Annotated in this window: 847 protein-coding genes, 17 tRNA genes, 3 rRNA genes, 2 other RNA genes, 32 pseudogenes, 5 riboswitches and 1 other annotated feature (2 of these 907 cut by a window edge); of the genes and pseudogenes, 160 read left to right on the forward strand and 741 right to left on the reverse strand. The window is 42.6% G+C overall.

Translation table 11 applies throughout. The features are described 5' to 3' along the window. Both ACH9UM_RS05040 and ACH9UM_RS05045 read right to left on the reverse strand, forming a co-directional pair. Positions 1–1056: the 5' portion of a transglutaminase domain-containing protein gene (locus ACH9UM_RS05040; RefSeq protein WP_004847836.1), read on the reverse strand. The gene continues 582 nt to the left of window position 1, outside the view; 1056 of the gene's 1638 nt are visible here — the first part of the coding sequence; its start codon is at positions 1054–1056; its stop codon lies off the left edge, out of view. A gap of 170 nt (positions 1057–1226) precedes the next feature. Further along, complete coding sequence (locus ACH9UM_RS05045) at positions 1227–1697, reverse strand: NAD(P)H-dependent oxidoreductase subunit E (RefSeq protein WP_009242179.1); 471 nt, start codon at positions 1695–1697, stop codon at positions 1227–1229. 303 nt (positions 1698–2000) lie between these two features. Between ACH9UM_RS05045 and ACH9UM_RS05050 the strand changes: the two genes are divergently transcribed. Together ACH9UM_RS05050 and ACH9UM_RS05055 are read left to right on the forward strand one after the other, a co-directional pair. Beyond that, a complete protein-coding gene (locus ACH9UM_RS05050; protein ID WP_238094972.1) occupies positions 2001–3176 on the forward strand; it encodes an IS110 family transposase in 1176 nt (391 codons plus the stop codon). A gap of 365 nt (positions 3177–3541) precedes the next feature. Beyond that, the gene (locus tag ACH9UM_RS05055; RefSeq protein WP_004847813.1) at positions 3542–4591 is read left to right on the forward strand and encodes an FUSC family protein; all 1050 of its coding nucleotides are present in this window, start codon (positions 3542–3544) and stop codon (positions 4589–4591) included. An 11-nt stretch (positions 4592–4602) separates the two neighbouring features. Here the strand turns inward: ACH9UM_RS05055 and rlmH are convergent, their stop codons facing one another. From rlmH to ACH9UM_RS05140, 17 genes are all read right to left on the reverse strand, one after another. Continuing rightward, positions 4603–5082 carry a 23S rRNA (pseudouridine(1915)-N(3))-methyltransferase RlmH gene (rlmH, locus tag ACH9UM_RS05060; protein ID WP_004847812.1) on the reverse strand — a complete coding sequence of 160 codons (480 nt, stop codon included), beginning with the start codon at positions 5080–5082 and terminating at the stop codon, positions 4603–4605. Between the two features lie 48 nt (positions 5083–5130). Continuing rightward, positions 5131–7209, reverse strand: a complete 2079-nt coding sequence (locus ACH9UM_RS05065; RefSeq protein WP_004847811.1) for a UvrD-helicase domain-containing protein — start codon at positions 7207–7209, stop codon at positions 5131–5133. Positions 7210–7245: 36 nt separating this feature from the next. Beyond that, positions 7246–7959, reverse strand: a complete 714-nt coding sequence (locus ACH9UM_RS05070; RefSeq protein ID WP_004847810.1) for a DNA alkylation repair protein — start codon at positions 7957–7959, stop codon at positions 7246–7248. 130 nt (positions 7960–8089) lie between these two features. Beyond that, a complete protein-coding gene (gene gltA, locus ACH9UM_RS05075; RefSeq protein WP_004847808.1) occupies positions 8090–9484 on the reverse strand; it encodes an NADPH-dependent glutamate synthase in 1395 nt (464 codons plus the stop codon). Continuing rightward, positions 9484–10371 carry a sulfide/dihydroorotate dehydrogenase-like FAD/NAD-binding protein gene (locus ACH9UM_RS05080; RefSeq protein WP_004847807.1) on the reverse strand — a complete coding sequence of 296 codons (888 nt, stop codon included), beginning with the start codon at positions 10369–10371 and terminating at the stop codon, positions 9484–9486. Before ACH9UM_RS05080 ends, gltA begins: the two co-directional genes overlap by 1 nt. Positions 10372–10610: 239 nt before the next feature. Then, positions 10611–11792 carry an iron-containing alcohol dehydrogenase gene (locus ACH9UM_RS05085; protein ID WP_400092159.1) on the reverse strand — a complete coding sequence of 394 codons (1182 nt, stop codon included), beginning with the start codon at positions 11790–11792 and terminating at the stop codon, positions 10611–10613. 147 nt (positions 11793–11939) lie between these two features. Then, positions 11940–13208, reverse strand: a complete 1269-nt coding sequence (locus ACH9UM_RS05090) for a chitobiase/beta-hexosaminidase C-terminal domain-containing protein (RefSeq protein WP_004847805.1) — start codon at positions 13206–13208, stop codon at positions 11940–11942. Then, positions 13205–14059 (reverse strand): bifunctional methylenetetrahydrofolate dehydrogenase/methenyltetrahydrofolate cyclohydrolase FolD, encoded by an 855-nt coding sequence (gene folD / locus ACH9UM_RS05095; protein ID WP_004847804.1) that lies wholly within the window; start codon positions 14057–14059, stop codon positions 13205–13207. Before folD ends, ACH9UM_RS05090 begins: the two co-directional genes overlap by 4 nt. 11 nt (positions 14060–14070) lie before the next feature. Then, a complete protein-coding gene (locus ACH9UM_RS05100) occupies positions 14071–15741 on the reverse strand; it encodes a formate--tetrahydrofolate ligase (protein ID WP_004847802.1) in 1671 nt (556 codons plus the stop codon). 10 nt (positions 15742–15751) lie between these two features. After that, positions 15752–18310 (reverse strand): DNA translocase FtsK, encoded by a 2559-nt coding sequence (locus ACH9UM_RS05105; RefSeq protein WP_004847801.1) that lies wholly within the window; start codon positions 18308–18310, stop codon positions 15752–15754. A 55-nt stretch (positions 18311–18365) separates the two neighbouring features. Further along, positions 18366–19073 (reverse strand): ClpP family protease, encoded by a 708-nt coding sequence (locus ACH9UM_RS05110; protein ID WP_004847799.1) that lies wholly within the window; start codon positions 19071–19073, stop codon positions 18366–18368. A 240-nt stretch (positions 19074–19313) separates the two neighbouring features. Continuing rightward, on the reverse strand, positions 19314–20588 hold the full coding sequence (locus tag ACH9UM_RS05115) for an O-acetylhomoserine aminocarboxypropyltransferase/cysteine synthase family protein (RefSeq protein WP_055159349.1): 1275 nt from the start codon (positions 20586–20588) through the stop codon (positions 19314–19316). A 54-nt stretch (positions 20589–20642) separates the two neighbouring features. After that, entirely contained in the window at positions 20643–21374 is a 732-nt protein-coding gene (locus ACH9UM_RS05120; RefSeq protein WP_004847796.1) for a YebC/PmpR family DNA-binding transcriptional regulator, read from the reverse strand. Positions 21375–21484: 110 nt separating this feature from the next. Further along, positions 21485–21829 (reverse strand): type II toxin-antitoxin system PemK/MazF family toxin, encoded by a 345-nt coding sequence (locus ACH9UM_RS05125; RefSeq protein WP_004847794.1) that lies wholly within the window; start codon positions 21827–21829, stop codon positions 21485–21487. Between the two features lie 104 nt (positions 21830–21933). Then, positions 21934–23085, reverse strand: a complete 1152-nt coding sequence (gene alr / locus ACH9UM_RS05130) for an alanine racemase (protein ID WP_009242187.1) — start codon at positions 23083–23085, stop codon at positions 21934–21936. A gap of 44 nt (positions 23086–23129) precedes the next feature. After that, positions 23130–24671 carry a bifunctional ADP-dependent NAD(P)H-hydrate dehydratase/NAD(P)H-hydrate epimerase gene (locus ACH9UM_RS05135; protein ID WP_022003054.1) on the reverse strand — a complete coding sequence of 514 codons (1542 nt, stop codon included), beginning with the start codon at positions 24669–24671 and terminating at the stop codon, positions 23130–23132. Positions 24672–24745: 74 nt separating this feature from the next. Further along, positions 24746–25390 carry a redox-sensing transcriptional repressor Rex gene (locus tag ACH9UM_RS05140; RefSeq protein ID WP_009321095.1) on the reverse strand — a complete coding sequence of 215 codons (645 nt, stop codon included), beginning with the start codon at positions 25388–25390 and terminating at the stop codon, positions 24746–24748. 226 nt (positions 25391–25616) lie between these two features. Between ACH9UM_RS05140 and ACH9UM_RS05145 the strand changes: the two genes are divergently transcribed. Beyond that, positions 25617–26945 carry an ISNCY family transposase gene (locus ACH9UM_RS05145; protein ID WP_009321027.1) on the forward strand — a complete coding sequence of 443 codons (1329 nt, stop codon included), beginning with the start codon at positions 25617–25619 and terminating at the stop codon, positions 26943–26945. 174 nt (positions 26946–27119) lie between these two features. Further along, complete coding sequence (abc-f, locus tag ACH9UM_RS05150) at positions 27120–29069, forward strand: ribosomal protection-like ABC-F family protein (RefSeq protein ID WP_022003055.1); 1950 nt, start codon at positions 27120–27122, stop codon at positions 29067–29069. A 214-nt stretch (positions 29070–29283) separates the two neighbouring features. Here abc-f and ACH9UM_RS05155 read toward each other — a convergent pair whose 3' ends face one another. The 6 genes from ACH9UM_RS05155 to ACH9UM_RS05180 all read right to left on the reverse strand — a co-directional run bounded on the left by ACH9UM_RS05155 (position 29284) and on the right by ACH9UM_RS05180 (position 35820). Then, positions 29284–30525, reverse strand: coding sequence for an IS256 family transposase (locus ACH9UM_RS05155; RefSeq protein WP_009321026.1), 1242 nt, complete (start codon positions 30523–30525; stop codon positions 29284–29286). A 174-nt stretch (positions 30526–30699) separates the two neighbouring features. Beyond that, on the reverse strand, positions 30700–31563 hold the full coding sequence (locus ACH9UM_RS05160; RefSeq protein WP_004845867.1) for a DegV family protein: 864 nt from the start codon (positions 31561–31563) through the stop codon (positions 30700–30702). 168 nt (positions 31564–31731) lie between these two features. Next, positions 31732–33099: a spore germination protein gene (locus ACH9UM_RS05165; RefSeq protein WP_009242190.1), complete on the reverse strand. Its 1368-nt coding sequence runs from the start codon at positions 33097–33099 to the stop codon at positions 31732–31734. A 130-nt stretch (positions 33100–33229) separates the two neighbouring features. After that, positions 33230–33904, reverse strand: a complete 675-nt coding sequence (locus ACH9UM_RS05170) for a transglycosylase domain-containing protein (RefSeq protein ID WP_022003056.1) — start codon at positions 33902–33904, stop codon at positions 33230–33232. Between the two features lie 183 nt (positions 33905–34087). Continuing rightward, entirely contained in the window at positions 34088–34624 is a 537-nt protein-coding gene (locus tag ACH9UM_RS05175) for a hypothetical protein (RefSeq protein WP_022003057.1), read from the reverse strand. Beyond that, the gene (locus ACH9UM_RS05180; RefSeq protein ID WP_022003058.1) at positions 34621–35820 is read right to left on the reverse strand and encodes an aminotransferase class I/II-fold pyridoxal phosphate-dependent enzyme; all 1200 of its coding nucleotides are present in this window, start codon (positions 35818–35820) and stop codon (positions 34621–34623) included. The genes ACH9UM_RS05175 and ACH9UM_RS05180 overlap by 4 nt, the downstream gene beginning before the upstream one ends. An 836-nt stretch (positions 35821–36656) precedes the next feature. Between ACH9UM_RS05180 and ACH9UM_RS05185 the strand changes: the two genes are divergently transcribed. Further along, positions 36657–37910, forward strand: coding sequence for an IS4 family transposase (locus tag ACH9UM_RS05185; protein ID WP_009242193.1), 1254 nt, complete (start codon positions 36657–36659; stop codon positions 37908–37910). 427 nt (positions 37911–38337) lie between these two features. On the opposite strand, the gene metA is transcribed toward ACH9UM_RS05185, so the two are convergent. The 5 genes from metA to ACH9UM_RS05210 all read right to left on the reverse strand — a co-directional run bounded on the left by metA (position 38338) and on the right by ACH9UM_RS05210 (position 42575). Next, a complete protein-coding gene (gene metA / locus ACH9UM_RS05190) occupies positions 38338–39258 on the reverse strand; it encodes a homoserine O-succinyltransferase (protein ID WP_009242194.1) in 921 nt (306 codons plus the stop codon). Between the two features lie 4 nt (positions 39259–39262). Then, on the reverse strand, positions 39263–40636 hold the full coding sequence (locus ACH9UM_RS05195) for an AI-2E family transporter (RefSeq protein WP_004845856.1): 1374 nt from the start codon (positions 40634–40636) through the stop codon (positions 39263–39265). A gap of 323 nt (positions 40637–40959) precedes the next feature. Then, the gene (locus ACH9UM_RS05200) at positions 40960–41280 is read right to left on the reverse strand and encodes a DUF1540 domain-containing protein (RefSeq protein WP_004845854.1); all 321 of its coding nucleotides are present in this window, start codon (positions 41278–41280) and stop codon (positions 40960–40962) included. A gap of 50 nt (positions 41281–41330) precedes the next feature. Continuing rightward, positions 41331–42023 carry a YdcF family protein gene (locus tag ACH9UM_RS05205; protein WP_270188227.1) on the reverse strand — a complete coding sequence of 231 codons (693 nt, stop codon included), beginning with the start codon at positions 42021–42023 and terminating at the stop codon, positions 41331–41333. 36 nt (positions 42024–42059) lie between these two features. Next, complete coding sequence (locus ACH9UM_RS05210; protein WP_004845852.1) at positions 42060–42575, reverse strand: SEC-C metal-binding domain-containing protein; 516 nt, start codon at positions 42573–42575, stop codon at positions 42060–42062. A 186-nt stretch (positions 42576–42761) separates the two neighbouring features. Here ACH9UM_RS05210 and ACH9UM_RS05215 point away from each other — a divergent pair, with 186 nt between their 5' ends. Beyond that, a complete protein-coding gene (locus ACH9UM_RS05215; RefSeq protein WP_022003137.1) occupies positions 42762–42977 on the forward strand; it encodes a hypothetical protein in 216 nt (71 codons plus the stop codon). A gap of 4 nt (positions 42978–42981) precedes the next feature. Here ACH9UM_RS05215 and ACH9UM_RS05220 read toward each other — a convergent pair whose 3' ends face one another. Next, the gene (locus ACH9UM_RS05220; protein ID WP_004845850.1) at positions 42982–43140 is read right to left on the reverse strand and encodes a hypothetical protein; all 159 of its coding nucleotides are present in this window, start codon (positions 43138–43140) and stop codon (positions 42982–42984) included. Between the two features lie 208 nt (positions 43141–43348). Further along, entirely contained in the window at positions 43349–44629 is a 1281-nt protein-coding gene (locus ACH9UM_RS05225; RefSeq protein WP_009242195.1) for an adenylosuccinate synthase, read from the reverse strand. A gap of 276 nt (positions 44630–44905) precedes the next feature. Between ACH9UM_RS05225 and ACH9UM_RS05230 the strand changes: the two genes are divergently transcribed. Then, the gene (locus tag ACH9UM_RS05230; RefSeq protein WP_009242196.1) at positions 44906–45148 is read left to right on the forward strand and encodes a hypothetical protein; all 243 of its coding nucleotides are present in this window, start codon (positions 44906–44908) and stop codon (positions 45146–45148) included. Positions 45149–45258: 110 nt separating this feature from the next. On the opposite strand, the gene ACH9UM_RS05235 is transcribed toward ACH9UM_RS05230, so the two are convergent. Then, complete coding sequence (locus ACH9UM_RS05235; RefSeq protein ID WP_187305813.1) at positions 45259–46674, reverse strand: PLP-dependent aminotransferase family protein; 1416 nt, start codon at positions 46672–46674, stop codon at positions 45259–45261. A gap of 23 nt (positions 46675–46697) precedes the next feature. Next, complete coding sequence (locus ACH9UM_RS05240) at positions 46698–48365, reverse strand: glutamine--tRNA ligase/YqeY domain fusion protein (protein WP_044997943.1); 1668 nt, start codon at positions 48363–48365, stop codon at positions 46698–46700. A 217-nt stretch (positions 48366–48582) separates the two neighbouring features. On the opposite strand from ACH9UM_RS05240, the gene ACH9UM_RS05245 reads away from it, so the two are divergent. Further along, the gene (locus tag ACH9UM_RS05245; protein ID WP_004845845.1) at positions 48583–50049 is read left to right on the forward strand and encodes a sodium-dependent transporter; all 1467 of its coding nucleotides are present in this window, start codon (positions 48583–48585) and stop codon (positions 50047–50049) included. 105 nt (positions 50050–50154) lie between these two features. On the opposite strand, the gene ACH9UM_RS05250 is transcribed toward ACH9UM_RS05245, so the two are convergent. Beyond that, complete coding sequence (locus ACH9UM_RS05250) at positions 50155–50511, reverse strand: hypothetical protein (protein WP_270187056.1); 357 nt, start codon at positions 50509–50511, stop codon at positions 50155–50157. 298 nt (positions 50512–50809) lie between these two features. Between ACH9UM_RS05250 and ACH9UM_RS05255 the strand changes: the two genes are divergently transcribed. Beyond that, positions 50810–50882, forward strand: a tRNA-Thr gene (locus ACH9UM_RS05255). Positions 50883–50993: 111 nt separating this feature from the next. Here ACH9UM_RS05255 and dtd read toward each other — a convergent pair. The 10 genes and pseudogenes from dtd to ACH9UM_RS05305 form a co-directional block, all read right to left on the reverse strand. Further along, entirely contained in the window at positions 50994–51440 is a 447-nt protein-coding gene (dtd, locus tag ACH9UM_RS05260) for a D-aminoacyl-tRNA deacylase (protein WP_004845843.1), read from the reverse strand. Positions 51441–51472: 32 nt separating this feature from the next. Further along, on the reverse strand, positions 51473–52099 hold the full coding sequence (sigH, locus tag ACH9UM_RS05265) for an RNA polymerase sporulation sigma factor SigH (RefSeq protein ID WP_004845842.1): 627 nt from the start codon (positions 52097–52099) through the stop codon (positions 51473–51475). Between the two features lie 34 nt (positions 52100–52133). Then, positions 52134–52910, reverse strand: a complete 777-nt coding sequence (rlmB, locus tag ACH9UM_RS05270) for a 23S rRNA (guanosine(2251)-2'-O)-methyltransferase RlmB (RefSeq protein WP_004845841.1) — start codon at positions 52908–52910, stop codon at positions 52134–52136. Then, positions 52891–53358, reverse strand: a complete 468-nt coding sequence (locus tag ACH9UM_RS05275; RefSeq protein ID WP_004845840.1) for a Mini-ribonuclease 3 — start codon at positions 53356–53358, stop codon at positions 52891–52893. The genes rlmB and ACH9UM_RS05275 overlap by 20 nt, the downstream gene beginning before the upstream one ends. Then, positions 53343–54749: a cysteine--tRNA ligase gene (gene cysS / locus ACH9UM_RS05280; protein ID WP_009319818.1), complete on the reverse strand. Its 1407-nt coding sequence runs from the start codon at positions 54747–54749 to the stop codon at positions 53343–53345. The genes ACH9UM_RS05275 and cysS overlap by 16 nt, the downstream gene beginning before the upstream one ends. Next, positions 54736–55422, reverse strand: a complete 687-nt coding sequence (epsC, locus tag ACH9UM_RS05285) for a serine O-acetyltransferase EpsC (protein WP_009242202.1) — start codon at positions 55420–55422, stop codon at positions 54736–54738. The genes cysS and epsC overlap by 14 nt, the downstream gene beginning before the upstream one ends. A gap of 58 nt (positions 55423–55480) precedes the next feature. Then, positions 55481–55701, reverse strand: a binding site (T-box leader). Between the two features lie 113 nt (positions 55702–55814). Continuing rightward, positions 55815–57011 (reverse strand): GNAT family N-acetyltransferase, encoded by a 1197-nt coding sequence (locus ACH9UM_RS05290; RefSeq protein WP_009242203.1) that lies wholly within the window; start codon positions 57009–57011, stop codon positions 55815–55817. Further along, positions 57012–57563, reverse strand: coding sequence for a 2-C-methyl-D-erythritol 2,4-cyclodiphosphate synthase (gene ispF, locus ACH9UM_RS05295; protein ID WP_009242204.1), 552 nt, complete (start codon positions 57561–57563; stop codon positions 57012–57014). It lies immediately after the preceding gene. A 2-nt stretch (positions 57564–57565) separates the two neighbouring features. Next, a complete protein-coding gene (locus ACH9UM_RS05300) occupies positions 57566–58192 on the reverse strand; it encodes a hypothetical protein (RefSeq protein WP_004845833.1) in 627 nt (208 codons plus the stop codon). A gap of 118 nt (positions 58193–58310) precedes the next feature. Next, positions 58311–58402 (reverse strand): annotated as a pseudogene (locus tag ACH9UM_RS05305) (IS200/IS605 family transposase); the annotation flags it as partial. A 326-nt stretch (positions 58403–58728) separates the two neighbouring features. On the opposite strand from ACH9UM_RS05305, the gene ACH9UM_RS05310 reads away from it, so the two are divergent. Further along, a tRNA-Val gene (locus ACH9UM_RS05310) sits at positions 58729–58801 on the forward strand. A 37-nt stretch (positions 58802–58838) separates the two neighbouring features. Beyond that, a tRNA-Met gene (locus ACH9UM_RS05315) sits at positions 58839–58912 on the forward strand. A 198-nt stretch (positions 58913–59110) separates the two neighbouring features. On the opposite strand, the gene ACH9UM_RS05320 is transcribed toward ACH9UM_RS05315, so the two are convergent. Next, entirely contained in the window at positions 59111–62866 is a 3756-nt protein-coding gene (locus ACH9UM_RS05320; protein WP_009242205.1) for a phosphoribosylformylglycinamidine synthase, read from the reverse strand. 101 nt (positions 62867–62967) lie between these two features. Then, a complete protein-coding gene (locus tag ACH9UM_RS05325) occupies positions 62968–63705 on the reverse strand; it encodes a TIGR01906 family membrane protein (RefSeq protein ID WP_004845829.1) in 738 nt (245 codons plus the stop codon). 140 nt (positions 63706–63845) lie between these two features. Between ACH9UM_RS05325 and ACH9UM_RS05330 the strand changes: the two genes are divergently transcribed. Beyond that, positions 63846–64736, forward strand: a complete 891-nt coding sequence (locus tag ACH9UM_RS05330; protein WP_009242207.1) for a LysR family transcriptional regulator — start codon at positions 63846–63848, stop codon at positions 64734–64736. Here ACH9UM_RS05330 and ACH9UM_RS05335 read toward each other — a convergent pair. The 5 genes from ACH9UM_RS05335 to ACH9UM_RS05355 all read right to left on the reverse strand — a co-directional run bounded on the left by ACH9UM_RS05335 (position 64733) and on the right by ACH9UM_RS05355 (position 71516). Beyond that, positions 64733–67123: an ATP-dependent DNA helicase gene (locus tag ACH9UM_RS05335; protein WP_004845827.1), complete on the reverse strand. Its 2391-nt coding sequence runs from the start codon at positions 67121–67123 to the stop codon at positions 64733–64735. The genes ACH9UM_RS05330 and ACH9UM_RS05335 overlap by 4 nt on opposite strands. Positions 67124–67201: 78 nt before the next feature. Beyond that, complete coding sequence (locus ACH9UM_RS05340; RefSeq protein ID WP_004845826.1) at positions 67202–67987, reverse strand: TIGR03915 family putative DNA repair protein; 786 nt, start codon at positions 67985–67987, stop codon at positions 67202–67204. A 73-nt stretch (positions 67988–68060) separates the two neighbouring features. Continuing rightward, entirely contained in the window at positions 68061–69365 is a 1305-nt protein-coding gene (locus ACH9UM_RS05345; protein WP_004845825.1) for a putative DNA modification/repair radical SAM protein, read from the reverse strand. Positions 69366–69608: 243 nt separating this feature from the next. After that, complete coding sequence (ptsP, locus tag ACH9UM_RS05350; protein WP_009242209.1) at positions 69609–71231, reverse strand: phosphoenolpyruvate--protein phosphotransferase; 1623 nt, start codon at positions 71229–71231, stop codon at positions 69609–69611. 27 nt (positions 71232–71258) lie between these two features. After that, on the reverse strand, positions 71259–71516 hold the full coding sequence (locus tag ACH9UM_RS05355; protein ID WP_009242210.1) for an HPr family phosphocarrier protein: 258 nt from the start codon (positions 71514–71516) through the stop codon (positions 71259–71261). A 208-nt stretch (positions 71517–71724) separates the two neighbouring features. Between ACH9UM_RS05355 and ACH9UM_RS05360 the strand changes: the two genes are divergently transcribed. Beyond that, entirely contained in the window at positions 71725–71922 is a 198-nt protein-coding gene (locus ACH9UM_RS05360) for a cold-shock protein (protein WP_009242211.1), read from the forward strand. 203 nt (positions 71923–72125) lie between these two features. Here ACH9UM_RS05360 and ACH9UM_RS05365 read toward each other — a convergent pair whose 3' ends face one another. The 7 genes from ACH9UM_RS05365 to glyA form a co-directional block, all read right to left on the reverse strand. Beyond that, complete coding sequence (locus ACH9UM_RS05365; protein ID WP_004845821.1) at positions 72126–72566, reverse strand: hypothetical protein; 441 nt, start codon at positions 72564–72566, stop codon at positions 72126–72128. A 16-nt stretch (positions 72567–72582) separates the two neighbouring features. Beyond that, complete coding sequence (locus ACH9UM_RS05370) at positions 72583–73914, reverse strand: phenylacetate--CoA ligase family protein (protein ID WP_004845820.1); 1332 nt, start codon at positions 73912–73914, stop codon at positions 72583–72585. Between the two features lie 32 nt (positions 73915–73946). Continuing rightward, positions 73947–74366, reverse strand: a complete 420-nt coding sequence (locus ACH9UM_RS05375) for an ACT domain-containing protein (RefSeq protein WP_004845819.1) — start codon at positions 74364–74366, stop codon at positions 73947–73949. A 122-nt stretch (positions 74367–74488) separates the two neighbouring features. Next, positions 74489–75061, reverse strand: a complete 573-nt coding sequence (locus tag ACH9UM_RS05380) for an indolepyruvate oxidoreductase subunit beta (protein WP_004845818.1) — start codon at positions 75059–75061, stop codon at positions 74489–74491. Positions 75062–75064: 3 nt separating this feature from the next. Further along, positions 75065–76810, reverse strand: coding sequence for an indolepyruvate ferredoxin oxidoreductase subunit alpha (gene iorA, locus ACH9UM_RS05385; RefSeq protein ID WP_009242212.1), 1746 nt, complete (start codon positions 76808–76810; stop codon positions 75065–75067). A gap of 1 nt (position 76811) precedes the next feature. Continuing rightward, positions 76812–78122: a phenylacetate--CoA ligase family protein gene (locus tag ACH9UM_RS05390; protein WP_004845816.1), complete on the reverse strand. Its 1311-nt coding sequence runs from the start codon at positions 78120–78122 to the stop codon at positions 76812–76814. 211 nt (positions 78123–78333) lie between these two features. Further along, positions 78334–79569, reverse strand: a complete 1236-nt coding sequence (glyA, locus tag ACH9UM_RS05395; RefSeq protein WP_009242213.1) for a serine hydroxymethyltransferase — start codon at positions 79567–79569, stop codon at positions 78334–78336. Between the two features lie 150 nt (positions 79570–79719). Between glyA and ACH9UM_RS05400 the strand changes: the two genes are divergently transcribed. The 4 genes from ACH9UM_RS05400 to ACH9UM_RS05415 all read left to right on the forward strand — a co-directional run bounded on the left by ACH9UM_RS05400 (position 79720) and on the right by ACH9UM_RS05415 (position 83282). After that, entirely contained in the window at positions 79720–80427 is a 708-nt protein-coding gene (locus tag ACH9UM_RS05400; protein WP_004845814.1) for a response regulator transcription factor, read from the forward strand. A 187-nt stretch (positions 80428–80614) separates the two neighbouring features. Next, positions 80615–81550, forward strand: a complete 936-nt coding sequence (locus tag ACH9UM_RS05405; protein WP_004845813.1) for an ABC transporter ATP-binding protein — start codon at positions 80615–80617, stop codon at positions 81548–81550. Then, positions 81544–82323, forward strand: coding sequence for an ABC transporter permease (locus ACH9UM_RS05410; protein ID WP_004845811.1), 780 nt, complete (start codon positions 81544–81546; stop codon positions 82321–82323). Before ACH9UM_RS05405 ends, ACH9UM_RS05410 begins: the two co-directional genes overlap by 7 nt. A 23-nt stretch (positions 82324–82346) precedes the next feature. Continuing rightward, positions 82347–83282 (forward strand): sensor histidine kinase KdpD, encoded by a 936-nt coding sequence (locus ACH9UM_RS05415; RefSeq protein ID WP_009319819.1) that lies wholly within the window; start codon positions 82347–82349, stop codon positions 83280–83282. Positions 83283–83358: 76 nt separating this feature from the next. Here ACH9UM_RS05415 and ACH9UM_RS05420 read toward each other — a convergent pair. The 5 genes and pseudogenes from ACH9UM_RS05420 to ACH9UM_RS05440 form a co-directional block, all read right to left on the reverse strand. Beyond that, a pseudogene (locus ACH9UM_RS05420) lies at positions 83359–83881 on the reverse strand (dihydrofolate reductase family protein). 31 nt (positions 83882–83912) lie between these two features. Then, positions 83913–84293, reverse strand: coding sequence for a mannose-1-phosphate guanylyltransferase (locus ACH9UM_RS05425; protein ID WP_400092182.1), 381 nt, complete (start codon positions 84291–84293; stop codon positions 83913–83915). Positions 84294–84461: 168 nt separating this feature from the next. After that, positions 84462–84605: a hypothetical protein gene (locus tag ACH9UM_RS05430; protein ID WP_004845805.1), complete on the reverse strand. Its 144-nt coding sequence runs from the start codon at positions 84603–84605 to the stop codon at positions 84462–84464. A gap of 233 nt (positions 84606–84838) precedes the next feature. After that, entirely contained in the window at positions 84839–85282 is a 444-nt protein-coding gene (locus ACH9UM_RS05435) for a GNAT family N-acetyltransferase (protein WP_004845804.1), read from the reverse strand. 60 nt (positions 85283–85342) lie between these two features. Further along, positions 85343–86059 (reverse strand): AAA family ATPase, encoded by a 717-nt coding sequence (locus ACH9UM_RS05440; protein WP_004845803.1) that lies wholly within the window; start codon positions 86057–86059, stop codon positions 85343–85345. Positions 86060–86588: 529 nt separating this feature from the next. On the opposite strand from ACH9UM_RS05440, the gene ACH9UM_RS05445 reads away from it, so the two are divergent. The 4 genes from ACH9UM_RS05445 (at position 86589) to ACH9UM_RS05460 (ending at position 89090) form a co-directional block, all read left to right on the forward strand. Then, positions 86589–86768, forward strand: coding sequence for a hypothetical protein (locus ACH9UM_RS05445; RefSeq protein WP_227182373.1), 180 nt, complete (start codon positions 86589–86591; stop codon positions 86766–86768). Positions 86769–86873: 105 nt separating this feature from the next. Next, positions 86874–87296: a hypothetical protein gene (locus ACH9UM_RS05450; RefSeq protein ID WP_004845800.1), complete on the forward strand. Its 423-nt coding sequence runs from the start codon at positions 86874–86876 to the stop codon at positions 87294–87296. Positions 87297–87311: 15 nt separating this feature from the next. Further along, a complete protein-coding gene (locus ACH9UM_RS05455) occupies positions 87312–87791 on the forward strand; it encodes a histidine kinase dimerization/phospho-acceptor domain-containing protein (RefSeq protein WP_004845799.1) in 480 nt (159 codons plus the stop codon). A 126-nt stretch (positions 87792–87917) separates the two neighbouring features. After that, the gene (locus tag ACH9UM_RS05460) at positions 87918–89090 is read left to right on the forward strand and encodes a galactokinase (protein WP_004845798.1); all 1173 of its coding nucleotides are present in this window, start codon (positions 87918–87920) and stop codon (positions 89088–89090) included. Positions 89091–89204: 114 nt separating this feature from the next. Here the strand turns inward: ACH9UM_RS05460 and ACH9UM_RS05465 are convergent, their stop codons facing one another. The 26 genes from ACH9UM_RS05465 to rho form a co-directional block, all read right to left on the reverse strand. Beyond that, a complete protein-coding gene (locus ACH9UM_RS05465; RefSeq protein ID WP_004845797.1) occupies positions 89205–90236 on the reverse strand; it encodes a galactose ABC transporter substrate-binding protein in 1032 nt (343 codons plus the stop codon). A gap of 40 nt (positions 90237–90276) precedes the next feature. After that, positions 90277–91254 (reverse strand): substrate-binding domain-containing protein, encoded by a 978-nt coding sequence (locus ACH9UM_RS05470; protein WP_004845796.1) that lies wholly within the window; start codon positions 91252–91254, stop codon positions 90277–90279. A 2-nt stretch (positions 91255–91256) separates the two neighbouring features. Then, positions 91257–93161, reverse strand: coding sequence for a sensor histidine kinase (locus ACH9UM_RS05475; protein ID WP_004845794.1), 1905 nt, complete (start codon positions 93159–93161; stop codon positions 91257–91259). 13 nt (positions 93162–93174) lie between these two features. Then, the gene (locus ACH9UM_RS05480; protein ID WP_004845793.1) at positions 93175–94800 is read right to left on the reverse strand and encodes a response regulator; all 1626 of its coding nucleotides are present in this window, start codon (positions 94798–94800) and stop codon (positions 93175–93177) included. 261 nt (positions 94801–95061) lie between these two features. Then, positions 95062–96717 (reverse strand): ABC transporter permease subunit, encoded by a 1656-nt coding sequence (locus ACH9UM_RS05485; protein WP_009242220.1) that lies wholly within the window; start codon positions 96715–96717, stop codon positions 95062–95064. A 20-nt stretch (positions 96718–96737) separates the two neighbouring features. Beyond that, entirely contained in the window at positions 96738–98246 is a 1509-nt protein-coding gene (locus ACH9UM_RS05490) for a sugar ABC transporter ATP-binding protein (RefSeq protein ID WP_004845790.1), read from the reverse strand. A gap of 238 nt (positions 98247–98484) precedes the next feature. After that, complete coding sequence (locus ACH9UM_RS05495) at positions 98485–99759, reverse strand: substrate-binding domain-containing protein (protein WP_004845788.1); 1275 nt, start codon at positions 99757–99759, stop codon at positions 98485–98487. A gap of 324 nt (positions 99760–100083) precedes the next feature. Further along, on the reverse strand, positions 100084–101127 hold the full coding sequence (locus ACH9UM_RS05500; RefSeq protein ID WP_004845787.1) for an aldose epimerase family protein: 1044 nt from the start codon (positions 101125–101127) through the stop codon (positions 100084–100086). 167 nt (positions 101128–101294) lie between these two features. Then, positions 101295–102191 carry a HAMP domain-containing sensor histidine kinase gene (locus ACH9UM_RS05505; protein ID WP_238102296.1) on the reverse strand — a complete coding sequence of 299 codons (897 nt, stop codon included), beginning with the start codon at positions 102189–102191 and terminating at the stop codon, positions 101295–101297. Position 102192: 1 nt separating this feature from the next. Then, a complete protein-coding gene (locus tag ACH9UM_RS05510) occupies positions 102193–103044 on the reverse strand; it encodes an ABC transporter permease (RefSeq protein ID WP_004845784.1) in 852 nt (283 codons plus the stop codon). Continuing rightward, positions 103037–103954, reverse strand: coding sequence for an ABC transporter ATP-binding protein (locus ACH9UM_RS05515; RefSeq protein ID WP_009242221.1), 918 nt, complete (start codon positions 103952–103954; stop codon positions 103037–103039). The genes ACH9UM_RS05510 and ACH9UM_RS05515 overlap by 8 nt, the downstream gene beginning before the upstream one ends. Before the next feature lie 90 nt (positions 103955–104044). Beyond that, positions 104045–104737, reverse strand: coding sequence for a response regulator transcription factor (locus tag ACH9UM_RS05520; RefSeq protein WP_009242222.1), 693 nt, complete (start codon positions 104735–104737; stop codon positions 104045–104047). 88 nt (positions 104738–104825) lie between these two features. Then, positions 104826–105278 (reverse strand): GNAT family N-acetyltransferase, encoded by a 453-nt coding sequence (locus tag ACH9UM_RS05525; RefSeq protein WP_009242223.1) that lies wholly within the window; start codon positions 105276–105278, stop codon positions 104826–104828. A gap of 66 nt (positions 105279–105344) precedes the next feature. Next, positions 105345–109907: a PolC-type DNA polymerase III gene (locus tag ACH9UM_RS05530; protein ID WP_238102294.1), complete on the reverse strand. Its 4563-nt coding sequence runs from the start codon at positions 109905–109907 to the stop codon at positions 105345–105347. 86 nt (positions 109908–109993) lie between these two features. Next, on the reverse strand, positions 109994–111049 hold the full coding sequence (gene ispG / locus ACH9UM_RS05535) for a flavodoxin-dependent (E)-4-hydroxy-3-methylbut-2-enyl-diphosphate synthase (protein WP_004845778.1): 1056 nt from the start codon (positions 111047–111049) through the stop codon (positions 109994–109996). A gap of 87 nt (positions 111050–111136) precedes the next feature. Further along, entirely contained in the window at positions 111137–111535 is a 399-nt protein-coding gene (locus tag ACH9UM_RS05540) for a hypothetical protein (protein ID WP_004845777.1), read from the reverse strand. A gap of 84 nt (positions 111536–111619) precedes the next feature. After that, positions 111620–112243 carry a carbohydrate-binding family 9-like protein gene (locus ACH9UM_RS05545; RefSeq protein ID WP_004845775.1) on the reverse strand — a complete coding sequence of 208 codons (624 nt, stop codon included), beginning with the start codon at positions 112241–112243 and terminating at the stop codon, positions 111620–111622. A gap of 133 nt (positions 112244–112376) precedes the next feature. After that, positions 112377–113225, reverse strand: a complete 849-nt coding sequence (locus tag ACH9UM_RS05550) for a DUF368 domain-containing protein (protein ID WP_004845774.1) — start codon at positions 113223–113225, stop codon at positions 112377–112379. A 3-nt stretch (positions 113226–113228) separates the two neighbouring features. Further along, positions 113229–114293 (reverse strand): histidinol-phosphate transaminase, encoded by a 1065-nt coding sequence (hisC, locus tag ACH9UM_RS05555; RefSeq protein ID WP_004845773.1) that lies wholly within the window; start codon positions 114291–114293, stop codon positions 113229–113231. 36 nt (positions 114294–114329) lie between these two features. Next, a complete protein-coding gene (locus ACH9UM_RS05560; RefSeq protein ID WP_004845772.1) occupies positions 114330–115517 on the reverse strand; it encodes a pyridoxal phosphate-dependent aminotransferase in 1188 nt (395 codons plus the stop codon). Between the two features lie 5 nt (positions 115518–115522). After that, a complete protein-coding gene (locus ACH9UM_RS05565) occupies positions 115523–116422 on the reverse strand; it encodes a DUF2156 domain-containing protein (RefSeq protein WP_004845771.1) in 900 nt (299 codons plus the stop codon). Between the two features lie 5 nt (positions 116423–116427). Next, the gene (gene prfA / locus ACH9UM_RS05570; RefSeq protein WP_337493439.1) at positions 116428–117498 is read right to left on the reverse strand and encodes a peptide chain release factor 1; all 1071 of its coding nucleotides are present in this window, start codon (positions 117496–117498) and stop codon (positions 116428–116430) included. A 111-nt stretch (positions 117499–117609) separates the two neighbouring features. Beyond that, positions 117610–118473 (reverse strand): peptide chain release factor N(5)-glutamine methyltransferase, encoded by an 864-nt coding sequence (prmC, locus tag ACH9UM_RS05575; protein WP_004845769.1) that lies wholly within the window; start codon positions 118471–118473, stop codon positions 117610–117612. Then, positions 118463–119386, reverse strand: coding sequence for a DUF1385 domain-containing protein (locus ACH9UM_RS05580; RefSeq protein WP_004845768.1), 924 nt, complete (start codon positions 119384–119386; stop codon positions 118463–118465). Before ACH9UM_RS05580 ends, prmC begins: the two co-directional genes overlap by 11 nt. A gap of 160 nt (positions 119387–119546) precedes the next feature. After that, positions 119547–119747: a 50S ribosomal protein L31 gene (rpmE, locus tag ACH9UM_RS05585; RefSeq protein ID WP_009242226.1), complete on the reverse strand. Its 201-nt coding sequence runs from the start codon at positions 119745–119747 to the stop codon at positions 119547–119549. Positions 119748–119837: 90 nt separating this feature from the next. Then, the gene (gene rho / locus ACH9UM_RS05590; RefSeq protein WP_004845766.1) at positions 119838–121259 is read right to left on the reverse strand and encodes a transcription termination factor Rho; all 1422 of its coding nucleotides are present in this window, start codon (positions 121257–121259) and stop codon (positions 119838–119840) included. 221 nt (positions 121260–121480) lie between these two features. Here rho and ACH9UM_RS05595 point away from each other — a divergent pair, with 221 nt between their 5' ends. The 3 genes from ACH9UM_RS05595 to ACH9UM_RS05605 are packed head-to-tail and all read left to right on the forward strand — an operon-like array spanning position 121481 to position 124078. Continuing rightward, positions 121481–122629, forward strand: coding sequence for an NADP-dependent malic enzyme (locus tag ACH9UM_RS05595; RefSeq protein WP_009242227.1), 1149 nt, complete (start codon positions 121481–121483; stop codon positions 122627–122629). Then, a complete protein-coding gene (locus ACH9UM_RS05600) occupies positions 122629–123573 on the forward strand; it encodes a TIGR01212 family radical SAM protein (protein ID WP_004845764.1) in 945 nt (314 codons plus the stop codon). Before ACH9UM_RS05595 ends, ACH9UM_RS05600 begins: the two co-directional genes overlap by 1 nt. Continuing rightward, positions 123566–124078 carry a DUF4364 family protein gene (locus tag ACH9UM_RS05605; RefSeq protein ID WP_004845763.1) on the forward strand — a complete coding sequence of 171 codons (513 nt, stop codon included), beginning with the start codon at positions 123566–123568 and terminating at the stop codon, positions 124076–124078. The genes ACH9UM_RS05600 and ACH9UM_RS05605 overlap by 8 nt, the downstream gene beginning before the upstream one ends. On the opposite strand, the gene ACH9UM_RS05610 is transcribed toward ACH9UM_RS05605, so the two are convergent. From ACH9UM_RS05610 to ACH9UM_RS05625, 4 genes are all read right to left on the reverse strand, one after another. Further along, the gene (locus tag ACH9UM_RS05610; protein WP_004845762.1) at positions 124055–125371 is read right to left on the reverse strand and encodes a replication-associated recombination protein A; all 1317 of its coding nucleotides are present in this window, start codon (positions 125369–125371) and stop codon (positions 124055–124057) included. The genes ACH9UM_RS05605 and ACH9UM_RS05610 overlap by 24 nt on opposite strands. A gap of 42 nt (positions 125372–125413) precedes the next feature. After that, a complete protein-coding gene (locus ACH9UM_RS05615; protein ID WP_004845761.1) occupies positions 125414–126139 on the reverse strand; it encodes a ThiF family adenylyltransferase in 726 nt (241 codons plus the stop codon). Between the two features lie 29 nt (positions 126140–126168). Further along, positions 126169–126864, reverse strand: a complete 696-nt coding sequence (locus tag ACH9UM_RS05620) for a polysaccharide deacetylase family protein (RefSeq protein WP_004845760.1) — start codon at positions 126862–126864, stop codon at positions 126169–126171. An 89-nt stretch (positions 126865–126953) separates the two neighbouring features. Further along, positions 126954–127796, reverse strand: a complete 843-nt coding sequence (locus ACH9UM_RS05625) for an AraC family transcriptional regulator (RefSeq protein WP_009242228.1) — start codon at positions 127794–127796, stop codon at positions 126954–126956. A 220-nt stretch (positions 127797–128016) separates the two neighbouring features. Here ACH9UM_RS05625 and galT point away from each other — a divergent pair, with 220 nt between their 5' ends. Further along, positions 128017–129507 (forward strand): UDP-glucose--hexose-1-phosphate uridylyltransferase, encoded by a 1491-nt coding sequence (galT, locus tag ACH9UM_RS05630; RefSeq protein WP_004845758.1) that lies wholly within the window; start codon positions 128017–128019, stop codon positions 129505–129507. A gap of 170 nt (positions 129508–129677) precedes the next feature. Here galT and ACH9UM_RS05635 read toward each other — a convergent pair whose 3' ends face one another. From ACH9UM_RS05635 to brnQ, 12 genes are all read right to left on the reverse strand, one after another. Next, the gene (locus tag ACH9UM_RS05635) at positions 129678–130127 is read right to left on the reverse strand and encodes a DUF5684 domain-containing protein (protein ID WP_004845757.1); all 450 of its coding nucleotides are present in this window, start codon (positions 130125–130127) and stop codon (positions 129678–129680) included. 134 nt (positions 130128–130261) lie between these two features. Next, a complete protein-coding gene (locus ACH9UM_RS05640) occupies positions 130262–130945 on the reverse strand; it encodes a YkgJ family cysteine cluster protein (protein ID WP_009242230.1) in 684 nt (227 codons plus the stop codon). Next, the gene (locus ACH9UM_RS05645) at positions 130945–131376 is read right to left on the reverse strand and encodes an RrF2 family transcriptional regulator (protein WP_400092202.1); all 432 of its coding nucleotides are present in this window, start codon (positions 131374–131376) and stop codon (positions 130945–130947) included. Before ACH9UM_RS05645 ends, ACH9UM_RS05640 begins: the two co-directional genes overlap by 1 nt. Before the next feature lie 33 nt (positions 131377–131409). Next, positions 131410–132342 carry a cysteine synthase A gene (gene cysK, locus ACH9UM_RS05650; protein WP_004845753.1) on the reverse strand — a complete coding sequence of 311 codons (933 nt, stop codon included), beginning with the start codon at positions 132340–132342 and terminating at the stop codon, positions 131410–131412. Positions 132343–132379: 37 nt separating this feature from the next. Beyond that, positions 132380–133669, reverse strand: a complete 1290-nt coding sequence (locus ACH9UM_RS05655) for an O-acetylhomoserine aminocarboxypropyltransferase/cysteine synthase family protein (protein ID WP_022003021.1) — start codon at positions 133667–133669, stop codon at positions 132380–132382. A gap of 117 nt (positions 133670–133786) precedes the next feature. Then, entirely contained in the window at positions 133787–135475 is a 1689-nt protein-coding gene (locus tag ACH9UM_RS05660) for an alpha-glucosidase (RefSeq protein ID WP_044997935.1), read from the reverse strand. After that, positions 135468–135884 (reverse strand): PTS sugar transporter subunit IIA, encoded by a 417-nt coding sequence (locus tag ACH9UM_RS05665; RefSeq protein ID WP_004845748.1) that lies wholly within the window; start codon positions 135882–135884, stop codon positions 135468–135470. The genes ACH9UM_RS05660 and ACH9UM_RS05665 overlap by 8 nt, the downstream gene beginning before the upstream one ends. Positions 135885–135917: 33 nt before the next feature. Continuing rightward, positions 135918–136772, reverse strand: a complete 855-nt coding sequence (locus tag ACH9UM_RS05670; RefSeq protein WP_009242233.1) for a PTS system mannose/fructose/sorbose family transporter subunit IID — start codon at positions 136770–136772, stop codon at positions 135918–135920. Continuing rightward, on the reverse strand, positions 136765–137556 hold the full coding sequence (locus ACH9UM_RS05675) for a PTS sugar transporter subunit IIC (RefSeq protein WP_004845746.1): 792 nt from the start codon (positions 137554–137556) through the stop codon (positions 136765–136767). Before ACH9UM_RS05675 ends, ACH9UM_RS05670 begins: the two co-directional genes overlap by 8 nt. 88 nt (positions 137557–137644) lie before the next feature. Beyond that, on the reverse strand, positions 137645–138103 hold the full coding sequence (locus ACH9UM_RS05680) for a PTS sugar transporter subunit IIB (RefSeq protein WP_004845745.1): 459 nt from the start codon (positions 138101–138103) through the stop codon (positions 137645–137647). A gap of 145 nt (positions 138104–138248) precedes the next feature. Continuing rightward, complete coding sequence (locus tag ACH9UM_RS05685; protein ID WP_009242239.1) at positions 138249–139256, reverse strand: LacI family DNA-binding transcriptional regulator; 1008 nt, start codon at positions 139254–139256, stop codon at positions 138249–138251. Positions 139257–139438: 182 nt separating this feature from the next. Then, positions 139439–140788 carry a branched-chain amino acid transport system II carrier protein gene (gene brnQ, locus ACH9UM_RS05690; protein WP_270186948.1) on the reverse strand — a complete coding sequence of 450 codons (1350 nt, stop codon included), beginning with the start codon at positions 140786–140788 and terminating at the stop codon, positions 139439–139441. 310 nt (positions 140789–141098) lie between these two features. Between brnQ and ACH9UM_RS05695 the strand changes: the two genes are divergently transcribed. Next, complete coding sequence (locus ACH9UM_RS05695) at positions 141099–141737, forward strand: VanZ family protein (protein WP_009319829.1); 639 nt, start codon at positions 141099–141101, stop codon at positions 141735–141737. 150 nt (positions 141738–141887) lie between these two features. Here ACH9UM_RS05695 and galE read toward each other — a convergent pair whose 3' ends face one another. From galE to ACH9UM_RS05715, 4 genes are all read right to left on the reverse strand, one after another. Continuing rightward, positions 141888–142904 (reverse strand): UDP-glucose 4-epimerase GalE, encoded by a 1017-nt coding sequence (gene galE / locus ACH9UM_RS05700; protein ID WP_004845738.1) that lies wholly within the window; start codon positions 142902–142904, stop codon positions 141888–141890. Between the two features lie 162 nt (positions 142905–143066). Continuing rightward, complete coding sequence (locus ACH9UM_RS05705; RefSeq protein WP_400092209.1) at positions 143067–143987, reverse strand: NDP-sugar synthase; 921 nt, start codon at positions 143985–143987, stop codon at positions 143067–143069. 91 nt (positions 143988–144078) lie between these two features. Then, a complete protein-coding gene (locus tag ACH9UM_RS05710) occupies positions 144079–144678 on the reverse strand; it encodes a flavin reductase family protein (RefSeq protein ID WP_004845736.1) in 600 nt (199 codons plus the stop codon). A 28-nt stretch (positions 144679–144706) separates the two neighbouring features. Then, positions 144707–146353 carry a putative manganese-dependent inorganic diphosphatase gene (locus ACH9UM_RS05715; RefSeq protein ID WP_004845735.1) on the reverse strand — a complete coding sequence of 549 codons (1647 nt, stop codon included), beginning with the start codon at positions 146351–146353 and terminating at the stop codon, positions 144707–144709. 256 nt (positions 146354–146609) lie between these two features. On the opposite strand from ACH9UM_RS05715, the gene ACH9UM_RS05720 reads away from it, so the two are divergent. Further along, positions 146610–147329 (forward strand): S1 RNA-binding domain-containing protein, encoded by a 720-nt coding sequence (locus ACH9UM_RS05720; RefSeq protein WP_004845734.1) that lies wholly within the window; start codon positions 146610–146612, stop codon positions 147327–147329. A 147-nt stretch (positions 147330–147476) separates the two neighbouring features. Here the strand turns inward: ACH9UM_RS05720 and ACH9UM_RS05725 are convergent, their stop codons facing one another. Continuing rightward, positions 147477–147764: a DUF2325 domain-containing protein gene (locus ACH9UM_RS05725; protein ID WP_004845731.1), complete on the reverse strand. Its 288-nt coding sequence runs from the start codon at positions 147762–147764 to the stop codon at positions 147477–147479. Positions 147765–147962: 198 nt separating this feature from the next. Beyond that, a complete protein-coding gene (locus tag ACH9UM_RS05730; protein WP_009242242.1) occupies positions 147963–149336 on the reverse strand; it encodes an MATE family efflux transporter in 1374 nt (457 codons plus the stop codon). Between the two features lie 276 nt (positions 149337–149612). Between ACH9UM_RS05730 and ACH9UM_RS05735 the strand changes: the two genes are divergently transcribed. The 6 genes from ACH9UM_RS05735 to ACH9UM_RS05760 all read left to right on the forward strand — a co-directional run bounded on the left by ACH9UM_RS05735 (position 149613) and on the right by ACH9UM_RS05760 (position 153966). After that, a complete protein-coding gene (locus ACH9UM_RS05735) occupies positions 149613–150140 on the forward strand; it encodes a DUF4854 domain-containing protein (RefSeq protein ID WP_004845729.1) in 528 nt (175 codons plus the stop codon). 251 nt (positions 150141–150391) lie between these two features. Next, positions 150392–151243, forward strand: coding sequence for an ABC transporter ATP-binding protein (locus ACH9UM_RS05740; RefSeq protein WP_009242243.1), 852 nt, complete (start codon positions 150392–150394; stop codon positions 151241–151243). Next, complete coding sequence (locus ACH9UM_RS05745; protein WP_004845727.1) at positions 151240–151974, forward strand: ABC transporter permease; 735 nt, start codon at positions 151240–151242, stop codon at positions 151972–151974. The genes ACH9UM_RS05740 and ACH9UM_RS05745 overlap by 4 nt, the downstream gene beginning before the upstream one ends. Before the next feature lie 86 nt (positions 151975–152060). Next, the gene (locus ACH9UM_RS05750; RefSeq protein WP_004845726.1) at positions 152061–152435 is read left to right on the forward strand and encodes a GntR family transcriptional regulator; all 375 of its coding nucleotides are present in this window, start codon (positions 152061–152063) and stop codon (positions 152433–152435) included. 5 nt (positions 152436–152440) lie between these two features. Then, positions 152441–153304 (forward strand): ABC transporter ATP-binding protein, encoded by an 864-nt coding sequence (locus ACH9UM_RS05755; protein WP_004845725.1) that lies wholly within the window; start codon positions 152441–152443, stop codon positions 153302–153304. Then, a complete protein-coding gene (locus ACH9UM_RS05760; RefSeq protein ID WP_004845724.1) occupies positions 153301–153966 on the forward strand; it encodes an ABC-2 transporter permease in 666 nt (221 codons plus the stop codon). The genes ACH9UM_RS05755 and ACH9UM_RS05760 overlap by 4 nt, the downstream gene beginning before the upstream one ends. A gap of 24 nt (positions 153967–153990) precedes the next feature. Here ACH9UM_RS05760 and ACH9UM_RS05765 read toward each other — a convergent pair whose 3' ends face one another. From ACH9UM_RS05765 to ACH9UM_RS05785, 5 genes are all read right to left on the reverse strand, one after another. Next, positions 153991–155301: a serine dehydratase subunit alpha family protein gene (locus ACH9UM_RS05765; protein ID WP_004845723.1), complete on the reverse strand. Its 1311-nt coding sequence runs from the start codon at positions 155299–155301 to the stop codon at positions 153991–153993. 180 nt (positions 155302–155481) lie between these two features. Further along, positions 155482–155661, reverse strand: a complete 180-nt coding sequence (locus ACH9UM_RS05770) for a FeoB-associated Cys-rich membrane protein (RefSeq protein ID WP_004845722.1) — start codon at positions 155659–155661, stop codon at positions 155482–155484. Positions 155662–155690: 29 nt separating this feature from the next. Further along, on the reverse strand, positions 155691–157874 hold the full coding sequence (gene feoB / locus ACH9UM_RS05775) for a ferrous iron transport protein B (protein ID WP_009242247.1): 2184 nt from the start codon (positions 157872–157874) through the stop codon (positions 155691–155693). 16 nt (positions 157875–157890) lie between these two features. Then, entirely contained in the window at positions 157891–158121 is a 231-nt protein-coding gene (locus ACH9UM_RS05780) for a FeoA family protein (RefSeq protein WP_004845720.1), read from the reverse strand. A gap of 53 nt (positions 158122–158174) precedes the next feature. Next, positions 158175–158384 (reverse strand): FeoA family protein, encoded by a 210-nt coding sequence (locus tag ACH9UM_RS05785; protein ID WP_004845719.1) that lies wholly within the window; start codon positions 158382–158384, stop codon positions 158175–158177. A gap of 261 nt (positions 158385–158645) precedes the next feature. On the opposite strand from ACH9UM_RS05785, the gene ACH9UM_RS05790 reads away from it, so the two are divergent. Then, positions 158646–159008: a metal-dependent transcriptional regulator gene (locus ACH9UM_RS05790; RefSeq protein WP_004845718.1), complete on the forward strand. Its 363-nt coding sequence runs from the start codon at positions 158646–158648 to the stop codon at positions 159006–159008. 29 nt (positions 159009–159037) lie between these two features. On the opposite strand, the gene ACH9UM_RS05795 is transcribed toward ACH9UM_RS05790, so the two are convergent. The 30 genes from ACH9UM_RS05795 to ACH9UM_RS05940 form a co-directional block, all read right to left on the reverse strand. Next, positions 159038–159988, reverse strand: coding sequence for an L-lactate dehydrogenase (locus ACH9UM_RS05795; RefSeq protein WP_004845717.1), 951 nt, complete (start codon positions 159986–159988; stop codon positions 159038–159040). A gap of 239 nt (positions 159989–160227) precedes the next feature. After that, positions 160228–161757 (reverse strand): sodium:solute symporter, encoded by a 1530-nt coding sequence (locus tag ACH9UM_RS05800; RefSeq protein WP_004845716.1) that lies wholly within the window; start codon positions 161755–161757, stop codon positions 160228–160230. Positions 161758–161929: 172 nt separating this feature from the next. Further along, complete coding sequence (locus tag ACH9UM_RS05805; protein WP_004845715.1) at positions 161930–162406, reverse strand: methylglyoxal synthase; 477 nt, start codon at positions 162404–162406, stop codon at positions 161930–161932. A gap of 60 nt (positions 162407–162466) precedes the next feature. Next, on the reverse strand, positions 162467–164044 hold the full coding sequence (locus ACH9UM_RS05810; RefSeq protein ID WP_400092218.1) for a putative ABC exporter domain-containing protein: 1578 nt from the start codon (positions 164042–164044) through the stop codon (positions 162467–162469). Further along, complete coding sequence (locus tag ACH9UM_RS05815) at positions 164041–164739, reverse strand: ABC transporter ATP-binding protein (protein WP_004845713.1); 699 nt, start codon at positions 164737–164739, stop codon at positions 164041–164043. Before ACH9UM_RS05815 ends, ACH9UM_RS05810 begins: the two co-directional genes overlap by 4 nt. 43 nt (positions 164740–164782) lie before the next feature. Continuing rightward, complete coding sequence (locus tag ACH9UM_RS05820) at positions 164783–165643, reverse strand: NAD(P)-dependent oxidoreductase (protein WP_004845712.1); 861 nt, start codon at positions 165641–165643, stop codon at positions 164783–164785. Between the two features lie 84 nt (positions 165644–165727). Further along, positions 165728–166393: a UDP-N-acetylglucosamine pyrophosphorylase gene (locus tag ACH9UM_RS05825; RefSeq protein ID WP_004845711.1), complete on the reverse strand. Its 666-nt coding sequence runs from the start codon at positions 166391–166393 to the stop codon at positions 165728–165730. Positions 166394–166416: 23 nt separating this feature from the next. Further along, positions 166417–168459: a DNA topoisomerase gene (locus ACH9UM_RS05830; RefSeq protein ID WP_400092221.1), complete on the reverse strand. Its 2043-nt coding sequence runs from the start codon at positions 168457–168459 to the stop codon at positions 166417–166419. A gap of 50 nt (positions 168460–168509) precedes the next feature. Beyond that, positions 168510–170648: a polyphosphate kinase 1 gene (ppk1, locus tag ACH9UM_RS05835; protein WP_009242249.1), complete on the reverse strand. Its 2139-nt coding sequence runs from the start codon at positions 170646–170648 to the stop codon at positions 168510–168512. A gap of 81 nt (positions 170649–170729) precedes the next feature. Next, positions 170730–171593 carry a patatin family protein gene (locus tag ACH9UM_RS05840; protein ID WP_004845708.1) on the reverse strand — a complete coding sequence of 288 codons (864 nt, stop codon included), beginning with the start codon at positions 171591–171593 and terminating at the stop codon, positions 170730–170732. Between the two features lie 223 nt (positions 171594–171816). Next, a complete protein-coding gene (locus ACH9UM_RS05845) occupies positions 171817–172152 on the reverse strand; it encodes a thioredoxin family protein (protein WP_009242250.1) in 336 nt (111 codons plus the stop codon). A 16-nt stretch (positions 172153–172168) separates the two neighbouring features. Next, a complete protein-coding gene (locus ACH9UM_RS05850; protein ID WP_400092224.1) occupies positions 172169–173206 on the reverse strand; it encodes a permease in 1038 nt (345 codons plus the stop codon). Between the two features lie 53 nt (positions 173207–173259). After that, positions 173260–173565, reverse strand: coding sequence for a helix-turn-helix transcriptional regulator (locus ACH9UM_RS05855; protein ID WP_009242252.1), 306 nt, complete (start codon positions 173563–173565; stop codon positions 173260–173262). Between the two features lie 191 nt (positions 173566–173756). Continuing rightward, a tRNA-Ser gene (locus ACH9UM_RS05860) sits at positions 173757–173842 on the reverse strand. 93 nt (positions 173843–173935) lie between these two features. Continuing rightward, positions 173936–175570, reverse strand: a complete 1635-nt coding sequence (locus tag ACH9UM_RS05865; RefSeq protein ID WP_004845702.1) for an ABC-F family ATP-binding cassette domain-containing protein — start codon at positions 175568–175570, stop codon at positions 173936–173938. Positions 175571–175744: 174 nt separating this feature from the next. Continuing rightward, positions 175745–176518, reverse strand: a complete 774-nt coding sequence (locus ACH9UM_RS05870) for a histidine phosphatase family protein (protein WP_009242253.1) — start codon at positions 176516–176518, stop codon at positions 175745–175747. Next, the gene (locus tag ACH9UM_RS05875; protein WP_009242254.1) at positions 176472–177422 is read right to left on the reverse strand and encodes an alpha/beta hydrolase; all 951 of its coding nucleotides are present in this window, start codon (positions 177420–177422) and stop codon (positions 176472–176474) included. The genes ACH9UM_RS05870 and ACH9UM_RS05875 overlap by 47 nt, the downstream gene beginning before the upstream one ends. A 71-nt stretch (positions 177423–177493) precedes the next feature. After that, positions 177494–178324: an Mrp/NBP35 family ATP-binding protein gene (locus tag ACH9UM_RS05880; RefSeq protein ID WP_004845699.1), complete on the reverse strand. Its 831-nt coding sequence runs from the start codon at positions 178322–178324 to the stop codon at positions 177494–177496. Positions 178325–178470: 146 nt separating this feature from the next. Next, positions 178471–179838 carry an MATE family efflux transporter gene (locus tag ACH9UM_RS05885; RefSeq protein WP_009242255.1) on the reverse strand — a complete coding sequence of 456 codons (1368 nt, stop codon included), beginning with the start codon at positions 179836–179838 and terminating at the stop codon, positions 178471–178473. A 70-nt stretch (positions 179839–179908) separates the two neighbouring features. Continuing rightward, a complete protein-coding gene (locus ACH9UM_RS05890) occupies positions 179909–181321 on the reverse strand; it encodes an amidophosphoribosyltransferase (RefSeq protein ID WP_009242256.1) in 1413 nt (470 codons plus the stop codon). A 260-nt stretch (positions 181322–181581) separates the two neighbouring features. Further along, positions 181582–182775, reverse strand: coding sequence for a molecular chaperone DnaJ (dnaJ, locus tag ACH9UM_RS05895; protein ID WP_004845695.1), 1194 nt, complete (start codon positions 182773–182775; stop codon positions 181582–181584). 123 nt (positions 182776–182898) lie between these two features. After that, positions 182899–184773 (reverse strand): molecular chaperone DnaK, encoded by a 1875-nt coding sequence (gene dnaK, locus ACH9UM_RS05900; protein WP_004845694.1) that lies wholly within the window; start codon positions 184771–184773, stop codon positions 182899–182901. Positions 184774–184832: 59 nt separating this feature from the next. Continuing rightward, on the reverse strand, positions 184833–185486 hold the full coding sequence (gene grpE / locus ACH9UM_RS05905) for a nucleotide exchange factor GrpE (protein ID WP_004845693.1): 654 nt from the start codon (positions 185484–185486) through the stop codon (positions 184833–184835). Positions 185487–185513: 27 nt separating this feature from the next. Then, positions 185514–186563 carry a heat-inducible transcriptional repressor HrcA gene (gene hrcA / locus ACH9UM_RS05910; protein ID WP_009242257.1) on the reverse strand — a complete coding sequence of 350 codons (1050 nt, stop codon included), beginning with the start codon at positions 186561–186563 and terminating at the stop codon, positions 185514–185516. A 195-nt stretch (positions 186564–186758) separates the two neighbouring features. Next, positions 186759–188030 carry a radical SAM family heme chaperone HemW gene (gene hemW, locus ACH9UM_RS05915; protein ID WP_004845691.1) on the reverse strand — a complete coding sequence of 424 codons (1272 nt, stop codon included), beginning with the start codon at positions 188028–188030 and terminating at the stop codon, positions 186759–186761. A gap of 65 nt (positions 188031–188095) precedes the next feature. Beyond that, the gene (gene lepA / locus ACH9UM_RS05920; protein WP_009242258.1) at positions 188096–189910 is read right to left on the reverse strand and encodes a translation elongation factor 4; all 1815 of its coding nucleotides are present in this window, start codon (positions 189908–189910) and stop codon (positions 188096–188098) included. Positions 189911–189971: 61 nt separating this feature from the next. Then, positions 189972–190955, reverse strand: a complete 984-nt coding sequence (gene holA, locus ACH9UM_RS05925; protein WP_009319832.1) for a DNA polymerase III subunit delta — start codon at positions 190953–190955, stop codon at positions 189972–189974. Between the two features lie 27 nt (positions 190956–190982). After that, the gene (locus ACH9UM_RS05930; protein WP_400092232.1) at positions 190983–192626 is read right to left on the reverse strand and encodes a ComEC/Rec2 family competence protein; all 1644 of its coding nucleotides are present in this window, start codon (positions 192624–192626) and stop codon (positions 190983–190985) included. A 188-nt stretch (positions 192627–192814) separates the two neighbouring features. After that, positions 192815–193126, reverse strand: coding sequence for a hypothetical protein (locus ACH9UM_RS05935; protein WP_306795652.1), 312 nt, complete (start codon positions 193124–193126; stop codon positions 192815–192817). Between the two features lie 83 nt (positions 193127–193209). After that, positions 193210–193530 (reverse strand): helix-turn-helix domain-containing protein, encoded by a 321-nt coding sequence (locus ACH9UM_RS05940; protein WP_227076974.1) that lies wholly within the window; start codon positions 193528–193530, stop codon positions 193210–193212. A gap of 389 nt (positions 193531–193919) precedes the next feature. Between ACH9UM_RS05940 and ACH9UM_RS05945 the strand changes: the two genes are divergently transcribed. From ACH9UM_RS05945 to ACH9UM_RS05970, 6 genes are all read left to right on the forward strand, one after another. Further along, positions 193920–194303: a helix-turn-helix domain-containing protein gene (locus tag ACH9UM_RS05945; RefSeq protein ID WP_227076975.1), complete on the forward strand. Its 384-nt coding sequence runs from the start codon at positions 193920–193922 to the stop codon at positions 194301–194303. Between the two features lie 132 nt (positions 194304–194435). After that, on the forward strand, positions 194436–196313 hold the full coding sequence (locus ACH9UM_RS05950) for a recombinase family protein (protein ID WP_227076976.1): 1878 nt from the start codon (positions 194436–194438) through the stop codon (positions 196311–196313). Continuing rightward, on the forward strand, positions 196291–196992 hold the full coding sequence (locus ACH9UM_RS05955; protein ID WP_227076977.1) for an integrase: 702 nt from the start codon (positions 196291–196293) through the stop codon (positions 196990–196992). The genes ACH9UM_RS05950 and ACH9UM_RS05955 overlap by 23 nt, the downstream gene beginning before the upstream one ends. Further along, complete coding sequence (locus ACH9UM_RS05960) at positions 196952–197344, forward strand: hypothetical protein (RefSeq protein ID WP_400092236.1); 393 nt, start codon at positions 196952–196954, stop codon at positions 197342–197344. The genes ACH9UM_RS05955 and ACH9UM_RS05960 overlap by 41 nt, the downstream gene beginning before the upstream one ends. After that, positions 197341–198357 carry a hypothetical protein gene (locus tag ACH9UM_RS05965; RefSeq protein WP_400092239.1) on the forward strand — a complete coding sequence of 339 codons (1017 nt, stop codon included), beginning with the start codon at positions 197341–197343 and terminating at the stop codon, positions 198355–198357. Before ACH9UM_RS05960 ends, ACH9UM_RS05965 begins: the two co-directional genes overlap by 4 nt. Then, on the forward strand, positions 198314–199249 hold the full coding sequence (locus tag ACH9UM_RS05970; RefSeq protein WP_330651948.1) for a DUF6551 family protein: 936 nt from the start codon (positions 198314–198316) through the stop codon (positions 199247–199249). The genes ACH9UM_RS05965 and ACH9UM_RS05970 overlap by 44 nt, the downstream gene beginning before the upstream one ends. Before the next feature lies 1 nt (position 199250). On the opposite strand, the gene ACH9UM_RS05975 is transcribed toward ACH9UM_RS05970, so the two are convergent. The 55 genes from ACH9UM_RS05975 to ACH9UM_RS06245 all read right to left on the reverse strand — a co-directional run bounded on the left by ACH9UM_RS05975 (position 199251) and on the right by ACH9UM_RS06245 (position 245175). Next, on the reverse strand, positions 199251–200645 hold the full coding sequence (locus tag ACH9UM_RS05975) for a recombinase family protein (RefSeq protein WP_227076980.1): 1395 nt from the start codon (positions 200643–200645) through the stop codon (positions 199251–199253). Then, positions 200587–202095, reverse strand: a complete 1509-nt coding sequence (locus ACH9UM_RS05980) for a recombinase family protein (protein WP_400092243.1) — start codon at positions 202093–202095, stop codon at positions 200587–200589. The genes ACH9UM_RS05975 and ACH9UM_RS05980 overlap by 59 nt, the downstream gene beginning before the upstream one ends. 150 nt (positions 202096–202245) lie before the next feature. Then, entirely contained in the window at positions 202246–203499 is a 1254-nt protein-coding gene (locus ACH9UM_RS05985) for a glucosaminidase domain-containing protein (protein ID WP_227076982.1), read from the reverse strand. Between the two features lie 5 nt (positions 203500–203504). Beyond that, positions 203505–203915, reverse strand: a complete 411-nt coding sequence (locus ACH9UM_RS05990) for a holin family protein (protein WP_004845673.1) — start codon at positions 203913–203915, stop codon at positions 203505–203507. Positions 203916–203981: 66 nt separating this feature from the next. Next, positions 203982–204767 carry a phage baseplate protein gene (locus tag ACH9UM_RS05995; protein ID WP_055297939.1) on the reverse strand — a complete coding sequence of 262 codons (786 nt, stop codon included), beginning with the start codon at positions 204765–204767 and terminating at the stop codon, positions 203982–203984. Continuing rightward, the gene (locus ACH9UM_RS06000) at positions 204739–204984 is read right to left on the reverse strand and encodes a hypothetical protein (protein ID WP_117980686.1); all 246 of its coding nucleotides are present in this window, start codon (positions 204982–204984) and stop codon (positions 204739–204741) included. The genes ACH9UM_RS05995 and ACH9UM_RS06000 overlap by 29 nt, the downstream gene beginning before the upstream one ends. Further along, positions 204962–205180: a hypothetical protein gene (locus ACH9UM_RS06005; RefSeq protein ID WP_055297937.1), complete on the reverse strand. Its 219-nt coding sequence runs from the start codon at positions 205178–205180 to the stop codon at positions 204962–204964. The genes ACH9UM_RS06000 and ACH9UM_RS06005 overlap by 23 nt, the downstream gene beginning before the upstream one ends. Before the next feature lie 11 nt (positions 205181–205191). Next, the gene (locus ACH9UM_RS06010; protein WP_055297936.1) at positions 205192–207507 is read right to left on the reverse strand and encodes a phage tail spike protein; all 2316 of its coding nucleotides are present in this window, start codon (positions 207505–207507) and stop codon (positions 205192–205194) included. Continuing rightward, the gene (locus tag ACH9UM_RS06015; protein ID WP_055297935.1) at positions 207508–208242 is read right to left on the reverse strand and encodes a hypothetical protein; all 735 of its coding nucleotides are present in this window, start codon (positions 208240–208242) and stop codon (positions 207508–207510) included. Continuing rightward, entirely contained in the window at positions 208242–211427 is a 3186-nt protein-coding gene (locus ACH9UM_RS06020) for a phage tail tape measure protein (protein WP_400092249.1), read from the reverse strand. Before ACH9UM_RS06020 ends, ACH9UM_RS06015 begins: the two co-directional genes overlap by 1 nt. A 147-nt stretch (positions 211428–211574) precedes the next feature. Then, complete coding sequence (locus ACH9UM_RS06025) at positions 211575–211763, reverse strand: hypothetical protein (RefSeq protein WP_055297933.1); 189 nt, start codon at positions 211761–211763, stop codon at positions 211575–211577. Positions 211764–211788: 25 nt separating this feature from the next. Then, a complete protein-coding gene (locus ACH9UM_RS06030; RefSeq protein ID WP_055297932.1) occupies positions 211789–211989 on the reverse strand; it encodes a hypothetical protein in 201 nt (66 codons plus the stop codon). A 204-nt stretch (positions 211990–212193) separates the two neighbouring features. Further along, the gene (locus tag ACH9UM_RS06035; protein WP_172677246.1) at positions 212194–212358 is read right to left on the reverse strand and encodes a hypothetical protein; all 165 of its coding nucleotides are present in this window, start codon (positions 212356–212358) and stop codon (positions 212194–212196) included. Further along, positions 212355–212729: a hypothetical protein gene (locus ACH9UM_RS06040; RefSeq protein ID WP_055297931.1), complete on the reverse strand. Its 375-nt coding sequence runs from the start codon at positions 212727–212729 to the stop codon at positions 212355–212357. Before ACH9UM_RS06040 ends, ACH9UM_RS06035 begins: the two co-directional genes overlap by 4 nt. A gap of 11 nt (positions 212730–212740) precedes the next feature. Next, positions 212741–213337 (reverse strand): major tail protein, encoded by a 597-nt coding sequence (locus tag ACH9UM_RS06045; protein ID WP_004845661.1) that lies wholly within the window; start codon positions 213335–213337, stop codon positions 212741–212743. A gap of 2 nt (positions 213338–213339) precedes the next feature. Beyond that, on the reverse strand, positions 213340–213657 hold the full coding sequence (locus tag ACH9UM_RS06050) for a hypothetical protein (protein WP_400092254.1): 318 nt from the start codon (positions 213655–213657) through the stop codon (positions 213340–213342). Further along, positions 213650–214033, reverse strand: coding sequence for an HK97 gp10 family phage protein (locus ACH9UM_RS06055; RefSeq protein ID WP_055290018.1), 384 nt, complete (start codon positions 214031–214033; stop codon positions 213650–213652). The genes ACH9UM_RS06050 and ACH9UM_RS06055 overlap by 8 nt, the downstream gene beginning before the upstream one ends. 12 nt (positions 214034–214045) lie before the next feature. Further along, the gene (locus tag ACH9UM_RS06060) at positions 214046–214375 is read right to left on the reverse strand and encodes a phage head closure protein (RefSeq protein WP_055290016.1); all 330 of its coding nucleotides are present in this window, start codon (positions 214373–214375) and stop codon (positions 214046–214048) included. Beyond that, positions 214375–214650: a head-tail connector protein gene (locus ACH9UM_RS06065; RefSeq protein ID WP_055290014.1), complete on the reverse strand. Its 276-nt coding sequence runs from the start codon at positions 214648–214650 to the stop codon at positions 214375–214377. The genes ACH9UM_RS06060 and ACH9UM_RS06065 overlap by 1 nt, the downstream gene beginning before the upstream one ends. A gap of 9 nt (positions 214651–214659) precedes the next feature. Then, a complete protein-coding gene (locus ACH9UM_RS06070) occupies positions 214660–215865 on the reverse strand; it encodes a phage major capsid protein (protein WP_055297930.1) in 1206 nt (401 codons plus the stop codon). A gap of 15 nt (positions 215866–215880) precedes the next feature. Next, positions 215881–216687, reverse strand: a complete 807-nt coding sequence (locus tag ACH9UM_RS06075; protein WP_055290010.1) for a head maturation protease, ClpP-related — start codon at positions 216685–216687, stop codon at positions 215881–215883. Further along, a complete protein-coding gene (locus ACH9UM_RS06080; RefSeq protein WP_055297929.1) occupies positions 216684–217994 on the reverse strand; it encodes a phage portal protein in 1311 nt (436 codons plus the stop codon). The genes ACH9UM_RS06075 and ACH9UM_RS06080 overlap by 4 nt, the downstream gene beginning before the upstream one ends. 15 nt (positions 217995–218009) lie before the next feature. Continuing rightward, the gene (locus ACH9UM_RS06085) at positions 218010–219557 is read right to left on the reverse strand and encodes a terminase TerL endonuclease subunit (protein WP_177291157.1); all 1548 of its coding nucleotides are present in this window, start codon (positions 219555–219557) and stop codon (positions 218010–218012) included. Beyond that, entirely contained in the window at positions 219557–220036 is a 480-nt protein-coding gene (locus ACH9UM_RS06090; protein ID WP_044997925.1) for a phage terminase small subunit P27 family, read from the reverse strand. Before ACH9UM_RS06090 ends, ACH9UM_RS06085 begins: the two co-directional genes overlap by 1 nt. A 65-nt stretch (positions 220037–220101) precedes the next feature. Beyond that, positions 220102–220299, reverse strand: coding sequence for a hypothetical protein (locus tag ACH9UM_RS06095; RefSeq protein ID WP_044997923.1), 198 nt, complete (start codon positions 220297–220299; stop codon positions 220102–220104). Further along, positions 220289–220759: a gamma-glutamylcyclotransferase family protein gene (locus ACH9UM_RS06100; protein WP_004845650.1), complete on the reverse strand. Its 471-nt coding sequence runs from the start codon at positions 220757–220759 to the stop codon at positions 220289–220291. Before ACH9UM_RS06100 ends, ACH9UM_RS06095 begins: the two co-directional genes overlap by 11 nt. A 93-nt stretch (positions 220760–220852) precedes the next feature. Continuing rightward, positions 220853–221800 (reverse strand): amidoligase family protein, encoded by a 948-nt coding sequence (locus tag ACH9UM_RS06105; protein WP_400092260.1) that lies wholly within the window; start codon positions 221798–221800, stop codon positions 220853–220855. A gap of 122 nt (positions 221801–221922) precedes the next feature. Then, the gene (locus ACH9UM_RS06110; RefSeq protein WP_008117754.1) at positions 221923–222150 is read right to left on the reverse strand and encodes a DUF4314 domain-containing protein; all 228 of its coding nucleotides are present in this window, start codon (positions 222148–222150) and stop codon (positions 221923–221925) included. Beyond that, on the reverse strand, positions 222138–222920 hold the full coding sequence (locus ACH9UM_RS06115; protein ID WP_243022734.1) for a hypothetical protein: 783 nt from the start codon (positions 222918–222920) through the stop codon (positions 222138–222140). The genes ACH9UM_RS06110 and ACH9UM_RS06115 overlap by 13 nt, the downstream gene beginning before the upstream one ends. A 96-nt stretch (positions 222921–223016) precedes the next feature. Continuing rightward, positions 223017–224285 carry a DNA cytosine methyltransferase gene (locus tag ACH9UM_RS06120; RefSeq protein WP_306776010.1) on the reverse strand — a complete coding sequence of 423 codons (1269 nt, stop codon included), beginning with the start codon at positions 224283–224285 and terminating at the stop codon, positions 223017–223019. Continuing rightward, entirely contained in the window at positions 224263–225519 is a 1257-nt protein-coding gene (locus ACH9UM_RS06125; RefSeq protein ID WP_004843271.1) for a site-specific DNA-methyltransferase, read from the reverse strand. Before ACH9UM_RS06125 ends, ACH9UM_RS06120 begins: the two co-directional genes overlap by 23 nt. Continuing rightward, positions 225500–225955, reverse strand: a complete 456-nt coding sequence (locus tag ACH9UM_RS06130; RefSeq protein WP_004843272.1) for a hypothetical protein — start codon at positions 225953–225955, stop codon at positions 225500–225502. Before ACH9UM_RS06130 ends, ACH9UM_RS06125 begins: the two co-directional genes overlap by 20 nt. Positions 225956–226218: 263 nt before the next feature. Further along, positions 226219–226572, reverse strand: coding sequence for an HNH endonuclease (locus ACH9UM_RS06135; protein WP_004843274.1), 354 nt, complete (start codon positions 226570–226572; stop codon positions 226219–226221). A 186-nt stretch (positions 226573–226758) separates the two neighbouring features. After that, positions 226759–227190: a hypothetical protein gene (locus tag ACH9UM_RS06140; protein WP_400092265.1), complete on the reverse strand. Its 432-nt coding sequence runs from the start codon at positions 227188–227190 to the stop codon at positions 226759–226761. A 50-nt stretch (positions 227191–227240) separates the two neighbouring features. Beyond that, positions 227241–227600 (reverse strand): 4-fold beta flower protein, encoded by a 360-nt coding sequence (locus ACH9UM_RS06145; RefSeq protein WP_055289986.1) that lies wholly within the window; start codon positions 227598–227600, stop codon positions 227241–227243. Between the two features lie 102 nt (positions 227601–227702). After that, positions 227703–228065 carry a type II toxin-antitoxin system PemK/MazF family toxin gene (locus tag ACH9UM_RS06150; RefSeq protein ID WP_400092268.1) on the reverse strand — a complete coding sequence of 121 codons (363 nt, stop codon included), beginning with the start codon at positions 228063–228065 and terminating at the stop codon, positions 227703–227705. Between the two features lie 9 nt (positions 228066–228074). Further along, a complete protein-coding gene (locus ACH9UM_RS06155) occupies positions 228075–228545 on the reverse strand; it encodes a hypothetical protein (protein ID WP_400092412.1) in 471 nt (156 codons plus the stop codon). Then, complete coding sequence (locus tag ACH9UM_RS06160; protein WP_400092270.1) at positions 228529–229902, reverse strand: SNF2-related protein; 1374 nt, start codon at positions 229900–229902, stop codon at positions 228529–228531. Before ACH9UM_RS06160 ends, ACH9UM_RS06155 begins: the two co-directional genes overlap by 17 nt. Further along, the gene (locus ACH9UM_RS06165) at positions 229883–230164 is read right to left on the reverse strand and encodes a VRR-NUC domain-containing protein (protein WP_400092272.1); all 282 of its coding nucleotides are present in this window, start codon (positions 230162–230164) and stop codon (positions 229883–229885) included. The genes ACH9UM_RS06160 and ACH9UM_RS06165 overlap by 20 nt, the downstream gene beginning before the upstream one ends. Positions 230165–230381: 217 nt before the next feature. Continuing rightward, complete coding sequence (locus tag ACH9UM_RS06170) at positions 230382–232739, reverse strand: VapE domain-containing protein (RefSeq protein WP_400092414.1); 2358 nt, start codon at positions 232737–232739, stop codon at positions 230382–230384. A 38-nt stretch (positions 232740–232777) separates the two neighbouring features. Then, the gene (locus ACH9UM_RS06175) at positions 232778–234712 is read right to left on the reverse strand and encodes a DNA polymerase (RefSeq protein WP_400092275.1); all 1935 of its coding nucleotides are present in this window, start codon (positions 234710–234712) and stop codon (positions 232778–232780) included. Continuing rightward, the gene (locus ACH9UM_RS06180; protein WP_400092278.1) at positions 234693–234863 is read right to left on the reverse strand and encodes a hypothetical protein; all 171 of its coding nucleotides are present in this window, start codon (positions 234861–234863) and stop codon (positions 234693–234695) included. Before ACH9UM_RS06180 ends, ACH9UM_RS06175 begins: the two co-directional genes overlap by 20 nt. Before the next feature lie 70 nt (positions 234864–234933). Next, positions 234934–235476 carry a DUF2815 family protein gene (locus ACH9UM_RS06185; RefSeq protein WP_004843285.1) on the reverse strand — a complete coding sequence of 181 codons (543 nt, stop codon included), beginning with the start codon at positions 235474–235476 and terminating at the stop codon, positions 234934–234936. Between the two features lie 3 nt (positions 235477–235479). Further along, a complete protein-coding gene (locus ACH9UM_RS06190) occupies positions 235480–236607 on the reverse strand; it encodes a DUF2800 domain-containing protein (protein WP_400092281.1) in 1128 nt (375 codons plus the stop codon). Further along, entirely contained in the window at positions 236607–236948 is a 342-nt protein-coding gene (locus ACH9UM_RS06195) for a hypothetical protein (protein WP_288702776.1), read from the reverse strand. The genes ACH9UM_RS06190 and ACH9UM_RS06195 overlap by 1 nt, the downstream gene beginning before the upstream one ends. Positions 236949–237031: 83 nt before the next feature. Then, a complete protein-coding gene (locus tag ACH9UM_RS06200) occupies positions 237032–237157 on the reverse strand; it encodes a hypothetical protein (RefSeq protein WP_400092283.1) in 126 nt (41 codons plus the stop codon). Between the two features lie 10 nt (positions 237158–237167). Beyond that, positions 237168–237566 carry a DUF4406 domain-containing protein gene (locus ACH9UM_RS06205; protein WP_400092286.1) on the reverse strand — a complete coding sequence of 133 codons (399 nt, stop codon included), beginning with the start codon at positions 237564–237566 and terminating at the stop codon, positions 237168–237170. Positions 237567–237625: 59 nt separating this feature from the next. Then, on the reverse strand, positions 237626–237958 hold the full coding sequence (locus ACH9UM_RS06210) for an HTH domain-containing protein (protein ID WP_400092289.1): 333 nt from the start codon (positions 237956–237958) through the stop codon (positions 237626–237628). Positions 237959–238562: 604 nt separating this feature from the next. Then, positions 238563–238739 carry a hypothetical protein gene (locus ACH9UM_RS06215; RefSeq protein WP_337461307.1) on the reverse strand — a complete coding sequence of 59 codons (177 nt, stop codon included), beginning with the start codon at positions 238737–238739 and terminating at the stop codon, positions 238563–238565. A 274-nt stretch (positions 238740–239013) separates the two neighbouring features. Then, positions 239014–239763 (reverse strand): ImmA/IrrE family metallo-endopeptidase, encoded by a 750-nt coding sequence (locus ACH9UM_RS06220; RefSeq protein WP_242853588.1) that lies wholly within the window; start codon positions 239761–239763, stop codon positions 239014–239016. Between the two features lie 52 nt (positions 239764–239815). Further along, positions 239816–240184: a helix-turn-helix domain-containing protein gene (locus ACH9UM_RS06225; protein ID WP_044997959.1), complete on the reverse strand. Its 369-nt coding sequence runs from the start codon at positions 240182–240184 to the stop codon at positions 239816–239818. A 184-nt stretch (positions 240185–240368) separates the two neighbouring features. After that, positions 240369–240602: a hypothetical protein gene (locus ACH9UM_RS06230; protein WP_400092293.1), complete on the reverse strand. Its 234-nt coding sequence runs from the start codon at positions 240600–240602 to the stop codon at positions 240369–240371. Between the two features lie 131 nt (positions 240603–240733). Next, positions 240734–241246 carry a hypothetical protein gene (locus ACH9UM_RS06235; protein ID WP_400092295.1) on the reverse strand — a complete coding sequence of 171 codons (513 nt, stop codon included), beginning with the start codon at positions 241244–241246 and terminating at the stop codon, positions 240734–240736. Between the two features lie 198 nt (positions 241247–241444). Beyond that, the gene (locus ACH9UM_RS06240; RefSeq protein WP_400092298.1) at positions 241445–244522 is read right to left on the reverse strand and encodes a type I restriction endonuclease subunit R; all 3078 of its coding nucleotides are present in this window, start codon (positions 244520–244522) and stop codon (positions 241445–241447) included. A 14-nt stretch (positions 244523–244536) separates the two neighbouring features. Then, complete coding sequence (locus tag ACH9UM_RS06245) at positions 244537–245175, reverse strand: hypothetical protein (RefSeq protein ID WP_400092301.1); 639 nt, start codon at positions 245173–245175, stop codon at positions 244537–244539. Between the two features lie 96 nt (positions 245176–245271). Here ACH9UM_RS06245 and ACH9UM_RS06250 point away from each other — a divergent pair, with 96 nt between their 5' ends. After that, positions 245272–245868 carry a restriction endonuclease subunit S gene (locus ACH9UM_RS06250; RefSeq protein ID WP_400092303.1) on the forward strand — a complete coding sequence of 199 codons (597 nt, stop codon included), beginning with the start codon at positions 245272–245274 and terminating at the stop codon, positions 245866–245868. On the opposite strand, the gene ACH9UM_RS06255 is transcribed toward ACH9UM_RS06250, so the two are convergent. From ACH9UM_RS06255 to ACH9UM_RS06345, 19 genes are all read right to left on the reverse strand, one after another. Next, on the reverse strand, positions 245865–246404 hold the full coding sequence (locus ACH9UM_RS06255; protein ID WP_400092306.1) for a restriction endonuclease subunit S: 540 nt from the start codon (positions 246402–246404) through the stop codon (positions 245865–245867). The genes ACH9UM_RS06250 and ACH9UM_RS06255 overlap by 4 nt on opposite strands. A gap of 16 nt (positions 246405–246420) precedes the next feature. Next, positions 246421–247404, reverse strand: a complete 984-nt coding sequence (gene xerA, locus ACH9UM_RS06260) for a site-specific tyrosine recombinase/integron integrase (RefSeq protein ID WP_400092308.1) — start codon at positions 247402–247404, stop codon at positions 246421–246423. 108 nt (positions 247405–247512) lie between these two features. After that, positions 247513–248673 (reverse strand): restriction endonuclease subunit S, encoded by a 1161-nt coding sequence (locus ACH9UM_RS06265; protein ID WP_400092311.1) that lies wholly within the window; start codon positions 248671–248673, stop codon positions 247513–247515. Beyond that, positions 248663–250162, reverse strand: coding sequence for a class I SAM-dependent DNA methyltransferase (locus ACH9UM_RS06270; protein ID WP_055291108.1), 1500 nt, complete (start codon positions 250160–250162; stop codon positions 248663–248665). The genes ACH9UM_RS06265 and ACH9UM_RS06270 overlap by 11 nt, the downstream gene beginning before the upstream one ends. A 24-nt stretch (positions 250163–250186) precedes the next feature. After that, a complete protein-coding gene (locus ACH9UM_RS06275) occupies positions 250187–250381 on the reverse strand; it encodes a helix-turn-helix domain-containing protein (protein WP_055291110.1) in 195 nt (64 codons plus the stop codon). Between the two features lie 213 nt (positions 250382–250594). Then, the gene (locus ACH9UM_RS06280; RefSeq protein ID WP_055291112.1) at positions 250595–250792 is read right to left on the reverse strand and encodes a SymE family type I addiction module toxin; all 198 of its coding nucleotides are present in this window, start codon (positions 250790–250792) and stop codon (positions 250595–250597) included. Positions 250793–250852: 60 nt separating this feature from the next. Then, on the reverse strand, positions 250853–251755 hold the full coding sequence (locus ACH9UM_RS06285; protein ID WP_400092315.1) for a ComEC/Rec2 family competence protein: 903 nt from the start codon (positions 251753–251755) through the stop codon (positions 250853–250855). Further along, positions 251752–252720: a GerMN domain-containing protein gene (locus ACH9UM_RS06290; protein WP_004845613.1), complete on the reverse strand. Its 969-nt coding sequence runs from the start codon at positions 252718–252720 to the stop codon at positions 251752–251754. Before ACH9UM_RS06290 ends, ACH9UM_RS06285 begins: the two co-directional genes overlap by 4 nt. Then, the gene (locus tag ACH9UM_RS06295; RefSeq protein WP_004845612.1) at positions 252717–254210 is read right to left on the reverse strand and encodes a cell wall metabolism sensor histidine kinase WalK; all 1494 of its coding nucleotides are present in this window, start codon (positions 254208–254210) and stop codon (positions 252717–252719) included. Before ACH9UM_RS06295 ends, ACH9UM_RS06290 begins: the two co-directional genes overlap by 4 nt. Further along, positions 254167–254853: a response regulator transcription factor gene (locus ACH9UM_RS06300; RefSeq protein ID WP_004845611.1), complete on the reverse strand. Its 687-nt coding sequence runs from the start codon at positions 254851–254853 to the stop codon at positions 254167–254169. Before ACH9UM_RS06300 ends, ACH9UM_RS06295 begins: the two co-directional genes overlap by 44 nt. 55 nt (positions 254854–254908) lie before the next feature. Then, positions 254909–255586, reverse strand: coding sequence for a ComEA family DNA-binding protein (locus ACH9UM_RS06305; RefSeq protein ID WP_004845610.1), 678 nt, complete (start codon positions 255584–255586; stop codon positions 254909–254911). A 178-nt stretch (positions 255587–255764) separates the two neighbouring features. Next, entirely contained in the window at positions 255765–256196 is a 432-nt protein-coding gene (locus ACH9UM_RS06310) for a DMT family transporter (protein ID WP_004845609.1), read from the reverse strand. Between the two features lie 140 nt (positions 256197–256336). Continuing rightward, a complete protein-coding gene (locus tag ACH9UM_RS06315; RefSeq protein WP_004845608.1) occupies positions 256337–257515 on the reverse strand; it encodes an aspartate aminotransferase family protein in 1179 nt (392 codons plus the stop codon). Next, positions 257505–258407, reverse strand: a complete 903-nt coding sequence (gene argB, locus ACH9UM_RS06320) for an acetylglutamate kinase (RefSeq protein ID WP_004845607.1) — start codon at positions 258405–258407, stop codon at positions 257505–257507. The genes ACH9UM_RS06315 and argB overlap by 11 nt, the downstream gene beginning before the upstream one ends. Before the next feature lie 68 nt (positions 258408–258475). Then, positions 258476–259699: a bifunctional glutamate N-acetyltransferase/amino-acid acetyltransferase ArgJ gene (gene argJ, locus ACH9UM_RS06325; protein WP_004845606.1), complete on the reverse strand. Its 1224-nt coding sequence runs from the start codon at positions 259697–259699 to the stop codon at positions 258476–258478. Between the two features lie 326 nt (positions 259700–260025). Further along, entirely contained in the window at positions 260026–260730 is a 705-nt protein-coding gene (locus tag ACH9UM_RS06330) for a class C sortase (RefSeq protein WP_004845603.1), read from the reverse strand. Beyond that, a complete protein-coding gene (locus ACH9UM_RS06335) occupies positions 260727–261635 on the reverse strand; it encodes a class C sortase (RefSeq protein ID WP_004845602.1) in 909 nt (302 codons plus the stop codon). The genes ACH9UM_RS06330 and ACH9UM_RS06335 overlap by 4 nt, the downstream gene beginning before the upstream one ends. Before the next feature lie 76 nt (positions 261636–261711). Beyond that, positions 261712–263319 (reverse strand): SpaH/EbpB family LPXTG-anchored major pilin, encoded by a 1608-nt coding sequence (locus ACH9UM_RS06340; RefSeq protein ID WP_004845601.1) that lies wholly within the window; start codon positions 263317–263319, stop codon positions 261712–261714. 4 nt (positions 263320–263323) lie between these two features. Next, a complete protein-coding gene (locus ACH9UM_RS06345; protein ID WP_004845600.1) occupies positions 263324–266182 on the reverse strand; it encodes a prealbumin-like fold domain-containing protein in 2859 nt (952 codons plus the stop codon). A gap of 422 nt (positions 266183–266604) precedes the next feature. On the opposite strand from ACH9UM_RS06345, the gene ACH9UM_RS06350 reads away from it, so the two are divergent. Further along, positions 266605–267102 (forward strand): helix-turn-helix domain-containing protein, encoded by a 498-nt coding sequence (locus ACH9UM_RS06350; RefSeq protein WP_004845598.1) that lies wholly within the window; start codon positions 266605–266607, stop codon positions 267100–267102. Positions 267103–267187: 85 nt separating this feature from the next. Here ACH9UM_RS06350 and ACH9UM_RS06355 read toward each other — a convergent pair whose 3' ends face one another. The 10 genes from ACH9UM_RS06355 to ACH9UM_RS06400 all read right to left on the reverse strand — a co-directional run bounded on the left by ACH9UM_RS06355 (position 267188) and on the right by ACH9UM_RS06400 (position 276712). Further along, positions 267188–267634, reverse strand: coding sequence for a GNAT family N-acetyltransferase (locus ACH9UM_RS06355; protein WP_004845596.1), 447 nt, complete (start codon positions 267632–267634; stop codon positions 267188–267190). Positions 267635–267707: 73 nt separating this feature from the next. Beyond that, positions 267708–268748 carry an N-acetyl-gamma-glutamyl-phosphate reductase gene (argC, locus tag ACH9UM_RS06360; RefSeq protein ID WP_004845595.1) on the reverse strand — a complete coding sequence of 347 codons (1041 nt, stop codon included), beginning with the start codon at positions 268746–268748 and terminating at the stop codon, positions 267708–267710. A gap of 271 nt (positions 268749–269019) precedes the next feature. Beyond that, the gene (locus ACH9UM_RS06365; RefSeq protein WP_004845593.1) at positions 269020–269763 is read right to left on the reverse strand and encodes a creatininase family protein; all 744 of its coding nucleotides are present in this window, start codon (positions 269761–269763) and stop codon (positions 269020–269022) included. Continuing rightward, positions 269760–270377, reverse strand: coding sequence for a bifunctional 4-hydroxy-2-oxoglutarate aldolase/2-dehydro-3-deoxy-phosphogluconate aldolase (locus ACH9UM_RS06370; protein ID WP_004845592.1), 618 nt, complete (start codon positions 270375–270377; stop codon positions 269760–269762). Before ACH9UM_RS06370 ends, ACH9UM_RS06365 begins: the two co-directional genes overlap by 4 nt. A gap of 7 nt (positions 270378–270384) precedes the next feature. After that, entirely contained in the window at positions 270385–271293 is a 909-nt protein-coding gene (locus tag ACH9UM_RS06375; RefSeq protein ID WP_009242271.1) for a phosphotriesterase, read from the reverse strand. Between the two features lie 36 nt (positions 271294–271329). Continuing rightward, complete coding sequence (locus tag ACH9UM_RS06380; RefSeq protein WP_004845590.1) at positions 271330–272607, reverse strand: PTS ascorbate transporter subunit IIC; 1278 nt, start codon at positions 272605–272607, stop codon at positions 271330–271332. A 14-nt stretch (positions 272608–272621) separates the two neighbouring features. Further along, the gene (locus ACH9UM_RS06385) at positions 272622–272888 is read right to left on the reverse strand and encodes a PTS sugar transporter subunit IIB (protein ID WP_004845589.1); all 267 of its coding nucleotides are present in this window, start codon (positions 272886–272888) and stop codon (positions 272622–272624) included. Next, complete coding sequence (locus tag ACH9UM_RS06390) at positions 272885–273349, reverse strand: PTS sugar transporter subunit IIA (protein WP_004845588.1); 465 nt, start codon at positions 273347–273349, stop codon at positions 272885–272887. The genes ACH9UM_RS06385 and ACH9UM_RS06390 overlap by 4 nt, the downstream gene beginning before the upstream one ends. Next, complete coding sequence (locus tag ACH9UM_RS06395; protein ID WP_004845587.1) at positions 273339–275219, reverse strand: transcription antiterminator; 1881 nt, start codon at positions 275217–275219, stop codon at positions 273339–273341. The genes ACH9UM_RS06390 and ACH9UM_RS06395 overlap by 11 nt, the downstream gene beginning before the upstream one ends. Before the next feature lie 242 nt (positions 275220–275461). Further along, complete coding sequence (locus ACH9UM_RS06400) at positions 275462–276712, reverse strand: glutamate-5-semialdehyde dehydrogenase (RefSeq protein WP_009242275.1); 1251 nt, start codon at positions 276710–276712, stop codon at positions 275462–275464. Between the two features lie 237 nt (positions 276713–276949). Between ACH9UM_RS06400 and ACH9UM_RS06405 the strand changes: the two genes are divergently transcribed. Further along, positions 276950–278266: an IS30 family transposase gene (locus ACH9UM_RS06405; protein WP_004845211.1), complete on the forward strand. Its 1317-nt coding sequence runs from the start codon at positions 276950–276952 to the stop codon at positions 278264–278266. A gap of 271 nt (positions 278267–278537) precedes the next feature. Here ACH9UM_RS06405 and ACH9UM_RS06410 read toward each other — a convergent pair whose 3' ends face one another. From ACH9UM_RS06410 to ACH9UM_RS06425, 4 genes are all read right to left on the reverse strand, one after another. After that, positions 278538–279719: an iron-containing alcohol dehydrogenase gene (locus ACH9UM_RS06410; RefSeq protein ID WP_009242276.1), complete on the reverse strand. Its 1182-nt coding sequence runs from the start codon at positions 279717–279719 to the stop codon at positions 278538–278540. Then, positions 279719–280543, reverse strand: a complete 825-nt coding sequence (locus ACH9UM_RS06415) for a DNA-3-methyladenine glycosylase (RefSeq protein ID WP_009319841.1) — start codon at positions 280541–280543, stop codon at positions 279719–279721. Before ACH9UM_RS06415 ends, ACH9UM_RS06410 begins: the two co-directional genes overlap by 1 nt. A 21-nt stretch (positions 280544–280564) precedes the next feature. Then, entirely contained in the window at positions 280565–281908 is a 1344-nt protein-coding gene (locus ACH9UM_RS06420) for a cytochrome c biogenesis protein/redoxin (RefSeq protein WP_400092327.1), read from the reverse strand. A 263-nt stretch (positions 281909–282171) separates the two neighbouring features. Next, complete coding sequence (locus tag ACH9UM_RS06425) at positions 282172–283497, reverse strand: class II D-tagatose-bisphosphate aldolase, non-catalytic subunit (RefSeq protein ID WP_004845581.1); 1326 nt, start codon at positions 283495–283497, stop codon at positions 282172–282174. 210 nt (positions 283498–283707) lie between these two features. Between ACH9UM_RS06425 and fba the strand changes: the two genes are divergently transcribed. Beyond that, positions 283708–284559, forward strand: a complete 852-nt coding sequence (gene fba, locus ACH9UM_RS06430) for a class II fructose-1,6-bisphosphate aldolase (RefSeq protein WP_004845580.1) — start codon at positions 283708–283710, stop codon at positions 284557–284559. 91 nt (positions 284560–284650) lie between these two features. Here the strand turns inward: fba and ACH9UM_RS06435 are convergent, their stop codons facing one another. Further along, positions 284651–285187 carry a hypothetical protein gene (locus tag ACH9UM_RS06435; RefSeq protein ID WP_009242277.1) on the reverse strand — a complete coding sequence of 179 codons (537 nt, stop codon included), beginning with the start codon at positions 285185–285187 and terminating at the stop codon, positions 284651–284653. Between the two features lie 28 nt (positions 285188–285215). Beyond that, positions 285216–286364: an N-acetylglucosamine-6-phosphate deacetylase gene (gene nagA, locus ACH9UM_RS06440; protein ID WP_009242278.1), complete on the reverse strand. Its 1149-nt coding sequence runs from the start codon at positions 286362–286364 to the stop codon at positions 285216–285218. A 114-nt stretch (positions 286365–286478) separates the two neighbouring features. Here nagA and ACH9UM_RS06445 point away from each other — a divergent pair, with 114 nt between their 5' ends. After that, positions 286479–287675, forward strand: a complete 1197-nt coding sequence (locus ACH9UM_RS06445) for a response regulator transcription factor (protein WP_004845577.1) — start codon at positions 286479–286481, stop codon at positions 287673–287675. Between the two features lie 18 nt (positions 287676–287693). Here ACH9UM_RS06445 and yajC read toward each other — a convergent pair whose 3' ends face one another. The 7 genes from yajC to agaB form a co-directional block, all read right to left on the reverse strand. Beyond that, positions 287694–287981, reverse strand: a complete 288-nt coding sequence (gene yajC / locus ACH9UM_RS06450) for a preprotein translocase subunit YajC (protein ID WP_004845576.1) — start codon at positions 287979–287981, stop codon at positions 287694–287696. A gap of 164 nt (positions 287982–288145) precedes the next feature. Next, entirely contained in the window at positions 288146–289327 is a 1182-nt protein-coding gene (locus ACH9UM_RS06455; protein WP_004845575.1) for an SIS domain-containing protein, read from the reverse strand. A 114-nt stretch (positions 289328–289441) separates the two neighbouring features. Further along, complete coding sequence (gene agaF / locus ACH9UM_RS06460; RefSeq protein WP_004845574.1) at positions 289442–289870, reverse strand: PTS galactosamine/N-acetylgalactosamine transporter subunit IIA; 429 nt, start codon at positions 289868–289870, stop codon at positions 289442–289444. Between the two features lie 51 nt (positions 289871–289921). Next, positions 289922–290587 carry a hypothetical protein gene (locus ACH9UM_RS06465; protein WP_009242279.1) on the reverse strand — a complete coding sequence of 222 codons (666 nt, stop codon included), beginning with the start codon at positions 290585–290587 and terminating at the stop codon, positions 289922–289924. A 107-nt stretch (positions 290588–290694) separates the two neighbouring features. Next, complete coding sequence (locus ACH9UM_RS06470; protein ID WP_004845572.1) at positions 290695–291609, reverse strand: PTS system mannose/fructose/sorbose family transporter subunit IID; 915 nt, start codon at positions 291607–291609, stop codon at positions 290695–290697. Beyond that, positions 291599–292432, reverse strand: coding sequence for a PTS sugar transporter subunit IIC (locus ACH9UM_RS06475; protein ID WP_004845571.1), 834 nt, complete (start codon positions 292430–292432; stop codon positions 291599–291601). The genes ACH9UM_RS06470 and ACH9UM_RS06475 overlap by 11 nt, the downstream gene beginning before the upstream one ends. 37 nt (positions 292433–292469) lie before the next feature. After that, complete coding sequence (gene agaB, locus ACH9UM_RS06480; RefSeq protein WP_004845570.1) at positions 292470–292946, reverse strand: PTS galactosamine transporter subunit IIB; 477 nt, start codon at positions 292944–292946, stop codon at positions 292470–292472. 531 nt (positions 292947–293477) lie between these two features. On the opposite strand from agaB, the gene ACH9UM_RS06485 reads away from it, so the two are divergent. Then, the gene (locus ACH9UM_RS06485; protein ID WP_009319843.1) at positions 293478–294698 is read left to right on the forward strand and encodes an argininosuccinate synthase; all 1221 of its coding nucleotides are present in this window, start codon (positions 293478–293480) and stop codon (positions 294696–294698) included. A gap of 96 nt (positions 294699–294794) precedes the next feature. Here ACH9UM_RS06485 and ACH9UM_RS06490 read toward each other — a convergent pair whose 3' ends face one another. Both ACH9UM_RS06490 and ACH9UM_RS06495 read right to left on the reverse strand, forming a co-directional pair. Further along, positions 294795–295796 carry a C39 family peptidase gene (locus ACH9UM_RS06490; protein WP_009242280.1) on the reverse strand — a complete coding sequence of 334 codons (1002 nt, stop codon included), beginning with the start codon at positions 295794–295796 and terminating at the stop codon, positions 294795–294797. 94 nt (positions 295797–295890) lie between these two features. Beyond that, the gene (locus tag ACH9UM_RS06495; protein WP_004845566.1) at positions 295891–296922 is read right to left on the reverse strand and encodes a dipeptidase; all 1032 of its coding nucleotides are present in this window, start codon (positions 296920–296922) and stop codon (positions 295891–295893) included. Positions 296923–297055: 133 nt separating this feature from the next. Between ACH9UM_RS06495 and ACH9UM_RS06500 the strand changes: the two genes are divergently transcribed. From ACH9UM_RS06500 to ACH9UM_RS06510, 3 genes are read left to right on the forward strand one after another with little or no spacing between them, the layout of a single operon-like run. Further along, positions 297056–297787: a gamma-glutamyl-gamma-aminobutyrate hydrolase family protein gene (locus tag ACH9UM_RS06500; RefSeq protein WP_004845565.1), complete on the forward strand. Its 732-nt coding sequence runs from the start codon at positions 297056–297058 to the stop codon at positions 297785–297787. Positions 297788–297815: 28 nt separating this feature from the next. Next, positions 297816–297998 (forward strand): hypothetical protein, encoded by a 183-nt coding sequence (locus ACH9UM_RS06505; RefSeq protein ID WP_004845564.1) that lies wholly within the window; start codon positions 297816–297818, stop codon positions 297996–297998. A 58-nt stretch (positions 297999–298056) separates the two neighbouring features. Continuing rightward, positions 298057–298305, forward strand: a complete 249-nt coding sequence (locus tag ACH9UM_RS06510; protein ID WP_009319845.1) for a spore coat protein — start codon at positions 298057–298059, stop codon at positions 298303–298305. A 67-nt stretch (positions 298306–298372) separates the two neighbouring features. Here ACH9UM_RS06510 and ACH9UM_RS06515 read toward each other — a convergent pair whose 3' ends face one another. The 3 genes from ACH9UM_RS06515 to rd form a co-directional block, all read right to left on the reverse strand. Then, on the reverse strand, positions 298373–299215 hold the full coding sequence (locus tag ACH9UM_RS06515; RefSeq protein WP_004845561.1) for a Cof-type HAD-IIB family hydrolase: 843 nt from the start codon (positions 299213–299215) through the stop codon (positions 298373–298375). Positions 299216–299221: 6 nt separating this feature from the next. After that, positions 299222–300595: an NAD(P)/FAD-dependent oxidoreductase gene (locus tag ACH9UM_RS06520; protein WP_400092340.1), complete on the reverse strand. Its 1374-nt coding sequence runs from the start codon at positions 300593–300595 to the stop codon at positions 299222–299224. 210 nt (positions 300596–300805) lie between these two features. Continuing rightward, a complete protein-coding gene (rd, locus tag ACH9UM_RS06525; RefSeq protein WP_004845559.1) occupies positions 300806–300967 on the reverse strand; it encodes a rubredoxin in 162 nt (53 codons plus the stop codon). Between the two features lie 226 nt (positions 300968–301193). On the opposite strand from rd, the gene ACH9UM_RS06530 reads away from it, so the two are divergent. After that, complete coding sequence (locus ACH9UM_RS06530; protein WP_004845211.1) at positions 301194–302510, forward strand: IS30 family transposase; 1317 nt, start codon at positions 301194–301196, stop codon at positions 302508–302510. 377 nt (positions 302511–302887) lie between these two features. Further along, on the forward strand, positions 302888–303832 hold the full coding sequence (locus ACH9UM_RS06535; RefSeq protein WP_370797429.1) for a DDE-type integrase/transposase/recombinase: 945 nt from the start codon (positions 302888–302890) through the stop codon (positions 303830–303832). Between the two features lie 30 nt (positions 303833–303862). On the opposite strand, the gene ACH9UM_RS06540 is transcribed toward ACH9UM_RS06535, so the two are convergent. The 9 genes from ACH9UM_RS06540 to ACH9UM_RS06580 form a co-directional block, all read right to left on the reverse strand. Further along, a complete protein-coding gene (locus ACH9UM_RS06540; protein WP_004845558.1) occupies positions 303863–304924 on the reverse strand; it encodes a ribonucleotide-diphosphate reductase subunit beta in 1062 nt (353 codons plus the stop codon). Positions 304925–304974: 50 nt separating this feature from the next. Then, entirely contained in the window at positions 304975–307233 is a 2259-nt protein-coding gene (locus ACH9UM_RS06545) for a ribonucleoside-diphosphate reductase subunit alpha (RefSeq protein ID WP_227070187.1), read from the reverse strand. Between the two features lie 26 nt (positions 307234–307259). After that, on the reverse strand, positions 307260–308414 hold the full coding sequence (gene ytvI, locus ACH9UM_RS06550; protein WP_004845556.1) for a sporulation integral membrane protein YtvI: 1155 nt from the start codon (positions 308412–308414) through the stop codon (positions 307260–307262). Further along, positions 308404–309012, reverse strand: a complete 609-nt coding sequence (gene yihA / locus ACH9UM_RS06555; RefSeq protein WP_004845555.1) for a ribosome biogenesis GTP-binding protein YihA/YsxC — start codon at positions 309010–309012, stop codon at positions 308404–308406. Before yihA ends, ytvI begins: the two co-directional genes overlap by 11 nt. Positions 309013–309025: 13 nt before the next feature. After that, a complete protein-coding gene (gene lon / locus ACH9UM_RS06560) occupies positions 309026–311353 on the reverse strand; it encodes an endopeptidase La (RefSeq protein ID WP_004845554.1) in 2328 nt (775 codons plus the stop codon). 264 nt (positions 311354–311617) lie between these two features. After that, positions 311618–312889, reverse strand: a complete 1272-nt coding sequence (gene clpX / locus ACH9UM_RS06565) for an ATP-dependent Clp protease ATP-binding subunit ClpX (protein WP_004845552.1) — start codon at positions 312887–312889, stop codon at positions 311618–311620. A 22-nt stretch (positions 312890–312911) separates the two neighbouring features. After that, positions 312912–313493, reverse strand: a complete 582-nt coding sequence (gene clpP / locus ACH9UM_RS06570) for an ATP-dependent Clp endopeptidase proteolytic subunit ClpP (protein WP_004845551.1) — start codon at positions 313491–313493, stop codon at positions 312912–312914. 153 nt (positions 313494–313646) lie between these two features. Further along, complete coding sequence (tig, locus tag ACH9UM_RS06575) at positions 313647–314936, reverse strand: trigger factor (protein WP_004845548.1); 1290 nt, start codon at positions 314934–314936, stop codon at positions 313647–313649. Between the two features lie 180 nt (positions 314937–315116). Continuing rightward, entirely contained in the window at positions 315117–315749 is a 633-nt protein-coding gene (locus ACH9UM_RS06580; RefSeq protein WP_009242284.1) for a DJ-1 family glyoxalase III, read from the reverse strand. Positions 315750–315851: 102 nt separating this feature from the next. On the opposite strand from ACH9UM_RS06580, the gene ACH9UM_RS06585 reads away from it, so the two are divergent. Together ACH9UM_RS06585 and proB are read left to right on the forward strand one after the other, a co-directional pair. Continuing rightward, positions 315852–316304 carry a CYTH domain-containing protein gene (locus ACH9UM_RS06585; RefSeq protein WP_004845546.1) on the forward strand — a complete coding sequence of 151 codons (453 nt, stop codon included), beginning with the start codon at positions 315852–315854 and terminating at the stop codon, positions 316302–316304. Between the two features lie 226 nt (positions 316305–316530). Then, complete coding sequence (gene proB / locus ACH9UM_RS06590) at positions 316531–317337, forward strand: glutamate 5-kinase (RefSeq protein WP_004845545.1); 807 nt, start codon at positions 316531–316533, stop codon at positions 317335–317337. A gap of 106 nt (positions 317338–317443) precedes the next feature. On the opposite strand, the gene ACH9UM_RS06595 is transcribed toward proB, so the two are convergent. The 10 genes from ACH9UM_RS06595 to ACH9UM_RS06640 form a co-directional block, all read right to left on the reverse strand. Continuing rightward, positions 317444–318499, reverse strand: a complete 1056-nt coding sequence (locus tag ACH9UM_RS06595; RefSeq protein WP_004845544.1) for a helix-turn-helix domain-containing protein — start codon at positions 318497–318499, stop codon at positions 317444–317446. A gap of 199 nt (positions 318500–318698) precedes the next feature. Further along, on the reverse strand, positions 318699–319238 hold the full coding sequence (nrdG, locus tag ACH9UM_RS06600) for an anaerobic ribonucleoside-triphosphate reductase activating protein (protein ID WP_009319848.1): 540 nt from the start codon (positions 319236–319238) through the stop codon (positions 318699–318701). Between the two features lie 183 nt (positions 319239–319421). Continuing rightward, positions 319422–321581, reverse strand: coding sequence for an anaerobic ribonucleoside-triphosphate reductase (gene nrdD / locus ACH9UM_RS06605; protein WP_004845541.1), 2160 nt, complete (start codon positions 321579–321581; stop codon positions 319422–319424). Between the two features lie 502 nt (positions 321582–322083). Then, positions 322084–323502: a sodium:alanine symporter family protein gene (locus tag ACH9UM_RS06610; protein WP_004845539.1), complete on the reverse strand. Its 1419-nt coding sequence runs from the start codon at positions 323500–323502 to the stop codon at positions 322084–322086. A 2-nt stretch (positions 323503–323504) separates the two neighbouring features. Then, positions 323505–323636: riboswitch (glycine riboswitch) on the reverse strand. A 149-nt stretch (positions 323637–323785) separates the two neighbouring features. After that, positions 323786–329173, reverse strand: a complete 5388-nt coding sequence (locus tag ACH9UM_RS06615; protein WP_118445051.1) for an endo-alpha-N-acetylgalactosaminidase family protein — start codon at positions 329171–329173, stop codon at positions 323786–323788. Between the two features lie 175 nt (positions 329174–329348). Then, positions 329349–330191 carry a 2-amino-4-hydroxy-6-hydroxymethyldihydropteridine diphosphokinase gene (folK, locus tag ACH9UM_RS06620; protein WP_009242288.1) on the reverse strand — a complete coding sequence of 281 codons (843 nt, stop codon included), beginning with the start codon at positions 330189–330191 and terminating at the stop codon, positions 329349–329351. Positions 330192–330311: 120 nt separating this feature from the next. Beyond that, positions 330312–331127: a dihydropteroate synthase gene (gene folP / locus ACH9UM_RS06625; RefSeq protein WP_004845535.1), complete on the reverse strand. Its 816-nt coding sequence runs from the start codon at positions 331125–331127 to the stop codon at positions 330312–330314. Then, a complete protein-coding gene (locus ACH9UM_RS06630; RefSeq protein ID WP_009319850.1) occupies positions 331124–331615 on the reverse strand; it encodes an HD domain-containing protein in 492 nt (163 codons plus the stop codon). Before ACH9UM_RS06630 ends, folP begins: the two co-directional genes overlap by 4 nt. Before the next feature lie 36 nt (positions 331616–331651). Further along, positions 331652–332212 (reverse strand): GTP cyclohydrolase I FolE, encoded by a 561-nt coding sequence (gene folE / locus ACH9UM_RS06635; protein ID WP_009242291.1) that lies wholly within the window; start codon positions 332210–332212, stop codon positions 331652–331654. A gap of 24 nt (positions 332213–332236) precedes the next feature. Continuing rightward, entirely contained in the window at positions 332237–333574 is a 1338-nt protein-coding gene (locus ACH9UM_RS06640; RefSeq protein ID WP_009319851.1) for a folylpolyglutamate synthase/dihydrofolate synthase family protein, read from the reverse strand. A 175-nt stretch (positions 333575–333749) separates the two neighbouring features. On the opposite strand from ACH9UM_RS06640, the gene ACH9UM_RS06645 reads away from it, so the two are divergent. From ACH9UM_RS06645 to ACH9UM_RS06655, 3 genes are all read left to right on the forward strand, one after another. Further along, positions 333750–334142 carry a GntR family transcriptional regulator gene (locus tag ACH9UM_RS06645; protein WP_004845531.1) on the forward strand — a complete coding sequence of 131 codons (393 nt, stop codon included), beginning with the start codon at positions 333750–333752 and terminating at the stop codon, positions 334140–334142. Then, the gene (locus ACH9UM_RS06650) at positions 334120–335022 is read left to right on the forward strand and encodes an ABC transporter ATP-binding protein (RefSeq protein WP_004845530.1); all 903 of its coding nucleotides are present in this window, start codon (positions 334120–334122) and stop codon (positions 335020–335022) included. The genes ACH9UM_RS06645 and ACH9UM_RS06650 overlap by 23 nt, the downstream gene beginning before the upstream one ends. A 356-nt stretch (positions 335023–335378) precedes the next feature. Then, positions 335379–337214, forward strand: coding sequence for a DUF6449 domain-containing protein (locus tag ACH9UM_RS06655; protein ID WP_400092355.1), 1836 nt, complete (start codon positions 335379–335381; stop codon positions 337212–337214). Positions 337215–337359: 145 nt separating this feature from the next. Here ACH9UM_RS06655 and ACH9UM_RS06660 read toward each other — a convergent pair whose 3' ends face one another. The 9 genes from ACH9UM_RS06660 to ACH9UM_RS06700 form a co-directional block, all read right to left on the reverse strand. Continuing rightward, complete coding sequence (locus ACH9UM_RS06660; RefSeq protein WP_004845527.1) at positions 337360–338535, reverse strand: SpoIIE family protein phosphatase; 1176 nt, start codon at positions 338533–338535, stop codon at positions 337360–337362. Positions 338536–338656: 121 nt separating this feature from the next. Further along, on the reverse strand, positions 338657–340366 hold the full coding sequence (locus ACH9UM_RS06665) for a [Fe-Fe] hydrogenase large subunit C-terminal domain-containing protein (protein ID WP_004845526.1): 1710 nt from the start codon (positions 340364–340366) through the stop codon (positions 338657–338659). Positions 340367–340397: 31 nt separating this feature from the next. After that, positions 340398–341363, reverse strand: coding sequence for a CPBP family intramembrane glutamic endopeptidase (locus tag ACH9UM_RS06670; protein ID WP_004845525.1), 966 nt, complete (start codon positions 341361–341363; stop codon positions 340398–340400). A 215-nt stretch (positions 341364–341578) separates the two neighbouring features. Beyond that, complete coding sequence (locus tag ACH9UM_RS06675; protein WP_009242294.1) at positions 341579–343321, reverse strand: NADH-dependent [FeFe] hydrogenase, group A6; 1743 nt, start codon at positions 343319–343321, stop codon at positions 341579–341581. A gap of 14 nt (positions 343322–343335) precedes the next feature. Beyond that, positions 343336–345156: an NADH-quinone oxidoreductase subunit NuoF gene (gene nuoF / locus ACH9UM_RS06680; RefSeq protein ID WP_044929385.1), complete on the reverse strand. Its 1821-nt coding sequence runs from the start codon at positions 345154–345156 to the stop codon at positions 343336–343338. Between the two features lie 182 nt (positions 345157–345338). After that, positions 345339–345833 carry an NADH-quinone oxidoreductase subunit NuoE gene (gene nuoE, locus ACH9UM_RS06685; protein ID WP_004845522.1) on the reverse strand — a complete coding sequence of 165 codons (495 nt, stop codon included), beginning with the start codon at positions 345831–345833 and terminating at the stop codon, positions 345339–345341. Positions 345834–346144: 311 nt separating this feature from the next. Further along, the gene (locus ACH9UM_RS06690; RefSeq protein ID WP_004845520.1) at positions 346145–346618 is read right to left on the reverse strand and encodes a bifunctional precorrin-2 dehydrogenase/sirohydrochlorin ferrochelatase; all 474 of its coding nucleotides are present in this window, start codon (positions 346616–346618) and stop codon (positions 346145–346147) included. After that, positions 346615–347262, reverse strand: a complete 648-nt coding sequence (locus tag ACH9UM_RS06695) for a precorrin-8X methylmutase (RefSeq protein ID WP_004845519.1) — start codon at positions 347260–347262, stop codon at positions 346615–346617. Before ACH9UM_RS06695 ends, ACH9UM_RS06690 begins: the two co-directional genes overlap by 4 nt. Before the next feature lie 42 nt (positions 347263–347304). Next, positions 347305–348345, reverse strand: coding sequence for a bifunctional adenosylcobinamide kinase/adenosylcobinamide-phosphate guanylyltransferase (locus tag ACH9UM_RS06700; protein WP_004845518.1), 1041 nt, complete (start codon positions 348343–348345; stop codon positions 347305–347307). A gap of 146 nt (positions 348346–348491) precedes the next feature. Between ACH9UM_RS06700 and sdaAB the strand changes: the two genes are divergently transcribed. Together sdaAB and sdaAA are read left to right on the forward strand one after the other, a co-directional pair. Further along, complete coding sequence (gene sdaAB / locus ACH9UM_RS06705; RefSeq protein WP_004845516.1) at positions 348492–349178, forward strand: L-serine ammonia-lyase, iron-sulfur-dependent subunit beta; 687 nt, start codon at positions 348492–348494, stop codon at positions 349176–349178. Beyond that, a complete protein-coding gene (gene sdaAA, locus ACH9UM_RS06710) occupies positions 349178–350038 on the forward strand; it encodes an L-serine ammonia-lyase, iron-sulfur-dependent, subunit alpha (RefSeq protein WP_004845515.1) in 861 nt (286 codons plus the stop codon). The genes sdaAB and sdaAA overlap by 1 nt, the downstream gene beginning before the upstream one ends. Positions 350039–350068: 30 nt before the next feature. On the opposite strand, the gene ACH9UM_RS06715 is transcribed toward sdaAA, so the two are convergent. The 26 genes from ACH9UM_RS06715 to ACH9UM_RS06840 form a co-directional block, all read right to left on the reverse strand. Continuing rightward, on the reverse strand, positions 350069–351784 hold the full coding sequence (locus ACH9UM_RS06715) for a peptide ABC transporter substrate-binding protein (protein WP_272107838.1): 1716 nt from the start codon (positions 351782–351784) through the stop codon (positions 350069–350071). A 101-nt stretch (positions 351785–351885) separates the two neighbouring features. Further along, positions 351886–353658, reverse strand: a complete 1773-nt coding sequence (locus tag ACH9UM_RS06720; protein ID WP_004845513.1) for an ABC transporter ATP-binding protein — start codon at positions 353656–353658, stop codon at positions 351886–351888. Between the two features lie 2 nt (positions 353659–353660). Then, positions 353661–354497, reverse strand: coding sequence for an ABC transporter permease (locus tag ACH9UM_RS06725; protein ID WP_004845512.1), 837 nt, complete (start codon positions 354495–354497; stop codon positions 353661–353663). Positions 354498–354540: 43 nt separating this feature from the next. After that, positions 354541–355467 carry an ABC transporter permease gene (locus ACH9UM_RS06730; RefSeq protein WP_004845511.1) on the reverse strand — a complete coding sequence of 309 codons (927 nt, stop codon included), beginning with the start codon at positions 355465–355467 and terminating at the stop codon, positions 354541–354543. Positions 355468–355518: 51 nt separating this feature from the next. Beyond that, the gene (gene ybaK / locus ACH9UM_RS06735; protein WP_004845510.1) at positions 355519–355998 is read right to left on the reverse strand and encodes a Cys-tRNA(Pro) deacylase; all 480 of its coding nucleotides are present in this window, start codon (positions 355996–355998) and stop codon (positions 355519–355521) included. Positions 355999–356016: 18 nt separating this feature from the next. Further along, positions 356017–356358, reverse strand: a complete 342-nt coding sequence (locus ACH9UM_RS06740; protein WP_004845509.1) for a DUF1648 domain-containing protein — start codon at positions 356356–356358, stop codon at positions 356017–356019. A 58-nt stretch (positions 356359–356416) separates the two neighbouring features. Next, entirely contained in the window at positions 356417–357964 is a 1548-nt protein-coding gene (gene cobA, locus ACH9UM_RS06745) for a uroporphyrinogen-III C-methyltransferase (RefSeq protein ID WP_004845508.1), read from the reverse strand. A 5-nt stretch (positions 357965–357969) separates the two neighbouring features. After that, a complete protein-coding gene (gene hemC, locus ACH9UM_RS06750) occupies positions 357970–358893 on the reverse strand; it encodes a hydroxymethylbilane synthase (RefSeq protein ID WP_004845507.1) in 924 nt (307 codons plus the stop codon). Continuing rightward, positions 358872–360401 carry a cobyric acid synthase gene (locus tag ACH9UM_RS06755; RefSeq protein ID WP_009321072.1) on the reverse strand — a complete coding sequence of 510 codons (1530 nt, stop codon included), beginning with the start codon at positions 360399–360401 and terminating at the stop codon, positions 358872–358874. The genes hemC and ACH9UM_RS06755 overlap by 22 nt, the downstream gene beginning before the upstream one ends. After that, positions 360304–361461 (reverse strand): histidinol-phosphate transaminase, encoded by a 1158-nt coding sequence (locus ACH9UM_RS06760; protein ID WP_350308058.1) that lies wholly within the window; start codon positions 361459–361461, stop codon positions 360304–360306. Before ACH9UM_RS06760 ends, ACH9UM_RS06755 begins: the two co-directional genes overlap by 98 nt. Before the next feature lie 47 nt (positions 361462–361508). Further along, the gene (cbiB, locus tag ACH9UM_RS06765) at positions 361509–362465 is read right to left on the reverse strand and encodes an adenosylcobinamide-phosphate synthase CbiB (protein WP_004845504.1); all 957 of its coding nucleotides are present in this window, start codon (positions 362463–362465) and stop codon (positions 361509–361511) included. After that, positions 362462–363067 (reverse strand): histidine phosphatase family protein, encoded by a 606-nt coding sequence (locus ACH9UM_RS06770; protein WP_004845503.1) that lies wholly within the window; start codon positions 363065–363067, stop codon positions 362462–362464. Before ACH9UM_RS06770 ends, cbiB begins: the two co-directional genes overlap by 4 nt. After that, a complete protein-coding gene (gene cobS / locus ACH9UM_RS06775; RefSeq protein WP_004845502.1) occupies positions 363061–363825 on the reverse strand; it encodes an adenosylcobinamide-GDP ribazoletransferase in 765 nt (254 codons plus the stop codon). The genes ACH9UM_RS06770 and cobS overlap by 7 nt, the downstream gene beginning before the upstream one ends. Positions 363826–363876: 51 nt before the next feature. Next, positions 363877–366477, reverse strand: a complete 2601-nt coding sequence (locus ACH9UM_RS06780) for a cobyrinate a,c-diamide synthase (RefSeq protein ID WP_009321071.1) — start codon at positions 366475–366477, stop codon at positions 363877–363879. Beyond that, complete coding sequence (gene cbiT / locus ACH9UM_RS06785) at positions 366383–367726, reverse strand: precorrin-6Y C5,15-methyltransferase (decarboxylating) subunit CbiT (RefSeq protein ID WP_004845500.1); 1344 nt, start codon at positions 367724–367726, stop codon at positions 366383–366385. The genes ACH9UM_RS06780 and cbiT overlap by 95 nt, the downstream gene beginning before the upstream one ends. After that, positions 367719–368450, reverse strand: coding sequence for a precorrin-3B C(17)-methyltransferase (gene cobJ / locus ACH9UM_RS06790; RefSeq protein ID WP_004845498.1), 732 nt, complete (start codon positions 368448–368450; stop codon positions 367719–367721). The genes cbiT and cobJ overlap by 8 nt, the downstream gene beginning before the upstream one ends. Further along, on the reverse strand, positions 368447–369238 hold the full coding sequence (cobM, locus tag ACH9UM_RS06795; RefSeq protein WP_004845497.1) for a precorrin-4 C(11)-methyltransferase: 792 nt from the start codon (positions 369236–369238) through the stop codon (positions 368447–368449). The genes cobJ and cobM overlap by 4 nt, the downstream gene beginning before the upstream one ends. A 39-nt stretch (positions 369239–369277) precedes the next feature. Further along, positions 369278–370036, reverse strand: coding sequence for a precorrin-2 C(20)-methyltransferase (gene cobI / locus ACH9UM_RS06800; RefSeq protein ID WP_004845494.1), 759 nt, complete (start codon positions 370034–370036; stop codon positions 369278–369280). Positions 370037–370043: 7 nt separating this feature from the next. Beyond that, positions 370044–371240 (reverse strand): cobalt-precorrin-5B (C(1))-methyltransferase CbiD, encoded by a 1197-nt coding sequence (gene cbiD, locus ACH9UM_RS06805; RefSeq protein WP_004845493.1) that lies wholly within the window; start codon positions 371238–371240, stop codon positions 370044–370046. A 24-nt stretch (positions 371241–371264) separates the two neighbouring features. Next, the gene (bcp, locus tag ACH9UM_RS06810) at positions 371265–371717 is read right to left on the reverse strand and encodes a thioredoxin-dependent thiol peroxidase (protein WP_004845492.1); all 453 of its coding nucleotides are present in this window, start codon (positions 371715–371717) and stop codon (positions 371265–371267) included. Positions 371718–371761: 44 nt separating this feature from the next. Continuing rightward, positions 371762–372532, reverse strand: coding sequence for a sirohydrochlorin cobaltochelatase (locus ACH9UM_RS06815; protein WP_004845491.1), 771 nt, complete (start codon positions 372530–372532; stop codon positions 371762–371764). 87 nt (positions 372533–372619) lie between these two features. After that, positions 372620–373522 (reverse strand): energy-coupling factor ABC transporter ATP-binding protein, encoded by a 903-nt coding sequence (locus ACH9UM_RS06820; protein WP_278884078.1) that lies wholly within the window; start codon positions 373520–373522, stop codon positions 372620–372622. Then, positions 373519–374292: a cobalt ECF transporter T component CbiQ gene (gene cbiQ / locus ACH9UM_RS06825; RefSeq protein ID WP_004845489.1), complete on the reverse strand. Its 774-nt coding sequence runs from the start codon at positions 374290–374292 to the stop codon at positions 373519–373521. The genes ACH9UM_RS06820 and cbiQ overlap by 4 nt, the downstream gene beginning before the upstream one ends. Positions 374293–374313: 21 nt before the next feature. Continuing rightward, positions 374314–374664: an energy-coupling factor ABC transporter substrate-binding protein gene (locus ACH9UM_RS06830; RefSeq protein ID WP_004845488.1), complete on the reverse strand. Its 351-nt coding sequence runs from the start codon at positions 374662–374664 to the stop codon at positions 374314–374316. Continuing rightward, positions 374657–375424, reverse strand: a complete 768-nt coding sequence (locus tag ACH9UM_RS06835) for an energy-coupling factor ABC transporter permease (protein ID WP_004845487.1) — start codon at positions 375422–375424, stop codon at positions 374657–374659. Before ACH9UM_RS06835 ends, ACH9UM_RS06830 begins: the two co-directional genes overlap by 8 nt. Before the next feature lie 32 nt (positions 375425–375456). Further along, positions 375457–375651, reverse strand: a riboswitch (cobalamin riboswitch). A 56-nt stretch (positions 375652–375707) separates the two neighbouring features. Further along, positions 375708–376235: a cob(I)yrinic acid a,c-diamide adenosyltransferase gene (locus tag ACH9UM_RS06840; RefSeq protein WP_004845486.1), complete on the reverse strand. Its 528-nt coding sequence runs from the start codon at positions 376233–376235 to the stop codon at positions 375708–375710. 191 nt (positions 376236–376426) lie between these two features. Between ACH9UM_RS06840 and ACH9UM_RS06845 the strand changes: the two genes are divergently transcribed. After that, positions 376427–376798 carry a VOC family protein gene (locus tag ACH9UM_RS06845; protein WP_009242305.1) on the forward strand — a complete coding sequence of 124 codons (372 nt, stop codon included), beginning with the start codon at positions 376427–376429 and terminating at the stop codon, positions 376796–376798. Between the two features lie 113 nt (positions 376799–376911). Further along, entirely contained in the window at positions 376912–377280 is a 369-nt protein-coding gene (locus ACH9UM_RS06850; protein WP_009242306.1) for a metalloregulator ArsR/SmtB family transcription factor, read from the forward strand. A gap of 19 nt (positions 377281–377299) precedes the next feature. Here ACH9UM_RS06850 and ACH9UM_RS06855 read toward each other — a convergent pair whose 3' ends face one another. From ACH9UM_RS06855 to argS, 5 genes are all read right to left on the reverse strand, one after another. Then, complete coding sequence (locus ACH9UM_RS06855) at positions 377300–379186, reverse strand: heavy metal translocating P-type ATPase (protein WP_009242307.1); 1887 nt, start codon at positions 379184–379186, stop codon at positions 377300–377302. A gap of 144 nt (positions 379187–379330) precedes the next feature. Next, positions 379331–379549, reverse strand: a complete 219-nt coding sequence (locus ACH9UM_RS06860; RefSeq protein ID WP_004845481.1) for a cation transporter — start codon at positions 379547–379549, stop codon at positions 379331–379333. A gap of 225 nt (positions 379550–379774) precedes the next feature. Further along, positions 379775–380899, reverse strand: a complete 1125-nt coding sequence (locus ACH9UM_RS06865) for an NlpC/P60 family protein (RefSeq protein WP_004845480.1) — start codon at positions 380897–380899, stop codon at positions 379775–379777. Between the two features lie 236 nt (positions 380900–381135). Then, on the reverse strand, positions 381136–382395 hold the full coding sequence (locus ACH9UM_RS06870; RefSeq protein ID WP_004845479.1) for a DHHA1 domain-containing protein: 1260 nt from the start codon (positions 382393–382395) through the stop codon (positions 381136–381138). Positions 382396–382402: 7 nt separating this feature from the next. Beyond that, positions 382403–384160: an arginine--tRNA ligase gene (gene argS, locus ACH9UM_RS06875; RefSeq protein WP_004845478.1), complete on the reverse strand. Its 1758-nt coding sequence runs from the start codon at positions 384158–384160 to the stop codon at positions 382403–382405. Between the two features lie 156 nt (positions 384161–384316). On the opposite strand from argS, the gene ACH9UM_RS06880 reads away from it, so the two are divergent. Then, a tRNA-Arg gene (locus ACH9UM_RS06880) sits at positions 384317–384388 on the forward strand. Here ACH9UM_RS06880 and ACH9UM_RS06885 read toward each other — a convergent pair. Continuing rightward, positions 384380–385291: a deoxyribonuclease IV gene (locus tag ACH9UM_RS06885; RefSeq protein WP_009242309.1), complete on the reverse strand. Its 912-nt coding sequence runs from the start codon at positions 385289–385291 to the stop codon at positions 384380–384382. The two genes, ACH9UM_RS06880 and ACH9UM_RS06885, sit on opposite strands and share 9 nt — an antisense overlap. Positions 385292–385307: 16 nt before the next feature. After that, entirely contained in the window at positions 385308–387560 is a 2253-nt protein-coding gene (gene pcrA / locus ACH9UM_RS06890; RefSeq protein ID WP_004845476.1) for a DNA helicase PcrA, read from the reverse strand. Positions 387561–387862: 302 nt separating this feature from the next. On the opposite strand from pcrA, the gene ACH9UM_RS06895 reads away from it, so the two are divergent. Beyond that, positions 387863–388465 carry a DUF1836 domain-containing protein gene (locus ACH9UM_RS06895; protein WP_004845475.1) on the forward strand — a complete coding sequence of 201 codons (603 nt, stop codon included), beginning with the start codon at positions 387863–387865 and terminating at the stop codon, positions 388463–388465. Between the two features lie 57 nt (positions 388466–388522). On the opposite strand, the gene ACH9UM_RS06900 is transcribed toward ACH9UM_RS06895, so the two are convergent. Together ACH9UM_RS06900 and ACH9UM_RS06905 are read right to left on the reverse strand one after the other, a co-directional pair. Next, on the reverse strand, positions 388523–388813 hold the full coding sequence (locus tag ACH9UM_RS06900; RefSeq protein ID WP_004845473.1) for a YerC/YecD family TrpR-related protein: 291 nt from the start codon (positions 388811–388813) through the stop codon (positions 388523–388525). A 186-nt stretch (positions 388814–388999) separates the two neighbouring features. Further along, on the reverse strand, positions 389000–389728 hold the full coding sequence (locus ACH9UM_RS06905) for a phosphatase (RefSeq protein WP_009242310.1): 729 nt from the start codon (positions 389726–389728) through the stop codon (positions 389000–389002). Between the two features lie 239 nt (positions 389729–389967). On the opposite strand from ACH9UM_RS06905, the gene ACH9UM_RS06910 reads away from it, so the two are divergent. Together ACH9UM_RS06910 and ACH9UM_RS06915 are read left to right on the forward strand one after the other, a co-directional pair. Then, positions 389968–391119 (forward strand): hypothetical protein, encoded by a 1152-nt coding sequence (locus ACH9UM_RS06910; RefSeq protein WP_004845470.1) that lies wholly within the window; start codon positions 389968–389970, stop codon positions 391117–391119. A gap of 163 nt (positions 391120–391282) precedes the next feature. Further along, the gene (locus ACH9UM_RS06915) at positions 391283–391783 is read left to right on the forward strand and encodes an ABC transporter substrate-binding protein (protein WP_004845469.1); all 501 of its coding nucleotides are present in this window, start codon (positions 391283–391285) and stop codon (positions 391781–391783) included. A 197-nt stretch (positions 391784–391980) separates the two neighbouring features. Here ACH9UM_RS06915 and ACH9UM_RS06920 read toward each other — a convergent pair whose 3' ends face one another. Beyond that, complete coding sequence (locus ACH9UM_RS06920) at positions 391981–392964, reverse strand: Abi family protein (protein ID WP_055159460.1); 984 nt, start codon at positions 392962–392964, stop codon at positions 391981–391983. Between the two features lie 50 nt (positions 392965–393014). After that, entirely contained in the window at positions 393015–393299 is a 285-nt protein-coding gene (locus ACH9UM_RS06925; protein WP_242854704.1) for a multidrug transporter, read from the reverse strand. A gap of 238 nt (positions 393300–393537) precedes the next feature. On the opposite strand from ACH9UM_RS06925, the gene ACH9UM_RS06930 reads away from it, so the two are divergent. Genes ACH9UM_RS06930 through ACH9UM_RS06950 form a run of 5 tightly spaced genes read left to right on the forward strand, consistent with a single transcriptional unit; the run spans position 393538 to position 399929 of the window. Beyond that, entirely contained in the window at positions 393538–393750 is a 213-nt protein-coding gene (locus ACH9UM_RS06930) for a helix-turn-helix transcriptional regulator (RefSeq protein WP_022151127.1), read from the forward strand. 14 nt (positions 393751–393764) lie between these two features. Next, on the forward strand, positions 393765–396104 hold the full coding sequence (hsdR, locus tag ACH9UM_RS06935; RefSeq protein WP_055159462.1) for an EcoAI/FtnUII family type I restriction enzme subunit R: 2340 nt from the start codon (positions 393765–393767) through the stop codon (positions 396102–396104). Positions 396105–396106: 2 nt separating this feature from the next. Then, the gene (locus ACH9UM_RS06940; RefSeq protein ID WP_055159464.1) at positions 396107–397588 is read left to right on the forward strand and encodes a class I SAM-dependent DNA methyltransferase; all 1482 of its coding nucleotides are present in this window, start codon (positions 396107–396109) and stop codon (positions 397586–397588) included. Next, positions 397588–399078, forward strand: coding sequence for a restriction endonuclease subunit S (locus ACH9UM_RS06945; protein ID WP_400091013.1), 1491 nt, complete (start codon positions 397588–397590; stop codon positions 399076–399078). Before ACH9UM_RS06940 ends, ACH9UM_RS06945 begins: the two co-directional genes overlap by 1 nt. Before the next feature lie 41 nt (positions 399079–399119). Next, positions 399120–399929: a tyrosine-type recombinase/integrase gene (locus tag ACH9UM_RS06950; RefSeq protein ID WP_400091014.1), complete on the forward strand. Its 810-nt coding sequence runs from the start codon at positions 399120–399122 to the stop codon at positions 399927–399929. Positions 399930–399975: 46 nt separating this feature from the next. Here the strand turns inward: ACH9UM_RS06950 and ACH9UM_RS06955 are convergent, their stop codons facing one another. Together ACH9UM_RS06955 and ACH9UM_RS06960 are read right to left on the reverse strand one after the other, a co-directional pair. Beyond that, on the reverse strand, positions 399976–400536 hold the full coding sequence (locus ACH9UM_RS06955) for a restriction endonuclease subunit S (RefSeq protein WP_400091015.1): 561 nt from the start codon (positions 400534–400536) through the stop codon (positions 399976–399978). A gap of 18 nt (positions 400537–400554) precedes the next feature. Beyond that, complete coding sequence (locus tag ACH9UM_RS06960; RefSeq protein ID WP_400091016.1) at positions 400555–401889, reverse strand: restriction endonuclease subunit S; 1335 nt, start codon at positions 401887–401889, stop codon at positions 400555–400557. Here ACH9UM_RS06960 and ACH9UM_RS06965 point away from each other — a divergent pair. The 3 genes from ACH9UM_RS06965 to ACH9UM_RS06975 are packed head-to-tail and all read left to right on the forward strand — an operon-like array spanning position 401837 to position 403529. Further along, complete coding sequence (locus ACH9UM_RS06965) at positions 401837–402619, forward strand: hypothetical protein (RefSeq protein WP_400092464.1); 783 nt, start codon at positions 401837–401839, stop codon at positions 402617–402619. The genes ACH9UM_RS06960 and ACH9UM_RS06965 overlap by 53 nt on opposite strands. Continuing rightward, positions 402609–403163, forward strand: a complete 555-nt coding sequence (locus tag ACH9UM_RS06970; protein WP_004845452.1) for an ABC transporter substrate-binding protein — start codon at positions 402609–402611, stop codon at positions 403161–403163. The genes ACH9UM_RS06965 and ACH9UM_RS06970 overlap by 11 nt, the downstream gene beginning before the upstream one ends. 51 nt (positions 403164–403214) lie before the next feature. Then, entirely contained in the window at positions 403215–403529 is a 315-nt protein-coding gene (locus ACH9UM_RS06975) for a hypothetical protein (protein WP_004845450.1), read from the forward strand. Positions 403530–403804: 275 nt separating this feature from the next. Here ACH9UM_RS06975 and ACH9UM_RS06980 read toward each other — a convergent pair whose 3' ends face one another. From ACH9UM_RS06980 to ACH9UM_RS07010, 7 genes are all read right to left on the reverse strand, one after another. Next, positions 403805–404890 carry a sulfate/molybdate ABC transporter ATP-binding protein gene (locus tag ACH9UM_RS06980; RefSeq protein ID WP_004845449.1) on the reverse strand — a complete coding sequence of 362 codons (1086 nt, stop codon included), beginning with the start codon at positions 404888–404890 and terminating at the stop codon, positions 403805–403807. A 3-nt stretch (positions 404891–404893) separates the two neighbouring features. Continuing rightward, positions 404894–405598: a molybdate ABC transporter permease subunit gene (gene modB, locus ACH9UM_RS06985; protein WP_004845448.1), complete on the reverse strand. Its 705-nt coding sequence runs from the start codon at positions 405596–405598 to the stop codon at positions 404894–404896. Positions 405599–405666: 68 nt separating this feature from the next. Then, positions 405667–406572, reverse strand: coding sequence for a molybdate ABC transporter substrate-binding protein (gene modA, locus ACH9UM_RS06990; RefSeq protein ID WP_004845447.1), 906 nt, complete (start codon positions 406570–406572; stop codon positions 405667–405669). A gap of 20 nt (positions 406573–406592) precedes the next feature. Further along, positions 406593–408020: a selenium-dependent molybdenum cofactor biosynthesis protein YqeB gene (yqeB, locus tag ACH9UM_RS06995; RefSeq protein ID WP_009242376.1), complete on the reverse strand. Its 1428-nt coding sequence runs from the start codon at positions 408018–408020 to the stop codon at positions 406593–406595. A gap of 23 nt (positions 408021–408043) precedes the next feature. Further along, complete coding sequence (gene yqeC, locus ACH9UM_RS07000) at positions 408044–408727, reverse strand: selenium cofactor biosynthesis protein YqeC (RefSeq protein WP_227182571.1); 684 nt, start codon at positions 408725–408727, stop codon at positions 408044–408046. A 64-nt stretch (positions 408728–408791) separates the two neighbouring features. Continuing rightward, positions 408792–410159, reverse strand: coding sequence for a dihydropyrimidinase (hydA, locus tag ACH9UM_RS07005; RefSeq protein WP_004845444.1), 1368 nt, complete (start codon positions 410157–410159; stop codon positions 408792–408794). A gap of 57 nt (positions 410160–410216) precedes the next feature. After that, positions 410217–411662 (reverse strand): uracil-xanthine permease family protein, encoded by a 1446-nt coding sequence (locus ACH9UM_RS07010; RefSeq protein ID WP_004845443.1) that lies wholly within the window; start codon positions 411660–411662, stop codon positions 410217–410219. A gap of 302 nt (positions 411663–411964) precedes the next feature. Between ACH9UM_RS07010 and ACH9UM_RS07015 the strand changes: the two genes are divergently transcribed. Further along, a complete protein-coding gene (locus ACH9UM_RS07015) occupies positions 411965–412348 on the forward strand; it encodes a RidA family protein (RefSeq protein ID WP_009242377.1) in 384 nt (127 codons plus the stop codon). A gap of 115 nt (positions 412349–412463) precedes the next feature. Here ACH9UM_RS07015 and ACH9UM_RS07020 read toward each other — a convergent pair whose 3' ends face one another. From ACH9UM_RS07020 to ACH9UM_RS07030, 3 genes are all read right to left on the reverse strand, one after another. Beyond that, a complete protein-coding gene (locus ACH9UM_RS07020; protein WP_004845441.1) occupies positions 412464–413750 on the reverse strand; it encodes an amidohydrolase family protein in 1287 nt (428 codons plus the stop codon). Positions 413751–413774: 24 nt separating this feature from the next. Beyond that, positions 413775–414875, reverse strand: coding sequence for an XdhC/CoxI family protein (locus tag ACH9UM_RS07025; RefSeq protein WP_009242378.1), 1101 nt, complete (start codon positions 414873–414875; stop codon positions 413775–413777). A gap of 62 nt (positions 414876–414937) precedes the next feature. Continuing rightward, a complete protein-coding gene (locus ACH9UM_RS07030) occupies positions 414938–416398 on the reverse strand; it encodes an aminoacyl-histidine dipeptidase (protein WP_004845439.1) in 1461 nt (486 codons plus the stop codon). A gap of 292 nt (positions 416399–416690) precedes the next feature. On the opposite strand from ACH9UM_RS07030, the gene mgtE reads away from it, so the two are divergent. After that, entirely contained in the window at positions 416691–418022 is a 1332-nt protein-coding gene (gene mgtE, locus ACH9UM_RS07035) for a magnesium transporter (RefSeq protein WP_004845438.1), read from the forward strand. A gap of 75 nt (positions 418023–418097) precedes the next feature. Here mgtE and ACH9UM_RS07040 read toward each other — a convergent pair whose 3' ends face one another. The 23 genes and pseudogenes from ACH9UM_RS07040 to ACH9UM_RS07150 form a co-directional block, all read right to left on the reverse strand. Next, positions 418098–420998 carry a dockerin type I domain-containing protein gene (locus ACH9UM_RS07040; protein WP_004845437.1) on the reverse strand — a complete coding sequence of 967 codons (2901 nt, stop codon included), beginning with the start codon at positions 420996–420998 and terminating at the stop codon, positions 418098–418100. Between the two features lie 129 nt (positions 420999–421127). Next, a pseudogene (locus tag ACH9UM_RS07045) lies at positions 421128–421768 on the reverse strand (GTP pyrophosphokinase family protein). Positions 421769–422146: 378 nt separating this feature from the next. Then, positions 422147–423073, reverse strand: a complete 927-nt coding sequence (locus tag ACH9UM_RS07050; protein WP_009319886.1) for a phosphodiester glycosidase family protein — start codon at positions 423071–423073, stop codon at positions 422147–422149. Then, complete coding sequence (locus tag ACH9UM_RS07055) at positions 423067–424134, reverse strand: glycosyltransferase (RefSeq protein ID WP_400091020.1); 1068 nt, start codon at positions 424132–424134, stop codon at positions 423067–423069. The genes ACH9UM_RS07050 and ACH9UM_RS07055 overlap by 7 nt, the downstream gene beginning before the upstream one ends. Continuing rightward, positions 424131–426068: a carbohydrate-binding domain-containing protein gene (locus tag ACH9UM_RS07060; RefSeq protein ID WP_022003188.1), complete on the reverse strand. Its 1938-nt coding sequence runs from the start codon at positions 426066–426068 to the stop codon at positions 424131–424133. Before ACH9UM_RS07060 ends, ACH9UM_RS07055 begins: the two co-directional genes overlap by 4 nt. Before the next feature lie 13 nt (positions 426069–426081). Beyond that, positions 426082–426777 (reverse strand): DUF4956 domain-containing protein, encoded by a 696-nt coding sequence (locus tag ACH9UM_RS07065; protein WP_009319889.1) that lies wholly within the window; start codon positions 426775–426777, stop codon positions 426082–426084. Continuing rightward, positions 426770–427489: a polyphosphate polymerase domain-containing protein gene (locus ACH9UM_RS07070; RefSeq protein ID WP_009319890.1), complete on the reverse strand. Its 720-nt coding sequence runs from the start codon at positions 427487–427489 to the stop codon at positions 426770–426772. The genes ACH9UM_RS07065 and ACH9UM_RS07070 overlap by 8 nt, the downstream gene beginning before the upstream one ends. Before the next feature lie 83 nt (positions 427490–427572). After that, positions 427573–429192 (reverse strand): aryl-sulfate sulfotransferase, encoded by a 1620-nt coding sequence (locus ACH9UM_RS07075; RefSeq protein ID WP_009319891.1) that lies wholly within the window; start codon positions 429190–429192, stop codon positions 427573–427575. A 252-nt stretch (positions 429193–429444) separates the two neighbouring features. Then, complete coding sequence (locus ACH9UM_RS07080) at positions 429445–430671, reverse strand: cell wall metabolism sensor histidine kinase WalK (protein ID WP_009319892.1); 1227 nt, start codon at positions 430669–430671, stop codon at positions 429445–429447. After that, positions 430668–431342: a response regulator transcription factor gene (locus tag ACH9UM_RS07085; protein WP_004845429.1), complete on the reverse strand. Its 675-nt coding sequence runs from the start codon at positions 431340–431342 to the stop codon at positions 430668–430670. Before ACH9UM_RS07085 ends, ACH9UM_RS07080 begins: the two co-directional genes overlap by 4 nt. Before the next feature lie 171 nt (positions 431343–431513). Beyond that, positions 431514–432290, reverse strand: a complete 777-nt coding sequence (gene trpA, locus ACH9UM_RS07090) for a tryptophan synthase subunit alpha (protein ID WP_009319893.1) — start codon at positions 432288–432290, stop codon at positions 431514–431516. Further along, the gene (gene trpB / locus ACH9UM_RS07095) at positions 432283–433473 is read right to left on the reverse strand and encodes a tryptophan synthase subunit beta (RefSeq protein ID WP_004845427.1); all 1191 of its coding nucleotides are present in this window, start codon (positions 433471–433473) and stop codon (positions 432283–432285) included. Before trpB ends, trpA begins: the two co-directional genes overlap by 8 nt. Then, on the reverse strand, positions 433470–434078 hold the full coding sequence (locus ACH9UM_RS07100) for a phosphoribosylanthranilate isomerase (RefSeq protein ID WP_004845426.1): 609 nt from the start codon (positions 434076–434078) through the stop codon (positions 433470–433472). Before ACH9UM_RS07100 ends, trpB begins: the two co-directional genes overlap by 4 nt. Next, positions 434075–434857, reverse strand: a complete 783-nt coding sequence (trpC, locus tag ACH9UM_RS07105; RefSeq protein WP_009319894.1) for an indole-3-glycerol phosphate synthase TrpC — start codon at positions 434855–434857, stop codon at positions 434075–434077. Before trpC ends, ACH9UM_RS07100 begins: the two co-directional genes overlap by 4 nt. Beyond that, positions 434854–435885 (reverse strand): anthranilate phosphoribosyltransferase, encoded by a 1032-nt coding sequence (gene trpD / locus ACH9UM_RS07110; RefSeq protein ID WP_004845424.1) that lies wholly within the window; start codon positions 435883–435885, stop codon positions 434854–434856. The genes trpC and trpD overlap by 4 nt, the downstream gene beginning before the upstream one ends. Continuing rightward, complete coding sequence (locus ACH9UM_RS07115; protein ID WP_004845423.1) at positions 435851–436459, reverse strand: aminodeoxychorismate/anthranilate synthase component II; 609 nt, start codon at positions 436457–436459, stop codon at positions 435851–435853. The genes trpD and ACH9UM_RS07115 overlap by 35 nt, the downstream gene beginning before the upstream one ends. Next, positions 436456–437922: an anthranilate synthase component I gene (gene trpE / locus ACH9UM_RS07120; protein ID WP_004845422.1), complete on the reverse strand. Its 1467-nt coding sequence runs from the start codon at positions 437920–437922 to the stop codon at positions 436456–436458. The genes ACH9UM_RS07115 and trpE overlap by 4 nt, the downstream gene beginning before the upstream one ends. A 466-nt stretch (positions 437923–438388) precedes the next feature. After that, complete coding sequence (locus ACH9UM_RS07125) at positions 438389–438745, reverse strand: hypothetical protein (RefSeq protein WP_004845420.1); 357 nt, start codon at positions 438743–438745, stop codon at positions 438389–438391. Further along, positions 438742–439140: a YbaN family protein gene (locus tag ACH9UM_RS07130; protein WP_270743918.1), complete on the reverse strand. Its 399-nt coding sequence runs from the start codon at positions 439138–439140 to the stop codon at positions 438742–438744. The genes ACH9UM_RS07125 and ACH9UM_RS07130 overlap by 4 nt, the downstream gene beginning before the upstream one ends. Before the next feature lie 66 nt (positions 439141–439206). After that, complete coding sequence (locus tag ACH9UM_RS07135; protein WP_004845418.1) at positions 439207–440865, reverse strand: amino acid ABC transporter ATP-binding/permease protein; 1659 nt, start codon at positions 440863–440865, stop codon at positions 439207–439209. After that, on the reverse strand, positions 440862–442598 hold the full coding sequence (locus tag ACH9UM_RS07140; RefSeq protein WP_004845417.1) for an ABC transporter ATP-binding protein/permease: 1737 nt from the start codon (positions 442596–442598) through the stop codon (positions 440862–440864). The genes ACH9UM_RS07135 and ACH9UM_RS07140 overlap by 4 nt, the downstream gene beginning before the upstream one ends. Before the next feature lie 257 nt (positions 442599–442855). Then, a complete protein-coding gene (locus ACH9UM_RS07145) occupies positions 442856–443494 on the reverse strand; it encodes a CatA-like O-acetyltransferase, family 2 (protein ID WP_004845415.1) in 639 nt (212 codons plus the stop codon). Between the two features lie 53 nt (positions 443495–443547). Continuing rightward, entirely contained in the window at positions 443548–444402 is an 855-nt protein-coding gene (locus tag ACH9UM_RS07150; protein ID WP_004845414.1) for a helix-turn-helix domain-containing protein, read from the reverse strand. Between the two features lie 200 nt (positions 444403–444602). Between ACH9UM_RS07150 and ACH9UM_RS07155 the strand changes: the two genes are divergently transcribed. From ACH9UM_RS07155 to ACH9UM_RS07170, 4 genes are all read left to right on the forward strand, one after another. After that, complete coding sequence (locus ACH9UM_RS07155) at positions 444603–444809, forward strand: helix-turn-helix transcriptional regulator (RefSeq protein ID WP_004845413.1); 207 nt, start codon at positions 444603–444605, stop codon at positions 444807–444809. Beyond that, complete coding sequence (locus ACH9UM_RS07160; RefSeq protein WP_009243143.1) at positions 444806–445237, forward strand: hypothetical protein; 432 nt, start codon at positions 444806–444808, stop codon at positions 445235–445237. The genes ACH9UM_RS07155 and ACH9UM_RS07160 overlap by 4 nt, the downstream gene beginning before the upstream one ends. A gap of 17 nt (positions 445238–445254) precedes the next feature. Further along, positions 445255–445614, forward strand: a complete 360-nt coding sequence (locus ACH9UM_RS07165; RefSeq protein ID WP_004845411.1) for a DUF3784 domain-containing protein — start codon at positions 445255–445257, stop codon at positions 445612–445614. Positions 445615–445761: 147 nt separating this feature from the next. Further along, positions 445762–446058 (forward strand): DUF6442 family protein, encoded by a 297-nt coding sequence (locus tag ACH9UM_RS07170; RefSeq protein ID WP_009243144.1) that lies wholly within the window; start codon positions 445762–445764, stop codon positions 446056–446058. Positions 446059–446178: 120 nt separating this feature from the next. On the opposite strand, the gene ACH9UM_RS07175 is transcribed toward ACH9UM_RS07170, so the two are convergent. From ACH9UM_RS07175 to ACH9UM_RS07185, 3 genes are all read right to left on the reverse strand, one after another. After that, positions 446179–446397 (reverse strand): helix-turn-helix transcriptional regulator, encoded by a 219-nt coding sequence (locus tag ACH9UM_RS07175; RefSeq protein ID WP_004845409.1) that lies wholly within the window; start codon positions 446395–446397, stop codon positions 446179–446181. A gap of 69 nt (positions 446398–446466) precedes the next feature. After that, on the reverse strand, positions 446467–446643 hold the full coding sequence (locus ACH9UM_RS07180) for a response regulator (protein ID WP_009243145.1): 177 nt from the start codon (positions 446641–446643) through the stop codon (positions 446467–446469). A 71-nt stretch (positions 446644–446714) separates the two neighbouring features. Further along, on the reverse strand, positions 446715–447326 hold the full coding sequence (locus tag ACH9UM_RS07185; RefSeq protein WP_004845407.1) for a class I SAM-dependent methyltransferase: 612 nt from the start codon (positions 447324–447326) through the stop codon (positions 446715–446717). Positions 447327–447587: 261 nt separating this feature from the next. Here ACH9UM_RS07185 and ACH9UM_RS07190 point away from each other — a divergent pair, with 261 nt between their 5' ends. Further along, positions 447588–448073, forward strand: a complete 486-nt coding sequence (locus tag ACH9UM_RS07190; RefSeq protein WP_004845405.1) for a transposase — start codon at positions 447588–447590, stop codon at positions 448071–448073. A gap of 70 nt (positions 448074–448143) precedes the next feature. Here the strand turns inward: ACH9UM_RS07190 and ACH9UM_RS07195 are convergent. The 27 genes and pseudogenes from ACH9UM_RS07195 to ACH9UM_RS07325 form a co-directional block, all read right to left on the reverse strand. After that, positions 448144–448362, reverse strand: a pseudogene (locus ACH9UM_RS07195) (DUF961 family protein); the annotation flags it as partial. Between the two features lie 15 nt (positions 448363–448377). Further along, positions 448378–448518, reverse strand: a complete 141-nt coding sequence (locus ACH9UM_RS07200) for a DUF961 family protein (RefSeq protein WP_350308076.1) — start codon at positions 448516–448518, stop codon at positions 448378–448380. 72 nt (positions 448519–448590) lie between these two features. Continuing rightward, positions 448591–448771: pseudogene (locus ACH9UM_RS07205) on the reverse strand (hypothetical protein); the annotation flags it as partial. A gap of 119 nt (positions 448772–448890) precedes the next feature. Beyond that, positions 448891–449022: a DUF6075 family protein gene (locus ACH9UM_RS07210; RefSeq protein ID WP_227070054.1), complete on the reverse strand. Its 132-nt coding sequence runs from the start codon at positions 449020–449022 to the stop codon at positions 448891–448893. 158 nt (positions 449023–449180) lie between these two features. Beyond that, positions 449181–451805, reverse strand: coding sequence for a pyruvate, phosphate dikinase (gene ppdK, locus ACH9UM_RS07215; RefSeq protein WP_400091026.1), 2625 nt, complete (start codon positions 451803–451805; stop codon positions 449181–449183). Between the two features lie 82 nt (positions 451806–451887). After that, the gene (locus ACH9UM_RS07220) at positions 451888–453153 is read right to left on the reverse strand and encodes an NAD(P)/FAD-dependent oxidoreductase (protein ID WP_004845400.1); all 1266 of its coding nucleotides are present in this window, start codon (positions 453151–453153) and stop codon (positions 451888–451890) included. A gap of 3 nt (positions 453154–453156) precedes the next feature. Then, entirely contained in the window at positions 453157–453603 is a 447-nt protein-coding gene (locus ACH9UM_RS07225) for a 4Fe-4S dicluster domain-containing protein (RefSeq protein WP_004845399.1), read from the reverse strand. Between the two features lie 12 nt (positions 453604–453615). Beyond that, positions 453616–455520 carry an anaerobic carbon-monoxide dehydrogenase catalytic subunit gene (cooS, locus tag ACH9UM_RS07230; RefSeq protein ID WP_004845398.1) on the reverse strand — a complete coding sequence of 635 codons (1905 nt, stop codon included), beginning with the start codon at positions 455518–455520 and terminating at the stop codon, positions 453616–453618. A gap of 148 nt (positions 455521–455668) precedes the next feature. Next, the gene (locus ACH9UM_RS07235; protein WP_009243147.1) at positions 455669–456064 is read right to left on the reverse strand and encodes an Rrf2 family transcriptional regulator; all 396 of its coding nucleotides are present in this window, start codon (positions 456062–456064) and stop codon (positions 455669–455671) included. 190 nt (positions 456065–456254) lie between these two features. Beyond that, complete coding sequence (locus ACH9UM_RS07240; RefSeq protein WP_400091030.1) at positions 456255–457652, reverse strand: aminopeptidase; 1398 nt, start codon at positions 457650–457652, stop codon at positions 456255–456257. Positions 457653–457856: 204 nt separating this feature from the next. Continuing rightward, positions 457857–457929 (reverse strand) — tRNA-Thr (locus tag ACH9UM_RS07245). Positions 457930–458038: 109 nt separating this feature from the next. Then, positions 458039–459058, reverse strand: a complete 1020-nt coding sequence (locus ACH9UM_RS07250) for a mechanosensitive ion channel family protein (RefSeq protein WP_004845395.1) — start codon at positions 459056–459058, stop codon at positions 458039–458041. A 92-nt stretch (positions 459059–459150) separates the two neighbouring features. Continuing rightward, positions 459151–459999, reverse strand: a complete 849-nt coding sequence (gene pgeF / locus ACH9UM_RS07255; protein WP_044929400.1) for a peptidoglycan editing factor PgeF — start codon at positions 459997–459999, stop codon at positions 459151–459153. Between the two features lie 4 nt (positions 460000–460003). Continuing rightward, a complete protein-coding gene (locus tag ACH9UM_RS07260) occupies positions 460004–460366 on the reverse strand; it encodes a YraN family protein (RefSeq protein ID WP_004845392.1) in 363 nt (120 codons plus the stop codon). A 57-nt stretch (positions 460367–460423) separates the two neighbouring features. Beyond that, positions 460424–461191 (reverse strand): ribonuclease HII, encoded by a 768-nt coding sequence (locus ACH9UM_RS07265; protein ID WP_004845391.1) that lies wholly within the window; start codon positions 461189–461191, stop codon positions 460424–460426. After that, complete coding sequence (gene lepB / locus ACH9UM_RS07270; RefSeq protein WP_004845390.1) at positions 461184–461720, reverse strand: signal peptidase I; 537 nt, start codon at positions 461718–461720, stop codon at positions 461184–461186. Before lepB (ACH9UM_RS07270) ends, ACH9UM_RS07265 begins: the two co-directional genes overlap by 8 nt. Positions 461721–461868: 148 nt before the next feature. Beyond that, on the reverse strand, positions 461869–462711 hold the full coding sequence (ylqF, locus tag ACH9UM_RS07275) for a ribosome biogenesis GTPase YlqF (protein ID WP_004845389.1): 843 nt from the start codon (positions 462709–462711) through the stop codon (positions 461869–461871). Between the two features lie 17 nt (positions 462712–462728). Further along, positions 462729–463403, reverse strand: coding sequence for a signal peptidase I (gene lepB, locus ACH9UM_RS07280; protein ID WP_009319899.1), 675 nt, complete (start codon positions 463401–463403; stop codon positions 462729–462731). 179 nt (positions 463404–463582) lie between these two features. After that, a complete protein-coding gene (gene rplS, locus ACH9UM_RS07285; protein WP_004845385.1) occupies positions 463583–463930 on the reverse strand; it encodes a 50S ribosomal protein L19 in 348 nt (115 codons plus the stop codon). A gap of 115 nt (positions 463931–464045) precedes the next feature. Then, positions 464046–465413 (reverse strand): FIVAR domain-containing protein, encoded by a 1368-nt coding sequence (locus ACH9UM_RS07290; protein WP_004845384.1) that lies wholly within the window; start codon positions 465411–465413, stop codon positions 464046–464048. A 145-nt stretch (positions 465414–465558) separates the two neighbouring features. Beyond that, on the reverse strand, positions 465559–466443 hold the full coding sequence (trmD, locus tag ACH9UM_RS07295) for a tRNA (guanosine(37)-N1)-methyltransferase TrmD (protein ID WP_009243153.1): 885 nt from the start codon (positions 466441–466443) through the stop codon (positions 465559–465561). A 27-nt stretch (positions 466444–466470) separates the two neighbouring features. Next, on the reverse strand, positions 466471–466977 hold the full coding sequence (gene rimM, locus ACH9UM_RS07300) for a ribosome maturation factor RimM (RefSeq protein ID WP_004845382.1): 507 nt from the start codon (positions 466975–466977) through the stop codon (positions 466471–466473). Between the two features lie 134 nt (positions 466978–467111). After that, positions 467112–467339, reverse strand: coding sequence for a KH domain-containing protein (locus ACH9UM_RS07305; protein ID WP_400091033.1), 228 nt, complete (start codon positions 467337–467339; stop codon positions 467112–467114). Between the two features lie 23 nt (positions 467340–467362). Then, positions 467363–467608 (reverse strand): 30S ribosomal protein S16, encoded by a 246-nt coding sequence (gene rpsP, locus ACH9UM_RS07310; protein ID WP_004845380.1) that lies wholly within the window; start codon positions 467606–467608, stop codon positions 467363–467365. A 46-nt stretch (positions 467609–467654) separates the two neighbouring features. Continuing rightward, the gene (ffh, locus tag ACH9UM_RS07315; RefSeq protein ID WP_227077061.1) at positions 467655–469016 is read right to left on the reverse strand and encodes a signal recognition particle protein; all 1362 of its coding nucleotides are present in this window, start codon (positions 469014–469016) and stop codon (positions 467655–467657) included. Positions 469017–469090: 74 nt separating this feature from the next. Then, entirely contained in the window at positions 469091–469441 is a 351-nt protein-coding gene (gene ylxM, locus ACH9UM_RS07320) for a YlxM family DNA-binding protein (protein ID WP_004845378.1), read from the reverse strand. 56 nt (positions 469442–469497) lie between these two features. After that, on the reverse strand, positions 469498–470427 hold the full coding sequence (locus tag ACH9UM_RS07325; protein ID WP_004845377.1) for a S8 family peptidase: 930 nt from the start codon (positions 470425–470427) through the stop codon (positions 469498–469500). A gap of 117 nt (positions 470428–470544) precedes the next feature. Between ACH9UM_RS07325 and ACH9UM_RS07330 the strand changes: the two genes are divergently transcribed. Next, the gene (locus ACH9UM_RS07330) at positions 470545–470781 is read left to right on the forward strand and encodes a hypothetical protein (protein WP_004845376.1); all 237 of its coding nucleotides are present in this window, start codon (positions 470545–470547) and stop codon (positions 470779–470781) included. 76 nt (positions 470782–470857) lie between these two features. On the opposite strand, the gene ACH9UM_RS07335 is transcribed toward ACH9UM_RS07330, so the two are convergent. Continuing rightward, positions 470858–471010 (reverse strand): hypothetical protein, encoded by a 153-nt coding sequence (locus ACH9UM_RS07335; RefSeq protein ID WP_009243156.1) that lies wholly within the window; start codon positions 471008–471010, stop codon positions 470858–470860. Positions 471011–471143: 133 nt separating this feature from the next. Between ACH9UM_RS07335 and ACH9UM_RS07340 the strand changes: the two genes are divergently transcribed. Then, positions 471144–471653 (forward strand): hypothetical protein, encoded by a 510-nt coding sequence (locus ACH9UM_RS07340; RefSeq protein WP_009243157.1) that lies wholly within the window; start codon positions 471144–471146, stop codon positions 471651–471653. Between the two features lie 38 nt (positions 471654–471691). Further along, complete coding sequence (locus ACH9UM_RS07345; protein ID WP_009243158.1) at positions 471692–471979, forward strand: hypothetical protein; 288 nt, start codon at positions 471692–471694, stop codon at positions 471977–471979. 13 nt (positions 471980–471992) lie between these two features. On the opposite strand, the gene ACH9UM_RS07350 is transcribed toward ACH9UM_RS07345, so the two are convergent. Next, entirely contained in the window at positions 471993–472469 is a 477-nt protein-coding gene (locus ACH9UM_RS07350; RefSeq protein ID WP_004845370.1) for an acyl-CoA thioesterase, read from the reverse strand. A gap of 233 nt (positions 472470–472702) precedes the next feature. Between ACH9UM_RS07350 and ACH9UM_RS07355 the strand changes: the two genes are divergently transcribed. After that, on the forward strand, positions 472703–473461 hold the full coding sequence (locus tag ACH9UM_RS07355; protein WP_009243159.1) for a DUF2344 domain-containing protein: 759 nt from the start codon (positions 472703–472705) through the stop codon (positions 473459–473461). Here the strand turns inward: ACH9UM_RS07355 and feoB (ACH9UM_RS07360) are convergent. Beyond that, positions 473458–475794 (reverse strand): ferrous iron transport protein B, encoded by a 2337-nt coding sequence (feoB, locus tag ACH9UM_RS07360; protein WP_004845368.1) that lies wholly within the window; start codon positions 475792–475794, stop codon positions 473458–473460. The genes ACH9UM_RS07355 and feoB (ACH9UM_RS07360) overlap by 4 nt on opposite strands. Positions 475795–476018: 224 nt before the next feature. Here feoB (ACH9UM_RS07360) and ACH9UM_RS07365 point away from each other — a divergent pair, with 224 nt between their 5' ends. After that, positions 476019–476891: an AraC family transcriptional regulator gene (locus ACH9UM_RS07365; RefSeq protein ID WP_009319901.1), complete on the forward strand. Its 873-nt coding sequence runs from the start codon at positions 476019–476021 to the stop codon at positions 476889–476891. Positions 476892–476988: 97 nt separating this feature from the next. Here the strand turns inward: ACH9UM_RS07365 and ACH9UM_RS07370 are convergent, their stop codons facing one another. The 3 genes from ACH9UM_RS07370 to ACH9UM_RS07380 form a co-directional block, all read right to left on the reverse strand. Next, a complete protein-coding gene (locus ACH9UM_RS07370) occupies positions 476989–480804 on the reverse strand; it encodes a fibronectin type III domain-containing protein (protein WP_400091037.1) in 3816 nt (1271 codons plus the stop codon). A 79-nt stretch (positions 480805–480883) separates the two neighbouring features. Next, positions 480884–481666 (reverse strand): hypothetical protein, encoded by a 783-nt coding sequence (locus ACH9UM_RS07375; protein WP_004845363.1) that lies wholly within the window; start codon positions 481664–481666, stop codon positions 480884–480886. Between the two features lie 98 nt (positions 481667–481764). Further along, positions 481765–482298 carry a phosphatase PAP2 family protein gene (locus ACH9UM_RS07380; protein ID WP_009243163.1) on the reverse strand — a complete coding sequence of 178 codons (534 nt, stop codon included), beginning with the start codon at positions 482296–482298 and terminating at the stop codon, positions 481765–481767. A 186-nt stretch (positions 482299–482484) separates the two neighbouring features. On the opposite strand from ACH9UM_RS07380, the pseudogene ACH9UM_RS07385 reads away from it, so the two are divergent. After that, positions 482485–483871: pseudogene (locus tag ACH9UM_RS07385) on the forward strand (transposase). Positions 483872–484093: 222 nt separating this feature from the next. Here ACH9UM_RS07385 and ACH9UM_RS07390 read toward each other — a convergent pair. The 5 genes from ACH9UM_RS07390 to ssrS form a co-directional block, all read right to left on the reverse strand. Then, entirely contained in the window at positions 484094–485188 is a 1095-nt protein-coding gene (locus tag ACH9UM_RS07390) for a cobalt-precorrin 5A hydrolase (protein ID WP_004845361.1), read from the reverse strand. Between the two features lie 235 nt (positions 485189–485423). Then, positions 485424–486596, reverse strand: a complete 1173-nt coding sequence (locus tag ACH9UM_RS07395) for an iron-containing alcohol dehydrogenase (protein WP_004845360.1) — start codon at positions 486594–486596, stop codon at positions 485424–485426. A gap of 71 nt (positions 486597–486667) precedes the next feature. Further along, the gene (locus tag ACH9UM_RS07400; RefSeq protein ID WP_009243166.1) at positions 486668–487825 is read right to left on the reverse strand and encodes a glycosyl hydrolase family 18 protein; all 1158 of its coding nucleotides are present in this window, start codon (positions 487823–487825) and stop codon (positions 486668–486670) included. Between the two features lie 46 nt (positions 487826–487871). Next, positions 487872–488750: a YihY/virulence factor BrkB family protein gene (locus tag ACH9UM_RS07405; protein ID WP_009319905.1), complete on the reverse strand. Its 879-nt coding sequence runs from the start codon at positions 488748–488750 to the stop codon at positions 487872–487874. 159 nt (positions 488751–488909) lie between these two features. Beyond that, positions 488910–489088, reverse strand: a non-coding RNA gene (ssrS, locus tag ACH9UM_RS07410) — 6S RNA. A 191-nt stretch (positions 489089–489279) separates the two neighbouring features. On the opposite strand from ssrS, the gene ACH9UM_RS07415 reads away from it, so the two are divergent. Continuing rightward, positions 489280–490224, forward strand: coding sequence for a DDE-type integrase/transposase/recombinase (locus tag ACH9UM_RS07415; protein WP_009243765.1), 945 nt, complete (start codon positions 489280–489282; stop codon positions 490222–490224). A gap of 123 nt (positions 490225–490347) precedes the next feature. Here ACH9UM_RS07415 and radA read toward each other — a convergent pair whose 3' ends face one another. From radA to ACH9UM_RS07495, 16 genes and pseudogenes are all read right to left on the reverse strand, one after another. Then, positions 490348–491724, reverse strand: coding sequence for a DNA repair protein RadA (gene radA, locus ACH9UM_RS07420; RefSeq protein ID WP_004845356.1), 1377 nt, complete (start codon positions 491722–491724; stop codon positions 490348–490350). A 173-nt stretch (positions 491725–491897) separates the two neighbouring features. After that, positions 491898–492311 (reverse strand): hypothetical protein, encoded by a 414-nt coding sequence (locus tag ACH9UM_RS07425; protein ID WP_009243168.1) that lies wholly within the window; start codon positions 492309–492311, stop codon positions 491898–491900. A 122-nt stretch (positions 492312–492433) separates the two neighbouring features. After that, entirely contained in the window at positions 492434–494878 is a 2445-nt protein-coding gene (locus ACH9UM_RS07430) for an ATP-dependent Clp protease ATP-binding subunit (RefSeq protein ID WP_004845354.1), read from the reverse strand. 46 nt (positions 494879–494924) lie between these two features. Then, on the reverse strand, positions 494925–495293 hold the full coding sequence (locus ACH9UM_RS07435) for a GntR family transcriptional regulator (protein WP_004845353.1): 369 nt from the start codon (positions 495291–495293) through the stop codon (positions 494925–494927). A gap of 156 nt (positions 495294–495449) precedes the next feature. Further along, complete coding sequence (locus tag ACH9UM_RS07440) at positions 495450–496784, reverse strand: ATP-binding protein (RefSeq protein ID WP_004845352.1); 1335 nt, start codon at positions 496782–496784, stop codon at positions 495450–495452. Beyond that, positions 496781–497455: a winged helix-turn-helix domain-containing protein gene (locus tag ACH9UM_RS07445; RefSeq protein ID WP_004845351.1), complete on the reverse strand. Its 675-nt coding sequence runs from the start codon at positions 497453–497455 to the stop codon at positions 496781–496783. Before ACH9UM_RS07445 ends, ACH9UM_RS07440 begins: the two co-directional genes overlap by 4 nt. 31 nt (positions 497456–497486) lie before the next feature. Next, positions 497487–498155 carry a phosphate signaling complex protein PhoU gene (phoU, locus tag ACH9UM_RS07450; RefSeq protein ID WP_004845350.1) on the reverse strand — a complete coding sequence of 223 codons (669 nt, stop codon included), beginning with the start codon at positions 498153–498155 and terminating at the stop codon, positions 497487–497489. Positions 498156–498158: 3 nt separating this feature from the next. Beyond that, positions 498159–498400: pseudogene (gene pstB, locus ACH9UM_RS07455) on the reverse strand (phosphate ABC transporter ATP-binding protein); the annotation flags it as partial. 212 nt (positions 498401–498612) lie between these two features. Next, positions 498613–499803, reverse strand: a complete 1191-nt coding sequence (locus tag ACH9UM_RS07460) for an LL-diaminopimelate aminotransferase (protein ID WP_004845349.1) — start codon at positions 499801–499803, stop codon at positions 498613–498615. A 24-nt stretch (positions 499804–499827) separates the two neighbouring features. Next, a complete protein-coding gene (gene carB, locus ACH9UM_RS07465; RefSeq protein WP_004845348.1) occupies positions 499828–503007 on the reverse strand; it encodes a carbamoyl-phosphate synthase large subunit in 3180 nt (1059 codons plus the stop codon). Beyond that, positions 502991–504091 carry a glutamine-hydrolyzing carbamoyl-phosphate synthase small subunit gene (gene carA, locus ACH9UM_RS07470; RefSeq protein WP_004845347.1) on the reverse strand — a complete coding sequence of 367 codons (1101 nt, stop codon included), beginning with the start codon at positions 504089–504091 and terminating at the stop codon, positions 502991–502993. Before carA ends, carB begins: the two co-directional genes overlap by 17 nt. A gap of 5 nt (positions 504092–504096) precedes the next feature. Continuing rightward, complete coding sequence (purF, locus tag ACH9UM_RS07475; protein WP_004845346.1) at positions 504097–505512, reverse strand: amidophosphoribosyltransferase; 1416 nt, start codon at positions 505510–505512, stop codon at positions 504097–504099. Positions 505513–505518: 6 nt separating this feature from the next. Next, positions 505519–507132 (reverse strand): CTP synthase, encoded by a 1614-nt coding sequence (locus ACH9UM_RS07480; protein WP_004845345.1) that lies wholly within the window; start codon positions 507130–507132, stop codon positions 505519–505521. Between the two features lie 21 nt (positions 507133–507153). Continuing rightward, a complete protein-coding gene (gene asnB / locus ACH9UM_RS07485; protein WP_009243169.1) occupies positions 507154–508734 on the reverse strand; it encodes an asparagine synthase B in 1581 nt (526 codons plus the stop codon). A 65-nt stretch (positions 508735–508799) separates the two neighbouring features. Further along, complete coding sequence (locus ACH9UM_RS07490) at positions 508800–510512, reverse strand: ammonium transporter (RefSeq protein WP_009243170.1); 1713 nt, start codon at positions 510510–510512, stop codon at positions 508800–508802. A gap of 28 nt (positions 510513–510540) precedes the next feature. Beyond that, on the reverse strand, positions 510541–512643 hold the full coding sequence (locus tag ACH9UM_RS07495) for a glutamine synthetase III (RefSeq protein ID WP_004845342.1): 2103 nt from the start codon (positions 512641–512643) through the stop codon (positions 510541–510543). Positions 512644–513097: 454 nt separating this feature from the next. Here ACH9UM_RS07495 and ACH9UM_RS07500 point away from each other — a divergent pair, with 454 nt between their 5' ends. From ACH9UM_RS07500 to ACH9UM_RS07520, 5 genes are read left to right on the forward strand one after another with little or no spacing between them, the layout of a single operon-like run. Continuing rightward, positions 513098–514195, forward strand: a complete 1098-nt coding sequence (locus ACH9UM_RS07500) for a glutamine amidotransferase family protein (RefSeq protein ID WP_009243171.1) — start codon at positions 513098–513100, stop codon at positions 514193–514195. Continuing rightward, positions 514192–515697: a glutamate synthase-related protein gene (locus tag ACH9UM_RS07505; protein WP_009243172.1), complete on the forward strand. Its 1506-nt coding sequence runs from the start codon at positions 514192–514194 to the stop codon at positions 515695–515697. Before ACH9UM_RS07500 ends, ACH9UM_RS07505 begins: the two co-directional genes overlap by 4 nt. Positions 515698–515733: 36 nt before the next feature. Further along, on the forward strand, positions 515734–516456 hold the full coding sequence (locus ACH9UM_RS07510; RefSeq protein WP_400091045.1) for a glutamate synthase: 723 nt from the start codon (positions 515734–515736) through the stop codon (positions 516454–516456). Positions 516457–516476: 20 nt separating this feature from the next. Beyond that, positions 516477–517688 (forward strand): glutamine synthetase family protein, encoded by a 1212-nt coding sequence (locus tag ACH9UM_RS07515; protein ID WP_004845337.1) that lies wholly within the window; start codon positions 516477–516479, stop codon positions 517686–517688. 33 nt (positions 517689–517721) lie between these two features. After that, entirely contained in the window at positions 517722–518306 is a 585-nt protein-coding gene (locus ACH9UM_RS07520) for an ANTAR domain-containing response regulator (RefSeq protein WP_009243173.1), read from the forward strand. Between the two features lie 79 nt (positions 518307–518385). Here the strand turns inward: ACH9UM_RS07520 and ACH9UM_RS07525 are convergent, their stop codons facing one another. From ACH9UM_RS07525 to ACH9UM_RS07640, 24 genes and pseudogenes are all read right to left on the reverse strand, one after another. Next, entirely contained in the window at positions 518386–524313 is a 5928-nt protein-coding gene (locus ACH9UM_RS07525; protein ID WP_400091047.1) for a sialidase domain-containing protein, read from the reverse strand. 242 nt (positions 524314–524555) lie between these two features. Further along, positions 524556–524804 (reverse strand): annotated as a pseudogene (gene pstB, locus ACH9UM_RS07530) (phosphate ABC transporter ATP-binding protein); the annotation flags it as partial. Between the two features lie 316 nt (positions 524805–525120). Further along, positions 525121–525504, reverse strand: coding sequence for a DUF6262 family protein (locus ACH9UM_RS07535; protein ID WP_337412718.1), 384 nt, complete (start codon positions 525502–525504; stop codon positions 525121–525123). Beyond that, positions 525470–527395, reverse strand: a complete 1926-nt coding sequence (locus ACH9UM_RS07540) for a tyrosine-type recombinase/integrase (RefSeq protein WP_009321385.1) — start codon at positions 527393–527395, stop codon at positions 525470–525472. Before ACH9UM_RS07540 ends, ACH9UM_RS07535 begins: the two co-directional genes overlap by 35 nt. Then, positions 527343–529127, reverse strand: coding sequence for a tyrosine-type recombinase/integrase (locus ACH9UM_RS07545; RefSeq protein WP_009243179.1), 1785 nt, complete (start codon positions 529125–529127; stop codon positions 527343–527345). Before ACH9UM_RS07545 ends, ACH9UM_RS07540 begins: the two co-directional genes overlap by 53 nt. A gap of 19 nt (positions 529128–529146) precedes the next feature. Next, positions 529147–530260: pseudogene (locus ACH9UM_RS07550) on the reverse strand (tyrosine-type recombinase/integrase). A gap of 183 nt (positions 530261–530443) precedes the next feature. Next, positions 530444–532417 (reverse strand): ATP-dependent DNA helicase, encoded by a 1974-nt coding sequence (locus ACH9UM_RS07555; protein WP_009243181.1) that lies wholly within the window; start codon positions 532415–532417, stop codon positions 530444–530446. Positions 532418–533172: 755 nt separating this feature from the next. Continuing rightward, positions 533173–533361 carry a hypothetical protein gene (locus ACH9UM_RS07560; RefSeq protein ID WP_009319908.1) on the reverse strand — a complete coding sequence of 63 codons (189 nt, stop codon included), beginning with the start codon at positions 533359–533361 and terminating at the stop codon, positions 533173–533175. Positions 533362–533423: 62 nt separating this feature from the next. Next, a pseudogene (locus tag ACH9UM_RS07565) lies at positions 533424–534563 on the reverse strand (potassium-transporting ATPase subunit KdpA); the annotation flags it as partial. A 32-nt stretch (positions 534564–534595) separates the two neighbouring features. After that, positions 534596–534679 carry a K(+)-transporting ATPase subunit F gene (kdpF, locus tag ACH9UM_RS07570; protein WP_070100388.1) on the reverse strand — a complete coding sequence of 28 codons (84 nt, stop codon included), beginning with the start codon at positions 534677–534679 and terminating at the stop codon, positions 534596–534598. Between the two features lie 297 nt (positions 534680–534976). Then, a complete protein-coding gene (locus tag ACH9UM_RS07575) occupies positions 534977–535168 on the reverse strand; it encodes a hypothetical protein (protein WP_009243195.1) in 192 nt (63 codons plus the stop codon). Positions 535169–535389: 221 nt separating this feature from the next. Beyond that, on the reverse strand, positions 535390–536070 hold the full coding sequence (locus tag ACH9UM_RS07580) for a hypothetical protein (RefSeq protein WP_009243196.1): 681 nt from the start codon (positions 536068–536070) through the stop codon (positions 535390–535392). Further along, positions 536057–536413, reverse strand: a complete 357-nt coding sequence (locus ACH9UM_RS07585) for an MmcQ/YjbR family DNA-binding protein (protein WP_009243197.1) — start codon at positions 536411–536413, stop codon at positions 536057–536059. The genes ACH9UM_RS07580 and ACH9UM_RS07585 overlap by 14 nt, the downstream gene beginning before the upstream one ends. 59 nt (positions 536414–536472) lie before the next feature. Further along, positions 536473–537024, reverse strand: a complete 552-nt coding sequence (locus ACH9UM_RS07590) for a hypothetical protein (RefSeq protein ID WP_009243198.1) — start codon at positions 537022–537024, stop codon at positions 536473–536475. Positions 537025–537054: 30 nt separating this feature from the next. Then, positions 537055–537771: an AAA family ATPase gene (locus ACH9UM_RS07595; RefSeq protein ID WP_009319910.1), complete on the reverse strand. Its 717-nt coding sequence runs from the start codon at positions 537769–537771 to the stop codon at positions 537055–537057. Positions 537772–537911: 140 nt separating this feature from the next. Then, entirely contained in the window at positions 537912–539606 is a 1695-nt protein-coding gene (locus ACH9UM_RS07600) for a CHAP domain-containing protein (RefSeq protein ID WP_044929327.1), read from the reverse strand. Positions 539607–539628: 22 nt separating this feature from the next. After that, positions 539629–539976, reverse strand: a complete 348-nt coding sequence (locus ACH9UM_RS07605) for a hypothetical protein (RefSeq protein WP_009319912.1) — start codon at positions 539974–539976, stop codon at positions 539629–539631. 30 nt (positions 539977–540006) lie between these two features. Next, a pseudogene (locus ACH9UM_RS07610) lies at positions 540007–540804 on the reverse strand (DUF6674 family protein). A gap of 72 nt (positions 540805–540876) precedes the next feature. Beyond that, positions 540877–543207, reverse strand: coding sequence for a VirB4-like conjugal transfer ATPase, CD1110 family (locus ACH9UM_RS07615; RefSeq protein ID WP_400091052.1), 2331 nt, complete (start codon positions 543205–543207; stop codon positions 540877–540879). Continuing rightward, positions 543200–543646 (reverse strand): PrgI family protein, encoded by a 447-nt coding sequence (locus ACH9UM_RS07620; protein ID WP_009243202.1) that lies wholly within the window; start codon positions 543644–543646, stop codon positions 543200–543202. Before ACH9UM_RS07620 ends, ACH9UM_RS07615 begins: the two co-directional genes overlap by 8 nt. 6 nt (positions 543647–543652) lie before the next feature. Continuing rightward, positions 543653–544123 carry a DUF4313 domain-containing protein gene (locus ACH9UM_RS07625; RefSeq protein ID WP_009243203.1) on the reverse strand — a complete coding sequence of 157 codons (471 nt, stop codon included), beginning with the start codon at positions 544121–544123 and terminating at the stop codon, positions 543653–543655. A 12-nt stretch (positions 544124–544135) separates the two neighbouring features. Next, the gene (locus ACH9UM_RS07630) at positions 544136–544975 is read right to left on the reverse strand and encodes a hypothetical protein (protein WP_009243204.1); all 840 of its coding nucleotides are present in this window, start codon (positions 544973–544975) and stop codon (positions 544136–544138) included. A gap of 63 nt (positions 544976–545038) precedes the next feature. Next, the gene (locus ACH9UM_RS07635; RefSeq protein ID WP_009321377.1) at positions 545039–545407 is read right to left on the reverse strand and encodes a hypothetical protein; all 369 of its coding nucleotides are present in this window, start codon (positions 545405–545407) and stop codon (positions 545039–545041) included. A gap of 8 nt (positions 545408–545415) precedes the next feature. Beyond that, positions 545416–545649, reverse strand: coding sequence for a hypothetical protein (locus tag ACH9UM_RS07640; RefSeq protein ID WP_044929331.1), 234 nt, complete (start codon positions 545647–545649; stop codon positions 545416–545418). Positions 545650–546044: 395 nt separating this feature from the next. On the opposite strand from ACH9UM_RS07640, the gene ACH9UM_RS07645 reads away from it, so the two are divergent. The 4 genes from ACH9UM_RS07645 to ACH9UM_RS07660 all read left to right on the forward strand — a co-directional run bounded on the left by ACH9UM_RS07645 (position 546045) and on the right by ACH9UM_RS07660 (position 550774). Then, the gene (locus tag ACH9UM_RS07645; RefSeq protein WP_173019868.1) at positions 546045–546341 is read left to right on the forward strand and encodes a cysteine-rich small domain-containing protein; all 297 of its coding nucleotides are present in this window, start codon (positions 546045–546047) and stop codon (positions 546339–546341) included. Further along, on the forward strand, positions 546338–547246 hold the full coding sequence (locus tag ACH9UM_RS07650) for a LysR family transcriptional regulator (protein ID WP_009243207.1): 909 nt from the start codon (positions 546338–546340) through the stop codon (positions 547244–547246). Before ACH9UM_RS07645 ends, ACH9UM_RS07650 begins: the two co-directional genes overlap by 4 nt. Positions 547247–547371: 125 nt before the next feature. Continuing rightward, on the forward strand, positions 547372–549654 hold the full coding sequence (gene metE, locus ACH9UM_RS07655; protein WP_009243208.1) for a 5-methyltetrahydropteroyltriglutamate--homocysteine S-methyltransferase: 2283 nt from the start codon (positions 547372–547374) through the stop codon (positions 549652–549654). Position 549655: 1 nt separating this feature from the next. Continuing rightward, the gene (locus tag ACH9UM_RS07660) at positions 549656–550774 is read left to right on the forward strand and encodes a 5-methyltetrahydropteroyltriglutamate--homocysteine S-methyltransferase (protein ID WP_009243209.1); all 1119 of its coding nucleotides are present in this window, start codon (positions 549656–549658) and stop codon (positions 550772–550774) included. A gap of 60 nt (positions 550775–550834) precedes the next feature. Here ACH9UM_RS07660 and ACH9UM_RS07665 read toward each other — a convergent pair whose 3' ends face one another. The 6 genes from ACH9UM_RS07665 to ACH9UM_RS07690 all read right to left on the reverse strand — a co-directional run bounded on the left by ACH9UM_RS07665 (position 550835) and on the right by ACH9UM_RS07690 (position 556019). Next, entirely contained in the window at positions 550835–551620 is a 786-nt protein-coding gene (locus tag ACH9UM_RS07665) for a YoaK family protein (protein WP_009321374.1), read from the reverse strand. A gap of 106 nt (positions 551621–551726) precedes the next feature. Beyond that, entirely contained in the window at positions 551727–552119 is a 393-nt protein-coding gene (locus ACH9UM_RS07670) for a PaaI family thioesterase (RefSeq protein WP_004845332.1), read from the reverse strand. 6 nt (positions 552120–552125) lie between these two features. Next, positions 552126–552551, reverse strand: coding sequence for an aspartate carbamoyltransferase regulatory subunit (locus ACH9UM_RS07675; protein WP_004845331.1), 426 nt, complete (start codon positions 552549–552551; stop codon positions 552126–552128). Beyond that, complete coding sequence (gene pyrB, locus ACH9UM_RS07680) at positions 552545–553492, reverse strand: aspartate carbamoyltransferase (RefSeq protein WP_009243212.1); 948 nt, start codon at positions 553490–553492, stop codon at positions 552545–552547. Before pyrB ends, ACH9UM_RS07675 begins: the two co-directional genes overlap by 7 nt. Beyond that, positions 553489–554790, reverse strand: coding sequence for an adenylosuccinate synthase (locus tag ACH9UM_RS07685; protein WP_004845329.1), 1302 nt, complete (start codon positions 554788–554790; stop codon positions 553489–553491). Before ACH9UM_RS07685 ends, pyrB begins: the two co-directional genes overlap by 4 nt. Then, the gene (locus tag ACH9UM_RS07690; protein WP_009243213.1) at positions 554784–556019 is read right to left on the reverse strand and encodes an argininosuccinate synthase; all 1236 of its coding nucleotides are present in this window, start codon (positions 556017–556019) and stop codon (positions 554784–554786) included. Before ACH9UM_RS07690 ends, ACH9UM_RS07685 begins: the two co-directional genes overlap by 7 nt. 125 nt (positions 556020–556144) lie before the next feature. On the opposite strand from ACH9UM_RS07690, the gene ACH9UM_RS07695 reads away from it, so the two are divergent. Next, complete coding sequence (locus tag ACH9UM_RS07695; RefSeq protein WP_004845327.1) at positions 556145–557041, forward strand: LysR family transcriptional regulator; 897 nt, start codon at positions 556145–556147, stop codon at positions 557039–557041. A gap of 81 nt (positions 557042–557122) precedes the next feature. Here ACH9UM_RS07695 and ACH9UM_RS07700 read toward each other — a convergent pair. Then, positions 557123–558589 (reverse strand): annotated as a pseudogene (locus tag ACH9UM_RS07700) (DUF4368 domain-containing protein); the annotation flags it as partial. Between the two features lie 179 nt (positions 558590–558768). Here ACH9UM_RS07700 and ACH9UM_RS07705 point away from each other — a divergent pair. The 18 genes from ACH9UM_RS07705 (at position 558769) to ACH9UM_RS07790 (ending at position 577669) form a co-directional block, all read left to right on the forward strand. Then, entirely contained in the window at positions 558769–558987 is a 219-nt protein-coding gene (locus ACH9UM_RS07705; RefSeq protein WP_002604486.1) for a hypothetical protein, read from the forward strand. 128 nt (positions 558988–559115) lie between these two features. After that, positions 559116–560060, forward strand: a complete 945-nt coding sequence (locus ACH9UM_RS07710) for a DUF6017 domain-containing protein (protein WP_002604485.1) — start codon at positions 559116–559118, stop codon at positions 560058–560060. 36 nt (positions 560061–560096) lie between these two features. Then, the gene (locus ACH9UM_RS07715) at positions 560097–560570 is read left to right on the forward strand and encodes a PcfB family protein (RefSeq protein WP_002604484.1); all 474 of its coding nucleotides are present in this window, start codon (positions 560097–560099) and stop codon (positions 560568–560570) included. After that, the gene (locus tag ACH9UM_RS07720; RefSeq protein WP_002604483.1) at positions 560567–562348 is read left to right on the forward strand and encodes a VirD4-like conjugal transfer protein, CD1115 family; all 1782 of its coding nucleotides are present in this window, start codon (positions 560567–560569) and stop codon (positions 562346–562348) included. The genes ACH9UM_RS07715 and ACH9UM_RS07720 overlap by 4 nt, the downstream gene beginning before the upstream one ends. A 67-nt stretch (positions 562349–562415) precedes the next feature. Further along, positions 562416–562631, forward strand: a complete 216-nt coding sequence (locus tag ACH9UM_RS07725) for a Maff2 family mobile element protein (protein WP_002604482.1) — start codon at positions 562416–562418, stop codon at positions 562629–562631. 85 nt (positions 562632–562716) lie between these two features. After that, the gene (locus ACH9UM_RS07730) at positions 562717–563568 is read left to right on the forward strand and encodes a VirB6/TrbL-like conjugal transfer protein, CD1112 family (RefSeq protein ID WP_003502113.1); all 852 of its coding nucleotides are present in this window, start codon (positions 562717–562719) and stop codon (positions 563566–563568) included. Positions 563569–563578: 10 nt separating this feature from the next. After that, on the forward strand, positions 563579–564127 hold the full coding sequence (locus ACH9UM_RS07735) for an MT-A70 family methyltransferase (protein ID WP_002604480.1): 549 nt from the start codon (positions 563579–563581) through the stop codon (positions 564125–564127). A gap of 1 nt (position 564128) precedes the next feature. Beyond that, the gene (locus ACH9UM_RS07740; protein WP_002604479.1) at positions 564129–564521 is read left to right on the forward strand and encodes a PrgI family protein; all 393 of its coding nucleotides are present in this window, start codon (positions 564129–564131) and stop codon (positions 564519–564521) included. Continuing rightward, complete coding sequence (locus ACH9UM_RS07745) at positions 564481–566877, forward strand: VirB4-like conjugal transfer ATPase, CD1110 family (protein ID WP_002604478.1); 2397 nt, start codon at positions 564481–564483, stop codon at positions 566875–566877. The genes ACH9UM_RS07740 and ACH9UM_RS07745 overlap by 41 nt, the downstream gene beginning before the upstream one ends. Then, on the forward strand, positions 566874–567830 hold the full coding sequence (locus ACH9UM_RS07750) for a site-specific DNA-methyltransferase (RefSeq protein WP_002604477.1): 957 nt from the start codon (positions 566874–566876) through the stop codon (positions 567828–567830). The genes ACH9UM_RS07745 and ACH9UM_RS07750 overlap by 4 nt, the downstream gene beginning before the upstream one ends. After that, positions 567827–569797, forward strand: a complete 1971-nt coding sequence (locus ACH9UM_RS07755) for a C40 family peptidase (RefSeq protein ID WP_002604476.1) — start codon at positions 567827–567829, stop codon at positions 569795–569797. The genes ACH9UM_RS07750 and ACH9UM_RS07755 overlap by 4 nt, the downstream gene beginning before the upstream one ends. Before the next feature lie 13 nt (positions 569798–569810). Next, positions 569811–570533: a phosphoadenosine phosphosulfate reductase family protein gene (locus ACH9UM_RS07760; protein ID WP_002604475.1), complete on the forward strand. Its 723-nt coding sequence runs from the start codon at positions 569811–569813 to the stop codon at positions 570531–570533. Between the two features lie 6 nt (positions 570534–570539). After that, the gene (locus tag ACH9UM_RS07765; protein ID WP_002584965.1) at positions 570540–570806 is read left to right on the forward strand and encodes a DUF4315 family protein; all 267 of its coding nucleotides are present in this window, start codon (positions 570540–570542) and stop codon (positions 570804–570806) included. Further along, complete coding sequence (locus ACH9UM_RS07770) at positions 570796–571545, forward strand: DUF4366 domain-containing protein (protein WP_002584964.1); 750 nt, start codon at positions 570796–570798, stop codon at positions 571543–571545. The genes ACH9UM_RS07765 and ACH9UM_RS07770 overlap by 11 nt, the downstream gene beginning before the upstream one ends. Then, the gene (locus tag ACH9UM_RS07775; RefSeq protein ID WP_002584963.1) at positions 571542–573617 is read left to right on the forward strand and encodes a type IA DNA topoisomerase; all 2076 of its coding nucleotides are present in this window, start codon (positions 571542–571544) and stop codon (positions 573615–573617) included. Before ACH9UM_RS07770 ends, ACH9UM_RS07775 begins: the two co-directional genes overlap by 4 nt. Beyond that, positions 573614–573982 (forward strand): cysteine-rich VLP domain-containing protein, encoded by a 369-nt coding sequence (locus tag ACH9UM_RS07780; protein WP_002584962.1) that lies wholly within the window; start codon positions 573614–573616, stop codon positions 573980–573982. The genes ACH9UM_RS07775 and ACH9UM_RS07780 overlap by 4 nt, the downstream gene beginning before the upstream one ends. A 125-nt stretch (positions 573983–574107) precedes the next feature. Beyond that, a complete protein-coding gene (locus tag ACH9UM_RS07785; protein ID WP_400091058.1) occupies positions 574108–577455 on the forward strand; it encodes a YodL domain-containing protein in 3348 nt (1115 codons plus the stop codon). A gap of 4 nt (positions 577456–577459) precedes the next feature. After that, positions 577460–577669 carry a transposon-transfer assisting family protein gene (locus ACH9UM_RS07790; RefSeq protein ID WP_002584960.1) on the forward strand — a complete coding sequence of 70 codons (210 nt, stop codon included), beginning with the start codon at positions 577460–577462 and terminating at the stop codon, positions 577667–577669. Between the two features lie 201 nt (positions 577670–577870). Here ACH9UM_RS07790 and ACH9UM_RS07795 read toward each other — a convergent pair whose 3' ends face one another. The 3 genes from ACH9UM_RS07795 to ACH9UM_RS07805 form a co-directional block, all read right to left on the reverse strand. Beyond that, positions 577871–579205 (reverse strand): relaxase/mobilization nuclease domain-containing protein, encoded by a 1335-nt coding sequence (locus tag ACH9UM_RS07795; RefSeq protein ID WP_002584959.1) that lies wholly within the window; start codon positions 579203–579205, stop codon positions 577871–577873. Next, on the reverse strand, positions 579166–579495 hold the full coding sequence (locus ACH9UM_RS07800) for a plasmid mobilization protein (protein ID WP_002584958.1): 330 nt from the start codon (positions 579493–579495) through the stop codon (positions 579166–579168). The genes ACH9UM_RS07795 and ACH9UM_RS07800 overlap by 40 nt, the downstream gene beginning before the upstream one ends. A 201-nt stretch (positions 579496–579696) precedes the next feature. Next, entirely contained in the window at positions 579697–580053 is a 357-nt protein-coding gene (locus tag ACH9UM_RS07805; protein ID WP_002584957.1) for a helix-turn-helix transcriptional regulator, read from the reverse strand. 398 nt (positions 580054–580451) lie between these two features. On the opposite strand from ACH9UM_RS07805, the gene ACH9UM_RS07810 reads away from it, so the two are divergent. The 6 genes from ACH9UM_RS07810 (at position 580452) to ACH9UM_RS07835 (ending at position 585157) form a co-directional block, all read left to right on the forward strand. Then, entirely contained in the window at positions 580452–580637 is a 186-nt protein-coding gene (locus ACH9UM_RS07810; RefSeq protein ID WP_003431289.1) for a cysteine-rich KTR domain-containing protein, read from the forward strand. Between the two features lie 16 nt (positions 580638–580653). Further along, on the forward strand, positions 580654–581637 hold the full coding sequence (gene rlmN, locus ACH9UM_RS07815; RefSeq protein WP_002584956.1) for a 23S rRNA (adenine(2503)-C(2))-methyltransferase RlmN: 984 nt from the start codon (positions 580654–580656) through the stop codon (positions 581635–581637). A 473-nt stretch (positions 581638–582110) separates the two neighbouring features. Beyond that, positions 582111–582548, forward strand: a complete 438-nt coding sequence (locus ACH9UM_RS07820) for a sigma-70 family RNA polymerase sigma factor (RefSeq protein WP_002604474.1) — start codon at positions 582111–582113, stop codon at positions 582546–582548. After that, the gene (locus ACH9UM_RS07825; RefSeq protein WP_002604473.1) at positions 582532–582774 is read left to right on the forward strand and encodes a helix-turn-helix domain-containing protein; all 243 of its coding nucleotides are present in this window, start codon (positions 582532–582534) and stop codon (positions 582772–582774) included. Before ACH9UM_RS07820 ends, ACH9UM_RS07825 begins: the two co-directional genes overlap by 17 nt. 458 nt (positions 582775–583232) lie before the next feature. Beyond that, the gene (locus tag ACH9UM_RS07830; protein WP_002604472.1) at positions 583233–583406 is read left to right on the forward strand and encodes a transposon-encoded TnpW family protein; all 174 of its coding nucleotides are present in this window, start codon (positions 583233–583235) and stop codon (positions 583404–583406) included. Between the two features lie 77 nt (positions 583407–583483). Further along, positions 583484–585157, forward strand: a complete 1674-nt coding sequence (locus tag ACH9UM_RS07835) for a recombinase family protein (RefSeq protein WP_002604471.1) — start codon at positions 583484–583486, stop codon at positions 585155–585157. A gap of 7 nt (positions 585158–585164) precedes the next feature. Here ACH9UM_RS07835 and ACH9UM_RS07840 read toward each other — a convergent pair. The 7 genes and pseudogenes from ACH9UM_RS07840 to ACH9UM_RS07870 form a co-directional block, all read right to left on the reverse strand. Next, positions 585165–585353: pseudogene (locus tag ACH9UM_RS07840) on the reverse strand (resolvase); the annotation flags it as partial. 72 nt (positions 585354–585425) lie between these two features. Further along, the gene (locus ACH9UM_RS07845) at positions 585426–585593 is read right to left on the reverse strand and encodes a hypothetical protein (RefSeq protein WP_004845325.1); all 168 of its coding nucleotides are present in this window, start codon (positions 585591–585593) and stop codon (positions 585426–585428) included. A gap of 269 nt (positions 585594–585862) precedes the next feature. Continuing rightward, complete coding sequence (locus ACH9UM_RS07850; RefSeq protein WP_009243215.1) at positions 585863–587221, reverse strand: virulence-associated E family protein; 1359 nt, start codon at positions 587219–587221, stop codon at positions 585863–585865. After that, entirely contained in the window at positions 587178–587840 is a 663-nt protein-coding gene (locus ACH9UM_RS07855; protein ID WP_155234399.1) for a CHC2 zinc finger domain-containing protein, read from the reverse strand. Before ACH9UM_RS07855 ends, ACH9UM_RS07850 begins: the two co-directional genes overlap by 44 nt. Before the next feature lie 42 nt (positions 587841–587882). Beyond that, the gene (locus ACH9UM_RS07860) at positions 587883–589127 is read right to left on the reverse strand and encodes a hypothetical protein (protein WP_009243217.1); all 1245 of its coding nucleotides are present in this window, start codon (positions 589125–589127) and stop codon (positions 587883–587885) included. 370 nt (positions 589128–589497) lie between these two features. Next, the gene (locus ACH9UM_RS07865; RefSeq protein WP_004845318.1) at positions 589498–589803 is read right to left on the reverse strand and encodes a hypothetical protein; all 306 of its coding nucleotides are present in this window, start codon (positions 589801–589803) and stop codon (positions 589498–589500) included. Beyond that, complete coding sequence (locus tag ACH9UM_RS07870) at positions 589787–590080, reverse strand: hypothetical protein (RefSeq protein WP_009243218.1); 294 nt, start codon at positions 590078–590080, stop codon at positions 589787–589789. The genes ACH9UM_RS07865 and ACH9UM_RS07870 overlap by 17 nt, the downstream gene beginning before the upstream one ends. A 362-nt stretch (positions 590081–590442) precedes the next feature. On the opposite strand from ACH9UM_RS07870, the gene ACH9UM_RS07875 reads away from it, so the two are divergent. Continuing rightward, positions 590443–591291, forward strand: a complete 849-nt coding sequence (locus tag ACH9UM_RS07875; RefSeq protein ID WP_004845315.1) for a helix-turn-helix domain-containing protein — start codon at positions 590443–590445, stop codon at positions 591289–591291. A gap of 467 nt (positions 591292–591758) precedes the next feature. Here the strand turns inward: ACH9UM_RS07875 and ACH9UM_RS07880 are convergent, their stop codons facing one another. The 28 genes and pseudogenes from ACH9UM_RS07880 to ACH9UM_RS08015 all read right to left on the reverse strand — a co-directional run bounded on the left by ACH9UM_RS07880 (position 591759) and on the right by ACH9UM_RS08015 (position 613146). Beyond that, positions 591759–592040, reverse strand: coding sequence for a DUF6809 family protein (locus ACH9UM_RS07880; protein ID WP_004845314.1), 282 nt, complete (start codon positions 592038–592040; stop codon positions 591759–591761). A 13-nt stretch (positions 592041–592053) separates the two neighbouring features. Beyond that, positions 592054–592431: a TnpV protein gene (locus tag ACH9UM_RS07885; protein ID WP_004845313.1), complete on the reverse strand. Its 378-nt coding sequence runs from the start codon at positions 592429–592431 to the stop codon at positions 592054–592056. A gap of 52 nt (positions 592432–592483) precedes the next feature. After that, entirely contained in the window at positions 592484–594007 is a 1524-nt protein-coding gene (locus ACH9UM_RS07890) for a VirD4-like conjugal transfer protein, CD1115 family (RefSeq protein ID WP_055159439.1), read from the reverse strand. Positions 594008–594030: 23 nt separating this feature from the next. After that, positions 594031–594309 carry a DUF4314 domain-containing protein gene (locus tag ACH9UM_RS07895; RefSeq protein WP_004845297.1) on the reverse strand — a complete coding sequence of 93 codons (279 nt, stop codon included), beginning with the start codon at positions 594307–594309 and terminating at the stop codon, positions 594031–594033. An 18-nt stretch (positions 594310–594327) separates the two neighbouring features. Further along, a complete protein-coding gene (locus ACH9UM_RS07900; RefSeq protein ID WP_004845296.1) occupies positions 594328–594639 on the reverse strand; it encodes a hypothetical protein in 312 nt (103 codons plus the stop codon). Between the two features lie 85 nt (positions 594640–594724). Continuing rightward, entirely contained in the window at positions 594725–595675 is a 951-nt protein-coding gene (locus ACH9UM_RS07905) for an ArdC-like ssDNA-binding domain-containing protein (protein WP_004845295.1), read from the reverse strand. 4 nt (positions 595676–595679) lie between these two features. Then, positions 595680–596447: a PcfB family protein gene (locus ACH9UM_RS07910; RefSeq protein ID WP_400092424.1), complete on the reverse strand. Its 768-nt coding sequence runs from the start codon at positions 596445–596447 to the stop codon at positions 595680–595682. Between the two features lie 76 nt (positions 596448–596523). Beyond that, entirely contained in the window at positions 596524–596847 is a 324-nt protein-coding gene (locus ACH9UM_RS07915; RefSeq protein ID WP_059066801.1) for a hypothetical protein, read from the reverse strand. A gap of 11 nt (positions 596848–596858) precedes the next feature. Continuing rightward, complete coding sequence (locus tag ACH9UM_RS07920) at positions 596859–597224, reverse strand: hypothetical protein (RefSeq protein WP_178529493.1); 366 nt, start codon at positions 597222–597224, stop codon at positions 596859–596861. Between the two features lie 78 nt (positions 597225–597302). Beyond that, positions 597303–597803: pseudogene (locus ACH9UM_RS07925) on the reverse strand (DNA-methyltransferase); the annotation flags it as partial. A gap of 313 nt (positions 597804–598116) precedes the next feature. After that, positions 598117–598311, reverse strand: coding sequence for a UPF0175 family protein (locus tag ACH9UM_RS07930; protein ID WP_004845288.1), 195 nt, complete (start codon positions 598309–598311; stop codon positions 598117–598119). A 15-nt stretch (positions 598312–598326) separates the two neighbouring features. After that, positions 598327–598518: a hypothetical protein gene (locus tag ACH9UM_RS07935; RefSeq protein WP_004845287.1), complete on the reverse strand. Its 192-nt coding sequence runs from the start codon at positions 598516–598518 to the stop codon at positions 598327–598329. A gap of 46 nt (positions 598519–598564) precedes the next feature. Then, positions 598565–600322, reverse strand: coding sequence for a DUF2326 domain-containing protein (locus ACH9UM_RS07940; protein WP_009243230.1), 1758 nt, complete (start codon positions 600320–600322; stop codon positions 598565–598567). Next, positions 600307–600537 (reverse strand): ABC-three component system middle component 6, encoded by a 231-nt coding sequence (locus tag ACH9UM_RS07945; RefSeq protein WP_009243231.1) that lies wholly within the window; start codon positions 600535–600537, stop codon positions 600307–600309. Before ACH9UM_RS07945 ends, ACH9UM_RS07940 begins: the two co-directional genes overlap by 16 nt. Further along, complete coding sequence (locus ACH9UM_RS07950) at positions 600521–601495, reverse strand: SMEK domain-containing protein (RefSeq protein WP_009319921.1); 975 nt, start codon at positions 601493–601495, stop codon at positions 600521–600523. Before ACH9UM_RS07950 ends, ACH9UM_RS07945 begins: the two co-directional genes overlap by 17 nt. 283 nt (positions 601496–601778) lie before the next feature. Then, positions 601779–602567 (reverse strand): class B sortase, encoded by a 789-nt coding sequence (locus tag ACH9UM_RS07955; protein ID WP_009321367.1) that lies wholly within the window; start codon positions 602565–602567, stop codon positions 601779–601781. Further along, positions 602545–603840, reverse strand: a pseudogene (locus ACH9UM_RS07960) (SpaA isopeptide-forming pilin-related protein); the annotation flags it as partial. The gene ACH9UM_RS07955 and the pseudogene ACH9UM_RS07960, both read right to left, overlap by 23 nt. Then, positions 603834–604403, reverse strand: a pseudogene (locus ACH9UM_RS07965) (ParM/StbA family protein); the annotation flags it as partial. The pseudogenes ACH9UM_RS07960 and ACH9UM_RS07965, both read right to left, overlap by 7 nt. Positions 604404–604515: 112 nt before the next feature. Then, complete coding sequence (locus tag ACH9UM_RS07970) at positions 604516–604833, reverse strand: DUF5720 family protein (RefSeq protein WP_238095099.1); 318 nt, start codon at positions 604831–604833, stop codon at positions 604516–604518. A 498-nt stretch (positions 604834–605331) separates the two neighbouring features. Further along, on the reverse strand, positions 605332–606501 hold the full coding sequence (locus tag ACH9UM_RS07975) for a hypothetical protein (RefSeq protein WP_009243238.1): 1170 nt from the start codon (positions 606499–606501) through the stop codon (positions 605332–605334). Between the two features lie 173 nt (positions 606502–606674). Next, complete coding sequence (pstB, locus tag ACH9UM_RS07980; protein WP_009243239.1) at positions 606675–607430, reverse strand: phosphate ABC transporter ATP-binding protein PstB; 756 nt, start codon at positions 607428–607430, stop codon at positions 606675–606677. A 120-nt stretch (positions 607431–607550) separates the two neighbouring features. Further along, positions 607551–608078, reverse strand: a pseudogene (locus tag ACH9UM_RS07985) (phosphate ABC transporter ATP-binding protein); the annotation flags it as partial. A gap of 24 nt (positions 608079–608102) precedes the next feature. Further along, positions 608103–608963: a phosphate ABC transporter permease PstA gene (pstA, locus tag ACH9UM_RS07990; protein ID WP_009243241.1), complete on the reverse strand. Its 861-nt coding sequence runs from the start codon at positions 608961–608963 to the stop codon at positions 608103–608105. After that, on the reverse strand, positions 608956–609849 hold the full coding sequence (gene pstC / locus ACH9UM_RS07995) for a phosphate ABC transporter permease subunit PstC (RefSeq protein WP_009243242.1): 894 nt from the start codon (positions 609847–609849) through the stop codon (positions 608956–608958). The genes pstA and pstC overlap by 8 nt, the downstream gene beginning before the upstream one ends. A 58-nt stretch (positions 609850–609907) precedes the next feature. Further along, positions 609908–610831 (reverse strand): substrate-binding domain-containing protein, encoded by a 924-nt coding sequence (locus tag ACH9UM_RS08000; protein ID WP_009243243.1) that lies wholly within the window; start codon positions 610829–610831, stop codon positions 609908–609910. Positions 610832–611159: 328 nt separating this feature from the next. Beyond that, positions 611160–611232, reverse strand: a tRNA-Ala gene (locus ACH9UM_RS08005). Continuing rightward, positions 611233–611577, reverse strand: a transfer-messenger RNA (tmRNA) gene (gene ssrA / locus ACH9UM_RS08010). 135 nt (positions 611578–611712) lie between these two features. Then, positions 611713–613146 carry a 6-phospho-beta-glucosidase gene (locus ACH9UM_RS08015; protein ID WP_009319922.1) on the reverse strand — a complete coding sequence of 478 codons (1434 nt, stop codon included), beginning with the start codon at positions 613144–613146 and terminating at the stop codon, positions 611713–611715. A 172-nt stretch (positions 613147–613318) separates the two neighbouring features. Between ACH9UM_RS08015 and ACH9UM_RS08020 the strand changes: the two are divergent. Further along, positions 613319–613753, forward strand: a pseudogene (locus ACH9UM_RS08020) (transposase); the annotation flags it as partial. Between the two features lie 288 nt (positions 613754–614041). On the opposite strand, the gene ACH9UM_RS08025 reads toward ACH9UM_RS08020, so the two are convergent. Beyond that, positions 614042–614908 (reverse strand): MurR/RpiR family transcriptional regulator, encoded by an 867-nt coding sequence (locus tag ACH9UM_RS08025; RefSeq protein ID WP_004845281.1) that lies wholly within the window; start codon positions 614906–614908, stop codon positions 614042–614044. Positions 614909–615081: 173 nt separating this feature from the next. Between ACH9UM_RS08025 and ACH9UM_RS08030 the strand changes: the two genes are divergently transcribed. Beyond that, positions 615082–615672: an HAD family hydrolase gene (locus ACH9UM_RS08030; protein ID WP_009243333.1), complete on the forward strand. Its 591-nt coding sequence runs from the start codon at positions 615082–615084 to the stop codon at positions 615670–615672. Positions 615673–615761: 89 nt separating this feature from the next. On the opposite strand, the gene lspA is transcribed toward ACH9UM_RS08030, so the two are convergent. Further along, positions 615762–616262 (reverse strand): signal peptidase II, encoded by a 501-nt coding sequence (lspA, locus tag ACH9UM_RS08035; RefSeq protein ID WP_009243334.1) that lies wholly within the window; start codon positions 616260–616262, stop codon positions 615762–615764. Then, positions 616252–616965 carry a zinc ribbon domain-containing protein gene (locus tag ACH9UM_RS08040; RefSeq protein WP_238095011.1) on the reverse strand — a complete coding sequence of 238 codons (714 nt, stop codon included), beginning with the start codon at positions 616963–616965 and terminating at the stop codon, positions 616252–616254. The genes lspA and ACH9UM_RS08040 overlap by 11 nt, the downstream gene beginning before the upstream one ends. Before the next feature lie 257 nt (positions 616966–617222). Between ACH9UM_RS08040 and ACH9UM_RS08045 the strand changes: the two genes are divergently transcribed. Next, positions 617223–618929: a S8 family peptidase gene (locus tag ACH9UM_RS08045; RefSeq protein WP_400091063.1), complete on the forward strand. Its 1707-nt coding sequence runs from the start codon at positions 617223–617225 to the stop codon at positions 618927–618929. 10 nt (positions 618930–618939) lie between these two features. On the opposite strand, the gene ACH9UM_RS08050 is transcribed toward ACH9UM_RS08045, so the two are convergent. From ACH9UM_RS08050 to ACH9UM_RS08100, 11 genes are all read right to left on the reverse strand, one after another. Continuing rightward, entirely contained in the window at positions 618940–619692 is a 753-nt protein-coding gene (locus tag ACH9UM_RS08050; protein ID WP_278918890.1) for a DUF4097 family beta strand repeat-containing protein, read from the reverse strand. Further along, a complete protein-coding gene (locus tag ACH9UM_RS08055) occupies positions 619662–620195 on the reverse strand; it encodes a DUF4097 family beta strand repeat-containing protein (RefSeq protein ID WP_278918889.1) in 534 nt (177 codons plus the stop codon). Before ACH9UM_RS08055 ends, ACH9UM_RS08050 begins: the two co-directional genes overlap by 31 nt. Further along, positions 620179–620775: a DUF1700 domain-containing protein gene (locus ACH9UM_RS08060; RefSeq protein ID WP_004845275.1), complete on the reverse strand. Its 597-nt coding sequence runs from the start codon at positions 620773–620775 to the stop codon at positions 620179–620181. Before ACH9UM_RS08060 ends, ACH9UM_RS08055 begins: the two co-directional genes overlap by 17 nt. Continuing rightward, on the reverse strand, positions 620772–621092 hold the full coding sequence (locus ACH9UM_RS08065; RefSeq protein ID WP_004845274.1) for a PadR family transcriptional regulator: 321 nt from the start codon (positions 621090–621092) through the stop codon (positions 620772–620774). The genes ACH9UM_RS08060 and ACH9UM_RS08065 overlap by 4 nt, the downstream gene beginning before the upstream one ends. A 172-nt stretch (positions 621093–621264) precedes the next feature. Then, on the reverse strand, positions 621265–622758 hold the full coding sequence (clpX, locus tag ACH9UM_RS08070; RefSeq protein WP_009243337.1) for an ATP-dependent Clp protease ATP-binding subunit ClpX: 1494 nt from the start codon (positions 622756–622758) through the stop codon (positions 621265–621267). A gap of 142 nt (positions 622759–622900) precedes the next feature. After that, positions 622901–624862 (reverse strand): NAD-dependent DNA ligase LigA, encoded by a 1962-nt coding sequence (ligA, locus tag ACH9UM_RS08075; RefSeq protein WP_004845271.1) that lies wholly within the window; start codon positions 624860–624862, stop codon positions 622901–622903. A gap of 42 nt (positions 624863–624904) precedes the next feature. Next, positions 624905–625639: a pseudouridine synthase gene (locus tag ACH9UM_RS08080; RefSeq protein ID WP_009243339.1), complete on the reverse strand. Its 735-nt coding sequence runs from the start codon at positions 625637–625639 to the stop codon at positions 624905–624907. Further along, positions 625632–626786 (reverse strand): DHHW family protein, encoded by a 1155-nt coding sequence (locus tag ACH9UM_RS08085; RefSeq protein WP_004845268.1) that lies wholly within the window; start codon positions 626784–626786, stop codon positions 625632–625634. Before ACH9UM_RS08085 ends, ACH9UM_RS08080 begins: the two co-directional genes overlap by 8 nt. A 10-nt stretch (positions 626787–626796) precedes the next feature. Further along, a complete protein-coding gene (locus ACH9UM_RS08090) occupies positions 626797–628206 on the reverse strand; it encodes an MBOAT family protein (protein WP_009243340.1) in 1410 nt (469 codons plus the stop codon). A 21-nt stretch (positions 628207–628227) separates the two neighbouring features. After that, the gene (locus tag ACH9UM_RS08095) at positions 628228–628713 is read right to left on the reverse strand and encodes a DUF4358 domain-containing protein (protein WP_004845266.1); all 486 of its coding nucleotides are present in this window, start codon (positions 628711–628713) and stop codon (positions 628228–628230) included. Further along, positions 628710–629468: a GDSL-type esterase/lipase family protein gene (locus tag ACH9UM_RS08100; protein ID WP_009319925.1), complete on the reverse strand. Its 759-nt coding sequence runs from the start codon at positions 629466–629468 to the stop codon at positions 628710–628712. The genes ACH9UM_RS08095 and ACH9UM_RS08100 overlap by 4 nt, the downstream gene beginning before the upstream one ends. Positions 629469–629656: 188 nt before the next feature. On the opposite strand from ACH9UM_RS08100, the gene ACH9UM_RS08105 reads away from it, so the two are divergent. After that, positions 629657–630145: a DUF5721 family protein gene (locus ACH9UM_RS08105; protein ID WP_009243341.1), complete on the forward strand. Its 489-nt coding sequence runs from the start codon at positions 629657–629659 to the stop codon at positions 630143–630145. Between the two features lie 72 nt (positions 630146–630217). Here the strand turns inward: ACH9UM_RS08105 and htpG are convergent, their stop codons facing one another. Then, complete coding sequence (gene htpG, locus ACH9UM_RS08110; RefSeq protein ID WP_004845263.1) at positions 630218–632263, reverse strand: molecular chaperone HtpG; 2046 nt, start codon at positions 632261–632263, stop codon at positions 630218–630220. 250 nt (positions 632264–632513) lie between these two features. Between htpG and ACH9UM_RS08115 the strand changes: the two genes are divergently transcribed. Then, complete coding sequence (locus ACH9UM_RS08115) at positions 632514–633044, forward strand: GNAT family N-acetyltransferase (RefSeq protein ID WP_004845262.1); 531 nt, start codon at positions 632514–632516, stop codon at positions 633042–633044. 99 nt (positions 633045–633143) lie between these two features. Here ACH9UM_RS08115 and ACH9UM_RS08120 read toward each other — a convergent pair whose 3' ends face one another. Beyond that, positions 633144–633662 (reverse strand): peptidylprolyl isomerase, encoded by a 519-nt coding sequence (locus ACH9UM_RS08120; protein ID WP_004845261.1) that lies wholly within the window; start codon positions 633660–633662, stop codon positions 633144–633146. A 199-nt stretch (positions 633663–633861) separates the two neighbouring features. On the opposite strand from ACH9UM_RS08120, the gene ACH9UM_RS08125 reads away from it, so the two are divergent. From ACH9UM_RS08125 to ACH9UM_RS08135, 3 genes are all read left to right on the forward strand, one after another. Further along, positions 633862–634974 (forward strand): ABC transporter ATP-binding protein, encoded by a 1113-nt coding sequence (locus ACH9UM_RS08125; protein ID WP_004845260.1) that lies wholly within the window; start codon positions 633862–633864, stop codon positions 634972–634974. Positions 634975–635122: 148 nt separating this feature from the next. Next, positions 635123–636067, forward strand: coding sequence for a CdaR family transcriptional regulator (locus ACH9UM_RS08130; RefSeq protein WP_009243343.1), 945 nt, complete (start codon positions 635123–635125; stop codon positions 636065–636067). Positions 636068–636069: 2 nt separating this feature from the next. Then, positions 636070–636570, forward strand: a complete 501-nt coding sequence (locus ACH9UM_RS08135; RefSeq protein WP_118188539.1) for a DUF6106 family protein — start codon at positions 636070–636072, stop codon at positions 636568–636570. A gap of 117 nt (positions 636571–636687) precedes the next feature. Here the strand turns inward: ACH9UM_RS08135 and ACH9UM_RS08140 are convergent, their stop codons facing one another. The 13 genes from ACH9UM_RS08140 to ACH9UM_RS08200 form a co-directional block, all read right to left on the reverse strand. Beyond that, a complete protein-coding gene (locus ACH9UM_RS08140) occupies positions 636688–637365 on the reverse strand; it encodes a TIGR00266 family protein (RefSeq protein ID WP_004845255.1) in 678 nt (225 codons plus the stop codon). Positions 637366–637514: 149 nt separating this feature from the next. Then, positions 637515–639683: a sensor histidine kinase KdpD gene (locus ACH9UM_RS08145; RefSeq protein WP_009243344.1), complete on the reverse strand. Its 2169-nt coding sequence runs from the start codon at positions 639681–639683 to the stop codon at positions 637515–637517. Further along, complete coding sequence (locus tag ACH9UM_RS08150) at positions 639655–640353, reverse strand: response regulator transcription factor (RefSeq protein ID WP_004845252.1); 699 nt, start codon at positions 640351–640353, stop codon at positions 639655–639657. The genes ACH9UM_RS08145 and ACH9UM_RS08150 overlap by 29 nt, the downstream gene beginning before the upstream one ends. Before the next feature lie 74 nt (positions 640354–640427). Beyond that, complete coding sequence (locus tag ACH9UM_RS08155) at positions 640428–641060, reverse strand: hypothetical protein (protein ID WP_004845251.1); 633 nt, start codon at positions 641058–641060, stop codon at positions 640428–640430. Then, on the reverse strand, positions 640993–642318 hold the full coding sequence (locus tag ACH9UM_RS08160) for a glycosyltransferase (protein ID WP_004845250.1): 1326 nt from the start codon (positions 642316–642318) through the stop codon (positions 640993–640995). The genes ACH9UM_RS08155 and ACH9UM_RS08160 overlap by 68 nt, the downstream gene beginning before the upstream one ends. A gap of 123 nt (positions 642319–642441) precedes the next feature. Next, positions 642442–642951: a DedA family protein gene (locus ACH9UM_RS08165; protein ID WP_004845249.1), complete on the reverse strand. Its 510-nt coding sequence runs from the start codon at positions 642949–642951 to the stop codon at positions 642442–642444. Between the two features lie 109 nt (positions 642952–643060). After that, positions 643061–644326 carry a DNA polymerase IV gene (locus tag ACH9UM_RS08170; protein WP_004845248.1) on the reverse strand — a complete coding sequence of 422 codons (1266 nt, stop codon included), beginning with the start codon at positions 644324–644326 and terminating at the stop codon, positions 643061–643063. Between the two features lie 7 nt (positions 644327–644333). After that, positions 644334–646946 carry an ATP-dependent chaperone ClpB gene (clpB, locus tag ACH9UM_RS08175; protein WP_009243347.1) on the reverse strand — a complete coding sequence of 871 codons (2613 nt, stop codon included), beginning with the start codon at positions 646944–646946 and terminating at the stop codon, positions 644334–644336. A gap of 384 nt (positions 646947–647330) precedes the next feature. Further along, a complete protein-coding gene (locus tag ACH9UM_RS08180) occupies positions 647331–648071 on the reverse strand; it encodes a TraX family protein (protein WP_004845246.1) in 741 nt (246 codons plus the stop codon). A 37-nt stretch (positions 648072–648108) separates the two neighbouring features. Then, positions 648109–648756, reverse strand: a complete 648-nt coding sequence (locus ACH9UM_RS08185) for a helix-turn-helix domain-containing protein (protein WP_004845245.1) — start codon at positions 648754–648756, stop codon at positions 648109–648111. A gap of 139 nt (positions 648757–648895) precedes the next feature. Further along, a complete protein-coding gene (locus ACH9UM_RS08190; RefSeq protein WP_400091071.1) occupies positions 648896–651688 on the reverse strand; it encodes a DEAD/DEAH box helicase family protein in 2793 nt (930 codons plus the stop codon). A 58-nt stretch (positions 651689–651746) separates the two neighbouring features. Continuing rightward, entirely contained in the window at positions 651747–652349 is a 603-nt protein-coding gene (locus ACH9UM_RS08195) for a lysine exporter LysO family protein (RefSeq protein WP_004845243.1), read from the reverse strand. A gap of 41 nt (positions 652350–652390) precedes the next feature. Then, positions 652391–652660, reverse strand: coding sequence for a hypothetical protein (locus ACH9UM_RS08200; RefSeq protein ID WP_004845242.1), 270 nt, complete (start codon positions 652658–652660; stop codon positions 652391–652393). 204 nt (positions 652661–652864) lie between these two features. Between ACH9UM_RS08200 and ACH9UM_RS08205 the strand changes: the two genes are divergently transcribed. Next, positions 652865–653452 (forward strand): 4Fe-4S binding protein, encoded by a 588-nt coding sequence (locus ACH9UM_RS08205; protein ID WP_118188541.1) that lies wholly within the window; start codon positions 652865–652867, stop codon positions 653450–653452. Positions 653453–653635: 183 nt separating this feature from the next. Here the strand turns inward: ACH9UM_RS08205 and ACH9UM_RS08210 are convergent, their stop codons facing one another. The 15 genes from ACH9UM_RS08210 to ACH9UM_RS08280 form a co-directional block, all read right to left on the reverse strand. Further along, positions 653636–654928: a S41 family peptidase gene (locus tag ACH9UM_RS08210; RefSeq protein ID WP_009243350.1), complete on the reverse strand. Its 1293-nt coding sequence runs from the start codon at positions 654926–654928 to the stop codon at positions 653636–653638. Between the two features lie 269 nt (positions 654929–655197). Further along, positions 655198–656292, reverse strand: a complete 1095-nt coding sequence (locus tag ACH9UM_RS08215) for a murein hydrolase activator EnvC (protein WP_009243351.1) — start codon at positions 656290–656292, stop codon at positions 655198–655200. A 12-nt stretch (positions 656293–656304) separates the two neighbouring features. Continuing rightward, positions 656305–657255: a permease-like cell division protein FtsX gene (gene ftsX, locus ACH9UM_RS08220; protein ID WP_055158763.1), complete on the reverse strand. Its 951-nt coding sequence runs from the start codon at positions 657253–657255 to the stop codon at positions 656305–656307. After that, a complete protein-coding gene (ftsE, locus tag ACH9UM_RS08225) occupies positions 657245–657931 on the reverse strand; it encodes a cell division ATP-binding protein FtsE (RefSeq protein ID WP_004845237.1) in 687 nt (228 codons plus the stop codon). The genes ftsX and ftsE overlap by 11 nt, the downstream gene beginning before the upstream one ends. Positions 657932–657965: 34 nt before the next feature. Further along, on the reverse strand, positions 657966–659057 hold the full coding sequence (locus ACH9UM_RS08230) for a CdaR family transcriptional regulator (protein WP_004845236.1): 1092 nt from the start codon (positions 659055–659057) through the stop codon (positions 657966–657968). Positions 659058–659288: 231 nt separating this feature from the next. Continuing rightward, on the reverse strand, positions 659289–659966 hold the full coding sequence (locus ACH9UM_RS08235; RefSeq protein WP_004845235.1) for a WecB/TagA/CpsF family glycosyltransferase: 678 nt from the start codon (positions 659964–659966) through the stop codon (positions 659289–659291). Between the two features lie 48 nt (positions 659967–660014). Next, positions 660015–660230 (reverse strand): small, acid-soluble spore protein, alpha/beta type, encoded by a 216-nt coding sequence (locus ACH9UM_RS08240; RefSeq protein ID WP_004845234.1) that lies wholly within the window; start codon positions 660228–660230, stop codon positions 660015–660017. Positions 660231–660270: 40 nt separating this feature from the next. Beyond that, positions 660271–660606, reverse strand: coding sequence for a PadR family transcriptional regulator (locus ACH9UM_RS08245; RefSeq protein ID WP_009243354.1), 336 nt, complete (start codon positions 660604–660606; stop codon positions 660271–660273). Between the two features lie 445 nt (positions 660607–661051). Next, on the reverse strand, positions 661052–662338 hold the full coding sequence (locus ACH9UM_RS08250; protein WP_004846577.1) for an IS110 family transposase: 1287 nt from the start codon (positions 662336–662338) through the stop codon (positions 661052–661054). A gap of 254 nt (positions 662339–662592) precedes the next feature. Next, positions 662593–663357, reverse strand: coding sequence for a MerR family transcriptional regulator (locus ACH9UM_RS08255; RefSeq protein WP_009243355.1), 765 nt, complete (start codon positions 663355–663357; stop codon positions 662593–662595). Between the two features lie 290 nt (positions 663358–663647). After that, positions 663648–663914, reverse strand: a complete 267-nt coding sequence (locus ACH9UM_RS08260; RefSeq protein WP_004845231.1) for a DUF1294 domain-containing protein — start codon at positions 663912–663914, stop codon at positions 663648–663650. After that, positions 663911–667504, reverse strand: a complete 3594-nt coding sequence (gene addA / locus ACH9UM_RS08265; RefSeq protein ID WP_009319927.1) for a helicase-exonuclease AddAB subunit AddA — start codon at positions 667502–667504, stop codon at positions 663911–663913. The genes ACH9UM_RS08260 and addA overlap by 4 nt, the downstream gene beginning before the upstream one ends. Before the next feature lie 2 nt (positions 667505–667506). After that, positions 667507–670902 carry a PD-(D/E)XK nuclease family protein gene (locus tag ACH9UM_RS08270; protein WP_155236703.1) on the reverse strand — a complete coding sequence of 1132 codons (3396 nt, stop codon included), beginning with the start codon at positions 670900–670902 and terminating at the stop codon, positions 667507–667509. Between the two features lie 103 nt (positions 670903–671005). Continuing rightward, complete coding sequence (gene trxA, locus ACH9UM_RS08275) at positions 671006–671314, reverse strand: thioredoxin (protein ID WP_004845228.1); 309 nt, start codon at positions 671312–671314, stop codon at positions 671006–671008. A gap of 156 nt (positions 671315–671470) precedes the next feature. Then, complete coding sequence (locus ACH9UM_RS08280; RefSeq protein ID WP_004845227.1) at positions 671471–672127, reverse strand: Crp/Fnr family transcriptional regulator; 657 nt, start codon at positions 672125–672127, stop codon at positions 671471–671473. Positions 672128–672441: 314 nt separating this feature from the next. Between ACH9UM_RS08280 and ACH9UM_RS08285 the strand changes: the two genes are divergently transcribed. From ACH9UM_RS08285 to ACH9UM_RS08295, 3 genes are all read left to right on the forward strand, one after another. Further along, positions 672442–674334, forward strand: coding sequence for an OPT family oligopeptide transporter (locus ACH9UM_RS08285; RefSeq protein WP_009319929.1), 1893 nt, complete (start codon positions 672442–672444; stop codon positions 674332–674334). Positions 674335–674471: 137 nt separating this feature from the next. Continuing rightward, positions 674472–674834, forward strand: coding sequence for a PqqD family protein (locus ACH9UM_RS08290; RefSeq protein WP_022003258.1), 363 nt, complete (start codon positions 674472–674474; stop codon positions 674832–674834). Then, entirely contained in the window at positions 674834–675181 is a 348-nt protein-coding gene (locus tag ACH9UM_RS08295; RefSeq protein WP_004845223.1) for a hypothetical protein, read from the forward strand. The genes ACH9UM_RS08290 and ACH9UM_RS08295 overlap by 1 nt, the downstream gene beginning before the upstream one ends. A 60-nt stretch (positions 675182–675241) precedes the next feature. On the opposite strand, the gene ACH9UM_RS08300 is transcribed toward ACH9UM_RS08295, so the two are convergent. Both ACH9UM_RS08300 and ACH9UM_RS08305 read right to left on the reverse strand, forming a co-directional pair. Further along, on the reverse strand, positions 675242–676057 hold the full coding sequence (locus ACH9UM_RS08300; RefSeq protein ID WP_004845222.1) for a PHP domain-containing protein: 816 nt from the start codon (positions 676055–676057) through the stop codon (positions 675242–675244). A gap of 161 nt (positions 676058–676218) precedes the next feature. Continuing rightward, a complete protein-coding gene (locus ACH9UM_RS08305) occupies positions 676219–676389 on the reverse strand; it encodes a hypothetical protein (protein WP_009243362.1) in 171 nt (56 codons plus the stop codon). Between the two features lie 813 nt (positions 676390–677202). Between ACH9UM_RS08305 and asnA the strand changes: the two genes are divergently transcribed. Continuing rightward, entirely contained in the window at positions 677203–678213 is a 1011-nt protein-coding gene (asnA, locus tag ACH9UM_RS08310; RefSeq protein ID WP_004845220.1) for an aspartate--ammonia ligase, read from the forward strand. Positions 678214–678295: 82 nt separating this feature from the next. On the opposite strand, the gene ACH9UM_RS08315 is transcribed toward asnA, so the two are convergent. The 3 genes from ACH9UM_RS08315 to ACH9UM_RS08325 all read right to left on the reverse strand — a co-directional run bounded on the left by ACH9UM_RS08315 (position 678296) and on the right by ACH9UM_RS08325 (position 680971). Then, positions 678296–678622 carry a hypothetical protein gene (locus ACH9UM_RS08315; RefSeq protein WP_009243363.1) on the reverse strand — a complete coding sequence of 109 codons (327 nt, stop codon included), beginning with the start codon at positions 678620–678622 and terminating at the stop codon, positions 678296–678298. A 197-nt stretch (positions 678623–678819) separates the two neighbouring features. After that, positions 678820–679452, reverse strand: coding sequence for a C39 family peptidase (locus ACH9UM_RS08320; protein WP_004845217.1), 633 nt, complete (start codon positions 679450–679452; stop codon positions 678820–678822). Continuing rightward, on the reverse strand, positions 679442–680971 hold the full coding sequence (locus tag ACH9UM_RS08325) for a Na+/H+ antiporter NhaC family protein (RefSeq protein ID WP_004845216.1): 1530 nt from the start codon (positions 680969–680971) through the stop codon (positions 679442–679444). The genes ACH9UM_RS08320 and ACH9UM_RS08325 overlap by 11 nt, the downstream gene beginning before the upstream one ends. A gap of 215 nt (positions 680972–681186) precedes the next feature. Between ACH9UM_RS08325 and glpK the strand changes: the two genes are divergently transcribed. After that, positions 681187–682701, forward strand: a complete 1515-nt coding sequence (gene glpK / locus ACH9UM_RS08330; RefSeq protein WP_004845215.1) for a glycerol kinase GlpK — start codon at positions 681187–681189, stop codon at positions 682699–682701. A 17-nt stretch (positions 682702–682718) separates the two neighbouring features. Here glpK and ACH9UM_RS08335 read toward each other — a convergent pair whose 3' ends face one another. The 3 genes from ACH9UM_RS08335 to ACH9UM_RS08345 all read right to left on the reverse strand — a co-directional run bounded on the left by ACH9UM_RS08335 (position 682719) and on the right by ACH9UM_RS08345 (position 685422). Continuing rightward, positions 682719–683663, reverse strand: a complete 945-nt coding sequence (locus tag ACH9UM_RS08335; RefSeq protein ID WP_004845214.1) for a SufD family Fe-S cluster assembly protein — start codon at positions 683661–683663, stop codon at positions 682719–682721. Beyond that, positions 683653–684399, reverse strand: coding sequence for an ABC transporter ATP-binding protein (locus tag ACH9UM_RS08340; protein ID WP_004845213.1), 747 nt, complete (start codon positions 684397–684399; stop codon positions 683653–683655). Before ACH9UM_RS08340 ends, ACH9UM_RS08335 begins: the two co-directional genes overlap by 11 nt. A gap of 147 nt (positions 684400–684546) precedes the next feature. Beyond that, positions 684547–685422, reverse strand: coding sequence for a LysR family transcriptional regulator (locus ACH9UM_RS08345; RefSeq protein WP_004845212.1), 876 nt, complete (start codon positions 685420–685422; stop codon positions 684547–684549). A gap of 405 nt (positions 685423–685827) precedes the next feature. Here ACH9UM_RS08345 and ACH9UM_RS08350 point away from each other — a divergent pair, with 405 nt between their 5' ends. The 3 genes from ACH9UM_RS08350 to ACH9UM_RS08360 all read left to right on the forward strand — a co-directional run bounded on the left by ACH9UM_RS08350 (position 685828) and on the right by ACH9UM_RS08360 (position 687759). Further along, on the forward strand, positions 685828–686835 hold the full coding sequence (locus ACH9UM_RS08350; RefSeq protein WP_004845208.1) for a YeiH family protein: 1008 nt from the start codon (positions 685828–685830) through the stop codon (positions 686833–686835). A gap of 126 nt (positions 686836–686961) precedes the next feature. Next, positions 686962–687324, forward strand: coding sequence for a VOC family protein (locus tag ACH9UM_RS08355; protein WP_004845207.1), 363 nt, complete (start codon positions 686962–686964; stop codon positions 687322–687324). A gap of 111 nt (positions 687325–687435) precedes the next feature. After that, positions 687436–687759 (forward strand): hypothetical protein, encoded by a 324-nt coding sequence (locus ACH9UM_RS08360; protein ID WP_004845206.1) that lies wholly within the window; start codon positions 687436–687438, stop codon positions 687757–687759. 111 nt (positions 687760–687870) lie between these two features. On the opposite strand, the gene ACH9UM_RS08365 is transcribed toward ACH9UM_RS08360, so the two are convergent. Next, positions 687871–688098: a DUF3221 domain-containing protein gene (locus ACH9UM_RS08365; protein WP_227069554.1), complete on the reverse strand. Its 228-nt coding sequence runs from the start codon at positions 688096–688098 to the stop codon at positions 687871–687873. A gap of 242 nt (positions 688099–688340) precedes the next feature. Beyond that, complete coding sequence (locus ACH9UM_RS08370; RefSeq protein WP_009243364.1) at positions 688341–689627, reverse strand: aminotransferase class I/II-fold pyridoxal phosphate-dependent enzyme; 1287 nt, start codon at positions 689625–689627, stop codon at positions 688341–688343. A gap of 336 nt (positions 689628–689963) precedes the next feature. On the opposite strand from ACH9UM_RS08370, the gene ACH9UM_RS08375 reads away from it, so the two are divergent. Next, positions 689964–690236, forward strand: a complete 273-nt coding sequence (locus ACH9UM_RS08375) for an autorepressor SdpR family transcription factor (protein ID WP_009243365.1) — start codon at positions 689964–689966, stop codon at positions 690234–690236. Further along, positions 690233–690883 (forward strand): SdpI family protein, encoded by a 651-nt coding sequence (locus ACH9UM_RS08380; protein WP_004845199.1) that lies wholly within the window; start codon positions 690233–690235, stop codon positions 690881–690883. Before ACH9UM_RS08375 ends, ACH9UM_RS08380 begins: the two co-directional genes overlap by 4 nt. A gap of 169 nt (positions 690884–691052) precedes the next feature. On the opposite strand, the gene ACH9UM_RS08385 is transcribed toward ACH9UM_RS08380, so the two are convergent. The 16 genes from ACH9UM_RS08385 to ACH9UM_RS08460 all read right to left on the reverse strand — a co-directional run bounded on the left by ACH9UM_RS08385 (position 691053) and on the right by ACH9UM_RS08460 (position 711301). Then, complete coding sequence (locus tag ACH9UM_RS08385; protein ID WP_004845198.1) at positions 691053–691955, reverse strand: dihydroorotate dehydrogenase; 903 nt, start codon at positions 691953–691955, stop codon at positions 691053–691055. Further along, positions 691955–692737 (reverse strand): dihydroorotate dehydrogenase electron transfer subunit, encoded by a 783-nt coding sequence (locus tag ACH9UM_RS08390; protein ID WP_009243366.1) that lies wholly within the window; start codon positions 692735–692737, stop codon positions 691955–691957. The genes ACH9UM_RS08385 and ACH9UM_RS08390 overlap by 1 nt, the downstream gene beginning before the upstream one ends. An 88-nt stretch (positions 692738–692825) precedes the next feature. Continuing rightward, complete coding sequence (gene pyrF, locus ACH9UM_RS08395) at positions 692826–693755, reverse strand: orotidine-5'-phosphate decarboxylase (protein WP_004845196.1); 930 nt, start codon at positions 693753–693755, stop codon at positions 692826–692828. Between the two features lie 378 nt (positions 693756–694133). Beyond that, complete coding sequence (locus ACH9UM_RS08400) at positions 694134–694577, reverse strand: DUF2752 domain-containing protein (RefSeq protein ID WP_004845194.1); 444 nt, start codon at positions 694575–694577, stop codon at positions 694134–694136. A 22-nt stretch (positions 694578–694599) separates the two neighbouring features. Continuing rightward, the gene (locus ACH9UM_RS08405) at positions 694600–695340 is read right to left on the reverse strand and encodes a CD225/dispanin family protein (protein WP_009243367.1); all 741 of its coding nucleotides are present in this window, start codon (positions 695338–695340) and stop codon (positions 694600–694602) included. 111 nt (positions 695341–695451) lie between these two features. Next, complete coding sequence (locus tag ACH9UM_RS08410; RefSeq protein ID WP_004845192.1) at positions 695452–696072, reverse strand: ECF transporter S component; 621 nt, start codon at positions 696070–696072, stop codon at positions 695452–695454. A 104-nt stretch (positions 696073–696176) separates the two neighbouring features. Next, entirely contained in the window at positions 696177–698942 is a 2766-nt protein-coding gene (locus tag ACH9UM_RS08415) for a translation factor GTPase family protein (protein ID WP_009319930.1), read from the reverse strand. Between the two features lie 101 nt (positions 698943–699043). Beyond that, complete coding sequence (locus ACH9UM_RS08420) at positions 699044–699466, reverse strand: bacteriohemerythrin (RefSeq protein WP_004845190.1); 423 nt, start codon at positions 699464–699466, stop codon at positions 699044–699046. A 4-nt stretch (positions 699467–699470) separates the two neighbouring features. Further along, positions 699471–700331 carry an NAD(+) diphosphatase gene (gene nudC, locus ACH9UM_RS08425; RefSeq protein WP_004845189.1) on the reverse strand — a complete coding sequence of 287 codons (861 nt, stop codon included), beginning with the start codon at positions 700329–700331 and terminating at the stop codon, positions 699471–699473. Between the two features lie 50 nt (positions 700332–700381). Continuing rightward, positions 700382–700846, reverse strand: coding sequence for an SsrA-binding protein SmpB (gene smpB, locus ACH9UM_RS08430; RefSeq protein WP_009243370.1), 465 nt, complete (start codon positions 700844–700846; stop codon positions 700382–700384). Between the two features lie 101 nt (positions 700847–700947). Continuing rightward, positions 700948–703155: a ribonuclease R gene (gene rnr / locus ACH9UM_RS08435; protein ID WP_004845187.1), complete on the reverse strand. Its 2208-nt coding sequence runs from the start codon at positions 703153–703155 to the stop codon at positions 700948–700950. A gap of 185 nt (positions 703156–703340) precedes the next feature. Next, entirely contained in the window at positions 703341–703583 is a 243-nt protein-coding gene (secG, locus tag ACH9UM_RS08440; RefSeq protein ID WP_004845185.1) for a preprotein translocase subunit SecG, read from the reverse strand. 395 nt (positions 703584–703978) lie between these two features. After that, positions 703979–707524, reverse strand: a complete 3546-nt coding sequence (nifJ, locus tag ACH9UM_RS08445) for a pyruvate:ferredoxin (flavodoxin) oxidoreductase (RefSeq protein ID WP_004845873.1) — start codon at positions 707522–707524, stop codon at positions 703979–703981. A 313-nt stretch (positions 707525–707837) separates the two neighbouring features. Continuing rightward, entirely contained in the window at positions 707838–708695 is an 858-nt protein-coding gene (gene lgt, locus ACH9UM_RS08450) for a prolipoprotein diacylglyceryl transferase (protein ID WP_004845874.1), read from the reverse strand. 179 nt (positions 708696–708874) lie between these two features. Then, positions 708875–709972, reverse strand: a complete 1098-nt coding sequence (ychF, locus tag ACH9UM_RS08455) for a redox-regulated ATPase YchF (RefSeq protein ID WP_004845875.1) — start codon at positions 709970–709972, stop codon at positions 708875–708877. 243 nt (positions 709973–710215) lie between these two features. Beyond that, positions 710216–711301, reverse strand: coding sequence for a choice-of-anchor I domain-containing protein (locus ACH9UM_RS08460; protein ID WP_400092427.1), 1086 nt, complete (start codon positions 711299–711301; stop codon positions 710216–710218). A 61-nt stretch (positions 711302–711362) separates the two neighbouring features. Between ACH9UM_RS08460 and tnpA the strand changes: the two genes are divergently transcribed. From tnpA to tnpC, 3 genes are all read left to right on the forward strand, one after another. Next, positions 711363–711779 carry an IS66 family insertion sequence element accessory protein TnpA gene (gene tnpA, locus ACH9UM_RS08465; RefSeq protein WP_009321018.1) on the forward strand — a complete coding sequence of 139 codons (417 nt, stop codon included), beginning with the start codon at positions 711363–711365 and terminating at the stop codon, positions 711777–711779. Continuing rightward, complete coding sequence (gene tnpB, locus ACH9UM_RS08470; protein WP_009243282.1) at positions 711773–712111, forward strand: IS66 family insertion sequence element accessory protein TnpB; 339 nt, start codon at positions 711773–711775, stop codon at positions 712109–712111. The genes tnpA and tnpB overlap by 7 nt, the downstream gene beginning before the upstream one ends. A gap of 133 nt (positions 712112–712244) precedes the next feature. Further along, positions 712245–713921 carry an IS66 family transposase gene (gene tnpC / locus ACH9UM_RS08475; protein ID WP_009243281.1) on the forward strand — a complete coding sequence of 559 codons (1677 nt, stop codon included), beginning with the start codon at positions 712245–712247 and terminating at the stop codon, positions 713919–713921. A 37-nt stretch (positions 713922–713958) separates the two neighbouring features. Here the strand turns inward: tnpC and ACH9UM_RS08480 are convergent, their stop codons facing one another. From ACH9UM_RS08480 to ACH9UM_RS08525, 10 genes and pseudogenes are all read right to left on the reverse strand, one after another. Then, positions 713959–716433 (reverse strand): choice-of-anchor I domain-containing protein, encoded by a 2475-nt coding sequence (locus ACH9UM_RS08480; RefSeq protein WP_400091087.1) that lies wholly within the window; start codon positions 716431–716433, stop codon positions 713959–713961. 140 nt (positions 716434–716573) lie between these two features. Further along, a pseudogene (locus ACH9UM_RS08485) lies at positions 716574–716747 on the reverse strand (competence protein TfoX); the annotation flags it as partial. Between the two features lie 148 nt (positions 716748–716895). Further along, on the reverse strand, positions 716896–717606 hold the full coding sequence (locus ACH9UM_RS08490; RefSeq protein WP_306508408.1) for an ABC transporter permease: 711 nt from the start codon (positions 717604–717606) through the stop codon (positions 716896–716898). Positions 717607–717672: 66 nt separating this feature from the next. Continuing rightward, positions 717673–718008, reverse strand: a complete 336-nt coding sequence (locus tag ACH9UM_RS08495) for a hypothetical protein (protein ID WP_009319935.1) — start codon at positions 718006–718008, stop codon at positions 717673–717675. A 125-nt stretch (positions 718009–718133) separates the two neighbouring features. Beyond that, complete coding sequence (locus ACH9UM_RS08500) at positions 718134–718475, reverse strand: hypothetical protein (RefSeq protein ID WP_009319936.1); 342 nt, start codon at positions 718473–718475, stop codon at positions 718134–718136. A gap of 55 nt (positions 718476–718530) precedes the next feature. Further along, positions 718531–719049 carry a ClbS/DfsB family four-helix bundle protein gene (locus ACH9UM_RS08505; protein WP_009243375.1) on the reverse strand — a complete coding sequence of 173 codons (519 nt, stop codon included), beginning with the start codon at positions 719047–719049 and terminating at the stop codon, positions 718531–718533. Positions 719050–719138: 89 nt separating this feature from the next. After that, positions 719139–719351 (reverse strand): hypothetical protein, encoded by a 213-nt coding sequence (locus ACH9UM_RS08510; protein ID WP_009243376.1) that lies wholly within the window; start codon positions 719349–719351, stop codon positions 719139–719141. A gap of 314 nt (positions 719352–719665) precedes the next feature. Further along, on the reverse strand, positions 719666–720859 hold the full coding sequence (locus ACH9UM_RS08515; protein WP_015536407.1) for a site-specific integrase: 1194 nt from the start codon (positions 720857–720859) through the stop codon (positions 719666–719668). Between the two features lie 78 nt (positions 720860–720937). Further along, entirely contained in the window at positions 720938–721141 is a 204-nt protein-coding gene (locus tag ACH9UM_RS08520; RefSeq protein ID WP_002610247.1) for an excisionase, read from the reverse strand. Then, positions 721141–722202: a replication initiation factor domain-containing protein gene (locus ACH9UM_RS08525; RefSeq protein ID WP_278275377.1), complete on the reverse strand. Its 1062-nt coding sequence runs from the start codon at positions 722200–722202 to the stop codon at positions 721141–721143. Before ACH9UM_RS08525 ends, ACH9UM_RS08520 begins: the two co-directional genes overlap by 1 nt. 494 nt (positions 722203–722696) lie before the next feature. Between ACH9UM_RS08525 and ACH9UM_RS08530 the strand changes: the two genes are divergently transcribed. The 5 genes from ACH9UM_RS08530 (at position 722697) to panD (ending at position 726755) form a co-directional block, all read left to right on the forward strand. Continuing rightward, positions 722697–723368 carry a helix-turn-helix domain-containing protein gene (locus ACH9UM_RS08530; protein WP_004847061.1) on the forward strand — a complete coding sequence of 224 codons (672 nt, stop codon included), beginning with the start codon at positions 722697–722699 and terminating at the stop codon, positions 723366–723368. A gap of 395 nt (positions 723369–723763) precedes the next feature. Then, positions 723764–724702, forward strand: a complete 939-nt coding sequence (locus ACH9UM_RS08535; protein WP_004847063.1) for a Rossmann-like and DUF2520 domain-containing protein — start codon at positions 723764–723766, stop codon at positions 724700–724702. Beyond that, entirely contained in the window at positions 724677–725504 is an 828-nt protein-coding gene (gene panB, locus ACH9UM_RS08540; protein WP_004847068.1) for a 3-methyl-2-oxobutanoate hydroxymethyltransferase, read from the forward strand. The genes ACH9UM_RS08535 and panB overlap by 26 nt, the downstream gene beginning before the upstream one ends. Positions 725505–725515: 11 nt before the next feature. Next, positions 725516–726361, forward strand: coding sequence for a pantoate--beta-alanine ligase (gene panC / locus ACH9UM_RS08545; RefSeq protein ID WP_004847070.1), 846 nt, complete (start codon positions 725516–725518; stop codon positions 726359–726361). Positions 726362–726374: 13 nt separating this feature from the next. Then, the gene (panD, locus tag ACH9UM_RS08550) at positions 726375–726755 is read left to right on the forward strand and encodes an aspartate 1-decarboxylase (protein WP_004847071.1); all 381 of its coding nucleotides are present in this window, start codon (positions 726375–726377) and stop codon (positions 726753–726755) included. Positions 726756–727163: 408 nt separating this feature from the next. On the opposite strand, the gene ACH9UM_RS08555 is transcribed toward panD, so the two are convergent. The 12 genes from ACH9UM_RS08555 to ACH9UM_RS08610 all read right to left on the reverse strand — a co-directional run bounded on the left by ACH9UM_RS08555 (position 727164) and on the right by ACH9UM_RS08610 (position 740385). Beyond that, positions 727164–727295, reverse strand: coding sequence for a hypothetical protein (locus ACH9UM_RS08555; protein WP_400091093.1), 132 nt, complete (start codon positions 727293–727295; stop codon positions 727164–727166). A 315-nt stretch (positions 727296–727610) separates the two neighbouring features. Further along, positions 727611–728264 carry a thiamine diphosphokinase gene (locus tag ACH9UM_RS08560; protein ID WP_004845889.1) on the reverse strand — a complete coding sequence of 218 codons (654 nt, stop codon included), beginning with the start codon at positions 728262–728264 and terminating at the stop codon, positions 727611–727613. Beyond that, complete coding sequence (gene rpe, locus ACH9UM_RS08565; RefSeq protein ID WP_004845890.1) at positions 728257–728919, reverse strand: ribulose-phosphate 3-epimerase; 663 nt, start codon at positions 728917–728919, stop codon at positions 728257–728259. Before rpe ends, ACH9UM_RS08560 begins: the two co-directional genes overlap by 8 nt. Positions 728920–728921: 2 nt before the next feature. Continuing rightward, positions 728922–729821, reverse strand: a complete 900-nt coding sequence (gene rsgA / locus ACH9UM_RS08570) for a ribosome small subunit-dependent GTPase A (protein ID WP_004845891.1) — start codon at positions 729819–729821, stop codon at positions 728922–728924. A gap of 27 nt (positions 729822–729848) precedes the next feature. After that, positions 729849–731909 carry a Stk1 family PASTA domain-containing Ser/Thr kinase gene (pknB, locus tag ACH9UM_RS08575; protein WP_009319937.1) on the reverse strand — a complete coding sequence of 687 codons (2061 nt, stop codon included), beginning with the start codon at positions 731907–731909 and terminating at the stop codon, positions 729849–729851. Further along, on the reverse strand, positions 731906–732649 hold the full coding sequence (locus ACH9UM_RS08580) for a Stp1/IreP family PP2C-type Ser/Thr phosphatase (protein ID WP_009243380.1): 744 nt from the start codon (positions 732647–732649) through the stop codon (positions 731906–731908). Before ACH9UM_RS08580 ends, pknB begins: the two co-directional genes overlap by 4 nt. Positions 732650–732659: 10 nt before the next feature. Then, complete coding sequence (gene rlmN / locus ACH9UM_RS08585) at positions 732660–733727, reverse strand: 23S rRNA (adenine(2503)-C(2))-methyltransferase RlmN (RefSeq protein ID WP_004845894.1); 1068 nt, start codon at positions 733725–733727, stop codon at positions 732660–732662. 70 nt (positions 733728–733797) lie between these two features. Continuing rightward, complete coding sequence (gene rsmB / locus ACH9UM_RS08590) at positions 733798–735168, reverse strand: 16S rRNA (cytosine(967)-C(5))-methyltransferase RsmB (RefSeq protein ID WP_009319938.1); 1371 nt, start codon at positions 735166–735168, stop codon at positions 733798–733800. Next, positions 735168–736160 carry a methionyl-tRNA formyltransferase gene (gene fmt / locus ACH9UM_RS08595; RefSeq protein ID WP_004845896.1) on the reverse strand — a complete coding sequence of 331 codons (993 nt, stop codon included), beginning with the start codon at positions 736158–736160 and terminating at the stop codon, positions 735168–735170. Before fmt ends, rsmB begins: the two co-directional genes overlap by 1 nt. Further along, positions 736157–736657 (reverse strand): peptide deformylase, encoded by a 501-nt coding sequence (def, locus tag ACH9UM_RS08600; protein ID WP_004845897.1) that lies wholly within the window; start codon positions 736655–736657, stop codon positions 736157–736159. Before def ends, fmt begins: the two co-directional genes overlap by 4 nt. Positions 736658–736678: 21 nt before the next feature. After that, positions 736679–738898 (reverse strand): primosomal protein N', encoded by a 2220-nt coding sequence (priA, locus tag ACH9UM_RS08605; protein WP_044997947.1) that lies wholly within the window; start codon positions 738896–738898, stop codon positions 736679–736681. Positions 738899–738918: 20 nt separating this feature from the next. Next, positions 738919–740385, reverse strand: a complete 1467-nt coding sequence (locus ACH9UM_RS08610) for a UDP-N-acetylmuramoyl-L-alanyl-D-glutamate--2,6-diaminopimelate ligase (RefSeq protein WP_004845899.1) — start codon at positions 740383–740385, stop codon at positions 738919–738921. A gap of 288 nt (positions 740386–740673) precedes the next feature. On the opposite strand from ACH9UM_RS08610, the gene ACH9UM_RS08615 reads away from it, so the two are divergent. After that, positions 740674–742065, forward strand: coding sequence for a sodium:alanine symporter family protein (locus tag ACH9UM_RS08615; RefSeq protein WP_044929413.1), 1392 nt, complete (start codon positions 740674–740676; stop codon positions 742063–742065). Between the two features lie 80 nt (positions 742066–742145). On the opposite strand, the gene ACH9UM_RS08620 is transcribed toward ACH9UM_RS08615, so the two are convergent. From ACH9UM_RS08620 to ACH9UM_RS08640, 5 genes are all read right to left on the reverse strand, one after another. After that, a complete protein-coding gene (locus ACH9UM_RS08620; protein ID WP_009243385.1) occupies positions 742146–744035 on the reverse strand; it encodes a dockerin type I domain-containing protein in 1890 nt (629 codons plus the stop codon). A gap of 201 nt (positions 744036–744236) precedes the next feature. Then, complete coding sequence (locus ACH9UM_RS08625) at positions 744237–744905, reverse strand: HAD family phosphatase (protein WP_009243386.1); 669 nt, start codon at positions 744903–744905, stop codon at positions 744237–744239. Beyond that, entirely contained in the window at positions 744898–745545 is a 648-nt protein-coding gene (locus tag ACH9UM_RS08630) for a xanthine phosphoribosyltransferase (RefSeq protein ID WP_004845903.1), read from the reverse strand. The genes ACH9UM_RS08625 and ACH9UM_RS08630 overlap by 8 nt, the downstream gene beginning before the upstream one ends. A 46-nt stretch (positions 745546–745591) precedes the next feature. Next, positions 745592–746257 (reverse strand): YesL family protein, encoded by a 666-nt coding sequence (locus tag ACH9UM_RS08635; RefSeq protein ID WP_400091098.1) that lies wholly within the window; start codon positions 746255–746257, stop codon positions 745592–745594. 236 nt (positions 746258–746493) lie between these two features. Next, positions 746494–746564: transfer RNA gene (locus tag ACH9UM_RS08640), tRNA-Gly, on the reverse strand. A gap of 186 nt (positions 746565–746750) precedes the next feature. Between ACH9UM_RS08640 and ACH9UM_RS08645 the strand changes: the two genes are divergently transcribed. Further along, entirely contained in the window at positions 746751–746993 is a 243-nt protein-coding gene (locus ACH9UM_RS08645) for a hypothetical protein (protein WP_009243388.1), read from the forward strand. Between the two features lie 81 nt (positions 746994–747074). Here the strand turns inward: ACH9UM_RS08645 and ACH9UM_RS08650 are convergent, their stop codons facing one another. From ACH9UM_RS08650 to ACH9UM_RS08680, 7 genes are all read right to left on the reverse strand, one after another. After that, positions 747075–748373, reverse strand: coding sequence for a putative ABC transporter permease (locus ACH9UM_RS08650; protein WP_055158737.1), 1299 nt, complete (start codon positions 748371–748373; stop codon positions 747075–747077). Between the two features lie 151 nt (positions 748374–748524). Then, positions 748525–751059 carry an FAD-dependent oxidoreductase gene (locus ACH9UM_RS08655; RefSeq protein ID WP_055158734.1) on the reverse strand — a complete coding sequence of 845 codons (2535 nt, stop codon included), beginning with the start codon at positions 751057–751059 and terminating at the stop codon, positions 748525–748527. A 23-nt stretch (positions 751060–751082) separates the two neighbouring features. Further along, positions 751083–751721, reverse strand: a complete 639-nt coding sequence (gene nth, locus ACH9UM_RS08660) for an endonuclease III (RefSeq protein WP_009243390.1) — start codon at positions 751719–751721, stop codon at positions 751083–751085. Positions 751722–751740: 19 nt separating this feature from the next. Further along, a complete protein-coding gene (locus ACH9UM_RS08665; RefSeq protein ID WP_004845910.1) occupies positions 751741–752916 on the reverse strand; it encodes a putative ABC transporter permease in 1176 nt (391 codons plus the stop codon). Between the two features lie 2 nt (positions 752917–752918). Next, a complete protein-coding gene (gene rpiB / locus ACH9UM_RS08670; RefSeq protein ID WP_004845911.1) occupies positions 752919–753359 on the reverse strand; it encodes a ribose 5-phosphate isomerase B in 441 nt (146 codons plus the stop codon). Between the two features lie 151 nt (positions 753360–753510). After that, on the reverse strand, positions 753511–754140 hold the full coding sequence (locus tag ACH9UM_RS08675; protein WP_009243391.1) for an HAD family hydrolase: 630 nt from the start codon (positions 754138–754140) through the stop codon (positions 753511–753513). Positions 754141–754195: 55 nt separating this feature from the next. Further along, positions 754196–756349, reverse strand: a complete 2154-nt coding sequence (locus tag ACH9UM_RS08680) for a Tex family protein (protein ID WP_155236707.1) — start codon at positions 756347–756349, stop codon at positions 754196–754198. Between the two features lie 240 nt (positions 756350–756589). Between ACH9UM_RS08680 and ACH9UM_RS08685 the strand changes: the two genes are divergently transcribed. Continuing rightward, positions 756590–757477, forward strand: a complete 888-nt coding sequence (locus ACH9UM_RS08685) for an RluA family pseudouridine synthase (protein ID WP_004845915.1) — start codon at positions 756590–756592, stop codon at positions 757475–757477. Between the two features lie 110 nt (positions 757478–757587). Continuing rightward, a tRNA-Arg gene (locus ACH9UM_RS08690) sits at positions 757588–757661 on the forward strand. Positions 757662–757790: 129 nt separating this feature from the next. Here ACH9UM_RS08690 and trpS read toward each other — a convergent pair. The 10 genes from trpS to ACH9UM_RS08740 form a co-directional block, all read right to left on the reverse strand. Further along, positions 757791–758876 carry a tryptophan--tRNA ligase gene (gene trpS, locus ACH9UM_RS08695; protein ID WP_009319945.1) on the reverse strand — a complete coding sequence of 362 codons (1086 nt, stop codon included), beginning with the start codon at positions 758874–758876 and terminating at the stop codon, positions 757791–757793. Positions 758877–758974: 98 nt separating this feature from the next. After that, positions 758975–759682, reverse strand: coding sequence for a phosphatase PAP2 family protein (locus tag ACH9UM_RS08700; protein ID WP_155236708.1), 708 nt, complete (start codon positions 759680–759682; stop codon positions 758975–758977). Positions 759683–759810: 128 nt separating this feature from the next. Then, on the reverse strand, positions 759811–760737 hold the full coding sequence (locus ACH9UM_RS08705; protein WP_004845920.1) for a diacylglycerol kinase family protein: 927 nt from the start codon (positions 760735–760737) through the stop codon (positions 759811–759813). Between the two features lie 74 nt (positions 760738–760811). Then, positions 760812–761426, reverse strand: coding sequence for a TetR/AcrR family transcriptional regulator (locus ACH9UM_RS08710; RefSeq protein ID WP_004845921.1), 615 nt, complete (start codon positions 761424–761426; stop codon positions 760812–760814). A gap of 73 nt (positions 761427–761499) precedes the next feature. After that, positions 761500–763293 carry an A/G-specific adenine glycosylase gene (gene mutY, locus ACH9UM_RS08715; protein ID WP_238102272.1) on the reverse strand — a complete coding sequence of 598 codons (1794 nt, stop codon included), beginning with the start codon at positions 763291–763293 and terminating at the stop codon, positions 761500–761502. A gap of 148 nt (positions 763294–763441) precedes the next feature. Then, a complete protein-coding gene (locus ACH9UM_RS08720) occupies positions 763442–764266 on the reverse strand; it encodes an amino acid ABC transporter ATP-binding protein (protein ID WP_009243396.1) in 825 nt (274 codons plus the stop codon). Further along, a complete protein-coding gene (locus ACH9UM_RS08725; RefSeq protein WP_004845924.1) occupies positions 764250–764960 on the reverse strand; it encodes an amino acid ABC transporter permease in 711 nt (236 codons plus the stop codon). Before ACH9UM_RS08725 ends, ACH9UM_RS08720 begins: the two co-directional genes overlap by 17 nt. Before the next feature lie 225 nt (positions 764961–765185). Further along, entirely contained in the window at positions 765186–766076 is an 891-nt protein-coding gene (locus ACH9UM_RS08730; RefSeq protein WP_022003173.1) for an ABC transporter substrate-binding protein, read from the reverse strand. 215 nt (positions 766077–766291) lie between these two features. Next, on the reverse strand, positions 766292–767119 hold the full coding sequence (locus ACH9UM_RS08735; protein WP_004845926.1) for an undecaprenyl-diphosphate phosphatase: 828 nt from the start codon (positions 767117–767119) through the stop codon (positions 766292–766294). Further along, a complete protein-coding gene (locus ACH9UM_RS08740) occupies positions 767113–767961 on the reverse strand; it encodes a Cof-type HAD-IIB family hydrolase (RefSeq protein WP_022003172.1) in 849 nt (282 codons plus the stop codon). Before ACH9UM_RS08740 ends, ACH9UM_RS08735 begins: the two co-directional genes overlap by 7 nt. A 152-nt stretch (positions 767962–768113) precedes the next feature. Between ACH9UM_RS08740 and ACH9UM_RS08745 the strand changes: the two genes are divergently transcribed. Further along, positions 768114–769178 carry a cell wall hydrolase gene (locus ACH9UM_RS08745; RefSeq protein ID WP_009243398.1) on the forward strand — a complete coding sequence of 355 codons (1065 nt, stop codon included), beginning with the start codon at positions 768114–768116 and terminating at the stop codon, positions 769176–769178. 134 nt (positions 769179–769312) lie between these two features. Here the strand turns inward: ACH9UM_RS08745 and ACH9UM_RS08750 are convergent, their stop codons facing one another. The 9 genes from ACH9UM_RS08750 to yedF all read right to left on the reverse strand — a co-directional run bounded on the left by ACH9UM_RS08750 (position 769313) and on the right by yedF (position 781388). Beyond that, complete coding sequence (locus ACH9UM_RS08750; RefSeq protein WP_009243399.1) at positions 769313–769720, reverse strand: hypothetical protein; 408 nt, start codon at positions 769718–769720, stop codon at positions 769313–769315. Positions 769721–769831: 111 nt separating this feature from the next. Then, a complete protein-coding gene (locus ACH9UM_RS08755) occupies positions 769832–770725 on the reverse strand; it encodes a DUF4340 domain-containing protein (protein WP_400091101.1) in 894 nt (297 codons plus the stop codon). Continuing rightward, the gene (locus ACH9UM_RS08760) at positions 770722–773031 is read right to left on the reverse strand and encodes a Gldg family protein (RefSeq protein WP_004845931.1); all 2310 of its coding nucleotides are present in this window, start codon (positions 773029–773031) and stop codon (positions 770722–770724) included. Before ACH9UM_RS08760 ends, ACH9UM_RS08755 begins: the two co-directional genes overlap by 4 nt. Continuing rightward, positions 773015–774127: an ABC transporter ATP-binding protein gene (locus ACH9UM_RS08765; protein ID WP_009243628.1), complete on the reverse strand. Its 1113-nt coding sequence runs from the start codon at positions 774125–774127 to the stop codon at positions 773015–773017. The genes ACH9UM_RS08760 and ACH9UM_RS08765 overlap by 17 nt, the downstream gene beginning before the upstream one ends. A 171-nt stretch (positions 774128–774298) precedes the next feature. Next, the gene (locus ACH9UM_RS08770; RefSeq protein WP_004845934.1) at positions 774299–774535 is read right to left on the reverse strand and encodes a DUF3343 domain-containing protein; all 237 of its coding nucleotides are present in this window, start codon (positions 774533–774535) and stop codon (positions 774299–774301) included. A 53-nt stretch (positions 774536–774588) separates the two neighbouring features. Then, on the reverse strand, positions 774589–775725 hold the full coding sequence (locus ACH9UM_RS08775) for an aminotransferase class V-fold PLP-dependent enzyme (RefSeq protein ID WP_022003170.1): 1137 nt from the start codon (positions 775723–775725) through the stop codon (positions 774589–774591). Positions 775726–775743: 18 nt separating this feature from the next. Next, positions 775744–776787 carry a selenide, water dikinase SelD gene (gene selD, locus ACH9UM_RS08780; RefSeq protein ID WP_227182484.1) on the reverse strand — a complete coding sequence of 348 codons (1044 nt, stop codon included), beginning with the start codon at positions 776785–776787 and terminating at the stop codon, positions 775744–775746. Positions 776788–777002: 215 nt separating this feature from the next. Further along, positions 777003–780392 (reverse strand): glycoside hydrolase domain-containing protein, encoded by a 3390-nt coding sequence (locus ACH9UM_RS08785; protein ID WP_400091102.1) that lies wholly within the window; start codon positions 780390–780392, stop codon positions 777003–777005. Between the two features lie 246 nt (positions 780393–780638). Beyond that, positions 780639–781388, reverse strand: a complete 750-nt coding sequence (yedF, locus tag ACH9UM_RS08790) for a sulfurtransferase-like selenium metabolism protein YedF (RefSeq protein WP_004845938.1) — start codon at positions 781386–781388, stop codon at positions 780639–780641. 242 nt (positions 781389–781630) lie between these two features. On the opposite strand from yedF, the gene ACH9UM_RS08795 reads away from it, so the two are divergent. Continuing rightward, positions 781631–782491 carry a class I SAM-dependent methyltransferase gene (locus tag ACH9UM_RS08795; RefSeq protein WP_004845939.1) on the forward strand — a complete coding sequence of 287 codons (861 nt, stop codon included), beginning with the start codon at positions 781631–781633 and terminating at the stop codon, positions 782489–782491. Here the strand turns inward: ACH9UM_RS08795 and ACH9UM_RS08800 are convergent, their stop codons facing one another. From ACH9UM_RS08800 to ACH9UM_RS08910, 23 genes are all read right to left on the reverse strand, one after another. Further along, entirely contained in the window at positions 782492–783217 is a 726-nt protein-coding gene (locus ACH9UM_RS08800; protein ID WP_004845941.1) for an NAD-dependent protein deacylase, read from the reverse strand. Continuing rightward, on the reverse strand, positions 783210–783842 hold the full coding sequence (locus ACH9UM_RS08805) for an HD domain-containing protein (RefSeq protein WP_118188419.1): 633 nt from the start codon (positions 783840–783842) through the stop codon (positions 783210–783212). The genes ACH9UM_RS08800 and ACH9UM_RS08805 overlap by 8 nt, the downstream gene beginning before the upstream one ends. Before the next feature lie 81 nt (positions 783843–783923). After that, complete coding sequence (locus ACH9UM_RS08810; RefSeq protein WP_004845944.1) at positions 783924–784502, reverse strand: DUF6465 family protein; 579 nt, start codon at positions 784500–784502, stop codon at positions 783924–783926. Between the two features lie 213 nt (positions 784503–784715). After that, on the reverse strand, positions 784716–785354 hold the full coding sequence (locus tag ACH9UM_RS08815) for a trimeric intracellular cation channel family protein (RefSeq protein ID WP_004845945.1): 639 nt from the start codon (positions 785352–785354) through the stop codon (positions 784716–784718). 39 nt (positions 785355–785393) lie between these two features. Further along, entirely contained in the window at positions 785394–785834 is a 441-nt protein-coding gene (locus ACH9UM_RS08820; RefSeq protein ID WP_004845946.1) for a MarR family winged helix-turn-helix transcriptional regulator, read from the reverse strand. A 108-nt stretch (positions 785835–785942) separates the two neighbouring features. Next, positions 785943–787670, reverse strand: coding sequence for an acetyl-CoA carboxylase, carboxyltransferase subunit beta (gene accD, locus ACH9UM_RS08825; RefSeq protein WP_082241026.1), 1728 nt, complete (start codon positions 787668–787670; stop codon positions 785943–785945). Further along, a complete protein-coding gene (locus ACH9UM_RS08830) occupies positions 787657–789006 on the reverse strand; it encodes an acetyl-CoA carboxylase biotin carboxylase subunit (protein WP_004845949.1) in 1350 nt (449 codons plus the stop codon). The genes accD and ACH9UM_RS08830 overlap by 14 nt, the downstream gene beginning before the upstream one ends. A gap of 4 nt (positions 789007–789010) precedes the next feature. Further along, positions 789011–789457 (reverse strand): 3-hydroxyacyl-ACP dehydratase FabZ, encoded by a 447-nt coding sequence (fabZ, locus tag ACH9UM_RS08835; protein ID WP_004845950.1) that lies wholly within the window; start codon positions 789455–789457, stop codon positions 789011–789013. Positions 789458–789509: 52 nt separating this feature from the next. Then, positions 789510–789947: an acetyl-CoA carboxylase biotin carboxyl carrier protein gene (gene accB / locus ACH9UM_RS08840; protein WP_004845951.1), complete on the reverse strand. Its 438-nt coding sequence runs from the start codon at positions 789945–789947 to the stop codon at positions 789510–789512. A 14-nt stretch (positions 789948–789961) separates the two neighbouring features. Further along, entirely contained in the window at positions 789962–791200 is a 1239-nt protein-coding gene (fabF, locus tag ACH9UM_RS08845) for a beta-ketoacyl-ACP synthase II (RefSeq protein ID WP_004845952.1), read from the reverse strand. Positions 791201–791231: 31 nt separating this feature from the next. Beyond that, positions 791232–791972 (reverse strand): 3-oxoacyl-[acyl-carrier-protein] reductase, encoded by a 741-nt coding sequence (gene fabG / locus ACH9UM_RS08850; protein WP_009243634.1) that lies wholly within the window; start codon positions 791970–791972, stop codon positions 791232–791234. Between the two features lie 25 nt (positions 791973–791997). Beyond that, the gene (gene fabD, locus ACH9UM_RS08855; RefSeq protein ID WP_009319974.1) at positions 791998–792918 is read right to left on the reverse strand and encodes an ACP S-malonyltransferase; all 921 of its coding nucleotides are present in this window, start codon (positions 792916–792918) and stop codon (positions 791998–792000) included. Further along, entirely contained in the window at positions 792911–793849 is a 939-nt protein-coding gene (gene fabK / locus ACH9UM_RS08860; protein WP_009321339.1) for an enoyl-[acyl-carrier-protein] reductase FabK, read from the reverse strand. The genes fabD and fabK overlap by 8 nt, the downstream gene beginning before the upstream one ends. A 90-nt stretch (positions 793850–793939) precedes the next feature. Continuing rightward, positions 793940–794167: an acyl carrier protein gene (locus ACH9UM_RS08865; RefSeq protein WP_172675374.1), complete on the reverse strand. Its 228-nt coding sequence runs from the start codon at positions 794165–794167 to the stop codon at positions 793940–793942. A gap of 77 nt (positions 794168–794244) precedes the next feature. Beyond that, the gene (locus ACH9UM_RS08870; protein WP_009319976.1) at positions 794245–795300 is read right to left on the reverse strand and encodes a beta-ketoacyl-ACP synthase III; all 1056 of its coding nucleotides are present in this window, start codon (positions 795298–795300) and stop codon (positions 794245–794247) included. 272 nt (positions 795301–795572) lie between these two features. Next, a complete protein-coding gene (gene fic, locus ACH9UM_RS08875; protein WP_004845958.1) occupies positions 795573–796178 on the reverse strand; it encodes a protein adenylyltransferase Fic in 606 nt (201 codons plus the stop codon). 90 nt (positions 796179–796268) lie between these two features. Next, positions 796269–796652, reverse strand: coding sequence for a VOC family protein (locus ACH9UM_RS08880; RefSeq protein ID WP_004845959.1), 384 nt, complete (start codon positions 796650–796652; stop codon positions 796269–796271). Between the two features lie 136 nt (positions 796653–796788). Continuing rightward, positions 796789–797121 carry a hypothetical protein gene (locus tag ACH9UM_RS08885; RefSeq protein WP_009243638.1) on the reverse strand — a complete coding sequence of 111 codons (333 nt, stop codon included), beginning with the start codon at positions 797119–797121 and terminating at the stop codon, positions 796789–796791. Between the two features lie 611 nt (positions 797122–797732). Beyond that, positions 797733–798050, reverse strand: coding sequence for a hypothetical protein (locus tag ACH9UM_RS08890; RefSeq protein ID WP_009319978.1), 318 nt, complete (start codon positions 798048–798050; stop codon positions 797733–797735). 24 nt (positions 798051–798074) lie between these two features. Continuing rightward, the gene (locus ACH9UM_RS08895; protein WP_004845962.1) at positions 798075–798605 is read right to left on the reverse strand and encodes a dihydrofolate reductase family protein; all 531 of its coding nucleotides are present in this window, start codon (positions 798603–798605) and stop codon (positions 798075–798077) included. Between the two features lie 31 nt (positions 798606–798636). Continuing rightward, on the reverse strand, positions 798637–799086 hold the full coding sequence (locus ACH9UM_RS08900; RefSeq protein WP_004845963.1) for a GNAT family N-acetyltransferase: 450 nt from the start codon (positions 799084–799086) through the stop codon (positions 798637–798639). A 541-nt stretch (positions 799087–799627) separates the two neighbouring features. Then, the gene (locus ACH9UM_RS08905) at positions 799628–799945 is read right to left on the reverse strand and encodes a hypothetical protein (RefSeq protein ID WP_262527984.1); all 318 of its coding nucleotides are present in this window, start codon (positions 799943–799945) and stop codon (positions 799628–799630) included. 274 nt (positions 799946–800219) lie between these two features. After that, complete coding sequence (locus tag ACH9UM_RS08910; RefSeq protein WP_262527982.1) at positions 800220–800636, reverse strand: helix-turn-helix transcriptional regulator; 417 nt, start codon at positions 800634–800636, stop codon at positions 800220–800222. 159 nt (positions 800637–800795) lie between these two features. Between ACH9UM_RS08910 and ACH9UM_RS08915 the strand changes: the two genes are divergently transcribed. The 3 genes from ACH9UM_RS08915 to ACH9UM_RS08925 all read left to right on the forward strand — a co-directional run bounded on the left by ACH9UM_RS08915 (position 800796) and on the right by ACH9UM_RS08925 (position 803341). Continuing rightward, a complete protein-coding gene (locus ACH9UM_RS08915) occupies positions 800796–801116 on the forward strand; it encodes a hypothetical protein (protein WP_005330993.1) in 321 nt (106 codons plus the stop codon). A 142-nt stretch (positions 801117–801258) separates the two neighbouring features. After that, a complete protein-coding gene (locus ACH9UM_RS08920; RefSeq protein ID WP_400091110.1) occupies positions 801259–802092 on the forward strand; it encodes a Rep protein in 834 nt (277 codons plus the stop codon). Continuing rightward, the gene (locus ACH9UM_RS08925; protein ID WP_400091111.1) at positions 802085–803341 is read left to right on the forward strand and encodes a tyrosine-type recombinase/integrase; all 1257 of its coding nucleotides are present in this window, start codon (positions 802085–802087) and stop codon (positions 803339–803341) included. The genes ACH9UM_RS08920 and ACH9UM_RS08925 overlap by 8 nt, the downstream gene beginning before the upstream one ends. A gap of 84 nt (positions 803342–803425) precedes the next feature. On the opposite strand, the gene ACH9UM_RS08930 is transcribed toward ACH9UM_RS08925, so the two are convergent. From ACH9UM_RS08930 to ACH9UM_RS09105, 36 genes are all read right to left on the reverse strand, one after another. After that, positions 803426–803511, reverse strand: a tRNA-Leu gene (locus ACH9UM_RS08930). A 43-nt stretch (positions 803512–803554) separates the two neighbouring features. Next, positions 803555–803628, reverse strand: a tRNA-Asp gene (locus ACH9UM_RS08935). 5 nt (positions 803629–803633) lie between these two features. Beyond that, positions 803634–803707: transfer RNA gene (locus ACH9UM_RS08940), tRNA-Ile, on the reverse strand. Between the two features lie 28 nt (positions 803708–803735). Next, positions 803736–803808 (reverse strand) — tRNA-Thr (locus tag ACH9UM_RS08945). A gap of 31 nt (positions 803809–803839) precedes the next feature. Then, positions 803840–803911, reverse strand: a tRNA-Glu gene (locus ACH9UM_RS08950). A 163-nt stretch (positions 803912–804074) separates the two neighbouring features. Further along, positions 804075–804147: transfer RNA gene (locus tag ACH9UM_RS08955), tRNA-Asn, on the reverse strand. Between the two features lie 127 nt (positions 804148–804274). Next, a 23S ribosomal RNA gene (locus ACH9UM_RS08960) occupies positions 804275–807162 on the reverse strand. Positions 807163–807543: 381 nt separating this feature from the next. Then, positions 807544–807661, reverse strand: a 5S ribosomal RNA gene (gene rrf / locus ACH9UM_RS08965). Positions 807662–807766: 105 nt separating this feature from the next. Next, positions 807767–809297: ribosomal RNA gene (locus ACH9UM_RS08970) — 16S ribosomal RNA — on the reverse strand. Together the 16S, 23S and 5S rRNA genes with 8 tRNA genes alongside form the textbook arrangement of a ribosomal RNA operon. Positions 809298–809714: 417 nt before the next feature. Beyond that, positions 809715–809804: transfer RNA gene (locus ACH9UM_RS08975), tRNA-Ser, on the reverse strand. A gap of 5 nt (positions 809805–809809) precedes the next feature. Continuing rightward, positions 809810–809895: transfer RNA gene (locus ACH9UM_RS08980), tRNA-Ser, on the reverse strand. Between the two features lie 274 nt (positions 809896–810169). Then, positions 810170–810934, reverse strand: a complete 765-nt coding sequence (gene ispD / locus ACH9UM_RS08985; RefSeq protein WP_009243709.1) for a 2-C-methyl-D-erythritol 4-phosphate cytidylyltransferase — start codon at positions 810932–810934, stop codon at positions 810170–810172. Positions 810935–811140: 206 nt separating this feature from the next. Then, positions 811141–812169 (reverse strand): tRNA (adenosine(37)-N6)-threonylcarbamoyltransferase complex transferase subunit TsaD, encoded by a 1029-nt coding sequence (tsaD, locus tag ACH9UM_RS08990; RefSeq protein ID WP_004847556.1) that lies wholly within the window; start codon positions 812167–812169, stop codon positions 811141–811143. 10 nt (positions 812170–812179) lie between these two features. Continuing rightward, positions 812180–813088, reverse strand: a complete 909-nt coding sequence (locus tag ACH9UM_RS08995) for a ribonuclease Z (RefSeq protein WP_009243710.1) — start codon at positions 813086–813088, stop codon at positions 812180–812182. Between the two features lie 34 nt (positions 813089–813122). Further along, positions 813123–813362 (reverse strand): hypothetical protein, encoded by a 240-nt coding sequence (locus ACH9UM_RS09000; RefSeq protein WP_009243711.1) that lies wholly within the window; start codon positions 813360–813362, stop codon positions 813123–813125. 119 nt (positions 813363–813481) lie between these two features. Further along, positions 813482–814666 (reverse strand): tRNA (adenosine(37)-N6)-threonylcarbamoyltransferase complex dimerization subunit type 1 TsaB, encoded by a 1185-nt coding sequence (gene tsaB / locus ACH9UM_RS09005; RefSeq protein WP_004847559.1) that lies wholly within the window; start codon positions 814664–814666, stop codon positions 813482–813484. Positions 814667–814787: 121 nt separating this feature from the next. After that, a complete protein-coding gene (tsaE, locus tag ACH9UM_RS09010; RefSeq protein ID WP_009243712.1) occupies positions 814788–815216 on the reverse strand; it encodes a tRNA (adenosine(37)-N6)-threonylcarbamoyltransferase complex ATPase subunit type 1 TsaE in 429 nt (142 codons plus the stop codon). Between the two features lie 16 nt (positions 815217–815232). Beyond that, on the reverse strand, positions 815233–816411 hold the full coding sequence (locus tag ACH9UM_RS09015; protein WP_004847561.1) for a phosphoribosylaminoimidazolecarboxamide formyltransferase: 1179 nt from the start codon (positions 816409–816411) through the stop codon (positions 815233–815235). A gap of 77 nt (positions 816412–816488) precedes the next feature. Next, on the reverse strand, positions 816489–817205 hold the full coding sequence (locus tag ACH9UM_RS09020; protein ID WP_044998220.1) for an IMP cyclohydrolase: 717 nt from the start codon (positions 817203–817205) through the stop codon (positions 816489–816491). Positions 817206–817285: 80 nt separating this feature from the next. Then, positions 817286–818605 carry a hemolysin family protein gene (locus ACH9UM_RS09025; protein WP_009243714.1) on the reverse strand — a complete coding sequence of 440 codons (1320 nt, stop codon included), beginning with the start codon at positions 818603–818605 and terminating at the stop codon, positions 817286–817288. A 147-nt stretch (positions 818606–818752) separates the two neighbouring features. Then, positions 818753–819679 carry an aldo/keto reductase family oxidoreductase gene (locus ACH9UM_RS09030; RefSeq protein WP_004847565.1) on the reverse strand — a complete coding sequence of 309 codons (927 nt, stop codon included), beginning with the start codon at positions 819677–819679 and terminating at the stop codon, positions 818753–818755. A 73-nt stretch (positions 819680–819752) separates the two neighbouring features. Further along, positions 819753–821678, reverse strand: coding sequence for an FAD-dependent oxidoreductase (locus ACH9UM_RS09035; RefSeq protein ID WP_009320606.1), 1926 nt, complete (start codon positions 821676–821678; stop codon positions 819753–819755). A 21-nt stretch (positions 821679–821699) separates the two neighbouring features. After that, on the reverse strand, positions 821700–823619 hold the full coding sequence (locus ACH9UM_RS09040) for an FAD-dependent oxidoreductase (protein ID WP_009243716.1): 1920 nt from the start codon (positions 823617–823619) through the stop codon (positions 821700–821702). Positions 823620–823703: 84 nt separating this feature from the next. Further along, positions 823704–824897: an AraC family transcriptional regulator gene (locus ACH9UM_RS09045; RefSeq protein ID WP_118188422.1), complete on the reverse strand. Its 1194-nt coding sequence runs from the start codon at positions 824895–824897 to the stop codon at positions 823704–823706. Positions 824898–825001: 104 nt separating this feature from the next. Next, positions 825002–826297 (reverse strand): TIGR02679 domain-containing protein, encoded by a 1296-nt coding sequence (locus ACH9UM_RS09050; RefSeq protein ID WP_004847569.1) that lies wholly within the window; start codon positions 826295–826297, stop codon positions 825002–825004. Then, positions 826290–830000 carry a TIGR02680 family protein gene (locus ACH9UM_RS09055; protein WP_009243719.1) on the reverse strand — a complete coding sequence of 1237 codons (3711 nt, stop codon included), beginning with the start codon at positions 829998–830000 and terminating at the stop codon, positions 826290–826292. The genes ACH9UM_RS09050 and ACH9UM_RS09055 overlap by 8 nt, the downstream gene beginning before the upstream one ends. A 20-nt stretch (positions 830001–830020) precedes the next feature. Next, a complete protein-coding gene (locus tag ACH9UM_RS09060) occupies positions 830021–831505 on the reverse strand; it encodes a TIGR02677 family protein (protein WP_009320610.1) in 1485 nt (494 codons plus the stop codon). Between the two features lie 322 nt (positions 831506–831827). Further along, positions 831828–832106: a hypothetical protein gene (locus tag ACH9UM_RS09065; RefSeq protein WP_044929619.1), complete on the reverse strand. Its 279-nt coding sequence runs from the start codon at positions 832104–832106 to the stop codon at positions 831828–831830. After that, positions 832081–832332, reverse strand: coding sequence for a hypothetical protein (locus ACH9UM_RS09070; RefSeq protein ID WP_009243722.1), 252 nt, complete (start codon positions 832330–832332; stop codon positions 832081–832083). Before ACH9UM_RS09070 ends, ACH9UM_RS09065 begins: the two co-directional genes overlap by 26 nt. Beyond that, positions 832319–832810: a type III toxin-antitoxin system ToxN/AbiQ family toxin gene (locus tag ACH9UM_RS09075; RefSeq protein WP_004847576.1), complete on the reverse strand. Its 492-nt coding sequence runs from the start codon at positions 832808–832810 to the stop codon at positions 832319–832321. The genes ACH9UM_RS09070 and ACH9UM_RS09075 overlap by 14 nt, the downstream gene beginning before the upstream one ends. A 303-nt stretch (positions 832811–833113) precedes the next feature. After that, a complete protein-coding gene (gene rpsI / locus ACH9UM_RS09080; protein ID WP_004847577.1) occupies positions 833114–833506 on the reverse strand; it encodes a 30S ribosomal protein S9 in 393 nt (130 codons plus the stop codon). A 26-nt stretch (positions 833507–833532) separates the two neighbouring features. Then, entirely contained in the window at positions 833533–833961 is a 429-nt protein-coding gene (gene rplM, locus ACH9UM_RS09085) for a 50S ribosomal protein L13 (protein WP_009243723.1), read from the reverse strand. A gap of 253 nt (positions 833962–834214) precedes the next feature. Then, a complete protein-coding gene (locus tag ACH9UM_RS09090) occupies positions 834215–835447 on the reverse strand; it encodes a Wadjet anti-phage system protein JetD domain-containing protein (protein WP_004847579.1) in 1233 nt (410 codons plus the stop codon). A gap of 67 nt (positions 835448–835514) precedes the next feature. Continuing rightward, positions 835515–838880: an SbcC/MukB-like Walker B domain-containing protein gene (locus tag ACH9UM_RS09095; RefSeq protein WP_004847580.1), complete on the reverse strand. Its 3366-nt coding sequence runs from the start codon at positions 838878–838880 to the stop codon at positions 835515–835517. Beyond that, positions 838837–839475 (reverse strand): DUF4194 domain-containing protein, encoded by a 639-nt coding sequence (locus ACH9UM_RS09100; protein WP_004847581.1) that lies wholly within the window; start codon positions 839473–839475, stop codon positions 838837–838839. Before ACH9UM_RS09100 ends, ACH9UM_RS09095 begins: the two co-directional genes overlap by 44 nt. 3 nt (positions 839476–839478) lie before the next feature. Next, positions 839479–840930, reverse strand: a complete 1452-nt coding sequence (locus ACH9UM_RS09105) for a Wadjet anti-phage system protein JetA family protein (RefSeq protein WP_009243726.1) — start codon at positions 840928–840930, stop codon at positions 839479–839481. Positions 840931–841130: 200 nt separating this feature from the next. On the opposite strand from ACH9UM_RS09105, the gene ACH9UM_RS09110 reads away from it, so the two are divergent. Further along, the gene (locus tag ACH9UM_RS09110; protein ID WP_004847584.1) at positions 841131–842477 is read left to right on the forward strand and encodes an alpha-amylase family glycosyl hydrolase; all 1347 of its coding nucleotides are present in this window, start codon (positions 841131–841133) and stop codon (positions 842475–842477) included. Between the two features lie 5 nt (positions 842478–842482). Here ACH9UM_RS09110 and ACH9UM_RS09115 read toward each other — a convergent pair whose 3' ends face one another. The 45 genes and pseudogenes from ACH9UM_RS09115 to ACH9UM_RS09335 all read right to left on the reverse strand — a co-directional run bounded on the left by ACH9UM_RS09115 (position 842483) and on the right by ACH9UM_RS09335 (position 887357). Then, a complete protein-coding gene (locus ACH9UM_RS09115; RefSeq protein ID WP_004847585.1) occupies positions 842483–845116 on the reverse strand; it encodes an AAA family ATPase in 2634 nt (877 codons plus the stop codon). Then, on the reverse strand, positions 845113–846273 hold the full coding sequence (locus tag ACH9UM_RS09120) for an exonuclease SbcCD subunit D (protein ID WP_009242381.1): 1161 nt from the start codon (positions 846271–846273) through the stop codon (positions 845113–845115). Before ACH9UM_RS09120 ends, ACH9UM_RS09115 begins: the two co-directional genes overlap by 4 nt. A gap of 58 nt (positions 846274–846331) precedes the next feature. Then, on the reverse strand, positions 846332–848035 hold the full coding sequence (locus ACH9UM_RS09125; RefSeq protein ID WP_400091125.1) for an ABC-ATPase domain-containing protein: 1704 nt from the start codon (positions 848033–848035) through the stop codon (positions 846332–846334). 127 nt (positions 848036–848162) lie between these two features. Then, positions 848163–848966: pseudogene (locus ACH9UM_RS09130) on the reverse strand (beta-galactosidase trimerization domain-containing protein); the annotation flags it as partial. 99 nt (positions 848967–849065) lie between these two features. Further along, positions 849066–849809, reverse strand: a complete 744-nt coding sequence (locus tag ACH9UM_RS09135) for a hypothetical protein (protein ID WP_006426953.1) — start codon at positions 849807–849809, stop codon at positions 849066–849068. A gap of 140 nt (positions 849810–849949) precedes the next feature. After that, the gene (locus ACH9UM_RS09140) at positions 849950–850333 is read right to left on the reverse strand and encodes a DUF6262 family protein (RefSeq protein ID WP_015513361.1); all 384 of its coding nucleotides are present in this window, start codon (positions 850331–850333) and stop codon (positions 849950–849952) included. Continuing rightward, positions 850308–851807 carry a tyrosine-type recombinase/integrase gene (locus ACH9UM_RS09145; protein ID WP_006426955.1) on the reverse strand — a complete coding sequence of 500 codons (1500 nt, stop codon included), beginning with the start codon at positions 851805–851807 and terminating at the stop codon, positions 850308–850310. The genes ACH9UM_RS09140 and ACH9UM_RS09145 overlap by 26 nt, the downstream gene beginning before the upstream one ends. Then, entirely contained in the window at positions 851797–853527 is a 1731-nt protein-coding gene (locus ACH9UM_RS09150) for a tyrosine-type recombinase/integrase (protein ID WP_007886448.1), read from the reverse strand. Before ACH9UM_RS09150 ends, ACH9UM_RS09145 begins: the two co-directional genes overlap by 11 nt. Before the next feature lie 28 nt (positions 853528–853555). After that, on the reverse strand, positions 853556–854680 hold the full coding sequence (locus tag ACH9UM_RS09155; RefSeq protein WP_006426957.1) for a tyrosine-type recombinase/integrase: 1125 nt from the start codon (positions 854678–854680) through the stop codon (positions 853556–853558). A gap of 155 nt (positions 854681–854835) precedes the next feature. Next, positions 854836–856804: pseudogene (locus ACH9UM_RS09160) on the reverse strand (ATP-dependent DNA helicase). Positions 856805–857321: 517 nt separating this feature from the next. Continuing rightward, entirely contained in the window at positions 857322–857756 is a 435-nt protein-coding gene (locus ACH9UM_RS09165; protein WP_015513359.1) for a LuxR C-terminal-related transcriptional regulator, read from the reverse strand. Positions 857757–858070: 314 nt separating this feature from the next. Further along, entirely contained in the window at positions 858071–858769 is a 699-nt protein-coding gene (locus tag ACH9UM_RS09170; RefSeq protein ID WP_015513358.1) for a winged helix-turn-helix domain-containing protein, read from the reverse strand. An 81-nt stretch (positions 858770–858850) separates the two neighbouring features. Continuing rightward, positions 858851–859258: a metal-dependent transcriptional regulator gene (locus ACH9UM_RS09175; RefSeq protein WP_015513357.1), complete on the reverse strand. Its 408-nt coding sequence runs from the start codon at positions 859256–859258 to the stop codon at positions 858851–858853. A gap of 49 nt (positions 859259–859307) precedes the next feature. Further along, positions 859308–861051, reverse strand: a pseudogene (locus tag ACH9UM_RS09180) (amino acid ABC transporter ATP-binding/permease protein). Continuing rightward, positions 861051–862789 (reverse strand): annotated as a pseudogene (locus tag ACH9UM_RS09185) (ABC transporter ATP-binding protein/permease). Before ACH9UM_RS09185 ends, ACH9UM_RS09180 begins: the two co-directional pseudogenes overlap by 1 nt. A gap of 7 nt (positions 862790–862796) precedes the next feature. Continuing rightward, positions 862797–863148: pseudogene (locus ACH9UM_RS09190) on the reverse strand (nitrous oxide-stimulated promoter family protein). Positions 863149–863152: 4 nt separating this feature from the next. Further along, entirely contained in the window at positions 863153–863563 is a 411-nt protein-coding gene (locus ACH9UM_RS09195) for a YbaN family protein (protein ID WP_015513353.1), read from the reverse strand. Between the two features lie 68 nt (positions 863564–863631). Then, positions 863632–864486: an ABC transporter ATP-binding protein gene (locus ACH9UM_RS09200; protein ID WP_229092161.1), complete on the reverse strand. Its 855-nt coding sequence runs from the start codon at positions 864484–864486 to the stop codon at positions 863632–863634. Then, a pseudogene (locus ACH9UM_RS09205) lies at positions 864476–864778 on the reverse strand (iron chelate uptake ABC transporter family permease subunit); the annotation flags it as partial. The pseudogene ACH9UM_RS09205 and the gene ACH9UM_RS09200, both read right to left, overlap by 11 nt. Before the next feature lie 96 nt (positions 864779–864874). After that, positions 864875–865111: pseudogene (locus ACH9UM_RS09210) on the reverse strand (RHS repeat domain-containing protein); the annotation flags it as partial. Further along, complete coding sequence (locus ACH9UM_RS09215) at positions 865108–865611, reverse strand: DUF4313 domain-containing protein (RefSeq protein WP_400091132.1); 504 nt, start codon at positions 865609–865611, stop codon at positions 865108–865110. The pseudogene ACH9UM_RS09210 and the gene ACH9UM_RS09215, both read right to left, overlap by 4 nt. A gap of 4 nt (positions 865612–865615) precedes the next feature. Next, entirely contained in the window at positions 865616–866458 is an 843-nt protein-coding gene (locus ACH9UM_RS09220; RefSeq protein ID WP_172676580.1) for a hypothetical protein, read from the reverse strand. Between the two features lie 87 nt (positions 866459–866545). Beyond that, positions 866546–866863: a hypothetical protein gene (locus ACH9UM_RS09225; protein ID WP_006426976.1), complete on the reverse strand. Its 318-nt coding sequence runs from the start codon at positions 866861–866863 to the stop codon at positions 866546–866548. An 87-nt stretch (positions 866864–866950) separates the two neighbouring features. After that, positions 866951–868702 (reverse strand): VirD4-like conjugal transfer protein, CD1115 family, encoded by a 1752-nt coding sequence (locus tag ACH9UM_RS09230; protein WP_400092391.1) that lies wholly within the window; start codon positions 868700–868702, stop codon positions 866951–866953. Then, on the reverse strand, positions 868699–868953 hold the full coding sequence (locus tag ACH9UM_RS09235; protein ID WP_318299347.1) for a DUF4314 domain-containing protein: 255 nt from the start codon (positions 868951–868953) through the stop codon (positions 868699–868701). The genes ACH9UM_RS09230 and ACH9UM_RS09235 overlap by 4 nt, the downstream gene beginning before the upstream one ends. Positions 868954–868993: 40 nt before the next feature. Beyond that, the gene (locus tag ACH9UM_RS09240) at positions 868994–869305 is read right to left on the reverse strand and encodes a hypothetical protein (protein ID WP_023923439.1); all 312 of its coding nucleotides are present in this window, start codon (positions 869303–869305) and stop codon (positions 868994–868996) included. 83 nt (positions 869306–869388) lie between these two features. Beyond that, positions 869389–870363, reverse strand: coding sequence for an ArdC family protein (locus ACH9UM_RS09245; protein WP_215686502.1), 975 nt, complete (start codon positions 870361–870363; stop codon positions 869389–869391). Positions 870364–870368: 5 nt separating this feature from the next. Continuing rightward, a pseudogene (locus ACH9UM_RS09250) lies at positions 870369–871176 on the reverse strand (PcfB family protein). 2 nt (positions 871177–871178) lie between these two features. Beyond that, positions 871179–872467: pseudogene (locus ACH9UM_RS09255) on the reverse strand (relaxase/mobilization nuclease domain-containing protein). A 6-nt stretch (positions 872468–872473) separates the two neighbouring features. Further along, a complete protein-coding gene (locus ACH9UM_RS09260; RefSeq protein ID WP_015513332.1) occupies positions 872474–872782 on the reverse strand; it encodes a plasmid mobilization protein in 309 nt (102 codons plus the stop codon). Beyond that, positions 872761–872937: a DUF3789 domain-containing protein gene (locus ACH9UM_RS09265; RefSeq protein WP_015513331.1), complete on the reverse strand. Its 177-nt coding sequence runs from the start codon at positions 872935–872937 to the stop codon at positions 872761–872763. Before ACH9UM_RS09265 ends, ACH9UM_RS09260 begins: the two co-directional genes overlap by 22 nt. 138 nt (positions 872938–873075) lie before the next feature. Continuing rightward, positions 873076–873399, reverse strand: coding sequence for a hypothetical protein (locus ACH9UM_RS09270; protein WP_015513330.1), 324 nt, complete (start codon positions 873397–873399; stop codon positions 873076–873078). A gap of 81 nt (positions 873400–873480) precedes the next feature. Beyond that, complete coding sequence (locus ACH9UM_RS09275) at positions 873481–874284, reverse strand: site-specific DNA-methyltransferase (RefSeq protein WP_226793175.1); 804 nt, start codon at positions 874282–874284, stop codon at positions 873481–873483. A 20-nt stretch (positions 874285–874304) separates the two neighbouring features. Further along, positions 874305–875051: a hypothetical protein gene (locus ACH9UM_RS09280; RefSeq protein ID WP_007884619.1), complete on the reverse strand. Its 747-nt coding sequence runs from the start codon at positions 875049–875051 to the stop codon at positions 874305–874307. A gap of 6 nt (positions 875052–875057) precedes the next feature. After that, positions 875058–876035, reverse strand: a complete 978-nt coding sequence (locus ACH9UM_RS09285; RefSeq protein WP_006426986.1) for a DUF3991 and TOPRIM domain-containing protein — start codon at positions 876033–876035, stop codon at positions 875058–875060. Beyond that, positions 876035–877195, reverse strand: coding sequence for a methionine adenosyltransferase (gene metK / locus ACH9UM_RS09290; protein ID WP_015513328.1), 1161 nt, complete (start codon positions 877193–877195; stop codon positions 876035–876037). The genes ACH9UM_RS09285 and metK overlap by 1 nt, the downstream gene beginning before the upstream one ends. Before the next feature lie 88 nt (positions 877196–877283). Then, positions 877284–881649: pseudogene (locus ACH9UM_RS09295) on the reverse strand (SpaA isopeptide-forming pilin-related protein). A gap of 74 nt (positions 881650–881723) precedes the next feature. Then, positions 881724–882206 (reverse strand): gamma-glutamylcyclotransferase family protein, encoded by a 483-nt coding sequence (locus tag ACH9UM_RS09300; protein ID WP_015513326.1) that lies wholly within the window; start codon positions 882204–882206, stop codon positions 881724–881726. A gap of 12 nt (positions 882207–882218) precedes the next feature. Beyond that, a pseudogene (locus ACH9UM_RS09305) lies at positions 882219–883176 on the reverse strand (amidoligase family protein). A 2-nt stretch (positions 883177–883178) separates the two neighbouring features. Beyond that, complete coding sequence (dcm, locus tag ACH9UM_RS09310; protein ID WP_215686504.1) at positions 883179–884474, reverse strand: DNA (cytosine-5-)-methyltransferase; 1296 nt, start codon at positions 884472–884474, stop codon at positions 883179–883181. A gap of 70 nt (positions 884475–884544) precedes the next feature. Next, positions 884545–885135 carry a hypothetical protein gene (locus tag ACH9UM_RS09315; protein ID WP_015513324.1) on the reverse strand — a complete coding sequence of 197 codons (591 nt, stop codon included), beginning with the start codon at positions 885133–885135 and terminating at the stop codon, positions 884545–884547. Positions 885136–885289: 154 nt separating this feature from the next. Then, entirely contained in the window at positions 885290–885580 is a 291-nt protein-coding gene (locus tag ACH9UM_RS09320) for a hypothetical protein (RefSeq protein WP_015513323.1), read from the reverse strand. Then, complete coding sequence (locus ACH9UM_RS09325; protein WP_208728885.1) at positions 885577–886485, reverse strand: ParM/StbA family protein; 909 nt, start codon at positions 886483–886485, stop codon at positions 885577–885579. Before ACH9UM_RS09325 ends, ACH9UM_RS09320 begins: the two co-directional genes overlap by 4 nt. 187 nt (positions 886486–886672) lie before the next feature. Continuing rightward, complete coding sequence (locus tag ACH9UM_RS09330) at positions 886673–887005, reverse strand: DUF5720 family protein (RefSeq protein WP_005341391.1); 333 nt, start codon at positions 887003–887005, stop codon at positions 886673–886675. Between the two features lie 40 nt (positions 887006–887045). After that, positions 887046–887357, reverse strand: coding sequence for a hypothetical protein (locus tag ACH9UM_RS09335; RefSeq protein WP_215727210.1), 312 nt, complete (start codon positions 887355–887357; stop codon positions 887046–887048). A gap of 210 nt (positions 887358–887567) precedes the next feature. On the opposite strand from ACH9UM_RS09335, the gene ACH9UM_RS09340 reads away from it, so the two are divergent. Beyond that, positions 887568–887804: a helix-turn-helix domain-containing protein gene (locus ACH9UM_RS09340; RefSeq protein ID WP_005341369.1), complete on the forward strand. Its 237-nt coding sequence runs from the start codon at positions 887568–887570 to the stop codon at positions 887802–887804. Between the two features lie 297 nt (positions 887805–888101). Here ACH9UM_RS09340 and ACH9UM_RS09345 read toward each other — a convergent pair whose 3' ends face one another. From ACH9UM_RS09345 to ACH9UM_RS09375, 7 genes and pseudogenes are all read right to left on the reverse strand, one after another. Further along, positions 888102–888323: a hypothetical protein gene (locus ACH9UM_RS09345; RefSeq protein ID WP_400091143.1), complete on the reverse strand. Its 222-nt coding sequence runs from the start codon at positions 888321–888323 to the stop codon at positions 888102–888104. Continuing rightward, positions 888320–888934 (reverse strand): 4Fe-4S binding protein, encoded by a 615-nt coding sequence (locus tag ACH9UM_RS09350; RefSeq protein ID WP_004844995.1) that lies wholly within the window; start codon positions 888932–888934, stop codon positions 888320–888322. Before ACH9UM_RS09350 ends, ACH9UM_RS09345 begins: the two co-directional genes overlap by 4 nt. After that, entirely contained in the window at positions 888931–889554 is a 624-nt protein-coding gene (locus ACH9UM_RS09355) for an ECF transporter S component (protein WP_004844994.1), read from the reverse strand. Before ACH9UM_RS09355 ends, ACH9UM_RS09350 begins: the two co-directional genes overlap by 4 nt. Positions 889555–889628: 74 nt before the next feature. Further along, a riboswitch (FMN riboswitch) is annotated at positions 889629–889740 on the reverse strand. 20 nt (positions 889741–889760) lie between these two features. Continuing rightward, complete coding sequence (locus tag ACH9UM_RS09360; RefSeq protein ID WP_004844992.1) at positions 889761–890156, reverse strand: pyridoxamine 5'-phosphate oxidase family protein; 396 nt, start codon at positions 890154–890156, stop codon at positions 889761–889763. Between the two features lie 211 nt (positions 890157–890367). Next, positions 890368–890802 (reverse strand): Rrf2 family transcriptional regulator, encoded by a 435-nt coding sequence (locus ACH9UM_RS09365; RefSeq protein ID WP_009243644.1) that lies wholly within the window; start codon positions 890800–890802, stop codon positions 890368–890370. A 253-nt stretch (positions 890803–891055) separates the two neighbouring features. Beyond that, positions 891056–892204 (reverse strand): annotated as a pseudogene (locus ACH9UM_RS09370) (1-deoxy-D-xylulose-5-phosphate synthase); the annotation flags it as partial. Between the two features lie 11 nt (positions 892205–892215). Beyond that, entirely contained in the window at positions 892216–892455 is a 240-nt protein-coding gene (locus tag ACH9UM_RS09375) for a hypothetical protein (RefSeq protein ID WP_004844986.1), read from the reverse strand. Positions 892456–892584: 129 nt separating this feature from the next. Here ACH9UM_RS09375 and ACH9UM_RS09380 point away from each other — a divergent pair, with 129 nt between their 5' ends. Then, positions 892585–893466: a LysR family transcriptional regulator gene (locus ACH9UM_RS09380; RefSeq protein WP_004844985.1), complete on the forward strand. Its 882-nt coding sequence runs from the start codon at positions 892585–892587 to the stop codon at positions 893464–893466. A gap of 120 nt (positions 893467–893586) precedes the next feature. On the opposite strand, the pseudogene ACH9UM_RS09385 reads toward ACH9UM_RS09380, so the two are convergent. From ACH9UM_RS09385 to ACH9UM_RS09540, 32 genes and pseudogenes are all read right to left on the reverse strand, one after another. Then, a pseudogene (locus ACH9UM_RS09385) lies at positions 893587–894033 on the reverse strand (Fic family protein); the annotation flags it as partial. Next, positions 894032–895645 carry a recombinase family protein gene (locus ACH9UM_RS09390; RefSeq protein ID WP_106789479.1) on the reverse strand — a complete coding sequence of 538 codons (1614 nt, stop codon included), beginning with the start codon at positions 895643–895645 and terminating at the stop codon, positions 894032–894034. The gene ACH9UM_RS09390 and the pseudogene ACH9UM_RS09385, both read right to left, overlap by 2 nt. A gap of 98 nt (positions 895646–895743) precedes the next feature. Continuing rightward, positions 895744–895890, reverse strand: a complete 147-nt coding sequence (locus tag ACH9UM_RS09395) for a hypothetical protein (RefSeq protein ID WP_015542922.1) — start codon at positions 895888–895890, stop codon at positions 895744–895746. A 56-nt stretch (positions 895891–895946) separates the two neighbouring features. Continuing rightward, complete coding sequence (locus ACH9UM_RS09400; protein ID WP_106789478.1) at positions 895947–896795, reverse strand: metallophosphoesterase; 849 nt, start codon at positions 896793–896795, stop codon at positions 895947–895949. Between the two features lie 302 nt (positions 896796–897097). Then, positions 897098–897271: a hypothetical protein gene (locus ACH9UM_RS09405; protein WP_400091150.1), complete on the reverse strand. Its 174-nt coding sequence runs from the start codon at positions 897269–897271 to the stop codon at positions 897098–897100. Between the two features lie 238 nt (positions 897272–897509). After that, positions 897510–897932, reverse strand: a complete 423-nt coding sequence (locus tag ACH9UM_RS09410; protein ID WP_015542925.1) for a hypothetical protein — start codon at positions 897930–897932, stop codon at positions 897510–897512. Positions 897933–898436: 504 nt separating this feature from the next. Beyond that, positions 898437–898829 (reverse strand): winged helix-turn-helix domain-containing protein, encoded by a 393-nt coding sequence (locus ACH9UM_RS09415; protein ID WP_055158478.1) that lies wholly within the window; start codon positions 898827–898829, stop codon positions 898437–898439. A gap of 124 nt (positions 898830–898953) precedes the next feature. After that, positions 898954–899724 (reverse strand): response regulator, encoded by a 771-nt coding sequence (locus ACH9UM_RS09420; protein WP_055201459.1) that lies wholly within the window; start codon positions 899722–899724, stop codon positions 898954–898956. 187 nt (positions 899725–899911) lie between these two features. Next, complete coding sequence (locus tag ACH9UM_RS09425; RefSeq protein WP_400091159.1) at positions 899912–902296, reverse strand: ABC transporter permease; 2385 nt, start codon at positions 902294–902296, stop codon at positions 899912–899914. Between the two features lie 14 nt (positions 902297–902310). Continuing rightward, positions 902311–902976: an ABC transporter ATP-binding protein gene (locus ACH9UM_RS09430; RefSeq protein ID WP_002586598.1), complete on the reverse strand. Its 666-nt coding sequence runs from the start codon at positions 902974–902976 to the stop codon at positions 902311–902313. 5 nt (positions 902977–902981) lie between these two features. Continuing rightward, positions 902982–903242, reverse strand: coding sequence for a hypothetical protein (locus ACH9UM_RS09435; protein ID WP_004611617.1), 261 nt, complete (start codon positions 903240–903242; stop codon positions 902982–902984). A 126-nt stretch (positions 903243–903368) separates the two neighbouring features. Then, positions 903369–905756: an ABC transporter permease gene (locus ACH9UM_RS09440; RefSeq protein ID WP_090141176.1), complete on the reverse strand. Its 2388-nt coding sequence runs from the start codon at positions 905754–905756 to the stop codon at positions 903369–903371. A 180-nt stretch (positions 905757–905936) separates the two neighbouring features. After that, on the reverse strand, positions 905937–906353 hold the full coding sequence (locus ACH9UM_RS09445) for a hypothetical protein (RefSeq protein WP_005362406.1): 417 nt from the start codon (positions 906351–906353) through the stop codon (positions 905937–905939). 27 nt (positions 906354–906380) lie between these two features. Further along, positions 906381–907412: a sensor histidine kinase KdpD gene (locus ACH9UM_RS09450; protein WP_005361155.1), complete on the reverse strand. Its 1032-nt coding sequence runs from the start codon at positions 907410–907412 to the stop codon at positions 906381–906383. Beyond that, positions 907409–908101, reverse strand: coding sequence for a response regulator transcription factor (locus ACH9UM_RS09455; RefSeq protein WP_400091164.1), 693 nt, complete (start codon positions 908099–908101; stop codon positions 907409–907411). Before ACH9UM_RS09455 ends, ACH9UM_RS09450 begins: the two co-directional genes overlap by 4 nt. 86 nt (positions 908102–908187) lie before the next feature. Then, positions 908188–910596, reverse strand: coding sequence for an ABC transporter permease (locus ACH9UM_RS09460; RefSeq protein ID WP_118651042.1), 2409 nt, complete (start codon positions 910594–910596; stop codon positions 908188–908190). Between the two features lie 847 nt (positions 910597–911443). Continuing rightward, a complete protein-coding gene (locus ACH9UM_RS09465) occupies positions 911444–911929 on the reverse strand; it encodes an NUDIX domain-containing protein (protein ID WP_227085118.1) in 486 nt (161 codons plus the stop codon). A gap of 2 nt (positions 911930–911931) precedes the next feature. Next, positions 911932–912588, reverse strand: a complete 657-nt coding sequence (locus ACH9UM_RS09470; RefSeq protein ID WP_055149110.1) for an HAD family phosphatase — start codon at positions 912586–912588, stop codon at positions 911932–911934. Then, positions 912578–913219 (reverse strand): thiamine phosphate synthase, encoded by a 642-nt coding sequence (gene thiE / locus ACH9UM_RS09475; RefSeq protein WP_004611584.1) that lies wholly within the window; start codon positions 913217–913219, stop codon positions 912578–912580. Before thiE ends, ACH9UM_RS09470 begins: the two co-directional genes overlap by 11 nt. An 11-nt stretch (positions 913220–913230) precedes the next feature. Next, positions 913231–913773, reverse strand: a complete 543-nt coding sequence (gene thiD, locus ACH9UM_RS09480; protein WP_400091168.1) for a bifunctional hydroxymethylpyrimidine kinase/phosphomethylpyrimidine kinase — start codon at positions 913771–913773, stop codon at positions 913231–913233. Continuing rightward, on the reverse strand, positions 913748–914098 hold the full coding sequence (locus ACH9UM_RS09485; protein WP_400091170.1) for a hypothetical protein: 351 nt from the start codon (positions 914096–914098) through the stop codon (positions 913748–913750). Before ACH9UM_RS09485 ends, thiD begins: the two co-directional genes overlap by 26 nt. A gap of 66 nt (positions 914099–914164) precedes the next feature. Beyond that, a riboswitch (TPP riboswitch) is annotated at positions 914165–914262 on the reverse strand. Positions 914263–914322: 60 nt separating this feature from the next. Next, a riboswitch (TPP riboswitch) is annotated at positions 914323–914422 on the reverse strand. Between the two features lie 57 nt (positions 914423–914479). Beyond that, positions 914480–915889: a relaxase/mobilization nuclease domain-containing protein gene (locus ACH9UM_RS09490; RefSeq protein WP_400092433.1), complete on the reverse strand. Its 1410-nt coding sequence runs from the start codon at positions 915887–915889 to the stop codon at positions 914480–914482. An 88-nt stretch (positions 915890–915977) separates the two neighbouring features. Further along, positions 915978–916268 carry a CD1845 family protein gene (locus tag ACH9UM_RS09495; protein ID WP_005361132.1) on the reverse strand — a complete coding sequence of 97 codons (291 nt, stop codon included), beginning with the start codon at positions 916266–916268 and terminating at the stop codon, positions 915978–915980. Between the two features lie 137 nt (positions 916269–916405). Further along, a complete protein-coding gene (locus ACH9UM_RS09500) occupies positions 916406–917269 on the reverse strand; it encodes a cell wall metabolism sensor histidine kinase WalK (RefSeq protein ID WP_064786730.1) in 864 nt (287 codons plus the stop codon). 26 nt (positions 917270–917295) lie between these two features. After that, positions 917296–918117 (reverse strand): ABC transporter permease, encoded by an 822-nt coding sequence (locus tag ACH9UM_RS09505; RefSeq protein WP_015542937.1) that lies wholly within the window; start codon positions 918115–918117, stop codon positions 917296–917298. Continuing rightward, the gene (locus ACH9UM_RS09510; RefSeq protein WP_064785831.1) at positions 918110–919027 is read right to left on the reverse strand and encodes an ABC transporter ATP-binding protein; all 918 of its coding nucleotides are present in this window, start codon (positions 919025–919027) and stop codon (positions 918110–918112) included. The genes ACH9UM_RS09505 and ACH9UM_RS09510 overlap by 8 nt, the downstream gene beginning before the upstream one ends. A gap of 57 nt (positions 919028–919084) precedes the next feature. Next, positions 919085–919753, reverse strand: coding sequence for a response regulator transcription factor (locus tag ACH9UM_RS09515; RefSeq protein WP_015542939.1), 669 nt, complete (start codon positions 919751–919753; stop codon positions 919085–919087). A gap of 131 nt (positions 919754–919884) precedes the next feature. Then, on the reverse strand, positions 919885–920229 hold the full coding sequence (locus ACH9UM_RS09520) for a plasmid mobilization protein (RefSeq protein ID WP_067536905.1): 345 nt from the start codon (positions 920227–920229) through the stop codon (positions 919885–919887). After that, positions 920226–920924: a hypothetical protein gene (locus ACH9UM_RS09525; protein WP_400091175.1), complete on the reverse strand. Its 699-nt coding sequence runs from the start codon at positions 920922–920924 to the stop codon at positions 920226–920228. Before ACH9UM_RS09525 ends, ACH9UM_RS09520 begins: the two co-directional genes overlap by 4 nt. Beyond that, positions 920924–921844: a DUF4316 domain-containing protein gene (locus ACH9UM_RS09530; RefSeq protein WP_400091177.1), complete on the reverse strand. Its 921-nt coding sequence runs from the start codon at positions 921842–921844 to the stop codon at positions 920924–920926. The genes ACH9UM_RS09525 and ACH9UM_RS09530 overlap by 1 nt, the downstream gene beginning before the upstream one ends. A 13-nt stretch (positions 921845–921857) precedes the next feature. Then, entirely contained in the window at positions 921858–922490 is a 633-nt protein-coding gene (locus tag ACH9UM_RS09535) for a hypothetical protein (RefSeq protein ID WP_400091180.1), read from the reverse strand. A 153-nt stretch (positions 922491–922643) separates the two neighbouring features. Next, positions 922644–922746, reverse strand: the 3' portion of a protein-coding gene (locus tag ACH9UM_RS09540) for a cysteine-rich VLP protein (RefSeq protein WP_195490893.1). Its footprint extends 266 nt past the window's final position; 103 of the gene's 369 nt are visible here — the last part of the coding sequence; its start codon lies off the right edge, out of view; the stop codon is at positions 922644–922646.

The following is a 922746-nucleotide window of genomic DNA, read 5'->3' on the forward strand; positions in this document are numbered from 1 at the left end:
AATATCTTTCAGCTTCTCGCATACAAAAGTCTCTTTCTCATCATACTTTTCCGTCTCTTTCGGAAGTGTAAAACTCTCATCTGTCCTTGCAGCAGGATAACATAAGATCTCTTTTAAATCTTTTGTAAAAAGCACCCCATCCACGGAAGCATAAGCCGTATTTTCTTCTGCCACACGAATCTCCTGTAAAGAAACCGCATTAGATACGAGCTGTGTATCGATATGGGTAACTCTTTTTGAAATATCTAATGTTTTCAGCGTACTGTTAAAAATGTCGGATGACACAGATACAATATCCAAATCATTAAATTTTTCCGGTATCTTCACCTCTGTTATTCCGTCTTTTACTCCCACTACAGCAATACCGTTTGAAAACCCGATCTGCGTATTATTTGCTCCTTCCAAACGAACCTGCACAAGATCCTGCGTTTTATGAGAACCCGAAAAATCTTTTACATCCGGAGCAAAATAGTAGTTAGGATTGGAAACTCCCCATGTAGTATCAGAATAAAACCATTTTCCATCCGCATATACGAGATTCCATGCATGACCTTGTCCGCCTGCCCAGCCGATAACATAAATTGCCGGAATACCTGCCGCATTAAGCATCGCTTTATACAGATTTGAATAACCTCCGCACACAGCCACTTTCTTCGTAAACACATCATACGGAGCAAGTCCGATATCTGTATCATTTGATCCTGCATACCGTACGTTTTTTGTAATCCAATCATAAATAAGTCTTGCTTTTTTATAATCTTCCGTCTCTCCTTTTACGATCTGATCGTCAACAAATGTTTTGATCTCCTGTGCCTGTGCATCGTTCATCGGAGCCAGAGACTGATCCCATGTTTTAAAATCATCTTTATTACAATACTTAAGCAGATCCAACGCAGCCTGATCATACTCCAAGTTTTCCTGGTTTTTCTGCTCTGCCTTTAAATCATAAACTACGGGACTGTCCTCAACTGCATATACCGGCACTGATGTAACCGCTACCGAAACTACCGCCGTAAATGCCAAAACACCTGCTTTTATCCGTCTTGCTTTTTTCATATTCTTTTTCCTCTTCTGCACATATCATTACATTGCAACATTCTTTTACAAGATATCATATTTTTTTGTGCATTTCAACATTTTTATGCTCTTTTCTTTCTGTATTTTAGGCTGTTTTTGCACCTGATCTTTTGGCATTCCTTTCTTCATCCGGCAATATATCCGATCCCTCATCTCTCTTTACAGATATTATTCAGCAATGTTTTTATATCTTTGAGCTGTTCACCGGAATACAGTTTTCTGTCAATATACATATTAGGCGACGTCCTGCACTGTTTCAGGCAATTTCGTGTCCGCAATTCAAATCGTCCATCAGATGAAATCCCGTCTTTTTTGATTCCCAGCTCTCGTCTGAGATTTTGAAGGATCGTCATTCCATCTTTCTTTCCGCACCTCTCGCCTGTGCATGCAATAATTTCATGAGCCTGCTTCGCCTCTTTTATACTCGGATACATTTTGATTAAACAATTTAAAAATTTATCCGTAATTTCTGTCGTCTCTATAACCCGCACCTTCAATTCCGGCGTAATGCACCCCTCTGCTTCCTGAAGCTCACGCAACAATGCAATAACCATCTCCTGACTGCTCTTATCCCGTTGTTTCCCATAGTAGGCAAAAATTTCTTCTATTTGTTCCGACATTTTCTTCCTCACCTCGTATTATAAAGTAGTAGTATTTATAGACCCTCTCCAAGGTCTGTATGCTATTTCCATCATAACCATTCTTTACCTTTTCTACAGGTATGGTTATGATATATAAGATGCTGTGGACTGGTGTTTCCTCTCTACCACTTTGATGGTTTCAGAAAGTGTCCAGCCACAGTCTCTTTGCTTGATTGTTAATCAGTTAGATACCGCATGACGGTTTATTTAGAACGAGTTCACAACTGCGAAGAGCAACTGTGGTTCTAAAACAGTGTCAAATATATTCAAAGGAGATTTGCCATGATTTATATTGGTATTGATGTTGCAAAAGACAAACACGATTGTTTTATCACAAACTCAGAAGGAGAAGTGCTTTTTAACGCATTTACTATTCCAAACAATGCGGATGGTTTCCATGACCTCTTTCAAAAGATTTCTTCCTTAACAAATGATTTTTCTAACGTAAAAGTAGGACTGGAAGCTACCGGACACTACAATTACAATCTGTTAGGTTTTCTCATTGATAAAGGTCTCCCCACCTTTGTCATCAACCCTTTGCATACCAATCTGTTTCGTAAAAGTCTTAGCCTTAGACAGACAAAAACCGATAAAGTGGATGCCCATACGATTGCTCTTATGATGATGTCTGGAGTAAACTTACAGTCCTACTCAAACACATCTTATCACAACGAAGAGCTTAAGTCATTAACCAGATACAGGTTTGATAAAGTACAAGAACGAGCAAAACTGAAAACTTCTATCTCACGCCTTGTTAACATCCTTTTCCCTGAACTGGAAAAACTTGTTCCTAGTCTTCACATGGTTTCTATATACGCACTCTTAGCCGAGTTTCCTTCTTCTGCTCAGATTGCTTCATGCCATCTGACTCGCCTCACAAATCTGCCGGCGAATGCTTCTAAGGGACACTACAATAAGGAAAAAGCCATAGAAATCCGAAATGCCGCCAAACATTCCATCGGTTCAAATATGCCTGCAAAATCTCTTGAACTAAAGCACACAATTCGGCTTATTCAGGAATTAACTTCTGAGATTGATGAAATAGAATGCTCCATTAAATCCATTATGGACGAAATCCGCTCTCCAATTCTTTCCATCCCCGGTATCAATTACCGAATGGGTGCGATGATCATTGCTGAGATTGGCGACTTCAACCGTTTTAGTTCCCCTGACAAGATACTTGCCTATGCAGGACTTTCTCCCTCTACTTACCAATCAGGTCAGCTTGACGGCTGTTATTCTCACATGGAAAAGCGTGGTTCCCGTTACCTCCGCTATGCGCTGTTTAATGCGACAAAATTTGTCTGCATTTGGGATAATCAGTTCTCTGCTTATCTTGCAAAGAAGCGTTCCGAAGGCAAACACTATAATGTTGCCATATCCCATGCTGCCAAGAAACTGGTCAGGGTTATTTACCAACTAGAAAAGTCAGGGCAGCTTTATCATAGAGCAGCATAAAATTTAACTTCATATCTCCTTTTAGAGCACCTGCAAAGATGCTCTTATTGTCATGCAGTTTTCAAGGTTCAAATATATCTGAAAAGCATTTCTGCAATTTACTCAAAAAATCTTCATTTTAACCTTGACTTTTAATAGTTAGACTTTCTTTAAAATTTTATCCTCTCATACATCATCTGTTTTCTCATTATTCATTTTTCTTGAATATCCCGCCACAATAAGCACGCAGTGCGGTTTTATGAATGGCGCGAACCGAACTGCTACAAGGCTTCCATAACAATCGGATATTTTTTATTGACAAAGTATGTGTCCGCTAGTATAATGCCTCGTTGACTATCAGAAATTCAATCGAGGTGAATAACAGCATGACATTTTATCAAGAACTTCAGCTTAATCAGGCGGGATCAAAATCCCTTATTAAAAATTGTAAAACGCCAAAAGAAAAACTACATCATCTTTTTATTTATATCTTTAAAGTTTTTATAAATGTAGCATTCTGTGTTGCGTTTGTTACTGCATACAGTATGATTTTCGGAAATGATAACAGTATCGTAGGCGTTGTAATCCTTCTCTGTATTCTTGTATTCCGAAATGTCGATTTGGGCATCCATGCTCCTCAAAGCCTTTTGTCACTTTCCGCTATTTTCCTTATTCTTACATTCGGACCGAAAGCGGCTAATCTGTTGGGAGCATTCGGAGGACTTCTTATAAACTTTGTATGCATATGGATTCTTATGGTACTGGGATGCCACAACGTAATTTATTACAATCATTCAACCCTTGTGCTCGGATATCTTCTTCTCTTTGGATATGATGCATCCGGAAGCGCCTATACAATGCGCCTTTTTGCCATGTTATTCGGATTTATACTGACAGGAGTCGTTTTCTGGCGCAATCATAGAAAGAAAACATATAAACGCGGACTGCGTGATCTTTTTAACGAATTTAATCTTCATTCTTCCAGAAGCCGTTGGCAGCTTTTAATGGCTTCTGCCGTTTCAAGCGTAATTTTTATCGCCTCGATCTTAAATCTTCCAAGAGCGATGTGGGCAGGAATCGCCGCAATGTCCGTCCTGCTTCCGTTTCGAACAGATATTAAGAAGCATGTATGCGGGCGTATTCCCGGGAATCTGCTCGGAGGACTGATCTTTTTCCTTATTTTTCCTCATCTTCCTGCCGGGCTTTACAGTGTAGTCGGTATCGTCGGAGGCATCGGAGTCGGATTTTCCGCAAGCTATGGATGGCAGGCTGTATTTAATTCTTTGGGAGCAATGATGATTGCCGTCAGTGTCATCGGTTTTCCGCAAGCCGTATTTTTCAGAATCGCTCAAAACATTTTCGGGTCTTTGTACGCTCTTTGTTTTGAAAAAATATTTCACACTGTAACAGAACGAAAACTTGAATCAAAAATATAATTTTCCGTTTGTTATTTATGGTACGGCTCTGCGTTTATGATTCGATAACTTCTATATATCTGTTCCAGCAAAATCACTCTCATCAACTGATGTGGGAAGGTCATCTTGGAAAAACTAAGAGCATAATCAGATCTTGCAAGCACAGTTTTTCCAAGACCGATCGAACCGCCGATTATAAATGCAATACTGCTTTTCCCTTGTATCCCGAGTTTTTCAATCTTTGCAGAAAGTTCTTCCGATGAAAGCATTGCTCCTCCGATTTCCAGAGTGATCACATACATATCATCTTTTATAACTTTTAAAATACGTTCTCCCTCTTTTGTTCGTATCGCTTCTTCTACTGTTTCGCTCGCCTGATCCGGCGTTTTCTCATCCGCAACTTCTACGATAGTCAATTTGCAATATTTACTCAGTCTTTTTGAATATTCCGCGATCGCATCTTTTAAATATTTTTCTTTTATCTTTCCTACAGTGATCAATGTAATCTTCATCTTTTTTGTTTATTCCCCATAAATCAATATAACCTTCGTTTTTTCTTCTTATTCTTCGTACACATACAATTCGTGAAGAGCCCGTGTCGCACTGATATACAATGCCTGTTTTTCAAACGGATTTTCTTTTTTACTTTTTACGACAAAAACTTGATCAAATTCAAGTCCTTTCGCCAGATAATATGTTGTCACAGTCAAACCTTTATGAAATACCGACGTATCCCTGTCTACATAAAAAGCAGATATTCCGCGATTTTCCAAAAGTCTGTAAATATCTGATGCTTCTTCTTCGGTCATGGCTATGACAGCAGCCGTCTCATATACTTCTTCATTCACGACATCATCTGTATGATCAGTTTTTTCTTCTTTTTCAAGCTTTAAATTTGCTCTGACAGCCTCAAACATTTCCTCGTCAGTTTTGAATTTTCTTTCTGCCACATCTTTCCCATGTCTGTCCAAAAATTCAATATCTTTCACATTCGCGATCTTACCGGCATAATCTGCGATTTCTCTCGTATTGCGGTAACTCTTATTCAGAATAACGGTTCTTATATTTTTCCCAAATACTTTAGGAAGGAATTTTAAAACATCCTGTTGTTCTTTTCCCAAAGTCTGGGCACGATCTCCGAGTATTGTCATTTTACAGTCAAACAGTTCCTTCAAGATAAGATACTGCAAATAAGAGTAGTCCTGCATCTCATCAATTACAAGATGCTTAATATTTTTATGCTCATTCTTTCCTGTCAGTCTGTATTTTACATACAGCATCGGAAATACATCTTCGTATTGGATTTTCCTTCGTTCATAAGGCAGTTCTGCCATTTGTTCCTGCCCGCATACCGCAAGCAGTTTATTGTAAATAGCATAAATATCTTTCGTTACATACATTTTGTCAAACTTTCTCTGAAGAAATTCTCTGTCTTCCTCTTCAATATTTCTGCCTTTTAACGTCTCATAAGAATCAATAAAATATTCCATAACCGCATCCATTCTTTTCAGAAGCGGTATCTGATAAAACTTATCGTAAAACAAATGAATGATTTCTTCTTCCGAAAAACGCATCCCCCTGAACTCCACCTCTCGAAATTCCATCAGCTCATCTTCAAGTACCGCGAAAAAACCTTCTGCCTCGCCTACAAATCCCGCCGACTGTTTCCACTCAAAACGTTCCTGCGCTCTTCGATCATCAAACTTCATCATACGTTCTAACTGATCATATCTATCCTCACAGTCTGCCGCCGTGTCCTGAAGTTCTTTATAAGCGAAGAGATCAAAACTCATTTCTTTTATATTTTCCTCGCCAAGTTCCGGAAGAATATGAGAAATATAATCTGCAAACACACTGTTTGGTGAAAGAATCAATATATTCGATGATTTTAAATTTTTCCTGTCGTGATAAAGCAAGTAAGCGATCCGGTGAAGGGCGATCGAAGTCTTTCCGCTTCCCGCTGCGCCTTGTATGACAAGAATTTTATCCTTCGTATTTCGGATGATTGCATTTTGTTCTTTCTGAATCGTTCGAACAATATTTTTCAGTTTGACATCTCCGTTGTTTCCAAGCTCATGCTTTAAGATCTCATCGTCAATCTTAACATCGCTTTCAAACCCATATATCATCTTGCCGCCGCGTATTTTATACTGCCATTTTGAAACAACCTCTCCTTTGATCACTCCTGATGGCGCTTCGTAAAATGCCTCACCTTTATCAAAGTCATAAAACAGACTGCTCACAGGAGCCCTCCAGTCATAAATAAGAGGCGTCATTCCCGCACGCTCTCCGAAATTTCCGATACCGATATAAAACGGTTCTTCCTCTTCTTCTGCTTCAAACAGGAAATCTACCCTTCCGAAAAACGGAGAATCAATCATTTTTTCAAGTCTTTTCATCAACTTTGACTTATCTCTGTTTGCATTTACCTGCTGTAAGAGCGCCTGCTGATTGTCATAGTCCTCATATCCGTACTGATCCATTTCCGTATAATTTTCCCAGTAATATTCATGCATATTTTCAATTTCTTTTAATCCCTGATTAAGATCTTTTTGAATTTCTGCCAACCGGTCGTTTAGCTTTCTATTCACATCTTTCAGAAAAAGTTTTCCGTCAAACTGCCTGTTATCTGCTTCCATCTGATTCTCCAGTCTGTCTTTTCTTTGATTTTATTTTCAGCGTTTCAAACAAGTCAGTTGTTCTTTTTCTTCCTTACTGACTCTGTAAGATTCTCTGATTTTTTGTATTGCTTTATTATGTGTAAAATCATCCAACGTATCCTTCTCAAGAAAAGCCCTTGTCTTTTCCGGAAATTTTACGTAACATACCGAAAGCGCCCATGCATTTCCCATTTTCACATAATATCCGTCATGATCTATCTTTCCGCAAATAGTGAGTATTTCATCAATATGTTCCTTATCCAGAAAATGAGACATAAGTGAAACAATCATAAAACGAAGTTCAAACTCGTTCTTACTTTCTGCATATTTTTTCACATAGTCAAACCAAAAATCTGATTCTTTCTGCATAAATTTATAACTTGTCACACAGCTGTCGCACACTGCCCAGTTATTGATTTTAGGAACAAACTCATCCAAATGCCTTTCCACTTCACTTCTATCCGCTTTTATATAAGCGATAACAAGCCCCCATACCATAAACTCTTCGTGATATGAAGCCTCTCCAAGCATTGTCCCTGCCTCATTCAAATATTCGCTGTAATTGCTTTTTGCAGTTTCCTTCGCAATTTTTCTTAAAGCCGGAAGGCGCACTCCTATGATATGTTTTACTCCGGGAAGGAGTTTCTCATTAAATTGTTTATAATTTTCTTCTGTAAGATCTTCTAATTGTTCCCTTATCTTCCAGATTTTTTTCTCTTCTGCTATCATGTGATTCTCCAAAATGCCGACTAAATGCAAAGTCTTTTTTGCTTACTTTTCCATTCATTTAAAAAGTATTAAGAAAGCTCCCTCTCCAAACCCGGAAAGAGAGCCCCTTTTTATTGCTTTTTATTGCTTTTTACTTTTCTTTATTTTTCAAATACTCATCAATTCCTTTTGCTCCGGCCTTTCCTGCTCCCATTGCAAGTATAACCGTAGCGGCACCTGTAACAGCATCGCCGCCTGCAAACACACCTTCTTTTGATGTCTGTCCGTTTTCCTCATCGGCAACGATACACTTTCTGCGGTTTACATCCAAACCTTTTGTCGTAGATGAAATTAACGGATTCGGTGAAGTTCCTAAAGACATGATTACAGTATCGACTTCAATATCGTACTCTGAGCCTTCAATCTCTACAGGTCTTCTTCTTCCGGAAGCGTCCGGTTCTCCAAGTTCCATCTTTACAACTGTCATACTTGTAATATTTCCGTTATCATCTACATTAATCTTTTTCGGATTTGTCAAAAGATCAAAAATTACGCCTTCTTCCTTTGCATGGTGAACTTCCTCAACTCTCGCCGGAAGTTCCGCTTCGCTTCTTCTGTACACAATATGTACTTCTGCGCCAAGACGAAGTGCTGTTCTTGCAGCATCCATCGCTACATTTCCTCCGCCTACTACAGCAACTTTCTTGCCGGCAGCAATAGGTGTATCGTAAGAATCATCAAATGCTTTCATCAGATTACTTCTCGTAAGGTATTCATTTGCAGAGAATACTTCGTTTGCATTCTCACCCGGAATTCCCATAAACATCGGAAGTCCTGCTCCGGACCCAATAAAGACCGCTTCAAATCCTTCCTCTTCCATAAGCTGATCGATCGTTGTGGATTTTCCGATCACAACATTTGTCTCAAATTTTACGCCAAGTTCTTTTACTTTCTCTATCTCTTTCGCAACAATCTTCTGTTTTGGCAGACGGAACTCCGGAATTCCGTATACAAGCACTCCGCCGAGCTCATGAAGCGCCTCAAATACAGTCACATCATATCCAAGCTTTGCAAGATCTCCCGCACATGTAAGACCCGACGGCCCGGAACCGATTACAGCAACTTTGTGTCCGTTCTTCTCTTCTGCACCGACAGGTTTAATATCATGATCCAACGCATAATCCGCAACAAATCTTTCAAGTTTTCCGATTGAAACCGGCTCACCTTTAATTCCGCGGATACACTTTCCTTCACACTGCGATTCCTGTGGACATACTCGTCCGCAAATTGCCGGAAGCGCACTTGATTTTCCGATCACTTTATATGCTTCTTCGATGTTTCCTTCTTTCACTTCCTGAATAAATGCAGGAATATCAATAGAAACCGGACAGCCCTGAATACACTTTGCATTCTTACAGTTCAAACATCTGGAAGCTTCTTCCATCGCCTCTTCCATATTATAACCAAGACAAACTTCTTCAAAATTTGTTGCTCGTACTTTTGCATCCTGTTCTCTGACAGGAACTTTTTTCAATACATCTGCCATTACTCGTCACCTCCGCAATGTCCGCATCCTCCATGATGGGTATCACCTTCCTGAAGCTTCAGTAAGGCGCGCCCTTCTGCAGTTTTATACATCTGGCTTCTCTTCATCGCCTGATCAAAATCTACAAGATGTCCGTCAAACTCCGGTCCGTCTACACATGCAAATTTGATTTCATCTCCAACCTGAAGACGGCATGCTCCGCACATTCCCGTTCCGTCTACCATGATCGGATTCATGCTGACGATTGTAGGAAGTTCAAGTTTTTTCGTCAAAATACAGACAAATTTCATCATGATCATCGGTCCGATGGCAACACAGACATCATACTTTTTGCCTTCATTTACAAGTTTTTCGATCATTGTCGTAACCATTCCGGCATGTCCGTACGTACCGTCGTCCGTACACGGGTAATAATTTCCCGCAACTGCTTTCATCTCATCTTCCAGAATCAACATATCTTTTGTCTTAGCACCGACAATCACATCAGCTTCTATACCATGCTCTTTGAGCCATTTCACCTGCGGATACACCGGAGCCGCTCCGACACCGCCTGCTACAAACAGCATTTTTTTATTTTTTAAAGTTTCGAGATCTTCATGAACAAACTCAGAAGCGCACCCAAGCGGTCCTGTAAAATCACGGAAATAATCTCCCTCTTTCAAAGTTCCCATCTTTGTCGTAGAAGCGCCCACTTCCTGAACGACGATCGTGATAGTCCCCGCTTCTCTGTCGTAGTCACAGATAGTCAGAGGAATACGCTCGCCTTTCTCATCCATCTTTACAATCACAAACTGACCCGGCTCACAATGACTCGCAACACGCGGCGCGTGCACATCCATCAAAAAGATCTTGTCTGCCAGTTTTTCTGCTTTCATTATCTTATACATGGTCTTCCTCCTTGAAAATTTCACTCTTAACTATAATACGCCAAAATCCACTCTATGGCAAGTTCAAATCTCCGTAAGTGCCAAAAGACTCCATTACAAAAAGCCGCTGTCACGATACTTCTATCAAGACAGCGACTTTACAGTTCACACCTGCCAACCGTTTTTGTGTAAAATCACTATTTAAAAGGTTGATATCACTTTATTGTTTATCAATTACCAGTGTATTTTTGTGTTAAATTTTAGAAGTCAATTTCTGTTCCGTAATATGTACATGTGAACAGTTTCTCCATAGCTGCCGGGTCGATCGCTCTCGGGTTAGATCCTGTACATGCATCTCCTACCGCAAGCTCGGAAATCTTAGCAATCTTCTCTTTGAATTCTTCTTCATTGATACCGAAATCTTTCAATGTTTTCGGTATGTTCAGTTTTGCGTTGAATTCATCGATTTTAGCTACAAGGCTGTTAATAAGAGCCTTTTCGGAATTTCCTTCCAGTCCCATTCTACGCGCGATCTCTGCATAACGTTTTGCCGCTACAGAATCTTTTGCATTGTACTGGATAACATACGGAAGATAAATCGCATTTGCACATCCATGCGGAATATGACCTGTGGAGAAAGCTGCGCCTGTCTTATGTGCCATAGAATGTACGATTCCAAGAAGTGCGTTTGAAAATGCCATTCCTGCCAGACACTGTGCGTAATGCATCTGTTCTCTTGCATCCATATTGCAGTTATATGATGCCGGAAGATAATCCAATACCATCTCGATCGCCTGCAGCGCCAATGGATCTGTAAACGGTCCGTTTAATGTGGAAACATATGCTTCAATCGCATGTGTCAGCGCATCCATACCTGTATATGCAACCTGTTTTACCGGAAGACCTGCGACAAGATCCGGATCGACAATCGCAACATCCGGAGTGATATTAAAGTCAGCCAACGGATATTTTACGCCTGTCTGATAGTTTGTAATGACAGAAAACGCCGTAACTTCAGTCGCTGTTCCCGATGTAGACGGAATTGCACAGAATTTTGCTTTCTGTCTCAGCTCCGGAAAGTTAAACGGTGTACATAATTCTTCAAATGTTGTATCCGGGTACTCATAAAATGCCCACATTGCCTTTGCCGCATCAATCGGTGAGCCTCCACCCATAGATACAATCCAGTCCGGCTCAAATGCTCTCATGGCTTCTGCGCCTTTCATAACTGTCTCAACTGACGGATCCGGTTCTACGCCTTCAAACAACTGCACTTCCATTCCCGCTTCTTTTAAATATCCAACTGCTCTGTCAAGAAATCCCTGACGTTTCATAGATCCTCCGCCTACTACGAGGATTGCTTTTTTTCCTTTCAGGTTTTTCAACTCTTCAAGACATCCTTTTCCATGATAAATGTCTCTTGGTAAACAAAATCTGCTCATTTCCGACATCTCCTTTATTTGAATATTGTTATTTTCTTAACATAAATATTATAACTCTTTTAATTCAAAAAAACAACCCTGAATTTGTAAAAATTGCATAAAACATATGTAACTTTCACATAATATCACGGTTGTTTTTCACATACTCTATTCTGCTGTTGTAATGTAGCTTCGCGTTGTCACTTCCGTCGCTTTTCCATTTCGGTTATTGATGAGAACAGCGTTAAATGTAGTCGTTGTATTCGCCGGCATATCGATCGGTCCTGTATATTTTTCCGATGAAGCTGTCGGTTCAGATCCGTCTGTCGTATAATAAGCAGTATATCCGTCAGGTACTGTGATCGTAATCTTCTGAGGATCTGTATATCGGCCGGTAGACGGTGTCACCGCAGGGGCATCTGCAATGGGAAATTCAATCGTATATGTCTGAGATATCACTCCGCTCGGAATCCCTTTCATATTTACAACAATAGCGCGAATCTCCGTTGTTCCTTCTTTTTCCAGTAAGATAGGTTCTTTATATTTTTTCCCTGTCTTCGCAGTCGGATCTGTTCCGTCCGTCGTATAATAGATTTCACCTTCCGTATCCGAACTGATCGTAATCTCCTGAACCTCTTTGTATGTTCCCTCTTCGGGTTTAAATTCAGGAGCTTCACAAACATATTCGGACACCGAAGCCAATACGTTATCATCTTCACAGTCTTCAAGAAGAGATGCCACCTTTTCAGGCTGTTTTGTCTCCATATAAAAATCGATTGCTGCCTGATACAATTTTTCGTTTGTGGGCTGTGTTTCAATCGCGCTCAAATAAACATCTTCCGCACCGTCTGTATCATTTTGATCCAGATAAATTTCCGCAAGACCTACATATGCATCCGGTCTTGACTTATCTTTTATGATCGCACGATCGAAATATTTTTCTGCCGCCATATATTCTTTCTCATTAACTGCACGGTACCCTTTTTTCAGCATTCCTGTATAAGAATTCTGATATGCCACATAAATACCAAATCCGATCAATATAACAACTGCCGCCAGTGTAAGCAAAAGCCTTCTCCTCTTTCTTTTCGCCGCTTCCAGACGTTTTTGCTGCCGGGCTTGACGTTGTCGGCGCAGTTCTGCCGAATTTCTTTCAGTATTATTTGTACTTTTTCTCCGGTTTGAGCGAATACGCTCCATCTCGTCCTCGCTTAAAACACGGGTAGAATTAATATTTTTTGTCAGATCTTCTCTTCTGTATCTTCTGATATCATCTGTCCGTATCTGTCGTGTTGCTCCTTCAACCGACCCTCTTACTTCTCTTGCAAGTACATCATCCAGCGGGTTATAATCGGGAACAATCTGTACTTCGGCTCCACATACGGGGCAGATCATTTGATCATCAGGAATATTTGCTCCGCAATGCACGCATTTCATGCTCTTTCCTCCCGACCGCGTATTGTTTCCACACAATTATTCATCAACATGGCGATCGTCATCGGTCCGACGCCGCCCGGCACCGGAGTGATTGCCGAAACGACCGAAGATACATCTTCACAGTCCACATCTCCGCAGAGATGATTCTGTTCATCTCTATGCATTCCTACATCGATGACAACAGCTCCTTCTTTTATATAATCTTTTGTAATAAATTTTGCTTTACCGATCGCTACAATCAAGATATCCGCCCTTTTGGCAATACTCTTCAAATCTTTTGTTTTTGAATGGGCAACTGTTACAGTTGCATTTTCTCTGAGCAAAAGAGCCGCCATCGGCTTTCCTACAATATTGCTTCTGCCGATGATCACACATTCTTTTCCTTCAATCTCAATTCCCGATCGTTTCAAAAGTTGGATCACTCCTGCAGGAGTACATGACAAAAAACCTTTCTCTCCGATCCAGAGTCTTCCCACACTTACCGGATGAAAGCCATCCACATCTTTATCCGGAGAAATTGTACGGATAACCTTGTCCTCATCGATCTGTTTCGGCAGCGGAAGCTGCACAAGAATGCCGTTTACTTCCGGATCTTCATTCAATTTCTGTACAAGATCCAACAATGTTTGTTCCGATGTATCCTCCGGCAGTTCATATGACCGGGAATTGATCCCGACATACGCGCATGCTTTCTTTTTATTATTCACATATACAGTTGAAGCAGGGTCATTTCCCACCTGTATCACTGCAAGGCAGGCATTTATGCCTGCCTCTGTTAATTTTTCTACTTCGTCGCGCAACTCATCTTTAATCTGTTTTGAGATTGCTTTTCCATCAATAATGTATGGCATTTATTTCTCCTTTAAAACAAGCCTGTTATCGTTCCGTCTTCCGTAACATCGATTCCGTTTGCAGCCGGAACTTTCGGCAGTCCCGGCATCGTCATAACCGCACCTGTCAGCGCAACTACAAATCCTGCTCCGGCACTTACATATACTTCGCGGATGTGGATGTCAAAGCCGTGCGGTCTTCCGAGTTTTTTTGCATCATCAGACAAAGAGTACTGATTCTTTGCCATACATACCGGAAAACTTCCGAATCCCAATGATTCGATCTTTGCAATCTGTTTTTTTGCTGCCGGCTCATATACGACACCGTCTGCTCCGTAAATTTCTTTGGCGATTTTCTCGATCTTTTCTTCTAAAGAAAGGGAATCTTCGTAAAGAAGTTCAAAGTCTGATTTTTTGTTTTCCAATGTATCCAATACTTTTTCGGCAAGTGCAATACCGCCTTCTCCACCTTTTTCCCATACTTCGGACAAAGCAAATTCACAGCCTCTTTCTTCGCAGAACCTGCGGATAAATTCATTTTCCGCATCTGTATCTGTAACAAAAGAATTTAACGTTACAATAACAGGAACCTTATATTTTTGTATATTTTCGATATGTTTTTCAAGATTTACAATTCCTTTTGCGAGTGCATCCAGATTTTCTTCCGCTAAATCTGCTTTCGCAACCCCACCATTATACTTCAAAGCTCGTACAGTTGCAACCAAAACAACTGCATCCGGTTTGACATCTGCCATACGACATTTGATATCGAAGAATTTCTCTGCTCCGAGATCTGCTCCGAATCCCGCTTCTGTAATCGTAATATCACTTAATTTCAGCGCCATCTTTGTTGCGCGCACACTGTTGCATCCATGCGCGATATTTGCAAACGGTCCGCCATGTACAAGCGCAGGTGTATGTTCAAGTGTCTGAATAAGGTTTGGTTTCACCGCATCTTTCAACAAAGCGGTCATCGCCCCTGTTGCATGCAGGTCATCTGCTGTCACCGGCTCTCCCGCAAAATTATACGCTACAATGATTCTGCCCAGGCGAGCTCTTAAATCCGCAAGATCATCTGCAAGGCAAAGAATCGCCATAATTTCAGACGCAACTGTAATAACAAAATGATCTTCCCGCACCATTCCATCCATCTTATTTCCAAGTCCTACAACAATGTTTCTCAGCACACGATCATTCATATCCAGACAGCGTTTCCATACAACCTGTCTCGGGTCGATCTGAAGTTCATTTCCCTGCTGAATGTGATTGTCAAGCATCGCCGCAAGCAAGTTATTTGCCGACGTGATTGCATGAAAATCTCCCGTAAAATGAAGATTCAGATCTTCCATCGGCACAACCTGCGAATAGCCGCCGCCTGCCGCTCCGCCTTTGATTCCGAAACAAGGTCCTAAAGATGGTTCTCGAAGTGCAATAATCGCATTTTTATTCAATTTCGCCATTGCCTGACCTAAACCGACAGATGTTGTCGTCTTGCCTTCGCCTGCCGGAGTTGGATTAATGGCTGTCACAAGAACAAGCTTTCCGTCTTCACGATCTTTAATCTTCTCCCATAACTCATCTGAAAGTTTTGCTTTATACTTTCCGTAAAACTCCAGCTCGTTCTCCTCAATTCCTGCCCGTGCCGCCACATCCTTGATGTGTTCCATTTTTGCTTCCTGTGCGATCTGAATATCTGTCTTCATTTTCTACCTCCTAATTTCCCTTTTGTAAATAGTTTTCAAACTCTTCCTTTGTCATTAATACTTTTCTCGGTTTTGTTCCTTCTTCAGGACCTACAACTCCGGCTTGGGCAAGCTGATCCATAATCCTTGCCGCCCGGTTAAACCCGATTTTAAACATTCTCTGAAGCATTCCGATAGATGCTTTTTCTTTTTCTATAATAAGCTTTCCGGCCTCTATAAAATATGTATCACGGTCATCACCGTTTTCACCTGCCTGCATTCCATTTCCCGATGACACAATATTAGTGACCATATGCTCTTCCAGTTCATTATTATAAGAAACTCTTTCACTGTGATTGATCAGATAATCGACTACATTTTGAACTTCTTTATCTGATACGAATGAACCTTGCACACGAACGGGTTTCGGATATCCTGACGGATAAAAAAGCATATCCCCTTTACCGAGCAGTTTTTCCGCGCCATTCATATCTATAATTGTTCTTGAGTCAACACCTGACGAAACCGAAAATGCAATACGAGAGGGCATATTTGCTTTAATAAGACCGGTAATGACATTGACAGATGGTCTTTGTGTCGCAAGGATCAAATGCAGTCCTGCCGCCCGCGCAAGCTGTGCAAGACGACAAATAGCACCTTCTACCTCTCCCGGAGCAACCATCATAAGGTCTGCCAGCTCATCAATAATAATTACGATCTGAGGAAGCTTTTTCTGAATATCCTCTCCTGTCTGACCTTGTTCTATCTTTTCATTAAATCCCTTCAGATCACGCACGTTATAATCAGCAAACAGTTTATAACGCTTCTCCATCTCTGCTACAGCCCAGTTCAAAGCACCTGCCGCTTTTTTCGGATCTGTTACAACAGGGATCATCAGATGCGGAATCCCGTTATATACGCTCAACTCCACAACTTTCGGATCGACTAAGATCAGTTTGACTTCTTCCGGATCCGCTTTGTAGATAATACTCATGATCAACGTATTGATACAAACTGATTTTCCCGATCCGGTTGCTCCTGCCACAAGAAGGTGCGGCATCTTCGCAATATCCGAAACGACTACTTTTCCCGCAATATCTTTTCCGACCGCAAACGAAATGGGAGAAGCGCTTGCCTGAAATTCTTTTGATTCCAAAAGATCACGAAGCATAACCGCTGTATTCTCACTGTTCGGCACTTCAATTCCCACTGCCGCTTTTCCCGGAATCGGAGCTTCGATACGAAGATCCGCCACTGCAAGATTTAATTTAATGTCATCTGAAAGACCGACAATCTTACTTACTTTCACCCCTTGCTCCGGCTGCAGTTCATATCTTGTAACGGACGGTCCACAACTTGCATTCGTCACATGTACGCCAACTCCGAAATTGCGTAATGTCTGCTCTAACTTAAGCGCCGTAGCTCTAAGATGCGCATCTGAATCTCCACCGGCTTTCCTTCCTTTTTTCAGAAGACTGATCGGAGGTGTATGATAAACAGGATGTTCCTTCTGCTCTTCTATTCTCACCGCATCGGCCACGTTCTGAGTTTCCCTTGCCACTGCTTGGGAATCTTCTTTTTTGTTTTTTCTTCCTGACGTATTTTTCTGATTCTGAAGATCCTCTTCTGCCTTTTCTTCTAAAGGCGTGAATGTATCTGTCTGCTGCAAAGCCTCATACTGCTGTTCTTTCCCCTCTTGCCGAATAGGTTCTGCTTCCATAAAAGGTTCTTCACGATTAATGACAAATGCTTCGTTATCAGGTATCAATTCGCACACATCCGGCGATTTATTCTTCCTTCTGCCTTTTTTCGGTATTTCTGCTTCAGACATAAGAGTCGTTGCAAATGAAACACCGGACACTTTATGATCGATCCTTTTCTCCGGCTCGTTTTCTTCTTTTTTCAAAGATTGTCCCGATTTCCGACTCTCAGACAGTGTTTTTGACTCTTCCTTTTGCTTTGCTCTTAAAACTGCCGTCTCCTGACGTTTCCTTCGCACATCCTCATATGCTCTTTTACTTTTTCGGCCGATCGGAGCTAACAATGATTTTTCTGTAATCAATATGATGCATATCACCGATAAAACAACTAAGACAACATATGTTCCTATCTTCCCGATCAAAGGGCAGAGCATACTAATCATACAGCCTCCGGTCAAACCTCCGGCATTATGATGCTCACTGGCAGCAGTATAGTATGAAATCAGTTTTGTTCCCGGCGTATAAGAATTAAATATCAATTCCAGTATTGCCGTCAAAAATAAGAACAAAAATACTCCTGCCGCGATTTTTATATAAGCATGTGTATTTCCTCTGTTTGAAATAAAAAAAGCGGCGGCCGCAAAAACAAGAAACGGCAATACATATGCCATATATCCAAACAAACCAAATAGTACAGAAGAAACTGCCTCCCCCGCAATTCCGCCAATACCAAAATTACTCAAAACAAGCAGAATGCACACTGTCAATATAACAAGTATCGTAATTTCCCCCGCAAGTTCTGTATTTTTTGCATTGCTGCTTTTCGCTTTCGTTCTCGTCTTTTTCTTTGATCTTGTATTTTTTCTTCCTTTTGTAGTCTTGGAAGCCATATAATTCCCCCTTGGTAATTAAACATACTATGTTTAGTATATCATCATTTGAAAATCATGTCATCAAATTTTTCTCTTGTTTCTCTTTCTCTTTGTCGATCAATGAGTGAAGCTTTGCAAAAGCCTCTTTGATTCCTCCGACCTCATCTATCATCCCTTCCTTTACTGCCTGCTCTCCTTCAAGCATTGTTCCTACATCTTTTACAAGCTGCGAAGAATCAAGCATTAATTCTAAAAGCCGATCCTGAGTGATGTTAGAATGAGACGCAATGAATTTTGTAATACGATCCTGCGTTTTTTCCATATTTCGATAACTTTGCATCACTCCGATAAACATTCCGGTAGAACGCACAGGATGAACGATCATCGTACCCGTCGGCACAATAAAGGAATAATCTGCCGACACAGCCAGCGGGCCTCCGATTGAATGACTTCCCCCAAGTACGAGCGACACCGTAGGCTTGCTTAAAGATGCGATCATTTCAGCTATTGCCAGTCCGGCTTCCACATCGCCTCCAAGCGTATTTAATAAAATTAAAACTCCGTCTGTTTCATCATCTTCTTCTATCTGTGCAAGTCTCGGAAGAAGATGTTCGTATTTCGTTGCTTTCGTGTTTCCTGAAACACTGTCATGACCTTCGATTTCCCCTATGATCGTCAGTAATTGAATTCCGTATTTCGAACCGCTCTCTTTCATATTAAGAGTTCCCATTTCTTTGATCTCGTTATTTTCGTCTTCTCTTTTTTGCTGCTCTTCAGCCATTTTGCCTCCTCCTTCATACCGCAAAAAATATTCGTATCAAAAGATATCCGATATCTTTAAAATCAGTATGAAAAAAATCGAGATATTTTATGCAGTTTTGGAGGAAACAATTTTCCAAAAAACACATTTCAGAATTGTAGGCAGTCACCAAAGTATAGGTGGGGAACAAACTTTCACTCGTCGTCTATACAAAAAATGGCACAGATGTAAATTGTATACATCCATACCATTTTTTAAGAATTATTTTAATGCCTGCTCTACATCGGCAATAATATCTTCGGCGTTCTCGATTCCTACACTGAAACGGATCAAATCCGGCTGAACTCCCGCCTCTTTCAACTCCTGCTCGTTCATCTGACGATGAGTATGGCTTGCCGGGTGAAGCACACAGCTTCTTGCGTCCGCCACATGGGTTACGATTGCTACCATTTTCAATTTATCCATCATTTCCACAGCTGCTTCTCTTCCGCCTTTCAGACCGAATGTCAGCACTCCGCACGTACCGTTTGGCATATATTTCTGTGCCAGATCATAATACTTATCTCCTTCCAACGACGGATAACTTACCCAAGCTACTTTATCATGTCCTTTCAAATACTTTGCAACTTTCAACGCATTCTCACAATGTCTTGGCACTCTTAAGTGAAGCGTTTCAAGTCCGATATTCAGCAAAAATGCATTTTGCGGCGCCTGAATGGAACCAAGGTCTCTCATAAGCTGAGCTGTTGCCTTTGTAATATAAGCGCCTTTTCCGAATTTTTCTGTATATACAATTCCGTGATATGTCTTATCCGGTGTCGTAAGTCCCGGAAATTTATCTGCATGGGCATTCCAGTCAAAATTGCCACTGTCAATGATCGCACCTCCGACACACGCCGCATGGCCATCCATATATTTTGTTGTAGAGTGGGTAACAATATCTGCTCCCCACTCAAACGGACGGCAGTTAATCGGTGTTGCAAACGTATTATCCACAATAAACGGAACTTCGTGTCTGTGCGCCGCACTTGCAAATTTTTGAAAATCAAGAACAACAAGAGCCGGATTGGCAATCGACTCTCCAAACACCGCTTTTGTGTTTTCTCTAAATGCAGCCTCCAGTTCTTCCTCAGAACAATCCGGATCTACAAATGTAGCATCTACGCCCATTTTTTTAATTGTATGAGCATAAAGATTATATGTACCGCCATACAAAGCCGACGCGCATACGATATGGTCTCCCTGTTCCGCAATGTTCATAATTGCATAGAAATTCGCCGCTTGTCCGGAAGATGTCAGCATCCCCGCATATCCGCCTTCAAGATCGCATATTTTGGCAGCAACCGCATCGTTCGTCGGATTTTGAAGACGCGTATAAAAATATCCCGACTCTTCAAGATCAAACAGTCTTCCCATCTGCTCGCTGCTCGTATAACGAAATGTAGTGCTCTGATAAATCGGAAGTACTCTTGCTTCTCCGTTTCCGGGTTCATATCCCGACTGTATACATTTTGTTTCGATTCTGTAATCGCTCATCTTCTTTGTCCTCCTGCGTTTTTCCTGTTTGTATGCCTGCATTCCCTGAATCGCCTATTCATTCCAGTTATGATATACGTCCTGGACATCATCGTCTTCTTCGAGAAGATCTAATGTTTTCTGGATATTTTTAATATCCTCTTCACTTGTCAAATCGACATAAGTCTGAGGGATCATCGTAACTTCCGCTCCTGCCATTACAATTCCCGCCTCTTCTAATTTCAGACGCACTTCACTAAATGCAGCCGGATCTGTCAAAATTTCAAAACTTTCCTCTTCTTCCGCGAAATCTTCCGCTCCCGCATCCAGTGCAAGCATCATCAGTTCATCCGCATCCATGCTGCAGTCTTCTTTTGCCACAAAAATCTGGCCTTTCTCATCAAACATAAATGATACACAACCTGGCGTGCCTACGTTTCCACTTCCTTTTGTAAACGCGTTGCGTACATTTGAAGCTGTCCGGTTTTTATTATCTGTCAATGTTTTTACGATGATTGCCGTTCCGTTCGGACCATATCCTTCATATGTAATATGCTCGTAATTATCGCCCGCTCCTTCGCCTGCTGCTTTTTTAATATTTCTCTCGATCGTATCATTCGGCATATTATTCGACTTTGCCTTTGCAATAACATCGCGCAAACGACTGTTATTTGCCGGATCCGGTCCGCCGCCTTCTTTTACCGCCACAGCAAGTTCTCTTCCGATCTTTGTAAAAATCTTTCCCTTAGCCGCATCGTTTTTTTCTTTCTTATGTTTAATATTTGCAAACTTTGAATGTCCAGACATATAAATTTTCTCCTCTTCTTTTTCTCTTGTACAGTCCGTTTCGCTCAACCGCACATTTCGCTTTACAATTTTATCACTCTTTTGATCTTCTGTAAAGAAGTCAGAACAGTCTATGTAGCAATTTCAAGACTGATCCTTATTGCTTTATCTACTTTCTGCATCATTGCACTGTCTATATGACAGACATATTCTTTCAGCCGCTGCTTATCGATCGTACGAATCTGTTCTAGCAATATAACAGAATTTTTTACGATTTTATAATCTCTTGTACTGATCTCTATATGAGTCGGCAGCTTCGCCTTATTCATCTTTGATGTAATCGCCGCACAGATCACAGTCGGACTATGTCTGTTTCCGACATTATTCTGTATGACAAGAACAGGTCTTACCCCTCCCTGTTCCGAACCGACAACAGGACTTAAGTCGGCATAAAAAATGTCTCCGCGTCTGATCATCAAATTTTTCACTCTCCGATTTCATACTAATATTCTCCTCATAACCTCCCGGTCATGTTCATTTATCAGTATTCCCTTTGTCATCGGATGTATTCACCAAACAATTACTTCATCAGATCAAAATCACCGCCTGTGTAAACCCTCGGAATCCGTTTTCCGAGACAACAGACAAATTCATAGTTAAATCTTCCGCTTAATTTTGACAATTCCTCTACTGTTATTTCATCTTTTCCGTCTTTTCCGATCAAAACAACCCGATCCATAAATGCCGCCCCCGGTATATCGGTCACATCTACCATGAACTGGTCCATACATACTCTTCCTACGATTTTTGCCCGCTTTCCTCTGATAAGCACACTGCCTTTATTAGAAAGAGAACGTGGATATCCGTCTCCGTATCCGACCGGGATCGTGGCAATTTTCATCTTTTCCGGAGCAACAAATGTTCCCCCGTAGCTAATCGGTGTTCCTGCCTCTACTTCTTTCACAAATGTAATATGACTGATCAATGAAAGAGCCGGTTTCAGATGAACATTGCTCTTTTGCACTTCGTCTGACGGATACATTCCATATGTAGAAATGCCTGCTCTTGCAAGATCATGCTTCAAATTAGGAAAATCAATGATTCCGGCGCTGTTATCACAGTCATAATACGTAATATCTACATTCCGTTTTTCCAACTGTTCCTTCATCCACAAAAAACGTTCATGCTGCTTTAACGTATATGATTTTTCTTTTTCATCTGCTTTGGCAAAATGAGTAAATAACCCTTCCATATGTATATTCGGAAGTTTACTGATCTCCTCGATCAAATTTACACTTTCGCTATTTACAGGAAATCCTATCCGTCCCATTCCGGTATCGATCTTAATGTGGAAATAAGCATTTTTCCCCTGGCGAACCGCTTCGTCTGACATCCCTTCCGCCATCTCTTTTGTGTAGACAGCCGCACGGATCTCGTTTTTTATCATCGTTTCATATTGATCCGGAAAAACACAGCCAAGTACAAGGATCGGTTTTTTAATTCCTTCTTTCCGAAGAGACACCGCTTCTTCAATACAGGCGACGGCATACCCCCATACATATGAAAATGTTTCAAACATCCGCGCAATCGGAACAGCGCCATGCCCATATCCGTCCGTCTTGATTACAGCGATCAGACGCGCCTCTTTTCCGATTTGATCTTTCATCTGTTCCATATTATAAGCGATTGCGTCCAGATCAATCTGCGCGCATACCCGATTATGTTGATCCATGTCCTTACTCCTTATATCACTCATCTGTTTCTCTTTTTGATCTGTCAAAGCCTTTCTTCCGCATTCTTCAAACATTGCCCTATCCCATCGATCAGATCTCTTGCTAAAACACTGTAACTCCCTTTCTTTTTTCTTGCTTCATCTCCGCCGCATGCATGAAAATATACCCCTGCCGATACAGCGTCGAAAATATCTGTTTTCTGAGCAGCAAGCCCTGAGATCATTCCGGCAAGAACATCCCCCGATCCTGCTTTTGCCATGGCGCTGTTTCCCGCGAGATTCAAAAAAGGATGATGTCCTTCCTTCATAACGACAGTTCTGCTGTCTTTTAACGCACATACAACCTGATATTGTTCCGTAAATTCTTTCACGACAGAAAAACGACGTTCTGCAATCTGAGGGATCTCTTTATTGATCAATCTTGACATTTCTTTCATATGCGGAGTCAAAATCACATTGGGAACTCCCTGCAACTGTTCCATATCCATACTGAGAAGATTTAGTCCGTCTGCATCGATAATACACGGACAAGATCGGAGTTTTTCTTCTTCACTGCCATTTTCTCTTAATATTTCCATCGTCTTTTTCAAAAGCCGGCTCGCAAACACACTTGTTCCAAGTCCGCATCCGATGCATATAACATCTGCCCATTGAATCAATTTTTCCAGTTCTTTATCATCAGGCTTTCCGGCCGTTTCGTTATAGCACGATATAATTGCTTCAGGGAGCAATTCCTGTAAAACAGTCCTGTTTTCTTCCGCCGTATAAATCTGAACAAGTCCGGCGCCGACCGCATATGCGGCCTTTGCCGACAAATACGCGGCGCCCGCCATTCCTTTACTCCCGGTAATCATTAAAATTTTTCCATAATCTCCTTTGTGAGAATCCGCTGCTCGTTTTGGCAAAAGCAAAGGAATATCTTCCGGATCATATGTAATACATACATCTTTGTTTTTTTCAAAAAAAGAAAGATCGATTCCGATCGGAACTGATACTGTTTCCCCGGCATACAGTTTCCCCGGAAATAATTCGCATCCCAACTTCACACACTCCATAGAAACTGTAATATCTGCACGAAATGCAATTCCCAAAACTCTGCCGCTCTCCGCACATATGCCGGATGGAATGTCGATCGCTGCTTTTTCACACTTCTTATCATTCATCCATTCAATTACAGTATGGTACCTGCCCTCAATAGCCCTGCTCAATCCTACGCCAAACACAGCGTCAATTATAACAGTATATTCCTTTTTAGGAAAATCTGTGAACACAGAAATGCCCAGCCGTTCTGCAATTTGCTTCTGCGTCCGGCATTCCTCGCTCATAGACGCATCTTGCCCTACAAATAATACTTCTGCACAAAAACCATATTCCTTCAATATACGTGCAGCCGCAAATCCGTCTCCGCCGTTATTTCCGCTTCCACATACAACAAGTGTATCTGAAAAATCTACTCCTCTGTCTTTCAAAACTCTAACTGTTTCAAGCGCAGCCCTTTCCATCAATACGAGTGACGGAATCCCTACTTTTTCAATCGTATATGTATCTGCCGCTTTCATCTGCGCTCCATTGGGAAGATATCTCATTGATCTCACCGCCTTTATTATGCTGTTTAAATGGGAACGCCCGCAGTTTCCTGCGGGGTTCTGTCTTCAAGTATCTATTTTTTCTGTCCGCCTTCTCGCTGACTGATATTATAAGACAATTTCATAAGACTGTCTGAAAGATGTACACTTTCCACAATCACATCTTTCGGAAGGTTTAAATCTGTATGTGCAAAATTCCATATAGCCTTGATTCCATTCGCAACGAGAAGATCCGCAACTTCAATCGCTTTTGACTTCGGAATCGTCAGTGCGGCGATCTCTATGTCATTATTTTTCAAAAAATCTACCAGTTCATCCATCATGCGCACTTCGATTCCCCGAATTGCCATTCCCTCAAAACGTGGATTTACATCGAACAGACTTTTCAAAACAAAGCCGCTCCTCTCAAAAGAAGCATAATTTGCGAGCGCCTGTCCCAAATTTCCCGCTCCGATAATAATAAAATTATGCGTTTTATCAAGTCCCAATATCTTGCCGATCTCTGTATAAAGATACTTCACATTATATCCATACCCCTGCTGTCCGAATCCGCCGAAATTGTTTAAATCTTGACGAATCTGAGACGCCGTTACATTCATCTTCTTACTCAGATCATTGGAAGAGATCCTCTCGACCCCGATTTCAAGCAGATCTCCCAAATACCGATAATATCTCGGCAGTCTTGAAATTACCGCTCTGGATATTTTTCTACGCTCCACGTTTATCACCTTTCCACCGCGCCGTCTATACTCGCGCTTGTATCTATATTGTTTCACACGTCGGACGTACCGACACTTCCGTTCCATTATATAAAATAGTTAATATTATGTCAATTTTTACTTTTTATTTATGTTATTAACTTGTGATAATGTCTCCTTAAGATTCACTTGAGGTTTTGTCTCTTTTTGGTATTCTATTAAAGCTATGAAAGAAGGTAAAATTACATTGTCACAAGAACAACTGAAAACGCTGACTGTCATCAACCGTTTCATTGACAAGTCTATTTCCAGACAACAGGCTGCTGAACTTTTGGGTCTCTCCACACGCCAGATCACACGCTTAAAGAAAGGAGTCCTTACCTCTGGCGCTCAATCCCTCATTCATAAAAATACCGGTAGAAAACCCGTTCACTCCGTTTCTGACGAATTGAAGGAAGCTGTCCTTAAGATTTATTCCCGCCCAGAATTCTCTAATGCCAACTTCCTCCATTTCAAAGATATACTCTCTGCAGATTTCGGAATTCAACTTTCCTACTCTGCTCTTTCCAGTATACTAAAAAATGCTGGTTTTGAAAGCCCTAAAAAGAAAAAAATCCGACACCGCACACATCGGCGCAAACGTAAGCCCCATCCCGGACAGCTCATCCAGATCGATGCCACGCCTTACGAGTGGTTTGGGGGAAATATCAAATACGCCCTTCATGGTGCTATCGATGATGCTACCGGGCAGGTCGTCGGACTTTTCCTGACACAGAATGAATGCCTTTACGGTTATCTGGAAACCATGCGTCAATGCTGCTCTGATTTCGGCATCCCACAGACGGTTTATTCTGACAACCATACCATCTTCCGTTCTCCTAAAACCGGAAAGCTGACTGTTGATGAACTAATCGCAGGCAAGACTGTCCATCTTACCCAGTTCGGACGTTCCCTGCACGAATTGGGCATTGACCTTATTTTCGCAAAGACTCCTCAGGCAAAGGGGCGGATTGAACGTTTATGGGTCACACTGCAGAGCAGGCTCCCTGTTGAGTTCGCAAAACGTGGGATTACTACTGTGTCAGAAGCAAACCGTTTTCTGGAAACAGAGTACAGGGAACTTTTCAATCAGAGGTTTGCCGTTGAGCCGGAAGCAGAGTCTATTTTTGTCTCTGCCGCAAAAGATTTGAATCTGGATTCCATCCTTTGTGTAAAGCACACGAGAAAAACAGATGCAGCCGGGACATTTTCGTTTAAAAATCGGTGTTTTCAAATCCTAGATGAGGGATTTCCGATTATCAATGCCCGCCGTGAGATCACTGTATTAATTAACCCACGTTTTGGAATTCGTGTAGAGTACGGCGGACGAATCTATAATACCATCCGTTATCTGAAACCTCAGAACAAAAATGCCAATACAGAAGTTCCCCAAAAAGTGTCAAAAACAGTAGAACCACACCTTCAGCTGCGTCACAGCAGTGATGAATGGAAAGCAATCTGGTGGATGGAGGATTATAATCTGTCACTTAAATTTTTATATGAGCTATTTTTCGAGAAGCAGCAGTCAGCTTCATAAAAGGGCATTAGCCCTTTTATGAAAGTGACATTTTTTCAAATAAATTTCTATATTAAAAAGTGACATTTTCATAAGTTATTGACATTTTTACTTTTTATTTACAGGACATTCAGCTATAATAGATTGGAAAACAGACCATTACTATAATCGTTATTATGAAAGAGGAATTATATCATGATACTTGCATGTCATAATCTTAAAAAATCATTCGGAGACCGAATCATTGTCGATACCGGATCTTTTCATATAGAGGAACGTGAAAAAGCAGCTCTTGTCGGGGTAAACGGCGCCGGAAAATCAACAATCTTCAAAATGATCATCGGAGAAGAACCTTCTGACGGAGGAGAAATAATCCTTGCAAAAGGCCGCTCAATCGGTTATCTTGCCCAACATCAAAACCTGATTCCAAACGGTACCATTTACGAAGAACTTCGATCTGCCAAAGCAGACATCATCGAAATGGAACAACAGCTTCGCTCAATCGAACACGAACTACAATCATTATCCGGAGAGGAATTAAATGCCCGTCTCGAAACATACAACCGCCTTCAGTCGCAATTTGAATCTCAAAACGGATATGCGTGTGAAAGTGAGATTATCGGTGTGTTAAAAGGACTTGGATTTACCGAAGAAGAATTTTCAAAAAAAACAGATACTTTATCCGGTGGACAGAAAACCCGTGTCGCCCTCGGGAAACTTCTTCTTACCGATCCCGACATCCTGCTCCTCGACGAGCCTACAAACCATTTAGATTTAAATTCGATCTCATGGCTTGAAACTTATTTAATGAACTATAACGGCGCTGTATTCATCGTATCTCACGATCGCTTTTTCTTGAATCGAGTAGTTACAAAAGTAATTGAAATTGAAAACGGCGCTCTTTCTATGTATATGGGAAATTACCGCGCCTACTCTGAAAAAAAACAGCAGATCCGTGATGCGAAACTAAAAGAATATTTCAATCAGCAGCGTGAAATCAAACATCAACAGGCAGTAATCGAAAAACTTCGCTCTTTCAATAGGGAAAAATCCATCCGCCGGGCAGAAAGCCGTGAAAAATTATTAGAAAAAATCACCATTGTAGATAAACCTCAAGAGGCAGTCCGGGAAATGCATTTTTCTCTGGAACCGTACTGTGTCAGCGGAAACGATGTACTGACAGTTGAGCATCTTTCAAAACAGTTTGATACCCAACTCCTTTTTCAAGATGTCAGTTTTGAGATCAAACGCGGGGAGCATGTAGCTGTCATAGGAGATAACGGAACAGGAAAGACAACGCTTCTAAAGATATTAAATCAAGTGATCAAAGCCGACAATGGCTCTTTCACTCTCGGAGCCAAAGTACAGATCGGCTATTACGATCAGGAACATCATGTTCTTCATGATGATAAAACGATATTTGAGGAAATATCCGACGACTACCCTCATCTTACTAATACAGAGATTCGAAATACATTGGCTGCATTCCAATTTACGGGAGATGAAGTATTCCAAGTAATCCATTCATTAAGCGGCGGCGAAAAAGGAAGAGTATCACTTGCAAAACTTATGCTTTCCGAAGCAAATTTCCTAATTCTTGACGAACCTACAAACCACCTTGACATCGCCTCGAAGGAGATACTTGAAGAAGCCCTGAACAATTACACCGGAACGATCCTCTACGTTTCCCATGACCGTTACTTTATCAACAGTACTGCTTCCAGAATACTGGAACTTGTCAATCAGACTTTTGTAAATTATATCGGAAATTATGACTACTATCTCGAAAAAAAGGATGAACTGACGCAAACTTACGCCTCAAGTCAGATACAGAGGCAAGTTTCCACTTCTCAAAACGGCAGTGAAACACTTCCTGCCGATGGAGCTTTTTTATCAGATTCCAAATTGAGCTGGCAAGAACAAAAAGAACAGCAGGCAAAAGAACGAAAGAGAAAAAGCGAACTCAAAAAAACAGAAGATGAAATCGCACTTCTCGAAAACAGAAACGGAGAAATTGATTTTCAAATGACATTGGAAGAAGTATATTCTAACTCCGTGAAATGTCAGGAACTTTCAACCGAGCGAACTAAGAACGAACTCCGTCTTGAAGAATTGTACGAAAAATGGGGAGAACTTGCCGAATAATATATTCTACAAGATAAAAAGGCAGGAAAGAAAGGAATGCATCCCATGGCAGCATTGAGACTATGAAGAAAAGTCTGTAAATATGATCTTCTATGATAAGAATGGGCGATAGGCTTAAACAAAATCAGCTTTTCGCCCTTGCTTTATATATAACAGTTACAAAATTGCATGTCAACAGCAGGCGGGTAATCCGCCTGTTTTTCTGCTTTTTTTATTACTCTGGCAAGCGACCTTCATACATGATACTTAACTCTCCATAAACCTGAGCCCAGTTCCGGATTGTTGCAGTCCATTTTTTTGTAGCTTCAAAGGTAGCCAGATAAAGGGCTTTTAAAAGGGCTGTATCGCTTGGAAAGACGCTTCTCTGACGGTTCAGCTTCCGATAAGTGGAATTCAGAGATTCAATGGCATTTGTTGTATAAATGACCTTTCTAACCGCTGCTGAAAACTTGAAGATTGGGGAAATAGCATCCCAGTTATCCTTCCAGCGTTTCATGGAATTCGGATATTTTGCAGTCCATTTTTCCATTACCCGATCCAAAGCTGCCAAAGCTTTCTTTTCATCCGCTGCCTGATATATCGTTTTCAAATCTGTGGCAAATGCTTTTCTGTCTTTATCTGGAACATATTTCAAGGTATTTCGCACTTGATGAACGATACATCTTTGATATTCTGTCTTAGGAAATGCTGCCGCAATCGCTTCTTTGATACCTGTGAGTCCATCTGCACAAATGATCAGGATATCTTTTACACCACGATTTTTTAATTCGTTTAAGACGGAGAGCCAATACTTGGAACTTTCATTTTCTCCAATACTGATAGTAAGCACTTCTTTCTTACCTTCCGCATTAATCCCAAGAATGACATACGCAGCAAGCTTCCGGATCACTCCATTATCACGGACGGAATAGTGAATCGCATCAATATACAGGATTGGATAAACTTCATCTAATGGCCGATTCTGCCAGTCTTCAATTTGTGGGAGAATCTTGTCTGTAACATCTGATATAAAACCTTCGGATGTTTCAAAACCATAAATATCTTCGATTGTTTCTGAAATCTGCCGGGTTGTCATACCTTTTGCATACATAGAAATAATCTTCTGATCGATATCTGAAATGTCTTTCTGACGTTTCTTTACTACTTGAGGTTCAAAAGTTGATTTTCTGTCTTGTGGAACTTCAATCTCCATAGAACCATAACGACTATTCACTCTTTTTCGCTTATAACCATTGCGATAATCACCGCTATCAGAACGTTGTGATTTTTCATATCCCAAGTGGTCATCCATTTCCGCTTCCATCATCTCTTTGATGGTTCCACCAAGAAGATCTTTCAGCGCATCCTGGATATCTTCTGCTGATTGGATATCGTATTCTTTCAAGAGCTGGTGAATGATGTTACGTTTTCCTTCTGTCATTTGTACTTTGTGTACAGGTTTCTTTTCTCTTGCCATAATAAAAGGCCTCCTTATGATAAAATATTTTACCATAGAAGACCTTCTAAAACATTATTTACAGAAAAAGTTTCACATTCTCGCAGCATTCCTTTCTTTCCTGCTCTTTCATCATCTTTTTTGCTGTTTTCCAAACAAAACACACAAATATTTTACAGATCAAAAATAAGATTCCTATCTTTCATTTCCCATACAGAACACAGCTACTACACCCGGACCTGTATGACTTCCTATCACTGTTCCGATATTGTTGATCAAAATATTTTCAACACCCATCTTCTCACGTACAAGTTGCGCCACATATTCCGCATCTTCGATACAGTCTCCGTGAGTAATCATAATCAAATCATTCTCCCAGCCTTCTGACTGTTTTACTGCCATATCTACAATTTTATTCAAAGATTTTTTACGTCCTCTTTCTTTTCCGATCACCTGTAATTTTCCTTCATTATCCATATGAATGATCGGTTTGATCTGGACAAGCGTTCCGAGAACTGCCGTTGTTTTAGATACACGACCTCCTCTATGAAGATGATTCAGATCATCCACCGTCACATTATGGCAAATATGAAGTTTATTTTCTTCTGTCCACTTTGCAACTTCTTCTATCGTCTTGCCTTCCGCCTTTTTCTGCAGCGCTTTGTGTAATAGTAGAGCCTCTCCCATGCAGGCACAAAGCGTATCGACTACGATAACTTTTGCCTCAGGATATTTTTCTTCCAACATCTCCCCTGCAAGACGCATACTGTTTAAAGTTCCGCTTAAACCGGACGAAAACCCAAGATGTAAAATATCCTTTCCTTCTTTCACAAATGGTTCTAATGCTTCCATAGCCTCTTCCGGATTCACTTGCGAAGTAACAGACATCTTCCCCTCGCGGAGTTTCTCAAAAAACTCTTTTGCAGTCAATCCTTCCATATCTGTATAGGTTTCTCCGTCAATCGTATATTTTAATGCAACAACCGGAACATGTCTTTCTTCCAACCATAATTTCGGCACATCAACCGTGCTGTTTACTGTAATCACATAATCTCTCATTTTTGCATGCCTCCTGTACAAATATCAGAACACAGATAATTTCTGTATTCTTATATTTACATATAATACCATTTTTTTAGACATTACGCAAAATTTTTTAACAAAAATTAAAATTTGTAATAACAGTTCTTCCATACACAAAAACTTGTCTGCCGCAAAAACCGAAAATCAATTTAATTTTACATTCATATAATTTCGTCCTGATAATGTCTTATTAAATACAAGGAAACAAAACACCAAAATACACCCAATTATAAATCCATACAGATTGAAACATGCCGTCAAAACCAAAAGAAGAAGACGCATAAATTTTAGCGCGTATCCTAATTCAAAATTAGGCTGTGTATAATTTGCCACAGCTACAAACGCCATGTACAGCATCACCTCACTGTTGAACCAACCGGACTGTACCGAAAATTCGCCCATCACAATACCCGCAATCACGCTAAGAGGCGTACTCAACATTGTCGGGGTATTCATTGCCGCCAGACGAAGTCCGTCAATCGACAATTCTAAAATAATAAACTGAAAGACAAGCGGAATATTTACTGTATCCTGCACCTCTACAAAACGAAACACTTCAGGCAGCCATTCAATATTCTGCATAAATAATAAATATAATGGTGTAAAAAATACCGTTGCAACTGTGATCAGCGTTCTTGTAATCTTTAAATACATTCCTGTTACTGTCGGAAAATAATAATCATTTGCTTCCTCTATCATATCAAAAATCGAAGTAGGAAGGATCATTGCCGACGGAGAATTATCTACAAGAATTACAACTTTCCCTTCAAAAAGACATGCCGCTGCCGTATCCGGACGCTCTGTATATTTAAATTTAGGAAAAGGATTAAACCATTTTCGTTTAAAAAGAGCTTCTGCAAGGCTTTGCTGATTCATCCGCAGATCATTTAATTCCAATGTTTCAATCCTTTTCTTTAAGTTTTGTAAAAGTTCCTTATCCACTCTGTCTTTCATGTAACAAATCGCAATATCTGTACGCGAAGACTGCCCTGCCTCCGTCATCTCCATGACAAGATGCGGATCCCGAATCCTTCTCCGCATCAGTGCTGTGTTAAATACGATTGTTTCTACAAATCCGTCTCTTGATCCGCGAAGCGATTTATCCTTATCGGGTTCATCGACTCCTCTCGCCGGATATGTCCTGCAGTCAAGAGCAATACATTCCTTATATCCATCAATAAACAGGCAGGCAGGACCGGAAAGGACGTTGCGGATCACCTGATCAAAATCTTCCAAGATTTCTACTTCCACATAAGGAACATGTTTCTGAATAAACATTTCTGCATCTTTCGGCATATCCTGTTCGGATACAGAAAGAAAGGAGTCCATGATCTTTAACATTGCTTCATCTTTTATAAATCCATCAATGTAATAGAACACAGACGCCTTTCCGCCTATTATGATCTCCCTTCTGATAATATCAAAACTTTCCTTAACCGGAAGAATCTCATTCATATATCTTATATTTTCTTCAAATGAACTGTTTAACTTTTTCGTATTTTTTTCTACCATAGAAACTTCCCCTTTTTTCTGCCGGATACCGACAGTACATTTTCTATGGTTAGAATACCCTTTTTTTATTTTTTTATTCGATCGGCTTTTTAATATATTATTTCTTTTTACGCTATAACGGTTTACCATGCTAATCAACGGATTCTTCAAGATATCCGGCTTTTTTCATTTTCTCGATGACCTGTTTCTGTCTCTGCCGTGCAAGTTCGGGACTGGCTGTAGGATTATAGTTTGTCGGAGCATTCGGCACTCCGGCAAGAAGGGTACATTCGTCAAAATTCATCTCCGACGGAACTTTACCAAAATAGCCGTTTGAGGCATCCGCCACGCAATAATATCCATTTCCAAAGAAAATAGAATTTACATACAACTCAAAAATCGTATCTTTGTCAAGCTCGGACTCGATCTTAAACGCCATAAACATTTCCGCCACTTTCCGTACGATCTTCTTATCCTGCGTAAAATACTGATTTTTTGCAAGCTGCTGGGTGATCGTGCTGCCGCCTTCTACATAAGCTCCCGCTTTGATATCATTAAAAAAGGCTCTTCCAACCGCAATCGGATCGACCCCGAAATGGTCATAAAACCGTTTATCTTCCACTGACAAAACAGCATCAATATAAGTCTGCGGCAATTCATCTATCGTCGTATAATTCGGCTGCTCTTCAATTCTTGCAGCCATCTCTTTCACACTTTCTTCTGACAGAGCCTTTTTATACTCCTCATAGCCTTTATATCCAAGAACTCCCCCTGCAATGATTACACATAAAAAAATAAAAGAAAGCAGTCTTTTTATTATTTTCATCTGAAACGTATCCTCCTCTTTCGTAAAAGCATTTCCCCGCTGCATATTCAATATATAAAATCTATCCGCTTTCTTCCATCCTTTTAGCTTACGTTTCACCGGGAGACTCTTACATTTTTGTAAGCCGAAAAAACATCCCCCTGATCCACTTTTATTCTCTGCCCTAAATGTCAGAGCCGTGTTTTATTTTGTCGTGCTTCCGAATCCTCCATTTCTCACATCAGTTGCAGCATCGTCAACGGTAATCCCATATTCCACAAAAATCCCCTGCATAAAGCCCTCTCCGGCTTTGATCTGAACTGTTTTTTCTTCATTACTGTCGTTTGTCAGTTTTGCAAAAATATGGCCTTCATTATCCGAATTATAATAATCACTGTCAATAATTCCAACCGTATTATTCAGTTGCAGACGAAACTTAAACCCAAGTCCGCTTCTCGGATAACATTTTAACACCCATTCCGGTTCCATCCAAACCCTGATGCCTGTCGGAATTTTAATCGTTTCTCCCGGATTCAGTATAATGTCAACCGGAGCAAAAAAGTCATATCCCGCACTTCCTGCCGTTGCACGTCGAGGCAGCTTGATCCGATCGTAAATTTCCTTAAGTGTTTCTTTGCTTTGATCTTTATTTTCTCCCTTTTCTATTGCCTGAAATGTATCATCCCAGCCATCTGAAAATTGTCCGAAACTTACCTTTTCAAATCTTGCTATTCTTTTCATATATCTGACTCCTTAATGCTGTTCTTTTTGAAAATTCCAGACGCATCCAAAACATCTACAATTTCCTCAATGACACTTTCATTTACTACAAGCGCCATTCTGACATACCCTTCTCCATTGCTTCCAAAAGCGCTTCCCGGGGTAACGATAACGCCTGTTCGCTCCATAAGCTTCATACAAAAATCCACAGACGATGCATACCCTTCCGGTATCTTCGCCCAAACAAACATCGTTCCCTGACTGTCTCTGACATCCCAGCCGATTCTCCGAAGTCCTCCACACAATGTTTTATTGCGAGACGCATACTGCCGCCTCTGCTCCTCAATAAAATCGTCCGGTCCGATCAATGCCGCGATTGCAGCATACTGTACCGGATAAAAAATACCATAATCAATCTGTGACCGTAAAAGACGAAATTTACTGATAATTTCTTTATTACCTACAACAAAAGAAATTCTTGCTCCGGTCAGATTATAAGACTTAGAAAGAGAATAGAATTCTACTCCGACGTCTTTTGCCCCTTCAAACGAAAGGAATGATTTTCCCGGCTTGTCTCCATATGTAATATCTGAATACGCATTATCATGCAGAATTACAATCTCATTCTTTTTCGCAAAAGCAATCAATTTCTCATAAAACTCATCCGGAGCACATACACAGACCGGATTGAGCGGATATGAAACAATCATGTACTTCGTTTTCTTTAAAACTTCCTCGGGAATACTATCCAGATCCGGCAGGTATCCGTTCTCTTCCTCAATCGTATAATATTCTACGTTCGCTTTCGCGAGGATTCCGCTCATCTCAAACATCGGATATCCCGGATTCGGAACAAGAATCACATTGTCCGGATCACAAAATACCATACCGATATGAGCCATTGCTTCCTGAGAACCGTAAACAGACATAATCTCATCCTTTTCTACATGCACCCCAAAACGTTTCTCATATCGGTACTGCACCGCTTCCAATAATTCCGGCATATCTGCCAATGAATATTTATAATTATTCGGATCTTTGCACGCCTCCTCCATCGCTTTCATTACATGCAATGGAGGCTCAAAATCCGGCGTTCCTACAGAAAGATTGTATACTTTTCTTCCTTCTTTCAAAAGCTCTTCTTTCTTCTCATTTAACGCCCCGAAAATCCCAGGCTTAAAATCATTGATCAAAGTTGAAAAATGCTTGCTGTCCAATACAAACGCCCCCTAACATATGATAAAACATTCTTTAATTTTCAAATCGAATTGTTTCTATTCTATCACAGTTGTCATTTTATGTAAATGATAGGCGCAATCCCGCTTACCGTATCCACATTCCTGCATGAAATGTATTGAAAAAGAGATTTTAACTGACTATCTAAAAAAAGAAACGAGATGGTCAATATGTTGTTAGAAGACTATTAACTAATATTCTTTTTGATAGAGCTTTTTATTTACTGATACTCAGGTATTTCCAATGTTAAATAAGATGTTTTGTAAATCCATATTTCCGATAAAATCTTTCCTTCTGAAAACATCCCCTTACCTCTCCTCAAATTTTTCAAACAAGAGTTGAATCAGACACTCATAAAACACACTTTCAACCTCTTCAATCATCTCTGCCTTTCCATTCTCTCTGTAACTTATTCAACTCTGTTTTTCCCCACACACATTTAATGCGAACATCATTGCTACAAATACTGCTAAAAATCAGATATGCTGCCAAAAGAACTAAAAGAAATTTTACATACAGAATTTGTCAAGTATTTTGAAAGAAAAAGCCAAAAACCACGCAGAAAGAGACAGAGAAAAAATAAACTTTGCGCGGATTATATTTACAAAGATACATAACTACAAAATAAAACGGATGATCTTTAAGAAAGACTTAGAGTATAATTATTATTGGCAAAATCATGACAACCCGTCCAACGGGCAATGTCGTCAACTTAAGATATATCAAAAATATAAAATAAAAATGTCTAAAAGCACTTGATAAAATGCGAAAAAAATGTTGCCTTGCGTTGATTACTTTTTCAATGCGAGGTGATTTTATGAATACAAAACTTTTAACATCCATTTTACAATCTTCCAATGACCTTATTACATCAGAAGATTTCTTGACAAGGCATCGTATAGGTAATGCTTTTACACGTTCTGGAAAGCTTTCTTTTTCTAACTTGATTTATTTTGTGCTCCAGTCGGTTCATAAATCCATTCCTATAAACTATGCCCGATTTTTAGAAAATTTTCCATCTGATCTTCCAATATTTGTATCAAAACAGGCAATTTCAAAGGCAAGACAGGGTATTTCTCATAAAGCATTTCTTGAATTATTCCGTCTTTCTGTGAAACAATTCTATTTTCAACCAGTAAATTTACGCACTTGGAATGGTTTCCATATTTATGCCGTTGACGGAAGTACGATACAGATTCCGGAATCAAAAGAGAATTATGAAGTGTTTGGAGGTAACCCAAACAAGACAAAAATCATATCGCCTCTTGCTTCCGCATCCGTTCTTTATGATGTAATAAACGATATTCTGATTGACGTTTCTCTTCATCCCTATCGTTACAATGAACGGGAATCGGCTAAAGCTCATGTAGATTTTTTACCTAGGTTTCCAAACAGTATCATACTTTTTGACAGAGGATATCCTTCCGAAGACATGTTTCACTATCTAAACTCCAAAGGAATTCTGTTTCTTATGCGTGTGCCAAAGACGTTTAAGAAAGCTATATCGGAACAGGAAGATGCTTTGTTTACATATCCTGCTTCTTGTAATAAAGAATCCCTTACTTTAAGGAGCATTCACTTTTTATTGGAAGACGGCAGCACAGAATATCTAGTGACAAATCTGATGCCCGAGCAGATAGCTAAGGAGAACTTTCCAGATTTATACCAGTTTCGTTGGGGAGTTGAAAGCAAATATAGAGAACTTAAGAACAGGCTTGAAATAGAAGCCTTTAACAGCATTAAGCCTGCCAGTATCCAACAGGAGTTCTTTGCAGCAATGTATTTATCCAATCTAGTTGCGGTTATAAAGTCGGAATCAGATTCAAAAATCATTGTGTCTATCAATAATAGGCATGCTTACCAGGCTAACCGTAGTTATATATTAAACCGTATAAAAAACTGTATCGTACACCTTTTGCGGTCGCCCTTGTCCATATGTTACGAGATGATATGCCGGATAGTGGAAGAAGCTTCCAAAACATGTCCCATTATCCGCCCTGATAGAAAGTTTGGTAGATACCGAAAACATACACGTCGGAGATATTACAGCCATATGAAAAGCTGTATTTAAATAAAAACATAACCAAAAGGCTATCGGACTGTTAAAAAAATCAGCAGTCCTATTTGTGATGCGATTATTTGTAACAATAAATCCAATCACTTTATTAGCATACAGCTTTTTTTAATAAATACTCTTAAGTTGACAACATTGCCCGCATAGCGGGTGGTTTATTGTTTCGCCCATCTCCATTTTTCGGATCAACGAAAAACTCCAATGGGCTCAACAGACTAAAGTCCATAGTTATAAAATTTAAAGACATATTGCACTTACACAATATGCCCCCACAATGTTTCTATAAGACAATTTATATCATACTTTTTGTACTCCTATAAAAACTCTTCTATACTCCCTTTGTACTCCCAATTTTGCGATACAGCCCGATATTTGACATCATTTTATATACTTTGACTTTTCAATAAATCCCGTAAATATCACATTAAAAAGGCGTTCCATACAAATCATACGGTGTCACCTGATATACGTAATAATTAAGCCAGTTCGTATAGAGGTTGTTGGCGTGTGCTCTCCATGTAAGTACCGGTTTATTTTCCGAATCATCATCGGGATAATAATTTTCCGGAATTTGAGGATTTAATCCACGGCTTATATCACGCTTATATTCTGAATCAAGAGTCATACGGTCATATTCCGGATGTCCCATCACAAATATCTGACGCCCTTCTTTGGCCATACACATAAATACACCTGCCTGAAGAGAATCTGCAAGAATCATGATTCTGTCATCCTTCTCCAAAAGTTCCTGAGGAACTTCCGTATGTCTTGAATGAGGCGCCATAAACACATCATCAAAACCTCTTACAAGAGGAATCTTCCTGTTTCTCACGCGATGTCTGTACACACCGGATAATTTCTTCGGAAGCGCTTTTTTATTGATCCCGTAATGATAGTAAATACCCGCTTGCGCTCCCCAGCACAAATGAAGTGTTGATGTCACATTTGTCTTTGTCCACTCCATAATTTCTGTCAATTCCTGCCAATAATCAACTTCTTCAAACTCCATTTGTTCTACCGGCGCACCCGTAATAATAAATCCGTCAAACTTTCTCATTTTAATATCTTCAAATGATTCATAAAACTTATAAATGTGACTCGTTGATGTATTTTTAGAAACATGGCTCGTCATACGAACAAACGTCACATCTACTTGGAGCGGCGTATTTGAAAGTGATCTTAAAATTTGAAGTTCGGTATCTTCTTTCAACGGCATAAGATTTAAAAGTCCGATACTGATTGGACGGATATCTTGATGTGCCGCCCTATATTCATCCATCACAAATATATTTTCATGTTCCAGTATTTCTTTTACAGGAAGATCGTTTTGTACTCGAATAGGCATAATATTATCTCTCCTTTTCTTTGAATATATTTTTATCGGCATGGACATAAGTTCCGTCCGATTCTACATAACTATATTCGTCATAAGCATCTGTCTTGACAGGCAGTTTTTTCTTTTCAAGTTTGTTATTAACAAGCATTCCGACAATATAATAAACGACTGCAAATGTCGGAACTCCAAGTATCATTCCGGGAACTCCGAACAGACCCCCTCCGATCAAAATCGAAAACACAACCCAAAATGCCGACAAGCCTGTGGAATCTCCTAATATTTTAGGACCAAGCACATTTCCGTCAAACTGCTGTAAGGCGATAATAAAAATAATAAAGTAAATCCCCATCTTAGGCTCTGCAAGCAAAATAAGAATCGCGCTTGGGATTGCCCCTATATAAGGTCCGAAAAACGGAATTACATTTGTCACACCGACGATCACACTGACAAGCATCGCATATGGCATATTCAAAATCGACAGGCCTGCGAAACAAAGAACACCGATAATAGCCGAATCAATGATTTTTCCTATAATAAATCCTCCGAATATTTCATTACTCTTAATAGTAAGATGAAGAATCATATTGGCATTTGACGGTTTAAATATAGCATATGTTATTTTTTTAGACTGTTTTGAAAACTTTTCTTTACTGAACAGTACATAGACAGAAACAATTAATCCGATCAAAATATTCATAATTTCACGCATGAAATTCAGCACACCGACTGTCAAACCTGACATAAAATCATTAATGCGTCCAAGCAGATCTGTACGCATCCAATTTTGCACAAATGTAGTGGCCTCTTTCATCACACTTTCTACGATATTCCCGATCGTCGAATTTTCTGTATTCATTTCACTTAACTCTCTGATAAAACGGTTCATCTGACTCGGAACATTCATGATCATATCACGAATACTTTTATAAAGTTCCGGTATCATCATATTAAACAGTGTAAAAATAATCGTTGCCAATATCACAATCGAAATACAGATTCCTACGGATCTCGACACGCTTTTCGCCTGTTTAAAATTAGGAAATTTCTTTTCCAAAAAAGGAAGGAGCTTCCTGTCTACTGCTTTCACTATCGGATTCAAAAGATAAGCGATTGCCAATCCGTAAACAATCGGCTTTGAAACCAAAAATATTTTCCGAATCACTCCCGATATGTGTCCTGCCCGCAAAAGCAGAAAATAAAAAAGAATACATGTTAAAGCGCCGACTACGATCGCCACAGTTTTGCCGAACTGCTGTTTTAACCAAGAAGGTTTTCCTGTTCCGAATATCGGCTGTTTCACATAATACCCTGTTTTATCACCATTTTTTTCGTTCTTTTTATACTTTTCATCTTTTTTGTTTTCTACATTTTCCTGTTCATCGGTCATCTCATATACCTTCCAGTCTTTTTCGTTTATCAGATAAACTATAATTAATTTATTATAACGCTTTTATTCTTTCAGCGTCAACCGGAATATATCATAACCCGTACCATAACCCCATGCCATTTTGCCGCGCAGATTGTAAGCGATTGCCAAAGTCTCTCCCAAAATTCGTCTTCATTACAAAAATAAAAGGAACCGTCTTTTAATTTAAGACGATTCCTCTGACATTTACTCTGGATATATGATTTTCCTTTTCTCCGTTATCTTGAATAACTGCTTTGTCCTTTTTCGTTCTTGCTTAACCCTTAAAACATGTTTTTAAACAATCAGCCTATGCATGATTGAAATGTCGCGCACTCTGTTCCCGATGCCTGTTTTGCATCTCCGCCTTCTACGCTGATTTTTCCTGCATGGCATTCACACTCTTTATTATACATACAATTTGTTGCCTTACAATCAACGCAGGAACAATCTGAAGCCTCTTTCATAGAATTTGTGTAACTTCCTTCCTTTCTCTCCTGAAAGCTGTCACAACATGTCTCTTTCGGATTTTTTGCAGATTCTCCTCCTACTGTAATCTCATCAAGATCACAAAGAAACTGTTTGTTGTGTACACACGTCTGAACTGTACATTTTAATTGCGGCATAACGCTACCTCCTTTTATTCAATATCAATAGCATTATGTCCTGACATTACTCATAATATTCTTTTATTTTTCAAAAAAATTGCCAAAACCGCAAAAAACTCTCTCACAAGATAATTTATCTGAAAAACATAATTTGAAGAAGCCGATACTGAAAAAACATGAGCATATCCTTCCTGTTCTGCTAAAAGTTTTGCCCTGTAACTATGAAAATTATTTGTAACGATTCCGACCGTCTCATGTTTCGGATCAATAAATCTCCGACTGAAACTCAGATTTTCTCTTGTAGAAACGGACTGATCTTCCTTTCTGATCCGATTTTCCGCAACTCCTTGTTCGATAAGATATTGTTCCATTGCATCCGCTTCTGAAATATCTTCTCCCGGCCCCCTGCCGCCTGAAACAACTACCATTGTCCTTTCATTTTCCTCTAAATAATGAATCGCTGCATCAAGCCGCCTTTTCAGCGAATCCGTAATTTTTCTTCCTCTTACCTGCGCCCCCAATATAATGATCCACTGCGCTCCTCTTTCAGGTTTAGAAAACATACCTCGACAGATTTTAATTTCCACAGTCAGAAAAAGAATCCATAACCCCAGGCATATCCATCCGAAAACACTTTCCACATATGCAGGAAGCGGCACACATCCAAAAAACAGATGTGCGCCGCCGGTCAACAACCAAAAAACCGCAAAGGTCGATCGCAGTCTGCGGGAATAAATGACAAGTATTAAATAATACAACACACACAGACTTCCCAAAATCCAGAAATACTCTTTCATTTATGCATTTCTTCCGCAGCACTTTTTATATTTTTTGCCACTTCCACACGGACAAGGATCATTTCTTCCTATTTTCTTTTCTTTACGTATTGTTCCTGAATTTTTCTGCTCTTTGTACAGACGTTTTCTCGTATTTTCATCAAAAATCTTTTCCCACTGCGGAAGTTCATAAAGCCAGTCAGCTCTTGCATCTACCATGTTTTTATATAATTTTTCTTTATCAAATCCAAGACTTACTTCTGTATCCTCATCCATCGTCTCAATCGGATTCGGTGTTTTCAAACTGTCGTTGATTCCGTCAAGAAAACCAACCATCGTCATTACATCCTGACCGTATTTTTCGGCAAGTTCTTTCACTGTTCCTTTTACCTCTGTATCAGGATCATCCAGAAGCTGCTCGTAAATCGATGTCTCTATTGTAAAATATTTTCCCCAAAAACTCTCTAACTGCTCTTTTGACAGGTTTCTGTCATAAGCCATATCTCTCCATTGATCTAATAAACATTTTTCGCTCATTGTATATTGCTCCTTTATCTTTAAAATCCATCTAAATCATTATATAACAATTTCTGTTTGCCGTAAACTATTATTTTAGGTATAATTACAGCATACCTATTCAGTTCAACAAGAAACTTGATCAAGCTATTTTTTCATGTTGATCGTCAATTCAAAAATATTTTTATAGTAGGAAAGGATTTTATCATGAAAAACATAAAACGTATCCTTGCAGTCATAGGTGTTATCCTTCTTATCGGAATGTATGTCTGCACTCTCATATTTGCTCTGATCGGATCTCCTGCATCAGACGACCTGTTAAAAGCCTCTATAGCCGCTACGATTTTAATTCCGGTTCTGCTTTACGGGTTTATTCTGATCACCCGGCTTTTAAAAAATAAGAATAATCAGAACGATGATTAATTCATCAATTATATAATAACTCAACCAACTTTAAGGCTGCTGCGGTTTTTTCATGGCATTCATTTTCACCCATGTTGCCGCGCCGCCTTATCGCTTGTCTTTTCTTCAGGTATTCTTCCATCGTCATCATCCTTATTTCTGTCTCTCTGTCATTCCGGCGCATAAAATATACCTCCTCTTCTTGCTTTTTTCAAAACCCGGTCTTATATCTTATGCTTTCTCTTTAAAAAATATTACAAAAGGATGGCGAAAACCATCGGCTTACACCATCCTCATTCTCATATATTCACTCTTTATTTCCCCCGGAAACAAAAGCCTCCGAAAGACAAAATCCATATACCTTTTACAAGAACCTTACTTTTAACTATGAATTAACGGTTACGATAAATAATATCATCTCTTCCCGGGCCGTTACTGATCATTGTAAACGGATATCCGACCTCTTTTTCGATAAACTCTATATAATTACGGCAATTTTCCGGAAGATCTTCGTATTTTCTGATTCCTCTGATATCTTCTTTCCAACCCGGAAGTGTTTTAAGAACCGGTTTTGCTTTTTCAAGAAGATGTGTTACAGGAAAATCTGTCGTTACCTCTCCGTCAATTTCATAACCTACACATACCGGAATTTCATCCAAGTATCCAAGAACATCCAAAACCGTAAATGCAACATCTGTTGTTCCCTGCATTCTGCATCCGTATTTTGAAGCGACACAGTCAAACCAACCGACACGTCTCGGACGTCCTGTCGTAGCGCCGTACTCTCCGCCGTCACCTCCGCGTCTTCTAAGCTCATCTGCTTCTTCTCCGAAAATTTCACTTACAAATGCCCCTGCTCCTACCGCGCTTGAATAAGCTTTACATACCGTAATTACCTGTTTAATCTCATACGGAGGAATGCCCGCACCGATCGCCCCGTATGCGGCAAGCGTGGATGAAGACGTTACCATCGGATAAATACCATGATCCGGATCTTTTAAGGAACCAAGCTGACCTTCCAAAAGAATATTTTTTCCTTCTTTCAAAGCATTATGTAAAAAGAGCGAAACATCGCATACATAAGGAGCCACCATATCTCTGTAGCTTACAAGTTCTTTATATAATTCATCAGGATCAATCAATGGTTTGTGATAAAGGTGTTCAAGCAATACATTTTTTTGTTCTGCTACACGAACCACTTTCTCCTTTAGCAATTCATCGTCAAAAAGTTCACTCACCTGAAAACCGATTTTTGCATATTTATCAGAATAAAACGGAGCAATACCCGATTTTGTCGAACCAAAAGATTTTCCTCCGAGACGCTCTTCCTCATAAGCATCAAAATTTTTATGATAAGACATCACCATCTGCGCTCTGTCAGAAACAAGAATCTTCGGCATCGGAACACCCCGATCCACGATAGACTTAACTTCCTTAAACAAAATCGGAACATCCAACGCTACACCATTTCCGATGATACTTGTTGTATGATCATAAAATACTCCTGACGGCAGTGTATGCAGCGCAAATTTTCCATAATCATTTACGATCGTATGACCTGCGTTTGCTCCGCCTTGAAAACGAACGATGATGTCAGATTCTTTACCAAGCATATCTGTAATCTTACCTTTTCCTTCATCGCCCCAGTTTGCACCAACTACTGCTTTTACCATTTCCATTCCTCCTGAACATCGTTGCTTTTAAATAATTATGAGCGGTACTTATGAATAACCGCAGTTAGAATTATACTATATTTTTCTTATTATGTAAAATGTTATTTCGTTTTTTATAAAAGGATCATAAAATTGTTTTGAAACAAAGGAGCCAATAGATTTTATAATCTGCTATTGTAATTGCCCTGAAAAAGTATTAAAATAACAGATACATTCAGGATGTTTCTCCATTATACAGACGGAGCACATCTTCTTACAGAAAGGAGAGTCAACAAATTGAAAAAACTTGTTAAATGGTTTAGTATCTTCGCTGTCATCGGAACGGCGATCGGGCTTGCCGTCGCGTATTTCTGCAAGAACAGTTCCGACATTCCAGAGGAAAATGATCCTGCCGAGACCGAGGATGATGACTTTGATCTTGATGCCGATCTTCAACCTGCATCCGACAGAGAATATGTATCTTTAAAAAAGACTGATGATGACACAGATGGCGAATCCGAATCACTTGAAGAAAAATAGTACAGAAATATTCCGTGTATTTACTATTTTATACACAACTAAAACACGCCGGAACATAAGTTTCGACGTGTTTTTCTTTCTCAAAAGCAGAATCTGTTCAAACTGATTTGTCAATTTCCCTCTTTATTCCATGCTTCATCAAGCAGACGAGCCGCATGCAAGATTTTTTCATCGCTCATATTTGCATATCCTAACAGGATTACCGATTCGTTCTGTTCTCTGTCTTTTTCTCCCACATAATATTCTGACAGTCCGTATACTTTTACTTCTTTTTCTTCTGCCAAACGGATTAACTCTTTTTCGCTTCTTCCATCGCAAAAATGAAGAAGAAGATGTACTCCTGCATTTTCTCCCGACACTGTAAACTCTGTTTTCATTTCTTTTAAAGTGCTCAGTAAAACATCATGTCTGCTCCGATACAAAGCTCTTGTTTTGTTCAGATGACGTTCATAATATCCTTTTTCTATAAATTTCTGCAAAATAAGCTGATCTACTTTTGATACAGTAGAGCTGATAAATCCGCACCGTTTTTTATACAGCGAACATACTCTTTCCGGCAGGACAAGGTAACTCATCCTAATCGCAGGAGCTATAGATTTTGAAAAAGTTCCGATGTAAATTACCTTTCCGCTTCTGTCATATCCTTGCAAAGCCGGAATTGGTTTTCCTTTATAACGAAACTCACTGTCATAATCATCTTCTATAATAAATCTCTCTTCTTTTTCCTGCGCCCATTTCAAAAGTTCCATTCGCCGTTTTATAGGCATAACTATTCCAAGCGGATATTGATGCGAAGGCATCACAAATGCGATATCTGCATCCGATTTACGCAGTTCGTCCACACGCATTCCTTTGTCATCCATATCGACAGTACACACTTCATATGACAAATTTTTAAACAGACGATACGCCTGCTTGTATGTCGGATTCTCCAATGCGATTTTATGTTCACCTCCTAAGATCATTCCGAGAAGCATTAAAAGATAGTCATTTCCGGCTCCGACAATAATCTGCTCCGGAGTGCAATTTACTCCTCGGGCCTGATGAAGGTAACTGCATATAGCATTTCTAAGTCCATATTCTCCCTGAGGGCAGCCGAGACGAAACAGTTCTGCCTTATCATCCACAAGACACTCTCGGGATAATTTTCGCCATATATTATACGGAAAGCTTTTCAGATCCACTCCGCTCGGAGTAAAATCATACCGGTACTTTTGTTCCCGTTGTTCATTATTTTCTCTTTTATTATTTTCCTGCGCATCTATCTGAAACAATCCGTCAATCTGACAAACAAAATATCCTCTGTAAGGCTGTGCCTCAATATAACCTTCAGACAGCAGCTGTTCATACGCCAGTTCCACCGTACTTCTGCTTACTTCCAAATGTGCGCTTAATGCTCTTGTAGAGGGAAGTTTCTCTCCGCTTTGTATCCGTCCTTTTTTGATATCATCTTTTATATAGTCATATATTTGCTCATAGAGCGGGACTTTTTGTTCCGCTCTTAAATTAATCATTAATTCATTCATTCTGTTTTATTATAAACTACCATTTATTTTGGAAGCTTAAACGAGCTCTTCAATGATACGATTCTGTTAAACACAAGATGATCCGGCTCAGAATCATGAGAATCCACACAGAAATATCCATTTCTCACAAACTGGAAGCTGTCATATGCTTTTGCACCGTCAAAACTCGGTTCCACATAAGCATCTTTTATTATCGTCAGTGAATTCGGATTCAGATTCAACGATCCATCTTCTTTATTATATACACCCTTTTCTTCATCGATTAAGTTCTCATAAAGGCGCACTTCCGCTTTCTGTGCATACTCCGCCGGAACCCAGTGAATCGTTCCTTTTACTTTCCTTCCTGTAAAACCGCTTCCCGCTTTTGTTTCCGGATCATAAGTACAATGTACTTCTGTTATCCTACCGTTTTCATCTTTCACAAAACTCTCACATTTTACAAAATACGCATGCATCAGACGCACTTCATTTCCCGGGAATAAACGGAAATATTTTTTCGGCGGCTCTTCCATAAAATCTTCTCTTTCGATATAAAGTTCTCGTCCAAACGGAACTTTACGTATGCCTAATTCTTCATTTTCCAAATTATTCGCAACATCCAGATATTCAACCTGACCTTCCGGATAATTATCTATTATGAGTTTGATCGGATCCAACACAGCCATCATACGCGGTTTTTTCATCTTAAGATCTTCACGGATACAATACTCAAGCATTGCATAATCTACAGAACTCTGCGCTTTTGAAACTCCGCACAATTCGATGAACATCTTTATAGATTCCGGTGTAAATCCGCGGCGTCTCAATGCCGCAATCGACACAAGGCGTGGATCATCCCATCCGTCTACGATACCATCCTCTACCAATTTTTTGATATAACGCTTTCCAGTAACAACATTTGTCAAATAAAGTTTTGCAAATTCAATCTGTCTGGGCGGATTCTCAAACTCGCACTCTCTTACAACCCAGTCATACAATGGTCTGTGATCTTCAAACTCCAATGTACAGATAGAATGTGTAATTCCTTCAATCGCATCTTCGATCGGATGTGCAAAATCATACATCGGATAAATACACCATTTATCTCCGGTATTATGGTGTGTCATACGCGCCACACGATAAATAATCGGATCTCTCATATTTATATTCGGAGAAGCCATATCTATTTTAGCCCGAAGAACTTTCTCTCCGTCCTCATATTTTCCTTCCCGCATTTCTTCAAATAATTTCAGGTTTTCCTCTACAGAACGATTTCTATAAGGACTTTCTTTTCCGGGTTCTTTCAATGTCCCGCGGTATTCTCTCATCTGTTCTGCGGTAAGATCGCACACGAATGCTTTTCCTTTTTTAATCAGTTTTACTGCGCATTCATACATTTGATCAAAATAATCTGATGCAAAATATAGCCTGTCTTCCCAGTCCGCTCCGAGCCACTGAATATCCTCTTTGATTGAATCAACAAACTCCATTTTTTCTTTTGTCGGATTTGTATCGTCGAATCTCATATTAAATGTGCCGCCATATTTCTGGGCCAGTCCGTAATTAAGCAAAATTGATTTTGCATGTCCGATATGCAAGTAACCGTTCGGTTCAGGCGGGAAACGAGTAGCCACATGATCATATACTCCCTCCGCCAAATCTTTGTCTATTTCCTGCTCGATAAAATTCTTTGAAACAGTTTCGTTTTCCATTGTCTCCTCCTCTAATAACGCAAACATTCATAGCAATTATCTTATCATAAAATTAAGATATCTACAAGTACTCGGTTTACTTTGCCGCGTTGATGTGATACAATAAGCCCGCTGTCTAAAATATGTATCAACGCATTTCATTTTTTCAAAAGTATGCGCTATTTTTATTTTAGAACAAATTTACCTGATTACAAAAAACAAAGAAAGGCTTTTAGTTATGAAAAGAGAAAATTTTGGTTCACGACTCGGCTTCATCCTAGTGTCGGCCGGATGTGCTATCGGACTGGGCAATGTATGGAAATTTCCCTATATGGCCGGACAATACGGAGGAGCCGCATTCATTTTAATCTACCTGCTGTTCCTTGTGATACTCGGATTACCGATCATCGTATGTGAATTCAGTGTAGGACGCGCAAGCCAGAAAAGCATCGCCACATCTTATAACGTACTGGAACCGAAAGGAACGCGTTGGCATTTTACAAGATGGTTTGCAATCGCCGGAAACTATCTCCTTGTTATGTTTTATTCCATGGTCGGCGGATGGATGCTTTATTACTGCTTCCGGATGGCAAAAGGAGAGTTTGCAGGCATTGATTCCACAGTAGTTTCCGCAAAATATGATTCCATGCTGGAATCTCCTGTCACACTGACTTTTTGGACTATACTTGTAATTTTACTTGCTTTTTGGATCTGTAGCATCGGTCTTCAAAAAGGTGTCGAAAAGATCATGAAGATAACTATGCTCTGCCTTTTGGCAATCATGGTCGTACTTGCCATAAGGTCAGTTACTCTTCCGGGTGCAGCAGAAGGACTCAGATTTTACCTCATTCCGGATTTCGGAAAAGTACTCGAAAACGGGGTCGGAAACGTTATTTTCGGAGCAATGAGTCAAGCTTTCTTTACACTAAGCATCGGAATGGGCGGAATGGCAATCTTCGGAAGCTATTTAGATAAATCCCGTTCTCTCACCGGAGAATCTTTAAGCATCCTTCTACTGGATACTTGCGTTGCTCTTACTGCAGGTTTAATTGTATTTCCTGCATGTTTTTCATTTAATGTACAGCCGGATGCAGGTCCCAGACTTGTATTTATCACTCTTCCGAACATTTTCACTCAGATGCCGGGAGGACGAGTTTGGGGGGCTCTGTTTTTCCTCTTCCTTTTCTTTGCAGCCCTGTCCACGATCGTCGGCGTATTCGAAAACATTGTTTCCTTCGGGATCGATCTTTTTGGATTCAGCCGCAAAAAATCTGTCGGCATCAACATTGTACTTATTATTGTATTAAGTATTCCTTGTATTCTCGGCTTCAATATTTTATCGGGGATACAACCGCTCGGAGCAGGGTCGAACATTATGGATTTAGAAGATTTCCTTGTGTCAAACAATATCCTTCCTCTTGGTTCCGTTATATATCTTATGTTTTGTACACACAAAAACGGTTGGGGATGGAACAATTTCATTCAGGAGGCAAATGCAGGAAACGGATTGAAATTTCCTCAATTTATCCGTAAATATATGACATATATTCTTCCTTGGATCGTTGTCATCATCTACTTAAAAGGCTACTATGACAAATTCAGTTCTCAAAGCAACGTCGTCTTCGGCGTATGGATGGCTGTCGCATTTGCATTTCTTCTCCTTGTTTTTTCCGTCACACGGAAGCAAAAACAGACCAAACTATAATCGTTTTTATAAATTTGCTTTATTAAGTGCAGACAGTAAATAATATCAAAAGAAAGTTCTGTGGATCTCCAAAGAACTTTCTTTTTTTACAGTAGCGAACTACATTTAATATTCTTTTGCAAATTCTACATTGCCCCGTTCAAAATATTTTCCCACATCAGCAAGGAGTCTTGCAAAATACAAACATACCGTCGGATCAATGTCCGGATGTTCCCTCCTCAAATCATAATTCTGTACACCGATAAACATTGTATGCGATGCCTTCCAATCCCTTTCCAATATCGGGAAGAAATCTTCAATATCTTCACATTCCGCATAAAAAAAGATATTAATATTATTTTTCATCGCATCAAAATACCGATAAAAATCCGGTAGTTTCACTCCCTCCATTACTCTGATAAAATGTGTCAATTTTTCCAATCCTTCTTTTAAATCTTCCAGTTCCTCTCTTCCTATTTTCATCTTTCCCTCCGCCCCATAGCGAAAATCACCACTAAATTTTGTACAAGTATACCACACAATCAAAAAAAGAACAGAAAATGACAGGAATTCTTGCATTATTCTGTCTTTATCCTGCCATTTCATATCTCCGAGATACAAACAGGCGACACTGAACAACACTTTTTAATCACAGCCGGGCAGTCCTTTTTAAAACAAAAAAGAAATAATTATATAATTATATGAACGTCTTGTAATACAATTCTCTTGACAACTACTGCTGAATCGTTGTATATTTATCATGCATTTGAGTTACATATATGCTGTCTTGGCGCAGTCGGTAGCGCGTCGCCTTGGTAAGGCGGAGGTCGGGGGTTCAAGTCCCCTAGACAGCTTTCTGATTTTAATATATCGATTACTTCTGATTATCTATACAAAACAGGAGAGTTAGTATTTCACTGACTCTCCTTAAATTTCAAACAATTACTTTTTTTCCGATGATCCTATCACAACATTTCCGAATCAAGCAAAATCGTAAACGGACCATCATTGATCAAACTCACTTCCATTTCTGCTCCAAAGCGACCCGTCTGTACGACTGACACACTTTTCTTACTCTCTTCAATTATATACTCATATAACTGATTTGCTTTATCCGGCGCCCCTGCCTCAATAAAACTCGGCCGGTTCCCCTTTTTACAATTTGCATAAAGCGTAAACTGTGATACAAGCAAAAGACTTCCGCCCACATCAGCTAACGACAAATTTGTTTTTCCCTCTGCATCTTCAAAAATCCGCAGTCCGATCATTTTCTTTATCATTTTATCCGCAACTGCTTCCGTATCTTTGTCTGAAACGCCAATCAATACGAGATATCCTTTTTCAATCTCTCCTATCACGCTTCCTTCCACTTTTACAGATGCCTGTTTTACCCGCTGTATTACAAATTTCATAACCTTTTACCTGCTTTCTCTATTTGAATTTCTCAGGCTCTTATTTCTGTTTTGAGCATTTTTTCTGTTTTTTTCTTAATTCTTTGAAGAGCATTATCAATCGATTTCGGACTTTTTTTCAACAATTCCGCGATTTTTTTATAATCAGTTCCTGTTAAGTGCAAATAAAGAACCTGTTCTTCCATCGGGCTTAAATTTTCTTTCAATCGTTCAATAAAAGCTTCTGTGTACTCTCTGCCAAAATACAATGCCTCAGGATCATTTTCCCGGTCAGGCTCTATCAGATCGATCAGAGGCAGTTTTGTACCGTTTTTATTCGTCTCGCTTTCTTCATAAAGTGAAATATAAGAATTCAGAGGCATATGTTTTTTTCGATTTGACGCCTCAATAGCGGTGTACATTTGCCGAAGTACACATGTTTCCGCAAACCCTGCAAATGACCTGCCCATGCCGCTGTCAAAATTTCTTACCGCCTTGATTAGTCCGATCATGCCTTCCTGAATAAGATCTTCTGTTTCTCCTCCGATCAGATACATTGCGCGTGCCTTCTTGCGGACCATCATTTTATATTTCTCCATCAGATAATCTGTCACATCCCGATCCCCGGAGTGCAGTTTTTCAATCAACTGTTCATCCGTCAGCTTTTCATATTGTTCCATCCTTTAAAACACCCTTCAAACACTGCTTTACATCTTATTTTGCAAGTCTCTGTCTGACAATCTCATAAGCAAGAACTCCGCCTGCCACGGAAGCATTCAGAGAGGTAATCTCGCCTTTCATCGGAATTGACGCAACGAAATCACAATTTTCTTTTACTAATCGGCTGACTCCATCCCCTTCATTTCCGACAACAAGTCCGATCGGTCCTGTGAGATTCATATCATACATTGATTGTCCGTCCATATCGGCGCAGACAAACCAAATTCCTTTTTCTTTCAATTCTTCCATTGTCTTTACAAGATTTGTCACTTTTGCAACCGGAGTATAATTCAACGCCCCTGCCGAAGTTTTCGCTACGGTCGCCGTCAAACCAACCGCTCTCCTCTTCGGAATGATCACGCCATGAGCTCCGGCAATATTGGCTGTTCTTATAATTGCCCCCAAATTATGAGGATCTTCAATCCCATCTAATACGATCAGAAACGGATCTTCTCCCCTCTTTTCCGCAAGTTTAAGCATATCGTCAATCTCTGCATAATCATAAGCCGCAGCGTAAGCAATTACGCCCTGATGCCTTCCTGTCTGCGTAAGTTGAGATAATCTTTCTTTTCCGACAAAATTCAAGATTGTTCCATGCTTTTTTGCTTCCCTGACAATCGTGCGTACCGGACCATCCTGACATCCGTCCAACACAAACAGCTTATCGATCGTCCTTCCAGAGCGAAACGCTTCCAGTACTGCGTTTCGTCCTTCGATCACTAATGTATGTTCTTTTGTTTCTTCAATTTTTTCAATCGTTTTTCTCTCCATTTTCCAATTCCTTTTCCATACTTTCCAGTCCGATCGTTACAAGCTCAACAAGCCGTTTGTACTCCTTTTTCAAGTAAAGATAACCCACTAACGCCTCAAACCCTGTCGCTCTTCGATAATCGGTGATCGACTGATTTTTTGCAGCCGAAACGCTCCTTGTATTCCTTCCCCTTCGATATACCGCATGTTCTTCTTCTGTAAGATGTTCCTGAATTGCCCGCATCATAAAAGACTGAGCAGACGCCTGCACATACCTGCTTGTCTCTTCATGCAGTTTATGCACCTGCCTGCCGCCTCTGCCTACCACTCTCATCTTAATAATAAGATCAAAGACACAATCTCCTATATAGGCTAAAACAATAGAGGAACTTGCTTTTGGGTCGGCCTGCTTCATTCCGGGAATCAGATCCATATAATACTCAAATCCATATCCTAAGCTTTTTTCCATTTTACTCCCTCTCGCGTATCTTCAAGAATAATCCCTTTTGCCAGGAGCTCGTCTCTGATCTGATCTGCCAGAGCAAAATTACGATCTTTCCTTGCAGCCTGACGTTTTTCTATCATCTCTTCGATTTCCGAATCTAACATTTCCTCTTCTTTTATAACGATAATACCCAAAACATCTGTCAGCAGACATAATCTGTCAAGCAGGTTTTGCAAATATTCCTTTGAGCTTGCTCCGTCGGCAGTCGTGTTCATATATTTGACAAGATCAAAAATAGCCGCTATCGCATCGGCAGTATTGAAATCATCATCCATTGCCCTTTCAAAAGCTTCTACATATTCTGATGATTTCTCAAACAATCTCTTCTCCGACTCTGTCATTTTCTCTTCTGACGTGTTTGAAATAAGGAATTTCAAGTTATCTGCCGCAGTAAGGATTCTCTCCAAAGAATTTTTTGCTGCTTCCATCAACTCTGCACTAAAATTAAGCGGACTTCTGTAGTGTGCACTCAACATAAAAAATCTCAAGATCTGAAGGTCATACTTTTCTCCGATCTCTCTTACTGTAAAAAAGTTACCGAGTGATTTTGACATCTTTTTATTATCAATATTAAGAAATCCATTGTGCATCCAATATTTTGCAAATTCTTTTCCGTTCGCGGCTTCGCTTTGAGCAATCTCGTTTTCATGATGCGGAAATATCAAATCCTCTCCGCCGGCATGAATATCAATTTGTTCTCCGAGGTATTTTTTAGACATCTCCGAGCATTCAATATGCCATCCCGGACGGCCCTCACTCCACGGAGATTCCCAGGCAGGTTCTCCCTCCTTTTTCGGTTTCCAAAGCACAAAATCAAGCGGATCTTCTTTTTCGTCTTCTCCTGTAACGAGAAGCGATCTTCCTCCCGACCTCAAATCATCCAGATTCTTATGCGAAAGCTTTCCGTAACCTTCAAACTTTCTTGTACGGTAATAAACCGTTCCGTTTTTTTCATAGGCGTATCCTTTTTCAATCAATGTAGAAATCATTTCCACCATGCCGCAGATTTCTTCTGTTGCAAGCGGATTTTTCGTGGCCGGTTTTACATTCATTGCTTCCATGTCTTTTTTACATTCCGCAATATATCTTTTCGATATCTCATCAGCAGAAACGCCTTCTTCAATCGCTTTTTTAATAATTTTATCATCTACGTCTGTAAAGTTTGATACAAAATTCACTTCAAATCCTTTATATTCAAAATAACGGCGTACTGTATCAAATGCGATCATCGGTCTTGCATTTCCGATATGGATAAAATTATAAACCGTAGGACCGCACACATACATTTTTACTTTGCCTTCTTCCAATGGCACAAATTCTTCTTTTCTTTTTGATAATGTATTATAAATCTTCATCATAATCTCCTTTCTTTTCCACACATCTTATCTCTTTCACAAGACGTTTCAATTCCTTATGCAATCTTAAATTTTCTTCCTGAAGCCTCTTAATATCCGACAATACCGGATCCGGGAGATGAATTTGATCCATATCGGATCTCGGAACTTTTTTATTATCCATTTTAACGATACGCCCCGGCACACCTACTACCGTACAGTTCGGGGGCACCTCTTCTAAAACAACTGATCCCGCCCCAATCTTTGAATTTTCTCCGATCGTAAAAGAACCTAATATCTTTGCTCCCGCGCTTACCATCACATTATCTTCCAATGTTGGATGGCGCTTTCCTTGTTCTTTTCCGGTTCCGCCAAGCGTTACCCCTTGATAAAGAGTTACGTTATCGCCGATCACCGTTGTCTCACCGATGATAACTCCGCTCCCGTGATCAATAAACAAGCCGCGTCCGATTTTAGCTCCCGGATGAATCTCAATCCCTGTTTTTCGCGCCGCTCTTTGTGAAATCCATCTCGCCCAAAAATAATGTTTTTTTAAATATAATTTATGAGCCACTCTGTATCTGAGTATTACACGAAAACTTGGATAAAGCAACACTTCCATATTTGATTTTATCGCGGGATCCCGTTCCCGCACAACTCGTATTTCTTCTTTAATATAAGATACAATACCCATTCTGTTCTCCCACAAAATATTTTTTACTTTTACCGGTTAAATAAAAACTTCGTCTCAGATCAGAGACGAAGTTTTTCCGCGGTTCCACTCTATTAAAAGATTTTTCTTTCACTCAACAGCCTGTAACGTATGCTAAACGAATCAGGCTACTTTTCATTCACCCGATCAGCTCCCGGACGCACTTCACAAACCATCTTTGTACAGGAATGCTTTCAGCCTCCGACATTCCCTCTCTGCGAACTTTCACAATCTGTTACTCTTTCCGTTCTCTGCTTTTTATTCTTCGACATATAATTTATATTATGCAAATTCCACATTTTTGTCAATACCGCTTTTCTTTCAAAGGCAATCAAAATCGCCGTTGCTTCTTTTTCTTTTGAGCACTTTTCCTCTCAGACAACCTCATTGAAATATACTCTTGTCAGTTTTTCTATTTTCTCTAACTCTTCACCAAGCTCAGCTGTACAGATCACGCCCTCTCTTTCACGCAGTTCTTCCAAATCGATCCTTCCAAACAAATATTCTGTCAAATCCGCTATCGGAAATACTCCTTGTGAATCTTCGGTCTCCTGTACATGTATTTCTTTCTCGCCCTGTACGCTTGTCAATTTCCATACACAGCTGTTTTTATACAAAATAGAGTCAAGCACAGCAAAAGAACATTCAAGAGTTTCTGTTTCATCGACGATCATTGCTTTTAAAAATTCAGGCAAACAAACAATTCTTGCCATAATCATAGACCGCATTTTACAACTTTTTTTATTTAAAGGAGCATAAATTCTCAGCGATTGCTGTACTCTGTTTTCATTTTGATCCACTTTCCGGATATTGCTTTTATCCAACAGCATCTGCATCGACCGTTCAAATTCCCCTTCAAATTGATTCAGATACAACGGCTCTCGTACTTCAAGTCCTTCTTCTAAGGCGTAGGCATAAAACCCTTTCAACACACCGTTTTCCCGCATAAGTCTAACCCCGCCCTTTTCACTTTGCCGCTCCAATATCATCGTCTGATAATAGGCTGTATCTCGCTGAGCATATACTTGCCACGAATCCGAAAAATGTTCCTCAAAAAAATCTGCCATCTCTTCTGCGTCCCACAATCCCGCATCTGAAAATTCAAGCGTTCCTTCTTTCTGCGGCTCACTTTCACGATTTCTAGCATCTGCTGTCTCATCTTTTTTGACTTCTTGCATGCATTGGTCATAAATATATCTAAAATCATAAGGTCTGTAAATCGCTTCTGCCGCAGGCATTAAAAATGTAAACGGCACTTTTTCCGAATGCATCCGTTCCAAAACAGTATTTAGCAGCGCCCGCATATATCCTCGACTGCGATATTCTTTTTTCGTTGCAACAGCGACAATATATTCTGACGGAAAGCTTTTATCCTCCAGCCGGATCCGATATGGATTCAACTGAAGCATTGAACAAATTCTCCCATCCTCTTCCACAACGTAAATTTGATTTTTTGCCGCTTTAATATAGTAATAATAGTCTAGGAATGCCTTCGTATCTTCCGGAAATATTTCTTCCCACAATTTTCGTGTCGCAATATGTTCGCTCTGCTCTAATTTACGGATGATCATTTACTCGTTCCTCCCGATGCGCGAACAACATCCTCCGCACATTCCACAATCCGAAGAGACATCCGTACTGCTGTAATTTGTATATTTCTCGATCGCACAAATCGCCTGAGAAGAAATCCCTTCTCCGTCCCCTGTAAACCCAAGTCCTTCCTCCGTTGTCGCTTTGACATTGACCTGATCGATCTCAATACAGAGTGCATCTGCAATATTTTGACGCATTGTATCAATATACGGGCGCATCTTCGGACGTTGAGCAATGATCGTCGCATCGATATTTTCAATCATATACCTATTCTCATCCAAAAGCCCTCCTACATGTTTCAGAAGCCGAATGCTGGAAATCCCTTTATATTCCGGATCGGTATCCGGAAAATGTTTCCCGATATCACCTAATGCCGCAGCTCCTAAAAGCGCATCCATAATCGCATGCACGAGCACATCTGCATCCGAATGGCCCAAAAGACCTTTTTCATACGGAATTTCCACGCCTCCCAAAATCATCTTTCTATCTTCCGCCAATCTGTGAACGTCATATCCCATACCTACTCGCATGCTCATCTCTCCTCATAATCATTTTCTATCTCTGTTTCCGTCTCTTCAATAAATTCTTCCATTGCCAATTCAGGCTCCTGATTTTTTCCACCTTCTTTTATCATTTCATCTTCTGCATCTTCCTCGTTTTTGTCATTTGGCTTTTCTGCCTCTTTTTTCACTTTATCATCCGATTGTTCTGTCTCCGATCCTGCCTTATAGCCTGATTTTTCCGTTTCTCCTTCTGCTTTATCATCTAACTTTTCTGCCTCTTTTTCGATGTTATTACCGGACTGTGCTGTTTCCTTATCTGTTTTCCCCTGCTCTGCTTCTTTTTTCATTTCCTCATTCGGACCAATTTCCGGCAAAACATTTTTTCTTCTTTTTCGATCCGCCTGATCTTTTCCCGCATCGAATGCCTCTTTATCTTCCTCTTCAATCCTATGATCTTCTTTTTTCAGATCAAACATTTTTTTCACATAATAAATAGCATAGGCTAAACCGATCAATATAAAGATTACAGACATCACACACATAAAAACCATATTATTCGGTTTTTCATTTACCATTTCAATCAACATCCTTATCCCAAGCCAAGCTAAATATCCTCCTAAAACAATCCGAAAGGTATACCATGCCTTTTTATTCATTTTCCTCTTCCTCCGTAATTATTATGTGCTTTATTGTAACATATTTTTCTTTTTTCTTAAAGCAACTCGTGACATACTCCCACCGCCTAAAGAGGTGAGGACTTCTCACGAATCTGTGGAAATTCTTTTTCAGAAGTCTGTGGCTGCACTTTTATGAACATTTATAAATTTACTGATTTCAGACTTCGGATGTGCTTTAAAAAGAATATGATCTTTCATCATTTCGACTGCTTATATAATATCATATCTTTGTGTACTTATGAATAATATATAACTCAATTCCTTCCCCTCTTTAGAAGTAGAGGATTCCTTGTAAAAGGTAGGTTAAAAAACATATACCTGCACCTTTTTAAAATTAATGGAAAACAGATTTCCGAAAATGAACATAGAAACTGGATTTTACTCTTACATTTACCTTAAAAATTAAAAAATTTAAAAATAAAAATTTTTTTAAAAAAAGTGTTGACATTTGATGAAAAATAATAGTATAATAGCGAAGCGGGTTACGGAAAAGCTTCTGAAACCCAAAACAATATGGGGTCTTAGCTCAGCTGGGAGAGCATCTGCCTTACAAGCAGAGGGTCATAGGTTCGAGCCCTATAGGCCCCATAACTTACAAATATTCGGAACATTTTGTTCAAGTTATGGCGGAATAGCTCAGTTGGCTAGAGCACACGGTTCATACCCGTGGTGTCGCTGGTTCAAATCCAGTTTCCGCTACTAATAAAAACTCCAAGATATTTTCTTGGAGTTTTTATTATATTCTTTTCCTTTTCATCTGTTGTTATCCCCCTCACCCCTCTGCTTTTTCTCACTTTTGAACATAAGTCTGCCCCCCTCCTGCTCTGACAATATTAAATGATCATACAAAAGCAGAGCATACACTCGCATATGCCCTGCTTTTGCATTACTGACTTTTTACTTAAAATATTTTACTCCGGATTCAAAAATCTTAAGATCCTGCTCTCCATAAATATTAATCGCAACAGAATTACCCCTTCTTTCAGAGTGAGCCATTTTTCCGAGCACTCGACCGTCCGGACTTGTGATTCCTTCAATCGCGTGATAAGATCCATTAACATTCCATTCTTCATCCATCGTAATATGTCCTTCAGGACTACAATATTGTGTCGCCACCTGACCATTCGCAAACAACTTGTCAATCCATTCTTCACTCGCAACAAATCGTCCTTCTCCATGAGACGCAGGATTTGTATATACGCCTCCGAGTTTTGCCTCTGCAAGCCATGGAGATTTATTTGTAACCACTTTTGTATAAACCATCTTCGATATATGACGTCCTATTGTGTTATACGTCAAAGTCGGAGAATCATCGGTCTGTCCGACGATCTGTCCATATGGAACGAGTCCAAGCTTGATCAAAGCCTGAAAACCATTGCATACGCCTAATGCAAGTCCGTCGCGTTCATTTAGCAATTTATCTACCGCTTCTTTAATCTTTGCGTTTCTAAACGCTGTTGCAAAGAACTTTGCCGATCCATCAGGTTCATCTCCCGCACTAAATCCACCGGGGAACATAATAATCTGCGCTTTAGAAATCGCTTTTTCAAACTCTTCCACCGAAGAACGGATGTCTTCTGCATCTAAGTTTCTAAACACCTTCGTAATCACATTTGCACCGGCTCTCTCAAAAGCCCTCGCACTGTCATACTCACAGTTTGTACCCGGGAATACCGGAATAAACACCGTAGGCTGTCCGATCTTATGGCTGCACACATGCACGGTTGAAGCATCGTATAACTTTTCCTCTACCGGTATATCCGAACTTTCCGCTGATTTTGTTGCAAATACTTTTTCAAGCGGTTTTGTCCATGCATCCAGCGCATCATCCATACCGATCTTCACATCGCCATATGCGAACGCCTTTTCATTTGTCACTTCACCGATCAAAGTATATTCTCCCACAAGCTCTTCAAACGTGTCTGCTTTAACCTCTGCGACGATATCGCCAAATGCAGGAGCAAAAATCGCATCTTTATCCAAACTGCTTTCAAGACATACACCCATTTGATTTCCGAATGCCATTTTGCTGACTGCCGAAACAACACCATGTCTGTCAAGCGCATAAGCCGAAACAACTCTTCCATTTCTGATATCTTCTGTAAACTTGCTATACTGTTCCATAATCCGGCTATAAACAGGAAGGTCATACTCATCACGAGCCGCTTTCAGCCACACAAGCTTATTTCCTGCCTCTTTCAATTCCGGCGTAATAATTTCTTTTTCTACTGCCATATCTACAGCAAACGAAACCAAAGTCGGCGGAACATCTATATCCTGAAATGTTCCGGACATACTGTCTTTTCCTCCGATCGACGGAAGTCCGAATCCGATCTGTGCCGCATAAGCTCCAAGAAGCGCTGCAAAAGGCTGGCTCCAACGTTTTGGATCTTCTGACATTCTTCTGAAATATTCCTGAAACGTAAATCTGATCTTACTGTAATCTCCACCTGCCGCAACTATCTTGGCAACCGATTCAACAACCGCGTAAGCTGCGCCATGATACGGACTCCAACTTGAAAGATACGGGTCAAATCCATAACTCATCATAGACACACTGTCAGTTGTTCCGTTTTGCACGGGAACCTTTGCTACCATGGCCTGTGTCTCTGTCATCTGATATTTTCCACCGTGAGGCATAAAGACCGAGCCTGCGCCGATTGAACCGTCAAACATCTCAACAAGTCCTTTCTGAGAGCAGACATTCAAATCGCTTAATACATCCAGCCATTTTTCCTTCACATCACTTACTGCTGTTTTAACAAATAAACTTTCTTCTTGACGAGGTATTTCCACTTCTACCGCCGTTTCCTGATGCGCTCCATTCGTATCCAAAAACGCTCGGGAAAGATTGACAATCTCTTTTCCTCTCCATACAAGAACAAGTCTTGGCTCTTCTGTAACAACCGCTACTTCCGTCGCTTCCAGATTCTCTTCTTTCGCATAGGACATAAACTTCTCTACATCTTTTGGATCTACAACAACAGCCATTCTTTCCTGGGATTCCGAAATTGCAATTTCTGTTCCGTCGAGACCTGCATATTTCTTCGGCACTTTATCAAGTTCAACCCGGAGACCATCTGCCAGTTCGCCGATTGCCACAGACACTCCTCCCGCACCGAAATCGTTGCATTTTTTAATAAGGCAGCTTACCTCTTCACGGCGGAATAATCTTTGAATCTTACGCTCTGTAGGCGGGTTTCCTTTCTGAACTTCCGCACCGCATGTTTCGATCGACTCTTCTGTATGCACTTTAGACGAACCGGTCGCACCGCCACAGCCGTCACGTCCTGTACGTCCGCCAAGCAAAATAATAATATCTCCCGGATCAGAATTCTCCCGGATTACCGCCCTTCTCGGAGCCGCTCCCAATACCGCTCCTATTTCCATTCTTTTTGCAACATAATCAGGATGATAAATCTCTTTTACAAGACCTGTAGCCAATCCTATCTGATTTCCGTAAGAACTGTAGCCTGAAGCCGCTCCCCTAACAAGTTTTTTCTGCGGAAGCTTTCCTTTTAATGTTTCTTCTACAGATACTGTCGGATCTGCAGCTCCTGTCACTCTCATTGCCTGATATACATATGTACGACCTGACAGCGGATCTCGAATCGCACCGCCAAGACATGTAGCCGCGCCGCCAAACGGTTCGATTTCCGTCGGATGATTATGCGTTTCATTTTTAAAGTTGATCAGCCACTCTTCTTCTACGCCGTCCACTTTGATCGGAACCACAATACTGCATGCATTGATTTCATCTGATTTTTCCTGATCCTGAAGTTTTCCTTCTTTTTTCAATCTGCGCATTGCCATCAACGCCAGATCCATCAGGCAGACAAACTTGTCCTCTCTACCAGCGAAAATCTCACTATGATCTTTCAGATATGCTTTATATGTATCCTCAATCGGTTTCTTATAAAAACCTTCATTAAAAGATACTTCCTTCAACTCTGTCGAAAATGTTGTATGACGGCAATGATCGGACCAGTATGTATCAAGAACTCGGATCTCCGTCATCGTCGGATCTCTATGCTCTTCATCTTTATAATAATTGCGAATATGAAGAAAATCTTTAAAAGTCATTGCCAGCCCCAATGAACTATAAAGCTTTTCTAGTTCGTCTTCCTTCATTTCTTTGAATCCTTCAAATACGATCACATCTTCCGGATCATCAAAAACCGTCACGAGTGTTTCCGGTTTTTCTTCTCCGGCTTCTCTTGAATCAACCGGATTGATACAATGATTCTTTATCGCCGCAAATTCTTCTTCCGAAATCGTACCTTCGATCACATACGTCGTTGCCGTATGGATCACCGGTGTTTCATCCTCTTTAATAAATCTTACACACTGTTCTGCCGAATCAGCTCTTTGATCAAACTGTCCCGGAAGATACTCTACCGAAAAGCTGTGATCCGCATCAGACATATTAAATGTCTCTTTATAAAGAATATCTACAGGCGGTTCTGCAAATACCCCCTGACATGCCTTTTCAAAAGTTTCATCTGAAATATTTTCCACATCATATCGAATCAGCACACGCACTCCCGTCACATCTGTAATACCGAGATAATGGCGGATTTCATGACCCAGCTCCTTCGCAGCAACAGCAAACTCCGGCTTCTTCTCTACAAATACACGTTTCACATTACTCATATGTTGTCTCCTCCATTTTTAACTGAAAACCTCTGTTTGTATCGTACCACACTTCACATCATTAGTATAATTAATATAACTAAACTTTCTAATAAGCAATACTAATCATTTTTCTTTTTTCCTGTTTTTTCTTTTACTTTTCGACTGTTTTCTCTCCATCTCATATAAAGACTTAACAGAAAAAGTATTACAAGAATCCCGGCAAATAGGCTTCCGACTCTGAATGCCATATCATAAAAAAGACCTTCGGGAAGCATTCGGATCATAAAATCTTCCGCCGGATCAAACAGCCAAAGATCATTGTCAAAAAAGATATTATGAAACTGTACAAATACTGAATTAAAATCAATCGCCGCGGCAATTCCGATCCCTGCTGTCGGGATCAAAACAATCCCCACTGCCACCTGATATGTCTGTGGAAGGATCTTCTTAACATCCGCGCGACACATATATAGAATCAAAAGGGAGACTGCTGCCGCCACAAGCGCCGCAGTTCTCAATCGCAGCCCTCCGGCAAAAATATCTCTGACCTCTCTCATATGAAACCTATCCTGTTCATTAAAAAAATCTTGTCTTTTCCCCTCCACTTCTGTGATAACAGATAATGTTTCCTTATCTCCCCGCAAATAATCCATCATTTCACGTGTCACATACATTGCATCATCCATCGTCATATCCAATTCATCCAACACTTCATACTTTTCATATTCTTTGCGGTAAACACTCATATCCGAATACAGAACAATTTCAAAAGAAGAAATCAAAATTACAAAAATGATTAATAATGAAAAAATCACCCCCGCTGTCCACTGAATAATTTTCTTGGTTTTCCCATTCATTCTACGTCTCCCATACATCTCACTTTTTTATGAATCTCAAACAATAATCTTCCTGTCACCGCTCTACTATCCTCCAAATTTATTGTAATTTTATAAAATATATCTTATAATACCTGTAGTATTTATTAGGAGGTCTAATAGTGATCGATATTAATTATGAACTTTACAAAGTTTTTTATCACGTTGCTTCTACTTTAAACTTTTCAGAAGCATCCAAACAGCTCTATATTTCACAATCCGCAGTCAGCCAGTCTATCAAAACATTAGAGAGAAAACTAGATCAGACACTTTTTATCAGAAGTACAAAAAAAGTTCAACTGACTCCCGAAGGAGAAATTCTTATGCGGCATGTTGAACCCGCTATGAATCTGATTCAAAAAGGTGAAACCCAACTTCTCGACGCGGCATCAACCGGAGGGCAAATACGCATCGGTGCCAGCGATACTATATGCCGCTATTTCCTGATTCCTTACTTAGAGCGCTTTCATAAAGCATTTCCCGGCGCGCATATCAAAGTAATCAACCAAACGTCCATGAAATGTGCCGAGCTTCTGCGAAACGGACTTGTAGATCTTACTGTTGTAAACTTTCCGAACAATCACCTCGGAACAACAACTTCCGTTATGCGCATCAAAAAATTCAGAGACGTGTTTATCGCCGGAAATACTTTCCAAAAACTAAAAGGAGAAACTCTGACTTTCTCCCAACTGTTGAAATATCCCATCTTAATGCTGGACAAAAACAGTACGACCAACGAATTTCTTCATCAGGTATTTCAACAACATCAGCTCGATCTTGTTCCCGAAATCGAACTTACGAGCAATGATCTGCTGATCGATCTGGCACGCATAGGATTAGGCATTGCTTTTGTGCCGGACTATTGTATTTCCCCTGACAGCGAAGACGTATTCATCCTGCACACAAAAGAAGAACTTCCCGAGCGCGAACTTGCTATCGCATACAACGAACACCTTCCGCTCTCACGTGCCTCAATGGAATTTTTGAGTTACTTCCGTGATAAAACATGCTAACATTCCCAAAATTCCTGCATGTAACTCGTCAAACTTTCCGCAGTACAGTGTCGGGCATTACTCCATTCTCTGGGAAATAATTCCCGATACCTTCCTGTGGAAAACCGCTCATCGAGCAAAAGGATCAGTCCTCTGTCTTTTTCTGTCCTGATCACCCTTCCTGCAGATTGAAGCACTTTATTCATCCCCGGATAGAGATATGCATATTCAAAACCATCTGAACCGATTCCGCTAAAATACTGTTTGACAATCTCCCGTTCATTACATACTTGAGGAAGTCCTGTTCCAACAATGATCACACCGATCAACTTATCTTCCGGCAAATCTATCCCTTCAGAAAAAATTCCTCCCATCACGCAAAAACCGACAAAGCTTTCTTCCCTTATCTCATCGAACTCTTTAAGAAACACCTCTCTGTCTTCTTCACTCATAAACGGAGACTGAACAGCAGAAGAAATTTTTCCGCACTTTTCCGAAAAAACACTATGCACTTCTTCCATTACCCGATAGGACGGAAAGAACACCATATAATTTCCCTTTTTCGCATCTGCTGCACCCACAATATATGACGCAATCCGCCGGTACATCTCCGGCCCACGCTGTGTATATCTTGTACTCACATCTCTTCCGATCAAAAGCAGCCGACTGTCTTTCGGAAACGGAGAATCCGCATAGATCGCATAATCATCTGTTTCAATCGATAAAAGCTTTTTATAATAACGGACCGGAAGAAGCGTTGCCGAAAAAAAGACCGTTCCGATACCATATTCTAAATATGCCTGTAAATTCACTGCCGGATTTACACAAAAAAGCTTTACCATAAATCTGCCGTCTTGCTGATACTCACTATATATAACATAATTTTCATCCAGAATATCATGAATATTTAAAAACTCTCTTACTTTAAAATACAATTCTAAAACTTGATCCCGTTTATCCGATTCGGAAGATTTCTCAAAAAAACGTTCCATCTCCGCCAAAAGATTCATCAATTTTATCGCCAGATGAGAAACACTTTCAAGCACTCTATATTCTTCACATTCTCTCTTTAATAAAAGAAACTGTCGGTTTACTTCGTCTGCTTTTTTTGAAAGAATCGGTTCTTTAACACGCATCATTTTTTTCAATTCAAGGAAATCTTCTTTATACAACCGGGCACTGTACATTTCCCTTCCTCGTTCGACAAGATTATGCGCCTCATCTACAAGAAAAATATATTTTTTCCCTGCATTTTCAGAAAAAAAACGTTTCAAATGTGCCGTCGGATCAAACGCATAATTATAATCACATATAACTGCATCTACCCATAACGAAACATCCAATGACATTTCAAAAGGACAAACCATATATTTTTCAGACTGATTTTCAATCACGTCTCTTGTAATTTCATTGTAATTCATTATCAGATCATACACTGCGTCATTCACGCGGTCAAAATGACCTTTTGCATATGGACATGAAACAGGATTGCATTCTGTCTCCTCACATTTACATATCTTTTCTTTCGCAGTAAGCGTAATCACTTTCATCTGCAGACCTTGTTCTCCCAGTATCCGAAACGCCTGTTCCGCAACAGTTCTTGTAATTGTTTTTGCCGTCAGGTAAAAAATCTTTTCTCCCAGCCCCTCTCCTATCGCTTTTACCGACGGAAACAAAGTAGATATCGTTTTTCCGACTCCGGTCGGAGCCTGAAGAAACAGCTTCTTTTTCCGTAATATAGTACGGTAAACCGCCGCTGCCACCTCTCTTTGCCCTTCCCTGTAAGAAAACGGAAATTCAACCAATCGAATTGACGAATTCCTCTTTTCCTCCCACTTAATCTGAAATCGAGCCCATTTTTCATAACTACTGATCAATTCTTCAAACCAGCATTCCAATGCTTCATACGTATAGTGTGATAAAAATCGTCGAATCTCTTCTGTATCCAAATTGCAGTATGTCATCTGAATACCGATTTCACGCAGGCTATGCTGCTTTGCATATATATACGCATAACATTTTGCCTGAGCAAGATGGACATTCACCGGCTGTTCGATCAAACTCAAATCACGCAAAATACCTTTAATCTCATCTATAATTACTTCAGATGTATCCCCTTTTATAATAACTCCGTCTGCCCGCCCCTCAACTCTAAGATCGAATTCTCCACATGGAATCTGAAGCTTCATCGCTGTTTCCGCATGATAATCCGATCCCATCTGCCGTTGTATTTTTCTGTGAAGCCTTCCGCCCATAGCCATAACATCTTTATCTGACATTCCTATTTTTCGATTATCGATATCGCCTTCCCGCAAAACAAATTCAACTAAATCTCTCACGGAAATACGAACAATCTTCACTTCTTCTTTCAATAATATCTCTGCCCGTTCTGTCACTTCGTATTTCATCAAAATTTCGGATATTCATATAAGCACTTTCACTTCACCGCATCTTATCTGCATTTTGAAATTTTCATGATAGTTCTATCATAATCCTATTTTATCTTCCGCACAACTAAATTCCGTCATTTCCCCTCTATATCGAAAAGGAAGGTGCGCCTGCTGACATTTGGGATTCTCCCTCTCTTTGATCGAAACCGAATGAAAAAACCGCTTCCACAAAAACTCATATTTCCGTTCCTCTTCCGATATATTCTCTGCCGCTCTCTCATTAAAAAGCTCTCCCCACACAAGTCTCCATCTTTTCCTAACTCCGTGTACAAGACATACTTTATGCGTTTTATCATATATGATCCAATTTTCCAATGGAAACCTATCCTCAAAATGATCTGCAACACAAGTTAAAATCTGCGCTTTCGGAGTAATCTCCGAAAACAAAATTCCGTTTTCAAGTTCTCTGAAACGAATAAATTCTTCATATCTATGCGCTTCATTGGACACGCTCCTGCTCATAGAAAATACATCCGCAACTGCCGGACACCCTAAATGTTCCATTATCTTTTCACTCTGCCTGATTTTTCTGGCTTCCTGCAGCACTTCAAATACTACCGTTCCTTTTCTGTCATCTGTCGAAAGAAGCGCATGGTAAATCTCCCAGTAGGCATTGTATCCGAGATGATGCTTTATCATTCTTTCTAATCTCAGCGCTTTTTCTTCTGATTCTTCTACTATTCTGTACTCACAAAAAAGCTGCCGCTGTGTCCTCCCCCTCAGTTCGACACCCGCCTGCGTATCTCTGCATTCTTTCCAGGCATCATGCAAAGCTGAATAAATGCCGGTTATCGTATCTTCACATATATAGATCTGTTTCATCGCTTCCCCCAATCTGCCGGATATTCTCTTATTTTTCAAAGTAACCAAAAATCAGCAGCTCTTATTTTACCTCCTATTCTATCCCCATATCGTCAAATAACGACAACTGACGAAAGCTCATCCCATCTGCGCCTTCGGGCAGTTTTTCTTTTGTATTAAGGAGATTTCTTGTAATATAATCTTCATCCATTCGAATCGGATACATCATTTTTCCTTTACATGTAATAAAATAGAGCGCCCGCTTCAAAACAACTCCCATTTTCTTTAAATCTTCAAAATCAAGCATCCCCATCCTGCGCGCTTTCACAATGCGCGATGCTGATTTATACCCTATTCCGGGAACTCTAAGAAGCATATCATATGCCGCGTAATTTATCTCGATCGGAAATTCTTCGAGATGCCTTAACGCCCAAAAGCATTTCGGATCAAGATATGCATTAAAATTAGGATTTTCTTCATCCAAAAGTTCTCCTGCTTCAAAATGATAGTATCTGAGAAGCCAGTCAGCCTGATAAAGCCTGTGCTCTCTTAAAAGAGGAGGTCGCTGCTCTTTGACAGACGGAAGATTTTTATCTTCGTTGACCGGAATGAATGCAGAATAAAATACTCGCTTAAGATCAAATTTTTTATACAACGACTCTGCCACATGCAAAATCTGATAATCAGACTCCGGTGTAGCGCCTATGATCATCTGCGTGCTCTGTCCTGCCGGAACAAACTTAGGCACATGACGATAAGTTTGAATTTCATATTGATTTTCCGCTGACATCTGCTGTACAAAACGCATTGGTGCAAGGATATTCTTCCGCGTTTTATGCGGTGCCAAAAGACGAAGGCTTTCCGCAGTAGGAAGTTCTATATTCACACTCATCCTATCTGCAAGATACCCCGTCATCTGAATAAGACGAGAATCCGCTCCCGGAATCGCTTTCACATGAATATATCCCTGAAAATTGTGTTCATGGCGCAGCTTGTATAACACTGTATACAAAAGTTCCATTGTATAATTCGGACTTTTTAAAACCCCTGAACTTAAAAATAATCCTTCTATATAATTTCTTCTATAAAACTCCATCGTCAAAGTACATACTTCTTCCGGAGTAAAAGATGTACGTACAACATCATTTCCTGATCGGTTCACGCAATATTTACAATCATAAATACATTCATTTGTAAAGAGAATCTTCAGAAGAGAAATACACCGCCCGTCTGCCGAAAAACTATGACAAATTCCTGCTTTCCTGCAGTTTCCCATTCCTTCTCCGTCTCCCTTGCGCTCTGTGCCGCCAGATGTGCATGAAACATCGTATTTTGCCGCATCAGACAATATCTCTAGCTTTTCTCCTAAAGTCATCTCCGTCTGCATCAGTTTCAACATTTTCCGAAAACCTTCCTCTTTCTTGTTAGAACATGTGTTCTATCAAAGAGTAGCACATATGTTCTGTTTTTTCAAGAGTCTATTCTGCATCCGCCACAATAACTCAAGCAAGAAACTTTGTAACACACTATAAAATCCCCCAATTTTATCTATAACAAAAAGCTGATCCTAAACGATAAGCTTCAAACTTACCATTTAAAAATCAGCTTTTTATCTGCTCTTTATATGCAATTTATATTTGCTTTATTCGCACTCTCTGATACGCTTTCTAAGCGGGAGAACCATAGCCGGAGATACTGACAGCTCATCTAATCCCATCTTAAGGAATTCTTCTGTCAATTCAAGATCTGCTCCAAGTTCACCGCAAATACCGATCCAAGCACCTTCTGCATGGGCATTATCCGCCGCCATCTTGATCATAGCAAGTACTGCGGGGTGATGCGGATCATAAAACTTATCCAATTTTGCATTCTGACGGTCAATCGCCAATGTATACTGTGTAAGATCGTTTGTTCCCACACTGAAGAAATCCACTTCTTTCGCCAATTCACGACTGATCATAACAGATGCCGGTGTCTCAATCATAACGCCGAGTTCCACATCATCCTTAAACGGGATTCCCTCGTTTTTAAGCTCTTCTTTCACCTCTGCAATGATGGCTTTAATTTCATGAACTTCCGCAACTGAAATAATCATCGGGAACATAATAGAGATATTTCCAAACATCGCCGCACGATAAAGAGCTCTAAGCTGCGTCTTAAAGATCTCTTTTCTCGTCAAACAAATACGGATTGCTCGATATCCGAGAGCCGGATTCTCTTCTTTATCAAGTCCGAAATAATCAACCTGCTTGTCCGCACCGATATCCAGTGTACGAATGATTACTTTCTTGCCTGCCATATTTTCAGCGACTTGTTTGTACACTGCAAACTGCTGCTCTTCTGTCGGGAAATCCGAATTTTCCAAATACAGGAACTCGCTTCGGAACAAACCGATACCGCCCGCATCATTTTTCAATACTGCTCCTACGTCTGAAACATTACCGATGTTTGCATACACATTGATCTTCTGTCCGCTCTTAGTTACATTTTCTTTTCCTTTAAGCTGCTCAAGAAGCGCTTTCTGCTCCTGATCTTTCGCGCGCTTTTCTTCCATGACTTTCATTGTTTCTTCATCAGGATCAATGTATAACATTCCGGTAAATCCGTCAATCACCGCCATTTTACCGTCATATTTTGTCAACAGATCTTCTCCGAGTCCGATCACCGCCGGAATATTCATTGTACGGGCAAGAATTGCCGTATGTGAATTGGAAGATCCATACATTGTAGCAAAACCGAGAACTTTGCTCTTATCAAGCTGTACCGTCTCACTCGGAGCCAGATCATCTGCCGCGATAATACACGGCTCAGTCATCTCTTTCATACCGCCGGATACTCCGCACAAAATATCCAATACCCGCTCAGACACATCTTTTACATCCGCCGCTCTTCCCTGCATATAAGCATCGTCCATTGCAGCAAACATCTGTGCAAAATTATCTGCTGTTGTTGCAACTGCAAATTCTGCGTTCACTTCCTGTGTACGGATGATATTCTCAATAGACTCAAGATAATCAAGATCCTCAAGCATCATCTGATGGATCTCGAAAATCATCGCATTTGCCTCTCCGACATCTTCTATTGCTTTATCGTACAATTCTTTCAACTGGGATACTGCCGTATCCTTTGCATCGCAGAATCTCTTCCACTCTGCATCGACATCATCTACATGCGTTCTTTTGATCACTTTTTCATTTCTTTTATAAAACATGATCTTTCCAATAGAAACGCCGCCAAATACACTTTTTCCTTTTATTGTAATCATAATTTATAAATTCTCCCTTAATCCGATTTATAAATTTTCTTTAAAAAATGCCTCTAATTCTGCAAATGCCTTATCTTCATCGTCACCTTCTACTGTAATCGTAACTTCTTCGCCTGTTTTTACGCCAAGCCCCATCACTCCGAAGATTCTCTTTGCATCTGCTGTTTTATCACCTTTTGTAATTTTAACGGATGATGTATATCCTGCTGCCTGTTTTACAAGAATTCCTGCCGGTCTTGCGTGTATTCCCTCCGGATCTGTTACAACGTATTTAAATTCTTTCATTCTCTTAGTCCTCCTTAATGATTTCATCGTACTTTTGTTGTACTTTTTACAGTATATAACATATTCACTAATTTTTCAATCTTTCTGTCACACTTTTATCAATCATCCGTTGACTTTTGCTGTTAACCATGCTAAACTTAGCCGGTATTGAAAACTCATTTTTTAATACAGAAACATATTTATTTTTTCTTAAATGGAGGGCAACACAATGACAGGTACAGTGAAATGGTTCAATAACCAGAAAGGTTACGGATTCATCTCTGACTCAGAAGGAAACGATATTTTCGTTCACTATTCAGGACTTGTAATGGATGGATTCAAGACTCTGGAAGAGGGTCAGGCTGTAGAGTTCGAAGTAACAGAAGGCGCTAAAGGACCGCAGGCAACTAACGTAGTAAAACTTTAATCAGATTTTTTAATGTACCTTTTAATATATAAACAAACTCGATTTATTTATTATTAAAAAGCAATACAGAGAAATGAGATTAAAAAAGAGAACCGGACAGTAATCGAACTGCCCGGTTTTTCTTGTTTTTAGTTATAACACAGGAACAGTTTTAAACAGACTCTGTTCCTGTATGTTTTATACCGTTATTAGCTTTGCTCGTGCTATTTTATATTAGACACATATGCTTCTGAAGCTTCCCATACATCGAATCCGCTTCCTCTCAAAATATCTACAACCCTTGCAGGATCATCACATTTTAAAACCGCAGAGGCATCTTCTCCGTTTGCAAAAGCATACATATATTCAATATTTACATCTCCGTCTACAATCTGATGCATCGCACGGCTCAAAGACCCTGTCTCATGAGGAACTCGCAGAGCAATGACATCTGTCAGCATTGCCGTAATTCCGTTTTCTTTTAAAACCGCTTTTCCTTTGTTTGGATCCGACACGATCATACGAAGCATTCCGTATTCTGTTGTATCAGCCAAACTTAAGGCAACGATATTGACATCATTTCCCGCTAATACAGAAAGGACTTCATCCAGTCTTCCTTCTCTGTTTTCAAGAAATACCGACAGTTGTTGAATTGTAATTCCCATTCGTTCTCTCCTCCTTCTACAGATCTCTGTTGTCAATCACGCGAACAGCTTTTCCTTCACTTCTTTGAATCGACTTCGGCTCTACAAGCTTCACTTTTACAGATACGCCAAGCGCAGTCTTTAATGTAGCTGCAATCTTATTTCTGAGAGCGTCAAGTTTTCTGATTTCATCTGAAAATACAGATTCGTCTACCTCTACCATAACAGTCAGTACATCAAGATTATCTTCCCTGTCAACAATCATCATATAATGAGGCGCTACAACTCCTCCGATTGAAAGAAGCGCCGTTTCAACCTGAGTCGGGAATACATTTACACCGCGAATTACTTTCATATCGTCGGTTCTTCCTGTAAATTTAGAAATTCTCGGCAGTGTTCTTCCACAGGCACAGGTACTGTGATCAATACTTGTAAGATCTTTTGTCCGATATCTTAAAAGCGGCATTGCCTCCTTCGCAAGAGTTGTAAACACAAGTTCGCCTGTTTCTCCGTCCGCACACGGTTCATGGGTTGTCGGATTCAAAACTTCAGGATAGAAATAATCAGCCTGTACATGAAGTCCCGCTTTATGGATACAATCCTGAGCCACTCCCGGACCTGTAATTTCACAAAGTCCGTAAATATCAAAACAATTAATGTGAAGGATATCTTCAATCTTTTTCCGCATTTCTTCCGTCCACGGTTCTGCGCCGTGAATACCGACTTTCAGATTCAGCCTGTCAACAATCCCTGCTTCTTGAATGGATTCTGCAAGATACAAAGCATACGAAGGCGTACACGCAAATGCAGTGGCTCCAAGATCTTCCATACACATCATCTGACGCTTTGTATTGCCTGCAGACATCGGAATCGCCATTGCCCCGAGCGCTCTTGCTCCAAAATCCAGTCCAAGGCCTCCGGTAAACAGACCATAACCATAACAGACATGTATAATATCTTCCTCGGTAAGTCCTGCCATCGTCAGTTCTCTTGCCACACATTCCCCCCATACTTCTACATCTTTCTGCGAATAAGGAGCAATCGTCAGTTTTCCTGTTGTACCGGATGTTCCCTGCACACGGACAACATCCTTTTTCGGTATTGCCAAAAGTCCAAAAGGATAATTTTCCCTTAAATCTTCTTTTGTTGTAAACGGAAGTTTTCCGATATCTTCAATAGATTTGATGTCACCGGGCTCTATTCCCATATCCTGCATTTTTTTTCGATAAAATTCTACATTATTATATACTCTGTTTACTACCTCGACAAGCCGTCTGCTCTGAAGAGCGGCCATCTCGTCCCTGCTCATGCATTCAATCTTAGGATCACGAATCCTCTCAACCCAGTTTTCTCTTGATACTGCAGCCATTATTTCTTCTCCTTTAGTCAATTATATATCTTTTATAAATCCTCTTCCTCCACAAGCTTTACATCCGCCTGCTTCAGAACGCTCTCCGCTTTTTCAAAGTCATCAGTATGAAATACCATGACCGGGGCTTTCCCTTCTCGGATTACGAAAGAATAGATATAATTTACATTGATCTGTCCGTCTGCCAGTATTTTCAACATCTGATTCAGATTTCCCTTTTCGTCTTTTAGTTCCGCACCGATCACATCACTGACGCGATTTACAAACCCTTTTGACGTTAAACTTTCTTTTGCGCGGACCGGATCATCTACTACCAAACGCATTATGCCAAATTCCGGAGTATCAAATGTTGAAATTGCACGAATATTGACATGCGCCTCAGTAAGTACGTTTGTCACATTCATCATACTTCCCGGTTGATTTTCCACAAAAACTGATATCTGCCTGATCATTAACTATCACCGCCTTTCCTTTTAGATTCTCTGTCAATATCTGCCAATATTTTTTCACACAGATTGTTTGTTGTTACGATACATTCATTATCATATGTCTTTTTCTTTTATATGGCTTCCACCTATTTCAACGTATATCCCACATCAAAAGCTTTCTTATTTAATTCGACTGTCTTTTGGGGAACCGTTTTCTCTATCACTTCATACCACTGCTCTTTTGTAAAATCCATATGCTGTGCCGCTACGCCGAGGACGATCAGGTTAAACACTTTCGGATTTCCCAGTTTCTTTGATTCTTCTGTTGCATCTACTTTATAGACTTTATATTCTTTTTCCAAATCTTCTAAAATATTTTCCGGATACCGGGCTGCTCCGATCACGACAGGCATCGGATCGATTCGCCAGTCATTTACGATCAACACTCCGTCTTTCTTCAAGAAGTGCGCATAGCGAAGCGCCTCAAGCCGCTCAAATGCAATAATTACATCTGCCTGCCCTTCTTCCACAATCGGTTCCGCCACTTTTTCTCCGTATCGAACAAATGTAACGACGCTTCCGCCTCTCTGTGCCATTCCGTGAACTTCCGATAATTTCACATCATATCCGCCCGCGATCGTAAGACCTCCGAGAATGCGGCTTGTGAGCAAAGTTCCCTGTCCGCCCACACCGACGATCATAATATTTTTCACAGCCATCCCTTACTCACCTTCCTTTATAAGCTCGATTGCATCAAATTTGCACAAATCTTTACACAAACCGCATCCTGTACACATTGTATCGTCAATATGAATCGTTCCGTCCGGGTTTTTCGTCATTGCCGGACATCCCGGCTTCATGCACATTCCACATTTTTTGCACTTATCGGCATGTGCAATATAAAGCGGCTTTTTCCTCTTATCAAGAAGTACACACGGAGTTTTTGTAATAATGACCGATACTTCGTCTCTTGCCACCTCTTCTTTGATCGTTTTTTCAAGCAGCAAAAGATCAAAAGCATTGATCTCATAAACATTTTTCACGCCCACTGCACGACACAAAGCCGGAATATCAATCGCATATGTCGGATCGCCCTGCAAAGTTTTCCCTGTAGCCGCATGGTCCTGATGTCCTGTCATTCCTGTTGTCGAATTATCAAGGATCAGTACTGTTCCTGTCGCATGATTATATACCATATTCATCAATGAATTGATGCCTGTATGCAAAAAGGTGGAATCGCCGATTACGGCAACCCAATTTTTTATGTATTCTTTTCCTTTTGCTTTCTCCATTCCATGAAGCGTCGAAATGCTTGATCCCATACACATCGTCGTATCGATTACGCTCAAAGGCGCAACCGCTCCAAGCGTATAACATCCGATGTCGCCGGCAGCATGCATTTTCAGCTTATTCAATACATGGAAAACACTTCTATGCGGACATCCCGGACAAAGAATCGGCGGTCTTCCCGGAGCTTCTGCCGGTTTTTTCAGATCCGGATTTTCTTTCAGTATCGCTTTGCGAAGCATATTGGCACTGTACTCGCCCTGCACTGTAAAAATTTCTTTTCCTACAGCCGGAATTCCCCATGAACGAACTTGTTCTTCAATTACCGGGTCAAGTTCTTCTACGATATACAGCGTCTCGACTTTTGATGCAAACTCTTCGATCAATTTTTTCGGAAGAGGATTCACAAGTCCAAGTTTAAGAACAGATGCATCTGGAAGCGCTTCTTTTACATATTGATAAGGGATACCGCTTGTAATAACTCCTATCTTTGTATCATTCATCTCCATCTTATTCAGCGAAAGTGTATTCGCTGCTTCTGCCAGTTCAAGATTGCGTTTTTCAATTTCGACATGACGAAGTTTCGCATTTCCCGGCATCATGACATTTTTCGGAATATTTTTCTCATACGGTTTATCTTCGACCTGCGCACGATCACACAACTCTACAATTCCCTGCGAATGTGCAAGTCTTGTTGTTGTCCTGAAAATAAAGGGTCTGTCAAACTGTTCACTCAATTCAAACGCCGTCTTAAAAAAATCTTTTGCCTCCGCACTGTCCGACGGTTCAATCACCGGAATCTGAGCGGCTCTTGCAACCATCCTCGTATCCTGTTCGTTCTGAGAACTGTAAAGTCCCGGATCATCTGCAACAACAAGAACAAGTCCTCCGTTTACTCCCATATAAGAAACCGAATACAGCGGATCTGCCGCCACATTCAAACCGACATGCTTCATGCATGCCATAGAACGTACTCCGGCAAGACTTGCTCCGACCGCCACTTCTGTCGCCACTTTTTCATTCGGCGCCCACTCTTCATACACATCATCTTTATATTGTACAAGGTATTCACTTATCTCGGTACTCGGAGTTCCCGGATAAGCAGACGATACCTTTACCCCTGCTTCGTATGCTCCTCTCGCAATCGCCTCATTGCCGAGCATGATCACTTTCTCTGCCATATCAAAGTCCATCCTTTCGTAAATCTGTTACTCTCTTTGCCTTACCCTCAAACCGTCTTAAAGAGTTCGGCGCCACAAGCCTGATACAGGTTGCAAGTCCAAGCTGCGATTTCAATGCTGACTTAATCCTCGTCTCAAGTTCACTTAATTTTGCATAGCTGTCAAGAAGTCTGTCATCGATCAGCTCTACCGTAATCGTCATTACATCCAGACGGTTCTTTCTCTCTACAAGTATCTCATAATGCGGTCCGATCTCATCAATCTTTAAGAGCACTTCTTCAATCTGTGTCGGGAATACATTAACTCCTCGGATAACAAGCATATCATCTGCACGACCGGAAAGATTTTCCATTCTGCAGGTTGTTCTTCCGCATTTACACGGCTCATACATCAGTCTTGTCATATCTCCGGTTCGGTATCTTACGATCGGAAGCGCCTCTTTTCCAAGACAGGTAACAACAAGTTCTCCTCTTTCTCCCGGCGGAAGAACTTCCTCTGTTTCAGGATCAATAATTTCAGGAATAAACCAGTCTTCATTAATATGCATTCCACAAAGCTGTGTACATTCTCCCGAAACACCCGGTCCGCAAAGTTCACTCATACCATAATTTTGTGTACAGACAAACTGTTCTCCCCAAACACGGTGCATCTCTTCCCGCATCGGCTCTGTCATGCCTTCTCCTCCGAACAGTCCGATTCTTATCTTTAAATCTTTTGATGGATCGATCCCTCTTCTGCGAAGTTCCTCTCCAAGATGGAGCGCATAAGACGGGGTAGCCACAAGAAGTGTCACACCCATATCCTGTAAAAACATAATCTGTTTGTTTGTATTTCCTGAAGACATCGGAATCACAGATGCTCCGATCTTCTCAAGACCTCCGTGAAGTCCGAGCGCTCCCGTAAATGTTCCGTATCCAAACGCGATCTGTGCCACATCTTCTTCCGTCGCGCCTCCCATGCATGCAATTCTCGCAACATTATTCAGCCAGATATCCAGATCGTTTCTTGTATATCCGACAACGGTCGGCTTTCCCGTCGTACCCGAACTTGCATGATAACGAACGATTTCCTTTTTATCAACCGCAAACAACCCATCCGGATAATGATCCCGAAAATCAGCTTTATATGTAAACGGCAGTTTTTTTAAATCTTCCAACGTCTGTATATCTTCCGGACGTACACCTGCCATATCCATTTTCTCGCGGTAAGGTTTCACTCTGTCATAAATATATCGAACCGTATCCTTCAGCTTTGTAAGCTGTATCCGTTCGATCTCTTCTCTTGGCAGAGTCTCTTCCTTTGCCCATATCATCGCGCATATCCTCCTTTATAATATGTTGTGCCATCGCTTATCGGCAATCTGCTTTTCAGCTTTCTTTTTTACTGATGTCTATTAGTATAGCACAATACTTTTGCGAATTAAAGCTTTAAATCAAGAAAAATTCCTCTTTACCCGGAGGACCTGATCCTGTCGGGCAAAGAGGAACTCTATTGTTTCTATTCTTTTTATCATTAAATCAAATTTAACAAAGAGGATATTTCTCTGTAAGTTCTGCTGCCAGTTTTCTTGCAGTCTCTACATTTTCTTCACTCTCGATCACCATTGCAATGATCTCGGCGATCTTATCCATATCGTCCTCTTTCATTCCCCGAGTTGTAACTGCCGGAGTTCCGAGTCTTACTCCGCTTGTCACGAACGGAGAACGAGGATCGTTCGGTATTGTATTTTTATTACATGTAATATGTGCATCGTCAAGCCGTTTTTCCAGCTCTTTTCCGCTTACGTCATTTCCGGTAAGATCTACGAGCATAAGATGATTGTCTGTATCTCCTGAAACGATCTTCACGCCGCGTTTTTTCAAACCTTCACAGAGCGCTTTTGCATTTTTTACAACCTGCATCTGATATTCTTTAAATTCCGGCTCAAGAGCTTCTTTAAAGCAGACTGCCTTTGCCGCGATTACATGCATAAGCGGTCCTCCCTGAGTTCCCGGGAAAATTGCTTTATTAAAATTAAACTTCTCGTTCACTTCATTACTTGAAAGGATCATTCCGCCTCTTGGACCTCTTAATGTTTTATGGGTCGTTGTCGTTGTCACATGTGCATACGGAATCGGACTTGGATGGAGACCTGCTGCCACAAGTCCTGCAATATGAGCCATATCTACCATGAGATACGAGCCGACTTCATCTGCGATTTCACGGAAACGTTTGAAATCGATCGTTCTTGCATAAGCGCTTGCGCCCGCAATGATCATCTTCGGTTTACATTCTTTTGCAATTTCCAAAACCTTATCATAATCGATCACTCCGTCATCATTGACTCCGTAAGGAACGACATGAAAATATTTTCCCGACAGATTGACCGGTGATCCATGAGTCAAATGTCCGCCGTGATCAAGGTTCATTCCCATGATCGTATCGCCCGGTGTCAGCATCGCAAACTGAACTGCCATATTAGCCTGCGCTCCTGAATGAGGCTGTACATTTACATACTCACAGCCAAACAGTTTTTTTGCGCGTTCTCTTGCCAGTTCTTCGGCAACATCCACACACTGACAGCCTCCGTAATATCTCTTGCCCGGATATCCTTCTGCATATTTATTTGTAAGCGGACTTCCCATCGCTGCCATCACTGCTTTGCTCACCCAGTTCTCAGAAGCGATCAATTCAATATGGGAGTTCTGTCTCTTCATTTCCGCTGTGATCACTTCCGCAATCTCCGGATCTGCATTTTTGATTTCATCGAAGTCGTACATCGTCATTATCCTCCATCTCATCTGAAATTTGAAATTTCATAAATTTACACTTTACTATGACAAAGCGTTAGAGTTATTATAGCATAGCGGATGTATCCCGTCTACGTCTTTCTAAAGACAGAAAATAGGAAAGGAAGAAATATTAACGATATGGGAGAACAAATTTTAATTGCAGAAGATGACGCAGATATCAACAATCTGCTTGCAAAAATATTACGCACCGAGCATTTTAAGCCGATACAGGCATTTTCCGGAACAGAAGCAAAACTGCTCTTTATGCACAACACGCCGGACTTAATCTTACTGGATCTTATGCTTCCGGGATTATCCGGCGAAGAACTTCTATCCGAACTTCGGGAAAATCTTTCTTCTGACGTACCAGTCATCATATTGTCTGCAAAAATTGCCCTGGCAGACAAAGTGTCACTTTTAAAAATGGGTGCCGATGATTATATTACAAAGCCGTTTGAACCTGAAGAAGTCATAGCAAGAATCCAGGCTGCTTTACGGCGTACTGCAACATCAAAAAAACTGTCTTGCCTAAATTTAGAGTTATATCCGGATTCTAGAAAAGTTACTGTTCACGGAATCGAACTTTCTCTGACCGCCCACGAATATGACTTACTCTATCTTTTCATAAAAAATCCAGAGAAGGTCTATTCCCGCGAAATGCTGTACGATCTCGTCTGGCACGGAGGCTATTATGGGGAAAACAATACTGTCAATGTACATGTAAGCAATCTCCGAAAAAAAATAAAAGAAGCCGATCCTGAAAACGAATATATCCGTACTGTATACGGAATTGGATTCAAACTTGTTCTTCATTCAAATAAAACAAAATTTGAAGCAGTGATTTAGCATTTAATAACTGAACTGATTCAAAAATTATAGATTTAAACTTTGATAAACCTAATCAGTACGATTTTATAAGTTCTTTAAAAGTTCTTTATGACTTATTAAAACAGATTCAGATATAATTGGCATCGTAACAGCTTTTATTCAAAAACCTGCTGCATAAAATAAAATCCATACGGAGTGAACAGATATGAACAGATATGTCATAGAGACAAAACAAATCACAAAAACATACAATCCGCGTTCTCCCTTTATCGCACTGGATCATGTGGATCTTCATGTAAGCGAAGGCTGCATTTACGGACTGATCGGAGATAATGGCGCGGGAAAAAGCACATTACTCAAATTACTTGCCGGACACATCTTTCCAACAAACGGAGAACTATGCCTTTTTGGCGAAACAGAAGAAAAAGCACTTTGCAATATACGCAAAAATATCGGCTGCCTGATCGAATATCCATGCTTTGTTCCAGGCATGACTGTTGAGCAAACTCTGCATTATTATGCCATTCAAAAGGGAGTTCCAGACAACAAAAAAATCGGCGAAGCAATTCAACTGACCGGTCTATCCGAAAAGCAACATGCAAAATGTAAAACGCTTTCGCTCGGGCAAAAACAACGGCTCGGACTTGCAGTTGCCCTGCTGGGTGAACCGCAGATTCTCATTTTGGACGAACCGATCAACGGACTTGATCCGAGCGGTATTGTCGAATTTCGCAGTATCCTTCAACAATTAAATGAACAGAAAAACATCACGATCCTTTTATCAAGCCATATTTTATCAGAATTACAACACCTTGCCACAGTTTACGGCTTCCTAAATAAAGGAATCTTACTTGAAGAGATCAGTTCTGAAGCTTTACACGCAAAATGCGCCAACTGTATCGAACTGACTGTTTCTGATGCTGAAAAATATACCGTTCTGCTCGAAAAAATCTTTCCTGAAGAAAACTATAAAGTGCTTCCGGGAAATACGATTCGCATTTATAAACCGCATGAGACAGCCGAAAGCTTCAGCAGACTTGCCGCAAAAAATGATGTTTACATTACAAAAATGCAGACACTCCAGACATCATTGGAAGATTATTATATGGAACTGAAGAAAAGAGGTGCTGTAAAATGTTGAATTTTATTAAAAGTGAGTACTACCGTATGATCCATACAACCGGAATCCGTGTCTTCTTCGGAATTCTCTCTGTTTTGACCATTTTACTGATATCAGGTATTTCGATTGTTGAAACACAGTACCATACAACCTCTTTTTCTTATTCCATCCTTGTATCGAGTCCTATGTTTTTCACGTTGATGGGAATGCTGACCGCTTCGGTTCTCTATGAAGACAGCAAAAGAAACGGGATTATAAAAAATTCGATAGCAAACGGAATTCCCAGAGGAAAGGTGTTCTTCAGCCAATGTATCGTCAGTATCACCACTGCTACTGTCATTATGACGATTGTTCTCACCCTCTGGATTTTCATGACCGAACTGTTTCTTGATAAAACCGGTCCGGTTCATATGACCGATCTGCTAATGGAAATTCCGGCTATTTATTTGATTGCCGTATCCAGTATTGTTTTAACAATCGTACTTTGCCTGTGTTTTCAAAACGGCGCATTCATATTTTTTACATGGCTTTTTGTCTTTTTCATTTTTCCGACAATTTTACTTAAATTCGGAATAGCAGTTTCAGCCCATTTTAAAACAGATTTTATCTACAACATCGCCATGTGGATGCCATCGAACTTTTTTCAGATCAACACCGCAAACGTCAATATGAGTTCATGCATTACCGCATGGGATACAACCGGCGGTATGCTGCGCTGCATAATTGCAGGAATTTCAGGAATTATTATTTTCATGGCAATCGGATTCAGGCACATCCGAAAAGCAGACTTATAAACATAAATATGGAGGGATCACATATGTTGTATATCATTCTATTTCTTATCAGTATCGCAGGAGGATATGTTGCGTTTCGCTACATTTCCCTTCTCCGTGCATTAAAACAGATACAAAAAGAGCTCGATGTCATACAGCAGGATCTCTCCAAAAATCAGATGATACATCTTCCCGTTCCGAACAATCGGTTAAAGGAACTTCTCATCACAATCAACTCTTTTTTAGATGAGCTTCACCATGAGCGCGCGCGTTATACAAAACAGGAAAAAGAATTTCAAAAACAGATTGAAAATATCAGTCATGACCTGCGTACTCCTTTAACATCCCTTCTCGGATATGTTAGACTATATAAAAAATCCCAGTCTTCCTATATCTCACAAAACGCTGAGCTTTCAGATACACTAGATGTCATTGAACGAAAATCAGAATCACTGAAAAACCTGATTACGCAGTTTTATGATTTTTCCCGACTTACAGCTCATGACTATACAGTAAATCTCATTAAAATTGATACTGTAAAATTACTGAGAGAATCTTTTGCAGACAACTGCCACATACTCGAAGAGACACATTTAAACGTTTCGCTTGATTTGCCGGATCGCCCAATATATGTGCTTGCTGACAAAACAGCTTTAGAACGAATCTTTTTTAATTTGTTTCAAAATGCCGGAAGATACGCACATACCTTTTTTCATATAACAATAAAAAACGAACAAAATTCCATTAAAATCTTGTTCGCTAATGACACATGTTCTCTTTCATCCGAAGATATTTCTCATCTGTTCGACCGCTTCTATATTCAGGAATCGGCGCGCAGTCAGGGCGGAACCGGACTTGGTCTTACGATTGCCAGATCACTTGCAGAAGAGATCGGCGGAGAGCTTTCTGTTTCTTCCAAAAAGTCAAACGGAAATAACTCTCTTCTCATCTCATTTACTTTGGCATTACCTTCTTGTTAGTTTCAAAACTTTTATACCGGATTTCCCTTTTGTAAATACATATCCGCGATCCCACCCTATAATGTACGTTTAAGAGTTATCGCTTTGTATAAATCAAATCCGTCATTCCATTATACGATTGTGTTTTGAGCAGCCTTAACTTAATTTCATGGTCAGTCTTTTCAAAAAGTCGAATGCCTGACCCTAAAATAGTTGGAATAACAGTAATATAATAACAATCAATTATATCTTCCCTGTTGGATAAGGGTTGCACCACCACATATCCAAATATCTTTCCCACTTTCCTCTCGTAGTTTTTTTACCAGATCAACAGAGCTTTCATTGGTAAAATTAATTTTATCAGAAGATGTTTTTTGATTATGTGTTACTACATAGGTTGTAAAATCATTATAAACCCATTCATTTGGCGAAAGTTCAGTAACAATTTGATGATAAGTATTCCACCCCATTATCACAGTATCAATATCTTTTGCAAATTCAGAATATGTATCAATGTTATCAGCGTCATCACCCTGTCCAACCAACCATTCAACACTGCCTTCACTGTCTGCGATATATCCGTCAAGGCTCATTGCTATAAACAAACTGACTTTTTTCATAGATCCTCCTTTAAATTCACAAACTGGGATTTTATTCTTTATCGTTCAAAAGTTTATTTACTCTTTCAACTGGAAATCTGTCTTCAATATCAATTATTTCAAACAAATTTAGTGGCAATTCTTTTTCATCAATTAGAGTAAGATATTCATTAACAGCTCTACGGTCAATCATAATTTTTCCATGACCAGCCCAATGTCGATTACTCTCCTTCTTTTTCAAACCAGAAATCCAGTATTCATCACCATTTTCAATGTCTATATAATTTGCGTAATTACCGTTATATTTCTGAAATGCATGGTTGTTAAAATAAATGGTTTTCTTGGTTTTTGAAGTTTTCACATACCCAATCCATGCTGAACCATCATCAGAATATCCTGTTTTCAGTTCAATATACATTAAATCTTTAATCATTTATATCATTTATATCATTTATATCATTCCTAAATTTAAATTTTTCGTGTTACCGGAATTTACAACTCTATTTCTTTATGAAAAAATCAATCTTACAATCAAAAGAAAAACAAAAATCCCAATGAAATAAGAAAGCCTCCATAAATTCTAATATTTATACCGCTTCTCTCAGTCGCTATGTCCCATTAGCTTGCAAATAATTCTTTTAATTCTTACAACAATTCCTCCAATACCTCCCAGCCTTGATAATAAAATGCCGAGAGCAAAAAATATTACTATAACGGTAGCCATATCCAAATAATTTTCGCCCATAATTTTTCTCCTTTACAATTTCAAATTTTCGTATTACCAACACCAAACAAATTCTCGTTTATACTTCAGATTTATAAGATTATATCACATAATTTAAGCTTTATATTTAATAAGTTTCACTGAGCATAGCTAAACTATCCATAACTTTTCAACGGGATATTTAATTTCTATTGTATCTTCAATCATTTATTTTTTCTCCCTGGTATGATTCAACTATATTTAAAATCATTTTTTCAAAAATGTGTGCATAATTCCATTTTTTGATGAACTATACCTTCTTCTAAAAAATCATCGGATGAAACTCTAAACCCAAATTTTTTATAGAAACCTACTGCGTGCTTTTGTGCATCTATACATATTTTTTTACACTTCAGCTTTTCTTTAATAGCAACAATACTTTTTTGCATCAATTCTTTTCCAAGCCCGTTACCATGCACTAATGTCAAAACTCTGCCAACCCGAACTATATATTTATTATCATCTTGACTAAACGCTCTTAAATAAGCAACAACTTTATTATCATCCATAATATAGCAGTGTAAAGAATTATAATCTATATCATCCATATCCTGACAATGAATATTTTGTTCTATAGTAAAAATTTGCGACCTTGATTTCAAAATTTCATATAATTCTTTTGTTGTTAATTCATCAAATGTTTTTGCAAAAAATTCCATTTACATATCTCGCTTTCAAATTCATATCTTCCGTTACTTTACAAGTTACAAATCTATCTCTTACTCGGAAAGCAATCTTTCAAGTAAAATCTTTCGGTTATTAATAAACATTTCGGTAACTTTATAACTCTGCGTATCTTCATATTCACATTTGTGTACTATTCCATCGTCAAATGATAAAATCTGTGCATCTGGTATTCCTAACAAAATAGGGGAATGCGTAACTATAATAAATTGTGATCCTTCTTTTGCACATGAATATATTTCCATAAGCAATGTTAATTGTCTTTGAGGAGATAATGCTGCTTCCGGCTCATCAAATAAATATAACCCATTTGGTCGCAGGTGATTCTGTGTGAGCGCAAGAAAGCTCTCTCCGTGTGATTTTTCATGGTATTTCTCTGATGGATGAGCCCAATCCGAATACTCCAGTTCTTTTGTTGCAACATTATAAAAGCTTTCTGCTCTAAGAAAATATCCCCATTTTGCTTTACGAAATCCTTTTGAAATTCTGATAGCATTATACAATTCAGAATGTGAATCAAAAGTCGAAAAAGAATAATTTTTAGTGCCGCCTTCCGGATTAAAACCGTATGATACTGCAAGAGCTTCTAAAAGCGTCGATTTACCACTACCATTTTCTCCGACAAAAAAGGTAATTGGTTTTTCAAAAACAACTTCTTTTAATTTATTTATAGCTTCAATTTCTCGTAAATAACTATCGTCCTCAATCTTATTCCAATCTATCGACAGGCTTTGTATAAATTGTTGATTCATTTGATCACCTCAAACTGATATAAAACATAAAAATCATTCTTTCGTTCTCTGACAAAGAATACGCATTCTTTTCCCGATAAATAATTCTATTACTTAATAAGTAATATTACCTTTTTATCTGTTCAGTTGCAATGGATTGTTCATTGAATTATTTTCTATTTTTTTCAAATATTGCTATCTAATTACTTGTCCGTTGTTTTCTTTTACTATATAACAAACCTGTCATCAGTAATGCACTTATCAAACAATCATATATCCCATTACATCATTTGTATCAGCCGTAGTTGGCGCTTTTTCTTTATTATTCGTATGATTATTCGGTTTTGATGTTTAATTTACATCCTTTTTCTCCAAACCGTTCGCTTTCGCAATCGCTGCATCTACAGCACTATAATCTGCTACTCTCAACAGTTCTTTTTCCATTGCCTTTTCCAATTTCTTTCGATTAAAGAAAAATAAATGTTTATGGGGTTCATTAGCTTTTATGTTTATAGTCGGACTGGCTTTTCCGCTGTTAAGATATAAGGATATGAAGCAGTCCGGATATATCAATAATCTTGACAATGGATTTTTTGCGCGCGCTTTGTTCATAGGAATTATTCTTGCTGTATTTTGCAGCCTTTTTATCGGTACAGAACATAATGATGGAACGATCAGAAACAAAATTATCGTAGGACAAAAAGAGAAACGATCTATTTATCAAATATGATAACTTGTTCTGTTATCGCGATTACTATGTGCATTGTGTTTTTTGTTCCATACCTTAGTGTTGGAATACCTTTGCTTGTTTTTTACTGCTGATGTGAAATTGATTATGCTCATAGGCGTAACCGTCCTTGTTTTATCAATTACATTTGCTTCACTTTTCACACTTATAACAATGCTCTTTCAAAATAAAGCTATTATTGCAGTGTCTTGTATTCTGCTTTCATTCGGACTATTACTTGCAGGGGCAATATGTAATAGAATGTTAGATGCTCCGCCAACTATTCCGGCTTACTCAATAGGAGAAAATGGCGAAACAACAGCTCAGGAAACAGAAAACCCAAAATATTCGGACGGAACAAAACGAGAAATTGTACAATTCTTTTATGATGTCAATCCAGGTGGTCAGGCAATTCAATGTTCAACAATGCAGCCTGTCAATTTAACACGATTACCTATATATTCCTTAGCAATAATTGTCCTTACAACCGGTGCAGGTGTTTGGATTTTCAAGAAAAAAGATTTAAAATAAAGGAGCGAACACATTATGTTATGGTTATGGCTTTTCATAAGTGGATTGATCTTAATAATTATCTTGCTACTCATCAAAATACATTTATTGCGAAAATCTGCACAAGAAATAGAAAGTTCATTTTCCGAAAAGCTCATAACCGATAGTAATACTTTAATTGATATTTCAAGCAATGATAAATATATGCGCCATTTAGCAAATGAAATAAATATCCAGTTACGAAAACTCCAAGCTGAACGCAGAAAATTTCAAAAAGGTGATTTAGAATTGAAGAATGCTGTTACAAATATTTCTCATGATTTACGCACACCGCTAACCGCAATATACGGCTACTTAGATTTACTTGAACAGGAAGAAAAAAGTGAAACAGTCAACAGATATATAGCCGTCATAAGAAATCGTACAAAAATGCTGAAACAGCTTATGCAATTTAAATATTCCGGCAAAAGTATCCCCTCCTCCGGTGTTGGGATACTTTTGTCTTATAAAAGCTAAAAATACAACATTTTTACCTATATTCGCGCTCATTTTTTCTATACATTTCTTCCGCTATAGATTATAATAAAAGGCAAGATGTTTTGAATTTATTATTTCAATATTTTATGTAGGAGGAAACCACGTATGAAACAAAAACTATATGACAAATTTGCAGAACTTTTCGGCGCTACGGATGATGCACATTTTTATTTTGCTCCCGGCCGCGTCAACCTTATCGGAGAGCACACCGACTATAACGGCGGTCATGTATTCCCCTGTGCCCTGACACTTGGTACATATGGCGTTGCAAGAAAAAGAGAAGACCGGCTTATGCACTTTTATTCCTGCAACCTTGACGAGATCGGCGTAGTAGAAACATCTCTGGACGACCTTACTAACAAGGATTGTTACGACTGGGCAAACTATCCGCTCGGAGTTGTATGGACATTCTCCGAAAAAGGCTACAAACTTGATACCGGATTTGACATGGTAATATGGGGGAATATTCCTAACGGTGCAGGTCTTTCCTCTTCTGCTTCTCTGGAAGTGCTGACCGGAGTGATCCTGACTGATTTATATGGAATTACCGATCTAAGTCCAATAGATCTTGCTTTATTCGGACAATACTCCGAAAATAATTTTAACGGCTGTAACTGTGGAATTATGGATCAGTTTACAGTAGCTGTCGGGAAAAAAGACAACGCAATATTTCTTGACACAAACACTTTGCAATATGAATATGCACCCATTCTTCTTGAGGACTCCAAGATCATCATTACAAACAGTAAAGTAAAGCACAGCCTTGTCACTTCTGAATACAATGTCCGACGTCAGGAATGTGCGGATGCGCTTAGCGATCTGCAAAAGGAACTGTCCATTTCTTCTCTCGGCGAGCTTACTCCAGAAGAATTTGAAGAGGCAAAGCACCTGATCCGGGATGAAGTTCGTGTAAAACGTGCCAAACATGCTGTTTACGAGAATCAGCGCACTATCGCCGCCGTCAAAGCTCTGAAAGAAGGCGATATTACAAAGTTCGGAGAATTAATGAATCAATCCCATGTTTCTCTGCGCGATGATTATGAAGTATCATGTAAAGAAATCGATCTGCTCGTTGATCTTTCATGGAATACCCCGGGAGTCATCGGCTCTCGTATCACCGGAGGCGGATTCGGCGGCTGTACCGTCAGCATTGTAAAAAATGAAGCCGTAGACAATTTTATTAAAAATGTCGGAGAGGCCTATAAAGAAAAATTCGGATATGAAGCTGAATTTTATGTAGTAGACATCGGTGTCGGCGCTTCCAGATTAGATGTATAATCTTCCGTAAAACAAACTTTTAAAAACACAAAAAACACACCTTGTACAAGATACCAAAACTCTTTTACCCGGTGTGTTTTTTTCTGCCTTTCACCTTGCTCAGCGGATCATCCGTCACTTCAGATATTCATGGACATTTTCTTTTGTGACTTTGGAATAGGGCAGATAAATGTAATTTTCATTAGTAAATTTTATTTCCTCCGCTTCTTTTCCGATTACCAATGCAGCTGAAAGCTTTGCTATCGCTCTCGCCTGTCCCTCTTTATCATTATATACCGTTCCCGCCATACTTGAATCTTCCACTGCCTTCAACCCCATATCCGTGCCGTCTATTCCTATAAATACCGGAAGAAGGGCCTCTGTATAATTCAAATTTTTATAAGCGTCCAACGCTCCCAGAGCCATGTCATCATTATTTGCCAACACAAGTTCTATCTTATTTTTATACTGCCCCAGCATCTGCTCCATCCGGTTCTGCGCCTGCGCCCGGTTCCAGTTCGCAATCTGGTAACTTAACTTTTCCAGTTCAATCCCATTTTTGTTAAGCGTATCTACCGCATTTTCTGTACGAATGATCGCATCCTGATGTCCCGCTTCCCCTTCCAGAACTACATACTGAATTTTTCCGTCCTTATTGTGATCTATCTGACTGTTTTGCCGTATCATTTCAACAGCCAGCTCTCCTTGCAGCACACCGGACTGCTTTGCATCTGCGCCAACGTAATAAAGCCTGTCCCACTGCCTCATATCTTCCGCAACCGGTTCTCTGTTAAAAAATATAATCGGCACATCATGTTCTTTTGCAACATCTATAATTTCCGACGGATCTGCCCGATCTACCAGATTCACACAAAGGACGTTGCATCCTGCATTTATCAGCTCTTTCACCTGGTCATTCTGCGTGCGCTGAGATCCGGCAGCATTTTTAACTGTCACAGTCGTCTCAACTCCATTCTTGTTGAGATGATTAAGTTCTTCTTTAAAACAGACAAGAAGTTCGCTTAAAAAGGTATCGTTTTGATCGTAACAGGTAACTCCGACATAAACCTTGTCTGACATGGATATTTTCTGCTTACCGCAGGCACACAAGAGTTGTATCACCATACATAAAACAATCGCTGCCGCTAATAGTTTCTTTTTTTTCATTCCTCCACCTCTGTTATAATCCTCATGTACTCTATACGCCTTACTGACTCATAGTGAACAAAACTTCTTGATTTTCTTTTGAAAACAGTGTCTCTCTGCGAACAGTCGAATATGAAACCGTGTTTCGTTCCGGCTTTTTCATGAAGCGCCGCAAACTGTCTGATAGTTCTGCCACACTCTGATATCCTCTGTTAAACTCATCCGGCACTACGAGACATTGTATCTCTCCTGTATCTAAATAATAGAAAGCTTCCATAGAATGTCCGATTCCATACAGAACCGCCCCATGCAGATTATTTGTCGAAGAACATTCCCCGGCTGCCACCAGACTTATATTATCTAATGTCATTATAAAATCCACTTTTTCGCTTTGTTCCATTGAATTTTTTTCCTTGTCTTCCGCAAAAGAATCCGATATCTGCCATAGAATATCCGCCTGTTTTTCTTCCAAAACCGCTCGAACCCCCTCTGCCCGTTCACTTATAGCTTCTGCGTTTTCTTCTCCCGAAACGAGCCCTATCTTTTTCCCTTTTATATTTCCGCCGCAGTCTTTTAATAATTCCTCTGCCAACGCTTTTCCCATGGCATAATTATCCGCTCCCGTAACCGGCATTTTCGTTTCTGTTCCATCAGAAGACGCAAGGCTTTCCACAAGCACAACAGGCACTTTCTTTTCGACTTCTTTTAGCATCTTTTCTGTTTTCTCTCCATTGGCAGGCTCTACAATAATTCCGGATGCGCCGTTTGCAATTTCTCTTTCTATTAAGTTCTCTTCTTCCTGTACACTCAGACTTCCCGCTGTACTTACCACAAATACCTCTGTCTTTTTATCTGCCGCCGCCATTTTTGCCCCATACTTAAATGCTGCCCACTGACTATCATCTGAATTCTGGATGATCACGGAAATTTTTTCTTGCTTTTTTTCATTTTTTTCCAAAAACATGAACATGACCAACACAAAAACCATAAGCCCCAGAAATGTTTCTACCAAAATAAATATCTTTTTGCCATTCTTCATCCTTATTCCCTCTGCGGTTCCTTTTTCTGTTCATTCTCTTTTTCGTGAAGGTTTCCTCCTTCCAAAGCCTTGCGGTTCTCTTCTGTATACAAAACCGCCGGGATGCAGATCGAGACAGTTGTTCCTTCATCCGGCTCGCTTTCCACGACTATACCATATTCTTTTCCAAATACAATCTTAATGCGGTTATTAACATTCACAAGTCCTACTCCCGAACCATGCTTATGTACTCTTTTCTCATCTGTCAAAAGCCGGCTCACTTCCTCACTGCACATACCGATCCCGTTATCTGTCACCGAAAGAATAATAAGCCCATTCTCCATCTTACCGCTGATTTTTATTTCACCGCAGTCATCTGTCCCATTGATTCCGTAATTGATCGCATTTTCCAAGATCGGCTGTAAAACCAGTTTTACAATACAAAATGCATAAAGAGAATCATCTACATCGAAAGTAACTGAAAAGGCATTTTTATATCGTATCTTCTGTATATTCATATAACTTCGGGCATGCTGCAGCTCATCCCGGATATTAATCACAGTATGCCCTTTTGATAAACTTATACGGAACAATTTTGCAAGCTGTGAAATCATAAACGCCGCCTCGTCGTTGCGTCCATCCTCGATCATCCACGTGATAGAATCCAGCGTGTTATAAAGAAAATGAGGATTAATCTGGCTTTGCAATGCATCCAACTCGCTTTTTCTACGTTCGTTTTGTTCGATAATAATCTCCTTCATAAGCTCATCTATCTGCTCATAAGATTTTTGGATAGAATATCCGAGATACCGGATTTCTTCCGCTCCTCCAATATATACCTCCGGCTTTTCACCCGCTTCATACTCCAGTACTGATGCGTTTAATTTCAAAATCGGGCTTGAGATTCTCGCTGAAACGACACGATTAAGCGCTACAAGTACCATTACCGTCAGAAGCATCAACAAAATAATAAAATATCGCACGTCGATCATCCCGTGTATAAATGCCGAATAAGGAATTACCCCCACCAGCTTCCATCCGGTATAACTGATAGTATTGACTATTACTTTCCGCCTCTCGCCTTTAAAATCATCTTCGTACACACCGTCCTTGTGGGAGGCTGCCAGACTGCTGTTTTCTCCGCTAAGACCGTTACTGATCTGTATCTGCCTCGGATGATAGATGATTTCCCCATTACTGTCGCACAGATAATAATACTCTCCATTGTTCAAAGTATTGATCTGATTCATCATTCTTGAAATATCCGCATAATCCATATCCACAAGCAGAACCCCCCAGTTAGACACTCCGCTGTCTGTAATTTCGATCATACGGCTTAAAGAAGTAACCCAATAATAATGCTGCGTTCCATCATCAAACAAATTTTGAATATGAGGTGTGGAAAAATGCATATTTTCCACTTCATCCAACGCCTGTATGTACCAGTCCTGCTGGGTTACGTCCGGATCTTCTTTTTGAGACGCTACCGGTTCTGCCGCCAATAAACTTCCATAATGATTATAAATTGCGATACTTCGAAGATTATCTTTATTTGCCTCATACAAAAGATTCATCCTGCTTTGAATCTCCTGTTTTTGTTTGGAGAAATCGCTCTCTTTTATAATATTGTAGTAAACGGTATCAGACACCTGTCTCATACTGACAAGATAATCTTCCAGACTCTCCCCCGTCTGTTCCATCAGCTTTTGGGTACTCTGCACAGTCTCTTCCCTTGATAACGTAGAAAACCATATATACATAACAAACCCGGAAATCAACATGATAGTGATGGAAACAAGCGAAAACACTCCCATCAGAGTCGTTTGTATCCCTTTTGGTTTTAAATTTGTCCATCCCCCATATTTTTCCCAGCTTCTCACCCGTTCCGTAATGCGGCTTTTTTCCGTATTTTGGTTTTCTCCTTGCATATCATACCCGCATTTACTTTTCAAATACTTGTTTTTCACTTTTTATATGCTCCGCTCTGTATTTTGACGGTGATACGCCAAACTTCCTTTTAAATACATAGCTAAAATAATTAGGATCTGTGTATCCTACTTTCTGCGCTATGACATAACTCTTTTCATTTGTTTCAATCAGCAGGCGCGCAGCCTGTTCCATACGGTAATCTGTCACATAACTGACAAAAGATTTTCCTGTTTCCTTTTTAAACACTGTAGAAAAATAGGAATTAGACACCCCAAGTCTTTCACAAATCTGAGCCAGAGACAACTGTACATCTGCATATTGACTGCGGACATGCTCCTTCGCTTTTGATACAAAGGACTGAGTTGATCTGCTCCTTGCCGTAACCAAATTTTCGCTGAAGCAAAGGCTGATATCCGTAAGCCATTTTCGCAGCGCATCGGGTTCAAGCTCAAGCAGCTTTCCATAGAGTATTCCGATATCTCCGCCTACCCCCTCCGCTGCAATATCATTATTTACAGAAAACCGAAACAAGGCGGTTACCAACTCCATGATCACCACATGATGCTGCTGCAATGATTTCAGCGGAAATGAAATGCTTTCTATATACTGATCTACCGCTTCTACAATCTCTTCTTCCGAATTCAAACGAATCTTTTTAAATAAATTCAACAATTCCATATCATTTGTAAAACAGGGCTCTCCCGACTCTTTAGGCGCGATTTCCTTAATGTTAATCGCCCTGGAAGCGCCGTAGACGGCACGATATGAAACCGCTTCACGCGCTGCGTTATACGATTGTGCCAAATCCAAAATCTGACTGCAGACCTGGCCTATTCCTACCGTGACAACAGTTCCCATCATGCGGTTTACATACTTACAAAAGCGGTCGCAGTCATCTGTCAGCTCCGCAATCTCATTTTCATTGTTTATCTGGGCAAACAGAACGCTGTTTCCAAGGTAGGGAAAACATTTTGCCTTCCATCTTTTCCCCAGACGGTCTTCTGCCTGTTTTTGTACAGACGCGGCTAAAAATAAGGAATTCATATTTTCCGGAATCTGACTGGACGACATATGAATGACCAGACAGCAGTATAATGGACCCGGAAGAGAAATCTGATAATCCGACAGGTATTTCTGAAGTTCATCCTCATGAATCCTTCCCTCTATCAGAGTAGAACAAAAATTTGCCTGCAAAAGAGGAAGGGACTCCGTATAATAATGTTCCAGCTTTTCCATGCTTCTTCTTTCACTTATCTCCTGATCCAGCTTTATTTTTAACTTTGTGAATATATTGATCAATTCCACAGAATTAACCGGCTTTAAAATATATTCCTCCACTTCCAGATGAACCGCTTCCTTTGCATATTCAAACTCATCAAAACCTGTAAAAAGTACGATCTTCATCGCCGGATACTCTCTTCTGATATGACTGCACAGCTCCATGCCGTCCATATACGGCATTTTAATATCTGTCATAACAACATCCGGCTGACTCTCCTCTATCATTTCCAGCGCCTTGATTCCATTATCGGCATATCCGACTACAGAAAATCCCAACTCTTCCCAATTAATTTTTCGGATAATAGCCTGTATTACTTCCTCTTCATCATCAACCAAAAGTATTGTATATTTATCCATCTTGTCTCCATATATATTATTCCGTTTTATTTTTCCTCATTATAACAAAGACATACATGCCTGTAAATACGACCTCATATTTTATCCGTCGTCTGTTCTTTCTGTCTTTTTAAACCGGCTCAGAATCACCGAGAACACCAAAGAGCACATTCCGGAATTATAAGCGATCGCCGGGATCTCAGGCAGACTCCGGCTTTGGCTCATCACCTATCCTAAAGCAGAAAGAGCCGACATAATGTCGGCTCTTTCCTTGATTTATCTTTATTTTTTCTGTACATATTTCAGACAATCCAGCGCTACCGCAACAAGAATGATAATACCTGAGAATACAAACTGAAGGTTTGTGTCAATTCCGAGGATCGTAAGGGAATATGTAAGCGCTGTGAAAATAAACACACCGACTACTACTCCCGAGATTTTTCCGATACCTCCGGTAAATGACACGCCGCCTACTACGCAGGCTGCAATCGCATCCATTTCCCATCCTTGTCCGTATGCGGCAGAACCTGAACCGACCATTCTTATACATTCCAGCCAGGAGCCGAATCCGTAAAGAATACCTGCCAGAATAAATGCTCCTACCGTAACGGCAAATACTGAAATACCTGACACCGACGCCGCTTCTGCATTTCCGCCGACCGCATACAAATTCTTACCAAAAGTTGTTTTATTCCAAATAAACCACACAATAAAGACTGCGGCTGCTGCCCATATGATAATTGTAGGGAATCCGTTTATCTTTGGAATAATCATATTCGGAATCGTCGGTTCGATAGCTCCGAAAGATACTCCTTTTGTAGCATATGTAACAAGTCCGAAGATCACGAGCATGTTTGCCATTGTCGAGATAAACGGGTGCATCTTAAACTTGGCAGTAAAAAATCCGGCGATCATTGTAAAGAATGTACACAAAAGTATACATATAACCAATGACAAGATTACACGCACAATGATAGGTGTTGACGTGAAATCAAATATATGTCCAAAAACTCCACCCGTATTAATTCCCTGATGCATAATAATCGTTGCCGTCGTCATTCCCATACCTACCATTCGCCCGATTGAAAGGTCTGTGCCTGCAAGAAGAATCAAACCTGCAACACCTAATGCAAGGAACATCTTCGGAGATGCCTGCTGAAGTACGTTCAGCACGTTATTATAAGTGAGCAAAGGCGCTCCCTTAATCATCGGCGTAATAATACAAAGCACAATAAATATCAAGAGAATAGCGATATATAATCCGTTCTGAAGGAAGAAATTTCTTTTACTGAACGTATATTTATAATTCTCCCATTTCTGCGCCCGCGTTTCAAGAAAAGTAAATTTTGACATACGCAGCAAATCAATCAGATGATACTTATAAGAATACGCCGCATGCCGTCTGTCCTTTATAGTCTGATAATCTTTTTGCAGTTCCATTTTCGCATCGAACAGCCTGTTCTTATAAACATATTTTTCATCCTTTATTTCCTGATGTTCTGAAAGTTTGGAAAGAATCTGCTGATGCTCTTTCTTCAGTTCTTCTACTCTTTTTTGATATTTCTCTTTCGCAAGGACTTTTTCCTGTGCGCAGCTTTCTTTAACAGGCACATAATATTCCTTGTCGAAATGTTCTTTCAAATATGCTTCCGCATCTGCAATCAGTTTTGAAATCCTGTCTTTATTCTTAGACTCTACCGCTTTTGCCTGCTGCAGTTCCCTGCGCATTCTCGTAAGTCTATCCTCTTTTTCACCTTTTGTAAGAGTGCGATCTCTCTTTACTCCGTCCATTGTGTTTTGCAGCGACAACACTTTATCCGTGCCGTCCACCCGGAGACCGTCAATCTGTTTTTGAATTGCACCGACGTATTCTTCTATCGGACGGCGAATCTGCATTTCCTGTTCCGCCGTCAGAACCTTACTGTTTCCATTAGCCATATTCATCATTCTCCCTCATTTTATAGGTATTTTGCGCTAAGTCTTAATAGTTCTTCCTGATTTGTCTCTTTTGTATTAACAATTCCAGAAAGATATCCATTTGACATAACGCCAATGCGATTTGTAATTCCCAGAATTTCAGGCATTTCAGACGAGACAACAATGATCGTCCTGCCCTGCTTTGCCATGTTGATAATCAGTTCATATATCTCATATTTTGCGCCGACATCAATTCCTCTTGTCGGTTCATCCATCATAAATACCTGCGGTTCTCTTTCCAGCCATTTTCCAAAAATAACTTTTTGCTGGTTTCCTCCGGAAAGATTTGAAATCATATCATTTGGTCCCATACATTTTGTCCGCATAGTCTTGATTTCTTCCGCAGTCGCTTTTTCCATTTTCGAATCAGAAAGAGCGATCCCTGATTTATACTGTTTCAAGTTTGCTATCGTTGTATTAAACGTAAGATCTCCCTTCAAAAATAATCCGTTTGCCTTACGTTCCTCCGTGATCATAGCAAAGCCATGTTCCATCGCATCTTTCGCACTTTCAAAGTTCATAAGATGATTATTAAAGTATACTCGTCCTGCCGCCCTGGTGCGCACTCCGAAAATCGTCTCCATAAGCTCTGTTCGTCCGGCTCCTACCAGACCATACAATCCGAAGATTTCTCCTTTTCTCACATCAAAAGACACATCTTTAAGATAAGGCTCGAATTTTGTAGATAAATGCTGCACGGACAAAACCACATCTCCCGGCGTATTATCCACTTCCGGAAAACGGTTTTCAAGAGAACGTCCTACCATTGCCGTAATCAGTTCATTCATATCTGTATCTTCCGTGCTCTTTGTCATAACCAGATTTCCGTCTCGAAGCACCGATATTTCATCACAAATTTCAAAAATTTCATCCATTTTATGAGAAATATAAATCAAAGCAATTCCCTGCTCTTTCAGCATTCTCATCATTTCAAAAAGTTTTTCTACTTCCTGCACCGTCAATGAAGAGGTAGGCTCATCCAAAACGATCACCTTGGAATTATAAGAGATTGCTTTTGCAATCTCGCACATCTGCCGCTGAGAAACCGACATATTACGCATCGGCTGAGACAAGTTGACTGTCATTCCCAATTTTCTGAAAAGTTCAGACGCCTCTTTTTTCATCCGGCCTTCATCTATTACACCGACCGCATTCACCGGATACCGTCCAAGAAACAAATTGTCAACTACATTTCTCTCCAGACACTGATTCAATTCCTGGTGAACCATAGCGATACCGTTTTCCAACGCCTCCCTCGGTCCGGAAAAACTTACCTCTTTCCCATCCAGGAAGATATTTCCTTCGTCTTTTTGATAGGTACCGAAAAGACACTTCATCATCGTTGATTTTCCAGCGCCGTTTTCCCCCATAAGCCCCATAACTGTTCCCGCTTTCACATCCAGATTGATGCGAGTGAGAACTCTGTTTCTTCCAAAGGACTTACTCATATCCCGTATCGATAAGACGATATTATCTTTCTTATCTGCCATGCTTTTTACTCCTATTATACTTTAGAATTTTTCTATCTTTACCCAAACGGTTGCAGTCCTTTTCCCACAGACAACTTTCTCTGACTGCCTGATCTCAATTACCGAAATCACCAAAAGGTACTCTCCGAGATCGCAGGCAGCCGCCATAGTCTCAGGCAAACCCGGACTTTAGCTTATCGCCGCCGCAAAAATATTAGGGAGAATTCCTTCTCCCTAATAGACCTGCTTATCCTCATTATTACTGAAGTAATGATGTATAGGAAGCCGCATTATCTGTTTTTACCATGTTAATCGCAAACGCATCATACTGGCTAGGATTTCCAAGACGGTTTGTAATATTGGACTCTGTCTGTCCGTCACCGCCGATATACTCAACGTCTAAATTAAGAAGATCATCATAGTTCTTAAGAAGCGGCTGGTATGTAGAACTTAAGAAGTTATCGGAAGCATTGTAAATGTTCAGCCATACTTTCTTTTTCGCATGTTCTTTCTCATCCAGCTGTTTGGATACCGGCTCATATACTTTTGTAGAATCTGTAAATTCCTGATAGTTATCAGCTGTAACCGCTACATTCAACGCATAGTAAGAACGCTGCTCTTCATTGTATGTATATACATCTTCAGACAAAACATTGCCTGCTTCATCTTCTGTACCGATACCTGTATCAATATCTACGCCATCAAGTGCATTACGGATAACACGCAATGTCAAATATGCCTGTACGTCTGCATGTTGGCTGATCGTTCCGCCGTAACCTTCTGCAATAGCAGCTACCGCGTCATTATTTGCATCGTATCCGAAAGTAGGTACTTTATTATCTTTTGACCATGCATTAAACATTGACATTCCCATTCCGTCATTGTTGGAAACTACAACGTCTATGTTTTCCCCAAATGAAGAGGACCATGTGCCGATTGAATTTCCTGCTGTAGCCGCATCCCATGTTGCTCCTGCAGAGTTCTTCATCTCCTGAGAAGCAAGTTCTCTTACTACATATTTCTTTCCGCCGGCTTCAATCGTTCCGTCCTTTACAGCAGTTGCAGTTCCGTCTGCATTTGTTCCGATCGGAGCGCTGTCGATATCTCCGTCTTTCTCTACGCCTGTACCAAGAGCTTTACGGACACCTCTTGTACGTGCGATAGAATCGTTATGTCCGATATCTCCGATAGCCAGAACATATCCGATCACTCCGTCACCGTTACGGTCAATTTTATCTATATTTTTTTCGATATAGTCTTTTACCATAGTTCCCTGAAGTTCAGCACCCTGATTTGCATCAAATCCTACATAATATGTATCTTTATTGAAGTTCAATGCTGTCATGTCCAATTCTCCCGTGGAACTGTTTGACGGCTGTCTGTTGAACCATACCAACGGTTTGTCCTTATTTGCCACTTCCGATCCGGAAGAATTATTTGACGCTGACTTTCCGCTGTCAGATCCTCCTCCACACGCAGTAACTGACAGTGCCATTACCGCCGCCATTGTGATTAAAGCTATTTTTCTCTTCATACATTTTCTCCCTTCTGCTCTTTTTCGCACAGATATTTTTTGTTGATAGTGACAGTTTATATGAATTCTTTTAAATATAACATAGAATATTTTTCTATTTATATTGAATTTTTTAAGATTTTATTAGTCATGTCTTATAATATTTGTCATTTTAGCTCTTATTTTCCCGTCATTTTGTACCCATCCTTTTTCAGTCAGACACAATCATCGAAATTTTTAAAAGGCACATTCCCGGATTACATTCTCCACTAATGCAAAAAACAGAAAGCCGCTGATATACCCCTTGGCAGCTTTCTGTTTCATATCTGTCTTTTCAATCTGTTTTTACTTCTTTATCAAAAAACGAAATGCAGTATGTGCGGTATATTTTTCACCTGCACGGTATACAGGACTTGGGAAATTCTCATGGTGAACCGCATCAGGATAACACTGTGTTTCTAAACAAACTGCGCTTCTTTTCCCATATACGACGCCCTCTTTACCTACTTCATTTTCTACAAAGTTCGCCGTATAAATCTGCATTCCCGGACGATCCGTGTAAGTTTCCATCACGATTCCGCTTTCCTCAGCCATAAGTTCCGCCACTTTCTCAAAGTTTCCTTTGTTTTTCAAAACCCAGTTGTGATCATATCCGTTTCCGAATCGAAGCGGTTCGTACTCTTCCTCGATCCTCTCTCCTATTTTTCTTCCTTCCCGAAAATCCATAGGTGTATTCTCCACCGGAAGAATCTCTCCTGTCGGTATTGACTGTGCATCCCCCGGAGTAAAATAATCCGCCTCCAGAGTAAGCGTATGCTGCAGTACACTTCCGCTGTTATGTCCATCTAAATTAAAATAACTATGATTTGTCATATTCAGAATCGTATCTTTGTCCGACAAAGCTTCATAAAAGATATCAAGCTTATCATCTTTATCAAGGCTGTATGTCACGTATATATCTGCCGTTCCCGGATATCCCTGATCTCCATCCGGACTATGAAGTTTAAAACGAACAGACGTCTCCGTCACCTCTTCCGTCTCCCATATCCTTATATTGTAGAAATCCATACCGCTGTGCAGATTATTTCCGTTATCATTCCCCGTCAAATGATATGTTTTTCCGTTTAATTCAAATTGCGCGCCGCCAATCCGGTTTGCATTTCTTCCTACAATCGTTCCGAAAAAGCACGTACCTGCCTCATAACCGGCCGCGTTTTCATATCCCAGAACAACGTCCGCCATGCTTCCCTCTTTATTTTTCACCTTCAAACTGACCAGTGTCGCTCCTAAGTCAGTCACTGCTGCCTCCATCCCGTTTTCATTTCTTATCACATAGAGACTCGCCTGATTTCCTTCCTTCGTACACCCAAAATTTCTCGTCATTTCCATTTCCTTCCTTTCTGCTGCGTTTTCGTTACTTTCATCCGCTTCACTTTATATGGATGTTTATAGTATTCTGCCCCGCATTCTTCTGTTTTCATTATATAGTCAGCATGTTCCGATAGCAAGAGGATATCAAGAAAGAAAAAACAAAGTCTCTCTCATCCGTTTTAACTTCATATTAACGGAAAACTGATATGAATACTAAACCAGTCACCCTTCATCTGCGCGCTGATTTCTCCACTCATTTTCAGTACAAACCCTTTTGTAATAGAAAGGCCGAGTCCTGTCGAATTTTTGCTTCTTGCTTCATCTGCTTTATAGAAACGTTCAAAGACTCTTTGAAGATCGATCCGATCCGGATATTCCACTCTATTTTTAAACACTAGCTTCGCTCTGTTTTCCTTCTTTTTCAGTTGAATCTTCAATTCTTTATTTCCATGATCCAACCCGTTTTTCACAATGTTTTGTATAATCCTTCTAAGCGCCTGTCCATTCCCCATGATCCAAACAGGCGTATCTGTCAAGTCAAATTCCGGAACAATTCCCCTTTCTGCCCATTCATCATAATATGAAAACACTGTTTCTTTCAGAATCTGAGTTAAGTTTTGTCGTTCTTTTTTCAATTCATACGTTTCATTTTTTAACTTTGTATAAGTAAACAGCTCTTCCAGCATCTCTTTAAGGCTTTCGATTCGTTCCTCTATGATTTCGATATAACGCTTCCTGTCCGCTTCAGACGAACAGGTTTCCAGCAGTTGAAAATATCCGTCCATTGATGTCAGGGGCGTCCTTATATCATGCGATAAATTCGTATATGTATCAGCAATCATCCGTTCTTTTTTTACATATTGTGCAGCTTCTTCTTTTCGTTCTTTAATCATCTCGTTCAGAAGATCTGTCAACTCTTTAATATTTCCCAGCTTAATTTCTTTTGTGATGAGCATATTGCTCTCATGCTCTCTCAGAAAACGCAATTGGCGGCAGATATCTTTTACCTGCCGCATATAACTACCCAATATACAAATCAATGTAATAATAACTCCGACCAAAATCCCAACTATAACATACATGTTAAATATCTCGTTTCTTAAACACAAAACTTCCCAAACAGACTGCGGCTGCCACAAATGCAAATCCAACCAGCAAAGAAGTAACCGCCATTTCCGATGTAATCTCTGTTCCAAGAAGCGTAATCTTCCCGCTCACAGTATAATTGATCATATGAAAATTTTCCAGTCCGACTTTTGCAAGCATACGATCAATAAAACTATAAAAAATAATAAGTGCATTCATACACAGACAAATACCTATCACAATGCTGACTACATTATTTCTGATCACAAGCGCAATACACATTACGATCATCAAAAGAGCAAAATGCAGTATCGTCTGAAGAAGAAAATAAAGCGCAAATGCTCTTTTATCTCCCAGTATAACTTCATGGAAAAACAATTTGTTTGCCACTGCCTGTACAATGAAGAACAACATCATCGTCAATACTGTATAAAGGAACAAACATACGGCTTTGGCACATACGATCAAACCTCTGTTTTTCACTTGACCTGCTATATTTTTCACAAATCCGCTCGTTACATCTGCCGTAGAATACAGGATTGTAAAGATGATCATAAACACCGCAACGGCCTTTCCTTTTATATTTGCAAAAAACATATCGAAAACAGAAACCTGTTCCCCCGGTTTTGTCGGAGGCGTCACATCCATTCCAAGATTCACCTGACCGCTTTCTTGTTCTTCCATTGCATATTCATAATTCTGCTGCCGATCCTCAAGCGAATATGCATCCATTTCACCCGCTGTAAGCGCTGTTGTCACAATCATAAGAACAGCAAAAATTGTCCAGATTACATAGAGGCTTTTTGTTTTAAACATACGGAACAATTCCATTCGTATCATATTAAGCATTGCAGGCACCTCCTGTCAGATTCAGAAAATAATTTTCAAGTTCTTCGCTTGTAATTCCAATCCCTCTCACACTGACACCTGCTTTTGCAAGTTCCATATTCACAGCTGCGCTTTCATCCAGCCTTTCGTATATGTGGATCGTATTCTTGTCTGTCACCTGATAGTTCTTAAATCCCATCTGATCCAGCACCGGCAGCGCCTGTTTTGGGTCATCGAGAAAAATCTCCATCCTTTCTCCACAGCGCTGCATCAACTCTTCTTTCGTAATTTCCTGTACGAGAGTTCCGTTATGAATAATTCCATAATGGGTTGCGATTTTAGACAACTCTTCTAAAATATGACTGGAAATAATGATCGTCATATTCTGCTCATCTCGAAGTTTGAAGATCATATCCCGGATTTCCGCGATTCCCTGTGGGTCTAATCCGTTAATCGGTTCATCGAGCAGCAGCAGATCCGGCTCTCCGACAAGAGCCATACCGATCCCGAGTCTTTGCTTCATTCCGAGCGAAAAATGTTTTGTCTTTTTCTTTCCCACATTAGACAGGCCAACTGTTTTTAATATATTTTCAATGTATCTTTTGTCATTGATCCCAAACAATCGGCATTTTACCGCCAGATTATCATAAGCAGACATATTTCCGTATAGTCCCGGCGACTCAATCAGACAGCTGATCCTTGAACGTACGTTTTTCAACTGAGCATTCTTATATCCGAACATTTCAATCTCACCCGAAGTCGGTTGTGATAAACCGCTTATCATTTTCAAAAATGTCGTTTTCCCAGCTCCGTTTCTTCCGATAAAGCCGTAAATCGAACCTTTTTTCACATGAAGATCAACATGATCTACCGCCTTATGATGACCGAATTGTTTTGTCAATCCGTGTGTAGCCAATAAATATTCACTCATCTTTTTTCTCCTTTTCTTTTCTTTATCTGCTCTCATTCTATAAACAAATTGCTAATCAATCGCAAATAAAAAGTAAAAAAAGAGTAAAGATTACGGATGAAGCCTGTACCCGATCCCCCATACAGTTTCAATATATTCTTTATCTGTCACAGCCTTGATCTTCTTGCGGATATTACTTATATGTACGTCTAGCGTCTTTGTCTCTCCCATATATTGCTCTTCCCACGCATATTCAAACATTTCTTCTTTGCTGAATACTTTTTTCGGATGTTTTAACAACAGCTCCAATATTGAAAATTCCTGTTTTGTAATATGAGGCAATTCTGTATTTCCCACTTTTACAGTAAAATCACCCTTATTAAGTTCCAGCTCCTGATAAGTAAATCGGTGTTCCTCCTCTTTTCTCCCTGTTGTTTCTGCCCTTCTGATCTGCACTTCCACTCTGGCAGTTACTTCTTTAATATCAAACGGCTTTGTCACATAATCATCCGCTCCGCCGCGCAAAAATTCCACTTTATCATCAATCGTATCTTTTGCTGTTAGAATGATCACCGGGGTATTTCCTTTCTTTCGAATATCTCTAAGTACTTCTTCCCCCGGAATTCCCGGAAGCATTAAATCAAGAAGTATAACCGAATATCTTTCCCCCTGTAAAATCATTCTTGCTTCCGTACCTGAGAACGCCTGCGTACATATATACCCTTCTTTTTCTAATGCTTCTTTTAAAAGTCCGTTAATATTTACATCATCTTCTACGATTAATACTGAATTTCTATGTTCCATCTCCATCCTCATTTATGTAACAGATGTTTTTATTCCTCTGTTTTCATACGCCTTGTTTATATTTTCTCCGGATTCATATAAAAGTCATTTATTTTATCCATAGCATACAATATTCTTTTTCTCCGGTTTCCGCATCTTTTCCTTCTCTTTGAATACAAAATCCTTCCCTTTCATAAAATTGTACTGCCCTTTTATTTTTTACATATACGTTTAATTCTAATCTTTTTCTCTTTTGTTTTACAAAATCAAGAAGCTGCTTTCCGATACTTTGGGAGCGAACGTCTCCTCTGACAAAAATCCCCTCCACATAATCTTTATCTAATCCGATAAAGCCGAGAATTCCGCCTGTTTCATCAAATATCTCTTCCATCATGTCTTCTGTCTCGAAAACATAGATTTCTGCCTGCAAAAACATCTCTTTAACCGCATCTTTGTAACCTTCCCAATAACACGGATCAATAAAATCATGCGCTTCTTTATTCGCGGCAAGCCAGATTTTCACTGCCGCTTCCAGATCCTGTCTTTGAAATTTTCTGATCACGTCTTTCTCTCCTGCATCTTATCTTTTTATTCTCCGCATTCCGCGGCGTTTAAAAAGTTTCTGCCATCATGTAAAATCAAACAGCGATAACTGATTACTCTGCGGAAGATCTTCAAACAATCCAAGCTCCGCCATCAGATCAATCACAGTCTTGCTGACTTTTGTTCTTTGCCTGAAGTCGTCAAGCGACAGATACGCCCCGTCTTTCGCCGCCTCTTCCACTGCCTCGGCAGCTTTATCCCCCATTCCTTCAATGCTTGCAAGCGACGGCATCAGCTTTCCGTCTACGATCTGAAACATCTTTGCCTTCGCCCTATAAATATCAATCGGAACAAACTCAAATCCACGGGCATACATTTCCTGAACGATCTTCATGTCTTTTAGCACGTCCTGCTCTTTCTTGCTTAGCTGATCCCCTTTACTTTTATACTGTTTTATATGATAATTCAACGTTTCTTTTCCCTGACACATAAGCGCATACGAAAACGCATCCGCCCTGATGCCGAAATACGCCGCATAATATGCAAGAGGATAGTTGATCTTACAGTATGCGATCCGATATGCCATCATAACATAAGCGGCGGCATGTGCTTTCGGGAACATGTAGCTAATTTTTTTACATGACCAAATATACCAATCCGGCACATCCTGTGCTTTCATCGCCTCTTCCCATTCCGGTTTCAGTCCTTTTCCTTTTCGCACACTTTCCATAATCGTAAACGCAAGAGCACTTTCTACTCCTTTGTTGATAAGATAGATCATAATATCGTCTCTCGTACAAATCGCCGTCGAAATCGTCGCCTTTCCCGACTTCACAAGCTCCTGTGCATTTCCAAGCCACACATTCGTTCCGTGCGATAATCCGGAAATACGGATCAGATCCGAAAGTGTCTGCGGTTTCGTATCCTGAACCATTTGAATAACAAAGTCCGTTCCGAATTCCGGTATTCCGAGACTTCCGATCTTACATCCGTCAATATCTTCCGGCTTAATCCCCAACACTTCTGTTCCATGAAACAGTTCGATCACATCCTTATCATCAAGAGGAATTTCGGTCGCAATAAACGGATGATCTGCATTGTATTCATTTTCCATAGCATCCGATGTAATATAGTCCTCCAGTGTACGGATCATCGTCGGATCGTCATGTCCCAGAATATCTAACTTCAACAAGTTATGATCGATGGAATGATAATCAAAATGTGTCGTTGTAATTCCACATTCCATATCATTTGCCGGATGTTGAACCGGAGTAAATTCATTGATATCATGCCCGTGAGGAAGAACGACGATACCTCCCGGATGCTGACCTGTGCTTCTTCGGATTCCCGTACACCCTTCGGTCACTCTTTCTATCTCACATTTTCGTTTTCTTTGCTCATGTTCCTCATAGTAGTTCCGGACAAATCCATACGCTGTCTTATCTGCCAGAGTACCGATCGTTCCAGCCTTAAATGTATGTCCTTCACCGAAAAGAACTTCTGTATATTTATGAGCCTTTGCCTGATAATCTCCGGAAAAGTTCAAGTCGATATCCGGTTCTTTGTCTCCTTTGAATCCTAGGAATGTCTCAAACGGAATATCAAATCCCGCTTTCACAAGCTGTTCTCCGCATACCGGACACTTCTTATCCGGCATATCATACCCGCATCCGCCGGCAAATGAACGCACTTCATCCGACTCAAAATCACTATAATGGCATTTTGAACAATAATAATGCGGACTTAACGGATTTACCTCTGTAATTCCCGCCATTGTCGCAACAAAGGAAGATCCGACCGATCCTCGCGAACCTACAAGATATCCGTCCGCATTTGACTTCCAAACAAGCTTTTGCGCAATGATATACATAACCGCATACCCATTTGAAATAATGGAATTCAGTTCTTTTTCCAGACGTGCGGAAACTTGCTTCGGAAGATCTTCTCCATACATCTCATGAGCTTTCCTGTAACAGATATCCCTTAGTTCCTGATCTGAATTTTCGATAACCGGAGGACATTTGTTCGGATTGACCGGAGAGATCTTTTCAATCATCCCCGCGATCTTCACCGGATTATCTATAACAATCTCTCTCGCTTTCGCCGCGCCGAGGTAGGAAAACTCTTCCAGCATCTCATCTGTCGTGCGAAGAAACAACGGAGGCTGACGATCCGCGTCGTCAAATCCTTTTCCCGCCATAATAATCCTTCGGTACACTTCATCGTCAGGATTTAAAAAATGTACGTCGCATGTTGCCACTACCGGCTTTCCGAATTTTTCTCCGAGCTCCACGATCTCCCTGTTGATATTTTGCAGATCTTCTATTGAATTTACATCCGCTATACGTTCACTCTCGATCATAAACTGATTGTTTCCGACAGGCTGTATCTCATAATAATCATAGAATTCCGCCAGCCTCGCAATCTGTTGGGCAGAGCGCTTTTCATGCACTGCCTGATATAATTCTCCCGCCTCGCAGGCGCTTCCGATCAGCAGCCCTTCCCTGTGCTCGTTCAAAAGACTTTTCGGTATTCTCGGTCTTCTTGCGTAGTAAGTCATATGAGATTGAGAGATCAACTGGTACAGATTATATCGGCCGATATCATTTTTCGCCAAAATAATAATATGATGTGTCGGCATTTTCCGAATCGCATTGACATTCCGGTCCCCGTAACGATTCACTTCTTTTAAAGTTCCGACCTGATCCTTTTTCAGCATTTCTGTAAATTTAACAAATATTTCCGCAGTTGCCTCTGCATCATCCACTGCACGGTGATGATTCTCAAGGGAAATATTCAACGCTTTCGCCACGATATTTAATTTATATTTTGACAACGTCGGCAAAAGTACACGTGCCAGCGCTACTGTATCCAGATATACAAACTCATCCGAAAGTCCAAGCGACCGGCAATTCTGTTCGATAAATCCAACATCAAACCCGGCATTGTGCGCGACAAGCACACCGTCTCCTGCAAACTCAAGGAACTGAGGTAAAACAACGTCTATTGTCGGTGAATCCATCACCATTTCGTCTGTGATGCTTGTCAGGTTTGTGATCTCAAACGGAATCGGCCGTTTCGGATTCACAAACGTACTAAAACGATCCGTGATCTTTCCGTCCGTCACTTTTACGGCTCCGACCTCTATGATCGCATCTTTGATTGAACTAAACCCTGTAGTCTCGATGTCAAAGACAATATAAGTATCGTCAAGCGTCTGATTGCCTGCGTTTACTGCAATCTCCGTCAGATCGTCCACAACATATCCTTCCACACCGTAAAGAACTTTAAACGGGTCGTCTTTATCAAGTGTTTCAATATAATGATTGGCGTCCGGAAACGCCTGAGCCACACCGTGATCTGTGATCGCGATTGCAGGATGTCCCCAGTCATGCGCACGTTTTACGATATCTTTTACTTCCGACACACCGTCCATATCGCTCATTTTCGTATGACAATGAAGTTCTACCCGCTTGATTGGACTTAAATCTTCCCTTTGAACCGTAAAATCACCGATCTTTTTAATTCCTGTTACAGAAGCTATCGTAAGTTCTCCGTCAAATTTATCAATCGTCGTAACTCCTTTGACTTTTACGAACGCTCCTTTTTTTAATTCCCCTAAGATTTCAGGAAGTTGTTCGTTTTTCGCAAACATTTTCACTGTGATCGTGTCTGTAAAGTCTGTCACAGAAAATATAATGATCGTCTTTTCATTCCGGATTTCTCTTGTATCAAAACTGATAATCTTACCGTGTACTGTGATCTCTCCCATTTCTGTGATCACCTGCTCTAAAGAAATAGGCTCATCTTCAAAATTACGCCCGTAAATCAGATTCGGATCGTCACCGATCTTAACAGGACGGTAAAAATCTTTCTTTCGGAATTCACCTTTTTTAAATTCTCCCTTTTTCACTCCTCCTGATATTGCCGCCGATGTTCCTTTCCCGTCTCGGGATGATACCGATGCTTTATCCGCCGCATTTTCAGATGAAGTTCTTTTTATCTGATCTTTCTTCTCTTCTCCTTCTGCCTGAGGCGTTTCCCCGCGCTGTCTTGCCCGTCTCTCAAAGATCGCATTGATCTCCTGTTGGATTCTCTGTTCATCATATTCCCTGCTTCCTGTTCTGTCAGGCTCTTTGTAATCTACACGGATCTCTGCCGGAATATGAAATCTTTCTGAATACACTTCCTTTAACAGATCCACTATCTCTTCTTTTCGCCCTGCCGAAACAATCGTATCGAGCAGTTCCAGGCAGACTACATTTTCCGCTTCATAGCGGATATCTGCCTGTGCAAACATATTAGATGCAAGCATACTTTTTTCTTTCAATTCGAGGATGATACTCTCCCTGTATTCATTCATAAGCGCTTCTGCAGTATACTGTCCCGAGAGCATATATTCCTCCACAATATGCACCGCAACAGCCGTTTTGGCAAATAACTGATCTTTGATACATTGTTCCATCTGAAAAATCTGCTTCTTCTGAATGAGATGTCTGCTGAAAATATATATGTTAAGAAAATCACGTCGCGAGTTCGTCGTGATCTTCTTAACTTCCACATCTGAAAACAGCAAACGGACATCATCGTCTGCTCTCAACGTCGGAAATACATGAAAAAATTTTTTATCGTCTTTTACCTGTTCCAAATCAACAGCTCCTATATATTCTTTTACACTGATAACAGTAATACGTATTCTTTTTAGCTCTCTTCATCCGGCATGATCCGAATCTGTCACTTTTTCCAGTTTAAAAGTTCCTGCCGCAATGTTTCCAAAAGTTTTTCTTCTTTTACTTTTTTTATGATCTCGCCTTTTTTGATCAGAAGACCTTCTCCGATCCCTCCGGCGATTCCGATATCAGCTTCTCTTGCCTCTCCCGGACCGTTCACTACACATCCCATAACGGCAACTTTGATATCAAGAGGAATATCCTGAACCATCTTCTCCACTTCGTTTGCCAGACCGATCAGATCGATCTTCGTCCTGCCGCAAGTAGGACAGGATACAACTTCGATCCCGCCTTTTCGCAAACCAAGTGTTTTTAATATAAGCTTTGCGCTTCGAATCTCTTCTGCCGGATCTCCGGTCAAAGAAACCCGGATCGTATTTCCTATCCCCTCGTTGAGGATGATCCCAAGACCTATCGAAGATTTTATATTTCCCGAATAAACCGTTCCCGATTCTGTAATACCGACATGAAGCGGATAAGGACATGCCTTTGCGATCAATTCGTGAGCTTTCACGCACATCAGCACATCGGAAGATTTAATACTCACAACAAGATTGTCATATCCCATTTTTTCGATCATATGCACTTTGTCAAGAGCACTCTCCACGATCCCTTCTGCCGTTACACCGTTGTATTTTTCCAAAATATGCTTTTCCAAAGAACCGCTGTTCACACCGACACGGATTGGTACATTGTACTCTTTTGCCTTATCTACAACAGCCTGAACCTTTTCTTCCGAGCCGATATTTCCCGGATTGATCCTAATCTTATCCGCTCCGTTTTCGATCGCGGCGATCGCCAGCCTGTAATCGAAATGAATATCTGCCACAAGAGGAATATGAATTTGTTTTTTTATTTCTTTCAACGCCTCTGCCGCTTCCATTGTCGGAACCGCACAACGAATGATTTCACATCCTGCCGCCTCCAAACGCAGTATCTGATCTACTGTTTCTTTCACATTTTCTGTCTTTGTATTTGTCATCGACTGGATCGTTACCGGATGAGTTCCTCCGATCTTCACATTGCCGATCGCAATTTCTTTTGTGTTTTCCCTGTACATTCTGTTTCTCCTTTTTCCGAACTGTCTTATCGTTTTATTATAACAGAAGAGTTCCGTAAACGGAACTCTTCTTCATCTGATTTGCTGTTACTTCTTTTCTCTTTTGACAAATACAAGCTGATCGCCATATTCACGCTCTGTTAATGTAAGCGTATCTTTCTCTATACTGTAATCATATGTTCCTGAGAGAAGTCCTTCCGCCTGTGTATCCTCAGTGTGAATCGTAAAAACCTTCGTTTTTGTATCCACTTCTGATTGCACCGTCTCAAAAGACTTTTTATCCTCGTCTGTCAGCGTAACTTTTCCGTTACTTTCTATCTTGATCACTTCTCCGCTGTCTTCACTGACCCAAGTTCCCACAAGTGGATTTCCGACAAAGAGTCTCGTCACAAAAAAGACCGCTACGATAACTATAAGTATTGATGATATTGCAACAATCGTTCTCCAAAGCGTACTTCTTTTCTCTTCATTATTTTCTAAAATCATAGATTATTTCGTTTCCCTTCTTTTTCTGTCTCGCTTCGGGTTTTGCACCAAAGCACTCTGTTCTGCATAATTTATTTTCTTTTTTCATTTCTGTCTGACAATCTTAGCGTCGGCAAAAAATTCCGGTACATGGAAACTCGGCACACTCGATAAGATAGGGGAATAAGATGCATAATGTTCGGCTTCTTTTGACTCTGAAATTTTATAAAAATTGCATGTAAAATAGCTTCCTTCTCCTAAATTCAGCGGTCCGTAAATCTTTTCCAAAATTTTAACGGGAACTTTCAATTCTGCCGTCCAGTCATTTTCATGCACTTCTGCATGACATTCAAATCCCACCCGTTCCGCCTCTGTAAAATAAGAACGGTACATCCGTCTGGAACCATATTCCGCATGCAGGACTCCGTTTGCATTTACTGCAAAATTCAAATAATTTTCTTCATTCGCTCTCGAAGAAACCGGCTCGAACATAAGATAAGCTTCCATCACGCTGTCTCTGTAAATCGGGTCATTGATCTCCGTATAAACACGAAGAGGATTCTTTTCTTCACAGATCAGCTTCAAATAGAATGCATCTTGAGGAATAAATCCGATATATCCATACATAGGAGGAAATTTCTCAGTTCCCCATAATGCATTTTCCACACGAAACGGAATCAGATCATCCAACTGCTCTTTTCTTTCTATTATTGCAACCTCTAATTTCATACGATGCACCTCCTCGGCTTTACTACAGAGCACAACTGTTACAGATTAATTATATGTTTATATATAATTTATCAGAAAATTTGTTGTTTTTCAATCCTTCGTATTGCCAATTCAACGCACATCTGCTATAAAATCATTCTCCGCCTAATTTTGATGCCGCAAACCATCCTGCCGCAAATGTCACCACTCCGATCAGCAATGTCACAACAGAGAACGCACTCCAGTCTGTCTTTAACAAAATTGCGATCGGCGATGCGATGATCAGACCGATGATCGCATAATATGCATGGATCTCCGCTTTTGAAAAAATAAATTCGATCAGCTTTGCAATCAGGAAGATCCCGATCACGATCCCGATTCCGAACGGTATCAAAACTTTACACTGCGTCAAAATACCATTTATATCAAAAGCTACAACAGCGTCAATAAATTGATTGATTGTTTTCAGAATCGTATCATAATATCCGAGAAGCATAAGCATCATAGATCCGCTTACTCCGGGAACGACCATCGTTGCAGCCGCAATGATACCAACGCTGAACAACTTGATCATATTTATAATTCCGAAACTTACATCTGCCGCTTTTCCGTTTGTATCCCCAAGCAAAGCCATCAGTATCACTATTCCGAAAAAGATCAAAAATGCGGCGATCTTCCCTGTTGAAACCGAGTGACCTTTCACTTTATTAAAAATAAACGGAAGACTGCCCGCGATCAATCCGCAGAAAGCAAAATTTGTCGGAATCGGATAATTTTCCAAAAGAAACTCAAACAACCTTGAAAGAATAACGATTGCCGCTCCCGCTCCTATGAAAATCGGAATAAGCAGTTTCATGCTGTTCTTAAATTCTGATTTCAGATGCGTGATCGCATGAATCAGTTTATCGTAAAGTCCCATTGCGACCATCATTGTTCCCCCGCTCACTCCGGGAATAATATTCGCAATTCCGACAACCATACCTTGTAACAATTTTTTTATCATTTTCTATGCTCCTATTTTCTTTTTCAGGAAATCAAGAAATATCTTCATCTCCTCATCTGTGCCTATTGTGATTCTAAGATAATCTTTTATCTTAGGATCATTCCAATGCCGCACATAAATTCCCGCTTCTTTTAATTCTTCAAACAATTTAAGCGCATCATATCTCGGATGAGTCACAAACAAAAAATTTGCCTTTGAATCTGTACATTCAAATCCGAGATCTCTGAGTTGCTCTTTTACATTTTCCCGCGTTTGTACTATTTTACTTATATTTGTTTTAAAATATTCCGTATTTTCCAAAGCTGCCGCTCCACATGAGATTGCCGCACAGCTCATTGTATAAGAATTAAACGAATATTTTACATCATTTAAACAACGGATCAATTCCGGATTGGAAACTGCATATCCTATTCGCATTCCCGCCATACTTCTAGACTTTGAAAACGTCTGCGTAACGATCAGATTATCGTAACGGTCAATCAAGCTGATCGCTGACTTTCCTGCAAAATCAACATACGCTTCATCTATGATCACAATATTGTCTCTGTTATGACGCAAAATGTCTTCGATGAAATCCACTTCCTCATAAATCGCCGTCGGGGCATTTGGATTCGGAAAAATGATTCCTCCGTTTACTTTGTAATAATCTTCTTTTACAATTCTAAACTTTCCATCTAATTTCGGGCAGACATACGGAATCCTGTACAAATTTGCCCATACCTGATAAAAAGAATATGTAATATCAGGAAATAATATCGGTTTTTCCGAATTAAAAAACGTAAGGAAGCAAAGCGAAAGCACATCGTCTGATCCGACTCCCACAAAAATCTGATCTTCTCCTACTTTTAATTGATCCGCGAGCGCTTTTATAAGCTTCCCTGAGGTCGGATCCGGATAAAGACGAAATTCATCCTCTTTCAGTTCATCAAAAACCGCTTTCACTTCGGGCGCCGGGGGGTATGGGTTCTCATTTGTATTCAGTTTCACTACCTTTTGCCGCGGCTGTTCTCCCGGAACATACGGATCCACTATACGTATATTATTTAAAAGTTCTTTTCTGACCGTCATTGTCTCTTCTCCCGCACATGGCTTTTTACATTCTTACTATTTATATTCTCCGGCAAGTTCTTTAAATTTCGGCAATGAATTTACGATTGTCTCGTAAGCCACACAATATGCGATACGCACATATCCCGGACATCCGAACGAACTTCCCGGAACGATCAATATGTTATATTTCTTTGCCGCTGCGCAAAACGCCTTTTCATCTTCAACCGGAGATTTGACAAAGAGATAAAATGCGCCTTCCGGTCTGACACATTCAAATCCGAGCTCTTTTAACCCGTTATAAAGCGCCTCTCTGTTTCTGTCATAATAAGAAATATCTGTTTTCGCATTCAAACATGCCTTTACTACTTTCTGCTGAAGTGTCGGGGCATTGACAAATCCAAGAATACGCGTCGCTACACTTGCTGCCGAAATCAAATCTTCGCTGTCTGAAGCTTCACTTGGGATCACAAGATAACCGATTCGTTCTCCCGGAAGAGAAAGCGATTTACTGTAAGAATATCCAACGATCGTATTCGCATAATACTTCGTCAGATAAGGAACTTCCACTCCGTCATATGCCAGCTCTCTATACGGCTCGTCCGAAATAAGATAAATATCCGTTCCGAATTCTTTCTGTTTCTTCTCTAAAATTTCCGCCATTTTTTCAATCGTCTCTTCCGAATATACAACTCCTGTCGGATTATTCGGCGTATTGACGATCACCGCTTTCGTCTTTGCCGTGATCTTTTCTTCAAACTCTGCAAGTTTCGGCTGAAATGTCTCTGTATCAGGTGACACTTCGACAAGCACACCGTCATAATTGCTGACATAACTTCTGTATTCTCCGAAATACGGTGCAAATACGATCACTTCATCTGCCGGATTCAGCAAAGATTTTAAAATAACATTTAATCCTCCTGCCGCTCCGACAGTCATGACGATATTTTTTCCTTCAAATTCTGTGCCGAACCGTTCGTTCAAAGACTGCGCCACCGCTTCGCGCACATCCGCATAACCTGCGTTACTGTTTGTATAACCGTGAAGCGCGATCGGATCTTCCTCATTCAGAAGTTCGATGATCGCATTTTTCACCTCTTCCGGCGCCGGAACGTTCGGATTGCCGAGACTGAAATCAAATACGTTTTCCGCACCGTAAATCTTTGCGAGACGGTTTCCCTCCTCGAACATCGCTCGGATCGCAGAACTGTTTGCCACCATATTTTCCATTTTTTTTGATATCATAGCTGTCACTCCATTTCTTTTACAATTCCTTTTTCCTCAAGAAAAGCCGGTCTATAAGAAAGTTTCGCCTTGCGAAGTCCCTCGGCTCCGGTGTCCTCCTCACGATTCACATATTCATACTCCATACATTCATGCTGTACAAACTGCTGATTGATCATCGGATACGCCCCGTCTACTTCCGCAAACGCTTTTTCAATATGCACGACAAATGTGTCGTCGCTGACCGGTTCTCCGACTGTAAAGGCTACGATCTTTCCGTCTGCTTTTAAAACGCCGCCTTTTAATCCCAACTCTTTATATAAGCGCAAAGAATTCAGCGTCACGCACATCTCTGCATTTTTTTCCGGATCATCTTCACATCCGTTTTTATTTCTCCATTTTAGAGCCATCTGGAAGCAGTCTTCCACATTATCGTCATTTAACGGCTCATAGCTCCAATCCGGATAAAGAGCCTTGAATTTATTGATATGATTCCGCTTCCCATGAAGCTTTTTTCCTGCCAGAGAAGCAAGTTTCTCCGTCTCATACACATAATCTGCCAGATCTCGGTTATACTCGATAAAAAACTTTTTCGGATACCACTTGTCAAGCTGTGCAAACATATGCGGCGTTACATTATACAATATAAAAGGAACGTCTTTCTCTTTGCAATATTCCATAAGAAATTCAAGCGCTTTCTTAACATTCTCCGGTTCTCCCGCCGGATAAGTAAACGAAAGATTTTTCCCGCTGTCTCTAAAAACAAGTGTATCTTCGATGATTGCATACTGTACTTTGTAATGTCTTGACCATAGATATACATTCACAAATGTTCTTTCACAGCTTCTGCTTTGAGCTTTTTCAAAATAAGAGGAAATAATTTCTTTATCTTCCAGTTCCGGCCGTTTAAACGTAGGTTCTGTCATAAATCTTATCCCTCCATTTTTGCAAGCTTCGCTGTTTGATCTGCTGCTATCAGACTGTCGATAATTTCATCCAAATCTCCGTTCAGTATTGTATCTAACTTATGAAGAGTCAGCTTGATCCTGTGATCTGTAACACGTCCCTGCGGGAAATTATATGTTCTGATCTTTTCGGAACGGTCTCCCGTACCGATCTGACTTCTTCTAGCCTCCGCTTCTGAAGCCTGTTGTTTTTCCAATTCCAGATCGTAGAGTTTTGAACGAAGCAGACGGAATGCTTTTTCTTTATTTTGAAGCTGAGACTTCTCCGTCTGGCTGTAAATTACAATTCCCGTGGGATAATGAGTAAGACGGACTGCGGAATCGGTTGTATTGACACACTGTCCTCCGTTTCCCGACGCACGCATAACGTCGATACGAATATCTTTCTCATCGATCACTACGTCAACTTCTTCTGCCTCCGGCATGATTGCAACGGTAATCGTAGATGTATGGATACGCCCGCCGCTCTCTGTTTCCGGAACGCGCTGAACCCTGTGAACTCCGCTTTCATATTTCAATCTGGAATAAGCTCCCTGACCTGTTATCATGAATACGCACTCTTTGAATCCTCCGATTCCGTTTTCGTTCAAAGAGATCATCTCTGTCTTCCATCTTCGGCTGTCCGCATAATGAACATACATACGGTAGATCTCAGCCGCAAAAAGCGCCGCTTCATCACCGCCTGCGCCTGCCCGGATCTCAACGATAACGTTCTTACCATCATTCGGATCTTTCGGGAGCAGAAGGATCTTCAGCTCCTGTTCCAATTCTTCTACACGTTTTCTCGAATCGCTCAACTCTTCTTTCGCAAGTTCTCTCATCTCTTCGTCAGACTCTTCCTCAAGCATCGCCAGACTGTCTTCGATGTTCTGCCTGCACTGCTTGTACTCATTGTAAGCCTCTACGATCGGCGCAAGATCACTTTGCTCTTTCATCAGTTTTCTAAACCTTACAGGATCGTCCGCCACACCCGGCTCCTGTAACTCTCCCATAACTTCTTCATATCGAATTAACAAATCTTCTAATCTGTCAAACATTTCTCTTATCCTTTCCTGTACACCTTATCTGTATACTGTCCTGTATATTTTCTATACACTTTGTAAAACTACCCACTGTCTAAAGCTAATGGGCTTGCGGCAAACTTATTTTCAACTATACATGCCATATACGACGCGGTCAAGTCCTGCAAGATCTTTTTTCACTTCAATATTTTCATACCCAGCCTCTTGAAGCAGCGTTTTTACCGCTTCCGCCTGATCGCTTCCGATCTCAAATATAAGCCATCCGCCGCGCTTTAAATACTGTCTGCTTTCTTTCACGATGATCCGATAAAAATAAAGACCGTCCTCTTTTCCGTCCAATGCCTTGATAGGATCGTGAAATCTGACTTCCTCTTGGAGCCGCTCTATTTCAGATGTCCGTATGTAAGGCGGGTTTGAAAGAATCATATCAAAACTTCCTTCTACGTTTTCAAACAGATCTCCTTGCACAAACTTCGCTTCTATACCGAGCTTTTTCGCATTTTCAACCGCAACAGCCAGCGCTTCTTTTGAAATATCCGAGCCGACGCCGTAAATATCTATTTTTCGTTTCCTTCTTACATAATGCAGCATACTCAAAAGAATGCAGCCTGATCCGGTACAAAGATCAAGAATCCGGACTATTTCCTTATGTTTCTTTTCTTTTTCAAGCAGACACAAAGCCTGTTCTACAAGAACTTCTGTATCCTGACGGGGAATAAGTACATGTTCGTTTACCAGAAACGGAAGTCCCATAAATTCCTGTACCCCGGTAATATGTTGGAGCGGAATCCTCTCTGCCCGCCTTTTGATACACTCTTCATACTGTATTTTTTCTTCTTCAGTCAATTCTTTTTCCGGGTATGCATAAAATACTGCCCTGCTGATCTTTGTCACATATTCTAATAAATACCATGCATCGATCTTTGACTCTTCGACGCATGCCTTTTCTAACAATTCGACGCCCCATGCATACGCTTCTTTATAATTCATTGTTCTTCTCCTGCCACTCCCGCCAGTCAAACACTTTCTCTACCGCACAGATCGCCACTTCGATCATACTGTCATCCGGTTCTTTCGTCGTCATATTTTGAACCCACATTCCCGGCTTACTCAAAAGATTCACAACCGGATTGTCACTGTTGCCTGCCAATTTGATGATTTCATAAGAAACACCTGCAATAAGGGGAAGAAGCGCCAACCTGATAACAATGCGCATCACCTGTGACTGCGCCGTAATAAAAAAGCAAAATATCACACTTACGATCATCACAAAAAAGAGAAAACTTGTTCCGCATCGTTTGTGCTGTTTTGAACTTTTCCTCACATTTTCCACATTCAGTTCTAATCCGTGTTCGATACAGTTAATACACTTATGTTCTGCCCCGTGATACATAAAGGTTCTTTTTATATCTTTTGTCCTTGAAATAAGAAAAATATAAATCAAAAAGATCGCAACACGGATCACACCTTCAAAAACAGTCACCGCAACACGGGATGACGTCACCCGTTTCAAAAGTCCGCTCAGCACATAGGGCAGTATCATAAACAATGCCGCAGCCGCCAGCAACGAAATGACTACCGTAATGTTCATAATGATCTTCTCTTTCTTTTCTCTCTTTTGCGCCTCTTCTTTCGTCAAAAGTTCGCCTTCCTCTTCTTCCTCAAAAAACGAAGCAGAATACATCAACGTCTTCATTCCAAGAACAAGAGAATCCACAAAATTAAATATTCCTCTTATAAAAGGAATTTTCAGAAGAACTTTCCACGGAATCACACTATGATAATCCCACACTTCTGATTCTATCTCTCCATCCGGCTTTCGTACTGCCACAGAATACTTTCCGCCGTTTCTCATCATAATGCCTTCCAGCACTGCCTGTCCGCCAATATTCGATGATCGCATAATTTCCCTGCTTTCTCCTTTACTGTCTGCCGGAATCTTAACTAAGAGAATTGCTTTCTCAGTCTGACCTGTACAGATTTTTAATTACTGAAAAACTAACGTATTCTCAGTAAAGAAAAGAGGCTGAGATGATCCCACCTCAGCCTGCTTCATTCGCTTCTTATTTAATACCGTATTTTTTATTAAACTTATCAACACGGCCGCGTGCCTGTGCTGCTTTCTGCTGTCCTGTATAGAACGGATGGCATTTGGAGCAGATTTCAACGTGGATGTTCTCTTTTGTAGAACCTGTTACAAATGTGTTTCCACAGTTGCAAGTCACAGTTGCCTGATGATATTCTGGATGGATTCCTTCGCGCATGATTTTCACCTCTCTATTTCAAAATAGTTATTATAATCTCTAAACAGCTTCCTCATTGTATCACAAGTTATTTCCTTTTGCAACTATTTTTTAGATAAACTTCTGACGAATAACCTGCTGCACTAATTCTGCATTTGATTTTGTCCTCGAAAACATATTGATCAGATTGTCTGCGGCTTCTTCCGCTTTCATTCCGTTTAACGCCTTCCGGATAATGTAACTTGCTTCTTGTTCCTCTTTATTAAGAAGAAGATCTTCTCTTCTCGTTCCGGAACGCGGAATATCGATTGCCGGAAACACTCTTTTCTCCTGAAGTTTTCGATCAAGCATAAGTTCCATATTTCCTGTTCCTTTGAACTCTTCGTATACGACATCGTCCATCTTACTTCCCGTTTCTACGAGAGCAGTGGCCAGAATAGTAAGACTTCCGCCTTCCCGCATTTTTCGGGCTGCTCCGAAAAAGCGCTTCGGACTGTAAAGAGCTGCCGGATCAAGACCTCCCGACAATGTTCGTCCCGATGGCGGAACGGTCAGGTTATATGCCCGTGATAATCTTGTAATACTATCTAAAAGGATCATTACATCCCGGCCATGTTCTACGAGACGCTTTGCCCTTGCGATCAACATCTCCGATACCCTTTTATGATGTTCCGGAAGTTCGTCAAACGTAGAATATATTACCTCTACATTCGGTCCTTCGATCGCTTCTTTAATATCAGTTACTTCCTCCGGCCGTTCATCGATCAGTAATATAAGAAGGTGCATGTCCGGTTCTGTTTTCTGTACCGAAAGCGCAACTTCTTTTAAAAGAGTTGTTTTTCCCGCTTTCGGCGGAGAAACGATCATCCCTCTCTGACCTTTTCCGATCGGCGAAATCAAATCCATAATCCGCATCGCCGTACTGCTTCCCGGCTGTTCCAGACGGATTCTGTCTTTTGGAAATATCGGCGTCAACTCTTCAAAGTTCGGTCTTTTCGCAGCTTCCGCCGGGTGATATCCGTTGACTGTAGTTACATAAAGAAGGGCGCTGAATTTTTCACTCTGCGTTTTAATCCTTGTATTTCCAGACAATATATCTCCTGTTTTAAGTCCGAACCGGCGGATCTGTGCAGGTGAGACATATACGTCATTTTCTCCCGGAAGATAGTTGTCACTTCTGATAAATCCAAAACCGTCGGGCATGACCTCTAATATTCCGCTTACCGAGCATCCGCTGTCAAGCTGTTCCATATCTGTCTCCGGCTTCTTATCCTTCGCCTCTCTATGTTCCTTATTTTCTTTCAATTCAGAAGCTGCTTTTTCCTCTCTATTTTGATTTTGCATTTCTTTCAAATGCTCCTGCGAACTTTCTTTTTGTTCCGAAAGCTTCTCCTGATCTTCCTGCTCGTCAAGAGAGATCATCGCTTCGATCAAATCTGCTTTTTTTAATGTAGAAACGCCTTTCATTTTTCTCGCTTTTGCCAACTCTTTTAATGTTGCCAGCGGGAGAGATTCATATTTTTCTCTTGTCATAATCCAACCCTTTCATGAAATATAAGAAATATAAACAAATCGGTTTCTTCAATTTTTTCTAAATGCTCCGGGAATCACTGTCTGAATTGACATAAAATTGATGAATTCACTAAACATGTGTACTTATTATACATTTCGTTCATGCCCTTGTCAAGACGGGGGGAGAAGTGCTATGATAATAGCATATGTGCAAAACGATAATTACAAGCGAGGTAATCAAAATGTCAAATAGCGAAAAAGCACTTCAGATGCATGAACAATGGAACGGGAAACTGGAAACAACAGCAAAAGCCCACGTCAATTCCCGCGAGGATCTTGCGATCGCTTACACTCCGGGAGTAGCGGAACCGTGTAAAGTTATCGCAAAAGATCCGGAAGCCGCATACAAATATACAATCAAATCCAACACTGTAGCAGTCGTTTCCGACGGAAGCGCCGTACTTGGCCTCGGAAACATCGGCGCTCTTGCCGCAATGCCTGTTATGGAAGGAAAGGCCGTACTTTTCAAAGAATTCGGCGGTGTCAATGCAGTACCGATCTGTCTTGATACCCAAGATACAGAGGAGATCATCCGTACTGTCGTAAATATTGCTCCGGCATTCGGAGGAATCAATCTGGAAGACATCTCGGCTCCCCGCTGTTTTGAAATCGAAACACGTTTAAAAGAACTGCTTGATATTCCTGTTTTCCATGACGATCAGCACGGAACCGCTATCGTCGTACTTGCCGGAATCATCAACGCCCTGAAAGTAACCAAAAAAGAGAAGGAGACATGCCGCGTTGTCGTAAACGGAGCCGGCAGCGCCGGAGTTGCGATTACGAAACTTCTTTTAAATTACGGTTTCAAAGACATTACAATGTGCGATATTAACGGAATCATCTCAAAAGATTCAGAGAACTTAAACTGGATGCAAAAGGAAATGGCAAAAGTGACTAATTTAAAAAATGCTTCGGGAACTTTGGCCGACGCTTTAAAAGGCGCAGATATTTTTGTCGGTGTTTCCGCTCCCGGCATCGTCACAAAAGACATGGTTGCTTCTATGAATAAAGATGCCATTTTGTTCGCTATGGCGAATCCTGTTCCCGAGATCATGCCTGATCTTGCCAAAGCCGCAGGTGCGAAAGTCGTCGGAACGGGACGTTCGGATTTTCCGAATCAGGTAAATAACGTAGTAGCTTTTCCGGGTATCTTTAAAGGCGCTTTAGAAGGCCGTGCTTCTCAGATCACAGAAGAAATGAAACTCGCCGCTGCAAAAGCGATCGCCGGACTTGTCCCGGATGAAGAACTTTCCGAAGATAATATTTTACCTCAGGCATTTGACCCATGTGTTGCGGAAACAGTCAGCCGCGCAATAAAGGAATTGATTTAATGGCGCCTGTTTTTTCACAGTTTCAGCCAGATGGGGAACGTTATCGTTCCCTGAATCTCTATCTTAAGAAACTGTTCGGAGAAAAAGTATATAAGGTCACTTTAAACGGAGGGATGACATGTCCGAACAGAGACGGACATATCGGAACCGGCGGATGTATTTTCTGCAGTGCGATGGGATCCGGTGACTTTGCGGGAAACGCTTCGCTTTCTATTACCGAACAACTAAGGGAAGGCAAAGACGCAATCAGAAAAAAGCGCCCCGTACGCAAATTTATCGCTTATTTTCAAGCGTTTACAAACACTTACGCTCCTGTAGATCATCTTGAAAAAATATTTACCGAAGCAATAAACGATCCCGATGTCTGCGCTCTCTCAATCGCCACCAGACCCGATTGTCTGCCTCCTGCCGTACTTGAGCTGCTTGGCAGATTAAACCGGATCAAACCTGTCTGGGTAGAGTTGGGACTTCAGACGGTCAATTCCGAAACGGCACGTTTCATCCGGCGCGGATATCCGACGGATGTATTTGATCATGCGGTGCACCGGCTTCGTATGCTTGGAATCACTGTCATCGTTCACGTCATCCTCTTTCTTCCGTACGAAACGAAAGAAATGATGTTCCATACGATCGATCATTTGAACAAACTTGATATTCAGGGGATTAAACTGCAGCTTCTTCATATATTGAAAGGAACAGATCTCGCAGCCGTTTACGAAAAAACACATTTTCACGTACCTGATATGGAAGAATATATCGAACTGCTCGGGTCATGTATCGCAAAACTGCGCCCTGATATCATTGTTCACAGACTGACAGGAGACGGACCTAAAGAACTTCTTATCGCGCCGTTATGGACAAGCGCAAAACGAACCGTCTTAAATCGGTTTCATCAATATTTAAAGCAACAAGACATTTGGCAGGGAAAGGATTATCATGTCTGAAACATTTACACTGTATAAACTAATCATACTCTATATGCTGAACAAAGTTGATTTTCCGCTCACCACTTCCCAGATATCGGAATTCGTACTGGATAAAGGGTACACAACTTATTTTAAATTGCAGGAGGCAATCTCCGAACTGACGCAGTCCGAGCTGATCCGCACCGAGACAACCCACAATCGGACTCTCTATCATCTCACAGAGAGCGGTGCGGAAACGATCCATTATTTCAGCAATAAAATTTCATCCGCCATACGCAAGGATATCGACGATTTTCTGACCGAAAAACAATATGACTTAAAAGAAGAAGTATCTGTAAAAGCCGACTACTATCTAAACACAAATCAGGAATACGAAACAAGATGTCAGATTGTAGAAAACGGTTTCAGCCTGATCGACTTAAAATTAACTGTTCCGACTGAAAAAGAGGCTAAAGCCATCACAAATCACTGGAATTTAAAAAGTCAGGAAATCTACACATTACTCCTTACGAATCTTCTGTAAGTATTCCGTTATCGTTTTTTCGTATCCGAGTATGCCCGGTTCATAGAATCGGGCATTTTTTATTTCATCAGGAAGGTACTGCTGTTTCACATAATGATCCGGATAATCATGAGCGTACTTATAATCTGTGCCATGACCGAGTTTTTTTGCCCCTTTATAATGCGCGTCTCTAAGATGTGCCGGCACGCTTGTCTGATAGTTCCTCACCGCTTCATTTGCCGCAAAAATCGCATTGACCGCAGAGTTACTTTTAGGCGCACATGCTACATACGTCACTGCCTGAGATAAAATAATCTGAGACTCCGGCATGCCGATCCGCTCTACCGCCTGTGCCGCCGAAACGGCAACCGTCAGAGCCATCGGATCTGCATTTCCCACATCTTCCGCTGCGCATATCATAATGCGGCGGGCAATAAACTTGACATCTTCTCCCGCATACAGCATTTTTGCCAAATAAAACACTGCCGCATCCGGATCTGATCCACGCATACTTTTGATAAACGCCGAAATAATATCGTAATGATTATCCCCTTTTTTATCATAGTTTACCACTCTTTTCTGTATACATTCCGAAGCTGTTTCAAGAGTAATATGAATAATCCCGTCTTCTGACCGTTCTGTCGTTAAAACGCCCAGTTCAATCGCATTCAACGCGCTTCTGGCATCTCCTCCCGACATATCCGCTAAAAATTCAAGCGCTTCTTCTTCTATCTTGGCGCCAAAACTTCCGAGACCTTTTTCTTCATCTTCCACCGCACGTCTAAGCAATATTTTAATATCTTCTTTCTCAAGCGGTTTCAATTCAAACACGGCAGAACGGGAAAGCAAAGCTCCGTTTACCTCAAAATATGGATTTTCTGTTGTAGCCCCGATCAATATCACTGTTCCGTCCTCCACAAACGGAAGGAGATAATCTTGCTGGCCTTTATTAAACCTATGAATCTCATCGATAAAAAGAATCGTCCGTTTCCCGTACATTCCCTGCATATCTTTCGCTTCTTTTACGACTTCCTCCATATCCTTTTTCCCCGCAACAGTCGCATTGATCTGCTTAAATTCTGCACTTGTCGTATTTGCGATCACTTTTGCAAGAGTTGTTTTACCTGTTCCCGGAGGACCGTAAAAAATAACGGAACTAAGCTTATCCGCCTTGATCGCCCGATATAACAATTTATCCTTTCCTATAATATGCTGTTGGCCGACCACTTCATCCAAAGTCTTAGGGCGCATTCTGGATGCCAGCGGCGATTCTTTTTCCTTCTTTGTCTCCCTCATATAATCAAATAAATCCATCTGGTTCTTCCTTTCGTCACTCTTCTTGTTTTCTCTGTAAATCTACTCTGCCTGTATCAAACTGCGGATTACTTCTCCTGCGATCAGCAAGCCCGCAACAGGCGGAACAAACGAAACACTTCCCGGAATGGTTCTTCGCATTCCCTTCTCTTCTTCTGTCGTACGCCCCTCTGCGCTGATCGGCTTTTCCTTTGAATACAACACTTTCAAATGTGTGATGCCTCGGTTTCTAAGTTCCTTTCTCATCACTTTACAAAGAGGACATACACTTGTTTTTGACAGATCTGTAATCTCAAACATTTCTGCATGAAGCTTATTTCCTGTACCCATGCTGCTTATAATCGGAATATTCCGTTCCCCGGCAAGTTCCGCAAGGACAATTTTCGCACTGACCGTATCGATCGCATCTATTATATAATGAATAGTTCCGATCTGTTCCAGAAGTTCTTTTGCATTGTCCGGCAGAACAAAAGTCTCGTATGTTTCCACTTTGATATTCGGATCGATGTCTTTGATTCTCTCTCTCATCACATCCGTTTTCATTCTTCCGATCGTACTATGATAAGCAATCGACTGCCGGTTAATATTTGTAAGCGATACATCGTCATTGTCGATCAATATCAATCTCCCGATACCGCACCTTGCCAATGCTTCGATACAGTGAGATCCGACGCCTCCTACACCAAACACGGCAACAGATGCTTTTTTTAATTTTTCCATATTTTCACTGCCAATTAAAAGTTCTGTTCTTGAATATTCGTTTATCATCCGTTCTCCTATCCTGTTCTTTCAAACTATCAATTAATAATCAATTCGTCTGCTGTCACAAACTCATATCCTTGTTTCTCCATAATATCAACAATCTGTAATGCGGCCTCCACCGACTCTCCGTAACAGTCATGCATAAGGATTACATCTCCTTCTTTTGTATCCGCCGTTACTTTCTCGACAATTTTTTCCGTGTCTTTTGTAACCCAATCAAGAGAGTCAACCGTCCATTTCACATATATTTTATCGGGATCTTCTTCTCCTTCCGGCATTGCCCCAAACGGCGGACGGATAAATTCCGTCTCATGTCCTGTGATCTTTTTAATCGCCTCATCTGTAGTTTTAATCTCTTTTTCAGCCTCTCTGCCGCTGATTTTCGACAGATCGACATGACGATATGTATGATTTCCGATCAAATGACCTTCTTCATACATTCTTTTTACGATTTTTTTGCTTTCTTCTTGTTCTGTGTTTGCTCCGATCAGAAAAAATGTTGCTTTGATCCCCCGTTCTTTTAAACCGTCCAAAAGCATCGGAGTATACTTTATATTCGGCCCGTCATCAAACGTAAGCGCAATCTTCGGTTTCTGCTCTTCTCCCCCTGCACATTCCGCCGCAACATCTTCTGACGCCGTTGAAACAGCCGTTTGAAAATCAAATGGAAAAAAGCGCAGCACTGCTGCCAACACCAAGATCTGCATCCATATTTTTCTGTTTCGCTCCATTGCATCTCTGCCTTTGATTTCTTTCACTTTCCAGTATATGTTCTTCTTCTCTTATAGATGCAAAGCGTTCCGTTTTGCAAGATATACCGTCATATTTTTCTTACACGGCTCTTTCTGTACTCTGACGGACTTTCCCCTTTCTGCTTACGAAAAGCTTTTGAAAAATAAAGATTATTTTCAAAACCGACCGAATAAGCAATCGCCGAGACCGAAAGATCTGTCTCTCGCAGAAGTCGACACGCCTGCTTGATCCTGTATTCCGTCAAATATTCTTTCGGCGATCTGTTCATATAATTTTGAAAAGAACGAAACAAATGGCTTCTGCTTATCCCGACATAGGAAGCAATCTCTTCTACCGTAATAGGATATGAATAATTTGTTTCTATATAACTCTCCGCCTTCTCTGCGTAAGTCAGCTGTATCGCCTTTTCTTTCTCTTCATGCTCTGCGTAATGCATAAACACTGCCAGCAGACTGTACATCTCCCCTGTCATAGCGACAGCGGCCTCATATGTATTTCCTTTCGCATTATAAATCCGTTCCAGTCCGTCACGTATCTTTTCTGTCGGAATCCTCCCTTTTAAAATATACGGAGTCTCCCTGCTAAATTCTGTATTTCTGATAAGAGACGCCGCATCCGCGCCCATAAACCCTGCCCATGCATATTCCCACGGCTTATCCGCATCTGCCTGATACCTAAGCTCTACTCCCGGATAGAGAATAAACGTATCTCCTTCTTCCAAATGCTTTGACACAGTTCCCGTACAATAACATCCGCTCCCCGACAAAATGTGATGAATACAATAGTGATCTCTCACTCCGGGCCCCCACTGATATTCGGGATCACATTTCTGATATCCGACATTATATACGGACAAAGAATTCAGCAGATTTTCCCCTGTTTTATACGAATGTTTATATGATGCTTCCATAGAATCCCCTTTCTTGATCCTTCGTTTCATATCCCGATCATCAAACTATATCCATTATAAACTTTCCCTTATTATAAATGCAACATTTTTACATGGATTCGCACGGATTTTTTATAGACCTTTTCACTGCTTTCATCCTATACTATAGACAGAAAATTTCGAGAAAATAAAAAACTTTCCACAAATTAATTAACAAAAAACAGAAAAAAGGAGTCCGATCATGCTTTATGAATCAATCAAAAAATTAGTGCAATATGGGATAGATACCGGTCTTACTCCCGAATGCGAACGTGTTTACACAACAAATCTTCTTCTTGAACTCTTTCATGAAGACAACTACGAAGACATCGAATGTACTTCCGACAACCGTGATCTTGAGGAAATTCTCAAAGATCTTCTTGACGAGGCCGTAAAACGGGGAATTATAGAAGACAGCATTACATACCGTGATCTTTTTGACACAAAAATCATGAACTGTCTGATGCCGCGTCCTTCACAGATCCAAAAAGAATTTCAGGAAAAATATAACATTTCTCCTGAGGAAGCCACCTCTTACTATTATAAATTAAGTCAGGACAGTGACTATATCCGCCGCTACCGCATCAAAAAAGATCGAAAATGGACAGTCGAAACCAAATACGGCACACTTGACATTACGATCAATCTTTCCAAACCGGAAAAAGATCCGAAAGCGATTGCCGCTGCAGGAAAAGCGAAATCCGCTTCCTATCCAAAATGTCAGCTCTGCATGGAAAACGAAGGCTATGCCGGACGTTCCAACCATCCTGCAAGAGAGAACCACCGCATCATCCCGATCACGATCCAGGGACGCAGCTGGGGATTCCAGTATTCTCCTTACGTTTATTACAACGAACACTGCATCGTATTTAACGGCGAACATGTTCCGATGAAGATAGACAGAAATACATTTGCCAAACTGTTTGATTTTATTAAACTATTTCCACACTACTTCCTTGGATCGAACGCAGACCTTCCGATCGTCGGCGGCTCTATCTTAAGCCATGATCATTTCCAGGGCGGAAATTATACTTTCGCCATGGCCAAAGCTCCGATCATCGAAAACTTTACTGTGCCGGGATATGAAGACGTGGAAGCGGGAATCGTCAAATGGCCCCTTTCTGTTATCCGTCTGAGAGGAGAAAATACGGAACAGATTATCGACCTTGCAGATCATATTCTTTCAAAATGGCGTACTTATACAGACGAGGAAGCATTTATATTTGCAGAAACAGACGGGGTTTTACACAACACGATCACCCCGATCGCCAGAAAAAAAGACGGTATGTATGAACTTGATCTGACGCTTCGCAACAACATTACAACAGAAGAACATCCTCTCGGAGTATATCATCCGCACGAAGAACTTCACCATATCAAAAAAGAAAACATCGGTCTGATAGAAGTAATGGGTCTCGCCGTTCTTCCTGCAAGACTCAAAGGAGAGATGGAACTTCTAAAAGAATATATCATAGAGAAAAAAGACATCCGAAGCAATGATCAAATTGCAAAACACGCAGACTGGACAGATGCCTTTCTATCAGAGTACGACAATGTTACAGAAGAAAATATCGAACAGATTTTGGAACAGGAAGTCGGAAAAGTATTTTGCAAAGTACTCGAAGACGCAGGTGTATATAAATGCACAGATGAAGGAATTAAAGCCTTTAAACGTTTCATTTCCACACTCTGATGGATATACCTCTGATAAACTTCTCCTTTGGCAATATATCCCCTTCGGAAAGGGAGTAAAAAAGAGGACCTTTCGTTCATTTTGAACGAAAGGTCCTCTTTTTCCATAGAGACTGTTATTTCACAGCCTCTTTTCATAACACGCCTTTCACTTATAAAAAACAAGACATTTTAATATTTCTGATATCGGGCTGATCCGAAAGCGATCATCATAACAAAAATCGGCTCAAGGAAAATCAGTCCGATCGTAAACCCAAGTCCTTTTCCGAAGCTTTTCGCCAGATTCACACAATAAAACACAGACAAAACGATCGTTACCAGTCCGCACAGACCTCCCAGAAATCCCGAAAACGACCAGAAATCTCCGCCTGAAATACTGGAAAATATACTTTCCAACACTGTAAATATGAAATAAATCCAAAACATATTCGGAGTCCACGCGATCTTATAAGCCGTATATGTATTATATACCGGAATTATAGACTTCCAACCGGCCTCTCCCGCTTTCATAAACATCAGCCAGTTTGCGAGAATCGTCAACGCAAACCAGATTAATGCCGCAGCGCCATAGACCACTCCTCCGATCGCGAGAAATAGCATAGAAAATATTGCCCAAGCCATATCGAAACCTCCTGTTTTCCTGTCCGGATCGCTTCCATGAGATACTTTCAGGAAGCGTTATCCATAAATTTATTCCCATTATACTTCTTTACAATCAAAACTACAAGAGAACATTTTTTCTATTTTAAAGCGCTTTACGAAAAATCTTTCAAGCCATCCAGTTTTTTTCTCACTTCTTCCATTTTTACAGAAAACTCTTCATAAAATCCGTTTTCATCATCAGCCCGATATGGCGCCTCAAAAAAGCTCCTCAGCACATATAGAGTCAATATATTTCTGTTTTTATCATCCAGCCCGAAGATCGCATTTTCACAATCTTTCAGAAATCCATGCCACTTCCATATATAGTCCTCATACGCTTTCAAGTTTGCAATTCCGAGCCATTTTTTTATTTTTATCTTACCACGTTCCTTTCTCGCACATTCATGGATCTGGATAAAATATTTTATTCCGTTTTCTTCATAATATCTGCCAAGAGGAAACAGACGGCAGATACCCGGTCTATATGCATGTATGCTGCATCTGCCATACACATCTAAAAACGGACAGACATCTCCTTCCGGCGTCATCCGCACGTTCGGCAATATCATACCGTCTACAATCCCCAGCTCAATTTCCTGTTCCATCAAAGCCGTAAATTCTTTTCCGACCCCTTTTTTAAGCCGCCATATATCCATAGGATCTAATTTGATCGAGTCACCCATTCCTCTGCAGCATGCGGAACACCCCGCACAGTCATGACAATCCGCTTTTACCATATCTCCGGACGAATAGAGACGCCCGTCTGATATTTCATTCAAATCAATATTTCGTTTCATTACTTCTCATCCTCTGATAACTCTGTATTTCTATGCATCAAATCTTCCAGTGTGATACCATCAAAATAATCATTGATCATTTTGTGAAAATCAGTCCACATTCCAATTGTGTGACACTGATCTTTTCTTTCACAGACAGGTGCATTGCATTCCAGGCATGAGACCGGAGCAAGGTTTCCCTCCGTAAGACGAAGGATTTCTCCGACCTTATATTCTTTTGGTTCACGGCAGAGACGATACCCGCCGCCTTTTCCGTGAACGCCTTCTATTAATCCGTTTTTTGTCAGCACCGGCAAGATCCTTTCTAAATACTTCAAAGAAATACCTTGCCGGGCAGCCACGATTTTCATCGCGGCATGCCCGGACTCTTTATTCTGTGCAAGATCGATCATCACTCTTAAAGCATATCTTCCTTTTGTGGAGATCAACATTCAGCACTTCTCCTTTCTCATGCTTTTTGAAAGTCAATCCGCGAACATCGGTGTCGACAAATAGCGATCCCCCGTATCAGGCAGAAGCACTACGATCGTCTTTCCTTCATTCTCGCTGCGTTTTGCAAGCTCTATTGCCGCCCAAACCGCTGCTCCGGATGAAATGCCGACAAGAATACCTTCTCTTTGTCCGATCATTTTTCCTGTGGCAAATGCATCTTCGTCCGAAACTGCGATAATCTCGTCATAAACATTTGTATTTAAAATTTCCGGAACAAATCCTGCCCCGATTCCCTGAATTTTATGCGCTCCCGGAATTCCTTCTGAAAGAACTGCCGACGACTTCGGCTCAACAGCCACGATCTCCACGTCTTTCTTTTTCGATTTCAGATATTCTCCGACTCCGGTCAGGGTACCTCCTGTTCCTACTCCCGCCACAAAGATATCGACCTTCGCATCTGTATCTTCGTAGATCTCCGGGCCCGTCGTGTCCCGATGAGCCTGTGGATTCGCCGGGTTTACAAACTGACCCGGGATAAAGCTGTTCGGAAGTTCTTTTGCCAATTCTTCCGCCTTCTCAATCGCACCTTTCATTCCTCTCGCTCCGTCACTTAACACGAGTTCCGCGCCATATGCTTTCATGATCTGCCTGCGTTCTACCGACATCGTTTCCGGCATCACTATAATAATGCGGTATCCTCTTGCCGCTGCAACAGCCGCAAGACCGATTCCTGTATTCCCGCTCGTCGGTTCGATAATAACAGAATCTTTCTTTAATTTTCCGCTTTTTTCAGCCTCATCTATCATCGCTTTCGCTACTCGATCCTTTACAGAGCCTGCCGGATTAAAATATTCCAATTTTGCCAGGATTTTTGCTTTCAGCCCATGTTCTTTTTCAATATGGGTCAGTTCCATAAGTGGTGTTTTTCCGATCAACTGATCGGCTGATGTATAAATCTTAGACATATTATTATCTCCTTTTTCATGTTTCAATTTTATTTTCTCACAGTTTTTCAACAGATGCAAATCCCTTTTCCAAATCTGCGATAATATCGTCGATATGTTCCGTTCCGATTGAAAGACGGATCGTATTCTGCCGGATTCCCTGCTCCTGCAGTTCCTGTGCGTTAAGCTGAGAATGGGTTGTTGTTGCCGGATGGATCACAAGACTTTTGACATCCGCAACATTTGCCAAAAGAGAAAATATTTCCAAATGATCGATAAACTCGTGCGCTTCTTTTATTCCTCCCTTAATCTCAAATGTAAAAATAGAACCTCCGCCATTTTTGAAAAACTTCTTGTATAAATCATGATCCGGATGATCCGCCAGAAGCGGATGATTCACTTTTTCAACAAGGGGATGGTGATTCAAGTATTCGATCACTTTTTTCGTATTTTCGGCATGACGTTCCAAACGAAGGGAGAGCGTTTCTGTTCCCTGAAGCAAAAGAAATGCAGCAAAAGGAGAGATTGCCGCGCCCATATCACGCAGGATCACCGCCCGGATATATGTCACAAACGCCGCGCCCGGAGCCGCCTGCGAAAACACAACTCCATGATAGCTGTCATTTGGGTCTGTAATAGCCGGATACTTTCCCGAAGCTTTCCAGTCAAATCTTCCCGAATCAACGATAACGCCTCCAAGTGTTGTTCCGTGCCCGCCGATAAACTTTGTGGCAGAATGTACGACAATATCCGCTCCATGTTCGATCGGCCGAATCCAATACGGCGTTCCAAACGTATTATCCACCACAAGAGGGATCTGATATTTGTGAGCTAATTCTGCCAGTGCATCCATATCCGGAATATCACAGTTGGGATTGCCGAGCGTCTCGATATAGAGCGCTTTTGTCTGCTCTGTAATTGCACGTTCTACCGCTTCCAGATCATGGATATCTACAAAACTTGCCGTAATTCCGAGATTCGGCAACGTATGCGCCAGCAGATTATAACTTCCGCCATAAATTGTTTTCTGCGAAACGATGTGACCGCCGTTCTGCGCCAATGCCTGAAGCGTATATGTGATCGCTGCAGCTCCCGAAGCAACCGCCAGAGCCGCTGAACCGCCTTCCAGCGCCGCGATCCTTTTTTCAAATACCTCCTGCGTCGAGTTTGTCAGCCTGCCGTAAATATTTCCTTCTGCCTGAAGACCAAACCTTGCCGCGGCATCGGCACAGTCGTGAAAAACATATGATGTCGTTGCATAGATCGGAACTGCTCTCGCATCTGTCGCCGGGTCCGGACGTTCCTGTCCTGCATGTAACTGAATTGTGTCGAATTTATAATCTGCCATATCTTATCTTCCTTTCTGTTTTTTTACCTACTAAAAAGGTTGGTATTAAGATATCACTTAACACCAACCTCGTCAAGAGTTTTTTCATTTTTTTCATTATAAGGAAAAATTATTTCCTTATTTCTCTGCTTCCAGCAAATATACGCATGCCCCATATGGCTCTAACGACAAATCTCTTTCAAACGTCTCCGCCGCGTTATAATTTGAAATCAAAAGTCTGCTTTTCTTAGCCTGCACCTTTTCTTCTATATGATAATTGATCGTCTTATCCGTAAAGTTTCCGACTACGAGAAGCGTCTCCTTTTCTCCCTTTCTAAGATATGCATATACGCTTTCATTTTCCTTATCCAAAAGCTCATATACCCCATCTGTAATAATCGGCATTTCATGGCGAAGCTGAATCAGTTTTTGATAATAGTAAAAAATCGAATCCTGATCTGCAAGACACTGTTCCACATTGATCTCCTTACAGTTTTTATTCACTCCGATCCACGGAGTTCCTTCTGTAAACCCGGCATTGACCGTATTATCCCACTGCATCGGAGTTCTCGCATTGTCCCTTGATTTCAAGCCGAGAAGTTCCAATGTATCTTTCTCGGAAAAACCTTTTCTTTCCGTAAAATCCCGAAAAATATCAAGCGCTTCCACATCTTTGTACTCATCTATAGACTCAAAATGAGCATTTGTCATCCCCAGTTCTTCTCCCTCATAAATATACGGAGTTCCCTGCATCATATGAAGGATCGTTCCCAGCATTTTCGCCGATTTAACACGATACGGTTCTGATTCATTTCCGAAACGAGATACCGCCCTTGCCTGATCATGGTTGCTCCAGTAAAGACTGTTCCAACCGTCACATTCATGCATTGTATCCTGCCATTTCGTCATCACTTCTTTTAAATCTGTCAATTTCACGCGGTTTTTAGCATATTTTCCATTTTCATCATAATCAAGATGCATATGATCAAAATGAAAGACCATATTCAGTTCATGCCGATCCGAAGCTGTATAAGGCGCCGCCTCGTCTGCACTTGTATGAGGAGCTTCTCCTACAGTCATAATATCGTATTTGCTCAACACTTCCCGATTCATTTCCTGTAGATATTCATGGACGCGCGGACCGCTTGCACAGCCTGCATAATAACTTCCGTATGCTTTGTTTTGAATCACCGGACCATCGGGATAAGCCGGATCTTTTGAAATCAAAGTGATTACATCCATCCGAAATCCGTCAATCCCTTTTTCCAGCCAAAAGCGAAGAATCTCCTGTACTTCTTTCCGGACTTTAGGGTTCTCCCAGTTTAGATCAGGCTGCTCTTTTGCAAACAGATGAAGATAATACTGCGCTGTCTCTTCTACATACTCCCATGCAGGTCCGCCAAAGCTTGATCCCCAGTTATTCGGGATCGTATCTTTCCATATGTAATAATCATGATATGGATTTTCTTTCCCTTTTTTTGCTTCTGTAAACCACGGATGTTTGTCCGATGTATGATTGACAACAAGATCCAAAATGATGCGGATTCCCTTTTCATGAGCCTCTTTTAGCAGCATGTCAAAATCTTCCATCGTCCCAAGCTGCGGCTCTATTTTTTTATAGTTCGATATATCATACCCATTATCAACTTGCGGTGATTCATAAATCGGATTCAGCCAGATCACATCTACTCCCAGCTTTTCAAGATACGACAGTTTTTCTCTGATTCCGTTCAAGTCCCCAAATCCATCACCGTCCGAATCATAGAAGCTTTTCGGATATATTTGATATACCACGCTTTTTTTCCACCATGCTGTCTGATTATTCATCTTCCTCATCCTCGTCATTTGAAACCTCATTTACGTATTTCAGTTCTTCTTTTGCCGTCTCAATTATTTCTTTCATTCTCTCTTCCGTAATATACTTCCCTTGCGGTTCCATAGCAATTTGAAATGCAAGAGGCAGATTCATACCGCTTACGATATGTGTATGCGGTCTCGTACGGTATTTAAAAAACTTTTGATTTACACTTCCGACCATTAAATCCGTCAATACAACAACTTCATCTTCCCCCTCGAATCCGTCCATCACTTCGTCAACCGCTTCTTCTACCGGACGATTGTCCACATAAGCTGACAATGCGATCGTTTCCTGTATCCCTCCGGAAATAAAATTCAATGTATCTTTCATCCCATCCGCCATCTTCTCATGAGATGCTATTATCAAAATTCGTTTCATATGATTCTCCTTCCTTTCCAGTCATCATACTTTTTATACAGTTAAAATCCCAAAAAACGCACATACAAGTGAAATTACAATAATAAGAAGGATCAATTTTGTAGCTGTCCATTTTTTATTCCCAAGTAATTTATATACAAGGAGAGTCAACAGGACCGGAAGAAGAGACGGCATGATCTTGTCCAAAATATCCGTCTGTAAGTTCAATGCCACTTCGCCTACTTTAAAATTCAAAGCTGTCGTTATTTTTACAGAAGTAGCAATCAGCGCTCCGACTACGCTTAAGCCCATGATAGATGCCGCCTCTGTAAATACTGTCAGACGTTTTCCTAAATTTGTGATCAACTTTGTTCCTGACGTATATCCGATCTGGAACATCTTTGATTTTACAAACCAAAATGCGATATTGCACAAAAGCCAAATAATCGCGCCAAGAGGATTCCCCTGCTGTGCCATATATCCTGATATCGATCCGATGATCGTCGGCCACAACACCCATACAAGAGTATCGCCCACTCCTGCAAACGGTCCCATCAAACTCGTTTTCAAAGATTGAACCGTATCTTTTGCCGCAATTCCATCTTTTTCTTCCACCGCAAGCGTTGCCCCGAGAATCATACTGGACATAACTGTCGTAGAGTTGAAGTAATTAAAATGATTATTTAATGCCATTTTATATTCGTCGTCTTTTTTATAAATCTTTCTAAGCACAGGCGCCATTGCCCACGCGATTGCCGGACCCATCTGTGATTCATAATTAAAAATATTGCATGCCATAAAGTTATATCTTGCAGCTGTTTTTCTCAGATCACGCTTTGTCACCTGATAACGTTCTTCTGTCTGTACATCCGTTCCCTGACTCATTTCTTTGTTCATTTCATTACTCATCAAAATCATCTCCCATCTCATCGGCATGTTCTGCTGCTGCCATCGTCACTGCATCCGCTTTATTAATCTCTGTTGTAAAATACCAAAATGCTGCCGCAAATCCTATAATCGCAATTCCAAGAACCGGTACTCCCAAATATGCGGACAGAACAAATCCGACCAAAATAAACGGAAGGAATTTCTTAACCGGCATATATCTCATCAACATTCCGATACCGACTACAGGAAGCATACCTGCCGCAATCGAAAGACCGTTTGTCACCCACTCCGGAATAACTTCCAAGATCAGTTCCACGACATTAGCTCCGAAGCATACTACGATCACTGTCGGGATTATTGTCTGCAAAGAACAAAGAATCGGTCCAATCCACGCTTCCATGTTCATTGTTTTCCATTTTCCTTCATTATTATCTGTCTGCATCTTATGAGCGACAAAGTTTAAAATAATTCTTACAACTACTTCCAACTGGATTGCCAGAAGCCCTACCGGAAGTCCGACTGCAATCGCTGCATCGACTCCTGTTCCGGTTCTCACGGCAATAAACGTTCCTATAATCGTCGCCAAACCATAATTCGGAGCAGATGCTCCTCCCAAAGCTGCAACGCCAAGCGACATCAACTGGAATGTTCCTCCGATCATAAGACCTGTATTCATATCGCCCATGATCAAACCTGATATCATTCCTACAATTACCGAAAACCATGACAAAACAACCGGTCCGTTCTGGTCAACCGTCATATATCCTGCCAAAATCACGATCAAAATATTTTGTATTACTTCCATATCTTTCACCTCAATCTCTCTTTAACAATCCGATTCCGAAAAATCTCATCACATTAAACATATCTCTTTTATCCGAATCTCTTGTTTCTTAATATGCCTCTTCTGCATCTGTCGGAACATATTGAATCACAACCGGTATTCCTTTTCCCTTGATCGTTTCAAGATCCTCTTTTTCTTTTTCATTTAATGCAATAAATTTAGAAATAGGAGTTCTTCCGTCTTCATTAAACATAATCCCAAGATCAACTTTCGGTATCTCTACGCCGCCTTCAATCAGACGGATTAAAGTTTCCGGTTCTTTTACAAGGACAAAAACTCTTTGACCGTCATATTTCCCTGCTTTAAAATTAGCAATCGCCGTCTCTGCCGAAATCACCGATACTCCCGTTCCTGCCGGCTTCGCCATTCTCATACTCGCTTTTACCTCTTCATTGCTGCAAAGAATGTCGTCTACAACCATAAATCTCTTCACCTGAAGCGCCGGCGCCCATTGATTTACGATAATCCCATGAATCAAACGCTGATCAATTCTTGCTAATACTACCATTTTTGTTCCTCCTCTTTTTTAATCATTTTTAGTTTCTTTATTTGTGTTTTTCGTTTACAAATACGTCTCTGTTTTTCGTTTGGTATCGTTACCAATTTTTTGTTTTTAAAAACCGGTTCTATTTTCATACCGGTTTCTGTCCGATTTATGCCGACTGTCTGACTATCAGCTTCAAATCCAACTCTTTTCTTCTTATTCCTTCTGATTCACCTTTTAATTGACGAACCATTTCTTTTGCCGCACATCGGCCTTCATCCTGTACAGGCTGCCATATCGTTGTTAACGGAATCTGGAGATAGGATGCCAATGGCTGATCATCTACTCCCATAATCGCAATATCCTGTGGTATTTTTACACCATTCTTCAGCGCTTCCATCACCATGCCTGCCGCAACCTCATCACTTCCGGCAATTACCGCATCCGGTTTTTCGGAAAGTTCCAAAATCTTCCGCATAATCTTTCGCCCGTCTTCCATTTCCCTCACTCCCGAAAACAGCCATGCCGTATTTGCCGCAATTCCGCTTTGAGCAAGCGCGTCCATATATCCTCTATAGCGATCGCTGTCGATATTAATTCCTTTATCCTGAAGGGTCACTGCTCTTGTTCCTGTACAATATGCAATCTTTCGATATCCTTTTTCCAAAAGATATTTCGAAGCTTTATAAAACCCTTCATACTGTCTGCCGCATACCATCGAAATTTCCTTGTCCTGATTATATTCATTGCAGACGACAAGTTTTCCATATTCGCCATATGATTTCAACTTATCCCAGTCATTCTCTATCGCACATAAAATCACTCCGTCAGCATGCTGCATCTTCAGAAGATTCATTGCGCTTTCTTCACTTTCTTTTTCTCCGTAAGTCTGCACGATCAATGTTCGGTAATGATACTGTCTGCAAGTTTTCTCAATTGAATCGACCAGTTGTGCGAAAAAGTTATTTGTGATAGTAGGAACAACTACCGCTATATTCCCGGAGCCCGAACCTCTTAACTGTCTTGCCGCCTGAAGCGGACTATACCCAAGAGCGTCCATAGCCTCCAGTATCTTCTGTCTCTTTTCCTCCGAAACATGAGGTTTGTTATTGATAACTCTTGAGACAGTTGAAACTGACATTCCTGACAGCCGAGCAACATCTGATATCGTTGCCAAAACTTTTTCCACCTCACTTTTCTCTTTGTTTTCTTGTTTATGTCTTTACAATATACTCACTTTCGTCATTTGTCAATCGCATTTTTGGTATCGTTTTCATATTTGTCAAAACATCCAAAATCCACAAATGAAATTTGGTAGTTTTAACGAATAGGTTTTTGATTTTTTATCTTTCATAAAACTTATCTTTTATTCTTTCGTATCTTTTGAAGGACCAGACCGATCATCAATCCAACCAAAGCCGGACACACCCATCCAAAACCATACTTCGACATCGGAAGCATCTTTGATACCGCACCGAGCATCTCCTGAAGTTTCACGATTACATCCGAATTTTTTGGCAAAGCTTTCACAAAATCTAAAATCGCCGCTGCAGCCGTAAACGCTGTCACCCAACTGTATATTCTTCTGTCATTCCCAAACAGCTTTCCGCATAAAGTAAGCAAAATAAGTGTCACTGCCAGCGGATACAAGAACATCAAAACAGGAAGAGAATATGCAATGATCGCATCAAGTCCTACATTTGCGATCAAGAAAGAAAGAAGAGAAAAAATCACTGCCCACACACGATAAGAAGGTCCGTTCGGAAATATCTTTTCAAACGTCTCCCCACAGCTTGTAACAAGGCCGATCGCTGTTTTCAAACATGCCACCGCAAAAATCAGCGCTAATATAATCTGACCCGGCTTTCCGAAATAGTATTCGGAAACGATCGCAAATGTCTCTCCTCCATTTGCCGCCACAGGAAACACCCCGCGGCTCTGCGCACCGACAACCGCAACCAAAACATAGATAAGCGCCATTAATAATGAGCTGAAAACGCCTGCTTTTATCGTATTTTTTGCCACTGCTCCCGACTCCTTTATATCAAGGCTTCTGATTACATTAACAACAATAATTCCGAAAGCAAGCCCGGCCAGAGCATCCATCGTATTATACCCTTCCAGCAGACCGGTTGAAAAGGCGCCGGACACATATGCGCCGGATGCCTCGATCTTACTCATATTTCCGGCCGGTGAAAAAAGCGCCCGAATAACAAAAATACTCAACAAAATTAAAAACAGAGGATTCAGTATTTTCCCGATCCACGTTAAGATCTGTCCCGGCTTCAATGAAAAAAACAATACAACGGCAAAAAATACAAAAGAGAATATTCCCAATCCTGCCATCTTCCCGCCGTCTGAAATAAACGGCTCTATTCCAACTGTAAACGAAACCGTAGCGCATCTTGGGATTGCAAAAAAAGGCCCGATCGTCAAATACAAAAGACACGTAAAGAAAACTCCGTATTTTCTGCCGATCTGACTGCTTAATTCCAAAAGTCCGTCTTTCTGGCTGACGCCAAGCGCCGCCACACCAAGAAGCGGAAGCCCGACACCTGTGATCAGAAAACCTGCCGATGCCGCCCACACATGATGGCCTGCAAGCTGTCCCATAAATATCGGAAAGATCAAATTTCCCGCGCCAAAAAACATCCCAAACAACATACTTGCAACAAATATCAACTCTTTAAATGTAAGATTCTTTTTCATGTTCCACCTGCCTTATACGTCTGAATACTATAAATATTTCTCCCATTACATCTATTTCGTTCCGATGCGGCAAACGCCTTTACTGTACATTTTTTATCAAGAATACATCCAGTGTATCATATACACTTCCGATTCGCCAGTTTTATTTAAGCTTTCCTTAATATTCCTTAATATTCCCGCAATTCCCACAATCTTCTTATTTTCGATGATATACTTATTTTATACTTTTAACGAAACACAAACACTTAGGCGAACTTGCTTTTTCACAACTCCCAACAGCCTTTTAAAACATATATAAAGGAGAAACTCTATGGAAACTTTAATTTTTTATACCTATGAATTTGCGGCTTCGATCCTTCCTTTTTCGGCTGCCTTTATTTTTCTTTCGCACAAACAGAAAAAGGGCGGAGAAAAAACACATCTTCTGCCCGGCCTGCTTTTATTTCTTTTTGCCGTCTACATCGTATGTGTATATCACGTCACAGGAACCGGCACTTTATGGGATGCATTTTTGTATCGCTTCCAAACAGAAATTTCCCACATTAATCCTATCCCCTTTTCTGCGGGAATCGATATGGTCGGATATATTTTGAATATCATCCTGTTCATTCCGTTTGGGTTTTTGATCCCTTTAATCTGGAAAAAAATGAGATCGCTGCACCTAACCGCCCTTGCAGGATTTTCTTTTTCCATACTGATCGAAATAAGCCAGTTATTAAATAACCGACGAACCGATATCGACGACCTTATTATGAATACTTTAGGAGCGATTATCGGATTCTTAATATATAAATCATTCAAGAAACTGATGCCAACCAGACTTCATAATAAGTTAAATGATTTTTCTTATCCTGTCTTGGAACTTCCGCTCTACATTTTCATCCTCTTTGCCGGACGTTTCTTTTTCTTCCATGAAATGGGATTTGCAAAATTGTTGTACGGATTTTAAATGCATTTTATCAGATCAGAAGAAAACGTATTTTTAATGCTTTTCTTTGCCTACATGCAAGTATGTCCGCAGAAAAGAAAAATTTCCCGCGGACATACTTGTTATTTCTAACTTGTTATTTCTATTTTCTGTTGATTATCATGCTTATTTTCACTCTGCATATCCATTCGGATTCTGGCTCTGCCATCTCCACGAATCTTCACACATTTCTTCTAATCCACGCTCTGCTTCCCAGTGAAGTTCCTTTTTTGCTTTGGACGCATCGCAGTAGCATGTTGCAATATCGCCTGCACGGCGCGGTTTAATTACATATGGAATCTCTTTTCCGCACGCTTTTCCGAATGCTTTTACCATATCTAATACGGATTGTCCGTTTCCTGTACCGAGATTATATACCGAAACACCGTCTTTTTCCTTCAGCTTCTCTACTGCGCGCACATGACCTATCGCAAGATCGACTACATGGATATAATCGCGCACCCCTGTTCCGTCATGTGTGTCATAATCGTCTCCAAATACGCTAAGACACTCCAGTTTTCCGATCGCCACCTGTGTAATATATGGCATCAGGTTATTCGGAATTCCTTTCGGATCTTCTCCGATCATACCGCTTTTATGCGCTCCGATCGGATTGAAATAGCGAAGAAGCACTACGTTCCACTCCGGATCTGCCGTATGAAGATCTGTCAAAATCTGCTCTAACATCCATTTTGTCCATCCATATGGATTTGTACACACACCCTTTGGACACTCTTCCGTGATCGGAATAAATGCCGGATCCCCGTATACTGTTGCCGAAGAACTGAAAATAATGTTTTTTACTCCATGACTTCTCATCACATCACAAAGAGTGATCGTTCCTCCGATATTGTTTTCATAATATTCGAGAGGCTTCTGCACAGACTCCCCTACCGCTTTAAGTCCGGCAAAATGAATTACCGACTCTACATCTTCTTTGTCGAACACTTCATTAAGCCCTTCTCTGTCGCGGATATCTACTTGATAAAATTTCAGATCTTTTCCTGTGATCTCTTTCACGCGATCTACCGCTTTTTCCGATGCGTTATATAAATTATCTACGATGACCACATCATACCCTGCATTTAACAATTCCACACATGTATGGCTGCCGATAAATCCGGCGCCGCCTGTTACTAAGATTGACATATCTGTTTCCTCCTCGTAAATATTTCAGATACCGTTCAAGGTTCTGTCTATTGCAGTTTTCCTTTTTACTGCCGTTTTATTTTACATGCACATCTTACCACTCATCCTACAAAATAGCTTTATATTTTTATATCATCTTATAGTAAAAATGTTGCATTAAGACTAATCCCACAAATGCTGCGGATATAAGCCCGAATCTTTCAGAGACTGTATCGCTTCTACGACGACCGGCTTATCTTCTTTATAAGTAACTCCGTGCCACTTATCTTCGGACTCAAGTACTTTCACTGCAGCGCGGTCTTCTGCTAAAAGATCACTTACAACCGCCGGGAGAAAATATTCACATTTTAAAGGATTTTCTTTCAATCCTTTCTCTAAAAATGCCGGAAATCCCGTTTTGATCTCTTCTAGAATACTTCTCGTAAATCCCCACATATTCATTGATACAAGTGTATCCGGATCGATTTCGTTCCATGTCTGTCCGTCATCTTCCGAATATTCAATGCCGTTATTTCTCTTTTCAATACGGGTTCTTTCCGTAACGCTTACAAGTTCATTCGATGCGTTTAACCCGCAGATACCTCTTGCCACATGTCCGTTATCTGTCACAGTATTTTTCAAACGGTATGCAACCATCGTATACCGATACTTGTCGTCGTCTTCATGGGTCGTCAAATAATCGTAAATTGTCTGAAACGCATGCCGTCCGTAATAATCATCTGCATTGATCACAGCAAACGATCCGTCGATCTCATCGATCGCACTTAACACCGCATGAGCTGTTCCCCACGGTTTTACACGGTCTTTCGGAATCTCAAATCCGTCCGGAATGTTTGTCAGTTCCTGGTACACATAAGCTACATCCATTACTTTCTCAATCCGTTTTCCGACTGCTTCTTTAAAGTCCGTCTCGTTTTCCTTTTTAATAATAAAAACGACTTTCTCGAATCCGGCGCGCTTTGCATCATAAATAGAAAAATCCATAATAATATGACCTTCTTTATCGATCGGATCGATCTGTTTCAATCCGCCGTATCTGCTTCCCATTCCCGCTGCCATAATCACCAATACCGGTTTCTTCATCTTAAATCACCTCATACTTAAATCTTAATCTTATCATTTTCTGTCATCTGAAATAAGGATACCACATTCATCAAAGAACGTCCACCTGACGTTATTTCATTCCGGATTTTTTCTTTGTCTGCTTTTTCTTTTTTCTCACACTATATCCGAATTGACCAAGCTTCTCTCCCAGAGATAAATATTCCCCGTGAGAATAGGCAATCAATCCCGTATTATTCAGCATAAATTTTCCGTTATCATCCATATATGAATCATCCACCTGAACTGCAGTCACTTCTGCAAGGAACATATGATGACTTCCAAGCTCCTCCATTTTTTTTACTTTACATTCAATATTTACCGGGCTTTCTTCTATAATAGGAGCAAATTCAAGAGATGATGCTTTTCCTTGCGTAAGACGACATTCTTTCCACTTATCTACATTCTCTCCCGAACGAACTCCACAGTAATCTGTCGCTTTTGTCAATTTTTCTGTCGTCAGATTGATCACAAACTCCCCGCTTTCTTTTATCATATGATAAGAATAGCGCTCCGGACGAACAGAAATATATACCATCGCCGGATTCGTACATACGGTTCCCGTCCATGCAATCGTAATTATGTTACTGTTTCCTTCTTTATCTGCGGTACTGACCATCACCGCCGGAAGCGGATAAAGCATGTTTCCCGGTTTCCATATTTGTCTGGACATTTTATCCTTCCTCTCTTTTTCCGTTTTATTATTGCTGCAGGACGCTGACAAGCGTCGGAACAAGCTGCTTTTTCCTTGATACTACTCCTTTTAGCATGATCGTATCCGTGTCTTCCGGCAAATCATATGCATTTAATATTTTTTCCTTTGCCTCCGGACCGCCGCAAAGAAGTTCCGATGATTCTGTCAAAATATTTGTCAACATAAAAAAGATCATATTTACCCCGCTGTCTGCGCACGCTTTCTCCAAATACGGCTTTACTTTCTTTTTGATTCCTTCCAGTTCGTCGGAACTCATTGAATTCACCTGTCCTACTCCGAACACAGTCTCGTTGACCGTAAATTTTTTAAAATCAAGAAAGCATATATCCTGAGCGCTTTTCCCTTTCAAATTACTTCCTGCACGAAACATTTCCTGCGCCAGAATTTCAATCTCGACGCCCGCAGTCTGAGCCAGTTTCCTCGCTGTGTTTTCATCCAAAGGCGTACAGGTCGGAGAGCGGAACATCAACGTATCGGAAATAATAGCGGAACAAAGGAGCGCGGCGTTTGTCGGATCTATTTCAACTCCGTTTTCTTCATACATCTGACTGACGATCGTCGCAGTGCATCCCACCGGCTGATTACGGAAAAATACAGGTCCCATTGTCTGAATACTGCCCAGTCTGTGGTGATCGATGATCTCCATTACTTCTGCCTCTTCCACTCCGTCCACAGCCTGGCTTTTCTCATTATGATCGACAAGAATCACTTGTTTTTTTCTTACGTTCAATAACCGTCGTCTTGAGATCAGTCCTAATAATTTCCCGTTTCCGTCAACAATCGGGAAATCTCTGAACCGTTTTCGCGCCATCACTTCTTTTACGTCATCAACATAATCCTTCATTTTGAATGTAACCAGATTCGTTTTTGTCATAAAATATTTGACCGGAATGCTCTGATTGATATGCTGCGCCGCAGTAAAAGTATCATGAGGCGTCCTTATGATCACAATCTGCTTTTTTTCCGCCTGTTTAATAATCTCTTCTGAAATCGAAGCGTTTTGACAGACGACCATACAGCTTGCTTCCATATCTACCGCACACTGCTGTGCATCCTTTCTGTCTCCCATGATCACAAGGTCGTCTCTGCTTATAAAATCCGACATGAGAATCCTGCTTGAAGCTGCGATCACTACTTTTCCGTTTAACAGATAGCTATGCTCATTTCCGGTGATCACTTCCCCATCTACTGCACGGGCAATATTTCTATACTGAGTCCTTGCCTTTGATAAAATCATACTATCATAAACATCCATATATGTCTTGGCAATATCACCGATCGTAATAACCCCTTCCAAACTGCCGTCTCTTACAACCGGAAGTGTATGAATGTTCAGCTCCCGCATCGTTTCCCACGCTGTGCGGATTGAAGAGTTACTTGTCAATCCTTCTACTTCTTTCAACTCAACATCTTTGATCTGTTCTCTTAAATCAGACAAAAGCTTCGGAGGTTTCACTGCGAATTTTTCAAGAACATACTGTGTTTCTTCATTTAATTGTCCGGCTCTGCGCGGCTCATAAGCGTGACCTGTCAATTTTGTTTTTAATGCGGCGTATGCAATCGCGGAACATATGGAATCTGTATCCGGATTTTTATGGCCGACAACATATATTTTATCTTTCTGTCTACTCATATATTTTTACTCTCGCTTTCTTCATCCAACATCAATAATCTGAAAAGATTCTATGCTTATCGATAAAAACATTTTTCATCCATAACTGCATTATTATATACATAAATCTCATTCTTCTGCAAGAGCACAATAAACAATATAGTCAAGAAAAATTAAGAATAAAAATACCATTCTTCTCTACTTTCAAAATATTGTTTTTTCTCCTCCATCTGTGGTATACTCTTTCTATATAAAAAAGAAACAGAGGTGCTGCACAATGAGCGAAGAAATGAAAGAACCAATGCAGACAGATAATGACTGCAAAACAGAGGAAGCTGCTGCTTCCACAACAGAAACGATGGCTGACTACGAAGATCATTTCGACGATGCCAATCCGTGGAATCTCGTCACAAAATATATGGAAGAAAAAACAGTTCTTCCTGTAAAAGTAGAAGGCGTTGTAAATGGCGGAGTAATCGTGATGATCGAAGGACTGCGTGGATTTGTTCCTGCTTCTAAACTTTCCCTTTCCTATATCGAAGATCTGGAAACTTATCTTCTGAAAGAAATAGAAGTACAGGTAATTGACGCTGACCAGGCAAATAACCGTCTCGTCCTTTCCGCAAGAGAACTTTTAAAAGAAAAAGAAAAGAAAGCGCGGGAAGATCAGATTGCCAACCTGAAAATCGGAGAAGTTTTAGAAGGAACAGTCGAGACTTTACAAAATTACGGCGCGTTCATCAAACTTGACAACGGTCTGTCCGGTCTTGTACACGTTTCACAGATTTCACAAAAGCGTGTAAAATTGCCTTCCGATGTTTTAAATGCCGGAGACAAAGTCACTGTAAAAGTAATCGGAATCAAAGACGGAAAAATAAGCCTTAGTATGAAAGCGCTTGAAGAAGTAAAAGAAGAACCGACAGAAAAAGTTGTTATCCCGAAAAGTGAAAATATCGGAACAAATCTCGGTGATCTTTTCAAAAATATTCAATTATAAATCATATCTCTTATTTACAACGGTACAGGCGGCAAAGAATTTGTTTGAAAAATTCTTTGCCGCCTGTACCGTTGTATTGCCATAACCTTGTTTTCTTTACAGCTTCCGCCTTTCTTTCTGAAATATCTCCACGGACATCTAAAAAGCTCACCCCTGCACACATATATTCCCCAGTATCTCTTCCAATGCGTTTTTACTGCTTGTATGGCATCTGACAACCTCCGCATTGCATCGTCCGGCTTCTTCTACCGCACAGCGTACCATTTTGTGTGATACCGTGTTCGTAAAAAGAACGATCAGATCCGGGCTTCCTATCTGCTTACTCATCGCCGCCGACATCTGAGTAAACACTTTCGCCTTACACTTAAACTGTTTACATATCTGTTTGTACTGACATACCATTCGGTCATGTCCGCCTATGATCACAACACTCATCGCCAACCTCCTGAAATATTTTTCTGAATCCTTCACGTATGATCTCCATTCACAGAAAATACTATGACACAACATTGCTTCTGTTTTTTGGTTAGTTGCGGCTAACTACTTTCATATATCATACATGATTTTTCTCTGTATTTCAAGTGTTTTTGATAATATTTCTCATTTTTCTTTTATCAATTTCAAAATCCTACTTTATATCTGCTTTTGTATTTTTGTCTCTGTAGTCTTCCATTTCCGCATCGTATAAAAATAATATGGCACAAGTGGAATCAGCGCAGCGATCCATGCCGCCGGATCGGCGAGACACACTCCCTGAAAAGTTGTCCTTCCGGCAGCCGCCATAACAATCGCACTTCTTGCTGCAAGTTCAAAAACACCTCCCAGCATGGGAACAAGTCCATATCCCATTCCCTGAAGCGTATTCCGGTATAAAAAAATACTTCCCAAAAACGGATAACACCAAAACACCGTACGAAAATATAATACAGACACATTGACAACTTCTGTCTCAGACGGATCGATAAACAGCCATGTCATATATTTTCCGCCAAAACAAACGGCTGCCATTGCGATCACACTCCAGACTAATATCATGACCTGTGTGCATCTCACCCCCGACTTTACCCGGTCCATTCTCCCTGCTCCGCGGTTCTGTCCTACATAAGTAGCGACTGTAGCTCCAAATGCAACGAACACCGTCATAATCATATTTTGCAGTTTCCCTGCAGCCGAAAAACCTGCCATGTACGTTTCACCATATACATTAACCGCTCCCTGAACGATAATCGTTCCGATCGCCGTAATTGAAAACTGAAGCCCCATCGGAATGCCAAGTGAAAGAAGACGCCCGAAACTTTGAAAAGAAATCTTTCGATCTGATTTTGTCAAATGCAAAATAGGAAACTTTTTCACAATATAAATAAAACATAACAACGCAGAAATTGCCTGTGCAATGACCGTCGCATAGGCACATCCTTCCACACCCATTCCGAATACGACGATAAACACTACATCAAGAGCTACATTAATTACCGCAGATATAATAAGAAAATACAGCGGAGATTTTGAATCGCCTATCGCACGCAAAAAAGCCGCCAGTGAATTATATGCGGCAGTCACGATCAAACCTGCATAAATAATCCCCATATACTGCTTTACTTCAGGCATGATTTCCGCAGAATAATTCATCATCCGTAAAATAGGCTCATTCGCGATCAAAAGTCCCGCCGTCATAAGAACGGCACATCCGCCTGCCAGATAAACCGACATCGCCACGTAATGCCGCATTTTATCATATTGTTTTGCACCGAACCACTGTGAAACAAGAATTGCAAATCCGCTGCTTAGTCCGTTAAGCCAGCCCGTCACAAAAAACATCAGCGATCCGGTACTTCCGATAGCCGCCAGAGCTTTCACTCCGATAAATTGTCCTGCTACAATCGAATCTGCAATATTGTAAAACTGTTGAAATATATTCCCCAGAAAAACAGGAATCATAAACTGGATAATCAATTTTGCCGGGGTTCCCACTGTCATATCATTGACTGCATCTTTTGTTTTCACCATTTTTCTTTTCCCCCTTCTCTCTTCTGTTTGCATGTACTTATCAAACGATCGCGCCTGATATTGCATAAAATGCATCCCTAATTCATTCTGCCGATAAAATTTATCCGACCTTTTATTATACACTTAATTTTGTCATTGTAAAGCATTAACTTGATAATATTCATGTACAAAATACATCTTAAAAATTGGTACATATGCCGGATATCTTCTTATGTCTCCATATGATATAATACGCTCATGGTAATTTTACCGAATACACCTTAGGAGGGAAAAACTATGAAAAATTTAATCCGTAAGATCTCGCTTATTATGTGCGTGATCATGCTCACATTTGCAGTAAGTGCATGTGGCAAATCTGACAATGATTCAAAAAAGAATGAGCCGAAAACTGAGGACACAGCAAAAGATGATGCAAAAGACGACGCAAAAGACGATGCAGAAGATAATGACGATGCTGCTGTTACAGGAAAGTTTAAAACACTGGAAGATTTCGTAAATTCCGACATTATGCAGCAGCAGCTCGAAACACAGCTTGCATCTCTTGAAGGAAGCGGAATCGCACTTAACCTTACAGCAGAAGATAACAAACTGATCTACAACTTCACGATTGAAGACGCTGATCTTTCAGCGGCTCTCGCAGCGGATCCGTCCACTTTGGAGTCCTCTCTTCAATCTCAGGCTTCTACATTTGAATCAGTTGCTTCTTCTCTGAAAGCCGCAGTAGAAGTAGAAAATCCGGTTGTTGTTGTTCGTTACCTTGACAATACGGGAGCTGAGATCGTAGCTCAGGAATTTGCCGGTTAATCTTTAACCAAAAACCAACATTATATACTAATTAAATACAAAAGCTGCAGAACGACAGCCTGATAAAGAACCTTTGAAACATCATTTTTCAAAGGTTCTTTTTTCGTGCCGGCATGTTCCGCTCTGAAAACAATTCTTTTGTCTAAAACGCTATTTTAAAAATCTGTATATATCAGATATTGACAGAAAGCACATTTATATGTATACTGTACCTGTCAGATAAGTACAGTATATGCAAAGGAGTGAATTAATTGAAACAACAATATATCTCGATCCGACATCTTTCAAAAAAATTCAATAAAGACTTCGTCTTAAAAGACATAAACGCTGTTTTAAACAGCAACGAAATCCTCGGTTTTCTCGGACCTAGCGGCGCCGGAAAGACAACAACGATCAAAATCCTCACCGGACAGCTTAAACCTACATCCGGAAACGCAGAGATCCTCGGCATTGAATGCGATAAAATCAACGAACGGATTTATGAGCAGATTGGTATTGTCACCGATTCCAGCGGCGTTTACGAGCGAATGAACCTTTATGACAATCTAAAATATTTTGCACGAATTTTAAATGTTCCTTCCGAAAATATCGATCTCTTATTAAAACGGATCGGATTGTACGAACACCGAAAAAAAATGGCGGGAAAACTTTCCAAAGGACAAAGACAGCGTCTCATTTTGGCAAGAGCGATCCTTCACCGTCCGAAAGTACTCTTTCTGGATGAACCTACAAACGGACTTGATCCATCTGCCTCTAATGAAATACATAAACTTCTGATGGAATTAAAAAATGAGGGAATGGCTATTTTTCTCACAACCCACAATATGGAAGAAGCGGCGAAACTTTGTGACAATGTTGCTCTTTTAAATGACGGCGTTATTGTCGAATATGGCTCACCGCAGGCAATCTGCTTAAAACATAATCAGATCAAAAAATACCGCGTCCGCCTTACTGACGGCACAACTCACCTTCTCTTACAAAACGAGAAAACAACCGGGCAAATCGCACAATGGATGAACAGCGGACAGCTTGAAACGATCCATTCATGTGAACCTACTCTTGAAACTGTATTTTTAGACACAACAGGGAGGAATCTTCAATGAAAATAACAGCAATCCATTTCAGAAAACTATCTGCCGTCACAGAAATGAAAATGAGAACTCTCATGAGCAAAAACTTTATCATCATGCCGATCTTTTCCCTCGGATTTACTTTTCTTATGAAAATACTGTACCGATCCATCGCTGACGGAAAGATCAACATGGACGGCTACGCGCTTTCGCTCGGCGTTCTGATGAATATTTCCATGAGCGTATACTGTACTGCAGCCGCTCTTGCGGAAGAAAAAGAAAAAAATACGCTTCGGACACTGATGACTTCTTCAGTAAACGGACTTGAATTTTTTCTCGGAAGCATTATACCGGTTATAATTTTATCCACAGCCGTAAATGTTTTATGTGTTTTCATCGTACAGCTTACACTTTCCGGATCCCAATGGGGCGCATATCTTATCATTACGACAGTCTGCACTTTCATTGCATCTGTCGTCGGCATGATCTTCGGTATTTATGCCAAAACCCAAGTATCCGCAAGTACGATCACTACGCCTGCGCTCATTATATTTATGATGGTTCCGATGTTGTCCGGATTCAGCAGCATTTTAGAAAAGATCTCAAATCTTCTCTTCACCGGAATTGCCCTTAATGCTATATCTGCAATCAGCGCCGGGAAAGCTCCGATCCATTTGTCCGGCATCATCGTCCTGTCTGTCGAAGCCTTTTTGTCAGCAGCGCTTTTTCTGATCTTATATCGAAAAAACGGATTTGAAAAGTAGATGCAAAATACAGAGCATAGAAATTCAAGTGCAAAACCAAAATTAAAACAGCAAAAAAGCCGAATACGACAGGGAGATCAACAGATATGGAAATTATTTTAAGCAGCACAAGCGGACGTCCTATCTACGAGCAGATTACGCTGCAGATCAAAGAAATGATCATGAAAGGGGATCTTGCCCCCGGGCAGGCTCTTCCTTCTATGCGGAAACTTGCAAAAGATCTGCATGTCAGCGTTATCACAACGCAGCGTGCATATGACGATCTGCAAAAAGAAGGATTTATCGTTACTGTTCCTGCAAAAGGAACTTTTGTTTCAACTGAGAATCAGGATTTTATCAGAGAGGAAAACCTAAGGCGTATTGAACAATTACTGACTGACGCAGCTTTTCTTGCAAAAGAAAACGGGCTTTCAATAAACGAAATAAAACAAACTTTAGAAATCGTTTATACGGAGGTATAGCAAGCATGAAACAGGCATTACACATAAAAAATCTCACAAAAAAATATAAAGATTTCACTTTAGATCATATTTCTCTTGATCTTCCTTACGGTATGATACTCGGATTGATCGGAGAAAACGGATCCGGGAAATCAACTTTGATCAATTCTATCCTAAACATTGTAAAAGCTGACTATGACGAGGTCCATATTCTCGGTCAGGATTTAAAATCACAGGAGAAAGAAATCAAAAAAGAGATTGCCGTCATCTTTAACGACTCTCATTACGGTGAGAATTTAACTCCTCTTTTTATAGGAAAAATGCTTTCCGGCATCTATACTGACTGGGATCAGAAAAAATTTACCGATTACCTGAAACAATTTCATCTTCCTGAAAAGAAGCGGTTGAAAACATTTTCCACGGGGATGAAAGTGAAACTGGAATTTGCCGCGGCGTTGAGCCATAACCCGAAACTTTTGATCCTTGATGAAGCTACAAACGGACTCGATCCGGTTTTCAGGGAGGAAATCCTCGAAATATTACGAGAATTTACAGAGCAGGAAGACCATTCCGTCCTTATTTCTTCCCATATCACAAGCGATCTGGATAAAATTGCCGACTATATCGCATACATACATGAAGGAAGACTGCTCTTCCTTAAATCTATTGACGAACTGAATAATGACTGTGGAATCATCCGCTGCGGACGAGAGTTTTTCGACGCCCTTTCTCCGGAGGACATTATCGCATACAGAGAAGAGCCTTACAGTTATTGTGTATTCATAAAAAACAGACAGTCGCTGCGAAAAGCATTCTGCGACATTTCTATCGAGAATGCTTCCATTGAAGATATGATGTTATTTTACAGCAAAGGAGAAAAAATCATATGAAAGGAATTATATTAAAAGATCTTTATGAAAATTTCCGCATTTTTAAAAACGGGGTTTCTTACCTCGCAGCAGTTCTTTTCCTCTTCCTGCTTATCGAGGCTATGCAAACGGGAGACTTATTTTCCTTAAAATATTTCTTTATGCTGATTACTGCTTTTGTGTTTCCGCTTTTAGGCTGCTCCTCTATTGAATCCTCTCTTGAGCAAGATGAAAAAGTGAATTTTGACAAAATCCAGCTTACGTTCCCCATTACAAAAACGGAGATCGTACTGTCAAAATATATACTTGGAATCTGCTTTCTTACAATATGCAACGTATTCTCCCTGATTTTTGTTTTCTCGTTCACCAGCAGCCACAACAAAATCACTTTGCAGGAAGGGCTGTCTGCATGGGGGTTCGGAGTTCTTTTCTCCCTTGTCTTTTTTGCAGTCGTTAATTTTGCATTCTTTCTGCTCGGAAGGAAACTTGGTCTTATCGTTTATATCTTTATCGCCATGCTTTTCGGAGGAATATACGGAGCCGTTTCCTCTTTAAAGGGAATGGAATTTCTTATGGCAGGTGACAAAACGATGATCTTTATAATCGGTATTCCGATTGGGATTTTATTCGTTGTAATCAGCTTCTTCCTGTCGCTTGCATGTTATAAAAAACGTTATTCATAAAGGAGGCTTCTTTCCCGGCATACGTCACTTGTCAATATCTTCCAGTTTTGTCTTTCCGATCATGAGATTTAAAATCTCCACATCGGTCTGTTTCATACCTGCGCGGCCTACATATCCGACTGCCTTGATTGTATCTTCAGGGCAGTCCATTACAAGACCTTCTCCTCTTGCAAACGTAAGTCCCCGCATCGCCATCTTATGACTTAGTATCGCGGCCTGAAGCGCCGTGGATATTTTTGCCGCACAGCTTGGTTTTGCACCATCACAGACAATACCTCCCGCATCCGCTATCGTATTGACAACTGTGTTTTCAATCTGTTCCAATGTTCCGCCGCATAAATATGTAATCCCTGCCCCTGCTCCTGCCGCAGCACATACTGCTCCGCAGTACGCTGAGAGAGAACCGATATATTTTTTCTGATTCAGAGCCACAAGGTTAGATACGCATAACGCCCTGTAAATCTCTTCTTTGCTTTTCTTTAGTTCTTTTCCGAACTCGATCACAGGAAGAGAACAAGTCATACCCTGATTCCCCGAACCGGAATTAATGATCACCGGAAGGGCACAGCCGCTCATTCTTGCATCCGAACCGGCAGATGCTTTCGCCACAGCGCGCCACTTTACATCTTCTCCGAACTCTTCTAGCACAACTCGTCCGACCTGTGCTCCCCAAGGATTTCTCAAACCTTCTTCTGCGATTCTCGTATTGTATTTTATCTGACGTCCAAGAACTTTTTCCACATCAGTAATCTGTACCTCATTTGCAAATGTAATAATATCTTCCAAATTCAAAAGACTCTTATCCGGTGTTTTTTCTCTCTCCTGACAATATTCTTTTTTCTCTTTGTGAAAAAGCACCTGTCCGTCTTTTTCAATATGGGTGATATTCGTATGCTCGTCTTCTATCACAACAAGAGCTTCACTCTTCTCTGTCTTTTTGCATACTGCATATGCTTCAATATATAAATTAGCTACATCGTCTTTTAAAACACAATCACAAAATCCTGCCTTTAAAAGTTTCTCCGCCTCGTCGATTTCCCGATCTGTAACATGCTCCAGCACTTCAAGCGCCTGTGAAGGATCTCCGCCTGTAATTCCGAGTACCGCCGCTGCTTCTACGCCTTTCATTCCTCCGGAATTCGGTACTTTTACTCCTTTTACATTTTTGATAATATTACCGCTGCACCGCATCGTAATATGATCCGGCATCTTTCCTAATACTTCTTTTGCTTTTGCCGCAGCATAAGCAAGCGCGATCGGTTCTGTGCATCCAAGCGCCGGAACAAGTTCGCTTTCCAAAATTGTTACATATTCATTATATATTTTACGGTTCATTGCAAAAAACCTCCTGATTTCTCGATTTTCTGATGTATCTTATAACAGCAGTCTGTCTGATCCTGCCGCTTTCTTTACAGCTTTACACCATCTTTATCGATTATACTATCAGGAGGTTTTTATATCAATCTCTTTCTTTTACGTGTCTTTCCGGCACGGATGTACACCGTTTATTCCGTCCTACATCTTTTTATTTTCTGTCTTTCCCGCACTCGTCGCGCAGCCTGAACACGAACCACAGTTTCCGCCGCATCCGGCACACCCGGGCGCTTTTCCCTCTTTTGCGTTTTTTCTTGCTTTATAAATAAGAAAAATACAATAACTCGCGATCAATGATATGATCAAAATATCTGCTGCCATAACACGCCTTCTTTCTAAACTAATTTTCTCTACGCCGCCTGTACCGACCGTTTGGAATATATTTTTTTATTTTTATACGGATCCGGCCTAAACAGTAAGATCAACAGGATCACCGCAATCGCTATACCTACAGCCGTTCCTACGGTGAACGCTCCTCCAAGCACAAACGTACCGATCTGATATACGCTCAAAGATACGACATACGCAAATACATTCTGGAACACAACCGCAAACCAAAACCACTTTCTGGACTGCATCTGCTGCGCCATTGTTGCGATTGCCGCCAGACACGGGGAGTCCAAAAGATTAAACAGCAAAAACGAAAATGCTGCCATAGCCGACGGAAACCACGCTGCTACTTTGCCCGCTACATTTACGGTATCTTCTACATCTCCCGACACATTTGCAAGAACTCCCATTGTAGTTACAATGGCTTCTTTTGCCGTAAATCCCGAAAGCGCTGCCGCAACAGGCTGCCATTCTCCGAAACCGAGCGGTTTAAACAGCACTGCAAGCGCTCCGCCGATCATCGCCAACAAACTATTGGCACTGTCTTGAACAATCCCGAATTTTCCGTCTGAAAATCCAAATCCTCCAAGGAACCACATAACAATACATGCAAGGAACAAAATCGTTCCCGCCTTGATCATGAATCCTTTCAGTCTCTCCCATACATGAAGAAGAACTGTCTTTGCCTGCGGCATATGATACTGCGGAAGTTCCATTACAAACGGAGCCGGTTTTCCTGAAAACATCTTCGTCTTTTTCAATATTATAGCAGAAATAAGCACTGCCGCAATCCCTATAAAATACATAAGCGGTGCGATGAAGGAACTTTCTGCATATCCTGCCGCCTCTCCTGCGATCACTCCGCCCATAAGCGCGATAACCGGAAGCTTTGCCCCACATGGAATAAACGTAGCTGTCATGATCGTAAGCCTTCTGTCATTATCCTGCTCGATCGTCCTTGAAGCCATAATCCCCGGAATTCCACACCCTGAGGAAATAAGAAGAGGGATGAAGCTTTTCCCCGACAATCCGAAATGTCGGAACACGCGGTCCATTACAAAGGCGATGCGAACCATATATCCGCAGTCTTCAAGGAATGATAAAAGGAGAAACAATACCGCCATCTGTGGAACAAAGCCAAGCACAGCTCCCAATCCGCCTATGATTCCGTCAACTACAAGCCCTGTGATAAGACTGCCTGCCCCTATATTTCCCAAGAAACCGCTGACTGCATCCTGTATACTGACTACAAACACATCGTTTGTCCAGTCTGTCATCCCTGTTCCGACCGTTGTGACGGACACATAATACACAACCCACATAACGAAAACAAAAATCGGAAGGCCTAAAAAACGATTTGTTACGATACGGTCTATCTTATCTGAGACAGTCAGTTTTTCTCTCCCTTTTTGAACGGTATCGGAAACAACTTTTTGTATGTACTGATACCTCTCGTCTGTAACAATACTTTCCATATCGTCATCATGCTTTTCTTCCATCGCTTTACGCATCTTCTCGATCGCTTTCAAAGACTCGCCTGACATTTTTAAATTTTCTAATACTTTCCTGTCATTTTCAAGAAGTTTTACTGCATACCAACGCTTCTTACGCTCGTCAATCCATGTTGGAAGCAGCTCTTCTACCGCTCGTATCGCCGCTTCTAACTCTTTTGAGAATATCGCTTTCGGTATGCTTTTTTCTCCGCTTTTGACAGTGCAGACCGTTTCTTCGATCAATTCTTTTAGTCCTGTCTTTTTCAAAGCCGACGTTTCGATCACCGGACAGTTGAGAAGTTCAGACAATCGCTTCTTGTCGATTTTCATTCCTCGCTTCCGGATCAAATCAGCCATATTTAGCGCAATCACAACCGGAACTCCCGTCTCGGTCAACTGGGTCGTCAAATACAGATTTCGCTCAATATTGGTCGCGTCTACAAGATTGATGATCACGTCCGGATCCTCGTTCAAAATATAATCCCTGCTCACAACTTCTTCAAGCGTATACGGGGAAAGAGAATAGACTCCCGGAAGATCCGTCACTTTGATCTTCTCCTCTTTTGATTCTTTTGTTCTTACTTTCCCTTCTTTTTTCTCTACCGTAACTCCCGGCCAGTTTCCGACATATTGATTTGCTCCCGTAAGCGCATTAAACATTGTCGTCTTTCCACAGTTCGGATTTCCGGCAAGTGCAGCCCTGATCTCCATTTTGTTCTACCTCCTACTATACAGTTTCTACAAGGACACATTTTGCATCCTCTTTTCTTACTGACAACTCATATCCTCGAACCGTAACTTCTACAGGATCGCCAAGCGGCGCAACCTTCCTTATATAAATCCTGCTTCCCTTCGTGATTCCCATGTCCATGATCCGACGCTTATAAGCCCCGTCCCCTTCAATTTTAATCACAGTTACTGTACTTCCCACTTTTGCGCTGCCTAATGTCCTCTCCATGCCATTCTCCTCCGCTTCCTGTTTCACTCAAAATTTTTATAGCCTTTTCAGCTCTAGATCATAATATGCCTCGCCATTTCGGCATTTACCGCGATCCTGGAATTTTTAATACTCACGATCACGTTTCCGCCCATCTCGGATAATACAGTAACTTCCGTTCCTGCCACAAAACCAAGATTTCCGAGAAAACGCCTTGTCTCCTCGTTTCCATTTACGCGGTTTATCACACTTACCTTGCCTATTTCAGCCATCGTAAGCGGCATAAAAACACCTTCCTTCTATTTTAAAACTTTTTTGAAATTGATAATCTTTTTCATTTATCTTTAGTTAGTTTAACCTAACCTTTGTAAATTGTCAAGTATTTTCACAAAATAAAGCACAAAGCGTTTTTTCTACAGTGACGCTCTGTGCCTTTTCTATAGCGGATATTCTTTCTCTTGCGAGCTTTCGCACACATATGTTATACTTAATTTTAATGAATATTGATCTTTCATTCATAAATAAAATTTATTTGAGGTAACATTATGATTATAAATGAATCTGCTGAGAACTATTTAGAAACAATTCTTGTATTAAGCGGACAACTTCCTGTTGTCCGTTCTGTAGACATTGCCGCAGAACTTGACTTTAAAAAGCCAAGTGTCAGCGTCGCAATGAAGAAGCTGCGTGAAAGCGGACATATTACAGTTTCACCGGAAGGCTATATTACACTCACCCCCTCGGGAAAAGAAATAGCGGAGCGTATATACGAACGACATACCCTCCTTACTTCCTGGCTGGAATATCTCGGCGTCGATTCAAAAACCGCCGCTGATGACGCCTGCCGTATTGAACATGTCATCAGCGCGGAAAGCTTTGACGCAATAAAAAAACATATTAAGCGATAGCTTTTATTTTTAATTTCGGTAATATACTTTTATTTCTCAATATTGACCTGATCAAGAACTGCGCCTAATTCCTCTGCGGATTTACGCAGTTTTTTCATTTCTTCCTCGCTGAAATCAATCTCCAGCACCTGTTCCGCCCCGCCTCTTCCGACAATCGTCGGAATGCTTAAGCACAGTCCTTCTAATCCGTATTTTCCATCAAGCGATACCGAAATCGGAGCGACCGTATGACTGTTTCTTACGATTGCTTCTACGATTTTTTCCGCTGCCATTCCGATTCCGTAATAAGTCGCTCCCTTTCGCTCGATAATCTCATAGGCGCTGTCACGGACTCCTTTGTAAACCTCTTCCATATCCTGTGCGAAGTGTTCATATCCCCGCATCTTTGCAAAATCCTGTAATTTAATTCCGTAAATATTTGCACAGCTCCATGCTGCCAGTTCGCTGTCACCGTGTTCACCTACGATAAACGCATGTACATTTCTGCTATCTACATCCAACTTTTCACTGATTATATATTTCAATCTTGCCGTATCAAGCACTGTACCGGAACCGATCACTCTTTCCTTTGGAAAACCGGATTCTCTAAGCGCTACTTCCGTTAAGATATCTACCGGATTCGACACGATGAGCAAAATTCCTTCACAGTTTACGCGTTTGATCTCTTTTATGATTGACCGCATAATTGCTGCATTTTTCTGCACAAGATCCAGTCTCGTCTCTCCCGGTTTCTGGTTTGCCCCTGCCGTAATAATAACGACCGACGCATCTGCAATATCCTCATATTCACCCGCATAAATATCCATTGCATGTGTAAACGGCAGTCCGTGGCTGATATCCATCGCCTCTCCTTCTGCCTTCGCCTTGTTTGCATCAAGGAGTACCATTTCCGAAAATAATCCTTTCTGCATCAATGTATAGGCAATCGTAGAGCCGACAAACCCACATCCGATTACTGCTGCTTTTTGTATATTTACCATATCTCAATACCTCCTGTTTTCCATGAACTTTAATGAACTCATACCGCCACTTTATATTCAGGATCTCATAATAAGCGTTTTTTTCTAATATTACTTGATCATATTTCATCCTTTTTTAATTCCTAGTATTTTAGTGGGGTTTAACTTTATCTTCATTATATAGTAGTTCCCTGAAAAATCAATCCCTTATCAGGTATTTTTTTCCATACAATCAAATATTTTTCAGTAATTCTTTTTTATCAGTCTTCTAAAGAATGCTTTTTTGTAATCGTTACTTTTTCATCATAACAGATAAAAACGTCTTCTATCTCGCTTTTTTTCAGCTTCGGTGTGATCAAACTGATAAAAGGCACAATCAAAAGTCCTGCGATCATTGCCATTGCGCCTGCATTGATCGGAGATTTTATAAATCCAAAAAACATATTCGCAACAGTCAGTCCGACTCCTGTTATAAACCCTGCCCATACACCCGCACGGGTAACGCCTTTCCAATACAAACCATACAAAAACGGAGCTAAAAACGCCCCGGCTAACGCGCCCCATGAAATGCCCATAAGCTGTGCGATAAAGGTCGGCGGATCAAGCGCGATCACAACTGAGACAACAATAAAAAACACGATTAAAACCTGCATTGTCACAATCTGCTTTTTCTCGCTCATTTTTTTCATAATATTATCTTTCAAAAGATCGAGCGTCAGTGTAGAACTGGATGTCAGCACAAGGGAGGAAAGAGTTGACATTGACGCAGAAAGCACAAGCACAACAACAACCCCTATAAGCAGATCCGGAAGCATGGAAAGCATATGCGGTATAATACTGTCATAAACGACCGCTCCGCCCGCTTTATCGTAAATCTCGGGACTGTCGAACAGTCTTCCGAATCCTCCGAGAAAATAACATCCACCTGAGATAATAATTGCAAATATAGTTGAAATAATAGTTCCCGTACTGATCGATTTTTCATCTTTGATCGCATAAAATTTCCCGATCATCTGCGGAAGTCCCCATGTTCCAAGCGAAGTAAGAAGAACAACGCCCAGAAGATTGACAGGATCCGGACCAAAAAAAGATGTAAACGCTCCCGGCTGTCCTTGTGTCAGGGGAACATCACTTGGTATCTTCGCCATTTCTGCTATTGCATTCATGAATCCGCCCTGTCCATTCAGAACCGCCGCGATCACAGCCACAATTCCGATCAGCATAATGATTCCTTGTATGAAATCATTGATTGCCGTAGCCATATATCCGCCCAGGATAACATAGAGCGCCGTAAACGCTGCCATTGTCACGACACACCACGTATACGGAATATTAAAAGCCATCGCAAACAAACGTGACAAACCGTTATACACCGAAGCCGTGTACGGGATCAGAAAAACGAACACGATCACAGATGCCGTAATCTTAAGTGATTTGCTCTTGTACCGTTCTCCGAAAAAATCCGGCATCGTCCTTGATCCAAGATGCTGTGTCATCACTTTTGTACGCCTTCCGAGAACTACCCATGCCAGAAGGCTTCCGATTAATGCATTTCCGATGCCGATCCATGTACTGGCAATTCCGTATTTCCATCCAAACTGTCCGGCATATCCGACAAATACAACTGCCGAAAAATACGATGTTCCATATGCAAATGCCGTCAGCCACGGTCCTACCGATCTTCCTCCCAGAACAAAACCGTCTACACTTGTAACATGTCTTCTCGAATAAATTCCCACTGCCGCCATCACTGCGAAAAAAATAATAAGCAGTATAATTTTAATTCCCATCTTTTTTCCCTCTCTCTGCCGTTTTATCCTTTAGACCACTTTAAAGCGTAACACTTTAAAGCATTAAAGTATCTTTTTATAGAATAACACGGGTCTAAGACCCGTGTCAACTGTTACTTTTTTCTATTATGCCCGTTTATCTTCCCGTTTTATCTTGTCAGTACATCTCCTGTCACTTCATCTCCTCGACCCGGTTTTGCACCTTCTTATCAAAGTTTTCTATTTGTCTGCTGTATGACTCGTTCATATATTTTGAATGAAGCATAAAGTCCGCAGTCGCAAGATTATTTGCAATCGGAATATCGTATACGACAGCAATACGCAGCAGCGCTTTTACATCCGGATCGTGGGGTTGTGCTTCCAATGGATCCCACAAAAAGATCATAAAATCAATCTGCCCTTCTACGATCTTCGCTCCAATCTGCTGATCTCCGCCAAGCGGACCGCTACAGTATCCTTTTACCGGAAGCCCTGTTCGCTCAGCGATAAGACGCGCCGTTGTTCCTGTTCCGCATAAAAAATGCCCTTTCAGTATCTCTTTGTTTTTTTCACACCAGTCTACAAGTTCTCTTTTCTTACCGTCATGCGCCACAAGGGCGATATGTTTTACTTTTTCAATTTCCATCGTTACATATTTATCATCTAACATCCGATCTCCTCCTTTTATCTTAAAAATAGTTTTTCATAAAATTTTTCTTACCGTCTGTTTTTATACAAACTGTTCCATCGTATCAAATCTAAGTAATGCGATCGCGCCCATCGCAACCGTGATCATCAATCCATAGATCAATACGATCGGAAAGATCAACGTTTGACTGATCAACACTGCCGCCAACACTCCGACACCGGCTCCGACTCCTAAAAGCGCCATCTGGATAAACATTCTAAGCAGACTTTGCCCTGTTTTTCCGAATACTTCCCCGAGAAGGCTCTGAACGATCACCATTGTATACAGGCGGTCTGCCTGCAAAACGGTGTAGATCAAAATACAGTAAATGATCTCTATTACCGGAACATGCCAAAAAATCCCAATAGGAATGCAGATGATACATCCGTCCGCAAATGCCTTTACATGTTCCATAAGAGTCGCATACCACATTTTTTTCAGCGGACTGTCAGGAATAAGAAAAATATACGGATTTTTCAACTCGCTTTCCCATTTTCCTGTGTAACCGCTCATAATAAGCGCCACATACGCGACAACTCCCAACAAAATAAAGCCCGCCATACTGCTGTCTGACACCGATTTTTGGAGAGAATACGCGAAAATAAACGCAACGACTGCCGAAAGAACTGTCATTTTCGTGAAAATAAAATATTTTTCTTTCTTATATTCCAGAAATTGCCTGTAAAAAATCGCTCTTGCTCCTTTTGCTGTAATCTTACTCTCTACACGGCGAAACCTTCGCTTTTTCGTCCCGGTATTTGTCACAAATTCTCCGCTTTTCTGCCTCTTTTTCAGTTCTGCATAATCGTCTGCGAATTTCGCCGCCTCTTCATAATATCCGCCGTCACATTTCATTCTGAACGCCGCCGCAACAATGAACACCGTAAACGCCGAATAGATCACAGTACAAATTACATTCAGAGTTGTCGGACCGAGTAAAACCAACCTGTATACCGCAATCTGCCATCCGACTACCGGAATCATCTGAAGGACCGGCCAGTTGATAAACGAAAGAGCGCTTTCTACTGACAGACCTTTTTCTTTAAAATAAAGTACGATCATCAACGTAAATGCAATCAAAAACACTTTCATTCCGAAGCAGATCCCTTTTATCAATTTTTGCGGAAGCTTATCATTCGTATATAAAATGATCATAACAGATTGTTCTACCGCACACTCTACGCCGCATCCTATCAGAAAGAAGAAAAGCATCTTCCACCATTCCACATGAAAAACCGTCAAGCCTCCGATCGCCAACACGATCCATATGAAAAATGACATCAGATAATTCATCCACGCTCCCTGTATCAAAACAAGTTTGGGGCTGATCGGAGCGGGAAATACGAACTGAGAATGAGCCGGCCGAAACAAGATTCCTTTTCGAGAAGCATAGGACATAAAGTTTCCTACTGTAATGTAGATCGTCCACACCGTCACAAGAATGACAAGTCCTTGAACAGAATCGATCCGAACTGTAACCGCAAGTGTTCCAAGCATCACGATAAGAAAGATTCCATAGGCGGCCCCAAAGATCAACGCAAGAAGCGTCGTCGGTTTTCTGACTGCCTTTTTCAGGTTATTTGCCGCTGTTCTCTTTATCAAATATATTAACGCTTTCATGCTTTCTCACCGCCTGTCATCTCAAAGAACAGTTCATCCAGCTCTTTTCCCTGCGCGTCTGCTTTTGTGTAAGAACCGGCAATATGCCCTTGTTCCATGACGATCATCACATCCCACAAGTTCTCTACCATCTCAAGCATATGCGTACTGATAAGAACTGTCGCTCCGTTATCACGCAGTTTTAACACGACATCTTTCAGCATCTTGATCGCCGCCGGATCAAGTCCGACCATCGGTTCGTCAAGAAGGATGACTTCCGGCTTTACCGCAAGGGCACAGCATATGCTCACTTTCTGCATCATTCCTTTTGATAATTCATTGCCAAGCTTATCCTGCTTGTCATCCATCTCAAACGCTTTAAGTATCTTTTCGATCTCCTCGTCTGTAATTTCACTGTCATATGCCATTCTCACATATTCGATATGCTCCCTTACCGTCAGCGCATCGAACATATTCGGAATCTCCGGAACATAAGCAAACTTCCTTTTCGCAGGAATCTGCCGGGCAGGAATCCCTTTAATACGAATTTCACCCTGATACCGCAATAAACCGGCAATGCTTTTGATGATCGTTGATTTTCCCGATCCGTTCGGCCCTAAAAGAACCCCTACCTGACCGTTAGGGACGGTAAACGTCACTTGATCTACCGCCAGATTCTTTCCATAATATTTTGTCAATTCTTTGATCTCCAGCATAGTCCTCTCTACCCTTTCTGTCCGCGTCCTGTATAGTTTGCTTTTACTCGTAATACTTGATAAGTGCCTGTGTTCCGAGATCTCCGTTGCCGTCTGCTTCAAGCTCTTCATAAATGGCAAGAACCTGGCTTAAAACTTCGAGATTTAAACCGCTTCTGTTTGCTTCGATGAGCGCCAGCTTCATATCTTTAATAAAATGCTTCATAAAAAATCCCGGCGCATAATCTTTTTCTATGATCTTTGGTCCGAACAGATCAAACTGTCTGCTTCCGGCTGCCCCTGTCGCTACGGATTTCGAGAACACATTCAGGTCAAGTCCCTTTTCTTTTGCATATGTCAGCGCTTCGCATACACCGGAAAGAGCTCCCGCGATCATGATCTGGTTTGCAAGTTTGCAATGCTGTCCGCATCCTGCCGAACCTTCGTAATTAATATTCGTTCCCATTGCTTCAAACAGTTCATGACAGTTCGTATAATCGCTCTTATCGCCTCCGACAAGAATAGAAAGAGTTCCTTCTCTTGCCCCCGTATCTCCGCCTGTGACCGGCGCATCAAGCACATGAAATCCCCGTTTTGTTCCTTCTTCATACAGCTTTTCGGCAATCTGCGGACTCGTGGTCGTCATATCGATCAAATATGCACCTTTTTTCGCACTGTCCAAAATATTTCCGCTGTCGAAATATACTTCTTCTACATCCTGCGGAAATCCTACGATCGTAATCACTGCCTCGCAGTCTTTTACGCACTCGGAAATCGTTTCATGAAAGATCGCTCCTTCCCCGATCACGTCCTCGACTTTTGCTTTTGTCCGGGCATAAATATGAAGTTCATACCCTGCTTTCATAAGATTACGCACCATGGATTTTCCCATGATCCCCACACCGATAAATCCGATCTTCTTCATCTCTTTTTTCCTTTCCCCCTTATATGCCGCTATTTTTACGACACTTCTGTTTTTATCCACATCGGTTTGTCTGTCTTGCCTGTATTAATATTTTTCTACGACTTCGCTTTTGTTTTTATAAATACTGTTTGCCGGAACAAATCCTCTTACAGAAGACAGTGGGTAAATATTGCTGTGACTTCCTACAACCGTTCCGGGGTTCAGGACGCTTCCGCATCCTACTTCTACTTCATCTCCGAGCATTGCTCCGAACTTCTTCATGCCGGTTTCTATATTTCCTTCCGATGTTTTTACAACAACAAGCTTTTTATCCGACTTCACATTCGATGTGATAGAACCTGCTCCCATATGAGATTTATATCCGAGAACAGAATCGCCGACATAATTATAATGCGGTACCTGTACTTTATTGAAAAGCACGACATTTTTAAGCTCTGTCGAATTTCCTACGACTGCTCCTTCTCCCACGATCGCGTTTCCTCTTATAAACGCACAATGACGCACTTCCGCTTCTTTCCCGATGATCGCCGGACCATTAATACATGCGGTAGGCGCAACTTTAGCTGACTTTGCGATCCAGACATCTTCTCCTCTTTTTTCATATTCATCACTGCTTAACGTATTCCCGAGTTCTTTGATAAATGAACCGATATTCGGAAGGACTTCCCACGGATATGTCACTTTGTCAAAAAGATCTTTTGCGATTGTCTCCTCTAATGTATAAAGTTCCTTTACTGTCAATGCATTCATATATTTATCTCCTTTTCCGCCGTTTACCGGCTCTTTTTATAATAACCTGCCGTTTTATCATAACAGGCTCTTAACTGATACTGATTATTGAGTCCTTTTACTCCCACCGTCCTGTTCGTTATAAAACGATCCAGCTTCATCATATATTCATCGGGAGTAATGCTTCCCTCCGCCACATACGTAAGACCTTTTTCCCAGCTTGCCGTAAGTTCCGGATTTAAAAGTGATTTGATCGAATGATCCACTACGTCAAATACCATCTCTCCTTGCAAAGTCGGTGTTATGATCTGTGTTTTTTTATTCAGGGCAAGGTATTTAATATGAATCAGTTTCTTTAATATTTCCGCCCTGGTCGCGCTCGTTCCGATACCGCTTCCTTTTATCTGAGCGCGAAGATCTTCATCCTCGATCAACTGCCCCGCATTTTCCATAGCAAGGATGATCGATCCTGAATTATACCGTTTCGGAGGCGACGTCTCCCCTTCTTTTATATCTAATGCTCCAACCGGAAGAACGCTTCCTTTTTTCAGCGTTTTAATCACTTCAAACAGCGCCGTATCAAGGTCCTGATCTGCCGTCTGTTCTGCATCTTCCTCTTTTTCATTTGCATCGGTTCTGCTTTTGCCTTTGTTTACACTTCGTTTTCCCTGCGGAACGCCTGCCACTTTCAAATATCCTTCCTCAGCTAGCACTTTAAAATTGGAAAAGAAACTCTCTTCCTTTATCTTCGATATGATCGCCACTTTTTGATACACTGCCGGCGGATAAAAAATACTTAAAAACCTTCTCACAATCAGATCATATACTTTATGAGACGTTGCCGAAAGCGAATTCAGCGCTCCTAAACCTTGTCCTGTCGGAATGATAGCGTAATGATCTGTAATCTGCTTATCGTTTACATATCTTGTCTTCGCCAGATTTTTATGACTTCCAAAAGAAAGGATATCCTGCAAATACGGCTGTGCCGGAGGATATTTTGACAGCCCGTTCAAGTTTCTGCTGATCTCTTTTGCAACTGCCGTCGACAAAACCCTGGCGTCTGTCCTCGGGTATGTAACAAGTTTTTTTTCATATAATTCCTGCACGACCCGAAGCGCTTCATCCGGACTGATCTTAAACCGCTTCGAACAGTCGTTTTGAAGTTCGGCCAGATTATAAAGAAGGGGAGGATTTTTCTTCTCCTTTTTCTTCTCCACAGACTCAACGATACACTGTATCGGCTTTTCTTCCAACAAATAGGCGATCAGCTCTTTTGCTTTTTCTTCTGTCTTAAATCCATTTTCTTTATACAGATCAAACGATTCAAAATACCGCGAGCCTTTCACTGCCCGCCATTCTCCTTCAAAACTGTGACCTGACGCATCGATCGTGCTGATCACACGGTAAAAAGGAGTTTTTACAAACTCCCGTATCTCCCTTTCACGCCTGACAACCATTCCGAGAACGCATGTCATTACACGTCCTACCGAAATCACCGAGTATTTCGTATTCAGATAATTAGAAATACTGTTTCCGTATTTCAGCGTAAGCAAACGTGAAAAGTTGATTCCCATCAGATAGTCTTCTTTCGCGCGAAGATAGGCGGAAGCGCTTAGATTGTCATACTCTGACAGATCTTTTGCTTCCCGTATGCCTCTTAAGATTTCCTCTTCTGTCTGTGAGTCGATCCACACGCGAAGTCTTTTTTTCCCCGACACCTGCGCCTTTTGTTCTACAAGCCGGTAAATGTACTCTCCCTCCCGTCCGGAGTCGGTGCACACATAAATTGTGTCAACGTCTTCTCTGTTTAAAAGAGAACTGACAATCTGAAACTGCTTCGCCACTGACGGGATCACTTCATATTTAAACTCCGAAGGAATAAACGGAAGTGTCTGAAGACTCCATTTTTTCAATGCCGGGTCATACTCTTCCGGATAGCTCATCGTAACCAGATGTCCGACGCACCATGTGATCACTGCTTCGTCGGATTCTAAATATCCGTCCGCTCTTCTTGTCTTTAATTTTAATGCCTTTGCGAACTCCTGCGCTACGCTGGGTTTCTCGGCGATATAGAGTTGTTTTTTCATATAATGTATTTAGTTTCCTTTCCTGCTCCGAAAGTATTTCTCACCTTTTTTCAACACGATCTATTCCTTTTTCCAAATGCGCTGAATACTTTCTGAAAGATTGATTTTTTTTCCTTTTTTGCTTTCGGAAGCGTCTTCGGAGGGCGTGCATTCAACGCAGCCTTCATAAATGCAGCCTGCGCGTTGACCGCTTCTCCTTTTCTTTCTTTTTTCTTATATGTACCGTCACTTGTCATAATACGCGCTTTTACATTGTCTGCAAGCATCACTTTCAGATCATGGATCAGGCGTCTCTTAATTGCATCGTCATAAATCGGACATGCAACCTCCACACGTTTCTCTGTATTTCTCGTCATCATATCTGCCGATCCGATATAAACTTTCGCCGTTTCTCCTGTTCCGAACACAAACACTCTCGGATGTTCCAGATACCTTCCTACAATGCTCGTAACCCGCAGATTTTCCGTATTTTCTTTCACTCCCGGCAATATACAGCAGATTCCGCGTACGATCAGATCCACTTTTACCCCTGCTGCAGACGCTTCCTGTACTTTTCGGATAAAATCCATATCCGTTACAGAATTCATTTTCATAATAATACGTCCATCCGCGCCTTTTTGAATTTCCTCATCCATATGTCTTAAAACTTTCCGTTTCAGACTAAACGGTGAAACGATCAGATGATGATACTCTCCGTCCAGATTGCCGATTGACATATTTTTAAAGAATACGGCCGCATCCTCGCCGATTCCCTGATGTGATGTCATAAGCGAATAATCTGTATACATTTTTGCCGTCTTTTCATTATAGTTTCCCGTTCCTACCTGGGTAATATAACGGATCTCATTTCGATTCCTGTATGTGATAAGACACAGTTTTGAATGAACCTTGTAACCGTCGAATCCATACAGCACACGACATCCCGCTTCCTCCAGACGCTCTGACCAGTCAATATTGTTCTGCTCGTCAAAACGCGCCCTAAGTTCGATCAATACAGTTACTTCTTTTCCGTTCTCGGCTGCCGCACAAAGGTATTCTACAAGGCGGGCCTTTTTCGCCAGACGGTAGATCGTGATCTTGATCGTCATAACATCGGGATGAAACGCAGCTTCTTTAATAAGCTGCAAAAACGGATCCATACTCTCATATGGATAAGACAACAAAACATCTTTGCGTTTCACCTGCTCCATCACGCTGATCCCTTCGGCAAGCGCAGCGGCAGGCTGAGGTGTAAACGGCTCGTCGATCAGCGCTTTTCTCATAGATTCGGGAATCTTATCTGCGATTGCGAAAATAAACCCAAGCTTCATCGGCATTTTCGTCCTGAAAATACATTCCGGCGTAATCTTAAACCGGTCGCAGAAATATTTTTCCATCTCTTTTCCGAGCGGAGCGGCTGTCTCAAGTCTTACAACTGCCATTTTACGTCTTTTATGAAGTGTTTCTTTCATAATATAACGGAAATCTTCATTATCTGCCAACGCTTCATCATCCGGTGCGATATCCGCATTCCGCGTTACGCAAATATAGTTTTTGTCAGATACCTGATACTGTTCAAAAACAAGTTCCAGATATTCCATGATCACTTTTTCCATTCGGATGTAGCGCACATCATGCCCCGGAAGATAGAGAACGTCCGAAATGTACTGTGGCACAGGCACAATGCCGAGCATGACATTATTTTCCATTTTCAGCGTCGCCACGACGTAAATATCTTTATTAAGCAGATGAGGGAACGGATGGTTCGCATCTACGATCTGAGGCGATAAAACCGGAAGCACCTGTTCTTTGAAATATTTTTTCACATACTTCTTTTCCTGCTGCTCCAATTCTTTAAAATCTAACCCACATACGCCATACGGCTGAAGCTGCTTTTTTATTTCCGCATATGTCTTATCTCTCTCCTTATAAAGAGGAGCTACCGCTTTATAAATCTCCTCCAACTGCTGCTTCGGAGTCATTCCCGAACGGATATCCTGTTTTTTACTGTCAGCTACTGCCATATCGTAAAGGCTGCCGACACGAATCATAAAGAATTCATCAAGATTACTTGTAAAAATTGCGACAAACTTCATCCTCTCCATAAGAGGAACACTTTCGTCCTGCGCCTCTTCCAACACACGCTGATTAAAACGAAGCCATGATAATTCTCGATTTTGCGTATACTCTAAAGTCTCTGTTTTTCCCATCATACCCTCTCCTTTTTGATTTTCCGACATTTCTCATCTTGTAAACTATCGTTTCATTTATCGTGAAAAAGATTTCTGCTTTTATTTTTCCAAATATTCCATAAGATCATCAAACTTTCGTTCTGTGTACTTATATCCGTGTTCATAAAATGCATGCAGCGTTTCTTTATTTCTCTCAAGTCTTGAAACAGGCTTTACCTGCGGTCTGAGAATAAATATCTCACCTCGTTTTTCAAGCTGATCTAAATAATTCATCGTTTTATTATACTCAAAACTTCTTCTGAAGATCGTCCTGATCAAATTCGGATATGATTTATACGCTCTTTTATATACTCTCTGCATCGTCGGAGAAAGAACCGACTTCCTGTAACCTTGATTTTTCGTAAGAATCACGACGATCTTTTCATTTTCCATCTGCTGTGCCCGTCTGATCGGAACAGAGTCCGCCAGTCCTCCGTCAAGGTACGGAACATTGTCGATATTAACGATCGGAGTAAGCAAAGGCATACTTGACGACGCTCTGCAAAGTTTCATCAGACGGTCGTTATCACTATCCTCTGTCATATACTCCGCTTTTCCCGTCAGACAGTTTGTCGTAACAATCTGACAGTTGATCTCCGAGTTAAAATATGTCTCGAAATCAAACGGAAGCAGTTCTTTCGGATATTTATCAAAGATCAGATCCATATTCATCAGACTTTTCTCTTTGACGAAGTCTCTGATCCCATAGTAATATTTTCCTTCTTTGTCAGTCGGTATCATACAGTCTCTCGTTCTTCCCGGCTGCCGCGAAACATAGTCCACCGCATTGCACGAGCCCGCCGAAACGCCGATCACATCCGAAAAATACAGATCTCTCTCCATCAGATAATCAAGCGCTCCCGAAGTAAATATTCCTCTTGTCGCTCCGCCTTCAAGAACAAGTGTTGCCTTCTTTATTGTCATATGGATAACCTCTTTTCTGCTACAATCTACTTCCCTCTTTTAACTTCTACATTATATAACTTTTTTCCTTATTGTGAAACCAGAAGTTGATTTTTAAACAAATCTTTTCAAATTCTTTTCAAAATCTTTACTTTTTGTTGTAGGTCATATCCAGAAGCTTCTCCTGCCTTATCCGACAATAATTCAGGTTTTTTCATAAATAAATTACCGGCCTTCCTTTGCTTTATTTTTTACTCAACAGCGCTTTCACTTCCTCTACAGTCAATACTTTCCCATAGGATATAACTTCGCCGTTAAACACTAATGCAGGTGTCGTCATTACTCCGTAACCGGCGATTTCCGCAAAATCTGTAACATGTTCAATCTCATAATCTAATCGAAGTTCAGATACTGCCGCTCTGGTTGCTTTTTCTAATTCCATACATTTTACGCAGCCCGAACCCAATATTTTGATCCCTTGCTCTTGTTTCTTATTTTCTGTATTTTGCATTGTTTCTGACGTGCAATTTTCACCACAACAGCATGATTTTGTTTCTTTTTTCTTTCCAAATAATTTCATTTCTTATTCGCTCCTTTTAAATAAATATCGCACTAAAAATATTAAAGAGATAACCTACAATGATAATACCCGACGTACAAATGGCAATAAATAAAGTCAATAATTTAGGCTTTACTGCCTTTTTCAACATGATTAAAGACGGCAGGCTTAATGTCGTTACTGCCATCATAAATGATAAGATCGTACCTAATTGTGCTCCCTTTGCAAGTAATGCCTCTGCAACCGGAATTGTTCCGAAAATATCAGCGTACATAGGGATACCGACAAGCGTAGCTAAAACAACACCGAACGGGTTATTACTTCCTAAAATACTTTCAATCCATGTTTCAGGTATCCAATTATGAATAATTACTCCAATCCCCACACCGATCAAAATGTATGGAAATACTTTTTTGAATGTTCCCATCACTTGTTCTTTCGCATATTGAACTCTGTCCTTTTTGGTTAAGGCAGGGGAACTAATATCAACCCTACTTGCATTTTTGACGAAATCTTCTACATATTTTTCCATATGTAAGTTTTCAATGAAGGTGCCGCCGATGACGGCAATGATCAAACCTACAATCACATAAGCAAAGGCAACTTTAGCACCGAAAATACTCATTAACAATACAAGACTTCCCAAATCAACCATAGGGGAAGAAATCAAAAAGGAAAATGTTACGCCCAGTGGCAATCCCGCACTTGTAAAACCTATAAATAGCGGAATAGACGAACAGGAACAAAATGGTGTAACTGTCCCTAACAATGCGGATATAATATTTGCTCCGATGCCATGAAAACGCCCCAAAATTTTCTTACTTCGTTCTGGCGGAAAGTAACTTTGAATATACGAAATAAAGAAAATCAATAAACATAACAAAATTGTGATTTTAATTACGTCATACAAAAAGAATTGAATACTTCCGCCTAATCGACTGTCAATGTCTAGCCCTAGTTGTGATAGACCCTTACCGATTAAACCATTTAACCACTTCATACCTAATATTTGGTCTTGGAAAAACGACCATATTGAATTGACTACTTCCAAAAAAGTCCCTCCTTCATACAACATATCAAATATTTTTGATGTGATAAAGTTTTATAAAAGCCACCTTTCGATGACTTTTATTTGCAGCAATTTGATTGATTTTCAGTATTTGGCGTTGTTAATTCTAGCAATCGTTTTGACGCGTATTCACTTCCGCTTTTACTTAGGCTGTAATGTGTCCATTTTCCCTCTTGTCTTGCATGAACAATGCCGGAATCGCAAAGTATTTTCATGTGATAAGATAAAGCTGACTGTCCGATGTTCATGTTTTCAATCAGAACACACGCACATTTTTCGCCACTCTTCAAGTAATCTAAAATAGTAAGCCTTTTTGTATCACAAAGAGCCTTAAAGATTTTTGCGTCTTTTGAAAAATCAGTCATCGCCGTCATTCCTCACATCAATTATTTTTGATATATACATCATAAGTCTTGTAAAGTGGTTTGTCAACATGTCACATCAAAATATTTTGATGTGTTTTTTTCTTCCTCTTGTCTGCCAAAGACAAAAAAAAGAAAAAGATAAAATAAACCGAGAGTCAACTGCATTCTGACTCTCGGCTTCATTTTTCAAACGGAGACGGAGGGATTCGAACCCTCGTGCCCCGGAGGGCAAACGCATTTCGAGTGCGCCCCGTTATGACCACTTCGATACGTCTCCATGAAGAGCTGTGCATGATTTCCATACACAGCTTTTACATTATAACAGAATTATTTCCAAAAAGAAAGAGGATATTTCAAATTTAATCAACCTTTAATCATCTTCCTCAGTCGAAACAGTATATGTCTGTCTCTTTCTTGCCATCTCGTCACTTTCAAGATACTCGTCATATGTCGTAATCTTGTCGATCAGTTGTCCACCCGGAACGATTTCCATAATACGGTTTGCAGTCGTCTGTACGATCTGATGATCCCGAGACGTAAAAAGTAAAACTCCCGGGAATTTGATCAGTCCATTATTAAGAGCTGTGATCGATTCCATGTCAAGATGGTTTGTCGGCTCATCAAGAAGAAGAACGTTTGCTCCTGAAATCATCATCTTAGAAAGAAGGCAGCGTACTTTTTCTCCTCCTGAAAGAACTTTCAGCTTCTTCACACCGTCCTCGCCTGAGAAGAGCATTCTTCCGAGGAATCCGCGAACATATGTGACATCCTTTTCTTCGGAATACTGTGTCAGCCATTCTGTGATATTATAATCACTGTCAAATTCTCCGCCGAAATCTTTCGGGAAATATGCCTGAGAAGTTGTCACTCCCCATTTATAAGTTCCTTCGTCCGGTTCCATCTCTCCGATCAGGATCTTAAAAAGAACTGTCTTTGCGACTTCATTACTTCCGACAAAAGCGACTTTATCATCGTGACCGAGAGTAAAGCTGATATTGTCAAGCACTTTCACGCCGTCGATCGTTTTAGAAAGACCTTCTACCGTAAGCACTTCGTTTCCGATCTCACGATTCGGACGAAAATCAATATACGGGTATTTTCTGCTGGACGGTTTGATCTCGTCAAGCTGGATTTTCTCAAGGGCGCGCTTTCTCGATGTCGCCTGCTTTGATTTTGAAGCATTTGCGCTGAATCGGGAAATAAAGTCCTGAAGTTCTTTGATCTTCTCTTCTTTTTTCTTATTTGCTTCTTTCATCTGACGGATAAGAAGCTGACTTGATTCATACCAGAAATCATAATTTCCCGCATAAAGCTGTATTTTTCCATAATCAATATCTGCGATCTGCGTACATACTTTATTTAAGAAATAACGGTCATGAGACACAACGATCACCGTATTTTCAAAATTAATCAAAAACTCCTCAAGCCACGCAATCGCATCCAGATCAAGGTGGTTTGTCGGCTCGTCAAGAAGCAAAATATCCGGATTACCGAACAGCGCCTGTGCGAGAAGCACTTTCACCTTCTGCGGACCTGTCATATCTTTCATCATTTTATAATGAAGATCTGTCTCGATTCCAAGACCATTCAAAAGAGACGCCGCGTCTGATTCAGCTTCCCATCCGTTCATCGTAGCAAATTCACCTTCAAGTTCACTTGCCTTTATTCCGTCTTCATCCGTGAAATCTTCTTTTGCATAAATCGCTTCTTTTTCTTTCATAATCTCATACAGTCGGGCATTCCCCATGATCACCGTATCAAGAACCGGATATTCATCATATTTAAAATGATCCTGCTGTAAGAAAGAAAGACGCTCTCCCGGAGTGATCGCCACTTCACCGTTCGTCGGCTCAAGCTGACCTGATAAAATCTTCAAAAACGTAGATTTTCCGGCTCCGTTAGCGCCGATCAGACCATAACAGTTTCCCTCTGTGAACTTGATATTTACTTCTTCAAAAAGCGCTTTTTTTCCCACGCGCAGAGTTACATTATTTGCACTGATCATTACAATATCTCCTTTTTTGAAACTTCGTTTTACGGGATATGTGATGCTTAATACGCACCAACGCCTATATTAACATATAATCCATGAAAAAGGCAAGGACTTATAGGAAACATGTACGTTTCCCCAATCCCTGCCTTCTGTTTCCGAAAGCTCCTATAATTTTAAGCTGTTCTCTCAATGCCTGCTGTTCATATCGCTGTATACTTCACAAAACCTGGCGGCAACGGAAACCGGTTCGTTTCCCGCATAAAGATGAGAAGCATCTCCCAGCTTCAACCCCCGAAAACAAGCGATTCCCTTCTCTCGTTCTTCTGTCACTATTTCCGTCACCGATGTCGGAGCAAACGCAAAATACTGCCATGCCGAAAAAGGCGACATATTCCACAGATGCGACAACAACGCGCACGTAATCCCAAAATGGCAAAAAAACGTCACGGTCTCCGTGCATTCTCTCTCCACTCTATAACTGCTGCCTTCACGAACATATCCATGCTCTGCAAGAAATCTGTCAAACTCAAGAGTTACCCTGTCATATACTTCCACCGCATCTGAATTTTGGCATAGATCGGATTTTCTCCACGCATCCCTGTCCATACATTCTCCATGTTCCATCCAATACGACGGAACGATATCCCACACGATTCTCGGCACATACCGACCATTTTCTTTCTCCGCGGTAGGATAAGCCTTTTGAAGATGTACCGCCTGATTCAGATCGATCCTTGCCGGAAATTCTCTCAGCCATTCTACAGTCTGTGCGGTCTTTCCCACTTTATCCAGACAGTACTGCGCCGTGTCTTTCGCTCTTCCAAGGGGAGAAACATAACAGCTTCCGAGATTCAAGTCAGCCGCCCGTTCGGCAAGCAGTTTTGCCTCACGATGTCCTTTTTTCGTCAGCGTATCATTTATGTAATCCGGATCTCCATGTCTGATAAATAAAATCCTCACTGTCTATCTCCTGCCTTTCTTTTATGCAAAGCGTCCGTTTTAACCATCGTTTTGCAAGTCCGGTCCACATCCCCACTTCGTCTAATGCGCCATATATATGCGCCTGCTCTTCCTCTGTCCATTTATCAGGACGTTCTTTTAGTTTTTGTTCAAACCATTCTTCTGTGGCGACAGACATCCCATGTGCCCCTTCCGCAAATACATGATGCGCATAAGGTACGCCCGCCTTCCTGCATGCTTCGGCAAACAAATACCCGTTTTCCGCCGAAACGGTCTTATCTTCAAGAGTATGCCACAAAAAACACGGCGGCATCTCTTCTGTCACATGTTTTTCGACCGACAGATATTCCCGCTCTTCTTCATCAGAATCTTCTCCGAGCAAAGCTAAAAACGAATCTTCGTTTCTATACTTTCCCGAAGTGATTACCGGATAACCGAGTATCATCGCATCCGGTCTGCATGAAACTTCTTTAAGAAGAGAATTTTCTTCTTTTATATCCTGAAAATGAACTCCGAGACTTCCGCATAAGTGCCCGCCTGCCGAAAATCCGCATACAGCCACTTTCTCCGGATCGATCCGGCACTGTTTCGCATAATAACGTACGAGCCGCACCGTTCTGGCCAGATCTCTAAGCGGCTGAAGGTGCAAAGGCTCGCCTTCCGATGTCGGATTCACACTGTATGTAAGTACAAGCGCATTGTATCCGGCCCTATAAAATGTTCGTGCGACGATATCGCCTTCCGATGATGACACCTGACGATAGGCTCCGCCCGGCACAACGATCATTGCCGGACGGATCTGCCCGTCTTCATGCATATAACTTATCACATAAGGAATATCTCTTTCTTCACTTTCATACGAATATTCCTCTCTTTTCCAAATTGCCGTTCTCTTACCTATCATTTTTCCACCTCTTTTATACCGATCGGCAAAAACATTTTCAACAATATACCTTGCCGGCGCAAGGATGATTCTTATAACTTGACATCTGCCAAATACGGATTCTCCGCTTCGTAAAACTTCTCATTTTCAACTGCCTCTGCCAGCTTCATATCAATCGGCATACGGCCAAGCACCGGAACGTTCATCTCCCGAGCTGCTTCCTCTACATGACTTTCTCCGAACACTTTAATCTCTTTTCCACAGTCAGGGCATTTTACATAACTGTAGTTTTCTATGATCCCAAGTACCGGAATATTCATCTGTTCCGCCATATTCGCCGCTTTTTTCACGATCATCTGTACAAGATCCTGTGGAGATGTCACGATCACCACACCGTCTACCGGAAGCGACTGAAATACTGTCAAAGGAACGTCTCCTGTTCCCGGCGGCATATCTACAAACAGATAATCAATATCGCCCCACATAACATCTGTCCAAAACTGCTTCACAACTCCCGCAATAATCGGACCTCTCCAAATAACGGGCGCGGATTCGTCTTCCAGGAGAAGATTGACCGACATAATTCTTGTCTCATCTTTTGCAATACATGGAAGAATCCCTTCTTCCGTTCCTCTTGCTTTCTCATGTATTCCGTACATTTTCGGAATAGACGGACCTGTAATATCCGCATCTAAAATTCCGACTGTATATCCTTTTTCTCTCATCATTCTTGCGAGCGACGCCGTCACAAGCGATTTACCGACACCGCCCTTTCCGCTGACTACACCGATTACTTTTTTAATAGATGAATATTTGTTTTCCGGTTCACGGAAATCCTCTTTTTTGCTGCTGCATGAATCTGCATGTGCGCATCCTGCGCAAGATTCTTCTGTACATCCGTTTGTATTTTGCTGTTCAGGCATGATCTGCTACCTCTTTCTATAATTTACTCTTTTCTAAGTATAACACATTCGGGCAAAATCTTGTACTGATTTTGCCCGAATATCATTTCTCATTTATTAATCATTTATTCATATTCATTTAACGTCTGTTTACAACCGTTCCACTGTTATCTTGTCACATCGTTGAGCCATTTATAACTTCGATACCGTTTATATGTGATCGGTATTTTAATAATCTCATCACTCATAAGTATCACATAAACAACCGGCACACTTAGCTTAAATACAAATGCCGCAAGAAAACCGAACAATATCGAGCAGCACCACATCGTCGTCATATCGAGAATCAATCCGAATCTCGTATCGCCGCCCGAACGGAACACCCCCACGACAAGCGTTGTATTAATCGCCTGGCCGACAACAAAATAAGACATAACAAAAAACATGATCCTCAAATATTCTTTTGCCGTACCGCTCAAAGTCAGTGCCGCCGATGCCAAAGGCGAAACCGCAAGAATCACAGTTCCTCCCAATATTCCCATGATAATGCTCAATATAAGAAACCGTTTTGCATATGCTTTCGCATACTCTGTCTTTTTCTCTCCGATCGTCTTTCCAAGATAGATCGCCGCCGCGCTGGACAACCCAAACGATACAACTGTCGCAAGCTGTCTTGCCACCTGCGCCACTGAATTTGCCGCCACAGCCGCGCTTCCCATATGACCGAGTATCGCTGTGTTCGCCGCCGTTCCAAGTCCCCATAAAACTTCATTGACTACAACCGGAAGGGCATAACGCATAAAATCAGAAAATAGAATTTTATCCGTATGAAGCACATATTTGAACCTCAGCCTGATCTCCCTGTTAAATAAACGGGCATATATCGCAACAAGCACAACTTCCAGAATACGGGCGCAAAGAGTTCCAAGCGCCGCTCCTGCCACACCCATCTTCGGAAGTCCGAGCAGACCAAAAATGAAAATCGCATTCATTATGATATTGCATATAAGAGACAGAAGATAGACAACTGTTGCCACAACAACCCGTTCCACACTCCGCATAATATACAAATATGCCTGCGTAACTCCCATCATTATATAGGTAAACGCCACAATTCTCAGGTATTTAACTCCTTCCGAAACAACAACCGGATCGTTTGTAAATACCTGCATTAACAGTTCCGGTACCGCAAGAGCCGACACAGTAAAAAGCGCCGTCACACAGACCGCTGCTTTTACTGCCATTCCTAATATCTTTTCAATCGCATCCCGGTCGCCTTTTCCCCAATACTGAGCCGTGAGCACCGTCGCTCCGGAGGTCAGACCGAACAGGAACAATGTCATAATATACTGAATCTGTCCTGCCAAAGATGCGCCGGATAAAGCTTTTTCTCCAACAGCGCCTAACATAATGACGTCTGCCGCCGTCACGCCTACGTTGATCAGATTTTGAAGAGCCATAGGAACAACGAGCGCCAGCACCGTTTTGTAAAACTTTCTCCGGTCAATTTCTATATGATTTTCTCTCTTTAGCATGATATTTTCCGTAAACTACCTTTTACTTATTCTTTTGCTGCCCTGTAATGATTCTGCAGCTGTTTTTCGATCATTCTTTTCCGTTAAAGCAATACGTACACACTTTACACGGATTGATTCCGATCGATGCAATCAGATCATCCAGACGGTGGAAACGAAGAGTCGTAAAATTCTGGATCTTCCGAATCTCTTCTACCATCTTCGCATAACGGCAGCTGTCCGGATCGGCATATTCCGCAAGCACTTCTGCCGGACAGTTTTCTCCTTCTGCCTCTTGAATGATCCTGCGTGTGATCAGATCAAGATCTGATTTGGATCTTGAAAAATTCAAAAACTTACAACCGTACACAAGCGGCGGACACGCCGGACGTACGTGCACTTCTTTCGCTCCGCTCTTATAGAGAAATTCCGTCGTCTCCCGAAGCTGCGTTCCGCGCACGATAGAATCGTCGATCAAAAGCAGTTTCTTATCTTCGATCAGAGACTGCACCGGAATCAGCTTCATCTTTGCGATCAGATTTCTCTGACTCTGGCTTGTAGGCATAAATGACCTCGGCCACGTCGGCGTATATTTAATAAACGGTCTCGCATACGGTATTCCCGATTCATTAGAATATCCGATCGCATGTGCGATCCCAGAATCAGGAACTCCGGCTACAATATCAGGATGCACAGAATCTCCATCGCGCTTTGCAAGCATACTTCCACATTTATAACGCATTTCTTCTACATTGACGCCTTCGTAAGAGGAAGTCGGATAACCATAATAAACCCATAAAAAAGAACAAATCTTCATCTCTTTTCCCGGAGCTACCAACTGTTCCACGCTTTCCGGAGTAATCAGATCGATCTCTCCCGGCCCTAATTCTTTGTACGCTTCATAACCGAGATTAATATACGCTGAATTTTCAAAAGAAACACAGTACGCCTCTTCTTTCTTACCGACAACAACCGGAGTTCTTCCATATCTGTCACGCGCCGCATAAATTCCGTCTTTCGTCATAAGAAGCAGCGTAAGAGAGCCGTTTACAGTTTCCTGCGCATAACGGATTCCTTCCACAAGCGTTTCTTTCTTACAGATCAAAGATGCCACAAGCTCTGTCGCATTGATCTTACCTCCGCTCATCTCCTGAAAATGGGAATGCCCTTCTTCAAACACTTTTTCTAAAAGTTCTTCTTCATTATTGATCTTTCCAACCGTAACGATCGCAAAACTTCCGTGATGCGACTGTATAAGAAGCGGCTGCGGCTCGTAATCAGAAATACATCCGATTCCAAGATTGCCTTTCATCTCATCTACATCCCTGTCAAATTTTGTACGAAAAGGAGCATTTTCTATATTATGGATCGCACGGCAGAACTCTCCGTTTCCATACGCAGCCATTCCGCCTCTTCTCGTTCCGAGGTGAGAATGATAGTCCACGCCGTAAAATAACTCCAATACACAGTCTTTTTTTGATGCAACTCCGAAAAATCCACCCATTTTCTATGTGCCTCCTGTAAATTTATCAAATTCATTCTGCTATTTATCTTTCACCTTATAAAGGATAAGGAGTTCCCGGCGATAAGTCAATACTTTCTTTCATATGCCTGCTATTATCGTTTATTATAGATATATATAAGCAGAAGTTCTATTCCTTTATTTTTGCCGCTTTGGCATCAAAATCATTCTCCCTGCAAACGATTCCCATTTTCTCCGTCTATACAATAAGAGGATGCCTTATTTTGACATCCTCTTACCTGTTAGTCTTCCAAGGCTTCTTTCATCTCTTTCATTTTTTCCATGAAGCCTTTCTTTTTCTTCTTCTCGACTTTCCCTGTTGTCTCATCATGTTCATGAAGTGTATTTCCCGTCAATTCATCAAATCTTCGCAGCGCTTCTTTCGCCTCCGAACTTAATCTTTCCGGAGTCTGGATCTCAAGCGTCACATAATGATCTCCTCTTGCCTGTGGATTACGAAGAGACGGAACTCCTTTTCCTTTAAGGCGCACTTTTGTATCTGTTTTCGTTCCCGGTTTTACATTATAAATCACATCTCCGTCTACCGTAGGAATACGAATATCTCCTCCGAGCGCCGCTACCGCAAATGAAATCGGATGCGTAGAGAAAATATGAATATCTTGTCGTTTTAACGACGGATGCGCCGAAACATTCACTTCTACAAGAAGATCTCCCCGTGGTCCGCCGTTTACTCCCGGTTCTCCCTTGTCTCTGATACGAACGCTCTGGCCGTTATCAATTCCTGCCGGGATAGACACTTTGATCTTCTTTCGGTTTGCAATGTATCCGCTTCCTGCGCATTTTGAACATTTTTCCTTAATCACTTTACCGGAGCCTCCGCAGTTAGGACATGTCTGCACATTTTGAACTGTTCCGAAAAAAGACTGGGATGTATAGACAACCTGCCCCCGGCCCCCGCATTTCGGGCATGTTTCGGGAGATGTTCCGGGTTTTGCCCCTGTTCCATTACATGTTTCACATGGATCTTTCAAAATAAGATCTAATTCTTTTTCACATCCGAAAACCGCTTCCTCAAATGTGATTCTTATACTTTTTCTGACATTTGCGCCTCGCATCGGTCCGTTACTTCTTCCGCCTCGTCTTCCGCCGCCGAACAGGTCGCCGAAAATATCGCCGAAAATATCACTGAAATCCGCACCGCTAAAGTCAAAGCCTCCGAAACCGCCTGCGCCGCCCGCGCCGCCATCGAATGCCGCGTGACCAAACTGATCATATTTCTGTCGTTTTTCAGGATCGCTTAAAACAGCATATGCTTCTGATGCCTCTTTAAATTTCTTTTCCGCCTCGGCATCCCCCGGGTTCATATCGGGATGGTACTTCTTTGCCAGTACACGGTATGCTTTTTTGATCGCCGCCTCATCAGCATCTTTCCCGATGCCGAGCACCTCGTAATAATCTCTCTTTGACTCTGCCATAATACGAATACTCTACCTTTCCTCAAGAAAATTCTACGAAACCGCTTTTTACACGATCCCGTAGAATTTTTATTTTACATTTTGCCTGATATTTCAAGCTTTTATCTCGTTTCCTCTGATATCTTAAACTTCTTTATAATCTCCGTCTACGACATCATCTCCGTTGAATCCTTCCGGAGCCGGTCCTGCATCCTGACCTGGATTCGGTCCTGCTGCACCTGCACCTGCCGCTGCGCCTGCCTGCTCATACATCTTTGTGAAAAGTTTCTGTGCGCTTTCCATCAGTTTTTCCTTCGCAGCTTTGATCTCAGCCACATCGGCTTCAGATGTATTTTCCGGAGTTGATTTTGCCAGCACGTCTTTTAACGCCTGCATATCGGCTTCTACAGCCGCTTTATCGTTGGCATCCAGTTTATCGCCGACTTCCTTGATTGCCTTTTCTGTCTGGAATACCATTGCATCAGCTTCATTTCTTGTATCGATCGCCTCTTTACGTTTCTTATCCTGAGCTTCAAACTCAGCAGCTTCTTTTACCGCTTTATCAATATCGGAATCTGACATATTAGAACCTGCTGTGATCGTGATATGCTGTTCTTTTCCTGTTCCGAGATCTTTTGCAGATACGTTGACGATACCGTTTGCATCAATATCGAAAGTAACTTCGATCTGCGGGATTCCACGCGGAGCCGGCGGGATTCCGTCAAGTCTGAACTGTCCGAGTGATTTATTATCTTTTGCGAACTGTCTTTCTCCCTGTACGACATTGATATCTACCGCTGTCTGGTTGTCTGCCGCTGTAGAGAATATCTGGCTTTTCTTTGTCGGGATCGTTGTATTTCTCTCGATCAATCTTGTGGCAACTCCGCCCATTGTTTCGATAGAAAGAGAAAGCGGTGTAACATCAAGAAGAAGGATATCTCCTGCTCCTGCGTCTCCTGCAAGTTTTCCTCCCTGAACAGAAGCTCCAAGAGCAACACATTCATCCGGATTCAAAGATTTGCTCGGTTCTTTTCCTGTCAGTCTCTTTACTTCTTCCTGTACTGCCGGAATACGTGTAGATCCGCCTACAAGCAATACCTGACCGAGATCTGCCGCTGTAAGTCCCGCATCGGAAAGAGCGCGTCTTACCGGCTCTGCCGTTCTGTCTACGAGATCTCTTGTCAGCTCATCGAATTTTGCTCTTGTCAGATTCATATCAAAGTGTTTCGGTCCTTCGGCAGTTGCCGTAATGAACGGAAGGTTGATATTTGTTGTTGTTGCGGAAGAAAGTTCTTTTTTTGCTTTCTCTGCCGCTTCTTTTAATCTTTGAAGAGCCATCTTATCCGTTGAAAGGTCAACGCCTTCTTTTGCCTTAAAATCTGCCAGCATATAATCTGTAATCTTCTGGTCAAAGTCATCACCGCCAAGACGGTTATCTCCTGCTGTTGAGAGAACTTCGATCACGCCGTCGCCGATCTCGATAATGGAAACGTCAAACGTACCACCTCCAAGGTCGTATACCATGATTTTCTGCTCTTTCTCATTGTCCAGGCCGTAAGCAAGAGCCGCTGCCGTAGGCTCGTTGATGATACGTTTTACATCAAGACCTGCGATCTTTCCTGCATCTTTTGTAGCCTGACGCTGCGCGTCGTTGAAGTATGCCGGAACTGTAATAACAGCTTCCGTTACTTTTTCTCCCAAATAACCTTCTGCATCCGCTTTCAATTTCTGAAGGATCATTGCGGAAATTTCCTGAGGAGAATATTTTTTCTCATCGATCGTCACTTTAAAATCGCTTCCCATCTCTCTTTTGATAGAAGAAATTGTTTTGTCTGCGTTTGTAACTGCCTGACGTTTTGCCGGCTCTCCTACGAGACGCTCTCCTGTCTTTGTAAACGCTACGACTGACGGCGTTGTTCTTGCGCCTTCTGTGTTTGCGATCACTGTCGGCTGTCCGCCTTCCATAACAGCTACGCAACTGTTTGTTGTACCAAGGTCAATACCGATTATTTTTCCCATGATTTTTTCCTCCTGCTTCTTATCGCTTTTTATTATTCTGAAATAAAGTTGCTTTTCTACTAATTTGCTACTTTTACCATACTGTGTCTTACGACGCTGTCATGATACATATAGCCTTTTTGAAATTCTTCCGTGATGATGTTTTCACCCGCTTCCTCATCTTCCACATGCATAACCGCATTATGGAAATCAGGATTAAATTCCTGGCCTACCGCTTCGATCGGTTTTACACCGACCCCTTCCAAAGTCGTCATGATCTGTTTGTAGATTTTTTCCATTCCTTCTACAAAAGGATCTTCCTTACTTTCCTCCGGCACGGCTGCAAGACCACGTTCAAAATTATCGATAACCGGAAGAATTTTTTCTATGATATCTTTCGCTCCGATTTCATACATTTGAGATTTTTCTCTCTCTGTACGCTTGCGGAAGTTATCAAACTCTGCCATTTGACGGGTGAGACGATCAGTCAATTCTTCAATCTTCTCGTCTTTTTTATCTTTTTTTTCTTTCTTTGCGAAAAACTTTTTCTTTTCTTTTGATTCTGTATCTTTTGTATCCTGAGACTCTTCCGTCTCTTTTGAAGCTTCCTCCTCAACAGATCCTTTCGTCTCTGCCGCCTCGTCCTGCTCATCTGCAGCCGCTTCGTCTTCCATCTTTGCCGCTTCTGCCTTTGCTTCCTCGACAGCTTCTTTTATCATATCTTCTTTGCTCATCTTGTCACCCACCGGCTTTCCACCTTTCTATCCTTTTGGATCTTTATTATAAATCGCATCCAACTCTCCCTGCAGAATTTTCAGCGTCTTCATGACATGTTCATAATCCATCCGTTTCGGTCCGATAATGCCGATCGTTCCTTTCATGCCTTCGCCAAGTTCATACGTCGCTGTCACGACACTGCAGTCCTTCATTGTTTTAACCGGAGTCTCATCTCCGATATAAACCTGTATTCCGTGACTATCCTCACTTGCCAGTGTCTCTGTCACAAGATCGGCGAGCTGCTGCTTCTCTTCAAATGCACTGATGATCTCCTGTGCGCTTTGCTTATCGCTCAACTCCGGATACTTAAAGATGTTCGTAGCTCCGCTTGTATAAATCTTCATATCTTCTTCTACATGGATCGTCTCTGCCACCGCATCCAGTACATGAGCGACAACCTCACTGTGAATGCCTGCCTGCTCTTTCAGCCTTGCGATCAATCCAAGTGTGATCTGATCGATCGGAAGTCCGTTCAATGTAGTATTAAGAAGCATATTTAACTTCAGAAGATTCTCATTACTTAACATTTCCCCTACTTCGATGATCTTATTCTTGATTACATTACCGCCAAGTACGATAACCGCTACGATCTGTTCTGCATCAACTTGAGAAAGCTGAATAAATTTCAGCGTATTCCGATTGTTAATCGGAGACGATACCATCGTCGCATAATTCGTATTCGTCGCCAAAACTCTTGCTGCCTGCTGTAATACTTTCTCAACCTTATCGGTTTTCTCCAACATCGCGCTTTCTCTTTTTGCAATCTCTTGTTCTTTTTCTTCCATCAGCATATCAACATAAAGCCGATATCCTTTATCCGAAGGAATCCTTCCCGCCGACGTATGCGGCTGAAAAATATAACCGAGATCTTCAAGATCTGCCATCTCGTTCCTGATCGTCGCGGAACTTAAATTCAGATCTGTATATTTAGAAAGTGTCCGCGAGCCAACCGGTTCTCCGGTCTCAAGGTAATTCTGTATGATCGCTTTTAATATAGTAAGTTTTCTTTCACTTAACGACGTATCGACCGCCACAGCTTTTCCTCCTCTCTCGCTATTAGCACTCTTTTCTTTCGAGTGCTAACACCTTTCGTATATTAAGATAGCACTGCATTTTCCTTTTGTCAACAGTGTTTATTATTTTTTTATTTATTTCTGTACATCCGAAACGATGTCTTCTATCTGAATTTCCTATTATCCGAAAGAGGCAGAATCACAGCATCCGCTTTTTCAAAACAAAAACTCACTCATTACATAGTTGCTTATATCAACTCCCCGCTCTGTCAGGCGGATCTGCCCTTTTTCTTTTATCAAAAGACGTTCTTTTTCAAGTTTTCCGATCGTTTCTCCGTAAACCGTATCTATTTGCACCCCGAATGTTTCAAAAAAACTTTTTTCCGACACTCCATCTGTTTTCCGCAGTCCGAGAAACATGAATTCTTCCATTTGCTCTTGCACTGACAGTACACTTACTTCTTCTGCTTTTTCCCATACCGCTTTTTTACTCTCTTCTTTTTTGCCGTCCGGATCTACAGTCTTATTCAGTCTTATATAAACATCCATTTTATCTGTATTGCAGAATCGGTGTTCGGCAATCAGAGAGGACGCCCCCAGTCCCAGTCCGAGATATTCTCTTCGCTCCCAATACCCTAAATTATGCCTGCACTCATATCCCGGTTTTGCATAATTTGAAATCTCATATCTCTCATACCCGTATTCCCGAAGGATCTTCTCTGTTATTTCATAAATCGCCCGTTCTGTATCTTCATCGGGAAGCGGAAGTATCTGTCTGTCTTTTCTTATATTACCGTCTTTATCTGATACTTCCGGCATACTACTCTCGCGGGACAACAGTTCTTTTTGGCATATCCGCTCCCCATCCTCCCCGTAAATCGTACCGAAAACAGTTCCTTCTTCTATAATTAAACTATATGCGGAAATATGTTCCGGCTGTAACTGCGCAACTGTGCGAAGCGTTGTTTCCCAGCTCTTTTTTGTCTGCCCGGGAATCGCCGAGATCAAATCGATATTAACGTTATGAAATCCTGCTTTTCTTACCATCTTCCATGTAGTGAGAAATTCATCATATGTATGGATACGTCCAAGCATTTTCAGTTCTCCGTCATCGACCGATTGAAGACCGATACTTAACCGGTTCACTCCGCATGTTTTCCACATGTTTATCTTTTCTTCCGACACAGTTCCGGGATTTACTTCCATCGTTATTTCCGCATTCTCCGCAATATCGAAACTTTCCCGCAAAGCACGAAAAATAGAGGCAGTGTATACTCCCTCTAATATAGAAGGAGTTCCACCGCCTAAAAAAATCGTTGTCACGCAATAATCCGAAAACTGTTCTTTTTTTCCTTTTATCTCCTCCGCAAGAGCTTCCACATAAGCAGAAACCTCCTCTTGCTTTGCAGAAAACGAAAGGAAATCACAATACGCACATTTCTTTACGCAAAAAGGAATATGCACATACAGTTCCAGTTCTTTTTTCATATTTTCCTTTACCTCTTTAAGATGTTTTAAACATCACTTTTTCACTTATACATCGACAACAAAAATCACTCGTCATCCAACTTCAGTACGCTCATAAATGCTTTCTGCGGTATCTCTACGCTGCCGACCTGACGCATTCTTTTCTTTCCCTCTTTCTGCTTTTCAAGCAGTTTTCTCTTACGTGAAATATCACCGCCATAACATTTTGCCAACACATCTTTTCTCATTGCCTTTACTGTTTCACGAGCGATGATCTTACTTCCGACTGCCGCCTGTATCGGAATCTCAAAAAGCTGTCTCGGAATTTCTTCTTTTAATTTCGCGCACATTTTTCTTCCGCGGTCATAAGCGCTTCCTGCAAATACAATAAACGACAATGCATCCACTTCTTCTTTATTAATAAGAATATCAAGCTTCACAAGTTCAGATTTCTGATATCCCATCATCTCATAATCAAATGACGCATATCCTCTTGATCTTGACTTCAATGCATCGAAAAAGTCATAGATGATTTCATTCAGCGGAAGATGATAATTCAATACGGCACGTTTTTCCTCGATATATTCCATTCCCTGATAAATGCCTCTGCGTTCCTGACAAAGATCCATGATCGCACCGATATATTCCGATGTAACCATGATCTCCGCTTTTACCATAGGTTCTTCCATATAATCAATCTCCGCCGGATCCGGCATATTCGTCGGATTTGTCAGATCGATCACTTCTCCGTTTGTTTTATGGATTTTGTAAATTACACTCGGCGCCGTTGTTACGAGATCCAAATTATATTCCCTCTCCAAACGTTCCTGGATAATCTCAAGGTGAAGAAGTCCGAGAAATCCGCAGCGGAATCCAAACCCAAGAGCGACCGATGTTTCCGCTTCAAATTGCAGCGCCGCATCGTTGAGCTGTAATTTTTCAAGAGCGTCTCGAAGATCCGGATACTTTGCTCCGTCTGCCGGATAAAGTCCGCAGTATACCATCGGATTTACTTTTTTATATCCCGGCAAAGGCGAGTCACACGGTCTTGACGCATCAGTCACTGTATCGCCCACCCGCGTCTCTTTTACATTCTTCAGGCTGGCAGTAATATATCCGACCATTCCGGCGCTCAACTCTTCACATGGTATAAATCTTCCCGCTCCGAAAGTTCCGACTTCCACAACATCTGCCTGAGCGCCTGTCGCCATCATAAGCATCGGAGTTCCTTTCTTCACCGTTCCTTCCTTTATCCTGCAAAATACAATGACCCCTTTGTAAGAATCATAGACGGAGTCAAAGATCAGCGCTTTTAACGGAGCCTTTGGATCTCCCTGAGGCGCAGGAACTTTTTTCACGATCTGCTCCAATACGTCATGGATATTTTGTCCTGTCTTAGCTGAAATAAGCGGGGCATCTTCCGCTTCAATACCGATCACATCCTCAATTTCTTCTTTCACCCTCTCCGGATCTGCACTCGGAAGATCGATCTTATTGATCACCGGGATCACATCAAGGTCATGATCCAACGCAAGATATACATTCGCCAATGTCTGTGCTTCTACTCCCTGAGCTGCGTCAACTACTAAAATCGCTCCGTCACACGCAGCCAGACTTCTTGAAACTTCGTAATTAAAGTCTACATGTCCCGGCGTATCGATCAGGTTAAACATATATTCCTCCCCGTCGTCTGCCTTATATACGGTACGAACCGTCTGTGCTTTAATCGTAATTCCGCGTTCTCTTTCAAGCTCCATGTTGTCAAGCACCTGAGACTGCATCTCTCTGCTCGTCAAGAGGCCTGTCTGTTCAATAATCCTGTCTGCTAACGTAGATTTTCCGTGATCGATATGCGCGATAATACAAAAATTTCTTATTTTACTCTGATCTATAACTGACAATTTCATTCCTCCATTATTTGCATATTTTATATGATTTCTGTATTTGATTTTGTGATAAACTTCACTGCTTTCCCGAATTCTTCACAATAAAAAGTTCCACAGCCAAAGTATCTGTCATAAGTCCGGTCTTAACATTTTGCTCTAACTGCGCCCCTTCTTCCATAACAGTTCTCAGCTCTCCGAGTTCATATCGTTTCGCCGCATCCATATACCTTCCCGCAGCAAACGGATGGATCCCTGCCTTTGAAGCGATTTCCTTCTTCCCGTATCCATTCGCCATCAGACCTTTGACATGAAATAAAAGGCGGTATTCTCTCGTCATCAAAAACAGAATACGCATCGGCGGTTCTTTCAGGGCAAGTAGCTCATAATAAAGATCCAACGCCCTCTTCTGGTCTTTTCCTGCAACCGCATTGACCATCTCAAATATATGGTTCGTAATCTGAGTGACACAGATCTGATCAATATCGTCTCTTGTAATCCGATCTCTTCCGATCGTATAACAAAACAGTTTTTCCAGTTCTTGTGTGATATTCTCCATATCCGTGCCGACCTTATTCAGAAAATATGCCGCATCTGCGCCTTCCATCTGCTTTTTTTCTTTCTTTACAAGACCAAGCACCCAGCGCCGCAGCGTATTTTCATCCTGAACCGTCAACTCGACAATATGACCTTTTGCCTTTACCGCTTTATACAGCCTGTTTCGCTTATCTACCTCTTTTTCTATAAATAAAAAATAAGTAGTAGGCGGGATGTCCGTAATATAATCTGCCAGATCTGTTCCTGCATTTTTAAAAAAGCCTGTATCTTCAAACACAATAAGACGGCGCGATGCAAAAAACGGCAATGTCTCCGCCAGATCGATTACCTCTTTTATATCTATGTTCTTTCCTTCATAGACGGCATAATTCATCGTATCGCCTTCCGGAATCATCGCTCTGACAAGCCGTTCCCTATACTGTCGCTTCAAATATGACTCTTCTCCGTACAGAAGATAAATCTGTTTAAATTGTCCCGTTTTCAAATCTTCATTTAAGCTTTTCATAACTCTTGTATTATAAAGGAAAAACAATCATTTTGACAAGAGAAAACTCTCAATACTAATCTGTATTCCGTCAGACTTTATTGTGACAGCCCCGTCTGTCTGAGTATTATATGTTTTCACTTTTCTCTTTTTCAACCTATTTAACGTCTCTTCATGCGGATGTCCGTACCGATTATCAATTCCTGCCGAGATGATAGCCGCTCTTGGATCTGTCTTCTCAAGAAATGCAGCTGTACCCGAGTTTTTCGATCCATGATGGGCACATTTTAAAATTTCATATTTTCTCAAAACATCGCTTTTAACAAGAAGTTCCTCTCCCGCACCTTCCACATCCCCGGTAAAAAGCATATCGAAATTCCCATAAGAAAACTCAAGCACAAGAGACGCCTCATTTCCCGCCTTTGGTTTTGTCAGCCCCTGCGGTATGTCCGTAAGCGGGCCGATACATCTCAACCGCATCACTTCTTTTGAATCGTTTTTTTCTGTCTGCCTTTCTCCTCTTCCATATATATTTGCTCCTGTTTTCACAGAAACGACACGCGTTCCGTTTTCTACCGCTATGCGCGCCAGATCTGCCAACTTTTCATCATGATATTCTTCGGGAGGAAGCACAAGCGTGTCAATACGAACTCCCAGCTTCTGCCCTTCCAGAAGTTCTCTTATTCCACTGATATGATCCTCATCTCCGTGAGTCACAAATACATAATCAAGGCATCCGATGCCCTCCGACAACAAATACGGTTCGATCCGTTGAGCGCCTGCCTGTTTTACATCACTGCTGCCCCCGTCTATCAAATAGTTTTTCCCTTTTCCCGAAAGAACAATGCCATCACCTTGCCCCACATCCAGCACTGTTATTTTTATTCCTTCAATATCCCGGGTTTTTGCTCCGCATAAAACAATCAAAAACGCCGCCGAAACAAAAAGCATATACCCCCATATTTTCTTTGGAAAACGCCGATACATTCCATATAACGCGAACAATATCACATAATAAGCGACAAGTAATTGTACGCTCGGTTTTCCTGCCGTTATCCGCCCGAACGGAAGCATAACTGCCGCAGAGCACAATCGATCATACGCCCAAAGTATCACGCCGGAACTTTTCAGCAAAATAATACCGATCGGTTTTACAAGCAGGATCATCACAGAACCCGACAGCCCCGTTCCCATAATAACCGGGAGAGCCGGGATCACAAACAAATTTAAAAAAACCGAGTACGGCGGGATTTCAAAATAAAAGTACAGCATAGGACCAAGCAAAAACAGATTCACTGCCAAACTTGCGCTCACCGCTTTCCCCATATGCGTCCATATATTCTTTTTCTCCGTACCACACCCGAACAAACATTCAAACAAAGGCGTCAGCATACAAATTCCGCAAAGTGATCCAAAAGAAAACAAAAATCCTGCATCTGACAGACAGAGAGGATCTTTTGCACTAAGCAGCGCCGCTGCCACAGCAAGACTTGTGGGAAGGTCATAATCTCTTCCTGTCACTTCAGCGCCCATCCGAACGGAAAACATAATAAGCGCTCTTAAAGCTGAAATACTCGCTCCGGTCATTACTGTATAAAAAAGCAAAACAGTCGTTCCGACAGCTCCTGACACCGGAAATCCCACTCCTCCTTTTCTCAGAAATCCATAAAGACCGCTTCCGATAAAGGACATATGAAGCCCCGTCTAGGGTTTTTTCCTGTCTATTATAGATGGCATAACTTCTTATTATAAAGAAACAATCGGCATCCTTTACTTAGGGGGATAACCCCTAGGGGATATGTACCCAGGGGATACCTGAAAATTTGTAAAAAAATAGTGTGACTACCCCCATCATAGCCACACTTCTTTTTATAATCCATTTATTGAGTATTCTCTTTCTTTGCAAAAAATGCACCGTAATCGAACATCTTCATGCTCTGGTATCTTCCCATGTCCAACAGATTATTTATTATGATTTCCACGTCCCTGTCCTCACCGGACGGTTCATGCAGTCTCTGGCATATCCTTCCATAGGCTGTAAGCATTTCACTGTAAAGTTTTTCACAGTATTTACCTTCTGCAAATTCATCCTCTACTACGCTACTTTCCTCACAAACAAACTTATCCAGATCATAATGTCCGTTCATCAGATTATAAATTATCGTTTTAAATTCCTCATCCTGTACTCTCATATACATCCTCTTCACTTTCTGGGGCTGCAAGAATGCATAGAAAAAGGGAAGCCAGTCTTGTCAGATACAATCAACCGCTTCCCCTACTTTTTTAGCGTCCTTACGAAGTTCATCAGTATCCTTCGTTCCTCCGCACTTAAGTCATCCCATATCTCCAATAATTCAGCTTGCTCATCCGTCAGATCAGGCCGCATACCATCTCCGGCAAAGAACTGTGCGATTGATATTCCGAATGCATCACAGATTCTTTCCAAGGTCGGTACTGTAGGTATGCTCTTCTTATTCATTATATTTGCCAACGCTGTCTGCGACATATCCGTGAGCTGTGCAAGTCTGTATTTGGAGACTTTATGCTTGCTGCATAATTCTTTTACCCTCTTTGGTATGTACTCCTCTGTACGCAAGTAAATTACACCTCTCTTCTACTTGTACGATATACATATTGTAACCGTAAAGCAGAAGAATTATTAGAACCATATCTCTTGCGTAAATTACTCCATTATAATGGAGTATCTGGGTAAAAAATATGAACAGCAGGTTTATGCAGTTCAGTTTTGTATCATGACAGAACCTTGATTTTCCTTATTTCTATCATTCTTATTTCGTTTTGTTTCAGTTATAAGCATACCATCCGTATTAAAATCCATCAATAAAAATCGTTCGACATATTTCGCATTTTCTATACCTTATTTCTCCATTACTCCACTATGCTTCATTAAATTACGCAACCTTTTTTCACTCTTTGATAGATAATTTACCTTGCGTAAGAAAAAGAAAACAGGAGGTACAATCTATGAACCAAACACAGACATCTGTTAACCACAGACAGATAGGATACCGCATTAAGGAAGTAAGGGAGCAGAATCATCTTTCACAAGCACAGCTTGCGGAAATAACAGACCTTTCCGTCTCCTACATAAGCCACATCGAAAACGCTAAAAGGAAAGCCAGTCTGGAATCCATTATACGGATCGTAAATGCCCTCGGCATTACCGTAGATGAACTGCTTGCCGGAGTACAGATGAATAATCCGGCAGCCTACCAGACAGACATCGATATTCTCATGGAAGACTGCTCAGAAAACGAAAAAAGATTCGTGTATGAACTCATAAAAATAAGCCTTGAAACCATGCACAAAAATGGTTGGGAGCTTGCTTCAAAAGATATGTGCAGATAAAGGCACACTATTTTCACACAAATAATTTTTCTTTGAAATAGACTATAGGGATATGCATGTCCTTATAGTCTATTTTATTTCCGCATGAAAATTTTATAATAAAATCCAGCATAGAAATAAAGGTGGTAAGTCATGAACGAAAACGAACAAAAAGTCGGCTCTGTTGCTGACCAGAAAAGTAAGATAAGGGAACGTTATAAAGGAATCAATCCGGATGAACTCGATGTAATTCCGGCTCTTCCGCAGGAAGATATATTTGCAGTAGAAAATGAACAGCGTGTTGCAGTATATGCAAGAGTGTCAACGGATGATCCGAGACAGACATCTTCATATGAATTGCAGAAGAATCATTACCATGACGTCATCAGTAAAAGTCCAAACTGGAAGCTTGTACAGATTTATGCAGATGAAGGTATCTCTGGAACTTCCCTCCAGCACCGTGACCAGTTCAAGCAGATGATCGAAGACTGCAAAAAAGGTGAAATAGACCTTATCGTTACAAAAAGCGTATCACGTTTTGCAAGAAACGTTGTGGACTGCATCGGCTATGTCAGGGAGCTTCTTGCACTCCCCCATCCTGTCGGTGTTTTCTTTGAAACTGAAAGACTCAACACCTTTGACCCCAAAAGCGAGATGGTACTTTCCTTCATGGCAACACTTGCACAGGAAGAAAGCCATACCAAAAGTGAGATCATGAATGCATCTATTGAGATGCGTTTCCGCAGGGGTATTTTCCTTACACCAACACTCCTGGGATATGACCATGACGAAGACGGAAATCTTGTTATCAATGAAGAGGAAGCCAAGATTGTAAAACTCATATTCATGATGTACTTAAACGGATGCACCTGTCAAGAGATTGCTGATACCCTGACGGAACTCGGCTGTGAGACTAAAAAGGGAAACACCGTATGGTCTCCAGGTTCTATCCTTCAGATACTGCAGAACGAAAGACACTGCGGTGATGTCCTGGCACATAAAACCTACACTCCGAATTACCTCAACCACAAATCAAAGAAGAATATGCAGAACCGTCCGCAATACAGAAAGCGAGACCATCATGAAGCCATCGTTTCAAGGGATGACTTTATTGCCGTCCAACGCCTGATCAGTAATGCCAAGTATGGAAACAAAGGAATCCTTCCGCAGCTGAAAGTCATTCCGGGTGGAGTCCTGAAAGGCTTTGTATCCATAAACCCCAGATGGGCGGGATTTAAGGAGGCAGATTACATGAACGCTTCTTCCAGTGTTTATGACAGTACCGAGCACTCCATAACCTCTTCCGGCCATGTGGAAGTAAAATCCGGTGAATTTGACCTGCGCGGATATGAGATCGCACGCTCACAGTTTTTTGACAGCACGGATCGTATAACCGTTACCTTCGGCCAGGGAGACATCCGCTTTTCCGCTCCTGCCGTCCGTAAGCTTGACAGCACGCTTGTAGAACTGCTCATACATCCAAAGAAACAGGTCTTTGCCGTAAGGAATGCGGGGAAAGACTGCCGGAATGCCATGCAGTGGTCTAAAAAGAAAGACAGTAAAAACTCTCCACGTGAGATCAGCGGTACTGCATTTCTTCCCACGCTCTATTCCCTCCTCGGCTGGAATGATAACTGCCGTTACCGCATCACAGGGGTAAAACGTGGCAGTGGGAATGACGCCGTACTTCTCTTCAACCTTTCCGAACCGGAGATATTCATTCCCAATGATGTAATCGGTACACCAGATGCTGATTCTTTCGTAAAACCTTTTACGGACAACCAACAGAGAAATATTCGTGCCTATCCGCCTGACTGGGCGGACACATTTGGCAGCAATTATTACAGCCACGCACAGGCAGAAGAACTTGCTGGGTTTAGCGGACACAAAGACCCCGATACCTCTCATGCCCCGGTAACATACAATGACGCTGATATACAGGTCACCAGTAAAAATGACATTGAAAGGAACATTGAACAGATCATGTCAGATATGAAGGAGAACACAGATGAACATACAGACAAACGATGAAAAGAACACCATTCCCGTAACTGAGGATGATGCTTTCAGCTATGACGGATATCAGGTAGTCCGCGGCGAGTTCTTCGCCCATACCTACGAACCGTCCTTTACTTTTAATTCCAGCAAGGTATCCGTAAACACCGCATGCATAAAAAAGCTGCCTGATACGGATTTCGTGCAGATACTCGTAAACCCAGACGAAAAGAAACTTGCGGTGCGTCCATGCCAGGAAGATGAAAAAGATTCCTTCCGCTGGTGTTCCGCAACAGCAAAACGCTCTCCCAGACAGATCACATGCCGTATTTTTTTTGCCAAAGTTGTGGCACTTATGGGATGGAATTCATCCTACCGTTATAAACTGCTCGGAAAGCTGATACGCTCAGACAATGAACTGCTGTTTGTCTTTGACCTCACCACGCCAGAGATCTTCGTCCGTGAGGAAAAAGAAGACGGAAAGATAAAAGCATCCCGTACACCAAGCTACCCAGAAGAATGGCAGAACCAGTTCGGTGTACCTGTAGAGGAGCATCAGAGCAGCCTGCAAATTAATATGTTTGATGGTTATGCGGTATTCGGCATCTCCGAAAACACTACCGCTGAACCGGAAGAGAAAAAAATAGAACATCCAGAAAAGGAGGAGCAACACTATGAACAGAGAAACCTCTTTGAAGCCGGTACTATGCATTGACTTGAAGAAAAACAGGATACGCATACACAAACTCACGCTCCATATGCTCGGTGACCCAGAGTATATCCAGCTGCTTGTGAATCCCCAGGACAGCATGATCGCCATACGGAAAAGTGTGCGAAAGGATTACCTTGCCCATCGTGTACGCTACAGAAAAGCCGACAGCCATTACTGCTATGAATTATATAGTACAGAGCTTTTACAGGCATTACGACACACTGGCATTCACCTTGAGGGCAACCGCAGCTACCGTATCTACGGTGCACTGAATCCAAGAGAATGTCTCGCCAGCTTTTCCATGAATGAATGCGTGCTTGTAGATGATACGACACGAACGGAGGAATCAGTATGAATAACAGACCAGTCCCAGAGCTTCAGACCGATCCGGAATTTGAGGATCTGATACAGCCAAGGGAAGAAAACTACCTGGAAGAACTCGAAGAAAGCATCTTTGATCACGGTTGTCTGGATCCTGCATATGTATGGAACAATATCATACTTGACGGTCATCTGCGATATAAGATCTGTATGAAATGGGATATTCATTTCAACATCCAGCATATCATATTCGAAAGCCGTGATAAGGCCGTTTCTTTTATCTGCCGTGAACAGCTCAAACGTACAGACCTTACGGGAGAATATAAAAAATACCTGATAGGAAGATTGTTCCGTGCAGACATGAATACTGCCAGTGATGAATTTATGAAAAAACATCCTGACATGGGACTGAATGCAGACGGACAGGTATCACAGAAATATGTCCGTAAGACAGATATTGCCACCATCATTGGCACGGAATTTAATTTCGGTTTTTCCACCGTGACAAAATATGATATTTACGCACGTGCAGTCGATGACCTGAAACGGAAAAGCCCTGAAATTGCAGAAAAAATATTAAATGGAAAACTCCGTGTGTCCCATGAAAATATCATAGAACTCTCCCGCCTTCCCATTGAGGATATCAATGGATTGAAAAGGCTCTTAGACAGCGGATCTATAGACCGTATCGGATACTCCCAGCTGCGGCACGAACTCCGGTGGCAGAGGCTTCCCACTGGAAAACCGGATTCAAGAAGGATAAAACGGGAAAAGGAAAGTGCCGAAGCCGGAATTAAACAGATGCCCGCTACTGACCCGGATGCAGAACTTGAGAGCCTTAAATTTACAATACCTTCATGGTCAAAAACCATATCAAGAACCATAGAACTTACAGATTTTCCTTCCACCTCCGGTAACGCAAGGCGTGAAGTGAAGATGCAGCTGTTAAACCTTACAAGAAAAATTACCAGACTGCTTTCGCAGCTTGAAGAGGAGGATTCAGATGACAGAAGAACAGACAGCCGGACAAATGACACAGGACGTTGACCTGATGCAGTTCGTGCCAAAAGTACACTTTGAACAGATTCCCATCAGGAATCTCGTATCCAACCAGGAATACCAACGCAACCTCTCACAGCACCATGTCCAGCGTGCTGCCGCTAACTTCGACTTATACCAGATAAATCCTGTGAAGGTCAGCCGGAGGAATGGCATCAACTATGTATTCAACGGACAGCACACCATTGAGATCGTTGCCCTCGTTTCGGGATCCAGGGAGACACCTGTATGGTGCATGGTCTATGACGACCTTGGATATGAACACGAAGCAGATATCTTCGCAAATCAGATGAAATATGTAAAGCCCCTGCTGCCTTACGAGATATTCATGGCAAACATAGAGGCCGGCAACGATAAGCAGCTCATCATCCGTGATCTGGTGGAATCCTATGATCTTACCATTGCATCCACCACGACTCCGGGCGGTATCTGTGCTGTTGCAACCCTTGAAAATATCCACGATAAATATGGCTATCACATGCTCGACCATGTCATCCGGCTCATTACCGCCACCTGGGAGGGTGCATCCCAGTCCTTCAGTGCAAACATGATGAACGGACTGGCTCGCTTTCTGAATGCCTATGGTGATGCCATAAAAGACGATATATTTAAGGAAAAGCTCGGGAGGATATCCATCAAGGAACTCGCCCGCACTGCAAAGGACAGGCGTTCCGGTTCCCTTGGTTTTGCGGAAGCCATACTGATATACTACAACAAAAAATGCCGGAATCCGCTTACCTGGGATAAGCTTTATACCCACAAACTACCGCATAAAAAGAACATGGAAGAAGAGTCAGAGATTCCTGAACCCGATGATACGGACAGTGAAAGCAGCCAGATGGAGCTGTTTGGGCTTCATGAAAGTGGGGTTTCCGGGTGATCTACACGGAAACCTTTACCCGGCTGCCTTCCAGAAAGAAGAACTCATATTTTTTTGCACCAAGCACTGTCACTTCACAGAGGACAAGCTGTGCAATCTCCGGAACGAATCTGGTAAGCGGTTCATTTCCCACGGCTTCCATCATCTGCCCAGCCCTGATCTTTTCAAGGGGAGTCCCATCTGACTTCATCTGCTGCCATATTTCCATGTACTTCTCCCTGTCCGTGACCAGTTTATTGAATGCTTTTACAAATCCCTTTTCAAGGTCTGCATTATCAACGTAGGCATTCGTGCACACCACTTTTCCGTCTTTCCTGTGGTTTTTGCACTGCCACTGTATGATTCCCCTTGATTTCCAGGAATGTCTTGTGAACAGGCTTTTGCATTCCCCACAGAACACCTTCTCACAGAACGGCATGCAGTCCGCACCATAACTGTATCGATCCGTGCCATGCCTTTGCATGAACTTTTCCCTGCGGTCAAATTCTTCCTGTACCGCATTCCATGTCTGCTTATCTATGATCCCCTTATGGCTGTCCTTTACATAGACCTGTGCGATCTCACCGTTGTTTTTGACCTGTCTCTTGGTAAGGAAATCTGCCGTATAGGTCTTCTGCAGAAGTGCGTCACCCATGTGCTTTTCCTGTTTTAAGATCCCTATTACCGTGCTTGGATACCACTTTGTCTGCCCGAGACACCCCGGGACTTTCTCTTCCGTCAGTTCCTTTGCGATCTGTGCCGGATTGATTCCGATAAGGAAGTCCCTGTATATCCTTCTCACTGTCTTTGCCTGTTCCTTATTGATGACAAGCTTCCCGTTCTCATCCTTATCATATCCGAGGAACTTGAAAGTGTTAAGATGCATCTCACCGTTCTTGAATTTCGTGCGGATGCCCCATTTACAGTTCTCTGAAATATTCCTTGATTCATCCTGTGCAAGGGAGCTTAGGATGGTAAACAGAAGCTCGCCCGTAGAATCCAGTGTGTTGATATTTTCCTTCTCAAATATGATGCCGATCCCTAGGTTCTTTAATTTTCTGGAATATGCCAGGCAGTCCTGCGTGTTCCTCGCAAAACGGCTGATGGATTTTGTTATGACAAGATCTATCTTACCTTTCTCGCAGTCTGCGATCATCTTTTTGAACTGTTCCCTTTTCTTTGTATTTGTACCTGAGATCCCCTCATCTGCATAAATGCCGGCCATTTCATAATTCTCATGCTCATTGATATATTTTGTATAATACTCGACCTGTGCCTCAAAACTATGGAGCTGGTCTTCCTGGTCTGTTGACACACGGCAGTAGGCTGCCACCCTTATCTTCTTTTCCTGTACCGCCTTATGCCCTGTCCGCACCTTCTGGCTTCTTGCTGGTATAACTGTAACGCTTCTTGCCATTCTTATCATCCTTTCTCTGAATATAAATATCTTTTTTGATCTCTCCCCATCCCTTTATGATGGTGTCCGGAACCCTGGTCCCATCACAGGCATCTTTTCCTTTCCGTTTTCTTCTGCTGCATACCCATGTGACTTTATGACTCTGGGGATTTACATATCTTACAAGTCTGCTTCCGCATAACGCACAGAAGATCTTCTCTCTGTAAGGATACTCTGCTTCAGTATTTTCTGGAATTGCTGGCGGCTGCTTCTTTTTATGCCTTCTTTTCCATGATTGTTCTTTTAAATAGGTAAATTCCTTCACTCCCTTATCCGATGCTTTCTCCGCAATATAAGTGTTTTCTTTAAAATGCCACGCACTCCGGAGCACACCATCCGGGATATTAATGCCATCGCAGAAGGTCTTTCCATATCTTTTTGTCCCACTGCATCCCCAGTTAAGTCTGTTGCCTTTGCTGTAGATCCTCTTGTAAAGGGGATATCCGCATTTAGCACAATAGATCTTGTTCATGTAAGGATAATTTTCTTCTGTGAACTCCTCTATCACCGAGCCTTCCGCTAGATAATCCCTCTTTGCAGCCAATGCATCCTGTGCTTTCTGCCAGAGTTCCGGGGAAACAATAGCTTCATGGTCATCTTCAATGTACCATGCATCCACTTCTCCCCTGTTCCTAACCAGTTTTCTCTCTTCATTCACGAAATGCTTGTGCATGATGTAATCGCCTTTGTAAATCTCGTTTTCAAGAAGGCGGAACACGGTACTGTCTACCCACTGCACACCGCCTACCGTCTTTATCCCATTTTCATTCAGGTATCGTTTGATCGATGCGGGAGTATATCCCTCTGCTGCCATCTCATAGATTTTTCTTACCCATACAGCCTCTGCTTCATCAGCAACAAATACTCCTCTCTCGTCTTTTGTATAACCGAAAGACCGCTCAAGGTACTGTACGGGAATTCCTGCCTCGTACTTTCGCTGGTAAACCATCTTTGCACCAGTGCTTCCGCTTTCACTTTCTGCCTGTGCGAATGCTGCAAGGATCGTGAGCATCAGCTCCCCTTCCCCTGACAGCGTATTGATATTCTGAAGTTCAAAAAAAACACCTACATTCAGTTCTTTCAGCTTTCGTGTAGCTTCCAGAACGATTGAAGTGTTTCTTGCAAAACGTGATACTGATTTTGTTAATATAAGGTCTATCTTACCTTTTTCTGCATCGGCAAGCATCTTCTGCAGACCGGGTCTCTTTTCTTTAAATCCCGATATGGCAAAGTCACTGTAAACTCCGGCATATTCATAATCCGGATTGGCTTTTATGACCGTCTCATAATGCCTGACCTGATTTTCCAATGAATTTTCCTGTTCATCCGCATCTGTCGATACACGGCAGTATGCACAGACTTTTAATTTCCTCTTCTGCTCCCTGCTGCCTTCCCTGATCTGAATTTCCACAAGCCATACCTCCTTCCGTTTTGGTAGTCTATATATCACTCTGAAAGCCAATAATAGCAAGTGTTTTCTTGGATACCTTTCACCTTTCTTTCCTTGGCATAAACTGAAAAAAATACGGCCGACAGCCATTACTGACCATCAGCCATATTCCTATGCCTTCACGATATAATCCGAAGAAACAAATCCATAGTATTTTCCTGCAATACGGATATAATACCACGCTTTTCCGTCTGCCGCCTTTACTGTATCACAGACATCCACCAGATTCCCTCTGTACAAATATGGATAAGATTTGATCCTGCCATATTCCTTTCCTGCCCATTTTCGGACATTTAAGGATGAAGCCGTAACCTTCCCTACCCATTTCGGTGTTTTATTGATACCGCCAGAACTGCTGCTCCCGCCGGCATTCCCAGAAGAAGTATTCTGTGAAGATCCACTGTTGTATTTCGGTACTCCATATCCACGGATATATTTTCCATTTACCTGCAGGGTTCTCCGCCCTACTGCATTTCCTTTATTTCCTTCGATCACCGTAATCGTACTGCCGGATACCTTTTCTACAATTCCTACATGATCCGGCCATCCGGTGTTATCACCTTTACCGGAATCATCCCAGTCATAAAAAACAATATCCCCCGGTCTTGGAACTCTTGCATCATTTTCGTCCCATTCCCCAAGCTTCTGGAACAGGGCGATCATCTGCCCGCATCCACACTCTGTCGGGATAATATCCGTCATGCCTGTCTTAATGGCACATGCTGATACAAACGTGGCACACCACGCATCGGTATATTTTACCGAATAATTTCTTGCCAATGGTCTGTGTGCATTATAAGTATCAATGATCTTTTTATGGGATCCGTCTGCCTCACGGCATCCGACCCATGCCTTTGCCTGTGCAATCAATATTGCTGCTGTTTTTGCCATAGTCTCTCGCTCCTTTGCATTGTCATATTTTTTCAGCTCATACTGCTCTACCAGAGCCATACAGTTTTTCACGTAATCAGAACTGGTCGCAAAACCGTCTTCCCTAATGGTTTCCAGGTACTTCCTTGGATCTGTAATACCTTTCAGGTTCTGGTATCTGGAAAGCTGGATAAATTCGAAATATCCCTTTACTCCTTCTTCCATCGAAGAATAGGTACGGAAATTGTCACGGATTGACGTCAGTGTTCCGGGTGTGTATTCTTCTTTAGTTGAAAGATTGACTGAACCGCCCTTCCACTTTGTTCCGCATTTCAATCCAAAATAGTTATGATATTTCGCAGCTAGGGTACTTTTCCCCCAGCCAGATTCCAAAATTGCCTGTGCAATAACAGAAGAACGGACAAGAATGCCATACGCTGAAGCATACTTGTCCACATATCCTGCAACCGCTGTGATAAATTCTTTGTTATTCATAGCGGTTATTCTCCTTTCTCTGAACGGTCATGGAGCTGCTCCAAAACCTCCTTGATCTTTTCCGGCACAGGAAGTCCCAGATGCGATGCATTTTCCAACAGGCTCACGCCTTCATTGGAAAGATAGAAGAAGACCACCGCTGTCCGTAACACACTGCCCGTACCGATCACCTGCACATCCAGGATATTTGCAATTCCGACAAGCAGAAAGATCAGGACCTTTCTGCAGATTCCACGGAAACCTACTGCACTGGATAACTTCCTATCGCTGACCGCACACATCACTCCCGTGAGATAATCGATCACAACGAATGCAAGCAGTGCATAGATCAGGCCATCGCATCCGCCAAGGAAATATCCAAGCCATCCTCCTACTGCTGTAAAAACAAACTGTACCGTGTTCCAAAATTCCTTCATAATGAGTTCCTCCTTTGATTTTTGGGTATAAAAAAAGCACCTCCGAAGAGATACCAGTTACTAAAATTATGCAATACGCTTCCACATATAGCAGGTGATATAAGGCGGGAGGTTCTGACCGTTTCCTATTCCGGTTGAACTAAGTGTACCTTTTGCCGTAAAAGTATGGCTGTGGGTTTCTGAATCTGTCTCCTCTATCAGTTCACTCTGCGGGCTATAGGTACCAAAAGGAGCATTATAAGATTCTCCTTCGTAATCATAACCCGGTTCTGAAGGAACAGGATATGGAAGCGTATGGGAATGTGACCCACCTGTCACCGTGACCGCTGTTCCGGTAAAAGTATGGGTATGACTCTGCAGATACTTACTTCCACCTGTTTTTTCCACTGTAGAGAATTCTGAATCCGATGTGTTTACGCCAATCGGAACACGTCCGCTTCCCCATGACTGCCATGTGCCTCCAAACAAGGATGCCGGACTGGTATTATTCGCGGACATATAAATGCTGCCCACAGGATAAATCGCAGAAAATGTAATTTTCCCCTCTGCCACATTCTTCAGTTCATCCAGCATATCAGCTACCTGAGAGCACAGATCATCATATATCTCCAGCCTTTCTGCTTCATTTGTTAAACGTTCCTCTTCAGCGGCTTCCCTATCGTTCTCGTTTGATACCCTGATTTTTTCAGCACTATTTCTATTAGCTTCCGCTGTCACACGGCTTTTCTCAGCAGATACATACCCTTCCACCTGTGTATTGATTGCATTGATAGAATCATAAATACTCTGCCTGACATCTTTTCCATATACCGCAGACAGGATCTTATTCAGATACGCTGTGACATTTGCCATCTTTTTCTCCCTCCTTCAGCTGCCTGTACTCCATACACTTCATTTCCCGTACTTCTGACAGCACGCCTGTCAGGATCACATCAAGAAGACTTGCCGGAAGCCCGTATTTCTGCTGCAGTGCAACCACTGATTTTGTCATGTCCTCCCTTGCATGATCCAGAATCATACCAAGAGGCATGGGATTCTGTTCTGTTTTATTCTTTTCCTGCTTTTCCACCAAATGCACCTCCCTCAAACAATGCTGTCATTTTTGTCATAGCTGATTCCATAGCAGTAACCTTACCTAAAACTTCTTCCAGCTTCATTTCAAGCGGTGAGCCAGACATTAGTTCCACTGTTTTTTCTGCCATTTCTGTTTTTCCTTCCTTTGGCTTTTCCCCACGGGGAAGTTCCAGTTCGATTTCTTTTTCCACTTTATACCTCCTTAATTCCAGTATCCGACTATGATGCCGTTTTTTACCTGAAGCTTACTGTAAGTCCAGCTGATTGCCCCATTTCCTTTATCCGTAATATTCATGATGATTGGGATTGTTCCAGTAAATGCACTGTATCCGCCAGAAGAAACACCCGAAAGTTTAATGTTGTAGAGCGTATTCCACTCCCCATAAAAATCACAGCCCAGATGCAGCCCCTGTTCCGTGTAGATACTGTTTCCCTGTGAAAAACACAGCATCGTGGTATAGGATGAAGCTCCGCTTGTTTTCTGATAACACCATGCCATATACTTTCCGGTATATTCCAGATCAAACACCAGCCCTTTGTGTGCTGCATTGCTTGACCACTTGTTAGTTCCAATCTTACCTACATAAGTGCCGTCCCTGTAAAAATGCTCCCCATTATAATTGAACTTTGACACCAGCTGATCAGAAGTATTAAATACCTGCAGTTCCCCGTTCTTTAGCTGGATATAATCCGTGATTCCATTCCATGCAGTCTGTAGTTCTCCTGCAATAAAGGAATCTGCATAGATGCTTCTGGCAGCAATATATTTCCCTACGATCTTTCCATCCATCGTAATGGCTGTTCCAAATGTCCCATTATATCCCGTACTGGAATATCCCAGACCATTTAAATTCCATCGCCACACCTTTTTTGCGGTATCCTTATCTGCAGTATCCATGATCAGGATCTCTTCCGGTCTTGTCACCACATGCCCCGTGGTTGCTGCCGTGATCAGGGCTGTTGCATTTTCTATCGCCATCCGCAGGGTGTCAGACTGTGGCGGCAGTGACTGGATCTTCTGTACAAGCGAATCGTTCTGATTTGTTGTACGTTCTGAAATTCCTGCCTTTACACTTGTTCCAAGCGTTACCGTATTATTCTGTGGATTCTGCAGGTCAATGGTAAGTGCAGTAACCGGAAAATACCGGTCCATTCCGTGTGGTTTTGACACGACCCGGATGGAATCCCCCAGTTTGATCCGTTCGATATCCACATCCACCATGTTCAGGTCCACGGCATTGCAGGTCAAAGACAGGTTCTCAAACTGAATATCTGACAGATATTTCTCTGCTTTCTTCTTCAAATTGGCCGGCTCTCCGACATCCTCAAAACTTACAGTCCTTGTCACCACGCCATATTCTTTTATGGCATCCGTGGATTCAATATACGGAACATCCTTATTCACACTCCTGATCGTGGTATATTCTTCCAGCCCTTCGATCGAACTTTCCTCCAATCGTTTACCAATCGGGATCACTCTGGTTGCAATTTCAGATGCATCCGCATTTTCTGTATAATCAAGAAGGTTACTGCCAAACTCAATGACCTGTGTATTGGTATTATCATAATCTGCGATATAATCCAGGTAACGAGTCGTGCCGGAATGCCGGATCCGTAAATGTCCTCCAAGCCTGTCTACCAGCTTATCCTGAATATCATCCAGCGTGTTTTCCCAATTTGTATAGCGGTAAATGCTGTCATTGCTGTCTTCCACCGTAACCATCCCTGTAACAAACATTTTTGGATACAGGTCTTTCCTGTCGAACGTATGGGTGTAATGCCACAAAAGATTGGAACTGTTATCATACGGATTATGCGCACTCTGCATATCAGAAACTTTCTTTGTTTCCACTGCCGTATAAGATGGGAGTGCTGATACAACTGCTGTGTCCGGAACTCCCGCTGTGAACTCTACGCTGTCTATGGAAAATCCATAATATTTATTAACCGATGCGTCCGTATGCCAGTACACATAAAAGTCTCCGGCAGGTACAATAAATGTTTTTCCAGCCACATCATCTGCCTTTTTTTTCGTAAAAACAGCATATGTGGTACTTCCCGACTGATAGTAAAGGGAAAGGTTATCATAAGATCCGCTTTCCCCCGCACATTTGGAGTTAAATGTGACAGCAAGCCGTTTTTCCATTGTTGTCTGCCTGTTATGCACAGCCAGCAGGGTATTCAAGAAGCTCCTCACAGTATAGCCGTGGTATGCCTTCGGCTCCTGTATCGAATCCAGAAGATAGGCAAGTTCCCCTTCGCACACCACTGTCCGGGTATTATAAAAGTTCTTCTCCATACTAAGGATGCGTCCATAGAAAATACTGTCCCCATCTTTTTCTACCCGGATGACAGAAGTCAGCTTTTTCATCTTGTCATACATCGGGTTTACTGCCGGGATATCAAACTCAAATGAGCCGGATTTGTTATCTGCCAGTTCCAGCTTGGTATTAAAAATGATCAGCTCCTGATCTCCCGGAAGATACAAAAGCTGATCGTCATAAAACACTTTATACATTTACAGACTCCCTCCCCGGAACTCAATATTTACTGTATATTTTCCGTAAAAATAGAGTCTTCCACCTCCTGCCGGAATGATCAGATCCGCAAAGCGATTCCGACCTTCCTGCAGAGTGTACCTCGTCCCATTAAAAGTAATATAGTTCGAAACGCTTTCATCAAGGTTGCTGACAAGAAATGCAGGAACAACCGGAATGCCGCTTCCTTCCAGAAGTTTACTGCTGCTTCCAGAAACACTGATCCCACGGTAATCACGGATGATCCCTGTTTCAAAATTCAATACGTCCCACAGCCAATCCTCGCTAGACACATTAATTTCGTATTTATACGCATCCGCATCTACCGTCAGGGTAAATGTACCGAGCCTTCCATTTCTGGAAAACCCCGAAACTTCTGCACGTCCGTGATAATACACATCCGGCTCCTGATCCAGAACAACCCGTACTTCTTTACCCTGATATGCCTTCAGAAATGTCCGGTAAAACACCGGCCACAAATCTTCCCTTTCCATTTTTCCTAAAGAAAACTTAAGCTGTCTGGACTCATATTCCACCTGTCCTGTCAGCGTTTCCGTAAGGTCAATTCTGATACTGCTTCCAGGCACTTCGATATAATTAGTTTTCGGGGATGGCTCACTTACGATATCCGTATTGCCGATCACAAGACCATAATCTTTCCATGTGTGCTTTCCATTGATCGTTGCCCCAAATCCTGCGGTTGTATATTCGCTCATCAGACCATGCCCCTTTCTGCTTTAAATTTCTGCATGCCCAGTTTCTGATTGATCCCGGGTGCCAGTTTTCCTATCAGCGTTCCGTCATCCAGATAGATGCCCTTTCCGCTGTTTTCTGCTATCACAGCCAGATACTGCTCCATTGCCGAAGTATTCAGCCTGTTTGTCAGGATATTTTCCAGCTGTTCATAAAAGCCTTTCAGTGGAAGAACCGCTTCTTTTCCGGCTTCCCCTCCTGCCATAAGACTCGACCCGTTCATGCCAAAGATGGTCGGTCCTGTCATGATACCGCCTTCCTTGTACCAATCGATATTCAGATGCGGTACACTTGGCGGAGCAAGCGACAATTTCCCACTGATACTGAAATGCGGTAACTTGATATGCGGAAGCGACAAATGCATGTTATTAAAGAACCCCGTGATCTTGTCCACGATTCCTTTAATAGTATCCCGTGCTGCCTCAATCGGTGTAACGATTGCACTCTTGATTCCGTTCCAAACAGATACCGCTGTCGATTTGATTCCATTAAAAACAGAAGAAAGTGTATTCTTCAAAGCCTCAAATACGGAAGACACCTTGCTTTTAATGCCGTCAACGACCGCACTGATTGCGGTTTTGATTCCATTCCACACCGTAACTGCTACCGTTTTTACTGCATTAAATACCGTGGTTACCACTGACTTAATGGCATTCAGCACGGTAGATATCTTTGTACTGACTGCATCCCAGACGGTGCTGATCACAGTCTTTATGGTATTCATGACTGTAGAGATCACCGATGCCACGGCATCGATCACAGTCGAAACCGTGCTTTTTATCGTATTCCATACGGAAATAATGGTCTCCTTACAGTTCTCCCATACAAAGCGGAACGGCAGTGTAATGATATTAAATGCTGCTTCCAAAAGCGAACCAATAAACAGGATTCCTATCTGTACCACATTCTTGATGGTCTCCCATACTCCGGTAAAGAATGACGTGATCCCGTTCCAGATATTTGTAAAGAATGTGGATACAGAAGTCCATACTGCATTCCAGCTTGTCCCAAACCATCCAAGGACTGTATCCGCAATCCCACGGATAAGATTCAATGCTGCCGTAAAGATCCCAGTGATCCCATTCCAGATGCCGGAGAATATCTCCTTGATCCCCGACCACATCTGCTCCCAGTTTCCTGTGAAAAGTCCGATAAACACATCCAGCAGTCCCGTCAGTACATCAAGCACTGTACCAAGAACTGTTGAAATGATACTGAATGCTGCTTCAAACACAGGTGCCAGAAGTTCACAGAAACCATTCCAGATTTTTTTCAGTGTATTTACCACTGCAGTAAAATCAATATTAAGGGCTGCCAGCCTTTCCTTGATCCCTTCAACAAATGCCTGTACCTTCTTGACAATACCTTCCCAGATTGCTGTCATGACATTTCTGAATTCCTCGTTGGTATCCCACAGATGTTTAAACGCAGCCACTAAAACGGCCACCACGGCAATAACCGCCAGCACAGGTCCTGCTACCGCCCCAAGTGCACTTGCAAGCCCGGTTACCGAACCGCTGCTTCCTGCGATCTTTACTCCAAGACTTGCGATTCCTTTGGCAAGGGAAGAAAAGCCTTTCATCGCTGTCCCTACGGTTGAGATCGTTTTTCCAAGAATGATCAGGAACGGTCCGATGGCTGCAACCACCGCTGCAACACGGATGATCAGATTTCTCTGGGATTCATCCATGCTGTTCAGCTTATCTACAAATCCCTGTATCTTGGAGACAAGACTCCGGATCACAGGCATAAGCGCCTCTCCAAAAGAAATGGCCAGACCTTCCACCGCTGATTTTAAGATGGTGATCTGACCGGACAGGTTATCAAGCTGTGTATCTGCCATCTGCTGTGCAGCACCACCGGATTCCGTAATGGACTTCTGAAGACTGTCCCAGGTATCCCCGGTATTTGCAAGCAGGGAATTTACGGATGCCAGATCCGTTTTATTAAAGATCGTACTGATGATATTATTCTTCTCTGCAGAGGTCATGCCGTCCATAGACTTATTAAGGTCAGAAAGGATATCGTTCAGACTCCGCATGTTTCCCTGCGAATCATAAACCTGAAGGCCGAGACTCTCCATACAGGCAGCTGCCTTATCGGTCGGACTCTGTAATGCAAGGATCACGTTTCTAAGATGTGTACCGCCCTCTGCTCCCTTGATACCATTATTGGCCAGAATACCAAGGGCCGTATTTAATTCTGCCGTACCGCCTTTTACGGATTTGGCAGTTGCACCAATGGTAAGGATTCCTTCCCCAAGTTGCGCCACGGATGTGTTCGTTGTCGATGCTGTTTTTGCCATCTGATCGACCATTGTATTGGCTTCATCCGTCTGCATGCCAAGGGCTGACATTGCATCCGTTACCATATCCGATGCAGATGCAAGATCAATATCTCCTGCAGCTGCCAGATTCAGTACCGTTGGAAGCGTATCACACATCTGCTGTGTATCATAACCTGCCAAAGCAAGGTAATTAAGTGCCTGTGCACACTCACTTGCAGAAAAGGCTGTTTTCTCTCCCATCTGCTTCGCCAGGGTACGCAGGGTATCCATTGTATTTACTGACTGTCCATCCACCTTTGACATGGAATCAGCCGTAATTCCCATTGTGGCCTGTACCTGGCTCATGGAAGAATCAAAATCTGCCGTAGTCTTCACGGCTGCCGTACCAAGACCTGCAACTGCCGCTGTAACGGGAAGCATTTTTGTTCCGACACCGGATATCTTATTTCCGACTGACTCCAGCTTCCCACCAACCTCTTCGATTTTTGCAAGGGCAGCATTGGAATTGACTGCTTCCTGTGCCAGCTTTTGGAGTTCCTGTTCCGTTTCGATGATCTCCCTCTGAAGGGCATCATATTTGTCCTGTCCCAGATCCCCGTTCTCCAGCTGCTGCTTTGCCTGTTCCTGTGCTGTTTTTAAAGCATCCAGTTTTTCTTTGGTAGAACCAATGGCATCCTTTAAGAGTTTCTGCTTCTGTGCAAGCAGTTCTGTATTTGCCGGATCCAGTTTCAACAGCTTATTGACATCCTTCAACGAAGACTGGGTCGTCCTGATCGTTGCATTTACATTTTTCAGGGCTTTGTCAAGACCAGTGGTATCTCCTCCGATCTCGACCGTGATTCCTTTAATCCTGCTTGCCACCTGCACACACCTCCCCCGTCATGGCAGAAAAAAAGCACCGATCACAACTAAATGATCGATGCCTCATTTTCATAAAAACATAATTTTCTAAGTATAGGAAAAGCACCGCAAATGCGATGCTTTTCCATTCGTCATATCAGGTTTACATTACCAGTCATCTTCCTCATCAAACAGATTTCCTGCCGATGATAAAAAACCAATTTCCCCTGTATCCATATCCATAACCGTATGATCAGATAACCTCATTAAAAGATCACCATCTTCATCCACTGCCATGCTATCCGATATTGTATAGCCCGTCTTTCCATTAAACAGGTCATAAAAAAAGTTTCCCATACAAATACCTGCCTTTCTCAGATTCCTAGTCATCACACCAGCCAAAGCCAAAATCCGGCTCATAATAAATCATATCCCGGTCAAAGTGATTCCCTGTTTTTCGGGCTTTTCCTTCGTTTGTTCTTCTCGCCCGGCATGCCTTATTATTCGGATTATTCTGATTGGCATAATCATTAAGCTGCTGTTTCGTATGAGTTTTACCGGATACTCCTTTTCTCTTAGCCATAGTTATCCTCCTTTCTTCCTGATTCCATTAAATAACCTGCAGAAGATAGCGGACACTTTTGTCACCTTCTAAGCTGAATCCATAGAATATTTTCCAAGGATTATCCCTGCATAATTATTTTCTCAGGAGTGGAGAATAATTTCTGTATTCTTTCAAACAGAAATTATACAATATCATAATAACATGATTTTTCTGATGCTGCTATCAGAATTTATCAAAATCATCCTGCGTGGCGATCTTATTATATTTCACGCCATCATTTGCTTTTTCCGTCCACATGTCGATCACCAGCCCCACCGTCAGAAGATCCAGATCCGATATGGATATTCCAATCTCTACGCTGCGCAGAAGGAACAGCGGTGTTGTCATTTCCCGTTCACTTCTGCCAGACCTTTTTTTGCTGCCACCTCTGTTGCAAGGTTATCACCCCACAGTTCCAGGATCTGAGGCAGCACCTCATAGATGGAAAACATATCAAACTGGTCCAGCCAGTCATCAATGGATGCCGGGATGCTGTTATCCGCATGGTAGGCCATGATATATGCAACATTCTCAAAGATCTCCAGGTCATCGATCTGGAACTCATCCCCATCCTCGGTCTTACCCTTATAGGATTTTTCCAGTTTCGACAGATCCTTAAAAATATCCCTCTTGAACTTTGCACGGTATAATCTCGGAACGGTCGCAGATGACCGGAATGGGATCGTTTTCCCACAAATTTCAATTTCTCTTTTTAACATACCCTTTCACCTTATCCTTTCGCACTGCTTTCTTCTGTTTCTGACGGAATGTATACGGACTTATACCAGTTCGCATATGTCGCTGCATCCGTGGTATCTCCGGTACGGCTCTTTACCAGTCCGTCGCTCCTCGGATCAGCCGTCAGCGACAGCTTCTCCGTTCCCGGCTCGATCGTATCTTCTTTTGTTTCGGATTCGATGGATGGGCGGGATGCCGTACAGTTATACATCACATGGCGGATACTATTCACATCCCCGTCAAATTCAAATAACAGGGCAAATTTTACACTTTCCCCGATGTTTGTACTTTCCACAAGCACGCCTTTTCCATCCAGCTTCTCCTGTAAGATCTCCGTCCGGAACCACTCCGGAATCAGTGCAATTTCCAGATCACCGCTGTATCCGTTATTCGTTACGGAACGGAAATATACGATACCATCTGCATAAAACGGTGTGGATTCCCCTTCTGCATCCAGGCTGATACTGACTGCTCCGGGGATTGCCTTTGGATTTTCATAAGAAAATGTTGTCTCACCGCTGCTGCTCACTGTTTCCTTCAGCTTTGCTGCATGGACATTTTTCAGATTATATTTTACTTTATTTCCCATGTCTAAACCTCCATCTCAAATGAATACAGGACTTCATACAATTTCTCGCTTTCAATCCATACCTCGGATTTCTCATAAAAAATACCCTGCTTATCCAGCACGACTTCTACTTTCTGTTCTGCCGACAAGTCCTTACAGTCGGTATACAGTTCGATATGGACTTCCGTAATCTTCAGATACACCTTTCCGTCCGCAGAAAAATGATTACTCTGCGGAAGAAGATAGCACACAAACGGCGGTTCTGCTGCTTCCCCCTCTTCAAAGTGGTCGTAGGCAAATGGCAGTCCTGTTTCTTCCATCATCTTAACCAGATCATCCATTCCGGATCCCCCTCTCGATTTCTTCCTCAAGCTGGCGGATTCCTGACTCCTCTGCAGGTGCAATATGCGGTCTTGCTGCTACCCGGCCGCCTCCCCTTTTTGCATGTCCATGCTCCAGGAGATGAGCGATCTGGTATCGGTTTTTGGAATGTACCGTCACCTGCAGGGACTTACTGTCTTCCCCGGTCTTTTTGACCGCCCAGCTTTTTCCATAAGTTCCGGTCTTTTTCGGTGCTGTGTCCGCAATCTCCTCCCGGACTGTTTTTCCGGCATTCCTGACCGCCTTTTTCATCACTTCCGTAGTCAGACTGGAATAATCGTCCAGCTCCTTCATGACTTCCGATGCAAGGGCATCCGCTTTGATCTTCTTTGCCATTTCCAATTCACCTCACCGTTTGATCCGTTCCGCACGGATCCTGACAGATTTATTTTTATACTGCACGTTATCAATAAACGTAATATTATAAAGATCCCCACGGAACCTGATGCGGTAATGCTCACTGTCCAGGGCTGCCACCTCGCTGCAGTACCGGATAATAAAATCCAGTTCAGACTGGGCATTCAACTGCTTTGCTGCCCAGTATTCTTTTCCAGACAGGTTATTGGCATAAGCAGCACAGGAATACACATCTTCCCAGACTGCCGTATGGTTTCCGATCTTATCTGTTTTCACGGAACTTTTCTGGAGCGTGATCCGGTCACGCATCAACTCGATCATTAAAACTTCTCCTTCCGTATGCCAAAGAGCAGATATTTCACGGTCTCCGTCATGGCCTTATGGTCGGCTTCCTCCCTGTGCTCATAAAGGTAAGCGATCACATACAATTCCGCTGTCCGCACAACTGCTTCATGCTTTTTAAGTACCGCTGGAGTCCGTCTTGTTACATTTTTAATCAAAGCATTTGCAGTTTCCATCAGATCGAGGATAAAACTATCCTCGTCTGATGAATCCACCCTCAGATACCCTTTGGCTTCCTCAAGCGTTACAAACATTCAGCCCACCTACTTTCCGGCAGCTTTCACATCGAGTGTTTTCACTGCCTCAGACAGGATCAGCTTGCCGTCAACACGCTCGGAAGCGAGAAATCCAACCTGTCCCGTTGTAGCATAAAGCTCATTCAGTCTCTTGAAACTTCTGCCCTGGCGTTCTGCGATCCAGTAATAACTGTAATCACCGAATGCCATCACACGTTTTCCTGCTGCAAGCTCCGGCACATAAATGGATGTACGGTAAGGGCGGTTCAAGATCCTGTCCGGCTCTCCTTCCCTTACAGATGGCTGCCAGATATAATTTCCGTTTCCATCCTTCAGTTTTCTGATTGCCTTAACAGTCGAATCATTCAGAAGCCATACTGCCTTGTTACGGTATGGAGCTCGAAGGGAATAGTAAAGATCCATGACATCATCAAACGTAATGGTGGTATTTGCAGCTGTCACTCCTGTTTCAGCACCGCCTGTTGCGTTGAAAATACCTGTAGGTTTTCCTGCTCCGTCACCGATGAAAAAGGCTTCTTCTTCCTTTGCACCGATCCTTCTTCCAAACTCCCTGGAAATATACTGTTCGATATTAAACACGCTGTCATTTAAAAGCTCATCTGAAACCTTGATCATGGTTGCCAGCTTATGAGCCCCAATGGTTGTCTGCCCAAAACTGTCATTGGATTCTGTAAACTGACCTCCTTCATCGATCCATGCTGCCTCACCCTTTGATGTGACGATTGGAATCTTACGGTCACCGCTCGATGTCTTGATAACAGTAGCCAGATTACGGAAGAATACTTCATCATTCAGGGCTTCCACCAGTGTTCTTTCATACTCATCCGGCACAAGATATCCACCCTCGGAATCCGTACCAATAGAAAGAGCGTTCTGTACTTCGTATGACATCTTGTTTCTCATACCGTTCCAGAACGCTTTTCTGTACTCATCGGTTGCCCTTCCTGTTTTTGTCTCCCCGCCAGTTCCGGCATGCGGCTGATTGGTGATCGGGGTGCTTGTTGCCTTTGCAAGCTCTGCATCAATGGCAGCCTGTCTTTCCAGTCTCTCGATCTCTTTTCCAAGATTTACGACATCCGCTTCCATCTTGTCATAGGTGGCTGCATCTTCAGCAGAAACAAAACCTTCCTGTGTTCTCTTTGCATCAAGGAATGCTTTTGCAGCTTCCCACGCCTTCGCTCTCTTTTCTCTTAATTCTAAAATCTTACTCATAGTTCAATATCCTCCTTAATGTGCTAAGAGACTCAGTCTCTTCTCCAACTGGTTGACTGGTATCATGGCATCCATATCAGACACCTTGGAAAGGAACGATTCATTCATCGCCTTGGTAGAAAACATCATGGAATCCTGCTGGAACGGGAGCTTCTTTTTCCCGTTTTTGTCCTTATCATCCTCTCCGTCCCCTTTCTCTCCATCACTGCCTTCCTCCGGCTTTTCTTCCGGATCATCCGGCTTTTTCTTTTTCTCATCCTCATCGGAATCAAAAAGGATCTTATCCGCAAAGCCAAGCTCCACCGCCTTCTTTGCATTGAACCAGGTCTCGTCATCCATCATGTGCGAGAGCCTTGCACGGGTAAGCCCCGTCTTGAATTCATAGGCATTCAGGATGGATTCCTTGACCTCATTCAGCATGGCGATTGCTTTCTGCATATCCTTCGCCTCACCCATTGCCATCGTTGCAGGATTATGAATCATCATCATAGCCACCGGGGATACACAGACCTTATCTCCTGCCATAGCAATCACGGATGCTGCCGAAGCTGCAATGCCGTCAATCTTGACCGTCACGCTTCCCTTATAATCACGGAGCATGTTATAGATCTGGGCTGCTGCAAACACATCACCGCCCGGTGAATTGATCCACACCGTGATATTTCCATTTCCGGCATTCAGTTCATCTTTGAAAAGCTGCGGGGTGACTTCGTCCCCGTACCATGTTTCATCCGAGATCATGCCATTTAAAAAGAGCGTCCTTTCCATGTCAGGCACGCTCTCATCTTCATTCCTTATCCAGTTCCAAAACTTCCGCTTCATCTTTTACCTCTCTTTCTGCTGTTTTCCTGTGCAGGGAGTTTTTTCTCTTCCTGTGTCTGTCCGGTATCCTTCCCAGCAAATGCACCCGCATCTGCAAGTTTTGTCATAGCACCGTTAATAAGATACAGGCTTCCTCCTTCTTCATCCGGGATCGGATTCATGTTCTCCATCTCACGGATGTCATTGGCAGAAAACCACCCGTTCTGCCTTCCGACCGCATAGCCGTTCATCCTTGACTGGTAATCCCCACGGAGGAGGCCATCCACATTCAGCTTGATAAAATACTTTCCTTTCTCTCCCGGCAGAAGGAGTGATCTCTGTAAGGACTGCTCCCACCGGATCACCCACGGGTCAAGTGTGTATTTTACGAACTCCAAAGACTGCTGCTCAATATTGGAAAAGCTCGATTTATCAAGGTCACCTATCATATGCGGTGGTATTCTGTATAACCTTGCGATCTCATTGATCTGGAATTTCCTTGTCTCAAGGAACTGTGCTTCTTCCGGTGGGATGCCTATCTGCTGGTACTTCATTCCTTCTTCAAGCACTGCGATCTTGTGTGCGTTATTCACACCACGGTATACGGAGTTCCAGGATTCCCTCACCTTTGACGGGTCTTTCAGGACTCCCGGATGCTCCAGAACACCTCCCGGATTTGCCCCGTTTGCAAAGAAACTCGCCCCGTATTCTTCACAGGCAAGTGTCATTCCGACAGCGTTCTTTGCCATTGCAATCGGGGAATATCCGATCAACCCGTCAAATCCCAGTCCGGGGATATGAAGCACCTCCTCAGCTTTCAGCCTGATATCTCCATATTCCTTGAACATGGGGTTTTCATCACTGTTTCTGGAATACACATAATAGATGTTTCCACGGTCATCCCTCTGCACATCCATCTTATCCGGAAGGAGCGGATAAAGCCCAAGCACCCTTCCAGTCCCGTCCCTTATGATCTGGGCATACGCATTTCCCCATATTAAAAGATGACTCATCAGTGTTTCCCTGAACACAAATGAAGTCATCTCCGGGTTCGGCTCGTCATGGAGCAGATAATATAAAGGATGATCATGCACCAGCTTCTTGCCGCCGTCATCCTGATACTCATATACATGAAGCGGTAAAGATGCCACTGCTTCCGCAAGAATTCTGACACAGGCATATACTGCCGTAGTCTGCATTGCAGTCCTTTCATTCACAGGCTTTCCGCTTGTTGTTCTTCCGAACAGAAATGAATATCCTGCATCTGCTGCCTTGTCCACAGGCTTATCCCTCGCCTGTCCAAATCCAAATAAACTCTTAATTCCCATACGATACCTCCGCTGTTAAAATACTATAATTCCTCTGTCATCATATACACTTCCGTCACTACCTTCGTTTCTGATTGCACGGTCAAGTGCCATAACGGTTGCAACAGCCCCATCGATCTTCTCTGTGGATTTTTCTTTATCCATTTTGATGTTTCCTGCGGGATCCTGACGGACAAACACATTATCCATCATCCACCGCAGCACCTTATGACCGCCATGTGCGATCCGCCCTTCCAGTGTCAGCTTCATCAGCTCCTTGGTCGGTGGACTCATATCCTTATAGCCCTGTCCGAAAGGAACAACGGTAAATCCCATGCCCTCAAGGTTCTGTACCATCTGTACCGCTCCCCATCGGTCAAAGGCGATTTCCTTAATATGAAACTTCGTACCGAGTTCATCAATGAACTGCTCAATGAATCCATAATGGATGACATTTCCTTCCGTAGTCTTTAAACACCCTTCGGCTGCCCAAACATCATACGGAACATGATCCCTTCGTACACGCAGCTTCATGTTATCCTCCGGTATCCAGAAATACGGAAGGATCACATACTTCTCGGTATCATTCCTTGGCGGGAACACAAGCACGAATGCCGTGATATCCGTGGAACTTGAAAGGTCGAGTCCGCCATAGCATTTCCTTCCGAGAAGCTCCTCTTCATTCACTGCAAAGGAACAGGCATCCCACTTATCCATCTGCATCCACCGGGTGCTCTGTTTCACCCACTGATTCAGACGGAGCTGCCGGAACACATTCTCCTCTGCTGCATTCTCTTTTGCACTGATATATGCATTCTGCACTTTCTCAATGTCAATCGTGTATCCAAGTGACGGATTTGCCTTATACCACACATCCTCACTCGACCAGTCATCCTCATCAGATGCCCCATAAATTACCGGATAAAAAGTCGGGTCGATTTTTCTTCCTTCAATAATATCCAAAGCCTTCTGATGCTGTTCAAAACACACGGAATTCCTGTCTGTCCCAGCTGTTGTGATCAGGAAGAACAATGGCTGTGTTCTGGCATCACCAGAACCTTTGGTCATGACATCGAACAGTTCCCGGTTCGGCTGTGCATGCAGCTCATCAAATATGACCGCATGGACATTCAGACCGTGCTTGGTGTATGCCTCTGCCGACAGCACCTGATAGAAGCTGTTGGTCGGTTTATATACAAGCCTTTTTACGGACATGACAGGCTTGATCCTTTTCTTCAGTGCCGGACACTGGTCTACCATATCCACCGCAACATCAAATACGATGGAAGCCTGCTGCCTGTCGGAAGCACAGCCGTAAACCTCTGCTCCCCATTCACCGTCACCGCATGTCATATACAGTGCAATGGCAGCCGCCAGCTCCGATTTTCCATTTTTCTTCGGTATCTCACAGTAACAGGTATTGTACTGCCTGTATCCGTTTTCCTTTACTGTCCCATAAAGGGTACGGATGATCTCATCCTGCCAGGGGAGAAGTTCAAACGGAACTCCCCTCCACCTTCCTTTGGTGTGTTTCAGGCAGTTTATAAAATTGACTGCATGGTCTGCTTTTGCCTCATCAAACATTATCCTGCACCGCCTTTCACAAGCAGAAGCTCCATTTCATCATTCTGCTTATCTTCCATGCTGTCCGTGGAGATACGGCTTCTTGCAGACGGGGTCAGTCCAAACTGCTCACAGAACTTATTCATGATCTTCAAATATGTCTGTGCGATGGATACCTGCGGTACCTGCTGCCAGTATCCGCTCGGGGTCTTTACGATGGTCCCGTGCTGTGTAATGAACTCCTCTGCCTCTTTCCATCTCGCATATGCCTGACAGTATCCTGCGAATGCTGCCATATCTATTTCTGTCAGGATGCCGAGATGCTCCAACTGTTTCGCCATCCTTCTCCATTCTTTCTTTGCCTCATCCTCGAGCCATGCCGGACAGCGCGGGGCCTTTTTCTCCGGCTTTGGTTCGCCTGTATTAAGGCTTCTCTTGCCCGGATTTCCCTCAAGCACCTTGACTGCCGTTGGTTTTGGTTTTCTTCCTCTTTGTGCCACTGTCCTCACCTCCCTGTAAAAATGGCAACAAAAAAGACTCCCGAAGAAGCCTTTTTACATAACCACTATCTGTTTGACCTGTGTATGGTCTCTATAATTTCTTCCTGTTCTTCTCTGCTCACGCCCATGCTTGCAAGTGCCTCACGGGTTCCGCAGTCCGGGCAGATAAGCGTTCTGCCGTCTGCCCTTGAAAGGGCGGGTGTCCTTGCGTATCTTGCCCCACAGCGGGGGCATATCCGTATGTGCAGTGTTTCACTCTTCATGTCCTGCCACCTCCACTGCTTTGATCTGTGCCTCGGAAAGGTATTGCTCGTCAAAGCCAAAGCTGATGTACCCCTGAAGGCATGTGCTGACATACGAAAGGGAAGGTACTCCTATCTTCCGTTCTTCATGCATGATGTACACAAAGCACTTCCTTCTGCGTATCTTCCCCGTACGGATGCCTCTGATATCGAGTTCCATTTCTTTTTTGTAATAAAACGCCGGATATCCTTCGTAGCGGTCAAGTGCCGCCTCATCCGACTCCGTGACTTCCCATACCGCCACGGGAACCTCGCTGCCTTCCTTCGGCTCAATGGTAAGATAGGCTCCCGTACGGCTTCCTTTAAAGAGAAGCTCATAATCGTGTATAACTGCAGTACCAATCACTCTTGCGTGAGGGCATCGTATCCGCATCTGTCTGATGTTCAGGTTGCTGCCATAAGCAATGTAATATCTTTTCATATTGTTTCCATCCTTTCTGAAGGGAACACCCTTCTACCACCTTAAGACCGCTCATGGCGGTCAGTGCTCCAAGGTGGCAGAAGGCTGTTCTCTTCAAGCAGCCCTTCCGTTTCTGAAAGCGGTGTCTCCTGCAAGTCTCTTTGTAAGGATGTCCCTTGCGGTCTTGAATTCATCCCCGATGAATCCGAGGCGTAAAAGCCATGTCCTCATTGCATATTTCGGATTTTCTGTCTGCTGCGGTTTCGGGCTTGCCGTCCTTACTTCCTTTGCCATCTGGCTTAAGGCAAGGCAGAGCTGGATGTAGCTTTTCAGCTGTCCCGCATGCAGTCCGTTCAGCTTTCCGTCAGCCGGAGCATCAAATTGGAAAAGTCTGAACTCGACCGTTCCCTTTGTGAATGTTGCATGGTAGTTTAACATATGGTATCGGCTGTCATTGTAATGGTGGTCTCTTCCGTAGCTTGCCCCGTTTGCCGTGTACCAGATGTCTGCAAGGGCTGCCATCGTTTTTGGTTTCTTTTTATTGAGTTCCTTAAGGAATCTTGGGTCTACCGTTTTGCAGTAGCGGTTCATCCGCCAGCTGTCGAGGTTTAAGGCATCCGCTAAAAGGTTCTCGTGTCCCGCCATGATGTTTGCAAGATTTCGTAAAGTCTGCGGTGTGTGTCCATTTGCTCCGATGTGGATGTGGACTCCGCATCCCCTTGTTGCATCACTCTTGGCTCCCGCATGTCTGAGCTTTCTTATCAGTTCCTGAAGAAGTTCGATGTCTTCGTAGTGAAGGATCGGTGTGACCAGCTCGCATTTTTTATCATCCGGTCCCGCAATGCTGACATCCTTCTGGAATTTCCATTCCCTTCCGCTTGCATCCCATGCGGACCATGTATAATATCCGCTTCTGGAAGCCGTGTTTTCAAATCTTCCTGTTCCGAAAAATGCCGCTGCAAGTTCTGCAGCCTTATCCCTTCGTATGTTGTTCATCTCAACCTCGACCCCGATGGTCTGTTTCTTCATTTCCTCGATCTGCTTTGTAATCCTTTCGTTCATGGCTTGTACCTCCGTTTGTTTTCTTCCCTTTCGGTAGGTACATATTCGCTCTAAAACACACATATATCCAGTTATATATGCGCCATAAACTGCACAAACATCAGCCGGAAAAACTGTGTATATTATGACTGTATTTTACGCCATTCATCCACTCCGTAGATCATCGCAAGAGAGCCGTGTCCGTCCCATACCGTGTGGAGCTGTCCTGCATCATCCACAAACTCCACCGTTCCGATGGTCCCTGACGGGATCTTTCGGTAGGGATCATCAAGGCGGATAAGCTCCACCCTGGTTCCCGAAGGATATTCCTTTCTCAATCTCTCAAGTGTCTGTCTGCTTACTCCGAACATACCGTTGACCCCCTTTCTGCCCTACGGTTGGCTTTCCACCTTTCCGCATCTTCCGGAGTCCGGAATGCCGTATGACCTTTCAGCCCCTTAAGGAAAAAGGATCTTGTTTCCTTTCCTTCGCTCCCTCCAAATCCGATGGATACCAGCCATGCCCTCATGTAATATTTTTCATTCTCTTCAATGGTCTGTTTCGGATTCACACGTTTCTGTTCCGATGCTTTCTTTACCATTGCCGATGCAAGTCTGCAGTATTCCATCATGCCATCGGTATGTGGAAATCCCGTGAACTCAATATTCCCATCTGCAAAGGTAACACCGCTGCATCCGCCCTGCTCCGTAATGAACCCTGCTGCTGACTCCGTATCTTCAAAGTTACTTTCGGCAAGGGCATTTATAAGGCTGTCTGCTATGGAAATGCACTCCCTTCCGACTGCCCTGTTGATAAGGTACTGTTTGGAATGCATCATGTTTATCAGGTTGATGATGCCCTGCGGTGTCATGCTGCCGATTGGTATTTTGATCTCCGCTTCCGGTTCCTCCGTCTGTGTTTCCTGTATCTCTTCTGCCACATCATTCTGGAAAAGCACTCTTCTCACCTCGTCTTCCATGCTGTCATCTTCAAGTATGACCTTTGCATCCCTGTCCACCGTGATGCTTCCGATGCGGTATGCAAAGGATGGCGGTCCAAGGTATTCTGACCTCTGTCCGAAATGTCCGGATAAGGCTTTTACTAATTCTTTCCTATTCTCAGCGTTTGTAATAATTTCCATTCTGCTGGTCTCCTTTCTTTTTGGTAGTACCATATATCACTCTGAATGCCCGTATAGTCAAGCAGATAATGGTACTTTCCAAAAGAAAATGTAATGTCAGCTTCTGGACTCCGGAAGTGACATCGCAACCGCATAAGCAACCGTTGCGGTGACTGCATTTCCGGCCTGTTTATAAAGCTGTGCATCGGAGTTGACGGCAGAGGCACGGCCAAAAAGCTCATCAGAAAATCCCTGTAAGCGGAAGCACTCCCTCGGAGTCAGCCGTCTGATGCGGCCGCCCCTCATGAGCGTTCCCATCTGCCCGGAACAGTCCAGTGTCTGGGAGCATTCTTTTCCAACCCTTCCCCTTCTTGTCTCACTGTCTGGGTAGGCAAGGTTGATGCCGTCCCCTTCCCGTGCCACTTCATATCCTGCCTTCGTGGCATTTTTCACTTTGACGGAATCCACCTTTTCACAGACATACACACCGTGCCTGTCCTGTGAGGTCAGGGTGAACATCGGCTCTCCATCCTCTTTCATCCTTCTTCCGTTCTGCCGTTTCTCCATCCGCTCCGGTGTAAGCACCGGGTGGACTTCCAGCACGGCTGAGTTCATGGCGGTATGGTTGGTCATCCCGGCTGTGTACCTCGCTGTCAGGCATCTTGCCGTATCCGTGATCTTCGGATCATGGTTGCTCTGGTCGATGAAGTAAAGCCCTGTCTTGGCCCCGACACCGCCCGCATTCCCCACAAGGGTTGCGGAAATGCCGTCCGTCCCATAAACACGGTAGCCCTGCATGCCTCCTATAAGCTGGTTAAGAGCTGCTGCGTTTTCTCCGGTGAGAGGTAATATTTCTCGTCTACCTCTGCTTCTAAGATTTGCGATAATGAACACACGCTCACGGTTCTGCGGGACTCCGAAGTTTTTGGAGTTAAGCACCTGCCACCGACAGTCATACCCTGCTTCGTCCATTTCAGACAGAACTGAGGCAAAATCGAATCCTGCATTGATCGATAACAGGTTCTTAACGTTCTCAACAAGTAGGTATGAGGGTTTAGCACTTTCCTCTTTGCCTTTGAGGAGGTCAATAATGTTGTAATATATTCCACTTCTTTTTCCGACCAGTCCCCGCTGTTTTCCGGCAACGGAGATGTCCTGACATGGGAATCCGAAGCACCAGATGTCTGCATAGGGGACATCTTCGGGTTTAAGTTTTGTGACATCATGAGCTTTCCACTCTCCTTCCGTATCATACATTGCCTCATATGAGGCTCTTGCAAATTTATCATATTCACAGTACCCGATGCATTTATGGCCGGCAGTTTCAAGACCGAGCCTGAAGCCGCCGATGCCGGAACATAAATCAAGGAAGGTCATCTGTTTCATTATACTGCCCTCCCTTGCATAATTGCTGATATGAAATTTTCATATCGTCACGGATGACAAATACATCCGCATCCGAACCGCACTGTTCAATGTAGCGGTTTACGATCACATCCACAAACTTCTCATCCAGTTCGATGCCGTAGCAGATACGGTGTGTCTGTTCACAGGCGATCAGCGTAGAACCGGAACCAAGGAACGGATCAAGCACGATGCAGTTGCTCATGCAGGAGTTCTGGATCGGGTATGCCATAAGCGCCACAGGCTTCATGGTCGGATGGTCCTTGCTTGCCTTCGGACGGTCATATTCCCAGATGGTGGTCTGCTTCCTGTCGGAATACCACTGGTGCTTCCCGCCCTTCTTCCATCCGAACAGACACGGTTCATGCTGCCACTGATACGGGCTTCTTCCAAGAACCAGTGCATTCTTCTTCCAGATGCAGCACCCGGAAAGATAAAATCCGGCATCCTTGAATGCCTTTCTGAAATTCAGCCCCTCCGTATCCGCATGGAATACATAAATGGAAGCATCCTGTTCCATTGACTGTTCCATATTTACAAATGCAGCAAACAGGAACTTATAGAAATCCTCATCCGGCATGTTGTCATTTTTGATCTTGCCGGCCGTTTCCTCAACATTTACATTGTATGGCGGATCAGTCAGGACAAGATTTGCTTTCCGTCCATCCATCAGCCTTTCATATGTTTCCGGCAGAATGGAATCACCGCAGATGACACGGTGCTTTCCAAGCAGCCATACATCCCCTGTCTTTGCCACGGTCGGCTTTGCAAGCTCCGCTTCCACATCGAAGTCATCTTCCGTGATCTTCTTATCATGCACGGAATTAAAAAGCTGTTCGATCTCTGGCGGTTCAAAGCCCGTGATGCCGACATCAAACGCTGAATCCTCAAGGTCTTTGATGAGATCTGCCAGAAGTTCCTTATTCCACTCACCCGTAATTTTATTAAGGGCAACATTGAGTGCCTTTTCCTTGGTCTTGTCAATATCGACCACGATACACTCCACTTCCGTGTACCCGAGGTCTGCAAGGACCGTGGCTCTCTGGTGTCCTCCGATAATGGTCATGTCTGAGTTGATAATGATCGGCTCGACATAACCAAACTCTTTAATGGAGTTCTTGATTTTTTCATATTCCTTATCACCCGGTTTTAACTTCTTCCTCGGATTATAGGAAGCCGGGATAAGGTCTGCTATTTTATAACTCTGAAACTGCATCTTCCATATCCTCCTCTGCTAAAAATCTGTGCCGGAAATAACATTCACGGCCGCAGTATTTTCTGTTCTTGTTTCCATAGGAAATGAAAGGCTTCCCGCACTGCTCACATACAAGCGTGTAGGAAGCCTTCTCGCTTTTCTTCACTGCTTCCGGGTGTGCCTTCCACCATTCCCTTCTGCATTTTTCACAGCAGAACCTTCTCGGTCTGCCAGTCTTCGGCTGCGTGATCGGATTACCGCAGAAGTGGCACACCTCTTTACCGTCCACCATGAGTTTCATATTTTTTGAAACCACCGTGGCGTATCCGGCAAGGTTATGTCTCTTGCAGTAATTCCTTACGATGTCACGGGACAGTCCGATTGCCATTCCGATGGCTTTATATCCCATCCCCTTCATCCGCATCTCATTGATCTGCTTTGCCTGTGCGTCCGTCATCCTTTCCACTCTCCTTCCGGCACACAAAAAAAGACCGGAAAAACAATGTTTTTACACTGTTTTCCAGCCTTAAATAATGCTTTTTTCCTGATTTTCCGGCAAAAAGAAATACCCCTTTTTGCCGTGTTTTAAGTACATTCTGCGAAAATTACCATACCCTTTTTATATCCCCCCTGTTTAATTCTGCGAAAATTCACGCAAAGGGGGCCATCGGTCTTCAGCGGTTCAGACTGTAGAGATTCAGATACCCCCACGGTCTTCCGTCAGAACCGATACTCAGGATTGTTATCTTCGTTCCATGTCTTTTTATCATGACAGGGCTTGCACAGACTCTGCCAGTTCTTCTCGTCCCAGAACAGGACGGGATCGCCACGGTGCGGTCTGATATGATCGACCACAGTTGCTGTCACTGCATGGCCTTCCTTTAAGCACTGAACACACAAAGGATGTGCCTTCAGGTATCTTGCCCTTGCCTTCTGCCACTGCCTGTTGTAACCACGCTTGCTGCTGCTCGCCCTGTCACCACGGTGCAGTGCTTCATGCTCCTCACAGTACAGTCCGTCTGTCAGCTTTGGGCATCCGGGGTGTCTGCACGGCTTCTTTGGTTTCATCGGCATCTGCCATTCCTCCCTTCTATGTACACGGGCGGTGTGAAAGGATTGGAAAGACACCGCCTTACGGCAACATAAAAAGGAGCGTTTCCGCTCCCTTTCTTTTTTGCCATCTTAATCATAGCAGATACAAATTAAAAAGTCAGTAAACCATTAGTGCACCTTTAGTAAACCTCTAGTGCACCTATTCCTTTAATCACTCGGCAGATGCCAGCCATTCTCGCTCTTTACAGGAAATCCATACTCTTTTCCTGCCCACTCCCGCTTACCAATTGCATTATCAATTACTGGAAGTAGATCCCACAAATGACCTCTGGTTTCCATACTAAGTTTTGGATTCAGATATGCCTTCTGAACAGAATCTCTTACATCCTTAAGCTCTTCTAAGTCAGCTTTTTCATACCATTTAGCTGATAGCGGTTTGCCCTTTTCGATTTCATCTTTTAAAGTCAGCCATACATTTGTAATACTATCCTTATTCTTCAGTCCAAGTATCACTGCAATAACTGCTGCAACACTCACCCCCGCTAAAGCAAGCTGGTCTTTATGTTCTTTAACCCACTTAACAAATCCCTTCTTATCATTCTCTATCTCTTCTGGATTCTTCTGTTGTACTTCTTCCATCACCAATACCCCCTGCTATTCTTCTATGTCAACACAATTGCCGTTCTTATCTATTGTTCAAAAAACTGATTTCCAGATAATCTGGACCAAGATAATGATTTCGCAGCCTTGGCCTGTTTGGCATACTTGGCACATTTAGCTGGCTTCGCATATTTAGCTCCTTTGACTGGCTTTACACATTTAACTGGTTTTACTGGTCCAGAGCCAGTTGCATTTTCCGTAAAGAAAACGCAGCAGCCATTTAAATCCCTAATCCAACCATCTTCAAACCAGCCAAATTGATGACCATTAAATCCGTAAACGGCATCACCATATAAATATGCTACTGGTCTTCCATTAAAAAGATAAATATGAATTCCATCATCATGTAAATACGCTATTGCTTTGCCATGTGAATCATAAAAAGTCATAACCATCCTCCTTTTCGAATTCAAATCTGATTAGTTTCAATGTGCTTTTATATATTTTATATTACCATAACGCAAACAAAAAAGGACAGCCGTCTGACTGCCTTAATTGTACTCTGCATATGCGCCTATCTGTATCTGGAGTGCCACTGTAATCTGCTCCATGACCATGTCATCCAGCACTTCCCCGATTCTTTCTCCGAGCCTTGTTTTATCAAGGGTTTCCACCTGTTCCGCCAGTGCCATGCTCGGTTTATTCAGACCGCTGCTTTTCTTCAGTGGAATCTGCACATGGGTCGGGAGATACTTCTTTTTCCACACCCTTGCCGACAGCGGAATGACCGTAACCACAGGTGAATACTTATTTGCCTTATTATTACTTACCACCAGTGCCGGACGAATACCGCCCTGTTCACTTCCGGCCTTCTCTCCAAAATCCACATAATAAATATCTCCACGCTTACACATAAAAACCTCCTATCCGAGGACAAATGCTTCCACCTGTCTGTCCCTCAGTTCATATTGTTTATCCAGTTCCTTCAATGCTGCTTTCCTGTATTTCCCGATCATCGTATGGCTCACATGGTATCTTTCCATCATGATATCCCATGTCATATCCTCATCCAGAAGATCCGTGATAATGCTTCTATGTCTTTCATCCAGTCCGTTCACTGTATGCTCGAAAAAATCCAGTTCTTCCTTCAGGAACATATATCTGTGGAAAAGGAAATCGTACCACTCGTCATTCTCCCGTTCCATTGCTTCCTTATACTTGATCGCTATGTTTGCCGTCTTATCGGAAAGAGTGCTCGTCTGCACCATTTCCCCTTCCTGATGGGAGTAAAGCATGGAATCGATCATGTCCTGTTCGCTCACTCCCTGAAACTGACGGAGCTGGAACTCAGTCACGGTCAGTTCCTTTTTCATGTTCTTATATTCCTTCATCATTACTTCTGCCGTCATCCGTCATACCTCCAATCCTTGCCTTTACTGCTTCTATCATTGCATTCTGTGTAGTATCCTTTTTCTCGATTGCCCGGAGGATATCTTCATCGACTGTTCCTTCTGTCACCAGATGCTCTATGACAACCGTGTGTTTCTGCCCCTGTCTGTAAAGTCTGGCATTCAACTGCTGATACAGTTCGAGGGACCATGTAAGCGAGAACCATATAATGGTTGAACCGCCTTCCTGAAGATTCAGTCCGTGTCCTGCCGATGCCGGATGGATCAGCGCCACCGGGATTTTCCCTTCATTCCAGTCCTCAATATCCTTCTTGGTATTGATATCCCTTGCCGGAAACCGTTTTAATATCCGCTCCCTGTCATGCTTGAACCAGTAGGCAACCAGAAGCGGTTTTCCGTTTGCCGATTCGATCAGGTCTTCCAGTGCATCCAGTTTTCTGTCATGAATGTTACGGACATTGCCGGATTCATCATAGACCGCACCGTTTGCCATCTGCTGGAGCTTGTTGCTTAAGGCTGCTGCATTTACCGCATCGATGTCCTTCCCTTCCCCGTATTCAAGGATCATTTCATCTGCCATCCTGTCATAAAGCCCCTGTTCGGATTCCGACATGGAAACGGACACCCGGTTGCTTACGCATTCCGGCATATCAAGATAATCCACGGCTTTCATGGAAATGCTGATATCGGAGATCAATTCATATATTTTTTCTTCTGCCCCTTCCCTCGGCTTATAGGAAAAAATGATCTCACGATTCCGCTTATCCGGCAGAAAGAACCTGTCACGGTAGCCGCCGATATATCTTCCAAGCCTCTGCCCCATATCAAGGATTCCGATCTCTGCCCATAAGTCCATGAGGTTTCCCGGTGTTCCCGTAAGCCCGACCACACGTTTTGCCATCGGCCTTACTTTTTTCAGGTCTTTAAACCTCTGTGCCTTCGGGGACTTGAAGCTCGACAGCTCATCAATAATGACCATGTCAAAATCAAAAAATATATTTTTTGTCATCCAAGAAACATTGTCCCTTCCGATAATCGTCACATCGGCTCCTGACAGAAGTGCTTCCTTTCTCTGCTCTGCAGTTCCCATTGCCACGGCAAATGTCATGCCGTAAAGATGCTCCCACTTTTTTATCTCTGCCGGCCATGTGGTCTCTGCCACACGCTTCGGTGCTATCACCAAGATCCGTCTTACTTCAAAATAGTCAAACAGCAGATGCCACAGTGCCGTAAGCGTGATAACCGTTTTGCCAAGTCCCATATCAAGGATCAGGCAGCTCACGGGATGTTCGATTATAAAATCTGTCGCATACTGCTGATAATCATGTGCTTTGTATTTCATCAAGGATACCTCCGATCTGTTCGATATTATCAACTACATAAACGGGAAAGCCTAACCTCTCAAGCGTCCTCTTTCTCTTTAGCTGAAGCGGTCTCGGCTTCTTCCCCGGTGCTTTCAGTTCCACAAATGCCATTTTTCCGTCCGGCATCAGGACGATGCGGTCAGGCACTCCATTCATACCGGGTGATACGAACTTCAGTGCCATGCCTTTCCGCTTTTTAGCTTCTTCCCTCAAATGTCTCTCTACTGTACTTTCTAGCAAAACCAGATACCTCCTTTGCCGATTGCGGTTGCCATATGCCTTTAACTCCTATACGCGCATATATACATGAATTGCTCTTTTTATCTTTATTTTTAATTCTCAACTGGATTTAATGGGAAACTAGGAAACTAAGAACCGCAACCCCTTATTTTCCAAGGTGTCAGCACGGTTTCCGACTACCGTTGCCCATCTGCATCTGGGAAACCCCGGAAACCGCCTAACGGGTTTCCTCTGGTTTCTCATCCATCCGCACAAAAGTCTTCTGCACTCCGTAAAGGGGGACTTTGGTCTTGCCCGTGGTATTGGAATCATACTTCTTCCATCCCCCGATCTTATTTAAGATGCCTTCGATTTCATAAGAATCCGCCTTCTTTAAGTTCTGGCGCTCCTTGCCGAAGCACTCCACCCAGATCTCCATGATGCACACACGCTCACGCATGACCGTTCCTTTGACACCGACCGTCTCAAACTCACCGCCTCCGAGGAATGCCCTTCTCTGGTAAATATCCATTGATGCCCAGTTATCCGGCAGCAGTCTGTCAAGGTAGTCCTGCACGATGCCCTCACGATCATCCGACTCCATTGCCTCCTGCTGCATCTTGTATGCTTCCTCTGCCTCCGCACCTTTTAAGAACAGCTCCTCGCCTTCGTTATACAGATGGATCGCTTCTGCCCAGATCTGGTCGACACAGTCAAGCTCCCACGGATGGTGTTTTCCTGTCCCCGGCACATGCACGGGCCAGAATCTTCTGTTGCCCGTAACGTCACGCAGGAATCCACCCTCAGAGTTGGTGCTTCCCACAATAATGCACTTTCTTGGATGGGACTCTACATTGACCCCGTATGCCTGACGGAACTTATCATCCTGACGGGTGACAAAGGACTTCACTACCTCGACTTCCGTCTTGCGGATACCGTTCATCTCGCTGATTTCAAGTATCCAGTTTCCGAGCAGCTTCTCGGCAGCAGTCTTATCCCTCATATCCGAAATAGATAAGGAATCCGAGAACCACTGCTTTCCAAGAATGGCAAAGAAGGTGGATTTTCCCATTCCCTGCGGTCCGTTCAGTACGAGGATGGAGTCGAACTTCACTCCCGGCTTATAGATACGTGCTACCGCAGCCACCAGTGTCTTGCGGATGACCGCCCTTGTGTATGATGAATCTTTCGCACCGAAGTAGTCGATGAGTAGTGTATCGATACGCTCCTGTCCGTCCCAGTGAAGCGTTGCAAAATAATCCTTGATCGGATGGTAGAGCCTGTCGGATGACACCACGGCAAGCAGTGCATCCTTAAACTTGGTCGGTGACCATATTCCGTACACCCTCTCGAAATACACCTTTGCATTCGCAAGGTCGGAATCGTTCCATCCGGGTTTTACCTGTTTCCACGGAAGCGGACCGATGACATCAATGGTATCCTTGAACTCGTTGTACACGATATGCTTGAAATTCTCATCGTTGCGGATGATCAGTGCGATGTTCTGCAGTGTATCCTTGATATTTCCCCTGCGGTCAAGTGCCAGTTTGTTCTGCCAGTCCTCGTCCAGCTCGGTGGAAAATTCCTGTACCGCCAGCTCCTGTCTTTCCTTGGCAAGTGTGTTCTTCACTTCTTCATCTGCAGAAGCAAAATCCTGCATGGCTTTAAAAGATGGGAGTTTTCCCGGCTCTGTCCCTTCGGTTGCCCTTGCATCCTTGTCACCGAATTTATGAAGCCTTACCACATCAAACGCATTCATCAGCTTTCCGCAGCATGGATCTGTTGCATGGTGACTGTATACAAACAGGTCATCATAGACTACGACTCCGGCAGCAGAGTCCGCCGGGATATAGTCATATCTTCCGGGGATCGCCCTTGAATGCCTGTACACATCCGGGATGAATTTGTCGATTGCCTGTGTCACCGTGTATGTGCGGTTAAAGGCCCCAATCAGTCCGTCCTTGGAAAGCGGGTCAGCCTGTTTTTTGATATCCCTCTGCACAACGGATGCCTGACGGTTGCTGACCGGCCACGCTGATACATCATGCCAGTCCTTATAACGGGACAGCACTTCATCAGGATCAACTTCGTTCCCTTCGATCTCCTGAAACACATACTCACCGTCACTGGAAGTACTCGGCCAGTACATAAGTCTTGATGGTTCATAGGTGGAATCATCAAAAAGTTCGATGCCGATATCCGATGCAAGCATACGGCTGACTGCCCCGTACTCATCGGGTGTCACATCCCTTGTCAGGAATATGATGATACGCAGCCTCGGTTTCTCTGGCGTATGCTTATGCGTGGAATACACCACCATCTTCATGTCAAAGAACATTTCCAGTTCATCAATGATGCCCTGTGTTCCGTAATCCATATCAAGCGTGATGGCGGATCTGGAAATCACGCAGTCCTTCTTCCTGCGTCCTCCCTTCAGCTTTCCAAGCACGAAGCCTCCGACATCCTTGATATTGTCCTGCTTTCCTTTCGGCATCTTCCTGTACTGCTCCATTGTTTCCGCAGTATATTTTGTCTTGGACAGACGGCTGACAAAATCTTCATATGTCATACCCGTGCAGTTAAACTTTTTATCCATTCTTGAGTTTCCGATTGATACAAACATGTTTCTGCCTCCTAATCTTTCTTGTAAAACGGACTTTCAAATCCGGCGGCCTTAAGCGGAAGCCCCTCACACCAGTCAGGGCATACCGCCATGATTTCATTTACTTCTTCCACCGAAGATGTCCCCTCCGGCACTTCAAGCACCACTTCATCATGGATGTGGCACACGATATCAAATCCCTTCTTTTCCAGACGGAGCATCGCTTCTGCCAGTACATCCCTTGCGGTTGCCTGAACGATATTCTCACAGAATTTCGCCCCGTAAGATTCGATCCTCGTCCACTTGCGGTTCGTGCCGACACCTTCATAGCTGATGCTCTCCGAACCGAATCGGTTCACAGTCATCCTCGGCCTTACATAGGACAGTACCCGTCCTGACGGCAGTGCAATCTTTAACATCCCGGACTGATAATATACGGTCACCCTTCCGACCGTTGTCATCTTCCGCTCCTTCACGGCTGCCTTTACCGCACCGTCAATTTCATACCAGTAATTCACGATGTGCGGATTTGCTGTCCTCCATGACTGCACCAGCCCTTTCAATTCCTCTTCTTCCACAAAATTAAGTGCTCCCATGCTGACGAGCGCACCGTCCGCACCGCCATATTGACAGGCAAGCGATGCTACCTTTCCTCTTGCACGGTACGGGCTTCCTTTTGTGATTTCTTCAATCGGAATATGGAACATCTTAGATGCCGTCTGTTCATAGATCTTGCCTGCACCACGGAACTCCTCCATGACCCATCCTTCTCCGGCAAGGTATCCCATGACACGGGCCTCGATTGCGGAAAAGTCGCTGACAATAAATCTGCATCCCGGCTTTGCCACGAATGCGGTACGGATCAGTTCCGACAGCACCTCCGGGGTAGAATCATATAAAAGCTCCACAAGGTCATATCTGCCTTCCTTTACGATGGAACGTGACAATTCCAGATCTTCCATGTGGTTCTGCGGAAGGTTGTGGATCTGTACGAGTCTGCCGGCCCATCTTCCTGTACGGTTGGCCCCGTAAAACTGTAATAATCCATGCACCCTTCCATCTGGGCAGACGGAGCGTTCCATTGCCTCATATTTCTTTACCGAGGTTTTTGACATGGAAAGCCTGAGCTTCATCATCTCGGATACTTCCCCTTCCGTTTTCTCCACCAGTTCTTCTACTGCAGCCTTGGCAAGGGAATCCACCTCGATGCCTTTTTCATTCAGCCATTCCTTAAGCTGTGATACACTGTTCGGGTTTTCCAGTCCTGATATCTCATATGCCCTCTTGGATGCTGCTTCCTTATATAAAAGGTCACACGCCACTGCATGGCTGATCAGTTCACGGTCAACCATGATTCCACGGTCATTGATCCTCTGGTCCATACAGTAAAGTTCCTGTTCTCTGTCTGGTATGGGGAATTTTGCCAGCTTGCTTCTGATCTGCTTTTCCACATCCACGTCACGGATGCAGTATGTCTTGAACAGTTCCCACTTCTCCGGTGCATCAGACGGAAGGTTTCTTGTCCTGCCCCCGTTTGCCTTGGTAGGCTTGCACGGCATACAGAAATAGCGGATGAGGTCTTTGCCTTCCGACATCTTTTTCTTATCAAGGTTCAGTGCTTCACCAACACCTTCCAGTGACAACGGGAGCGACAGCATGGATGCCTGAACTGCCGTGCATCTCCATCCTTCCGGCTTTAAGGAAAGCCCGAAGAATCGGTTGATACAGTTACGTTCAAAGGCAGCATTGAATGCTGTTTTTACAACGGAATCATCCATAAGGCATTCCATGATTTCATCCGGTATCGTCTGCCCGGATGCCAGGTCAATGATCTGTGTTGGTTCGTCATTCAGACTGTATGCAAACAAAAGGATCTCGAACTGCTCCGATGCTGCATATCTGTGTACCCCGCAGTCCGGCAGGGACACATCTGAGTATGTTTCAATATCAATTGCAAGTGTGTCCATGCTTCTGTCCCTCCGCTCTTTTCTTTATTTTGTTGATTCCTGTTCTTGCTGCTTCCACATTGCCGGACTTCACCTGTCCCTTGATGGTGCGGTATGTGTTATACGGGATATATTTTTTTATGCTGTTAAGTTCCTTCATCAGTTCTTCCATGAAAGTACATCTCCTTTATGTATCCGGGCGGTGTATGCCACCGCCCTTCCTATGATCTGCTGCTTTGTTTCTATGCGAGGAAATCGTCCTCCGCATCCACTGCCTCGAATTCATCCTTCGCATTGGCTCTGGAACCGAGAGGCTCTCCGTCCCTTAACTTCTGTACATTTCCAAGTCCGGCAGCAATGCCCTTGTTGCCGTTGCTGTTGTAAGCATAAAATGTAATGGATACCCTTCCGTAGCAGCCGGAATATACCTCGCTCTGGTCAAGGATCGGCTGTACCTGTCTGTCCACGATCTGAGGGGCCTGTTTGCTGTTGGCATTTAAGAACATACTGTCCGCATATGCCTCATCCTCCGGTCTGTCGATGTCACCGTCTCTGAGCGGTGTCTTCAGATTTGCCGGGATCTTACCACCCCACTTGCCTTTTCCTTCATCCTTGGCTACCTCAATTGCCTTCTTGATCTTGGCAATAGTCTCCTTATCATTCTTGTCGATGATGCAGGAGACAGAGTACTTCGGTTCGCTTCCATTGATGGAATCCGGCTCCCACAGGTGTGCATAGCTGAGTCTGCAAGGTACGATTACTTTGGTTAAGTTTGCTGTTGTCATAATTTAGTCCTCCTTAAAATCCGCTTCTGCGGTTGCTGTTTTAACTGCTTCTCTTTTATCTGAATCCGGCACCAGTGTGACCTTGCCGTCAGGCTTGTACACCAGTGAACCAAGGATCTCATTAAATTTCTTTTTGCCCATCATCCTTTCCATCTCGGTAATGCCGATCAGGCTCTTTTTGAAGATATCCGTGTATCCGGCTTTCTGTGCTGCCTCTGCCACATCCTTTTCATCCGTATATTTACGGTTACTTCTTCCCAGGACCAGCTTATAGCCCGGCCATTCTTTATGGTTAACTACTGCTTCATTCTGAGCATAGGTGTAAACCTCCTCTGCCCATTTCTTCAGTGCATCGGCCTTGGAAAGGACTTCTGCAATCTCCTCGTCCGACATAAGGACCGGCTCGGCAAATTCCATCTGGGCAAGTTTTAAATACTCCTCTGCCCTTGCACGGCATGTAAATCTTGCCTTGCAGAATCGGCAGTGGTCTCCGGCCTTAAACTCTCCCTCGCCTGAAAGAGCCTTTGCTGCTCTCGGTTCAAGAACATCCTTTCCCCATACAAGCAGCTCCTCGGCTGATATTTCCCAGGTGGAGAAATGCTCGATCCTCGGCTGGACGATGGTAAGCTCCACCGTGTCGATCTCATATAAGAAACCGAGCATGTCCAGGACTCCCAGTCCATAGATCATAAGCTGGACATTCTGTTCTGCATCGACCACCACACCCTTGCCAAGTTTCAGATCGATAATATGGATCTTATGGGAATCGACCACCACCATATCTGCAGTACCGAAACATCCTTTGATTCTGTGTGCCAGGCTGACCTTCAGTTCCACTCCGATGAACGGGTCATCACAATCCTTCCTTACCTGTTCGATCTGGGTGATGTTATATTCCACGTAATCATCCACGGCTTCGAGCAGTTCATCCGAATAATAATCAGATACAGGTCTTTTGGTCCTTCTCTTCAGATATTTATTGATGAGGTACTCTGCCATCGCATGTCCGGCACTCCCCTCTGCTGCGAAGGGAGATTCTTCGTCCGGAAACTGCTCCTCCAACAGTAACGATGGAGGGCATTCCAGACGTCTTTTACCGGACGATGGGGAGAACCTTGCATGTCCGCCCATTAGAGCACCTGCGCTTTCTCATACAATTCCGGCAGTTTCTCATCAGGAACATCTGACAGCTTCTGGAATCCGAACTGCTCAATCAGGTTCTTGACTTCTGATGTCTTTCCTGATCTGGACTTGTCCGCAAGGAAAGCACGGACCGTCTTTCTGTCAACGGCTGTCTCCTTCGGTGCAGCTTCTTCCTTCGGTGTATCTGCCACAGGAGTTTCTTTCTTTTCAGCCTTCTTCACAGGCTTCTCCTCTTTCTTTGGTGTATCTTTCTGTGCTGCAACCATCTTTCTGATTCCTGCAGCAATCTGCTCGTAGCCCTCAGCTACCAATAATAATGCTTCGCTCATGGCGTTCTCTCCTTTCAAATGTGTGCCAGTTTCACATCGCCTGTATACACATCAACTTTGTTTACACTGGACCTGTACTTTCCCTAATCCATCAGAATATGGAACGGGTACTCCTTAACAACGGCTGCTTTTTTCTTCTCTTTTCCACGGGTGACCATAATTCGGTCACCCTGATTCAGTCCGTAAAGGACATTTACTCTTCCTGACATGGCGGATCTCCTATCTCATGAGCTTCTGCCCCTTAATCAGGGAACGGTACTCATCACTGGCACGGTCATCAATCGGAAGCGTTTTGACACAAATCTGTTCAAAATTTCTGTCATAAAGTCTTACAGGTTTCTTCATTTCCTTGGCATGTTCCAGTTCGAATCTCATGCCTTCCGTAATCTCAAAACCGAAAACATAGACCATATCGCATGCATCCATGAGTTCCAGTCCCATTTCAATTCCTGTCATTCTCTCGTTGGGATTCTTCTCATCAAGGAAGGTTGGAAAATAGATATGTGGTGCAACTGGGACGTTCCCAGCTTTGGCAACGATCTTTGCGTAATATGCTGCCTTCTTTTTGTTTTCCTCGATGTTGCCCTGATACGGGCTGCAGATAAAGATTTTCATCATAATAATTCATCCTTTCTCATTCGGCTCTCATGGCCGTGGGGTTCTCGTAAATATAGTTCTTACAAAGCAAAATCACGAAGGATACTGTTCATCACCTCAAGATCGTCACCCTGAAGGGTGCTTTGCAGCTTTTTGAGCAGTTCTTGCTGTTTCGGTTTCAGGTAATTGCGACCGACATAATATCCGTCAGCAACTCTTACACCTCCGCCATATCTTCCACGAACTGTCTCAATCGGGTGAGCGAGAGTTAATTCTTCGATGTCATTTTTTATAGTCCGGACTGATACACCGAATTCTTCGGCAAGATTATCAATCTTGTCCTGTCTTCTCTGGCATAAGACCCTGAGAATCGCCTCACGGCGCTCACTTGGTGTCATACTCTTTTTTGCCATCTCTCGCTCACCTCCTTTCTGTTTCCTTGCTTTGTGACTAAAGAATAATTTTTAAAGGTGCAAACTTTTTGCACGATTAAAAAATAATTTTCAAAAATTTTTTAGACGTATCAAAACTTCATTTTTTATGCCTAATAACTTATTCTCCTCGTAGCTGCCGATTTTTCGTAAAAATATACTCAGAAATGCAGAGAATAAGAGAATATATAAGGTTAGGTATTTTTACATCCAATACTGAACTGAACATCATCGTTCAGAAGAACATCAATACTGCCAAAATCTGTATCGTAGTCAGGCATCTATATACTTGTTCTCCATTTTGTTCCTGAAAATCTTTAATCTTTTGTTCACCGTAATGTAGAAATTTATCTGCGTAATTAACCTAATCCGTCAGCTTTCCTTTTTTAGAAACAAAAAGGCCAACAGACTGTCCATTCAACAGGCTGTTGGCTAAAAAATGGGTGAATTTAAGAAAGCCACTAGAATTCCTGATTTTTTACAGCATTCTACTAACATCCCTGTTTCGTAGGCTACTGTAATATCAGCACATCCTAGTGGCTGTCTTTACAAGCTAGTCCGATTATTAACTTTACTATCCTGCCCATCATAAAACACAGGCATTTTCTTCTTTTCCGATCTGAATCGGAATATCCTCCTTCGTAACCATGCATTTATGAAGCACCACAACACTCCCTGATACTTCGGATTCTGTTTTGCATACAAAACATTTCTTATTATATGGGCATTCCTTGGTGCATCTATGTATTACTCCATCTGCCATGTGTTCTCACCTTCTTTCCACAAATTTACATTTCCCTTTTTCAGGATATTAATCAATGTCGAATTTTAGAACCAAAAAGTATGCATATTTCCTAATATTACTTCATATTTTATTCTGAAACCCATATTATTACTATGTGGGTCAACATTACAATATGTTCCATGAATCAACATAATATTCATATTTTCTTTTGTTCATTTGTTCGCTAACTTGCTAACGCTTAGGTCAAAAAAATATGCGGATCATTCTGTAATCCGCATACTTCAACCTTCTGCTAGTAATTACAAGCCAAATCAAAAGAAATCATGTTAAGAATATCTGTGCTCAGATGCGCCTCTTGTGGAATATATCCAAGCTGTTTCAATCGGTATCCTGCTGCTTCAAATGATACATTAAATATCGAAGCAACTTCTTCTGCCAGGGCATAATGATAAAAAATCTGCTGCAGTCCTGGTCGTTTAAAATTTTCAGCTACCATCCGTACCATTGAAACAGGCATCAGAACTGCAGATGATAATGCATTCGCCTGCCATTCCATCCAATCCCTGTCTGTCCAGCTCTTTGCTGTCCGGCAATCCATCTTTTTTGTATCTACACGACACTGAACCATTGGTGCCGGAGTTTCTCCCATCAGGTCAAACAGCGTTATCTGGTCAGGATCATAGGCAAAATATTCTTTATGCAAAAACTCATGTCCTGCCTCGTGTCCCATCGTAAAACGATATCTGTGTTCCTGATTTTCTTCCAAGAGCGTCTTATCAATTATCACGGTATGTGCTTTTGCACTGATATAGTCCGCACAATTATTCTGCGGATCATACACGGGTACTTTGTCCGTGTCATTGAACACCGTCATACCAAGATAAACACCGCAGTGCGACAGGTACTGAAAGTCCTGATCCATTCCCAGATAATCTTGTGCCAACAAATCGATATCTATTTCCTGTGGAGATTTTAATGCTTCCGGCATAAAATCCCCGACAATATTCTGTCCAATAACATCAATCTCTTTTCTGCTTAACACTGGTGCCCCAGATCTCTTTCTTTTAATTTCAGGTCTATACATATACAGGTTCTTACCCCTTTCGCTTTCTTAGTTCCTCGACAAACTGGTTCCATTCTTCTTCTCCTGCATCCAAGTCCCTTGCCGTCCTCAAAGCTGCACTGACATAGTCCCGTTCCATAATATATTCTGGAAGGTCCGGTGCTACGGCATTTCTCTTCTTTCCAGCAAGGTCAAGCATCTGTGCATTTTCTTCTTTTGATAAATTCAGTATCTGTGCGAGTTGGGTAAGTTTTTCCATATCGAAGGGGTTGCGTCTGTCTTTTTCCACATCAGTCAAAAACGGTGCAGATACCCCTAACATATCAGCCATTTTCCTCAATGTGATTTTCTTTTCAACTCTCTTCTTACTTATAAATTCTCCAAAATTCGCATACATCATAATTTTCACCTTTTCTCTGTTTTCGCTTTTCTTTTCGTTTTCTTCATTTCTTCATTTCATTTTTTATATCGGTGTTCATATATTAGCACGCTCGCTTGTTCGCTAACTTGCTAACTAAAGTATATAAAATATGAAGGGGATTGTCAATCATATTTTTTTGCAAAATTATCCCCTTCCATTCACTTTAGTGTATGTAGTCATATGGAGAACGATATCCCGTCCTTTTTTCTGTTTTTTTATGTATGGAAGAATCCGCATCATCATAGCTTGCAAAAAGCCTGTTGCTTCTCACTTGGATGCCGCCTCTTGTAGCAAACCGGATTATATAAAAGTTTCCGTTCCGCTTAACTATAGTCACTTCACGAATAATCCGATTGCTCTCGACAATATAAGCTGTCGAACCGATTTCAAATGTCATGTAACCATCGCCTCCTACTACTGTGGTCAGTCAAGGGAAAGTGAACCAACCTGATAGTGTTACTCTGCGATATGTATCCTAACGTAGCGATACTTTAATTATAAGAACACTTGTTCGATTTGTCAATAGTCCTATTCTTTGAAATAACACGAAGCATTCTTTTTTGTTTTTACTGTGTATTGTTTTCCTGTACTATCATTCACATAAAAGACTAACGGCTTACTCTTCTCTATATTATCCTCATTAGCTTTCAAAAATAATTGAAATTTATCTTTCTGCCACTGCAGATCTATGGATTCTTCCAAATCCAGTGTTTGTGGCAGCTTTGTATATACCATTTTTTCTATTCCATTCGCATTCACAGGTGGCATTACAATAGCACTTCCCTCTTTAAGATGCACTCCCCATGTACGGATGATAACCTTTCTGTTACCTGTATTAGTAACACTTATCCCGATAAATTTGACTGATTCTCCCGTATTGGGATTATATAATTGAAAATTATCTGAAAAGCCAAGTTTTATAATTTTCTTTTGGCTATATTTTGTTTGCCATAATGCAACCATAACTGCTGCTGTTGTAGCAACAGCACCAAGAGTACCGCCAATTGCACCGAATGCCGTCCAAAACAGATTCCAGTCCATGTTCGTCACACCTCTTTTCTATCTGCTGATTATTATTTCTCATCATTAAATACACTAGCACCACTACCTTACATTACAGATTTAATTTTTGAATATCCGTACGTGTATCCGACAAATAATAATCACATATTTTTTTTCCTGAAATTTTGAGATGCACTGCACCCTATCCCTCAGTGCGATTCACAAAAACAAATTTTTTTACATTCCACTACTATTATCAGTCCATAACTCACACTGGCTAATTACCGTAGTAATTGCAAAATCATAATCTTCTGGTGGATAATCATACTTTTTCAATAGCCGCTTTACCATCTTACGCATTGTCGCTCTAGCTGTTTCTTTTTTCTGCCAATCTATGGTCCTATTCCTTCGAAGCATTTCTGTTAATTCTTTTGTCAGTGCTATAAGCTGATCATTTTTATAAAAATCAGTAATATGCTCTGGTTTAGTAAGAGCATCATAAAAAGCCAGTTCTTCTTGTGTCAAACCAAGCTTCTGACCATTTTTGTACAAATTTGTAATTTCCTCTGCTGTTTTCAGAAGCTCTTTTATAACCTCTTCATTTGTAATCAGCCCATTATAATAGGCATTCATTAACTGGGCGATTTTTTCTGAAAACTTCTGTGACTGAACCACATTTGTTCTCTTATACAGAGATACCTGTTCGGCCATTAACTTTTTCAGAATTTCTACAGCTATATTTTTCTCTTTCATTCGAGAAATTTCATCCAATACTGCCGGGTCAAACAAACTGAAGTTCTCTCCACCTGTCTTACTACTATCAAACAGGTTAATGACTCCCTCACTCTGGACTGCCGCCTTAAGCAATTCATTTATCTGAGCATTAATTTCCTTCAAGGACAGATTTTTACCACCTGTTCCGCCATAAGTGACTTTAATAACTGTAGAACGAACTGCTTCCATGTAAGCGGCTTCATGACGTTCACGTTCCGTAGTCATACTAGAACAAAGCGAATGTGACTGTTTTAGAAGCATAGCCTCTTTTAAAAAAAGATCCTTTCTGTCCGGTGCCTTTGCATCTAATACATAGTTTGCACCACCAGTAATAAGTTTTGCCATTGTAAGTGGAGATCCACCAAAAAATCCGCTGAAATCGAAACCATGTAATAAATCCTTACATACCTGCAGTTTCTCTTGGAATTTTGGATACGCCACCTTTGCAATATTCATATCGCCATATTTAGACTGATCACGCTTCGTATATTCTTTCATTGCAGCCTTTAATGCCGATGCAATTCCAACATAGTCTACGATCAATCCGCCCTCTTTATCTTTAAATACACGATTAACACGAGCGATTGCCTGCATCAAATTATACCCATGCATTGGCTTGTACACATACATGGTAGCCAAAGAAGGAACATCAAATCCTGTGAGCCACATATCTACAACAATGGCTATCTTCATTGGATCATTATTATCTTTGAATTTTCTTGCAAGCTCTTCTTTATGCGACTTAGTTCCGATGATTTCTTTCCATTCTTCCGGATCATTATTACCGCTCGTCATGACCACACCAATTTTCTCTTTCCATGTCGGTCGGATTTTTAAAATCTGGTGATATATTTTCATAGCAATCGGTCTGGAATACGCTACGATCATTGCTTTTCCTGTCAGCAGATTTGCCCTATATTTTTCATAATGTTCCACGATATCATCACATAAAGATATAATTGTGGAATCTGCTCCCAGAACACTTTCCATCTGTCCGAGCATTTTTTTACTCTTTTCTATTGTGGCACTATCTGACTGCTGTTCCAATATATCATATGTAGAATCTATAAGAGCTAACGTATTCTGATCCAATTTCAAATGCACAACACGACTTTCATAATAAACTGGACGGGTTGCTCCATCTTCCACTGCCTGTGTCATATCATATACATCAATATACTCACCAAACACTTCACGAGTATTCCGATCTTTTGCAGAAATAGGTGTACCTGTGAATCCAATGAAAGTGGCATTCGGTAATGCATCATGGATAATTCTGGCATTTCCAATTACTGTATGTGCCTCTTTTTCTCCATCTTCATTTTTCGATATGACAATTTTTTCATCAAATCCATATTGTCCTCGATGTGCCTCATCTGCCATAACCACAATATTCCTGCGTTCTGACAAAGGCTTCTCCCCACGCTCAAATTTAAACATAGTGGTAAAGATAATTCCATTCGCACTTCTACCATCCAGTAATGCTTTTAAATGTTCCTTACTTTCTGCTTGAACTGGAGTCTGCCTTAAAAAATCTGCACATTGGGAAAACTGTAAATATAACTGATCGTCCAGATCAATCCGGTCTGTCATAACTACAACCGTCGGACTATCCAGAGCATCCTGCAATAAATGCGCATAAAATACCATCGACAATGATTTTCCAGATCCTTGTGTATGCCAGAACACGCCACCTTTTCCATCTGTTTTTGTTGCTACTTTCGCTTTTTCAATAGCCTTACGAACTGCAAAATACTGGTGATATCCCGCCAGAACCTTAAATCTTCCCTGACCACTACCTGAAAAAAGGATAAAATTCTTCAAAATATCTAACAGACGATCTTTCTGAAACATTCCTTCATAAAATACATCGAATTGAGCATATGCTGTTTCTTCATAGTTTCCATCCTTTGTTTTCCATTCCATAAATCGATCCAAGCCAGAAGTAATTGTTCCTGCTTTATTTGTAGAAAGATCACTGATAACGCATATTGCATTATAATAAAACATAGACGGAATATCCTGCATATAATTGCGAATCTGATTATATGCATTTTCTGCACCCACTTCATCCTTTGCTGGACTTTTTAATTCCATAAGCACTAATGGGAGACCATTAATAAACAAAATTATATCCGGTCTACGATTGTTACCATTCTCCAGAAATGTAAATTGATTTACCACATAAAAAGTATTGTTCTTTTCTTTTTCATAATCCACCAACCGAACAATTGAAGACTGTTCCTCGCCTTTTACAAAAAATTTTACAGTAATACCATTCTGCAGATAATCCATAAAGGTAATGTTTTTCTGCAATAAACTTCCTGTATCAAAATTTTTCAGCTTTGCTATCGCTTCTTCAATCGCATCTAACGGCAAGCCACGGTTAATACGCACCAAGCTATCCCGAAGAACAGAATCCAGAAGCGGGCTAGTATAATCTCTATCATAATCTGGTGCATACAAATGCTCGTACCCCATATTCTCAAACAGTTCAATAATGGCCTGTTCATAAGTGTCTTCTGTAAACAAACTCGGCATAATGGACCTCCTTTTTATACCAATTTAAGCTGCTTCTTTATCTGCTTTTCTATTTTTTCCTCTGCTACTGTATCATATGCTTTTTTAAGATTTTCCAATGCATGATAAAGATTCTCCCTATATTTTTCTTCTGAAAACAGTTTTTCCGCTTCCTCTATCGTCATTGGGTGTTTTTCATTTTCTTTCTGCATTTTATCAATAATAATCTGATATTCATACATTACAGCCAAAGCAACCTCATAGTTTCTTAAAAAATTGCTGTATGCTGATGCTGCTTCTCCATTAAAAATCAAATCAATTTCTGCCGCTGTAATTCTAATTTCTTCTCTTTTTCGCAAAAATTCTTTGTGAAAAGGCTGCTCTAACGGATGTTCAATAGCGTCTGCCTGATTCTCCATATAAGTATTATTGGTAAGCCATATAAAAATATAATCATTGGCAAACTGCGATATTTGTTCTCTTTTCGGAGAAAGCCACATATAATTATCCTTGCAAAGAGCGATAAGTCCATTTGTTAACATGTATGCTTCCATTCTGCGGTCAAATAACTGGTGTTTATTACTAAGACTTATTTGGCGAATAGATAAAACTAATGCCAATGTAGCCGTTAAAGCCGTAATCACAGAACACCAAAAATTCCAGTCTTTTAGCATATAAAATTCTCCCCTCAAATATTAAATGAGAATTTATATGTTCAAGCGCAAGCGATCAAAAAACAATGGGTTGCCACAAACGAAGATGGGTACCAATTGCTGCCACTTGCTGATGTTGCTACAATCAATCCTGACACATACTCTCCGAAAGAAGCATGGAGGTATGTTAATTATCTTGATACAAGCAGCATTACTAATGGAGTTATAGCGAATATTCAAAGGATTGTTCCTTCAAACGAAAAACTACCAAGTAGGGCAAGACGAAAAGTCGTAGCAGGAGATGTCCTGTTCTCAACAGTGCGTCCTAATCAAAATCACTTTGGTATTATCAGCGATCCATTGCCAAACATGCTTGCGTCCACTGGCTTTGCGGTTATAAGAAGCAAAAACTTCTTGGTGTGTAATGAGTTAATATATCTGTGTATAACAGAAAGGAATTTTGTTGAGAAAATGCAGCAGTTAGCAGAACAAAGCACCTCGACTTTTCCATCAATAAAACCATCAGACTTAGAAACTTGTCAAATACCTTGTCCTAAAGATGAAAATTCCGCTGCATTTACCAATACGCTAAAGTACTTATTTGACCTCATTGCCATAAACATACATGAAAATAATTCTTTGGCTGCTATGCGGGATACATTACTTCCCAAGTTGATGTCCGGCGAAATCGACATCTCAGCCATCAATCTTTAAGCCGCTAAATTCTCATTTACCCTTCTGTTATTTTTGATTTTTTCATCTATCATTTTCAATACAGATGATATTTGTTTTTGTTTTTCTATTGGTGGAAGTAAAAACTCATACTCTCTCATTTGCTTCAATGATATATTTTTTATTGTTGTTCCAGTAGCGCTATGTTCAAGGTACTGTCTAAACATCGGAGAAGAAACAACATAATAAATAAAATCTTTATCGACAAACTCCTTCACATTAAAGTAGCAAGCACTTTTACCTAAGATGATTTTCTCCGAATTATACATACCCACATTTCCCAATGTACCATTTATAGACACTAACAAAGTCCTATTTGTTAATGGTTTCTTATATTTCTCATACTGGCTATAATCTACCATTTTTGTATCTTTCTTAATTAAAATCTCACCATTTACAAGGTTGTTGCCATTTATAAATGCATATTCTCCACCATCTGTATATTTAGGTGTGCCATGAAGACCATCTCCCAATATATCTGTACATTTTTCCAACGTGGTTTTTTCCCACTCTGCCATGCTTCCACCTTCCTATCTAACCTATATATTTCCTATGCGCTTGTTTGACATTACTCTGTTTGACCATTGCGTACTGCAAGGTCGTATCTATTCGCTTATGCCCTAAGAGCTGTTGCAATTGCTCAATTGGCATTCCTTTATCTATCGCCATTGTTGCAAGTGTTCTTCTGAATTTATGCGGATGGACTTTTTCTATTTCTAAAACTTTTCCCATTTCTCGCAAACGAGATTCTATACCACCAATTGTTATTCTTGCATGTGGATACCTCAGTGTTACAAAAAGAGCCGGATTTTCATCACTCCTACTGTCAATGTAATTCTTCAGGTGGATCTTTGTCCTTGCATCAAAGTAAACAACTCGCTCCTTATCTCCTTTGCCGAATACAACGCATTCACGCTCATTGAAATTAATATCTGTCTTATTCAGTAGTACCATTTCTCCAACACGCATTCCTGTTGACGCCAACATATCAACAATCGCAAGATCTCGAAGTTCTGTGCAATTATCACGCATCTTCTCCAGTTCCTCATCAGTGTACGTTTCTTTGATGTTGGTAGCTGTCTTCACCTTATGGATCCGACGCACTGGACTTTTCAAAATATGATCCTCATCCTCTAACCATGAGAAAAAACTGGATAAAATTCTACGAATATTATCAATCGTCACACGACTTGAACCATGTTTCTCCTGATAGTTTGTAAGGTAAGCCCTGAGATCATCCGTCTGCATATGGCGCACACCTTTATCTATGGCTTCTGTCATTGCCTCTATCGTAGTTCGGTAATATTTCAGCGTTTTCTCTGAACATCCTTCAATTCGTTTTGCATACACAAAAGCGTCAATCAAATTTTGGCTATCGTCTTCCGTTTCTTTGACCTTGTTGGAAATCTCATAGTCATAAAACGAATGTTCCAAGACCGCCTGTAATTTTTGTAACTGTGCATTATTGAGATATGGCAACATCTGTTGCACAATCTCTTCCATAATTTTTTGTTTCATAATTCGTTCTCCTTATATTTATTTCCAGAGAACGAATCAACGGCAGTTCCGTTGGTTTTTACTCCTGCCGTTGGTAGGAGTTATCAGGTTAAATGAGAATTTAGCGGCTTAAAGGTCAATGGCGGATACATCAAGTGCACCAGACATTAGCTGAGGCAATAATATATCTCTTAATTCAGAAAGTTTTTCGTTTTCTTGATCATGGTGTAACATTTGTTGTAACATAGGATTTAATAGTTCCGATAAAACCTGAGCTTCTTCACTTTCAGGTAAAACTGCTTCAAAATTACGCAAATTTGCCTGGTTGATTTTGGGCTGAGCAGCACCTGTAACAATGCTTTGCATATTTAGCGTTCCAAGCATAGCATATACCAAGGCTTCGGAATAATCGTTAGATCCCTTTACAATATGAGCGTGATTATTAACCCAAAACTTCCCATAAGTATATTGCGTTAATGGGTGTCCAAATGAATCAATTACATTAGCGCCATCCTCGCTGATAAGAATATATGTTCCATCAAATAGATAATCTTCAACGTAATCCACAATAGATGCTGCCCCATAATACGGATAAATGTGTGCCATTTTCTCCCGTTGTATGGAAGAAAGTGGTTTCCGGAGATTATCAAAGAATATCAGCACATCACCAAGCTTATGTTTGTTCCATGCTGAAGTCCGTCTTGCATTATTAAAAATAGAAAGCATTTGTTCGTATAAATTCTCATTTATCTTTTTGTTTAATTCCACTTTGTAGCTCAATTGATAATATAGGTTTCCTATTTTCTCTTGAATCTTTCTGTCTGGAACAGGAATTAATAACTGATCCATAAATTGCTTCTTAAAGTGCGGTATAACATCCCCAACGTTTGTATTATATATCTGTTGTTGAATTTCTCGGCTTCTTAAAACAGCAAAAAGGTATTTGTTATAAATTTTCTTATCATCAGCTCGCAGGGCAATCATATCCTGAGCTATACAAAAATCTACTGGATCCGGAACCATACAAACCCGTCCTGGAGTACCTTTGTTAACAAATAAAATATCTCCCGGCATAGGATGTGCTCGAAACCACGTTTCATAAGTTTCTTGTGTAAGATATCTCACCTTCTCATATACTGGAAACAGTGTGTTGTTTGTAACGCAGTTTGTTGCTATAAGCTTCCATCCATCATTCGCTGTAGGAACGGTTTTCCCTCTATTATCAACAATAAAAGAAAGTAATTCTGTAATTGGAACTTTTGGGCAATCTTCCCATATATTAAATTTCATACCCAATCGCCCCCAGTTTCCTACGAATTTCATCTTCGAGTTCATGGCTCTTAGCAAACATTTCCGAAAGCTCCGATGTCAGACGATCCATCTTTTCTTCAAATGGTTCCCCATCATCTTCCTGTTCCTCAATGCCAACGTATCGACCCGGAGTAAGAATATAATCCTGCTTTTCGATTTCTGCTATATCAGCAACAGCACAGAAGCCCTTCACATCTTCCAGCATTCCGTCTGCAAATGATTCATAAGTATCTGAAATCTTCTTAATATCATCATCTGTAAGCTCACGAAGTTTGCGACTGACCATAGTTCCCATCTTACGAGCATCAATAAACAGTGTCTTTCCGGTCTGTTTTTTCTGTTTATTGATAAACCAGAGTGAAACCGGAATCTGCGTCGTATAGAAAAGCTGTGTAGGCATTGCAACAATACATTCAACCAAATCTGCATTGATAATATTCTTACGGATTTCACCCTCACCACCTGACTGAGAAGATAATGAACCATTAGCAAGAACCATACCAATTCTTCCGGCCGGTGCAAGATGATAAATCATATGTTGCAACCATGCAAAGTTGGCATTTCCTGCAGGTGGCATACCGTACTGCCAGCGCACATCCTCTTTTAATTTATCAGCACCCCAGTCAGAAAGGTTAAATGGGGGATTTGCCATAATATAGTCTGCACGCAATGTAGGATGACGGTCATCTAAAAAGGTATCTGCTGCGTAAGTGCTAAGATCCGGCTCAATTCCACGAATCGCAAGGTTCATCTGTGCCATCTTCCATGTAGTCGGATTGGAGTCCTGTCCATAAATAGAGATATTGCTGATATTACCACTATGGTTTTCTACAAACTTTGCGGACTGAACGAACATACCACCTGATCCGCAACAAGGATCATATACTCGACCTTTATATGGTTTCAGCACCTCTACCAGAGTCCGAACTACACATGACGGAGTAAAGAATTCACCACCACGCTTTCCTTCCTGTTCTGCAAACATGGAAAGACAATACTCATATGTACGTCCCAAAATATCTTTTTCGCTGCCGTGTTCAATCATCTGGATATTAGTGAATAAATCCACCACATCCCCCAATCTTCGTTTATCCAGTTCTGGACGTGCGAAATTCTTAGGAAGAATATCTTTCAAACGCTTATTTTCCTTTTCGATAGCACGCATGGCATCATCAATAACTGTACCGATTTCTGGTGTATGTGCCTTCGCTGCAATCTCATTCCAACGTGCACCTACAGGTACAAAGAAAATGCCTTCGGAAGTATATTCATCAATATCCTCCTCAAATCCGTCGCCCTCATCTTTCAGCTCCTGATACTTGTCATCGAATCGATCTGAAATGTACTTTAGAAAAATCAACCCCAGTACAACATTCTTATATTCTGACGCATCCATGTTACCACGAAGCACACAGGCTGCATCCCATATCTGTTTTTCAAATCCTATGTCGGCTGTATTTTTCGCCATTTATATTTACCTCCGTCATTTTTTCTAGTTTTTTTTACCTTTCATATATTTCCCAGATTTTATTCTACGATCAACAGGCTTTACCGCATCCTCTGGAATTGCCCATGATCTCCCAAATCTTTTACTCCCCTCAACCATTCCTTCTTTACACATCGTTTGAAGGCGCCTTTCTGAGATTCCCCATTTTTCAGCAATTTCTTTCACTGTTAAATATTCCATTCATTTTCTCCTATGAAATCGCATACTTTCACCTAATAAATATTATATTCGTATTACCGCCGGAAATCAACCAAAAGAAGCCCTAGTTGGTTTGAACAGAAAATACTATTCATTGGGTTGGTATCAACTCAATCTAGCTTTAATGCCTTATAGCTTTTTCATTTTTATTTTTTGATATAATAATGAACAGTGTTTAAAAAGTAAAAGCCTCTATTAAGCTTCAGCACTCCATATCTCATTCGCCTTCGTTATAATTAACCGTCCATCCTCACATTTCACCTCAATCTGTTCTCCAATGTTAAATCCCAACTCTGAAAGCCATTTTCCTTTCAAAACAATACTCGGTGTCTGCTTATACTGGTACCCTCTTGCTTCATAAACCTTCATTTCTCTATATTTTTTATATGCCATATTCATCTTCTCCTTTTGCCATTTTTTAGACTTCTGCCATAAGATTAAACTTACGCTGAATTATTGCTTCTTTTGCTGATTTATACATTTTGTGAGATACCCCCTTGAACAAGGGAAACGACAACGAGGAATAATTTCCTCGTCTAAGCACAGTTTTAAAATGTAAATTTTAGCGATATGTAGCGGCATAAATGCCCATTTTATGCAGGTTTCAGGCACTAGTGGAATATCCAACTTTAAAGTTTTAACACCTGATATGGCCAGCAGATGACCGATCCCGTTTTTCTGATACAACTTTTTCATATATGGATCAAGGTCTCCTTTTTCTCCGAGAAGGATCGCACTTATCGTGTTTCCATAATAACTGCCCAAACACCCTACAAGGAGTTTCTTCCAACCTTGCCTGAATTCATGCAGGAATTGTCTGATGCATTCAGTCTGCCCGGATAATATACCGACTTCATCCGCCCATACATATGCGCCTATTTTCTGCCTTTTGTAATAAGCTCTCTGATCAAAATTGCCCGGATTACGTGCAGTCTCAAATGCAGACGCCTTTCCTTTTATTTTTAGTTTATTTCCGATTTTGATATGTGCCGCATCTTCTTTTTCAAGATAAACAAGCACTTTCTCTTCCCATATTTTTCTTGGCAGCTCTTGACTGAAATCATAGGAAGAACGATGCCCGTCGCTTTTTCCGAATACAGACTGCCTTGCGATCTTTCGATCGCTGCCACTATAAAAAGAGACGGCATTCCCCTTTACACGGACTGCCGTTACAGATTCTTTTTCATCAATCCTATCTGCCGTTCCCGTCAATATAAGATTGATTTCTCCTTTATTGTTTCGGTTTACGATCTGCCCAAGCGCGGAAGTGTAATCTCCCGCGCCGAAAAACAGCACCCTTATCGCCTGTACTGTAAGAAACAGTACGCAAAATATACATAATGGTCGTCTTTTCATTTTTTGTCATCGGCTGCGACCAACTCTAAATTTTCTTTCAGCGGCTGTGAAAGATCCACAGTGCCCATATACTTAGCTTTTGACTCTCCGTTAATCGTAATCTGAACCTGCGTCGCCTCTGTTCCCTCAACAAGCGAATTTACGATTGAATAAATCGTAAGTTTCGGCAGGATATCATACTCTCCGTTCAGAAACGTACTATCGAAATTCACATAACAAATATCATCTTTGATCGTCACTCCCAACAGATTTGCATTCGGGTTGATCGTCGGATAAGCTCCGCTTTCAGGACCCTGCATCAGTTTCTCAACGATCATTTTCTCTTTCGACAAATTACTGCTGTACCTTGCCGAAACTTTTTGCGGAACAAGCTTATCTCCGCTTTCATTTGCAAAATAAAGCGTTAATTCTACCGTCTGGTAGGCGCTCGGTGACGATCCTGTGTTTTCTACGAAATCATCTTCTGTCATAAGTCCGATCGAATTGCCGTCACTGTCTTTAAGCGACTCTCCGTCGATCGTAAACAGTACTGCGTTGACCCCTTCAATTTCCGAAAGCGAACATACAATAGATGCCCTCATAAGCTTTTCTTCCAGACTGTTTACTTTTAAATACGCTTTATTGAAGTCGATATCTAATATACTCCCCCGCAGTTCACATTTTTGTACAGATACTTCATTCGGAATCGGAGGAACATTTTCGATTTTATCCGATGGTTTCCGAAGCGTTTCCAGTATATCCTCTGCCATACCGCAGATTTCTTTGTCCGTCATCTTCTTGCCTTTTGCCGTTTTCCCGGTTTCATAGGGCGCTTTAACAAGTCCTGTTCTGTCTTCATTAAGATAATAGACTGACATCTCCGAATCTATTTTCTTCTTCCGGCAGCCTGAAAGGAAAAACGGCAGACACAAGGACAAAATAAGACAAATGCATATTACGACCGCAAGTTTCCTGTTCCTTTTCATCTCCCCACTCCTTCCGGCACTGTTGTATAGATCAGCGGAATCCGAACTGTAAATGTCGTTCCCTCGCCTTCGTTACTATGCACTTTGATCGATCCTCTGTGAACGATCACTGCGTTTCTGGCGATCGCAAGCCCCAGTCCCGTTCCGCCGATTTCTCTGGAATGAGACTTGTCTACCCGGTAAAACCTCTCAAATATATGTGCCTGATCTTCCTGAGGGATTCCAAGACCGGAATCTTCTACTTTTAAATAAAAATATTTATGATCGGCATTTAAAGACACATGAACCCATCCGTTTTCATGATTATATTTAATCGCATTTTCCACAAGATTTGAAACGGCAAGTGTAAATTTCGTCTCATCAATCTCTGCGCTCACCGGACGGAAACTTTCCATGACCATCTCAACATTTTTCTTTTCCGCGATCGGTTTCAGCCTCTTTAATATTTGTTCAAGCAAGTCGTTGATATTCACCTGCTGAATGTTCATCGTCTGACCGGTCCGATTCATTTTCACAAGAGAAAGAAGATCTGTTATGATCTGATTTTCCCGGTCGATTTCTTTCGCGATATCTTCCATAAATTCACGGTACATTTCCACAGGAAGGTTTTCCTGCTCAAGAAGCGAATCTGCCAGCACTTTCATCGATGTCATCGGAGTTTTCAGTTCATGGGAAACGTTTGAGACAAACTCTTCTCTGGAGTCGTCCAGCTGCTTTAGTCTGCCGAGCATTTTGTTGAACGCTTCACTTAGCTGACTTGTCTCCGCAAACGTGTCTACGTGCAGCACATCGTCACTGTATCCTTCACTCACATTTTCAATCGCCCCTGTAATCTTATGAATCGGTTTTACAAGTTTATTGGCAAGGGCCACCCCGAAAACAGCCAGGAAAATCGCCGCTATTCCTACTACGACACCTCCATGCGTATAAAATACCTGTTTTGTAACTTCAATACTGTCTGTAGAGACACTTGCTAAAATCACACCGTCTATCTTCTTTTTCCCCGGGATATTGATCGGTGAAGTCACTTCGATATAATGATTCTTTTTATCATAGTGGTTCGTCGGCTTTGTGCGCATGCACCGAACGACGCTTTCCGATACATTCGTCTTTCCTTCATCGAGATTATATGTATCTTTAATTACGCAGAGATCTTCATCCATGATCATAACTCTGCCGTTATATATATTCGTCAGCTGCGTCAGATTAGAATCGATCACTTCCGAAGTCGGATCGGAAAGATATCCGTATGCCGAGAGCTGATTGCTTAATATTGTACATTGATTTTGGATTTCCGCAGTCCGAAGTTCGACCGCACGCGACTCGTAAAATGCTACGATTCCGAAAAGTGTTGCAAGGCAGGGTATCAGCCCTGCCAGCATTGTACAAAGAATCACACAAAAACGCATGTTCCCGATAATTTTACGGTTGGATACAAATTGATATTTAATCTTGGAAATAATAACCCACTCCCCACTTTGTATGTACATATTTCGGTTCACTCGGATTCATCTCAATCTTCTCACGAAGCCTTCGGATATGTACGTCTACTGTTCTTGCATCTCCCGGGTAATCATATCCCCACACCAGATTCAGCAGATTTTCTCTGCTGTATACTTTGTTTGGATTCATTGCCAGAAGCTCTAAAACATCAAATTCTTTTGCCGTAAGATTGATCTCTCTCTCTCCGATAAATACTCTTCTGCTCTCACAATCAATCTTTAAGCTTCCTTTGATCAGCACCGGTCCGCCTGCCGGTTCTTTCCGTTTCGACGTCCGCCTCATGATGGCTTTGATCCTCGCCTTCACCTCTAAAATGTTAAACGGTTTCGTTATATAATCATCCGCACCGTATTCCAGTCCCAGTATCTTGTCCATATCCTCGCTCTTTGCCGTCAGCATCACAACCGGCATATCCGAAAATTCCCGAATCTGCTGACACACCTGAAAACCGTCCAGTTTCGGCAGCATCACATCCAAAAGGACAAGATCATATTCACATGCCTTTGCGTATTCCAAAGCCTCCTCGCCGTCATAGGCGCAGTCTACTTCCATGCCTTCCTGCTCGAGGCTGAAGCGGATTCCTTTTACGATCAGCTTCTCATCATCAACAACTAAAATTCTCTTACCCATACTCCTCTTTTTTCGACTCCTTATGCACTGCGGTATACAAAACCGCTCTCTTATGTCAGATCGTTATGTCTTCTTTTATTTTATTAAATACTCCCTCTTTGATTCCCTCAATCTGCATCAATTCTTCGATTGACTGAAAGCCGCCGTGTTCTTCCCGATATGCGATTATACTTTGCGCTTTCGCCTCTCCGACTCCTGTAAGCGTCATGAGTTCCTCTTTTTCGGCTGTATTAATATTTATCTTCCCATCGTCCGTACGTTCGGTCACTTCCGATACAACCCCTGCGCCTTTCACTTCATCTAAAGAAGGCACATAAATCTGTTCTCCGTCAACGACAACCCTCGCCTGATTAACCGCTTCCGCCGCAGCGTTTTCTGTCAGCCCGCCCGCTTTCGCAATCGCTTCAAACACTCTGGAATCCTGTTCCAGTTCATATACGCCCGAAGCCTGAACTTCTCCGCAAACATATACGAATACTTTTTTACGCTCCGGATTTTCTTCCACTGTACCGCTGTCCGCTTCCGCCTTTTTTCTTTCTGCCTTCTCTGCTGGCTCTTCGCTCTTTTGTGATGTATGATCCGACTTTTCTTCTTCCGCAGAAAATAAAAATTCTTCTGTTTCAGGAACGGCCGAATCTTTGTTCCCGCACCCAAACAGGAAACTTGCCGAAATAAGAAAGAACACTGTCATGACAGCGTATTTTTTTCTGTATTTTTTCTGATTGTCTTGCATATTCTTCTCCTCAGCTTTGCCGGGAGAATTACCCCTTTATGTCGGACATTAATATTGTAACGAATTTTTACTAAAATTACAATAGACAATTAACGTCTTGTTACATCTCTGTCAACCTATTAAGGACAACTTTCTTTTTCTTTACAAAAAAAACATATATATTACAGATTTATTACTTTTATTTCCATTGAAAAACTGCTATGCCGGCAACCGCAAGAAGGAGACCACCTGCTTTTCTCCATGAGAACGGCTCCCGATCCATTCCAAACAATCCGAAAAGCTGGATCAGATAAGCAACCGTAAGCTGTGCGATCACAATGAGAAGAGCTGAACGCGCAGGCCCTAACGCTTCGATACTTTTTATAACCGTCCATGTGATCCCTGCGCCGATCACACCGCCTAACAGCATATATTTCGGCTGTACTTCCATAAGCTGTGAAACCTGATCTCTTCCGGTAAAAAACCACATCGCAAGACAAACCGCAAAAGCCGTAAACTGTACCCAGCCGTTTCCGACCCACATTCCTGTTGTCTTCGTAACCTGTGTGTTAAATACTCCCTGAATACTCATAAGCGCTCCGGACAAAAGAGCAATTAAAAAACCGATCATATACATACCTCCGAACTGTTTAGATCAAACAATTTTTCTAACTTCCTTTAGTATGTCCTTCGACCGGTTTCTTATTCTGTCTATTTATGTAACATTTTCTCTTATGAAAACATTGGAGAAATATCTTTACGGAAACACTTTTATGCAAGTATTCTGCGCATCTTCTCAACCATCTGATCGATATGCTCTTTTTCTACGATCAGCGGAGGAACAAAACGGATTACGTTTCCCTGCGCCTGTATGATAAGCAGACCTTCTTCAATCGCACGATCATTGATCTCTTTGATCGGCTTTGTGATCACAAGACCCTGCATCAGACCTTTTCCTCTTCGCTCTGTCACACAGTCAAATTCCGCTTTAAGTTCTTCTAATTTTTCTGTAAAGTATGGAGCTATCTCATTGACATGTCCTACAATATTTTTTCTCTCAAAAATGGAAAGAACTGTCTTTACCGCCGTGCACGCAAGCGGATTTCCTCCGTATGTCGCCCCGTGATCTCCCGGTTTAAGAGAATATCCGGCAACCTCTTCCGTCATTGCAAACGCGCCGACCGGAATGCCGTTTCCGATCGCTTTCGCCATCGTAAGGATGTCCGGCTTTACTCCGTACCCCTGCCATGCAAACATCGTACCTGTTCTGCCCATGCCGCACTGTACTTCGTCACAGATCATAAGGATATCGTTTTCATCACAGAGCTTTCTGATCCCTTCCATAAATTCCTGTGTCGCCAGATGAATGCCGCCCTCTCCCTGAAGCGGTTCTAAAATAATCGCACACGTTTTCTCATTCACAAGCGACTTCACACTGTCAAGATCGTTAAATTTTGCAAACTTTACCCCCGGAACAAGCGGCTCAAAAGGTTCTCTGTAAGAATCATGTCCTGTAACCGATACCGCTCCAAATGATCTGCCGTGAAACGAGTTTTCCATAGCGATAAATTCATATCGTCCCGATCCTTTTGTATATGCATATCGTCTCGCTGCTTTTAAAGCCCCTTCATTTGCTTCGCCGCCGCTGTTTGTAAAAAATACCCGATCCATTCCGCTGACTTTATTCAGCGCTTCCGCCGCTTCCCCGCAGCTTTCATGATAATAAAGGTTGGACGTATGGTATAATTTATCAATTTGTTTTTTCAGCGCCTCGTTTAATTCTTTATTGTCATACCCAAGCCCTGTCACTGCGAAGCCTGCCGCAAAATCAAGATATTCTTTTCCGTCTGTATCATACAGATACATTCCCTTTCCATGGTCAAGTGCGATCGGAAAACGATTATATACATGAATAAGGTTTTCCTCTGCCGCCTGTATCTTACTGTTCATCGTGATTATACCTGCTTTCTGTACTATTTAAAATCGCTGTTCCGATCCCTTTATTAGTGAAAATCTCAAGAAGAAGACAATGCGGAATCCTTCCGTCAAGAATATGCACTCTTGAAACACCTGCTTCGATCGCATCGATACAGTTCTGAAGTTTCGGAAGCATTCCCCCTCCGATATAACCTTCTGTCATTAGTTTTTCCGCCTCTTTTACACAAAGTTCCGAGATTAAGGTAGACGGATCTTCCGGATCTTTATACACTCCCTCGATATCAGTCAAAAACGCTAATTTTTCCGCTTTCACCGCGCGCGCGATCGCACACGCCGCATCATCTGCATTAATATTATATGTATGGTAATTTTCATCCATACCGACCGGACAAATGATGGGAAGGAAATCTTTTTCCAGGAGATCGTAAATAATCTGTTCATTTACCTCTGTAACTTCTCCTACATATCCGATATCCTGACCGTCAGAGTATTTCTTCGCCACCTTTAACAAAGCTCCGTCCTTACCGCTGATACCGATCGACCTCACGCCAAGGCTCTCAACAAGTTGAACAAGACTTTTATTTACTTTTCCAAGTACCATCTCGGCTAATTCCATCGTATCTTTGTCTGTCACACGAAGCCCATTGATAAACTTCGGTTCCATACCGGCTTTTTCAACCCATTTGCTAATCTCTTTTCCGCCGCCATGTACGATGATCGGCTTAAATCCGACAAGCTTCAAAAGCGTCACATCCTCAATAACGCGCTTTTTCAATTCTTCGTCGATCATAGCGCTTCCGCCGTATTTCACAACGATGATCTTTCGGTTGAACCGCTGGATATACGGCAAAGCTTCAATCAAAACTTCTGCTTTATCAAGATATTGCTGCATGTTTTTATTCATGTTCTCTCTCCAATCTTTTTGTCTCGTATCTTTGATCCTGCAAATAACTCTTTTTTCACTGACATGTTCTAGCTTCTGTAATCTGCATTAATGCTGATATATTCATGAGTCAGATCGCATCCCCATGCCGTTGCCGCGGCATCACCTTCTTTCAGATCGGCGATCGCAGTCACCTTAGGCTCAGATAAAATTTCCGTTGCTTTTTCCTCACTGTAATTTAGCGCAACACCGTTTTCAATGATCTGAAGCTTTCCTGCCGCACTTTCAAAAAACAAATCCACCTTCTCAGGATCAAACTGTGCTCCCGAATATCCCATCGCACAGAGGATTCTGCCCCAGTTCGCATCGTGACCTGCTATTGCCGTTTTCGTCAAATTTGAGCAGACGATCGATTTCGACAAAACCTTTGCCTGCTCTTTCGTCTTCGCGCCTACGACTTTTACTTCAAAAAGCGCCGTCGCGCCTTCTCCGTCTCCCGCCATCTCTTTTGCAAGCGTTTCATTGACATAATGGAGAGCTTTCTTAAACTGTTCGTATTCTTTTGTTCCATATTTAATCTTCTTATTATCTGCCATTCCGTTAGCCAGCAAAAGAACCGTATCGTTTGTAGATGTATCTCCGTCTACGGAAATCATGTTGTAAGTATCTTCCACATCTTCACTTAACGCACACTGAAGCGCTTTTTTTGTAATTGCGGCATCCGTTATCAGAAAGGCTAACATTGTACACATATTTGGATGAATCATTCCCGATCCCTTTGACATCCCGCCGATCGTCACGGTCTTCCCTCCGATCTCAAAGGTAACTGCCGCTTCTTTCTTCTTTGTATCCGTTGTCATGATCGCTTTTGCTGCCTCTGTTCCCTTTTCTTTGCTGCTGTTCTTTGCCTCTGCCAGCATTTTGATTCCCGATTTCACCCGGTCCATCGGAAGCTGCATACCAATCACTCCTGTGGAACCGACAAGCACGCTTTCCGCCTCTACGCCAAGAACACAAGCCGCCTCTTTTGCCGTTTCTTCACAATATTTCATTCCCTCTTCTCCGGTACATGCATTTGCAATGCCGGAATTTACGATCACTGCCTGTGGTTTCCGCTTTGACTCCACGATCGCGCGATCCCACTTTACAGGAGCCGCTTTCACAAGGTTTGTTGTAAAAGTTCCCGCCGCCTTACACGGCTTTTCACTGTAGATCAGCGCCATATCGGTACGGTCTTTATACTTGATGCCCGCTGCCGCTGCCGCTGCCTGAAATCCTTTTGCCGCTGTTACTCCGCCATCGATCACTTTCATTTTGTCCTCTCCTTTTTGTACCCTATATGTTCTGTCAAAGTTTCTTCTATAAAAGAAAACTCCGCCTCTTAAAAGAGGCGAAGTCAATCCGCGATTTCACTTTAATGAAAGAAGAACCGTTTCTTTATCAAAACGTCTGTATTTCTGTTTTTTGTTCTCCCCCCGCCTTTTTCTGTGTCGACGATTGTTTTAAATCATCTAACCGTCTAAATTCTATACGCAAATATTATTAGCTATTATATTATGAAATAAAATCTGTTTTGTCAACTATTTCATCTTTTGAATTACGGGCTATACGAATCATTTTTAAATTACCGGACATGGATTCAAACTCTCTCACAATAAACTAAATACCGCTGATAATTGTGAGGATATGGATGACAAGTCACAAGAGTCACCATATCTTTGCCTTCCTGTATTCTGATCTTATCAATCTCATCCGGAGATATCACCTCTATCCGTTCCACTTTATAAGTCATCGTTTCCCAGAAGTTTGTAATAAATATTTCATCCCCGATTTTCAATTTTTCAATCTCACGAAACATCTTTGCATAACTGTATCCCCGATGTGCGACAACCGCCATATTCGTATTATTCCCACCGATCGGCATCGACGTTTCCGTAAGCTGAGCAGCTCCTTTTGACATATTTTCTTCGTTAGCGCCCAAATATAACGGAAGCTCAAGATCCATAACCGGAATTTTAATATATCCTGCAATTCCATCTTCTACTCCGTACTCTTCCAAACGGATTGCCGGGTTTGCATATGCATACGGATCTGCCAGATTTTCCTGATTGTTTTTTATAAGTTCTTCGTTATAGTTCTTCATTTCTTCATAAAGCCGGGCATATTTTTCAGGATTCGCATCCCGGACATTCTCCGTCGTTTCTTCAAACTGACGAAACATACTCTCTGTCTTTATCTTATAAAATTTCTGAAGAATATGCGGATAAAGCAGAATCCCGCATCCGATCAAAAGAAGAATCAGACCGAAAATAAAAAGTTTTCTTTGTTTTCTCACTCTTTTCATCTTTTTCTCCTTTTTAGACTTCTCTTCCCGGCTTTTTTCTTTCTGCCCCTTGTCCTTCGTTTTTTCTTCATTTTCCTTACACACACCGCCACTGCAGCAACGAATAAACTGACGAGGGCAAATACCGCTGCGCCATATGCGATCATCTCCGTTATATCCCGCTCTTTTTTCGCCGTATCCGACTCTTTCTCTTCGCTTTCCTTCACGATTTCATCACATATTTTTTCTCCCCGGACAAGCAGTCTATGACTGTTTACCCCGTACGGCGTACACGTTAAGAGCGTTATGTATTCCTTATCCGCTATCGGACGCAATGCATCTGTATCTTCCGGCTCTATCACTGAAATCTGATCTACCTCATAAGTAAGAAGATGATCCAATACATGGATATAAAACAAATCCCCTTCCTTCATTCGATCCAAATCTGTAAACAATTTTGCAGTAGACAATCCTCTGTGGGATGCAAGAACCGAATGCGTACCTTTTCCGCCTATAGGAAGAGCCGTTGTTTCCATATGTCCGACGCCCCGTCTCAACACCCTCTCACTGACTCCATGATAGATCGGGAGCATAACGTCGATCGCCGGAATTTCAATATATCCCATCACTCCTTCTTTTTCTTCTACATTGAGCACATCTTTATAATTACCGGGCAAAACAGAGCCGCTTCCTAATATAAACGGATCTTCTACAGACATTCCCGTAACAGATTCATTATACTTTACAGCCTTTTCCCACTCTGATTTCATATCTGTCTTCGGAAGTTCTTCAACCGTCTGCTCATAACGACTGATCATCTCTGCCTGGTGCCGCTCTGCAAGCTTGTTACTGACTGCCGGATACAACAGTATACATGCTCCGATCAGAAAAAGAGCCGTTACGATTAGCTTTTTACTTCTGCTCATAATCACCTAAAGGGAGGTTCGTCTTCTAAGACTCCCTCCCTCTTCCTTCTTAGTCTTTCAATCTGCTTTCTATTGATCAGCGATCTTTTTTCTTTCTGGACATAAAAATAATAATGCCCGCCGCTGCCATAACCGTCAGACCGACTGCCGTAAAAATGATCGTTCCATTTCCACCTGCTGCCGGAAGTTTACTCGGTTTTGTGTTTATGATCGTATCGCTTGGAACCGTAGCAGTAGATGAATCGTGATTCACTGTCACTTCAAAATATTTACTCGGAAGCTGATATCCTTTTACCGTTTTTGTCTCTACAAGATAATACTTCTTTGCTCCGGTAGCTGCGTCGTCACCTTGAACTTTATTTTCTTCATTCGCCTTATTTGTATAATATGCAAGACCTCTAAACTCTGCAACGCCCTTATCGTTCGTCTTTACAACTGTAGTAAATTCCTTTTGATTCGGATCATATACCTTCAAAGCTCCTGTAATTTCTCCCGCCTTATTATTTTGGAGAAGTTTTACTGCTGCCTGTGCTTTTTCCGTACTGTCGAAAATCATAAATTCAACATCTTTTAAAGGTGTTCCGTCTGCCTTTTCCCCAACCTTTTTAATGGCAATCTTTCCGGTATGTACTTCCGGCCGCTCGTTTTCAGGCACGCTTACATCAACAGCCGTACCCTTTGCAGTTGTAAATTTCAAATCTGCGTCATTATAAATTGCTTCCCCTGTTTTTGCCGTTTTATTGATCATCGTATCAAAACGGATCTGAAGAAATGCAGCCTGAGCATCCGGATTATTAATCGCTTTTTTCAATTTTATTTTTCCCGCATCGGTCAGACTTATTATCAATGTATTCTCATTTCCTTCTGCCGGCTCTTCCACTGAATAATCCGTATCTTTTTCTAACTCATCTATTACCGTTTTATAATCCTTATCTACCGCTTTAACAACAATGTTCCCTTTATATGTAAGCTGAGAATCGATTTTATCTGTCACTTTGTATAATTTTGCGGTATCATAGCTGCCGTTATCATTTGTCAATGCAATATTACCCGGAATCGCCGTATGGATAATCCACGTCTGATTCTCTTGCATATCAAAAGAATCATGCTTATTTCCTGCATATGTAACATCCTTTTCAATAGACAGCACTTCATTCTTTGGATATACATGTACATTATAATTAAGTGTCTGACCGTCTGCCTGCGTCATCGGAACATCAACATAAAATGCTTTTCCTACCATCGCATCATCTTTCTCATTCGGAAGAACCGCATCACTTCCATCGGATGAATCCAAACCTAACTCTTCTACTTTGTATCTGCCCAACGGAAGATCTTCCAAAACTGCTTCTCCGGACTCATTCGTAACTACCGTACGAGATATTGTCGTTTCGTTCCATTTTCCCGCTTGGTCCTGCTCCATTTTTGTAACCTGAAACTTAACATTTGCCAGCGGTTCTGCCGTTTCAGGAAGACTATCCATTTCAATACCGCCGTTTTCTGTGTTTGATTCAAACGCATTTTCTGCATCAGGCATCTTATATTTATGAATCGTAATAGAACCTTTCTGGTCATTACCCACTACTTGTCCGCTATTTTCCACAGCAAACGCCGTCGTCATTGTTCCAAACAACATTACTGCTGCCAGAGCTATCGTTGTCATATATTTCAAAATCTTTCCCATAATTTTAAGCTCCTTTTCTTTTGAATCTAAAATATAATACAAGTGAACAACAGATGATCATAAATCCACTGAACACAAAAATCTTCGTACCGTTTCCTCCCATCTTCGGAAGGAGGCTTGTCTCTCTGTTAGAAACCTTAAATCCTTCTATATGATTTCCACTGATTGCCGGTACGTCGCCTCTTGCTTCAAAAGTGACTTTCTTACTGGCATCATCTGTAACAGCAATAGTCACCTTCCAATATCCCGTCGGTTTCAAATATCCTTTCGGAGCTTTTGTCTCTTTAAGAAAATATTCCCCTTGTTTCAACCGACCGAAATCAACAATTCCTTCTTCTGATGATACAACCGGACCTCCTACAATGCTCCATTTGTCGGCATCGTTCTCATCACCCTGATAAAGGGTAAATTCCGCGCCCGCAAGCTCATTTCCTGTTTTTTCATCTACTTTTATGAAGGAAAACGGGACTGTAGGTTCATTTTCCACTTGAAGAATTCCATCTTTTTTTTCGAACTGCGGAACTGTGGAATCGTCTTTTTCTGTTTTTTCTACTTTAACTTCATCTTTATGTGCATCGACGGTTACTGTCCATGTTCCTTCCGGCAAAATGAATCCATCCAATGTCGCCTCTTCTGATAATATGTATTCGCCGGATACAAGTTCTGAAAACTTCACGATTCCATCAGCCTTGCTTACCTCTTCCGCGCTCCATGTACATCCTTGTTCATCCACAAATCCCGTCTTATCGTTATGTGCATGTGTACAAGACTCCGGTGAAATCAAGCCTTTGCACTTTTTATCATGTTTATGATTACATGTTAGTTTAAACCGAACTCCTTCCATCACAGTTTGATCTTCTGCGCTTACCTTTTTAAAAACAAAGTCCGTTTTTTCTCTGTCATTTCCGACTGTAAGATTCGCCTTCAATCTGTAAATCGGTTGAACTGTTACCGTACCGTCAATCACCCCGGCCTCTTTTTCATCACCTTTTCCTTTGTTAATAAACTCAGCGGCGTTTTTTGCCGCTTCTCCCGTCTCATTTGTAAAGGTCTTCCCGGTATTCTTCTGCGTTTTCCGGTCAAAATACGTTACAATGATCTGATCTAACACCATCCCTGTTCCCGGAGTAACTTTAATATTTACATCCGGCGAATATCGATCGATATATGTACTGTTTTCCCCGGCTGATGTGGATTCTCCTTCTGTAGGCGTTACCGTCTGTTCTCCGCCTGTGATTTCCATTTCACCGCCCCCAACCGAGAAAAAGACAGGATCACTGTTTAACTCAAAACCTTCCGGAGCTTCTGTTTCTGCAAAACAATAGTCTCCGTTCGGAATCTCCGTACTAAAATTTATCTTTCCCTCTTCATCTGTTATATACTCATCCGGCTGATACAGCTCTCCTTTTACAAAATTGCCTTCCTCGTCCCGAACGGCTTTATACAGCTTAAATTTTGCATCTTTTACAGGTCTGAATCTTCCTTCGTCGGTGCCTGCTACCGTTTTTGTCAAAGTAAGCTTTGTTTCTGCGGGTTCCGGTTTTACTTTTACATAAATACGGATCATATGATTAATTAAAAATTTCATGCTTGAACTTCCGATCGTCGACATATCTGTTTCCGCATTTTCCGCCGTGCCATAATACCACAACACATTATCTGTTCCCAAACCGCATCTCACATATCCACTTGACGAAACATTACGCACCGGAAATATTTCATCTGTCAGTTTATCATAGTCCAAATAAGCGCCATCGATATTGGTAGACTGAATCATCGTAGCATCTTGGTCTTTTAATATTTCAATACGAAGTCCACCGCGTTCAATATAAGGAATTGACAGATTTATATTCTTTATATTTTCATCTGAATTATCTTCCGGTTTGATCAAAATTACCGGATCTGCTCCTAATTTAAACGCCTGGTCGAGCGTTTGCTTTATGATCAAACGCCCTCCGGCTATTACCGGATATTTTCGCACCGGATTTAAAGATATATTAAGATGTGTATTTCTAAGCTGCTCTCCAAACCACTTTTTTCCTTCATCAATATCGGTCAATCCTTCCGCAGAACCTAATGATTCCAAATAATTTATTGATAAAGGCGACAAATCCGAAATGGCATTGTTCTCTAAGTCGATCATTCCGGCTTTTCTAAGCCACTCGATTCCTTCGATACTTTTGATCAATTCATTCTCCGGCTTCTGAGTGTCTAACTGTTCTGTTTTTTTCTCAACTTTCTTATTTGCATATTGCACAGCTCCGGGCTCATCCACTAATGACTCCAGATACTTGTTTGCCTCTTCCTGCGTATTAAATTCTTTTGATATATCCTTAATTTCAAACGATGGAATAAACGTAGCCATCTGTGCAGATGCTATATATGTTACTTTCCTTGCATATCCGTCTGCTTTTATCATCCCCGTAAAAGACCCTAAAACTTCTTTCACGCTTTGCCCCGGTGTTCCCATCCATCCTGCTTCAAACAAAGAATCATAAACTGCAACGGCAAAATTACGATCTGTAAAACCAACGTCCATAATCTGCCCGATGCCTATATCTCTGTCTATACTGATTGCCGTAGTTCCTTGTGTATAAACAGGCAACACAAAAAAAGTTACTTTTGATTCAGCAATATCAGTCTGCGCTCCTTCCCCTGCTTTATTTTCCTCATTCCGCCCTGTCTTACCTGATGTCTGATCGTCGGAAACTTTCTTCTTTGTTTTCGTATTATTTATTGTTTGTTTTGTCTCTGTCTTTATCTGTTTGCCTGCCTGTACATCGGCCACATTCCCCAATGTTACGGCAGAACCAAATAGCAAACTGCATAATAACAGTGACACGCCCCTTTTTATTTTATTCATTATCTACTCCTCTCCCCATCTTCTCTATTGTTCTGCTCATCGCATCCCAACTCCTTTCTACTATACTGCTGTGAAAAGCAGAAGATATTAGTGAGAATTTCCCTTCACATCGCCTCTTTTCCTCTCCCTCTGTTCCACTCACCCAAAGTGCCAAAAGACGCATTCTTGGATTGCAGGCGGCTTCCAAGTTCTCGGACAAATCCGGACTTTAGCTCGTCGTCGTTGCAAAAACAAAAAGCCGCTTCCTTTTTGCCCCTCAGAAAAAGTTACTTTTCGGAATATTTTATCTGTCAATCCCATATAGTAACTAGACATTACCAATATTAGCATAACAAACCTATAGACTCAAGAGAAAATGTAACTATCTATTGCCAAAATTTCGCTAAAAACTCAGCAAACTACCACTCGAAAGGAGACGCTATATGCAAAATCCAAAACAAATTTTTGCGTCCACACTAAAGTATTTACGATATAAGCATCATTTTTCTCAAGAAAAATTAGTTATCCAGATGCAAATACGCGGGAGTACTATTACTCGTGAAGTTTATAAATTCATTGAATCCGGTTCCGGCAATATCAAAGTTTTTGACTTAGTTATTTTAAAAAATATCTATCGTATTCCTTACTCTGATTTCTTTGTCGGTCTTTCTCCTGCCACACTTCCACGAACTTCGATAACTATGTTACTTAGACATCCTACTTTCACCGATAATCTCGCACTCTTAAGAACATCCCATGAATATACACAACAACAGTTAACCGATGCAATGAATGAGATGGGAACTTTTATTCACCGGGCTGCTTATGCAAATATTGAACGCGGAAAACGAAATCTTAAAGTTACAGATCTTGTATGCTTAAAAACAATCTACAATGTCCCTTATGAAGCGTTTTTTGAAGGAATCAAAATCCACGAATAAAGATGTCTATACAAAAAACAGAGCTGCCGATCTGTACAGCTCTGTTTTTTGTATAACTCTCATATGATAACTTTATTCAAACAGACTATTGACCGTTAAATGCAGTTATATTTTCTTCATTTAACGTAAAATCATAATAATTCAGATCCAGACGCTCCGTCCATCCGATTGTATTCCAAAATGCATTTCCAATATCATTTTCCGTAAATGCGATCAAAGATACTTTATTAATCTTTTCTTCTTTCAGCGCTTTCATCGCAAAAACAACCATCCTTTTTCCGATTCCGTGACGTCTGTAATCTTCATCTACACAGACATGATACAAACACCCCCGTCTTCCGTCGTGACCGCACAAAATACTTCCGACAATGCGACCGTCTTTTTCTGCCACGACACTTGTCGTCGGGTTTCGTTTCAAAAAGCGCGCCACTCCTTCTTTTGAATCATCGATACTTCGGATACCAAATCCTTTTATTTTTTTCCAAAGGGCATATACCCCCTCATAATCTTCTATCGTCATGATCCGTACCATACTGCATCATCTCCTCTGTTTTTTCCCGTTTGGTTTTACTTTCTGCCCTGCTGCTTTTTGCACGATATACATCTTAAGGAAACATCGGAACAAGCTCAAGGCCTTCACTTTCCGGAAGTCCGAACATCAGATTCATATTCTGAACCGCCTGTCCTGCCGCTCCTTTAACCAGATTATCGATCGCTCCCATCATAATAATCCGATTTGTCCGTGGATCGATCTTAAACCCGATATCGACATAATTACTTCCTTCCACCCATTTCGTTTCAGGGCATACGTCTTTTTGAAGCACACGCACAAATTTTTCACCGCCATAATATTTATCATATACAGCCTTTACGTCTTCATAGCTTACTTCTTTCGTAAGTTTTGCATACTCTGTAACTAAAATTCCTCTGTTCATCGGAACTAAATGCGGCGTAAAATTAAGAACGACTTTTTTCCCGGATGCGTATCCAAGCTGTTCTTCGATTTCGGGCGTATGTCTGTGTGTCGCCACTCCGTATGCTTTAATATTTTCATTCACTTCGCAGTAAAGATTCGGCAGTTTTGCTCCTCTTCCCGCTCCTGACGTTCCTGATTTTGCATCGATGATCAAGGTGTCCATATCGATCAGCCCTTCTTTTGCCAACGGATATGCCGTCAAAATGGAACAAGTCGTATAGCATCCCGGATTCGCCACGAGACGGGCCTTCTTCACATCTTCCCGATTAACTTCACATAATCCGTACACCGCTTCTTCAATAAACTGTGGGGATTTATGTTCGAGCTTATACCATTCCTCGTATATTTTTACGTCTTTCAGACGGAAATCCGCGCTTAAATCTATAATCTTTGTCTTTGACAAAATTTCTTCGTTTACAAGAGACGCACATAATCCCTGCGGCGTAGCCGTAAAAATCACATCTACCTGTGATGCCAGTTCTTCCATATTATCATCCATGCAGACCGCATCTATGATCTGAAACATATTTTGATATACGTCCGCATATTTTTTATCTATGTAACTTCTCGAACCGTACCATTTAATTTCCGCCTCTCTATGCCCTGTCAATATTCTGACCAGTTCACCTCCGGCATATCCTGTTGCACCGATAATTCCAACTTTTATCATAATCTATTCGCTCCTCTCTGCTGTTTGCTTTTCACAAACCTGCCCTGTCTCAATATTTCTTCACAAAAAATAAAATGAATATGCATTCTTTTTGCATAATAATACATCATTCTTGCATAATATGCAAGTTTTTTCTGTTATCAAATACATTAATCTGTATTTAACTTATATCCACTTACAAAAAATATCGGAAATCGAGACGCTCTCCGAATTAAACTTCAGCTTACGGTTCGATTTCCGATATTTTTATATTTCTTTCTATTATTTTTTTCTATGTTTCTTCTCTAACCAGTTTCTTCACACATTCCTCTATAACAGCAGATATATTTTCTGTAAACTGTTCTAGCATCATCTCTCCTTTTTCTTCTGTTGCAGGTACCGGATTTCCGTATGTTCCCGAAACGCTCAACTCTCCGATCGATGTGTTGTCCATTCCGTACGTAGTCGGTCTGACAGGATATTCCTGCACTGCCCGCTCCATATGAACTGTCTCCGGCTTTACTGCCAGCATAAGTGACGTTTCAAACTCGCAGGCATGAAACATTCCTCCCCATGTCGGAGTTTCCATATATTTATCATAAATTTCTTCCATTCCCGGATAAAACATCCCCAACACTTTCACATCTGTTTCATCTTGTATTTCCCGTATCGCATATTTTATCACCGACCTGTTCGCCTCATGTCCGTTCATAAAAATAAGAATTTTTACCCCGTATCTTTCTACAGAACGAACAACATCTTTCAATATTTCCCGAAGAATATCCTGTCGGATCGTTACAGTTCCGATTCTGTCACGCCAACTCCAAGAATACCCAAAATGAATACTTGGATACACAAGCGCTCCCGTTTTTTCTGCTGTCTTTTCAGCCAATGCTTCCGCCAAATAAACATCTGTTCCAATAGGAAGATGATACCCATGCTGTTCCGTTGATCCAATAGGAACGATTACTACCGGAAACTCACGTAACCGCTCCTGCACTTCCCGCCATGTCATATCTTTTACTTGATTGCTCATATTTGGGACACCTCCACATACTTTCGCGCTGTTTCTCTGATCTTTTTCAAATCACTCCTCTTTGCATGTTTCGGAACAAGATTACTTCCGGCCGCCACACCTTTATATCCTAATCTATAGAAATTCACTGCATTTTCCGGTGTTACCCCGCCAACCGCCACATAATCCATCTCCGGGAAAGGACCTTTTAACGCTTTAATATAACGATCGGAAAACGCATCGGCAGGAAATAATTTTGCAAGATGGATTCCACAATTTACCGCTGCCTGAACTTCAGACGGTGTCAGCACTCCGGGTAAAACTTCTATCTTCTTTTCCAATGCATATCGAACAATCTGCTCATCAAATCCGGGAGTCAGAATATACGGCACTCCCATATCTGAAAGTACATCAATTTCCTCTTTTTTCTTAACTGTTCCTGCACCGATATAAACATCCCGACCTTCAAAATACTTTCTGCTTGTTCGGATACACTTCATGCCGTTTTCTCCGTCACTTAGCGAAATCTCAAACCATCTGATCCCTTCTTCCACAAGGCCTTCTATGATCGAAATAATTTCTTTTTCTTCCACTTCCCGAATAATCGAGACAAGTCTTGCACTTTCTAACATCATTTTCTCCCTAATAAACTGCCAGCCATCGCTTTGGATTTTCAACAAAAATTTTATGAATCACGTCCTCATCCACCCCTTCGTCCAGAAGTCTTGGAATAAATTTTGTCTTGATATATCGAAATCCCGGACCTCCTCCGTATCCTTCCAGATAAGAGGCTCTCCCCATATCTCCCGAAATAAGAAGCTGATCAGCATATCCGTGAGATATCAATGACTTAATTAATGCAACTCTGATACTGTCAGGATAGTATTTTACCTTTCCCGGTCCATCAAATTGAATATAGATTCCCCGGTCAGCAAGTTTTAACAAATAATATTCATCCGGATTTCGATCTAAATGCCCTAAAGCAACAGTGGAAAAATCTACATTTTCCCGAGCAAGAATATCTAACAATTCCATTCCCATTGTTCCTGCTTCTGTATGTCCCCAGATCGGCGCTCCACACCTTTTCTGCGCCTGTGCCGCAGCAACTGCCGTCTTTTCTTCAAGTGGATGGATCATATTGTAATATGTTCCTATTTTTATGAATCCTGCTCTGATTCCGTCTCTCCCTTCCAAAATATCGTCTGCGAGAATATCGGAAATTTCTTCTGTACTTTTTTCTTCTACCCAATTCGGATAGTAAATATGTTTGTTAAATCCGGTCGTTGCAATGACATGAACTCCTGTCTCTTCAGACATTTTTTTTAAAAGAGACAGATTGCGCCCATAATCTAACGTAGACGCCTCTACTAATGTCTGTCCGCCTACAGACTTAAACAGCTTTAATTCTGCTACGCTGCCTTCATAATCGCTCACTTCCAAATCCCTGTCTTTCTGACATGTCGGCGGAACTGCATACAAATGTTCATGTGGGTATGTAAATCCCATCTCCTCTGCCTGAATATCTCCGCAAACTGTTCTTGCAAATTTCATTCTCATACCGCCTTTCTTCATTTTTCCGCTTTTCTTTTAAACTCCTGCAATCATTCCTATTAAACGCATAAATACACTTACCAGAATTGCATCTGTTGATGCAAACCACAGACCTTCCACTCCATATCCTGTCACATCAATTAACGGGTATGCCAACGCAACTATCAACGTAAATAAAAATCCTAACAGAAATGAAGCAACGACGCATCCTCTTTTTCCTCCTAATTTATCTCCAAATACTCCGGCAGCGCCTCCCATGAAAAACAATCCGATCACTCCCGGTAATACGACAACTTTCAACTGAGTTGAAATCAAAGTTGCAAGAATCCCGCCTACCATCGCGCAGAGGAAACCGACTGTTGTAGCAACCGGACCGCTTGCATAAAAGATCGGAACATCTAAAGCAGGTCTTGCACCGGGGATAAGCTTCTCGCTGATTCCTTTAAACGCCGGGATAATCTCACCCAGAAACATTCTGACACCTTGAAGAAGTACGAGTACTCCCGCTACAAATGTCATTGCCTGAATAACAGCATATACTATTATATTTTGTCCTCCCGCCAATTCTGAAACAACCTCTGTTCCTGCCATCAAAGCCGTGAAAATATAAACTACTATCATGACGATACTCATAAGAATCGACATATCTTTTAAAAAGTCCAGTTTATTCGATACTTTCACTTTTTCCCATGTATCTGTTTCTTCATCACGATTTTTCTTTCTGACCAGCCGACCTACAAATCCACTAAAAACAATCAGGGAACTTCCCCAAAATCCAAATGCAACTTCATCCGTCTTTAAAATTTTCCTTGTATAAGGCTGAGCGATTGCAGGAAATACGACCATACAAATTCCCTGGACAACAGAACCTATGGCAACTGCCATCCATCCGTTAATCCCCATCTGATCCAACACGATCGCCATAGTTCCCGCAAACGAAAACATCATATGCCCTGTCAGAAAAATGTACTTAAACGGAGTAATTCTCGCCAGAATAATATTAATCACAAACGATAAAAGCATAATCATAGGCGTTTCAAATCCAAGCACTGTCTGAACTGCCGCTACTAATGCGTTATCTTCCGGAACAACACCTGACATTCCAAATGCTGCATTGAACATTGTGCTAAACGGTGTCAGCGCAGATGCGATCAAACTTGATCCGGCGCTCAAGATAAGAAAACCCAACATTGTTTTCATCGTTCCCTGAATCACGGTTGACGGTCTGTTTTTCATTGCAATAAGACCGATCATCGCCACTAATCCTAATACAACTGTAGGCTCACTTAAAAATTTAACAAAAAAATTCACCATAATATACCGCCTCCTTACTTATTCAAATATGGTCTGATCTTTTCTTCGATTTCCGCTTTATCTAAGAGATTTGTAATTGCCAACACCGGAACATCTGCTTCGATCTGTTTTGCAATCTCTGACGATGCCACAATCAAATCGCAGCTTTTTCCTTTATAAGAACCTAGATCTGTTGCCTCACCTTCTACTGTAATCCCATACTTTCTTCCACTTTCTTTCACTGACATCAACAACATAAGACTTGTTCCAAACCCCATTCCGCACACTGTTACAACTTTCATCTTCTCGCCTCCTTTTCCATTAATTTTTCCAGTTCCTCATATGTATTCAAGGCTGCCAGTTTTTCAATCATCCGTTCACCTGCCAGCAAAGAACTCAAATCCTGCAAAAGCTCAATATGCCCATCATCTGACACCCCTCCGAGCGCGAACACAACCCAAACAGGATCATTACACGGATGATGAAAACAAACCGGTTCTTTTAACTTCACAAAACTAATACACGGTTCTTTTACATTTCCGCCCGGTCTTGCGTGCGGCAATGCCAATCCCGGAGCCATTACCATGTACGGTCCGAACCTTTGATAAGAATCGATCATTTCTTTTACATAACCTGCTTTTGCTTTTTTATTTTCTACAAGAATATTCCCACAATATTCGATCACTTCTTCCGGTGTAGACAAAAGCGGCGGATCTAACCGTACCATTTCTTCCGTCAGCATCTTTTTCAATCTATTTGCCATAATACACCTCCATACAGCGTTCTATCTCTTCCGCCGATTTACAGGACAACAATCTGTTCTTATCTTCTAAGTTCAAAAAGAGATGAAATATATATTCTAATTCTTCTTTCATACGCTCATCTCCCCGCTGAAAACATCCCATAACAACTAACTTTACCGATGTTCTCCCCCAAATAATCGGTTCTTTCAATAATGCAAACACAAGAAAGCTGCTTCCTTCGATCAAACCGTGAGGCATTGCGATTCCTTCCACTATTTCTGTTGATACCAAATTTTCGCGTCCTACAATTCCCTCTGCTTCTTGTTCCGTAATAAATCTTTTTTCTCTGCATAAGTCACATAAATAATTCAACAGCTCGATTTTTTCCATATATTGATCAATATACAAATACATTTTTGAGACGCTCTCATATCTCCACTTCCGGTGACGCGCTAAATTTCCGACAAGCTGTTCCAATGCAATCTGTTCTTTAATATCCAACATCGGCGACAGCCTCACCCACGGTTTTCCCATAATTTCAGGCTCTTCTACCGGAAATGTCGTAATAAAAAAGTCTGCTTCTTCCGCTTTTTTTCCCGCCTCTTCCAAAAGGCCTGTTCCTATTACTTCGAGATGTGGATATTTATTATGCAGTCTGCTTTCCAATAATTTTGCCGATCCGATTCCGCTTCCATAAATAATCGCACATTTCCACTTTTTCGACTTTAGACTTCTCTCCAAATAAGATGCAAAATGCATGCCCAAAAAACTGATTTCATATTTACTTAATGAAAGCTTCGTCCATACCGAAATTTCTTCTGCCACTTCCATCGCATAGTAATACGCTGTCGGATAACTTTCCAAGACATCATTGTAAAACAGATTTTCTGTTTCCATCCCTAAAAGATATCTGCTGAAATTCGATGCCAGATGAAGCACCAGTCCGTTTACTAAAATATCGTCCTGAAACAGATCTACCTTGTAATCATTTTTAATCCTCTGAAATGCTCTTTCTGTCATATCTTGATAGAATTGAAGATTTTTTTCATTAATGCTGTCTACATATCCGTTTTGCCAAAAAGCCTGCCTGTAAACAAGAGCAAGATAAATATTTTCTATTTCCTCATCAGATTTCGGACACACTGATGTTTCAATTCTCTTTTGTATGTTACGAACAACTTCCATATCATGATTTAAATGAACTGTCTGACTGATATTTGCAAAATAGTCAGTTTTAATCGTCTTTCCTATCGCAATCCTTTGCTTTTGTATCAGTAAGTATTTCAAAAAGAACAGTTCATTTTCTTTCCTTTTATGCACTGATTTTTGCGCAAGCTCCGCATCAATCTCACTTCTCACTTTTGCCAGCATTTCTCTTGGAACACGAAAAATCTTCTCCGTTTCTTCTAATGACTTTTTCTTCAGCAATTTATACAAATAGTTTCGTATATAAACTTCACTGCCTCCTATAAAAAAACCTACATACGGTTTGTTTAAGAGTCTGAGCCCTTCTCTTTCCAGCTTTTTCTCTACTTTTTCTATAATTCTGGACATACCTGATCTGCTATAATGCAAAAGTTCCGCAAGATCATCCAACTTACATGTCCGCTCGAAAAACAATTTAAAAAGTACTTTCGTCACTTCCACATCTTCTTCAACCGCCAACGCATCCCTGAATTTTTCTTCTTCAATAATCTCTAACCGATACCCTCTTCCTTTTACGGTATGAATAAAAAATCCATATTTTAAAGATTGTTCTTTTAATTCTTTCATATATCGGATTACTGTCCGCTGACTAATTCCAGCCAACTCCCCAAGTTCTTGTGAATTCAAAAATTCTTTTGAGGATTCCAACAGAGCCTCTAATAACTGCTTGTATTTTTCCTGCATCTTCAAGCTCTTGTCCTCCTTCCATACCTTTTCGCTGTTGTTACACTAATTATAATAATATCCATTTATGAAGTCGATATGTATTTATGGCAGTTGATACATGCCAATTTCCCATCCTCTTTCCTGCTCGACATTGATTTTGCATTGTGATCAGCCAATGACATTTGCAATATAAAAGAGAGTTAGGGCGCCTTCCTCAAGGAAGGCGCCCTAACTCTCTTTTTTTGTTTTAACAGCTATAATTATTTTCTGATCTGACCGTTTCCAAATATAATATATTTTGTTGTAGTCAGCGCCTCGAGTCCCATAGGTCCTCTCGCATGAAGCTTCTGTGTGCTGATACCGATCTCAGCCCCGAAACCAAACTCAAAACCGTCTGTAAAACGTGTAGATGCATTCACATATACAGCGGCCGCATCGATCTCATCCTGAAACTTCAACGCATGATTATAATCATTTGTGATGATCGATTCAGAATGTCCTGTATTATATTTATTAATATGACTGATCGCTTCATCAATCGAATCCACTGTCTTGACCGAAATAATCGCATCGAGATATTCCGTTCCCCAATCATCTTGCGAAGCCGCTTTGATCTCAGGACATATTTCACGAACTCTTTCATCTCCACGGATCTCGATCCCGTGTTCACTCAGCTTTTTAACGATAGGCAGCAGCGCCTTTTCCAACATACCGCTGTGAATTACAAGCGATTCACATGCGTTGCAGACTCCCATCCTCTGTGTCTTTGCATTTTCGATAATATCTGCCGCCATACTGATATCTGCCGTCTCATCCACATACACATGACAGTTTCCCGTTCCTGTTTCAATAACAGGAACCGTACTGTTTGCCACAACATTTGCGATCAAACCTGCGCCTCCTCTCGGGATAAGCACATCGATCAAACCGTGCATCTTCATCATTTCATTCACAACTTCCCGGCTTGTATCCTCAACAAGAAGAACAAGATCCTGACAAAGTTTTTCTTTGCGCAATCCTGCTTTGATCACGCGCACGATTGCCTGATTTGAATAGATCGCATCGCTTCCGCCACGCAGGATCACTGCATTTCCGGTCTTAAAACAAAGGCCAAAAGCATCTGCTGTCACATTCGGTCTTGACTCATAGATGATTCCCACAACACCGAGCGGAACTCTCTTTTGCCCGATCCGCAGTCCGTTCGGGCGAACTTTCATCGATAATATTTCTCCGACCGGATCGTCAAGAGAGGCAATCTGCCGGAGTCCTTCCGCCATATCTGCAATTCTTTTTTCAGAAAGCGCCAATCGGTCGATCAAAGACTGTTTCACACCTTTTTCCTCTGCTGCCTTCAGATCTTTCTGATTCTCGGCAAGGATCAGCTCCTGCTGCATGATCAACTCGTCTGCCACTGCGCAAAGTCCTTTATTTTTCTCCGCTGTTCCCAGTTTTGCCGCTGCGACAGCCGCATGTTTTGCATGGTTTGCAAGCATTTCCATATATGATTCCATCATATGCTCCTTTCTTCCCGCCCGACATCAGGCAGTACGCATTATTATGGCTAGCTACTACAAATTTTTCTTATTGTATCACCTATCACACTTTTATGCCACCCTTTCTTCGTAAAACAATCTTTAACCTTAAATGAAAAACTAAATTCCACCATCATGCTGAATTTAGTCTTACTCTCTTCTTCTATATCCTATATTATTTTAGTACCTTCTATCCGCAGTAGAAAAGAGGTACTTATGTGTAAATCTATCCCTGGAAATCAAAAGCATATGACAATGGATCAGCGTATTATAATTGAAAAAAGGTTGGATCAAGGAAACTCCCTCCATAGCATTGCGCTACAGTTAGGAAAAGATCCAACCACTATCTCCAAAGAAATTAAAAAGCACCGCACTATTCAGGAACATAGCCACTTCAATGAATCAAAAAATAAATGTGCTCTAATAAAAGACTGCAAAAAAAAGAATATCTGTGAAATCTATGCTCCGATATGCAAAAGAATGTGTAAACTCTGCAACCACTGTAATTCCCATTGCGATGATTTCATTCCTCGCAGTTATCATTGTTCCAAACTAGATAAAGCTCCCTTTGTATGCAATGCTTGCAGTAAAAAAAGCGGATGCCGTTTGGATAAGGCTTATTATAGAGCCACGATTGCTCACAGGGAATATCGAACCGTTCTGATTGAATCGCGAACTGGTATCAACATTTCTCCTGAAGATTTGATAAGGCTGGATGAACTGGTTTCCCCACTGATTATGCAGGGGCAGTCCCCTTACATGATCCTACAGAATCATCCGGAGATCCCTTACTCAGAAAAAACGCTTTACAATTACATTGAATCCGGAGCTTTGAGTGTTAAAAATATCGATCTGCCTAAAAAAGTAAAATATAAGCTCCGTTCTTCCGGCTCTTCTGAATTAGTTGATAAAACAATCTATGAAGGTCGTACTTACAAAGACTTTCAGGCATTTTTAAAAGAGTTCCCGGATACAAGAGTTACTGAAATGGATACCGTTCTCGGCTGTGAAGGTTCCCACAAGGTGTTACTCACTTTCCACTTTTCCGAATGTTCTTTTATGATGGCGTATCTTCTTGACAGCAAAGAATCCGATCATATAAAAAATGTATTTGACTCCATTGAGCATGCGATTGGAACCTTTTCTTTTGCCTCTGCTTTTTCGCTGATTTTAACGGACAGAGGCGGTGAATTTCAGATTCCGGATGCATTGGAATGTGGTGAAGACAACCTGATTCGGACAAGTATTTATTATTGTGATCCGATGTGTTCCTGGCAAAAGCCGCATTGTGAAAAGAACCATGAATATATCCGAAAAATATGCCCGAAAGGAACATCCTTTGACGATTACTCGCAAAAAGAGATCAATCTGATGATGAGCCATATCAACAGTACTCCAAGACAAAGCCTTGGTGGATTGTCGCCTATGGCTCTTGCAAAAATCATGCTCCCACATGAACTTTTAAATTTTTTTGCTCTCACTGAAATACCGGCAGATGAGATCGTATTAACGCCTGCATTATTGAAAAAATAAAACCAGATAATAAAACAAATCTGCGGATAAAGGCTCCATATCACACATACCAGACAAGTGGAATTTAGTCTTACAGAGCAGATTCCAGTTGTCTCATTAGCATACATTTTTATTGCAGAAAAGCATTTATTATCTGGTTAAATTCCACTTTAAAGGATTTGACACAATTCGTCAAACCCTAAAATATCGAATTTAGTCTTCTGTATGGAATTTACTTTTACATATGGAATTTACTTATTCACTCAACCAAACAATCTTTAAACGTAATCGTTCAGTCCGCGGCTTTTTGATAGATTCGATAAATATCTTCCTGATTTAATTTTTTCACACATCCGATTGTTCTCTTTCCGAAATGGCTGCACTTTAAAGCAAGTTCCTTCATCTGATCTTCGCTTACTTCAATGTTTAATCCGCCAAGATCCGTCGGCATTTCGATTTGTCTGAAAAAGTTTTCCATAGCTTCGATTCCCTTTTGTATTACTGCATTTTTGTCATCACCGTTTTCCACGCCCATAACATTAACCGCAAATTGTTCAAACCGATCCGGAAGAGCGTCACAAACGTAACGCGCCCAACTTCCCCATACCGCTGCAAGTCCTGCGCCGTGCGCCACATCAAACATTCCTCCGAGCTCATGTTCAAGCTGATGACACGCCCAGTCTCCGCCATCATTTCCGCACGCCATCAAACCATTATGTGAAAGGCTTCCCGCCCACATTACTTCTGCCCTTGCTTTATAGCACTGTGGTTCATCCATGAGGATTTTCGCATTTTTCATCACTGTACGAAGTAGATGTTCACTGATTCCATCCGTCAGTTCCATATTGTCACAATGATTAAAATATCTCTCCATCGTATGCATCATGATATCCACACATCCGCTTGCAGTCTGATATTTCGGAAGCGTCATTGTCAGTTCCGGATTCATAACCGCGAATTTAGGTCTGCAATAACTGCTGTTGTATCCCCGTTTCAGCCACCCGTTTTCATTTGTGATCACAGACGAATCACTCATCTCCGAACCTGCCGCCGCAATCGTAAGTACAACTCCGATTGGCAGACATCCGCAAGCCTGACGTTTTCTCTCGTAAAAATCCCATACATCCCCTTCGTTCTCAACGCCGTATCCAATCGCTTTCGCCGAGTCGATCACACTTCCGCCTCCGACTGCCAGAATAAAATCTACGCCCTCTCGCCGGCACAGATCGATTCCTTCATATACAAGCGACAATCTGGGGTTCGGAACGACGCCTCCAAGAGAAATATAAGAGATCCCTTCCTCATCAAGCGATGCGAAGATCCGATCAAGAAGGCCGCTTCTTTTTACACTTCCGCTCCCGTAATGAATAAGCACCTTCCGGCAGTTTTGCTCTTTGACAAGCTGTCCTGCTTTATTTTCCGTACCTTTTCCAAACACAACTTTTGTCGGCGCATAATATTGAAAATTTTCCATCATTTCTTTCCTCCTTTTAGATCATAATAAAAAATATACTGCTGCATCACACCCGCACATCCTTTATATTTCTCAAACGGAAACTTCCCGGCATATACGGTGTCAATTACTTTTTGTATATGTGTATCAACCGGAAATGCATCGAGCTTATGAAGTGCAAACAAACAGATACAATCGGCAACCTTGCTTCCGATACCTGAAAGTTTCAGCAATTCTTTCTTTGCTTCATCATAAGACATCTCTTTTATTTTTTCAAGATTAACAGTTCCCTCTGCCACCATTTCCGCAGTATTGCATAAATATTTGCTTCTATAACCGAGCTTAAGCGCCCGAAGTTCTTCTTCGGACGCCTGTACAAGCTGCTCTGCTCTCGGAAATGCATAATATACATGTCCTTCGCCGGTTTCTTTTTTATCTCCATACCATTCACTGATTCTTTGTATCATCGATTTGATCCTCGGTATATTGCTCTGCTGGGATAAAATAAATGTTACGATCATTTCCCATAAATCCTGCTGCAAAATACGGATACCGCTTCCAAATCCTGCCGCCCTTTTTAAATATTCATCGTCTTTTATAAGCGAAAGATAATCTGCATAACATGTATCGAGGTCAAAATACGTTTTCCAAAATTGTTCAAATTCTTCTTGTGTACAGTAAAATCTTACTTTTTTCTGATCTTCCGCCACCTCGATTTTTAAATATCGGTCTCCCGCCGTCAATTCGTATACTTTTCCCGTTTCATCTGCCGGATCAAGTCTGAAACACTGACCCGAAGAACAAATCTGCGACACGGAAAAATTTTCTTTTTCTATTATAACCATCGTCTCTTCCTTATCTTTTCCTTACGGTGCTTTTCCTTCTAACGTCTGTTTTATAATGCTTCTCATAATATCTTCCGTAAGCTGTCCTGTCACATATCCATATAAATTTCCGTCATGATCGATCATATATGTCGTCGGAAATGCTGAAATTCCGTACCACTCGAACAGTTCTCCCGTTTCATCCATAAGTACCGGATATGTATATCCGTTTTCCTCCATAAATTTCGTAATATCCGAAACGGTTCCTTCCTGTCCGATTCCGGGTCCCGCGACTCCTAAGATCACCACTTCCGAATCATTCCCCATAGCGGTGTATTCTTCATACAGTTTCTGTATTTCCGGCATTTCGCTGCGGCATGGTCCGCACCACGTTGCCCAGAAATTCAAGAAGATAACCTTTCCTTTGTAATCCTCCAACTTATGAGATTTTCCGAACTGATCTTTTAATTCACCCATATGTGCACGGACTTTTTCCGAGTCCTGATCTTTTTCCTCTTTATCTGATTTCCCACTTGCATTTTCTCCGGACGTATCTTTTCCGGATGTCTGCTCTTCATCCCCTCCTGAAGCATCCTTTTCATCCTGCTTTTTACCGTTTTCCTGCTTTCCCGATTCTGTTTTCTGCCCTGCCGAAGACAAATATCCTGTAATATCATTCATTTTCCCTGTAAACATAAGCAGTCCCATCAGCACCATGAGTACTCCGCCGATTTTCACTGTATAACGGACGATCTTCATATGCTTTTTGAAAAGATCTAAAAGCCGTGCAGTAAAAATGCCTGCCAATAAAAACGGCAAAATAAATCCGATCGTATACACTCCGATCAAAAGAAAACCTTTCGCTCCCGACTCTGCACTTCCAGCCATAAGGAGAACGCTTGTCAACGCAGGGCCTACACACGGCGTCCATGCAAAACTAAATGCGAATCCCATAATAAAAGCTGTGATCGGCGACATCGTCATTTTTTCAAGCCGAATCGGAAATCTATGTTCTGATCCGAGAACTTTGGAACTTCCAAATACTCCAAGCTGATACAGACCAAATAATACGACTAATATTCCCCCGACTCTGGCAAACAGCATCCTCTGCTCATGGAAGAAACTTCCGGCCGCCGACGCGCCCAGACCGAGTATAAAAAATGCGCTTCCTATGCCTACGGTAAAAAACAAAACTCTTAAAAACAGTTTCAGCCGATCTTTGTTCTTCTCACTGTTTTCACCCGTTCTGACCGCAGTATTCAAACCGCCTGACAAATAGCCAAGATAAAGTGGTACTAACGGCAATACGCAAGGGGAAAAGAAGCTTAATAGCCCCTGCATAAAAACTGTAAAAGCCGAAATCCCGGTTTCTATCGAAAATCCCATATGTTTCTCTCCATTCTTTTTATTATTTATCTTTTCTTTCCGTCTTTCTTTTGTACTTGCTTCGCTTTGTACGTTTTCTTTTCTTTTTAAATAATTTATAACATATTTTTCATATATGAGACAGTGATATTATCACAAAGCCAGCCTGTTTCTTACTTTCGAGTCTTTAAGGTCAAAGCTGTCGAGTTTTTCTCTTATCAAAAAAGCGTCTCGGAACAAAACTTTTTGTTCCAAGACGCTTCGTTATTTTTCTGTTCTTCTTTTTAGAGAAGTTCGTTCTGATGTGTTCCGTAAAGGTACTCGTCGATCGTATTGATGATACGGTCTTCGATCAGTTCTACCGGATCATTTTTCAAGTATCCTTCACGTACTTTCGTATACTGAATCGGCATGAACTGGCTGAGCAGGTTCAGCGGAATTCCGAGTGTACGCAAGTTTGTAAGCAGACGATCTGCGGCAGCTTCTACAGCCGGTGTCGGCATATAGTATCTGCAGCGGTCTGAGAAAGAATATTTTCTCTTCAGACGGATCTCAAGCTCTGTTCCCTGATAATGTTTCTTCCAGTTTTTATCGTTTTTAAGCATCTCCGCATCAAGAACTTCCGCAAATTTGCTCGGCTCTGTATCAGTTCCGTATATCAGCTCTTTTTCGATATTTTCCAGTGCGAACATTGCTTCACGCATAGCAAATGTAAGTCCCGGACCTACTTTCAAAATGCCGACTCCGTCTTCTACAAGCTCGCGCAGTTTGATCTTTGTTTGATAATCTGTAGAATGTCCTTCAAATACCAATGTCGGGAAATCTTTGATCGCAGCCATCAGATCTTTTGCTTTCTCACGATCATATTCTGTACATCCGCTGTCTTTTTCTTCTACACCCGGCTGAACAACAACTCCGATTACACGCTCCCATACATCTTTGTCAAGACCTTCTTTTGCAAAAGCTTTCTCAAATGCCGCAACTGTGTTCTTAAAATCTTCTACTTTCGTCACCTGAACTCCGTTATCTTCCGCTCCGACAGCTCCTCCCGGAATCGGCACTTCACTTCCGATTACATATACCGGCGGAATTGCTTCCGGATCACGCTCCAACAGCTCTTTATATGTCTCTTCCGCAACTTTTGCAAGATGAGCGCCGCGTCCTGCAATGATCTCGTCGGACAGACGAACGTCTTCCGGATCGCTGTTTACTTTCATACTTGTATCGATATGAATCTTTGTAAATCCTGCTGCAACATAGTGACGGATCAGCTCTTCCGAATCAGCCATCGCCTCTGCTTCATCTTTATACGCGAATGTAAGCGGTCCTAAGTGATCTCCTCCAAGGAAGATTCTGTTACGGTCAAATCCGTTACGATCAGCAATCTCAAGAACAAATTTTTTAAAATCGGCAGGTGTCATACCTGTATATCCGCCGTTTTGATCACACTGGTTTGCCGTACTCTCAATCAAAACACAGGATCCGTCTGAAAGTCCTCTTTTAAATGCCGCCTCGATAACATATCCGTTAGCGCTGCACACAGAATAGATTCCGACATTTTTACCCTGTTTCTGCAATTCAACAATTTTTTTTAATGGATTTTGACGCATGATAAACTCTCCTTTTCAATTTGCTTTGTTATATTTATCGTAGCACTTTCAATTTGCGCCTACTTTGGATTAATTAAACAATCATTTGCATTTTTTAAGAAAGTGCAAAATGAAAATGCGAAATCACATGTTCTGTGCTATACTTATACCGAAAATAATTAATAATAATGTAATCATTACATTAAATTCTAAAGAATCGAGGTTGATATTATGCCATTAGTTACAACAAATGAAATGCTGAAAAAAGCGCAGGCAGGACATTACGCAGTAGGCGCATTCAACGTGGAAAATATGGAAATGGTCATGGCGGTTATTAAAGCAGCCGAAGAGATGAACTCCCCGGTCATCATGCAGACGACTCCATCCACAGTAAAATATGCAGGACTTGATTATTATCTTGCAATGGTAAGAACAGCGGCTGAGCGCGCAAGCGTTCCGGTAGCGATCCATCTTGACCATGGCAGCAGCTTTGAGTTGGCAATGCAGGCTCTTCGCACAGGATATACTTCTATCATGATCGATGGTTCTCACGGCTCTTTTGAAGAGAATGTTGCCCTGACACGCAGAGTGGCAGACGCATGTCTTCCTTCTCAGATCAGCGTAGAAGCTGAACTCGGTAAAGTCGGCGGTAAAGAAGATGACCTTGAAGCAGAGAATGATTCTCCGTATACAGATCCTCAGCAGGCAAAAGAGTTTGCAGAACGTACAAACGCAACTTCACTTGCAGTTGCAATCGGAACAGCACACGGTCTGTATCAGGGCACACCAAAACTTGATTTTGAACGCCTTGCGGCAATCCGCGAAGTTGTGTCTATTCCGCTTGTACTTCACGGAGCTTCCGGCGTACCGGACGACGCAGTACGCGAATCCATCCGCCTTGGTATCTGTAAAGTAAACTTTGCTACAGAACTTCGTATCGCATACAGCGACGGTGTGAAAAAATACCTTGCGGAAAATCCGGACGGTTTCGATCCGAAAAAATACGGAGCTGCAGGTATGGAAAATGTTACAGCTCTCGTAAAAGAAAAAATCAGCGTATGCGGATCTGAAGGACAGGCTTAATCATAAGCTTCTCCTTTGCAAAAACATAAAAATACAGACCGGAGATTTCAAACTTCTCCGGTCTGTATTTTTATGTTCATCTTCTCTACATTTATTTCATTTTAGTCAGAGCAACGATATGCAAAATCGCAAAGTACACACCGACAAGTGCGATTCCTCCGCTGAGTACGCATAACCCAACAGAATACTTTTCTACATATGCATTTAATATTACAAGCACTGCTAAAAGGAGATACAAAACAATAAGAACGATCACTTTTCCTTTTGCTTTGTTTTCCACGATGTATTGAAGCGCTGAAACACGACGTTCAAAATCCACATCGTTTACCACTTCCAGCTTTTTCAAAAATCCCCGCCGAAAAGCAAATTCCGCAATCGCCATCATCACTGCCCAGGCAACCGCAGCCTGAAGCCATGTCAAAAACGTTGCCCCAAACAAAATTGCCGCAAACAAAAGTACAACAAAACGGTTTTTAAAAAACAGAGCCGAGTTTTCATGTTTTTTATCTACGAGATACCCTTTTTTGGTAATCATATCGTAAAAAATAACCCGTCCTTTTTTATCTGTATAAATATTTCTTCCTGAAAGGCGGATCTTCTCCACCGGTTTCGATTTTTTCTTAGCCATTTTTAATCATTCCACAATCTTTCATTTTCTAGTTTTTATCTAACATTGCTTTTCCCATGCAATATGTCTGAAGTACCTGATAATCACGGTCAAGAACAACAAGGTCCGCATCCAATCCCACTTTAATAGAACCTTTGCGATCATCGATCTTCAGGCAGGCAGCCGGGTTCTTTGTACATGAGTTAATTGCCGTATCTACCGGAACAAGCGCTTCTTCGATCAGAATACGCAGTCCTTCATTGATATGAAGAGTCGATCCCGCCAAACCTTTTGAAGACGTCAGATGTGCGCTTCCGTCTTCATAAATCTCAATCTCGTTTCCTCCGAAAATAAATTTCGATCCTGCCGGTGATCCTTTTGCCATAAGCGCATCACTGACCATGATTCCGTAATGAGGTCCTTTTGCTTCAAAGAACTGATGGAGCGCTAACGGTGTTGAATGATTGCCGTCGCAAATAATCTCGCCATACATGCTCTTCATTCTATATGCAGCGCCTACAAGTCCGTTCGCACGGTGATTAAACGGTGTCATTCCGTTATATACATGTGTCATCGATCTTGCGCCATGGGCAAATGCCTGTACCGCTTCTTTGCTCGTTGCCGCCGAATGTCCGATACTCACAACTACCCCGTTTTCCGCACAGTAACGTGTCAATGCGAAATCATCATCTGTCTCTGTTGCCATCGTAATATATTTTATTAATCCATTTGCCGCTTCCTGATATTTCTTAAACTGCTCTACCGTAGGTTTTACAATGTACTGTTCCGGCTGTGCTCCCTTGTACTTCATATCAAGATACGGACCTTCAAAGTGAACTCCTAAAATCTCTGCTCCTTCATAACCGTCTTCAACAACTTTCGCCACATTTTTCAAGGCATTTGTCAACACTTCTTCACTCTGCGTGATAGTTGTCGCAAGAAGAGCCGTCACTCCTTCATCTACAATATTGCGCACCCAGTAACGAAGTCCGTCTTCTTTCGCATCATTCGTATCAAAGCCGTAAGCTCCGTGACAGTGCACGTCAATGAATCCCGGCAAAATACGGTTATCTCCGTAATCACAATCTACCGGATGAGTTCCGTACTCATAGATATCGACAATTTTTCCGTCTTTCACTTCAATCTGTGCTTCTACAAACTGATCTGCAAACCAAACTTTTTTACTTTGAATAATCATTACAATTCCTCCTGTCTTTCGCGGGACATACAAATCCCACATCTTGATTTTCGTTAAAAAATGTTGTATTATTTAAAAAGTACAAATCGTTTTTTACAACCGAGGTATCCCATCATGACAAATCAACAGATAACAAATAAATTTGAACCTTTTGGGGCGTTTTATGATGAACCGCTCGACACTCAAAAACATAATTTAAATCAATGGGAGTTTTCTGCATCTTCAAAAAAACTAGATACTCTCTTTCTTTTTCCGTGCGAAGTATATATAGAATGCCCCGCCGGATTGGGACTTTTGCTTATCGCTACAGATCCTGACATGACGGAGTTAAAAACATTTCCTCTGCGTCACAATTTAAAACTTGCTCCGAATACCGCATTTAATGTGATTCCACTGGCCTCTTCTCTTACGTGGAATATCCTTATCGGGAAAAACTGCTGTAAAGAACAGCAACTGACAGATTTTACAAAACCACTGTCAACTCCGTATACATATCAGCCTGTATCTGTACCGTTCCACTTAAGGCGAATCCTTGATTGCTGGTTTACAAAGCAGTCCAAAGCATGCCACATTGTACAGCCTGCACACAAATCATATGAACTGATCTATGTGTACGAAGGCAGTCTGGATATCACCCTCTCTTCCGGAACGAACACACTTCAGCCTCATGACTTGATCATATACCGCTCTGACAAAGCCGACTTATCCGTACAAAACGGCTGCTCATATCTCACAGTCGTATTTGAAGTAAATCACAGGCGTTCTCTGCATATCCTTAATCATACATTTCACTGTACAAGCGAAATGCAGCAGATCCTTTGGAAACTTTTGATCGAAAGCGAAGAACATTCCTACTATACTCATACTTTAATGGTCTGCTATCTTCAGGAAGTTCTCCTGCTGATCATGCAGTTCTATGAGACAATGAACCATAAAACACTCTTAACTGACAGCAAATCGGCTCAAAACGACCTTCTGTCTGAGATTCTTGCTTACATGAACAAGCGTCTTACCGAACCACTCACGATAGAAGACATCTGTCATGAATTTTTTATCTCACGTTCTTCTCTGCAAGCGCTGTTCAAGACTCACCTGAACACCTCGCCAAAGAACTATCTGCTCAATATTAAACTTCAAAAAAGTAAAGAGCTGATCCGCGAGAATCAATACACAATCAGCGAGATCGCATACAGACTCGGTTTCAGCTCTATCCACTACTTTTCGAGGTTGTTTAAAAAATATTTTAACACAACGCCAAGCGACTATGCCAGAAAAGCAGCCGAAAACCAAAACCGCCAAAACAAACCCTGATCACATCTGAATGATATTTTAGTCTGTGATTACGTTTTGAATGCTGTATCGGGAAATTTGGATCACAGTGCTTTTGTTGATCTCCACATCGATCACATCGTTTTTGATCTTAACGATCTTTCCGTAAATACCACCCGCGAACATGATGCGTGCTCCAACTTTGATTGCACCTTGCAGATCGCGCATCGCTTCGCGGTTTTTCTTCATGTTTCTTGAAGACATTGCGATCAGAACGATTGCACAGATGCCGACAAGTACCGCAACTGTAACACAAGTCCATATGATAACTTCACTGTTAATAGCCATAATTATATTTTATCCTCCTTATCGGAACATGGTCTGCCTTTCGGCAAACCATGTTCTTTTTGTAACGGTGACAAACCAAAGTCCGGACTTTTCCAAAACCTTGGCGACCGCTTACAATCCCGAAATATACCTTTTGGCATTTCCGGTAATTCTTTCGGTCAGTCTTATTTTCTTGTATACGGATAAAGTGTAACACCTTTTACAACTCGGTTTACTTCACCTGTCGGACACGGATTATCCGGTGTGATATCAAGTGAAAGTGATTTAAGAACTGCCAGTGTCTGTGCAAACAAGATATAATCCAATCCAAGAAGAATGTTTTCATTCTCTTCTTTCATGTCATATACAACTGTGTAGTCTGCAAGTGCTGAAACAGCTTCATCTGCACTGCTCATAACAACTACGATCTTGTTTCCTTTTCTCTGTCCGCTCATTTCTTTGAGAAGGTCCACTTCATACTGTCTTGTATAAGCTTCATCGCTCAAATATACAACTGTTAATGTTGTATCGTCAACGATTGATTTCGGTCCGTGACGGAATCCCATCGGTGTGTCATACATTGTAACAACACGTCCGGCTGTCAGTTCAAGCATTTTAAGGGCAGATTCCTGAGATGTTCCTTTTAATGTGTTGCTTCCAAGATATACGATACGTTCAAAATTGTATTCATCAACGATCTGCTGAGCGACACTGTAATGATTGTCAAGGAAGTTCTGTCCTGCTGCTGCGATCTTGCGAACTTTTTCAACTGTCTCTTCCAGCTCGTTCAGGTGGAAGCAAAGATATGTTGCAAGATACATGTTAGAATAGCTTGATGTCATTGCAAAGCTCTGATCATGTGTCTCATCTGTCAGATTGATTGCGTAGCAGTTATGTGTCTCTGCCGCACGTTTGGAAAGAGCTCCGTTTTTATTACATGTTACAAAAAGGTGATAAACATTATCACATACGCTTTCTGCCGCATCTACCGCTCCGACAGACTCCGGTGAATTTCCCGAACGTCCGAAACTGATCAGAAGAGTCGGTTTCGTGCGAGACAAATATGCTTCCGGCGTAGCGACAATATCTGTTGTACCGTAAGATTTTGCTTTGTGATTCAGCAGACCGGAAAGATGTGCAAATAATGCATTTCCTACAAATTCACTTGTTCCTGCTCCTGTAAGGATCACATCGAAATCATCACATTTGATAACCTGATCGATAAATTTCTGAAGTTCTTCTTTGTTCTCCTCGATCTGACGGCATGTCTTCTCCCATGTCGCCGGCTGCTGATAGATCTCCGTTAATGTAAATGTTGAAGATGTTTCTTTCATTTTGTCTTCTGTAATACCAAAAATTGTACTCATGATTTATCTCCTTTCGTGCTGCTTTTTGCAGCGTGTTTTATAGTATGCAGTTAATATTCAGACTTACGGCTGTATCGTCTTTTCCGCGAATATCAGCCATTATAAAAAGTCGATTTAAATTCCGTCTTCAGACTCTTCCTGTACTACCTGCTTGAATTCATATTTTGTTACCTGCTCTTTTCCTGTCTCAAGTACAGACTCCACAAGTCCGTCCAGATCGTCCATGAATTTACGCGACATTACGATCTCTACGAGCATCGGCAGGTTTGTACCCGCAACAATGCGTACATTTTCTTTTCCGTGTCCGAGTGAAGCAGCAACGTTAAACGGCGATCCACCCATCAGATCTGTAAAGATAATAATTCCTTCACAATCTTTCAACTCATCCATTGCTTTCGCAATCTCTTCTGTCAGTTCTTCTGTTCCATATGTCGGAAGAAAATCTACATAACGGTATGCTTCCTGCTCTCCTGCGATCAAATTCACAGAGCTTGTCATACCCGAACCAAAATTTGCATGTCCTGTAACGATTAATCCTATCATAATATCTCTCCTGTTCTATATTACTGTCTGCATTTTCTGCAGTATTTTGCTTTAACTATCTTGCTCCTGAGCCTCAGCCTCTCTAAGATAACGATCGACAACGGGCATATAAACAGCTTTGGGATGTAAACAAGCTTTTGCACTCTGCATGTAAATCAGTGCATTTTTGTCATCCCCCAGAGCAGAATATTGCTTTGAAATCATAACCAAGATCACTCCGAGTGCAAATCCATAGTACCGCTTTGAATTGATATCCTCGTCCATCTCCTCGATCAGATCTGTTCTGCCGTCAAGCATGACCGCATATGCATTCTCGTTGTAATGAATAAATGCCTCGTCCCCTGTTTTCTTAATTTCCTTTAAGATCCAGTCCGCATATTTCCTGTTACCTTTGATCAGGAATGTATGAAAATACGTTTCCAAAAAGCTTTGCTTATCATCAGGACGCGGATATGTCGTATCCAGCATATGTATGAGCATTTTCTCGAATTTTTCTTCGTCTTTCGTCACATATAACACTCTTAATTTATAGAGGTCACAGACATACTCTCCAAGAAGTTTTCTCGTGATCCACATATCTGCCGTTTTTTCCACAAGGACACTGTCCTTGTTTTTAAGTCCGACATTCATATTATGCAGTTGAAAATTTTTGATGCCCTGAAAAATAATATATCCGACAGCGGCAATCAATATAATAAAAATTGTTATTGTGTTCAAACAGCCACCTAATTTCTCTGTAAAATAATGTAAGGGGGGGGATTAAAATCCCTCCCCTTACTTATACCCGATATAGATTTATATCGGCATTTTCATAATGAATCGACTTATTCAGCCGGCTCCTCCGGAAGCTGATACCACTCAACAAGCGGTGTATATCCTCCCGGAATTGTGTTTCCGTCAGCGTCCATAGCTTTAGAATCACCTGTCCAGATACCGAATGCACAACCAAGGATACCTACTACAAGGATAAGGATGATACATTTAACCGGTGTCCAGCCTTTTTTGATCAGAACATAAATTCCAAGTGTGATCAACAACGGAATCAATTTCGGAAGTACTCCGTCAAGAAGTCCCTGAATGTTGATTGCCGGATCGCCAACAACGATACGCAGTGATGTTCCACCATAGTTAGCAATAAGTCCACCTACAACGAAGATACCAAGGATACTTGCTGCACGAGTAAACTCTTTTGCGCTTGATGTCAACAGTGTAACTGCTTTTGTACCAAGTCCGTAAGACCAGTACATAAGACCAAAACGAACTGCAAACTGAACAGCGTTGAAGATGATAAGGAAGAGAACCGCACCGATAATCTGTCCTTCCATCGCCATGTTTGCTGTCAAACCTGCTGTGATCGGAACAAGTGTCAGCCAGAAAAGAGCGTCACCGATACCACCGAGCGGTCCTGCTGCGGAAATACGTACGGAACGGATTGTAGCTGTATCAGCCTTGTTCTGCTCAAGTGAAAGAACAATACCCATTACAAATGTTACGAGGAACGGGTGAGTGTTCAAAAAGTCAAGGTTGTGTGCCATGGAAGCTTTAAGGTCTTCTTTGTTTGTATGTATTTTCTGAAGACCCGGAAGCATTCCCCAAAGCCATCCACAAGCCTGCATTCTTTCATAGTTGAAGGATGCCTGTAAGAAACAGGACAGCCAAACCATTTTGTTCAAAGTTTTTTTATCCAGCTGTGGTGCCGGAGTCAAATCCTGATATTTCTCTGGAATATTATATGCCATCCTGGTCACCTCCTACAAAGCCTGCTCCTGCGCCGGCATTCTGTTTGATCTTTGTCTGTGTTGTGAAGTCATAGATTGCAATAGCTGCACCTACGAATGCACAAAGGAGAAGTGTTGCTCCTGCTGTTGATGCGTTTGCTGCACAAATAAGTGCCATTGCGAAACCTGCAAGAAGGAATCCCCACATTTCTCCGGACATCATAACTTTCATCAGGATAGCAAATCCAACGAACTTCATAGCGCCGCCTGCTGCATCCAGACCTGCCATTACCCATGAGAACTGGTAAGAGAAGTCTTTCAGTGTTTCACCAAGAGCTGTTCCGCCGTAAAGTCCTGCTACTGCAAGAACTCCGAACAGACATCCAAGTACTGCCATCTCAAGGAAGTTGATGTTGCGGATACCTTTAACATTAGCTTCCTCAGCGTACTTGTCAGCTTTAGCCATCATACCGGACATAAATGTAAATGTCAGTGTAACTGCATACTGTCCGAATACTGCGAACGGAATTGCAAGACCCATTGCTGCGCCTACACCGTCTGCTGTAGCTTCCATGTCAAGTGAAACTGCGAAAATAGTTGCCATAATACCACCAAGAATTGCGTTTGGCGGCTGTGCTCCACCGATCGGCATACTTCCGATCTGAATAAGCTGGTAAGCACCACCTACTACGATACCAAGCTCAAAGTTACCAAGGATTGCTCCGATAATCGGGCAAGTAACGATCGGCTGGTACAGGGACTCTAAGAAGCTGAACTGGTCAATACCCATGATAAAGGCTACTACGAAGACCAGAAGAGCTTGGATGATTGAAATATCTCCCATGTTTACTCCTTTCCAATTAACCGATAAAACTTAATTATCATTTGAATAATTTTTCTGTACTTTCTGCCGGTGTATCAGGAACTCGTTTGATTTCCAGTTCCACACCGAGATCCTGCAACTTTCTAAATGTTGCAACATCGTCGTCATCAACTGCAACCGAAGTTGCCACCTGACGTTTACCCTCAGCCATGTGCATATTACCGATATTTAATTTTTTGATCGGTACGCCGCCCTCTACGAGCTTAAGCACATCCTGCGGAGATTCGCAGATAATTGCAATATGCTGATTTGCAGAAGCTTTGTGGATGATATTGATTGTCTTCTCGATTGTGAAGAAACGTGTCTGCGCATAAGCCGGAGCAGCCATGTTCATCAAACCTTGACGGAATTCATCCGCGGCAACCGCATCATTCGCAACAAGCAACAAGTTCGCGCCTACAACGCCACACCACTGTGTTGCCACCTGACCATGAATCAGACGATTGTCAATTCTTGTCAATCGAATATCTGGCATTTTTCGTGTCCTCCTTCCTTATTAAGATTAGCATTCATCGGACAGGTCAAAGCCCCTTTCCTCATGCCGTTTCAACAAGCTCTCTTTAAGAAAATAAAACACTTAAAGAGTAAATCTGCTTACGAAGTTTATTATACCAAATTCCCGCCTGATTAGTTTGCACTTTTTATTTATCCATTTGCATTTTTGCATTAGATAATTTTAATGAAAAAGTTATGCTTTTTTTATTTTTTTATCACAAAAGTTACAATCAACCTCTTTTGTTTTACATTTTTTCACATTTAATATAGAAGAAACACAAATTCCGCCTCTGAATCTCCCTATTTTTACATTTTTATAATACTACTTGTGATCTTTTGTATATTTACCACTCCATTTTTGCATTTTTATGCATCTATTGTATATTTTATGCATTTTTATTTAATTTTTCATTTTTCTATTGCATATTTATAAAATCAGGTGTATAGTATGGATAGTTAAAGCAAAAACAAACTTTTAAATAAGAAAAATATATTTCAGGAGGCAATTAAAATGAGCAAAGAAAAAGTTATACTTGCATATTCAGGAGGTCTTGATACGACAGCAATCATTCCATGGCTGAAAGAAAATTTTGACTATGATGTAGTTTGCTGCTGCATCGACTGCGGACAAGGCGAAGAACTGGACGGACTGGAAGAAAGAGCTAAACTTTCAGGCGCTTCCAAATTATATATTGAAAATATCATCGATGAATTTTGCGACGATTATGTAATGCCGTGCGTGAAAGCCGGCGCCGTTTATGAGAATAAATATCTTCTCGGTACGTCGATGGCACGTCCGGTCATTGCAAAAAGACTTGTTGAAATAGCACGTAAAGAGGGCGCGACAGCTATTTGTCACGGTGCAACAGGAAAAGGAAACGACCAGATCCGCTTTGAGCTCGGAATCAAAGCGCTCGCACCGGATCTGAAGATCATTGCTCCGTGGAGAATGACTGACGTTTGGACAATGCAGTCTCGTGAAGAAGAGATTGAATACTGTAAACAGCACGGAATCAATCTTCCGTTTGACGCAAAACACAGCTATAGCCGCGACCGAAACTTATGGCACATCAGCCACGAAGGACTGGAATTAGAAGATCCTGCAAACGAACCGAATTACGATGATCTGCTCGTTCTTGGCGTAACTCCGGAAAAAGCTCCTGACGAAGGCGAGTACGTGACAATGACATTTGAAGCCGGCGTTCCGAAAACTCTGAACGGAAAGGAAATGAAAGTTTCCGAAATCATTACCGAACTGAATGCACTTGGCGGAAAACACGGTGTCGGCATCGTTGATATTGTCGAGAACCGCGTTGTCGGAATGAAATCACGCGGCGTATACGAGACACCGGGCGGAACGATCCTTATGGCTGCTCACGAACAACTCGAAGAACTTGTTCTCGATCGTGCTACATACGAAGTCAAAAAAGATCTCGGCAATAAATTTGCACAGATTGTATACGAAGGAAAATGGTTTACACCGCTTCGTGAAGCAATTCAGGCATTTATCGATGTTACACAGCAATATGTGACAGGTGAAGTAAAATTCAAATTATATAAAGGAAACATCATCAAAGCAGGCGAAACATCTCCGTACTCTCTGTACAGCGAATCCCTCGCAAGCTTTACAACTGGCGAATTGTACGATCACCACGATGCAGAAGGATTTATCAACCTGTTCGGTCTTCCGTTAAAAGTCCGTGCAATGAAAATGCAGGAACTCGAGAAATAAAATTTATCCATACGACAATTTGTTTATGTCATAAAATCGGACAGCGTCTTGCTTTAATATTTTCAAAGCAAAACGCTGTCTTTCTATTCATTCTCTCTACATCCTCGAGAATGCCCATAAGTTCTGAATCTGCGGTTCCAGTCTTTCATAATCCCATAGCTGCCCGCTTCTGATCCTGCTGTTCGGATCATTCACTTTTATTTTTCCGTTTTCGACCTTCGTAAGCACAATAAAGTGTCCTGTCGTCGTAAAGTCTCCGGGCCGCATACTACATATGATCGGACAGCCGCTTTCCAATGCCGAAAATACTTCCGACCGGCTTAGACCAAGCTCTTCGCCCCATATTCCGAACGACTGAACACCTTCCGACATAAGCGTCCAGCTTGTTCCCGACTCTCCCGCATAATATCCTTGTTCCTCTGCAAACTTTGCCACCTTATACGGTGTGACGGACGGATCACAAAGCAGTCCGGAAACAACCATAGCGACCGCCGTCGGTCCACATCCGTTGACTGCGATCATATTATCTCCATAAACAGAATATCCCCATCTTTCATCCCACTGTAACAGGAGCGGAATCTCTCCTGCAGCCACTTCCCCGATCGTATCTGCCGGAGAAGCATCTTTCATTTTAGAATAATTTTTTACAAATTCCCAAGTTTCAGGATTTTTATCAAGGAGATCTTTGAGAGTATCCGCATTCTCATCGGTTTTGTCAATAGACTGATAAGCCTCTTTTGCTTTATACATTTCTTTTCCTTCTTTCAGAAATCCATTGACTGCCTGACCTAAGCCTCCTGCTCTGTAATTTTCATCCAAAAATCGTTCTTTCAGAAAAAGTACTGCCGCTATGACCGCAGCTACGCAAAATACTGCTGCCACTGCTTTTCTCAGAAATCTTGCTTTTTTCCTCTTCCGAAGTTTTTTTATTCTTCTGCTTTCGTTTACTCTGCCCCGATCTGCATTTCGTTTCTTAGGCTTTTGCTCTTCATATCTTCCGTCGACGTTCCGCCGTTTTGTTCTGTCTGCGGGATGTGTTCGGAATCTTCTGTCTGCACCGTACTTTTCATTCTTTCTGTCAAAGCTTTCTTTCCGCATTTTATCGCCCTCTTACTGTTTTTTCTTCACAGCGTAAAGTATATCCGCAAACAGCTTTCTTTTCTTTAAACAAAATCCTAAGTTTTCTTTAATTTTACTTTTTCCGCAACACGTCATTCATAACCCGCAAAATGTTTCCGGATGCAAATTTTTCAATCTGTCTCCCCGTCAATCCCGCGCGTTCCAGCCTTTCCCACAATTTCCACATATCTTCCACATCCCGAATCTCTCCCGGAAGCGCTTCTTTTGAAAACCCGTCGAAATCCGTCCCAAGCGCAACCGCATCTTCTCCGGCTTTATCGATCATGTACAAAATATGTTTTACAATATCAGAAATTTCCGCTCTTCCTTCTTTTCTTAAAAATGCAGAATAAAAATTCACTCCTGCCACTCCTCCTTTGTTTCCAAGAAGGCGGAGCATTTCATCTGTCAGATTCCGCGGATGCAGGCAAAGAGATCTTGCGTTTGAATGAGATGCCACGATCGGAAATTCACTGTACTTAACGCAGTCATAAAAACCTCCGTCCGACAAATGTGACACATCCACAATCATGCCAAGCTCATTCATTCTCCTGACAGTTTCTATTCCAAATGGTTTCAGCCCTTTTCTCATCACTTTTCTATTAGCACTGTTTGGACTGCCGATACAATTTTCATAATTCCATGTCAACGTCATCAGACGGACGCCTTCTTCATACAATTCATCGATCCGCTCTGTTTTTCCTCCAAGGACACCGCCTTCTTCTACCGTCAGCACAGGGTTCAAAAAACATGTATTTTGTTGTTTTATTTTCCGATCCGCCTGATTACATCTGTCTATTTCTTCCTTGGCATATGAGATCATCCGGCGAACCGCCTTATATGCTCTGTCTTCACTTTCCTTATCTTCACCTGTTCCATCTGCATTTTGTATATAGATACCCGGATTCTTTGTTTTCTTTTCATCTGCATACCGCAGATCTGTTCTGTAATCTTTTAAATTTACAAAACACGCAAAAAACTGCATCTGCGCTCCCGCTCTTTCAAGCCGTTCCATATCTACGCACAATGTATTTTTCATCAGCGTTCCTTTTCTGTTTTTATAAATCTCGCTCACCGTATCGCAGTGCATATCGATCCATCTCATAGCTTTTCCTCTTTTCAAATTTTTATTTTCTTCTCTTATGTATAAGCAGTTCTCTTTTTACATATTCTGACTATAGCACAAGCGCAGTACAATCGGCGGCCTTCTGCAAAATAATACATCAAAAGGAGACTATATGCATCCTAAAATCGGCATCATCATATGCGGATTCAATGAGAATCGGCAGTTTGTACCAAATGTTTATATTCAATCCGTCCGTTACGCCAAAGGAATCCCTCTCCTCATCCCTCTTGTACGAAGCGACAGGATGATCGATGACTATGTAAGTTTATGCGACGGATTTCTCTTTTGCGGAGGCGAAGATATCACCCCTCTTTTATTCGGAGAAGAACCGCAAAACGGAAACGGAAAAACAGACATTACGGTAGACCTTTTTCAAATCCGTCTCATGAAGCGCGTTCTGGCTTCCCGAAAACCTGTCCTTGCAATCTGCAGAGGAATGCAGATTTTAAATGTTTCCTGCGGCGGAACAATCTGGCAGGATCTTTCCCTTATCCCACAGCCGACGCTCAACCACACACAGCAGTCCGCATCCAGAGGAGATGTCAGCCACCGCATCAAAATCGAACGTTGCTCAAAGCTCAAACAATTTGTAGGCTCGTGCATTTATGTGAACAGTTTCCACCATCAATCTGTCAAAACACCCGGGAGAAACGTCTGTGTCAGCGCCCGTTCCCCGGACGGCGTCATTGAGGCAATCGAACTTTCCGGACATCCTTTCGCCCTCGGAGTTCAATGGCATCCCGAGTGCATGTATCGCACCTCGCCTGAAATGCGTTCTCTTTTCCATGAATTTATTGCACATTCACTTATAAACAGCAAAGATTCCGGACATACTATTTCCTGAAATATTATTTATAAAGGAGGTTATATTCATGACAGAAATATCAATCCTTGATCTTCAAAACCTTCGTCATCTTATCGGCGGATATTCCACTACCCACTGTAAAATGACAGATTATGCTTCAAAAGCCGAAGATCCGGAAATCAAAAAGCTTTTTCAGGAAGCGGCTGATTCCGCTATGAAAAATAAACAGGAACTGATGAAATTCCTGTAATCTTCCACAATTTTCATGAGACAAACAATCAAAATCATTACAGAACGAGGTGAACACAATGGATGAAAAGACAATGGTTTCAGATGCTCTTGTAGGAATTAACGGTGAACTGAAAATGTTCGGAGATATGATCCCACAGACAGAAAACAAAGAATTAAAACAATGCTTAAAACAGATCCGCAATCAGTGTGAGATGGCACAGGAAAAAATGTACACTGCCGCACGGGAAAAAAGTTATTATGTTCCTGCCGAAAAAGCATCTATGCAGGAAATCGAACATGTCAAATCTATTTTAAACGTAAAATAAGCCAGTTCAGGGTTCAGGCGATAAAAAACTGCCGCCTGAACCCTGATCCAACTATAGAACCAACTTTTCATAAGATATATTTTTCAATCGCCTCCGCAGCTCCGTCATGGCGATTCGACGACGTTACATAATCTGCTCGTTGTTTCAACATTTCCTCTGCATTTCCCATAGCAATTTTTAAACCGGATTCTTCAAACATGAATGAATCATTTTCCCCGTCTCCGATGCAGGCAATCTCCTCTTTCTCTATGCCAAGATGAGCAGAAAGCGCTTTCAGGCCATTCCCCTTGGACGCATCTTTTGAAAATATTTCGGCATAAATCCCGGTATACGCAGCTTTCACCTGAGGATACACCGAAAGGATCTCTTTTAATTTTTCCTTTTCTTTTGACGTAGGAAAATAAAACTGAAGTTCTTCTACATCACAATCACTTTTTGAAAGAATCTCTTCCATGTTTCTCACGCAGCAAACCGCCGCTGCATCTTTCCCGTAAACAATGCGGCCTGCCGAAGTAAAAAGCTTTCCCTGAGCAAAATAGCGGTGTCTTACATGCGCCGCAATGCCGAATTTTTCTTTTCGGCAGTCGGAAAGGATCGAAAGCGCATCTTCTTTTTTTATCAGAGCCCTGAACAATGTCTTCTTTTCTTTTACATCTGTCACCATAGCTCCGTTTGAAGTGATCACATAACGAAACAGATCTTTGTTTTTTTCGTCATCTTCGGTTTTGCTCTCCCTTAGCACACCTGCCGCCAGCCTGTGCGGAATACACCCTAAATTTCGCCCCGTACACGGAACAACCGTAATCCCGGCTTTCGCAGCTTTTCGCAGTACATCCAGCGTTCTGTCCGTCATACGGCTTCTCTGATCTAAACATGTTCCGTCCATATCGATTGCAAGTAATTTTATCATAATCTCTTACTTCCTTTTTGCGATACTACGCGCAACGTAAACTCCGCTGGCAGAAGCATGGGACAAAGAGTGAGTCACTCCGCTTCCATCCCCGATCACATATAATCCTTTGTGATTTGTCTCAAGATGCTCATCTAACTTCACTTCCATATTATAAAACTTCACTTCCACACCATAGAGAAGCGTATCGTCATTCGCCGTACCAGGCGCAATCTTATCAAGAGCATAGATCATCTCAATGATTCCGTCTAAAATACGTTTCGGAAGAACAAGACTTAAATCTCCCGGCTCCGCTGACAGTGTCGGGCGCACGAATCCTTCTTCAATACGTTTTGCCGTACTTCGCCTTCCTCTTGTCAGATCTCCGAAGCGCTGCACGATCACGCCTCCGCCGAGCATATTGGATAAGCGTGCTATGCTTTCTCCATATCCATTGCTGTCTTTAAACGGTTCCGAAAAATGTTTCGCCACAAGAAGAGCAAAATTTGTATTTTCCGTCTGCTTCTTCGGATCTTCATAACTATGACCGTTTACTGTCACAATTCCGTTTGTATTCTCATTTACAACAATACCGTAGGGATTCATGCAAAATGTTCTTACCTTATCTTCAAACTTTTCCGTACGATACACAATTTTACTTTCATACAGTTCATCTGTCAGATGGGAGAAGATCACTGCCGGAAGTTCAACTCTTACACCTAGATCCACCCTGTTTGAGTTTGTCTCGATATCAAGACTTTCGCACACTTTCTCCATCCATTTGCTTCCGCTTCTTCCTACGGAAATAATACACTCCTCACACTCGTCTGTACTGTCCCCGCTTATCACACGATAGCCGCCGTCAACCGCCTCCAGTTCATCCACACGATAATTAAACCGGAATTCTACTTTTTCTTTCAGCTCTTTATATAGATTTTCCAATACAATATAATTGATATCTGTTCCCAAATGCCGCACAGAAGCATCTAATAACTTCAGTTCATTTTGAATACAAAGTTTTTTAATATCCGTTCCCGCAGTAGAATACATCTTTGTTCCCTCTCCGCCGTAGGCAAGATTGATCTCATCGACGTATTTCATAAGGTCGATCGCAGTATCTTTACCGATATATTCATACAGTGTACCGCCGAAATCATTTGTAATGTTATATTTTCCGTCTGAAAATGCCCCTGCGCCTCCAAAACCGCTCATGATCGCACAAGTTTTACAGTTAATACAGCTTTTTATCTTCTTTCCGTCTATCGGGCATTTTCTTTTCTCAAGAGAATTCCCCGATTCAAATACAGCGACTTTTAGTTCCGGCGCTTTTTTTGCAAGTTCATATGCCGCAAAGATTCCTCCCGGTCCGGCGCCGATAATAATCACATCATATCTGCTCATTTTCTTTTCCCTTTCTTTTTTGTTGTTTTTCTCATTGTTTTTATTTTTCTCTTTTTTAGTTTCTTTATTAAAATTCAGAGGTCAAAATATGCAAAAACATTTTTCAATATCACTTGACGTATACGCGACAGCACAAAAAGAAAGACCGTTCTCCGGGAATCACTTTCCGAGAACCGCCTTTCCTCGTTTTTATGTCTCTGCCGTTTATGATTACTCTACTTCGGAAAACTCATCTTTTCCTACTCCGCAAAGCGGACAGAGGAAATCTTCCGGAACGTCTTCCCATTTTGTTCCTGCTTCAACTCCGTTATCCGGATCGCCGATTTCTTCATCATAAATGTATCCACATACGTCACACACATATTTTTTCATGATAATACCTCCTGCAAATTCTCATCTTATTCTTTCATTATCTGCCGATAATACTTTTTCATAATAGCATAGAACTTTTCTTTTTTCAAGCGCCTCTTAAATCGTTTAAAATTTTACCTTAAATGAAAAACTAAATTCCACCATCATGCTGAATTTAGTCTTACTCTCTTCTTCTATATCCTATATTATTTTAGTACCTTCTATCCGCAGTAGAAAAGAGGTACTTATGTGTAAATCTATCCCTGGAAATCAAAAGCATATGACAATGGATCAGCGTATTATAATTGAAAAAAGGTTGGATCAAGGAAACTCCCTCCATAGCATTGCGCTACAGTTAGGAAAAGATCCAACCACTATCTCCAAAGAAATTAAAAAGCACCGCACTATTCAGGAACATAGCCACTTCAATGAATCAAAAAATAAATGTGCTCTAATAAAAGACTGCAAAAAAAAGAATATCTGTGAAATCTATGCTCCGATATGCAAAAGAATGTGTAAACTCTGCAACCACTGTAATTCCCATTGCGATGATTTCATTCCTCGCAGTTATCATTGTTCCAAACTAGATAAAGCTCCCTTTGTATGCAATGCTTGCAGTAAAAAAAGCGGATGCCGTTTGGATAAGGCTTATTATAGAGCCACGATTGCTCACAGGGAATATCGAACCGTTCTGATTGAATCGCGAACTGGTATCAACATTTCTCCTGAAGATTTGATAAGGCTGGATGAACTGGTTTCCCCACTGATTATGCAGGGGCAGTCCCCTTACATGATCCTACAGAATCATCCGGAGATCCCTTACTCAGAAAAAACGCTTTACAATTACATTGAATCCGGAGCTTTGAGTGTTAAAAATATCGATCTGCCTAAAAAAGTAAAATATAAGCTCCGTTCTTCCGGCTCTTCTGAATTAGTTGATAAAACAATCTATGAAGGTCGTACTTACAAAGACTTTCAGGCATTTTTAAAAGAGTTCCCGGATACAAGAGTTACTGAAATGGATACCGTTCTCGGCTGTGAAGGTTCCCACAAGGTGTTACTCACTTTCCACTTTTCCGAATGTTCTTTTATGATGGCGTATCTTCTTGACAGCAAAGAATCCGATCATATAAAAAATGTATTTGACTCCATTGAGCATGCGATTGGAACCTTTTCTTTTGCCTCTGCTTTTTCGCTGATTTTAACGGACAGAGGCGGTGAATTTCAGATTCCGGATGCATTGGAATGTGGTGAAGACAACCTGATTCGGACAAGTATTTATTATTGTGATCCGATGTGTTCCTGGCAAAAGCCGCATTGTGAAAAGAACCATGAATATATCCGAAAAATATGCCCGAAAGGAACATCCTTTGACGATTACTCGCAAAAAGAGATCAATCTGATGATGAGCCATATCAACAGTACTCCAAGACAAAGCCTTGGTGGATTGTCGCCTATGGCTCTTGCAAAAATCATGCTCCCACATGAACTTTTAAATTTTTTTGCTCTCACTGAAATACCGGCAGATGAGATCGTATTAACGCCTGCATTATTGAAAAAATAAAACCAGATAATAAAACAAATCTGCGGATAAAGGCTCCATATCACACATACCAGACAAGTGGAATTTAGTCTTACAGAGCAGATTCCAGTTGTCTCATTAGCATACATTTTTATTGCAGAAAAGCATTTATTATCTGGTTAAATTCCACTTTAAAGGATTTGACACAATTCGTCAAACCCTAAAATATCGAATTTAGTCTTCTGTATGGAATTTACTTTTACATATGGAATTTACTTATTCACTCAACCGTTTAAAATTTTAAAGTGTAGGATTACAATACATGTGTTACAACTGAATAATTAAAAAGCGGAAATACCTTTTCTGTGTTATGCTTTAAGCTACCAAACCTAAACATTTAAGAAAGGAAGTATTCCCGCATGGCAAGTATAACACAAGATATGAGGTATCGTCTATCCCTGATCCGTTTCGCCGAAAAATATGGTGTCTCAAAAACAGCAATTAAATATAAGACAAACCGCCAGTATATTTATCGTTGGAAGCGCCGCTATGACGGCACAATAGAGTCTCTCCGCGATCGTTCACGCCGTCCCCATCACCATCCCAATCAGCATACACCTGAAGAAATCAAGCTGATCCAAGATATGCGTAGGCGCAATCCCCATTCTGGTCTGGTTGTCTTTTGGGTCAAACTTATGCAGCGCGGTTATAAACGTTCCATCCCAGGATTGTATCGTTTTCTGAAGAAACAGGGAATCTTGGCTCAAAAACTTCCGAATCCCAAATATATTCCGAAGCCTTATGAGCAGATGAAATATCCCGGACAGCGTATCCAGGTCGATGTGAAATTCGTTCCTGCATGTTGTCTTGTCAATAATGCGAAAGGAAAGAAATTCTATCAGTATACCGCCATTGATGAGTACTCCCGCTGGCGGTATGTGGAAGCTTTTGAAGAACACAGCACCTATTCATCCGCACAGTTCCTCAAGCATCTGATCCAACGCTTTCCTATGCCAATCGAATGCGTTCAGACAGACAACGGCGTGGAGTTTACAAAGCGCTTTTCCACTTCCGGCAAAGAAACATTGACTTTATTCCAACGGACTTTAAAAGAACTTGGCATCCAACATAAACTGATCCGACCCTTTACACCACGTCATAACGGAAAAGTGGAACGCAGCCACCGCAAGGATAATGAACGTTTTTATACCTCGCATACTTTCTATTCCTTTGAGGATTTTTCCAAGCAGCTTCAAACCTATAACCGTAGGGATTATAACCAGTTTCCCATGAGACCTCTGGGGTGGAAATCACCACAAACTGTTCTGAGGGAATTTATTGATCGGGGTGTAACATATGTTTGACAAACCTACACTCTTAAATCGTTTAAAATTTTAAAGATCATCGATCAATGCTGTTGATTTCGCATAAGCCGTCGAGCGTGCTTCAAAGAAATCCGTCTTCACCATATTGGCGTTTGAATACTGAGATACCCATTTCATTGTCTCCGGCTCTCTTTCACATCCCGGGTATATCGGGGCATATCCAAGGCTTTTCCATCTCAGATTGCCGAGATAACGGATATAATCTGTTATCATCTTTTCGTTCAATCCCGGCACTTCATTTCCGATCACATAACATGCCCATTCGATTTCCTGGCGAACCGCTTCCATAAGCAGTTCTTTCATCTCTGACACCATATGATCGTCAAACAGCTCCGGATGTTCTTTGCGAAGTTCGATGATAATATTACGGAAAAGCCATAAATGCGTATTCTCATCTCTGTTAATATACCGGATCTCCTGAGCAGATCCCGGCATTTTTCCGTTCCTGGACAAATTATAGAAAAACATAAAACCGGAAAAGAAATAGATCCCTTCCAGAACAAAATTTGCCATCATCACTTTCACTAAAGTCCGCGCATCTTTTTTTACCTGAAATTCATTATAGCATTCCCCTATAAATGTATTCCTTTTCAACAGATGTTCGTCTGTTTTCCACTGGTATAAAATATCCATTCTTTCATCAGGCGAGCAGATCGTATCAAGCATATAAGAATATGACTGTGAATGTACACATTCCTGAAACGTCTGAATGTTCAGACAAAGATTCACTTCATTTGCCGTAATATATTCTCCGACGCAGGGCAGATTTGCCGTCTGAATCGAATCAAGAAATACGAGAAAGGACAAAATTTTATCATAGGCTTTCCGCTCCGCCGGCGATAGATTCGGGTAATCTTTTATATCCTGCGACAAGTTGATTTCCTCCGGTATCCAGAAATTATTCATTGCCTGACGATACCATTCGGATGCCCATGTATATTTCAAATTATTATAATCATTTAAATTAGTTGTATTCCCGCCGATCATGCGGCGTTTCAGTACGTCCGTATCTCCGTCCGGATTAAAAAGCGGTTTGTGCGGAAGCGGTTTTTTTATATCAAATTGCTGCATAGTCGTCTCCTTTTTCTTTTTGCCGGCAGCAAAAAGCGACTTCTTGTTTTCTAGGAAGAACAAGACTCACACTCTTCTACTTCCAGCGATTTTGACCTTACATAGTATACTGTTTTTACGCCGCATTCCCATGCCTTTAAATACAGGTTAAGCACTTGGCGCATTGTATAATCGTTTGTTATATAAAAATTCATCGACTGAGCCTGATCCACATGTCTTTGTCTGACTCCGCATGCGCGTACAGACCAATTCTGATCAATATGATGTGCGTTTATGTAATACCAATACGTCTCCGGGCTAAGATCAGGCGCAACTCTGGGAAGCATAGATCCCTTTTTCTCTTCCAGGAAATACTTGTTCATAACCGGATCGATCCCCGCTGTCGTTCCCGCGATAATGGAAGTGGAACTTGTCGGCGCGATCGCCAAAAGATATGCGTTTCTCATTCCCTGTCTGTGTACTTTTTCCCTTAGCTCCTTCCACTCATCCGAGCAGTATCCCCGCTTTTCAAAATAGGCTCCGCTCTCCCAGTCCGATCCTTCAAAATATCGGTAAGAACCTTTTTCTTTCGCATAATCACTGCTTGCTTCAATGGCCGCATAATTAATCTGCTCAAACAATTTATCAACAAACGCCAAATGTTCTTCCGACTGCCATTTGATCTTATTTTTCGCAAGCATATGGTGATATCCGCTTACCCCAAGACCTATAGATCGATATGTATGGTTTGTGATCTTTGCGTAGGGAACAGGATAAAAATTCAGATCGATCACGTTGTCAAGCGCCCTGACAACCGTACGCACAACTTTACGGACATATGCAGGATCATTTACCGGAAGGTTACCAAGTGACAAAGACGCCAAATTACAGACGACAAACTCTCCTGCTTTTGTTGTATTGACGACTACTGTGTCTTTGTCTTCTGTCTGTATTTTTGTTTCAACCGTAGAAATCGCGGACATATTCTGCGCAATTTCCGTACAAAGATTAGAACAATAAATCATTCCTTTGTGAGGGTTTGGATTCGCACGGTTCACTGTATCTCTGTTAAATGCAAACGGAGTTCCGGTCTCCGCCGCTGATTTGATGATCAGACGGATCAGATCTTTCAAAAGAACTGTCCTTTTCTTAATTCTTGCATCATGAACACAATCCCAATAGCGGCGCTCCCATTCTTCTCCGAAACTATCTTCCAAACAATATCCTTTTACCGTCATGATCTCATGCGGGCACATCAGATACCAGTCCTGATCCAGGTTTTCTCCTGCCATTTTCCAGAACAGATCCGGATAACAGACTGCCGGAAATACATCGTGCGCTTTCATTCTCTCATCGCCGTTATTTGTCCGAAGCTGAAGGAATTCCGGCAAGTCTCTGTGCCATGCATCGAGATATACCGCGACCGCTCCCGCTCTTACCCCAAGCTGATCTACCGCAACCGCAGTATCATTCACGATGCGGACCCAGCGTATCACTCCGCCTGCCGCCCCTTCAAATCCTCGTATCATACTTCCCGATGCACGTACTTTCCCGAAATACAACCCCATTCCGCCGCCGTATTTGCTTACCATGGCAAAATTATCAATCGACCGGAAAATTCCTTTCAAACTGTCGGGAACAGTGTCAATAAAACAAGAACTAAGCTGATGAAACGGCTTTCTTGCATTTGCCAGAGTCGGAGTCGCCATTGTCACTTCTAATTTAGAGAGCATATCGTAAAACTCTCTCACCCACATAAGTCTGATCTTTCTTTTCTCATTCATCGCAAGATGAAGGGCAATCCCTAAGAACATCTCCTGCGGACTCTCCAGCGGAACATGCCGATGTGTTGAGATCACATATCTCTTTATGAGAAGATCCAATCCCGAATAGTTAAACAGCCTGTTTCTTTCTTTGCATATATAACTCTCCGCTTCTACGATCTCTTCTTTTGAGTAATTTTCCATGATATAAGAACCGTACAGTCCTTTTTCTGTCAGGTAAACAATCTTTTCATACAGATCTGAAATCCCGATCGATTTCTCTTCTTCTTTCAATTTTTCCGAAAAGCGAAAATCAAGCAGCCATCCTGCGATCATTTCCCAACGCGGCGCTTCCTGACTTGTAAGTTCCGCCGCCGCTTTGATCAGCGCGTCGAATCTTCCCCCATCGTCCATATCCGTTTTCAAAAATCCCGAAAATTTCTCAAAAAGAAGTTCCAATGAATAAACTTTTTCCGGAAATTCTGTGTGTATGTCATATAAAAGCTTTTCCAACCGTTCTTGAAACTGCAAAGTACGGCACACAAAGCTGTCTGTTATCAAAGTCATTCCTTTTTTCTCAAGTGTTTCTGTCATCAATTCCTCCTTTTTTCTTCCTGTATCTTTTCCTCATTTTCATGAAGACCTAAAACGCCTTCTACAAGAATCTCAACATCATTAAATATATAATCAAATGCTCCTGCCTGACACATATTGATCAAAACCATTCCGACCGGCACTGACAAGATCATCCAGAGTAATCCTCCTGCTTTATAGCCTACATACAAAAGCAGCAGGGTAACAAGCGGATTCAGTCCGACACTGTCGCCAACCATTTTCGGCTGAAGGAGCTGTCTTACAACCTGTGTGATCACATAGAGGACGACCAAAGATACCGTCATCTTGTAATCACCCATAAAAAACTGATACACAGCCCACGGTATCATCGCTGTTCCGGTTCCGAAAAACGGAAGGAAATCAAGAAATGAGATCAAAAATGCCACAAGAACAAAATATCCGATGCCCATAAATCCAAGTCCTGCCGCTAAAATCAAAAATACGACTCCCATAATCTTAAACTGCGCTTTAAAATATCCGCCTAATGCATATTTTAAATTATCCGAAACAAGAGTCATCCTCTTTTGAACCGATACAGGCGCAACTTTTTTCAGCCATGCAAGCACATCTTCCCTCTGAACAATGAAAAAATATGCCGACATAATAGCTACGACAAACGAAACAAGATAATACGGAACTCTTTTTGCAATATTTCCTGCGGCAGATACAGTCGGTTCACTGATTCCCGATACAACTTTTCCCATATATTGATCAAGATTCGACGCAACTGTGTTCCATCCGTTCTGCACAACCTCGGGAAGCCTATCGAATACTCCCGAAAGAGTATCTCCGATCTGACTCAACCCGCTTTCCAGTTGTGCATATATCGACGGAAAATCTCTGACTAAGCTGGCGACTTCCAGAATGAGCCGGCTGATGCCAAGATAGAGTATACCGACGATTCCTCCTAGAACGAGGATAACGATCAACGCCGAACCAAGCTTTTTCACTATACGCAGCCGCTTTTCCAGCCAGTTTACAAGCGGAGCCGCCACTGCGGAAATAATCCATCCGATCACAAACGGCATAAGAAACCCGATCGCTTTTATTCCGATGATCACAAATGCAGCCGTCGCTGCCAGACTAAAAAGCAGCCGTATGCCGACCTGCCAATAAGGACGTTTATTCTCCATCCTGCGCCTCCACATTAAAACATTCCGCTTCAATCAGTTCCCATATATCCTCTTTTCCCTGTTTCGACACCGAGGAAAAAGGTAGCACTTTTGTTCCCGGAACAAGATCCAGACCTTGTTTAAGCATTTTTACATGTTTTTGTATCTGACTTCTCTTAATCTTGTCAAGCTTTGTCGCAATGATAATCGGATGATAACCTTGCTCTACGATCCATTGATACATCATTCTGTCGTTCGCCGACGGATCATGTCTGATATCAATCAGAAGAAATACTGCTTTTAACTGCTTGGAACTGTGCAGATAACGCTCGATCATCCGCCCCCACTGCTCTTTTTCTTTTTCCGAAACACGGGCATATCCATATCCCGGAAGATCGACAAGGTACATTTCATCATTTATATTATAAAAATTGATCGTCTGTGTTTTCCCCGGTGTCGCCGAAATACGAGCGTAAGATTTTCTATTCATCAAAGCATTGATCAAGGAAGATTTTCCTACGTTTGATTTTCCGGCAAATGCGACTTCCGGCTTGTCATTTTCCGGCAGCGTACTCGTAATTCCGCACACTGTTTCGAGATTAATATTTTTGATTACCATAATGAACTTCCTTTCATTTTCGTTTTCTGCCCATAGCCGCCTTCAGCACTTCATCCATGCTCTCTACAAACAGAATTTCCATTCCTTTTGTAATCTCCGCCGAAAGTTCTTCTACATCCGCCTGATTTGCTTTCGGAACGAGCACCGTTTTTATCCCGGCGCTCTTTGCAGCCAGAAGCTTTTCTTTCAAACCGCCGATAGGCAGCACGCGCCCTCTCAGCGTCACTTCTCCGGTCATAGCCAAATCTGCCCTGACTTTCTTTTCTGTAATTGCCGAGAGCATCGCCACTGCCATTGTTATTCCTGCCGACGGTCCGTCTTTAGGTACTGCGCCTTCGGGAATATGCACATGAATGTCATGTTTTTCAAAAAAATCCGGCGAAATGGCATATTTTTTACTTACCGAACGGATATAACTGATCCCCGTCCTGGCAGATTCTTTCATCACATCTCCGAGCTGCCCCGTAAGCATAAGTTCTCCTTTTCCCGGCATTACATTGACTTCGATCTGAAGCGTATCGCCTCCGACGCTTGTCCATGCAAGTCCCCGGACAATTCCTACTTCCGCAGCGATATTTGCCATCTGATAAGTATACTTCTCTTTTCCGAGAAAACGATGGATATTTCGGTCTGTCACTGCAATTTTTTTTCGTTCTGTCGTAAAGATTTCTTTTGCAGCCTTTCTGCACACATTTCCGATCTCTCGTTCAAGCTGGCGCACTCCGGCTTCTTTCGTATAATTTCTTGCTATCTTCCAGATTGAATGTTTACTGAACGTAATCTGCTTCGGAGTCAGACCATGCTTCTCTATCTGTTTCGGAATCAAATGCTCCTCGGCAATATGGAGTTTTTCATTTTCCGTGTAACTGCTGATTTCGATCACTTCCATACGATCAAGCAGCGGACGCGGAATCGTCTGCAGCGTATTTGCCGTCGTAATAAAAAGCACTTCCGACAGATCAAGCGGAACTTCCAGATAATGATCTCTGAACTTATGATTCTGTTCGTTGTCCAACACTTCCAAAAGAGCCGAAAACGTATCTCCTTTATAGTCTGTACTCACTTTGTCGATTTCATCCAAAAGCATGACGGGATTTTTTACTCCCGCAGTCCGAAGTCCGTTAGCGATCCGCCCCGGCATTGCTCCGACATATGTTCTTCTGTGTCCTCGTATTTCCGCTTCATCTCTGACTCCGCCTAAAGAAATGCGGACATATTTCCTTTTCAAAGACCGTGCAAGCGATTTTGCGATCGATGTTTTTCCCGTACCCGGCGGTCCCACAAGACAAAGTATCGGACTTTCTCCTTTTTTTGTAAGCGCACGTACTGCCAGAAATTCCAAGATTCTCTCTTTCACCTGTTCAAGCCCATAATGATCTTCTTCCAGTACCATGCCGGCATATTCCAGATCATTATGATCCTGCGTAGAGCGGTCCCACGGCATCTCAAGCAGAGTTTCTATATATGTGCGGATCACACCGCTCTCCGCCGGTGAATTCAAAGAACTTTTAAATCTCCCGATTTCCTTTTTCAGCTTTTCTTTTACTTCTTCCGGCGCTTTTAACTTTTTCAGTTCTTTTTCAAATTCTTCTGCGTCAGATGCGGTCGATTCCTCTCCGAGTTCTTCCCTGATCAGTTTTAACTGCTCGCGCAAAATATATTCTCTTTGATGCTTATCGACTCTTTCTTTTACTTTCCGCTGTATCTCTTCTTTGATATCGATGATCTGCACTTCATTCACAAGTTTAAACGCTAGTTTTTCGTATCGTTTCAGCAGATCCGTCTCATTCAATATATCTTGCTGATCTGTGTAATAAAGAGGAATATTCGCCGCAATCTCATCTACCAGTTTCCGCAGGCCTTTCATCTCGACTAACTGGGAAACAGCTTCTTTAGACATCTTTCCGTTTTTTGCCGCGTAACTGACAAACATATCTTTCAGTCCCCGCTCCATAGCTTCTGTATTTACATCTTCCGGAAGAATCTCTTCAGAATCATCAAGAAGTTCTACATTTGCCCGTAAGTACAGATCTGTATATTCAATCTCTTTTAGTCTTCCCCGCATTTCGCCGGATACAAGCACACGCACAATATGCTTCGGCAGTTTAATGATCTGTTTGATCGTTCCTACCGTGCCGATCTCGTATACGTCCTCCATCTTAGGATCCTCTGTGTCGATCGATTTTTGTGCAGTCAAGAAAATCTTTTGTTCTTCCGCCATCGCTTCTTGTATCGCAGCAACCGACCGTTCACGGCTTACATCAAAATGAACAACCATTTCAGGCATAATAGTCATCCCACGCAAAGCTACCATCGGCAGGCTTTTTATCGTATTTTCCATGTTGTAACCTCCTGCTGTATCTCATCGCGCAGATCTTTTCCTGCGCTGTCTTATATTTTTCGGACATTTTATCGTATACATAGTAACAATCGCCGGAAGTGACAAAAGGCACGTTCCGGGATTGTAAGCAGTCGCCAAGGTCTCTGGCAAGCCAGGACTTTGGCTCGTCGCTGTTGCAAAAAGCGGGTGTGATGCCCCCCATCACACCCGTTTTACACAGTTCCCTTTTATACAGTTATCGATGTTCTGTATATTTGTTCGCAGCTATGCGCTCTGCGATGTCAAAAAAGATCTTCGCTCTTCTCCGTCTCGAAGATACAGCGGCTCGCCTTTTCCTTCTACCACATCTCTTGTGATCCTGCATTCTTTAATCGTTTCATCAGAAGGAACCTGATACATCGTATCCATCATGATCTTTTCCATGATCGCACGGAGTCCGCGGGCGCCTGTCTTTCTTTTCAGCGTCGTTTCAGCCACTGCGATAAGAGCGTCCCGATCAAATTCCAGTTTTACTCCGTCCAGCTCAAGAAGCTTCTGATACTGTTTTACGATCGCACTCTTCGGCTCTGTCAAAATGCGGATCAACGCATCCTTATCAAGCAGGTCAAGCGTAACCGTCACCGGAAGTCTTCCGATCAGCTCCGGAATCAGTCCGAACTTCACAAGATCCTGCGGAAGCACTTCCTGTAAAAGTACATCCATATCATACTCATGCTTTTCCGCGATTTCTGCATTGAAACCGATCGACTTCCTGTCAAGACGAGTCTCGATAATCTTGTCGATTCCTTCAAATGCGCCTCCGCATATAAAAAGAATATTCGTTGTGTCAATCTGAATCAGCTCCTGATGAGGATGTTTCCTTCCGCCCTGCGGAGGAACTGATGCAACCGTTCCTTCTATGATCTTCAATAAAGCCTGCTGTACACCTTCTCCTGAGACATCTCGGGTGATCGATGGATTTTCTGACTTTCTTGTGATCTTATCAATCTCATCAATATAAATAATGCCGTGCTCTGCTCTCTCAATATCCCCATCTGCCGCCTGAATAATCTTCAAAAGGATATTTTCCACATCTTCGCCCACATATCCTGCCTCTGTAAGCGCCGTCGCATCCGCAATCGCAAAAGGCACGTTCAGCACTTTCGCAAGTGTCTGGGCCAGAAGCGTTTTCCCGCAGCCTGTCGGACCAAGCATTAAAATATTGCTTTTTTGCAGCTCTACCCCGAGATCCTGTTCTGCCATAATTCTTTTGTAATGGTTATAAACTGCCACTGAAAGTACTTTTTTTGCCTCATCCTGTCCGATCACATAATCATCAAGAAAAGCTTTCATCTCTTCCGGTGTCAAAAGATTAATATCATCAAACAATTCTCTTTCGTTATAATCTAATTCCTCTTCTATGATCTCAGAACAGATTCCGATACACTCGTCGCAAATATATGTGCCGTTCGGACCTGCGATCAGCTTTCTTACCTGCGCCTGCGTTTTATTACAAAAGGAACATCTGACGATATCGTCTGTCGGTTTTCCTGCCATATTCTTTCACCTCAAAGCCAAATTAATGTTTTGCGATCACCTCGTCGATCAAACCGTACGCCTTTGCCTCATCGGCAGACATAAAATTGTCACGCTCTGTATCTGCCTTGATCGTCTCAAGTGATTGTCCTGTATTTGCAGCCAATATTTCATTCAATTTCTGTTTCGTACGCAGAATGTGTTCTGCCGCGATCTGGATCTCTGTCGCCTGTCCCTGCGCTCCGCCTGACGGCTGATGGATCATAATCTCCGCATTCGGGAGGGCAAAACGCTTGCCTTTCTTTCCGCCTGCAAGAAGGAACGCTCCCATACTTGCCGCCATTCCGATACATACTGTAGATACGTCACATTTGATATACTGCATTGTATCATAAATTGCCATTCCTGCCGTCACAGACCCTCCCGGGCTGTTGATATAAAGCTGGATGTCTTTGTCCGGATCATCCGCCTCAAGGAATAAAAGCTGCGCCACGATCACACTTGCGGACACATCGTTTACTTCCTCTCCGAGAAAGATGATTCTCTCTTTCAAAAGTCTTGAGTAAATATCATACGAGCGCTCTCCGCGGCTCGTCTGCTCGATGACATAAGGTACTAAACTCATGGTCAATACTCCTTTCAATCTGTCAGCCTTCTTTGGCACTTATAATATTGTTTGTATAAACGCCGTTTTCAACGGCCGTTCTACAGGCCAAACTGCTGCATATACATATTTTTTTGAAAAAGGTGCGCCATACAGCACACCTTTGTATCTTGCTTAACCTTCTACTGCGGCATTTGCGATCAGGGTAACTGCTTCTTGGATCGCAATGTCTTCTTTCATCTGTTTCTTTTCGTTTTCGCCCATGTATTCTTTAAGCTTATCAACTTCCATCTTATAGGAATCCGCCATCTTCTGAAGTTCCTCATCAAGACGCTCCTCGGAAACTTCGATATTCTCCGCTGCAACGATTGCCTCAAGAGTCAGTCTTGTGCGGATACGTTTCTCTGCCTCCGGCTTAAACTCTTCCATCATCTTTTCTTCCGAAAGACCTGTAAACTGGAAGTACTGTTCCATCGTCATACCCTGCTGCATAATGCGGCGAGCGAAATCGTCTACCATCTGTCTTGACTGGAAGCTGATCATAGCTTCCGGAATATCCATCTCTGCATTGGCAACTGCCTGCTCTACAGACTGGTCTTCTCTCTTTTGCTTTCCTTCGTTTTCTTTGCGCTCTTTGATCTTCGCTTTTACTTCTGCCTTATATGCGTCAACAGTCTCGCTCTTCTCAGATACGTCGGATACAAACTCATCATCGAGCTCCGGAAGTTCTTTTGCCTTGATCGAATGCACTGTACATTTGAATACGGCAGCTTTTCCGGCAAGTTCTTTCGCCTGATACTCTTCAGGGAATGTCACATTGATCTCTTTTTCTTCGTCAATGTTTGCTCCGATCAACTGATCTTCAAATCCCGGAATAAACGCTCCGGATCCGATCGTCAACGGATAATCGGAAGCTTTTCCGCCTTCAAAAGCAACTCCGTCGACAAAACCTTCAAAGTCAAGCGTGATCTGATCTTTATCCTGAACCGCTCTGTCAGTTACATCGATCGTTCTTGCATTGCGTTCACGCTCTTTGTCGATCTCCTCATCTACTTCTTTCTGTGTAACTCTTGTAGAAACTTTATCAACTTTCAGACCTTTATATTCACCGAGTTTTACTTCCGGTTTTACAGCCACCTCTGCCGTAAAGATAAATTCTTTACCTTTCTCAAGCTGTGTGATCTCGATCTTCGGCTGTGACACAAGCTCAAGCTCACACTCGTCATATGCTTTCGCATACGCTTCTGAGATCATGCGGTTTGCCGCCTCATCATAGAACACTTCCGGTCCGTACATCTTTTCGATCATCTGACGCGGAACTCTTCCTTTACGGAATCCCGGAAGACTGATCTTGCCGCGCTCTTTCAGATAAGCTGCCTGAAGCGCTTTTTCCACTTCCTCTGCCGGTACTTCGATCGTTAATTTTGCCATATTATGTTCTAATCTTTCTACCTGTAAACTCATTTTTTTCCTCCTTGAATGTGCTGACTTCAAAACTGCCTCTTCGTCATATCGCACTTATAAAAAAATATACACTCGCAGTCATTGTCATAGTATAGCATACACATCCGCATATTTCCAGTATTTTTTCGTCCAAGTTCAGACATACATGAAACACACGGGAAAAATATTTTTGCAGACTGTCTATGCATATACGATAGATTCCGCGATCTCGTTCGCTTTTTCTGTTCCGCAGAGCAGTTCTGTCAATTTCAAAGCAAATGGAATCGCCGCTCCCATCCCTCTTCCTGTCGTAACATGTCCGTCTGTAACCGCCGCCTCGTGCACGACCTGTGCACAGTCAAGTCCTTCTTCAAAAGACGGATATGCACATGCTTTTCTTCCTTTCAAAATACCAAGTTCGCTCAAAATACTCGGAGCTGCGCAAATTGCCGCAAGATACTTTTTCTTCTTATCGAATTCACCGATCAGATTCCGAAGGCCTTCATGCTCTTTCAGATTCAGCGTTCCCGGCATTCCGCCCGGAAGTACGAGCATATCCCCATCCGAAAAATCCGTCTCCTCAAACAGCCGATCCGCTTCCACAATGATTTTGTGTGCCCCGTTAATCTGTTTCTGTCCGGTAATCGAGATCGTCTCCACATCGATCTTAGCCCTGCGCATAATATCAACAACCGTCAATCCTTCAATTTCTTCAAATCCGTCCGCCAAAAAAATGTATACTTTCAAATTACTACCTCCGTATTTTACTTTTTCTTTCTTTTCCGCATTCGCTCTGCTATAATCATTATAGCTTAAAATCAGCGGCGAATTCAACTCAAAGCATTGCTCCTTGCATAGTTTTTACAGGTAAAAACCGGCTCATCGCCGCTGCAATAAAATTTATGCCGCAAAAATGCGGCGGAATGGAGAATATTTATGGAAATCGAACGAAAATTTCTTGTAGATCTTTCCGATCTTCCGTTTGATCCGAAAGATTATCCGGCCAGAAAGATCGAGCAGGCTTATCTATGTACTGCCCCGGTCGTCCGTATCCGAAGAGATAATGACGATTTTTTCCTTACTTACAAATCAAAAGGAATGATGGTAAGAGAAGAGTACAACCTTCCTCTCACAAAAGAAAGTTACTATCACCTCCTGTTAAAAGCCGACGGAAGGATCATTACGAAAACCCGCTATGTCATCCCTATCGAAAACGGCCTTTTTGTTGAACTGGACATTTTTGAAGGCGACCTTGCCCCTCTCGTTCTCGCTGAGATCGAATTTCCCGATGAAGCGTTTGCCAAAGCTTATCAGGCTCCTTCATGGCTCAAAGAAGACGTAACCTACTCTTCCGAATATCACAACAGCACCCTCAGCAAAAAAGATTGAAACAGGAAACTCATCGGCTTCAGACAATGGGCAGTTCACCCTTGTCTTTTGATTTTTCAAGTTACTATCGTTATATTATTTTTATTTTCTTCATGGACATGCGTTCTCTGTCGTGATACTATATTACAGTAAATCGTTTCTGCATCTGCTCTTTTTAGTTAGATGTACGCATACGATCACCGTTTTTACACGGCAGCTTACAGTTTAATCCGGAGGAATAAGTATCATGGGACTTTGCAACAACAGAATTGTAGTAAAAGTGGGAACATCCACATTGACAAACGACGCGGGAAAAAGTGATCTTCGCGCCATCGACCGCCTTGTCTGCACACTTGCCGACATCCAGAATATGGGATATGAGGTCATCCTTGTATCGTCGGGAGCGATCGCAGTCGGCCGTAACAAGCTGAATATGCACGAAAAGCCGGACAGCATGCGTATGAAACAGGCTGCCGCAGCAGTCGGACAATGCAGTCTGATGTATTTATATGATAAATTTTTCGGAGATTATGATAAAACAGTCGCTCAGATCCTTCTCAATGCAGAAGATATCGAGCAGGAAGAAAAGAAAGAAAACTTAACGAACACATTTGACGCCCTGCTTGAAATGGGAGTCATTCCGATCGTAAACGAAAACGATTCCGTAAGTTATAAGGAAATTGAATCCGAAGACAGACTTTTCGGCGACAACGATATGCTTTCTTCTGTCGTATCCGTTCTCTGCCGCGCTAAGCGACTTGTCATTTTTTCTGATATCGACGGTTTTTATGACAGCGACCCCCGCCTTCACCCGAACGCGAAACTGATCAAAGAGATCCGCCAGATCGATGAAAGCGTCTATTCTCTCGCAGGCGGCGCAGGATCAAGACGCGGAACAGGCGGTATGAGGACAAAACTTCAGGCTGCCGAACTTGCCGCTTCACAGGGCATCGATACGATCGTGACGAACGGAAAACACCCTGAAGCTTTGTACGATATCGTAAACGGAAAACAGGCGGGAACTTTATTTGTCGGAAATAAGGACTGCCTGTAATAAAGATATCTATGACATCTATACAGAGAAAGCAGTTTCCCGAATTCAGGTTTTTATATTTTCAAAACCTCTATCGGAAAACTGCTTTTTTCTTTTCCTCAGTTATCTACTTCAACTCTGCCTCTTTTATAAAGCTTTGTAATTCTTCGCTGTCTTTTAAAAATTTCATCTCTTCATCTGTTTCGATCGATTGAACGAGCGCTTTTTGTAACTGCGAACCAAACGACTTATCAACTTCTTTCGTCTGAATATGACGATACAAAGGCGAACTGTTAATATCCCATTTTTTCGTAAGTGATCTCAGCATCGGCAAAAGTATCTTTACCGCCTTCGCTCTTTTTTTCGTAGCCACATAAAGCTGAAACTGTGCACCGTAAGAATTATATTCCCACAGATCAAATACCTGCGCCGCCTGCTTGTCGATATCCGCAATATATTCCGCGTCTTCCATCCGCTTTTCTTTCAATGCGATCTCCATTAACGTCATCAGCGCCCCGTGAATTTCGGTTGTGGCAGACAAAAACTTTTCTTCTGTCAGCTTTGCCGCTTTTTCTAACTCTCCCTGCGCAATGTACAAATTTGCCTGAAGCTGTTCTCTGTCGAGCACCCTCTTTTTTGAAATCGTATCCAACACTTTCTGGGCCTGTTCATAATCCTGTTTTTCCATCAATTTAGAGATCAGATACGCCTGCGCCTGTTCTCTGATATCAATCCGGTCACTTTGCATTACCCGTTGAAATAAAGCTTCGATTTCCTCTTCGTATTTTTCATATGAATCAATTCTGTTTCCTTGAAACAACAGCAGGCCGTTTAGCAGCATCGCCACGTTACCGAGCAGCAGATCACAGGTAGGGTATTCTTTAATTTTCCCGATCGCAAGAGAATATCCCGCTTCAAAGCCGTCTTTTTTTGCCGCTTCAGACACTTCATTCAAAAACAGCGCAACTTCTTTCTCCGACAGATCATCCTGAAAAGACAGCAAGGTGTTCAGATCCGTATCAAGAAGCCTGGCAAGCGCCGGAAGCAAGACTATGTCGGGACACGACGTTCCTTTCTCCCATTTATTGACAGCCGGAGCCGTCACCCCAAGATAATTCGCAATCTGCTCTTGTGTAAATCCTTTTGCCAGACGGCGTTCTTTTATAATTTCATTGATTCGCATAATAATAGGCACCTCTCTTGTCTAAGCTCAAATACATGTCTAAATCAAATATAACATCTCTTCTTCACTTATACAATTAAGGCGCCGTTAATTTATCCTTATGTTTTTTTAACTGCCGGTATACCGAAATAACTTTCCCAGCCTTTATATTTTGTATGATATCCGTGATTCTCTTTTGGTCTTAAATCATTCTTTTCATCTACACGCCCCGCTCTACCTTTGGCTGCCACATGACAATCTCATTCTGACCAAGACTTTTTTTCACATCGATGACTCTTTGATTCGATGAACCTCTGAACACAAGACGGATATCTTTTAACGCCTCTACAAACTCTCCGTCCACAAGCACATCTATCATAGAGAGCATTTCATCTGTGTATTCACATCTTGCGCGGCTGTTATTTAAAAGCTGCTCATCATACAAATACCCTGTATAACACCATATATTTTTTTCAGGATAGCTCTCTCTTACTTTTCGGAGAAGTCCGACAAGCGTCTTTTGATTCTCCGGCTCAAACGGTTCGCCGCCAAGTAATGTCAATCCATTAATATAACTTGGCGAGAGCGCCTCCAAAATCTCTTTTTCCGTCTGATCTGTATATTCGCTTCCGTATTTAAAATTCCAAGTATCTGCATTGAAACATCCCGGACAATGATGCGTACACCCTGAAACAAACAAAGATACTCTTACGCCCTCACCGTTTGCAATATCACACTTTTTTATTTCGCCGTAATACACCTGAATTCACACCTTTCCTCTATACTCTCTTATCCGTTTGATCTATATATGCAATGAATCACCGGAAGTGCCAAAAGGTACATTCCGGGATTGTAATCGGTCGCCGTTAAAAAAACAGGATACCAAGCAGGGCATCCTGTTTCTTTTGATTCATTTATCCCTCTTTGTTTGTCACCCGATATTTTACAGGTGAAGCACTCTTTCTTTGATCTCCTGTGTTCTTCCCTGATTCCAGAACTGTGTTCCGATGTAACCGCATGTACGTCTTGCTACATTAAGAGTATCCTGATTGCGGTTTCCGCAGTGCGGACATTCCCACTCAAGCTTTCCATCTTCAGACGTCACGATCTGGATCTCTCCGTCGAATCCACATTCCTGACAATAATCACTCTTCGTATTCAGTTCCGCATACATGATATTATCATAAATAAAACGGATTACCTGAAGAACCGCCGGAATGTTGTCCTGCATATTCGGCACTTCTACATAACTGATCGCACCGCCTGTGGAAAGCGCCTGAAACTGGGATTCAAATTTCAGTTTGTCAAACGCATCGATCGGCTCACATACATTAACGTGATAACTGTTCGTGATATAACTCTTATCCGTCACACCCGGAATAATACCGAATCGTTTCTGAAGGCATTTTGCAAATTTGTATGTCGTACTCTCAATCGGAGAACCGTAAATACTGAAACCTATATTTGTCTCCTCTTTCCATCTGTCGCACGCTTTATTCATGTATTTCATTACGTCAAGCGCAAATTGTGTAGCCGACGGATCTGTGTGCGATTTTCCCGTCATATATTTCACACATTCGTAAAGTCCGGCATATCCAAGAGAGATCGTAGAATATCCGCCATAAAGCAGATTATCGATCTTCTCCCCTTTTTTCAGACGTGCCAGCGCGCCAAACTGCCAAAGGATCGGAGCCGCATCCGAAAGAGTTCCTTTCAGACGGTTATGTCTGCACATAAGAGCCCGGTAACAAAGATCCAGTCTCTCGTCAAACACTTTCCAGAATTTGTCCTCATCTCCGCCGGAGGACAATGCTACGTCCACAAGGTTGATCGTCACAACTCCCTGATTAAAGCGTCCGTAAAACTTATAATTTCCGTTTTCGTCTTTCCACGGGCTAAGAGCGCTTCGGCATCCCATAACCGGGAAGCAGTTTCCTTCTTTTAGTTCTTTCATCTTTTTCTCGGAAATATAATCCGGAACAAGACGTTTTGACGTACATTTTGCCGCAAGCTCCGTCAGATAGAAATACGGAGAACCTTCGTCGATATTATCTTCTTCAAGCACATAGATCAGCTTCGGGAACGCCGGCGTCACCCATACGCCCGCTTCGTTTTTCACGCCTTTATAACGCTGCTTTAACGTCTCTTCGATGATCATCGCAAGATCTTTTTTCTCCCGCTCATCTTTCGCTTCGTTCAAATACATAAATACTGTAAGGAACGGAGCCTGACCATTCGTCGTCATAAGCGTGATCACCTGATATTCGATCGTCTGAACGCCTTTTATGATCTCTTTTTTTAAGCGGCCTTCCACAATATCATTGAGCACCTGCTTCGGATAATCGATCCCTACCATTTCCATTTCCTGAAGGACTTCCGCACGGATCTTATCTCTTGATACCTGAACAAACGGCGCGAGATGCGCAAGCGAAATACTCTGTCCGCCATACTGGTTGCTCGCCACCTGTGCGATGATCTGTGTCGCAATATTACATGCCGTTGAAAAGCTGTGCGGTTTCTCTATCATTGTTCCGCTGATGACCGTTCCGTTCTGGAGCATATCTTCCAGATTGACAAGATCACAGTTATGCATATGCTGCGCATAATAATCCGAATCATGAAAATGGATGATACCCTCTTTATCCGCTTCGACAATATCTTCCGGCAAAAGCATTCTCTGCGTCAGGTCACGGCTGACCTCTCCTGCCATATAATCTCGCTGCACGCTGTTGACCGCCGGATTTTTATTGGAATTTTCCTGTTTGACATCTTCGTTATTGCACTCAATAAGTGAAAGGATCCTGTTGTCCGTCGTATTTGCCTTACGCACAAGCGATCTCTTATAACGATATCTCACATACCGTTTTGCCAGTTCAAATGCTCCTGTCGCCATGATCTGGTCTTCCACAAGATCTTGTATCTCTTCAACCGAAACCGCACGGTTCAGTTTATTGCACTTAAACTCGACAAACTCCGCAATATCTTCTATCTGCGAATCGGTCAGACTTCTCCCTTCCGATGATGAATCCGCTTTTGTCACTGCAATTACGATCTTCTTAATGTCAAATACTTCTTCGGCTCCGTTTCTCTTGATAATCTTCATATTTCGCCTCTCCTCATCTATCTTTTTTTCAGATGCTTTTCCGCTTTCTCCGCCTTTTTGCGTATTTCACGGAACATTTTCCTCATGTCTTGCATCGCACGGCTGTCATATCCCGTGCTGTCTAAAATCTATTCTAATACAAAATATAGTATAATGCAATCCCCAAAACACATGATAATGTATTTTCAGAACAAGCCTGTTTTTATGAAAGATTGTCGTTTTTAAGGGAATATTTCCGTTTCCTTTTACACAAATAAACTTCACAAATAAAATTATCTGTCACTTTCCCGCAATCCGAATCCCAAACCTGTTAAATCCGACAGATTTCAAGCAAATATAAAAAATCATCTTATCGCTCACAAAACAATCGCTCATCATAATATAAAAAGATATCAAAAATAAGACCGCCTGTAGCGGAAAAGCCATTTTCCCACTGCAGACAGCCTTATATACTGTACAGATCTTTTTGTATTTACAATCTTTATTATGTAATCTTATCTGCTTATTTGCTTTGCTTTTTTTGTCTTGCGAAATAATCTTTCGTCTCTCTTACGACAACACCGCTTAACGCCAAAATCGCGATCAAGTTCGGAAACGCCATCAGCGCATTAAAAATATCCGCGATATTCCAAACGGCCGCAACCGTCATATATGGTCCGATAAATACTGCAAGAATATACAACCAGCGGTACCCTTTTACTACGGATTTATTTCTGTTAAAAAGATATTCGATACATCTCTCACCATAATAGTTCCATCCAAGTATTGTAGTGAACGCAAAAAATACAAGGCAGAGCATCAGTGAGAACGAAGCTACGATCGGAGGGAACGGCAGGCCTTTTTGGAATGCCGCCACCGTAATTTCAACGCCTTCCAGTTCCGGGTTCATCCATGTACCCGCTATCACAATGGAAAGGCCTGTCATTGTACAAATCACTATCGTATCGATAAATGTTCCTGTCATAGACACAAGTCCCTGACGAACCGGCTCTTTTGTCTTTGCCGCCGCTGCTGCGATCGGCGCACTTCCAAGACCGGATTCATTTGAGAAAATACCACGGGCGATTCCTTTTTGCATCGCAACGACCATTGTTCCCATTGCCCCGCCTGCCAAAGCGCTGCCCGTAAAAGCTGATTTTATAATAGATACAAGCGCTGCCGGAACAGCCGTAATATTTGTAATAATAATGATCGCTCCAAGCGCCACATAAAGCACTGCCATAAACGGAACGACAATTTCCGATACTTTCGCGATTCTTTTAATTCCGCCGATCACGACAAGGCCGACACAAAGTGTCAAGATCAACCCAGTCACAACCGTAGCCATCGTATAGTCATGACCAAAGGCAGAAAAAACAACGTTTGATGACTCTGGATCAAAGAAGTTTTTCACCGCTGACGAAATACTGTTTACCTGCGTAAAAGTACCGATACCGAAAAGGCCGACACCGGCTCCGAAAAATGCAAAGATTTTAGCCAGCCATCTCCAGTTCTTTCCCATTCCGTTTTCAATATAGTAAAACGGTCCTCCGAGAACATGTCCGTCTTTGTCGATCGTGCGATATTTGATAGCCAGAAGACCTTCGGCATATTTTGTAGCCATTCCGAAAAACGCCGCGATAACCATCCAAAACAGCGCTCCCGGACCTCCTGCTGCCAATGCAGTTGCGACTCCTGTGATGTTTCCCGTTCCGATCGTTGCCGATAACGCCGTACAAAGCGCTCCGAAACTGGTTACTTCACCCTGTCCGTCCTCTTCATTTTTAAACATAAACTTTAGGGCTTTCCCGAGATGTCTTATTTGTAAAAGACCCAGCCGGGTTGTGAGAAGAAATCCTGTAAACAGGATCAGAATGATCAACGGCAGACCCCACACCGCTCCGTCGATCACCTTAATGATTTGGTCGATTTGCTCTAACATTCCTTTATACCTCCATCCTTTTGCCTGAGAGACTCGCGGCGTCTGCCTTAAAAACAGAATATACCGCTTACACCTTCGGCGCTCTTTCACCGGCCTCGCCACAGCCGATAAAGAGACTCTCCTGAGTTTTCTCTTTCGCGCTTTAACACGACATAGTTCAGAATAACATGGAAAGTATAAAAAAGCAAGAAAAATCGCCCGAACCTCAAACGATCCGAGCGATTTTTCTATTTATAAAGGCTTTTGCAACCTTCTTTTATACCGTGCCTTGCGATCGACACAATTACTGACGACGTCTTTTTCTCTCAAAAAATGCCGCTGCCGCTGCAAATAATCCGAAGATACCTGCCGCTCCCCATCCAAAGAAGGATGTCGCGTCTCCCGTCTGAACAGCCTGACCTTTATTCGGTGCACCCGGGTTCTTATTGTCCGTTGTTCCTGGGTTCTTATTGTCCGTTGTTCCCGGTTTCTTCAAACCATCCATCGCTGTCTGAAGACTTGTCTGTGCCGCGTCAACTTCCGCCTGACTTGCATCTTCTTTTGCAAGAACAGCCTGCGCTTCTTTTAACGCCTCTGCAAACGGCTTCCATGTTTCAGATGTATAATCTTTCTCCTTCAAAACCTCTGCTTTTTCAACTAATGCCGTCAAGTCAGCTTTATTTACTTCAACTTCTTCGTCTTGGAATCTTCCCATCACACGGATCTCTGCCGCTGCCGAGAATTTATTTGCCTCATCTCCTGTAGTCGCAGTCGGTACGAGTTTTACGTCTGTTACATCTTTCACTTCTTCAAAAGCAACCGCCTGCCATCCGGTTCCTCCGAAGCTTGCATCCGCTACTTTTTCGTAGTCGGCAGCGCCTGCTTTTTTCACCCAGATTTCCGCTTCCCTGATAATACCGTTTCTTCCGCTTCTCTGCTGAAGTCTTAATCCGCTTACTGTCGCCGGTTTATCTAATTGCAGATTTAACCAGTGGTTTTCAATCGGTGTTCCTGCCCATACAGTATGCCAAATTGTATCGGCATTACCGTCTAAGACGTTGCTTGCAGGTCCTTCTCCGCCTTCCTGCGCCTGCTCGCTTCCTGCTGTAGCAGTCATCTGCTCTTTCGGAAGATCTTTGGAATCATCTGTCGCATCGATTCCAGCCGAGTTATCCATCGTAACCATAGCAGCTTTTAATTCATAGTATGCTTTCTCGATTTCATCCTGTGAAGCTCCCTCTTTGTCAAGAACCGCTTTTGCTTCTTTAAGTACGTCCTGGAAGCTGCTCCAAATTTCCGGTCTGTAATCGATTTCTTTATACTTTTCTTCTGCTTCTGCAACTAATGCGGCAAGTTTTTCCTTTGTAACTTCTTCTGTTACTTTTTCGATCACGAGGTTGTCAAGAACAAGCTCTTTGTATCCGCCGAAGTTCGCCTCTGCCGCATCCGGACTCACGCCTTGAAGATCCGGAGCCTTCTCTGTAGAGTAGATACCGAACCATGTCTGTCCTGTGGAATCTCCCGTAACCTGCATTGTAAAATGTCCGTCTTTCTCTTTTCCCATGCTCATCGGAAGTTCTTTGAGCTGAACGTTTCCGTTATACTCGCCGACACCGACTGCAGCCGCGTAAATTCCGTCGCTGCCCGCCTGATAATCAAAGCTTACATTGTATGTCACACCAGGCTCGAAACGGAAGTTCTGCGGGATCGTCTGGTATGCCAGCGTAGATCTCTGTGTCAGTCCGTTGATCTTCACAGACCAGTCTCCGTCAAGAACATCATCCATCTTCTTCACATCCCATCCTGCCTGTGTGTACTTGTCATGTCTTTCAGAAAGATGGATTCTGTTATCCTCTACTCCTTCAATTCCTCCGACTACGAACGGGTAAAGTCCCTGTACGCTCTTTTCAAAATTCTGTTCAAATTTTACAACTTCGCCCTTCTCGTTTGTCGTAATGTTCTTAGAATCGTTTTGCACGATACGGATATCATCGAAGTATGAAGATCCTTCTCCTGCTTCCCTTGCGATCGTAAGAGTCACATCTCCTGATTTCGGCGCTGTAAAGAATATATACATATTCTGGAAATAGCTGCTTCCGTCTACTGTCGAACTGTTTGTATTATGTGTATATGCTTTTACATAGTTCTTAGCGATAGAACGTGTTGTGTAGTTTGATCCAAGTACTTTATCGCCTGATTTAATTTCTACAGATGCTTTGGCGTCGCTTCTGTTATCTACGCCTACTAAAACAGCATACTGTTTTCCTGCTTCCAGATCTGTCAGTTTCTGTGTCATAGAAACTTTTCCGTCCAGTTTCATCATCGGATTGCTGTGCTGGCTCTTTGCGATCTGCGCTGTTCCTTCGCCTGCTTTTGTCCACATATCAAGGCTTCCACTGTTGAATCCTGCATCTACGATATGCATTCCTTCACTCCATGTCACTTTGATATTTTCTTTTTCGCCTTTGCATACTACATACGGAACTTCTGATTCTGCTTCTAATGTGATCTTACCGTCAACAACATTGACCGTCTTCTCCTCTGTCTTTCCGAGATCTGTCAGTTTGTATACTTTGACGTCTTTTAAGTCTGCCCAACTGTCCGGAAGCTCCCACTGTGTTGTTCCGCCCTGCGTATTCCAGTGGTACAGCTTTTCATCTTCTGATTTTACTTTTTCTCCTGTCTTCGCATCCCAGATCCACGGCAGCAGATAAGACTCTGTTCCTTTTTTGTTTCCGTTGCGGATATCGTCGTCTGTTCTGTCTCCCTGTGATACCGCGCCTCTTGCGATCACTTTTCCGTCCAAAGTCATCGTTCTGTCTCTGTATGCCGCCTGAGCCGGATCGTTTGATCCCCTCTCAAGAACAAGCGTAGATCCATCTTCATCTTTCAAAGTGATCTTCATTTCAGGCGTCCAGTTTACCGCTCCGCCTACGTTGACCGGTGTTCCGTCTTCCCAATCTACGATCTGATAATGCTGGATGAATTTTGTCGTCAGGTCATGTGTGTAAAGATTCGTAATATACGCGTCATAATCGTTACGTCCCTGCCATCCTTCAAAGTCTTTCATGTTATATCCGCCAAGAAGAGGAGCAACCGCCGCGCCTCCGTAAGTCGGATAATCTCCTACCCATGAATCTTTCTGGTGGTTACGCAGGAAACGCATCACATCACTGTTCTCTCCTTTTGCGCCTTCCCCGCCATATGTAAGGTCTGTTGCCCAATGTTGGAATGTAGAGTCATACTCGTTTGCTCCACCCCATTCGTTGGACATACGCCATCCGTTGTCATTAATCTCTTTGGACAGCTTACGGGTCTGCTGGGAATCATCATTGTCACTTCCCGTATTATTTCCCCAAATATCTACATAGATGAAGTCAAGCATATCTTTTCCGTCGCCGCCGAGGATCTCATGAAGTTCATCAAAGCGCGCTTCTCTTTCTCCTGTGGCAAGGTCATAGATACTGTCAAGTCCGATTCCCTGATCGATCCAGTTCCATCCATAACGAAGACTTCCGTCCTTATTACGGCGAACATTATCATCCTTAAACGCTTTTGCTTCCGGATACATCTCGCCTGCATTGACATGGATACCGAATTTTGCTCCGTAATCCGCGCCTTTTTCAAGCAATGTCTTCATATCTTCCGGTCCGCCGATTCTCTTTCCTATATCTGCGTAATCCGGATGCGCCGAGTCATGTCCTTCATTCGCATAACCTTTCAGCAGGACAGATTGTCCAAGACCGTCTGTGTGCATTGCCACACGTTTTACGTTATCTAATGTTGTCAGGAACGGATTCTGCGCGTGAGAACCGAAGTTCATCGCAATACGGTACGCAACCAATTCCGGAACTTCCTCGCTCTTGAACGGATTGTTCATAATATCACGGAATGCAACCGCTCCGTCCTGCCAGTCAACATTTTTATCGCCGTTGCAGTTTCCTGTGATCACGACTTTCATCTTCGGATTTTCTGTCTCTTCCAAAACCCATGTCCGATTATGAGAATCTGTCATCACTCTGTGCCAGTACCATGCAGAACTTCCAAGTCCCATCGATACATAGCCGTCTTTTTTCTCTGAAACAGACATAACTCTTGTATTATTAGATCCTCCGGAAGAACTTGCCCCCGCATTACGGCCTTCATACTCGGAGTTACTCCAAAGTCCGGCGCTCATCTCATTATTAGAAACGAAAGCATACATGTAATCTCTTTCGCGAGCCGGCGTATTTGCCTTTACTTCTACATATTCGTCACCGCTTACCTTTGTTTGTGTGGACATAGCAGCGCCTATTAAATTGGCATTTTTCTGTGTACTGTTTACAGATACAAGACTGTGATTCGGGATTTCGATCGTCTGGATCGGATTTCCCACCTTGCCGCTTTCCAATGCTGTGCCCGGTTTTCCTTCTGTCAGCTTATTTTCCACTTTCGTAATTTCAAATGAAACCGTATTGTCTTTTGCTGTCAATTCTGCCGTAAGAACTGCGTCAATATGTTTTTCTTCATTTTTCACAGTCATCTCATACGTTGCTTTGTCACCCTTGATCGTTGCTTTTACATCACCTTTGGAAAGTTTCACATCTGTTCCGTTGATACGCACCGTATTGATAGCCGAAGTCTGACCGTAGAACGTCTTGCCGTTTAAATCGCCCTTTTTCATCTCGTATTTTACAACGCTCGGGAAATTCTTCGCTACATAAACGTCCATATCCGCTGTAGAAAGCTTCTCTGTCTCTATCTCTGCTGTCTTTTCCAGTTTTACGGCTTTTGCTTCCACGTTGCCTTCTGTTACAGTTACAGATGTCGTCGCCGTCTGATATCCTGCCTTCGTAATCGTCAGCTCATGCTTGCCGGCTCCTAACTGTAAGGAATATTTTCCGTCTTTATCCGTTTCAGCCGTCAGATTTCCTGTCGTTACAACCGCGCCTTCCAACGCTTTTCCACTCTCATCTGTTACACTTCCCGTAACAGTATATGTAACCGCTTCTTCCTGACCTGTATAATGAATATCCTTCAAAAGAACATCTGAACCGATCTGACCCCAAGAACCTGCTTTGATCGCAATTTTGTTTCCGAGAGAATCTGCGATACCGGAAAAGTCTTCTTTATCAAACACAACTTCTCCGTTGAGCGTAAACGTCATCTTATGGTCTGCTGTCCAGTCGATGCGAACCTTTACTTCCTGATCTTTCGTCGGCGCAGGTTTTCTCGTCTGCTGATAATAGTCTCCGTTGCCGCCTTTGTATTTCTGCCAGAACCAGCCGCCATTGTCATATCCTATGTACATACCGTTTTGATCCGTATTATATCCGAGGTAAACGCCTACTCTGTCACTGTCGCTTATTCCTGTATTTGCATTATTTGATTTTAAAGTAAATGAAAAATATCCCGGCTTGTTAAAATCAAATGTATTTGGATTTACAACCATCTGCGGTCTTGTTCCGGGATTATTCCGATTGCCCGCAGCTGATTTAATATGCAGCCAGCCATTTTCCACAGTGACTGTGTCTCCGTCTGCTTTGTTATCCTGAGTCCATGCATCATTGATCCCATCTTCTAAAGCTGCTGTTTTTTCTGTAACATCAACTTCTTCGGCAGATGCGGTCTGAATGTTTGACGGAAGCATAGTACCTGTCATAGATGCAACCATCACAAGACTCAAGAGTCTTAAGACTACTTTTCTTTTCATACCTTTTCTCCTTCCCTTCAGGCTGATTTTATATTTCAGCCAATATATCACATCCTCCATTATAGCAAATTACCAATTTTTTACAATGTATTATTCATATTTTTAGCGTTTTTTTGTCTATTTCTTATCTCCCTTACTTTTCCCCGTCGTTTTTTCTTTGTTTTTTTGTATTTTATTATTCTTTTTGAGCATTTTCTCTCACTTCTTCCAACATCTCAGCCACTGTTTTTCCATACGCCGGATGGCGCACATACGGCGCGATCTCAAAAAGAGGCCGCAGCACAAAATCTCTCTTGTGCATTTCCACATGAGGGATGCACAACTCGTCTCCTTCATATACGAGATCATCATACAAAATAATGTCCAAATCAAGCGTTCTCGGACCCCAGTGAACGATCCGTTCTCTTCCCGCCTCCATTTCAATCCTATTTAATTCTCTTAACAGTTCTTTCGGATAAAACAAGGTTCTTAATTTCAGACATCCGTTCAGAAAATCATCCTGATCTGTCACCCCATACGGAGGCGTTTCGATAAAAGAAGAGCATTTTTCGACAACGCATCCTTTTAAAGCGCCAAGCGCTTCAACTGCATCTGTAATATATTTTTCTCTGTCTCCCATGTTAGATCCAAGTGCAATATATGCGGTATGCCATTGCCGCTCGATCACAACGCTGACCGTTTTCAGCGGAAGGCGCACCGGAGCCCACGGTTTCTTGATCTCCAGTCTGATCTTCTCTAGTCCGGCTGTATGCAGCAAAAGTTCTTCTGCAAGCGCTTCTGCCGCCCTCTCCAATAATTGAAATGTATGCTCCCGCAAGTAGCGGTCTATAAAAGCGCTCACTTCCCCATAATGAATAGAAGCGCTTAGATCATCCGTAAGTCCCGCCCTTCGTGTGTCGGTGTAAAGAACTGCCGAGACTAGAAACTTTTGTCCCAACACATTTTCCTCCGGAAATACACCGTGATTCGCAAATACTTCCAGATCTTCTATTCTGATCTCATCATAATCTTTTTTCATTTTCTGTCTTCCTTCCTCCTTACCGTACATTTTTCTGTATGACAACTCTTTCTTCACCTTAACTATACGAAAGCGAAGCAGTCAGTCCGACAGCTTCGCTTGCCTGTTTTACAGTCCTGATTACACTTCATGTTCCCGCATGAGCGCCTGCGTCATAAGTATCGCTCTTTTATTCTTCTCTACGTCATGAACACGGACAAACGCACATCGTTTCTGCACCGCATAAACCGTTGTCACAAGCGTTCCTTCTTCCCGCTCGTCTGCCGGAAGATCTAATGTAAGACCGATCACAGATTTGCGTGACGTTCCAAGAAGGATCGGTAATTTAAATTCATGCATGATCTCCAGTTTCTGTATGATCTCCAGATTCATTTCATATGTCTTTCCAAAACCGACTCCCGGATCAAGGATGATCTTATCCCGTGCAATTCCTGCTTTATCTGCAATTTTAACGCACTCTTTCATATCTTTCATAAAATCGAAAAGAAAACTATCGTATACCGCCTCGTTCCGATTATGCATCAGACAGCATGCAACGTCATGTTTCGCGATCACATCTGCCATTTTCTCGTCATATTTTAATCCCCATATATCATTTACAAGATCTGCCCCCGCACAAACCGCAGCTTCAGCCACCGCGCTTTTATATGTATCAATAGAGATCGGTACGTCAAATTCCTTTTTCAGTTTTTCAATGACCGGAACGACGCGCGCGATCTCTTCTTCGTCCGTAATCTGAACATGTCCCGGACGGGTAGACTCACCGCCGACATCTAAAATATCCGCTCCTTCTTTTATCATCTTTTCTGCATGAAGAAGGGCTGCATCCATCTTATCAAAACGTCCTCCATCCGAAAAAGAATCCGGAGTCACATTTAAGATGCCCATAATATATGTATTGTGTTCTGTGTCAAATTCTCTTCTGCCTATGATCATATTTTTATCTCCATATTTTTCTTCTCTTCACTCCAGTTACATTCCCGGTTTGCCGGACATGAAAGACACAGCCTCGACGCTTTGTCCGCTTCATACAAAAGCTTTTCCAATGTGTCCGCCCCGTCACGAAGCCGTCTGTGTCCGCGCACCGCATTTTTTATCGTTCTTTTTTCTTCCTCAGAAAATCCCGTTTCTTTCGGAAGTGTATCCAGTATTTCCCCGGCGATCCGCTCTCCCGCAATCTCATGGGGAACTTTTTCTTCATATTGAAGCGCTTTTCCTATATCGTGCAAAACCGCGGCGGCATAAATTACATCTTTACGAAAACCGTATCCCTTCTCTAAATTACGGATATATGCTATTCTTGCCACATCCAACAGATGCGACATCTGATGCCTGCAAAAAATACGTTCCTTTTCCGCGCGCTCCAGCCTATGATAGTATTCCAAATACAGCGGATGGCAAATCACTGCATTTACTCTGTCCATTTTTCCTCCTTTACCGGTCAGTTTCCCGCGTCCGGTCTACCCTCTTTCAAGCATTCTGAAAAAACGTTCTTCCAAAGCCGGATCTGTCTCAAACAGCCCTCTTTTTGCAAATGTCACCGTCCTGCTGCCCGGTTTTTTTATTCCTCTCATCGTCATACACATATGTTCTGCCTCGATCACAACCGCCGCGCCTTTCGCCTTCAGTTCGTTCATCAGCGCATCTGCGATCTGACCCGTAAGCTGTTCTTGAAGCTGAAGCCTTCTTGCAAACACCTCTACCGTTCTCGCCAGCTTGCTAAGCCCCGCAACTTTTCCGTCCGGAATATACGCAATGTGCGCTTTGCCGTAAAAAGGAAGAAGGTGATGCTCGCACATGGAATAGAACGTAATATCTTTTTCTACGACCATATCGCTGTTTTCCACATGAAACGTCTTACAAAGATGCTCTTTTGCATCTTCTTCGTAACCTCCGTATATTTCCTCGCACATTCTGGCGATCCTATCCGGTGTTTCGATCAAGCCTTCTCTGTCGGCATCTTCTCCGATCCCCTCCAATAATAATCTGACTGCTTTCTTTACTTTTTCCTGATCTATCATCTTTTCATCCTTTATCTTTTTCTATCAATACATCTGTCGCTTATCCTGTTCTTTTTCAACCGCTTCCTTTACTTTTCCCAAATAGGACAAAGAGCCAAACGCAAGGATCACGTCGTCTTCGTCTGCGTTTTCCAGCGCTTCTTTTACCGCCTGCTTAATCTCGCCGACAGCATACGCGGGCACATATTCAGACTGTGCTTCAACAGCTTCTTTTAGTTTCTGCGCGCTTAGCGTACGTTCTTTATTCGGAAGATCGACCGTATATACGCATTTTGCATACGGAATCGTCAAACGGATGATCTTTTCATATTCTTTATCTTGAAACACACCCATTATGTAAATAAGCTTCCTCCCCGGGAAATACGCTTCTATTGATTCCCGCAGTCTTTTTGCCGCATCTTCATTGTGTGCTCCGTCTACGAGAAATACAGGCCGCTCCGAAATACATGTAAACCTTCCGAACCATTCTGTATCGAAAAAACCCGTCTCGACCGCTCTCTTTTCCTCTTTTTTCAGCAGCCCCGGAACATGTACTGCCTCCCATGCGGTAACAGCGTTTATGAGCTGATATTTTCCCGAAAGACGGATGCTTATATTTTCGGAATCTTTATAAGAAAACCGCATCCCGCGATAATCTTCTTCCAAGACAACTGCTTTTTCCGGCTCTGCATAAATAATCGGACAGCCAAACTGTCTTGCTTTTTGTTCTAAAATTTCTCTTACTTCCTGCTTCTGGGGCGCTGATACAACGATGCATCCCGGTTTTATGATCCCCGCCTTATTTTCGGCGATCTCGGAAAGTGTATTACCGATCACACCGATGTGATCCATACTGATCGGCGAAAACACGACGCAGACTGTATTTTTCACAACATTCGTAGCGTCTTCCATCCCTCCCAGCCCTGATTCTAAAACGACAAAATCGCACTTCATTCTTTTATAATATAAAAATGCTATCGCCGTTTCAGCCTCAAAGACTGTCGGAAGCTGTTTTCCCGCTTCCTTTAACCGAACGATAGCATCCTGAACTTTTTCTGTCTCTTCTGCAAAAGCATGCTTTGATATCATTTCTCCGTCAACTTGTATCCTCTCACGGTATGAGACAACTGTCGGTGATACATAACGCCCGATCCTGTATCCTGCTTCACTTAATATTGTGGAAGTGTAGGCAAGCACAGATCCCTTTCCATTCGTTCCTGCGATATGTATGAACCTTAAATCATCCTGAGGATTCCCAAGTTCACGCAGCAGACCTCGAATTGCATCTAAGCCAAGTACACTTCCGTATTTAGACAATTCATCTAAATATACCCTCGCTTCTTTATAGGTCACACTTTTGTTCCTTTCCTGAATCAATTTCATTTTCCGCCCTGCTTTTTGCCGAGCAGACTTATCATAGCACTATTCGTTTCATTGTACAAGCTTCATATTTGCAACAATTCTTACTTTGTATAGACATTTTCTCCTTTCTGTGTTACGATAAGTGTACTACATTAAATAATACACTTAATACACTCATTTTAAGGAAGGGACAATTATGATTACGATTGACTATCAAAGCAAACTGCCTTTATATGAACAGATTGCTAAAAGATTTCAGACGCTCATCTTAAAAGGCGCGCTTCCACCCGATTCGCAGATGCCTTCCGTTCGTTCCCTCGCAATGGATCTTTCCATCAATCCGAATACGATACAGAAAGCGTATTCGCTTTTGGAACAGGAACGCTATATTTATCCGGTAAAAGGACGCGGAAATTTCGTTTCCGATACGACGCTTCTCGTTGAACAGACAAAGAAAACACTTCTCGAGAACGTTTCTCGCCTTATCGCAAACGGAAAAGAACTCGGAGTAAAGCGCGCAGAATTCACGCAGCTTGTTGACCGGATCTATCGAAAGGAGGATTCTCATGATCGAGTTAAAAACGCTTGATAAAACATTTCAGATGATCCATGCTTCCGACCACATCACCGCTACTATCCCGGACGGTATGGTATTCGGACTGATCGGATCAAACGGAGCCGGAAAAAGTACGCTTCTGCGTATGATATCCGGTATTCTCAAACCGGACGAAGGAGAAGTTCTCATTGACGGAGAATCTGTTTTTGAAAATCCTTCCGTAAAATCACAGATCTGCTTTTTATCGGACACCCCTTACTTCTTTCCGAATGCAGATATCCAACAGATGAGAAATTATTACATGCTCTGTTACCCGTCGTTTAACAGAAAACTGTTTGACTCTCTTACAGACAGATTTAATCTTGATCCAAAACGAAAGATCAGCAGCTTTTCAAAAGGTATGAAAAAGCAAGTTTCCATTTTGCTCGGTCTTTGTTCAGGAACAAAATATCTCCTCTGTGACGAAACGTTCGACGGACTTGATCCGGTCGTTCGCCAGGCTGTTAAAAGTCTTTTTGCCGCAGAGATATTGAATCGGGATTTCACACCGATCATTTCTTCTCATAATCTGCGGGAGTTAGAAGACTTCTGCGACAGCATCGGACTTTTGCATCAGGGACAGCTTCTGCTTACCCAAAGTCTGGATCAGATAAAGTGTTCCGTCTGCAAACTGCAGTGTGTCATTTCAGATCCACATAAAGAACAGCAGTTTCTGTCTTCTATAAAGATATTAAAAATGGAGCGTTCCGGTTCTTTACTTACGCTCACACTTCGCGGAAGCCACTCAGATATTCTTTCTGCGGTACAGACTTATGATCCTGTTTTTGCAGAAGTCCTTCCGCTTACACTCGAAGAAATATTTATAAGCGAAACGGAGGCAGCCGGTTATGATATCAAAGATTTCTTATATTAAACTTATACGAGAGGACATACGGCACAGAGGATGGCTCGCCGCCCTTTCCGGCGTCCTGTTATTTCTTTCAATGCCTGTTTACACACTGATCTACCTTGACAGTTATTCTGAAGATCCTGAAGTATTAAAAGAGTTCGCGGATACATTTTCCGGATTCATTAACGGATATAATTCCGCTTTTCTCATCATACTGATCGGAATTCTCGCTTTCGCAGTCGGAATAAGCGGGTTTCAGTTCATGCATAAAAAAGAAAAACTTGATTTTTACCACGGACTTGCGCTCAAACGTCATCAGTTGTTCGCAATCTCTTATTTGGCAGGACTGTTCCTCTTTCTCATCCCAAGTATGTACTGTATTGACGATCCTTGTCGGCGCTGTAAAAGGAATTATGACTCTTTCTCTCGCCGGAGAATGTTTTCTTACAATGGGGACGGGAATCCTCGCATTCCTTCTGATCTATCACACATGTATTTTTGCGGGAATGCTGACCGGACGAAGCGTAACGATGTTCCTCGGAACACTTGTCATCGGAGTCTATCCAAGCCTCGTATTGACACTGCTTCCGTCGCTGCGAGATGCGTTTTTCCAGACAACTTATAACGTACACGACAGTATACCTGAAAAACTTTCGGAATATCTTTCGCCATTTCCGTTGTTCATCCGCATGCTTGAACAAAATAATTCTTACTCGAATGTGTTTATGATCACCGCTGCTCTTGTTTTGATCGTTCTTCTTTTGGCGGCCTCGATCATGCTGTATCGCATTTACCCTTCGGAATCAGCCGGAAATGCCCTTGCGTTTAAATTTACACCGCCTGTATTTAAAGTACTGATCAGTATTCCGACCGCAGTGTTTATCAGTCTTCTTGTAAAATCATTTATCGGAGCTTCCGGCACAAAATGGATCATTATCTTAAGTATGCTCGCCATTGTCCTGCTATGCGGATTAATCGAGTTTATTTACTGGCAGGATCTGAAAATGCTATTAAAAGGATGGCGTTCTTCCGTAATTGCCATCGGGTTTGTAGCCGTTTTGCTTGCAGTGTTTCAATTTGATTTTACCGGATATGACACATACCTTCCGAAAGAAAAAAAAATTGCCCGGATCGGAACGCTTCCCGATTCGTTCGCATCCTATTTCTGGTATCCCGAAGACTATACTTCAGAGGATGACAGGGAAAGTTTCGTTCTTTCCGATGACGTTGACGTTTTATACAATCTTGCGCAATCGGGAATCGAAAACGTGAAAAAAGGCATTACTCCAAACACGCTTTACTCCTCTCAGACATCGATGCAGACGGATAAAGATTCCGACAATTATATATGCGCCGCATTTTGCTTTGAACTGGAAAGCGGGAAGAAAGTTTATAGAAACTACTGTGTTTCCTATAATGAAACGCTTGAGGCATTCACAAAGCTCTGCCAAAAAGAAGATTACCGCAAGGAACTTTTCCCGATCTTCCATGTGGAGAAAGAAAACGTATCTTCTGTCTCGCTTCAGGATATTTATATAACGCCCGAAGAATTACTTCTGACTGCCGAACAAAGAACAGAACTTCTAAGCGCATATGAAAAAGACGTATTAAACACAGATATCCGAAAACTCGGAAGCGAAGTTCCGATTGGAGAATTTTCCCTTACGATCCGCCATGTTCCTAACAAAGAGACGAATACGAATCAGCCTTTCCATTCATGGGTGAACGGAACGCGTGAATGGAATGCTGCAGTCAATACAGCTTTTCCGGTAACTTCCTCCGAAGATGAAACCAATTACAAGACGTTTTCGATCGGATCATTGTACATTTACGAAGACTATGAAAATACACTTTCCTGTCTTGAAAAATACGGATACAAAATAAAAAGACTTATCCGTGCAGAAGATATCGACTCTGTCACTCTATACTTAAGCGGCGACTCAATGAAAAACAAAAAATGGAACGATCTTTTAGCATCCTTTTCTTCTGCCAAAGATGAGAACAATTCCGATCCGGATAAAGCTGCTTACGAACAATCAGATGAAAAAGATGCAACGTCAATGTTCACGATCACAGCTCCCGAAGATTTCCGGCTTCTGGCAGAACATCTTTACCTTAATCCTTCTGATTTTCTCGACAGGGGAGGAACGTCACGTGATTATGCAGAAGTTACATTTAAAAAAGAAAACAATACTTTCACTTATCTTTTGAAGTAAACATTTTTGTCTGATATTTCTGACAAAACCGGCATTGCATCCAACAGCAGACTTTTTTCTTCATCTGCCCACGGAAGCAATGCCGGTTTTTTCTTTTATTCTTTTTATTTCCTGCTTTTTTGCTTCCTGCCTTTCGGAAAATATTTTAATAATACTTTACTTTTACTCTTCTTCCCATTTTTTCTGCTGTAGAAACAAGCTGTTCTACAAGATTCTGCCGCATACTCAGATCAAAGTTCAGTTCCGACTCTCTATGGGCGTCATTCACAGCCGTTCCTACGAACAGATTCAGTTCCGTACATTCTTCAATCAAAAGTTTTGCCAGCTTAGACGCTCCGTTTTCCGCATCAAGCTCATCAAAAAATTCTGCATCGAACTCATCTCTTACATATTTTTTCAAAAGCTTTATGCATTTTCCGAGAGTAAGCACTCCTTCCGTCACAAGATCGATTCCTTCTATAACTGCCATCGGAGGAATATCGGGATTACGGCTGTCCACCTTTGTGACAATCTCTTTTCCGAGGATACGCGCCGCAATATTAGCGCTCGTTCCTCCTGCCACAACTTTCTTTCCTTCCGTATGCATAAACTCATACATCATCCGCTCGTCATCTTTTTTCTCTTTCGGCGGTCCTGTAAAAACATTTACAATTCTTCTGTCAATCACGCGTGCAACCGCAACTGTCGTATCGTCTCCCGGTTTTTCTTCATACAGTTCGTCGCATGCCTGACTTAACATAACTGCCAGACGGGACGCAGACATCGTCTTTTTCGTACATTTAAGCGTATACTCCGCCATCGCTTCCCACGTCCATCCCTGAAGGTTCAGAATCGATCCCGCTCCGGCATAGATCACACCGTCGCTCATCAGGACAAAGCAATCGTTTTTCTGTACTTGAAACCGATATTCATGTATCTTTTTTCCCTCGATCTCGCGGGTTTCATATGCATAGTTCACAATCTTCCCATCACGGATAAACACACAGGACGGATTGTCAAACTCTACAAGATACGCCTCACCGCTGTGAAAGATCTGCAAAACAGAAAATGTCGCATACGCCACCTTTCTCACCTGACATATCGGAAGCGTTTTTGCAATCGTTTCTACACACGACTCCAACGCCGCCCCCTCATATAACATCGTTCCGAGAATTTTCGACGTCAATGTCGCCAGAATATTCGCCTTCACACCGCTTCCCATCCCATCTGCAAGGATCAGTATATCGGAATCGTCCGTCTTTAACACTTCTACTTTATCTCCGCACAATTCTTCGTGATGTTTATTCAAACTCTTCCAAGCTACATCAATACTTACACTCATGAACCTCTCTCCGTCCTACTTCTTTTTTCTGACTTTCATCTGTTTCATCTTTAATCGTAACAGTTCAACCGCGCCATTCGTAAAACCGCACTACGTGCTTATCATGGCTGAACTGTTACCTTTAATCTTCTTCATTCAATATCGAGTCTCTCAATTTCGTCAATGTAACTTTCGTCTCTGCCGTTGTCTCGCCAAGCAGCCCCGCGATCTCCTGGGCGACCATCATCTGCTTTTCGATCACTTTCTGCGCCATTTCCACAGTTCCGACTTTCAGCTTATAATGCTGTTCCCTCACTTTTTCTTCCCGCGTCACATCTTGATATGTCACCAAAGCGGCATCCAGATTGTCAATGTATACGATCGTCTCTTCCACTGTCAGCCTGTCATTATCAATCTTGATCTTTTTATGCATCACCGGTTTTTTCGTGTCCAGCACTTCTTCAATATCCTCTGTCTCGATAAATTCAAAAATATACCGTTGTACCGCTTCCTCCCGTCCGACTCCGAGAAGATCCTGCCCTTTCCTGTTGCAGTCTAATATCTTCATATCGCTTCCGATGACAAAGATCATATTCGGCGTCACATCCATCACGACATTAGACATCGACTCTGCCTGTGTCAATGCATAAGGCATACACATAGACAATTCCGCTTTTCCCTGAAAGACTGCGACCGCTTTTTCCCTGCATGTAGAATATCCGCATGCCCCGCAGTTCAGTTCGTCTTCCGCACAATATTTTCCGGTAGATTTCAAAATATGACGGATCTGTTCTTCGGACGGCATCGCATCTGAAAGACTACAGTCTTTAAACTCTTTGTGCAGTTCTTCCGCCGTCATATCCGGAAGATCACGCGCCGCCTTATAAGAAACTCCGTTTTCTATTTTTACTTTTGTCTTTACATAAGATGTGTTCCAATGTGCCGACGCAGGTCCTTTCGCACATCCGCCTTCACAGACGTTCGCCTCGATAAAGCAATGATCCAGTTCTCCCTTTCCTAGACATTCCAGCATCTCCATACAGTTTTCCAGTCCGTCTACAAATACTTTATGATATCCGTCTGCATCTTCCTCTGTGATCACAGACTGGATCACCCCTCCGCTGACAGGATAGAGTCTGTTGATCTTAGGATCAGGGTTCCCCATCGGTTTCTCTTCGCATTGACGAAGATCAATCCCTTCTTCGGCGAACCAATCTGCCAGCTCTTCAAATGTCAGGATCGCATCGACCGCGCCGAATACTCTCTCGTCTCCGATCGCCTCCTGCTTCTTCGCGATACACGGACCTAAAAATACAACTTTCACATCCGATCCGTATATTTTCTTAATATATCTGCCGTGGGCTACCATCGGCGATACGACAGGAGCCATATACTTCGCGCAGTCGGGATAATATTTTTCGATCAGATCGTTCACACTCGGACAGCATGTCGTAATAATATTCGGCATCTCATTTTCCCGCACAAGTTTTTTATATTCATTTGTCACAAGAGCCGCCCCTTCCGCAGTCTCTCTCACCTCATAAAATCCAAGTTTCAAAAGCGCGTCCACGACCTGCCCCGGCTGATCAAAATCAAGAACTCCCGCATAGGACGGAGCGATCGATATGATCGTTTTAAACCCTTGTGCCAAATATCCTTTCACTCTTTCCAGATCGCTTGCAAATGTTTTTGCGTTCTGCGGACAGACTTCCAGACAGCGCCCGCAGTTGATACAATGATCGACCATAATGCGCGCCTGCTCGTCTTTGACACTGATCGCTTTTACCGCGCAGTTTCGTACGCATTTATAACAATGACGGCATTTTGCATCTTTAAAATCAATGACTTTCATTCCTCATACCTCCTGTAGGACGTTCCCTTTTTCACAAAAACGGTTCCATAAATATCAGCGTCAAAAGCATCAGCCCGTTCAACAGATTATAACCGATAAAGATCACTGCCGAAGGCGTTGTAAGAGCATTAAGATAATAACTCCCGGGCGCAGCGTTTTCTTTCAGCCAGCTAATCCACTCTTTTCTTCTTATAATCAGAAGAACGAAACCGATCACAAAACCGATACCTAAAAATACAGTAAACGCAATCCCTTCCACATCATCGGGAAGCAGCCCGAACAAGCCGCCGATCACATCTCCGAGAATAAAGTTATTCGCGATGTGAAGGATGATCGACCATTTTATCGAATATTCGATTGCTATATATCCTAAAATAAGTCCCACGAGCGTTCCGAATACGATCTGAAGCGGATTCCCGTGCATAACACCGAACAAAACTGCCGAGACAATAACCGCAAATCCTTTACCGTATTTTTCAAACCGTCTCATAAGAAATCCTCTGAAAACGAGTTCTTCCACAACCGGTCCGACGAATCCGGCATAGATCATCATCATAATCCCCATATCAGAACCGACCGAAGCAAGCTCTGTCAGCGTATCCATCGAAAGCCCCAACTGATTCAAAATCAGTTCCGCTGCTGCTGCGATCAACGAAAAGACCATCTGAGCCATGATCATGTAGATGCAAAATCTTGAAAATGCGCCTGCTGTCATCTTTCGTTTCGATTTTTGGAAAATATCGATCTTTTCTGCTTTTGTACCGTCAATCTTAAAAAGACAGAAAACTCCGATCAAAACTCCTGCGATCATCCCTGCGGAAGCTGCCGTTCCCGTCACCTCCGAAATAAGCGACTCTGACGAACCGCCTGTCTTCGTCAATGCCGAAACCATTGCGGAGACCATCTCTGTCACAACCGACATGATCAAAGTGTACCAGACCAGATTTCTTGTCGCAAATGCCGTATCTTTCCGAAACTTATGCCAATCCCATCCCATATTCCGTTCCCCTTTCCCGATAAACCGACCGGCAAAGTCACATTGTTCACAACTTTTTGTTTTATCTTCATTTCCTGTCAGTTATCTTTTTAATAAAACAGCTTTTTATAATTATAACACAGGAAAATCTAAAAGACTTCCCTGTGTTATAAAATATTTGACATATAGTAACAGCGCGGTCCATAACAACTAAGATCAGTTGTTTCTCGGACTTTTTAATTCACTGTACGTTTTACATATGTTGTATGAAGAATATGATGCGCTTTCTCACTTCCCGGTTCGCCGAGATATTCGCTGTAAACCCGTTTGATGGACGGATTCTCATGAGATTTTCTCAATGTTTTTGCGGCATCGTTATCATAAAGTACCTTTGCACGAATTGCCTTTACATCTTCAAAATTACGCACATCCGCATGCACCTGAGGCTGACCGCCGCCGTTGACACATCCTCCAGGACAGCACATGATCTCAACAAAATGATAGTCCGCCTCTTTAGCTCTTATTTTATCCATGATAATCTTCGCATTGGAAAGTCCGGAAGCAACGGCGACTTTCACATCCATTCCTGCTACGTTGTAAACCGCTTCTTTGATTCCCTCTGTTCCACGAACTTCTGTAAATTCTACTTTCTCAAGCGTCTCGCCTGTCAGTTCTTCCACTGCGGTACGAAGAGCCGCTTCCATAACGCCTCCTGTTGCGCCGAAGATCACTCCCGCTCCTGTAGATTCTCCGAGCGGATCGTCGAATCCTTCATCCGGAAGACTGCGGAAATTAATTCCGACTTTACGGATCAGGCGTGCAAGTTCCCTTGTCGTGATCGAAATATCTACATCAGGAACGCCGCCTGCGTCCTGATCTTCTCTTTGGATTTCAAACTTCTTCGCCGTACACGGCATCACGCTGACGCAGACAATATCTTCAGGCGCAATGTTCATCTTTTCCGCATAATATGTTTTCGTAATCGCTCCGAACATCTGCTGCGGTGATTTGCAGCTTGAAAGATGATCGAGCTGATCCGGATAGTAATGCTCGCAATATTTTACCCATCCGGGTGAGCATGACGTCATAAGCGGAAGGACTCCTTTGTTTTTCACTCTGTCTAAAAATTCATGAGCTTCTTCCATAATCGTAAGGTCTGCACTGAAATTTGTATCGAATACTTTATCAAATCCGATCCTTCTAAGAGCCGCAGCCATCTTTCCTTCTACGTCTGTTCCCATCGGATAACCGAATTCTTCGCCAAGAGCCGCCCGCACCGACGGAGCAGGCTGTACTACAACATGTTTTGTCTCATCCGCAATAGCGGCAAGAACGTCGTCGATATTGCTCTTTTCGTAGAGCGCGCCCGTCGGACATGCCGCGATACACTGTCCGCAGCCGACGCAGCTTGTATCTCCCAGTCCCATCTCGAACGGAGAGCCGATAAACGTGGCAAATCCTCTGTTGTTCGGTCCGATCACTCCTACGCTCTGCACTTTTTCACAGACGGCAGAACATCTCCGGCAAAGGATACATTTGTTGTTATCCCGCACCATATGAACCGCGCTTTCATCCAATTCATAATGTGTTGTCTCGCCCTCGAAGTAATTTTCATCTGTCACTCCGAGTTCCTGACAAAGCTCTTGAAGTTCACACTGCCCGCTTCTGACACAAGACAGACATTTTTTGTCATGATTCGACAAAAGCAGCTCTAATGTTCTTCTTCTCGAATCAAGAAGTTTCGGCGTATTCGTCTGCACTTCCATCCCTTCTGCAACCGGATGTACACAAGATGCCACGAGATTTCTTGCGCCTTTTACTTCCACGACGCACATACGGCAGGCGCCGATCTCATTGATCTCTTTTAAATAACACAAAGTCGGTATCTTAATTCCCGCAGCCTGTGCCGCTTCAAGGATCGTAGAGCCGGCAGGCGCTGTCACATTTAAACCATTGATCTTTAAATTCACATTTCCCATCTTCTCTGCCCTCCTTATTCTTTGTAAATTGCTCCGAAGCGGCATTTTTCCATACAAGCTCCGCACTTGAGACATTTTTCAGGATTGATCATATGCACTTCTTTTACTTTACCGATGATCGCATCTGCCGGACAGGTTCTCGCACAGAGCGTACAACCTTTACATTTATCCGGATCGATCTTATATTGAAGGAGATCTTTACATACTCCGGCAGGGCATTTTTTATCTACAATGTGAGCAATATACTCGTCTCTGAAATATCTCAAAGTCGAAAGCACCGGATTCGGAGCCGTCTGTCCGAGCGCACACAGAGAATTTGATTGGAGATGATAGCACAGTTCTTCCAGCTTATCGAGATCTTCCATCGTTGCCTGACCTTTTGTGATCTTCTCAAGGATTTCAAGCATACGGCGTGTTCCGATCCGGCACGGAGTACATTTTCCGCATGACTCATCTACCGTAAACTCAAGGAAGAATTTCGCGATATCGACCATGCAAGTATCTTCATCCATGACGATCAAACCGCCGGAACCCATCATTGAACCGATTGAAAGCAGATTATCGTAATCGATCGGAATATCTAAATGTTCTGCAGGGATACATCCTCCTGACGGGCCTCCCGTCTGAGCAGCTTTGAATTTCTTTCCGTTTGGCACTCCTCCGCCGATCTCTTCTACGATCTCGCGAAGCGTCGTTCCCATCGGAATTTCTACAAGTCCTGTATTATGGATCTTTCCGCCGAGAGCAAATACTTTCGTTCCTTTTGATTTTTCCGTTCCCATCGAAGCGAACCACTCCGGTCCGTTCACAATAATCTGAGGGATATTGGCATACGTCTCCACGTTATTTAAAATTGTCGGTTTTTGAAACAGGCCTTTCAGCGCCGGGAACGGCGGACGCGGACGCGGCTCTCCTCTGTTTCCTTCTATAGAAGTCATAAGAGCCGTCTCTTCTCCGCAGACAAACGCGCCTGCTCCAAGCCTTAATTCAATATCAAAGTCAAATCCGCTATCGAAAATATTTTTTCCGAGCAGACCGTACTCTCTTGCCTGTTCGATCGCAATCTCAAGACGCTGCACGGCGATCGGATACTCTGCACGAACATAAATATAGCCTTGGGATGCTCCGATCGCATATCCGGCGATCGCCATTGCTTCAAGAACCGCATGAGGATCTCCCTCTAAGATCGAACGATCCATAAATGCTCCCGGATCTCCTTCGTCCGCATTACAACAGACATATTTTTGATCTGCGTCATTTCCTGCCGCAAACTTCCATTTTAACCCTGTCGGGAATCCTGCTCCGCCTCTGCCGCGAAGCCCGCTGTCCAAAAGAATCTGAATCACATCTTCCGGCTTCTTTTCCGTCAGAACAATACCGAGCGCTTCGTATCCGCCTGTTCCGATATATTCGTCGATCTTTTCGGGATTGATGACACCGCAGTTTCGCAGAGCGACTCTGTGCTGTTTTTTATAAAAATTCGTCTCGTTTAACGGAATGATCTTATCTGCTTTTACAGTCTCTTCATAAAGCAGATGCTTTACCACGTTTCCTTTGAGCAGATGTTCTGTCACAATCTCCGGAATATCTTCTTCCTGAACCATAGAATAAAACGTTCCTTCCGGATATACGATCATGATCGGGCCTAACGCACACAAGCCGAAACAACCTGTCTTAACAACACAGACTTCATCGGACAATCCGTTCGCTTCGATCTCTTTTTCCAGTCTCTCTCTGATCCGGGCGCTTCCGGAAGACGTACATCCGGTTCCGCCGCAGACAAGCACATGCGTGCGGTATGTATTTCCATCGGCATCTTTTCCGCTTTCACACATTGCGGCTTTCTCAAGTATTTCTTTCGCATTCTCTTCTCTAAGCTGCACGACTTTACGCATCCGCTCACAGATCTCATGTAATTGTTCAAGAGATTTCATATAACTCCTCCATTTCCTGTTTTTCTAAAATCAATAAGTATCATATTCCCGTTTTCATATTATCCGGGATTTTGATGTCCGCATTATTCATACTTCGCTAAAATGTCATCCAGATCATCTACTGTCAAACGTCCGTATACTTCGTCATTGATCATCATAACAGGAGCTAATCCGCATGCTCCGACACATCGGCACGCATCAAGAGAAAACTTTCCGTCCGGCGTACATTCTCCGCCGACAATACCTAACTTTTCCATCAAAGCATTGTAAATATCTCCCGATCCTTTTACATAACATGCCGTTCCAAGACAGACGGAAATCCTGTATTTTCCTTTCGGACTCAATGTGAACTGTGAATAAAATGTTGCCACTCCATAGATCTTCTCCATCGGAATACCTGTCTCGTCTGAGATCATTTTCTGAACTTCGATCGGAAGATACCCATATATATCCTGCGCTTTCTGCAAGATCGGCATCAGCGCCCCTTTTTCATCTTTTAGCTCATGGATTACTTTCATGAGTGCTTCTTCCTGTTCTTTTGTTCCCGAGAAAGGAACAGTCGCCTTTTTCTCTGCCATTCTTCAACCTCCATTCTTACTGTTAATGCCCATTAGAGATATCATATCATACAAAATATCATAATTCTACTTATTTTTTGTTAATTTTTTGTCTATTTTTATCACCAAAAACAATGTGCACCGCTTTTGTTTTTACATTTTACACATAATACATCTGTTTCTTTTTCATTTTTTATATCTTTTATCTTTTTACATTTATTACCGAAACATCGACGGATCGAACGGATCCACACTTCAGTCTGTCGCCAATGCAGAAACTGCCAGCAGTTTTTCTGCTGACAGAATGTTTTAACACCTTCTTTATCTTATTATCAGGAACGGTAATCTCGTTCATTATCAAACACATTTTCAATAATCTTTCTCGCTTCTTTCACTTTCTTCGGATCGTGATCTATGGAATTTAGTCCGATGACAATATCTTCTGCCAATACGACAGACGGAAAATAAAAGTCACACAACTCTCTGTCGTCTGCCGTGTTGACCGGAATATGTGCTTTTTGACACTCTTCATACACACGGCGGTTTACTTCCCGACAGTTTGATGCGGCGATCACAAGATCTGCTCCTTTTGCATCCCCTTCCTGATATTCTCTGTTACACAAAACAACTTTTCCTTCGGAATCCAGACGATAAAACTCACTTCTGATCTCCGGCGCGATCACTTTAATATCCACGCCGAAATAAAGCAGCGTCTCCGATCGGCGAAGCGCAACACTGCCCCCTCCCACTACAGTAACCTGTCTGCCCGAAAGATCAACAAACATCGGAAAATACGGCTTTTTCATTCTCTTTTTCCTCCGTCTCCCATGTACAAAAGTGCATTACATATACATGCCGCAATATTGCTGCCGCCTTTTCGTCCTCTCGCAACAATATACGGAGTATTTTCAAGACTTAAGATCAATTCTTTTGACTGTACAACATTGACAAATCCGACCGGAACCGCGATCACAAGTTCCGGGGCGATCTTTTCCTCTTTGATCAGCTCATATAAACGCACAAGCGCTGTCGGAGCATTTCCGATGGCAAAGATTACCTGCTCCCCTAATTTTGCCGCCTTATCCATACTCGCGGCCGCCCGTGTTGTTTTGTTTCTTTTTGCCGCCTGCGCCACATCGTCATCCGACATAAAGCAATATACCTCTCCACCATAGCCGGCAAGACATTTTTTATTGATCCCCGCTTTTCCCATTTGTGTATCTGTCACAATAGACGCTCCGCCGCGGATTGCTTTTAGCGCCTTTTCAACTACATTTTCCGAAAAAATAAGATTATCCGCATAATCAAAATCAGCGCTCGTATGGATACATCTTTTCACGATCGATTCCGTTCCCGGAATCAACTGCTTATCCCCCAGTTCTTCCGCAATGATCTCAAAACTTCTTTTCTCAATCTCCGACGGAAGCACCTTTTCTATCTCTGTCAACATCTTCTTTTCCTCCTTTTCTTTGATCGTTTTCAGTGTTTCTTTTCATTTTATAACATATCCGATCCCACAGATCACGCGGTCTGCCCGAACTGCCTTTTTAGTCAAACCGGTCATAATTCTTCCGACTGCCTCTCTGTACTCACGCTCAAACGCATCAACCGGAACCAGACCGCACCCGATCTCGTCACACACGATAACAAGATCTCTCTCTTCGCTTATCATTTCTAACAGTTCTTCTTTTGTTCTTCCTGATTTCAGCCAGCGCCATATAAAAAGATGAAACCCATCTACAGCCTCCCATGTTTTGACATCCTCGAAACTACAGTCCGCTCCGCTGCTCCATTTCAGTCCCGGATAGCATAACTGCGCGTAGTTTTTCTTTCCCTGAAACGCTCCCCCTGTCACGATCCTGATTCCTCTTTTCATTTTGCCGCAGGACATTTCACACTTTGCCGTCTTCATCTGTCTTTCGTTCCCTTCATTCCGTCTTGTATTCCCGCATGCAGTTTTATCTTCCGCGGTCTTTACTTTTCTTCTGAGAGGTCTTCCGCAGACGACTTCAGTCACTTCATCTGCCATCTTCGCAAGCTCTTTGTTGATCTCTCCCATAATATACTTATACTTTCTCATCTCTTCCGAATCTTTTGCCGATTCCGAAAAGATTTCATTTGTCACAACAACAAGATGACAACTTTTCTTTTTCAACATTGCCATGGCTTGCGCAACAACCCGGACAGCCTCGTCTTTCGCCCCTTCTTCCATATATAATTCGTTCGCAGCCAAATTAGAGACGCACTCTAAAAGAACACATCCAAGCGCCTCCCCGGACGCTTCAAACTGATGGATCTTTTCCGTAATGTTTGTATACCATTCAAGAGTCCGAAACCCTTTTCCTTCTCTTCGTCTCCTGTGGTCGGCTATTTTCTCTTCTGTTTCCGTTCCATACGGATACATCGTCGCTATATAATACAGCTTTTGTTCCTTCTTTCCTGTCTTACGGTATTCTTCATACAATGCGCAGATCCTGTCTTCTGCATACGCGGATTTCCCGCTTCCGCTTCCTCCTGTTACTAACTCCATCATATTTTTAAAACCTTTCTTTTTTCTTTCCCGATAGCTTTTCTATACACAATAAACGCATCTTTTCTTCTCTGAACCTACATTCTTATTTGAAAACATGATATACTACCTCTATATGAGCGTCAACAAAAAGAACAGGAGGAACTTTTATGTCATTTATCAGTGTATTCGATGTGCTCGGTCCGAACATGATCGGTCCGTCCAGTTCGCACACGGCCGGCGCTGCGGCAATCGCCCTTCTTGCAGGAAAGATGCCGAACGCCGCCATTAAAAAAGCTGATTTTATTCTTTACGGGTCTTTTGCCCGCACATATAAAGGCCACGGAACAGACCGCGCCCTGCTCGGAGGGATCATGGGATTTTCAACCGACGACAGACGGATTCCGGATTCATTTTCTATCGCCGATGAGCGCGGACTTCAGTATTCGTTTACGGCAAATACAACAGAAACCGAAATTCACCCTAACACAGTAGACATCCATATGACTGACGAAAACGGACAAAAACTCATCGTTCGAGGAGAATCGGTCGGAGGAGGAAAAATCCGAATCGCAAGAATCAACGAAGTGGAAGTTGATTTTACCGGAGAATACAGCACTCTTATCGTCATTCAACAGGACAAACCCGGAGTGATCGCACACATCACAAACTGCTTAAGCGAAATGAACGTCAATATAGCTTATATGAAGCTTTACCGGGAAGAAAAAGGGTGTACGGCGTACAGCATCGTCGAATCTGACGGAATCGTTCCTCAGACAGTAGCCGGACGAATCAAAGAAAATCCTTATGTACATGACGTCATGCTCGTACTTCCGAATGAGAAAGGAGAATTTTAATGGATTTTAAAAGCGGACAGCAGCTGATCGGATTATGTGAAACAAACGAATGTCCTATTTCAGAGATCATGCTGATACGGGAAGAAACTTTTACGGAAAGAACACGAAAGGACATTATAAACCAGATGGGAAAAACATGGCAGATCATGAAAGAATCTGCCCATTCCTCTGTTGAAAATCCAAAACATTCCATAGGCGGACTCATCGGAGGCGAAGCAAAACTTCTAAGTGAACATCTCAGTTCCGGGAAAAGCATCTGTAAAGACCCATTAAGCCGGGCAATTACTTACTCCATGTCAATCCTCGAAACAAGCGCCTCTATGGGACTGATCGTTGCCGCGCCTACAGCCGGGTCTGCGGGAATCGTTCCCGGACTGCTTCTTGCGCTTCAGGAGACATATGATTTCTCTGACAACGATATTATCCGTGTCCTTTTTAATGCAGGGGCCGTCGGCTGTCTTGCCATGCGCAACGCTACTGTTGCCGGCGCTGTGGGCGGCTGTCAGGCAGAGGTCGGAGTCGCCTCGGCAATGGCCGCTTCTGCCGCAGTCGAACTGATGCAGGGTACTGCGCGGCAATGCCTTGACGCCGCGTCCACCGTACTGATGAATATGCTCGGACTTGTATGCGACCCTGTCGGCGGTCTTGTGGAATGCCCCTGTCAGATGCGCAACGCATCGGGTGTCGCCAACGCATTAACCGCAGCCGAAATTGTTTTAAGCGGAGTCCGGCAACTCATCCCCTTTGACGAAATGTTAGACGCTATGTATACCGCAGGAAAGAGACTTCCTGCCGAATACCGCGAAACCGCTCTCGGCGGCTGTGCAGCTACTTCTACGGGATGTTCCCTCTGTCAGTGAGCAGAAAATATTTTGCAGCGTGCAGACCGGTTATTTCTCCGAATGACCGGTCCTGATTTTCGCATATCGATATTCCAAAGCGCCGCTCGCCGGAATCTGACGAATTCCTTCGATCTTCGGGTTCACAAGATTAACGCTCTTCATCGCATAAAGCGGAAGTATATAAAACTGTTCTCCGACTGCCAGTTGTTCCGCTTCATGCATCAGCGCAGACCGTTTTACAGGATCTGTTTCGGAATCCGATCTTCGGACAAGTTCATCATACTGTTCATTTTTGATCCCACTGCAATTATACGTACTATCCGACAGAAGCATCGAAAGATATGTGTATGGATCAGAAAAGTCCGCTGTCCAGTTCATCCGGCACAGATCAAAATTACCGGCATGACGCATACTGTAATTTGTCTGTAATTCTTGAGCGTTTAACTTGATCTCTATATTGAGGTTTTTCTTCAACTGTTCCCGGATAACCTGCGCCGTGTCCGAGTCAAGTTCCAAAGACGGATAGCTATATGTCAGTTCAGGAAATCCTTTTCCTTCGGGATATCCGGCTTCTGCCAAAAGTTTCTGTGCCCGTTCTATATTTTCTTCAAAAGGCTGTTCTGCCTCCTCCGTAAAATATTTCCCCGTATTTTTGTCTTTCATATATTTTGCCACCAGATTATACGTCGGCTCTGTGTCTTCTCCGACAATCTTGCACAACTCTTCTCTGTCAACCGCAAGATTAAACGCCTCCCTCACACGGACATCGTCAAACGGCTTCACATTCAGATTAAAATAAATATATCGTGTCGCAATCTGATCTGTCACAAACAGATCTTCTTTTCCGTCATATAATTCCATGACCGAAGAAGGAAGCGCTGTTGCCACATCAACTTCTCCCGTTTCATAAGCCGCTGCCATAGACTGTGTGTCATCAAAAAAACGATAGGTGATCTTCTCTAAGCTGATATTGTCCTTTCCCCAGTAATATTCATTTTTTTTCAGCGTAAAATACTGATTCGGTACATATTCAGCCAAATAAAAAGGACCGTTTGATAAACTCGTCTTCGGATCTTTCTCCCAGCCACGGTTAGCAGCATCCGCATATTTCGAGCAGGAAGGCGTATATACCGGGAGCCGGAGAAGATCAAGAAAATATACGCACGGCTTTTCAAGATGAAAAACAATCGTCTTATCATCGGGAAGCTCAACTCCCAGCGTCTCTATATCCGCCTCTTTATTATAAATTTTTTCTGCATTTAAAATCGGAAAAAGATAAACTGCATATCCGCTTCCCGATTCAGGGTCTAACGCTCTTACGATCGTATTCTTAAAATCTGCCGATGTCACTTCTCCTCCGTCAGACCAAAGCGCATCTTTTCGCAAATGAAACGTCCACGTTGTAAAATCTTCATTTACTTCGTAAGACTGTGCCGCACGGTACTCGATTTCTCCGTTTTCATCAAAGGTCAGCAGTTCGTCTAAAGCGCTTACCGAATATGCAAGATACGTCAAAGCGATTGATCCTGCCGGATCTAACGATCCGGTTTCACTGTTGATCGCAACTGTAATCTCATGATCGGCACTGCCGTTGTTTTTCCTGCTTTTTGACGATTTTTCTGTACTTGCACACCCTGTCAGGATACTTCCCGCAAACAATACCGCCGCCAAAAACAAAGCTGTTCCTCTCGACACTGTTTTCAGGATGGTCTTCTGATCTATAATCTTTTTTTCCCCGCCTTTTATATTTTTTCTGTATCTCACTTTTATTTATCTCCTATTTTCATGATTCCCGATTCTTTGTGCAACAATTCATCTATACCGATGTCCGTTTCTATATCTGTAGTTTTCGTGATTTTGCTTTTTTATATCTGAGATGTCATCTTATAATTCGGATTTCTTCCGGCGCGTTGTTGTTTGGAATAAAGGTGACAGGAAACTGCTCTGCCTTCAAAATCATACATTTCAGGGGCTGCGTCTTTGCACATTTCCATCTTATATCCGCAAGATCCGAAATACGGACAGCCTCCTTCTGATTTTCCTTCATGCACTGCAGGTACTTTTTGTTTTCTTGCCTTCAACGGATCAGGCGGCATTACCGAATCGAGAAGTGCTTTCGTATACGGATGCCACGGATCCCTGCATAAATCCCGGGTTTTTGCGCATTCCGCCAGTGTTCCTTTGTAGAGAACGCCTGTCCTGTGACTGATCCGGCGAATCAGCGCCATGTCATGCGAAATAAACAAACAGGCGATCTTTTTTTCTTTTACTACTCGCAGCAGCAGATCCAATATCTGCGTTCTTGTCGCTGCATCTAATGAAGAAACAGCTTCATCACAAATGAGAAGTTCCGGCTCTAAAAGGAGCGCCCTGGCGATTGCCGCTTTCTGACGCTGCCCGCCTGAAAGTTCTCTTGGATACCGTTTCCCGTCTAAACTACTCAATCCTACGCGCGTAAGCATCTGTTCTATCTGTCTTTGCCGGTCTTTTTTCCTTTCCTTTTGATCAAACTTTATTTGTTTTTCTTTCGCCCGAAGCGTTTCCGTCAACATTTCGTTTATCGTCATGCACGGATTCAGGGATGAATACGGATCTTGAAATATCATCCTGACTTTCCCATGCATATTTTTGTTTCTTTTTCTGTTTTTTCGATCTACTCTTTCTCCCCTGCAAAACACTTCCCCACTGTCAGGCTGTTCCAGCCCTGTAAGTATTTTTGCCAGCGTCGTTTTTCCACTGCCGCTTTCTCCTGCAAGAGCAAACACTTCACCCTCACAAATATCAAACGACACATCGTTCACCCCTTCTTCGTTTTGAAACCGCTTTTTCAAATGTCTTACCGTAAACAGCGGATTTTCCTGAGCAGCAAACACTTTTTCTTTTACAAGAAGCTGTTCTGCCGTTGCATCAGACAGAAGTTTCTTTGTATATTCAGTCTGTGGATTGTAGAAAATATCATCTGCACATCCGTTCTCTATCATTTTTCCGTCTTTCATAACATAAACGTAATCACAAGCTGCAGCGATCACCCCCATATTATGACTTACAAGAAGAAGAGCTGTATTTGTTTCTTTTACTATTTTTTTCAACAGCCGGATTACTCTGACCTGCATCGCCGCGTCAAGCGCCGTCGTAGGTTCGTCTGCCACGATCAGATTCGGTTCGCAGGCAAGGGCAATCGCAATAACAACTCTTTGTCTCATTCCTCCGGAAAGTTCAAAAGGATATTGTTTCATCCTTAACCTGGGGTGGCGGATACCAACCGAATCCAATAGTTCTTCCGATCTTTTCTTTGCCTCCCGCCATGTACATTTTTTCCTATTCCGCACAGTCTCGGCAATCTGTCTGCCGATCTTCACTGTCGGATTCAGACATTTTAAAGGATCTTGAAAAATAATGGCCGCATTGTCTCCTGCTCTGACAGTATTTCCAAAAAGAGACACTTTCTCTGCCTCTACAGCGGCTTTATGATCCAAAAGTCCCATCACAGCCAGCATTGCCGTACTCTTGCCTGAACCGGATTCGCCTACGATTCCCGTCACTTTTCCTTCTTCCGCCGAAAAATCTATCCCCCGTACAGCTTCAACGCGTTCTTCCTCAGACAAATACGTTACATAAAGTGATCTTACATCCAGCATATTCAATCTGTCTGCCCTCCTCTTCTTTCCATCGCCATTGCAAGTATATGAAACACGACCAAAAGCACACACAACGTAATAAGAGGCGCCAAAAGTTCACACGGATAAAGAATCATCCTGTCTCGTCCTTCCTGTATCAATGTTCCGAGACTTGCCGTCGGCGCAGATAATCCCACCCCCAAAAAGCTTAAAAATGCTTCTGTAAAAATCGCCTGCGGTATCAGAAACAAGAAGTTTACGACTATCATCCCCAGTGCGTTCGGAAGCAGATGTCTAAACAAAATCCGAATGCCCGATATACCATCTATCTTTGCCGCCGCCGCAAAATCTGTTTCTTTTAAACGGATCATCTCCCCCCGTACGACACGCGCCATATCGATCCAGCCGGCAATACAAATCCCGAAGATCATGCTTTTTATCCCCGGTCCCATAACGAGCGTTATCAGTATAACATATAAAATCGACGGGATCGCGGCAATCACATCCGCTGCTCTCATCAGAATCATATCGATGCGTTTCCCACGATACCCCGCTACAGCACCGTACAAAATACCGATCATCCCATTGATCAGAGAACTTCCCACGCCGATCACAAGACTAATGCCTGCTCCATACCAAACCCGTGTAAAATTATCTCTTCCAAACTCGTCTGTACCGAAAAAATGAATCAACGACATTGGCTGGTTCCGTATTTCCGCATTTTGTTCCGTCGGAGAATAAGGCCCGAATAAAGGTACGCATACTGCCAGAAAGATCCAGATCAAAAGGATGATAAGCGCCGCTTTTTCATCCCTATATCCCTTTCTTTTTTTACTGCTTATTCTGTTTTCTTTCCGCATATTTTTGTCACACCTCCCGCCGGTTCCTGACACAAGTTTTTTCTTATTTCTTTCTGTAAGCTCTTCTGACACTTGGATCAAGCCATGCCCCAAGCAGATCTGTGAGCAAATTAAGAAGAATAACAACTGTTCCCATAAATACAGTCAATCCGAGAATAAGAGTATAATCTCTGTTTGCAATCGACATGACAAACTCTCTTCCCAGACCCGGAATCGTAAACACGCTCTCTATGGCAAAACTTCCCGTAAGCAGAAACGCCGATGCCGGACCGATATAATTCAATACCGGAAACCATGCGTTTTTTAACGCATGAGTAAAAATGATCCTGCTCTTTTTCAATCCTTTTGCCCTGGCAAAAAGAACGTAATCTTTTGCCATCTCCTCATCCAATGCATGTCCTGTCATTCGGGTGATCACAGCCGTCGGATAAAGCGACAATGCCGTAACCGGTAAAATATAATGTGAAAAAGAAAATAAACCCGACGAAGGAAACCATTTTAATTTTACACTGAATACCATTAACAGAAGAATCGCAGCGGCAAAACCGGGAATGCCCGCCGCCAGCATTCCTAATGATCCGATTACCTTTTTCACTGCCCTTTTTTCCGACGCGGCATAGAACACCCCGCATCCCGTACCGACGATCACTGATACGATCAATGCCGAAAGTCCGAGCGACACCGTAAGCGGAGCTGCCCGTCCGATAATCTCTTCCACCGATGTACCCGGATCCTGATAAGAAATCCCCAGATCTCCTTTTAAAAGATTTCCCATATATGACAGATACTGCTCGATCAGCGGATCGTTCAACCCATATTCTTCTTCCACAGCTTCCACAACCTGCTCCGAAACGCCGCCTCTTTGAAACGGACTTCCCGGTATCAGCCTTACGAGAAAAAAAGTGACCGTGGCAAGAAGGAACAATGATACTATCCCAGTCAATATTCTTTTCCATGTGTAACGCATCATTGCCCTTTCACCTCCTTGTTCAGACCCTGTTTTTTTCTTTGCTCTGCCGTTTTATTCCGTCACATCCTCCAGCTTTGCCGGAATGACTTTCAGAAGATCTTCCAGACTAAGTTCTACCTGATATCCGATCTTGCCGCCGCTGAAAATCATCGTTTCAAAGTTTTTTGCCGTTTTATGTATCACTGTCGTAAACTGTTTTTTCATTCCAATCGGAGAACATCCGCCGTGAACATATCCGGTAAGGGGAAGCAGTTCTTTTGATTTTAGCATTTCAACACTTTTTTCTTTTACGGCATGTGCCGCTTTCTTTAGATCCAGTTCACAGTTAACCGGAATGACAAAGACATAATTCGTTTTTGATTTTCCGACCGTCACAAGAGTTTTAAACACCATATCAGGATTTTCACCCAAAACTTCCGCTACTTCAATTCCGCTTACCGCTCCCGTATCAACATAACTATAGCTTTCATATGCAATCTTCTTCTGATCTAAAATCCTCATTACATTTGTTTTTTCTTTATTTTTTCCCATTATTCTTCCTTCCGAATTCTATCTATACCGAAATGCTTCTGTGATAATCCAAATTTCTACAAAGAAAATAAACAATAACAGACCATCTACCGCCCAATTATACTGAATGCTATTCAGCGGAGTCCGAGCAAAACGAAACATAAAATCTTTTACTTTTTTCCTGCCTGTCAAAAACAAAAGGAAAAATTGCAAAATCGGAAATAACAAAATTCCCATTTTATAATCCCATCCATCCGGCGTTCCTAATATGCCAAAATGAACCGGTATAATATCCGGCAGAAAAAATAAACTTACTACTGCAGTCAAAAGAGTGATTCCAAAAATAATCCATGATACTTTTCTACTGTTTAAAAACGACATAATTATTCCTTCTTTCCATAATTTTCAAACCGGATAACCTGCTCGTCATTTTAAATTTTTAAAAATTCACATTTCCGAAACATTCCACAATCTTCTCTGTCATTGCATCCATATCCGCCCGTTTTGCGACTTGAATCTTCATTCCGTATTTCCTTGCTTCGGCCGCTGTTTGTTCTCCGATACAAACGGCAGACACATTTTGAAGTTCTACGTTTTTTATTGCTTTGACAAACCCTTTTACCGTTGAGGCGCTTGTAAAAGTAACTGCATCGATCTCCTCTTTTTGGAACATCTTTTCTATCTTGTGCCTAAGTAAAGAGGAGACTTCATATTCGGTCCGATATAATGCAATATCGTTTACCGGGACGCCTGTTTCCATAAGAGGCGGAAGCAGTTCTAAAGATCCTTCCTCTGCCCGAAAGATCGTAACCGCACTATACTCTGAAATATTTTCTGCAAGTGTTTTTCCCAACTCTCCTGCATTATAAATCTTCGGCACGATATCTGCAAACAGTCCGTGTTCTTTTAATGCAGCCGCCGTCGCAGAACCGATGGCCGCGATTTTTATCTGTGCTTTTCCTGCGAGCAGCCTTCTCATATCCCATGCTTCTTTTTCTAATTGTTCAAAAAATACATGTACTCCTATAGGACTTGTAAAAACAAACCATTCCTCTTTTTCGGAATGTTGAATTTCCCCTAATGCCTTTTTCAGCCTCTCATTCGGATCGATCGCTACTGTATGAATAGACGGCATCTCGATCACCTGTGCCCCGAGATTTCGCAGGCGTTTTGCCAGAGCGGAACTATTCTGCCTCGGTCTTGTCACCAAAAATTGCTTTCCTCCCAAAATCCTGTCTTTTATCCAGTGAAACTCTTCTGACAAAGAACACACTTTTCCTACTACGATAATCGCAGGCGCTTTGATCTTCGCCTCATCTGCCTGCTGCTTTAATGTTTTTACAGTCGCACACACCTGCCTTTGTCTCGCAGTCGTTCCCCGCTCTATCACAGCCGCAGGCATATCTTCCGGCATTCCGGCTTTTATCAGTTCCGTCAGAATCGTTTCCATTGCCGACACACCCATAAGAAAGATCAAAGTTGCATTTAATTTTACAAGAGCCTCGTAATCAATGTCGGGTTTTACATCTCTTCTCGTATGTCCTGTAATCACATGAAAGGATGAGGTATAATCTCGATGAGTCACCGGAATCCCCGCATAAGCCGGAACTGCTACTGAAGAAGTGATTCCCGGAATAATTTCGAAAGAAATCTTTTCATTTCTAAGTATCTCTATTTCTTCTCCGCCTCTTCCGAACACGAATGGATCTCCGCCTTTGAGACGCAATACTCTTTTCCCTTTTTTTGCTTCTCTTACGAGAATCTGATTGATCTCTTCTTGAGGAACCGGATGGTTTCCCGCATGTTTTCCGACATAAATTGTTTCTGTTTCCCGCGGAATACGGCTTAGTATCTCTGCGCTTAAAAGAGCGTCATATACGATGACATCTGCCTCTTCGATCAATTCCGCAGTCCGCAAAGTCAGTAATCCCGCATCTCCCGGACCTGCCCCTGCGATCCATACCTTTCCATATAAACTCTGTTCCATCTTTCTCACCTTTCCCCAAACTGCTTTTTCATTGTCAAGGCAAGTCTTTCTCCGAGACTTGAAGCGTCTTCAATATAAGAAGCTGCCTTTTTCACAAAATACTGTCCGCTTTTTTCATTGTAATACAGTCCTGTCAGTTCCAATTCATTTCCCTTTACTTTTGCATAAGCCGCACTCGGAGATGTGCATCCCCCGTCAAGCACACGGATAAAACTACGTTCTGCCAGAGCCTGTACTCTGCTCTTTTTATCATCCACATATTGACGCCACACTGTATCTTTCAAAAATTCTTTTCTCCCCTGAACTGCCAAAATTCCCTGTCCCGCAGCAGGGATCACCTCATCTACCGAAAAGTACCTTCCGATCACCGCTTCCATATTCAGCCGCTTCACCCCGGCGGCTGCAAGCACCGCCGCATCGTATTCTTCTTTGTTTAATTTACTAAGTCTTGTCTGTATGTTTCCGCGGATTCCTTGAAACACTGCATTCGGATACAATTTCTGAATCTGTATCATGCGCCTTTTACTGGAAGTTCCTATAACAGCGCCTGTTTTTGTGAGTATAGACCCTTCCTCTGTTCCCTGTTCTTTTTTTTCACTTTTATAAATAAGCACATCCCTTGGATCTTCCCGTCTGCTGTATGCAAGAATCGGAAATTCAGAAGATTCTTCCATCGGCATATCTTTTAGACTGTGAACGGCAAGATCGATCCTTCCGTCTGCCAGAGCCTGATCTAATTCTTTTACAAAAAGTCCTTTTCCTCCGACAGATTCCAAACTCCTGTCAAGGATCTTATCCCCTGTCGTTTTCATCGTGATGATCTCAACTAAAATCGTTTGGTCACATCGCCTAATCTGATCTTTTATAATTTCCGCCTGCTTTACCGCAAGCCTGCTTTCTCTGCTCCCTATTCTGATAACAGACTGCATGACGCTTCGTTTCCTTTCTCTATAATCTTATACACAGCCTCCATGTTCAGGTTCTCTCTTACTATTGACGCAAGCCGGTCATACTGTTCTTCTTTATATGCGTTTCTGTCACGCACTGTAATTTTCGACGGATCTATTCCTTTTTTTCTTAAAACTGCCGCCAAAAATGTTTTGACCGTTTCAGACATATCGAAAATCCCATGCATATAACAGCCATATACATGATCGCTCTGCGCTCCGTCCTGCCGCTGTTCTCCTTCCTCTTCCATATAGACAAGCGGAACAGTCCCCTTGGACAAAACCGTTCTCCCCATATGGATCTCATATCCTTCATAACATACACCGCTCATTTCTGCAAGCGCTCCGCCTACTTTGGCAAACCTTCCTGAAACTCTTGTCCTTCTTTTTTCCTGTTCAAACACTGTCGTCACCGGCAGAAGTCCCATCCCGCGAACCGTTCCTTTTTGTTCTGCCCCCGTCGGATCGCTGATCGACTGTCCGAGCATCTGATATCCTCCGCAAATACCGAATACGATGCCTCCTTTTGCCGCATGGCGCAGTATTTTCCCTTCCAAACCGTTTTGCCTCATCCACAAAAGATCGCTGATCGTATTTTTGCTTCCCGGGATGATCACAACATCAGGATCTCCAAATTGAGAAATGTTTGACACATAGGACACGTCGAGTTCATCCACTGCTTCAAGCGGAGCTATATCCGTAAAATTAGAAATCCTGGGAAGACGTATAACCGCGATTTTTGCAAGACCTGATCTGCTCTTTTTCCGAAACCGCTCTGTCAAACTGTCTTCATCTTCAATATCAAGATGAAAATACGGGATAACTCCAAGTACAGAAGTATTTATCTTTTCTTCCAACATCCGAAGTCCGGGTTTTAAAATCGATACGTCTCCGCGAAATTTATTGATAATCGTTCCTTTAACACGCTTTTTTTCTTCTTCCTCAAGCAGGAGCATCGTTCCCGCAAGCTGTGCAAATACACCGCCTCTGTCAATATCTCCGACAAGCAGTACCGGAGCATCTGCCATTTTCGCAAACCCCATATTGACAATATCGTCTTTCTTTAAATTGATCTCCGCCGGACTTCCCGCTCCTTCGATCACAATGACATCATACGTTTCGTCCAATTTTCTGTATGATTCCATAATCGAAGGAATAAATTCTTTTTTCCGCTTATAATACTCAGACGCAGACATCATTCCGAAAGGTCTGCCTCTGACGATAATCTGTGATCCTGTATCATTTGTCGGTTTTAAAAGGATCGGGTTCATATCCGCACTCGGCTCGATTCCTGCCGCTTCTGCCTGCATTACCTGCGCCCTTCCCATCTCCAGTCCCTCTTTTGTAATATAGGAATTTAATGCCATATTCTGTGATTTAAAGGGAGCTGTTTTATAACCGTCCTCCTTCAAGATGCGGCAAAGAGCGCCTGCCAGCACACTCTTCCCTACATTCGACATCGTTCCCTGTATCATGATCGGTTTTGCCATCTATGTCCGCCTCCTGTCTGTTTCTTTCTATAATCTCCTTCAATGCTTTCAGCAGTTGTTCATTTTCATATCTTTGCTTCACTGCTATCCGATACCACCCTGTTTCAAGTCCACGGTAATTTGCACAGTCTCTGATCAAGATCCCGTATTGCAAAAGTTCTTCAAACAGATTGATTTCACTATATATAAGAATGAAATTAGCATCTGAAGAAACAAAATCAATTTTTAATATATCTAATTGTTTCTCTATCTCCATCCGTTCTATCTGTATCATACGGCGCATTTTTTCTACCCGGTCTTTTTCATCAAGCGCCGCTATGCCCGCCTCCTGGGCGATCACCGACACATTCCACGGCTGGCGCATCTTCTCCATATTCTCCAACAATTTTTCATCAGATGTCAACCCATACCCTAACCTGATCCCCGGGATCGCATATGTCTTCGTAAAAGCCCGAAGCAAAAACAAGTGAGGATAATGAACGATGTTTATTTTATCAAAAAGACTTTCCGGCTCTTTTTCAAATTCAAGAAAGCACTCATCCAACACAAAACGAATCTTTTTCTGCTCACATCGTTTTGCGGCTTCTTTTAGGAGTTCGATATCCGTTTTTTTCCCCGACGGATTGCAAGGAGAACATAAAAAAATGATATCCACATCTTCTGTTAGTTCTTCTAAGAAATCATAATCTATACAAAAACCATTATTTTTTTTCGTTTGATAGTATTTTATTTCGCATCCAACTGTTTTTAACGCCTGCTCATATTCTGAAAACGAGGGAATGGGGAGGAGAGCTTTCTTCGATTTTTCTGCCAGGACAAGAGTATAGAGCAGTTCTGCCGCCCCGTTTCCAAATGCAAACATCCTCTCGTCCACCCGAAGCCTGTCTGCCAGTTTTTCCCTTAATTTCCTACATTTACAGTCCGGATATGCCGCTGACTGCAAAAGCGCTCTTTTCGCCGCCTCGATCACTTTCTTAGACGGACCGAGAGGGTTGATATTTACGGAGAAATCAATCATCTCTCCATATGTATATATATCGCCTCCATGTGTATATTGCATATTCAGTCTCCTTCTTTTGTCTTATCTGACGAAAATCCGGCAAAAGATCACATGATGAGTACAGTGCATAATTTTATTCCTCCGAAAACAAACATCATTAACAATGCCGTAACATACATTAATCTCCCTGCTTTTATAATATCTTCCGGGTCAATCGGACGAAGATCATCTCCGATAAACTCCTTTTTATAAACTTTCCCAAAATAAACTGCATCTCCGGCGAGCCGGATTCTAAGCGCTCCGGCACAGACCGATTCTGTCTGGGCAGCATTAGGACTTGCATGTTTTCGTCTGTCACGCAAATATATCCTCCATGCATTTTTCCCGTCTAATCCCGCAAGAAAACTTGCACATACCATAAACATCGCCGTCACACGGGCAGGAATAAAGTTAAATACATCATCCATCTTCGCCGGTATTTTCCCGAAATACAAATATTTTTCATTCTTATACCCGAGCATAGAATCCATCGTATTTACCGCTTTATATAAAAACCCAAGAGGCGCTCCTCCAAGCATCATATAAAGAAGAGGAGCTGTCACTCCGTCAGATGTATTTTCCGCTACCGTCTCAACCGCAGCCTTTGTCACACCTTCTTCGGTCAGGTTTTCCGTATCTCTCCCGACAATCATAGAAACCGCTCTTCGCGCCTCCTTCATATCATTTCTCTTTAAACAGTAATACACTTTTTTGCTTTCTTCACTCAGAGATTTTGCCGCAAAGATCTGATAGCACCAAAACGACTCTAAGAAAAAGCAGATCAACGGATGGATATTCTGCGCCACCCTCAGTCCCGCAAACGGAATCCCAAACGAAAGGATCGCTACAATAATCCATAAGACCCCTCCTGCCGTCATATTTTTCTTATCATTTTCTTTTCTCAGTCTCTTTTCCAAAAATGAAATCATATTTCCGATCATTCTCACCGGATGATACAGCCATACCGGATCTCCAAACAGACGATCCAAAAAAAATCCGGTCACACAAGCAGCCAACGACATCATCTTCCGCTCCTTTTCTCCGCATTTTTCAGCAGTTCAATTCCATTCTCCCATTCCTTCTCCGATACAGATACAAGATAACCGCTTCCATTCTCCACCTGCCAGTTATAAAAATCTTTTTTTTCTTCGTAAAGAGCGTGCATCACCGCCATGATCGTACCGCCATGAACGACAAACGCCGCATATTTCACATGTCGGGCAATCAAAAATCTGACCTGTTTTTTCATTCCTTCCACACAGCGCTTTCGGAATTCTTCCTGATCCTCTCCTCCCGGAAACGCCGTTATCCCTCCGCTTTTCAGCCACTTTATATAAGCGGCGTTCTTTTTCAGCTGCTCATATGTTTTTCCTTCAAACTGTCCGAAATCACACTCTCTCATCAAAGGTTCCAAAACGATAGGACACCCTGATAAATCCGTACCCCAAATCCGCTTTGCCGTTTGTACACAACGTTTCATGGGGCTTGCGATAATATATTCCGGTATGGGATAACTCCGCTTTAAAAAAGCGGTCTTTTCCGACAACACTTCATCCGTACTTCCGATATACTGTCTTTTTTCATTTCCCGGCGTAGCAAAATGCCGGATTAACATGATTTTCAACATATTCCTCCCAAAAAGGCGACAACAGTCAGCATGACGAGTTCACATATCTGTAAAAAATATCCCGCCAAATCTCCGGTAATTCCGCCGAACTGTTTAAAACTCATTTTATAATAATAGAAAAATACAAGCAGCGCGGCCGTTACAATTATTGCACCCTGAACACGAAAAATATAGATTGCTCCTGCTGCCAAAGACATAAGCCATATAGATAAGACGATCCGCGTCCTCTTCCTATCCGCCCTCTCTTGAAATGTTCTCAACAAGCCGCTGCTTTTCGCTGATCTGAAACTTACGACTGAAAGTCCGCTCAGCGCTCTCGATATCGGATACATCCATACGGCAAGAGACAGCGTTTTAAGATTCACTTCACTCCAAAGAGCTGCCGTAATAAGAAAATAGGCGCACAGACCGATCACTGCAAACGCTCCTGTATGAGGATCTTTCAAAATCTCTAATTTTTTCTCTCTGTCTTTATAAGAACTGACGGCATCGATCGTATCCGCAAACCCATCCAAATGAATCCCCCCTGTCACAGCGACCGGTATCATCGTCATTACCGCCGCAAAAAAGAGTTTTCCGCACTCTGTATATCGCAGAATCAGCTGACCTGCGCCGAATACCAGCGCTCCTATAATCACCCCTACGACCGGGAAAAAACACATGGCATACCTCATATTTTTTTCATCCCAATCTATATTCGGAACAGGAAGTTTTGAATACATAGCCAATGCAATTATCAAAGATTTCAGCATATTCATTTTCTTTTTGTCTCCTCATACATCTTATCCACTCTTACAACACACCTGCCCTTACTTTAATTCTTCGTACTGTTCTACTCGTATTTCCTCAAACGTACTCATGCTTTTATATACGGACAACCCCATTTCCAAAAGAGGCATTACGGCGACCGCTCCGCTTCCTTCTCCGAGAGACATCCCGCAGTCAAGCAGCGCCGATAGTCCAAGTTCATCCAATACTTTTGACGCCGCCGGTTCGCCCGAACAATGCGAAGGAAGCATATAACCGATACAGTCAGGAACAAGACGAGCCGCACAAAGCGCCGCCACAGAAGAGATAAAACCGTCAATGACGATCGGGATACGAAAGATTGCTCCTCCGAGAAATACGCCCGTAAGACCTGCAATGTCAAAACCGCCCACTTTTGAGATTATATCGATGGGATCACCCCGATCAGGGGCATGAAGCGATATTGCTCTTTCGATTGCGGCAATCTTTCGTCTTAATCCGTCTGCGCTAAGTCCCGCTCCCCTTCCTGTCATTAATTTTACCGGAATATCCGTCAATACCGATGCAACCGCACTGCTCGTCGTCGTATTTCCTATCCCCATTTCTCCTGTTGCCAAAATTTCATATGACTTCGACTTCAACATTCCCACAATCTCAATTCCCGTAAGGATTGCCCGGATTGCTTCCGTCCTCGTCATGGCTGCTTCCCGGGTCATATTTTTTGTACCAGGTGCAATTTTATATTCTTTCTTTGTAACACCGGGCACATCAGACACCATCCCGATATCGATCGGAAACAGATCCACTCCCGCGATTTGAGCCATCTTACATACACTTGTCTCGCTTTTTGTAAAATTTTCGGCGACAACAGCCGTCACTTCCTGCCCGGTCTGTGTAACGCCTTCTTCTACCACTCCGTTATCCGCACACATGATGACAAGACCTTTTTTGTCCAAACTGTACGCAGGACTTCCTTTCATTCCCGCAATCTTCGTGACGGCATCCTCCAATTTCCCAAGACTAAATAAAGGCTTTGCGATCTGTTTCCATCGCTTTTTTGCCTGCGCCGCCGCCTTTTGATCCGGAGGACAGATCTGTTCAAGATATTCGTTCAGCCGCTTTGTCACTTTTTCTAATTCCGGTTCTGATTGTTCTTTCATATTTTTCCTGTCTTCTGACATATGATTCCTTCTCTGCTTCTTCTTATTTGCTTCGTTTTCTTTGGCAAACAGTCTGCACTGATCTGTAAAACGCTTTGCAAACTGCGGACAGGACGGCATATATAAATGAGGATACCCCGCAAACAAACTGCCTTCTGTATGAACACATTTCCAGGACGTTCTTCGATCCGGCTTCGCTGCTGTTAAACCTTCTCCGTTATCCGAACTGTCCCAATAATGAAACTCATGCCCTTTGATCACTTCTCCTTGTTTCAGATAACAGCTTTCCTTTTGTTCCTTTTCATGACTTAACTCCACGTAGCCGAAACGCACAAGCTTTCCCGCCGGATAAGTCCTGCCGTTCAAAACTCCTGCCATCTCCCATACAATATGCCTCTCATCTTCCATCTCCTCATGAAGATACATAAAACCGCCGCACTCTGCCAGACAGGGCATTCCGCTTCTGATCGCATCTTTTACCGACCGACGCATAGAATTGTTCTCGGACAGTTCCTTACAGTTAAGTTCCGGGTAACCTCCCCCGAAAATCAAACCGGAAATATTTTCGGGAATCTTTTGATCTCTCAACGGACTGAAAAACACAAGTTCTGCTCCGCTTTCTTCCAGAAGTTCTAAATTTTCTTTATAATAAAAACAAAACGCCGCATCCTTTGCTACCCCGACCCGAACCTTGCCGTCGTCTGAGCTTTTATACTTTTCCATATCGCATTGAAACGGCTCCCGGCTCTGCCCGTTTCGCATATTCTGCTTGATCTGCCCTTTTTCCGGGCTATTTGCTTTCTGTTCCCCTTGTGCGATCTGATACAATCTGTCAAGATCAACCGTCTCTGTCACAATATTTCCTGCCTTTGTCATCTGTTCTTTCAGATGACAGATCTCCTGCGGAGTAACAAGGCCTAGATGACGGCTTTCCAGACAAAACGCTTCATCCTGCGGAATGTATCCTAATACGGGAATATCATACCCTTCTGATTTCAAATGATCTTCCAGCATTTTCTTCAACCTGGGATACAACATTTTTGACACCCGGTTTAAAATGATCCCCTGAATATTGCTGTCTTTTTGAAAGGATACAATCCCGCTGACAACAGCACAAAGGGAAAGCGCCGCCCCTTTGCAAGGAAGAATCAATACTGCGGGAATGTCAAGTGTTCTTGCTACATCATATGAGCTTGCCGTAACAGAATCCAGTCTCATCCCATCATAATATCCCATCACGCCTTCTGTTATAACAAGTTCAGCATCTGCCGCATGTTTTGCGTATTCTTTTCTCAGCTCATCTTCCGAAGAAAAGAATAAATCCAGATTTTTTGAATCTACGCCAAGCACTTCTTTATGAAACATCGGATCGATATAGTCAGGTCCGCATTTACAGGATGATACTTTTTTATTTTGAGCCTGATATGCCGCCATAAGTGCGCACGCCGCCGCTGTTTTCCCGCTTCCGCTGGAGATCGCCGTGATCAAAATTCCCGAAGCCATCTTCCTTTCCTCCTGCTGAAATAATATAGACAGGATTCATTCCTGTCATCATATGATACTGCCCCAGAACACGAGAACGCGACGCACATATCTGTGTAACTTCCATATCGGTCAGTAACCCTTCTTTTTCCGCGTCCATCACATCCCGGACTGTCTCAAGCGATATAGCGCTGATCACAATCTTTACATTTGGATTTTTCTGTTTCACAACAGTCAATATTTCTTTTAAATTACCGGAACTTCCTCCGATAAACAGATGAGTCGGCGGTTCCAAATGCACGAGCGCCTCCGGCGCGCTTCCTTCTATGATCCGGATTCCGTCCGTCCTGAATTTTCTCCTGTTTTTTTCCAAAAGAAGCACCGCCTCCGGATTCTTTTCAATGGCATACACTTTTATCTGCTCACCTGAAAGAGCCGCCTCCACAGATACAGAGCCGGTTCCGGCGCCGACGTCATACACAACCGCATCTTCTGTAAGCTCCATGCGGGCGATGCTGACGGCGCGCACTTCTTCTTTCGTCATTGGAACTTTTCCTCTGACAAACGCATCGTCACGGATATGCGGACCACGCCGCTTTGCCGGATTCTCATTTTCCACCAATGCAGTACATAACCCCCGCACTTCTTCTATTTGAAAATCTGCCGCTTTTTTCCTTATGATCTTTTCATCTTCATAAGAAAGATCTCTTCCGACCGAAAGGAACAGTTCTCCCATTCCATACTCCAAAAGTGCGTTCAGCAGTCGTTCTCCCGCATCTTTTCCGCCAAGAAGAAAGAACGTTTTTCTGTTCGTATCTACCGTCTGTATAAACAGCGTTTCATTTCCATGAAGACTTACGATCTTTGCATCGTCCCATGAAACACCGAGTTTTGCGGCAAAATAAACAACAGATGAAATCCCCGGAATCAATTCAACCGTACAATCGATCTCTGAATGCAAAAGGGCCGCTTCCAGTTTTTTTGCTCCGCTGTAAAACCCGATATCACCGGAAAACAAAACCGCAGTCCGGCTGCACTCCTCATGCTCTTTTACATAAGAAAAAATAAAGTCCCACCGATATTCACTTAACATATCCCGCCGTTTTATATCTTTTTTCTGCTCTAAAAAACATGCGGCGCTTTCAAGCATCCGTGAAGCTCCGATCAGACAATCGCTTGCAAGGATCTCTTCTTTCGCTCTTTCGGTCATTTCTTTTACTCCGCCTGTCCCAATCCCGATCAAAGATACTTTTCTTTTTTTATCACACATCTTTATAGCCTCTCGGAGTTACCATTTTCCCGTTTAACTCTTTCGTATTTGAGTTTCCGATATAAACAGTCGTAAACATATCTGCCTGTGTTGTTTTCAGCTTTTTAAGAGTCATGATCTCATATAACTCGCCTTCTCTTCCTATATTTTTCACAAGACCGCACACCGTCTCTTCCGACCGTGATTTTAGAATGATCTCACAGGCTTTCTCAAGATAATCCGCTCTCTTCCTGCTGGACGGATTATAAAGACAGATTACAAAATCAGCCTCTGCCGCGGCGCAAAGTCTCTTCTCGATCAGCTCCCACGGAGTCAGGAGATCGCTTAAACTGATCACTGCAAAATCATGCATCAACGGCGCGCCTAAAACGGCTGCTCCTCCTGATGCCGCCGTGATCCCGGGAACAATCTCAATCCCGATCTCAGGGTAATCTCTCCCGATCTCATAAATCAGACCTGCCATTCCATAAATCCCGCTGTCACCGCTGCATACCATTGCCACGTCAACGCCTTTTTTTACCTCCTCAAACGCCATCTTACAGCGGTCGGCTTCTTTTCGCATCGGAGTGCTCAAGAACTGCTTTTCCGGAAATAAAGGACGGACAAGATCAATATATACCGTATATCCGATAATGACCGGACATGCGTCAAGAACTTTTTTTGCCTGTACTGTCATCTGATCTCCTGCTCCCGGGCCGAGTCCTACAACATATATTTTATTCATTCTTTAGTATTCTCCTTTTCTGCCTTTCCAACATGAGAAGATGCTTTCCGAAATTCTGTTGTAAATGTCGGATCATATAATTTTGACCGTTCATACTTTCCATCTAAAACCCTGCCTACTACAATAAGCGCCGTCTTCGTTACGCCTGCCTCTTTTGCAGTCTGCGCCAATGTTTTTACCGTACAGTTGAGTACTTTTTCCTCCGGCCATGACGCCTTATACACGATCGCGGCAGGAGTGTCCTGTTCATATCCTCCGCTGATCAGCTCTTCGGAAAGTTCTTTTAGCATCCCTGTGCTTAAAAAAATAACCATTGTTGTGCCATGAGCCGCAAAACTTCTGATCGACTCCTTTTCAGGAACCGGCGTTCTTCCTGCCATACGGGTAATTACAACCGACTGTGAAATTCCCGGAAGTGTATATTCTGCATCGAGCGCAGCTGCTGCCGCGCAAAAAGAGCTGACGCCGGGGCACACTTCGTATCCGATCCCAAGTCTTTCCAACTCATCCATCTGCTCTTTGATCGCCCCGTACAGGCAAGGATCGCCTGTATGAAGCCGGACAATGTTCTTTCTTTGAGTCTCACCTTCTTTTATCACTTCCAGCACTTCTTCCAGTGTCATCTTCGCACTATTGTAAACTGCACACGTTTCTTTACAGCCATATAGAAGTTTCGGGTTCACAAGCGATCCTGCGTAAATAACAATATCCGCCTCTTCTAAAAGGCGTTGTCCACGCACAGTGATCAAATCTTTTGCACCCGGACCTGCTCCAACAAATGTGACCATCTTTCTCTTTCCTTTCGCTTTCTTAGCCTCTTTACTTTTTTAATCTTTTCTCCGATCTTTCCGCTGAGTTTCGCTTTCATCTTTTATGATAAACAACGAATAATATCCCGCCTGTTCGGGGATTTCTTCCGTCGAAAAATAAAGCTTCTCCGAATCCATACCACAGTTTTCCACCATTTTTGCCTCTAAAGCGTTCTCGACAAGAAAACGTTTCACTTCCGCCATTTTCCGTCCGCTTTTCATAAATACTTTCGTTCCCTGCAGCCTCATACTTTCTTCTACTCCGTAGGAAGCAGGTATGATATGCAGTTCATCGCTGTTTTCTGAAAGGGAAATGTCAAGGCGAGCCGCCGCCGCGCAAAAAGAAGGGATTCCGGGAATCAACTCTGTTTCATATCCCATCCTTTTCAGTCTTTTGTGTATATACATACAGGTAGAATAAATGCTCGGGTCTCCGATCGTAAGAAACACAACATCCTTTCCTTCATTTAACTTCTCTGCGGTAAACGCCGCGTCTTCGTCATGAATCTCTATCAGTTTCTCCCTGTCTTTGATCATCGGCATAGGCAGAAAGATCACCTCTTTTTCCCCGATCTGCGAATAAACTTGTCTGACGATCTGATAAGCCGTACACTGCTGCATATATTTTGGATCTGCGTTTTCACCCGGCTTTTTCAAACCGCTGTCTGATACGGGAATCGCGACAACATCACTTTCTTGTATCGCATGCAATGCTTTTAATGTCAGAAGCTGCGGATCTCCCGGCCCAACTCCAACGCCTGTAAACTTTCCTTTCATAGCCTCTTTATCTTCCTTTCTTTTGCCTGACAAAACGACTTGTCTGCTCAAACAGACTGTCTGCTTTCGAGGTTTTCCCCAAAACCCCTTCTTCATTTGAAAAAACAACAGCCGCAATATCCAACGCTTCCCCTGCTCTGTTTGTCAGATAAAATTCTATTCTCTCCATTACGCTTTCCATTACTTTTTCGAGAAGTCCGCATTCTTTGAGTACTCTTAATGCCTCCGATGTATTCACACAGTCCATGACCGAACGCACCGTATGCGAATCTGCCCCTTCTAAAGCCGCATGTACCGCCAACACTTCCATCCTGCAGTCTGCCTGTCTTGAATGGGTATTCATTACTCCTGCCGCCAGTTTGACAAATTTTCCGATATGACCGATAAATAGAATTCCCTTCATCCCGAGTAATTTTGCATCGTCGATCGTATCTCCGATATAGTTACTGCATTTTACTGTTACTTCTTCGTCCACGCCGAGTTCTTCACGTAAAAAATCCATTCCGTAATTTCCCGGAACAACATAACACCTGTCATACCCTGTCTCTTTTAACATTTTCATTTCCAGCCATATCGTATCAGTCAGCGCTTTTTCACTCATCGGCTCTACGATGCCTGTCGTTCCAAGAACAGACAGGCCTCCTACAATGCCAAGCCTCGGATTAAACGTCTTCTTTGCGATCTTCTCCCCGCCCGGAATAGACAGCGTAATCTTTATTTTCCCACCGTACTTGTATTGACGGCACTCTTCGTCTACCGCATCGGCAATCATCCTGCGAGGTATTTTATTGATCGCGGGAAAGCCTGTCTGCTGCTCTAATCCTGCTTTTGTGACCCGGCCGATTCCTTCTCCTCCGGCAAGAACAATATGATCTTTGATTTCAAAACAGCGTTCTTCCGCTTCTTCCTCTTTTAAAAATGACTCGATCTTCTCAGCTTTTGCGTATACTTTCATCCCATCTGTCACATCAGGATCATCGCCGCTGTATTTTTCAACAGCGCACTGCACATAATCCGCAGTTCTGATCGTTGACTCTACTTCCAAATACAGCTCGATCCCTTTCGGAGTGATCAGTTTCACATGAGTAATCTCTTCTTCTTTAAGAAGCATCGCCACAGCAGCTTTTGCCGCTGCGGCAGCACAGCTTCCTGTCGTATATCCAAGCCGAAGTCCCGACCGGTTCCTCCCGATCTCCTGTTTCATTTTATGCTATTCTCCTGATATGCTTTACAATTCTTCCAGCATCTGCCGTGGATTTTCCGCCGCTTTTACTTTACCGAACACTTTCTCGATCACACCTTCTTCATCGATCAAATAAGTAGTGCGGACAACACCCATTGTTTTCTTTCCGTACATATTCTTTTCTTTCCATACATCATAAGCCTGAATACATGTTAACTCTGTATCTGAAAGAAGTGTAAAGGGCAAACCGTATTTTTCTTCAAATTTCTTATGAGATGCGACGCTATCCTTGCTTACTCCAAGCACAACCGCTCCTTTTTCTGAAAATTCAGGATATAATTCTCCGAAACCACATGCCTGTTTTGTACATCCCGGAGTGTTGTCTCTCGGATAAAAATATAAGATCACTTTCTTCCCTTTGTATTCTTCCAATGTGTGTACCTTTCCGTTCTGATCCGGCAATGCAAACTCCGGCGCTTTCATTCCTGCTTCTAACATTTGTATTTCCTCCTGTTTTTTATTTTATTCTTTTTAGCTTGTTCTTACATTTCCGCTTCTTCGATATGTTCTGCGAATATTTTTCTGATTCCTTCAAATTCTCCGAGTCCTTTTAAAATAACCCGGACTTCATATCCTTTTTCCTCCAGCTCGCTTTTCCATGAATCTTCTTCTCCTGCCATATCATTTTTTGCATGATCTCCGGCAACAAACATAAACGGCATAAGTACGACTTTTTTTCTGCCCGATATTTCCAGCTTTGCCATTACATTTCTCAAATCAGGAAAGCTTTCCACTGTTCCGACAAGAACCTGCTGATATCCAAGCGAGTGAAACGTATACTCTAACGTAGGATATGCGGAATTTGCATGGTGATCTGTTCCGTGTCCCATCAGAACGAGCATTTCATCTTCGCCGATCACCGTTTTTTCCATCACGGCATGAATTGCTTTTTTATAATCTTCCACAGAACTAAGAAGCGGTTTCCCTACATATACTTTTCGGAACAGGTGCATATGTTCCATGACTTCTTGCAGCATCCGGTCATTTTCTATCCCGTTGATCACATGAGTCGGCTGAACGATAACTTCTTCGATCCCATCTGCCGCCATTTTTTCTAAAGCTTCGCCTACTGTTTGCACCTTTATATTTGCAGTGCGCTTTAATTTTTTTATAATCATATTGCTTGTAAACGCCCTGTATACAACAGCTTCTTCAAACGTTTTTGCAAACTCCTTTTCGAGCACGTCAATCGTCTTTTCCATCGTGTCAATATGACTTGTTCCGAAACTGACTGCCAGAATTCCTTTTTTCATTTTACATCTCCTCTCATTTTTATTTATTTTATTATTTCCCTGTTTTCTTAAATTCCCTTTGATGTTTTCTATTTCAAACTTTTCAGATCAAGTAAGCCTTGACTCCAGTTCTTCCCATGTGCGCGGAGGCTCTTCTTTGTCTGATAAGATTTTTTTCTCTGTTAATTTGCGATACATACGAATGACTGTCGGTATTTCCAATTCTGCTTCTTTCAACGCTTCCTCATCCTGACAGATTTCCATCGTCTCTGCATGGCGTATCACTTTTCCTTCATGCATAAGCACAATCTCATCTGCCCATCCACAGGCATACTCTATATCATGTGTTGCGATCAGCACCGTAATTCCTTTTTCCGTCAGCCTCTCGATCATCTCATTCACTTTTTTCGTATGTTTCATATCAAGCGCCGCCGCAGGTTCGTCTAAAATCATCACTTCAGGATGCATAACCAGAATGTCTGCAATCGCAACCTGTTTTTTCTGTCCTCCGCTTAAAGCATGAGTCGGCTCTTCCTGAAACGCAGAAAGCCCCAGTTCCTCGATTATCTGTCTGACCGCCTTTTCGGCAGTTTCTTCATCCGCCCCCATGTTCAATATCCCGAAAGAGATTTCCTCATAAACACTTGCAGAAAAAAGCTGTTCATCCGGATTTTGAAATACGATCCCGATTTTTCGTCTGACATCTAAAAGTCCTTTTTTTGTATATTCGATCGGTTTTCCATCTATAAAAATCCTTCCGGATTCCGGTCTTCTGATCCCGTTCAGGCAAAGAAAAAAAGTAGATTTTCCGCAGCCGTTTCCTCCCATAACCGCGACTTTTTTCCCTTTACGAATGTTCAAACTCAAGTGATCCAATGCCTTTATTTTACTTCCCTCATATGTATAATCTACATTTTCTGCACGAATCACATATTCCGTTTCTGATTCTTTTTTTTCTTCCTTTTTCAATGTTCTCTTTTTTGTTTTCATATCTTTCATTTTATCCATCATATCATCCGTTCCGCCGCAGCTACAATTATCAAAACAAGCTCAAATACAGCCAACAATATCATTTCTTTCTTTTTCGCCGGAGTGTTCCTTTCTAGCACATTGATTGTTCCGTCATACCCTCTTGCTTCCATTGCATCATACAGCGCATTTGCTTTTCTCAAAGAAATAAAGAACAAAGCGGTCAGCATCTTTCCGAATGCACGAAGCTGTGTCCGATAATCTCTATTTCCAAGTCTTGCCTCCTGTGCTGTCATAATTGCAGACGCAGTATGAAGAAGAATAAATACAAAACGATAGATCAACATCATCAACTCAATCAGAAGCCTCGGCATATGCATTTTCCTGAGCGCTCCCAGTATATCTGTCATCGTTGTGTTCAACGACAGAAAATAAAGACATGTCACTGCCGCCAGCGCCGTGATACATAAATTGACTGCCCAAAAAGCCGATTCACGGCTTGCCGTTATATATATTTCCCCGACCGGCACGGCAAATGCATCCATAGGAACTTTCGATAGATTTAAAAAAACAGCTCCTGTTCCGACGATCAAAAATACGATCGGAATCATCAGCAGTCGAACATAGCAGGAAAGAGGAATCTTCCCCTTTCCTACCGTCAAAATTCCATTTGCGATAAATACGATCAAAGCCGCCGCATAGGAGCGGGTCAAAACACAGATCATAAGAGAAGAAACGGCATACAGTAACTTCTCTGCCGCACTGACATATCTTAATTTTGACCGGTAACACAATTTATCTATAATGATCATTCATCGCTCCTTTTTATTCTCCTATGACTTTTGTTTTTCCCTCAAAACTTCAAAAGCATTATCGCCCAGACTATCCGTCCATTTTTTACGTTCCACGAACCGTCCCATTATAAATGCGATGATTCCCACGCCTATCCCTGTCTGAATACAGAAAATAAGACTTTCTATCTCTCCGGGCAGTTCTCTGTCTAACGCAGTCTCCAAAACCGGAGTAAACCACGGCTCATATTCTCCGTGAATTTCTTCTACCATCACGCTTCCCGCATCATCAGAACCGCCGAATTCTGCTTCTTTTAAAACGAAAAGAGGAACAACGGCGATTAAAACAGCGGCGATCAATAATAAAATCACTGTTTTTTTGTTTTTACTCATCTTGTGTCTCCCCCTTTTTATTTTTGAAAAATCCTATACTTCTTAATTCCGGTTTTGCATATGTTTCCAGACCTATCACAATGACAACTGTAAGGATACCTTCTATCACGGCAAGCGGAATCTGTGTAGGCGCAAATACTCCGAGAAACTTAACAGCCGACGCTCCGACGCCTCCCGCTTCAGACGGATAGGCAAAAGCAAGCTGGATACTTGTCACACAATATGTAAACAGATCTCCTAAAAATGCAGCCAAAAAAATACCGACTCTTCTGTTTACATTTATTTTCTGACATAATTTATAAATTCCAAAAGAGACGACCGGTCCTGCGATCGCCATGGAAAATGTATTTGCTCCAAGTGTTGTCAAACCTCCGTGAGCTAAAAGCAATGCCTGAAAAAGCAATACAATGACACCGAGCACGCTCACAGATGCCGGTCCAAACAAAATCGCGCCGAGCCCTGTTCCTGTCATATGCGAACAACTCCCTGTAACAGAAGGGATCTTAAGCGATGAAATAACGAAAATAAACGCTCCCGACATTGCGATCAGCGTTAAATTTCTTCTATTTTCTTTTACTTTGTTTTTCAATGAAATAAATCCTGCAATCAGAAACGGCAGGCAGACGACGCCCCAAGCAACGCAGTATTTAGCCGGAAGATACCCTTCCATAATATGCATTGCATTCGCTGCCGGGACTATGGCAAATACCGCCGCAAACACGATAGATGCCTTTAGTAAGATTTTTTCTTTTTTTGACATGTTTTTTCCTCTCCTTGATCATAATCCCGTAATCTACGGACTCATTTGAAAGTGAATATTCTGACTTAGGGATCGATGCAAATATTCCGCCTTCCCACAGAATCTTATTCCGCAGTGGCAATATGGAATACCGCTCCTCCAATACAGCAACGGGTATTGTGCAGGATTCTCACCTGACTTCCTCACAGATATCTCAAAGTAACCTAACCTTATCTAAAGTCCGGTACAAAGAGCAATCTATACTTCTCTATCTGTTTATCTTTCAAACGTATGCCGAGCCCGACTAATACTCAATCCCTCTTCTAGCCCGGATTCCCCGGTCGTAAGGGTGTTTCACCTTGCAGATCTCAGATACATAATCCGCTTTCTCTACAAGGCGAAGGTCAGGATCCCGTCCTGTTAAGACAACTTCCAGACCTGTCGGTTTCTTTTCCAGAAAACAAAGAGCTTCCTCGTTTGGTATCAATCCATACCGGTATGCCGCCATAAATTCATCCATAACAAGTACGTCATAAGATCCGCCGGAAACTTTTCTCAAGACCTCATTCCACAGAGCTTCATATAGCTTCTTTACCTCTTTTTTTTCTTTTTCTGTCAGTGTTTTATAGAAACCGTAAGATTTCTCCAGATGTAAAACTTCAATGTCCGAAATGCTGTCGAGAATGTTTAATTCTCCCGAATTCTCATTTTTAAGAAAACGTGCAAAAAGCACTTTCTTTTTGCAGCCCGCAGCTCTGACCGCCAGCCCGACGGCTGAGGACGTCTTTCCTTTGCCGTCTCCACAATAAATATGAATCAAACCTCGTTCCATCGTCTTTTACCTCTCTGTAAAAATCCTTTATATTTTACCACAAATATACACTCTGTGACAACATTTTGTGTTATACTAAGCTGAATCGGTATACACCGTACATAAAAATAACTTTTCCGTATTTATATTATCGGAACTGTCTTTATGAATGTAATATCAAAAACTATGATTAAATGATAAGGAGGAGCATTATGAACTTTACTTTTGCCCACAACAACTTAAATGTCTACGATCTGGATGCATCTTTGCGATTTTATAAAGAAGCTCTCGGTCTTACTGTCACACGTACAAAAGAGGCTGACGACGGCAGCTTCAAACTTGTTTATCTCGGTGACTCGACAACTCCTCACAAACTCGAACTGACATGGCTTCGGGATATGGACCGCCCTTACAATTTGGGAGATAACGAGATCCATCTTGCATTTGAAACCGATGATTTTGATGCGGCACACGAAAAACACAAAGAGATGGAATGCATCTGTTTTGAGAATCCGGGGATGGGGATTTATTTCATTTCCGATCCTGACGGATATTGGCTGGAGATCGTACCTAAAAATTTATAATATTAAAAAGGGCAGTTTTTTATGATCGCTGAAAAACCCGGCGCACAGAGACGCCGGGTTTTCCGATTTCCAAAAAATATATTATACAAACTATGTCCGAAAGGAGTTTTCTTATGGAACATTATACATTGCCCCATCGGCACAATCAGTCAATGTCTCAGTTAATGAGTCATTTACCGAATATTGAAGAGTTTCAGACGACCGCAGATATATTTAAACAACTAAGCGATCCTACCCGCATCCGCATCTTCTGGATCTTGTGCCACTGCGAAGAATGTGTTATCAACATCGCTTCTATGATGGAAATGAGCAGTCCTGCCGTCGCGCATCATTTACGTCTGCTTCGTTCAAGCGGTCTGATCGAATCCCGCAGGGACGGAAAAGAAACATATTACCGTGCCGTCGACTCGAAAAAAACACAAACGCTTCATCATATGATCGAAAAGATCATGGATATTTCCTGCATAAACAAAGACGTATAAATCAAAATTTAACTCAGATCTATAGATTTTGAACTCTAAGCGCCCTGACTGCATTTAAGACCGCAATGATCATAACCCCTACGTCGGCAAAGATCGCAAACCACATATTTGCAATTCCAAGAGCGCCAAGTCCAAGACAGGCAAATTTAATTGCCAAAGCAAATATAATGTTTTGATATACGATTCTCAGACATTTTTGAGAGATTTTAATCGCTTTGGAAATCTTTAACGGATCATCGTCCATCAACACTACATCTGCCGCTTCGATTGCCGCGTCCGATCCCATTGCCCCCATTGCAATTCCGATATCCGCCCGAGTCAGTACCGGTGCGTCATTAATGCCGTCACCTACGAATACAAGCTTTTCTTTTCCTTCTTTTTCCAAGAGCAGTTCTTCTACTTTTTGTACTTTATCTCCGGGGAGCAGTTCACTGTACACTTGATCGATTCCCAAAGTTTTTGCCGTCTGCTCGGCAGCTTTCCGCGAATCCCCGGTAAGCATGACTGTTTTTTTGATCCCTGCTTTTTTCAATTCCGCAACCGCTTCTTTGGAATGTTCTTTCACAACATCGGAAATCACGATATGCCCTGCATACTTTTTATCAATCGCCATATGGATGATCGTACCTGCCGTATGGCATTCATGATACTTCAAACCGAGTTTTTTCATCAGCTTGTCGTTACCTGCCGCAACTTCATGACCGTCCACGACGGCTGTAATCCCATGACCGCTGATTTCCCGGATATCCGAAACCCTGTTTCTGTCAATTTCCTTTCCGTATGCTTTTTGCAGACTTTTGCTGATCGGATGTGATGACGCACATTCTGCAAGCGCCGCATATTCTAATAATTTTTCTTCTTCCAGTTCATTGTGATGAACCGCGCTTACTTCAAAAGCGCCTTTTGTTAAAGTTCCTGTTTTGTCAAACATAACATATTTTGTCTGAGACAATGTTTCCATATAATTAGAGCCTTTGATCAACACTCCTGCTTTGCTTGCCCCGCCGATTCCCGCAAAAAAGCTAAGAGGAATACTGATCACAAGTGCACAGGGACAACTAATCACAAGGAATGTAAGAGCTCTGTAAATCCACACGCCCCACTGAGCCGCCTGTCCGAGAAAGACCATCTCTATTACCGGAGGCAAGAGTGCCAGCGCCAATGCCCCGTAGCAAACTGCCGGAGTATACACTTTGGCGAATTTGGAGATAAAATGTTCGGATTTTGATTTCCTGGAACCGGAATTTTCCACAAGTTCCAAAATCTTAGACACCGTTGATTCTTCAAACTGTTTCGTAGTCCGAACTTTCAGTACTCCCGTCATATTAATACAGCCGCTGATCACCTCTTCTCCCTGACGCACATCACGCGGAAGGCTTTCTCCTGTCAAAGCGCTTGTATTTAAACTGGAGCTTCCTTCGACGACAATCCCATCAAGCGGAACTTTTTCACCCGGCTGTACTACGATGATACTTCCTATTCCGACTTCATCAGGATCTCTTTTTTCCAGTTTCCCGTCACATTCTACATTTGCATAATCCGGTCGGATATCCATTAATGCACTGATATTTCTGCGGCTTTTCCCGACTGCATAACTTTGGAACAACTCTCCGATCTGATAAAACAACATTACCGCGATTGCCTCGTTATAATCGCCGCTTTTTGAATAGACGGCAAGAGCAAAAGCTCCGATTGTTGCGACTGCCATCAGAAAATTCTCGTCAAACATGCGCCGGTTCAAAATACCTCTGCCTGCCTTTTTCAAAATATCGTATCCTATGACTAAATATACTGCTAAATAAAGTGTGAACCGCAAAATTCCCGTTACAGGTACAAAATTCAATAGAATAACACCAAATGCCGCTGCCATGATCCTCGTCAACATTTTTTTCTGTTTTTTACTCATTACACCTTGCATCCTCCTCGCTATTTAATATACACATATGTTCATTCGTTCATATGTTGTATATAAATCTGCGCCCTTTGCCATCAGCATATCGGGCGCTCCTTTTTCTTTTTAGCCACTTTCATTCAATCTTTGAGAAGTTTCTTAAAATTCAATTTCACAATCCGGCTCTATTTTTTTGCAGGCTTTCAGCACATCTTTCATAACCGACTTCGGCTCTCGCCCATCCTCGAACTGTACAGTCATTTTCTGTGTCATGAAATTCACCACCGCATCTTCTACTCCGCCGGTCTTTTTCGCCGCATCTTCCATCAGATTCGCACAGTTTGCACAATCTACTTCAATTTTATAAGTCTTTTTCATATTAAATACCTCTTTTCTTTTAAAATCTTTTTATTTCAACAATTAAGCATTTATTTAATTGTTATGCTTTTACTATACACCTATCTTTTTTCTCTGTCAATCCTTAAAAATGAAATCTATTAAAAAAAGCAGGAGCTGTAAAATTCACAACTCCTGCGATCGACCTATGTATTATTCACTTGATTTTATACATCTTATCATAACTTACCGACTGACTTTGTACGCCTAGCGACGAACATAAACCATTCCTGCCTGTACCGGTCCTATCTTAACATTCTCTCCCGGCTGAGGCGCATGGATCATCATACCGTTTCCAATGTAAATACCGCAATGATCCCAGTTCGTACATACATCGCCCGGCTGAGGATCACTGACGCGAGGCCATCCCATAAATGTATACGTTGTTCCTACACGTCCATAACCGCCTGTCAGACAATATCCTACAAGTCCCGAGCAGTCAAAAGAGTTCGGTCCTGTCGCTCCCCACACATAAGGGAGTCCGATACATCCATATGCACGGTCTACAATAACATTTCCCGTTACCGGATCGTACGGCGCCGCTCCTGAACCGCCTGAACTTCCGTTATTCGGATTGGAAGGTGTCACCGGCTGTTCCGGAGTCACATTGTTCTTTGCTTCCTCTTCCCGTCTGCGGCGTTCTTCCTCTGCTTTTCGTTCCTCTTCGGCTTTTCTTGCAGCTTCCTGGATCATGCCGTCCAAATTGGTGATCTCATCTTTTTTAGAATTGATCGTCTCGGTCAGAGTCGCCTGCTCAGCCTCGTACTCTTTTTCCGTTGCTTCCAGATTCTTTTGCTCTTCTTCAAGTGTCTTCTGCAAATTTTCAATCTCTGTTACTGTATTTGTATATTCTTTCAGTTGTTCACGATCATATTCATGCATCTTCTGCGAATACTCTGCCTGACTGAGCATGCTCGACATATCGCCGGATGTCATAACTTTCTCGACTGTAGCGCTGCCTGTTCCGGATTCGTACATAAACTTAATCCGCTTTTTCATCGCCTCATACTGTTCTTCTTTTTTTTCTTCCGCAGCTTCCAGATCTGCCTGCGCCTGAATAATCGCCTCACCTGTCTTAATCAGCTTAAGTTCCAGTTCATTCGCCTTTTGGATCAATGTATCAAACTGCGTCTGAAGATTAGAAAGCTCGCTTTCCGCTTCTGTTTTCTGATTTTTCAAATTCTCCGCATCTTCTGCCGGATTTGCAAACACCGGCGTCACTGCTAATGAGCAAGCCAAAGCCGCCGTCAGAAATGTGCTATGTACCTTTTTTAATCTCATACTGCCACCTTTCCTCATTTTATTATCTATTTCCCCACATAACAGCATCATACAACACAACCGTCCGCTTTTCAACAAACTTAATTAAAAAAATGAAAAACATCTGTCGGAAACTTGTACTGTAATAGATGCCAATCAAAAAAATGCAGGTTTTTCTTCTTATTTTACGATTCACTATCGAATAAATAATAACAAATCACCCGCATTTTTTCAACACTTTTTAATATTTTTGTAACATTTCAAATGTTTTGTATCATTTTTCTTTATTTATTACCATTCACTGTTTCCTATATACAAACAAACTCATATTTCATCAGCCATCGCTCGATCGCTTCTTTCTCGCCTCGGACTGTTCCCTGAACCATCTCGGGTTTTCCGCCGCCGCGTCCGTCGAATCTTTTATTAAACTCTTTCGCCATTTCACGTACATCTTGTTGACGGCTTCCCAACACATATCGATACCCGTCTTTTTCATTTCCAAAGAACACTGCGCAAATACAATGCCCTGCGTCTAAAACATAATTCATCAACATACGCATGGAATCACCGCCGAATTCTTCCGTAAAAATGCAAACTGCATCTTTACTTTCCGAAATCATGTCCGCATACGCTTTCACTAGGCGCCGCTCTTTTTCTGCAAGTTCATATTTCAGCTGATTCGTCTCTTCTGCCAAATGCGCAACCGCATCTGCAATCTCATTTTCTTTCGCACAAAGAAGCCTGGAAATTTCTTTTGCCTGCGCTTCCTTTCTCACATAATCCGAAAACGCGCGGACTCCGCACAGCATAGTGATCCGCACTCCGCCCTTATAACGCTGCGCTTGAACCAGCTTGATCAGTCCGATCTCTCCTGTATACGTCACATGAGGAGCACAGCAGGCACAGCAGTCATACCCCGGAATTTCTATAATACGTACCTGACCCTCGATCTCGATCTTACTCCGATATTCTATCTGAGACAGTTCCTCCTTCTTCGGATAATGCGTAAATACTTTCAGGTTTTTCCACACAGCTTTATTTGCCTCCGCCTCGATCCGGCGAAGTTCCTCTTCTGTGATCTCACCGTCAAAGTCCATCGTACAGTCCTCACTGCCAAGATGGAAGCCGACATTATTATACCCGTATGCGGCGTGGATCAGCCCTGAAACGATATGCTCTCCCGTATGCTGCTGCATCTTCATAAAGCGTTCTTCCCAGTCGATACTTCCTTTCACCGCAGTTTTGGCTTCAATGAAACCGTCCGTTATATGAAAGATACGCCCGTTCCTTTCACGGACATCGAGCACTTGAACTTTCTTTCGAGCCGTTTCATCCAAGCCGCACGTATCATCGTCTGCCATATATAGCACTCCCGTATCGGCATACTGACCTCCGCCTTCCGGAAAAAAGGCTGTCCTGTCAAGTTCTATTTCATAATATTCGCCTGCTTTTCCGTCCAGCCTGCCAAACGAATCCTTCACCTGCTGCCTTTTTGCTCTGACACACGAAAGAACTTCTGCATCGAACTTTGAAAGATGACTGTCTTTATAAAACAGTTTTTCCGTCATTTTTCCATTACATCCTTTCCGGCGCTTCAAATCCAAGCAGGTCAATGCACGTCTCCAACACGCGCTTTGTCAGTCCGAGGAGCGCAATATAACCGGAACGTTTCTCTTCGTCTTCCTCGGAGAGGATCTTCGTCTCATGATAAAACTTATTAAATTCATTCGCGATCTCATAAATGTAAGCGCACAATTTATGCGGAGCAGTCTCTTCGCATACTGCCTCAAACACATCGTTGAACTTCAAGACTTGAAGCATAAGCGCCTTCTCATATACATTTCCCGACGGACGGATCGAAAGTTTCTCTGCGCTTCCTCCGTTTTCCTTATACTTTGCCAAAATGGACTTAATACGCACGATTGTATAAAGAATATACGGACCTGTATTTCCCTCAAATGAAGTAAATCTGTCTACGTCGAATATATAATCTTTGCCTGCCTGATTCGACAGATCTCCATATTTAATTGCCGCAAGTCCGACTATGCGGGCCGTCTTTTTCGCTTCTTCTTCCTCCACTGTACGATTATCCATAATTTTCTTATACATTTCATCGTTAATTTCGCGGATCAGATTTTCAAGACGCATAACGCCGCCCTCACGGGTTTTGAACGGTTTTCCGTCTTTCCCGTTCATCGTACCGAATCCGAGAAATTCCAATCTTGTATTCGGGCTCACGATCCCCGTCTTTTTTGCACAGCGGAACACCTGTGTAAAGTGAAGTTCCTGACGTTTATCTACTACATAGATAACTTCGTCCGGCTGATAATCTTCTTCCCTTTGTACAAGTGTTGCAAGATCTGTCGTATCATAGAGCGCCGCTCCGTCTGACTTTAAGATCATACACGGAGGAACTTCTTTTTTATCCGACTCTTCCTGAACATCGACCACAAGAGCGCCCTCGTCGTAACGCGCATAGCCTTCTTCTTTTAACATCTGTACCATATCAGGTATATATTTCTGCGCGTCCGCCTCGCCTTTCCAAAGATCAAATTCTACATTCAGTCTCTCATAATTTTTCTTAAGATCTGTAACCGAAACATTCATGATGTGATTCCAAACCGCTCTGTATCCTCTGTGGCCGTTCTGGAGCAAATATGTCGCATGCAACGCTTCTTTCCTGTATTCTTCGTCTTCTTTTGCATATGAACTTGCTGTCGGATATATCTCCTCCAGTTCGCCGATCGTAAACGGAGCTTCCGCCGGATATTCTCCCGTAAAATTTTCATCAAAATACGGCAGCTCCGGTTTGCGTTTCTTTAATTCCGTGATGATAAGTCCCATCTGATATCCCCAGTCTCCCAGATGAATATCACCGATCACTTTGTTTCCTTTAAAACGAGTAATCCGTTTTACGCTTTCGCCGATAATTGCAGAACGCAGATGTCCTACATGAAGCGGTTTCGCAACATTCGGTCCGCCGTAATCTATCATGATCGTTTTTGGTTCTTCCGCTTCTTCTACTCCGAGTTTTTCTGTTTCTGACATTTGATTTAAATAATCCGCAACACTTTGCGGAGCAAGTTTCAGATTGATAAATCCCGGCTTTACAACTTCTACCGTCTCAAAATAAGAACTTTCCTTTAAATATACCGCCACATCTTCCGCAATCATAAACGGGGCTTTTTTATATTTCTTTGCTCCTGCCATCGCGCCGTTGCACTGATATTCGCACAAATCGGGACGATTTGAAAGAGTTACTTTTGCAAGTTCTTTATCATAACCGGCTTTTTCAAAAGCCGCTTCCATTTCCGTTGTGATCAATTCCAACATTGTTTTCAATTTTTCCACACTCCTTTATATAGAAACTCTTTATCATATGAATGCTATTCTAACATGTATCAGTTTTCACGGCAACAAACAACTTGAAAACACTTTACATTTTGCTTACTTTATGCTAGGATAATTAAAGTTGTTTAACACAACGATGCGTCTGTAGCTCAGTGGATAGAGCAATGCCCTCCGGAGGCATGTGCGACGGTTCGACTCCGTTCAGACGCTTTTTTCATGCTCTTTTACAATCCGTTCTTTCATATCAGGATCAAATTTCCCTGCCCGAAGCATCTCAATTTCATATTTATAAGGAGCATATGATTTCTTTGGATTTTCCACAGATGGTATATATGGCGTCTCAAGTATTTTCGGAACATCCCTAAAGTCCGCATGATGAACGATATAATTGATCGCTTCAAAACCGATATGTCCGAATCCGATGTTCTCATGCCTGTCCTTTGCAGCGCCTGGAACATTCTTACTGTCGTTAATATGAAATACGGCAATCTGATCTTTTCCTATAATACGATCGAACTCTTCTATCACATCATCAAAATGATGAATAATATCATACCCACTGTCGCTCGTATGACATGTATCAAAACAAACTCTCAATTTATCGCTATATTTTACCCCGTCGTAAATCCTGGCTAATTCTTCAAACGTACGACCGATCTCCGATCCTTTCCCCGCCATTGTTTCTAACGCCACACAACAATCCATATCCTGCGTAAGAACTTCGTTTAGTCCTTTTATGATCTGCTCTGTTCCTATGCTGACTCCTTCTCCTACATGGGCTCCCGGATGCAGAATCAACGTATGGCTTCTGCAGCTTACCGTACGGTCTATCTCCTTTGCGAGAAACTCAACCGCAAGAGAAAATGTTTCCGGCTTTACCGCATTGCCTAAATTAATAATATACGGAGCATGAACAATGATTTCTTGAATCCCGTGCTCTTTCATATATTCCCATGCAGGATCGATATTTAATTCTTCGATTTCTTTCCGCCTCGTATTTTGAGGCGCTCCCGTATAAAACATAAATGTATCCGCCCCGTAAGATACTGCTTCTTTTGCAGAACCAAGCAGCATCTCCTTACCACTCATTCCGACATGTGAACCTATTTTCACAATGTTATCCTCCAATCTATATTTTTATAAGCTTTGCAAACAAAGCAAACATTTTTCTGACTCCTGCAGTATCAAACTGCACCGTCACCTCATAATCTCTTCCACCCTCTTTAATCTCCGTCACCGTGCCGTCTCCAAACTTTACATGCCGTACACGATCTCCGACTCCGTAAGAGAGTCCCTCCGACTTTTTCGCCATCAGTCCGCTCCCCTTTTGGATCGCGGCAAATGCCGGTTTCTGAGCATACGCAGATCTTTTGTATCCACTGACCTCGGACGAATACGTCCTCTTCTCTCCCAAAGAAACATTTTGAGAAAAACCGCCTTCTCGCTTTCCTGTATCAATCAATGCAGAAGGCATCTCTTTAATGAAACGGGACATACTGTTATATTGTCTCTCACCTCTGACCAAACGCATACGCGCGCAGGTAAGAGTCAATTTTTCTTCAGCGCGGGTCACGCCCACATAACAAAGTCTTCGTTCCTCCTCCAACTCTTCCGGATCATCTCCGCTGATCGACATATAACTTGGGAACAATCCGTCTTCCATTCCCGCAAGATATACATGTGGAAATTCCAGACCTTTCGCACTGTGAAGAGTCATAAGGATCACGTAATCCCGATCTTCCGCTACGCTGTCGATATCAGCGACAAGAGCCACCTCTTCAAGGAAACCGCTCAGCGTCGGTCTTTCTCCTCTGTCACTGCAGCTTTCCTCATATACGGCCGCCTTACTGACAAGTTCGTCTATATTCTGCACTCTTGCTTCCAGTTCCTCAGGATCATCCGCTTCCAGACTTTCCGTATACCCTGTCTTCTCGATCACTTCCGTCAGAAGATCTGTCACCCCGCTCTCTTCCGATCTTCCTTTAAAATATTCGATCAAAGCTGCAAATGAATCAAGTTTCGATGCGCTGCGTCCGATCCCGGGAATAAGGTCCGGAGCTGAAAGGGCGTCATAAAACCCTATTCCTCTCGCAGCAGCCGACTCCTGAATCCGATTAATCGTTGTCAAACCGATCCCCCGTTTCGGAACATTAATAATCCTTCTCACAGCCAGATCGTCTTTTCCGTTATCAATCGTTTTTAAGTATGACAAAACATCCTTAATCTCTCTTCGGGAATAAAAATTGATGCCTCCGACAATCTTATACGGAATATTCATCGCGACAAACTTTTCCTCAAGAAGACGCGACTGCGCGTTCGTTCGGTATAAAACTGCATGATCACTGTAATTTGCTCCCTGTGCCGTTTCGTCCTTAATATCCTCTGCAATAAACTGCGCTTCGTCATATGCCGTATCAAACTGCCGCAGACGGATCTTCTCCCCTTTTTCATTATCAGTCCAAAGAGTCTTTTCTTTTCTGCCTTTATTGTTGCGGATCACACTATTCGCAACTTCCAATACATTCCCGACAGAGCGGTAGTTCTGTTCCAGTTTAATTACTTTTGCATCTGAAAATTCTTTTTCAAAATCCAAAATATTTCGTATATTAGCTCCGCGGAACTTATAGATCGACTGGTCGTCATCGCCGACTACACACAAATTCCTATACTTTCCCGCAAGCAGGCTGACAAGCCGAAACTGTACGGTATTCGTGTCCTGATATTCGTCAACCATGATATATCTGAAACGTTCCTGATAATTCTCCCTCACATCAGGCTGCGTTTCCAGAAGCTGAACTGTCTTTACAAGCAAATCGTCAAAATCCAACGCATTATTCGCCCGCATCTGCGCCTCATATTCTTTATAGACTTTTGCGATCTTAAGCTGTACAAAATCTCCTCCGGCATTCAATTCAAACTCTTCCGGAAGGATCATCTCGTTTTTAGCAGAAGAAATTACCGATAAAAGCATCCTTTCTTTAAACCGCTTTGTATCAATATCTGTCTTACGACATACTTCTTTCATCAGCGTCTTCTGATCATCCGTATCATAAATCGTAAATCTGTTGTCATATCCGAGACGATCTATGTATCTTCTTAAGATCCGTACACACATGGAATGAAACGTACTGACCCAAATACTCTCTGCTCCGATCCCGACAAGGCTGTCTACTCTCTGACGCATCTCTTCCGCCGCTTTATTTGTAAACGTAATGGCAAGAATATTCCATGGATTCACTCCCTTTTCCTCAATCAGGTATGCAATTCTGTGAGTCAAAACTCTTGTTTTTCCCGAACCCGCTCCCGCCAGGATCAAAAGCGGACCTTCCGTATGAAATACAGCCTCCTTTTGAGGTTTATTCAACGTATCATATACAGCCATTTATATGCTCCTTATCTTTCTTTTTCTCAATTACCCGTAAAATATTTAGTTCAAATAACGAGTGTGTATTGTTCTTATTATCGAACATATTTTCGTTAAAGTCAACCTTCTTTTTTCGTTCATTTATCCCATGCCAAACGCTTCCATATCGTTATCATTTATCAAGGCGCACTCCTGATAAAACGGCTGATAACTACATTTTTATACAAAAACAACGATGGGAAATCCCGGTTAATAAAGGTTTAGAAAAGGCTTGCCATCTAGTTTTCACTACTATATAATAAGGATATCGAGGTGATATTATGAAAATAGACATGACAGATCTGTTAAACAGCATAACAGAAAACTTAAAACGTATTGATTACATCAAACCGGAAGAAATACCGAATATTGATTTATATATGGATCAGGTAACAACTTTTATGGACGAACATCTTGCCGGAACAAAACGCCGTGACGAAGATAAGATTTTGACAAAAACAATGATAAACAACTACTCAAAAAATAATCTTCTTCCTCCGTCCGTCAAGAAAAAATATTCTAAAGAACATGTACTTCTTCTTATATTTATTTACTACTTTAAAAGCATTCTTTCTATCAAAGATATTGAAACCGTACTTGCTCCTCTGCGGGACAAATATTTTTCAGACGAGGCGGCGCTTAGCCTCTCCGAACTGTATACCGAAGTTTGCAAGCTTGAAAAATCCCGTATCAAGCCGCTTTCCGAATCCGTTCAAGAAGCATACGAAAGTTCATTCTCTGCTTTTTCAAATATAGAAGATGACGCCGATCAAAAAGAACTTCGTCTTTTTGCATTTATTTGCTCTTTAAGCTTTGACGTCTATTTGAAAAAAGTTATGATAGAGAAAATCATAGACGAACTTTCTGCTCAAAAAGAAGATTGACGAGTACAAAAGTACGTATTAAAAATGCCGGACACGCATGAACGCTCCGGCATTTTTTTATTTTTTATCAATTCTTTCAAAAACCATGTCATATCCATCATTGCCGTAATTAAGAGAACGGTTCACCCGGCTGATCGTTGCCGTTGAAGCGCCTGTCTTTTCCGCAATTTCAAGATAAGTTTTCTGCTCTCTGAGCATTTTTGCCACTTCAAATCTCTGTGACAGAGACAGCAGCTCGTTAATCGTACAAATATCCTCAAAAAAAGTATAACATTCTCCTTTATTTTTCAGACTGAGAATCGCTTCAAAAAGATAGTCAACTGCCTCTGTCCTGATTTTTTTACTCATATAAACTTCTCCTTTTCAACACCGTGGCATATATCCGAGCAACCTCTGCATCCACAGCAATTATTTCAAGCACTGTTATATTTTAGCACATTAAATTCTTGAAGTCCATACGTTAATCAGTTAAATTTATAAAGTTTTACAAAAGTACCTTATCCCTTTCATCTGCATACAAAAGTCCGCTCTCTCCTACATACCGAAAGTGTTCATATTCAAATATTGTTTTAATACATCAAATTTTGTCGTAACAACAAGTTCCTCCGGAAAATCGCAAAATTTAAGCACTTCTTTTACATAAGTAAAATTGCCTGCATCTACATCTACATGTGCATCACTGCCTGTCGTAACCGGAACATCATACTGTTTACAAAGATCAAGCATTGTAAGAATATTTTCACGAGTTCCCTTTCTGCTGCTTGACGGTCTCATGGAAGAATTATTTACTTCCAAAAGCGTTCCCGTCTCTTTTGCCATCTTCACAAGACGTTCGTAATCAATCTGAAAACGACCGTCATCAGGATGCCCGATAATGTTAATATACGGTTTCTTCATCACAGCCTCGTATGCTCTCATATTTTCCTCTTCTGTGTGCCCCATCCCATAGCATGGCGGATGAATGCTCGCAATAACTATATCCAGATCACGGCAGGTACTTTCCGGAAGGTCGATCCTGCCTGTTTCATCCATTATATTTACTTCCGCTCCCATTAAGAGGCGAATTCCTCCGCATTTTCTTGGAACGACATCCAGGTTTTGAAAATAAAACAACCCGCACGTTCCCGGCATTTTCGGAGCATGTTCCGTAAGCGCAAGCGCTTTTAAGCCTTTTGCTTCTGCTGCCGCCGCCATTTCTTTTATCGTGCTGTATGCATGTCCGCTTGCCAGCGTGTGTGAATGTGTATCTGCTTCAAATCTCATAATTTCTCCTTTCGCCTTTGTTACAAATTCTGCTGTCATTTTTTGCAATATCTGTATAATTATGACGCTGTTTTTTATCTTTTAATTTTGATATCATATCACATATCGCGCTATATTTTCGATCATATTTGATATTTTTCGATTTATTGTTACATTTTTCATTGTTCTAACTCATTTGAAATGTTATAATAAAACCATTATAAATTCGATTTAACGAAGAGAGAGGAGTATTGATTTTTATGAAATGTCCGATATGCGGAAACAAACTTGAGATCAAAAACAAACAAATCGGCACTGACAACAGCGGAGATCCTGTCTTTAATGAATATGCAGTCTGCCGTGACTGTAAAAAACAGTGGAATTTAGACAAGCAACGTGCAAAAAAAGCAGCGGCAAAGGCATCTGCCAAAAAAGCCGAAGCGGCAGATAAGACCAGCCGCAAAAAAAACGAGAGCGACGTTGCTCAAAAAAAAGACGAAAACAAAATCAAAAAGGCGCACAAAGAGCCGGAAGCAGCTCATACCGGCAGCCCCAAAAAACGCGCTGCTGCAGAAGCTTCCCCAAAAGCTTCCGACCGGGTGAAGTCACCTGCGCAAAATCAAAAACGGCGGCCTGATGAAAAAGCAACTGACGAGAAAACAGTTCGGATTCAGGAAAATCCCGAAAAGAAAGTCCCGAAAAGAAAGCCTTCATCCAAACAAACTACTGAAAAATCAGCTCCGAACGAAGATAAACGGTACAGTAACATCCCACCGGAACAAGTCCGCACAAAACGGGAGAAAGCTGTTAAAAAAGGCTATGATGATATGCTTGCAACAGGAGTTCTTGATACTGACAAAGTAAAAAAAGCCTCCTCAAAATCATCCAAAAATAAAAACGACAAATATGACACAAAAGCTTCGCGTAAAATGCCTGAACCGGAAATCGACGATTATGAAGATGATTATTACGAAAGCGTTCCGAGATTCCGCGCAGTGCGCATCATTCTCGGGATCATCTCTCTCGCAGGATTCGGATTCTTTACTTATAAAGGATTCATGACCGGACTTAACGGCACAACAGACGGCGGCGGCACAAGCGGCACTTTATACATTATCCTTGCCCTTTGTATGCTCGTATCTTCACTTCTCTATTTTATCATGCAAAAGTCAAATACGATTTTTGCTTTCCTTCTTCCGATGCTTTTTTATCTCGGAAGCGGCGTATTTGCATTTTTGAAACGTGGAGATGATCTGCAGCTTCTCATCGCAGCTATTGTAAGCGGAGTATTGGCAATTATTTCACTCATACTTGCGATCACTTCCCGCGGAGGATCTGATTATGATGATAGTGAAGAAAATTATGATGAAGCCTTTGAAGACGATTATGCCGAGGAAGAATTTGACGATTAGAAAGCCATAACTGTTTTAGAAAAACTGAAATTTAAAAGCAGAGCGTTACTTACAGGAATCCCCAAAACCGGGAGACTTGCGTATCGCTCTGTTTTTATATCCTTTTCACTGTACGGTTATATTTTACATATATTACAATAAAACCAAATCATCTGGAGATTTCATGAAAAAACAACTTTTAACCTCTCTTTTTGCCTTCCTTCTTGTATTTTCTTTGTGTATGGGATGCTCTAAAGCCGAAACCGGAGATAAAACGACAGCTTCCGACTCCTTTGAAGTATCGTCTCAAAAAACTTCCCCTGTAAAAATCACACTAAACGAAGTGGCTCATTCTGTTTTCTATGCTCCACTATATGTGGCGATTGAGAAAGGATACTTCAAAGATGAAAACATCGACCTCACACTTGTCACCGGATTTGGAGCCGATAAAACAATGACTGCCGTTATTTCCGGAGAAGCCGATATTGGATTTATGGGATCTGAAGCTTCCGTTTATATGTACAGCGAAGGAGCTTCCGACTATGTCGTTAATTTTGCACAGCTCACACAGCGAGCCGGAAACTTTCTCGTTGCACGGCAAGACAACGAGCATTTTCAGTGGGCAGATCTCAAAGGAAAAACTGTTCTGGGCGGTAGAAAAGGTGGCGTACATATATTAATGTAAATTTAGAGAGTATTGTGATTTTATGTAACTGGGTGGATGGGATGAATAGTGCGAAAGAATTTCAGACATTGAAATAAAAAATATCCTGAAATCAAAAGAGGAGCCAGATTTCTCCGGCTCCTCCAAGTATGTGTCCGCAAACACATACCCCAATTGCTATTAATAATATACTATAATAACGAAAAATATGCAATAGATTAGATTGAATTTTTTAATATTGTCATCCGCGAAAACAAGTCTGGATGAACGGTGATTGCGGCTACGGCAGAACTAACCTGCCCCTCATATTCTTTAGTTATTTTTTCAAATTCTCTTATAAATGCTTTGATTTCAGTTTTGGACACCTTCAACAACTTTAAGAAATAACATATAAGAATGATATAATCTCCTATAGTCTTAAAATTTATGTATGGTAATCCCATTTCTAACATTAGACATTGCTTCATAGGTTTCGATGGATCCATTTTTCTAAAACGTGTATCATAAACAACATCATTATGTGCGATAGCATTTCTTAAATCTTTTAATGCATATACATATTTATAGACTAACGTACAATTGGTATCGCTGGACAAATTCAAACCAATATTTCTTGAAATCTTTTTTCTGACATCTTGTGTTAAGCAGGAAAGAAGATATCCAAAATCTCCCATTGTCAAAATTTCAAAGATTGCCCAGATTGGGACTTCATTATAATTCACAGTATTATAAAAATGTGTAATTTTCGGATTTTCTTTTCGGTATGCCGCTGCAATAGAATTTTGAATAGAACCCTGTAAATTCAATTTATTGTTCTGGAATTTTTTCTTAATGTCTTCCGAAGTTCCTGGTGAAGCATTTTTGTAACTGCTGACGGCTTTGTCATACATATCATAAATGCTGTTTGAATTAATCTCTGCCATAATGGTATTAAGGGCAATGTTTTTAAGAGCAGTTTCAATCAACATCATTTTACCGTATAACAATGATTTTAATTTTGTGTCGTATTGAGTCGTAGCATTAATTTCATTGTATGAGGTAAAAGGGATTCTACGATTGGACGAAACAAAAAAACGGTATCCCTTATATCCGTGAAAATATCCTGTATTAATTAATTGTTGCTTTTGTGAACTGCCTGAAATAGCAATTCCATTATTCCGAAGATGCCGCATTAGTGCATCTGTTGATTTATAATTTGACATAAATTCTCCTGTTTAACATTTAAAACTATTAATTGTGATACAATCGATTTTTAGCCTGTAATAAAGCGAATGTTTTCCTTCAGTTCATCGCTAAATTCTTCTAAATCGTTCATAGTGATTGCACCTTCATTTAAAAGTGAAACAATGTTAGAGATGCAATTAGAACGACTCATTCTTAACTGTACACCTGTATCTTTTTTATCGTTGCGAATTCGCTCTTCTAAAGCCCAGAATTTTTCAGAAGGAGTTCCTTTACCATTTAGCAATTCAATATATTCTTTATTCAACTTATCCATATAGGCTTCTTGCCAATCTGCAATTTTCTCTCTGAACAAAGCTCAATCCTTTTTAGTAAATCCGTATTCCGACATTGTCATGTTCCTCCACTTTGGCATAAGTAAATTATAGTATAAGCATTTTAGTTTCACAATATTTGTATTTAGAAAAAATATATTTGATATTTGATTTTGTATGATTGAGAATTACAATTCAAAATTGAATTTTAAAACGTCGAATGCTATAATCTTCTTATAATTAAAAATTATGAGAAGTTGTATCGTTGGAGGGTTTAAGATGGCTGTCTGTTACAATAAGTTATGGAAAATATTGATAGATAGAGGAATGAGCAAAACACAACTTATCAAAGCTGCAAAAATAAGCACAAATGCTATGGCAAAGTTAGGTAAAAATGAGGATGTTCGTGTAGAAGTATTGGTAAAAATATGTGGAGTTCTTAACTGTTCAATAGACGATATTATGGAGATTATTCCAAAAGAAATAGAATGAGGGAGGGGATACAGATGAGTACTGTTTTAACAAAAAAACAAATGACCGAAGAAGATATTAAATTACAGTATATTACACCTGCCATTATTTCTAAATGGGATGTTAGAAAAATTACAATGGAAACGCAGGTTACAGATGGTAAAATCAATTTAAAAGGAAATTTTGTTTTTCGTGAAAAGCCAAAACGAGCAGATTATATCCTGTATATGAGTGCAAATAATCCGATCGCCGTTATTGAGGCTAAGGACAATAAACATAGTATTTCACATGGTTTACAACAGGCTATGACGTATGCGCAAATGCTCGATCTTCCATTTGCATACAGTTCCAATGGAGACGGATTTGCAGAACATGATTTTCTTACAGGAAAAGAACGGGTAATTGGATTGGATGAATTTCCAAGTGAATCAGAACTGATTGAACGTTTTAAACAGGAATCAGGAATGACTTCTGCGCAGGAAGCGATTATTCAACAACCATATTATAGTAGTCAGAATACATATCCTCCACGCTATTATCAGCGTATTGCAATCAATAGAACTGTAGATGCGATTGCAAGAGGACAAAAGCGGTTGTTACTTGTTATGGCAACTGGTACAGGTAAGACTTATACTGCTTTTCAAATAGTCTATCGTATGCTTCAAAGTAGAATGAAACGGAAAATTCTTTATCTGGCTGACCGCAATATTCTTGTGGATCAATCGATACAACAGGATTTTGCACCATTAGAGAAAGTAATTCATAAAATTAATGTTGCAAAGGATGATAAAAATACAATTACTTCTCATGAGGTTTATTTTTCGCTATATCAACAATTAGTCGGTGATGATGACAAAGATCATTTTAGTGAATTGTTTACTCCTGATTTTTTTGATCTTATCATAGTAGATGAATGTCACCGTGGAAGCGCAAAAGAAGAAAGTCGCTGGCGAAAAATTTTGGAATATTTTAGTTCCGCAACTCAAATTGGAATGACAGCAACACCAAAGGAAACGAAGTATATTTCTAATCTTTCATACTTTCATGAGCCTATATACTCTTACAGCTTGAAAGAAGGTATTGAAGATGGATTTCTTGCGCCATTTAGAGTGATTAATATTATGACTGATATTGGTGATGGATGGCGGCCACGAAAGGGACAAAGAGATATTTCTGGAAATGAAATTGAAGATAGAATTTATACAAACAGTGATTATGATTATAATATCATTATAGAAGACCGTATTCAGCAAGTAGCTTTAGAAATAACACGTTACTTAAAAGCAACTGACAGAATGGCGAAAACAATCGTATTCTGTGCAACAGAAGATGCTGCAGAACGTATGCGGCAGGCTTTAGTAAACTTAAATGCTGATATGGTCAGAAAAAATCCTGATTATGTTGTGAGAATTACCGGAAGTGATGATTATGGCAAAAAGAAGCTCGATTATTTTATTTCTGTTGCATCTCCATACCCTGTTATCGCAACAACTTCCAAACTATTGTCGACGGGAGCAGACTGCAAAATGACAAAACTGATTGTTTTGGATGAAATGATTGGATCTATGACAGAATTTAAACAAATTATTGGTCGAGGAACCAGACTTCGAGAAAAAGAAGGGAAAACTCATTTTGTTGTTATGGATTTTCGAAATGTAACTAGATTATTTGCGGATCCTGATTGGGATGGACCAATTGAAATTAATGAAAATTTCACTCCTAAGAAAGAAACTACTTATGGAGAAGAATCTGATCAGACTAATGTCATCAAAGATCCAAAAGTTCCTTACGGAAATCCAAAACCAATTATTGACCGAGATGGATGCAAAGTTCAAATTATTCATAAAACAGTTTCCGTGTATGATACCAACGGAAAGCTTTTAAGACAAGAAAGTATTGTGGATTATACGAAAGAAAATATTATTGGTGAATACGCATCGTTAGATAATTTTATAAGACAATGGTCGCAAGAAGAGAAAAAAGAGAAAATCAAAGAAATGCTTTTGGAACGGGGAATTAATCTTGAAACGATGAAAAAAGAGCAAAATATGGTAGATGTAGATGATTTTGATTTTATTTGCCATGTAGCCTTTGATAAAAAGCCTTTAACTCGGAAAGAAAGAGCTAATAATGTAAAAAAACGTGATTTTCTCAGTAAATATAGCGGTATTGCCAGAGACGTGCTGGAAGCACTTTTGGATAAATACATGAATACTGGTATATATGAAATCGAGAAAACTGAAATTTTAAAACTTGATCCGTTTTTGAAACTGGGAAAACCAGCAAAAATTGCAGGATATTTTGGTGGAAAAGCTGGTTATATGCAAGCGGTGAAAGAACTTGAAAAAGCAATTTACACAGAAGAGGCGGTATAAATATGAGTAATTTAGCAGGATTTGTAAAAAGACTTCGTGATATTATGCGGAATGATGCTGGCATCAATGGAGACGCACAGCGTATAGAGCAAATTGCATGGATGCTCTTTTTGAAAGTATATGATGCGAAGGAGCAGGATTGGGAATGGGACGATGAAGATTACGTTTCCATTATTCCTGAAGAATGTCGTTGGAAAAATTGGGCGGTTGATGATCGTACAGGTACTGCTATGACAGGAGAAAGATTGTTGGATTTTGTAAATAATACATTATTTCCAACATTGAAAAAACTTCCTGTTGATGCATCTACTCCAATAAAAAAAGCTATTGTTCAAACTACATTTGCAGATGCGAATCAATATATGAAAGACGGTGTCCTTCTTCGGCAAGTTATTAATGTTATTGATGATCTTGACTTAGGAGATTATGAAGAAAGTCATGCTTTTGGTGAAATTTATGAAACCATTTTAAAGGAATTACAAAGTGCAGGTTCTTCCGGTGAATTTTATACTCCTCGTGCAGTAACAGATTTTATGGCAAAAATGATTAATCCACAGATTGGTGAACAGGCAGCTGATTTCGCTTGTGGTACCGGAGGATTTCTTACGAGTTGGTTAAAAGAATTATCAAAAAAAATAGTAACTACAGAGGATCAGGTAGCCTATGATACTTCAATATACGGAATAGAAAAGAAACAGTTCCCGTATATGCTGTGTATTACCAATATGTTGTTACATGGAATTGATGTGCCAAAGATTTATCATGATAATTCTCTTTTAAAGGATGTCTTAGATTACACGGAAAGCGATCAATTTGATGTTATTTTGATGAATCCACCCTATGGCGGAAATGAAAAAATGGAAGTGAAAAATCATTTTCCGGCAGATTTGGCAAGTAGTGAAACAGCAGATTTGTTTATGTCAGTTATTATGTATCGTTTAAAGAAAAATGGTCGTGCTGCTGTAATCCTGCCGGATGGTTTCTTGTTTGGTACAGATAATGCTAAAGTTGCCATTAAGAAGAAATTATTTTCTGAATTCAATTTACATACCGTAATTCGTTTGCCACATAGTGTGTTTGCACCTTATACTTCTATCACCACAAATATTTTATTCTTTGATCATACAACACCAACAGAAGAAACATGGTTTTATCGTTTGGATATGCCGAAGGGATATAAAAATTTTTCTAAGACAAAACCAATGGAACTCAAACATTTTGAACCAGTTATGAAGTGGTGGAATGATAGAGAAGAAATCAATAAGGATGGTTTCGATAAGGCAAAGAAGTTTTCGGTAGAAGAAATCATTGCAAAAAATTATAATATTGATCTTTGTGGTTATCCTCATGAGGAAGAAGAAATTTTGCCGCCAAAAGAATTAATTCAACAATACCAAGAAAAACGAGCTGGCTTAAATGCTGATATTGACCGTATTTTAGCTCAGATTACAGAAATATTAGGTATTGACCTGGAGGAACAATAATGACCGGACAACAATTGAAAAATTCGATATTGCAGATGGCTGTTCAAGGAAAACTTGTTCCGCAAGACCCAAATGATGAACCAGCTTCTGTATTACTTGCACGAATAAGAAAAGAAAAAGAAGAACTTATCAAAGCAGGAAAAATCAAGAAAGAGAAGAATCCTTCTTATATCTTTCGTGGTGCTGATAATTTGCCTTATGAGAAAGTCGGAAAGAATGAATCGGTGTGCATTGCGGATGAAGTACCGTTTGAGATTCCTGAGAGTTGGGAGTGGGCAAAGATTGAAACAATTTCAATGCCCATTGGCAATAAAAACAATCAAATCCAATCAAAAGAAGTTCTCCCTACTGGGAAGATCCCTGTTGTAAGTCAAGGCAAAGATCTTATAGACGGGTATTGTAATGATGTATCCAAGAAAATAGATGTTTTGCCATTGGTAATGTTTGGTGATCACACCCGAAATGTTAAGTATATTGATTTTGAGTTTGTTATTGGTGCAGATGGAACAAAGTTCCACAAAATACTGTCGTGTAATTCCGAGTATATTTATTACTGGATGCTTTACGCTGCAGAAACACTTAGGAATAGAGGATACGCACGTCACTATACACTCCTTAAAGAATGCTTCATTCCTTTGCCACCGTTGCAAGAGCAAGTGCGTATAGTATCTAAAATTAAAGCTATATTACCGCTTGTTGAAAAATATGGTTGTGAGGAAAGCAAACGAGTTTCTCTAGATTCTGCATTTCCGAATCTACTCAAAAAATCTATTCTACAGGAAGCAATCCAAGGAAAACTCGTTCCACAAGATCCTGGTGATGAGCCAGCTTCCGTTCTTCTGGAACGTATTCGTGCGGAGAAGCAAGAGTTAATTGCCGAAGGTAAAATCAAGAAGGACAAGCACGAGTCCGTCATTTTCAGAAGGGATAATTCTCATTATGAGAAGTTGGACGGAATCGAGCATTGTATCGACGGTGAGATACCGTTTGATATTCCAGAATCTTGGGTATGGGTACGTTTCTTTTCAGTAATAGATATAGCAACAAACCTTGTTCGCCCTGATACATACGCTGATTATATGCATATCGCTCCAGACAATATTGAAAAAGCAACAGGAGTCCTTCTGGAATGTCGCACAGTACAGCAAGATAAGGTAGTAAGCCCAAATCACATGTTTTATAAGGGGCAAATTATTTATTCAAAAATTCGTCCGCTTTTACGAAAAGCTGTAATTGCTCCGTTTGACGGATTATGTAGTGCAGATATGTATCCGTTAAATACATCAGTAAATAAAGAATATCTTTTGGGATATATACTGTCCGATACTTTCAACTTGCAAGTAGCAACTACGATGTCAAGCCGAGTTAAAATGCCTAAAATAAATCAGGATGAATTGAGTAATATACTAATTCCTATCCCGCCGATACAGGAACAAGAGCGTATCATAAGTAGAGTTAAAGAATTATTCGATAAGATCACGCTGATTTAGCGTAGAATTGTATAATATCTGGCGAAAGGAGGTCTTTCACCATGATAGAAAAAGAAAAATTTGAAAGACATTTGAGGGGGACGAACCTCTCGGAAAACACGATTTCATCGTATCAGTTTGCCATCAAACAGTATGGAGGGCAATACGATGATGTTACTCAGAAAAAGCTGCGAGAGTACAAGGTATGGCTGATCGAGAATTACAAGCCCAAGACAGTTAATCTCAGACTTCGAGCTATCAACTGCTACTTAGAGTGCATTGGCAAAGAAAAATGGAAACTGCCATTTGTCCGTGTGCAACAGAAAACTTTTTTGGAAAATGTCATTAGTGAAGCAGACTACAAATACTTCAAATCTTGTCTGAAGAATGACGATGAAATGTTCTGGTATTTCGTAATCCGCTTCCTTGCCGCCACCGGAGCTAGAGTCAGCGAACTGATTCAGATTAAGGCTGAACATGTTAAGTTAGGGCATCTTGACCTGTACTCCAAAGGCGGTAAATTACGCAGAATTTACATCCCCAAAGAATTACAAAACGAGGCTCTTTCTTGGTTGGCTAAAAAGCAACAAGAAAGCGGCTTCATTTTTTTGAACAAGTATGGGGGACGTATTACCACCCGTGGCATCTCTGGACAGTTGAAGAAGCTGGCAGTGAAATATGGTATCAATCCTGTGGTTGTGTATCCACACTCATTCCGTCACAGATTTGCCAAGAGTTTCCTTGATCGCTGTAATGATATAGCATTTCTTGCTGATCTTATGGGACATGAAAGCATCGAAACTACCCGTATTTACCTCAGAAAAACAGCTACAGAACAGAGAGAAATTGTTGATACAATCGTAGATTGGTAAAAAGGAATGCATACACTTCGATCGTTTGGAGTGTATGCATTCCTTCCTATAGATGTTTAATTTTATTCATAGCACAAGAAATCTGATTTACAATTCTTTTCTGCTCTTGCAATGGCGGAAGTGGAAATATAAAACGTTTGAGCTTCTCAGCATTTATATTGGATTGCCCTATTGCATCGCTTCTGACATTTTGGCAATAAATCCAATAATATTGTGATTGCATGACATAATTGAGATAATCGCTGTCAATTAAAACTGGGTGCAAACGCACTAAATACCCAGCATAAATGGCTGGAATTTCACTTTTATAAATTGCTACCTTACCAACTAATTCTTTGCTGTTGGTTCGATTGAATAACAAATCGTTATATTCTAACGGATATTTTTCGATTTCTTTCGAGTCGGAGGTGTAAACCAACTTATCCAACACGATTCGTCCATTTTGTAAATTCCCCATTCTTAACACAGCAATTTTTCCAGTCTGAGAAGATTTCTGTGAGGAACCATATTGGATATTAGTACACACTTCTCCGACCGATGTCCATGCCCAGCTGTCCGGAATATCAAAAGGTATCTCATCGTCGATGCAACGCTCGATTCCGTCCAACTTCTCATAATGAGAACTTTACAAAGTATCTACCTCTCTCAAAAGTCGATCAATCACATTACATATTCGTTCTTGTTCATCAAGTGGTGGTACCGGAATAAATGTTTTCATTATATTCTCTGCACCTAAATTACCTTGATTAGCAGTTCCGGTTTCATGCTGAAAAACTTGAGAGAGTATTGCTTCTGATTTCAAAGTCCATATGAGCCATCTGCTAAGGCTGGGAAGATAGCTTCTTAAACAACCGACCCGTTGATTTATAAAACAATTTGTGTCTTTTTCCGAAACCAGTACGGTATAAAAATAATCTCTTTTTAGACGTGTTCCGGTCATTGTAAGTAAGATGTCATTTGTCTTGCATTGAAAGTCAACTGTCTTTTGGGAAAGTTCTTTGGAAATAAATACAGGTTTAGTTGAGTATTTAATTTTATCGTTTTTTATATTTCCTAAACGTAACACTTGATATTCAGATGTCTCGATAAAAGTTTCACTTTTATACGCATAACCACCGATGAAATGTACCAAATCTGATAATCTGATCCATTGCCAATTTTTCGGAACTTCAAAAGGCAATTCTTCATCAATGCAAACTTCCTCAGAACCTTGCTTTTCATAATGAGAATTATCCCTTCTGAAAATGACGGATTCGTGCTTATCTTTCTTGATTTTACCTTCGGCAATTAACCTTTGCTTCTCAGAACGAATGCGTTCCAGAAGGACAGAAGCTGGCTCATCAGAAGTATCTTGGGGTACAAGTTTTCCTTGTACTGCTTCCTGCAAGATGGATTTTTTAAGCATGTCTGGAAAATTGGAATTTAATATATTCAACTCATTTTGGTGATTAGCATATTCATTGACATAATGGGCTAATGTCGAAAGCTTTTCAACGATTCTTTTTTGTTCGTTACAAGGAGGTATAGGTAAAAATAGATTAAAAAATAGTTCTTTATTTAAATGTGGGATAGCAGCACCTTTTTTTGAGTTTTTTAGTATTTCTTTATTAAGATCGATGAAATGAAGAAAATACTTATCAATAATTTGTTCCGAAAACCATAATAGTTTGAATGTGCTACCCATATATCCGTCTTCAGGAGCAATAAAAATCTCTCCAGAATTTTCTCCATCAACAAGAATTAAATAGGAGCCCGCTGATACAAATTTTCCAGAATTAATAGTTTTAGGTTCTGATTTACCTCTCATATATCGAGCATCAAGATTATGATAATTTTTATTATTCATTTTAATGCCATCAATAAGTTGGCAGATTGTTGATAATCGCACCCACTCCCATGTATCAGGAATGAGGGACTTTGATGCAGAAAAGAAAACACTGGCAGAAAAACGACAGGACATTCAAGAAGAAATTCAAAACCGAAGAAATCAACTGAAGATACTTTTAACACAAAAAATAAAAGATTTATCCATAGCATCTGAAAATGAGGATTTGATCCATGAAACCTATAATTCTATGCAAAAAGATCTACTGGCGCAGATTCATGGTATGGAGATACAGGAAAAAGAACTGAACGAAACTACTATAGAAACACCGGATGTAAAGGACAAATTGAGAAATGCATTGGATGTAGTTGATAAAATCATTGCAGGTGGAACTCTTGACCGAAGAGATATTGAATTGTTGATTGAGAGAATTGACGTAGATAAAGAAGGAATGCCGGAAATTACTTTAAAATATGGTTTGTCTGATTTAATCAATTACAGTCCTGCTGATGAGATGAATCGCCGGGAAAATACTGTAATCGCTCTTGTAATGAAGCTGATTATAGAAGATGAACGTGGATATACATCTGCAAAATACTTGTCAGAACATATCACAGCATTGGGATTTAAGAAAACGAAACAAAGTATTTTACCTTATATCAATTTGATGAAAGAATTAGGAATTTTGGAAGATACGGATAATCCGCTGAAACCTTACAATATTGTGAAAACAAAAAAAGAGATTATGATATTGATGCATCAATATCTACCGGATTTACCGGCTCAAATGACTTCTAAACAATTATCGGACAATTATTTACATTATTATGGTGGTAACAGGCGGTATGCCGGAAATGGTATTTGAATATATTTTAAAAGAGAACGGAATTGACCCTGAAAAAGATCTTACAATTATCCAAAATATTGATTTCGGATCTACAGCTCCGGCTTTTGCGGATGGCCGCGGAGATTTTACGATTGAATTTGAGCCCGGAGCGACTTCTCTTGAATCCGAAGGAAAAGGTCATGTTATTGCATCGCTTGGCAAAGACAGCGGCTATGTTCCTTACACCGCATTCAGCGCCAAAAAAAGTTATCTGAAAGAAAACCCTGATGTGATCCAGCGTTTTACAAACGCGCTTCAAAAGGGAATGGATTATGTCCGCTCTCACAGTCCTTCCGAAACCGCATCTGTAATCAAGCCTCAGTTTCCGGAAACAACACTTGAGATGATCACGACCATCGTAACACGTTACTATGAACAAGACACGTGGAAAAGCAATCTGATTTTTGAAGAAAGCAGCTTTGATCTGCTTCAGGATATCCTAGAAAGCGCCGGGGAGCTTGAAAAAAGAGCTCCGTATAAAGATCTTATAACGACTGAATTTGCAGAAAATGCCGCCAAATGATATAATAGCTTATATTTGATGTGACAAACACTAAAACAACGGGAGATTTTTATGATTGACAAAAGACTTGTTCCTTACAGCGGTTTAAAAAAAGAACCTTTTTCAGGCAGCCATAACGGAATGCGGTACATGATGCGTTCAGACAATGGCAGAGACAGCACAACATTCACCGTTTTTGTCTATCCTGAACCATGGTGTTTTGAACAAACGCCGGAAGATCAAATTGAAAGTCATACTTTTGACCTTTCCGAAGAAGGGCTTGATCTGGCGATCACATGGTTGTGGGAGCGGTTTGAAGCCGAACGTGACCGTTGGACGCAGGCATCACAGGAAATAATGCATACTGTCAAAAAGCATACACTTTAGTTTCTTTTTAGAAATTTTAATTTTTCTTCCATATATTGTCACATCACATTCACAATTACGTGTTATCTTAAATATATGAAAACGATAGGAAACACAAAACAGTGTATTCCCCATCGTCCATAACAACAGAAAGCATGATCAAAATTCAGTTTCTGTTGTTTCCATAAAAGGAGACGACGACTGTATATGCAGTCGGTATGTACAGTCGTCGGACTTCGCCTAAATATGAAAAATATTAAAACAGCGGTATCTTATTATCTGTTAAGGATCGACTGTTATTCATTCAAAAACAATATTTTCCCCTCATCGATCCACAAATAGTCAGGAAATCCTTTTTTCTCTATTTCTTCCATTTTTTCCCTTTGAACAAACCAACAAATCATAGTTTTGTCTTTTTCACCGTTTTTTTCTGTACTGTTTCCTATTCTATTCTCTGCCGCAATATAATAGTTCTGCTCAAACGGAAGGCGGGCGCTGCTCTCAAGTTGAAATTTAAGCATATTTTCTCCCCTTGTTCCCCACACAGGAATAAAATCATGTGCCCGATACCCAATCCATTTCGCATCTTTTGGTACTTTTCTCTTTGTCTTTAAGCAAATTCCCCACTCCTTTGCTTCTACTGTATGATCATCTATATAGATAATACTTGAGAAATTTTTACATCCTGTAAGTATGGCGGCAGTCTTATTTTTCGGATTTTGAAACAGCTCCTCGGTTTTGCCGGATGCGACAATCCTCCCCTTATCCATAACGAAAAGCTCTTCACTAAAACGGTAAATTTCATCTCGATTATGTGATACCATAATCACAGTTCCCATATATGACTCTAACATCTGAAGCACTTCTTGCTCCAATCGGTCTTTTAAATACAGATCAAGAGCGGAAAAGGGCTCGTCTAATAAAATAACTTCCGGTTCATAAGCCATAATCCGAGCAAGCGCCGTTCTTTGCTGCTGTCCTCCGGAAAGCTGCTTTGGATAATGTTTTTCCAGACCTGCCAGACCAAACTTTTGAATCATCTCTTTGACCCGCTTATGTATATCCTGCTTATTTCCTTTTAGCCCGGCCGCTATATTTTGCTCTACTGTCATCGTCGGAAATAGCGCGTAATTTTGAAACAAGTATCCAACTTTACGTTTCTGTGTTTTTAGATTTGTTTTCGTTTCTTTATCAAATAATATATTTCCGTCTATCTTAATGTGACCACTATCAGGAGTCTCTATTCCCGCAATACTTTTTAATGTCATACTTTTACCGCAGCCTGATGCCCCTAAAATACCGATTCGTTTTGACTGACTTTTAAAATTGATATCCAAACTGAATTTATCCCATTTTTTCCGAATCAGCATATCAATCGCCATCTTTTACCACCTCCCGATATTTTTCATCTTTCGTCCGGAAATGAAATTCATAAGAAAAATAATGACAAAAGCGATCAGAACTACAACCGAAACCCAAATTCCTGCCGTAACATAATCTCCGTCCTGAATGACCATCGCAATCTTCTGAGCGATCGTCCCCGTCTTTCCTTGTATATTTCCTGCCAGCATAGACGTCGCCCCATATTCTCCCATCGCTCTTGCAAATGTCAGGATTGTTCCTGACGCAATTCCCGGACCGGCAGTCGGTATAACGATTTTCCAAAAAATTTTCGTCTCTGACATGCCGAGTGTACGGCCTGCATACACGAGATTCACATCAATTTGCTCCATTGCCGCTCTTGCGTTTCGATACATCAGCGGAAACGAAATTACAATCGCGGCGATCACACATCCAATCCATGTCTGCACGACTTTAAAACCAAACTCTTCAAATAAAAATGCTCCGACCGGTCTTCTCCTGCTAAACAACAACAGTAAAAAAAAGCCTGCTACCGTAGGAGGCATCACCATAGGAAGCGTCAAAATCCCATCTAGCACCGCTTTTTTCCCCGGGGAAGCTTTTACTGCTTTTCCAGCCGCAAATATCCCGAGAAAAAACGAAATCACCGTAGCTGCCACACCTGTTTTCAAAGAAATATACAGAGGGCTCCAATCCAGATTTTTCAATATTTCTGTTACTTCATCCATTATTTATACTCCACATCTATTTGCGTACGAATGCATTATCTCCTGCCTTAACCTGATCTGAATGCACACTATTTTATATCCGTATCAAAATAATATGACTCAAACACTTTTGCCGCTTCATCAGATAAAAGAAAATCCATAAAATCTTCCGCCGCTTCGGTCTGCTTTTTATCAGCTTCTTTATTCACAATCTGAGCGATCGGATAGATCACATCTCCGGTCAGATCAGAACTTACTTTTTCTAAAATCTTAATATCGTCTTCGTATCCGTATATATCAGAATAATAAGTCGTTCCCACTTCGCATGAACCTTCCGCGACTGCCATCAGCACTTTGCTTACGTTATCCTGCTCGCTGATCTCAACTCCTCCAAACGCTTCGGAAATTTCCTGTGCCGTAATAGAATCCGGATCGTTTGAAGTATGGATAATTCCCATATTCACAAGAGCCTGTCTTGTATATTTTCCGACAGGAACGCTTCCTCCTGCCAGCGCAATGCTCTCTGCATCCTGAAGGTTTGCCAGCCCTTTGACTTTTGTTTTGCTGTCTTTAAGCGTTATAACGACAACCTGATTATTCACCACATCACTTCTCGTTCCGTCTACAAGAAATCCGTCTGCTTCAAGCACATCCATCTGTTTCTGAGCTGCCGAAAAGAAAAGATCGCATTCATATCCTTCTTCAATCTGCGTCAGAAGAGTTCCGGAACTATCCGCGTTGTATATGATCTTCACATTCGGATGATCCTTTTGATACTCCTTTGCAAGTTCCGTCATAACTGTATTCAGACTCGCCGCAATAAAAACCTGTATTTCTGTTTCCTCCTCTGCCGTAGCCTTTCCTTCTGTACCCATATCCCCGGCAGATTCTTCTCTTTGCTTTTTGCCGTTTCCGGTATCGCTTCCCGCTTTGCAGCCAAACATGGCAACTGAAAGGGCGAGAACAGCAATCACTGCAATGACTCTTTTTTTCATATTATTTCCTTTTCTTTTATTTACGCTTTTTTATTTTCTTCCGTTTCTTTCCCCAGATTCTCCAGATCCCTCTTGCTGTCGATATCTTTGAGTTCTTCCCGGCTTGTCTCTATGATACGTACCTTTTCTTCGTATTTTGTAAGCATTTGTCTGCCGCCTTCATCCCCTGTTAATTCTAATAATTCCGCAAAACAGTGAGCCGGCCACAAAACCGGATTTCCTTTTTGTCCCCGATATCCCGCACAAATAACGTTTTTCTTATGCAGCGCCGCATCGTTTAATATTCTTTGGATTGTGGATATTTTCAGTTTCGGCTGATCGCACACTGAAAACAGGATTCCGTCCGGTGCACCCGATTTTCTGTCTGTCCCGCTCTTAAAACTATGAGATACTGCCTTTAAGCCAAGTACGACAGAATGTGCGATGCCTTTTTCCGGCTCTTTATTTCTCACAACAAAGATTCCTCTTTTTTCGGCTTCCTCTATAATCTTCTCATCCCCTGTAACAATAAACAGTTCAACGGATGAAAAAGCCTGCATTTTATCCATCATATGCATATACATCGGCTTTTGATCTATCTTTGCGTGAAGTTTGCTTTCCCCACGTTCCCCTGAGAATCTTGTTCCCTTTCCCGCCGCCAATATAACGACTGCATAATGCCCTTTTATTTTTTCAAAGCGCTCTGCCGCTTCAAGCGCTCCGCCTCCTATTGCTCTTGCCTTGTCCGAAATCGTCTCGCAGTGGGAACGCTCCGCGCGGGCATCTATATCTCCGATTTTCAGATTCTTCTTCACATACGCCCCCGGCTGCAGCATTCCTCTCACGATCCCGCCCATTTGGGCGAAAACCGGTTTTCCTCCGGTTACTGCAACAATCTGCCCTTTTTCGACTATATCGCCGATTCGGACTTTCGGTTCTATTATCCCGTCTTCCGAAGCACGAATGAGACGCTCGGTCGTATATCCTCCTATGTTTCCCGGAACTCCTGTATCCGCAATAGCGCTTCCTTCCCATATTACCGAACCGAGAGTATGACCTCTTTTTGTCTCGATCACACAATGACAGTCTTTTCCCGCTGTAAATCCCGGACCTATTCCGATCACAAAAGGAGCGTCCGTAATCTTAGTTCCGGTATTTTTCTTTGCAATAATAGCATCAACGATCACATCCGGTTTATACCATTTTCGACAATCCGCCTTTGGATCAACTATAACAGGGATTTTGCCTTCCTCCATTATCGCTTCCGCATCTTCCTGTGTCTTTGCAGATACCGCTTCCATCTCTTCTACAATCGCCCGCCTGTCATATACCGCCCTTGACAAAGCAACCGTTCTCCTTACCGTAAGGGGCTGTGCGATCTCTGTCATCAAAATCTGATGACCTGCTCCGTACAGTCTCGATGCGATTCCCGTCGCCAGGTCCCCTGCGCCTTTAATTAATATTTTCACACTTTTTTCCTCTTATTTTTATTCTAAAGTTTCTTTGAATGCAAAGATGTCACTACAATATTTTCCACTCCCCGAACATTCAATTCTCTGCAGACTTCAAGCGCTGCTTCTCTTTTAGATGCACTGTCTGCTTTATTTAAAACAACCGTATACTGCGCATAAGGCGGACAGCCTTTTCTGCCCGCCTTATGCGATGACGCAAGTATCGCGATATCTTTTGCCGTAACGAACTCTTCTCCGCCTTTTTCTAAGATCTGTGCTGCTCTTTCCCACCGAAAACAGGTTGATTCTAACGTCCTGCCTATTGCATCTAACCCATATACGGAAACAACATGTCCTGTTTGACTCGGAATGACCGGTTCATGTTCTGCGGGAACTTTTAACGGAAGTCGTTTTGCTCCGTCTGCTTCGACCAGTATCGGCAGCTCCCACCAAAAGATCTCGTCTAAAATTTCTTTTGCAGGCGGCGCCGTTTTCCCGGAAATCAAATCCCTGCTTCCGATCCACACTCTCCCGAACTTTCCCAACGTATCCTTTATTTTACCGATAGATGTATCTTCTAAAAAATATGGTTTATTTTCATGCATGATCTTCGTTGTAGTCGTAATGATCACATGTTGTTTTTTTCTTACACACTCGTCTTCCAAACGATGCAAAAGAGTTGTTTTTCCTCCCGCTCCCACGACCGAGATGACTGATGTGTTCACAGAAAGCGCCTCTGACAAAGACATACGTTCACACAATTCATTATTTTTATAGATAAACACCATATTATTCTACGCCATGACGGATATACATTCCTGTCTTTTCTTCTATGATTTTTCCGTTCTCTGCCACAAGTTTTCCTCTCAAATAAACCTGTTCTGCCCTTCCTTCGATCTCTGCTCCTTCCAACAGGCAATAGTCGCATGCAGACTGATGATCCGCCGCAGTCATCGTCCATTCCGTGTTAGGATTCCATATGACGATGTCCGCGTCACTGCCCGGAATAAGTGCCCCTTTCCACGGATATAATTTAAATAATTTTGCGGGATTCTCCGAAAGATATGCACACATCTGCTCTGCCGTTATCTTTCCTTCATTCACTCCGAACTGCCACATAAGCGCCGGACGTTCTTCTGCTCCCGGCATACCGGAAGGCGTCAGCATAAAATCCTCTTCTCCTGCATTTTTCTGTTCTTTTGTAAATCCAAAATGATCGGACGCTATCGTCTGAATCCTTCCTTCTTTCAATGCATCCCACAATATATCGCTGTTTTTCTGTTTCCTAAGAGGCGGAACAGTTACATATTTTCGCGCTTCTTCTGCCGCAAGAGCATATTTTTCCTCATTCAGAAGAAGATATTCCGGACACGTCTCGACATAGACGGTCTGACCGATTTCTCTCGCTTTTAAAATCTCCCGGTATCCGGCAGCCGTACTTAAATTCACAATGATCACCGGAACATCCGCACATTTGGCAATCTTCAGGATGCGCCCCACCGCTTCTGCTTCCGCTTCTTTTGGGTGTATCCATGAATAATCCGCAATATCCGTTCTTCCTTTTGTTTTCTCAAGTTCTTTTAAACGAGACTGTACAATCCCGTGATTTTCGCAATGAACTCCGACAATGCCGCCTAGTTCTTTCACCCTTGAAAAAATCTCGTAAATCTGTCCGTCATCCAGCATCATGTCATACGCCGTATATAATTTGAAAGAACAAGTCTCCTTTTTTACAATCTCCCCCAGTTCCTCTGCAACGTCATCGTTCCACTCATTCAGTGTAAGATGCAGCGCATAATCACATGATGCCTCGCCTTCTGCTTCCTGACGTTTATCGTCAATCGCTTCTTTCAGACTTTTTCCTTTCTTCTGCTCTGCAAAATCTATGATGCACGTCGTTCCGCCTGCCAGCGCTGCCTTTGTTCCGGTTTCAAACTTGTCTGCCGCCGTAATATCATTAAACTTTGCCGCCATATGCGTATGAGCATCTATAAAACCCGGAAAAAGAAGCTTTCCTCTCACATCGATCGTTTCCGCATCCTGAAATTCAAGATTTTTCCCTGCCGCAAGAATCTTTTCCCCTTTTACCAAAAGATCGATCTTTTTCAGACCTTCCCCGCTGACTACCGTTCCTCCTTTGAATAACCGTTTCATCATTAATCCCCTTCTTTCTACTTGATTTTATACCTTTTATAAAAATAATTCGTTCTTTACTTAACGTAATTTCGTTTCCTTTTCCGTCGTTTTCTCCTTCGGAAGGATCAAGTTCAGTATTACGGCGAAAATTGTCGCCAAAACAACCGGAGAGGATGCAAATGTATTGTTTATGATCGCCTGAAAGTTTTCAAGATTCATACTCAGGTTCAAAGCGCTGTGGATACTCTGCGTCATTTGATCCAGACATCCGCCGCTTAATGAAACACCCATTCCGATCGCAATAGAAAGTCCGGCTACCGTTGCATTACGGGCAGTCAGTTTTTCCGTTACAAGCAGTCGGATTCCCGTCATTGCGATAGAAGCAAACACCGAAACGACCGCGCCTCCAAGCACGCATTGCGGAATCGTCCTTAATAAAGCCGAAAACTTCGGAATCAGACCGGCTACAAGAAGGATTCCCGCCGATGTCGCAAACACCCTTCTTGAAATCACTTTCGTCGTACCTACAATGCCGACATTCTGACTGAATGTTGCCGTCGGAGGACAGCCGAAAAAAGCGCTGATAATATTTCCTATTCCATATCCGATGATACCGCCGTTTAATTCCCTGTCTGTCGGGAGACGATCCATTCCGCCGCTTGTAGTTGCGGAAAAATCTCCCATCGCCTGAATGGAATTGACTAAAAATAAAATTGCCAAAGGTATGATCGCCGATATTTCAAATTTCATACCAAACTCCATCGGTTTCGGGATCTGAAACCATCCCGCGCTTGAAAGAACTGAAAAATCTACCATTCCAAAGCAAAGCGCGAGCACATATCCACACAAAAGCCCGATCAATATTGACGCCAGTTTAAAAAGACCTTTCCCATAATGATTTAACGCAACGACGATTGCAAGCGTCACAAAAGCAACGACCCAATTCTGCCAGGAACCAAACACAAGCGCCGGCGTCTTTCCCTGTTGTTCTACTACGAGCTCATATGTATTGGCCGGATTTCCTGCCATATAATTGATCGCTGTTTTATACAAAGACAGCCCGATCGCAAAAATAACCGTGCCGATCACAAGCGGCGGAAATACTTTTCTGATCTGTTTGATCGTCAATCCTACAATAATCGCTATCACGCCGCCTATGAGCATCGCTCCGAGAATCGTATCAATGCTTTTTGCCTGTGCGGCGATTGCCGTCATCGTCGGAACGTAAGCAAAACTCACGCCGATGATCACCGGAAGCCCCGATCCGATCCTGATTTTATTTCCATATAACTGAAGCAGCGTAGACAGCGCCGCAAAGACAAGAGACATCTGTATTAAAAGTCCCATATCTACATTGCCTCCCGCATTATTCGCCGCATTTGCAACCAAAATTGCCGGCGTCACACATCCGACTACCGCCGCAAGCACATGCTGCGCCGCAAGGGGAAATACCTGTCCCGCCGACGGCTTTCCGTCCCACTTAAACAACTCTGAATTATCTTTTTTTGTCTCTCGTATACCCATCTTACTTTTCCTCTTTCTGACTGATCTTTATCCTTCCTTGATACAGGAAAATCTCCGAAGATTTTTTCTCTTTTTCCTCTCCCGTTTTTCCTGTTCATACCGCCTTTTATCTTCTATTAGAATATCATTAAATATAATGAAATGCAATAATCGCCCATTATGCTTTCCCCCTCTTCTTTTCATCTGAGCACACCTCAAAAACAAGCACGGTACACTTTCGGATTCGCCTAAAAATATATACAAGGCGAATTTTTTGATGTATGATAAGAGAATGCAAAATATTTTTTCAGGAGGTAGATATAATGTTAAAATATGTTGAAACAAACAAAGCACCGGCAGCGATCGGACCATATTCACAAGGTATTGTAGTAAATGGAACTGCGTTTTTCTCCGGTCAGATTCCTCTTTCTCCGGAAACCGGTGAAGTCATCGGAACAACGATCCGGGAACAGACAGAGCAAGTTATGAAAAATATACAAGGACTTCTCGAAAGCCAAAACGCTTCTTTTACAGATGTTGTAAAAACGACATGCTTTCTTGCCGATATGTCTGATTTTGCCGCATTTAACGAAGTATATGCAAAATATTTTACAGGAAAACCCGCCCGTTCCTGCGTCGCCGTAAAAGATCTCCCGAAAGGAGTTTTGTGCGAGGTGGAAACAATCGCGGTCATTGAAGAAAATTAAACATCGAAAGGATAAGCCGAATTCTTTTCAAGAAACAGCCCGCGAAGGTTTCATTCTCCGCGGGCTGTTTCTTCATTTATTTATCTTTTATTTGTCTTTTATTTTTCTCTTTTCCTTAAGAAAGATCGATTTCTTTTCCTTTTACATATTTTCCGACTACTTCCCGTTCATCCGCCAGATAGATCATCCGTTCCAGTCGGCTTCTTATATCAAGTTCCTGGGGATGCGCAAGCCTGCTGTCATCCAGAACGACTGCATCAAATTCGTATCCCGGTTCAAAGCTTCCAACTTTCCCGAAAAATTCTCCTCCTCCTTTTGTCGCCATAAAGAAAACTTCTTCTGACGTCAGCGCTTCTAAACTATCGTCGCAAATACGCCAACGCAGTTTTGACGCCTGAACGGCATGAGCCATTGCCCGAAACATATTTTCCGTACTTCCTCCTGCCACATCGCTTCCCAATCCGACATGAAGTCCTTCTTCAAGAAACTTTCTTATCGGCGCGATCCCGGAAGACACATTCATATTAGACTCGGGACAGTGTGCGATAAATACGCCGTTTTCTTTCATCCTGCTGATCTCTCTTTCATCGCTGTGTACACAATGCGCCATAATCGTACGTGTATCTTTACCGAACAATCCGAATGTATCATAAACGTCTCCGTAAAACTCAGACCACGGACAAAGTTCTTTTACCCATGCGATCTCCCCGAAGTTTTCCGACAAATGTGACTGAAGCGGAAGCTCATAACGTTTCTGAAGTTTTTTTAGTTCTTTCATAACCTCATCGGTACACGTCGGAATAAATCTCGGCGTAAGGATCGGATATGTACGACTGTAGTTTTTCTGAATTGTCTCCTCAATCCACTTTAAAGTTTCTTCTGTCGACTTTTTCGTTTCTTCAACTAAATAATCCGGCGCATTCCGATCCATATTCACTTTCCCGACAAAAGTACTCAGCCCGCTTTGTTCAAGCATATCCATAAGCAAAACAGTCGCCGGCCTGTGAAGAGTCGCAAATACACACGCCCTTGTAGTTGCACTCTTTTGCATATTTTTCACGAAAATCCGGTATGACTTTTCTGCATAGTCTAAATCACAAAACTTCGATTCCTCCGGAAACGTATTCGTTTCGAGCCATTCTAACAATTCCATATCCATTCCCAGACCGCGGTACGAATACTGAGGCGCATGAACATGAAGATCTGTAAATCCCGGAATAATCAGCGCGTCTTTGTAATCCCGTATCGGATTTCCTCCGAATTTAAACGGAAGCGTCTTATAGACGCCCTCCACGATTCCGTCTTTGCAGACTACATATCCATTTTCACAAATCGAAAATTCTTTCTGATTTTTGCTGTATACAATATTTCCTTTTAAAATAAAAACCGATTTTCTTTTCATTTCACTGCCTCCTTTCCTTTTCGGTTATATCATCTCAAGCATCACTTCTACGACGCCTCCGCATACCATTCCTTCCTCTTCTGCGTCGTCTGCCGTCATATCGACTTTACAAAGTTGAAATACAGGTTCGCCTTTTCGCATCATAAGCAGGGCTTTTTGCATGACTTCACTTTCTACACATCCTCCGCCTATCGTACCCGTTATGCTTCCGTCTTCCATTATCAGCATCTTCGTTCCTACGCTTCTAGGCGCAGATCCTTTTCGGGAAACGATAGTCGCAAGCACTTTTTTCAATGATGGTTCCTTAAAACTTTCTTTTGTATCATTTTTCTTTTCAAAAAGCTTCTCCGACAACTCTTTTGAATATCCGCCCGCTTTTTCTCTGCTGTTTTTTACTTCGATTATTTCCGCCATGATCGAAACGGCGATCTCCTCCGGAGTCTCTGCCTTGATCTTCAATCCTATCGGCGTGTGTACCCGCTCTAAATCTTCTCTGTCGATACCTTTTTTCTCAAGCTGATCTTTTACGATTGCAACCCGCCGTTTACTGCCCATCATCCCGATATATGCATTTTGCTTTTCCACGATTATTTCCAGACATTCCGCATCGTATCTGTGACCGCGCGTCACTATGACAAACCATGTATCCGAGTCACCGCCGATCTTTGCAAGTCCTTCCTTAAAAGGAGCGCAAATGACATTATCTGCTCCGGCTTTTCTTACATGATCTGCGAATTTCGGACGATCCTCAAGAACAGTCACCTCAAACCCAAGCATCTTCCCGAGTTTCGTAGCCGCAGCCGAAACGTGTCCTCCGCCGCAAATTACAAGACGGGGAATTCTTCCGATTCGTTCACGGAAGATTCTGCTCTTGCCTTCACATCCGCTTTTTTCTCTGTTTTCCTTTTTCTTTTCGTCCGGTCTTTCATTTTGTTCTTCGTCTTGAGCAAAAATCCCGGAAAGAATCCGCTTCTTTCCGGCATCTTTGCCGCACAAAACAGTCTCCGTCCAAACATCCCCGTCAGAAAGATCCAGTACCTTTTTTAATTCTTCATAAAACTCATTCATATCTACTCTCCAGCGCTGATCTGAAACAAACTCCCGGTCGCAAAGAAAAAGCGGCATCTTCAAGATCCCGCCCATTCTTTTACAGAACACTTATTTTTAATCAAATCTCCCTGTTCTTCTTATGCTCTGGCCAATCTTGAAAGAACATCTTTAAGAAGCTCATAGAAACGCTCAAGCGAATCAAGCGGAGCATTCTCATCCGGAGTGTGTACATTATTCAGTGTCGGACCTACTGCGATCGCATCCAGTCCCGGAATTGCTTCTGAAAAAAGTCCGCATTCAAGTCCTGCATGAATCGCCTCCAAACGAAGTTCACTTCCGAACAGATCGCGGTAGCTTTCTACAAACAGATCGCGGATCTTAGATTCTTCCGCATAACTCCAGCCCGGATATTCTCCGCTGTACTCAATCTCAAATCCAAACGTCTCTGCAAGAAGTGCGAAACGCGATTTTGTATCTTCCTGAAGGCTTGCAACAGACGATCTGGGAGAAACCGCAACCATAATATAATCTTCTTCTGTTCTGACTACTCCCATATTAGACGATACAACGACAAACCCGTTCATCTTGATGTTTCGTCTGTAAATTCCGTTTGGAGCAAGACGCATCAGACTTACGAATGCCTTTGCATCTTCTTCCTGAACCGCCATTGCGCTCTGGCCTTCCGTCACTGCGATCTCGCAGGAGAAATCCGGCTCAAAAGATGTGATTTCATCTGCAAATACTTCTGCGAGATCACATGCAAGTTTCTCTGCTTTTTGTGCTTCTGCCGAATCTGCATAGATAAGAGACATCTCACACTCTCTTGTAATTGCATTATCTTTTGTTCCGCCTGCAAAGTTCACAAGAAGTCCTTTTGTATTTTTCAGAAGATGATCTGCCATACGAGCCATCAGAAGATTCGCATTCTGACGCTCTTTATCAATATCCGTTCCCGAATGTCCGCCGAGAAGGCCTTCTGCTTTTATTTGAACTAATGTTCCTTCTGCCTGCACTCTTTCTATCTTTCTTGTAAGCTGAACACGAAGTCCGCCGGCACAGCTAACTGTTGCGACTCCTTCTTCTTCTGAATCCATGTTGATCATCGTACGCGCTGTGATCTGAGACTTATCAAGCGCCTGAGCGCCGTTTAGTCCGATTTCCTCCGACGTCGTAAACACACACTCTACAGGAGGGTGCTCTAATTCTTTATCGTCAAGAACTGTCATCATAAGGGCAACCGCTACTCCGTTGTCTGCTCCGAGAGTCGTTCCGTTTGCGTAAAGAACGCCGTCTTTTACAATGAGATCAAGCCCGTCTTTTTCAAAATCATGCTCGACTCCGGCAAGTTTATCGCATACCATATCGATATGTCCCTGAAGCATAACAGGAGCTTTGTCTTTTGCCCCCTCGCTTCCTTCTTTTTTTATGATCACATTATTACTTTCATCCTGGTAAACCCAGAGGTTTCTGTCTTTTGCGAATTTCACAAGATAGTCGCTAAGACCCTTCTCATTTCCCGATCCTCTCGGGATTGCGCTGATATCTTCAAAAAAATGAAATAATTTCTCCGGCTTGCAGCCTGTGATCTTGTACTCCATAATAAATCCTCTTTTCTATTAGTTATTGCCATATGCTTTATTGATTATAACAGATTTTTCTTAATTTTTCATCCATTTTTACATATGTTTTTCTTGACACTTTTTCCCCTGTAAACTAAAATAAAGCAGTAAAAATATTGTTATGATTCCGTCACTTTAAAAATGACGGTTTTTATTTTGCGGAAGCGCCCTGTGCGTTCCATATTGAAAGGTGGTGAGGTTATGGACTCCGGTGTCAGTTGTCATATACACAGTCTGATCGAAAAAAATTACATAAAGAGAGGTATTTATCATGAACAAAGACATTTTTGTACAGCTTCTCGGCCAGCGTCAGTTCAAAGCTGTGAGAAGCATTTTAGATGTAATGAACGAAGTGGACATAGCCTCATTACTGTCAGAACTTGACGATAAAGAGCTTGCTCTTGCATTTCGGCTGATTCCGAAAGATAAGGCAGCGGAAGTATTTGCCAATATGGAAACTTCCATGCAGACCTACCTTGTAGACATGTTTTCCGAAAAAGAACTAAAGGAACTCCTTGATGACCTTTACATGGATGATACTGTCGATCTTCTCGAAGAGCTTCCGGCAAACCTCGTAAATCGTATTCTTGATACGGTTTCGCCGTCTGACAGAACGCTGATCAACCAACTTCTTAATTATCCGGAAGACAGCGCAGGAAGCATCATGACAACCGAATATGTCGATATCCGTCAGTCTATGACTGTCGCACAGTCTATGGCTCACATCAAGGAAACCGGTATTCACAAAGAAACGATCTATACCTGCTACGTCACAGATAAAAGGAAGCTGATCGGCATCGTCAGCGCAAAAGATCTCATGACGACCGACGATGGCATTCTGATCAGTGAACTGATGGAAACAGAGATCATTTCCGTAAGAACTTATACCGATAAAGAAGAAGTGGCTCAATTATTCAGAAAATACGACCTGCTTGCGCTTCCGGTACTTGATAAAGACGGACTTATGGTCGGAATCGTCACATTTGACGACGCTATGGACGTTATGGTTGAAGAAGCAACAGAAGATATCACTAAGATGGCCGCCATTAATCCAAGCGAAAAAACTTATTTTAATACATCCACTTTCGCCCACGCAAAAAACAGGATCCCATGGCTTCTCATCCTTATGCTTACTTCCATTATCACAGGTACGATCATCACAAAATATGAAGACGCATTTGCTGCGATCCCGCTTCTTGTATCCTTTATCCCTATGTTGATGGATACAGGCGGAAACTGTGGTTCGCAAAGCTCAACACTGGTCATTCGGGGACTTGCTCTTTCGGAAATACATTTTAAAGATATTTTTAAAGTTATTTTTAAAGAATTCCGTATCTCCATAATTGTAGGAGCTGTACTCGCTCTTACAAACGGCGTTCGTATCCTGATCCAGTATCATAATCCGAATCTTGCTTTAGTCATTGCGCTTTCGCTGATCGCAACTGTTATCATCTCGAAACTGATCGGATGTATTCTTCCTCTTGTTGCAAGCAAGGTGCACCTTGATCCGGCTATTATGGCTTCTCCGCTGATCACAACGCTTGTCGATACATTTTCTATATTGATTTATTTTAATATTGCATCATTAATGTTCCGGTTGTAAGCAGTTCTGTTTTCACAACTTTTTCTGCTTAAAAAGGCGCTGATCCGTAAAAAACGAATCAACGCCTTTTTCTTGTTATAACTCAGGAATCTTATGGCAAATATATCTTAACACTTTCCTCAGATCACCGATCTCGACTTTCCCGTCTTCCGTCACATCCGCAGCAAGTTTCTGCTGTTCTGTCAACTCTACTTTTTTACATACGCTGCGCAGGATCAGGCGCAGATCACTGATCTCAACTTTCCCGTCTTCATTTACGTCGCCCTTTATATATGACTGGCTTTGCTCAAACGGATTGACCGCATAAATCGTCGGAGCCTTGCCGTCTGTCACATACCATCTTACAACCCCGTCCGGTCCTACGACGGGCTGACAATCGGAAAGCGGCATCGATTTTGACCTTATATTAGAAGTTTTATTTCCTTCGGAATCGATCGTTACGATCTTCGTCGTCAGATTCCCCTCGGATTTACTGCCTTCCTGCCACATTACAAGGAATTGATCCTCTCCGATCTTCACAAGCTGAGGTGTCTGTACGTTTATACCCTGCTGCTTATCGTAATTTGTCAGCCATACCGTTTTCGCTTGAGTTAATTGTTTATCGGTAATGCTGATAAAAATATTTCTCTGGTCTGAAGTATTGGCACTTTCGCTCTCGAAATCTACTGCATTTCCTGCGATAATACAGTTTTCAGACGATATTTCAAACCCGCCGACAGAGGCTCCCGTAGAATTGTAATGCCCTCCGGTCACCTTGCCTAAACCAACCGGAATCGCATAATCGACTTTAGTGATCGATCCGCCAACCTGTGACTTAATAAGAGCGATTCCTCTCGGTGCATAATCACCGTGATCTACTCTGTAAATATTCTCTCCGTCCGTCTGAATAAACTGATTAAAAGAATGACTTACATATCCTGCCTGTGCAAGATTCAGCACATCATAGTAAGACTGTTCTACACTCATGTCATTTTCATTGATCACAAACGTCATATTCGCCTGATGATTCAATCCGTCGCTGTCAGTATACATCTCATGACATGTATGAATATAAAGCTTTCCGGCTGTCTCTGTCATCCGCAGCGAACCTGCCTCAAACGGAATATTCGTATTCGCTCCGTATACGGAAACCGCCCCTATTCTCTGAAAATCTTTGGAATATTTTACGATTCGCATTACTTCTTCTTCATCGCTGTCATTTGGATTAGCCTGTCCGAACACGAAATAATTATGATCGCTTCCACTGTAAAATCCGCCAAACAGACTCAGCTCCATTGCAACCGTTTTACTTCCGGTCTTCTTGCCTGCCGCAGAATAGTTTTCAACGATCATTTTTCCGCCGCAATGCTCCACTCTCGTAAATGTTCCGTCTGCATTCGGAATCAAATAAGAATTAACTGTCTTACTCCATATTGCATAATCATTCAAAGAATGATTATTAGAAGCATAACCATCTGTAACCGTCGCTGTTTTATCCGGGTCTTGAACAGAAGGTTCTCCCGTCACCGTCACCGTACACTGCGCCGACAGACCGCTTGTTGTACTGACTGTGATCACTGCCTCTCCTTTGCTCCAGCCGAATACCTGTCCCGCCCGGTTGATGCTCGCGATTTTCGGATCGCTGCTCTTCCAACTGTAGACTTCTTCCATTGTTCCGTTTGTCACAGGTGTAAGCTGCAATGTATCGCCTATATTTACCGTATGGCTGCTTCCTTCCACTTCCAGGCTGGTCGCTTTCTTCCATGGGAAAAATTCATAATAATAATTATCGCCGGATTTTTCAACCGCTGCAACCCCGCCTTCGTATTCCATCAGACAGAATACCGGATAATCTGTTTTTGCAGAATAAATCTCTTCTCCGCTTTGGATGTCATATTCCGCTATGTATGAATTGTCTTTAAATGTAACAATAGAATCCGTCTCCTCGCGGTAGATCGTTCGTGTTCCGACGCTCGCATTCGGATCAAACGCTCCTCCTTCTTCATTATTGCGCGGTAAGAAGAAAACTTCCGTATCTTCCGGTTCTTCTGATTTATACACATCAGAATCCCAAACCTTTAGTCTTGAATTAAATGTACTGTCTACGCATATATATTTATCCCCGAGCATACCGGCCTGTTCTTCACGTTCATAGAAATATGACTGACAAATATACATCATCAATTTTTTATTATGAAAGGTGAGCTGATCTCCGGTTACATTTCCGGCGCGAAGGGCATGCATATCATGGTCATACCCCCAGTACCGCCAGTTATTATAAGTATCTACATAATAGTTCCCGTTACTTTCATCGAAGCCGCAAAAACCGTACACTGCCTCCTCGGATAAAGCCTGCGATAAAAGCGTTCCTTCCGGCGATAAAAGATACAGATCATAATCGTCACCATTGCCATTCGATTCGGCAAGATAAATCCTTCCCTTTGAATCTGCGCCGATCGAACTTGCGTGATCTCCATACTGAAGTTTCTTCTCTTCCTGCTGCGTAAGCAAATTATAGATCGTAATATTAGAACTGCGGTCCAATATATACAGTCTGTCATTTGCCACATAAACATCTTGCACATTGTCAAACTGATGTACTTCTGTCAACTCATTGCTGTCCGGCTTGTACAACGATAATTTGTTCCGATTCAGAAAATAAATTCCTCCTTGTTCCTCACACGGAATTTCCCGATGCCCTTCCAAATATGTGACGGCATTCCTGTCAAGCAAGACCGAATTTCCTGTTTTCCCTTCTTCCGCAGCTCTTTCTGCAAAGTTTGCCCTTTCCGCTTCCGCAGCTTCAGATGACGAACCGTTCACAAAAAACGTTTTCTCTCCATCTTCAGAGAGCACATCCAAATTACCTTCTTTTTGTGCGTCATCTGATATCACGACTGCATCTGTAAGTTCTTTCTGCAATTCCTCTGCAAATACCGGTTGTGTGAACATCATGCATCCCGCCATTGCAAGCGCAAAAACTTTCTTTTTCCTCATTCTTTTCCCCGCTTTCCCTTTTATTTTTTATATATCCATATTATACTCCTTTCCATAAATCATTTACAATATTTTACATGATTTCCGTTTATATACATATTAAAGATTGTATAATTACATGCCGGCAGTTCACCGACTTCTTTCATCTACGTGCTTCCATGTATCACTTTGTAAAATATCCCGGATAGTCTGCATAGACAAATCCACAGAAGCAATTTCATCTGCGCACCTTTTCAGTTCCCTCCGTATCGTCTTTTCATGTGGAACATTTCTTTTGTACTTTATCTGATGTTCCAGAGTTGCCCAAAAATCAATGGCAATCGTACGAATCTGTATTTCCGCTTCAACTCCCTGTAAATCAAATTTTGTAAATTGTATGATCAGATGAAGACTCCTGTAACCATTTGCCTTCGGATAAGCGATATAATCTTTTTTTCCAGGATTTCAATATCCTCTCTTTTTTGCAGCCATCTTTCGATACGATATACTTCTTCTACAAAAGAACAGATCACTCTGATTCCTATGGCATCATGAGTATTTGCCAATGCAGTACGACAATCTGTCTCCAATCCGCGCCTTTTTAATTTTTCCATCATGCTTTCCGGTGTTTTTATTCTTGTCTTTGTGTATAAAATCGACTGCAGCTCATCTTGTGTGTTATCATTTGGATACATTTCCATTACTTTCTTTAAGTATACTTCTCCTTGTTTCAGTAAAGCAAATACATCACCATAGTATTCTTCCTGTGTCACGCTTCCACCTCCCGGCATAGTTCCGACTACTTTTTCAAACAATATAGAAAAACTCCCAGAATAAGAAACATTCCTCCGATAATAAAATATATATTTGTCAAGCGATTCGTTGTTCCATAGATTTCCAAAATCCCGTTAAAAATACATCCTACTGTTACGGTTGAAACCCCAAAGTGTTGAAAACGACGTGAGATTGTCCCCGGTATTCTTCTGCGAAAATAGTATAAGCAATAAAAAGGGAGTACCCCGCCTAATAGCGGAACACCAAACGCATAGAGCATATAATAAGAAAATACTCCATGACTAAACAATTCATAAACCGCGCCAAAAGCGGCGCACAATATGGTGACTAACAAATAGATGTATATAATAGTTTCTACTTCTTTTCCGCTTTTTTTAATATCCGATATAGACAATGTCACTTACACTCCTCTCTTTTATACTCTTTCCACTGGTCGTCGGTTTGTTGACAACCTTTCCGTTAAAATACATAGTGGAAGAGCCGCCTCCATCCAGATTATAAGCTGTTTCTACCCCTAATTCGTACATTAATTCTGCCAGTTCCAAAAGAGAAAGTCCTTCGCTTTCTTCTGTTCGCCCATCTGAAACAACAAATACATAATGAAGAGAATCTATGATCCCGATTGCCGTTCTTGGGTTGCTTGCCATCGCTTTTCCCACTTCATCTTCTTCTGTCACACAAATATCTCCCTCTTGTATAAGAGCCGGGCCAAAAGATAAAATTTCCTGTGCACCTTGTTCTAACAATTCTTCTGCCGCAATATCTTCTTCTGAGATAATCTCAAAAGTTCCATCCTGATAAATCACCAAATCTTCTTGTCCTTTTTCTGCTTCACTCCGATACAGCTTTCCGCTCCGAAGAACATATCCTTTTTCCTGCGCTCCATAATAATCCCCATTAATAGCTAATACGGCATTTTCCCGGGCAGCCATTTCCGATGTCTTTTCCGTTACATTTTTTCCGTAACTGTTTTGTGCAAAGGCTGTTTTCAGATACTCGGATGAAGAAAGCAATATATCTGCTACATAAACCGTAGTGTCAGCCTCACAATATTCTGTCAAAGTAACAGAAATCTGCCCATCCTCATACGATGTTTCCGATATCTCAGCCTCTGTTTCCGAAGTCGCCTGCTCTTCACCTGATCTACTTTTCTCTTGAATAATATTCTGTCCTTCTGTCTTCTCTTCCAAGCGATACACTTTTGAAATCAAAAATGTATCCATAAACATATATACTGTAAAACCGATCAGCAAAATACTATACAGACATCCGATCCAATGTATTTTTAAATATTTTAGCATTTTAATATCCTCGTCTTTTTTTGTTTGAATATGAATGTTCTTTGAACAAACCAACTTATCATAAAAAATAATAGTTCTGTACAGGGTTTCGCCACATATCGGTTCATCCCGGCACCTACAAACAACTCTAAAATCAGAGTATTCCCAGCTAAAATCCCTGCCGCTAAGAAAACATATTCTGCCGCCATTGCAGTCGTATTGGTTTCTTTTTGAAAAACCAGTTTTCGGTTTATGTGATAATTAAAACATCCGCTTATGATTCTCGCCGCGACGTTGGAGCACAAGACAGAAAAACCTTTTGCAGTTCCCCTCATAACCCATAGAAATGCGCTGTACATCCCATAGTCTAAAAGAAAACTGAGAAATGAGGATGCCGAAAATTTTAAAATCTCTTTATAGATCATGCAAGAATCTTTCCACGGATGAAAATGAGATCCAACATTTTCATTTCTGTAAATTGTTTCAATCGGAATCTCCTTCATGAAAATCTGCTTTCTGCTGCATTCCAGCAGTACATTCATTTCATATTCATATCGTTCTCCCGGAATTTCAAGTAAATCCGAAAGAATTGTGTTATCAAAAGCCCGTAGCCCTGTCTGTGTATCATAAAGATGAACCCCTGTAATAAGCCCATAGACAATACGGGTGATCCGATTTCCAAATTTACTTTTAAACGGTGTTTCTTTTTGTATTTTTCTGCTTCCCAAAATCAGATATCCCGGATACCGTTGTGCTTCCTTACATATCTTTTCCACATCTGACGGACTGTGTTGTCCGTCTGCATCTACTGTCACTACAATACAATAATCGGATATATTTGTTTGAATATAAGACAGACCTGTTTTTAAAGCACTTCCTTTCCCTTCATTTTTTATATGCGTAAGTATAAGCACATTTCCTACATCGTTAATATCCCAAAATATTATTTTATGTTCTTCTGAACTTCCGTCATCCACTACTAAAATCCAAAATCCCTTTTTCTTTAATGTCTGTACCAAATCTACCAGACAATACTCCGGATTGTATGCCGGAATCAATGCGATTTTTGACCATGACTTCATAAGCTGCCGCCTCCTTCCGAGGAACTGTTTTCTGTGCTGCCACCCGATGGCATATCAGGCGGCATACTTTCCTGCGGATTTTCTTTCTTTCCCGGTTCCTGTCCTCTTTCCGGTTTTTCCCGCATGTCATCTTCTTTTCGGTTTCCTCCTCTCTGACCGCCTCCGGGATTTCCTCCTGACGGAGAATTACTTCCATAAACCAAACTGTCCATCGTAACACTCTGTTCTGTCTCTCCACATTTTACGGTATAATTTTCTCCCTCTTTAATTTCCTCACAGCTTATAATGACAGATGAATACGTTTTTTCAGCGCTCCAGCTCAAAATTTCATTTCCACTGTCATCCAAAAGTACAATATCCGTATCGGCTTCCTGCGCCTCTACATTGACCATCATGCACCCTTGTGTGGAAGAATCATCAAAGCTTTGCGCCATCCCCGATGATCCTGACGCTGCAAAGACTCCTCCCGTAATCACTGCACTGCCACTGTAATCCAATGTTCCGTTTCCATCATTAGAAGGACCGGAAACATAAGTTTCTCCACCGGAAACCGTAAGATCCCCATTGGAATCAATGCCATCTCCCGACGCATTGACATGGAGCTTACCTCCGGAAATGTGAATATAGGCGCCTTCCGTAACCGCAAACTGATCTCCCCCGCCTCCGGGTCCGTCAAATCCGCTGCCGTCATTTCCTCCTGCTGCATTCATTCCGTCATCAGAGGCCAGTACAGAAAGCTCGCCCCCTGTAATATCAATACTCAATCCTTCGATTCCTTCATAGCTTTTTAATATATCTATACTCCCTCCGGAAATCGTAACGTTCCCATCTGCATGAATCCCATCGTCTCCCGATGACACACTGTAAGTACCTCCACTGACAACAAAATTCCCGTTGGAATGAAATGCATCATCCTCTGTATCAACTGTATAGGTTCCGCCTTTTAATACAATCTGTGCAGACGCTTTCATTCCCTTGATACTGGTTGTGTTTTCCTCTGTTGTATCTTGCGGCAACTGTTCCGGCAGCATTTTCGTTTCTAATTCCTGATTCTGTACCCCGGCGCTTCCCTCTCCTGCCACAATAGTGTAAGTTCCCTCCTCTGCCTGAAGCCATGCGCCGGCGCTGACTCCATCCTGCTGTGAGGTAATATCAAAAGTACCTCCTGCCAAATAGACAAAACCTAAACTACTGTCCTCGGTATTTTCTCCATGTATCCCATCTTTTCCGGATATAATCTTATAAGAACCATTAGCAATCCGGACGCTGTCCTTTCCCGATATCCCATGTTTTGCACTTGTAATCGTATAGTCACCGCTTGTAAAGACAAGATCATCTTTTGATACGATTCCATGTCCTTCCTGAGCGGTAACGGTAAGTATTCCTTCCCCATTGAGAGTCAGATCTGATTTTGAAAATACCGCTGCATCAATATTATTCTCATCTATAGCAATATACGTTCCTAAATTAATCAGCTCATTTTCCGTTCCCGCTGCAGTAGTGACAAATACTTTATCTGCAGACCGTATATACAAAGCAGCCGACTGAGAATTAGAAATAGATACATCATCCAAAACAAGCTGAATTTTATCTGTATCCTCCGCATCTACAATCACCATTCCATCTGAGAGAGAACCTGAAAGTATGTATGTCCCTTCCTCTGTAATAGTCACTACGTTTTCATCAATCGACACTGAATCAGATTCACAGGAAGATCCCTTGTCCGCCAACAAAACAGCGACACTCTCCTCTTCTTCATATCCGACCTCTTTGTCTCTATCGGAAAACATAGCAGAAGTATCTATTTCCGTCGCAGAGGTACTCTCAGACGCTGTACTGTCTGTATTTTGCTGTATATCCTGATTTGTTGTATGACAGCCGGATAGCAAAAACGATCCCATTACAAAAAATAATACAACTTCTCTTTTCCGCATTTCTCATCGCCTCCTATAATTCTCCGATTACCGTCTCCTGTCTGCACATTGTAATTTCCAGATTTCCATTCCTACATCGAAGTTTATCGATCAATTCTTTTTCCGTTTCCGGTTTTTTCAACGTAAGGTTGTATGTCAATTTGAATAAACTTCCCATGTTTGTTGTTTTAATCTGTACTACCTCATAATCTTCAGTGTACTGCTTTAATATCTTGTCAAACACTCCGCTGTAATCCAAATCTTCCGGTATTGTAATGTGCAATGTTTTATAACGTAATCCATGCTTTCTCGTTCCAAAATCCATCCGATTATACAACAGCATAATGGCGCCGAGAATCACTGCTGATAATAACGCATAAGCCAAATATCCCATTCCCGATACCAGACCGGAACACATAGCAAGAAAAATAGCCCCGATTTCTTTTGCCGATCCCGGAACGGAGCGGAATCGTACGAGACTAAACGCTCCCGCAACTGCTACGCCGGTTCCTACATTTCCATTTACCATCATGATCACTACACAGACCACTGCCGGAAGCAACGCCAGCGTTGCCACGAAACTCTTCGTGTATTTTGTTCCATACATGTAAGTTCCCGCCAGGATCAATCCAACTGCAAGCGCGCATCCCACACACAATAAAAAGTCCGAAACGGAAATCACACTGGTCATATCTGTATCAAAAATCCCTTGAAATAAAGTATTAAGCATAACAGTATCCTCCCTGCATAGCCGCTTCCATCATACGTTGATAAGCAGAACCATATTTTGAAAATGATGTTTTATACAAATGATGTTTTGTAAGCGTTTCACTCATCCAAAGCGGAATTCCACCGGATGTTTTAATTTCCATCAATGTCTGTTGTTTTCCCAGTAAGGGATGTCCATAAATTTCACTTCCTAAAGAAATGTCGTTTCTGCGGTATAGAATATTTTCATCAAACGTTACCCGAAAATCACTTCCGTCTAAGGAATGAAACGCTTCCCTTTCATAAGACAAAAACACGGATGGCTGAAGGTTTTTATAATACTCGCGGAAATACTGTATTTCATCTCCTATCTGCGAACATACCGGGAGCGGCTCTCCTGTCCGAAAACTTTCCATCACTGTCTTTTCCGGAAGCAGAAGTCTGCGCTTATACACAACCGATTTATACTTTTTCTTAATCTCCACAAATACCGGATCCGTAATCTGTACCGGTTTATAACTTCGGATGCGAAGTTTTTCTTTATATACCGGCTTTTCCAGCGACCGCCGGATAAGCCGGAAATTCTCTGTGTCAAAATAAATATTTCTTATCACCGTTCTTCCATAATCATCCAATTTCATATGCGGTTTCATTGCAAGAAGAATCTCTTCTTTTTCTTTCTTATTAAGCAGATATTTTAATTCATAACGCTTAAAAGTCATTTGATAGGCCATAATATTCCTCCATATGTTTTATATTTTACAGACAGATCATATACTGCTCACCTTAATTTTACTTAAAATCCCGCCATATATTTCTACTGCTTTTCAAAATAGAAGTCCGCAAAATCATACTTATATACACGGTAAATATATTCATCGGCAAGTTCCATCTCAAATTCTTGAATGATATTCCCCGATGCGTCATATTCTCCGAAAATTCCCTGCATACCGGAATCTATAATAATATTTCCCTTATACTCCTGTGCACTGCTGACATAAGCAGAATATGGAACTTTAAAAGATTGTATCAGGGAATAGGTTCCATTATTTTCATTTACTTTATATTTATAATAATAGGATTCCTCTCCTTCTTTCATCGATGTTTCGATTCCTTCTATCTGTTCCCAATCATAAGCAGGTTTCGACTTACTTACTCCGAAATTATTATTAAACAGATAGAGATAATATTCTCCTGCATTTAAAGAATCATCTTGTACATATGTGACAGAATGCTGCCCTCCCGTATTGGAAAATGTTCCCGCACTCTCATCTTTTTCAAGCAACAATTCCTCATATCCTGTTCCTTCCCAGAAACTCTCCTCCCCAATCATATATGTTATCTGAGGAGTATCATAAATATCTTCGATCATCAAAATAGTCGAAGTCTCTCTGGAGCTCAGTAAAACGGCATCGTCCCCTATCCACTGTATCGTGTTTATATGTATCCAATCCAATTCTCCATCTTCATTTTCCGTACATTCTTCTTTATAATCAGAAAATAACTCTCCCAAATCGAGCACACAGCTAACTTCACCTGTCTGCGTATTAATCTGAATAATTTGATCTTCCACACTGTCGCTTTCAGTGTCTGTTGCCAAAACAAGCAAATTTCCATCATCATCAAACACATAATCATGATGAAGACTGTATGTACCCGTATCATAAATCTTCTCTGCTTTTCCAAGATGATTCACCGCCGCAATTTTGCTTTCTGATATACTGTAATACATACAATCATCCCGGAATAAAAGCCTGTGGCTCCTGTAACCGATCAACGGAATTTCTCCTCTGAGCACCCCGGAATTATCGTAATAATACATGAAATCTTCTTCATCACTGTCATTTCCTAAAACGACGTATAACCCGTCTGAAACAGTTTCACTCCCTTCGGCTGCTTCTGTTTGTTTCAGCTGAATCTCCTCTTTTCCGGACAATTCTCCCATTTCATGTACATAAGAATATATCTCCACGCTTCCATCTTCTTTTGTCAAAGTAAATGTAATAGTATTACATTCTTCCGGTATCAACCCCATAACCTGAAACTCATGTTCCGTATCAAATCTGCCTTCCCCTTCCGGCGTTTGTGAAAAGTCACCGATAGACAAATCCGGAACTGAAACATTGTAAGAAACAGATACCGGCTCCTGCGTAGTAAAATAAACGTATAAAGACAAGGTATTTGTTCCATATGGATTTTCTTTTATCAGCATATTATCCTCTGTGTATGCTCCGCTGCTTTTTTCTTCTTCAATCTGTGTTTCCACTTCATCTTGATACGCTTCGGTATAAATGGTCTTTATTTCATTTTGATATATTTCTGACGTTTCTTCCTGTGCAATTTCTTCTGCCGCCGATTTAAAAAAAGAGGCGCAGGCTGTCACTGCCAAAACTAAAATCATCCCACCTATTATCTTTTTTTGTTTCTTCATCTCCATCTAAATGTTCCCTCCATCTGTTCTATCCCATCAAAACCTTCAACTTCCCACGTCAAACTCCTTGATGAAATAAATTATCCGTTTTTATTGACAGGAATATCGTACACGCTGTACCTTAATTGTACTTTAAGACAAAATCATCTTAAAAAGGCAGTAAACCCTAGGTTATTAACCTGAGATTTACTGCCTTTTGCATATTCGATATTATCAGTACAGAGATCTCTTTGACGCTTCTCATGTACTGTTTATTCATCATTGCCCCGGAAAAGTCACTGTAATACGCAGCGATTTTTCATCTTCTGTTTCTGCCATGATCTTTCCCTTGTGAGAATCTGCTGTCGCCGCTGCTATAGAAAGTCCAAGTCCGTATCCTCCTGTCTGGGAATTTCTGGAAATATCTGTCCGATAAAAACGATCAAATAAACGAGAAGTCTGTTCTTTTGAAATATATTCTGTCGTATTAAATACAGACAGATAAATACGGTTTTTCTTTTTCCCGAGAGTAACGTCAATCCTCCCCCTTTCATTCGTATATTTGACGGCATTATCAAGCAAAATCGTTATCAGACTTCGGATTGCTTTTTCATCGCCTTTTATAGAAATCATAGGTGTAATCGCAGTTTTCATACAGATTCCCTGTATCTTCGCCGGCGCCTGAAAAGTATGACATACCTCTTCCACCATATCAGATAAAGGAAACTCTACTTTCAAATTTCCATTCTGCCCTTCTTCCATACGGGAAAGCATAACTAAAGAACCTGTAAGATCCGCAAGTCTTTTTGTCTGTTCCCGAATATCCTGCAGCCATTCATTCTCATCGAAGTCCATTTCCAAAACCTCCGTGTCTGCTTCAATAATCGTCAAGGGTGTCCTTAATTCATGCCCCGCATCCGTAATAAACCGCTTCTGCTTTTCATAATTATCAGAAAACGGTTTGACAATACGCCCGGAAAAATAAATCATCAAAAACAAAACCGATAATAGCCCTATGAAAGATACGATCATTGTAGTAAACAAAAAGTTCAGGAAATTATCCAGCTGTCTCCTGCAATCTAAGAAAATAACACGTATCTCCCCGCCATAAGACGTCTTCCAATAGCGATAATGATCCATAAATCCTTTTTCTTTTCCTCTTGCCCAAACTTCTGATGCGTATTCTATTGCATTTTCTGTGTCTATGGATACAATCTTTGACGTATCTGTTAAAATAACCTCTCCTTTTTCATCCAATAGAACAGAAAAATATCTGGATTCATAAGGGATCTCCGGTGAGATCCCATGTCTGTCCCCTTTTTCGTTTCCCGGAATCATTTTCGGAAAATGTCCTGCATTTTTTTCCAAAACTTCAAGAATTCGATCAGCATCTTCTGCGATCTTCCTGTAGTTTAAAACACCTGCAATCCCTCCTATGATAAAAAGTACAAGAAACAAAGATATCATGGACGCTACGATGAGTTTAATACGAAGTTTTTTTATCATGACCGCTCCTCCAGAGAATATCCTGCATTTCTCGTCGCTTTGATCTGAATATCTGCGTGGAGAGCAGACAACTTCTTCCTCAAATAAGAAATATATACCCAAACTACATTTATCTCTGCTTCACTGTCATATCCCCATATTTTTTCCAAAAACCGTTCAGAAGAAATTAATTGATGCGGATTGCACATTAAAAGCTCCAACATCTGAAATTCTTTATTGGCAAGGCGGAAACTTCCCTTACTTGTAGAAAGTTCAAATGCCGCCCGATCCAGCGTGACATTTCCCATCTTCAATTTGGAATTTGCCTGTGCCGTCTGCGCTCTTGTGATTGCCCGGATTCTTGCCAGCAGTTCTTTTGAATGAAAAGGTTTTGCCAGATAATCATTTGCTCCGGCATCCAATCCCTCTACTTTATCATCCACTTCTGATTTGGCTGTCAACAACAGAATCGGAATCAGATTCCCCCTTTCCCGAACTTTCCTTAACACTGTCAGTCCATCCACTTTAGGCATCATAATGTCTAAGACTACCCCATCATAATTATCCGCTTCCAGATAGTCCAATGCGCTCTGACCGTCATAAACTGCATCCACTGAGTAATTATTTCTTTCCAAAATCGCTGTCAGCGCTTTTGACAGCGCTCTTTCATCTTCTGCCAATAATAACCGCATAATATATATCTCCTGTTTCCGCCCGCTTCACTTATCTTTTTCCTTTACTCACAGCGAACTATATTTCTATTTAAAAATAAACGTATCACCTTAATCCTACTTTAAAATGCTGTTACTATGACATAGTATATCTTAGGAAAAACATATTTTCCAGTTTTTCTGCCCTCTATATCAATATACAGACAGCGCTTTTTTCATCTCTTTCACATAATCGCCGACATATTGCGGCGCATCCTTCCCATACTTTTCCATTATATTTACGATCGCAGATCCTACGATCACTCCATCCGCATATTCTGCCATCGCGGCTGCCTGTTGAGGCGTGGAGATTCCAAAGCCGACCGCACACGGAATCCGGGTGTTTTCACGAATGGTCGCCACAATGGAAGTCAGGTCTGTCGTAATCTCACTTCTCATCCCCGTCACGCCGAGGCTCGAGACAACATACAAAAATCCTTCCGCCTCTCCTGCTATCTTTGCGATCCGCTTTTCAGAAGTCGGAGCAACCATAGAGATCAGATCCACCCCATATCCGGCACAGATCGGGTGAAATTCTTCCTTTTCTTCAAATGGAAGATCCGGCAGGATCAGTCCGTCAATCCGGCTCTTTTGACACTCTGAAACAAATTTTTCTACACCATAAGAAAATACCACATTCGTATACGTCATAAAAACAAACGGTACATCTATGTCTTTGCGCAGTTCTCTTACGAACGCAAAAATTTTATCGGTAGTGATCCCGCTTTTCAAGGCTCTTAAATTTGCCGCCTGAATAACCGGGCCTTCCGCGGTCGGATCAGAGAACGGAATCCCAAGCTCTATCAGATCCGCACCGTTTTTTACTGCTGATCGGATCGCTTTTTTCGTTGTTTCCAGATCCGGATCTCCACAGGTGAAAAATGCAATAAATGCTTTTTTGTTCTTAAACGCATTCTTGATATTACTCATAAATATCCTCCCCTCTGTATCGGGCGATCGCCGCACAGTCTTTATCTCCTCTGCCGGAAATCGTAACTACGATTATCTTTTCCGGACTCATCAACGGCGCGACTTTCATTGCATGAGCAACTGCATGCGCCGATTCGATCGCCGGAATGATCCCTTCTGTCTTTGCCAGATATTCAAACGCCCAAACGGCTTCTTCATCCGTCACCGGCACATATTCCGCTCTTCCCATATCATGCAGATAGGCATGTTCCGGGCCTACTCCCGGATAATCCAGTCCGGCGGAAATAGAATATACCGGAGCGATCTGCCCATATTCATCCTGGCAAAAATAAGATTTCATACCATGAAAAATCCCAAGTCTCCCTGTCGTGATCGTAGCCGCGGTTTCATCGGTATCAATTCCCCTGCCTGCCGCTTCACAGCCGATCAGGCGGACTTTTTTGTCCTCAATAAAATGATAAAAGCTGCCGATCGCATTTGAACCGCCTCCGACACATGCAATCACCGCATCCGGAAGCCGCCCTTCTTTTTGAAGGATCTGCTCTTTGATCTCTTTTGAAATAACTGCCTGAAAATCACGGACAATCGTAGGAAACGGATGGGGTCCCATAACCGATCCGAGACAGTAGTGCGTATCGGCGATCCGGGAGGTCCATTCACGCATCGCTTCCGAAACGGCATCTTTTAAAGTTGCCGTCCCTGTCGTTACAGGGATCACTTCCGCTCCAAGCAGCCGCATCCGATATACGTTCAAAGCCTGCCGGATCGTATCTTCTTCTCCCATAAACACGACACATTCCATCCCCATAAGCGCGGCAGCCGTTGCAGTTGCAACTCCATGCTGTCCGGCTCCGGTTTCCGCGATCAATCTTGTCTTTCCCATTTTTTTTGCAAGCAATGCCTGTCCAAGCACATTATTGATCTTATGAGCGCCCGTATGGTTGAGATCCTCTCGTTTCAGATATATTTTTGCTCCCCCAAGAGCTTTCGTCATCTTCTCTGCATAATACAGTCTGGAAGGTCTGCCTGCATATTCGTTGAAAAGTTCTGTGAGTTCCCGGTTAAATTCCGGATCATTTTTGTAATACTCATATGCTGCTTCCAATTCGATCACTGCATTCATCAATGTTTCCGGGATATATTGCCCGCCATGAGTACCAAAACGTCCTTTTTGATTCGTCATAATTTTCGTTCCTTTCTGACTGCTGTCATAATCGCTGCCATTTTTCTTTTATCTTTTCGTCCCTCTGTTTCGATTCCGGAGCTTACATCGATCGCATAAGGTTTTAACTGCTCCAGCGCTTTTTCTACATTATCTATATGGATTCCTCCTGCAAGAAAATACGGTCTTTCCATATGTTTTATCCACTCCCATTCAAAAGTTCTTCCGGTTCCGGCACCGGAATCCAATAAAATAAAATCCGCCGGACTTCTTTCCGCTTGTCTGACATCTTCTTCCTTTTTTATACAAAAAGCTTTGATGACCGGCTGAACAATACGGCTTCTCAGATAGTTCAGTTCCTTCTCTTCTTCTAGGCCATGAAGCTGAACGATGTCGATCACCTTTTTATCGCAAATTTCTTCGATTCGTTTTAAATCTTCATTTACAAAAACTCCGACCGCCTTGATCTTTGGATCCAGCAGGCTTTTTAATTCCTCCGCTTTTTCAAAGGAAACATATCTTTTACTTGTCTTTACAAATACGAATCCGATATATTCCGGTTTCAGTTCGTTTACCGCTTCAATATCACACCGACGGGACAAACCGCAAAATTTTATTTTTGTCATATAGCACCTCTTAGCCAAGCCAGCTTTTCCGCCTTGTTTTCTGTTCTCATAAGCGCTTCTCCGATCAGCACCGCATCTGTGCCGATCTCACGCAATCTTTTCACATCTTCGGCGCTGCAAATTCCACTTTCCGAAACAAACAGTATCTCCGGCGGAATCATTTCACGAAACCTGCGGCTATTGTCTGTATCTACTGTAAAATCTTTTAAATTCCGATTGTTGATTCCTATAAGACGCGCCCCGGCACGAACCGCCATTGTCACTTCTTTTTCATCATGTGCCTCTACCAAAGCCGAAATCCCCATCTCATCACAGATACCGATATATTCCTGAATCTGCCGCTCACTTAATATAGAACAGATCAGAAGTACCGCTGATGCCCCCAACACTTTTGCTTCATAGAGCATATATTCATCTACGGTAAAATCTTTTCGCAGACAAGGAATATATACTACTTCGGCGATTTCTCTAAGATATGCATCCTTCCCTAAAAACCATCCTGGTTCTGTCAATACGGAAATACAGTCTGCTCCGGCGTTCTCATACTCTTTTGCAATCTGTATATATGGAAAATCACTAACGATGATCCCTCTGGATGGAGACGCCTTTTTACATTCACAGATAAAAGAAAGCTCCGGCTTTTTTATCGCATTTTCAAATGCAAAACTTCCTTTCGGCATTGAAAAGGCCTGTTGCCTCAACGTCGAAAGCGGGCGTTTCTGTTTTGCTTTTTCGGTTCGTTCTCTGGCATAGCCGGCAAGCTGTTCTAAAATCGTCATACACACCCCTCCCCACGATTGCTTCCTTCGATCAGCTTTTGCAGCGTATCCAATGCTTTTCCTGAATCAATAAGTTCTTCTGCCAGTGCAATTCCCGCCTTTATACTGTCCGCTTTTTCGCCGATATAAAGCGCCGCTCCGGCATTGAGCAATACGGCATTTCTCTTAGGACCTTTCTCCCCTTTTAAGATTGCAAGCGTGATCTCTGCATTTTCTTTCGGTGTGCCGCCTTTTAAATCTTCTTTACTGCAGCGTTCAAACCCGAATTCTTCCGGTGTGAGAACAAAAGTCCGAAACCATCCGTCCCGAATCTCACATACGGTCGTCGCTGCACTCATAGAAATTTCATCCAGCTTATCCTGTCCGTATACTACCATCCCCCGTCGGATGCCGAGATCGAGCAATACCTGCGCCAAAGGTTCCACGAGATACTCGTCATATACTCCCAGCAGCTGCATCGTAGGTGTTCCCGGGTTTGTCAACGGGCCTAAAATATTGAAAACGGTACGAAAACCTAATTCTTTTCGTATTGCCCCCACATATTTCATGGAAGTATGATACTCCTGTGCAAAGAAAAAGCACATTCCTGCCTCATTTAACAGTTCCAGACACTTTTTCGGATTCTGGTGAATATTAACTCCGAGAGCTTCCAGACAGTCTGCCGTTCCGCATTGGGAGGATGCCGCCCGATTTCCGTGCTTGGCAACCTTCATTCCTGCCGCCGCTGCCACCAATGCCGCTGTAGTCGAAATATTAAAACTCTGTGCATGATCCCCGCCTGTTCCTACGATTTCAAACAATTCCATTCCGGTCTCCACACGAGTCGCATGTGCTCTCATGGCAGCCGCACATCCGGCAATTTCATCTGTCGTCTCTGCTCTGGCGCTTTTGGTTGACAGTGCAGCAAGGAAAGCCGCATTCTGCGTCTCGGATGTCTGTCCGCTCATAATTTCATTCATAACTGTATATGCCTCGTCATATGTGAGATCTTCCTTATTTACAATTTTTACGATCGCTTCTTTGATCATATCTTATTCCTCCTTGTATAAAATTTCTAAGTATTTGTCTTCCCTCCGGTGTCATAATGGATTCCGGATGGAACTGCACACTGTAAATCGGATATTCCTTATGCTGTATCGCCATGATTTCTCCGTCTTTTGTGGAGGCGGTAACATAGAGACTGTCCGGAATCGTGTCGGCGTCTGCCGCAAGAGAATGATATCTTGCAGCCAAAATGCTCTGTGAGCAGCCTGAAAACAACAACGTTTCGGTATCGACTTTTATCTGAGACTGCTTTCCGTGCATTTGCTTTTTTGCATAAGTAATTTTCGCTCCAAAGGCCGCGCAGACTGCCTGATGTCCCAGGCAGACACCGAGGATTGGAATTTCTTTCCCAAGTTCTTTTACAACTTCTATGAGTATCCCTGCATCTTCCGGTCTGCCGGGTCCGGGTGAAAGAATGATCCTCTCCGGCTTCAGACGTCGGATTTCATCCACAGATATTTCATCATTACGGACAACCTTCACATCCGGTTCTATCTCGCCGATCATCTGATAAAGGTTATAGGAAAAGCTGTCATAATTATCAATGAGTAAAATCATTCTTCCACCTCCTCTGCAAGTTCCAGCGCTTTCAATGTAGCTTTTGCTTTATTTAAACACTCTTCATATTCTCGTTCCGGTACGGAATCTGCTACGATCCCGGCTCCGCTTCTTACAAAAACCTTTCCGTTTTTCTTATATGCCATGCGGATTGCAATACAGGTATCCATATTTCCCGCAAAATCAATATAACCGACGGCGCCGCCATAAATGCCCCGTTTGTTGTTCTCCAGTTCGCCGATCAGCTGACAAGCCCGGATCTTCGGCGCTCCTGAAAGTGTTCCTGCCGGCAGTACCGCTTCTATGGCATCCAAAGCATCGTACTCCTCTTTTATTTTCCCGCTCACCGAAGAGCCTATATGCATGACATGGGAAAACCGCTCCACAGAATGTAATTTTTCTACTTTCACAGTGCCGAACCGGCTGATTTTCCCAAGATCGTTTCTCCCCAGATCTACTAGCATGTTGTGCTCTGCCAACTCTTTTTCATCTGTCAGCAGTTCTTTTTCCAGCGCTTTATCTTCCGTCTCATCTCTTCCTCTTGGTCTCGTTCCTGCCATTGGAAACGTATGAAGCGTTCCGTTCTCCAATTTAACCAATGTTTCCGGTGAAGCGCCTGCCACCTCAAGATCTGTTCCTGAAAAATAAAACATATACGGAGAAGGATTCGTTGTCCTAAGAACCCGATAAGCATTGATGAGGCTTCCCTCATAAGGCGCTGATAACATATTCGATAATACGATCTGAAAAATATCTCCTTCATAAATATGTTTTTTTGCGCTTTGAACCATATCGCAAAACTGTTCTTTTCCAAACGCCGCCGTAACTTTTTCCTGACGCTTTCCGCCGGTTTCTTTCTTCTTTTCCCCGTTTTTTAACAGATGAGCAAGCTGTTTTAGTTCCATGACCGCTTTATTGTATTCACTTTCAACATCATGCAGTTTCATATTGACAATAAGAATGATCTTCTGTCTGAAATGATCGAACGCTATTACTTTGTCAAACAGCATCAAATCTACATCCGGAAATTTTTCTGTATCTTCCACTTGCCCTTTTGCCGACGCTTCGCTATATCCAAAATAATCGTAGGAAAAATATCCCGCAAGACCTCCGGTAAACGGCGGAAGATAAGAAAAGCAAGGACTTTTGTATTCAGAGAGAATCTGGCGTAAATACGCTGACGGATGCTCTGTTTGTAACTTCAGTATTCCGGCAGTCATCTCTCCGTCCGCACAACGTATCTCCATAATGGGATCAAAACCGAGAAACGTGTAACGTCCCCTTGTTTCATTTGCATATGCAGATTCCAGCATATAACAGCGCATAGATACATTTTTCAATCTCCTTAACGTTTCGATAGGAGTTGTGAAATCAGAAAGTATTTCGCAGCTGACCGGTATCACTTTATATTTTCCGGTTGAAGCGATTCTTCTGACTTCTTCTTGTGTCGGTAAAACATTCATACTTCATACCTCCGATCCAGAAATCATTACACTACTTTTCGTTGCAATCTTGTCAGAGGAATTTATGGGAATAAAAAAAACGCCCCTGACAGAAAAAAATAAATCTGTCAAGGACGAATCGTGTACATAAATAAAAAGTACGACACTATCCGCGGTGCCACCTTGCATTCACAGGATTCCCTGTGCACTTAGCAGGATACCAACATATCCCCGGCAACTGACGTATGCCCACACGTTGCAGAATACTCTGGAAAACATCCATTTGACTGCACCCTCAGCGGTCCATTTGCCAACTTGTTTCTCATCCGGCTCTCAGCTACCCGGACTCTCTGTAAAGGCATCATTGACGTTATCTCCGCTTCAACGGTTTAATATATTATTAAATTTTTCACAGTATACCACCCGACTTTATAAATGTCAAGAATCAATTTTAAGCCTTTTCTTCTTTTCCGATGATTCCTTTTTTTTATTTATTCGCATTATGCGCATGTGATCTTAAACTATAACAAATCTTTTTCTTAAATACAAAAATATGTATTGCCAAAAAGAAAACAACTGCAATAGAACTGATCGTATGAATTGACAAAATTATCGGATATTGTTTAAATATCATGCCGAACAGTCCTGTCAGAAACACCTCAAATATTAAGCCAAGCACAAAAAACCTGAAAATATTCATCTTCTTCCAATAAACTCCTGTATGTACAAGACAAAGTATTAGAAAAATTACGGATGCCAGCTTATGAATATGTACCCCGGTGATCGGCACAAGCAATGTCAAAATAAATGTAAGAAACAAAAGTGTATTTAAAATCCTTTTCATATCCCTTCATTCTCCTTCGGAATATATCTTTTTACACCAAACGTAAAATACAAAATATGAAACAGCCAGACACTGAAAAGTATCGAACAAGGTATATAAAGGTTTTTTCTAAACATTATAAAAAAGCCAAAAGACATTAAAAATGTCACTGTGATCATGATCCGAACTTTTGTTTTCCTCGTCATCCCCTGACCTTTTGCATAAGTTTCAAGATTATTTTTATATAATTTTGTTCCCTTAAACCATTTGTCTAACTTCTTAGAACTTCTCGCAAAACAAAAAGCGGCAAAAATCAAAAACGGAAACGTCGGAAGAACCGGTAGCACTGCGCCCACTGCGCCCAGTCCAAAGCTTATACACCCAAAAATAATGTAAAGTATCTTTTTTATATTCATCTTCTTTCTCCTATCTCTTTTTTCTTTTTTTGTTTCAACAGTATGGTTTACATGACATTTTTCTTATCAGCTCATTCTCCCATGCTCTACCGAATATATCTTGTCGGCAATTCGCATCGTAGACTCTCTGTGTGATACGAGCACAACCGTTTTTCCATTCCGTTCTTCATGTAAAGATCTAAGTATGACAGCTTCATTTAAACTATCTAAATTACTTGTAGGCTCGTCAAGTAGCATAAACGGCGCGTCGTGTAAAAAAGCACGGGCAAGACCGATCCGCTGTCTTTCACCGCCTGAAAGCGTATCACCCAGCTCTCCTACCTGTGTATCATAACCTTGCGGCAAAGTCATAATAAACTCATGAACAGAAGCTTTTTGACAAGCAGCCTTTATTTCTTCATCTGTTGCATTTAGTTTTGCAATTCTTATATTATTTTTTATGCTGTCGTGAAACAAATGTGTTTCCTGTGTCACAAAACTTTCCATATTTCTAAGATTTGCAGTATTGATATGCTCTATATCAGTATCGGAAAGTTTGACGCTTCCATTCTCCACCTTCCAAAATCGCATAAATAGTTTAAGAAGAGTGGATTTACCGCTACCGCTTCTGCCCACGATCCCAACAACTGAATTTTTCGGAATATCTGCTGAAAGGTTGTCAAGAATTATTTCGTCCTTATAAGCAAAAGTTACGTTTTCCGCCTTGGCACCGTTAAACGAAACCTCTTTTTCATCTTTAATCTCTTCTACAAGAGGCTCTTCCTCTAAAATATCAAGTACGCGGCTGCCGGATGCGAAAGTGTTTTGCAAAGTGCTGCCTAAATTAGCAAGCGCTATTGCCGGTCCGAAAGATGAAAACAGTGCAAGCGTACAGATCAATATCCCGTCAAATCCTATCGCGTTTGTCTGATATAAATATGCGGAAAGAAAAAGCATCATAAAGTCAAATATTAAGATTACCGTATTTGTAACCGCTATATTTCGACCGGCAATTTTCTTCATTCTCTCTTCATCTGCGGAAAGTTCATCTGTTTTTTTATTCATTTCTGCAAGACGTTTTTGTCCCTGACCATACTGGATCGTCTCAGAAAGTCCACGTAAACTATCTAATACAAAACCGGAAAGTGCGCCGGACTTGCTGCGAAACTTCATTCCATCGTCACCGCTGATCTTAGAAATAATCAAAGGAATGATCACTCCGATCGTCAGGTAGGCGATGAGAGCCAGCCCGCCAAGCCAAATATGGTACGACGCAATAAAAGCCGTCATGATCAAAGTAAAGAAAAACCAGATCAATACCGGAGAAATGGTATGAGCATAGAATACTTCCAAAAGTTCGATATCTGATGTAATGACTGAAATCAAATCCCCTTTATCTTTGCTTTCTAATTTGGCGGGACATAGCTTTCTAAGAGCTTGAAATACTTTATCTCGTATGAGAGCCAAAAGTTTAAATGCGATAAAATGATTGCACGCCTGCTCTGCATAACGAAGCGCCGCACGAAGGACCGAGAATATCGCCAGAGATATAAAAATGATCGTCAAACTAAACGGCACATTAACACCGACAAGATCGAGTACGGCAAACCCTCCGAAAATCGTGATAAAAGAAGCGCACAAATGTCCGACAATCCCCATTATGACAGCAAGCGCCATATAAGCCGTAAGAGGTTTTACAAGACCGATCAGTTTTGTCACAACGGTAAACCTACTTCTTTTTTTCATTGTACAGCACCATCCTTTCCATAATTTTCTAATCTTTGCTGCGCTTCCCACAACTTTTCATAATCCGCTTTATTTTCCAATAATTCTCTATGTTTTCCGCTCTCTGCTATTTTTCCGTTTACCATTACATATATAGCATCTGCTTTTACCACATTTACAAGACGGTGCGATATGAGAATAACAGTCTTGCTCTCTGCCAGATTTTGTATCTCATTCATGATGTCGTTTTCACTCTCAACATCAATATTAGAAGTAGCTTCATCAAAAATATATATCGGACTATCGTGGAGAAGAGCCCTTGCAAGCGCAAGCCTTTGACATTGACCGCCGGACAGATTGGACGCTTTTTCTGACAAACCGGTGTCCAGACCTTTTTCATTACGGACGAAATCCGCAAGATTTACTCTTTCAAGCACTTCCCACAATTCGCTGTCCGATGCATCCGGTTTTCCCATGAGCAGATTATCCCGTACCGTTCCCTTAAACAAATAGCTTTGGTGACTAATGTAAGTTATGTTCTCCATAAGGTCGGCTTCACGGATTTCAGACAATTCTGTTTCTCCGACCGAAACCGATCCGCCATACCCTTTATTTCTCCCTGTAAGAATGGCAGAAATCGTAGACTTTCCACACCCCGATTCACCTACGATGGCTGTAAAAGCGCCTCTTTTGAATGTCATATTCACCCCGCTTAAAATCTCGCGATCATTATCGTAAGAAAAATGCAAATCCCGGCATACAATATCGCCTTTCGGACAGTCTGCCTTCTTTTCTTCTGCTTCCGGCAGATCAAGTAACCGAAATATCTTTTGTCCTGCCGCCATACCATTCATTGCAATATGGAAGAACGAACCAAGCTGCCGCATAGGAATAAAGAAATCGGCCGACAGCATAATAATTAATAAACATCCCGCAAGACTTACATTCCCTTTACTGTACTGAGTCACAGACATCACTATGCCAAGCGCCGCTCCCCCATAAGCGATCAAATCCATAATCGTAATAGAGTTAAGCTGCATCGTTAAAACTTTCATTGTGATTTTGCGGAATTTTTCCGCCTCAACGTTCATCTCATCGTTCTTAAAATCATCTGCCCGGTATATTTTAAGAGTCGTCAGCCCTTGCAGGTTCTCAAGGAAAGTGTCGCCAAGCGCGGTGTACTGTCCCCAATATTTTGACAACAGTTTTTTTGCCCATGTCTGTACTGCAGCTATCGCAGCCGGTATCAGCGGTACACAAACAAGAAGCACGGCCGCAGCCGGAACATTGACAAATCCAAGAACAATAAATAATGTCAAAGGAGCAAGCATTGCATAAAAAAACTGGGGAAGATATGCTCCGAAATACGTTTCCAACTGTTCCACGCCTTCTACCGATATTTGGACAATCTCTGACGTTTGAGCTTTCTCTTTATATGAGCTTCCCAGGCGAAGAAGTTTCCTGTATATCTTTTCTCTCAATACTTTCTTTACCGCCTTGGAAGAAAGATATCCCATTTTTGCAGATTGTACCGCACAAAAATAGCGGATGCCTACCGCTGCCGCCACAACAATTACAGTACAGACAAAGTTTTCCCGGTCTGCAGTATTCGCAAATAGCCTGGAAAGCAAATCGGCAATACTCACCATCATCGTAATGTTTGCCACAAGTGATATCCATTGATATATTACATTCCATGCAATGTATTTTTTACTTTCTCTTACCGTTCTAATAAGTCGTTTATCAATCATCATATCTTCTTTTCTCCTTCAACAACTTTTGTTACTTCACACTTATAGACACATTCTTCTTTTACCGGGCTGTTCTCTCCTGACAACGGATATTTTTCTGCCCCGCGCAAATCAAATGACGTCTTGTGATTAGTTATTGCTAACTCTTGATCAAAAAAATAAGCGGCAGTTTACAGCCGCTTTAAAGCGCCATTGATTAGTTGCAGCTAACTTCTGGTAGTATATACTAAATCATCTTTTTTGGCAAGAGTTTTTTTCATTTAGGACAACAGATATGGCAGTCTTTCAATTTCTTCCTGCAGATTCTTTAGAAATTTACCTGCATGCGCACCGTCCATTTGCGTATGGTGAAACTGAAAAGAAATTGATAAGAGAGCCTTTTCACCGTCCATGCGATACCTTCCCCATATCATAAAAGGATTGTTGAAAATTCCGCTGTTCATCCCAACAGCTCCATCCAGTTCTACATTTACAATAGCCGAAGTTCCTATGACCATATATTCATCCGATAGATCGTGGTCAATACAAGTATTGCACACTTCTGTTGTATATCTTAGATAATCGGCATTAAATTTTTCAAGATTATCCGTACAGGCAATATCGCACGAACTAACTTCTCCGTCTTTATTTTCAACAATCGTATTAACAGCAAGTTTATCATACTGTATCAACTTGTCTCCCACGGGCAATAAATAAAATTCTTTTACTGAAACAGCAGCCTTGCCTATACAAAAGTCAAGAAGCATGTTGAACTTCATACCGCGGCTTTTGCTTACTTTGATCAATGGCATTACATCGTAAGTCTTGAAAAATGTAACCATAGGGTTCGGAGCTTTCATCCAAAGCTCAAATGCCAAAGTTCTCGTAGTTTCTTTCGGATCTATTTCTCTTACGCACATTGTTATTTCCTCACATAATTTACAAATTAGATTTTTATTCTGTTTTCACAAAGCTATTTGTCATTATTTGTTTCTGAATGCTTTGCGTGGAATACAAAACGCTGTGTTGGATAACCGAATTCTATTAAAAGCTCTCGTTCTGCAAAACCAAGCTGCCGCAGTTCTTCGCGGTATCCTGTATCGGCTCTGTCTCCTTTCCTATAAGTTGTTATTGAAATATCCTGATCCGGACAATAATCTTCCAACAACGCATCCAAAAAAATCTTTTGAATCCCTCTTTTTCGGTATTGCGGATGTATCCCCATAAATTCAATACTGCACGGCAAAACACCAAAAGCCAAAGCGCCGATCAACAAATCTCCGTCTTTCAAAACCAACGCCTGCCTGTTTCGGATAAATATCTTTAATTTGTGTAAGTAGTCTGTTTCATCTAAAACAGGATATCCGTCAACCACCAACCGAAGTAACTCCATCCAGGAAGGTATATCCTCCATAACCGCAAGCCGTATATCGTTCTTTGTTAGTGCGGCGCTTTGCATTTTGTCGTGTAAAGTAAATCGCAGCAGCAAAGGGTAGAACGCCTGCTTGTCACGATATTGCGCAGGCGATGTCTTATACATAGCTGTAAAAGCAGTAGTAAAAGATTGCTGACTTTCATATCCGCAGATAAAAGCAATTTCAATGATCGGTTTGTCTGAGAATACTAATAACTTTGCAGCTTCGGTAAGCTGCCTTCTCTGAACATAATCGTGCATTGTCATCCCGACTGTTTTAGTAAATATACGATGCAAATGATATTTTGAGTAATTAACCGCTGTGGCAACAGTTTCAAGATCAAGCTTTCCGCTGAGATGATCTTCAATATAACCTATGACCGTTTCAATGCTGATAACCGTTTTATTTTCCATAAGAAGCCTCCCTACGAATTATAATATAACAAATAATCCGGTTTGTGTTTTCACAATTCTTGCTATATTGATTATTTACTCTTTCAGACATAAAATTAATGCTTCCCTGTCTTAATAAATGTCATGCTGGCTTGACATTTATATATGACATGCTATAATGACAATGTAAGGCTAGCATGACATAAAGGGAGGGGGATTTTTTGAAAAACCGAGTAAAAGAATTGCGTGAAAAGGAGAATCTGACACAAAAAAAACTGGGAGAAAAGGTTCATGTTTCAAGACAGGCAATCAACGCTATTGAAACCGGAAAATATGACCCGTCACTTTGGTTGGCTTATGATATTGCACAACTGTTTCATATGACCATTGAAGAAGTATTCATTTTTAAGGAGAGTGAAAGAAAATGAAATCATTAAAAAATCCTATGACTAATGCAATTTATATAGCCTTGATTACTGCAATTTACGCCATAATATTTATAGTTTCATCTGAATTTGTATTTAAATATGATCACTTTCTCTCTGATAGCCGATGGTCTTTATTTATCCAAAACAAAAACATGAAATATGTTGGACTTGGAATGATTGGCGTAGCAATTATTATTGATACATTTTCTGCTTTAAGAAGAAAAAAGTTTGATGAGTACCAAATAATTACATTGGAAAAAATCATGTTATTTAACGGCTCTTTTCTAAATATAATTTTCCCTCTCTCCCTCTTTATACTGATTTTTGTACCCGCATATTTTGTGGAAACGATTTTTTTCTTCATTCTATTTCAATGGCTATGTATGATCATTACAGAAATAACTTATTTGATCAAGAACTATAAATAATAAGGAGAGGTGCTATTATGTGGTTTGTTTGGTTTATGTGGGGAATAGTTGGCGTTGCTATTATCGCAACAATTATTTTGCTGACAGGAAAGGGAAGTATGCTTGTTACCGGTTTTAACACAAAAAATGCAGAGGAATTAACAAAATATGATGTAAAAAAAGTAAGTAGGCAAGCAGGAATTTTTATGACTTTAATTGACTTTGGATTAATCGGACTTGTTTCATATATTCAGTTTAGAGCAGTTCCGGCTATTCAAGATAATACAATCTCAAATTATGGAACTGAAATAACTGTTGTTTCTCTCGGGATTTGCATTTACATACTTTTTGTTGCAATTATAGCGACTACTCGCGGTTTTAAGAACTGTAAGAAATAGCAAAATCAAAATGATATGTTTCACAACAAAACGAAAATGCTCATGTACGGTAAAGGAACACGCATGAATTTGCTTTTTCGATTTCAATGTTCACAAAAACCTTTACTTTCATGTACTATAAACATAAAAATTAGGAGGAGTTACGATATGAAACAGCCACCAAGACAAAGAACAATAAAAGACGAGCGAGATGAAAAAATAGGAAAAGACGCAAAAGTTTATGCCTTTGAATGGATAATAGCTATTACCCAAGTATTAACGATAATGTGCATAATAAAGGGAAATCCGGCATGGAAAGGAACAATATCGATATTATTTTTTGGCGTTGCATTTTTACTGTTTTATGAATTTAAGCAGTATGAGGCAAAACCCTTCAAGCAAGTTGGAATTGTTTTCCTGATTATAGGGATTGCATTGTTGATATGGTTTGGAATTACAGGATAGATAACCCAAAGTGCTACCGCCCTCTTTTATTTTACAACTGAATAACAGCCGCCCTGCAGCGGCACACGAAGAGGATGTGACAAAACTCGATTGAGTTTTGTCACATCCCCTTTTAATAAATCAATCTTCTTGTGTGTCCTTTTGAAATTCTAAAATATCGCCGGGTTGACAGTCTAATGCGTCACAGATGGCATTTAAGGTTGAAAAGCGAATAGCACTTACCTTTCCGGTCTTAATTTTGGATAAGTTGACATTTGCAATACCAACCTTTTCGGATAGTTCGTTTAAGCTTATTTTTCTATCTGCCATCATTCTATCAAGCCTTAAAATTATTGCCATATCATATCTCCTTTATAATGTTTCATCTACCTCTTGCTGCAACTCACATTCATAACCCTTGATATAAGCTCAACAGAAGAAAAAGTCAATACTGGAGTCTAGTTTTAACAGAGCTTCCTTCGCATCGGCAGCTTCTTTGACAATAAAACCATTTCTACATAATAGAATACGAAGAATTTCACGAATTTCCGAATCATCATCTACAATTAAAATAGTTTCTGGCCCTTTTTCTTTTTCTGTTACCAAATATGACCACCTCATTTCAATATAAAACTTGTAATTCCTTTACGCTAAAATACTATATTTTCATCTGCATCTTATCCTTTTTTACAAACTACGCAGAGCCATCCTTTTTTATTTTTGTGTATTTTTATGTCTGTAAAACCTGCATCCTCCAAAGATTTTTTTATTTGTTCAGAATTGTATATTTTCATTCCCTGTATAATCTTAGTCCACTTTTCTTCTTTAGAATTTTCGCCATTTGATTCGTTGCAAATCATAAAAGTTCCGCTGACTTTCAAAACTCGATATACTTGCTTAAATGCCTCATTAATATCAGGCCAAAAATATATTGTTTCAAACGCAGTAATTATATCAAAAGTTTCTTTTCGGAAAGGCAGTTTCATTACATTACCCTGCAAGATTTCACAATGCTTATTTTCTATTTCTGCCTTATTGATTTTTGAGGATTTTATTACACTAACTTCTGAATAATCAATGCCGATCACCTTGCCGTATGGGGTTTTTACTAATAGCTTTTTTACATTTGCCCCACCGCCACATCCAATATCCAGACATCTGTAATCATTTCTAATCTCTATATGTGTAAATCCCCATTCAGCCATAGATGAATGTCCGGCATTCATCATATTAACCATAATTTTTCCGCCAATCCCTTCAGGTTTACAAGTATTTTGAAAAAAAGACATGCACAATGCTCCTTTCTAAGTTAGTTTTAACTAACTCGATTATATCACACTTTCGGCAAACTGTCCAATCTGTCCGGAGAAGCACCGCAGAAAGCCTCCGAACAAATTGCTGATTCTGTATGAATTCCATAGATTTTCATTTTCTATATCATCATGAACATGATAAAAAAAGGGGCTGTGAAATAACAGTCTCTACGGAAAAAGAGGACTTTTCGTTCAAAATGAACGAAAGGTCCTCTTTTATATTAAAATTAACTTGCGATGAAAATTTCAACTGTAAATTATAATAACCCAAAACAAGGATATTTACCACTGTTTCTTTCAGATTGTTTGGATCTGCTGGATCCTGTTTTAACATTTGACAGATTGATGGGAGTAATCGATTTAAATAAGTATCTGACAGATATTCCGGAGTACACAACTGGACGACTCAGATATAATCCGTTCAACATGTTAAAAACGGTACTTTTCGGATTTATGACCAGCGGCTACTGCTCCCTGAGAGAACCGGAAGACAACTGCAAAGTCAATATCAGATTCATGTATCTCATGGATCACCATACTCCATCATACCGAACCTTTGGATATTTCATCAACGAAGTACTTCAGGATAAGATTGAAAACATTTTTAACGACATCAATCAAGCAATCTTCAACGAGGAGCATGTGGATTTGCAACATATCTACATCGATGGTTCCAAGTTTGAAGCAAACGCCAACAAATATATATCGCAGTTGTTGGCGTGAACCATTATCGTTCAGATATGGACTGTTTCATTCCTTTGATGAAGCACTTCAAACAAACGTATGGTATCCCAACTGCATTGTACGGAAATTCCCTTAACGGTACTTCTGGCGGTACACACACAGGGATAATTCCACCATGCAGACTGCATTTTAAATCATAGATACGCTTTTTAAGCTGGGTACTCGGTGTCCCGTCCTCATTCTGCAAGAATACATCACGCACCGCTGTAAATTTTAATTCTCCAAATGTTTTTTCTTTGTCAATGACAAACCCGTTTGATAATCTCATAATTTTTTCACTCCTTTACTTTTCTTTAACTGCTACAATATCGTCAACAACTAACACATAATCGGTATGTCCCATATCCCCGATTGCGTAACCTCTGCCGTATAACTTCGGATTGACAAGTTTTACTTTCTGCTTACTTGAACTTCTTTTCGCCAGCCTGTACGGGAATTTCTACTACAACATTTCCCCTCTCTGCACATCAGAATAAAGGTTATAGCTTCGTCTGGCTACACATTGTTCCAACAGACAGGCTTGTTTGTAATTCAGTTCCTTGTGAGCTTCGCCATACTGTTTAACATACTCTAAGGATAACGCTACATCTGAAATCTGGTCGGCACTCATGCGTGAGCTTGCGTCAGCTCTGGTCTCGTAGACCATTCTTAAAATCTGTATTGATGTCAATACAATCGGATAACTTCTTCTTTGCTCTTTTTTCAGCCCTTGTTTCATTAAAGTCTGCAACAAATCTTTTATTTCTGGTTGCTCTCTTAGCACAACCTTTTCTGATGTTTCCATCTTTAACTCCTCCTATCGCTCTTTTGGTCGTATCTGCGGTTTCATAGTTGGTAGCTCCCGACAGTAGTCTGGATAGTTCAGACGGATTGCCTCAAAAAAATACGGAGCATATCCACATTCAAATATCTCATAAGGTGTAGACAATTTTTCCTTTCCAAATAGAAAAAGAGACTGTTATTTCACAGCCCCTGTAATAAATCTTTTACCCCAACTCTTGACAAAGAGCCGAAAAATAAGCGTACCACTATTTCTAATGATACGCTTATCTTATTTCATTTTTTAATTAAGTTCTATGAGAACTCCTATTTATTTGCGATAGCTGCCTGTGCTGCTGCCAGTCTTGCGATCGGCACACGGAACGGTGAGCAGGATACATAGTCAAGACCAAGTTTGTTGCAGAATTCTACAGAACTCGGATCTCCGCCGTGCTCTCCACAGATTCCTACGTGAAGATTCGGATTAACCGGTTTTCCTAATGTGATCGCCATATCCATCAGCTTACCAACGCCTGTCTGATCCAGTTTTGCAAACGGATCGTTCTCGAAGATCTTAGCATCGTAATAAGCATCAAGGAACTTACCTGCGTCATCACGAGAGAATCCAAATGCCATCTGTGTCAAGTCGTTTGTACCGAAGCAGAAGAAGTCAGCTTCTTTTGCGATCTCGTCTGCTGTAAGAGCAGCTCTCGGGATCTCGATCATTGTACCTACTTCATATTTCAGGCTGCTGTTTGCTGCTGCGATTTCAGCGTCTGCTGTCTCAACAACGAACTTCTTAACATATTTTAACTCTTTTACATCGCCTACGAGCGGAATCATGATCTCCGGTTTTACTGTCCAGTCCGGATGAGCGTTCTGTACATTGATCGCTGCGCGGATAACAGCTCTTGTCTGCATCTTAGCGATTTCCGGATATGTCACTGCCAGACGGCATCCACGATGTCCCATCATCGGGTTAAACTCGTGCAGGCTGTCGATAATTGCTTTGATCTGATCAACTGTCTTGCCCTGTGCGTCAGCCAGTTTCTTGATGTCCTCTTCCTCTGTCGGAACGAACTCATGAAGCGGCGGATCAAGGAAACGGATTGTAACCGGATTTCCTTCAAGAGCCTCATAGAGAGCCTCGAAGTCACCCTGCTGCTCCGGAAGGATTTTTTCAAGAGCCGCTTCTCTTTCCTCTAATGTTTCAGAGCAGATCATCTCACGGAAAGCGTCGATTCTGTTGCCTTCAAAGAACATATGCTCTGTACGGCAAAGTCCGATACCTTCTGCTCCAAGTTCGCGGGCTTTCTTAGCGTCAGCCGGTGTATCTGCGTTTGTACGAACTTTCATTGTTCTGTATTTATCAGCCCATCCCATGATTCTTCCGAACTCACCTGCGATCGTAGCATCTACTGTCGGGATGATTCCGTCATAAATAGCTCCTGTAGATCCGTCAAGAGAAATGCTGTCTCCCTCGTGGAACTCTTTTCCTGCTAATGTGAATTTCTTGTTTGCTTCATCCATTGTGATGTCTCCGCATCCAGATACACAGCATGTACCCATACCACGTGCAACAACGGCTGCGTGAGATGTCATACCACCGCGAACTGTCAGGATACCCTGTGCGGATTTCATACCTGTGATGTCTTCCGGTGATGTCTCAAGACGAACAAGGATTACTTTTTCTCCTCTTGCAGCCCATTCAACAGCGTCGTCAGCTGTGAACACGATCTTACCGCAAGCAGCTCCCGGAGATGCTCCAAGTGCTTTTGCCATCGGTGTTGCGGCTTTCAGTGCGGCAGCATCGAACTGCGGATGGAGAAGTGTATCAAGGTTTCTCGGATCGATCATAGCTACAGCTTCTTCTTCTGTTCTCATTCCCTCGTCAACAAGGTCACAAGCGATCTTAAGAGCTGCCTGAGCTGTTCTCTTACCGTTACGAGTCTGAAGCATGAACAGTTTACCATGCTCTACAGTAAACTCCATGTCCTGCATATCTCTGTAGTGTGTTTCAAGTGTTTTGCACACATCTTTGAACTGTGCGAACGCTTCCGGGAATTTCTGTTCCATCTCGGAAATGTGCATCGGTGTACGAACACCTGCAACTACGTCTTCGCCCTGTGCATTTGTAAGGAACTCTCCGAAAAGTCCGTTCTCTCCTGTAGCAGGGTCACGTGTAAATGCAACACCTGTACCACAGTCATCTCCCATATTTCCGAATGCCATCATCTGTACGTTGACAGCAGTTCCCCATGAATACGGGATATCATTGTCACGGCGGTATACGTTTGCTCTCGGGTTATCCCATGAACGGAATACAGCTTTAACAGCTCCCATTAACTGCTCTTTTGCGTCTGACGGGAAATCTGCTCCGATCTTCTCTTTGTACTCAGCTTTAAACTGTCCGGCAAGAGTCTTAAGATCTTCTGCTGTAAGATCAACGTCCTGAGTAACGCCTTTTTCTTCTTTCATTTTGTCGATAAGCTCTTCAAAGTATTTCTTACCAACTTCCATAACTACATCAGAATACATCTGGATGAATCTTCTGTAGCAGTCCCATGCCCAACGAGCATTTCCGGAAGCCTCTGCAAGAGTCTCTACAACTTCTTCGTTAAGACCGAGGTTAAGAATTGTATCCATCATACCCGGCATGGAAGCTCTTGCTCCGGAACGAACGGAAACAAGAAGAGGATTCTCTTTATCTCCGAATTTCTTTCCTGTGATCTCTTCCAATTTAACAATAGCGTCCATGATCTGACTCATAATTTCGTCGTTGATCTTTCTGCCATCTTCATAATACTGTGTACAAGCCTCTGTTGTTACAGTAAATCCCTGCGGTACAGGGAGTCCGAGACTTGTCATCTCTGCAAGGTTCGCGCCTTTTCCACCAAGAAGGTTTCTCATTGTTGCGTTACCTTCTGTGAACATATAAACCCATTTTGCCATGTCACAATGACCTCCTAAAAAATTTTGCAAATATTTCTGCTATAATTCGCATATAATATTCTAATGGTTTTATTCACTTGCGTCAAGCGTTTTGTCGGCTTTTGTCTGTCTTTTTGTCCATCTTTTCGTCTATTTTCCACACATATTTCCCACGATCTCCGATTCCGTAAAAATCAGCAAACGTAATCTTAAAAATCTTATTTTTCATAGAACTGATATCTATCTTACTTTTGATCATATATTGCCATATTCCCGAATGCGCAATATCTCCCTGAAGCAAAATTCCTTCCGGTACTCCGTCTTTCATGATCAGACGGCGATATACGTTTCTGTCTTCCTCGACAAAGATCTCATCCCCTTCTTCCTGTCTGATCCTTCCGAGGCAAAGAGTAACCAGTCCGAAAAAGTTGATCGTATTTTTCGCGGCAAATGTATCCGTATACTCTGTACCGACTCCGCACATATTTCTTGCCGCCGTCTGTCCCTGCTTCATCGCGTTCGGCCAGATGCCCGACAATCCCGTAACATCTCCCGCCGCATATACGTTCGGTACATTTGTCTCCATCTTAGAATTTACTTTGATTCCTCGTTCGACCTCGATCTCACTTTTTTCTAAAAACCCGACTGCCGGACGTACGCCAGCCGCCACGATGATGAGATCGCATAAAAGCTGTTTTCCCGTATCAAGAGTAACCGCACGAATCATACCGTCAGCTTCGCATACCGCGCCTTCGGCTTTGCATCCGAGATAAAATTGTACCCCTGCCTGTTCAAACAGTTCCTGATATGTCTTCGCCGCATGTGCGTCAAGCTGTACGGGAAGAATCTGTTCCGCCATCTCCACGACAGTCACCTTTTTCCCTCGCTCGATCAATCCGTACGCTGCATCCAGTCCGACAAGTCCTGATCCGATAATCAGAATTTTTTCCGCATCTTCCGCCATTTTATCGATCTCCTGCGCGTCTTTCAAATGCCGGAGTCCAAATACATTTTTCGCTTTCCGAAGATCTCCTACAGGAGGAATAAAACTGTCTGCCCCTGTGGAAATGAGCAGTTTGTCATAACAGATCGATTCTCCTCCCTTTGTATCAACCATCTGATTTGCCGTATCGATAACTTCAATATGTCCGTATACTTCCGCGATCTGATTTTTCTCAAAAAAGTCTTCTTCCACAAACGACAACTCTTCCGCCGTCCTTTCGTGGGAAAGATATTTGTGCAGCATACAGCGGGAATGAACTTGCTCATCTGCCGAAATCATCGTAATCTGTGCATCTTTTTTCAGCTTTCTGATCTCTTTTGCGGCCATGATCCCCGCCGCTCCTGTTCCGATAATCACGTAGTTCATCCATCACACCTCCTCTACATGGATCGCGCCTTTCGGACACGATTTCACACAGTTTGGTTCCTGACCGTCAGACATACAAAAATCACACTTGATCACTTTTTTCTTTGTCATCCGATCCGGTTCAAGAACACCAAACGGACAATTCATCACACACATAAAGCAAGATCCGCATTTTGTCTCGTCATATGTCACGATCCCTGTTTCCGGGTCTTTCTGAAGCGCCCCGCTCATACATGACATTACGCATTCCGGCTCGTCACAATGCCTGCAGAACAAAGGTCTGTATGTGCCGTCGTCTCCTTTTAAAATATAATTTCTCGATTCGTTTTCCGGATCGGTCAGATCCAAATCATAAATTGTTCCCGGCGTTTTCCTGTGCGCCTGCATACATGCTGCCGAACAATTCTTACAGCCGTCGCATTTTTCATATTCTACAATAATCCTTCTCATGGAGCCGCCCTCCTATATATGAAGCGCGTCGCGCTTTTCCAGAATAATCTTTTCCAAAATATCGGCAGATTCTTTTGCGTCCGGATTAATGATAACTTGCCCGCCTGTCAATTCTTTCATATCTTCTGTCAATATTTTTACAGCCGCGCCGCTTCCCGTTACAAACGGCGGAAGTCCTAAATGAAGCGGAAGTCCTAACGCCAGACCGAAGCAGCCGTCCGCAAGAGCCTGCTCCTCAAGCCACTGCGCCGCCGAAAGCACGAGCGGAAGCTGAGGCAGATCGACGCCGATCGTCTCCGCAAGTTCCGTCGCCACGATCTCCAAACGTCCGATCGCAAGGCACGGTCCGAAATTAAGCACCGGAGGAATCCCCAGTTTTTCACATACTGCGCGAAGTTTCGGTCCTGCAAACTGTGCGGCTTCCGGCGTCATCAAACCGCAATTTTCAATTCCTCCCGAAGAACATCCTGCCGTCAAAACGATAATATCCCGGGCAATCAGCTCTTTCGTAAGTTCTACCGTAAGGACATCATGTCCTCCCGCCGTCAAGTTTGAACAGCCCACAACTCCCGCAACTCCTTTAATATCGCCTGATACGATCAGATCTACAAGCGGCTTCCAATTTCCGCCGAGAAATTCTTTCAAGGAACCTTCACTGACTCCTGTAAGTGTACGTTCATTGCCATGCTCTTCCATCAGATTCAGTTCTACCCGTTCTTCCGACGCACAATCCGCGCCTCTTCTCTCTTTATAAGAAAGAAGAACTTTATCTATAATTTCCTCCGTTACCTGCTCTCTGTTTTCAAAGTCAAATTCTTCCAGCTCTGCATTTGCTTTTTTCGCCACACTGTCAATACAAAGCTGTTTGATCTTCAATTCGTCACAGATCGGTTCGATTCCCGGCAAAGTACAGTTAAATTCCGAAATCACTGCATCGATTGCGCCTGTGGCGAGAATCGCTTCGCTCGTGTAGTTATTTCCGGCATGTCCGTCAAACACATCTTCATAATGCGCGCCTCGAAGCTGGAGATCTTGTCCGACACAAGTACATCCGACAAGCTTAAACCCTTTTGCTCCCGCCTGTTTTGCCTTTTCCGTAATATCCGCATCTGTAAGCCTTTCCTGAAGATATGTAAACATCGAATGCTGATGTCCTGTAATCATAATATTGATATAATCCGGATCGATCACCCTCAGACCGACCGGAGCCAGACGAAGCTTCGGTTCTCCGAGCACGATATCATTCAGAAGATTCGTCAATGTCAGCCCGTAAATACCTGTAGAAATTCCAAGTTTCAAACAATCTTTTAACATATCGACCGGATCTGAATTTAAGTTTGTTGAACATTTGACAACTCCATGACAGACTTCCGATTTTGCTCCGCCCGGAAGGATGCCGAGTTTTTCCCAGTTTTCATAACGAGGCGCATATGCCATTTTCTTTACAAGTTTCATTTTCTCATATTCGGGAAGATACAGATCCGCAAGAACCGCATCGGCAACTTTCTCTGCCCGGACGTACATATCCTCTTCTTCAATCTCAAAAAGAGCCGCCAGTTTATTTAATGCTCCTTCTCCTTTTATCCCACTCTTTTTCTGCGCTGCATTTTTCACATTTCTTGCCGTATTCTCTACGACATGGATATAGCACCCCGAGCCGGACGCTACCGCACGAAGAAAGTTTCTCGCAACGATCGTATCTGCATTTGCACCGCAGATTCCTCTCGGGGCATCCGGTGTGATTCTGCACGGTCCGTTTGAACAAAGCCGACAACATACTCCTTGAAGTCCAAAAGCACATTTTGTGCTCTGACCTTCCACTCTATGGTGAGACGTTTCCAGCGGAAGGTTTTTAATAAACCCCTCCAACGGCTTATCCGCACTTTCACAAGTCGTACATCCATAACATTGATTCATCTGTTCTTCCTCCTTAACACTTCATATAAATAGTTTTCTGCTGCGCACGTGAGTCTGTTTTAATAGATATTTTTAGTCCACTTTTTGTCGGAAAGAAAAGTGGGCATACACCCACTTTGTCATCTGTGTATCATTTTCTACACAGATGCTACTTTTTTAAAATATCAGCCATTGTCTTTTTTTTCAAAAGCTTTTCTACCGAATGCTGAATTCCAAGAAGTTCTCTGTGAACCGCACATCCCTCTTTGCTTTCATTTCTGATACAAGAGTGATGAACACATTCCATAACCGCAAAGTCCGGTTCGATTGCCGTTACTACGTCATACAATGTAAATTCGCCGATATCTTTTGCAAGCTGATACCCGCCCTTTGGGCCTCTGCGTATTTCGATCAATCCGGATTTGTTCATCTTTTGAAGAATCTTATAACCAAACGCCGATGGTATCTGTTCTAATTCACAAAGTTCTTTTATCGTTTTCTTACCGCCATCTTGTAAAGCTCTTATAACACGAATGGCATAATCACTCTCTTTCGTAAAGAGCACATCATCACCTGCTTTGTTAGAATTATATCAATGTAGAGTATTTTTGTCAACAATCCATTCTACACTTTCACCTGTTTTATTTCTTATTTTATATATTTTTTGTAACTTTTCACATCATCAGAATGTTTTTTACTGATGTTAATATAATTTCTTATATATTCTAAAAATATATTCCCGTGTATTTGTTCGATTATTCCATACGCAGGAATGCTCTATATCCTTTCACAGCCTCATACACATCGGCTTTGCTTGATACTTCATAAGGAGCATGCATGTTCAGTACAGCCACTCCGCTGTCGATCACTTCCATTCCATAATTGGCCATAATATAAGCGATCGTTCCGCCTCCGCCAAGGTCGACTCTTCCAAGCTCCGCAAACTGGTATGCCACCTGCGCCTCGTCCATCGTTCTGCGAAGAGCCGCAATATATTCGCCGTTTGCATCGTTAGAACCTGATTTTCCTCTGCTGCCTGTAAATTTATTAAACGTAATTCCATTTGCAAAAAATGCGGAACTGCGTTTTTCAAAAGCTTCTGCAAACATCGGATCAAACGCAGCGCTTACATCTGACGAAAGCATTTTTGAATTACTCAAAGCCCGGCGGACTTTTAATTCGGATTCACCTTCTGTCACGGCAATCAGCTCGGCAACTGTATTTTCAAAAAACCGGGAATGCATTCCCGTAGCTCCCACACTTCCGATCTCTTCTTTATCTACAAGCAGACAGCATCCTGTTTTTTTCGCTTCCGTCACATCCAGCATCGCAAATAAAGACGTAAACGCGCACACACGGTCGTCCTGTCCGTAAGAAAGATTCATACTTCTGTCAAGTCCGCAGTCACGGGCTTTTCCTGCCGGAACGATCTCCAGCTCCGCCGAATAAAAATCTTCTTCATCGATACCGTACATCTCTTTTAAAATATTGAGCACATTTTGTTTTACAGTGTCTTTTTCTTCTTTCTTGAGATCGTCCGCTTTCTCTATCGGACGGTTTCCGATCAAAAGATCTAATTTCTCGCCTTCGATCACCTGCGACGCTTTCTTTTCCAACTGTTCCTGGGCGAGATGAACAAGCAGATCTGTGATGACAAATACAGGATCATTTTCATCTTCTCCGATGGATACCTTCACAGTTTCTCCGTTCTTTTTGACGATGACGCCGTGCAGTGCGAGCGGCTGTGCCACCCATTGATATTTTTTTATACCGCCATAATAATGAGTATCAAGATAAGCAAGTTCTTCATTTTCATAGAGAGGATTTTGTTTCACGTCAATACGCGGCGAATCAATATGTGCTCCAAGAATATTCATTCCCTCAGAAATCGGTCTCTCACCGATTCTAAATAAAGCAAGCATCTTATTCATATTGACTGCGTATACTTTATCTCCCGCTTTCAGCGTTTCTCCTGATCTTAATATTTCTTCAAGATCCCGGTAACCTGCATCTCTTGCCATATTTACGCTAAGTTCTACGCACTCCCGCTCTGTCTTTCCGGCATCCAGGCAACGCTTGTACTTGTCATTGATTTCCTTTAGTTCCGAAATCTGTTCATCGCTGTATAAATTCCAGATATTTTTTCTTTCCATAAGGCAGTCCCCTTCTTTATTATTTTATGATCTTTTTTATTTTCACTTTATTATATACGATTTCTCTGTATTTTAAAAGTAAACAAACTTTTTAATTTTCAACCGGAAAACGCAGCCACATAAAGCGCCGAAAGACACTTTCCGGAACGCGGCGAGCGCCATAAAAAAACGCAGTTCCGAAAAAACGGAACTGCGTTTTTATTAAGCCGGAAATCAGACTTGAACTGACGACCCCTTCATTACGAGTGAAGTGCTCTACCTGCTGAGCTATTCCGGCATTAAGATTCGTACTAATACGAACCTTAATTATTATATCTTACTTTAATGTAAATTTCAACTACTTTTTTAGTTTTTTCCAAACGTTTTCCCCGTGGATTTTCCCGCCGCTAATTTTCCCCGAGGGTATTTCCATTTCCTTTTGTAGTTTCTTCATCCGTTTTCATATGAACTGTCAGCTGATTATACGGAATCTCTATACCTTCTTCATCAAAAGTCAGCTTGATCTCCTCAAGTATACGCCATCTTGTCGTCCAATACTCATCCGTCTTGACCCACGCCCGAAGTCCGATCACGACAGCGCTGTCTCCAAGCGAATCTACAAATACTCTTTTCTCCTCATCCTGAATGACAGACGGATCGTCACGCAGTTTTTCTTCTACGATCTGTTTCGCTTTGCGAAGATCCGCTTCGTAAGAAATGCCGACTTTCAAATCCAGTTTCCGCTCCGGTCTTGCGGTTACATTTGTAAGACTGTTATTTGTCAGTATACTGTTCGGAACAACTACCGTCTGGTTGTCGATCGTCGCCAGCTTTGTATAAAAGATCTGTATCTCTTTTACAGTTCCTTCGATATTTTCCTGTGTCACGATAATATAATCGCCTACGGTAAAAGGTTTTAAAACAAGTATTAAAATACCTCCCGCAAAATTAGACAGACTTCCCTGAACCGCCAGACCGATCGCAACACCTGCCGAAGCGATCAATGCCGCTACAGACGATGACTCTACCCCGAAGTTTGTTGCGATCATGAAGATCAATATAACGTACAAACTAAATTTGATCATAGAATCGACAAACTGTTTCACACCTGCATCAACATTGCTTCTCTCAAACGATTTTCTGATCACCTTTCTAATCCACTTGATCACTTTACTCCCGATAAAGAAAAAGATAAGCGCCAGAACAACTTTCACTCCGAAGCTGATCAGATTCGGTATATTGTCATGAAAAAACTCGATAAACCGGTTCACTTCTTCCGTTGCCTCAGCCGTCACTTCTCCGGCTGTTTCAAGAACATTATTCGCATCTGACTGCGACACATTTTTGCTGCCTGCCGCAGCCATAAGAAAGTGTCTGCCGAAAAACATTTGCGCTTTGCCAAGCACACTGATAAGATACCCCTGCATTCTATATTTTTCCTTTCATCTTTTATTTTTTACAATTCGATAAGATCTGCTTTTCTCTGTTTTTCCTGTTCCGTGTTTTTCTAAAAGAAATTTTATTTTAATGCAAGAAACGCGCACAAATTTCCCCGCTTATCACCTGTCTCCCGATGTGAATATAAGATCTTGCTATTGCAATGCGTACAGACATTCGTGACCGCAATATGTTCCTTGCAGATTCCCGATTCCCGAAAAACCGATTCGTTTGCTTTCCATAGATCAAGCTGATATTTTCCATTGTTTTTTCTGTAAAACAGATTATCCCAATCTTTTTCATCGAAAGCTTCTTTGAATTTTTCAATCACATCGCCGCTTACTTCATAGCAATCCTGACAGATCGAAGGTCCGACTGCCGCCAATATATCCGCCGGATCACACCCGAAATGTTCTTTCATAACACGAACCGTCTCTTTTCCTATCTTTCCGACAGTTCCCCTCCATCCCGAATGACTAAGACCGATGACTTTTTTTATCGGATCTACAAAATAAAGCGGAACACAATCTGCATAAGAAGTGACAAGACAAATCCCCGGCACGTTTGTCACAAGACCATCTACGTCTGTATAGTCCCGTTCGCGAACAATCCCTTTTCCTTTATCTTCTTCCGTGACAACACGCACATTTGCCGTATGTGTTTGGCGTGACAAGACCATATCGTGACAGTTTGTTCCGATTGCAGATGCGATCCTCTGAAAATTTTCCATGACGGCATCTTTGTCATCCCCTCTGTCAAAACTAAGGTTCATCGACTCATAACAGCCTTTGCTCACTCCGCCGATCCTTGTCGAAAAAGCGCTTTTTACAACTCCCGTCTTTTCAAATAGCGGATATGTCAAAAACGGAACTTCTCCGCACACTTCGTCAAAAATATGTTCTCCATTTTTATAAACTAACCCTAAACTCATACCGTCACCCCACAAATGCATTCTTTATATGCGTAATCTCTGTACCTTCCACCCCGATCACATCAAAGCGGCACTGCGCATCTTCAATTCCATGCTGTACCGTATAGTACAGCGCACACCGAAAAATCTTTTTTTGCTTTCTTTGATCGACCGCCTCCAGCGGATTGCCCGCCTGTCTGCCGGAACGATATTTCACTTCGCAAAACACATAACAGTCTCCGTCTTTTGCAATAATATCAATCTCGCCGTCACGGCATCTGTAATTATACTCGATCAGTTCATAACCGTTTTGTTCCAGATAATATCCTGCCGCCTGCTCGTATACAGCTCCGACAGATCTGTTGTTTTGCTTTACGTTTCGCTTCATTTTACCACATTCTTTTTCATAATTTTTGAAATTCTGTTTTAAATGTTTTTTCTGTCTTTATTCTTCTGAAATAAAATTTTTGATAAACGAACGTCTGTGGATCGGACTTGCTCCGACACGTTTCAACGCTTCAATATGACTTTGCGACCCGTACCCTTTATTTTGTGCAAATCCATACTCCGGAAGGATCTTATCATACTGCATCATCAGTCTGTCTCTTGTCACTTTCGCGATAACGCTTGCCGCCGCAATGGAAACACTTTTTGCATCTCCTTTCACGATCGGCACTTGACGATAGGGCATCTCCGGAATCGTAACCGCATCGTTTAAAAGAAGATCCGGTACAACCGAAAGCTGCTCTACCGCTTTACGCATCGCCTCATATGTAGCCTGCAGAATATTGATCTCGTCTATCCTTGCGGGACTTGCCATTCCGACGCCGACAGCAACTGCTTTCTCCATAATTTCATCGTAGAGCGCTTCTCTTCTCGATGCCGAAAGCTTCTTAGAATCGTTCAGATATAAGATTTCACAATCTTTCGGCAAAATAACCGCGCCTGCCACAACCGGCCCTGCCAGCGGTCCTCTTCCCGCTTCATCGATTCCGCATATCATTTCTGCATCTTTGTATTTTCTCTCATAACTTTTCATGAGAGAAAGGCGCTCCCGCTCTAAGCGAAGCGCCTCTTCTTTTTTTCGGTAGGAAGCGATCAGTTTCTGAACGCCGCTGCGGGCATCAGCATCATACATACTGTACAGCGCTTCTCGTTCCTTCTCATCCGCTTTTCCGAATTCTTCTTTGATCTGTGCAATACTTTTACTCATGTTTTATCACCCCGAACTGATCAAGCGGCCAGATCCGTATCCACGCGCGCCCCATCAATTCATCTCTATGGATCGCGCCCACATCGGACACCCTGCTGTCCTGACTGTTATTTCGATTATCTCCCATCACAAAATACTCGTCTTCTCCGAGAGTAACCGGTTCTGCCGCCATTCCCGCTTCTTCTATTATTTCATTTCCGTAATGCTCATCAAGCTGTTTTCCGTTTATATAAATATATCCGTCTACAATCTGAACCGTTTCCCCCGGAAGTCCGATGATCCGTTTAATATAGTAAGTATTTTTTTCATATCGGTACGGAAATACAACGATCTCGTAACGCTGCGGCTCCCGGAACCGGTACGAAATCTTATCTACGATAAGGTGATCTCCGTCCGACAAAGTTGTCTCCATAGATGAACCGCTTACCTGCGTTCTCTGTCCGACAAATGTAACGATCAGATAAGATACCGCCACGATCAGCAGAATCGATACGATCCATCCTACAAGTTCTTTTATTACATCTTTCATTCAAGTCAACCTCTGCTATATGCACATCTTTTTGCAGTCATTCTTTTTGCTGCTTCTGCTCTTTTTCTTCACATTTTCCGCCCGCAGTCTTTTTTTCTATCTGACGTTCACGATCTTCTCTTCCCGCTTTGTGAATTTCTTTTTATAATTACTGTGGACGTTCCAATGAGATTCTCCCCAGCTTTCCGCTGCGAAAATCATCAAGAAGGATCGCTGCGGCTTTTTCCGTGTCAAGTTCGCTTCCGCGCACGATGCAATGTCTGCTTTTTGCAATCTCCGTAAGACATTCATATACATCTTCCAAATGTTCGATACTGTATTTTTCTTCCAGCACTCCCGCATATTCTGCATTTAAAAACTTGATCAGTTCTGTGGAAAGTTCTTCTGTCTGAAGAATCTCATCTTTGATTGAACCGATAAACGCCAGTTTTTTTCCGACTTCCTGATCTTCAAACTTCGGCCAGAGAATTCCCGGGGTGTCAAGTAATTCTACATTTTTATTAAGCCGGATCCACTGTTTCCCTTTTGTAACGCCCGGCTTATTCCCAGTCTTCGCACATGCCTTCCCCGCGAGGGAATTGATAAACGTAGACTTCCCGACATTCGGAATGCCGACAACCATCGCGCGGACAGGGCGATTTAAAATTCCTCTTTTACGGTCGCGCTCTGTTTTTTCCTTACACGCCTCCTGAATCGCAGAACGGATCTGATTCATACCGCCGCCTTTTTTTGAGTTCACCTTTACGGCAGAATATCCTCTGTCTTTAAAGTAGTCGATCCATTCGTCATTGATCCGTTCCTCTGCAAGATCTGATTTGTTCAGCAGGATCAGACGCGCCTTATTTTTCCCGAGCTCATCAATATCAGGATTCCGGCTGCTAAGCGGAACGCGCGCATCTACAAGCTCTATGATCAGATCGATCAGTTTTATATTTTCCTGCATCATTCTGCGGGCTTTCGTCATATGCCCGGGATACCATTGAAAGTGCATGAATCTCCCTCCTAAAATCAGTCTGAAACAAAACCGATGTCTGACCACGGTTTTATAACAAACCAAACTTCACCATAAATCTCTTTTTTCTTAATATTGCCGATTTTTTCTTCACGACTGTCATCACTGGCAGTCTCATTATCTCCCAAAAGGAAATATTCATCTTTTCCCAGATGGACCGGTTCGGACGCTGTTCCCGCATATCCGATATCCGACACATACTCTGCTTTCAGCGGTTTTCCGTCGATAAGCAGTTTTCCTTCTTTGATCTGCACCGTCTCTCCCGGGAGTCCTACGATCCGTTTTACAAAATACCGCTCGTCTCCGTCTTTTTGAAACGCCGCTATATCTCCTCTCGAAGGATCTTTTATATTATAAATAAAGTGATTTATCATCACAACATTTCCGTTTTTTAAAACAGGCGACATCGAATCTCCGATAACATTCACTCTCTGTCCGAAAGCTGCTACGAGAAAAACCGCCGTCATACATACGAGCAAAAGTTCCACTGCCCACAAAACGATCCCTTTTGTATTTTTTTTATTTTTTCCCCAGCGTTTACCGGAAGACCGTTTCTCTCTTTTTTCGTTTTCAAATCTCAGTTCGCGTTGTCTGGAATTCTTTCCCTGCTTTCTTGCCGTGCCCCGTATGTTTGTATTTTTACGTTTCTTCCGAAAGTCTAACTCTCCCATAACCCCTCCGCTCTAATCGCTTCTGCCGACTGCCCGCCTCTGCCATCTTTCTTTTCCCTCTTCCGGAAAATTTAAGATCGTAAGCGGACGCCAAGATCTCGGCAAGCCCGGGCTTTCGCTCGCCGCAATTACAAAAAAGGGACAATATACAAATCTGTAATTGTCCCTCTCACTGGTTACTATTTTACTAATTCTTTTACTTTTGCAGCTTTTCCTACACGTTTTCTCAAGTAGTTCAGTTTCGCTCTTCTTACTTTACCTCTGCGGATAACTTCTACTTTTTCAACATGTGGCGAGTGGATCGGCCATGTCTTCTCAACTCCGATTCCGTTAGATGTCTTTCTTACTGTGAAAGTCTCTCTTGCTCCGCCGCCCTGTCTTTTCAGAACTGTTCCTTCAAAAACCTGGATTCTTTCGCGGTTTCCCTCTTTAATCTTCGCGTATACTTTTACTGTATCGCCGACATTAAATTCCGGTGCGTTTTCTTTCAACTGTTCTGCTTCGATTTTCTTAATGATATCGTTCATTTTGTGTGACCTCCTTCATATTTGACGTTCTTAACACTAAAAATGTGTCAGAGGACCATCGCTCTTCTTTTCACAACTTCTGTAGTCTATCATATTTTGTGCCGATTGACAAGTCCTAAATGTGTTTTCTCTTTACAAACACGATCGTTCCTGCCGCAAGACAAAGCATAGATGCCAAAAGCGTGATTCCCGCAAACGAATGATCTCCTGTAACCGGAGCTTTTGCTTCCTGCTTTGCAGCTTCCGTTCCTTTCGAGTCGCTTGTTACCGGTACAAGACCTTCTTTTGCTTTTGTCAAAGTTTTCAACGCGTTATCTACATCCGCCTGTTTTGCATTTTTCGGATCTGCAAGAATTGCTTTTGCATCTGCAAGCGCGTCTTTCAAAGCTTTCATAGACTCTTTTGTATATTCTGTCTTTGTCTCTGCAAGGAATTTTTCTACTTCTGCAACTTTGTCTTGCAACGCCTTCAGATTAACTGTTTCTTCCTGAACCAAAACAAGCTTGTCTTTCGCATCTGTCAACACCGTCAAAGCGTCATCCACATCTGCCTGGATTGCATTGTCTTTGTTTGCAAGAATATTTTTTGCCGCTTCAAGTGCGTTTGTAAGAGCCGTCATTGATTCTTCTGTGTATTTGTCTTCTGTTTTGTTAAGGAACTCCTCTACTTCTGCAACTTTAGTTTCCAGACCAGTAAAGACCGGCTCAATTCTTTCAACTGTTACGTTGATCTCATTTTCATATCCGTAACTGATCCATGCGCCTGTTGTATCTCCCGCAAGATTATAAGATGTTCCGATCAACGGAAGATTCGCATATTCTACAAGAACATTCTCGCCCCAATATCCTGTTGTTTCCGTCTCATACTCGAGCTGTTTTAAAATCGTTCCTTCTGCGTTTTTATAGTTTACAGTTGCCTTCGCTGTCACTTTTCCAAGAATATTCAGTTTGAAAAGATTTGTTACAACTGCGTCCATACCGAAATAATAGCTGGAGCTGTCCGCTGTTTTTCCGATATACAATCCCACAGTAGCTACATGCGCAAGGTTATCCAATGTCATATGTGCTCCCGACTTATCTACGATCGCATATGTACCGTTTCCGGCATCCTGGAAATTATACACAATCGGCTCTGTCGATTTTTCATAACGTGACATATATGTATTCTTGTGCAGGACAAATGTATCTTTGGAACCTGACGCCTTCATCGCCGCATTCAAACCATCCATATCAACTTTTGCGTAAACTTCGGCAGACACATTGCTTCCCGAAAGATCTACGCCCGGCTCTGTTGTAAGATCTGTCATCTTGTAATCTTTTCCATCGATCACAAAATAAAGATAATCGCGATAATTGATGTTTTTGTTTTCCAAGTCGTTACCGTTTTTAGCGAAAACAGAAACCGACATCGTCAGACAAATAGACACTGCAAGAGCCAGTGATGTAAACACTCTGCCAGCTTTTTTGAAAATGTTTTTCTTCATTTTCTCTTCCTCCCTATTATTATATAAAAGATATATTTGATAAAGAGATTCCCATATCCGGCAACCTCTCCAACGAAATATTCTACTCCTTTTATTCTTATACTTTCAAGTTTTCGGGAAATTCAAGCTAAAAAGTGTAATAATGTCAATTCGTGCACTCTGTCACATCTTCCGGCTCTTCGTGAACTGTTTTTTCCTTAACCGTCTCTTCCAGCCACTTTTTTTCTTTCCACGTTAACGAGCTTTTTTCAAGAAGATCCGGTCTTCTCTCGTAAGTCCGCAGAATCGACTGTTCTCTTCTCCATTTTTCTATGTTTGCATGATGTCCCGACAAAAGCACCGGCGGAACTTTTTTCCCGTGCCACTCTTCCGGTCTGGAATACTGAGGATATTCCAGCAGATTATCCTGAAATGATTCAAACTCTGCCGAGACGTCATTGTGCAGTACGCCCGGCACAAGCCTTGAGATCGTATCTACCATGACCATAGCCGGAAGTTCCCCTCCTGTGAGCACATAGTCTCCTATAGAGACGTAATCCGTCACGATCTCCTCCAAAACACGTTCATCAATCCCTTCATAATGCCCGCACAGCAAAACAAGATCTTCTTCCTCTGCCAGTTCTTCTGCCATTTTCTGGTCAAAAGTCTTCCCCTGAGGAGAAAGATAGACAACACGGAGTTTTTTATCCGGACTTACAGTTTCTGCATCTTGTATCCCTGCATTCTGCACTTTCACTTCCGCATCTTGTTCTTCCGTTTCTGCATTCTGCATTTTTGCATTCTGTATCCGCTTTTGGATCCGTTCCTCGATATCTTTATATGCCAAATACACAGGCTCAGCCTGCATCAGCATTCCCGCTCCTCCTCCATACGGATAATCATCTACACTTTGATGCTTGTTAAATGCAAAATCCCGTATATTGACAGCCTCGATCGAAAGCAGTCCCCCGGCGACCGCTCTCCCGATAATACTTGTTTTCAGTCCGTTTTCAACCATTTCGGGAAACAACGTAAGTATATGAAAGTTCATTCTTTTTGCTTCTCCTAACATTAAAATCTATCCGATCAGACCCTCTAACAGACGGATCTGCATTTTTCCGTTTTCTACGTCTACATTTTCAATACATTGCTTGATCGCCGGAACGAGCACTTCCCCATGAACGTCCGAATCTATAATATATACTTCGTTCGCACCGGTCTCCATCACATCTTTTACAATTCCGAAATGTCCTTCCTCTGTAAACACTTCCATGCCGATCAGATCGGCAATATAATATTCATTTTCTTCCAGACTTACCGCGTTTTCCCTTGAAACAAAAAGGGAACTTCCTTTATATTGTTCTACATCATTAATATTATCGATTCCTTTAAATTTAACAATCACAAACTGTTTAAAAAAACGAACCGATTGAATCTCCATATCGATCTGACGTTTTCCTGTATCCAAAATCACTTTTTTCAGCTTTTTAAACCGCGCCGGATCGTCTGTCGTCGGAAATACTTTTACTTCTCCCCGAATTCCGTGCGTGGAAGTAATCGCTCCTACCTGCAAAAACTGTTCCATTCCACTTCTCCCTTGTTCCAATCAATTTTCTCTCTTTCTGCCATCGTATCGATTCTGCAAAATCAGACTGTTGCATAAGAAAAGGGGCAGGCTGTTCTTACCGAACGCTGTCCCCCTTACTTTCTTATTATATATTACATAATATCGACAACTACTTTTTTGTCTTCTTTTGCCGCTGCCGCTTTCACAACAGAACGGATTGCTTTTGCGATACGGCCTTGTTTGCCGATCACTTTTCCCATATCGCCTTCTGCGACATGAAGCTCAAGCACTATCGTACGTCCTTCATTTTTTTCATTAACAGAAACTTCTTCCGGATGATTTACAAGCGCTTTTGCTATGACTTCAACTAATTCTTTCATCTGTACGCACCTCCGCGGACATCTTATTTCTCAATACCTGCCGCTTTGAAGATCTTTCCTACTACTTCTGTCGGCTGTGCTCCGTTGTTAAGCCATTTTTTAGCAAGTTCTTCATCTACTTTAAACTCGCTCGGATCTTTTGTCGGATCATATGTTCCGATCTCCTCGATAAATCTTCCGTCTCTCGGGGATCTTGAATCAGCTACCACGATTCTATAAAAAGGAGCTTTCTTCTGTCCCATTCTTCTTAATCTGATCTTTACTGCCATTTTTTCCACCTCTGTTTTTCTTTTAATTTGTTTTGTTATCTATGTGTTAAAAGGGAAGTCTGAATCTGCCCTTCTTACCACCTTTACCGCCCATCATATTCGGAAGTTTTTTCATCATCTTCCGCGACTCGTTGAACTGTTTTACCATGCGGTTCACTTCGGAAATATCCACTCCCGCACCTTTTGCGATACGATGTTTTCTGGAAGGATTTAACAGATCCGGATTTTTTCTTTCCTCCGGAGTCATCGAATATATGATCGCTTCCATGCGAGCCATCTTCTTGTCATTTTCCGGAGAATCAAGATCCGGCAGTTTATTTTTCCCGCCTAATCCGCCTAATCCGGGCATCATGCTCATAATGCTTGACAGACCGCCCATCTTACGCATCTGTTCCATACTCATCAGATAATCTTCAAAGTCGAACTGAGCTTTTTTCATCTTATCTGCCATCTGCATCGCTTTCTCTTCGTCAAGCTCCGCTCCGGCTTTCTCGATCAGTGTCAGTACGTCTCCCATTCCGAGAATACGGGATGCCATCCTGTCCGGATAAAACTGTTCCAGATCAGAAAGCTTCTCACCCATACCGACATAGAGAATCGGTCTTCCTGTTACCGCCTTGATCGACAGCGCCGCACCGCCTCTTGTATCACCGTCTAATTTTGTGACGATCACACCGTCTATTCCTATTTTATTATGAAAGGATTCAGCCACATTAACCGCATCCTGACCTGTCATTGCATCTACGACCAAAATCGTCTGATGAACTTCTACTGCCTCCTTGATCTGCTGAAGTTCTGCCATCATATCTTCATCAATATGAAGTCGTCCCGCCGTGTCAAGGATCACGATATTATTTCCGTTTTTCTGTGCGTGAGCAAGAGCCGCTTTCGCAATATCCGCAGGACGGTTTTTATCTCCCATTGAAAAAACTTCCACGCCCTGCTTTTCACCGTTGATCTGAAGCTGCTTGATCGCTGCCGGACGGTAAACATCACACGCAACAAGAAGAGGTTTCTTTCCTTTTAATTTGTATTTTCCTGCCAGTTTTGCCGTCGTTGTCGTCTTACCTGCTCCCTGAAGACCTGCCATCATGATCACTGTGATCGCGCTTCCCGGCTGAAGTTTGATCTCTGTAGTCTCAGATCCCATCAGCTTTACAAGTTCTTCATTTACGATCTTGATAACCATCTGTCCCGGATTCAGTCCGTTCATAACATCCTGACCGACTGCTCTTTCCTGAACATCTTTTACGAATTTTTTTACGACTTTAAAATTGACATCCGCCTCAAGAAGCGCCATCTTAACTTCCCTAAGCGCAGCCTTCACATCGTCTTCTGTAAGACGGCCTTTACTGCGAAGGTTTCTGAATACATTTTGTAATTTCTCTGTTAAGCTGTCAAATGCCATTGTCTGACTCCTCTACATTTTACTTTTGCATCTGCCATGATCATCTTTTTTCTTGCCATCATAAACAACTATATTTACAATTCTTCGATGATCGTTGCCGACAATTTACGGAGACGCTCTATAATTTCTTCGGGGTTTTCTTTCTCTTCTTCCCATTCTTGCAATATCTCATCGATGCAGGAAACCTTCTCCTTTACAGCAAGAAATTTTTCTACAAGATGAAGTTTTCGTTCATATTCTTCCAGTGATCTTGCACAGCGCTTCACAATATCGTGGACGCCCTGACGGCTGATGCCCGCATCTGCCGCGATCTCCCCAAGCGAAAGATCGTCTAATACAAACTGTTCGTAAATTTCTTTCTGATGCGCGGTCAAAAGTTCACCGTAAAAATCATATAATAATGCCTGCTCTAAAATCTTATCCATTCTTGTCACCTATGCCATCATACACGAAACAGATTCAGGTGTCAAGTGTTTTTTCTTTACACTTTATCACAGCCTAACAATCTCCCTACATGAAGCATTCCCCATCCTGATTCTGTCCCTTTCATTTTCACACATGACTCTCTTAACTTTAATTTTATTTCCACATTTGTCATATCAGGGTACTTTGACAACAGACAGGCAGCGGCTCCCGAGACAACCGGAGCCGCCATAGACGTTCCCGTCTTCATTATATAAGGATGTTCTCCCGACATTCCATACATACTGTTACAGCTTACAACTCCTGTTCCAGGTGCAAAAACATCCGGTTTTACAACGCATTCTCCCGTCGGTCCTCTTCCCGAATAATTCAGACTCTTCCTGCTTTTTCTCGAATACGGAAGATTGCTGTCAGGCACGCCTACCGTAATCACTTTTCTGCTGTTTCCCGGAACTGCCACCGTTCCCTCCTCCGGTCCGTAGTTTCCGGCAGAGACAACAACGGTAAGACCGGTATCCCAGAGCAGTTCCACTGCATCAAGCAGCAGTTCTTTTTGTTTTTTTGCAAGTCCGGGATTCGTACCGACAGAAATATTCACAATTCGGATCCCATACTTCTTTCTTTCCTTTAAAATCCACTCAATCCCTTTCATCACATGAGAAACATCCCCGTTTCCGTCTTTATCAAGTACTTTTCCGACAACAAGCTTTGCTTTCGGCGCCATGCCTGCGTATGCTCCCGCTGACACTTTTCCGCTTCCGCACAAAATCCCAGCCACGTGCGTTCCATGTCCGCTGTCGTCATAACATTTCTCTCCCGGCAGGCTACCTTCTTTTGTAAAATCGCAAAACTTCACTACGCTGCCTTTCAGATCAGGATGTCTTGCTATCCCGGTATCCAACAGCGCCACGCACACTCCCTGCCCTATGCATCTTCCCTGTTTTATGTCATCACACCAGTATCCGACTGATTGTTTTACCCATTTCATAAGAAATCCTTTTTTATTCAGAATATTCCCGACACGAAACTTTTGCCCCTAAGGAACACTTTTCATCTGCCGGCATAATATAAAACTGTAAACAATAATCAATTCGGAGGATTTAACATGAGTGATTTAACAGCTACTAACTGCGGATGCGGTTGCGAAAACGGAAACGGAATGTCTTCTTGCCTTTGGATCATCCTTCTTCTCGCCTGCTGCGGCGGATGCGGCAATATGAACAGCGGATGCGGAAACGGATGCGGCAATGACAGTTGTCTTTGGATCATCCTTCTTCTTCTCTTCTGCGGCGGCAACAGCTTCGGCGGCGGATGCGGATCCAACTGCGGATGCGGATGCTAATCTGAATTCCACCTCTGTCTCAAAAAGATGCGCGGTCTCTTCCGCGCATCTTTTCCTGTTTCTGTTTATATTTTATTTAATCCTTTTTCATATCTTTATTTGCCGTCCCTTTTTTGTTCTCACTGCTGCCTTTTGTCGCCTCGGCATTTTCTTCCAATTTTCGTCTCAACATACACTGTTCATCAATCTCATACACTGCATTCCCATCGATAATTAATTTTCTTGACATATTCATTTCCTTTCTTGTACCCATTCTTTACTATTTTATGAAATATTTTCTAAAAAGTAACATTCCCAAAATACATATTTCTATACAAAGTCACATATATATTTACAACTCTATACAGTGGAGCATTTTGGAAATGGATCAAGACCAAACGGAACGAATGACGCCTTTTGATGAACTTGTCACATCGCCTACACTTCAGATCATGAAGCTTCTCATCCCTTACACCCCATTTTCCGGACGCCGGATGCTCGCCTCATTTATCAAGTTTATTGAACTTCAAAGAACGATCCGGCTTTTCGGACAACGCAGCCTGGCAGATCCTTTTTCCACCGGAAACAGCGATCAAAACATAAGTTCTCCTTTCGATCTTATTGACAGTTTCCGGCCTTATCTGAACAAAAAAGATGCCGAAATGCTCGATACTTTGATTCAATTAAAAGAAATGATGTCTTTTATGGAAATGATGCAGCCGCAAGACGGTCAGGGAAACGATTCTTTTAATCCTGCCGACCTGTTCTCGGGCATATTTCCCGCAGATCTTCAAGAACAGTTCCATATGTACAGCGACCTGTTTTCATCCGTTTCGCAAAATCAAGAGCACGATGAGACAGATGCACAGCAAAAGAAAGAAAACGAACTTTAAAAAATATTTAAAATCATTTATAGAAAGGAATTACCAATATGAACGACTGGATGAATAATCCCGCAATGAAAAATATCGACCCTATAAAATTAGAACTGATCAAAACAGCCGCCTCCAAAACTTCCGGAAAATCCGGAAAAGAGTTGGCTCCTATTATGATGGCTCTCATCAGCGGAGCTAACAAACAGGGAATCCGTTTTACACCGGAGGAAATGACCTTGATCCTTGACATTTTAAAAGACGGAAAAAGCAAAGAAGAGCGGGAGCAGATCGATCGAACGATCAATATGGCCTCCTCGCTCTTCCGAAAACACAACGGAAAGTAGACTCTATATTTTATTAAAAACCTTCTTCTTTTCGTCTCATCCTCATCTCACGCCGTTTCTCTGCCGCTTTCCATTCCGCGCGCTGCGCTTCTGTCTCTAAAATCAGACGGGGCACTTGCTTTGGTTTGTCGTCTTCATCTAACGCAACCATCGTAAAATACGCGCGGTTGATGGGACGGCGCATCCCATCTTCCATATGTTCCACATAAGTATCTACACGCACTTCCATAGATGTCGTGCCGACATATGTTACTTTTCCGACTATAACAACCATCTCGCCTTTATATGCGCCATGGATAAACCGAAGATTATCTACTGACGCAGTTATGACGTTCGCTCTCGTATGTCTCTTTGCCACCATTCCCGCTACTTCATCAAGCCACTGCATTAACATCCCGCCGAAAAGCCGGCCGGCTGCATTGAGATGATTTGGTCTGATAATGTGAACCGTCTCCACTCTGGAATCTTCTACTCTTTTTTCTTCTATCATCCTTTTCTCCTTCTTTTACACTTTTTTGTTTTCTTTTATATTTTTTTATTGCTTTTTTCATTGTGCAACAAAATGAATCTTAAACTGTTTTTCTTATTTACTCTGATTTCACGTAGCCAGTATATCATAATCATTTTAGAAAATCACCCCTGTATATTCCGTTTGACATCCGATACCCGATACACTATTATACAGACATATGATATACAAATAACCGCACAAAGGAGTACCTTATGCCCAACATAAAACTAACCCTTCAATACGACGGAACACGCTATTTAGGATGGACACGTCCTGCCGCAGACGGATACGCGAAAACGATTTCATATCGCATTTCTTCTGTTTTACAGAAAATGACCGGTGAAGACATCACTCTTTTTGCCGGCGCTAAAACAGCGCCCGGAGTCCACGCACTCTGTCAGACAGTCAACTTTCACACAGAGTCTCCTTTTTCCGATACATATTTTTTATCAAAGCTTAACGAATATCTTCCGAAAGATATTCACATCTTAAGTTCCGAAATTGTTTCTGATCGTTTCCGATCAGATTTAAACGCAGTCTCCAGAACTTATTTGTACCGCATCTGTACCGCCCCTGTCCAAAACATATTCACAAGAGCCTACACGGCAAATATACCGGAAATCATCTCGGAATCAGAAGTTGCCGCCATAAGAAAGGCGGCTGATTCTCTCGTCGGAGTCCATGATTTTCGTTCCCTTTCAGGAGTAAAAAAGAAAAAAGGAACAGTCAAAGAAATATTTGACATTTCCGTTTCCCACTCCAAAGAAACCGAAAACGACAGCTTTTCGCTTCTTACGATCAAAATCTGTGCAAATGATTTTCTGTACCTGATGCCGGAGCACATCATTGAATTTCTCATAAAAAAGGGAGTGGATAAAGAAGTACGCTGCAATCCGGCAGGACTTCTCCTCCACTCCATTACCTATCCCGATTCATGTTCCGTTCCCTCTGCCGGGTCCAAGCAGGTTTAAAAAAGCATCGCAACTGTATGAACTGCGAATGCCGCAAGCCATGCGATCACACATTGGCCGATGACAACAAAAAACGCCCATTTTCCGCCAAGCTCCCGCTTGATCGATGCAACCGCAGCCACACAGGGAGTATACAACAGGCAAAATACGAGAAGCGCCGCAGCTCCTGCCGCCGTGATCGTTCCAAGAAGCGCTTCCGTAGTGCCGAACAACACCGTCAGCGTCGAGACAACACTTTCTTTTGCCATAAATCCGGTTACAAGCGCCGTCGATATACGCCAGTCCCCAAACCCAAGCGGTGCGAAAACCGGTGAAAGAGCTCCCGCGATCATTGCCAAAATACTGTCCTTTGAATCTGTCACCATATTCAGGCTTGTATCAAAGCTTTGCAAGAACCAGATCACGATCGTCGCCGCGAAAATAACCGTAAAAGCTCTCTGAAGAAAATCTTTCGCTTTTTCCCACAATAACTGTCCGACATTTTTCATTCCCGGAAGACGGTAATTCGGAAGTTCCATAACAAACGGAACAGGCTCCCCTTTAAACATCGTTCCTTTAAACAAAAGGGCCATGATAATTCCCATAACAATACCAAGAACATACAATCCGATCATCACAAGCGCGGCATAGTCCGGAAAAAATACAGCCGAAAAGAATGCATAGATCGGAAGCTTTGCCGTACAGCTCATAAACGGAGTCAGCAAAATCGTCATTTTCCTGTCTCTTTCCGACGGAAGCGTTCTGCTCGCCATCACCCCGGGAACGGTACATCCGAACCCGACCAGCATCGGCACGATACTTCTTCCCGACAATCCAAGCTTACGAAGCAGCTTATCCATAATAAAAGCTACTCTTGCCATATATCCGCTGTCTTCCAGCAAAGATAAGAAGAAAAACAATGTAACGATGATCGGCAGGAAACTAAGGACTCCTCCCACACCGTTAAAAATCCCGTCAATAACGAGGGAATGAACCGCCGTATTGACTCCCGCGGATGTCATCGCCTGATCTGTGATTTCTGTCAAGTATCCGATTCCCGTTTCCAAAAGCGACTGTAATCCCGCTCCGATCACGTTAAATGTCAGCCAGAATACAATTCCCATAATCGCGATAAAGGCCGGGATTCCCGTATATTTTCCCGTCAGTATGCGGTCGATCCGTTTACTCCTGAGACGCTCTTTACTCTCATGCGGTTTTACAACCGCCGTCTCACACACTTCCGTTATGTAAGAGAATCGCATATCGGCAACGGCTGAAGCTCTGTCAAAACCGCTCTCCTCTTCCGTCTGAACAACGATGTGCTCGAGCATTTCTTTTTCATTCCGGCTTAAATCCAATTTCTCGGTAATCTTTTTATCGCCTTCCATGATCTTGCTTGCCGCAAACCGAAGAGGGATTCCGGCTTTTTGTGCGTGATCATCGATCAAATGCATGACTGCATGAAGTCCTCTGTGGATCCCGCTTTCCGTATCCGCACAAAAATCCTGTTTTTGAGGACTTTCCTGATACTTTGCCACATGCACCGCATGTTTCACAAGCTCTTCGATTCCCTCTCCTTTGGCAGCGGAGATCGGTACAACCGGAACACCGAGAAACTCTTCCATTTCATTTACATGAACGCTTCCCCCGTTTTCCCTCAATTCATCCATCATGTTCAATGCAACGACCATAGGCATATCTAACTCCATCAACTGCATCGTTAAATAGAGATTCCTCTCCATATTCGTCGCATCGACGATATTAATGATTCCTTTCGGCTTTTCATTTAACAAAAATTCTCGTGTAACAATCTCCTCACTGCTGTAAGGAGACATAGAATAAATTCCCGGAAGGTCTGTGATTAATGTATTTTTGTACCCTTTGATCACGCCGTCCTTGCGGTCTACGGTAACGCCCGGAAAATTTCCGACATGCTGCGAAGCCCCTGTCAACTGATTAAACAACGTCGTCTTTCCGCAATTTTGGTTTCCTACCAGGGCAAACGTCAACGTCTCATCATCCTTAAGCGGATTTTCTGTTTCTTTCTTATGGTACTTTCCGCCTTCACCGTATCCGGGATGTGCAGAACGTTTCACCTTGTTCCGTCTTTCTTTCTCTTTTTCTTCTGACTTTATTTCTTTTACTTCTATTTTCTCTGCATCATCCAAACGGATCGTCAGCTCATACCCATGTATTTTCAACTCGATCGGATCGCCCATAGGCGCATATTTTACGACTGTCACTTCTGCGCCCCGTATCAATCCCATATCCAGAAAATGTTGTCTGAGTGCTCCGCTTCCTCCGACAGATAAGATAATTCCTTTCTGTCCGATGCCAAGTTCTTTCAATGTCATAATCTTCACTCCTCATCTTTTAGTAAGCGTCAACTAACATTATAACAGAAAAACCTTAAATTGCGAGATTTTTTTCAAATTATATAATTCGGAATAAGTTCTCATTTTATCTACATATTTTTATATTTTTTGTCACTTTTTAATAAACTTCTGGTATAATTAATCTATATATAACCGTATATAACCAACATATAAGTTTATGCAATGATCAAGAGGAACGTTTCATGAAAACATACAAAAAAAACAATACCGATTCGATCGGATCACTGTCTTTGTCCGATTCGATCTTATCAGGCGCAACTATCACATCACAGCCGGCAGGATACACATTTCCGCATCATCTGCACTCTACAATAGAGATTTATCGTATCATATCAGGCGAATGTCTTATGGATGTCCAGTCGGAAACACTTCACTGCACAAAAGGCGATTTTATTATGATACTGCCGAATATCGTTCACTCTTTTTATCTGAACAAAAAATCTGACTGTACGTTTAAACACGTCCACTTTGATCCCAACATGTTTTCAAATATTATTTTAGAAAACGAAGGCGTTTATCCGATCACATTAATGCATGCAGTTTTATTTTCTTCGCATTTTTATTACCGTTTCTCGGCAGACGACGTAATCGACAGTACATTAGACAAGCTGATCAGCCTTTATACCGACTCTGACGGTCTGTTTCCGGCAGCCAATATTAACATTTCTCTGATCAACTTAATGCTGTACATATTGGATCACACAAAACCGGCCCATCATTTTTCAAACCCGCAGCTCCAGAACAGTTATGTTGCTTACACGCTGAATTATATTGCGGAGCATTATACCGAGAAGATCATACAGGAAGATATTGCGTCACAGCTTCATATTTCTGTTCGCTATTTAAGCAAACTGTTCAAGGCGCATATCGGAATCACTCTCTCCAGCTATATTAACGTATACCGAATCAATCATTCGATCAGCCTGATGCAAAATACAAAACTGTCACTGACCGAAATAGCGCTGCAGTCCGGATTTACAAATTCCCAGCACTATTCTAAAGTATTTCGTGACTGTGTAAATACAACGCCGTCACAATATCGCAAGTCTATATAGATCCTCATATGCCCAAAAGGCATGTTTTGAAATACAAAACAGGGAGTGGTTCATTTTTAACCGCTCCCTGCATTCATATTATAAATATGATATCTTTTTAACGATTTTTATTCCTTTTGAACATTACAGCCACAGCCGCCGACGCTGATATAAGAAGTCCGATCATCCATACAAATACGTTTGCATGATCTCCCGTCTGTACCGCACCCGGTTTTTCATTATTTTCCGGTGTCGAATCTTCCTTCTGTTCTTCAGCTTTCAATGTCTTAAACGTCACTTTTTCTGATTTAACAGATTCATTTCCGGCTGCGTCTACCGCCGTCACTTCTACAAAATATGTAGTCTCTGCTTTCAGATTTGTCAATCCGCAAGATGCTTCTGTAAGAAGTTCTTTGTTCAATTTTACACCGTCAACATATACGTTGTATCCTGCCGCTTCTTTTCCGTCCGCCGCGTTCTTCCATGATGCTTTTGCGCTTGTCTCGGTAATTTCCGAAACTTTTACGTCGACCGGAGCTTTCAATTCCGGAGTCGGTTCGGGATCCGGTTTCTCCTGCTCTTTCAAGTCTTTGATTGCTTTTTCAAGCGCTTTGTTCGCATCATTTACTTTTGTCTGATCTGCTTTCGGATCACTGTTTACTTTCTGTGCGGCTGCCAAAGCTTCTTCAAGCGCTTTTAAAGACTCTTCCGTATACTTGTCTGTCTCGTTCAAAAGAGCGGATGCTCTTTCAATATTCGCCTTCAGCGCTTCTTTGTCAACAACAACTTTCTTTACTGTTGTAAATTCAACTTTTTCTGATTTTGCCGACTCTTCTCCGTCTGCGTCTACCGCCGTCACTTCTACAGAGTAAGTCGTTCCGTCTTTCAAGCTGCTTACGTTATATGTTGTCTCTGCAATAAGTTCTTCATTCACTTTTGTTCCGTCAACATATACGTTGTATCCTGCCGCTTCTTTTCCGTCCGCCGCATTCTTCCATGATACTTTTGCGCTTGTCTCGGTAACTTCCGAAACTTTCACGTCAACCGGAGCTTTCAATTCCGGAGTCGGTTCAGGTGCAGGTGTTCCGCCTTCGTTAAGATAAGTAATGATCGGTGTCACATGAACAGACGGCTTTGTAGGATTTCCGTTTGAAATTGCCGCAACACGGATATAATCTCCGCGTTTCACTTCAATCTTATCAAACGCTTTCCAGTCTTTTGCCTGAACTTTACTCTGTTCAAGAATAACACTTTGCTTTTCTTCATCATTTACTAACAGTTTTAATGTTACTGTTCCGCCGCTGTTTCCGTTTTGTCTCAAATACGGCTCGTCATCTTTTACATGGAATGATACTATTCCGTCTTTCGGCACTCTATACGCCATAGCAGTAGAAATTCCTGTGCTCGGTGGAGCGGAAAGAAGACCGTGCGTTGCTTCTGTCGGTTTTGCGGAATGGCTTTGCTCGTCGATTCCCGGACCGTAGTATGTATTTACCATCCAGTTCGGATACTGACTGTCATACTCTTTTATCTCCGTCCACTCTCCTGATGCCGCTTTCTTCTGACCAAACCATACATTTCCCTGCTGCGGTCCTGCATAATCCAACGCCCAGTTATATGTATTTTTCTGCTTGATCGTGTAATCGTTCGTCTTACCGTCTTCCGCCGTGATCCTCATTGTCATGGCATCTGCGATATTTTCCTGATCTTTCAACGTTTTTTCACCGCTTACTACAGATACTTCCGCTGTTTCAGCCGCTTGAACATTTCCTTTCAGCTCGCCTGCCGTTGTCGGATTCTTCTCTGTAAACGGCACATAGATCGTTTTGTCTTTCACTTCATAATATGCAGACTTCAGTTTATTATCCGAACTTGCAACTACCGTATATACAACAGCCTCTTTTCCTTCACAGGAAACGGTTACTGTCATGCCGCCTTTAATGATATCTGCATTTTCCAACGGCTTGCCGTCTTTTGACTTAACAGTGATCGTCACTCCCGTATCTACAATCGAATCTTTGCAAAACTGTTCTACTGTTGTATTTTTCGGTATATCGCTGATCGTCTTTGATTCCTGATCGATTTGATAAACTACGGAACGAAGAACGAGATCTCCGATCACATCGCTTTCCGCAGCTCCGATTTCCGGCGTCGCCGTAACTGCATGTCCGAAGAAATCGTGATCGATTGAATAACCGTTACGGTCAATCACTACTTTTCCTTTATTGATCGCCGGCGAATTTTCCGCCAGTTTAAATCCATCAAAAACGGTTATTTCCGTCGGATCTTCATGCCGTCTTGCCTGTTTGTCTTCTGCAGCTTTTACCGGACCTGACGCTGCGTCTGCAAGAACCGGAGTTCCTTTTTCCACTTTCACAGCAGCCTTATCATCCGGATAAGAACTTACATTATAAAACAGATTGTTGGAATAAACTTTATTATTACGCGGATTCCAGTTTGTAATCTGCGCCGGCTGCTTTCCGTCAAAATAGAAAATATTGTTTTCCATCGTAACCGGGCCGGAATCTCTGTACCAGATCGACCGGATTCCTTCTTTGATCACAAATGTGTTATTGTACACCTGTGTATTTCCTGCGTTTCCTGCCGGATCAAGCGGTCCCATATCTTCATGTACGCTGATGTTATAACGGAACGTATTATTGATCGATTCGCCTCCGCAGAACATAATCGTACTTGCCGTATTTCCGTGGCTGTAATTATATTGATAATTTGTACCGTCTCCATAATCTGCATCCCACGGCTGTCCGTCTCCGTTTCCTTTTGAGGCATTTAACGTCTTAAAACATTCATTATATTGGAACACCGCATTTTTACATTTCCACGGCCAGATACCTGCCGCGACTCTTCCTCCTGTATGCGTCTTTCCGTTTGGATTTCCGTTTGCGTCAAGCTGTGGCTGCGGATCTGTATAATCTGTCGTATTAATCTGAGCCGCCGCATTTTCCGATACATTATACTGGATGACCGGTCTGTCGATATACATTGTCGTGATCGCGTCTCCGCCGACATTATTCAAATAATTGTTCTGGATCACAACGTCTGAGGACGCGTATGTTTTCATCGTCTCATCACTTAAAGCGCCGCCGTTGAATTTTGCCCATTCATATGTATATCCGACCGCAATTCCCCAACGGTTTACCGTATCAAGATAGCAGTTTTGTATCGTCACATCATTATATCTGGCAATTCCCGTCGCGCTCTCGTTCTCCGGCTTTTCAACAATAAAATAAATACCGCCGTTTGTCATATGTTTATTGTAAACATTGCCTGTCACATCATGGATATACAGATCGTTCAATACGATATGGTCAACCGTTCCTTTGTTTTTTGCAACTCCGGCAACGCCTGTCCTGTCCATGCATTCCGCGTCATTGTATTTATAATTTTTATCTTTCTCTGCATCTGTTGCGGAATCCCGGTCATTTGTAATCTCCAGTCCTTCGATTTCGATATATTCTACATCTTTCAGCAAAATAGACGAAGATACTGTTCCGTGCCACTTATGGTTCTGATCGTCAAGTTTGTGCCCGTAATTTAATTCCCATTGTCCATGACCGTTTGTATTGATCTGAGGACGTCCGTCTTTCTCATCCCCATATGTAGAAATTTTAATAGGAGCGTTTTCACTTCCGCTTCCTTTAATATGAAGCGCCTGATCCTCAAACACCGATCCGTTTTTCAAAAGAACTCGGTCTCCCGCTCCGAGCGTAAGATCATTTACTTTGTTCAGTGTCTGAAATGCTTTTCCTTCAGAAAGTCCGTCGTTTGTATCTTTTCCGTTTTCAGAATCGACATAATACGTCTTTCCCTGACTGTTTTCTTCTGCCTGCACCGCCTCTGTCGGCATCATCGATCCGACAGTCGTTCCGACAAGCAAGAGCGCGAGCATTCCGCTCACCCATTTCTTCTTCATACTTTTCTCCTTCCCACCTGATACAATCTCCAAAGCGCCTCTTTATATTCCCGGTCATATGCCGGCGCCGCCTTGACTGTTATCGTTTTAAATGATCCAAAGTAAAACGATCAACTGCTTCCAAATCACCGCTTACTTCTAAATCTTCTGTCATCTGAGCGATCATGGCATCATATTTTTTCTCACGCAGTTCTCTCTCAACCGCAATGCGCGCAGTTTCCAAATCAGCCTTTTCCCCGTCGTCTTGAAAAACCCATTCTCCCTGACTGTAATATTCGGCTACTTCTTCTTCGGTCAGATCCATTCCTTTTCTGTCAGTATCATTACAGTAAATTTCTTTATACATACTGATCTCATACTGCATATAAAGGTCAAACGTGTATTCTTTCAGACCGTAGATGACTTCTCCGTCTTCTACCTTTTTCTGCCTTTTTGCATTTTCCTGCTTCCACCGTTTTTCAATCGCCGCAAAGCTTCCGTCGGATACATCGCCGTATTCTTCCGCCAGATCATACACCGCATGAATATACTTGATCTTTTCCACCGTGTGATCCGCTAAAATCTCATATCCATATTGTCCTTCATAGCTTTGCTCCCAAAAATCTTCACCGTACAAAGCGTCATACCGCTTTTGGATCTCCATCTTCACATCATATTTTACAAGATCCATACAAAGCTGATATTCCTTTGATCCAACTTTTTCTTCTCCGATTTTCAGATCGAAACGATTCTTTCGGTAAACCGCACTCGCCGCCGTAAATATAACCGCCGCCGAAAGCGCTCCGGCCACTGCCGCGCCGATCCAAAAATGTCTGCCGAATTTCCGTCTGTCTGCTGAGAAATGCTGATTTTCATTTTTCATAATGTCTGTCTCCCTGCAAATGAACAGCTTTAAATTATCATAACAATTCCCTGTTATTTCTTCTCGTTCATTTTTGCATATTCATCAAGTCTTTTTATCTAATTCGGAACTACGCCTCTTTTCTGTACCCGTTTTATTATATACGCCCCGACAAGTCCTGATACGATTCCGACGATGATCCCGCCCAAAATATCCGTCGGATAATGAACGTACAGATACATTCTGGAAAACGCAATCAAAACAGCCACAGCACAGCTTATTTTCCAAAGTTTCTTCTCTCCTGCAAAATACAGCGCCGCAACCGCTGTAAACGATGCCGCCGTATGTCCCGAAGGAAAAGAAAAATCTTTCGGCGCCGTGATCAGCAGCGAAATCCCTTCTTTTACATCAAACGGGCGCGTGCGGGCAAATATATTTTTCAAGATCCCGTTGCATAACACAAGATCGACAATAAGCGCAGCCGCAACGATCGCCCCGCTTTTTCTCGTCTTCGGAAATGCCAGCAGAACAGCCGCCAGTATAATCCACAGAGCGCCCGCGTCTCCAAGATGTGTGACCGCTTTCATAATTTCGTTTAAAATCGTCGTCTGCAGCGTCTGCAGCCAATCTAAAAATTGTAATTCAAATACCATTTGTTTCTTCCTCCGTGCCTTTTTCCTTTCACTCTTCTGTCTTTATATAGGTGTTTGCGAAACGCCACAAGCCGCATAAATACGGCATTTTAACTTTTATAAAACAAAACATCTCCTCAACGGATTGTGGTAAAATAGAGTTGCCTAGAAACTATAAACCAACCACCCGAAAGGAGATGTACCTATATGATACCATATAAGCAGCTCACTTTGGCAGAAGTTTTTGAAGATTGCCAAAATAAATTCGATAATGACAAATATCAGTTTCTTTCTCTACTTGACCAAACCATTAATCTTGATGAAATTGTTCCTGTTTCTTTTGTTACTCATTTTCACGCTTCTACAGGAAGACCTCGTAAGCATCCACTTTATCCTATGATTAAGGCTCTCCTTATTCAGCGCATTTTCTCAATCCCGACAGATACTCTTCTGATTATATTTTTAAAATATTCTCAGGAACTACGGGATTTCTGTGGCTTCCGTGTTGTTCCTGATGCCTCAAAATTTACCCGCTTTAAACAGGACTTTCTTATGGACTTACAATCGATGTTCGATCACTTAGTTGATATCACTGAACCGATCTGCCAACGTATTGATTCTAACCTTGCTTCCATGAGTATCTTTGATACTTCTGGAATTGAGGCATGGGTAACAGAAAATAATCCGAAATACGCAAACCGTATCATAAAACAGTTAAAGGCCTTTGCAAAGGCTCACAACTTTGATAAAAACTTTGATCCTTACAAAGCTGCTTACGGCTCAATGCCTGCACACGCTACTGCTAACCCAGCTATCCAACAGATGTACATCAACGGACATTTCTGCTATGCCTATAAGTTTGGTATTGTCACTAATGGTCTTGGTATTGTTCGCGATATTACCTTCTACAATAAAGATTTCCTAAATGCTCATCCTAATATCATTGTTGAAAAGAAATCCGATTCACCAGATGAAGATAAATCACTTGCGGACTCTAAGGCACTGCTCCCTGTTTTGATTGATTTCTTTCAGAAGCATCCTTTGATCAACCCTAAAACTTTTCTAGGCGATGCCGCTTTTGATACCATTGAAATCTACAAAGCCCTTTTGGATGATCTTGGCTTTGAAAAAGCATTTATTCCACTCCGGACAAAACTATCAATGGAAGAAAATGGCTACACCTTCAACGAAAATGGTGTTCCTTGCTGTCCGCATGATTCCACACTTCCTATGAAACGGGAAGGGAGTAAATCTCATCTGAGAAGCAAACTTCCCAGCATGAAGTTTGTATGCCCTAAAATGAAATGGGAATACAACCGTGAAACCAAAACGAAACGCCGTGTCTGCCGCTGTGAGAACCCCTGTACCACATCTTCCTGTGGAAGAATGATTTACATTTACCCCGAAAAGAATCTGCGTGCCTATCCCGGTGTGGAACGTGGTTCCGTAGAATGGGATGAGACCTATAAAATCCGTGTAAACGTTGAAAAATCAATCAACCATTTTAAAGACAGTTTCTGTATTGCCGGTCGTAAAACCCAAAATGAGAAAACACTACATGCAGATTTGTTGCTTGCAGGAATTTCTCAGTTAATAACTGTCATGGTTGCTGATAAAATTCACCAGCATCAATACATACGAAGTTTAAAACCACTCATAGCATAGGACTTACCAACTTCATAAGCCCATGAGGTTTATTTGTTGTGCCAAGAAATGAACGATTTTCACTTCCTATCCCAAGAATCCTGCATGACAGGAGCCTTCGCCTGTTTTCAGTCAGGATTGCGGACTTGTTTCGCAATTACCTATTCTGTCTTTATATATTTCGTCTTGCGATTGCCGCAGTCATCGCTGTCTCGATGCTTTTCCCGGCAATCAGTTCAAAATACTCGCAGTGTTTCTTACAATATGTCACCGCAGCACGCTCGCACACATTATCTATTCCTGTTATTTTTTTGACAAAAGAAGATGCAGATGAGACTTCTTCCACCTCGTTGAGCATTTCCGCCGAATATGTCAAAAACGGAACTTTATACTTTTCCGCCAGCGAAACAACGGCAGGTTCTTCTTTCTTTAGATCAATACTTACAAGCGCTTCAATCTGATTCATATCCAGATGATTCTTTTTCAAAATTTCTAAAAGACCTTTTTCTAAAAGTTCTTCTGAAATTCCTTTCCTGCATCCAAGTCCGACAATAATATTTTTCGGCTTTAAAAGAAGTGTATTTTCATCTATCGCAGGAAACGAATCTGCAAGAATGACCCGATACCGATACTTCATTACTTCTTCTATCGTATTACATATGCAAACTTCATCCGAAAACATCTCTTTTGAATTTTTTACGGCATTTTCTGCATGATCGCCTTGCGCATAAATTCCGATCAATTCGCCGTCAAGCACCGCTGCGGAAATTCTTTTTGCCGCCTCTCTGTCCGTAATATACAATGCATTTTTTTTTGCAAATACATCAGCCGCAAACTTTTTTCTCACATCTGTAGCAGTCGTATGCACACTGACAGCGCCTAGCAGATTTGCTATCTGATCCGCGAGCTCTGCCGCTCCTCCCACATGACCGGACAACAAAGGGATCACATACTGCCCGGCTTCATCCGCCACGACGACAGCCGAATCCGTAAATTTATCTTTCACATAAGGCGCAATATACCGAACTGCGATCCCTGCCGCACCGATAAATAAAAATGCCCACTTTCCCCAGCGTTCCCGAATCAAATCTTCCTTTTTTTTCGGAAGTTGCTTCACCCCGCCTTCTTCTCCCATAACATACTTTGCAGGGGCATATCCTTCACAGATATACCCCTGCATCTTTAATTTCCTATATATGTATCGATTCTGCTTCGTTCCTCTTTCTGTAAAACTGAATATGACTACTTTCGCAATACCGCCCGTCATCACAACCTCCCGATCTTCTGCCTGACTTTTATAAAATAGTACAGATGATTCTTTGCCGAACCTTTCGGCAGCTCTCTGTCAAGTATAGCATAATCGGAACAGACTGTTCAACTTCTCGTTATATAAGGTAACAAGTTCAGCCATACAGATGGCCGCCCGTTTATGAGTAAAACAGTGGCATCAGCCGCCATAAGCATGCAGTGCGGTTTTACGAATGACGCAGACTGAACTGTTACTATATGAGACTTTCCCTGAAAATATCGATAATTTCTGTTCGATCCAGTTTCTTGTACCCGGTATCGAATACGATCGTCACATCCGCAATCCCTTCTATCATCTCTTCTGTCACCCCAAGTTCTGACAGATTCATAACAAGCCCCAGCTCTTTCATCCAGCTTTCCATAGCTGCCAGACCTTCTTCCGCAATTTCCCGATCTTCTTTTTCCGAAGCATCCACGCCCCATACATTTACCGCAAACCGTTTGAATTTTTCAAGACCATACGGCATAATATGACGATAATACGGAAGTGAAACTGCCGCCAATGTCATCCCATGCGTCGCGTTTGTATATCCGCCTACTGCCTGTCCGAGCATATGAACCATCCAGTCTGTCGATTTTCCGCATGCGACAAGCGTGTTAAGCGCCCATGTTGCCGTCCACATAATATTGCTTCTCGCTTCATAATCCTGCGGGTCTTTATTTGCGATCTTACTTGAATGAATCAGAGAACGCATCAAGCCTTCACTGATATAATCGCTCGTATTATCATCTGTATCTGAAAAATATTGTTCGCAAATATGATTAAAAATATCATAAATTCCGGCAGTCATCTGATAATGTGGCAGTGTCATTGTAAAACGTGGATTCAAAATCGAAAATCTGGGCATAATCTTCTCATCTTCAAACACATGCCCGATCTTCTGCTTCGTCTTTTCGTTCGTAATAACCGATCCCGCATTCATCTCCGATCCTGTTCCAACCATAGTCAGAACACAGCCGACCGGAACGATCTCACAATCAGGCTCATCAAACCGCACAAAATATTTCTCCCACGGATCTTCCGTGCAGTTCACTGATACAGACACCGCCTTAGAATAATCACATACCGATCCGCCGCCTACCGCAAGCAGCAGATCTGCATTATGATTTCTGGCAATCTTAATTCCTTCATATAATTTTGCCAAAGTCGGATTCGGCATAACCCCGGCAATCTCAGCGATATTTTTTTCATTCTTTTTTAATATATTTATTACTTTATCATAGATTCCGTTTTCTTTAATAGAACCCGCACCGTAAACAAGTACAACATTTTTCCCGTATTTAGGAAGCTCCTCATTCAAAAAATCAAGGGAATCTTCTCCGAAATAAAGCTTCGTAGGATTGCAGTAAACAAAATTTCCGTTCATATCACATCGTCTCCTTTTCATTTATCTCATTATCTTCTCTTGATATCATACTCCTTTCCCCCTGCTTCATGTCAAGTGTTTCTTCCTGCATCCGGGGACTCTAACATCAGCCAGTTGCCCCGAAATTTCCTCATCAAATTCCAATACCAGGCTCCTGCCAGATCTAACTCTTGAACGAGTTTCCATTTTGCCTGAATACTTCTGACGTCTTCAAACCAGACAACATGATCCATGCCGCTTTTCTTATATGTAAACCACGGACTTTGGGCAGTCTGCGCATACCGGATCAACGCGCCGTTTTCAACAGCAAGATCCACTGCCTGCACATTTCCGATCGTCTGAGCCCTTGTAACTCCTCTCTCATAAGGAAGCTGCCAGTCATATCCATAGTTTGGTATCCCCAAAATCAATTTTTCCGCCGGGATCTGGCTAAGAGCATACTCGACAACTTGACGTACTTTATCAAGCGGTGCGACAGCCATCGGAGGTCCGTACGTATACCCCCACTCGTAAGTCATTAAAAAAACGTAATCCGCGTTCTCCCCGATCAGTCTGTAATCCGCCCCTTCTACAAGAAGCCCTCTCTGTTCGTTTGACACCTTCGGCGGAACTGCCACAGATACCGTATATCCTTCCGGTCTTAAAAGTTCTCTCATTTTCCCGATAAACGCAGCATACTGAACTTTATTTTCAGGCAAAACATATTCAAAATCAATATTGACTCCCGCAAAGCCCCGCCTTCTTACTTCAGCAGTCAACTGTTCCAAAAGCCTTTCCTGTACCTCGACATTTTCCGTAAGCACTTTTACAAGCTGATTATTAAAAGCTCCTTCCGAAAACGGCGTAAGAACCATGATCGGTTTTGCTCCGTGACGCCATGCGGTCTCTATCATCCAAAGATCGTCTTGCAAAGGCGGAACCAGATTCCCTTCAAATGTAAAACCATAAGAAAATACAAGAAGTTCTTTTAACGCAGGAAACGACTGTTCTAAAATTTCTTTATCTATAAAAGGATAAGCATATCCGCCGATCGTTTTCCCTTTTGCCAATTCAGGCTGTGTACTTTCCTCTGCCTGCCCCTCATCAACTTCCAACAAAAGAAGCGCCTGCCCGGGCACGATCTGATTTTTGTCTTTTAGCTGATTATCATAAACGATCTTCCAAACGGGCACGCCAAATTTTACCGCAATGCCGGACAACGTATCTCCTTTTTCCACAACATAGATCAATAATAAATCACCCCCGTAACAAAAGACTATGCTTTTGCCCGAGGGATTATACTTCTTTCTCTTTCTTCTTTTTCAAATTGCCTGCCCGTTTCTGCAAAAATTTTTCCAGAAGCGCATTGATCTCTCCGCCCAGCAATATAATGTACATACATCCATACAGCCAAAGCATGATCAAAATAATCGTCGTCAAACTTCCGTACATACTTGTAAAGCCTTTAAACACATCAAGGTATACCGAAAAAAAGAACGACAAAAGCAGCCATCCGCATGCCGTAAACACCGCTCCCGGAAGCTGTTTGCGAAGAGTTGTCTTTGCCATATTTCTCCTGTTCGGAAGAAAACGGTACACAAGATCCCAAAAAACAGTCAACACGACAAATGTAACAAACGTCCTGATCCGAATAATAAATTCGACAACTTTGCTTAAAAACGGAATGTGCTCATATATCATCACGCTGATCCTGTTTCCGAATACAGATAATACAAGGGAGCTTACGATAGCCAATAGGAATATAACTGTATAAAACGATGCTCTTATCCTCAGATAAAAATAATTACGCGTCTCCATATTCTCACAGATGCTGTTTAATCCCGATGTGACAGACAGAACGCCTTTCCCCGCTGACCAAAGCGCTACAACAATCGTAACCGGAACGATCGTTCCTGACTGAAAATATACTTGAGATACGATCGAACGTATCATGGGCGCAACACTTTCCGGAAATACTTTCAAAACCGCTGTCATAACTTCGCTCATCGTTATCGGCGTAAAGCGAACCATCGTCAAGAGAAGCAAAAATATGGGGATCAAAGACAGCACAAAAAAATAAGCCGCCTGTGCTGCATAAGCGCCTGTGTGATGAGAATTTATCGTTATAATAACTTTAAATATCTGACTTTTTATCTTTTCCCACTTTTTTTTCATATTCACATCATAATTCCATTTAATTTCATTTGAATCACCGGAATCACCAAAGGCTCGTACCGGGATTGTAAACGGCTGCCAAGCTCCGGGGCAAACCCAAACTTCGACTTATCGCCATTGCAAAAAGCGGTCGTACAGGACGGCCGCCTTTATCTTTTGTAACTCCCCAAAATGCCGTTCCCTGTATTTTGAGTCCTAGCCACGGCTAGGTGGGCAACCGCATCTGCTTTTCTGTCGTCCACTGCTGTCGGAGGCCTGACATATTACAGAAATATAGGAATCCCGTTTAAACTAATGTAGGTTCAAAATAACAAGGTTATCGCACATCTCAGGTTATTTCTCTTTTAACTTACTGCTATTATACTCTACTTATACTATTTTTACAACCGCATATTTTTTCCATTCAAAAAATTCAGTGTAGGATTACAATACATGTGTTACAACTGAATAATTAAAAAGCGGAAATACCTTTTCTGTGTTATGCTTTAAGCTACCAAACCTAAACATTTAAGAAAGGAAGTATTCCCGCATGGCAAGTATAACACAAGATATGAGGTATCGTCTATCCTTGATCCGTTTCGCCGAAAAATATGGTGTCTCAAAAGCAGCAATTAAATATAAGACAAACCGCCAGTATATTTATCGTTGGAAGCGCCGCTATGACGGCACAATAGAGTCTCTCCGCGATCGTTCACGCCGTCCCCATCACCATCCCAATCAGCATACACCTGAAGAAATCAAGCTGATCCAAGATATGCGTAGGCGCAATCCCCATTCTGGTCTGGTTGTCTTTTGGGTCAAACTTATGCAGCGCGGTTATAAACGTTCCATCCCAGGATTGTATCGTTTTCTGAAGAAACAGGGAATCTTGGCTCAAAAACTTCCGAATCCCAAATATATTCCGAAGCCTTATGAGCAGATGAAATATCCCGGACAGCGTATCCAGGTCGATGTGAAATTCGTTCCTGCATGTTGTCTTGTCAATAATGCGAAAGGAAAGAAATTCTATCAGTATACCGCCATTGATGAGTACTCCCGCTGGCGGTATGTGGAAGCTTTTGAAGAACACAGCACCTATTCATCCGCACAGTTCCTCAAGCATCTGATCCAACGCTTTCCTATGCCAATCGAATGCGTTCAGACAGACAACGGCGTGGAGTTTACAAAGCGCTTTTCCACTTCCGGCAAAGAAACATTGACTTTATTCCAACGGACTTTAAAAGAACTTGGCATCCAACATAAACTGATCCGACCCTTTACACCACGTCATAACGGAAAAGTGGAACGCAGCCACCGCAAGGATAATGAACGTTTTTATACCTCGCATACTTTCTATTCCTTTGAGGATTTTTCCAAGCAGCTTCAAACCTATAACCGTAGGGATTATAACCAGTTTCCCATGAGACCTCTGGGGTGGAAATCACCACAAACTGTTCTGAGGGAATTTATTGATCGGGGTGTAACATATGTTTGACAAACCTACAATATTTTTTCCATTCAAAAAATTCAGGCCATAACAGTTCAGCCCGCGCCATTCCTAAAACCGCGCTGCGTGCTTATCGCAGCTAACGTCAGCGGTTTACTCATGAACAGGCGCTTATATCATCCCGACCGCCTCGTTTACGCTTTTTACCCCGATGAGTCGAATTCCTTTGATATCTTTTACCATTTTCATGCACACCTGCGGAAGAATACACGTCTCGAATCCCAGCTTTTTCGCCTCTGCGACTCTTTGTTCGGGCATATTGACCGCGCGGACTTCTCCGCTTAGTCCGACTTCCCCGAACACGATCGTCTTTTCATCAACCGGGCGGTTTCTGTAACTTGAAACAAGCGCCATAACAATACCAAGATCGATCGCCGGCTCGTTCATTCTGATTCCTCCGGCGATATTGACATACGCATCCGAATTAGACAGCGCCATTCCGAGACGTTTTTCCAACACTGCCATAAGAAGATTCACTCTGTTATAATCCGTTCCGGCAGCCGTACGCCTCGGCATCCCGAAATTACTCCTGCATACAAGCGCCTGTATCTCGATCAAAATAGGCCGAGTTCCTTCCATAGAACATGCAACGACCGATCCCGCAGACTGTTCCGGTCTGCCACTCAACATATATTCCGAAGGATTTTCCACTTCCTCAAGTCCGCTCTGCCGCATCTCAAACACGCCGATCTCATTCGTCGATCCGAAACGATTCTTCACAGCGCGTAAAATTCTGTAAGAAGCGTGTCTGTCTCCTTCAAAATAAAGCACTGTATCAACCATATGTTCCAAGACACGCGGACCTGCTACCGTTCCTTCTTTCGTCACATGTCCGACAATGAAAATCGGAATACATAATCCTTTTGCAAGCTGCATAAATACATTCGTCGATTCTCTTACTTGCGACACACTTCCGGGAGCGGATGAAACTTCTTCGCTGTACATCGTCTGAATAGAGTCAATGACAACAAGTTCGGGACGCTCTTTTTCAAGAATTCCTCTTATGATCTCCAGATTCGTCTCACATAAAAGAAACAATCCGTCCGCAAAGTTTCCCATACGGTTTGCCCTTAGTTTGATCTGCGTCTGCGATTCTTCTCCCGAAATGTATAAAACTTTCTTTTTATCGGCCAGAATCCTGCACACTTGAAGCAGCAAAGTAGACTTTCCGATACCGGGATCGCCGCCGACAAGCACAAGCGATCCCGGAACGATCCCTCCTCCGAGCACGCGGTCTAATTCTTTGATGCCTGTAGCGCACCGCACGTCATCTTCAGCCGTTACATCGTTAAGCGGGATCACTTTCGCTTCTCTGACAAGCTCGCGAACAGCTTTTGCTCCCTGTGTACTGCCTTTCGTCACACCGCTGCCGATCTTTTCCTCTACAAATGTATTCCACTCCCCGCATCCCGGACACTGACCGAGCCATTTTGCCTCTTCATGCCCGCAATTCTGACAGAAAAACACACTTTTCTTTCCTTTTGCCATTCATTCTCCTTCTCAAAATCAAACACTCATTAAACAATCAGATCTGACACATCCATCTTAAAAGACAGATTCTAAACGCCTCTCAGCATAAGATCTGCCTACAGACAAACGGGGTGGATATAGCATCCACCCCGAAATCAATTTAAGTATTTGTAAACTTTTCAGTTAATATATTAACATTTTACAACTCTCATTGTCGCTTCCTGTCCTTCTGAAAGTTCCACGCTGACACTGAGTTTTCCACTTAAATTCGTACGCATCTTTCCTGCGGACTCGCCGTCAATAAATACTTCATACTCACATTCCGGCTCTAATTCCAAAGTAAACTGAACGTCTCCCTTTGCGGAAACAGAAAACGCAACTTCTGAATCCGTCTCTTTAAAACCTTCCACTGCGCTTCCCGGAACAGATTCATAAACGAACATTCCGTTCCTCTCAAGTTTTGTAATTTCCGAAAAGGTTTTTACTTTATAAATATCACCTTCAAATTCATAATTATCTTTCTTCGTTTTTTCCGAAAGAGTGTAGTCTCCGAAACTGAGACTTCCGTCATTCTCCGCGCGCAATAATTCCTTCACTGCTGCCATCTTCATTTTCCTCCTAAGTATTTCACAATGTGATCACAGGATATGTTTTGTGTAAATCATTGTCTTTCGCATTCCTTTGACCTTTGTACCATTATAATATAAAATATTTGATTTTTCTACTCCTATAAACGATCTTCTTTCCGAATGAAGCGAATCTCTTTTTTCACAGTTCCCGCCTCAATGCAGTCTCCCCGCTTCACTTCTCCGTTCAGGATCGCTTCCGCAAGTTTGTCTTCCAATTCTGTCTGCAGAGCGCGGCGAAGAGGTCTTGCGCCATATTTTGCATCCGTTCCTTTTTCCGCAATAAGCGCTTTTGCCGACTCCCGTAAAGTCAGGCGGATATCCATCTGATCTTCGATCCTTTTTGTAAAATCCCGGCACATAAGCGTAACAATCTTTTTCATATGCGTTTTCTCGAGAGCATGGAATACGATGATCTCATCAATACGGTTTAAAAACTCCGGTCTAAAGATCTGTTTTACTTCATCCATCACGTTTTGTTTCATACGCTTATAATCGCCTGCAGGATCATCTTTTGCCGCAAATCCAAGCTTCTTAGGTTCTATGATCGCTTTTGCTCCCGCGTTTGATGTCATAATGATAACGGTATTGGAAAAATCTATCTTCCGCCCTTTGGAGTCCGTAATATGTCCGTCGTCCAATACTTGCAAAAGAATATTAAACACATCGGGATGCGCCTTTTCGATCTCATCAAACAAAAGTACCGAATAAGGATGTGTACGCACCTGATCGCTGAGCTGACCGCCTTCTTCATGTCCGACATATCCCGGCGGAGATCCGATCATTTTAGAGACGGAATGTTTCTCCATATATTCGGACATATCAACACGGATCATCGATTCTTCATTGCCGAACATCGCTTCGGCAAGCGCTTTCGACAACTCTGTTTTTCCGACGCCTGTAGGTCCTAAAAACAGAAACGAACCGATCGGGCGTTTCGGGTCTTTCAATCCTACACGCCCCCTCTTTACCGCACGGGCAACTGCTTTCACAGCTTCCTCCTGACCGATGACCCTCTGGTGGAGGACACTTTCCAGTTTCTTAAGACGATCCGTATCGCTTTCCGCAAGTTTTTGAACCGGGATCTTTGTCCATGCGGAAACAACTTCCGCTATATCTTCTTCTGTCACTTCCGGCTGAGAAGAAGATGTTTTTTTCTGAAAACGTTTTTTTAGCTGCTCCGATTTTTTCTCTGCCTCCTCCTGCTCTTTCTGTAAAAGCGAAGCCTCTTCAAAACAACCGTTTTTAATACTCTCTTCTTTTTGCTTTTCCAGTTCTTTCAGGCGAAGATCCAAAGCCGTCAGGTTTTCCGGTACTTTATATCCTTTCAGACTGACTTTTGAACATGACTCGTCAAGCACATCTATTGCTTTATCGGGAAGGTTACGATCCGTAATGTACCGCTCGGACATCGAAACTGCCGCTTCCAGCGCCTCGTCTCTAATCAGCACCTTATGATGCGATTCGTATCTTCCTTTCAACCCTTTCAATATCTCAAGACACTGTTCTTTCGAAGGTTCTTCTACCGATACCGGCTGAAAACGCCGCTCCAGAGCCGCATCTTTCTCGATATATTTCCGGTATTCCGTGATCGTCGTCGCTCCGATCAACTGAAGTTCCCCTCTTGCAAGAGACGGTTTTAAGATGCCGGATGCATCGATCGCCCCTTCTGCTCCTCCCGCTCCGATCATTGTGTGGATCTCGTCAAGAAACAAAATAATATTTCCGTTGGACTCTACTTCCGAGATCAGACCTTTCATACGTTCTTCAAATTCACCCCGGTATTTAGACCCTGCGATCATTCCCGGAAGATCAAGCGTATAAATCCGCTTATCTTTCATTTTTTCCGGAACAACGCCTGCCGCGATACGCTGCGCCAGACCTTCCACAACCGCCGTTTTTCCTACTCCCGGCTCTCCGATCAGACAGGGATTGTTTTTCGTCCTGCGGCTTAACACCTGCATAAGGCGATACATCTCCTCTTCCCTGCCTACAACGGGATCTTGTTTTCCCTCCTCTGCCCGAGCCGTCATATCTGTACAATACTGCTCGATCACAGAGCCGCTTCCTCTCGACTCGTCCTGAAGTTCATCCTGATAATCTTTCGGATCGACTCCCGATGCATTTAAAATATCTTTTAAAAGTTTTTGAAGGCTGATATTCAGCGTGATCAAAATTCTTGCGGCGACGCAGTCCACATCCCGTATCATCGACAAAAGCAAGTGCTCCGTTCCGACCTCGGCTGTACGGAGACGATGCGCTTCCTTCTCACTGTTCGCGAGGATATAGCGAAGCCTTGGACTTTCTTTCGGTTTCTGCGATGCGGGCATCTCCTCCCGGGGAGCGATCAGTTCATCCATAAGCTGCATGATCTTTTCTGTCTCAACGCCGTTTTGCGCAAGCACCTGTCCCGCAACCCCCGAAAACTCCTCCCGCAGTCCGAGAAGCAGATGTTCCGTACCTATGTAAGGATGCTTCATCTCCTTTGCTTTCTTCGCAGCATATCTGACTGCATTTGCCGCCTGTTTTGTATATGAAATATGCATAAGTTCCTCCTGTCGGTTATTTTGCTTTCAAATCTGCTAAAACAAATTATTCATAATCATCGAATATCTCATCTACCAGTTCATGCACTTCCTGCCTCGAAATATTTTTACAACAGCCTCTTGCAAGAACGATCTGAAGCTGTCTTTTCATCACCTGCAGTTCCTCTAACTTATCAATATCAAGAGAAATTACAGCTCCTCTTCGCTTGTCAAGACTGATATAGCCTTCCCGCTTCAGTACACTATATGCTTTGTTTACCGTGTGCATGTTGACGCCGATCGTATCCGCAAGACGCCGCACCGACGGAAGTGAATCTCCTTCATGAATGACCGATGTAGCGATCCCCATGATGATCTGATTACAAAGCTGAATATAAATCGCTTCATCACTGTTAAAATCAACTTCTATGATCATATCTTTCTCCTTTCGGAATTTGTTATATGTATAATAGCACAATCTTATAATTTTTCAAACTTTTAATTAAACTTTTTCTGATGGATTTTTCAAGCTTCTTAAGAGAACAAAAAAGAGCCTGATACCAGACCCTTTATGTTTTATCGGTGTTCCTATTTATTTCTGACAAATTCGCGGAAACTGCATACTGATCTTCGTTCCTCTTCCTTCTTCACTTTCCACACTGACCTTCGCCCCATGCAGAAGCGCTCCGTGCTTGACGATCGAAAGTCCGAGTCCCGTTCCTCCGCGCTCTTTTGAATGACTTTTATCGACTCGGTAAAACCGCTCAAATATGCGTTCCTGATGTTCTTTCGGAATTCCTATACCTGTATCTGACACACTGATTTTCGGTCCATTCAACGTATTTCCCGCCCAAACCGAAACTTTTCCGTTTTCATAGTTATATTTTACTGCATTTTCGCAGACATTATAAACCATTTCATCTAATATCTGCCGGATTCCATGATAATGAACAGATTCTCCCGAAAGTTCGATCCGAATATTTTTCTGTGCCGCCTGCGGCGAAAGACGACTGACAATCTCCCTCGTCAGTTCATACAGATCCACATCTTCTTTTTCCAATTCCACAGATTCTTCATCAAGCTTTGATAATTTAATAATATCTTCGATCAGGGTGATCAGTCTGCGCGCCTCTTTGTAGATGCGTTCCGAAAAACCGGAAATATCTTCCGGACGGACCAATCCGTTTTTCATGATTTCCGCATAGCCGGAAATCGACGTAAGCGGCGTTTTCAGTTCGTGAGATACATTTGCGGAAAACTCTTTCCTCATATTCGCAACCGCTTCTTTTTCTCTGTTCTGCCGGTCCATCGCCTCCAGCAAAGGACTTAATTCCTCATAAATATCACTGTCCAATGGACGTTCCAGATCAAGTTCATTGATCGGTTTGATCAATCGATTTGTCTGCCATCTTGCCAAAGCGAAAGCGAACAATATTGTCAGTACGGCAAGAATTCCCATCACCGGCATTAGACTGACTGCGGTACTTGCCAGATTATCAATCGACTTGGATACGCGCAGCACCGTTCCGTCGTTGAGAAGAAGAGCATAATAATACATATCCTTCCCTACCGTTTCTGACTTTCTTACGTCTGCCCCTTCTCCTTTAGAAAGAGCTTCTCTGACTTCTTTTCGGTTTCCGTGGTTTTTAAGGATGTCTGCATCTCTGCGTGAATCATAGAGAACCGTTCCGTCTGCTTTGATCTGCGTCACCCTTGTGCTTTCCACAACATTATCCATCTGTTTCATATAATCGCTGTCAGACAAATTGATCGCTTCACGAATATATGCCGCTTCCTGTTTTACTTCTGTCTGAAGCAGATTCATATTCCGATTATAAAGGATAACCGAAAGGATCACATAAGCAAGCACAAGAGTTACCGTCAAAATCACAGTCATGCTTTGCTGGATTTTTTTCTTTATACTCATGCGCTTCCTCCTATGCGATACCCGACTCCGCGTACTGTCTGAATGATTTCTCCCTTTTCACCCAGCTTTTGTCTAAGCGTCCTGATATGTACATCAACAGTTCTTGTTTCTCCGTCAAAATCATATCCCCATATTTCTGTAAGCAACTGATCTCTTGTCAAAACAATTCCTTCGTTTCTCATCAGCTTTTCAAGCAGTTCAAATTCTTTTAATGTAAGAGGTACTGTCCGTCCATCTACGGTCACTTCATGTTTCTTCACATCAATATGAACTCCTTGTATTTCCGGATTTTCCCTTTCCTGCGATCCTTTGCTTCTGCGAAGAACCGCCTTGATGCGGGAAACAAGCTCCATCATCCCAAACGGTTTTGTCACATAATCGTCCGCTCCCGAATCCAGACCGATCACTTTATCATATTCCGATCCTTTTGCAGTTACCATAATCACCGGAATACTTTTCGTCTTGGACGAACATTTTAATTTTTTTAATATCTCCAGACCGTCTTCTCCCGGAAGCATGATATCAAGCAAAATAAGCTCCGGCGTTTCAAACGCCAGAGCCTCCGTAAAGGCCGAACCATCCGCAAACCCTCTGGCTTTAAGCCCCGTTGTCTCCAATGTATATATGACCAGTTCTCTGATATTGTCGTCATCTTCCACGCAATATATCATTCTTCCAGTTCTCCTTTACTTGTTTTGTTCATTATTCCGCATGTATGATCGCATGATCCTTATGCACTCCCGTAATGGAAAATTCTACCCATTCGGCAATATTCGTCGCATGATCTCCGATACGTTCCAGATATTTTGTCACCATGATCAGATCAAAAATGCGTTTCCCGTTCTCGCCTTTTTCTTCTCTTATAAACTCGATCATCTCATCCCGCACTTCCTCGAAATACTGATCGATCTCATCGTCCGCCTTCATCACGCTGCGTGCAAGCTCTAAATCTTTCTCAACATATGCCGTGACGCTGGTGCGGACCATCTTGCTCACCTCAGATGCCATCGTACCGATTACATGGATCTCATCTGTAGCCGCAACTCCTTTTGACGACAAAATGATCTCTGCAATATCCGATGTCTGATCTCCGATACGTTCCATATCTGTGATCATTTTCAGAGCCGCAGAAATCCTGCGAAGATCCTTTGCCACGGGCTGCTGCTGAAGGAGAAGTTTCAGACAGAGACGTTCAATATCTTTTTCAATCTGATCAATCTCCTCATCCTCGGCAATGATCACTTTTGCCTGTTCAATGCTTCCGTCCTTCAATGCCTGCGTTGCTTTTGCAATCGCAGTCTCGCACAACTCGCCCATATGGGTAAGCTGCTCGTCCAATAAATGAAGCTGTCTGTCAAATCTGTTACGCATAGCTTAACCAAACCTCCCTGTGATATAGTCTTCCGTTCTTTTATCTGACGGTATTGAAAACAGTTTTTCTGTATTGTTGCATTCCACACTTCTCCGAGAAGGAAAAACGCCGTATTGGCAGACATGCGCACTGCCTGCTGCATATTATATGTAACTATGGCAATAGTATAATCTTTTTTCAGCTCCATCGCAAGCTCTTCAGTCTTTGATATGAAGACCGAAAAGAGAGCCGATGTCCGCTCGTCCTACGTTTTAGGCAAAATTTCCTCATCTCATTGTAAATACCGGATGTACGGCATATCATCTTTTCTTCATTTTCACAACATTACATTTTACCGCTGTGATATCATTGTATAAAAAACATGTAAAATCGACTAGCGCTTCATTGTTAAATCAAAGTAAAATTTATAAGATTAAAACCGCGCTCCCTTACAGGCAGGTTCATGACGGCCCGAAATCAAAGCAGTTTCTGAAGAAGCAGTTCCAGCCTTCCAGCCGCCTCTTTCGTATCTTCCGGCGACCCGAAAGTAGAGAAACGGAAATATCCCTCGCCGCACGCTCCAAACCCTTCTCCGGGCGTTCCCACTACCTGGATTTCATTAAGCAGGTAATCAAAAAACTCCCAGCTTCCCATTCCATTCGGGCATTTCATCCAAATATAAGGAGCGTTTTTCCCTCCGCAGTACCAGATGCCGAGCCGATCCAGTACTTCCGTCAGACATCTTCCATTCTTTTTATAGATTTGAATCCCCTCCCGAATCTGCCGCTGTCCTTCTTCCGTAAATACAGCCGAAGCTCCTTTTTGGATAAGATAAGATACACCGTTTGTTTTCGTCGTCCGGTTTCTTACCCACATCTGGTTCAGACTCATTCCGCCGCGAAACAGTTCTTTTGGAATGACTGTATATCCGCAGCGTGTTCCTGTAAAGCCCGCGGTCTTAGACAAAGAGCAAATTTCAATGGCACAGGTTCTCGCTTCCGGGATTTCAAAAATACTGTGGGGGATGTCATCTTCTTCAATAAATGCCTCATATGCGGCATCAAACAGGATGATGGCATTCATTTTGTTGGCATAATCCACCCATGCCTGTAATGCCTCCCGGTCAAATACAGCGCCGGTTGGATTATTCGGAGAGCAGATGTAGATCACGTCTGCCGCAATGTCCGGATCCGGCACAGGAACAAATCCGTTCTCTTCTCCCGCCGGAATATGGATAATCGTGTTTCCGGCAATCACGTTCGCATCCACATAAGCAGGATAAGCCGGTTCCATGATCAGCACTGTCTTTTCTTTTCCGAACAAATCCAAAATATCTCCCAGCTCATCACTTGCCCCGCTGGAGACAAAGACTTCCTCATGGCTTAATTTTACTCCTCTTTTTTGATAGTATGCCGCAATGGTTGTCCGAAGTTCCGTATCTCCGCATTCCGGCATATATCCATGAAAGGTTGTTTTATGAGCCTGATCTTCTACTGCCTCATGAAGTTTTTGGATAACGGCATCGCAAAGCGGCAGAGAAACGTCGCCAATTCCCATTCTATAGAGATGCGCTCCCGGATGTGCTTCCAGATAAGCTTTTGTTTTCTGGGCGATATTATAAAACAAATAAGATTCTTTTAAATTTTGATAATTCATATTTGGTATCATTCTGCAGTTCTCCTTTTTTTGTTTTTATGCGTAAAGAGGCGAAACACCTATGGTAATTTCTTCCAGCACGTCCAGAAGTACCTTTACGGTATCCAAAGAGGTAAACATCGTTACGTTGTTTTCGATGGCTGTCCTTCTGATCGCCAGTCCGTCTTCATAATGAACGCCGGATAAAATGGCTCTTGTGTTAATGACATAGCTTACATAGCCGGATCTTATCGCTTCCAGAATTTCGGTGCTGTTTTCACTAAGCTTTCTGCGGATACGAGTGCGAATCCCATGCGCTTTCAGAAACTCTCCGGTTCCGACTGTTGCCTCTATATTGAATCCCATTTCATAAAACCGTCGAATAAGAGGCAGCGCCTCTTCTTTATCTTCATCAGCCAGAGTTACCATGACCGTTCCGTAGTTCTGCATTTTCACACCGGAAGCGATTAAGGCTTTATACATGGCTCGAGGAAATTTTCGATCGTATCCTATGGCTTCTCCTGTTGATTTCATCTCAGGGGACAGATACGCATCCATTCCATTTAACTTAGCAAAAGAAAACGCGGGCGCTTTTACATACCAGAAACTCTTTTCTTCCGGATAACATGTGTCGATGCCCTGCTCTTTCAGGCTGATGCCAAGAATCACTCTTGTCGCAATATCCGCCAGAGAATAACCTGTGGCTTTTGATAAAAACGGAACGGTTCTGGATGAGCGTGGATTTACTTCTATAATATACACGTTTTCCTCCTGATCCACAATAAACTGAATATTAAACAATCCTCTGATTCCGATTCCAAGACCTAATCTTCTTGTATAATCCAGAATCACTTCTTTTACATGGTCTGAAATGCTGTAACTCGGATACACACTGATGGAATCGCCGGAATGTACGCCGGTTCTCTCCACCAGTTCCATGATGCCGGGCACAAATACATCCTGACCGTCGCAGATTCCGTCGATCTCCACTTCTTTTCCTCTGATATAATGATCCACTAATACCGGTTTTTCTTCATTGATCTCCACCGCCGTTTTCAGATATTGCCGCAGTTGTTCTTCTTTTGCCACGATCTGCATGGCTCTTCCGCCTAATACAAAGCTCGGACGTACCAGCACAGGATAGCCTATTGCAGCTGCCGCCTTTACACCATCTTCAATATTCGTTACAGCCTGACCTTTGGGCTGCGGAATAGAAAGCGCGGCCAAAAGCTTCTCAAAGGACTCCCTGTTCTCTGCCTTTTCGATCGCCTCGCAGTCTGTTCCGATGATCGTTACGCCTCTGGATTCCAGAGGCTCTGCCAGATTCACGGCAGTCTGCCCTCCCAGCGAGGCGATTACGCCATCCGGCCGCTCCAGTTCAATTACGTTCATCACGTCTTCGACACAGAGAGGTTCAAAATACAGCTTATCGGAAGTCGTATAATCCGTAGAAACTGTTTCCGGATTATTGTTGATCACAATGGCCTCATATCCGGCATTGCGTATTGTTTTTACGGCATGAACTGTCGAATAATCAAACTCTACGCCCTGACCGATTCGGATAGGACCTGATCCAAGCACCAGAATTTTTTTTCTGTCCTCTGCTATCGATTCGTTTTCTTCTTCGTAAGTAGAATAAAAATAAGGGACATAACTGTCAAATTCAGAAGCGCAGGTGTCGATCATTTTATAAACCGGGAACAGATGCATTTCTTTTCTAATGCGAAAGACAGTATCTTCGTCTGTATTCCAGAGCCATGCCACAGCGCGATCGGAAAATCCTCCTCTTTTTGCCTCATGCAGGACGTCCCTGTTCCATGGATTTGCTTTTAACATATTTTCCATTTCTATGATTTTCTTCATTTTTTCCAGGAAAAAGCCGTCAATCTTTGTTTCAAAAGCAATTTGCTGAACATTGCAGCCAAGTCTTAATAATTGTGCAACGGCAAAGATCCTGTCGTCCGTTCCTGCTTTTATATAGGAAAGAAGCTCTTCCCTTGTCTTTTCATCGAATTTCTCCATATATAGATGAAATACTCCCGTTTCCAGGGAACGGATCGCCTTTAACAGACTTTCTTCAAATGTTCGTCCAATGCTCATCACCTCTCCGGTCGCTTTCATCTGCGTGCCTAACTTTTGATTGGCATCTGCAAACTTATCAAACGGAAAACGAGGCATTTTCGTTACTACATAATCTAAGGCAGGCTCAAAGGAAGCAGGGGTGTTTACAAGGGGGATCTCGTCCAGAGTCATACCTACGCTGATTTTTGCAGACACTCTGGCAATGGGATATCCGCTTGCTTTTGACGCCAGTGCAGAAGAACGGGAAACACGTGGGTTCACTTCGATAACGTAGTACCGGAAAGAATGAGGATCCAGTGCGAACTGTACATTGCATCCCCCTTCCACCCTAAGAGCCCGGATCAGCCTTAGCGCACTGTCTCGCAGCATCTGGTATTCCTTATTCGTCAAGGTTTGGGATGGGCAGACTACGATCGAATCTCCTGTATGGATTCCTACCGGATCCAGATTTTCCATGTTGCACACCGTAATTGCCGTATCATTAGAATCACGAATGACTTCATATTCAATTTCTTTAAAACCTTTAATGCTTTTTTCAACCAATACCTGATGAACCGGCGACAAGGCAAGCGCATTATGAATAAGCCCCAGAAATTCCTGTTCATCGTCTGCAAACCCTCCCCCGGTTCCGCCCAGAGTAAAAGCCGGACGCAGAACTACCGGATAACCGATGGTCTTTGCCGCCTGAAGGGCTTCTTCTGCTGTATTGGCGACAAGGGACGGCAGTACCGGTTCTCCTAATTTTTCGCACAATTCTTTAAACAGTTCTCTGTCTTCTGCCTGCCGGATGCTTTCACTTCCAGTTCCAAGCAGTTCTGTCTGACATTCTTTCAAAACTCCTTTTTTCTCGAGCTGCATTGCAAGATTCAGTCCTGTCTGCCCTCCGATTCCGGGTACTATGGCGTCCGGACGCTCATGGCGGACGATTTTTGCCATATATTCCAATGTAAGAGGCTCCATATAAACTTTATCTGCAATGGCAGGGTCTGTCATTATAGTCGCCGGATTGGAATTGCACAGGATTACTTCATACCCCTCTTCTTTCAGCGCAAGACATGCCTGTGTTCCCGCATAATCAAATTCCGCTGCCTGTCCGATTACAATAGGACCAGAACCAATAACCAGTATTTTCTTTATATCAGTTCGCTTTGCCATGTTTGTTTTCCTCCATCATCTGTATAAATTGATCAAACAAATACCCGCTGTCCTGAGGTCCGGGAGCGCTTTCCGGATGATACTGGACGCTGAAAACATGATCTTTTCTGCAGGCAATTCCTTCTACTGTATGATCCAGCAGATTGATATGGGTCATCTCCAGATCGGTATTTTTCAGACTGGCATAATCTACAGCATAAGAATGATTCTGGGACGTGATTTCTATTTTCCCGGTTTTTAAGTTTTTTACCGGATGGTTTCCTCCCCGGTGTCCGAATTTCAACTTATAAGTCCCCGCGCCATAGGCAAGCCCGATCATCTGATGTCCAAGGCATATTCCAAATAATGGAAAGTTTCCTCTTATTTTCCGTACCAGTTCCAGAACCGGCTTTACATCCTTCGGATTGCCCGGTCCATTAGACAAAAAGACGCCGTCCGGGTTTTGTTTTTGAATTTCTTCATAAGAAGTGTTCCATGGATATACCATGACGCTGCAGCCTCTTGCATTTAAACTTCGTATAATATTTTCTTTTATTCCGCAATCAATGGCCGCCACAAGATAATTTTCCTGTTTGGCGGCACAGTATCTTATTTCTTTAGAACTGACCTTTTCTACGGCATCTTTCGGAATCTCAAATCCTGCCAGTTTTTTCAATCCTTCTTCCGGCGATGTCTGCGCATCTGTAAGCAGCGCCTTACAACTTCCGAAATCCCGGATCTTTCTTACCAGTTTTCTCGTATCAATGCCGTAAATACCGGGAATATGATACTGTTTCATCACCTCGTCCAGCGTGGCGGCGCTGCGGAAATTGGAAGGAATATCATTATAATCTCTCACGGCAAGCCCGCCGATGGAAGGTTGTTTTGTCTCAAAGTCTTCTTTTGCAATCCCGTAATTTCCGATCAACGGATATGCCATAACAACGGTCTGATATGTGTAGGATGGATCAGAAAGGATCTCCTGATACCCAACCGGCGCCGTATTAAATACTATTTCCGTTATTTTCTCTTCCTGACTGCCAAACCCATAGCCATAAAATTGACTTCCGTCTTCCAGAAGAAGCTTCTTATTCCATTTTTCCATTTGTTTCACCTCTCGGATAATTTTTGTTCAAATCGGTCCTTTCGGACATCTGTGGGAATTTCAGTCGCGTATTTCCCGCTAAAACAAGCGTCACAATATGAATGCGTTCCTGTCAGTTCATGAAGGCATTCCAACGGAAGATAGCCAAGTGAATCCGCCCCGATGAGCGTGGCGACCTCTTTTTCTCCATGGTGGGATGCAATAAGATTTTCTTCCGAATCGATGTCTGTACCATAATAACACGGATGCAGAAACGGAGGTGCAGAGATTCTTAGATGGATCTCTTTTGCGCCTGCCTCTCTTAAAAGACTTACAAGCTGTCTGCTTGTAGTTCCTCTTACAATGGAATCATCAATTAAAACTACTCGTTTTCCCTGAATAACCGATGGGATCGGACTCAACTTCATCCGCACCAGATCGATCCGTTCTTTTTGACCGGGAGATATAAAAGTTCTTCCAATGTATTTGTTCTTGACAAGTCCGATTCCATAAGGAATTCCTGAAACTTCAGAAAATCCAAGCGCCGCGTCCAGACCGCTGTCCGGAACGCCGATTACAATATCCGCCTTGACCGGTTTTGTCTGTGCTAATAGTTTCCCAGCCTGAATTCTTGCTGCTGATACAGAGATCTTATCAATGACAGAGTCCGGTCTTGCAAAATAAATATATTCAAATATACAGGTCTTCTGTTTCTGCGTGCCGCAGTGTTCCCGGCGCGACTCGACGCCTTCTTCGCTAAATACCAGGATCTCTCCCGGAAGAAGATCCCTGATCAGTTCCGCGCCTACAGATGTCAGGGCGCAGCTTTCCGAGGCAATCACATAGGAGCCGTCCGGCATTTTCCCGTAACAAAGGGGACGGAATCCATACGGATCTCTCACTGCGATCATTTTAGCAGAAGACATTAATATAAGAGAATATGCTCCTTCCAAAGAAGTCATGGCGCGGCTTACCGCCTCCTCGATACTAGGCGCAGTAAGCCTTTCTCTTGTAATCATATACGCAATCGTTTCTGTATCGCTGGTTGTATGGAAAATTGCTCCTGATAATTCCAATTTATCACGAAGCTCTAACGCATTGCTTAAATTTCCATTATGTGCCAGCGCCATTTTCCCTTTCTGATGGTTCACCTCTATAGGCTGACAATTCTTTCGATTATTTCTTCCTGTCGTTCCGTACCGCACATGTCCCACGGCCATATTTCCTTCCGAAAGATGTGCCAGAGTATCCTCAGAAAATACTTCGCTTACAAGCCCCAAATCCTTATACGACGAAAAGACGCCATCGTCATTTACAACAATGCCGCAGCTTTCCTGCCCTCTATGCTGAAGTGCATAGAGTCCATAATAAACCAGTTTCCCAAGACGTTCTCTTTTTCTGCTTAAAATTCCGAACACGCCGCATTCTTCATGAATCGCCATATCTGTTCACTCCTCTTGTTTCGTATTTTCATGGAAAGCCGCTGAAATAAATCCTTGAAACAGCGGATGCGGCCGGTTGGGGCGGCTTGTAAATTCCGGATGAAACTGCACTCCGATATAAAACGGATGATCCGCAAGCTCGATGGTTTCTGCCAAACGGCCATCAGGGGAAGTTCCGCTGATCACCAGACCTGCATCGGTAAGCAGTTCGCGGTACTGATTATTTAATTCGTAGCGGTGACGATGGCGCTCTTGAATGACCGAGCGCTGATAGCAATGCTCCATTTGTGTTCCCGGCTGAATCACACAAGGGTAATTTCCAAGTCGGAGTGTGCCTCCCTTATCAATATCATCACTTTGTCCCGGCATAAAATCAATAACCTTGTCCCTGCACTGCTCATCAAATTCCCCGGAATGTGCTTCCGGAAGTCCAGCCTCATTCCTGGCATATTCAATGACGGCAATCTGCATGCCAAGACAGATCCCGAAATAAGGAATCCGATTCTTTCTGGCATATTCAGCTGCAGTGATCATTCCTTCAATTCCTCTGTTTCCAAAACCGCCGGGAACGATGATCCCGTGTATTCCCCGGAAAATCTGAGCTACGTTTTCTTTCGTAATATTCTCTGAATCGATCCAATGAATACGGATATAAGCATTCTGCGCATAGCCTGCATGATTTAAAGCTTCCACTACGGACAGATAGGCGTCATGAAGCTTTACATATTTCCCGACCAGTCCGATATGTACTTCCCGGGTACGATTTTTTATCTGTTCCACCATTTTTTTCCAGTCTTCAAGCCGGGCTTCCTTTGCCTCTAAATGAAGCTCTCTGCAAACTACAGAAGAAAAGCCGGACTGCTCCAGCATAAGGGGCGCTTCATATAAATTTGACAGCGTGCGGTTTTCGATCACGCAGTCCGGCTTCACATTGCAGAAAAGAGAAATCTTCTGAAAAATAGATTCCTCCAAAGGTTTATCGCACCGAAGTACAATGAGATTCGGGTGGATTCCCATTCCCTGCAGTTCCCGTACAGAGTGCTGCGTAGGCTTTGATTTGTGTTCGTCCGAGCCGCTTAAATAAGGGACGAGTGTCACATGAATAAACAGGCTGTTTTCCCGTCCCACTTCCAGAGAAATCTGGCGGACTGCTTCTAAAAAAGGCTGGGATTCAATATCTCCTATTGTTCCTCCGATTTCCGTAATTACCACGTCTGCATCCGTCTGTTTCCCTACGCGATAGACAAATTCTTTGATTTCATTGGTGATATGCGGGATCACCTGAACAGTAGAGCCCAGATATTCTCCCCTTCTTTCCTTATTCAACACATTCCAATAGACTTTTCCTGTCGTCAGATTGGAATATTTATTCAGGTTTTCATCAATAAATCTCTCATAATGTCCCAGATCCAGATCTGTCTCCGCGCCGTCTTCCGTGACAAACACCTCTCCATGCTGATACGGGCTCATAGTTCCCGGATCTACATTAATATAAGGATCTAACTTCTGAGCGGCCACCTTATAACCTCTGGCTTTTAAAAGCCGCCCAAGGGAGGCTGCCGTAATTCCTTTTCCAAGCCCGGATACCACGCCTCCGGTCACAAAAATATACTTTGTCATAAATTGTCATTCCTCTTTCTATTATTTTCCGCTTTCTCCATAGTTTGAAAGCACTCTGGCTGAAGGGTCATTGACGTCACACCCCTCCCACTCTTTGTTCGGCATCCAGAATCCGGCGATCATTTCCGCCTGCCCCGGATAATATTTTTCAAAGATTTCCCTGTACAACAAAGATTCTTTCGTAAACGGACGTGCATAGGTATACTTTTCTGATAATGTTTCCATCTCCTGATCTGTGTAAACGGATTCTGCGTATTCTTTCAGATAATCCACCATGGAATGACCTACTGCGTCTGAAAACGCTGCTTTTTCTCTCCACAGGATTTCTTGCGGAAGGTACGAATCCTCCTGAAATGCATGACGGAGAAGATATTTCCCTTTTCCGTAATGATTCATTTTCAGTTCCGGATCGACTGCCATAACGTAAGTCACAAAATCCAGATCTCCGAACGGAACTCTTGCCTCAAGAGAATTGGAAGAGATACAGCGGTCTGCCCTTAGTACATCATACATATGAAGTTCACGGATTCTTTTCACGGATTCTTCTTGGAACGCCTCCGGACCGGGGGCGAAATCAGTATATTTATATCCAAATAATTCATCCGATATTTCACCGGTGAGAAGTACGCGGATATCTGTCTGCTCATGAATTGCCCTACATACCAGATACATACCCACAGATGCACGTATCGTAGTAATATCGTAAGTCCCCAGAACATGAATCACCTCTTCCAGCGTATCGATCACTTCCTCCGGCGTCATATATATTTCCGTATGTTCGCTTCCGATGTACTCTGCTGTCTGCTTCGCATACTTTAAATCAATGGCGTCTTCACGCATCCCGATGGCAAACGTACGGATAGGTTTCCGGCTCTCTTTAGCGGCGATCGCACAGACGAGCGAGGAATCCAGCCCGCCCGAAAGCAGAAAACCTACCTTCGCATCCGCTACAAGCCGTTTCTTTACTCCTTCGATCAGCAGGTCGTAGATATTCCGGCATACGGTTTCTAAATCATCCCGGCATATGTGTTCTGATTTTGTTATATCGCAATAGCAGGTAAAACTGCCGTTTTTATAATAATATCCCGGAGGAAAAGGCATGATTTTGTCAGTAAGCCCTACCAGGTTTTTCGCTTCACTTGCAAACAGGATCACACCTTTTTCATCATATCCGTAATAGAGAGGACGGATTCCAATGGGATCTCTTGCCGCAATATATTCACCTGTATCGCCGTCATAGAGAATACATGCGAATTCTGCATCCAGCATAGCAAACATATCTGTGCCATATTCTTTATACAAGGGCAGAAGGATCTCACAGTCTGAATCGCTTGCAAAGCTATATCGGTCAGACAATTCTTCTTTGATCTTTTCAAATCCATAAATTTCTCCGTTGCAGACCACGTAACTTCCATCCAATTGGAAAGGCTGCATTCCGGACGGTGTTAATCCCATAATGGCCAGTCTGTGAAATCCAAGAAGACCATTTCCCGTATCAACGATCCGGCTGTCATCCGGACCTCTGGAAATGGTTCTTTGGAAACCTTCTTTAAATTTATCTAAATCGACTACCGGTCCGCAATATCCCATAATCGAACACATACATTTTACCTCCATTTTTCGGGAACTGTTCCATGCGCGCTGTAAACAGTTCCCTTATTTTAAATTTATTCTACATCCTGCAGAGCATCAAAGCCCTCTTCACCGGTTCTGATTTTTACAACATTTTCCACATCATAAACGAAAATCTTACCGTCTCCGATATGTCCTGTATAAAGCACTTTCTTAGCCGTTTCGATAACACTGCGGACAGGAACTTTGCTCACCACGATTTCTACCTGGATTTTCGGAAGCAGGTTTGCCTCAATCTGTACGCCGCGGTAATACTCCGGTTTTCCTTTCTGTACGCCGCATCCAAGAACGTGCGATACGGTCATGCCTGTAATTCCCAGATTCATCATTGCCGCTTTTAATGCCTCAAGCTTTGATTCCTTGCAGACAATTTCCACCTTCGTGAATTTCGGCGTTCCTTCTTCAAATGCAGGAACCGTCTTCACCGGTACAGCTTCAGCTTCCGGCACATCTCCCATGGCAAAGACCGTATTGGTGTCCACATCCTCCGCAATGGTGTCCGGCAGCATAGAAAATCCGGCATATGCGGTAAACAGTCCATGTTCCGAAACATCCAATCCGGCAAGCTCTTCTTCCGGTTTTACACGCAGCCCGATGGTATGTTTAATTGCTAAAAATACAATGGTGATAACCACCGCAACATACGCTGCTACAGCAAGCACGCCTAATACCTGGATTCCCAGAAAGTGCGCGCCGCCTCCATAGAAAAGTCCTGCCTCTGTAGTCTCCCCTGTGGCAAACAGACCGGTCAGAACCGTTCCTGCAGCGCCGCAGACACAGTGTACGGAAACAGCGCCTACAGGGTCGTCTATTTTTGCAATTTTATCAAAAAATTCTATCGCCAGTACAATCAGGATTCCACAGACAACTCCAATGACCGCCGCGCCGACCGCATCTACCGCATCGCAGCCCGCTGTAATGCCTACCAGACCTGCCAATGCTGCATTGTAAGTCATAGAGACATCCGGTTTCTTGTAACGTATCCAGGTGAAAATCAAAGCCGCGCAGCAGGCGACAGCAGCTGCCAGGTTAGTATTAAAGAATACCCTTCCCGCTGTTTCTATCAGGGCATCACTGTCCATACCTACCGTAGAAGCTCCGTTAAATCCAAACCAGCAGAACCAGAGGATAAAGACGCCAAGCGCTGCAAATGTAAGGTTATGCCCTAAAATCGCCTGCGGTTTTCCGTTTTTATCGTATTTTCCAATACGCGGACCTAAGATTTTCGCACCGATCATAGCGCAGATGCCTCCTACCATATGTACGGCTGTAGATCCTGCAAAATCATGGAATCCCATCTGGGAAAGCCATCCTCCTCCCCAGATCCAGTGGCCAGAAACCGGATAGATCAGAAGTGAGATCGCTGCAGAATAAATACAGTAAGCGCTGAATTTTGTTCTCTCTGCCATTGCTCCTGACACAATCGTGGCGGATGTCGCACAAAAGACAGTCTGGAAGATCGCAAACGCCCACAGAGGAACGCCTGAAGGAAGCGCCTGGCTGTACTCGCCCCGGATCAGCGGGTCAAAGCTGCCAATGATTCCGGAACCTTTTCCAAACATCAGTCTGAATCCTACCAGCCAGAATGCCGGTGTTCCAATGCAGAAATCCATCAGGTTTTTCATCAGAATATTTCCGGTGTTTTTCGCTCTTATAAATCCCGCTTCACACAAGGAAAAACCTGCCTGCATAAAGAAGACCAGAGCTGTGCCAAATAATACCCAGATTGTATTTACAGAACTGTACATGATAACCCCTCCCTTTTTGTTATCTTTGCTATTTTACGCTGAAAAGCAGATCCCCGTAGGTTGGGAACGGCCAGTATTTTTTTGCTGTAACGGTTTCCGCTTCATCACAGGCAATTCGTAACTCCTGCATTCTGGTCAATACTGTATCCCGGATCTGATAAGACTGCGCCACAATATCCTTCACGTCCTGAAGTTCTATCAGAGCTGTTTCCAATGCATCCGTCCTGACTGCCATCTGGTCTGTAAGTGTAGAGAGTTTTTTTATCAGGCCGCTTTCATAACGGCATGCCAATGTCTCATCGACACGTTTCTTCGCAGAAGCTGTCCTTGCCAGTTCCATTGCGTAGGCTTCCACAGCCGGAATGATCTCTCTTTTAACCATATCCACCATAGTATTTGCTTCTATTACGATCGTCTTACAGTAGTTTTCCAGCATAATCTCGCATCTTGATTCCAGTTCCGCCTTGGAGAATACTTTATGTGAAGTAAGCATCCTGACATTTTTTTCATCCAGCAGATGCGGCATACAGTCCGGCGTTGACGGATAGTTCATCAGTCCGCGCTTTTCCGTTGCTTCTTTTATCCATGCATCGTCATAACCGTTTCCATTGAAAATAATCCTCTTGTGATCTTTGATCGTCTTGCGGATCATGGCATGAAGGGTTTCTTCAAAATTCTCTGCTTTTTCCAGTCTGTCCGCATAGATCTTCAGGCTTTCCGCCACTGCGCTGTTAAGCATCATGTTGGCGCATGCGATACTGTTGGAAGATCCCAACATACGGAATTCAAACTTATTTCCTGTGAAAGCAAAAGGTGAAGTACGGTTTCTGTCCGTAGTATCCCGATTGAATTTCGGAAGGACATCCACACCCAGCTTCATCTGTGTTTTTTCCGCTCCTTCATAAGGAATATCTTTTTCAATCGCCTCTAAGACTCCGTTCAGCTCATCGCCCAGAAACATGGACACAACAGCCGGCGGCGCTTCATTTGCTCCCAGACGATGATCGTTTCCTGCGGTTGCAACAGACAGCCTCAGCAGATCCTGATAATCATCCACCGCTTTGATCACTGCGCACAGAAACAGTAAAAACTGCGCATTCTCATAAGGTGTTTCTCCCGGCGACAGCAGGTTTACGCCTGTATCAGTGGAGATGGACCAGTTATTATGTTTTCCGCTTCCATTCACTCCTGCAAACGGTTTCTCATGAAGAAGACAAACCAATCCATGCCGTGCGGCTACTTTTTGCATGATTTCCATCGTCAGCTGGTTGTGATCCGTAGCAATGTTGGTCGTTGTGTAGATCGGCGCCAGCTCATGCTGTGCCGGAGCCACTTCATTGTGCTGTGTCTTTGCAAGGATTCCAAGCTTCCAGAGTTCCTCATTTAAGTCCGCCATGTAAGCCTCTACTCTTGGCTTGATCACACCGAAATAATGGTCATCCATCTCCTGTCCTTTCGGAGGTCTTGCTCCAAATAAAGTGCGTCCTGTAAATTGAAGATCTTTTCTTTGATCATACATTTCTTTTGTAATCAGGAAGTATTCTTGTTCCGGTCCTACAGAAGTAATAACGTATGATACCTTTTCATTGCCGAACAGACGGAGAATCCGAAGCGCCTGCTTATTCAATGCCTTCATGGAACGAAGCAGCGGCGTTTTCTTGTCCAACGCTTCTCCTCCATAAGAACAAAAAGCTGTGGGAATACATAAGGTTTTTCCTTTAATAAACGCATAGGAAGTCGGATCCCATGTGGTATATCCTCTTGCCTCAAAGGTAGCTCTTAAACCTCCGGAAGGGAAGGAAGAGGCATCCGGCTCTCCTTTGATCAGTTCCTTACCCGAAAATTCCATGATAACGCCTCCGTTTGGAGAAGGAGAAATAAAGCTGTCATGTTTTTCTGCTGTGATTCCGGTCAGCGGCTGAAACCAGTGTGTGTAATGTGTTGCGCCTTTCGATACAGCCCATTCTTTCATAGCTTCTGCCACAACGTCTGCTACGCTGCTGTCTAATTGTTCACCTTCATCAATGGTTTTTCTCAATGACTGATATACTTTTGAAGATAAACTTGCCTTCATAACCCTGTCATCAAACACCATACAGCCAAAATATTTGGAAACATTTTTCTTCTTCATAACGACACTCCTTTCGCACGAAAAAAGACAAGGATGCCTTTCCTGCTATCCACATGAAAGACGCCCTTGCCTTTTTCTATCTGTTTCTTTGCAACAACGGAAAAAGCGTCTCTGAGATTGTGTTCTCAAAGACGCCCTTGCCTTTACGTGTTGCATGATAACACCGGACAAACCTCTTTGTCAATTCCTTTTTTTGTATTTTTACAAGTACAATTATAACCGTTCAGCCTGCGAAAACCACTTACGGAAACACATATGAAATAAGAAAGATAAAGGAATCCGCGCATCGTTCTGCAAAAACTCAATCAAATTATGATTGACAAACATTCCTAATCGTTGTATAAGTATGCATATGAGCAAAGGCGTTCATTTAGGAATCAGAATTTTTCTGCTTTCAAAATGAGCGTCTTTGTTTTTATTGTATAAGATCAAAAAGAAAGGAATGAAATGGAAAATGAAAACAGAAGGTCAGGTAAGGATTCCTTCAGGATGTGCCATCGCAGCTATGATTTCCAGAGACGGGAATAAAATGTCCGGGGAAACGATCACAAATGCTATGAAACCCATGCATGACCGATCCAATGGTCTTGGCGGCGGATTTGCCGGTTATGGAATCTATCCGGAATATAAAGACTTTTATGCCTTTCATATGTTTTTTGACAGCAGAGCTGCCAGAAAAGGATGCGAGGCGTTTTTAAAAGAACGGTTTGAGATCGTACAGTCAGAAATTATCCCCACAAGAAAAACGCCTCTGATCACAGATGAGCCTATCATCTGGAGATACTTTGTAGCTCCTTTGAAGTCTCTTCTGACGTCTATGCAGCTGGATGAAAAGGAATATGTGGTACGTACAGTCATGAAGATCAATACGGAGATGCCGGGAGCTTATGTCTTTTCCAGCGGCAAAAACATGGGAACTTTCAAAGCAGTGGGATACCCGGAAGACATCGGTATTTTCTATAAATTAGACGAATACGAGGGATATTCCTGGACTGCCCACGGCCGCTATCCTACCAATACTCCGGGCTGGTGGGGCGGAGCTCACCCCTTTGCTCTTCTGGATTCTTCCGTTGTACATAACGGTGAAATTTCTTCCTATGATGCCAACCGCCGTTTTATGGAAATGTTTGGATATAAGTGTACCCTTCAGACGGATACGGAAGTCATCACGTATATTTTAGACTATCTGCTCCGCAGGCAGAATCTGACTCTTGGAGAAGCTGCCAGCGTAATTGCCGCCCCCTTTTGGAGCACCATTGCAGCAAAAACAGATCTTGCAGATCAGAAAAAGCACACTTACTTACGAACTCTGTTCCCCAGCCTTCTGATCACCGGACCTTTCTCCATTGTTTTCGGTTTCAACGGAGGGCTTATGGCGCTCAATGACCGGCTGAAGCTCCGCTCCATGGTCGTAGGAGAAAAAAAAGATATGGTTTATATTGCCAGTGAAGAAACAGCCATCCGAGCCATGGAACCGGATGCCGAAAATATCTGGGCTCCCGCCGGCGGAGAACCGGTTATCGTAACAGTAAAGGAAGGTGTTTTATTATGAGCATTGAATTTATCTACCCTGAGTTTGAAGTGATCCGAAATGAAAACCGCTGCATTACCTGCCGTATCTGCCAGCAGCAATGCGCCAATGGCGTACATTCCTACAATAGTGAAACCAAACAGATGGTATGTGACGAAAGCAACTGTGTAAACTGCCAAAGATGTGTTTCCTTTTGTCCCACCAGAGCTTTAAAAATCGTAAAGAGCGACTGTTCTCTACGCGAAAATGCCAACTGGTCGGAAAATATGATGAAAGAAATTTATAAACAGGCAAACAGCGGCGGAGTCCTGCTCTCTTCCATGGGAAACCCAAATCCTCTTCCCGTTTATTGGGATCGCATCTTAATCAATGCTTCGCAAGTAACCAACCCTCCCATCGACCCTCTAAGAGAGCCTATGGAAACCCGGATTTATCTTGGAAAGAAACCGGAACAAGTGCATCGGATGGCGGACGGTTCTTTAGACTGTGAGCTTCCCCCGCAGCTGGAACTCTCTATGCCGGTCATGTTCTCCGCCATGAGCTATGGCTCTATCAGTTATAATGCGCACAAATCACTGGCTCTCGCTGCAAAAGAGCTTGGGATTTTATATAATACAGGAGAAGGTGGTCTCCATGAAGATTTTTATTGCTATGGAGAAAACACCATTGTACAGGTAGCGTCAGGACGCTTTGGCGTTCATGAAAAATATTTAAACGCCGGCGCCGGCATTGAGATCAAAATGGGACAGGGCGCAAAACCGGGAATCGGAGGGCATCTTCCGGGAACTAAAATTGTAGGAGACGTGTCCCGCACCAGAATGATCCCTGAAGGCTCTGACGCCATCTCCCCCGCGCCTCATCATGATATCTATTCTATTGAAGATCTGCGGCAGCTGGTCTGTTCTCTGAAAGAGGCTACGGAATACAAAAAACCGATTATCGTAAAAGTGGCGGCTGTCCATAATATCGCAGCCATCGCCAGCGGAATTGCACGCAGCGGCGCGGACATTATCGCTATCGACGGCTTCCGCGGAGGCACCGGCGCCGCTCCTACCAGAATACGCGACAATGTGGGAATCCCTGTAGAGCTCGCTCTGGCGGCAGTGGATCAGAGGCTTCGTGATGAAGGAATCCGAAATCACGTTTCGCTCGTAGCAGGCGGCAGTATCCGCAGCGCTTCCGATGTGGTAAAAGCAGTAGCCCTTGGAGCGGACGCCTGTTATGTTGCAACAGCCGCGCTTCTGGCTCTTGGGTGTCATCTCTGCCGCACGTGTCAAAGCGGCAAGTGTAACTGGGGGATCGCCACGCAGAATCCTGAACTTGTGGAAAGACTTGATCCGCAGACGGGAAGCCGTCGGCTTATCAATCTGATGACTGCCTGGAAACATGAAATCAAAGAACTTATGGGAGGTATGGGAATTAACTCCATCGAAGCTCTCCGGGGCAACCGTCTTATGCTCCGCGGAATCGGGCTAAACGAAAAAGAACTTGAAATACTTGGCATTTCCCATGCCGGAGAATAAAAACAATATCATTTTATCAAGGAGATGTGTTATACTATGAAAGTGATAGATGCTGCTGCACTAGATTATAAAACTTTAAACGAAGTCCTTCGGCAGCCGGAACACGATTATGTGATCGAAGGCTGCTGCGGACAGCGCTTTATCGGCGCCGGAATGTCTGACCTGAATATTACCGTCAATGGAATTTCCGGCAATGCTCTCGGCGCCTACCTAAATAACGCCTCTATTACCGTAAACGCAAATGCGCAGGACGCCGTAGGCGATACGATGAACGCAGGAAAGATTTTGATTCATGGCAGCGCCGGAGATGCGGCCGGATACGCTATGAGAGGCGGTAAAATTTATGTTCGCGACCATGCCGGCTACCGGGCGGGCATTCATATGAAAGAATATAAAAAGAAAGTTCCGATAATGATTATCGGAGGATGCGCCGGCAGTTTTCTGGGGGAATATCAGGCCGGAGGGATTCTGATTGTATTAGGATTACAGGAAGATCATCATCCGATCATCGGCAATTTCCCCTGTACCGGTATGCACGGCGGAAAGCTGTTTCTGCGGGGCGACTGCAGGAATCTGAAATTTCCTCCGCAGGTGACGGCAGATATTGCTTCTTTTGAAGACTTGCAGGGAATCATGGATGATCTGAAGGAATATTGCAGCGATTTTCACTATGACCTGAAAACCATTCTCTCCTCTCCTTTTACTCTTGTCACCCCGAACAGCAAGAATCCGTATAAACAGATGTATGTAGCAAATTAACGTGAAAGAGGTGGAAGACTATGAAATATTCCCAGCAAGAAATTATACAGTATGTTCAGGAAGAGGACGTTAAGTTTATCCGTCTGGCTTTCTGCGACGTTTTCGGAAAACAGAAAAACATATCCATCATGCCTGATGAGCTTCAAAGAGCCTTTTCTTACGGTATCGCCATTGACGCGTCCGCCATCGATGGATTTGGTGATGAGACTCATTCAGATCTATTTCTTCATCCAGAACCGGATACTTTGATGCCTCTTCCCTGGAGACCGGAAGAAGGCAGTGTAGTTCGGATGTTCTGTCATATCACGCATCAAGACGGCACGCCTTTTGAGTATGATTCCCGTGCGCTTCTGGAAAAAGCCATTAAAGCAGCCTCTGAAGAGGGATTGCAATTTTCTTTTGGTACGGAACAGGAATTCTATCTTTTCCGGTCAGACGACTTTGGCGAACCTACCATGATCCCATATGATCATGCCGGATATATGGATATCGCTCCGGAAGACAAAGGTGAAAATATCAGACGAGAGATCTGTCTGACTCTTGAACAAATGGGCATTCATCCCGAAAGTTCCCACCACGAACAAGGACCGGGGCAAAATGAGATCGATTTTCGCTACTCCGACCCTATGACGGCGGCCGATAACGCCTTGACTTTTCAGACTGTAGTTAAAGCTGTTGCGTTAAGAAACGGTCTCTGTGCCGATTTTTCCCCAAAACCCCTTCGTGATCAGCCCGGCAATGGTTTTCATATTAACATTTCCGTCAAATCCGATCGCGAATTTAATTATATGGACGCTGTAATTGCCGGTATTCTGGATAAAATCTCGGAGATGACTCTTTTTTTGAATCCGCTTGAAAATTCCTATGAACGTTTTGGACAAAATAAAGCGCCGCTCTACATCTCTTGGTCAAAAGAGAACCGTTCCCAGCTCGTCCGTGTTCCCGCGGCGCTGGGCGAATATCAGCGCGTAGAGCTTCGTTCTCCTGATCCGTCCACCAACACCTACCTGGCGTTTGCCTTGATCATTTACGCGGTCCTCGACGGAATCCGTAATAAAACAGAGCTCCCCGCTCCTGCCGATATCAATCTGTATCGGGCTGATAAAGATACGCTTGCGCGCTTTGGCCAACTTCCGAAAGACTTTAAAACAGCCTGTTTTCTTGCCGCAAACAGTTCTTTTATCAAGAAATATATACCTGACGCGATCTTAAACATTTATTGCAAACAGTAATTTATACGAGTTCCAAAGAAAGGAGAGCATAAAATGAGTCTAAAAGAGCGTACATACAGTATTCTTGTTGTATCTTCGACAGACAGTTTTGCCTCTGCCTTTATCGGCTCTCTTCCTGAAATCCGGTATTATCCTGTTCTTACGGCTTCAAGTGTCAGCGCAGCGAAACGAATGTTAAAAGAAAAGTCTTTCGATTTTGTCATTATCAATTCTCCTCTGTCTGATGATATCGGCGTTCGTTTTGCGATCGACCTTTGTTCCTCCAGACAGATCGCCGTTCTGCTTTTAGTAAAACGGGATATTCACTCTGATATTCATGACAAGGTTGCCGAATATGGAGTGTTTACACTTCCAAAGCCAACTTCAAAACCGACCCTCCTTCAGGCGTTAAGCTGGATGGAAAGTTCCCGCGAGCGTTTAAGGCAGCTTGAAAAGAAATCTTTATCCATCGAGGAAAAAATGGCGGAAATCCGTCTGGTCAACAAAGCGAAATGGTTTTTGATCAGTGAACTTTCTATGAGTGAACCGGAAGCTCACCGCTACATAGAAAAACAGGCAATGGATCGCTGTATTCCAAAGCGATCCATTGCCGAAGAAATTATCAAGACTTATACTTGATCTTCTCCTCCTTCCACTTCCGACTTTATTATCAGAAGTGCAGGGAGGTAAAATTATGTTTTTATTCTGTCAGTCAGGCTTACCGCCTTTTCTTTCTGCCTAAGAATCTGCCTGCCGCCGCAAGCATTGCCGCAAATCCTAAGGTCGTCCATCCGACCGGCGTTTCCTTATCTCCTGTCGCAACAGCCTTTTCATCGCTTGCCGATGGTGTTCCATTCGTTGACGGTGTATCGTCCGGCGACAGTGAATTATCTGGATTCACAATATCTGTATTACCGGAATCCGGATCTGTCGGGAATTCCGGATCTGTCGGTGGATTCGGCTCCGATTTTTCCAGACCTTCTATCGCTTTTTGCAGTTTTTCCAATGCCTCATTCACATCTTCTTTTACTGCATTTTCTCCAAGCTTTAAGACTTTTTCCGCCTCTTTTAAAGCTTCTTCCAGAACCGTTTTACTGTCTTGTGTATAAATACTCAAATCTTTGCCTGCATATAAGTCATATGCCGCCTGAAGTTCTGTAAGATCTCCTTTATACATAGTCAGCCTTTTCCCGACTTCTATCAGTGTCTTATACGCTGTCTCCACTTCTTCGCTTGTTGCATCCGGCTTCTCATCAATCGCTTTTGCATTTTTATACGCTTCCTCATACTCTTCGCGCACAACCGGAATTACATCCTGATATTTTTCATCTTGCATCTGTTCTTCTGCATGCCGGATTGCCTCTTTAAGATGAGACTTATCGACTTCTTCTTTTTCCTGTTCAAATACAGCCGTAAAAGCGGCGCTTTCTTTTGCATCAAACGTATATTTTTCCTGTTCGCTTACCGGGTTTCCTTTTTCATCTTCCCAACGGACAAATTGATATCCTTCTTCCGGATATGCTTCGATTGTAATCTTGCTTCCCTTTTTCACAGTATTTCTTTGGGAAACAGTTCCCTTTCCTTCTGTCTGCGGTATGATTTCCACAACTTCTTTTCCCATTAATTCTGATAAGGACAGTTCTTCATATTTCATAATATCCTGTGAATGTAATTCTGCCGGATTGTAAGAATCATACTTTTCATACATCAGACCGATTTGGTGATTCGGAAGTTCGCTCAGGCAGGAATATGCAAACCCTGCATTCTTACTGTCTACCGAATAATCGTAAGTCCAATCAATTTTATATTTTTCACTTCCTTCTTTTCCGGTATCTGTGATCAAACCGATCTTGACTCTTCCGTCTCTTCGATAATTTCCCACACCGGCAGGAGTGGACATGATCAGCGCCGGCTTTCCTTCTATCAGACCGCCATAGCGGATCACGGATAACTGCGATCCCCATCCCGGCTGGGTCATTCCCGGTACATACGCCGCTTCTGTCCATGTTTTTCCTCCGTCCAGGCTCACTGCTTCCGCTATCTTAGAACCTGTTGATCTCGCATAAACACGAAGCGTTCCATCCGGCATTTCTACGATCTGTGATTCTGACATCGCCGCTTTCTTCGTAGACGGTCCTTTTGCATAATTCCATGTTGCTCCATGATCGTCGCTGTAAATAATTCCCGACTGTGCCGTATCATAAACCGGTACGATCAACCGCCCCTTATATTCTCCGTTTTTAATCTGCATGCCTCTTCCCGGACCTGTGACAAGCACTCTTGAATCTTCTGCTTTGACCATTCCGTTTAAAAGTATCGGATCAGACCATGTTTTTCCGTCATCATCACTGTACTTCATATACAGCCATGTCGTAGGCAATGCTTTGAATACTGCATCTGCATACATAATGTTCATCGGAACGTCTTTGTCTGTCTCATCTGTTACAAGCTGTCCCGAACCGTTCGTAGGATCGAATCTTGACGATTTTTGTTTGACTGTCTGCAATACATTATCCTTCAAAATTTCAAAATTACTGTTCAGAGAATACTCTGTCGGCTGATTCGTTGTATCATTATAGATAACACCATTCTCCCTCACTGTATAATTATAATCTGTTTCTCCTGCCTTTTGCAGTTTCAAGTATTTTTTCCCTTGAATTTCTTTATATCCGCTTCCTGTAACTGCCTGCGGAGAACCATATCCAGCCGCCATAGCGTCCGATATCAAAAATACACGTTCTGTCTCTTCGTCCTGCAAAAGAACCGGATCGATAAATGATGCGCTTTGATTTACTCTCGTCTGCGTTCCTACCGGAATTTCTAATGTATTATCTTCATAATCCTCATAGTGGAATGGAAGCTCCGGCTTGCTCCAGTTCTTTCCTCCATCTTCGCTTCTTGCCACTGCAATATCAATATTATTCGGTGAATCGTGCGTACCGCCAAACCTTGCGTCTGCCGCGCTGATCACTGTACCGCTTTTCAGTGTCAAAAGCGCCGGAATCCGGTAATAGTTCGCGCCTGTTCCGTCATTTTTATGGAAAATCTGCTGTAATTCAGGATATGCGGTCTTCTTCGTTTCCTCGATCAGTTCTTCATCTGTTAAAGGAGTCTCATACACTTCGATCTTATGGATATTTCCTCCGAAAGTATATTTATTAATTCCTCCCCTTTTTGTTGCCCCCAGAGAAACAGTATCTAATCCCGTAATTTCAGAAATAAAGCGGTATCCTCCCAATGCAGCGGCGTCTACCGTCAGCACTTTCTCTCCGTTTGCAAACAACTGATACGTTCCTTTTTCTTTATCTGCCTGAAGCGCAATTATATTTTCTGCAGGTTTTCCTTTATAATCTGCCTTCACTGCATTTGCCGCTTTAAATCCATAATTCATCGCGCTCTCATTTCTGATTTCGCAGCCAAGTACTCCTTCAGGTCTGATATAAACATGAAAATGTCTGTTTTCATGTCCTGCTTTTGCATTGGAAACACTAAACAAAGACTGAATTGCCTGATCGCTTGTCGATGTATAGTGTACTAAAATCGTACCTTCTTCCAGCTTCATCAATTTTTCTGCGTAATCTTTTGTACTTAATTCTACCGGTGATCCTACTGCGATCTTCTGATCCTCTTTTCTGAAAACCAATCCTCTGCCTACCGCGTATATTTTAAATATTTTTTCTTTTTCAGCCTCTGCATTTTTTGCTTTCAGCCGGATCGTATATGTCTTTCCTTCCTCCAGTTTCTTTGCTGTTTTCAACACTCCGTTTTCTATCGCAAAATATGGATTATGAGTGTCGCCTTCTCCTGTGCAAAGAGAGAAAACATAGTTTCCTTCAGGAGCCATCTCATTAACTGTGAATGTTCCCACCGTTGTTCCTTCATTCAAGTTTTCTACTTTTTCATCACTCAAACAAATATCAAATGCTTCCTCAAGCGTATTATTTAATTCAATCTCCTGTTTTTGAAATACTGTTTTTTCCGCCCGGTCTTTCAGCCATGCAGACACTTCTACCTCGTATTTCTGATTCTCGGGAAGGTTTTTTAAAACAATCAACTTCTCTCCTGCTTCTGCATCTGTCTCATATGTCTGCCCTGATGCTTTGGAAACCGCTTTCAGATGCACCGCCCCTATCTGAGACTTGCTGTCTTCTTTCAGCTTTTCCAAAGACACGCCGATGCGGTTCGGCGTTTTTATAACTTCCGGAGTGATTTCAGATGTTTTCTCATTGATCGGCATCTCATAAAACAAATTGGCAATCGCGCTGTCCTCTTTCCACAATCCGCATCCTTTTAAAAAGTGTCTGGTCATAAGAAGGTGTCCGTTTGCGCCCGGATGCAGATTATTTCCGAATAAAACAGTATCTTTTTTCAGCCAGCCGTAATCGTTAAACGCTTTTTGAAGTTCCGTATACTGATCGATATAGATCAGGTTCTGCTCGTCTGCGACCTGCTTCATTTTTGCAATATACTGCGGTATATTCGCTTCTCTTGAACCGGTATTCCACATTGGCGTTGGCGTTCTTAAAATGATCACCGCGTCTTTATTTTTATTTCTGATCTTCTCTATGATCGTCTCAAGATTCTTTTTGTATATATCCGCCGTAAGTCCTCCTGTTGCCGCATCATTCGTTCCAAGCATGATCGAGACTACGTCAGGAGTATATTTTTCCAATCTCTGTTCAATATTATTCAGCGTACTTGTTGTCGTCGCTCCTGAAACAGCCGTATTGATCACAGTATCTGAAGCTCTCCCCATCTCATCTTTCAAATATTTTTCAAAAGTCTGAGCGATCCCGTCATAACCTTTTGTCCACAAAGCCGCATGTGTAATAGAATCTCCCATGAACAGCCATGTCATCTTATCTTTTTCTTTCAGCTTTTCCGAAAGCACTTTTTGCTTTTCATCCAGCGTCTGCCCATACGCGATTCCGACATTGCCTGCTTCCGTTTTTCCTGTCACAGTTTGAAGCTGTGTCGTTCCGTCTGATGAAATACATTTGAAAAGGTACTCTTTTCCCGATTCTGCTCCTGTAATCGTAAATGTATTCCCATCCGCACTTCCCGTTATTTTTTTATCTCCAATACTCAACTCGTATCTCCACGACGTTTCATTTGTTTCCGGGATCTGTACATGCAGACCGGCATTCTCCGCCGTCACAACCGGAAGAACGTTCAAATATACGTCCGGCTGCTCTTCTTCTTTCAGATTCAGAGTCACTCCGTTTCCCGGATAACTGTCCGTCGTCTTGATCGTAGCTGCGGAAAACTGTTTTCCGATCTCAAAATGTCCCGCTGCGTTCAGCGTTTGACCGTCTTTTAATTTATTATTTTTAAAATCATCCTGATTTGTCTGTGCAAAATGATCGACTACAACGATCCGATCGAGCTTCTCCGACTCGTCTTCGTATTCTTTTACAACTTCGTCTACCGCTTTACAGTACAGCATGATTGTTGCATTTACCGCATCATCTTTAACTGCAAATGGCTTTTGGATCACAGCAAATCCTTTTCCGTTTTCTTTTAATCCTAATGACAGGTTGATAAATTGACGCAATGAATCTTGAAACGAAGCAATTCCTGCTTCTCCTGCCTGATAATCCTCTTTCCCGACGAGATAAGCCGCCGCTTTCGGGCTGTAATCCGCCACTAAAGTCTGATAATTGTCAACGACGTCTTTTAAAGTCTGACCGGCCTTTCCTGTGTTGATCGTATAACGCTGCCGCCCGTTTTCATTTCCTGCTTTCGTCCACCGCACATACTCTTCAAACTGTCCTACATAATTTCTTACCCCTCTTGTCTGGGCAAATCCTCCCTGTACGGCTTCTCCTCCTGTAAATACCCATGAGTTATCGCCGTACTGAATTTGAAACATCTCGCCCACTGCCGAACCGCTTGCGATCTCACCGGAAGTTTCCGGTTTCGATATCGCGATCGCGTCCGCGTCCGTCAACGTTTCACTTGTAATGATAACGTGAGAAATCTCCCCCTGAAATCCTTTGTAAACCTGTCCGTCTTTTGTTTTCTGCGCTCCGATCGTCACCTGATCCAGAACCGACTGCTTTGAAAAAAGACCTCTGTTCCCTGCGTCTGTGTTACTCCACATTTCCTGTCCGTCGATCGTCAGACGCATCGACTTCTCATTCTGACTGCTGACAACGACAGTGTGCCAATTCCCATCTGAAAATGAAGCCGATCCTACATGTTCCGCCGCAGTATGTTTATATACCATACGAAACTTTTCATTCGCCCTTATAAAGAAAGAAGTACAGTCGCTTCCCCTGTTAAGATCTGTCGGAAGATCGATCGTTTTATCTTTCGCTCCCAGTAAAACGCCGTCCGCTTTTTTGGAAGCTTTAAATCTGAACACTACGCTTCCCGTCTCTATTTTATGTATTTGTTCCGCATGATCGCTGACATCGACGGCGCGCGTTCCGTCAAATCTCTGTTCTTCGCCCTGAAATTCCTGAAAGAGAACTGCTTTTTCTTTTAAATCGTCCAATTTACTTTTGCTTTCCGCCTGATACGATTCCTGTCCTTGTTCATTCTGCATTTCATATGCCTGAACAATCAATTTCATATCATCTGCAGCTGTAAACGCTAAAGAGCCTGCCAAAAGTACAGCAGTCCACCGCTTCCAATCCCTCATTTCCTTTCCTCCATTCTTTTTGTGAATTGTAGATATTTTTTCCGGTATTTCAGAATTATTTTGGTATATTATGCACCCATTATATCATCAGGCAATATATGTATCTTGTGCATTTTCTACTATTATATATGCTTTTTTATACATTTCGGAACTTATAATCAATTTGCAATGTGCCTCCTTTGAACTACAAAAAGCAAGCCCTTCTCAGACTTGCTTTTCTTATCTCTTTCCGACATATTCAATTAACCAAATCTTCCCGTAATGTAATCTTCTGTCTTTTTATTTTGCGGTATTGAAAACAGTTTTTCTGTATTGTTGTATTCCACAACTTCTCCGAGAAGGAAAAACGCCGTATTGTCAGACACACGCACTGCCTGCTGCATGTTATGCGTAACCATGACAATCGTATAATCTTTTTTCAGCTCCATCGCAAGGTCTTCGATCTTTGATGTGGAGATCGGGTCAAGCGCCGATGTCGGTTCATCCACCATTTTGGGTAGGATGCCCTCAACCCCTTGTAAACACTGGGCTGTACGGCGTATAATTGCGTGTTTTGTGTACTCTTTTTGTGGTATTTTTCCCCTTCGGGATCGATTATTTCTTCTCATTTTGCTTTTCATACCTTCTATCTTTTCTTCATTTTTCACAACATTACATTTTACTGCTGTGATACCATTGTACGAAAATCATGTAAAATCGACTACCACCAGTTTGTTAAATCAAAGTAAAATTTATGTGAACGGACAACAGACGCATAGATCTGCGTCTGCCATCCAGCAATTTGCTATTTTACATTCTTTACAAATTTTACAAATTTTTAATCGTATTCAAAGCTCGTTTCCCAAGCGCCTTTTTTAACCTGTTGTTTTCTTCCTGCAACGCCGCCATTTCTTTTAACAATTTTTCATTCTGTTCCTCTAATAATTCAATTTTTCTTTTTTGTGCGATATTTCCTATGTAACGCTTTGGACTCGCCATACCTGCCTGCTGTTCCACCGCCCGGTCTAACAAAGCTCGCACTTCTTCGTTTTTGTAAAAAAATCCTCTTGATAAACCTGTCTGCTCTATCAGCTTTGTTACAGTGACTTTTTCACCATTTTCCAACATTTTATAGATTTCTTTCTTCGCTGTGTCAATTTTTCTCTTATTTCTCTTCTTATTTACAGCTAACATCGTATCGTACTTGTTCATATTCCTCGCCCCATCCATCTAAATTTTCCAGAATCAGCTGCGATAACCTTTCTCGCACTTTCCTTGTTTCATCCGCCAGGATCTGATTACTCATTTTACGATAATATTTTACATTGTGAACGCTGCTGTGTCCCAGTAGTCTTGCGATTGTCCAATCATCCAGATGCATTTCTGTCAGCTTCACGCCATAGTAATGACGGTACATATGTGTTCCGAAACCGAATAATCTTCCATAATCATCCCGTAAATCTTTCTCCCGTATCATCTGCACAACCTGTGTCTGTATCCTATTATATTGTGCCGGTAAAGACGGATCGGAGTCACTCACAAAAATGTATTCTGTCTCTCCCCATTTTTTCTTTGTATATTGTATGGATCGCTCAATCAGTATTGCTATTTCTTCGCTGACAGGTTTTTCATATGGGTGCGTTTTCATCTGCCGGATATGAACCACTCTGTCTCCCGGTTGCCCTCTAAGGCAATCAGTCCGAAGTGTAAGTGTGTCAGAGATTCGTGTTCCAAGCATCTGATGTAGGATCATTAGCCTGGCTATCTGCTCATTCATTTTTACAATTTCTGCATTCAGTCTTTTTAATTCTTCATCAGAATAGGTTCTGAATTCTGCCCTTGCAGTCGGTGGAATATCTCTGTTAATGATCAGATTTTCCAAAATAGGATACTTATAAGTTTTTCCAACTGCTTCCAGCAATGCCCGCAATCTTGTGATTTCCCCATGCAGTGACTTCGTTCTTGTTCTGTCCGTTTTCAGATGGATCAGGTATTCCTCAAAGATGTCTCTGTCTAATTCTCCCAGCGATTGCATTTTGGGATGCTTCTTATGTAAATATTCTGTTAATCGTTTCCCTGCTGTAATCCCCTTTGTAACCGTAGCGATTGCTTCCTTCTGAAGCAGTAAATAAATTCCTTTTTTTATTTCATTCCTCATATCCGGCTGCCGGATATTTGTAAAATTCAATGTTTTCACTTTCTTGATCGGATTGTTTTTTATCTCTATGGGAAGTTTCTCCAACTCCCAGATATCTTTTTCTGTCTCATCTTCCCAAATATTCGGACAAGTAAAATCCACCATCCGCAGCAAATAAGAAATATTAGGATTTCTTGCAATGCCTTCCTTACTATATACACTTTGGCTTTTTCTGTTTATCTGAATTCCTTCTGTCATCAGCCATCGTTTGAACTGATATTCCCATTTCTCTTTTGACTGCTCCCGCATACTTTTCACACAAACAATTCTGCTATTTAAAAATCTACAGATCTGATTGTAATACACCCGATGCTGGAATGATGTTCCCAGTGTATAAATTCTGGCACTTTCTTTAATGTAGGCACCCCATTCCTTCCGAAGCTGTTGCGTTGGCAGTAAACTCAGATCAAAGTATGGCTCTCGCCCACACTTTTTACGTTCCTCTTCACTGGCTTCCTGATAACATGCTAAGTCTTTGAAGTAAATTCTCTGTCCTGACATTTCTGAATCAATAAAATCCAACATATGCAGAAAGTATAAAACGATAGGTGTTCGTTCTCTCCAGTTTTTATTTTTATTGGATTCTCGGTATGCCTTCAATCCTTGTGCGCTAACCCAGCTTTCAAACTGCTGTCCCCATACTGCTTTCGTCTGAACCTTCATACTGTCTACCGACAGGTGATTCATAAATTCACATACCCGTTTAAAATATACCGTTTCCTGGCGGACGCTGCTCAGAGATTTCACTTCTCCACAATGCTTGATATAGAATGTCCATTCTTCTTGAAGTTTTAAAGTTGGCAGTTTTCCTATTTCAAAAGATAGTTTACTGGTACATTTTTTCCGCTGTTCTTCAGTTGCTTTCTGGTAGCATTGTAGTGTCCTTATGTCTATGACTTCCTCCATGCTTCCACCTCTCTTTCAATCCAACAGACAGCGAATTGTCTGTTTCCTTAAAATATGCTTTGCTTGCTTCATCAATCCAGCGTGGCATATAATCAATGTATTGCTGCGTCATTTCTTCGTAAGCATGTCCTAGATAATCCCTTACACTTTGAAGCGGAACTCCCTCATCATAAAATACGGTAGCTAATGTATGCCGATACCCATGTGCCTGGAATATATACGTTCCATCTCCTATTTGGTATGTTTCACATAACTTTTTCATCCGTTCCCGGAAGGTAGAGCTGCAAAATGCACCGCCCTTTTTATTTTGGAATACATAATCCTCCGGCTTTCTCCGTTTCTTTTTGATATATACCTGCATCAGCCTGTATAACACTTCCGGTATAGGAATCCGTTTGTAATTCCTCATTTTCACCTGATAAATCTGCATCCAGTAATCATCGTCCTGTCTGTAATACTCTTTTGCCTTGATCGTACAAACTTCACTGATTCGCATCCCCACTGCCCAAAGATGTAGGTACATCAACCGGATATCTTCCGGAAAATATTGCAGATTCTTCAAGATTTCCTTAGAAATCACTTCATCTACCGAACGGTCATGATGCCTGTATATTTCTGTCTTTAAGTAATATTCTTTATGAAAAGGAATTCTTTTAACCTGGTATCGTGTCAGCAGATATTGGTAAAAATGATCGACTGCTTTCACATAGCGGTTGAACGTATTGGGATGCAGCTTCTTTTCTCCTATATATTTAAAGAAACGATCAATGTTTTCTCCTGTCAGTTTTCTGGCATCTTCAAATTCTGTTTCATTATAATAAGCCAGAAAACTCTGTATATAATGAGCTTCTTCCCGAAGACTGCTCAGAGACAATGTAGATAACCCAATCCCATACTTCATATATTCTTGAAATAATCTTCTATTCTGCAAATGTCTTACCGTTTGAAAAGTAACTGTCCGCACCATATTGCTCTGGTTCACTCTTTCTTTTTCAAAGCAGAATCTGGAAAGATACCACACATTTGCATTCCAATTGGTTTCTTTCGCTTCTGTAAATAGCACTTCTCTACAGTAATCAATGATGCGATTTGGCTTTTTCTTCCGTTCTATCAGATATTGCCGAAATGCGACCTCTTCTTCGGCTTCCAGATATTCAATATCCTCAATCCCTCTTTCAGAACAAAAGTTATAAAAATATCGCAGATGTCCTAATTTTTCTACCCTGTAATCGTTACTATAATCATCGGTAATCAATTTCTGCAGGCTCTGAAAAATCTGCCTTTTCATCCGTTCCGGACTTTTCTGTTGAAAATCCCATATCAATGCTTTTTTATCTGTACTTTTGTTAAATCTGGAAGCTATTTCCTGATCTGGATAATATAGAAGAAACCATATTTTATTTTCATATAGTATCTTCTGGTTTCTTCCCAGCAATGTATTTGCTTTTTCTCGGATTGCATGGCGTTTGATCCAATCAAATCCTGTCAGATATTTCACCTTCGTTCCACGAGTCAATTCCGAATTCAACCAGTTCTCATATTCCTGCCGATAGGGATAATCCAACTCTTCTATGTGCCGGATCGCTTTTTCTGTCATGTAGCTTTCCACACTATTCCGGATTGTTCCTGCCACCTCGATACAGGTTTCCAGCTCCTTATGTAATTGGATTTGCTCTTCTTCTGTCAATCTTTGCTGTGATAATCTCCATGCCTGCGTGGAAAGCACTGGCATCTTATATCACCTCGATTCTTTATAATAATTCCTGCACTCCATATAAAGCAGAATGCTTGTTATAAAATTCCGTACTTGCCTGTTTTAGCTTGTCATCCATTAAATTCAGATATCTGGTCGTTGTATCTAAATGTCGATGTCCAAGAGACTGGCTGACAAGTTCCAGCGGCCAGCCGGAATCCCATCTTGCGTTAGCGAAATATCTTCTCAGCATGTGAGGCGTGATCTTAATTCCTGTCTTTTTTTCCATTCGATGGAACATATCATATACGCTTGCCACCTGCATCGGCTTTCCTTCTGTTTCACCTGTAATATTGATAAACAGGTAATTCTGACGCCGAAGGATGTCCCAGTATTCCGAAATATAAAATAGCAGGAAATCATAGGTGTCTGCACTTAACCTGCCTTTCCGTTCCTCTGCATTCTTTGCACGTGCATCGTTAGCATTGTCATCTCGGAAGCAGACACGAACGGAATGATTTTCATAATCAATATCTTTTGTATAATCAATCCCCAGCAATTCACCAATCCGAAATCCCAGTTCTGACGCCATCAGTATTAGCAGTTGATCCCGGCAGTTTGTACACGCTTCTAAAATAGTCACGATCTCATTTTTCTCTGCAGCCCGGACTTCCCGTTCTTCTTCTTTCAAATATCCTGCAAAGGATCGAAACCTTAACCTTCGCTTCACTCCCACACTATTCGCAACATGGATCGTGCCATAAGAGAGTACCTGCAAAGGCAAATTGATCTTCTGCCATTTCTAAAAAGGAAAAGAACCCGAACACATTTTTTAGATATGTGTTACAGGTTCTGTTTCTTGGCGTTTTCTTCAGATTTTTTGTATGGTTTCCCGCTTTCAGCCATTGCAGGAAATCTGTGAAATGATTAAATTGTGCTTCATAATCCATCTGGCAGACATCTGTAAATCCCATTTGTCTGCCATCGCAGAAGTTCATATAGTAACAGATGGATCTCGCCAGACTTCCTACGGTGTTTGGAGACTCTTGAGCACGCGTCTTATGTGTTAAAAATCTTGTCGGAAGGAGTTCTATCTCCATTGTTTCCATATTCCGAATGAAGAAATATTTCACTTTTCCATCTCTGATCATTTCTACTTCGTATGCTCTCATATCCATTCACCGTCCTTTCCTCTAACGCTATACACATTATACCCACTTCATGTCAAAACGTCTATTCATCAATACCAACAATCCCTCGCAAAAGGGTTCTAAAACTGTACTAAACTTTCTCTGTTAAACTTGTTTCAGTTTAAGCATAACCAACAATTCCGGCAAACGAATTTCTTCCGACAATTACAGATAATATTCCACGCCCTTCCGGCTGCGGATAAAAGCCTGTACCTCTCTCAATTCTTCTGCCATCTGACAAGTTGGAAGTGCATTCAGCACATCTTCATGATACTTGCCACCTTGTACTGCTCTATTATCTAAAATAGACACTACGCAGGTATCGGTTTCTGTCCGGATGGCTCTTCCAAACCCTTGTCGCAACCGTTTCTGCATATCCGGCACAATGATGGACTGAATATAGGCTTCCAAGGATTCATAGGTTTCTTTCTCCGCCTCGCTGATAGGATCCGGCACTGCAAAAGGCAGTTTCACGATAATCAGTGAAGATACCATATCTCCCGGAAAGTCCACCCCTTCCCAACAGGAGCCGGCTGCGAACAGCACCCCGTTTTCCATAGTCTTAAACCGCAGGATTTCTTCCTGGGAATGCCTCCATACTTCCACCATGGGAAATGGCAGGCTGTCTCTTAAAATCTGGTACACACTTCCCATCAACGTGTAAGAAGTAAACAGCACCAGCGTATGTCCGTAAGTGGAACAGATCAGGGAATGGATATGGTTTGCTATCATCACTGCCTCTTCCCGGCTTCCTCTCCTGCAATGCTCCAGCGTCTTTGGCAAGTATAACAGACAGTTCTTCTCATAGGAAAATGGGGACTCTGCCACATATTCCTGTACCCCTGCCCTTGCTTCCAGCCCGGTGACCTGTCGGGTGCGCAAAAAGTCTGCTCCTGCCTTTAGCGTTCCGCTGGTTAAGATTGCGGATATTTCCTCTTCCCTGTCCCATAACATCTTTTGAAGCAGTTCTGGGATTTCCCGGCTGGCTGCACACAAAATGGGAAGCTGCTCTTTATCCAAATATAGATAACGGACATATTTCTCATCGCTGCTGCAAAAACACTCTAGCACATCCTTCGCCTCTTCCAAACGGTTCCGTATCCACTTTGGAACACTTCGCTCTAATTTTTCTAAAAGGAATTCCAGCATCTCTACACCTTCCCACAGCGAAACTACACTATTCGTTGTATTACGGAATGTTTCCCTGATTCCTTTTCCGATCCGTTGTTCTGCTCCAACGACACGCAATGCTTCGCCCATCACTGTCCGAAGGATTCTTGCCTCTTCTTTCTGATGCTCCCGTTCCAGATAATACACCATTTCCCGGATATCATCCATACACAGATTTTTCCCGAACATCTGCTTGGCCGCTTCCGGCAGCTTATGGGCTTCGTCTACAATCAATGTCCGATAATCCGACAATAACGGTTTATATCCTTCTGCTCTATGATACGCATCTGCCAGTAAATAGTTGTGATTGCAGATTAAAATAAATACATCCTGTTTCTTGGCTTCTTCCAGATACCTCTGATAGCGGCACATCTGTCTGCCCGGACATTCCCTTGGGCAGAATTTCGGCACACATACCAGCCTTCTGTCAAATCCACTCAAATCTTTTACCGTATCCATATCATAATGTTTCCGCAAAGACAGCAACGCTTCTTTTTGGGCAGCATTCTTCTGTTTATGGCGGATTGCCTCGATTCGTTGTTCCAGCCTGTTGTCACAGACAAAGTGTTCCTTTCCTTTCCGCACCACTGCCCGAAGAGGAGACTGGATCATGCCTTGTTCCAACAGCACCCTGGATAAAAATGGAATATATTCTGTTACTATGGCTTTCTGCAATGCAATGCTGGAAGTGGACACCACCACCGGACGCTGTTCCAACGGATTTCCTCTTCCTGTCAACATAGAATACTTCCGCAATAGTACGCAGGCTACCAGATAAGCGTACGTCTTGCCAATTCCTACCCCTGCGTCACACAGTGCAATTCTTTCTCCCAGCAAGGTATCTAACATTTCATGGCACAAGCGGATCTGTTCTTCCCTGACCGCCAATCCCTGTTCCGGAAGCAGCACCCGGAAAATCTTCTCTACTTCCTGATGCGCCCTCTTTTGATATTCAACTTTGTAAAACATATTGCTTCTTCTTTCCGCATGACGTTAATACCACAAGGATACGGCTGTGGGATTTCCCACAGCCGCATATATCTGATATCAACGACACACTCTTTTTTGATTTCTTATCGTTTTTTCTTTAGCACCGTATTTGTCCTCGACTCCCCGGCTGCCGCACCATATCTATGGCAGGGAACATTACAGGCGGATGCTTCGCTTCGCATCGCTCGCAGATTTTCTGAAAGTCTTGCTGATTACAACTTAGAGTCCATCCTCTTCCTTTTGGGAAGAAATTCGTATCATTATCCCCCGCAGATGATCCTGGCGAAAGACCTGCAAAAGTCCATTCACAGCTATAAGGACTCGCTCAGAATGAGAACAGGCACTGACAGTTTTCTCACGAAATGATCCGCCCTAGTCTTGGTACAGACCTTGTCATAATCCTCCTGCAGTGCTTGTCCCCATCCGTCCTGGCGCTTATACTGTCACGCTTCTATCTTTGGGAACGTACCTGTAATGCTGATATGCGGTTGTCAAAGAACATAAGGTATTTACCCCTTTCATATATATAGCCGATAGGATATGCCATTTTTCTTCACCTTTTTAAATTTTTCATTTTTATTCTCTCAATCTCACTTAATATAAAAGTAAAAAACAGCTAATCCGAAAGTGATATGTACCCAGAATTCTGGGCACATATCAAAAGACTAACTGCTTTATAAGTATAGATATGAAGTTGTTAAACTTTTGAACTTTATTTGCAAAATACCGTTCTTTTACTTCTTATGTTCCTTTATATACTCACCTGACTCCCTAAAACTACCTTTTATTTCTTCATTTAGTTCAGAAAGTATTTCTTTAGCTTCATTTAATGAATCTATTGTTGTATCTTTCCCTTTCTTTGCGTATTCTATTTCTTTTTCTCGAATGCTTTGGCGGTTACTACGGTATGTCAAAAAAGTCATAACTAAACAAACTATTCCTATAAACCAAGCATCAGTAAAGAGTAATATTAAGCCTATTACTATAGAGGAGTCAACGTATCATGCATGTTATTAACCGTACCAGTTGTAAAGGAAGTTGTTACCGTCGTAAACAAAGCTGATTGTGGAACACCAAAACGTACTTCTTTTCCTTCCATACTTCCCTGGCTCTGGTCTATGCCCATCTCCTGAATCACTGGATTACCTGCCATTTCTGATTGGTAACAAATAGTAAGTCCAATCAGGAAAATAATCGCCATTGCACCAAAGACAACTGCACCCTGACGTCCAAAAATCACTTTCTTTTGGGCTGTTCCCGGCAATACCTGTGCATTCATGGCAACTTTCTCTGCTTTTTTCTCTTTTCTTTTATCATGAAGCATATGTCCAAAAGTAACCACGCAGGCACCCGGCAAGAGCATCATAGATATCATTTCTATAATATTGCTGATTACCGTAGGGTTTTCAAACGGCGTAGTTGAGTTTGCTCCAAAGAATCCACCACCATTCGTTCCCAAATGTTTAATGGATTCCAGAGCTGCTACCGGTCCCACTGCAATATCCTGGAAATTTCCTTCCAAAGTTTCAATTGTAAAGTTTCCTTGTAACGTCTGTGGTGTCCCCTGGCTTACCAATAATAACCCGACTATAAAAGATGCTGGAATTAAAATTCTAGTCGTAATCCTTACCATATCCTCATAAAAATTTCCAATTTTCTTTCCAGCCAGTCCCCGGCAGAATGCCATACATGCCGCATAACCTGTTGCGGCTGATGTAAACATCATAAAAATAATGACACACATCTGTGCCACATAGGAAAGACCGCTTTCTCCTGAGTAGTGCTGCAGGTTTGTATTCGTCATAAAGCTGATAATCGTATTAAAGGAAAGTGTCGGTTCCATATTAGAAATCCCATTCGGATTCAAAAACAGGATGCTTTGCAGTCTTAAAATTGCATATCCTACAAATACCATAACTGCATTTACCAAGAGCAAGGTCAATGCATATTTCTTCCATCCCATATCTTCGCCCTTAATTCCACAAACTTTATAGATGCAGCGATCAATCGGGTTAAAAACTTTATCCGCAAAAGTCTTTTGTTTTGTTGCGATATGGTACATATATTTTCCCATCGGAATGACCAGTATCACAAAAATCGCAAGTGTCAAAATAATCTGTAACATGTCTTCTCCTCCTAGTTATTTTCACCAGCTCTTTACAATTTTTCTGGATTTATCAATGCATACACCAGATAAATCCCAACTCCGGCAATCATAACACCTAAAACAATCATATCCATTTTGATTTCATCCTCCTATTTTTCTTTTGGTTTAATCTGCCAGTCGCAAAAATCTGCAAACGCCTTCACCAAACCAAAACATCCTAATAAAATTGCTATCATCAATACATCCATCATAGCTTCCTTCCTCCTTGATCTATTATTTTATGTTATAAAGAATTCTTCGAATTCATAAACATCCTTCTTGTTTGTAATTTCTATCTATAATCCTTTACAACTTTTCCATGCATTATCATAGTCCTTTTTCTCTTAATATGGCATAAATCATTCGAACCACAGTTTAAGATACAATAAAGATTAGATCCATCCAAAAAGCAATGACATTGGAAAAGCAAAAACAATTGTAATCGCACAAACAGCACATAACACGATCAAAGGCATTCCTACAAAGATGGAAAAAAATCCAAGTACAGGATGATGCCACAAAAATTTTTCTGCACGAACTTCAAAATCATATTCACACTTTTTAATCGCTTTTATAATACTCACATCATTCACCTCATTTCCTTTTGCATATCAAGAATACCTCAGAATATATTAAATAGGGGAAAGCATATTTCCTTTTATATTAAAATTCCATAAGAAATAGAAAATGCTGCTCCCGAAGTGGTCCAAGAGATTGTTGGAGTACTAACAAAGCATCAAAAAAGAGCTGTTCACTAATTTCTTAGCTTGCAGCTCTTGGTTTCCTTACAAAATCACGTATTCACTTATTCATCTGCTTCACCTGAAATCTCTGATTCTTCTCCTTCGCTCTCCGTCGAATCATCTTCTGATTCCATTTCATATGAATCTATTTCCTCGGTAGGCTCTGCTGGTTCGTCTGAAATATCTTGTGTATCTGACTCATGTTCCTCAACTTGAGATTCTGGTTCATTTATTGTATCCAGCTCATCTGATTCCTTTGACTCACCAACTTCTTCTAATTTCTCTCCCGAAGCAGATTCTTCTTGTTCCTCATTCCTTTCTTTTTGCGGTTCTAAAATATCCTCATTCTGCTCGTCATCACGATCCGCATTCTCTTCTTTTTCAAGATCATCCGCATCTTCGTAATCAGATAACTTTTGCTGAATCATTTCTTTTAATGCTTGATCTGTCATAGAGCAAGGATTCTTTTCCAGCAATTCCAATACTTCTTCTTCCGTGGCTTCATTTACCACTTTATGGAAATTCTCTCCAGCTAATATCTGCTCCGCCAAATAAATTCCCAAACTCTTGCCTGCTTTTTTCGCATTTTCAACATCCTCTTTATCGCCTGCTAAATAAAGCAAATGATCTGTACCAAATGTTTTTTCCAGGCGTCTCTGTAATGCTGCACGTTCTTCTTCAGATTCATCCTCCAAAAAGGCATATCCCACAATAATAGTTTCTTTTTTATCAGCTTCTATCAATTAAATCGTAACTCATATCCAAAAAATCTAAAATCTTCGCTTCACTTACAGTTCCGTCCATCAGCATCGTAATCCAATGTTCCTTATTCATATGATATCCTGGAAGAAAACCATAGGTCTCTATCAAAACTCCAACCATATCCGGTTCACACTTCACATTAATAATATCTACCGTGCCCTCTCCTTCTAGTTCTAACTTAGATTTTTTAACCTGCATCAACACTGCATACCATTTCCCGTTTTTATGACGAAGTACCGCACTTTCTGGGGATTCTTTCCAAAGATATTCCGGTACTGTTCCATATTGTTTTTTTACATATTCAAATACATCTTTACGATCCATCAGTTTCACTTCCTAATCATACTTATTTATTTTTATATTTTAAAGCACTCCTTTTATTCCTAGAGTTCTACATTTTCTTTTTCATATGTCTGCTTTTCAAACCACTTCTGAAATTCCAAAGCCCACGACTCATAAGAAAATTTCAATGTGTGTTTTTTCCCATCAATATCCTCAAATGTTATATAATAAACTTTTCCTCGTGCATGATCTGCTCTTTCCGTTTCCTCACGGCAGCCAATAATCCGTTTTATGTAACTTCTATGTTCAAGAATAAATCCACCTCTGTCGCAAATCAAATACCAATCTCTTTTCCATTCTGGAAGATGATGATCTGTCCTCTCTTTCCAAAAAATCCCAATCTTATGTTGTTGTTTCCACGCCTTAAATAAACTAACAAATGGGCTTCCATAAGAAACTGGAATTAAAACCGCAAAACAAAAAATAATAATTTTTACTCCTTCTGGATCTGAATGCCTATAAATGAAGACAATCCCGCTAATTGCCACACAGGCAAACAGCAAAATCATAAATATTGGAAATCCTGACCAAAGAAATATTCTGAACAGGGATTCATCATAAATCGTTCTTTCTCCGCCTCGATTATTGTTCATTTTTCTTTTCTCCTCATGCTTATCTTTTTTTCATTCAGAAAGAAGTCTGCGAAGCAACTGTTCTCTATTGTTAATAAACATTTCTGTTACCATATAACTTTCTGTTTCTTCATATTTATACTCATGTATCCCTTCTTCATCAAATGCTATAATCTGGGCTTCTGGAATCCCAAGCAAAATTGGAGAATGTGTAACGATTATAAACTGGGATCCTTGTCTGGCACATGCATGTATTTCCATCAACAATGTCAACTGTCTTTGCGGCGATAATGCCGCCTCTGGCTCATCAAAAAAATACACGCCATTCGGTTTCAGATAATTTTGAGCAAGTGCAAGAAAACTCTCTCCATGTGATTTTTCATGGTATTTTTCTGATGGGTGTTCCCAGTCTGCATATTCTTCCTCTTTTGTCGCCACATTATAAAAACTCTCTGCTCTCAGAAAATATCCCCATTTTGCTTGACGGTATCCCTTTACAACACGTATAGCTTCATGCAATTGCGAATGGGAATCATATGTGGAAAAAATATAATTCTTTGTCCCACCTTCCGGGTTAAACCCACAGGCAACTGCAAGTGCCTCCAGTAAGGTTGATTTTCCACTTCCGTTTTCTCCAACAAAAAAAGTAATCGAATTATGAAAAATCAGTTCTTCCAAACCTTTTATCGCATCAATTTCTCTCAAATAACTATTTACTGGAATTTTATTCCAATCTATATGCACTCCCTGTATATACAAATCATTCATCCAAGCACTCCCCCATACAACCACTTTTTATAATACATTTTCTATTCTTAACAGGCAGGGTATTTTCCCTGCCCTCTTTCAAAAGATTATAACATTCTTCCCCATCCTCTACAATCCGATTACTCTCTATTTTTATGTTTTTAATAAACCACCATTCCATATCCCATAATGGAATCGGAACTAATCGAATAGCTTCTCTCCTTTACCGCATCCCCGGAGTTTCCTTCTATGGTATAGACGGTTGTTCCGTCACAGCGTTCCACGATTCCCACATGGTCGCACGTTCCATCATGCTCCCAGTCAAAAAAGATGATCGCACCGGGACTTGGCATACTACCTGCCCCCTGCCATCTTCCTTGGTTTTGAAACCAGTTCTTCCCGTCCGTACAAACAGAAAATTTTGGCACCGCACCGCTTTGAATGAGTCCTGCCTGGTCTGCACACCAGGACACGAAACAGGCACACCATTCTTGTCGCTCTGTGAATCCCCACCACGACCAGAACTTCTGGCCGCCTTCGTTCCCCAACTGGCTTTTCGCAATGGTCACAAGCTGCCCATTTCCAAAAAGTCCGGCAAACAATCCCCCGCCAGAATAATACCGAAGCACATGGGGTACATACTCTGGATCGCCATAACCTGACCACCCATGGGCGGCTGCCTGTTCCTGGGAAAACTGCAGCGCATTGGCCTCGCTATAGCCTCCATGGTTTCGGATTGCCCATGAGATATACCCATTCCCGTAATTATAGCCCTGTAAACTAAGTTTTAGCTTGTCCATATCCTGTGGGCTTTCACATCCGGCTTCCCGGACACAATCCGCATAATACTGTACGCCCACCTTGATAGAATAATCGGCATCCTGGATCGCACCGGGCGTATTGGGATACTGGGTATTATACGGACACTCGCTGGCCTGCATGGGATCCGTTCCCCTTCCGCCACTCTCCTGCATCATGATCGCCTGGATGACAGGGACATATTCCGAGATTCCAAATTCCCTGGCATACCGCTGGATCGCCGGGGTATGGGCCAGGACTTCTGCACTCAGCGGCTCGCTGCTCTGGGAACTCCCGATAAACGCAGCACCGCCAATGATCCCCACAATGAGGATCAAGATCACAAATACGGTACCTCCTCCTGCCATCAACGCTGCAAACGCTGCCTTTACTGCATGGGCCGCTGCTTCTGCCATAGCTTTTATCCCTTTTGCTGTTGCCTGTGCTGTCTTTTTGCTTTGCTTGGCTGTCTGGACAGAGCGCATGGCAGCCCGTTTTGCTTCCCTGGCTGCCCTCATGGATTGGAATGCCTGCTTTTTTTGCAAGATTGCCTGGGTTTTCACCTTTTGAGAAGAAACCGGGGAAGCTTTCACCATACGGGGCGCTGTTTTCACTGTCCGGTTTCCGGCCTCCTTGACCGTTTTCTCTGCTTCTGGTTTGATCTTGATGCTCCTTCCGGCTCCTGTGCGCCCTTTCTTTGTTCTTGTCTGTCCAGATGTTCCACCGCTTCCTGTTTCGCTGTCCAACGTGGCTATAACGGCTTCTCTTTGCCTCTGCTCTTTTATCTTCTCATAAGTTTTCACTGCCAGCTTCTTTCCACCATGATAGGCGACAGAAGCGCTTTCCTTTCCAGCCCGCTGTTCCGCCCGTTCTATCCGGTTTCCAGCGTATTCCACCGGAGATTCCTCTCCGGTTTCTCTTCCTACCTTGTCTGCCACCATCCGGGACTTCTCTTTCGTTTCCAGCATGGCAGAACGCACCAGTTCTTTGGGAAGCCGGGAGGCAGGATTGCGGATCTTCGGGTTCTTATCCCGTACCTTCTCTTTGATGTCTTTCAAACACACACCTCCCTGTATCACATTACCGTTCCATACTCTGTTTCTTTTGTCTCTTCTGCTGTTCTTCCAGCTTTTCCAGTTCCCTTACCGCTTCCTGCACCAACGGATGATTGGCATAATAGGGAACATAGGACAATAACTCTTTTCCCTTCTCCCTGGTTGCTAATGGATATTCTCCCTCGTTATACAGCGGATCGTCTGCATGGTGCAGGGAAAACTCCAAAGACGGAACCATCTGAGGGGAACGCTTGCAAAATCTCTGGTAATGCCGGAACGCTTCTTTTAAAGATGTGCATTCGATGCATTCTCCCATTTCATGGAACTCCCCGCACTCCGAAGCAAGAAAGGTAATGGTTGTTTCTTCTTTCATGGCTCTCACCTCCCTTCAGAAAACTCCCCTTTATCGGATCGCTGCCTTCTGTTTTTCTTTTTTCCCAAGCTGACGGGGTGCTGTTTCCTGCCGAAGCTCCTGCAAGGTATCTTTTAAAGATGCCTGTTTTCCTTGTCTCTCTTCCAGCTTCCCGATCTGCTGCTGCAATCGCTCTGTTTTTTGTTCCAGCTTATGGATGCTCCGTATGGATTGGAATAACACCTTCTGGGTTTGAAAGATGATCCCCTGTTCCGGATTTCGCTCTGTGATCTTTGCGGTATCTTTTCCGTTCATTTTCAAAAATGCGTTTTTCAGATGCCCTTTGGCAACGTGCAGTTCCTCCGCCATGCTCCCCAGACGGTCAATCTTCTGATCCATCGACAGCATGACCGTATGTAGGGAAGACTGCAGCTTTTGTAAGCCTTGGGTAAGGTGCATTCCTTTTACCGCAGAGGCAAGGGCATCTTTTCCCTTTTCTTTAAAATCAAAAACTGCCTGTTCTGCCCGTTCCATAAACTTTCGTTTCTATTCTCCCACCTGAAAGCGAAGTGTTTGCACCTGATGTTCTACTTTCTGGATCGTATTCACCGCAAAGAGTTTAACCTTGCTTTCCTGCATCACGCCCAGTTGCTTCTTCATCTCCCCCAGTTCCTTCAAGACGGTTCCGAGCTGCATTTCCATGGAATCGATATGATCTGCCATGCGGATCACATCCCCTTTTTCCTGTTCCATGCCCTGTTGTTCCAAAAGCTCCAGTAACGCCCTGATACTGTCCTGCTCCCGAAGCGGTCCTTTTATTTTTGGAATCTCTACGCTTTTTTCTTCCATCTACATTCCCTCCTTCCCAAAAGGATGCTGCCGAAAAACGTTCAGCAGCACCACACAAAAATATTTTTTTTACTAGCATTCCCCTGGTTTTGTCGTCATCAAGCGGTACAGCTTCGTGTTCTTCGGGAAACTGTTCTCAAATGGCACAAGATTTCCGGAACAGCGGATCAGCCCTTTCCCTGCGCCTACATTGGTGATATAGGATAACTGGTTCTCGGAAATGTTCAAAAGGGCGGCCAGTTCGTCCCGGTCTGTGGTCGCCTGGTTTAAAAGGATTAAAAACTCACTGTTTGCCAGCATCAGTCTTGCCATATCCGATTTCAAAAGTTCCTCCACATTCTGCGTTAAACCTGTGACAAATCCATGGTATTTACGGATCCTCTTGTAGAGCCGGTAGAAAAAGTCCGCACTGTACTGATAGCGGAACAACAGATAAAACTCATCGGCAAAGATCCAGGTAGTCTTTCCTTTCTTCCAGTTTTGGATCACCCGGTTGAAGATGCTGTCCAAGGTGACCAGCATCCCCAGGGGCATGAGCTGCTCTCCCAGTTCCCGGATATCATAGGCAATAATGCGATTCTTCGTATTTACATTGGTTTTCTGAGCGAAGGTGTTCAGGCTTCCGTTAATGAACAACTCCGAAGACAAGGCAAGCCCCCTGGCTTCCTCTTCCGGCTGGAGCATGAGCTGTCGGTACAGATCCTTCAAGGTCGGCACTTCACTTTGGTAACCGCTTCGGATATATTCCCGGTACACATCTGCGGTACAGCGGTCCAGGATGGATTTCTCCTTGGCGGACAGATTTCCAGCACCCACCAACTGTTCAAACAGGGACAGGATAAATTCCGACTTCTCGATCAGTGGATTCTTATCGTTTCCATAGGCAGAATCCATATCCAGTGCGTTCAGATGGGTATGGGACGTTGCAGAAATGGAGATCACTTCCCCGTTCAGCGCTTCCACCAAAGAACCGAATTCCGACTCCGGATCTAAAATAAGGATGTCATCTTCCGTAGACAGGGCAAGGTCCACGATCTCTTCTTTTGCTGAGAAACTCTTTCCTGAACCGCTGACACCCAATCGGAAGGAGTTTCCATTCAATAACTTCCTCCGGTCTGCCACCAGCATATTTTTGCTCACCGCATTCTGCCCATAATAAATACCGCCCGGCTGCATGATCTCCTGAGTATGGAAGGGGATCAGCACTGCGGTGGATTCTGTGGTCAGGGTACGAAGGGCATTGATCTTGCGGATGCCATAAGGCAGTACCGTATTGAGTCCATCCACTTGCTGCCATTTCAAGGTTGCCATCTGACATAAATGCTTTCTTGCCACCGACAGGATGCTCTCCGTATCCGAATCCAACTGTTTCTTGCTGTCTGCCATATGCACCATGGTGAGGATGCCGAACATCATCCGCTGATCCCTGGTGGTCAGGTCATCCAGCATCTCTTTGGTTTCCTTTCTTTGCAGTTCCATATCATAAGGCACAATGGCAGAAAAGTTATTGTTGGCATTCTGGCGTCTCTGCCAGTTGGTCACATTGGTCTCCACGCCAAGCAGACGGTTCTGGATCTCACGCACCGCTTCGTCTGTGGGTACCGGGAGGATATCGATGGACAGCATCAAGTCCCGGCTTAGATCGCACAGCTCCGAGATCATGTCATCCTTGACATAACTGGCATAATCCTGCATATACAGCACCCGCCCGAACCGTTCATTGATCTTGAAGCAGTCTTTGGAAAACTCCATGGACTGGGGACAGATCCAATCCTTGAAGCTGCTCCCCTTTTTGGCAAATGCCTTCATATCGAAAGGAAAGCACTGGGGTTCATCTGCCCGGAAGAAATCTCGGAAGATCTGTAACCTCTGTTCCGCATCCAGTTCTTCCCCAATGGAAGACAGCTTGCTCAGATGGGTTATGATATCCGTTCCCACACGTGCAAAATAAGTCCTTGCCTCATCGATGTTCTTTTTATGGACACTGACCGTCAGATACCGTTCCTGATAGATGCTGTTGTTGGTGCCGCTGACCTTGGATAGCAGCATTTCGTTGTATTCCTTTCGGTATTCATCCAACCCGTCCTCTTTCATCGGCAGAAGCAGGGATGCTTCAAACTCTTCTTTATTGATCCGTCTGTTATTTAAAGTGATCTTTGCCGCCGCGCCGGAATCTAAGGCATTTAACAGCTCACTGTAATCCAAGAACATTTCCGTCTTATCCTCTTTGCTTGCGATGGCATAGTTGATATCGGAAAACCGGAAGGTCTTGGAAAATTTTGTCCCGGACTGGAATACCCCATCCGGCCAGATCCGCTGGATCGGGATGGCCTGTTGGACAGACCTTGGGACTTTGAACTTCTCCCGGTCCATTTTCAATGCCTGTTGTAAGGTTTTAATCAAACGCACCACTCCTTCCCGTTTTCTTTTTCTGTTTCATCCGTTTCTTCTTTGCCCGCTGTTCTCTTTTTTTCATAAGGGCTGCGCCATCCCCTTGAGACTTTTCTCCCAAGGCCAGCGTTTCTTCCATGCAGGCATGGTACAGGTCCTCACTTTGAAACAGCAGGCGCTTGGGGTATAAAAATTCAGACTTGATATACGCCCAAGCAAACTGCTCCGCATTCATGCCATGGTACTGGAAGAAACCACAGGCTGCGAATGGGGCAGCCCCTAAGATGCACAGCCACCCGGTCATCTCCTGTCCCACATACTTTCCCAGGCCAAAATAAATCCCTACCGCCACAGCGATGGCAAGCAGGGAGAAAATACACTGGCGCAGGTTCAGTCCCATAAACATGGACTCCTGATAGTTGCGGATCTCTTTGTTCATTTTTACTTCCATATACTTCTATCTCTCTCTTTCTCTTTTCTTTTTTCCTGTCGATCTCCCTTGGACTTTTTCCTGTTCTTTTGGAATGTCCAACCCCCATTGTCTGCAAAATTCTTCCACCCCTTCCCGGTCATACCGGGAGAGTCTTGAAAGATCAAATGCCACCGGGGTGTAGGTGGCAAATCCTGAACGGGCTTGTCCTGGCAGCACCTTTCCCAGCCTGTTCTCTTGAATGAAGGCCAGCTTATCCCTGGTAAAATCACCGCTTACAAATGCCTCCTGCGTTTTCAGTCCATACCCGCCCGGAAGATTGACCGTCAAGTCACTAAATAATTCCAGCTCCCCTTCACTTTGACTATACATCAAAACCGCAAGCCCATTTCCATAGGCATAGCTGGACACTTTCAGGGTGATCTCTTCCTTACCAAATTCCCAATGGAAAGGCAGTGTATCGCTGCTTTCCTGATTTTCATATATTTCTTTACGCATGGTTCTTTCCTCCTACAATCCCATCATCTCTTTTACGATCCGGTCAGATGCTTTCACCGCACCCACCAGCACCAGCAGGTTGAATACCAATTCCCCTACATAGTTCCACACAATGGTCACTGCACTTAAGGACGTATCCCCAATGGCTGGCGGACTGGCAGAATAGACGGAGAAAATGATACAGGCCAGTGCAATGATCGCCCCTTCCAGACACACCCCTGCATAGGACTTGATGAAGTTCTTCCCCACCGACTGGGAGGGTTCTCCCGCAAAGGTGGAAATGGGGATGGGCGCAATGGCAGTATACATATACAGCTTGAACATCCTTCCATATACCGTAAGGATCATGATAAAAGACAGCACTGTGATCAAAAGGCTTCCCAGCAGCGTCACGATCCACAAGGGGATGGATTCCAGCATCCCTACCGCTTCGATCTTTTCCACGATCTCTGCCGGAAGCTCTGTCACACCCCCGTCTGCCATTCCCGACTGTGCCATGATGGTCGATACGATCCCCTGTACAATGGAAAACAGGGCGGTCATCAATTCCATGCCATACATGATGGCGCCTTGTGCCAGTGCAAACCGGATAAAGGCTTTGAGGGCATGTTCCGGCTTTTTCATGTCTGTAAAGCTGCCACAGGTCTTTACGATCCCGGCTGCAAAAAACAGTACCAAAAGTCCATATCCAATGGCAGTCAGCGCCCCGTTGATCCCGGTGATGACACTCCAGATCGTCCCGCCCTTAAAGGATTCCGGGCTTTGGGTAAGGAGCGTCCAGATTTCTGCCAGCTTCTCATTCCAGGTGTTCAGTGCAGAGTTTAGGTTCTGCACGATCCAGTTATCACTCAAACAGTCTCACCTCCTTTGCCGGGGCAGGAAGATGTCCTCCCTGCCCGCTTCTGTCTCTACCCACTACCCAACGATCAGGTCCAGGATCTCTTTTGCAAAGGTGATGATGACACCGCCTGCCAGCGTCAGAAACCCGTTGGCTCTCTGGCTGGGATCATGGCTCTTTAAGCTCAAACCTACCTGCACCACACCAAATCCCAGTAAGATCAAGCCGATGGCTCGGATCAGGGAGAAGATAAAGGTGGACAGGTTATTGATGACTGACAGGGGATCTCCGGCTGCAAGCACCGGGATACCACCTACCGTCATAGTAAGCACCAGCGCTGCATACGCGGCAAGGGTACGCTTTGGTCCTCTGCCCATAGGCATCGGTGCAGTAGCATGGTTTGCTGTCTGTCTCTTTGGCATTTCATTTCTTTTCTTCAATGGCATTCCTCCAATCAAAAAGACTGCTCCCTGCCGAGGATCTCCCCAGCCGAGAGCAGTTCATAATCATCCAGTCTCCTGGTATCAATGGTTACATCTTCATGGGACAGGGGAGCCTTCGCATAATCATAAGGCGGCGCCCCTCCATCCTCCGTATATTTCACATTCACATGTTTATGCAGATCATATTTCTCATCCAGAATGGGGCGTTCTCCACGCACCAGAAGCACTGCCTTCCGGTTATCCAAAAGGCGTACTTCATCGGGGGTCAAAAGTTCTTTGCCACAATGTCAAGTGATGAATTCAAATTACTTTGAGAATTTGGCACTTACGCATAAAGCAGCACGTGACAACGTTATGTGTTTGGATTATAATGATAGATGAAAATTGAATCATCATATCGCTCCATCCGCAAAGACGGAACATGGAATCGGGTGCAAGTCCCGGCGAGTCGATCACTGTGAAACTTTCCTGAGGGAAAGGTAAGTCAGATACGTGGGAGCGTATGGTGCTTCTGCCGGAACCGGAAGCACGTTTTTTAGGCGCAGGAAGCTGTGCTTTGTTGAGCGTGTCTGTTTGGATGCGCTTTTTTCTTACGGTTCCTATGTATAAAATAAATCCCTTTTTTGCAAGGAGTCTTTTCATGCGTAATCAGTATTGGGAAAATAAGCACTATGCTTATTTCTGCAACCGGGAATGTGAATATTTCCCCTGCCATAAGGGTGCCGACCCGGAAAATTTTAATTGCCTATTCTGCTATTGCCCTCTGTATGTATTGGGAGATCGCTGCGGCGGAAAGTTTGCCTACCTTCCCAACGGATACAAGGACTGCAGCCGCTGTCTGTTTCCCCATCTGCGGGAGAATTATGGTGTAATTACGGAACGCTATGGAGAAATCCTTGCGGCAATTCCATATCCAGATCAGGAGGATGACGAATGACCCTTTTACAACTGAAATACATTGTGACGGTTGCTGCGGCCGGAACGATCAGCGAGGCGGCAAAACAGCTTTATATCGCCCAGCCCAGCCTGACTTCCGCAATCAAGGAACTGGAAAATGAACTGGGAATTACTATTTTCAAACGTACCAATAAAGGCATCCTGCTTTCGGCGGAGGGAGAAGAATTTTTAGGATATGCCCGTCAAGTGATTGAACAGACAAATCTGATTGAAGAACGATACTTAGGGAAGACCCCTGTCAAGCATCAGTTCTGTGTGTCCACGCAGCATTATTCTTTTGCGGTAGAAGCATTTGTTGAGCTTTTGAAACAGTATGGCGGTGAAGAATACGACTTCCGCATCCGTGAAACGCAGACCTATGAGTTGATTGAAGATGTGGCAAAGCTGCGAAGCGAGGTGGGTGTGCTTTACCTTAATAGTTTCAATGAAGCTGTCCTGCGCAAGACCATGCGGGAAAATGATTTGAAATTTCATCGTTTATTTATCGCAAAGCCTCACGTTTTTGTCAGTACGTTCAGTCCTCTGGCAAAGAAGAAAATTGTTGAATTGGATGAGCTGGCAACCTATCCGAGATTGTCCTATGAGCAGGGAGAACACAATTCCTTCTACTTCTCTGAGGAAATTTTAAGTACGTTGGAAAGCAAGAAAGACATTATGGTTTCTGACCGGGCCACGCTGTTCAATCTCCTGATTGGTCTGAACGGGTACACCATTTGCAGCGGCGTTATCAACGAAGAACTAAATGGGAAAAATATTGTTGCTGTCCCCCTTGCTGTGGATGATTACATGGAAATCGGCTACATCACTCACAGCAAGGTCGGACCGGGTAAATTTGGAACTCTGTATATCGAAGCTCTGAAACGATATGCTTCCGCACAGGAATGACAGAACATAAAGTAGCGGTCTGCTATAGATTCAATCTATGGCAAACCGCTGCTTTTCCGTATTTTACAGAACCCTTTCCCGCAGGTATACTGAAAAAGAACGATCATACCCAAGGAGGACACATTATGGACTATTCAATTATTGGATTTCCGCGTATCGGGATCCACCGAGAATTAAAGTTCGCAACAGAAGCGTATTTTCGCAGCGAAATAGATGCCGATGAGTTGAAACGGGTTGTCTCTCAGCAGAGAATGGAGCAGTGGACACGCCAGAGGGACGCAGGTGCCGGCTTTATCCCGTCCAATGATTTTTCCCTTTATGACGGGATGCTGGACACCGCTTATATGCTGAACGCCATTCCAAGGCGGTATGCCGATCTGAGGCTTTCCGATATAGACACATACTTTGCCATGGCCCGTGGGTATCAGGGGGCGCAGGGAGATGTCAAAGCATTTACCATGAAAAAGTGGTTCAATACGAACTACCACTACATGGTACCAGAGCTGGATGATGATATGGAGTTGAAGCTCCGCTCAGATGCTTTTCTGGATGGCTTTCATCAGGCGCGTTCTCTGGGCATTCAGACAAAGCCCGTGGTCGCCGGACCGTTTACCTTTTTGAAGCTGGCCCGCTGTACCGGCAATAAATCCGCCACTGATTTTGTAGATGATATTCTGTTTGCCTATGCAGATATTTTGAAGCGGTGTGGAGAAAACGGCGTGGAATGGCTGCAAGTTGACGAGCCGTATCTGGTCATGGATTTAACAATGGGGGATGTTGCCCTTTTCCGCAAGCTGTACCAAACGCTGCTGGAACAAAAAGGCACAGTGAAGGTGCTGCTCCAAACTTATTTTGGCGATGTGCGGGATTGTTACCGGCAGCTATGTGAACTGCCCTTTGACGGCATTGGCCTTGACTTTGTGGAAGGAAAGCAGACCGCAGCACTTGTAGCAGCAAACGGTTTCCCGAAGGATAAAATCCTGTTTGCGGGACTTGTAAATGGGAAAAACATCTGGCGTACTAATTATAAAGACGTACTGGAGCGAATCGCCGGTTTGAAAAGCTGCTGTGACCACATTGTACTCAGTACATCCTGCTCCCTGCTCCATGTGCCGTATACTGTAAAGAATGAGCCGCAGCTTTCCACCGAAATTATCCGGCATTTTTCCTTTGCGTATGAAAAGCTGGATGAACTGCGTGAGCTTTGCTGCCTGGCTGAACTTGCAGACTATTCCTGTGACCGGCGCTATCTGCAAAATCAGGAACTGTTCCAAACCAGTGAGCTGAGAACCGACACAGAGGTACAGAAACAGGTTGCGGCACTTACTGAATCGGATTTTACCCGCAGGGTGCCCAGAAAGGAACGGCAGGCAACGCAGAAAGAACTGCTGAATCTCCCGCTGCTGCCCACGACAACGATTGGCTCTTTCCCGCAGACAAAGGAAGTCAAGCAGAACCGAACAAAATTCCGAAAAGGCGAAATCAGCGAAGAAGAATACCGAAATAATGCAAAGGGATTCATCCGGGATTGCATCGCTTTACAGGAAAACATTGGTCTGGATGTCTTGGTGCATGGCGAATTTGAACGCAACGACATGGTGGAATTTTTTGGCGAAAATCTGTCTGGTTATGTGTTTACCATAGGCGGTTGGGTACAGTCTTACGGTACACGGGGCGTAAAGCCGCCGATTGTGTTCGGGGACGTCAAACGCAAGAAGTCCATTACTACCGATTATATCCGTTATGCCAATTCCCTGACGGATAAGGATGTGAAGGGAATGCTGACAGGACCAGTCACGATTTTGAACTGGTCGTTCCCCAGAGAAGATATTTCCACGCAGGAGATGATGTATCAGATCGGCCTTGCAATCCGGGAAGAGGTTCTGGAACTGGAAGCTGCAGGCGTCCGTATTATTCAGATTGACGAAGCCGCGCTCCGGGAAAAGCTGCCGCTCCGCCGCGCCGACTGGCATAGCGACTATCTGAACTTTGCGATCAAGGCATTCCGTCTCTGCCACGCAAAGGTAAAACCGGAAACGCAGATTCACACCCATATGTGCTACAGCGAGTTTGAGGACATTATCCCGGAAATCGACGCAATGGACGCCGATGTGATTACCTTTGAGGCGTCCCGTTCCAAACTTACGATTCTGGACAGCCTGATGGCGCATCATTTTGAAACGGAGGTGGGTCCCGGCGTCTACGACATCCATTCCCCCCGCATTCCGAGTGTAGAAGAAATTGAAGCCGCCCTCCGGCTGATGCTGGACAAGATCCCGGCAGATCATTTATGGGTCAACCCAGACTGCGGATTAAAAACCAGAGGGGAAACCGAAACCGTTGCCAGTTTGAAAAATATGGTCCAGGCGGCGAAAAATATAAGAAACGAATGCAAAGGAGACATTTGATATGAGTAATTTATACGCACCGTTCCGTTACGACTACGTGGGCAGCTTTCTTCGTCCGGCAGAACTGAAAAAGGCCCGCGCCGATTATGAAGCAGGAGCCATTACCGCCGATCAGCTCAAAGCTGTGGAGGATCAGTGCATTACCGAACTGGTGGCGAAGCAGAAAGCGGCCGGATACCATGTTATTACTGACGGCGAGTTCCGCCGCGCTACCTGGCATCTGGATTTTATGTGGGGATTCGACGGCGTCGGCCATAAGAAAACGAACACCGGCCTTCCCTTCCACGGAGAGGCGGCGATGATCGATGATACTTTTGTGACCGGCAGGATCGGATTGTCCGGTGAGCATCCCTTTGTGGATCATTTTCGGTATGTGAAGGCGCTGGAGGACGAAAAGACTATAGCAAAACAGACAATCCCCGCCCCTGCTCAGACGCTGGCACAATTCTGGATGCCCTTTGCCAGAAAACACACAGAGGCCTTTTACAGTTCTGCCAAGCCGCTGATGGACGACATTGCACAGGCTTACATTGCTGTACTGCATCAGCTGTACGATGCAGGCTGCAGGAATGTGCAGTTTGACGATTGCACATGGGGAATGCTGGCGGATAAAAATGGACAGGAAATGCACGCCGCAACGAAAGAAGGGCTTTTGGCCGTCCAGAATGCCTATAAAGATATTAACAACCAGGTGATTAACGGAGCGCCAGAGGGGATGAACATCACCACCCATGTCTGCAGGGGCAATTACCATTCAACTTATGCCAGCAGTGGCCCCTATGACTCCGTGGCCGACGTTTTGTTCGGCGAAGAAAATGTAAGTGCCTATTATCTGGAGTTTGATGATGAACGCTCCGGTGGCTTTGCGCCTCTTGCAAAAATCGGAAGCGGACAGAAAGTGGTTCTCGGACTGATTACCACAAAGCAGCCGCAGTTGGAGAATAAAGAGGCCGTGATTGCCCGAATCCATGAAGCTGCAAAGTACATCCCTCTTGACAGGTTGTATCTCAGCCCGCAGTGCGGTTTTGCTTCCTGCGAGATCGGCAATAAGCTGACTGAAGAAGAGCAATGGGCGAAACTGGCGCTGGTTAAAGAGATTGCTGAGGAAGTCTGGGGCTAAATTTTTCTGTAAAAATCGCGACGTCGGAGTTTTATTCATTCGACGCCGCGATTTAATTTGTTATTGAGAATCTTTATTATGCGGTGATTTCATAACCGATATATCTTCCCCGACCTGGTGACCTATATTCTTTATCTGCTTTTCAATGTCCCACAGATCTTTCTGTATCGTTTCTTCCTCGACGCTAATTTCCGGGTGTTCTTTCATTTCTTCTCTGATAAACATCAGGCAAAAACTGACCAATAGAAGCAGGCAGGAAAACCAGATCGTATGCGCTCCGAACAGAACAACAAATTGACCGCCGATTCCAGCGCCAACAGCAAATAGGAAAATGATTTCCCAATAGCGCAAAGCTTTCCCTAAAACATTTCTATCATGTGTTCTGATGTATGCAGAAAGTGCTTCCATGCCGCTACGCATATTTCCGATACACATGGTGCTGGCAAACGCGTAACCATTCACCTTTCGGAATGTCTGCACCTGCATAGCGCAGGAAAAAGATACCAGTGCATTAGCCAGCATATCAAGACTTTGCGGAAGAAAGCTTACCAAAAACAGCAGAATCATTTCCAGTAGCAGGACAATCTGCCTCCAGTGGATATTCTGCACATTCTGATATTTTCCCCGTATCTGCTCTGCAACAATGATGCCTATTGCAAATGCTGCCAACGGAACAAAGTAGTGTGCGCTCTGCAACCAATTACGCTCACAGATGTTTTGACTAAGTAATACGATATTCCCGGTCTGAGCATTGGCGAACACCTTGCCCCGGAACACATAGGTATAGGCATCTTGCAGGCCGCCTGATATTGACAAAAATGCGGCAGTTGGGAAAGATTCGGACATTTGTCCCTGATGCTGGCATTTTATAATTCCATGCAAATGTGTTCACTCCTTGATGTATAACTAAAGATACCTCTATGTATGTATTCTCAAAATAGCAGAAGCCTGACTATGTTTGGCATCCTGAAATACAATACATATCAACCATACCATCACAAAGAAGATGATCATCTTGATCGGTAATGCTGATATGAAAGTAAGCCATGTGCTTACCGCGCTTTATGATTTCAGCTTTTGCAAAGATTGTCCCTGACTGTACGTTATGCAGGAAATTGATATGTGCGCTTTGCGTTACATAATCTCTACCATCCATTCTGGCAAAAATTCCCGCCACGCAATCTGCCATTGCATATAACAATCCTCCATGTACGTGTCCATGAAGATTCATAGATTCGGCAACCAAGTTTACCTTTACCACACAGCAATCCGGGTCAACTTTGCATATTTGAATATGGTTATAAGACATAAAAGGATTGCCTTTTTCGTATGCAGAAAAATCCATATGGTATCACCTCTGTACCGGCAGTTCCTGATTACAGTAAAGGCAGCGGTACTTCCCAGAAGGAGACAGTTTGAAAATATGGTCGCATCCTGCCTCAATACTGGTAATACATCGTGGGTTTGTGCATTTAACCACATTTCGCAATATCTCTGGCATATCAGGCTGACATTTTCGCTCCACTACTCCGTCTTTGATATAGATTAGTGTAATTCGCCGATCCAGATAGCCTAAAATCTCCAGCCGCTCCGGAAGGTTTGAACCTTCGATCTTAATCAGATCTTTTGTTCCATATTTCTCACTGCGCACAGATTGCAGCAGCGCAACCGCCTGATGTTTGCTCTCCAGATGGAGCAGCCGGTAAATTTCCATACCGCGCCCAGCGGGGATATGGTCAATAACCACACCATTTTGAATGGGTTCTACCTTCAGCATTTTAACACCTTCTCTCCAGTCACAGGATCGGCAATTCCCAACAGAGCCATAATTAGTGCCATGCGAACATAAACGCCATTCTGCACCTGATCAAAATAAGCGGCACGGGGATCATCATCTACCGTCCGAGTAATTTCATCGACACGAGGCAGTGGATGCAACACAGGCATATCCGGCCTAGCCAATTTCATTTTTTCAGGGTCAAGCGTGTAGATGCTCTTTAGCCGAATGTAATCTTCCTCATTAAAAAAACGTTCTTTCTGCACTCTGGTCATATATAACACATCCAGCTTAGGGAGTGTGTCCTCCAAACTGCTGACCTCCCAATATAAGGAATTTGCCGGGTGCAATGTATCCTCCTTCAAATATTCGGGAATGCGAAGTTCCTCTGGCGAGATAAAATAAAACTGATTTCCTAAAAAACGAACAAGATTGTTGACCAAAGAATGCACTGTCCGGCCGAACTTCAGATCACCGCAAAAACCAACGGTCAGATGATCCAACCGTCCCATGCGCTGGCGAATCGTCAGCAAATCAATTAAAGTTTGTGTAGGATGATTATGGCCTCCGTCACCAGCATTTATGACAGGAACTTTGGAAAACATGGAAGCGCGAAGCGGAGCACCTTCTTTTGGGTGGCGCATAGCTATAATATTGGAATAGCAGCTGACTACGCGAGCTGTATCAGCAACCGTTTCTCCTTTGGTTGCACTGGACTGTTCTGCTCCGGAGAAGCCGAGCGTCTGCCCGCCCAGACTTAGCATGGCAGATTCAAAAGAAAGCCGGGTTCTCGTACTGGGTTCATAAAATAAGGTCGCCAGCTTTTTGCCGTCAGCCACATGCGCATACATCTCCGGAGCGGCGGCAATTCGATCAGCCAAATCCAGGACTGCCATCGTTTCATCGTCATTGAAATCGGTTGGTTCAATCAGGTGTCTCACAGCCATTCCCCCTTTATCAGATATTCTTCGCGCTTTGCGCCGACAGAGATAAACTGGATCTCGTGATCAAGTAATTTTTCCAGCGTTTTGATATAATTTTTTGCAGCATCCGGCAGTTCCTCCCAGCGACGGCAAGCGGAAATGTCCTGTTTCCAGCCGGGAATGAAGCTGATAACCGGTTGATATTCTTCCAGATTTTCCGTAGGAACAAAGGTGTCTGTTTCTTTGCCTTTGTACAAATATCCCGTAATGATGGGAATTTCCTGCATATAACTGAGTACGTCTAACTTAGTCAATGCGATTTTGTCAGCGCGTTGGCATTTTAGGCCGTACCGGCTTGCAACCGCATCAAATGGCCCAACCCGGCGTGGGCGGCCTGTTGCAGCGCCATATTCACCGCCGGCCTTGCGCAGGGATTCCTTCCATTCTTCAGGCATAGCGTTCTCGGCCACAAATGGGCCTGCACCAACGCACGTTGAATAAGCCTTTAACACACCGACCACATGGTCAGGCTGCACGCCAGGAATTCCCGCTCCAATCGGCCCATAGGCCGCAATCGTTGTAGAACTGGAAGTGTAGGGGAAAATGCCATAGTCAATATCACGCATAGCGCCAAGCTGCGCTTCCAAAACCATCTGTTTTCCTGACGATAACGCTGTATCCAAATAATTTCCGGTATCACAGATATAGGGTAAAAACTCCTTTGCCTGCTTCTGGCACCAGGCAAGCAGGGCCGGATAAGACATTGGCTCCTGATGATAGCAGCCTGCCAGTTCCAAATTTTTTGCTTCCAGCATGGTTTTTAGACGAACCTGTATATATGGCTCATCTAAATGAAGCAGATCACCTAAACGCAATGTTTTTTTGCGATACTTATCGCTGTAGGCATAAGCAATTCCCCTGCGAGTAGAGCCGAAAGCAACTCCGCTCTGCGCAAGACGTTCTTCCTCCAAATCATCTTGTATCCGATGCCACGGCATGGAGATGGTTGCACGAGCGGACAGTTTGAAATTTTGAGGTGTTACAGACACCCCTTTGCCGCGAATATCGGCAATTTCATTGGAGAGATGCTCTAAATCAACTACCATACCATCCGCAAGAACACACACCACATTGGGATGAAGAATCCCGGATGGTAGCAGATTCAGAATAAATTTTCCCTGTTTGGTTACGACCGTATGCCCGGCATTATTTCCCCCCTGGTAACGCACGACAATATCCGCCCGCTCTGCCAGCAGATCAATAACCCGTCCTTTCCCTTCATCCCCCCACTTGATACCTGTCACCGCAGTCAGCATTTTTCTGCCTCCCTTCTATTTCGGGCATTTACAGACGCCTGTATACGGGTAGGCAGCCCCAAAAGACGGATGAAGCCAGTAGCATCGGACTGCTGATAGCCCTCTCCTTCATTAAATGTGACAATATCCTCGCTATACAAAGAATATGGGGACCACACACCTGAATTGATAATGTTGCCCTTATATAACTTCAGACGTACTTTTCCGGTGACGGTCTGCTGCGTCTCTGTCACAAATGCAGACAACGCTTTGCGCAGCGGAGAAAACCACTGTCCGTCGTAAACCAACTCACCGAAGCAAATAGACAATTCCTTTTTCTTATGGGCAGTTTTTTTGTCCAATGTCAGTGTTTCTAATATCTCATGCGCTCTATACAGAATGGTTCCGCCCGGTGTCTCGTACACTCCTCGGCTTTTCATACCAACCAGACGGTTTTCCACCACATCGTACAGGCCAATACCATTACAGCCGCCAATCTCGTTTAGCTTAGAAATAATGTCTGATGATTTCATTGCCTTGCCGTTCAACTTAACAGGTACGCCTTTTTCAAAGTCCAGCTCCACATATGTAGGAGTATCCGGCGCTTTCAGTGGAGAAACGCTCATTTCCAGAAAACCTTCTTTTTCATACTGCGGCTCATTACCTGGGTCCTCCAAATCCAATCCCTCATGAGAAAGATGCCAAAGATTTTTATCCTTTGAGTAATTGGTTTCTCGATTTATTTTCAAAGGAATATGATGGGCTTCGGCGTAATCAATCTCCTCATTGCGGCTTTGAATATCCCATTCCCGCCACGGTGTAATGATTTTCATTTCCGGCGCAAAGTGCATAATGGCCAGCTCAAATCGCACCTGATCGTTGCCCTTTCCGGTGCTGCCGTGGCAAACAGCATCCGCCCCCTCTGCCTTTGCAATTTCCATGACACGCTTAGCCAGAATAGGGCGGGCAAGGCTGGTTCCCAATAAATACCCTTCATAATCAGCTCCCGCCTGCATAGTAGGAATAACAAACTCATTAACAAACTCATCCGTTAAATCCTCGACATAAAGTTTGCTGGCTCCAGAAGCCACTGCTCGCTGTTTCAAATCATCCAATTCATCGTCTTGTCCAACATTTCCACAGACAGCGATCACTTCACAGTTGTCATAGTGTTCTTTCAGCCACGGGATAATAACGGAGGTATCCAGACCACCGGAATATGCCAGCACAACTTTTTTGATTTCACTCATACTAAAGCACTCCTTCACTTGTTTTTGGAACCAAAATCTATTATACTGGACAGGCAGGAATATGTAAAAAGTATTATTGATATAGTGATCATCAGCAATTAGCATATCAGAAAGAGGATGCCTGGATGGATGTCAACTTTGAATATTACAAGGTTTTTTATTATGTAGCCAAATACAAGAATTTCACAAAAGCGGCTCATGCACTGGGCAGCGGACAGCCCAACGTTACCCGCGCCATGAACTGCCTGGAGCAGCAAACGCACTGTACGTTATTTATACGCACCAATCGAGGTGTTCAACTGACCCCAGAAGGAGAAATGTTGTTCACTCATGTCGAAGCTGCCATTTCTCAGATACAAACAGCCGAAACCGAACTAAATGCGCACAGTGGTTTGGAGCATGGAAGTATTTCAATCGGAGCCAGCGAAACCGCATTGAATATCTACCTGCTGGATATATTGAAGCCCTTTCACATGAAGCATCCCGGTATTCGCTTGAAAATATATAACCATTCCACTCCGCAAGCCATCCGCTCTGTTAAAAACGGTGAAGTTGATTTTGCTGTTGTATCAACGCCGACCAACGTGGATACCTCTTTGAAGGAATTGCATTTGCGGCCCTTCCGTGAAATTCTTGTGGGCGGCAAAACTTTTACGGCACTGGGCAGCCAGGAGCTGACACTTGCCGAACTAAAAAATTATCCGTTGATTTGCCTCGGAAAAGAAACTATGACCTGGAATTTTTATCATAAATTGTTCCTGTCCCACGGGTTGGAGTTGATACCAGACACGGAAGCAGCTACCACAGATCAGATTTTACCTTTGGTAAAAGCGGAATTAGGGCTAGCTTTTCTTCCAGAACCAATGGCGAAGGAAGCACTTCAGCAACGTGAGATCTTCCAGATTCATCTGCGGGAAACAATCCCTGAACGTCAGATTTGTATGGTATATGACAGGAAACGTCCATTGAGCGCTGCTGCTCAAAATCTTAAAACCGGTATTTTGGAAACAATGGCCTTTTAGGATGCTATAAATAACACATACATTTTTATCTTTTCCAAATATCAAAAAGTCCTCCCCGGTACGGGGAGGGCTGTACTGTCTTTATGCTGCAATCTCCGGGATTTCCCCGACAAAGTTATAAACGATTTTGACTTTCTGCACCTTCTGTCCGTCCACCTTCTTGACCTCGCCAATCAGAATCCGGCTGATAAGCCGGTTCAGCATTGCCTCGTCCAGTTCCTCAATAGCGGAATAGCGCCGGATTTCCTTGATAAAGGTACGGACTTCGCTTTCCTGTGCGTCCGCCCGGCTCTGCATCATCGCCAGGTCATGCAGACGCTTCTGGTTGGATTCCTGCTCCTGTTCCAGCGCCGCCGTCAGTTTCATAAACCGCTGTTCGGTCAGGATGCCTTTTGCCTTATCCGTGTACAGGCTTAAAAACATCACATCAATTTCCTGATTCCGGGCTTCCAGCCGTTTCCGTTCCTTCTCGGTCTGAGAAGCGTCTACCAGATACCGGCGCTCCATCCGGCTGCTGAGGTGCTGATAGAACGCATCGGCGTCCTTCATGGCCTGCGCCGCCAGCTCCTGAATGTCTTTCAGCACCAGATTGTATAAATCTCTGGCCTCGATCTTGTGGCTGGAGCAGACCTTGCATCCCATGCGGTTATAAGTCTGGCAGATATAGTACGCCTTGTCAATCGGTTCCCGCATCTCGCCGGTGAACCGGTTCTTCCCGGTTCTGCCGACCTTTTCATACCGCACCTGCATGGACTTCCCGCAGGTAGCGCAGTAGACCAGCCCGTGGAACAGATTATAAAAGGGGCAGGCATTGCCTTTCATGATAGGTGGTTTGCGGTCAATGATAGCTTGTACCTGTTCCCATTCCTCCGGCGTCACAATCGCCTCATGGCAGCCCTCGATCACTTCCCACTGGTCACGGGGGATAATGTCATAAGTGTTGGAGCGGATGCCCTTCTGGTGTGTCCGAAAGACCAGATGTGCGCCCTTATAAAAGGGATTCCGCAGGATATGGCTGATCCTTGCGCCGCCCCAAGAGTAATAGTTGGCGTCAAACTCCGTATTGGCCTTGACATGGGTGATGGGGATTTTTTCTTCCATCAGCCGTTTGGAAATCCTCATGCAGCCCAGCCCGTCAAGGGCATAGTCATAGATTTTACGGATGATCGGCGCTGTCTCCGGGTCAATGATAAGATGCCCTTTGTCCTCCGGGTCACGCATCAGGCCGAAGGGCGGCGTCCCTCCGCAGAACTTTCCCTGCCGGGAGCGGGTCGTGATGCCCGCCAGCACCTTTTTAGAAATATCCCGGCTATACATATCGTTCAGGATATTCTTGAAGGGCGTAATGTCCATCTCCTGACGGGTCAGGCTGTCCACGCCGTCCGTGATGGCGATATAGCGCACATTGTGTTTGGGGAAAAAGATTTCGATATAGCTGCCAGCTTCAATATAATTCCTACCAAGTCTGGATAGGTCTTTGGTGATGACGCAGCCGATCTTCCCTGCCTCAATGTCAGCGATCATACGCTGGAAGGCAGGGCGGTTGAATAATGAGGTGTGATAGCGATAGCGGCAAAAAGCTAATAAAATCAATGGTTTTGCGGACAGCGGATAGACAGGGAATGTGTTAAAAACTGAATACGCACACAAACGGCGTTACCTTAACCCCTTTGGGGGAGAAAGTAACGCCGTTTTTTTATGCCCGCAGGAAAGGAGGTGCAGCCGGAATGTATTTCACAAAGGGCAAGCAGCGGGCGTTTGAATTGCTCATGCAGCAGAAGCCGGGATTTGACCGCTATCAATCCGGTTGTGCCGGAGATGATGAAGATTGCGGCACTTGCCGTTTCTACCGCCCCGGGTGGAAATATGAGTTTTGCGTTTTCAAAGAGTGTCCCTATTGCCCCGGCAAAAGGACGCGGAAAACGCACGCCAGCATGGACAAATAGACGGGCAAAAGCCCTTGTGCCATGCGGCTTTGCAGACGCGAAAACGGCAAAGGGCATATTGCAATACCAAAACAGCCGAAAACGGCTTTCTAATTGTCCACGCATACCAAGAGAGGAAGTGAGGAAATATGGCAGTTTTCAGAGTGGAGCGAAATACGGGATATACCGTTATGAGCAACCACCACTTGCGAAACAAGGAATTGTCCTTAAAGGCAAAGGGCTTGTTGTCGCAAATGCTTTCGCTGCCCGAAGATTGGGATTATACCCTTGCGGGCTTATCCCATATCAACCGGGAGAAGATCGACGCAATCCGCGAAGCGGTAAAGGAACTCGAAAAAGCCGGATATATCGTGCGCAGCCGGGAGCGCGACGAAAAGGGACGCTTGCGGGGCGCAGATTACGTCATATACGAGCAGCCGCAGCCGCGAGAGCCGGAAGCAGCTACCAGCGGCGGACAGCCGCCTATATTGGATTTACCTACATTGGAAAATCCAACATTGGATAATCCAACGTTGGAAAAACCTACGCAGGAAAAACCTACGTTGGAAAATCCAACGCAATTAAATAAAGATATATTAAGTAAAGAACAATCAATTACTGATTTATCAAGTACCGATTCCATTCCTTTCCATTCCCTAAACCCCTTGCCCTTTGCGCATGGCGAAGCGGCTACGCCGCCGGAAAGGAAAAGAACGGAAGCGAAAAGCAATAGCGCAGTAGAGATTTACAGGGAGATTATCAAGGACAATATCGAATACGACCATCTCATTCAAAACTGCAAAATTGACAAAGACCGTTTGGACGAGATTGTTGACCTTATGCTGGAAACCGTCTGCACAGCCCGAAAGACAATCCGTATTGCCGGGGACGACTACCCCGCCGAATTGGTGAAATCCAAGTTTTTGAAGCTGAACAGCAGCCATATTGAGTTTGTTTTGGATTGCATGAGGGAGAACACAACCAAAGTGCGCAACATCAAGCAGTATCTAAAAGCGGTGCTGTTCAACGCGCCGAGTACCATTGACAGCTACTATACCGCCCTTGTCAATCACGACTTATACGGCGGCGAATGAGCATAGCCGCACTTTACCGGGAAAGGAGTTGATACCTTGCAGGAGGAAGTAACCCAAAAAACGATTGCCCTATACGTCAAAGTGGGAAAAGGCGCGGCGCGGCTTACCGAACAGGCGTTACAGAAAGCAATCCAAAAGTTTTTGGAGCAGAAAAGCAAACCCGCGCATGGGAAACAGACCATGCGGCAGCTTATGAAGCAGAACGCGGGTGTTTCCAACATCGAGATCACCGACAGCAATATTAAAGCCTTTGAGAGTACGGCGAAGAAATACAACATAGATTTTTCGCTAAAAAAGGTTAAGGGCGAGCAGACCCGTTACCTTGTGTTTTTCAAAGGCCGGGACGCGGACGTTATGACCGCAGCGTTTCAAGAGTTTTCCGCAAAGAAGCTGAACCGGGAGAAAAAGCCCTCTATCCGCAAAGCCCTTGCCGCTGCAAAGGACAAGGCGAAGCAGCTTAACGCCGCCCGCGACAAGGTAAAGAAAATGGACAGGGGGCGCGAGATATGAAGCAGATCAACTACAAAAAGCTGATACTTCCGAATATCCCCTATGTGTTCTTTGTCTATCTCTTTGATAAAGTCGGACAGGCGGTGCGGCTTGCCCCCGGCGCGGATATTTCTGCAAAGATACTGAATATCACACAAGGATTTTCCGCAGCCTTTGAAAACGCCTTGCCGAGCGTTTACCCGTTGGATTTGCTTGTCGGCATTGTCGGTGCGGTGATTATCCGCTTGATAGTCTATGTCAAAGGGAAAAACGCGAAGAAATACCGCAAGGGCGCGGAGTACGGCTCTGCCCGATGGGGAAACGCCGAAGATATAAAGCCCTACATAGACCCGGATTTCCAAAACAACATCATTTTGACGCAGACGGAACGGCTTACCATGAACAGCCGCCCGAAGCAGCCGAAGTACGCGAGAAATAAGAACGTCGTCGTGATCGGCGGCAGCGGCAGCGGAAAAACAAGATTTTTTGTCAAACCTAATCTAATGCAGCTTCATTCCTCTTACGTCTTAACCGACCCGAAAGGTACGGTTTTGATTGAGTGCGGGAAGCTGCTGCAACGGGCGGGCTACCGCATTAAGGTACTGAATACGATTAACTTCAAAAAATCTATGCACTACAACCCCTTTGTGTATATCCGCAGCGAGAAAGATATTTTGAAGCTGGTAAATACGTTGATAGCGAATACCAAAGGTGAGGGAGAAAAAAGCGCGGAGGATTTTTGGGTAAAGGCAGAACGGCTTTTGTATTGCGCGTTGGTGGGCTACATCTGGTACGAAGCCCCCGCCGAGGAAATGAACTTTATTACCCTGTTGGAACTTATCAACGCCAGCGAAGCCCGCGAGGACGACGAGGAATATCAAAGCCCCGTCGATTTGCTGTTTGCCGACTTGGAAGAACGCGACCCCGACCATTTCGCGGTGAAGCAGTACCGAAAATATAAATTGGCGGCGGGCAAAACCGCAAAATCAATCCTCATTTCTTGCGGTGCGAGGCTCGCTCCTTTTGATATAAAGGAATTGCGCGATCTTATGTCCTACGACGAATTAGAACTTGACACGTTAGGCGACAGAAAAACAGCTTTGTTTTTGATTATGAGCGATACGGACAGCACGTTTAATTTTGTTATCGCTATGCTGCAATCGCAGTTATTTAATCTCTTGTGCGACAAGGCCGACGACGAATACGGCGGCAAGCTGCCGGTTCATGTTCGCTGCCTGTTAGACGAGTTTGCAAACATTGGACAAATCCCGCAGTTTGAAAAATTGATTGCCACAATCCGCAGCCGGGAAATCTCGGCTTCTATCATTCTGCAATCGCAGAGCCAGCTAAAAGCCATTTACAAGGACGCGGCAGAAATCATACTTGACAATGCCGACAGCACCTTGTTTTTGGGAGGGCGCGGGAAAAATGCAAAGGATATTTCGGAGAACTTGGGACGTGAAACAATCGACAGTTTCAACACTTCCGAAAATCGCGGCACGCAGGTTTCTCATGGCCTCAATTATCAGAAATTGGGAAAGGAGTTGATGACACAGGACGAAATCGCAGTTATGGACGGAGGAAAATGTATTTTGCAGTTGCGCGGCGTGCGCCCCTTTTTCAGCGATAAGTACGATATAACGCAGCACCCGAACTACAAATACCTTTCCGACTTCGACAAGAAAAACGCTTTTGACGTTGAACGGTATATGTCCACCCGTCCGGCAATCGTAAAGCCCGACGAACCCTTTGACATATACGAAATAGATTTGTCCGACGAGGACGCAGCCGCCGAATAAAAACGGCGGCATTTTTATTTCCAACAACATTTTTTGAGCCGTTTTAGCGGCAGAAAGCGAGGTTTATATGGATTTTTTCAACAGCGCAGTTGACGTATTGCAGACTTTGGTAATCGCGCTTGGCGCAGGACTTGGCATTTGGGGCGGCATTAACCTCATGGAGGGGTACGGCAACGATAACCCCGGCGCGAAGTCGCAGGGCATGAAACAGTTGATGGCGGGCGGCGGCGTTGCCCTTATCGGCCTTACCCTTGTCCCGCTGCTCTCCGGCCTGTTTGGATAATGCCACAAACTAACACTACCCGCCGCGCTCTCCCGCTTCACGCGGGAGGGCGCGGGAAAGGAGGGATTAGCTTTTGATATGGCAGATGATTGAAGATTGGTTTCGCGGCATTTTGACAGACGGAATACTCTCTAATCTCTCCGGGCTGTTCGACAGCGTAAATACAGAGGTTGGAGAAATCGCAACGCAAGTCGGCACAACCCCCGCCGGGTGGAACGCGGGCATATTCAATATGATACGCAGCCTATCGGAAAACGTCATTGTGCCGATTGCGGGCGTTATCATTACCTTTGTCATGTGCTACGAACTAATCCAGCTTGTAATTGAGAAAAACAATCTGCACGATCTCGACACTTGGATTTTCTTCAAGTGGATTTTCAAAACCTTTGTTGCGGTGCTGCTGGTAACAAATACTTGGAACATCGTCATGGGCGTATTTGACATTACACAGAGCGTCGTCAACGACAGCGCGGGCGTTATCATATCCGACACAAGCATAGATATTGCAACCGTTATCACCGATATAGAAGCAAAGCTGGACGCTATGAGCGTCGGCGGGCTTTTGGGGCTATGGTTTCAATCACTCTTTGTGGGGCTTACCATGAAAGCGTTGTCTATCTGTATCATGCTGGTGGTGTACGGGCGCATGATTGAAATATACCTTGTAACGAGTATCGCCCCTATCCCCGTTGCGACAATGGTAAATCGTGAATGGGGCGGCATGGGACAGAACTACTTAAAATCCTTGCTTGCCCTCGGTTTTCAGGCTTTTCTAATTCTTGTGTGCGTCGGTATTTATGCGGTTTTGATACAGACAATCGCAGCAACCGATGACATATCCGGCGCGATCTGGTCTTGCATGGGCTATACCGTCCTCTTGTGTTTTACGCTTTTCAAAACGGGAAGCCTTGCAAAATCCGTATTCAGCGCGCATTAAGGGGGTGCAGATGAAGAAATACAAAATCATTTACGCCGATCCCCCTTGGAGATACGCGAGAAGCAAGGTACAGGGCGCAGCGGAAAAGCACTATCCCACTATGAGTATTGAGGAACTTTGCGCTTTACCCGTCAAAGAAATTGCGGATAAGGACTGTATTTTATTCCTATGGGCGACGTTCCCGCAGCTTAAAGAAGCGTTGCAGTTAATCAAGGCTTGGGGATTTACCTATAAATCCGTTGCCTTTGTATGGTTAAAGCAAAATCGGAAATCGCCCACTTGGTTTTATGGCTTGGGCTTTTGGACGCGAGGAAATGCGGAAATCTGCTTGCTTGCTACCAAAGGACACCCGAAGCGACAATCAAACAAGGTACATCAATTTATTATTTCCCCTGTTGAGCAGCACAGCAAAAAGCCGGATATAACGCGGGAAAAGATACTTGCCCTTATGGGCGACCTACCGCGTATTGAACTGTTTGCAAGGCAGCATACCCCTGGTTGGGACGTATGGGGAAATGAAATCAAAAGCGACATACGGTTTGCCGGAAAGGAGGTTTGAAATGGCGTATGTAACCGTCCCAAAGGATTTAACCAAAATCAAGAGCAAGGTAATGTTCAACCTTACCAAAAGACAATTACTCTGTTTCGGCGCGGCGGTGGCTATCGGGCTACCGCTATTCTTTTTGACAAAGGACAGCGCGGGAACGACAACGGCGGCTTTGTGCATGGTGCTTGCCATGCTGCCCATGTTCCTACTCGCTATGTACGAGAAGAACGGGCAACCGCTGGAAGTGATTATACGGCAATTTGTGGAAGTGAAGTTTCTTCGCCCCAAAGAGCGACCTTATCAGACCAACAATTTTTATACCGCCCTTGCGCGGCAGGAGCGATTAGATAAGGAGGTACGGGCGATTGTCAAAGGAAAAGGGAAAGACCCAAAACAAAAAGCGTAAACTTACGCGGCAGGAAAAGAAACAGATCGACGCGCTTATCCGGCAGTCAAAGGGCGACGGGAAGCCCCATACGGCGCAGGACAGCATACCGTTTGAACGAATGTATAAGGACGGGATTTGCCGCCTTGCAAACGGGCGGTATTCCAAGTGCATTGAGTTTGAAGATATTAACTATCAGCTTGCGCAGCCGGACGACAAGACCGCCATTTTTGAAGCCCTTTGCGATATGTATAACTCTTTTGACGCTTCTATCAGTGTGCAGCTTTCCTTAATCAGCCGCCATGCGAACAAGGAGGATTTCAAGAGCAGTATCACGATTGCCCCACAGAATGACGACTTTGACAGTATCAGAGCCGAATACACCGAAATGCTGCAAACACAGCTTGAACGCGGCAACAACGGGCTTATCAAGACAAAGTTTCTCACCTTTACCATTGAAGCAAAAGATATTAAATCGGCGCGGGCGCGGCTTGCCCGTATCGAAACGGACACCCTCAACCATTTTAAGGTGATCGGCGCGGCGGCGCGGGTATTGGACGGGAAGCAGCGGCTTGAAGTGCTGCATGGGCTTTTCCACCCGGACGGGGAACGCTTCAACTTTGCGTGGGAATGGCTACCCGTAAGCGGCCTTTCCGTCAAAGACTTTATTGCCCCGTCCTCTTTCCGTTTTGGCGACGGGCGAATGTTTCAAATGGGCGGGAAGTTTGGCGCGGTTTCCTTTTTGCAGATTGCCGCGCCGGAACTTTCAGACCGTATGCTTGCCGACTTCATGGAAGCGGAAAACGGGATTGTCGTCAATCTGCACATTCAGAGTATCGACCACAACGAAGCGATCAAGACGATCAAGCGGAAAATCACCGACCTTGACCGTATGAAAATCGAGGAACAGAAAAAGGCAATCCGCAGCGGCTACGATATGGATATAATTCCGTCCGACCTTGCCACCTACGGCGGCGAAGCGAAAAACCTTTTGCGGGATTTGCAGAGCCGGAACGAGCGAATGTTTTTGCTTACGCTGTTAGTTTTGAATGTGGCAGACACAAAGCAGAAATTGGACAACGACGTATTTCAGGCCGCAAGTATCGCACAGAAATACAACTGTATGCTCACCCGCCTTGACTACCGGCAGGAACAGGGGCTTATGTCCTCTATCCCATTGGGCGAAAACCTAATCCAAATCCAGCGGGGCTTGACGACTTCCAGCACCGCCATTTTCGTCCCCTTTACGGTACAAGAGCTGTTCCAAAGCGGCGAAGCGTTGTATTACGGCTTAAACGCATTATCGAATAACATGATTTTGTGCGACAGGAAAAGGCTGAAGAACCCTAACGGCTTGATACTCGGCACACCCGGCAGCGGCAAGAGTTTTTCGGCAAAGCGCGAGATCACCAACGCTTTTCTCATTACCGCAGACGATATTATCATTTGCGACCCGGAAGCGGAATATTACCCCCTTGTGGAACGGCTGAAAGGGCAGGTTATCAAGGTTTCGCAGAACAGCACGCAGTACATTAACCCGATGGATATAAACCTCAATTACAGCGAGGGCGACACGCCCATAGCCTTAAAGAGCGATTTTATCCTTTCCTTTTGCGAGTTGATTATGGGCGGCAAAAACGGGCTGGAAGCGGTTGAAAAGACTTTGATTGACCGCGCCGTTATCAGCGTGTACCGCAGCTACCTTGCAGACCCGAAGCCGGAGAATATGCCGATTTTGGGCGACCTCTACAATGAAATCAAGAAGCAGCCGGAAAAGGAAGCGCAGCGTATCGCGTCGGCATTGGAACTCTATGTAAATGGCAGTTTGAACGTGTTTAACCACCAAACAAACGTTGACATTCACAACCGCCTTGTCTGCTTTGATATTAAAGAACTCGGCACCCAGCTACGAAAACTCGGTATGCTCATTGTCCAAGATCAAGTTTGGAACAGAGTTACCATAAACCGCAGCGAAGGCAAGGCGACGCGGTACTATATCGACGAGTTTCATTTGCTGCTCAAAGAGGAACAGACCGCAGCGTACAGCGTTGAGATTTGGAAGCGTTTTAGAAAATGGGGCGGTATTCCGACAGGTATCACCCAAAACGTGAAAGATTTGTTATCGTCCCGCGAGGTGGAGAACATTTTTGAAAACAGCGATTTTGTGTATATGCTCAACCAAGCCCAGGGCGACAGGGAAATCCTTGCAAAGCAGCTTAACATTTCGCAGCAGCAAATGACCTATGTAACCCATTCCGACGCGGGCGAGGGGCTTATCTTCTATGGCAACGTGATTTTGCCCTTTATTGACCGTTTCCCGCAAGATACGGAACTCTATCGTGTAATGACGACCAAACCCGGCGAGGTGTCGGCATGAGGATAGAAATGGACAAAATCTATTGCGGCGACAGCTTGCAGGTGCTTCAAACCTTGCCGGAAAATGCAGTTGATTGTTGCGTAACGTCCCCACCCTACTATGCCTTGCGGGACTACGGCGCAGACGGGCAGATCGGACGGGAAGCAACGCCGGAGGAATATGTTTCCCGTATTACGGCGGTATTCCATGAGGTAAAGCGGGTGCTTACGCCGGAGGGTACTTGTTGGCTGAATATCGCGGACACTTATTGCGGCACAGGCAGCAAAGCCGACCACCAAGACCCCAAATACCCCAAAGGCAGGAACGGGCAGCAAGTGGCGTTTAACCACCGCGCCCCCGGCTGCAAGCCCAAAGATTTAATTGGTATTCCGTGGCTTGTAGCCCTCGCCTTGCGGGGCGACGGTTGGTATTTGCGCAGTTCTATCATTTGGCACAAAACAAACCCCATGCCGGAAAGCACGCGGGACAGGCCGACCCGCTGCTATGAATATGTGTTTCTGCTTACCAAGTCAAAGAAGTATTATTACGATTGGCAAGCAGTAGCCGAGCCGATAGCCCCCACAACGGCGGGGCGGCTGAAAAGCGGAGTTAGCAAAGGAAATAAGTATAACGTTACTGTTCCGGGGCAAAACCAACCGCAGAAAATCAACCGCCCCCGCGAAAAGGGCGCATACGCCGACGAGTTGATTTCTCCCGTCCGCAGCCGCCGCAACGTTTGGCAGATTAACAATGTCGGCTATCATGGCGGGCATTTCGCAGCGTTCCCGCCGAAACTTGCGGAAACGTGCATTTTGGCGGGCTGTCCCATCGGCGGGATTGTCCTTGACCCCTTTTTCGGCAGCGGCACGACGGGCATGGTAGCAAAACGGCTTAACCGCCGCTATATCGGCATTGAGTTAAACCCCGACTATTGCGAACTTGCAAAACAGCGGATTGGAGGTGATGAAGATTGAGCAAGGAACTGAAAGCCCCCGACAAGGTAACGCAAAAAATGACCCGCGACGGTGCGGTTGCGGAAAACCTCACGACGGGCGAAACGTCCAGTATCAGCGAAAGGCCGCAGGAAGAAAACTATTCAGCCCCCGCAGGGGTGGCAGCGGAAAAGGTTGTGCAGCATATCGGCGCAGAGATTGAGCGACACGCAGCAAAAGGCGCGGAGAAAAAAGCCCTTGACGCGACGCAGCCTAAAACCCATTCTTCCCGCTTGCAGTTTTCCGAAGCGGAACGGGCAACGCCGGAACTTCAAAAAGCGATCAAGAAATCGGATAAGGCGGCAGACTGTTTAGACGCAGCGCGGGCGGCTATCCCCAAGCAGACCAAAATCAAGAAAGAGCGCGTTTTTGACGAAGCGAAAGGCAAGGCAAAGACGCGCCTTTCCTTTGAAAAGACGGATAAGCCCCCAAACGGCAAGTTGCGGCATAACCCCTTATCCCGTCCGGCACAGGAGTTAAACAGTACCGTACATGGGAAAATCTACGAGGTAGAGAAAGAAAACGTCGGTGTGGAAAGCGGGCACCGGGTAGAACTTGCCGGAGAGAAAGCGGGCGGCATGGCGGCGCGGGCAGTTAAGGGCGGCATACGCCGCCATAAGCTGAAACCCTACCGGGCAGCGGCGGCAGCGGAAAAACAAGCGGTAAAGGCAAACGCAGATTTTCTCTATCAAAAGGCGTTGCACGATAACCCCGCGCTTGCGCACTCCAACCCCATTTCCCGTTTTTGGCAGAAGCAGCGCATTAAAAAGCAGTATGCAAAAACGCTGAAAGCGGGCGGCAAAGCGAAAAAAACCGCTGAAGCCACCGCAAAGGCGGCGAAGAAAACCGCGCAGGAAACCAAACGGGCGACGTTCTTTGTTGTCCGGCATTGGAAAGGCTGCTTGATTGTGGGCGGGATTGCCTTTATCGTGCTGCTGCTTTTCGGCGGGCTGTCCTCTTGCTCCCTCTTTGGCGGCAACAGCGGCAGCGGCTTGATTGCGTCGTCCTATCTCTCCGAGGACGCGGATATAACGGGCGCGGAAAGCGCGTATGCCGCTATGGAAGCCGAGTTACAAGATATGCTGGACAATATCGAAAGCGAATACCCCGGCTATGACGAATACCGGGTAAACGCGGACGAGATCGAGCATGACCCCTATGTGCTAATTTCTATCCTTTCCGCGTGGCATGAGGGCGTGTTTACACTCGATGAAGTGCAAAGCACCCTTGAAATGCTCTTTGAGAAACAGTATATCTTGACGGTCGAGGAAGAAGTACAGGTACGCTACCGCACCGAAACAAGGACGGACAGCGAGGGCAACCCCTATACGGTTGAAGTCCCCTATAACTATTACATTCTTCATGTGGATTTGGAAAACTTCAACCTCTCCCATGTCCCCGTTTACATCATGGGCGAAGAACAGCTATCCATGTACGCTATGTATATGTCGTCGCTGGGAAACAGACCCGACCTTTTCCCGCAATCCGGCTATGTGTCTAAATACTATGAAAACCCGCCCGCCGATTATGAAGTACCCGCCGCGCTGCTGGGTTCCGATGAAAAGTTTGCGCGGCTCATGGAGGAAGCAGATAAATACGTCGGTTTTCCCTATGTGTGGGGCGGCAGCACCCCGGAAACCTCTTTTGATTGCAGCGGCTTTGTGAGTTATGTGTTGACGAACAGCGGCCTATACAATACGGGCAGACTTGGGGCGCAAGGGCTTTACAACATCTCAACCCCTGTTTCTAACCCGCAGCCGGGGGATTTGGTGTTCTTTACGGGTACATACGACACCCCCGGCGTTTCCCATGTGGGGATTTATGTGGGCGAGGACGGGGACGGAAGCCCCGTCATGCTGCATTGTGGCGACCCTATCCAGTATTCAAAGCTGGACACCAGCTATTGGCAATCCCACTTTTACGCCTACGGGCGGTTAAATTACAATTAAAAGGAGTTGAAAAATGAATATTGTATCTTTTGGCGGCGGCACGAATAGTGCCGCCTTACTTATTGGCCTATACAAGCACAAAATCCCGATTGACCTTATCACCTTTGCCGATACGGGCGCGGAACACCCGCATACCTATCAATTTATCGAGATAATCAATCAATGGCTTGCGGAACACGGTATGCCGCAGATTACCGTTGTGCAGTATGTTGACCGCTACGGCAACCGCCTATCTCTTGAAACCGAGTGCTTGCGCTCTCATACGCTCCCGTCGATTGCCTACGGGCATAAGCGTTGTTCGCAGAAACACAAAATCGCACCGCAGGAAAAGTTTTGCAACCACTATGCGCCTTGCCGCGAAGTATGGCAGCGCGGCGAGAAAGTCAACCGCTATATCGGCTATGACGCGGGAGAAGTGAAACGGTATGAACATTCCCGCAAGTACAACGAAGCCGACAAAAAATATCATAACCGCTACCCCCTCATTGAAGAATGGGGCTGGAACAGGGACGATTGTATCCGGGAAATCAAAGCGGCAGGATTGCCGCAGCCGGGTAAATCGTCCTGTTTCTTTTGTCCGAGCATGAAGAAACAAGAGATTTTATATCTCAAAGAACACTATCCCGATCTATTTAACCGGGCGGCGACTTTGGAAGAAAACGCTATGCCCTATCTTAAAACCGTTAAGGGATTGGGGCGCAGCTATTCATGGAAAGAACAGTTTGGAAAGGAGTAAATGACTATGGCGAACACGAAACTTGACCGTATCGAAAGGGATATTGAGAAAACGAGGGCAAAAATCCTTGAACAGCAAAAGAAGCTGAAAGACCTTGAAGCGCAGAAAGTCGAGGAAGAAAACGCGCAGATCGTGCAAATGGTAAAGGCGGTACACCTTGACGGGACGCAGCTTGCCGCGTTCCTCTCCGCTTACGCCAGCGGCGAAATCACCTTGCCGCAGCCGGAAGCCACTTACCCCGCCGAACAGGAGGACAACGACAATGAAGAATAAAAAGATAATCCGAAAGTTTACCGTATTGCTTGCCGCACTGGTTATCATGTGCGGCTTTTCTGTTACCGCTTATGCGGGCGGTGGCGATGAAAGCGACGACACGCCTACCCCCGTAACCGAGGAAACCCCCGCGCCGGAAACCGAGCCGGAAGAAACGACGGGCGGCTATGAGCCGCAGCCCCTTACCCCGGACGGGAATATGTCCCTTGTGGACGATATAACGGGTGAAGCGTCCGGCGACAAGCAGTTTATCACCGTCGTTACCAAAAGTGGCAACTATTTTTACATCATCATTGACCGCGCCGAGGACGGGGAAAATACCGTCCATTTCCTTAACCAAGTGGACGAAGCGGATTTAACCGCCCTTATGGAGGACGGGCAGACCGAAGCCCCCGTTTGTAGCTGCACCGATAAATGCGTTGCCGGAAGCGTCAACACCGCTTGCCCGGTTTGCAGCGTCAACATGAGCGAGTGCGCGGGTGTGGAAGCCGAGCCGGAGCCGGAAGAAACCGAGCAGCCGCCGGAAGAAGAAAAAGGCGGCGGCATGGGTATTCTGCTTGTCGTGCTGCTTGTTGCCGCAGCGGGCGGCGGCGCGTTCTACTACTTTAAGATTTTGAAGCCCAAAAAGGACGCGGCGAAAGGCAGCAGCAGCCTTGACGACCTTGATTTTGACGAGGACGACGAGGAAACGGAAGTAGTCGAAACCGAACAGACCGAGCAGGAGGACGATAATCTATGAAACTTGTAATTGCAGAAAAACCGAGCGTCGGGGCGGCGATTGCCGCCGTTATGGGCGCGAATGAAAAGCGCAGCGGATATTTTGAGGGCGGCGGCTACCTTGTGTCGTGGTGTATCGGGCATTTGATTAGCCTTGCAGACGCGGCGACCTACAATGAACAATTCCGTAAATGGAAGTACGACGATCTTCCCATTGTCCCGCAGGAGTGGCAGTTTATTGTTGCCAGCGGCAAGGAGCAGCAGTTTTCCATTCTCAAAGACCTTATGCACCGCAGCGACGTTACCGAGATTATCAATGCTTGCGACAGCGGGCGCGAGGGGGAACTCATTTTCCGCTTTGTCTATGAACAGGCGAATTGCAAAAAGCCCTTTTCCCGCCTTTGGATTAGCAGCATGGAAGCAAGTGCAATCCGCGAGGGCTTTTCAAATCTCAAAGACGGGCGCGGCTATGACAACCTCTATCAATCCGCGCTTTGCAGAGCAAAGGCCGATTGGCTCATTGGCATTAACGCGACCCGCCTTTTCTCTATCCTCTACCATAAAACATTGAATGTCGGCAGAGTGCAAACGCCCACCCTTGCTATGCTGGTAAACCGCGACTATGCAATCAGCAGCTTTAAGAAAGAGAAATATCATGTCGTCCGGCTGGACGTTGGCGGCGTTGCCGCCCTTTCCGAAAGGCAGGACGACGAAGCGGCGGCGCGGCAGATGAAAGCGGCTTGCGAGAAATCGCAGGCCGTTTGTACTTCCCTTAAAAAAGAGAAAAAGACCGCAGCCCCGCCGAAACTGTTTGACCTCACCGCCTTGCAGCGGGAAGCAAACCGTTTGTATGGGTTTACGGCGAAACAGACCCTTGACTATGCGCAAGCCCTTTATGAAAAACGGCTTTTGACCTATCCCCGCACCGACAGCAAATATATCACTTCCGATATGGAGGGCAGCACAAAGGAACTTATCACCGGCCTTTGCGCTGCTCTCCCCTTTATGCAGGGCGTGAAGCTGCAAGCCGACCTTGCGAGGATTTGCGACAACAGCAAAGTAACCGACCATCACGCCATTTTGCCGACAGCGGAGTTTGTGAAAACGGGCTTTTCTTCCCTTGCCGAAAGTGAGAAAAAGCTAATGACCCTTGTGTGCGCAAAACTGCTTTGCGCCGTTGCCGCGCCCTATGAGTATGAAGCGGTTACGGCGGTTTTCACTTGCGGCGGCTATACCTTTACCGCAAAGGGCAGGACGACGCTTTGCGAGGGTTGGCGCGAGATTGAAAGACTATCCCGCGCCGCGTCCGGGGAACAGGACGAGGACGCAGAGCCGGAAGCGGTTTTACCCCCGCTTGCCGAGGGGCAGACCTTTGACAATCCGGCAGCGGAGATCTCCGAACGTTACACGCAGCCCCCAAAGGCATTTACCGAAGATACGTTACTTTCGGCTATGGAGAGTGCGGGAAAGGAGGACACGCCGGAGGACGCGGAGCGCAAAGGGTTAGGCACCACCGCGACGCGGGCGGGTATCATTGAAAAACTCATTAGCGCGGGCTTTGCCGAGCGCAAGGGCAAAAAGCTAATCCCCACAAAGGACGGGTATAACCTTGTCGCTATTCTGCCCGACAGCCTTACGTCCCCGCAGCTTACGGCAGAATGGGAAACGCGCCTTACCGGGATTGCAAAGGGCAGCGACAGCCCCGCCGACTTCATGCGCGGGATTGAGGAAATGACAGCGGGGCTTGTCAAGACCTATTCCGCGATTTCCGAGGATAAAGCGAAGCTGTTTACCCCGCAGCGGGAAGCAATCGGCACTTGCCCCCGTTGCGGCGCGGCGGTTTACGAGGGCAAGAAAAACTTTTACTGCTCCGACAGGGCTTGCAGCTTTGTGATGTGGAAGAATGACCGCTTTTTTGAGCAGCGCAAAAAGGCTTTCACAAAGGCGATTGCCGCCGCCCTTTTGAAAGACGGAAAGGTAAAAATCAAAGGTATGTACTCGACCAAGACGGGAAAGACCTTTGACGGAGTTGTGCTGCTTGCCGACACAGGCGGCAAGTATGTAAACTTCCGCGTCGAGCAGAACCGAAAATGATAAGGCTTGATGAAAAGCAATACCGCGCCGTAAAGAAAATGACCCGCGCCGCTTGTGCAAACAACGATTGCGGGAATTGTCTGCTGCTGGACGACGGGGAAACTTGCGTTTGTGTGCAGAGTATCAGCTATTCGCTGCTATGCCGCTATTTCCGCGAAGCGGTATTACCCGCCGACAGGCAGCTTTGCGAACAGATCACCCGCAGCGGGGAAACCGATTTGAAGCGTTGCGCGGTATGCGGCAGCACGTTTGCGGCGGGCAGCAACCGGGCGAAATACTGCCCCGATTGCGCGGCAAAGATACGCCGCAGACAGAAAGCCCAAAGCGAGAGAAACAGGCGTTTACGGATAAAAACAACTACATAGCAAGCACAGCAAACGAGTACCCGTTTGCGAGAAATGCCCGCGCTTCCCATAGAGAGCGCGGGCATTTTGCTTGTTGGGATAGTCCCAAACCCTTATATGACCGAGAAAGGACGTGATGAAAGAATATGCCGTATTCCTCATACGACCATGACAAATTAGAAGCCGCCGAAACCATGCGGATAGAACGCCGGATATATTTTGAAGCAAAGGACAGGGAGATTGCCCCTTATGCTTCCTTGCCGATTGCGCAGCTACTTTCCATGCGCAGCGAAAGCGCGGCGGCAGAACAGGCGATTTTTGCCGACCTTAAAGAACGCGCCGCCGCATGGGAAGAACAGGCGGGAAGAACGCTTTTGCTGGATAAAACACTTGAATATGTGAGAACGCCGCACGTCCAGCACACCGCTAACGAGTGGCAGACCACCGAGCATAACCGCCATATTCGCAGCAATCGGGTATATCAGATGAATTACTACATTTACGAGAATACCCGCTACGACAAAGAAGCGCAGAAATCTATCCCGTATTCATGGACGCTTACATGGAGCGTGCGCACCAACAGCCCAAGCAGAACCCAAGCGAAGATTGCCGGACAAGATAGAAAGGTTTTCACCGACAAGGCAGCTATGGAAAAGTATCTGAATGGGCGTATCAAAGCGTATGACCGCTTGTTTACGGAAATCTCCCCGCCTATCCCGCAGGAGTACGCCGACTATTTCAAAGTAAACGGTATGCTCATGCCGGACTACACCATAGAGGGCGAAGAACCCCCGCAGCAGCAACAGGCGGCAGCTATCCCCGAAAATACCGGGCAGGAAAAGGAGCGTGAACACATGAGCGAACAGTTTTCTATTATGATAGGCAACCGCAGCCGCTTTGACGCGGGCGACCCCGGCGGCTATTGGTTGGATATGCCCGCCACAAAGGAGCAGTTGCACGAAGCTATGCGGAACGTCGGCATTACCGCCGACAACCCGCAGGATTTTTCCATTCGCGGCTATTCCGACGACCCGGAGAAACATATTGCCTTGCCTTATGAAATGGTATGCGCCGCCGACGTGGACGAACTCAATTTTCTTGCGGCGCGGCTCGAACAGCTTGACCCCGCCGAGGTTGGCAAGCTGAACGCAGCTTTGCAGCAGAAAAACGGGCTTGCAAATATTGGACAGGTAATTGACTTCACCTACAACGTGGATTTTTACGTCCATATCCCCGAAGTACATAACTACCACGATTTGGGCGACTATTACTTAAATCAATCCGGCATGGTACAAATGCCCGAAGAATGGAAAGGCGGCATTGACCTTTCTACTTTTGGCAGGAACGCTGCCGCGCAGGAAAAAGGCGCGTTTACCGAGTACGGCTATATCGTGGAAAGCGGCGACGAGTGGGAACGGCAGTTTGAGGGGCGCGAAGTGCCGGAAGAATACCGCATTATGAGTTACCCGCAGCCGGAGCGCGGCGAACAGGACAAAGCCTATATGGACGCAGCCGAAACGCAGCAAGCAGACGCACAGGCCGCAGAGCCGCAGCAGCCCCGCCCCGTCGTCCCCATTATCCTTACTTCCGAAAAGCCCGCCGAAAAGGTAAAGGAGATCACCGCGCGTTTGGAACAGGGCGTACAGGCGATTTTTGACAGCGACCGCTACAAAGAGTTTCTAACCGCTATGTCAAAGTTCCATGATTATAGTTTGAATAACACTATCCTAATTGCTATGCAGGGCGGCAATTTGGTAATGGGCTTCCGTCAATGGGAAAAGGAGTTTGACCGCCATGTAAAGAAAGGCGAGAAAGGCATTAAAATCTTTGCCCCCGCGCCCTACAAGGTGAAAAAGCTGGTTGATAAAATCGACCCCGAAACGAGAAAGCCCATGCTTGACCGCGAGGGAAAAGTGGTAAAGGAAGAAAAGGAAATCACCGTCCCCGCCTTTAAGGTTATAACCGTCTTTGATATTTCGCAGACCGAGGGCAAGGAGTTTCCCGACCTTTCCGTTAAACCGCTGCTTGCCGATGTGGAGCAGTACGAGGATTTTTTCGCCGCCCTTGAAAAAGCGTCCCCCGTCCCGATTGCATTTGAGCAGATCACAAACGGCGCAAATGGGTATTTCAGTTTGACCGACAAGCGTATTGCAATCAAAGAGGGCGTGAGTGAATTACAGGCGGTAAAGACCGCCATTCACGAAATCGCCCATGCGAAGCTGCACGACGTAGACTTAAACGCCCCGCCGGAGCAGCAAAACCGCGTTGACCGCCATACCTGCGAGGTAGAAGCGGAAAGCGTCGCTTATACGGTTTGCCAGCATTTCGGCCTTGATACTTCCGATTACTCTTTCGGCTATGTGGCTGGTTGGAGCAGCGGCAAGGAAATGACCGAGTTAAAAGCGTCCCTTGAAACAATACAGACCACCGCAAAGGAACTCATTACCGAGATTGAGGGGCATTTTACCGAGTTGCAGCAGCAGCGGCAAGCCGAGCAGGAGCAGGGCGATACCTTTTCCATTTATCAGTTAAAGCGCGGGGACGAAACAAGGGACTTGCGCTTTGAGCCTTATGACCGTCTGCAAGCGGCTGGACTTACCATTGACCGGGTAAATTATGAACTCGTCTATACTGCACCGCTTACAAAGGATATGACGCTGGGCGACATTTGGGAAAGGTTTAATATCGACCACCCCGCCGACTTTAAGGGGCATAGCCTTTCCGTTTCCGACATTGTTGTGCTTCATCAGAACGACGAGGACACCGCCCACTATGTAGACAGTATCGGTTTTCAGCAAGTGCCGGAGTTTTTGCAGGAGCAGCAGACCCCCGTATTTGACAAGCTGCCGCCCGAACAGCAGCAAGCCTTGTCCGACACCGTACAAGACACTTTGCAAATGCTGGTTGACGCAGACAAGCGGATTTATGGCGACGTTACGGGCAAGACCCTTGAAGCAATCGCGGCGCAAGGATATTCCTACAAGGACGGGCAGCTTGAAAAGCAGCAGCCGGAAGCGACCCCCGACAGCCTTTTGACGGGTGAAACCGTTAGAACGCCGAGGGGCAATTTTCATATTACCGATATGAGCCGTGAACAGATCGAAGCGGCGGGATTTGGTTTTCACCATGCGTCGGAGGACGGGAAGTATCTCATTATGGGGAATGGCACACAGGCTTATGCCATAGCCGCCGAGCAGCCGCAGCGGGATAATCCCTTAAAGCACGTCGAGGACACCATAGAGCAGAACGACAACAATTTTGACGGGCTTATCAACAATACGCCGCAAACGCCCACCGTTGCAGATTTTGAGCAGCGGGCAAAGGCGGGGGAAGCGATTTCCGTTACCGACCTTGCAAAAGCGGTAAAAGCCGAGAAACGGGAACAGCCGCAGAAAAAACCGTCCATTTTGAAGAAGCTGGACGAATACAAGAAACAGGCGGCGCAGCAGCCGAAAGATAAACAGAAAGAGCATAAAAAGGATTTGGAGGTTTGATAGCATGAATACCCGCTTTACCATTGAGGAAGAAAACATTGTTGCGATCTACGCCGAGGACAGCCGGGAAACAACGCTTGAAAATATCCTTGCCGCCATGCCCTACATGGACGAGGATATGCGCCAGCTTGCCGCCGCAGCGGTGAACAAGCTGCAAGCCATGACGGACAGCGAGTTTTCCGAAAGGGAGTTTATCTTGACCGACGAGGAATAGCCCATAGAGAACAGGGGCGCGGTTGCCGATTTCCGGCACCGCGCCCCTGTTCTTTTTTTGTCCTTGCGTGGACAATTAGAAAGCCGTTTTTGCGGGTTTGAATATACTTTATCGTCTATGTCGTTTTCATGCGCTGGAAGCCGCAGAAACACAGGCGTTTTCAGCCCTTAACATTCCACTTGCCACCCCATGTTTTGCGCCTTATCGCTCCTGCTCCCGCGCCCTGCTTTGGGACGGGTAAAGAATACTATCGACGTTCTTTTTGACAACGCCGTATTCCTGCATTTGCTTCTTGGCTTGCCGATAATCTTCATACAATTTGGTTTTCCTGTCGTTTAAGCTTCTATACTCCTTGCGCAGCGCGGCGAGATCGGGCAGCTTCTTTATCTGCATTTCCTTTAATGCCCTTGCCGCAGCTTCAAACAGGATAATTTCGCTTTCATGCCCCCGCAGATACTTTTCCTTGTCCGGCGATTTTCGGTATTCATCGTAAATCGGTTTTAACTGTCGGTATGTGGTGGTGTGCTTGATAAGCAGCGACAAATCAGACATACGCTGTTCCACTTCCTTAACCGCCTTTGCCGCCGCGTCATGAGCGGTCATAATATCGGCTATCTTGCTTTCAAGTTCGCTATAATACTCAATCTTGTTTTCGGTTAGGAAGTTCATGCTTTTAGCAGCCTGTTTCAGATTATGGATTTTTGCCCACCGTTCATAGCCCGCCGACTGTTGGGCTTTGATACTGTTTTCAAGATCGACGACAAGCCGGATTTTCTTATCTTCCCGCAGCGTTTTTGTTTTGGCAACATACACGCCCTTGATACGCTCCTTTATCGCTTCTTCCGTATAGGCCGCGCCGAGCGTCTTTGTGCGGGTAAACCGTTCCTGTCCGGCAGCGCGAAAGGAAATGTATTTGCCCTGTTTGATTTCATACCCCATTTCCTGCAAGCGGCGCAGCAGTTCGTCAAAATCTTTCACTTGGGGAATGAGAGTATCTATCGCCGTTTTCAGCTTTGCTTTGTAGCTTGTCCCTTGCTTTTCGGCGGTGTATTCTGCATAGCTTTTTCCCTTGTCCTGTCCCGGTACGACGACGGATAGCCCATGCTCTTTACATATCCTGTCGCTGGTGCGCCGGATAAAGTGATAGCTTTGCTTGTTGGAATGGTACTTTTTGTAGTCAACGAAGCTAACCGCGTTGAAAATCAAGTGATTATGCAGATGGTCTTTATCGACGTGAGTTGTCAAAACAAACTCATACTTGCCGCCTAATACCGCCCCGGCAAGTTCCATGCCGATTTTGTGCGCTTCTTCCGGTGTGGTTTCTCCCACCGCAAAGGATTGTATCAAGTGCCGCCCTAAATGTGTGCCGCGATCTCCGGCAGCTTCCCGCGTCCATGCAAACTCAATATCGGCGGTTTCCAGCCCGCAGCCGAAAGAGGACGCAAGCAGCTTCCCGTCTGTCTTTTCGGGATTTAAGATATAGTCTATCGCAGCCTTTAAGGTTGATTTAATAGGGTGCGTCTTTGTAACCGCCATATCTCGTCCACCGCCTTTTTAATGTCCTCTATATCCTGCCTGTAAACCGTCCCCGTCGCATTGGCGCGTTTTGCAATTTGGTTGATGTTCCGGCTCACCGCTTGCAGTTCCCGGATATATGCTTTTGTGTCGCTTCGGTCAACGACAAGAATATACCCGTCTATCGCCATTTTACGGAAGTATGCCCCATACTGCTTTATGGGAAGCTGCTTCATCTTCTCGTCGATCAGCCGCTTTTCTTCTTCCGTAACGTAAAACTTCATCTGTATATTTCTCTTTCGGTTTTCCATTTCCGCACCGCCTTTCGGTATAAGGGTTTGGGATTATCCCAACAAGCATTTTCCGCAAACGGGTACTCGTTTGCTGTGCTTGCTATCTACTCCATACCCCCACCGAAAGGCGGTATTTGTTGCGCGTTCCTTTGATTTTGGACGCAAAAAAAGATTGCAGCCGCCATGCGCTGCAATCTCCCGATTTCTCATATTGTGAGGTTAATCCTCTGCTTTTTCGACTTCCGTTATCTCCCTTGCTGTTGCGGTTACAATCCGTATGCCTTTATCGCTCATACCGTCCAGCAGCGCGTCAAGCTGCCGCCGCCCGGTGGATTTCTCCGCATTGCTGTTCGGGAAGAAAAATTGATCTACCGAAATATGATACCGGGTTACAAGGTCATAGAATACCTGTAAACTCGGCTGTTGTCCCTTGTTCTCGATATTCGCAAGGTAGCGCGGGGAAATATATAACTCGTCGCTTACCTTTTTGCGGCTCTCGCCGTATTCATTTCTCGCGGCTTTTATAGCTGCCCCGAAAGCCTTAAAGTCGTACAATGGTACGGGTCTTTTTGCCATTTTCATTCACCCTGTTACATTTTACAGTTCACCTTTCTTTTTGGATATGTCCACACAATTCATATCATTAGGTTAAATACTTCCTGTTGTGTATTGACAGTAGACTGATTTTCTGATAAAATAAAATTTATGTAAAAGGAGGCGGCGTTTATGTTGCATAGCATGCGTATTAGATAAGCATTGAAAAAAAGGATTTTCCCATTTTCAACATGGGCTTTTTTGTCATGCTTATTTTGCGGACGCTATACAAAAAACTAACGACGTATAGATATAGTATAGACATAGTGCAAGCTATGCCTTAGTTTTGTTGTACTGCTCTGTGCATTATAAATGCAGGTCAATGCTCATGTTGAGGATTGACCTGCATTTTTTTGTGTAAAAAGGACGAGTGAAATATAATGCTTAAAAAATATTGGATAAAATGTCCGATTTGTAACGGAAAGACGAGAGTTCAAGTATTTCATAATACTGTATTAAAAGATTTTCCTCTTTTCTGCCCTAAATGCAAATTGACGCATATCATTGATGTAGAAAAATTAGAGATTGTAATCAAAAATACAGAAAAACAAACTTTTATTATTTAGAAGAAAGGATATAAAAATGAAACGTTTACCTAAATATACGCCTGCGGAAGTACGGAATGATCCATACGGATTTACTTACAAAGAAATGTCGGAAGTTATTGGCGAGAATGAAGCAAAAGCCTTATATGAAGAATTATATAAGCAATTACCACGCAAAAAAAATCTATCAATGTTGGTAAAAAATATTTGCAAAAGCAGTGATACTGAAAAGTATGTTTACGAACTGAAAGACAACAAATACATTGAAACGGTTTTTATCAAGCGGCGAGATGGTGGAACTGTTTGCGTGAGCACACAAGTCGGTTGTCCTGTTGGTTGTATTTTTTGTGAGTCCGGGCGAAATGGCTTTGTTCGTAATCTAACATCGTCAGAAATCGTACAACAGATTATATTGTTGCGTCGAAAAGTAAACCGTATCGTTTTTATGGGTATGGGAGAGCCTTTATTCAATTATGACAACTTGATAAAAGCAATCCATATTCTCCGAGATAGATATGGGCTCAACTTTCCAACCGACGGCATTACCATATCAACAGTTGGTCCGGTCGATCAATTAAAAAAATTGCGCGAGGAACATCTTAAAATTCAGTTGACAATATCTTTACACGCAGCAACACAATCTGCAAGAAATCGTATTATTCCTCACATGCGCATATATGCTATTGAAGATGTTGTTAAGCAAGCCTTATCCTATTCTGAAAGGCATAATCGCAAAATTGTCTTTGCGTATTTGCTTTTACCGGGTATAAATGACCGGCCCTCAGATGTAAGACAACTTGCAAAATGGTTTCGGGGCAAAAAAGTTATGATTAACGTGTTACAATACAACCCAACAAGCAATTCAAGAATTAAAGCACCACAGAAACGGGAAATAGTTGCATTCAAACATCAATTAGAGCAAGCAGGACTTGAAGTTACTATGAGAGTTTCTCATGGCAGAGAGATTAACGCGGCTTGTGGACAGTTAGCTAACACATATAATAAATTCAAAAAAAAATGATTAAAAGTGCCAGACGCATAGACGCAGAGCCGATAACGCATTAGGTCAAAAAACCTATGTGTTATCGGCTTTTTTATTTAATATTGCGCAAAAGCCGCTGTTCCCTATTATAGAATGGATTGCGGGTAGTGTATTAAAGTCGCCCTTTTTTAAGGATACGGCGGTATCGGGGAGGTATCGCCGTGTCCATTTTTATTTACTGTAACCCGCCTAATGCTTTGCGGTCAAAAAAAGCTATGCTCCGCAAGCGGGATATTCCGGCTATGAATGTGAACTGTCAATACATTTAGCTACTGCTTACATTTCCTTTGCGCCCGTCCGCGTCTTGCGGACGGGCGCATTTTGCTTTTTTCAACTTTTTTCTGAAAAGCGCACTCAAGAGCCATCTCCCGAACGGGTACGGAGCGAAAGGGGCAGAGAGGACAAGCCCTTAACTCCCGTCCTCTACTCCACGCGGGAAGGAGGTGAACTCTATGGAGCTATCTTCTTCCGACAAGGAAAGAATACAACATCAGTACGACGCATTAGCAAAGAAAACTTTGGTCGGCGAAGCGAAAAGCCACCGCCGCACTCTTGCGAAACGCGCAGCACGCGAAGTTACTTTTTCGGATTTGAGCGAAAGCGAACTCGCGCAGCTTTTCACAACGGACGAATACGAAAGCGATTATTTCCGTTTTCAAGTGTCCGGCTTTGATGTACTCGTCAAAAATGAACTGCTTGCCGAAGCCCTTAACGCTTTGCCCGAAAGGAAACGCGACATTATCCTTTTGTCCTACTTCTTGGATATGAGCGACGCGGAAATTGGCGAACTGCTGAATGTTGTACGCACGACGGTTTTCCGGCACAGGAAATCCGCGCTTGCGAAAATCAAACAGTATTTGGAGGGAAAAGCAGATGATGAATACCGTTAGGAAGTCTGAAAATCTGTTGCCGTTCCCTGTCATTTCCGCAGCGGCAAACGGCGACACAACCGCCATGTGCGCGATCTTGAAGCACTACGAGGGTTACATAGCGAAACTTTGTACCCGCACGCTGAAAGACGACGCGGGCAATACCTATTCCTATGTGGACGAGGAAATGCGTAACAGGCTGCAAGTGCGCCTTATTACCCGCACCCTTGCTTTTCATGTAGGATAATCTTTTAGCCCATGCGGGGAGCGTGTCCCCTTTCCACGCTTCCCGTTATGGGCTATTTGTCGTTCCGCAAAAGCATATCCGCTGTTGATGTGCTTTTGCAGGCCGACAAAGCCTATTGTTCTTTGACAAAGAAAGCGGCCTTTGGTGCGCAGCATAACAGGCAAACGGGTACATTCCGTCTGTACCGAGCCAGTCGGCGGGTACGCCATGACAGCTTTTCCCCATAGGGGAAAAGCCGAGCGAGAACTACCGCGCCGTAAAACAGGTTTAGCAGCTTGTGGGCGACGACATACAAGGCGGCACAATGATACTCCCGCGTTGAACACCCTCAAAGTATTGCGCGGCGCACCCATAAGCATGGGCCGGGGTGAAACTCCCGTGAGGTTGCAGCTAACAACCGCCCGTTTTTGCCTTTTGACGAATATAGTTTATCCATACAGGAAAAGGAGGTTTTTCTAATGGATAAAAAACAGACAATTACAACCGAACGCAAAATAGGGAAAATCACCTATCTTGTTCAAGCGTTGCCGAGTGAAAAGGCAACCGATACAATCCATAAAAAGATTGAGAAACTCATTGTAAAGGATTTGCAGAAAAAGCCCGGAAATCCGGGATTTTTAGCGTCCGAGTAGTGCATTAGGCGGCGGGATATGGTATAATGATAGCAACACATTATACCTGTTTATTCGGCTGTCGGAAAGGAGGACTAATGTTACAGTCGAATAAAATCACCGCCCTTTACTGCCGTTTAAGTCAAGAGGATATGCAAGCCGGAGAAAGCGGAAGCATACAGCACCAAAAAATGATACTTCAACGCTATGCGGACGAACACCATTTTTTGAACACAAAGTTTTTTGTGGACGACGGATTTTCCGGCGTGAGTTTTGAGCGCGAGGGGCTGCAAGCGATGTTGCAGGAAGTGGAAGCCGGACGAGTGGCGACGGTCATTACCAAAGACCTTTCCCGTCTTGGCAGAAACTATCTGAAAACGGGCGAACTCATAGAGATTGTATTTCCCGAAAACGGAGTACGCTATATCGCGATCAACGACGGAGTTGACACAGCGCGGGAGGATAACGAGTTTACCCCCTTGCGGAACTGGTTTAACGAGTTTTACGCCCGCGACACAAGCAAGAAAATCCGCGCAGTTAAACAGGCACAGGCGCAAAAAGGCGAGCGCGTCAACGGGGAATATCCATACGGCTATATCCCAGACCCGAACAACCGCCACCACCTTATACCCGACCCGGAAACCGCGCCGATTGTCAAACAGGTTTTCGCTATGTTTGTTAGCGGCGTGCGTATGTGCGAAATCCAAAAATGGCTTGCGGAAAACAAAGTCTTGACGATTGGAGCGTTGCGCTATCAGCGTACAGGACAGGCGCGGTATCAGCGGGCAATGATCGCCCCCTATACTTGGCCGGACAAAACGCTCTATGACATATTAGCAAGGCAGGAATATTTAGGGCATACCATAACCGCGAAAACTCACAAGGTATCCTACAAGTCGAAAAAGACCCGGAAGAACGAAGAAGAACAACGCTATTTCTTCCCAAACACCCATGAGCCGCTTGTTGACGAGGAAACCTTTGAACTTGCGCAAAAGCGGATTGCTACCCGCCACCGCCCGACAAAAGCAGCGGAGATTGATATTTTTTCCGGCTTGCTGTTTTGCGCTGGTTGCAGACATAAGATGTATTACCAACAGGGCGTAAATATCGAGCCGCGCAAGTTTTCCTATTCTTGCGGCGCATGGCGCAACAGGGCAAGGACAGGCAGCGAGTGTACCTCTCATTATATCCGCAAAAACGTACTTCTTGATTTAGTGCTGGAAGATATGCGGCGGGTTTTGCGGTATGTTAAGGAACACGAACAGGACTTTATCTGTAAAGCTACCGAGTACGGCGACATGGAAGCGAGAAAGGCATTAGCGCAGCAGCAAAAGGAACTTTTCAAAGCACAGGCGCGTATGACCGAACTTGACACGCTTTTCCGCAAGCTGTATGAGGACAACGCATTAGGCAGACTGACAGATGAACGGTTTGTGTTTCTAACTTCCGGCTATGAGGACGAAAAGAAATCCCTTGCCGCAAGGATAGACGAGTTACAACAGCAGATCGCAACCGTTACCGAGCGAAAAAGGGATATATCAAGGTTTATTCAGATTGTCGGGAAATACAGCGACATACAGGAATTGACCTATGAAAACGTCCATGAGTTTATCGACCGTATTTTGATACATGAATTAGACCGGGAAACCAACACCCGGAAAATCGAAATCCATTATAGCTTTGTCGGACAGGTTGATACCGAGCAGGAGCCGACGCAAGTTGTCAACCATGACCGCCGCAACATGGTAGATGTAAAAAGTATCGCTATCTAACCCCAGCAAAATTGCGGCCCGTATAGCCGTCATCCACATAATACTCATACTGGAACATCCCATGCTTTTCAGCAAAGTCCCGAAGCATGATTTTCTGGTTGCTGATGCTCATGCTCTCATTGTCGCCGCCGTCATCCAGAGAGATACGGCAGTAGAGAGCGGTGATTTTCTCATAGACTTGTTTTTTCCTGCTCATAGCGTTCTCCTTCTATGAACAGGGACACGATACCATTATCATACCATGCCCCTGTCCCTGAATCAACCGTTTTTACGCAGCGTTCTCCGCCATCTCACGCTGTTCCAGCCATTCCTCGAAGTGTTCGCAGGTCTGGCGCTCGATCAGTTGCTCAAAGGCTTCCCGCATGGATTTCTCCCCGGAGAACTCCCGCACCACCATAAAACGGACTTTATTTTTCTGCTGCTTGCTTTTTTCCATAGGCTACCTCCATAGAGTGGCAGGCCAGACAATAGCACACCGGCAACGAAGTCCGGCAACGAACCTCCAAAAACCTGTAAACTACCGTCTGGCCTGCAAATCTTACTTTCTAAATTTTCTTGAAAAATCTCGTTGCTTTCGTTGCCGGAGATAGAGATAGATATTAGAAAATGCCTTATTTACAGGCTTTTTCCGTATCCAGACCGGAAAATCCCCGGCAACGAACCCGGCAACCAAGTGACAACCATCCCGGCAACAGACCGCTATTTTTATGCGATCCACTCTTTGGGAAGTTCCAGCTGGCGGCATTCTTCCTCGGTCAGCTCCACAAATCCATCTTCGTTGCCGGGCAGTTCGTTGCCGGAAACGTCCCGTTCCCAGCCCCTCTGCCTGCCATACCCGGCGAACATCCTCGGATTGGAGAACGGCTTCCAGCCCGTCACCACCGTGTTCATGATCTCGTTGATATTGTGCAGCTGCCACCGTTTCGGCTCGTCATAGGTGTGGCCCAGCGCCTCCTTGAACAGCTGTTTGGAGCAGACCATGCTGCCGGTGTAGTGTTCCAGAAAGCCCTGTATCTGCCCGGCCTCCGTGTCCTCCGGCATGAAATCCTTCTGTACCTCCACCAGCTGGCGCTGGATGGACTTGCTGAACTTCATAGAGTAGTGGCCGCTGCGGTAAATCGTCATGGCCTCCGCCCAGACCTGCAAAAGATAGGCTCTGGAGGCGTCCTCGTCCTCCAAAATGTGAACCTCCGCATTCTCCGGGTAAATCATGATCGGCAAAAAGCGCCGGTTCCCGGCCCGGTCAAGGGGCAGGAAGTCCAGCGTGTTGGATGAACCGCCGAACACACACTGCCGCAGCCGGTCTTTGGGCTGGGCTTCATAGGGCGTCCGGTAGGTTTCCTTCTGGCGGCTGATGAATGAGCGGATTTCTTCAATGCTTTTGGCGCTGCTGGTAGCCAGCATCTCCGACATCTCAATAATCCAGTGTCCTTGCAGTTTCAAAAACACCCGGTCATCATCCAGCTTTTTCAGGTCATCGGAAAACCACTCGTCCCGGATCGCCAGCAGGCGGAAGAAGCTGGATTTGCCAGCGCCCTGACCGCCTACCAGACAGAGCATTTCCTCATATTTGGAGCCGGGCCGGAATACCCGCCGGATAGCCCCCAGCAGGAAGTGTTTCAGCATTTCCTCCACATAGTCGCTCTCGTCCGCACCCAAGAAGTGATGGAGACAGGAGCGGATGCGGGGCGTCCCGTCCCAGACAAGGCCGTTCAGCACGTCCTGTATGGGATGGTAGCAGTTTTCATTCGCCACGATAGAGAGCGCCGCTGTCATCTTTTTCTCGCTGGTCAGGCCATAGTTCTGCTCAAAATAGAGAAGCAGATACTTCACGTCTGTATCCGTCAGGGCGCTGGTATTCCTGCGCCAGCCCAAATCCCGCACAATGTCCACCCGGTCAGTCAGGAGGTTCAGCCGGATCGCCCCGCGCAGGAGAGGGTCATGGCAGAACACCGTCCGGCAGTTGCCGATGGTGTTGGCGGGCTGGCCCTTCTCGGTGACGGAGAGGCTTTCCCGCACCTCAGAGGCGCTCTGCTCCGGCGCTAAGGCTTCGGCTGCGCTCATGGCGGCCTGCCGGGTGGCTGGCGGCAAACTCTGATATTCGCTGCTCAATCTTCCTCACCTCTTTTCCGTACTGGGCGACAACGGAAGCCCGTTCCTCCATGCTGCCGGACAGGAGAACATCCAGCAGATACTCCGTGTGTGCTTTCTTTTGCAGTGCTTCCACAAACAGCGGATTCCATGCTTCCTCCGGCGTTTGCGGAGCGTATTTCTTCTCCCAGCGTTCCAGCAGATGCAGGTAATCGCACAGTACCCGGAAACATTTCTGCTCCGCCTGCCGGTAGCGCAGTTCCTCGCTGATTTTCCGTTTGACCGGCCTCCTGCGGGGCGGGTCATGGCCTTTGGCGTCATAGCGGACAGAGAAATCCTCCGCCAGCTTCAGAGCCGCTTCCTTACCGCTCAGACCAAACAGGCGGGCGGTAAAATCAATCACATCCCCGTCCGCCTGACAGCCGAAGCAGTGGAACCGGCGGTCAACCTTCATGCTGGGATGTTTGTCATCGTGGAAGGGACAGCAGGCCATCCCATTCCTGCCAACCTGCACCCCGTAATATTCCGCAGCCTGCCTTGTGGTGACAGACTCCTTCACCGCTTCAAATACATTCGATTTTCTCACCTCCAGACAGAGAAAAAGACACCTGGTTTCCGCAGAAAATCAGATGCCTCATAACTCCATATCGTGTTTCTTAGTCGGAGCGATCCGCCCCTCACGTTCCCAGCGTTCCCGGTTATCCCGGTCAGCGTCCAGCTTGTCTTTCGCCAGCTTATCCCGGATGGATTCTCTGGCTTTCTCCTTGATCTGCTCCTTACCGGCCTTCTTGACCTCCGGCTGCATAAGCGTTTTCTGGATTTTTGCCAGGGCACTCTGCATGACACGTTTGATTTTGGTAATCACTCCATCCAGCCGGGCGGCGGCGTAGTCACGCTCCTTCTGCGGGGCCTTCCGCTCCGGCGAAAGTACCCACTTTTTTGTTTCCTCAATCAAACGAATATCTTCTTTGTGTGTCTCCTGCCGGACAGTATCGGTCACCACCTCCACCGCCTTGTCATAGGCCACATCGGAAACATCATCCAGCAGCGTCTCCACGTCCTCGATTTTGAGCGTCAGTTCTTCCAGCTTCTGCTCCTGCGCCGTCAGCTGCTCCTTCTGCTTCATCAGGATATAGTCCTGCTTTTCCAGATACTCCCGTCCGCCGTAGGACGGCTCCTGATCCAGATGCAGCCCATGCCGCTTTGTGATGTCAAACAAAATCGTCCGGCAGACCGCATCGAAGGTCTGTTTCCGATTGTTGTGCCTGCCTTTTGGCTTGTCCGGGTTCGGGAGAGGGATGCCCAGTTCCTCCAGCGCCTTCTCCTGCTGGGGACACAGTTCCCCGTAGCGGTTCTCACAGTCGAACACATGGCGCTCATGGATGTGGGGCGTCCCCTCGTCCAGATGGAGCGCCCAATCTAAAATGTGGATATGGGAACCGAAGCGGCGCTCGAATTCCTCATAGAACTCGTTGACGATGCGAAAGAGCGTTTCCGGCGGGACGGATTCTTCCAGTGTGCCGATCTGGTAGATGCTTTCCTCCGGGCAGGTCTTGTTGTTTTTCAGCAAGTCCTCCACGGTGCGGTTGCGCTCGGTGTGCCGGGTTTTCTCATTCCGGGCGTTCTGCGCCTCCACATGGTCAGAATAATACTCGTAGTAGTACATCCGCTCGATTTCCTCAAAGCTGAAATCCGGCTGCTCCGGGTTCTCCCGGAACTCGTGTGTGGTGAAGCCCCGGTAGCAGTCCCAGTAGATGTTTTGCCTGGCCCGCTCTGCGTCGATGTGTTCGCTGTTCTCCACATCAAACCGGCGGTCATTGTGGCGGGGATTGTAGGTGCCATGCTTGCCGGAGCGCCCGTTGTGTCGTGTCAGTTTCAAACAATTTCCCTCCTTCCTGCGAAGATGTTCCGGGGCCGGGGAAGGGCGGCGAAGCCGCAAATCCTGCGAAAGTCTGCGTCAGGTAATACCCAGTACAAGTTGACGCAGGCATCAACTTTCCCTGGGCCGAGGTTTTCCACCTCTGGACACCGGAGTAAAGGCTCGCCGCCTCTACACTCCGCACAGGCGCTGCCGCCCTGTACCCGCCCAATGGGCGTTGCCCCTTGACCCCAGCAGTGCGCTGCCGCCCCGGCTCCACATCCACACATTTACGCCTTTCGGCTGGAAGTGGATACGGAATACGCCTGCGGGGATTGCCGGTCAAAACATCAGGTGCAGCCCCGGCATTTTGACCGTAATCTCCCCGATTTCAGGCTATTTTTTCTTCCGCCCCTACCACCTGAAAGCCATGCTCCTTTGCGTAGGCACTGGCGGCGGCTTTCCGTTCCTCACTGTACGGCGGGATGAACCGGATCGACAGCCGGGACTTGTCCAGTACATAGGTCACGCTGCCCTCCGGCGTACTGCGCTCCAACCGGCACAGCAGCGGGTACTTCCGGCTGAACTCCGCCAGCCTGCGCTTCAAGCTGGCGTTGAAGGTGTAGACGCTGGCAAGGTTCTCCGCCTCGTTCCAGTTGATGATGGTTTCTTTCTCATATTTAGACAGCTTCCTCATATAAATCCTCCTCATAATCAGTGTAAGATTTCAGCACTCGCAGGCTGCGCTTTAGACGGCGGTACTCGTCCATCTCCATGCGCAGATGGTGGTAAAAATCCTCGTACCAGCTTTCGTCCACCTCCGTCTCCACCTTACGGGCCAACCCCAGCATCCGGCGTTTGGCCTCCGGGTCAACCGTCAGGGCCGTCAGCCATTTCAGCCGTGTCACCGTATTGTGGTGGCTGGGACAGCCGTAAGCGTAGAGAATCTTCTTTTCTTTCATGCTCAGTTTCATAATGATATTCCTCCATTTCTTTGCTGCGGAGCCATGCGCCCCGCATGATAAACTTGTTTCTGTCCGCCGGTCTGCCTGCAAGCCGCTCCTGCCCGGAATTTCTCCCGGCGTATCGGCCTCTTTGGTGCGCTCGATTTCTGTCGTGGCGTCACTTCCCCGGAGGCCATACCCCTTGCAGCCGGTCATTCAATTTTCAAGGTTCAGTGCCTGTCTGCAAGAACCAGTTTACCGAAAAAAGAGGCCCTTTCCCGTATATCCAAAACGTCGGAAAAACGCTTGAAATCCGCATATTTCCACGCTTATGGAATCGTGCTATAATGGGTGTAATCACTGAAAAACCATAACGAGAGAGGGGGCTTTGGATGTACGCAAAGCTGACAATCCCGGAGCGGCTCAAAGACCTGCGGGTGGTGGACAAGCACCTGACGCTGGAACAACTGGCGGAGCAGACCGGCCTGTCTAAATCTGCGCTGGGGAAATACGAAACCGATGACTACAAGGACATCAGCCCATTTGCGATTGCGACGCTGGCGGATTTTTACGGCGTGTCCGCCGACTATCTGATGGGACTGACCGATAATAAAGAGGTTCCCAACGCCGATGTACAGTCGCTCCATTTGAACGATGAAATGATTGAACTTTTACGGAGCGGCAAAATCAACAATCGGCTTCTCTGCGAACTGGCTACACACCCGAACTTCCGGCGGCTGATGGTGGATATGGAAATCTGTATCGACCAAATCGCCAATATGCGGGTGGAGCAGATGAATCTGGTGATGGAAGCCACCCGGCAGGCCGTCCTCAGCAAGTATGCGCCCGGAGAAGATGACCTCTATATGCGGACGCTGGAACTGGGGCAGGTGCAGGAAAGCGATTATTACAGCCACGTCATACACGATGATCTGGACAGCATCGTCCGGGACATCCGGGAAGCACACCGCAAGGACAAGACCACCGCCGACCCGCAGCCCACGCTGGATGACGTGAAGGAAAAATTTGAGCAGGCCATCCATCAGGGCAGCGATATAGAAATGCTGATCCACGAATTTTGCGATAAGTTGCAGATACCCTTTGAGAAGATTTCCTCGGAGGACTTCTCGGCGTTCCTGCGGATACTGAGCCTGTCCAAGATACTCAAAAATCCCAACAATATGAGGGGAAAGACCAGCCCCATCCCGCTCAACCGCAAGGCCAGGCGCAAGCAGAAGTAAGTCTGCCGGTATCGGCTTTATGTGTATCCCTGTCTGTATTTTCCAGTTTAGCGGAAGAAACGCCGGTTCCAGAGTCCCTTGCAGACGCAGTTCGCTATGTCTTGTAGACATAGTCCATCACTCGGTATTCGCTTCCGACAATAAAAAGTATAGGTCTGGACACGGCGGAATCAGAGTGACTTGTAGTACAGCTACCGGGCGTGTTTGTCACGGTTGGCGGCTGTAAGGGCAGCAAAAAAGGCCATCCACCGGTTGAGCGGTAAATGACCTTTATGAAGCTGTATTCTGTTGTGGTGGTTGTGCCCAAAATGGGCACAGCCAAAAGCCGATGTTGTTTCGATTTTGGTAGTTCTCAAAATGGAAACCACCACTTTACTCCAATGAAGTAGGAGTGGTCATTTTGTCCACCACCACTTTATGGGAGTAAAGTAGCCGTACTCAAAATGAGAACGGCTACAATGGGGATGCTACTCTTTTTCTCTCTGCGCCACTTGCTCATAGGCTTCCTTTTGGACAAGTAGCCCCGCCGAAAAGCCGTATTTGAAGTGGCTTTCGTTTTCCTCGCACTGAGCGATTGCCATTTGCTCCCGCAGTTCTTCAACCAGAGCATAGTCCTCTTTGCTCAGGTGTTCCGATAAAGTATCCATCAGAGCTGCACTGGCTTTGGTGGCCTGCTTGAACCTCAGTGAATCAGCGACCACCGTTTCACAAGGATAGAACCTGCCGTTAAACATTTCTTCCAGAATCATGCGTCCACCTCCCTCAGGCAAAAATCATCTCAGAGAGGATGATTTCCTCTGCCCGACTGCGGATGCTGTTCATGGCTCCGACCCATGCAAGCTGGTCACAGGCTTTCAGTTCCTCGGTGACGCCCTCCGCATCCTGCATCTGCGAGATGATACACGCCAGCCGGTCATCGGCCTGCTCGTTCAGGTCAGCAAGATATGTCCAGAGTTTTCCCGACAGAAGCAGTTCATTGTACTGGCCGGGGCAGTGTTCTTGCAGAAACGCCTTGTGCATCCGCCCCCACCGCCCGATGGGGCGTTTTTCCTCCGGCAGTTTCAGGTCGGGGATGTAGTAGTCTCCCATCAGCGTGTAGCCGATGCCGTTGTGGTGGATTTTCTTTGGTAAATGCTCCATGTTCGACCTCCTGTATTCAATTTTTTCAGAATCCAGTTGATCGTGTCCCTGTTCATGATAAATTCAAGGCAACTGAACTCTTCACGAACAAGTATGGCACATCCCTTCCTGACTGCTGGAAATTCACAGAATAGCTTCCACCCCTTCCCTTGGTCTGCCCATAGGTATTGGTATCCAGTGTTTCTTTCCCCAATAGTTCCGAGACATATTTATGCCCCTCTTTTTCATTGCCGCCCAGATATAAAAATTCGTCGCAATTCCCTATGAGACTTTCCCAGCTATCCTTAAACAAGGCTTTCATCTGCGCAATGTTCTGGATGATGATGCTGCAGGAAATTGCGCGCGACCTCATGGTTGCCAGAAGCTTGTCAAAATCATCCGGCAGCGCCACGTTTGGCCACTCATCCATAATGCAGTGTACCGGGATAGGAAGTTTTCCATGGTATTTCCGGTCCGCCACATAGTAAAGGGTTTGAAAGAGGTTACTGTAGATCATGCCCACCAGATAATTGAGGCTGGTATCCGCATCCGGGATACAGCAAAACAGCGCCACCTTTTTCTCCCCGATGCTGTAAAGATCCAGTTCATCGGTACAGGTCAGATTGGCGATCTGTTTTAAATTGAACGCAGCCAGACGGACGCCTACGGAGATCAGGATGGACTTTGCGGTCTTTCCTGCCGCCTGCTTGTAAATGGCATACTGCTTGACTGCAATGCTTTCCGGATTTCGCATCTCCAACCGTTCAAACAGGATATCCAGCGGAGACTGGTATTCCTCATCGTCCTCTTTCACCTGGGCAGAACCTAACATTTCCATGATCATGGAGAAGTTCTGTTCCTCCGGCGGCGCTTCATGCAGAAGGTACAGCATGAGCGCCTGCAGCAAGGCGGTCTCACTTTTCTCCCAAAACGGGTCCGAACTCTGCGCCCCTTTCGGGGTAGTATTTCGGATCAGGTTGTTGATGAGCTTTAGCACATCCTTGTCATCCCGCACATAGGCAAAGGGATTGTAGCAAAAAGATGTCTCCGGGTTAATAAGATCAAACACCCGGACTTCATACCCTTCCCTCTCCAGCAGTCCTCCGGTTTTCCGAAGAAGCTCTCCCTTAGGATCGGTGACCACCATGGAACAGTTACACTGCATGATATTGACTACGGCGTATGCCCGGCTTTTTCCCGCACCGGAACCGCCCACCACCAAAACATTTAAGTTCCGTTTGTGCTTATAGCAGTCCAATCCCATGCGGAAGTTCTGGGTTAAAATGAGATTCTGGGTGTACCGCTTGTCCCGGTAACGCTTGCAGATGGAAGCTGCATCGCCCCATTTGGCAGAGCCATGCTCCACCCCTCTTCGATAATTTTTCTTCTGGGAATAATAAATACCGATGCCTAACACATAGGCGATTGTGAATGTGAACACACACCGCAGCGTGTACGGCGTATAAGAAATAGAAAAAGGCTGATCCAGTTTTTCGGTCAGCACTTGTAAGATCTGTAACAGATTCGTATCCGGTTTTATGGCACAGGCAGTGATGGCGCCTGCCCACCAGACAACAGGCAAAAACAGCAGCCACACCCAAAGGTCCGCACGTTTCCATGCTACCTCTGCGGGCTTCTCTCCTTCTTCGCTTTTTCACTCTTTGGCACTTCGTTTGCTGGTCCGTCTATCCTATGAAAAGAATCCTCTCCGGGGATCAGGGCAAGGCTTCGCCCATTCTCCCAATGCATGTGAATCTGCCCGGCATCATCAATATATGCTACCGTTCCTTGTAATCCCGGCGGCATCCCCGGCTCATCCATAAAGTCCAGGCAGAGCCTTGTTCCTTTCGGATACCGCTTTCGTAATTGTTCCACTTGTTTTTGATCGTACATACTCATAGACATCCCTCCCTTCTGTTACCAGAAGAAGCGCCTGCTGGTGTTTGGTTTCATGACCTTTAAGATCACGCTGTCAATGCCGTCGCTGTACCTGCCCATGGCAAGATACTTGTCCCGCAGCCGATTGAGGGCATTGCGAAGTTCCCGCTGTTCCTCGCTTATAATGGGAAGCCTTTTCTCGGAAAGCTCATAGGCTCGGACTTTCTGCAGCATGGCTTCTGTCTCTGGGTGAACCGTTCCCATCCGGCTCTGGGCTGCCAGCTCATCTTTGAGTGCCACTGTAAACATATTTTTCATGATGTTATCCGTTTTTAAATAGTAATCTGCCATCCCCGTTCCCTCCTATCTTTGTTACACCCAACATACCACAAGAACCCTGCAATAGCTATCCCAACGGCGGAACTTTTTTAAGAACCTATCGCTCCGGCTGTTTCTCTTTTTTCTCTTTCTTCGGTGCCTGCTTTGGAGGTTCCTCAAAAGAAAAATCATCTTTGGAAAAGGTCTGCTCCTGTTCCCCGAAATTTCGTTCCATATGGTTACGGATAGTATAGGCTGCCTGCCGGACATCATTTAAAAATCCCCGCAGTTCCTGGGGATCTTTCTGTCCATTTGCCTGCATCTCTGCCACTTTTCCAAACTGGAAGCCGGACACCTCTGCCCCATACCGCTTGCCAATCACATACGCAGCACAGTATGCCTGGGCATTCACCTTCTTCCTTGCATAGTTCCCATCGTGCTGATCCAGGGCGGCACAAGCCAGTTCCCGGTTCACTGCATGGAATGTTGTATTCTCATCCATTCCGTTGCGCACATAGACGGTACGCTGTTTCGGGATATACTGTGCCTGGATGCCCTCCGGCAGATTGTCTGCAATCTGCATCCGCACTGGCTGATCCTTTAAGACTGCATGGATCAGTTCTTCCATGGAACGCTGTGGACGTTCCTCCAGCGGTTTCCCAGACATCTGGCTGATGTCAAATCCTTTACCGATGGCATAGCCTGTCCGCATCTCCCCGTCTTTTTCATATTCCGTACTGACCATATAGGTGTAGCCATGCACCCCGGATTTCGGAGAACGGTGTTCTTTTTTCCAGTAATCATAGGATTTTACCACCGTTGCTTCTGGATTCTGTCCGTAGATCAACAGAAGGTTGGGTGTTTTCTGCGTATTGCACTGTGCCATAAAATCTAAAAATCCCTTTAAAGAATCCCCGTTTTGGAACACCGCCTGTGCCTGGGCGTCTACCTCTGCCCATACTTCTTCCCTCTGCTGTTTTTTCATGGCTGCATATTCTTCTTTTGATAACTGCTGTTGTGGAGTTTTTTCTTCCCCTGCCCCACCAGGGATCATGTTCGTTAAATCCATAGCCTTACCTGCCTTTCACTTTCTTCTGTTCCCTTCTTTGTTGATTTCTCGGTTTTCTCCGGCTCTGCTGTTGCTTCTGCCGCTGTTTCTGTTCCGTTTCAATCTTTTTTAATTCCTGCCGGACAGATGGTTTCTCCCCTTTCCAGCTAGTTTCCTGCCCGGAAAAAGAACCGCTGCTGTGCGAGGAAGGTCCGGACAGATTCCCTGCCTTCTCCGCCTGGGTAAAATTTCCCTCCGAAGGAGAGACTTCCCCTACATCAAACAGATGCTCTTCTTCATCCAGTTCGAACTCAATGGTCCCTTCCGGCAGCACCACCTTTTCGGTCTTTGCCGGAAGTTCTTCTTTTGCTTCGGTTTTCTCGGTAAACTCTGCATCGATCACACGCTCTCCTTCCCGGACTGGCGCTTGTTCCACAACCGCTTCCCCGGCTTCGGATTTTACAAAGTCCAGATTCATCTTATCCAGCACCCGGTTCACCTTTGCCGCATCATCAGCAAACACCATGATCTCGGGAAACTGGGGGTTCTTCTTATCCCGGATGACCACATACAAAAGTCCCCTGGATTTGGCTTCCCCGGCAAACTCCCGCAGCCTGTCATGGGGAATGGTGAAAAATTTCATTGCCCGCTGTTCCTTTAACATCCGAAGCAGATTGGTCTTTCCCCTGGTCTTTTTCTGATCCTTCATCACCGCAACGATCAGCACCGCCAGATTCTTTGCAATGCTCCCGCTGATCCGTAAGGTATGTTCCATGTTCTCCGGATTTTTCATCCTTTCAAGCTTCACGATCCATTGTTCCAAGCGATTGTATTCTTTCTCCATCCTTTGTCTGTCTTTTTCTTCCATCTCATTCTGCCTCTTTAATCTTGATTAAGCCATCCAATGTGGTACAGATGATATGCAGTCGATCAGCAGTGCTGATATCCGTATTCATCGTTCCAGTCACTTCTTTTCCACAGACCACTACCATCCGGCATCGTTTTAAGATCAAGTGGGACATCCGGTTATATGCCTGTTGATCCTCCGCTTCTCCTTCATCCAAAAATGGCAGAAACCCAAACCTCGGACAAATCGGTACATACCCCAGCTCATAAATCTTCCGGCAGTATCTCTGCACCTTCACCCTGCTTTCTTCTGCCGGACAGCACACATACGCCATCGCCTGTTCCATCGCCTCACCTCCTATCGCACTTGTTCCTTTTTCTTTACTTTTTCTGCTTTTACTTCAAAGCTCACATCCATTGTACTTTCATCAAATTCCTCGTCAAAGCCACCGTCATCATACAGAATCTCTGCCCGTTCTACCGCATCTTCCTTGGAATGTGCTGAGATGGATTTGCGGATGGTGTAACTTTTTCGGATTTCGATTTCAAATGTCTTTTCCGCTTCCCGTTCCACTGCTTCATACTGAACGGACTGAATGTCATATTCACTGGTACTTGGGCCATACATACGACATCCTTTTTCTGCTTCTTCTTTGCTGGATGCTTTCACCGCAACGGTCTTTTCACGCACTTCTCGGATGGTCACATCATAGACTCTGTCCATAAGTCCCCTTTCCTGCATCCATGTGGATGCACATTTCTTCTTCTGAAATAAATTTGGACATCCATGTGGATGCCCTTGTTATTTCTCGCTTTCTTCTTTTTCCTTTGCTTCCAGTGCAAACTTTACCCGGTCACTTCCCAACTTATAATAAGCATCCGTCACCTCGATGCCCACTGCCTCATATCCTTCCTCTACGGCTGCAAGGATGGTTGTCCCAGCTCCGGCAAAGGGGTCTAAGATCCTTCCACCTGGCTCGCAGATCTGGATCACATCTTTCATAAGCTGCAAAGGCTTCTCTGTCACATGGATACGGTTCTGGGGATTTCCATAGCGGAACACACCGGGAAGACAGGACACCGGACGGCTGATAGGCATCGGTCCGTTACTGCCCCACACAATATATTCAGCCTGCTGGCGGAAACGCCCTTTTTGCGGACGAGAGTTCCCTTTATCCCACACCGCTGTACCTCTCCAGATCCAACCTGCCCACTGAAGGGCATCAGTAATGGACGGGTATTGTCTCCAGTCAATAAAAAGACAGATAGGAGCTCCGATCTTGCAGGCTTTCCGCACATCGTACCTTCCTTTTCACGGGAACATATCCTGCCTGGTCTCTTTATTATTTTGTTTTCATTTTCTGTTTTCTTTAAAATATGATAAAGAAAAACTCCCCAGCTAAACTGGGGAGCCTCCAGAAGCTATACCTTGCGGTCCTACGGCTTCATTTTTTATCACATCTCACAGTTCTTAATTACTTCACTGTGAAATTTAATCATGACTTTACCATATATAACGAAAGGTTCCCGAAGAAACCTTCCAGACTACAGGCTTCGCAAGTTTCTGTAGTGCGATTACTTTTTATCATACTTTTTTTTAACAGATTTGTCAAAAACTATTTCCTATCTTTTACTTCTACTAGAAATTCTTTCTCCGACATACCTGCAATCTGTGAACACAGTGCAACTGACACCCCTTTTTGCATATAGAATCCAAGTGCAACTTCTTTCTTTGCAAAATTGGTTGCTTGTTCTACCGTATACTTGACATCAAATAAAACAGCTTTCGGTATTTGAATCTCAATCTGCATATTTTCATCCTTTCACTATTCACTGGTTTCACATTTTCTCTGCCATTCTTCAAAAGCCTTCGAAGCGTTTCTCACTCTTCCTTTCCCAATATCTCGGTATCCTGTTTTCAGCTTTTGGTGAAGTTCTGCTTTCGTCATAGTATCTGCATTAATAGAACATCGCATTTTCAAAACTGAAACATCTTCCGCTGCTTTTCTTAAATGCATGAAATACCTCCAAACTTAGAACAAAACATTCCTTCTACATACGCTACTATTTTTCCTGATAGTTCCGTCCTAAAAATTTCTTTTCTTTCGTAAACACAGCTACCTGATGTTCATCAATATCCATCTGGATTAATTTCCGCTGTTCTTCATTTTCGATTTTATCCCGATTCAACGTAAGGATATATTGAAAATCCTGATACTGCTCTTCCTGCTTATAAATATAATTTAAACATTGAACTAACGTATCTTGATCCACATCGAAAATGTTGTCATGTACCAAAAACAACGGATGCCTGTCTCTGGTGTATTGATTAAATAATAACGCCATATCATAAATGAACACCTTTGTTCTGTCTACACTATGGCTTCCATCATCGTAAATACGAAGCGTCAACTCAACTGGTGTTTTCTTTCGTGCCTTATCAACAGTCTGGAGGCTAAACGAACATTCCTTATTTCCCATAATGGATTCATGGATTTCCAAAATGGTATCAATAAAGTCATCCATGATTTCTTTGTTTTGCTCAATCTCACTATCAATTTCCATGAGTTGCTGGGTTTTTTGTAAATTCAGCATTCTTTTCTTTTTCTCATTCTTTTCGTATTGATCAAACAAAAACTTCGTATGAGAAATGGAATCCTTCTTCGCCTCATAAATCTTTAAACTTACTTTTAGATTCTTTAGCACTCCTTTTTTATCGATGACTTTCAGTTTCTCTGAATATTCATCATCCAGTACCCGAATTTGTTCCGCAATACTTTTCAATTGGCTCTCCAATTCCTTTGCCTTTTGGTTTACCAATGTTCTTTGGAATTCTTCTATCTTGTTCTTAAAACCTACGACCTCATTTAAAGATTTTACTACTGCATTTCCCAACTCGCTCTTAAATTGGTTATAGACCAATTCGATTTCTCTGTCATCAATCTGCTCCGGCTTTGGCATTTTTCTGATTTTTTCATAGTCATATCGCAAAGCCTTTTGGCGTTTACGCAACTGATCCAGCAAATCCTCCAGTTCAATAAGGTCTGCCTCCATAGAATCAAAAGTCTCATTCGTTTTAAAACTTTCAATCGCATCTTCCAATTTTTGTAATTCATCTTCCAATGCATTTAATTCTGCCTTAACATCTGAAATTTTCTTTTTTCCTTCTTGCGTCAATTCTTTTTTATCTTTTGCAATAACGGTATTGACTGCCTCTATCTCCTTTATAGTTTCTAAAGTGTTTTTATATGCCTCTAAAGAAAATCCCAACAAAAACAAATGAGCGCTCAAATCATCCGGAATCTTTTTCGTCAAATCATGGCATTTGATGATATCTGTGAATTCCGAACGTTCATCCCGCATCAAAATTGAAAAGAGATTTCTGAAACTAGGTACTTTCTTCCCATTTAATTTTGGGAAAATAAGCCCTGTCAGATATTCTCTTGCATCCTGAAGTTTATCAAAAGATACCGTTCTCCCTTCTCTTATGATTACAGGCTGATCCGCTTGTTTCCGGTTTCTTTTTATCGTGATCGCTTCGTCCCCTATATCCAGATCTAATATTACGTTTTCTTCTAACGGAAATACTTCTTTCGGTATTTTTGCAATTCTTGATTTTTCATAATCATTCAAGAAACCAAAATCTAAAAACTCAATACTCATAGACTTTCCAACACCATTTGTTTTCCGACCTTTTACAGAACTATCATCGTATTTCTCGCCTAATATAATATTGACTCCGTCATGAAAAGAAATCTCTTCAAAAATATTACTTTCTGAATAGAGCCGATTGAGACGAATACGACTTATTTCTTTACCCATATATTCGCCTCCTCAAATTCGACAATATTAACAGAATATAAAAAGGAAAGACCCAAAATCAACTGTCTGCTGCTTGTGATCCCCGCCTTTTTCAATGCTTTAGATACATCATAAATAGAAATCTTCCCAGCTTCCTGCTTTTTTATCTCTTTGAGTATGAGATAGCCAATATACATTGCGGAAGATTTCAGTGCATTGCTACTTGCCAGCATCATACTCACTCCTTTCGTTTGGGAATACCCTACATTTAATCATTTCGTTGACAAGATAGAATTTAATTGCAGAACGGTCATACTTTTTACCATTCGCGCTTAATTTTGTTTCAAAATATGTAACCAGTTTATTCAATGCAGCAATCGGATTATCCTGCTCTTCTTCCAAAAATTGTACGCTGATATCCTGCAGATAGAACATAATAATAATGTCTTGTGCCTCATCGATCCCCAGCGTTTCATTTACAATCTTCAACGCTTCCCCATAAATGGTGTAAAGTGTCGTATATTCCGCAATCAATCTATCTGCAAAATCCCGAAACCTTTTATAAATCTTATACTCCGGATCTACCGTTGTCTCACAAGGCTTCTTTACTTTTCTGTGTTGCGAAATATACTCTATCAAATCTATGATCGTGTCCACTTCACTGGCCTGCGTTTCTTTCACTGAATAATATTTATTACACAATTCTGCTGACAGGTAATTACTGATTGCTTTTATTTGTTCTGTTTCCAACTCTCGAACATCTTGCATCAGTTTTTCTACATCCCAAATGTCTCTTTCTTTTTCAAATGAAAACATTCCCTGTGTATCAAAATTGGAAGAATATTTTTTCTTCTGTGTCAAAATCAGCACAATCAATCTATCATAGCTCTGATACGCTTTGTTTTTATTAAATTCTTCTATCGTATGCTTAATCTTTGTACTACTATTATCTGATGTGACTTGAACTGCTATCCTATTCTTTGGATCTACCAAATCAATCGCCGGGGCATTTTTCTCCAAATAGTTTGCATTTTTCAATTCATATCCATAGATAAGATTCAATAATCCGGGAAAGAAATCTTCTGCAACGATGTTAATATCATAGAGATTTACCGCATTCAAGATAGACACTTCCCGACTTAATAAGGCCAGACTCTCAGCCACATTTTTCAAATAAACCTCTTTGTTCATCATGCTCTTTCACTCTCCTCATTTGTTGCTTGCTTCATTCTACCACACTTTTTTCTAAATTACTATTGATTTTTCCAGAAAACTATGGTATATAGAATGCCTTTTTTATCATATAAAATCTACACAACTCCTCTTTTTTTATGGTTTTATAATTTTTCCCGATCTGTGTTTTGTCTCACATTCTGCACTTTTCGGGTACTTTTGAACACTTCCGGCAGGAGATCGATTCAGAGCACCGCAGGATACATCCAGAGAGCTGAAGAAAGTACCCACCTTTGAACACTTTTCACCTTTCAGGTTCTGCTTTTACTGCCACAAGGATGTTCCGGGCCTCCTTCCACTCATAAGAACAAGTTACCAGCGTCAGGGTTGTCTCACAACCTGCACCAGCTACCCCTGTTTCAAACAGCGACAGCGCTTTCGCCTGTGCTGCATAAGCCTCCAATTCCTGCGGACTGTGAAAAGATGTCTGTTGGAAGTCGAACATGGACACATCAGCTTTCAATACTGCCGCTATCCTGTACTCTTCCATGCCTTCCGGCGTCTGAAAGAACACCCTGGGATGTGCTTTCCAGTAATCATAGGAGGCGTACCTGTCCAGATTCCCGAACATCGCCCCGCTGTTCATGTTGTGACCGTAGATAGTCAGATTCTTTGATTCTCCCAAAATACAGTCTGCCTGGAGGAACAAACTTCCATTGATGTCGTAGTTTCCCCGGTAATCCCTCCGCAGATAATACTCCGGATCTTCCCGGCTGCTCTGCATGACCGGATAATCGATCCCAACCTCCGGGATCGTAAGCCAGCCACGAACACCCGGATACTGGCGCTGGAGGGATCGAAGGTCAACGGCAGACACTTCCGGTTCTCTTCCAGCCTGTTCCTCTTTCTCTCCTGGAGAGCCCCCGCCCGGAGGGATGTCCTCCGGGAAGCAGGTTTTTAACTCCTCCACCAGTTCTCGATTCTGCCGGGGAATGACCACATAATTCTGATAAAGCAGTACCACACTGAGGATACAGACAGCACACAAGACTGCCTGCAGCATCCACAGCTTATTCTTCTTTTTTCGCTTCATCTGCTTTTTTATGTCTCTTCTTATAGAGCATGGTTGCCATGAGTCCGGCTGCTGACACGCCTAAAAGTGCAAACAGAAGGATTTGTTTCCAGTGGTCATCTCCTGTCTGCGGTACACCCGGAGTTTCCGGTGTCCTTGCATCCTTCATCTCCACCTTCTGGACTTCCATGGTATCTTCCAGTGTAAACTTCACATCTTCTGCGATCTCATAGCCTTCCGGTGCTGTGATCTCACGCAGGATCAGTTCTTCCCCTACCGGAAGTTTCTCTACCAGATGCGGTTTTCCATCTGTTACCCACTCTTCCAAAACTTCACCCTCTTTATTTAAGATCTGAAGCTTGGCTCCTTCCAGTTCCTTTCCGGTGGTGAGGTCTGTTTTGGAGATTTCCACTTTGGAATAGGTATCTTTCATCTCCACTTTGGTCACACTGCCATCTTCCTTTACTTCAAACTCCATATCTTCCGCAGACACATACCCTTCTGCATAAGGCGGCAGCTCTTCATGGAGCGTATACGTTCCTTCCGGCAGTCCATAAACTACGTGCGGTTCTTTTGTGCTGATCCACTCTTCCACGATGTTGCCATCCTGGTCGATGATCTGAAGCTTCGCCCCTTCCAGTTCTTCCCCAGTTGTGGCATCGGTTTTTGTAAACTGGCTTTTCGTTGGCTGATTTTCCACTTCTTTTGTCAGCTTGATTTCTGCAAGGTTCTGGTCTATGTAAGAGGCATCGATCTCCCAGATTTCTTCATTCGGAAGATACCCCGGCTTTCTCACTTCCTCTTTCACATAATATTTTCCATGATAGAGGTCGCTGTCAAAGGTAAGCTGTCCCTTCTCATCCGTTGCTTTCTTCTCCAGCAGAGTGTCCTTTTCTACAAGAACCTCACCCTGCTGGGAGAGGATATCTTCTTTGGCATACAATCCAAAAATCACGCCTTCCAGCTTCTCTTCTGTGACTGCATCCTTCTTTTCTACAGAAATGGAAATCTTCTGTCGCTCATTTTTATAAGCAACCCCTTCATAAACAACTGCCTGCGTATCATCCTCTGCGGTTAGGGTAAATTCTTTCTGTTCCGGGTTCAATACGAAATGGTCGCCTGCTATGGTTTCTTTCATATAATAAGAACCCAATGGAAGATTATTTACCACTGCCTTTCCTTCTGTATCGGTCACTAAAGTTGCCACCAGATCGTCTTTTTCATAACGGATGACCGGATTGCCCTGCTCATCCTTTGCTCCGTCCGGGGAATAAATGGTGTCCTTGGCATGCAACGAATGACCCCCAGTTCCAGACTGCGGCAGGTAGCTGCATTGGGAACCGCATTATCAAGACGCATTAAGTCCACCGTCCATCCTCCGATATCCACAAGAAGAACAGAGGGTTCATCTTTTAAGTATTCCGGATAAAGAGCCAGGGCTGAGTACCCCTGGGGGAACAGTTTCACATCCTCAATCTGGATCTCATAGCGTTCCCCTTCATATAAGAAACGGATTGGCTGTTCCTTCCGAAACAGATACTCCTTGAATTTCTGTTTTTCCCTTCCAAACCCGGTAAGGGGAAGCCCGGCTGCAAGAACAACTTTCGCTGTCCTTTCCCCCTTTCGCTTTCGAATCTCCTGTGCCAGTGCTGCCAGCGTCAAAAGATAATAATTGTCGTTGGCGGTCTTGTCCTTTACCAATGTCTGTCTCCCAGTCCCACACACATAATACTCACCCCGGTATTGCAGGACATTCTGCATGGTATAGGGTTCGTATTCATACCGGATGATCCCTGTCGGGAAACACACCTGCTTTGTTTTAATGGCGTAATATCCATGATCAATTCCGATAATCATCACTTACCACTCCCTTCTTTTCTGTTCTATGAAAAATTCCCAGTGAAAGAACCCTTGCTCCCCGGAGGCGCGCCCCGGCAGGCATTCTTTTCTTTCCAGCCCATTGTTCTTCCTACTCCCGGTCTCGAAAAAATGTCTGGACGGGAAGATAATGCAATGTTCCTTCCAAAACAAGAGCCAATCTTTGAAAACGGAGGATTCCCCTATTCTGCAGCTCCACCATTTCGTAATATGCTTTCTTTGTTAAAAAGTAACGATGATATATTCCCGCTTCCCCAAACTTCTCCGTCTGCTTCAACACCAAAAACTCCACCATATACCGGGTATCCGGTGCAAACCGTTTCTCACATAGCATGGCATCTCTCTGTACTGCCTTCACACCCTCCGACTCCCTGGCTACTGCCAATAACTCATGGATACTGATACTCACGTTTGCTATCACCTCCCTTCAAAACTCTTTTCCAAATTTTCAGTGAAAAAAAGACAGGCACCTACACGATGTCTGTCGCTGCGGGATCTTCCATTCCCTTTTTGTATGATTTTTAAATTAAGTTTTTTATTTTACCAGAATTTGGACAAATAAACGCTATATCTCAGATATAGAATTAAAAGAGTCTACTTTGATTGTTCATGTCTCTTATATCTTTTTTAATCACTTGACGAATCCAGCGTCCCAAGGTAACATACCAACAATTAAAAATTTGAAAGGAGTCCTTAAAATGCTGTGTGATGAATTATATAATGAGCTTTGTCAGCTTTTAACCAACTTTGAGACCGGGGAAAGACCTGTCGATGCCAACGATTTTTACTCCCTGCTTGTAAAAATACAAAACAACTGGGAACTCGTGGTCCATTGCCAATAACACAATAAAGAAACCTTAATCATACAACTGATCAGAGCCTATGGTCTTTTCGTCGGTACTATTTTCTACCGTTCTCGCCATTCCCGTTTACACTGAGGATTCTTTTGAAATAATTCCTCATACCGAAGAAGTATATCCATACTGTCTTGTGTAAAATCAAATGGCTGAAGCATGGGGTATCGCGGCAATGCGCTTGAAACATATTCTAATTGTTCCAACTGCTTAGACGTGTATTTTTTCTTTCTGGCTTCGCTATATGGCAAAAGACCGTATTCCGTCTTATACGCTGGAATACGGTCTTTCTGCATTTCCTGTAATGCTTCAATCATATTTTTGTGATGGTGTCTGGATTTATAGGTATCTATCTGCCCTCTGGTCATGCCGACAGCCGATGCAAAATCTGATATCCTTTTATAAAATTTTCCTTGAATCTTACATCTCGGAATAAAGGCAAATACCTCAGTGTTTGGCCATCCACATTCATCCCGCAGTTGCTTTACTAAACGAAAGCACTCTATAAACGAATATTCTGGTTTATAGCGCTGTTGTCCATATACTAACAGCTTGGAGATATTATATTCCCTGCATAAAAAAGCAGCGTTCTGATATACTTTCCCTTCATACACAATTTCATATCTTTTCCCATTATTCCTGATCGGCAAATAAATAGCTTCCTCCAATGTTTTCCCATATTTCAAGCGTTCAAAAACATTACAGGGCTGCACTTGATACTCCGCACATAATTCCACTAATGTATTATAGGTTTTCCCTTCGAAGCATATCGGTTCTTTCTGCAATAGTTCAAGAATAATTTCTTCTAATGTCATGTTTCTTGTATGGATTCTGGCTGATATGGAAGTCTCTCTAATTCCAAATGCTATTGCCAGCGCATATCTGCTCTGATATCGTTTGCCCCATAGCATAATTTTCTTCTCTTGTGTCTCTTTGCAACGATCTACCGCTTCTTCTATTGTTTTGCACCTTTGTATATAATGTGCTAATGAATTCCAAGGTAATCCATATTCTTCAGCCAACGCTTTAGGCGAACGATATAACTTTCCATTGTATTCAAAAAGCCGACCTCTTCCTCGCACATCATTGATGCACATTTGCATTGCATCTTCTAACGACCAGCCTCGGCGCCGGAAGGAATATATTCTCTGACGGTCAATTCCATATTCCTCTGCCATTTCTTTTATCGTTTCATATGTTTTCCCATCATAGCAATACGCCATAGTCATCACCTCTTCTCTTCACCACACCAGTATACCTACTTATCGTAAAAAAGCTATTCAGCAAATCCACTAAATTTTACTCTTTATTTGTTTCCTCCCCTATAATCACAAAATAAAAGGCAGATAGAAGTTTTCCACTTTCATATCCACCTATGCAAAATTCCCATATTCAATTAACCAAATCTTCCTGTAATGTAATCCTCTGTCTTTTTATTTTGTGGTGTAGAAAATAATGTATCTGTCCAGTTAAACTCAATCAACTCACCCATAAGGAAAAATGCACAGCAATCTGAGATACGAACTGCCTGCTGCATATTATGTGTGACCATAATTACTGTATATTTTGATTTCAGTTCCATAAGTAAATCTTCTATTTTCCCTGTACTGATTGGATCAAGCGATGCTGTACTCTCATCACAAAGAATTACTTTTGGCTGTACTGCCAACGCTCTTGCAATACAAAGTCTCTGCTGCTGTCCTCCCGACATCCCCAATGCAGATGTTTTTAACCGATCTTTCACTTCATCCCAGAGAGCCGCATCTCTTAAAGAGCGTTCCACAATTTCATCCAGTTTCACTTTAGAACGAATACCATGCGTTCTTGGTCCAAAAGCCACATTGTCATAGATGCTCATCGGAAATGGATTCGGTTTCTGAAATACCATTCCGATCTCTTTGCGCAGTTCATTTACATTCGCATTAGAAGAAAATATATCCTTTCCATCGTATTTTACTTCTCCTGTAATGCGCACATTCTCTACAAGGTCATTCATTCGGTTTAGTGTTTTCAAAAACGTGGATTTACCACAACCACTCGGTCCAATCAATGCAGTAATCTGATGTTCCGGGATATCCATTGTAATTCCCTTTAACACCTGATGATCTCCATACCATAATTTCAGATCTTTAGTTTCTATAATTGAGTTCATTTCTGTCTCCTTTTTGTCAATTCTATATTACAACGTGATACCCAAACTCTTCCATATTCCGTGTATCATGTACTTATATTCATAGCAAAATCTACGCTATACACGCTATGCACATGCCCTAAGTGTACTATAATTTTCGTCCATTAGAAGAACTTCCGGTTCAACCGCAAGCGCTCGCGCTATGCAAAGTCTTTGCTGCTGTCCTCCGGACATTCCAAGAGCGCTCTTTTTCAGCCTGTCTTTACATTCATCCCAAATCGCCGCATTTCTAAGAGAACGCTCCACAATATCATCCAACTTAGACTTGGAACGGATTCCATGCGTTCTCGGTCCAAACGCAATATTATCGTAAATGCTCATCGGAAACGGATTCGGCTTCTGAAATACCATTCCGACACGCTTTCTCAGAAGATTAACGTCCATCCCTTTAAAAATATTTTGTCCGTCCAACGCAATTTCGCCTTCTATACGGCAGCCCTCTACAAGATCATTCATTCGGTTGATCGACTTTAGCAGCGTTGATTTTCCGCAGCCGGACGGTCCGATAAACGCAGTGATCTTATTTTCTTCGATTTCCAGATTTATATTTTTAAGGGCTTTAAAATCCCCATAATACAGATCAAGATTTTTAATACTTATCTTTGACATACCTGTTTCCTCTCTTAATTCACCTTATGCTTTTGTCAGTTTCCGCGCGATCATACCTGACAATGTGTTAATACCTACTACTAAAACCAACAGAATAACCGCTGTTGCATATGCCTGATCCATATAAAGACCTTCACTTGACAAATGATACATATGAACCGCCAATGTACGCCCCGATCCCATCACACTTTTCGGAATCTGAGCCACGCTTCCCGCTGTATAGATCAGCGCCGCCGTCTCACCGACGATTCTTCCGATTGCAAGGATCACTCCGGCAAGAATTCCCGGAACAGCCGACGGGAGCACAATGCGAAATACTGTACGAAGCTTTCCCGCTCCAAGTCCGAAGCTGCCTTCTCTGTAAGAATCCGGAACAGACTTAAGCGCTTCTTCCGTCGTTCTCATAATAAGCGGAAGGATCATAATAGACAATGTAAACGCTCCTGCCAAAATCGAAAATCCCCAGTCCAGCGTATTTACGAAAAACAACATTCCGAACAATCCGTATACAATAGACGGAATTCCCGAAAGCGTCTCTGTTGTCAGACGGATCACTTCTACGAATTTATTTCCTTTTCCCGAGTATTCCACAAGAAAGATTGCTGAAAAAATACCGAACGGAACTGCGATCAAAAGAGAAAGTATCGTCATTACGATCGTATTGATAAGCGCCGGAACAACGGAAGCATTTTCCGAAGTATAATTCCATTCAAAAAGCGAAAGCTTAATATGAGGTACTCCGTTGATCAAAATATATGCGATCAAAAACAACAGTACCGAAAACGTAAGCAGCGCTCCTAACATCACGAGCAGCATTACGAGAAATGATCCCGGATGTTTTCTGTATGTTTTCAGCCTGTCTTTGACTGTCATTTTATTACTCATGATCTGTCCTCCTCTTAAGCAGTGCAACGCTGAAATTAATAATCAGGATAAATACAAAAAGAACAACGCCTGTTGCGATCAGCGCTTCTCTGTGAAGTCCTGTCGCGTATCCCATCTCCATTACGATATTACCTGTCAGCGTTCTGATTCCTTTAAACAGATTTCCGACAAGACGGGGCTGATTTCCCGCAACCATGATCACTGCCATCGTCTCGCCGACCGCACGCCCGATCCCGAGAACAATTCCTGCGATCACACCTGATTTTGCCGCAGGGATGATCACTCTGAAAATACTTCTTTCTTTTGTTGCTCCCAACGCAAGCGCTCCTTCATAGTAATGAGCCGGGACAGCCCGCATCGCGCTTTCTGTTGTTCCGATAATCGTCGGAAGGATCATCATGGCAAGGATCAGAGAAGTCGTAAGAATACTGTTTCCGTCACCTGCGTTTTTTATAAGTCCTGCATCTTTTAATGCTCTTCCGAAATCGCGGATGATCGGAACAACGACAACAAGTCCGAAAAATCCATATACGACAGAAGGAATTCCCGCCAGAAGTTCTGTTGCCGCTTTCAGAGGTCTGTAAATTTTTTTCGGACAGTACATTGCCATAAATACAGAAGTAAGAATGCCGATCGGCACACCGATGATAACTGCGCCCGCCGTAACATACAAGCTTCCGATGATCATAGGAAAGATACCGAACAGTTCATTACTCGGACGCCACATTTCTCCGGTAATGAATTTCACAAATCCGATTTCTTTAATTGCAGGGATGCCGTTAGCGAATAAAAAGATACATATGAGAGCTACCGCCAGTACCGAGGCACAGGCGGCAACAAAGAACACTCCCTGCATGAATTTTTCAGTCCATGCTTTTGATTTCATACTAATTTCCTCTTCATTTTATCTGATCTTGCCGAACAGTTCTGTCACACGCCGAGCCTTACTCAGCGATCTCATCCCATGTAAGTACGTCTCCGAGGTAGATGGATTTTACCTGATCAGATGTCATCTCTTCTGTCGGGTTCGCTTTGTTTACGATCACTGCGATACCGTCTGTCGCAATGACTGTTCCTTCCAGTTTCTCTTTTTCTTCGTCTTTCAGCTCTCTTGATGCCATACCGATATCATAGCTTCCTTCGATGGCAGATGTCATACCTGTCGTTGAATCGGATGACTGAAGTTCAACATTTGCATTCGGATTCACTTTTTTGTATGCCTCTACAAGTTTCTCCATTACCGGAGCTACAGAAGAAGATCCTCCTACAACTACGCTTCCTTCCGGCTTAGTTCCTGCATATGCCTGAACATCGGATACCGGTATGTAACCTGCTTCTTCTACAACTTTCTGACCTTCCGTACTCATGATAAAACTCATAAAATCTTTTGCCGCTTCATTGTCCAGATCTTTCTTTACTGCTACATTAAACGGTCTGGATACTTTGTAACTTCCGTTTTCAATATTTTCTGCCGTTGCTTCGGCTCCGTCGATCTTAAGTGCTTTTACAGCGTCCTCATCAAGAGATCCAAGAGAAATATATCCGATCGCATATTCATTTCCTTCCACTGTTGTCATCATAACCGAAGTATTGTTTGTGATCTGCGCTTCCGTTGTCGTCATGTCGACTTTTTCTCCGTCAACTTCTTCCTGAATGCCGAACAATTCGATAAACGCGCCTCTTGTTCCCGAACCATCCTCACGGGAAACAACTGTAATGTCATTTGCGCTGTCCCAGTCTCCTGCATATTTTGCATCTCCGCCTTTATCCGCATCTTTTGCATCATCGCTTCCTGATCCACAGCCTGTCATAGCTGCTGCCAACATTCCTACCATAGATACAACTGCGATAAACTTTTTCATTTTCATAGTCTTACAATCTCCTTTTTGCTTCCGCTTTTTCATTTTTTTGTTTTCTTTTATTCTTTTTTATTTCTTTCTATTCAGCGAAAACACCTAAAACCAACTTCACATTTCGCTGTTTTCTTTTGTGCTCCTTTGCACATTGACTATCATAAATAACAAATGTAAAATGTAAAATCAGCGCTATGTTAAATCTATGTAAAATGAAATTTATTCTAAAGCAGCCGCCGGGATCTTGAACAATTCCGGACTTTGGCTTGCCGGCTATACAAAAAGCGCCCACACAAAAATCCTGTTTTTTCAAACAATGATTTTTGTGTGGGCGCTTTTTCCATGGAGTATAGGGGAGTCGAACCCCTGGCCTCAACAATGCGAATGTTGCGCGCTCCCAACTGCGCTAATACCCCTTATGGACCTGGCGGGAATCGAACCCGCGTCCAAAAACCTATCCCATGTACTTCTACTATCATAGTCAGTTCTTTTTCATTCCCTCTGCCGCACGGGAACTAACACCCTTACGGTTTCAGTAGCTTCATGATACGCCTATCGGCTCAAAGCTTTGCCAATATCGTTTCTCACATCGTTGATGCCGGATTTCCGTGGTGTGAGTGCCACAGAGCCGACATGCGGCAATTAGGCCGCAGCTAATTCGAAATTATCGTTAGCGTTTAATTTTAAGTTTGCGATTTAACACATCAGCCTGCGGATAGCTTCTCCATCTTCAAGATCCCTGTCGAAACCAGTACAAGCCCTCGTCTGTCAGGTTGTACAGAAGATGTAATTTTTACATCATTTATAATATAGAATATACTGCTTCAAAAATCAAGGGGGTATAGCGCATTATTTCTTTTCTTCCGCTTATTCTTCTTTTTATTTTATCTTTAAAACTACAGTTCTTCTCCATTCGACCGGATTACGTTCTTGTACCAGTCAAAAGACTTCTTCTTATACCTGTTTCCGCTTCCATTTCCTTCGTTATCAATATCGACATAAATAAATCCATATCTTTTTTTCATCTCGCCTGTTGTAAACGATACAAGATCAATGCATCCCCACGGGGTATATCCTATAAGATCTACTCCGTCAAGTTCAACCGCTTTTTTCATTTCGGTAATATGTTCTCTTAAATATGCAATCCTATAATCGTCATCACATGTTTTATCTTCTTTTAACACATCGATCGCGCCGAATCCATTTTCTACAATAAACAGAGGTGCTTCGTAACGTTCATAAAGAGTAACCAGAGCATATCTTAATCCGACAGGATCTATCTGCCACCCCCAGTCACTTGCCTTCACATACGGGTTTGGTACAGAATACGGAGAACTTCCGTCCAGAGATTCTGTCGTATCTTTTTTTGCATCTGCTTTCACCGCATTCGTCATATAATAACTAAATCCCAGATAGTCGCATTTTCCTTCCGCCAAAATCTTCTCGTCTTCAGGAAGCATCTGTGGTTTTGTTCCTTCCCTCTCCCACTCCTTTTTTGCATAAGCCGGATAATGCCCTCTCATATGTACGTCTGAAAAATAAAATCTTTCATGCATACATTCTGCCGCAGTCATAACATCTTCTGGATTGCAGGAATACGGATAAAACGGAACAAAAGAACACATACATCCGATCTGAAACTCCGGATTGATCTCGTGACCTTTTTTCACAACGATCGCACTTGCAAGCAGCTCATGATGCGCCGCCTGATACATCGCCTTTTTCTTATTTGTATATTCCGAAAAGAGAACTCCCGAATTTGTCCATCCGAAAATATCAGCTGATGTATTACTTTGATTATTGATCTCATTAAATGTCATCCAATATTTAACTTTATTTTTATATTTCTCCATGACCGTCACTGCATAGTTTACAAAGAAATCAATCACCTTACGATTGACCCATCCACCGTATTTTTTTGCCAGATGATACGGCATTTCAAAATGGCTTAACGTAATGACCGGTTCGATTCCGTATTTCAAAAGTTCATCGAACATATCATCATAGAACTTCAGCCCTTCTTCATTCGGTTCTGTCTCATCCCCGCTTGGAAAAATGCGGGTCCATGCGATACTTGTACGAAAACATTTGAATCCCATCTCCGCCATCAGCGCAATATCACTCTTGTATTCATGATAAAAATCACTCGCTTTATGGTTCGGGTAATATTTATCTGCTTCAATTCCGTTTGTAATCTCCCGCATCTTCTCATGTGTTCCACCTGTCATCACATCTATAACACTGATTCCTTTACCGCCCTCATTCCATCCGCCTTCAAACTGGTTTGCCGCAACTGCTCCTCCCCATAAAAAATCATTTGATAATGGCATCTTGCAAATTCTCCTTTTCATTTTATTTTCAATTAGGCGTTTGCGAAACGCCACAAGCCGCATAAATACGGCATTTTAACTTTTATAAAACAAAATATCTCCTCAACGGATTGTGGTAAAATAGAGTTGCCTAGAAACTATAAACCAACCACCCGAAAGGAGATGTACCTATATGATACCATATAAGCAGCTCACTTTGGCAGAAATTTTTGAAGATTGCCAAAACAAATTCGATAATGACAAATATCAGTTTCTTTCTCTACTTCACCAAACCATTAATCTTGATGAAATTGTTCCTGTTTCTTTTGTTACTCATTTTCACGCTTCCACAGGAAGACCTCGCAAGCATCCACTTTATCCTATGATTAAGGTTCTCCTTATTCAGCGCATTTTCTCAATCCCGACGGATACTCTTCTGATTATATTTTTAAAATATTCTCAGGAACTACGGGATTTCTGTGGCTTCCGTGTTGTTCCTGATGCCTCAAAATTTACCCGCTTTAAACAGGACTTTCTTATGGACTTACAATCGATGTTCGATCACTTAGTTGATATCACTGAACCGATCTGCCAACGTATTGATTCTAACCTTGCTTCCATGAGTATGATGATCAAACATCATATTGCTCCGATTCTAAGAGAGTTTGTGCACATTTCTCTTTTGATCTTGACGTCAGTTTAAATAATCTGATGATTTTTTTCAATTCATTCATACTTTTTTGTTTATCTGTTTCAAAATTAACTACTTTCGCGTTCCGTTTTATGCAATTTCGTTTCAGATGTAAAAAATCTGTCCTGTATTTTGTGCAAAATGTATAAAGCATAAAAACTTCTCCATATCTGATCTTTCAGAAAGGAAAAGTTTTCACTCTGTCTTTTTACTACTCTGTTATTTTTAATCACTCTCTTTTTCGGAAAATCTCCACAGAAGATTCTTGCCTGACTTTTCATATCTGCTGTTTAAAGCAATATTTTCTTCGTACCGTCTGCTAAATTCCATTCCATATAAAATATCAAGAAGATATTTCCCCGATGCAAAAAACGTGGAACTCCAAAATTCTTCCACTTTTTCAGAACCTGCCGCGTATAAAAACTCTGTTGCATATTGACCTACCACGCCTTTCCTGTTTCCGGAGATTACGATAATTTTCGTTCCTCCCCTGTGCAGCATTTTTTCAATCTCCGCCAGCTGCTCGTTTTTGCCCGTATGACTGATAATAATTGCCACATGTCCGTCTGCGGGCATGGCCGCATGCAGCCCTTGTATATTAATTTCCGAGTGAACACTCGACAATTTCCCGGCATGAAAAAACAAGGCGCATCCGTATTTCGCCAAATAAATATTCATATCATATACATAAAAATCAACACAAGACGCATCTGCGATCAACTTTCCGATCCGCACTAACTGAGTATAAGAGAGTTCTTTATTCGTCTCCTCCACCGCCTGTCTTTGTATCTTTTCCGCTTTCCGAACCATAGTAACCACATTTTCCCGCTCCGACATCGTAACTGCGGAAACGTCTTCCATTCCCCCGGTTCTCAACTCCCGGACAAACTGCATTTTAAATTCAGGAAAACCTTTTACCCCTATCTTTTGACAAAATCGAGTTACGGAAGCGGCGCTTGTAAAAGTCGCATGCCCTAATTCTCTTGAAGACATTTCTTCTATTTTTTCCGGATTTTCCAAAATATATCTGCATATATCCCGCTCTCGTTCCGTCATATTCATCTGTTCTTTTATAATTTGAATAATAGACATACAACACCTCTTTCTTGTTTTTTCCAGTATAACACGCACCATCTGTCTACTGCAATAAATGTAGATTTTAAACATGTATGATCTAAATTCCTTATCTTTTAAAGCATTTGACAAAGTATGAAAATGCCACTAAACTAATGATGATAATTGTAATAATATGAGGTATAAATGCTATGAAATATAAAAATATTGTTTTTGATTTCGGAAATGTAATAGGTAAATTTAACGGACGTGATCTTGTAAAACATTTTTCTTCCTGCGAAGAAGATCAGGAACTTCTCTTTACCGCAATTTTTTCAAGATGGGATGATATTGACAATGGTTCGGTAGACTATGAACAAAACATAGACAATATTGCAGCTTCACTCCCCGACCGGTTAGAATCTGCCGTACGGACACTTTTTCGCGAGTGGCCGCGTCACCTGACGCCGATCAACGATACGCTGCGCTTTATAGATGAGTTAAAAGAGCGTAACATTCCGTTGTATCTATTATCAAATGCACCGACCTATTTTGCCGAATATGCCGTCAACTATGATTTTCTGAAGGAGTTCAGCGGAATTGTATTTTCCGCTCCTCTTAAAATGGCAAAACCCGATCCTGCAATCTACCGTTACTTGTTTGAAACGTTTTCCCTTGATCCGAAAGAATGTTTCTTTATCGACGATCTGGAAAAAAATATCAATGCCGCGCGTTCTCTTGGTATGGACGGAATTGTTTTCAACGGCAATATCGACGATGTGAAAAAAGCGATTGGTTTCTGATCTCAAGAAACCAGTCGCTTTTTAGCTGTACCTTCTTCTGTTCTGTTTTTTTGTTTCGTTTTCTTTTCGGATTTTACGTTTTTCAGATTTCAGACACTTTTCGTTTTTGCTTTTTTCTTCTTTTTCGAGCCCGGTCGAAACAGTTTTGTCATCACTGTAATGACAGCTCCTGCTGCGATAAAGAAATCCGCGAAATTATATGTGATCCCTTCCAAATGTTTATCTTCCAAGCGAAATCCCACATAATCTACAACGTGTCCGCGAACGAGCCGATCGAACATATTACTGATCGAGCCTGCCGCCATCAATGAAAGTCCTGCCTTTTTCCAAAACCTCTTCTTCTTTGTCACAACCGTAAAGGCATGCCATCCGAGCACAGCTCCCGACGCCGCTCCCGCCAAAATACGGGCAGTCTCAGGTTCATCTTCCAGAAGGCTCATACAGACTCCTTCGTTTTGAACGTGCCGTAAAACAACCTTGTCTGTAATCGCACGTTCTTCTCCTTTTGCAAGTTTATTCTCGGCATAGCATTTTGCCGCCTGATCTGCGGCAGCCAAAGCTGCCGTGATCGGAAACCATCTAATCTTCATTGAGTTTCTCCACTGTCTTATCTGCCGCATCTTCTGCTTTCTCCGCTGATCTATGCGCCGCTTCTTCTGCTTTATCCGCTGATTTATGCGCTGTTTCCTCAGCTTTATCCGCCGCTTTATGAACTGCTTCCGTCGTTTTTTCCGCTGCTTTATGAACAGCCTGGGTCGTCTTATCTGCCGCTTTTTCAAGCACTTCTTCTGTCTTATACGCTGCTTTCTGCGCAGCTTCTCCTATCTTTTTTGCCGTTTCTTCTGCTTTATCAGCCATCGCTTCGGCAACATCCGCTGCTTTTTTCTTTACTTTCTCCGCATACTCCTCCGTCGCCTCTTCCATATCCCGGGCCTCCATCTTCTCTCCGCAGTACGGGCAGTATGCCATATCTTCCGAAACCATTCTGCCGCATTTAACACAAGCTGCAGAACCTTTCAAAACCGCGATCTTGCGTTCGTACTTTTCAATTTCCTTTTCCCGTTCTTTTATCGAATCACAAATCTGCGCAGTGCTATCGTCAAGTTCTTCGCCTGATTTATAACGCTCATACACCGCTTTGCCCAACTCCATCATATCAACGGCGTTTTCACGAGCAAGATCTCTGATCTGACTTTTAACTCTCTGGATCTCTATCATCTCTCCTGCTTTATTCGTCACCATTTCGGCAGTCTCTCCGAACCGTTTTCCGAAATTTTCAAAAAAATCTTTCATGTGTATCAATCTCCTTTCGTCTTTTATCCAAACGGACGTCCGAAGTACAAAAAACATCGGTCGTATCTGATATTTAAGTTATCATTATTATACCCTTTTCTGAAACAACTTCAACATTTCTCATTGGAATTTATACTTTTTTCACTTCTGATTCTTCGGAAGCGTTCTTTAGATCAAACACTCTTTTTTCATTTTTTCAAGAATGAGGTTCTGATTTTCCGCATATGATATAAAAATCAAATCGGAGAATTTATTTTATGCTTGACCGCGAAACATGCCGTGAACATATTTTATCCGAAGATTACCGCGACTTTATCGGAAACCATGTCCGAACTCCCTTTTTCAACAGTCTCATGAACGTGCATCGCTGTGAACAGGAAGCGGGATTTTCTTACAAATGCTTCTATCTTCCAAAGGAGATTTCCGACCCGATCACTCTGCCGAAATATTCATATGCTTCGATTCCGAACTGCTATTCGCCTCTTAATATGCAGACACTCAACGAAGCCGGAATCCTCCCTGTTCAAAACTACCCTACGCTTCAGCTTAAAGGACGCAATATTTTGATCGGATTTCTTGACAGCGGAATCGACTATACAAATCCGGTTTTTCAAAACTTAGATAATACAACCCGCATCCGCGCTATTTGGGATCAAACTGTGCAGACCGGAACAATGCCGGAACATTTTTCTTACGGAAGCGAATTTACGGAAGAACAGATCAACGAAGCTCTTAGATCGGATTCTCCGTTTGATCTTGTTCCATCCACTGATGAAACAGGGCACGGAACTTACGCCGCTGCCCTTGCATGCGGAAGCGCCGTTCCTGAAGAAGAATTTCTCGGTGCCGCACCTGAAGCCTCTATCGCCGTTGTGAAACTAAAACAGGCAAAGCAATATCTCCGAGACTATTATTTCATTCCTTCTGATGCCGAATGCTACCAGGAAACAGATCTTATGCTCGGAATCCGCTATTTAAACCTTCTTGCAGATTCCCTGAATCTTCCTCTTGTCATCTGTTTTACAGTCGGTTCTAATATGGGCGGACATATCGGGACGCTTCCGCTCCCGAATCTAATTGAAAATTATGGTTCGCTTGCCAATCATATCGCCGTCATCGGAACCGGAAATGAGGCGGATCAGCGTCATCACTATGCCAATACTTTAACGAACGGATCAAAAAACAAAACGGTAGAAATCCGCGTCGGAGAAAATGTTTCGGGATTTTCCATGGAATTATGGACAGATATTCCGAATACATCGTCCATATCCATTATATCCCCTTCCGGGGAAGACACCTCGCGAATCCCTTTTCATGTGGGATCAAGCGCAGAGCTTGATTTTCTCTTTGAGCGTACAAAGGTATCGGTCGATTACCGTATCCTCGTAGAAAAAACCACTTCCGAACTTGTATTTTTCCGTTTTAACAGCCCGGCGGCAGGCATTTGGAAAATCGTCATTGAACCGATCACCGTCACCGACGGTCAGTTTCACATGTGGCTTCCTGTCACGGAATTTATTGACGGAGAAGTGTATTTTCTTGAATCTGACCCCTATTATACTTTAACCAATCCCGCAAATACTCAAAGTCCCGTTGTCGTTTCCTATTATAACGGAACGACAAACGCCGTATCTCAAACATCAGGCAGAGGATATACACGATCCGGTCAGATCAAGCCGGACTTAACTGCTCCCGGGATTAATATACGCGGTCCTGTTTCCAACGGACGATTTGAAACACATTCCGGCTCCTGCGCAGCCTGTGCCGTCACTGCCGGCGCTGTGGCGTTGATGTTGGAATGGCTTCTCTATATTCAAAAAGCTCCGGGTATAGATTCCTTCCAAATCAGAAGTCTTCTCATACTCGGAGCTCTGCGTCCCGATACGATGGAGTATCCTAATCGTATATGGGGATACGGGCAGTTAAATCTTTACCATACATTTGAAGTGATGCGAAAATTATAACGATTTAAATTTAGCGATAGCGAACCTTTACATCGCCCTCCTCATTTATGACGGAGATCTTCTTTCCTGCATTTTTCTCTGATGCCGATATGCGGTAAGATACTTCTCCGTCTTCCTCTCTATACTGATCATGGGGAGTGTCTTTGGGCAGAGAAAGATCTCCGTATTCAATCTGCAGATCAACTTCATACTTTTCCAGTTCTTCGGGAAGAATAAGATCTACGTCTCCGCACTCGGCCTGGCAGGTCAAATTTTCCAGTTTTTGCGCATCCCAGCGAAGATCCCCGTATTCTAATGTCACATCTGCAAAAGAACAGGAAATTTCACTCGATAATACGTCTCCATCCAGCGCTTCCACTTTCATCTTTTCAAACAAAACCCGGTCTAATTCCACTTCTCCGCATTCCGACTGTACCGTAAACACCTTACCGGAAACATCGGAAATCGTGCTGTCGCCATACTCCGATTGTAATACAAACGTTTCCGCTTTCAGTCCATCTACAGATACATCTCCGTCATTTAAAATCAGTTCCATCGACGTTGTTTCCGACTGCTCTGTTTTTACATCTCCGCATTCTGACTGCACTGTAAACGTCTTACCGGAAACATTGGAAAGTGTACTGTCGCCATAATCCGATTGCAGCGTAAATGTTTCCGCTTTCAGTTTGTCTGCGAATGCATCTCCGTCGTTCAAAGTCAGTTTCATTGACGTTGTTTCCGACTGTTCTATTTTTACATTTCCGCTGTCCGCCTCGATCGACACTTTTTTCCATTGACATTTGACCAGTTGACATTCCCATAATCATTGTATATATCTGCGGTTTCAAGAAGCGTTCCTTTCGGAATATAAACTGTAATGTAAGATTTTTCTCCTGATAGATTTTCTCCGAGGTTCAATCCGAACATACCTGTCATATATCCGTTGTGATCTTGCTGAGCAATAGAAAGTTTTCCATTTGTTAATTCACATTTAGGTTTACCGTAATTTCCGTCAAGTGTATATTCGACATAATATTTCTCATCTTTTGAAGCCATAACAACTACATCCGCTTCGCTTCCCACATAGAGACTCAGTTCTGAAAAAGGTTCGATCTCTTTCTTTTCCTGCCGATAAGGAGTTTTCTGCTCGTACGGTGAATGGATTCCGCCTTTTGTAAAAACAACTCCGGGCCAGCCGCCTAATGCGATTCCAACTCCCATAAAGACAACTCCTGTTCCGGCTGTCACTGCCGAAGCAATCAAAATCCGCTTAGTTATTTTTTTCATTTTTCTTTCCTCCCTTCATAATCTTTCCTAAAAGCTGAGCCACTTTATAAAGAAGCCATTTCAAGAAACAGAAAATTCCATATACAGACATAATTCCTACTGCGCCGCAGCAAAGACTGAATCCTAATGTCGCCAATCCATCCGGGAGACTTTGGATCAGCAGAGCCGCTCCTCCTATCACGCCGATCACCGCAGCTCCCGCCAGCGTAACCGCCGTAAGAAACAAGCCTGCAAACACACAGAAAACAGAAACAATCACGGCTGCGATCACACAGATCAAAGAAAGTGCGATCGGAAGTGCGATCGGCGCCGCGCAGATTCCGAGAATACCGATCCAGACTGCCTTAAAACTGTGTTTTACCGTTTTCGGCGGCTGCTCCATATTCTTTTCCGCCAGATTCATAATCAATTCTTTTGCCGCATCTTCCGGCGATCCAAGATCTTCGATCGCCTGCTGTTCATTCTCCTCTCCCGCCTCTGCAAAGTATTCCTCAAAGTAGTCTATCGCCTGATTGAAATCTTCTTTCGGCAGCCTTCTGAGACTGTATGACAATTTTTTCATATATTCACTTTTTGTCATGATAAATTCCCTCCCTTTACAATATCATCCACAACCGTCCGATAACGCTCCCATTCCTCTGTCAATTCTGCCAGATACTGTCTCCCGGCATCTGTGATCGTATAATACTTCCTGTTTCTTCCCTGAAACTGTCTATCATACGTTTCCACAAAATGATTTTCCTGAAGCCGCTTTAATATCGGGTACAACGCAGAATCTTTCATCGTAGCCGACGCTCTTTTAATGATCCTGCCGATCTGATAACCATACGCATCTTCTTCTGCAATCACAGAGAGGACAAGAAGATCGAGCATCGGTGCACTCAACGGTAATGTCATATTCTCACTCCTTTATATATGTTTTATTTATTTATATGTTTAATATATTTATATTATATAATATATAATATGAATGGTCAATATATATGTTTGAAAGTTTTTCTAAAGAAAATCAAAAGAAAAGCCGGAAGGCTCTGATCTATGACCAAATCTTCCGGTTTTACTCTCTCTTTTACGAATGATCCTCTTTCATCGCGATCGACTGCTGTCCCCGCAGTTTAATGACAGGACCTCCCGTACCTTCAATATACTCTCTTGTGATCGTCACTTCCCCGATGTTGTCATCTTTGGGGATTTCATACATAATATCCAACATAAACTCTTCGATGATCGCCCGAAGCGCTCTCGCCCCGGTATCTTTTTCCATTGCTTTTTCCGCAATCGTCTCAAGAGCGCCGTCATCAAACACCAGACTTACTTCATCAAGGGCAAGCAGCTTCTGATACTGTTTTAAGATCGCATTTCTCGGCTCTTTCAAGATCTTAACAAGCATATCTTTATCAAGACCTTTCAATGTAAATATGATCGGCATACGTCCGAGGAACTCCGGGATCATACCGAATTTTCTCAGATCTTCCACCGTCACTTTCGACAAAATGTCCTCGTCATGCTCATACTTATCTTTTAGTTCTGCATTAAATCCCATAGACGTTTTCTTTGTAAGACGCTCTTTTATAATATCTTCCAGATCCGGAAATGCGCCGGCACAAATAAACAAAATATTTTTCGTATTGACCGTTGTCAAAGGAACCATCGCGTTCTTGCTGTTCGCTCCGACAGGAACTTCCACTTCGCTTCCTTCCAAAAGTTTGAGCATTCCCTGCTGAACTGATTCCCCGCTTACATCTCTTTGATTCGACGTATGTTTTTTTGCGATCTTATCGATTTCATCGATAAAAATAATTCCCTGCTCCGCCCGTTCTACATCGTTGTCGGCAGCGGCAAGTAGTTTGGAAACAACGCTTTCTATATCATCTCCGATATATCCTGCTTCTGTCAGCGACGTAGCGTCTGTAATGGCGAGCGGCACGTCAAGAAGTTTTGCCAATGTTTTGACAAGATACGTCTTTCCGCTTCCCGTCGGTCCGATCATAAGCATATTCGACTTTTCAATCTCGATATCGTCCATTGTATCTGACGCAACCCGTTTATAATGATTATAAACGGCGACTGCCATCGCTTTCTTCGCTTTTTCCTGTCCGACTACATATTCGTCAAGTCTTGCTTTGATCTTATGAGGCGCCGGAATCTTCTTAATATCAAGTTGATGGAACTCTTTCGGCTTTTCTTTTTTCTTCTTGATCTTCTGCGCTTTAGGCTGCATATGATCCAAATCCGATAAATTAAGAAACTGTACCCCCGGCATGTTGACAAGCCGGCTCAGATCAACAGAGCCGTCTGTCATTGCATCAAAGCTTCTTTGCATACAATCCCGGCATACCGTAATATGATTCGGCATCTCGATCATCTTTCCCGCAACGCTTTCCGGTCTGTGACAGATGAGACAGATCTTCTCATATCCATCATCATCGTTGTCTTTTTCCGTTTCTTTTTCCTCTTCCTTCTTTACTGCCAAATGGTCTTTTTTCTCTTCTTTGTCCACCTCGTCTGCCCCTGTGGACTCTTTTTCTTCCTCATCTACTAAAATGAAATCCTGATCTGACATAATTCTCCTCGTCTTTCTCTGACTGTTTTCATCTATATGGACATTGTGTTTATCCACTTTCTTTTACAAGTATTTTTTTATTATAGTACACTTGACTTCATTGTACAAATGAAGTTTTTGTAAAAATCGAATCCGCTTTTTTCTATTCATTCATCATTTGAAGGAAATCTTCTTCCGAAATGATCGGAATACCAAGTTCCCGTGCTTTTTTGTTTTTTGCCGTTCCCGATCCGGTATCGTTGTTAATCAGATAATTTGTCTTTGACGTCACGCTCCCCGTCACTTTGCCGCCTCGTTTTTCAATCTCTTCTTTTACCTGTGCCCGATTTACAAAATGCTCTACGCTGCCTGTAATGACAAAATTAACTCCCGCAAACTTCTGATCTTCTTCTGACGTTTCTTTCGTAAGTTCTACTTCTTTGAGGAGACGATCAAAAACATCTACATGCGCCGTATCTTTAAAATATTCGACAAATGTACCTGCTATCACTCCTCCCACACCCGATATCGCGCTTAATTCTTCTTCCGTCGCCCGGATGACCCGTTTTGGATCTTCTCCCAGCGCACGACAGATCATTTTTGCGTTTGAGATTCCGATGTTCGGAATCCCAAGACTGTAGATCAGCCTCGGAAGCGTTGTCTTTCTTGCATTTTCTATCCTTTTTCGCAGATTTTCATAAGATTTTTCTCCAAATCCTTCCATCGTCTTTATTTCCGCTTCATATCTGTCAAGATGGAAGATATCCGTAAAATCTTTGACATACCCGTTAATGATGAATTTTTCCAAAGTCGCCTCGGACAGTCCTTCGATATTCATAGCGTCTCTGCTTGCAAACAAACTGAATGACTTCACATGCTTTGCCTGACATTTCGGATTCATACAATACAGCGTTTTCGTATTATTTTCCATAGATATTTTTGTCGGCTTTTTACAGACAGGACATTCTTTCGGAATCTCGCTTACTCCGCTGCGCGTCAGATTTTCCGCAATCTGGGGGATGATCATATTTGCCTTATACACCGTAACCGTATCTCCGATCCCCAGTTCCAGTTCCTCCATAATACTGATATTATGAACGCTTGCACGGCTTACTGTTGTTCCTTCTAATTCTACAGGATCAAAGATCGCAACAGGATTGATCAGTCCTGTTCTGGACGGACTCCATTCAATCTCACGGATCGTCGTCTTTCGCACTTCATCCTCCCACTTAAACGCAAAGGAATCTCGCGGAAACTTTGCCGTTGTTCCAAGTGACTGCCCATAAGAAATATCATCATATATAAGAACAAGTCCGTCCGACGGCACTTCGTTTTCCCGAATATGCTCTGCAAACCACGCAACTTCATCACCGACGGTATCCCGGGTAACGAGATGATGCTCTACAACATCGAATCCTTGTTCCTGCAGCCATTTCAGTTGATATGCTCTTGAATTTTCAAAATCCACATTGTCAGCTTTCACAAGCGTGAACGCATAAAACCTTACATTTCTCTTCGCCGTCACTTCATTGTTTAACTGGCGGACCGATCCGCTGCACAAGTTACGGGGATTCTTGTATTTTGCATCGGCATCTCCGATTTCTTCATTGATCTTTTCAAAATCTTTATAAGAAATAACAGCTTCTCCCCGAAGCACAAGCTCCCCTTTAAACGGAATAGATAACGGAACATTACGAAATACTTTTGCGTTGTTCGTCACAACTTCTCCGATCTCCCCGTTTCCCCTTGTAACCGCTTTTTTCAAAACTCCGTTTTCATAAGTCAGAACAATCGTCAGACCATCCATCTTCCATGAGATCACCGCCTGTTGATCTCCCAAAAATTCCCTCAATCGTTCTACATCTTTCGTCTTATCAAGGGACAACATCGGCGTTTCATGACGCTCTTTCGGAAGCTCGCTCAAAACTTCATATCCCACATTGACCGTCGGGCTTGAGGCAAGCGTTGTTTCCAGTTCTTTTTCTAAGGACAACAGTTCGTCATAAAGACGGTCATACTCGAAATTGCTCATGATCTCCGTGTTTTCCTGTTCGTAAGCACGGCGCGCTTTATTCAGAAGTTCGACAAGTTCGCGCATCCGTTTCGTTTTCTTCTTCTTTTCCATCTTCTTCTCCAACAATTAATTTCTTTACGGTATCTTGACCGGTCATTTCAACATCTCATACAATTCTTCCAGTTCTTCGTCCGTCAGTTTTCGGTATGCTCCTTCTTTCAGACTCCCGAGACGAATATTCATAATCCTTATACGGACAAGATCTTTCACCTCATATCCGAACGCCGCACACATCCTTCTGATCTGGCGGTTCAGCCCCTGAGTCAAGATGATCGAAAAAGTATATTTCCCGATCTTCTTTACTGTACATGGTCTTGTGACCGTGTCAAGGATCGGAACTCCTTCCGACATTTTTTTTATAAATTGTTCCGTGATCTCTTTATCAACCGTAACTTTATATTCTTTTTCATGGCGGTTTGCCGCACGCATCATCTGATTGATGATATCTCCGTTGTTCGTCATAAGCAGAAGTCCGCGCGAATCTTTGTCCAGTCTGCCCGCATAAGTAACACGCACAGGGTAGTTCAAAAAACGAACGATACTGTCGCGTTCTCTTTGATCTTCGGTACAGACGATCCCTTTCGGCTTATTCACAGCTAAAACGATCATCTCATCTTGCTTTGACACTGTTTTTTTTCCGACTTTGACAATCTGCCCCGCCGTAACGCGCATCCCCATCTGCGCCGTCACTCCGTCTACCGTCACTTTACCGCTTTCAATAAGGCGGTCCGCCTCCCTTCTGGAACAAACGCCCGCCTCGCTTAAGTATTTATTCAGTCTTACCGACTCTTTTGCCTGTAAAAATTCTTCTCTGATCCGATTACTCACCAGTAAACACTCCACTTATATTATTGTCTGTAAAAAATGTATTTCCGCTATACAAGATCAACGCATCTGTTATGCGGTATGTGTCCATAATATCCTGCATCGTTCCGCTGTAATATCTTGGATCAACAACAACGATCTCTCTGTAATGAGGAGTTAAGAACGGAATAAAGCAGTCTGCAAATGAATCTTTCACCACAAGCAGTCTCTTCTGGCTCGTAGACACTGTCTTTATATCGATAACTGATGTATTCCCGCCTAAAAATACTCCGTACTTATCTCTTGTCTTTAGTTTGGACGAATCATAAAGAGAAGTTGTCTTTTTCGTTTCATTGACATAATTTACGATTACATCGTCATCGCCGTTTGTCGGCGCGTAAATATCGATTTTTTCTTTTTCATCCAGACCGCATCCGCTTTTTGACGCAAGAACACCGTTAAAATCATCTGTCACAGTATAGGAAACATAATCATCAGATACGTCTCCTTTGATCCCGAACAGCGAAGCCGTATCTTTGAACATATAAAACGCTCCCTGAGTCGTCCAGTGATGATCCGTTTTATAGTACAGCTTTTCTGACTTATGTTTATTCATAATAGAAACAGTATCTACCCAGTTGACCGTATCGCCCAGATTACGCTCTACCATACCGAACATCTGACGCTGATCTTCCACTGTCGCAAATGCAGGAAGACGATTGCTCAAAATACATGCCGCATCCGGAACAAGCATTACCGTCGTCGGAATGTTTTCATATGTCTGTGCAAAATTTTTCACCGCATTGATATTCGCTTCAAGCTGCTCTTTATCCGGAACTGCGATATCTTCTAATAGTTGTCCGCTTTTTCCGATGAACACGCCGTTTTCTTTTTTTGTTCCCGAAATCTTATCTGCGTTTACTTTTATCTTCCTCCAAAAGTTCCGTCCGAAAAACTGATCGCTTACATACTTTTCCCATTGTTCCATGTAATCTCCGGAAATGATCGAAGCTGCCGACGCTTTCGGTTTCGTCTCCAGCATCCTGTTTTCTTCTTCTGATTTTTCTTTGTTCGGAACGATCAGATTCACAAGTAAAATGAGAAAAAGACTTAATACAAAGATTTTTCCGATCATACTCTCAAGCTGACCTTTTCTTTTCCTGCTGTTCATAAGTATTCCCCTAAAATCTGAAATATAAAAATGGATTAAATGTATCTGTCACCAAAAATGCCACCGAAAGGAAGAAAATTCCAATATAGAGAACGGCTCCCACCGTCATTCTTACTGTTCGGTTGGCGGAAAAACGAACTGCGTTATTTAGCAGTTTTCTTCCGTAAGCTGTACTTCCCACCGCCGCAATGACAAACAAAAGCCAGTGAGTAAACAGAAGAAATGCGCCTTGCGCATCCGCTATTCCCGATCCTCCTCCGATCATCGCCCAAAGATACCGCAGAGCATACCCAAGACTCGGACTAAAGAAGAATACCCAGCCTACAAGGATGACTGCGCCTGCATAAATATGCTGGACCGGTTTCGGAAGCTGTTCGACGGAAGCACCCCACACATACTTTTCCATCACAAGGATCACGCCGTAATATACGCCCCATGCGACAAAGTTCCATGCCGCCCCGTGCCACATTCCGGTCAGTGTCCAGACAACCATCAGGTTAAATATATTTCTCGAAACCGAACATCGATTGCCGCCGAGAGGAATATATACATACTCTCTAAACCACGTTCCAAGAGAAATATGCCACCTTCTCCAAAATTCCGTTGCGCTTTTCGATACATACGGATGGTCAAAATTTTTCTTAAATTCAAATCCGAACATTTTTCCGAGGCCGATCGCCATATCCGAATATCCGCTGAAGTCAAAATATATCTGGAACGCATAAGAAAATACGCCGACCCATGCAGTTAAGACAGATAAACTTCCGGTTGACATCGCGGCGACTTCTTCAAACACCGCCCCCGTTGAATTTGCGATGATCACTTTTTTCGCCAGACCGATGATAAAATACATCGAACCTTGCCCCAGTTTACGAAGCGTGACTTTCCGCATTTTCAACTGTTCTTCAATATCCGCGTAACGGACGATCGGACCTGCGATCAACTGCGGGAACATACTGATATAAAGCGCAAAGTATAAAATATTCTTCTGCGGCTTCGCGTCTTTCCGATAGATATCGATCACATATGAGATCGCCTGAAACGTATAGAATGAGATTCCGATCGGCAGAGGGAGCACTCTGTAAGGAATGTCCGTCGTAAGAAAGGAATTAACTGTATCAAGCAAAAAGCCATAATATTTAAAAAATCCAAGTATGAGAATATTTGCCGTAAGAGCAAACACAAGACTTAGCTTTGCCTTTTTCGGATTGTCTGCATTTGCCTCGATATCCCGTCCGCAAAAATAGTTTAATACGATGGATAAGATCATGAGCACGACATAGACCGGCTCTCCCCATGCGTAAAAAAACAGACTCGCCAAAAGCAAGACGATATTTTTCGCCCCGTTCGGAACGAGATAATACACTGCCATTACGATTGGCAGAAACATAAACAAAAATGTGATACTGCTAAATAACATCCGCCTGTTCCCTCTCCCGATTTATAAACTGTTGTTAAATATTTCTAAATATTTTTCTGCTCCCGGCGCAGCGGCAAAAAATACATATTTACCGCGCACGCTTTTCTTTGCATCTTCCAATAACTGCACCGATTCCGGCGCATACCCCTCAAAATCATTCATCCTTGTTTTGATCCGTTCTTCGATCGCACTTGAAATTTCCGCGGTCTGCGTTTCACTTTTTGCTTTAATAAGAAGAACTTCTTCAGATGAAATACTAAATTCCGACGAATAATACATAACGCCGTCATAATCTGCCGCATTCAGTCCAAAGTTACGTTTTAATGCCGTCCCGTCCTGACGCTTCATATTTTCCTTATCAAGAGATGCTTCCACAGACTTCTCCACTTTCTCAAAAGGGCGATTGCTGCCGCTTGTATAGATCAAAAGAAGTGCAACGAATCCGACGATCAGAAGCAATGTCACATAGCGCATCACCCGGATAGTTATTTTCTTCCACTGACTCATAAGCCTGCCACCTCCGCCATTTTTTCAGCCCAGACCGGATAGAAAGACGCCTTAAAATGTATGCCGTCCTGCTCATAATATTCGTCAGACATAAGATCCGAACTGTCGATAAACGCTATCCGCTTTTTATCACATAACTCTTTTAGTTTCTCGTTGAAATTTTCTATTTCTGCAAAAACAGGCTTTTCTTTCACTGCCTTTTCCTGCACCGGAAAAATTGCGTTCACAAAAATATGCGCTCCCGGCACGCTCTTTTTCAGTTCATCCACAACTGCTCCGTATTGTTTGACAAACTCGTCCGCATCACCGTTTGTATGCTCGACATCATTCATTCCGAGAGACAAAAATATGATCCCGGGACTTAATTTTTTCACCTGTTTGATCTGCTCGTCCAACTCATCCAAATGTACTCCGATCTTTGCTACAACGCTGGATGTGTTCAAAATGTCATATTCTGTAAATCCTTCCGTAATAGAGTCTCCCACGATAACCGCGCCCGTAAACTTTTCTTTCAGACTCCGTTCCCCGGCGCCTTCTTCTCCGTCTTTTTTTTCAAGCAGTTCGATTTTTTTCTCAATCGCCGCAATATCTCCTTTTTCTTCTCCGTGAATATATTCCAGTCCTGCCGATGTGTCCGCTTTCTTATAAAAAAGTCCCCGCACGCCCTGCACGATCAGCACAATGACAAGCGCTGCCGCAAGAACACATACCGCAAGAACGATCTTCCTTTTTGTTTTCTGTTTTATTTTCTTCATTTATATTGTTTCCCCATTATAATACTCATTTTATTTTACAAATAAAAATAACCCAAGATAATAATACTTTTTTTAGATTAAAAAGTCAATGACGGCACATCCGTTTCGTGGTACAATCAGTATGACCCTGTCATATCAAAAACATGGCAGGTAAAATGAACAAATATACAATGATAAGGAGTCTTTCCATGATCGCATTTTCATTGACAAATATAAAAGATTTCATGTCGCACCTTCTGTTAAATGAAACATTTGATCATTTTTCATTTATCGAAGGAGAGATCACAACATTCAATACATTTCACATTGACGGCTTTATCAAAAAAGAGTTCTTTGACTCTAACTCCGTCCTTCCCGAATACTCTTATTGGAAAAATGTAAGAAACTTCTGCTTTTCCCTCATCAAAGGAAAACGGACTCCTCTTGCCTTCCAATTCGTATTCAGCCTTGCTCCGAAGAACATCGAAACGCTCCTCTTGCAAAACGATCTTTCCGTTCAGGCGGACGCTGTGCAGGGACTCTATCTGAACATCCGCTACAACGGAGAAACATTGACATGTATTACCGGAACTTCCTTCAAGACTTTTACGATGGATAAAACATTAGAACATGCATGGGATGAAATGACTGAAAATTTCTTTAAGAAAAAAGGGATTGATTTTGAATTACTAAATTGACAGAAATAAAAAACGGTTTTAATTTAGCAGCCTGTATAAAAAACTATACAGGCTGCCTTTATCATTATCATTTTATTTTGTGAGTAAAAGCATGATCTCGTTGCTTCTTTGTACAAACGCCGTCATTTCTTCCGGGCTTAAAGGCTTATGAGCAAGCATTGCAAGATCATAAAGCTGTTTACAGATGACAGTTACATTCTCGCTTTCTTTGTTCTCTGTCAGGAACTTCACAAGCGGATGGTTTGCGTTGAGTACAAGTGTCGCCTTGCTGCCGAACATAGCCGAATCCATTCCGCTCATACCGTACATCTTCATCATCTCTTCCATACGGCGGTTTTCTTCTGACAAAACAGCCATAGACGCCACTTTATCGTCTTTAAGCTTTTCCACTTTCACATCGAGCTTATCGTCATTTAGTTCTTTTCGGAAGATTTCCACGAGACTGTCTGCCATTTTTCCGAAAGATTCTTTCTCGTCTTCTGCAACTTCATCTTTCAAAGACTCATGTACATCGGCATCGATTCTTAAAAATCTGACGTCTTCATGTTTCTGTTCCAGATAAGTCACAAACGCAGAATCAATATTATGTGTCAGTACGATCGCGTCTTGTCCCTGTGCCTTGAACATATTGATGTATTGGCTCTGCTGAACTTCGTCTGTCACATAGTAAACCGACGTTTTCTCAGGCTCTTTATCCTGATCGTCCGTATCTGTCTGCACATCTGTTTCCGCTGCCGCCTCTTCGGCTGTCTCTTCTTCTGTTCCTGCAGCTTTACTTTCATTTATAATATCTTCTAATGTCAGATATTTGTGATCCAGGTTTTTGTAGATCATCGAATCTTTCATCTTCTCGCCGAATTTTTCATCTTTCAGACATCCGAATTTGATAAACGGACTGATGTCATCCCAGTATTTCTCATAATTCTCTCTGTCTGTCTTAAACATTCCCGTCAGCTTATCCGCCACTTTCTTAGAAATGTAATCGGCAACTTTATTGACGAATCCATCGTTTTGCAGGGCGCTTCTTGATACATTAAGCGGCAGATCCGGACAGTCGATCACACCTTTGAGAACCATAAGGAACTCCGGAATCACTTCCTTGATATTGTCCGCGATAAAAACTTGATTGTTGTACAGCTTGATCGTTCCTTCGATAGATTCATATTCCGTATTGATCTTCGGAAAATACAAAATTCCTTTTAAGTTAAACGGGTAATCCATATTCAAATGGATCCAGAACAAAGGCTCTTTATAATCCATGAACACTTTGCGGTAAAAATCAATGTATTCTTCCTTTGTGCACTCGCTCGGACTCTTGCTCCACAGCGGATGAGTATCGCTCAAAGAAACAGGGCGTTTCACGATCTTCGCTTTCTTTTTCGGTTCTCCTTCTTCGCCTTCTTTTACTTCTTCCGTAATATGCTCTACGACTTCGTCTGTGTCAAGCACATCCTCCTCATCGATCGTTTCATACTCCGGCTGCGCATTTGCTTTGGAAAGGAAGATTTCAACAGGCATAAAAGAACAATATTTTTCAATCACTTCTCTTGCGCGGTATTCATTTGCAAACGCAAGACTGTCTTCATTTAAAAACAGTGTGATCTCTGTTCCGACCGTCTCTTTATTTCCTTCCTGCATCTCATATTCCGTACCTCCCTGACTTGCCCAGTGTACGGCAGATGCGCCTTCTTTATAAGACAATGTGTCGATCTGAACTTCATCCGCCACCATAAACGCAGAATAAAATCCAAGTCCGAAATGACCGATCATATCGTCTTCTGTCGTTTTATCTTTATATTTTTCAAGAAACTGTGTCGCTCCCGAAAATGCGATCTGCGTAATGTACTCTTCTACCTCTTCGGCTGTCATACCAAGACCGTTATCGATAAATTTCATTGTCTTTTCTTCCGGATTGACAATTACTTCGATCTTTGCCTTATAATCTTCGGGAAGTTCATATTCTCCCATCATATCAAGCTTTTTCAGCTTCGTAACCGCATCGCAGCCATTTGATATAAGTTCCCTCACAAAAATATCATGATCCGAATACACCCATTTCTTTATAATCGGAAATATATTTTCGCTGTCGATCGATAATGTTCCTTTTTTCACTGCCATTGTAAACACTCCTTATCTTTTTTTGATTTTATGACTTACGCATCTCCCGGTATACTTTATATACATCGGCTTCATGCGATCTGTTTTTTATGTCTAACAGACATTCTAGTACGGCAATATTTAAAAGTCAATAGAAAATCAGCACTCTTTTGTGTTGAGTGCTAATAATTAATATTATTTTTAGAAAGTTGCGGAAAATATGTTATTTGTACTATAATATTTGATAAAAAAAGAAGGGGGAATATTTCTCATGGATCAGACATCTTCAGACAATCGAACGGATCAACCGTTTACAATCCGCAAGGCAGAAACTAACGAGGATCTTCAAGAGATCGCCGCTTTGGCAGATGTGATCTGGCATGAACATTTCACGCCGATCATCGGCAAAGAGCAGGTAGAATATATGCTGTCACGTTTTCAGTCTTATCCGGCTTTACAAGATCAGGTTCTTACCGGATACGAATACTACCGGCTTCTCGGCAACCGAAAACTGTGCGGATATATGGCGATCAGGCAGGATCAGGACGGAAGGATGTTTTTGAGCAAACTGTACATTGCCAAACAATACCGCGGCAGACATTTAGCCGCATTTTTGTTTGATTTTCTAAAAAATTTATGTCGGCAGCGAAATTGTTCCGCCATTTGGCTGACATGTAATAAGCACAACGATCACTCTCTGAACGTATACCGTCACTTTGGTTTTCAGACGATCGACGCTCAGAAAAATGATATCGGAAACGGCTTTTTCATGGATGATTACATTATGGAATATCGGCTGTAAATACTGTGACATAACAATCCCCTTAAACAGGTTTTCGTTTCCTTGCCTGCCTAAGGGGAATATGTCAGCATCTTTACTTTTCTTTTTTGCCTTTACAGCTTATACTGTCTCCGGTTCGTCATATGTTTCTCCGAACAATTCTACAGTCACCTTTTTCATTCTCTGCTCTTCAAGCGGACGATCGCTGTAATCTGTTGCGGTTTCTGCGATCTTATTTACAATATCCATTCCTTCCGTGATCTTTCCAAACGCCGCATAAGCGCCGTCCAGATGCGGTGATTTTTCATGCATGATAAAAAACTGGCTTCCCGCAGAATCAGGATGCATTGCACGAGCCATGGAAAGAACTCCCGGATCATGTGCAAGATCGTTTTGGAAACCGTTCTGTGCAAACTCGCCTTTGATCGCGTATCCCGGACCACCCATTCCGTTTCCGTTCGGACATCCGCCCTGGATCATAAATCCGCGGATCACACGGTGAAAGATCAGACCGTCGTAAAATCCTTTATTAATCAATGAAATAAAGTTATTTACCGTATTCGGCGCAATCTCGGGATAAAGCTCCGCTTTCATGATATCGCCGTTTTCCATCTCAAATGTAACGATTGGATTTGCCATAATTTTATTCCTCTTTTCTTTACTGTTTTCATCGCTTATAACAGTGCTATTGTATCTGATTTCTCATTTTTCGTCAACATGTACACTTTCCGCCGCTTTTTTTAGTCACTCATGACATTGTTCTGTTTCTGGCTTACGGTTATACTTATCTCATAAGAAAAATCCAGAAAAACAAGTTTATTTTTAGGAGGAACATAAAATGGCAAGTTTATCACTTAAAGGCGTTCAGAAAATTTATCCGAACGGATTCCATGCAGTAAAAGATTTCAACCTCGAAATCGCAGATAAAGAATTCATCATCTTCGTCGGTCCGTCCGGATGCGGTAAATCTACAACACTTCGTATGATCGCAGGTTTGGAAGATATTTCCGACGGAGTATTCAAAATCGACGGAAAAGTTATGAACGACGTAGAACCGAAAGACCGTGATATCGCAATGGTATTCCAGAACTACGCATTGTATCCGCACATGACAGTATATGATAATATGGCGTTTGGTCTGAAACTTCGTAAAGTACCGAAAGCAGAAATCGACAAAAAAGTCCGTGAAGCGGCAAGAATCCTTGACCTTGACAAACTGCTCGACCGGAAGCCGAAGGCTCTTTCGGGAGGACAAAGACAGCGTGTTGCCATGGGACGTGCCATTGTTCGTAATCCGAAAGTATTCCTTATGGACGAACCTCTTTCCAACCTTGACGCAAAACTGAGAGTCCAGATGCGTATCGAGATTTCAAAACTTCACGAAAACCTCGGCGCAACGATCATCTATGTAACACATGACCAGACAGAAGCCATGACTCTCGGAACGAGAATCGTCGTTATGAAAGACGGAGTCGTTCAGCAGGTCGATACACCGCAGAACCTTTACAATACACCGTGCAACCTGTTCGTTGCAGGATTTATCGGATCTCCTCAGATGAACTTTATGGATGCCGTATGCTCTGTAAAAGGTGATGATGTAACATTGACTGTAGGAAAACATGTATTAAAAGTTCCTGCTTCCAAGAAACAGGCTCTTATCAACGGAAACTATGACGGAAAAACAGTTGTTCTCGGCATCCGTCCTGAAGACGTACATGATTCTCAGGCATTTATCAGCAATTCACCGGACAGCATTATTGAATCTGAGATCAAAGTATACGAATTGCTCGGCGCTGAAGTATTCCTTTACTTTGACGTGGAAGGAACACAGATGACAGCTCGTGTAAATCCTCGTACGACACTGCGTACAGGCGATAAAGCCGTATTCGCGCTTGATATGGAAAAAATTCACGTATTTGACAAAGAAACCGAGTTGACGATTACAAACTAATGATTTAAAATCAAAACAGCAGTTACATAGTGTCAGAACGCCCGGTTTGATCAGGATCTCATTTCTGACAATACTGCTTATAATAAGAATTTAAAGGGGGCTGCACTTATTACAGGTGCGGCCTCTTTATTCAAAACGAGGTTAATCTATGGGAGAAAATACTGAACAGACTACAAACCGCAAAACAGAAACTACAGCACAGATGAATGAACTAAACAAAGCTCTGCTTGAATTAAAAAAAATTACCGGAATCTCGCTTGAGGTATCCGGTGCAGCGCCTGAACAGATCGAACCTGCGCTGACACAGATCCACTGTCTTTGCACAGCTTACAAAGAAAAATATAACCGCACTGATTTTCTGCAGGGACTGATGACCGGGAATATCCCGCACTATGAAATTTCCGATCGGGCATCGAGACTTCACATTGATCCGGAGGAAAAACGAATTCTTTTCCTTATAGAAGGAAAACACTTTGATGAAACTTCAGGCGCAATATTGAAAAATCTACTGTCCTGCCGTTCAAAAACTTATATCGTTCCCCTTACGGAAACGCTGCTTGCAGTCATACGTCCGCTTTGCCAAAACGAGACGTTTGAAGATATGAGACATATTGCGGAGACGATCGTTGATACGCTCAATACCGAGGCGCTTATCCGTGTCCGCCTCTCATACAGTTCTGTAATGAACACGCTTGCCGATATTCAAAAAGCTTTTCAGGAAACGAATCTTGCGTTGAAAGTCGGAAGGCTCTTTTATTCAGAACAAAATATTTTCCCGTATAACGAACTCGGGATCGGCAGACTGATCTATCGTCTTCCTGTTTCACTGTGCGAGAACTTTCTGTCTGAAATATTCGGTTCTCCTATACCGAAAACGCTTGACCCCGAACTTATGGCAACAGTCAACCGTTTCTTTTTAAACAACTTAAACATTGCCGAAACCGCCAGACAACTCCATATGCACAGAAACACTCTTATCTACCGTCTGGAACAGATTGAAAAACAGACAGGTCTGGATCTTCGTCTCTTTGACGACGCCATGACATTTAAGATCGCTATGATGGTCATAAATTACTTGAAAGGAAACAAATAACTATGAATGACGCATTATATGAACAACTCGTACCCCGCAAACAAAAAACTTCCGGCATTCTCATCAGCATACTTATCATCGTTCTTGCAGTCGCTGTTGCTGTTTTAGGAATGCCTCTGGTCGGTTTTCTGTCATTTCTTATCGCAGTTTTGATCCTGATGATCGCTTTTTATTTTATCTTTCCAAAGCTCAATGTGGAATATGAATATATGATCTTAAACCATGATCTTCAGATCGATGCCATTTACAACAAGTCCAAAAGAAAACATATGCTCAGTTTTGATATTCAGTCTGCCGAGATCATTGCTCCGAAAAAATCTCCGCGGCTGAACGCTTTCCATCCTGACAAAACATATGATTTCACTTCAGGAAATGAAAATGCCGACGTCTATGCCATTATGATTTCTCTCGATCAGAAAAACTCATGCGTATATATCGAACCTGACAGGAAAATGATCGAACATATGAGACAATGGATGGGGTCAAAGATGTTTTTAGATTAAACGTGACGTGCAATACGATCTGCAAAAAAATTCTTCTTTTTTAGCAGTCTGGCAGGATCGGTATCAATATCCGATCCTGCCAGACTGCTGTTTTTATTATATAGCATGCTATTATATTTATCTTGCCGGGAAAACTTTCATGATAGCGCCTGCCACATTTGAAATCGGCATTGTCTGAAGCCATACCCGTCCCGGTCCTGTAATTACCGTATTAAACAGACCTTCGCCTCCGAACATCATGTTTTTGATTCCGGGCACTGTGCGAATCTCCATATTGCATGTCGCCTCCATAGCGGCAAGGTAACCTGTATCGACTACGATCTGTTGTCCCGGCTGGAGTACATACTCTATGACAGATCCGTCAAATTCAAGAAACGCCAGACCATGTCCCGAAATTTTCTGCATGATAAATCCTTCTCCGCCGAACAGACCGGAACCTAATTTTTTCTGGAAAAAGATCGATAATTCAACGCTTTCCTGCGCCGCCAGAAAACCTGCTTTTTGCACAACTATCTCTTTTCCCGGAGCGATCTCCCAAGGTCTGATCTGTCCCGGAAAACTGGATGCAAACGCGATCATCCCCGGACCGCCTTCCGCTGTATAACGGTTCTGGAAAATCGCCTCTCCTGCGAACATTCTTCCGAGCGCTTTTCCGACCCCGCCGTTTGACGTCGTTTCCATCTTCATGTTCGGTGACATCCAGCTCATAGAGCCTTTTTCTGTAATCATCGTTTCTCCTGCGTCCATAAAGCAGACTACTACCGGAAGTTCTCCGCCTTTAATCTCATATTTCATCTTCTTTTCCTCCCTTTTCCCATTCTTTATGCCAGCATATTTTTCTTATTCTGTCTCTCTTTATACCGACTCTGTTTTCTATCCACAGATTATCATAAAATACCGGAAGAGTCACTACTCTCCCGGCATTATTTACATATCCGTTACATTTATAAATTTTCAGGATACCCCCCCCCGGGTTTTTCGGGCATTTCCTTTGATTTCGGTAAATACAAGTCTGCTTTAAAGAGATCTGCCTCTGTCGAAATCTTCAAAGAACCGTGCTGCAATTCGGCAAAGCTCTTTGCAATCGCCAGACCAAGTCCCGATCCTTCGGTGTTTCTTGCCGAATCTCCGCGGACAAACCGATCCGTAATCTCATCTGCGTTAAAGTTCAATTCTGCCGCAGAAACATTCTTCATTGTAATATGCACTCCGTCTTCCGTCTCTGTCATATCAATATAAACTCTCGTATGAGGCATTGCATACTTCGTGATATTCACGATAAGATTCTCAAAAATCCGATATGTTTTCTCACTGTCAAGCCACATGACAACTTTTTGTTCCGGAATCTTTGTTCTGAATTCCAAATTCGCCGCTTTGATTTTTTCAACATTTTCCAGCTCAACCTGCTTAAATAATCCTACGATATCAACTTTCATAAAATGCATAACGACACTTTTGCTTGCCGCCTTGCTGATCTCGAATAAATCTTCGATCAACACTTTCAAACGAAGAGACTTTCTTTCCAGAACGCTGATATATTCTTTTCTCTTTTCTTCGTCTTTCTCATTTTTCAACAGATCTGTATATGTGATGATCGCTGTCAGCGGCGTCCTAAGATCATGGGAGACGTTCGTGACGAGTTCTGTCTTCATCCGCTCGTTTTTCACTTCTTCATCTACTGCTTTTTTAAATCCTTTTTGAATCCGCTTTAATTCTTCCTGGATCGGATTGAACAGACCGACATCGCCTTCGATCGGAATATCCAAATGACCTTCTGCAAGCTGATTCGTTGACTTGAGCAAAAGAGCATATTTTTCAGAAAGATCCTGCGTATATTTTTTCAAAAACATAAACAGCATCACCGAATAAACGATCAACGCGACCGTACCGTACCACCAAAAAAGACATACGACAAACAGAATCGCAAAGTTGATCAGCACTACGCGAAGGATCGTCCGGTTCGTTTTATCCTGAAAATCAAGATGAAGCAAAGCGTCATACTGCCGGGCAAAAAAGTTTCTGATCTTTCTCCCGATACTTTTCACTTTCTTTTGTATCTTTCCTCCGCTTTCTTCTCCTTTATTCTTCATCTTTCTTAACATCTTTGCCGTCAGCGTCCTTTCCGTCCAATACGCTTTCTTCATGCGGAACATTGCCCGAAGCGATGTAACGCACCAGAAAAGTATCCCGAACATAAACATCCAAAGCAGGAAATTCGCCACAAGCAAAGCCGGCTCGAATCCTGCCGGAAGAGATCTTCCTTTCACCGTATGATAAACAACATAAGCCATTATATCAAAACCGCCGAAAGCGAAAAATAAAGCTCCCGCACCTGCCACTTCAAAGGATGCACGGAATACTTTCATCTCGCTTAAGTCGAGACATTTTACAAACGGCATAAGAATCGCCGCCGCGATCAGCAGCACGCTCAACATTTCAAGCGTATCTCTGAAAGCCGTTGTATAGCTGATATTGTAATACTCGAGATATTCTCCGTTTTCCGAAGCAATGATATTCCCATAAGCTTCCAGATTTTCTTCTGTTATCCCGTAAATGAACGTAACATCCGTAAGCGTTGTAATGCTTGATATCTGCCCGTAAGACTCGACGCTTTCAACCTCGTTAATATAGATCGATTCCATATTGTATGCCTCTTCTGCTCCGAATGCCGTTCCGCCGATCTGGATATCCTCCAAATCTCCGTTTTCGGAAAAAATATATTTCACACGGAAGGCATACTCTTTTCCGTCTTCATGCAGCTTCTCCTGTTCTTCTTCCGGCAGATCAGAAGCTATCACCTCATCTTTACTGTCGATCAGCTCATAATCTAAATATTTTTCTGCCAGATCAAACCTTTGCTGTCCGTAAAGAGAAAGTACTTCCGCCGGATCAGTGTCCCGTACATACCGATTATAAAGAAGATAATTGCCTTCCGCCAGCGTATTCGCCATATCCGCCGCCGTTTCTCCCGATCGGGAGCCCTCCTCCTGCACCGATTCTATCTGCCGTCTGATCGTTCCGTATTGCAGCATCATAACTGCGGAACTTGCCGCCAAAAGCAAGATCAGAATAAGAATTCCAAATTTACGGCTGTTTTTCGATTTTGTATCCAACGCCCCACACCACCTTCAAATATTTTGGATTTTTCGGGTCGATCTCGATCTTCTCCCGAATATTTCTTACATGCACCATAATCGTATCTGTATTGATCGCTTTTTCCTGCCAAACCCGCTCATAAATCTCTTCTGCCGAAAAAACTCTTCCCGGATTCTTGGCAAGCAATAAAAGGATCTTGTACTCGATCGGCGTCAGCTTCACAGGATTTCCGTCCATAGACACTTCTACCATATCTTCATTGATCTCAAGCCCGCCGATCACATGCGTATTTTCCTGAGGTGCTAATTTTTCAAGAAACTTCCGGTATCTTCGTAACTGGGAATTCACTCGCGCCATCAGTTCCATCGGAGTAAACGGTTTCGTCACATAATCATCCGCCCCGATATTAAGACCTGTGATCTTATCGACCTCCTCGGATTTGGCAGATAACATGATAACCGGAAAATCGTATTTCTCCCTTAGTTTCATCGTCATGCGTATCCCGTCCATACGCGGCATCATAATATCTATGATCGCCAGATGGATCTCCTCTTTTTCAAGTATTTCTAAACCTTCAATTCCATCTGCTGCCTGAAATACGACATACCCCTGACTTTGCAGATAGATCTGTACGCCTTCCCTGATTTCCTTATCATCCTCTACGATCAAAACATGATTGATTTCCATTGCTTATGCCCTCTCCTTTTCCGTCATTCCCCGTATTTTTTATCCTATCTCTTCTTTTTGCAAAAGAGAAATGTTTATATTGTCTGCGCAACATATATTTCTTCCGACGCTGCATCTGCATTGACCGGAAGATTCGGAATCGCCTTCTTCTGAACGATCCCATAATCTTTTACCGCAACGTCCACTGTTGTAAACGGAAGCGGAATTACATATTTATCCCATCTGCGAGTCAGCCTGATACATGAAGAATAAGAAAGGCTGATGCCTACAAATGCTTCTTCTGCATGTTCCGACAAGTAAAATGCCAGTTTTTTCGGCTCGTGCCGCGGACCGAGCGGTCCGTCTAACGCAACGGCGATCGAATGTGCCTTCTCATAAGAATCGCGGACGATGTTTTTTAACGCCCCGAACGCCTTATACCCGTCAGGAACGCGAAGCGCGTTTCCGCCGCATCGCTTTATCATATGTTCAATATAATTTCCCCGTGTATCGGCTGTAACAATCACATCTACAGGTGTTGTCTTATCCGCCAGACGCTCAAGCACGAGATTCATAAAAAAGCTGTCCTCATGCCAAAATCCGAATATCTGACTTTCACCGTATTCATTTTCTTCATGCCAGTTTATTTTTACTGTCTTTTCAAGCAATGTGAGATATTTTGTGAACAGCCATCGCAGCGCCTTCTCCGTGAGCTTCTCCGTTTTCATAAGAATATTCTCCTTTTCCGTCTTTTTGCCGATCCATTGCTTTTCCGCAGATACATTGATTGTAGAGCATCTCTTCATATAAGGCAAGTGTGTCGGAACGATAATTTTGTGCTTCTTTCAAAGCCGCTTTTTTCATTTTAAACCGGTTCTCCGGCTGTGCTGCTTCAATGACTTTCTCCGCCCACCTGCTTTCCTCTTCTTCTGTCAAAAATCCGTTTACTCCGTCTTTGACAATATCGTCCGATCCGACCGCGTGAACCGCAACTACCGGAGTTCCTGCTGCCATCGCTTCTGCCAGAACGATTCCCTGTGTCTCTGATTTTGATGCAAATAAAAACAGATCTGCCGCATGTACATAATGTTTTACATCTTCATTCTTCACGTTTCCTACAAAAGTCACAAGATTTCCGATCCCTAAAAGAGCGGCTTTCGTTTTTAATTCTCCCTTCTGACTTCCGTCTCCAAGTATCATCACATGAAAGTCATCCCCGGCTTCTTCTTTGATCTTCGCGATTCCCCGAAGGATAAATTCATAATTTTTCTCTTTCTCAAGTCTGGATACAGTGACAAATAAATGTTTTTTATCTCCCTTATACGTCTTCCTGATCTCTTTTGCCTTCTGCTCATCCATCGCAAAAAACGACTTTTCAAGTCCGGTCGGAAATACGGCGGATCTGCTTCTCATACCATATTCCCACAATATCTTCTGCATTCCTGCCGACGGAGCAAGTACGAGATCGCACTGATTTGCAAACCAGCTCATATAAGTTGGTATGATCTTTGTCCTGATCAGTCCGATCGCCTTCTTTTTTAATACAAAGCTCTTCTCATCAACTCGCAGTCCCGGTATATAGTGCAGATAATCTTCATATCTCGTATGATATGTATAGATAAGCGGCAGTCTGTATTTTCGTTTCAGATAGAGAGCGCACGGTCCTACGAACATCGGATGATGTACATGGATACAGTCAAATTCGTCTCTTTCAAATGCTTCCATGATCTCAGACGGATAAAAACTCGGATATACCATCCCATTATCCATCTTACGTTTCTGCGTTCCGTAGCGTACAACCTGCTCGGGAGCAGAAACATCGGCTGCCAGAACTGCCTCTCTTTCTTCTTGTGTTTCCCCGTACATCGGTGCAAACACCGTTACCTGATGCCCTAATTTTATCAATTCTTCTGCCTGACGCTCTACCGAGATCGGCACTCCTCCTACAAATGGTCTGTAATTGTTTGTCAACATTGCGATTCTCATGTCTTTTCCCCCTTGTCTGAATTCTCTCGCCTTATTTTTAATAACTTTTTCGGATAACAATTATTAAATAAACTCTCATTTTTCAAATGATATAAAAAATTATGTGAAAAATTATGCATAAATTTATGTAAAGAAATTGATCGCCGCATCTCCGAAGAAATATCCCGCGCCTACAAACGCCAGATTCCACAGGAAGATTCCGCATGCGGAGCTAACCGTATATTTTGTAAAATTCATTTTTACCATTCCTGCCGGAATAGAGATCAGCGTGCGCACCATCGGAAGAAGCTTGCTTACAAATACCCCTGTTCCTCCTTTTTCTCTTAAAAACGCCATTTTTTCTTCAATCACCGGCCGATGTTTCGGGAATTTCTTAAAATAAAATTCCATCACCTTCCCGCCGCCGAATCTTCCGAGAAGATACAGCGCCCAGCTTCCGGTAAGTCCCGCAAATACAGTCAGAACCATGACCATAGGAAAACTTATTTCACCTTTCGCCGCCCATATTCCCGCCAGCGGCATAATAACTCCTGCCGGAAATCCGGGGAGATTCAAATATTCTAAAAGCACGATCAAATAAATAAAAAATGCTCCGTATCGTAAAAAATAATCGGTAAGTTCAGATATGCTCATAAAAAAATCAGCCTCCTTTAACTATCTACAGGATATCCTGTAAATCTAAAGGGGGCTGACATAAGATTCAAAAGAAATTCTAAAGATTTTTTGAACAAGATTTTGATATTTATTTTTTCTTCGGCATAAGACTCGCTTTAATAACTGCTCCTTCTCCGTATTTTTTATTCAGTTCGTCCATCGCCTTTCTAAGCCGTTTATGTTTTTCGTCCGGCTCTGCTTCCGGTTTCATATCGAAGATCGTCAACTGCTCCGGTTCGTTTTCATCCGACAATTTTGACGTTCTGATTCCCAGCAGACGCACCGGTTCTCCGGTCCACACTTCCCGAAACAGATTGACTGCCGCCTTGCATATTATATCGCTTTCGTTTGACGGCTTTTCCAACTGCATCTGATGAGATAATGTACGAAAATCATAGTATTTAATTTCCGCACTTACCATTCCTGCCTTTTTCCCGGCTTTTTTCAGACGTCTTCCGACGCTTTGAGCCAATTCTTCAAACACCGGACAAACTTCCTCCATTGTCCGTGCATCTTCCCTAAGCGTTGTGGAATTCCCGATCCCTTTCGCTTCTTCCGGCTCAGACTGAACGGTCGACGTACCGATTCCGTTGGCAAACTCCCACAACATCCGTCCATGACTTTTCAAATGAAGTGAGATCAGATCGGGATCTGCCTGCGCCAATGCTCCGATTGTATTAATCTCCAGTTTTTTCAATACCTGCACACTGGATTTTCCTGCCATATACAGATCTTTGATCGGAAGCGGCCACATTTTCACTTCAATCTCTTCCGGAAATAATGTGTGTATCCGGTCCGGCTTTTCAAAATCTGACGCCATTTTCGCCAGTAATTTATTCGTTGAGATTCCGACATTTACCGTAAATCCAAACTTCTTTTTAATCCCTTCCTTAATCTCAAGCGCTCCGTCGATCGGAGAACTGTACCGCGCGGCGATCTTCGTAAAATCCATATAACACTCGTCTACGCTGACCTGCTCTATCTCTTTCGTGAATGTCTTTAAATATTCCATCATCTGTCTGCTCTTCTCGCGGTACATCCGATGATCAGGCGGATACATTACGAGATTCGGACACTTACGAAAGGCATTCGCAACAGGTTCTCCCGTGCGGATGCCATATTTTTTGGCAAAAGTGGATTTTGCGAGAACAACACCGTGCCGGGATGTCTGATCCCCGCCGATAATTGCCGGGATCTCCCGAATATCCACTTTCGCCCCGTTTTTTAATTGTTCTACAGCCGTCCAGCTCAAATAAGCTGAGTTTACATCAATATGAAAGATTATCGGTGTCACTTGCGCCATCCTTTCACACACCGGCTTCATGCAGACTCTTTTCTTCTCGCTTTTTTGCATATCTTACTTATGCTTCCTGTCTTTCCAAGCTGTTTACCCGCTTCACATCTGCTTTCAGTTTGCCGTCTTTCGCATCGATCAGTATCGTGTCTTCTCTTCCGACATTTCCGGCAAGAATCAACCGTGCAGCCAGTGTCTCTACGTTTTTCTGCAGATATCTCTTTAACGGTCTTGCTCCGTACATCGGATCATATCCGCCTTCTACGATACAGTCTTTCGCCGCTTCCGTCAGTTCGATCGTCAGTTCTTTTTCCTCCAGCCGTCTGTTTACATCTGCCACTAACAAGTCAATAATGGCACGAATATTTTCTTTCGTCAATGGTTTAAACATAATGATCTCGTCAAGACGGTTCAAAAATTCCGGTCTGAAGTGAGCTCTTAAATCATTCATCGCCATATCCTGCGCCTCTTTCGAGATCGAACCGTCTTCTTTTATACCGTCTAAAAGATAACCTGCTCCGATATTGGACGTCATGATCAGAATCGTATTTTTGAAATCAACGGTACGGCCCTGAGAATCTGTAATCCTTCCATCGTCAAGCACTTGCAAAAGCACGTTAAATACATCCGGATGCGCCTTCTCTACTTCGTCAAATAATACGACTGAATACGGTTTTCTTCTGACTGCCTCTGTCAGTTGACCGCCTTCGTCATATCCTACATATCCCGGAGGCGCTCCGATCAGTCTCGACACGGAATATTTCTCCATGTATTCGCTCATATCAATCCGCACCATATTATTCTCATCGTCAAACAGGCTCTGCGCCAACGCCTTCGCAAGTTCTGTTTTTCCCACGCCTGTAGGTCCGAGGAAGAGGAACGATCCGATCGGCTTGCTCGGGTCTTTGATTCCGGCTTTGGAACGGATGATCGCCTCTGTTACAAGTTCGACTCCTTCATCCTGACCTATGACTCTTTTATGAAGTTCATCAGCAAGATGAAGTGTTTTGTTTCTTTCGCTTTCATTTAATTTCGCTACGGGAATTCCCGTCCATCTTGAAACAATCCTTGCGATTTCTTCGTCTGTTACCGCTTCATGAACAAGAGACAATTCTTTTTCTCTTACTTTTTCTTCCTCTTCTTCAAGCTGTTTTTGCAGCTGAGGCAGTTCACCATACTGCAGCTGCGCGGCTTTATTCAGATCATACTCTCTTTGCGCTTTGCTGATCTCCTTATTCACATGTTCGATCTCTTCACGAATTTTCTGTACCCGCTCAACAGAATGCTTTTCATTCTCCCACTGTACCTTTTCACCGGCATATTCTTCTTTCAGACCCGCCAGTTCTTCCTGTAAATGTTCCAGACGTTCACGGCTTAATCTGTCTTCTTCTTTTTTCAGCGCCTCTTCTTCAATCTCAAGCTGCATAATCCTTCTTCTTAATTCGTCCAACTCTGTCGGCATCGAATCAAGTTCTGTCTTAATGAGCGCACAAGCTTCATCTACAAGGTCTATCGCTTTGTCCGGCAAAAAACGATCCGAAATATATCTGTTCGACAACATTGCCGCTGCGACAAGAGCGCTGTCTGTAATCTTCACTCCATGAAATACTTCATAACGTTCTTTCAGACCACGCAGAATCGAAATGGCGTCTTCTACTGTAGGCTCGTCAACTAAAACCGGCTGGAAACGGCGTTCCAAAGCCGCATCTTTCTCAATGTACTGACGGTACTCATCAAGCGTCGTTGCGCCGATACAGTGAAGTTCTCCTCTTGCAAGCATCGGTTTCAACATATTGCCCGCATCCATAGCACCGTCTGTCTTTCCCGCTCCGACAATCGTATGCAGCTCATCAATAAACAGAATGATCTTTCCGTCACTGTTTTTCACTTCTTCGAGAACTGCTTTCAGTCGTTCTTCAAACTCGCCCCGGTACTTTGCTCCTGCGACAAGAGCACCCATATCAAGAGAAAATATCGTTTTATCTTTCAGTCCTTCGGGGACATCACCGTTGACGATCCTCTGCGCAAGACCTTCTACAACCGCAGTTTTTCCGACTCCCGGTTCACCGATAAGCACCGGATTGTTTTTCGTCTTACGGGAAAGAATCCGGATCACATTTCTGATTTCCTCGTCACGGCCGATCACCGGATCAAGTTTTTGATCCCTCGCCCGCTCTACCAGATCCTGACCGTACTTATTCAGCGTATCATAAGTCGCTTCCGGATGGTCGCTTGTCACTCTCTGATTGCCTCTGACAGTAGACAGCGCATGTAAAAATCCTTCCCGGCTGATGCCGAATTCACGATAAATCTGTTTCATCTCTTTGCTTGCATATTTTAACAGGGAAAGGAAAAGGTGCTCTACGGAAACATATTCGTCTCCCATCTGTTTCGCCTCGTCCTCGGCATGGATCAACACATTGTTCAGATCCTGCCCTACGAAAAGCTGACCGCCCTGAACTTTCGGACGCTTTCCGATCGCCTGATCTACCCGGTTTATCAAAAGCTGACCTTGTATATTCATCTTTTCAAACAATTTTAAGATCAGACTGTCATCTTGTGTAAGCAGCGCATACAATAAATGTTCCTGCGCCAATTCCTGATTTCCGTTATCTGCGGCGATCTTCTCACAATTTTGCACCGCCTGAATGGAATTCTGTGTAAATCTGTTTATATTCATGCTAATCCCTCCTTTATTTTCGTGTTCTACTAGGAATATAGCATCTGTTGTTAGCACTGTCAAGGGTTGAGTGCTAATATTTTTGTTATTTTTTTGCAAACCCTTTAAAATCAATGGTTCGCAGTATCTTATTTCTTTTGAAATTGTGATTTTTTCTGTTTTGACACCAATTTGACACCAATTTTTCTTTTTATGGTATCAAGCATTTAACACCATATTATCTAGTCTTATAATCTCATTTTCAATCCTTGTCAGCTACGAACCAAAAGTTGCCATGCTGAGCCACTATATGCCGACCTACTCACCGACTGACGATTAATTTTATATCGACAACGGAATACAGAAAAACGACCGGTACACAAGCACCAGTCGCTATCAGTATGGTCAAAGTATTAAACTTACAAGATAAAATATGAACAAATGGCCAGGATAAAAAATATAGAAGAAATATTTCATTTTCATTCCACGCTCACCATTATACATTGAAATAAACAATAAAGATGTTGCAGCAGTTAAAAAATAAGGGTCAATAAATCCACTTATTGTAAAATTCAATCCACAAATATACATAACTAAAATAGAAGCAGTATATTTTAATGCTGGCATATCATAAAAAAGATAAAATACACTGATTAAGGCTATTCCATAATACCACCCGTCTAAATTGCAAATATATGAAATGTACGCCCCGACTACTATTGCTGCAAAAGAGATTATTACATTTTTGTGGGATCTTTTTATAATTGTTAAGATGATCAACCCTAATAACAGCGTAAATAGCACATTTTGCTGTCCCAAACTGAATAAAGTTCCTGCACAAGCTAAATCATAAACAGGCTCGGAAATAAGTGCAAAAATTCCTAAGTTTAAAATATATTTCTTGAGATTATGTGTATGAAAAAATCCCTCTACTAACAAAAAACAGAAGACAGGGAATGCAATTCTGCCTAAAATATGACAAATATTAACTGTGGACATTAACATATCGAACTGCTCATCTGTAAACATAGAATATGGAGCATGTAGGATAATTCCATTTTTTAACACCACTTGACCAAAATGGTCTATTACCATAAAAATCATTGCCAGTATTTTTAATGTACTTCCCGAAATAATTTTTTTCATTTTATTATGACTGATGATTTCCCGTTAAGATTTACCGTTAATTTTCTATTTTAACATTATAGTTAAGACTTATAATGTCTTCTGTATAATCATCAGCAACGATTTGAATAATATAGGAACCTTTTTCAAAATATAAAGTTTGTAAATCATTCAACTCTTGACCATCTAATTGATAATAAATCTTATTGTCTTTATCTGCAATGGTAATATGAAGTTTACCGTTGTCAACAGTCCCTTTTACTTGTATATCAAGTTTTTCGTCTTTAGGGACTGAAAAATATCCGTTTGCAATATTCATAGACGGTTCTTTTGTTTCATTGCTTTTATAAGTTTCATGCTTTTCCATTGTGAAATCAACTTCTATGCTATCTTGATATTTACTGTATAATCCCCAGATAATAACAGTTCCTAAAAAACATAAAACTAGCAATAGTATAAGATACTTCTTTTTTGCCTTTTTTTCATTATCAATTTTTTTTACAGTCTGAACATCATTTTTTAATAATTCATCAATAGAGATTTTGAAATAATCACTTACTTTTATAATCATCTCTAAATCCGGATAACTTTTACCATTCTCCCAATTAGAAATAGTCTGTCTGGAAACATTAAATAAATTTGCAAAATCATCTTGACTTAAACCATGTTGTTTGCGCAGATTGTTTATTTGTTCTCCTATATTCATTTCAAATCTGTCCTCCTTTCAGACATCATTATATTATTTTTTCCGTTAGAAATCTATCAAAACTCCTTTACATCTTAGCAAAGTTTCTTTTACAAAGCGAAATATTGCTTTTGATATATACAAATATAGAATAATAAGGTTATTTGACACTATTTCTTGTATATTGACAATTTTTGATGAAATGCGATAAATCCATAAAATCCGTGTATTCCTCCGTCGTTTTAAAAACGACCTTTCCTGCGCTGATCTCCGTTAAGTGCTTAGAGGCGCAGCATATCTTGATGTTTTCCGCTATTTTTGACTGATTAGAGTCTTTATCTTTTCCGGCTTTTTTCCCAACAACAAAGAAACGTTTTCCTTTCGTTTCCCGGTACAAAGCGATCGCCCATTTCGGCATATAACGTCCTGCAGGAGTGGAGATATAAAATTGTTCCGGAAGTTTTACATATACCGCAACCTCTTTTGATGCTTCCAGCCGTTCGATAAATTCCTTTTCTGCGCCGGATCGGTATTTCACATAATCATACAAATGCTTCCCGACTTTCATTGCGTCCACTCCCTGTTTTCCCTGAATCGTCTGCTGTGTAAAAATATCTTTTGTATATTTTTCGTCTGACGTATGATATATGATATTTTCCGAAATCGCTGTTTCTTTCACATTTAAGATCAATCTTTCTGCCTGAGCGATAAATTCTTCCGGACTTTCTTGAAACTGTTGAAAAACAGAACTTTCGACTCTGCTCAATATTTCGATCACTGTTTTCCTTTTCAGCCCTGTCATATCGGCAAGTTTCCCCGCAAGATCATATTTCACGACGCTTTTTGCCGCCTCATTCTTGCCTTTAAATCGCATATCTTGTATATGCAGTTCTCTGTTTAATATTTTCACCGCATCTTCTACTAATTTTTCCGTATCAAAATTTACGGTATATGTCGATTTCAGGCAAATATTTGACCACAATGCGCTGAATTCTTCTCCATTTAGCTTTTCCTGATCGACTTTTAGTTCTACTCGACGGCTTCTTGCATTCTCGGGTATGATTACTTCTATATCGCGACAGACGTCGGCCTTCCGACTCTGTTTACCGAAAACATCTTCTGCAATTTCACTTTGCAGGCCCTTCACAAAACTTTCATAGCTTTCGCTTGCGATCACGGTCAACGTATTCACTCTGTGAACGTCCTGCCCCAGAAAACTTCTGTCCATTCTCTGTCCGTCTCCATTGACACACAGACGAAGCCCTCTTCCGACTTCCTGCCGTTTTCGTACTTCGCTTCCTCCGTTTTTTAACGTACAAATCTGAAATACATTCGGATTATCCCATCCTTCCCGAAGTGCTGAATGAGAAAAAATGAATCGAACAGGAGACTGTTTCGGGTCACACTCCAAAAGCAGTTCTTTATTTTTCATGATCAGATCATAAGCATCCTGATCGTCTGACATCATTTCTTTTCCTTTCCCTTTACTGTCGACTACATGCCCTTTTCTGTCTATTGAAAAATATCCGGCATGAGTTTTTTCGACAGGGATCATTTCTATGTAATCCCGATACTTTTCATCTCCCGGTCCATACTTCATATTCTCTATAATGTTACGGTACTCTTCTTCAAATATGTCCGCATAACTGCCGTTTTGAGGACATCCCGTTTCGTCATACTTTTTATAACGGGCAACTTCATCAATAAAAAACAATGACAAAACTTTAATTCTTCTGCCAAACAACCGGCGTTCCCTGTCTATATGAGACAGGATTGTCTCTCTGATCTGTATTCTGCGAATCTGTTCCTCGTCCACTTTTCCGTTGATATCGCCTGCATATAGTTTCATCCCGTTGACAAACTCAACCGATTCTTCCTGTCTGTTAATCTGTTTTACTTCAAAGCCGCCTTGATATTCTTCCAAACCTCCCGAAATTTCGTATAAGTCGTCGCCGATTCCTACCTTTCGATATTGTTTCCGAATCCCGCTTCCCATTTTAAAATCATACTGTATAACGGCAGCCGCATCAGACTCAGAACAACAGATCCTTTCTACATATATATAGCCGTCTGACGCCATTGTTTTTGTCTCTGCGATTCCTTTTACTTCAATTTTTTTCACAAGGTATTTTCTGTAAGCATCTGCCGCACTAAGGCGATACACCATATTATACAGACTGTCAGCTTTATGCGTTGCAGAATACCGAAGCGTAATAAGAGGGCAAAACTGTTTCATCCTCTCTTTTGTCTGCCTGCCTTCCACCGACTGTGGTTCATCAATAATTATGATCGGATTTGTTCCCGCGATCAAATCGATCGGCTTCCTTCCCTGAAACTCATCAAGATTCATATAAATTCTCCTTGCATCCTTTCCTTTTGCATTGAATGCCTGAGAATTGATGATCATTACATGAACAGAATTATCCGATGCAAACCGGTCGATTTCCGTAAGTCTCTCTGAATTATAAATAAAAAAACGGATCTTCTTTCCATACTCTTTTGCAAAATGTTCTCTCGTTATCTGAAATGTCTTATATACGCCCTCCCGAATCGCGATGCTTGGCACGACGACGAGAAACTTACTCCATCCGTATCGTTTATTTAATTCGTATATCGTCTTAATATAAGTGTACGTTTTCCCAACTCCGGTCTCCATCTCAACCGTCAGATGATATCCGTTTTCCCGCCCTTCCAGCTTTGAAGAAACCGGAATCTGATTCGCCTTTTGTATTTTCCGCAGATTATCTAATATTCTCTCATCGCTTAATTCGGGCACGATCTTCTGATTGCTCCATCCTGAAAAAGTTCCTTTTCTCTCTTCTGACGACGAATTTTTCCCCGATATTTCCCCTGTCATATAAGAAGGCGCCAAATATGGCTGTCCGTCAAAGACATCCGCAACTGCCTTCGCCGCATCAGCCTGAAATTTCTGATATTTAAACTGCAGTTTCATTTTCAACGTCTCCTTTTCTTCTTTTATACTTTTCCTGTCTGCCGGCGATTATATATTTTTACTTTATATTCAAACAAAACGAAATAAGTATCGGCACACAAAATGAACAGATCACTCCGTTTAAAACAGATAACACTACCGTTTCTTCATTTGTATATTTCAGCATTACCGGAAGCGTTGTATCTTCACTTGTCGCTCCCGCAGGTGCAATGCACGTATAATAATTAAAATGTACCGCCAAAAACGGAATAATAAAAAACGAAAAGATCTCTCTCATCAGATTACTCAAAAAAGCGATACTTCCGGCTTCTGCGCTTACCAGCTTGCTGATCGTTGCTCCTGAAAGACTGTACCAGCCTAATCCGCTCGCGATCGCCGTCCCATGACCAACAGGCATTTTAACGATCATAGAACAAATTATTCCTCCCAAAAGAGAGCCTATAATAATTCCGATCGGAATAATAAAAATCTTAATATGATATTCCCGTATTTTCTGCACAATACCGTCATACATTCCGATGCTTATTCCGACGGAGAACATTAATATATATAAAACAATATGGGTATTCTGCGTGATTGCGGAAATGAAACTGCTTTCCACATCAAAATAGCCGTAGACAAGTCCTGATACTAAGGACAATATCGTTAAAAAAACGATCATCTAAACCCCTTCTTTCCTAAAACTTTATTTTTTACAACGGCCTATTTATCTTTCTTCATAAAAACTCTTGTCAGCCAGTAAACCAATCCGATAGAAAGCACGGTCGGTATAAGGAAAAAGAGAAAGCTTGTCAGACCAAGCGATGATAATTCTTCAAAAAAATGATCTTTCTTTCCAAGCATGACTCCCATAGAAAAAATCAAAATAAACGTACAAAACAAAGAAAGATATTCATTTTTCTTTTTCGCCCTGCGCAGGATTGAAACTCTTCCTACTAAAATCCCGATACACATAACAATCAATATATCCATTTCTTAACTCCTCACAATCCGATTTTTCGCACTTATATACTATATCAAAATTTTCCTGTTTCGTCATGTATAAAAAAACAAATACTTCAGGAATCACCGAAAAGCGCCAAAAAGCACATTGTCATCTGCTTGCGTGATTATATCACAGAATCTTATCATCCTCTATGCTATATATTAATAGAACAAACTTTTAGGAGGTCCGTCATGGAAAAACATTGGTATGACTATTTGTGGATCGTATCCCTCGCTTATTTGATTCTCGGATTTTTCAACATCCTGTTTGCATGGATCGGACTTCTTTGTTTTTTCATCCCTTTGATCATCTCTCTTGCAAATGGAACAAAGGGATATTGTAACCGGTATTGTGGAAGAGGGCAGCTTTTCGGTCTGATCGGAGGACGTTTCGGTCTTTCCCGAAAAAAAGACGTGCCTCTGTGGATGAAAAGTAAATGGTTCAGATATGGATTTCTAATCTTTTTCTTTGTCATGTTTTTCCAAATGCTTTGGAATACAGGACTTGTATTTGCAGAAATCCACAGCTTAAAACAGGCAGTCTCCCTGCTCTGGACATTTTCGTTCCCGTGGGATTGGGCATACCACGGAACACTATTCCATCCGGGCGTCGCACAGTTTGCTTTTGGATTTTACAGTGTCATGCTGACATCTACCGTACTTGGGGTTGCAACAATGATCTTGTTCAAACCGAGAAGCTGGTGCGTTTACTGTCCGATGGGAACAATGACTCAGCTCATCTGTAAGGCGAAAAGTCCAAAACTAAACGATTCAAAATGAGCCCACACGAAAAACCGATTCAAAAAACCGATTTAAAAACTTATTAAAAAACAATTTGAATAATTACGAAAAAAGCGGACAGTTCACTGTTCCGCTTTTTCTGTTCAGATGTTCAGACTTTCTGCTCAGATTTTTCCGTTAAACTTATTCTGTTCCATATTGTCCGCCCATATTGTTTTTGTTTTATTTATTTTGATCTTTCACTACTTCCAAAGCTTTCTCTAACTGGGTGTCTGCTTCGGGATTATTCTCATCGTATTCATACTCTACTTCCACGTCAGGCTCTACGCCTTTGCCGTTGATGCTCCGTCCGTTTGGAGTATAGTATTCTGCGATTGTCATTTTTAAGCATGTTCCGTCTCCAAGATCCATTAACTGCTGAACGACCCCTTTTCCATAAGTCGTCATACCGACGATCTCTCCGATGCCGTAATCCTGCACAGCTCCGCTGAAAATCTCCGACGCGCTGGCGCTGTATTGATTTACAAGTACGGCAAGCGGCTTATCAAATTCATTTGCTCCGTCGCAAGTAACTTCTTCTACATTCCCTTCTTTGTCTTTTGTCGACACGATCACTCCTTCCGGAAGAAGCAGCTTCAGCATATCTGTTACTGTATCAAAATTTCCGCCGGGATTATTACGAAGATCAATTACAAGCCCTTTCATTCCCTGCTTTTCAAGATCTTCCAGCGCCGTTTCAAATTGATGATAAGTTACGCTGTCAAACTCGCTTACAGCGATATAGCCAATCTGATCTTCTTTCATTTCATATGCGACTGTCTGTACTTCGATCTTATCCCTGACAGCCGTCACTTCAACTTCTTTTCCGTCTCTTAGCACATGGAGGACAACCGACGTACCTTTTTCGCCTTTGATCCACGAAACGACTGTATCCAGTTCATATCCCGCCGTCTCATGTTCGTCTACCTTATATAAGATATCGCCTGATTTCAAGCCCGCCTTGTCTGCAGGTGAATCTTCATACACATTGACGATCGTAATCTCATCTGTTCCGAGCTGCTTCGACATCGATGCTCCGATTCCGAAAAATTCACCGTTCGTTGTTTCAAAAAGCTCCTTCGCTTCCTGTTCATCGTAGTATTCTGTATACGGATCTCCCAGCGCGCCTGCATACCCTGAATAAATACCTTCTACAAGGGCATCTTTATCAATCTCATCTTCATACAGATAATACTTCTCTATCAACGCGTTAAGCCTGTCAAGTTTATGTTCCATATCTGATCTTGATGTACTTTCCGTTGCAAAATTGCCTTTGAAAAATACGGCAGATACCACCTTTGCAGCTCCCCATACTCCGGTAATTATAACTGCGCCGATCACGATTCCTACAAGAACGCCAATCCCGAATCTGCTTTTTTTCTTCCCGCTGCCTAAAGAACCTTCATTTGCATCCACGCTGCCCCGACTCATCTTGATTTCATCCGACTCATTTTGATTATTACTAGTTTGATCCATGTTTTTCATTCCCCTGTTTTCGTTCATCCGCAAATTTTCTTACATCACATCGCATTACTTTCCAACGCCCCTCTATCTATTATATAACCGTTTTTATTTCCCATTCGACTTTTATGAAATGTCGCCAAACTTTTTGTCTATACAGAAGAAAGACAAAACAGATCATACTCTGCCTTGTCTCCCCTCTTCTTCCATATACGGGAAATCTCCCATATAGTAAATTTCACTGACTGAATCATTACCCCCGGCTATTCCTATGTATAACCACTTTACATATACAAATCAGGATTTACAGGTACATTATTCAGCTCCACCTGAAAATGAAGATGCGGTCCGGTTGACTGCCCTGTGCTTCCCACATATCCGATCTGCTGACCTTTCTCTACATATTGCCCTGCTCTGACGGCAAGTGCGCTGTGATGCATATATTTTGTCACAAGTCCGTTTCCGTGATTAATAACAACCCAGTTTCCGGCGCTGTAGCTGAATCCGGCGATCACAACCGTTCCTGCCGCAGCCGCATATGTAGGTGTTCCTACAGCCGCAGCATAATCATGTCCTTTATGGCCGCCGACCTCATATGGCCTGATCTCGCCAAAATAACTGGATTGGTACGACATACCCGGACACGGGTGCGTAAAATATCCGTTTCCGCTCACGACGTTTCCGCCCGTTGAAGGAATATAATTATTTCCTGCCTGCTCCTGTTGGATTCTTTCAACTTCTTTTGCCTTTTCCAATGCAGCAGCATTCGCATCGATCTCCGACTGGATATTGCTAAGTTTTTCTTTATTCTCATCGATCATTTTCTGAACTTCCGTCTGCTGACCGACAAGCTTTGTCTGAAGCGTATTCAGTTCCTCATATTCTGCCTGAACCTCTTCTTCTTTCACCTCGATTTCTTCAACCGTATCCTGATACCTTATAAGTTCGTCTCTGTCATACTCTGAGATTTGAGAAATATATTCTGCCTTATTCAGAAAATCTCCCATATTCTTACTCTCGGCAAGAACGGCTACAAACTGAGTATTTCCACTCTCATACATATATTTGATACGAACTTTCATTCTCTCATACTGATCATTCGCATCAATCTGAGCCTGAACAAGTTCATTTTCAACCTGTTCGATCTCCTCTTCTTTTTCTGTCAGTTTCTTCTGCGTTTCTTCCATATCGGCAACGATCCCTTTTAATTTTTCCGTGAGATCTTTCGCCTCTGCCTCAGCCTGTTCTTTTTTGCCTTCAAGCTCGTCCGCTTTATTTTCCGCTTCCTGAACGGTAACAGCCCCTACGTTCATCGTCATTCCGGCACACAGCGCCAACGCAAGAAATAAACTCGCCACCCTCTTCATTCTACACTTCATCGAGTATACCTCCTATACTTTCAGATGTTTGCGCACCGTAAAGAAACTTCCGAGGAAACCGATTCCGATTCCCATTACCACACCGATCGGGAGTAAGATCTGATATACAGTCGACACCGGAAGGAATGTAATAATATTCTCAAGAATACTGAATTTCACCATAATGTACTGAACTGCTTTATCATACAGGAAGTACAGCAGTACAAGCGGAATCGCCGCGCCGAAAATACCAATGATAAGACCTTCGATCACGAACGGAGAACGAACGACAAAGTCTTTCGCTCCGATGTACTTCATGATCGCAATCTCTTCTTTTCGCACGGTAATACCCATCGTAACGGTATTACTGATCAGGAAGATCGAAACTCCGAGAAGGATAATGATAATTGCGATCGAAATAACCGCTACAAGTGTATTTACGCTTGAAAGCATCTTCGCTACTACGTCCGACTTGTTTACTTCTCGTACGCCGTCCAGTTTTTGTGCATAAGAAACAAGTTCTTTCTGCGTCTCCGAAAGAGAACGGCTTCTCGCTGTAAGACTCTTACTGTCTTCCGCTGTTTTCATATATACTTCATAGTTGTCCGAAGATGCCAGCGGGTTATCGTTTTTAAATCCTTCTGCCAGCTCCGGATTGTCTGCAAAATACTGCTTCTGGAATTCTTCCCATGCTTCTTCTGCCGATATGTACTTTACTTCTGCCACATCTTTGCGGGCTTCCAGCGCCTTCCCGATCGCTTTCTTCTCTGAATCTGTAGCGTCTTCTTCAAAGAATACTGTGATCGCAACGCCTTCCTCCGCTGTTTTTATAATATGCTGAAAATTTACAATAATCGAAAAGAATAATCCAAACAAGAAGATACAAGCTGACATTGTCGCAATGGACGCGAGCGAAAACATCTTGTTTCTCCAGATATTCTTAACGCCTTGTTTTCCGACGTATCCAAATGTACTAATCCTCATCTATATACCCACCTTTTTGTTCATCACTGACGATCACACCTTGTTTCATAGTGATCACGCGCTCGTTCATCTCGTTTACAATCTCCTGGTTATGCGTAACGACAAGCACTGTCGTTCCTCTTTCATTCGCCTCTTTCAAAAGGCTCATGATCTCCCATGAGTTCGTTGGATCTAAGTTTCCCGTAGGCTCGTCTGCCAACAAAATAGCGGGTTCGTTTACGATTGCCCTTGCGATTGCAACTCGCTGCTGCTCTCCGCCTGATAATTCCTTCGGAAACGATTTATATTTTTGCGCAAGACCGACCAGCGAAAGCGCCGCAGGCACTTTTTTCTTGATCACTTTTGTCGGCGTTTCCGTCACGCGCAGGGCAAACGCAATATTTTCATAAATGTTTCTGTCTCTCAAAAGACGGAAGTCCTGAAACACAACGCCCAATCCTCTTCTGTATTTCGCGATATTGCGGTGTTTCATACGATTCAGGTTCTGCCCGTTTACTATGATCGTTCCCTCAGTCGGATTCAACTCCTTCATGATCAAACGAATCAGGGTAGACTTTCCCGAGCCGCTGTCTCCGACGATGAAAACGAATTCTCCCCGTTCGATTTTCACAGAGACTCCGTTAAGAGCTGAATTGCCCTTAGAGTACTCTTTCGTCACGTTTCTTAATTCAATCATAAGTTCCTCCTAATTATTTATACTCCTGTAAGATCTAATACTCTAATGATTCCATATATTTCATATATTTTACAACCATAAGCGCGATCTTGAACGTGATCGCATCCTCAAACACACGCAGATCAAGCCCCGTGCTCTTCTGAAGTTTATCCAGTCTGTATACAAGAGTATTTCTGTGAATGTACAACTGCCGGGATGTTTCCGATACATTCAGACTGTTCTCAAAAAATTTATTGATCGTTGTCAATGTCTCCTCATCAAAATCATCCGGCGATTTCCCCTCGAAAATCTCTCTGATAAACATCTTGCACAACGGAATCGGGAGCTGATAGATCAGACGGCCGATACCAAGTGTCGTAAATGCAACAATATCCTTTTCCGCAAAGAAAATTTTCCCTACGTCAAGCGCAAGCTTCGCCTCTTTATAGGACTTGGATACTTCCTTGATGTCGCTGATGATCGTACCGTATGCAATACGGATCTGCTCGTCCTTTGTATCTTCCTTCAGCATGTCGAGCATTTCCTTCGCCATCTTCTCAAGCTCTTTCGCCCCGTCTTTTTCTGTGAGTTCTTTTACTACAATGATATTCTTCTCATCAACCGCAGTAATAAAATCTTTTGATTTTCCGCCAAGAAGATTTCTCACATTCTCAAGCGCGGCATTATCCTTTTCGTGTGATGTCTCAATAATAAAGATAACACGTTTTACCTCCGTGTCAATATGTAATTTTTTAGCACGGTTATAAATGTCTACCAACAGAAGGTTGTCCAGAAGAAGATTTTTAATAAAATTATCTTTGTCGAACCTTTCTTTATAAGCTACCAGCAGACTGTGGATCTGGAATGCCGCAACTTTGCCGAGCATATACGCCGTCTCGCTGTCACCTTCCGCCAGCAGTACGTACTCAAGCCTCTGCTCGTCAAAAATCTTAAAAAACTGACATCCCTGTATTACCTGACTGTCCGCAGGCGATTCTACAAACGAGATTACCGCGCTGTTTCGTTCCTGCGCATTGTCTAATGTAGATGCCAGTTCCTTTCCCTCTGTATCTAATACTGAGAAGTCAACTTTGGAAATTCCTTTCAATCCGTCGATCGTATTCTGAAGTATCTGATTTGAAATCATGCCTGTTCCTCCACTCCTTGGATTTATATCATGTACATTTTTCACAAACTTTAAAAGCGAAAATATTCCTCTTTCTTAGATTCGTATATTATATTAATGCAAAACAGCAAAAAAAGAAAGAGGAAATACATATTTTTTATGCATTTCCTCAGATATTTTACAAAAAATTCATATTTTAATGTCTATACATTGTTCACAAATTCCATATATGGACATTTTTCCCGCTTTTGTCTAGTCTGATTTTTTCTGTTGTTTCCCTACTAACAGATGAAATCGCTTTTTCAGCAGAAACCGGGAGAGCCTTTTGGAAAGCTTTCTCTCGCCATAACTTTTTTCAAGCAGAGTTCCACATCCGAACCACAGTTTTACATTTAAAAGAGCTTGATTTTCCGCGATAAACTTTTCTTGATAAGGAGAAGTCAGTACGGACAAGATACAGTCCGTCTCTGTTCCGTTGATCTCATTGACTACGTCTTCTTCCCGGTTTTCTCCCTCTTTGATCAGCGCGTGTCCCGTCAGAAAAATTCCTTTGTCATAATACTTCATGGCATTTTCCACAGTATTTAGCTTTTCTTCCGATTCGGCAAGCAAAAAAACTCTTTTTCTGTTCTTCTGAAGGTATTTCATAAACATTTTTATAAATGTCTGATTTTCCGCTTCTCTTAGTTTTATCCTGTCGGTTTCCCCTGCCGCTTCGAGAATTTCTGTCTCTCCGGGCAGAATAAGACCAAATCCGGATGTCGATCTTATCCACTCGTCTTCATCCCGCGCGCGCATCAATGCGCTCATAGATAAAACTTCGATAATATCAACCGACTCTCTTTCCAGAAACGCAATCGCTTTTAACATCGCTTCCTTCGCTGTTATGCAGTCCATTTCCGTACTCAAAACATTTATTCTTTCTTTCATACACATCACCTGTCGTCTCCCTCGGATGTATAATTCTATCAAATTTGTCTATCTTTGTAAAGAAATATTCTGCCCGCCGGATCGCTGCTTCTTCTTTCGTGTCACTAATCCTCCGATCCTGCCTGTCTCCTTTGATGTAAGTGATTTCCAGCCTTCCGTCATCACTTTATCGAGAAGCCCTATTTCCTCAGCCACCTCATATTTCAGCTTTTCATCCGGATCAAGATTTGCCGGATCGATCGTCTTTGATTTTTTCCCTGACATACAACTTCCCCTTTCTTCTTTCAAAGGAGTATTGCCCGTTTTAGCAAATCGTATTCATCCGATCTGCTCCGTCAAAGATATCGCTGATCTTACATGTATAATTTTTCCACTCTTCCCTATAAAAATCCAACTGCGCGATTCCCTTTTCGGTCACTTTATAATACCGTCTGTTTCTGCCTTCAAACTGTCGATCATATACTTCCAGACACTCATCTTTCTGAAGCCTTCGCAAAACCGGATACAATGTCGATTCCGATACGTCGATCACTTTTCTTACATCCTGCGTGATCCTGTATCCATATGTTCCCGTTTCTTCCATAGATACGACTGCCAGTACGATCGCATCCAACAGGGCAGCTCCTGTATGAAATACCATCTGTTCCTCCCTAATAAATCAAGTCTTTTTTCCTTTAAAATAAAGGTTTTTTAAAGTTTCTATCTCAGATGAATGAACAAGAATCATGGATATTTCTCTGTATCTGGTACGAAAATAGCTAGTTTAGGGTATACGAAATAAAACGTCTTTTTTATTCGTTTTAAATGGCCTTGTGTATTCCCTTCCATCTATGGCAACGCACCTCCCGTGTCTACCAGGATCATCACTTCGTGAGTCCTAACTTCCTTCGTTCTGCCTATCCATAATCCGGGTGTCAGCTTAGCTCCTTGTCAGGGTCTTGCCCTATGGAAAATATTCCTGCCAACTACCTGCTCATTCTTTGTTCCTATTATTACTGACTTGCTTCCTGTAACAGCACTTTTCAGTGGACGTTCCCCATTACATTCTGCTTTTGTACCTTTTCGGGTTGGTTACTTCCTGCACTCTATGCTGCAAGCATCTGTGGTCTCTTGATATCTTGCATCATCTTTGCACCGTCATAAGTCACACCTTTAGTCAAAATCGTATAAAAGATTCTTAAGACTTTACACGCAACTGCTATGACTGACTGCATCTTCTTTAGCGGATTTTCTTTTCTAGTTCGATAATACCGGTGTACTTCCTTAAATTCTTCATTCCTTGCAATCAAGGATATGGCTGCTTCATACAGTACATATCTGAGGCGTTTTCTTCCTCTGTAGCTGATGTGACTCTCGCCCTTATGTTTTCCCGAACTACACTCTACAATGGCATATCCAGCTAGTTTTTGCAGTTGCTTTGGATTATCAAAACGTGTGATGTCTCCTACTTCGGCAACAAATCCACTCACTGTTTTCAATCCAACTCCTTTGATTTCCAACAACTTATCTATATGAGGAATCTCTGACAACTTTTCCTCTGTCAGGCTCATCAGGTCTTCCTCTCTATTTTTGTAGATTTCATAATCGTTCAGTAGATTCTTCAATTCAATTCTTGCACTATCAGGTGCTTCCTGGCTTCCAATACTGTGCTCTGCAGCCGTTACCAGGGTCTTTGCCCTCTTCAGTCCAGCCGCTCTCAACTTAGCATCCCGCCAAATCTTATTGATTCCATCTACACCCAGTTTTACGATATCTTGTGGCAAAGGTGCCTCTTTTAATATCATAAGACCACTCACAGAATCCGGATTTCTATAAACGTCTTTGATTTCCGGAAAATAGATGCTAAACCATCTTGCGATACGGTTCTTGATCCTTGTAATTTCTTCCTGGGTTTGTAATCTGAGATTTGAAAGACTCCGAATCTCAGCATAAATACCAGTTGGTATATATGGATATGAAAATCTCCCTTCATTTACCAGCGCCGCAATTGTCTTTGGATCCTTACGGTCATTTTTGTTTGGATTATTGTCATCCAGTTCTTTTGACTTCTTTACATGATGTGGATTTACATGAACCGGTTTCATGCCGTTGTCCTGCAGGTATGCTCCAAGGTTGAACCAATAGTGTCCTGTTGGTTCCATTCCCGGAATCACAACGTTTTTACCGTATTTTTCTGCAAAATCCGCCATCCATGCTTTTAAAGTCATAAATCCAGCTTCTGTATTACTGAATTCCAACGGTTTCTTTGAATACTCGTAATTACGCCAATCGAATGCTCTTGCAAAGTGCGTTTCACTTCCCACATCAATCCCAACAATTAATGTCTTTTCCGTAATAGATTTAATTTTTGCGTTCTGTGTGTTATACTTCATTTTAGATACCTCTCTGTTCAATAAGATTGTTACTAACCGTGCAAAGTCAGTAATCTTATTCTACACTGAGGTATTTTTTTCTCAACCTTCTTTCTTGGAATTCCTTATATTTGAATTATACAGGAAGCTCCTTTTTTGCCAAAGACATTGTATTATATGAGTAATATTATATTTTGTATAATATAGTTTGTCAATACAATATTATCCGGAAAAACCATTGATCGCCGCCCTGTAAATCGTCTGTTCAGCTCCGCTTATACCCGGTCAACCCAATATCGAATTGCAGATTCGAGAAACTTTGCACATCCATTCACTTCTTTATCATAATACATTTTAAACCTCTCGTCGCTGATATAGAGATTGCCGATTGCCGCATGCGCCTCTTTCGTATACTGTTTCCATGTCTTTCCAAGCCATTCTTTATGAAGTGCGACGATCCGCCTGCCGCATTCATCCTCCGGGTTTGCTCCGCCTCTTACCGCATCCTGTAATTGTATGCGGATTTCTTCACCCAGATTTTGAAATCTCTCGTATTCCTCCTCTGTCATATCTAAAACTTTCCTGTTTGCGGCATCCATCTCTTCATCGCCATATTTTTCGCGGATTTCCGCCCCGTGTTTTTCTTCATTTTCCCGAACTACTCTTTCTTTAAACGCCTGAAATTTTTCCTGATCACTCATATCATATTCTCCTTTCATTGAACGTATCGTCTGTTCCACTGTTTGGATCAGAGCTTCCATATGGTTTCTCTTTTCCTCAAGTTCCAAAAGGTGTTCCCGCAAAGCCGCCATAATGTCAAAGTCTTTCTGATAGATGATCTTCTTGATCTGCTTTAGTTCCATTCCCCGTTCCTTGTAAAACAGAATCTGCTGCAGGATCTCCAGTTCCCGCTCTCCATAGTACCGATATCCGGCTTCACTTGTCTTTGATGGTTTCAGCAATCCGATCTGATCATAATAACGAAGTGTGCGCGCACTCACTCCTGTTAGTTCCGATACTTCTTTAATGCCGCACTTCACCGTTTTCACCTCCTGTTAAAATACCCTAAGCCGATATTTTCTTTCTTTTCTATCAGCTTAGGGCAAGTATATTACTTGACGTTACGTCAAAGTCAAGAGCATCTGACATATTTTTTCGTAACAGTTCATCCATACAGATGTACAGGAAGCACAAAACATGCTTGCATATTTTTGCAAGCGGACATCTGTATGTGCTTAGCGCCTTTTTATGAGTAAAACAGTGGCGGCAGCCACAATAAGCACGCAGTGCGGTTTTACGAATGGCGCGGGCTGAACTGTTACATTGTTCTTTAATAATTCAAAAGCACATATCCGGCTATCACACAATGGATCACAAAAAATATCGGTACGCTGATGACAAATTTTGCTTTCTTTGTTTTATGCCTGAACATCATCATTCCTGCTAAAGCTCCAACCGAACCGCCTGCAAACGCCGCAAGCAGAAGAACTTTTTCGGGAATCCGCCATCTTCCCGATTTTGCTTTCCACTTATCTATACCGTACATCAGCCATACCCCAACATTTAATGCGAGCAAACAATACATCAAAATCTTCATACGATGATCTCCTCTTTTAAAGTAAACGAATAAATAATCTTCTCTTTTACAGTTTTTCCCGTAAGCTGAGACAGGGCATGTGCATAATATTCAAGCTGCGCATGATATTTTTCCGCAAGTTCTTTTCTGCTTTTCACCTGATCCGTCTTATAATCAAGCACGACAAGTCCGTCTTCTTCTTCAAAATAAACGTCGATAATCCCCTGCACTAATATCTTTTCCCCGGACAGATCTCCCTGATAGATCTCCGATGCATTCACGCTGATCACAAAAGGCTGCTCTTTATAAAGTTTTCTGTTCCTTGCCGCCTGTAACATCCGCACTCCGCTCTTAGTCCGAAGAAACCGCATCATATCTTCTGTCTCAATACATTCTGCCATTTCCCTCGATAAACGTCCATCTTCCGCAAGCCTTTCCACCTCTGCTTCCAGATCATCTGCTTCGTATTCTTTTGCAAAATCAAGCAGTTCTAAAAACTTGTGATATGCGCTTCCCCGTGAAGCGCCGGAAAGAGTTTCTTCCTCTTTTATAAAACGGGGAAGAAGAGGAACCGTCTGTGGTTCTTTATACATTTCCTCTCCCGCTTCTTCTTGCAGCGCCTTTCTTTTTTTCAGCTCCGATACGGTAAACTTCATTTTCATACCGCCTTCCGAATAATACGGATAAACGTAATCTGCCTGTTCATCCAGACATTTTCGTATTTCCGGATCATACACTTTTGTCACATCCCAGTGTTTCAATACGTCAAGCGCCAACTGTTCTGACTTCACCTGTAAAATATCTGCTCCTATGTCATTTCCTGTATACTGAAAAATGCAGACAGGCGCATCTTCTAACGCCGCCTCCTCCTCTTCAGACCAAAGAGCCGGTATGATCCAGTCGAAATATGATTTTGCACCTGCCGTGATAACTCCGTCTTTGCCGGAGCGCATAATGAAACGATCCGGCAAAACCCCTGTCATGATCAGTTTTTCCTTTGCTCTTGTCAACGCTACATACAGAATGCGCATCTCCTCTGCCCACATTTCATACATTGCCTCTTCCCGAATCAGCTTTTTCAAAAATGTAGGCGCTTTTGTCCTCCGTTTCAGATCGATCTTATCAATCCCAATGCCCCATTCAGGATGAAGGATCATGCTGCTTTTCGTATCCTGTGTATTAAATTGTTTTCCCATACCTGCCGCAAAAACAACCGGAAATTCCAAACCTTTACTCTTATGAATACTCATGATCCTTACCGTATCCGCCTGTTCATCCATGATCCCGGCTTCTCCGTAATCAACGTCATATTTTTTCAGTTGTTCGATATACCGCACAAAATGAAACAATCCTTTGTAGCTTGTTCCTTCAAACGCCTTTGCTTTTTCCACCAGCATCTCTACGTTTGCGGCTCTTTGCACTCCGCCTTCCATCGCCGAAATGTATATACCGAAACCTGTTTCTTCTATAATCTCCGTCAACAGATCATGAATCGGAGTATACGACACTTTTTTTCTGAAATGATCCACCTGACTGAAAAATCTCATCAGACGATCTTTCAAGACCGGATCCTGTGCTTCTTCCGACGCGTACATCCGCGCGCTTTCATGAAACGGTACGTCGGGATATGCGACTCTGATCTTTGCCATATCTTCTGTCAGAAGATTTCCCAAAGGCGACGCCAGAACCGCCGCAAGCGGGAGATCCTGCCTTCCGTTATCGAGTATTTTAAGATAGTCAAGCAATACGCTCACTTCATAAGTTTCAAAATACCCTTCCCTGCTTACAGAATATGCGGGAATCCCTTCTTCTGCAAGGACTGCCGAAAAATCTTCTGCCCATCCTTTCACACTTCTTGTCAAAATCACAATATCTTTATACTGCACCGGACGATATTCCCCTGTTTTTTTATCCGACACAACCCCGCCGCGCATCAAACTTTTAATTCTGCGCGCGATCATCCTCGCTTCTGACCGACGTACGTTTTCCGCTTCTTTATCGCGGTCTTTTAAGATCAAAAGCTCCGTCTTGAAAAGATCTGTGTTTCTTTCACATTCTGACGATATGTATCGTTTTGCCTCAATTTCTTCTGTTTTCGGAAACTTCGCCCCAAGATAAAGCGCCGCGCTGTCATCATATTCGATTCCGCCCATTTCTTTTTTCATAATACGTCGGAAGATATAATTGACACTGTCCAGAACTTCTCCTCTGCTTCTGAAGTTTTTATGCAGATCGATCCTCTGTCTGTCACTGTCTTCTAAACTGTATGTGTTATATTTTTGCATAAACAGTTCAGGTCTTGAAAGACGGAAGCTGTAAATGCTCTGCTTTACATCGCCTACCATAAAAATATTATTTTTTCCTTCTGCCTGTCCCGATACGCTTGTCAGGATCGTCTCCTGTACAAAATTACTGTCCTGATATTCGTCGATCATAATTTCTTCAAACTGTTTTGCATATTCTCCGGCTACGGCAGACGGAACAAGTTCTCCGTTTTTTTCTTCAGTCAGTATATCAAGCGCAAACCGTTCCATATCGTTAAAATCTATCATATTTCTGCCGCGCTTCTTTTCCGCAAACTTTTCTGCGAACAGCTTTACCAAAGATACGAGCGTTTTCACAGACTCTCCCGCCGAAACCATGTCCTCTTTCCATACGCTTTCCGGCGCGTAAAAATAAGTTTCCTTCACCCCGGCAATCGCCTTTTTTGCCTGTTCTCTCAACGCCTTTACGGACTCTCTTTTTTCAGCCGATACACTGTCATCTTTTTTTCTCGAAAGCGTTTTCCATACAAACCGATCAGCCGCGTCATACATTTCTGCAAAATCACTGCATTTTCTTATCTTCTCTATTCCACGAAGATCCTCTTCCAGCATATCCGCATACATATACGGTCCATCCGGCTCCTCACATATTTTCAATCCTCTGCGGATCAGTTTTTCCGGTTCTTCGATCCGAATAAGAACGTGTTCTTTTGCCCGCCGTATCATCGCTTCCGCCGCCTCTTCTTCTGTATATACCGCAGCACAACGGTCAAGCCACTGTTCCGGTCTTGGATAACTGCCGGAATATTCGTATAATTTTAAAATGATCCCTTCGATCTTCCGGTCATTTTTCCCTGTTCCAAACCGCTCTGTAAAGGAAAGGAACTCTTCCTCTCCTTTGGAATAACACTCTTCAAGCAATTCATCGAGAACGTCTTGTTTTAAAAGTTTTAATTCTCCGTCTTCTCCGATCCGAAATCCCGGATCAAGATCGATCACATGAAAATGTTCCCTTATCACAGACAGACAAAAACTGTGTATCGTCGTGATCGGCGCACTGTGAACTAACGTAGCCTGCCTCTCCAGATGTACGTTTCCCGGATTTTCTTCCAGCTTTTTCTCGATCGCTTCTCTGATCCTGTCCTTCATCTCTGCTGCCGCCGCTTCTGTAAATGTCACAATCAAAAGTCTGTCCACATCGACAGGACTTTGCTCATCTGTGATCTTTTGAATAATACGTTCTACGAGAACGGCTGTCTTTCCCGATCCTGCCGCCGCAGATACAAGAATATTACGATTTCGCAGATCTATGACCTTTTGCTGCTGTTCTGTCCATTTCACGCCCATTCTTATCCTTCCCTGCCTTTCCCGCTTTGCTCGTTTTCCGAAGCGTCCCGGCTGACATTTTCTTCCAAAGCCTCCCGCATCTTTTTCACCGCATCGTCTGAAGAATATCTCTCCAGCCTGCGGTAACTACATCCTTCAAGACGCGGATCGAACCCACATATATCTCTGTACGGACAGTAATCACATCCTGTAGTTTCTCCCATCTCATACGGAGAGGCGGAAACTTCTCCGTCATACATTCGGTCTTTGACCGACTCTTCTTTTCGTTTCGCAAAAGAAAGTACTAGCCGAAACAGTTCTTCCGGAAGCGCGTGAGACGTTTTACTCAATGAACCGTCTTTATTTCTTCCTATTGGAAAAAGGAGCGAATTCCCCGAAAGTTCTTTCTCCAAATGCGAAATCACCATATCATCCCCGTTAACTAGCCCATCCTGCTTTAATTCTTTTAAAATACTTCTCTCCACGGCATCCTGAGTTTTTTCTTCCGAAACGATCGGATCTTGTATCCGATAATAAAATATTCCTGCCGGGACGATCGTTTTATGAGGATGTTTTCTTTGCTCTACATCCAAAGCCGCGTTCAGATATACCGGAAGCTGCATTTGCAGACCATGATACAACGCCGTAATATCAAAACTTTTCATTCCCGTTTTATAATCTGTCACTTTGACATAAACACAGTCATTGTCAAAACATGTATCGATTCGGTCAATCTTCCCGCTTCCGAACTGCATCTCGTACCCGCTTGGAAGAAAGTCTCCTTTTTCTATCTGCTTTGTCAGCGCCCACACAGAAGTTCGGATAAGACGTTTGATCCGAGTGATCATATATTCATTTCGCGCCGAACTGAAAAGAACTGTATTCCCATAATCTATTACGCTTTCTTCCACACTCTCATCGATCATCTCGTCACGAAGAGCTTCCGGTATTTCCTGCCATTTCATTTTCTGCGCATCCGCCTTTTTGGAAAACGTCTCCAAAGACTTGTGCGCGATATTTCCGAGATCAAGCGCCTCAAACCCATATTCTTCCCGGTCTGAAAGCCGCAGTCCGTAACTTAAAAAATGAGCATATGCACAAGACGCAAATTTTTCCAGTCTTGTCACACTGACGCGATTTCGATCACTATAAAGTTCTTTTGTCAGTTCCGGTGCAAGCCTCGTATCTGTTTTATGCAGAAAACCTGCATTCAAAATACTTTCGATCTCTTTTTTATTTCTTCCGTCTTTTTGAAACCATGTATACAACTCTTTCCACTCATTATCCAGCCCGAGACGGCGGCTGCAAATTCCTTTTGCCACTTTCTCGATCCCCCCTCTTCGGGTGATCTCTCTGTCGCTAAGCTTTCTGTTTTCTTCATCGACAACGGACAGATTCGGAAACAGCCTGCGAAGCTCCTGTATCAAATACGCCGGACGCAGAGATTTTCCCTCCCCCGACACCTTTGACCATGACAGGCTTAGAAGTTCCGTCGGTTTTGTCAGCGCCGTATATAAATAAAATTTCTGTATATAGATTTTTTCCTTCGGTCCGGGCGACAACGAGATATCTTTCTCTTTGAATTTTTCTCTGTCCCGCTCAGACAAAATGCCGCCCGTTCCCGCATTGCCCGGCAAAAGCACATCGTTCGCTCCGACAAAAAACAAGGCGCGGATATCTTTCATTCTTGTACGCTCTACGTCTCCGATCACAACCTGGTCAATGCTCGGAGGAATCACTCCCACTTTCGCCTCTTCAAATCCGGCGTCAAGAAGCTCGCAGTATTCTTTCAGCGTAATCGGCTCGTCGCCTAACAGTTCCGAAAACTTGTCAAACAACTCCATGACGATCCGGTAGATCTGCTCATATTCTTTTGCAAGTGTAAGTTCTCCCTGTTCTGCGAAAAATTTCTGCTGTTGTTCCAATTTCTCCTGAAGATGCTCTCCTGCGATAAATTCATATACCGCAAGCGTAATGTCAAGCACCGTCTTTTTTTTCTGTCTTGAAACGAACATAAGCGGATCGATCTTTTCGACAAATTTCACGCGCAGATGATTTAACTTTTCCACTTCTTCCTCATCCGCCTCTTTCGTTTTCCTCGCCCATGCCTGCTGCCATTTTTTATATCCCTTTATCCCCAGCGCAAGACAGTAGTTTTCCAATCGGTCGATCTCATCTTCCGTAAATTCACAATATCCGGATCTTAAATAACGAAATACGCTTTCATAAGTAAAATTTTCCTGTATCATCCCCAGAAGGCTGCGGACATACTCTACAAAAGAATTCAGAAGAATACTTTTCTTATGATCCATAAACACAGGTATGTCAAAAGAAGCACATGCTTTTTCCAACACATCCGCATACACATTCATATCTGACGCGATCACGGCAATGTCTCTGTATCGGTATCCTTTTGTCCTCACTAACCGCCTGATACTTTCTGCTACATACTTTGCCTCTTTTCCCGGAGAGCGCACTTCATGCAGCGATACAGACTCACAGCTTCCGTTATATTTTGCGCCTGAATACCGGAATAGTTCCGTTTCCAAAAACGCCATTTCCGAACAATCCCGAAAACGATACACCGGCCTTTCAAACAAACATATCGGTTCTTCAATCTCTGTTTTTTTCTCACCCGCAATCTTCATAAGAGATGTGACCATCTGTTTGCCGAGCGCAAAAATCTGATACGGATGTTCATATACATACGGATTTTCTCTTCCGTCCATCATCACTGTGATCATCACTTTTTCGCACACTGAAAAAAGCTCACCGATCAAACGGTTTTGTACAGGCGTAAAACCTGTAAACCCGTCCATCGCCACCACGCTTCCTTTTAAAATATCGGAATACGGAACAGCGTCGCTGAGCACATCGAGCATTTCTTCTTTTGTAATGTATTTTTCACTTAAATACTCTTCAAATTTTTCATATATAGTTCGGATATCATCCAGTTTATAATGCAGATAACTTTCAGGCGGCACTTCTTTCATAAAATCATCCAAACGTTCAAAGTCTACGCCATACTGCGCAAATTCCGAAAGAACAGACTTCACTTCGCTTATATAACCTTGTTTTTTCAGGTTTCCCTTAAAGACCTTCAGATCTTTTTCACACTCGCCCGCAATTTTGCGCAAAACAAGATTTTTTCCTTCATCATCAAGCACAACACGGGCATCCTGACCCACCTCTTCAAAAACGCGGTACGCCAGACGCCCGAAACTTAACACATCAATATTCATGATCCCGCCTTTTGGATGCGCAAGACAGAGATCTTTTTGTGTCTGCATCGTAAACTGCTCGGGAACGATGACAAGATAATTCTTGTCAGGATTTTCAATCGCTTCCCGAACAACCGTATCATATAAACAGTAAGATTTTCCGCTTCCGGAATTTCCCATAATAAATTGTAATGACATAAACCGCCTCCTGCCACAGGTCTTCCAACATATTTTTCTTGATTATACTACCCGTGCACATTCCTGACAAGAAGCCGGTTTATCTGTCCTTTACTATGTTTTGTTATTTTACCAGATCTGCAAGCGCTCCCTTCGGAACAGCGCCGACCTGTTTTCCTGTCATCTCTCCGTTTTTAAACGCGATAAATGTCGGGATGCTCATAACACCGTAGCGCTGCGCTACTTCCATCTCTTCGTCAATATTGATCTTACATACTTTTACATCGTCCAATTCTCCGGAAATCTCTTCTACTACCGGTCCCATCATCTTACACGGTCCGCACCAGTCAGCGTAGAAATCTACCAATACCGGGCGATCTGCCTGAAGAACTTCCTGATCAAAATTTGCCGTTGTTAATTTTACTACTGCCATTTTTCTTTCTCCTTTTCCCGACCTTATTCGGTCTGTTTTTATTGATTCGATTTTTGTTTTCTTTCATTGAGTATGGCTTTATATTATACCGGATGAATTTTCTTTTCAGTGACAAAATCACAATTAACATCTATGTGCCGTTTTGCCGTTTCAAGATTAGATTTTTCTCAGTCCTGCCTCGTTAAGTATTTCCACTTTCCCGCGGGTCAGTTTCACAAGTCCGTCAGCCTGAAACTGCTTCAGTATCCTTGTCACTACTTCCCTCGCTGTCCCCGCATCCCGCGCCAATGCCTCGTGCGTAATCGCCAGACTGTCTGAGCGCTCCATCACTTTATGGTCGAGCAGAGCCGATGCGATACGAGATGCTACATTTGAAAAAACGAACTGATTAAACAGCCACATGATGTCAGAAAACTTTTCCGATATCATCTCCATCGTATAGTCTTTCACAATTCCGCTCTCATCATACAGTTTGCGATACACACACTTTGGAATCGTATAAAGTTCACAGTCTGTTTCCATCTCCATATCAAGCTCCACATCCATACCATTAAGCATACACGCCGCGCTCAGAATACTGACATCTCCTTCCAGCAAACGGAATAATGTAATATCTCCGCCGCCCGGTGATGTAATAAATACCCGCACTCTTCCTTTTCCGATGATCTGGACTCCGGCGCATTCTCCGCCGCCGAAATGGAGCTGCGTTTTCTTTTGGCATTCTGTTTTTACCATATTGTTCCTGATTTCTTCTTTCTGTTTATCTGTCAGACTTTCCCAAAAAGGAAGCGCCTGTTCTAAAATTTCATTCATTTCCACTTTTCACCTTCCGTCTTGCTGCCTCTTATTATAAAAGAATCTTCCTGAAATATAAAGTGTAAAATCTCTCCGCCCGCTCCGCCTGAATTTCTTCTTCGCCGTTTTCCCCTGCAATTTTATCCAAAACGCAGAATATGTCAAAAAAAACCGTCATAATATTAATAAATATTAATATTACTGTAGAAATATTGACGAATATTGCATAAATACAAATTTTTCTTCTTCCTTTTATCACGCCAAAGTGGTATAATGTTATAGACTTTACTACAAAGTCTTTAATTTTACAGAAAGGAAAAGGAATGAACATCATGGAAAAGAAAAATGAGTTCAAACCGTATATTCCGGCAGATAAAATCGTTCCGGAGTTTACGGTAACTTCAATCGTGATTGGTATTATCCTTGCAGTCGTTTTCGGAGCCGCAAACGCATACCTCGGACTGATCGTCGGTATGACAGTATCAGCTTCCATTCCGGCAGCAGTTATCTCTATGGGTATCATCCGTGTGATTCTTCGTAAGGATTCCATTCTCGAAAACAATCTTGTGCAGACAATCGGTTCCGCCGGAGAGTCTGTAGCGGCAGGTGCTATCTTCACTCTGCCTGCATTATTTATCTGGGCTGAGGAGGGAAAAATCGCTTTCCCAAGTATGATGACGATCTTTCTCGTTGCACTTTTCGGAGGTGTCCTCGGAATTTGCTTCATGGTGCCGCTTCGTCAGGCATTGATCGTTGAAGAACACGGCACACTTCCGTTCCCGGAAGGAACAGCCTGCGCAGAAGTTCTTCTTGCAGGAGAAGAGGGAGGCGCAAAAGCAGGTACTGTATTCGCAGGACTCGGTATCGCAGCAGCTTACAAATTCATCGCAGACGGATTCAAATTATTCCCAAGCGAAATCGGTTATGCTTTCAAAAGCTATGCAGGATCTCAGATCGGTATTCAGGTTCTTCCTGCTCTTGCAGGTGTCGGCTTCATCTGTGGACCGAAGATTTCAAGCTACATGCTTGCAGGAGGTACTCTGAGCTGGTTCGTACTTATGCCGGCAATCGCTTTGTTCGGCGCTGACGCTACGATCTTCCCAGGCACAGCTCCGATCTCTGAATTGCTTGCAGCCAACGGACCGTCTGCTCTTTGGAGCAACTACATCAAATACATCGGAGCCGGAGCTGTTGCTACCGGCGGTATGATCAGCCTGATCAAGAGCTTCCCGCTGATCGTCCGTACATTTAAACAGGCTATGTCCAGTATGTCCAAAAAACGTTCCAACACAACGCTCGTTCGTACACAGCAGGATCTTCCTATGCCGATCCTTCTTGTAGTTCTTCTTGTGATCGTTGTTGCAATCTGGCTCATCCCGGCATTCCCTGTAAGTCCGCTCGGATCACTTATCATCGTAATCTTCGGTTTCTTCTTTGCAACCGTTTCTTCTCGTATGGTAGGTCTGATCGGTTCTTCTAACAACCCTGTTTCCGGTATGGCGATCGCAACATTGATCATCGCTACACTGGCTTTAAAAGCAACAGGTACAACAGGTACAAAAGGTATGGTCGGAGCAATCGCTATCGGCGGTATCATCTGTGTAATCGCAGCAATCGCCGGAGATACGTCTCAGGACCTTAAAACCGGATTTATCGTAGGAGCTACACCGAAGAAACAGCAGATCGGTGAATTGATCGGTGTCATTGTTTCAGCGGCAGCTATCGGCGGAGTTCTCTACCTTCTGAACGAAGCTTGGTCTTACGGTTCAAAAGAACTTCCGGCAGCTCAGGCTACAATGATGAAAATGCTCGTTGAAGGTATCATGAACGCAGAACTTCCGTGGGGACTCATCCTTATCGGTGTGTTTATCGCAATCGTAGTCGAGATCATAAAAGTTCCGGTAATGCCGTTCGCAGTCGGTATGTATCTCCCGTTCAGCTTAAGCGCAGGTATCATGGCCGGTGGAGCTGTTCGTTTCCTTGTTGAAAAGATCAAAGGTACGGACGAAGAAAAGAAAGCCCGCACAGACAAAGGCGTGCTCTTCACATCAGGACTTATCGCAGGAGAAGGTATCACCGGTATCCTGCTTGCAGGATTTGCAGTTGCGAAACTTGACGTAGCTTTAAAATTCTCACTTCCGCAAGTTGGAAGTCTGATTATCTTCATCGCTCTTCTCGGCGGATTGTTCGCACTCTGCATGAAAGCGAAACCTGCTAAAAAATAAAACCGTACATTCAGTTCAACGTATAAACAAAGTACATACATGATCTGATTGTTCACCGGAGGCAGTCTGCTGCTTGCAGGCTGCCTCTTTTTATGATATTATTCTGTAATGATATTGTAGAGAGGATCTTCATTAAGATGAGTAAAAAAAGTAAAAAAAACGAAAAAAACTATCTTGATTTTATTCCTGTAAAAAATCCGGATATAGAATATGAAACAGATGAAAACGGAATCGTCACCGTCTTTATCGAATGGAAAGGCTTCTATCACAAAATTGCCCAGAAAATATTCCGCCGCCCGAGAGTCAGCGATATTAAAATGGATAAGTACGGAAGTTTCGTATGGCATGCGATAGACGATGAAAAAGACGTACATCAGCTTTCCAAAGAAATGGAATCTGAATTTCCGAAAATGGAAAAATCATTATCCCGTTTAATTAAATTTCTTGAGATCATGAAAGACAACAACCTGATCTACTGGAAAGGAGAGGAGAAAAAATAATGTTAAAATACATTCCCTACGTCCTTATGTTTGCCGTTGCCACAATGATCATTTACGGATGGGGTCTTTGGCGCACAATGCACCAGAAACAGGATCTCTCCAACATGCTCTGTTCAAAAGGAATCTCCAAAGTCAAAAAAGCGCTCAAAAAAAATAAGTCGCTGACAAAAAAAGAACTGGAACCCTTTGTAAAAGATCTGACCGCAAAACAGCCGTTCAACAGCGAGCGAATCGGAGTGACCGATCCAAATGCTTTCCTTGATTCGATTCTCCCGTATATGCTGAAACAAAAAATGATAAAAGAAATAAGAGAAGACAAAAAAGTTGTCTATCAGTTAAACAAATAACTGATAGACAACTTTTTCTTATCGCATGCTCCACACAGCGATCATTTTCCATTCATCGGATCAAGAATGATAATACAGTTCGATCGGATCGATCGGATCAAACGGATGCTCTTCTTCCATTTTTTTATTTCTGCCATGTCTTTTCACTAATTCTCCGCTCTTATTATAAACCCAGAAGGAATATACCAAAAGCTTGTTGATCTTTCCGATCTTTTCCTTCGTAGTCTTATTATAAAGCACTCCTCCCGCTTTAAACGGAGTTTTCTTATGGATCAGCGAAATCAGTTCCGTCTCACATGTAACAGGTTCCGGAAGGATCGTATATCCCCGTCCGACACAGTCCGGCTTATGTGAATCACTTCCGCCAGTCATAACTTTTCCATATTTTTTCGCCAGTTTTTCCGCACCTGAATTCGACGAAACGGGCTCACAGCTATTAAATGCCTCTACAAAATCAAAACGCTTTACAATCTCCGGAGATAAGTAATACCGCCGCGCATTCGTAAAACTCATATACTTCTCACCGCATGGATGAGCAGGACCTAGGACTCCGCCGTTTCGATGCACAAGGTCGATTAAAAGCGCCAGCGGCATCCCCCGCATCTCAAGCAGACGCATCTTCACCCCTTCCGGCATAATAACAAGGATATGCCCGGCATCCCTTGTGTCATACTCAATCCCTTTCAATACAACAAAATCCGTATGCTTCTTTCCTTTTATATTTTCTTTCCAATATCGGTATCCGTTGTATGTGTCATGATCGGTAATGACCATCCCTTGAAAACCATGCTTTTTTAAAATCGTAATATACTCTTCCACTCCAACCTTGCTGTCGATCGAGCCTTCTTTCACGTGGCAATGCATATCTATTTTCATACACAAGCCCCCTTTTCCGGTGTAATCACCTGATATTTTTTATCCCTATCATTCATGAAATTATTATACATCATCCGAACAGTTGATTACAACTGTTATACACCGACATTTCACATTTCAGAAGACAACGGTAGTTGATAAAATCCAAAACACCCGGTCACTCACTCCTGTATCGCTGCAACCCCTCCGAAAAGACATGCCGTACATACAGACATATAAACGACTGCCGGAATCTCTGTTCTCCCAAATGCAAACAACACCGCCAGAAATATTGTCAAAAATAAACAGATCACTATAAAAATTTCTCTTGCTGTCTTTCTTTTTCTCTTCATAATAAAAACACACCTTTCCAAAATATCATCTTTTCCAAAAAGTTTTCCAAAAAGTTTTCTAAAAAAATCTTATCAGAAAAGGTGTGCCATAAACCCGACTCATTACGCAATATACAGCAATACATAGCAATATACATACCTCTGCCAAGTTTTATGCTTTCGCTATTTTACCGAATATATTTCCGCACAACTGAAAGTGGATGCCAATCAACTCATCTTGATCAACATCCACTTTCAATGTGATATTACTATCATTCTTTTTTTACCTCTCTTTTCTATCTTCTTTTTGATAGATCAACTTACGTTCCCGGTGGTCCGTACCTCCTATTCTTAGATTTCCATCGAACTTCAGTTTCCGATGGATTTTTCAAATACAGATTTTACTTCTCTCATAACTTTCTCGTCATTATGATCTTTCTCTGTATCTTTCCATCCGATCCCTGATCACGATATCCGATGGATGAATAAAACATTTACTAAAATTCTTTCAAAACAAAATATTTTTTATTTAGTTTTGATTGATTATTTAGTTTGTTTTATTTGTTGATTTAATAATATCACTCTATTATGTGTTTGTCAATATTATTTCTAATATTTTTTCATTTTATTTTAAATTATCTGTTATTTTATATCCTCATTGTGAATAATCTGAAATACAGGCAGCAAACGAGCAGCAAAAAGAAAAGCTCAATGAATTTTCTCCATGAAAAAATCTGTCAGTAACATAATCAAAAAAGTCACAGTTGACTTCTCCCCTTCTCCCCATTAAAATAAAACATAAATGTCAATACATCAAAAGAGGAGTGGTTATATATGGAACATTTAAAAATACCGGAGGGATATTCTTCTCCGCTTACAATCCGTGAAACAGAAGTCGCTATCAAAGAAGTTAAGGATCATTTCGAGCGCGCGCTTGCAAAATCTCTTCATTTGACGCGTGTATCTGCCCCGTTGTTTGTTCTTCCGCAGTCCGGTATGAACGACAATCTAAACGGAATTGAACGTCCGGTATCATTCGGAATCAAAGAGCAGGACGATGCCTGCGCGGAAATCGTTCATTCCCTCGCAAAATGGAAGCGATATGCCTTAAAAAAATACGGTTTTCATTCCGGCGAAGGTCTTTACACTGACATGACTGCAATCCGTCGTGACGAAGATACCGATAACATCCACTCCCTTTATGTCGATCAGTGGGATTGGGAAAAGATTATTTCCAAAGAAGAACGGAATATGGAAACACTGGAATACACAGTCAGAAAGGTATACAGTGCATTAAAAGATACCGAGGACTACATATCAAGAAGGTACAACTATATCGAACCTCTTCTTCCTGATGATATTTTCTTCATCACTTCACAGGAACTGGAAGACATGTTCCCTGACTGCACTCCAAAAGAACGAGAACTGCGTATTGCAAAAGCAAAAGGCGCCGTATTCATCTCACAGATCGGAAAAGTGCTCGCTTCAGGCGAAAAGCACGACGGACGTGCGCCGGACTATGACGACTGGGAGTTAAACGGCGATATCATCGTTTATTATCCGGTTCTTGACATCGCTCTCGAGCTTTCTTCTATGGGCATCCGTGTCGATGAAGAATCATTAAAATCTCAATTAAAAACCGCAGGATGCGAAGACCGCGCTAAACTGCCTTTCCAGAAATCTCTTCTTGACGGAGAACTCCCTTATACTGTAGGCGGCGGGATCGGCCAGTCACGTATCTGTATGTATTATTTAAGAAAAGCTCACATCGGAGAAGTCCATTCTTCTATGTGGCCGGAATCAATCGTCGAAACCGCTTCCGAAAACGGAATCCATTTATTATAAAATGCACAAAACTGCCGCACTGAACTTAACTAAAAATCAGTTCAATGCGGCAGTTCTCTTTTATTCAGACATCATGGTTTCTTCATAGAAGAAATCCGTTTTCTTCTAAAGTCCATGTGTCGTCTTTACTTTCACGTGTAAACATCCAACTATAACCTTCATATGAAGTTCCCGGAGTGAACACGCCCGGTTCGGCATCCTCCTCAACATAAAAATCCATATCTATGATCAGTGTCTCTAATCCCTTGTCTTCATATTTTTGAAGGAGCGGAGCATATCCCGCATCATTTTCATGAAGAGAAGTTACATGGCAGTCCGGCATTTCCTTTATGAGGTTTTCTTCGATTATTTTAACTGCGCGGTCGATAGCCGGATCATTTTCAGGCAGATCTATAACAGCATCCGCCAATATTTTTTTCGAAGCCTTTTCTTCTTTTATAAAAGAAAAATAAGCCGATAAAACTAAATACGAGCAATATAGAAATCAAAGGAATCAATCGTTTTTTATTCATATCTCAAAATCTCCTTAGACAAAATCTTTTCAGACTCTTTTATCTGTTGCCGTCACCATATTCCCAAACCATACCGAGCTCATCCATATACCGGTTACTGAATGACCGTTTTTCTTACTACGCCGACTGCCTGCATGTGCTGTGCTTTATGGCGATCTTCCACAACTGTTTTCGGATATCGGATGCAGCCGTTATTTTCATATGGATCATTAAAATAATAACTATCTTCGTCATAACCGACAAGCAACATACAATGTTCGTTGGAGATCCACGTAAACGTCTCTCCTGTATCTAAGAGTTTCCACTGCGGACCTACGATCGGATCACGCATATTGATACACGCCCAATAAATAACCGGCATCCCCTGATCGATATATTTTTCAACCAGTTCATCAGTTGTCATCCCGGTCTCGTCCGTCACGGTATATTCAGCGCCTATTATTTTCTCAAGGGCTTCCCGGATCACCGGAGCATAGCATCCAAACGACTCGTCATCGTACGGACTTCCACAAAAATACCGATGCGGATCAGGACCGTAAACCTGCCCGTCTCTTTCTTCAAAAGACTTCTTTTCCAAATATTTTTCTATGAATTCGTCAACCGTTATATCAATGCCCAGAAACCGAAGAAGCATTACCGTCGATACACTTTCGCATCCCGTCGGGTACAGCTTGCTCTGATCGATATACGGAACATCAATACATACTTTTTTCTGCTCACCCGGCATGTTTCTTTACCTGCTTTCTCTCCAAGAACATCCGCATTCCCATAAGAACACCGATCAGAAGGATCAGACTGATTCCAAGTACGATCCACCACACCCGTATGATTCCCGCAAGAATATAGCCGACAAAACTTACCGTGGCGACAACTGCCGCATACTGCATCTGAGTAGACACATGGTTGATATGATTGCTCTGCGCTCCGGCAGACGACATAACAGTTGTGTCGGAAATCGGCGAAATGTGATCTCCGCAAACCGCTCCGGCAAGAACAGCCGATACAGAAATCGTCATCATCGTCAGGTTATCCGCTCCTGCAAAAAGAGCTGTCGCTATCGGAACGAGAATTGCAAATGTTCCCCACGACGTTCCTGTAGAAAATGACAGAAAGATCGCTACTACAAACAAAATCGCCGGAATGAAGATACTTGCCGAAGCGTTATCTCCTACAATTCCCCCGACAAATTCAGCCAGTCCGAGAGCATCTCCCATCCCTTTCAAAGACCATGCAAAAATAAGGATCGTAACAGCCGGAACCATTAATTTAAAGCCTTCTGCGAGACTGTCCATAAATCCTTTAAACGTTACGACTTTTCTCGGAAGATACAAAATCAACATAAAAAATACTGTAACGAGTGTCGCAAAGATCAAGCTTGTCTCTGCATCGCATCCCGAAAAAGCTGTAATAAGATTTGTCGCTCCGCCCTGGAATCCTGTATAGATCATTGCTCCAACCGCAGATACGATCAAAACCGCTACCGGAAGTACAAGGTCGATCACCTTACCGTTCGGATTGATCTCATCTTCCGCAACCTGATCGAATTCTTCTCCTCCTGTCGTAAACAGATCTCCTTTCGCCGCGTTTCTCTCATGCTTTTTCATCAGTCCGAAGTCAAACGCCGTCACCGTAATGAAAATAACCATCGTCAGTGTTAAAAGCGCATACAAGTTATACGGGATCGTATTCATAAAAAGCTGAAATCCGCTGATCCCCGCATCTTCCGGCACGTAAGAATTTACCGCAGCCGCCCAACTGGAGATCGGCGCGATAATACAGACAGGAGCCGCTGTCGAATCGATGATATACGCAAGTTTCGCTCTTGACACTTTATACCTGTCTGTTACCGGTCTCATTACCGATCCGACAGTCAGACAGTTAAAATAATCGTCTACAAAAATAAGCATACCAAGACCTGTCGTCGCCAAAAGGGCGCTCTTTTTCGACTTGATCTTCGTTCCCGCCCATCTTCCATAGGCTGCGGAACCTCCTGACTTTGCCATAAGAACAATGATCATTCCAAGCAAAACGTCAAAAATCAAAATATTCAGATTCATACTGTTTTTCATAATGTCAAAAAAATTGACAAATGACTCCCACGGATTAAATCCGCTGTAAAGCATTGCACCTACCGCCACGCCGATAAAAAGAGAACTGTACACCTCTTTTGTTATAAATGCGAGCACGATTGCAAGCAGCGGCGGGACAAGCGCCCACCATGTTCCGATAAACATTGATCCGTCCATACTTCACTCTCCATCTCTCTTAATCCTTTTTCTTTTCGTATCCCCGTCCTTTTCATGACGGTTTCTCTACGATTATACCATACTTTCTTTTATATCAAAAGCATTTATCGAAGAGAATAATGCTGATATAATAGCTAATAACATCACCATTATCAAAACTCGTCTCACATATACAAAAACTTCTATCAAAATGTGATGACAAAGGAGGTACTATCATGTCAAAATATATCATGGCTATGGATGCCGGAACGACAAGCAACCGATGCATCCTTTTCAATAAAAAGGGGCAAGTGTGCAGCGTCGCCCAAAGAGAATTCACCCAATATTTTCCTCATCCCGGATGGGTAGAGCACGATGCCGACGAAATATGGGCCTGTCAGCTCGGAGTTGCCGTAGAAGCAATGAACAAGATCGGTGCATCGGCAGAAGATATCGCGGCGATCGGTATTACAAACCAAAGAGAAACCGCTATCGTATGGGACCGAAAAACAGGAGAACCGGTCTATAACGCCATCGTCTGGCAATGCCGCCGCACTTCCGAATACTGCGATTCTTTGAAAGAAAAAGGTCTTACGGAAAAATTTCGTCAAAAAACGGGTCTTGTAATCGACGCTTATTTTTCCGCCACAAAGATCAAATGGATACTGGACAATGTCCCCGGAGCCAGAGAACGTGCAGAACGTCAGGAACTTCTTTTCGGCACAGTGGAGACATGGCTCATCTGGAAAATGACAAAAGGACGGGCACATGTAACGGATTACTCCAATGCTTCCCGTACGATGCTGTTTAACATCAACACCCTTTCCTGGGACGACGAGATCCTGTCCGAACTTGACATTCCGAAAAGTATGCTTCCTCAGCCAAAACCGTCAAGCTGTATCTACGGAAAGACCGATCCCGCATTTTTCGGCGGAGAGATTCCTATCGCGGGAGCTGCCGGCGATCAGCAGGCCGCCCTTTTCGGTCAGACTTGTTTTCAGGCCGGAGAAGCCAAAAACACTTACGGAACGGGCTGCTTTTTATTAATGAATACAGGCGAAAAACCTGTATTTTCCGAAAACGGACTTGTGACAACGATTGCCTGGGGATTGGACGGAAAGGTGACTTATGCGCTTGAAGGCTCTATTTTCGTAGCAGGAGCCGCCATACAATGGCTCAGAGATGAAATGCGCCTTATAGATTCAGCCGAAGATTCGGAATATATGGCGTCAAAAGTAGAAGATACGAACGGATGTTACGTCGTTCCTGCTTTCACAGGTCTTGGCGCTCCTCACTGGGATCAGTATGCACGGGGAACGATCGTAGGTATCACCCGCGGAGTAAACAAATATCACATCATCCGCGCCACTCTTGAATCGATCGCTTATCAGGTAAACGACGTGCTGGAGGCGATGAAAGCCGATTCCGGCATTGCGCTTTCTTCACTCAATGTAGACGGAGGTGCAAGCGCGAATAATTTTCTCATGCAGGTACAGGCAGATATTATAAACGCCCCTGTCAATCGTCCTTCTTTTGTAGAGACGACCGCCATGGGCGCTGCTTATCTTGCCGGACTTGCTTCCGGTTATTGGAAAAGCAAAGAAGAAATCGCAAATAACCGCTCAACCGATAAAATCTTCCTTCCTTCTGTCTGTGAAGAACTTCGGCTTAGCCGCATCAAAGGATGGAATAAAGCTGTAAAATATTCCTACGGATGGGCGAAAAACAACGATTCCGAAAAATCATTTTAAAAAACCGATGCCGAAAATCAATTCAGGAAATTTTCAATGATGACAGCTTCCGCTTCTTCCTCGCTCATACCGAACGTGCGAAGCTTCACAAGCTGTTCATCATTGATTCTGCCGATTGCCGCTTCATGAACGATCTGCGCATCTACATGTTTTGCATTGATCTCCGGAATAGAGCTTATCTCTGCCTGATCCATAATAATCGAATCACACTGCACATGTGCATGACACCGGTTATTGCCGATCGCTCTCGGATGAAAGACTTGTTTTGAATTTCCTTTCCCGACCGATCTGGAAACAATTCTTGCCGAGCTGTTTGTTCCGTTTAACTCAATGTCCATATTGGAAACTGCCGACTGTTCTTCATCTGTCATCAGCTTTTCTGTCACAAACAGTTTCGCGTTGTCCGCCAGCTCAATATAATTTTCTCTCTCCGTACAGTCTACGCCGCTGATCTGCGTTGTCTCAAGCGTAAATACTGAATTCTCTCCGACATAGATCTTTGTCACCGGATTGAGCGTTTTCTTACCCGAGCCGTTTCCCTGAGCATAATGATTTTCTATATATTTCACATTCGCATTTTTACCTACATGAAATGCATGGATTCCGTCATGACGGGTTTCCGAACACCCTTCCCCGTGGATTCCGCATCCTGCGATAATCGTTACATCTGCTCCGTCTTCTATATAGAAATCATTGTATACAATATCCACACCTTCTTCAGTCATTACTACAGGAATGTGAACCTGCTCTTCTTTTGCTTCACCGCTTATATAAATATCGATTCCCTGTCTGTCCTCTTTCGGAACAATCTTAATATGACGGCTGTCCCCATGACAAACCGCCAAACCGTTCAGTCTGAGGTTATATGCCCCTTCCTTTTTAAATCCATAAGAATCGATCACATCAAGCACTTGCTGTGTCACAACAGCGTCTTTGTCATTTCCTTCAAAATCAGCGCTCATAAAGTTCGCCTCCTTTTTGTATTCTGCATCCGCATGATTCCGGTTTCTTCCCGAACAAGATCGGAACGATCTCATCCGCCGTGCCGACCGCTTCTACTTTTCCGTCTCCGATAACCATGATCCTGTCCGCCATGCGTATAATACGCTCTTGATGTGAGATCAAGATCAGACTCTGCTTCTTTTCTTTGTGAATCTGTTCAAACCGCTTGATCAACATCGAAAAACTCCACAGGTCAATCCCTGCTTCCGGTTCATCAAATACACATATCTTATGATCTTTTGCCAGAACTGTCGCAATTTCAATCCTCTTCATCTCTCCGCCCGAAAGCGTCGCGTCAGCTTCTCTGTTAATATATTCTTTCGCGCAAAGACCGACACTGCTTAACAACTCACAGCATGTCGTATCATCTAATTCTCTGCCTGCCGCAAGAGAAAGCAGCCTTTTTACTGTCATCCCCTTAAAGCGCGGCGGCTGCTGAAATGCAAACCCCATTCCTGCCTGCGCTCTCTTATCGATCGTATACGATGTAATATCCTGCCCGTCCAGTATGATCTTACCGCCTGTCGCCTCATTGATCCCCATAAGAAGTTTCGCAAGCGTCGATTTACCTCCCCCGTTAGGACCTGTAATGACAAGCATCTCCCCGTCTTCCACCGTAAAACTTACATCTGTTAATATCTCTGATTGTCTTCCTTCTTCTGTTATATTGTACGATAAATGTTCTGCCTGTAACATTCCGGAAATTCACTTCCTTTTTCTTTTTTATTTCTCTTTTTATTTTTCTTCTTTATTTCTCTTTTTATTTTTTCTTCTGCTCTGCGCAGAAAAAATTATATTTTACGCAGAAAATTGATGAATAGATAAAAGTTTCTCCCTTTTTCGTCATTTTGAAAAATATCCGAACTTTTCTCTATACTTGTCTGCATAAAAACTGCCCCGCCTCCAGATAAAAGTAAATTCTCGCACTATATGAAAATCTTCCAATGGAATTTTGACCAATGCTTCGCTTTCCAACTCTTCCCATATGGCAGTTTCATATAAAAATGTAATACCGCATTTTAATTTTGTCAACTCTTTGATCGTATGCATACTTCCAATCTCTACCGTCTGCCGAAAATTACCGATGCTCAGATTACAGGACTCCAAATACCTCTCCAGCACTTCGCGCGTACCCGATCCGTCCTCTCTGATCAAAATACGTTCTCCGAAAAGATCTTCTATCCGTTTTGGTTTCTTTTTAAACGGATAATCAGGGCTGCACACCGCTATATACGGCTCTTCTGAATATTTCTGAAAATCATATTCATTCTTCTTGAAAAAACCTTCTACCAAAGCAAAGTCGATCTCGCCTTCATCCAGTTTCTTCAAAAGTTCCCGTGTATTTTCTACGATCATATGTATGTGCGCGTTCGGATACATTTCAAGATAATTAAAAATCATTTTCCCGCCCAGCACATCTCCCACTGTCCTCGTTGCTCCGAAACGAAGTTCTTCTGATTCGCCCGCTCTTTTCATCTCATCTTGCATTGCAGTTTCATCATGCATCATCGTCAATGACGCGTTTTTCAAAATCTCTCCCGCTTCGGTCAGCTCCAGCTTTTTCCCCTCATAGCGGAACAGCTTCGTATTATAATGCTTTTCCAGAAAACGGATATGCTGTGATACCGCAGGCTGAGTGATATTCAGTTTTTCCGCTGCCCGTGTGAAATTCATATACCGGCATACCGCCAGAAACGTTTCCATTCTAAAATCAAGCATACTCTTTCCCCGTTATATTTCTCAACAGTTCAGCCATACAGTGTACGTGAAGCAGAAAACATGCCTGCATGTTTTTGCGAGCGGACATCTGTATGCGGTGAGCGCCCGTTTATGAGTAAAACAGTGGCAGCAGCCACGATAAGCACGCAGTGTGGTTTTACGAATGGCGCAGACTGAACTGTTACTTTCTCTTTCCTCATTATATCATTTTTATATTTTATAAGCAGCGGGCGGTGTTTTCACCGAACACCCGCCCGAGCTCTATAAGAATTACTCCCTGCGTTTAATTATAACATAAATTTATTATTATATAAATATTAATAATTTTATTTTATATATTTTTTATGATATTGTATTTCCGGAAACAGGAATAACAACACATCATTTTGCAAAGGAGATTTTATTATGAACTTTTTAAAAAAGAACGGCGCCGGTCTTCTGCTATGTCTCGCCATCTCCATTCCGGCATGGTTTCTCGGAAAATCATTTCCCGTCATAGGAGGACCTGTCTTTGCCATTCTAATCGGCATGGTTTTGACACTGATATTAAAAGAAAAAGAACCGTTTACCGCAGGAATTAACTATACCTCCAAAAAAATACTGCAGGCCGCTGTTATTTTTCTTGGATTCGGAATGAATTTATCTCAAATACTTGCAGGCGGAAAGCAGTCTTTGCCGATCATAATTTCCACGATCACAACATCGCTTATCATTGCATTTATTTTATATAAAGCTCTGAAACTAAAGACAAACAATGCAATTTTAGTCGGCGTGGGATCGTCCATATGCGGAGGAAGCGCGATCGCCGCAACCGCGCCTGTCATCGACGCGACGGACGAAGAGGTTGCTCAGTCGATCTCTGTTATCTTTTTATTCAACGTGCTGGCCGCACTGATCTTTCCTACGTTGGGCGCTGTCCTCGGACTAAGCAATGAAGGTTTCGGATTATTTGCCGGAACTGCCATTAACGACACATCATCCGTAACCGCGGCTGCCGCCGCCTGGGACGGAATCCACGCAAGTCATACTCTGGAAACTGCAACGATCGTAAAAATGACCCGTACGCTTGCTATTATCCCGATCACATTAGCCCTAGCTTTTTATCGGGAAAAAAAGGAGAAAAAAGAAGAAGGCTCTTCTTTTAGCTTCAAGAAGTCCTTCCCGTTCTTTGTGCTTTTTTTCATCCTTGCATCTGTCGTAACAACAATATTCCACCTTCCTGCCGCAGTCACAGGTCCTCTTAAGGAACTGAGCAAATTTTTGATCGTCATGGCTATGGCGGCGATCGGGCTGAATACAAATATCGTTCACCTTGTAAAAACAGGCGCGAAACCAATCTTCACAGGTTTTTGCTGCTGGGTCGGCATATCGCTTGTAAGTCTTGGAATGCAGCATATGATGGGACTTTGGTAAAGAATTTAATTGTCCGTTTTCCCCAAAAATGGTATACTGTCTATAAATATCTGAGAACCGAAACCACATCGTTTTTAACAGGAAAACTGCCGGAGATGATCAGGCAAAATATAATGAGGCAGAAACATGAAATTAAAAAACATTTTACTTGTTGTAAAAGATATCGAAAAATCAAAACAATTTTATCATGATTTATTTGGTTTAGACATGATACTTGACAATGACGGAAATATCATTTTAACGGAAGGTCTTGTCCTTCAAGATGAAAAGATATGGAGAGACTTTTTGAAAAAAGAGATCTTTCCGAAAAGCAATTCTTGCGAACTGTATTTTGAAGAGAAAAATATAGAAAAATTTATCGAAAAGCTGGAAAAATTATACCCGTCAATCCAATATGTCAATCGGCTCATGACACATAGCTGGGGACAAAAGGTAATCCGTTTTTATGATTTGGACGGTAATTTGATCGAAGTAGGAACTCCTGTCTAACAGCACAGAGTCTTTTTTCAGAAAAGATGATATACCGTTTTCAAAAAACAGTCTGTAACGCATGAAAAAATCCTACTCTCAAATTTTGTCGTAGTAGAAAGGAGCTGTCATATGAAAAAATTTATGAAAGAAATAACATTATTTATAATTCAATTATTGATTTTTTATCTGTTTCCTTTATTTGCAAAACAGATTGACGCAATAGGCATGGTTCTCTTCCTTATCACTGCGACATTTGTATTATCTGCTCTAATGGGAATCATCTCAACTAACAAGATCAAATATTTCTATCCGCTTATAACAGCAATACTTTTTATTCCTTCCGTGTTCATTTATTATAACGAAAGCGCTCTTATTCATTCTGTCTGGTATTTTGTCGTTTCCGTTGTCGGAACAGCGATCGGAACGGTCATAACCAAATTATTTGCAAAATAATCATGAAACCACAGCATGATAGATGCAAATAGGGAGACACATTAATAAAAAATATCTGCTTCTATTCACCTGAATAAGCTATGAAAAAAGGATATATTCTTTTTCCATAGCTTATTCTTTTCGTTTAACGGACTTTGCATCTATCACTGCCGGATTTGACTCATATATTATACCGTCATATTTAACAATAACTTGATCCCCCACAAGAAAGTCATCGTTTCTGTTTTCCTTGCCTTTTTCAAACCTTATCACAAAATATTTCCCGTGAGAATCCACAAAATCTTTTTCTGTAGCTTCTATTTTAATCTGATTCTTATTTTCGATTACTACACCTGTCATCGAATGCCTGTTAAAACATACATTCCACAATAAAATACTCAAAAAAGCAAAAATCACAACTGCCAAAAATATTTTTATTCTTTTAAAAGAATGACTGCCTGTCATGCGATACACCTTCCTCTCTTTTCGCAAATAACAAAAATGGGAGACGCACTTTTTTCATATTCAACTGTCTGCTCAACAGAAAAATATCTTTTTTGTGCAATCTCCCATTTTATTTACTGTATTTAAAATCGTCTGTTTTATAAATTTCCGAGCAATTTATCTATACTTACAAGTTTCACACTCAGTACAAAAATTTCCGCCGCAACGGACAATTCTTCCGGAGTCGGATAAGACGGCGCAATACGGATATTACTGTCATGAGGATCTTTTCCATACGGGAATGTCGCCCCTGCTCCGGTCATTACAAGACCTGCCTCTTTCGCCTTTGCAACGATCGCCTTTGCGCAGCCTTCCATTGCATCAAAAGAGATAAAGTATCCGCCGTGAGGCGCGATCCATGATCCGATTTCCAGTCCTCCCAATTCTCTTTCCAGAACATCCAGAACCGCCTCAAACTTCGGCCGGAGAATATCGGCATGTTTCTTCATATGCTCTACGATTCCGTGAATATTTTTGAAAAATCTCACATGACGCAACTGATTTACTTTATCATGTCCGATCGTCTGAACTTTCATCATATTACGAACGTCTTTTAAGTTTGCTTCCGACGCCGCCAAAGCCGCGATGCCTGATCCCGGGAAGCTGATCTTGGAAGTTGAAGAGAACTTATAAACCATATCAGGATTTCCCGCTTTTTTACATTCCATCAAAATCTCAAGAAGATAGTCCTGCTTATCTTCATACAGATGATGTACGCAATATGCATTATCCCAAAAAATACGGAAATCTTTTGCAGCCGGTTTCAGATTAGCAAAACGATATACTGTATCATCAGAATATGTGATTCCCTGCGGATTAGAATACTTCGGCACACACCAGATTCCTTTGACCGACTCATCTTCACTGACAAGTTTTTCCACAAGATCCATATCCGGACCTGTAGGAGTCATCGGTATATTGACCATCTCAATTCCGAAAAATTCCGTAATCGCAAAATGTCTGTCATACCCCGGAACCGGACATAAAAATTTCACTTTATCTAATTTACACCACGGTGTATTGCCCATAATTCCATGAGTCATGGCACGGGAAACCGTATCATACATTACATTCAGACTTGAGTTTCCGAAGATGATCACATTATCTTTCGGCACTTCCATCATATCTGCGAGAAGCTGTTTTGCCTCATCAATACCGTCAAGGTTTCCGTAATTTCGGCAGTCTACTCCGTCTTCGCAAATGAGATTCGCATCCCCTGCAAGCACTTTCATCATATCCATTGATAAGTTCAACTGATCTGCAGCCGGCTTTCCTCTGGACATATCCAGCTTTAATCCCTTTTCTTTTACTTCTTCAAAGCGCGCTTCTAATTCGCTTTTTAATTCCAACAGCTCTTCTTTACTTAAATCTTTATACGCAGTCATTACAGGACTCCTCCGTTTTATTTTTTCATCACTGTATCGTATTGTATACATTTTTTGATATTTCGTCAATGCTTTCCGTCATTTTTTTAATTACGAAAACACTTTTTGGAGGAATTTTATAATAATTTTGAAATTTTGAAAGGCTTTTCATTCATGGTTTGATCTTTTCATATCATTTTTCTTTCTACAAACATCAGAAAGCGGCTATGGGATTTCACAGAAAACATTTTGAGAATTTAGATTTTTTTCTAAATAGATATTGACTTTTTATTTCCGCAGTGCTCTAATATATTTAGAAATATTTCTAAATACTATTTAAAGTAAGGGGGAATGTTTTTGAGCTTTGCCGAAACGTTTAAAGCATTATCCGATCCGGTAAGACGGGAAATTCTGGAACTTCTGAAAAAGGGCAGAATGTCTGCCGGAGAGATCGCAAGTCATTTTGATATGACGCAGGCGACTGTCTCCTATCATCTGAAGATTTTGAAAAAAGCAGATCTTATCAGGGAAACACGGGAGAAAAATTTTATTTTCTATGAGCTGAGCCTTACCGTATTAGAGGAGATTATGGTATGGATCTCAGACTTGAAAGGAGAAAAAGAGACATGAAAAAATATAAAACCACAATCATTATTACAACTTTGATCACATTACTTCCTATTGTGATCGGACTATTTCTTTGGAACAAACTTCCCGATACACTGGCAACACATTGGGGAAGCGACGGAACCGCAAACGGATGGTCCAGCAAAACATTTTCTGTCTTCGGAATGCCGCTCATCCTGACTGCGATCCACGTTTTGTGCCTTTTTGTCACTTTGAATGACCCGAAGAAAAAGAATATCCACAAGAAGCCTATGGCGCTTATTTTCTGGCTCGTTCCTGTGATTTCTCTTTTGGCTAACTGTTCGACTTATCTGATCGCTTTAGGAGTAGATTTCAGCATTGAAATCTTCATATCCGCTCTGATCGGTGTCTTTTTCATCGTTCTCGGAAACTATATGCCGAAACTTCAACAAAACTATACGATAGGCATCAAACTTCCGTGGACATTAAACAGCGAGGAAAACTGGAATCGAACCCATCGGCTCGGAGGCAAACTTTATATTGTTATGGGAATTGCCATGATTTTAATGTCGTTTATAGACAGCTTACTCGGAAGCGAAGCCGCCGCATGGATCATCCTGTCCGTGATCACTATAGGCGCTATAATTCCTGCCGCTTATTCTTTCTATTTGTATAAAAAAGGCATTTAAATGAATCTTCTATTATAAAAATAACGTCTGTCAGAATTTTTGATCCTGACGGACGTTATTTTTGTCCTCTTATACTCGTTTTCTTATGCTCGTTTTCTTATATTCGTTTTCTTATATTCGTTTTCTTATATTCGTTTTCTTATTCTCTTTTCTTATGTTTGCTTTTCATCTACTTTACAATTCCGACCATATCCGCAACACTTTCAAATCCATGTTGTTTCATATATGATTCAATCCCGTCTACGATCTTCATTGTCACTGCAGGATCAAAAAAGTTTGCTGTTCCTACCGATACGGCGCTTGCCCCCGCAAGAATCATTTCGATCGCATCTTCCGCAGATGCAATTCCGCCCATTCCGATTACGGGAACACTGACGACATTTGCCGCCTCATATACCATGCGCACAGCAATCGGATGAATCGCCGGTCCTGACACTCCGCCTGTTTTGTTTGCCAAAACAAACGCTTTTTTATTCACATCAATCTTCATCCCCGTTAAAGTATTGATCAAAGATACGGCGTCTGCGCCGCCTGCTTCCACCGCTTTCGCCATCTCGGAAATACTTGTAACATTCGGACTTAATTTCATGATGATCGGCTGTTTTGCATATTTTTTTACTGCCTTTGTAATCTCTTCCGCAGCGTTCGGATTCTGACCGAAGGCAATCCCGCCTTCTTTCACATTCGGACAGGAAATATTAATCTCCAGCATATCGACGTCTTCATTCGCCAGACGTTCTACGACTTCACAATAATCTTCTGTGGATCTTCCACATACATTTACAATGATCTTCGTGTCGTATTTTCTCAAAAACGGAATATCCCTCTCGCAAAACACATCGATTCCCGGGTTCTGCAAGCCGACTGCGTTCATCATTCCTCCGTAAGTTTCCGCTACTCTCGGCGTCGGATTTCCTGTCCACGGAACATTAGCAACGCCCTTTGTCGTCACAGCTCCGAGTCGGTTCAGATCGACAAAATCAGTAAACTCTGCTCCTGATCCGAACGTGCCGGAAGCAACTGTAACCGGGTTATTCCATTCCACTCCTGCGATCGTCACTTTTGTATTCATCAGATTTCCACCTCCGTTGACAAAAATACCGGACCGTCTTTACAGATTCTTTTGTTATGCACATTACTGTGATGATCTTTTTCTTTCGTCTTGCATACACATGCAAGACATGCTCCGATACCGCATGCCATGCGCTCTTCCAGCGAAATATAGCATTCGATCCCGTTTTCCTCCGCATAGTTTTTGATCGCGCGGAGCATCGGTGTCGGTCCACACGCATAGATAATATCTGCTTCCAATCCGTTTTCACGGATCGCATCCATTACATTGCCTTTCGTTCCCGCACTTCCGTCCTCTGTAGAAATATATACTTCCCCGTTTTGTTCAAACTCTGTTTTCAAAAACGTCTCGTCATTTCGGTATCCGACAATGATTTGCTTTTTCTCACAGCCGATCTGTTTTGCCAGTTCCAGAATCGGAGGCACTCCGATCCCTCCCCCTATGAGAAACGCCCGTTTTTCTAATGCTTTCTCCAGCGGGAATCCATTTCCCAACGGTCCGATCACAGGAATCGTATCGCCTTCTCCCATCTGTGAAAAAAGCTCTGTTCCTGTATTTTCTCCTGTAACACGGTATACAACGCGCAGTGCGCCTTTCTCTTTGTCTATCTCGCAAATACTGATCGGGCGCGGAAGAAGTTTGCTTCCGTCGTTTGTATACATCGAGATAAACTGCCCCGGCTCTGCCGTTTCCGCCGCTTTCGTTCTGATCCACATACTGTATATGCCATGCGCGATTTCTTCCTGTGAAATGATCGCCGCATTTTCTTTTTCTTTCGTCATATGTGTCATATGCTCCTTTATTTCAAATTCTCTATTACAAATTATCAACTGCTTTTTCCGTCAGATCGTCTTTGTCCCTGCCGGATACTTATTTTGCAGATTCAAGCGCTCCGCTGATGTCCGCGATCATATCTTCTACAGCCGCTCTGGAAGCGTCTCCGAAATTCTCTGCTCCGAACTTTGCATATGCTTCCTGCTTATATGCCGCAATAATTCCTCTCGACGAGTTCACGATCGCTCCAAGTCCGTCCTCATTAAAGAAATGAACAAGATCTTTTCCGCGGCCGCCCTGCGCGCCGTACCCCGGAACGAGAATATATGATTTCGGCATGATCTTTCTGAGGACTTTTCCCATCTCCGGGTATGTCGCTCCGACAACGGCGCCGATATAACTGTATTCATCTCCCATACACTCTGCGCCCCACTGCGCAACTTTTTCGCCTACATGTTCATACAGCGGACGTCCGTCAATGATGCGGTCTTGGAATTCTCCGCTGGACGGATTCGATGTTTTCACAAGAATAAATAACCCTTTTTTCTGCTCCTTGCATACGTCCGCAAACGGATTCACTCCGTCAGATCCAAGATACGGATTCACTGTTGCAAAATCTTCGTCAAACGGAACATACTCTTTTGATCCGACTTTTACCTTTCCGAGATGTCCTACCGCATATGCGGCTGACGTAGAACCGATATCTCCTCTTTTAATATCTCCGATCACAACAAGATCTTTTGATTTACAGTAATCTACTGTTTTCTTAAATGCGGCGATTCCCGGAACACCGAACTGCTCGTACATAGCAATCTGAGGCTTCACAGCCGGTATCAGATCATATGTCTTATCTACGATTTCTTTATTAAACTGCCAGATTGCCTCTGCAGCCCCTTCCAAAGTTTCCCCATACTCTGCAAACGCTTTTTCCTGAACATGCTGAGGAATATAGCTAAGCATCGGATCAAGACCTACTACGATCGGCGCTTTTGTCTTTTTAATCTTTTCTACTAATTTGTTAATCATACAAGTACCCTCCGTTTTCCTGAAAATCTGCCTTGCTTTTGTGTAAAGCAGATGCCTCACACATTTTCAGAACTTTTTTATCTTTTATATTTTATCACAATATCCGACTGACTTCTATACCAAAATCTTGCCTGCCTCATCCCTGAAATGCCAAAAGGAAGATTCCGAGATTGCAAATGATCGCCAAGATTCCTGGCAGATCCGGACTTTATCCTGTCGCCGCCGTAAAAATATAAGCGGACACTCTCGGAAATTCCTTAAGTATCCGCTTATATATTTTTAATCATTTCTCATTTATCTTTCGTTCTTCCGCTTTATCCGGCTTACATAATAGCTTTTTTCGCCTCTTGTTTTCCGGCCTTCCTGTGAGCCGCAAATTTAAAACAGTTCAAACAGGCCGCCCGGCACGAGCAGATTAAACGGATATACCGGAATATTTCTTACGATTCCGAACAAAAGCACGAAAATCAATATTCCTGCGACAAATTTTACACTGATCTTCTGATCGATATGATCTCCGCCCGTAATCGCCCAATCGATTGCTCTTGCCGCCACATAAAGCGCTAATAGCGGGAGCAATACCGTCATAACCGGATTATAGCAAAACGCATCCAAAAACCGTCCATGCAAAAGAGAATAACTGGCGCGTCCCGCGCCGCATCCCGGACAGTAAAACCCTGTCAAAGAATAAAAAACACACGGCAGCGGATAGCTGTGCGGATTATGAAAATACAAGTAAACCGCTCCCGCCAGCGCCGCTATAGCGGCTCCTGCTACGATCAAGATCCGCAAACTTTTCTTTTTACGCAATAATTCTAACATGTATTTCCTCTGCTATAGCATCTTAGTAATAATAGTATCCGCCTACGCCGCCGATAAAAGCAAAGATGATATAGATGACTTCTACAATAAGACCTACGACTGCAGATGCAATGATCCAGATCTTCGCGGATTTTGCCGCATTTTTCGCTTCCTCATAATTGCCTGCCGCCATAGATGAATTGATCTTTGCCGCATATACGATACCTACGATACCGAACGGAAGACAACAGCACAACGTACAAATAATAGATAATACAAGGTACGGTACCCAGTTGATCGGCGTCTGCGGCGCCTGATTCTGATAAGGCATCTGGTTCTGGTAAGATGTCTGACCTTGATTTCCTCCATACTGCTGATCTGACGTCTGATCAGAATAAGTCTGACCTGTTCCGTAATAAGGATTGTTCTGTGCGGATGTATATGTCTCCTGTGCCGGAGCTTCCTGATATACGTGATCCGTTGAAGCAGCTTCCGGCTGAATCGGTTCTGTCGGAGCTTCTTCTGTCTGGGTCGGCTGTACCGGCTCTGTCAAAGCTTCTTCTGTCTGTGCCGCCTGTACCGGCTCTGTCGGAACTTCTTCTGTCTGCGCCGCCTGTACCGGCTCTGTCGGAACTTCTTCTGTCTGCGCCGCCTGTACCGGCTCCGTCACTGTTTCTTCTGCTCGAACCGGGTCTGTCGCTGACGTATCAGACTGCTGCGCTCCGCAATACGGACAAAACTTTGCGCCGTCAGGAATTTCTTGATAACACTTAATACAATTCATTTTCCTACCTCGCTCTCATAGTATTTGTATATTATTTCATTTCAATAATAATACCACTGTCAGAGCAAAAAAGTCACCAAAAAAATACATTTTTTTGCTTTTTTTACATTTTCATATACTCTTGGCTGTCACCGCTTCTTCCCTTTTCTGCCGAATGATCCCTGTTTTCAGAAGAACCGGGCGAAGCGCGTTATACAAAACGCCTGCGAGGATCACCGAAATCACTGCATTTACAAAAGTTGTAGCCGCACTCCACTTTGCAAGAACTTCCGCCATCTGCTGCGGCTGCCCCATAATATACTGTTTGTAGAAGTATCCTACAATCGGATCGGCAATGACGTTAAATCCAAGCCCTGCGACAGATGCGATCATGCTCCAGCGGAAAATGTATTTCTTATCTGTACTTTCATTGATCTTCGCAATTCTATGAGCCACAAGACCGACGATAAGTCCGATACATAATTTCAGTACAAACGTCTTCGGCGCTCCTGTAATATAGACCGGATCGAGAATATCTGCGAATCCCATTCCGATAGCTCCCGCAAGTCCGCCGTACCATCCGCCCAAGATCAGAGCCGCCAGTACGCAAAATGCATTTCCTACATGAAAAGACGTTGCGTCGCCCCCGGGAAGAACAATTTTAAACTGCAAAAATTGAAATGATACAAAACAAAGCGCAGCCATAAGAGCTGTCTGGGCAATCTTAACTACAGTTTCATTTTTTTTCGTCATATACTTACCTGCTTTCCTGAACTGTTACTTTTTTGTTCAACATTATTTAATACAGGTATATTAGCATCAGACTGGTCGTATTGAAACATCCAGTTATCCCATTTTTATACAGTCCACTTTTTCTTATGAGAACCAAGTCGGACTCGCTCCATCTCTTCGGCAATATCCTTTTCAAGATAATCAAACAAGTAATTCCGGATCAGCTCCTCCTGTTTCGGATAATCGTCTTTCATCTGTTCAATAACCGATTCGATCTCCTCTTTCAGTCCTGCCGCCGACATCCGATGCGCTCCCTGCCCCATAATGATCACCTGTTCAAGCGCATCCGATGTTGCCACGATAACATCATGCTCCTTTGCGATTCTTCGCACAGTCTTCTCTATATAATGATCCGCGGTTTCCGCCTCCCTCGTGTAAACGACATGAATATTATGATATTTCATGATCTCTCCCGGATTTCCTTCTACTTTATACGCGTCAAATACGAGGATCAGTTCACATTGTTTGTATCCCTGATAATTACACAAAATATCCGCAAGCTTCCCTCTTGCGGCGGCCAGATCGATTTTCGCCAATTCTTTCAGTGAATCCCACGCAAAAATAATATTATACCCATCTACAAGCAAATATTCTTTCCGGTCTGCTTTCTTTTTTTTCGTTTTTGTATAATCACCGGAAATGTCAAAAGGTACATTTCGGGATTGTAAGCGGTCGCCGTTGCAAAAAGCTGCCGCCTTTCCTGCCGTCACAGTAACAGGCGCGCTCCTTTTCGTTTTCTTCACCGGATCGGGCGTTCTGACATAGATTGCATCCAGCTCTTCCTGTGTCAGCTCGATCGTTCTTCTCTGTGGACGAAATGCTGCAGACATCTGTGTATCTTCTTCCGATTTTTCTGCCGCCTCGCCTTCTACATGCATATGGGCGTCCGCCTCATACCACGGAACGATCGTTCCCGCCCCATGAGAGCAAAATACCGAATCTGCAGTATTTTCTACATCTGCATCCGCATCGTATCCGATCTGCCCGATCACTTCTTCTGTATTATGACATTCGCCGTATCCTTTCAAAGAACAAAACAATCTTCCGTAACCGCCTGTGTACGCCGTAAATTCTTTTTGATATCCATTCATCTCGGCGGCAGGAACACTTCCTTTAAGCACCGCCATCCCATTTTCCGTCTCAGGTCCTTCAAACTCTCCGCTCATCCGTTTTATATCCGTCATTGCTTTTCCGACATTTTCCAACGGCAGTTCCATACGAAATTCGTAGTACGGTTCAAGAAGAACACTTTCCGCCTTCCGAAGTCCCTGACGTACCGCACGATATGTCGCCTGCCTGAAATCACCGCCTTCTGTATGCTTTTTATGCGCCTTTCCCGACAGAAGCGTAATTCGGACATCTGTAAGAGCAGAACCTGTCAGTACTCCTTTATGTTCCCGCTCTTCCAAATGCGTAAGTATCAGCCTCTGGTAATTACGATCCAAAACATCCTCCGAACAATCTGCCGCAAACTGCATCCCCGATCCGCGCTCTCCCGGCTCTAATCTCAAATGCACTTCCGCATAATGTCGAAGAGGTTCAAAATGACCTGCCCCTTCCACACTGTTTTTGATCGTCTCCTTGTATACAATGCGTCCTTCTCCGAAATGAATGAGAACTCCGAACCGGTCTTTCACCATCTTCTGCAGAACTTCCGTCTGCACTTCTCCCATAAGACGGATGTGGATCTCTGATGTTTCCTCGTTTCTGATCACATGAAGCTGCGGATCTTCTTCTTCAAGACATCGCAGATTCTGAAACATTTTATGAGCGTCACACCCATCCGGAAGTTCGATCCGATATGTCATGACAGGTTCTAATACAGGAAGCAAAGATTCTTTCTGCGCGCCGATCCCCTGTCCCGGATAAGTTCCTTCAAGTCCTGTCACCGCACATACTTCCCCTGCGGAAACTGTTTGAACGAGTTCGTATTTTTCTCCCGAATACTTTCGGATCTGATTGACCTTCCCTGTACATGATTGTTCTGCCGCAAAAGGAACATCTTTGACGCGCAGCTGTCCTCCTGTGACTTTCAGATAAGTCAGCCTGTTTCCCTGAGGATCACGGGCGATCTTATAGACTTTTGCCCCAAATTCAGGCAAAGGCTCTGCCGACGGCGCATATTCACATAATCCCGACATCAGCGCTTCGATTCCTTGCGCTTTCAAAGCAGAACCAAACCAACACGGAAATACTTTCCTTGCGGCAACCGCCTTTTTCACAGTCTCCTTTTCGATCTTCCCGCCGGATAAATATTCCTCAAGCATTGTCTCATCACACATCGCAAGACTTTCTTTGTTCTCCTCCGACTGCATGTCCATCTCCACACAGCCGTCTCCGAATCGGTTTTTTAATTCTTCCAGCAGTTTTTCTCTGTCTGCTTCTTGACGATCCATTTTATTCACAAAAATCATTGTCGGAATCTTATACTGTTTCAGCAGCCTCCAAAGCGTAACCGTATGCGCCTGTACCCCGTCCACAGCGCTGACAACAAGTACTGCGCAGTCAAGCACCTGCAGCACTCGTTCCATCTCAGCCGAAAAGTCCACATGCCCGGGAGTGTCAAGAATCGTAATACTCGTATCATTCCATATAAATTCCGCCTGTTTTGAAAAAATCGTGATCCCGCGTTCTCGTTCCGTTTCATAATTGTCAAGAAACGTATCCCCGTGATCGACGCGCCCCATATTCCGAATCTGTCCGCTTAAATAAAGCATTCCTTCCGACAATGTTGTCTTGCCCGCGTCCACATGGGCAACAAGACCGATACATATATGTTTTAATGGTTTTTTTACCGAATTTTTGTCTTTCTTTTCGGATGTATTTTCCATGAAAATACCCCTTTCCTGTGATTTTTATACAGAAATTATCATATCACAGAAAGGGGTATAAGTCGAATGTAAAACGTTTTCTACTTTTCCACTCTATTTTTCTACAGTCTTTCGCTGCTTTCATTCATAAATTTGTATTCTGCCACGGAACGGTCAAAACCTTTAATATGTCTGTACAGCCACTCGATAACATTTTTATTCACCTGCTCTACAAATGCCTCTGACGGTCCTTCTTCCTCTTCAAGCATATTGTAAAGATCTTTTACTACGGCACGCAGTTTGTCATGTTCTTTTTTATGTTCCGCTATTGCCGGATAATTGATCGATTCCTGAAGTTTTTCTTCCTCCCCGAAATGAAACTCTGTATAGTCTGCAAGATAATCAAGCGTTTTCACTGCCACTACTTTTTCTTTGCTCGTCTCACAACTATCAAGAAGCTTATTGATCTTGTCAATCAGTTCTTTGTGCTGTGTATCGATCATTTCATTTCCCGTTACCAAACTTTCATCAAATTCTGCTCTCATCGTTTCATTCTCCTTTTTCTTTTTTCACTGCCGTTCTTTCGTTTTTAAACTGCAGGATCATTTCATTTGTAAGACTATCCCGTGATGGCTCTACAGGAATGTCTTCCCTTTCAAACCATTCTGCCACCGCCAGTTCCTCTCTGTCAAGTGTGATTGCATCATTCCCGTCAAGATCGCAATAAAATCCCATAAGAAGCGTATCGCTAAACGCCCACGGCTGACTTTTATAATACCGGATGTTTTTCACTTTCAGCCCGACTTCTTCCATCACTTCCCGCGCCACAGTCTGTTCGACAGTCTCCCCGATCTCCGAAAATCCTGCTAAAAGCGCATATTTTTTATATGTACGTCCTGCATATTTGGACATCAAAATCCGGTTGTGATCCGTCACGCCGACAATAACGGCCGGGCATATCTTCGGAAATTCCGTATTTCCGCACGCTTCACAGACAAGCATCCGCTCCTTCTCCCCGTGCTTCAGCCGTTTTCCGCACCGTCCGCAATATTTCCGGTCTTTATACCAATTATAAAGCTGATATCCCGTAATTCCGGCAAATGCCCGGTCTTGCGGATCTGCCGTTCTGAAAATCTCTGTATTTTTCATTTGGAAGTCTAAAAGCATCGATCTGTCAATTTCATTTACGAGATAATAACGCTCATCATCTACCGAAAATAAATATATACACTCTTTGTAAATCTCCCTGTTCAAATGTTCCAAATCCGCAAAACTCGGAAAACTGATTCCCTTTTCAGACACTTTCATCAGCGCCGCGTGATCTTCATAATACAATGCAATACTGTCTTTATCAGGCGGAACCGGTTTGTACTGATTATCTAAGTGATGCGGTTCAATGTCTTGTATCATAGCAGTTCCTTTCCCATACGCCGCAGTTTTTCTTTCCTTTTGCAGCGACGCTATAAGTTTCTGATCTTAAATTCTCTCTGTGCTTCCCGTTTTTGATCTTTTTTAGCAATATCGTCCCGCTTATCATACAGTTTCTTTCCTTTTGCCACTCCGATCTCCATTTTCACAAGACTCCCCTTAAAATACACCTGCAGCGGAACAAGAGTAATTCCCTGTTCTTTCATCTTTCCGAACATCTTGTCTATCTCTTTTTTATGGAGAAGGAGCTTTCTCACCCTGAGCGGATCTTTATTAAATATGTTCCCTTTCTCATACGGAGAGATGTGCATCCCGTAAATATACATTTCTCCTGACTCCACCCTGATAAAAGCTTCTTTTATACTGCATTTTCCCATTCTCAGAGATTTTACCTCTGTACCGTGCAGAACAATTCCTGCTTCATATTTTTCAAGAATAAAATAGTCATGATACGCTTTCTTATTATTGGCGATCATCCTGACTTCTGACTTTGCCATAATCCACTCTTCTCCTGCCCTAAAATCTATCATGTCCAAATACTTTCACATACCCGAACACCTCTTTGTACGAATGCTTTACATACGCAAATATCTCTTTCTTACAGAATCCTGAAATTCACTGTCCTTTGAAGTTTATCCGCATCTGTGACGCAAATTCTCACCTTCTGTCCCGGCTTATAAGTCTTGCCTGTATGTTCTCCGACCAGTTCATAGCTTTGTTCATAAAACTCATAATGATCATCCCACATATCCGCCACATGTGCAAGTCCTTCCACCGTATTTTCCAATTCTACATAAGCGCCCCACTTTGTCACTCCCGAAATCACTCCGTCAAACTCTTCCCCGATATGATCTCTCATATACTCAGCCTTTTTCAGCTTCACAACTTCCCGCTCGGCTTCTTCGGCTCTTCTCTCCCTTTCACTGCACTGTGCCGCAACCTGCTGCAAAAGTTCAGAATAATGCTCCGCCCGGTTCTCATCAAATCTTCCTCTTAAGTTTTCTTTGATGATACGATGGATCTGAAGATCGGGATACCTTCGGATGGGCGATGTGAAATGAGTATAATATTTTGCCGCAAGTCCGAAATGTCCGGTATTCTCCGTCGTATACCTCGCCTGTTTCATCGACCTGAGCGTAAGTCTGCTGATCAGATCTTCCTCCGGTTTTCCCTCTACTTTCTCAAGCAGTTTCTGGATCTCTTTCGGCCGGATCTCATTTCCGACATGGATATGATAGCCGAAGCTGTTGACAAATGCCGAAAGCTGTCTGATCCGGTCCTCATCCGGCGCTTCATGCGTCCGGTAAAGAAACGGAATCTCCCTCCAGAAAAACTCTTCCGCCACTGTCTCATTTGCCATAAGCATAAAATCTTCGATAATCTCTGTCGCCGGATTTCTGTCATACGGCTTTACTTCGATCGGTTTTCCATCTTCATCCAAAACAATCTTCGTCTCCGGAAAGTCAAAATCGATAGCGCCCCGTTTTCCCCGTTTCTGTCTGATCAACTCCGATAATTCTTTCATCATCCATATCATCGGAACGAATCCTTCATACTCACGAAGCGCCTGCTCATCCTGCTCTAATACAGCGGAAACTTTGTTGTAACTCATCCTCTTGTCAACACAGATCACCGACTCTGTAATCTCATGGGAAATCATCTCCCCTTTCGGCGAGATCGTCATGATACAGGACAAAGCAAGACGCTCTTCCCCCGCATTGAGCGAACAGACCCCGTTTGACAAAATGTGCGGAAGCATCGGAATAACCCTGTCAGCCAAATAGACGCTTGTTCCGCGTTCCAACGCTTCTCTGTCGAGGGCGCTTTTTTCCTGAACATAATTCGTTACATCCGCTATGTGTACGCCGAGCACATAATTTTCTCCGTCCCGCTCTACCGATACGGCATCATCCAGATCTTTTGCATCTTCACTGTCGATCGTCACCATTTTCACATTCGTAAGGTCTTTTCTCCCGGCACGATCCGCCTCACTTACAGGCTTCCCGACTCTGACCGCCTGATTCAAAACTTTCTCGGGAAACTCTGTCTTAATGCCAAGATCCATTACGATTGACAAAATATCCGTGCCCGGATCGTTCACATGTCCGATGATCTGCGTAACTTTTCCTTCCGGTTTCATATGTTCCCCGCCGTAAGACGTCATTTCCACAACAACTTTATGACCTGTCACAGCGCCCATCTCACGCCCTGACGGAATATAAATATCGTTTACATACCGACAGTTATCCGGCCTGACAAACCCGAAACTTTTACATTTTTCATACAATCCGACAATATGCGTTACTCCGTGCGAAATAATTCCGACGATCTTTCCCTCCCGCCGCTTTCCTGCCGGAGCTGACGTTATAATATACTCTACTTCATCGCCTTGGAATGCATTCCCAAGACACTCTTCCGGAATAAAGATGTCATCTGTTCCATCTTCCGGCGTAACAAAACCGAAACCTCTTGCATTTGCCTGAAATATTCCTTTCAGACGCTCGGTATGACCGCATGTATATTTTCCCCTTTTTGAAATCGTGATCTTCCCTTCTTCCACAAGAGCATCGAGAACTTCCCGCAGTTCCTGTCTCTGTTCTCCCGGAATTTGAAGTACGACGGCAATCTCTTTGATCTTCATAGGTACGTACAGATCATCGTTGATAAAATCAAAAAGTACCTTTTTGCGTTTTTCAAATTGACGGCTTTCCTCTTTTGATTTTGAAGGATTTTTTCTGTCATTCACTTTGACGCGATCATCATGTATTCTTCTTTTTTTCTCTCTGTTACCGTGTGTTTTCCGCATTTTACCCTCCGCACTAAAATAATCGCCGAAAGTACCAAAAGGCACATTCCCGATTGTAAACAGCCGCCAGATTCTCAGACGTCTCCGAGCTCCGGCTCTTCGCCGTTACAAAGCAAAAGCACCCTATATTCGTATAGAGTGCTCATAATCATTATTATCTTCTGCTGTCTTTTTATACTATCCTTTTAGTTAAAGATATTGAGATTCAGTACAACTGCCAATACAATAAACAGAACCGCAATAACTCTTGTAGCCTTTACAAGCGCGCCTTCCATCGAACGTCCTTTATTATGTCCCCAATATGTATCTGCAGCTCCGCTGATCGTTCCAAGACCTGCGGATTTACCCTCCTGTAAAAGAATAATACAAGCTAATGCGATGCAATCTATAACAAAAATAATCGTCAATACTGTTTTTAAAATATCCATTTCTTCTACCTCCTGAAATAAACCAAAATTATTCTATCACAATTACAGCTTATTTGCAAGACATTTCATCCATTGTTTTCTCAAACCTTGTTTTCTCAAATATTCATTCATTGTGTCACAAAATATATTATGTTACAATCATCTTAAAATTATAATTTTTTCAGATGTAACAGAGGTGTTTCGATGGATTATGCGATTATATTGATGATTTTTAATTTTATCAAGAGTATTTCCGAGTTCTTAGCAAGTATTCTGATAATTATTTGTGCGGTTAAGTATCTGAAAAAACATTGACTGATGAAAATCAACAGGACAGCGGCTTTTTCTGCCGCTGTCCTGTCATTTAAAAACGATCTTTTAACTGCCTTTCAATCGTCTTTTATCTTGTGTATATTTTACTCTTCTGCTTTGTACACATCTACAAGTTTTTTCAGATAAGCATATCTTTCCATAGCTTCCTGCTCATTGATTGCGAACAGTTTTTCTGCCTTTTCCGGATTTGCTCTCTTAAGTGCATTGTAACGTACTTCTCCGTCGAGGAATGCCTGATAATCTTCTTTCTTCGGCTCTTTACTGTCGAGGAAGAATTTATCTCCTTCTGCTCCCGGATTGAAGCGGAAGTTATTCCAGTATCCACATTCTACCGCAAGCTGCTCCTCTGTCTGAGCTTTGCTCATACCTTTCTTGATTCCGTGGTTGATACACGGTGCATAAGCGATAATAAGTGACGGTCCCGGATAAGCCTCTGCCTCTGTAATCGCTTTCACTGTCTGGTTGAAGTCAGCTCCCATAGCAATCTGCGCTACATATACATAGCCGTAGCTCATTGCCATTCCCGCAAGGTCTTTCTTCTTCGTCTCTTTACCGCCTGCTGCGAACTGTGCTGTAGCTCCTGTCTTTGTTGCTTTTGATGACTGTCCGCCTGTATTGGAGTAAACCTCTGTATCAAATACCATGATGTTGATATCTTTACCGCTTGCAAGAACATGGTCAACACCGCCGTATCCGATATCGTAAGCCCATCCGTCTCCTCCGAATACCCACTGGGATTTCTTAGCGAGGAAATCTTTATTTTTCAGAAGTTCCGCTTTCTCTGCGCGGTCGCATCCGCAAGCTTCAAGAGCCGCCACAAGTTTATCTGTAGCTGTTCCGTTTGTCGCTCCGCATGTATATGTGTCAAGGTATTCCTGTGCAGCAGCCTTAACATCTTCATTTTCCGCATCTGCGGCAAGTTTCTCTACAAGACCTTTCAGTCTGTTTCTGATCGTATTCTGTGCAAGAAGCATACCATATCCGAACTCAGCGTTGTCTTCAAACAATGAGTTGCTCCATGCCGGTCCTTTTCCTTCCGGTGTTACCGTATATGGTGTGGACGGAGAAGAGTTGCCCCAGATAGAAGAACATCCTGTAGCATTCGCAATATACATTCTTTCTCCGAAAAGCTGTGTGATCAGTTTTGCGTACGGTGTCTCTCCACATCCCGCACAAGCTCCCGAGAACTCAAGAAGCGGCTGTTTGAACTGGCTTCCTTTTACTGTCGTCTCTTTGTATTTAGCGACAACTTCCGGTTTCACCGGAATCTCTCTTCCGTAATCGAAGAATGTCTGTTTGCCTGCATTCTCTTCCATGTTGCCCATAACAAGAGCTTTCTCACCCTTCTTGCCCGGGCAGACATTTGCACAAGATCCACATCCTGTACAGTCATAAGCGGATACTGTGATAGCGAACTTCATATCCGGCATACCGATCATCGGAATAGACTGCATTCCTTCCGGAGCATTAGCAGCTTCTTCTTCTGTCAGAGCTACCGGACGGATAACAGCATGAGGACATACATATGCACAGCGGTTACACTGGATACAGTTGTCCGGCTGCCAGATCGGAATGTCTACCGCGATACCACGTTTCTCGTATGCGGAAGATCCTGACGGAGTTGATCCGTCTGCATAATCTGTAAATGCAGATACCGGGAGGGAATTTCCTTCCTGAGCATTTACTTTTGTCTGAATATTTTTAACGAAATCGATTACATCTTTTCTTCCGTTCTCGTCAATGTGCGGTACTGCAAGGCCTTCGTCTGCCGCATCTTTCCAGCTTTCCGGAACTTCGATCTCTACGACCTGTTTTGCTCCTGCATCGATCGCATCATAGTTCATCTGAACGATCTTATCGCCTTTTCTGCCGTATGTAGCTTTCGCTGCGGCTTTCATCAGGCTGATCGCTTCCTCTTCCGGAATGATCTCCGCAAGTTTAAAGAACGCAGACTGGAGCACTGTATTGATACGTCCGCCAAGTCCGATCTCTTTACCGATCTTAATTCCGTCGATCGTATAGAACTTAATGTTATGGTTTGCGATATAAGCTTTTACCTGTCCCGGAAGATGTTTCTCAAGACCTTCCATATCCCACGGACAGTTCAAAAGGAATGTTCCGCCGTCAACAAGCTCCTGTACCATGTTATACTTGTCCACATAAGACGGGTTATGACATGCTACAAAGTTTGCCTGATGGATCAGGTATGTCGATTTGATCGGTGATTTTCCGAAACGCAGGTGAGACATTGTAACACCGCCTGATTTCTTAGAATCATAGTCAAAATATGCCTGAGCATACATATCTGTATTATCACCGATGATCTTGATAGAGTTTTTGTTTGCTCCGACTGTACCGTCAGCTCCGAGACCCCAGAACTTACAGTTGATCGTTCCTTCCGGTGTTGTAACGAGCGGCTCGTCTGCTTTCAGGGAAAGATTTGTCACATCGTCAACGATACCGAGAGTGAATTTTGCTTTTTCATCGTTATGATATACTGCAACGATCTGCGCCGGTGTCGTATCTTTAGAACCGAGTCCGTAGCGTCCTGTGTAAATCGGAACTGCGTCGAACTTAGATCCTTTCAACGCCGCAACAACATCCAGGTAAAGCGGCTCACCGAGAGCTCCCGGCTCTTTTGTTCTGTCAAGAACGGAAATCTTCTTAACAGAATCCGGAATCGCATCGATCAACGCCTCTGCGCTGAACGGTCTGTAAAGACGAACTTTTACAACGCCGACTTTTTCTCCTGCCGCTGTCAGGTAATCGATCGTTTCTTCAATCGTATCACATACGGAACCCATTGCAACGATCACATGTTCCGCATCTTCTGCTCCGTAGTAATTGAACAGTTTGTAGTTCGTTCCGAGCTTTTCGTTTACTTTGTCCATATAGTTCTGAACGATTCCCGGAAGGGCGTCATAATACGGGTTGCACGCTTCTCTTGCCTGGAAGAAGATGTCAGGATTCTGAGCGGAACCTCTAAGGCACGGATGATTCGGATTCAATGCATGAGCACGGAACTCATCGATCGCATCCATGTTCACCATATCTTTCAGATCTTCATAATCCCATGTCTCAATCTTCTGAATCTCATGAGATGTACGGAATCCGTCAAAGAAGTTAATAAACGGAAGTTTTCCTTCAAGCGCTGCGCAATGAGCAACCGGTGTCAGGTCCATAACTTCCTGTACGCTTGATTCACAAAGCATAGCCGCTCCTGTCTGACGACATGCATAAACGTCGGAATGATCTCCGAAGATAGACAAAGCATGACTTGCAAGCGCACGGGCAGATACGTTAAATACGCCCGGAAGCTGCTCGCCTGCCACTTTATATAAATTCGGAATCATCAAAAGTAATCCCTGAGATGCCGTAAATGTCGTTGTCAGAGCTCCTGCTGCCAAAGATCCGTGAACAGCTCCTGCCGCTCCTGCCTCTGACTGCATCTCTGTAACTTCTACAGTCGTTCCGAAGATGTTCTCTCTGCCTTCTGTCGCCCATTCGTCAACGTGCTCCGGCATAACGGATGACGGTGTGATCGGGTAGATTGCCGCGACTTCTGTATACGCATACGATACGTGAGCGGCTGCCTGATTGCCATCCATAGTCTTCATTTTTCTTGCCATTTTTTTGCTCCTCCTTAAGTTTTACATTGAATAAAATAAATTTCTCACATGTGTCCTCATTATATCTCCAAACTTGTCAAAAGTCTATAGAGGGCAGTTTGTTTTTTGTTTATTTTTAGCAACAGTTCAGCCATACAGATGTACGGGAAGCACAAAACATGCCTGCATGTTTTTGCAAGCGGACATCTGTATGTGCTAAGCGCCCGGTTATGAGTAAAACAGTGGCATCAGCCACAATAAGCACGCAGTGCGGTTTTACGAATGGCGCGAGCTGAACTGTTTCTATTTTTAAGCACATGTGACATGAACTGCCTTAACTGTTCTTATGTTTTTTTCGCAGATAAAGCATTGCTGCCCCCGTGCCGACTACGATCGCACCTGCAAGAAGCTGGGAGACGGCAATCCCGACCCCGGGAAGAAGAAGCTGGTCTGTTCGTAATCCTTCGATCCAGAATCTTCCCAGTCCGTATCCGAACAGATACATCAAAAACAGCTCGCCCTCATACTTTTTATGCTTACGATAAGCAAATAGGATAATGAGCAGTACCATACACCAAAGCGATTCATACAAAAAAGTCGGATGCACCTGAATATAACTGACTCCGTCTATCCTCTCTATATGCCGGCGCATCTGCTCCGTCACATCGGAAGAGCGCACTGCATCTAATGGCAGGCGCATCGCAAACAGACTGTCCGTATATCCCCCAAACGCTTCCCTGTTAAAAAAGTTTCCCCATCTTCCAAGCATCTGCCCGTTTAATAACGCCATAGCGATCGTATCGAAAATCTGAGGAGCAGATAAATGCTTTACTTTCGCAAGCACCAGAACGCTGATCACAGCTGCGATCACCCCTCCGTAAATCGCAAGTCCGCCTTCTCTCAGATTAAAAATATCGAGCAAATTATCTTTATACATATCCCACGAAAAGATTACATAATAAAGTCTTGCCCCGACAATTCCCGCAATGACGCCGATAATCCCCATATCAAGATAATTTTCCGGATTCTGACCTGTCCGTTTCGCTTCACGGGCAGCAATCCAAAAACCAAGCAAAATTGCCGTTCCGATAATGATTCCGTAATACGCTATCTCTATTCCGAATAAATCGATGCTCTTTCCGACATTTTTAAGATAAATTCCCAAATTAGGAAAACTGATCTCTGTATGCATAGATCATTCCGCTCCTTTTCATTTTTTATTTGACAGAACAAACATATGCCCTGTATCCCCTCTAAAAATTTTCTATTTACACAAAGGCAGGTCTTTCATGTAAGTAAAAAACGGATACAGACCGGCAAAGAAGTGTATCTGCACGGTTCCATGCCGTCCGTATCCATCGCTGCATATTCTTATACGTTGAATCTAAACAGCATAATATCGCCGTCCTGCACAACATATTCTTTTCCTTCCAGCCTTACAAGACCTTTTTCTTTCGCTGCCGCATGTGTTCCACATGCCATAAGGTCATCATAGCTGACAACTTCCGCACGGATAAATCCGCGTTCAAAATCCGTATGGATCTTTCCTGCCGCCTGCGGCGCTTTCGTTCCTCTCTTGATCGTCCATGCACGGACTTCCGGTTCTCCCGCCGTCAGGTAACTGATCAGACCGAGAAGATGATAACTTGCGCGGATCAATTTTTCAAGACCCGACTCTTTCAATCCCAGTTCCTCAAGGAACATCGCCTTTTCGTCATCATCAAGCTGGGAAATCTCTTCTTCTATCTCCGCACATACAACGAACACTTCACAGTCCTCGCTTGCCGCATACTCACGAACCGCCTTTACTCCTTCATTGTTCGCACCATCGTCCGCAAGGTCGTCTTCAGATACATTTGCCGCAAAAATAACAGGCTTTGCAGTCAGAAGATTATAACTTGCAAGCCACTCCTGCTCGTCCTCGTCATCTGTCACAAAGCTTTTCGCCATTTTATTGTCTTCCAGATGCGCTTTCACACGATTTAAAAGATCCAGCTCTTTTGCAGCCGCCTTGTCATTGCGGGAAAGCTTAACCGTTTTCGCAATACGCCGCTCCAGAATCTCCAGATCCGAAAAGATCAGCTCAAGATTGATCGTCTCAATGTCTCTGATCGGATCGATGCTTCCGTCCACATGAACGATATTTGTATTTTCAAAACAGCGGACAACATGAACGATCGCGTCCACTTCCCTTATATTTGCAAGAAACTGGTTGCCGAGACCTTCGCCTTTTGACGCGCCCTTTACCAACCCCGCAATATCAACGAACTCGATCGCCGCAGGAATAATTTTTTTCGTATGATACATCTCTCCGAGTACATCGAGACGCTTGTCCGGAACTGTTACGACTCCTACGTTCGGATCGATCGTACAGAACGGATAATTGGCGGATTCCGCCCCTGCTTTTGTCAATGAATTAAACAATGTACTTTTCCCTACGTTCGGCAAACCGACGATTCCTAGTTTCATTTTTATCTTTACCTGTCTAAAAACCCTGCAATTTTTGCGGGTTTTCGCCTTTCTCTATATTTTTAAGTATCAGAGTCTTAATGTCGTTCTATATAATACTATAATAAGGCTCATATGTCTACATCACAACTCTAAAGTATTATCTAAAAGTTTCCCGGGAAAAGCCATATTTCCCTTCACTGACTTAAAACGACAACAAAAGGCGGTATTTACCGCCTTTTGCTTCCGGATCAGCTCTGCTTATTATTTTGTATTTGTAATGGTATTTTTAGATCTGCGATATTTCAGTATTACAATGATTGCAGACAATGCAAGAACCATTCCTATTCCCGTTCCTATAACCGGGGCATGATCTCCCGTTTTCAGCGCATTTGTCTTACTTTCTTGATTGTTTAAATCTTCCGTATCGGCGCCGCCGTGACCACTTCCGTTGTGATCGATATTATTATCGTGATTATTATCTGTGTTATCGTCATCCGAAGAATCAATATTTTGCGATATCAGTTTGTAAGCAGCAACTGTTCCTGACACTTCGCAGGATGCAAGCAGATAAGCATTTCCGTCTGCGCTTTCAGATGCGGAAATCATGCACAGTCCTTCCGGAGATACGTCGCCTGCTATATCTTTACTAAAATCTCGGGAGTTAATATAATTTGCGAAAAGAATCTTGTCAGGGTTTGTAATGTCATAAGCCATAACGCCTCCGATCCTCTCAAGACCGATAAACGCATAAGTTTTCTCTCCTACCGTTCCGATTGTTACGCTTTCTGCTTCTACGCCCTTTTTCCCTGAACGGTCATCTATTTCTGCGGAGTCATTGGAACAATTAAAGTACTGCGGGAAATATGCCGCTGTTTTTGCTTCTAACTCGTTTCCGCTCGTATACACTTCTTTCATTCCGGATCCATCTACACAATAAACAGTGAAGGAACGTCCTCCGAACAGGTAATCATATTCTGAATTTAAACCTTCATAATCGTTCTGATCGAAGAATACAACCTTTCCGGTTAGTCCACTGTTTTCAGCCGTAATTTTCCCGGAAGGTGATGTTTGCCCTTTCCCAAAATTACATTCTGCTTCATTAAGATATTCGTTCCACTCTCTGGAATCCCCCTCATTTGCAGTTACAATATAAGTTTTGCCGTTCGACTCAAACAGAGAAATTCCGTCCGGCATACGGATTCCGCGAAGCGACGGATAAGATACCGGCCTGTATGCCGCATCTTTTTTATCAATATCGATCGGATATTTTTCGTAATCTTCATAGTAAGCGCTTAAATCTTGGGTAGCTTTACTGTCTACGTTTTTAAACTCATAATGATAGTAAATAGATTTTTTCTACACTCCCCTTGATAGGAGATAGAAATTTACTACATTTGGAGGTTTCATTATGAGTAATAAACGTGCTCCAGGACGTTCCTTGGATGAATGGATGGAACTGGTAACCGAATGCAGACAAAGTGGCCTGACAGATGCTGCATGGTGTAATGAACACGGGATATCTCCCAGCTGTTTTTACAATGCAGTTACCCGTCTCCGCAAAAAAGCCTGCCAGATACCGGATCCAGTTGGAAAAGCTAGCACTCTTGACCTTACGTCCCATAAACAGGATGTAGTCCAGATCGCTATAGAACCGGAGTCTTCTCCGGCAGGACTGATTCCAGATAATGGAAACAGTCCTATGCACCTTGACAATTCACATACGATTGAAATCGAAGCAGACGGATTGCTTATACGAATGAGTAATGAGATCAAACCGGTACTTCTGAAGATGCTTATGGATACGCTGAAGGAGTCACTATGTTAGCGGATATCTCAAGTGTTGATGCAATCTATATCGTCTGTGGCAGAACCGATATGCGCAAGTCCATTGATGGATTGTGTGCGATCATCCAGGAACAGTTTTCGATGGAGATCGACCATGCACTTTTTCTTTTTTGTGGACGTAAATGTGACCGCATCAAAGCTATTTTAAAAGAACCGGATGGAATCGTTATGATCTACAAAAGACTGACTGCCCAAGGTTCTTACCGGTGGCCCAGAAATAAATCTGAAGTCCGGAATCTTACATGGCGGGAGTTCGACTGGCTGATGTCTGGCCTTGATATTGAGCAGCCAAAAGCGATTAAGTCAACATGAAAAAGATGCACATAAAACTCGCATTTTTTGCTGTATTTTCAGCACTTTCAAGTCTTGGTAAATCCGCTGTTTTGCTGGGAAAAGTCCCTGTTTTCTGGTATAATGGAAATATCAGAAACAGGAGGAAAAAGCAGTGGCAGACAGTTCTAAAGATATCCAGCTCCATGAGCTGAAGGACATGATAAACGATCTCAAAAAGATGATAAAAACACTTCAGGCAACTGTCGATGCTGCCAATAAACGGGAAGAGTCTCTTACCCAGGAACGGGATAACCTGAAAGAAGAGATAGACCTTCTCCGTAAAAAACTGTTTGGCACCTCCAGCGAAAAAAGAACCATCGATATTCCAGGCCAGTTAAACTTTTTCAATGAAGCGGAACTGGAACAGAATCCAGAAGCTGTAAAAGCAGAGGATCTTGAAGCACTTCTTCCGGAAAAAACAGCAAAAAAACGAAAAGCAAGAGCTACAGACGCTGAACGGTTTAAGGGAGTTCCTGTTGAGAAAAAGTATCTGGAACTTTCTGAGGAAGAGAAACTCTGCCCTTCCTGTGGTACTCCACTGAAAGAAATCGGGGAAGAGTTTGTCCGCCGGGAGCTGGTTTTTGTACCGGCAAAACTGAAAGTATATGAATACTATAGTAAGAACTATGAGTGTCCGCAGTGCAAACTTCAGGATATTCCGGTCATTAAAAAAGGAAAAGATGGCAGAGCCCATATGCTTTATGGAATGGCTTCTGCCGGAACAGTTGCCTGGGTAATGTACCAGAAGTTTTGTAATGGTCTTCCATACTACCGTCAGGAAAAGGACTGGAAACAGTATGGCGTAGAGATCACCAGAGCTACTATGGCAAACTGGGTGATCCGGAATTCCGAAGCGTTTTTTCTTCCTATGTACGAATACTTCCACAGGAAACTTCTGGAACGTGGATTCGCGATGGCAGATGAAACGCCACTTCAGGTTCTGCATGAACCGGAACGCCGCGCTCAGACAAAGTCATATATGTGGCTGTTCCGCAGCGGTGAAGACGGAGGAATACCTATTATCCTCTATAAATATTCGGAGACCCGGGCCGGAGACAATGCTGTGGATTTTCTTCACGGCTTCAAGGGTTATCTGATGTGCGATGGCTATAGTGGGTACAATAAAGTTCCAGATGCCAAACGCACAGCTTGCTGGGCACACATCAGAAGATATCTGGCAGATGCCATTCCCAAAGGAAAAGCTTTGGATTATACCCTGCCATCCGTACAGGGAATGCTGTACATTAACCAGCTCTTCCATCTGGAAGATGTGATCAGATCAAAGTATTCTTCCTTCGATGCTATCAAAAAGGCGCGTCTTGAAAAAGAAAAGCCGGTAGTAGAAGGCTTTTTGTCGTGGCTTGATCAGCAGAACCCTACCCGTGGAAGCAGAATGGATAAAGCTGTCACCTACATTCAGAACCGCCGCTCCTATCTGTCCACCTATCTAGAAGATGGCCGCTGCAGTTTTTCTAATAATCTCAGCGAAAATGCGATCCGTCCATTTACAGTAGGCCGTAAAAACTGGTTGTTCTGTGACACACCAAATGGAGCCCAGGCCAGTGCTGTTGTGTACACTATGGTAGAAATGGCAAAAGCCAATGGAGTAAACGTCTATCACTATCTTACTTATCTGCTGGAAAAAGTGCCTAATGATAGGATGAGCGATGATGAATTAGAACTTCTGGCTCCATGGAACGAAACTGTCAAAGCTGAAATCGAACATCGTGTAAACGAATCAAATCAATTATATGTGAACTGTCAAGGTGCTCCGGCTACTGAAAAGTAGTCGGGGATTTTTTCTATCATACCTAAAAATTAAGCGCTTACTCTTCATATCCTGCGGAACAGATATTTTCTATAGAAAGTGTTTGCAGATCTACGATGGCAATGGCGTTTGCTTCCTGAAGTGTAACATAGGCTGTTTTATCATTTGCTGCAATATACTCCGGTTCTAAATCAACAGACGGAGCCGTTCCTTTTTTCAAAATCACTCCATTTTGTACAAGCTCCGCTCTTTTCGCTTCACTGTCAAAAACGGTAAAGTCAAGATGTGATACATTCTGATTTGTCAGATCAATTACAGTGACCGTTCCCTTAGGGTCAATACTTCCCGCTTCATAGCCGTTTCTTGGTTCGCCTTCATCTGCCGAAAGAATTTTTTTACTATCGGGTGTAAATGTCACCATATCCGGCTGTACACCTGCCTCATAAATCTGATCAAATGACAATGTCCCATCTGCGCCGCAAAGGAATACTGCGAGGCATCCGGCAACCGAATAATCAGATGACTGGATTGCCACTGCAAGCTTTTCTCCATTTGGAGAAACGGCAACAGAAGTCATATCACCGTAGGAGAAACCTTTGTAATTGTTCTCAACGATTTCTTTGATATTTATATTCTTTCCATCTAACAAAGCGATCTTATCAACTGCATTTTTATTTTTCATCGGAATTGCCGTTAAGTTCCCGGTTACACCATTCACAGCATACGCCCAGCCTGTAACTGTATTGTAATCTATAATTTCCATAACGCCGCCGTCCGGGTTTTGCATGCCGGAATTATATTGAGCAGTCTGTGTCATGGCAATAGAAGACTTTTTATTCTCTAATCCGTTTTTCAGCTCTCCGCCGTTCGCATTTTTGGTAACACTGAATGAATCAATTAATTTACTTTCCGGGGCATTGCTGTCTCCCGAAAGGTTATATACGTTGACAGAGATTTTATTATCCGCCACGTCAAAGACAGCGTAACTTGGACTGTACTCCTGGTTCCATTCCTGATTTCCAATTGGAAGATTTCCCGCCAAATATGCCTCAGAACCGGTTTGTCCGTTTGCCAGCACCGGATAATCTGCATTATTGGTCTTGTCTACTTTCTCAAAAGGAGTATAGTATTGCATGTCAGAACAGCAATTACCCGTCAGATAAATCACTCCGTCAGGATCATGGAAATCATCCAGTCTTTCTGCATTTCTCTGACCGTTTTTCAGCACATAGCTTCGAGAATACACATGATCGTGACCGCCTAATACAAAGTCAACGTCAAATTCATCCATCACCTGCTCAAATCCTGCATCTACATAGTTCTCAATATCCGAATCGGCAGCATGCTTTGCCACTGTCTGCGTAGATTTATGATGTGTAACAACTAACCATTGATACTGACCTGAATATTCTGCCGTCGCCGCATTTAAAGTTGTTCTGAAGTTAGAAACGATGGCTTCCGCTTCGGAATTGTCCTTTGAAGCGCTTGGAACATTTACATTTCCCGCATTTTCATTATCGTTTCCGCCCGGATAAGCTCCTGTGTTTAATGTTACGAAGAGAACGTTATTATATAAATAGTAATAGTTTCCTTTTGTCTCCATTTCTCTTCGTTCCACAAAATCATATTGCCCGTCTTTATTCGGTGTAACACCATTTGACTCTGCAGATTGTGCGATTTCATCCGCAGTTGCCTGAATATAGTTGCCATGGCTTTGACTCGTTCCACTGTTCTGTCCGCGGAATGTTGTCTTTACCTGATTAAGAGACGCTGCGTTTCCATCTACACTCATTTCATTCGGAAGATTAAAATGATCATCAAACATGTAATGACGATCATGATTTCCTACTGCCGGGGCATACAGAAGAGATGTCATTTCTTCCGGAGCAAAAAATGCCGCATACTCACTGGATTTTCCCCAGCTTTGATCCTCCACCTGGTCTCCCGCGGAAACAATGAGGTTCACATCTTCCTCTTTCATCTTGTCCAGCATAACTGCCCATCCGGTCTGATTTTTTCCGTCAGAAGGATTCCATCCCCCGTTATTTGTTTCTCCGTTTTCTTTAATCTGGGGATCGCTTGTAAAACCAAATCGAAATTCACCTGCATTTGGTGTTTCATAAGAATACTTCTTTGACCAAGTATTTCCATTATCATATGAAATCTGATAACTATATTCTGTGCCTTTTGAAAGTCCTGATACAGTAGCCTGACATACTATTTTCCCGGTATCTGTATATTTTCCTTCAACTACTTTTGTAGGAGTATGAAGAGCTCTTACAGATGCTTCTACTGTCTTATCCCCCATACGGACAATCGCATTTTGAGTACCTTCCGGGGCATACCAGTTCAGGTTTACCGAATCGTCTCTTTCACCTGGTTGTAAAGTAAGGTATTCGATTGAAACTGCATTGTTTTCCTGTGCTGCCACCTCCTCTGCTCCCGCTGCAAAGACATCACTTACTGTACTTTGAGCGCATACGATCGAAACAGCTGCTAAAAGCGCCATTGTTTTTCTCCGTTTTACTCTCATATCGTTTCCTCCGTTAACCCATTGAATTCAAGTAACGATAGGATTGTAATGGTCTTTTGTTAAGGTATTTTGTTGCATATGTAAAATAGGAGTTAAATTTTTCCTTTTACAAAATGACAATGGCATAAACTGTAAGTTGTTTATTTCTTCTTTTTCGGTTTTGGAGTTGGCAGTTCATCATACATTGCATGAAACAAGCCTGTCAAAAATTCCTTATTATCGACTTCATCTACCAACAACATCTCTTTTGCTCCCTCATAGGGTAATTCACATGAAACTATCGGCATATAACTAATTGCTGATTTTACTCGTTTAGCTTCTCTTGTCAGGAACGCAACAGGCAGAAAACACCGCAAAGACAGCGTAAAAAATCCATTAACAGAGATAGCTGATAGACATTAAAAACCGCCGGCATAATTTTATCTATAGCGGCGGCATACATAATCATTTGCAGCTACTAAATTAACGGTTATATTTTTTCGATTTGTTTAACAAAATATAAATTCCAATCAATACCAAAATAGTGATGCCAAGTATCATATACATCGTTCCAATATTTACTTGACTTCCGAAAAAATAAAGATTGCAATCAAGGGAATCTTTTAGTTTTTCAATAATCACTATTGGAATACCTTGATTTTGTATTTCGGCAAGCGCCCCTTGCATTGTATGATTTCGGATAAGTGATGTACCATAAGTGCCTGGCAAAAATGAGATTATTTTTTGCAGCCCTTTTCCAAATGAAGAAATAGGCATATATGCACCACAAATGAAACCATATCCCGCACTGATGATTGTGCCTACCGCTGAAATTTGTCCTTGTGTTGATAAGAAAAAATTAATAATCGAAGATAATGCTGTTCCAAACAAAACAAGTAGTAAAATATCAAGAAACAAAAAGAATATATCTGCGAGTAACATATTCCAACCGACAATAGCCACATAAGTAAGACAGATACCCGTTGCAGCAAAGCAAATAATAAGTGTTGAAAACAAGGTTGCAGTATAATAACTCAGCGAAAGTGTAGCTGACTTCACAGGAGATATTCTTAAATCTCTTATCGTACCATTTGCTTTATCTTGCACCATTAAAAAATTAGAACAAAAAGCAACCGTTACACACGAAACAGCAAGAATGGAGGAGATAAGTTGACTGCCTACCAGTCCATCTATTACACTTTCTGATAATTTTAATGAATTAGGTAAATTAGATGTAAAACTAAGCTGGGATTTACAGCCTCATTGAACAACCGCTAATAGAACAAATAGTGACAGTATAACCACACCAACCATTTGAATGATAATCGCCATAATATCTAGAAATTTGCGTGACACTTTCGATTTTCTCATCTCTCGGATAAAGGGAATGTCGTAGCGCAATGTAAACAGAAAAGTTACTACAAGCTCAATACAAAAGAGCATAGGCAAGATATTTTTACTGCCATAGGATATTCCCATTCCAATATGCGTAATAACTAATGCCGGTATGTCATTCCACTTCACAATCAAAAGAATACCCGTTAGCGCCACAATTACCCAAGAAATACTGTTAATGATTTTTTTCACTTTTTCCATTAAATTTCCCTCCTTTTTTCAACTCGATAACTTCAAATTTACGGAATAACTGAAATTTGTCAATGTGATTATTTTCTGCCTGTTTATTACCCCTTGGGAAATTATTTTAGTGCAAACAGAAATAATTATTCAATACGAACATTAACTGGTCTTATTGTAAGTTCTCCAGCACCTTCTACGCTATACCACTTTCCTTTTTCGAGTTGAATTGTTTCTGACATGCCATGTGTAATGTAACCTATAGTATATTGTTTTCGACTTTCAATATCCGTAAAAATAACATCCGTATCAGCATTTCCAGAAACTTTAATCTTATTATTGATAGGCTGTATCAGCTCATTTTTCACAACTCCCCCAGAAAGCGTAAAAGTGTGCGTTCTGATATATCCGTTATAGCTAATACTGGTGATAATAAGAGCCCTAGGAATTGCTATTCCAATCATTCGCTTCATCCGCTTTTTGTCCATATAAACCTCTCTACAAACTAATCAAATCATATTTTGTAGCTCGACAGACTGAGATTTACAATGCTACCCTTTTCCATTTTCTAATCTTAGTTCTAAAAGTTCCGAAAGGAGCAACAGTATTAATGTGAATAAACTTGTAAACTTCCCATATCGCTGTTTTTGTAGCATCATCAGCCCACTTTCTCATATGTGGTTGAAATAATTCTTCATCACTCATTGAATCAATCATTGTATGGATAGATGTAATATTTTCTTTTAGTCTATCTTTCAGTTCTGCTAACGATAAATATGAGTAAGTATCTGTAAACCATTGATATAATTCACCTAGTTGATTCCACTTAAACATATCCGATGGTGTTTTCACTTCAATTCCTTGTTTCTCATCGTCTTCCCATTTCAAAACTAATGTCGTCCATCCAACTTGATAAGCAAGATTTTCTGCTGGTGTTCTATCTACTTCGATTATTCTCTTATCTTTTAAAGATTCAGGAATATTATCAAATTCAGAAATATACTTTTCAAAACTTTTATTTATCTCATTTTTTAATTCTTCTTTGTCCTTGTATGTTCTCAAAATATCTACCCCACAACTTACAATTTTACTTAAACTTTTTTATCTTAACAACCTAAGATTGATCGATATACTTGTCCATCTTTTTCATCTTAATCTTTCTTGATTTTAAATATCGAAACGAGAATTGCAATAAGAATTCCCACCCCTTGTATTTTTATTGCAATAGGTAAGAAATCCGATGCTAATATCAACGAAACATCAGATGTCGGAAAATATGTAATTATAAAGCTTATTATGATACAAATGATAATCGGTACAACAATGAATAACAATGCAACAATGCGCCATGCTTTATTGGACATTTTAATTACCTCCTCTCCTTTCCCTTAAAATGTATTGAAAATAAGAGCGAAATTTTTCATCTGTAAAATTCAATGTTTTCATCTCTCAAAATTCTAGTTGAATTTCTCTCAATCTCTATGTCCTATTAGCTTACAAATCATTTCTATAAATTATATATATCTTTTTAACTATCTTTTTATATCTTCTTAAATGTCCGCAAAGCCTTATTTTATCGGCTCTACGGGCATTTTGCTTTTGTGGTAAACCTCACATATCTAGGTCTATCTTCTTATATTTTCGCTATCAAGCGTGGTTAAAATCGTGGTAAATACTTCTATGCGATTAAACGCTGAACCTCTGATTTTGCAGTATCTATGGACGCATGAGCATACCAGTTCATTGTGATACTGATATTTGAATGTCCCATGATATACTGTAAATCTTTCGGGTTCATGTTCTTGCTTGCCAATCTTGTGCAGAATGTATGGCGTAGCGTATGCGGTGTGATATGTGGCAAAGGGTTATCCTTATGGTGCTTGTTGTATTTCTTTACCATACGGACAAAAAGCATATTGTAATCAATCGCAACTTTGGGCTTGCCTTTCTGATTGACAAATAGGAAGTTGCCCCGTCCATCTATCACAAATGGTTCTGCCTTTGGGCGTTTCTTCATAACCCGTTGAAATGCTTGTATCGTTTCCTTGCTTAATGGCACTTGCCTTGTTCCGCTTTTTGTCTTAGGCGTTTCAATATAATAACCTTGTTCCTTGCTCTTTAGTAACTGGTGGTCGATAACTACAACCTCATGGATAAAATCAACGTCCATGATTGTCAGTCCGCACAGTTCCGAGATACGAAGTCCTGTCTTTAACAGTATCAGCACATCATCATAATACTTGTGATACACATTGTCCGTCTTGATGAATGAGAGTAGGGCTAGTTCCTGTTCCTCTGTCAATGCGACTTTCTCTTTGGTATCATTTTCTAGGACTTCACTCAACTTGAAATCAAAAGGGTTTTTCCTTACACAATCGTCTTGTATGGCGATATAGAATGACGCTTTTAACGAGCGTTTATGGTTGTTAATGGTGTTATAGGAAAAGCCTTTGTCTTTCATGCGTAACGCCCATTCCTTAGCGTCAGAGGGTTTTATCGTATCAATGCTCCTAGCACCTAACTTGTCCTCTTTCAATAACCGCATGAGCTGTTCCCGTTGTTTCTGTGTGCTTTTCTTCACGTTTGCCCTCTGTGCGTTCTGTTTGGCGTAGAGTTGGCAAAGCGTCATTTTCTTGCCTGTGCTGTCGATACCGTCCTCAATATCCCGTCTTATCTGCTGTTCCAGTTCACGAAGTGAGGGTTTTTCCCGTTTTCCCTTTGGTGTCGGGTCTGTGGGTGTCAATCTCCAAGCATACACATATTTTGTGTTTCCAAATGCGTCCACATATTTATATAAGTATTTTCCGTCTGTTCGTTGGCTCTCTCCAGTATGCAAGATACGTCCTTTGCTATCCCGTCTTTTTTCTTTCATGGTGTCTGCTCCTTTCCTTATTGGAAAGAGCCTTGATATGACTTGTGTTTATCATAACACATACAAGGCTCATTTGCATTAGATTGCGTCCAATTTGTCAATGACCTTTTCAAACTGTCGGCGTTTAATCTGTATGCGGTTGCCATTCATAATGAGCCAGCCAGCGTCCTTGTTTTCCTCTGCCAAGCGTCTTAACTTGTTTTCTCCGATACGGAAATACTTTGACGCTTCTTCAATGGTAAGGGTGTATTTTTCCCATACAGGAATATCGTTGTTATTCATCAGATACCCCCTTTCCCATGTTTCGTGTCATACTGGATATAGGGGATAAGGTCGGTGCGGTCTATCCTCTGTAAGTGGGCGGTTAGTTTGCTGGAAAGGGAATTGCTGTATCTTGCCTTATCAAGCATAGTTCCCACTTTTTCCAGTCCACCTAATGCGTCATGTTCTTCCAAGAAGTAAAAACTTTTCACAGCGGAAATCACGCCACCTTCTGTGAGCCATTGCTGTGTTTCCTCAAGAGAATTATGTAGTTTCGGTACTTGCAGTTTTAAGACTTCCACAGCCCCTAAAAAGCGTTCCCAAAACCGACACGTTTTCCATCTGCTCTTATTACTTTCATTTCTGTTTGGCACGACAAAGCGTAGGTTGTTTGCCAATAGACCGAAAGCCAGTTCCCCAAGTTCCAGCGGTCTGTCTTTGAATGTCATGGCAAAAGCATGAGCCTTATCATCACGCAGTTGCATTTCTGTCCGTTTCCAACTGCCGACTTCATCAAGTGTCTTATTATGCTTTGAACAGACTTCCTTATCTTTATCATAAAAACGGTAGGACAATCCCGATTTACCAGCACCGATATAAACAGTCTTTGCGGTGTCGAAATCATCAAACTTGCTTTCGTCAAAGTGGTAGCCCTCACTATTCGAGATAAATTCCTCTTTTTCGCATTTCTTCTTTATCTGCTCTATGGTAAAGAATGGTTTTTCGTTTTTATCATCAATGGCAATATCAAGTCTTGTGAAATGGAAGTTATCCAGTCCGTATCTTCGCTCACAGCGTCGGAACATATCCCCAAAGGTATAATTCCTATTGTTGAGAATACGGAAAATATCATCACAACCTCTGCCAGTCATAACAAGATAACAGCCTAGCCCCTGTGGGTTATCCTCTGTCTTTCTTGCGTCTCCCGATACATAAATATCTCCAACCTGCCAGCGTGCTTGATAAGTCTTGAATTTTATCGTTGCTGGATAAACATTGAAAATGTCAGTCGGTAAACCTAAAATGTGCATGATTACATCTTCAGCGGTTGCCGTTTCAAATACAATGCTGATGTAATCAATCTTAACGGATAAATTTTTGTGTGTAGTTATAGTGCATTTCTCCTTTCGTATGCCCCGTTTTTTGCGGGGTAAAAATCGTGTTTTTCCTTTATTTATCACAGTTTCTAGGTACTATGACATGTATACGCAGGGCGGTGTTACATATACGCCCTTTACGAGCGCCTAAAGGCGTTCCCTTTCTTCCTGTGTCTGTTCCGTTCTTAACGCTCACGAGCCTTGAGAGGCTCGTGGCTAAACGAAACAGCCCCAGTCAGAAACCCTATTTTTAGTCTGATAGTCCATGCTCATTCATGCTATCAAAGTGAAAACATCTCTTATATATGCTTACTCAAGTGTGTGATTGACCCTAGCGTGCTTAATCACTCTGTCTGATAAGATAATAACGCCACTAGAATTACTTGTCAAGAAGTTTCGATTGACTTTTCGATATATATTAAGTATGATATGCTTATAAATGACAATAAAAGCAACGAAAGGAGCGGTTATACTAAGTTATGGAGTATTATGAAAAGAAAATCAGTTTCTTAGGAGAAAACATACAAATCATAAGAAAACACAGGGGAATGAAACAACAGGAACTTGCCAATAAAATCGGTATCAATATGCAGAGCCTTTCCAAGATTGAACGAGGTGTGAATTATCCTACCTTTGATACATTGGAAAAGATAATGGACGTGCTGGGAGTAACACCGAATGAATTATTGTCGGGGGAATGGAAATATATTGACCACACCGAGCCATATATCATGGACGTTATCAAACGAGAACAGGATTTTAATGTTTCCTTAGATTATTTGTCTGAAAATGAATTTTTCAATGACGAAAAAGAATGTAGATTTTACATGGAAACTACATTGATTAGATACATTAGCAATTATCTTTCTAGTGAGGTAGTAGAGTTGGAAGAACTTATGGAAATCAAGCAGTTGATACAGCGTCAGAAATTGGAACGCATGATGAAAGTACATAAGGAAATGCGAGGGTTAGACCGATACAGAGAACAGCCCAAAGAGTATAAATATCACGACCCTTATGATGATTGGATATTCCGTCAGCTTGCAGATATAGACAACAGAAACAACATTCCCAACACTTCGCCACAATTAGATTTTAATGAAACGGACTATGAAGATTATCTAAAAGAGAAATGGAATAGAGGACTTTAATTTTCCTCTTGCATGAAAGATACAGCAAACAAAAAGCCCAATCAAGAGTGCAAAGCACCACCAATGGTGGTAAGGCTCTTTACAGGGTTCTTTCTTTTCTGTGGTGGGTAATCAAGCGAAAAATGAAGAAGTGTTTTGTCATGCTTTATATTTTTATCCCGACTTTGATAATTCAGATTGTGAAAATGATTAAATACAGAAAAGCTAAATAACACGATTTATATTAGCATCACTTTAATGATAAATTAGTTAGAGTGGTGCCTTATTTTTTTCTCTGTACAATCACTTAAATAGGTGCTATAGTAATGGGTAGATAGTATTCGAACAGAAACTATACCACATATTTTTTATTTTTAAACCATGAGGATTATATCAGTTTGAACGAGACCTCATCCATGCAGATTTTCATGATTGTCACTTCCCAGAAAGGAGTGATCGATATGAGAGCAGGATTTATCGGAGCGGGGAAAGTAGGATTTTCCCTTGGAAAATACCTGAAGGAAAACGGCGTAGAGATTACGGGTTACTTCAGCAAATCACCGGAATCAGCTAAATCAGCAGCAGATTTTACTAACACAAAACTATATAAGAGTATAGAGAATATCTTAAGTGACAGTGATACCCTGTTTATTACTGTGCCTGATGGACAGATAAGCAAAGTATGGGATTATATGAAGAATCTGGATATTAAAAATAAAAATATTTGTCATTGCAGCGGTTCGATTTCATCAACCGTTTTTTTTGATGGTGAAAACCTCGGTGCAAATATCTATTCGGTACATCCCCTATATGCAATAAGTGATAAGTGCGAATCATGGAAACACTTGAATAAGGCTTATTTTACTGTGGAGGGTTCGGCAGAGAATCTAGATGAGATTAAGAGTATCTTTGAGCGAGCAGGAAATAAGGTAATCGCAATGGGAGCGGAAAATAAATCTCTTTACCACTGCGGTGCAGTAGTTGTAAGCAATCTCGTAAACGGACTTTTTCAAGTGGGGGCTGAAATGCTTGTAAAATGCGGCTTTGATAAAAAAGATGCAAAGAAAGCCTTAGTGCCTTTGTTTACTGGAAATGCCGACACATTGGCAGAAAAAGGGGTTGCGGCTGCCCTCACAGGTCCTGTTGAGCGAAATGATTTGTCGACTATCACAAAACACATTGAAGCTATTAAGGCAGCATGGATAAACGAGTCTGAGGAAAAGGTGGGATATGAGATGATATATCTTTTGCTTTCAGAAAAGCTTCTCAGTATTGCACAGGAAAAACATTTAGACAGTGACTATTTGAAGATGACGGAGGTAATTAAAAATGAAAAACACAGTATCCACTTTTAAAGAACAGAAGGTTAAGGGCGATAAGATTACAATGCTGACAGCCTATGACTATTCGACAGCTAAATTGATGGATCAGTCAGGTATTAACGGTATTCTCGTTGGAGATTCTCTTGGCATGGTTATGCTCGGATACGAAAATACTTTGCCGGTAACAATGGAAGATATGATTCACCATACAAGAGCAGTTACAAGAGGTGCCAAAGATGCCTTAGTAGTTGGAGATATGCCGTTTATGTCATATCAAGTTTCAGTTGAAGAGGCCATGTATAACGCAGGAAGACTTATGAAAGAAGGAAGATGTCAAGCAGTAAAGCTAGAAGGTGGAGCCTCTGTTTGTCCACAGATTAAAGCTATTACAGCTGCTTCAATTCCTGTTATGGCACATATTGGACTTACACCTCAGTCAGTGAACGTTTTTGGAGGCTTTAAAGTTCAGGGAAAAAGTGAAGAGGGAGCAAAGAAACTCATTGAAGAGGCAAAAGCTGTTGAAGAAGCAGGAGCATTTGCGATTGTTTTGGAATGCGTACCTGCAAAATTAGCGGAAATTATTTCTGAAAGCATTAATATTCCTACAATAGGAATAGGTGCAGGATCTGGCTGCGATGGACAGATTCTCGTTTATCAGGACATGCTTGGAATGGTCTCTGACTTTACACCTAAATTCGTAAAACAATTCGCAAAGGTAGGAGATGTAATGAAAGAAGCCTTTGCTGCATATATAGAAGAAACTAAACAGGGAAGCTTTCCAGCACCTGAACACACATTTAAAATTTCAGAAGATGTAATTAACAAGTTATATTAGGAGATAGAACGATGAAAATAGTAAAAACCGTAGATGAAGTGAGAGTTATAGTCAAAGAATGGAAGAAAGAAGGTCTTACAGTAGGTCTTGTTCCTACTATGGGATTTTTGCACGAAGGACATAAGAGTTTAATTACAAGGGCTGTTTCAGAAAACGATAGAGTTGTTGTCAGTGATTTTGTAAATCCGACTCAATTTGGAGTAGGGGAAGATTTGGAAAGCTATCCGAGGGATTTGGAAAGGGATACTATGCTATGTGAGGAGGCAGGTGCTAATTTAATATTTAATCCTGAGCCGGAAAATATGTATTTTGACGATTTTTCAACATATGTAAACATAGAAAGTCTTTCAGAGGAACTTTGTGGAAAATCACGACCAATACATTTCAGGGGTGTAGGCACAGTAGTATCTAAACTTTTTAATATTGTAAATCCCGACAGAGCTTACTTTGGTCAAAAGGATGCACAGCAGCTTGCGATTATAAAAAGAATGGTTAGAGATTTGAACTTTGATATCGAAATTGTGGGCTGCCCTATAGTTAGAGAAGAGGATGGTCTTGCAAAGAGTTCAAGAAATACATATCTAAGCAAAGATGAGAGAAAGGCGGCACTAATTTTAAGCAAAGCAGTTAAGCTCGGAGAAGATATGGCAAAAGCAGGAGAAAAAGATACAGATAAAATTGTATCAGAAATGATTAAGCTTATTGAAACTGAGCCTATGGCGAAAATAGATTATGTTCAGGCTGTAGACGCTGTTTCAGTTAAACCGGTCAAGGAGATGACAGCACCAGTACTAGTTGCCATGGCAGTTTATATCGGCAAAACCAGATTGATTGACAACTTTATTTACGAAGGTTAAACGGGGGTTAAATATGACATTTGAAATGTTAAAGGGGAAGATACACAGAGCTACAGTAGTTCAAGCAGAACTTGATTATGTAGGAAGCATCACTGTAGACGAAGACTTACTTGACAGTGCCGGAATTTTGGAGTATGAAAAGGTAAGTATCGTAGATATAAATAATGGGAACAGATTTGAGACATACACAATTGCAGGAGAAAGAGGCAGCGGAATGATATGTCTCAATGGAGCTGCTGCAAGATGTGTTCAGACAGGTGATAAGATAATCATAATGTGCTATGCACAGATGACTCCAGAAGAGGTAAAGAAAAATCCACCTAAAGTAGTATTTGTAGATGAGGATAACAAAATATCAAGAGTCGCAAGATACGAAAAACATGGTAAGCTATAAGACATGTAATTTGCAAATAAAAAAGGGCATTTCGGTAATTAAAAAATGTAAAAGGTGAAGAATATGTCATCTGCCCTCGTTGTGAGCAAGAAGTTTATAAAGAAGTAATAATTTATCCATTTTGTAACTTTGGCATAATGGCATGGCTTGAAGGAGAAAATGATGAAAATAGCAAACCAGTGAAAGATAAATCTAAGTAAAATCTCAGCTTAACAATTTAATATCTATATTTACAAAGCAGTTGGTCTTATGATTGACTGCTTTTAAAAAAGACACCGTTTAGGTGTGAGGTCTTTTTAGTGTTATTTATAGTCATATCAAGGCTCGTTTAATTATGGTAAATTCGTGGTAAAATGAGTGCTTTTCTATACTTCAAAATATTTGAAAGTATAGTGTTTATACGGATAATCAAAAATTAGATATAAAATTTCTTTTAATTCTTACAACAATTCCTCCAACTCCTCCCAGCCTTGATAATAAAATGCCGAGAGCAAAAAATATCACTATAACAGGAACCATGTCCAAATAATTTTCTCCCATAGTCGATCTCCTTTACAGATTCTAATGTGTTTTTTCAGTATACTATAATTATAATCATTCTATCAGACAAAAGCTTTTATTTCTACGGAATTTTCTGCAAAGCATATATCTACGTATTGTTAAACTGTATCATAGAATATAACTAAAAGGTAACCTGCCTCAGCAAGTTACCTTTTTTCAACGCCTTACAAAAAATTTTCTCTTTTCTCATAAAATCCTGATATGCTTTCTCATTTACTATACCGGGACTTTGAGAAAAACATCCGGGAATTAGTGGGGCACAAAGTGAACCATCTTTCAAAAACTTATCGAAATCTAATCTCTCGTCTCCATCAAGATCACCTTACCGTACACGAACGATATTTCCACTTCATCTTCAACAAATTCATTACTTACGCACAGGCTGTCGCTCGGCTTAAGGAAATGATTTGTCAGCGGATATTTTGCCCCTGTAATGTTGAACGCATCTACAGGCTGTTCTAATGGAAACAATGAAAAGTACGGTCCGAATGCCTCTTCTTTTTTCAATGTAACAGTTTTATCGAGAAGCCGTATCTTATTGTGAGCGTCCATAATGCAAGCGTCCGCTCCTGCTTCCAGCGCAATTTGTAAACATTGCACATTTGCCCACAGGTGATCGATCCGGTTGCCGGTTGCCCCCAGGATGACGATCTTTTTGCGATTCAGACCAAGGCAAAGGCGCAAAGCGATCTCTGTGTCTGATGCATCTTTTACCGGATTAAATTCTCTCACGGGCACATCAAGTTCTTCTCTGTAATATTCAACGAGCTTCCTCGGAACGCTGTCAAAATCTCCCACGATATAATCGGGTTTTATCTCGTTGTCATACAAAAACACAAGACCTCTGTCTACCCCGATAACAAATTCAGTTTCTTCGCTTTTTAAAATCGAGAGAGCAAAATCTTTTTCCACCATCCCGCCGCTCACGATCACAGTCTGCTTACTCATGACGTTTCAATATCTCCATAAATCTCTTTGTATTTTCTGTAATATTGCCTTTGAAAACTCCCGAACCGGAAACAATAATATTCGCTCCCGCATCCAATACCGCTTCCACATTTTCACAATAAATTCCGCCGTCAACTTCGATATCCGTCTTAAGACCTCTCTCGTCAAGCAGGGTGCGAAGTTCTTTTATCTTGTCAAGCGATTCCGGAATGAACGCCTGTCCGCCGAATCCCGGCTCAACGCTCATGATGAGAAACATATCCGCAAGCTCCAGATACGGGATCAATTCTTTCACAGGAGTTGCCGGTTTGATCGTGATGCCTGCTTTCACTCCGCTTGCCTTTATTTCATCCACTGTCGCCTTTACATCTTCACACGCCTCTAAGTGAACAGTAATGATATCCGCTCCGCATTTTGCGAACTCTTTCACATACCTGATCGGCTCAGTCACCATAAGATGTACGTCAAGCGCCTGTTTTACCGCGCCTTTTAACGCGGACAATACCGGCATGCCAAACGAAATGCTCGGTACGAAAATTCCGTCCATCACATCAAAATGTATATATTTTGCGCCTGCTTTTTCTGTCTGTTCGATCTGTTCTCCCAGAATTTTAAAATCAGCCGAAAGAATCGACGGGGCAAGAATATTTTCCATCTTCAATATCTCCTTTTTTCCTGTAATTCACGGTACATCGCAACATAATCGTTGTACCGGATCTCATGTATCTTTCCTTCTTCTGCCGCCTGCTTCACCGCACAGTCCGGCTCATGCACATGATCGCACCCCGAAAAACGGCACAATCCTTCATACGGACCGAATTCCGGGAAATAATATTTTAATTGTTCTTTTTCAAAATCATTGACATAAAGGGAACTAAATCCCGGAGTATCTACAATATATGAGCCGCAGTCTTCCACCTTTTCATCTTCTTCCAAAACTAAAAGTTCGGAATGTCTCGTCGTATGCTTTCCTCTGTCGATCTTCCTGCTGATACTCCCTGTTTCCATCATTACTTCCGACTGCAGAAGATTGATAAGCGACGACTTCCCTACACCCGACGGGCCTGCAAGAACAGTCGTTTTCCCGTGCAGAATCTTTTTCACTTCTTCGATCTTCCATCCTTCTTTCGCACTCGTAAAAAAGACCGGATACCCGCATGATCTGTATATTTCTTCCATCTTGGAAATATCGCTTTCTTTTGCAATGTCAGATTTGTTAAAACATAAGATTACCGGGATCTTCTTTTGCTCCATCATCACAAGAAAACGATCAAGAAGATTAAAATGAGGTTTAGGCTTCGTCACCGCAAATACAACGAGCGCCTGATCGATATTCGCCACCGCCGGACGGATCAGTTCGTTCTTTCTCGTAAGGATTTCCCTGATATTTCCCTTTTTTTCCTCTTCATCTAAAACTTCTATCTCTACATTATCTCCTACAAGAGGCTTCACACCGTCTTTTCGGAAGATCCCTTTTGCTTTACATTCATAAACACCGGATTCTACTACATGAACGTAGTAGAATCCGGCAATCCCTTTTACAATTTTACCTTGCATATTTTATAAATTCCCTGTCGGTACCGCCTATTCATTGTCTCCGCCGTTTTCCGGATCGGTCTGTCCTGACGATGATCCTTTGCTGACAAAATAATATACTTGTGTCCCTTTTTCCACTTTTGTACCTGCCGACGGAGTCACACTGTAAATCGTTCCGACCGGAGTATCACTGTAGTCTTCACCGCCGTATACCGGAACAAACCCTGCCTCAGTCAGCACTTTAACCGCCGTGTTTTTCTCCATTCCGATCACATCACTCGGAATAGTAGACCATTCTGTTTTTGATCCAAGCGTTACCGTATATTTTATTGTTGTGCCTTTCTTTACTTTAGTTCCCGCTTCTGTTTCCTGTGTGACAACCGTTCCTGCCGTTCCGCCGGCATATTCTTCCTTAGGACTTCCTTTCAGTCCAAGTTCTTCTAAGGCGGCGGCAGCCTGATCCGCCGTCATATTCAGAAGCGACGGCACTTCTACTTTATCTTTTTCGGGATCTTTTCCTTTACTGATAATAAGCTGAACGCTTGTGCCCTCGTCTACCTGCTCTCCCGAACCTGGAGTAGAGCTGACTACATTTCCCATCTCGATCGTATCATCATAAACTGCCTCGCCTTTTGTCACTTTCAGACCGGCATCCTGAAGCATTCTCTCTGCTTCCGCCTCCGATCTGTTCACAACATTCGGCACAGTTACTTTTTTCGCAGCTTCTCCGCTGCTGATCACAACCGTAACCGTAGAATTTTTCTTTACTTTCTTTCCTTTTCCCGGATTCTGGCTCTTAATCTCGCCTTTTTCGTATTCATTGGAAGCTTCTTCTTTATCCGCTTTTTTAATACCGAGATCTTTTTTCTTAAGTTCTGCCTGTGCGTCTTCAAATGTCATTCCGCGCACATCCGGTACTGTTACCATCTTTTCTGTCTTTGAAGAAAGACCGGCTCCTTTGAAAAATCCCGCCGCATTTCCGACAAGAAACAGAATCAGCAGCGCGATCACGACTCCCGACACGATCATCAGTATTTTCATGATCCGCTTCGTATCGGGATTTACATCATTCTTCTTCCGCCTGTCTTTTTGACTGCGCCTTCTGTTATCATAATCATTATCGTCGTCGTAGTCATAATCGTCGTCATCATCGTACTCATCATCGTCATCGTACTCATCATCATCATAACGACTGCCCTGAATCCGTTCCAGTTCTTCTGTCGACATAACCATCGTGCGGTCTGTCTCCGCTCCTGTTCCCGCTCCCAAAACAACAAAATCGCCGTCCGGCTCTACAAGCGATCTTTTCAGATCCATAAGAAGAGACGCACAGTCCGGATAACGGCGTCCCGGATTTTTCTGTGTACACTTCATGATAATGCACTCAAGACTGTACGGGATATTCGGAACTTCTTCTGCCGGAGACGTAATCTCTTCCTGGAGATGCTTCAACGCGACCGACACCGTGGAATCTCCGTCGAACGGTACGTGCCCGGTGATCATCTCGTACATCGTAATACCGATGGAATAAAGATCGCTCTTCTGATCTACGACTCCGCCCCTCGCCTGCTCCGGAGATGTGTAATGAACCGATCCCATAACGCTTGTGCTGATCGTCTGTGTAGACGTGGTCGCACGGGCAATGCCGAAATCCGTCACTTTTACTTTTCCGTCTTTTGAAATGATAATATTCTGAGGCTTAATATCTCTGTGGATAATATGATGATTGTGCGCCGCCTGAAGCCCTGTCACCATCTGAATGGAAATACTGATCGTCTCTTTTGCCGAAAGTCTTCCCTTTTTCTTTATATAATCTTTCAGAGTGATCCCTTCGACAAGCTCCATTACCATATAGTACAGACCTCTGTCCTGACCGACGTCATACACATTGACAACGTTCGGATGCATCAGTCCTGCCGCAGCCTGCGCCTCACTCAAAAATTTCTTTATAAATACCTGATCCGAACGATAATCGCTTTTTAATACTTTGATCGCGACATAGCGGTTTAATTTACGATCCTTTCCCTTGTAAACATCCGCCATACCACCCGATCCGATCCGTCCGAGTATCTCATATCTTTTTCCTAAGCAAACTCCCTCTTTAATCATAATACACTCACCTCATCTGCAAACGGTTCTATAAGGACAACCCCTATATTATCTGTACCGCCGTTTTCTTTTGCCGCTTCTATAAGAGCCTGACCGGACTCTACGATATCTCTTCCTCCCTGAACAATATGAAAAAGTTCCTCATCTTCTACCATATTGCTCAAACCGTCCGTACACATCAATATGATGTCTCCCCTTTTCAGACGGTGCTCGTAAAAGTCTACCTCTACATCCGCTTTCGCGCCGATCGCTCTCGTAATAATATTTTTATCCGGATGATGTTTTGCTTCTTCCGGTTTTATCCCGCCAAGCCTTACCATCTCTTCTACCAGGGAATGATCTTTCGTAAGCTGCTGAATGCCCTGATTGATCAAATACAAACGGCTGTCTCCTACATTCGCGAAATACATCATCTGATTTGAGATCGTCGCCGCAACAACCGTCGTTCCCATTCCTTTGAGATGTTCGTCTCTTGAAGCTTCTTTTATGATCTCCCTGTTTGCCGTTTTTATAGCGCCTACAAGACATCTTTCAATATCTTCGCCTTCGCTTAGCGCCAATTCCCTGTTGAGCACTTCAACCGTATACTTGGAAGCATAATCTCCCGCCTGGTGACCTCCCATACCGTCTGCCACCACAAAGAGGTTCTGAAGAATTCCGAGAGGTCTGTCAGTCACATAAACATAATCCTGATTTACTTGTCTTACCATTCCTACATCTGTTATCGAAAATGTTCTCATATGCTTCTCCTTAATTCTCATTCATTGTCTCTTCCTCGTAGCGCCGTCTAAGCTGACCGCACGCCCCGTCGATATCCGAGCCCATTTCTCTTCTTATAGTAACATTAATTCCGCTTTTTTCAAGTTTATTTTTGAAATTCAAAGCACTTTTGCGGCTTGGACGCTGAAAAGAACGCTCCTTTACCGGATTTACCGGAATCAGGTTCAGATGACAGTTACGCGGCGCGAGAAGCTCGGAAAGCTCCTTTGCATCCTCGTCCGTATCGTTCACCTCATGTACAAGACTATACTCAAACGTCACTCTGCGTCCTGTCTTTTTAAAATAAGTATCGCAGGCGGAAAGTACCTCGCCTAATTCGTACTTATTTGCGACAGGCATCAGTTTCCTTCTCTTTTCCTGCGTAGATCCGTGAAGAGAAAGCGCCAGTGTGATCTGCAGACGTTCCTCTGCCAGTTCCAGTATTTTCGGTACGATCCCGCATGTAGAAACAGTCACGTTCCGCTGACTGATATTCAGTCCGTGTTCATCTGTCAGTATGTGAATGAATTTCAGAAAATTATTATAATTATCAAGCGGCTCTCCTGTTCCCATGATAACGACGTTGGAAACCCTCTCTCCGATAATTTTCTGGATCTGGTAGATCTGACCGAGCATTTCGGATGCAGACAGATTCCGTTTTAATCCCCCGATCGTCGAAGCGCAGAATACACATCCCATGCGGCATCCCGCCTGCGAGGAAATACATACCGAATTACCGTGCTTATACCGCATAAGAACGCTTTCCACCATGTTTCCGTCATACAGACGGAACAAAAACTTGTTCGTTCCGTCCAGTTTCGACTGCTGCCGCTCTGCCATCTGTACCGGAAAGATATCATATTCTTCCGCAAGCTTTTCCCGAAGTTTCACAGACAGGTTCGTCATCTCGTCGAAACGATCTGCAAGCTTCACATGCAGCCATTCATATATCTGTTTTGCCCGAAACGGTTTTTCTCCGAGACGTTCCAGCTCTTTTTGTAATTCTTCATATTCATATGCCCGAATATCTTTCTTCATTCTCATACTTTCCTTTTTCATTTTTCGTATCCTGCCATTTCACCCTTTTGCGCGTCCTGCCATTTCATCCTTTTTCGGCGTTCCGGCATTTTCAGACTTCTTTTTTCCGCAATCGCGCAATAAAAAATCCGTCGCTTTTATGAACTCCCGGAAGAAGCTGGATACAGCCGTTCTCTGTCACGCTTTCCCTCAATTCAAGGCAAAGATCTTCCCTTATATCGTCTGCGTAAAATTCAGGAAATTCTTTCAAAAACCAATGTACGTTTTCGATATTTTCTTTCGGGTTCACAGTACACGTACTGTACAGAAGTTCTCCTCCCGGCTTCACATAAGAAGCCGCGCAGGAAAGGATTTTTCGCTGAAGCTTTACGAGACTTACGATTCCTTCCGGCGACGCTTTATATTTCAGATCTGTTTTCTTCCCAAGCACTCCCAGACCGGAACAAGGCAGATCGGCGATCACAATATCCGCTTTACCCGCTGATTTTTCATCATACACAGACGCATCCTGACAAACCGCAGTTACATTGCAAAGTCCCATACGTTCTATATTTTCCTCGATCAAAGACACTTTATATTCTGTCAGATCACGGGCTTCCACATGACCGGAACATCCGGCTTGACCTTCCATCAAAATGCGTTCCGCCACATCAAGCGCCTTTCCGCCCGGCGCCGCACACAGATCGATCACCTGCGCTCCCGCCTGCACATGCGCCAGTTCTCCTACAAGCATCGAACTGATATCCTGCACGACGAACAGACCTTCCCGAAATGTTTCCAGAGACTCTAAATAATCATATTTTGAAATGAGAAGCGCATCCTTTAAATACGGATGATTTTCCACTAAAACATGTTCTTCCTCAAGCCGCTTTTTCAGCTGCTCCGTCGTAATCCGGCTTCTGCAGCATCTGATCGTTGTCGGCTTTTCTGTCTGGAAATCTTTCAGCATCGTTTCGATCAAAGAAAGATCATACGTTTCTTTCCATAATCGGATGATCCATTCCGGACAGGAATATCGTACCGAAAGCCGTTTGATCGGATCTGACGGATACTCCACCTCATCGATTCCTTTGACAACACTTCTCAGCACGCCGTTGACATAGCCTCTCAGACCGGAAAACCCTTTCTTCACTGCCAGTTTTACCGATTCACTGCAAACTGCATGATCGGGAATACTATCCATATATTTTATCTGATAGACCGCGCTTCTTAAAATTGCCCGAATTAACGGCTTCATCTTTTTTACTTTTACTTTGGAGAAACAATCCAGAATATAATCGATCTCTGTCATATGTTCCAGCGTTCCTTCCGTAACGCGGGTGATAAATGCTCTTTCCCTTTTCTCAAGATATTGATATTTTGTCAAAACTTCTCTTAATACAATATGACTGTATCTGCCGTTTTCCGTTACTTCCATAAGGATTGCGGCTACGATTTCTCTTTCATTGATCGCCTTTGCCATTATTCTCTCCCAAACACCATTCCTTCTTCCACTTTATATCCGCGCAGAAACGAGCCTGTATCCATTCGTTTCTTGCCGGGCATCTGTACTTCTAAAATACGAAGCACGCCGTCTCCCGTCTGTATGCAAAACGAATCTTTTGCTACGGACACTACCGTTCCCGGCATGGCGTTCTTCCCGGTTTTCTGCGCTGTATGTTCCTCGCTTCCCAGTTCGGTTTGCTCTGCACATTCTTCCTGTGGCTTTGCCAACGCTTTCCATATCTTCATCACTTTTCCGTCCCGGTGTGTATATGCGCTTGGCCATGAATTCAATCCACGCACGAGACGCTCGATCTGCACTGCCGATTTCGCCCAGTCGATATTGCCAAGATCTTTCGTGAGCATTTTCGCATAAGCAGTCGGGCTTTCCGGCTGCTTTTCAAACACTGCTGTTTTATTTTCTATTGCATGCAATGTTTTTACGCAGAGAGCGGCGCCTGCTTCTGCCAGTTTGTCATGAAGCGACTCTCCTGTCTCGTCTTCTGCGATCGGGATCTCGGTCTTTAAAATCATATCTCCTGTATCAAGTCCTTCATCCATCTGCATCGTTGTAACGCCCGTCACGCTCTCTCCTTCTATGATCGCCCACTGGATCGGTGCAGCCCCACGATATTTCGGAAGAAGAGATGCATGGACATTAATACATCCGTAAGGCGTCATCTCAAGAATCTCCTTCGGAAGGATCTGACCGAAAGCAACAACGACCATCACGTCGGCATTGTATTTTCTCAATTCTTCCACACACTCAGGATCGCGCACTCTTTTCGGCTGATACACCAAAATCCCATGCTTAACCGCCGCTTCCTTTACAGGCGTAAACTGCATTTCTTTTCCTCTGCCTTTTGGCTTATCAGGCTGTGTGACGGCGAGACACACATCATGCCCCGCTTCCACAAGCGCTTCCAGTGTTCCGACTGAAAAATCGGGTGTTCCCATAAATATGATTCTCATTCTTCCCCTCCTTGCGCATCGTCTTGATCTTCTTCATCATAAGACACTTCATGAAGTCCGTCTTCTGCCAGTTCAACATACAGTTTTCCGTCCAAATGATCAAGTTCATGACAAAACGCCCTTGCAAGCAAGCCTTCGCCTTCCATTTCGAACTCGTTCATATTTTCATCAAACGCCCGCACTTTTACACGGTCCGGTCTTGTAACGATTCCGAATTTTCCCGGTACGCTTAGACATCCTTCTTCTCCTGTCTGTTCGCCTGAAGATTCGATGATCTGCGGATTGATCAAAACAATCGGACCTTCCCCTACATCGATCACTACGATTCTTTTCAAAACGCCGACCTGCGGAGCCGCAAGACCGACACCGTTGCTTTCATACATTGTCTCAAGCATATCTCCGATCAGTATTTTCGTGCGAAGCGTCATCTTCGGCACTGCTTTACACTGTTTTTCTAATATATCGTCTCCTATTTCTCTAATTACTCTGATTGCCATTTTTCTCCTTCTTTCTATCCGCTACATCGGATTAAAATCAAATTGTATTCTCATTTTATCAAATCCCGAATTAATCTCAATATATTTTTCCGTCCGGTCTTTCAGCACGACAAGATCATGATAGTCCGCGGTTTTTACATAGATCACTTTCCGATAAACATCGTTGATCTTTTCGATCCCCGGACTTGCCGGGCCGATCACGGACGCTTCGATATCCTTCTTCGCTTTTATCATATATTCTTTCAAATAACGGCAGCCTGTTTCCAATAACGCCTCATCGGCGCTTGATATAAACACTGCCAGAAGATTTTCTGCCGGGGGATACCCCATCATCGTTCTGTATCGGATCTCTTCCTCATAGAACGCCTCATAATCCTGCGCCGCAGACGTTGCGATCGCATAATGATCGGGACTGTATGTCTGAATCACCGCTTCTCCTTTTTTATCTCCGCGCCCCGCTCTTCCGACCGCCTGAGTCAAAAGCTGGAACGTTCTCTCGCCCGATCTGTAATCATCTGTATACAACGACATATCCGCAGCCAGAATTCCGACTAATGTTACATTTGGGAAATCATGACCTTTTACGATCATCTGCGTACCGACAAGTACGTCCGCCTCTTCATTTGCAAATGCAGACAGTATTTTCTCATGGGAATCTTTCTGTCGTGTCGTATCCATATCCATCCGCAGCACTCTTGCCTGCGGAAATACCGTCTTCACAATCTCTTCGATCTGCTGTGTTCCCGCCCTGAATTCTCCGATATGGTCCGAGCCGCATTCAGGACATATTTTCACATGCGTCTGTTCGTATCCGCAGTAATGACATCTCATCTTTCCGTCCCGATGGACCGAAAGCGACACATCGCAATGCGGACACTTTATAACATGCCCGCATTCCCGGCACGAAACAAACCCGGAATACCCTCTCCGGTTCAAAAAAAGCATCGTCTGTTCTTTCTTTTCAAGCCGCTCTTTCATCAGTCTTTGCAGTTGTTCGCTGAGTATCGAACGATTTCCGTTCTTCAATTCTTTCCGCATATCCACCGTATAAACCTCTGCCGGATCCTGCATTTTAGAACGGTTCTTCATTTCCATCAGAACATACTCGCCGTTTTTTGCCCGATACATGGCTTCCATCGACGGAGTCGCGCTTCCCAGAACAACGCTCGCGCCTTCTGTCTGCGCTCTTCTTAGCGCCGTTTCCCGCGCGTGATACCTCGGCGTCTGTTCACTTTTATAAGTCGGCTCATGTTCTTCATCGATCACGATCAGTCCCAGATTCGGAAAAGGAGTAAAAAGCGCCGATCTCGGTCCGATCATCACATCCACTTCCCCGGCTTTCGCCCTCATCATCTGATCATATCGTTCTCCTGCGGACAGCCGGGAATTCATAACAGATACCCGGTCTTTAAATCTTCTGTAAAATCTCATCACAGTCTGGTAAGTTAACGCGATCTCGGGAATCAGAACGATTGCCTGCTTCCCCTTATCTACAACAGACTGTATCATTTCCATATAAACTTCTGTTTTTCCGCTGCCCGTAACTCCATGGAGCAAATATGTTTTTCGGATTCCGTTTTCATAATCCTTACAGAAACGCATAATCGCACGTTTCTGCTCCTGCGTATAAATAATCTCCTTCTTTTGAATATTTTCCGCATGAACCGGATTACGATACACCTGCTCTGATTCTACGGCGAGAACATGCTGTTCTTCCAACGCGCGTATCACCGTGGCAGTAATATTAAGCTTCTTTCTGACAAGTTCATAATCTAAAAGCGGATCGTCAAGAAGCGCCGCCATCAGACGCGCCCTCGCTTTCTGATTCTTTTCCAGATAATAATGAAGCTGTTTTTCCCCCGTCTCCCGGTCGATCAGCAGTCTGAGCCGCTTTTTCACCTTTATATTTTCTTTTTCTTTGATAGGAAGAACCGTTTTCAAAGACTGCAGCATCGTTCCGCCATAATTCGACTTCATCCATGCCGCCAGCGCGATCAGCTTCGCCTCGATTTCCACGCCGCTTCGCGATATATCAGCGATCTCTTTCACTTTTGAAATATCATAATCACATGTCTTTGACAATGCGGTTACATATCCTTTTGTCTTACGGTTTCCTTTTCCGAAAGGTACGACCACCGCCATCCCCGCTTCCACTTCATGTTCCAGCCGCTCGGGGATCCGGTATTGAAAGATCTTATCCAGTTTTTCATGTTGAATATCTATGATTACATCCGCAAACAATCTCTGTCCCCTTGTCTTTCCTAATTTTCCCTGATTTCCTCAAGTACCTCTGCGATCAGCGTTCTTTCATCCATCGGGTATTTGACTCCTTTGATCTCCTGATAATCTTCATGACCTTTTCCGGCCAATACGATCACATCTCCCGACTGACCATGTTCGATGGCATATTTGATCGCTTCTTTTCTGTCGCAGATCTCCACATATGCCCCGTCAGTCTTTGCGATTCCGACTTTGATATCATTGATAATCTCCTGTGGTTCTTCAAAACGCGGATTATCCGAAGTAATGATCGTAAGATCCGCCAGACGTCCCGACACTTCGCCCATCTCATATCTTCTGTCTTTTGAACGGTTTCCGCCACATCCGAACACACATACAAGACGTTTCGGTTCATATTCTTTCAGTGTTGTCAGCAGGCTCTCCAGACTCATCGCATTATGTGCATAATCGATCATCAGCGTAAAATCATCCGATACTTTTATCATCTCAATACGCCCTTTGACATGCGCTGTTTTAAGCGCTTCTGTTATTTTCTCAGACGGAACACCGAAATGACGGCACACCGCGATCGCAGTCAGCGAATTATACACGCTGAATTTTCCGGGGATATCGATCTCCACATCAAAATCAGCCTTCCCCGCCACATGATACGAAACGCCTAAATATCCCGGCTTCGATACGAGATTTACATTCTCCGCTCTCAGATCCGCTTTCGGCGAAAAACCGAAAGTTTCCACTTTACATGTCGCGCCGCGGAAAATATCTGCATAATAAGGATCGTCTATATTGGCAATGCCAAGTTTGCACTGTTGAAACAGCATTGCTTTGCACCGTTTATAATCTTCAAAGTCTTTATGTTCATTCGGACCGATATGATCTTTTCCGAGATTCGTAAAAATACCGATCTCAAACGGAATTCCCGCCGTTCTGTGAAGCATAAGTCCCTGAGAGGAAACTTCCATAACAACACTGTCGCAGCCTTCTTCAACCATCTGTGCAAAGTACTGCTGGATCGTAAACGATTCCGGCGTCGTATTTGCCGCAGGGATCTTCCGATCTCCGATGATCGCTTCGATCGTACCGATAAGTCCTACTTTATGTCCGACACCTTCTAAGATAGACCGGATCAGATATGTTGTCGTCGTCTTTCCTTTCGTTCCGGTAATTCCGATCACTTTCAGCTTCTCTGCCGGATATCCGAAATACGCCGCAGACATCAGCGCCAGCGCATATCTCGTATTTTCCGCTTTGATCACCGTCACCCCTTTCGGTGCCTCGATATCCCGTTCTGCTATAATCGCCGCCGCGCCTTTTTTTGCCACATCCGAAACATATTGATGCCCGTCAAAAACCGCTCCGCTGATACAGACAAAAACAGATCCGCTTTCTACTTTTCTCGAGTCATTTGCAAGCGTTGTCACTTCTGTTTCGACACTGCCTTGAACAACCTCATATTCTAACCGTTCTAATAATTTGCTTAATTTCATACTCAGCCCTCCCGATTTTATTTTCCTTTTGAAAATCGACCTTTTGACACCTTTATAGAATAACACAAGAAGCGTTTTGTTGCAAAACAAACGTTTTTACTATATAATTAACCGGTATGTGTGCATTTTCGGTGACATCAGTCCCGCTTTGTCGTTCTCACACCGAAATGTATCTAAACTGTCTGCATTCGCAGTACGCGATCGTCAATCATATAAGCGATATTGACACAGCAAACATGACTTTAGGAAAGAGAGGGAAAACTATTGTTCACAGATTTTATTACAAACATGATCAACTCGCTGAGCGAGCTGCTCTACAGCCACATTTTGATCATACTGCTTCTCGGAGCGGGAATCTTCTTTACGATCAAAACAAAATTCGTACAGATCCGTATGTTTATCGAATCTCTCCGCGTTGTCGCACAGCCGGGCAGCGATAAGAACGGACTTTCTTCCTTTCAGGCTCTTATGGTATCAACCGCTTCCAGAGTCGGAACAGGAAACATCGCCGGAATCTCAACAGCGATCTGTCTTGGCGGATCAGGCGCAGTGTTCTGGATGTGGCTTACGGCTATTCTCGGAAGCGCATCTGCATTTATCGAAAGTACGCTTGCTCAAATTTACAAACACAAAGCAAAGGACGGAAGTTCTTACGGAGGACCTGCATATTATATTCAGGCCGCTTTGAAGAAGCGTTGGATCGGCGTCCTTTTCGCAGTTGTTTTGATCCTGACTTATATGGGCGGATTCAACCTTGTAGCTTCATTTAATATTGCGGATTCCTTCCGTGTCTATTCTTTCTTCAATCCGGAATGGACTCCGCTCATTGTCGGAGCGATCCTTGCGGTTGTATTTGCTTTGGCTGTATTCGGAGGAAGTAAAAAGATCTCACAGATTACGGAAGTGCTTGTTCCGATTATGGGTATCTTTTACCTTGCAGTTTCTTTATTCATCATCCTGAAACATTATCAGCTTGTTCCTGTAATGTTCACAAGCATTTTCAATAATGCATTTGACGTACAGGCCATCTTCGGAGGGTTTGCCGGATCCTGCGTTATGCACGGTATCAAAAGAGGACTGTTCTCCAACGAAGCCGGTGTCGGTTCTGCTCCGAATGCAGCGGCAAGCGCGGCAGTTTCCCATCCGGTAAAACAAGGACTTGTGCAGATGCTTTCTGTATTCATCGACACTATCCTGATCTGCTCCGCAACAGCGTTCATGCTTCTTTGTTCCGGCGTAGAGCCGACTTCTAAATTGGCAGGAATGCCGTGGGTTCAGGCAGCGGCTTCCAGCTCGCTTGGCGGTTTCGGTACGATCTTTATTACGATCGCACTTTGCCTGTTTGCCTTTACAACGCTGATCGGAAACTTCTACTATGCGGAAATGGGGCTGAAATTCCTCTGCGGCAGAAAACCGCCGAAAGCAGTGATCAATACATTTCGTATTATCGCCGCCGCCATCGTACTTGCAGGCGCGACAATGGAATTCAGCATCGTATGGAACACAGCGGACGTACTGATGGGATTGATGGCTTTAATCAACCTTCCTGTCATCCTCATCTTATGCAAACCGGCAATTCAGGCTATGAACGACTATACAAAGCAGAAAAAAGCCGGAAAAGATCCAGTCTTTAAAGCTGCCGATATCCAGTTAAAAGACAAAACAGATTTTTGGAATTAAAGAGAAACCGGGACAGTCGATCTGACTTTCCCGGTTTTTGAATATTGAACACTTTTTATTTATATCGTTGCTTTCTTATTTTATAACTCTGTTATTTTCTTGCATACATATCTTAAGATCTTTCTCAAGTCTTCGATCGTTACTTTTTCGTCTCCTGTCACATCTCCGGCTTTCATCTGTGTTTCCGTCAAATTGGTCTTTTTACAGATATATCTCAACGCAGTGCGGACGTCTCCGACATCGACTTTACTGTTGGCATCCACATCGCCTCTGATATAGTCCTGCGGCTGAGTCATCTCATCGATTTTTGCAAGAAGTGTTTCACACTTTGTTTTTACTTCTGCAAGAATTGTCTTCTCTTCTTCCGCTGCATTTTCAACTGCTGTTACCGCGTCTTTCAATGTGTTTTGCACTAACGCTCTGTCTGTAACCTTTACTGTGTCCACAGACAGATGCGAGATCCTTTTCTGAAGGTCGGAACAAGGATTGATCGTTATTTTGCAGCTTGTACTGTTTCCTCTGCGATCCTCTGCTATGATCGTGTACTCTTTCTTCCGATTATTTTGATTATCTGCGGAAAGAGAAATTTCCGTTCCTGCTTCTTGTTTCCCGTTTACAGTCACAGATGCAAGATCGTTGTCAGCGTCTCTTACCGTTATCTTTTGTGTAGCGTAATAATTTCCACCGTTTTCCACTCCCTCAATAACCGGAGCTGTCCCCTTCGGCTCTTCATACTCTGCTGAAGCGATCTTCAAAACAGAGTTATCTCCTGTTCCATACAAATCTTTCGTCCGTCCGTCATAGGCAAAAGTAATAGCATCATCATAATAAACAGTATTAAATACATAACCGTTTTCAACGCTTCCGTTGTTCTTATCCCATGCCATGAACAGTCCGCCGCGCTCTCCCGCTGTCCCGTCATCGCTGTTCGTCACATCCACAAGATAATTTCCGTCTCCGATCGTCACGATATTCCACATATGCGGTCCTTCTCCCGTACCGCCTCTCATCATGCCGGTTACGCTGCAGCAATTATATCCCGGATCAAGAAAATCGCTCATATCGCATAAATACTGAAATGCTTTTGCATATCCCTCGCATACAACATTCGTACTTTCATCTCCGTCAAATACATAGATCATCTGCCACGGATCTCCGTAAGCGACACCCGGTTTCACAGCATCATAATTATACGATGTCAGATCACAGATTTCTTCTTTATAAGATTCCATCTTCTCATAATCTTTTTCGGCTTTATGCTTCTCTATGATTTTTCGCGCATTCTCCGCCGCCGAACTGGCTGCCCCTGTCTTCTTGCTGTCAACCGTACACTTCGTCTTGTATTGCTGTTCGATTTCCGGTCCCGCATAAGCATCCGCAGCCGGGAAATTTATATCAATCTCCACAACTTCCCGTCCCGAAATTCTGCCGTTAAACCATGTGGACGCCGTTTTATTATACCAGTACAAATCATACGGACAGTCCGCAAGAAGCGCCGCAATCACTTTACTTAAACTAAATCCTTTAAATGCGCCGCCTTCATATGTAATCCCCTGCCCCGCAACGGAAAGCGTAAATTTCGTAGATACATACTGTCCTGACGGTTCGCTTCCGTCCGCCGCTTTTCCGTCCGCGATATTAGCGGCTATTTTTTTCAGTTCATTATATACATATTTGTCCGCTCCGGTTAAAACATTCTGCCCGATATTGCCGTAAACTGCAGGCGTACGATAGCTTTCGCTCTCTTCACCGTAAAATGTCTGTTCTACATACTGAGCAAACAACTCCTCGTTTCCGGGAACTTGATCCGCTCTCGGAATGATGCTCTCTCCTTGAATCTGAGCAACTTTACTATCTACTGTAAGTTCCTCTGCCTGAACTGTTTCCGTCATTCCTGCCGCCATCGGCGATGCCACAAGCATTGCCGATGCAAGAACAAGACTGACCCCGCCTCGTACTTCCTTTTTCATTTTCCGCCTCCATAAACTTCTTCCATCTTTTTCCGTCTGCCTGTAAAACACTTTACATGATTATGCAATTTTATCACAAATTCAGTTCACTTAAAAGATGATCGACACATCATTTTATTTTTTGTACATTATTTAAACATTTCTTTTGTTTTCATAATTTTTTCAAGAAACTTTTCTCCGGCTTATGTGCAATATAACGAATCATCCCCATATCATCTCTATCACCCGCTCAAGATCTTCCGCTTGTTTCCATAGGAATTGTTTTACTTCTTCCGGAGGCTGCACAAGATCGGGAACAACGATCACGCGCATACCTGCCGCATGTGCCGATATTGCTCCTGAAGGCGCGTCTTCCAAAGCGACCGCATCTTCCGGCTCAATCCCGATACTTTTACACGCTTTCAGATAAATCTCCGGCGAAGGCTTTCCTTCCTTCACTGTATCCCCGAACACTTTGCCGTCAAAATAATCGTACAATCCCGCTCTTTTCAAAGACTGCTCTGCGTGTATCTGCCGCGAAGACGTTGCAAGTCCGATCATACATCCATGACTTTTTGCGGCATTCAGCAATTCCGGAGCGCCTTTTTTCACCGCTATTCCTTCTTTATCCGCAATCTTATAATAATATTCCCGTGTCATTTGCGCAAATCGATCCATCGGAAAATCCAAATCAACGTTCGTCTTGAAATATTCTGTCCGCCTCTTCAAGTTAAATCCGACTGTATTATAGATGTGATCTCCGAAGTTTTCATATCCAAGTTCTTTTCCCGCATAATCCCAAGACCGTTTTACAACTTTTTCCGAGTCAAGAAGAAGTCCGTCCATGTCAAAAACCAGCCCCTTCACAGAGACCGGTTTTTTCTTAATCAAGAGTCGCACTCCTGCACTGTTCACATTTTTCTGCGGGCTGCTCCGCCTCTTTTTGCTCTTCCTGGCTGCGAAACGTCACCGTTCCCGCCGCAGCATCCATTCCGTCAACGATTGCCAGAGACTCAAGCTGAAAACCGAGGTTGCGGATGATCCTTCCTCCCGACTGAAAGCCTTTTTCAATCGCGATCCCGATTCCTTCTACTGTCGCGCCTGCGGACTGAACGATCTGGATCAATCCCTGAAGAGCGCATCCGTTCGCAAGAAAATCGTCGATAATAAGAACATGATCTTCCGGCGTCAGGAATTTTTGAGATACGATCACATGATTTCTGCATTTGTGTGTAAATGACTCCACTTCCGCTACATACATTTCTCCGTCAAGATTGATACTCTGCGATTTCTTTGCAAACACAACCGGCACATCAAAATGCTGTGCCGCCACGCAGGCAATACCGATCCCCGACGCTTCGATCGTTAAAATTTTATTAATCGGCTTTTTCGCAAAACGTCTCTTAAATTCAGCCCCCATCTGATCCAACAGCTTAATGTCCATCTGATGATTCAGGAAGCTGTCTACTTTCAATACGTTTCCTTCTTTCACAACCCCGTCTTTTACAATGCGTTCTTCTAAAAAATTCATCTTCTGCTCCTCTCGTTTTCCTGCCTGTGCAGATTATTTTTCCATCTTATTCTTCCATATCGGTTCTTTCTTCTTCGTCGCCGCCTTCCGCCTTTTCATCAAATACACGGAACACTCTTCTTAATATACAGGAATTAATAAAAGCAAGAATACCTGTTCCCGCCAAGATCCAGACCGGGATCGTAAGCATAAGGATTCCCGTATTCCACCACGACAAAACAACCGCTCCGACTGTCAGCGCTGTCATCAAAATTGTATAAGGTAATTTTGCCACCGTTAAAAGGAGCGCATTTTTCAGCGTAGCCCCTATCGTATTTTCATATCTTGCAGTCAGCGCAAATGAATAAATCGTTACTGAAATCAAAAAAAATGCAAGCAGTAAAAAAACACTTTTAAACACCATTCCCAGTGTCCCCGGCATCATTTCCGATATTCTGTAATCAACAAAACAAACGCCTCCGCACAAAAGCAATATAAGCCATATGATTGTACTTTGCTTAAAATTCAACTTAAATGCATGAAGAAACCCTTTAAATATATAACCTTCTTCATTTTTTACAAGTTTCAGCATTACTGTATACAACGCTGTTGTCGATGCTCCGATCGTAATGATCGGCAGTGAGCAAACAAGCCACAAAACATTCAGACACACGATATCGCAAATCTTTGAAAGCACACGCATAATACCGCTGTCAGTAACATCATCCCGCATGATCCGCCTCCCGTTTTTTCTATTGTAAACTACAGTATAGCACAGAAAAGCCTGTATAGCACAGGCTTTTCACATCTTCTTTCGGATAATCACCGGAAGCGATAAAAGATGCGTTCCGGAATCGCAAGCAGCCGTCAAGTTCCCAGGCAAGTCCGGGATTCGGCTCTTCGCCGTTACAAAAAAACAGTCCAACCACAACGGCTGAAACCGGCTGAACTGTTACGATAAAAAAATAGAGCGGGTGATGGGAATCGAACCCACGTATCCAGCTTGGAAGGCTGGTGTTCTACCATTGAACTACACCCGCGTCATCTCTGACACAAGTAGTATACTACCACATGATAAAGATAATTGCAAGAACTTTTTTACTTTTTTTATTTTATTTTTTTATTTGCTTTTTTATTGAATCTTTGTTATAAGATTAAATAGATTTTCACAAATCGAAATCATATAAAGGAAAATATTCCGAATAACCAAAAAGGAGTTGTGTTACTTGAATTTATCACAAATCGCACGTTTACAAGCTTTAAAAAAACATCTGGAAACTTTTCGTAAAAATCACCCGAAATTTCCTTCTTTTTTGAACGCGGTGTCTCATAACGCTTTGGAAGAAGGCACAGTGATCGAAATCAGCGTCACATCGCCTTCCGATAAAAATTATGTTACAAACATAAAATTGAGGCAAGATGATCTGGACTTTCTTCGCGAACTGCAGTCTCTGAATTCCAAATCATAATTTCCCGGCGAAGGGCCGCACATCAGCAAAAACCGGAAGCGCCAAAAGGCACATTCCGGTTTTTTGTTTTATCTGTTTTATTTATTTCGCTATTTTCAGATTTTCATACCGTTTCTCGATAAACTGATCCGGGAAATACTCATCTAACTTTTCAGCGATAACCCCGTTTCCTTCTTTTCCTTCCTGACGTTCTCCGTAACGCGCCAAAGCGGCAAATGACAGCGCCATATCCGCCGTCAGAACAACAAGCAGCAAGGAGCAGATGATACGTCCCGCCTTTTTCGGCAATCGTTCGATCTGTCTTGACAAAAACGGGTAAACCGCTTTCATCCAGATAACGGCGGCAAATCCCCAGAAGAAACAATACAACAGGTTAATTCTTCCTCCCAGATTAAACGGGATCTTACTATAATCCCAGAACACTGTTCCAAAGGCAATCTCCGTAAAAACACTGCATATGTATTCATATGCGCCCCCGAGTATTGTTCCGAAAAGGAATATAAACCAATTACTCTTATCACGGTATCTATATAAAATCCATGTCAGAAGCGCACATGCAATTCCCCACACGATACTGAACTGACCAAACACAAGACTGCTGCGGCTCATAAGACGCCCGGTTGTAATAAGGCAGAATATCGTCTCTACTATATCCCCGATAAATGCTCCGATGATAAACAGACTCGCCAGTTTAAAAAATCCGCATCCTTCCGCAAATTTTTCTTCCTGTTCAGCATCTTTTTCAGTCTCAATATTCGGAAATGCCTTTACCAGTCTTTTCTGGATCCGTTTTGTCAGAGCGTTTTCAAGAAATTTAGACGTTTTCTGCAGCTCTTCCGTAATCTGCTCGATCCGACCTTTCTTTCTTTTCAATTCAAGAACCGCAATTCCCGAACCGAGACCATCCGCAATAAGCAGGCCTAAAAGCACCCATAAGATCACTTCTCCGATCAAACGGGGTATCATATTGACAAGACCGCAAAAAAACGGATTCAGGAAGTAGATCATCAGTACACTGCACACGCCCCATAAAGCAGATACCCGCAGACAAATGTAACCGTCCAGATGAAATTTCTGATCTGAATAATCCCACCACTTTTTATGCAGTATCTTTTCCATCAGCCTTCCCGTAATATATTCTACGAACGAAGTAACGATCATTCCGCCGATAAAAAGAAAGATCAGATTTTCTTTTAATTCCGGCAAAAACACCGCCACCGCCACCGCTCCCGTTCCGTAGATCGGGCAGAGCGGTCCCGCGATAAATCCCCTGTTGACAAACTTGTGCCTGTTAACCGCCGCAACGATGACCTCGCCGCACCATCCGATAAATGAATAAATAAAAAAGATCCATGCCAGTTCATATATTGTGTTTACCATATTTTCTCTTTTGAATTCCTTTCCCGCACATCTTTTTTGCAAAGACGCAGTTTCAGATGCACCTTCGATAAAAATAATCCCCCCGGACACGGTTTTATACGAGACTCTCACTCCTGCCCGGGAGGCGCCGCTTTATGTGATGCGTTCTTTTCTATCCGAGCACATCTTTATACAGGGCATGTTTTTCCAATGCCTCCGTGATTTTGACCATATCGGACAGATCTCCGATCATGATAACGCCTGCAAGGCGGTTGTTTAAAAAGTAATATTTACTGTATCTTCCTTTTCCCATATCTTTAAATTCTGCCGTCTTATAAAGCAGATTCGGATTTTTCCCGTTATCTCCGGCTGCGAAAAGAGCCGTGTTCATCCCATGGAATGTCAATGTCGGAGCTGTCGCCGCATACTCAATCTGATCCCCTGCCGCATTTGCGCCCGCGATACGTCCCTGTTCGGAAGCCTCCGGCCAAACAGCATAGTTTGCCCCGTTAAATTCCGCACAGTCACCGCATGCATATACGTTCGGAACACTCGTTTCCATCCGTTCGTTCACTTTAACGGCACGGTCCGCATCAAGTCCGATCTCCTTAGCCAATGCTGTATTTGCACGCACTCCCGCCGATACAACGACAACTTCCGCAGGAATCACCTGACCGTCAGACAAGCGGACTCCCGATACATGTCCGTCTCCTTCCACTGCTTCCACGGAAACGCCCGTACTGATCTTCACACCGCTCTTTTCGGCGAACATCCTCAAAATGTCCGAAGCGTTCTCGTCAAGCTGACGTCCCATAAGAATCGGAGCAGCTTCTAACACTTGTACATCAACCCCCGCTTTTTTCAGTTCCCAGGCAGCTTCCAGACCAAGCACACCGCCTCCGATCACAACTGCTTTCGCCGCATGTTCCATCATTTTTTCCAGTTTTTCCACATCTGCAAGGCGGCGGATCGCAACTACTTCCGGCAAAGAACTTCCTTCGATCGGAGGTATAAAGCACTCGCTTCCAAGTGCATAGATCAGTCTCGTGAAATGCACTTTCTCTCCGCTTTCAAGAATCACTTCTTTTTCATTTACATCGACAGACGCCACTTTCTTTCCTAACATTTGGAACACTTTGTTTTCTTCATACCATGACGGATCTACGATCGCGATCTGATCCGCGCTCAATCCTGCCACGATCGACTTTGTCAGCATCGGACGGTTGTATGCCGGATACTCTTCATCGGAAATGATCGTAACAGCTCCCGTTTTATCACGTTCCCTTATCGCCTTGGCAGCGTTAAATCCTGCCGTTCCGTTTCCGAGGATAACATAATATTCTTCTGTATTATTCAAAACGGCGCTTTCTTCTGCTTCAACTTCTATAAAATTCTCTTTTCCGACTCCGCACACCGGACATATCTCGATCGAAGAATCGAAAATTTCTCCGCAGACAAGACATTTCACAAGCGTTCTGGCGCCTTTTTTCTTCGGCTTTACAGGTTCTTTGTTCTGCACGATGCACCCGAACTGATATCCGTACTCATAAGCGCTCACAAGATCCGCTTCCGATGGTTTAAACCGAACGCGGAATCCTTCCGATACTTTCATTTTCAGTTGTTTCAGACGCTGCGTAATATTCGGCACTCCTTCTCCGCTCCAACCGTAGCTTCCGAATGCGCCGGCATATTTTCCTCCGTGAGTAGCCGGAAACATTGCAAGTGTAAGATCCCATATCGGCTTGAGCGCTTCTCCGACAATCGTAGGAGTTCCAAGCAATATTCCGTCCGCAAACAAAAGTTCTTCGTTCACTTTCTCTGCGTCTGCCTCAACCATGTCATAAGACCTGACGTCGATATCGCCGCTGTCTTTGACTCCTTCCGCGATTTTTTCCGCAAGCATCTTCGTGTAGCCATATGCGCTCACATACGGGATAATAACTGTTTTTTTCTCATTCGGATTGACCACTGTCGACCATTCTCTGTATTGCTTCATAACCTGTCTGATCCGATCTCCTACGAGAACCGGTCCATGCCCCGTACAGATCATGGAAATATCCATTGTTTCAACACGGTCGAGAGCTTTAAGCATAAAAGGTTTGAACGGTCCGATAATGCAGTCATAATAATATTTCAAAGCACTTTGATAATCCGCCTCATTTTTAATCTCACTTGATACGACTTCCGGGAGGCAGTAATGTGCACCGAAAGAATCACATGTTACAAGAATCTGTTCTTCCTCAATAAAAGTGTACATCGTATCCGGCCAATGAAGATTCGGAACAAACAAAAACTCAAGCGTCTTATTTCCGATCGTCATCTTCTCTTTATCCCTTGCCGGAATGCCGACAAAATCCCGGTTTACGATCTCTTTCAGGAAACCGAGTGCACATCCCGTAGCGATCACCTTCATCTGCGGACTATAATCGAGAAGGCGTTCTACGCTTCCGGCATGATCCGGCTCTGTATGACTTACAACAAGATAATCGATTTTCCGAATGTCGATCACTTCTTGAAGATGTTCCAAATATTCGTCAAAAAACTTCGCTTTTGCAGTCTCGAAAAGAACTGTTTTGTCCCCCGCCTTCATCACATAAGAATTATAAGTTGTACCGAATTCCGTATACATGATAATATCAAATACTCTGAGTTGATCGTCAATAATACCTGTCCAATAAAAATCATCTCTTAATTTCAAACTTTTCATTTTCTGCCTCCTCTTTTTCTTTTTTATGAAACTCCGTTTTTCTTGCAAATATCCGCCAGACAGCACTTCTCGCAGTACGGCTTTGTCCTTGCCGTACACACATCCCGCCCGTGGAAGACAAGCCTGTGACAGAAATCGCTTCCCTCCTGAGGAGGAATGATCTTCCACAATGCCATCTCGACCTTTTTCGGTTCTTTTATCCCATCTACGAGTCCGATCCGGTTTACAAGCCGGATACAATGCGTATCTGTCACAATCGCAGGTTTCCCGAACACATCGCCCATGATAAGGTTTGCGCTTTTTCTTCCGACTCCCGGAAGTTTCATCAGCGCGTCAAAATCATCCGGCACTTTCCCTTCATACTCATCCCGGATCATCTTCATACAGCCGCTGATATCGCGCGCCTTGCTTCTGCCAAGACCGCACGGACGCACAATTTTCTCAATCTCATCTACATCCGCTTCCGCCAAAGCTTCCACTGTCGGATATTTTTCATATAACCCTTCCACCACTACATTGACACGGGCATCTGTACACTGTGCCGCAAGCCGCACACTGACAAGCAGTTTCCATGCCTGATCATAATCAAGCGTACAGCCGGCGGACGGATATTCTTTTTTCAGCCGCTCGATCACCTGTAACGCACGCTGCTTTTTTGTCATCTTTGGTATCCCTCCGCTATCACTTCTCATCCATATGTTTTCTCAGTTCGGCAAGAGCTTCTGAAAATCTTTTTGACACAGCCGTCGGATTGCCTTTCAAATGTCTTGCTGCACGGATATAGCTTCTGTCTGTTCTGTCGTGCATCTTCGTCATCTCCCGGGAAATATTTTTCTTGATCTTCGCATATTCTTCCCGTTTATCTTCGCCGATCAATTCGTCAACCTTTGATGTAAATTCTTCCTTCATCAACAGTTCCGCCCTCTCCGACAATCTTGCAAGAAGACGCTGTCTCTCTTCGCGCCTTGCATGAACACGCGCCAGATATTCTTCTTTGCGTGAATTGATTTGTTCGCGGCGTTTCTTCTTTTGAACTTTGATCTCTTCTTTGTATCCCTCTACCATTTCTTCTGCGCGCTGACGGTAACTGTCCATATGCTCTTCTGCCAGTTTTTTGTAATCTTCCGCCATTTCTTCCGCACGTCCGCGGTAATCCTCTACATGTTCTTCTACACGCCTGCGATAATCTTCTACAAACTCACCTGCGCGCTGTCGATAATCTTCCACAAACTCACCTGCGCGCTGTCGATAATCTTCCACAAATTCTTCAGAAGCGACTTTTAATTTCTCCTGTATCTTCCTGATCTGTTTTTTGCTTTCTTCAAGCTGTGCAAGAATCCGCTTCAGATCCATCGCATCATTAAACGACTGCGTCACATCGACCGCCGCCGCAACAGTCAGCACAAATGCGATACCCTCCGCAATAATCGTCGGAATCTTCAGCACCGCTCCCTCGATCGGTACATGAACAAACTTAACAAGTAAAACGGAAAACAATCCCCACCCCAAAGACGAGGTAAGACAAATATATCCGTTCAGATTAAATTTCTGATTGCTGTAATCCCAGTATTTCACATTGAAAAGTCTCTCCATAACCGCCCCTGTAACGTATTCCAACAGCGTTGCTCCAACCATGCCGAATAAAAAGATCAACGGAATACTGTCTCTGACTCTGATCGTACTGATCAAGACCGCAAGCGCTCCGAATCCATAGATCGGCAGCATCGGCCCGTACATAAATCCGCGGTTTACCCAGCGGCGTTTCCGCACAGAAACAAAGCAGCATTCCCATACCCAGCCGATAAAACTGTAAATGAAAAAGAACAATACCCATTGTGTCAGATGATATGACTGCATGTTTATTTCTCCTCAATCGCTGTAATCAGGTCAACTCTTCTTTGATGACGTCCTCCTTCAAACTCAGCGTCAAGCCATGTCTCTACGATCATTTTCGCAAGCTCCGCTCCTACCACACGAGCTCCGAACGCCAGGATATTACAGTTATTGTGCACTCTTGCCATCTTTGCCGTAAACGGCTCGCTGCAAACCGCGGCGCGGATTCCTTTTACTTTATTTGCCGCAAGAGAAATTCCAAGACCTGTTCCGCAGATCAGGATTCCCTGTTCAACCTCGCCTGCTGCCACTGCTCTTGCCACGATTTCCCCGTAGACCGGATAATCACAGCTCTCGCTTGAATTTGTTCCGTAATCTACTACTTCATGTCCTTTTTCTTTCAGGAAACTAATGATTTCCGCCTTTAATTCTAATGCTGAATGGTCATTTCCGATTCCGATCTTCATATTCTTCTCCTTTTCTTTTCCACTTTATTTTATTTACATGCTTCTTTACAATAAAATTGATTTCTCTATCATCATAACAAATCCGGCGCTGTGATTCAATAAACCTAATTTACAAAACGCTCTTTAGAAAGCCGGTTCTGTCAAACAATTTTTATAAAAATATTTCCTCAAGTTGTTCCGGTTTCCCGGCGCGATAAGTCGCATCCGCTTCTGTTTCCGGTTCGCCCCATACCGCATGAACACAATCCACTCCCGCATTGAGGGCGCATGCCATATCTGAAGCGCTGTCTCCGATATAGACGGTTTCTTCTTTCCGCGCTCCTGACAGTTCCATATATTTCAGCAGCGGCTGTGCCGACGGTTTATGCTCTTTCGTGTCATCGGCACATATGCATATCGAAAAATATTTTCGTATCGGAAGCTGATCAAGAACAAGCTCCAGTTCCTCGCGTGTTCTTGATGTTACGACACCAAGCGTACTTCCTTTTTTCTCCAGTTTTTCCAGAAGTTCTTCTATTCCGTCAAAAATGCGGATCATATCGATGTTCTTCTCTTCATTTGCCACCCACATTTCGACTGCGCCCGGGATTTTTTCTTCTTCCACCCCGAGAAGATGCATATTTTTCACAGATGTATTAGCCAGCACAAACTTCAGATCTTCTATCTCGTACCGCTCTCCTTTTACCGTCATGAGCATCTCCTGCAATGAATATAATATGCAGTCTCTCGTATCGATCAGTGTTCCGTCCACGTCAAAGACAATATGTCTGTATTTTGCCATTCCTATACCTCCCGCTGTCTTCTCAAATCTTTTTTCTTCTTTCTTTTTTCGTTTTTCAGGAAATTCCTCTCATCGTAAGCTGTATCCTCTTCTTTTTCATATCCACGCTCATCACCTTTACATCCACAACGTCTCCGACGCTCACTGCCTCAAGGGGATGTTTGATATAACGGTCTGTAATCTGGGAAATATGTACGAGACCGTCCTGATGAACTCCGATATCCACAAACACGCCGAAATCAATGACGTTTCGCACCGTTCCTTTCAATATCATTCCTTCTTTTAAATCTTTCATTTCCAGTACGTCCGTTCTAAGAATCGGTTTTGGCATCTCGTCACGCGGGTCGCGCGCAGGCTTTTCCAACTCTTTTACGATATCGTGCAGGGTGATCTCGCCGATTCCTAATTCTTCTGCCGTCGCTTTATAGTCTTTTATCGTAAGAGATAATCCCGCCAGATTATGAGCCGCCACATCTTCCGGTGAATACCCCTGCTTTTGCAAAAGGCCTTTTGCCGCTTCATATGATTCAGGATGGACGCCCGTACCGTCAAGCGGATTCTCTCCGTCGCGGATTCTCATAAATCCCGCACATTGTTCAAACGCTTTCGGCCCAAGTTTCGGCACTTTCAGAAGTTCTCTTCTGCTCGTAAACTTTCCGTGCTCCTCTCTGTAGGCTACAATATTTTTAGAAATCGCCGAACTGATTCCCGAAATGTACGATAAAAGCGGCGCAGACGCCGTATTCAAATCAACGCCGACTTTATTAACGCAGTCCTCTACGACTCCCCCAAGCTTTTCTCCCAGTTTCTTCTGATTCATATCATGCTGATATTGTCCGACGCCTATCGACTTCGGATCGATCTTCACAAGTTCGGCCAATGGATCTTGAAGTCTTCTCGCGATGGACGCCGCGCTTCTTTGACCTACATCAAACTTCGGAAATTCCTCACTTGCAAGCTTACTTGCCGAGTAGACAGAAGCTCCCGCTTCATTGACGATCACATACTGAACCTGCTCAGGTATCTCTTTCAAAAGTTCCACGATAAACTGTTCTGATTCACGGGAAGCAGTTCCGTTTCCAAGCGAAATAAGTGAAATATGATATTTCGGAATGATCTTCTTTAGCAAGTCCTTACTTGCCTTGATCTTCTGCGGAGTCGTCGGAGCCGTCGGATAAATGACCGTAGTTCCGATCACCTTTCCCGTCGGATCGACAACTGCCAGTTTACATCCCGTACGAAACGCCGGATCCCATCCAAGCACTACTTTCCCCGCGATCGGCGGCTGCATGAGAAGCTGATGCAGATTTTTCCCGAATACGTCGATTGCTCCGTCTTCCGCTTTCTCCGTCAGTTCATTTCTTATCTCCCTTTCGATCGCAGGCTCGATCAGACGTTTATAACTGTCCTCGACAACTTCTTTTAAGACCGAAGTCGTATACGGATTATCATTTACAATCGTCTTTTTCTCTAAATATCTCAGAATATCTTCCTCCGGAGCCTCTACTTTGACCGTCAGTATTTTTTCTTTCTCACCGCGGTTCAGCGCAAGAATCCGATGTCCGGCAAGCTTTTCAACCGATTCTTCAAATTCGTAATACATCTCGTAAACAGATTCTGTCTCCGGATCTTTTGCTGTAGAAACGACTTTTCCTTTTTTCATCGTCGTTTTTCTGATCCATGTACGATAATCCGCATTATCGGAAATGATTTCCGCAATAATGTCTTTTGCTCCGGCGATTGCTTCTTCCTCTGTCTTTACTTCTTTTTCTTCCGAAATATATTGCTTTGCGGTTTCTTCCAAAGGTTCTTTTGCCTGCTGCAGCATCATATACGCTGCCAAAGGCTCTAATCCTTTTTCTTTCGCGATCGTTGCCCTCGTCCGCCGCTTCGGACGATATGGCCGATACAGATCTTCCACTGTCACGAGCGTCTCAGCTAAAAGGATCTTCTCTTTGAGTTCTTCTGTCATCTTTCCCTGCTCTTCAATGCTCGAGATCACCTGCTCTTTCTTCTCTTCCAGATTTCTCAGATAGAGAAGTCTTTCATGAAGCTTCCTAAGCTGCTCGTCGTTGAGTGACCCGGTCGCTTCTTTTCTATATCTCGATATAAACGGGATCGTATTCCCTTCATCGATCAAAGTTACCGCCGCGTCAATCTGCCAGCGGTTCACATCAAGTTCTTCTGTCAGTTTTTGATTGATATCCATTTATAAAAATCCTCTCTCTAAATTAATTCACAAACAGCATTATACATAGTTTACCACACACGTACATTCCATTCCACCTTTTCCCGCGAACTTTACACGACTGCTTTACATTATTGACCGGTCTTGTCTGTCTTTGTTATAATATATGACTGAACTGACGCAATACAAAAACAGACATGCGAAACCCGGCATATAAAAATTGCCGCCTCGTTTTGCGCGCCGAAACGAAATGGAGAAGTTATGGAACGTACGATCACATATAAAATAACCGACAGCGGACAAAACATCCGTATTGACAGTTTTCTCCGAAAGCACGGATATTCCATGCAAAATCTGACACTTCTTAAAAAAATGCCCGAAAGCATTTTAAAAAACGGAGAATGGTCTTATATGCAAACAACACTTCAGGCAGGAGATATTCTGACTGTCCGCATTCAGGAAGAAACTTCCTCTCCGAATATTCCCGCTGTCAATCTGCCGATCGATATTGTCTATGAAGATGAAGATATCATAGTGATAAACAAAGCTGCCGGAATGCCGATCCACCCTTCTCTTAACAACTATCGAAACTCTCTTGCAAACGCGCTGATGTGGTATTATGAACAACAAAACAAACCTTTTATTTTCCGCTGTACAAACCGTCTTGACCGGGACACTTCCGGTCTGACTGTCGTTGCGAAGCATATGGTCAGCTCTAATATCTTATCTTCCATGACCGCCCGGCATCAGATCGAACGGGAATATCTCGCCATTGTACGCGGACACGTCACTCCTTTTGAAGGAACGATAAATGCTCCGATCGGACGAACCGGAAGTTCTCTCATCGAACGGAAGATCGATTTTGAAAACGGCGAACATGCAATTACCCATTACCACACAGTTTTTGAAAAAAACGGGCTTTCACTCGTTTCTCTTATTTTAGAAACAGGCCGCACACATCAGATCCGAGTCCATATGAAACACCTCGGATTTCCTTTGATCGGAGATTATCTGTACAATCCGGATATGGAACTGATCGACCGGCAGGCGCTTCACTCTCACTGTCTTCGCTTTCTCCATCCGATAACCGGAAGACAAATGACATTTACCGCCGATCTGCCCGAAGACATGGCAAGATTGTTTGCCTGAGAACCCCTTGAAAATCATTCTTTAAAATTATTCATTTTTTATTCCAAAAAGGGTTGACATATTTCAAAACCTATAATATAATAAATTTCGCTGTGAACGAAACAGCAAATGTGCGATTAGCTCAGCTGGATAGAGCGTCTGGCTACGGACCAGAAGGTCGGGAGTTCGAATCTTCTATCGCACGTACGAAAAGAGATGTTGCTTATGCAGCATCTTTTTTATTGTAAAATAATTCTTGATCAGGCTCGGATTTTCCCCGTCGCCGACAAAAAAACTCAGAAGAACTTTCTCCTGAGTTTTTTGATATCATTTCTTATTCTGCAAACTGTTCTGACTGCGCTTTAATCAGTTCTGTATCGTCAAAGTAATTGATCTTCATTGCAGCTTTTACTTCTGCAAGTGTCTGTGCCGCAACCGCTTCCGCTTTCTCGCTTCCCTTTTTAAGCATCTCATAAACCGCCGGAATATCTTTACTGAATTCTTTTCTGCGGTTCCTGATCGGCTCTAACTCGGCCTGAAGTACATTATTCAGAAAACGTTTCACTTTCATATCTCCGAGTCCGCCGCGCTGATAATGTGCTTTCAGCTCGTCCAGATCCGAATATTCCGGCAAAAACTCTGCAAAATATTCCGGTCTGCAAAATGCATCAAGATAAGTAAATACTGTGTTTCCTTCCAGTTTTCCCGGATCTTCCACCCGGATATGAGTCGGATCGGTAAACATACTGAACACTTTCTTCTTAATCTCCTCCGGCTCTTCCGACAGATAGATACAGTTCCCGAGCGATTTGCTCATTTTCGCTTTTCCGTCAATTCCCGGAAGCCGCAGACATGCCTGATTTTCAGGGAGAAGGATCTTCGGATCTATAAGTGTATCCCCATATACGGAATTAAACTTATGAACGATCTCTTTTGTCTGTTCGATCATCGGCATCTGATCTTCGCCGACCGGAACAGTCGTCGCCTTAAACGCCGTAATATCCGCCGCCTGACTGATCGGATATGTGAAAAATCCTACCGGAATACTCGTCTCGAAATTACGCATTTTAATCTCTGTTTTTACAGTAGGGTTTCTCTGAAGTCTTGACACCGTCACAAGATTCATATAATAAAACGACAGTTCACATAACTGCGGAATCTGCGACTGGATAAAAAGCGTCGATTTTTCCGGATCAAGTCCGCACGCAAGATAATCCAAAGCGACTTCAATAATATTGCTGCGCACCTTTTCCGGATTATCCGCATTATCCGTCAGCGCCTGAGCATCTGCGATCATAATAAAAATATCGTCGAACTCTCCCGTATTCTGAAGCTCCACACGTCTTCTTAACGATCCTACATAGTGTCCCACATGAAGTCTTCCTGTCGGACGGTCACCTGTAAGCATAACTTTTCTCATAATGTTCATTCCCTCTCATTTCCCATTTTCGCTCCTGTCGAAAATGTTCCTGTTAAAATTAATCTATCTTTATCCTGTTTATCTTTACCGCTGCTCTTTTATTTATTATGAGCGGCAATCCGCTTCTGCTTTGAAAATTTTTGTTTTGAGAGCTGAGGTATCATCTTCTTTTCCGGCTCATAGACGACTTTATAAAGTACATACGCCATAATCACCGCTCCGAATACGTCCAGAACAGAATGTTGTTTCAAAAACATCGTTGCAAGAATGATCAGCGCCGCCAATATGTACGCCGCATTGCAGACAGCTTTGTGTTTTTTCAGTTTTTCACTCTCATGGACAGCGATACACACGCTCAGCGTATTAAATACATGCAGACTCGGGAATACATTCGTACATGTATCCGCACGATACAGCATCCGCACCATATCCACAAATACATTATCTCTCTCAAATACGACCGGACGAAGATCCTGCCCATTCGGAAATATCGTCGATATGATCAAGAATATTGTCATACCGGTAAACATAAACTTCGCCATTTTATAAAATCCCGGTACGTCCGTAAAGAAAAAATACACAAATGCAGCCGCGATAAACGCAAACCACATCAAATACGGAATAATAAAATATTCAACAAACGGAATCCACATATCAAACTGCGTCTGGATCACATGATAGTTTGTCGTTACACGCTTTTCCAAAAGCAAAAACCACGGCATGTAGATAAAAATATACAAAAATACCCACGCATGTTTATACTTTTTCAGCCAGCTTCCGAATTTACCACTTTCTTTTTTGCCCATTACACGACTGCCCCTTTTCATATGCAATCTTTTAATCTTTGCGATTGCAACGATTATAGCACGATTTAAAATGTACAACAACCTTCTTCATAAAACATTTAGGAAACATTTATTAAATTTTCCGGCTGTTATCCTGCAATGATATGCAATTTTTCTTCCAGTATCTCCACCGATGCCTTATATCGGGAAAACGCCGCCTCTCCGTCTGTATGGATCGGAAGGCTTCGCTGCGCCTCAACCGATACCGAAGGACTCCGAATGATCGTAATTTCTTTTGCTCCCGTATGTTTCCCAAAAAACGCTCTCGGCAACAGCCACACCGCCTTCAAAGGAGACATATGGTGCGCTATCACGATATCGATGCAGCCATCCGTCACGGACGCCTCCGGGGCAAATCGAAAACCGCCGCCTTCATATGGAAGATTCATAAAAGCCACAAAAAGAGTTTTTTCAAACATCTGTTTTCTCCCGTCAGGCAGCGTTACCGTCAACTTTGTCGGCCGGTCTTTTTTCAGACGGTCAAGGGCAACTACTGCGTAACTTAGTTTACCCAGCCCTATTTTATTCAGCCGCTTTTTCCATTGTGACACGCACACTTCATGACAGACTCCTGCGTCGAACCCCATCCCTGCGCTTACAATAAATCTCCGGCTTTTTCCTTCTCTTGAAATCTGTCCTACATCGGCAGAAATCACTTTCTTCGGAGATAATACAGATTGAAGTGCTTTCATCGGATCTTTCGGAAGTTTTAATCCCCGCGCGAAATCATTGCTCGACCCTATAGGGATATACCCAAATGTTATCAGATCCGGACGTTTTATCCCGTTTACGACTTCATTAACTGTGCCGTCTCCGCCTAAAACAACAATCGTATGCCGTTTATCATCTGCCGTGATAAACGCCGCCGTCTTAGCGGCATGACCTCTTCTTTTTGTCAGATATACACGGTAATTTATATGTCGTGCCTTCAATTCTGATTCTATTTTCTGCCATGCTTTCATTCCCATTCCTGAACGTGCTTTCGGGTTTATAATAAAATCATATTCTTTTTCCATTTTTATTATCTCTTATCTATTGTTCCTTTTATAAGCTCCGTCCGCTTTTTATGTTCTGTTTTGTTTGTCTTTCGTCAGCGAACCGCTTCGCGAAGCGCCCCGTCGAGATAACATCTAAGCGACCGGCTCATATTTCCTTCAAAATCAGCCTTTCCATGCTTAATGCACCACTCAAACACATTCCCGATTACGATCATCCTGATATCTGTCGTAAATTCTTCGATCGGCTCATTCAATACTGCGACGCCTGCCTGCACTGCCTTTTCGACATAAGCTCTTACTGTCACGATCGGATACGGACGTTCTGTACGGATATCTGCATTCAACGCCTGGTTTTTCGTATCATAGTAACCGGACATAAACTCAACTCCAAGTTCACGGCAGTATTTTACATAATTCAAATACACTTGGATAATACCGTCTTTTACTGCTTGTACGCTGTCCGGAAGTTCCAAAAGATTCGGTTCGATCTGAGGCTGATCTTCTATATAGTAAGAAAGAAGATCATCTTTTGTCTTAAAATGGTGGTAAAAGCTTCCATTGGAGACACCCGCCTCCTCACATATATTTTTGATAGACAGTTCCTCGTATCCGCCCTTCTGCAAAATGCGTTTCGCTGCCTTGAATATTTTTTCTTTCGTCTCCCGGGATTTTTGCTGCTGTCTTGAGATCTGTTCTTTTTCTTTCATCCAAGTACACTCCTGTCTGTTCTGACTTCATTCAATACATACAGCAACAGTTTACCACAGTATCTCATACATTTCAAGAAAACCGAGTGTGCTCTACAAACTTATCAAATGCAGACGGCATCGCATACTCTTCCTCTAATTGTTTTATCTTTACAAATATATTTTCCGATCTATCCGCTCCGTTTTCCGCACACATTTGACCGACGTTTGGCGCCGACGTTTTTTCCAGTTCATCGACCAGCAGTTCATATCCTGTCATATGCCATTCTACATGGCTGAAAATATGTTTTGCCGTTCCAATCCGTTTTACACGTACCGGAGTCAGCCCTGCCGTCTGCGCATACCCGATCACTTCCTCTGTCCTGAGGTGCCCTTCCACATTCGGAAATTCATACATTCCGGCAAGGAGTCCTTTTTGAGGCCGTTTCCTGATTGCCACTTTTTCATTATCCCGAAAAATAAACACCGTCCTCTTTTCTATTCTTCTTGCTTTCGCCTTTTTCTTCACCGGGAAATCCATTTCCCGTCCTTCCTTATGTGCTTTGCACAGCGCTTCAAGCGGACAGGCGGCGCATTTCGGCTCTCCGTTCGGAACACAGACGATCGCTCCCAACTCAATCAACCCCTGATTAAAATCACCCGGCGCATCTTTCGGGATGATTTCTTCGATCAATTCTTCTACTTTTGATCTTACAGCCGCCGTTTTGATATCACCCTCATCTGCCGCAAGCCTCGATACTACGCGCAGAACATTTCCGTCTACTGCGGGTTTCGGAATGTGATAAACAAATGATCCGATCGCTCCCGCAGTATAATTTCCGATTCCCTTCAGCGAACGTATTTCTTCATATGATGAAGGAAACCTTCCTCCGTATTGTTCCATAATCTGACACGCCGCAGCTTTTAAATTGCGGGCCCGGTTATAATACCCCAATCCTTCCCACAGTTTCAATAACCTGTCTTCCTCGACAGATGCAAGTGCGCTCACATCGGGAAGTTCACTTAAAAAGCGCTCATAATAAGGCTTTACCGCCTCCACCCTCGTCTGCTGAAGCATAATCTCCGAAATCCACACTCTGTATGCGTTAATCCTCTTTCTCCACGGAAGATCACGCTTATTCTCACGAAACCACTCTACAAGAGGCCGGACAGATTCTTTTAAGATCGGATTGCCTAGAACGACGTCTACCGCATCGCTCAGCTCGATCGCATCGCTTGTCACATCACAGTCATAGGCAAGCACTTTTACACCTTCCTTTGCCGTCTTTTGAAGCGCTTCGGCAAATTGAGGATGTGTCTCTGTATTCGGCGTGAAATAACGCACGCCTTTCATCTGGATCACAAAAAACACATATGCCTCATATCCATTCTTCTTTGCATCGGAAAGCTCTTCCAGATGTTTTACGGCTCGTTCGCTTGGCGCATCCGGGAAGCGGCACACTCCGTTTTCTTCTAATGTCACACCTTTGATCTCAATAAAAATCTTTCGGATTCCCCCGTTTTGATCTTCCGCTTCCACATACAGGTCAAAACGAGAATTTTTGTATACGGTTTCAGGCCGGATCAAAGTCACATTTCCAAAAAGATTTCCCTGTTCAATCCATTCTTTTACAACCTTATTCGGAATCTGAGAGTCCATATTGATCATTCGACTGCCCTTTTTTACGGCAATCAAGTCCCACCTTGTCTTTCTGGACGGATTATCGCTTTCCTGAATATAAATATCTGCTCCCGGCCGAAGAAGCTCGGCGCATCTTCCTGTATTTTTCACATGAACCGTTTCCTTTTTCCCGTTTAATTCTGCATAGGCAATAAACCGGTTCGGACGTTCTATAAACTTCGCCTTATAAATTCGATCGTATCTCATTTTCCACCTCGCTTTAAATAAAAGCAAAAAGTCTGCTTCGGACTTTTCATTCTTTCAAAAACAAAAAGCAGAGTTTCTCATCCACCCTGCTTTTCATATGTTCTTCTGTGCACAGACATGTACACGTTTTTCAACTTACAGATTCTTTTTACAAAATCTTCGACAAAAATTCTTTCAGTCTCGGATTCTTCGGATTGCCGAAAAATTCTTCCGGTTCAGCTTCCTCAACAATCTGCCCGTCATCCATGAAGATCACTCTGGACGCAACCTCTTTCGCAAATCCCATCTCATGAGTGACTACAACCATCGTCATTCCTTCCTGAGCCAGCTTCTTCATCAACTCAAGAACTTCTCCGACCATCTCCGGATCAAGCGCCGATGTCGGCTCGTCAAACAGGATCACATCCGGATTCATTGCAAGAGAACGAATGATCGCAACTCTTTGCTTCTGACCTCCCGACAATGTAGACGGGTAAACGTCCGCTTTGTCTTCAAGTCCGATTCTTCCGAGCAGTTCAAGAGCCTGCTTTTTCGTCTCGCTTTTGATCTGTTCTTTTGTCGTTGTAATTGGGATAAGTTCTTCTTTTTTGCTTCGGAATATATTTTTAAACCGGATCATTCTGTTTTTATTTTTTGCTTTTTTCAGATCCTTGCACTGCAAATATGCCGGAGCCATCATTACGTTTTGAAGAACTGTTTTATTATTGAACAAATTAAAATGTTGAAATACCATACCCATATGGCGGCGATGCACGTTGATATCGACTTTCATATCCGCGATATCGACTCCTTTAAAAACAATGCTTCCGGATGTCGGATCTTCCATACAATTTAAGCAGCGCAGAAACGTACTTTTTCCGGAACCTGACGGTCCGAGCACCGCGACAATGTCGCCTTTATTGATCGTGATATTGATGCCTTTTAAGATTTCAAGATCACCAAAGCTTTTTCTAAGATTAATTACGTCTATCACTCTTCTTCAGGCTCCTTTCCAATAATTTTACAAGCAGTGTCACAACAAGGATCAATGCAATATAAATAAGCGCCATCACGAGATACGGAACCATGAATTCATAACTGTTTGTTCCGATATAGTTAAACGCCACATACAGATCCGCCGCGCCTACGAAACTTACAACCGATGTTTCTTTGATAAGCGCGATAAATTCGTTTCCGAGAGTCGGAAGAATATTCTTGACAGCCTGCGGAATGACAATCTTCATCATACTCGCCCCGAAACTTAATCCGACTGCACGTCCCGCTTCCATCTGTCCTGCGTCTACCGATTGGATTCCGCTTCGCATAATTTCCGAAATATATGCGCCGCTGTTCAATCCGAACACAAGCATCGCGACCTGAACTCCCGTTATGTTCCATCCGATGATCGGAAGAAGTACATAATAAAATACAAGAAGCTGCACAACCATCGGCGTTCCTCTGAACATCGCCACATAAACGCTGCATATACCGTTCAAAACTCTTGGGAGCACTTTATATTTCGGCAGCACCCTTGCCGTCGCGATAACAGTCCCGATCAAAATACCGATGACCAGACCGACAATCGCAATAAGGACTGTGTTCTGCAAACCTTGCACCACTTTTACATAGCCGTTTTGATCGATAAATATTTCTATAAACTTATCTACTTTTGCACTAAAATTACCCATTACTTTCCTCTTTGCTTTCTTCTCTCAAACGTCCAAAGAAAGGAAAACGCCGATATTTTCCGTTTTCGGAACATACCTGTATTTCCCTTTCTGATTTAATACTGTTTTCTATTCTTTTTGCAAAACTCTCAGTCCGAAATCATCCGCTCAATCGTCCGTTTCATTTCATACTGTTTTGAAATCCTCTTCTGTATTGCGCCGATTGCTCATTCTGCTTCCGAGAACTTATTGCATTGCATTAATCGCTTCTGTGATCGCTGTAGCCGGAGCTGCATCGATGATCACATATTTGATGTTTCCGTTCAGCATATCCTGAACCGCAAGTGATCCGCTCTTATACGGCTGGCATGTAGCCGGAAGTCCTTCAAATCCGAAAGCTTCGTCTCCTTCGATGTAGCTTTGCGCTGTCGTTCCCTGCTGTACGCCGATCTTATCTTCTTTTTTCAGTTCGCCAAGTTTTGCCGCAACTGCATCTGCATCTTTCAGATCGTCGAATGTATCGTCATCGCTCGGAACGATCAAACGCTGTGACGCCTGATAATATGTATCTGAGAATGTCACATATTGTTTTCTTTCATCATTGACTGTAAGTCCTGCGATAGCGATATCACATTTGTGCTGTCCTACAGAAAGACATACCGCATCAAAATCCATATTCTGGATTACAAGTTCTTTTCCAAGCTTTTCCGCAAGAAGAGCTGCCAGTTCCATGTCGATTCCGACATATTTATCGCCTTTTGTATACTCAAACGGCTCAAACGCTGCATTTGTGGCAACTACAAGCTGATCTTTCGACTCGTCAAGTTTTGCGGATTCTACTGCTGCCGGCTCTCCGCCGCCGAAATACTTGTCACAGATCTCATCCAGCGTTCCGTCTTCTTTTACTTCTTTTATAAATGCGTTTACCTGTTCAACAAGTTCCGGCTGATCTTTATCAATACCGAACGCATACTCTTCATTTGTAAGATCAACGTCGATCACTTTCGCCGTTTTCGCGCTGCTTCCTTTATCTTCTTCTTTACCGTCTTCTTTGCTTCCGCAACCTGCTGCCAGTCCGGCAACAAGCGCCGCACTTAAAACTACTGCTAAAAACTTTTTCATTTTCGTATTTTTCATTTTCGCACCCTCCGTTTATAATTCCATTGCTCAATGCTGAATAACCATGCATTCCATGCACTACATTCTAACACGTTCTGCATAAAAATCAAGCTCTTTTTTTAATTTTATGCATTCTGTTTCAGTTTTTATGTATATTATGCGTTACTTTATGCATAAATCTTCATTCTTTATACAGGTTTTTTGCAAAATACACATTTTCGCCGAAACAATTCTTATGCAAGCAGCGTCTTAATACCGAAGTAAAGAAGCACAATGACTCCCAGTACGATTCTGTAGTAACCAAACACTTTAAAATCATGTTTTCTGATATACTGCATGAGGAACTTGATCGCAAGGATGGAAACCGCAAACGAAACGACCGTTCCCAACAAAAGCAGAAATACCTGCATACCCGTGAAATTTAATCCGAATTTAATCAGTTTCAAAAAACTTGCGCCGAACATCGCCGGAATTGCAAGGAAAAATGTAAATTCCGCCGCAACTCCTCTTGATACTCCTATGAGAAGCGCTCCCACGATCGTCGCTCCCGAACGGGATGTTCCGGGGATCAGCGCCAATGCCTGAAATACGCCGATGATCAAAACCGTCTGTATCGTAAGCTGAGAAAGTTTTTCCACTTTCGGCTGCTTATCTTTCTGATAGTTTTCGATTACGATAAACAGAATACCGTAGATGATCAATGTCGCGGCAACAACATATGAATTGTTGAACTTTTCTTCTATAAAATCATTGAACGGAAGCCCGATCAGCATTGCCGGAATCGAACCTATGATCACTTTGACCCACAACTGGATCGTCAACATCTTCTGTTTCTGGGTTTTCTTCGGTGAAAACGGATTCAGCTTATGGAAATACATAACGACAACCGCCAGTATCGCTCCAAGCTGGATCACAACATAAAACATGTCAAGAAACGCCTGATTTTGTTTCAAATGCAGTAATTCTTCCAACAAGATCAGATGCCCCGTGCTGCTGATCGGCAGCCATTCCGTGATTCCCTCCACAATACCGAATATAATTACTTTTAATGCTTCTAACATCTTGCTTCTCCTCCTCCGAGAACAAATCTTTCAATCGCTTGCGCAACGCCGTCCTCTTCATTTGACAGTGTGATATAATCTGCAGCTTCTTTCACCTGCGGCTCTCCGTTTGCCATTGCGACGCCGAAACCGACTTCTTTCAGCATCACGGTATCGTTATCTCCGTCTCCGAACGCCATGATCTCTTCCCGCTTAATACCAAGCCTGCTTCCGAGATTGACAAGTCCTGTTCCTTTATTGACTCCCGCCGCGTTCACTTCTATATTATAACGAAGAGATCCGACCAGTTCCAAATCCTCATGACGGGCAAGTTCTTCCCACGCACGTTTTCTCTCGGACATATCCGCAAATAATGCCTGCGTTTTATCGAGACCTCTGTTTTCTCTGTCTACCAGTTCAAAAATATCATCCACCGGAATACGGGTTTTACGCATATATTCCCACATATTCGGATTTTTGTGATATCGTTCCACAAACTCCATTTTTTCTGCCGGAGCATATCCCTGTCCATCAAAATATACCTCTTGTAGAGTATCATATTTTCGACAAATTTCCAACGCCTTTTTCGCTGATTTGACAGACAACAGATGTTCTTCTATTACATTTCCCGTACGAGTGTCGATAATCCTTGCTCCATTAGACGTCAGCGCATAATCCATACCCGGAAATTCTCTCAATTCTTCCGGAACTCCCATCCACGGACGCCCCGTAGCTACAAGTACGACGATTCCGCTTCTGATCGCCTTTGCAAGAACTTCTCTTGTCCGCACAGTCAGTTCTTTTTTATCCGTCAGCAATGTTCCGTCCAGGTCAAGTCCGATCATTTTTATCTTATGCGTCATAGATATACCTCTTTCTTTTCCGTTCTGTCTTTCGCTGCTTTTAAAAGCGGCCTTCTCAGCCTTTATCATATCAAAGTTTGCCAAATAACGCAATTTGTAGTATAATGATTATTCAGCACTTAAAAAATGCTTCAAGAAAGGAATTTAAAGCTATGAAATTCTACAAAAAACGGTGGATACAATCAGGCATCATCCTGATCAGTTCTCTCGGAATTGTACTTTCAGTTTTTCCTTCATTTGCAGATGACAACATTGACAATTTAAAAGGACAGACTTCTGCACTCGAAAGTGAATTAGACGGTATCAACAAAGATATTCTCTCTTTGAGCGAAGAGATCTCTGCAACAGAAATGCAGGTTGAGATCTTAAACGGTGAGATTGCCCGTACTTCCGATGCACTTGTCGAAGCTGAAGAAAACGAAAATGAGCAGTATGAAAATATGAAATCCCGTATTAAATATATGTACGAACACGGGAACGCAACACTGCTTGAGATGCTCTTTTCGGCGGAAAACATGGCAGATTTTATAAACAAAGCTGATTTTATCGAAAATCTGAGCGAATATGACAAAACTGCCCTTGACGATCTGAAAAATATTTATAAAAATATCGAAGATCAGAAAAACACATTAGAAACTCAGCAGGATTCACTTCTTGATCTGAAAGATGAACTTAAGAAAAAACAGACGGAACTCCAGGAAAAAGCAAAGGCGACTTCAACAAATCTTACGGAAGTACAAGCCAAATTAGAAAAAGCAAAGGCTGAAGAGGCTGCCCGCCTTGAGGCAGAGCGACTGGAGCAGCTCCAGCAAAACGGCGGCTACGACGATACTATTACAAACAACGGCGGACAGATCGACGCTTCTGCGGATGACGTCACACTTCTTGCGGCGATCCTGCAGTGTGAAGCTCATCAGAACTATGATTCTCTGCTTGCTGTCGCAACTGTAATATTAAACCGTGTGGAAAGTCCTCGTTTTCCGAATACGATCAGAGGAGTTATCTATGCAAGCGGACAGTTTGAACCGGTATGGACAGGTCGTCTTGACGCTGTTCTGAAGAAAGGTCCGACCTCTTTATCTATGCAGGTTGCGCAAGATGCGATCAACGGCGCAAGACTTGCGGCAGTGGCAGACTGTTATTATTTCCTCTATGCAGGATCTACAAACCGACCGGGAGTCAACATCGGAAATAACCTTTTCTTCCCTAGCTGGTAAAGATATCGTTATTGAAACCGAAAACAAAATCCCCGTAACAACGAACTCTTCCAAAAAAGTCAGACTTTTTGGAGCAGTTCATTGTTACGGGGATTTCTTACTTTTCAGTTCTATATTTTCGTTGTCTGCACAGCTTAACTTTTCTTTATAAAAGTCGTACCGCACTTCGGACATCTTACTTCAATTTTCCCTTTGCCCTTCGGGATGCGGATTTTTTGTTTACATGACGGACATGTATAAATGTGGTACACTTTTCTCTGCTGCCAGATGTTTTTTTGATTCTGAAACCAATTTCTTATCTTGTATGTTTTCATAAGATATGCCTGATTTTCTGCGTACCGCTTCTGTACATTTCTTGAAAATATCCGAAAATAACAGTAGATCACGACTCCCCAGCCGAAAATATATAAAAGCATGCTCACCGCGGTTTCTCCGAAAAACGCCGATAAAAGAACTACCGCCAATCCCGTGATCAGAAGAAACTTCGATAATTGATCGATACCGTATCTGCCCTGCATAAAACGTATTAATTTTTCTTTCATTTCCATCCATCCTTCTGCATTAATGCCTTTTTGATATGAATAACATTCTCTCTCGTTTCTCCTGCAAAGTCAATTAAAAGAATATAAAATCTTACTGCTTATAACCTGTTTTTATTCTTCTTCATTTAATATATTTCCACATATTGCATCAGAAACCAGATACACAATCTTTGAATCATTTAACATCACATATCTGTCATCCCCGACCCGGTTTCCTATATATAATGTCAGTTTCTTTTCTTTTTCATCTTCCTGATAAGTCACTTCTACCGCAGCCCTTAAATCTTCATCCAAACCGTATTCTGATAATTCTTTTTCTTCTGCACAATAATCTGCCGTTGTGGACAGCTGCACAGCTCCAAGGCCTCCGGCTATTGCGATTATTTGTTCCGTCTGCGTCTCGTCTGCACTGTCATATACAACAGAATTTTTATTTTTCGTAATAACTGCCTTCTCAAGATTGCCACTTCCAATCGATGGATAGTCGTCAAGTTGTATCAGATCTTCTTCTGTATAATTTAAATCTTCAATGACCTGACTCGAAACAGTATAAATAGATTTTTCCCCTTCTAATGTTGCATAAATATTGTCCCCTGTATTATTTCCGAAATAAACAGAAATGACATCATCATTATCATCTGTATACTCGATCGTATAAATAGGAACATCCAAACCATAGTCTTTTGCTTCATCTGCATTTTTCAACTTCCGATTTGCAGAAATACTGCCAACCGTATCTGCAATTTCATTCATAATGCTTTGATTAATCGGAATATCATGATCTAAAGCATCATACCACACACCATTTTCTTTTTCAAAGTTCAACTCTCCATTTTCTATATTTAAAGCGATCTTTTTAATCTTATCTCCTTCTGTATCTGTAATTCGTATCATTGTATTTGCCTGTGCCTGTTCGCTTTGATTCCACGCGCGAACCCACATATATATACATATAAGCGCCACGAAAACAATTATGAGCAAACCTATTTTCCTTTTTTGTGTCATGCTTTTCTCCTCCTGTACCAAACAACAAAACCACTGATTAAAATCACTGCAGGTATTCCAAAAATCATCAGTGTTCCGAATAATCCGGCATGCTGAACAGCATTATATTCTACACTAAGGCTTTTGGCTTCGATTGAGACATTTTTCACATTTTCAAAATTTACTGCCATTATGTTCATAAACAACTGTGTATTTTCCAATTCCGTAAAGGTATCTATAATCTGCTCATCTATCAGACTTCCTGCAGCAATCACCGTCAATCTACTTTCCTTCTCTGTATCTTCCGTAATTTCTTCCGACGCTTCTGCATTTTCTTCTGAAATTTCTGTTTCTTCTGTCTCTGCGGAGATCTCGCTTACTGTTTCTGTCGCATATGCTCCAAGAATATATTCTCCCTGCTTTTGGTCTTGCTCCGTCACTGCAAATGCCTGATCAGACGTTGACATAAACGGAACCGTTGTAATCGTATCCCTTGCCGGATCGTTCACTGTCATCCCATGGGTATTCATAACAAGTGTCATTTCTGACTTAATCTGTTCTGCCAAATCACCGCTTACAGATAATTTGGGGAAAATGCAATAAGGATTATTTTGATAACATCTCGTCATATCTGCAATGTAACCGCCTTCCATCGTCATGCCATATTCAGACAAAATACTTATCAGGTTCGGGAGCTTTTCCCCTTCTGTTTCTCCTAATAGGACGGTCACCTTTCCCCCTTGCTGCAAATACAGCTGCAACATTGTTTTCTCATCTTCTGTCAGATCAGAAGTTACTGCGTTCACAATAAGAAGATCACAATCATCCGGTACAGATGTTGACATAAGTAAATTAACTTCCGACAACTCATATCCATTTTTATTCATCAATTCCGTTATCGTTTCAGCAAGCTCTTGTTCCCCATGTCCTGTTGACAAATAAACTTTCTTTGTCTCCTCGCCTGTCACATAATTCAGTGCACTTGTGAGCTGTCCTTCTCCGTCAAATGATGTATACGATGTACTTCCATAATAATAGTAGGAATATTGATCCATCACCAAAATATCATCAAAAGAAACCGTCGTATTTTTTCCTGTTTCTTCACAGGAAATCACAATCGTATTTTCTGTAGTTTCATATTCTGACAAAACCGACGGATGAAGAACAGGATCTATCCACTCCATATGTATTTTATTCGATAAAGCCGCATATTTACTCAAAAATGTAACGATTCGTTCATCTGTATTTTCTTTTACGGCAATTATCTTCATCGATATTTCTTTATCCATTTCTTTCAGGAAATCTTCTGTCGTATCTGAAATCTCGTAAATTTTTGTATTACTCACATCTATCTTTCGGAATTTTTCCGGTATCTGGCATGCAATCAAGTTTATGACAACTGTAATTGCAAGAAAAACCGCTGTCATCGTCACGCTATACGCTCCATGTTTTTTTGCCGCACTTTCCCAAAGTCGTCTTCTAATCGACTGAACTGTCAAAAATAAAAATAATGTGATCATCGACAAGTACAATACAATTCCGCTCACATCTACAATACTATTTTGTGTAATATCGGTAAAAATATTTGTCAGAGCGAACCCGCCCAAAGACTCTGTAAACAGATTTTCATAAAGCGTCTCTTTCAGAAAATACACTGCTATCGCTACTGCCACTCCGACACAGCCCACTCCTCCCGCAATCGAAAAACTGTTCGTCATTCTCCATATGTAGAAAGCTGCCAGCAAAATAAGCAAAATTATAAACACAAGTCCGCTCATCGCCGTATTTGGAAACAGAGATAAGATACCATCCCATAAATATAGAATCAGAAAAATACCAAACGTCCCTATATACGCAATAATTTGACTTTCTGTAAGCGCTGATAAAAGCATTCCTATAGCTGCAAAAACACAGCCGAGCAGGAAGAACATCAAAATCGAAATATAATCAACTGTCAAATACGCCGTCCCCTGCAATTTAATGATAAGAGGGAAAATACAAAATATAAGATTCGGGATTGCAATTACCGTCACCATCGCCAGGTATTTTCCAACCACAACTTTCCACAAACTCACTGGCGCTGTCAACAGAATCTGATCTGTTTTATTCTTTCTCTCTTCTGCAAATGAACGCATCGTAATCAAAGGAATCCCTACAATAAATACGATCAACGATCCTGAAAGTGTATAAGAAAAATACGGATATCCTGTTGTCATATTATACGCCATGAAATAAATTCCAGTAAATGCAATAAGAAAGGCAATAAATACACACCCTATTATAGACTGAAAATACGCTTTTAATTCTTTTTTATAAACCGCCTTCATCCTCTTTTCCTCCCTCTGTATTCATCTCACATTTTCTGGTTTCCACTCCTATCTGTTTCTCTCCCGGTCGGCTTTCTTTCACCCGTCCGTCCTTTACCTGTCTATCTTTCACAAGCGATTCTTCGATTTGCATATTTCTTTCTATATTATCGTTCTGTGTCAATTTCATAAACGCTTCTTCCAAACTCGTTTCAGGCGCCGACAATGAATATAATGTTTTTTTCTCTTTCGCAAATTCACAGAAAATCTCTTCTCTTACTTTTCTGTTATTCTGACTGCTTTTATCTCCAGTCACTTTTACCTGTACATAAGTACACTTTTCTCCTTTCACACGCATCTGCATCGCACAAACTCCGGGAATCCTCCCCAGTATTCTATGAATTTCCTCCTCCGAAGCCGATGTTTCTAATTCAATCACATCGTGAAACCCTATCATCTTCTCCAAGTTTTCCAGCGTATCCTGTGCTACCAGCTTTCCTTTAGAAATAATCAGAATATAATCACATACTTCTCTGATCTCCGTCAATATATGCGAGCTTAAAATAACCGTATGGTTCTCAGCCAACTTACGGATTAAATCTCTCATCTCTATAATCTGTTTCGGATCCAATCCAACGCTTGGTTCATCAAGAATAATCATATCCGGAAATCCTAAAATTGCCTGTGCCAGCCCTACTCTCTGACGATAGCCTTTTGAAAGATTTCGAATCAAGCGATGTTCCACATCCTGAACCTTTACCATTTTTTCTGCTTCATCAACAGCTTCTCTTCGTTGAGATTTTCTAATTCCTTTCAGCTCTGCTGCAAAATCCAAATATTCCCGCACAGTCATATCCATATAAAGAGGTGGATGTTCCGGCAAATATCCGATATATCTTTTGGCTTTTTCAGGTTCTTTCAAGATGTCATATCCATTAATCAGCACTTCCCCCTGAGTTGCCCCCATGCATCCTGTCATAATGTTCATTGTAGTAGATTTTCCTGCTCCGTTGGGACCCAAAAAACCGTAAACCATTCCCGGCTTAATCTGAAAGTCCAGGTGATCTACGGCTAAATGATTTCCATATTTTTTTACCAAATTTTTTACTTCTATCAAAATGATATCCTCCTAACTTTGTATTCTTTCTGTGGATTTCTGCACTCCCCTCTATCTGTGACATATACTTTTTCAATATACTTTAATCTTATTTCCACATATTTCATACAATATATTTGTTTAAGACGATATCAAACCTATGTGAATCTTTTGTGGTAGAACTGTGATATTTTATAACATACATTCATGCACAGCCTGCGGAGTTATATCCCCCTCCTCCATCACTTTCAAAAGATGTTCCCTCTCTTGCGGCAGAACGCACCATGCAAGTCCGCATCCGGCCGAGATCGTACCCGGAACAGGAATCAGTCTGCCCGGTTCTTTTCTCTTTTTACAGTACCGTTCCATTGCCATCGCATCCGTTGTCGTATGAAAAGTGATCACAATTTTTTTCTCTCGTTTTTTCATCTTCTCCCCCGTTTCTTATGATTCCATAACACCTTGCCCCGCGCCTGTTCTTCTTATTCCTCAGCAAGCTCTTTTACGGCGCGGATTGCCTCGTCAATTTCCTCTTCCGTATTATAATGGGAAAAACTGAATCTGACCGCACCCTGTATCTTTGTTCCAAGCGCTTCATGCATCAACGGCGCACAATGCGCTCCGGACCGCGTAACGATCCCATATCTGCCGCTTAATTCATCGCTTATCTCTGCCGAATCATAATCGCCGATATTCAAAGAAACGATGGCTGCCCTTCTGTCCGTCCGAAAGTCTCCGTACACTTTCACATTCGGAATTTCAGCGACTCCGTTATAAAAACGGCGCATCAGCTCCAGTTCTCTTTTCCGCAGGCGTTCCATCCCTTCTCTTTCCAAAAATGACAATGCCGCCCGAAGTCCCGCGATCCCGTGACCGTTCAGCGTCCCGGCTTCAAGCGCTTCCGGCATCTGCGACGGATGATGCATATTATAAGAATCTATCCCGCTGCCGCCTGACAAAAGCGGACGGATCTTTACCCCGCTTTTTACATACATACCACCTGTTCCCTGCGGTCCCATCAGTCCTTTATGTCCGGTAAAACAAAGGACGGAAATCCCATATTTTTGTACATCGATCTCCCATACTCCCGCGGTTTGGGAAGCGTCAACAATAAAGAGAATACCATACTTTGCCGCAATCTTTCCGACACTCTCCAAAGAGATCATATTTCCGGTCATATTTGACGCATGAGTACATATGATCGCCCGTGTATTTTTTCTGACTGCCTTTTCCATCTCTTCATATGAAATGTTAGCATATTCGTCGCATGTAAGAATTGTCATCTCCACACCTTTCCTGCGGCATTCATACAGCGGGCGCAGCACGGAATTATGTTCCAGCACCGTTGTGATGACATGATCTCCCGGATCAAGTATTCCCTTGATTGCAATATTCAGCGCCTCTGTAGAATTTGCGGTAAACACAATCTCACTCGCATTTTCGGCATGAAAAAGCCGTGCCAGCGCTTCTCTTGCATCGTAGACTGTTCCCAATGCCTTAAGCGCCGGCTCCGATGCCCCTCTTCCGGAATTTCCCATCTGCCCAAACGCCGCTATAACAGCTTCCTGTACTTCCTTTGGTTTGTGCAAAGTCGTAGCGGCATTATCCAGATAAATCATTTTGTCTCTCCTCCTATATTAACGGATATATATTTTTGCTTCTTCACATTCGGAGTCTATTACTTTTCCGACAACCGACACTTTTGTTTCCATCTGTGCTTTATCAAATTCTTCCAAAATCGCATCTTTTTCTTCTTCCGGAACTGCCGCCAGCAAACCGCCGGAAGTCTGCGGGTCACTGAGCAGATCTACATACATCTCATCGGTATTTCCCGCTTCAAGAAGCTGTGCGACATGATTTCTGTTGCGATATGCTCCCCCGGGAATAAGTCCCATCTGCGCATATTCCTTTGCCCCTTCAATATAGGCGATATCTTTTGGCCAAAGCTCTATCTTCGCTCTGCTCGCCGAAGCCATTTCCCCGCAATGTCCGAGAAGCCCGAACCCGGTAACGTCTGTACATGCATGGATCGTAAACTTGTCCAGTATTTCCCTTGCCTTTTTGTTTAACTGCGTCATCACGGCAACCGCTTCTTTCCCGGCAGCTTCCGAAGCCATCTGTGCTTTGACCGCCGTATTGACGATTCCGCTTCCCAGTTGTTTCGTAAGGATCAGAACATCTCCTTTTTTACATCCGAAGTTTTTATAGATGCGATTCGGATGAACAAGTCCCATAACCGACAGTCCGTATTTCGGAACGTCATCTTGTATCGAATGTCCTCCAACAAGGACAGCTCCCGATTCAAGAACCTTTTCCGCGCCTCCTTGCAGAATTTCCCCTAAATAATCCGGATCCAGTTCCCCGGGAAAACAGACGATATTCAACGCGATCTTCGGTTCTCCTCCCATCGCATATACGTCGCTTAGCGCATTCGCAGCCGCAATCTGTCCGAACGTATAGGGATCGTCTACTACAGGCGTAAAAAAATCCAGTGTCTGTATCACTGCCGTATCGTCCGAAAGCTTATATACGGCCGCGTCATCCGAAGTTTCAAAACCGACAAGCAGGTTGTCCTCATGAAACTTCGGAAGCCTCCCAAGCACTTTCCCAAGCGTATCAGGACCGATTTTTGCAGCACAGCCGCCGTGTTTTGCAAATTGTGTTAAATGAATCTTCTCCATCTTCCTCATCTCTTCTTCCTCCGAAAAAATCCATAATAGTCGTTTTTATTATGACTCAAATCTACCTGTTTAACAACTGTTTTGTAGATTTCTAAAGCAGACCAAAAAAGAATCTTTCGGACTTCATCCCTCCACCGTTACAAAAAGAACGAAAGATCCGTCTCCGACTCTTTCGTTCTTTTCCTCTGTTTTCCGAAATCTACTTTAGAAAACGATTATTTTATTGTTCTGCGTCTGCGATATGCAAAGAACACACCTGCTCCCGAAAGAACTGCGCATCCAAACAGAAGCGCTGCGTTTGTCCGATCTCCTGTCTGAGGAGTCGTCTTATCCGGTTTTGTCTGCTCCGGCTGTGGTTGAACCGGCTGCTGCTGATTCGGATCTTTCACCTTCTCAAGTTTAGCAACTGCCGCATTCAATACGTTTAATGCGTTGTCTACTTCTGTCTGAGCTGCATCTTTATCAGCCGCTGTTTCTTTTGCCGCATTCAACGCCGTCTCAAACGCTTTCCAACTTTCTGCTGTGTAATCTTCTTTTTTCAAAGCTTCTGCATCTTTAATCGCCGCATTAAGCGCTGTTTTATCTGCGCTTTCCGGCTTCGGATTCGGGTTCTCCCTCTCCGCAACGTTTCTTGCCAGCGCGTTTGTCGCATCTAAAGCGCGCTCTGTTTCAGAATGAACGAGCATACGGTCTTTTTCGGATGCCGCCACCGCAGAACCTTGATATGTTCCTTTCTGCGGTTTTGCCAAATGCTCTACAACATCTGTCAATTCTGTTTTTTCTTCTGCTGTCGCGCTTTCACTGTTCAACAGATATTTTGCTTTTGCCACATCACGGATACCTTGTTTGAACAATTCATAACGCGGTGTGCTGTAGAAGGAAGCGTTAAAGTCCTCTCCTACCGCTTCTCTTTCCATCGGATAAATGAACCATCCGTCGCCCGGCTCCCAGTAACGGTAAGTTGCATCGCCGTGCATATCGTATACATAGTTATCCCATGCCCAACGCATATAGCCGTCTGTTCCTAATGTCATCGTGTACCAGATATCCCAATAGTTGTCGCCCGGATCACTGATCATAAAGTTACTCGGATAATCTCCCGTACATGTGTACATCGTTGTCGTCAGACCTAAGTCTCTGCGGTGATCTGACAGATCGTTCATCTGCTGTACGTTTCCTGTGTTTCCGAGATTGATCGAAATATCATCGATACGGTCTGTAAACTCATAATATTCCGGAGCTGCATAGTTCAGCGCCGAAGAGATCTTAAAGTGGTTTCCATCTTCGTCTTTCACTGATTCGATCATCTCAACCGCTGGTTCAAGCTGATCGAGCCCTCTTTCGTCCATTGAAATATAAGTGATGTCAAACCATCCCATTTTTTTGGAATGTTCCATAAAATCTTTTAAGAACGGTTCCCACATCTCTTTCCACTTTGCAGTTCCCGGATTGTGTGATTCTTTCACTACTTTGCCCTGCGCTTCATCATAGTAAGCGATCTGATTGTTCCACGGAACGATACTGTAACACTTGATCTGTCCGATTCCGTTTGCAGGATCTAAAACTTTGCACTCGATCATGAAATTGATCCATGCATCATACCAATCATAATCAAATTCCCATGTTCCGTCCGCTTTCTTCGTCCATTTTACCATCGAAAGATCGTTATAATATGACTGATGATTCCATGCCTCTTCTACGACATTGGCAACTACGTCATGACCTCCGATCGAAACATACTCTTTGATCGAGTCTCTCATCAAATTAAAATGTTTTTCTGTAAAATAGAAATCTTCCCGCACCTCGTTTGTGATGCCGCCCGACGGATTTTCACCTAAACCTAAATAATAATTCGCAACTGAAAACGGATGCTGCCAAACTTGCAGTTCTGTTGCCTCCGGCGCCGGCTGTACAAGGTTCAGCACTTCGATGTTGTACGTAAGCTCGAACGGCTTGTCTAATTCGTCCGCCGAAACCGTAATCGTACCTGTATAATTTCCTGCCGCTGTATCTTTCGGAATCGCGATATTTACCCATGCAAACTGTACATCTTGTGCATCGATATCTTTCTTCCCGCCTTTGTAGATCACATCCGGATAATTTTTTGTCTGCCCCTGTGCGTTACGTCCTTCTTTTGCCGCAATTTCTTTGAGCCATTTAATATCAATATTGTCTTTTGACAAAACCTGTCCCTTTTCATTCTTGAAATCGCTTGCTGTAACCTGAACATTGTGAACGTCTTTTTCTGTCGTCACGACAATTTTAGAATTCAGTTCATCATTCAACCAGGCTGTTCCGTTATAAACGCTTCCGTTTCCTGCTTTCAGCTTATCATAATCAAGCTCTGTCTCTAAGAGTTTTTCATTGCCTACATATGCGTTCATAAATGCCAGAGCCGGATCGACTGTAATCTTAGCTTCTGCTAAAACACTGTTGTCTTCAGCGCTTGCCGCTGTGACAGTAACTGTCTTTTTCACATCGATCTCTTTTGCGGTCAGTTTTCCATCGTTTACTTCTACAACACTGCTGTCGCTGCTTGTCCACACAAGCTTCGCATTTGCATTCCACGGAATGACAGACGCCGTAAGCTCTGATGAAGCGCCGGGTGTCATCGTCAGCTCCGTCCGGTTCAATACGATCGAATCAGGCACAGTAATTTCATCGTGAAAAACAACGATCTTATCAAGCTGTATTACTTTGCCTTCAATGCTTTCTCCCTCTTTCGGAACGACACGAAGCGTATGCTTTGTATTCGCAAGATCTTTTTTCTCAAATAATTTCTGTTTGTGCATTGCTCCGGCATTTTGTGCCGCCAGTTCTCCGACTTTCACATCGTCGATATAAACGTCGCAGTTCATATGAACTGTATTTTTGCTGGCATGGATCTCTACTCCGGTTCCAGTAAAGATCATCTCATAAGACACATCAACGCCTTTTGCGCTGTAATGCTCTGTTCCGTTATAAAACAAATTTCCGTTGCCGCTTCCCGCAGTCCAAGCGCCTGCCGGCTCGTACTGGATCTTGAAGGGCTCATGATTTGTTGTAAAAACAGCATCGTCAACTTCTGTATATCCCGGAAATTCCGGCTCGGCAATCTCTGCCTCAAATGCTTTTGCATACACAAACTGTACGCCATAAATGCTTCCTGTCCCTGTAGAAGCTTCATTTCTTTTTTCTAAAACTGTGATATGAGCTGTATGATTTCCTGCCGCAAGCGTTTTGCTTTCAAACAATTTTGCCTCCGGTTCTGTCACTGCGGCATAGGCGTCGCATTCTACTGCCTCGCTTCCGTCAATGCTCACGCTGAACATTGCATGATTTGCAGCTTTTTTACCGTAAAGCTCCAGTTTTGTTCCGTTGAATGTAATGTCCAATGTCGCGCCTGCCGTGTTGCTCCAGTGCTCTGTAACGGAAGCGTCGCCCGCTCCCGCCGATTCCCATCCGCCGTTATTTGCATTACCGTCTGAATATACAAAACGTGCGTCTGTATCATCGATGATCTCGAAATCATCTGCTGCCGCATTTACGACAGACGGCGCAACCAAAGTGATGACACAGCAAAAGGCAAGCAGCCATGACATTACCAGTTTTTTGGTCTTTTTCATTTGTCTTAATACCTCCTCATTATGTAGGGGATATCTGTATTTTTGTTTTCCTTTTCCCCATGTAAACTTACTCAACTCAAAAGCTGCATTTCGGGACAAAACATGCCGCTTTCCTATGAGCTGTTATCGTATTGTATCAAACTTTTGCAATACTGTCCTTACACTTTTATCTATCCGTTTATACTTTTTGCCATTCTTTCTTTTTCACCCATAATAAATATTTTTCCTTATGTCCTTCTCCTGTCGTTACGGAGAAACAACGCTGACTGCGTTTTGAAGAATTTCTGCAATCGTATACATATTTGTCACTGCTCCGACTGCCAGTTTTTCCTTTAATCCGTAAAAGTCAAGACATGTGCCACACGTCAGTATCTCGACGCCTTCTTTTTCCAAAATCCTGATATCTTCTAGGCAGTCCGAACCTTCCACCGTAAGTTTCGCGCCTCCGTTGTAAAAAAGGATTTTATCCGGAAGCGTATCAAGCTGCGTCTCCGCAAAAAAGAAACTCTTCATTAAAACTGCGCCCAGCTCATCATTTCCGCTTCCCATTTTATCAGAAGAAACCGCAACGACCGTTCCGATACATGTCGCGCATCCCGCAGATGATAACTGCACTTTGTTCATCCCCTGCGCACTACTGTTACTTCCATTTTCTGCTGCCGGATTGTGATCCGATTCGCCTGCTTCTTTCCCCCCACCTTCTGCCTGCGCCCGGCTTTCTTTTCCTGCGGTCTGTCCTTTTTGATCGCTTTCTGATACAGCCGCGTTCTTCTCTTCTACCGTAATCATCACTTTGTATTCCCGGTCGCTGATCTTTTCCGATTCCGCTGACGCGCCGCTGCTTTTTGCCATCTTCATGACATTTTTCATTGCCGTCTCGTTATCTACAAGCACTTCTATCTGTCCTGCTCCCTGTAATTTTCCAAGCGCTTTTTTTGTTTTCACTACCGGAATCGGACAGTGATCTCCCATTGCATCTACTGTCATTTTCACCATAAGACATCTCCCTCAAAATTTTATTTCTTATTTTATATTGTATCATGAATCATGCCGTATTTCACTTTGAAAATTCAAGTTGACGAAATCCACAGACAGTAAAAGCTCAGCCTGTGCATTCGTAAAACCGCGCTGCATGGCTGAACTGTTACAATTTAGATTGTTTTATGCTTTCCTGTTGTACATGCTTGTGGTAAACTATAGCTATATTCGCACACACTGTATGGAGAAAGGATATTATTATGTGGATTGCAGACAACTGGAAAGATTATGAAGTTATAGATTGTTCTAACGGAGAAAAACTGGAACGATGGGGAGATTATCTTCTTGTTCGCCCCGATCCTCAGGTAATCTGGAACACGAAAAAGAATCATAAAGGATGGAAACAGATGAACGGCCATTACCACCGCAGTAAAAAAGGCGGCGGGGAATGGGAATTTTTCAGTCTGCCTCAGCAGTGGCAGATTCACTATGGATCTCTTACATTTAATTTGAAACCATTTAGTTTTAAACATACCGGACTCTTTCCCGAACAGGCGACAAACTGGGATTGGTTTTCGGAAAAGATCCGAAACGCGGGACGCCCGGTAAAAGTTTTGAATCTTTTTGCCTATACAGGCGGCGCAACTCTTGCGGCAGCGGCCGCCGGAGCGCATGTCACCCATGTGGACGCCTCAAAAGGCATGGTCGGCTGGGCGAAAGAAAACGCAGTGTCTTCCGGGCTGAAAGACGCTCCGATCCGCTGGCTTGTCGATGATTGTGTAAAATTTGTCGAACGGGAGATCCGCCGCGGCAATACTTATGACGCGATCATCATGGATCCTCCGTCTTATGGCCGCGGTCCGAAAGGCGAAATATGGAAGATCGAAGATATGATCCACCCGCTCATCAAACTTTGCACAAAGATCTTGTCTAAAGACGCCCTTTTTTTCCTTGTCAATTCCTATACGACAGGGCTTGCACCCGCTGTACTTACGTATATGATCTCGACAGAACTAAAGCCATGGAACGGCCATGTAGAGTCGCAGGAAATCGGACTTCCTGTCACTGATTCGGGACTTGTCCTCCCATGCGGCGCATCCGGACGATGGGAATCTGACTGATCACACTTTTATCCGGCTTAATATTTCTCCGATCGGAGCTGAAATCGTCAGTTCTGATCGGATATTTTTTGCCGTTTCTGATTTATTGATCACCGCAAGACGGCTTCCTCTGAAATAATCGATAAATCCTGCTGCCGGATAAACTACGAGAGACGTGCCTCCGATAAGCAGCATATCTGCAGACGCGATCGCCTCCACAGCGCCCCGGATCGTCTCCTCATCAAGACCTTCTTCATAAAGGACAACATCTGGTTTCACGACGCCCCCGCAGGAGCATTTCGGAACACCTTCGCTTTTTTTGACATATTGTGCATCATAAAATTTCCCGCAGTTCATACAATAATTTCTGTGAATGCTGCCATGCAGTTCATACACTCGCTTACTTCCTGCCAACTGATGCAGACCGTCTATATTCTGCGTAACGACAGCCGTAAGTTTTCCCGCCCGTTCCAGTTCTGCCAATTTCAGGTGAGCCGCATTCGGCTTTGCATCAAGAATCATCATTTTTTCTTTATAAAATTCATAAAATGCTTCAGGATACCTCATAAAAAACGTATGACTTACAACCTGTTCAGGTGAAAAACGATACTTCTGATGATAAATCCCATCCGCACTTCTAAAATCCGGTATTCCGCTTTCTGTCGAAACTCCCGCTCCGCCGAAGAAAACGATACTTTCACTTTCTTCAATCATCTTTTGCAGCCGCTCTGTTTCCCGCTCATACATTTTTCAAATTTCCTTTCTCAACATGTTTATCCATAATTTCAAGCATTTTTTCCCATACGATATCCGACGTATCCGCAATCCGCTCATTTCGCTTACACACCTGAGCCTTATGCACTCCATGCTCTGCCCAGCTTTTCCCGTCTGATGCGTCATTTAATAAAAGCGGCTGGAAATTATCGAGCAAATGAGCGAATTTTGCATCCTCTGTACTATATTCTTCAAATTCATCCCACAAACTTCTGAAATACGTTCCCTGATCTTTTGGAAGAATACCGAAAATACGCTCTGCCGCTTTTAACTCCCTCTCTCTTTTTGACTTGGCGCCCTCGGAATCGTATGCATAAGTATCACCCGCATCTATCTCGACAAGATCATGGATCAGTACCATGACGATCACTTTCATCAGATCAACAGGCGCGTCCATATGCTCTTTCAAAAGTATCGCAGACAATGCCAGATGCCATGAATGTTCCGCATCGTTTTCTTTCCGGCTTCCGTCGGCAAGATATGTCTGCCGAAAAACGCTTTTCACTTTGTCCGCTTCAATAATAAAACGGATCTGCTGTTCAAGCCGTTTCCTTTGTTCTTTCTTCTCCGTCATCTTACTTTTCGTATTTTCGCTCATGCCATACGCCTTCCTTTCTCCTCATATAAATAAAAAACCTCCCTGCCGGGGCAATCCCGCTACAGAGAGGATAGCAGACTTTTACAGATCGACTTTACCTGTCGTATCGCCGTTAATTACATAATAAGCTGCTGACTCTTCCGGCTTCAGATAGATCTTAACATCTTTCATATCGCCGACTTTATTTTTCAAAACTTTTGACCAAACATATTTTATTTTGTCAAAAATCTCTTTGTCTGTATATTCTTTTCCCGCAAACTGAAGAAACATCTCTGTTTTCAGTTCCGCTTTCTTAGATGCCGCCTTTTTCACCGGCGCTTTTTTCTCTGCCTTTGCCGGAGCTTTTACTGATTTTTTTACAGCTGCCTTCTCTTCTGTCTCCGGTGTATCTACCAAAACTGCCGCTTTTGTCTCAAGCTTTTTCGTTGTGTCTTTCTTGGTCTCAATCGCTTTCGCTGCTTCTTTCTTTTCCGGCTCTGCTTTTACAGGAGCTTTTTCAGAAGCTTTCACTTCTGCCTTTTCCTCTGCCTTCACAGCTGTTTTCTCTTCTTCCTTTACTGCTTTCGCCGCTGTTTTAGCCGCCTTTGCAGGCTCCGCTTTGATCGCATTTGCTATTTTAGCCGCTGCCCTTGATGTCGAAGTTGTTTTCTTTACTGCCATACTTGTTCCCTCCTAAAATAATACAACCAAGTATTTCCGATACCGCTCTCTAATCCTGTTCAGTATCACTTATTCAACCCAAATCAAAAAGTTTCATAGGGGATTGTACCTCATTTTTCAGAAAACGTCAAATTTTTATCATTCTTGCTGTAATTTCAGTCCGCCTTCACTGTAATTTTCTTATCATCCGGCTATTTTCCGAGATGAAAAACCTTATGATACACGCATCAGATTCCACCTGAAATGAGCTGCCAAAAAACGGAGCAGCACCGTTGCCGCCAGTCCTAATATCGTACCGTAAGCTTCTCCGAATGCCGTTCTTCCGACTACACAGACGATTCCTCCCGCAATCGCAGCGCATGCGTAAATATGCTTTACAAGAATATACGGAGTCTCGCCTGCCATAATATCACGAAGCACCCCTCCTCCTACTCCTGTAAGCGTTCCGATAAATACAAAGAAAAACACATTTTCCCCGCCGACGGCCCGCACCGCCGCCTGTATCCCCACTACTGTAAATATTCCAAGTCCTGCCGTATCGCACCAGAACATCAGCTTATCATAATAATCTGTCTTTACCCGAGACTCAAAAGCCGTCGGTTTCGCATATGCGATCACAAAAAGAATCGTCGATGTCAGCGCCGCCACAAGAACATAGACCGGATGCGAAAACGCCCCCGGCGGCGTCAATCCGAGTATGATATCCCGCATGATCCCGCCACCTACCGCAGTTGTCGCCCCGAGCACATTTACCCCGAAAATATCCATCTTTTTTTCTATGGCGATCATTGCTCCCGAAGAAGCAAACGCTACTGTTCCGATCAATTCCAAAATAAAAATAAATTCATCCATACCACAAATCCCGCCTTATCAGATTTCCGTTTTCCTGTGTTATGACTGATAACTTCTGAAAAATGCAGAAATATCTTTAAGCATTTTTACAAGTGCGTCAATTTCTTCGTCATCCAGCTTTTCTATCACGGCGTTGGTCATCTGACGATGGAACTGCTCGTGATGATAAAAAGCTTTCTCTCCTTTTTCCGTAAGCGCTATATATACGACCCGTCTGTCCTCTTCACTTCTTTCCCTCTTCACATATGCCTTTCTGACAAGCGCATTGACCGCAGTTGTGAGAGACCCCGCCGTGATCTTCAGCTTTTTAGCTACGGATGACATTGTATTTTCACCGGATAATCCGATTGCTTCTATGATATGCATATCATTATTTGTAATGTCTTTAAATTCTTCGGTTATGATCGCTTCTTTTTCTAATTCCCATATTTCATTAAACAGATTTACAAGCGTATCATTAATTGTTCTGTACGCATCCATCGGACCTCCTCCTTTTCCATATATTGTGTTCCATAACCGACGCTTCTTGCGCCTGCATTTTCGTAACCTATATTATAGCACACACTTTGTTCGGAAAAGAAGCACTTTTTACATTTTACGAAATCTGTCATATCGATGATTCAGCAGTTGTCTTTCATCCATAGATCCGTATTTTTTCAAAAAAACGCTGAGCATGTTTTTTAATTCTTCACATACCCCAGCCATTGTCTGTGACGTATACGACTTCGGTTCTCTGATCACCTGTTCCACTATCCCTAAGCATTTCAGATCATCCGCCGTCAGTTTCATCACTTCCGCCGCTTCTGACGCACGCTTGCTGTCTTTCCAGAGTATACTTGCAAATCCTTCCGGAGAAAGAACCGAATAGACAGAGTTTTCCAGAATCCACACTTCATCTGCCACAGCCAGAGCCAGTGCTCCTCCGCTTCCGCCTTCCCCGATCAGTACCGAAACGATCGGAACTTTTATCGAGGACAGTTCATATAAGTTTGAAGCGATCGCTTCTCCCTGTCCGTGCTCTTCTGCTTCCTGTCCGCAAAATGCTCCCGGAGTATCTACGATACAGATCACCGGACGTCCGAACTTTTCTGCCTGCCGGATCAATCGTAATGTTTTCCGATATCCTTCCGGAGACATCATCGCAAAATTGCGTGTCACATTTTCTTTCGTCGTCTTTCCCTTCACCTGAGCGATCACCGTGACCGGAATGTTCCCGAACATTGCAATTCCTCCTGCCACTGCAGGATCGTCTCTAAAAAGCCTGTCGCCATGAAATTCCATAAAATCAGAAAACAGCATATTCACATAGTCTGTTCCGACCGGACGGTCTGTTTTTCTTGAAAGAAGAACTCTTTCCCACGCGCTTATTCCGCCTTTTGACCGCACCTGTTTTGGCATAGTATCTTCTTGTGTAGTGCTTTCAATCTTTTCGGTTTCCCCGGTACTTTCTTCTGTTTTTTCTTTTGTACGGTCATGCATATGCAAAATACGCGCAAGAACGCTTTTCATTTCCGACCGCTCTACGATCCGATCTACAAATCCATGTTCGAGCAAAAACTCCGACCTCTGAAATCCTTTCGGCAGCTTCTTTCCGATCGTCTGCTCGATCACCCTCGGTCCTGCAAACCCGATCAGCGCATTCGGCTCTGCCAGAATAATATCTCCAAGCATGGCAAAGCTTGCCGTTACTCCTCCTGTCGTCGGGTCTGTTAAAACGCTCACATACAGAAGCCCTTTTTCACTGTGCCGTTTCAGCGCAGCCGCCGTTTTCGCCATCTGCATAAGAGAAACGATCCCTTCCTGCATCCTTGCGCCTCCAGAACATGCGAACAAAATAACCGGAAGATTTTCTTTCGTAGCCCGTTCTATCGCTCTTGTGATCTTCTCACCGACCACTTCGCCCATGCTCGCCATCATAAAACGTCCGTCACATACTCCGATCACCGCCGGATGGCCCGCGACCATAACTTTCCCTGTAACGACCGCTTCGTCAAGTCCGGTCTGTTCCCTTAATCTTCGTACTTTTTCCTCATAACCGCTAAATTCCAGAGGATTTTCAAACTTCATCTTTGCATCCCATTCTTCAAAAGTTCCGGGATCTGCGATCATCTCGATCCGCCGTCCTGCATGCATCCTGAAATATCCGTGACACTTCGGACAAATATAATTGTTATTTACGGCATCCTCTGCCAAAATAGCCGCGCCGCACTTATTGCACTTTTTCAGCAATCCTTCGGGAACATTTCTTACTTTTGTATTTTTCGATGTTCCATGTTCTTTCCCTACGGTCTTTTTAAACATATTATGCAGTTTCACTACTCAGCCTCCGAATAAAATCCACATCTGTCTTTCCTGATATAAAATCCTCGTTTTCCGAAATCTCATACTGGTAATCGACATTCGTTCCGATTCCTTCTATAATAATTTCTCCCAGAGCGCTCCTCATCTTATCTACCGCCTCTCGACGGTCTTTCCCGTGAACGATCAGTTTCGCCAACATGGAATCATAATAAGGCAGCACCTCGCATCCGCTGTAAACAGCCGTATCTACACGGATCCCGTTTCCTCCCGGAAGATGCAGATCTGTGATTCTTCCGGCTGACGGCGTAAAATTGCGCTCCGGTATCTCCGCATTGATCCGACATTCGATCGCATGACCTGTCATCCTGATATCTTCCTGCCTGAAAGTAAGTTCCCCGCCGTTTGCGATCCGTATCTGCTCTTTGATCAGATCGATCCCGGTTACGCACTCCGTTACCGGATGTTCCACCTGTATCCTTGTGTTCATTTCCATAAAATAAAATGTACCGTCTTTTTCCAACAGAAACTCTACTGTTCCGGCGTTTGTATAGCCTGCGGCCCTTGCGGCCTTTACCGCCGTTTCGCCCATTTTTTTACGAAGTTCATCTGACAACGCGGCGCATGGACACTCTTCGATCATCTTCTGATGATTTCTCTGTATCGAACAATCCCGTTCTCCGAGATGAACTATATTTCCATATGAATCTGCAATGATTTGAAATTCAATATGACGAGGATGCTCCACAAAATGCTCGATATACATTGTTCCGTCTCCGAATGCCTTTTCCGCCTCTTTGCGCGCCGTCACAAAACAACTTTCAAACTCTTCTTCACTTTGCGCTGTCCGCATCCCTTTTCCTCCGCCTCCCAAGGCGGCTTTAATGATCACAGGATATCCGATGCGCGCCGCTTCTTTTTTCCCTTCTTCCAGATCTAAAACCGCTCCGTTTGTCCCCCGGATAACCGGAATCCCTGCCGCGATCATTGTTGCTCTTGCTTCTGTTTTATTTCCCATCTTACCGATCACTTTAGAATCAGGACCGATAAAGGTAATCTCGCACTGTTCGCAAAGTTCTGCAAATTTTGCATTTTCCGATAAAAATCCGAATCCGGGATGAATCGCATCTGCTCCCGAAACGAGCGCTGCGCTGATCAAATTCTGCATATTCAGATAACTTTCCGATGCCTGCGCCGGACCGATACAGACTGCTTCATCCGCAAGCTGGGTATGAAGAGCCTCCTTGTCAGCCTCCGAATAGACTGCCACAGTTTCAATTCCCATTTCTCTGCATGCCCGAATAATCCGAACCGCAATCTCGCCACGGTTTGCGATCAATATTTTTTCGATCATAAATCTATTCTCCTGCCATAAACGTCAATTCTGCGCTTACTACTACTTTACCGTCCACACTTGCAACCGCTTTTCCGATTCCTACCGGACCTTTTTGACGAATAATCTTTGTCTCTAATCTCAACACGTCGCCAGGAAATACCATTCCTTTAAACCGGCAGTTTTGTATTCCTCCGAAAAATGCAATCTTTCCTTTATTTTCCGGCGTACTTAAAATCGCCACTGCTCCTGTTTGTGCAAGCGCTTCTACAATAAGTACCCCCGGCATAACCGGTTTATTCGGGAAATGGCCTTTAAAAAATTCTTCCGTATATGTTACCGCTTTATAGCCTATGGCAAATTCCCCCGGTTCATAATCTTCGATCCTGTCGATCAGGCAAAACGGATGCCTGTGCGGGATGATCTGCTGGATCTGTTCTATATTTAAGCTTTTCTTTGTCTCTCTTTCCATCTCCGTACTCTGCCTCCCTGATATTTTTACTATGCCGTTTTTGTATCGTTCTTTATTTGATGACAAAAAGAGGCTGTCCGTATTCTACCGCCGCTCCGTTTTCGACAAGAACCTCTTCTATCGTTCCCTCAAAATCACTTTCGATCTCATTCATAAGCTTCATCGCTTCCACGATCCCGAGAACCGTTCCCTTTTCTACTTTGTCTCCTGCCTGCACGAAAGGAGTTCCTCCTTCTTCCGGCGACGCATAGAAAATTCCGACAAGCGGAGCTTTCACTATTTTGCCTTCTAATAAGACTTCCGCATTTTCTTCTGTTCTTGCAATCTCCGCTTCTGTCTTTGTTCTTCCTGCCGTTTCTGCCGATACTGATGTGCAGACGTTTCCGCCTTTTTTCAACTTCAGCTTTACTCCGTCTTCTTCGTATTCAAATTCGTCCAATCCGAATCCCGACACAGCTTCTACCAACTGAAGGATCTGTTCTGTCTTCATTTTTGCACCCCGCCTTAATCTTCATATTTTTTCACGAGAAGAGAAGCGTTATGACCTCCGAATCCCAGTGAGTTTGTCAATACATAGTTTACATCCTTCTTGACCGGTGAGCCTACCGCATAATTTAGATCACATTCGGGATCGACATTTTTTGTTCCCATTGTCTGATGAATGTATCCGTCCTGAATGCTTTTTACACATACGATAAACTCAACTCCGCCTGCCGCTCCGAGAAGATGACCGATCATCGATTTCGTTGAGTTAACGACAACCTGATCTGCCGCGCTTCCAAGTGCGCTGCGTATTGCTCTTGTCTCAAACAGATCGTTGTGATGCGTGCTTGTTCCATGTGCATTAATATAGTCGATCTGCTCTGCCCGTACGCCTGCTTCCCGCATTGCAAGCTTCATCGCCATTGCGGCGCCCTCTCCGTCTTCTGCCGGTGATGTGATGTGCCATGCGTCCGCCGTTGCTCCGTACCCTGCAAGCTCTGCGTATATTTTTGCGCCCCTTGCCTTCGCATGTTCCAGTTCTTCCAAAACAATAATGCCTGCTCCTTCTCCCAAGACAAATCCATCTCTGTCTTTGTCAAACGGTCTTGATGCACAAGTCGGATCTTCTGATGTAGAAAGCGCCGTAAGCGCCGTGAATCCTGCCAGACCTGTCGGAGAGATCGCGCTCTCCGCTCCTCCTGCAACCATGATATCTGCATCACCATACTGAATTGCCCGAAAAGCATCTCCGATACAATGTGAACCGGAGGCGCATGCCGTCGCGACATTTGTGCATTTTCCCCGAAGTCCAAGCCGGATCGAAATATTTCCCGCCGCCATATTTGAAATCATCAGCGGAACCATCAGCGGATGAACTCTGTTCGGCCCTTTCTTTAGGATCGTCTCATAATTATCTTCCACACATTTTAAGCTTCCCACACCGGATCCGACGATCACGCCTGCCCTGTAAGGATCTTCCTTTTCCATGTCGATTCCGGCATCTTCAAACGCCTCTTTCGCTGCTGCCGCCGCGTATTGTGTAAACAATTCCATTCGTTTTGCAGATTTAAAATCAAGCCGTTCTCTTGCATCAAATCCTTTTACCTGCGCTGCGATCTTCACTTTATAATCAGAAACGTCAAATTGAGTGATCGGTCCGATTCCGACAGTTCCTTTTTTAATCTCATCCCAAAAAACATCCACTGTATTTCCGATCGGAGTAACAGCTCCAAGACCGGTTACAACAACTCTTCTCTTCATACTTCCTCCTTTTCAAGCGGAGCGATTATAATTACATCGCCATGCCTCCGTCTACGCAAAGCACCTGCCCGGTAATGTATCCGGCCTGCTCTGATGCAAGAAACGCAACAGCCTGCGCCACATCTTCCGCCTCTCCGAATCGCTCCATCGGAATTTGCAGAACTGCCTTTTCTTTCACTTTTTCCGAAAGAACCGCTGTCATTTCCGTCCGGATAAATCCGGGCGCGACTGCATTTACTGTAATTTTCCTTCCTGCAAGTTCTCTCGCCGCTGATTTTGTCAGACCGATCACCCCTGCCTTAGATGCGGCATAATTTGCCTGACCTGCATTTCCAAGTACCCCGGACACCGAAGAGATATTAATGATCCTTCCGCTTCTTTGACGTATCATTGCTCTTGAAACAAAGCGTATACAGTGAAACGCCCCCTTTAAGTTTGTATCTACGACCGCATCAAAATCATCTTCCGACATCTTCATAAGCAAACCGTCTTTTGTAATTCCCGCATTGTTGACAAGAATATCAATTCTTCCAAACTCTTTCATAACCTCTTCAAACATCTTTTCGCATGATTCAAAAGAAGCTACGTTACACTGAATCAGTTTTACCTGTCCTCCCGACGCTTCAATCTGCTCTTTTACTTTTTCAGCTTCGTCTTTCGACCTATTATAATTAATGATCACGACTGCGCCTTCTGCCGCAAGTTTCACCGCGATCGCTCTGCCGATCCCCCGGGATGCCCCGGTTACAACTGCAATTTTCCCTTTTAACATCATTTTCCTTCCACTTTCTGTCGCTTTAACATAACTGTTCTGCCGCTTTTTCTGCTTCTTCCCATGTACCGACATTGAAACATTTTACATTTCTGTCAATCCGCCGTATAAATCCAGACAATGTCTTTCCCGGTCCGATCTCCACAAATGTATCTACCCCTGCGGCGATCAGTTTTTCCACACTTTGCTGCCATCTCACAGGAGATGATACCTGCCGTATCAAAAGATCCTTAATCTCTCCTGTTTCTCCCACAAAATCCGCAGTCACATTCGATACATAAGGAATGACCGGTTGATTCAGCCTGACATTCTCCAAAACACGCGCAAGCTGTTGTCCTGCAGTTTCCATCATCGGAGAATGAAACGGACCGCTCACATTCAATAAAATAACTCTCTTTGTTCCTGCTTCTTTCAGGCTACTTCCCGCTGTTTCCACTGCGCTTTTTTCTCCTGTGATCACCAACTGACCGGGACAGTTATAATTTGCGATCCATACATTCGGAATCTTTTCCAATACTTCTTCTGTCCGAGCGCCTGTAAGTCCGATTACAGCCGCCATCGCCCCTTTGTTTGCGGGAACGGCTTCTTCCATAAAAATCCCGCGTTTTCTCACCATCAGAACTGCGTCTTCTGTAGAAAATGCTCCTGCCGATGCTGCCGCGCAATATTCGCCTAAGCTCAATCCCGCTGTAACGTCCGCAGTCATCCCCCATTCTCTTAATACATGCTCTGCTGCCATACTGACAGTTACCAAAGCCGCCTGTGTATATTCTGTCTTATCAAGAAGATCATTTTTCTCAAAACACAACTTCCGCATATCAAGCGACAATAATTCAGACGCCATATCAAATATGTCTTTTGCCTTCCTGCTGTTCTCATAGAAATCTTTTCCCATTCCGGCTGTCTGTGCGCCCTGACCCGGAAAAATAAATGCAGTCTTACTCATAAAATACACTTCCTCTGATTTGTTTTTCTGTTCCTTTTACTAACTTTCGGATCAGCATTTCACATGTCATCTTCTCTGTGACAAGTCCTGCCGACTGTCCTGCCATCAGGCTTCCGTTTTTTACGTCACCTTCAACGACTGCTTTTTTTAAACCGCCAAGTGTCAATGCTTCCAGCTCTTCAAAAGACGCGCCCTCTTTTTCTTTTTGCAGATACAGTTTCGTCATCTGATTTCTAAGCGTCCGCACCGGATGTCCGCATGATCTTCCGGTAACTTTTGAATCGATATCTCTTGCCCTTATAATTTCATTTTTATAATTCTCATGAACCTGACATTCCTCTGTTACGATAAATGCCGTTCCCATCTGAACTCCTTTTGCTCCGAGCATAAATGCAGCCGCAATCCCTCTTCCGTCTGCAATTCCTCCTGCCGCAATGACAGGAATCTTTACCGCATCGACAACTTGCGGTACAAGAGTCATTGTTGATGCCTCTCCGATATGCCCTCCTGCTTCCGTTCCTTCTGCGACAACCGCATCGGCATGACAGCGTTCCATTCTCTTTGCAAGTGCAACAGACGCAACAACCGGAATCACTTTTACATCCGCTTCTTTCCACATCTGCATATATTTTTCCGGAGAACCGGCTCCTGTTGTAACAACTTTTACCTTTTCTTCCACAATTACCTTTGCAATTTCATCTGCATACGGACTCATAAGCATAATGTTGACTCCGAAAGGTTTATCTGTCATCTTCTTTGCCTTTTGTATCTGATCTCTCACCCATTCAGGAGGAGCGCTTGCCGCTCCGATAATTCCCAGACCGCCTGCCTCGGATACTGCCGCTGCCAGATGATATTCTGCAACCCATGCCATCCCGCCCTGAATGATCGGATATTCAATTCCCAAAAGTTCCGTTATTTCTGTTTTCATTTTGACAATACTTTCTCCTGATACTTTTTTCTTTTTTATTATCGGCCTCTTTGTTTCTATTTTCATTTTTTATATCCGGTTTTTTATTTTTTACTCTTTGTGAGCCTCCATATATGCCGCCGCATCTTTGATCGTTGTGATCTTTTCCAGATCTTCGGAAGGAATCTCTACTCCGAATTCTTCCTCAAACGCCATCACCAATTCAAAAAGATCAAGTGAATCTGCCCCCAAATCTTCTTTAAATGATGTGTCCTCTTTTAAAGTTTCGATTTCTACATTCAATGCCTCTGCTACGATTTCTTTCATTCTCTCTGTCATGATAATTTCTTCCTTTCTTTTCTCTTTTACTTTATTTTTTATCCACAATTTGTTTTCGTTTGATCTCTCAAAGAGATTTACCATTCTAAAATACTTCCAGCCCATGTCAGCCCTGCACCAAATCCGGCAAGCAATATTTTTTGACCTTTTCTCAATCTTCCCGTTTGAACAAGTTCATCCAAAAGGATCGGAATCGATGCGGCAGATGTATTTGCATAATTTTCCATATTTATCGGAAAACGGCTCATATCGACTTTTAATTTCTTTGCCGCCGCTTTCACAATCCTTTCATTCGCCTGATGCAAAATAAAAAAATCAATATCTGCAATTTTCAGTCCCGACTTTTCTAAAAGCTCTTCTGTCAGCTCCGGTACTTTTCTGACCGCAAATTTAAATACTTCCTGCCCATCCATGCAAATTCCTGTTTTATGACTTTTCTTTTTCCGGCTGATATCTTCTGCATTTTTACTTACGTCATCGTGTTCTTCCACTGACGATCCTTCATCACTTTTTGATAAGACATCTTTTGGATTATCATCCTGTTCTTCAAACAGACTTTTTGATCTTAATGTCAGCACAAAATCTTTCGTGCCGTCAGAATGACCTGTCTGCCAATAATGATCACCTTCTTCCGCTTTCAGTATCAGCGCGCCTGCGCCGTCGCCGAATAATACAGATGTGCTCCTGTCACTCCAATCCACAAGGCGACTCATGCTTTCTGCGCCGACTACAAGAATCGTTTTATAGATTCCTGCGCGAATATATGCCTGCGCTGTATTGAAAGCAATCACAAATCCCGAACAAGCTCCGTTCAGATCAAATGCCAACGCGTTCTGGGCGCCGATTCTCTTTTGAACAATACACGCAGCCGATGGATAAATCACATCCGAAGAAGATGTCGCAGTTAAGATCAATTCGATCTCATCCGCATTTACTTCTCCGTTTTTCAACGCCCGGGCCGCAGCCTCCGCCGCCATGTCTGATGTTGTCTCTTCTAATGCCACATGCCGGAATCTGATTCCGGTTCGTTCTCGTATCCATTCATCCGACGTCTCCATGACATGCGATAGTTCATCATTGCTTACTGTCCGAATCGGTAAATACGATCCCGTTCCACAAACTCTTCCTATCATTTTTCTTCTCCGTCATATTTTATTTGATTCTTAAATATTTTGACTTTCAAAGTATAACACTAAAAAATAATTTGTCAACTGTTTTTTTTCATAATCTTTCCGTTCAATCCGTAAACAATAATTTAGAGCAGCAAGCTCAGGCTATCTTTGCAAATAGGTTTCTTTCGCTTGCCACTCTCTTCACAATCGATTCTCCTTTGAATTTTACTTAGAGAACGACTTGCAACGGCAGTTCTTTATATTAACTTCTGCCATTGATAGAAATATTTTAATTACAAATCACTTATCTTAAATGTGGAATAGCCTTCGTAATAATAACTGTGATCGATACCTTTCATATAAACCTCACGGTCATTGATTCTGTTCGTCAGCGCCTGCTTTAATATATGTTTGATTTCAATATCTTTAACAGGACTGCGTTCCATGGCAGAAAGATAGTCCTCTTTATCTACACGGCTCCAATCGATTACCTGACCTAATTCTTTTTTTAAAATCAAATCAAGCCAAATTCTTGTACTTCTGCCGTTTCCCTCACGAAAAGGATGTGCAATATTCATTTCCACATATTTTTCTATAATTTCATCATATGTTGATTGAGGCATTTTTTCGATATTTTCAAGAGCTGCTTCTAAATACATAATCGGAGCAAAACGAAAATTACCTTTTGAAATATTAACAGTTCTTATCTGTCCGGCAAAACCATAAATCGGACCAAATAAATATTTGTGTATTTCAGCAAGTGATTTAAAAGTTCCCGGCTTAAGATAATTCAAATAGCCGCTTTCAAAAAGTTCTATTGCTCTTTTTTTGCTGATTTTTTCTTCAGCTTTGGCTAATTCTACAGAATCGGTAATGCCGAGTTTATTTTCTAATATCATAGCAGTTTCCCTTTCTATAATTTTATATAGTATTTGAGATAAATAAAAATTTACCTCAATAATTTTTTTCAACGCTTTAAAAATATTTTGTCAAACTGTAATTTCAATTTGATTCCCTTCTATCCCTATAATACAGCTTTCGTAATACCCATCTCCTGTTGTTCTTGGACCACTCACAACCTCATATCCATCTTCTTGCATTTGCCGTGTCAGAAAATCCACTTTCTCTTTACTTCCAACACTAAATGCTATATGAATATATCCTGTCCTCACCGGCGATTTTACTTCGTCCTCCATCTGAGGTTTGTTCATGATCTCAAGCCTTGCTCCATCATCAAACAAAAGAAAGTACGATCGAAAACCTGTTTTTGAGTTATAATAACCGTCATTACATACAGCGCCAAAGTATTTAACGAAAAAATCTCTAACACTTTCTAAATCATTTACATACATTGCGATATGTTCAATCTTCATTATTCTTCCCCCTAGCAACTTCTGTTTTCTCTCGCTGCTATTATAAAGCAACTTCTATTTTCTCTCACTGCTGTTTTGACACTCCCCACAGCTAAAGCAGGGGGATTTGCTTCACCCGCTACTGTTATAAAATCTGTTACCCTAAATCTGAAAAAAGTATCTCATGCGGAGCTTCGATTTCCTCTGCGATCGTATGCTCTGTTAATTCAGATAACAGCTTTATCTTTGCATTAATAATAGGTCTCATACAATTTGGTACATGTTCTTGATGTGCTCTATGTATCGCAACACACTCTTTACAATTTCCATGATAGCGGCAGGCTTTCTTGCAAGGACAATGATCTTTATCTTTATATTCCTCTCTGAATGCAGCTGCGAATTCTTCTTGTAACCGCAGTCCTTCCTGTCGGTTTCCTTTGTGAAATTGTTCCATTGCCTCTATTTCTTTTTCATTACCTTCGATAATCATACAGATTTCCTCCATTCACAACCTACCTGTTATAAAAAGTTATCGCTCCTTAAAATCTAATTTACTTGATTACTATAGTAATATAATGCAATTTTATATAATATACAATATAAAAAACCGAAGAACGAATTTCTATTGACATTTATTATTCTATACGAACATTTACTATACTCATTGTAAGATCTTTTCCTGTTTCAACACGATACCACTTACCCTTTTCAAGCTTAATAGTTTCACTTGCCCCGGAAGTAATATAGGGAATTGCTTGACATCATCTCCTAACTCCAAACCTGTTTAGATAGCTCTTTTCATCTCAACACTAACTGGACTTTAATTATCAATACTCTTTCCGCAGTATTGACAAAAATCACCACCATTACTTCCAAGATGTTTTCCGCAATGCGGACACTTGTAAAAAAGTAAATTAGGCACAACAGACGAACCTGCTACAATCACACCAATTGGCAAAAACATTATACGCTTGTAGCTAAGTAGTATTAAAATAAATCCAATAATGTACAGAAAATAAATGAGTTTTCTGGCTTTCTTCGGTTTCACTTATATGCACCTCTCACATTCAAATTTTTTCAATTAAACTAGAACTTTTCTGCTTACTTTGTTTTGAACTCTATCCATTCATTATCAATAAGCACTACTACCATACCATCTTCAAGAATTGCGTATGGCGTTCCGGTATCTTTATTAAAATTTGCTTCTCCATCCTTTTTAGGAACACCATTCTCCGCATAGGAAGTTGTGTATTGAATAACACTATCATCCACTTCAACAGCAACCGCATTGTTGGTTGAATAGAAATTTGTTCCATTTACCATTATTGTTGCAGGATAATTCCCATCCTTTGAAGTACTACAGCCAACCAATGCAACTACAAGAATTGTACAGATCACCATTGCTATCAATTTTTCCATACGCTTTACCTCGCAAACTGGGATTTATCTTTTTGCATAGATTAAATCCATCATGCCATTATATGACTGTGTTTTTAGCAGCCTCAACTTAATTTCATGGTCAGCTTTTTCAAAAAGTCGAATACCTGATCCTAAAATTGTTGGAATGACGGTTATATAATAACAATCTATTATATCTGCTCTAACCAACTGTTGGATTAAGTTTGCACCGCCACATATCCAAATTCCGTTTCCGTTTTCTTTTCGTAGCTCTTTTATCAGTTCAACTGGGTTTTTGTTGACAAAATGGATTTTGTCGGAAGACTTTTTTTGCTTGTGTGTCACAACATAGGTTGTAAAATCGTCATAAACCCAATCTTCTGGTGAAAGCTCTGTAACAATTTGATGATAAGTATTCCAACCCATTACAACGGTATCTATGTCTTTCACAAATTCAGAATATGAATCAATATTATCCTCATCATTGCCCTGTCCAGTCAGCCACTCAACACTGCCTTTGCTGTCTGCAATATATCCGTCAAGGCTCATTGCAATAAATAAACTAATTTTTTTCATAAATTCCCTTTTCGATTTATAAATTCAAGATTTATTGTTCCTTTATCATCACATAATTTGTAAGAAAAATTCCTTGTCGTTCTACCTGTCGTTCCTTTACAACTTTATACCCTCGTTTTTCAAAAAATGGTTTTGCTGTAATAGAAGCATAAGTTGTAATTTTTCCATCAACCGCTTGTTCCAGTTGGTTACAAATAGCTGTTGCAACCCCTTTTCCTTGATAATTAGAATGAACAAACAAGCGGTCAAGATAACCGTCTTTATCTATGTCGCCAAAGCCTACGATGATTTTGTTATCTATAGCAACTATACTATAGTGCTCTTGAAGTGACTGATTCCATTTTTCTAAATCCGCTTGACCTGTTGCCCACACATCTAATTGTTCTTTTGTATAATCTTTCGCATTTATTGTATGAACCGTATTATAAAACAGCTCTGTAATTTCTTTACAGTCCGACATCTGATATCCTCTGACAAACATTCTTTATCTCCTCAGTTTCTGGTTTGTTACTTTCATTTTAGCATACTGTATTTATGTTTTCTATCCTCTGCAGGCAAGGAAAATCTGCTTTAGATATTTCCATTTTACCGGTAATGATTTTCTGTTCTATATTGTCAATCTTATTGAAAGGTTAAATTGTGGGATTCGGATCAACATAGATACTATAGGTTCCTCCATTGCTCATATTCTAGATTAAATACTTATACGAAATATTTTGTGTTGTCTGCTCTTAATACAAAATTCCGTTATATATATTCAATTAACTTAACTCCTATCCCGTATAGTTTAAATAAATTTAAGACACAAGAAAAAGTGTTCAAAGGTGTTTCAAACTTTTTGAAGTAAAAAAATAAGAGAAACGCTGTAAATTCAGCGTTCCTCCTGCTTTTAATCAATGCCGCAGACCGGAATCGAACCGTTTTACTTAATCTCAAATACTGATAGAAAGGGGCTTTGAAGACTTCATCACGGTTGCGGTGTTCAAAAAGTGTTCAAATGTTTATCTCTTACAAACAGGGATTTATACCCGGTACTTGTCTCGATTTATAGTCATATCAACCAAATGAACTACAAGTAAGATAATAAAAAAAACGGAAACTATTATTATTCCTGCGCCCAGCTTGATAAAATCAATTATACCGCCAAGACAAAAGAGCATTGCCCATGTCTTAATCCGTTTTCCAGTAACTCTGCATATTTTCTCTGTGTTTAATCCAGTATAATCTCCTGATAAAAACAGCACACTTCTTTCTGTATTCCTTGATTTGATAAAAAATCTTCCAACAAAAAAGAGAACAGTTGCCATCAGTAAATCAATAAATATAATTATTATTTTCATTTTCAACACCTCTAATTCGAAGTTCACAACTTCAAGTTTGCTTAACTACTATTCAGTATAATCTAAATATGTGAAGCGCACAAGAAAAAAGTATGTAAGACTCTGATATCTCTACATACCCTTTTCCACACTGTACCGACTCTAAGCATAGTCTACCGTCCATATTCCCTTGTTCGTGTTTTTCCGCTAACCAGCGTTCCGCAGGATGCCCAGAGCGACGGTTCCTAACAGGGCGACGGGTCGGCTGGGCAAGCGGACGGCTTAAAAATCATTCCTATCCTGCAACATACTTCATGTTTAATTCTCTCCGCCCCTCATATTTCTCTTTTTCTAAGAGTTTGTCGAGGAACTCCGACACTTCTTCCATATCATCACTGTCTATTAAATCCAGTTTCATCAGCACGTCAAGGTCGGTCTGGTTCTTCGGCTGGATAGAAACAGGCTGTGACATATCCACCACGACTTTCAACGGCTTTTTCTTATTTGCCGTTTCAATATCCGTAGTCAATCCCATAACGTGGCTTTTACTCACGCCGAATATCTGTGATAATTTTTCCCATATAGATTCATCTCTCGGCGTTCCGTTTCCATTTTCATAGTTCGTAAGCATACTTTGTGAAATGCCTAATTCCTTTGCAAGTTCCGCAACGGTTATATTCTTTTCTTTCCGCAATTCTTTTATTTTATTCATAGCGAACCTCCTTTATAAGCACATTATATTTCATCAAATTTTCTCTGTCAATCTTTTTATCGGATATTCAGATATTTTCTATTGACATTCTGTAATGCTTGTTTTATCATAAGATTATCTTAATATCTGATAATCAGATATCTATAAGGAGGTGAAACGATGATTAGAGGAAATGACTTTATTTTAAATCCAGACAAACTGCAAGAGGAATTTCAGTTAGTAGAAGTTTCTGACTGGGTAGACTTTTCTACAAAAGAAAAATTAGGATTCTACTATACAGTTCTTCTCCCAAAATTAAAGTTTGAAAAAGTCAAAGTAGGCATTAAAGCTAACACAGCGATTGTTACCAACGAAGAACTTGAACAAAAAGGGCAGATTCCAGTCTCATTTGATGGATTACATACTTGGGCTAGTCTCTATAATGGACGTCTTTCTGTCAAAGCAGAAGCTTCTAATATCAGAAAAGTGGGAATGAAATAATTTCCCTACTATGTCAGCCAGTCAGTGCCGGACAACGTCATAGGTGCTGAACTGGCTGACCTCTATACTTGATATATAAAACAACATCTTCCGAAAATAATCGGAACATTCATTACAAAAATTGGGATATGAGGTGAGATTCGTGAGCAAAACAAAAGAGTGTTTTGCATACAATATGAAAATCATTGAAACTCCTACTACAAAAGAAGTATATATTTACGAAAACCCTATTTTTATTCACTCGAAAGAAAAGGCAGATTTAACAGACACAAGTAACCGAAAAAAATTTGATGAAATGTCAGCTCATAAGCAATATGACAGTTTAAAACGCAAGCAGAAGCATTACGAACAGGCTCGTTGGGATATTGCCCGTATTGTTGACTGCAACTTTGATAACAAAACAAAATTTGTAACGCTGACATTTAAAGAAAACATTCAGGAAATCCTGATAACTAACCGAGAATTTAAGTATTTTATCCAGCGATTAAATTATTATTTGTACCATACCAAAACCCAGTTATTAAAATACCTTGCAACGTGGGAGAAACAGAAGCGTGGAGCAATCCATTATCATGTTATTTTCTTTGATTTTCCGTATATAGCAAAAGAAAAATTACAGAATTTATGGTCACATGGATTTATTAAAATCAATCGCATTGATGTAGACAGCAAAGAAAACAGAGGTCGTTATCTTAGCAAGTATTTTGGAAAAGACCTTGATTTGAAAGAACATAAGAAAAAAGCCTTTTTTAAATCTCAAAATCTGAAAGTTCCACACGAAACAAAAGTCATGCTGACCGAAGACATTTTACATGACTTACAAAAAGAAAATATCGTCTTTCAGAAAGAATACACAAGGCAAATTTACGATACCAACGCTTTCTTATCTACTGGTTCATGCTTAAAGGACAGCAGTGTTATCTACATCAAAATTAAAAAAGAAAATCCTTGCGTAAAGGGGGAATCTTATGGATAATCCCGTTACGTTTTCAGATATAACATTATTGAATACGTTAGCCACCTGTGCTAACATGACCACAGATGAAGTCTTCAAAGATTTTAAAATTATGGCAAATAAAAAAATCTTGGAGAATCACAAATATGAAATTTATTACTCGGAATCAGAAAAAAGCTGGCGTACTTATTTACCCGATGAAACCAAACCTAACAAACGCCGTCCTGTTAAGAGGAAGAGTAAAGAGAACCTTGAAAAAGAAATCATCAGATTTTATATCGAAAAGCAGAAAGCTGAAAACCGTCAGAATGTCACACTAGAAGAATTATATGCTGAATGGCTTTTGTATAAAAGAGATTATACTTCCGTAAAAGCAAAAACAATTCAAGAATATGTATCTGAATGGAATAGATTTTTCAAAGATACAGAACTTGTTAAAATGAAGATAGGCGAAATCAAACCAATCACGCTTATCCGCTTTTTCAGAGAAGCTACAAAAGACCGACAGTTCACGCACAAGCGAGTCAGTAATGCCCGTTCTGTTTTGAATGGAATCATGAGTTATGCGATCGAAGAAGAAATTATATCACATAATCCTGTCTCTGATGTGAATTTCAAACAGTTTACCTATAAACCAGTAGAAATACAAAGTGACAATGTATTTTCCCGTGATGATACGCATAAGTTATTAAATTATCTTCGGTGTATCATAGAGCCATATTCTCTTGCAATACAGTTATCTTTCTATCTGTTTATCCGTGTTGGAGAAACAAAAGCTATCCGTTGGGAAGATATTGACTACAATAACAGGCTTGTATATCTTCACAGACAGGCGACCTGTGAACGTACATTGAATGATGATTTAACATTCTCAAGCCGAAAAGTAAAAGTAGTAAATCAAATGAAAGGAAATACTTCTCATGGATTCCGTAAACAGTTCCTTACAGACGAAGCACTTAAAATTCTTCACAAAGCAAAGGAATTAAATCCAAATGGAATATATGTCTTTGAACCCAACGGCGAGATTATGACAACAGACAGCTTTAACCGCCGTTTGAAGAAATATTGCAAAGAAGCCTGTGTTCCTTATCATTCCAGTCATAAAATCCGCTTTTACAATGCTTCAACAGCTTTTGACGGAAATAATCTTACAACCCTTAGTTATTTAATGGGACATAGTGAGACAGCTACAACATTGCATTACTTGCGGAATGTCAATAAGAGGAAGAATGACAGGCTTGCTTTTCAGAATCTTGGTATTTCATCATAAAGTGTTCAAAGGTGTTCAAACATTTTAAAACAAAAAAATAAGAGAAACGCTGTAAATTCAACGTTTCTCCTACTTTTTACTTAATGCCGCAGACCGGAATCGAACCGGTACGGGTATCACTACCCACGGGATTTTAAGTCCCGGGCGTCTGCCTGTTCCGCCACTGCGGCAACTATCAAATTGTTTTCTCCTATTGGTAATCAATAAGAGAAACGACCCAGAAGAGACTCGAACTCTCGACCTCCGCCGTGACAGGGCGGCGCTCTAACCAACTGAGCCACTGGGCCATAAATGGACCTTCGGGGACTCGAACCCAGGACCGACCGGTTATGAGCCGGTTGCTCTAACCAACTGAGCTAAAGGTCCATAATGATGTCTGTTCCCTTAGGAACAAAGCCGATGATCGGACTTGAACCGATAACCTGCTGATTACAAATCAGCTGCTCTGCCAATTGAGCCACATCGGCATAATACTTACATATTGCAAAAATCTGCAAATGACCCCGACGGGAATCGAACCCGTGTTACCGCCGTGAAAGGGCGATGTCTTAACCGCTTGACCACGGGGCCATACTTTACTGTTTTCCTTAACAGCGATTTATATATTATCATATATATGTTTATTTTGCAAGATATTTTCTCCAAAAATAAGAGGAAAATTGCAAACAGATAATAAACAAGGCTGTTGAACTAAAAAGCCTCATACTACACATGTAATATAAGGCTTTCTAAGCTCCCCCTGTTGGACTTGAACCAACGACACTTCGGTTAACAGCCGAATGCTCTACCGACTGAGCTAAGGAGGAATATTTTGTTTTGTGTACCTTCAAAACTACATACAAAGAATCTTTTTTCATCCTACCCTTACGGGTACCGTCTTTGATAAGCATCTAAAACACAGATGCTAACCAACGACATGTGCCTATCTCCGCTTTGGTTATGCCCTCGACCTATTAGTAACAGTCAGCTCCATGTGTTACCACACTTCCACCTCTGCCCTATCTACCTCGTCGTCTTCAAGGGGTCTTACTAACTTGACGTTATGGGATATCTCATCTTGAGGGGGGCTTCACGCTTAGATGCCTTCAGCGTTTATCCCTTCCCGGCTTGGCTACTCTGCTATGCACTTGGTAATACAACAGATACACCAGCGGCCAGTCCACCCCGGTTATCTCGTACTAAGGGCAGCTCCTCTCAAATATCCTACGCCCACGCCGGATAGGGACCGAACTGTCTCACGACGTTCTGAACCCAGCTCGCGTACCGCTTTAATGGGCGAACAGCCCAACCCTTGGGCCCGACTACAGCCCCAGGATGCGATGAGCCGACATCGAGGTGCCAAACCACTCCGTCGATGTGAACTCTTGGGAGTGATAAGCCTGTTATCCCCAGGGTAGCTTTTATCCGTTGAGCGATGGCAATCCCACTTTATACCACCGGATCACTAAGTCCTACTTTCGTACCTGCTCCACCCGTCGGTGTCGCAGTCAAGCTCCCTTCTGCCTTTGCACTCTTCGAATGGTTTCCAACCATTCTGAGGGAACCTTTGAGCGCCTCCGATACCCTTTCGGAGGCGACCGCCCCAGTCAAACTCCCCACCTGACATTGTCCCCCAGCCGGATCACGGCTGCTGGTTAGAAACCCAATACTGCAAGGGTGGTATCCCAACATTGACTCCATGGCAACTGGCGTCACCACTTCCTAGTCTCCCACCTATCCTGTACATGCAATATCGAATCCCAGTATCAAGCTAGAGTAAAGCTCCATGGGGTCTTTCCGTCCTGGCGCAGGTAACCAGCATCTTCACTGGTATTTCAATTTCACCGGGTGCATTGTTGAGACAGTGCCCAAATCATTACGCCTTTCGTGCGGGTCGGAACTTACCCGACAAGGAATTTCGCTACCTTAGGACCGTTATAGTTACGGCCGCCGTTTACTGGGGCTTAAGTTCAAAGCTTCGCTTGCGCTAACCTCTCCCCTTAACCTTCCAGCACCGGGCAGGCGTCAGCCCATATACCTCACCTTTCGGTTTCGCATAGACCTGTGTTTTTGCTAAACAGTTGCTTGGGCCAATTCTCTGCGGCCATTCGCATGGCACTCCTTCTCCCGAAGTTACGGAGTCATTTTGCCGAGTTCCTTAACAATGCTTCTCCCGTCGGCCTTAGGATTCTCTCCTCATCCACCTGTGTCGGTTTACGGTACGGGTATCCTGTAAACAATAGCGGCTTTTCTTGGCAGCCAGCTCACACACTTCTCTACTTCTTTTCGATCCGCATCACGTCTTCGGATTGCACACCGGATTTGCCTGATGTACTCCTACCTCGCTTGCACCGGTCTTTCCATTCCCGGCTTGTGCTCTCTGTCTGCGTCCCCACAGTTCTGTTACAGGATAGTACAGGAATTTCAACCTGTTATCCATCGACTACGTCTTTCGACCTCGCCTTAGGCCCCGACTTACCCAGGGCAGATCAGCTTTACCCTGGAAACCTTAGATATTCGGCCAAGAGGATTCTCACCTCTTTCTCGCTACTCATTCCGGCATTCTCTCTTCTTAAAAATCCACTGCTCCTTTCGGTACAGCTTCGTCTCTTTAAGAATGCTCCTCTACCAACCTGCATTCGCAGATTCCTGAGCTTCGGCAGTGTGTTTCAGCCCCGGACATTTTCGGCGCAGACTCTCGACTAGTGAGCTATTACGCACTCTTTTAATGGATGGCTGCTTCTAAGCCAACATCCTAGTTGTCTTCGAAATCCCACATCCTTTTCCACTTAACACACATTTTGGGGCCTTAGCTGCAGGTCTGGGCTCTTTCCCTTTCGACTACCCAACTTATCTCGGATAGTCTGACTCCCATACATCATCTACACGGCATTCGGAGTTTGATATCCCTTGGTAAGCTTTGACGCCCCCGTAGGAATTCAGTGCTCTACCTCCGCAAGACTTGTATGAGGCTAGCCCTAAAGCTATTTCGAGGAGAACCAGCTATCTCCGGGTTCGATTGGAATTTCTCCCCTATCCACACCTCATCCCCACCCTTTTCAACGGATGTGGGTTCGGCCTCCATTGCCTTTTACGGCAACTTCAACCTGGACATGGATAGATCACCCGGTTTCGGGTCTACTCCGACTGACTTTCGCCCTGTTCAGACTTGGTTTCCCTTCGGCTCCGCACCTTCAGTGCTTAACCTCGCCAGCCAGCGTAACTCGCCGGACCGTTCTACAAAAAGTACGCGGTTCATCATATAAAGATGTTCCACAGCTTGTAAACATATGGTTTCAGGTTCTTTTTCACTCCCCTCCCGGGGTCCTTTTCACCTTTCCTTCACAGTACTATGCGCTATCGGTCACTAAGGAGTATTTAGCCTTACGGGGTGGTCCCCGCATATTCAGTCAAGGTTCCACGTGTCTCGACCTACTCTGGATACCGCCATGTCAACTCGCCTTTCGCTTACGGGACTTTCACCCTCTTTGGTCAGCTTTCCCAAAACTGTTCTGCTAAACTTGTTGAATCAATTCCGCGGTCCGAACCCCGGGATGCACGCATCCCGGTTTGGGCTCTTCCGTTTTCGCTCGCCGCTACTCACAGAATCACATGTTGTTTTCTCTTCCTCCGGCTACTTAGATGTTTCAGTTCACCGGGTTCCCTTCCTGACGTTATGGATTGGCGTCAGGATAACTGAGGTTTGCTCAGTTAGGTTTCCCCATTCAGAAATCTCCGGATCGATGGGTATTTGCCCCTCCCCGAAGCTTTTCGCAGCTTATCACGTCTTTCATCGGCTCTTAGTGCCAAGGCATCCACCATACGCTCTTATCAGCATAACCAAACGATAGTTGTTCACGGGAATGAACTTCTATCCACACATGTATAGCGTTACATGTGTTGGTTCTAGGCCAATTTATTTTTAGTTTGTTTTCTTCAAACTTTATAGTAATTGTTAAATAACATTACCTCGGATGTCTTGATTAGATATTTTATCTTATCATTGATTTTCTCTGTATGCAGTTTTCAAGGTACACATCTTGACTGATCTTTCATCAGTCATTAGAACTTAAAATCTCTTTTAAACTCTAATCACTGGTGAACCCAGTTATTCCAACAGCACTGCCCTGCTGATTGGGTTGGCTTGACGAGGTGTTGCTCATCCCTGCCTGTATTTATTCTAAACTTCGACAGCGTTTCTGTCTTCGTTTTTTCTTTTTTTGATTTGGCGGCCACCTACTCTCCCACACCGTCTCCAGTGCAGTACCATCGGCCGTTCAGGTCTTAACCATCGTGTTCGGGATGGGAACGGGTGTTACCCCTGAACGCATCGCCACCAAAAAGTTTTGTCATCCTTGATGACTAAACAATAGACAACGACTCACTTTACTTCTTCTTCCGTTTTAGTTGGATTGTTCCAGACGAAAGAAGTTATTTCTTCCTTAGAAAGGAGGTGATCCAGCCGCACCTTCCGATACGGCTACCTTGTTACGACTTCACCCCAGTTATCGGTCCCGCCTTCGGCAGCTCCCTCCTTACGGTTGGGTCACTGACTTCGGGCGTTACTGACTCCCATGGTGTGACGGGCGGTGTGTACAAGACCCGGGAACGTATTCACCGCGACATTCTGATTCGCGATTACTAGCGATTCCAGCTTCATGTAGTCGAGTTGCAGACTACAATCCGAACTGAGACGTTATTTTTGGGATTTGCTCCACCTCGCGGTCTCGCTTCCCTTTGTTTACGCCATTGTAGCACGTGTGTAGCCCTGCTCATAAGGGGCATGATGATTTGACGTCATCCCCACCTTCCTCCGGGTTATCCCCGGCAGTCTCTCTAGAGTGCCCGGCCTGGCCGCTGGCTACTAAAGATAGGGGTTGCGCTCGTTGCGGGACTTAACCCAACATCTCACGACACGAGCTGACGACAACCATGCACCACCTGTCTCCGCTGCCCCGAAGGGAAGGACGCATTACCGTCCGGTCAGCGGGATGTCAAGAGCAGGTAAGGTTCTTCGCGTTGCTTCGAATTAAACCACATGCTCCACCGCTTGTGCGGGTCCCCGTCAATTCCTTTGAGTTTCATTCTTGCGAACGTACTCCCCAGGTGGACTACTTATTGCGTTTGCTGCGGCACCGAATGGCTTTGCCACCCGACACCTAGTAGTCATCGTTTACGGCGTGGACTACCAGGGTATCTAATCCTGTTTGCTCCCCACGCTTTCGAGCCTCAACGTCAGTTACTGTCCAGTAAGCCGCCTTCGCCACTGGTGTTCCTCCTAATATCTACGCATTTCACCGCTACACTAGGAATTCCACTTACCTCTCCAGCACTCTAGATGAACAGTTTCCAATGCAGTCCCGGGGTTGAGCCCCGGGTTTTCACATCAGACTTGCCCATCCGTCTACGCTCCCTTTACACCCAGTAAATCCGGATAACGCTTGCACCATACGTATTACCGCGGCTGCTGGCACGTATTTAGCCGGTGCTTCTTAGTCAGGTACCGTCATTTTCTTCCCTGCTGATAGAGCTTTACATACCGAAATACTTCTTCGCTCACGCGGCGTCGCTGCATCAGGGTTTCCCCCATTGTGCAATATTCCCCACTGCTGCCTCCCGTAGGAGTTTGGGCCGTGTCTCAGTCCCAATGTGGCCGGTCACCCTCTCAGGTCGGCTACTGATCGTCGCCTTGGTAAGCCGTTACCTTACCAACTAGCTAATCAGACGCGGGTCCATCTCATACCACCGGAGTTTTTACCCCCGCACCATGCGGTGCTGTGGTCTTATGCGGTATTAGCAGTCATTTCTAACTGTTATCCCCCTGTATGAGGCAGGTTACCCACGCGTTACTCACCCGTCCGCCGCTCAGTCACAATCCTCTTCATCCGAAGAATCTAAGCAAAGTGCTTCGCTCGACTTGCATGTGTTAGGCACGCCGCCAGCGTTCATCCTGAGCCAGGATCAAACTCTCGTTAAAAGTGTTTGTCTTGGTCAAGAATCACTACTAGCAATTCTTTCCCTCTTTACTGTTTTGGTTTGTTTTCAAACCGTTCTTAAAAATTTTTCTCTTTAAAGAAATTTTCAAGGGTTGTTGTCTATTGTTCAGTTATCAAGGTTCTTTCTCTGTTCTTTCTCAAGTGACAACTTTTACATTTTATCAAAAGCTTTATCATTTGTCAAGAACTTTTTTAACTTTTTTCATTTTCTTTTTTGTGAAGCTTTCTCTCAACGAGTCAGCTCATATATAATATCATTTGTGTCAGTTTTTGTCAAGAACTTTTTTGACTTTTTTCAAAAACTTTTCTGATATTATTTTGATACGCTATTTTCCTGCTTCCCGAACTACGGTTTGCAATTCTCACCGAATATTCGACAAGATTTTTCGCGCATCAAGCGGAGAAGGAGGGATTTGAACCCTCGCGCCGCTACTAACGACCTACTCCCTTTCCAGGGGAGCCCCTTCAGCCAACTTGGGTACTTCTCCAAAAACGGAGAGGGTGGGATTCGAACCCACGCGCCCTTTCGGACAAACGGTTTTCAAGACCGCCTCGTTATGACCACTTCGATACCTCTCCATATTTACAACAGTGAAAATCGGCTTATTGAACTTCCCCTGTGCAACGTACGTTATGATATCACATGTACATTTCCTATGTCAAGACCTTATTTTATATTTTACAGATTTTTTTGCTTTTTTCCATAATTGCAGAGCGTATTTTTCTGCTAAACTGTTTTTTCTACTTTATATGATATAAAATACCGGCTGTTTCTCGGAAAAATCCGCAATACAGCCGGTGTCTGGCGCAAAATTTGTCTATGACTCTCTGTTTCTATTTTTGAAGAGTATACTTATTTGCCGACAAACGCTTCTGCCACCTTTAAATCTTCGGGAGTTGTGATTTTTATATTCTCATAAGATCCCTCATACAATTTGACCGATTCACCCAACATCGTTTCCACAACCATAGCATCATCCGTTACAGCGCTTTCTCCTTCTTTTTCCAACAGCCGGTATGCACGTTTTATCAACTCCGTATCAAACACCTGGGGCGTCTGAACAATCCACACATATTTTCTTTCCGGGGTCTGGGATACAATATTATTGTCGTCTACGATTTTAACTGTATCTTTTACAGGCATCCCTGCCGCGCAGGCATGTTCCCGCACCACACATTCATATCCCCTGCGAATAATATTTTCATTCACAAACGGGCGGGCGCCGTCATGGATGTATACATATCCCGCCTTTGTCTCTTTTAAACCGTTCCAAACCGAATGATATCTCTGTTCGCCTCCGCATATGATTTTCTGTACTTTAAAAAAGCCATATTTCTCCACAATCTCTGTGCGGCAAAACTCTTCTTCCCCTTTTCCGACAACAAGAATGATCTCATCTATAAGGTCGGATTGTTGGAATGCCTGCAGGGAATACGCAAGTACCGGCTTTTCACACAACTGCAAATATTGCTTATGAACTTTTGTTCCCATTCTCTTTCCGCTGCCTGCCGCAAGCACGATTGCTGTACAATATACTTTCGTCATAGTTCCACCCCCTTCCGCTTCCACAATCTCACCTTTATCTTCTCTGTCTATGACATTCTTCGGCTTTAACACTCTTTGCCTCTAACATCCTATCTTTTTGATATTCTCTGTTTTAAAACTCTCCGCGTCTTTAACATTCTATCTTTTTGGCATTCTCTGTTTTAAAACTCTCTGCTCTTTAACATTCTATCTTTTTGTCATTCTCTGTTTTTAAACTCTCTGCGTCTTTAACATCTCATCTCTTTGGTATTCTCTATCTTTGATATTTTCTGATTTTTCTATCGTTCACCGAGTTTTAAATTCGGCACCGCATTCAGATCCCATCCATGACGCGTACCTGCAAGATATTCATAGAATCCTGCTGCGCCTATCATTGCCGCATTATCTGTGCAATAAATCGGAGACGGATGATAGAATTGAATGCCCCGCTTTGCACACGCCGCTTCCATAGCCGTTCTTAACGCCGTGTTAGATGCAACGCCGCCTGCGATCGCAAATTTGCGCATACTGTAATCTTCCGCCGCCTGCATAGACTTCTCTACCAATACTTCCACAACCGCTTTCTGAAAAGATGCGGCAATATCCGCAGGATCAAAACTTTCACCTTTCATCTTGCAGCCGTTTATATAATTGAGAACCGCCGACTTCAAACCGCTGAAACTAAAATCATATTTTGCACCGTCTACATTTGCTTTCGGAAATTTTATTGCATCAGGGTTTCCCTCTCTTGCAATTCTGTCGATCTTCGGTCCTCCCGGATATCCCAATCCGATCGCACGCGCTACTTTATCATAAGCTTCTCCTGCCGCATCATCCCTTGTTCTTCCAAGTATTTCATACTTTCCGTAATCTTTCACACATACAAGATGAGTGTGCCCCCCGGATGCAACAAGGCACAAAAAGGGCGGTTCTAATTCGGGATGCTCGATATAATTTGCCGAAATATGCCCTTCTATATGATGCACGCCGACAAGCGGAAGCCCCGCCGCATAAGCAATCGCCTTTGCTTCTGCCACTCCGACAAGCAGCGCCCCTACAAGTCCCGGGCCGTACGTAACCGCGACCGCATCAATATCTTTCAATGTTACCTCCGCCTCTTTCAGCGCTTCTTCAATCACCTGATTGATTTTTTCAATATGTTTCCGCGATGCAATTTCCGGAACAACTCCGCCATATAATTTGTGCAGATCGATCTGCGATGAAATAATGTTTGAAAGAACTTTTCTTCCATTGTGGACAACTGCAGCCGCAGTCTCATCACACGAACTTTCAATCGCCAAAATATTAATGTTTCTTATCTCTTTCATTTCACGCCTCTCAATCTTCAAACATCAACTCCGCAGTCATGCCGTCATTTCCCGCTTTTGCCCTCGGAAAAATACGGCGCACCTCATCCATATAATACTGCGGTTTTGTCAGCGACGGACTGTAATGCGTCAGCCACATCTCCTCTACTTCGGCTTCCTTGGCAAGTGCCGCCGCCTCATAGAACGTCATATGCTTGTATTCTACTGCTTTTGCCGCTTTTTCTTGTTCTCCGTACATTCCTTCACAAATAAACAGATCAGAACCGGCCGCATTTTCTTTGATCGAGTCCGTAGGCCGGGTGTCTGTCGTGTACGTCAGTTTTATCCCTTTTCGCGGAGGGCCAAGCACAAGATCAGGGGTATAGACTTTATCCTCTGTCTCAATCGTCTCGCCATTTTGAAGCCGGCTCCAATACGGAAGCGGAATTCCCTGTTCTTTTGCCCTCTGAGCATCGAATTTTCCGGCGCGGTCAATTTCCATCGTATATCCGTAACAAAGTACGTTATGATTTACACGGAAAGCTTTCAGTCTGTATCCGTTTATCTCGAATGTCTGTTCAGCGCCTTCTATCTCCTTAAAAACGATCGGAAACGGAAGCTCGGGCGCAATCACTCTAAGGCAGCTCACCACCCGCTCAAGTCCTTTTGGTCCGATCAATGTAAGCGGCTCTGTACGGTCTGCATTTCCCATCGTAAGGAGCAGTCCCGGAAGACCGCTTATATGATCTCCGTGATAATGTGTAAAACAAATCACATCAATCGGTTTAAAACTCCATCCTTTTTCTTTAATCGCAACCTGCGTTCCTTCTCCGCAGTCTATAAGCATACTACTTCCATTAAACCGCGTCATAAGCGCCGTCAGATAACGATAAGGAAGCGGCATCATCCCGCCGCATCCCAACAAACATACATCTAACATTTATTTTTCTGTCCATTCTTTTTGTTTTAATTTTTCACTCTGCGTCAACGGGTATTTTAAAAGAACTCACAAGATCATCATAACAAGATTCGCACAGATCAAAATGATGCCTTTCTCCGTCCTTCTCCGAAAAATACCCCCATTCGCAGTCTGCACTAAATACGCCTTCCCGGGGTTCCCCGTTTCTGACAACAATTTCTTTTCCGCACCGATTGCAGATAATCGCCTCGGTTTCTTTTATCATTTCTCTTTCTTTCAAATAATATCGGCGCATATCTTATCCTCCTGTAAATAGAAATTTACGTTTCCGCTATGCCCAAAGTATATCTGAATTTTTTTCAAATTTCTATCGGAAACCGATTCCGTTTTTGTCGGTTTTTGGCATTATTAATTTTATTTAACTGTTTTGCTCATCAAAACCGCATCTTCATCAGGGTCAGAATAAAAATGCTTTCTGATCCCGTCTTCCGTAAATCCTTCGCTTGTATATAATTTGTGTGCCGCTTCGTTTCCTGACCGCACATCCAACAATATTTTTTCAATTCCCGACTGTTTCCCTATCTTTTCAAGCGCGCCTAAAAGTTCCCGGGCAACCCCTTGCCTCCGCATCTCTTTCACAACGCCTATACGCGCAATTTCCATTTCTTCCGCAGCCGTATATGCCAAAAGATATCCCGCCGTGCGGTCTGCTTTTTCTGCGATCAGACAAATCGCATTCGGCTGTTTCAGCGTTTCAAGAATTGATTTTTCACTCCATGCATCACGGAACAAACTATACTCCAGTTCCGCGATTGCCGCTCCGTCTTCCATGACCATACGGCGGATTTCCGGAGCCGCATTTTTTTCTTTTGCCGCTCTTTCCCGCTCCGCCTGAGAAACGCGCAGATAATCCGGTTTATGTTCTGCCGCCGTTTCATAACGTCCCATCTTAAAATAGCGGATACCAAGCGCTCCTACCACTGCCGCACGCTGTCTGTTTAAATATGACGGCGCAAAAAAATACGGAACTTTCAGACCCTTTTCCAGCATCTTGCGATATACAGGTACTCCATCGCCCAAGAATACGACTCTGCGTCCATAGATATTCAGCCTTCGTATCAAATCTTCCACTGAAACCGCCATCTGTACACGTATTACCTGAAATGCATATTTCATCTGTCCGTGTTCGGAATCTTCACTCTCCTTTTTCGGAACAAAAGAGTAGATTCCTGTATAAACCTGATTTCTTCTTGCATCCATGATCGGACATATAATATCCTCGCATCCGTAGATACTGTATGCCATCGCATCTGCTGTCGGTATATGGATCAAGGGCTTGCCTAACGCAAGCCCCAAACCTTTTGCTGTTGCAGATCCGATCCGAAGTCCTGTAAACGATCCCGGTCCTCCCGCAACTGCGATCGCATCAATCGTGTTCAAATCCGCTTCTACCATTTTCACCATTTCATCAATCATCGGCAGAAGTGTCTGTGAATGTGTCTTTTTATAATTTATTGTAAATTCCGCAATCGTCGTGTCGTCCTCTACTATTGCAACCGTAGCTGTCAGACCCGAACTATCTATTGCCAAAACTCTCATGCTTTACATCCTGCTTTCCTTTTCGCTTTCTTCCGGCATTCGTCCGCCATTCTTCATTCATAACCGCAGTTCACTGCCGCCAAACTTTATACCGTCTTATCCGGTCTTATCCGATCGAACCTCACTTCATCTCATTGATTATGATCTTCCGATAGTCAAACCCTTTTTCCAAGTCTTTTTCTATGATAACTTCCGTCCGGTTTTCCGGAAGAATCTCTTCGATCAGATTCGCCCATTCGATCAGCGAAACACCGTCGCCCATAACATATTCTTCAAATCCCACTTCATCCATCTCTTCGATATCCCCGATCCGGTACACATCAAAATGATACAGCGGCAGTCTTCCTTCGTCATACACCTGCACGATCGTAAAGGTCGGACTGTTTACCGGTTCTTCGATGCCAAGTCCTTTGGCAAGTCCCTGTGTAAAAACAGTTTTTCCGACTCCGAGATCTCCTGTCAAAGTAATCACCTGCCCCGGAAATGCTTTTTCTCCAAGCTGTCGCCCTGCCGAAAACGTTTCCTGAGGACTATTCGTTTCTAAAATCATGTTACAGCGCCTCTTCTTAATGATGGAATAAGCGAATTCCGGTAAATGCCATTGCCATTCCGTATTTATTACATGTAGCGATCACATTATCGTCTCTTACAGAACCGCCCGGCTGCGCAATATATTTCACGCCGCTCTTATGCGCGCGTTCAATGTTGTCACCAAACGGGAAAAAGGCATCCGATCCAAGAGCAACATCTGTCATTTTATCAAGCCATTCTCTCTTTTCTTCTCTTGTAAACACTTCAGGTTTTACTGCAAATGTATTTTCCCACACGCCGTCCGCAAGCAGATCCATATACTCATCGCCGATATACAGATCGATCGCGTTATCACGGTCCGCGCGTCCGATACCGTCCTTAAACTGAAGTCCGAGCACTTTCGGGCTTTGACGCAGCCACCAGTTGTCTGCCTTCTGTCCGGCAAGACGTGTACAATGTATTCTTGACTGCTGCCCCGCTCCGATACCGATCGCCTGTCCGTCTTTTACATAACATACAGAATTTGACTGTGTATATTTCAAAGTGATCATGGAAATAGCAAGATCTATCTTCGCCTGTTCCGGTATCTCTTTGTTTTCTGTAACAACATCAGAGAAGAAGTCCTTATCAATATTCAGTTCATTTCTTCCCTGTTCAAATGTGATGCCGAATACTTCCTTATGCTCAAGCGCTGCCGGAACATAATCAGGATCGATCTCGATAATATTATAATTTCCTTTTTTCTTTTGTTTTAATATTTCAAGAGCCTCCGGTTCATATCCCGGTGCGATCACGCCGTCGGAAACTTCTCTCTTGATCAATTTTGCGGTATCCACATCACACACATCAGACAACGAAATAAAATCTCCGAACGAAGACATTCTGTCTGCGCCTCTCGCCCTTGCATATGCGCAGGCCAGCGGAGACAACTCCCCGAGATCATCTACCCAGTAAATTTTCGCAAGCGTATCAGAAAGCGGAAGTCCGACTGCCGCCCCTGCCGGAGATACGTGTTTAAACGATGTTGCCGCCGGAAGTCCTGTTGCTTTTTTCAACTCGGACACAAGCTGCCATCCATTAAATGCATCAAGAAAATTAATATACCCCGGACGTCCGCAAAGCACTTTGATCGGCAGTTCACGTCCGTCACTCATATAAATTCTGGACGGTTTCTGATTTGGGTTGCATCCATATTTTAATTCTAATTCTTTCATCTTCTTATCCGCTCCTTATAATCTTTATTTGCGATCTTTATTCGTGATCCTTATTCGTAATCCTTATTTCGTAATCTTTATTTATGATTTTTATTTACGATTTTCGTCTCATACTTTCCTGTCTCTATATCGATATAACGCACGAAAAGAGATACTTTATTATCTTCATTCAGGCTGTGCCATAACGTCTCGGTGAACTCGTCCATATCGTTCGGGATTCCGATCAATTTCGGTTCTCCTTCAAAACTCGGCAAAGGATTCCCGTCACACATATAAGTATGGATAAAATGTCCCTCTCCCGCAACCGGATTCTCATATGCAAATGTATATCTGCAGCAGCTTTCCGGATTCCCGTTATTACTTTTCAAAATAGACATTGCATAGTTGTACGTTCCGTTTTCTATATGCATTACTCCGGAGATACGCGGCGTATAATTCGGACCGTCAGGTTCAAACTCGCGGGAGCGAAGTGACTGCTCGAATGTCATCTGCTTATCCATCCCTTCATAGATAGTATCTGTCTGATCTCCGTTTGTAACAATCGTTTTATTACCGAGGACACGCACCGGCGCATAAATAATAAGGCTCGGATCTTCCAGTTTTGCCGGATCAAACGCCTGTGTACGGATTCCTTCTCCTTCTTCCACAAACACACGGTTTCTGCTGTTCTCACTTCTTCCCATGATAAAGTAAGCCGTCACAGCCTTCGTTCCGTCCTGTGTTTTCCCGATAACGACCCCTCTCCCCGGATAAGAATTGTTCTTCAGCTCTTCTTCAATAGACAGCATCTTCATTACACTGTATCTCCTTTCATCTCTCTGTTCAAATTTTCGTCTTCTTGTAAACTTTCCCATCGTCTGACTCAGACAGGTTTTTATTTCAAGTCTTTCATCCGCAGACGGACTTGCGTGATACGGTTGTCTTTCACTTCTTCGATTTTAAATATCAGACCATCCGTTTCTATGATATCCCGATCTTCTTTTGCGGGAATATGCCCCAGTTTTTCAATAAGATATCCCGACAGTGTATCATAATTTTCCGTTTCAAGCTTCAGTCCGAGTTCATCGTTCAAATCATCAATGAGAACTCCTCCGTCAATCTTGTATTCATCTTCTCTGACACACTCTATCTCAGGAACTACTTCCTCATACTCTTCGTTAATATCACCCATGATCTCTTCAACGAGATTTTCGATCGTTACAATTCCCGAAAAGCCACCGTACTCATCGACCAAAAGCGCCATATGATGCCGTGTCTCCTGCATAATCCGAAACAGTTCATCCGCTTCCTTTGTTTCCGGAATAAAGAACGGTTGACGAAGCATCTGCCTGACATCTCCTTTCTTCAACGGATGTTTTCGCATCTCGATCATCATATCTTTTACATGAAGCACACCGATAATATTATCAATGTTTTCTTCATATACCGGAATCCGATTATGTCTTGTCTCAAGGATCTCATCGATCATCTCCTCAAACGGATCGTCAATATCAAATGCTATCACTTCTCGCCTCGGAACCATGATCTCTCTTGCAGTCCTTCTGTCAAACTTAAACACCGAATCGATCATCTCTTTTTCGTCATCGTCAAATGTACCGCTTTCATTTCCCATTTTTAAAAGCGCTTTCACTTCCTCTTCCGTCACCGCTTCTTCCTCATCTTCCGTTTTCATCCCAAGAAGCTTTAACACAAACTTCGTAGACATGGAAAGAAGTTTGATAAACGGAGACAGTATGATCGATATATAGTGTACCGGCATTACCGTAAACATACAAAACGCTTCCGCTTTCTGCAGCGCGATCCTCTTCGGAACAAGCTCGCCGAACACAAGGTTAAAAAACATCAGCACAAGCGTCACCCCATTGTAAGCAATCTGCGAACTGTACGGAACGCCTGCAGCCTCAAGTGACTGCGCCAGAACAGGCGAAATCCCCGACGCTGCCGATGCCGACGAATAAAATCCCGCAAATGTGATCGCAACCTGAATCGTCGAAAGAAACTTCGTCGAATCCTCAAATAAACCTTCGATCACTTTTGCCTTTTTATTTCCTTCATCCGCCATACTTCGAATCCGGTTCTTATTCACCGATACGACCGCCATCTCCGCCCCGGCAAAAAAAGCGTTCAGCAAAGTGAAAAATAACAACAACAGCAAGTTAAACAAAATAGAATTCCCCGCAGGGTCTGCGTCCATAAAAAATACTCCTCCTGAAATAAATTATTTTCAGGAGAAGTATATCATGCGCCTATCATTTTAGCAAGTTGACGCCCGGTATTTTTGCATTCGCCTTTTTACACACACGCTTTAACTTCATATTCGTTGTCCAGAGAAAGCCGCAGTTTATGGAAGCATATGACCTGCCGCCATATAGATCGCATACCATTCTTCCCGTGTAAGAGTGATCTCGCATGCCTTACAGATCTCCCTAAGCCTCTGCAGATTCATTGTGCCGGAAAGAACCTGCATGTGCGCGGGATGTCTTAAAATCCACGCGGTGGCGATCGTTGTATCGCTGACCCCGTACTTTCCTGCAATCTCGCGGATTTTTTCGTTTAGAACCGCAAACTTGTCGCTGTTTAAAAACACTCCTTCGATCATTCCGTACTGAAATGGCGACCATGCCTGAATCGTAATGTCATGCAGCCGGCAATAATCTAATACGCTTCCATCCCGGTCAACGCTTCCAGGCGTCGTCATATTTACTTCCACTCCGCTCGCGATCATGGACGCATGAGCAGCGCCAAACTGGAGCTGATCCGCCATAAGCGGCTCACTCACATATCTGCTTAGAAGCTCCATCTGCATCGTATTCTGATTCGATACGCCGAAATATCTCACTTTCCCCGACGTATGCAGCTCCTCAAAAGCCGCCGCTACCTCTTCTGGTTCCATGAGCGCATCCGGTCTGTGAAGAAGAAGAGAATCCAGATAATCTGTTCCGAGTCTTTGCAGAGAATCTTCTGCTGATTTTATGATGTGCTCTTTAGAAAAATCGTACATCACCCCCGGCACAATTCCGCATTTGCTTTGAATCCACATATCTTCACGGCTTATTTTCGCTTCTTCCGCCGCCTCTTTAAAACGCTCTTCGCAGACTCCCCCTCCGTAAATATCCGCATGATCAAAAAAATCGACCCCCTCTGCCATTGCCGCATCAACCAGCTTCGCCGCTTCTTTTACGGTCAGTTCTTTCATGCGCATACATCCCATGACAATAGCCGGAACCTGTTTTCCCGTACTTCCGAAATTCACTTTTTTCATCTGCATTTCCACCTCTTTCTTCCTTGCTGTTACTTATATTGTAAACGCTGTAAACGATAGTCGTTTCCCATGTTGGATATCATAACCGATATCCAAGTTCATATGCTCCACGCACAGCTTCCAGCGCCTGCGCCACTTCTTTTGCATCTCCGATCACATATGTTTCATAAGTGTCTTTGATTTCTTCATACAACGGATTCCATGCCTTTGAGCCAACCGCGCATATCACATGTGTAAATCCCGGATATTTCATCTCACCTTTTTTTGTATCTGCGATAATTGTTCCCGCATCAATCTTTTTTACTCTTGCGCCTGTAATCATCTGTACATTTTCCTGTCTGAGACGAGCCATAGTCGGCACAAGATTATTCGGAACCATTCCCTGACCTATGCTGTCTGTCATCTCGATAAGAGCTGCTCTTGCCGCTCCTCTGGAATGATGAAGCACATATTCCGCCGTTTCTATTCCAACCATTCCTCCTCCGATAATCGCTGCATTTCCGCCGAGAATCGGAACTTTTCCGCTCAATACGTCATTTGCCTGAATCATAGTTTCCTTGCCTTCTACCGGAAGTACGATAGGTTCTGCTCCTGTTGCAAGAATTACGACATCCGGATTCTCCGCTTTGATCACATCTGCATTTGCTTCTGTCTCATAGCGAATCTCCGCACCATATCTGTCACATTCCTGCAAAAGATATACGATCCATTTTGAAATTTCTTGTTTAAACGGAGCGCGGCATGCCAGATTCAACTGACCGCCTGCTTTTTTCTCTTTCTCAAATACGACTACATGATGTCCGCGTTTTGCAAGAATCCTTGCTGCTGCAAGTCCTCCGATTCCTGCTCCGACGACTAAAATATTCTTTTCTTCTGCTGTCGGTTTTTCTTCAAACTCCAGTTCTCTTCCTGCCAGTGGATTGATCACGCAAGATGCCGGACGTCTTTTCGTCTGCTCACCTACACATCCAACTCCGCAGCCTGCACAAGGAGCAATCTCATCATAACGTTTTTCTTCTGCTTTCTCCACAAAATCCGGATCTGCCAAAAGAGCTCGGCCAAGTACAACTCCATCCACTTCATTTGCTTCAAGCACATCTTCCGCTAACTGTGCATCCAGGATTTTTCCGACCGTGATCACCGGTTTTGTTGTTATTTCTTTAATTGCCCGAGCTTCTTTTAAGTTCGTAAATTCTTCTTCTCCATGACACGGAATAATCTTATTACAACGCTCATATTGTGTTCCGCCGCTGATTTCAAAACAATCAACGCCATGTTTTTCCAAGTAAGGGATCAAACGTTTCATATCTTCTAACGTATTTCCCTGCGGATCTCTTTCACTTCCGGACATTCTTAAAACGATCGGGAAATCTTCTCCGCAGGTTTCTTTGATCGCATCCAATACTTCAAACAACAAACGGGCGCGATTCAGCAAACTTCCGCCGTATTCATCTGTACGTTTGTTGCGTAAAGGTGACAAGAACGATCCGAGCAGCATATATGCATGGGCACAATGCAGTTCGATTCCGTCAAATCCAGCCTCTTTCGCATTTTTAGACGCTTTGGCATAAAGAGCGACAATACCCGGAAGTTCTTCTTTTGCCAGCTCTCTTGTCATCTGCCCCATAGAGTTCGGATATGAACTGCTGGCTACTGGCGCTACTCCGAAAAATGCACTGATACTTTCCGGACCCGGATGCGTAATCTGCGGAATGATCTTACAGCCATAAGAATGAACTTTGTCTGTAAAGCTTTTGTATTTTTTGATACTTTCTTCATCCCGAAAACAAAGTGTATTTCCAAGATACGGAACATTCGGATCAACACTTGTAGCGTCTACGATGATACATCCCACACCGCCTTGCGCACGCCTGAGCCAGTAAGCTTCCATTTTCTCATTCACAGTACCATCCTGACTTTCATATCCCAGCGACATCGGAGCCATAAAAGTTCTGTTTTTCACTTCCATTCCCGCAATCTTAAGCGGGGTAAACATTGTTCTCATACGCTTTATCCTCCTATATTTCTACAGTGTTCTTGCCGCTTCAAATCCTTCCGCGATCGCATCCAGAGCACGTCTTGCGGATTTTGCGTCTCCGATCACGCGGCACGGAATCTGCCTTTTTTCACATTCTTCCACAAGTAAATGTGAATCATTTGAAGCAAATCCAACAGCAAATACCGCGCAATTACACGGCACAAGAGTTTCATCTTCCAGCACAATTCCTTCTTCCGTAAATTTACACACTTTGCTGTTTGGAAGCATTTTCACCTGCATCTGCTGCAATTTCATCATAACGGCAATCTTACGAAGGCTGCCCAGATCGCTTCCGATCTCATCTTTCATTTCCAAAACAGTTACATCACATCCGTCTGTCGCAAGAGTATCCGCTGTTTCCAGTCCTACCAGACCGCCTCCGATAACAGCGACTTTTCCTTTCGGACACACTTCATGCCTGAGAACTTCCGGTGCTGATGCATGCTGCAACTTATCCATACCTTCTAACTTAATCGTAATCGGAGAAGAACCGATTGCCAAAATAACAGCGTCCACATCTGCATCCTTCAACATTTGTGCATCTACTTTTGTATTCTTATATACCTTTACAAGTTTTTCTACCTGTTCGGCCATCTCAAACGCCGCCGCCTTCATCTCAGCCTTGCCCGGCGCTTCTCCGGCAAGAAGAAATTCTCCTCCTAATGTGTCAGAAGCTTCAAACAGCGAAACTTCATGTCCTCTTTCGTGCAGGATCTTCGCAGCCTCCATTCCGGCAACACCTCCGCCGACAACCCATACTTTCTTCGGAGTTTCCGTTTTACTTAAATCGTACTCTGATTCATGACCGATCATCGGATTTCTCATACAAGTAATATGAGGACGGTTTGCAACATCGGTAAAGCCATCATAGCAGCCCTGATTACATCCTACGCAATGTACAATATCGCCGATTCTGCCTTCGTGCGCCTTATTCGCGAATTCCGGATCTGCAAGCTGCGCCCTTCCCATAACAACCATATCTACTTTGTCCTGAGATATGATCTCTTCTGCCAGCGCCGCCGTATTGATCCTTCCTACTCCGACAGTCAACATCCCTGTCTCTTTTCGGATTCTCGCCGCATTGTCAATATTAAATCCATTTGGCACATCAATAGGCGGAACTTCATACATAGACGCCGCCGTAATGATATTTCCTCTGGATACATCTAGAACATCAACGCCATGCTCTTTTGCAATCTTACAAAATCGAATCACATCTTCAATCGTAAGACCGTTTTCCAACATGTCGTCCTGAGCGTCAATCCTGATAAACAACGGCATCCCTTCCGGCATATTTTTGCGAATTTCATCAATTACTTCCAACGGGAATCGACATCTGTTCTCAAAACTTCCTCCATATTCATCTTCCCTGTGATTGAAGCCCGCACTCAGAAATGAATGAGGAAGGTAATTGTGCGCCAGATGAAATTCCAAGCAGTCATATCCGGCTTCTACCGCTCTGGCAGCCGCTTTTCCATAGCATGCGATTACTTCCTGAATCTGTTCTTTTGTAATGGCTTTGATCATATAAGCGCCAAAATTCATATCCGAAACAACCAGCATCTGCGCCTTCGGATCCATGCATGCGGCAATAGATCCCTGCCAAAGCTGAATTCCTGCTTTCCCGCCGTTTTCATGGATTGCATCTGTCAGTTTTTTATGTCCTTCAATCAAGTAATCTTCACTGATAGATACAAAATGCGCCGGCGCACTTGGCGTATGTACGGCGGCTACTTCTACAATATTCAGTGCGCATCCGCCTTTTGCTCTTGCAGCGTGGTAAGCAATCAATTTATCTGTCACTGCCCCGTTTTCCGCCGCCATTCTCGTTCCCATAGCCGGCAAAATAATTCTGTTTTTCAGCTCCATATCACGAATCTTAATTGGAGCAAATAAATGTTCAAACATCTTTCTGTCACCTCCGGTATTTTGATTTCATTATAAGGCGAAGTACAGAAAATAGATATTCAGATATTTTAAAATTATTATCAATTATTTACTTTTCATACTACATCTGAATTGACTTGGCGTTTGATTCATATATTTAAAAAAACTGCGCTGAAAAGATGAAATACTTCCAAATCCAACGTCACTGCTGATCTGTGTAACAGTCCGGTCTGTAGCAACAAGATAACTGCAGGAAATCTGAATTCTTACTTCCTCCAACAATTCCAAAACACTTCGTCCAAACACCTCCCGCGCTCTTCTTTCAAGCAAATGCGCATTCTTTTTCAACACTTTCTCCATTTCTTTCATCTGAAACGGATCATGAAAATTAAGTATAAGATAAACCAAAATCTGCAGTGCCTCTTCCTCCGAATGCATTTGCATACCGTTTCCTACATTTTGTTTCTGGTATTCTCTGACGCTCACGTTCATATAACGTTTAAATACTCTGTAAAAATCTTCGATATTAGTAAATCCGAGATAATCACTGATGTATTGGATATTCAAATCCGGAAAATGCAGAAGGGCACAGGCATTAAATATCTTTCCCATTTTCTGAAGCTGAAAAAAAGTATAACCACACCGCCGCACAATTTTACGATTCAATGTTACCGTTGTCATCCCTGCCGCTTTGGCATACTCTTCCATTGGTACTGTTTTGCTTGTACCCAACAGCACCCTTTGAATAACATCCCATACACAGTCTTTTTCGGAATCCTCTTTTTTCTTTCTCTCCATAGCGTATCTGCAGTACAATGCATGTAACTGCATGGCAAGGTAGATATTCATATTATACAGCAGAAATTTTTCTTCCTGCTCTTCAGCCAACAAGTCGTCTAAAACACGAAGAACCCTCTGTTTTTCTTGCGCATTCAAAACAAATAAAGGGGGAACGCCATACATCAGCACCTCATTTTCATTTTCTTTGTGCTGTTCAAAACACAAAAACATAAACAGACCGATATGAAAAGAAACCTTTACGCAGCGCAAAGGTTTTCTGATCTGTTCGATTCTATAAAAATGATGCATGTAAAGGCAGCAGAAAACGCCCTCTTTCATTTGATATTTATCTCCGTTGATCCAAATATCGGCGTCACCGCTCTTAACATAATATATCTCTGTCCTTTCATGAAATTTTTGTTCGAGCGGCTTTTTAATCTCGATCTCTTCTGCATGAATCTGTTTTTCTTTTAAATTATAGTAATCACTTCCTGTAAACCAATCCTTCTGATACCACATTTTGATTTCCTCACCGTTTCTTTTTTCAGATCTGGTTTTCTTCGATCACTCCTGATCGCATTTTATATTATAATCCTTTAGCGTCAGATGATCCCAAACGGCAATTACTTCCTCAGTGCTTCCATCATGCTTTCCTGATATGCCGATCTTCGTTTCTTATACATCGCTTCCCTTATTTCCTGCAGTTCTTGAACAGACACCTGCTCCAGCTTTTTCATCCGCCTGTCGCTTAGTTCTACTTCCGATAAATATGTTTCATACAAATCCGCCTCATACTTCCAAAGTTTCAGCCGCTCTCCATATCGGACCTTTAATTTCTGTGCGATCAAAAGCCCCTCCGGATCAAAATCCCCCGCATACCAAAAAACAGTGTCGCACGAAAATTTATCCATAAGAATAAGTACCGCCAGACGTAATTGCCCATTCCCGCAGATCACAGTCCGCTGCGGATACTCCCTTATCAATACAGAAAATACTGCCGGATTTTCCACAACGTATACCTGACTACTCTGTCCACAGACCTTCTCTAATCTTCCAATCGTCTGTAACGTCAATTTTACAGGCTCTCTATTCTCAAGAAAACCTTCAATGCCTTCATGTAAACCGCCGTCCGGTTTCCATCCGTGAATCCCATATGCCAGCGCATCATTCGATACTTCATCTTTCAAAATCCCTGCCTCATAATAGATTCTGTTTTTATACTCTGCTCTGGAAAGTCCTTCTTGTTTTAAATCGAAATTCCTTTCTCCAAGATAATTAAAGAGTAGTTTTTCCCCTGTCTTCCCTTCATCAAAATAATGGGGATTTCCTGTGACATTTGCCGAAAACACAGCTAACAATTCTTTCTGCTTTTTATCTTGAAACACTTTCAATTTTGCAATCCCTGTCGTTACATACGTTAGAATGCTCCTCAATTCCTCCGGGCTTTCTTTGTATAACTGCGTAATAAGCAAATATCCCTCTTTCTTTTCCTCCAATATGCTGCGCAGCCATTCTCGTCCGCTTTCATCCGAAATACTTTCCAGTATCTCCGCAAAATAATCTTCTCGCCTTTTCGACTCTGCCAGTTCGATTTCCTTTTTTACCTGCAGCGGCTCTCCAAAATAAGTTTCCAGAATCAATTCCCAGGTTAATCCCGCAAATTTACTGGATTCCAAACATTTTTTCATTAAATCCGCAGAAATTGTTATTGTCTTATTACTTGTATAATCCCTTTGAAAAAATCCTCCTAATTGACTTTTCTCTTCTCTGCTCAGCGACGTAAGCATCGCCGTTCCCCCAAAGTGGCCAAGACCGGCATATTTATCCCGCATTTTCAGAAATAGTTTTTTATATACCGGACGCGCCTTGAAATACAGCATGCATTCTTCTAACAGATCGTTTGTTTCTGTTTTATCCATGACTCAAGTCCTTTTCTGTTACCATACTTTTTATATTTCCATTCCAGACATACCGAATAACCGTAACATATTTCGCATTCTCCGGGCGGACAAGCTGATAGATTGCCAAAGCCGGAACCGTATCATAATCTCCCCAGAGAATCTGTGAGTTGATCATAAAATTAAAGTCAAACTTCACCATCAGCCGGAACATGTCCCGAATATTCATTTCATCTACTCCCGCGAATGCCTCGTCCAAGGAAATCAAATACGGAGCATCCTGTCTTGCCCCTGCATATTTTGCTACTACTGCCGAAAATAGCGGCACGTACATCGACATCGCCTTTTCTCCGCCGCTAAAAGTAAAGAATACGCGGTCTGTCAGTTCCCTTTTCTTCTCTCCTGTTTTTTGACATTCCAATTGAAACTCAAACCATTGACGATAATCCAGCACATTTCTCATAATCGCATGAAAAGACTGCACATTTCCCAGATCATTTGCAGATTTTCTTGCCTCTTCGATCTTAGATCGAAAATGTCCGGATAACTGCTGCGCCTCTTCCGGACGCATAATTTCGGCATCTTTTTGCAGAAGTTCTACAAGTTCCCTCGTATCCAGCTGTTCTTCTTTCTCCGCCCGCTTATTTTTCCAACGCAGACTCAGCGTAAGTCCGCTGGAAGTCTTCATAGACTCCATCAATGTGTTCATTTTCTCAACCCATCGCTTACTGGCCTGAATTTTTCCGCGAATTTTCTTACTGATCGTATTGGCAAGAATATCTTCAAATAACTCTCTGTCCTTATCACTCAAAAGCCGACGCTGTACCTCTGCATCTTCTTTCATTCTGGCAATCAGTTCTTTAAACTTGATCGTGATTCCTCTATACTTAGCAGAAATATCGATTCGTCTCATACTTGTGTCGAAAACTCCGCTCTCCTCATCCAGTTCTTCAAATAATGACTGCAGCGTAACCTGATATTCCAACAGATATCCCCTATTCATATGATATACATTTTGCAGATTCTCCAAAATCTCACTGTGCCTTTTATTTCCGAATCTCCCCATAAACATCCTGCATATCTTCTCCGCCCGTTCTTCCGCATCGTCGCTTACCGCAAACGGACACTCTACATATCCAAGCTGATATTCCATTTCAAAAGCAGTGCAAAATCTGTCTTTCTGCTGTCTGTACTTTCCAACTGAAACTTCTATATCTCCCAGTTTTTCTATAAATTGTTTTTCTTTTGTTTCCAAATGAGAGCTTTGTGTAACACTCGCCTCAATCTCTGACGGCAGTTTCTCCAATCGCTCTATGCAATGTTCCAATCGCTCCCTGATTTCCTCATAATCCGTCAAAGCAAGCTGTTCCATCACTGAATTCAGACTTCCCCGCTTTTCCCGTTCATTTCGTATCATATGATTCAAATCGTAGCGGATATCATCCAAATCGGCGTCAATTCCTTCCAAATATTCCTTCTGCACCTTTGCAGAACTAATTCCATTCCTATAATTTCCATAGGAAATCTGTACTTTCATCAACTCTTCTTTATACTCGGTCAAGGATTCTTCTGCTTCCGTAAACACATCCAGACGCGGGGGCAGATAACACTTCTGACATACTTCCTGCACCCGCAGCCGAACTGCATCCAGACTTTTTCGTTCTTTTTCTACAATACCTTTCTGGATCTGTACTTTACACTCTATTTCTTCCAGAATATTCGTTTTCTTTTCTAATTCTTTTGCTGCCACTTTCAGATCCTGTTCTTTCGGAAATGATTTCCACTCTGTTTCCAGACAGCTTTTCCTTTGCTTTAATTGTGTAATTTCGTCTTCCGCTATTTGAATGGTATCTTCCAGCCTCCGACACTCTGCTTCTAGTTCCTGTATCTTCTTTATGCGATACTGCTCTCTTGCATAAGCTCCTATAAAACATGGCGTATAATTTTTCGTAACCGTTCCTTCTATGATTCCGATTCCATAATTTCCTCTTTTATCGATCCATGTCCTGTTTTTTTCTATAGACTCACTTATCGTCTCTTCGTCCTGTTCCTTCCAGCCGATTGCTGTTAATATACGGGAAACATTCTGGTACAGAAGAATATCTCCCTCTTCGTTGTCTACATCCAGAAAATCCATAATGTTATTTCTTACATATGCGGCATCACTGAAAATATAACGGTCACATACCCCCGCATCCAACGCCAGCGCCTGTTCTCTATATTCTTCAGGCACAATCAGCGCATCCAGTATGCCCATATGCAATAGCGCTTCTTCCAGATATGCCCGCTGTGTTTCATCCAATTTTCCGTCAAAATCAATTACTTTATATAACTGCAAATATGGAATTCCTTTTTCTTTCAAAAGCCGTCGATTCTTTTCCACTGCTTCACTGCGTTCCGGCTCCGGCTCCTTTTGATTCTTCCACTGTTCCAGTTCTTCGCAAATTCCGTCTTTCTCCAATCGTCTGTCGGACAATTCTCTGCTCTGCTGTAATACTTTTCCCGAAAGTTCCTGACTTTTCCGCTCAAATTCACCATTTGCCAATCCGCGGATATTCCAATAATCGGTTTCCGTTGTATACTTCTCAATTTCCCTTGCCATTTCCTGCAATAGATCTGACTGCAGATGCAGCTCCGCATTCTCCTTTTCCCAACGATATACCGATTCTATTGTCTCCTGTTTTACTTCATGAAACTGATTTTCATATTGAAGGACTTCTCGTTCCGCTTTGTTCTTTTCTTCCTGATAGGAATCCAATTCCTGCAAAAATCTACTGTATCTTTCCTGACAACCCTTTTCTTCTTCCAGCGTCGTTTTTCCAAGACGGACCTTTGTCATATAATCCTTTAATAATTCTGAATGAGCCTGAAAAGAATACTGCTCTCCTTTCTGCTCTGTCAGCTCTTTCTTCATAAATGCAAATTCATCGAAAGGAACCCCCGCCATCTCTTCTTCCATATACTCCAGACTGTTTTCAATTTCTTCCCAAAGCATTTCATTTTTCTGAAATTGAAGTTGTATTTTCTGCTCTGTTTCCTGATATTTTTCTTTTTTCTCCTCTTCCTGCCTCTGTTTTCCTGTAATATTCTTTTTTAATCCTTCTAGTTGACTTTTAATTTCAACTTCCCTCTGCTTTAATTTGACCGTATCGCTGTCAGACAATGATTCCTTTTCCGCCTGATCTTCCGGCGTCGTATATCCCATAATATCCTGTGTGAAATTTTTCATAAAATATCTGGAGACACCTGTATTTTCATAGAGTACTTCACTCGTATCATCCCTCGCAAAATTCTCTTCACTTCCATCATTCAAATTCAGGATTCCACAGTTCACACAATACTTGATCACCTTGATCAAATGTCTTCGATACTGATATACTGTCCAGTCAATCTGCTCCTCCCTGTACTGCCCCTGTATATATTCTGTCAGCTCTGAAAGTACAAATTGCTCTTCGGCTTCTTTTTCTTCCAGAAACATTAAAATCATACAGAAAAAAACATATTCTATTTTCCGGGTAAATTCTTGAATTCCCATCCAGTTCTCCGGTGTCGCCGGCATCTTTTCCACTTTTACAAGATAAGGATTCACGATTACCTGATACCCCAGCTTTTCCATCAAGAATTTCTTAACCGTTCCTAATTCATCCTTTATCTGATAATATAATTCTTTTTCCCGACTCTTCAAAATCCAACGCCGTTCCAGCAGAATTTCCAATGCTCTCATGACTTCTTTTTAAATTCCCTTCACTCATTTTTCTCGAATACAATCACATATGCCGGCATTTGCAGATTACCGTCCGATGATTTCAAAATGCAGATTTCCTCTGTATCCGACTTTTCCACACGATAAACCTGCCCATCCTCTGTTTTCCCCTGAAGACTTTTATTCTCCAATGCTTTGGAAAGCCATGTCAGAAATACATCTCTTACATGCGGCTCTATCTCGGGAAGCTTTGCAAACTCCAGACGATTATCCTGAATATAACTTTTCAAGAGCCTGCGTTCTTCCTCTAATCGCTGAATCGTAGCAAGCCGCATTTCTTCTTTTTCTTTCGAGCGATCAACAATCCCGCTTCGTTTTGCTTTTTCTTTATATGTACGAATCCTCGGCGTCACAGTCACGATATACGGTTCTTCCTCGAACACGCCGCTGTTGATACTCTCGGTCTGACGCCACGGAAGCCCTTTTAAATGCAGCGGCTTTTCAATGCCAAATACAACAGCGGCCAATCTGTGCGCCTCAAAAATATTCTTACATTTTGAAAACATCACCGCAACCTTATGATACTCTTCCCGCCGATTCGCCCCCGCATTGCTCATTTCACTGATTCTTGCCGCATACCTTGTAATCTTTCGTATGATCTCATTCGTTGTGTCAAATACCTTTGCCGCCTCAGAATCCTTTCCGTCTGTTCCGGTAAACCATTCCTCCAGACTCTGCCAACGGCCATATACTTTATCTGCAATCAAATCTTCCTTCACTTCCACATCGATTCTCGGAATCAACAATTCATACTGTATAATTTTTTCCAGCAAACACCTCAAAACCTGCCTGTCCGTATTCTTCAGACATTGTTCTATAAATGCGGCATTGACCTGCAGACTCCTCACGAAACTTCTCAAATACTCGATCAAACGGTCTTTGAACACAAGAAACTCTGTCGTTTTCATCATTTCTTCCGCTTTTACACTGTTCAACTCCCGCATATAATCCTGATAATTCTGATTCAATCGTATAAAATCATTATTCAAATCATTCCACCATGCATAGATATGCTCCTGATCTGCTTCTGTAATCTCAGAAATCTTGCGCAGATTGATGCGAAGTCTCTCCAATAATGTAGGTTCCAACGAAGAACTTTCAATAAACAGATTCTCTACCCGGATAACCATTCGCTCAATTTCTACCGTAGCTTCAGACAACTGATACCGGAACTTTTTATTCTTAAACTCCTCGATAGTCGCAACCTTTCTCGTATCCTGAATTGTTACCAGATTCCCCCATGCAGTCAAAGCCGCCAAGTCCTGCTGACACTGCTCAGGCGTATATTCTCTAAAGTATGCATCTTCCTTTAATTCTTCATATACCTCTTCCTGATACAGCCAATACTTCAGCTTTTCATATTTCAAATAAAAAAGCCGGATGATCGGACGATACCTGTCTGTATTATCCACATTCAGATATTTTGCTTCCGTCATCGGCTTCCTCACCGTCTCCTGTATTCTCATAACTTGTCGTGCTCCTTTGAAATATGATGATTCACTGCGCCTTAGTTATCAGCGTGCTACCATATATGTATTATATCAAAGACGAGAATAAAATCGAAGATTTTATTTATAATTTTCCTTAATAATAACTCATTTTTAAAAACTCCCCAGAACCGGAGTCCTGAGGAGTTGTAAATTCTTTTGAAATTGTACGTTCCAAAAACGTATGATTAACGTTTAGGTAACTGGGAACACTTGATTTTACTGGGTTCTTGGAATGTGGTGTTGCAAACACGTTACAAACGCAGGGCTTCTCATTACTCCTCAGAGCACCTCATAGACTTCAATTAAGAAATCTGACAGCAAGTTCCTGAATAGCAAGTATTGGACCTTGTGCATATGTTTCTTGGAGATACATTCTTTCCAGACGTTCTGTTTCTTTCGTCAAAAAAGAAAGCATTTCTACATCTCCTCGAAATCCAATTACTAAGCACAACATAGATTTGAAATATTCATTCCAAATATTAGAGTATTCTTTCATAAGCCAATTGCAACAGTTTTCTTCACAGTACAAGAAAAAATAAAGCGTATTTTCTCTAAAGATATCCTGCCCGTTTTTCATAGTTTTTTCTTTTATCCATGGCATCAGCACTATTTCGTATTCCAGTAATTTTCCTCTTAATCTGCTTCAGTTCCCTCCTGATAAAGGCTTTCGCTGAAATCGCATTGGCATATTCAACAGCTTCAGACTCAAGATATGAACTATATTCAAATTCAGCTGCCGAGAAAGGTATATCTGGGTGTTTATCTAAAAATTTATGTACTTCTTTTTTACTAATGGTTGCCATAATGTTTCACAACCTCCTCCAGCAATGGCAAATCACAACATCTTTCCTTTATTTTCTTGTCATTGCCATTCAATTCTTCATCTTTCTTAAAAAGAGTATCTCTTAATCTTTTTGCTGTCAACTGAATTTGTTCCCGATCAGCTTTAATACACTTATATTGATTTTGAAGCAAACGCTGATATTTTGAATCTTCCATTGCATCAATATCAATAAGAAGTAATGCCGATTCCACAACCGGTATCATATTATTAAAGTTGATTGCACCATATATTCCCTGATTAATTTTCCTAAAATCTTTTGTGTTCTTCATTTTACGATGCTTTTCTTTGGGCGATGTAAATGGTGTATAATATTTTATTCCATCAATCTCAAGCACCACGCCTACATACGGCCGCTTTCCCTTTTTATTATCTACAACTTTTGCATCATATTTTTTCAAATAATTAATGTATTCATCTTTGATATTATAAAATTTCATTTTTCCTCATCTGTCAAAAAAAGAGACGACTTCACTCGCCTCTTTTTCAGGTTCTCTCTTTATGGTGGAGACTCACCGCTTTTTTAGGTTCTCTCTTTATGGTGGAGACTCACCTGCTTTTTTAAGTTTCCACTTTATGGTAGAAACTCACCTAAGACAATTCTTTGTCTATAATAAGTATATGCAATTCTCCCTAAAAAATCAATATAATTCTATAATTTTTCAAAAATATAAACCTCCCAAGGAGCATTCCCTGAGAGGTTTGTAAAATCTTTTTGAAATTGTACGTCCCGAAACGTATGATTAACGTTTGGAGAACTGCGGAGCTCTACGAGCTGCTTTAAGACCGTATTTCTTACGTTCTTTCATTCTCGGATCACGAGTTAAGTAACCTGCGCTCTTAAGCACCGGTCTGTAATCAGCGTCAGCCTCAAGGAGTGCTCTTGAAATTCCATGACGGATTGCTCCTGCCTGTCCTGTATAACCACCGCCGCATACATTAACAATCACATCGAATTTATCTGCTGTTCCTGTTGCCACGAGCGGCTGGCGAACAACAACTTTCAATGTTTCAAGACCAAGATACTCGTCGATATCTCTTTTGTTGATCGTGATTTTACCTGTTCCCGGTACAAGATATACTCTTGCGATTGATTTTTTTCTTCTTCCTGTTCCGTAATATTTTGCGTTAGCCACTGTTATATCCTCCTTTCAACCTTTACCTAAAATGTCAGAACTTCCGGCTTCTGAGCCTGATTTGCATGTTCTGCTCCGGCATAAACATGAAGCTTCTTGATCATGTCTCTTCCCATAGGTCCTTTCGGAAGCATTCCTTTAACAGCCAGCTCGATCACTTTCTCAGGTTTCTTAGCCATCATCTCTGCCAGCGTAGTCTCTCTCATTCCGCCTACATAATCAGAGTGATTGTAGTAGATCTTCTGCTGAAGTTTCTTTCCTGTTACTTTTACTTTCGCTGCATTGACAACGATCACATAATCTCCTGTATCAATGTGCGGTGTGTACTCCGGTTTATTTTTTCCTCTGAGCACTTTAGCAACCTCAGATGCGAGACGTCCGAGTGTACATCCCTCAGCGTCAACCACATACCATTTTCTTTCAATCTTGTCAGGGTTAGCCATATAAGTTTTCATGGGTGTTCCTCCTATAAAATCATCAGATAACATTTACTTGCCTGTATATGTGAAATCAGCACACTCCGGGGCTATGGCGTATACTGTTTCTCCTTTAGTCATGCTGTAATATTATAATCCCTGCTCTCACACATGTCAAGCTTTTTTGTAAAACCTCTTCCCTTATTTTATAAAACCTCTTTCCTTATTTTCACAAAATCTATCATACTATTTACAAATCTTATCGTTTCCCCTGCATTTCTCAGCACTTTTTTCAATTTTCCGCTATCGCATTTTCCGCCAATAAAATTTCCTGTTCGATTTCTACTCCTTTTTCCAAAATACACTTTTTAAGCTCTTCTAATTCTCCCGCATTAAGCTTTTCCAATTTTTCTTTCTTTTTCTCTTCCAGAGGAATGCCCGCTCCTCTTTCAAGCGCTTCTTGAAATGCTTCTCGATCCATTTTATACGGCTTCAATTTCGGAAAAATATTTTTCTTATTAAACCGGAAAATACGAATGCCTCCCATATCCATATCTCCCCAATGAAAATACTGTATCTCTCCTTCCGCCACTTCCATTAATCTTTTCAAAAAAATCCGTTCTTTCGGAGAATAAAATCCATGACAGAACAGATAAAGCGTATCCTCTCTGTATTTCATTTCTTCATAATTTGCCTTATTTTCAATCGTTACAATTCTTTGGACTCCTTTTATAGAAACGGGAAAGGCACGTTCCAATGTCTGCGAATTAATCACTGTTCCGTATTGATTTTGAGATGTATCTATTTCATATTCCTTTTCCCTCGCCTTATCTTCTATATACTCCTGTCCGCCCTTTAATTTATACAGAAGCGGACCTTTCCATTCCATCACCTGTGCATAACTGAGAATTCCATGAACGCTTAATATCTCATCGTCAGTCATCCCCTCTTCATACAAAGGTGATCTGACCAGTACTTTCACCACTTTTTTCTCATAATCTTTTTTAAAACGCTTAGAGTCATTAAGCACAGCAGCACTGAATACGCGCATCCACAGAGATTTTTTCAAATTCACAACTGCATTCAAACATCGGAAAAAATCAACGTCCTCCATATCGGGTGATTTTACGATCTCCCCAAGTTCCAACCGTCTTATGATCTCATCATAATAACCTTCCAAAAAACTGCCTTGTACCTCAGCGCGCAGTTGTTCTATTTGTTTTATATAACGAAGCTGCTGCTTTCTTGGATCTTCAATTCCTTCTTTTTCGCACAGCTTTGGAATGACATCTATGGAATAATAGATTTTTTTCATATCCGCGCCCAGATTGCTTTTTTCTGTCCGGATATATCCGCTTTTCTCCAACTCATCAGCCTGTCTGATCAGCTCAGGCAAGCCACCTGCTGCCTTGATCATTTCTCTGTCCGGTTTCGGATGTTTCATGCCTGTCAGCGTTCCCGCCCGATAAGCTTCACTTTTTTCCGCTTTCCCAATAATCCACTTTGCCAACAAATTGCCGCTCATATGCGATTCAACATTTTCCTTCCTTTTTATCAACTTTTAACTATTGCTCCATCATCCAAAAACATTTCTACACCTCTTCCGATCTGCTTTCCCCTGCGATCATATCGAGATAATTTCCTTTGTCAATATGCATCATCGTAACCTGATTTCTAAACCTGCGGAAGCCGTATACGCTGTCCACATTTCGGATCAGAGACTGAAGTCTTTCATCCGGCACGCAGACAATCAACTGAAGTTCCAATTCTCTTGCGTATTTTAAGCAGACTTCGCTTCGCTCCTTATCCATTTTTGAAAATGCCTCATCAAGAAGAACAAGGCGAATCTTTGAATCCCGATTACTCTGCTGCATATAGAGCATTGCGAATCCTGCAAGAAGCGCCACATATTTCGGGTTCTGTCCCTCTCCTCCGGAATCGACGCCCGCCATGTCGTCCACATAATTTTTCTTCTCGATCCCGTTTTCATCGATAGATTGTTCATACATATTAAAGTCCAAATAGTTTCTGTAGTCAGCAAAGCGTTCCATTTCATTTTTGTGCTTTTCACGCCCTGCCCCGTCTTCCTCTCTGGACGGCATGAATTTCTCGGTAAGAAGTCCGATCTTCCTTTCATATTTTCTGAAAAATTCATCTTCCATCAAACTCATCTGACCGTCAAACCCACTATGATCTATTACTTTGCTGTCCAGTTCTTCTGCCATAAGCATCTCATAAAACTGTCCGTTTTCATTTTTTGCCGGAGAGATATCAATCTGATAAATGCTGTCCGAAAAACGGATCTGCGACAGCATTTTATTGATCTGACGCCGATGTCTGTATGCCGACTTGATTTCCCCGTGTATCGTTGCGATCACGTTATCGCGCAGAGAATGGTACACGAGCTCGTATTGTTTTTCAAATTCTTCTTTATATTTCGGCTCAAAATCTTTTCTGCATCGCTCCAAAACTTTGTCGTAAACTTCATTGTCATGTTCTACACCTGAAAATCCATATGCGGGATATGTATTGTTAAATGCATTTCTTGATTTTATCCGCTCATCCTGAAGTTTTGTTTCTTTCTCAAAAAGCCTCTCCGCCATCACTGTCATCTCTTTTTTATAAGCCGCTTCGCTCTTCGTTTCCAAAGCCGACCTCACTTCGGCAAATATCTCATCATTCGGAACATATCCCTTCATCAAAAAATCGAGTCTTTCTTTCAGCGCTTTAATTTTCTCTTCCAGTTTGCCCTTTTTCTTCCCTGTTTCGATTTCTTTTTCTCTTAATCTTCCTGCCGCCTGTTCTTTTTCTTCAATCCGGCTTGTAAGTTCTTTCGTTTTAGCCTGCAGTTCTGCTGCCAAAGTTCCGTTTTTCAGTTCTTTGATTTCTTCTTTGAGCCGGTCTTGGCGGCGGTAATGATCGGCCAGTTCGTCTGCCGCACCCGCAAGACGCATCAAATGTTCCGGTTCCTGACCGAACCGTTCAAATTGCCGGGCTTCTTTCAACGACTCTTCCGTCTGACGATCTGCGATCAGCGAACTTTGAAGATCTATAATTTCCTCCTGCAGCTCTCTTAGCTTTGCCTTCGATACTTTTGTACCGATACATGCATTTTTCGTATAATCCTTCCTGCGCAGATGGCGGAACATATATCCGCTGTACGAATAACAATCCGGTGTGACTCCGTCTTTTACCGTACTTAACTCTTCCACCGTCTCACATTTTTGTATTCTTCCAAGATAACGTTTCAAGCACCGGTCAACATATCCGCTTTCTGCGTGTACCGCTTCATATAGCGAGTTTTCGTCCGCTTCCGGAGAATCCTTTTGAACCGCCTCACTATTGATCAGATCAACTTCTTCAAACTGCTGCATCCTGCGAAATATTTTCGCTGCATCAAGAGCGTATGCCGGTTCTGTAATCATACTTTTTTTAATCCTGCCAAGCCGTCCTTCGATCGCATTTTTCCATTTTTCATCCGTAATATCAAACAAATCCGCGAAAATATGAACTTCGATTTTCCTTCCGTACCTGTCGCTCAACGCACGCTGCAGTTCCTGTCTCGCCTTTTTCAATTCCAACGGATACGGTTTTCTGTCGTTTTGGAGATCTTCGACAGCATCTTGTTTTTCTTTGATGTCTTTTTCCGTTTCATGGATCGAAATACGAAGTTCCGACAATTCATTTGTAATATTATCAAGGGCCAAGTCAAGATGTGTCCTCAGTTCTTTACATAACTTTTCCGTAAGCGCTCCGCCTCGTATTTCCTGAATAAGCTGAAGAGCTCTGTTGCTCACATAATCAGTGACAACATCCTCTTCTTCCCATCGTTTCAATCCTTTCACGATCTGCCGCCACTGTGCCGAATTATCCGCCAGAAGAGCAATTCTGTATTCTAAATCTTTTAGTTCCTGTTCTTTCTTTCCATAATCGCTGTTATTTAATTCTGCCTGTACCCGGGCTCTTTCATCCCGTATCGTCTGCAGTTCGTCCTGAAGTATCTTCTGTTCTTTTTTCGCCTCGTCCGCTTCTTTTTCAACGGATTCCAACTCACTTTCCCGTCCTTTGAGTCGAATTATATTTTCCTCGATATCAATGCATTTGAGCACTGTTTCCGTTCGTACTTTCTCCGCACGCACATTCGTCAGTTCTCTGTCATATACTTGGATCTTATCCAGCATTTCGATCCGTTTTTCCAGATCTTCCACCCGTTCTTTGATCTCTCTGTACGCGCCAAGCTGTTCACTGATCGTCGCCACCGTATCTTCTTTCGTTTTCGGAAACATATAATCTCTTATAAACTGACCTGTTCCACTCGTCATTTTCAGAGCAATGGCGCTTTTTTCCATCGTGATCATACGACCTTGTTCTACCTGACCGAAGATTTCCCCGTACAGCGTATAAAGATAAGCTTCTTTCGACGGATACACTTTATTTACTTCACCCCGGCCTCTGTTATCGGCGCTTCTGCTTCTTTCTTCCGTAAGTTTTCTAATCTGTGCGATCGAATAAGGTACGTTATTTTCCAAATATTCATCCTTTGGAATTCTTCCCGAATGACTGAAATAAGTATATTTTTTCAGATCCGTATCCCCTTTTGCCACCTCGAACGCCGCCCCGACACAAGTCACAATATGAGTGGCGGTATCTTCAATCTCAAGAACAATCTGTGAACAAAAATCAACGTCTCCCCTGTTTGCCGTTCCGTCTTTTTGCGCTCCTCTAAGATAGCTTAAAACGCTTCTCTTGTTTTTAGAATCATCTGCCGCTTTATTCAGAAAATTAGCAGACACACTCCCATACAGAACAACCTGTATCGCATCCATAACCGTCGATTTCCCCGATCCGCTCTTTCCGCTGAAAAGATTCACATACTCGTGGAATTCCAACATTTTATGGCTGATGCCGCCCCAGTTATTGATCAGCATTCTTGTAAAAATTTTCTTCGGCTGTTTCATATCCGTCTGCCTCCTCTCTATATTCTTCAATCAAATCATTCATATCTTTCGCCGTCACATACAGATTGATCGTACTGTAAATATAGATCGGCGTATCGTCTTCTACGTCCCTCACCGCTCCCGGCACGTCGATGATCTGATGAAGCCGCATCAGATAAAGAGAAGCTTTCCATTCATCTGCCTTCAATTTTCTTACGATCAGGTTCGTATTCTTTCCGTATTCGCGCATTTCTTTCAGCGTTGTCACAGGAGCGTTTAACCCTTCTCCCATAATTTTATCTTTATAGATCAGTTTTATGATAAGAAGGATCACCGTTTCTGTCATATTCAGTTTTTCCCTTGCAGCTCCGTCGCCTGTCAAACAGAAAATATGCTCTTGTGCATCATGCGTAAGCTCACATCCAAGTACCGAAAGATAGTCTTCTATAAAATGTCTGTGCCGGACACAGATTTCATACTGTACATTATCTTTCGGCACAAGTGTTGCCGGATCATATTTCACCTGCAAAATACATGTCTGGCGAAACAACGCCTGTATCGTCTTTTTTATCTGTTCCCCTTCTGTGATAGAAATACTTTCCAAATACTCAAACATGACTTAGTCCTCTCTTATTTCCAGCGTTGAAAAACGCATTCCCTGTTCGGTTTCTTCTTCCTCTCCTACGGTGATCTCCCCACTGCCAAACGCATTTTCCGTCGCTTCCTGCCATATAAAAAACAATTTTTCCAAATCTTCAGCCGACCGAACCGTCTGCCGCGTAGTTCTAAATACGTTTCCGACACTGTTTCTTTCTTTGAACTCCTGCAGCTCTTTCCTTGTATAAAGCGGTTTTAAGACAAACGACTCCAAATTTTCTTCCGCCTGTCCGCCTTCCGAAACAGTAGCCGGAACAAACGCTTCTCTCCCTTTTTCTTTCCGTTTGTACAGACTTTCATCCGTCAACGCTCTGTGAGGTCTGCTAAGGCGGATACGCTCCGCCAGTTTTTCCGATATTTCTTCTTTTCTCCTGCTTTTATTCAACAGATCTACAAGCGCAACCGTACGGTCTTCTTCTGCTCCTTCCTGAAGAACGTACCGTATTCTCGCAGCCGCCCTGGACGCAAAAATCGTCTTCTGTTCGATCAGTTTATTATATCTTCTTTCGATCGCATCAAACTGCCTTTCGATTCGTATCAGCGTATCTGCCGCTTCCTCGCACATTGCCGCCGCCCGTTCCAGCCGCAGTTCTTTTATTTTCTCCGCCTCATCTGTTTTTTTCGGATCTTTAACTTTTCCCGCGTTTTCTTCGTCTTTCATCTTCTTTTGACGGACCTCTTCCAGTTCCCGCAACAGTTTCAGCCTGCTCATATCATTTTCCTGTAAATTTCTGTCAAGCAGTTCTTTAACAGCTTCTTTATATCGATAAAAACTGTCCGTTGTCGTCAAGATCGCATATTTTCGGCTGTCACTGTTATTGATCTCCTTTACAAGGACGTCCTGTATTCCCCGAAAATCTTTCTGACGGGACAGTTCATCAAAATACCCTCTCATACCGTCCTGCATATTTACAAGCATCTGCACAAGCTTTTTGGAAACACGAAGGGCGCTTTTTAAAATCTCATTATTTTTTTCTTTATCGGAACTATATGTATACAGATGGCTGTATATCGTCATAACGCTTTCCCGCTCTTCGCTCTCTTGTTCATCAAGCAGACTCCTAAACAACTCCACATACATCTGACTATATTCAGGAAATGTCACAACGTAACTGTTCAAAGCCTCGTCATAGTCCTGTTTCAGCCATCCCCACTCCTGAAAATGTTTCAGACACACGGACGCCATATTAGAACGTGTAAGAAACTCTCCCTCTTCATCATAATTTTCCTCATCCCACAGAAGAGCCGCTGCCGCGATCTTTTCATTCATAACTGCCCTGCACTCTTTTTCCGTCAATCCAAGCACGGAATAAGACAGACTCATTTCCTCATAGATTGCCGTGAGAAACAGCATATAGTAATCCGTATATTTACTTGAAAATAATTTATAAAAATCTTTGGGGATCCTTTCCATCAAACTCATTTTTTACCGTTTTTACTTCCTTTATCTTTGTTTTTGTGCCTTTATTCAGTATATCTACTACACTTTTTAATGTCAATTCTGCCTTGATATGTTACAATCTACCTATCAACAGTTGGCTGTACAGATGTCCGTTTACGAGGAAACATATATCTGATCACAGCAAAAATATAATAACTGAAAGGACTGAAATTATGTGGGCTTACAATGAAACTTTTTATCAGATTTATCCGATCGGCTTCTGCGGCGCGCCGACGCACAATGACGGCGTGACAATGCACCGGATTTTGAAAATTGCAGACTGGGCCGGATATCTCGAAGAGCTCGGGATCGGATCGATCATTCTAAATCCGATTTTTGAATCAGATAATCACGGCTATGACACAAGAGATCTTACGAAGATCGACTGTCGCCTCGGAACGAACGAAGATTTCCAAACAGTATGTGAAACGCTTCATTCGCACAATATCAAGATCATGCTCGACGGGGTATTCAATCACGTCGGCAGAGGTTTTTGGGCATTTCAGGATGTGTTAGAGAAGAAATGGGATTCTCCGTATAAAGACTGGTTTTATATTAATTTTGACGGCAACAGCGCATATAACGACGGCTTCTGGTATGAAGGCTGGGAAGGACACTACGAACTTGTGAAGTTAAACCTGCAAAATCCTGCCGTCACAGACCATCTGCTTAGCTGCATAAAAATGTGGATCGAAACTTTCGGCATTGACGGACTGCGCCTTGATGTCGCTTATTCTCTCGATCATAACTTCATGCGCCGCCTCCGCTCTTTCTGCGAAGAGATTAAGCCGGGATTCGCTCTTGTAGGAGAAGTTTTATTCGGAGACTACAACCTGATCGTCAACAACGAAATGCTTCACAGCTGCACGAACTACGAATGTTACAAAGGATTATATTCCAGCTTTAACAGCATGAACTTGTTCGAGATCGCCCACTCATTAAACCGCCAATACGGACCGGAGCAGTGGTGCATTTACAGAGGAAAGCATCTCATGACTTTTGCAGATAACCATGACGTCACGCGGCTTGCTTCCATATTGACAAACAAGCGGCATATCCCCCTTGCTTACGGACTTTTGTTCGGTATGCCGGGTATTCCCTGTATTTATTACGGAAGCGAATGGGGAGAGGAAGGAACGAAATCACCTGATAATGATTATGCCTTAAGGCCTTGTTTCGATGCGCCTAAGCCAAACGATCTCACCGATCTGATCCGCCGCCTGATCGCTCTTCGCAGAGAAAGCGATGCGCTGTGCAGCGGTTCTTATCGAAATATCGTTATTACAAATCATCAGCTTATTTTCGAGCGCAAAACAGAAAAAGAGCAATTCCTTGTTGCCGTCAACGCATCCGACTGTGAATTCACAGCCGGACACCATGAGTTAAACGGCACATATGAACAGATCCTTTCCTTTGAAAACGAAACGATCACAAGCGGCAAGGACACTTCCGTACAGGAACTTAACGGACAGCTCGTCCTGCCCGCATACAGCATCCGGTATTTAAAAAGAGCTTTATAAAAGTCTTATATGATCCAGCGGGCATGGCTTCCATGGCCGCTTTTTGTCACAGTCAGCTTCCAGTCGATCTGCTCTTTCAATTCATTGACATGAGAAATGATACCTACAAGTCCTTTTTCTCCTGCAAGTTCTTTCAAGATACGGATCGCCCTCTCCCGCGACTGATCATCCAAAGAACCGAATCCTTCGTCTACGAACATCGTCTCCAAACTCACCGCTCCGGCTGTGTTCTGAATGATATCCGCAAGTCCTAACGCCATTGACAACGCCGCCATAAATGATTCTCCGCCTGACAGAGATTTTACGTCGCGGACAGAATCTGTCACCAGATCGTACACATCCAGATCTAATCCGGCCTGCCCCTGACTGCTTAAATCTTTCAATTCCCGACACTGCAGGATAAATCCTCCGGAAGTCATTTTGGCAAGCCTTCGGTTCGCCGCTTGTATGATCTGCCGGAAATACTTTCTCTGAACATACGTCTCAAAATCAAGCTTCACACTGCCTGTCAAACTTCCGTTCGCCGTCCTGCTCAGATTACCGACAACTTCATACTTTTCCCGAAGTTCCTCCTCTGCCGCAAAATACTTTTTAAGGCTGTCACAGGCGCTTTGATGGGTAATATTTTTCCCGTGAATCTCCAGTTTTCGCACATTCTTTTCTTTCAAAAGCATATCTGTCTCATTTTTCTTTCTGACGTCACTTTCCGTCTCCTGCCGCCTTTTACCGTTTAACTGACCTTTCAATGTCTCAACACTGCTTTTCTTTTGAACGACCAGACTTTCATACGTCTTTACTTGATCGTTCATCTGCCTCCAGCCTTCGATCCATTTTTTCGCCTCCCGGTATTCCTCCTGATCCGCAAACCGCTGCTTTCGTATCTCCTGACGAAACATTTCCTGTTCCTGCTCGAACCGCTCTTCCAGTTCCGTTTTCTGTAAAACCAGATTTTCCGCCCGCCCTGCCTGACGTTGGTTTTCTTCTGCAGTTTTTCTGTATGCGTCCTGAAGCTTTTTCAAATTCGATCTTTTTTGCGCAAGCAGGCTCTCATATTCTGCAAGCCGGTCTTCCGCCTGTTTTTCATCTTCCCGAGAATACCTTTCTCCAAAAAGCGCTTTTTCTTCTGTTTCAAATTGTGCGCGAACTTCCTGATATTTTTCCTGTGCCGCCGCTCTCTTTCGCTCCGCTTCATCACGGATCTTTTTCGCCTCTTCTACTGTCTTTTCATCGACTCCGCCTTCGGAAATTTTCGCCTTATGCGGATGATGCACCGACCCGCACACAGGACACGGAGAACCTTCCTTAAGTTCTTGTGCAAGAATCCCCGCCTGTTCGCCGAAAAAGATTCTGTATTTTTCTTCATAATCTTCCGACGCCGCTTTACACTGATCTATGCAGCGTGTCATCTGAACTGTCTGTTTCTCATACTCTGCTTTTAATTTCCGTACTTTTGCATATCTGGGAAGAATCTCACGCAAACGCACGATCTGTTCTCGAAGCTTCGGTTCGATCCGATCCATCTCACTCTCCGCCTGCTCCGCATCTTCTTTCAGCCTGTTCTCCCGCTTACTGTGCTCTTCCATCCACTCATTCAGAGTAACGATTTCTTCTTTGATCCTCCGTGCATCTTCCTTTGTACGAAGCGCCTGCACTTCCAATCTTCTCGCCTGTTCCGAACGTTCTCCCAACAGCGCGTGATTTTTCAAAAGCTCATATTCCGCGCTTTGTTCCTGCAGTCTTTTATATTCCGATTCTGTTCGCTCTAACAGACCGAAGATCCTGTTGATCTCCTCTTTCTTCCCGATCATAAGATGGAGCTGCTCCGATTCTTTCCGAAGCGCCGTTTCTTCGGCTTCCATCGTTTCGTACGCTTCTTTTCCTTCTTTTAATATCCGGCCGAGCGTTTCTGTTACAGCCTCTGCCGAGGGCATTTCCTGGGAAATCAAATCTTCCCACACCTTTTGCACCTTCGATCCGTCTGCATCGACGCGCTCCATCTCACGCCGAATATCGGCTTCATTTTCTTTTAACTGTATATACAATGCTTTTCCTTGCTCTTTTAATTGTTCCTGGACGTCTCTGTATATCTGCGTCTGAAAAATCTTGGAAAATATCTTCTTTCGCTCTTTTGATTCCGCATGCAGCAGCCGCAGGAAGTCTCCCTGCGCTATCATAGCGATCTGCGTAAACTGCCCGGCGTCTAATCCGATGATCTGCTCTATTTTCTGATCAACTTCACGCTTTTTCCCCTGAAACTCCTTCCCGTCGGGCATGATCAGGCTGACTTTTGACGTTTCCTTTACAAGGCGGATCTTTCCGTCTGCATTTTTCCGCTTTCCCGCGCGCATATATTCCGGGTTTCTTCGGATCGTATACTGCCCGTCCCGATATGCAAACGTATATTCCACGAATGTTTCCGCCTCGTCGTCGGCATACTGGCTTCTCATCATATTTCCGTCGCGCCGTCCGCCGCTTGTCCTGTCGTAAAGAGCATATGTCACCGCATCGAAGATCGTTGTTTTTCCGGCTCCGGTATCGCCGGTAACGAGAAACAGCCCGCCTTGAATTTTCGTAAAGTCAATCGTTTCCATACCGGAATAAGAACCAAACGCAGACATCGTAAGTTTGATCGGTCTCATCTTTCTTCTCCTTTCACATCATCAAAAATCTGCGTCATCATTTCCGCCTCTTCTAAAGACATCTTTCTTCCATGCATTTCTTCATAGAAATCCGAAAATGTTTCCAGTGGATTTTCCATGCGGATATCCTCATCCTTAAACTCAAGTTTTTTACGCGTCCGTTCATTATCCGTCCGCACTTCTAAAATACGGCTGTACACTTTTTCCAACTGTTCTTTCGGTCTATAAGGATCGATTTCGTCTGTAAGCGTCACGCTCACATAATCATCCCGCTTTTTCGGATCTGCCGAACTTAAGATTCCAGAAAGACATCCCCGCACTTTCTGTACGTCCCGCAGCGGATGAAGCGGAAATTTTTCGATTGTGACCGCCTCTTTTTTCTGCCCTATCGTCACAAGATGAAGAGACTTTTCTAAGTCCGCTTCACTGACCGAATATTTCAAAAGCGTCCCGCAATATCGAATATGTTCCGCCCCCACTCTCTGTGCCTTGTGCAAATGTCCAAGCGCCGCATAATCAAATCGGCTGATTGCGGAAATGTCTACATTATCAATTCCGCCGACACTGAAAAGTTCTGAATCACACGTTTCCGGAGTCTCGCCGTTTCCTGTATAAAACTGATGAGATACAAGTACGTTTCGCTCCGAAAAGTCGATATCCTCTCTCCTTAAAACCGCATCGAGAGCCTCTGTATAACTGCCCGGCGTCTCGTTTTCACACAACAACCTTACATATCCCGGCTTCAAAAAAGGAAGCAGATAAAAATTCACCGGGCCATACTCATCTTTTAATACAACTTTTTTCAAATGTTCTTTTTCCGTCTCAGGCGCTTTCCCCGCAATATAGATGCCGCGGCTTCCAAGCAGACGGCTGGCATAATCAAGTCTTTGCGCCGAATCATGATTCCCCGCGATGATCAAAATCGACACCTGAGGGCTTACCGATGAAAGCCGTGTCAGAAAATCGTCAAACACTGCGACCGCCTCTGCCGACGGAACAGATTTATCATAAATATCTCCCGCGATCACAACCGCATCCGGCCGAAGCTTCTCTGTATATCCGATCACTTCCTCCAAAATGTGTTCCTGATCTTCTTTCATATTGTAATGATAAAGATGTTTTCCGATATGCAGATCCGATAAATGTATAAATTTCATTTTACTGTTCCTTTCCGCTTCATCCTGATCGTTTTCTTTTTCTGCGAAAACACGCTTATTAAAGTTTCAGTTTTCTGTATCTGTCAAAGCAGGCAAAAATTTCCTGCGCTCTTGGCATCGCCATACATGCGATACTTGATCTGCTCTCACAGAGCGCATCAAGCGACTCTTTTTCTATAACTTTTTCCATCTCTGCGATCACTTGACGAAGATCTTTCTTTCCGTTCATAAGATGTTTTTGAGCATATCGCATACAATATCCGAGCGCTGTCACCTGTTCGCTGTCAACAATCTGTTCCACATAGCGAAGATCGATCATTTCTTTGTTGATCATGACAGCTTCTTTTCCCATCGTCTTCATCTTGATCCGGTCATTCCCCTTTAAATCTGCATTTGCGATCGGACATCTCTTAAAATCAGGCTGCCGCGCCGGCTCTTGAGAAAGACTGATCGCAGGAAATGCTTCCGCTTCCTTTTTCGCATATCCGGTAATATCTTTCGGCTCGTATCGATCCATCTGAAGGATCGTATCTGCAATATGGAAATAAGCTCCTGAACTTCCCGCTACGATCACGGTGGAAATCCCCTGTTTTTCATACAATTCTCTTATCCGCTCGATAAACGGCGTGATCGGCTCCATCTCCCGATGAATCACTCTTTGCATCAGTTCATCCCGTATCATAAAATTCGTAGCGCTTGTGTCCTCATCGATCAAAAAAAGAGAAGTTCCGGCTTCCATGCTTTCGATTACATTTGCCGCCTGAGACGTACTTCCACTGGCATCTTCCGTACAAAATAAAACCGTGTCCTTTCCATTTGGAAGATCGTTGATAAACATAGAAATATCCGTCTTTTTAATACTCCGCCCGTCCTCGGCGCGAATCTTTACCGCCGTATCGTCGGTGATCACATACTCCCGTCCGTCACCTGCAACATGCGGATAAACTCCTGTTTCCAACGCCTTTAACAGCGTAGATTTTCCGTGGTATCCCCCGCCCACAATAAGCGTGATCCCTCTTTTGATCCCCATTCCGCTTATGACTCCCGCATGCGGAAGTGTAATCGTCACTTCCTGCTCCTTTGGAGACTGAAACTTTACTGCGTCGCGCATCGGCTTAGACGAAACGCCGGACTCTCTCGGAAGAATGCTTCCGTTTGCCACAAAAGCGCAAAGTCCGAGTTTCGGAAGCTGATCTCTTATATACCTCTGATCTTCCGCAAGATCTATAATTTTACGCAGACGGGCCGCATCTGCATTTTTATAAAACAAAGAGGCCTTTACACATTCCGGCACAAACTGAAACAGGATCTTCTCAAGCTCCCGCGCATTGATCGTTCTTCCGTTTGCGGGAAAACCGATTTCCATCCGCAAAATGATATCTCCACTGTTCGGATCAAGTCTGCAGGCCGTACGTTCCAAAACTTCCTGCCCGCAGCGGCTTACAGCGATCATCCCACTTTTTCCCGAACCTTTTGCCTGAAAAGCAAACTGATCCGCCTTTTTTGCAAACTGACGCGTCAATTCATCCTGAAGCGCGATCCGCTGATCTTTCCCACAGTAAAGATCACTCGGAAATGCCGCTGCCTTTCCTTCTACATGTATGCTCACCTTTGACGGAGACGCAAACGGATCTCCCTGTACATGATCTATAGACAACACATATCCCGGAAACCGATATGTTCCTTTCGTATCTTTATAAGCAGGATATCCACGATGATCGATCCTGTTCAATAAACTTCTCAAATCTGCTGCTGACTGCATTTTCTCGATTCCTTTCTTCCACTATTTTCCCGCGCCGCGCATCGGCTTACGTTTTACGTTCTTTTACTCTGTCTGCCGTTATCTTAATGTTCTGATTTCACTGCCTGACAATATTCATACTGACGCTTTACTTCAACTTTAAAATCGTACATGAAAACGGGGCCATTTCCAACACATTTTCATATACTTCTCCACTTTCTGCATCAATCTGCTTTCCAATGCCTTCCAAACGAACCTGCCTGTCATTAAAATTCATCACAAAAACAAGACCTTTTCTTCCTGTCTCATCCTCTCTTTTTGCAGCCGTCACGCCATGGGGAAGTCGTTTTAATATGCGGTCGGCAGATGATGCTTCTTTCAACAATCCCGCCTTTATAAACACATCTTTATAAAATGCACTTAGAAACCTCTGATCCGATTCTGCCGAAAGATAATACGCCCTTCCGCTTCCATATGCATTTTCAGTTACTACCGGACATCCTTTATAAAAGTCTTTTTTATAAACAGAGTAAATTTCCGTCTTAGCTTTTGCATGAACGATATCACACATCGTATACGCCGGATATTCTTTTCCGTTATAATCAAAACAATTCTCAAACTCCTTTGACGGCGCGTCCATTTCTTCAGAAACCACCCCGAGTACATCTTCCAACGGATGCCGTCCTATAAAACAAAGATCGGTTTCATTTACAATCCCGCTGAAATACGTTGTCACATAAGTTCCGCCCGCTTCCACGAACGCTCTGACCTTTTCGGAATATCCCTTTTTATACATATAATTAAGTGGCGCCGCCAGAAGCCGATATCCCGAAAAATCATCGTCCATACTTACAAAATCAACGTCCAAGCCACACTCCCAAAACGCACGGTAGTGATCCGTCACACATTTCACATAATCAAGATCCTGACGCGGTCCGCTCGTGTCTTCTACAGCCCACCAGTTTGGATTCTAAAATGTAGCCAGTTCCCCTCATGCGTTGATTTTACTGGGTTTAACTGTATACAAAACTGTGTTTACTGTTACTATCTTTCATTCTTTTCCAAAATAGCTTTGAAGCATAGGCCACATTATTTTCATATATGACACAAAGCTCAGCTCTACTTGTGCTTCATTAAACCATCCAACCATAAAGCTATTTATCTCTTCAAATAATACTTTTGAAAGTTTCTGAATAATAATTGTGTTATCCACTTCTTCAGTATAATCTTTCGCATACATTTTACATATAGAACGCACTCCAAAATAATTATATAGCACACCTACCGTTGTTTTTAATGCTTCAATATCTCTTGGAAAATCTGTTCTATTCATCATATTCACTACTAATTGATGTCTTGAGTTTAGGTAATTCCTAACTGTACTATTACCTATTTCAACATCAACTGTAAATGAAAAATCTTGAGTTTGTATACTATCTGCTCCTAACATTATCATCAATTCAACTTGTGCTGCATGATATTCTGTATAACCAGACAAAGCCATATATTTCCAAGAATCTTGCTTTGCATACATTTCCGTATCTAAAATATGCGTAAATTCATGAAACACAATATACCTTGGTATTTCCGAACTTTTGCATATCCTTAATATATGTTCATCTGTTTTCGTATTATAGTAAGCTTGGGCGGCTGAAGCGAATCCTGCTGCATCGCTTTCCTCAACATTAATTTCAAAAAAATCTATCTTATACTGTGGTAATTTCTCAATTTCCATAAACTCAATATATTCTTTTTCATATTCTTTAATTAAATTTTTAATTTGTATTTCTGTCATATTGTTTTATACCTCATATCAAAGTTAGCATTTCACTTTTAGTATACCATAAAACAATCCCATTCTCATTCTATATATTTTATCCTCAACGATGAAAAGATGTGTCTGCACACATCTCTTCCATCTTATTATTTTCAATGTTATAAGTTCTTAATAAAATTCAAATCCTGTTTCCGTAATGCCTTCTGTAACTTTTCGTTCTTTCTCTTCAGTTCCTTATTTTCTCTGCTCAGAGCTGCCACCTTCTGGTTCAACAGTTCAATCTGTTTTTCCATCGCCATGTTCAGAATTTCTCTTCTTGGATCTATCATTCCGGCCTGTTGCTCTACTGCTTGGTTCAATGTATCCCGGACGGTTGGATTTTTATAAAAGAATCCTCTCGACAATCCAGTTTTCTTCATCAGCTTTGGAACGCTGATACGTTCTTTATTTGCCAGCATATCTTGTATTGCTTGCAATGCCAGTTCAATTTTCTCTTTACTTTTTCTCTGATTTTCCTCAATCATCTTGTCGTATTTGCTCATATTCTTCACCCCATCTTGCCAGACTCATATATATGATGTCACTCATCCTCTGTCTTACTTCTCTGGTTTCGTCTGCCATTCTTTGATTGCTCATTTTCCGGTAATGCTGTACATTATTCAGTCTTTTATGCCCCAATAGTCTCGCTATCGTCCAGTCATCCAGATGCATTTCTGTAAGTTTGACGCCATAGTAGTGCCGGAACATGTGCGTTCCAAACCCGAATAATTCGCCATGATCATCTTTCAACTGCTTTTCCTGTATCATGGACATGACTTTTGTTTTTATAGCCATATACTGCATCGGGCGGTCAGGTTCTTTTTCATTAACAAATATGTATTCTGTATCACCGAACTTTTCCTGTGTATATTCAATAGAACTCTGTAACAGTTTTGCAAGTTCTTTACTGATCGGTTTTTTATATCTTTTAGTTTTAACTTGATATATTTCAATCATATCTTGGCCATTTTCTCTCGTCAGACAATCTGGTCTCAGTGTAAGGGTATCTGATATCCTAGTTCCAAGCATCTGATGTATCAGAAGACATCTTGCAATCTGTACATCCATCTGTGTAATTTCCGCATTCAGTCGTTTCATTTCATCATCAGAATACACTCTAAATTCTGCATTTACTTCCGGTGGAATATCCGTATTAATAAATAAATGCTCCAATCTTTCATAGCTGTAAATTTTTCCGATTGTCTCTAACTGTCGTCTTAATGAAATTACATAAGAACTATTCGCACTATGGGAAGTATCTTTTGTTGACAGATGTATCAAAAATTCTTCCAACACTTCTCTGTCTATTTCACTGCAGCTTTTTATTTTGGAATACTCTTTTTGGAGATATTCTGAGAATATCCTCATTATTGTCAATTCTCCCTGTACAGTTCCTATTGCTTCATACTGCAGATTCATATAAACAGCTTTCTTACATTCTTCCCTGATATCTGGCTGATATATTTTTCTGAAATCCAGTGTTTTTACATTATAAATTGGATTGGATCTGATTTTAATATCCAGATTTTTTAGTTCCCAAACATCTTTTTCTATCTCATCCCGTAAATCTTCTGGCCCTAAAAATTTCAGTACGTTTCTGAAATATAATATCGTCACTGCTTCGCCATAGCTTACTGTACCATACACACTCTTCTTTTCTTTTACAATAGTTATTCCCTGTTCTAACATCCAGCCTTTTAAAAGTGATATCCATTTTTCTGGATTTCTATCTCCAAGGCTTTTGATTCTCCGATTTATTCTGCTGTTCAAAAACTTTGCAATATGATTATAAGCTGTTCGATCCTGAATCAATGCTCTAAACGTTCCGTTTTTGCAGCGATACATAATATAACCTCGAAACTCTTCCTTTAATTCTTGCGTTGGAAGCAACGTTAAATCAAATTTTCCATTATCCTTACGTGTCCCTGTTTCTTGTAAATTGGGGAAATCGCTGAAGTATATAATATCATTTTCCATCTTTTTCCTCTTTCTTTAGCCATGATGCTAAACTACTTCCTTGCATTTCAAAGAACTCATCATTTGCTTTTGCAATCCTTTGCGGCATATAATCAATATACTGTCTTGTCATCTCTTCATAAGTATGTCCAAGATAATCCCTGATACTTTGCAGTGATACATGACTGTCATAAAACATAGTTGCTACTGTATGTCGATAATCGTGTGATTGAAATAAATATTCTCCATTTGCAATCTTATTTTCCCGGCACGCTTCTATCATCTGAGTTCGGAATGTACCATATAGACAAGCACCACCTCTGCTGTTTTTAAAAATGAATTCTTCAGGCTGAATTTCATGTTTTTTCAAGTATACTTTCATAATCTGATAAAGTGCCTGTGGGATTGGAATCCTTTTATAATTCTTCATTTTGACCTGATACACCTGAATCCAATAATCCTCGCCCTGCTGATAATAAGCATTTCCTTTCAATGTACACACTTCACTCGCCCGTAATCCTAGACACCACAGATGTAGGAACATACATCGTAATCGCTCTGGAAAAAGATATAATTTTTTCAAAATTTCCATATATACTGTTTCCTCAACGCTACGATCATGATGTACTATTACTTCTTTTTGTTGGAAATATTCAATTCGGAATGGCATTCTTGTAATATACTGTTTAACTTCCATGAATTTATAAAAATGACCGATACCGAAAATTCTTTCATTAAATCCCTTTGCCTGTATTCCCCGTTCTCGCAAGCCGTCTGCATACTTTTTTACTTCTGCGACAGTTGCATGAATCGCCAGTATCTTTTCTTGTTCCAGCAGTTCAATAAAATTTCTAATACATACAAATCTTCGTACAATCGTGCTGACTGCCTGTCCAGTAATTCCCAGTTCATATTTCATGTATGCCTGTAAAATTTCTCGATTCTGTATTTCCTTGACTTCCATAAAAGAAATGCTAATTAAGGATTTACTTTCGTCTATCCGATGTTTTCCAAGATGTAATCGTTCCAGATACCATACATTTGCTTCCCATTGGATCTGTTCCTGCTGCATAAACGCATCTCTTCTGCATTCACCTAAAATACTTCGTTGACTCGTTTCGGGAAAATTCTTTAAAATAGTTTCCACTTGTTCCATTTCCAGCAATCCAATATCCGTAATATTTAACTGAACACAAGAATCATAAAGAAGTTTTAAGGATTTTAACCTGACATTTCTATAAGCCTTAGACATTGAAGTATTGGCAATGATACGACTCAACGTATAAAAAATTTGTTTCTTTAAAACTTCTGAACAATTTTGTGTAAAATCCCACACCAATAGGTTTGTTTTATAAGAAGTTTCAAAGGTCTCAGCTATTTCCTTTTCCGGATAATACTTCAGAAAATAAATTTTATTTTGATATTTCCATTCATATATCCGCTTTCCATTTAGCGTCTGCATTTGTTGATAGATATGTTGTTGTTTTACCGTATCATATATTTTCAAATAGAAAGATACAATTTGTGATCGTATCTGTCCTCTTAAATATTGTTCATACGAATTTCGCAAAGGATAATCCATTTCTTCCAGATGCCAGATTTTTCTATCTGCCAAGAACTTTTTCAATTTGTTAATTCTTGAATCGCTTTTTATTCCAAGTGCATCAATTTCTGAATATAGTTCCTGCTTTTTCTTCTCAATATCTACTTCAGATTCTGTTATGTGTTCTGCCTGTTGCAATAAATATATAGGTATTTCTCACACCTCCCTACTCCAGCAGACGTTCCGCCCCATAAATAGCAGTGTGTTGTGCATAAAACTCATTACTTGCTTCTATCAGTTCATCATCCAGCCAGTCCAGATACTTTATAGTCGTATCCAAATGTTTATGCCCCAATGCCTGACTGATCATTTCCAGTTCCCATCCTGCCTGCTTTCGCATATTTGCAAAATAGTGACGTAACATGTGGGGTGTGATTTTAACTCCGGTTTTCTTTTCCATTCGGTCCAACATATCATATACACTGTCCACTCTTAATGGCTTTCCAATGTTCTCACCCATGATATTCACAAACAGGTAATCCTGATGTTGCAGGATTTTCCGATATTTTGCCAGATAATCCATGAGAAATTCAAACGTATCATTACTTATCTTGGCACTTCTGTATTCCGCATTTTTGGCTCTCGCTTCATTTTCATTATCTTCCCGGAAGCATACCCTTATCATGTGATTCCTATAATCAATATCTTTGACATATTTTACTCCCAGTAGTTCCCCAATTCTGTATCCGGTTTCTGCTAACATAAGTAACAGAAGCTGATCTCTTCGGTTCGTACAGGCCTGTAAAATTGTAATAATCTGATTTTCTTTTGCTGTTCTCCCACGATGTTCCTCTTCCTTCAGATAGGCTTTAAAAGAATGATTCCGCAGTACCTTTTTTACTCCCACCTGATTAACCGCTATAATCTGGTTATACGATAAGGTTTTGAGACTTCCGTACTGTTCATATTCTGCCTCTATAAATAAATAGAACCTGAACACATCTTTTAAGTATGCGTTGCAGGTTCCTTCATTCGGACACTTCTTTTCTCCAGCCGTTTGCTCTGTATGGTTTCCGGCTTTAAGCCAGTATAAAAATTCCACAAAGTGTTCTGTCTGTTTTTCATAATCTAACTGATAGACTTCTGTGAGTTCCATTTCTTTCTCTGCCATATATTTCATATAATAGCAGATTGAAAATGCTGTGCGTTTCACTGTATTTGGTGAACGTTTACATTTAATCTTATGCATTAGATATTTACTTGGCAGTTCTTCAATACTCATTGTTTCCAGATTTCTGATGAAAAAATATTTTTCTGTTCCATCTTTTATCGTTTCCACCTTGTATATCATAAGCTGCCTCCTTTCCTCTAACGCTATACACAGTATACCCACTTCATGCCGAAATAGCTATTCATCAATACCAACAATCCCACCGAAAACGCCCTTGAAATACGACCAAACTTTTCGTGCTAAATCTGCTATTTCTGTAGCAGAACCACGAACGGTTACAGGTAGTATTCCACGCCTTTCCGGTTTCGGATAAAGTGCTGGATATCCTTGATGTCTTTTGCCATCTTGCAGCTTGGAAGCGCACACATCACTTCCTCATGATACCTGCCGCCTTCTCCTGCACGCTCGTCTAAAATGGACACGACACAAGTATCTGTCTCGGTGCGGAGTGCCCGTCCGAATCCCTGTCTTAGTTTTTTCTGCATGTCTGGAACAATCACTGCCTGAATATAATCTTTCAGGCTGGCATATTCCTTCTTCTGTGCTTCGCTGATGGGATCAGGAACAGCAAAGGGCAGTTTTACTATAATCAGCGAAGATACCATATCTCCAGGGAAGTCTACTCCTTCCCAACAGGAGCCGGCTGCAAAAAGGACAGCATTGTCCATCTGTTTAAATCTTGTGATCTCTTCCGGTGAATGTCTCCACACCTCTATCATCGGGAACGGAATTTCATCCCTTAACATCTGGTAAACGTTTCCCATCAAATGATAAGATGTGAACAGCACCAGCGTATGCCCGTAAGTCGAACAGATCAGTGAATGGATATGGCCTGCTATCATCTCCGCCTCTTCCTGACTTCCTCTTCTGGATTTTTTCAAATTCTTAGGCAGATATAAAAGACAGTTCTTCTGATATTCAAACGGGGAGTCTGCCACATATTCCCGGACTCTCCGCACTCTCTGTAATCCTGTCATTTTCCGAATGTGGGAAAATCCCTGTCCGGTTTTTAAAGTTCCGCTTGTAAGAATCGCTCCCATTCCTCTGCTCCATAACATCTGGTCCAGATACTGTGGAATCCGCCTGCTGGATGCACACAATATAATCCTGTGATCATGGTTAGTGCTTCAGATGCAGTACATACTTCTTATCCTGATGGAAAAAGTATTCCAACACACTTCTGGTTTCTTCCAGCTTGTTTCTGATCCACTTCGGAATCTTCTTTTCTAATTTTTCTATGATCTTATTCATGGTCTGTATCCCCTCACATAAATACATTGCACACTCTTCTGTCATGTGGAATTCTTCTTTTATCCCATATCTGGTTCTGTGGTTTTCTCCTATGATGTCCAGCACCATACGGATCGTCCCAGACAGTTTTCTTATCTCCGGGCCTTGGTACTCTTTCCCAAGATAAAAGCAGATTTCCCGGATATCGTCATAACAGAGGCTCTTCCCGAACATCTGCTTTGCCGCATCCGGCAGCTTATGTGCTTCATCGACAATCAATGCCCGGTAGTCTTTTAATAACGGGCGGTAATCCTGCAGCCTGTGATAACCATCAGCCAGCAGATAATTGTGATTACAGATCTGAATGAACATTTCATGATCTCTGGAACGCTCCAGATACTGCTGATACCTGCATGAGCCTCTTTTCGGGCAGTCTCCCGAACAGAACTTCGGTACACTCACCATCCTTCTGTCAAACCCACTTAAGTTGGACACTTCGTCCATATCATAATGTTCTTTCAACGACAGCAGAGCTTCTTTCTGCAACGCATTTTTGTTTTTTTCTTCGATTGCAACGATTCGTTGCTCCAACCTCTCATCGCAGACAAAATGCTCTTTCCCTTTTCGTATCACAGCTTTAATAGGGGCCTGAATCGTCCCGTTCTCCTGAAGAATCCGGGAGAGAAAAGGGATATATTCTGTAAGAATTGCTTTCTGGAGTGTAATGCTGGAAGTAGATATCACGATCGGACGCTGCTCATAAGGGGAACATCCTTCTGCAAGGAGAGAATATTTTCTCATCAGAACACAGGCCACCAGATAGGCATACGTCTTGCCGATACCGACACCCGCATCACACAGTGCTATGTTTCTTCCCAGCAGGTTATCCAGCATTTCGTGGCATAACATAATCTGTTCTTCCCTTACTGCCATTCCATGTTCTGGAAACAGCACACGAAAGATTGTATCAATTTCACGATGCGCTCTTTTTAAATATTCTTTTGTGTAATACATAATTTGTTACCTAATATGCGTGCTGATACCACATCAATACGGCTGTAAAGGATTTCTCCCTACAGCCGCATGTATCTGATATCAACGACACATTCTTCCTTGATTTCTTATACTTTTGTTTTTTGGCGTTGTATTTGTCCTCGACTCCCCCATTGCCTTACGGGAACATTACAGGCGGATGCTTGGCATTGCACCACTCATGGATTTTCTAAAGGTCTTGCTGATTACAACCCAAAGTCCATCCTCTGCTCACTGGCAGTTCCTATGTATCATTATCCCCTCGTAAGTGATCCTCGCAAAAGACCGCCACGGTCCTGTTTCAGTTAAAGGTAATTCGCTCGAAACAAAAACACCAGCAAAGAATTTTTTATATTCTTTCCTGTCATTTTCATTTGTCCTCGCGCCTTCCTAACACGCTTCTACTTACGGGAACGTACCTGTAATGCTGGTATAGGATTGTCAAAGTACACTGGCAAAATTTACCTGCCTATTAAATAGCCGATGAAAAATGCTGTTATTATTCAATTTTCGACAAATTATTTAATTTTTTTCTTAAACGGTTTCTTTTGGTATAAACGGTCTGTTCTGCCATTCCCATAATTTTGGCAATCTCTCTTCCTGAATATCCCCATGTACTAAGCAAAAGTATCTCTAATGTCTGATGTTCTGTGCCCTTTAATAATTCATAGATCCGTCGGTCTCCAATGTTGTCTAAAAGTTCTCGGATATCCTGTGCAAACCGTCCTCTGTCCCTTTGTTTTATGGAATCCATATCCTGCATCATTTCATCCAGATGTTCCCGGAATCTGCGCTCTTCCAGAAAATCTTCCCTGTCCATCTGGCGCAACTTTTGGATCTTCTCTTCTTCCATTCCCAGTTCACGCAGTTTCTTTTCTTCCTGTTCTTTCCAATAATTCCACTTTCGTTCTTCACTTGTCTTGTTATAAGCCATTTAGCTTTCCTCCGATCTGATTTTTGGTATAGAAATCAAATCGGAGCATGGCGGTGACCGGATATGTACGTTATAATGTTCGAAAAATGTCGAATAAAAAAATGCTGCAACCTCTTCGATTACAGCACTTCTTTTTCCCTTACTCTTTTGTTTTTTTAAGGACTTCCATTGATGCAAATATAACTCTTCTCCTTGTCATGCCTTACTAAAACACCACAAAAAGAAGTATATAGAAAAAGACTGTCAGAACTGTGTAATGTAACAGTCATCTGCCAGTCACTTTTCGCATAATTCGACATTTTTCTACATTTTGCTCAATGTCTGTCTATATCTAAATAATATCCCACCTTTCGTATACTCTGAATTATCTTTGCAGCCTCCGGTTCTGTCTTTTCCATTTTTTTGCGGAGTCTGCGTACAAAACACCAGATCATGTTGGCAGAGTCATCTCCATATGGTTCTTTCCATAACTGTTCAAAGATAATCTCATGGGTAACTACCTGTCTGGAGGCATCTGCCAACAGATACAGGAATGCCTTTTCTCGCTCATTTAGGGTTGCAAGCTCATGCTTCCCCCAGTAAACAGTATGATAACGGCAGTCAATTAGAAGTTTTCCTTTCCTTATGATCTCCTGCTTTTCTCTTTTTCTTCCAGTGTTCCATGTGATATCGGAACGTCTGAGTAATGCATACAGGTACGTGTTGATCAAGCTGACCGAAGGATGTGGAAATACTAGGTCTGCACCCCATTCGATATACTTTTTTACCGCCTGAATCCCCGGTATCACTACAATAATCGGAGCCCTGCTGTACTGCCGGACTTCCCAAATCAGCCTGCCCAGCTTTCCGTTATCATTTCTCACAAGCATCAATACTGCGTCATAGACCGCTATGGTATGGAATTTTTCAAACACATCCAGATTAACGGTCGTACATTCCCACTCATTTTTTAACCCTTCACAAAGTTGACTCCACTTATCTACCTCATCCGCAGCAATCAATACTTTTTTCATTTGTATCCCTTTTCTTATGTTACTTCATTTTTAAAGCAGAAAAGACAGTGAAATCTCTCCACCGCCTTTCCTGTTTTTGATTTAATTCGTTAATTTCATTTCTTCGTTTAACGTATTCTCTTCCTTCATCTTCCGTACCAATTCTTGAATCTTTTTATAAGATTCTTCGCTGATTGTATGTTCCATCCGACACGCATCATGATTTGCAGTTTCCGAAGATACTCCTATTCGTCGTAAAAATTCTTCTAAAAGCACATGCCTTGCATAGATTTTTTTTGCAATCTTTCTTCCTTCTTCTGTCAGTTCAATGCTGCCATATCGGTCTTTTATTACATATCCATCTGCCAGCAGTCCACGTACTGCAACTGAAACACTCGCTTTGGAATAGTTCAGATAATCACTAAGCATAGAATTACGAACATATCCTTTCTGACGTTTCAATACATACGCCGCTTCCAGATAATCTTCTTTGGATTCTCCAATTTTCATATACTACTTTATCCCCTTTTTGGAAAGTATTTCTTCTGCATTCCTGCTGTTAAGAAATTCTGCCATTCTCCATTTCATATACCACATCTGCCACATTCATTGTGGATACTCTGTGGGATACCAAGACAACTGTTTTCTTCTTGGCCGATTCTTTCAATGATTTTAAGATAATTCCCTCATTTAAAGAGTCGAGGTTCGATGTAGGCTCATCGAGTAGAATGAGGGGGCATTCATGGAGAAATGCTCTTGCAATTCCGATTCTCTGTTTTTCACCACCGGACAGCGTATCACCCAGTTCTCCGACTTCTGTATCATATCCTTTCGGAAGTGTCATAATGAAATCATGGATAGATGCTTTCTTTGCGGCTTCCATAATCTCTTCTCTGGATGCTCCCGGCTTTGCGATGGCAATGTTGTTTGCAATGGAATCATGGAACAGGTGTGTTTCCTGCGTAACATAACTTTCCATATCTCTTAAATGCTTGGTTGGAATCTTGCGGACATCTGTACCGTCTACCGATACACTTCCATCCTGCACATCCCAGAACCGCATCAACAGTTTTAAGAGTGTAGATTTTCCGGAACCGCTCGCACCATGAATCCCTGTGATTTTACCCGGCTGTAATTTCAGTGAATAGTTATCTAAAATAACTTCTTCACCATAAGCAAATGTTACGTTCTCTGCCTCTGCTCCTTTAAATTCATATTCCATGCTCTCTACACCGGAAGTTTCCACATCCCCCGGAATTTCTTCCACAAGCGGCGTCTCTTCCAGAAGGGAGAGAACACGTTCACCACTTGCCAATGTCTGGTTCAGGTTGTTGGAAAGGCTTGATAATGCTACTACCGGTTCGGAAAGAACCCATCATTGCGATGGTACAGGTTAAGATTCCCTCGAATCCCATCGCACCTTTGTCGTACAGCCAGATTGTCAGTGCCAGCATTCCAAAGGATGCAAGCAGGATAACCATGTTCGTAAATGAACGCTGTGAGCCTTCCATTTTGCTTAATGACTCCTGCATTCCTGCAAGATTTTTGGAACGCTCAGACATCTGCTCTTTTCTCTTTTCACCCTGTCCGTACTGGATGGTCTCGTCCAATCCTCGTAAAGAGTCCAGAACAAAGCTGTTCAGTTCTCCGAAGTTTGTCCGAAATTCCATTCCCTTCTGGCTGCCACGTTTTCCATTCCACATCGGGATGGCTACTCCGACAATCAGATAAGCTGCCAGTGCAAGCACGCCTGCTAACCAGTGATATCTTCCGATAAAAATCACCATAATAATTGAGGTCAGTGTTGCAATCGCAATCGGGGAAATGGTATGTGCATAGAACACTTCCAGTAATTCGATATCGGTTGTAATAATCGAGATCAGATTTCCCTTGTCCCGTCCTTCCAGTTTTGCCGGGCAGAGTTTTCTCAGTGCTGCAAACACTTTATGGCGGATGATTGCCAACAGCTTAAATGCGATAAAATGATTACAATACTGTTCCACATAATGCAGGATTCCACGAAGCACTGCAATTACGATCATGACTGTGATAATCGTTTTTACTGGAGTAAATACCAGCCACATATTGTCCACCGGAACAATCATTCCGGCTACTCCTGTCAGAAGACCATGCACGATGACCTGTCCTGCCAGTATCGTCAGGAAGATTGCACATAAATAACCCAATGTTCCAAGGATGATTGCTGCCAGCATGATATGGAGCAGGGGTTTTACCAGACCAATCAGACTTCCCATGATCTGGAGGGCACTTCTGCGTTTTGTTGTATTCGTATTTTCACTCATTATGCCACTCCTCCTTTTCCATAGTTTTCCAATGCCATCTGGCTTTCATACAGATGTCTGTACGCACCATTCCGGCTCATCAGTTCGTCATGCTTTCCGCTTTCTTTGATTTCTCCGTCTTTTAAGAAATAAATCTTGTCAGACTTCACAACATTTGCCAGTCTGTGAGAGATCAGAAGCACCGTCTTTGTCTTTGCCAGTTCGTGAATCACATTCATGATCAGTTCTTCACTTTCTACATCGATATTGGATGCGGCTTCATCAAAAATATAAACCGCACTGTCTGTCCGAAGCAACGCTCTGGCAATCACCAGTCTCTGACACTGACCGCCGGACAGGTTACTTGCTTTTTCCAGCAACTGTGTCTGCAAGCCATCCTGTGTCTGTAAGAACCCTAAGAGATTCACTTTCTGAAGGACAGCTTCCATCTCTTCTTTCGTTGCGTCCGGTTTTGCCATCTTCAGATTTTCTTCTACTGTACCTTTGAACAGGTAGCTGTTATGGCGAACCAGAACAACCCTCTGCATCAGATTGGTTTCATTCACTTCATTAAGCGGTACGCCACCGATGGTAATTTCTCCGTTATATCCCCGGTTCTTTGCTGCAAGGATTCCGGCAATCGTACTCTTACCACATCCGGATTCACCAACCAGTGATACAAAACTTCCTGCCGGAAGATTTAAGTTGATTCCTTTTAAAATCTCTCTGTCCTCTTCATAAGAAAAGTGCACATCTTTTAATGTAACATCTAACGCGACCTCCGGCAGTGTTTTTTCTCCAGCCTGTGGTTCCGGCAGATCTAAAATCTTGAAAATCTTATCACTCGCTGCCATACCATTCATTGCGATATGGAAGAATGAACCAAGCAGTCTGAGTGGCAGGAAAAACTCGCTGGCAAGCAGAACAATACATAACGTTCCTGCTACACTGATATTTCCTTTTAAGAATTCGGACACCGCGACTGCCATACCGATCGCAGCTCCACCATAGGCAACAATATCCATCATGCTTGTGGAATTGAGCTGCATGGTCAGCACCTTCATCGTAATCTTACGGAAATTCTGGGATTCCACATCTATCTCATCTGCTTTCTGCTGGTCTGCCTGATAAATCTTCAGTGTGGTAAGTCCCTGTAAATTTTCAAGGAACGAATCTCCCAGTCCAGTATAGATGCTCCAATAGTTATTTAATAATCTCTTCGCCACTTTCTGTACCACCACGATAGAAATCGGGATCAGTGGTACACAGATCAGCAGGATCACACTCGCTTTCAGGCTCACTCTGCAAAGAATGATAAATAATGTCAGTGGTGCAATCAGGCTGTAAAATAATTGTGGAAGATATTTTCCAAGTATGTTTCCAACTGCTCCACACCCTCAGTTGACACCTGTACGACCTCCGAAGAGGATACCTGCTCACTGTAGGAAGCTCCCAACTTTAACATTTTCTCATAAATCTTTTCACGCAGAATCCGCTTTACATCCACACACGCCAGATAGGAAGACCTTGCTCCCATCCGTTCACAGATAAATCGAATCACCACAACCAGAACTAAAATCAGTATTGTCCGCTCAATGATCGGTACGGTTACTGCCCGGTACACTACCCGTTCCAGTAAATCTGCGATAGAAAAGACTGCCAACACTTGCGACAGGAGGGCTGCCCACTGCCACAAAATCGTATACACGATATACTTTTTTGCGTGGGACAACAGCCCCACCAGTCTTGTTTTAATCATAAAAATCTTACCCTTTTGTTTCTTTCTTCGATTCTTTTTTACTGCATACCAGATGCCATACTGCAAGAACTGGATGGTATAATAACATCCTTGGTTAGTGAAAAACGCATAACCTGCCTGATCTGTTCTCTCACCTCTGGCTTATAGCAATGCACTTTACAGTTTGCGCAAAATGTCTTTTCTTTCATAAAAGGACACTTTTCACTTCGAAGTCTTGCATAATCCAAAAGTTCCTGACAGACAGGACAAATCTGCCCTGCCTGCCTGTCTTCTTTCGGATGTTTTTTCCGGCAATACAGCCGGATCATCTCTTCCACGACATGCTGTTCCTTCTGTCGTTTCTTTTCTACTTTATCCATCATATTATTCCACTTCTGCACCTTCCGGTAATTCTTCTCTCACTTTTAAAGTTTTCACTCGAAGGAAGAAGTATAACAGGTGGCATACCCAAACCACTGCGATACAGATTCTTCCGATTGGTACATTCTTCATGCAGATAAAGCCGATTGCCATGACTACCGTTACCATTCCGATAATCTTGCATTTTGTTCCTATTGTCATGGCTCTTTTCTGAACAAAACTGTCCAGATGTTTCTTATAAAGATTCGTTCCTACGAACCAGTCGTGCAGTTTCTTAGAACTCTTTGCAAAGCAAAACAGTGTTGCCATATAAAACGGAACGGTTGGCAGGATAGGAAGTACAATTCCTATCGTACCAAGTCCCAGGCAAAGAAATCCAAGCACGATCCATACTACTTTTAAAGGATTTTTCATCTTCTTTCTGTTCTCCTGTGGGAGTTTTCCTCCCCTTTATTTCTTGTCGTTCTACTACTATTTTCTTCTTACACCGCCAGCACAAACTTCCGTCCATCAACCCTTGTCACACCAAGCTCAATGCCATACAGTTCCCGGATGCTCTCTTCCGTAATCACTTCTTCCGGATCACCTTCCACCAGCACTTTTCCATCTTTCATGCCGATGACATTATCTGAATATGCGATTGCCTGATTGATGTCGTGCAGTACCATGATGATGGTTATTCCAAATTCCTGATTGAGTTTTTTCACCAGTTGCAGGATCTCAATCTGATACCGGATATCCAAATAGGTAGTCGGCTCATCGAGGAACAGCGTCTTTGTTCCCTGACAAAGTGCCATTGCAATCCATACACGCTGACGCTGTCCACCGGAAAGTCTTGACACTTCTCTGTCACGATATTCTGTCAGATTGGTTACTTCCAATGCCCACTGAATCATACGCTCATCTTCGGCACTGTCTCCCTGCATCATTTTCTTATGTGGGGTTCTTCCGAATGCCACCAGATTCTCAACGGTGATATCGTCTGATGCACTGTTATACTGCTGAACAATCGCAACCTTTCTGGCAAATTCTTTTAAATTCAGGTTCTGGATATTCTTTCCTTTGAGGAAAATATTTCCTTTTCTCGGATATAAGTTTTTCGTCATCAGGGAAAACAATGTAGATTTTCCACATCCGTTTGCTCCCATAATCGTTGTGATTTTACCTTCTTCAATCTTCAGGGATACGCCCTTTAAGACTTTATTTTTTCCATAGGAAAAGTGCAGATCTCTAACTTCCATCGCAGGCTTGTCTGCCCACTTATCCGCTTTTTTCACTTTCTTTGCTGCTTCATTCTCTGTAGAAGTCAAATCCATATTCTTTTCTTTACTTCGCATACTTCTTAGACCTCCTTAACAGAATGATGAAGAATGGGCCTCCGACCACACTCATAATGATGGATGCGGATACCTCATACGGAGCAGCTATCGTTCTTCCGATGGTATCTGCCAGCAGGAACGTAAACGCTCCGAACAAAGCACTAAATGGAACTAATGCCTTGTGGTCGCTTCCTACTAAAATTCTTCCGATATGCGGAACAATCAGTCCTAAGAAACTAATCACTCCGGCTACTGCTGTGGAAATACTTGCAAGCAATACTGCTATCAGTGAAATCACGATACGCATTGCATCGGTTGCTTTGACCTGCTGATAATTCTTATCATAAACGTAGCTGATCTGATTTCCTTTCGGATCTGTACCACTGGTCATGTTGTACATCTTATCATAAGTATAAGTGGTGGTATTCCCCAGTGCGTCAGTACTTGCTGTAATATTTCCCACACCATCCAGCGTATAAGCGGTCACACCGCCATCGGCTGCTGTCTTGGAAGTCAGATTGCCATTCGCATCGTAACTGTTCGAGGTTACATTTCCAAGTGGATCTGTCATGGTAACTGCACGATTCATCGCGTCATACGTGAATCCCCATGCTGCTCCATTTCCATCCACATATCCGGTCATGTTCGGTCCCGGTCATACGAATACGTTGTTGTGACACCTCTGCCGTCTGTCTGGGATACCATACGATGTTTGTCATCGTAAGTATAGGTAATGGCTGTTCCATCCGGTTTTGTAGATGTGACCATATTTCCATTACCGTCATAACTGTAAGTAACCGTTGCTCCGTTATATCCAGTTGCACTGGTCAGCTTATTCTGCTCATTATAAGTATAGGTTGCATATCCTGATCTTCCTGTTTCATTCAACACTTTTCCAAGTTTATGTTCCTTGATAAAATGAAGCATATCCTTGGTAAAATCTCCTGTTATAAAAGCCTCATTTGGCTCTAAGAACTGATAGGGCAGATTAATGGTTACATCTCCAAAATCTTCCCAGTCTCTCCCTTCCTTATGGCAGAGTCCTACATATAAATTTCCATTGTTCCGATAAGAGCTCACTCGTATCGCTACTGTCTCACGTCCGAATTCCCAGTTATATCTTAATGTTTTCTTTGTATCCATATTTTTAACCTCCAAGTCCCATCATTTCTCTGACAATACGGTCAGATGCCTTAATTGCTCCAACCAGCACCAGTAAATTGAATACCAGCTCTCCTACATAGTTCCACACGATTGTAACTGCACTCAGCTCCGTATCTCCGACTGCCGGAGGACTTGCCGCATAAGCAGAAAAGATAATACACGCCAGTGCAATAATTGCCCCTTCCAGACACACGCCTATATATGAACGGATAAAGTTCTTTCCGATGGACTGCGTGGGTTCTCCTGCAAACGAGGAAATCGGAATCGGGGCGATTGCTGTATACATATAGATTTTGAACATTCTGCCATACACTGTCAGAATCATTACAAATGACAATACAGTAATCAGCAGACTGCCAAGCAGTGTGACAATCCACAACGGAATGGATTCCAGCATTCCCACGCTCTCAATCTTATCTACAATCTCCGTTGGCAGTTCCGTCACGCTTCCTGCCATACTGGAGCCACTCATTACGGTTGTCACGATTCCCTGCACAATGGAAAACAGTGCCTGCATAAGTTCCATCCCGTATGTAATTGCTCCCTGAGCAAGTGCAAACCGGATAAATGCTTTTAGCACATGTTCCGGCTTTTTCAGATCTGTAAAACTGCCACACGTTTTTATGATTCCGGCTGCAAAAAATAACACCAGTAATCCATAGGCAATGGCTGTCAGTGTATCATTGATATTGGTCATAATCCGCCAGATGCCGCCACCCTTAAAAGTTGCCGGATTTTCAGTCAGCAGAGTCCACAGTTCTGCCATCTTTTCACTCCATGTGGATAGTGCTGAGTTTAGATTCTGTACAATCCAGTTATCACTCAAAAACTCTCACCTCCCTGAACATATTTTTGAATGCAGGAGTACCTTCCGGCACTCCTGCTGTCTCCTGATATACTTTTTCAAAGAGGCTTACGCCATAATCAGATCCAGGATTTCTTTGGCGAACGTAATAATTACCCCTCCGGCCAGTGTCAGAAATCCATTTGCCCTCTGGCTTGGATCATGGCTTTTTAAAGACAGACCAACCTGCACAACACCAAATCCAAGCAAAATCAAACCGATCGCACGAATCAGGGAAAAAATAAAAGTAGACAGGTTATTGATAACGGACAGCGGATCTCCGGCTGCGAATGCGGTCGTTGCTCCGACCGTTACGGTCAGTACCAGTGCCATATAAAGACTCATCCACTTTTTCTGTTTTCTCCCCATCGGCATCGGGGTTGTCATTTTTTCAGTTGTATTCTTTTTTGTTCTATTCTTTTCTCCTGTGAGAAATTTCTTCAATACACATCACTCCCATCCATCAAAAAACTGCTATTCACCAAGAATGTCCTCGGTAGACAGCAGTTCGTAGTCGTCTAATCTGTTAATGTCAATCTTTAGGTCGTCGTGAGCCAGTGGTATTTTCGCATAATCATAAGGCGATGCACCACCGTCCTCTGTGTATCTGAAATTCACATGCTTTTTTAAATCATATTTATCGTCCATGATCGGACGCTCCCCACGAATAAACAAAATCGCTTTGCGGTTATCTAAAAGCCGTATTTCATCCGGTGTTAAAAGTTCCCTTCCAGTCTGCTGATAATTCACCGAATAGCTGCCGCTACGCCCTTTTGTCTGTCCGTAGGTATTGGTATCCAATGTCTCTTTTCCCAATAATTCCGAGACATACTTATGTCCTTCTTTTTCATTTCCACCCAGATATAAAAATTCATCGCAGTTACCGATAAGGCTCTCATACGAGTCTTTAAACAAGGCTTTCATCTGTGCGATGTTCTGGATGATGATACTGCAGGAAATCCCTCTGGAACGCATGGTTGCCAGAATCTTGTCAAAATCATCCGGCAAGGCTACGTTTGGCCATTCATCCATAATACAGTGTACCGGAATCGGAAGCCTTCCTCCGTACTTCCGGTCTGCCACATAATACAGTGTCTGAAACAGATTGCTGTAAATCATGCCGACCAGATAATTCATACTGGTGTCCGCATCTGGAATACAGCAAAACAGTGCCACTTTTTTCTCCCCGATACTGTATAAGTCCAGTTCGTCTGTACAGGTCAGATTGGCGATCTGTTTCAGATTGAACGCTGCCAGACGGACACCAACAGAAATCAAAATAGATTTCGCAGTCTTGCCGGCCGCCTGCTTATAAATGGCATACTGCTTGACCGCAATACTCTCCGGGTCCCGCATTTCCAGTCTTTCAAACAAAATGTCCAATGGGGACTGGTAATCCTCATCATCTTCTTTGACCTGAGCGCTTCCAAGCATTTCCATGATCATCGGAAAGTTCTGTTCTTCCGGTGGAGCCTCATGCAGCAAATACAGCATAAGTGCCTGTAAAAGTGCAGTCTCGGACTTCTCCCAGAACGGGTCTGAACTCTGCGCTCCCTTCGGTGTTGTGTTGCGGATCAGGTTATTGATCAGCTTCAGTACATCCTTATCATCCCGGACATACGCAAACGGATTATAACACCAGGAAGTCTCCGGATTGATCAAATCAAAAACCCGGACTTCATATCCATTCCGTTCCAGAACACCTCCGGTTTTACGCAAAAGTTCTGCCTTGGGATCAGTAATCACCATCGAACAGTTGCACTGCATGATGTTTGGGATTGCATACGTCCGGCTCTTTCCAGCTCCTGAACCTCCGACTACCAGCACATTTAGGTTTCGTTTGTGCTTATAGCCGTCCAGTCCCATACGGAAATGCTGTGTTAAAAGCAGATTCTGCGTGTATTGTTTTTCGCAGTAACGTCTGCAGATTTCGGACACGTTGCCCCATTTTGCGGAACCATGTTCCACACCTCTTCTATAATTTCTTTTTTGGGATTCATAAATACCAATGCCTAAGAAATAGGCTGCTGTGAATATCAGAATACATTTGAACGTATACGGTGTATACGTGATAAAAAACGGCTGTTCGAGTTTTTCGCTCAGCATTTCTAAGATTTGAATAAAATTCTTATCCGGTGCAATGGCACAAGCGGTAATCGCTGCCGCCCACCAGACAAATGGCAGAAAGACAAGATACAGAACCCAGTCCTGCTTTTTTGTACTTATCTCTGCAAGTCAGATTCTCTTTTCTTTCGTGGCTTTTCTTCTGGATGTCCCTGTCCTTCTTTCTTATGAAAGGAATCCACTCCCGGTATCAGTGAGAGACTTCTGCCGTTGTCCCAACTGATGCCGAGCTGACCCGCATCATCCACATACTGCACAGTTCCTTCCAGTCCCTGCGGCATATCCGCTTCTCCGTCCATCGAATCCAGACAGATTCTTGTTCCTGCCGGATACTGTTCTCTAAGTCGTGCCACTTTTTCTCTTGAATAAATGACCAATCAACCACTCCTTTCTCTACCAGAACATGTGTCTGGTGGTATTCGGTTTTGCAACCTGAAGGATGACTTTATCTATTCCGTCACTGTATCTTCCGGCTGCAAGATATTTACTTCTGAGTCTGTTCAGTGCCTTACGGATCTGCCTCTGTTCCCCGGCTGTAATCTGCAGCCGTTTCTGGGCGAGGTCGTATTCACTTACTTTTTTCAGAAGAGCTTTCGTTTCTTCCAAACATTCGTCCTGCTCATTCTGTGCCTGCAGCTCATCATTCAGTGCCACCACGAACATATTTTTCATAATGTTATCCATCTTCAAATAGTATTTTGTCATCTGGCTGACCTCCTTTTTTTGTTACACCAACCATATCACAAGACCTCCGTAATAGCTACTCCAACCGTCCAACTTTTTCACTTTTATCGTTCCGGCTGGTTCTTTGCTTTTTTCTCTTTTCCGGATGCTTTTTCATCCTTGGTTTCCGGTGTTTTTACAGGGTCTCCGATTGCGAACTCATCGGTTACATACTCCTGTTCCTTTGCACCAAAATTGCGTTCGATATGGTTTCGGATACTGTAGGAAGCCTGACGGACATCATTTAAAAAGTCTCTCAGTTCCTGCGGATCTTTCTTTCCACATTCATTCCTCTGTGCAATATACTCCAGATTGAATCCGGTAACATCTACACCATAACGTTTCGCAATCACATAGGCAGCACAATAAGCCTGTGCGCTGACTTTCTGTCGGCTGTAGGTTCCGGTATGCTGATCCATCGCTGCACACGCCAGTTCTCTGTTCAGTGCATGGAATGTCGTTACTTCACTCATTCCGTTGCGGATATAGATGGTACGATATCTTGGATTGTACTGGGCCTGCACTTTGTCTGGCAGATTATCCTCAATCTGCACACGTACCGACTGGTCTTTTAAGGCAGCTCCTACCAGTTCTGTCAGGCTTCGCTGAGGGCGTTCTTCCAATGGCTTCCCTGTCATCTGGCTGATGTCAAATCCTTTTCCGATCGTATACCCTCTCCGCATTTCTCCATCTTTTTCATATTCAGTGGAAATCATATAAGTAATGCCATGCTCCCCTGCTTTTACCGAACGGTGTTCTTCTCTCCAGCGTTCATAAGACCTTACCACCTTAAAATCCGGATGCTGTCCATAGATCAAAAGCAGATTCGGTGTTCTCTGTGTATTACACTCTGCCATAAAATCCAGAAAACCTTTCAGTTTTTCTCCATCCTGAAAAACTCCCTGTGCCTGTGAATCTACTTCAGCCCATACCTCTTCTCTTTCCTGCTGTTTTTTGGCTGCATATTCTTCTTTCGTCAATTTCTGTTCAGGAATCGGCTGTTCTTCCGTTCCACCTGAAATCATATCTGTTAAATCCATATACATTACCTGCCTTTCGTTTTCATATTCTTGCGTTTCTTCCTGCTCTCTCTGGCATTTTTCCGTCTGTCCGGCCGTTTACGTTTCTCTTCCTGCTCCTTGCGGATATCTCCGAGTTCTTTCCGCACAGATGGTTTTTCATTCTTTTCTTTCCAGCTAGTTTCCCGATCGGAAGAAGTATTTCTGTTGCGCGAGAAAGGTTCGGATGGATTCTTTTCTTCCCCTTCCTGCGCCTGTGTAAAATTTCCTTCCGGGAAAGCCTCATCCCCGATCTGGAACATTTCTTCCGCATCGTCCAGTTCAAATTCTATCTTGCCTTCCGGCAGGACAACGGTCTCTGTCCGTACATTCTCCCTTGATTCTTTTTCCATCTGGTTTTCTGTCTTTTCCGGTGCAGTCTCTTTTTCCACTGCTTCTGTAACCATAGAACCTGATTCTGCTTTTACAAAATCCAGATTCATCCGGTCTAATACCCGGTTCATCTTCGCGGCATCATCTGCAAATACCATGACCTCTGTCTGGTCCAGGATTCACCTTATCTTTGATGACTACATATAAGATACCTCTCGCCTTGGCTTCTTTTGCAAATTCTTTTAAACGGTCACCCGGAACGGTAAAAAATTTCATCGGGCGCTGTTCCTTTAACATTCTGGTAAGCCTTGTTTTCCCTCTTGTCTTTTTCTGATCCTTTAATGCGGCCGCAATAAAGATTGCCACGTGCTTTGCCACATTTCCGGTAATCTTCAAAGAGTATTCCATTCCTTCCAGACTGTACCGCACCACCTGATCAGCCGGTTCTGCTCCATAATTCATACTTATCTCACCTCCTGACTCTTCTGCATTCTTTCTTTATCTTCCACACGTTTTTCATTCTGGCTCTGTTCTTCTGCTTTCTGAAGTTTCGCTTCGATTTCCAAGGAATGTTTCTCAATCTGAACGGTCATACGAACTTCCTTACGGAGTCGCTTCAATTCCTCATTGATTTCGGACAATCGTTCTTCCCCCGTCTTGCTGCCCCCATTCCGATACAATCTTCTGCGTTCTTTCATAAGTTCCGCAATCTGCTTTTGCAATGGCTCTCGGTATGCGGCAAGCTGCTCTCTGGTTATGATGTCATGTTTCATTAGAAATTCAATCTGTTCAATCCTGCGGTCCAGTTTCCGGATATCCTCTCTGACAGCGTATGGACTCCTTTTCGGTCTTTTTGGCAGTACCCCCATTTGATATAAATAGGAATAATACAGTGCCTGAATCCCGGTCAGTTTCTTTTTGGGATGAATCTGTACTGCCTTTTGATAGACTCGTTTCACCTTGGGCTGTAGTATCTGCCCACGTATTTCCTCTTCAGAATAATTTTTTCCAAGGGAACGCAGACGAATATACCGCTCCATTCCCGGAGCTTTTAAAGAAATGTATTTCCTGTTCAGTTTCCATGTATAACCCCGCTTTTCCATCTCTTTTAGGAATTGTGACCAGGAGTAGCTTTCCTGTACCGATTCCCTGATATCCAAACGGATCGCCGTTCTCCATGTCGGCTTTCCTTCCTGTTCTGCTTTCCACTGTACATAAGGGATTGATTTTTTCTGATTGGATTCAATGATAGACAGACCATATTTTCTGCACAGGTCATCGGAAATCTTACGGATCTCCGTATAATAACTCTTGGCATTACTATGGTACTTATGTCCGTCCACCATGCTTACAGAATTCCAGACAATATGATTGTGATAGTGTCTGGTATTAAGATGTGTTGTTATGACGACTTCAAATTGTCCTTTTAAGAGCCGGTCTGCCAATTCCTGCCCGATGAGATGTGCCAGTTCCGGTGTCACTTCACCTTCTGCAAAACTCTGTACCAGATGGTATCCTTCTACACCGCCCATCTTATGGAATCTCTTTTTCGTTGCCAGCATATCTTCATACGCATTTTCATTGGTACATCCGATGGTATCTTCGAAGACCGCCTGTTCCGTCTTGGTCCAATTCATGGCATAATCGATGGCAGCCTCCAGAGAGTCCGCTTTCTGTGTGGTTTTTTCTTTATCTTTCACATATTCGATAGAACGGTCAGGCGGTGGACGGGGATAACACTTGTATAAGCCATCCGGCATTACCACTCTTCCTTTACCAGATGCCATGTTTCTTTGGTAAGCCGCAGCATTTCCTGAATACTCTGCTCGCTTGCCATACCAGAAGCATTGGCAACATGTGCAAGCTGATTGGCATTGTTGCATAAGCCTGCAATCTTTCGGAGCAATTCGGGATGATGCTCACAGGGTTTTGCATGAACCTGCGCTCCTAAAATCAACGAACGCATAAACTCTTCCCGGCTCAGACCGCTTCTTTCGACCTGCTCATTCAGTTCCCTGACTTCCCTTGCATTAAGCCGTACCGGGATCACATGGTTTCGTTTTCGCATTGCATCACCGTCCCTTCTTTTTTCTCTTCCTCTTTCATCATACCGCCAAGATCCTCATCGGATTTTTTCGCTGCAACCATGCAACAGGTCACTATCACTCCTATAAATCCTCCGCTCATCAATGCGATTACAATCATTACTCCATTTCTTAACATGACTTGATCCTTCCTTTCCATTTCCGTCTGTGTCCGGGGGATTGGGGTTCTCCCCAAAGTGCGTTTGGATATCCAAACGCTATGCTTGCAAAACGAGTACCGCCAGTTTCTGTAGCACCGGATTGACTCGATTCTGATTTATTTTGATTCTTTTATCTGTACCAGTCCATCAAGTGTCGTACAAATGATATGGAGTCTGTCTGCCATACTGATTTCGGTATTCATTGTTCCTGTCACTTCTTTCCCACATACGACTACCATCCGGCATCTCCGTAAAAGGATATGGGACATTCTTCCATATCCCTGCATATCTTCTGCATCAGACTCTTCCAAGAATGGTGAGAATACAAATCTCGGACAGATTGGTACATACCCAAGTTCATAGATTTTTCTGCAATATTTCTGCACTTTTACCCGGCTTTCTTCTGCTGAACAGCACACATAAGCCAGCGCCTGTTCCATACGCTCCATCTCCTTCCTGCATCCAGTTGGATGCCACTCATTTTCTCTATAAAAAACAAGATGTCCAATTGGACATCCCGGCTACTTTTCATCCTCTTTCTGCTCTGCTTCTAATGCAATTTTCACTCTGTCACTTCCCAGTTTGTAGTAGGCATCTGTTACCTCAATTCCCACTGCACGATAACCTGTCATAACCGCTGCAAGGACAGTTGTTCCTGCTCCGACAAACGGGTCCAGGATCAGCCCTCTCGGTTCACAAATCTGGATAACATCTTTCATAAGCTGCAACGGTTTCTCTGTCACATGAATCCGGTTCTGCGGATTGCCATATCGGAAGACGCCCGGCAGACAAGATACCGGACGGTTGATCGGCATCGGTCCGTTACTGCCCCACACAATATATTCAGCCTGCTGGCGGAAACGGCCTTTCTGTGGACGGGAGTTTCCCTTATCCCACACCGCTGTTCCTCGCCAGATCCATCCTGCCCACTGCAATGCATCGGTAATCGATGGATACTGACGCCAGTCAATGAACAGACAGATCGGAGCACCTTTCTTGCAGGCTTTCCGCACATCATAGAGCCATTCAGCCATCCAGTGCGTCCAAGATCTCTGGTCTTTGTTATCCCCATCGAAATCCGGAAGTGCATTGGCAGCACTCATACTGCTGTATTTCTGATTTGTAGTACGATTTCTTTCATTCTGTTTTGTTCCACCGGATGCATACGGCGGATCGGTAATAACTGCATCAAAGATTCCCGGCTGGAATGCTTTGACCAGTTTTAATGTATCTCCATGTAATATTTTCCAGTTTTCCCCTTCAGTATATTCCTCCGGGTATGTTCCCTCTTTCATAAGTTCTTCCAAACTCAGGCCATTTGTCATAGGCATCATCCTTTCTTTTCTCAGCGTTCCGGCTGATTTTTCTTCTTTGTCTTTTTATTTTCTTTGGGCGGCGGACTCAACTCAGTTTCTACATATTCGCTGATAATCAAAAGTGCTTTGTAATAGTCCCCACTTTCCAATACCCTTTTACGCATTTCTTTTGCTTCTGCTGTCTGTTTATTCTTTTTCAAAAGAGTTGAGGCATCGCCCATAATGGAAAAAATATTCCCATCATGTCCAAGGAGCTGTAACTTGGGACGTTGTTTCTCAGGCTTTGTCGGAATCTGCTCTGTTTTCTTTTCATACATTTTCGGCTGTTCCATATTAGGATGCCAAAAATGCACATTCATCGTTCCACCATCTACCTTGATATCCCTCTGTTCAAATCCTTCACCCCACCCGTCACTGTACTGCCCTGTAATGTATTCGGTGAATTCCTGTAGTTCTTCCTGACTTAAAAATTCATTTAATTCCAGTTTGGTACAGCCGTACAGGATTCCGTCTTTGTTTTCTATCGTAACAACTGCACTTTGTATCTTTTCCTGAATGGACTCACTTCCGTCAAAATACTGCATGAGATCATCTTCCCCATAGCGTTCCAGTTCTTCTCGGATGACTTCTTCATAATCGGCAAGTTCTGTTCCATCTAATGGCATTCCATATTCATCACTCTCCGACCACTCTTCTTCCCATTCGGATTCTTCTGAATAAAGATTTCCAGTCAGCTCCGTCAACAGATGTACGTGCATCGTTCCTTTTTCTTCCATTCTCTATCACCTTCTTTCTAATGGTCTGTCCCTGCATTTATTTGTCTGCTTTTTTTCTTTCGCAAGGTCTGCATAATCTGCCCCTTCTTTTTCCGGCAGATTGCAAATAATCTGATACGTTCCCTCGTAATGTTTTTTCATCTGTTCTTTCGCCCATCTCCCGGCAAAGTCATTATCGGTGCAGATTTCAATTTCTTTGATTTCCGGATGGTTCTTCAGAAACTCTTCCAGTGCATCCGGCAGCTTTTTAAAACGTTCACTCTGTATCTGTGTGTTTTCTTTCGGAGCAGCGATTCCTCCAAGGGAAAGACGATATTTATCCCTCTTTCCTTCTTCCAGTGTCATGTGGGCCAGTGCATCAATACACGCTTCATATACGACAACTCGTTTTGTTTCTCTTTCCGGTGGAATGCAAAAGCTGTACTTTTTTTCACTCCCGGTCTGCTCCATCTTGAATCCTTTCCCGTTTTTTTCATAGATTCCTCGCAGGAATGCATATCTTGCTTTTCCGGATTCATCTTTTCCAACAAAAACAGCGTTATGGTACGGGACACTTTCATAAAGGATTTCATGCGAAATGCAATACGTGATCACTTCATCGCTGATTCCTCTGTGGTTTAAATAAGCCCTGATTCGTCTGCAATTACAATATCTCTCCGGCAGCTTAAAGGGTGGTTTTTCCTTTTTCGCAGACTGTGTCGGAATAAAAGACGGACTCTCTTCGCACAACAGTTTTACGGCATCTGTAAATTTCATTCCATCTACTTCAATCAGGAACCGCAGTGCGGACACGCCACCGATATCTCTGGATTTCCAATGCCATTTGCTGGACAGTTCATTGATTTTAAAACTGTCATGATCCGTCAACTGCCATTCATTTCTGGTCCTTGTCTTTTGCAGTCTCTGTGCCTGATGCGTTCGCAAATACTCATACGCAGTCATATTCTTTGCTGCCTGAATCTCTTCTTCCGTTACCCAGGGCATTACAGAATGGTATCCTGAAGAGCCAGTACCTTATCGGTTCGCTCCCAAGGAAACTCCTTTCTTCCAAAGTGTCCAAAAACTGCGGTCTGACGGAAAATCGGACGGTTCAGCCGGAGAGATTCCATGATCTGGACAGGTGTCACTCCAAACACCAGAGGGATTGCTGCCGCCAGACAATCATCCGCACACACTTTTCCTGTACCAAAGGTGTCTACCTCAATCATAACCGGCTCTGCTACTCCGATTGCATAAGCCAAAGACACCTGACACTTGCTTGCAAACTCAGCAGCTACTATATTTTTGGCGATATACCTTGCCATATAAGCTGCCGAACGGTCTACTTTCGAACAGTCTTTTCCCGAAAATGCACCGCCGCCATGCGGAACCATACTGCCATAAGTATCCACCATCAGCTTTCTTCCGGTCAGTCCGGTATCTGCATCAAATCCTCCGCACACAAATTTTCCTGACGGATTGATCAGAATCTTCGTATCCTCATCCGGCGGCAGTAATCTGAGTGCTGAGCGAAGCACTTTCTCTCTGATCTCGGCATCTAACTTCTTCAGGTTCTTTTCTGCACCATGCTGGCAGGAAACAACAACACTTTCCAGTCTCACTGGTTTTCCATCTTCATATTCTACGGTTACCTGTGCTTTTCCATCCGAAAAGATATCTTTGATATATCCGCTTCTTCTGCAAGCCGAAAGTTCACGTGTGATCCGGTGTGCCAGAACAGTCGGCATTGGCATAAGCTGCGGAGTATCATCACACGCATATCCGACCATAACACCCTGATCTCCAGCTCCCCTGCTTCTATCTCTTAATTTTGCGCCGATATTATCCCGAAATTCTTTCGACACACTCACTGCTTTCGCAATATCTGGACTCTGCTGGTGTACAAACGTATCCATTTCTATCCCATCTGTACAATATCCACACTCTTCTAAAACTTTTCGGATCACATCAAACACTGGTGGTTCATATCCGCTGGTGATTTCTCCTGCTACAAACACATTTCCTCTTGTAGCAAGGACTTCACACGCCACTCTCGAAGATGGATCGTAACGCAGACATTCATCTAAGATTGCATCTGCTATCTGATCGCATACTTTATCCGGGTGTCCTTCTGTTACTGATTCTGCTGTATAAAAACGTCTCATCTTTCTTCTCCTTATCTACAGACAGGGCAGGCGCTGCCTTATGAACATCTCCTGCCCTGTCAGATTGGTTTATCCTGTAATTTTTATTTTATTTTACTTCTGTTTCTTCTTTGTTGTCTGTCATTTTTGACTTCTTTCTGCGGTATACAGTCACTCCTGTAGCTGTTCCGGCAGATGCCAGTGCAAGCAGAACAAACGGCCATACTTTCTGGTTATCACCTGTTTTTGGTGCATTTGTTTTTTCTGTTGTTTTCTCCGGTGTTCTGGCATCTTTCATTTCTACTTTCTGGACTTCCATTGTATCTTTCAATGTGAATGTAACATCTTCCGCAATCTCGTAACCATCCGGCGCTGTGATCTCACGCAGAGTAAGTTCTTCATTGACCGGGAGCTTTGCAACGGAATGTGGCTTTCCATCCGTAATCCACTCTTCCAAAACAGTTCCATCTTTGCGGATGATCTGAAGCTTTGCCCCTTCCAGTTCTTTTCCGGTTGTTAGGTCTGTTTTTGAAATTTCCACTTTGGAATATTCGTCTTTCATCTCAACCTTTGTCACACTTCCATCTTCTTTGACTTCAAACGTCACATCGCTGGCAGACACATAGCCATCTTCATAAGGAGCCAGTTCCTCATGTAAGGTATAACTTCCTTCCGGCAGTCCGTAAATGACATGTTCTTCCTTCGTACTAATCCACTCTTCCACAACAGTTCCGTCTTTATCAATGACCTGCAGTTTTGCTCCTTCCAGCTCATTTCCGGTTGTTGCATCTGTTTTGGTAATACGTGTTTCTGTCGGCTGATTCTCAACTTCTTTGTTCAGTTCAATCTTTGCAAGATTCTGATTTTCATAGGTTGCATCTACATTCCATACTTCTTCATTTGGAAGATATCCGGCTTTTCTGACTTCCTCTTTGACATAGTATTTTCCATGTGGAAGATCACTGTCGAAAGTAAGTGTTCCCTTTGTATCTGTTGCTTTCTTTTCCAGCAGGGTATCTTTCTCTACGAGAACCTCTCCCTGATTAGAAAGAATATCTTCCGCAGCATACAGTCCAAAAATAACACCTTCCAGCTTTTCTCCTGTGACAGAATCCTTCTTTTCTACCGATACGGAAACTTTCTGTCTTTCATTTTTATAGGTAACGCCTTCATAAACGACTGCCTGTGTATCATCCTCTGCTGTCAGGGTAAATTCTTTCTGTTCTGTATTCAGGACAAAATTCTCTCCTGCTACAACCTCTTTCAGATAATACGTTCCCAGTGGCAGATTGTTGATAACTGCTGTTCCATTTTCATCTGTAGTCAGTTTGGCTACCAGATCATCTTTCTCATAACGAACAACTGGATTTCCTTCTTCGTCCTTTGCTCCGTCCGGTGAATAGATGGTATCTTTGGCATATACTTCGAATTCAGCACCTTCTACTCCGGTTTCTTCATATTTAAAGCCTTTATAAATACCTGTTTCTTCTTTACCAGATACGGTATTTCTTACTTTAGAAACCAGTGCTTTTACTTTTGCCAGAACAGAATCTCCGGTTACTTCGGTAAGCTGTTCTCCCTTTTTCGTCAGGAGCAGGCTTCCTACCTGTTCGTCATTTTTCTGTTCTACTTCTACAATCGCAGCTCCTGTATCCGGATCAATCTGATGTGCAGTGTTTGAGGATACTGTAATTACAATACCATTCTGTGGATTTTCTTTATATGTTCCTTTTGTAGTCTGCTCTAATGGTGAAATAATCGTTGTTCCATCATACAGGGACTCTTCGCTTCCCTGTCTTACAAATCCTTCCGGTGCTTTTACTTCTTCGATTCGATAGGTAGCGCACTTCAGTTCCTGCGGTGTGATCAGATATCCTTCCTCATTTGTTTTGAATACACTGATCTTTTCTTTCTTCGGATACTGAACAACCTGTTCCACATATTTCTTATTTGTCACATCGTAAATCTTATAAGAGGCTCCGGCCTTTAAAACCGTATTTCCAGTCTGTGCATCCTTCTTTACGATTTTCAACAAAAATTCAAACGGACGGTCATCAAATACTCTCCACTGCATTGGTTCTCTGCTGTCATTTTCCACATTTACAACAAATGGATCAATGGTTTTCAGATTCTCCGGGGTAGTGCTTTCCACTACAACATAACTTCCATACGGCAGTTCCGGGCTGACTGCATATCCTTTGGTATCAGTGATCAGTTCCGGTACTGGTACGGCGGTTCCATTCTCATAAGTAACTGCAACCTGCTCTTTGCTGAAGTCATAATTCTTGAAATCACTTGCTGTATAGCTTTCTCCATTGGACGGTTTCAGTTTCCCATTTTTCACCTGTGTCAGGTCGCTGATCAGATATACCTTAAATCTTGCTCCTGCAACCAGGTCCAGTTTCTGTCTGCTCTCCATCTTCACTGATTTTGATTAACTGGAATGCCTGTTTCTTTACCTGCTCTTTTACCGTAAGGTCTCTTGTCACTTCGGCAACATCCTGACCTTCATAAGTTACTGATACCTCATATTTGGTAGTATCCAGTGTATATCCTTCCGGTGGAGTGATTTCTTTTAGATACATTTCTCCAAGGTATAATTCTGAAAATTCCAGTGTTCCGTCATCTCCGATGACTCCCTGTGCAATCAGGCTGTCCTGTTTATACAGAACTCCTGTTGTGCCATCCGGATGCACGATGTCCTCTTTGGCATAAAGACCATACACCGCACCACGAAGAGCACTGTCCCCCTGCGCTTTAAATGCAAGTGTTTCTTTATCGATCTTTGCGATTTTTACTTTTCCGGTGACTCTCTCATCTGTTGCTGTTACATTCAATGTCTTTCCGGCTGCAACATCTACTTTATATACTTCTGTATTCAGTTTATATCCTGTCGGAGCAGTGATCTCTTTTACATACACAGTTTTCAGTGCAGAATCAAAATAATCGCTGACTGCTTTTCCATCTCTTCCGGTTGCTGACATTGTCATCAGCAGGTTTTCACACTTCTTATCAGTATAAATACCATAAACTGCTCCTGACAGTAGATTCTGTGTATTGACATCTTTCTTCATAAGTTCAATGCGTGTCATATTCAGCCACTGTACACTAAAACTTACCGGAGCTGCTGTTTCACTTTCAAATACACCGATATCCTGCTTGGAATTTCCGGTTGTCAGCACCAGTGTTCTCCATGTCTTTCCGACAGAACCATATAAGTTGCCGGAAGCATAACTGCCTGTCAGTAATAAATCCGCAGACAGATAGAATGTATCTCCACCATAAATCTGGATTTTTCCATTTGTAACACTTGTTCCTTTGGAAAGATTATGTGCTGTCACATTTTCCGGTACACTCAATGTCACATAGTTTCTGTGATCTCCAGACAGTGTGATATTTGGTGTTTTCTGGATGTTTCCATCCCGTACTGCATTCAGCTTTGTGCTTGAAAGGCTCAGTTCACCTTTTGGCGGTTCTTCCTGTCCAAACAGATAATTGATATATGCGATAACCCCTGCATTTACAAGGTCATTATAATTACACCCTGTAAATCCGGCTTCTCCTGCATAAGCGTAGCTGGCTGCAATGTGTGTATACACATACTTTTCATCTTCCGTTTTTCCAGACAGATAACTTCCTGTCAGATCTCCTGCCCCGCCATAACCATAATAAAGGACTTTCTGTAGATTTTTATTGCTGTCCAGTACCTGTGCTACATAACTTCCACTCGGTGGGGATGCTTTCTGGGACTGAAGGCAGTATGCAATTTTCCCATTGACTGTAAACAGGCAAGTAAGATAATTTCCAATATAACTTGGATAATAAATAGTTCTCCCCTTTGTCAATGTAACTGTGGAACCGCTGCTTGTAGCTCTTTCAGCCGCAGACAATACCATCACATTTCCCTCTTCGATGTCCTCTTTCAGTTCTTTGACTGCCTGTGCAGATGCATCTTCTTCGGATGTTTCAATTTCTACATCTGTGTAGTTCTGCACAGGCGAATCCGAATCATCTTCAGATTCTGTATCTGACTTCTGTTTCTCTCCACCATTTTCTTCAGAATGTGCCTGACCTTCTGTATCCGTCAGAGTCACTTTCCGGGTGATGGTATAGCTGTCACTCTTATCTTTTGGAACGACCATATAAGTGGCAATATATGTTCCTGCTTTGTCAGAATGATACTCTCCACCATTCTCATCTTTGATACTTACAAGCGTAACATCTTCTTTTTCTGCATCATAATGGATTCCTTCCATACAGGTTTCCACCGCAAATGTTTCATCCGAAACCGCTTTTGTGATATCATCTGCTGTAACCGATGTATCTTTCTGGCTTGTTACCGCCTGTACTTCCGTCTGCTGTTCCGAGCCTGTCTGTTCGACCGCAAACGCATTTACACTGCTCAAGGTACTGATGCCCATCAGGACAGCCAGTCCAAAAGCAGCTATTCTGGTCTTTAATTTTCTAACCTTCATGTGCTTTTCCTTCCTAATTATAAATAGATTTTTTTAATTAAATACCGCAGAAGATGTTTCCTCTGCGGTACGTTTTATCTTGTATATCGATTTTTTTCTTTTTTCACTTCCTGTCTGGTACGCTTCACCGCTTTCATGACAGAATCTGTTGGAATCTGGTTATCCTTATATCCTTCCAGAATTCCATCCAGATAAAACTTCGATGGTCTTGCCGGAACATCTTTGTGCGGAGCGTTCATCATATATACAAACACCTCTTTCTCCACTCCATCCTGATTTTTTACCTGAATCGATTCTTTCCCATAAAAACTTGGGAATCCTTCATAGAAATCCAGACTCTTCTCACACGCTTCTGTGATTTTCCATAAAACTCCTTCGACACAGCTTCCCTTTTCCGGCAGTACCGTTGCTACTCCGTTACCCGGAGCCTTTCCTCGAAATGCCAGCCGATAATCTTCAAGCCGGACATTTTCCACAACTTCCGCAGCCGGACACCTGTACTTCATCTGCTCCAGATTCATGTTGCTGCCATAAGCGAAGTAATATCTATCTTCCATTTTTTCTCACCTCTATCTGACTCCTTCTGTCCTTTGATTTTTCTTCAAACACTCATACGTGCTTTTATCATATCTCCACGCAAGATCACCATCCAGATTTGCCAGCAAATGTTTTCGGACATTTTTATATTCGTCTCCAATTAACCCAAGTCTCAATAAAAATGTACGAAATGTAAATGCTGGATTTTCTGATATCAGTGTCTTTTTCATCTGTGTCGATCTCTGATTGATCGCCTGTGCGGAAATGGCTAATGCCAGAGTAATATTTGCTCTTACCTTTCCTGCATGAAGTGTGCTTTCAAAACAGCGCCATTCCAAAGTTCCTTTTGAAAACACAGCATGAAGATTCAGAGCATAATAACGGGTATGATCATAATGGGTATGACTTCCATCCCTGCCTCCATACCAGACATTTCTTACTCGGTTAGATTGTGATTGATTTATTTGGTATTTTTCGGATTTTCTCCAATACCTCCGGTCGCACCCTCTGACAATAACTATTTGCTCTTCTCTCCTGCACTTTCAGTGCTTTGAACAGAATATCTTCCTTTGCATACATAATTGTCAGTGCATTTTTCAGACTCTGCGGTGTATGATTCGATGCATCTACATGAACATGCTGACCACAGGACTCATTTACAAAACCGCCATGCTGTCGCAGACATCGTACTACTTCCTGTAACTTACCCATTTCATCATAGGATAATTTCGGAGATACCATTTCTGTTGAATATTCTCCACCTGCGTCTACAATTCGACCGTATACTTTTCGTTGTGTATAAATGCTCCCATCAGACATAAATTTCCACTTTTTTCCTTCCAAATCTATCACTGACCAGACTCCATAAGTAGTGCCGTCATAATATGCTTCTGTTCCAAACATTTCAGCAACAACTTCTGCAGCACGTTGTCTGGTAATTCCTGTCATCTCGATTTCTGTGCCAAAGTATTGGTCTTTTATACCGATCATGCCTAATGGATTCCTTTCTCAGACACTTCCTGTGTGTTGAGTTCGGAGTCTGCCTTTTGTAACAATCTGCCAATTGCCTCGATAACATTGACAGTTACTCCGTTTCCAGCCTGTTTATAAAGCTGTGCGTCAGAAGTGCTGTCTATGATCTTATCAATCTGCCAGTCGTAATAACCCTGCAGTCGCAGACATTCCCTCGGAACTAACCTTCTTATTCTGCCGTGATACAAGATGCCATGACGATCGGTTGCAGTAATTGTAAACATCGGTTCTTCGGGTTCTTTCATACGTCTGCCGTTCTGACGAACATTCTCTTTTGCTGGTGTTAAGACTGCTCTTGCTCCATCCTCTGCTAATACACCAGAACATTCTCCTTTGTATTTGTGGACACCGCATTGTCTGGTATTCAGGCTTCTGCATTCTTCCGTTACCACCGGCGGAGGTGAAAGATCGACAAAGTGCAGCGTTCCCTGTTGAACACCTGTTGTCAGGGTATGTGCGATCTGGTGTCCGACTCTTCCTCTCCTGCTGTTGAGATTCGCATAGCCTAAATCGATGCTGTCACCCTCTCTTGCAAGTTTGTAGCCGAGCTTTGTATTTTCTTTAATTGGAACACCCACATCATATAATCCTGTCTTTCCACCCATTCCTCCGGCTTGTGATGTCAGGGTACAGCTTAATCCTTTGGGACTGTAGACTCTTTTTCCCTGACTTCCTGCCCGGATTTGAACAAGAGCTGCTCCATTTGTTTCTGGTTCAGGTAATACTTTTCCGGCACATCGGAAATCAAGATATCCGACAATATACACCCGCTTTCTTGCTTGGGGGACTCCGAAATCCTTGCTGTTAAGCACTTTCCATTCGACATGATACCCCAGTTCAGAAAGCGTACTGAGGATGGTGCAAAACGTCCGGCCTTTGTCATGCGATAACAAACCGGGAACATTTTCAAGGATAAAATACGATGGTCTTTTAGCTTCAAGAATCCGGGCAATTTCAAAAAAGAGAGTTCCTCTTGCGTCAGCAAATCCTTCTCGCTTTCCGGCGATAGAGAATGCCTGGCAAGGAAATCCTGCACAGAGTAAATCAAAATCTGGCATTCGTTCTGGTTCAATTGTTCTTGCATCACTACAATACCACTCCCCTTCTGTGTCAAACAGCAATCGGTAGTTCTTATCCGCATAAGTATCCACCTCGCAATGTCCGACACAGACAAAGTTTCCTGCCCGTCTTAAGCCTTCACGGAATCCCCCGATTCCGCTAAAGAGATCAAAAAATTGAATGGTTGCGGCTATCAACCTCCTTTTTGCTGATAAAAACAGGCGGCATGATTTCTCATACCGCCCTTCGTTATTCTGTATCAATTGGTTACCATTCTGTTGGTTCTTCTGTTTTGGTTTCTTCTTCCAGATCAGTTTCTCTTTCTGGTTCAGTTTCCTCTTCCGGTTCGCTGTCCCCTTCTGGTTCGTTTTCCTCTTTCGGTTCACTCTCCCCTTCTGGTTCGTTTTCCTCTTTCGGTTCGCTCTCTCCATCTGGTTCGCTTTCCTCTTCTGGTTCGCTGTCCCTTTCCGGCTCAGTGCTTTCTTCCGGTTGTGTTTCTTCTGTTCCCAATTCTCCAATTGTCTGTTCGGATTCTTCAGGCTGATCTTTGCTTTGCCATTCGGCCTCTGCCTTTTCCAGTGCTTCTTCTATAATCTGAATTAAGAAGTCTTTCTGTTTCATGTGTTTCTTTCCGATGACTACTTTTAATCTCTGGAATAATTCCTCTGATACCTGTACTGCTACTGTTCTTACTGCTCCCATGCTTATTTCTCCTTTTCCTTCCAGTCTGTTGAAATGTTCTTCAATGACCTGTTGTAAAAATTTTTGTGTGCTGCTTTCTGTGAGTTCAATCTCTTCTCTTACTTTCTCATGTAAGTCCATCGGGATCTTTCCGCAGATATTTTTCATTTCTGCCATAACCTTTCTCCTTTCTCTTTCGCTACACACAACATACTCCAAAGCCGCATGGAAAGCTATTCACAATACCCACCAAAGATAACGATGCATTTTATGCCTTACCCCTAGCAGATCCAACAATGTATGTATCGTGCAATCATAGGCCTCACCCCCTTTACAAATTTTCCATTTGAGATAGAAAATCCATCATCTGATCTGGTATTTCTTCCGATGATGGGTTCGTTGTCGATTGTTCCGTAGTGCCACATATTCCTAATTCTCGAACACTTTCTTTTATCGTCTTTTGAATGACTTCTTCCATCCATTTCCGATCCTCTTTTTCCAGAATTGCCTGAACCAGATACTGGCTTTTCTGCCCTTCTGGAACACTTTGAAATTTCTCCCATGCCCTCTGGTGTTCTGGATTTTTCAGGTTCGGGCGGAACGAATATACCGGGCGTGTCATCTCGTCCACATCTGCTCTACAATCCGTTCATACCCTGTTGCGTTGGCATGGACGTCCTCTATAAAAACGGGGCGGCAAATCGCGTCCTGTGTGGTCACGTGGCGTTTTAAAATTGCAGAGCCTCCCCCCATAAATACGGTGGGTACTGCCCGGAGATCAAACCCGGATTCTGTCACCGCAGACAGTATTCTTTCTATATATTTCCGTCCGTTTTCCTGTATGATCCGTCTGGCCTCTTCTGCCATACTGCAAGATTCTCCCCGAAGCACACGCTCAATTTGAGTTTCTGTCACAGACAGTCCGGTATTTCTACGCACTTGTTCTGCTGTCTCATCAATACATCGGATTACTCCAAGTTCCAGACTTCTGCACGTTGCTGCATTCGGAACAGCATTGTCCAGCCTCATAAGGTCAACGGTCCAGCCACCAATATCAACAAGCAGAACAGACGGTTCATTCTTCAGATACTCTGGATGCAGAGCAAGCGCAGAGTATCCCTGTGGGAACAGTTTCACATCTTTTATTGTTATCTCATATAACTCACTTTCATATAAAAATCGCACTGGCTGCTCTTTCCGCAACAGATACTCCCTGAATCCCTGTTTCTCTCTTCCAAAACTTGAAAGCGGAAGTCCAACAGCCAGAATTACCTCTGTCTTTCGTTCCGCTTTCCGATGCTTGATTTCTTCTGCAATGGCTGCCAACGTCAGCAGATAATAATTATCATTTGACGTTTTATTTTTTACCAGCGTCTGTCTTCCCGTACCGCAGACATAATACTTTCCTTGATATTGCAGAACATTCTGCATGGTATACGGCTCGTAATCATACCCAATAATTCCACTTGGGAAAGACACTTGTCTTGTTTTAATGGCATAATAGCCATGATCAATTCCTATGATTATCGCAATCACATCCTTTCATTTTTTCTGTTTAACGTAAGGTCAAAAATGTTGTCACTGCTGCAACGGATCGTTGCAAAAGTGCCATTCGTGAACACTTTTCTATGTTCCAGCGTCCCAAAACCTGCGGAAAATCTGGCTTTTTTATACCACTATCGCCAGAGGAACACTACTGTTCCTTCCCAGCCGGTTATAAAAGATCCCTCTCCCGGCGGCGGTCCAGCCTGTCCGGGGGAGGGATATATCGCAAGTTTCCTTTTTGAACAATTGCCTGTCTTTTTATTTTTATGAGATGTTTTTCCTGCTTTTGTAAAATGGGAAGATACTCCGGTTCTGTCAAAAACTTCCGTATATAATTGCCCTTTTTTCCCAGCTTGTTATCATTTTTCAGCAGTTCTATTTCTACCATGTAATGGGTATCTGGATGAAATCTCTTCTCACACAAAATGCTGTCCCCTTTTATATAATCAGATTTAGCCGATTCTCTTGCTGCCGCCAAGAGTTCATAAATACTTACTTCCACCTCTTATCACCTCCCAAAAGACCAGAAAAAAGCAGACCTCTTAATCGAAGTCTGCTCCTGTCGGATATGGTAATCCTCTTTCTTCATATTTTTTATCGATATAATTTCGAATCCATTCCCTGTATTCTTCCGTTAATGCCAGTTCCTGAAATTCTAACAACCACTTTTCCCCTTTTGCTTCGTCATCAAGCCATCGATCTTCTATGCACTCCGGCTCATCTAACATTTTCATCATCGCTTCAAATGGCTCTTTTACATCATCACCAAATTCTTTCCATAAGGCGATTCCATAGTTCTCCAGTTCAAAAAATTCTGTCAGATATGTCAATCGTTCCATATCCCCCAATGTCATTCTTTTTTCACCTGACAATAATGCTCGATCTCTTTTGCCACATAGATTTAAAAATTTTCTCTTTTCCATCTCCACATCCATTATACTTTTACCTCTTCCTGTTAAAAATAATTCCTTATTACGAAACATTATAAAATTTAAATTCTTTAGAATCAATATATATGTTTCTGTATTACGAAACTTTTTATTTTATAAGGGGAGTTCATCATTATGCAAAAGATTAGACCAGATATGGATATTGGTAAAAATATCCAAGCAATTCGATATAAAAACAATATGACTCAAGACCAAGTAGTTGCAAAATTAAATCTTATGGGTATCTCCATCACCAAAAGTACCTATGCCAAACTGGAAACAAATCGCATGAACATTAAGGCATCTGAATTAGTTGCACTTGCAAAACTCTTTCATACCGATATCAATGCTTTCTTTTCCGGCTTGCTATAGTTCGACATTCCCCGACTCCCTGTGTATATAATAGCATATTAAAAATAAGAACCAGTCTATATTCTTATCGGATATAAACCAGTTCTTTTTTCTTATCAAATAATATAAAAGTGACAGGGAATTCAGATTCTTATCTTCTGTCACTCATGTAATTATTATTCTATTTTAAATTTAATGAATTTACCCATTCTTGAATTTCTTTTTCAATGTTATTTTCTATATAAACGTCATACACATTTTTCCACATTATCTGTGTATACTGTTATTTTCAACCCCATAATTATAACTTGGTACACGCTATACACTACTATAAACTGTACTCCATTTTAGGATTCCCGCAGCTGTCGATGCCCCGGCTCCTGCCCCGATTATAACACAGTCTGTATTTCTTATATTCTTTGCTGCCCTGTCAATCTGGTCTTCATATGCATCCTTTTGGAATACATAATCCCTTGCCGGAGTACTACATAAAAAGTTTCTCCAGTCAGCATACCCTTTTCTGATTTTCTTAAAAATCATAATGAACCTCTTTTCTCAATACACTGCTTCGGACAAATTTCTGCACATCTTCCGCAATGCAGACAATGATTCTGGTTGATAGTAACCGGAACTGAAGATATATCAATGCATTTTTGCGGACATACAGAGTAACACAGTTTGCATCCAATACATTCTTTTCCAATAAAATACCCTGTCTGAACTGCCTCGGTTTTTCCAATTGTTATAGTATCCCTCACAATATTTGATGGATTGCTGATATCAAAATACTCTCCCTGTGCCTCATACAGCCGAAACACTTCGATTGCGTCTTTCGTATCTCCCGGATAGATTTTCTTCATATATGGATTTTTTTCAAACATAATATCAAGATTCTTTTTTCCGATGTTCTTTATTTTTCCACGCAGAGACACCGCAATTTTGTCTTTTGTTGCGGATATTGCCACATACTGCTGCTCCATTAACTGGTCATAAAATGTTTTTCCCGTTGCTGTAAGGAAATACACACCTTCTTCATCATAGTACATCATATCTATGATTCTTGTCTGAGGATGTCCATCTGAACCTATCGTTGCAACTGTTGTTGAATGAATTTCATCCACCAGAAGTTCAAGATAATCCATTTTTGTCATTTCAAAGTCTCTCCTTTCAGTATCGGTGTAAGTTTTTTATATATCATCATGGTAATTGCTCCAATTACCAAGCCTTTTAAGATATTAAACGGCAATGCATTGAATAGAACAACGTCCAGCTTAGTCTTAATAAATGGCAGAAATTCGCCAAATGATGCAATCAGCTGCTCCAGAGGCATAAATGTTTCAAACAGTGAAAGTAGAATAAAATAATTTGCAATCGCTGCCGCTATTCCCATAACCACACTTGAAATAACACATGCCCACCTCGCCATTTTCTTAGTCTTTTTGTATTTGTATATAAAACCGGCAGCCAGTACATAGGATGCCCCCATTAGGAAATTGGCAAGTTCACCAATTCCTCCTGTTGATGTTGACAGAAGCTGTAATATATTTTTTATCAATTCTATCATCACTCCTGTAACCGGTCCAAACGCAAACGTCCCAATCAGTGCAGGTAAATCTGACAGATCCATTCGTGCAAATGATGGACTCAAAGGAACCGGAAACTCTAAAAATGCCAACACATATGATATAGCTGCCAGTAGAGCTGTCATTGTTATCGTTCTTGTAGAAACTAAATTTTTTCTTGTTTTAATAGTTGCTGTATTGTTACTCATAAATCTCCTTTTTGTGAGATATGCCTGAATTTAAAACAGCCCGCAGGACGGGATTCCCTGCGGGACTTGTTTTATCATATCTTCTCTCATCCGGACTTTACCGTCGGTTATGGAATTGCACCATATCAGCTTTTGCTCGCAGACTATACTGCCGGTCAGGAATTACACCTTGCCCCGAAGACTGTAATTTTTTCTGTTAATTATCTTTAAAATTCATAAGGTGGATTTCCAGAGAAATCTGCGATTAAACCATGCGGATTTTCAAGATAGAATACCTCAAAAATAGGATTATCTGCTGTCTGATACTGTCCCTTAACGATAGGATTGTTCATGCATCCTTCCTTTACACTCTTGTTGTCCTCAAATACTGCTTTGCCATGAAGGCGAATCCATGCGTATTCAGGGGAAGATACTGATACTTCTACTTCAGGATTTGCTAACATATCCTTGTAAACATCCTTTGTGTTGTTAGTACAGAACCAAAGCTTTCCGTCCTGCTCAAAACAGAACATGAATGGACGGCATTTTGCCTTTCCATCTCTTCCGACGGTTGCTAAATACTGAACCGGGTTTTTCTGTAAAAATTCTACTACTTTCTGCATTTTAAATTACCTCCTTGATATGTTGTAACAATGATTATTACATCTTGTAGCTATACAATATCATTCGTTTAATGTAATGTCAATAGTTACATCAAGCTTTTTGTAACTTTTTTTGTTACAACTCCTTTTGAAGATTTTACATTGATTATGAAAAACAAAAAGGCTCCGGAAATTGTGATGGTATAATCACTCATCCGAAGCCTTCTGTAGGCTACTCTTCCTCTGTATACACTGCAATATCTTTTTTCACATCAGCAAGTGTCATTTCTGAAAGTTTTTCCTCCATTGCCTTCTGTACTTCTAACAGTCTCTTATCAAGAACATGGTGAATATTCTTTCCTACCGGACATTTCTGATTGGGATTCTCATGAAAATGAAACAGTTCTTCATCTGGTGCACATTCCACTGCTTTATACACATCAAGGAATGTAATCTGCTCCAATGGTCTGGTAATTGTCACACCGCCTGTCCCTCTTGCAACTTCAATAAGACCAGCAGCCTTTAATTGTTGCAATATTTTACGAACAATCACCGGATTAGTTCCAATGCTTGCTGCCATAAAATCACTAGTCATCTTCTGATCTGAAAATGTATCTATACAGGCAAACATATGGATTGCCATTGTAAATCTGCTTGAAATCTGCATTATAAACACCTCTCTTTGACAGTAATCATATCAAAAAACAGATGTAATTTCAATGGTTACATTGTTGTTGAAAACTTAATATAAATACAATCAATAGTCTGCTTTAGAAAAAAACAATTTTATGGTCTATCGACATCTCGCCAAATGGAATTTACCTAACGCAGCGATGCCCCGAACGCCCTTAGTTCTTCTCTCTTTTTCTCGCTCTTGTTTTCAGACCCATGTGCTGTAAACACACCCATGTTTTCAAGTCCAAGATAATCCAGAAACTATTGTTAATACATACATCATGGGAAATCTGGTCATACGCTCTTTGAATAAAGGTTGTGTTTGTAACCACAAGCGGCTTCGCACCGTTTTTTGCAGCACCAGATGCCATGGCAACCGCCTGTTCTTCCGCAATCCCTACATCCACATACTGCAATCCAAGCTCCTTTCGCTGTTCCTGATTTAAGCCTGCACTGCCCGGCATAGCAGGAGTAATCACAAGAAGCTCAGAATCACTTTTTGCTTTTCGCATAATATACTCAGCAGTGATAGATGTATAATCTTCTCCATCGCCAAAAGAGATTGTTGGTTTGCCTGTTTCACGGTCAAATGGCATACACCAATGCCATCCCTCTTTGTCTTTTTCAGCAATCTCATATCCCTTTCCTTTTTGTGTATGGATATGGACTACGATTGGATGATCCGTATCTTTCACCTTGCGGAATAAGGAAATCAGTGATGCTATGTCATTGCCGTTTTCCTCATATATATAATCTAATCCAAACGCTTTGAAGAGATTATTGGAAGCAGTTCCGCCTGTCTCTCTTAATTCGGCAAGATTTTTATACATTCCGCCATGTACTTCGGCAATCGACTGCTCATTATCATTTACTATAATAATTAAATTGGAGTTAATCTCTGATCCAGCTACATTCAATCCCTCTAGTGCTTCACCGCCTGAGAGGGAGCCATCACCAATAATTGCAATAATATTTTCTTTATCTCCTTTTATATCTCTCGCCTTAGCCAGACCCGTAGCTAAAGAAACTGAGGTCGAAGTGTGACCTACATTGAAGAAGTCATGTTCACTTTCTTCCGGATTTGTATAACCGGAATCCTCTGAAAAGTGCTCATCGGAAATATATCCATTCTTTCTTCCGGTCAAAATCTTATGAGGATAGCTCTGATGAGATACATCAAATATAAACTTATCCTTAGGCGAAGAGAAAACATAATGCATGGCAATCTCTGCCTCCACCATACCGAAATTTGGACCAAAGTGACCGCCGATTTTAGTCAGCCGGTTAAACAATGCCTCTCTGATTTCCGAAGCAAGTTCCTCCAGCTGCTCCATAGACAATTTTTTTACATCTTCCGGTCCGTTAATTGTTTGAATAATTTTATAATCTGTCATTTACATTCTCCTTATCTATTTTCATTAGATTTCTTTAACGAGTAGATCAAATAATCCAGGCAATCTATGTTATCCTGATAAATATGTGTCTGTTCCATTAAATGTTTTCTATACATACATAACTGTGATAACAGCGCTTCTACATTGTTTTCTTGTGCCAGTTTCATGCAACACTGGATTGTTTTCTGATTACAGCCTGCGTCCACAAGATTCTGATAAATTATTCCATATTTGTCATTTGCTTCTGCCATCTGTCTGCACCTCCTGCTTAAATTATACATGCTTCAAACGATATATCTAATACTTATAATTCATATCACGATATTCTTGACAGGAATATCATTTGAGTATAGGATAATAAAAAAGGTTGGAGGTGTACTATGGAAATTCGTGTACTTCGTTATTTTCTTGAAATTGCACGTGAAGGAAATATGTCAAGGGCTGCTGAAAGACTTCATGTTACACAGCCAACGCTGTCTAAACAGATGAAAGATCTGGAACAAGAGCTTGGCAAAAAACTATTTAAGCGTGGCAGCACAAGCGTCAGTCTTACTGATGAGGGTATGCTTCTGCGAAAAAGAGCAGAAGATTTACTGGCCATGGCTGACAAAATCACAAACGAATTTCAGGCAATGGATGATATCACAGGAGGTGATATTTATATTGGCTGTGCAGAATCCTATCTTGTAAAATATCTTGCCCGTGCTGTAAAAAAGTTAAGCAGCATTTATCCCAATATCCATTATCATGTTACCAGCGGTGATACCGAACAGGTAACAGAACGATTAGACCGTGGACTTCTGGATATGGCATTTATAGTAGAACCGCCCGATTTATCAAAATACAATTATCTTGAAGTGCCTGAATACGATACATGGGGTGTTCTGATGAGAAAGGACAATCCATTAGCCGCAAAAGAGGCTATTGCCTTTGATGATTTATTGGATATTCCTATTTTTTGTTCGGAACAGTCTGCTAAAATGGATTTACCCCGTTGGTGTTCCGATAACCTTGACCGACTTAATATATTAGCGACATTTAATCTCTGCAATAACGGTGCCGTTTTTGTCCGTGAAGGGCTGGGGGTTGAGCTTACCTTTGAAAAGTTAGTAGAAACAAATGCAGAAAGTGATTTATGCTTCCGTCCGATCACACCACCTCTCCACACAAAAATGTATGTTATATGGAAAAAATATCAAATATTCACTCCTGTTGCTAATCTGTTATTGGAAGAAATAAAAAAGATCATCGTTTTACCATAATCGTGAAACGATGACCTTTTTGTGATTTGAACACAGCAAGACAAACTTCGATTTAGATTTCACCTGTAAAGTGTACCCTTTGTCAAGGACACTTTAAATTTATAAGCTGCTTTCATATTTTTAAACACGGACATAACCAGTAGATGGACCTGCACCAACTTTTGCGATATACCCACTCTTAACCAGATTCGTCAAAGTCCTTTCCACGGTAATTTTGCTTATATCAGGACAAAGCTCCATGATTTCTTTCTTTGTAATTTTGCCAACCTTGTTATCAATAACCGCTTTAATTCTATCAGGCTTAGAAAGACTCCGATGCTTCAAATGCTCTACACGGCTTTCGAATTCATTGTATGCTTTCAACATGATACCCAGATAATATTTAACAAAAGGCTCATAGCTGTTTTCTCCCTCATGCCAGCCAGTAGAACTTGCTTGAAGGGCTTCATAATATGTTTCCTTTGTCTTTTCAATCAACATTTCCATACTGATATATTTTCCAACGATGTATCCCGCCTTATAAAAAAGCAATAAAGTGAGCAAACGGCTCATCCTACCATTTCCGTCAGGCGATACCACATTGAGACCCCGCAAGAAAACGATAGTTAATTTCCACTCTTTGCTTACGATCTTTGCCGGTTCCCTCTGCCTGATATACATAAATACTATCAATCAGCTCCACCAGCATAGAACGGTTCAGTTCTGTTACTGTTTCATACTTACGAATTGTTTCCAAAAATTGATTGGTACTCTGTGTTTTCTTTTCTTCCGCTCTGATTTTAGTTCTTAATTCGTCTCTTTTTTGAGCAAGTTCTTTCTGCTCACTTTCATAAGCTGAGGACATCTTTTCAAAGCGTTCATCAGAAATCTTACCGAGTGCATTCTGCTCAAAGAGCTTCATAATCACACTATCAATTTCTGCAATCCGTTTTTCTGCTACTTCCAAGTCTTTCTCGAACTGTTTGATTTTCTTACTGCCGCCTTTTTCGCTCAATTCGTGCATTTCCTGTATAAACTGATCTCCTAAGGCTTCCATATTCTTAATATGCTTTTGAATATCACTCATAACAATCTGTTGCAACGCCTCATAAGAAATGGCATGGGTTGTACAAAGATTGCTATTCCTTACATAAGTTCTGCAGCGAAAGCGAGGCTCCCTTCCATTTGGATTAGAAAACGCCATGTTGCGACCACAATCCGGGCATTTCACAAGACCCACAAATATATTAGGACGTCCTGTTTTATTCGGCTGTTTTTTTACACTGATGAATTTCTGCACCAGTTCAAAGGTTTCTTCATCAATGATCGCTTCGTGGGTGTTCCGTACTATGATCCATTCTTCTTTCGGAACTGCAACCGGCTTCTTATTCTTAAATGATTTGGTCTGTGTCTTATGAGAAACCATATGTCCCAGGTACACTTGATTCTCCAAAATCATCTTCACATTCTTTGCTACCCAATCCGTTGGAAACTTAAATCCTGTACTTGTTTCCAGAGTGCCGTTCTTCATTGCCCTGTATGCTCTCGGAATCAGAACACCATCCTCGCACAAGGTTCTCGCAATCTGATGAACGCTGTTGCCCTGTTTCGATAATTCAAAAATTCGTTTGACAATAGGTGCTGTATCAGGATCAACCAATAGCTTTCTTTTGTTCTCTGGGTCCACCACATAACCATAAGGTGCAAATGAACCGCAGAACCCACCACTCAATGCTGTTGTCTTTTTTACGCTTCGGATTTTCTTTGATGTATCACGAGCATAATACTCATTCATAATAGATTTAAACGGCATCATCTCGTTTTCATCAAATCTTGTATCGACATCATCATTCAAAGCAATAAACAAAATATCATTATTAGGAAAGATTTCTTCCACATAATACATGAACATGGCATTGTTACGTCCAAAACGTGACATATCCTTTACCATGATACCGCTCGGTTCCGGATCGTCCATAGCATCTTTAATCATACGGTTCAGATCCGGCCGGTTGAAGGTGGTTCCAGAATAACCATCGTCCACATATTCGCCTATCACTTCAAATCCTTTTTCCTTAGCATTGTACCTTAACATCTGCAACTGATTGGTAATGCTGTTGCTTTCCTTATCCGCATCCCCATCGTCTTTCGATAAACGTGCATATAATCTAACTCTTAGTTTTGTCTGCTGTTTTAACATTTCTGCTCCTTTCCAACAGCAAACAAACTGCTTTGTACTTTATAATTATAACACGTTTAAGCACTCTTTTCAGCAATTTGCTCTACTGTTTTTTTCAATCAACGGGTATTGTTTTCCTGCTCAATTTCTTTCTGGATCAGTCGTTTAATTAAATACTCCAACTGAACCGTACCGGAAAAAACGGAAGTTACATAAAACGTTGTATTCCCAATTTGGACTGCATTCTCCTGTTTAGGATTTTCCATGTGCTCACCTCATTTCCAGGCAACAAAAAAACACCATCACTGGTGTTTTTTTGCTCCTATATATTTACAATTCTTCGTGCATATACTCCGCTTTTTAAATCTATCTCTGCATAAACCATACTACTATCGCCAAACTCTGTCTGCCCTGGCTGAATACAGGTTGTAGTACCTATCTGATTCATCCATGATCCTTTTTCTGTATCAGGACTTTCGTGAATATGCCCGTGCAGAGAAAGTAACGGCTGTTTGGCTTTAAGGAACTCATAAATATCTACTGATCCTATATCCAAATCCTGATATAGAAGCTGTCCCAAACGCAATCCGGCAGGAGGCATGTGCATAACATATACCGTTTTCTTCGGACTCTCCGGTTCAGGCAGTTCTTTCAAAATTCCACACATCAATGGAAGTTCTGTTTTGGAATACTCCAACCAGTCAAAAATTCTGTCATAACCATATTCATTCGATATACCGGCAAAAAAGCTAAGTTGTCTTTGGGGAATATAATCTGTCTCTGTAACAACTCGATCCTTACATCCAAAGGGATGATCCAAAATCTGATTCATTCCAATAAATTCATATTCGTCAATGCGGATTTTTTTACCTGCTATATTATGAACATTTGCGAATCCCCCACAAGTCTGTTCAAAAAGATTATCCACAGATAGCAAATCGTCATTCCCCAGCATATTAAGGTATGTAATGTTATGTTCTTGCAATATGGAAAAGTAATTACTTAGAAATCCTTTGATAAATAACGGTTGTTCTGTATGTCTTTCTCCCAATTTTGGAAGCATATCTCCACCATTCACAATAACTCTGATCTCTTGTTTCATAGCTATTTCTAATGATTTTCTGTATTTATTTTTATCTCCATGCAGGTCTGTAACATAAAGTATTTTCATGCTGTATCTCACTCCTTATATCCTTTAAGCATTTGCATCTTGATTGATTATAACACACAGCAACAATACTTTCAGCAGTTTCCGCCGCTATGTTTTCCACCTGTAGTATAGATCACTTTCTTCCCACATTTTTATATCTTATCATCAAAACCACATGAATAGGTCGGATCTATGGTTATTGCACACATAAATCCGGCCCATTATATCTGATTTCGATTTTACTGCCGTATTTGCCACGCACCCCGGCAAGTCCTTCTGTTATAAGGACGGGGCTGTTACAGGCTGCGGATAGCGTCACCGCATCATAGTCCCACATACGCCGCCGCTTTGCCAGAGCAAGCAAACGCCGCAGGAACTCTCCCCAAGTCTTTAGGAAGCTGTGAAGAAGTACCATTATGATCTGCGTCGTTATCGCGTCCGGCCTGCCACAGCCGGTTTCGTAGGTTGCGTTTATCGCTCGGACAGCCTGGATCCATCACCTCCTTAGGCCGCCTGTCACCGCGCCGCCCCATCTGCCGCTCGGAACACAGAATGAAGTACCTGTAACAGCGTATATTCGGTTGTCAAGGAACAAGCAAGGGGCATGGCAGACAAATTGATATTGCAGTTGGGGTGGGAGGATGTATATGCTTCCTTACCACACCCGTCCAGCTTGTCCCGCCGAATATGTCCCTCTACTATTCAGTACATTTTTAGGGGCAAAGTTGCCGTCTGTTATAAAATTTCTTTGAAATATTTTTCCAGACTACGCAATCCGGCTTCGATAGAACGGGTGATCCGGCTTTTGTGTGTTCCTTCCGCTTTGGCAATATCTGCTTTGCTCATGCCAAGAAAAAAGTGTGCATAGATTCGTTGGCGCTGCTTTACCGGAAGTTTGGAAAGACCTTTATAAATCAACTCCGTCATTTGGCGCTGTTCCCAAATTTCTGCCGGGTTAAGAGGCTTTTGCAATATCTCACGCTCAATACCTTCGTCTCGATCCAGAGAGTAAAATGCTTTATAGCGGTATGTACGAATCCGATAGGCTTCTTCCAACAACATATATTCCCGAAGCAACAAAGCAACTTCATCCGGCACCTCAACGATCATGTCCTGTGTATAATACGGGTAATAATCCCGAAGATTGATTTTCTTCATAGTAATTTCCTCCAATTTCGATGTTTGAGTTGATGGCAAAAATCGAAATCAGAGGGTGGGCTGCGGCAGCGATAAGGTCTAAGTCTCTTTCTGATTAAAAAAAGGGTACAAAAAAGCGCGCCCGTACAAAGAACAGGCGCGCCAAAGCAGCAGTATAAAATTTTTCCGGGAGGTTGACAGCGAAAATGCTCAAACTTTGTCGAAACCAAAAACGCCGCAATCCATACGAGCTGGACTACGACGTATAGGTGACTGAATGTAAAGCAGTTTATCTGCAGATCTGTGTTGCATAGACGCATAGACATTTCCTCCCATCAAGGAGGAACCTGAATCGGCTGCTTGATACCTCCTTGGGAGAAAATTATATCGGTTATGTTTCCTTTATCAGTCCGCAGATATTCGCTTTTTACTCTTTATATTCGCAATTTTCTACATATTCCGCTCTTAGAATATATGCTGCAAAAAGCAAGCCCACAAGGGGAAACAACACCTTGTGGGCTCATGTTATAGATGTTCAAATTTATAGCCGATCCCGGCGACACTCTCAATATAGTTTGGAAGATCCGGTTCAAAGCGCAACTTCTTACGCAGCTTACTTATATGATTATGAATCGCTTTTCTCGAATAGAAATCACAATCCTCTTTCCAAACCAAATCGGTAATCAGTTCGTAAGTAAAAACACGTTTGGGATTGGCAATGAGTAATGCCAGTATATCAAACTCCTTACTTGTCAGGTTGATAATCCGTTCACGAACCCTGACAGTGCGGTGTTCCAGGCATAGATAAAGCTCGCCTTCTTGTATTTCTGTCAGAGGATTTTTCTCTGCTGTGGAAGAAGTGTGACAGGAATTGAATACTGTTCCATGACAGACTCCTTGCTCCAAAATATATTGCATTAGAGCATTCTTTTGTTCCTCGTTAAGAAGCAGAAATAACTTTTCGCCAATCTGTTTGCCGGATTCTTCTATATCAAAAACAGCTAATGTCCCATCACATCATCACCTCCATAAAATTTTTCAATTACTCCACAAAGAACAAAACCTGCCGGATCAGCTCCGGGATATTGACCGGGGCGGTGATATAGTCGTTCACGCCCTCATGCCGGTATTCATATTCCGTGGCAGGGTCGTTGTTCTCGGTGAGGATAAAGAACGGCAGAAGCCGGACAGGGGGATTCTTCATTTGGAACATCCCCGCCACCCGCCGTAGCGTATGAAACAGCTCCATTGCTGTGCCGTCCGGCAGTTCCAGATCGCACAAGATCAGTTCTATTTCCTTATCCTCAAAAATCCGGCGCTTGGCTTCCCAAATCGAGGAAACCAGAATCAGGTCAAAGCCCTTTTGTAGCATAGCAGCCCGCAGCACTTCGGCGCTGGTATCTTCTGCATAGACAAAGAGCAGCTTGTGAAAAGTCGGGGCCTTTTCGCCGGATAACTGCCGGTAGGCGTATTCCACCAGCTTATCTTGTAGTAGCAGTCCTTTCATTTTGTCCATGCACAGCGTCGCGCCCCGGCGCATAGCTTCCTGTTCGTAGTCGTCCTTGTCATGACAGGACGCCAGAATAAAAGGCAGCTCCTTGTCTGCGGCCCGCACCTCGTCCAGAAAGTCCATGCCGGAACCGTCCGGCAGGTCGAGATCACAGCAGACCACCAGCGGCATTTCCTCTTGGATGGCGGTCCGCGCTTCTTTCAGCGTACAAGCCGTTTTTACCGGGTAGCCCCGGTGCTGTAAGTATTTTTGCAGGCACCATGTATAGGTGTCGCTGTCGTCGATCAGCAGTATCTTTTTCATGTGTCCTCACCCCCAATATTGATTTACCACAAGCATAAACTACAAATGTTACACAAATGTCCGAGGTGCCTTTGATTTCGACAGAAAAACAGGCTGAATTGTTACAACGCTCGGACATTTCAAAAATTTCTTTGAGAAATGGCGAAAAAAGCGGGGCAGCACACGCCGCCCCGCCGATCCCATACGGCTATTCCATCGTCCTGATTTGCTCAACAAGAGATTGCTTTTTCAGATTTCCAGTTGTGTAAGAAATCAAGGTGAATTGCACAATCAGCAGGATTGCTAAATATATCAATACGATCAGCCACGGAAATGAATAGTAAAAGTATGGATTCATCGTTTTCACAACGACCTGTACGGATAGGAAGCCCAGTCCAGTCCCCAAAACCAATGTTACCAGCGTAGCAAAAACTGAATACATTAACCCCTCATAGCACAGCATTTTGATAAGCTGCTTTTTACTCAAACCAATCGCCTGTAACATTCCAATTTCCTGCCTACGGGATAAGAAGTTTGTGATTGTCGTATTGACAAGGTTGATTAAAGAAAAGCACACAACAATAACAGCCACGATCAACAATACCCCGAAAGAAAGTTGTTGAAGTCCGCTATAATAAGTGATACTTTCTTTTATGGTTTCCATAACCAAATCGCTATTTCCGTCTATCAGTTGATTTAATGCAGCTTCTACCGTATCATATTTTTTCATATCGGTAATTACGGAAATCGTACCTGTGCAATCTATCCCGGTCGCTTCATTCATAAACTGCTCCGGAAGCGCAAAGCATTTTGAGAAGCCGGAGTAAGAATATTCGTTTACAATGCCCATGACGGTATAGGCCTTTGTGCGAATTTGGCCGGATTCGGTTTTATAGTCCACTTCGACGGTATCACCCAACGCAGCCTCAATATCATAGAGATCGGCACGCTCTTGAAGCAAGACAATTCCATTGCCTGCCACCAGTTCATCATAATCAGTCGTTCCCGCAATTCGCTCTTTCTCCAAATTCTGCTGTTCATCTCGGCAAAAGCCCTGAATCCATTTTCCAGAATTACCATTTACACGATATTCTGCGTCCGTGTAATACCAGTGCTTGATTCCTGTAACGCCATCAATAGATTCTACTGCATTTATAAAATCGGCATTTAGAAAATTCTTTTGCTGCAATCCAGACAAAGAAATACCAGCAGTGTCCCACGATTGATTTGCGTTGAGCTGAATGTTAAATTCACCGACAGGGAAAGCCCTGCCTCTTGCCTCTGCAACGCCATCATAGGAAACTAACATTGTCGAAATCAATACAACCAATACTCCGCCGAGTGAAAGAGAAAGTATTGTTAAAGTGGACTTTGCCTTTTGTCTGGACAGATTCATTTTAGCAAGTGAAGCAGGCGTTATTTTACGGTGCAACACGGAACTTTCTTTCATTTTCCCCTGATAATCGGAATATCGCAATGCTTCCAGCGGAGATACTGCCGCAGCTCTTTTTACAGGAGTATGAATGGCAATCATCACAATAATAAATGCAAAAAGGCCAACCCCGACCGTCACACATAAAGTAGTCAGCCAGTACCAACCGGCAGGAATCAGGAAGTACCCAATCACATTTCCAATAACCAGACCAATCGGGATAGCAATGGCAGCAAGTAATTTCCCCTCGCGGTAAACCATCTTTTTGATCTGTCGTTTTGTAGTTCCGATTGTGCGAAGCTGTCCATAGTTACGGATACTGCTTGCTACTGAAATATAAAAAATCGAATAGATCACAATGCCGGAACCAATGAAAGTTACAAAACCGATCAAGAAATAGAACAGCATATCGCTTCCGTGATTTTCGTCCTTTAAGTTAAAATATGTGGAACGGACAATCACATTATCATCGGAAATTTTTAATTGCTGCGCCAGAGTGTTTGCATAGTTGGTGGCTTCTTCCTCGCTCATGTTTTGAACGCCTTTCAGCCCAATGTAATAATCAATCATGCCTCCGTCGCCATACTGCTGTCTTACTAATTCTTTCGATATAATGGCTGTATAGCGCCCAATATCGCCGGTTTTCACATCTAAGATTCCCGTCAATTTGAAATCATGGGTAGTGCCGTCAGAAAAGGGGATTTGAATTGTCTGTCCCAATTCATTTGAATAGCCCAAACTATCCAAAAAGGATTCCTGCACTACAATTTCATTCTCCGAAGCTGGTAAATCTCCCGAATAGGGCATACTTTGGGATGTTAGCATATCTGCATTTGCATAAGTAAAGTTCACGGTTGAATGGTTTACCTGTTCAGAAAATGCGTTGAAAAATTCTCCAACCCACGCAATTTCTTCTTGCTTGTATAGTTCCTGTCCCTGTTGTTCAGAAATCGCATGATACATAATCTGCGCTGTTTTTTGGTTGCGGTTTTGCGTTTCCTGCATAACCCCAAAGCCATAGAGTACAATAGCAGATAGCAATGCGCTGGCAAGTACAATCGTCAAAACAATAAAGATATTTCTTTTTCGATTTGCCGATATACTGCGGTTTGATATGCGCTTTACAATGCCGCTGGTATCATTTTCAAAAGGCCATGTCATAGCCTGCCACCTCCTTACTCCACGATCTTACCGTCCTCAATGCGGACGATCCGATCGGCAAGGCGGGCAATGTCGTTGTTGTGGGTGATCATCACAACGGTTTGTCGGAACTCCGCACTGGTACGCTTGATCAGCCCCAGCACCTCGGCGCTGGTCTTGCTGTCAAGGTTGCCGGTGGGCTCGTCGGCCAGCACAATAGCCGGTTTGGTGATCAAGGCCCGGGCGATAGCCACACGCTGCTGCTGTCCGCCAGAAAGATTGTTCGGCATATTTTTCAGTTTATCTTCCAGTCCCAGCAGGTGAACGATCTCGTCCAAAAACTTCTGATCCACCGTGTCCCCGTCCAGCTCCACCGGCAGGACGATGTTCTCATACACATTCAGGATCGGAACAAGGTTATAGTTCTGGAAGATAAAGCCGATGTTGCGGCGGCGAAAGATGGTAAGCTGTTCGTCGTTCATCTTCGACAGTTCTTTGTCCCGGACAATCACATTGCCAGAAGTAGGGGTGTCCAGCCCGCCCATCATGTGAAGCAGGGTAGACTTGCCGCTGCCGGAGGTTCCCACAACGGCCACAAATTCGCCGTCCTCCACGGAGAAGTTCACACCGTCAAGGGCGCGGGTGATGTTCGGCTCTGTGCCGTAATACTTTTTCAGGTCGATAGTCTGTAAAATGCTCATAAAATTCAATCCTTTTTTTGTTTGTTGTAAATGCGGAACGCTGCTGCGCCGGTGGCCGCCAACTGCACCAGAATCAGCACAGCGAACAGGCCGAAGCTCTCATAGTAGAACAGTTCATCCCAAAATAGGAGAACATCACAGAGAGCAGTCAAGGCAACCGTCCAGCGGATGTGCCGGGCCAGCCATTGCCGGAACACCAGCACAAGGGCAACGGGCGGGACGATCAGCAGCGCCAGATTCAAAATCAATGTCGGGGTCAGTTCCATTGCGTCGCCTCCTCACTTTTGTTGATAAGGGTATTGTAAAACCCAAATGTCCGCGAAATGTTACAGCGGCCAAAAAATTTCATTGAAAATCGGGGTGAAATGTTACAACGCTCGGACATTTCAAAATCAGTCTGCCATTTTGATCCGTTCCACCAACGAATTTCTGCATTGAATTTTTAGACAGATAGCAGAAATTATAATAGGTGTTATTATTAAGCAGACACCGTAAATCAGTAATGGAATAAAAGGAAAAGTATATTGAAAATAAGTTAATCCATTCGCAGACAATATCCGTACTAACAAATAACCCATCAAGGTTCCTGCCACAACCGTAATAATCAAGCATGGAATAATCAGTAAGACACTTTCATGCAGCAGCATTTTCTTTATCTGTTTTTTTGTCATACCGATAGATTCCAATATTCCAAATTCTTTTCTCCTTGTACTGATACGACTAATCAAGGTGTTTGTCAGATTAAAAATGCTAAACATAATGACAAAGGCAGATACCCCATAAACTTGTACGCTGGTATTATGAATCGTATTTGCCGAAGATGCTTTTACCTCTTGTAAGGTTTCCATTACCAAATCAGGGTGTCGGGACAGTATATTATTTAATTTGCTTTCTACTGATTTACCCACTTTTTCATATTCAGGTACGGACAAAGTTAAGGAAGCTGTTAAATCCATATCGCCCCACAACTTTTCTATGGTTTCTTTGGGGAGATAAAAGCCCTCATTCATACTTTTTTCGGAAGTACCGGCAATCAAAATATCTATGCTGTGTTCAGCCCCATCAAACCATCGTAATGTCACTTTTTCTCCTATTGACGGGCAAGCATGATAGACTTCTTTCTGTACGCTTGTTCCTAATATAACCATAGCGTCTTGTTTCACCAATGTTTCGTATGTCCAATCAACAGGAAGCGTTTTCAAAATTTCCTCCTGATTATCAGGCGTAATCGGAATAATGGGAATTTCTAATTGTTCATCGTGATACTCAATAATGGCTGCGGTTCTCTCCGTAGCATAAATCTCTTTAACTTCCGGGATTTGTTGCAATTCTTCCATGAGTTCTTGTGAAAAAGGCGTATTAACTTGATACTCCGAAATACCATACGGTTTCGGGTTGACTAATGTATTGTGGTTAATCGTAATATAATATTCTCCATCTTCCAAATTCCCCATTCTTGCAAAGGAATCTGGATTCCATGATGATATAAAAGTGGCTCCAACCATAAATAAAATCCCGCCGATTGCAAGCGAGGCAATCGTCAGATTGTGTTTTTTTCGATTCTGCTTTTCGCTCAATACGGCTAAAGAATACGGTGAGAGCCGAATATGATTTTTCCTATTCTGCACTCTACTTTCTTTTAGTTCTGGATCGTTTCCAACATATTTTGTTGCTTCAATAGGGGAAATATTTGAAGCTATTTGTGCGGGCTTGTATACGGAAATTTGTACGATGATAATGCCTAATATTATTGCTAAAATACTTGTGGCTATGGCATTGATAATCGTTATTCCATTCGGCTCTAACAAATATGCAAATATGATACCTACTGTAATACCGGCAGGTATTCCGAACAGGCAGAAACGATACCCTTCTTTACGAATCATCCGCTTAATTTGTTTTTCTGTCATGCCAATAGTTTTGAGCTGTCCAATCTGCGATACTTGATTTGATACCGAAAGGTAGAACACACTGTATATGACAATTCCGCTTGAAAATGCAATAAAAAGAGTAGCTAAAAGAACACCTCCCATTCCTGATCCACTAATAAGTGAGGAACAGAATTTGCTATTAAAATAAAGTTGGTTCCTGCTTATGTCTTGGGATAAAGCCAGACGATATACTGTATTCTCAAAATCAATAAGTCCCATTTCCGTGGCACCATTTACACGAATCAAGGCACTATATGGAATATCCGATAATAACACACCCTGTTCTGCATACGCTGGGGAGACATAAAAGTAAAATGTTCCTGTTTCCACATTATCAGTAAAACCAGTAATGATGAAATCCTCTGTTTTACTCCCCGCCGTTGGTAAAGTGATGGTATCTCCTATATTTAGCTGATACCCCAGCTCTAATTGAACATTTTTATCAATTACAATTTCATTGTACTGTTCTGGACAGGTTCCACTGACTAATTCATAGGATTTTATAATTCCAAAACCAGTCGGCATATAAACCGCTTCAAATTTGATCCCATCCATCAGAAAACTATCACTATGCTTATAGGGTACAATATCTTCAAGATCAGGTTCTTTTTTCAGAACTTCTATCTGTTCTGCTGTAAGCCCCCCGATGGTAGCTTGCTGCATTTGATTCAAAATCTTTTGTTCACTAATTTTGCTGCCTTGTTGGAATAAGGAGATTCCCACAATCAAACTAATTGCCAGCGCAATGGTCAAAACATTAAAAAAGCAAAAAATACGATTTGAAGATACATTGCGTTTTGCTAATTTCTTTACAATGGCGCTGGTGTCATTCTCAAAAGGCCATGTCATAGTTGTATCACCTCCATATTTGATAAGGGTATTGTAAAACCCAAATGTCCGTGAAATGTTACAGCGGCCAAAAAATTTCATTGAAAATCGGGGTGAAATGTTACAACGCTCGGACATTTCAAAAAAATTTACGGCGGGCAGCCGGAAATGGCCGTCCGCCGAAACATACTACACGATCTTTTAGATAGATTGATTGTGAAATAATTTCAATCCAATCACCACATCTATCATAAGTTCCACAATGAGAATTATACTAATGGCAAAATTAAAATTACATAGGTTATATAATCCGATATAGATTTCACAAGTAAGAAATACAACTTGCAGACACAAATTTAAGTATGTCACTAAATGCTCGTTAGTTCTATTCCACAATCTAAACAGGAACATTGTAAAAATAGGTTTTCCAGCAAAAGCAAAGAGTACTGACAATATCGGCACCAAAAATATATAGTAAGAATCTACTGCATTGCTGGGGGTTGTACCTACCCATTGAATTGCTATATTATCAGGAACAACGAAAAATAAAACAATAGATAAAATAACATTGATTATTAAGATGATTGTTGTTGCTTTGCAAAAATTGATTTTTTTCATGGTGTTTTCTCCTGTTATAAGTGTGCTTTATTTAGTCGGCAACATAATGGAAAATTCCGAACCCTTGCCCGGCTCCGAAACCACTTTGATATAGCCGCCCTGCCGTGTTACGATCTCGCGGGCCAGATACAGGCCAATGCCCACGCCCTGCTGTTCGTGTACTTCTTCCTCACGATAGAAGCGCCGGAAGATGGCGGCCTGATTGCTTTCGGAAATGCCCTTGCCGGTGTCGGCTACTTTGATTTCCACATACATTTCCCACAGCACCACCGACACAGCGATTTTCCCGCCTGCCGGGGTGTACTTCACCGCATTGTCCAGCAGGTTAAAAAGGGCTTCGGATGTCCACTTGCTGTCATGGAAAACGGTCAAATCCTCCGGGCAGTCCACGGACACGACGATTTCCTTTTTCTCTGCTGCATACACAATTCCACTCATGGCCTGTGCCACGGTATCAAAGAGGCGGCCCGGTTTCTTATCCAACTGGATCACGCCCGTTTCCAGCCGGGAAGTTTTCACAAGGGCCTGAAAGAGAAAGTCCAGCTTATCCGTCTGGCTGCGGATTCCCCGGATAAAGTCGGTGCGCTCCGCCTTGGTCATAGGCTTTTCCAGCAGCGTGTCCGTCGCCATTTTCAGATTGCTTACCGGCGTTTTCACTTGATGGGAAATATCCGATACAAGGGTCTGTAACTCCTGCCGTTCCTCGTCCACCCGGCGGCGGTTCTCCTGCATGATCTGATAGAGCCTTGCCAGCCGGTGTCCAATTCTGGCAAGCTGGGTTTCGCTGTCCTCTGGCCGCTGGGGCGCTTCATTTCCGGCGATCATGTGGTCTAAAGTCTGGCATAGGTCAGCGGTAAACTGCGACAGCCGCTTTCCAAACGCCTGCGTCAGTACAAAAATCCCCACAAGGGCGCACAGCAGCAGCGCCCCGCCCGTCAGCAGCACCGCCGTCTGTTTTGTCACAAGAAACAGGGCTATGGTGATCCCGGACATGGAAAGGACAAGCCCCATTGCTACCCGGCCAAACAGCCGCTTTACCGAGAGGTTTTGCAACTTCATTTTGCCTCGCCTCCCGTCCATTGATAGCCCATGCCGTAAACAGTTTTGATGTAGGGCGCGCCGCCGTCGGATTCGATCTTACTCCGAATCCGGCTGATGGAGGTTGTCAGGGTGTGTTCGTCCACAAACTTCTCGTCTATATCCCACAGCTTTTCCAAAAGCTGCCCACGGGTCAGCACTTGCCGGGGATTTTTACGGAACAGGTTCAGCATTTTGTACTCCATCGGGGATAGGGTCAGGGGCTTGCCGTTTAAGGAAGCCGTCTGCTCCGAGAAGTCCAGAAACAGCCGCCCGTCGTCGTAAATGTCCTTGGCCGGTTTGTGGTGTTCCAGCATGGCGAACATGGCTTTGATTTTTCGCTGCAAGGCCCCGATCACAAAGGGCTTTGTGATGTAGTCCACCGCGCCCACCTCATAGCCCCGTATCTGGTCGCTCTCCTGATCGTTGGCGGTCAGGAAAATCACGATGGTATCCGGGTGCTGGGGCTTTATCAGCTTGCACAGTTCAAAACCGTTCCCGTCCGGCAGGTTGATGTCCAGCAGCACTAAATTAAATTCCCGCTGGCGGATGGCGTCGGCTGCGGTTTTGGCATTTAGGGCAGAAGTCACGCCATAGCCGTCTGCGGTCAGGTTATAGGCCACCATCTTATTCAAAAAACTGTCGTCCTCGACAATTAAAATCTGCTTCATATCCTCACTTCCTTTGCTTTTTGCAGATAGTATAACAGGCAAATGTCCTTTGTTGCAGAAAACACAATTTTCTGATAAAGGAAAATTTACTCCATTGTTTTAATGCGCTCGATCACAGGATGTCTTTTGCTATATCGTACAGAGAAAACGGAGTAAGCGGCCAGTATGAAGAAAAGCGCTACAAAATATATGCTTATTTCTAAAACTGGAAAATGATAAGTCAATGTCCCGAATGTCCCAACCTGATTGAAAACTTTGCAAAGTACAAATCCTGTTAAAGTTCCAATCGTTAAGGTTAAAATAGCCGTACCAGAAACATAATAGAAACATTCTGTTTGCAGCATTTTGGAGAATTGCTTACTGCTCAATCCCACAGACTGTAAAATACCAAATTCCTGCTGTCTTGATATAATGTTTGTCATTAGCGTGTTGATAAGGCTGATTAGCCCAAAAACAGCAATGAAAAATACCAATCCGTATAACGGCATTTTTATGTTATCCATTTCCTCTTGCAGATAAGTAATAATATCGCTGATACTGAAAACTTCTATACCTCCACGATTTTCCGCCAACTGGAAAATCTTATTCTCAACTTCTGTAAGCTGATCTCTTTCCACATCTACAATGCAGGTTATGTTGAAGTTGGAAACATTTTCTTTCATCATAGGTAAGAGTTCCTGCGGAAAATAGAAAGAAGCTGAATCCCCACCGAGATTAGGAGCTTTCCCAATCCCCATTACAGTAAATTCTTCCCATTGTCCATCCGCTGTTTCCACTTTGACTATATCGCCAATTTGAGGAGTGTAATTATAATAGTCGCTTAACAGCTTGGCGGAATTATCTACGATAACTCCTTTTCCGTTGATAAGTTTCTGGCGGTCTGCGGTTCCCTCAATTAGTCCTTGTGAAAAGGCCTCGTACTGATTTTCGGGGATTCCAATTTGGGTAAAGAAATGGCTGTTACCATCCTTGAAAGGAGTGGGAAATTCCATATTTGAAACACAGCCCTGTATAAATTCAATATTCTTTACGCCATCCATATCTGAAATCGTTTCTTCCAAAACTTCATCCAATGGATTTTTCGTTTGAAGTGCATTGATCCCGGCGGGGCGATCTTCCGCATTTGTGTTGGCGGGATCAAGGGAAAGTACAATGTCGCCATTTGCAAATTGCTGTTTTGCCATGCTTTCTACATCAGTTGAATTAAGGTAGGTGGCGGCACACATCAGTAAAACTCCGGCAAATCCCAAAGACAATACGGTTAGTATAGCTTTTTTCTTGTTCCGGGCAAAGCTCATTCGGGCAAGCGAAGATGGCGTAATTTTTCGATGTTCGATCCGCGTTTTTTCTGTCGCCGGTGTATCAGTCGTATTGATTCGCAGCGCCTCAATAGGCGATACCATAGAGGCTTTCTTTACAGGGGTATGGACAGCAATTTTCAAGGCAATTTCTGTAACAAGGGCAATCACAACGGCACATTCCAGTGTAGTCATCCAATGCCAGCCGTCCGGGACGAAACAATAGCCCAAAACACTTCCCAATACAACACCGATAGGAATTGCAGCACAGGATAACAAAAAACTTTCTTTTCGCACGATACGCTTGATCTGAACCGATGTAGCCCCCAGCACACGCAGTCTGCCATATTCATGTGTTTTCCCGATAACAGAAATGTAGAACAGGCTGTAAATAACCAAAGAACAGGCCAGTACAATTAAACTGCTTGCTCCGATAATCACCAATAGCTCCAGCGTGGATTTTTCTTCTGCCAATCCAAAGTAGGTAGAGCTATACATAACATACTGTTCAGGTACACCGCTTTGTTCCGCAATTTCGTTTATCAGCAGTTTCAAAGTTTCGCTGTCCATATTTTCGGTATTTTTCACGCGAACCAAAAGATCGTAACAGTTTGCTTTTTCATACCGGCTATATAAGCCATCCGATACAATGACTTGATAAATACGGGACGCATTACTGCTTTGAATAATGCCGCAAACATGATATGTCTGATTTTTTCCAAAAGGCATATCCAGTGTAACGGTTTGATCCAGTTGAACCGGCAACCCTAAATGCTCCAAATAGGACTGTTCCACAATGATTTCATTTTCTGCCTCCGGCATTTTTCCCAGCAAGTCAGTAACGCCTTTTAGTTCAAGTGCATTTTGATCTCTGTAATACACATCCAAAGTATAGTCATTGATACGGCTCGTTCCCATTGCAGCCTCTTTGCCGACTGCTTCAATCTGGTTGTTATGTTCCAGTTTTTCAAAGACGGTACTGGTACTGTTAATAAAGCTGCCCTGATAGCGTCCTTGCAGATAAAGCCTATTTTCACGGTCTGTTCCGAGATTATATAGTGCTAATACCATCATCAAACTAACTGCAAAAGCAATCGTTATGATAATAAACGCATTGCGTCTTTTATCCGCTTTCATGCTTCGGTCTGCTAATTTTTTTACAATGGCGCTGGTGTCATTCTCAAAAGGCCATGTCATAGTTGTATCACCTCCATATTTGATAAGGCCATTGTAAACCCCAAATGTCCGCGAAATGTTACAGCGGACAAAAAATTTTATTTTTTTGCATTTCTCTGTTATAGCAGTTCAAAATAATAACTCTATTATAGGCAGTTATCAAAGGTTTATCAATGCGGCAACTGTAAACAGATTCTCTGCCAAAGACTCTTAAAACTACTGGCAAGCAATGCAATCTTACGTAAGATTGCGTATTTAGCAGAAATCCCGTTTCCGGAATTCCTGCTAATGCTTGTTGGTGACATATCCCCAAACCCCTGAGATCATTGCCGGTGGCAATGGCTGCGCGTTCCGTTGGAACGCTGAAAACCAAAAGCAGACAAATCTTATTGACGGGATTTTTCTGTGCTGCGCTGCGGTTGTGGTGGGGAAGAAATCTCTAATAGATATTCCACATTGGCCCGAACATTATGAAGTTCTTTCATATCATTTTTGGCCTGCTTATAGGCAGAATAGGCTTTCCGTTTTTGTTCCAGAAGATCGGTGTATTCCTCTCGGAGAGATTTGACAGAGGGGAGCTTTTTGATTCCCAGTTCGTCAAAATGATTCTTCGCTGTCTGGTGCAGTAAGATTTCCGCCTCATGTGCAACACGGAATTAAAAGGCTGAGCGCCAGCGGAAAAGATACCTCCTGTCTACGCATTTAGGGCGTTAAAAGTCCACGGAAATCAAGGGTTTTTCCGCATGGCCGGCAGGCAGGTGGATAAAGTTATCCTGTTCCCCGCAAAACGGGGTTCTAAATGCGGGAAAAAGGACAAAAAAGAAGCGCCGGATGCAGAGGCTTTGATACCTCTGCGCCCGGCGCTTTTTCAGCCTATTAGCTGATCTACATAGGTAATTAGAGGGTGCAGATGTTTCAGGCGAAACATCTCAAATAACTTATCTGGATTTACCCATTGAACATCCACAACTTCTGTTTCCTGTAAACGCATTTCTTCAATCTTTATATTCTTATGAAATAGCCAAACATCGTAAAAATCCTGCACATTTTCCCGTCTGCTCTGATAAATCAATTTTTCACTTCCGGGAGTAAGCAGTATTCCTAATTCTTCTTTTACCTCTCGGATTGCTCCTTGTAAACTGGTTTCCCCGGAAAGTACAGAACCACCCGTACATTCCCAATAAAGAGGGTATTGCTTTTTCGGATGCCGCTGTGATAAAAGATACTGCCCCTGCTGGTTGACGATCCATACACTCACAGATAAATGATACAGCCCTTTGGGTATGATTTCTCCACGGCACACTGTTATTCCAGACTTTTCCCGTTTTGCATTATATAAATCCCATTTTTCCATTTTCATACCTCTTTGTGTGGGATCGGTGCTTGCCGAAAATCAAGTAAGTAAATATCCGCAATCCTTTCTATTTCTGTACGCTGATCTGCGGAATACTTATCATAAATCCCGCCTGCTAACATACGGGCTGCCTTTGCGCTTTTAATTGCTGGAAGCACATCATCAAACACAATACAGTGTTCAGGTGCAACCCCTAATTTTCTTGCGGCCAATTCAAAGACATCCGAATATTCTTTTCCCCGCTGAACCTCATCTGTTGAACATAGAGCGCCAAATAATTCTAAAATAGAATTGTTCTTTAAGCATGGAATATAGAGCTTTTCCGGCAACCCCGTAGCAACTGCAAGTTTTATTCCATGTTCTTTTAAGCACAGAAGATAATCAAGGGCATAGGGCAGCAGACCGACATGGTTGCTGTATTCCTCGACCGCCATATTATTCCATTCCTCAATAATTCCCTCTACCGTTTCCTGCAATCCAAAAAGATCAATGGTATATTGTGCGGCTTCCTCAAAACTCCTTGCACATATTTCAGTTACATAATTTTCCGGGACGGGAAGATTTCTCTTTTTCAAAAACTGAATATCTATATGCTCCCATACATCCATTGAATCCAGAATTGTTCCATCTAAATCAAAGATTGCCGCATTAAAATCCATTTTTCTTTTCCTTTCCGCAAAATAAATCTTTCAGTTCCGCAGCAGCAGCTTTTATATCAGACTGCGCTATGATGGCAGATACAACAGCCAGCCCGTCAATTCCCATGGGCTTGAAACGCCCTGCATTTCCCTTATTGATACCGCCAATAACAACTATCGGCAAAGAAACGGCTGCGCGGATTTTCTGTAATTCTTCCATTGATACAGAATCAGCGTCGGTTTTAGTTCCAGTAGGGAACATTGCGCCAACTCCCAAATAATCTGCACCATCCTGTTGTGCCTGTATTGCTTCTGCAATGGAAGATGCGGATACTCCCAACAGCATATTTTCCCCAATTACTTTGCGGACGGCAGCCGCAGGTAAATCATGCTGTCCAATATGTACCCCCGTAGCCTGCACAGCCATTGCAATATCTATCCGGTCGTTTATGATAAGGGGAATATGGTATTTATCCGTAACCTGTTTCACGGCAACAGCCTGATTGTAAAATTCTAATGAGGACAATTCTTTTTCTCGGAGTTGTATCATTGTGCAGCCTCCTAAAATTGCCTGTTCCACCGCTTCTGTCAGGCTATCGCAGCTCATTAGTTGACGATCAGTAACAAGATAAAGTGTATAATCAAAGTTCATTTTGCACCTGCCTATTCTTTAGATAAACCATGCTGATACAATTCGTAGAAATGGTGCGTCGGGCCACAGCCTTTCCCAATCGCAAGAGAGTGTTCGATTGCCATTGTGACATATGCCTTTGCAGATTCGACTGCAAGCGGAACACTTTTTCCCTTTGCAAGCTGGGAAGCGATTGCAGAAGAAAAGGTACAGCCTGTCCCATGAGTATTTTTCGTATCAATGCGGGATGTTTCAAAATGGTAGAAATTTTCTCCATCAAATAGGACATCAACAGCATTTCCTATATGATGTCCACCCTTGACAACAATCGCCTTACAACCCATGGCATATATTTTTCTTGCGGCAGCCTCCATATCTGAAACTGTGGAAATCTGCATATCCGCTATTTTCTCTGCCTCTGGAATATTCGGAGTAAGTACATCGGCAAGTGGAATTACTGTGTCTATCAAGGTGGAAACCGCCGTAGGATTCATCAATGGGCAGCCATTTTTGGCATACATAACCGGGTCGATTACAACATTTTGGGGCTTATATTGTAATAGTTTCTTTGCCACCGCTTTCATACATTCTGGTGTAGAAAGCATCATCATCTGTTATGCAAAATTGCTTTAGATAATCCAGCCGCACTTCCGATTCCGTATCATTTACAAAGTTCAGCATGGAGTAGTAAAGCTGAATTTCTCTTAATGTAGCAGCATGAAAAATTGCCTTTCCGTATATGCGGGCATAGTTTTTCAGATAGATACTATCCTGAATCATATATCTCTTGAATTTTTCAAGAGGTAGCTTTCCAGTTTGCACTTCCTGCACAAATGGGGTAGCTGCACATTCTTCCCAAATGGGGATGTTGTGGGTTAAGATGTCTTTCATAAATGCCATGTTTGATCCTCCTAAGATAAAAAAATAGAGCCTCTAAAACAATTAGAAGCTCTTTCAGACGCAATACGAGCGTAAGAAATTGCTTCCCTACGCCGGTATTAGCCGACAGGTCCAGAGGTCAGGTCTTACCTTTTTCAACTTGTTCAGTTCCCTCGCAAACACATATCATATCTTATTCAATTAAAAAAGGACATTCCCAAAACAGAGAATGTCCAAAAAATACGAATCTGTATTCTTCAGCTCCCTGCGTTGGTATTAGCCAACAGGTTCAAAGGGTCAGGTTTTAACCTTCTCAACTACAAGGTAGTCCCCCTGCTTGAGTATTATTATAGTTAAGAAGTCCCGGAAAGTCAAGGTCTATAGAATTCAAGTTAGCAAACCTTATTGACGGGATTTTTCTGTGCTGCGCTGCGGTTGTGGTGGGGAAGAAATCTCTAATAGGTATTCCACATTGGCCCGAACATTATGAAGTTCTTTCATATCATTTTTGGCCTGCTTATAGGCAGAATAGGCTTTCCGTTTTTGTTCCAGAAGATCGGTGTATTCCTCCCGGAGAGATTTGACAGAGGGGAGCTTTTTGATTCCCAGCTCGTCAAAATGATTCTTTGCCGCCTGGTGCAGCAGAATTTCAGCTTCATGTTCTGTTTGGAATTTTTTGCTGTACCCGGCTTTGCGATATTCTACATAGACAGCCCGCGTTTTCGCATAGTTTACGATCTGTTTTTGCAGCTCGGCATTGGCGTTCATTTTTGACTCCAGATCTTTGATCTGAACGGATAAGGTATTGAAATTAGTGGTAGTGGCGTTGGCTTTTTCCAGAAGATCCTCATAACCCATATCGCCATGTTCTTTTAAGTAGAGCACTGCCTGAGAAAGCTGCTTTAGGTTGAACACTTTTGCCCAGCGCTCATAACCAGGGCCCTTGCCGGAACGGATTGCAGCTTCAATATCAACCAGCAATCCAACTTTGGAAACCGTTTTTTTAGAAAAGGCATGGCGGGGTTTTACTGTCCGTGTACCGGCAATCCGTTCTTTGATGGCCTGTTCTGTATAATCGCCTTTGAGCGTATCGCATCGGGTATAATTTTCTTGTCCCGGAACTCGGAACCGAAGATGTTTTCTTTCACGGTTGACTTCCAGCCCAGCAGTTTCCAGCTTCTGTAGAAGTTCCTCAAAATCTTTTGGCTTTTCCTCTAATGCAGCATCAATAGCAATGCGTATCTGCTCCTGAAAGGAAAGCTGCTTTTTATTTCCCAGCCATGTGCCATAATGCTCCCGGCTGGGTTTCGGATTTTCTACAATCGAAAGTCCATGCTCCAAACACAGCTTGTCATTCATTCGCCGGATTGCCCAGGTAGAACCCCAGAAGTTGCGAAATTTTTTCTGACAGTCCAGTGTAGTAGAGTTGATAATGATGTGATTATGGACATGGTGCTTATCCACATGGGTGCAGACAACAAAGGCATGGTTTCCTTTTGTGAGCTTCAGTGCCAGCTCCCTGCCGATCTGATTAGCTTCTTCTGGCGTAACTTCGCCGGGCTTAAATGCCTGACGGAGATGGTAGGCGATCACATCATCTGCACCCTGATTTCTGCCGGTCAGATTTGCATACTGTCGTTTGGAAAGAAGAAACTCTGCATCAGCAAGCCGGGTATCACACTCATAGCCATAAATGAATTTTCCAAAATCGGTTTTCTGCGGATTTTCTACATAATCAATAATATCTGAGATCGCAGTAGAGATATTCCGACCTTTTCCTACATGCAGAGGCATCAGTCTTGTGGTCGCTATTTTCGTCACCTCCTTAACTTAATTCCAATCAGAGAAGTTATAATTGCAGAAAAAGAGCGGGGCTGCCTATGCGCCCCGCCAAATCTGCTTAACCAAATATAAAATCCTTTAAGGCACTGTTTGCCCCGCCAATGATCCCTACCAGCCATGCAGCCGCCAGAGGCAGACCGTATGGACTGATAAGAAAGGCGATCATAAGCCATGCAAGACCCGGCAAAAATCCTGCGACAAAGAACAGCACCAATGCCGCCAGAAAGATGATCCCAGAAAGAATCCCAAGTACCGCACCGGAAAGAACCACTAAAAATTTACATACCAGATAAAGAATCCCCGTAACCAGCATAAAGGGAAGTGCCAGTAATTTACCTATCAAACGCATACGCTTTGCCTCCTTTCAGAAGGGCATCTGCCCTTATAAAAATTTTACCGTGACGGCAAAAAGAAAGCAACGGCTTTCCGGCTGTTTATGAAATGTTTGCAAATCCCCGGATCAGTTTATCCATGCCATCTTAAAGGCTATTTAAACAATCGAAAAAAAAGTGTTATAGATAAAATTGGCTTATTATATTCTATATTTCCGATTTTTCCATCTATTTTCTTTAGTAATTCTTTTACAATATACAATCCCAAACCGGAACCACCTTTGGTGCGTGATTTATCAACGGTGTAAAACTTGCTGAATAATAAATTTATATCCATCTCATCAAGGGATTGCGTTGAATTTTTAATCATGAACACGCCTTCCTGGTTAATGGACACTTCAATATAGTTATCAGAATAACGGATTGCATTTGTAATTAGATTTTCAATAATACGTTTACAAATAAGGTTATTGCCATATATCCACACCGGAGATTTTTCTGTTTGAATAATCGGCTGGATTTCCCCAAATTCATAATACTTTTCAATTAAGCAATCTGTAACAATTCTATTTATATCAACCTTCTCACATTCAACATCAAACTGCTCATTTTCCACCACAGATAAATCATAAAATTCTTGCACCAGATCTGTGAGATAATCTGTTTTTGCTTTAATGATTTCAATATATTGGTCTTGCTCCTGTTTATCTTCACATTCTTGTAAAAGTGTTAGATAACCCTGTATAGATGTTAATGGGGTTCTTAGATCATGGCTTATATTAGATATAGATTGCTTTAACTGATCTTCTTCTTGCTTAATTTGAACTTGCAGTTTCTTATGCAGGGTATCTTTTTGATTGATCGCATAAGCTAACTCTTCAATATCTCTATTTGATAAAGATACTCTTATTTTTCGTTTTTCCTTTATCTGCTTATTTATATTGCGAATTGTTCTAGTAATAGAAAAAAGGGAACATGCTAATATGAATATAGAACATATCAATAAAAAATAGAACATATCCGCATTTCCCCTTTCTGTTGTAATTAGTGTATTTCTTGTTTTCTCAATATCAATGCTGACACCAGGAATGTAATAATTACAGTTCCTACAAAATAAAGTAAGATATTGATTTCCAAATGATTTACCATATTATAAGAACACGTATTCATCCAATAATACATCGGATTGATTTTTAAGTACGTTAGAACTCGCCACGATTGAGCAGACATATTATCCCATGTCATCATATAAATAAGAGGTCCGCTAAAAGTAAATAATGACATAGTTCCTACCACAATAGCTGTATGCTTAAATATCACACACAGCATGAGTGTAATACCGATAAAGGCTCCCATAACCATGCAATTTAGCCCTGCAATTTTCAACATTGGAAGTAATTGTATCGGCACATTGTATTTTGTACATTCAATTATAAATGCAACCATAATAAATGAAAAATATAAAATGATGCTGGTAACAGTAATCACGATATACTTTGCAATAAAGAATTTTAGTCGGCTTTGTCCACTTGCAATCGCAATTTTAATCGTTGAATCTGTATATTCTCTGGAAAAGAAAACAACAGAAAATATAAGAACAATCAGCCAGAAAAATACCGTATAAGACGTGGCAGTCCTTATAATTTCTTCAATCATTGGATGTACCTGATCACTATATGCACGAGCAAGAAATCCTACGGTTTCTCCTATCTTCCATGTTTCATCTACGCTGGAACTAGATACTACAAATTGTTGCTGACCTCCTATGGAAAAGATACCAAAAACAGCTAAAATCAATGCAAATGTTAGATATAACGCCTTTGTATGAAATAATTTATAAAATTCTGCCCGTATTTGATTATACATTTTTTCTACCCCCTATTAGATTTTCAAAGTATGTTTCCAAATCTTCTCCCTGAACAGAGATTTCATCAATGATGATTTCATTGTCGGTTAGTAATTTGGAAATCATTCTTACATTATCTAAACAATCATAAATCCGAATAGAATTGTCTGGATAAACGGAATAGTTTTTAATATTAGCTTTTTGTTCTAATATGAGAGTGGTTTTCTGTATATTATCTGTTTTCAAACAAATATGCCGTTTACATTCTTCATTCAATTTTTCAGCAGAAATTTGTTTTAAAAGTTCTCCCTTATGAAGAAAGCCATAACAAGTGGCGAGCTGGTGCAATTCGCTTAATATATGGCTGGATATTAAAATGGTGGTTTCCCGTTCTTTCACTAATTTTTTAAGAAGTTCCCGTAATTCGATAATTCCCGTAGGATCAAGTCCATTGACAGGTTCATCCAATATTAAAAATTCTGGCTCACCTAATAATGCAACGCCCAGTGCAAGCCGCTGTTTCATCCCTAATGAAAAATTCGCTACTCTTTTTTTACCTGCGTTCGATAAGCCAATCAATTCTAAAGTATCAGCAATGCAGCTTTTATTCGGAATACCTCTCTGTATTCTTTGCACTTCCAGATTTTGTGAAGCAGTCATATCTTTATATAGTGCCGGCATTTCAATCGTACACCCGATTTTTGATCGTTCATATTGCAGATTATCATTATGCCCAAATAGAATAATTTCTCCTTCACTTTTAAAATTAAGACCTGTCAATAATCTGATTAGCGTTGTTTTTCCTGCTCCATTTTCGCCCACAAGTCCATATATTTCGCCTTTTGGAATAGTTAAGTTTACATTTTTTAAAGCATAGAAATCTTTATATTTTTTGCTCAGGTTTTTTGTTTCGCATATAAATTTTGTCATCCTAAACAACTCCTTTCCATGCCACTATATATGATAACTCTAAAGAAAATCTAAAGATTATTTCATTTTATATCCAATCCCCCAAATAGTTTGTATATAATCTTCATTTGTAATTGATTTAATTTTCTTACGAATATGACTAATATGAGTATTGATTGTATCGTCATCATACGCATAAGGTTCATTCCAAATGGATTCATATAAATTTTGTTTTGAAAATATTTTCTGTGGGTATTGCAATAGCAATTCTAAAATGCTCAATTCTGTTGATGTAAATGGTACTAATACTCCGTTTATATAAACCAAAGAGTTATTGATCTTTATATTTTTGTATATCAAAGTATTATTATTTTGATAAGGATTATCGACAGTCCGTTTTAAATTTGCCTCAATACGTGCAAGAAGCTCATACAAATCAAATGGTTTTGTCATGTAGTCATCTGCCCCTATTTTTAATAATTCTATTTTGGTCTGAACCATTGTTTTTGCTGATACAACAATAACAGGAGCGTTTGTAAATTTTCGCAATTTCTGTAATACATCATCCCCATTCAGCCCTGGCAACATAATGTCAAGTATTATCAAGTCCGGAACAAAAGATTTGCACAAATTTATTCCTTCTATACCATTTAAAGCATATTGAACACTATATTTATTATTTTCCAAGAATTTTTTAATCATATTGCAAATATCTATATCATCTTCAATAATAACAATTTTACACATTTTTATTTACCTCCATGCCAAATTATTTTATCATAGGAACTTATCGTTATCCACATAATAATATCGTCGATAAAAAACTGTTAAGAATAAATGAACCCATATCAAGATGCCATTTCAAAATTAGTTTAATATTATGAAAGATTTGCAAATCCCCGGATCAGTTTGTCCATGCCATCCCAAAGGCTGTCCAGACGGGTGCGGATGTCATCTATATCTGCGGCATAAATATTGCCGGTCTCATTGGCCCGTCTGGTATATTGGTTTAAGTTATTGGAACAAATGCGGAGAAGCCGGATCATTTCCTGAATATCTCCCATATCAAGGTGAATGATGTAACCGTCTACGGCCATCTTTCGCAGATATGCCGACAGGTTGGTAATGCCAAGTTCCGCCATGCGTTCTTTTACCAGTTCGGCCTCCGGTTCGGACATGACAAATTCGACGCGGACGGATTTTTTGTTATGCCCGCCCTTCATCGTTCCAACCCTCTTTTATGAGATGAGACCTCCTGTGTTGAAACCACCGTCTTTGCTCTTTTGAGTTTTTCCCGCAGGGTGGTCTTTTCCAGCTTATCAAGATATTCCTCCAGATTTCCGGCTGTCGCATGATAGCTGCGTTTGAAGCGTTCCCGTTTTAGAATCATCATCAGCTCCGGCTCATTTTCCGGCAGATAAGTCATTGTTTTAGGGGCTCCATGCTCTGGCATAAACCGGTTCATAAGCTGTCTCCGTTCCTGATAGGGAATCGTGATAACATTTCCATCCGCAAATGCAACGGCTACATTTCCGATTGGACAGGTCAGCTTTTTCATCCGTTCCACATGTTCTCTATAATTTAGCGGATAGAGATTGCCAAATATTTTTCCGTCCCTGACTTCTTTCAAAGAGATGGCATAAGCCAAAACGGGATCATTTGTCTGTTCCTGGTAAAACCGCCACACTTTGTTTTCATGGCTGCCCTCCAGATAAACTTCCCGTTCACGCAGGGTATAGGTTCCGCAGGGGCGTGACATCCAAAGAAGCTGTTTATCCTCTGAACGGTCTGACACAGCCAGTTTTGAGATCAGTTCTTTATCCAGGTCAAAGTCCTCTTTATAATGTTGGGTATGAAGATCTACGATACGGGAAAGAGCACCCAGAAGCTCTACATCCTCAAATCTTACCCCAGCCATCAGCGTTCCCTTTCCGGTACAGGAGGGATCATCTGCCTTGCTTCATGCTCCGGTTTGTCTGCTTTCAGACGGTCCATCAAAGACGGCTTTGCTTCCGGCATCAGCTCCCGGATTTCTTCATCTGTCTGTCCATCTGTCAGATCCGGACGCACAGGAGGTTCGTTGTTCAGCCTGCCATCCAGCATATTGTAGTTGCCGGTCTGGCCTTCCTCATAAAGCTCCGCATTGCGAAGATAACTTTCCGGCGCCTGAAACGGCTGTCCGGCAAACAGAATTTCTTTTTGGGTGGTAAACTGTGCAAGGACGCCATTTTGCAGTCTCGCAAATTCTTCATACTGACACAGGGTAAGCCCTCGTTCCAGCATTTCCGCCTGGGTATGCGCCCAGCCTTCTCCATAAAGAAAATAATACATGTCTGGCTGATCACAGACAAAACACAGGGAGCCGTCCTGATTGTCATAGTAAGATGGCTGCATATCCTGATAATGGCAGCGTTCCTCACGCCCCAAATATACACGGTTGTCCGCACCCAGCATAGCGACCATGCCTGCGTAATTACTATGGACCGCAGATCGGATTTCTACCAGCGGATCTGTTTGAGAAGGAATCTGTCTGCCCGGAATCTCATTTTGTTTTTCCGCTGTATCATTTCTTGGTGTCACTTCTTCATGGCTGCGTGCATCCAGCTCCGGTTGAGACGTTCCTTTCCGAACAGCACCGGGTTCCGGTTCTTTTTCTTTCACATAGTATCGGACATTTGCTGTCGTATGCTCGTTGGCTTCCTTTGCATAGTTTTCAGCATCGGCTTTGCTATCAAATTCCAACGGTTTTCCATTTTCCTTGCACCAGCTTTGTGCCGGTCCGAAAATAGAAGTGCTGCTTCGTACCGCCCATACACCATAGGTCAGTTTCTTTTCCATTCCGCATCCCTCCTTATCGTTCCTGCTGTTTGGAAGTTTGTTGCTTTTTTACCGGGTCTGCCGGTTTTGTTGCTTTTAGCTGCTGACGGAGAGAATTCTTATGCTCCGGTTCGGAATCTGTGATGTTGACATATTCGCCAATGATACAGAGCGCTTCTCCATAACTGCCGGAAGCAAATACCCGATCAGACATTTCTTTTGCCTGTTCTTTCAGACCATGCTCCCGCAAAGTACGAGAAGCAATACCCAGCAGATTAAAAATGTTCCCATCTGCTCCGATCAGTGGACAATCCGGTTTATCTGCCAACGCTCCCGGTGTTTCTATAAATCCGCCTAAATAATTCGGCACAAAGTCCGACAGCCATGTGCCACCATAGACTTCATGAGTCTGTAAACGCCACAGGGCAAGTTTTCCTATATCCAGTTTCACATCATCAAACGGGTAAAGCAGACAGGTCAGTTCGCCGTGCTGAAAAGTGGCCACATTCTCAAACTGACTGCCATCTTTCAATATGCCTGCATTTGTCAGCATTTCATTGATCCCATCCACCCATTCTGTCAGATCCCCGCCACAGCCCTGTAAAATCAGTCCTTCCTTATCGGTCATACGACGAAGATCCTCTGCGGTAATCGTGTTGATATTCAAAAAATCGCCTCCTATCGTTTTTGTTAAAATATATGTTTTGTCCGCAACTTAACCTCATTTCAAAGCACCGGAGTATTCTTATATAGCTCCCTTAAAAACAGGTGCAAAAAACCCTTGAAAATCAAGGACTTTTAAGGCTAAATTGCGGACATATCATGGTTGGTTTTGCCGCTTCCTACGTTTGCGTTCCCGCTCGGATTTCCGTCTTGCATAGATCCGGCAGGCATCAGAACAATATGCCTGACTGGTCGTAGGA

It is taken from the genome of Mediterraneibacter torques (assembly GCF_044591705.1).
GTDB lineage: Bacteria > Bacillota > Clostridia > Lachnospirales > Lachnospiraceae > Mediterraneibacter > Mediterraneibacter torques.

What these genes read in the sequence shown, in the direction of transcription:
- ACH9UM_RS05045 (WP_009242179.1), bottom strand. Translation starts at nt 1,697, where the DNA reads ATGTCGGAACAAATAGAAGAAATTTTTGCCTACTATGGGAAACAACGG.
- ACH9UM_RS05050 (WP_238094972.1), top strand. Translation starts at nt 2,001, where the DNA reads ATGATTTATATTGGTATTGATGTTGCAAAAGACAAACACGATTGTTTT.
- ACH9UM_RS05055 (WP_004847813.1), top strand. Translation starts at nt 3,542, where the DNA reads ATGACATTTTATCAAGAACTTCAGCTTAATCAGGCGGGATCAAAATCC.
- rlmH (WP_004847812.1), bottom strand. Translation starts at nt 5,082, where the DNA reads ATGAAGATTACATTGATCACTGTAGGAAAGATAAAAGAAAAATATTTA.
- ACH9UM_RS05065 (WP_004847811.1), bottom strand. Translation starts at nt 7,209, where the DNA reads ATGGAAGCAGATAACAGGCAGTTTGACGGAAAACTTTTTCTGAAAGAT.
- ACH9UM_RS05070 (WP_004847810.1), bottom strand. Translation starts at nt 7,959, where the DNA reads ATGATAGCAGAAGAGAAAAAAATCTGGAAGATAAGGGAACAATTAGAA.
- gltA (WP_004847808.1), bottom strand. Translation starts at nt 9,484, where the DNA reads ATGGCAGATGTATTGAAAAAAGTTCCTGTCAGAGAACAGGATGCAAAA.
- ACH9UM_RS05080 (WP_004847807.1), bottom strand. Translation starts at nt 10,371, where the DNA reads ATGTATAAGATAATGAAAGCAGAAAAACTGGCAGACAAGATCTTTTTG.
- ACH9UM_RS05085 (WP_400092159.1), bottom strand. Translation starts at nt 11,792, where the DNA reads ATGAGCAGATTTTGTTTACCAAGAGACATTTATCATGGAAAAGGATGT.
- ACH9UM_RS05090 (WP_004847805.1), bottom strand. Translation starts at nt 13,208, where the DNA reads ATGAAATGCGTGCATTGCGGAGCAAATATTCCTGATGATCAAATGATC.
- folD (WP_004847804.1), bottom strand. Translation starts at nt 14,059, where the DNA reads ATGCCATACATTATTGATGGAAAAGCAATCTCAAAACAGATTAAAGAT.
- ACH9UM_RS05100 (WP_004847802.1), bottom strand. Translation starts at nt 15,741, where the DNA reads ATGAAGACAGATATTCAGATCGCACAGGAAGCAAAAATGGAACACATC.
- ACH9UM_RS05105 (WP_004847801.1), bottom strand. Translation starts at nt 18,310, where the DNA reads ATGGCTTCCAAGACTACAAAAGGAAGAAAAAATACAAGATCAAAGAAA.
- ACH9UM_RS05110 (WP_004847799.1), bottom strand. Translation starts at nt 19,073, where the DNA reads ATGGCTGAAGAGCAGCAAAAAAGAGAAGACGAAAATAACGAGATCAAA.
- ACH9UM_RS05115 (WP_055159349.1), bottom strand. Translation starts at nt 20,588, where the DNA reads ATGAGCGATTACAGAATCGAAACAAAATGTATACAGTCGGGATATGAA.
- ACH9UM_RS05120 (WP_004847796.1), bottom strand. Translation starts at nt 21,374, where the DNA reads ATGTCTGGACATTCAAAGTTTGCAAATATTAAACATAAGAAAGAAAAA.
- ACH9UM_RS05125 (WP_004847794.1), bottom strand. Translation starts at nt 21,829, where the DNA reads ATGATCAGACGCGGAGACATTTTTTATGCCGACTTAAGTCCTGTTGTC.
- alr (WP_009242187.1), bottom strand. Translation starts at nt 23,085, where the DNA reads ATGGATCAACATAATCGGGTATGCGCGCAGATTGATCTGGACGCAATC.
- ACH9UM_RS05135 (WP_022003054.1), bottom strand. Translation starts at nt 24,671, where the DNA reads ATGAGATATCTTCCCAATGGAGCGCAGATGAAAGCGGCAGATACATAT.
- abc-f (WP_022003055.1), top strand. Translation starts at nt 27,120, where the DNA reads ATGATACTTGCATGTCATAATCTTAAAAAATCATTCGGAGACCGAATC.
- ACH9UM_RS05155 (WP_009321026.1), bottom strand. Translation starts at nt 30,525, where the DNA reads ATGGCAAGAGAAAAGAAACCTGTACACAAAGTACAAATGACAGAAGGA.
- ACH9UM_RS05160 (WP_004845867.1), bottom strand. Translation starts at nt 31,563, where the DNA reads ATGAGAGATTATGTGATTACAGTAAACAGCACGGTTGATGTGCCGAAA.
- ACH9UM_RS05165 (WP_009242190.1), bottom strand. Translation starts at nt 33,099, where the DNA reads ATGGTAGAAAAAAATACGAAAAAGTTAAACAGTTCATTTGAAGAAAAT.
- ACH9UM_RS05170 (WP_022003056.1), bottom strand. Translation starts at nt 33,904, where the DNA reads ATGAAAATAATAAAAAGACTGCTTTCTTTTATTTTTTTATGTGTAATC.
- ACH9UM_RS05175 (WP_022003057.1), bottom strand. Translation starts at nt 34,624, where the DNA reads ATGAAAAGAATAGCAAGATTTGAAAAGGTAAGTTTCGGACAATTTTCA.
- ACH9UM_RS05185 (WP_009242193.1), top strand. Translation starts at nt 36,657, where the DNA reads ATGAATACAAAACTTTTAACATCCATTTTACAATCTTCCAATGACCTT.
- metA (WP_009242194.1), bottom strand. Translation starts at nt 39,258, where the DNA reads ATGCCTATTCGAGTACAAAACGATCTTCCTGTAAAAGAAATACTGGAA.
- ACH9UM_RS05195 (WP_004845856.1), bottom strand. Translation starts at nt 40,636, where the DNA reads ATGACCGATGAACAGGAAAATGTAGAAAACAAAAAAGATGAAAAGTAT.
- ACH9UM_RS05200 (WP_004845854.1), bottom strand. Translation starts at nt 41,280, where the DNA reads ATGCCGCAATTAAAATGTACAGTTCAGACGTGTGTACACAACAAACAG.
- ACH9UM_RS05210 (WP_004845852.1), bottom strand. Translation starts at nt 42,575, where the DNA reads ATGAGCGAAAAATGTTTATTAGATCAATGGAGAGATATGGCTTATGAC.
- ACH9UM_RS05215 (WP_022003137.1), top strand. Translation starts at nt 42,762, where the DNA reads ATGAAAAACATAAAACGTATCCTTGCAGTCATAGGTGTTATCCTTCTT.
- ACH9UM_RS05220 (WP_004845850.1), bottom strand. Translation starts at nt 43,140, where the DNA reads ATGCGCCGGAATGACAGAGAGACAGAAATAAGGATGATGACGATGGAA.
- ACH9UM_RS05225 (WP_009242195.1), bottom strand. Translation starts at nt 44,629, where the DNA reads ATGGTAAAAGCAGTAGTTGGTGCAAACTGGGGCGATGAAGGAAAAGGT.
- ACH9UM_RS05235 (WP_187305813.1), bottom strand. Translation starts at nt 46,674, where the DNA reads ATGAATGAATTAATGATTAATTTAAGAGCGGAACAAAAAGTCCCGCTC.
- ACH9UM_RS05240 (WP_044997943.1), bottom strand. Translation starts at nt 48,365, where the DNA reads ATGGAAAACGAAACTGTTTCAAAGAATTTTATCGAGCAGGAAATAGAC.
- ACH9UM_RS05245 (WP_004845845.1), top strand. Translation starts at nt 48,583, where the DNA reads ATGAAAAGAGAAAATTTTGGTTCACGACTCGGCTTCATCCTAGTGTCG.
- ACH9UM_RS05250 (WP_270187056.1), bottom strand. Translation starts at nt 50,511, where the DNA reads ATGAAAATAGGAAGAGAGGAACTGGAAGATTTAAAAGAAGGATTGGAA.
- dtd (WP_004845843.1), bottom strand. Translation starts at nt 51,440, where the DNA reads ATGAAATTTGTAATACAGCGGGTAAAACAGGCATCTGTAAAAGTGGAA.
- sigH (WP_004845842.1), bottom strand. Translation starts at nt 52,099, where the DNA reads ATGGAACAATATGAAAAGCTGACGGATGAACAGTTGATTGAAAAACTG.
- rlmB (WP_004845841.1), bottom strand. Translation starts at nt 52,910, where the DNA reads ATGGAGAGAAAAACGATTGAAAAAATTGAAGAAACAAAAGAACATACA.
- ACH9UM_RS05275 (WP_004845840.1), bottom strand. Translation starts at nt 53,358, where the DNA reads ATGGAAAAAAGCTTAGGATATGGATTTGAGTATTATATGGATCTGATT.
- cysS (WP_009319818.1), bottom strand. Translation starts at nt 54,749, where the DNA reads ATGAAGATTTATAATACATTATCAAAAAGAAAAGAAGAATTTGTGCCA.
- epsC (WP_009242202.1), bottom strand. Translation starts at nt 55,422, where the DNA reads ATGGGTATTGTATCTTATATTAAAGAAGAAATACGAGTTGTGCGGGAA.
- ACH9UM_RS05290 (WP_009242203.1), bottom strand. Translation starts at nt 57,011, where the DNA reads ATGATCATCCGTAAATTAGAGCAGAGCGAACATATTGCGACACGAAAA.
- ispF (WP_009242204.1), bottom strand. Translation starts at nt 57,563, where the DNA reads ATGCGAGTAGGTATGGGATATGACGTTCACAGATTGGCGGAAGATAGA.
- ACH9UM_RS05300 (WP_004845833.1), bottom strand. Translation starts at nt 58,192, where the DNA reads ATGAATAAAAAGGCATGGTATACCTTTCGGATTGTTTTAGGAGGATAT.
- ACH9UM_RS05320 (WP_009242205.1), bottom strand. Translation starts at nt 62,866, where the DNA reads ATGAGTAATGTGAAACGTGTATTTGTAGAGAAGAAGCCGGAGTTTGCT.
- ACH9UM_RS05325 (WP_004845829.1), bottom strand. Translation starts at nt 63,705, where the DNA reads ATGAATGGGAAAACCAAGAAAATTATTCAGTGGACAGCGGGGGTGATT.
- ACH9UM_RS05335 (WP_004845827.1), bottom strand. Translation starts at nt 67,123, where the DNA reads ATGAAATACGAAGTGACAGAACGGGCAGAGATATTATTGAAAGAAGAA.
- ACH9UM_RS05340 (WP_004845826.1), bottom strand. Translation starts at nt 67,987, where the DNA reads ATGAAACAGATCTATATATGTGAAGATACGATAACCGGCATTTATTCA.
- ACH9UM_RS05345 (WP_004845825.1), bottom strand. Translation starts at nt 69,365, where the DNA reads ATGTTGAAACTGATGCAGACGGAGATGACTTTAGGAGAAAAGCTAGAG.
- ptsP (WP_009242209.1), bottom strand. Translation starts at nt 71,231, where the DNA reads ATGATTACAATAAAAGGAAAAAGTGTATTTGGCGGCGTTTCTATTGGA.
- ACH9UM_RS05355 (WP_009242210.1), bottom strand. Translation starts at nt 71,516, where the DNA reads ATGAAAGAATTTAAATACGTTGTAACAGATCCGGAGGGAATACACGCA.
- ACH9UM_RS05360 (WP_009242211.1), top strand. Translation starts at nt 71,725, where the DNA reads ATGACAGGTACAGTGAAATGGTTCAATAACCAGAAAGGTTACGGATTC.
- ACH9UM_RS05365 (WP_004845821.1), bottom strand. Translation starts at nt 72,566, where the DNA reads ATGGGAATTACAATTCAACAACTGTCGGTATTTCTTGAAAACAGAGAA.
- ACH9UM_RS05370 (WP_004845820.1), bottom strand. Translation starts at nt 73,914, where the DNA reads ATGGCTGCAGTATCAAGAGAAAACTGGGTTGAGAGGATTCGTGATCCT.
- ACH9UM_RS05375 (WP_004845819.1), bottom strand. Translation starts at nt 74,366, where the DNA reads ATGATCAGGCAGATATCAGTTTTTGTGGAAAATCAACCGGGAAGTATG.
- ACH9UM_RS05380 (WP_004845818.1), bottom strand. Translation starts at nt 75,061, where the DNA reads ATGGCTGTGAAAAATATTATGATCGTCGGTGTGGGCGGACAGGGAACT.
- iorA (WP_009242212.1), bottom strand. Translation starts at nt 76,810, where the DNA reads ATGGCAGAGAAAGTGATCATGCTCGGCAATGAGGCGATTGCGAGAGGA.
- ACH9UM_RS05390 (WP_004845816.1), bottom strand. Translation starts at nt 78,122, where the DNA reads ATGATATGGGCAAAGGAAGAGACTCTGCCAAGAGAAGAGATCGAACGG.
- glyA (WP_009242213.1), bottom strand. Translation starts at nt 79,569, where the DNA reads ATGTACGACTTCGATGAAATCAAAAATGCAGATCCGGAGATTGCGGAA.
- ACH9UM_RS05400 (WP_004845814.1), top strand. Translation starts at nt 79,720, where the DNA reads ATGGGAGAACAAATTTTAATTGCAGAAGATGACGCAGATATCAACAAT.
- ACH9UM_RS05405 (WP_004845813.1), top strand. Translation starts at nt 80,615, where the DNA reads ATGAACAGATATGTCATAGAGACAAAACAAATCACAAAAACATACAAT.
- ACH9UM_RS05410 (WP_004845811.1), top strand. Translation starts at nt 81,544, where the DNA reads ATGTTGAATTTTATTAAAAGTGAGTACTACCGTATGATCCATACAACC.
- ACH9UM_RS05415 (WP_009319819.1), top strand. Translation starts at nt 82,347, where the DNA reads ATGTTGTATATCATTCTATTTCTTATCAGTATCGCAGGAGGATATGTT.
- ACH9UM_RS05425 (WP_400092182.1), bottom strand. Translation starts at nt 84,293, where the DNA reads ATGATTAAAGATTTAATGTATATTGAACTGAAAACAGGATATTCTGAT.
- ACH9UM_RS05430 (WP_004845805.1), bottom strand. Translation starts at nt 84,605, where the DNA reads ATGGGCGAAAATTATTTGGATATGGCTACCGTTATAGTAATATTTTTT.
- ACH9UM_RS05435 (WP_004845804.1), bottom strand. Translation starts at nt 85,282, where the DNA reads ATGGAATTTTTTGCAAAAACATTTGATGAATTAACAACAAAAGAATTA.
- ACH9UM_RS05440 (WP_004845803.1), bottom strand. Translation starts at nt 86,059, where the DNA reads ATGAATCAACAATTTATACAAAGCCTGTCGATAGATTGGAATAAGATT.
- ACH9UM_RS05445 (WP_227182373.1), top strand. Translation starts at nt 86,589, where the DNA reads ATGAAGCAGTCCGGATATATCAATAATCTTGACAATGGATTTTTTGCG.
- ACH9UM_RS05450 (WP_004845800.1), top strand. Translation starts at nt 86,874, where the DNA reads ATGCTCATAGGCGTAACCGTCCTTGTTTTATCAATTACATTTGCTTCA.
- ACH9UM_RS05455 (WP_004845799.1), top strand. Translation starts at nt 87,312, where the DNA reads ATGTTATGGTTATGGCTTTTCATAAGTGGATTGATCTTAATAATTATC.
- ACH9UM_RS05460 (WP_004845798.1), top strand. Translation starts at nt 87,918, where the DNA reads ATGAAACAAAAACTATATGACAAATTTGCAGAACTTTTCGGCGCTACG.
- ACH9UM_RS05465 (WP_004845797.1), bottom strand. Translation starts at nt 90,236, where the DNA reads ATGAAAAAAAAGAAACTATTAGCGGCAGCGATTGTTTTATGTATGGTG.
- ACH9UM_RS05470 (WP_004845796.1), bottom strand. Translation starts at nt 91,254, where the DNA reads ATGAAGAATGGCAAAAAGATATTTATTTTGGTAGAAACATTTCTGGGG.
- ACH9UM_RS05475 (WP_004845794.1), bottom strand. Translation starts at nt 93,161, where the DNA reads ATGCAAGGAGAAAACCAAAATACGGAAAAAAGCCGCATTACGGAACGG.
- ACH9UM_RS05480 (WP_004845793.1), bottom strand. Translation starts at nt 94,800, where the DNA reads ATGGATAAATATACAATACTTTTGGTTGATGATGAAGAGGAAGTAATA.
- ACH9UM_RS05485 (WP_009242220.1), bottom strand. Translation starts at nt 96,717, where the DNA reads ATGGCTAATGGAAACAGTAAGGTTCTGACGGCGGAACAGGAAATGCAG.
- ACH9UM_RS05490 (WP_004845790.1), bottom strand. Translation starts at nt 98,246, where the DNA reads ATGGCAGATAAGAAAGATAATATCGTCTTATCGATACGGGATATGAGT.
- ACH9UM_RS05495 (WP_004845788.1), bottom strand. Translation starts at nt 99,759, where the DNA reads ATGAAGAGAAAAATAGCTTTAATCACAATGGCGGCGGTAATGGCACTG.
- ACH9UM_RS05500 (WP_004845787.1), bottom strand. Translation starts at nt 101,127, where the DNA reads ATGGAAATGACGAGAAATTTTGGGTGTACGAAGGAAGGAAATCAGGCG.
- ACH9UM_RS05505 (WP_238102296.1), bottom strand. Translation starts at nt 102,191, where the DNA reads ATGTATGTTATAGTTGGGATTTTGGTCGGAGTTATTATTACATTGATT.
- ACH9UM_RS05510 (WP_004845784.1), bottom strand. Translation starts at nt 103,044, where the DNA reads ATGCTTAATATGATACGAATGGAATTGTTCCGTATGTTTAAAACAAAA.
- ACH9UM_RS05515 (WP_009242221.1), bottom strand. Translation starts at nt 103,954, where the DNA reads ATGAGTGAATATTTATTGGCTACACACGGATTGACAAAACAATTCGGT.
- ACH9UM_RS05520 (WP_009242222.1), bottom strand. Translation starts at nt 104,737, where the DNA reads ATGGAACATAGAAATTCAGTATTAATCGTAGAAGATGATGTAAATATT.
- ispG (WP_004845778.1), bottom strand. Translation starts at nt 111,049, where the DNA reads ATGTACAGGGAAAACACAAAAGAAATTGCGATCGGCAATGTGAAGATC.
- ACH9UM_RS05540 (WP_004845777.1), bottom strand. Translation starts at nt 111,535, where the DNA reads ATGATTTTAGAAAATAATGAAGAGAAAAGAAGTACGCTTTGGAGAACG.
- ACH9UM_RS05545 (WP_004845775.1), bottom strand. Translation starts at nt 112,243, where the DNA reads ATGAAATTAGAGGTTGCAATAATAGAAAGAAAAGAGCAGTTGGATGAT.
- ACH9UM_RS05550 (WP_004845774.1), bottom strand. Translation starts at nt 113,225, where the DNA reads ATGATAAAAAAATTGTTACAAGGTATGGTTGTCGGAATTGCGAATATT.
- hisC (WP_004845773.1), bottom strand. Translation starts at nt 114,293, where the DNA reads ATGACGGTCAGAAAAGAACTTTTAAATAATATACGTATAGTGGATCCG.
- ACH9UM_RS05560 (WP_004845772.1), bottom strand. Translation starts at nt 115,517, where the DNA reads ATGATATCAAAAAAAATGGAAAATATGGTGGCAAACAGTTCTGCGATC.
- ACH9UM_RS05565 (WP_004845771.1), bottom strand. Translation starts at nt 116,422, where the DNA reads ATGACAGAACCTACGTTTAAACGGCCGGAACTGGAAGATAAAGAAATT.
- prfA (WP_337493439.1), bottom strand. Translation starts at nt 117,498, where the DNA reads ATGTTTGACAGATTAGAAGATTTGTTAATTCGATATGAAGAAGTTATG.
- prmC (WP_004845769.1), bottom strand. Translation starts at nt 118,473, where the DNA reads ATGAATTATAAAGAAGCGTATGCATGGGGCGTCGAATTGTTAGAAAAG.
- ACH9UM_RS05580 (WP_004845768.1), bottom strand. Translation starts at nt 119,386, where the DNA reads ATGCGATCATCGAATATTGGCGGACAGGCAGTGCTGGAAGGCATTATG.
- rpmE (WP_009242226.1), bottom strand. Translation starts at nt 119,747, where the DNA reads ATGCGCGAAGGAATCCATCCAGAATATCATCAGGCAACTGTGACTTGC.
- rho (WP_004845766.1), bottom strand. Translation starts at nt 121,259, where the DNA reads ATGACAAGAGAAAAATATGAATCTCTCCCGCTGGCAACATTAAAAGAG.
- ACH9UM_RS05595 (WP_009242227.1), top strand. Translation starts at nt 121,481, where the DNA reads ATGTCAAATAGCGAAAAAGCACTTCAGATGCATGAACAATGGAACGGG.
- ACH9UM_RS05600 (WP_004845764.1), top strand. Translation starts at nt 122,629, where the DNA reads ATGGCGCCTGTTTTTTCACAGTTTCAGCCAGATGGGGAACGTTATCGT.
- ACH9UM_RS05605 (WP_004845763.1), top strand. Translation starts at nt 123,566, where the DNA reads ATGTCTGAAACATTTACACTGTATAAACTAATCATACTCTATATGCTG.
- ACH9UM_RS05610 (WP_004845762.1), bottom strand. Translation starts at nt 125,371, where the DNA reads ATGGATTTATTTGATTATATGAGGGAGACAAAGAAGGAAAAAGAATCG.
- ACH9UM_RS05615 (WP_004845761.1), bottom strand. Translation starts at nt 126,139, where the DNA reads ATGATAAACGAATATTCAAGAACAGAACTTTTAATTGGCAGTGAAAAT.
- ACH9UM_RS05620 (WP_004845760.1), bottom strand. Translation starts at nt 126,864, where the DNA reads ATGGAGCGAAACAGAAAAATATGGATGCAGATCTTGGTGTTGGCAGCA.
- ACH9UM_RS05625 (WP_009242228.1), bottom strand. Translation starts at nt 127,796, where the DNA reads ATGGAAGCATCATATAAACATTCGTATAAAACAGGGGAAAATCTGCTG.
- galT (WP_004845758.1), top strand. Translation starts at nt 128,017, where the DNA reads ATGCTTTATGAATCAATCAAAAAATTAGTGCAATATGGGATAGATACC.
- ACH9UM_RS05635 (WP_004845757.1), bottom strand. Translation starts at nt 130,127, where the DNA reads ATGGCTTGGGCAATATTTTCTATGCTATTTCTCGCGATCGGAGGAGTG.
- ACH9UM_RS05640 (WP_009242230.1), bottom strand. Translation starts at nt 130,945, where the DNA reads ATGAAACGAAATATTGATTTGAATGAAATATCAGACGGGCGTCTCTAT.
- ACH9UM_RS05645 (WP_400092202.1), bottom strand. Translation starts at nt 131,376, where the DNA reads ATGTTGATCTCCACAAAAGGAAGATATGCTTTAAGAGTGATGATCGAT.
- cysK (WP_004845753.1), bottom strand. Translation starts at nt 132,342, where the DNA reads ATGTCTAAGATTTATACATCAGCCGATCAGTTGATCGGAAAAACACCA.
- ACH9UM_RS05655 (WP_022003021.1), bottom strand. Translation starts at nt 133,669, where the DNA reads ATGGCAGATTATAAATTCGACACAATTCAGTTACATGCAGGACAGGAA.
- ACH9UM_RS05660 (WP_044997935.1), bottom strand. Translation starts at nt 135,475, where the DNA reads ATGAATAATCAGACAGCATGGTGGAAAAAAAGCGTGGTATATCAAATA.
- ACH9UM_RS05665 (WP_004845748.1), bottom strand. Translation starts at nt 135,884, where the DNA reads ATGAAACGAATTTTGATAATAGCATCTCATGAGAAGATGGCGGATGGG.
- ACH9UM_RS05670 (WP_009242233.1), bottom strand. Translation starts at nt 136,772, where the DNA reads ATGAGTAATGAAATGAACAAAGAAATGAGTCAGGGAACGGATGTACAG.
- ACH9UM_RS05675 (WP_004845746.1), bottom strand. Translation starts at nt 137,556, where the DNA reads ATGGAAGTAATACAAAATATTTTGATCGTGATTTTGGCAGGATATATG.
- ACH9UM_RS05680 (WP_004845745.1), bottom strand. Translation starts at nt 138,103, where the DNA reads ATGGTAGTATTAGCAAGAATTGATCAGCGTTTGATTCATGGGATTATC.
- brnQ (WP_270186948.1), bottom strand. Translation starts at nt 140,788, where the DNA reads ATGAAAAAGAATCTTACATTTAAAGAGTTGATATTTGTTGCAAGTATG.
- ACH9UM_RS05695 (WP_009319829.1), top strand. Translation starts at nt 141,099, where the DNA reads ATGGAAACTTTAATTTTTTATACCTATGAATTTGCGGCTTCGATCCTT.
- galE (WP_004845738.1), bottom strand. Translation starts at nt 142,904, where the DNA reads ATGTCAATCTTAGTAACAGGCGGCGCCGGATTTATCGGCAGCCATACA.
- ACH9UM_RS05705 (WP_400092209.1), bottom strand. Translation starts at nt 143,987, where the DNA reads ATGAAGAAACCGGTATTGGTGATTATGGCAGCGGGAATGGGAAGCAGA.
- ACH9UM_RS05710 (WP_004845736.1), bottom strand. Translation starts at nt 144,678, where the DNA reads ATGTCCAGACAAATATGGAAACCGGGAAACATGCTTTATCCGCTTCCG.
- ACH9UM_RS05715 (WP_004845735.1), bottom strand. Translation starts at nt 146,353, where the DNA reads ATGAGTAGACAGAAAGATAAAATATATGTTGTCGGCCATAAAAATCCG.
- ACH9UM_RS05720 (WP_004845734.1), top strand. Translation starts at nt 146,610, where the DNA reads ATGAGCGAAGAAATGAAAGAACCAATGCAGACAGATAATGACTGCAAA.
- ACH9UM_RS05725 (WP_004845731.1), bottom strand. Translation starts at nt 147,764, where the DNA reads ATGAGTGTTGTGATCATAGGCGGACATGACCGAATGGTATGTCAGTAC.
- ACH9UM_RS05730 (WP_009242242.1), bottom strand. Translation starts at nt 149,336, where the DNA reads ATGGTGAAAACAAAAGATGCAGTCAATGATATGACAGTGGGAACCCCG.
- ACH9UM_RS05735 (WP_004845729.1), top strand. Translation starts at nt 149,613, where the DNA reads ATGAAAAATTTAATCCGTAAGATCTCGCTTATTATGTGCGTGATCATG.
- ACH9UM_RS05745 (WP_004845727.1), top strand. Translation starts at nt 151,240, where the DNA reads ATGAAAATAACAGCAATCCATTTCAGAAAACTATCTGCCGTCACAGAA.
- ACH9UM_RS05750 (WP_004845726.1), top strand. Translation starts at nt 152,061, where the DNA reads ATGGAAATTATTTTAAGCAGCACAAGCGGACGTCCTATCTACGAGCAG.
- ACH9UM_RS05755 (WP_004845725.1), top strand. Translation starts at nt 152,441, where the DNA reads ATGAAACAGGCATTACACATAAAAAATCTCACAAAAAAATATAAAGAT.
- ACH9UM_RS05760 (WP_004845724.1), top strand. Translation starts at nt 153,301, where the DNA reads ATGAAAGGAATTATATTAAAAGATCTTTATGAAAATTTCCGCATTTTT.
- ACH9UM_RS05765 (WP_004845723.1), bottom strand. Translation starts at nt 155,301, where the DNA reads ATGAACCGTAAAATATATAATGAATATGTAACAATTTTGGAAAGCGAA.
- ACH9UM_RS05770 (WP_004845722.1), bottom strand. Translation starts at nt 155,661, where the DNA reads ATGGCAGCAGATATTTTGATCATATCATTGATCGCGAGTTATTGTATT.
- feoB (WP_009242247.1), bottom strand. Translation starts at nt 157,874, where the DNA reads ATGGAGATCAGGGCTGCACTTGCCGGAAATCCGAACTGTGGAAAGACG.
- ACH9UM_RS05780 (WP_004845720.1), bottom strand. Translation starts at nt 158,121, where the DNA reads ATGGAGAGGACATTAGGCAGCGCAAAAGTGGGAAGTACAGTAACTGTG.
- ACH9UM_RS05785 (WP_004845719.1), bottom strand. Translation starts at nt 158,384, where the DNA reads ATGCCGCTTACGATGGCTGAAATAGGCAAGGTAAGTGTGATAAACCGC.
- ACH9UM_RS05790 (WP_004845718.1), top strand. Translation starts at nt 158,646, where the DNA reads ATGATTATAAATGAATCTGCTGAGAACTATTTAGAAACAATTCTTGTA.
- ACH9UM_RS05795 (WP_004845717.1), bottom strand. Translation starts at nt 159,988, where the DNA reads ATGGTAAATATACAAAAAGCAGCAGTAATCGGATGTGGGTTTGTCGGC.
- ACH9UM_RS05800 (WP_004845716.1), bottom strand. Translation starts at nt 161,757, where the DNA reads ATGGGAATTAAAATTATACTGCTTATTATTTTTTTCGCAGTGATGGCG.
- ACH9UM_RS05805 (WP_004845715.1), bottom strand. Translation starts at nt 162,406, where the DNA reads ATGTTAGATGATAAATATGTAACGATGGAAATTGAAAAAGTAAAACAT.
- ACH9UM_RS05810 (WP_400092218.1), bottom strand. Translation starts at nt 164,044, where the DNA reads ATGAAAGCGTTAATATATTTGATAAAGAGAACAGCGGCAAATAACCTG.
- ACH9UM_RS05815 (WP_004845713.1), bottom strand. Translation starts at nt 164,739, where the DNA reads ATGCTGGAGATCAAAGAATTGACAAAATATTATGGAAAGAATCTGGCG.
- ACH9UM_RS05820 (WP_004845712.1), bottom strand. Translation starts at nt 165,643, where the DNA reads ATGAAGAAGATCGGATTTATCGGTGTGGGGATCATGGGAAAATCCATG.
- ACH9UM_RS05825 (WP_004845711.1), bottom strand. Translation starts at nt 166,393, where the DNA reads ATGAATGCATTGACAGTAAAGGAACTTTATACATTAGAGGAGACAATC.
- ACH9UM_RS05830 (WP_400092221.1), bottom strand. Translation starts at nt 168,459, where the DNA reads ATGAAAAAACAACTCTATATCGCCGAGAAACCCAGCGTAGCGCAGGAG.
- ppk1 (WP_009242249.1), bottom strand. Translation starts at nt 170,648, where the DNA reads ATGGGAAAAACAGAGACTTTAGAGTATACGCAAAATCGAGAATTATCA.
- ACH9UM_RS05840 (WP_004845708.1), bottom strand. Translation starts at nt 171,593, where the DNA reads ATGACAATAAAGAAGGCAACACTTGTTCTTGAAGGCGGAGCGACAAGA.
- ACH9UM_RS05845 (WP_009242250.1), bottom strand. Translation starts at nt 172,152, where the DNA reads ATGAAATTATTTGGAAAGAAAAAAGAAACAAAATCATGCTGTTGTGGT.
- ACH9UM_RS05850 (WP_400092224.1), bottom strand. Translation starts at nt 173,206, where the DNA reads ATGTTGTATGAAGGAGGGACTTTTTTGGAAGTAGTCAATTCAATATGG.
- ACH9UM_RS05855 (WP_009242252.1), bottom strand. Translation starts at nt 173,565, where the DNA reads ATGACTGATTTTTCAAAAGACGCAAAAATCTTTAAGGCTCTTTGTGAT.
- ACH9UM_RS05865 (WP_004845702.1), bottom strand. Translation starts at nt 175,570, where the DNA reads ATGATCAGTGCAAATAATGTAACTCTGCGCGTGGGAAAAAAAGCGCTT.
- ACH9UM_RS05875 (WP_009242254.1), bottom strand. Translation starts at nt 177,422, where the DNA reads ATGATAGGTAAGAGAACGGCAATTTGGAAAAGAGAGGAATATTCGTAT.
- ACH9UM_RS05880 (WP_004845699.1), bottom strand. Translation starts at nt 178,324, where the DNA reads ATGCCTGAACAGCAAAATACAAACGGATGTACAGAAGAATCTTGCGCA.
- ACH9UM_RS05885 (WP_009242255.1), bottom strand. Translation starts at nt 179,838, where the DNA reads ATGCTAAAGAGAGAAAATCATATAGAAATTGACCGGAGAAAGTTTTAC.
- ACH9UM_RS05890 (WP_009242256.1), bottom strand. Translation starts at nt 181,321, where the DNA reads ATGGGTGGATTTTTCGGAGTTGCATCAAAAAAAGACTGTGTATTGGAG.
- dnaJ (WP_004845695.1), bottom strand. Translation starts at nt 182,775, where the DNA reads ATGGCAGAGTCAAAGAGAGATTATTACGAGGTGCTCGGCATCGGGAAA.
- dnaK (WP_004845694.1), bottom strand. Translation starts at nt 184,773, where the DNA reads ATGGGAAAAATAATCGGTATTGACCTTGGTACAACAAACAGTTGCGTA.
- grpE (WP_004845693.1), bottom strand. Translation starts at nt 185,486, where the DNA reads ATGAGCAAAGAAGATATGATAAAAGAAGCTGTCGAGGAAGCAAAGGCA.
- hemW (WP_004845691.1), bottom strand. Translation starts at nt 188,030, where the DNA reads ATGAAAAAAGAACTGGAACTGTATGTGCATATTCCTTTTTGCGTAAAG.
- holA (WP_009319832.1), bottom strand. Translation starts at nt 190,955, where the DNA reads ATGAAAAGCTTAAATGAAGATTTGAAAACGGGACAATTTAAACAGATT.
- ACH9UM_RS05930 (WP_400092232.1), bottom strand. Translation starts at nt 192,626, where the DNA reads ATGTCCTTTATCGGAAGCGGTCTTTATGGATTTCTGAGAAAAGGAGGA.
- ACH9UM_RS05935 (WP_306795652.1), bottom strand. Translation starts at nt 193,126, where the DNA reads ATGAGAGTACAGGATGAGGAATTTAAAACGATAATTTATAATCTGATG.
- ACH9UM_RS05945 (WP_227076975.1), top strand. Translation starts at nt 193,920, where the DNA reads ATGAACCAAACACAGACATCTGTTAACCACAGACAGATAGGATACCGC.
- ACH9UM_RS05950 (WP_227076976.1), top strand. Translation starts at nt 194,436, where the DNA reads ATGAACGAAAACGAACAAAAAGTCGGCTCTGTTGCTGACCAGAAAAGT.
- ACH9UM_RS05955 (WP_227076977.1), top strand. Translation starts at nt 196,291, where the DNA reads ATGAACATACAGACAAACGATGAAAAGAACACCATTCCCGTAACTGAG.
- ACH9UM_RS05960 (WP_400092236.1), top strand. Translation starts at nt 196,952, where the DNA reads ATGAACAGAGAAACCTCTTTGAAGCCGGTACTATGCATTGACTTGAAG.
- ACH9UM_RS05965 (WP_400092239.1), top strand. Translation starts at nt 197,341, where the DNA reads ATGAATAACAGACCAGTCCCAGAGCTTCAGACCGATCCGGAATTTGAG.
- ACH9UM_RS05970 (WP_330651948.1), top strand. Translation starts at nt 198,314, where the DNA reads ATGACAGAAGAACAGACAGCCGGACAAATGACACAGGACGTTGACCTG.
- ACH9UM_RS05975 (WP_227076980.1), bottom strand. Translation starts at nt 200,645, where the DNA reads ATGGCAAGAAGCGTTACAGTTATACCAGCAAGAAGCCAGAAGGTGCGG.
- ACH9UM_RS05985 (WP_227076982.1), bottom strand. Translation starts at nt 203,499, where the DNA reads ATGAATAACAAAGAATTTATCACAGCGGTTGCAGGATATGTGGACAAG.
- ACH9UM_RS05990 (WP_004845673.1), bottom strand. Translation starts at nt 203,915, where the DNA reads ATGAAGGAATTTTGGAACACGGTACAGTTTGTTTTTACAGCAGTAGGA.
- ACH9UM_RS05995 (WP_055297939.1), bottom strand. Translation starts at nt 204,767, where the DNA reads ATGGCAAATGTCACAGCGTATCTGAATAAGATCCTGTCTGCGGTATAT.
- ACH9UM_RS06010 (WP_055297936.1), bottom strand. Translation starts at nt 207,507, where the DNA reads ATGTATAAAGTGTTTTATGACGATCAGCTTTTGTATCTTCCGGGAGAT.
- ACH9UM_RS06015 (WP_055297935.1), bottom strand. Translation starts at nt 208,242, where the DNA reads ATGAGCGAATATACAACCGCAGGATTTGGGGCAACGATCAATGGAAAG.
- ACH9UM_RS06025 (WP_055297933.1), bottom strand. Translation starts at nt 211,763, where the DNA reads ATGGGAAACTTTTTTTATGACCTGTTTAATGGAAAGACGGGCTATACA.
- ACH9UM_RS06030 (WP_055297932.1), bottom strand. Translation starts at nt 211,989, where the DNA reads ATGGCTAAGAGAAAAGGAGTATCCGGTAAAACTCATACGAAACAGCAG.
- ACH9UM_RS06035 (WP_172677246.1), bottom strand. Translation starts at nt 212,358, where the DNA reads ATGACAACACCGCTGTTCCTTCTGCGCAGCGTAGAGATTGGAATATCC.
- ACH9UM_RS06040 (WP_055297931.1), bottom strand. Translation starts at nt 212,729, where the DNA reads ATGTTAAAAAGAGAAATTGAAATTTGTGGGAAAACGATCCCATTCCGG.
- ACH9UM_RS06045 (WP_004845661.1), bottom strand. Translation starts at nt 213,337, where the DNA reads ATGGGAAATAAAGTAAAATATAATCTGAAAAATGTCCATGCAGCAAAG.
- ACH9UM_RS06050 (WP_400092254.1), bottom strand. Translation starts at nt 213,657, where the DNA reads ATGGATGATCTGGTTAAGATGATGGAAGAAACAGGACTGCCATTTGCC.
- ACH9UM_RS06055 (WP_055290018.1), bottom strand. Translation starts at nt 214,033, where the DNA reads ATGGCAAAGAAGATCAAAGCGGATGCCCTTGCATCGGAAGTCATGAAG.
- ACH9UM_RS06060 (WP_055290016.1), bottom strand. Translation starts at nt 214,375, where the DNA reads ATGATCGAGTTGATGCGTGACCGGATCACGCTCCAGAAAAGTTCCGTG.
- ACH9UM_RS06065 (WP_055290014.1), bottom strand. Translation starts at nt 214,650, where the DNA reads ATGTTTGTAACGCTTGAGGAAGCCAAAGGGTATCTGAGGGTGGATTCA.
- ACH9UM_RS06070 (WP_055297930.1), bottom strand. Translation starts at nt 215,865, where the DNA reads ATGAGTAAGATTTTAGAATTAAGAGAAAAGAGAGCGAAGGCGTGGGAA.
- ACH9UM_RS06075 (WP_055290010.1), bottom strand. Translation starts at nt 216,687, where the DNA reads ATGAAGCGGAAGTTTTGGAACTGGATAAGGAATGAAGATGAGAGCGTG.
- ACH9UM_RS06080 (WP_055297929.1), bottom strand. Translation starts at nt 217,994, where the DNA reads ATGGGAATTAAGAGTTTATTTGGATTTGGACAGGCGAGGGATAAGCCT.
- ACH9UM_RS06085 (WP_177291157.1), bottom strand. Translation starts at nt 219,557, where the DNA reads ATGTTTGATGAGGCAAAAGCAGACCATGCAGTCAATTTTATAAACTGC.
- ACH9UM_RS06095 (WP_044997923.1), bottom strand. Translation starts at nt 220,299, where the DNA reads ATGAAGAGTGAAACACTGCACATACGGATATGCCCCCGCTGTGGGGCA.
- ACH9UM_RS06100 (WP_004845650.1), bottom strand. Translation starts at nt 220,759, where the DNA reads ATGAAAAGATATTACATTGCTTATGGCAGCAACCTGAACATCAGACAG.
- ACH9UM_RS06105 (WP_400092260.1), bottom strand. Translation starts at nt 221,800, where the DNA reads ATGAACGAAAGGATTACAAAGCAGATCGAGGAAATGAAGAAACAGACC.
- ACH9UM_RS06110 (WP_008117754.1), bottom strand. Translation starts at nt 222,150, where the DNA reads ATGTTCGGAGTAAGCAGACAGACACTTGAGAGATTGAGAAAGGAATAT.
- ACH9UM_RS06115 (WP_243022734.1), bottom strand. Translation starts at nt 222,920, where the DNA reads ATGGAAATTATTACAAACGCTGAGAATAGGAAAGAATTAGTAAAAGCC.
- ACH9UM_RS06120 (WP_306776010.1), bottom strand. Translation starts at nt 224,285, where the DNA reads ATGAAACAGATGACCTTCCTTGATTTATGTTCCGGCATCGGCGGCTTC.
- ACH9UM_RS06125 (WP_004843271.1), bottom strand. Translation starts at nt 225,519, where the DNA reads ATGCAGTTTCAGAGTTATAAAATAGCAGACCTTATCCCGGCTTCCTAT.
- ACH9UM_RS06130 (WP_004843272.1), bottom strand. Translation starts at nt 225,955, where the DNA reads ATGACGGACGCACAGGCAAAGCAGATCAATGAGATGCGGATGAAGGGG.
- ACH9UM_RS06135 (WP_004843274.1), bottom strand. Translation starts at nt 226,572, where the DNA reads ATGCCGATGAAACCAAAGAAGCCGTGCAGACACCCCGGATGCCCAAAG.
- ACH9UM_RS06140 (WP_400092265.1), bottom strand. Translation starts at nt 227,190, where the DNA reads ATGGAAGAAGTACAACAGAAGAATCCAGAAGAGATAGAGAATGATAAG.
- ACH9UM_RS06145 (WP_055289986.1), bottom strand. Translation starts at nt 227,600, where the DNA reads ATGACTTTTTATGATTCACATGGCAAAGCAATAGCGTATTTACATGAT.
- ACH9UM_RS06150 (WP_400092268.1), bottom strand. Translation starts at nt 228,065, where the DNA reads ATGTGTAAGCGTGGAGATATTTATTATGTGGATTTTGGAGAGAAGGCC.
- ACH9UM_RS06155 (WP_400092412.1), bottom strand. Translation starts at nt 228,545, where the DNA reads ATGATGAAGGAATATAAGAACATGAAAAAGGAACTGACCGTGACTGAG.
- ACH9UM_RS06160 (WP_400092270.1), bottom strand. Translation starts at nt 229,902, where the DNA reads ATGAAATACAAAGCACATGATTATCAGCAGTATGCGACAGATTTTATA.
- ACH9UM_RS06170 (WP_400092414.1), bottom strand. Translation starts at nt 232,739, where the DNA reads ATGGATAAAAAGTTTAACTGCACGGGTATGACATATGAAGATTTTGTC.
- ACH9UM_RS06175 (WP_400092275.1), bottom strand. Translation starts at nt 234,712, where the DNA reads ATGGACACACTTGCAATTGATATTGAAACATACTCAGATGTGTCCCTG.
- ACH9UM_RS06180 (WP_400092278.1), bottom strand. Translation starts at nt 234,863, where the DNA reads ATGGAAGAACTGATGAAGGAACTTAACAGCATAAAAAAATATATCCCG.
- ACH9UM_RS06185 (WP_004843285.1), bottom strand. Translation starts at nt 235,476, where the DNA reads ATGACAACAGCAAACTTAACCAAAGTAATCGTACCTTGCAGACTCAGC.
- ACH9UM_RS06190 (WP_400092281.1), bottom strand. Translation starts at nt 236,607, where the DNA reads ATGGGCGGACATGCAAGGTTCTCCCCATCGTCCGGTAAAAGACGTCTG.
- ACH9UM_RS06195 (WP_288702776.1), bottom strand. Translation starts at nt 236,948, where the DNA reads ATGAGCGAAGCATTATTATTGGTAGCTGAGGGCTACGAGCAGATTGCT.
- ACH9UM_RS06200 (WP_400092283.1), bottom strand. Translation starts at nt 237,157, where the DNA reads ATGTCAGGAAGAGTAAATGTCCTTTACGGACTGAATCAGGGTGACCGA.
- ACH9UM_RS06205 (WP_400092286.1), bottom strand. Translation starts at nt 237,566, where the DNA reads ATGATGAAAATCTTTATCTGCAGCCCGTATCAGGGCAACATCGAGGAA.
- ACH9UM_RS06210 (WP_400092289.1), bottom strand. Translation starts at nt 237,958, where the DNA reads ATGGCAAAAAAGAGTATGACACCAAGTGAGCGCCGTGAGGCGATTCTC.
- ACH9UM_RS06215 (WP_337461307.1), bottom strand. Translation starts at nt 238,739, where the DNA reads ATGGCAGATGGAGTAATACATAGATGCACCAAGGAATGCCCATATAAT.
- ACH9UM_RS06225 (WP_044997959.1), bottom strand. Translation starts at nt 240,184, where the DNA reads ATGATGTATGCGAATTTTGGAGAATTTATAAGTAAGAAGAGAGTTGAA.
- ACH9UM_RS06230 (WP_400092293.1), bottom strand. Translation starts at nt 240,602, where the DNA reads ATGACATTTGAAATCGGTTCGACAGCTTATATTGTCGAGAGCAATCGG.
- ACH9UM_RS06235 (WP_400092295.1), bottom strand. Translation starts at nt 241,246, where the DNA reads ATGGACTGGAATCTGTTTTGGACGGCATTCGGTGCAATTGGCGGTACT.
- ACH9UM_RS06240 (WP_400092298.1), bottom strand. Translation starts at nt 244,522, where the DNA reads ATGCCGAGTTTGTTTACAGAAGACACTTATGAACAGGCCATTATTGAA.
- ACH9UM_RS06245 (WP_400092301.1), bottom strand. Translation starts at nt 245,175, where the DNA reads ATGCTAAAAGACTGGAATTTTTGGTGTTCTGTGATTACGGCTTTAACG.
- ACH9UM_RS06255 (WP_400092306.1), bottom strand. Translation starts at nt 246,404, where the DNA reads ATGGCAGAGTGGGAAAAAACCACGTTGGAAAAATGTACAGATATATTG.
- xerA (WP_400092308.1), bottom strand. Translation starts at nt 247,404, where the DNA reads ATGAAACAAAAAATTATGGAAGAGATTGTGCAACAGATGTTGCCATAT.
- ACH9UM_RS06265 (WP_400092311.1), bottom strand. Translation starts at nt 248,673, where the DNA reads ATGAAATTTAATATATGGGAAGATTGCCCAAAAGTTCCAATTACAGAA.
- ACH9UM_RS06270 (WP_055291108.1), bottom strand. Translation starts at nt 250,162, where the DNA reads ATGGCGAAAAATACAGCCGACATAGGATTTGAAAAACAGATATGGGAT.
- ACH9UM_RS06275 (WP_055291110.1), bottom strand. Translation starts at nt 250,381, where the DNA reads ATGGAATATTTAACAGTGAAAGAAATTGCTGAAAAATGGGGAATCTCA.
- ACH9UM_RS06280 (WP_055291112.1), bottom strand. Translation starts at nt 250,792, where the DNA reads ATGGCATATAAAAAATATAGAGAAATGAAGGTTTATGAAGCAAGAGGG.
- ACH9UM_RS06285 (WP_400092315.1), bottom strand. Translation starts at nt 251,755, where the DNA reads ATGAAAAGACGACCATTATGTATATTTTGCGTACTGTTTCTTACAGTA.
- ACH9UM_RS06290 (WP_004845613.1), bottom strand. Translation starts at nt 252,720, where the DNA reads ATGAAAAGGAACAGGAAACTTGCGGTCGTAATATGCATTTGTCTTATT.
- ACH9UM_RS06295 (WP_004845612.1), bottom strand. Translation starts at nt 254,210, where the DNA reads ATGTACATACAAAGTGGGGAGTGGGTTATTATTTCCAAGATTAAATAT.
- ACH9UM_RS06300 (WP_004845611.1), bottom strand. Translation starts at nt 254,853, where the DNA reads ATGGGTAAGAGAATTTTAGTTGTTGATGATGAGAAGCTGATCGTAAAA.
- ACH9UM_RS06305 (WP_004845610.1), bottom strand. Translation starts at nt 255,586, where the DNA reads ATGCAAGACAATCAGAAAAAATACAGAAAAAAATACGCTGTCATGACA.
- ACH9UM_RS06310 (WP_004845609.1), bottom strand. Translation starts at nt 256,196, where the DNA reads ATGATCGGTTTTTTAATTGCTCTTTTGTCCGGAGCGCTTATGAGTATT.
- ACH9UM_RS06315 (WP_004845608.1), bottom strand. Translation starts at nt 257,515, where the DNA reads ATGAACAGTAAGATACAGGCGGCAGAGGAAAACCTTATTCATGTATAT.
- argB (WP_004845607.1), bottom strand. Translation starts at nt 258,407, where the DNA reads ATGAATAAAAACATGCAGCAATATCTTGATAAAGCAGAAGTTTTGATT.
- argJ (WP_004845606.1), bottom strand. Translation starts at nt 259,699, where the DNA reads ATGAAAGTGATCGATGGCGGAGTAACAGCGGCAAAAGGATTTCAGGCA.
- ACH9UM_RS06330 (WP_004845603.1), bottom strand. Translation starts at nt 260,730, where the DNA reads ATGAAAAGAGTGAGAAAACAAAGAAAACTTTTTATTTTCGGTCTGATT.
- ACH9UM_RS06335 (WP_004845602.1), bottom strand. Translation starts at nt 261,635, where the DNA reads ATGAGCAGAAGTAAAAAGCTAATCGTAACGGCTCTTTTTCTGATCGGA.
- ACH9UM_RS06340 (WP_004845601.1), bottom strand. Translation starts at nt 263,319, where the DNA reads ATGGGAAAGATTTTGAAATATATGACAACGATAGCTCTGGCAGCAGTA.
- ACH9UM_RS06345 (WP_004845600.1), bottom strand. Translation starts at nt 266,182, where the DNA reads ATGAATAAAATAAAAAGGGGCGTGTCACTGTTATTATGCAGTTTGCTA.
- ACH9UM_RS06350 (WP_004845598.1), top strand. Translation starts at nt 266,605, where the DNA reads ATGCAAAATCCAAAACAAATTTTTGCGTCCACACTAAAGTATTTACGA.
- ACH9UM_RS06355 (WP_004845596.1), bottom strand. Translation starts at nt 267,634, where the DNA reads ATGGTACGGATCATGACGATAGAAGATTATGAGGGGGTATATGCCCTT.
- argC (WP_004845595.1), bottom strand. Translation starts at nt 268,748, where the DNA reads ATGATAAAAGTTGGAATTATCGGTGCAACAGGATATGCCGGAGGTGAA.
- ACH9UM_RS06365 (WP_004845593.1), bottom strand. Translation starts at nt 269,763, where the DNA reads ATGAGCAATCAAGTAAAAGATATGACATGGCGGGAAGTGCAGGAGCGG.
- ACH9UM_RS06370 (WP_004845592.1), bottom strand. Translation starts at nt 270,377, where the DNA reads ATGATGTTAGAAAGTGCAAGACTTGTCTCGATTATTCGGGAAGTGGAA.
- ACH9UM_RS06375 (WP_009242271.1), bottom strand. Translation starts at nt 271,293, where the DNA reads ATGAAATTTGCAAGAACAGTTTGCGGAGATATTCAGGCAGAGGAGATG.
- ACH9UM_RS06380 (WP_004845590.1), bottom strand. Translation starts at nt 272,607, where the DNA reads ATGGTGAATTTTTTTGTTAAATTTTTAAGTGAGCCTACAGTTGTATTA.
- ACH9UM_RS06385 (WP_004845589.1), bottom strand. Translation starts at nt 272,888, where the DNA reads ATGAAAGTTGTAACAGTGTGCGGAATGGGGTTTGGAACAAGTCTTATG.
- ACH9UM_RS06390 (WP_004845588.1), bottom strand. Translation starts at nt 273,349, where the DNA reads ATGGCAAATAGATTGAAAAAGATGCTGACGGAAGAAATGGTACGGTTA.
- ACH9UM_RS06395 (WP_004845587.1), bottom strand. Translation starts at nt 275,219, where the DNA reads ATGCAGGAAAAATACAAGCAGTTATTAGAGGCTCTGTTGGAATCCTCA.
- ACH9UM_RS06400 (WP_009242275.1), bottom strand. Translation starts at nt 276,712, where the DNA reads ATGGAATCATATATGGAAATGCTTGCAAACCATGCAAAACATGCGGCT.
- ACH9UM_RS06405 (WP_004845211.1), top strand. Translation starts at nt 276,950, where the DNA reads ATGTGTAAATCTATCCCTGGAAATCAAAAGCATATGACAATGGATCAG.
- ACH9UM_RS06410 (WP_009242276.1), bottom strand. Translation starts at nt 279,719, where the DNA reads ATGGAAAATTTTCAATATTATGCGCCGACAAAAGTTGTGTTTGGAAAA.
- ACH9UM_RS06415 (WP_009319841.1), bottom strand. Translation starts at nt 280,543, where the DNA reads ATGGTTATAATAGAAAAAGAAAATTTTTCCGTGTCGCAGATTTGTTCT.
- ACH9UM_RS06420 (WP_400092327.1), bottom strand. Translation starts at nt 281,908, where the DNA reads ATGGGATTTTCGATAGAAACCGGGATTTCGGCTTTTACAGTTTTTATG.
- ACH9UM_RS06425 (WP_004845581.1), bottom strand. Translation starts at nt 283,497, where the DNA reads ATGCGTCAAAATCCATTAAAAAAAATTGTTGAATTGCAGAAACAGGGT.
- fba (WP_004845580.1), top strand. Translation starts at nt 283,708, where the DNA reads ATGCCATTAGTTACAACAAATGAAATGCTGAAAAAAGCGCAGGCAGGA.
- ACH9UM_RS06435 (WP_009242277.1), bottom strand. Translation starts at nt 285,187, where the DNA reads ATGGCTAAGAAAAAATCGAAACCGGTGGAGAAGATCCGCCTTTCAGGA.
- nagA (WP_009242278.1), bottom strand. Translation starts at nt 286,364, where the DNA reads ATGATTATTCAAAGTAAAAAAGTTTGGTTTGCAGATCAGTTTGTAGAA.
- ACH9UM_RS06445 (WP_004845577.1), top strand. Translation starts at nt 286,479, where the DNA reads ATGACAAATCAACAGATAACAAATAAATTTGAACCTTTTGGGGCGTTT.
- yajC (WP_004845576.1), bottom strand. Translation starts at nt 287,981, where the DNA reads ATGGCTATTAACAGTGAAGTTATCATATGGACTTGTGTTACAGTTGCG.
- ACH9UM_RS06455 (WP_004845575.1), bottom strand. Translation starts at nt 289,327, where the DNA reads ATGAGTACAATTTTTGGTATTACAGAAGACAAAATGAAAGAAACATCT.
- agaF (WP_004845574.1), bottom strand. Translation starts at nt 289,870, where the DNA reads ATGATAGGATTAATCGTTACAGGACATGCAAATTTTGGTTCGGGTATG.
- ACH9UM_RS06470 (WP_004845572.1), bottom strand. Translation starts at nt 291,609, where the DNA reads ATGGCATATAATATTCCAGAGAAATATCAGGATTTGACTCCGGCACCA.
- ACH9UM_RS06475 (WP_004845571.1), bottom strand. Translation starts at nt 292,432, where the DNA reads ATGGGAGATATTTCAATCATCCAAGCTCTTCTGGTCTTCGTAGTAGCC.
- agaB (WP_004845570.1), bottom strand. Translation starts at nt 292,946, where the DNA reads ATGCCAGATATTCGATTGACAAGAATTGACAATCGTCTGATTCATGGT.
- ACH9UM_RS06485 (WP_009319843.1), top strand. Translation starts at nt 293,478, where the DNA reads ATGAGCAAAGAAAAAGTTATACTTGCATATTCAGGAGGTCTTGATACG.
- ACH9UM_RS06490 (WP_009242280.1), bottom strand. Translation starts at nt 295,796, where the DNA reads ATGCGGAAAGAAAGCTTTGACAGAAAGAATGAAAAGTACGGTGCAGAC.
- ACH9UM_RS06495 (WP_004845566.1), bottom strand. Translation starts at nt 296,922, where the DNA reads ATGAGATGGATCGATATGCACTGCGATACGGTGAGCGAGATTTATAAA.
- ACH9UM_RS06500 (WP_004845565.1), top strand. Translation starts at nt 297,056, where the DNA reads ATGCATCCTAAAATCGGCATCATCATATGCGGATTCAATGAGAATCGG.
- ACH9UM_RS06505 (WP_004845564.1), top strand. Translation starts at nt 297,816, where the DNA reads ATGACAGAAATATCAATCCTTGATCTTCAAAACCTTCGTCATCTTATC.
- ACH9UM_RS06510 (WP_009319845.1), top strand. Translation starts at nt 298,057, where the DNA reads ATGGATGAAAAGACAATGGTTTCAGATGCTCTTGTAGGAATTAACGGT.
- ACH9UM_RS06515 (WP_004845561.1), bottom strand. Translation starts at nt 299,215, where the DNA reads ATGATAAAATTACTTGCAATCGATATGGACGGAACATGTTTAGATCAG.
- ACH9UM_RS06520 (WP_400092340.1), bottom strand. Translation starts at nt 300,595, where the DNA reads ATGAGCAGATATGATGTGATTATTATCGGCGCCGGACCGGGAGGAATC.
- rd (WP_004845559.1), bottom strand. Translation starts at nt 300,967, where the DNA reads ATGAAAAAATATGTGTGTGACGTATGTGGATACATTTATGATGAAGAA.
- ACH9UM_RS06530 (WP_004845211.1), top strand. Translation starts at nt 301,194, where the DNA reads ATGTGTAAATCTATCCCTGGAAATCAAAAGCATATGACAATGGATCAG.
- ACH9UM_RS06535 (WP_370797429.1), top strand. Translation starts at nt 302,888, where the DNA reads ATGGCAAGTATAACACAAGATATGAGGTATCGTCTATCCCTGATCCGT.
- ACH9UM_RS06540 (WP_004845558.1), bottom strand. Translation starts at nt 304,924, where the DNA reads ATGCAGCAATTTGATATAAAAAAACCGCTTCCGCACAAACCGCTTTTT.
- ACH9UM_RS06545 (WP_227070187.1), bottom strand. Translation starts at nt 307,233, where the DNA reads ATGACTTTGATAACAGACAGCTTTGTGTGCCGTACTTTGCAGTTTCAA.
- ytvI (WP_004845556.1), bottom strand. Translation starts at nt 308,414, where the DNA reads ATGGAGAATAAACGTCCTTATTGGCAGGTCGGCATACGGCTGCTTTTT.
- yihA (WP_004845555.1), bottom strand. Translation starts at nt 309,012, where the DNA reads ATGGTAATCAAAAATATTAATCTCGAAACAGTGTGCGGAATTACGAGT.
- lon (WP_004845554.1), bottom strand. Translation starts at nt 311,353, where the DNA reads ATGGAAAATACGATAAAAAGCCTGCCGATGGTAGCTTTGCGTGGGATG.
- clpX (WP_004845552.1), bottom strand. Translation starts at nt 312,889, where the DNA reads ATGGCAGGAAAACCGACAGACGATATCGTCAGATGTTCCTTTTGTAAT.
- clpP (WP_004845551.1), bottom strand. Translation starts at nt 313,493, where the DNA reads ATGAGTTTAGTACCTTATGTCATCGAGCAGACGAGCCGCGGAGAGCGC.
- tig (WP_004845548.1), bottom strand. Translation starts at nt 314,936, where the DNA reads ATGAGTTTACAGGTAGAAAGATTAGAACATAATATGGCAAAATTAACG.
- ACH9UM_RS06585 (WP_004845546.1), top strand. Translation starts at nt 315,852, where the DNA reads ATGGAAATCGAACGAAAATTTCTTGTAGATCTTTCCGATCTTCCGTTT.
- proB (WP_004845545.1), top strand. Translation starts at nt 316,531, where the DNA reads ATGGGACTTTGCAACAACAGAATTGTAGTAAAAGTGGGAACATCCACA.
- ACH9UM_RS06595 (WP_004845544.1), bottom strand. Translation starts at nt 318,499, where the DNA reads ATGCGAATCAATGAAATTATAAAAGAACGCCGTCTGGCAAAAGGATTT.
- nrdD (WP_004845541.1), bottom strand. Translation starts at nt 321,581, where the DNA reads ATGAAGATTATCAAGAGAAACGGAGCCGAAGAAGTATTTGACATTAAG.
- ACH9UM_RS06610 (WP_004845539.1), bottom strand. Translation starts at nt 323,502, where the DNA reads ATGTTAGAGCAAATCGACCAAATCATTAAGGTGATCGACGGAGCGGTG.
- ACH9UM_RS06615 (WP_118445051.1), bottom strand. Translation starts at nt 329,173, where the DNA reads ATGAAAAGAAAAGTAGTCTTAAGACTCTTGAGTCTTGTGATGGTTGCA.
- folK (WP_009242288.1), bottom strand. Translation starts at nt 330,191, where the DNA reads ATGAAAAAAGATTATGATGAGATCAGAATAGAAGATCTGGAAGTATTT.
- folP (WP_004845535.1), bottom strand. Translation starts at nt 331,127, where the DNA reads ATGATCATAGGCAGAAGAGAATTTGACACAGAACACAATACATATATT.
- ACH9UM_RS06630 (WP_009319850.1), bottom strand. Translation starts at nt 331,615, where the DNA reads ATGGACAGAGTAAATGCAGTGATTTGCCATCCGCTGTATTTGGAATAC.
- folE (WP_009242291.1), bottom strand. Translation starts at nt 332,212, where the DNA reads ATGATAGATCAGGAAAAAGTAAAGAAAGCAGTCAGATTATTATTGGAG.
- ACH9UM_RS06640 (WP_009319851.1), bottom strand. Translation starts at nt 333,574, where the DNA reads ATGAAATTGATTCAGGAAAGGAACAAAAGTGTGACCTATAAAGAAGCG.
- ACH9UM_RS06645 (WP_004845531.1), top strand. Translation starts at nt 333,750, where the DNA reads ATGATTACGATTGACTATCAAAGCAAACTGCCTTTATATGAACAGATT.
- ACH9UM_RS06650 (WP_004845530.1), top strand. Translation starts at nt 334,120, where the DNA reads ATGATCGAGTTAAAAACGCTTGATAAAACATTTCAGATGATCCATGCT.
- ACH9UM_RS06660 (WP_004845527.1), bottom strand. Translation starts at nt 338,535, where the DNA reads ATGAGTGTAAGTATTGATGTAGCTTGGAAGAGTTTGAATAAACATCAC.
- ACH9UM_RS06665 (WP_004845526.1), bottom strand. Translation starts at nt 340,366, where the DNA reads ATGAAAGTCATTGATTTTAAAGATGCAAAATGCCGTCATTGTTATAAA.
- ACH9UM_RS06670 (WP_004845525.1), bottom strand. Translation starts at nt 341,363, where the DNA reads ATGGGATGGGATTGGCATAAGTTTCGGAAAGATACGGCATTTGCGACA.
- ACH9UM_RS06675 (WP_009242294.1), bottom strand. Translation starts at nt 343,321, where the DNA reads ATGGGAAATGTGAATTTAAAGATCAATGGTTTAAATGTGACAGCGCCT.
- nuoF (WP_044929385.1), bottom strand. Translation starts at nt 345,156, where the DNA reads ATGTGTGAAAGCGGAAAAGATGCCGATGGAAATACATACCGCACGCAT.
- nuoE (WP_004845522.1), bottom strand. Translation starts at nt 345,833, where the DNA reads ATGGCAGAGAAAAAGGCGACTGTTCCTTTCTCGGGAACAAAAGAACAG.
- ACH9UM_RS06690 (WP_004845520.1), bottom strand. Translation starts at nt 346,618, where the DNA reads ATGAAAAAGCCGTATTTTCCGATGTTTGTTGATCTTTCGGGCAGACAG.
- ACH9UM_RS06695 (WP_004845519.1), bottom strand. Translation starts at nt 347,262, where the DNA reads ATGTTGACAGAGATAGAAAAGGTGCTTCCGTCGGAGATTGAGAAAAGA.
- ACH9UM_RS06700 (WP_004845518.1), bottom strand. Translation starts at nt 348,345, where the DNA reads ATGATGGAGTTAGTAACAGGAGGAAGCGGAAGCGGGAAATCCGCGTAT.
- sdaAB (WP_004845516.1), top strand. Translation starts at nt 348,492, where the DNA reads ATGTCATTTATCAGTGTATTCGATGTGCTCGGTCCGAACATGATCGGT.
- sdaAA (WP_004845515.1), top strand. Translation starts at nt 349,178, where the DNA reads ATGGATTTTAAAAGCGGACAGCAGCTGATCGGATTATGTGAAACAAAC.
- ACH9UM_RS06720 (WP_004845513.1), bottom strand. Translation starts at nt 353,658, where the DNA reads ATGCTGGATGTAAGATCACTTTATGTAACGTATTTGTCTGAGGAAGAA.
- ACH9UM_RS06725 (WP_004845512.1), bottom strand. Translation starts at nt 354,497, where the DNA reads ATGCGGAAAGAAAACAGAATAAGCAGTAAAAAAAGAAAGGGATATAGG.
- ACH9UM_RS06730 (WP_004845511.1), bottom strand. Translation starts at nt 355,467, where the DNA reads ATGATGCGTTACACATGGAAAAGAATATTGACTGGGATAGTATCATTG.
- ybaK (WP_004845510.1), bottom strand. Translation starts at nt 355,998, where the DNA reads ATGGGAAAAAATAAAGAAAAAACAAATGTAATGAGGATTTTAGATCAG.
- ACH9UM_RS06740 (WP_004845509.1), bottom strand. Translation starts at nt 356,358, where the DNA reads ATGTCGTTTTTAAACAGTAGAAAAGTATCATGGATTATTTTTGGAATC.
- cobA (WP_004845508.1), bottom strand. Translation starts at nt 357,964, where the DNA reads ATGGAACAGAGTTTATATGGAAAGGTATGGATCGCAGGGGCAGGTCCG.
- hemC (WP_004845507.1), bottom strand. Translation starts at nt 358,893, where the DNA reads ATGCAGTCTGTTATCAGAATAGGGAGCAGAGAAAGCAGGCTTGCGGTA.
- ACH9UM_RS06755 (WP_009321072.1), bottom strand. Translation starts at nt 360,401, where the DNA reads ATGGCAAAACCGATCATGATACAGGGAACGATGTCGAATGTAGGGAAG.
- ACH9UM_RS06760 (WP_350308058.1), bottom strand. Translation starts at nt 361,461, where the DNA reads ATGCAATATACACATGGAGGCGATATATATACATATGGAGAGATGATT.
- cbiB (WP_004845504.1), bottom strand. Translation starts at nt 362,465, where the DNA reads ATGATGTCGTTGGCTGCTTGTGTGACCGGATTTTTTTTGGATCGTCTG.
- ACH9UM_RS06770 (WP_004845503.1), bottom strand. Translation starts at nt 363,067, where the DNA reads ATGTTGAAAATCATGTTAATCCGGCATTTTGCTACGCCGGGAAATGAA.
- cobS (WP_004845502.1), bottom strand. Translation starts at nt 363,825, where the DNA reads ATGAATATGCTGAAATCTTTGATAATTGCATTGGCTATGTATTCAAAA.
- ACH9UM_RS06780 (WP_009321071.1), bottom strand. Translation starts at nt 366,477, where the DNA reads ATGGCTTCGGGAATTTTGATCACGGCGATCTCCAGCGGAAGCGGGAAA.
- cbiT (WP_004845500.1), bottom strand. Translation starts at nt 367,726, where the DNA reads ATGTGTGATAAAAAAAGAAAAGTATCTTTGATCGGGATTGGGACAGGC.
- cobJ (WP_004845498.1), bottom strand. Translation starts at nt 368,450, where the DNA reads ATGAATAAAATATATGTTGTAGGACTCGGCCCGGGAGCAGGAGATCAG.
- cobM (WP_004845497.1), bottom strand. Translation starts at nt 369,238, where the DNA reads ATGGTCACATTTGTTGGAGCAGGTCCGGGTGCAAAAGATTTGATCACT.
- cobI (WP_004845494.1), bottom strand. Translation starts at nt 370,036, where the DNA reads ATGAAAGGAAAGTTTACAGGCGTTGGAGTTGGGCCGGGAGATCCGCAG.
- cbiD (WP_004845493.1), bottom strand. Translation starts at nt 371,240, where the DNA reads ATGAAACAGGAGATCGGGAGGAACCGGTCGGGACTTCGGCTTGGATAT.
- bcp (WP_004845492.1), bottom strand. Translation starts at nt 371,717, where the DNA reads ATGTTAGAAGCAGGAATGAAAGCGCCGGAGTTTGCATTGCCGGATCAG.
- ACH9UM_RS06815 (WP_004845491.1), bottom strand. Translation starts at nt 372,532, where the DNA reads ATGAAAAAAGGAATTCTGGCAGTCAGTTTCGGAACAAGTCATATTGAC.
- ACH9UM_RS06820 (WP_278884078.1), bottom strand. Translation starts at nt 373,522, where the DNA reads ATGATGGATAAAATGAAAGATATGAAAACAAAAAAGAGAACATTGAAA.
- cbiQ (WP_004845489.1), bottom strand. Translation starts at nt 374,292, where the DNA reads ATGATCATTATAGATAAATTGTGTTACCGGTCAAAATTAAGATATGTC.
- ACH9UM_RS06830 (WP_004845488.1), bottom strand. Translation starts at nt 374,664, where the DNA reads ATGAGTAAAAACAAAAAAACAGTGATTTTATTATTGATCGCCGCTGTT.
- ACH9UM_RS06835 (WP_004845487.1), bottom strand. Translation starts at nt 375,424, where the DNA reads ATGTCAAAAAAAGAAAAAATCTTACTAAAGGCATCTATCGTGTTTGCG.
- ACH9UM_RS06840 (WP_004845486.1), bottom strand. Translation starts at nt 376,235, where the DNA reads ATGGAACGAGGTTTGATTCATATTTATTGTGGAGACGGCAAAGGAAAG.
- ACH9UM_RS06845 (WP_009242305.1), top strand. Translation starts at nt 376,427, where the DNA reads ATGAACTTTACTTTTGCCCACAACAACTTAAATGTCTACGATCTGGAT.
- ACH9UM_RS06850 (WP_009242306.1), top strand. Translation starts at nt 376,912, where the DNA reads ATGGAACATTATACATTGCCCCATCGGCACAATCAGTCAATGTCTCAG.
- ACH9UM_RS06855 (WP_009242307.1), bottom strand. Translation starts at nt 379,186, where the DNA reads ATGAGTAAAAAACAGAAAAAAATGTTGACGAGGATCATGGCAGCGGCA.
- ACH9UM_RS06860 (WP_004845481.1), bottom strand. Translation starts at nt 379,549, where the DNA reads ATGAAAAAGACTTATAAAATTGAAGTAGATTGTGCAAACTGTGCGAAT.
- ACH9UM_RS06865 (WP_004845480.1), bottom strand. Translation starts at nt 380,899, where the DNA reads ATGATGCTGTTATGTGGGGAAATAGATAATAAAATGAGGAAAGGTGGC.
- ACH9UM_RS06870 (WP_004845479.1), bottom strand. Translation starts at nt 382,395, where the DNA reads ATGACGGAAAAACTGTTTTATAAAGACAGTCATCTTTCAAAGTTCGAT.
- argS (WP_004845478.1), bottom strand. Translation starts at nt 384,160, where the DNA reads ATGTTGGAATTGATCACAACGGAAATGGAAGCGGCTTTTGAAAAAGCC.
- pcrA (WP_004845476.1), bottom strand. Translation starts at nt 387,560, where the DNA reads ATGGCTGTATATGATACGTTGAATAAACCTCAAAAGGAGGCTGTATTT.
- ACH9UM_RS06895 (WP_004845475.1), top strand. Translation starts at nt 387,863, where the DNA reads ATGAAAATAGACATGACAGATCTGTTAAACAGCATAACAGAAAACTTA.
- ACH9UM_RS06900 (WP_004845473.1), bottom strand. Translation starts at nt 388,813, where the DNA reads ATGAGTAAAAAAATCAGGACAGAGGCAGTTGACTATCTTTTTGAAGCG.
- ACH9UM_RS06905 (WP_009242310.1), bottom strand. Translation starts at nt 389,728, where the DNA reads ATGAGATTTGAAGCAGATACACATTCACACACGCTGGCAAGCGGACAT.
- ACH9UM_RS06910 (WP_004845470.1), top strand. Translation starts at nt 389,968, where the DNA reads ATGAAATGTCCGATATGCGGAAACAAACTTGAGATCAAAAACAAACAA.
- ACH9UM_RS06915 (WP_004845469.1), top strand. Translation starts at nt 391,283, where the DNA reads ATGAAAAAACAACTTTTAACCTCTCTTTTTGCCTTCCTTCTTGTATTT.
- ACH9UM_RS06920 (WP_055159460.1), bottom strand. Translation starts at nt 392,964, where the DNA reads ATGTCAAATTATAAATCAACAGATGCACTAATGCGGCATCTTCGGAAT.
- ACH9UM_RS06930 (WP_022151127.1), top strand. Translation starts at nt 393,538, where the DNA reads ATGGCTGTCTGTTACAATAAGTTATGGAAAATATTGATAGATAGAGGA.
- hsdR (WP_055159462.1), top strand. Translation starts at nt 393,765, where the DNA reads ATGAGTACTGTTTTAACAAAAAAACAAATGACCGAAGAAGATATTAAA.
- ACH9UM_RS06940 (WP_055159464.1), top strand. Translation starts at nt 396,107, where the DNA reads ATGAGTAATTTAGCAGGATTTGTAAAAAGACTTCGTGATATTATGCGG.
- ACH9UM_RS06945 (WP_400091013.1), top strand. Translation starts at nt 397,588, where the DNA reads ATGACCGGACAACAATTGAAAAATTCGATATTGCAGATGGCTGTTCAA.
- ACH9UM_RS06950 (WP_400091014.1), top strand. Translation starts at nt 399,120, where the DNA reads ATGATAGAAAAAGAAAAATTTGAAAGACATTTGAGGGGGACGAACCTC.
- ACH9UM_RS06965 (WP_400092464.1), top strand. Translation starts at nt 401,837, where the DNA reads ATGAGGGACTTTGATGCAGAAAAGAAAACACTGGCAGAAAAACGACAG.
- ACH9UM_RS06960 (WP_400091016.1), bottom strand. Translation starts at nt 401,889, where the DNA reads ATGTCCTGTCGTTTTTCTGCCAGTGTTTTCTTTTCTGCATCAAAGTCC.
- ACH9UM_RS06970 (WP_004845452.1), top strand. Translation starts at nt 402,609, where the DNA reads ATGGTATTTGAATATATTTTAAAAGAGAACGGAATTGACCCTGAAAAA.
- ACH9UM_RS06975 (WP_004845450.1), top strand. Translation starts at nt 403,215, where the DNA reads ATGATTGACAAAAGACTTGTTCCTTACAGCGGTTTAAAAAAAGAACCT.
- ACH9UM_RS06980 (WP_004845449.1), bottom strand. Translation starts at nt 404,890, where the DNA reads ATGGCGATTGATATGCTGATTCGGAAAAAATGGGATAAATTCAGTTTG.
- modB (WP_004845448.1), bottom strand. Translation starts at nt 405,598, where the DNA reads ATGGATGAAGTAACAGAAATATTGAAAAATCTGGATTGGAGCCCTCTG.
- modA (WP_004845447.1), bottom strand. Translation starts at nt 406,572, where the DNA reads ATGAAAAAAAGAGTCATTGCAGTGATTGCTGTTCTCGCCCTTTCAGTT.
- hydA (WP_004845444.1), bottom strand. Translation starts at nt 410,159, where the DNA reads ATGATGAAACGGTTATTCAAAGGAGGAACGGTAGTCAGCGGGGAAGGT.
- ACH9UM_RS07010 (WP_004845443.1), bottom strand. Translation starts at nt 411,662, where the DNA reads ATGGGTATACGAGAGACAAAAAAAGATAATTCAGAGTTGTTTAAGTGG.
- ACH9UM_RS07015 (WP_009242377.1), top strand. Translation starts at nt 411,965, where the DNA reads ATGTTAAAATATGTTGAAACAAACAAAGCACCGGCAGCGATCGGACCA.
- ACH9UM_RS07020 (WP_004845441.1), bottom strand. Translation starts at nt 413,750, where the DNA reads ATGAAAAGAAAATCGGTTTTTATTTTAAAAGGAAATATTGTATACAGC.
- ACH9UM_RS07025 (WP_009242378.1), bottom strand. Translation starts at nt 414,875, where the DNA reads ATGCCGCTTTTTCTTTGCGACCGGGAGTTTGTTTCAGATCAGCGCTGG.
- ACH9UM_RS07030 (WP_004845439.1), bottom strand. Translation starts at nt 416,398, where the DNA reads ATGGAGTACAAGATCACAGGCTGCAAGCCGGAGAAATTATTTCATTTT.
- mgtE (WP_004845438.1), top strand. Translation starts at nt 416,691, where the DNA reads ATGAACAAAGACATTTTTGTACAGCTTCTCGGCCAGCGTCAGTTCAAA.
- ACH9UM_RS07040 (WP_004845437.1), bottom strand. Translation starts at nt 420,998, where the DNA reads ATGAGGAAAAAGAAAGTTTTTGCGCTTGCAATGGCGGGATGCATGATG.
- ACH9UM_RS07050 (WP_009319886.1), bottom strand. Translation starts at nt 423,073, where the DNA reads ATGCTAAAATATTTAAAAATACATTGGATCGGATGTCTGTATAGTATT.
- ACH9UM_RS07055 (WP_400091020.1), bottom strand. Translation starts at nt 424,134, where the DNA reads ATGAAGTCATGGTCAAAAATCGCATTGATTCCGGCATACAATCCGGAG.
- ACH9UM_RS07060 (WP_022003188.1), bottom strand. Translation starts at nt 426,068, where the DNA reads ATGCGGAAAAGAGAAGTTGTATTATTTTTTGTAATGGGATCGTTTTTG.
- ACH9UM_RS07065 (WP_009319889.1), bottom strand. Translation starts at nt 426,777, where the DNA reads ATGCTTAATACTTTATTTCAAGGGATTTTTGATACAGATATGACCAGT.
- ACH9UM_RS07070 (WP_009319890.1), bottom strand. Translation starts at nt 427,489, where the DNA reads ATGGCCTATCAAATGACTTTTAAGCGTTATGAATTAAAATATCTGCTT.
- ACH9UM_RS07075 (WP_009319891.1), bottom strand. Translation starts at nt 429,192, where the DNA reads ATGGAGATGAAGAAACAAAAAAAGATAATAGGTGGGATGATTTTAGTT.
- ACH9UM_RS07080 (WP_009319892.1), bottom strand. Translation starts at nt 430,671, where the DNA reads ATGATAAAAAAACTTCGTATTAAACTCATCGTAGCGTCCATGATATCT.
- ACH9UM_RS07085 (WP_004845429.1), bottom strand. Translation starts at nt 431,342, where the DNA reads ATGCGGTTATTATTGGCAGAAGATGAAAGAGCGCTGTCAAAAGCGCTG.
- trpA (WP_009319893.1), bottom strand. Translation starts at nt 432,290, where the DNA reads ATGAGTAATATCAAGAATGCGTTTAAGAACAAAAAAGCATTTATTGCA.
- trpB (WP_004845427.1), bottom strand. Translation starts at nt 433,473, where the DNA reads ATGACGAATCAAAAAGGACGTTTTGGTACTCATGGCGGGCAATATATC.
- ACH9UM_RS07100 (WP_004845426.1), bottom strand. Translation starts at nt 434,078, where the DNA reads ATGACAAAAATAAAATTTTGCGGTTTGTCCCGTCGGTGTGATATTGAA.
- trpC (WP_009319894.1), bottom strand. Translation starts at nt 434,857, where the DNA reads ATGACGATTTTAGAACAGCTTGCCGGCTATGCCAGAGAACGAACCGAA.
- trpD (WP_004845424.1), bottom strand. Translation starts at nt 435,885, where the DNA reads ATGATCAAAGAAGCGATCGTAAAAATTGTAAATAAGGAAGATCTCACA.
- ACH9UM_RS07115 (WP_004845423.1), bottom strand. Translation starts at nt 436,459, where the DNA reads ATGATTTTACTCATTGATAATTATGACAGCTTTTCCTATAACCTTTAT.
- trpE (WP_004845422.1), bottom strand. Translation starts at nt 437,922, where the DNA reads ATGAATGTTTTACCGACACAAGAAGAAGTCAGAAGAATCGCTTCAACC.
- ACH9UM_RS07125 (WP_004845420.1), bottom strand. Translation starts at nt 438,745, where the DNA reads ATGAAAAGGATTTTAAATACACTTTTGTTTCTTACATTTATTTTGACA.
- ACH9UM_RS07130 (WP_270743918.1), bottom strand. Translation starts at nt 439,140, where the DNA reads ATGAATATAAAAAAGATACTTTACATTATTTTTGGGTGTATAAGCTTT.
- ACH9UM_RS07135 (WP_004845418.1), bottom strand. Translation starts at nt 440,865, where the DNA reads ATGAAAAAAAGAAGTAGGTTTACCGTTGTGACAAAACTGATCGGTCTT.
- ACH9UM_RS07140 (WP_004845417.1), bottom strand. Translation starts at nt 442,598, where the DNA reads ATGATGATTGATAAACGACTTATTAGAACGGTAAGAGAAAGTAAAAAA.
- ACH9UM_RS07145 (WP_004845415.1), bottom strand. Translation starts at nt 443,494, where the DNA reads ATGTGCGTAAGAGAAATAGATCCGAAAGAAACTACGAGAACTTTGGCA.
- ACH9UM_RS07150 (WP_004845414.1), bottom strand. Translation starts at nt 444,402, where the DNA reads ATGGAAAATAAAACGGTTATCAGCATTGAAACGGTCATAGGTTATATT.
- ACH9UM_RS07160 (WP_009243143.1), top strand. Translation starts at nt 444,806, where the DNA reads ATGAAATCATTAAAAAATCCTATGACTAATGCAATTTATATAGCCTTG.
- ACH9UM_RS07165 (WP_004845411.1), top strand. Translation starts at nt 445,255, where the DNA reads ATGTGGTTTGTTTGGTTTATGTGGGGAATAGTTGGCGTTGCTATTATC.
- ACH9UM_RS07170 (WP_009243144.1), top strand. Translation starts at nt 445,762, where the DNA reads ATGAAACAGCCACCAAGACAAAGAACAATAAAAGACGAGCGAGATGAA.
- ACH9UM_RS07175 (WP_004845409.1), bottom strand. Translation starts at nt 446,397, where the DNA reads ATGGCAATAATTTTAAGGCTTGATAGAATGATGGCAGATAGAAAAATA.
- ACH9UM_RS07185 (WP_004845407.1), bottom strand. Translation starts at nt 447,326, where the DNA reads ATGTCTTTTTTTCAAAATACTTGTAAACCTGAAGGGATTGGCGGAAAA.
- ACH9UM_RS07190 (WP_004845405.1), top strand. Translation starts at nt 447,588, where the DNA reads ATGAAAATTTCAACTGTAAATTATAATAACCCAAAACAAGGATATTTA.
- ppdK (WP_400091026.1), bottom strand. Translation starts at nt 451,805, where the DNA reads ATGGCAAAATGGGTTTATATGTTCACAGAAGGTAACGCAACAATGAGA.
- ACH9UM_RS07220 (WP_004845400.1), bottom strand. Translation starts at nt 453,153, where the DNA reads ATGAACTACGTGATTATCGGAACAGGAGCGGCGGGGATCATGGCCGCA.
- ACH9UM_RS07225 (WP_004845399.1), bottom strand. Translation starts at nt 453,603, where the DNA reads ATGAGAAGGATTATTGTAGAATATGAAAAATGCGACGGCTGTAAGAAT.
- cooS (WP_004845398.1), bottom strand. Translation starts at nt 455,520, where the DNA reads ATGAATCAATGTTATGGATGTACGACTTGTGAAAGTGCGGATAAGCCG.
- ACH9UM_RS07240 (WP_400091030.1), bottom strand. Translation starts at nt 457,652, where the DNA reads ATGGAAAGAAAAAATATCTGGAATTTATACAGCGATGAACAGATTTCG.
- ACH9UM_RS07250 (WP_004845395.1), bottom strand. Translation starts at nt 459,058, where the DNA reads ATGCAGGGGTATCTTATCAGTGTGCTTGGCAAAGCGCAAATGTTTTTC.
- pgeF (WP_044929400.1), bottom strand. Translation starts at nt 459,999, where the DNA reads ATGAGTTTAGGGTTAGTTTATAAAAATGGAGAACATATTTTTGACGAA.
- ACH9UM_RS07260 (WP_004845392.1), bottom strand. Translation starts at nt 460,366, where the DNA reads ATGAAGCGAAACGTAAAGCAAAACAACAGATCTGTCGGAGCTGTATAC.
- ACH9UM_RS07265 (WP_004845391.1), bottom strand. Translation starts at nt 461,191, where the DNA reads ATGAGTAAAAGTATTGCACAGATCAAAGAAGAATTCGGAAAAGCGGAT.
- lepB (WP_004845390.1), bottom strand. Translation starts at nt 461,720, where the DNA reads ATGAAAGATGTAATAAAAGAACTTGTAGGATGGATCGTATCGATTCTG.
- ylqF (WP_004845389.1), bottom strand. Translation starts at nt 462,711, where the DNA reads ATGCACTTTCAATGGTATCCCGGGCATATGACGAAAGCCCGCAGAATG.
- lepB (WP_009319899.1), bottom strand. Translation starts at nt 463,403, where the DNA reads ATGGGAGAGTTAGACTTTCGGAAGAAACGTAAAAATACAAACATACGG.
- rplS (WP_004845385.1), bottom strand. Translation starts at nt 463,930, where the DNA reads ATGAACGATATCATTAAGAAAATCGAAGCAGAACAGTTGAAAGAAAAC.
- ACH9UM_RS07290 (WP_004845384.1), bottom strand. Translation starts at nt 465,413, where the DNA reads ATGAAGAAAAACATTTTCAAAAAAGCTGGCAGAGTGTTTACATCACTG.
- trmD (WP_009243153.1), bottom strand. Translation starts at nt 466,443, where the DNA reads ATGAACTTTCATATACTTACGTTGTTTCCCGAAATGGTTGAAAACGGA.
- rimM (WP_004845382.1), bottom strand. Translation starts at nt 466,977, where the DNA reads ATGGAACAGTTTTTGCAGGTAGGAGCGATTACTTCCACGCACGGAATT.
- ACH9UM_RS07305 (WP_400091033.1), bottom strand. Translation starts at nt 467,339, where the DNA reads ATGAAAGAATTAGTTGAAGTCATAGCAAAAGCGCTTGTAAATCATCCG.
- rpsP (WP_004845380.1), bottom strand. Translation starts at nt 467,608, where the DNA reads ATGGCAGTAAAGATCAGATTAAGAAGAATGGGACAGAAGAAAGCTCCT.
- ffh (WP_227077061.1), bottom strand. Translation starts at nt 469,016, where the DNA reads ATGGCATTTGACAGCTTAACAGAGAAATTACAAAATGTATTCAGAAAC.
- ylxM (WP_004845378.1), bottom strand. Translation starts at nt 469,441, where the DNA reads ATGGATAAGATTTTAGAGCAGGCATTATTATATGATTTTTACGGTGAA.
- ACH9UM_RS07325 (WP_004845377.1), bottom strand. Translation starts at nt 470,427, where the DNA reads ATGAAATGGGTAAAACAATCAGTCGGATACTGGTGTGATGACATAAAA.
- ACH9UM_RS07330 (WP_004845376.1), top strand. Translation starts at nt 470,545, where the DNA reads ATGAGTGATTTAACAGCTACTAACTGCGGATGCGGTTGCGAAAACGGA.
- ACH9UM_RS07335 (WP_009243156.1), bottom strand. Translation starts at nt 471,010, where the DNA reads ATGTCAAGAAAATTAATTATCGATGGGAATGCAGTGTATGAGATTGAT.
- ACH9UM_RS07340 (WP_009243157.1), top strand. Translation starts at nt 471,144, where the DNA reads ATGGATCAAGACCAAACGGAACGAATGACGCCTTTTGATGAACTTGTC.
- ACH9UM_RS07345 (WP_009243158.1), top strand. Translation starts at nt 471,692, where the DNA reads ATGAACGACTGGATGAATAATCCCGCAATGAAAAATATCGACCCTATA.
- ACH9UM_RS07350 (WP_004845370.1), bottom strand. Translation starts at nt 472,469, where the DNA reads ATGATAGAAGAAAAAAGAGTAGAAGATTCCAGAGTGGAGACGGTTCAC.
- ACH9UM_RS07355 (WP_009243159.1), top strand. Translation starts at nt 472,703, where the DNA reads ATGCCCAACATAAAACTAACCCTTCAATACGACGGAACACGCTATTTA.
- feoB (WP_004845368.1), bottom strand. Translation starts at nt 475,794, where the DNA reads ATGACATTGAAAGAACTTGGCATCGGACAGAAAGGAATTATCTTATCT.
- ACH9UM_RS07365 (WP_009319901.1), top strand. Translation starts at nt 476,019, where the DNA reads ATGAAAACATACAAAAAAAACAATACCGATTCGATCGGATCACTGTCT.
- ACH9UM_RS07370 (WP_400091037.1), bottom strand. Translation starts at nt 480,804, where the DNA reads ATGAAGAAGAAATGGGTGAGCGGAATGCTCGCGCTCTTGCTTGTCGGA.
- ACH9UM_RS07375 (WP_004845363.1), bottom strand. Translation starts at nt 481,666, where the DNA reads ATGAAAAATGAAAATCAGCATTTCTCAGCAGACAGACGGAAATTCGGC.
- ACH9UM_RS07380 (WP_009243163.1), bottom strand. Translation starts at nt 482,298, where the DNA reads ATGGTATTTGAATTACAATTTTTAGATTGGCTGCAGACGCTGCAGACG.
- ACH9UM_RS07390 (WP_004845361.1), bottom strand. Translation starts at nt 485,188, where the DNA reads ATGACGGGCGGTATTGCGAAAGTAGTCATATTCAGTTTTACAGAAAGA.
- ACH9UM_RS07395 (WP_004845360.1), bottom strand. Translation starts at nt 486,596, where the DNA reads ATGAACGGAAATTTTGTTTACTGCAATCCTACGAAGCTTTATTTCGGA.
- ACH9UM_RS07405 (WP_009319905.1), bottom strand. Translation starts at nt 488,750, where the DNA reads ATGAAAAAAAAGTGGGAAAAGATAAAAAGTCAGATATTTAAAGTTATT.
- ACH9UM_RS07415 (WP_009243765.1), top strand. Translation starts at nt 489,280, where the DNA reads ATGGCAAGTATAACACAAGATATGAGGTATCGTCTATCCTTGATCCGT.
- radA (WP_004845356.1), bottom strand. Translation starts at nt 491,724, where the DNA reads ATGGCAAAAGGAAAGAAAAGTGTGTTTTTCTGTCAGAATTGCGGGCAT.
- ACH9UM_RS07425 (WP_009243168.1), bottom strand. Translation starts at nt 492,311, where the DNA reads ATGGCAGCAGTGAAGGAATTATTGCGCGCGGAGAATGACGGAAGTCTC.
- ACH9UM_RS07430 (WP_004845354.1), bottom strand. Translation starts at nt 494,878, where the DNA reads ATGCATATTTCATATACAAAACAGGCGGCAAATGCAGTCAGATATGCT.
- ACH9UM_RS07435 (WP_004845353.1), bottom strand. Translation starts at nt 495,293, where the DNA reads ATGATCATAGAAGTTGATTTTAACAGTGATGAAGCGATTTATATTCAG.
- ACH9UM_RS07440 (WP_004845352.1), bottom strand. Translation starts at nt 496,784, where the DNA reads ATGAGTATAAAGAAAAAAATCCAGCAAAGCATGACTGTGATTTTGACG.
- ACH9UM_RS07445 (WP_004845351.1), bottom strand. Translation starts at nt 497,455, where the DNA reads ATGATATATTGCGTGGAAGATGACGACAATATCAGAGAACTGGTCATA.
- phoU (WP_004845350.1), bottom strand. Translation starts at nt 498,155, where the DNA reads ATGCGTAACAGATTTGACAGACAGCTTCATTTATTGGACGAGCAGCTT.
- ACH9UM_RS07460 (WP_004845349.1), bottom strand. Translation starts at nt 499,803, where the DNA reads ATGATACCAAATATGAATTATCAAAATTTAAAAGAATCTTATTTGTTT.
- carB (WP_004845348.1), bottom strand. Translation starts at nt 503,007, where the DNA reads ATGGCAAAGCGAACTGATATAAAGAAAATACTGGTTATTGGTTCTGGT.
- carA (WP_004845347.1), bottom strand. Translation starts at nt 504,091, where the DNA reads ATGGAAAAATGGAATAAGAAGCTTCTTCTGGAAGACGGAAGTCAATTT.
- purF (WP_004845346.1), bottom strand. Translation starts at nt 505,512, where the DNA reads ATGGCGATTCATGAAGAATGCGGCGTGTTCGGAATTTTAAGCAGAAAA.
- ACH9UM_RS07480 (WP_004845345.1), bottom strand. Translation starts at nt 507,132, where the DNA reads ATGACAAAGTATATTTTTGTGACCGGAGGCGTGGTATCCGGGCTTGGA.
- asnB (WP_009243169.1), bottom strand. Translation starts at nt 508,734, where the DNA reads ATGTGTTCGATTATGGGATATTGCGGACCGGTAGTCGATTTAGATAAA.
- ACH9UM_RS07490 (WP_009243170.1), bottom strand. Translation starts at nt 510,512, where the DNA reads ATGTACAGTTCTGTAAATACAATCTGGGTATTATTTGGCACAGCTCTG.
- ACH9UM_RS07495 (WP_004845342.1), bottom strand. Translation starts at nt 512,643, where the DNA reads ATGAAGAAGAAAAATGTTTCCAAATATTTTGGCTGTATGGTGTTTGAT.
- ACH9UM_RS07500 (WP_009243171.1), top strand. Translation starts at nt 513,098, where the DNA reads ATGAAAACAGAAGGTCAGGTAAGGATTCCTTCAGGATGTGCCATCGCA.
- ACH9UM_RS07505 (WP_009243172.1), top strand. Translation starts at nt 514,192, where the DNA reads ATGAGCATTGAATTTATCTACCCTGAGTTTGAAGTGATCCGAAATGAA.
- ACH9UM_RS07510 (WP_400091045.1), top strand. Translation starts at nt 515,734, where the DNA reads ATGAAAGTGATAGATGCTGCTGCACTAGATTATAAAACTTTAAACGAA.
- ACH9UM_RS07515 (WP_004845337.1), top strand. Translation starts at nt 516,477, where the DNA reads ATGAAATATTCCCAGCAAGAAATTATACAGTATGTTCAGGAAGAGGAC.
- ACH9UM_RS07520 (WP_009243173.1), top strand. Translation starts at nt 517,722, where the DNA reads ATGAGTCTAAAAGAGCGTACATACAGTATTCTTGTTGTATCTTCGACA.
- ACH9UM_RS07525 (WP_400091047.1), bottom strand. Translation starts at nt 524,313, where the DNA reads ATGAGGGATTGGAAGCGGTGGACTGCTGTACTTTTGGCAGGCTCTTTA.
- ACH9UM_RS07535 (WP_337412718.1), bottom strand. Translation starts at nt 525,504, where the DNA reads ATGAACAAGTACGATACGATGTTAGCTGTAAATAAGAAGAGAAATAAG.
- ACH9UM_RS07540 (WP_009321385.1), bottom strand. Translation starts at nt 527,395, where the DNA reads ATGGAGGAAGTCATAGACATAAGGACACTACAATGCTACCAGAAAGCA.
- ACH9UM_RS07545 (WP_009243179.1), bottom strand. Translation starts at nt 529,127, where the DNA reads ATGCCAGTGCTTTCCACGCAGGCATGGAGATTATCACAGCAAAGATTG.
- ACH9UM_RS07555 (WP_009243181.1), bottom strand. Translation starts at nt 532,417, where the DNA reads ATGTTTTACAAAGTTGAATATCAAAAGAGGGCGCATCAGGAAGTAGAG.
- ACH9UM_RS07560 (WP_009319908.1), bottom strand. Translation starts at nt 533,361, where the DNA reads ATGACTTTTTTGACATACCGTAGTAACCGCCAAAGCATTCGAGAAAAA.
- kdpF (WP_070100388.1), bottom strand. Translation starts at nt 534,679, where the DNA reads ATGGATATGATTGTTTTAGGTGTTATGATTGCCGGAGTTGGGATTTAT.
- ACH9UM_RS07585 (WP_009243197.1), bottom strand. Translation starts at nt 536,413, where the DNA reads ATGGATCGTAAAGATGTATTTGAATATGTAAAAAAACAATATGGAACA.
- ACH9UM_RS07590 (WP_009243198.1), bottom strand. Translation starts at nt 537,024, where the DNA reads ATGAACAATAATCGAGGCGGAGAAAGAACGATTTATGATGAATCCCTG.
- ACH9UM_RS07595 (WP_009319910.1), bottom strand. Translation starts at nt 537,771, where the DNA reads ATGAATGATTTGTATATACAGGGAGTGCATATAGATTGGAATAAAATT.
- ACH9UM_RS07605 (WP_009319912.1), bottom strand. Translation starts at nt 539,976, where the DNA reads ATGAAAGAAGAAACAACCATTACCTTTCTTGCTTCGGAGTGCGGGGAG.
- ACH9UM_RS07620 (WP_009243202.1), bottom strand. Translation starts at nt 543,646, where the DNA reads ATGGAAGTAAAAATGAACAAAGAGATCCGCAACTATCAGGAGTCCATG.
- ACH9UM_RS07625 (WP_009243203.1), bottom strand. Translation starts at nt 544,123, where the DNA reads ATGCGTAAAGAAATATATGAAAATCAGGAAAGCAGCGATACACTGCCT.
- ACH9UM_RS07635 (WP_009321377.1), bottom strand. Translation starts at nt 545,407, where the DNA reads ATGCCATTGAAGAAAAGAAATGAAATGCCAAAGAGACAGACAGCAAAC.
- ACH9UM_RS07645 (WP_173019868.1), top strand. Translation starts at nt 546,045, where the DNA reads ATGCGTAATCAGTATTGGGAAAATAAGCACTATGCTTATTTCTGCAAC.
- ACH9UM_RS07650 (WP_009243207.1), top strand. Translation starts at nt 546,338, where the DNA reads ATGACCCTTTTACAACTGAAATACATTGTGACGGTTGCTGCGGCCGGA.
- metE (WP_009243208.1), top strand. Translation starts at nt 547,372, where the DNA reads ATGGACTATTCAATTATTGGATTTCCGCGTATCGGGATCCACCGAGAA.
- ACH9UM_RS07660 (WP_009243209.1), top strand. Translation starts at nt 549,656, where the DNA reads ATGAGTAATTTATACGCACCGTTCCGTTACGACTACGTGGGCAGCTTT.
- ACH9UM_RS07665 (WP_009321374.1), bottom strand. Translation starts at nt 551,620, where the DNA reads ATGTCCGAATCTTTCCCAACTGCCGCATTTTTGTCAATATCAGGCGGC.
- ACH9UM_RS07670 (WP_004845332.1), bottom strand. Translation starts at nt 552,119, where the DNA reads ATGGATTTTTCTGCATACGAAAAAGGCAATCCTTTTATGTCTTATAAC.
- ACH9UM_RS07675 (WP_004845331.1), bottom strand. Translation starts at nt 552,551, where the DNA reads ATGCTGAAGGTAGAACCCATTCAAAATGGTGTGGTTATTGACCATATC.
- ACH9UM_RS07685 (WP_004845329.1), bottom strand. Translation starts at nt 554,790, where the DNA reads ATGCTGACTGCGGTGACAGGTATCAAGTGGGGGGATGAAGGGAAAGGA.
- ACH9UM_RS07690 (WP_009243213.1), bottom strand. Translation starts at nt 556,019, where the DNA reads ATGAGTGAAATCAAAAAAGTTGTGCTGGCATATTCCGGTGGTCTGGAT.
- ACH9UM_RS07695 (WP_004845327.1), top strand. Translation starts at nt 556,145, where the DNA reads ATGGATGTCAACTTTGAATATTACAAGGTTTTTTATTATGTAGCCAAA.
- ACH9UM_RS07705 (WP_002604486.1), top strand. Translation starts at nt 558,769, where the DNA reads ATGTATTTCACAAAGGGCAAGCAGCGGGCGTTTGAATTGCTCATGCAG.
- ACH9UM_RS07710 (WP_002604485.1), top strand. Translation starts at nt 559,116, where the DNA reads ATGGCAGTTTTCAGAGTGGAGCGAAATACGGGATATACCGTTATGAGC.
- ACH9UM_RS07720 (WP_002604483.1), top strand. Translation starts at nt 560,567, where the DNA reads ATGAAGCAGATCAACTACAAAAAGCTGATACTTCCGAATATCCCCTAT.
- ACH9UM_RS07725 (WP_002604482.1), top strand. Translation starts at nt 562,416, where the DNA reads ATGGATTTTTTCAACAGCGCAGTTGACGTATTGCAGACTTTGGTAATC.
- ACH9UM_RS07730 (WP_003502113.1), top strand. Translation starts at nt 562,717, where the DNA reads ATGATTGAAGATTGGTTTCGCGGCATTTTGACAGACGGAATACTCTCT.
- ACH9UM_RS07735 (WP_002604480.1), top strand. Translation starts at nt 563,579, where the DNA reads ATGAAGAAATACAAAATCATTTACGCCGATCCCCCTTGGAGATACGCG.
- ACH9UM_RS07740 (WP_002604479.1), top strand. Translation starts at nt 564,129, where the DNA reads ATGGCGTATGTAACCGTCCCAAAGGATTTAACCAAAATCAAGAGCAAG.
- ACH9UM_RS07750 (WP_002604477.1), top strand. Translation starts at nt 566,874, where the DNA reads ATGAGGATAGAAATGGACAAAATCTATTGCGGCGACAGCTTGCAGGTG.
- ACH9UM_RS07760 (WP_002604475.1), top strand. Translation starts at nt 569,811, where the DNA reads ATGAATATTGTATCTTTTGGCGGCGGCACGAATAGTGCCGCCTTACTT.
- ACH9UM_RS07765 (WP_002584965.1), top strand. Translation starts at nt 570,540, where the DNA reads ATGGCGAACACGAAACTTGACCGTATCGAAAGGGATATTGAGAAAACG.
- ACH9UM_RS07770 (WP_002584964.1), top strand. Translation starts at nt 570,796, where the DNA reads ATGAAGAATAAAAAGATAATCCGAAAGTTTACCGTATTGCTTGCCGCA.
- ACH9UM_RS07775 (WP_002584963.1), top strand. Translation starts at nt 571,542, where the DNA reads ATGAAACTTGTAATTGCAGAAAAACCGAGCGTCGGGGCGGCGATTGCC.
- ACH9UM_RS07780 (WP_002584962.1), top strand. Translation starts at nt 573,614, where the DNA reads ATGATAAGGCTTGATGAAAAGCAATACCGCGCCGTAAAGAAAATGACC.
- ACH9UM_RS07785 (WP_400091058.1), top strand. Translation starts at nt 574,108, where the DNA reads ATGCCGTATTCCTCATACGACCATGACAAATTAGAAGCCGCCGAAACC.
- ACH9UM_RS07790 (WP_002584960.1), top strand. Translation starts at nt 577,460, where the DNA reads ATGAATACCCGCTTTACCATTGAGGAAGAAAACATTGTTGCGATCTAC.
- ACH9UM_RS07795 (WP_002584959.1), bottom strand. Translation starts at nt 579,205, where the DNA reads ATGGCGGTTACAAAGACGCACCCTATTAAATCAACCTTAAAGGCTGCG.
- ACH9UM_RS07800 (WP_002584958.1), bottom strand. Translation starts at nt 579,495, where the DNA reads ATGGAAAACCGAAAGAGAAATATACAGATGAAGTTTTACGTTACGGAA.
- ACH9UM_RS07805 (WP_002584957.1), bottom strand. Translation starts at nt 580,053, where the DNA reads ATGGCAAAAAGACCCGTACCATTGTACGACTTTAAGGCTTTCGGGGCA.
- ACH9UM_RS07810 (WP_003431289.1), top strand. Translation starts at nt 580,452, where the DNA reads ATGCTTAAAAAATATTGGATAAAATGTCCGATTTGTAACGGAAAGACG.
- rlmN (WP_002584956.1), top strand. Translation starts at nt 580,654, where the DNA reads ATGAAACGTTTACCTAAATATACGCCTGCGGAAGTACGGAATGATCCA.
- ACH9UM_RS07820 (WP_002604474.1), top strand. Translation starts at nt 582,111, where the DNA reads ATGGAGCTATCTTCTTCCGACAAGGAAAGAATACAACATCAGTACGAC.
- ACH9UM_RS07825 (WP_002604473.1), top strand. Translation starts at nt 582,532, where the DNA reads ATGATGAATACCGTTAGGAAGTCTGAAAATCTGTTGCCGTTCCCTGTC.
- ACH9UM_RS07830 (WP_002604472.1), top strand. Translation starts at nt 583,233, where the DNA reads ATGGATAAAAAACAGACAATTACAACCGAACGCAAAATAGGGAAAATC.
- ACH9UM_RS07835 (WP_002604471.1), top strand. Translation starts at nt 583,484, where the DNA reads ATGTTACAGTCGAATAAAATCACCGCCCTTTACTGCCGTTTAAGTCAA.
- ACH9UM_RS07845 (WP_004845325.1), bottom strand. Translation starts at nt 585,593, where the DNA reads ATGGAAAAAAGCAAGCAGCAGAAAAATAAAGTCCGTTTTATGGTGGTG.
- ACH9UM_RS07850 (WP_009243215.1), bottom strand. Translation starts at nt 587,221, where the DNA reads ATGAGCGCAGCCGAAGCCTTAGCGCCGGAGCAGAGCGCCTCTGAGGTG.
- ACH9UM_RS07865 (WP_004845318.1), bottom strand. Translation starts at nt 589,803, where the DNA reads ATGAGGAAGCTGTCTAAATATGAGAAAGAAACCATCATCAACTGGAAC.
- ACH9UM_RS07870 (WP_009243218.1), bottom strand. Translation starts at nt 590,080, where the DNA reads ATGAAACTGAGCATGAAAGAAAAGAAGATTCTCTACGCTTACGGCTGT.
- ACH9UM_RS07875 (WP_004845315.1), top strand. Translation starts at nt 590,443, where the DNA reads ATGTACGCAAAGCTGACAATCCCGGAGCGGCTCAAAGACCTGCGGGTG.
- ACH9UM_RS07880 (WP_004845314.1), bottom strand. Translation starts at nt 592,040, where the DNA reads ATGATTCTGGAAGAAATGTTTAACGGCAGGTTCTATCCTTGTGAAACG.
- ACH9UM_RS07885 (WP_004845313.1), bottom strand. Translation starts at nt 592,431, where the DNA reads ATGGAGCATTTACCAAAGAAAATCCACCACAACGGCATCGGCTACACG.
- ACH9UM_RS07895 (WP_004845297.1), bottom strand. Translation starts at nt 594,309, where the DNA reads ATGAGTATGTACGATCAAAAACAAGTGGAACAATTACGAAAGCGGTAT.
- ACH9UM_RS07900 (WP_004845296.1), bottom strand. Translation starts at nt 594,639, where the DNA reads ATGGCAGATTACTATTTAAAAACGGATAACATCATGAAAAATATGTTT.
- ACH9UM_RS07905 (WP_004845295.1), bottom strand. Translation starts at nt 595,675, where the DNA reads ATGGATTTAACGAACATGATCCCTGGTGGGGCAGGGGAAGAAAAAACT.
- ACH9UM_RS07910 (WP_400092424.1), bottom strand. Translation starts at nt 596,447, where the DNA reads ATGAAAAATCCGGAGAACATGGAACATACCTTACGGATCAGCGGGAGC.
- ACH9UM_RS07915 (WP_059066801.1), bottom strand. Translation starts at nt 596,847, where the DNA reads ATGGAACAGGCGATGGCGTATGTGTGCTGTCCGGCAGAAGAAAGCAGG.
- ACH9UM_RS07920 (WP_178529493.1), bottom strand. Translation starts at nt 597,224, where the DNA reads ATGGACAGAGTCTATGATGTGACCATCCGAGAAGTGCGTGAAAAGACC.
- ACH9UM_RS07930 (WP_004845288.1), bottom strand. Translation starts at nt 598,311, where the DNA reads ATGCAGATTGAGATTCAAATACCGAAAGCTGTTTTATTTGATGTCAAG.
- ACH9UM_RS07935 (WP_004845287.1), bottom strand. Translation starts at nt 598,518, where the DNA reads ATGCATTTAAGAAAAGCAGCGGAAGATGTTTCAGTTTTGAAAATGCGA.
- ACH9UM_RS07940 (WP_009243230.1), bottom strand. Translation starts at nt 600,322, where the DNA reads ATGGGTAAAGAAATAAGTCGTATTCGTCTCAATCGGCTCTATTCAGAA.
- ACH9UM_RS07945 (WP_009243231.1), bottom strand. Translation starts at nt 600,537, where the DNA reads ATGATGCTGGCAAGTAGCAATGCACTGAAATCTTCCGCAATGTATATT.
- ACH9UM_RS07950 (WP_009319921.1), bottom strand. Translation starts at nt 601,495, where the DNA reads ATGATGAACAAAGAGGTTTATTTGAAAAATGTGGCTGAGAGTCTGGCC.
- ACH9UM_RS07955 (WP_009321367.1), bottom strand. Translation starts at nt 602,567, where the DNA reads ATGAAGCGAAAAAAGAAGAATAAGCTGTGGATGCTGCAGGCAGTCTTG.
- ACH9UM_RS07975 (WP_009243238.1), bottom strand. Translation starts at nt 606,501, where the DNA reads ATGGCGTATTGCTATGATGGGAAAACATATGAAACGATAAAAGAAATG.
- pstB (WP_009243239.1), bottom strand. Translation starts at nt 607,430, where the DNA reads ATGAACTCAATTATAGAAACTAAAGATCTGAAATTATGGTATGGAGAT.
- pstA (WP_009243241.1), bottom strand. Translation starts at nt 608,963, where the DNA reads ATGAGTAATAAAATGACAGTCAAAGACAGGCTGAAAACATACAGAAAA.
- pstC (WP_009243242.1), bottom strand. Translation starts at nt 609,849, where the DNA reads ATGAAATCAAAAGCATGGACTGAAAAATTCATGCAGGGAGTGTTCTTT.
- ACH9UM_RS08000 (WP_009243243.1), bottom strand. Translation starts at nt 610,831, where the DNA reads ATGAAAATGAAAAAGTTTATCGCAGTTGTATCTATGGTAGGAATGTTG.
- ACH9UM_RS08015 (WP_009319922.1), bottom strand. Translation starts at nt 613,146, where the DNA reads ATGCCATTATCAAATGATTTTTTATGGGGAGGAGCAGTTGCGGCAAAC.
- ACH9UM_RS08025 (WP_004845281.1), bottom strand. Translation starts at nt 614,908, where the DNA reads ATGTCTATTATTCAAATTATAAAAGAACAGATGAATATGACGGAACGA.
- ACH9UM_RS08030 (WP_009243333.1), top strand. Translation starts at nt 615,082, where the DNA reads ATGAAATATAAAAATATTGTTTTTGATTTCGGAAATGTAATAGGTAAA.
- lspA (WP_009243334.1), bottom strand. Translation starts at nt 616,262, where the DNA reads ATGAAGATTAGATGGTTTCCGATCACGGCAGCTTTGGCTGCCGCAGAT.
- ACH9UM_RS08040 (WP_238095011.1), bottom strand. Translation starts at nt 616,965, where the DNA reads ATGAAAGATTTTTTTGAAAATTTCGGAAAACGGTTCGGAGAGACTGCC.
- ACH9UM_RS08045 (WP_400091063.1), top strand. Translation starts at nt 617,223, where the DNA reads ATGCTTGACCGCGAAACATGCCGTGAACATATTTTATCCGAAGATTAC.
- ACH9UM_RS08055 (WP_278918889.1), bottom strand. Translation starts at nt 620,195, where the DNA reads ATGAAAAAAATAACTAAGCGGATTTTGATTGCTTCGGCAGTGACAGCC.
- ACH9UM_RS08060 (WP_004845275.1), bottom strand. Translation starts at nt 620,775, where the DNA reads ATGACAAAAAGTGAATATATGAAAAAATTGTCATACAGTCTCAGAAGG.
- ACH9UM_RS08065 (WP_004845274.1), bottom strand. Translation starts at nt 621,092, where the DNA reads ATGACATTACCGTTGAGTGCACCGATGCTCGATCTTCTTGTCCTCTCT.
- clpX (WP_009243337.1), bottom strand. Translation starts at nt 622,758, where the DNA reads ATGTCAGATCAGGATTTCATTTTAGTAGATGAGGAAGAAAAAGAGTCC.
- ligA (WP_004845271.1), bottom strand. Translation starts at nt 624,862, where the DNA reads ATGGAAAAGAAGAAGAAAACGAAACGGATGCGCGAACTTGTCGAACTT.
- ACH9UM_RS08085 (WP_004845268.1), bottom strand. Translation starts at nt 626,786, where the DNA reads ATGAACAGCAGGAAAAGAAAAGGTCAGCTTGAGAGTATGATCGGAAAA.
- ACH9UM_RS08090 (WP_009243340.1), bottom strand. Translation starts at nt 628,206, where the DNA reads ATGTTATTTAGCAGTATCACATTTTTGTTTATGTTTCTGCCAATCGTA.
- ACH9UM_RS08095 (WP_004845266.1), bottom strand. Translation starts at nt 628,713, where the DNA reads ATGAGTCAGTGGAAGAAAATAACTATCCGGGTGATGCGCTATGTGACA.
- ACH9UM_RS08100 (WP_009319925.1), bottom strand. Translation starts at nt 629,468, where the DNA reads ATGAAGAAAATAAAACAGAAAACAAAAAGGAAGATCGTTCTTGCGGTA.
- ACH9UM_RS08105 (WP_009243341.1), top strand. Translation starts at nt 629,657, where the DNA reads ATGATCGCATTTTCATTGACAAATATAAAAGATTTCATGTCGCACCTT.
- htpG (WP_004845263.1), bottom strand. Translation starts at nt 632,263, where the DNA reads ATGGCAGTGAAAAAAGGAACATTATCGATCGACAGCGAAAATATATTT.
- ACH9UM_RS08115 (WP_004845262.1), top strand. Translation starts at nt 632,514, where the DNA reads ATGGATCAGACATCTTCAGACAATCGAACGGATCAACCGTTTACAATC.
- ACH9UM_RS08120 (WP_004845261.1), bottom strand. Translation starts at nt 633,662, where the DNA reads ATGGCAAATCCAATCGTTACATTTGAGATGGAAAACGGCGATATCATG.
- ACH9UM_RS08125 (WP_004845260.1), top strand. Translation starts at nt 633,862, where the DNA reads ATGGCAAGTTTATCACTTAAAGGCGTTCAGAAAATTTATCCGAACGGA.
- ACH9UM_RS08130 (WP_009243343.1), top strand. Translation starts at nt 635,123, where the DNA reads ATGGGAGAAAATACTGAACAGACTACAAACCGCAAAACAGAAACTACA.
- ACH9UM_RS08135 (WP_118188539.1), top strand. Translation starts at nt 636,070, where the DNA reads ATGAATGACGCATTATATGAACAACTCGTACCCCGCAAACAAAAAACT.
- ACH9UM_RS08140 (WP_004845255.1), bottom strand. Translation starts at nt 637,365, where the DNA reads ATGAAATATGAGATTAAAGGCGGAGAACTTCCGGTAGTAGTCTGCTTT.
- ACH9UM_RS08150 (WP_004845252.1), bottom strand. Translation starts at nt 640,353, where the DNA reads ATGGAAATCAATCATGTTTTGATCGTAGAGGATGATAAGGAAATCAGG.
- ACH9UM_RS08155 (WP_004845251.1), bottom strand. Translation starts at nt 641,060, where the DNA reads ATGAAAACGGAGAAGCTCACGGAGAAGGCGCTGCGATGGCTGTTCACA.
- ACH9UM_RS08160 (WP_004845250.1), bottom strand. Translation starts at nt 642,318, where the DNA reads ATGAGAATCGCAATGTTGACAAACAATTACAGACCATTTGTAGGAGGA.
- ACH9UM_RS08165 (WP_004845249.1), bottom strand. Translation starts at nt 642,951, where the DNA reads ATGAGCATATCTGAACTTACCGATTATTTTTTACGATACGGAGCATTT.
- ACH9UM_RS08170 (WP_004845248.1), bottom strand. Translation starts at nt 644,326, where the DNA reads ATGCAAAAAAGCGAGAAGAAAAGAGTCTGCATGAAGCCGGTGTGTGAA.
- clpB (WP_009243347.1), bottom strand. Translation starts at nt 646,946, where the DNA reads ATGAATATAAACAGATTTACACAGAATTCCATTCAGGCGGTGCAAAAT.
- ACH9UM_RS08180 (WP_004845246.1), bottom strand. Translation starts at nt 648,071, where the DNA reads ATGAAAAAAATTATTTCGGGAAGTACATTAAAAATACTGGCAATGATT.
- ACH9UM_RS08185 (WP_004845245.1), bottom strand. Translation starts at nt 648,756, where the DNA reads ATGAATATAGGAGAACAAATAAACAATCTGCGCAAACAACATGGTTTA.
- ACH9UM_RS08190 (WP_400091071.1), bottom strand. Translation starts at nt 651,688, where the DNA reads ATGAAACTGCAGTTTAAATATCAGAAATTTCAGGCTGATGCGGCGAAG.
- ACH9UM_RS08195 (WP_004845243.1), bottom strand. Translation starts at nt 652,349, where the DNA reads ATGATCGTTTTTTTAACGATATTGTCCTTAGTATCAGGACTTGTCTAC.
- ACH9UM_RS08200 (WP_004845242.1), bottom strand. Translation starts at nt 652,660, where the DNA reads ATGGATATATTGATTGTTATGTGTATCGGGATTTTAGTAGGAAGAGTT.
- ACH9UM_RS08205 (WP_118188541.1), top strand. Translation starts at nt 652,865, where the DNA reads ATGGAAAAACATTGGTATGACTATTTGTGGATCGTATCCCTCGCTTAT.
- ACH9UM_RS08210 (WP_009243350.1), bottom strand. Translation starts at nt 654,928, where the DNA reads ATGGATCAAACTAGTAATAATCAAAATGAGTCGGATGAAATCAAGATG.
- ACH9UM_RS08215 (WP_009243351.1), bottom strand. Translation starts at nt 656,292, where the DNA reads ATGAAGTGTAGAATGAAGAGGGTGGCGAGTTTATTTCTTGCGTTGGCG.
- ftsX (WP_055158763.1), bottom strand. Translation starts at nt 657,255, where the DNA reads ATGAGGATTAGTACATTTGGATACGTCGGAAAACAAGGCGTTAAGAAT.
- ftsE (WP_004845237.1), bottom strand. Translation starts at nt 657,931, where the DNA reads ATGATTGAATTAAGAAACGTGACGAAAGAGTACTCTAAGGGCAATTCA.
- ACH9UM_RS08230 (WP_004845236.1), bottom strand. Translation starts at nt 659,057, where the DNA reads ATGATTTCAAATCAGATACTTCAGAATACGATCGACGGATTGAAAGGA.
- ACH9UM_RS08235 (WP_004845235.1), bottom strand. Translation starts at nt 659,966, where the DNA reads ATGAAAGAAAGAATAAATGTTTTGAGTACGGAAATGGACTGCATAACA.
- ACH9UM_RS08240 (WP_004845234.1), bottom strand. Translation starts at nt 660,230, where the DNA reads ATGTCAGGGAAAAAATCAAAGACGATCGATCCGGCAAATCTTGATCCG.
- ACH9UM_RS08245 (WP_009243354.1), bottom strand. Translation starts at nt 660,606, where the DNA reads ATGGTATTTCATACAGGAGCTGCCCTGTTGGATGCGATCGTACTGGCA.
- ACH9UM_RS08250 (WP_004846577.1), bottom strand. Translation starts at nt 662,338, where the DNA reads ATGAAGTATAACACACAGAACGCAAAAATTAAATCTATTACGGAAAAG.
- ACH9UM_RS08260 (WP_004845231.1), bottom strand. Translation starts at nt 663,914, where the DNA reads ATGAAGATTTTGATGTATTGTTTGCTCGCATTAAATGTTGGGGTATGG.
- addA (WP_009319927.1), bottom strand. Translation starts at nt 667,504, where the DNA reads ATGGGCGTGAAATGGACAGAACAGCAGCAAAAGGTCATAGATCTGCGA.
- ACH9UM_RS08270 (WP_155236703.1), bottom strand. Translation starts at nt 670,902, where the DNA reads ATGTCATTACAATTTATTATGGGAAATTCCGGAAGCGGAAAATCTTAC.
- trxA (WP_004845228.1), bottom strand. Translation starts at nt 671,314, where the DNA reads ATGGCAGTAGTAAAATTAACAACGGCAAATTTTGATCAGGAAGTTCTT.
- ACH9UM_RS08280 (WP_004845227.1), bottom strand. Translation starts at nt 672,127, where the DNA reads ATGAATGAAATTTTAGAACAGGCGCTTCCTTTTTGGGAAAGTCTGACA.
- ACH9UM_RS08285 (WP_009319929.1), top strand. Translation starts at nt 672,442, where the DNA reads ATGGAAAAGAAAAATGAGTTCAAACCGTATATTCCGGCAGATAAAATC.
- ACH9UM_RS08290 (WP_022003258.1), top strand. Translation starts at nt 674,472, where the DNA reads ATGAGTAAAAAAAGTAAAAAAAACGAAAAAAACTATCTTGATTTTATT.
- ACH9UM_RS08295 (WP_004845223.1), top strand. Translation starts at nt 674,834, where the DNA reads ATGTTAAAATACATTCCCTACGTCCTTATGTTTGCCGTTGCCACAATG.
- ACH9UM_RS08300 (WP_004845222.1), bottom strand. Translation starts at nt 676,057, where the DNA reads ATGAAAATAGATATGCATTGCCACGTGAAAGAAGGCTCGATCGACAGC.
- ACH9UM_RS08305 (WP_009243362.1), bottom strand. Translation starts at nt 676,389, where the DNA reads ATGAAGAGAAAAAGAAAGACAGCAAGAGAAATTTTTATAGTGATCTGT.
- asnA (WP_004845220.1), top strand. Translation starts at nt 677,203, where the DNA reads ATGGAACATTTAAAAATACCGGAGGGATATTCTTCTCCGCTTACAATC.
- ACH9UM_RS08320 (WP_004845217.1), bottom strand. Translation starts at nt 679,452, where the DNA reads ATGCCGGGTGAGCAGAAAAAAGTATGTATTGATGTTCCGTATATCGAT.
- ACH9UM_RS08325 (WP_004845216.1), bottom strand. Translation starts at nt 680,971, where the DNA reads ATGGACGGATCAATGTTTATCGGAACATGGTGGGCGCTTGTCCCGCCG.
- glpK (WP_004845215.1), top strand. Translation starts at nt 681,187, where the DNA reads ATGTCAAAATATATCATGGCTATGGATGCCGGAACGACAAGCAACCGA.
- ACH9UM_RS08335 (WP_004845214.1), bottom strand. Translation starts at nt 683,663, where the DNA reads ATGAGCGCTGATTTTGAAGGAAATGACAAAGACGCTGTTGTGACACAG.
- ACH9UM_RS08340 (WP_004845213.1), bottom strand. Translation starts at nt 684,399, where the DNA reads ATGTTACAGGCAGAACATTTATCGTACAATATAACAGAAGAAGGAAGA.
- ACH9UM_RS08345 (WP_004845212.1), bottom strand. Translation starts at nt 685,422, where the DNA reads ATGCTTGATTTTAGAATGGAAACGTTTCTGGCGGTATGCCGGTATATG.
- ACH9UM_RS08350 (WP_004845208.1), top strand. Translation starts at nt 685,828, where the DNA reads ATGAACTTTTTAAAAAAGAACGGCGCCGGTCTTCTGCTATGTCTCGCC.
- ACH9UM_RS08355 (WP_004845207.1), top strand. Translation starts at nt 686,962, where the DNA reads ATGAAATTAAAAAACATTTTACTTGTTGTAAAAGATATCGAAAAATCA.
- ACH9UM_RS08360 (WP_004845206.1), top strand. Translation starts at nt 687,436, where the DNA reads ATGAAAAAATTTATGAAAGAAATAACATTATTTATAATTCAATTATTG.
- ACH9UM_RS08365 (WP_227069554.1), bottom strand. Translation starts at nt 688,098, where the DNA reads ATGACAGGTGTAGTAATCGAAAATAAGAATCAGATTAAAATAGAAGCT.
- ACH9UM_RS08370 (WP_009243364.1), bottom strand. Translation starts at nt 689,627, where the DNA reads ATGACTGCGTATAAAGATTTAAGTAAAGAAGAGCTGTTGGAATTAAAA.
- ACH9UM_RS08380 (WP_004845199.1), top strand. Translation starts at nt 690,233, where the DNA reads ATGAAAAAATATAAAACCACAATCATTATTACAACTTTGATCACATTA.
- ACH9UM_RS08385 (WP_004845198.1), bottom strand. Translation starts at nt 691,955, where the DNA reads ATGAATACAAAAGTGACGATCGCAGGAGTGGAATGGAATAACCCGGTT.
- ACH9UM_RS08390 (WP_009243366.1), bottom strand. Translation starts at nt 692,737, where the DNA reads ATGACGAAAGAAAAAGAAAATGCGGCGATCATTTCACAGGAAGAAATC.
- pyrF (WP_004845196.1), bottom strand. Translation starts at nt 693,755, where the DNA reads ATGATTAACAAATTAGTAGAAAAGATTAAAAAGACAAAAGCGCCGATC.
- ACH9UM_RS08400 (WP_004845194.1), bottom strand. Translation starts at nt 694,577, where the DNA reads ATGTTAGAATTATTGCGTAAAAAGAAAAGTTTGCGGATCTTGATCGTA.
- ACH9UM_RS08405 (WP_009243367.1), bottom strand. Translation starts at nt 695,340, where the DNA reads ATGAATTGTATTAAGTGTTATCAAGAAATTCCTGACGGCGCAAAGTTT.
- ACH9UM_RS08410 (WP_004845192.1), bottom strand. Translation starts at nt 696,072, where the DNA reads ATGACGAAAAAAAATGAAACTGTAGTTAAGATTGCCCAGACAGCTCTT.
- ACH9UM_RS08415 (WP_009319930.1), bottom strand. Translation starts at nt 698,942, where the DNA reads ATGGAAAATACATCCGAAAAGAAAGACAAAAATTCGGTAAAAAAACCA.
- ACH9UM_RS08420 (WP_004845190.1), bottom strand. Translation starts at nt 699,466, where the DNA reads ATGAGAGCAGAATTTGATGAAAGTTTGGTAACGGGAAATGAAATGATC.
- nudC (WP_004845189.1), bottom strand. Translation starts at nt 700,331, where the DNA reads ATGATACAAGACATTGAACCGCATCACTTAGATAATCAGTACAAACCG.
- smpB (WP_009243370.1), bottom strand. Translation starts at nt 700,846, where the DNA reads ATGGCAAAGTCAGAAGTCAGGATGATCGCCAATAATAAGAAAGCGTAT.
- rnr (WP_004845187.1), bottom strand. Translation starts at nt 703,155, where the DNA reads ATGCGGAAAACACACGGTAACAGAGAGAAAAAAAGAAGAATACATGAT.
- secG (WP_004845185.1), bottom strand. Translation starts at nt 703,583, where the DNA reads ATGGATATTTTAAAAACAGTATTGACGATTATTTTTGTTATAGATTGC.
- nifJ (WP_004845873.1), bottom strand. Translation starts at nt 707,524, where the DNA reads ATGGCAAGAAAAATGAAGACTATGGATGGCAATCAGGCAGCCGCTCAC.
- lgt (WP_004845874.1), bottom strand. Translation starts at nt 708,695, where the DNA reads ATGCATACAGAGATCAGTTTTCCTAATTTGGGAATTTATCTTAAAAAT.
- ychF (WP_004845875.1), bottom strand. Translation starts at nt 709,972, where the DNA reads ATGAAACTAGGAATCGTCGGTTTGCCGAACGTAGGGAAAAGTACATTG.
- tnpA (WP_009321018.1), top strand. Translation starts at nt 711,363, where the DNA reads ATGAGTAATAAACGTGCTCCAGGACGTTCCTTGGATGAATGGATGGAA.
- tnpB (WP_009243282.1), top strand. Translation starts at nt 711,773, where the DNA reads ATGTTAGCGGATATCTCAAGTGTTGATGCAATCTATATCGTCTGTGGC.
- ACH9UM_RS08480 (WP_400091087.1), bottom strand. Translation starts at nt 716,433, where the DNA reads ATGAGAGTAAAACGGAGAAAAACAATGGCGCTTTTAGCAGCTGTTTCG.
- ACH9UM_RS08495 (WP_009319935.1), bottom strand. Translation starts at nt 718,008, where the DNA reads ATGGAAAAAGTGAAAAAAATCATTAACAGTATTTCTTGGGTAATTGTG.
- ACH9UM_RS08500 (WP_009319936.1), bottom strand. Translation starts at nt 718,475, where the DNA reads ATGGACAAAAAGCGGATGAAGCGAATGATTGGAATAGCAATTCCTAGG.
- ACH9UM_RS08510 (WP_009243376.1), bottom strand. Translation starts at nt 719,351, where the DNA reads ATGTCCAATAAAGCATGGCGCATTGTTGCATTGTTATTCATTGTTGTA.
- ACH9UM_RS08515 (WP_015536407.1), bottom strand. Translation starts at nt 720,859, where the DNA reads ATGAAAGAAAAAAGACGGGATAGCAAAGGACGTATCTTGCATACTGGA.
- ACH9UM_RS08520 (WP_002610247.1), bottom strand. Translation starts at nt 721,141, where the DNA reads ATGAATAACAACGATATTCCTGTATGGGAAAAATACACCCTTACCATT.
- ACH9UM_RS08530 (WP_004847061.1), top strand. Translation starts at nt 722,697, where the DNA reads ATGGAGTATTATGAAAAGAAAATCAGTTTCTTAGGAGAAAACATACAA.
- ACH9UM_RS08535 (WP_004847063.1), top strand. Translation starts at nt 723,764, where the DNA reads ATGCAGATTTTCATGATTGTCACTTCCCAGAAAGGAGTGATCGATATG.
- panB (WP_004847068.1), top strand. Translation starts at nt 724,677, where the DNA reads ATGAAAAACACAGTATCCACTTTTAAAGAACAGAAGGTTAAGGGCGAT.
- panC (WP_004847070.1), top strand. Translation starts at nt 725,516, where the DNA reads ATGAAAATAGTAAAAACCGTAGATGAAGTGAGAGTTATAGTCAAAGAA.
- panD (WP_004847071.1), top strand. Translation starts at nt 726,375, where the DNA reads ATGACATTTGAAATGTTAAAGGGGAAGATACACAGAGCTACAGTAGTT.
- ACH9UM_RS08555 (WP_400091093.1), bottom strand. Translation starts at nt 727,295, where the DNA reads ATGGGAGAAAATTATTTGGACATGGTTCCTGTTATAGTGATATTTTTT.
- ACH9UM_RS08560 (WP_004845889.1), bottom strand. Translation starts at nt 728,264, where the DNA reads ATGAGTAAGCAGACTGTGATCGTGAGCGGCGGGATGGTGGAAAAAGAT.
- rpe (WP_004845890.1), bottom strand. Translation starts at nt 728,919, where the DNA reads ATGGAAAATATTCTTGCCCCGTCGATTCTTTCGGCTGATTTTAAAATT.
- rsgA (WP_004845891.1), bottom strand. Translation starts at nt 729,821, where the DNA reads ATGCAAGGTAAAATTGTAAAAGGGATTGCCGGATTCTACTACGTTCAT.
- pknB (WP_009319937.1), bottom strand. Translation starts at nt 731,909, where the DNA reads ATGATTAAAGAGGGAGTTTGCTTAGGAAAAAGATATGAGATACTCGGA.
- ACH9UM_RS08580 (WP_009243380.1), bottom strand. Translation starts at nt 732,649, where the DNA reads ATGAGAACATTTTCGATAACAGATGTAGGAATGGTAAGACAAGTAAAT.
- rlmN (WP_004845894.1), bottom strand. Translation starts at nt 733,727, where the DNA reads ATGAAAAAGGAAAGTATGAGAATGAAGAAAGATATTCGGGCATATGAA.
- rsmB (WP_009319938.1), bottom strand. Translation starts at nt 735,168, where the DNA reads ATGGCAAAGGCGATCAATGAAAGAGAAATCGTAGCCGCAATCCTTATG.
- fmt (WP_004845896.1), bottom strand. Translation starts at nt 736,160, where the DNA reads ATGAGAATCATATTTATGGGAACACCCGATTTTTCAGTCGGAACACTG.
- def (WP_004845897.1), bottom strand. Translation starts at nt 736,657, where the DNA reads ATGGCAATCAGAGTAATTAGAGAAATAGGAGACGATATATTAGAAAAA.
- ACH9UM_RS08610 (WP_004845899.1), bottom strand. Translation starts at nt 740,385, where the DNA reads ATGAAATTAAGCAAATTATTAGAACGGTTAGAATATGAGGTTGTTCAA.
- ACH9UM_RS08615 (WP_044929413.1), top strand. Translation starts at nt 740,674, where the DNA reads ATGATCAACTCGCTGAGCGAGCTGCTCTACAGCCACATTTTGATCATA.
- ACH9UM_RS08620 (WP_009243385.1), bottom strand. Translation starts at nt 744,035, where the DNA reads ATGAAAAAGGAAGTACGAGGCGGGGTCAGTCTTGTTCTTGCATCGGCA.
- ACH9UM_RS08630 (WP_004845903.1), bottom strand. Translation starts at nt 745,545, where the DNA reads ATGAATTTTTTAGAAGAACGCATTGTAAAAGACGGGGTTGTGAAAGAA.
- ACH9UM_RS08635 (WP_400091098.1), bottom strand. Translation starts at nt 746,257, where the DNA reads ATGCGGGATGATGTTACTGACAGCGGTATTATGCGTGTGCTTTCAAAG.
- ACH9UM_RS08650 (WP_055158737.1), bottom strand. Translation starts at nt 748,373, where the DNA reads ATGGTAAACACAATATATGAACTGGCATGGATCTTTTTTATTTATTCA.
- ACH9UM_RS08655 (WP_055158734.1), bottom strand. Translation starts at nt 751,059, where the DNA reads ATGAAAAGTTTGAAATTAAGAGATGATTTTTATTGGACAGGTATTATT.
- nth (WP_009243390.1), bottom strand. Translation starts at nt 751,721, where the DNA reads ATGACAAAAAAGCAGCGTGCGTTACAGGTGATCGAGCGGCTGAAAAAA.
- ACH9UM_RS08665 (WP_004845910.1), bottom strand. Translation starts at nt 752,916, where the DNA reads ATGCAGTCATATCATCTGACACAATGGGTATTGTTCTTTTTCATTTAC.
- rpiB (WP_004845911.1), bottom strand. Translation starts at nt 753,359, where the DNA reads ATGAAGATCGGAATCGGAAATGACCATTCAGCATTAGAATTAAAGGCG.
- ACH9UM_RS08675 (WP_009243391.1), bottom strand. Translation starts at nt 754,140, where the DNA reads ATGGCAAAATACAGACATATTGTCTTTGACGTGGACGGAACACTGATC.
- ACH9UM_RS08680 (WP_155236707.1), bottom strand. Translation starts at nt 756,349, where the DNA reads ATGGATATCAATCAAAAACTGACAGAAGAACTTGATGTGAACCGCTGG.
- ACH9UM_RS08685 (WP_004845915.1), top strand. Translation starts at nt 756,590, where the DNA reads ATGGAACGTACGATCACATATAAAATAACCGACAGCGGACAAAACATC.
- trpS (WP_009319945.1), bottom strand. Translation starts at nt 758,876, where the DNA reads ATGAGAAAAGTTATGCTTACAGGTGACCGTCCGACAGGAAGACTTCAT.
- ACH9UM_RS08700 (WP_155236708.1), bottom strand. Translation starts at nt 759,682, where the DNA reads ATGGGCAAAAAAGAAAGTGGTAAATTCGGAAGCTGGCTGAAAAAGTAT.
- ACH9UM_RS08705 (WP_004845920.1), bottom strand. Translation starts at nt 760,737, where the DNA reads ATGGAAAAAGAATATGATTTTATTATAAACCCGAAAGCACGTTCAGGA.
- ACH9UM_RS08710 (WP_004845921.1), bottom strand. Translation starts at nt 761,426, where the DNA reads ATGAAAGAAAAAGAACAGATCTCAAGACAGCAGCAAAAATCCCGGGAG.
- mutY (WP_238102272.1), bottom strand. Translation starts at nt 763,293, where the DNA reads ATGAGATACGATCGAATTTATAAGGCGAAGTTTATAGAACGTCCGAAC.
- ACH9UM_RS08725 (WP_004845924.1), bottom strand. Translation starts at nt 764,960, where the DNA reads ATGGGTAATTTTAGTGCAAAAGTAGATAAGTTTATAGAAATATTTATC.
- ACH9UM_RS08730 (WP_022003173.1), bottom strand. Translation starts at nt 766,076, where the DNA reads ATGAAAAATACGAAAATGAAAAAGTTTTTAGCAGTAGTTTTAAGTGCG.
- ACH9UM_RS08735 (WP_004845926.1), bottom strand. Translation starts at nt 767,119, where the DNA reads ATGTTAGAAGCATTAAAAGTAATTATATTCGGTATTGTGGAGGGAATC.
- ACH9UM_RS08740 (WP_022003172.1), bottom strand. Translation starts at nt 767,961, where the DNA reads ATGACGCATAAGATAAAAATGATCGGACTTGACCTGGACGGAACATTG.
- ACH9UM_RS08745 (WP_009243398.1), top strand. Translation starts at nt 768,114, where the DNA reads ATGAAATTCTACAAAAAACGGTGGATACAATCAGGCATCATCCTGATC.
- ACH9UM_RS08750 (WP_009243399.1), bottom strand. Translation starts at nt 769,720, where the DNA reads ATGAAAGAAAAATTAATACGTTTTATGCAGGGCAGATACGGTATCGAT.
- ACH9UM_RS08755 (WP_400091101.1), bottom strand. Translation starts at nt 770,725, where the DNA reads ATGACACAAAAAAGGAAAATAGGTTTGCTCATAATTGTTTTCGTGGCG.
- ACH9UM_RS08760 (WP_004845931.1), bottom strand. Translation starts at nt 773,031, where the DNA reads ATGAAGGCGGTTTATAAAAAAGAATTAAAAGCGTATTTTCAGTCTATA.
- ACH9UM_RS08770 (WP_004845934.1), bottom strand. Translation starts at nt 774,535, where the DNA reads ATGAAAAAACGAGAGAAAAAAATTGTGATCACTTTTCATACGACAACG.
- ACH9UM_RS08775 (WP_022003170.1), bottom strand. Translation starts at nt 775,725, where the DNA reads ATGATTTATCTGGATAATGCCGCTACGACTTTGCACAAACCAAAGGAA.
- selD (WP_227182484.1), bottom strand. Translation starts at nt 776,787, where the DNA reads ATGGAGAAGATTCATTTAACACAATTTGCAAAACACGGCGGCTGTGCT.
- ACH9UM_RS08785 (WP_400091102.1), bottom strand. Translation starts at nt 780,392, where the DNA reads ATGAAAAAGACCAAAAAACTGGTAATGTCATGGCTGCTTGCCTTTTGC.
- yedF (WP_004845938.1), bottom strand. Translation starts at nt 781,388, where the DNA reads ATGGTGAAAATGACAGTAGATGCAATGGGAGATCACTGTCCGATTCCG.
- ACH9UM_RS08795 (WP_004845939.1), top strand. Translation starts at nt 781,631, where the DNA reads ATGTGGATTGCAGACAACTGGAAAGATTATGAAGTTATAGATTGTTCT.
- ACH9UM_RS08800 (WP_004845941.1), bottom strand. Translation starts at nt 783,217, where the DNA reads ATGTATGAGCGGGAAACAGAGCGGCTGCAAAAGATGATTGAAGAAAGT.
- ACH9UM_RS08805 (WP_118188419.1), bottom strand. Translation starts at nt 783,842, where the DNA reads ATGAGCGAAAATACGAAAAGTAAGATGACGGAGAAGAAAGAACAAAGG.
- ACH9UM_RS08810 (WP_004845944.1), bottom strand. Translation starts at nt 784,502, where the DNA reads ATGGCAGTAAAGAAAACAACTTCGACATCAAGGGCAGCGGCTAAAATA.
- ACH9UM_RS08815 (WP_004845945.1), bottom strand. Translation starts at nt 785,354, where the DNA reads ATGGATGAATTTATTTTTATTTTGGAATTGATCGGAACAGTAGCGTTT.
- ACH9UM_RS08820 (WP_004845946.1), bottom strand. Translation starts at nt 785,834, where the DNA reads ATGGATGCGTACAGAACAATTAATGATACGCTTGTAAATCTGTTTAAT.
- ACH9UM_RS08830 (WP_004845949.1), bottom strand. Translation starts at nt 789,006, where the DNA reads ATGATCGAAAAAATATTGATCGCAAACCGTGGCGAGATTGCGGTTCGG.
- fabZ (WP_004845950.1), bottom strand. Translation starts at nt 789,457, where the DNA reads ATGGAAAGAGAGACAAAGAAAAGCTTAAATATAGAACAGATCCAGCAG.
- accB (WP_004845951.1), bottom strand. Translation starts at nt 789,947, where the DNA reads ATGAAGACAGAACAGATCCTTCAGTTGGTAGAAGCTGTGTCGGGATTC.
- fabF (WP_004845952.1), bottom strand. Translation starts at nt 791,200, where the DNA reads ATGAAGAGAAGAGTTGTTGTAACCGGTCTTGGAGCTGTTACTCCGATC.
- fabG (WP_009243634.1), bottom strand. Translation starts at nt 791,972, where the DNA reads ATGTTAAAAGGGAAAATTGCAGTTGTAACCGGGGCATCCCGGGGGATC.
- fabD (WP_009319974.1), bottom strand. Translation starts at nt 792,918, where the DNA reads ATGAGTAAGACTGCATTTATTTTTCCGGGTCAGGGCGCACAGACAGCC.
- fabK (WP_009321339.1), bottom strand. Translation starts at nt 793,849, where the DNA reads ATGAAAACAGAAATAACGGAACTTTTGGGAATTGAATATCCGATCATT.
- ACH9UM_RS08865 (WP_172675374.1), bottom strand. Translation starts at nt 794,167, where the DNA reads ATGACAGAGAGAATGAAAGAAATCGTAGCAGAGGCATTGAATGTAGAA.
- ACH9UM_RS08870 (WP_009319976.1), bottom strand. Translation starts at nt 795,300, where the DNA reads ATGATAGGAAGAGTTTGTGGAACGGGATCGTATTTACCGATTCGGACA.
- fic (WP_004845958.1), bottom strand. Translation starts at nt 796,178, where the DNA reads ATGATATTAGAAAATAAACTCGGCATTACCGATTCTGTAGAATTAGCC.
- ACH9UM_RS08880 (WP_004845959.1), bottom strand. Translation starts at nt 796,652, where the DNA reads ATGAAGATTGAACATATCGCAATGTATGTAAATGATTTAGAAAGTGTT.
- ACH9UM_RS08885 (WP_009243638.1), bottom strand. Translation starts at nt 797,121, where the DNA reads ATGATTATCGAAGGTAATGAAAAAGAAATAGAGGCAATGGAACAATTT.
- ACH9UM_RS08890 (WP_009319978.1), bottom strand. Translation starts at nt 798,050, where the DNA reads ATGGAAAAATTGATAGCAATGGTGATCTGTACAATTCTTGTAGTTGCA.
- ACH9UM_RS08895 (WP_004845962.1), bottom strand. Translation starts at nt 798,605, where the DNA reads ATGAAAAAAATTAGTTTATTTATTGCAATGAGCCTTGACGGATATATT.
- ACH9UM_RS08900 (WP_004845963.1), bottom strand. Translation starts at nt 799,086, where the DNA reads ATGTTTGTCAGAGGATATCAGATGTCGGACTGTAAAGAAATTACAGAG.
- ACH9UM_RS08905 (WP_262527984.1), bottom strand. Translation starts at nt 799,945, where the DNA reads ATGAAAATAATAATTATATTTATTGATTTACTGATGGCAACTGTTCTC.
- ACH9UM_RS08910 (WP_262527982.1), bottom strand. Translation starts at nt 800,636, where the DNA reads ATGAATAAAATAAAAGAATTGCGGAAAGAAAAGAATATAACCGTTGCG.
- ACH9UM_RS08915 (WP_005330993.1), top strand. Translation starts at nt 800,796, where the DNA reads ATGATTAGAGGAAATGACTTTATTTTAAATCCAGACAAACTGCAAGAG.
- ACH9UM_RS08925 (WP_400091111.1), top strand. Translation starts at nt 802,085, where the DNA reads ATGGATAATCCCGTTACGTTTTCAGATATAACATTATTGAATACGTTA.
- tsaD (WP_004847556.1), bottom strand. Translation starts at nt 812,169, where the DNA reads ATGAAAGAGATAAGAAACATTAATATTTTGGCGATTGAAAGTTCGTGT.
- ACH9UM_RS08995 (WP_009243710.1), bottom strand. Translation starts at nt 813,088, where the DNA reads ATGTTAGATGTATGTTTGTTGGGATGCGGCGGGATGATGCCGCTTCCT.
- ACH9UM_RS09000 (WP_009243711.1), bottom strand. Translation starts at nt 813,362, where the DNA reads ATGCGCCGATATTATTTGAAAGAAAGAGAAATGATAAAAGAAACCGAG.
- tsaB (WP_004847559.1), bottom strand. Translation starts at nt 814,666, where the DNA reads ATGAGAGTTTTGGCAATAGATAGTTCGGGTCTGACAGCTACGGTTGCA.
- tsaE (WP_009243712.1), bottom strand. Translation starts at nt 815,216, where the DNA reads ATGATTTTAGAAACGAATAGTCCTCAGGAAACGTTTTCGGCAGGGCGA.
- ACH9UM_RS09015 (WP_004847561.1), bottom strand. Translation starts at nt 816,411, where the DNA reads ATGAAAGAATTAGAATTAAAATATGGATGCAACCCAAATCAGAAACCG.
- ACH9UM_RS09020 (WP_044998220.1), bottom strand. Translation starts at nt 817,205, where the DNA reads ATGAAGATGCTGTCTATTGAAGAAGAGCTGAAGAACAATTCTTATCCG.
- ACH9UM_RS09025 (WP_009243714.1), bottom strand. Translation starts at nt 818,605, where the DNA reads ATGGACGCAGACCCTGCGGGGAATTCTATTTTGTTTAACTTGCTGTTG.
- ACH9UM_RS09030 (WP_004847565.1), bottom strand. Translation starts at nt 819,679, where the DNA reads ATGCAGATGAAAAAAGTGAATTTCGGAAGTACGGGAAAACAGGTTCCG.
- ACH9UM_RS09035 (WP_009320606.1), bottom strand. Translation starts at nt 821,678, where the DNA reads ATGAGAACAATGTTTACCCCGCTTAAGATTGCGGGAATGGAAGTGAAA.
- ACH9UM_RS09040 (WP_009243716.1), bottom strand. Translation starts at nt 823,619, where the DNA reads ATGTTTGAACATTTATTTGCTCCAATTAAGATTCGTGATATGGAGCTG.
- ACH9UM_RS09045 (WP_118188422.1), bottom strand. Translation starts at nt 824,897, where the DNA reads ATGTGGTATCAGAAGGATTGGTTTACAGGAAGTGATTACTATAATTTA.
- ACH9UM_RS09050 (WP_004847569.1), bottom strand. Translation starts at nt 826,297, where the DNA reads ATGGATAAAACAGAAACAAACGATCTGTTAGAAGAATGCATGCTGTAT.
- ACH9UM_RS09055 (WP_009243719.1), bottom strand. Translation starts at nt 830,000, where the DNA reads ATGAGAGCATTGGAAATTCTGCTGGAACGGCGTTGGATTTTGAAGAGT.
- ACH9UM_RS09060 (WP_009320610.1), bottom strand. Translation starts at nt 831,505, where the DNA reads ATGAGAATACAGGAGACGGTGAGGAAGCCGATGACGGAAGCAAAATAT.
- ACH9UM_RS09065 (WP_044929619.1), bottom strand. Translation starts at nt 832,106, where the DNA reads ATGAAAAACGGGCAGGATATCTTTAGAGAAAATACGCTTTATTTTTTC.
- ACH9UM_RS09070 (WP_009243722.1), bottom strand. Translation starts at nt 832,332, where the DNA reads ATGGCAACCATTAGTAAAAAAGAAGTACATAAATTTTTAGATAAACAC.
- ACH9UM_RS09075 (WP_004847576.1), bottom strand. Translation starts at nt 832,810, where the DNA reads ATGAAATTTTATAATATCAAAGATGAATACATTAATTATTTGAAAAAA.
- rplM (WP_009243723.1), bottom strand. Translation starts at nt 833,961, where the DNA reads ATGAAAACTTATATGGCTAACCCTGACAAGATTGAAAGAAAATGGTAT.
- ACH9UM_RS09090 (WP_004847579.1), bottom strand. Translation starts at nt 835,447, where the DNA reads ATGAGCGGCAATTTGTTGGCAAAGTGGATTATTGGGAAAGCGGAAAAA.
- ACH9UM_RS09095 (WP_004847580.1), bottom strand. Translation starts at nt 838,880, where the DNA reads ATGAAACAGCCGAAGAAAATTTTTACAAGAATGCTGATCAATAACTGG.
- ACH9UM_RS09100 (WP_004847581.1), bottom strand. Translation starts at nt 839,475, where the DNA reads ATGTTTGAGTATTTGGAAAGTATTTCTATCACAGAAGGGGAACAGATA.
- ACH9UM_RS09105 (WP_009243726.1), bottom strand. Translation starts at nt 840,930, where the DNA reads ATGGAAAGGATCCCCAAAGATTTTTATAAATTATTTTCAAGTAAATAT.
- ACH9UM_RS09110 (WP_004847584.1), top strand. Translation starts at nt 841,131, where the DNA reads ATGTGGGCTTACAATGAAACTTTTTATCAGATTTATCCGATCGGCTTC.
- ACH9UM_RS09115 (WP_004847585.1), bottom strand. Translation starts at nt 845,116, where the DNA reads ATGAGACCGATCAAACTTACGATGTCTGCGTTTGGTTCTTATTCCGGT.
- ACH9UM_RS09120 (WP_009242381.1), bottom strand. Translation starts at nt 846,273, where the DNA reads ATGAAATTTATACATTTATCGGATCTGCATATCGGAAAACATCTTTAT.
- ACH9UM_RS09125 (WP_400091125.1), bottom strand. Translation starts at nt 848,035, where the DNA reads ATGCAGTCAGCAGCAGATTTGAGAAGTTTATTGAACAGGATCGATCAT.
- ACH9UM_RS09135 (WP_006426953.1), bottom strand. Translation starts at nt 849,809, where the DNA reads ATGACAGAAATACAAATTAAAAATTTAATTAAAGAATATGAAAAAGAA.
- ACH9UM_RS09140 (WP_015513361.1), bottom strand. Translation starts at nt 850,333, where the DNA reads ATGAGCAAATACGACAAGATGATTGAGGAAAATCAGAGAAAAAGTAAA.
- ACH9UM_RS09145 (WP_006426955.1), bottom strand. Translation starts at nt 851,807, where the DNA reads ATGGAAAATGATATTATATACTTCAGCGATTTCCCCAATTTACAAGAA.
- ACH9UM_RS09155 (WP_006426957.1), bottom strand. Translation starts at nt 854,680, where the DNA reads ATGATATACAAGGTGGAAACGATAAAAGATGGAACAGAAAAATATTTT.
- ACH9UM_RS09165 (WP_015513359.1), bottom strand. Translation starts at nt 857,756, where the DNA reads ATGGCTTATAACAAGACAAGTGAAGAACGAAAGTGGAATTATTGGAAA.
- ACH9UM_RS09170 (WP_015513358.1), bottom strand. Translation starts at nt 858,769, where the DNA reads ATGAAAAAAGTATTGATTGCTGCGGATGAGGTAGATAAGTGGAGTCAA.
- ACH9UM_RS09175 (WP_015513357.1), bottom strand. Translation starts at nt 859,258, where the DNA reads ATGAAAATTGGAGAATCCAAAGAAGATTATCTGGAAGCGGCGTATGTA.
- ACH9UM_RS09195 (WP_015513353.1), bottom strand. Translation starts at nt 863,563, where the DNA reads ATGAAAAATCCTTTAAAAGTAGTATGGATCGTGCTTGGATTTCTTTGC.
- ACH9UM_RS09200 (WP_229092161.1), bottom strand. Translation starts at nt 864,486, where the DNA reads ATGCGAAGTAAAGAAAAGAATATGGATTTGACTTCTACAGAGAATGAA.
- ACH9UM_RS09215 (WP_400091132.1), bottom strand. Translation starts at nt 865,611, where the DNA reads ATGGATACAAAGAAAACATTAAGATATAACTGGGAATTCGGACGTGAG.
- ACH9UM_RS09225 (WP_006426976.1), bottom strand. Translation starts at nt 866,863, where the DNA reads ATGACAACCCCGATGCCGATGGGGAGAAAACAGAAAAAGTGGATGAGT.
- ACH9UM_RS09240 (WP_023923439.1), bottom strand. Translation starts at nt 869,305, where the DNA reads ATGACAAAATACTATTTGAAGATGGATAACATTATGAAAAATATGTTC.
- ACH9UM_RS09245 (WP_215686502.1), bottom strand. Translation starts at nt 870,363, where the DNA reads ATGGATTTAACAGATATGATTTCAGGTGGAACGGAAGAACAGCCGATT.
- ACH9UM_RS09260 (WP_015513332.1), bottom strand. Translation starts at nt 872,782, where the DNA reads ATGCGAAAACGAAACCATGTGATCCCGGTACGGCTTAATGCAAGGGAA.
- ACH9UM_RS09265 (WP_015513331.1), bottom strand. Translation starts at nt 872,937, where the DNA reads ATGTTAAGAAATGGAGTAATGATTGTAATCGCATTGATGAGCGGAGGA.
- ACH9UM_RS09270 (WP_015513330.1), bottom strand. Translation starts at nt 873,399, where the DNA reads ATGGAACAGGCGCTGGCTTATGTGTGCTGTTCAGCAGAAGAAAGCCGG.
- ACH9UM_RS09275 (WP_226793175.1), bottom strand. Translation starts at nt 874,284, where the DNA reads ATGACAAATGGCCTGAGTTTGGAAGAACTTATGAAAGAGGGAACATAC.
- ACH9UM_RS09280 (WP_007884619.1), bottom strand. Translation starts at nt 875,051, where the DNA reads ATGGAAGAAAAAGGAACGATGCACGTACATCTGTTGACGGAGCTGACT.
- ACH9UM_RS09285 (WP_006426986.1), bottom strand. Translation starts at nt 876,035, where the DNA reads ATGCCCTGGGTAACGGAAGAAGAGATTCAGGCAGCAAAGAATATGACT.
- metK (WP_015513328.1), bottom strand. Translation starts at nt 877,195, where the DNA reads ATGAGACGTTTTTATACAGCAGAATCAGTAACAGAAGGACACCCGGAT.
- ACH9UM_RS09300 (WP_015513326.1), bottom strand. Translation starts at nt 882,206, where the DNA reads ATGGAAGATAGATATTACTTCGCTTATGGCAGCAACATGAATCTGGAG.
- ACH9UM_RS09315 (WP_015513324.1), bottom strand. Translation starts at nt 885,135, where the DNA reads ATGGCAGAAATGAAAAATATCTGCGGAAAGATCCCGATGGACTTACAT.
- ACH9UM_RS09320 (WP_015513323.1), bottom strand. Translation starts at nt 885,580, where the DNA reads ATGACACGCCCGGTATATTCGTTCCGCCCGAACCTGAAAAATCCAGAA.
- ACH9UM_RS09335 (WP_215727210.1), bottom strand. Translation starts at nt 887,357, where the DNA reads ATGACATTGGGGGATATGGAACGATTGACATATCTGACAGAATTTTTT.
- ACH9UM_RS09340 (WP_005341369.1), top strand. Translation starts at nt 887,568, where the DNA reads ATGCAAAAGATTAGACCAGATATGGATATTGGTAAAAATATCCAAGCA.
- ACH9UM_RS09345 (WP_400091143.1), bottom strand. Translation starts at nt 888,323, where the DNA reads ATGATTTTTAAGAAAATCAGAAAAGGGTATGCTGACTGGAGAAACTTT.
- ACH9UM_RS09350 (WP_004844995.1), bottom strand. Translation starts at nt 888,934, where the DNA reads ATGACAAAAATGGATTATCTTGAACTTCTGGTGGATGAAATTCATTCA.
- ACH9UM_RS09355 (WP_004844994.1), bottom strand. Translation starts at nt 889,554, where the DNA reads ATGAGTAACAATACAGCAACTATTAAAACAAGAAAAAATTTAGTTTCT.
- ACH9UM_RS09360 (WP_004844992.1), bottom strand. Translation starts at nt 890,156, where the DNA reads ATGCAGAAAGTAGTAGAATTTTTACAGAAAAACCCGGTTCAGTATTTA.
- ACH9UM_RS09365 (WP_009243644.1), bottom strand. Translation starts at nt 890,802, where the DNA reads ATGCAGATTTCAAGCAGATTTACAATGGCAATCCATATGTTTGCCTGT.
- ACH9UM_RS09375 (WP_004844986.1), bottom strand. Translation starts at nt 892,455, where the DNA reads ATGGCAGAAGCAAATGACAAATATGGAATAATTTATCAGAATCTTGTG.
- ACH9UM_RS09380 (WP_004844985.1), top strand. Translation starts at nt 892,585, where the DNA reads ATGGAAATTCGTGTACTTCGTTATTTTCTTGAAATTGCACGTGAAGGA.
- ACH9UM_RS09390 (WP_106789479.1), bottom strand. Translation starts at nt 895,645, where the DNA reads ATGTTAAAACAGCAGACAAAACTAAGAGTTAGATTATATGCACGTTTA.
- ACH9UM_RS09395 (WP_015542922.1), bottom strand. Translation starts at nt 895,890, where the DNA reads ATGGAAAATCCTAAACAGGAGAATGCAGTCCAAATTGGGAATACAACG.
- ACH9UM_RS09400 (WP_106789478.1), bottom strand. Translation starts at nt 896,795, where the DNA reads ATGAAAATACTTTATGTTACAGACCTGCATGGAGATAAAAATAAATAC.
- ACH9UM_RS09405 (WP_400091150.1), bottom strand. Translation starts at nt 897,271, where the DNA reads ATGGATCCAGGCTGTCCGAGCGATAAACGCAACCTACGAAACCGGCTG.
- ACH9UM_RS09410 (WP_015542925.1), bottom strand. Translation starts at nt 897,932, where the DNA reads ATGAAGAAAATCAATCTTCGGGATTATTACCCGTATTATACACAGGAC.
- ACH9UM_RS09415 (WP_055158478.1), bottom strand. Translation starts at nt 898,829, where the DNA reads ATGCAATATATTTTGGAGCAAGGAGTCTGTCATGGAACAGTATTCAAT.
- ACH9UM_RS09420 (WP_055201459.1), bottom strand. Translation starts at nt 899,724, where the DNA reads ATGAAAAAGATACTGCTGATCGACGACAGCGACACCTATACATGGTGC.
- ACH9UM_RS09425 (WP_400091159.1), bottom strand. Translation starts at nt 902,296, where the DNA reads ATGACATGGCCTTTTGAAAATGATACCAGCGGCATTGTAAAGCGCATA.
- ACH9UM_RS09430 (WP_002586598.1), bottom strand. Translation starts at nt 902,976, where the DNA reads ATGAGCATTTTACAGACTATCGACCTGAAAAAGTATTACGGCACAGAG.
- ACH9UM_RS09435 (WP_004611617.1), bottom strand. Translation starts at nt 903,242, where the DNA reads ATGGAACTGACCCCGACATTGATTTTGAATCTGGCGCTGCTGATCGTC.
- ACH9UM_RS09440 (WP_090141176.1), bottom strand. Translation starts at nt 905,756, where the DNA reads ATGACATGGCCTTTTGAGAATGACACCAGCGCCATTGTAAAGAAATTA.
- ACH9UM_RS09445 (WP_005362406.1), bottom strand. Translation starts at nt 906,353, where the DNA reads ATGAAAAAAATCAATTTTTGCAAAGCAACAACAATCATCTTAATAATC.
- ACH9UM_RS09450 (WP_005361155.1), bottom strand. Translation starts at nt 907,412, where the DNA reads ATGAAGTTGCAAAACCTCTCGGTAAAGCGGCTGTTTGGCCGGGTAGCA.
- ACH9UM_RS09455 (WP_400091164.1), bottom strand. Translation starts at nt 908,101, where the DNA reads ATGAAGCAGATTTTAATTGTCGAGGACGACAGTTTTTTGAATAAGATG.
- ACH9UM_RS09460 (WP_118651042.1), bottom strand. Translation starts at nt 910,596, where the DNA reads ATGACATGGCCTTTTGAGAATGACACCAGCGCCATTGTAAAAAAATTA.
- ACH9UM_RS09465 (WP_227085118.1), bottom strand. Translation starts at nt 911,929, where the DNA reads ATGGAAAAATGGGATTTATATAATGCAAAACGGGAAAAGTCTGGAATA.
- ACH9UM_RS09470 (WP_055149110.1), bottom strand. Translation starts at nt 912,588, where the DNA reads ATGGATTTTAATGCGGCAATCTTTGATTTAGATGGAACAATTCTGGAT.
- thiE (WP_004611584.1), bottom strand. Translation starts at nt 913,219, where the DNA reads ATGAACTTTGATTATACACTTTATCTTGTTACTGATCGTCAACTAATG.
- ACH9UM_RS09485 (WP_400091170.1), bottom strand. Translation starts at nt 914,098, where the DNA reads ATGGCATTTATGAAAGACATCTTAACCCACAACATCCCCATTTGGGAA.
- ACH9UM_RS09495 (WP_005361132.1), bottom strand. Translation starts at nt 916,268, where the DNA reads ATGCGTTTGATAGGTAAATTACTGGCACTTCCCTTTATGCTGGTTACG.
- ACH9UM_RS09500 (WP_064786730.1), bottom strand. Translation starts at nt 917,269, where the DNA reads ATGTTCTATTTTTTATTGATATGTTCTATATTCATATTAGCATGTTCC.
- ACH9UM_RS09505 (WP_015542937.1), bottom strand. Translation starts at nt 918,117, where the DNA reads ATGTATAATCAAATACGGGCAGAATTTTATAAATTATTTCATACAAAG.
- ACH9UM_RS09510 (WP_064785831.1), bottom strand. Translation starts at nt 919,027, where the DNA reads ATGACAAAATTTATATGCGAAACAAAAAACCTGAGCAAAAAATATAAA.
- ACH9UM_RS09515 (WP_015542939.1), bottom strand. Translation starts at nt 919,753, where the DNA reads ATGTGTAAAATTGTTATTATTGAAGATGATATAGATATTTGCAATATG.
- ACH9UM_RS09520 (WP_067536905.1), bottom strand. Translation starts at nt 920,229, where the DNA reads ATGAAGGGCGGGCATAACAAAAAATCCGTCCGCGTCGAATTTGTCATG.
- ACH9UM_RS09525 (WP_400091175.1), bottom strand. Translation starts at nt 920,924, where the DNA reads ATGGCTGGGGTAAGATTTGAGGATGTAGAGCTTCTGGGTGCTCTTTCC.
- ACH9UM_RS09530 (WP_400091177.1), bottom strand. Translation starts at nt 921,844, where the DNA reads ATGGAAAAGAAACTGACCTATGGTGTATGGGCGGTACGAAGCAGCACT.